The following is a 922,746-nucleotide window of genomic DNA, read 5'->3' on the forward strand; positions in this document are numbered from 1 at the left end:
ACGTTCCACGCCCCAGCGGTAGCCTGATAACGCCCCATCCTGGCGAATAACCCGATGACAAGGGATAGCCACCGCCAACATGTTGGCAGCACAGGCTCCGGCGACAGCACGTATCGCTTTCGGCGAGCCAATTTTCGCGGCGATATCAGCATAGCTGGCAGTTCCACCGACCGGGATCTCCCGCAAAGCCTGCCATACCCGCTGCTGGAAGGCCGTACCACGAATATCCAGTGGCAAATCAAGCCCTAGTTGTGGCGCTTCGACCAATCCCACCACCTGCGCCACCCATTGCTCAAACTCGGCATCGCCACCAACTAAATCGGCTTGTGGAAATTTATCCTGCAACTGTTGCACTAACAGCGCCGGTGAGTCGCCCAATAAAATGGCACAGACACCCAGTTCGCTTCTCGCCACTAGAATCGCACCCAGAGAACTTTCGCCCACCGCAAAATACAGCAGGGTGTCACGCCCTCCCTTGCGGTAACGGCTTGGCGTCATCCCCAGCAGTTGATTGGATTGTTCATAAAATCGGCTGTTAGAGTGATATCCCGCAGCAAAAATAGCCTCCGTAACCGAGCCGCCCGTTGCCAGTTGCTTACGCACACGCTCACTGCGGGTAGCACTGGTGTAAGCTTTGGGAGTCAATCCGGTGATGGCTTTAAATAACCGATGGAAATGGAATGCACTGAGATTCAATTGTGCCGCCAGTTCATCCAGCTTGAGGGGCGCTTCAGCTTGCTCAATTAATCGACATGCCTGACTAATTAGTTGGATATGTCGCTGGGCAAGGGGCAACAAATCTGGCTGGCAACGTTTACAGGGACGGTAACCGGCCAATTCAGCCGCGGTGTTATCAGTAAAAAATTCAATATGCGCAGCTTTAGCCTGACGGGATGCGCAAGATGGGCGGCAATAGACCCCAGTGGTTTTTACGGCGTAAACAAACTGACCATCGGCGGTTTTATCGCGGTGAATCATGGCGGCGTGGCGCGAGTCGGTATCACTGCTTATAAGCTTCTTAACTGATGTCATGATGGATACTCCATTACTGCTAGCTGTTGCCGACAGCATACAAAACACCCCGTCATCTCGCTCTCCGCTCCTTGCTTTTAAATTCTTGTTTACAGTGACGGACGGGCAACCGCTGCACTGAGAGCGGGTTTCTGATATCCTGCGCCCCTTATTATTGGGGGACATATGCTTAATATTGTTTTATTTGAACCCGAAATCCCGCCCAATACCGGTAATATTATCCGGTTATGCGCCAACACCGGCTGCCAGCTCCATCTGATCAAACCATTAGGTTTCACCTGGGATGACAAACGCCTGCGCCGCGCGGGTCTTGATTATCATGAGTTTGCCGATATCAAGCATCATCATGATTATCATGCTTTTTTGGACAGCGAGAAACTGGATAGCGCCCAGCCTGCCCGCTTATTTGCCCTGACCACCAAAGGGACGCCAGCTCACAGTGCTGTGAGTTATCAGGTAAATGATTATCTGCTGTTTGGCCCAGAAACCCGCGGCCTACCGCCCACTGTTTTGGATGCATTACCTGCTCAACAGAAAATCAGAATTCCAATGCTTGCCGCCAGCCGCAGCATGAACTTGTCAAATGCAGTGTCAGTGGTGGTATATGAAGCCTGGCGACAACTAGGTTATCCGGGTGCGTTACTGAAAGAGTAGTTTTTTTGACCAAAATATGTCGGCGGTCGGCTGGCAACTCAATAAAAAGGTGTCTATCCAACGTAATTGGAGTTGTAGCAAGGCAGCAAACGAACTCATCCCGATGAGCTTACATAAGTAAGTGATTCGGGTGAGTAAGTGCGGCTAACACAGCTACAGCTTTAAGTACGAAGGATAAGATTAGATGCCGTCGCCGTATTCAAACCCGTGGCTCATCCCATTGAAATGCTGATCCATATCCAACGATGGTTTATCACTCTCAGGTTTACCAACGATTCGAGCTGGCACCCCCGCTGCGGTGGTATGAGCGGGCACGGCCTGCAATACCACTGACCCGGCACCAATTTTGGCACCACGGCCGACTTCGATATTACCCAAAATTTTAGCTCCCGCGCCAATCATCACTCCTTCACGGATCTTCGGATGACGGTCACCGCTAGTTTTACCCGTCCCTCCGAGGGTAACGTTTTGCAGAATGGAAACATCATTCTCAACTACCGCTGTCTCACCAATCACGATACCGGTGGCGTGGTCTAACATAATACCGCAACCGATGGTCGCCGCAGGGTGGATATCCACACCAAAAGCGACTGAGACTTGATTTTGCAAGTAAATTGCCAACGCTTTACGATCCTGCGCCCACAACCAATGGCCGATACGGTAAGCCTGTAAAGCGTGGAAACCTTTGAGGTACAACAACGGCGTCGAGTATTTATCAACCGCAGGGTCACGCAACCGCACCGCCAGGATATCGCGGGCTGCGGAAACAATCATCTGCCCATCAGCACGATAGGCATCTTCTACCACCTCACGGATGGCAATTGCGGGCATGATGGGATTAGCCAGTTTATTCGCCAGAATGTAGCTCAGCGCACTGCCTAAATTCTCATGCTTCAATAATGTGGCGTGGAAAAAGCTAGCCAGCATGGGTTCACACTCAGCCAGTGCTCTTGCTTCTGATTTAATGCTACTCCAGACCAGTTCTAACTCTTCTGATGACATTACGCACTCCTGCCCATAAATAAGCCACTTCAGGGAACGACCAAAGCGGCTATACCCTTACGTCTTGAAGCGCAGCACTATTAGCTGCAACGCCAATGACGTTAGGTATGTAATTATTATTTTATCCCACCGATTAACTTAACCTATCAGATGCCGCTTTTTTCATCTTTTTTGGTCCGACCCAACAAGGTCAGCGCCGCTTCACGGGCATTTTTGTGACAATACAACACCTGATAAATCTGCTCAGTTATCGGCATTTCAACACCATAACGCTGTGCCAATGCCAGAACTTCCTTGGTATTGCGGTAGCCTTCAACCACTTGACCAATTTTATCCTGCGCTTCCTGCACCGCCAACCCTTGCCCCAACATAATGCCGAATCGGCGGTTACGGGACTGGTTATCGGTACAGGTTAGCACCAAATCACCTAACCCTGCCATGCCCATAAAGGTGGAGGGATCAGCGCCCAAAGCGGTACCCAAACGAGTCATTTCAGCCAAGCCACGGGTGATTAACGCAGTACGCGCATTCGCACCAAAACCAATGCCATCAGACATCCCGGCACCAATAGCAATCACGTTCTTCACCGCACCGCCGAGTTGCACCCCGATAAAATCAGGATTGCTATAAACCCGGAAGCTTTTGCCACAATGCAATAGCTGTTGCAGGTCTTCGCTGAACTGCGCATCGGTGGATGCCAGGGCAATCGCCGTAGGCAAACCAGCTGCGAGTTCTTTGGCAAATGTCGGGCCGGAAACCACAGCCAGCGGGATAGTCTCACCCAGCACTTCACGCGCCACATCCGCAAGCAAACGGCCTGTTTCGGCCTCAAGCCCTTTAGTCGCCCAGACAATCCGCGCATCTTTGCGTAAATGCGGTTTCAACTGGTTTAGTACCGCCCCGAAGACATGGCTGGGTACCACTACCAGTACATCACGGCTGGCTGCCAGCGCACGCGCCAAAGAGGTGTCCAGTAGCAGGGTATCAGGGAAAGGAACATCAGGCAGGAAAGCCTGATTACAGCGGTCGTGTTGCAAAACCTGAATATGTTTAGGGTCATGGCCCCATAACACGACGTTATGGCCATTACGCGCCAGCGTAATGGCCAAAGCGGTGCCGTAAGACCCGGCACCGATGACAGTCATTGAAGCAGAAGTGGTGTTCATCAGGCATCCTGACGTTGTTCAGCACCTTCGCCTTCAGCCTGCTGTTGCAGATAGTTCATGAACAGGGCATCAAAGTTTACCGGTGCCAGATTCAGTTGTGGGAAAGTACCGCGAGAAACCAGGCTGGTGATGCATTCACGCGCATACGGGAACAGAATGTTCGGACAATATGCACCCAAGCAATGTGCCAGTTGAGTACCGTCGATACCTGCGATAGAGAAGATGCCGCCTTGCTGAACTTCGCACAGGAATGCAGTTTCTTCACCCAAAGAGGCGGTTACGGTAACACGCAGTACCACTTCATACACATCGTCAGTCAGCTGACTGGAAGCAGTATCAAGATCAAGTTTAACTTCTGGCTGCCAATCCTGCTGGAAAACCTGCGGAGCATTAGGGGCTTCGAAGGAGATATCCTTGGTATAGATACGTTGGATCTGGAAAGCCATCTCTGTGTTGTTTTGTTCTGACATGTGTATAGATACCCTTAGTTAGACGTCTTTAATTAAAATATCACTGCCGCCGTAGGCTCTTTCCATTGATTCAATGGGGCCGACTGACGAGTTAAAGTAGTGGATCCAATCCACCTCGTGCATCCAGGGCATGTAAATCATCACAGCCACCGATATGCTGCCCATCAATAAATATCTGAGGCACCGTTGTCCGCCCGCTGCGCGTAATCATCCCTTCACGCCTGGCCGGAGCATTATCAATTGCGATTTCCTGAAAAGCAGCGCCTTTGGCGTTCAGCAGTGCCTTGGCACGATGACAGAACGGGCAAGTAGCCTTGGTATAAATTTCAATCTTCGCCATGATTAGACCTTAGTTAACGTTATAATTTATTGATAAAGCAAATATAGCTACTACTTACCACCGCGCGCCAATGGCAGATTCTCACCACTCCAGCCAGAGATACCGTCTTTCAAGGTAAATACACGCTCAAAACCGGCTTTATTCAGCAGGTCGGCCGACGCACGGGAGGTTGTTCCCATCGCACAAACTACAATAATAGGCTGTGCTTTGTGCTTTTCCAACTCGCCCAGATTGCCGGTTTTAATGTCGCTCGGCAGCAGGTTAATTGAACTGGCGATATGGCCTTTGCGATAATCATCACGCGTGCGGATATCAACCACAACCGCATCTTCTTTGTTAATCAGACGCGTCGCTTCACCACGGGTAATCTCTTTAACTTTAGAGAGAGAACTTTTGAATGCAGTGAAAATTACGGCGACGAACAACGCCACCCAAGCCAGACTCAAAACCGGATGCTGGCTAATGAATTGCATAATTTCTTGCAACATGGGGGTAAAAACTCCCGTTAGTTAGGGGATAATATTCAAGGTCACAGAGTATACCTGCGCGTTGCGGCAAATACAGCCAATTAGCAAGCACGAGTGCAGAAACTGCGAGCCATTTCGGAAAGTTTTGTCGTCTAAATGATGACAATTACGCAAAACCCCACGTCAATGTTGATCTCTTTGGGCTATTTTTAGCCGGTTTTGTAGTAAATTACAGCCATTCAACATCGATACTTATAAGAAGGTTATGCAATGTCGAGCACTAAAAAACCACTGGTTCTGACTATTCTTGATGGCTACGGTCATCGCGAAGAACAGCAGGATAATGCCATTTTGAATGCTAAAACGCCGGTAATGGATCGTTTATGGCAGCAACAGCCTCATACTTTGATTGCAGCTTCAGGTTTGGCTGTTGGCCTGCCGGACGGACAGATGGGTAACTCCGAAGTCGGTCACGTCAATTTGGGGGCCGGGCGCATTGTTTATCAGGATTTGACCCGCCTGGACAAAGAAATCAAAGACGGTGACTTCTTTACCAACCCGACACTGACCGCAGCCGTTGATAAAGCGGTTAAAGCGGGCAAAGCCGTTCATATCATGGGCCTGTTGTCTGCCGGTGGCGTCCATAGCCACGAAGATCACATTTTAGCAATGGTTGAACTGGCCGCCAAGCGCGGTGCGACGGCTATTTACCTACACGCTTTCCTCGATGGACGTGACACTCCGCCGCGCAGTGCTGAACCCGTACTGAAACGATTCACCGATAAATTTACCGCGCTAGGCAAAGGCCGTATCGCGTCTATTATTGGCCGTTACTACGCAATGGACCGCGATAACCGCTGGGATCGTGTGCAACTGGCCTACGACTTGATGACCCAAGCCAAAGGTGAGTTTACCGCTGATAATGCAGTGGCGGGCCTGCAAGCCGCCTACTCTCGCGGTGAAAATGATGAGTTCGTTAAACCCACGGTTGTTCAGGCCGCAGGCGAACCTGACGCTGCCATGAACGATGGCGACGCGCTTATCTTTATGAACTTCCGTGCTGACCGCGCCCGTCAAATCACCCGCACCTTTGTTAATGCCGATTTTGACGGTTTCAAACGCGAAAAAGTGGTTAATTTCGGCGATTTTATCATGCTGACCGAATACGCTGCTGATATTAAAGTGGCCTGCGCTTACCCACCGGCATCACTGGAGAATACCTTCGGTGAATGGTTGATGAAGCATGACAAAACCCAGCTTCGTATCTCCGAAACTGAAAAATATGCTCACGTCACTTTCTTCTATAACGGCGGCGTTGAAGAACCATTTAAAGGTGAAGACCGTATTCTGGTTAACTCGCCCAAAGTGGCAACCTATGACCTGCAACCTGAGATGAGCTCCGCAGAATTGACTGAAAAACTGCTCGGCGCTATCGGCAGCGGCAAATATGATGTGATCATTTGTAACTATCCAAACGGCGATATGGTCGGCCATACCGGTGATTACGATGCTGCTATCAAAGCAGTAGAAACACTGGATAATTGCATTGAGCAAGTGGTTGCAGCAGTGAAAGCGGTTGATGGCCAATTGCTTATCACCGCCGACCACGGCAATGCCGAGCAGATGCGCGACCCGGCGACTGGCCAGGCTCACACCGCCCACACCAGCCTGCCTGTTCCCCTGATTTATGTCGGCAATAAAGGGGTTAAAGCAGTGGAAGGCGGCAAACTTTCGGATATCGCCCCAACCATGCTGTCACTGATGGAAATGGAAATCCCGCAAGAGATGACTGGTAAGCCGCTGTTCATCGTGGAATAATCCCTCGTTATGAGGGAAAAGGCGTCATTTGCAAAATCAATGATTACGGAAGATGCCATCACCGGCAGCCGAAATACCATTTTTCGGCTGTCAGGTCAGTTTGTGCGTCACCCGTGGTCAGCACTGTACGTCAGCGTTTTTTGCGCTGGCGTATTGCTATTGCCATTATCCGGCATAGCAGCAGAGCCGCCCGCCACGGCAAAAACCGCAGAAAGCAAAAATCAGCTAAAAACTATTCAGCAGGATATTGCCGAGAAAGAAAAAAGTGTTCAGCAACAGAAACAGCAACGCAGCTCACTACTCGATCAACTGAAACAACAGGAAAATACCATCGCTCAGGCCAGTCGCAGCCTGCGTGAAACCCAAGGTACCCTGACGGAGCTGGGTAAAGATGTCTCTGGCCTCACCACCTCGATTGAAAAGCTGCAAAAACAGCAAACTGAACAGAAAAACATCTTATCCAAACAACTCGATGCCGCCTTCAAACAAGGGCAACACAGTGGTTTGCAGCTTATTTTAAGCGGCGAAGAGAGCCAACGCAGTGAGCGAATTCTGGCGTATTTCAGTTATCTTAATGAAGCACGGCAGAAATCCATTGAAGAGCTGAAGCAAACCCGTCTCAAGCTCTCTGCCGAGAAGAAAACGCTAGAACAAAAACAGAATCAACAAAAAGCCTTGCTGGATGAGCAAAAAACTCAGCAGCAGAAGCTGGAACAAGCACGCACCGCACGTAAAAAAACACTGACATCGCTGGAGGCCTCGCTGGAAAAAGATCAGCAAGGTCTGGCAGAATTAAAATTGAACGAAACCCGTTTGCGTGATCAAATCGCCAAAGCAGAACGGGAGGCAAAAGCCCGCGCCGAGCGCGAGGCGAAAGAAGCGGCCCGAGTGCGTGAACAGGTGAAAGCCAAAGAACAGCAAGCCAAGAAAACCGGTTCCAGCTATAAACCGAGCGAAAGTGAGCGCTCATTGATGGCGCGCACCGGTGGCTTGGGTCGCCCTGGTGGGCAGGCTCTCTGGCCGGTTCGCGGCAACGTAACTCATCGCTTTGGTGAATCTTTGCAAGGTGAGTTGCGCTGGAAAGGTATGGTTATCTCCGCGCCGGAAGGCAGCGAAGTGAAAGCGATCGCCGATGGCCGCGTGTTACTGGCTGACTGGCTACAAGGCTATGGCCTGGTGGTGGTTATCGAACACGGCAAAGGGGATATGAGTTTATATGGCTATAACCAGAGCGCGCTGGTCAATGTGGGCGCGCAGGTTAAAGCCGGCCAGCCTATCGCATTGGTTGGCACCAGTGGCGGCCAGGGCGAGCCATCACTCTATTTCGAAATCCGCCGCCAAGGGCAAGCTGTTAACCCACAACCTTGGTTAGGACGATAGCAAACAACGTTAGGGAAATCGTATTGCATTATTTCAACCCACGCCGATTAATTATCTTAAGCACCCTGCTTCTCGCCAGCGCCGCACAGGCAGGTAAACTCTCTATCGTTATTGATGATTTTGGTTACCGCCCCCAAAACGAAAACAAGATTTTACAAATGCCCCTACCAATTTCAGTGGCTATCCTGCCCAATGCGCCTCACGCCAAAGAAATGGCGATGAAAGCCCATAATCAAGGGCGCGAAATTCTGATTCATCTGCCAATGGCTCCGCTGAGCAAGCAACCGCTGGAGCGCGATACATTACAACCATCAATGAGTAGCGAAGAGATTCAGCGCATTATTCGCCAGGCTGTGAATAACGTTCCTTATGCGAAGGGCATGAATAACCACATGGGCAGTGCCATGACCTCCAGCTTGCCTGGGATGCAGAAAGTCATGCAGGCGCTGGAACACTATCAGCTCTATTTCCTCGACAGCGTGACCATCGGCAACAGTCAGGCTAGCCGCGCTGCTGAAGGCACCGGAGTCAAAGTGATTAAGCGCAAAGTCTTTTTAGATGATTCACAAAATGAAGCCGCGATCCGCCAACAATTTAACCGCGCAGTAGAGCTGGCACGCCGTAATGGTTCAGCGATTGCGATTGGGCATCCGCATCCGGCCACGATTAAAGTGCTGCAACAGATGTTGCCTCAATTACCTACCGATATAGTATTGGTCAGACCGAGTGAGCTGCTGAATGAACCGGTACATAATAATAGTGGCAGCGGTACCGTTTCACCGGGCCAGTCTAAACCGCGTGATCCGGCCAAAGGCCAGCGCTTGAAAGCCATCAAACAATGTAATGCCAAAGCCAGTTACGTTCCGGAGAAAATCTACGCCGATAAGATGTTTGTTATCTTAGGCGAGAGCCTGATGCAAAGCCCGGCCGTGACATTTGTTCAGAAGCATTGGCAGCAATATTTCCCGCCAGCAGCACCCGTAACTCCGGTTGAGAAATCGACAGTCGATGAATCTAAAGCTAACAATCCGTAAAATGGGGCAGTCATCACCTGACTGCCCCGCTTTCATCCTTGCAACTTCAAGGCCGAAGGGTATTTTAATCCCAGTTTAATATTACCTTACCCGACTTACCCGAACGCATGGCATCAAAGCCTTGCTGGAATTCATCAATGGAGAAACGATGAGTGATAATCGGGGTTAAATCCAAACCAGATTGAATCAATGCGGCCATTTTGTACCAAGTTTCAAACATTTCGCGGCCATAAATCCCTTTGATAAACAGCCCCTTGAAGATCACCTGATTCCAGTCGATCGACATATCAGACGGTGGTATTCCTAACATCGCAATACGCCCGCCGTGGTTCATTGAACTTAGCAAAGTGCGAAAAGCGGGCGGCGCACCGGACATTTCCAGACCGACATCAAACCCTTCAGTCATACCCAGGTCAGCCATGACATCTTTTAGATTCTCGTTACTGACGTTAACTGCGCGGGTTACACCCATTTTACGCGCCAGGTCCAAGCGGTATTCATTCACATCAGTGATAACAACATGACGAGCGCCGACATGCTTACACACCGCAGCAGCCATGATACCAATCGGGCCGGCACCGGAAACTAATACATCTTCACCGACTAAATCGAATGACAGCGCGGTATGCACCGCATTACCGAAGGGGTCGAAAATAGCGGCTAATTCATCAGAGATATTGTCTGGGATTTTGAATGCATTGAAAGCAGGAATAACTAAATACTCGGCAAAAGAGCCAGGACGATTAACACCAACGCCCACCGTATTGCGGCACAAATGAGTACGACCACCACGGCAATTACGGCAATGGCCGCAGGTAATATGGCCTTCGCCAGACACCCGGTCACCAATATTAAAACCTTTTACTTCCTGACCAATAGCGACGATTTCACCCACATACTCGTGACCGACCACCATCGGAACTGGGATGGTTTTTTGCGACCATTCATCCCAGTTATAGATGTGCACATCAGTACCACAAATAGCGGTTTTGCGAATTTTGATCATGATGTCATTGTGACCCAGCTCAGGCACTGGTACATCAGTCATCCAAATCCCTTCTTCTGCTTTCAGTTTGGCCAACACTTTCATAGATGATGCTTTCATGAACATTCCTTACGCAATAACGTTAAGCTGTTTGCCAATACGAATGAAGGCTTCAACAGCCTGCTCAACCTGCTCTGGCGTATGATCGGCTGACATCTGGGTGCGGATCCGCGCCTGACCTTTCGGCACCACCGGATAGAAGAACCCGGTGACGTAAATCCCTTCTTTCAGCAGCGCATTGGCAAATTCTTGCGCTAATGTAGCGTCACCCAACATCACAGGGATGATGGCATGATCGGCACCGGCTAAGGTGAAACCGGCGGCACTCATTCTTTCGCGGAATAGACGAGCATTCGCCCATAAGCGATCACGCAGTTCAGCACCGTTTTCCAATAGCGATAACACCTTAATTGAGGCCGCTACTATTGCTGGAGCCAATGAATTTGAGAACAAATAAGGCCGTGAGCGTTGACGTAACCACTCAATAACCTCTTTGCGACCAGCAGTATAGCCACCCGATGCGCCACCCAGCGCTTTGCCCAAGGTACCGGTGATAATATCAACACGACCCATCACTTCGCAGTATTCATGAGTACCACGGCCATTAGCCCCCACAAAACCCACGGCATGGGAGTCATCGACCATCACTAATGCCTGATACTCATCGGCCAGGTCACAAACACCTTTCAGATTAGCAATGACGCCATCCATTGAGAACACGCCGTCGGTTGCTATCATAATATGACGCGCACCGTCTGCTTTAGCCTGCTTTAGTTGGGTTTCCAGTTCGCTCATATCGTTATTGGCGTAACGGTAGCGCTTGGCTTTACATAACCGCACACCATCGATGATGGACGCATGATTCAGCGCATCAGAAATAATGGCATCCTCTGGCCCAAGCAGGGTTTCAAATAAACCGCCGTTAGCATCAAAACAAGAGGAATAAAGGATGGCATCGTCCATACCGAGGAAATCAGCCAGCTTCTGTTCCAGAACTTTATGAGTATCTTGGGTGCCGCAGATAAAACGCACCGAGGCCATACCAAAGCCATGCGTATCCATGCCTTGTTTAGCCGCCGCGATCAATTGCGGATGGTTTGCCAGACCCAAATAGTTATTGGCACAGAAATTAATGACATGGCGACCATCCGCCACAGCAATATCAGCTTGCTGCGCAGACGTAATTATCCGCTCGTTTTTATACAGTCCTTCAGCACGGGTCGTTTTGAGTTGCTGTTCTAATTGCTGATAAAAAGACTCTCTATCAAATGGCAGGGACATGCGTTTATCTCCAGAATGGGCAATTTCACACGACATTTTACTGATTAGTCGGTGAACTGACGAGGAACCTTGTCTTATATTGTGAAAAATGCAGCACATATCACGGTGAACAATCCTAAAGCCGCATAGAAACAGAGAGATTAGCCCCCTTGCGGCTGTGCGCTATCCTATGAAATGTTATGATATCGCCAAATAGAGTGTGGGGCATTGTGTCCGACCAACAAAATTAGCAAGGGTGAACCTGATGATTATCGTCACTGGCGGCGCTGGTTTCATTGGCAGTAATATCGTTAAGGCACTGAATAATATCGGTTATAAAGATATTTTGGTCGTTGACAACCTGAAAGACGGTACCAAATTCGTCAATCTGGTTGACCTGGATATCGCGGATTACATGGATAAAGAAGATTTTGTTGCCAGTATTGTTGCTGGTGATGATATGGGTGATATCGATGCTATTTTCCACGAAGGTGCCTGTTCTTCCACCACCGAGTGGGATGGCAAGTACATGATGGATAACAACTATCAGTATTCTAAAGATATCCTGCACTTCTGTCTGGATCGTAGTATTCCATTCTTATATGCCTCTTCCGCAGCCACTTACGGCGGGCGTACCGATAACTTTATCGAAGATCGTCAATACGAGCAGCCACTTAACGTTTATGGCTATTCCAAATTCTTGTTCGATCAGTATGTGCGTGAGTTGTTACCACAAGCTGAATCACAAATTTGCGGCTTCCGTTATTTCAACGTTTATGGCCCGCGCGAAGGTCATAAAGGCAGCATGGCGAGCGTCGCTTTCCATCTGAATAACCAGATCAATGCGGGCGAAAACCCTAAATTGTTCTCTGGCAGCGAAAACTTTAAACGTGACTTCATTTATGTAGGCGATGTTGCAGACGTGAATCTGTGGTTCTGGCAAAACGGCGTTTCCGGCATTTTCAACTGCGGTACTGGTCGGGCGGAATCGTTCCAGGCGGTTGCCGATGCAGTGGTGGATTTCCACCAAAGTGGGCCGGTGGAATACATTGAATTCCCAGAAAAACTGAAAGGCCGCTATCAGGCATATACGCAAGCTGATCTCACAAATTTGCGCGCTGCCGGTTACGATAAGCCGTTCAAAACCGTCGCCGAAGGCGTAAAAGAATATTTGGCCTGGCTCAATCGCTCAGTCTAAGTCACTTGCTGCAAGGAATTGATAAACGGTATGAAAATACTGGTCATTGGCCCTTCATGGGTTGGCGATATGATGATGTCGCAAAGTCTTTACCGCACCCTGAAGGCCAAATATCCGACAGCAGATATTGATGTGATGGCACCCGCGTGGTGCCGTCCACTTTTGGCCAGAATGCCGGAAGTTCGCCATGCCGTCCCGATGCCGTTAGGTCATGGGGTTTTTGCTTTTGAGGAGCGTCGCCGCTTAGGGTTGGCCTTGCGTGAAACAGGCTATGATCGTGCTTACGTGTTACCAAACTCGTTTAAATCTGCGTTGATACCTTATTTTTCAGGGATTAAACAGCGCACTGGCTGGCGTGGCGAGATGCGCTACTTCTTGCTCAATGATATGCGCATTCTGGATAAAGAAGCCTTCCCGCTGATGGTTCAGCGCTACGTGGCACTGGCCTATGATAAAGAGCAGGTGCACTCTGCGGCAGATTTACCGCAGCCGCTACTGTGGCCCAAATTGCAGGTGGATGACGACGAAATTGTCGCGGCTACCGCGTCATTCAATCTCACCGGCAGCCGCCCTATTGTTGGTTTTTGCCCTGGCGCAGAGTTTGGCCCGGCAAAACGCTGGCCACACTACCACTATGCAACACTGGCACAGCAACTGATAAACAAGGGTTATCAGGTAGCGCTATTTGGTTCAGCAAAAGACAATGAAGCAGGTGAAGAAATTCGCCAGACACTGAGCGAAGATGAGCGCCAATTCTGCCTTAATCTGGCCGGCCAGACCTCACTTGAACAGGCGGTAGTTCTGCTCGCGGGTTGTCGTGCGGTGGTCAGCAATGACTCCGGTTTAATGCATGTCGCGGCAGCCTTGGATAAACCACTCGTTGCCTTGTATGGCCCAAGCAGCCCGGACTTCACCCCGCCGCTGTCCGATAAAGCCACGGTTATCCGCCTGATTACGGGTTATCACAAGGTACGCAAAGGCGATAGTGCGCAGGGTTATCATCAAAGCCTGATTGATATTCAGCCAGAACAAGTGATGGCAGCGCTTGAGAAGCAACTATCCGCGCCAAAACACGTTGTCAGCGAGGCCGATTAATGCATGTATTGATCGTTAAAACCTCTTCTATGGGCGATGTTTTACATACATTGCCCGCATTGACAGACGCGATGCGCGCTATTCCAGACATTCGCTTTGATTGGGTGGTCGAGGAAGGTTTCAGCCAGATCCCCAGTTGGCACCCTGCGGTAGATAAAGTCATTCCGGTGGCGATCCGCCGTTGGCGCAAAAACTGGTTTGGCAGTGATACTCGTCAGGAACGCTGTGATTTTAAACGTATTGTGCAGCAACGCAGTTATGATGTGGTGATTGATGCGCAGGGGCTGATTAAAAGTGCCGCGCTGATTACCCGCATCGCTAAAGGGACAAAACATGGCCCAGACTGCAAAAGTGCCCGCGAGCCATTTGCCAGTTGGTTTTATAACTGCCGCCATGAGATTGACACCAAACAACATGCGGTTGAGCGTACACGCCAACTGTTTGCCAAAAGTTTGGGTTATGACAAGCCAGAAAGCTACGGTGATTATGCCATCGCTCAACGCTTTTTAAACCAGTTACCTGCCGATGCAGGCCAGTATCTGGTGTTCCTCCATGCGACAACCCGAGACAGCAAACATTGGCCTGAGAGCCATTGGCTGCAACTGATCGAGCAAGTCCAACCTACCGGCTTAAAAATCAAGTTACCTTGGGGCGCGGAGCATGAGCATCAGCGAGCCTTGCGGTTAGCGGAACAATTCCCGCATGTTGAGGTATTACCCAAACTCACGTTGCAGCAAGTTGCGGAAGTCCTGGCAGGTGCAAAAGCGGTGGTTTCTGTTGATACTGGACTCAGCCATCTGACCGCTGCACTGGATCGCCCCAATATCACGCTGTTTGGCCCAACAGATCCCGGCTTGATTGGGGGTTATGGGCAAAACCAGATTGCGGTTATATCCGAGCAAAAAAGTATGGATAGCCTTACGGCTGAGACTATTATGACCAAATTGAAAGTGCTCATTTCATAAGTGATCGTTATTTATTTTCAGCCATTTTGAGGCTTTAAAAATAGAGCCAAGCGTTGTTTAGCGTAAACAGAATGGTAATGGAAGAAAATCGGCTCTGGTTAATGCTTGAGTCGATTGTTCTATGGGGTGTTTTGTTGCTTATTGTCGGGGGGAATATCATTGCAGTTGGATATTCCTATTTGAGATTAGTGAGGATACATAAATATAATTAATCATTCTCAAATTAATTAGGACATCCTGTATACCTACATTCTACCAAGATCTATTACTCTCTTTTTCGTGTTACTTAATTAATTGATCAATACAACGACAATAGTTCTCATCTAGTCATGCAGGGTTTCAATAAATTCACGCGAACTTTCTGAAATCATTTAACAAGTTATACTCTTTTGGTGAATAGCCAGACCGCATGTTGACCACGCTATCCCCGATGCCGAAAAGAGCCTTTCTTGCTCAGATATGGTATTATTCTTAATAATCCATATAAATGAAATTGATAGAATGTTGCTGCGTTTATATCAGGTACTACTCTACCTTATCCAACCTTTGATTTGGCTGCGTTTGTTATTACGTAGCCGTAAAGCCCCCGCTTATCGCAAGCGCTGGGGGGAGCGTTATGGTTTTTGTGCCGGTAAAGTCGTGGCAGGCGGCATCATGCTGCATTCAGTTTCAGTCGGTGAAACTCTGGCTGCCATTCCATTGGTCAGGGCATTACGTCACCGCTACCCATCTTTGCCCATCACTGTCACCACCATGACACCTACCGGCTCTGAACGTGTCCAATCTGCCTTCGGCAAAGATGTTCATCACGTTTATTTGCCTTATGACCTTCCCGGTTCCGTGAATCGTTTTCTTGATCAAGTTAATCCTAAGCTGGTTATCATTATGGAAACCGAGCTTTGGCCTAATCTTATCAATGCCTTGCATCGCCGTAAGATCCCGCTGGTGATTGCCAATGCGCGTCTTTCTGCCCGTTCAGCCATAGGCTACAAAAAAATCGGCAGTTTCATGCGCCAAATGCTGCAACGAATCACCCTGATTGCCGCGCAGAATCAGGAAGACGGTGATCGTTTTATTGAGTTAGGGCTAAAACGCTCACAGCTCACGGTAACGGGCAGTCTAAAGTTTGATATTTCGGTAACACCTGAGTTAGCCGCCAGAGCCGTAACATTACGTCGCCAATGGGCACCTCATCGGCCGGTCTGGATTGCCACCAGCACCCACGATGGCGAAGAAATCCTCTTACTGGAAGCACATCGTCAATTGTTACAGCGTTTCCCCACACTGTTGCTAATTCTTGTGCCTCGCCACCCAGAACGGTTCCCGAAGGCGATTGAACTGACACAGAAAGCAGGCTTGAGTTATACGTTACGTAGCAAAGGGGAAGTGCCTTCAAGCAGCACGCAGGTGGTAATTGGCGATACGATGGGTGAACTGATGTTGCTTTATGGCATCGCAGATTTAGCTTTCGTTGGTGGTAGCTTGGTTGAACGTGGCGGTCATAACCCACTTGAAGCGGCAGCACATGCCATCCCAGTGCTAATGGGGCCGCATACGTTTAACTTTAAAGACATCTGTGCCAAGCTGGAACAGGCTGAAGGATTGATTACTGTCACCGATACGTTATCGCTGGTAAAAGAAGTCACCATGCTGCTGACTGATGAAGATTGCCGCCTCTATTATGGCCGCCATGCGGTTGATGTTTTGCATGAAAATCAGGGCGCTTTGCAACGGTTATTACATCTACTGGAGCCTTACCTGCCACAACGGAGCCACTAAATGAGCGCCAAAAAACGTCTTTCGGTGGTGATGATTGCCAAAAATGAAGCCTCACTGCTGGCCGACTGTTTGGCATCCGTAGCCTGGGCCGATGAAATAGTGGTTCTGGATTCCGGCAGTAAAGATGAAACGCTCGCCATTGCCCAGCAGCAGGGTGCCAAGGTCTACAGCAATACCGATTGGCCGGGTTATGGTAAACAGCGCCAATTAGCCCAGCAGTACGCCAGCGGCGATTATATTTTAATGCTGGATGCCGATGAACGTGTAACACCCGAGCTTAAAGCCGCAATTGACGCGGTACTGATGGCACCAGAAGACGGTGCCGTTTATAGCTGTGCGCGGCGTAATCTGTTTTTAGGCCGATTTATGCGCCACAGTGGCTGGTATCCCGATAGGGTCACTCGCTTATATCCACATCATAAATTCCAATACAACGATAATTTAGTCCACGAATCACTTAACAGCGGTTCCGCAAAAGTCATCCCACTGAATGGTGATTTATTGCATCTGACCTGTCGTGATTTCTTTGCTTTTCAACGCAAACAACTTAGTTATGCCGAAGCGTGGGCCACTCAACGCCATCAGCAAGGTAAAAGTTGCAGCTACTTCTCTATTCTCAGCCATACTCTCGGGGCATTCTGTAAAACGTGGTTATTCCGTGCCGGTTTCCTTGATGGCAAACAAGGTCTGTTGCTGGCGGTCGTCAACGCACAGTATACCTTTAATAAATATGCGGCTCTGTGGGCATTGAGCCACCAAGATCAGAAAAGTGAGAAGCCATGACCACTAAAGCCATTTACCCAGGGACATTTGACCCTATCACCAACGGTCATTTGGATTTAGTCACGCGTGCCTCGGCGATGTTCAGCCAGGTGATTCTGGCTATCGCCGATAGCGCCAGCAAAAAACCCTTATTTACACTGGCGGAACGAGTGGCACTGGCAAAAGAAGTGACCGCGCCGCTGAAAAATGTCGAGGTATTAGGATTCAGTGAATTGATGGCTGAGTTCGCCAAAAAGCAAGACGCCAATATTTTGGTGAGAGGCTTACGCTCAGTGTCAGATTTTGAGTATGAATGGCAGCTCGCAAATATGAATCGCCACCTGATGCCAAAGCTAGAAAGTGTCTTTCTGATGCCATCAGAGAAATGGTCATTTATCTCTTCCTCGCTGGTGAAGGAAGTGGCACGTCATGGTGGTGATATCACGCCGTTTCTCCCTGCACCGGTCACCAAAGCGCTAATGGCCAAACTGGCCTGACTCTTTATTCGCATTGGCATTACAGGTAGCGGCCTCATAGAAACGAGGCCCGAGCCACGGCTTAAAGTGCTAAGGGTATACGGTTAATGCTGGCAGTGACGGCAAAAAAACGTGCTGCGCTGCCCATGCTTTGCAATCTCAATCAAATGCCCACAGCGGCGGCAAGGCTCGCCTGCTCGCCCGTACACCTGCAACTCCTGCGCAAAATACCCCGGTTTACCATCTGACTGTAAAAAGTCGCGTAATGTGGTGCCCCCCTGCTCAATAGAGTGCAATAACACCGCTTTTATCGTTGCCACCAATTGGATGGCCTCAATTTTGGTTAACGAACCAGCAGCACGTTCTGGCAAAATACTCGCAGTGAAAAGCGATTCACTGGCATAGATGTTACCCACCCCGACCACCACTTTGTTATCCATCAGCCACTGTTTTATCACAGTACGTTTATTGCGTGATTTATCAAACAGGTAATCAGCAGTAAATTCATCACCCAAGGGTTCCGGCCCTAAATGGGCGAGTACGCTACTGGTTTCAAGATCTTTTGCCCATAGCCAGGCTCCAAAGCGCCGTGGATCGGTATAACGCAATATTTTGCCATTACTTATCACTAAATCGACATGATCATGTTTTGCAGCTTCAGTTTCTTCAGACAAGATCCGTAAGCTGCCCGACATCCCCAGATGGACGATAATCCAGCCGGTCACCAATTCGATAAGTAAATACTTTGCCCGGCGCTGAACACTTAGTACCCGTTGATCGCTCAATGCCAGAATTTCATCGGATACAGGCCAGCGTAAGCGAGCATTTCTGACTACGGCATAAAGAATGGTCTGACCGACAAGATAGGGTTCGATCCCGCGTCGGCTGGTCTCAACTTCTGGTAATTCAGGCATGTCACCTCCCTAAACGTATCTCACTGGATTTTATATAATAAAAAACCCGGCCGAGGCCGGGTTTTCTTAATCCACCAAAATTAAAATTATTTAATTTTAGCTTCTTTGTAGATCACATGTTGACGGACAACTGGATCGAATTTCTTCAGTTCCAATTTTTCCGGCTTAGTACGCTTGTTCTTCGTAGTGGTATAGAAGTGACCAGTACCAGCAGAAGAAACCAGCTTGATCTTCTCGCGAACACCTTTAGCCATGATTCAGTTCCTTAATACTTCTCACCGCGGGTACGAAGTTCGGCCAAGACCGTTTCGATACCCTTCTTATCAATAACACGCATACCTTTAGCAGATACACGCAAAGTTACAAAGCGCTTCTCGCCCTCAACCCAAAAACGGTGAGAGTGAAGGTTCGGCAGAAAACGGCGTTTGGTCGCGTTCATTGCGTGGGAACGGTTGTTACCGCTCACCGGGCGCTTGCCAGTAACTTGGCAGACTCGGGACATGTCTATTCTCCAAAAATCAAATCAGCTCGAGCTTCGTATAGGATTTGGCCGCCTCGTCAGGCTTTAGAGCCCATCTCAGCAAATTCACTGAGAAGACTCACTGTCATCAGGTCAGAACCCCCCTGTCACCAGGCTATAAACCTGCTGAGATAGGCTCTTCACGCCAAACCCAAGATTCTCAAAGGTGGCGTAGTATACGCTCTGAAGCGTAAGTGCTCAAGTCCCGAACAGCTAAAGATCCCGAAAGGATCAATTATTATTGCTCTAAAGCCATCCGCGTTCAGCAAATGAGACACATTCACCCCGGCCAACCACTAAATGATCGAGCACTCGAATATCTAATAATGAACAGGCTTTTATCACCTGCGTAGTCATCAAACGGTCGGCTTGGCTCGGTTCAGCCTTACCCGAAGGATGATTATGCGCCAGAATCAGCGCGGCGGCATTAACCTTCAGCGCTTCACGCACAATTTCTCTCGGATGAACCTCAACGCTGCTGATGGTACCAGTAAACATCTCCTCATGGCGAATAACACGATGCTGGTTATCCAAAAACATCACTAAAAAAATCTCTCGTTCACGATGAGAAAGAATATTTTGTAGGAACTTTTGCGTAATTTCGGGGTTTTGCAGAACACTTTCCCGCATCAAGTGAGATGAAAAACAGCGACAGGCTAGTTCGGCAATGGCCTGAATTTGGCTGTATTTAGATGTACCAATCCCTTTTTGGGCAGATAATGTCTGATAATCCGCAGATATCAGCCCATGAAGTGAACCGAACTCTTCAATCAAATATTCAGCCATCCGCATGACATGCATTCCCGGAATACCCGTACGCAGAAAAATAGCGAGTAACTCGGCATCGGTCAGTACAGCAGCACCATATTTAAGCAACTTCTCCCTTGGGGCAATCGGCCCATACCACTTTTCCATCCCTTGACTCCTGTTGTCCTTGAACAGCGCGGCATCATGCCATAAGGCGTTTATCCCTACGATATCGCGGTTGACATCGTGCGTAGCGTCTCGCAAATTTGACGATTGATGGCATAGGGAGACGCCCTGATAGCTAATCTGCTCAGAGGTTATGCTAAAATATTGCCTCTTACGGCTTTCATTCGGACAATTATGATGACGGGACTCTCCGGCAAACATATTGTGCTCGGGATTAGCGGAGGTATCGCCGCCTATAAATCTCCTGAGCTGGTACGCCGCTTGCGCGACAGAGGCGCAGAGGTACGCGTGGTGATGACTCACGCGGCAAAAGCGTTCATTACGCCACTCACATTGCAGGCCGTCTCGGGCTACCCCGTCTCTGATGATTTACTCGATCCGGCAGCAGAAGCAGCGATGGGCCATATTGAGCTGGGTAAATGGGCTGATTTAATCATTATGGCCCCAGCCACGGCAGATTTACTGGCCAGAGTGGCGGCGGGTATGGCAAATGATTTGCTGACCACTGTTTGTCTGGCAACAGCGGCTCCTATTGCGGCCGTACCCGCCATGAATCAACAGATGTACCGCGCCGCTGCCACCCAGGCAAACCTACAGACGCTCGCCGAGCGTGGCATGTTATTATGGGGGCCAGACAGCGGCAGCCAGGCGTGTGGTGATGTTGGCCCAGGCAGAATGCTGGACCCACTGGAAATTGTCGCGCTGGTGCATGATCATTTTTCTGCAAAACAAGACCTGCAACATTTGAGCGTTATGATTACTGCCGGGCCAACCCGTGAAGCACTTGATCCGGTGCGCTTTATCAGTAATCAAAGTTCGGGCAAGATGGGCTTCGCGATTGCGCAAGCCGCTGCCGCCAGAGGGGCTGCTGTCACTCTGGTTACCGGGCCAGTAAATTTACCAACACCTGCGGGCGTAGACCGTATTGATGTTATTAGTGCGCTCGAAATGGAGCAAGAGGTCAATACACGGGCAGCGCAGCAGAATATTTTTATTTCTTGTGCCGCAGTAGCCGATTACCGCGCAGAACACGTTTCTGACGAGAAAATAAAAAAACAAGGCGACGAAATAACACTTAAGCTGGTGAAAAATCCAGATATTGTCGCGGGCGTCGCTTCAATGGTTAAAAATCGCCCATTTGTTGTTGGATTTGCTGCCGAAACCCAGAATGTGGAAGAATACGCGCGACAAAAACTGGCGCGAAAAAAACTAGACCTTATTTGTGCCAATGATGTATCGCTCGCAGAACATGGTTTTAACAGTGACACCAATGCTTTGCACCTTTTTTGGCCGACTGGCGAGAAACGTTTACCGCTCAGCGATAAATGTCTCCTCAGTCAGCGTTTAATAGACGAGATTGTCAGCCGTTATGATGAAAAAAATCGACATTAAAATTCTGGACTCACGCGTTGGCAACGAGTTTCCTTTGCCTACTTATGCTACTGAAGGCTCTGCCGGGCTGGATTTGCGTGCCTGTTTAGACGAAGCGGTAGATTTACTGCCGGGGCAAACCACTTTATTACCTACCGGTTTAGCGATTCATATCGGTGATAGCGAACTGGCTGCCGTCATCCTGCCGCGCTCTGGTTTAGGGCATAAACACGGTGTGGTACTCGGTAATCTGGTTGGCCTTATCGATTCCGATTATCAGGGACAATTGATGGTATCGGTATGGAACCGTGGTCAACAACCTTTCACCATTGAGCCAGGTGAACGTATCGCCCAAATGGTATTTGTTCCCGTAGTACAAGCAGAATTCAATTTGGTTGAAAGTTTTGACCAAAGTGAACGTGGTACCGGTGGGTTTGGTCATTCTGGACGCCAATAACCTACCCTAGACCTAAATATCGTAAAAAAGCTATCACATAAGCCGCCGGGGGTTGGTACCCAGTGCGGCCGATATTTGGGTTTTTGTTATTAAGTCATTTTTAGCAAGGGTCTACTCGGACATGGCAGAAAAAGAAAATACGAAAAGGAACAGGCGCGAGGAAATTTTGCAGGCTTTAGCGCAGATGCTGGAATCCAGCGATGGCAGCCAACGCATTACCACCGCTAAACTTGCCGCGAATGTGGGGGTTTCTGAAGCAGCACTTTATCGACATTTCCCCAGTAAAACGCGGATGTTTGATAGCCTGATCGAGTTTATTGAAGATAGTCTGATGTCCCGCATTAATTTGATTCTGCAAGATGAAAAAGAGACGTTCAATCGCCTCCGACTGATCCTGCTGCTGGTGTTAGGGTTTGCAGAGAAGAATCCCGGTCTAACCCGAATCATGACAGGCCATGCGCTGATGTTTGAACAAGATCGTCTGCAAGGGCGAATTAACCAGTTGTTTGAACGAATTGAAGTACAGCTACGTCAGGTTCTGCGCGAGAAAAAACTGCGCGATGGGCAGGGTTTTATCCATGATGAGGCGTTATTGGCAACTCAACTGCTGGCGTTTTGTGAAGGGATGCTCTCACGCTTTGTCCGCTCCGAGTTCCGCTATCGACCAACCCAAGAGTTTGATGCCCGCTGGCCCCTGATTGTGGCTCAATTGCAATAAGCTGCAAAGCCATTGTGATAGCTTATATAAAAAGGGCCAAACAGCCCTTTTTTGTATTCTTGGTTGAGGAAACCTTAAACGCCGTACTGTTCGCGATAGTGACGTACAGCCGCCAAATGGCTCGCCATTTCGGGTTTCTCCTCCAAGTAACCGATCACATCATTCAGGGTAACGATAGAAATCACTTTGCAGTGATAATCTCGCTCCACCTCCTGAATCGCTGAAATCTCACCACGGCCACGTTCCTGACGGTCCAATGAAATCATCACACCAGCCAGAGTCGCGCCCTGCGCATTGATAATCTCCATTGATTCACGAATAGCAGTACCAGCGGTTATCACATCATCCACCAGCATAACTCGCCCTTGTAGCTGGCTCCCCACCAGGCTACCGCCTTCACCGTGATCTTTTGCTTCTTTACGGTTAAAGCAATAGGGTACATCGCGCTCATGATGTTCTGCTAAGGCAACAGCCGTTGTGGTCGCGATAGGAATACCTTTGTAGGCCGGCCCGAACAACAGATCGAACTCCACACCACAATCCATTAAGGCAGCGGCGTAGAAACGCCCGAGTTTTGCCAGATCCAGCCCGGTATTAAACAATCCTGCATTAAAGAAATAGGGGCTAATTCGCCCGGACTTCAGGGTAAACTCGCCAAACTTCAACACCTGTTTGTTAAGCGCAAACTCGATAAACTCGCGCTGATAGGCTTTCATTGGTACTTCTCCTCTCCGAATTATGACGATTCTCGTTAATTGCGTTGTTTACTAATTCGATACCCAAATTGCAGGCAAAAAAAAGGCGACTAGCAAGTCGCCTTAATTAATTTATTGTGCCAACGCCACCTTCTGCGCCTGGAAAATAGTCTCTATCCCCCCACGAGCCAGAGCCAGCAACGCCAAGAGTTCTTCGTGGCTGAACGGTTCGCCTTCTGCGGTGCCCTGCACCTCAATCATCCGGCCATCTTCCATCATCACCACATTCATGTCTGTTTCTGCCGCAGAATCCTCTACGTATTCCAAGTCGCAAAGAGCTTCACCTTTCACGATGCCAACAGAAACCGCTGCAACCAGCCCTTTCATCGGGTTCGCTTTCAATTTGCCACTGGCTACCAACTTATTCAGCGCATCGGCTAAAGCCACACAAGCGCCACTAATTGAGGCGGTACGAGTACCGCCATCAGCCTGCAATACATCGCAGTCTAAAGTGATGGTAAATTCGCCCAGTTTCTTCAAATCAACTGCGGCACGCAAAGAACGCGCGATCAGACGTTGAATTTCTAACGTGCGGCCACCTTGTTTACCTTTTGCGGCTTCGCGCGCGTTACGGCTATGGGTGGAACGTGGCAACATGCCATATTCAGCGGTTATCCAACCCTGCCCTTGGCCCTTTAGAAAGCGCGGAACACCCTCTTCGACCGTGGCGGTGCACAAGACTTTGGTATCACCAAACTCAACCAACACTGAGCCTTCAGCGTGTTTTGTGTAATTACGGGTCAGGGTCAATGGGCGGACTTGTTGTGCTGCTCGGTCTGCTGGACGCATGGGCTTTCTCCGGCTTTAAATCGATATTGGTCGCGCATTATACGGCCTTAGTGATGTAATGCCTATCCTGCCTGCGACTCGGAGGCTATAATCGCTGCATCTTTTCTTTAAAACGGGTACGCAATAATGATCCGCAGCATGACCGCTTACGCTCGGCGTGATATTAAGGGTGAATGGGGTAGCGCAGCCTGGGAGCTGCGTTCCGTTAACCAACGCTATTTAGAAACTTATATTCGCTTGCCTGAACAGTTCCGCGGCTTGGAACCGGTCATCCGTGAACGTATTCGCAACCGTCTAACCCGTGGCAAAATCGAATGTAACCTGCGTTTTGAACTGGATGCCAACGCACAAAGCTCGCTGGTTCTTAATGAAAAACTGGCAAAACAATTAGTTGAGGCCGGTAACTGGGTCAAGATGCAAAGTGATGAAGGCGAAATCAACCCAGTGGATATTCTGCGCTGGCCGGGTGTCATGGCCGCAGAAGAACAAGATCTGGACGCAATAAGTACCGAGCTAATGCAGGCTTTGGATATCGTGTTGGATGACTTCATTGTTTCTCGTGAAACCGAAGGTGCGGCACTCAAGGCACTGATAGAACAGCGTTTGGATGGTGTCAGCGCCGAAGTTATTAAAGTACGAGCTCATATGCCAAACATCTTGCAGTGGCAGCGTGAGCGCCTGCTGAACAAGCTGGAAGAAGCACAAGTTCAGTTGGAAAATACCCGTCTGGAGCAGGAGTTGGTGCTAATGGCGCAACGTGTCGATGTCGCTGAAGAGCTGGATCGCCTGGAAGCGCACGTTAAAGAAACGCACAATATTCTGAAGAAGAAAGAAGCTGTTGGCCGCCGCCTTGATTTTATGATGCAAGAATTCAACCGCGAGTCGAATACGCTGGCATCAAAATCTATTAATGCCGAAGTCACCAACTCAGCCATTGAGCTGAAAGTACTCATCGAGCAAATGCGCGAACAGATCCAGAATATCGAGTAACTGTATTTACTCATCAGTTTTACGTGAGCCCGGAGAAGTCCGGGTTTTTTATTACTCGGCCTGTGCCAAATGATATAGTGAAAAGAGCCTCCCCTCACCATCCAATTCTGCGCGGCGGGATTTTGTTCATTCACATCCATACCTAAACAACCTGAAAGTACCAAGAGCATTTAATATGATTATCGCTAATATCTACGATCAGGTATGAATAAATTACACATATACTTTAATCGTTGGGCGCTCCGGATAGAGTCATGCCCTATAGGTCAGGATGATGATTACCACAGGGAAGGGCAGCTATAGCCTTTCTAAATCTCTGACGAAGGTAAGTAAAAGACACATATACACTTTTAGGGGATCGCATATGTTCCAAGACCAAGACACGTCGATCCTCAATACCTACTTTGGTACTCATAGCCCTTTTTGGCGGCTTGCTTTTGATAGCCAGGCTCTGGAATTGTCTGCAATTAAAGGGACAACAAATATTGCGATTCCCCTTAATTCAGTTCAAACCATGAAAATCCGCAGCTTAACTGGTATTACTTCCAGTCTGCATGTTGAGATTGAGATATATGGTAATCCACTACATTTGCATCTTGTTGGCCGTAAAATTAACGACAAAGAGTGGGGAGGCACCGCTTCTGCCTATGCCGATACCGAAGCGGTCGCTCGCGATTTAGTGATGGGGCTTTCCTTTGCTGAGCAGGTGGTTTCTGAAGCCAATTCCGTTATTGTTATTCTCGATAAAGATGGTTTTGTTCAACGTTTTAATCGCCTGAGCGAAGAATATACTGGGAAAAAAGAACAAGATGTTATTGGTAAAAATGTCTACGACTTGTTTATGACGCCCAAAGAGGCCGCATCATCACGCAAAAATATTGAACGGTTCTTCCAACAAGGAGCATCTTATGAAGTTGAACGTTGGGTTAATACCGTAAAAGGAAAGCGTCTCTTCTTATTCCGTAATAAGTTCGTTCACAGCGGTAGTGGAAAAAATGAGCGTTATCTAATCTGTTCAGGTACAGATATTACGAAAGAAAGGCGTGCCCAAGAGCGGCTCAGGATCTTGGCTAATACCGATATGATTACTGGCCTGCCGAATCGCCACGCTATTCATGAGCGCATTAACAGTGCAATTCAGACACGCTCTGATACCTCAGTAGGTATTATTTATCTCGATCTCGACAACTTCAAAAAAGTGAATGACCACTACGGCCATATGTTCGGTGACCGGTTACTGAAAGATGTTTCATTAGCTATTTTAAGTTGTTTAGATGATAACGAAATGCTTGCCAGACTGGGTGGTGATGAATTTATTGTTCTGGTCGAAAATGCTACCTTAAGTAAACTTGAAGCAACGGCACAGCGAATTCTTACCCGAATGAAATTACCTTTCCGGATTGGGTTAATAGAAGTGTATACAGGTTGCTCTATCGGTATAGCACTATGCCCGGAACACGGGGATACATTGGAAAATATAATCCGTAGTGCAGATACCGCTATGTATACCGCGAAAGAACATGGAAAACAAACCTACTCAATTTTCTCACAAGAGATGAATAAAAAAGTCTCTGAATATATATGGCTTGATACCAATTTACGTAAAGGTCTGGAACAGCATCAGTTAAAAGTCTTCTATCAGCCCAAAATATCCAACAAATCCGGTAAAGTACACAGTGTCGAAGCATTAGTTCGTTGGCATTCGCCTGAGCGTGGTTTAATTGCTCCGGGTAAATTTATCTCTTATGCGGAAGAGTCAGGATTAATTGGGCCATTAGGCAAATGGGTACTGCAAACCGCGATGCAACAAGCTGTTGATTGGAAAGAACGTGGGATCAATCTAAGAGTTGCAGTCAATGTTTCTGCCCGCCAATTAATTGATGAAGCTATCGTAACCAGCTTTATTGAATCACTTGAGGTCAGTAAGTTAGAGTCCAGTTTAGTCGATGTCGAGCTAACTGAGAGTTGTTTAATTGAAGATGAAAGTGCAGCTATCAACATCATGAAACAGTTGCGGCACTTGGGTGCTCAGGTTCATCTGGATGATTTCGGCACTGGCTATTCTTCACTATCACAATTAGCTCGTATTCCTATTGATGCTATTAAGCTGGATCAAAGTTTTGTTCGCGATATTGATAATAATCCTATTTCACAATCTTTGGTGAGAGCCATTATCGTGGTCGCTGAAGCACTCAAGATGCGGGTAATTGCGGAGGGTGTCGAAACCAAAGGAGAAGAACAATTCCTAGATTCTATCGGTGTTGATGAAAAACAAGGATTCTTTTACGCCAAACCAATGCCCGCAGATGAACTGGAGCATTGGCTGGTGACGCAACACCTTTCACCGAATTAACGGCTTAACGGCTTAACGGCTTAACGGCTTAAATAACACGCTATATCGCTTTAGGCATAACAGAAGTATGCCTATCCTGTAACAGGACTAATCGCTCAATATAAGCAATATCTTTTGGCTCAATTGAAAAAGCAGAATCAACCCAATCCTCAGTAATATCCATTAGCTCCGAACGCGTTAATTGTAAAACACGCTGGCGTACTCTCATCATCGCACGCATACCATTTAGTTTTGGTCGGATCGTATCGATAAAAGTACGGGTTGCAATATACGCATCACCCGGCTGAAATAGCTTATCGACTAACCCTCGGCTCTCATACCATTCAGCGGCATGAGATTCACCAGACCAAATCAACTGTTCAGCTACTCTCATTCCTGCTTTCCTGGCAACAAGCGAGTATCCCCCCATACCAGGAAACAAATTAAACGCAATCTCAGGAAATCCCATTCTGGCGGTGGTTTGGGCCAGAACAAAATGATGAGCCAGCGCAGCTTCAAATCCCCCCCCTAATGCACTGCCTTCAATCATCGCAATTGATATAGCCCCAGTATCAAACCCTCTAGAGGCTGCGTGCACACAATCAACACAAGCGCGTGCATACGCCATTAGAGCCTCTCGTTTGTGATTCCTAATCATTTGTGCAAAAAAGCTTAAATCACCTCCAACATTAAACATATTTGGCACCACCGAGCCAGTTACCCAGAAATCAAAAGGTAATTTCGACTCCTTAGCGGCCTGAGCCAATGTCATAATATTTTCGATTAGCTCCAGATTGAAACAAGGGCGTGGATTAGCACGAAGTAGCATCCATAGGGTATGGCGATCTTCTTCATAATAAGCCGATATTTGAGATAAGTGCCCGGCCTCGGTGAAAGGGCGGCAACTTGGCAAATTAATCATATTCATATTCCATCCAATGAGTCAGTTGAACACATAAAGAACTATTTCTGCCTATTCCCCCCTTACGGAAGAGCTAAATTGGCCCTGATAGGCTGATTTAGGCTGGCAGATAAATAGTGAGTCACCCGATGGATAAATGATGAAAAAAACTGAATACTATGGATAAATACTCACTGTGTTTTATCCCTGATGGATTTTTTATGCTGCAAATTTTGCATTTTCTTTTGGCGTTAGCCGCTATTGCAATACTGGCCTTGCTTGTCAGTCGTGATCGTAAGAGTATTAGACTACGTTTTATCTTTCAGTTATTAGTTATAGAGATTACTCTCGCTTATTTCTTTCTACATTCAGAAAGTGGGCTGAGTGCCATACAGTATTTCGCTGGATTATTTGAAGCCTTAATGAAGTTTGCTGCTATAGGCACTAGCTTTGTTTTTGGCAACATGAATGAACTAGGCTTGGCATTTATATTCCTTAACGTTCTTTGCCCTATCATTTTTGTTTCCGCGCTGATTGGTATTTTGCAGCATTTTCGTATATTACCGTTGATTATCAGGGTGGTCGGTACGCTCTTGTCTAAAGTAAACGGTATGGGGAAATTGGAGTCGTTTAATGCTGTAAGCACTCTGATTCTGGGGCAATCAGAAAATTTCATTGCCTACAAAGGGATTATTGCCGATATCTCACCACGCCGAATGTACACAATGGCCGCTACAGCAATGTCGACAGTATCTATGTCGATTGTCAGTGCCTATATGACGATGCTGGAGCCAAAATTTGTAGTTGCCGCATTAATACTGAACATGTTCAGTACATTTATCATACTCTCTATTATTAACCCGTATCCGGTGGCAGAAGAGCCTGAATTAAAGTTAAATAAGCTCCACGAAGATCAAAGTTTCTTTGAGATGCTTGGTGAATATATCCTGGCCGGGTTTAAAATCGCCATGATTATAGCCGCAATGTTAATTGGGTTTATTGCTCTAATTTCTGCCGTTAATGCTTTATTTAGTGCTTTATTCAGTATCAGTTTCCAAGAAATTTTGGGATATCTATTTTATCCTCTGGCCTTACTGATTGGTATTCCAGCTCAGGATGCATTAAATGCTGGTAGTATTATGGCCACTAAGTTAGTAGCAAATGAGTTCGTCGCCATGATCGAGTTGAAAAAAGTTGCAGCCGAGATGTCGCCACGAGGTTTGGGTATCCTTTCGGTCTTTTTAGTCTCTTTTGCTAACTTTGCTTCAATTGGAATTGTAGCTGGTGCCATTAAAGGGCTGAATGAGCAGCAAGGCAATGTGGTCTCACGATTCGGATTAAAACTGGTATACGGTGCAACATTAGTTAGTTTACTTTCTGCTGCCATTACAGGGCTTGTCTTGTAACAAACTTGTTCGCAACGCATAAAGACAATGATAACACTGGCCTTTTACCTCACCTTTGGAGATAAAAGGCCAGCAGCTCTGGCTCAATACCTACGGTTAGAAATCCACACAAACACGAGTATCAACCCGCATAACCGATTCTTGAGCAAACAACTGTTTATAGCGGGTACGCAAAGTTTCAATGGCAGTTTCTTTGTCATCTTTATGGATAAGCACCAGCGCCTTACTGTTTTCTTTGGTTACAGTGCCATCATTTCCCAACCATTGCCCTTTAGCATCAATAACTGTCAGGCCCTCTTTGAAGAGGCTAGCCACATCATTATCAACAAAAGACCGCCATTCAGTGGATGAAATAACTGGGCCATGAGGCCGGTTCAAACCAAAGTAGAGCATCGTTTGTGTCATCTGTTGGCCTTTAGTACATATTTGAGCCGGTACTTTAGTGGCTGTAATTTCATGGTGCGCATGATCAACACAACCACTCAATAACGCCCCGAAGATAACAATACCGGTAAATAATAGCGTTCTATATTGAAAATAACTAACCTGTTTTACCATGAAAAAACTCACCGAAATAAAAGACAAACAGAGAGAAAAATTACCATCCACTGACTAACTCTGCAATCGAACAGAAATAATCACTACAGGCTATAATCAAGCGGTTACAATACGAATAAACGTGATTTATTTGCAATTTTAATAATGTTATATTGTTTATATAAAATTAAATTAACCAAATATATCAATAAGATAATAAAATAAAAGATTAGTTTAACTAATCTAAATTGTATAACTTAGAAAATCTCAGTCGCGACAGCCTGGCTTAGTGATTACCATGCGGTCTTTGTTGTCGGTTAAAATTTGACTCATTATGCTACTCAGTGTTCTTTATATTATTGGTATTACCGCTGAAGCCATGACTGGGGCACTGGCTGCTGGTCGCCGTCAAATGGATATGTTTGGCGTTATTATTATTGCATCAGCAACCGCTATTGGTGGCGGGTCGGTCAGAGATATGCTGCTGGGCCATTATCCACTTGGCTGGGTAAAACACCCTGAATATATTGTGATTGTTGCCATTGCCGCAATAGTTACAACCTGGATGGCCCCACTAATGAAACACTTACGCCACCTATTTTTAGTACTTGATGCTATCGGCCTAATTGTTTTCTCGATTATTGGTGCACAGATTGCTCTCGATATGGGCCACAGTACCATTATTGCCGCTATTGCCGCAGTGATTACCGGCGTCTTTGGTGGAGTGCTGCGCGATATGTTTTGCAACTGTATTCCTTTAGTCTTTCAAAAAGAGATCTATGCCGGTATCTCGTTTGCCGCAGCCTGGATTTATATTGCACTGCAATATACGCCGCTTTCCCATAACTGGGTCGTGATCATTACACTTGCGACCGGACTAAGTGCTCGATTACTTGCTTTAAGGTTCCGGCTTGGCCTGCCGATATTCAAATACGAGCACCCGGACCATTAAGCTTTTCCCATAGAGATTGTTACTCTATGGGATGAAAACCTGCGATATGCTGTTTTGATAAGAAATTAGACATAACTTGTACCTCGTGGTGATGCAAGAAATGCTTAATCTGTTTTGCCCGAGCCTGCCCGATACCGGCCATTGAGGTCCATTCAGCCATGCTCCGTTCCAGTAAAATTTGCCACTGGGTCTCATTCAGCCCCTTAAGTGGAAATCCTAATGCCTGTAACCAATCGGAAAAGGGTTTCTGCCTCGTTTGCTGAAACTGCTGATAGATTTTTTCAGCCCGCTTATGCCCTATTCCCGGAACGCCAGCAATCTGCTCGGTTGTGAGTGACAGCCACCCCACCAAGTCGTTAACAAGCCCCTGTTGGATCAACGGTTGCCAAAGCCCACCACTTACATTTTTAATATCCAGCCCTTGTGGGCCACTGAGCCATATTAAGCGTGATAAAAACTGTGCCTCACATGCCTGCGGTAAGGGCCGAAAACAGCTCCATTGATGGAGTTGATGCCAATCTGGCGGAACTACGCTATCTCTCTGGGTGGCACGCCAGATAACGTTTTCCAGCCGCGGAATTCCTTGCCCAGCCAGAGCAATAGTGACTTGGTCACCTAACGTAATATCCCGTTGCTTCCAACGAGCAATAGTGCCGACATTGACTCGCCTAACCCATTTATCATCAATTTTGATTGGTGATACCTGTAAAACAACGCTGCTTCTACCTGTGCGGCCTATCGTAAAATGAATATTTTCAACTTCGGTAACTTGCTGTTGAGGTGGATATTTCCATGCAACGGACCACGGGCCGGGCGTTGCCTGCCAATAACGACCTGCGGGTTCTTCTTCCTGCCGAATAACGATTCCATCCGTCACAAACGGCAGTGGTGATTTAAACCAAAACTGACGCCATCGGGTAACATCCATACTTGAAGTAACAGATTTACTGTATTCAGCAGTCAGGGGAAACCCCATTATTCGTAATAGCCTCCCCTTCTCCACAATACTTTTAGGGCCGTCAGGCCATGCCCAAATCAAAATACCCAGTTGGGGCAGTAGTAGAGAAGGAGACTTACGCATTAGAGCGCCCGCAACAGAAGCTCTGGCATTGACTCCACCGGATTGTGCTTGTTGATGACCTTCCATTTTCAAAAATAGCTCCCCTTGTAGAGTTAACAACGGGGGAGCAGCCACAATGAATTGAGGAATGGCAGAAATAAATGTCGCTTTGTCAGTCCAGTTTTGACCTTTTAACCCATTTCCCCGACTGATAAGTTGTGTCAGCTCTCCATTGACATAAACCAGAGATACAGCAACACCATCTACTTTTGGTTGTACCCAGAGATTTTTCCGCCCTTTCATCCAGCTAACTAGCGTAGCTTCATCTTTAAGTTTTTTTAGCCCAGTATGAGCAACGGGATGTGAAAACTGCCCGTTACCCAGGATTGGCTGCTTATTCTCCTGCTGACCATGTGGCAGATGACATAATTGCCATTGATGTAACTTCGCCACCAATTGATCATAAGCATCATCCGCAATCGGGCTATGACCTTGCTGATGATAAGCTATGTCCCACTTATCTAACTGTTTCGTTAATTCTTTAATCTCCAGTGTCATCCTGTCGGATGTCCATTCAGGGCAACCAGATTCCGCTCTGACGCCCCACGTCATGCAAACCAAAATAAGTAGGCTTATTATCTTTAGATTCTGTGTGTTCATTGGTGTCCTTCCTTGGTCGCAGGAAGTAAAACGTAAAATACTTCATCCGTCGAAGGCCAAAAGAGAAAAATGCGTAGACTGCCGCTAAATACATTTAGCGTTGCTGTAATAAGCTGAAATTACGCAATACTCCCCGCAAAATCACAAAACAGGGCTGTTTACTGACGAAACATTCAGGTGAAATGCGTTGTAACGCTGCATGACACGCAGCACCCGTGTATACTGTGCGGAGATTCACACTTCTGCTTTCTATATATCAACCTAATCAACTGAAACGTCATCATGGTCCAAGGCACGCTATACATCGTTTCCGCGCCCAGTGGGGCAGGGAAATCAAGCCTGATTCAGGCTTTGTTAAAAACACAACCGTTGTACGACACGCAGGTTTCTATTTCCCATACCACGCGTGCTAAACGTCCGGGTGAGAATCACGGAGAACATTACTTCTTCGTTTCTAAAGAAGAATTTTGCCAGATGATTGATGACGATGCTTTTCTTGAGCACGCCAAAGTATTTGAAAATTACTATGGCACCTCACGTCTGGCTATTGAGCAGGTTCTTGCAACCGGCGTCGATGTATTTTTAGATATCGACTGGCAAGGCGCGCAGCAAATTCGTGCAAAAATGCCGACTGCACGCAGTATTTTTATTTTGCCCCCATCCAAAGAAGAATTGGATCGCCGTTTACGCGGCCGTGGGCAGGATAGTGAAGAGGTTATTGCAAAACGAATGGCGCAAGCTGTCGCGGAAATGACCCATTATGCAGAATATGATTATTTAATCGTGAATGATGATTTCAATCTGGCTTTATCTGATCTGAAAACCATTATTCGCGCGGAAAGACTGCGTTTAGGCCGCCAGAAACAGCGGCATGACGCTTTAATCACCAAATTATTGGCAGACTGAACCGAGTTTCAGTATCATGCCCCGTCATTTCGTCACCTGTGGAGTAGCAGAATTATGGCACGCGTAACTGTTCAAGACGCTGTAGAGAAAATTGGTAACCGTTTTGACCTGGTGTTGGTCGCTGCTCGTCGGGCACGTCAAATCCAGTCCGGCGGTAAAGACGCACTGGTTCCAGAAGAAAACGATAAAGTTACTGTGATTGCGTTGCGTGAAATCGAAGAAGGCCTGATTACTAATCAGATTCTCGATGTGCGTGAACGCCAGGAGCAGCAAGAGCAGGAAGCCGCAGAGATCCAAGCGGTAACTGCTATTGCTGAAGGTCGTCGTTAATTAGACAGCGAGTCTGCCTTGTACCTGTTTGAAAGCCTGAATCTGCTGATTCAACGTTACCTGCCAGAGGAGCAGATTAAGCGCCTCAAACAGGCATATCTTGTCGCGCGTGATGCTCACGAGGGTCAGACACGCTCCAGTGGTGAGCCATATATCACTCACCCGGTTGCTGTGGCCTGTATTCTCGCGGAGATGCGGCTCGATTACGAAACCTTAATGGCGGCGCTGTTACATGACGTCATTGAAGACACACCTGCCACATATCAAGATATGGAGCAGTTGTTTGGGAAAAGCGTAGCCGAGCTGGTCGAGGGTGTTTCTAAACTCGATAAACTGAACTTCCGTGATAAGAAAGAAGCCCAGGCGGAGAATTTCCGCAAAATGATCATGGCGATGGTGCAGGATATCCGCGTCATTTTGATCAAACTGGCTGACCGCACCCATAATATGCGAACGCTGGGTTCTTTACGCCCAGATAAGCGCCGCCGCATTGCTCGCGAAACCCTTGAAATATATAGCCCACTCGCCCATCGGCTGGGTATTCATCATTTAAAAACTGAGCTGGAAGAGCTGGGTTTTGAAGCGCTCTACCCCAATCGCTACCGCGTGATTAAAGAAGTAGTGAAAGCCGCGCGTGGTAACCGCAAAGAGATGATTCAAAAAATTCTGGCGGAGATTGAAGGGCGTCTGACAGAAGCGGGGATTCCGTGCCGCGTCAGTGGCCGTGAAAAGCATCTTTATTCCATCTATTGCAAGATGAACCTGAAAGAACAGCGTTTCCACTCTATCATGGATATCTATGCTTTTCGGGTTATCGTCAAAGAAGTCGATACGTGCTATCGGGTGTTGGGTCAGGCTCATAGCCTGTATAAACCGCGTCCTGGCCGAGTTAAAGACTATATTGCCATCCCTAAGGCTAACGGCTATCAATCGTTGCATACTTCATTAATCGGCCCTCATGGGGTGCCGGTTGAGGTGCAAATCCGTACTGAAGATATGGATCAGATGGCTGAAATGGGGGTTGCTGCACACTGGGCTTATAAAGAGCAAGGTGAGTCCGGCACCACCGCACAGATCCGCGCTCAGCGCTGGATGCAAAGTTTGTTGGAGTTACAGCAAAGTGCGGGCAGCTCATTTGAATTTATCGAAAGTGTAAAATCTGATTTATTCCCTGATGAGATTTACGTTTTCACCCCAGAAGGCCGCATTGTCGAACTTCCTGCCGGTGCAACGCCTGTCGATTTTGCTTATGCCGTGCATACCGATATTGGTCATGCCTGTGTCGGCGCGCGCGTTGACCGCCAGCCCTATCCGCTTTCTCAAGCACTGAGCAGTGGCCAGACGGTGGAGATAATTACAGCGCCTGGCGCACGGCCTAATGCCGCCTGGCTGAATTTTGTTGTTAGCTCTAAAGCGCGAGCCAAAATTCGCCAATTGCTGAAAAATCTTAAACGTGACGAATCGGTAAGCCTTGGCCGCCGATTGCTGAATCATGCCTTAGGAAATGGCCGTAAATTGTCTGATATTTCTGAAGAAAATATCAAACATGAATTGGATCGCATGAAGCTGGCGACACTGGATGATTTACTGGCAGAAATTGGTTTAGGTAATGCCATGAGTGTGGTGGTGGCTAAAAACCTGCTGGGTGACCCATCCTCGCTGGCAACGTCCGGGACGCGGAATCTGGCAATCAGAGGTGCTGATGGTGTACTTATCACCTTTGCCAAGTGCTGTCGCCCGATTCCAGGTGATCCTATTATTGCGCATATCAGCCCGGGTAAGGGGTTGGTTATCCATCACGAATCCTGCCGTAATATTCGTGGCTACCAGAAAGAACCTGAGAAGTTTATGGCGGTTGAGTGGGACAAAGAGACTGAGCAAGAGTTTATTGCTGAAATTAAAGTCGATATGTTCAACCAGCAAGGGGCTCTGGCGAACCTGACCGCAGCAATTAATGCAGCCGAATCTAATATTCAGAGCCTGAATACAGAAGAGAAAGATGGCCGGGTATACAGCGCCTTTATTCGCCTGACTACCCGTGACCGAGTCCATCTGGCTAACATTATGCGTAAAATTCGTATCATGCCCGATGTAGTTAAAGTCAGTCGTAATCGCAATTAGCGCCTATGAATCCTCAACGCTATGCGCGTATATGTGAAATGCTTACGACCAGGCAGCCAGACCTAACGGTTTGCCTGGAAGAAGTGCATAAACCTCATAATGTCTCTGCAATTATTCGCACTGCCGACGCTGTTGGTATCCATCAAGTTCATGCTATTTGGCCAACGACTCAAATGTACACGCGGCTCTCCTCTGCTGCTGGCAGCAATAGTTGGGTACAGGTCAAAACACACACTCATATTGCCGGTGCCATTGCTCATCTTAAATCACAAGATATGCAGATACTGGCGACTCATCTGTCTGATAAAGCTGTTGATTTCCGTGAAATCGACTATACCCGTCCAACCTGTATTTTGATGGGGCAGGAGAAAACCGGTATCTCTGAAGAAGCTCTGGCACTGGCGGATCAAGACATCATTATTCCGATGATCGGCATGGTGCAATCGCTTAATGTTTCAGTCGCTTCAGCATTAATTTTATATGAAGCCCAACGGCAGCGGCAAAATGCGGGCATGTATCAGCGAACCCAGAGTGTTTTGTCAGAAGATGAACAACAGCGACTACTGTTTGAGGGCGGCTACCCAGTATTGGCGCACGTTGCTAAACGTAAAGGGCTGGCTCAACCCCATATTGATGAGCAGGGTCAGGTCATTGCCGATGCGCAATGGTGGTCTGCCATGCAATCCACGGAGTCTTAGATGAAAGGTCGCCTACTGGATGCCGTACCCCTGAGTACACTTTCCTGTGTTGGCGCTAGTCAGGCGGGAAAGCTGGCTAAAATGGGTCTGGAAACTATCCAAGACCTGCTGCTTCACCTGCCACTACGTTATGAAGATCGCACCCGCCTGTACCGTATTGGCGATCTGATGCCCGGCCTTTCGGTCACTGTTGAGGGGGAAGTTCTCCGTTCAGATATCAGTTTTGGCCGTCGCCGTATGATGACCTGCCAAATCAGCGATGGTAGCGGTGTGCTCACCCTGCGCTTTTTCAATTTCAATGCCGCGATGAAAAATAGCTTATCTCCAGGTAAGCATGTGATTGCCTATGGCGAAGCTAAACGGGGTAATACCGGCCCGGAAATCATTCACCCAGAATATCGGGTGCATGGCGAGAATATTGGCGTTGAATTACAAGAGTCGCTAACACCGATTTATCCCACCACTGAGGGTATTCGTCAGGCAACGCTGCGCAAACTAATCGATCAGGCGCTGGCAATGCTAGATACCTCTGTTATTGCCGAATTATTGCCCATCGAATTAAGCCGCTCACTGATCAGCCTGCCGGAAGCAATTCATACGCTACATCGTCCACCAGCAGATATTCAGCTAGCGGATTTAGAGCAAGGTAAACACCCGGCACAGCGGCGGTTGATCATGGAAGAGCTGCTGGCCCACAACCTTAGTATGCTGGCTGTTAGGGCGGGGGCACAAAGCTACCGCGCATTGCCGTTACTGGCCGAAAAACAACTCAAGCAACGTTTTCTGGCGGCTCTGCCATTTACCCCAACCGGCGCTCAACGGCGGGTAGTGGCGGAGATTGAGCAGGATATGACCCATAACTTCCCGATGATGCGGTTGATTCAAGGGGATGTGGGTTCTGGTAAAACATTGGTTGCGGCGCTGGCTGCGCTGCGGGCCATTGCTCACGGCAAGCAAGTCGCACTCATGGCGCCAACGGAATTGCTGGCAGAACAACATGCCGCCACGTTTCGCCAATGGCTGGAACCACTAGGGCTGGAGGTCGGCTGGCTGGCTGGGAAACAAAAAGGTAAAGCACGTATAGCACAGCAAGAAGCCGTCGCCAGTGGTCAGGTTTCGATGGTTGTCGGCACTCACGCAATGTTTCAAGAACAGGTACAGTTTTCTGGCTTGGCGCTGGTTATTATTGATGAACAACATCGTTTCGGGGTTCATCAACGGCTCGCTTTATGGGAGAAGGGCGAGGAGCAAGGCTTCCATCCGCACCAGTTAATTATGACCGCAACCCCAATCCCAAGAACACTGGCTATGACTGCCTATGCTGATCTTGATACTTCAGTGATTGATGAGCTCCCCCCCGGTAGAACACCGGTCACAACGGTTGCGATCCCTGATACCCGCCGCAGTGATGTGGTTCAGCGGGTTAAAAATGCCTGTCTGGAAGAGGGTCGGCAAGCCTATTGGGTCTGCACCCTGATTGAAGAGTCTGAGTTGCTAGAAGCGCAAGCAGCCGAAGTCACCTGTGAGGAATTGAAAATCGCTTTGCCAGAAATTAAAGTCGGTTTGGTTCATGGCCGCATGAAAGGGCCAGAAAAACAGGCGGTTATGCTGGCCTTTAAACAAGGTGAATTGCAGTTACTGGTTGCCACCACGGTGATTGAAGTTGGGGTTGATGTACCTAACGCCAGTTTGATGATTATCGATAATCCAGAGCGATTAGGGTTAGCGCAATTGCATCAGTTACGTGGCCGTGTTGGCCGTGGTGCTGTCGCTTCACACTGTGTTCTGCTGTATAAAACGCCGCTGAGCAAAACGGCTCAAATGCGCTTGCAAGTGCTGCGCGACAGTAATGACGGTTTTGTTATTGCTCAGCGGGATTTGGAAATCCGTGGCCCTGGCGAATTGCTAGGAACACGCCAGACGGGGAGTGCTGAATTTAAAGTGGCCGATTTACTGCGTGATCAGGCGATGATTCCCGAAGTGCAACGGGTTGCCCGCCATCTGCATCAGCAATATCCTGAACACGCGCAGGCATTGATAGAACGCTGGCTGCCAGAGCGAGTACGTTACACTAATGCTTAATCAATAAGGGGCCAGGCCAGCCCCCCAAATGCAGTTACCCCACCACCGCCGGGAATATCGGCAGTAATAGATAAAGCTTAATGACGATTGCATTGGCGATATCAATAAAGAACGCACCTACCATCGGCACAACCAAAAACGCCAGATGAGACGGACCAAAACGGTCAGTGATCGCTTGCATATTGGCAATTGCAGTGGGTGTTGCACCCAGGCCAAAGCCACAATGACCCGCCGCCAGCACCGCTGCATCATAGTTTTTGCCCATAACACGATAAGTAACAAAAATAGCGTACAGCGCCATTGCCAGTGCCTGAACGGACAAAATAACCAACATCGGTAAGGCCAGTGAAGCCAGTTCCCAGAGCTTCAGGCTCATTAATGCCATCGCCAAAAACAGTGACAGACTAACATTGCCCAACACGGATACCGCTCGATCAAACACTTTATAGAAACCGATTGCCGATAGCGTATTGCTGAGGATAACCCCGACAAATAGCACGCAGACAAAGATTGGCAGCTCAAACATCGTTCCCTGCAACCAGCCCGCAATAACATTACCTGCCATCAAGCAAATCGAAATCATAGCTATGGTTTCGACTAAGACCAACGAAGTGATCATCCGGCCTGCTGATGGTTTTTCAAATGCGGACGGGACTTCGCTATCGTCTGGTGTGCCATCTGGCGTAGAAGAGTGCTTCACCAAATAGCGGGCAACCGGGCCGCCAATCAAACCGCCCAGTACCAAACCAAATGTTGCACAGGCCATAGCAACTTCAGTTGCGTTTTCAAAGCCATAACGCTCAGTAAATAGTTTACTCCACGCAGCCCCTGTTCCGTGTCCACCCGATAAGGTAATTGAACCTGCCAATAGCCCCATCAGTGGGTCTAGCCCCATCAATTTAGCAAGCGCTATACCGATTGCATTCTGCATCAGCAGTAACCCGATGACCACAAAGATAAATACGCTCAGGGCTTTGCCACCGGTACGTAAACTGGCTAGATTTGCATTCAATCCAATAGTTGCAAAGAATGCCAGCATCAAGGGATCTTTCAGCGACATATCGAAACTGATTTCCCAACCGAGGGTCTTTTGCATCAGCAGCATCAAAAAAGCGACCAGCAAGCCACCGGCTACCGGTTCAGGAATAGTGTATTTTTTTAGGAATGAGACAGTTTGTACAAGTTTTCGGCCTAATAATAAAACCAAACAGGCCGCGACTAGCGTGCCATAGGTATCGAGATGAAACATCTTGGTACTCCATGCGATTGAAATATCGAATAAAAATATGACGTTAGACAGTTCCTTAAAAACGCCAAAACAGTTAAGAAGGGGATTAGAAAAAAAAACGCCGCCAATTACAAGTTTAGTCGTAGAAAAATGCGAAGCGGTAACGAATAGAATTATTTAAAGAAATACTGCGCAACCGATTGCTTTTGTGAGGAAGAACATTAAAATGCCCTCTTTGCCGATCCGGAAATGCCACTCCATGTCTACGCAATCCGCCGAGCTTGATACACCACAGCAGGCAACCACTCGCCCCAGCGAATTGATTTATCGTTTAGAAGACCGCCCTCCCCTCGCCCAAACATTGTTCGCCGCTTGCCAGCATCTATTGGCGATGTTTGTTGCAGTGATAACGCCCGGCTTATTGATTTGCCAGGCGTTGGGATTACCAGCGGAAGATACCCAACGCATTATTAGCATGTCGCTGTTTGCATCCGGCCTGGCGTCGTTGTTGCAAATTAAAACCTGGGGACCAGTTGGCTCTGGCTTGTTATCGATTCAGGGTACCAGTTTTAACTTTGTTGCGCCGTTAATTATGGGTGGCCTGGCGCTGAAAAATGGTGGCGCTGATATCCCAACCATGATGGCAGCACTATTTGGTACGCTGATGATTGCGTCCTGTACCGAAATTATACTTTCCCGCTTTCTACATTTGGCACGCCGTATTATCACCCCGCTGGTATCCGGCATTGTGGTAATGATTATTGGCTTGTCATTGATTCAGGTCGGGCTGACATCTATTGGTGGCGGTTATGGTGCAATAAGTGATCATACCTTTGGCGCACCAAAAAACCTGTTATTAGCGGGTGCAGTCTTAGTGGTGATTATTTTGCTGAACCGCCAGCGCAATCCGTACCTGCGAGTCGCCTCTTTAGTTATTGCTATGGCCGTGGGTTATCTGCTGGCCTGGTCGCTGGATATGTTGCCAGAAAGCCGCCCGGTGGTGGATACCGCGCTGATTACCATTCCAACACCGCTCTATTATGGCCTCTCTTTTGACTGGAACCTGCTGGTGCCGCTGATGTTGATCTTTATGGTGACCTCACTGGAAACCATCGGCGATATTACTGCAACATCAGATGTATCAGAGCAACCGGTTCATGGCCCGTTGTATATGAAACGGCTAAAAGGCGGCGTGCTGGCGAATGGTTTGAACTCGATGCTGTCAGCGGTGTTCAATACTTTCCCTAACTCCTGCTTTGGCCAGAACAATGGTGTTATCCAGTTGACCGGTGTTGCCAGCCGTTATGTTGGTTTTGTTGTCGCGCTGATGCTGATTGTGCTGGGCCTGTTCCCAGCCGTTGCCGGTTTTGTGCAGCATATCCCAGAGCCGGTGCTGGGTGGGGCCACCCTTGTGATGTTCGGTACGATTGCCGCCTCAGGTGTGCGTACTGTGTCACGCGAAACCCTTAATCGCCGCGCGATTATGATTATGGCGTTGTCATTGGCGGTTGGTATGGGTGTCGCGCAGCAACCCCTGATTCTGCAATTTGCGCCAGATTGGATAAAAACACTGCTTTCTTCCGGGATTGCCGCCGGTGGTATTACTGCCATTGTGCTTAACTTGCTCTTCCCACAAGAAAAATAATCTTTGGTTAATGCATCAATGAAATGGCCAGTCGTAAACGATACTGGCCATTTTTTTATCAATAGATAATGGATTGTCTATTGAGCTAACGGGCAAATTACGGCATAAACAGGGTTCCGTATCACCGAAAGCGTGGAAAAACCGGATGAAATTTCTCGGGAAAGTGCTGTTAACGTTATTACTGCTACTGGTGCTGTCTGTAGCGCTGTGCTACGTATTGATCCAGACCAGTTGGGCCGCCAGTTGGCTGAGCCGCTGGGTGAGTGATAACAGCGAATATCGCCTCTCTCTGGGGAAAATAGACCATTCATGGTCAGCACCGGGGCAAATCAGTTTGAGTAATATCACGCTTGGGAAGGCCAACCAACCCCCCTTTCTTATCGCCCAGCAGGCATTGCTTGGCCTGAGCTGGCGGCAACTCACCGAGCCGCACCATTTTCTCAATCTGCAACTGCAAAATGGTAGCTTAATCCTCAATAACACCGCATCACCGCTGCCGCTACAAGCCGATACATTACAGCTAACCAATATGGCGTTGAATACGACTATTGAGCCGAAAAATTCAGCTAGTCAATGGCAGATTACCGCTCAAAAAGTGAATGGCGGCTTGGTGCCGTGGCAGCCGCAACCGGGCAATAGCCTTGGCGAAAAGACGCAATTTCAGTTCAGTGCCGGTTCCCTGACCGTCAACGGCATCACCGCTCAACAACTCTATCTACAAGGTTCGATTGAGAAAAATGCCCTGACCCTGACTAATTTCGGAGCCAATATCGCACAAGGGGAATTGACCGGGAATGCCAGCCAGTCAGCGGATGGTAGCTGGCTGGTTGAAAGGTTACGTCTGAGCAATATCCGCCTGCAAACCGCGGCCACGTTAGAGCATATCTGGCAGACATTCTTACAGTTGCCGCCAATTACATTAAAACGCTTTGATTTGATTGATGCGCGTGTTGAAGGGAAAAACTGGGCATTTAATGATTTAGATCTCACACTGAAAAATATCACCTTTAAGCAAAGTGATTGGCAAACTGATGATGGCGAACTGGCCTTCAATGCAGGCGATATTATCAAAGGTAATATTCATCTGATTGACCCCATCGCAACATTTTCTTTATCGCCGGCTGGCGTGGCAATTAATCAGTTCTCAACCCGCTGGCAAGATGGCCTGTTAAGGGCTCAGGGGAATTGGGCACGCGATACTCATCGTCTACAGTTGGATGAGCTGACTCTCGTGGCATTAGTTTATACCTTGCCCTCAAACTGGAAACAGCAATGGCAACAAACGCTCCCCAACTGGTTGTCTGAGGTCTATGTTAGCAAGCTGAGTGCTAACCGCAATTTATTGATTGATATCAGTCCTGACTTCCCATTCCAGATTACGTCGCTGGATGCGTCGGGCACTCACTTACTGCTGGCAAAAAACCATCAATGGGGGATATGGTCTGGATCGCTGATGCTGAATGCCGGTAATGCCACCTTCAATAAAAATGATGTTCGCCGCCCGTCATTGGCCCTAAATGCGAATGAACAACATATTACGTTTAGTGATTTAAGTGCTTTTACCAAAGAGGGTTTGTTGGAGGCGACCGGCAGTATTGACCAAACACCAGCCCGATCGTTATCACTGATACTGACTGGCCGCGCGGTCAATCTTGATATCTTGCAAAATTGGGGCTGGCCGGCCTTACCACTGCAAGGTTTGGGCAATTTGAAATTGCAGATAAAAGGCAATCTAGCTACAGATACTGCACTAAAAACGACGATTAACGGCTCACTACAGGCCACTGACAGCCACGGGCAGCAAGTAAGTCAGATAATAGAGCATGGTGAGGTGCAAAACGTGGCAAAACAATAAGAACGATTAATGCAACCTTCGCGAGAGAACAATTAAGAATAACTGCCGATTACGTAAGATTTAGCGTAATCGGCACAAGCCGCATCGGTTACACCGAAGGGAAGGAGCCTGAATATTCAAGAAAACTTGGTGGTACATAGTTATTAATCTTATGCTCATGACAATATTCGATAACCTGCTTTTTACTGGTAACACCGGCCTTCCGGTAGATATTTTGGGTGATATTGCAAACAGACCGGGGCGATAAATGAATCTTCTTAGCAATTTCGTTGCTGGAAAATTGATGTAAAATATAAAATAACACTTTCCATTCTCTTTGGGTGAATAACTGCGATGGGGGTGTAAATATAAGTGAGTCGGGTGCTTTCATTTTATTTAAGCGGGTGAGTATTGTATCGTGTACTGGCCTATCATGACAAATAATCCCCTGAGACACGCCGTTTTCATCAATTAATGGATACTTATCAGCAAAATAAGGGGTAAGATAAGAAAGACCATCCCATTCATTAATTTCAAGCGTTGTTATACGATCCTGTAATAACTCTACCTGGCGATCTTGCCGCTGAAATTCATCCTGAAATGCTGCGGCTGCGTGGGGTATTTCACCATCGAATAACCCTTCCACACAATATCCATCAGGTAAGTTGCATAATCGATTAAATCGATGGTTTGCATAAACATATCGTGATTGATTGTCTTTCACTATCCAAGGTTCTGAACTGTGCTCCCAAAACCGGATGAATACCTCAAGTGCATTTGATAGTGTTTTTTCCATTACCATTTTCTCCTTAACTTTAAACTATTTCACCCTGCAAGTGGAAAAGAACCTGAATATTCGAAAATGCTTTGTGGTACATAATTATGAATATTCTGCTCATGACAATATTCGATAATCTGCTTTTTACTGGTAACACCGGCCTTCCGGTAAATATTTTGGGTAATATTGCACACAGACCGGGGCGATAAATGAACCTTCTTAGAAATTTCGTTGCTGGAGAAGTGATGTAAAATATAAAATAACACTTCCCACTCTCTTTTGGTGAGTAACTGTGATGGGGGGGTGAATGTAATTGAGATGGGTAATTTTATATTTAAGTGGGTGAGAATTGTATCGTGCACGGGTCTACCATGTATAATAACACCCTGAGACACTCCGTTCTCATCTATTAATGGATACCTATCAGCAAAAAAAGGGGTAAGATAAGAAAGGCTATCCCATTCATTGATTTCAAGTGTCATTATTCGATCCTGTAATAATTCCGCTAGCCGATCTTGCCGCTGAAATTCATCCTGAAACTCTGCGGATGGCATGGGTATTTCACCATCCAATAACCCTTCCACACAATATCTATCAGGTAAGTTGCATAATCGATTAAATCGATGGTTTGCATAAACATATCGTGATTGATTGTCTTTTACTACCCAAGGTTCTGAACTGTGCTCCCAAAACCGGATGAATACTTCAAGTGCATTTGATAGTGATTTTTCCATTTCCATTTCTCCTTAAATTTAAACTCTTTTACCCAGCAAGTGGAAAAGAACCTGAATATTCGAAAATGCTTTGTGGTACATAATTATGAATATTCTGCTCATGACAATATTCGATAATCTGCTTTTTACTGGTAACACCGGCCTTCCGGTAAATATTTTGGGTAATATTGCACACAGACCGGGGCGATAAATGAACCTTCTTAGAAATTTCGTTGCTGGAGAAGTGATGTAAAATATAAAATAACACTTCCCACTCTCTTTTGGTGAGTAACTGTGATGGGGGGGTGAATGTAATTGAGATGGGTAATTTTATATTTAAGTGGGTGAGAATTGTATCGTGCACGGGTCTACCATGTATAATAACACCCTGAGACACTCCGTTCTCATCTATTAATGGATACCTATCAGCAAAAAAAGGGGTAAGATAAGAAAGGCTATCCCATTCATTGATTTCAAGTGTCATTATTCGATCCTGTAATAATTCCGCTAGCCGATCTTGCCGCTGAAATTCATCCTGAAACTCTGCGGATGGCATGGGTATTTCACCATCCAATAACCCTTCCACACAATATCTATCAGGTAAGTTGCATAATCGATTAAATCGATGGTTTGCATAAACATATCGTGATTGATTGTCTTTCACTATCCAAGGTTCTGAACTGTGCTCCCAAAACCGGATGAATACCTCAAGTGCATTTGATAGTGATTTTTCCATTTCCATTTCTCCTTAAATTTAAACTCTTTTACCCAGCAAGTGGAAAAGAACCTGAATATTCGAAAAAGCTTTGTGGTACATAATTATGAATCTTCTGCTCGTGACAATATTCGATAATCTGTTTTTTACTGGTAACACCGGCCTTCCGGTAAATATTTTGGGTTATATTGCACACAGACCGGGGTGACAAATGAACCTTCTTAGCAATTTCGTTACTGGAGAAGTGATGCAAAATATAAAATAACACTTCCCACTCTCTTTTGGTGAATAACTGTGATGGGGGAGTGAATACCAGTGAGGTGGGCACGTTTATCTTATTTAATCGGGTTAACATTATATCGTGCAGCGGTCTGCTATGACAAATTACCCCTTGAGATATACCATCCTCATCAATTAAAGGGTATTTATCACTTAAATAAGGTGTGAAATATGAACGTCCATCGTATAACTGAATATCTACTGATGTTATACGATCTTGTGATAGTTCGACTCGACGATCATGTTGTTGAAACTCATCCTGGAAATCTGCTGATGGTGTAGGAATCTCACCATCTAACCGACCTTCTAAGCTATATGTATCCGGTAAGTTAAATAATTTATAAACTCTACTATTTGCATAAATAAACCTTGATTGATTATCTTTTATTGCCCAAGGTTCTGAACTTTTTTCCCAAAACCGGATTAATACTTCAAGCACATTTGATAGTGTTTTTTCCATTGCTACTTTCTCCTTAATTTTAAACTATTTCACCCTGCAAGTGGAAAAGAACCTGAATATTCGAAAAAGCTTTGTGGTACATAATTATGAATCTTCTGCTCATGACAATATTCGATAATCTGTTTTTTACTGGTAACACCGGCCTTCCGGTAAATATTTTGGGTTATATTGCACACAGACCGGGGTGATAAATGAATCTTCTTAGCAATTTCGTTACTGGAGAAGTGATGTAAAATATAAAATAACACGTCCCACTCTCTTTTGGTGAATAGCTGTGATGGGGGAGTGAATACCAGTGAGGTGGGCACGTTTATCTTATTTAATCGGGTTAACATTATATCGTGTACCGGTCTGTTATGACACATAACCCCTTGAGATACGCCGCTCTCATCAATTAAAGGGTATTTATCACAGAAAGCAGCGGTGCAATAGGAAAGTCCATCAAGAAAATGTATTTCAACCGAGGTCATACGGTCTTGTAATAACTCCACCTGACGATCTTGCCGCTGAAATTCATCCTGAAACTCTGCGATTGGGGTAGGAAGTTCACCATCAAATCGCCCTTCGACGTTGTATTTGTCAGGTAGGTCTAAAAATTTATAAAATCGATTGTTTGCATAAATAAACCTGGATTGATTATCTTTTATCCCCCAAGGTTCTGAACTGTGCTCCCAAAACCGGATTAATACCTCAAGTGCATTTGATAGTGTTTTTTCCATTGATACTTTCTCCTTAATTTTAAACTATTTTACCCAGCAAGGGGAAAAGAACCTGAATATTCGAAAAAGCTTTGAGGTATATAATTATTAATCTTTTTCTCATAACAGTATTCGATAACCTGTTTTTTACTGGTAACACCGGCCTTCCGGTAGATATTTTGGGTGATATTGCACACTGAGCGGGGTGATAAATGGAGTTTTTTAGCAATATCTGAACTTGAGAAAGCATGTAATATATAAAAAAGGACTTCCCATTCTCTTTGCGTGAATAACTCCGATGGCGGAGTAAAGATAAGTGAGGTCGGTACTTTTATCTTATTCAAATGAGCTAAAATTATGTCTTGTATTGGTCTAACATGGCAAATAACCCCTTGAGATACACCATTTTCATCGATTAACGGATACTTATCGCAAAAGTAAGGCTGAAGGTGAGAACTCCCATCCCATACATGTATTTCAACTGTTGTTATGCGGTCTTGTAATAACTCTACCTTACGGTCATGCTCTTGCCATTCATCCTGAAATTCCGCCATTGGTGTAGGCATTTCTCCATCTAACCGCCCTTCCAAACTATAATTATCCGGTAAGCCTAATAATTTATGATTTCTAGGATTCGAATAAACAAATCTTGATTGGTTATCTCTTACCACCCAAGGATCTGAACTGTGCTCCCAAAAATGTATAAATACTTCAAGTGCATTTGATAGTGTTTTTTCCATTGCCGTTTTCTCCTTAAACTCCCCCTCTCATATAAGTGAAAAGGAACCTGAACATTCAAAAAAACTTTGTGGTATATAATTATTAATTTTCTGCTCATAACAATATTCGATAACCTGTTTTTTACTGGTAACACCGGCCTTCCTATAGATATTTTGGATTATATTATCGACTGATCGAGGTGATAAATGTATCTTCTTAGAAATTTCAGTGCTGGAGAAGTGATGTGAAATATAAAACAAGACTTCCCACTCTCTTTTAGTAAATAATTGTGATGGCGGGGTAAAGACCAGTGAGCTAGGGGTTTTTATTTTATTCAAATGAGCTAAGACTATATCGTTCACTGGTCTGGCATGGCAAATCACCCCTTGGGACACACCGTTTTCATCTATTAATGGATATTTATCGCAGAAATAAGCCGTTAAATAGGAAAGTCCATTAAGTAAATGTATCTCAACCGAGGTTATACGGTCTTGTAATTGCTCCACCTGACGATCTTGCCGCTGAAATTCATCCTGAAATTTTGCGATTGGGGTGGGAAGTTCACCATCAAACCGCCCTTCGACACTGTATTTATCAGGTAAGTCTAAAAATTTGTTGAATCTATGATTTGCGTAAACATATCGTGATTGGTTATCTTTTATCTCCCAAGGCTCTGAACTGTGCTCCCAAAACCGGATTAATACCTCAAGTGAATTTGATAGTGTTTTTTCCATTGCTGTTTTCTCCTTAAGTTTTATCCGCACTTATTCTGCAAGTGGGAATGAACCTGAATACTCGAAAAAGCTTTGTGGCACATAATTATTGATTTTATTCTCACAACAATATTCTATGATCTGATTTTTACTGGTAACACCCGCCTTGCTATAGATGCTTTGAGTTATATTACAGACTGTACGTGATGATAAATGAAGATTTTTAGCAATTTCACTGCTTGGGATGGCATGTAAAATATAAAACAACACCTCCCACTCTCTGTTTGTGAATGTATCTGATGGCGATGTGAAAAGAAGTGTTGTGGGTACTTTTATTTTACTTATACGGGCTAACACTATATCTTGCACTGGCCTTCCATGACAAATAACACCTTGTGATACGCCATTTTCATCTATTAATGGGTATTTATCAAAAAAGAAAGGTGTGAAATATGAACACCCATCATATAACTGTATATCAACTGAGGTTATACGGTCCTGTAATAGTTCAACCTTGCGGTCATGCAGTTGAAACTCAGCCTGAAATTCTGATATTGGTGTAGGTAGCTCACCATCTAATCGCCCTTCCAAACTATATTGATTAGGTAAAGCTAATAATTTATATAATCTAGGATTACCATAGATATACTTTGACTGATTATCTTTTACCGCCCAAGGCTCTGAGCTGTTATCCCAAAACCGAATTAATGCTTCAAGCGAGTCTAATAATATTTTTTCCATTGCATTCTCCTTATTACGTTTAGTTTTTCCTTAATCTTCTGATGATTATACGCCCTCTATAATCGGTGAACCGGCTTGGCCATATTTCTTGGGGAGAGATTCCAATTGCATCTGCAATAATCATTTCACCTTTTGGCCACGGGCGTGTCAATGCATTTGATAATGTACTTGGCGACAACCCATTCTCTCTTGATAATGCTGAAAGAGAACCTTTTTCTTTCCGTATAGCCGCTAAAATATCTTGTTTATGCCAATTCTTATTCATTTTAATTTACTCCTATAAAGTTATAGCATGATCTATTATGCCTTGGATACATCAGCTAAAATCCGATTAACTTATAGTTAGTCATTTAATAATAAATTCAAACGTTAATTGTGTTGTGTAATTAACAGCAACTGTTAGTTTATTAAATAACGATTACCCACTATCGTCCAGTGCATTAATTACTCATTTTAAATGTAATAGATTTAATATAACCAGTAGTTACTGCCATAGACTGCAAATAGTCTGTAGAATATCTAAGTATTGAAATGCAGTTTATAGAAAAAATTAAGAAAGAATATTTTAAAATTTATTAAAATAACAACTAGAATGGAATGGCATCCGCTCATATGATATAATAAGAGCGGGCTAGACAAGCGAGATTTAATTAACTCACCGTATGCTCTTCGGCGGCAACAGGCAGCACCATATAAGTACCTTCAAAGACAGCACCCTGATTTTCATCCCCAAATAGGTTAACGTCTAACTGCACGCGGGCACGGCGGCCACGGGCCAGACGATCCAAATCGCCACTTAAAGAACTGAGTTCGGCAACGGCTCTTGGCCGCCCGGTAACTGGCGAGCTGTAGCGAATATGGGCGTCAGCAAGAATAATCGTGCCCCCCAAGTGACGCTCGCGCAGCAATAACCATATCAACCCCCAGCCGGTCAGGGTAGCTAAGGAAAAAAGGCTGCCAGCGAATAAGGTGTGATGAGGATTCTGATTACCCGCCTCCGGCATGGTGGTCACGAAACGCTGGCCGGTATATTGGCTAATGCGCACCCCCATTTTTTCACTGAGCGGAATATGGTCATACCAGGCTTGCTGCAACTGGCCACACCAATCAGGGCGATGCAAGATATCATCCATCGTGACTACCGGTTTGATCATTAGGAAGTGGCGCACTGGCGTGGTTTGCGGGGCAGTAATCTCGCCCTGACTCACAAAACCTAACTTGGCGAAGAAATCTACCGCATCTTCGCGCGCACTACACACTACTCGCTTCACGCCTTCCTGCCGCGCCACCGACTCTAACGTCATGGCGACCAACGTCCCTAACCCTTTATCACGAACAGACGGATCCACCGCCAGAAAGCGAATGGCGGCCTCATTATCAGCATTGATATATAAACGGCCAATGGCAACAGGTTTACCCTGTTCATCTACCACCATTTGGTGATGGGCCATTGCGTCATAAGCATCCTTTTCGGAGCCAATCGGTTGGTGTAGCGGCTTGCGTAGCATTTCCCAACGAAATTGATAATAATCTTTGAGTTCTTGTTCTGTTGTGGGTACACGCAAGTGATACATAGAAGCGATCTCTCTTTAAAATTATCAATAAAGCCTATCCCCAGGAACTTAGATAATTCAGTAACTGAAGATGAGCAAAAGCAGTCAACACCCCTGCATATTGAAGGGCGATGGGGATATTTCATAGCCCAAGTGACTGAGTTTATCCCTATACCTGCAACCAAAACGTCACCGGACCATCATTTACCAGGCTAACTTTCATGTCTGCGGCAAATAATCCCGTTTCCGTTTTTACACCACGCTCGCGGCACTGAGCAACAAAATACTGATAAAGTCTGTCAGCTTCTGCGGGAATGGCACCGCGGGAAAAGCTCGGTCTCATACCTTTTTGCGTATTGGCCACCAGTGTAAATTGCGAAACCACCAGCACACTCCCACCAGCCTGCTGGACGTTGAGATTCATTTTGTCATTCTCATCACCAAAAATCCGATACCCCAGCACCCGATCACATAAACGCTGCGCTTTTTGCTCAGTATCATCTTGCTCAACACCCAGTAATATCAACAATCCTGGGCCAATTTCACCGACGACATTCCCGTCAACCATGACACTTGCGTTCAGCGCTCGTTGAATCAATGCAATCATAATGCTTTATATCTCCTGACTCCGGCTTTCCGCAGTTTTTGCTTGATAGCGTTCGGTGCGATATTCACTCAGCATTACGGTAATTTCCGCGCCCAACAACACAATGCACCAACTCCAGTAAACCCAGAGGAATAAAATCGGGATAACAGCCAACACCCCGTAAATCAACTGATAAGAGGGAAACAAGGTGATATACATCGTGAACGCTTTCTTACCCAATTCAAATAGTAACGCCGCAACCAGTGCCCCAATAAATGCATCGCGTGCAGGTACCCGCACTGTAGGTACCACACTATATAGCAACCAAAAAGAGAGCCAGGAAATCAGCAGAGGGAATACTCGCAACACCTCATCAATCATGCTACCCACTTGCGCATTAGCCAGCCAGTGCAATGACAACAGATATGAGCTGATGACCATGCTGGCCCCCACCAGAATCGGCCCCAGTGTGAGAACCATCCAATAAACCGCAAATGAAAATACCAGTGAACGCTGAGTTTTACTGCGCCAGATAATATTGAGCACGCTGTCCACTGAGTAAATCAGCAGTAACGCAGTGACAATCAGGCCGCAAGTCCCCACAACGGTCATCCGATTTGAGTTTGCGACAAACTGCTCAAGATAATTTTGGATAATGTCACCGGTAGCAGGCATAAAATTGGCAAAGATGAAGGCTTTCAATTTTATGCTGATATCAGCAAACATTGGAAAAGCAGCGAACAAGGCGAAGATCACCGTTACCAATGGCACCAAAGAAAGCAATGATACATAGGCCAAATGCCCAGCCAGCATTGTTAACCCGTCTTTATCAATTCGGGTGTAAAGCATTCGTCCGAACGTAATGAAGGGTTTTAAAGACGCAGATAAGCGAAAACGCAGAAAACTCGCCATGTTTATCTCTCAGTCAATACCGATGTTTAGACTCGGTTATGGGCCAGCGTGATGTTTAAGGCTAACCCATTAACGTCAGGAGAAAGAACTTATCAGGAAAAATAAGCAGGAATAACCTTTCGGTCAGTGACATGAATAGCGGTCATACCTTCAATTCTGGCGGCAACAATATTTGCTTCAATATCATCAAAGAACACCGCCTGCTCTGGCGGAACATTTTCAGCATGGAGTACATGTTGATAGATTCTGGCTTCCGGTTTACGCATCCCCAAATCCTGCGACAAATACATGTGGTCAGCGGCGGCAGCAACTTCAGGGAAGTGCTGTGGCCAGTAATTGCAATGCAGACGATTGGTATTAGATAACACCACAACGCGATGCCCTTCCTCACGCAGTTTATGCATAATCGCGACGACTTCCGGTCGCAACGCGACAAATACCGCCTGCCAGCCTTCAGCAAACTGTTCAAAGCTTAGGGATAGCCCCATCTCATCACTGAGCTGACGCGCAAAGTCCTCATCACTGATTTCCCCTCGTTCATGCTGCTGGAATACTTCGCCCATAGTAAAACGTTCGCTCAATGTCGCCAGCGGAACACTGCTTAACTTACTCCAGACACCCAAAACGCGTTTAAAGTCGATATCAACAATCACATTCCCTAGATCAAAGATATACAGCATAGCGCTCTCCCAATTAGATGGTGAGTTTCACTGTAACGGGAAAAAAGAAAGCTGAACAGAGAGAGGAAGAAAAAGGAGGGTTCAGGCAGGAAAAATAATATTTTTACCGTAAGTAAATATAGCAAACAGATTTCAAGTTGCAGGAAGGCGGTAAAGGAGAGAGTCCCGATGAGCTTTTCATGTAAGGCCAACTACAAGTAACGGATTCGGGTTAGTGCGCGAAGCTAACACAGTGGCGGCTTCAAGACGAAGGGGATAAAGAACTCAGGGCGCAGCTAGCGCCCTAAGTATCAGCAGTACCAAGAAGAATTAACCTTCTTTAGGACCACGACCTGCACGCTTACGATCGTTTTCCGTCAGATGACGCTTACGGATACGGATCGATTGCGGGGTAACTTCAACCAATTCATCGTCATCGATGAATTCCAGAGCCTGTTCCAGAGTTTTCTTCAGGAAAGGAACCAGAGTGGTTGCTTCGTCAGTACCGGATGCACGCATGTTGGTCAGTTGCTTACCGGTCAGGCAGTTTACAGTCAGATCGTTAGAACGTGAGTGAATACCGATGATCTGGCCTTCATACACTTCCGTCGCGTGACCAATGAACAGCTTGCCGCGGTCTTGCAGTTTGTACAGTGCGAATGCCACAGCTTTGCCCTGACCGTTAGAGATCAGTACGCCGTTTTGACGTTGACCGATCTCGCCCGGACGCACATCATCGTAGTGACTGAATGTGGAGTACAGCAGGCCAGTACCAGAAGTCATAGTCATGAATTCAGTACGGAAGCCAATCAGGCCACGGCTTGGGATCATATAATCCAGACGAATACGACCTTTGCCGTCTGGAACCATGTCCTTCACGTCACCTTTACGCTCGCCCATAGCTTGCATTACTGCGCCCTGGTGCTGCTCTTCGATATCCAAAGTTACGCTTTCAAACGGTTCTTGATTGCGACCGTCAATAACACGGTTGATAACTTTAGGGCGAGATACAGCCAGTTCGAAACCTTCGCGACGCATGTTTTCGATCAGAACCGACAGGTGAAGTTCACCACGGCCAGATACGCGGAATGCATCAGCATCTTCAGTTTCTTCAACACGCAGTGCTACGTTATGGATCAACTCTTTGTTCAGGCGGTCAAGGATCTGACGTGAAGTCACATACTTACCTTCTTTACCACAGAACGGAGAGGTGTTAACGCAGAAATACATGGTTACAGTTGGTTCATCAACAGACAGTGCTGGCAATGCTTCAACAGCATTAACGTCGCAGATAGTGTCAGAGATGTTCAACTCGCCCAGACCGGTGATAGCCACGATGTCGCCAGCTTCAGCCATAGTCGCTTCGATACGCTCCAGACCCATGTGGCCCAGCACTTTAGCGACTTTACCGTTGCGGGTCTTGCCTTCGCTATCGATAACGGTCACTTGTTGGTTAGGTTTCACAACACCACGTTTGATACGGCCAATGCCGATTACGCCTACGTAGTTGTTGTAATCCAACTGGGAGATTTGCATCTGCAACGGACCAGAGCTGTCTACGTCTGGCGCAGGAACATGGTCGACAATTGCTTGATACAGCGGGGTCATGTCTGCCGACATATCATTGTGATCTTCACCCGCAATACCCATCAATGCAGATGCGTAAATGATAGGGAAGTCCAGTTGTTCGTCGGTTGCATCCAGGTTTACGAACAGGTCAAACACCTGATCCACAACCCAATCAGGACGCGCGCCCGGACGGTCAACTTTGTTGATAACCACGATAGGTTTCAGACCATGAGCAAAGGCTTTCTTGGTCACGAAACGGGTCTGCGGCATCGGGCCATCCATTGCGTCGACGACCAGCAGCACAGAGTCAACCATAGACATTACACGCTCAACCTCACCACCGAAATCGGCGTGTCCTGGGGTATCCACGATGTTGATGCGGTAGTCTTTCCAGTTAATGGCGGTATTTTTCGCGAGGATGGTTATCCCACGCTCTTTCTCCAAATCGTTGGAGTCCATTACACGTTCAGTTGCTTCAGCACGTTCACCGAACGTACCAGATTGTTGTAGCAACTTATCGACCAGGGTAGTTTTCCCATGGTCAACGTGCGCAATAATGGCGATGTTACGCAGATTCTCGATCACAGCTTTTTTGCCTCAGGCATTTAGAAATAGCGCGCTATTGTACACGTATTAAGCGAGGGACTAAACAAGATCACAAACTTCTCTTATAAACAACCTGACGGCGGTGTGTTTGTGATCCCTTTCACGGTGCAAAAACAGCCTCTTGGCCCACTTTTGCACCAATACAGTGCCCAACGGCGCAAATGAAGCACCAAAATAGTGCAATATAACTATCCTGGTGCATACTGAATATCAGCAGACCCCCATGATATGGCATAAATGGGGGGTTTGAAAAGTTGGCATAGATTTCGCAATGTATTTTAGCATGAATAACGCCCATGAAAAATCAGCATGAGCGTTAGCTTGAATAAAAAGATAACCGAACACCCTAACGATAATCGTTCCACGACGACTATGACAAATCCAGGAGATATAAGTATGTCCGCTGAACATGTTTTGACGATGCTGAACGAGCATGAAGTGAAATTTGTTGATTTGCGCTTTACCGATACCAAAGGGAAAGAACAGCACATCACTATTCCTGCTCATCAGGTCAACGCTGACTTCTTTGAAGAAGGCAAAATGTTTGATGGCTCCTCGATTGGTGGCTGGAAAGGCATTAACGAGTCCGACATGGTACTGATGCCAGACGCCAGCACCACGGTTATGGACCCGTTCTTCGAAGATGCGACCCTGATTATCCGTTGTGATATTCTGGAGCCAGGCACCATGCAGGGTTATGACCGCGACCCGCGTTCTATCTCCAAGCGCGCCGAAGACTTCCTGAAATCATCCGGTATCGCAGATACCGTGCTGTTCGGGCCAGAACCAGAATTCTTCCTGTTTGACGATGTTCGTTTTGGTAGCAGCATCCGTGGCTCCCACGTCTCTATCGATGATATCGAAGGCGCATGGAACTCCAGCACCAAATACGAAGGCGGCAATAAAGGCCACCGTCCCGCAGTGAAAGGCGGCTACTTCCCGGTTCCTCCGGTCGATTCTTCACAGGACTTGCGTTCTACCATGTGTCTGACCATGGAAGAAATGGGCCTGGTCGTCGAAGCGCATCACCACGAAGTGGCAACCGCCGGTCAGAACGAAGTGGCTACTCGCTTCAATACCATGACCAAAAAAGCCGATGAAATTCAGATTTACAAATATGTAGTGCACAACGTGGCACACGCATTCGGTAAAACGGCGACTTTCATGCCAAAACCGATGTTTGGCGATAACGGTTCAGGTATGCACTGCCATATGTCTTTGTCCAAAAATGGCACTAACTTGTTCGCCGGCGATAAATACGCTGGCCTGTCTGAAATGGCACTGTTCTACATCGGTGGCATCATCAAACATGCTAAAGCAATCAATGCCTTAGCCAACCCAACCACCAACTCCTACAAGCGTTTGGTCCCAGGTTATGAAGCACCGGTCATGCTGGCTTATTCTGCCCGTAACCGTTCCGCTTCTATCCGTATCCCTGTGGTTTCCAGCCCGAAAGCGCGTCGTATTGAAGCGCGCTTCCCAGACCCTGCGGCTAACCCATACCTGTGCTTCGCCGCACTGCTGATGGCTGGCCTTGATGGCATCATCAACAAGATTCACCCAGGTGATGCGATGGACAAAAACCTGTATGACTTGCCACCGGAAGAAGAAGCTGAAATTCCAAAAGTTGCAGGTTCACTGGACGAAGCAATGGCTGCGTTGAACGAAGATCGCGAGTTCCTGACCCGTGGTGGCGTGTTCACCGACGACGCTATCGATGCTTATATCGAACTGCGTAAAGAAGAGATGGACCGCGTTCGTATGACTCCGCACCCAGTTGAGTTCGAACTGTACTACAGCGTTTAATTGTATTTTACCCAATAGATTTCAAGGTGTAGGAAGGCGGTAAGCGCTGACCCGCAGGGTGAGTAAAAGCAGCCAACACACCTACAACTTGAAAGATGACGGGTTGTTGCCGTGGAAACTTTTGGCCCATCTCCGGATGGGCTTTTTTCCCCATATTTCGTTTTCGTCATCATTCCTCTGGCTCAGTTACAACTGAACCGATTAGGATATGCCCACAAGTATGTGCCCTAAATAATTCAAGTAAAAAGGGTATAATTGCACCAAACATGTGCAGGAGTCTGCGTAATGGCAACAGGCACGCTGCCCGATGCTGGGCAGATACTTAATTCTCTCATCAATAGTATTCTTCTATTAGATGATGATTTGGCTATACATTATGCCAATCCCGCTGCGCAGCAACTTCTGGCGCAAAGTTCCCGTAAACTTTTTGGTACACCACTGCCCGATTTATTAGGTTATTTTTCCCTCAATATCGACTTAATGCGGGAAAGCCTGATTGCGGGGCAAGGTTTTACCGATAATGAAGTGACATTAGTCGTTGATGGTCGCGCACATATTCTCTCTCTGACGGCGCAGTCACTGCCGGAGGGGTTTGTGCTGATGGAAATGGCACCGATGGATAATCAACGCCGATTAAGCCAAGAGCAGTTGCAACATGCTCAGCAAGTTGCCGCGCGTGACTTGGTGCGAGGGCTGGCTCATGAGATTAAAAACCCGCTTGGCGGCCTGCGTGGTGCGGCACAATTATTGTCAAAAGCACTGCCTGATCCGGCATTGCTGGAATATACCAAAGTGATCATCGAGCAAGCCGATCGCCTGCGGAATCTGGTTGATCGCCTGTTAGGGCCACAGCGCCCCGGCCAGCATGTTACGCAAAGTATTCATCAGGTGGCGGAGCGGGTTTGTCAGTTAGTCTCGCTGGAAAAACCAGATAACGTGATATTAATCCGTGATTACGACCCCAGCCTACCAGAGCTGGCGCACGACCCCGACCAAATTGAACAAGTGCTGCTCAATATCACCCGCAATGCATTACAGGCTCTGGGTGACGCTGGCGGCACCATTACACTGCGTACCCGTACTGCTTTTCAGATAACACTGCACGGTCTGCGCTACCGTTTGAGCGCCCGCATCGATATTGAAGATAACGGCCCTGGTGTACCGACGCAATTACAAGATACCGTGTTCTATCCGATGGTCAGTGGTCGCGAAGGTGGCACCGGCCTTGGCCTGTCGATTGCCCGCAGTCTTATCGATCAGCATTCGGGTAAAATTGAATTTAACAGTTGGCCAGGACACACCGAATTCTCGGTCTACCTGCCTATTCGCCAGTGAGGTTTCTATGCAACGAGGGATAGTCTGGATCGTCGATGACGATAGCTCCATCCGCTGGGTGCTTGAACGCGCACTGACTGGAGCGGGCCTGAACTGTACAACATTCGACAGTGGTAATCAGGTGTTGGATGCACTGGCGACGCAAACGCCGGATGTATTGTTATCCGATATTCGTATGCCTGGCATGGATGGATTAGCCCTGCTCAAGCAGATCAAACAGCGCCATCCGATGCTCCCGGTCATCATAATGACCGCCCATTCTGATTTGGATGCTGCGGTCAGCGCCTATCAACAAGGGGCGTTTGATTATCTGCCTAAACCTTTTGATATTGACGAAGCGGTCGCGCTGGTTGAGCGGGCTATCAGTCATTATCAGGAACAACAGCAACCGGCACGCACACAACCGGCCAGCGGCCCAACTGCGGATATCATCGGCGAAGCACCGGCAATGCAGGATGTATTCCGCATCATTGGCCGCTTGTCGCGCTCCTCTATCAGCGTGCTGATTAACGGCGAATCAGGCACGGGTAAAGAGTTGGTCGCACATGCCTTACATCGCCATAGCCCGCGAACCAAAGCGCCGTTTATCGCGCTGAATATGGCGGCGATTCCAAAAGATTTGATTGAATCTGAGCTGTTCGGCCATGAAAAAGGGGCGTTTACCGGTGCCAATCAGGTGCGTCAGGGCCGCTTTGAACAAGCTGACGGCGGCACACTGTTTTTGGATGAAATCGGCGATATGCCGCTAGATGTACAAACCCGGCTGTTGCGTGTACTGGCTGATGGGCAGTTTTATCGGGTTGGCGGTTATGCGCCAGTCAAGGTGGATGTGCGCATCATTGCCGCTACCCACCAGAATCTGGAGCTTCGGGTTCAGGAGGGGAAATTCCGCGAGGATTTATTCCATCGTCTGAATGTGATTCGGGTGCATTTGCCGCCACTGCGTGAACGCCGTGAAGATATTCCGCGTCTGGCGCGTTACTTCTTGCAAGTGGCCGCCAAAGAGCTGGGGGTGGAGGCCAAAATCCTGCATCCTGACACTGAAGTCGCACTCACCCGCCTGCCCTGGCAGGGTAACGTGCGCCAGTTGGAAAATACCTGCCGCTGGCTAACCGTGATGGCCGCCGGTCAGGAAGTGCTGGTGCAGGATCTGCCTTCCGAACTGTTTGAAACCAGTGCCCCAGAGGTTGCTGGCCAACGCACACCAGACAGTTGGGCCACACTGTTGGCACAATGGGCGGATCACGCATTACGGTCGGGTCACCAGGATTTGTTGTCTGAAGCCCAGCCAGAGATGGAGCGCACGCTGCTAACCACCGCATTACGCCATACTCAGGGCCATAAGCAGGAAGCTGCGCGCTTGTTAGGTTGGGGCCGGAACACGTTGACACGAAAGCTAAAAGAGTTGGGAATGGAGTAATTCTGACATTAGAATTCCCCTCACGGCAATTATCACCACTGAGGGGAGCATTATCAGATCACGCGGGAAAATTGCTGCTTACGCGCCTGCTTACGTAAATAGATATCAAAACACATACAAATATTACGAATGAGTAAGCGCCCACGCGGTGTCACCCGAATGCCCTTATCATCCCGCACCACCAGCCCGTCTTGTTCGAATGGCGCTAACAGCGCAAAATCTTCAACAAAATAGTCTGCGAAACGAATGCCATACTGCTGTTCAACCGGCTGATAACTGATTTGGAAATTACAAATCAGCGTTTTAATCACGTCACGGCGCAGGCAATCATCTTCGGTCATCGCCAGGCCACGCCACAACGCATTGCCACGTTGTTCCACGCAGGTATAGTAGGTTTTCAGATCTTTTTCATTCTGCGCGTAACTGTCACCCAACATACTGATAGCAGAAACACCTAAACCGAGCAGATCGCTCTCGCCCTGCGTGGTATAGCCTTGGAAATTACGGTGTAATTTCCCTTCCCGCTGGGCAACAGCTAGCTCATCATCTGGCCGAGCGAAGTGATCCATCCCGATAAACTGATAGCCGGATTCGGTTAAGAAGCTGATGGTGTGCTGCAAAATATCCAGCCGCTGTTCGGCGCTCGGCAGATCCGCATCTTTAATTTTACGTTGAGCGGCAAACAAACTTGGCAAATGGGCGTAATTAAACACGCTCAGGCGATCAGGATTTAACTCGGCTACCCGCTTTAGGGTAAAAGCAAAGCTCTCTGGCGTCTGCTTTGGCAACCCATAAATCAAATCAATATTAGTTGAATTAAAGCCAAGGGCTTTGGCGCGCGCAATTAAGGCGAAGATAAAGTCTTCATCCTGCTCGCGATTCACCAAGCGCTGGACCTCTTTATTGAAATCCTGCACTCCCATGCTCAGGCGGTTAAACCCTTCAGCACGTAGATGATCCAGCACATCCAGCTCAATTTCACGCGGATCGACCTCAATTGACTGCTCCGCACCGGGCAGAAAATCAAAGTTCTCACGCAGCAGATTCATCAAATGAGTAATTTGTGTTTTATTCAGATAGGTGGGCGTACCGCCACCCCAGTGCATCTGGCTGACCTGACGCCCGACAAATAATGCCGCACGCTGACGGATCTCTTTTTCCAGAACCGCCAGATATTCATCTGCTTTATGTTGCTGACGCGTCACCAGCTTATTACAGCCACAGAAGTAGCAAAGCTTATGGCAAAACGGGATATGCACATACAGCGACAATGGCCGCTGCGGGTAGCGCTTCACCGCCTGCTGAAAAGCGGTTTCGTTGTAATTTTCACTAAATTCAAGGGCTGTTGGATACGAAGTGTAACGCGGCCCTGAATAATTATACTTTTGAATCAGGGACAGATCCCAAACTATCGCGTTTTCAGACATAGCGTGCTCAGACATACTCATTCCTTCCGATTTTTTCGCCTACCCGGCCGGTGAAAGGGCAGAAGTTTTCGTTGTCTGGCCGCAGTAGCACCGCGCAACCGTGATTTCCGTTGCGACAGCCGCCATAGTTTACCCAATAACCACACTAGATAACATGTAAGTAGTAAGGCTATTATCGGGATCACCCAATCCATAACTTAGAATGCGTCTTTTGGATTACCGCGTTTCAGTAACTGTAAGATATCTTCCTGTTTCTCTTCTGGCTTTTCGTCGTCTTCATCGTCGCCCAACTCAATACCCAATTTCTCCATCAGGGTATCAATACGATCCAATGTCGAATCAACATACGCCTGATCTTCTTTGCTCAAGACTTCGTCATTATCAAGCTTATCCAGCAATGCATCCAGACGCTCATCGTTTTCTAGCTTGGACAACTCTTCTTCCGGTGTCAGACGTGGCTTGGCTTCAACTTTAGCTACCGGCTTAGGGGTTGGCTTAGCTTTAACCTTACTCTCAACCACCAGTGGTACAGGCACTTTACTACCAATACGTGGATCTTTTTCTTGAGTCTGGTTCTGGCCCTTCTTATTACTCTCATCGACGTTAGTTCTGGCACCTGAGCGATTACCACTGTGTTTCTTCTGACGTTTACGCTCACGGGCTTCAATATCAAGCTCTACACGGGTCTTTTTAATACGCTTTGGTGTCGCGGTACCTTTCTTCGGGGCCGCAATATTGGCGTGTGGTGCTTTGTTTGGCTGCTTCATAACCTGTGCTCTTAAATGGGTAAATGAGTGTGGGATCGGATTTAGTATATACCTGTCATCTTTCAAGTTGCAGATGTGTTGGCGATACCTCTACGAGGTCGCCACAAGCAGCGTTCAAATCTCTGCTCCTGGCAGGATTTTTCTCTCGCTTGCCGCCGTTCTGCATCTTGAAATTTTTTGAGTATAGGATTGGGCCGGAATCTAGCAGAAAGAAGAGAAAGAAAAAAGGCGGCAGATTAACCTGTCGCCTTTTTTCGCACCTTCTGCGGAAGGATATCCTTACAGCGCACTCCCTGCACTTACGTAACATCCTGGTTTCTCCCTCCTGCAATACGTCATCCTTGCCATCCCTCCTACCCTGAAGGCGATTCGCACAGCACTCCGACCGTTGTCCCTGACTCATCGTAATCCATCACGCTTCTTAAGCATAAGCCCCTCATCCTAAGTGATAGCGCTCCTTGCCAGCACATCCCGCACTGATAGCAACCTGCATATCATGTTGTTTTTATTTAAAAAATAAAACAAAAAACAACAATAAGGGTTAATAATAACAACTAAATTATATAAAGCTTTCCTTAACAATTATTCAATAATAGGACATTCCTTTGCTCTACAATGACCGCCAACTCACAAAACTGTAATTTGACGTAGAAAAGCCATCAAAAATTCGCGAAAAGATAAACCCCCTTTTTTGACCCTGATGCAGTTATAATCGCCGGATGTAAGCTATCTCTCACGGAGACGACAAATTTTGACTATCAGAAACTATAACTATCACATGACCCACTTCGTCATCAGTGCTCCGGACATCCGTCATTTGCCACGCGATGAAGGTATTGAGGTGGCATTCGCTGGCCGTTCAAACGCCGGTAAATCTAGCGCACTCAATACGTTAACTAACCAGAAAGGTCTGGCCAGAACCAGTAAGACACCTGGCCGTACTCAGCTGATCAACTTATTTGAAGTGGTTGATGGTATCCGTCTGGTCGACTTACCAGGATACGGTTATGCCGAAGTTCCGGAAGAGATGAAACTCAAGTGGCAGCGTGCCTTGGGTGAGTATCTGCAAAAGCGTAACTGCCTGAAAGGTCTGGTTGTGTTGATGGATATTCGCCATCCGCTGAAAGATTTAGACCAGCAGATGATTACCTGGGCGGTCGCTGTTGGCACGCCGGTTCTTCTCTTACTGACCAAAGCCGATAAGCTGGCCTCTGGTGCCCGCAAGGCACAATTGAACATGGTGCGAGAAGCCATTATTCCCTTTATGGGCGATATTCAGGTGGAAGCATTCTCATCACCGAAAAAGATTGGTGTCGATAAATTGCGAGAAAAACTGGATACCTGGTTTAGCGAGATCCCACCGGAAGTCATGGCTGATGAGCATGACGACGAAGGCGAGTAGTTCATTGTAATCAGCAGCCCGCAAGGGCTGTCTCACGCATATCTTGCCCGCAAAAGCCCAATAAAAAACGCCCCAGTCAATAAATGACTGGGGCGGCTAATATATAGCCAAATCCGATTACGTGAAGTAAAAGGTTTGAAAGATAGAACATCTTACCTCTGTACCCTACGTCTGTAACTTTACATCATTTTTTCGCAGGGCAAAAGAATTTTTTGTTGTATAGTTACACTACTTGTCACGATTCAGCGCCCACCTTCCCACCAATATCGCGTCAAAATGTAGCTTAATTACATAAAATGCTTTAATAATCACCACTTACCCATACAACTAGTGAGCTTGATCCCAGTTGGTACCAACGCCAACATCTACCTTCAATGGCACCGCCAATTGCATACTCTGCTCCATCAAATCACGGATTTTCTGTTCAGCGCTTTCCACCACACTTTCATGAACTTCAAATACCAGTTCATCGTGTACCTGCATGATAACCCGCACCAACGGCTCCGGTTCCTGTTGTAACCAGGCATCGACTGCAATCATCGCTCGCTTGATAATATCAGCAGCCGTCCCTTGCATCGGGGCATTTATCGCTTCGCGCTCAGCGGCTTTGCGGCGGTTAGCATTTCGTGAGTGAATATCAGGCAGATAGAGGCGGCGACCATCCAGGGTGGTGACATAACCCTGCTCAGCAGCTTGCTTGCGCGTGCGCTCCATATATTCCAGCACCCCCGGATAGCGTTCAAAGTAGAGATCCATATAGCGCTGTGCTTCGCCACGCGGGATATTCAACTGCCGCGCCAAACCAAATGCACTCATGCCATAAATTAGGCCAAAGTTAATCGCTTTAGCACTGCGACGCTGTTCGTTGGTCACACTCTCTAACGGCATCCCGAAGACTTCAGCCGCAGTTGCGCGGTGGATATCCTTGCCAGCGGCAAATGCCGCCAATAACCCTTTATCCTGCGACAGGTGCGCCATGATACGCAGTTCAATCTGCGAATAGTCAGCCGCCATAATGCGATAACCTTTGGGCGCAATAAAAGCCTGACGAATACGACGCCCTTCTTCATTACGTACAGGAATATTTTGCAGGTTAGGATCTCGGGAAGATAAACGCCCGGTAGCAGTAACTGCCTGATGATACGAGGTATGGACTCGCCCTGAAACCGGGTTAATCATCAGCGGTAGCTTGTCGGTATAGGTACTTTTCAGTTTAGCCAAACCGCGATATTCAAGAATCACTTTCGGTAAAGGGTAATCCAGCGCCAGCTCAGCCAGCACTTCTTCGTTGGTTGAAGCCGCACCACCTGGGGTTTTTTTCAAAATAGGCAGTTTTTGTTTTTCATACAAAATGACCTGTAACTGCTTTGGCGAGGCGAGATTGAATGGCTCTTCAGCCAATTCATGAGCTTGCTTTTCTAACTCATCCAGGCGGATAGTCAGCTCTTTTGAATGTGCAGCCAATATATTCTGGTCAATCAATACACCAGTTCGCTCGATACGCGACAATATTGGTAACAGCGGCATTTCGATTTCCTGAAATACCCGCTTCAGCCCTTCACTCTGCTGTAATTTCGGCCACAATACCAGATGCAATTGAAGCGTAACGTCCGCGTCTTCTGCGGCATACGGGCCAGCTTGTTCTAAGGCTATCTGATTGAAGGTTAGCTGGTTTTTGCCTTTACCGGCGATCTCTTCAAAAGTAATGGTTTTATGGTTGAGGTAACGTTCAGCAAGGCTGTCCATATCATGGCGGCCAGCAACACTGTCTAAAACATAAGACTCCAACATGGTATCGAAAGCGATACCGCGCAGCTCAATGCCATAACGTGCCAACATACTTTGATCAAACTTGAGGTTCTGCCCGACTTTTAAGGCTTTCTCATTTTCCAACAGAGGTTTTAAGGTGGCTAAAACCCAGTCTCTATCAACTTGTGCTGGCGCATCCAGATAATCATGAGCCAATGGCAAATAAGCCGCCTCACCTGGTGCAACAGCAAATGACATACCAATCAAATTGCTGCTGAGGGTGTCAAGACCGTCAGTTTCAGTATCAAAAGCGAAAACCTCTGCTTTTTTAAGCCGCTCAATCCACTCCATTAAGGACTTTTCATCCAAAATAGTGTGGTAGTTCTCTTGTGATAACACCGCTGTCACTTCCACCGCAGGGGCAGATTCCGCAGCAACAAACGACTTATTGCTGGTTTGGCCCGTTGGCCGCTCCTTTTTGCCGTCCAGCCACTTACCGGCTTCCACATCCACTAACCAGCGTTTGAATTCATAACGGCTAAATAACTGAAGCAGTTGCTCATCATCGGGTGATGAAACCGTTAGCTGGTCACAGGTAATATCCAGTTCAACATCCGTTTTGATGGTTGCTAATTGGTAGGAGAGATAAGCCACATCTTTATTCTGCTCCAATTTAGCGGACATCGTTTTAGCGCCACGGAATGTCAATGTAGATATTTTATCTAAATTACTGAACAACGTATCCAGCCCACCCAAACCTTGTAATAAAGCCTGAGCTGTCTTTTCACCGACCCCCGGAACACCCGGAATATTATCGGATGAGTCCCCCATCAAGGCGAGAAAATCAATAATCAGTTCAGGAGGAACGCCATATTTATCGCACACTTCCTGCGGCCCCAAAATGGCGTTATTCATCGTATTGATTAGAGTGATATTTAGCGTAACTAATTGCGCCATATCTTTATCACCGGTACTGATTAATACCGCATGACCTGCTTTTTCAGCTTCTTGCGCCAGCGTACCAATAACGTCGTCGGCCTCAACGCCGGAAACCACTAATAAAGGTAGCCCCATTGCTTTAACCATTTGATGAAGAGGCTCAATCTGCGCACGCAAATCATCCGGCATCGGTGGGCGATGGGACTTATATTCAGCGAAAAGTTCATCACGAAACGTTTTGCCTTTAGCATCAAATACCACGGCCACATGGCTTGGACGATATTGCAGCAGTAAACTGCGCAACATGTTCAATACGCCATACATCGCACCCGTTGGCTCGCCACTGCTGTTGGTCAGTGGTGGAAAAGCATGGTAAGCGCGGTAGAGGTAAGAGGAACCGTCAACAAGGATCAATGGGTTTTCTGCAATCTGGGCCATAGAGTTTCTTCATCTTTATTCAGCAAGGTCTGACGCTAAGAATGCCATAGCTGACGCCAAGAGACGAATCTTAGCGTCCATTCTTGTGCAAAAGAGAACATTTTACATGAAGATCCCTAAGATCTAACCTGTGGATAACTTTGTGTGTAAAAACGTGTAGAATTTATATCTTCTAAGTTATTTCCTATAATGCAATATTTTAAATTAGTTTAATCATGGTGTTACGATTATTGTTTCTTTATTTCTTTGTCATTATTTCTTTATCTGATTTGTGGATATTACTTATTCAGTTACTACAACAAGGTTAATAAATTTACTTTAAGGCAGAAAAACATCACCCACCTTTTTATTACTTTCCACGACTCTTATTTGTCATTTTAGCGACACAAATAACGCCATTTACCTATCACTTAAATAGATGGTTTCACCAAAAACAGCTCTGAAATAAATATCTAATCGGCACACGAGGCATTACTGTCACATTAGATAAGATGATGATTTGATAGTAAGGAGAATAGGTGAATTGAAATATCGGGAACGGATTAAGATAAGACAAAGAGGAGCAGGCAAAAAACCCGCTCCTCTTTCATATCATTATTTCTGAGTTAGCAGGAACTTAACAACGTCCGCATACTGTTTGACATAAGCATCCATTGAGCTGGTATCCATGCCATCATTTTTAATCATATATTTGCCATTAACAAACATCGCTGGAACGCCACGTAATTGCAGATCTTCAGCCGCTTTTACTTGTTGAACAACCAATGATTTAACCACAAAGCTATTCAATGCTGAATCATAGTCCTCACCACTAATACCCGCCTTGATAAAGACATTACGAATATCATCAGGGGTTTGTATGGTTTGTGTTTTCTGTACGCCTTCAAACATCAGTGGCGTCACTTTTTCCTCAACACCCAATGCCATCGCAACAGCCCAGGCTTGAGTCAGCTGCTTACCTAGCGGCCCCAGGAACTCAACATGATAGCGAGTCATCTTAGTCCCTTCTGGCAACGCTTTTTTTACCGCCTGAGGCACATGATAAACTTCCTCAAACTGATAGCAGTGTGGGCAATAGAAAGAGAAAAACTCTAAAACCTGAGGCTCACCTGTGATGGGTTTATTTAACGTCTGGTACTGGGTGCCATCTTTAAATTGTCCGGCAGAGACACTGAATGCCATCACCATGCCAACAAGCGCTAACCATACATTTTTCATACAATAAAAATCTCCATTATCTTAGCTTTAGTACATTGGCATCAGCTGCAAAGGGGGTGCCTGCAACAGCTTAACCTGTTCAGTGAAAAGTGCAGTCTGTTGTAACCAAAAATCAGACTCCGCCATCCACGGAAAACTCTTAGGAAATGCCGGATCCTGCCAACGCCTGGCGACCCATGCAAGGTAATAAACCATCCGCATCGCGCGTAAAGGTTCAATCAGTGCAAGCTCACGCTGATCAAAATCAGCAAACTCGCCATAAGCTTCCAGCAAGATATCCAACTGGATTAATTGCTCGCGGCGCTCACCGTGTAATAACATCCATAAATCCTGAACCGCCGGACCATTTCTGGCGTCATCTAAATCGACAAACATTGGCCCGTCACGCCACAAAATATTACCGGGGTGGCAATCACCATGTAACCGCAAAGACTGCCAATCGGTGTGCCAATACTGTTTAATGGTAGCAATCAACAAATCAGTTGCAGCCAGAAATTTATTTTTCTGTTTCGCCGGCACTAATACACTATTGGCCAGCAACTCACGAGGTTCGGTCAGATATTCTTCAACCCCCATCGTTGGACGGGCAATAAAAATCTCATCACTCCCCACCTGATGGATTCTGCCGAGAAAGCGACCGACCCACTCCAATTGATCAAGGTTATCTATTTCATACTGCCGTCCACCCACACTTGGGAACACGGCAAAGAAAAAACCACCATGATTATGCAAAGCTTCACCATTTAACTGCAATGGGGCGACGACGGGAATCTCCGACTCAGCCAAATCAAGCGAAAAGCGCTGCTCCTCGACAATTTGCGCGCGGCTCCAACGCTCAGGGCGATAAAACTTCACCACATACCGCCTACGGTCTTCATCCATAAACTGGTAGACGCGGTTCTCGTAACTGTTAAGCGCAGTTAACCCTGAATCCACTCGTAACCCAACCGCTTCAAGGGCATCCATAATCAGGTCTGGAGACAATGTCTGAAAATTAAAAGCAGAGCTGTTCATAACAACATTCAGTCTATATAAGTGACAGCGGCTTGCTGGGAATAAGAAATAGTATCATTAAAGCCCCTATCTACGCAGACAGGAATATGACTAATCTTTAATAATGCCACGGGCACGCAATAGTGCTGTTTTGAAATCCTCTTCATAATCTTTTTTGAGGCCAGGTATCACTTCTGTTGATTCTGAACCACGCATTTTCAGATGATAAATAAGAATATCGTCCGTGAGATCTGAGAATTCACCTTCAAAACCAGCCTCATCTGACAGCTTTTGTAAAAACTGTACCAGATTTAAATCGGGTTCTTGCTGCCAGGCTGGATGTAAAAGCTCAATCAGTTCATTAACACGATGACATTTCATAGCAACGTTATCCTATTCAAAAAATATGCAAGTAAAGTAACAGGGATACTCACCTAGGGAAAGAGAGCCTATTGTCAATAAAAGTAAATCCTGATCCCTTTACCTATTTGAAGATACAATCCTAAGGCTAGCTTAATACAGGAGAGTGATAGAAATGCGGCCTAATATTACAGGCGTTATTCTTGCGGGAGGCCGTTCGTCTAGAATGGGCGGAAATGATAAAGGATTAATATATCTTCATGGAAAACCGCTGTATCAACATGTAATCGATAAACTAAAACCTCAAGTTGAAGATTTACTGATTAATGCTAATCGTAACCAAGCTCTCTATCAACACAGTGGCATTCCAGTCATCAGCGACATCATTACCGGCTTTGTCGGCCCACTGGCAGGCATACATTCAGGGTTAAGCCATTCAGCTACAGAATGGGTTATTTTTGCTCCCTGCGACGTCCCTACGCTGCCAGACAATTTAGTGTCCCAACTTTGGCAAGGAAAACAGCAAGCTCTGGCAGCTTATGTTTACGATGGTGAGCGGGCACACCCTACACTGGTACTCATGCATGTTAGTCTGAAACCACTTCTGGCAGAATATTTGGCAAAAGGCGATCGCAAGCTAATGATATTTATGGAGAGAGTCAATGCTCAGCCCGTAATGTTTCGCGGGCAAAAAGACCAATTCAGTAACCTGAATACTCCTGCAGACTGTGACTTATGGGAACAGAGTAAAAGAGGGGAGTTATGAGCCGTAAAACACCACCGCTATTAGGGATAGCGGCCTATAGCGGTACAGGAAAAACCACACTGCTCAAAAGTCTGATCCCCTTATTACAGCAGCGCCAAATTCGAGTCGGCCTCATCAAGCATACCCATCACAATATGGATATTGATACGCCAGGTAAGGATAGTTATGAGTTGCGTAAGGCGGGTGCACACCAAACCCTGGTTGCTAGCGATTACCGCTGGGCATTAATGACAGAAACGCCAGAGCAAAAACCGTTGGATCTTCACTATCTTGCCAGCAGGTTAGACGCTTCAACTATCGATCTGATTTTGGTTGAGGGTTTTAAGCACGAACCAATCAATAAAATTGCCCTTTATAGAGAGGCAGTAGGTAAGCCTTACGCAGATTTGATTGATAAATATGTTATTGCTTTGGCAAGTGATAAACCGATAGATATCACTGTGGAGCAATTAGATATTAATCAACCTGAACAAATTGCAGAATTTATTTGTAGCTGGCTTCAAATGAACCCATCACAGCCATAAAACAAAAAAGGCCACCCGCCAGGGTAGCCTTCTCTTTTATTTGGTTTTTCACACATAAAAATCCACGCAAAAAAACTATTTCTATCGTTTTTTTATTTCGCACACAGCAAAAACCCCACGCTTTTGGCATGGGGTCTTGGCTTGATTTGATGCCTGGCAGTGTCCTACTCTCGCATGGGGAGACCCCACACTACCATCGGCGCTACGGCGTTTCACTTCTGAGTTCGGCATGGGTTCAGGTGGTGCCACCGTGCTATGGCCGCCAGGCAAATTCTGTTTCAATTAACCCGCTACACAGTTCCCTGCACAGCCAGCCAATCCAATCTCGGAACTTCGCTGAAAATATCTCTCTCAAACACAAAACACCTTTGGTGTTGTAAGGTTAAGCCTCACGGATCATTAGTACTGGTTAGCTCAATGCATCGCTGCACTTACACACCCAGCCTATCAACGTCATAGTCTTTAACGTTCCTTCAGGGGGCTTAAAGCCCCAGGGAAGACTCATCTCGAGGCAAGTTTCCCGCTTAGATGCTTTCAGCGGTTATCTCTTCCGAATTTAGCTACCGGGCAATGCCATTGGCATGACAACCCGAACACCAGTGATTCGTCCACTCCGGTCCTCTCGTACTAGGAGCAGCCCCTCTCAATCTTCCAACGCCCACGGCAGATAGGGACCGAACTGTCTCACGACGTTCTAAACCCAGCTCGCGTACCACTTTAAATGGCGAACAGCCATACCCTTGGGACCTACTTCAGCCCCAGGATGTGATGAGCCGACATCGAGGTGCCAAACACCGCCGTCGATATGAACTCTTGGGCGGTATCAGCCTGTTATCCCCGGAGTACCTTTTATCCGTTGAGCGATGGCCCTTCCATTCAGAACCACCGGATCACTAAGACCTACTTTCGTACCTGCTCGAGCCGTCACTCTCGCAGTCAAGCTAGCTTATGCCTTTGCACTAACCTCACGATGTCCGACCGTGATTAGCTAACCTTCGTGCTCCTCCGTTACTCTTTGGGAGGAGACCGCCCCAGTCAAACTACCCACCAGACACTGTCCTCACCCCGGATCACGGGGCCGAGTTAGAACATCAAACATTAAAGGGTGGTATTTCAAGGTTGGCTCCATGCAGACTGGCGTCCACACTTCAATGCCTCCCACCTATCCTACACATCAAGGCTCAATGTTCAGTGTCAAGCTATAGTAAAGGTTCACGGGGTCTTTCCGTCTTGCCGCGGGTACACTGCATCTTCACAGCGAGTTCAATTTCACTGAGTCTCGGGTGGAGACAGCCTGGCCATCATTACGCCATTCGTGCAGGTCGGAACTTACCCGACAAGGAATTTCGCTACCTTAGGACCGTTATAGTTACGGCCGCCGTTTACTGGGGCTTCGATCAAGAGCTTCGCCTTGCGGCTGACCCCATCAATTAACCTTCCAGCACCGGGCAGGCGTCACACCGTATACGTCCACTTTCGTGTTTGCACAGTGCTGTGTTTTTATTAAACAGTTGCAGCCAGCTGGTATCTGCGACTGGCTTCGGCGCCGGGAGCAAGTCCCATTACCTAACGCCAGCGTGCCTTCTCCCGAAGTTACGGCACCATTTTGCCTAGTTCCTTCACCCGAGTTCTCTCAAGCGCCTGAGTATTCTCTACCTGACCACCTGTGTCGGTTTGGGGTACGATTTAATGTTACCTGATGCTTAGAGGCTTTTCCTGGAAGCTTGGCATCAACTACTTCATCACCGTAGTGACTCGTCATCACACCTCAGCGTTGATAAGCAACCGGATTTACCAAGTCGCTCCGCCTACATGCTTAAACCGGGACAACCGTCGCCCGGCTAGCCTAGCCTTCTCCGTCCCCCCTTCGCAGTAACACCAAGTACAGGAATATTAACCTGTTTCCCATCGACTACGCCTTTCGGCCTCGCCTTAGGGGTCGACTCACCCTGCCCCGATTAACGTTGGACAGGAACCCTTGGTCTTCCGGCGTGCGGGTTTTTCACCCGCATTATCGTTACTTATGTCAGCATTCGCACTTCTGATACCTCCAGCAACCCTCACAGGTCACCTTCAACGGCTTACAGAACGCTCCCCTACCCAACAACGCCTAAGCGTCGCTGCCGCAGCTTCGGTGCATGGTTTAGCCCCGTTACATCTTCCGCGCAGGCCGACTCGACCAGTGAGCTATTACGCTTTCTTTAAATGATGGCTGCTTCTAAGCCAACATCCTGGCTGTCTGTGCCTTCCCACATCGTTTCCCACTTAACCATGACTTTGGGACCTTAGCTGGCGGTCTGGGTTGTTTCCCTCTTCACGACGGACGTTAGCACCCGCCGTGTGTCTCCCGTGATAACATTCTTCGGTATTCGGAGTTTGCATCGGTTTGGTAAGTCGGGATGACCCCCTAGCCGAAACAGTGCTCTACCCCCGAAGATGAGTTCACGAGGCGCTACCTAAATAGCTTTCGGGGAGAACCAGCTATCTCCCGGTTTGATTGGCCTTTCACCCCCAGCCACAAGTCATCCGCTAATTTTTCAACATTAGTCGGTTCGGTCCTCCAGTTAGTGTTACCCAACCTTCAACCTGCCCATGGCTAGATCACCGGGTTTCGGGTCTATACCTTGCAACTAGACGCCCAGTTAAGACTCGGTTTCCCTACGGCTCCCCTATTCGGTTAACCTTGCTACAAAATATAAGTCGCTGACCCATTATACAAAAGGTACGCAGTCACCCAACTAGTAGGCTCCCACTGCTTGTACGTACACGGTTTCAGGTTCTATTTCACTCCCCTCGCCGGGGTTCTTTTCGCCTTTCCCTCACGGTACTGGTTCACTATCGGTCAGTCAGGAGTATTTAGCCTTGGAGGATGGTCCCCCCATATTCAGACAGGATGTCACGTGTCCCGCCCTACTCATCGAGTTCACAGAATGCGTGTTTTGGTGTACGGGACTATCACCCTGTACCGTGCGACTTTCCAGACGCTTCCACTAACACACGAACTGATTCAGACTCTGGGCTCTTCCCCGTTCGCTCGCCGCTACTGGGGGAATCTCGGTTGATTTCTTTTCCTCGGGGTACTTAGATGTTTCAGTTCCCCCGGTTCGCCTTGCATGGCTATGTATTCACCATGCAATAGTGCAACGAATTGCACTGGGTTTCCCCATTCGGGTATCGTCGGTTATAACGGTTCATATCACCTTACCGACGCTTTTCGCAGATTAGCACGCCCTTCATCGCCTCTGACTGCCTAGGCATCCACCGTGTACGCTTAGTCGCTTAACCTCACAACCCAAAAATGTTTCTTATGTTCAAGTCGGTTGCGCGTCGTGAATACAGCGTTGTGCGGTACTCGGAATGCTCATGAACATGCAGTTCACTCCGCTTCCTCTGTGCCGTACGCCTTGCCTTCACTTAGCTCACGCGACTCTCTTCATCAGAATACACATTGGCATTGCGATTATTTGAGAGACTCTAATACAGGGTAATCCTTATCTCAGTACCTCTACGGAGAGATAAGTTTCAGCTGTATTGTTTCAATTTTCAGCTTGTTCCAGATTGTTAAAGAGCAATATCTTAAACACGACTTGTTAAAGTCATCTTTAAGATATTCAGTTGATAATGTCTTTCACACATTATCGGAGTGGCGTCCCCAAGGGGATTCGAACCCCTGTTACAGCCGTGAAAGGGCAGTGTCCTAGGCCTCTAGACGATGGGGACACAAAAATTGCTACTGAATCATGGATTCAGTATTTTTGTGTAAAGGTGAGAATGTGGTGACACATTCGAACGACTGATGCAGTAAAAACTCGATGCCGAGGTCTTATTACACAATCATCACCCTTATCAACAGGTGCTCTTGCTCATTTACATTCATCAGACAATCTGTGTGGACACTACGCAATGCGTATCGTTAGGTAAGGAGGTGATCCAACCGCAGGTTCCCCTACGGTTACCTTGTTACGACTTCACCCCAGTCATGAATCACAAAGTGGTAAGCGCCCTCCCGAAGGTTAAGCTACCTACTTCTTTTGCAACCCACTCCCATGGTGTGACGGGCGGTGTGTACAAGGCCCGGGAACGTATTCACCGTAGCATTCTGATCTACGATTACTAGCGATTCCGACTTCATGGAGTCGAGTTGCAGACTCCAATCCGGACTACGACAGACTTTATGTGGTCCGCTTGCTCTCGCGAGTTCGCTTCACTTTGTATCTGCCATTGTAGCACGTGTGTAGCCCTACTCGTAAGGGCCATGATGACTTGACGTCATCCCCACCTTCCTCCGGTTTGTCACCGGCAGTCTCCCTTGAGTTCCCACCATTACGTGCTGGCAACAAAGGATAAGGGTTGCGCTCGTTGCGGGACTTAACCCAACATTTCACAACACGAGCTGACGACAGCCATGCAGCACCTGTCTCACGGTTCCCGAAGGCACTAAAGCATCTCTGCTAAATTCCGTGGATGTCAAGAGTAGGTAAGGTTCTTCGCGTTGCATCGAATTAAACCACATGCTCCACCGCTTGTGCGGGCCCCCGTCAATTCATTTGAGTTTTAACCTTGCGGCCGTACTCCCCAGGCGGTCGACTTAACGCGTTAGCTCCGGAAGCCACGCCTCAAGGGCACAACCTCCAAGTCGACATCGTTTACAGCGTGGACTACCAGGGTATCTAATCCTGTTTGCTCCCCACGCTTTCGCACCTGAGCGTCAGTCTTTGTCCAGGGGGCCGCCTTCGCCACCGGTATTCCTCCAGATCTCTACGCATTTCACCGCTACACCTGGAATTCTACCCCCCTCTACAAGACTCTAGCTTGCCAGTTTCAAATGCAGTTCCCACGTTAAGCGCGGGGATTTCACATCTGACTTAACAAACCGCCTGCGTGCGCTTTACGCCCAGTAATTCCGATTAACGCTTGCACCCTCCGTATTACCGCGGCTGCTGGCACGGAGTTAGCCGGTGCTTCTTCTGCGAGTAACGTCAATCAATCGTGCTATTAACACGACTGCCTTCCTCCTCGCTGAAAGTGCTTTACAACCCGAAGGCCTTCTTCACACACGCGGCATGGCTGCATCAGGCTTGCGCCCATTGTGCAATATTCCCCACTGCTGCCTCCCGTAGGAGTCTGGACCGTGTCTCAGTTCCAGTGTGGCTGGTCATCCTCTCAGACCAGCTAGGGATCGTCGCCTAGGTGAGCCATTACCCCACCTACTAGCTAATCCCATCTGGGCACATCCGATGGCGTGAGGCCCGAAGGTCCCCCACTTTGGTCCGAAGACGTTATGCGGTATTAGCTACCGTTTCCAGTAGTTATCCCCCTCCATCAGGCAGTTTCCCAGACATTACTCACCCGTCCGCCGCTCGCCGGCAAAGTAGTAAACTACTTCCCGCTGCCGCTCGACTTGCATGTGTTAGGCCTGCCGCCAGCGTTCAATCTGAGCCATGATCAAACTCTTCAATTTAAGATTTGTTTGATTTGCTATGAGTTAACATAGCGATGCTCAAAGATTACTTTCTGCAAATATGCATTCGAACCGAAGTTCAAATGTGTACTGCTTTGGTCACTCTTCAAGACTTTGATATTTCTTCTGCCTGCCGAAACAGGCGTCGATATCGTCTTGCGAGTGCCCACACAGATTGTCTGATAAATTGTTAAAGAGCGTTCGTTACCCGCTTGCCTTGCGGCGAATCTTACGGTAACGCGGGAGGCAGATAATACGCTTTCCCGCTGAAGAGTCAAGAGTTTATTTGGTTTCTTTCGAAGTCAAAATCGTTCTTTTCGCTTCCTGACCCGGCGAAGTGTGTTTCGTTGTTCCCGGTCAGTGGAGGCGCATTATAGGGAGTTCCTGGCAGCCTGCAACCCCTAATTTCAAAAAACTTTTCAACCGTGTTTTATTTCAGCAAAAAAGCAGTAAAAGGACATTTTATAAACAATTATTAAGCTAAACATTCACTCCCAGAGTTAAACAGTAGAGTAAAATAGATAGATAAGAGGACAGACAGGACAAATCACCATGCAACTAAATACCCAACAACAGGCCGCACAGCGAAATCTCTCTTACCTGCTGGCTGAGAAAATTGGTCAGCGAATCCTCGTCGGAGAATATGAAGCCGGCAGCATACTGCCTGGTGAGATAGAGTTGGGGGAGCAATTCGGTGTTAGCCGTACTGCTATTCGTGAAGCAGTCAAGATGTTGGCTGCAAAAGGGATGCTATTACCCCGCCCCCGAATTGGTACCCGTGTTATGCCGCAAGCAAATTGGAACTACCTTGATCAGGAGTTACTGACCTGGTGGATGAACCGTGAAAACTTCGATCAAGTGATGCAACACTTCCTTATATTAAGGACATCACTCGAACCCCAGGCGTGTTCACTGGCTGCCATACAAGCCAGTGAACAACAACGGGAGCTACTTGCATCCTTAATGACAGAGATGCGGGCGTTACATACCCGTTTTAATCGTGAACGATGGATACAAGTAGATGCCCAGTTTCACCAATTGATCTATGAGGCTAGCGGAAATCCGTTTTTAACCTCGTTTGCTAACTTGTTCAGTTCGGTTTATCACAGTTACTTCCGCGCCATTACCGGTGATGAAGTGATTAAACTGCAACATCATCAGGATATTGTCGACACGATTTTGGCCGGTGACAGCCAGGGAGCATTGCTGGCCTGTCAGGTGTTATTAAGAGATAAAGATTAACTACCCGGTGTTTTCTATCCCTCTCTATAGCGAAAAAGAAGGGTACTCAGACCCACTTGATATAACCAGGACGGATAATGATAAAATCTGCGCGCAGTATGGCAGGTCTTCCTTGGATAGCTGCCATGGCTTTCTTTAATGCAAGCTTTGGATGCCACCATACTGAATACAGCCCTTCCTTCTATTGCTGAAAGTCTTAACCGCTCGCCACTGACCATGCAGTCAGCCATTATCAGTTACACCCTAACGGTGGCGATGCTTATCCCGGTAAGTGGTTGGCTGGCTGATCGTTTTGGTACTCGCCGGGTTTTCATTTTAGCCGTTTCTTTATTTACACTGGGGTCATTGCTGTGCGCGCTGTCAGGTTCCCTGCCGTTTTTGGTCGCCTCACGTATTATTCAGGGCGTAGGTGGAGCAATGATGATGCCGGTGGCAAGGCTGGCACTTATCCGAGCTTATCCACGCAGTGAATTATTGCCAGTTCTTAATTTTGTCACTATCCCTGGCTTAGTCGGCCCAGTTATGGGGCCGCTGTTGGGTGGGTTATTAGTCACCTACGCTACCTGGCACTGGATTTTTATCCTTAATATTCCCATCGGCTTACTGGGTATCTTTTATGCCCGTAAATATATGCCCGACTTCACCATGCCGAAACGCGCCTTTGATATTATCGGTTTCCTGCTGTTCGGTAGCAGTTTAGTGATGATATCTGTGAGTCTGGAAATAATGGGGCGACCAGATATTGCCAGCTACCTGCCAGCCGCTGTGCTGTTGGGCGGTTTATTAATGCTGCTCTTCTATATATTCCACGCCAAAGGCCATCCTAACCCGCTAATTGGTTTACCGCTGTTTAAAACCCGAACCTTTTCCGTCGGCATTGCGGGTAACGTAGCTTCACGTTTAGGCACTGGCTGCGTACCTTTCCTAATGCCACTCATGTTGCAAGTCGGGTTTGGTTATTCCGCTATTATTGCCGGTTGCATGATGGCACCCACCGCCATTGGTTCGATGATGGCAAAATCGATGGTGACTCAACTGTTACGTTCGATGGGCTACCGTAAGGTATTAGTGGGTATAACTGCCATTATTGGGGTATTAATTGCGCTATTTTCGGTGCAATCACCGGGCATGTCGCCGTGGATGATGATATTGCCGCTATTTGTCCTGGGAATGGCAATGTCGACACAATTCACCGCAATGAACACAATCACACTGGCTGACCTAACCGATAATAATGCCAGTTCCGGCAACAGTGTTCTGGCAGTAACCCAGCAACTGGCTATCAGTTTTGGGGTGGCTATCAGTTTTGGGGTGGCTATCAGCGCGGTGGTATTGCGGTTTTATGATGGGTTGTCGTTTGGCGGCAGCGTCGATCACTTCCACTATACCTTTATTACGATGGGCATCGTGACACTACTCTCCTCTATGGTGTTCTTATTGCTAAAACCAAGAGATGGCGACAATTTGATTCAGGGCAGGAATGTGAAAAAGGGAGCGAAATCCGCTGAAAGCGAAATTTAACGGATCGCGACTGAACCACGCTCCATTAACTCGGGAGTGAGAACCAGAATTTGGGGTTCCGCTTCCGGGTTATTCAACCGATGAATCAGAGTATCAATGGCCAGTTCACCAAGGGAATCTTTTGGTTGATGGATAGTGGTCAGTGGTGGCGTCATATATTGTGCAATTTCAATATCATCATAACCAATAACGGCCATATCTTGCGGAATCGATAACCCTGCCTGATACAAAGCCTGATAAACCCCAACAGCCATCGCGTCATTACTGGTGAACACCGCCTCAGGCGGCTTCGGTAACGCAAGTAACTGTTTCATCGCGACCAGGCCACCACCAAATTCAAAATCACTGACCACTTCATACTCAGAGGGAATAACTAAACCGGCGCGATTCATGGCCTGACGATATCCTTCCAACCGTTCTTTAGCCGGGGTCTTATCTTGTGGGCCAGCGATGCAGGCAATTCGGGTATATCCTCTGGCAATCAAATATGAAGTTGCCATTTCCCCACCCAATAACGAGTTGTCCTGAATTACATCATTGACGCCCTCGAAGGGTGCCCAATCCATCATGATGATCGGCAATGACGGGTAGCAACGCAGGATATCTTGTGACGGGCAGTGACTTTCGGTACACATTAGCAGCAAACCATCGACACGTTTTTGCATCAAGGTTTCAATGCTACGGCTCATGCGGTCAATATCGCCTTCGGTATTGCACAGAATCAAACTGTAACCGCGCTCATAGCAACTGCGTTCTACGCCACGCACCACTTCGGAATAAAACGGGTTACTACTGGCGGTAACCAACATGCCGATGGTGCGGGTTTCCTTCAGTTTTAGGCTGCGGGCCAGCGCGGAGGGGGCATAGTTGAGCTGTTTGACGGCGGCCAGCACTTTGTCGCGAATAGCATCGCTGACAAAGCGGTTTTTATTAATAACATGCGAAACGGTTGAGGTTGATACGCCCGCGAGGCGGGCGACGTCTTTCATGGTGGCCAAAGTTAACCCTGACCTTGTAAGAAACGGTCGATCTCAACGCGCCACGGAATGGAGGGCTGCGCACCGGGGCGAGTCACCGCGATAGCAGCAGCGGCGTGAGCGAAGCGCACGGCTGAGTCCATCACCTGACCTTCCAATAAAGCAGTCAATAGTGCGCCGTTGAACGTATCACCAGCAGCAATGGTATCCACAGCCTCAACCTTGAATCCAGCCACTAACTTGCCGTGACCCTGCTCACTGAGCCATACACCACGGCTGCCTAAGGTAATGATGACGGTAGCGATGCCTTTATCATGCAAGATTTGCGCGGCTTTCGCTGCGTCATCATCCTGCTCAATATGAACGCCGGTTAAACGCTCAGCTTCTGTTTCATTTGGGGTAATCATATCCACCAGCGTTAATAGCTCATCTGGCAGTTCGCGGGCGGGGGCCGGATTCAGGATAACCTGTGTTTGATGCTGCTTTGCCAATTTCGCGGCGGCGATAACCGTCTCAAGTGGAGATTCCAGTTGCATCAATAATGCATCTGCATCGATCACCTGCTGCTGGTAGCGGCCAAGGTAGTCAGGTGTTACCGCTGAGTTAGCACCGGCATGAATACCAATGACATTTTCGCCCTCACCATTGACAAAAATCAGCGCGACACCGGTTGTCATGCCCGCAACCGCCTCGATTGGCGCAGTATCAATATTATCGCCAGCTAACTGCCGACGCACCCGATCACCAATATCATCTTCACCCACACAGGCAATAAACGCGATGTTTGCTCCGCTACGGCCAGCAGCAACGGCCTGATTAGCACCTTTGCCACCAAACGCCACGTTATACTGCTTGCCGATCACCGTTTCACCCGGACGTGGAAACTGCTCAATGTTCAGAATATGGTCGGCATTGATGCTGCCCAAGACCACCAGTTTACCTGTTTCCATCGTATTTATTCCTTTGTCATTGAAGTTGCAGGGGTGTTAGCTACGTTCACTCACCCGAATCACTGATTTGAATCAGCTCATCGGGATTCATTCACTTGCTGCCTACCTGCAACTGCAATTACCTTGGGTTTATTGAATGACAACTACTGATTGAATGAGGATATTATTTAGTCACTAACTTCAGATCTACTGGGATAACGGCCTGGACTTTCTCGCCTTTCAATACTTTATCCGCGGTTTGTACACCAATCACACCAATCTGATCTGGGCGTTGAGCGATAGTTGCCCCCAGTTTCCCACCTTCAACCGCTTTGATGCCATCGTCAGTACCATCGAAACCAACCACTAACACATCGGTTTTACCGGCGGTTTGCAACGCACGCAGAGCACCCAGCGCCATTTCGTCGTTCTGTGCAAATACGGCCTGCACGTTCGGGTGTGCTGTCAGCAGGTTCTGCATAACGTTCAAACCCTTAGTACGGTCAAAATCTGCCGGTTGGCTCGCCAATAACTGGAATTTGTTTTTTTCCATTGATTGCTTGAAGCCTTCGCCGCGCTCACGCGCAGCAGACGCACCAGCAATCCCTTCCAACTGAATCACTTTGGCATCGCTACCGACTTTCTTAGCAATGTAATCACCGGCCATTTTGCCGCCGAAACGGTTGTCAGAGGCTACGTGGCTCACCACGGTGCCTGAGTTTGCCAGACGGTCGAGCGTGATAACCGGGATATTGGCTTTATTCGCCATTTTAACTGCGTTACCCACCGCATCAGAATCGGTTGGGTTAATCAGCAGTAATTTGGTGCCGCGTACCGTTAAGTCCTGCACGTTAGCCAATTCTTTAGCCGGGTTGTTTTGAGAATCCAATACCACCAGGTTGTAGCCCAGTTTATCCGCTTCTTTTTGTGCGCCGTCTTTCATTGAAACAAAGAACGGGTTATTCAGCGTGGAAACAACCAATGCAATCGTGTCTTTTGCCAGCGCGTTAGCACTGACGGTAGCGCTCAATGCAACAACAGAGATCAAAGTAGCCAGTTTCTTCATTTTCATGGTCGCAATTCCTGTAGGGGTTAGCAAATTCAATTTAGTAGGCGTTATTGTCGCAGACAGTTTGGGTTCAGCCAGCGCACAAGAACCGGAGCGTACACCATGACCTTGTAAATCATGGCTACGTGAGGATTCTGAGCACTGCCCAAGCCCAAAATGGCAAGTAAAATAGCCTACTGCTTTTTATTGTCTACCAACACCGCAAGCAGGATAACGACTGCTTTGACGATCATTTGGTAGTAAGAGGAGACACCCAATAAATTCAAACCGTTATTTAAGAAACCGAGGATTAATGCGCCGATCAGGGTGCCGACAATCCGCCCTTTCCCCCCAGCAAGGCTGGTACCCCCCAGAACCACGGCTGCGATTGCATCCAGTTCATAGCCGGTACCGGCAGTGGGTTGCGCGGAGGACAGGCGGGCAACTTCAATTATCCCGGCCAGTGCTGCTAACAACCCACAGAGTGAATAAACAATAATCTTAACTTTATCAACGCTGATACCCGACAAACGTGTTGCGGATTCATTGCCACCCAGCGCGTAGATATAACGGCCCAGACGCGTGTGATGCAACATGTACCAGGCGGCAATAAAGACAATCGCCATCAACCAGATTGGGGTTGGCACACCTAATGGGCGACCAATACCGAACCAGCCAAAGGTGTCCGCTACATCAGTAAAACCGGTATTAACTGGGCTACCGTTGGTGTAAACCATCGTCACACCGCGTAATAGCAACATCATGACCAGCGTCGCAATAAACGCCTGAACTTTGCCTTTGGCAACAATCACCCCAGTGATGCCACCAATAAATGCCCCCAGCGCCAATGCTGCGCCTACGGCAACCAAGGCATTCACTTCCAACCCGACAATCGAGGCGGCAACTGCGCCGGTCAACGCTAATAACGATCCGACCGATAAATCAATGCCAGAAGTCAGTATAACCAGCGTCATCCCAACCGCCATAATGGCATTGACGGAAGTCTGCTGGAGAATGTTAAACATGTTATTAAGGGTAAAGAAGTTAGGGCTTAGTGACGAAACCACAGCAATCAGCACCAGCAGCGCAATCAGTGATTTTTGTTCTAATAGCCATTCTTTACTGAACCAGCGCTTGGTCTGGATAGTCTGGGAACTCATATCTGATTACTCCTGCTCTACTCATCATATTTCAAGCTGCATGTGTGTTGGCTTCCTGCAACTTGAATTATTTAGAGTCTAAATAAATTATTTTTCCAATAAATCGCGCTTGCCGACAGCCGCGGCCATCAACACTTCCTGGGTAGCCTGTTCAATCGAGAACTCGCCGCTTAACTGGCCTTCATGCATCACGAGAATACGGTCACTCATGCCTAGCACTTCGGGCATTTCTGAGGAGACCAAAATGATGCTCAGCCCTTCTTGTTTGAATTGATTGATTAACTGGTAGATCTCTTTTTTGGCCCCGACGTCCACACCACGAGTCGGTTCATCAAGGATCAACACTTTTGGTCGGGTCATCAAACCGCGCGCAATCGCCACTTTTTGCTGATTACCACCGGATAACAAACCAATCGGCTGCTCCATAGATGGCGTCTTTATATTGAATAAACGAATAAAATCAGAGACGGCTTGCTGTTCATCGGCGTGTTTGAGCGACCCTCCTGCACGGCTGAAATAACGCAATGCCGTCAAAGACATATTCTCTTTAACTGACATGCCCAGCACCAGTCCATCCCGTTTACGGTCTTCGGAAATATAAACAATACCGTTTGCCAAACCATCCTGCGGAGAATGAGTCACCACTTCGCGGCCATCCAACATGACAAAACCGGATTTACGCGGTAATGCACCATAGATGATTTTCATCAGCTCGGTGCGACCCGCTCCCATCAGACCCGCCACCCCCAAGATCTCACCGCTGTATAACGTGAAACTGACATTTGTCACACCGGGGCCACAGAGCTGTTTGACCTGCAAACGTTTTTCACCACGAGGGATATTCAAACGTGGGTATTGCTCTTCCAGTTTACGGCCCACCATCATCTCAATTAGCGAGTTTTCAGTCAGGCCATCAACCGGCTTTTCGGCGATGAATTGGCCATCACGGAATACCGTCACGTCGTCGCAAATCTCGAAAATCTCTTTTAACCGGTGAGAGATATAAACGATACCGCGACCTTCTGCCTTCAGCTCATTGATAACATTAAATAAAGAAGCTGTTTCAGTATCAGTCAGTGCATCTGTTGGCTCATCCATGATGATAACTTTGGATTCAAAACTCAGCACTTTGGCGATTTCTACCATTTGCTGGTCGCCAATCGAAAGCTCACCCACCAGCCGGTGGCTGCTGTAACTGATATTAAGGCGCGCCAGCAGTAAATCCGCTTCGGCATACATCTTTTTCCAATCGATGCCGCCAAAACGATTCACAAACTCACGGCCTAAAAAGATATTTTCCGCGATGGTTAACTGTGGGATCAGGTTAAGTTCCTGATGGATAATGCCAATCCCCGCTTCCTGCGACTCTTTCGGGCCATTAAACACCACTTCTTTACCCAGGAAATGCTGACTGCCGGCATCTTTATGGTAGATACCGGTCAGCACTTTCATCATGGTTGATTTTCCGGCGCCATTTTCACCCACTAGCGCCATCACCCTGCCAGGATAGACACTGAGTGCAGCACCGGAAAGCGCTTTAACGCCGGGAAAGGCTTTATCAATCCCTTTCAGTTGCAGCAAAGGTTGCATAAACGCCTCAGAAGGTTACGCCGGAGCAGAGGATAACGTTAGCAAAGGGGGAACATTCCCCGCTACGAATCACTGCCCGGCTTTGTTTGGTTTGCTCTTTAAAAGCCTCATGGCTGATATAGCGCACCGTAATATGGTTTCCCTGATGTTGCTCAAGTTGTGATAGTTGTGCGAGTAACGCTTCATGGAGTTGCGGATTGTTTTTAACTATCTCCTCCGCCAAGACTGCACTTTCAACCTGCATTTCTTGCGTTACCACCTCGAGAACCTGAAGAAAACCAGGGACGCCTTGTGTCAGTGCCAGATCGATACGTGTGGTGGTTGCCGGTATCGGCAGCCCCGCATCACCTATCACAACCTGATCAGTATGGCCCAGACGGGAGATAACAGCGGAAATATCAGAATTCAGTAATGCGCCTTTTTTCATTTTCTACTCCGACAGCGAAACGTTTCGCTGATACAGAGTTTAGAAAAATGGCCGCAGAAGGCAAACCCAATTTGATGAAATTGTGATCACCATCGAAACGTTTCGCTGCACAAATGAAAAGTGGTCATGATAGAGGTGGAAAAGGCCGTTATGACTAACGGCCTGAGGTTGATGGCAAACCTATTTTGTCGCACTGAAACTGGCGGGGCGACTGCACCAATGGGCACTCCGACGGCTCACGCCGTTACGGCACATTTCCCCGCTTATCAACGTTGTTAACTGCCTTCTCAGTTAAATCTCTACCTGCGTTCCTAGCTCAATCACCCGATTGGGTGGGATCTCAAACTGGTCCGGCGCACGTAGCGCATTGCGACTAAGCGCAATAAATAACTTGCCGCGCAAGAACAAATGCCACGGCCGCTTGGTGAGAATTAACGATTCGTGAGACATAAAGAATGAGGTTTCCATCATCTGGCAAGGCAAGCCTTCCAAACCACAGCGGTGGAAAATCTCCTCCATATTCGGTGTTTCACGCCAACCATAGTTGGCCACCACTCGCCAGAAGGTAGGAGAAAGCTGCTCGATGGTCACACGTTTCACATTATGCACGTAAGGCGCGTCTTCCGTTCGCAATGTCAGCAATACCACCCGCTCATGCAATACTTTGTTATGTTTAAGGTTATGTAACAATGCAAAAGGAATTATATTCATTACCCGCGACATATAAACCGCAGTACCAGGTACCCGTACCGGTGGCGATTTTTCGAGTGAAGCAATCATCGCTTCCAGTGAATTTCCGTGTTCATACATACGGCGCAACAAGCTGAAACGCTCACTTTTCCAGGTTGTCATGATGATAAACATCACCAGGCCCAGCGACAGTGGCAACCAACCACCAGAGAACAATTTCAGGGCATTGGCAGAAAACATCGGAATATCAATAATTAATAACACCACCAGTAAACAACCGACAAAGACGCGGTTCCAGTGCCAATTTTTCAGCGCCACGGTGCAGAACAAAATACTGGTTATCACCATCGTACCGGTTACGGCAATACCGTAAGCCGCAGCCAGATTACTGGAGCGCTCGAAGCCGACAATCACCAATACCACCGCTAAATACAGTGTCCAGTTAATCACAGGAATATATATCTGGCCTGATTCCATTTCAGAGGTATGAATAATCCGCATCGGCGGCAAATAGCCCAACCGCACGGCCTGCCGGGTAAGCGAAAACACACCAGAGATAACCGCTTGTGAGGCAATAACGGTGGCGAACGTCGCCAGAATCAACAATGGAATTAGCGCCCAATCCGGTGCTAGCAGGAAAAACGGGTTTTTAATCGCCTCAGGGTTTTTCAGTAATAGCGCGCCCTGACCAAAATAGTTCAGCACTAACGACGGTAACACCACGGTAAACCACGCCAGGCGGATAGGGAATCGACCGAAGTGCCCCATATCGGCATACAGCGCCTCCACCCCAGTGATAGCCAGTACGACCGCGCCAAGGGCATAGAATGAAACAGCTTTATATTCAGTAAAGAAGCTTAGTGCCCATTTGGGATTCAGTGCAGACAGAACTTCCGGGTTCGCGATAATACTGCGCAGCCCAAGCAGAGCGAGCGTTAGAAACCACACCAACATAACCGGCGCGAATAACTTACCAACACTGCCAGTACCGTGTTTTTGAATGATAAATAGCAGTGTTAACACCGCAATGGAGCAGGGAACAATGTAGGGGTCAAGCGCTGGTGCAGCAATTTCCAGCCCTTCAATAGCCGACATAACCGATATGGCCGGGGTGATAACCACCTCACCATAAAAGAAACTGCCGCCAATCAGCCCGAGGATCACCAATATTGAGGTGGCTCTGGAAGACGTATTACGCCCAGCCAAGGACATTAACGTAAGAATCCCCCCTTCACCGGCGTTATCAGCCCGCATCACATAGGTCAGGTATTTAACTGAAACTATCAAGATTAACATCCAGAAGATCAGCGATAAAAAACCAAACACCACATCCGGACGGACATCAAAACCATAGTGACCAGAAAAACACTCTCTCAAGGTATAGAGTGGGCTGGTACCAATGTCACCGTAAACGACCCCGATAGCTGCCAGGGTTACTGCCGATAAAGATTGTTTCTTATGTTCTGTGCTCATCATTGAATTCTTTTTGCTAGAACATCCATAAGCTGATGCGTGCGTTTAAGAACCGCAATCGCGCGTTCTGTATTCTGAGTACGCCCACCAAAAGGCGCACAGTATGCACCATTTCAATAGATTGCCTACTCTTAAATACTATGAAAATGGTTAAAATTGATTGGCTACCAATATCAGAGAATATAATTTTTTACTAATCAACAAACTATCTTATTAAAAAAGAGGATTTATTCCTTTCTATCAGGTAAAAATCAATTATCTAACGGAACATATAGAACAATTATGGCGCAATCATCGCAATTAGCAGAAAGAATATCCCGATTAAGCAGTGCCCTTGAAAGTGGCCTGTATGAACGACAGGAAGCTATCCGCCTTTGTTTGCTGGCCGCCCTCAGCGGTGAGAGTGTCTTTCTGCTTGGCCCACCGGGAATTGCCAAAAGCCTGATTGCTCGTCGCCTGAAATTTGCTTTTCGCAATGCCCGTGCATTTGAATACCTGATGACCCGATTCTCAACACCGGAAGAGGTATTTGGCCCACTTTCTATTCAGGCGTTGAAAGAAGAAGGGCGCTACCAACGCATGACCGGCGGCTATCTGCCAGAAGCGGAAATCGTCTTTCTTGATGAAATCTGGAAAGCAGGCCCGGCAATATTGAATACTTTACTCACCGCAATTAATGAACGCCGTTTTCGTAATGGTGATCGGGAAGACAGCATTCCAATGCGGCTACTGGTTACCGCCTCCAACGAGCTGCCAGATTCAGACAGTAGTTTGGAAGCGCTTTATGACCGAATGCTAATCCGCCTATGGCTGGATCGCGTGCAAGAGAAGCAGAACTTCCGTTCGTTACTGCTCAGCAGACAAAACGAAAATCACAATCCGGTGGCAGAAAATCTCAGTATCAGTGATGAAGAGTTCTATCAGTGGCAACCGCTGATCGACAAAATCGCTCTACCGGATCACTGCTTTGAGCTGATTTTTCAGCTACGTCAACGGCTGAGCGCGCATGAACAGGCTCCATATGTATCAGATAGACGCTGGAAAAAGGCACTGCGCCTACTCCAGGCTAGCGCATTTTTCAGTGGACGGGATGAAGTAACCCCTATTGATTTGATTTTATTGAAAGATTGCCTGTGGCATGACCTAAACTCCCTCAAATTACTGCAACAACAGCTTGAGCAATTGTTAACGGAACAGGGATACCAGCAACAAAGCCTATTAATGAAACTACAGCATATTCAGGGCCAATGGTTGCAGCACCAACAGCAACAAAGTGACCATCAGGCGCTAACGGTGGTAAGGCAAAGCGGAATGTTCAGCCGCAAACCCCAATATGCGCTGCCAGGCCATCTGACTGACAGCACCTTGACTCTCTTGCTGCAAAAACCACTCTATCTGCATGATATTCAGGTTAATCATCTGCAAATAGAGAAAGATGCTCTGGTGCAGTGGTTAAATAAGGGCGGAGCATTACGCGCCAAATTAAACGGTATCGGTTATGCCCAATCTATTGATGCGGAAATTGATGATCAGTTACATATAATTGTTCTTGATGCTAGCCGCCAGCCATCCCTCCTCTCACAACCGGGAGCCACCACCAGCAGCGTTCCCCCTGAGCTGCTGGTGGCATTGACCGAGCTTGAAAACAGTTTGTCTGAGCAACGGCGGCTATTCAGTCAGCACCAACCTTGCCTGTTCACCCCATCATCCTGGCTGGCAAAAATTGAAGCCAGCTTATTACAGGTAGTAGAACAGCTAAAACAGCAGCAACAAAAAATGTGCGGGCACTGACAGATGCTCAGCCTGGCCACACTGGATCTGCTGTTATCAATAAGTGAGGGCGAACTTATTGAAGAAATGGTGATTGGGCTGCTGGCATCACCTCAGTTAGCCTTATTTTTTGAAAAATTCCCGCGTATTAAACGGGCGTTGATGAAGGATATTCCAGCCTGGAAGCAGAACTTACAACAACGTATCCATGAGGCGAAAGTCCCACCGGGCCTGGCAAATGAATTTTTCTTATATCAACAGCGTCAGTTGGAAGATAGCCCACAGTTTTATGCCCATTTGCCCGATATCGTGGCGCAGTTACAGGCATTGCATTCCCCCTTTGCAACACAAGCCAAAACATTGCTACAAACCGCTGATTTAGCCAAAAACCCCCAAACCGGTGAGAGTTTGCAAACGCTCTTTTTACAGCGCTGGCGCGTTAGCCTGACCTTACAAACCATCACTATCCATCATCAGTTACTTGAGCAAGAACGCGAACAACTTTTAGCTGAATTACAACAACGTTTGGCACTCAGTGGCGCGTTAGAGCCGATACTGGCAACCAACGATGGCGCGGCAGGGCGCTTGTGGGATATGAGTCAGGGGCATTTGCAGCGTGGCGATTATCAATTGTTACTGCAATACGGTGACTTCCTGCAACACCAACCCGAATTACAGCAATTGGCCGAACAACTCGGCCGCAGCCGTTCAGCCAAAGCGCAGCCCACGCCAGATGCCCGCTACGAGCCTTACACCGTGATAGTGCGTCAGCCCGATACGGTGCCAGAAGAGGTCAGTGGCATTCACCAGAGCAATGATATTCTACGATTATTGCCGACCGAGTTGGTCATGCTAGGAATGAGTGAACTGGAGTTTGAGTTTTATCGTCGCTTACTGGAGCGGCGCTTGCTCACTTACCGTTTGCAAGGAGATAACTGGCAGGAAAAAACCTTACAGCGGCCCGTTAGCCTTAAGAGTCATGATGAACAACCTCGTGGCCCTTTTATTGTTTGTGTTGATACTTCCGGCTCGATGGGTGGCTTTAATGAGCAGTGTGCTAAAGCATTTTGTCTGGCTCTGCTGCGAATCGCTCTGGCGGATAACCGCCGCTGTTACATCATGCTATTTGCTACCGAAATAATTCATTATGAGCTATCAGCAGCCAGCGGCATTGAACAAGCAATTCGCTTTCTTAGTCAGCACTTTCACGGCGGAACCGATCTGGCCGCATGTTTAGCCAGTACATTAAGTAAAATGGAAGACAGGGAGTGGTATGACGCCGATGCAGTGATCATTTCTGACTTTATCGCCCAGCGCTTACCGGATGAATTAGTGCGCAAGATTAAAATTCAACAACAGGCCCACCAGCACCGTTTTCATGCCGTCGCCATGTCAGCTTATGGCAAGCCCGGTATCATGCGTATTTTCGATCATATCTGGCGCTTTGATACCGGTTTAAAAAGCCGCTTAATGCGCCGCTGGAAACGCTAATTTAGCATTTCTAGTTAAGTAACCCTGCACCAACGTTAATCGACAAACCCAATATCGTCATATTAAAGATAAATGATAAAACTGACTGTAAGAGCACCACTCGGCGGATATCAGACGTTCCAGTCGAGACATCCGCAGTTTGAGAAGCCACACCGATAGTAAATGAGAAATAAAGGAAATCCCAATAGGAAGGCGTGGTTATCTCTTTGGGGAAAAGTAACGGTAAAACCGTTTCTGATTTATCTCGTGGCAGATAAAATAGATGGGCGTAATGCATGGTAAAAGCGGTAGGTAGCAGTAACCATGATACCAACAACGTCATCCCGGTCAGAACCAAATGGAACGCCTTGGCTGAGTCAGAGAGCTGATTTGCGGTACTCAATTCAAATAAAATCACCAAAATACTGGCCAGACAGGACATGCTGACAATACTGAGCACCATACTGGCACTTTCGTCCTGCACACGGGCTATCTTTCTGATTCTCGTCGGATCGGTACGTAATAGCTGCAACCATAAAAATAACAAATAAAGCCACGCGGATACATTCCAACTCACCATTAGCCGCAATAATACGGTGAAATGTGACGGTAATAGGAAGTAGGTGATGACGCCAGCGCTAACAGAGAGCAGCAGCCTTGGGCGGGTATGTAAATAGTGTCTAACGGGATGAAATAGAAGCATAACATCAGCAACCTTGCATATAGTTATTTATATATGACTACAGCATAGATTAAAAACCCGTGATGGCTGTTGCAACCACCACGGGTTGGATAATTAAAGCAAACCGTCAACTGTCTCGCTGATTTCTGGCCCCCACACACCACATTGCACCTGGCCAATATGCTGTTGTTGCAGCAATAACATCACTAAACGAGACTGACCAATGCCGCCACCGATCGTCTGTGGCATTTCGCCACGCAGCAGTGATTGATGCCACTCAAGTTTCAGTCGATCTTCATCGCAGGTCAGTGCTAACTGGCGTTTAAGGGCATCCGCGTCAACTCGGATGCCCATAGAGGAGATCTCGAAAGCATCTTCCAGCACGGGGTTCCAGACAATAATATCGCCGTTCAAGCCAGCAAAACCTTCCGCACTCGGTGAGGTCCAGTCATCGTAATCCGGCGCACGAACGTCATGAGATTGACCGTCAGCCAATTTACCGCCAATGCCTATCAGGAAAACGGCCCCGAACTCCTTAGCAATGGCACGTTCACGGCCTTTAGCATCCAAATCAGGGAACTTGGCACGCAAGCTTTCACTGTGGATAAAATGAATCTGTTCTGGCAGGAACGGTTTCACGCCAAATTCAGCACTGATCGCGGTTTCAGTGGCTTTAATCGCTGAATAGATCTTGCTCACAGTAGATTTTAGGTAAGCCAGGTTACGCTCGCCATCGCCCATAACGCGTTCCCAATCCCACTGATCAACATATACAGAATGAATAGGCGTCAGACGATCTTCATCCGGACGCAATGCTTTCATATGGGTGTAAATCCCCTGGTCAGCACCAAAATCAAAGCGACCCAAGGTCTTACGTTTCCATTTAGCCAATGAATGAACAACTTCAAAAGTCGCATCAGGCAAAGTTTTAACTTTTACTTGTACCGCTTTCTCTGAACCAGACAGGTTATCTTGAGTGCCATCACCCACGCGGCTCAGGATTGGAGCCTGCACTTCAATCAGACCCAGTTGCTGCTCTAACTGGCGAGAAAAGAAAGATTTTACGAAGCTGATTTGTTGCTGTTTTTGGATAAATTGTTTTTTCATTGCCGTGTTCTCGATTCGTTATTGTTTATTATGCTAATTGAGTGATGCCGTTTGGCTTGACATCGATTAAGCAACAAAATGGTAGTTAAATTCAATATCCAACAAATAATATTGCCATTTCACTTTTAATCATTCATTTTTACATCACTATAATTAAATAATCGGCAAAAAAAGAGAGATAATATGAGTGAAATTTATCAGATCGATAATCTCGATCGCAGCATCCTGAACGCATTAATGGAAAATGCGCGCACACCTTACGCAGAATTGGCCAAAAAATTGGGTGTTAGCCCAGGAACTATTCATGTTCGGGTAGAGAAAATGCGTCAGGCAGGGATAATCACAGCAGCCTGTGTTCATGTTAACCCAAAACTGCTGGGCTATGATGTGTGCTGCTTTATCGGCATTATTCTGAAAAGTGCTAAAGATTACCCTTCAGCCCTCAAAAAGTTGGAGAGTTTAGAAGAAGTTGTTGAAGCCTATTACACCACCGGTCATTACAGCATTTTTATCAAAGTGATGTGTAAATCAATAGATGCGCTGCAACAGGTACTTATCAACAAGATCCAAACGATTGATGAGATCCAGTCAACAGAGACGCTAATCTCCTTGCAGAACCCCATCATGCGTACCATCGTGCCTTAAACCTTAAATAACTATACCCACATTATCCACAGGTAGATCCCAGCTGATTCACAGCGTACAATACCGGTTCTTTACATCGGTTGGGTTCCTTATGGCTGACATTACCTTGATCAGTGGCAGTACACTTGGCAGCGCTGAATATGTTGCTGAACATTTGGCTGAGAAATTAGAAGAAGCAGGTTTTTCAACAGAAACGCTGCATGGCCCGGAATTAAACGAACTTGCTCTGAATGGTTTGTGGCTACTTGTCACGTCTACACATGGTGCAGGTGACCTTCCGGACAACCTTCAGCCTTTATTAGAACAAATCGAGCAACAGAAGCCGGATCTTTCTCAAGTGCGCTTCGGAGCCGTCGGTTTAGGCAGTTCAGAATATGACACTTTCTGCGGTGCAGTCAGACAACTGGATCAACAATTGATCGCACAAGGTGCCAGCCGTTTGGGTGAAATTTTAGAAATAGACGTCATCCAACATGAAATTCCCGAGGATCCAGCAGAGGTTTGGGTTAAAAATTGGATTAATTTACTCTAATTTGCTTAAAGATCACGCAAACGAATGTGGGTAAGTATGCTTAAAAGCAGGGTAAAACCGGTACATATCCACATAACAACCTTAGGCCCACCAAGTGCCTGTGCATAACATGCCATTTAGATCCCAGCTTATACGCAATAGGATCACCGATCATTCACAGCAAACGATCCTCGTTAATCCTATGATCTTTCATGTGAATAATCACTTATCCACAGAGGATCATGATCCTAATAAGAGATCTAATAAAGAGATCTTTAAATAAAAAGATCTTCTTTTAATTAAGGGCGATCCTAAGGCGCTTGGTCGAAAGTCTAAACTTGAGTAGAATCCCCCACCTCAGGGCAAACACAGAAATTCGCATAACGGCGAGGTGCAGTACCATGTTTTATCCAGATCAATTTGACGTCATCATCATCGGTGGTGGCCATGCCGGCACCGAAGCTGCAATGGCAGCGGCACGCATGGGACGTCAGACCTTATTGCTGACGCACAATATCGATACACTGGGGCAAATGTCGTGCAACCCAGCGATTGGCGGTATCGGTAAGGGGCATTTGGTAAAAGAGATCGATGCTCTGGGTGGCCTGATGGCAATGGCAACGGATCAAGCCGGTATTCAGTTTAGGATACTAAACTCCAGTAAAGGGCCAGCGGTAAGAGCAACCCGTGCTCAAGCAGACCGCGTCCTGTATCGCCAGGCGGTACGTACTGCATTAGAAAACCAGCCTAACCTGATGATTTTCCAGCAGCCGGTTGAAGATCTGATTGTTGAAAACGATCGCGTGGTCGGTGCAGTTACCCAAATGGGCCTGAAATTCCGCGCTAAAGCGGTAGTCTTAACCGTCGGTACTTTCCTGGACGGAAAGATTCATATCGGCCTTGAGAACTACAGTGGTGGCCGTGCCGGTGATCCGCCATCCATCTCATTGTCACAACGCCTACGTGAATTACCACTGCGGGTTAATCGTCTTAAAACCGGTACTCCCCCACGCATTGATGCACGCACCATTGATTTTAGCCAATTGGCTCCACAGCTAGGTGATACCCCAATCCCGGTATTTTCATTCCTGGGTAATGCCAGCCAGCATCCTGAGCAAATGGCGTGTCACATCACCTACACCAATGAAAAAACCCATGAAGTGATCCGTAATAATCTGGATCGCAGCCCGATGTATGCCGGGATCATCGAAGGGATCGGGCCACGCTATTGCCCATCGATCGAAGACAAAGTCATGCGCTTTGCTGATCGTAATTCACACCAGATCTTCCTTGAACCGGAAGGCTTGACCAGTAACGAGATCTATCCAAACGGCATATCTACCAGCCTGCCTTTCGATGTACAGATGCAAATTGTCCGTTCAATGAAAGGGCTGGAAAATGCTCGAATTATTCGACCTGGTTATGCTATCGAGTATGATTTCTTCGATCCGCGTGATTTAAAACCCACCCTGGAAAGCAAATATATCCAGGGCTTGTTCTTTGCCGGACAAATCAATGGTACGACGGGCTATGAAGAAGCAGCGGCTCAAGGGCTGCTTGCAGGCCTCAATGCGGGCCGCTTTGCCAACGATGAAGACGGATGGTCACCTCGTCGTGATGAAGCCTACCTTGGCGTGCTGGTGGACGATTTAAGCACCCTTGGTACCAAAGAACCGTACCGCATGTTTACCTCACGGGCGGAATATCGCCTGATGTTGCGTGAAGATAACGCAGATCTGCGCTTGACTGAAATGGGGCGGAAATTAGGGTTGGTCAATGATGCTCGCTGGGCACACTTCAGCCAGAAAATTGAGCAAATTGAAAAAGAACGCCAGCGCCTGCGTGATATCTGGGTACACCCATATTCTGATAACGTTTCTGAAATCAATGCGTTACTTAAAGCCCCACTGTCAAAAGAGGCCAATGGGGAAGAATTGCTACGTCGGCCAGAAATTGATTACCGATTGTTGACCACTCTGCCTTCTTTCGGCCCGGCATTGACTGATCCACAAGCGGCGGACCAGGTTGAAATTCAGGTTAAATATGAAGGGTATATCACCCGTCAGCAGGAAGAGATCGAAAAGCAATTACGCAATGAAAACACCGTATTGCCACTAGACCTTGATTATCGCCAAGTATCTGGTTTATCGAACGAAGTGATCGCTAAACTGAATGATCATAAACCTAACTCAATTGGTCAGGCCTCGCGCATTTCTGGCATCACGCCAGCGGCTATTTCTATCTTGCTAGTCTGGTTGAAAAAACAAGGCTTATTGCGTCGCAGTGCATAATTTCCACATCGTACAACTCTAAAAGTGTTTGCCTGTGTTGTGCTTTTTAGCCGCCAGGCAGATGCGATTTAACCGCCAAACCCGCAGCCAGGTCTTCAAAGCGCTGTTAAGCTCGATTATCATTCTGCGTATTAACCCATTTATAGGCTGACCAGGCATCTTCTGGTTACAGGATAATGTTGTGCTAAAAAAATTAAACTCACTGCTTACCGCAGCAGGTATTGCGCTTCCCGATCAACAAAAATACCAGTTGGTAGGTTATGTGGAGTTGCTGCATAAGTGGAACAAAGCGTATAACTTGACCTCCGTTCGCGATCCAATGCAAATGCTGGTGCGGCATATTTTGGATAGCATTGTGGTTAACCCACATCTACAAGGTAATCGGTTTATTGATGTTGGAACCGGCCCTGGCCTGCCTGGTATCCCTCTGGCAATTGTGCGGCCTGATGCGCATTTTACCTTGCTGGATAGCTTGGGTAAGCGCGTTCGTTTTCTGCGTCAGGTGCAACATGAATTAGGGTTAACCAATATTGACCCTGTACAGAGCAGAGTTGAGGACTTTGTCGCAGAACCCCCTTTTGATGGCGTAATAAGCCGTGCATTTGCCTCCTTACAAGATATGCTGTCCTGGTGCCATCACTTGCCAGCGAAGCCTGAAGGGTGCTTTTATGCGCTTAAAGGGGTTAGGCCAGATGATGAGTTAGCCACACTGCCAGCAGGTATTACGCTTAAAGCAGTTATCCGGTTGCAGATACCTGAGTTGGAAGGTGAGCGTCACTTGGTCATTCTTAAGCTAAACTAACTTTGTTTTTTATCAAAAAAAAGCAATAAATTATCTGCAACTGTAAGCTATTTTATCAGTTTAATTATTTTTAGTTATGGTTGCTTTTTATTCGCTAACTCTTAGTATGACCTAAATTATTTTACTTATTTCTTACATAATCAACTGCAAGAAATGACAAAACGGTATCGGAAACCACAAAATAGTCACTATGGTAATTATTTTTTAGCCAATGCTGCCTTTTTTATGTGTCTGAATTGTTGCCGAGTTATTATCTGAAATGTCAACGGTTAGTTTTTATTAAGTAGATAAGTTGCGTAATAATAGTTTTATTTTAACATTATGATTTATAAAAGCTTTTGATCGCTCTTTTCGTTAAAGACAAAGCTTGGGGTTATGGGCTATAAATTAGTCTGTTTTAAGTTTTGTGATCAATTTCACGCTTTATTGATAATAATTGGAATCGTCAGACAATTAGATTTGGGCTTTATTCCGAGAGTAATCTTGTGAAAAGAGGTCGAAAGTAAAAAAATTGAATAATTGTTCACCTTTTCGTTACTTATCGATTGAATTCGTTTGAGTGGCCCGTATAATTTGCTCGTTTTTTGCTGCTTGACTCTATGGGGTAAAAAGCAGTTTTATACCTCACTCAACATGCCCTAGTGTGGTTCGGAGAGAACAAACGTCATGCCTGTATCCCTTTACAGTGGGAAAATTGCACGAAAGTCGCTGTTTTTGCAGTTAATGACGTTTGTTGTTCTCAGCGCCGCTTTTGGCTTTAAGAGCCTTGAATGGAGTGTTTCTGCTTTGGCAGGAGGATTGGCAGCCTGGTTGCCCAGTGCCATATTTATGTTGTTTGCTTGCCGCCATCAGGCAAAAACAGCAGCTCCAGGTCGTGTTGCGTGGTCGTTTGCCATTGGCGAAGGGTTAAAAGTTATCGTAACGATAATTTTACTGATTGTGGCTCTGGGGCTGTTTAAAGCCGCTTTTGCACCACTCGGTTTAACCTATTTAGCGGTGCTGATTGTGCAGATATTGGCACCGGCCATACTTAGCGGCTACCGTACTTAACAGTTATCGTATTTAACGATCACCGTATTTAACTACAAAAAGGGTAAGAGGCATCATGTCTGCATCAGGAGAAATCTCTACTCCAAGGGACTACATAGGGCACCATCTGAATAACCTTCAGTTGGACCTGCGTACCTTTGAGTTGGTCAATCCCCACTCACCTGGCCCTGCAACGTTCTGGACGTTGAACATTGACTCTTTGTTCTTCTCTGTCGTGCTGGGGTTAGCTTTTCTGTTTGTTTTCCGCAAAGTCGCGGCAGGTGCCACCAGTGGCGTGCCTGGCAAATTGCAGACGGCTGTTGAGTTAATTATCGGTTTTGTCGATAGCAGCGTTCGGGATATGTACCACGGTAAAAGTAAAGTCATCGCACCATTAGCCCTGACGGTATTCGTCTGGGTTTTATTGATGAATATGATGGACTTACTGCCAATCGATTTACTGCCTTACATCGGCGAGCATGTCTTTGGGTTACCTGCATTGCGCGTGGTTCCCACTGCTGACGTGAGTATTACCTTGTCCATGGCGTTGGGTGTTTTCATCCTGATCCTGTTCTATAGCATTAAAATGAAAGGTGTAGGCGGCTTCGTAAAAGAATTAACGATGCAGCCGTTCAATCACCCGATATTCATTCCAGTTAACTTAATTCTGGAAGGTGTCAGCCTGCTGTCCAAACCGGTTTCACTCGGTCTGCGACTGTTCGGCAACATGTATGCGGGTGAGTTGATCTTCATCCTGATTGCTGGCCTGTTGCCGTGGTGGTCACAGTGGATGCTCAGTTTACCTTGGGCTATCTTCCACATACTGATTATTACGTTACAAGCCTTTATCTTCATGGTTCTGACGATTGTCTATCTGTCGATGGCGTCCGAAGAGCACTGATTTTCTTATAACATTACTACGTTTAACTGAAATAACTGGAGACTGTCATGGAAAACCTGAATATGGATCTGCTGTACATGGCTGCCGCTATAATGATGGGTTTAGCGGCAATCGGTGCTGCGATCGGTATCGGCATCCTGGGTGGTAAATTTTTGGAAGGTGCTGCACGTCAGCCTGACCTGATTCCTCTGCTGCGTACACAGTTCTTTATCGTCATGGGTCTGGTTGACGCCATCCCTATGATCGCTGTTGGTCTGGGTCTGTACGTGATGTTTGCTGTCGCGTAAGTAGAGTTTTCTCTACTGTGAACTACACCAAACTATTAACTTTTAAAGAGGCATTGTGCTGTGAATCTTAACGCAACAATCCTCGGCCAGGCCATCGCGTTTGTCCTGTTTGTCCTGTTTTGTATGAAGTATATATGGCCGCCGATTATGGCTGCCATCGAGAAGCGTCAAAAAGAAATTGCTGACGGTCTCTCTTCTGCAGAGCGTGCCAAAAAAGATTTGGACTTAGCGCAAGCCAATGCGACCGACCAACTGAAGAAAGCCAAAGCAGAAGCCCAGGTGATCATTGAGCAGGCAAGTAAACGCAAAGCTCAGATCCTTGATGAAGCTAAAGCAGAAGCTGAACAGGAACGTAACAAAATCGTGGCGCAAGCGCAGGCAGAGATCGACGCCGAACGTAAGCGTGCTCGTGAAGAGTTGCGTAAGCAAGTCGCGATGTTGGCTATAGCTGGCGCCGAGAAGATCATCGAACGTTCCGTGGATGAAGCTGCTAACAGCGACATCGTTGATAAACTGGTCGCTGAACTGTAAGGAGGGAGGGGCTGATGTCTGAATTTGTCACTGTAGCTCGCCCCTACGCCAAAGCAGCTTTTGACTTTGCTGTTGAGCACCAGGCGGTTGATCGTTGGCAAGATATGCTGGCGTTTACTGCCCAAGTGACGCGCAATGAACAGATCGCTGAATTGCTTTCCGGTGCTGTAGCACCTGAAACAATGTCTAAGACGTTTATTGCCGTCTGTGGTGATCAACTCGATGAATCCGCACAGAACTTCATTCGAGTTATGGCGGAGAATAGCCGTTTACTGGTTCTTCCTGAGGTACTACAGCAGTTTATTCAACTGCGTGCCTCACTGGAGTCGACCGTCGACGTTGAAGTGAGCTCTGCGAGCCCACTGAATGACGGACAGCTGGCTAAAATTGCCGCTGCGATGGAAAAACGGCTATCACGCAAAGTTAAGCTGAATTGCAAAATCGATAAGTCCGTAATGGCCGGCGTAGTAATACGTGCAGGCGATATGGTGATAGATGGCAGCGTTCGCGGTCGTCTAGAACGCCTGGCGGACGTCTTGCAGTCTTAAGGGGACTGGAGCATATGCAACTGAATTCCACCGAAATCAGCGAACTGATCAAGCAGCGCATTGCTCAGTTCAATGTGGTGAGCGAAGCTCACAATGAAGGTACTATTGTTTCCGTTAGTGACGGGATCATTCGTGTACATGGTTTGGCCGAAGTTATGCAAGGCGAGATGATCGCACTGCCAGGCAACCGTTATGCAATCGCACTGAACCTGGAGCGCGACTCCGTAGGTGCTGTCGTTATGGGTCCGTACGCCGATCTTGCCGAAGGCATGAAGGTTAAATGTACTGGCCGTATCCTGGAAGTTCCTGTCGGTCGTGGCCTGTTGGGTCGCGTCGTCAATACTCTGGGTGAACCTATTGATGGTAAAGGTCCGGTAGAAAACGACGGCTTCTCAGCTGTTGAAGCTATCGCACCTGGCGTAATCGAACGTCAATCCGTTGATGAGCCTGTTCAGACGGGCTATAAGTCAGTGGATGCCATGATCCCAATTGGTCGTGGCCAGCGTGAATTGATCATCGGTGACCGTCAGACAGGTAAAACTGCTCTGGCGATTGATGCGATCATCAACCAACGCGATTCCGGCATTAAATGTGTGTATGTTGCTATCGGCCAGAAAGCCTCTACTGTTGCAAACGTAGTGCGTAAACTGGAAGAACATGGCGCGTTGGCTAACACCATTGTGGTGGTAGCTACAGCCTCAGAATCTGCTGCATTGCAGTATCTGGCACCTTACTCCGGTTGTGCTATGGGCGAATATTTCCGTGACCGCGGTGAAGATGCGCTGATTATTTATGATGACCTGTCTAAACAGGCCGTTGCATATCGTCAAATCTCCTTGCTGCTTCGTCGTCCACCAGGTCGTGAAGCTTATCCTGGCGACGTATTCTACCTCCACTCCCGTCTGCTGGAGCGTGCTGCGCGTGTTAACGCCGACTACGTTGAAGCCTTTACCAAGGGTGAAGTGAAAGGTAAAACCGGTTCTTTGACCGCATTGCCAATCATTGAAACTCAAGCAGGGGACGTTTCCGCGTTTGTTCCGACTAACGTAATTTCGATTACCGATGGTCAGATCTTCCTGGAATCGAGCCTGTTTAACGCCGGTATTCGTCCTGCGGTTAACCCAGGTATCTCCGTATCCCGTGTGGGTGGTGCAGCGCAAACCAAGATCATGAAAAAACTGTCCGGTGGTATCCGTACCGCTCTGGCACAGTATCGTGAACTTGCTGCGTTCTCCCAGTTCGCATCCGATTTGGATGATGCAACACGTAAACAGTTGAGCCACGGTCAGAAAGTGACCGAGCTTCTGAAACAGAAACAGTACGCACCGATGTCGGTTGCGCAGCAGTCTCTGGTTCTGTTCGCAGCTGAACGTGGTTATCTGGGTGATGTCGAGTTGGCGAAGGTAGGTAGCTTTGAAGCTGCGCTGTTAGCGTTTGCTGACCGCGAGCACGCCGAGCTTCTGCAACAAATCAACCAAACTGGCGCGTACAACGATGAGATTGAGGGCAAGCTGAAAGGCATCCTTGATACATTTAAGGCAACCCAGTCCTGGTAACGCTATACGGCCCTGCTTTTCATTAGGAAAGCAGGCCGTCTGGCAATGAGGAGAAGCAGAAATGGCCGGCGCAAAAGAGATACGTTCCAAGATCGCCAGCGTGCAAAACACGCAAAAGATCACCAAAGCCATGGAGATGGTCGCCGCCTCCAAAATGCGTAAATCGCAAGAACGCATGGCGGCCAGCCGTCCTTATGCAGAAACAATGCGTAGTGTGATTGGTCACCTCGCGTTAGGTAATCTGGAATACAAACATCCGTACCTGGAAGAACGCGACGTTAAGCGTGTTGGGTATCTGGTGGTTTCTACCGACCGTGGCTTGTGCGGTGGTTTGAACATCAACTTGTTCAAAAGACTATTGGCTGAGATGAAAGGTTGGTCTGAAAAAGGCGTTGAATGTGACTTAGCGCTGATTGGATCAAAAGCTGCGTCTTTCTTTGGTTCCGTGGGCGGCAAGATTGTTGCTCAGGTTACTGGCATGGGGGATAACCCCTCGCTGTCAGAACTTATCGGGCCAGTGAAAGTGATGCTGCAAGCCTATGATGAAGGTCGTTTGGATAAACTGTATATCGTTAATAACAAGTTTATCAATACGATGTCTCAGGAACCACGGATCATGCAGCTATTACCGCTTCCGCCTGCGGAAGATGGTGAGCTGAAGAAGAAATCCTGGGATTACCTGTATGAACCCGATCCTAAAGCACTGCTGGATACTCTCCTGCGTCGCTATGTAGAATCGCAAGTTTATCAGGGCGTCGTTGAAAACCTGGCTAGCGAACAGGCCGCGCGAATGGTAGCGATGAAAGCCGCCACCGATAACGGCGGTAGTCTGATCAAAGAGCTGCAGTTGGTTTACAACAAGGCTCGTCAGGCCAGCATCACTCAGGAACTCACCGAGATCGTCGGGGGAGCCTCCGCGGTTTAACCAGGTTATTACCCTAAATAGTTCAGATTGCGGGAAGGCAGTCAACGCCTAAGTAATTTGGAATATGACGGGTAAACGTATTACGTAGAGGATTCAAGATGGCTACTGGAAAGATTATCCAGGTAATCGGCGCCGTAGTGGACGTCGAATTCCCCCAAGACGCTGTACCAAAAGTGTACAACGCCCTTGAGGTTGAAGGCACCGCTTCCAAGCTGGTGCTGGAAGTTCAGCAACAGCTGGGTGGTGGTGTTGTTCGTTGTATCGCAATGGGCTCTTCCGATGGTCTGAGCCGCGGGTTGAAAGTCATCAACCTGGAACACCCAATTGAAGTGCCGGTTGGTAAATCAACTCTGGGCCGTATCATGAACGTATTGGGTGATCCAATCGACATGAAAGGCCCAATCGGTGAAGAAGAGCGTTGGGCAATCCACCGTGAAGCGCCTTCTTACGAAGAGCTTGCCAGCTCGCAAGATTTGTTAGAAACCGGTATCAAAGTCATGGACTTGATCTGCCCGTTCGCTAAGGGCGGTAAAGTGGGTCTGTTCGGCGGTGCGGGTGTGGGTAAAACAGTAAACATGATGGAGCTGATTCGTAACATTGCGATTGAGCACTCAGGTTATTCTGTATTTGCTGGCGTGGGTGAGCGTACTCGTGAGGGTAACGACTTCTACCACGAGATGACTGACTCCAACGTTCTGGACAAAGTTTCCCTGGTTTATGGCCAGATGAATGAGCCACCGGGTAACCGTCTGCGCGTTGCACTGACCGGCCTGACAATGGCGGAGAAATTCCGTGATGAAGGTCGTGACGTACTGTTGTTCATCGATAACATCTATCGTTATACCTTGGCCGGTACGGAAGTATCCGCACTGCTAGGTCGTATGCCATCTGCGGTAGGCTATCAGCCAACACTGGCAGAAGAGATGGGTGTGTTGCAGGAACGTATTACGTCCACCAAGACGGGTTCAATCACCTCTGTTCAGGCCGTTTACGTGCCAGCGGATGACTTGACTGACCCCTCTCCAGCAACCACCTTTGCTCACTTGGATGCAACCGTCGTTCTGAGCCGTCAAATCGCCTCTCTGGGTATTTACCCGGCGGTTGACCCGCTTGACTCCACCAGCCGTCAGCTTGATCCGCTGGTTGTTGGTCAGGAGCATTACGATGTAGCGCGTGGCGTGCAGTCTATTCTGCAACGTTATCAGGAGCTGAAAGACATCATCGCAATCTTGGGTATGGACGAGTTGTCAGAAGATGACAAACTGGTGGTATCCCGTGCGCGTAAAATTCAGCGCTTCCTGTCTCAACCGTTCTTCGTGGCAGAAGTCTTTACCGGTTCACCGGGCAAGTTCGTTTCGCTGAAAGATACCATTCGTGGTTTCAAAGGCATCATGAACGGCGACTATGACCACTTGCCGGAGCAGGCGTTCTACATGGTTGGCACCATTGAAGAAGCAGTGGAAAAAGCCAAGAAACTGTAACGCTGTTGACTGGAGGGTGACATGGCTGCAATGACTTACCATCTGGATGTTGTGAGCGCAGAGAAAAAAATGTTCTCTGGCGTGGTACAAAAAATTCAGGTGACGGGTAGTGAAGGTGAACTTGGGATTTTCCCAGGTCACGCCCCACTACTCACTGCCATTAAGCCTGGCATGATACGTATCGTGAAACAGTTCGGTGAGGAAGAGTTTATTTATCTTTCTGGCGGCATCCTTGAGGTGCAACCGAGTGTTGTGATCGTATTGGCAGACACTGCTATTCGTGGAACTGATCTGGACGAAGCTAAGGCGCTGGAATCTAAGCGTAAAGCAGAAGATCATATCAATAACTCCCACGGCGATGTCGACTATGCTCAGGCATCCGCTGAATTGGCTAAGGCGATTGCGAAATTACGCGTAATCGAGTTAACCAGGAAGGCGATGTAATTTTATATGAGGTGAGTTTATTTTTTTAGGCCGCTGGGTTGTTTGTGTCTGATGAGTAAACTCATTGATTTATAATGTTATTTTATAAAAACAGAATGCCAGTCAGAATACTGATTGGCATTTTTTTTACCTATAAGCCAGATAGTGACCTGTTCCCAAAACGGAACTCACCCTTTTTTTACCCCTTAATCCGCTTTTACGCTGTTTAGTTAAGCCCCCGCTAAACTATTCAACACGTTTGTTTCTGAAAAACCTTGTTTCTTGTCGTAAAATAAGTGGTTAATAGCGTTAACGAATGAATGTTTTTTATAAAGAAAGGTCAGAAAACGTCGCCGATCGCCGACACTTTTCACTGCATTTTTTCACTACAGGGCAAGTTGCTACAAGCCTGTAACCACGCGGGCTGCGTAAGTTTTTCGCTGAGAAATATGTAGTAATTATTCCACTAAACAGGTTTACTTCCGTCTATTAAATTGGAGTTATCAGGTTGCTTATGTCTAACAGCTCAATGAGTGTAGTCATCCTTGCCGCAGGTAAGGGGACACGTATGTATTCCGACCTTCCTAAGGTGTTACACCCACTGGCAGGTAAGCCAATGGTTCAGCATGTGATTGATGCGGCCATGAAGCTGGGTGCGCAAAATGTTCATCTGGTTTATGGGCATGGCGGCGAGTTGCTGCAAAAAATATTATCCGATCCCTCCCTTAACTGGGTACTGCAAGCAGAGCAACTGGGTACCGGACACGCAATGCAACAAGCCGCACCGCACTTTGCTGATGATGAAGATGTTTTAATGTTATACGGCGATGTGCCGTTAATCTCTGTAGATACCTTGCAACGCCTGCTAGCAGCCAAACCACAAGGTGGGATTGGTTTATTGACGGTGAAGCTGGATAACCCTAGTGGTTATGGCCGCATTGTGCGTGAAAATGGCGATGTCGTCGGGATTGTTGAGCATAAAGATGCCAGCGATGCGCAGCGTGAGATTAATGAAGTCAACACTGGGATTCTGGTGGCTAACGGGCGCGATTTAAAGCGTTGGTTATCACTGCTGGATAACAACAATGCTCAGGGTGAGTTTTATATTACCGATATTATCGCGCTGGCTCATGCCGATGGTAAGAAGATAGCTACGGTGCATCCCGCTCGTCTGAGTGAGGTTGAAGGTGTCAATAACCGGCTGCAATTAGCCGCTCTTGAACGCGTTTATCAGTCAGAGCAAGCTGAGAAACTTTTGCTGGCTGGGGTGATGTTGCTGGACCCAGCGCGCTTTGATTTGCGCGGAGAATTAACACATGGCCGTGACATCACTATTGATACCAATGTCATCATTGAAGGCCATGTGACTTTAGGTGATCGAGTTCGTATTGGAACTGGGTGTGTTCTCAAAAACTGTGTGATTGGTGATGATTCCGAAATCAGCCCATACAGTGTATTAGAAGATTCTCGTTTGGATGCTGGTTGTACTGTTGGGCCATTTGCCCGCCTGCGACCAGGTGCGGAATTAGCTGAAGGCGCGCATGTCGGTAACTTTGTTGAGATCAAGAAAGCCCGCTTGGGTAAAGGCTCTAAAGCTGGTCATCTCTCCTACTTAGGTGATGCTGAGATTGGCTCTGGCGTGAATATCGGCGCAGGGACGATAACATGCAACTATGATGGAGCTAATAAGTTTAAAACGATTATTGGCGATGATGTCTTTGTCGGGTCTGATACTCAACTGGTGGCTCCTGTCACTGTTGCAAGCGGCGCGACGATTGCCGCAGGGACAACGGTCACCCGAGATATCGCTGAAAACGAGTTAGTGCTTAGCCGTGTTAAGCAAGTCCATATTCAAGGATGGCAGCGTCCGGTTAAGAAAAAATAATACATAAAACAGTCCCTTCAACGTTAGTTATTCCGCATTGAAGGGATGTTTTGCCCTGTGTTTTCGGCATCTATATTTTTGCTGAGAGCACAGAACAAAACATAATAATCCCCAACTCTACAGGCTCGGGGAACCCGGAACATCCGGAAAATCAGGTCACTGACATCGACAAGGTTCTAAAAGAACCTTATATAGGAATAAAACAGATGTGTGGAATTGTTGGCGCAGTAGCGCAGCGTGATATCGCTGAGATTCTGATCGAAGGTTTACGTCGTCTTGAATACCGTGGCTATGACTCAGCCGGTTTAGCCGTGGTTGATGCTGAAGGTAATCTGACGCGTTTACGTCGCGTGGGTAAAGTACAAGCGCTGTCTGATGCGGCGGAAAACCACGCCTTACACGGCGGTACTGGGATTGCCCATACCCGTTGGGCGACTCATGGTGAACCATCCGAGGACAATGCGCACCCTCATGTTTCTGACTATATCTCAGTGGTACACAACGGCATCATCGAAAACTACGAACCGTTACGTGAGTTATTGATTGGCCGTGGCTACCGTTTCAGTTCTCAAACTGATACCGAAGTTATTGCTCACCTGGTGCACTGGGAGCAGCAGCAAGGCGGGTCTTTGCTGGATGTGGTTAAGCGTGTGATCCCGCAATTGCGTGGCGCGTACGGCACTGTGGTGATGGATAGCCGTGATCCAAGCCGCTTGGTCGCTGCTCGTTCTGGTAGCCCGTTGGTGATTGGTTGTGGTGTGGGTGAAAACTTTATCGCCTCCGACCAACTGGCTCTGTTACCTGTCACCCGCCGCTTTATCTTCCTGGAAGAAGGGGATGTGGTTGAAGTGACGCGTCGTAGTATCGCTATTTTTGATAAGCAGGGCAATGCGATTGAGCGCCCTGAAATCGAATCTCAGGTGCAATACGATGCCGGTGATAAAGGTATTTACCGCCATTACATGCAGAAAGAGATTTATGAACAACCAATGGCAATTAAAAATACCCTGGAAGGGCGTTTAAACCACGGGGCGATTGATTTGTCGGAGCTTGGCCCTAAGGCTGATGCTCTGCTGGCGGATGTGCAACATATCCAAATCATTGCCTGCGGTACGTCTTACAACTCAGGTATGGTTTCACGCTATTGGTTTGAGTCATTAGCCGGTGTGCCTTGTGACGTAGAAATCGCCTCTGAATTCCGCTACCGCAAATCTGCTGTGCGCCCTAATAGCCTGCTTATCACCTTGTCACAATCGGGTGAAACTGCGGATACGCTGGCTGCTCTGCGTTTATCGAAAGAGCTTGGCTATTTAGGTTCGCTGGCCATTTGTAACGTCGCCGGTTCTTCACTGGTGCGTGAATCAGATTTGGCCTTAATGACCAAAGCCGGTACTGAGATTGGTGTGGCCTCAACCAAAGCTTTTACCACTCAACTTGCAGTTTTACTGATGCTGGTGGGGCGTATTGGGAAGCTAAAAGGGGCGGATGCTAGCCTGGAGCACGACATTGTTCATGCATTACAGGCACTGCCTGCGCGCATTGAGCAGATGCTGTCTCTGGATAAAACTATTGAAGCGCTTGCTGAAGGTTTCTCTGATAAGCACAATGCATTGTTCCTTGGTCGTGGTGATCAATACCCGATTGCGATGGAAGGTGCGCTGAAACTGAAAGAGATCTCTTATATTCATGCCGAAGCTTATGCTGCGGGTGAATTGAAACACGGCCCATTGGCTTTGATTGATGCTGACATGCCGGTCATCGTGGTCGCACCCAATAACGAATTGTTGGAAAAACTGAAATCCAACATTGAAGAAGTGCGCGCCCGTGGTGGTTTACTGTATGTATTCGCTGATCAAGATGCAGGTTTCACTGATAGCGAAGGTATGAAAATCATTCAGTTACCACATGTAGAAGAGATTATTGCCCCTATCTTCTACACCGTGCCGCTACAGTTGCTGTCTTACCATGTCGCGCTTATCAAAGGTACGGATGTGGATCAGCCACGTAACCTGGCAAAATCGGTCACAGTTGAGTAGCTGATTTTGATGCTGATCAGATTTAATCTGTATTGATATATAACAAATAACCTACCATTAATAATGGTAGGTTATTTGTTTAATGATTTTTATAGTTATTTTTATTAATTACTCTGTTTATTTTTAATTTCGGTTAATTATGAATTTAATATTTTGTAATGTAAGTCATCTAGTGGCATTTGTTTTGATATGTAAGAGTTAGAATCCTGTAACCATAGTATTTTTTTATACTGATCAATTCTTTTTGTAAATACTTCTTATCATCATCGCACGAAAATTTTAGAGTTGAACTGCCCAGTGATTTAAGAACTGCACTTAACTCGGTAGCACTTTTCTTGGTGAACTTCCCTTGTTCTTCTACAGATTGAACTATTTTTGGGAAGGTGTATTTTATTAAAATTTCAGATATGTTCATATTAAATTTCATTCCATGTTTAAGTATAGATCTGCGTAGTCTCTAGCTAAAGATATTTCAAGTATCTGCAAATTTCTTTCATAAACAGTATTTCTGCTGCCAATATTTTTTAAGCTTTACGATGAATCGCCTCTGAGTGAGCAATACCGGAAGTTGTGATTCGACAGAGAGTGTCTCGTCCTATCTTTCTCGACTCAGAATGCCTCTGTTTTTTTGATTGTCATATAACTGTCATATTTCGTACATTTTTCTGTCATTAAACTGTCCTATTTTCTCTCCTGCACCATACTTAATCTGATGAAAAATTTTAGAGTTAATTCTAATATCCCATTAGGAGGGATTATGAAACTGATGCGTACCACCGTAGCCAGCATTGTGGCAGCGACTTTATCTATGACCACTGTGTCCGCGTTCGCTGCTGCTAGCCTGACAGGTGCAGGTGCGACATTCCCCGCGCCGGTGTATGCCAAGTGGGCAGATTCTTATCAGAAAGAAACAGGTAACAAAGTTAACTATCAAGGGATCGGTTCTTCAGGTGGCGTGAAACAAATTATTGCCAATACTGTGGATTTCGGTGCTTCTGATGCGCCATTGACCGACGAAAAACTGGCTGCTGATGGCCTGTTCCAATTTCCGACGGTGATTGGTGGTGTGGTATTAGCAGTGAATATCCCAGGTATTAAGTCCGGTGAGCTGACCTTAGACGGTAAAATACTGGGTGATATTTATCTGGGCAATGTGAAAAAATGGAATGACCCGGCGATTGTGAAGCTGAATCCGGGCGTAAAATTGCCAGATCAAAATATTGCCGTGGTGCGCCGTGCTGATGGTTCAGGTACTTCATTCGTATTCACCAGCTATCTGGCTAAAGTGAATGCGCAGTGGAAAGAGAAAGTGGGTGCGGGTTCTACAGTTAACTGGCCAACCGGTTTGGGTGGCAAAGGTAATGACGGTATCGCCGCATTTGTACAGCGTCTACCAGGCTCCATTGGCTATGTAGAATACGCTTACGCCAAACAAAATAACCTGGCTTACACCAAACTGGTTTCAGCCGATGGCAAACCGGTCAGCCCTACAGAGCAAAGCTTTAGCGCTGCGGCTAAGGGTGTGGACTGGAGTAAAACCTTCGCGCAAGACTTAACCAATCAGCAAGGTGATGATGTTTGGCCAATCACCTCTACCACCTTTATTCTGGTGCATAAAGAACAGAAAAATGCGGATAAAGGCACTGAAGTCCTGAAGTTCTTTGATTGGGCATACAAAAATGGCGCTGAACAAGCCAGTGCTCTGGACTACGCCACATTACCAAAAGAAGTGGTTGAGCAGGTTCGAGCTGCCTGGAAAACTCAGATTAAAGACAATAGCGGTAAGCCAATCTTCTGATTTACGGGCAAGCTGTGATTTATAAAATATTGATTCAATATATACCCTAAATAATTCGAGTTGCAGGAAAGCGGCAACTGAGCAAATCCCCAGGAGCTTACTCAAGTAAGTGACTGGGGTGAGCGAAAGCAGCTAACGGACATGCAGCTTGAAGTATGACGGTAGGATGAGAAGAGAGTCTATGGCTGCGAATAAGCCGACTACCAAAGCACCGAGTAAATACGGTGACATCATTTTCAGTGCGCTGGTTAAACTGGCTGCGCTGATTACGCTATTTCTGCTAGGTGGCATTATCATCTCATTGATTGTTGCTTCCTGGCCAAGCATTGAGAAATTTGGTTGGGCCTTCCTGTGGACCAAAGAGTGGGATGCCCCGGCTGAACAGTTTGGTGCATTAGTGCCGATTTACGGCACCATTGTCACCTCTGTTATCGCCCTGCTTATTGCCGTTCCAGTCAGTTTTGGTATTGCCCTGTTCCTGACTGAACTGGCCCCGAACTGGCTAAAACGCCCGCTGGGTGTTGCGATTGAATTGCTGGCCGCTATCCCAAGTATTGTTTACGGGATGTGGGGGCTTTTCGTCTTCGCCCCACTGTTTGCCCGCTATTTCCAAGAACCGGTTGGTAACGTGATGTCTGGCATCCCGATTGTTGGTGTGCTGTTTTCCGGCCCGGCATTCGGTATCGGTATTCTGGCTGCTGGCATCATTCTGGCAATCATGATTATTCCTTACATTGCAGCGGTGATGCGCGATGTATTTGAACAAACGCCGGTAATGATGAAAGAGTCAGCCTACGGTATCGGCTGCACCACCTGGGAAGTGATCTGGCGTATTGTGCTGCCTTACACCAAAAATGGTGTTATCGGCGGCGTGATGTTGGGGTTGGGTCGCGCTTTGGGTGAAACGATGGCGGTGACCTTTATCATCGGTAATACCTACCAGCTCGACAGCTTCTCGCTGTTTATGCCGGGCAACAGTATTACCTCTGCGCTGGCGAATGAGTTTGCTGAAGCGGAATCTGGTTTACATACCGCAGCATTGATGGAATTGGGGTTAATCCTGTTCGTTATCACCTTTATCGTGCTGGCAATATCAAAGTTAATGATTTTGCGTCTGGCTAAGAAAGAGGGGCGCTAAGATGGCGACTATGGATATGCAAAGTGATGCAACGCTGCTGGAAACCCGCCGTAAAAAGCAAGCATGGCGTCGCCAAAAGAACCGTATCGCCTTGATACTTTCAATGGTAACGATGGCGTTCGGCCTGTTCTGGTTAGTGTGGATTTTATTTTCTACCGTCACCAAAGGTATCGACGGTATGTCTTTGGCGCTGTTTACCGAGATGACACCGCCACCTAATACCGCGGGTGGTGGCTTGGCAAACGCCATTGCGGGCAGTGGTTTGTTAATCTTATGGGCAACCGTCATTGGTACGCCACTGGGTATCATGGCGGGGATTTATCTGGCGGAATATGGCCGTAAATCCTGGCTGGCGGAAATTACCCGCTTTATTAATGACATCTTGTTATCAGCACCATCTATCGTTGTCGGCTTGTTTGTTTACACCATCGTGGTTACCAAGATGGAGCACTTCTCCGGTTGGGCTGGGGTGATTGCATTGGCATTATTACAAGTGCCGATTGTTATCCGTACCACCGAAAATATGCTGAAACTGGTGCCTGATAGCCTGCGTGAAGCGGCTTATGCACTGGGGACACCGAAATGGCGCATGATATCGGCTATTACGCTAAAAGCGTCTATCTCCGGTATTTTGACCGGTATTTTGCTGGCGGTGGCACGTATTGCCGGTGAAACGGCACCGCTGCTGTTTACCTCGCTCTCCAATCAGTTCTGGAGCACCGACCTGAGTCAGCCTATCGCCAACTTACCAGTCACCATCTTTAAATTTGCCATGAGTCCGTTTGCCGAATGGCAGCAACTGGCTTGGGCCGGGGTGCTGTTGATAACCCTGTGTGTTCTGTTACTGAATATTCTGGCTCGGGTTATTTTCGCAAAGAAAAAGTATTGATCGGCTGAAAAAAAACAGCGATTAGCGCAGAAAATACTGATTGCCAACAAATTTCAAAATGCGGCTACGGCGGCATTGGCTAAAAGAGAGAAGTCTTGATGAGTATGGCTACTGACATCAACAACAGCAAAATCCAGGTTCGTGATCTGAACTTCTACTATGGCAAATTCCATGCGCTGAAGAATATTTCGCTGGATATTGCCAAAAATCAGGTCACCGCATTCATCGGGCCATCGGGGTGCGGTAAATCTACGTTGCTGCGTACATTCAATAAAATGTATCAGTTGTATCCGGATCAGCGTGCGGAAGGCGATATCTTACTGGATGGGAAAAATATCCTGACCGATAAACAAGATATTGCATTACTACGGGCCAAAGTGGGCATGGTTTTCCAAAAACCGACGCCATTCCCGATGTCTATTTACGATAACATCGCTTTTGGCGTTAAGTTGTTTGAGAATTTGTCTCGCGCCGATATGGATGAACGCGTGCAATGGGCATTGACCAAAGCGGCTTTGTGGAATGAAACCAAAGATAAGCTGCATCAGAGCGGTTATAGCTTGTCGGGTGGGCAGCAGCAGCGCCTGTGTATTGCTCGTGGTATTGCTATCCGCCCGGATGTATTGCTGCTTGATGAGCCTTGTTCGGCACTTGATCCTATCTCGACTGGTCGCATTGAAGAGCTAATCAGCGAGTTGAAGTCAGACTACACCGTGGTGATTGTGACGCACAATATGCAACAAGCGGCCCGCTGTTCAGATCACACTGCATTTATGTATCTGGGCGAGTTAATTGAATACAGTGATACCGATACCCTGTTTACCGCGCCACAGCAGAAACAGACGGAAGATTATATTACTGGTCGTTATGGCTGAAGGGCCTATCCCCGTCATACTTCAAGCTGCATGTGCGTTGGCTGCTTTCGTTCACCCCAGTCACTTACTTGAGTAAGCTCCTGGGGATTCGCTCAATTGCCGCCTTCCTGCAACTCGAATTATTTAGGGTATATAGTAATTTTGCCTATTTACATGTACGGGAAGTATTATGGATAACTTAAATCTTAATAAACATATTTCCGGCCAGTTCAATGCGGAACTTGAACATATCCGCACCCAAGTGCTAACGATGGGCGGGCTGGTGGAACAACAACTGTCTGACGCTATCACCGCGATGCATAATCAGGACGGTGAGTTGGCGAAACAGGTCATTGCCGGTGATAAAAAGGTCAATATGATGGAAGTGGCGATTGATGAAGCCTGCGTGCGCATCATTGCCAAACGTCAGCCAACGGCCAGTGATTTGCGTTTGGTGATGGCGATTATCAAGACCATTTCTGAGCTGGAGCGCATTGGTGATGTGGCGGATAAAATCTGCCGTACCGCGCTGGAGAAGTTCTCTCATCAGCATCAGCCCTTGTTGGTTAGCCTGGAGTCTTTGGGCCGCCACACGGTGCAGATGCTGCATGATGTGCTGGACGCCTTTGCCCGCATGGATTTGGACGAAGCTATCCGCATCTATCGTGAAGATAAGAAGGTCGATCAGGAATATGAAGGCATCGTGCGCCAATTGATGACCTATATGATGGAAGATCCGCGAACTATTCCCAGTGTGCTGACGGCGCTATTTTGCGCGCGTTCCATTGAGCGTATCGGGGATCGCTGCCAGAATATCTGTGAATTTATCTTTTATTTCGTCAAAGGGCAGGATTTCCGCCATCTGGGTGGCGATGATTTAGAAAATCTGCTTTCCAATAAGACTGAAAAATAACTTCTTCTACCCCAATCATACCGAAGGTTAAGGTGTGATTGGGGGCGGTTTGCGTGTTTCCCCCTCTCCTTTGCACCGACCTTCCTTAAATAGTTATTTATTATCAATATAATGAGACTCATTCACTGAGACTAATTAGTTATAAATATAGTGTTTTATATTATTTCCTGACCTAACGGCAAATTGATAGTTTATCGATATCGCAAGACCTCAATTACCTTAGGAGCTTTCTATGAAGCCGTCTCTTTCCACTCAAAAAAGCGCAATCGTATTAACGCTGCTAGCGTGCCTGGCTACGCTTTCTGGCGCAGCTCATGCTGATAAACTGGACGATATCAAGCAAGCTGGTGTGGTGCGAATTGCTGTTTTTGACAGTAACCCACCGTTTGGTTATATCGATCCGCAGACTAAAAAACTGGTGGGATATGACGTGGATATCGCCAATGCTATCGCCCAGGATTTAGGGGTTAAAGTGGAGCTGCGGGCAACCAATCCGGCTAACCGTATACCGCTGCTGATATCCAAAAAAGTGGATTTGATTGCTGCCAACTTCACCATTACTGACGATCGCGCTAAAGAAGTGAACTTCAGCTTGCCGTATTTCGCCACCGGCCAGAAATTTATTGCGCATAAAGGCGTGTTAAAAACGCCAGAAGATATCGGTAAATTACGCATCGGTGCTGATAAAGGAACCGTTCAGGAAATTACCCTGCGTGAGCATTATCCAACCGCGAAAGTCATTTCCTACGATGATACCCCAGTAGCATTTACCGCTCTGCGCAATGGCAATGTTCAAGCTATCACGCAAGATGATGCAAAACTCGTCGGTCTGTTGGGTAACCTGCCTGAGGCTCAAAAAGCAGATTTTGAAATCTCACCCTTTAGCATTACCAAAGAGTATCAAGGTGTGGGTATTCCTAAAGGCGAAGATCGTTTAACCACCCAAGTGAATGAAACCCTGGTTAAACTGGAAAAGGATGGCGAAGCGGCAAAAATTTATAACCGCTGGTTCGGGCCAGAAACCAAAGCCGCTCAACCTCGTGGTGAGTTTAAGTTTGCGCCATTAGATCAACAGCCTAAAGCGTAATTCAATGTGATGTTGAAAACACCAAAGCCCTGCATTGTTATGATGCAGGGCTGTTTGCTTTTAAGCAGGTATGGGTATCAGGATATATGAATCTACATCATCTCACTGATTGGCTGCTGGCTCCGCAATATCTCGGCTGGCTGTGGCACGGTTTTCTACTGACGTTGTGGATTTCTGCCTGCACAGTGGTGGCCTCGACATTATTAGGTTTTTTGCTGGCTGCCGCCAGAGACAGTGAGCTCAACGGGCTGCAATGGCTTGCGATAGGTTACAGCACGCTATTTCGCAACACGCCGCTGCTGATCCAACTGTTTTTTTGGTATTTCGCTGCCAGCCAGTTACTGCCCGCATCCTGGATACCCTGGCTTAATACTCCCCATGAGATAACATTTTTCGGCTTGACCCTCAGTTGGCCCTCTTTTGAGTTTTTAGCTGGTTTTATCGGGTTGACCTGTTATTCCACGGCATTTATTGCTGAAGAGTTGCGCGCGGGGATAAGCGGGGTGGCGAAGGGGCAAAAGTATGCTGCCCATGCATTGGGGTTGACGGGATGGCAGGCCATGCGCCATGTGGTGTTGCCGCAGGCGTTGAAGATAGCAATGCCGCCGTTACTGGGCCAATATATGAATATTATTAAAAACTCGTCGTTAGCAATGGCTATTGGGGTGGCTGAGCTTTCTTATGCCTCTCGTCAGGTTGAAACCGAAACGCTAAGAACATTTCAGGCTTTTGGTGTCGCGACGGTGTTGTATATCGCGATTATTGCGTTGATTGAGGCTTGGGGCATGTGGCGTCAGCAGCGAACCGCTGCTAAGGGGTTCTGAGATGGATTTTACCATTATCTCCGATAACTGGACTTATCTGTTATGGGGTACTTTCCCTGATGGCCCATTAGGTGGGGCGGCATTAACGTTGCTGATCAGTCTGTTGGCTGGGGTGGCTTCGGCAATTTTAGGCACGGCGCTGGGCGTGGCGTTGGCGATGTCCCGTGGGGTTTGGGCGGGGGTTTTGGCGGCAGTTTTAGGGTTTTTCCGCGCTATTCCTGTGATTATGTTGATTTTCTGGACTTATTTCCTGCTACCGATGGTATTTGGTGTGGATATTCCGGAAATCACCACGGTGGTGTGCGCATTGGCACTGATTGCATCGGCGTATTTGGCTCATGCGGTGAAAGCGGGAATTATCGCCATCGGTGCAGGTCAGTGGCAGGCGGGTTTGTCATTGGGGTTCAATCGCTGGCAGGTTTTGTGGTTTGTCGTTTTACCGCAAGCCTTACGCATGATGGTGCCATCCTTTATTAATCAATGGATTTCATTGATAAAGGATACCTCATTGGCTTATATCGTTGGGGTGAATGAACTGACATTTTTGGCCACTCAGGTTAATAACCGCAGCATGGTTTACCCGATGGAAGTGTTCTTGTTTGTCGCGTTGGTTTATTTTGTTTTATGTCTGACGCTGGACTTGCTGGCAAATGGCCTTAATCGCCGTTTCAGCCCGAAAAATACCATTAAAAATCAAAGCGCCATTAAACGGTCATGGCGCTGGTGGCGTAATAAACCTGCATTATCGGTAAGTTAATTACGCGTGATCTGCCAACCTCTGTCACGCCATAAATCGGGCAGTTGATGCATATCATCAAACATAGTGACCAATGGGTGGTGAATGGGCTGGTTATGCGGGTCGGCGCAGTAGTAATACACCGGTATCCCTGCGGCTATTCCGGCATGGGTGCCGGCGGCAGAGTCTTCAACTAAAATGCAGTGCTCGGCCGCGACATGCATCTCTTTTGCCGCATGATAAATTAGTGCCGGATCAGGCTTCCAGCGCTGAATGTCATAGCCACTATAGAGGCGGGTATCAAAGAATGATAGCAACCCGGTCAGGCCAAGAGAGTGCTGCATTTTGCTCACCGGCCCGTTAGAGACTACGCAGACCGGCACGGTGATTTGCTCCAACAGCGCTTTTACGCCATCAATAGGCTGCAATTCGGCATCGAATAAACGAGCGACCTCGGCGCGGTAGAATTTTTCCAGAGTTTCTATTGATTCATCCAGGCCATTCTCTTGACTGACCAACGCGACTATTTCATTCAGTTTCACCCCTTTAAAACGCTTAATCATCTCTTCCAGCGACAGGTGAATACCGTAATGGGCAAACATCACCACGTATGCCTGGCAGCACAGGACTTCGCTGTCTACCAGGGTGCCGTCGCAATCGAACATGACACATTCAATTTGGTTCACTCAATTCTCCCTTTAATCATACCGTTCGTCTTTCATCCCACTTTAATCATCCTGAGTAAGAATGCGATGTTTAATGACCAGTTTAGTAATATCATTAATATCAACTGAATAAAATTCAATAAGTTGAATGACACATGGTTAATATTAAACCGCCTGTTGCGCAACAGTGAAGATAAAAAATAGCCAAAAAGAGTGTGATCTCGCTCTAAACAATGTTTTTTTGTTATAGGATATCCCCAACAATTACTCCCTTTTGTGGAACTCGTCGAATGAGTAAACCAAATCTTGATACTGAGCAGGGGCTGCTCGAACGTGTATTTAAACTAAAACAGCACGGCACCACGGCACGCACTGAGCTGATTGCCGGTATCACCACCTTTTTGACGATGGTCTATATCGTCTTCGTTAACCCACAGATTTTAGGGGTTGCCGGAATGGACGTGCAGGCGGTGTTCGTCACCACCTGCCTGATTGCCGCCTTTGGTAGCATCTTTATGGGCTTATTGGCTAATTTACCGGTAGCACTGGCTCCGGCGATGGGGCTTAACGCTTTCTTCGCTTTTGTGGTGGTGGGCGCGATGGGCATTTCATGGCAGGTCGGCATGGGGGCTATCTTCTGGGGCGCAATCGGTTTCCTTTTGCTCACCATTTTCCGCATCCGATATTGGATGATTGCTAACATTCCGCTGAGTCTGCGGGTGGGGATAACCAGTGGTATCGGCCTGTTTATTGCCATGATGGGGCTGAAAAATGCCGGTATCGTGGTGGCAAACCCGGATACATTAGTCGCGGTGGGAAATCTGACCTCTCACAGTGTGCTGTTGGGGGCGTTGGGCTTCTTTATTATCGCGGTTCTGGCATCTCGCAATATCCACGCCGCCGTGCTGGTATCGATTGTGGTGACGACCCTAATCGGCTGGGCGTTGGGAGATGTCCAATACTCTGGCATCTTCTCCATGCCGCCAAGTGTGACCTCTGTGGTCGGGCAGGTGGATTTAGCCGGTGCGCTGAATGTTGGTATGGCTGGGATCATTTTCTCCTTTATGCTGGTTAACCTGTTCGATTCATCCGGCACATTGATTGGTGTGACGGATAAAGCCGGTTTAACCGACCATAAAGGTAAGTTCCCACGCATGAAACAAGCGCTGTATGTGGACAGCATCAGTTCTGTTGCCGGTGCCTTTATTGGGACATCATCAGTGACGGCTTATATCGAAAGCTCCTCTGGGGTTTCTGTCGGTGGTCGTACCGGTTTAACCGCCGTGGTGGTGGGCATTTTGTTCCTGCTGGTGATGTTTATTTCGCCATTGGCCGGAATGGTGCCTGCCTATGCCGCAGCCGGTGCGTTGATTTATGTTGGCGTGCTGATGACATCCAGCTTGTCCCGCGTGAAATGGGATGACCTGACCGAAGCCGTGCCAGCATTTGTTACCGCAGTGATGATGCCATTCAGTTTCTCTATTACTGAAGGGATCGCATTGGGCTTTATCTCTTATTGCCTGATGAAGCTAGGCACGGGCCGTTGGCGTGAAATCAGCCCATGCGTAGTGGTAGTGGCGCTACTGTTTGTGCTGAAAATTGCGTTTGTCGATCACTGATAACTGATCACAAAACGCCCCCTTTTTCGACACTGAGGCAGGGGGCGTTGTCGTTATCATCTTATGCTTTTAACTGAGCGCTGATTTGCTCCAGTGCTTTTGTGGCACATTGTGCATCCAGGTGCCCACCGGGCGCGCCAGCAACACCTATCGCACCCACCACTTCATCGCCTGCTTTCACCGGTACTCCGCCACCTAATAGCAAGAAGCCGGGAATATCTTTCAGGTTATTGGCCGCAGGCGTCTTCTGGCTGTTTTCCATCACTTGCCCGCTGGGGGTTTTAGTCGATAGCGCGGTAAAGGCTTTTTGTTCACTGGCTTTTACCGTATGTGGGCCAGCATTATCCGCACGCAGCACAGTTTTGATGATGCCAGCACGATCAACGACGGTAACCGCAACGTTATAGCCATCCGCCTGGCAAACCGCGAGGGTGCGGCTTGCCACATCGGTGGCCAGCGCCAGAGAGATATTGCGTTCAGTATTCAGACCCGCAGCAGAGGCTTGAGTTATCAGGCCGATGAATAAGGCGGAGGTCAGGGCAATGGGCTTGATCATATAAAATCCTTATTGTTAGCGACGTGAATTCATCACAGTAACGCTATGCTACGGCGAAAAGTGGTGAAAAAACATTCGGCTAACTACCCGTTTTACTCCGTACTTCTACCTATTCCCTTCGTACTTGGCCCCGCAGGGTTGTTATCTGCGTTCACGCACCCGAATCAGAGGCTCACCTTACGGGCCAGCGCAGGCGCTGTTCAAAATGGTTTACAACCAATTTGTTGCTCACTTGCTGCCTACCTGCAACACCAATTACTTTGGGTATATTATTGGCAGGATAGATGAGTAATTATGAATAAGTAAGGCCAATGAGTTGACCTCCAGTTTGGCAAAGATATTCGCGCGGTGCGCCTCGACGGTTCGCGGTGATAGCGACAATAGCTGGGCAATCTGTTTACTGGTTTCCCCTTGGATAATCAGCGCCGCGACTTCTCGCTCGCGGGGCGAGAGGTGGCTAAGTAACTGTTGATAGTTCACTTGCTGCTTTTTTACTGTCAGCGACTGCTCATGTTGTTCCAGCGCCATGCCGACAGCCTCAATCAGTACATCGGCATCAATCGGTTTGGTCAAAAACTCCAAAGCGCCGCCTTTAAAGGCCCGGCGGCACAATTCAATATTACCGTGCCCAGTCATTATGATGACCGGAAGAGTGCTATCACGGTTTTGAATCGTTTCCAGTACCACCATGCCGCTTTTACCGGGCATGCGGATATCCAGCAGTACACAACTGGGTTGCGTGACCGCCAAGGTATCGAGGAATTGCTGGCCATTACTGAACGTTTTAACTTCCCAACCCATTGTTGCCAGTAACGTTGCTAATGCGGCGCGCACACCGTCGTCGTCGTCAATCAGATAAATGTGCTTAGTCATGTGCGCTTCCTGTTGTCAGTGGAAAGGTTAGGGTAAAGCAGGCTCCGCCATATTCACTATTCGCCGCTTTGATGTCGCCGCCCATCCGTTGTACCAATGTTTCACACAACGTCAAGCCCAGCCCTAATCCACTCTCTCTGGTGGTAAAAAATGGCGTAAACAGGTTATCCAATTGCTGGTTGTTTAGCCCCGACCCGTTATCCTCTATCTGGATTAGCCATTGCTGTGGTTGCAGGCTGGCAGTGAAATAAATTAGTGGTGTTGGGGTGTGTTGTACCGCATGGATCGCGTTACTGAGCAAGTTATGCAGGATTTGCTCCAGCCATAAAGGATCAGCCTGTAGAGGGGGTGAATTCGCCGGAATACTGTTTATAACAGTGACTTTACTGGCCGTTATCTCATTGCTTAATAAGGTATTAACGCGTAACCAGACATCCGCTACCACCACCGGTTGTAAATTTACCTGCCCACGACTGAGTAAGGTGCGTAGCCGTTCTAGCAGTGCCGAAATGCGTTTTATTTGCTCAACGGAAGCCAGTAGCAGCGGGGTGATTTTTTTGTCTTGTGCTGATAATAGCCGCAGAGCGGTTTGGTTATAGGTCAGCGTTGCCGTAAGGGGTTGGTTCAGCTCATGGGCGATACCGGTTGCAATTTCACCCATCGCATTAAGTCTGGCTTGATCGGCGAATTTAGCCCGTTGTTCGGCGCGGTTGCGGTATTGCGCCAATTGCTGCCAACGCTGCCAGCCATAGATAACGGCTCCCCATAAGAGTGACAGCAGCAGAGCGGTTAACCACGGTAAATCGCGCCAAAGAGGGGTGGCCTGGCCGGTTAAAGTGAAGGATTGGGCACCCTCTCCCAGCGGCTTTTTCCATTGCCATAAGCTGTTTGCATTTGCATCGCCCAGAACCGCTAATGGATGTTGCTGATAGCGTAATGTGACGCTGTCAAAATGATTAGGTAAACCAACAGCCTGTAACAACTTTAAGCCATTAATTTGCAAGCCGCTGCCATTGTAAGAGTTAGAGAGTTGGTAATCTCCGGCGTGAATTTTCAGCGTTAACCGGCCTGCGGTTGATGTGTCTGCTTTGGATTGGCTGATCGCGACCAACTGCGGGAAGTGCCGTTGAAGTTGCGTCAATTGGCTCGGTTCGAGCGCCAAAAATAAAATAGCCTGCTGCTGGGCTAATTGCTGACTCAATTCGCGGTGAGTAATACGAAAATCAGCTTCGCGTTCAGCTTGCTGCACGTTTAACCCATACCAGCCCAGCCAGAGAGTGGATATCAGGGTCAGGATAAGCCAGGCAGTGATTTTAATGGCCATTAGCGAGCAGCATCCGCACAAAAGAAAGTGGCTATTGATAACATGTACGGGGGGAAGAGGAAAGCCCCAACGGGCACCACCAGCACTGGGCAAACGCGTGCGATAAGACAATAACTGTCTTTCCTGTTATCCCTTTAAATTTCACTTAAATAAGTATCAGTTGTGGATTTATTGCACTGAAATTGTGATCACAGGATAAAAACAGAAAAATCGTTTCTGGCCGTTATCAAGTCTGCGCGCGAAATGCCGTTAATAGATGTGGAGCTATCCAGTTCCCTTCACTGAGCGACACGATAATGCTAAAAACCACACAAGCCCGATTTACCTTACTCGTCAGTGCGTTTTTTATTCTGTTACTGATAATCACTGTGGTGGTTATTCAGCTTTTTGTGACACCACAACTCAAACAATCTGAAAGTACCATTGTTGGCAATAGCGTTGACCAAATCGCAACGGCAATCACCGCGCAAATGAATAAAGTGGAAGCGCAAGCGCGCAGTATTACGCAGGCGGTCGCTGTTATGGACAGCAATACTATCGATCAGCTATTACCGGGGCTGGTGGATCAGTATGGCGACAGTAATGTGTTTGGTGGCGGTATTTGGCCATTACCCAATAAGCGTGAGCAAGGGGTGATGAAGTTCAGCACTTTCTTTGCCCGTAATGGCGAAAATAAGTTAACGGTTAACACTCATTGGAATTCGCCAGAATCACAAAATTATTTCGAACAACCGTGGTACAAAGAGGGTTTAAATGCCCCAAAAGGCTTCTGTGCCTGGGCTAAAGCGTATCAGGATGATGCCAGCCCGCAGCCGCGAACTAACTGCGCAATGGCGATTTATAAAGGTGACGAGGTATATGGTGTATCTACCATTGATGTCACTTTGGGCTTCTTTAATCGCCTGGTTAAAGAGATGGAACAGAAAGTGAATGGCACGATTCTGATTGTCGAAGCCGATGGCAAGATTGTTGGTAGTAGTGCTCTGGCAGACGGTAAAGCCGAATTAAAAAATCTATCCGACGTTGCCGTCAACTCACCAATGGCGACTGAAACACAGCGGTTGTTGGCTCAGATGAAAGACCAGAAATCACTGGAAAGTGAATTTGACGTTGAAGGGACTTCCCACACTCTGTTTATCCGCCCGATCGCCAATAGCCCGTGGTATCTGGTGACAGATTTGCCGACCAGCCTGTTGGCTAAGCAAAGCCACGGTATTTTGCTGCATTTAGGTCTGGTGCAGATTCCTATTATGTTGTTATTGCTGTTATTTTTAGTGTTTTCAATCCGCGTATTTATGAAGCGCTTAGCGGCATTGAAAGAGAATATTACCGCACTGTCTGCGGGGGGCGCGGATTTAACCCAACGTTTGCCACAAAGCAGTAGTCCGGAGTTCAATGCTATTAACCAGAGTTTCAACGATTTTATCGACTATTTGCAGCAAATGATGCGCCAGGTTGGGGAAAGTAGTCTGGCTATTGCCTCGGCTTCGCGCCAAATCGCCAGTGGAAATCTGGATTTATCGGCCCGAACTGAAGATCAGGCCAGTTCGATTGAAGAAACTGCCGCTTCAATGGATGAACTCACCAGCACGGTGAAACAAAATGCGGATAATGCCAGTCATGCTAACCAATTGGCGATAGATGCCTCCACGGTGGCAGTGAAAGGCAGTACCGTGGTGAAACAGGTGGTGGATACGATGGGTTCAATCAATCATTCATCGAAGAAAATCGTCGATATCATCAGTGTGATTGATAGCATCGCCTTCCAGACTAACATTCTGGCGCTAAACGCGGCGGTAGAAGCGGCAAGGGCGGGTGAGCAAGGCCGTGGCTTTGCCGTGGTCGCGTCTGAGGTTCGCAATTTGGCACAGCGTTCAGCAACGTCAGCCCGTGAAATTAAAAAGCTGATTGAAGACTCGGTGGCCGATATTGCCACCGGTACCCGTTTGGTCGCCGATGCTGGGACGACAATGGATAACCTGATGGGCGGGGTGTCCAATGTTGCAACGTTAATGAATGAGATAATGTCATCGAGTCGCGAGCAAAGTTTGGGCATCGATCAGGTTAATTTGGCGATTAATCAGCTAGATAACTCGACACAACAAAACGCGGCATTGGTGGAGCAAGTGGCCGCTGCGGCACAGGCGATGCAGGATCAAACGCTACAGTTGGAGAGTGTGATCAGTGGTTTTAAGGTTTAATGATATACGGCTGATATGCTAAAAATCAGAAGAGGGTAAAGAAAGGGCTATTAATGATGGGGTTACCCGCCGCGTAGCCATCCGCAGCGGGTATAAACCTAAGTTTAGCCCTGAATCAGATGAGGAATTTTCACATCAGGATTAACGTCAGCGTCATAATCCACACCGTCGACGGCGAAACCAAACAGGTTTAAGAACTCAGTCTTATAACCGGTAAAGTCCGTCAATTGGTAGATATTGTCATTGGTCACCTGATCCCACAACGCTTGTACCTGGTTTTGAATTTCCGGGGCAAGTTCTTTGTAGTCAGCGCGCAGGCGGCCATCTGCATCCAGGTGTGGCGCATTACCGCACAAGCTGTCTTTATACAGGGAATAAACCTGCTCGATACAGCCTTCGTGAGTGCCTTGCTCTTTCATCACTTTGAACAGCAATGACAGATACAGTGGCATCATTGGAATAGCAGAACTGGCTTGAGTGACAACCGCTTTCAGTACAGACACACGGGCATCGCCGCCGCCATGAGCAGACAAGCTGTCGCGGATAGCCAGAACTTTTTGATCCAAGTCCTTCTTGGCCGCGCCAATAGAGCCGTTCCAATAGATATCATGGGTGATTTTTTCGCCCAGATAAGTAAAGGCCGTAGTTTGCGCACCTTCAGCCAGCACGCCTGCTTCCAACAGAGCATCAATCCACATCTGCCAGTCTTCGCCGCCCATTACGGCCACCGTATTGTCGATCTCGGTTTGGCTTGCTGGTTGTAGCACAATCTCTTTGATAACTTCTTTATCAGTATCCAGACCGCGGAATTTAACTTCATGACCGATTGGCTTCAGTGTTGAGTTAAATACTTCGCCGGTTTTCGGATGAGTGCGTCGCGGTGAGGCCAGACTGTAGATAACCTGATCAACCTGACCCAAGTCTTGCTTGATAGCCTCAATTGTCAGTCGTTTAATCTCATCGGAGAACGCATCGCCATTGATACTTTTCGCATATAGGCCTTTCTGCTCGGCGAATTTGTGGAACGCCGCGCTATTGTACCAACCGGAAGTAGCGGGTTTACCTTCTTCACCTGGGCGCTCAAAGAACACACCCAGCGTATCGGCACCACAACCAAATGCTGCTGTGATGCGAGCCGCCAGCCCGTATCCAGTTGACGCACCAATCACTAATACTCGTTTTGGGCCGTTAGCGATTGCACCTTCTGCTGTGACATAGTCGATTTGCTTTTTGACGTTAGCTTCACAGCCCGCCGGATGTGCAGTCACACAGATAAAGCCGCGTACACGTGGTTTTATAATCATGGATACCTCAGTTTATGAATAAAGTTAAGTGTTCGAGCTACCGTCGGTTCGGACTCATAGAGCCAGATTATCAAAATTAGCGATAATCTGCTCCAGCTCTATAGCATCACACTCATTTTCCAATACAAAAACTGGAGAAAATTCGCCCCAGTAAGTCATCAGAGCTAAATTCACCGGTAATTTCGCTCAATGACTGTTGTGCTAAACGCAGCTCTTCCGCCAGCAACTCCCCAGCGTAAGCGCTTACTAACTGTTCGTGACCTTGTACCAGATGCTGGGCTGCTGCTTCCAGTGCTTGTAAATGACGGCGGCGGGCCAGAAAACCGCCTTCGGTGTTGCTGGTAAAGCCGATACTCAGCTTGAGATGATTACGCAGCAGGTCAATACCTTCACCGGTTCGGGCCGATAAGCGAATTAGTGAGTGACCATTTACTTCGGTCAGACCTAAGGTTTCACCGGTGATGTCGGCTTTATTACGCACTACAGTGATCGGCAGTGTCGCGGGTAAGCGCGCCATAAACTCGGGCCAGATAGCGGCCGGTTCAGTGGCATCTGTGGTGGTGCCATCAACCATAAACAGCACCCGATCAGCTTGTTCTATCTCGTTCCACGCACGTTCGATACCAATGCGCTCAACTTCGTCACCGGCTTCACGTAAGCCGGCGGTATCAATGATATGCAGTGGCATTCCATCGATATGAATATGCTCTCGTAAAACATCACGAGTTGTTCCCGCGATATCGGTAACAATTGCCGCCTCACGCCCCGCTAACGCATTGAGTAAACTGGATTTTCCGGCATTGGGGCGGCCAGCAATCACCACTTTCATCCCTTCGCGCAGCAAACTGCCTTGTCGGGCTTCAGTGCGCACTTGCTCCAGTTCAGCCATTACGCCGTTCAGTTGGCCTTCAATTTTACCATCAGAAAGGAAGTCGATTTCCTCATCTGGGAAGTCAATTGCCGCTTCGACGTAGATTCGCAAGTGAGTAAGTGCTTCCACCAATTGATGGATACGGACTGAAAATGCGCCCTGTAATGAATTCACCGCCGAGCGTGCTGCTTGCTCTGAGCTGGCGTCAATCAGATCAGCAATGGCTTCCGCCTGCGCCAGATCCAGCTTGTCGTTTAAGAATGCGCGCTCAGAGAACTCCCCTGGGCGGGCAATACGCAGCTCTGGCAGGGCCAGAATGCGTTTTAACAGTAAATCCAGTATAACTGGGCCACCGTGACCTTGCAGTTCCAGCACGTCCTCGCCAGTGAAGGAATTCGGGCCAGGGAAGTAAAGAGCGATACCTTGGTCCAAGGTGCTGCCATCGACATCTTTAAACGGCAGATAATCGGCATAACGTGGCTTGGGTAATTTACCTAAAACCGCTTGCGCAACCGTGGCGGCAGCACGACCTGAAACACGTAAAATACCCACGCCACCACGGCCTGGCGGTGTTGCTTGAGCGACGATAGTATCAGTGGTGCTCATGGTTATTTCTCTCTTTAAAAGAATAAGGCGGTCATATAGCTATGACCGCCTCATATACCCTTCTTAATTGCAGTCGCAGCGTTTGTTAGCTGCTCTCCCCAGTTACTGACGTATGCCAGTGACTGGAGTATCTATCATGTTAAGACTGTTTCTTCTTATCGCGGCTATGTAAACCACGTTTTTCCAGACCACGATAAATCAACTGCTGTTGCAGGATGGTCACCAGGTTACTGACGATATAGTACAGTACCAGACCGGCCGGGAACCACAGGAAGAACACAGTGAAGATAACTGGCATGAAGGTCATTATCTTCTGCTGCATCGGGTCAGTCACGGTGGTCGGTGACATCTTCTGAATGAAGTACATGGTGATACCCATCAGAATTGGCAGAATGTAGTACGGGTCTTGTGCTGACAAGTCATGAATCCACAGGATGAATGGCGCATGGCGCAACTCAACGGAACTCATCAACATGTAGTACAACGCCAGGAAGATTGGCATCTGAATGACCAGCGGTAAGCAGCCACCCAGCGGGTTAACCTTCTCAGCTTTGTACAACGCCATCATTTCCTGACTCATACGCTGCTTATCGTCGCCGATACGCTCACGCATAGCAGCCAGTTTAGGCTGTAGCAAACGCATTTTCGCCATCGAGGTGTATTGCGCTTTAGTCAGCGGGTACATGATACCACGCACGATAAAGGTAATAACGATGATGGAGAAGCCCCAGTTACCGACAAAGCTGTGAATGAATTTCAACAGTTTGAACAGTGGCTGAGAAATAAACCATAACCAACCATAGTCAACAGTCAGGTCAAGATGGGGCGCGATAGCGGCCATTTTGTCCTGAATTTCCGGGCCAACCCACAAGGTGGCACCCAGTTGTTTCGCTTCACCCGGCTGAATAACGACCGGCGCACCTTTAAAGCCGATGGCAGCCAGACCATTACCTAAGTCAGCGGAGTAGAAGGTGTTGGTTTCGTTAGCCGTTGGGATCCATGCAGTTGCAAAGTACTGCTGCAACATGGCTACCCAACCGCCTTTGGTGGTGATGTCCAGGCTTTTATCTTCGATATCACTAAAGCTATATTTTTTATATTTAGTTTCGTCAGAAGAGTAAGCCGCACCACGATAAGTATGCAGCGCAAAGTTATTGCTGCCGGTATCACGGTGTTTAGGCAAGTTGATGCTTTGCTTCAATTGACCAAACAGCGTCAGTTCCAGCGGGGCAGCAGAGGCATTTTTAACGTGATAATCCACGCCGATGGCGTAATCGTTACGTTTCAGCACGAAGGTCTTGATGAAAACAGAACCGTCTTTACCGGTGAAGGTCAATGGAATGCGCAGTTCATCCTGACCATCAGCCAATACAAAGCTGGTTTGAGGCGTTTCAAACAGTGGGCGCTCGCCGTTAGCTGGGTTATCCGGGCCGCTTTTACCGGTCAGGCCACTTTGCGCCTGATAAACGAACGCTGGGGTGGTTTCCAGTAATTCGAACGTTTTGTCTGAACCCAGAGCATCCGGGTAAGCCAGCAGGTTAGCCTGCTCGATGTCGCCGCCACGGGTATTAATGGTCAGAGACAGCACATCAGTTTTTACAGTAATCAATTGGCCCTGACCACTGCCTGGCACAGCCTGGCTTGCTTTATCACCGGTAGCAGTATTCGCAGTCTGTTGCGTGGTCTGAGCGGCTGGTTGTGGACTGTTGTCCACCTGCCAGGCTTGCCAGATCATGAAAGACACGAACAGCAGAGCGATGAGTAGAAGATTGCGTTGCGAATCCATCGTTAGTGTTCTCTGTTATCGTCGGGTTTCGGCGGCACGGGATCATCGCCACCTGGGTTCAAAGGGTGGCATTTTAATACGCGTTTCAGTGTTAACCAACTGCCTTTTATCATACCAAACCGGCGCAATGCCTCAATTCCGTAATGAGAGCATGTCGGATGGAAACGACAACGCGGCCCCAGCAGCGGACTAATCACGAGCTGATAGCCCCTGATTAGCCCGATCAGGATGCGGGAGCCTGGCGACAGTGGCGACGCCATAATTTTTCCAAAGCTTCCGTTAACGCACGGTTATCGAGGTCAGCCACACCTTTTTTCACCAACACAACAAAATCCATAGACGGTAACGTATGCTGATGTAAACGGAAGCTCTCGCGGGTTAAGCGCTTGATCCGATTACGTTCATGAGCACGTTTGACATGTTTTTTGGCGACGGTAAGACCGATGCGGGGATACCCCAGCTCGTTCAGGCGGCCGAGGATGGTGATTTGCGGCGTGCCAGCCCGTTGTGGCTGCTGGAAGACGAAAGTGAAATGACTGGGAGTTAACAAACGTAACTCCCTAGGAAATGCTAGCTTAACCACTGAGATGGTTAGCTTTTATTACTTAGAAACAGTCAGACGAGTACGGCTTTTCGCACGACGGCGAGCCAGAACTTGACGACCATTTTTGGTGGCCATACGAGCACGGAAACCGTGGCTACGGTTGCGCTTCAATACGGACGGTTGGAAAGTGCGTTTCATAGCGATTTCTACCTAAACTTAAAATAATTACTGATTCAGTAAACGCGTTTGGCTGCTCGGAGTGAAACACCGACGCCTCAATCGCAACATATAAAGAAGCGGGATTGTAATAATTGTACAGTCCTGAGTCAATTGACATTGCGCCCGCCCGCACAGAAGTTTTCTGTATCGGGAGTTTACCAAGAGCCTGCCCGTGTTCACCGCTGGTTTCTTTTTGGCCAAGGCCATCAAGAGCACAGGCATCACACGTAGGGCTGAGGATTATACGGACTCCCGGACAAATCGCAAGGATCGCGGTGAGATCCTTGCGGATTAATCGCGATCTGTTGCAGGGAAAGGGGAGGGAGATAGTAGCGAATCCTGAAATATTTCGCGATCATTGACGATGAGGGGCACGAAAAGCTGTGCGCTGGGTTACACTCCCAACAGAAGTTATGCCCTGTGGATAAAAAGGATCTAATCTGTGAGGAAGGGGAGGATCTATTGCTCCTTTTGCGCTATGATCCGCCATTCCGATCGCATCCGCTACTCTGGGATCACTACTCTAGGATCTTGGGGGATGTGAGTCGTAAAACAACCGAAAAACGGTTCGCATGTCACTTTGGCTTGCTACAGGCCATGTTGGCGTGTGTCAAAAACGATGAGTTACAAAAAATCCTGATTTCTTTCTTTTATTGATCTTGTTCGAGTGGAGTCCGCCGTGTCACTTTCGCTTTGGCAGCAGTGTCTTGCCCGATTGCAGGATGAGTTACCTGCCACAGAATTTAGTATGTGGATACGCCCCCTACAGGCGGAACTGAGTGACAATACTCTGGCGCTTTACGCCCCTAATCGTTTTGTTCTGGACTGGGTCCGTGATAAGTACTTAAACAATATCAATGGCTTGCTTAATGATTTCTGTGGTTCCGAGGTTCCTTTACTGCGTTTTGAAGTAGGGAGTAAGCCGGCGGTAAGAGTACACAGTCATCCAGTTACAGCCAGCGTTAGCGCACCTGTTGCTCCGGTTACCCGCAGCGCGCCGGTACGCCCGAGTTGGGACAGTTCACCCGCTCAGCCTGAACATTCTTACCGCTCGAATGTGAACCCGAAGCACACATTTGATAACTTCGTTGAAGGTAAATCGAACCAATTAGCGCGTGCTGCGGCCCGCCAGGTTGCCGACAATCCGGGTGGTGCGTATAACCCATTATTCCTCTATGGCGGCACAGGTTTGGGTAAAACTCACCTGTTACATGCTGTAGGGAATGGCATCATTGCGCGTAAAGCCAATGCCAAAGTGGTTTACATGCATTCCGAGCGTTTTGTGCAAGATATGGTGAAAGCCTTGCAGAACAACGCGATAGAAGAGTTTAAACGCTATTATCGTTCGGTTGATGCTTTATTAATCGATGATATTCAGTTCTTTGCCAATAAAGAGCGTTCCCAGGAAGAGTTTTTCCACACCTTCAATGCCTTGTTGGAAGGCAATCAGCAGATCATTCTGACCTCAGATCGCTATCCAAAAGAGATCAACGGAGTAGAAGATCGCTTGAAATCGCGTTTCGGCTGGGGGTTAACGGTTGCCATTGAGCCACCGGAGCTGGAAACCCGTGTTGCGATTCTGATGAAAAAGGCAGATGAAAATAATATTCGCTTGCCGGGTGAAGTTGCGTTCTTTATTGCCAAACGTCTGCGTTCTAATGTGCGTGAGCTGGAAGGGGCATTGAACCGTGTTATTGCCAATGCCAACTTTACCGGCCGGGCTATCACCATCGATTTTGTGCGTGAAGCCCTGCGTGACTTACTGGCGTTGCAAGAAAAACTGGTTACTATCGATAATATTCAGAAGACTGTCGCAGAATATTATAAAATTAAGGTCGCTGACCTGCTCTCCAAACGGCGTTCCCGTTCGGTAGCCCGCCCGCGCCAAATGGCGATGGCGCTGGCAAAAGAGCTAACCAACCACAGCCTGCCTGAAATCGGCGATGCGTTTGGTGGCCGCGACCATACCACGGTGTTGCATGCTTGCCGCAAGATTGAACAATTGCGTGAAGAAAGTCACGACATCAAAGAAGATTTCTCTAACTTAATCAGAACATTATCCTCCTAGCGCTATGAAATTTATCATTGAACGTGAGCATCTGCTAAAACCGCTGCAACAGGTCAGTAGCCCGCTGGGTGGACGCCCTACGTTGCCAATATTGGGTAACTTGTTGCTACAAGTGACGGAAGGCTCTTTGCTGCTGACCGGTACCGATCTGGAGATGGAGATGGTAGCGCGCGTGGCGCTGTCTCATCCCCATGAACAGGGCGCAACCACCGTACCTGCCCGGAAGTTTTTTGATATCTGGCGTGGTTTGCCGGAAGGGGCGGAAATCACGGTAGCGCTGGACGGTGATCGCCTGCTGGTGCGCTCCGGCCGTAGTCGCTTCTCGCTGTCTACCTTGCCTGCGGCGGATTTCCCTAATCTGGATGATTGGCAAAGTGAGGTGGAATTCACCTTACCGCAAGCCACATTGAAGCGTCTGATTGAGTCGACACAGTTCTCAATGGCCCATCAGGATGTGCGCTATTACTTGAACGGCATGTTGTTTGAGACCGAAGGCGAAGAGCTGCGTACTGTCGCAACTGACGGCCATCGTCTGGCGGTATGTTCAATGCCAATCGGGCAAACATTACCTTCGCATTCGGTTATCGTGCCACGTAAAGGTGTGATGGAACTGGTCAGGTTACTCGATGGGGGTGATACACCGCTGCGACTACAAATTGGCAGTAATAACATCCGTGCGCATGTGGGTGATTTTATTTTCACCTCTAAGCTGGTTGATGGCCGTTTCCCCGATTATCGCCGCGTATTGCCGAAAAATCCGGACAAAACGCTGGAAGCGGGTTGTGACTTGCTGAAACAGGCTTTTGCTCGTGCGGCAATTTTGTCAAATGAGAAGTTCCGTGGCGTTCGGCTCTATGTCAGCCACAATCAGCTTAAAATTACCGCCAATAACCCTGAACAGGAAGAAGCGGAAGAAATCCTCGATGTCAGCTACGAGGGAACGGAAATGGAGATCGGTTTCAACGTCAGCTATGTACTTGATGTGCTGAATGCCCTGAAATGTGAGGATGTGCGCCTGTTATTGACCGATTCGGTTTCCAGTGTACAGATTGAAGACAGCGCCAGTCAGGCTGCGGCTTATGTTGTCATGCCAATGCGTTTGTAAAGCATGGCTCTGACGCGTTTATTAATTAAAGATTTTCGCAATATCGAATCGGCAGACTTGGCACTGGCGTCGGGGTTTAATTTTTTAGTTGGCCCCAATGGTAGCGGTAAAACCAGTGTGCTGGAGGCGATTTATACCCTTGGTCATGGTAGGGCTTTTCGTAGCTTACAAGCCGGTAGAGTGATCCGTCACGAATGTGCCGAGTTTGTGCTACATGGCCGGGTTGACGTGAATGAACGTGAATCCTCTGTGGGGCTGAGTAAAAGCCGACAGGGTGATAGTAAGGTACGTATCGATGGCACTGACGGCCACAAAGTGGCTGAATTGGCGCAACTGCTGCCAATGCAATTGATTACCCCTGAAGGGTTTACCTTATTGAATGGCGGGCCTAAGTTTCGGCGCGCTTTTTTAGACTGGGGTTGCTTTCATAACGAACCCGGTTTCTTTACGGCCTGGAGCAATCTAAAAAGATTACTTAAGCAGCGTAACGCCGCGCTGCGCCAGGTCAGTCGCTATGCGCAAATTCGGCCTTGGGATCTGGAAATTATCCCGTTGGCTGAACGCATTAGTGAGTGGCGGGCGGCATACAGTGGTGCAATTGCGGCAGATATTTCAGCCACATGCGCCCTGTTCCTGCCAGAGTTCGCCCTGAGTTTCTCTTTCCAGCGCGGCTGGGATAAAGAGAGTGACTATGGTGAGTTGTTGGAACGCCAATTTGAGCGTGACAGAGCGCTAACTTATACCGCCATCGGGCCACATAAAGCGGATTTCCGTATTCGGGCTGATGGTACGCCGGTAGAAGATTTGCTATCGCGTGGTCAGCTGAAGTTGCTGATGTGCGCACTGCGGTTAGCGCAGGGTGAGTTTCTCACCCGACAGAGCGGGCGGCGTTGCCTGTATCTGCTTGACGATTTTGCTTCCGAATTGGACACCGGCCGTCGTCGATTATTGGCCGAGCGTCTCAAGGCTACCCAGGCACAGGTTTTTGTCAGCGCAGTGAGTGCTGAACAAGTGACTGACATGGTAGGTGAAAAGGGCAAGATGTTCCGCGTGGAACATGGCAAAATAGAGGTTCAACCACAGGATTAAAAATGAGCGAGAAACGTTGATGTCGAATACTTATGACTCCTCAAGTATCAAGGTATTAAAAGGGCTGGATGCGGTTCGTAAGCGCCCGGGCATGTATATCGGTGATACTGATGACGGTACCGGTCTGCACCACATGGTATTCGAGGTTGTGGACAACGCTATCGACGAAGCCCTCGCTGGCCACTGTAAAGAAATTATCGTTACTATCCATTCGGATAACTCCGTTTCTGTGCAGGATGATGGCCGTGGTATCCCAACCGGTATGCATGACGAGGAAGGGGTATCAGCCGCAGAGGTCATCATGACCGTATTGCACGCCGGCGGTAAATTTGACGATAACTCGTACAAAGTTTCCGGTGGTTTGCACGGCGTGGGTGTATCGGTTGTGAACGCCCTGTCTGAAAAGCTGGAACTGGTGATCCGCCGTGACGGTAAAGTTCACGAACAAACCTACAAAATGGGTGTGCCGCAGGCACCACTGAAAATGGTAGGTGAAACTGAGCTGACCGGGACAACCGTGCGTTTCTGGCCGAGTTTCCAGACCTTTACCAATAACATCGAATTCCAGTACGAGATTCTGGCTAAACGCCTGCGCGAGTTGTCGTTCCTGAACTCGGGTGTGTCAATCAAACTGAAAGATAACCGTAACGACAAAGAAGACCACTTCCATTATGAAGGCGGTATCAGGGCGTTTGTTGAATATCTGAACAAAAACAAAAACCCGATCCACCCGAAAGTGTTCTATTTCTCCACCATGAAAGATGATATTGGTGTGGAAGTGGCATTGCAATGGAACGACGGTTTCCAGGAAAATATTTACTGTTTCACCAACAACATTCCACAGCGCGATGGGGGGACTCACTTAGTCGGGTTCCGTACGGCAATGACCCGTACCCTGAATAGCTATATGGATAAAGAAGGTTACAGTAAAAAAGCGAAAATCAGTGCCACAGGTGATGATGCCCGTGAAGGCTTGATTGCGGTGGTTTCCGTGAAAGTGCCAGATCCTAAGTTCTCCTCACAGACCAAAGATAAACTGGTTTCTTCTGAGGTAAAAACGGCGGTTGAAACGCTGATGAACGAGAAGCTGGTTGAGTATTTGCTGGAAAACCCAAGCGACGCCAAAATTGTTGTTGGCAAGATTATTGATGCGGCCCGTGCTCGTGAAGCTGCACGTAAAGCCCGCGAAATGACGCGCCGTAAAGGTGCATTGGACTTGGCAGGCTTGCCGGGCAAACTGGCTGACTGTCAGGAACGTGATCCGGCGTTGTCCGAACTCTACTTAGTGGAAGGGGACTCTGCGGGTGGCTCGGCGAAACAAGGCCGTAACCGTAAAAATCAGGCCATTTTGCCACTGAAAGGTAAAATCCTGAACGTCGAGAAAGCGCGCTTTGACAAAATGCTCTCTTCGCAGGAAGTGGCAACGTTGATTACGGCGCTGGGTTGTGGTATCGGCCGGGATGAATATAACCCGGACAAACTGCGCTATCACAATATCATTATCATGACCGATGCCGACGTGGATGGTTCTCACATCCGCACCTTGCTGTTGACCTTCTTCTATCGCCAGATGCCGGAAATTATTGAGCGTGGTCATGTGTTTATCGCTCAGCCGCCACTGTATAAAGTGAAGAAAGGCAAGCAAGAGCAGTACATCAAAGATGATGATGCGATGGAACAGTACCAAATGACACTGGCACTGGATGGCGCAGCATTGCACATCAATGCTGAGGCACCACCTTTGGTAGGTGAACATTTTGAGAAGCTGGTTGCTGAACATTATAGCGTTCAGAAAACGATTGCTCGTATGGAACGCCGCTTCCCGCGTGCTTTGCTGAATAACCTGATTTATCAGCCAACCTTGAAAGAAGAGGATTTGAGCGATAAAGAGGTGGTGATGCAGTGGATTGATTCGCTGGTTGCGCTGTTGAACGAGAAAGAACAGCATGGCAGCAGCTACAGTTCAGTAGTGCGTGAAAACCGTGAACGCCAGTTATTCGAGCCAATCTTACGTATCCGTACCCACGGTGTGGATACCGATTATGAGCTGGACTTTGATTTTGTCCACGGTGGTGAATACCGCAAGATCTGTCTGTTGGGTGATAAGTTACGTGGCCTAATCGAAGAAGGGGCTTTCGTTGAACGTGGCGAGCGCCGTGTGCCGGTTTCAAGCTTCGAAGATGCACTGGAATGGTTAGTTAAAGAGTCGCGTCGCGGTCTGGCTATTCAGCGTTATAAAGGTCTGGGTGAAATGAATCCAGAGCAGTTGTGGGAAACCACGATGGACCCAACCAGCCGCCGTATGTTGCGGGTCATGGTGAAAGATGCCATCGCAGCAGATCAACTATTCACTACCTTGATGGGTGATGCGGTTGAACCTCGTCGTGCCTTTATCGAAGAGAATGCGTTACGTGCAGCGAATATTGATATCTAATCAGATAACTTATTGATCAGATAGAAAGCCCAGAGCAGGAAGCTGCTTCTGGGTTTTTTTTGCCTGATTACGGCTGATGGCATTTGTGCTGCACGCGGACTCACTAGTATTTGGGCGCTGAATCGCGTTAGCATGAGGTATTAGTTAAATAAATCAGAGGACCCTATGGCTATTGAATTAATCGCTATCGATATGGATGGCACGTTGCTGAATTCACAGCATGAAATCACTCCACGGGTAAAGCAAGCCATTGATGCTGCTCGGGCCAAAGGTGTTTGCGTGGTGTTAGCCACGGGTCGGCCTTATATTGGGGTTCAACGTTATTTACGTGAATTGAATATGGAAAACAGTGGCGATTATTGCATCAGTAATAACGGTGCATTAGTGCAAAAAGCGGCCTCTGGTGAATGTATTTTGCAGGAAACCCTCAGTTTTGATGATTATCTCTATTTCGAGGCTTTATCGCGCGAAATGGATGTTAGCTTCCAGGCTTTTGATTTTGATACGTTGTATACCGCCAACAAAGACATTAGCAAATATACGCTGCATGAAGTGCTATTGACCGGTATTCCATTGAAATATCGTGCAATAGAAGAGATGGACCCTACCTTACGTTTCCCGAAAGTGATGATGATTGATGAGCCAGAAAAACTGGATCGCGCCTTAGCAATGATGCCAGCAGAGGCTTTTGAGCGCTTCACCATCATGAAAAGTGCGCCATATTATCTTGAAATCCTGAGTAAACGGGTTGATAAAGGCACTGGTGTAAAAATGTTGGCAGACTATCTAGGTATCGCGCAGGAAAATGTTATGGCTCTGGGTGATCAGGGTAATGATATTGCGATGGTTAACTATGCCGGAGTGGGGGTTGCGATGGGGAATGCTATCCCTGAATTGAAAGAGATCGCGCAGTTTGTCACCGGTACTAATAGTGAAGATGGTGTGGCAATGGCTATTGAGAAGTATGTGCTCTGAGTTTTGATTGGGTCTGCTCTATTACAAATTAGGTGCTTGGCTCGGTTGATATGAGATCGGCGCTCAGCTTACTTCCGATGCCTCAACCGAGCAAGAGGGCTGGCCGGCCCTCCTGCACCTGTGGCTTGCACGAAATATTGTGGCTTCGCCATACCCTCCGTACCGGCTAATCGAACCGGTGCTGACTCGCTCCCAGCTCGACAGCACCTTTCGCCGCGTCCATGCGGCCTGTAAACTTTGTCGGCAATATTCCTGATTGCGCTCAAGGTCAACAGAGAGAATCTAAAAGCCTACCCTCTCTTTTATCACCCCAGAATCCCTTTCACTATTTGCACATCCTGAATCCCTAATCCGGTTAAATCCGCTAAGGTAATCTGCTGATCATTGTCTCTGAAAGGTACGCCCTGAGCTAAAGCTGTACCCATCTCGATTAAGGAGTGATGCGCTAATAGCCGCTGTTGAAATGCGGATGAAATTTCACCAAATTCAGTACATTGCGCCCATGAATCTACCAAAATTTTATCCGCTTTTGCCACCAGCTCCGGTGCCAGTTCGTGTTTACCTGCACCATCAGCTCCGACGGCGGTAATGTGAGTGCCGGGCTGGATATCAGCAGCATGCAAAATAGCCTCCCTGCTAGGGGTGGTGGTGACAATAAACTGGCAGTGACGGCCTAACTCCGCAGCATCCAAGGTGGTATTGACTTCAAAACCTTCCTCTTCAGCATATTGGCGGTATTCTTCTAATGCGGTTTCACTGCGCCCCCAAACCCATAGCTGGCGGCATGAAATCACACTTTTCAGATACATCAGGTGTAACCGTGCCTGCATACCGGTACCGATGATACCGATGGCGTTGATATGTTGTGGTGCGCAAAGTTCGGCAACGATACGCCCGGCCAGTGCAGTACGCAAAGCTGTTAGCCACCCCTCATCGAGCAATATCGCTTGAGCCTCGCCGGTAAGGGCGGAAAAGGCCATCATCAGCCCTTGGTTGCTGGCTAGCCCTTGGGCTGGGTTATCATAAAAACCGCCTGAAACCTTCACTACAAACTGGTTATCACCCTGCAAATAGCCACTTTTAATACAGCAATCGCCGTTGGCTTGCTCAAACAGCAAATGTTGCACTGGGGGCATTTGCACTTGCTGCTGGCTATAGGCAATAAAGCCCTCTTTGAGCAGCAAGGTGATGGCATCTGCATCGAATTTGTCGAGAATCTGTTGTTTATTCAGGATTAGCATTCGCTGATGGCTCCCAGATATTTCTCCAATACGATATTTTTACCACACAGCACCACCGCGACCTTCTTACCTTGCCAATCGGGGGCTAATTTCAGCGCTGCCGCTAAGGCTACGCCGGCGGCACCTTCAATCATCCAGCGGTCAGTGCGGGCAATCAAGCGCATGGCATCTTTGATTTCCTGCTCGCTTACCAACACTTTTTGGTCGATTAACGTCTGGCAAAGCGCGAAGGTAATCGCGCCGGGTTCAACACCACCGGCAGTACCGTCGGACAGGGTTTCTTGTTCAGCCACTTCCTGAATTTGACCATTTTGCAGGCAGGTGTACATACTGGTGGCATTGGCAGGCCAGCAACCAATCACTTTTGTTTTATCCGATAACGTCTTCAAAACCGTCGCAACTCCGGAAATCAGGCCACCGCCACCGACTGCCACAAATACAGCATCGAGATCCGGTTGCTGCTCAACTATCTCCATGCCACAGGTGCCTTGCCCAGCAATAACCTGTTGATCGTTATAAGGGGAAATATAAACTTTTCCCTGCTGATCCGCCGCAGTACTGGCAGCAAGTTCCGCATTTAAGGCATCCCCGGGTATCAGCTCAATATCTCCACCCAGTGCACGAATAACGTCCAATTTGATAGCTGCCGCCTGCTCTGGTGCATAAATGGTGGATTTCACCCCAGCCAGTTTCCCCGCTAGCGCCATCGCCTGCCCGTGGTTACCGGTAGAGGCCGTGATAACCCCTTTTTGGCGCTGTTCATCGGTTAATAAACGCAGCTTGTTACTGGCTCCGCGAAACTTAAAAGAACCGGTGTGTTGTAAGTGCTCACACTTGAGATAGATCTCGCAGCCACTGTGTTGTGATAGCAACGGGCTGTATTCCAGTGGCGTTACTCTCACTTGTGGGCGTAATACTTGGTGAGCTTCTTTAATCGCATCGAATAAGGTGGTCATCTTGGTTCCTTTATAGTTTTATTTTTCAATAGATTACTTGCAACAAACTGCGGGCAGCCCTCAGGGAATCTGTATGCCATAATGACATACAGATTTAGCAAAAAAACGTTATTGCAACCTAACATAAAAGAGTTGATAGCATGAACATGCAAAAACACGATTTCACACAGGAGCAGCAACTCACCTTTGATCCCAGAAGTCATCAGCTTACCAACATCAATGTCTGGACGCCGGACAGCCAATGGCTGGCTTATGATGTACGGCCTAATGGCAGTACGTTTAGTGGATTAACGATTGAGCGGGTGAATTGCATAACCGGTGAGATTGAGGTTATTTATCGCGCTCAGCATGGCGCTCATGTTGGCGTGGTGACCGTTAGCCCTGATATGCCAGCGCGCTATGTGTTTATTCACGGGCCAGAACACCCGGATAGCCACTGGCATTATGATTTCCATCACCGGCGAGGTGTGATTGTCACTGAACCAGACAGAGAACTGGCCGTCACGTTGGATGCGATGGATATCAGCCCGCCCTATACTTCCGGCGCATTGCGTGGTGGTAGCCATGTGCATGTTTTTAGCCCCGATGGTAGTCGCCTTAGCTTTACCTATAACGACCATGTGCTACACGAGCGAGATCCGGAGTTGGATTGCCGCAATGTCGGTGTAGCCCTGCCTCTGCATGGTGTCAATCCGCCAAAACAACATCCGCGTGAATATAATGGCAGCCACTTTTGTGTTTTGGTCAGCAGTACCACACCGACACCTCAGGCTGGAACTGACCAGATAAACCGCGCTTATGAAGAAGGGTGGGTTGGATCGCAAGGCTATCTGAAAGCAGACGGTACCCACCAGCGTTGGGCATTGGCATTTATCGGTGACACCCTCTCAGCGCAGGGTGAGAAAGTCCCGGAAATCTTTATTGTTGATTTGCCCGAACATGACAGAGACTACGCCCGAGCAGGTGAAAAACCACTGCAAGGAACAGAAACCACACTGCCTGCGCCACCTACGGGAGTAACTCAGCGGCGGATAACCTACACCGCCGAACGGCGTTTTCCTGGCCTCACGACCCACCCGCGCCATTGGTTACGCTCATCGCCGGATGGCAGCGCCATTGCCTGCTTGATGAAAGACGATAACGGAATAGCGCAGCTATGGTTGGTTTCCCCCAATGGTGGCGAGCCGCGACAGCTCACATCGTGCCAGGGGGGGATTCAATCTGCGTTTAGCTGGCGGCCACAGGGGGATTGCCTGGCATTTGTGTGTGATAACAGTGTGATGCTATGTGATAGCCGCTCCGGTCAATTGCACCGCCTGACGGCCCGTAGTGTCGCTACGCCGTTGGCCGATGCGGTCGTGTTCTCACCCGATGGTAATAAAGTAGCATTTATGCGAGAAATAGATGGCTTGGTGCAAATCTTCACTGTGAATGTGTGCTAGCCCCTTAAGGTTATGCTTATAGAGGCTGGTGGGGCGGTGGTTTACTGTATCGGTGCGCTGACCGTCTGTGCCGCCTGCTGATTTTGTGCTTCCGACTGGCGGATGCGTTCACGCGGGGAACTGGCCATTTTATCCTCACTGTCCGAGCGCAAGTAATCATACGGCAGTAACAGGGTGTCCATCACTGCGGATAACGGCAAATCTACCGCCAGCAAGGGGCGCAGTGCCCAGCCGGTATTGTCATCTTTAAGCATGGCGACATTGGCTTCAGTGCCGGAGTAATAACCCTGACTGCTGCTGGTGTGGGTCATGATACTTGAACAACCACTAACGAACAGCAATGAAAAACCGGTAACAAAAGGGATAACTGTATTTTTCATTGTTCTTTTCAGCTCTCATTATACCGGGGAGTTACAGGTTACAACTTTCAACCCACCATCTATGCCAGGTTTTGACATGATTTTACACAACCTTACAGACAGTTCCTATGGTGAAAGATTCAGTCTTGTGAGGTAAATTTATCTAAGTGTAAGTTATAGCAGCGCATTTATCGAATAATGAAATTAATAAACTTCTTATTAAGATTTTTCTTGTGAACTTTTTTTGATTTTGCTCTTGAAAAGAAGATTACCGACCTCATTTTATTATCAGGTCAGAGAGAATATGCCGACAGGGTATTCAGACCAACAGCCTGTCCAGAGTGGAAGGCTTAATACAAAATATGACAACATCCTTGCTAATATATTTAGGAGGCAATTTTTATGCGTAATTCCGAGCTTGCTCCATTGTATCGCTCAGCTATCGGTTTCGACCGGTTGTTCAATCTATTAGAATCCGGCCAGAACCAGAGTAATGGCGGTTATCCTCCCTATAATGTCGAGTTGGTCGACGAAAATAACTACCGCATTGCGATCGCGGTGGCGGGCTTTGCAGAACAAGAACTGGAGATAGTCACCCAGGATAACTTGTTGATTATTCGTGGTTCTCGTGCAGGTGAACCTGTACAACGGACTTATTTATATCAAGGTATCGCCGAACGTAATTTTGAGCGTAAATTCCAGTTGGCTGAACATATCAAAATTAAAGGGGCCAACTTAGTGAATGGCTTACTGTATATCGATCTCGAGCGGCTGGTGCCTGAAAGTATGAAACCACGGCGTATTGAGATTAAATAATCAGGTTAATAAATGTTTTTCAATAATGTGATCGAGTCACATTATTAATAACTGAGCCAAGCTTGCCGTAATCGGGGGCTGATCGGCTTTCTATTATCTCGCTTCCTGGAAGGAGTTATATTTATGCGTAATTATGATTTGTCACCTTTACTTCGTCAGTGGATTGGTTTTGATAAACTGGCCAGTTCAATGCAAGGCGGTCAGGAGCCTCAAGGGTTCCCGCCATATAATATTGAGAAAACTGATGATAACCACTATCGCATCTCACTGGCATTAGCCGGTTTTAAACAGAGCGAGCTGGACATCGAAGTGGAAGGCCCACGTCTGACGGTGCGCGGTAAGCCTGCACCAGTAGAAAGACAGGTTGAATACCTGCACCAAGGCTTGGTACGTAAAGAGTTCTCACTGACCTTTACGCTGGCGGAGCATCTGAATGTCGATAATGCTCAGTTTGACAATGGTTTGCTGCACATTGATCTGCTGCGCCAGGTGCCGGAGGCACTGCAACCTCAGCGTATTACTATCGGTAATGCAGCACCTGCGGAGCGTCAGGTATTGGATAGCCCGGCCGCAACCGAGCACACAGAACAGCAGTAATTATGATGACCGGTGCCTCTGCCTGAGGTGCCGGTAACGAATCCCCCTCTCCTTGTTTTGTCCTTATTAGTATTAAACTTTTCCGTGTTTATTTTTTCACCGGAGAGTTTTCCCACTCTCCGGTGCATTTTGTGGTGTATCCCACATTCAACCGCCTCTCCTTCTGACAGAATCCCTACTAATTGTAAGAATTTAAGGCCACATGTGAATTTCGTAACGTATGGTTTTTGTAGCAACATATGTGACCGACCGGTTTTTAAACTTGGGCAAGGAAGTGATCTATGAGTGCTATCGCCCTCACCGTCAGTATGTTGGCGCTGGTCGCCGTATTGGGGTTATGGATCGGTAATTGGAAGATATATGGTGTGGGGTTAGGTATCGGCGGGGTGCTATTTGGCGGCATTATTGTGGGCCATTTTGCACAAACCTATGACGTTGTTCTTAACGGAGATATGCTGCATTTCATTCAGGAATTTGGCCTGATTCTGTTTGTTTACACGATAGGGATTCAAGTCGGGCCGGGGTTCTTCTCCTCACTGCGGGTATCGGGGTTGCGGCTTAATTGCTTTGCTATTTTGATGGTGATTGTCGGTGGGTTGGTGACGGCAATTATTCATAAATTATTTGCCGTGCCGCTGCCGATTATTTTGGGCGTGTTCTCAGGTGCGGTTACCAATACACCGGCGCTGGGGGCGGCACAGCAAATTTTGACCGATTTAGGTTCGCCACCCCAGTTGGTCAGCCAGATGGGGATGGGCTACGCGATGGCCTATCCATTCGGCATTTGCGGTATTTTGCTGGTAATGTGGCTGATCCGTTTATTCTTTAAAATCAACGTTGATCGTGAAGCGAAAGAGTTTGATAGCAGTCATGGGCAGAACCGTGAGTTGCTGCAAACCATGAATGTGGCGGTACGTAACCCCAATCTGCATGGATTATCGATGCAGGATGTGCCGCTGCTAAACAGTGATGAAGTGGTCTGTTCCCGCTTGAAGCGCGGTGACTTGCTGATGGTGCCGTTGTCGGCCACCGTGATTGAACTGGGTGACTATCTGCATTTAGTCGGGCAGCGCGAAGCCTTGGAGAAAGTGCGACTGGTGGTGGGGGAAGAGGTGGATGTCACCTTGTCGACCTCCGGCACGGCATTACAAACCGCCCGTGTGGTGGTGACCAACGAAGCGGTATTAGGTAAAAAAATCCGCGATCTTAATCTGAAACAGAAGTATGACGTGGCGATCACTCGACTTAACCGAGCGGGTATCGAGCTGGTAGCCAGTAACAGCGCCAGCCTGCAATTCGGTGACATTCTAAATCTGGTCGGTCGTCCGGAAGCTATTGAGGCTGTTTCTGCTGTTGTGGGAAACGCACATCAGAAACTACAACAAGTTCAGATGCTGCCGGTCTTTATTGGTGTCGGTCTGGGGGTGTTGTTAGGGTCAATTCCCTTGTTTATTCCGGGGTTTCCGGCGGCATTACGGCTCGGGCTTGCCGGTGGCCCACTGGTGGTCGCACTTATTCTTGGCCGTATCGGCAGTATCGGTAAGCTGTATTGGTTTATGCCGCCGAGTGCTAACCTGGCGTTGCGTGAATTGGGGATTGTGCTGTTCTTATCAGTGGTTGGGCTGAAGTCTGGCGGTGATTTTATCAATACGCTGGTTAACGGCGATGGGCTGGCATGGATTGGTTACGGGGCAATGATTACCGGTATCCCGTTGCTGACGGTGGGGATTCTGGCGCGCATGTTGGCCAAAATGAACTATCTGACACTGTGCGGCATGTTAGCCGGTTCAATGACTGATCCACCGGCATTGGCTTTTGCTAATGGTTTACACCCAACCAGTGGCGCGGCGGCACTCTCTTATGCCACGGTTTACCCGCTGGCAATGTTCTTACGAATCATGTCGCCGCAGATACTCGCCGTGCTGTTTTGGACACTGTAGCTCCCCTTCGTCCTTGAAGTTGCAGGGGTGTTAGCTGCACGCACCCACCCGAATCACTTACTTGTGTAAGCTCATCGGGATGTGTTTGCTGGCTGCCTACCTGCAACTCCAATGCCTTTGGGTATGGTTTTATTTCGTTAGAAAATCACTTTGCTTCCTGAAATGCCAACTCAATCTCTTCGGCCAGAATCGCCACACCTTTTTCGATCTGCTCTGGTGCGGGAACATAGTTCATCCGCATACATTGATGGGTATGCGGCCAGTCATAACCCAAACCGGGGAAGAAATAGTGGCCCGGCACCATCAACACGCCGCGTTTTTTCAGGCGTTGATACAACAGCTCGGTGCTGATTGGCAAATCTTTAAACCACAGCCAGAGGAATATCGCCCCTTCCGGTTTGTGGATCAGGCAACGTTCTGGTGGCAAGTATTTGCGCAGAATAGCGATAGTTTGCTGTACCCGCTCAAAATAGAATGGCCGGATAACCTCGTTGGATAATCGCAATAAATCACCGCGCTCAATCATTTCGGCGGCAATCGCTGGCCCCATGCTGCCCGGTGATAAGCTGATAATGCCATTCATATTGGTGATAGCCGAAATCACTTTCTCATCGGCAATCACAATTCCGCAGCGCGAACCCGGCAGACCCAGTTTCGACAAGCTCATGCACAGAATGATATTCGGATTCCACAACGGTGTTGCATCGGAAAAGATAATGCCAGGGAACGGCACGCCATAAGCATTATCAATTAATAGCGGAATGTCATGCTGCTGGGCGATAGCATCAAGGCGAATTAGCTCTTCGTCGGTAATCACATTGCCGGTCGGGTTGGTCGGCCGCGATACACATATCAGGCCAATATCATCGCTAATGTTGAGGTGTTCAAAATCGACGTGATATTTGAATTGCCCTTCTGGCAGTAATTCGATATTCGGTTTGGCAGAAACAAATAAATCTTCGTCCAGCCCGGCATCGGCATAACCGAGATACTCTGGTGCCAGTGGGAATAGCACTCGACGGCGGGTGCCATCAGCGTACCGGCCAGCGAATAAGTTAAATAAGTAGAAAAATGCGCTCTGACTACCGTTTGTCAGTGCAATATTCTGTGGCTCAATTTGCCAACCCAGCTCGTCGCGCAGCATTTTTGCCAGCGATTTTAGCAGTAAATCCTTACCTTGTGGCCCGTCATAATTACACAATGCCTCGGTCAATTGGCCGCGTTCCAGCATCTCCTGACACAATTGCTGGAAGTAGGCATCCATCTCTGGAATATGGGCCGGGTTGCCACCACCAAGCATGATGGAGCCTGGTGTTCTCAGGCCATCGTTGAGGTCATCCATCAGTCTGGTAATACCCGCGTAGCGGGTGAATTTATCGCCGAAAAGTGAAAACTTCATAAATGAAAATTTATTGTTATCCGTAAGTGAACAAGCACCATACTCGCAGATAAAAGCGGACGCAATGCGGAAGTTTTTCTTCCTTTCGTGTGAAAATAGCGACAGTAAACACTATTGCGGGATAATGCACTGCGCTACTCTTTTTTGTCCCCACCCCAAATTGCCACTATTTTATCTGCTGGATACGGACGGGTAAAGGCATATTAATCAGTGTGTTGCTGAGTGTTTTGAATGCCTGAACCGATCGCCGGGTGATGGTCGCTGAATTGGCTCACTTTCTGCCAATGCGTCAACAGTGCGCCTTTTTCTCCTGTTAGTTCGTTCCAGTTCATATCCGAGCGGGTTTCTTACGGGGAGTCTGATCCGGTGGGGCGAACTCTCGACCACTTTCATCACCATAGAATAGCGCAAAATAAACGGTGGCATTTTGCCCGCTAAAGGGCGTGCCTGTTGGGTTCGGGCTGACTCAAGAAGCAGTACACCCCCGCTATAGGGAGGAGGGCTGCGGTGGCGGGGTTTTAGCCTGCGATCAGGCCCGTGGATGTGTTTAAACTTGCTTCAACACCTGTGGATTCACGCAGTTTTCAGTGACGGTGCCGGTCAGTGCGGCAATCAGGTTATTCACGGCACTGGCTGCCATGTTGTAACGGGTTTCACGCGTGGCGGAGCCAATATGAGGCACGGCAACCACATTGCGTAACTTGAGTAATGGTGAATCTACCGCCAGCGGTTCTTGCTCAAACACATCTAACCCGGCGGCGTGGATCGTGCCATCTTGCAGTGCAGCAATCAGCGCTTGCTCATCCACCACCGGCCCACGGCCAGCATTAATCAGAATTGCACTGGATTTCATTTTAGCTAATTGGTCACGGCCAATCATATGGTAAGTCTGCTTGGTCAGTGGCAGGGTGATACAAAGGAAATCCACTTCCTCCAATAAGGTATCCAATGAACAATGGCGCGCACCAAAGCGCTTTTCTGCTTCTTCGTGTGGCCGGCGGCTGGTGTACAATACTGGCATGTTGAAACCAAAATGTGCGCGTTGCGCCAGTGCCAATCCAATCCGGCCCATACCAAGGATACCGATGGTTTTATGATGAACATCAACGCCATACCAGTCATCTCCAATGCTATCCTGCCACTCACCGGCTTTTACGCGCTCGGCTAATTCTACGACCCGACGTGCGCAAGAGAGTACCAGCGCCATCAGGGTGTCAGCGACGGTTTCCGTCAGCGCGGTTGGGGTATGCATCAGCAGTACGCCACGTTGGTTTAGGGCATCAACATCAACGTTGTCATAACCGACAGAAATGGTTGAAACGGCACGTAAACGCGGTATGAGCTGTAAAAAGTCGTGATCGATTTTTCCACCAGAACCGATAAGCCCCTCCGCTTGTTGCAGCGCAGTCAATAGCTCCGACTGATTATCCGGTGTTAAACCCTCAAAGCTGTTTACGGTGAAATGTTGTTCTAAACGCTGATGCAGATCGGTAGGAATACTTTTGTACAGAACAATAGATGGCTTCATTGCAACCTCAATGACTTTGGGTAAATAAGATTAAGATTTAAAGCCAGCATACCAGCGAATACCAATGCGGGATCAAGCACTAATCTGCACCATCATGTGATGGCGCATGAAAAGCCAACTCACTTTGGCAGGTTGGCCGCCGTGTTTTATAGCGCGTCGCTGCGGGTTCTGCTGTTAACCACAGCCGATTCTGAGCGGATAGCAGCACAACGTAGCGCGGTAATGATGGCGAGAGCTGGCGCAATGGCATACAGGGTAAACAGCCAGTGGGCTGTATTCTCTGCGCCAATGACACCGCCGGGGTCATTCAGGCCAGACAGGTTCGCGACCATGCCTGCCAGTGCTGCGCCTACTGCGGTGGCAAACATCTGCACCGTCGTAATTGAGGCACCGGCGATATCCTTATCTTCTTCCGCAGCAACTTGCAAAATGCGCGTCAACAAGTGTGGCCAGCCGAAACCGATACCAAAACCCACCAATGTCAGTGCGATTGCGATCGGGGCCATATGTGCCCAACCGCCGACTGATCCTGCTGGCATCAGCATAGACAGCACCACTAATCCCACTAATACAATGATGGGGCCGCTGATAATCGCCCAGCGAATACCCGCTTTTTTCCAACCGGCACTCATTACTTCAGATATTGTCCAGCCCGCAGCCATAGCGGCAGCAATATAACCGGAAATCAACGGTGATTGGCCGTGCAGGGTTTGCAAGAAATAAGGCACAAAAATCTCACTGGTCATACCGATCACCAATAATGAAATAGTGATATAAAGTGCCGCCAGAGGGGAGTTGAGGCGCAGGGCATCTCTTGGCAGTAAACGCGAGGTGGCGCGGGACTCGATACGCAATAACAGCAGCAGCAGCAGGGCTGCCACCACCATCCCCGCGATATTGGTCAGCCCACTATTGGCAATGCTGCTGGCTGAGATGGTCAGCACAATTGCCGTCAGCAGCACTAATTGCGTCACTGGCAGAGTGGCGGTCGTGGCAGTGCTGGCGCGGCCCGCTGGCAGAATGCGCCAGGTAAAAATGGCATAAATCAGTGTGATGGGCAGTAATGTCCAAAAAGCGAAGCGCCAGGCATCCAATTCAGCAAAAATCCCGCCAATTGCCGGGCCAATCAGCGTGGCAACCCCCCACATGCCGGAGATGAGCGCCATTGCTCGCGGCCATAGCGATTGCGGGAAAACCAGATTAATCATGGCGTAAGAAAGCGCAAACAGGAAACCGCCGCCTAATCCCTGAACGGTTCGGCCCACCAACATCAGCGGCATATTCGGTGCCAGCGCACACAGGGCGCTGCCTAACATAAAAGCTAATGAAGCCACAAGATAGGCGCTGCGCGGGCCGTAACCACTGAGTAAACGGGCGGAAAGGGCGGAGCCGAGAATGGATGCTGTGACAAATAATGTGGTGTTCCAGGCGTACAGATTCAGCCCACCGATATCCAACACCACCGAAGGCAGAATGGTCGTAGCAATATAGATATTGATCGCATGTAACACTACGCCACCGGATAGTGCGATCGCAAAAGCCGCATTTTTACCGGAAAACAGGTCACGCCAACGGCTTGCATCATTTATTATCACGTTTCTTTCCTGCCAGAAGTCTGGTTGTTGAGTTAGTTTCATTGTTACGATAAAGTTAAACAAGTTAATTCTTGGAATAACTTAGGCCAGTCAGCAATAATAAGTCAAGCATATGCTTGGAAAATAGAGAGCGAACCGTCATTGACCAGAGATAAAACGCATCAATAACGCCGGGGAAGATATGAATACCGACCATACTACCAGTCAGCCGCAATCTGTCGGTGAACGCCTGCTGATGCTGCTCAAAACCCGTGGCCCACTGCAAGCGAGTGATGCCGGAAATATCCTTGGTACCACCGGCGAAGCGGCGCGCCAGCAGTTTGTTAAACTGGCGAAAGAGGGCTTGGTAGTGTCTGAGGCGCAAACGCGCGGGGTGGGCAGGCCGATTCAGCTATGGCGATTAACCGAGGCCGGTAACGTACGTTTTCCTGATGCGCACGGTGAACTGACCGTGCAACTGTTGCGTTTAATCCGCACGCAATTGGGGGAGAGTGCTTTGGATGCGCTGATCGATAGCCGTGAACAGGAAACGTGCAGCCAATATTGTCAGGCGATGGTGGGAATCAGCAATGTCGCGGAGCGAGTCGAGCGGTTGGTGGCTATCCGTAGTCGTGAAGGGTACATGGCAGAATCACAGGTGGAAGCCGACGGATCGTTGTTATTAATTGAAAATCATTGCCCGATTTGCGCGGCGGCCACTCATTGTCAGGGTTTTTGCCGAGCGGAGTTAGCGGTGTTTCAGCAGGTACTAGGGGTGCCCGTCGAGCGTGTGGAGCATATATTATCCGGCTCCCGTCGCTGCACTTATCGTATCAAGCTGGAATAATTATGATGACCGGAAGGTTGTCACCATGAAGAGAATGCGGATAAAACCAAAAGTATTATCCGCATAGAGGCTGCTGGTGTTACAGCGGACTTAAGGTGATTTCAACCCGGCGATTTTGCGCTTTACCGGCGGCGGTGCTGTTAGTTGCGACCGGATTGTCCGGCCCAGCGCCACTGGTGCGAATACGGTTAGCCGCCACGCCCTGTACGATGAGCGTACTGCCTACGCTATCGGCGCGCTGTTGCGAAAGGGTCATGTTATGCGCTCTGGCACCGGTGCTATCGGTATAGCCGGTCACATTGACGGCGGTTTTATCATACTCTTTCAGCACCATCGCCACGCCAGTTAAGGTATTGGCACCTGCCGGTTTTAGGTTGCTGCTATCGGTATCAAACGTGACATTATTGGGCATATTCAATACGATATTGTCGCCTTGACGCGTGACGCTAACACCGGTACCACTCATTTTTTCACGCAGTTTGGCTTCCTGCACATCCATGTAATACCCCGCCCCACCTCCCAACGCGGCACCGGCAGCTGCACCAATTAACGCCCCTTTGCCTCGGTCGTGTTTGGATGATGACAACATGCCGATCCCTGCACCTAAGGCCGCACCGATGCCGGCACCGTAACCGGATTTTCCAGCCTGTGATTCGCCGGTATAGGGATTGGTGGTACAAGCGGAGAGTGTCAGCGCGACAGAAATGGCGGTCACCGTGACCAGAATGCGTTTTTTCATTGAATTTCCCTTAAATGGCATTCTATTTCGGCGAAAAGTGGATAACGTCGCCCAATAGTAAATAATAAAAATGATTAACCAGCGTTAAGTACAGTAGCAGGTATTTACCTGCCATCGTTATCCGGCAAAATAGCGGCGAATACCATTGAGAAAACTCTCATAGTGTTAGGTATTTAGCGTGAATGTTGGGTTTATCGACGAAAAAAGCACAGAAAAGCGCTTTATATCGAGGTGGGATACTCTCAAAACTCATCATGATGAAAGCCAAGTTTTGTGCTTACCCGGGCTGCGGGCTGAGAAATAACACGAGAACGTATCATTTTCACCCCGTGTTGTTGTAGATAATGCGCCAACCCGTGTAATGCTGCGCTTCCAGCACCGCGTACACTTCCTTCATTATCCGGTTCCAGTACATAGTTTGGGTCAGTGACAAAAAACGCAATACGGTAGTTTTCATGGCTGTTTTCGAAAGATTCATCTCTTCTGGCGGCCAGAATACTGACAATATCTCCTTGTAGCCGGACAGCCACATATACATAGTCCTCCTCAGGAGCGAGCAATTCGCTATACAGGAAATAACTGTTGGATCGCCCCGCATCAAGAGTCCTGTCAGACTCTGACCAGAATTCATTGGTGGTGGCGTAGTAATGCACAGGAACTGCATGATAAATATCAGACCAGGCAGTCAGTGCTGCCCTGGCATCGTCCATCAAAGGGCCATCAATCCCTGGCTGGCCCGGAATTGTAGTATCAAGGATATCGACATCAAAATATAAATCGGGGTGGGTCACCCACTCGCCGTTTTCACGAACCCGCACCGCGGGCCGGTCAGTGGGGTAATGATAAGAAGCTAATGAGAGTGAATAGGTTCCTAATGGCAAGCGCTGGGCAGCCGCGGGAGTTGCTGCCGCCGTGGTGGGGTTGTGTGTCAGATAGCGTGCGTAATTTAAGCGCGTATATTCGAATGCCTGAGAGATTTGACGGATGGCCTCGTCCTGCCCCAGGTTACGTATCACTTCCCGAACTTCATTCACCAGACGGCTTTCTGCTGCCGGATCGCTAGCTGCGTAACCTGTCGTATCATTCTCATAAATTTGTTGTAATACCCGACGCAGAACATCAATAGTCCAGTCGCGCATTGAATCACCAAATAGCAAGGTAAAGTCCGCTAATATGCGGGATACCCATAGCGAGCAGTGCATATCTACATCACGGGGGTAGCGTTCGGCGAGGATCTTTTCCATCGATGTTTTACAAAACTGTGCAGTGGCCGGTAACGTGAGTGCCTGATTATGGAGCTGAGTTTGGATTTGAGTTAAGGTCAGTGCCACGCGACTATTATCGGACGAATGGGGTTGTGGTTTAAGTAACGCTGAATCACCTGCGACTAAGACTGCTTTATCTTTATTTTCATCAGAAAACCATTGTTTGACCTTATGCCATAGTTCATCGCCCTGATTGCAACGGCTGTGAGTGACGTAATTATAAATCGCCAGTGCGGGAATAAATGTACAGCCTAATGTTCCGGCGGTATCCCGTTCGCTTCTGTGGTGTACAGACTGAATATCTTCATTATTGGCTGCCATCACGATTTGGTCGATGACCAGCGGATGCTTACTGGTGTTATTAATAATGATGGCTGAGGTTTCTATTGGGCGATCAAAGGGCGCTTTAGCCATCGTTATAGTGGGGGATAAGGCTATCTGTTCGGTGCCACGGCTTTCCATAAAGTCCAGTGCGATACTGTTTCTATTAAGATGGAATAATAGGGAAAATCTATCTGTCTCTGGTTGAACACGAAATATCAATGGCTCATTATTATGTGAATTAAAAATGATAACTTCTCTTTTAGAAAACCAAATTATGGAGCCTGACGATAATTCCACCATAAAATCACTCTGGTCATTAATATCAAAACTCAATAAAACCTGTTTGCTGGCGTAGTTGAGATTATCCCATTTTCGTGTAAAGATATCTGATAACGGCAATTGCCTTCTTTTTAAAATCACGCAGCGTTCACTACAACCTTCTATAGGAGCATTAATAACACTAATACTGCTGATTGCATTATCCATATATAAATAAGCTAGATCTCTCTGCCCGATTGATTCAGTTAAGTTAAAATATGGTGGGCTATAATCGTCATTTTTATATATGGTGGCTAGCATTCCATCTGGAATATGAATTGATGAGGTTTTATCATTCCCTATCAGGGTGTCATCTGTTTCATAAAGATCTATTTTATCCCCATTGAAAAAACATCTTGAATTACCCTCTAACTTATCATCTGAATATAAACAGACCTTTCTATTGTTAATGTAATCAATATATTCTTTATTAGTGTGAAAGTTCTGCATTGGTTTAGTGTGGTCAATGTCAGTATCATTGGCTTCTGCAAAAAATGATATTATTGAATTAATTAATATTGTTTTAATAATTAAGTTTTTTAATATCTTCATATATTCCCTATTTATATTGAAAAGTAATGTGAAAAGCTAAATATCAAAGCTCATTATGTTGAGCACCGAAATTTATACTAATTTTTGCCGCTGATTGGGAAACAACATCCGCTCGTATTACTTTCACCCCCTTTTCTTTCAGATAATGGGCTAATTCATGTCCTGCGACGGTACCCGCACCACGAATACTCCCTTCTGCTGCTGGATTTAGCACATTAGAGGGTGCGGTAATCGCGGCATGAATATTATATATTTCTTCGTTAATAGAATAAGTTACGGCAGATAATACATGAATGATTTCTCCGGCCAATCTCACCACAACGAACAGGTGGTCGTTAGGCTCCTCCAATGCGTGGAGCAGAATAGAATTGGTTGCTTGCATGGCAAAGAGAGTGCCTAGCTGAGTACGCCTTATCTGCTCATCGTCGTGCGGGGTTAGATGGAGATATTGTAAAAAATCGGTCTGACTCCACTCTCTGACTGCCGCCAGGATGTCAGCAACGGCAGACTCATTTGGTTCATTCAGTATCTCCACTTCAAAATGTAAATCGGGCCGAGCCACCCATTCACCGTTCTCGCGAATACGTACTGGAGGTAACACGGCAGGATACTGATAAGATTCCAGAGAGAGTGAGTAGAGACCTAATGGCAGGCTCTGCGCCGCATCTGGTGGGGTAATTGTCGTGGGGTTATGCTCAATAAAGGTGGCATAATTTAAGCGTGCATATTCCAATGCATGAGTGATTTGCCGAATTGTTTCAACCAAACCCAGCCGTTCTACGGCTTGCCTGACTTCACCGACCAGATGATCCTCAGTGGCTTGATCGCGACCGGCATAGCCGGTCGCCTGTTGTGCATCAATCCGTGTAATAACATCCTGTAGTTGCTGTGGTGTCCAGCTCTGCACGGAATGACCGAATAATGTCGTAAAGTCAGCTAATATACGTGATACCCACTGCGGACAATTATCATCCGGGCTACGTGGATAGCGCGCAGCGAGGATATTATCGATTGGTTTTTTACAGAATCGTGCCGTGGCGGGTAATGTCAGTGCCTGATGATGTAACTGCGTATTGAGTTTACTTAATGTTAGCGTGATCGGGTGGGGTTCGTTATCCCTATTCTTGGGGAGGGAAGGTTGTGGTTCAAGTAATGGCGAGTTGCCGATGATCAATACTGCGTTGTCTTTGTTATCATCAGAAAACCAATGCGATATTTGACGCCATAATTTCTCCGCCTGATCACAATGGCTATGAGTGATATAATTATAAATTGCCAATGCAGGGATGAAGGTACAGCTTAATATTCTGGCGGCATCCCGTTCAATTCTTCTGTGAATGATGTATTCACTATGATCTGTTATTCCGGTTTCACTTTGATATTGGTCTTCAGGATGTAAATAAGACCATCCACTGTTAGAATTATCGGCAATGGCTAACGGCGACCATGCAATTAAGAGAATTAACGCTACTTGGGTGCTTATCAATATCCTTGGCATAATAAATCCCTCACTTATTTCTACCAGAAATAGATTCGGGAATAGAGTAATGCGGTTGTCTGTTTGATACCGCTATCAAAATTTGTCAGGTAATAGATGAAATCAAGCGATGTTAATAAATTGGCCGCTGCCAATGTAGGGTCATAATCGTATTTTTAGTTTCGGTATTATACGTTTTTCCTATTACGGTAAATCCCTGTTTACGGTAGAAGTGGCAGGCACGCAGGTTTCGTTGATAAACCTCTAGCGTCAAAGTGCTGTAATGTTGTTGCGCGTAACTCATCAACGCCTGACCGACCCCCTTGCCGTAGAACGGCTGGGCGACAAACAGTGCCCCCACCAGTTGCTCTGCCAAGATACTGATAAATCCAGCAATTTGACTCTCATTGCCAGTGGGTTTTGGGTGTAAATACACCCAGGATTTTGCTGCTGGCAGGTAAGTGTTTCGTACCAACGGGGCGCTCTCGTGCCAATATTGTTCGGCAATAAAAGGATGCGCGGCAATAGTGCTGGTGAGCCACAATTGCATCACGGCATCAAGATCACCGGGTTGATACGCTCTAATCATTTCGCTGCATTATCTGGGTGGCAAAAGCAGCTCGCCAGATGATCGTTCACCAGCCCACTGGCTTGCATAAATGCATAACAGATGGTGGATCCGATAAACTTAAAACCCCGCTTTTTCAATTCTTTAGACATCGCATCAGAGGTTGGTGTGGTTGCTGGCGATTCAGCCAAACACCACCAATGGTTAATTTTGGGTTCACCATCGACGAAACCCCAGATAAAGCGCGAAAAATCTTCACCGTTAGCTTCCATCGCCAGGTAAGCCTGCGCATTGGTAATAATCGCCTGAATTTTACCCCGATGGCGGATGATGCCGCTATCCAGTACCAGCTTTTCAACCTCTTCTGGCCCCATTTTCGCCACACGAATCGGATCAAAGTTATGGAAGCACTTGCGATAGTGTTCACGTTTTTTCAGCACCGTTATCCACGAAAGCCCTGCCTGTTGCCCTTCAAGGCAGATCATTTCAAACAGCGCCTGATTGTCGGTCTGTGGGATGCCCCATTCACTGTCGTGATAAGCCAGATAAAGTGGATCAGAGGTGACCCAACCGCAGCGTTGTAGACTCATAACTCTCTTCCTTTTTATTATCTGTCTCAACAGGGGATGATCGCTGTTCATGGACGGATTAGCAACCTATCGACGGACTCTTTACCTTGGCGGGTATCGAGCCGATTTAGCCGTTTGTATTCAATTTAACGGCAGGTTTTATCAACAAATCCTCGCTGATTGTTGCATCTTACTGGATTCTGGCTGTATATCTTACGGTCAACGGGTATACTGACCCATTCCATTTTAATTCACTTGTATCGCGTGCGAATCCAACATGCAAAAGTTTGATACCAAGACCTTTCAGGGCCTGATCCTGACGTTACAGGACTATTGGGCGCGCCAAGGCTGCACCATTGTTCAACCACTGGACATGGAAGTCGGCGCGGGTACCTCCCACCCAATGACCTGCCTGCGCGCACTTGGCCCTGAGCCAATCGCTGCCGCTTATGTACAACCTTCACGCCGCCCGACCGATGGTCGCTACGGTGAGAACCCCAATCGCCTGCAACACTATTATCAGTTCCAGGTGATTATCAAACCTTCACCAGACAACATTCAGGAACTCTATTTAGGTTCATTGCAAGAGCTGGGTCTGGACCCGTTGATCCACGACATTCGCTTTGTCGAAGATAACTGGGAGAACCCAACGCTGGGTGCCTGGGGCCTGGGCTGGGAAGTGTGGCTAAACGGCATGGAAGTGACGCAGTTCACTTACTTCCAGCAAGTGGGCGGTTTGGAATGTAAACCGGTCACCGGCGAGATAACCTACGGCCTGGAACGTCTGGCGATGTACATTCAGGGCGTAGACAGCGTTTATGACCTGATTTGGTGTGACGGCCCATTGGGTACAACCACCTACGGCGATATTTATCATCAAAATGAAGTGGAGCAATCCACCTATAACTTTGAATACGCCGATGTGGACTTCCTGTTCTCTTGCTTTGAGCAATATGAGAAAGAAGCCCAGTCACTGCTGGCGCTGGAAACTCCGCTGCCGTTGCCTGCTTATGAACGTATTCTGAAAGCTGGCCACACCTTTAACCTGCTCGACGCCCGTAAAGCCATCTCGGTGACTGAGCGTCAGCGTTATATTCTGCGCATTCGTACGCTGACCAAAGCTGTCGCCGAGGCTTATTATGCCTCCCGCGAGGCGTTGGGCTTCCCTATGTGCAAAAAGAATCAGAACTAAGAGGCTGTCATGACTCAACAGACTTTCCTGGTGGAAATCGGCACGGAAGAGCTGCCGCCGAAGGCTCTTCGTTCTCTGGCCGAATCTTTTGCCGCCAATTTTACGGTTGAACTCGATAGTGCCAATTTGCCGCATGGCGAGGTGGTTTGGTACGCCGCACCACGTCGTTTGGCATTAAAAGTCATTAATTTAAGTGCTGCTCAGGCTGATCGTGAAGTCGAAAAACGTGGCCCGGCGATTGCACAAGCATTTGATGCTGAAGGTAAACCCAGCAAAGCGGCTGAAGGTTGGGCGCGCGGCTGTGGTATTACTGTCGATCAAGCAGAGCGTCTGGTTACCGACAAAGGCGAGTGGTTGCTGTATCGCGCGCACGTCAAAGGGCAATCAGCGCAGTTGTTACTGGCGGGGATGGTGAATACCGCCCTGAGCAAACTGCCAATACCTAAATTGATGCGTTGGGGTGATAAAGAAACCCAATTCGTTCGTCCGGTTCATACCGTGACCCTGCTGTTAGGTTCTGAAGTCATTCCTGGTACGGTATTAGGTATCGATTCAGACCGTATTATCCGTGGTCACCGCTTTATGGGCGAAGCTGAATTCACCATTGATAACGCTGACCAATACCCGCAAATCCTGCTGGAGCGCGGTAAAGTCATCGCTGATTATGAATTGCGCAAAACTATCATTAAGCGTGATGCAGAACTGGCCGCGCAGCAGATTGGCGGTATCGCTGATCTGAGTGAAAGTCTGTTGGAAGAAGTGGCTTCACTGGTGGAATGGCCGGTAGTGCTGACGGCAAAATTTGAAGAGAAATTCCTGGCAGTTCCTGCGGAAGCACTGGTGTACACCATGAAAGGTGACCAAAAGTATTTCCCGGTTTACGATGCTACCGGTAACTTGATGCCAAACTTCATCTTTGTTGCCAATATTGAATCGAAAGATCCTCAGCAGATTATCTCGGGTAATGAGAAAGTGGTGCGCCCACGTCTGGCGGATGCCGAGTTCTTCTTTAAAACTGACCGTAAAAAACGCCTGGAAGATAATCTACCGCGTCTGGAAACCGTGCTGTTCCAACAGCAATTGGGCACTCTGCGCGATAAGACGGATCGTATTCAAGCGCTGGCCGGTTGGGTTGCAGCACAGATTGGTGCCGATGTTAACCATGCCACCCGTGCAGGTTTGCTCTCCAAGTGCGACCTGATGACCAACATGGTGTTTGAGTTCACCGATACCCAAGGCGTGATGGGGATGCACTATGCTCGTCACGACGGTGAAGCAGAAGATGTTGCTGTTGCTCTGAACGAGCAGTATCAGCCACGTTTTGCCGGTGATGATTTACCGTCAAATCCGGTTGCCTGCGCATTAGCCATTGCCGATAAAATGGACACGTTGGCCGGTATTTTCGGTATCGGTCAACATCCAAAAGGCGATAAAGACCCATTTGCTCTGCGCCGTGCGGCGTTGGGTGTGTTGCGTATTATCGTCGAGAAGAATTTGCCGCTGGATCTGCAAACGCTGACCGAAGAGGCTGTGCGCCTATATGGCAGCAAGCTGACCAACAGCAAAGTGGTCGATGAAGTGATTGAATTCATGCTGGGCCGCTTCCGTGCCTGGTATCAGGATGAAGGTCATAGCGTTGATACCATTCAGGCTGTTCTGGCGCGCCGTCCAACCCGTCCGGCTGATTTTGATGCACGGGTAAAAGCGGTAACCTATTTCCGCACATTGGACGCGGCTGCGGCACTGGCTGCGGCGAACAAACGTGTGTCGAACATTCTGGCAAAATCCACTGATACCCTGAATGACCATGTGCGAGCCTCGGTGTTAAAAGAACCGGCAGAGCTGAAACTGGCCACGCATTTAGTGGTGTTACGCGATAAGCTCGAGCCTGTGTTTGCGGCAGGTCAATACCAGGAAGCACTGGTTGAACTGGCTGCACTGCGGGAAACCGTCGATGAGTTCTTTGACAATGTTATGGTGATGGCTGAAGATGATGCGGTACGGGTTAACCGACTGACATTGTTGAGTAAACTGCGCGAATTGTTCTTGCAGATTGCTGATATTTCGCTGTTGCAGTAACCCTGCTCTTGCTTGGCAATAGGGGAGCGCATATCGCTCCCCTTAGCTATTCTTAATACTGGAATTGAGTGATAAGAATAGAATGTTGTGAAAATAAGTACTTACTACAGGAGTAGTTTCACATGACTTTTGCACTGAATACGACCCGATATTCACGTTGGTTCGCGCCATTATTGGCGTTACTGGTGGTATTCCAATTGACCGCCTGTGGGGATAAAGAGCCGGAGCAACGTAAGGCTTTTATTGATTATCTACAAAACACTGTGATGCGCAGCGGGATGAAACTGCCAACACTGAGTGAAGATCAAAAGCAGAAATTCGGCCCTTATGTCAGCGATTACGCAATTTTAGTGAGTTTTTCGCAACAACTGACCAAATCTGTTGATGCCAGCCTAACGCCGGCTATGGCGCAAATTAACGAGATTCGTGTAGCGCAGGATTATCTCGCTAAACGTGATGCTCTACAGCAGTCAGCAGGTGCTTTGAACCTGTTGGTGCAGCAGATTCGTACTGTCAAAGCTCAGGCCGATAGCGCCGTCGCTGCGTTGAAGCAACCTGATGATTTGAAAGTCGTATTTAATAAAGCCTTTGATAATATTGTGACTCAACCTGCCAATGTGTTGATCCCCGCCGTACCGGTGATTTCTGCCTTTGTGCAGGATCTGGCGCAAGTGGGTGATTTCCTGCAACAGCAGGGTACGCAGGTCACCTTTAACAATGGCGGCATTCAATTCCAAACGGCACAGCAAGCTGCGCTGTACAACACGATGATGGCTAATTTGGTCGCTAAGTACCCGGCGATGATGGCAGCACAGAAGAGTGTTGCGAGTGTCATACAGTGATGGTTTTGGTTGATTTAGGTTGATTTGATTTGGTGATCGGTTCGGCTGGTATTTGATAAGTGAATAAGTTCGGTTGTTAAAGCAACTGAGCTTACTTAATCTGCGATGAACCAACCGGCAAAGGGGCCATAAGCGTGGCCCCTTGTGCAATCCCGCGCTTGCGCGAAATATTGCCCTGCGGGTAAACCGTCAGCGTCTTTCGGGCTGACGAGCCAGCGCGATGGGTATCCCTGCCCAAGCGCGCTTTTCGCGGGCGTCCATGCCCGCTCACTCTACCTTCACTCCTTGTCGGCAATATTCCTGATTGCGCTCAAAGTCAAAACCATGGTTTTAGGTTTTGATGTTTAAAAGCACATTTGAGCTGCCGAGTGAAGAATGAAGCCAGGGAAATCCGCCATGGACGGCGGATTTAGGCGTCATGAGCAGGGATGCGAATAAAGCCGTCCCAGGGAACCTGCGCAGCAGGCAAGCGATACGTGCGTAAGCGCGGATTGTTAAGGCCCACGCTTATGGGCCTTAACTCGGTTGAGGCGACTGAGCTAAAATGGCCTCTGAGCGTTTATCAACCGAAACAAGATCCGATCGTGAGCAATGATGAACTCATATCAACCAAAACCCGCTCCAATAGTGTGCCCCTTCCCCCCGTTATTTTATTACACATTTCTACCAAGAGTTGAGTCTGAGAGGTTATTAGCAGGGTGAATGTCTCATCCTGCTTCCGCGAACAAAAATAACTTGTGATTAACATCACATTTTAAAAACAAAGAGATGCCGATTAAGTGTGACTCAAATCACTGTAATGAGTGTTTGCAGCTTAAAAATTATCCTCCGTGCCTTTCTTACAGCTAAGTAGTGTGATCTCTATCAACAAATGAACCCCTATACCCAGGTGCTTAGTGTGACGTGAGTCACATAAACGCCATGAGCTACGCGTGATTAAAAGAGCGTGCTAGAGTTTGTTTTGCATACAGCATATTTGCACTCGGTAACTGAATCGTATTCGGTAACATCGGTGGGTTTTGCAAAACTGCTTCAACAAAACAATTATATCGCGCTCTTATTGTTAGCGCGTATCAATAGGGGTGTTTTATGTTTTCACCAGACGCAAAGGTCAGAATTCAAAATTTTGGCCGATTCCTCAGTAACATGGTTATGCCCAATATCGGCGCATTTATTGCTTGGGGTATTATTACCGCGCTGTTTATTCCAACGGGTTGGTTGCCGAATGAGACGCTAGCCAAACTGGTTGGCCCGATGATCACCTACCTGCTACCACTGCTGATCGGTTATACCGGTGGCCGTTTGGTGGGGGGTGATCGCGGTGGTGTGGTCGGTGCTATCACCACGATGGGGGTTATCGTTGGTGCCGATATGCCGATGTTCCTCGGTGCGATGATTGTTGGCCCACTGGGTGGCTGGGCAATCAAACACTTTGACCGCTGGGTTGAAGGTAAAATCAAAAGCGGCTTTGAGATGCTGGTTAACAACTTCTCAGCCGGTATCATCGGTATGCTGTTGGCTATTCTGGCCTTTATGGCAATTGGCCCCTTGGTAGAAGTGTTATCCCAAGTGTTGGCGAAAGGCGTGCATATCATGGTGCAGCTCAACCTGCTGCCATTAACGTCTATCTTCGTCGAACCGGCCAAAATCCTGTTCCTGAATAACGCGATTAACCACGGTATCTTCTCACCACTGGGTATCCAGCAGGCGACTGAAACCGGTAAATCTATTTTCTTCCTGATTGAAGCGAACCCAGGCCCAGGTATGGGTGTGTTGATGGCTTATATGTTTTTCGGCAGAGGTAACGCGAAGCAATCTGCTGGCGGCGCGGCTATCATCCATTTCTTCGGTGGTATCCACGAAATCTATTTCCCATACGTGCTGATGAACCCGCGCTTATTGCTGGCGGTGATTCTGGGCGGTATGACTGGTGTGTTCACGCTGACTGTGCTGAACGGCGGTCTGGTATCACCAGCGTCTCCAGGCTCTATTCTGGCGGTACTGGCGATGACACCTAAAGGTGCTTATTTTGCCAACATTGCTGCGGTTGCTGCTGCGTTTGCGGTGTCATTCGTCGTATCAGCCATACTTCTGAAGACCTCTAAAGTTAAAGATGACGAGGAGGACACTCTGGAAGATGCCACTCGTCGTATGCAAGATATGAAAGCGCAATCTAAAGGTGCACAAGCCGCCAATGCTGCCGCTGCTGCCGGTGACTTGAGCACAGTACGTAAAATCATCGTGGCTTGTGATGCTGGCATGGGTTCCAGTGCGATGGGGGCCGGTGTGCTGCGTAAAAAAGTACAAGATGCGGGCCTGAAGCATATCTCTGTGACTAACTGCGCCATCAACAACTTGCCAGAAGACGTAGACTTGGTCATTACCCACCGTGATTTAACTGAGCGCGCCATGCGCCATGCACCACAGGCTCAGCATATTTCGTTGAGCAACTTCCTCGACAGCCAACTTTATACCAACCTGACAGTACGTTTGGTGGAAGCGGCCAACTCGTTGGCAACCACTCAGAAAGTGATTGAAACACTGGATGATAGCTTTGAGCCATCGGAAGCCAATCTGTTCAAACTGGGGGCGGAGAACATCTTCCTCAATCAACATGCGGCTACCAAAGAGCAGGCTATCCGCTTTGCCGGTGAGCAGTTGGTCAAAGGCGGCTATGTTGAGCCTGAATATGTTGAAGCGATGCTGGAACGTGAGAAACTGACTTCCACTTATCTGGGTGAATCTATCGCCGTGCCACATGGCACCATTGAAGCTAAAGATCGTGTGCTGAAGACGGGTGTGGTGTTCTGCCAATACCCTGAAGGTGTGCGCTTTGGCGATGAAGAAGACGAAGTGGCTCGCTTGGTGATTGGTATTGCTGCCCGTAATAATGAGCACATTCACGTCATTACCAGCCTGACCAACGCACTGGATGATGAGTCAGTCATTGAGCGCTTAAGCAAAACCACTAGTGTGCAAGAAGTGCTGGATTTATTGGGCGGTAAAAAGTAACCAAGCGGTAAAAATAACCCAGTAATACTAAATATACTCTAAATAATTCGAGTTGCAGGAAGGCGGCAAGCGAGTAAATCCCGATGAGTTGACGCTAGTCAATGATTCGGGTGCAAGAGAGAAGCCAACGCACATGCAGCTTGCAGTATGACGAGTATAGGGCCGTGGGGAGAACGCGGCCCTTTCACAGTCACACAGTTAAAGGTAAAGAATATGAAAGCATTACATTTTGGCGCAGGTAATATTGGCCGGGGTTTTATCGGCAAACTTCTTGCTGATGCCGGTGCACAACTCACTTTCGCCGATGTTAACCAACCGCTGCTGGATGAACTGAACCAACGTAAAAGTTACCAAGTGAATGTGGTCGGTGAGCAAGCCCGTGTTGAAGAAGTCAACAATGTCAGCGCCGTCAACAGTGGTAGTCCGGAAGTGGTGATGCTGATTGCAAACGCCGATATTGTCACCACCGCGGTTGGCCCACAAATTCTGGCGCGCATCGCTGGCACCGTGGCACAAGGCCTGGTTGCTCGTCATCAGCAAGGTAATACCCGCCCACTGAATATTATTGCTTGTGAGAATATGGTGCGTGGCACCAGCCAGTTAAAACAGCATGTCTTCGCCGCCTTACCGGAAAGTGAGCAGGCGTGGGTTGAGCAGCATGTTGGATTTGTTGATTCAGCGGTAGACCGGATTGTGCCGCCATCGGAAGCGGGCAGCACGGATATTCTGGCTGTAACCGTTGAAACATTCAGCGAGTGGATTGTTGATGGTACCCAGTTTAAAGGGCCACCGCCGCAAATTGCCGGTATGGAACTGACCGACAACCTGATGGCGTTTGTGGAGCGTAAACTCTTCACACTGAACACCGGTCATGCTATTACCGCCTATCTGGGCCAACTGGCCGGTCATCAAACTATCCGTGATGCCATCCTTGACCCAGCAGTACGCCAGACTGTCAAAGGCGCAATGGAAGAGAGCGGTGCAGTGCTGATTAAGCGCTATGCATTTGATCCACAGAAACACGCCGCTTATATTAATAAAATTCTCTCCCGTTTTGAAAACCCTTATCTGCATGACGATGTTGAGCGCGTTGGCCGTCAGCCACTGCGTAAACTGAGTGCCGGTGACCGTTTGATCAAACCGCTGTTGGGGACTTTGGAATATAAGTTGCCGCACAAAAATTTAGTCACCGGTATTGCTGCCGCGATGAGCTATCGCAGCGAGCAAGACCCGCAAGCGCAGGAGTGGGTTGAATTACTGGCGAAGTTAGGGCCGAAAGCTGCGCTCGCGCAAATTTCAGGACTACCCGTTGATGGCGAGGTTGTCGAACAGGCGGTGAATGTGTATAACGCCATGCAGGATAAGCGGGCGCACTGATTCTCAGTATTGGCCTGGTATTACTATCGGGCCAATGATTACGCATTCAGCATTCACCAACCACCCCAGTGACAAGCGATGATTGAAAAGACACAGGCATTTGAGAATCGAGTACTGGAACATCTGAACGCCGGGAAGACGGTTCGGAGTTTCTTGATGGCTGCTGTCGAATTATTGGCAGAAGCATTGAATATTCTCGTGGTGCAGGTTTTTCGTAAAGATGACTATGCGGTGAAATATGCCGTCGAGCCTTTATTGGTCGGGGATGGGCCGCTGGGTGAGTTATCTGTGCGTCTAAAACTGGTTTATGCGTTGGGGGTGATTACCCGCCATGAATATGAAGATGCCGAGCTATTGATGGCGCTGCGTGAAGAGCTAAACCATGATGGCACCGAGTATCGCTTTACCGATGACGAAATCCTCGGGCCATTTGGTGAATTACATTGTGTGGCTGACTTGCCGCCGGTGCCAACTTTCCTGCGCCCGGATGAGGCAGATGCTTCACTGATTGCCATGCAGCGCCAGCGTTATCAGCAAATGGTGCGCTCAACGATGGTGTTGTCTATTACTGAATTACTCTCCCGCATCAGCTTAAAACAAGTCTCCAGGCTCTCGCCGTTAGGCCACGTCTGATTACGCCAGCGCGCTTAACCACTCATCAGCCAGCAGCCAGAGTGCGGTGATAGCCATTAATCCCCCCATCACGCCATTGAATAACCGCAATTTCCAGTTAACTCGCAGGGCATGGCGTAACTGATCGCCCATAATCGCCCAAACGGCAACACAAGGCAGATTCAGTAAGGCAAATCCGAGAACAATCAATAAGGTATAGCTAAGTGTCGCACCGTCGCGTGGCGTGAATAAAATAGCGATATTCATTGCCATCAACCAGGCTTTTGGATTGATAGCCTGAAACAGTGCCCCTTGTACAAACCCCATCGGTTGTTGACTGTTTTTAGCATTCGGGCTGCCAGAGATAAAAATCTTCCACGATAGCCACAGTAAATAGGCACATCCCAGCGTCACCAGTGGCAATCGAATGACACCCACCCAACTGAGAATTAAGGCCAGCAGTGTGGTCATTAGCGCGCATTGCAACGCGCAGCCAAAGGTAATCCCCAGCATCATCGGGAAGGTGCGGCGGATACCAAAATTGACGCCAGACGCCGCTAATAGCAGGTTGTTCGGGCCGGGAGTGATCGACATCACGGTAACGTAACTGATAAAGGCACTGTCCAACATGGGCGGTAGATCCTATTGATGTTATCAAGATGTTCAGCATAAAGATCAATCCGTGATGGCGTCAGAAGCAGAAGTTATCTATTGTAATGGGTACAGTTTGCATGATTCTAAACTGTACCCATTGAAGCTGTGGAGAACTGTCACCATGTCCCTCGTTATAAATGAAATTCGCTATTTGCAGGTGGCAGATAGCCTGACACAGGCCATCAAGAACGGCAGTTTACTGGCTGGTAGCCGCTTGCCCTCGGTACGGGGTTACGCACAGAGCCATCAGGTGAGTATCAATACCGTGGTCGCGGCGTATCGCACGTTGGAAGACCGCGGTCTGATAGAGGCTCGCCCGCAGTCAGGGTTTTATGTCTGTAGCCCGTCAATGGCAGTGGTGCCAACGGCCACGGTCGGGAAACCGGTGGATGAGGTGCTGGATCTGATTGATACGGTTTTTGCTGCACAGCAAAATCCGCACTTTACCAATATCTCGCTGGCCTGCCCGCAGACCGGCGATTTCTATCCCAGCGCCAAGTTGGGCCGCATAATGGCCTCGCTGTTGCGCCGTCAGCCGCAGTTGATCAGTCAATATGCATTGCCGCCTGGCAGCCAACGGCTACGACAGCAAATCGCCCGCCGTGCCATGACGCTTGGGATGCTGGCCAACCCGTCAGATATCACCATTACCCACGGCTGTATGGAGGCGCTGCAACTGGCCTTGCGCGTCACCACTAAACCCGGCGACTGTGTGGGGTTGGAGTCGCCAACCTATTTCTATCTGATGCCATTACTGGCAAGCCTCGGATTGAAAGCCGTGGAAATCCCGACCGATCCGCAGCAAGGGTTGTCGCTCGATGTGCTGGAACTGCTGCTTGAGGAAGGGCGCTTAAACGCACTGATTGCCATGCCGACAGTGCAGAACCCCTTGGGTTACACGATGCCGTTGGCAGCGAAAAAACGGTTGGCAACGCTGATGAACGATCATCAGGTGCCATTAATTGAAGACGGTTTATATGCCGAGATTCAGTTTGGTAGCACACTGTCTCCGGCGGTGAAATCGTTTGATCGTGATGGTTGGGTGCTGTTTTGCTCCAGTTTTACCAAAACGTTGGCCCCCGATTTCCGTATCGGCTGGGTTGATGGTGGCCGTTTCACCGAGGCGTTACACAAGCTAAAAGCCGTTTCTTCGATGGCGGAATCGGCGTTATTATCAGAAACCTTAGCGCTATTTCTGGAATCTGGCGGCTATGATCACCATTTGCGCAGTTTGCGTCGCCGTTATGCGCAACAGGTGCAGCAGGCACAGCAACTGATCACGCAATATTTCCCGCGCGGTACTCAAGTGACCCAACCGGCCGGTGGTTTTGTTTTCTGGGTCGAACTCCCTGACAGCATAGATACGGTGGCGCTATTTCATCAACTGCTACAAGAGCAGATTTGCCTGACCCCCGGAACACTTTATTCACCCAGTGGGCGCTATCGCAATGCGCTGCGGCTGTCATGCTGTTACCCCTTCAACAGCCGCTATAGCGAAGCATTGGCGAGGCTCGGTGCAGTCGCTTGTGAAGTCAGCGGCTTGCCTGCCGGAATGCAGTGGCAACCGCGACAGGAGTCTGCTGTGATACACTCTCTATCTTGATGCGCAATCAGTGCTATCCTATCTCCAACTTTAGCGAAACATCGTGCCTATCAGCGGCATGTACGGGCAAATATCATGAAAGAACACGCAGAAATCAAACGTCTGAGCGATATGCTGGATGCGTTGAACCACAAAGACCCTACCGTGATCCAGCAGGGTAATATGGATTTAATCGCACAGCACATGAAAGAAAAAGAGAAACTGGCCGCTGAAATTCAGCGCCTGAAAGAAGTGCGAGTAAAAAACTTGAGCGTAGAAGCACAGAAGCTGGCTCAATTGCCCTTTAGCCGAGCCATCACCAAAAAAGAGCAGGCGGATATGGGCACGTTAAAGAAGGCAGTGCGCGGTATTGTGGTCGTTCACCCAATGACTGCATTAGGCCGTGAAATGGGCTTGAAAGAAGTGACCGGTTACGCTAAAAAAACCTTCTGATTGACGCCTTCGATAAAACCGGGTGTGTGGCATGGCCGCCGCCCGGCTTGTTTTCTAGCTTTGACACCACTCTTGACATATGCTTGGCATATGCTAGTGTTTTTAATGACACGAGCATCAGGAGTAAAAATATGAGAACGGTATCTATTTTCAAAAATGGGCAGAATCGAGCAATTCGTTTGCCAAAAGATATGGATTTTGATGGCGTGACCGAGCTGGAAATACTCAGAGACGGTGATAGTATTATTTTACGACCCATACGCCCGACATGGGTATCATTCATGGATGAAGATAAGGCAGATGATGATTTTCTTGCCGAAAGACAGGATATTATCGAAGAAGGACGCTTCGAGTTATGATGAAAAAATTATATATGCTTGATACGAATATTTGTTCTTTTATTATGCGGGAACGACCAGCAGAATTAATTATAAAATTACAACAATGTATTGAGCATCAGAATAAAATAGTTGTTTCAGCAATTACATACTCAGAAATGCGGTTTGGTGCTATAGGTAAGAAGGCATCACCGAAACATAATTATTTAGTTGATGAATTTGTAAAAAGGTTAGATGCTATTTTGCCGTGGGATGCCGTAGCTGTTGATGCCACGACTAATATTAAAGTTGAGCTGGCAAAGCAGGGGACACCAATTGGCGGAAATGATGCCGCAATAGCCGGACATGCAGTTTCTGCTGGAGCAATATTAGTAACTAATAATATTAGAGAGTTTGAACGAGTTAAAAATCTACGAATTGAAGATTGGACTCAATAGCCACTATTTCTAATACAAACAGTTTAATACAATGGAGCCATATATTCAGGGTGCTAATTTTAATAGCCTATTTAATTAATTCTCTTTAGAAAGATTTTTCAGATAATTTGCCATCCTTGGCAACAGCGTATTTTTATCGTTTGATAATTAATCTATCAAGAGCCGCGCAACCGCCGATTAAAGTCTTCTATCTTTCCCAGGGAAAGGCGGGTCAGCATGGTTTTACTCCAACTGGCCGATAAGCCCGATACCGACAACAAGCGGCGATACTGCTCTTCGTCGAATGGCATGTGCCAGGCAATGGCGATAGCTTGTGCCACGGAGACGTCACTGGTGCGAGCCAGTAGCTCTAATGGATGGCCCTCACTGACAATGCCTGCGGAAATCACGCGATATAGCCAACCGCAGTAGCCAGTTTGCTGCATCAGCACCGACATATCCTCGATAGCAAAATGGAAATTGAGTTTATAGCAAGGTGAGCGCGGTTGCGTCACCTGAATAATGGCACCTCCCCAGCGGTAGATATCCCCCATATAGACGTTTTGTTCAGTCATACCGAGGGTTGAAATGTTCTCGCCATAGGCCGGGGTAGAGAAAATATCTTCTTGTGCGGGGAATTGCTGTGCCCAGTGAGTGTAATGCTCGCGTGGGTAATGGCATAAGGCGCGGTCCGGCCCGCCGTGAAAGCGTGTTTCTGCCTGCTGATCCCCTTCCAATCCCAGAGTTGTCAGCATGATGCCACCCTGCACCTGGCGTTTACCAATGGCACTTGGGGAACTGCCGCTGTAGGGTTCAATTTTACCGATATAAACCTGTGGATACTTCATTTGCTCTCCTTGTCTGGGTGTGGAAGGGAGAGTCAGAATACCCTGCTCGATGACAAGGTTCCAAGATAAAAGGAGTTATCGATGGGATTGAGAAAAGTAATGGGAAGTGCAGGAATAGCTGTCAGGGCTATTCCCGCCGGGTAATTAGAAGGTTTCCCAATTATCTTGCTGGGTCACTCTGCTGCTTTGCGAGCCAGTGCGGGGAGAAGGTGTAGCCTTATGCTGGGCAGCAACAGTTTCGGTTTCGGTATCAGTTAGGCGGAACACTGCCACCGCCTGCGCCAGCAAAATGGCTTGTTCTGCCAGTGAATTAGCTGCGGCAGCCGATTCTTCCACTAATGCGGCATTTTGCTGAGTGGTGCTGTCCATTTCTGAAATAGCCAGGCTGACCTGTGTGATACCACGGCTTTGCTCATCTGATGCTGAGGCGATTTCCGCCATGATATCGCGCACATGGGTCACTGAACGAACGATGTTTTCCATTGTTTGCCCGGCATTTTGTACTAGCGTGGTTCCGCTATTCACCTGGCTTACAGATTCACCAATCAGCCCTTCAATCTCTTTGGCGGCTTGTGCACTGCGTTGTGCCAAATTACGAACTTCGCTGGCGACGACGGCAAAACCACGGCCTTGCTCGCCGGCACGCGCCGCTTCAACCGCCGCATTTAGCGCCAGAATATTGGTCTGGAAAGCGATACTGTTAATTACCGAGGTAATCTCAGCGATGCGTTTGGAGCTGCCGGAGATGTCGTTCATGGTGCGCACCACATCGTTAACCAGTTTGCCGCCCTGTTGTGCGGTATCTGAAGCCTCTGTTGCCAGCTGATTGGCATGATGTGCATTATCTGCATTTTGTTTCACCGTCGCGTTCAGTTGCTCCATGCTGGCGGCTGTTTCTTCTACGGCGGCGGCTTGCTGCTCGGTACGCGAGGAGAGGTCAGTATTGCCTGCCGCAATTTCGCCAGAGGCATGAGATACCTGACTAACGCCGACGCGAATTTCATCAATCATAGCGCGCAGGTTTTCATTCATGCGGGCAACGGCATTCATTAGCAGGCCCAGTTCATCGGTGCGAGTTGAGGTTGCCGCAGCAGTTAAATCGCCAGTGGCAATGCGCTCTGCCATCGCTAACGTGGTGCGCAGTGGCACAGTAATTTGACGGGTCATGCGCCATGAAATCAATAAACCCAATAGCAGCGCGACAATAGCCGTAATGGTTAACTGTAACTGCGCATTATTGATTTCGTCATGCGTGCCTTGCAGTTCTTGGGTGAACAAATGAGTGGCCAACCTATTCAATTCATTGGCATTCTCTTCCATCACTTTACCCACTGCCAGCTCTTGCTGATAAGCCGGTAAATAGGCTAATACGTTGTCTTTATAGGCGCTGAGACTGGAGATGACCGGAGCTAATAGTTTTTGCTGATCGGCTGATAACACTGGCATGAAAGCATTTGCCGCACTGTTGGCAATATTGATCGAGGTAATTAACGAAGACTCTGCATCTTGGTTGCGATCCAGTAATAAACCTCGCGCGTTATAGCGCACGGTCATGAGTTTTTGATTCATTTCTGCCAGTAGAATTTGAGTATGGGTATCCGCGCCTTCATTGAGCAAACTTTGCTGTAATTCATTGAGGTTCTTCTGTGTTTCAGAGATATTCCAACTTTTACGTACATCGTCTTTATGGGCCACAGCATTCACAAAATTGCTTTGTTGTTGCAGATATTCTTCTACCACATCAGCAATGCTATTGATTGTTTTACGATTATTTTCCGACCAGTCAAGCTCTTCACTTTGAATCAGTAAGGTTTTTATCTTATTGATATATCCTGAGTTTTCCTTGATGTATTTCAAGTCATAGGTGCGTTCATATAGCGCACGGTTATATTTGGCTTGGTTGGCTTCATCATTAATGTTGTAACTCAAGTTGACTTTATAAGCATGTTCTTCAATGACGGAGAAATGATATGCGGTGGTGCCAGCAATGATCCCCACTAACAACAACATCAGGAAAAAGCTTAATCCTAGCTTTTTGCCGACTTTTACGTTTTCAAAGTGACTAAAAACTTTGCTAAATGCTGCCATGTTCTTCTCCGTTATGTGGTGTTTTGCTGCAAATCAATCAGCTTAGGTAAATTGGGGGAGGTCTAGTTATTAGAGGATTTCACGAGATTGGTGGTATGTGGGGCAGCCCTGGCAAGAGCGCTGTTTCAAATCTACATTCATGGGCTTACCTCATGAATGCCAACCGCCTTCTGTATAATCTATCGGCAGAAAATGGTTAAACTTTAGCAATAAAAATGCCAGCAAGTAGCCTTGCTGGCATGTATCTTTTGTACTTGGAGCTATGGGGGTATAGCGGCTTTCGTTACTTAGCCTGAGCGAAACGCGCGGCTGCTTCGTCCCAGTTAACTACATTCCAGAATGCTTTGATGTAGTCTGGGCGGCGGTTTTGGAATTTCAGATAGTAAGCGTGTTCCCACACATCCAGGCCCACAATCGGGAAGCCTGATGCGCCAGAAACCGCTTCACCCATCAGTGGGCTGTCTTGGTTAGCAGTCGAAACAACCGCCAGTTTGCCGTCGTCTTTCAGTACCAGCCAGGCCCAGCCTGAACCGAAACGCGTTGCCGCAGCTTGTTCAAATTTTTCTTTGAAGCTGTCAACGCTGCCAAAATCGCGCTCGATAGCCGCTTTCAGGTCGCCGGTCAACGTGGTGTCCAGTTTCAGGCCTTTCCAGAACAGGCTGTGGTTAGCGTGGCCGCCAGCATTGTTACGCATAAAGGTGCGTTTTTCAGCAGGGACTTTGTCCAGATCTTTAATCAGATCTTCAACGCTGAATTTAGCCAGCTCAGGGAAGCTCTCCAACACCGTGTTTGCATTATTAACATAAGTTTGGTGGTGTTTGGTGTGATGGATTTCCATCGTCTGCTTATCGAAGTGGGGTTCCAGGGCGTCATAAGCGTAAGGCAGGGATGGCAGTGAGTAACTCATAATCATCGTCTCCGTAGGTGTAGGGCGGCGCAAAAAAGTAAGCACCGCGTAAGCATTCGGATCATTATAGTTAATTAAATGATATTGAAAATGATTATCAATGCCGTACTTATTGTGTGGTCTTTTTATTCACTGACCCGTTGGGGATGGGTATACACCGTTGCTCTACCGGGTTTGCTGAAGCCAACCAGGGTGAGATTACAACGCTCGGCAACTTCAACCGCTAAGGTTGTTGCAGCAGAAACAGCAAATAAAATCTCTGCACCGCACATTGCGGTTTTCTGTACCATCTCATAGCTGGCACGGCTGGAAACCAGCACCGCGCCTTGCTGCCACGGCTGTTTGGCCCGAATCCCCAGCAGTTTATCCAGTGCCACATGGCGGCCCACATCTTCACAGCCACCTAATAACTCACCTTGAGGGGTAATCCAGGCGGCAGCATGGGTACAACCGGTCAGTTGACCCACTGTTTGTACCTGTTTGAGCTGTGCCAGCGCACTATCCAATTGATTCAGGCTATAGGTTTGGGTGAACGGCAGGGGGGCGATTGGGCGGAAGATATCGGCCAGTTGTTCGATGCCGCAGACACCACATCCGGTACGTCCAGCCATCGCCCGACGCCGCTCTTTCAAACCGGCAAACTGCCGGCTGGATAGCTCAATGTTAACTTCTATGCCATTACAACCAGGCGTGACATCAATGGCATAAATATCTTGTGGTGCGCTGATAATGCCTTCTGATAGCGAAAACCCCAGCGCGAAAGCCTCTAAACCCTTAGGAGTCGCCATCATCACCACATGGGAAATACCGTTATAAACCAGAGCGACCGGCACTTCTTCTGCCAGCCAATCCAATTGTGGCTTTGCCATTTGATGGCGCTGTAGCACGTTAAGTTGCCTGGCACCGCAAATTTCGGTGGAGAGGTCAATATCTGAAGGTTTGATCTGGCTCACTATGCGGCCCTGAAAGTTATAACCCATAATCACAATGTGGTAACATTCACATTAAGAATAGTGTGGCTATATTCCGTTATTACAGAAATGTATCCCACACTGAAAAGCGTGATATCGCATGAGCGATTTTAACGCTTCCCGTTTTGTTGAGGGAAGCGTGAACTGGAAATAATGTGACAATGAATGAAGGAGAGACCCATGCAGGTCAGCAGAAGGCAGTTCTTTAAGATCTGCGCTGGCGGTATGGCAGGAACCACGGTCGCGGCACTCGGCTTTACGCCGTCGGTGGCGCTGGCGGAAACGCGCAATTATAAGTTGCTGCGTGCCCGTGAAACGCGGAATACCTGTACATATTGCTCCGTCGGTTGCGGGCTTTTGATGTATAGCCTCGGCGATGGCGCAAAAAACGCCAAAGAGAGTATTTTCCACATTGAAGGGGACCCGGATCATCCGGTCAACCGTGGTGCGCTGTGCCCTAAAGGCGCGGGGTTGGTGGATTTTATTCACAGCGAAAGCCGCTTGAAATACCCGGAATACCGCGCGCCAGGTTCAGACAAATGGCAGCGCATCACTTGGAATGATGCATTTGACCGCATTGCCAAGCTGATGAAAGAAGACCGCGATGCTAACTTTATTAAGACCAACGAGGCGGGTGTGACCGTCAACCGTTGGCTGAGCACCGGTATGCTGTGTGCTTCGGCATCCAGTAACGAAACGGGTTATCTGACCCAGAAATTTAGTCGCGCTCTCGGCATGCTTGCCGTAGACAACCAAGCTCGTGTCTGACACGGACCAACGGTAGCAAGTCTTGCTCCAACATTTGGTCGCGGTGCGATGACCAACCACTGGGTTGACATCAAGAACGCAGACTTAATTATCGTCATGGGCGGTAATGCGGCAGAAGCGCATCCGGTGGGGTTCCGCTGGGCGATGGAAGCCAAAATCCACAACAATGCCAAGTTGCTGGTGATAGACCCACGCTTTACCCGTACTGCATCGGTGGCTGATTTCTACACGCCAATCCGTTCCGGTAGCGATATCGCGTTCCTGTCCGGCGTGTTGTTGTATCTGATGACCAACAACAAAATTAACCGCGAATACGTTGAGGCTTATACCAACGCCAGCTTGCTGGTGCGGGAAGACTTTACCTTTGATGATGGCCTGTTCAGTGGCTATGACGCCGAAAACCGCAAATACGATAAAACCACCTGGAATTACCAGTTGGATGAAAACGGCTTTGCCAAACGCGATGTCACGCTGCAAGACCCGCGCTGTGTGTGGAACTTGCTGAAAGAACACGTCAGCCGTTACACGCCAGAGGTGGTTTCCAACATTTGCGGTACGCCAAAAGAAGATTTCTTGCAGGTTTGCGAATATCTCGCCGAAACCAGTGCGTCCAATAAAACCGCCACGTTCCTGTATGCGCTGGGCTGGACACAACACTCGGTTGGTGCGCAGAACATCCGTACTATGGCGATGATCCAGTTGCTGCTGGGCAATATGGGGATGGCCGGGGGCGGTATTAACGCCTTGCGCGGTCACTCTAATATTCAGGGCTTAACTGACCTGGGCTTGCTGTCACAAAGCTTGCCGGGTTACCTGAATTTGCCGTCAGAAAAGCAGCCGGATATTGATACCTATCTGAAGGCCAATACCCCGAAAACCTTGTTACCGGGCCAGGTTAACTACTGGAGTAATTACCCGAAATTCTTCGTCAGCCTGATGAAAAGTTTCTACGGTGATAAAGCCCAGAAAGAGAACGGCTGGGGCTACGACTGGTTACCTAAGTGGGATAAAGGCTACGACGTCTTGCAGTATTTCGAGATGATGTCGCAGGGCAAAGTGAATGGCTATATTTGCCAGGGCTTTAACCCGGTCGCGTCGTTCCCGAACAAAAACAAAGTAGTGGCATCACTGTCGAAACTGAAATTCTTGGTGACTATTGACCCGCTCAATACTGAAACCGCGAATTTCTGGCAAAACCACGGTGAATTTAATGATGTCGATCCATCGAAAATTCAAACCGAGGTATTCCGCTTGCCATCCAGTTGTTTTGCTGAAGAAAACGGTTCTATTGTTAACTCCAGCCGCTGGCTGCAATGGCACTGGAAAGGTGCTGATTCACCGGGCGAAGCATTGAACGATGGTGCCATTTTGGCGGGTATCTTTAGTCGTTTGCGTGATATGTACCGCCGCGAAGGTGGTGCAGTGCCAGAACAGGTGCTCAATATGACCTGGGATTATCTGACGCCAGACAATCCAGAGCCAGAAGAAGTGGCACAAGAAAGTAACGGTAAAGCACTGGCTGATATCACCGATGCTGACGGCAAAGTGCTGGTCAAAAAAGGCGAGCAGCTCAGTACCTTTGCTCATCTGCGTGATGATGGTACTACCGCCAGTGGATGCTGGATCTTTGCCGGTAGCTGGACACCGGCCGGTAACCAGATGGCACGCCGTGATAACGCTGACCCATCCGGCCTTGGCAATACACTGGGCTGGGCGTGGGCATGGCCGCTTAACCGCCGCATTCTGTACAACCGTGCCTCTGCTGACCCACAGGGTAAACCGTGGGATCCGAAACGCCAGTTACTGGAGTGGGATGGTGCCAAATGGGGTGGCGTTGATATCCCAGATTACAGTGCCGCGGCACCGGGTAGCGATGTCGGGCCGTTCATTATGCAGCCTGAAGGCATGGGACGTCTGTTTGCCATCGACAAAATGGCGGAAGGGCCATTCCCGGAACATTATGAGCCATTTGAAACGCCGCTGGGCACCAACCCGCTGCACCCGAATGTGATATCCAACCCGGCCGCTCGTGTCTTTAAAGACGATTTGGCCGCAATGGGTTCTCATGAGCAGTTCCCGTATGTCGGTACCACTTATCGTCTGACCGAGCATTTCCACTACTGGACCAAGCATGTGCTGCTCAATGCTATCGCACAGCCGGAACAGTTTGTGGAAATTGGCGAAAAACTGGCAGCGAAAAAGGGCATTAAGCAGGGCGATACCGTGAAAGTCAGCTCCAACCGTGGCTATATCAAGGCCAAGGCCGTGGTGACCAAACGTATTCGTACGCTGAATGTTCATGGGCAGGAAGTTGACACTATTGGTATCCCGATCCACTGGGGATACGAAGGGGTGGCGAAAAAAGGCTTCCTGGCCAATACCCTGACACCGTTTGTCGGTGATGCCAATACGCAAACGCCAGAGTTCAAGGCGTTTCTGGTCAACGTGGAAAAGGTGTAACGGAGAGAACCTATGTCACTGCAAACCCAAGACATTATCCGGCGCTCCGGCACCAACTCCCTTACGCCGCCGCCACAGGATCGTAACTACCAGCAAGAGGTGGCCAAGCTTATCGACGTCACCACCTGTATCGGTTGTAAAGCCTGTCAGGTGGCGTGTTCGGAGTGGAATGATATCCGTGATGAAGTCGGTCATAACGTCGGGGTGTACGATAACCCCGCCGATTTGACCGCCAAGTCATGGACGGTAATGCGTTTTTCTGAAGTTGAAGACGAAGAGAGCGGCAAGCTGGAGTGGCTGATCCGTAAGGATGGCTGCATGCATTGTGCTGATCCGGGCTGCTTGAAAGCCTGTCCGTCAGAAGGCGCTATCATTCAGTATGCGAATGGTATTGTCGACTTCCAGTCAGAGCACTGTATCGGTTGTGGTTACTGCATCGCCGGTTGCCCGTTTGATGTCCCGCGCATGAACAAAGACGACAACCGGGTGTACAAATGTACTCTGTGCGTCGATCGCGTCGGTGTGGGTCAGGAACCTGCCTGTGTGAAAACCTGCCCGACCGGGGCGATTCACTTTGGTACTAAAGAAGCGATGAAAGAGGTGGCCGCAGGCCGGGTTAGCGAACTGAAAACGCGCGGCTTTGATAACGCCGGGTTATATGACCCAGCGGGTGTTGGGGGAACCCATGTGATGTATGTGCTGCATCATGCGGATAAACCTCAGCTTTATCATGGCTTACCGGAGAACCCGACCATCAGCCCGACGATCACCTTCTGGAAAGGCATCTGGAAACCACTGGCCGCAATTGGCTTTGCCGCGACCTTTGCCGCCAGTATCTTCCACTACGTGGGTGTCGGCCCTAACCGGGTTGAAGAAGAGGACGAAGACGATAAACCGGATTCCGCGCCTTCCGATACCGCAGCCAAGGCTCCTGAGCCTACCACCGCTGAACACTCAGACGACGGGGAGACGCGGAAATGAAAAAAGAAAAGCGTATCCAGCGCTACAGTGCGCCGGAGCGAATCAACCACTGGATAGTGGCTTTTTGTTTTATATTAGCTGCCATCAGTGGTCTGGGGTTCTTCTTCCCATCATTTAACTGGTTGATGAATATTTTTGGTACGCCACAGTTGGCGCGCATCCTTCACCCCTTCGCCGGGGTGATTATGTTCGCAGCCTTCCTCATCATGTTTTTCCGTTACTGGAAACATAACCTGATCAACAAGGAAGACCTGGAGTGGGCTAAAAATATCCATAAAATTGCCATGAATGAGGAAGTGGGTGACACGGGGCGCTATAATTTTGGCCAGAAATGCGTATTCTGGGCTGCTATTATCAGCCTGGTGTTATTGCTGGCCAGTGGCGTGGTAATTTGGCGGCCTTATTTTGCGCCCTCTTTCCCGATCCCACTGATTCGTCTGGCGCTGCTGGTGCATTCGTTGGCCGCAGTAGGATTGATTATCGTGATTATGGTGCATATTTATGCCGCCTTGTGGGTGAAAGGCACCATTACCGCGATGGTAGAAGGTTGGGTACCCGCAGCATGGGCTAAAAAGCACCATCCGCGTTGGTATCGCGAGGTCAATGCCAAACGGCAGCTTCAGAACAAACAGGAAGAGAAACCCTGATGAGTATTCGCATTGTCCCTAAAGATCAATTAGGTAAACAGAGCGAAAAAGGTACAACGGCGGGGAATATCCCGCCGTTACTTTTCGCGAATTTAAAAAGCCTGTATACCCGGCGAACCGAACGTTTACAGCAGTTAGCGCTGGATAACCCGTTAGCGGATTATCTGGATTTTGCTGCCAAAATTACCCAAGCGCAGCAAAAAGCACTGCATGACCACCCGCTGGTGTTGGATATGCAGGCTGAGTTGGCACAATCTGCGGCCAGCGGTAAACCGCCGCTAGATTTGAGTGTTTTTCCGCGCACCGATCACTGGCGCAAGCTACTATCAGCATTGATTGCCGAATTACGCCATGATGCCCCCGATCATATCGTGGCGGTGCTGGATAATCTGGATAAGTCGTCAGTACATGAGCTGGAATTGTACGCAGACGCACTGTTAAATCGCGAATTTGCCGATGTTGGCAGCGAAAAAGCGCCCTTTATCTGGGCTGCGCTATCCTTGTATTGGGCGCAGATGGCGAGCCAAATTCCGGGTAAAGCGCGGGCCGAATATGGTGAACATCGCCAATTCTGCCCGGTGTGCGGCAGTATTCCGGTATCCAGTGTGGTACATATCGGCACGCAAAACGGTTTACGTTATTTGCACTGCAACTTGTGTGAAAGTGAGTGGCATGTGGTGCGGATTAAATGCAGTAATTGCGAGCAGACCCGTGATTTGAACTACTGGTCGCTGGACAGCGAATTAGCCGCGGTGAAAGCGGAAAGTTGTGGCGATTGCGGCACTTACCTGAAAATCTTATATCAGGAAAAAGACCCGATGGTGGAAGCGGTGGCAGACGATTTAGCCTCACTGATTCTTGATGCTAAGATGGAAGGCGAAGGGTTTGCCCGTAGCAGTATTAACCCCTTTTTGTTTCCTGGGGAATAACTTTTCCTTATTACCCCTGATTTGAGTGGCTATGAGCGCAGAACCCCATCATCTTTACAGTCAGTTACCCGCCATAGACAGCTTGCTGCGAGCGCCAGAAATGGCCCCTTTGCTGGATGAATATGGCGCAGCCTTGTTAACTGAAAACCTGCGTTTGATGCAGGCTGAAGCCCGTGAATATATCCGCCAATTCCATACGTTGGCTGATTGGTGTGCGGACTGGCCTGCGGCTTTACGTCAGCGGCTGAACCAACGTCAACCCGCATTAAAACCCGTCTTTAACCTCTCCGGCACCGTTTTACACACCAATCTAGGGCGAGCACCTTTAGCGGAATCCGCTATTGCTGCGGTAACTGATGCCATGCGCGGCGCGGTTACCCTCGAATACTCCCTGAGTGGTGCAGGTCGTGGCCATCGTGATCGCGCGGTAGCCGATTTACTCTGCGAACTGACTGGCGCGGAAGATGCCTGCATCGTTAATAATAATGCTGCTGCGGTATTTTTGCTGCTGACTGTCATGGCTGCCGGCAAGCAGGTGGTGGTTTCCCGGGGTGAACTGGTGGAGATTGGCGGCGCTTTTCGTGTCCCGGATGTGATGCGTCAGGCCGGTTGTGAGCTGGTTGAAGTCGGTACCACCAACCGAACTCATCTGAAAGATTACCGTCAGGCCATTAGCGAACACACTGGTTTGCTGATGAAAGTGCATACCAGCAATTACAGTATTGAGGGCTTTACGGCCTCGGTGGCGGAGCAGCAACTGGCTGCGTTGGGGCATGAATTTGCGATTCCGACCGCAACAGATCTGGGCAGTGGTTCGCTGGTGGATATGACCCGCTACGGCTTACCGGCGGAACCGATGCCGCAGCAGTTAATTGCAGCGGGCGTCGATTTGGTGACTTTTTCAGGGGATAAGCTGCTCGGCGGCCCTCAGGCAGGGATCATTCTCGGTAAAAAACAGTGGATTGATCAATTGCAGCAACATCCGCTCAAGCGGGTGCTTCGGGCCGATAAAATGACACTGGCTGCACTGGATGCGACCTTGCGCCTCTATCAGCAGCCCGATCGTTTGACCGAATTGTTACCGACAATGCGGCTGCTGACGCGTCCGGCGCAAGATATTGCCGAGAGTGCGCAGCGGGTGCTGGCCGCCCTTAATGACAGCTATGGCGCTGAGTTTACACTGGCGGTAGAGCCATGCTGGTCGCAGATAGGCAGTGGCTCATTACCTGTAGACCGGTTACCCAGTTGGGCAGTAACATTTACCCCTAAAGAGGGACGTGGAAGCGCTCTGGAAGCACTCACAAGGCGTTGGCGTGGATTGGCTAAACCCATCATTGGCCGCGTGGCCGATGGGCGTGTATGGTTAGATTTGCGCTGTTTGGAGGATGAGGCAGCGTTGCTCAGGGAGTTGGCACCATGATTATTGCAACCGCGGGTCATGTCGATCACGGTAAAACCACGCTGTTACAGGCACTTACCGGGGTTAATGCAGACCGCTTACCGGAAGAAAAGCAGCGCGGGATGACTATTGATTTGGGTTATGCCTACTGGCCGCAATCAGATGGCAGCATTATTGGGTTTATTGATGTCCCCGGACATGAGAAATTTCTTGCCAATATGTTGGCTGGCGTCGGTGGTATCGACCATGCTTTGCTGGTGGTGGCCTGTGATGATGGCGTGATGGCACAAACCCGCGAGCATCTGGCCGTCCTGCGGCTGACGGGCCGCCCGACATTGACGGTGGCGCTGACTAAATCCGATAAAGTGGATGACGAGCGTCTTGCGCAAGTACGCCAGCAAGTGATGGCTGAGTTGTTAGCCCAAGGCTGGGAAATCGAGCAAGTTACTCTGTTTGTCACTGCGGCTACGGCCGATCTGGGCATCAGTGAATTGCGCGAGCATCTGACGCAATGCCAGCAGCAAGATGAAAATAGTCACCGGTTATCACGGCGGTTTCGTCTGGCTATTGACCGCGCATTCAGTGTGAAAGGCGCGGGGTTAGTGGTCACGGGGACGGCGTTAGCGGGCAAAGTGGCGGTGGGGGATACCTTATGGCTCACGGGCAGCAATTGCCCTGTGCGGGTGCGAGGTATACACGCTCAAAACCAGGATACCCAGCACGCGCAGGCTGGTCAGCGCATTGCCCTGAATATCTCCGGTGATACTAGCAAACAACAGGTCAATCGTGGTGACTGGCTATTAGCCCAACAGCCACCGGAATTCGTTGATAAAGTGCTGGTCGTCGTCGATGCAGATGAACCCATACAGCACTGGCAACCGCTGCATTTGCATCATGCCGCCAGCCATATTACCGGGCGCTTTTCATTGCTTAGCCCCCCTCAACCGGAGGGCTGCCAATCCCAATTGATACTGGCTGAGCTACTGCTGGATAGCCCCTTGTGGTTGGCTGAGAATGATCGGCTGATTCTGCGGGATATTGCCGCGAAAAAGACATTGGGTGGGGCGCGTGTTATTCATCTGGCGGTGCCAAAACGGGGGAAACGGCAACCGGCATTTTTGGCGTGGTTAACCGCGTTAGCGCAAGCGAAGAGCGATCCTGAGGTGCTGGCGTTGCATTTGGCACAAGGGCCGATTTCTTTGCGTCAGTTTAGTTGGGCACGTCAGCTTAATGTGCAAGATATGGCAACATTGCTGGCTGCTACTGATTGTGTGGTAGCCGGTGATATTGCTCTGTCTAGCCCCCATGCTCAGCAAGCACAACAAACCTTATTGCATGTTTTATGTCTCTACCATCAACAGCATAGTGATCAGTTAGGATTAGGGCGGGCGCGGTTGCGCCGCATGGCGCTGCCGACACTGGACGAAGGGCTGGTATTCCGTTTGGTCGATAACCTGGTGGCGCAGGGTGCGTTAAAAAATACCCGAGGCTGGTTGCATCTGCCCGATCATGGATTGGGATTCACCGAACAAGAACAAACACGATGGCAACAAGTTACCCCTTATTTTGCCGACGATCCGTGGTGGGTGCGTGATTTGGCCGTGGAATTGGCCGTGGATGAAAGTGAGATGCGCAGTTTGTTACGTAAAGCGGCACAACTGGGCCACATCACGGCAATTGTTCCCGACCGCTACTATCTGAGCCAACGTATTGAACAGTTTGCTGATTTGATTCGTGAATTGGATGTCAGTCAAGGCAGTGCCAGTGCAGCAGATTTTCGCGATCGGCTGGGTATTGGCCGCAAGCTGGCGATTCAAATCCTGGAATTCTTTGACCGCAGTGGGTTTACTCGCCGTCGGGGAAATGACCATTTGTTGCGTGACAGTGGGCTATTTCTTAATACATCTCCTAATGTGTAATTCGGTTAAAATACATCTAAAGTGATGTAACGTGGTCAAATTACATCTCATAAGGTGTATTTTGATTTTTTTACATCATATCCGATGTTTAATCCCTAAAATACATTGTTGGCTATAGATACATCAAAAGACATGTAGCTGGGGGATGATATGAAATCGCTGTTAGATGTGGCCGAGCAGATAAAAGAAATTCGCCAACAGAAACAATTTACACAGTCTGATATGCGTCTTATCAATGGCATGACGCAACAGCAAGTTTCCAAGTTTGAGAAAGGGGGGGATATTCACCTTTCTACTTTTCTGCGGATATTGGCCGGTTTCGATCTGGAAATGCTGCTGCTCACCCGGGAACAGGCGCAGGATATACGTTTGACTATGGGGACAGAACGCGTGGTCAATAAGGAAGATATCACGCTCAATGATGATCCCTGGACACAGAAATATAAAGATCTGGAGGACTAGCCGATGTCGCAACAGCTTGAGAGTGTCGAAGGGCTGGCGCTTTATCTGGGGGAAATCCGTGTGGGTGTTGTGGTGCACTATACCGGCGGTCGGAATGCTCTATCGTTCGATCCTGATTATATCGCGATGCCGGATACACAGCGACCGACCTTTACCTTAACTCAGCAGATTGATCACGGTTACCTGCAAAGGACGCAGATTAATAAACAAAAGCTACCTCCGGTACTGTCGAACTTATTACCTGAAGGGGCGTTGCGGCAGATGATGGTTGGGCAATTAAAAATTCATGAGGATAATGAATTTCCGTTGTTGGCGCGAGCTGGCGGTAATCTCGCCGGTGCATTGATAACCCGCCCATTGATGAAGGGAGATATCCCCCTATGGGCACTTTCCGCGCATGATAAAATAGAATCAATACAAATAGATACGAATAATATTGCGGATAAGTGCACCTTGCCCGGCTATTAAGGCCCATTTAGACGATGCGATTATTATTGCGCGTCAAACATGGCCTGAAATGTTGGCCTCTTTGCCCATGAATGAGGCTCATAAGCACGTATTACGAAATCATTGGGCGCAATTACACACTGATTTTAGGCTATAAATTCGCTGGAGGGTCTATCCCTCCCAGCGCTTAATAAACTACTCCGCAGTAACCGCCTCCGGCTGACGGCGAATAAAAATTATCACCAAGCCCAGCCACAGCAAGCCGCTGATGAGATTGAACAGATTGAAAATACCGCTGTTTCCCCACAGATAGGCGACTTTGGCCAGTTCGATGCCAAGGGTGAAGACCATCATACTGATCATCCCCATCGCTGCGGATACGGTTCCTTTACTGACATCACTGGAAAACAGCGTCAGCCGCACCAGACCGGCATTCGCCAGACCAATACCAAAGGCATAGAGGCTTAACCCGGCGGTCATCCACAGGTAGGCATGTGAGGAATACAGCGTTGAACCTGCTGCTGTCATCAGGCCAACAATCATCGGGCCTGCGCCATAGCGGATGAGCTGTGGAATACCGGTTTTACCACTCAGCCGCGCCAGTGTCAGGTTACCTATGATAAGCGCGCCGAAAATCGGCACCTGCAAAATACCATATTCAAAAGTAGAGAGCTGCTCGCCGCTGATCAAAATAACCGGTGACTGAGCAATCCACGCCAGTAATGGCAGGCTGGCAAAGCCCAATGCCAGAGCGCCACACAGGAAACGGCGGTTGGCGAGCACGAGCTTATAATCACGCCACATATGGGCAACTGACAGTTTTTCCCCTTTCAGGGCGGCGGTTTCTGGCATCGCACGCCACAGGCCGACGAATGAAATCGCACCCAGCGCGGCAAACAGCACAAACATGGCCTGCCACGGCGCAACATGGATCATCGCTGCCCCGGCTAAAGGCCCAAGTAATGGGGCAATTAATGCCACATTTGCCATCAGCGCGGTAATTTTAATACATACCGCTTCTTCAAACGATTCTTGAATGGTGGCGTAACCCACCGCACCAATAAAGCACAAGCCGATGCCTTGCAGGAAACGCATGACCATAAATTGTTCGATGGTATTGACCAGCAAGATAGCCAGGCATGTCACCACAAAGAATGCCACGCCAACCAACATCACCGGGCGGCGTCCACGGCGGTCCGACAGCGGGCCGAGCAGCCATTGCAAGAACATGCCACCTGCCAGATAAGCAGTCATGGAGGTCGGAACCCACTCAATACTGGCATTAAAATCGGCGACTACCGCCAGCATACCGGGCTGAATCATATCGTTGGCGATATAGGCGGCGAATTCGAACAGCACCAGACAAAGAGGGAATAAAAGCGCCCGCCGACCTAAACGTGTCGCGGGTGAGAATGAAGTTTGCATAGGTTAAGTTATTAATAATAAATAATAAAAAACTGGAGGCGCTCAGGCAGGATGTACAGTCAGAGCGCATTAGGACGGCTATTTTGCCGCTGATACTAAAGTATAGCAACAGTTTGCTGACGAATTGATGCTGTTTCATTTACTTTGGGTATAAGTCGAATTTACGTTATTGTTTGCAACCTGATTATTGGTTCCATAAATGGATTGCCGTTTTTAAGCCCACAGACAGGTGATAGAGAGTATGCATGACCAATAAGATTGGCTGGATTGATAATTTGCGGGCAGTGGCTTGCATTATGGTCGTGATGATTCATGCCACGACCTATTATGTCACTAGCGGGGCGCAGGTGGGGGAGGTTAACTGGGATATTGCCAATTTGCTGAATTCGGCTTCCCGTGCCTGTGTACCCTTGTTTTTTATGATCTCCGGCTATCTGTTTTTTGGTGAAAAAAGCGCACAGCAAAAGCATTTTACCCGCATCGGGCTGTGCCTGCTGTTTTACAGCGTGATAGCACTTATCTATATTTCGACCCTAACCCCGATCAACGGTTGGGCATCGTTAAAAAATATCCTGCAAAAACCGGTGTTTTATCATTTGTGGTTTTTCTACGCCATTATCGTGGTTTACCTGGTTTCACCGCTGATTAACGTCAAACCGGTATCGGGCCGCTATCTGGCGGTGGTGGTGTTGCTACTGGCTGTGGTGGCGAACCCGCAAACCAGTAAACAATCATTAGATGGTTTCAACTTGCTCCCCGTGAATCTCTATATCTACGGCGATACCTTCTATTACCTGTTGTACGCGCTGTTGGGGCGGGCAGTTGGTATGCTCGAAACCCAGGGGCGGGCCATCAGTTGGGGAGCCGCCTTGCTGTTTATCGTTAGTGTGATATTTATTGCCATATCAACCGAAAAGCAGACGCGAATTAATGGCAGTTTTGCTGATACATTCTATATGTACTGTGGCCCACTGGTGTTTGTGGCAGCCGTATCGCTGCTGGTGTGGTTCAAGAACTGCCTGAATCAGCCTGTTGCCTGGCTCAGTTGGCTCGCCGGACATTCTTTGGCGATTTACGGTTTCCATGCGCTGATTATTCACTTTATCCGCACCCATAATTACGATTTCACCGCTTACCCGGTACTGGATATTTTTTATGTCTTTGCCTTAGCACTAGTGCTAAGCACTTTATTGTCTATGGGATTGCAACGCATCGACCGGCGGCGTCTGGTCAGTTAATTTATCAGTCAAACCACGCTGTGGCGTTCATGGTTAAGAATCTGAATCGCTCTCAGCGCTGGGATATTTGATAGTATCCCTGGCGCTGAGAATGGTGATAAACAGCAAACCATGTTCCTTGTTGTCATCACACCAAATCAGTGCTAACTCTCCTAGTTACTTTGGCACAAATGGTTGGAACATTTGAAGGCCTTTCCCGCACCGTGTGGGTTTCAAAACAGGCTTTTGTTAAGAAAAATAAGCTCTATCGCAATTTGAAAGGCTCAAAAAATCCGCACGGCGCGGAAAAATTATTAGGAACGTGGGAGAAGTTTTCTGCTGGGGTACTAAAGGCGAGCAGATAGCCAACCATGCTTTACATAGCTTGGTTGAATGCATCGAATTCTCGTGATTTTGGGATATCTTAAAAGTTCAAGCCCAAACCCTGTAGGCTTTTATAAGATTGCTTTATCTGGTTTTCTTTTCATTTAGTGAAAAAGAATTACATCTCGATTTGCTATAATCCACAACATCTCACTCTAACCCGTTATTTATCGCACGTCAGATCAACTTGGTGCTTATTTTATACCCCAGATCGTTGGGTAAAAAATGTAGCGCCTCTGGGCCAGCATCGCGTAATTCATTGATACTTTTAAAACCCATCATTTTTAATGCGGGTTCCATTTCGTTTTTTAGGATTTCAATTGAACGCAATACCCCTTTCTCTCCGCCAGCACCTAGCCCATAGATATATGCTCGGCCAAGAGAGACACAGTTAGCCCCTAATGCGATTGCTTTTATAATATCACTGCCGCGTCGTATTCCTCCGTCAAATATTATTTCGATCTGATCCCCAAGAGCATTTTTTATTTCCGGCAGTCTTCTAATTGTTGATGAGGCAGGGTCTAACTGACGTCCGCCATGATTGGAAACAACAATGGCATCAGCACCTGCGTCAGCCGCTAACTGGGCATCCTGAGCAGACAGAATACCTTTCACGACCAGTTTCCCTTTCCATTGTTCGCGGAACCAACGTATATCATCCTAGGTCAGGGTTGGATCGATTTCACGCCCGAGTTTAACCGATTGCTCCATGATCCAGGAGCCAAGTTTTTCATATTTATCAACCTGATGTACTTTTGGCACGCCATGAGCAATAGCGCCTACAGACCAGAATGGATGACTCAACATGGAAAGGATCATTTTAGCTGAGGGGACAGGGCTGGCACGAAACCCATTGCGCTCATCTCTCTCGCGCACAGGAGTGTAGGGGGTATCAATCGTTATAAATATGGTGTCGATACCAATTTTTTTACAACGCTCCAGCATGTCCAGCGTCAATTCACGGTGTTTGAAAATATACAATTGTGAATAAAGAGGGCCTTTTCTTACACTGGCAACATCTTCCATTGAGCATATTGAAAATGTTGAAAGGCATTGAGGTATCCCCATTTTGTCCGCAGCATGGCTGGCCTCAATCTCCCCATCTTTATAGTACATGCCTGCGAAACCAACAGGCCCCAACATCACAGGGAGTTTATGAGTATTACCCAGAAGGTGAACAGATAAATCGACATCGGTAATACCAGAAAGAACACGTTGCTTCAATTCCCACAATGCAAAATCGTCCACGTTACTTTTTAATGTTGATTCACTATTTGCACCACCAATAAGATAATCATAAAAAATAGATGGCACATTTGATTTGGCTATTTTTCTTAAATCATCAATATTCCAAGCATTATTTATATTCATAAAATACTCCTAGCTAAATTTGGTTTTCTGCAAATGAAGTGATACTTTTTTATACACATATCTTTTAATGGCGCGAGCTATCCTTTAATCAGGAACGGATTCGTAAGGTTTCAAGAACAGTGCGTATTTACAATCATCTTGCCGAAACAAAATATTTCATCATGATGATAAATATGGATAAATAAACCTGATATTAAGTTTTTACCTATTGTTTTGTATGTGTATTTGATAGGGAAATAAACTGTTTCAATTAATTATTTAATAACAAATGCTTACATAGTGTTTTTAATATTCGCTTTGGTAAAAATGAAGAAAACCCACTAAATTTATGGGGTTAAGTCTGGCTGGACAGGGCTTGTGTTTAAAGTGTTGGCACTTGAGGTACGAGAATTTTGTTGCAGCAGAGATATGCTTTGTCAGGGCATCAACTTATACCTGTCATACTTGTATGTTACGGAAAAATTAAATTAGCTACCTGCATCACAACATGAACACAAAAGATAAATGTACTGATATTCGCATTTGCCGGTCAATTTTTCATCGCCTTAGCGAGTATCAGCCAGGCAACCTGGTATCGACATCAATCGCACTCTCAGGAGAGGGAATGATCAACAAAAGTATGGCTTCCCAAAAACGGTGGAATCGGCGGACGACTGCTGCGGTTTCGGTAGAAAAGTAGAGTTGTGAATCACTCTGGGTACGACCAGCAAGAGAAAATAGACATTGCATTGCATGATCAATCCATTATTACCGGTTAAATTTTGTCGCAACACTCAGTGCAACGCCACCTAACAGGGCCGCGACGATATAAGTAAACTGCATTCCGGCCGTTATGTCAGCTGCGGTTGCCCACTGAATATCATGAGTTGCTGAAGCGAATGCAAAAATTGCTCCCATTACTGAGGCTCCGGTAATCAGCCCAAGATTACGCGAAAGGTTCAGCATACCTGCGGCTACTCCACGGTTTTCGGCCTCTACAGATTTAATAACTTGCGTATTATTTGCTGCCTGGAAGATAGCATAACCCGCAGTAATCAGGCAGACCGGGGCGACATAGCCGAAAACTCCCTGTATTGGCGATATCATCGACAACACGGTAGCACCGGCGGTAATCCCCGCCAACCCCACAGTCACCATCGTTTGGGCACCTAATCTATCCACAAGATAGCCCGCAGGAACGCCGCCCAAAGCCGCTATCATCGGGCCGATAGACATGGCTAACCCTATGCCTTCCGTGCTCAAACCCAGCGCGTGTAAAAGATAAAATGGCCCTACTACTAACGTTGCCATCATGATGGTCGTGACTAATGCGCTCGTGATCAGGCCAGTGCGCAGACTGACATGCCGTAGCATTGCCGGTTGAATGAGTGGAAATTCAACCTTCTGTTCTAACAGGACAAATACCCCGGCACCAATTACCGAACCCAGCAACAGCCCCCCATTGAGAACACCAAATGTACCTTGCCCCAGAGTCATGGAGAGCGCATATAGCGTCAACGTCAGGCCCAAAAGCAGTATCCCGACGGGATCAAAACCGCTGTGGTGCGGGCGAGATGGGGGCGCGGTATCTGGCAGATAGCGTGACAGCAGCAGCAATGCCAATAATCCAAAAGGAATATTTATCAGGAACATCGCTGGCCAGCCAAATCCACCAATCAGCATCCCGCCAAGGGATGGCCCCAGTGCAGTCCCTATGGCCGATATCGTGCCGAGCATCCCCATAGTGCGCCCTGTTTTCTCCTTACTGATAACCTCGCCTACCAGTGCTAGCGTAGCGGTCATCATTACGGCGGCCCCTAATCCTTGTAGAACGCGGGCGCTAATCAATACCGTCATGGTGGGGGCCAGCGCGCAACCCAGAGAGGCCACGATGAATAACCCGATCCCCCCTTTTAACAACCGGCGCTTATCGATGATATCGCCTAAGCGACCTACGGTGATAGCCGATGTGGTGATGGCAAGTAAATAGGCTAAAACCACCCATTGAGCGTCTTGAAATGAGGCATTAAAAACCTGTGTTAACGTGGGTAGCCCCACATTTGCAATGCTGGTGGCTAAAGAAGAAAGCAGCATCGGCAGTGAAAGGCTGACAACCACTTTTCTTAACGAGACATTCTCCGCAACACCTAACTCGGTGCTTTTCGTATTGATATTCATTGGCGAGTTCGCTCCTGAAAGACCTGCTCAGGAGACTATTGCATCGCATAACCAAGCGGAAGACGCATGGAGTGCAGTTTATTCGTGCATTAAACGCCATGTCACAATGACTTGTGCTAGAGTCATTCTATGCAAAAACCGGATCTCAACCTGCTTATCACGCTCGATGTTCTGCTCGCGGAAGGCAGTGTTGTACGTGCCGCCCAGCGGCTGGGGCTTAGTCCATCAGCAATGAGCCGGGCGCTGGCCAGATTGCGCAAAACTACCGGTGATCCTTTGCTGGTAAGGGCAGGGCGTGCATTGGTACCCACCCCAAGAGCGCTTGAGCTACGTGAACAGGTCAGCCAACTGGTACATAATGCGGCGGCGGTTCTACGCCCTGCGACGCAGCTGGATCTCACCCAACTGGCGCGCACCTTCACCTTACGTACCAGTGACGGTTTTGTCGAAAACGTCGGTGCGGCGCTGTTAGCGCGAATTCACCAAGAGGCTCCTGATGTTCGGCTACGTTTTATGCAAAAACGGGACAAAGAGAGCACATTATTGCGTGATGGCATTGTCGATCTCGAAACCGGTGTGGTTGGTGCGATGGCCAGCCCCGAGTTACGCACGCGTGCATTATTTCGCGATCACTTTATTGGCGTGGTGCGTGCCAGCCACCCCTTATGCGAAGGGGATATCACCGCAGATCGTTATGCGGCGCAGAACCATCTCTTGATCTCGCGCCGTCAGAACCATAAAGGGCCGATTGATGAAGCATTACAGCTACTGGGGCTTGAAAGGAATGTGATAGCTTCCGTTGATAGCATTTCTACCGCACTGGCCCTGGTTAAAGGTTCCGACCTGATAGCGACGGTTCCTGAGCGTCACTCCGCCAATTTACGTATCGGATTACACAGTTTCCCTCTTCCATTTACGTTAGCACCCATCACACTCTCTATGCTGTGGCACCCACGTATGGACGCTGACCCCGCACACCGTTGGCTGCGCCGGTGTGTGCTCGACGTGTCATCCCTGACGGAAGGGCCAGGTCAGGTCTAATGGCGATTGTCAGCTCGTTGTAACCGATACCCGCTTTCCTACATCCAGCGCATGTAATGTTTAAGCTACGGTATGAATAGTGGCAAGCCTCTCGATCAGCACTGTTTCAGTGTGCAGCTTTAATTCCTCGCTATTTAATATCAAACCACCTGGGTGTGTCATCGGGAAAGTCATGGTGGCTTCAGTGGGTACCCAAGAGCAGAGGCTATTCGCGCAGTAGTTTCACCACAGAATTACCAAATTCGGCCATTATTGGGGAAAAAGGAACACTCTTGTTAGGCCGTCGGTGTCGGCGTTTTATGCGCCCGATTAGGTAAAAAGCAGTGCAAGATTATCTTGCCAATAGTTATGGTATAAAACCATATAAAATCACCTTTATATCAGTGTGTTATGCTGTATTTTTTAAAAAAATACTCATTAGAATGGTTTTTTGGCCGAAAACTATTCTTTACCAGAAGATATTTATTCACTGCAAACAAAATAATTTACAGCGGAACAACTCATGAAAGACGTTAAGAACATTATTCCGATTGCGCACATCAAAAAAAATCTATTGGGGATGGCGCTGTTGTTCACCACGTTAATGAGTCAGGCGGCAATCAGCCTGGATCAAACGCGGATTATCTTTAATAGTACTGATAAGTTTGCCAGTGTCGTGTTAAAAAACAAAAGTGAAACACTCCCTCATTTGGCGCTATCGTGGCTGGAAAATGTAGCCGGACAGAAAGTCGATAGCCCGCTGGTTGTTGTGCCGCGAGCGCAGCGTATAGAGGCTGGGCAAAAGGGTCTGGTTCGCATCATGAAGTTGCCAGAGGCTAACAAGTTACCAACCGATCGCGAGACGTTATTCTATTTCAATGTGCGGGAAGTGCCGCCAAAAAGTAATATGCCCAATACGGTGCAAATAGCGATTCAAAACCGGGTGAAACTGTTTTATCGGCCTGCCTCGCTCAACGCGAGTGCTAGCGGTATCTGGCAGGAGAAGTTACAACTCAGCAAGCAAGGTGGAGGCGTGAAGATTTATAATCCCACGCCTTATTACATTACGATTGGGTATTTGAGTCAGGATCATCGCGGCAATTTCCCCGGTTTTGATAGCGTGATGATTGCACCTTTTAGCACTGAATCGGTGAAAACGTCGGGTTATCGCGGCAACCGTTATAGCCTTGGTTATATAAATGACTTTGGTGGCATGGTCATTCGTACCTTTAACTGCTCTGGCGTGAATTGCCAAATTCAGTCGCTAAATGAGCAAAAATAATGCCTGTACCGGCTGGAGTGCGAAATGCAGGGCGTTGGGCAATTGAATCGATCCCGATGAGCTTATATTAGCATTAGGTCTCTGGGCTGAGGAAAAATAGCCGCAGCCCATCAGTTAGTTGTCTGTGTTATTCACTCACACAGCGGCAGTAATTGCTGATAAAGCTTTTTAAAGATTATCCGACGTCCACTGTAATAGTGATACCGCTGTGCATCAGGCAAGTGCCTTTGCTCCAGCATCAGCGGCGGTAATAAGTCGGCCAGAGGTACATTCGGATTTATGGCAATCTGGGCTAGCCTGGCAGCACCCAGTGCCGGGCCTACATCCCCGCCGGTACGATAATCCAACGTTTTGCCACTGATATCAGCCAGCATTTGTCGCCAGTATGCACTGCGTGCGCCACCGCCTATCAAGGTGATCGAACCGGGCTGCAACCCACTGGCATGTAGCGCATCCATGCCGTCAGCGAGCGCAAATCCTACGCCTTCCAGCACTGCGCGGGCTAAATCTGCCCGACCATGTTGGTGGGTAAAGCCCCAGAATGCACCTTTGGCATTAGGATTATTATGGGGTGTGCGCTCACCGGAAAGGTAGGGCAAGAACCACACGGGTGTAGCCGCAGGTGGTGTTTTTTCTACCTCGGCGAGCAATGCAGGAACGCTGTCGGCACCGGTGAGTTGGCAGGCCCAATCCAGGCATGACGCGGCGCTGAGCATGACAGACATCAGATGCCAGGTATCCGGCAGCGCATGGCAGAAACTGTGTACCGCACTGGCCGGATTACTGAGGAAGCCATCACTCACGGCAAAATAGACACCGGATGTACCCAGCGATAGCATTGCCTGACCGCTCTGATACAGGCCGACCCCAATAGCACCCGCAGCATTGTCGCCACCCCCGGCTACCACCGGTATTGAACCCATCCCCCAGCGCGTGGCAATATCCGCACGAACATGGCCGGTAATCTGGTTGCCTTCAAACAATACTGGCATATGCTGGCGGCCCAAATCGCAGGCGGCCAGCATCTCATCACTCCAGTCGCGTTTTGCCACATCGAGCCACATCGAGCCGGCGGCATCTGACATATCAGTGGCAAAATCACCACTGATCAGAAAACGTAGATAATCTTTGGGTAACAGCACCTTATCAATACGATTGAAAATGTCTGGCTCATGTTCTGCCAGCCATTTTAGTTTCGGTGCGGTAAACCCCGGCATCATCAGGTTGCCGGTAATCTGGCGCGACTCGGGCACCGCATGTTCCAGTGCCTGGCATTGGGAGAAACTGCGGCCATCATTCCATAAAATGGCCGGACGCAGCACCTGATGCTGTTTATCCAGTAGGGTTGCGCCGTGCATTTGGCCGGTCAGTCCGAGGGCTTTTACCTGCTGTAAATCATGCTCTACAGCCAATGCGTGCAGGGCTTTATCGGTTGCCTGCCACCAGTCAGATGGGTTCTGTTCTGACCATAAAGGGTGCGGGCGCGAGACGGATAAAGTGGCACTTTGGCTGGCAATCACCTGCCCGTTTTCGGCCAAGAGGATTGCTTTGACGCCGGAAGTGCCTAAGTCGATGCCAAGGTACATATGCCTTCCTTATAGGTGAGACTGGGACAGCGAGTGCCCCATTTTAAACATCAGCCGAATATATAGCGGTTAACCCGATTTTCTAGTTGCTCTTGATGCCCACTCTGGTGCTGTGGGTTCAAGTTATGCTGTTCGGCATAATGCGCTAACTCTTTCAGCGACAGTTTGCCTTTTAGGATCTGTTGCCCAAACTCTTCATTCCAACCGGCATAACGTTTAGCAACCTGCTTATCTAACTGACCCTCTTCAATCATTTTGACCGCAATTTTTAGTGCCAGAGCCATTGTATCCATCGCACCGATATGACCGTAGAACAAGTCATATTTATCAGTGCTTTGGCGGCGTACTTTGGCATCAAAGTTTAAGCCGCCGGTGGTAAAACCACCCGCTTTGAGGATTTCAAACATCACCAGCGCGTTTTCTTCTACGCTATTTGGGAATTGATCAGTATCCCAGCCCAACTGTGGGTCACCCCGGTTGGCATCCACCGAGCCGAAAATACCTAATGCAATCGCACTGGCTATCTCATGATGGAAAGAGTGCCCCGCTAATGTGGCGTGGTTAGCCTCAATATTCACTTTAATCTCTTTTTCCAGCCCAAACTGTTTAAGGAAACCATAAACAGTTGCTACGTCATAATCGTATTGATGCTTAGTTGGCTCCTGTGGTTTAGGCTCAATTAACAGTGTGCCCTGGAAACCGGTTTTATGTTTATGCTCAACCACCATCTGCATAAAACGGCCAATTTGCTCGCGTTCCTGGCGCAAATCCGTATTTAACAGTGTTTCATAGCCCTCACGCCCACCCCATAATACATAGTTTTCACCGCCCAATTTTTGAGTGGCATTCATGGCGGTAAAGACCTGAGTTGCAGCCCAACTGAAGACTTCCGGATCTGGATTGGTGGCTGCACCTGCACCATAACGCGGATGGGTAAAGCAGTTCGCGGTGCCCCATAATAATTTTACGCCACTGCTTTCTTGCTTCTCCGCCAGCACGTCGGTCATTACCGCGAAATTATTCAGATATTCTTTCAGTGATGCGCCCTCTGGCGAGACATCGACATCGTGGAAGCAATAATAAGGCACATTCAGCTTATGGAAGAATTCAAACGCCACATCGGCTTTACGTTTTGCCAGCGCCAGTGCATCTCCTGAGTGTTGCCACGGGCGATCAAAGGCATTGGCTCCGAACATGTCGGCTCCGCCCCAGCAGAACGTATGCCAATAGCAGGCGGCAAAGCGCAGATGGTCGGCCATTCGCTTACCAAGGATAATTTCATCCGGATTGTAGTGATGAAATGCCAGCGGGTTAACGCTCTGGCGGCCTTCGTAACGCACTTGTTCTAATTCATCAAAATAAGATTGCATGAAATACTCCTTGGAAGCTGGCCCCGCTTTTGCCGGGCAGATGAGCCTTTATCTTCGGAGTTGTCGGCAATTGTCTCAATTACGTTATTTCACACTTAAATTCAGAGAATTATTAATTGTGGTGTAGATCTCATAAATAACAGTTTAATTATAAAAACTCTGGGATATTTATCGATCGGATAACATTTACTGCATGAATCATGCATTTCCTGGGAAAGAAAACATGATCGTTATCATAAAATTAACATTAAACCAAAAAACATAATTGGCGGATGAAAATCTGTAATTGCCGATGTGCAAATAAGCGTCAACAATCCCTGTTGCCGTTGATGTTTACTGTTTCTCTTACCCTGCTTCTACAATAATAAAGGTACTTAAAGATGAAATTTAAGAACATTTTACTCTCCGCTTGTGCCGTACTGGTAATGGTCAGCCAGCCTGGATTCAGTAAAGAAATTAAGATCGGTATGGCGATAGATGATTTACGTCTTGAACGCTGGCAGAAAGACCGCGATATTTTTGTTAACAAAGCTGAGTCTTTAGGCGCTAAAGTTTTTGTTCAATCTGCAAATGGCAATGAAGAAACACAAATGTCGCAGATTGAGAATATGATTAACCGCGGCGTTGATGTTTTGGTGATTATTCCTTACAACGGACAGGTATTAAGCAATGTTATTGCTGAGGCCAAAAGAGAAGGAATAAAGGTCTTAGCTTATGATCGTATGATTAATAATGCTGATATTGATTTTTATATCTCATTTGATAATGAAAAAGTGGGTGAATTACAGGCGAAAAGTCTGGTTGAACGAGTGCCACAAGGCAACTATTTTCTGATGGGTTGCTCGCCGGTCGATAACAATGCCAAATTGTTCCGCCAGGGGCAAATGACAGTGCTTAATCCTTTGATAAAAGAAGGGAAAATTAAAATTGTTGGCGATCAGTGGGTTGATGCCTGGCTGCCAGAAAATGCCTTAAAAATCATGGAGAATGCCTTAACTGCCAACAATAACAATATTGATGCTGTGGTGGCATCCAACGATGCAACCGCCGGTGGTGCAATTCAGGCATTAGCTGCTCAGGGGCTGGCGGGGAAAGTGGCTATCTCTGGGCAGGATGCCGATTTAGCTGCAATAAAACGTATTGTTGCCGGTACGCAAACCATGACGGTATATAAACCTATCAGTAAATTAGCCAACGATGCGGCAGAAATTGCAGTAATACTGGGTAAAGGTGAGGAGCCGAAAGCGAACAGTAAATTAAATAATGGTATAAAAGATGTTCCTGCTTATTTATTAACACCGATTCAAGTTGATAAAAGTAATATTGACAGCACAATAATAACTGATGGGTTCCACAAAAAATCAGATATTTATTGATTGGCATAATGCCGACGGATTTTTGTAATAAACGGTCAGTTAATTAAGTTATTGACATGGCCGTTACTTAATATGGCCGTAATACTATAAGATCAACGGCATTAAGGAGGGAACTGTGCCCTACCTACTGGAAATGAAAAGCATTACTAAAAAATTCGGCATTGTTAAAGCCGTGGATAATATCAGCCTGACATTAGAAACTGGGCAGGTGTTATCTTTGTGCGGTGAAAATGGTTCCGGAAAGTCCACACTAATGAAAGTGTTATGTGGTATTTACCCCACAGGATCCTATCAGGGGGAAATAATTTTCTCAGGCGAAACGCTTCAGGCCAAAAATATTCGCGAAACAGAACAAAAGGGCATCGCGATTATTCATCAGGAACTGGCATTGGTGAAACAAATGTCGGTGCTGGAAAATATGTTCCTCGGTTCCGAATGGGGTCGTTTCGGTATTATGGATTACGATGGCATGTACTTACGCTGTCAGCGCATGTTGGCACAGGTCAAGCTGGCAGTCGACCCTAATACCCCGGTGGGCGAGTTGGGCCTTGGGCAGCAACAATTGGTTGAGATTGCGAAAGCGCTGAATAAACAAGTACGGTTGCTGGTTTTGGATGAACCGACCGCCTCGCTGACCGAAAGTGAAACCGCTATTTTGCTGGATATTATCCGTGATCTGCGTAACCACGGTATTGCCTGCATCTATATCTCGCACAAATTGAATGAAGTGAAAGCGATATCAGATCACATCTGTGTGATCCGCGATGGCCGCCATATCGGTACTCGCCCAGCAGCGAGTATGAGCGAAGATGACATCATCTCCATGATGGTTGGTCGCGAACTCAAAGAGTTATACCCCCATGAGGCCCACCACATTGGTGATGAAATTCTACGGGTAGAGAATCTCTGCGCCTGGCATCCGGTCAATCGCCATATTCGCCGGGTGGATGAAGCCTCTTTCTCGTTGAAACGTGGTGAGATTTTAGGCATTGCCGGATTGGTTGGCTCGGGCCGAACTGAAACGGTGCAATGCCTGTTTGGAGTCTATCCTGGCCGTTGGCAGGGAGATATCTATATCAAGGGTAAACCTGTTGCCATCAACACTTGCCAGCAGGCGATGAAACTGGGTATTGCGATGGTGCCAGAAGACCGCAAAAAAGATGGCATCGTACCGGTAATGGGGGTTGGGGCTAATATTACACTGGCGGCACTGGGTGATTTTACCAATTATTTCAGTGTCTTGGATGATGCCAAAGAGCAATCCACTATTGTGCAATCGCTGGCACGACTGCAGGTCAAAACCTCATCGTCAGAGCTGGCTATTGCTCGCCTTAGTGGTGGTAATCAGCAAAAAGCGATTCTGGCTAAATGTTTATTGCTGAACCCACAAATTTTGATCCTCGATGAGCCAACGCGCGGTATCGATATTGGTGCAAAATACGAAATATATAAACTTATCAATCAATTGGTCCAGCAGGGGATTGCGGTCATTGTGATTTCCTCTGAATTGCCGGAGGTCTTGGGATTAAGTGATCGGGTGTTGGTCATGCATCAGGGGCGCATCAAAGCCGATCTTATTAACCATAACCTGACTCAAGAAAAGGTCATGGAAGCCGCACTCAGGAGTGAAACCCATGTCGCAAGCTAATCAGTCTGAACTGAACACGTCAGAAAATGGCGCTAAAAAACAGCTATTTCGGCTAAAATCAATTAATTTACAAGTTTTTGTCATGTTGGCAGCAATCGCCATTATTATGCTATTTTTCACTTTCACCACCGAAGGGGCGTATCTCAGCGCCAGAAACATTTCGAACTTACTGCGTCAGACGGCGATTACCGGCATCTTGGCGGTGGGGATGGTGTTTGTCATTATTTCGGCGGAAATTGATCTCTCTGTCGGTTCGATGATGGGGTTGCTTGGCGGAGTGGCGGCTATTTTTGATGTGTGGCTTGGCTGGCCGCTGCCGCTGACGATTGTGGTTACGCTAGGTTTGGGGTTGGTACTGGGAGCATGGAATGGTTGGTGGGTTGCTTACCGTAAAGTGCCTTCGTTTATTGTCACCCTTGCCGGAATGCTGGCTTTTCGCGGTATCTTAATTGGTATCACCAACGGTACGACTGTATCACCGACCAGCAACGCGATGTCGCAAATCGGCCAAAGTTATCTGCCTAATGGGTTGGGTTTTGGTATCGGAGCTATTGGCCTGATGCTGTTTGTGGCCTGGCAATGGCGTCAACGCAATCACCGTATTCGCTTGGGTTTGCCGGTTGCCGCACCACAAGGAGATGTTACGCGCCAATCAATTACCGCAGTAATAGTTCTTGGCGCGATATATTTATTGAATGATTATCGCGGTGTTCCCACACCAGTATTGATCCTGACAGCCTTGATGCTAGCCGGTATATTTATGGCCACCCGGACTGCTTTTGGCCGTCGGATCTATGCCATTGGCGGCAATATCGACGCCGCTCGACTGTCTGGCGTGAATGTTGAACGCACCAAACTGGCGGTATTTGCTATCAATGGATTGATGGTGGCAATGGCTGGTTTGATTCTTAGCTCACGCTTGGGGGCCGGTTCACCTTCAGCCGGTAATATTGCCGAACTGGATGCGATTGCCGCTTGTGTCATTGGTGGCACCAGTCTGGCGGGTGGGATCGGGAGTGTGGCGGGTGCAGTCATGGGGGCATTTATTATGGCTTCTCTCGACAATGGGATGAGTATGCTGGATGTGCCGACTTTCTGGCAGTACATTGTGAAAGGCGCGATTTTACTGTTGGCAGTCTGGATGGACTCTGCCACCAAACGCCGGGTTTAATCCTATCACTTTGCTGAGAGATCAATGTCATCTGCATTGGTCTTTCAGCTTATTGAGCTTTGATATCCCACCCACTTCAGGAGCCATTCCCATGTTTGAGAAACGCTACCGGATAACCTTGCTGTTTAACGCTAATAAAGTGTACGACCGGCAGGTGGTGGAAGGTGTCGGTGAGTATTTACAGGCATCGCAATGCGATTGGGATATCTTTATTGAAGAGGATTTTCGCTGCCGTATCGATAATATTCGAGATTGGCTGGGTGATGGTGTTATTGCGGATTTTGATGATCGGCAGATAGAGCAATTGCTGGCGAATGTGGATGTTCCTATTATCGGCGTGGGGGGGTCTTATCATCAACAGGAAGAATACCCACCAGTAGATTATATTGCGACCGATAATGCGGCGCTGGTTGAAGCGGCATTTATGCATTTGAAAGAAAAGGGGTTAAACCGTTTTGCATTCTACGGTTTACCAGACAGTAGCGATAAGCGTTGGGCGCAGGAGCGGGAATATGCCTTCCGCCAATTAGTGGCGGCAGAACAATATCAAGGAGTGGTCTATCAGGGGATGGCGACCGCCCCGGCTAATTGGCAATACACCCAAAATCGGCTGGCGGATTGGGTGCAAACTCTGCCACATCAGACGGGAATTATTGCTGTGACGGATGCCCGGGCGCGGCATTTGCTGCAAGTGTGCGAGCATCTGGATATTGCGGTGCCAGAGAGATTGAGTGTGATTGGCATTGATAATGAAGAATTAACTCGCTATTTATCGCGAGTAGCACTCTCTTCGGTGGTGCAAGGGACGCGACAGATGGGCTATCGGGCAGCCAAGTTGCTGCATCAGCGCCTTAACCAACGCCAGAAACAGCAAGAGACTCCGCCATTACAGCGCATTTTGGTGCCACCGGTTAAAGTGATGGCCCGCCGCTCAACGGATTTCCGCTCGCTACGTGATCCGGCGGTGATTCAGGCGATGCATTATATTCGCCATCATGCATGTAAGGGAATTAAGGTTGAACAGGTGCTAGACGCGGTTGGGATGTCGCGCTCGAATCTGGAAAAGCGCTTCAAAGATGATATTGGTCAGACTATTCATGGCGTCATTCATGAGGAAAAGCTCGATCGTGCGCGAAATCTACTGGCCGCGACCTCATTGCCCATCAATGAAATCTCGCAGATGTGCGGTTATCCATCGTTGCAATACTTCTATTCGGTGTTCAAAAAAGGCTATTTGATTACGCCAAAAGAGCACCGTGATAAGTACGGCGAAGTGATCTATTAGTCAGTTCTGAGCCGATAATCTCTCTTTCACTGTTATCCAGATGGGGGATTTATTACCCCCCTGTATTGAATGGCTAGCACCATACAATAAACACGCTATAATCACCGGCTTACATTCCTATCTTCTCTGGAAGATCATCGTCCCCGGTGGGGCGGCTGGACTTCAAATCCAGATGGGGCCGCCAGCGGTCCCTGGCAGGTTCGACTCCTGTGATCTTCCGCCAAAGCTCTTCCGTATTACTCCCCAAAAGTCCTAAAAATCCCAGTAAAACCAATAGATAGAGCGTTTTATTGTCCGTAGGTGTCCGAGCTTATCTCTCTAAATCCGTAACAATTGTGTATAGTAAAGGGTATAGAATTACCCTATACCTTTTTGAGCTATACACATGCCACTTTCAGATATCCAGATTCGCCGTGCTAAACCACAAGAAAAAGCCTATACCCTGAGTGACGGGCAAGGGCTATCACTCTTAATTGAACCTAACGGCAGCAAAGGGTGGCGCTTTCGCTATCGTTTTGCCGGTAAAGCCCGATTAATGTCATTAGGGACTTATGACTTGATATCCCTTGCTGAAGCTCGCTCTAAGCGAGATGTGGCACGTAAACAGGTTGCAGATGGAACAGATCCCGCAGAGGTGAAAAAGGCTGAGAAGTTGGCGCAGCGGCTTTCATCGGAAAACTCTTTTGAGGCTATTAGCCGTGAGTGGCATAAAGCCAAAGCCGATCGCTGGTCATTGGGCTATAGGGAAGAAATCATGAGTACCTTTGAGGCGGATATATTCCCGTATATTGGTAAACGGCCAATTGCAGAAATCACACCGCTGGAGTTACTTGATGTGCTTCAACGTATCGAAAAGCGTGGAGCGTTAGAAAAAACGCGCAAAGTACGCCAGCGCTGTGGTGAAGTATTTCGTTATGCCATTATTACCGGCCGTGCTGAATATAATCCCGCCCCTGACCTTGCCAGCGCATTAAGTACGCCCAAGAAACAGCACTACCCGTTCCTGTCCGCCGAGGAGATGCCATATTTTATTCGTGACCTAGAGGGTTACACCGGCAGCATTATAACCAAGAACGCCGCAAAGATACTGATGTTGACTGGTGTACGAACTAAGGAAATGCGTTTTGCTACTTGGCAGGAAATCGATCTTGAGAACGGTTTGTGGGAGATTCCAGCAGAACGAATGAAGATGCGCCGCCCCCATATCGTGCCGCTGTCTACACAAGTTATAGCGCTATTTAAACAGCTCTTACCTATCACCGGGCATTACCCCTATATTTTTATTGGACGAAATGACCATAAAAAGCCTATAAGTAAAGAAACAGTCAATCAGGTCATTGAATTACTGGGTTATAAAGGCCGTGCGACGGGTCACGGATTTAGACATACCATGTCAACGATATTACATGAGCAAGGCTATGATAGTGCATGGATAGAGCTACAATTGGCTCACGTTGATAAGAATAGTATTCGCGGTACTTACAACCATGCGCAGTATCTTGAAAAACGTAGAGAGATGTTGCAGTGGTATTCTGATAATTTATATTGATAATATAGTCGGAGGATAGAGAGGGAATAATTCCCTTCTATCCTCAAATACTATTATTCTGGTCGAGATGTGTAAGCTTGTTTCTCATGAGTTGGTGTTTGAGGAAAAGCAAGAAAAAGTAACTCACCTTTTACCATACTTGAAAGATACTGTTGCCTTACAGCATCAGGGCGTCGATTTAGAATTAAAGCCAATGCATTAAGAGTAATAAAGTGCTCACTGCATATTTTAATTATTAGTTCTTGCATCGCTGGTCTAGCCATTCGTGATTTATTCCTAGCTTCATCTGCTAGTTGGTATAACTGAGAGCAGTATTCATCATTTAGCTTATTCACGTTATCAATAATTGGTAATCTAAGGGATATTGAAACTAATCGTCCATACATATCACGAGTTGAACCATTATTTTTGTTATCACCAGTATCAAAATTTAAGGAGCTGGTATCTGACCCGTTAGTATCGGAGCTAGGAGCGCTAGTATCGGAGCTAGGAGCGTTAATATCGGAGCTAGGAGCGTTAGTATCGGAGCTCATGAACGAGCTCAAAATAGAGGAATTGAACGCTACATTGCTAGCATTAGGCCCATGATCTAAATCAGAAAAAATTGCATCTGGTGTAACAACGGTCACTCCCGGTAGATGATAGAATTTTTCTTTCTGAGTTCCTTTAGACTCAAGAAACCCATTCTTTTCTAACCTAGGTAAGGCGATAGTAATATTTCGTGAGTGTGTCGTTGTTAAAAGTGCAACCCGCTCATGATTAACCCAGCCTTCTGATGCTGCTGATACAAGAACAATTTTTTCAAGTTCCGATAATTCTTTGAATCTATCACCGAATCTATTATATAGATCACCTTTAATCCTTTCAGAGACGAGGTCTATCATATGTAGCTCGAGTAGAGTTTGTTCCGGTTCATTTTTTTCATGGAGCCTAGGGCTTTTCCAATCCTCTTCCCTCCAATTATCAAATATTTTTCTTATACCAGAACCTAGTTTTTCACTTAATCCAACCATTCTGAACATATCGTGAACGAAACTATTCCGACAGTCACTTTCGCCACCTTCTATTGCTTGTTCCACGGGTATTCTCATAAGTCCGGGGTTTCTGAATCCAAACATATCTGGGCGTTTAACAATTAAAATAGATGCTCTTCCGCTATAGTCAGCATGTGCAAGAGTATTAACTAATGCTTCACGGAGTGACTCATGAATCTTATTTTCTTCCTTTCTTTGGTCTCCTTCTAATTGAAATCTAACTTTAAGATCTATAGTTAGTTTTTTTATTATCTTTAAATAGAATTCAAATAAATTTCCAGACCAAGTACCATCAAGAGTAACCCTATCGATGTATCTACTGTCTTTCTCTGCTGCCGATCTTTCTAAGTAGTCTAAATGGTAATTACTAAATTGTTCTCTAATACTTTGATATTTTCCGAACATAAGTAATCCTGCAACTGTAATGCTTTCTTGTCCAGATGTCCGTTCTCTTTTCCATGCTCCAAGAGCTCTTAAAAACTCAATGTCTTCTAAAGCATTAAATTGATGCTCCGGCTGTCTGTTTTGAAACATTTGACGGTAGGTTTTAAGTGTTCCAATATCAATGTCGGCTAAATCAAACCCTGGGATTGCTTGTGCATCTCTAGCTTCATGACCTCTCTCAGACCACATTCTTTGTAATATTTCTTCTGTTGCACGATAATCCCCGCCGTGCTGTCTTATATATGTTCCTAATTTAGGGTTATTATTTATATAAACAGGTTTTTGACGTCGATTCGCTCTAGGTATCTTGAGCTTTATAATTTTTTTATTATCGATATCTATAACTTCTACATCATCTGGTGTAAGTATATTTACGTTGGCTTTCTCTGGATTATTAAGTGAGTCCCATAGTTGCTGTAATAGAAAGTCTGTATTGTCGACACCAGTCACTATAAATGAACCATCTAGTTCTTCAGTTAAACCAAAATATACAATTCCACCATAGCTATTTGCAAAGGAGCTATATGTTTCCCAGAAAGCTTTAGGTAATGCTTTTGACGCTTTTTTGCATTCAACTTCACTAGATTCTCTGAGTGCTTCTAATTCTTCCCAAAAATCCACACTGATATCAGACATAACATTTAATCCATGTAAATATGCTTATTGAACATTATGTAATCTCCTCGAACCAAGGTAAAGAGTAGAGTCAGGCTGAGTTTGATTTTAAGCATAAACCCCGCGCGCGCAACTACTCCTCGCCTACGCGCTCTGACTTTATCATGCACTTTTCATGCATGGCATAGAGAGCCTACAAACCCTTGTGGCGCGGTGTTTCAACTGTTTTGACGCTGAGGCGTTGCATGCAAATTCATGCACTATATGCATGCAGTGCTCATTTTGGCAGGCTAGCCAGAGAAAAAGCCCTTAAACGGCAAGGGCAAAGTGGCGAGAGTGGGGAAAAGTCCCTGCCTTGAGAGGTTACAGGCAGGGTGGGATTATTAATGAATTCGTGCGTTAGAACCGTAGCGATTTAATACTTTTCGCTCTGGTAGAATAACGGCGGGTATTATTTCAGGCTCTTTAACCGGAGGGCGAGTGATTATTTTATCCACACTCTCAATCGATTTAAAGGTACAAGAACATTCTATATTCTGACACTGATAATATGCCTCTTTGGTCTGCTCTGATAAATAGCGACTGGCGCGAGTATGAGACGCATGTTTACACACTGGGCAACGCATCATATTAGCTTTCCTCTTCTTGCTGTAATTTTTTTCTTTTTATAATTATCTCTTTGGCTAATTTAGAGCAAGAAGCCGGGCTATTGTATAACTTCCAGTCCACTCCATCTAAATTAGGCCTATTCCAGCCGATTTTATCTAAAGTTGAGTCTGGATATATTGAGATCTTATGATGCTCCGCAACATCTACTAATATCCGCCCTACTTGTCGTTCCATTATCTTATCCGGGGTTTCATAACCAAGCTGATTTTCGTTGCCCTCATCAGCTAGTGCTAGAGCACGTAATTTCAACTTAATAACCCTTATCAGAGAGGAGGGAAGTTCCAGTAAAGCCTGTCGCCATTCTTGTTCAGCATAAATTTTAAAGTTATTTTTATAGGTATTTTCAAGTTTTTTTGCTGAATAACAACATGCCAGCATCGCTGAATCTTTATCAAGCTCCAGCTCTTTGATTAGTGTTGAGAACTCCTTAGCTAATTCTTTTTGTGAGATTCGCTGACCATGCTGTTCTTTCAGCTCATCGGTCATTTCACCGCGCATATTACGAAACAAGTTCCGCCAGCTACTTTCCGCCTGCTTGCCTTTTATTTCTGCTTCTTGTTGTTGCTCATGGCAACGAGTAATTGCAGAGGTAACTTCATTCAGTATTAGCATGTTTTTCTGATGTGCTGCTTTCGCCACTTCAAAATGTTCCAAAGGGGTCATGTCAGGGATCGTGCTCATTGGTATAACTCCGTTTCAGTCAAGGTGGAGTCATTTTGCAAGCTCTCACACAACGCCTCAATCAATGCCCGTTGTGCCATTTCCCATACAACACACTCTCAAATCAAACTAAAAGGGCTATAAAAATAATAGTTTTATAAAAACTGTTCACTACTCTTCACTTTAGGAGAAAAGTATTAATAATCAATAAATAAAAGGGTGAACAGTTCATTTGAAACTATTCACCAAGTGTTCACTACTGTTCACTTGGTTAAAAAGAGCTTTTTCTCTGGCTAGCTTAAAAAGCAGGCAAAACCCTCACTGTTGTGCTCAACCACCACCACTCTTTTTAGAGCATTTTAATATCAATCAATATCTTTTAATTCTTTTTGGCTTTAACGACTCAGTACAAAAAAACACCCCTTCCACACATATACCCGAATACACCCACATAGACCCAGAGAGTCAAATACCGTCATTTTTACGTGCGTTTGTTGTGGTAAATCACACAACAACGGCTTGTTGCATCAGGTAAAAATATTCTCACAATAGGGGGCTACCCAACTGAATCCCAGCAAACCCGGCGGTATATGGCCGGACAACCAATAAGGTAGCTTTTCATGCTTGCAATGACACAACAGACTTTATCCAATACGCCACCACCAATGGCAACACACTACCCGCGTGACCGCTTTATGCGTCTACCTGAAGTGATTAACACCACCGCCTTATCCCGCTCGACCATTTATGAACTGATTAGCCGTGACCACTTCCCCGCACAAATTTCCCTTGGCGGTAAGAACGTCGCATGGCTGGCCTCTGAGATTGAGGGCTGGATGGCAGAGCGCATTGCTAACCGTCAGGGGGTATCAGCATGATCACCCTAAAAATCGGCGAGCAATTCTTCACTCTGAATGATGGAGACGTGCAATACATCGCTGAGGCGTTCCAGATTGCGCAGCAACAACCCGGCCTTGCTTTACCCAAGTACCGCAGCCAGCTAAACGGCGTGGTGCAAGTGATGTCGGGCAATGCGGCAGGCACGCCAGCACAGGCCAATTTCTACGCCCGTACCCCCGTACAGCCCAAGCCTGATATTCAGACTGATTGCTAAACCGATGACCCTCATCCCGCAAAAAGGGCTTTTCTCTGGCTTGCATTTTTTGCAGGCCTTGCGTTATAGTCGCCGTGCTGTCGCAAAATCGGCAGCCGGGCGTGGAAACCCGAGTTACTTATTGGCGACACAACACGCGCCAGGCGTGTTTTTTTATGTCGTGGCCTCGGCCTACCAGTTTTTTGCACAGTGGTTTCTACACCGCTGTCGCTATCAAGCAATGGTGGCTCAGGCGGGGCAGCCTTCGGGCTGGCCGGTTTCCAATAAGGCCGGTATTTCCACCCCCGTCTGGGCTACCACCCATAAGCGTGGAAACTTCGGTGGTAGCAATAACCAATACTTATTGGAGGCTGCCACTATGGCTACATCCCTCACCCCGTTACACCCGCAATTTATCTATCTATTCGCTGCTGTTCGTCGTACTGAATTAATGGCGCGTCCCTGCATGTTGCGTACCACCGCCAGCAGTGAGAAGAATGCCCGCCTGCGTTTAACCCGTGACTACATCCTGTCGTTTGCTGGCCGTCTGCCACTGGGGGCGGTCGCATGAATACCCTTGCCGCCCGTTATGACTGTGATACGCAGTACAGTATCCCTCACGCTGATTTTTTACGCCTCCAGCACGCACACAATGTCGGCGTGACGTTCCTCGATATGCTGGAAACACAAAGCAGCCTGCTACACGGTATTACCCCACCGTCGCCTGAATCGTTCGCCTCAATGGTGGCGTTACTGACTGACCAGCTCGGACAGGTGATGAACACCTGCGAATCACAAATCTTATCCCGCATGGAGGCACCTATCGTATGAATACCCTGAATCAATCCTGTCTGCCCGTTGAAGTCCGTACCGCTGTTTATCGCCGTGCGTTAGCCCATGCTTACCTTGATACTTGCGTGTCTCACGGGGTGAGCCTTGGTTACTCGCTGGATGAATTGCAAATGGCGATTGCGATGGATATTGAGGGCTACTATGTGCGCCAGCACGGGCCAGAAGCCGGTATGGATATGGCCTGCACTATGCTCAGTGACATGGTTCAGCCTGATATTTTGCTGGCTCCGCCGCGCCTGACAGTATTAGGGCAAAAAATGATGGATGAGCTGTGCCAAGCGCAGATAACCACAACCAGTCAAACCACCCTGCACTGAGGAGAAACAGAGAATGACACTATTAAGCGTTTCAAAAACCTCACATGCAGCCACCGGCCAGTGGCCGGTATTGCTCCCCGCTCTTGGTATTCATATCGCCGCCGGAGGCCGGGCGCAGCCCTGCCCGATGTGTGGCGGTAAAGACCGTTTTCGCTTTGATAATTTGCAAGGGCGTGGCACATGGTTTTGTAACCAGTGCGGCGGCGGCGATGGTCTGAATCTGGTTGAAAAGGCGCTGGCGGTCACGACCAAGGAAGCCGCCTGCAAAGTGGCCGAGGTGTTAGGAGAACCATCGAACCCGCCATTACCGGCACACAATGCCGGTCAGGAAGCGCAGGAGAAAGCGCAAGCACGGCAGCGGGCCGCAGAACAGGCTAAACAACTGCTGACAGCAGCGAGACTACAGACCGGGAATGCCTATCTGACCGCCAAAGGCTGGCCAGAACTGGAGGCGCTGACATTACACGATAAACCGTTGCGTGTTGGGGGTATTACCTATCAACCCGGCGACCTGTTATTCCCCCTGACCGACAGTGCCGGTGAAGTGGTTAATGTTCAGTTGATTAACGCCAACGGTGACAAGCGCACACTGGCCGGGGGACAGGTGAAAGCCGCCTGTCATTTTTTTGCCGGACAGAATAACGCCGTTATCTGGCTGACCGAGGGCTATGCTACCGGGCTAACGGTACATCATCTGACCGGGGAAACGGTGTGTGTCGCGCTCAGCGCTAACAATCTGCCCGCACTGGCGCAACAGTTGCGTACCCACTACCCGGATGCATTGCTATTGTTGGCCGCCGATAATGACGAGAACGGCACCGGCCAGAGCCGCGCAACAGAGGCCGCCCAATTGAGCGGCGGTAAGCTGGCGTTGCCGTCGGTTGTGGGCGACTGGAACGACGTTTATCAGCAGCAAGGTAAACTGGCCGCCCTGACCCAGTTACAGGCATTCAATCAGCCGCAACAGCCCAGCCCGTTTGATACGCTCAGTGACGCCGACCTGAAAGCCATGAGCGCCAGTGAAAAGGCCGAACTATTAGCAGAGCACTATCAGCACTTATTGGCGGTGCCACAGGTGGGTGAAGACCTGTGCCGCTATGAAAAAGGGGCGTGGCAGGTACTGCCATATCGGGTACTCAGCCGGGAGATTGCCGCCTTGTTCCAGAAAATCCGTGCCCCGTTCTCAGCATCCGGGATAAACAGCGTACTCGATACGCTCAAGCTGATGGTGCCACAAATGGGAACACCCGCCCGGCACTTGATAGGTTTTCGTAACGGGGTATTTGATACCACTACCGGCCAATTCGGTGCACACCAGAAAACGCACTGGTTACGTACCGTGAACAGCGTGGATTACACCCCGCCCAAAGCCGGGGAAAATCTGTCCGACCATGCCCCGCACTTTTGGCGCTGGTTAACGCGGGCCGCCGGGCAACAACACGAGAAACAGGAGCGTATTCTCGCGGCGCTTTATATGGTGTTGGCGAACCGCTATGACTGGCAACTGTTCCTTGAGGTGACCGGGCCGGGTGGCAGTGGTAAAAGCGTGATGGCCTCTATCGCCAGCTTGCTGGCCGGGAAAGACAATACCACCTCGGCCACCATCGATACGCTGGAATCGTCGCGGGAACGTGCTTCTGTGGTGGGGTTCTCACTGATTATCCTGCCAGACCAAGAGCGCTGGAGCGGTGACGGTGCCGGCATTAAAGCCATCACTGGCGGTGATGCTGTCGCCATAGACCCGAAATACCGTGATGCCTATTCCACTCATATTCCGGCGGTGATTCTGGCCGTCAATAACAACCCGATGCAGTTCAGTGACCGCAGCGGCGGTGTCTCCCGTCGCCGGGTTATTCTGCCGTTCCCTGAAGTCATTCCGGCCAATGAGCGCGACCCACTATTACTGGCGAAAATTACCGGTGAACTGGCGGTGATTGTACGCCACCTGATGCAGCGTTTTACCGTTCCCAATGATGCCCGTACGCTACTCGAAGCACAGCAGAACTCAGATGAAGCGCTGGAGGTTAAGCGCGGTGCTGACCCGCTGGTCGATTTTTGTGGTTATCTGCTGGCGGTTAATACGCCCAATGGCCTGTATATGGGGAATGCCAATATTATCCCGGCTAATCCGCGTAAATACCTGTATCACGCTTACCTGTCGTTTATGGAGGCGCGCGGCCACCAACGGCCAATGAGCCTGACCGCATTCGGGCGCGCTGTGCCACAAACCTTGAGCGAATATGAAATAGCCTTGTTGAAGCGTAAGACCAATCAGGGGATGCAAACCAATCTGATATTAAGTGAAGACTGCGAGGCTGACTGGTTGCCTAAATGTGAAGTTTTATAAATAGACACAAGGGGAACTAAACCAACTTAAGATTGGATTAGTTCCCCTTGTTATTGTAGATAAAAATCAATATAAATAATTATTATAATTAATTATCATTATCTCGGCCTACCTGAAGTTTCCCTCCTTTAAATTGGATATTAGACCCTGATATACCCTGTAAAAATATTTCATATGGATGTTTTATTTTTTGCTCTCTTTGTGTTCTATTTGTCATCACGGATTTAATAATGGCCACATCATTTTCGTTTAAGGTCTCTTTTAATTTTATTGTATTAATAAGATTCATTAAAAGATTCTGTTTTGACCAGTCTTCTCTTAGGGCTAATATGGTTAATGTTCTGGAATTCGCAAATTTAATAACATAAATTACAAATGCAGCAAAACTGATGTAGAGACCCGACATAGTTAATGCTAGTTGGGTGGGAAACAAGAAACTAGGGTTTTGTTGACTACTGCTTATTACTACGCCGGTAAAAGCAATAACTAACAATAGCATTGTTATATTTACAAAAACAAATAAATTAACCAAAATAGCCTTTAACTTCATTGAGTTTTTGTATTCATCATCAAGCAAATAATCATAGTCTTTTTTTGCACTTAAATTAATGCTCTCATCTATATCAGAACTTATCTTTCCTATCATATCTTTATTGTTTGTTATTTTGAATATTTCATTTTTTATTATTTTTTCAAACTCATGATTAACTTCTGATTTTATTAACTCGGAATTTATTATTTTTTCTTGTAACAGATTTTCTGATATCTTAGATATGGCATTTTCAACTTTATTTATTATATCATTATTTAAATTTATTGAGTTTGTTTTTCTTAATTCTGATTTTAGCTTGTCAATTGTTCCAATTACACCAACTAATTCATCGTCGCCATTAACGGCAATAGTTAATTCATTTACTTTATTTCTTAATTCTTTAATTTCTCGCTGAGTAGACATTACATCATTATCTTTAAAGAAGAAATTCCCTTTAGCAATTACTCTAACTGAGGCAAGTAATGCTATTACAATAGTTAAAGAGCCAATATTATTCATGATAAATAATGCGATTGAATTATAGTTCATGTTACCCCACAGTTATTTAAATAGTATTAATAGATTATATGCGTAAAAATTCTTAACTGGATTTTATACTAAAATTAATAATTAAACCTTATATTAAGTATCACTTGCCCTGGGCAACCCGTGTAAGTGCCTGTGCTGTTACAACTAGAGATAGTTGCCTTAAGCGATTATGAAATATATTTTGTAAAAAGTCTTACGATCGTTTCTGCCGATCAATACGCTGTCATTGATCTGTCTAACCCATTGGACGCTATCAGTTACGACACTTATAGTTGCGTTGTACAAACCTCATACATCCAACACCGGGGAGCAATGTATCAGTGTGTACTCGGGCCTGCTTGCAGGCCTTTCTTTTTTATCCCCAATTCGTCTCACACATCTTGGTACCTCAAAAATAATCACACCGGCCTAGGCCGGTGTTTTTGTATTCAATGGCGACTGTTCACAGCAAGTGACCAGTTTGTATAAACTCGTCACTAACTAATCACTACCTAATTTATTGTATTTAAATGATTAAATTAAAAAGTGAACAGTGTGAACAGTTTTTCTATAAATCTTTTTTTTCTTGGCTGATTTGAATATATACCTATTGAGTTCTTACCCTAATAGTTGTTCAAAATATCACCGCATTAATTATTGTGTATAGGAAAGTGTATAGAATCATACTTCCATTTTAAAATTTTACTTATATATCAATGTATAATGATGTTTTAAGTATTCCTGTGATCTCCGCCAAAGCCTATCTCCCGCTTTCTCTCTCCGTCAATAAATCCTTTTATAATCCGATGGTTGCAACGAAAGCAGTCTGTCTGAATCTACCGTGGTCTACTGGTTTCTACCCTGTGCTGGGGGCATAAAAATAGGGTCTCTGACTTGGCATTTTACAACATCACCGGCTTCGCCCTGAATTTACAAATCGCCGCTAACTTCTCTCTGGTTTTCTTCTGTGGATGAGAATCCTCGGTTTCCCATAGAGATACCGCCGATTGGCCGGAGATAGCATATCTATATAATAAAGACATGTTATTAAAAACAGTATTGACATCCACTACAGAACACGTAGATTGGAATTTAACACCGGTGCATTGAGTAACACGTTATATTTAGCCGGTGTCCATGTAGGCTGATTCAAAATAGTGCGATAAAGGCCACGAAGTATTTTTATATGTGAGAGTCGCAATGGAGTTTTTAAAACGAATTTGTGCGATGATGCTTTAAGGCCACGTAGGAAATATTTACAATCGCATGTTGTGGACGTTAACGCGATGAGTTAAGGCTTTGTTGTTAATAGTAATGTTCGCGATTTGTGTACACAAGTATGAAGTCGAGGATGTCGCGACGAAAGTAAAGCCATGTAGCAAGAGTATATATCGCGAGGGTGATGTACTCATTTAGTCAAGGTTATCATTAACATGGCTAAATGAAATAAACGGGAAGTGTTACTATTCAGTTAATATATTGGAGGGTAAAGTTAGTTATAAGCACCAAATATTCCTGTAGAAACATGTACATCTTTATATGTAGTACCTAAGAGCAGTATTAAGTTATTAAGTTGATTAATGTTTAATTTTAAACGTGTAGTACCTTAAAAGCCCTGACTACCACAGTCGGGGCTTTTATCATTTAGGCTTGAGGCATTTTTATCGTGTAGTCAGTGGGATAGTTGCGTCTGCCTCACCGCTTCATCGCGTTGGTCAACGTAAAAAATCAAGACTGGCCAATTGAGCATCCCAACTTCATCAAGAACTGAAGCTTTTCACCAGTGTTACGTATCGGAATAATAAAATCTCATATTTTACCTTTTTCACTACTCACAATGCTGAGTTTAGTGATGGTTAGCACACGGTCATCTTTGCCACCATAATAATTGACATAAACCAGATAACATCCTTCCAGCATAGAAGGGGGCGTCGAACAGGTACATAGCCTCATTCCAACCATAAGTCGCGAGCCATACTGCTCATCCGGACTACGGGGATGGGCATCAATCAGCTCTGACTTTGCGCTACGGTAATGATCTTAATCAACTAATCCTCATATATGTTATGTCTTCTAATACAGGTTTTTTAGTCAATACATTGAATTTAAATTAGATAGTTTATGGTTTGTTTATTTTGTAGGAATATTCTTACAAGTGATGGTGCTGAGTTCTTACATTAAAGTCTGATTGACCCATGATACATTTCAGTTAACACCTAGTCATAAAATTATTTTAGGTGAGTAGATAAGCAATACTAACAAAAATAAATATAATCTCACGACAGCAATTCAAAACTGTCGGTAATTTTAATTTTAATTTTAATTTTAATTTTTGCACCGATTGACCAGGACATTAATATGAAAAATATACCGATTAGAGTCTTCGAAAAGAAAAGAATAACGATTGTCATCTCACTGGCGCTGGGCCTGTTTTCCGGCCAGATTTATGCTGGATGTAATTTAACTATTTGTACTGACACTACCTTCTGGGATGGTGTCTATGGTGGTAATTACTCAATTACTAATACATTTGATTTAGTCTCCAGCCCGACTAATGCGGTTGTCGGCTTATATAAAAACCAAGCTGGGGAAATGCGATTTGGTAATAATCTCCACATCAGTGTGTCCGGTAACAAGGCTGACGCGATACAGATAAAATCAGGAGCACCCGCCAATAACCCTTCCATTATTACTATTGGCAACAATGCCACTATTTATGCATTAGGGAGTTCCGGCGACGGTATTAATGCCGGTAATAATACCGGTTCAAGCCTCATTACTCTTGGCAGCGATGCAGAAATACTCGCCAAGTATGGGATTGGCGTGCGTGCCAACCTGACCAATACAGCAGGGCAGTATAATAATATTGTTCTGGGTGATAGAGCGCATATCACAACGCAAGGCTCCGCCGCGAATACGGTTGATGGCTTAGGTTACGGTGTCTATGCCGGTAACCGTGAAATGGGCGACACTGGGCAAACGGGTTCAGCCAGTGTAACTCTCGGTAAAAATAGTTCAATTATGACCTCTGGCAGTGCCGCAGATGCGGTTTTTGCCAATAAAAGCGGTGTCGTCAATTTAGGTGATGGCACTACGGTGACAACCACCGGTAATAACGCGAATGGTTTAAATGCAGAAACGGGATTACTCACGAATACCCGTGGCGGTATTATTAATATTTTGGGTGGTTTGGCGATTAATGTGAGTGGCAGTAATTCAAATGCCATTTACGCCACCGGAATTGGTTCAGAAATAAAGTCTTATGATGCGGTAAATAATCAATCTACTGCCGGTATTTTTCGTATTGATGGCAATATCATAGCAGAAAAAAATGGCTTAGTAGATTTGAGATTTATTGATGGTTCTATTTTTAATGGCACAACAAAAAGCCTTGGCAGCACCAGCAGTAATAATGGTGTCATTAATTTGGCGATGAGCGGAAGCTCCAGTGTTTGGAATATGTCTGGTGATTCAAGTCTGACCTCACTGAATTTATCCAGTGGAGCCATTGTTAATTATCTTGAGAATAGTGCTACCTTCAAAACACTGACTGTCACCGGTAATTATCACAGTGATGGCGGTTATATCTATTTTAATACCGCGCTGAATGATGATACTTCAGAAACCGATAAGCTCTTGATCGACGGTAATACTTCAGGAACCACCTACGTTGTGGTGAGAAATGCCGGTGGTCTGGGTAATGAAACGCTCAATGGTATTGAGCTGATTCGGGTAAACGGCGACTCCGATGGTGAATTTATCCAGTCAGGCCGTATTGTTGCGGGTGCTTATGATTACAGCCTCAATCGCGGGCAGGATAATAGCGTAGGCCGCAGTCATGGCGGTGATAACAGCCACTGGTATTTAACCAATATTGCTGATCCGATCATACCGCCAACTGAACCCAAGGAGCCAACTGAACCCAAGGAACCAACTGAACCCACGGAGCCTGTGGTTCCAATCGATCCCACCGACCCGGTTGTTCCTGGTCAGAAGCAGAAAGTCGAGCGGCCCGAAGCCAGTGGTTATGCGGCCAATCTGGCAGCGGCGAACAATATGTTTGTGACACGTTTGCATGACCGTTTGGGTGAGACTCAATATATTGATGCACTAACCGGTGAACAGAAAGTGACCAGCCTGTGGATGCGTAACGAAGGCGGCCATACCCGTTCCAGAGATAGTTATGATCAATTGGGTACCCAGAGTAACCGTTATGTACTGCAACTTGGGGGGGATATTGCTCAGTGGAGTCATAATGATATGGATCGTTTCCATCTGGGGATGATGGCCGGTTACGGTAACAGTAAAAGCCGGACAGATTCCCGCATATCGGGTTATAGCGCACGCTCCTCAGTGGATGGCTATAGTCTGGGGCTATACGGCACCTGGTATGCTAATGAAGCCGATAAGTCTGGCCTGTATCTGGACAGTTGGGCGCAATACAGTTGGTTTAATAACCGGGTTGAAGGGCAAGACTTGGCCGCAGAAAGTTATAAATCCAAAGGTGTTACAGCGTCTGTTGAGACAGGGTATACCTTTAAAGTGGGTGAAAGTTTGCACGGCACCTATTTTATTCAGCCAAAAGTACAGGCTATTTGGATGGGGGTGAAAGCCGATGATCATAAAGAAGACAACGGTACCCTCGTTTCTGGCGTTGGCGATGGTAATATTCAAACCCGCCTTGGGGTGAAAGCCTTTATGCACGGTTATAGCAGCCAGGATAAAGACAGCGAGCGGAGATTCCAGCCATTTGTTGAGGCTAACTGGATTCACAACACCAAGGATTTCGGTACAGTTATGGATAATGTAACCGTTAATCAAGCCGGTGCTGCCAATCTCGGTGAACTGAAACTCGGTGTTGAAGGGCAACTCAATAAGCAGCTGAATTTGTGGGGAAATATCGGCCAGCAGATCGGGAATAAAGGTTACAGCGATACCGGTGTGATGCTGGGTGTGAAATACAACTTCTGATAAGCTAACTTAAAGAGAGCAATACCGGTGATTGCTCTCTTATTATTGCTGTTTCTTCTTTTTCTGCCTGATGGCCCACGCCAGTAAATACTCATCATTAATCAGTAAAATTACCTTGGATCGTCTGCGATATATCCCGCATTTCGGGTATTACAATGTAAAATTAGTGTGAAATATATGTGACTCCGTGCGCAAAAATAGACCAATTTTATGCTGTTTTTATCCGCTAATCCACGTCGAAAATCCTCTCTTCCGCTCTTATTGCAGAACGCAATTAAATATAACTATTTAATTATAAAGATCATTTATATTTTCATCTTCTTGGCAAACCGGGGTTTAATACAGTTTTTCTGGTGCTTGATTGTACTTGTCTATACGAGTATATGTTAATAAACACACAAGGTAAGCAATGTCGTTTGATACCAGAAAAACTTGTTGAAGGAAATTACCGTGACTGCCCAAAACAGATTCCGTGATACCGAGATTCGCGCCCCGCGTGGCACAAAACTGACCGCCAAAAGCTGGATGACCGAAGCCCCGTTACGCATGTTGATGAATAACCTTGATCCCGATGTGGCTGAGAATCCAAAAGAGTTGGTGGTTTATGGTGGTATTGGCCGTGCAGCCCGTAATTGGGAATGCTATGACAAGATTGTCGAAAGCCTCACTCATCTGAACGATGACGAGACGCTATTGATTCAGTCTGGTAAGCCAGTTGGTGTCTTTAAAACGCACACCAATGCACCTAGAGTATTGATTGCTAACTCGAATTTAGTTCCGCACTGGGCTAACTGGGAACATTTCAACGAACTGGACGCCAAAGGGCTGGCCATGTACGGCCAGATGACAGCGGGCAGTTGGATATATATCGGTAGCCAGGGCATCGTGCAAGGCACCTATGAAACCTTCGTCGAGGCGGGCCGTCAGCACTTCGGCGGTAGCCTAAAAGGGCGCTGGGTACTAACGGCAGGATTGGGCGGCATGGGGGGGGCGCAACCGTTGGCAGCCACTCTCGCCGGTGCTTGCTCGCTGAATATTGAGTGCCAGCAAAGCCGTATCGATTTTCGTCTTAAAACCCGCTATGTGGATGAGCAAGCCACCAGTCTGGATGATGCTCTGGCGCGCATTAAAAAATATACTGCCGCCGGCGAAGCGGTTTCCATCGCATTATGCGGCAATGCTGCCGAAATCTTACCTGAGCTGGTTCGTCGCGGTGTCCGTCCGGATATGGTGACCGACCAAACCAGTGCGCACGATCCCCTAAACGGTTATCTGCCAAAAGGTTGGAGCTGGGAAGAGTACCGCCAACGTGCGCAGACCGAACCTACACTGGTGGTTAATGCTGCCAAGACATCAATGGCGGAACATGTTGAGGCGATGCTGGCTTTCCATAATATGGGTATCCCAACCTTCGATTACGGCAATAATATTCGCCAGATGGCACAAGACATGGGTGTCACCCACGCTTTTGATTTCCCCGGATTCGTACCTGCTTATATTCGGCCACTATTTTGCCGTGGTATTGGCCCGTTCCGCTGGGCTGCGCTCTCCGGTAACGCCGAAGACATTTATAAAACTGATGCCAAAGTCAAAGAGCTAATCCCAGATGATGAGCATTTGCATCACTGGTTGGATATGGCTCGTGAGCGCATCAGTTTCCAAGGCTTGCCAGCACGTATTTGCTGGGTCGGTTTAGGGCAGCGCGCGATGTTAGGCTTGGCATTTAATGAAATGGTTCGCAGTGGTGAGCTGTCAGCGCCGATTGTAATTGGTCGCGACCACCTCGATTCCGGCTCGGTCGCCAGCCCTAACCGTGAAACCGAAGCGATGCAGGATGGCTCTGATGCGGTATCCGACTGGCCGCTACTTAATGCGTTACTGAATACGGCCAGTGGCGCGACTTGGGTATCATTGCATCACGGTGGTGGTGTTGGGATGGGCTTCTCCCAGCACTCAGGTATGGTGGTGGTTTGTGATGGTAGCGATGATGCGGCTGAACGCATTGCCAGAGTATTGCATAACGACCCAGCGACGGGCGTGATGCGCCATGCTGATGCAGGCTATGATATTGCTATTAACTGTGCACAAGAGCAGGGGTTGAACTTGCCGATGGTTGCCGCGACTCAAGGGATAAAATCATGAAAATAGGCAATAAAATAATGATATTGCGCCCCGGCCATATGACACTGGCTGACCTGCGGCATGTTTACCAATATCCAGTCCATATTTCTCTGGATGATACCGCTTACGAACCCATTCAGAAAAGTGTGGATTGTGTACAAGCGATATTGGCAGAGAATCGTACAGCGTATGGTATCAACACCGGATTTGGGCTATTGGCATCGACCCGTATTGCTACGGAAGATTTAGAAAATCTGCAACGCTCTATCGTTCTTTCTCATGCAGCCGGTGTGGGTGAACCCAATGACGATGCCATTGTACGCCTGATTATGGTGTTGAAAATCAATAGCCTGGCGCGCGGTTTCTCCGGTATCCGCCTGGAAGTTATTCAAGCATTAATCACGCTGGTCAATGCAGAAGTCTATCCGCATATCCCACTGAAAGGTTCTGTGGGCGCATCGGGTGATTTGGCACCACTGGCACATATGAGTTTACTGCTGTTAGGTGAAGGTAAAGCGCGTTATCAGGGCGAGTGGTTGGATGCCCGAACGGCACTGACAAAAGCGGGTTTAGAACCGCTGACCCTCGCGGCCAAAGAGGGGCTTGCACTGCTTAATGGTACTCAGGTTTCAACGGCTTACGCACTACGTGGCCTGTTTGAAGCTGAAGATCTCTATGCCGCCGCCTCTGTTTTTGGCAGCCTGACTGTGGAAGCTGCGCTGGGCTCTCGCAGCCCCTTTGATGCGCGCATCCATGCTGTACGCGGTCAGCGCGGGCAGATTGATGCTGCCAGCACTTATCGCCACCTGCTCGGTGAACGCAGCGAAGTCTCTGAGTCTCATCGAAATTGTGACAAAGTCCAAGATCCATACTCTTTGCGTTGTCAGCCGCAGGTCATGGGTGCCTGCCTGACCCAAATGCGTCAGGCCGCGGAAGTCTTGGCTATCGAATCTAATGCGGTGTCAGATAACCCGTTGGTCTTTGCTGAACAGGGCGATGTACTGTCCGGTGGGAATTTCCATGCTGAACCGGTCGCAATGGCGGCTGATAACTTGGCGCTGGCGCTGGCAGAGATCGGTTCGTTGTCAGAGCGCCGTATCTCACTGTTGATGGACAAACACATGTCACAGTTACCTCCTTTCCTGGTGGAAAACGGCGGGGTTAACTCTGGCTTTATGATTGCGCAAGTCACGGCGGCGGCGTTAACCAGTGAAAATAAAGGGCTGGCATTCCCATCTAGCGTTGACAGCATCCCTACCTCTGCCAATCAGGAGGACCACGTTTCTATGGCTCCCCGTGCTGGCAAGCGTTTGTGGGAAATGGCCGAGAACGTGCGTGGGATTCTGGCTGTTGAATGGCTGGCATCGTGCCAGGGGTTGGATTTGCGTAAGGGGCTAAAAACCTCAGAGACATTGGAACCCGCCCGCCAGCTATTACGCAAACAGGTCGCTTACTACGATAAAGATCGTTTCTTTGCTCCAGATATTGAAGCGGCAAGCCAGCTTATAGCCCAGCGTCATATGAATGAGTTAATGCCAGCACATCTACTACCCAGTCTGTTATAACGACGGGTCCATTAATAACTAAAAAACCATTAATAACAAAAAATCATACCGATCTATGGGTGGCCCCGATATTCGGGGGCACCCTCTCTGAACCGCTGCCTGCAAAGGCATAAATTGCGAGAATGTACCATGAAGAATGATTCATCCACGCTTAAACGCGGCCTTAGCGCGCGGCATATCCGGTTTATGGCGTTAGGTTCCGCCATTGGTACCGGTCTGTTTTATGGTTCGGCGGAGGCTATTCGTCTGGCGGGGCCAGCAGTGTTACTTGCTTATTTGATTGGCGGTGCGGCCGTATTTATGGTGATGCGCGCGTTGGGTGAAATGGCAGTGCATGATCCGGTTGCTGGCTCTTTTGGTCACTATGCCAGCCGCTATCTCGGGCCGTTGGCCGGTTTCCTGACCGGCTGGACTTATACTTTTGAAATGATCATCGTGGCACTAGCGGATGTGACGGCATTCGGTATCTATATGGGGCTGTGGTTCCCCGATGCACCGCAGTGGGTCTGGGTACTGAGTATCATCTTCTTTATTGGTGCGCTGAATTTATGTTCAGTGAAGGTTTTCGGCGAAATGGAATTCTGGTTATCACTGCTAAAAGTGACGGCGATTATTGCCATGATTGCCGCTGGTCTGGGCATCATGATGTTCGGCTTTGGAGCCGGTCACGAAAGCACGGGGGTCAGTAACTTGTGGTCTCACCAAGGGTTTATGCCCAACGGCATCAGCGGGGTAATTGCATCATTCGCCGTAGTGATGTTTGCCTTTGGTGGTATAGAAATCATTGGGGTAACAGCCAGTGAGGCGAAGAACCCAGAAAAAGTATTACCACGCGCCATCAATACCGTTCCTGTACGTATTCTGCTTTTTTATGTATTGACCCTGTTTGTCCTGATGGCAATTTATCCGTGGAATAGCATTGGGCAAAATGGCAGTCCTTTCGTGGAGATTTTTAGTAGTTTAGGGATCAGCTCTGCGGCTAATATCCTAAATTTGGTAGTTATTACCGCGGCTATTTCGGCGATTAACAGCGATATTTATGGTGCGGGCCGCATGATGTACGGCATGGCGCAGGAGGGGTTGGCACCGAAGTGTTTTAGCCGCCTGACGCGCAATGGCGTGCCTTGGATGACTATTTTAGTGATGGCAATCGCATTATTATGCGGTGTTGTACTGAACTATCTGATTCCAAAAAATGTATTCCTGATTATCGCCTCGATTGCGACCTTTGCAACGGTCTGGGTATGGTTAATGATTCTAATCTCACAAGTGGCGATGCGCCGCTCTATGAGCAAAGAAAATATTGCCAAACTGACATTCCCTGTACCATTTTGGCCAGTGGCACCTATCCTGACTATTATCTTTATGGCCTTTATTATTGCGGTGTTGGGGTATTTCCCTGACACCCGTATAGCCATGTATGTCGGGGTGGCGTGGGTCGTATTAATGACACTGGCCTGGTGGGTTTGGGTGCGTAAAACACCGCCACGTATTATTTCGAAAGTAGAAAGCAGCGAAGCATAGAAGCATAGAAACAGTCATTCTGAATCAGGCCGCTCTTAATAAGATCTGCGGCCTGATTTACTTTCAACGGCAGCGGTGGTTGCACAGAGAAATTAAGTGCCAGTTTAATGAAATTAGAGGGGTTACAGAGGAATTAAGCTATTTATTGTTGTTTCTTTGGCAGTAATAGCCACATATTAGTTTTATTGATACCACACTGTATACCCAGATAATGATTTCCATTTAAAGTACAGCCATGACAATACAGTGATAAACTGATCTTAATTGCGGAAATTTATATACCTACGGAGTAACGGCCCATGCCTACCATAGCCATTAAACGGTGGATAAAACGGATTGTTCTGGTCTTGGTGGTGATGTCCGTTACCCTACTGGCAATACGTATTTACGATACACAACGTGGCCCGAAGCTGGAACTTTGGCATACCTTCGTCCCTCATGAAATGCGTGCTGCTGAGATTGATAAAGCCAGTTGGGCTGATTATATGAAAGCGGAAAATAACGTTTTTGATGAAGTTCGCACTAATGTTACAGAGAAATTGGAGCCAAGAGTTCAGGTTTCTCTAAACCGTTATTATTCTGGCAGCGCAATTTATCCACCACATTTTAAAAATGATTGGAACCGCTCCTATATCCTGCAACCTGACGGCAAACCCAAAGGTGCGGTGGTATTGCTGCACGGTTTGACCGACACGCCTTATAGCTTGCGGCATATTGCTGAAAATTACCGCCAGCGTGGTTATGTTGCGGTGGGGATTCGCTTGCCAGCACACGGTACAGTTCCTGCCGCCCTGACCGATGTTGAATGGCAGGATTGGTTAGCGGCAACTCGCCTGGCGGTGCGTGAAGCTAAAACGTTGAGCGGTGCGGATTTGCCACTGCATGTCGTTGGTTTCTCTAATGGTGGCGCACTGGCGATGAAATATACGCTGGATTCAATGGATGACCCGTCACTGGCGAAACCTGCGAGTGTTATATTGGTATCACCAATGATTGGCGTGACCAGCTTTGCCCGTTTTGCGGGTATTGCCGGTTGGCCGGCTGTCTTCCCAGCCTTTGCTAAAGCGGCCTGGTTGGGGATCGTACCGGAGTTTAATCCTTTCAAATACAATTCGTTCCCGGTGAATGCAGCCCGCCAGTCTTATTTGCTGACCGCTGTGTTGCAACAGCAAATCGCCCGCGATGCGCGCAATAATAAAATGGAAGAGTTGCCACCCATCCTGACCTTCCAGTCACTTATGGATTCAACGGTCAGTACTCGGGCGGTGGTCACTGCACTTTATAATCATTTGCCGAAGAATGGCAGTGAAGTGGTGTTGTTCGATCTGAACCGTGCCGTCAGTTTTGGCCCGTTATTGAGAACCTCTTCTTATACCGCGTTGGCGCGTTTGTTGCCGCCACCGCCACGTAATTACAGTGCAACAGTTATCACCAATGTTTCACCACAAAGTAATGAAACAGTGGCGTTAACGACTTTGGCGGGGGAAACTAACGAGACATCAGTGCCTACCGGCTTGATTTATCCACCGGATATTTTCTCGTTATCTCATGTTGCACTGCCATTCCCGATGAGTGACTCATTGTATGGACGTTATCCTGAGCCGCGTGACCAATATGGTATCAGTCTGGGCACGTTTGCCGCTCGTGGTGAGCGCGCAGTACTGGTGGTAGGTTTGGATTCATTGATGCGTATTTCATCGAATCCGTTCTATCCCTACATGTTGCAACGCATAGACGATAAGATAGACGCACCCGTGCAGTAATGGTACTTCAGAGGCCCCCTTACTGGGGGTTTTTGCCTTTTGAGGGATAAACGTCTAAATCTGGCTTATTATTATAAAGTGCGCGATTTTATCGTGAATTTTCTAACAGATTGTTTTTGAAGTCTATTAACCCAGAAAGGAACATACTATGTCTATCGAAAAAGTCGTATACCGTGCCAAAGCGAAAGCTACCGGTGGCCGTGATGGCCGGGCAACATCCTCTGATGGTGTTTTGGATGTGAAATTGGGTGTCCCGAAAGAGATGGGCGGCGCAGGTGGGGCCGTAACTAACCCGGAACAACTGTTCGCTGCGGGTTATTCTGCCTGCTTCCTTGGTGCGCTGAAATTTGTTGCATCAAAAGAGAAAGTAAAAATACCCGATGATGCCAATATTGAAGGTACTGTCGGTATTGGTGCTATTCCCACCGGTTTTGGTATTGAAGTACAACTTGATATCAGCTTACCAAGTATTGAGCGCAGCATAGCAGAAGATCTGGTGAAAAAAGCCCATGTTGTTTGCCCGTATTCCAATGCCACTCGCGGCAATATTGATGTCACTCTGAACATCAAATAGGTCTTGTCTCCAGTCGCCCGCGAGAGTCTTCTTGTGGGCAATCTTGCTTTTTCTTCGACTTTCGTCATTATCTCCTTATTTTTAAATAAAATAATCTGATAGCTCATCCTCCGATTCCGTGTTGATTCGCTAATTATCCCGCAAATAGTGATTCAGATAACTCTTGCATTTAAAATCAATGGCGTAGTTACTGACCCCGCACTGAACCTGGAGGCGGGTTTACTGTCTGATTGATTCAAGCCGTGAATAGTGTCTTTGGAGACCTGGCGTTTTATGGACAGAGTAAAATCTTTATCGCAGCAAAGTATCTCTTTGTTGCTGGCCTTTTATATTGGTATTTTCCTGAATATCTCTGTCTTTTATCGCCGTTTTGACTCATTTAGCCAAGGTGTCCAAGGTATAAAAGTGGTGTCAGCTATCACAGAAGTGATGGCCATTATTCTGTTTACCTTTTTTGTGATGCGAGTGATCTCCCTCGGTGGACGATGGTTTTATCGTGTTATCGCCACCCTATTGGTATTAATCTCAGTCGCTGCCAGCTATTACATGACTTTTTTCAATGTTGTGATCGGCTATGGCATTGTGATTTCTGTGTTAACCACAGATACAGACCTTTCCAAAGAAGTCATTGGGCTGCATTTTGTTATCTGGATGGTGTTGGTCAGCGCCTTGCCTTTGTTACTTATCTGGAAAAATAACCTGCGACTCACTCTGCTGGAGCAATTCCTGACGCCGGGACAGCGTATCAAACCGATATTATTGATGATAGTTGCGGTCGGGCTGGTTTGGTTGCCTTTACGCTATCTGGATAAAGTACAACACGCGGATGAACAGTTGAATACCGTGGATTTACCCAGTTACGGCGGTGTAGTTGCTCACTCTTATTTGCCTTCTAACTGGTTGGCTGCATTGGGTTTATATGCTTACACGCAATACGATGAAAAGTATGACGCGGCAACGCTGTATGATCCTGCTGAACACCATACTTATGTCGCGCCAGCCGGCATTGATGAAACCTATGTTGTGTTTATTATCGGTGAAACAACGCGTTGGGATCATATGGGGCTGCTCGGATATTCACGCGATACCACCCCGCGCCTGAGTAAAGAGAAAAATTTAGTCGCATTTCGCGGTATCTCGTGTGATACCTCTACCAAGCTCTCCCTGCGTTGTATGTTTGTACGCGAAGGCGGCACAGAAGATAACCCGCAACGCACACTGAAAGAGCAAAATGTATTTTCCGTCATGAAATCATTAGGTTTCACCTCTGAGTTATTCGCGATGCAGAGCGAAATGTGGTTCTACAACAATGCAAATACTGATAATTACTCATTTCGTGAATTGATTGCTTCCGAGAAACGTAATGATGATAAACCCGTTGATGACATGCTGTTGGTGGATGAGTTAAAGGAGTCGCTTGGTCGTTATCCGGCGGGTAAACATTTGGTTGTTTTACATACTAAAGGCTCACATTATCTCTATTCCCAACGCTATCCTCGCAGTTATGCCCGTTACCAGCCGGAATGCATGGGTGTGGATGATTTCTGTAGTAAGCAGCAGTTGGTGAATGCGTTTGATAACAGTGTGTTATATACCGATTCATTTATCGCAAATGTCATTGACCAAATGCGGGATAAGAAAGCGCTGGTGTTTTATGCCGCAGACCACGGTGAGTCAATTGATGATAACTCCCATTTCCACGGTACCCCGCGTGAAATGGCACCACCAGAGCAATTTCGCGTGCCATTGATGGTATGGGCATCGGATAAGTTTTTGGCGCAACCTGATCACCTCACTGCGTTTGAACAATTACAGGCTGAGCAGCGGGTGGGGAAAACCCATCGTCAGGTTGAATTGTTCGACTCGATCCTCGGCTGTTTAGGCTACACCTCACCCGATGGTGGGATTAATGCACAAAATAATTGGTGTCAGGCCCCCGGCCGAAATACTCAACCTGCAATATAATTAACATCTGAAAGTAAAATCTGATATGGATTGATTTTTGATACCAATCCCATCGTCTTTTTTAGGTTGCGGTATACTTCAGCCCTTATCCCTCACTGGCTGGAGTCTTCCATGACTTACCGTGTTGCCTTTATTGATGATCACGACATCGTGCGTTCAGGTTTTGCCCAGCTACTTTCTCTGGAAGATGATATTGAAGTTGTGGGGGAGTTTAGTTCAGCAAAACAAGCACGCGCCGGATTACCGAGCCTACAGGCTAATATATGTATTTGTGATATTTCCATGCCTGATGAGAGCGGGCTGGATTTACTGAAAGACCTCCCTTCTGGAATGGGCGTTATTATGCTGTCGATGCATGACAGCCCGGCGTTGGTCGAAATGGCGCTGGAGCGCGGAGCTAAGGGATTCCTCTCCAAACGTTGTAAACCGGAAGACTTGGTTAATGCTGTCCGAACCGTTGGCAGTGGCGGAGTGTATCTGATGCCTGAAATTGCCCAACAACTGGCGCGCATTGCAGTCGATCCCTTAACCCGCCGTGAGCGTGAAGTTGCCGTATTGTTGGCACAAGGTATGGAAGTGCGTGATATTGCGGAATCGTTGGGTTTGTCGCCAAAAACCGTCCATGTTCATCGCGCCAACTTATTTTCCAAGCTGGGTGTTAGTAATAATGTTGAGCTGGCTAAGCAGGTATTGAATCTATGATGCAGCGTTTATTCATGTTGCTGGCGCTATTTTTCATTTATACCACGGCTGCATTCTGCTTATGGTCAATTGGTACACAGTTTGTTGATTTGCCCCTACAGTCGCTTTTGTTGTTTCCGTTTGGTTTGCGGGTAGGGATTTTAATACAAAGTCCACGTCAATACTGGCCTGGTGTCCTGCTAGGAGATGTCTTTCTGTGGTGGCTGATCACCGATCAGTTCGGTTACTTACATCTGTTGTGGTTTGCTATTCCCCTGTTGCTGGTGACGACGTTAGTCGCGGTCGTCGCGTCTCCGTGGTTATTACGCCATCAACAGAGTGAAAGTGAATGGCAATGGCCACTGATGCAAGGTGTGGTCATTTTTATCACTGCGTTGATACAGGCGCTGGGCTGGCAAATTGCCATAGGGAAAGGAGCAATGGCCCTATTGATGGGGCTGGTGGGGGGCTTTACCATCGCGCCAACCTGCTTACTTTTGTGGCATTATCTGGCCCGCCAAATTTGGTTGCCGCTGGAGCCGGGGCTGATTTATAAACCGGTTAACCTCCGCTTGCGCCATATCATTTGGTATTTGCTGTTATTTGCACTCAGTATCTGGTTGCAGTATCAGGTCACAGAAACAGATTTACACTTATTTGTGCCGTTCTGTCTGATTATTCCTATCGTGTTTATGTCTTACCGCTATGGTTGGCAAGGGGCTTTAGTAGCGACACTGCTTAATGGTATCGTGCTGCTGATCAATGCGCCTGTACACATGGATTCTCATCGTGATCTATTGTTGTCTCTATTGGCACAAAGTTTAACGGGTTTATTGCTGGGGGCTGGAATCCAGCGTCAGCGCGAGTTAAACCATCAATTGCAAATACGGCTGAATGAGAATCGTGAACTGGCGAAAGCATTAGTGGTGGCCGAGGAACATGCTCGCCGTGATGTTGCGCGTGAGCTGCATGATGAGGTCGGGCAAACGGTAACTGTCATCCGTACTCAGGCCAGTATTATCAAGCGGTTGACGACACAACCGCCAGTTCTGGGTAGTGCTGAGATGATAGAGACATTGGCGTTACGGGTTTACGACGGTGTCCACGATATTTTAGCCAAGTTATGGCCTGCGGCATTAAATAACCTGCCGCTGTCAGCCGCTGTTGCGGCATTGATACGTGAGCTAATCCCACAGGATCAATCGGTCGTCGGGGTGCTTAACTGGCAACTCGATGATTCTCCGATGGATGAGACACTGAAAATCACCCTATACCGCATCTGTCAGGAGGGGGTGACTAATGCCTACCGTCATGGTGCTGCTAAACGGATTGAGATTAACGCGCGGCAGGATAATCAGCAGATCTTTCTGACCATCCGTGATAACGGAAAAGGCATCGATTTAGCCAGCTTAACGCCGGGCTATGGATTGCGGGGTATGCAGTCACGGGTGAGTGCTTTGGGCGGAAGTTTTACGCTCAGTGTTGATAATGGCACCTGTCTAAATGTGACCTTGCCCGCAGTTTCTTTGTCAGCTAATGAAAACTAAGAAATATTCTCGTTTTTTGTGGGTATTTTTCTCATTGGTTTGGTGTGTCCGAGGCACATGATGACTCTACTTGTAAAATTTTCTGAGGTTCACATGTGGTTTTTCCTCAAAAGTCACGATAACGTGCCGCCGGTGACGGATCAAAAGCAAATTGATTCGACTTATAAATATTGGCGTATTCAATTAATGTGGACGATGTATATCGGCTACGCTGCGTTTTACTTCACCCGTAAAAGCTTCAACTTCATTATGCCTGCCATGCTCAGTGATCTGGGGTTGAGCATGTCGGATGTCGGGATTTTAGGCACGCTGTTTTATATCACCTACGGCTGCTCTAAATTCATCTCCGGTATGATCAGTGACCGTTCAAATCCGCGCTACTTTATGGGGATTGGGCTGGTTATGACCGGGATTATCAATATCCTGTTCGGTATGAGTTCGTCGCTGTTGGTGTTTGGTGCCTTATGGATACTTAATGCTTTCTTCCAAGGCTGGGGATGGCCGCCCTGTTCCAAAATCCTGACGACGTGGTATTCACGCTCAGAGCGCGGTGGTTGGTGGGCCATGTGGAATACGTCGCATAACTTTGGCGGTGCGTTAATTCCCTTGTTGGTTGGTTTTATTTCGCTGCATTTTAGCTGGCGCTACGGCATGATTATCCCCGGAATTATTGGTGTGGTGATTGGTTTGCTGATGTGCTGGCGGTTGCGTGATAAGCCGAGCACGATGGGGCTGCCAAGTGTGGGTAAATGGCGTAATGATACGATGGAGCTGGTGCAGGAATCGGAAGGCCAGGGCTTATCGAACAAAGAAATTGTGAAACGCTATGTGTTAACCAATAAATATATCTGGTTGCTGGCCGTGTCCTATGTGCTGGTTTATATCGTGCGTACTGCCATCAACGACTGGGGCAACCTCTATCTGACGCAAGAGAAAGGCTATTCGTTGATGACCGCTAACTCGGCGATCTCCTTATTTGAAGTGGGCGGTTTTATTGGTTCACTGGTGGCCGGTTGGGGTTCTGATAAGTGGTTTCGTGGTAACCGTGGGCCGATGAACCTGATTTTTGCTATTGGTATCTTCCTCTCTGTCGCGTCATTGTGGATTATGCCAGGCGTCAGTTATGTATTGCAGGCAGGTTGCTTCTTTGCCATCGGTTTCTTCATCTTCGGCCCACAGATGCTGATTGGTATGGCTGCCGCTGAGTGCTCTCATAAGGATGCCGCAGGTGCCGCGACGGGGTTTGTTGGCCTGTTCGCCTACTTAGGAGCCGCGTTGTCTGGCTATCCTATTGCTCGTGTGATGGAAGTTTGGCATTGGAATGGCTTCTTTGTGGTGATTTCGGTCGCGGCCTGTTTATCTGCCTTCTTCTTGCTGCCTTTCTTGCGGGCGCAGTCGCCTGAGTTGAAACCAGTCAGAGCTTGATTCAAGGCGACATGATGGGGTTTTAACCGTGAGTGGCGTTTTTAACAGCAGTTACTCGCGGGTTGTTAAAAAATGATTGACGCCCCAGAGTGGTAGCAGTAAGATGCGCCCCGATTCGGCGAGTAGCGCAGCTTGGTAGCGCAACTGGTTTGGGACCAGTGGGTCGGAGGTTCGAATCCTCTCTCGCCGACCAAATTTAAGAACCCTGACTGTCAAGTCAGGGTTTTTTTTCGCCTTTTTCTGGCAAATTTGCGCATCAACCCTGTTTTACTCATCGGCTGAGTCAGCCCCCTTTTGGTGAGCGGATCATCTGTTTATACCTCTTCCGGCATAATGCACAGATTATGGGCACTCTTTTGGTGCGACTTCATATGAAGCCTTGCCAGAGTTTGGTTGGAGGAGGGAGCCACATCTGACTTTCGCTTTTTTAACGGCACGCAAGATGTTGGCGGATATGGCTGAATGTGACAGCATTCACGTCACTTATCGGCTGTCGTAGCAGCATTTCCTCCTGTTTTCTGTCGAAACTACAAAAAAATCCGAACGGATATGCATCATTTGGCAACAAAGTTTTTCTGTTTGTCATTGGATGTTGCCACTGCTTTATTTAAGTTAGCCAGTCGATTGAACTGGTAACTCAGCGCTAGCATAATTTTTCATGCTAATAATGTTAACGGGAGGTTTTTTTTATGTTTGCTCGCTGTTTCTCATTGTCTCGATAAATCCACTCAGACCGTATTGACGTTGCCATCAACAGTTGCCAAATTGGTAGCCTCAGGGGGAGTAATCGAGAGCAGTTTGGCTGATTTAACACATCCAATATTGTGGTCGCGATAGGTTCTTATCCGGCATCTCAATCCCACATCCCTACGGCCAATGGGCCAAAACGGTACAGTCCGCGGACTAAAAAATTATAGGGTCTGGCCGTATACACAACACACATCACCATAATGGAGCACAAGCGATGACGATTTCCTTGGGAAAAACAGGGATACTGAAATTCGGTATTGGGCTGATTGCACTGACCGTAGCGGCCAGTGTACAAGCAAAGACATTGGTTTATTGTTCTGAGGGTTCTCCGGAAGGTTTCAACCCGCAGCTTTTCACCTCTGGCACCACTTATGACGCAAGTTCAGTTCCTATCTACAACCGTCTGGTTGAATTCAAACTCGGGACTACCGAAATTGAACCTAGCCTGGCTGAGAAGTGGGATGTTAGCGAAGATGGTAAAACCTACACTTTCCACCTGCGTAAAGGGGTGAAGTGGCAGGATAACAAAGGCTTCAAACCGACCCGCGATCTCAATGCCGATGATGTGATTTATTCTTTCATGCGTCAGAAAGATGACAAACACCCGTACCATAAAGTGTCTGGCGGCAGCTATGAATACTTCCAGGGTATGGGGATGGGTGATTTGATCACCAACGTGGTTAAAGTTGACGACAACACGGTTCGCTTTGAACTGGCGCGCCCAGAGTCTCCATTCCTGGCTGACCTGGCGATGGACTTCGCGTCAATTCTGTCGGCTGAATATGCTGACAACATGCTGAAAGCGGGTACACCGGAAAAAGTCGATTTGAACCCTATCGGCACCGGCCCGTTCCAGTTGCAACAGTATCAAAAAGATTCTCGCATCCTGTACAAAGCCTTTGATGGCTACTGGGGCACCAAACCGAAAATTGATCGTCTGGTCTTCTCTATTACCCCAGATGCATCAGTGCGTTATGCCAAATTGCAGAAAAATGAATGTCAGATTATGCCATATCCGAACCCGGCTGACATTGCTCGCATGAAAGAAGACAAAACCATCAATCTGATGGAGCAACCGGGCCTGAACGTCGGTTATCTCTCTTTCAACGTTGAGAAAAAGCCACTGGATAATGTCAAAGTTCGTCAGGCATTGACGATGGCGGTAAATAAAGAAGCGATTATCGAAGCGGTTTATCAAGGTGCTGGCCAGGCGGCCAAGAACTTGATCCCACCAACTATGTGGGGCTACAACGATGATGTGAAGGATTATGCTTATGATCCGGCTAAGGCGAAAGAGCTGTTGAAAGAAGCCGGCCTGCCAGATGGTTTCGCCATCGACCTGTGGGCAATGCCAGTTCAGCGTCCGTACAACCCAAATGCACGTCGTATGGCTGAAATGATCCAGTCTGACTGGGCGAAAGTGGGCGTGAAAGCCAAAATCGTAACCTATGAGTGGGGCGAATACCTCAAACGTGCCAAAGACGGCGAGCATGAAACGGTGATGATGGGTTGGACTGGGGACAATGGGGACCCGGACAACTTCTTCGCGACTCTGTTTAGCTGTGATGCGGCCAAACAAGGTTCTAACTACTCCAAGTGGTGCTATAAGCCGTTTGAAGACGTGATCCAGCCGGCACGCGCTGAAGCTGACCATGACAAGCGTGTCGCACTTTACAAGCAAGCTCAGGTTGTGATGCACGATCAAGCGCCAGCGCTGATTGTGGCTCACTCAACCGTGTATGAGCCGGTGCGTAAAGAAGTGAAGGGTTATGTGGTTGATCCGTTGGGTAAACACCATTTCGAGAACGTGTCCCTGGATTGATTTTAACCTTGTAGACAACCGGTGAATGTGTGTAAAAGCATATTCGCCGGTTTCGTATTTAGGTTAAGACAGATACAGATGTGAGCCATATAAGCTCTCCCAATAAGTGTTATTGTCGCAGAAATTTTGGGCATGGACAGCGCGCAAGCACCGGAGCGTACACGCAGTACGTGACGGTGGTGAGCACTGCCCTAGGTCAAAATGGCAAGTAAAATAGCTTATTGGGGAGGTTTAATAAGCTGGGTTGCCCACGAGCGGCCTGGCATTCTACACAGAGAGTTCGGGATATGTTGCAGTTCATACTCCGACGTTTGGGGTTAGTTATCCCAACGTTTATCGGCATTACTTTGCTGACCTTTGCTTTTGTTCATATGATCCCGGGTGACCCGGTGACCATCATGGCTGGGGAACGCGGAATCTCCACCGAGCGTCATGCTCAAATCATGGCGGAAATGGGGCTGGATAAGCCTCTTTATCAACAATACTTCCATTATGTGAATGGCGTATTACATGGTGACCTCGGCATCTCGCTGAAAAGCCGTATTGCTGTCTGGGAAGAGTTTGTTCCCCGCTTCAAAGCGACACTGGAGCTGGGTATCTGCGCGATGCTATTTGCTATCGCGGTGGGTATCCCGGTCGGTGTGTTGGCAGCCGTCAAACGCGGTTCAATATTTGATCACACGGCCGTTGGGATCTCCCTGACCGGTTACTCAATGCCCATCTTCTGGTGGGGCATCATGCTGATCATGCTGGTTTCGGTGCAATGGAACCTAACCCCCGTCTCGGGGCGTGTCAGCGATACCGTATTCCTCGACGATAGTTTGCCGTTGACTGGTTTTATGCTGATTGACACCCTTATTTGGGGTGAGCCGGGCGATTTCAAAGACGCCGTGATGCATATGATTTTGCCAGCGATTGTATTAGGCACCATTCCTCTCGCCGTTATCGTGCGTATGACCCGTTCTTCCATGCTGGAAGTGTTGGGCGAGGATTATATCCGCACCGCGCGCGCCAAAGGTTTGAGTCGGATGCGAGTGATTGTGGTCCATGCCTTGCGCAATGCCTTATTGCCGGTGGTGACCGTGATTGGCTTGCAGGTCGGCACCATGCTGGCGGGGGCGATTTTGACGGAAACCATCTTCTCCTGGCCGGGATTAGGGCGCTGGTTGATGGATGCTTTGCAACGCCGCGATTACCCGGTGGTTCAGGGTGGAGTGTTGCTGGTCGCGATCATGATTATTTTAGTTAACTTGCTGGTAGATGTGCTCTATGGCGTAGTTAATCCGCGTATTCGTCACAAGAAATAAGGGGCGCAGAATGTCTCAACTTACTGAGTCTACAGTAAAAAGTGCGCCGAAGCCGATGACTCCTTTGCAGGAGTTTTGGCACTATTTCAAGCGCAATAAAGGGGCTGTAATCGGCCTGTTTTACATCATTATTATGCTAATAATTGCCGCAGGTGCTACCTGGCTTGCCCCACACGGGCCGGCAGAGCAATTTCGCGATGCATTGCTAAAGCCCCCAGTTTGGGAAGCCGGCGGTAGCTGGAAATTCATTCTCGGTACCGATGATGTGGGCCGCGATGTCTTGTCCCGCCTGATGTACGGTGCTCGCCTCTCGCTGTTGGTGGGTTGTCTGGTGGTGGTTCTATCGCTGGTGATGGGCGTGGTTTTCGGTTTACTGGCCGGTTATTTCGGTGGGATTGTCGATGCCATCATCATGCGAGTGGTCGATATCATGCTGGCACTGCCAAGCCTGTTGCTGGCACTGGTGTTGGTGGCGGTATTCGGCCCTTCCATTGTGAATGCCTCGTTGGCGCTAACCTTTGTCGCCTTGCCGCACTACGTGCGACTGACGCGAGCCGCGGTGCTGGTTGAGGTGAATCGCGACTACGTCACGGCCTCAAGAGTGGCCGGTGCGGGTGCGATGCGCCAAATGTTTATCAATATTTTGCCAAACTGCCTTGCGCCGTTGATCGTGCAGGCTTCTCTCGGCTTCTCTAACGCCATTCTGGATATGGCGGCTCTCGGCTTCCTCGGCATGGGTGCACAACCGCCAACACCAGAGTGGGGCACCATGCTCTCTGATGTGTTGCAGTTTGCCCAAAGCGCCTGGTGGGTCGTGACCTTCCCCGGTGTGGCGATTCTGCTGACGGTTCTGGCGTTTAACCTGATGGGGGACGGCCTGCGTGATGCTCTCGACCCCAAACTCAAGCAGTAACAGAGGTAGAGAGATGGCACTTTTAAATGTAGATAAATTGTCGGTGCATTTCGGTGACGAAGGTGCGCCGTTCAAAGCGGTAGACCGTATCAGTTACAGCATTGAGCAAGGTCAGGTGGTCGGAATTGTCGGTGAATCTGGCTCTGGTAAATCAGTCAGTTCATTGGCAATCATGGGGCTGATTGATTACCCCGGAAAAGTGATGGCCGATAAGCTGGAGTTTAATGGCCGCGACCTGACCAAGATTTCTGAAAAAGAGCGGCGTCAATTAGTGGGCGCGGAAGTGGCGATGATCTTTCAAGACCCGATGACCAGCCTTAACCCGTGCTATACCGTCGGTTTCCAGATAATGGAAGCGCTGAAGGTACATCAGGGCGGCAATCGTAAAACGCGTCATCAGCGGGCTGTGGATTTGCTGACATTGGTGGGTATTCCTGACCCGGCGTCGCGTTTGGATGTGTATCCACACCAGCTTTCCGGTGGGATGAGCCAGCGCGTGATGATTGCTATGGCCATTGCGTGTAAGCCAAAACTGCTGATCGCCGATGAGCCGACAACCGCGCTGGATGTGACCATTCAGGCGCAAATTATTGAGTTACTGCTGGAATTACAACAGCGCGAAAATATGGCGCTGCTGCTGATTACGCATGACCTGGCACTGGTGGCTGAGGCGGCTCATCATATTATTGTGATGTATGCCGGTCAGGTGGTGGAAACCGGTAAAGCATCGGAAATCTTCCGCGCACCGCGTCATCCGTATACGCAGGCATTGCTGCGTGCATTGCCTGAGTTTGCACAGGATAAAGCGCGGTTGGCATCATTACCGGGTGTGGTTCCGGGTAAATATGACCGTCCTGACGGGTGCTTGCTGAACCCACGTTGCCCATATGCTAATGATCGTTGCCGCCGTGAAGAGCCAGAACTGCTGGGGCCAGCGGGGCGTCAGGTTAAATGCCATACACCGCTCGATGATGCGGGGAGGCCGACCCTATGAGTCAACCTACTGATATGAAAAATGAATCACAGGTATCCAAGCCGCTGTTACAAGCCATTGATTTAAAGAAATACTATCCGGTCAAAAAAGGATTCTTTGCGCCGGAGCGCTTGGTTAAAGCTCTGGACGGTGTTTCATTCACTTTAGAACGCGGCAAAACATTGGCGGTGGTGGGTGAGTCTGGTTGTGGTAAATCCACTCTCGGCCGCTTACTGACCATGATAGAAATCCCAACTGGTGGGGAACTTTACTACCAAGGTCAGGATTTGCTCAAGCCAGATGAGAGTGCTGAAAAGCTGCGGCGGCAGAAAATCCAGATTGTGTTCCAGAACCCTTATGGTTCGTTGAACCCGCGTAAGAAAGTGGGGCAGATCCTGGAAGAACCGCTGCAAATCAATACCAAACTTAGTAGCAAAGAGCGCCGCGAAAAGACATTGGCGATGATGGCAAAAGTTGGCCTGAAAACCGAGCATTATGACCGTTATCCGCATATGTTCTCCGGCGGCCAGCGCCAGCGTATCGCCATTGCGCGTGGGTTGATGTTGAATCCCGATATTGTGATTGCCGATGAGCCGGTTTCTGCGCTGGATGTATCAGTGCGGGCACAAGTATTGAACCTGATGATGGATTTACAGCAAGAACTGGGGCTGTCGTATGTCTTTATTTCCCATGACCTGTCAGTGGTTGAACATATTGCCGATGAAGTGATGGTGATGTATTTGGGGCGTTGTGTTGAAAAAGGCAGTAAAGAGGCCATTTTCAATAACCCGCGTCACCCTTATACCCAAGCATTGTTATCTGCTACGCCACGATTGAATCCGGATATGCGCCGCGAGCGTATTAAGTTGACCGGCGAACTGCCTAGCCCAATGAACCCACCGCCGGGTTGTGCGTTTAATGCACGTTGTCGGCGGGCGTTTGGCACTTGTACTCAGTTGCAGCCGCAATTAAAGCAATATGGTGACCAGATGGTGGCGTGTTTTGCCGTCGATCAGGATGAGGCGGAAAAAGCCTAATACGTGTTTATAGGCAAGATATAGCATTTTAAACGCCAAACGCCGGTTATCCGGCGTTTTTTTATATCGGAACAACGCTATTTTCATTCGAGTTATAACGTAATTATGTCAACTATGGGGCTATAAATATATTAATTGCCTTGTTAATAAATAATCATGCAATAGTAAACAGTATGACATAAGTAAATTCAAATAACGCGCCAAACGAGATCTGTGATTAACTCTGCAAGATTTAACGTAAAGTGAATTTCATCACATTTTTGGCCGGAAAGTTCAGAGTATTATTTGTTACCTGACGTGAGTATTATCCTGCTTCATTTATTTTACCTTCAGACAAAAATAAAAAAGGGTGCAATAGATGCACCCTTAGCCAAACTATTCAGACAATAAATGTACTGATATTTACTGAGGGTAGGGGACCCAATCCCCACCATTCAGCCGGATATAAGGTTTACCCTGATATTGAATCACAATGGCATTATCGTTCTCTGAGACAAGAGCAGTCTCCGGTAGCCCCTGTGTCAGGGTTTGCCAATCGACACTGGCTGCTGTAAATACTTTGCCATCAACCATACGTGACACCAGCTCAGAAACCGCCAGATAGCTACTTGGTGTGTTGATCATCACCGGGCTGGCGGGTTGTGGTGCTTTCATGCCAATCAACTTAATGCCAACTGGGATGTGAGTAATACTTGGGCTTGGGATATCGCGCAGACCTGACATCTGCATTTTATCACCAACCAGCGCGGCACCGTGCTCCGGCACCACCACCACCATGACTTTACGACCTGATTTCTCCAACTCATCAAGGAAGGTATCTAGTTGGTCAAACAAGGTTTTAGCGCGAGTACTATAATCGGCTGTTTTGTTGGTGCCAATGAAGCGGTTACCATCATGTAACGGGATGATATTCATGAAGGTTGCGCTGCGAGTATCACCGCCTTTCTTCTGCTGCTCAAGCCAGTGATTCAGCAGTTCCAGGTCGTTGTAAATCGGCTCACCATCGAAGGAGGCCAACTGGTTACTGATGCCCTTTTGTGACATCAGTGGTGTACGCATATTGCCATCTTCCTGAATGTCTTTCAGGTAGTTACCGAATACCCCAGAGTGATCCATCATTAGCTGTGATGTGAAACCCAGTTTTGCCAAGTCATCAAACAGGTAGCATTGCTGACCTTCCGGCTGATAGAGGTCCTTGTGTGATGGTTGACCACAGCTGGCTCGTAACAAGCGGATCGACGCCGGGCCGCTATAGGCGGTCGCGGAGTTGAAGTTCTTGAACAGAATATCGAACTTGCTCCATAGCGGGTGTTTGTCTAACTGGATAGCGTCAATATCTGACCACGACAATGAACAAATATTAATAATCAATAAATCAAATGGTTGTGAATCCGCCGGTAGTGACGCAGGGAACGTCGTACGACGGGTTTTCTCCTGCTCATAGAATGCGTTCAGATAGGCGGTTAGGTTAGCATCTGTCGGTGGGCCACTGGCTACGGCCTGATTACTGCCTGGAGCCGTGCTTGCCGGTTGTACGGTATCTGCTGCGGGTGCTGCCACCGTGGTAGTTTGTGCTGCGGGCAATAACGAAAATGCGGGGCCAGCGAGGGTAGCGACATTCAGCCAAATAATTGCCGCCACAACAAAAACGGTCACCCTAATCCATTGTGAAATAAACAGATATCCCACCAGAATCACGAAGGCAGTACCGATCATAGACCAGTTAATAAAACGGTCAAATAACTCGATCAGATAACTCGTACTAAAACCCGTTAGCTGAGAACCCTGGCTCATAATGCTATTGATGCCCGGTAACCAGGTATCGTGGTACAGCAAGCCAATACCTATTGGGATAGCAATCCAGTGACGCCAGCGGTGGACGCGATACGCCGGGATCGGAAACAGCAGAAAAGCGAGGAACACCAAGTTGGCCAAAGGGTGGAAGTTGAGGTAACCAAACCACAATAGGGCAAATTTTAGCAGGAAATAGACGTTCCACGCGCCAAGGCCGCGCCAGTAGCGCCAAGGGTTTTGCGATTCTTGCTGTTTATTTTTTTCGTTCATGGTTATTTCTTAGTCAGTGAAGAGGAGCCATCACGTAACCAGACCCCTTCTGATTTTAAATAGCGTGCGGATAAGATCAGGTGCTGTTTTTTCTGCCACCATGCTGGAAACCAGCGACGTGCCATATAACCCAGCGGGAAGAAAATCACTGCGCCAAGCAGCAGGATTTGCCAAATATCGTTGATATTCATTGAGCTGGCTCCTTGCGGTGAGTCGTATTGAGCGTCAACGGCACCGGCACATGACGGGCGACCTCCGACTTTTCTCGCTCGCTGACTTCAGGTGTGTACGCTTTTTTATCCCCCGTTGCCTGCAATGCGTTTGGGGTATTCATCCGATTGATTTCAGAGATGATTTCCTGATCTTGATACCACACCAGCCGGTTACTGAACGCTTCTGCGACCGGCAAACGGAAAATATAGCTCAGTGCTGTATCTAAATCGTTGATGCGGCAGGTTGAAAGGAATAGAACCAGCCGATTATCGGCGACGGTGACCACATCACCGTAGCGACGCAGATGGCACAGTGTCAGTGCTTGCCGCGCTTGTAGCCCCGGAACGGCCCGCAGAGCCACCAACACACCTTTACCATTTTCAGGCAACAGCGTGTTATTCATCAGTTGCAGCACCGCCTGGCAGAATTCAGCCGGGGGCAGATAGCCCTTTCGCTGGAGCGGGCGTAATGCTTCCAGTAAGGAGTTAATATCTTCCGGTACGTGGCGTGAGAAGCGCTGCCCCTGAATCCCTTCCAGCATGGTCAGGAAGCGTGATAGTGGCGCGACATGGGGAACAATCAGATTAGCACCACAGGCCAGTAACAAACGTTCATCGCTGTAACGCAGGCTGGCATTCATTTCACGCACCACAATTTTCATCGTGCTGCTGCGTTGCTTGCGCAAATTATGAATTTGATGCGCCATTTCGTCGATTTGCTCACTTTGAGTCAACGCAAAAATGACAGTTGATGCATGAGCGTTTATTGCTCGCTGTGCTAATAGTTCATTAGAATCAAATAATTGCCAGTGACTTGATAGGGGCGGCGCACCTTCCAGTACATGGCTTTCCGCCAAATACAAATGTTCGTCATTGCGTGACTGTGGCAGGGCTTCCTGCACTTGCACCGCCATACTCCAGCCTTGTTCGTTTGGCTCCAGCAACACTGATTGGTTAGCGGCCACGCCTTTTTCAGTGTTCCACCAAGAGACAATATACTGCGCGTTATCTTGCTGCCATTGCAGGCTGGATAGCCCCTGTAAATAACGGTGCTGGCTGACTAACTGATTTTTTACTTTATTTACGCCAGTGCCGTGACAGAGCACTATCAGCGTACATTGCTGCTCATCCAGCCATTGCTGCGTATGTTGCAGCCATTGTTGCATCTCTTCACGGGTATGGGTGTGCCACAAACTGGCCGGTGCCAACAGAATGAATAAACGTTGTTGCGGGCGCAACGCACGCATTAAATCGCTGGTTAAATGTTGTAGGGCTTTTCTTTGGGCTGGAAGGGTGAATAGCGGTAATTTAGCTGGGCCGAATCCTACGATATTTGTCAGTAATTTCTCAGGATTTTGCCCTGAGCAAATCAATGCTGCCCGTGTTTTCTCAGGTTGATTTCTAATAATTTGCTGACAAAACAAATTGGCGTCTATCTGGCGCTCAATATTGATCCAATAGAGTCCGGGAGCCTGGATTACGGCTAATTCATCCCAGATTTTTTGAACGCCTAATGAGAAAGATCGTGGCATAGATTCTTTTTCTTCTTTCGTTAAAGTGCTATTAGGCCAACCGCTGGATAAATTCAGGGAACAATTGTAACATTGCAGTAAGCATTAACCAATGTTCTTGCCTTGATATTAATTTAAGACTTGTCCTGCCAGAGAAAGTATACTTTTTTAATTGCTATACTTAATTACCATAGCCTATTTTTCAAAGGCGGATAATAAATGAAGACTATAATAAATCGATTTCATGCAAAAACTTCACTCGAAGCTCAAGATGATCTACTAGCATTAAGTCGAGCGTTCTCATTACCTAAATTAAGTTATATCGACATTGTCCGTCAGGAACGATTAACACAAATGATGGCCCGCTGGCCGCTGTTGGCAGAATTAGCGCAATCGACAGGGAGTGAATAGTCTATGCCGGTTATGGCGTTACAAGGGGTCAGAGGGGGAATGGGTACCACGTCTGTGGTGGCTGCGTTGGCGTGGGCGTTACATCAATTAGATGAATCGGTACTGGTGATTGATTTTTCACCAGATAATCTATTGCGGCTACATTTTAATATGCCGTTTGAGCAACCCCGTGGCTGGGCCAGAGCGGAACTTGATGGTGAAGGTTGGCAGCACGGCGCAATGCGTTATATCGACGGGCTGGATTTTTTACCGTTCGGGCAATTAACCCCCACTGAAACAGCACAGCTAAATACCGCCTTGCAACAAACCGCCAACCAGTGGCGCGATAATGTGTCTGCATTACAAGCTAGCGCTGATCACCGCTGGATTTTATTGGATATCCCTGCGGGTGATAATGATTTCACCCGTGAGGCACTGGCGCTGGCAGATAAGGTGTTGGTACTGATTCATGCTGATGCGAATTGTCACATTCGCCTGCACCAACAAAATCTCCCCGATGGCTGCCATTTTTTGCTAAACCAATTTTCTGCCAGCAGCCGCTTGCAACAGGATTTACATCAACTCTGGCTCCAGAGTTTGGATAACCTATTGCCGACGTTTATACATCGTGATGAAGCGATGGCGGAGGCGTTGGCGGCCAAACAGACATTAGGTGAGTACAGCCCGCAGAGTCTGGCCGCAGAAGAAATGATAACACTGGCAAACTGGTGCCTGATCAATGTGGCGGAATCTGGCCTATGAGTCGCCTGATGCGGATGTTATTCCTCGCCCTGGTCTATCAGGGGATGTGTCGCCGCTATCATCACTATATGCAGCAAGGTTGTACCGTTCTGACCGCTTTTCTCACCACACTGGCACTGCCGTTGTGTTGGCTGTTTCTGCGTCTTGAATCTCCCAGTTGGCAGAGTGTCATACAACATCGGGCTTACTGGTTTCCACAAATCTCCCCGCATCGCCCACGGTTAGGAGATGGTCTGCGTTATCTGCTGCAAGGGTTGTGGCTGCTGCTGACCTACCCTGAGCCGCGCCATGAGAAGAAACGCGAGTCGCCCTCGGTGGGAAAACGTTGGGTACAAAGTAAAAGGCAGGGTTATATCAGTTGGTTGGGGAGCGTGCCGGAGCGTTTTGAACTCCGTCGGCTGGAACAACAGCTCGCCGACAAACTCAGCCAACTCTCGCGGCGCACTCGCCGTATCCTGTTTATTATTTTGGGTATTTTCACCGGCATATTAGCCCTGCTGTGTATTTCGCAGCCATTCGGCATGATGGCGCAATTCGTGTTTGTATTGCTGCTGTGGGCGATAGCCATGATAGTGCGGCGAGTGCCGGGCCGCTTGCCAACATTGATGCTGATTGTGTTGTCGCTGACCGTCTCCTGCCGCTATTTGTGGTGGCGCTATACCGAAACCCTCAACTGGGATGATCCGGTTAGTCTGGTGTGTGGCTTGCTGTTGTTACTGGCAGAAACTTACGCTTGGGTGGTCTTGGTGCTAGGTTACTTCCAGACCATTTGGCCGCTCAATCGTCAGCCAGTACCTATGCCAGAGGATATGAATAGCTGGCCAACCATTGATTTGATGGTGCCGACTTATAACGAAGATCTCGGTGTGGTTAAGCCAACCATTTATGCCGCGCTGGGTATTGATTGGCCGAAAGACAAAATTAATATTTATATTCTGGACGATGGCAACCGGCCTGCGTTTAGAGAATTTGCCGCAGAAGTGGGGGTGAACTACATTGCTCGCCCGACTCACGAACATGCCAAAGCCGGTAATATCAATAATGCGTTAAAACAGGCCACCGGCGAGTTTGTCGCCATTTTCGACTGTGACCACGTTCCAACACGCTCGTTCCTGCAATTGACTCTCGGTTGGTTCTTCAAAGACAAGAAGCTGGGGATGATACAAACGCCTCATCACTTTTTCTCCCCTGATCCCTTCGAGCGTAATTTAGGGCGTTTTCGCCAGACACCAAACGAAGGCACGCTGTTTTATGGTTTGGTGCAGGACGGTAATGACATGTGGGATGCCACCTTCTTCTGTGGTTCCTGTGCGGTACTGCGCCGCAGCGCGTTAGATGCCGTGGGTGGCATCGCGGTGGAAACCGTGACCGAAGACGCCCATACCTCGTTACGTTTGCATCGTAAGGGGTATACCTCTGCTTATATCCGCATTCCACAAGCCGCTGGGCTGGCAACGGAGAGTTTGTCGGCACATATCGGCCAGCGTATCCGTTGGGCAAGAGGAATGGTGCAGATCTTCCGCTTGGATAACCCATTGTTTGGTAAAGGATTGAAATGGGTTCAGCGCCTGTGTTATGCCAACGCCATGTTGCACTTCTTATCCGGCATCCCACGGCTTATTTTCCTGACGGCACCACTGGCCTTCCTGCTGCTACATGCTTACATTATTTTTGCGCCAGCACTGGCCATCGCGCTCTATGTGCTGCCGCATATGATCCACGCCAGCCTGACCAACTCCCGTCTGCAAGGGAAATACCGTCACTCCTTCTGGAGTGAAATTTATGAAACGGTATTGGCCTGGTATATCGCTCGTCCAACGACCATCGCGCTGCTCAACCCTCATAAAGGGACATTTAACGTCACAGCGAAAGGCGGGCTGGTGGAAGAACAACATGTGGACTGGGTAATTACCCGTCCTTATATGGCGCTGGTTCTGCTCAATCTGGCCGGTTTGATTGCTGGATTATGGCGGTTGGGGTATGGCCCGGCGACAGAAATCATGACGGTAGTGATAAGCCTGGTGTGGGTGATTTATAACATGACGATTTTGGGCGGAGCAGTCGCAGTCGCGGTCGAAGCCAAGCAGGTTCGTCAGTCTCACCGGGTTGAAATCGCGATGCCTGCCGCCGTAGCGCGTGCTGACGGCCACTTGTTTTCTTGCACCCTGCGCGACTATTCCGATGGTGGGGTAGGGATTGAAATGCGTGAAGCCGGATTATTGAAAGATGGTGAGGCGGTACATCTGTTGCTCAAACGGGGCGCGCAGGAGTACACCTTCCCATGCGAAGTCACCCGCGCCTTCGGCACCAAGGTGGGGATGCGGATGCATCAACTGACAGTAGCGCAACATATTGATTTTATACAGTGTACTTTTGCCCGCGCCGATACATGGGCACTGTGGCAGGATGGTTTCCCCGAAGATAAACCGATTGAAAGCTTGCGTGATGTGCTGGCGTTGGGCTTTAGAGGGTATGTTCGGATGGCGAGCTATGCGCCACCGGTAATTCGAAATGTATTGGTAGGATTGACTTCCCTGATTGCCTGGATCGCGTCATTTGTACCGCATGGCGTGGGTAAAAATCAGGCTCCGAGTAGCCAGGGCCAAACAGTGGCTCAACATTGATGATGATATGATGACGAGAAAAATAACCTGGTTTACCGCACTGGCTTTGGGTTTGACACCATTTACCCATGCTGAAACGCCCGCAGCGCCGTTGCCTCAATCGGCGGCCTCGGCCATTGCCGCTGATGCGACGGTCACGCCTGTTCCTCCTGCCGCATCGGGTGGTGCGCCGGTTCGTGATGTGGAATACACATTTGCGAAGATTGCTCCCCCACCGGGGACATTCTCTTTGCGTGGCACCAATCCGCAAGGGCAGCTTGAATTCGGGGTGCGCAGTGATGAGGTAATCACTCATGCGACATTGAACCTCGAATTTACGCCCTCACCCTCGCTGGCCCCGGTAGAGTCTCAGGTAAAAATCTTCCTGAATGACGAACTGATGGGGGTTACCGCGATAACCAAGGAGCAGTTGGGTAAGCCAAGCCGCATCCAATTGCCGATTGACCCACGTTATATCAGTGACTTCAACCGCCTGCGTTTGGTGTTTGTAGGTCAAAACCTCGGCGTTTGTGAGAATCCTGGCAGCAGTGCGCTGTGGCTGGATATCAGTAAATCCAGCTCGCTGGATCTGCGCTATCAGTCGCTGCCGGTGAAAAGTGATTTATCGCATTTCCCTGAACCGTTCTTTGATGCCAGGGACAACCGCCCACTGACGTTACCGGTGGTCTTTGCTGCGGTGCCAGATGTGGCGCAACAGCGCGCGGCATCCATTCTGGCATCATGGTTTGGTGGCAAAGCGCAATGGCGTGGTCAGAACTTCCCAGCGTTTTATAACCAACTTCCCAACCAGCATTCGGTCGTGTTCGCCACCAATGCGCAGCGCCCTGATTTCCTGAAAGATTATCCAGCGGTGAAAGCGCCTACGGTGGAAATTATCAGCCATCCGGATAACCCGTATGTGAAGCTATTGCTGATTCTGGGCCGCGATGACAATGATTTGATTACCGCCGCACAAGGGATAGCTCAAGGCAATATTCTGTTCCGTGGACAGAATGTGACAGTGGATAGCGTTGAGCAACTGGCACCAAGGCTGCCCTATGACGCGCCAAACTGGGTGCGTACCGACCGGCCAATGACCCTTGCTGAATTGCAGCAATATCCGGACCAATTGCAAACCAGCGGGTTGCTACCGCCACCGATTTCACTATCGATGAACTTGCCGCCCGACCTGTTCTTGATCCGCAGTGCCGGTATCGATATGCGTTTGAAATATCGCTATACCTCAACTCGTTTGATGGATGGTTCACGCTTAAGTATCAGCCTGAATAATCAGTTTGTGCAGGATTACCCGTTGTCGCCGAATATGCCAGAAGACAACAAAATCCTGCGTATGCCATTGCTACAGGGGTTGCAGGATGCGGCACGGAAGCTGACGATTCCGGCCCTGAAGTTAGGGGCAACGAATCAACTACGCTTTGATTTCGATTACAGTACGTTGCTGTCCAGTGGGGCCGAAGGGCGCTGTGAAACCTACTCCACCGCACCGAACTACGCGGTTATCGACGGTGACTCGACTATCGACTTCTCCGGTTACCGCCACTTTATGGAAATGCCTGATCTACGGGCGTTTGCCAATGCAGGCTTCCCATTTAGCCGCATGGCTGATCTCTCCGAAACGCTGGTTCTGATGCCGCCAAAACCGGTACCGTCACAAGTAACGACGCTGCTTAATACGGTGGGGAATATAGGGGCGCAGGTCGGTTATCCTGCGGTGGGCGTCAATATCACCGATGACTGGTCACAAGCGAAAAACAAAGATGCGGATGTGCTGATTATCGGTGCTATTCCGCCGGAATTACGCGACGAGCAGAAAATCAACCTGCTGGTGGATCAGACCCAAAGTTGGGTGAAAATGCCCAACCGTCAAAGCAGTTTGCCGGACATGGTAGCACCACAGTCAGACTGGGTGGCAGACAGCAAATCGACCGTTAGTTCTGAAGGGGTGATGTCCGCCATCATCGGTGTGCAGTCACCTAACTTCCCGCAGCGCAGTATTGTTGCATTGTTAGCGGATAGCCCACGCGGTTATGACCTGCTGAATAACGCACTGTTGGATACCGGTAAACGCGAGGCGATATTTGGCTCAGTTGCGGTTATTCGTGAATCGGGTGTCAACAGCTTGCGCGTTGGTGACACCTATGAGGTTGGCCATTTGCCGTGGTGGGAGCGTATCTGGCATACCTTATCCACGCATCCGGTGCTGCTGGCCGGTGTTGCAGTATTAGTGGTGATTCTGGCTGCGATGATGGCTTGGCGCTTGTTACGCCTTATAAGCCGCCGTCGGTTATCGCCCGATGAGAGAGATTGATGCAGATGGTCGTGATGTTTAAACGACTGGTATGCACCATGCTGCTGCTTGCCAGTTTTGGTAGTGCGGCAGCGTGTGAATGGCCTGCATGGCAGCAGTTCAAACACGCTTACATTAGCGACAGTGGGCGGGTTATTGACCCCAGCAGCCCGCAGAAAATCACTACCTCTGAAGGGCAGAGTTATGGATTGTTTTTCGCTTTGGTTGCTAACGACCGGCCAACCTTTGATCGGTTATTGAACTGGACGGAAAATAATCTGGCGGCTGGTGATCTTACTGCCAGTTTGCCCGCCTGGTTGTGGGGGCAAAATCCGCAACATCACTGGGGTGTTCTGGACCCTAACTCAGCCTCGGATGCCGATTTGTGGATTGCATACAACCTGCTGGAAGCCGGGCGGTTATGGGATAGCCGCCGTTATCAAACGATGGGCACCTTGTTACTACAGCGTATTGCCAAAGAAGACGTGGTCAGTATCCCCGGTCTTGGCAAGATGCTGTTACCGGGGAAAATTGGTTTTAATGGTAGCGACTACTGGCGGCTCAACCCCAGTTATTTGCCCCCACAGTTGTTAGCACGGTTTGCTTCTTTAGCTGGGCCGTGGAAAGCAATGATTGATGTGAATCAGCGCCTATGGCTGGAAACCGCCCCCCGTGGTTTTGCGCCGGATTGGGTGGTGTGGCAAAAAGGCAAAGGTTGGCAACCGGACGAGATAAAACCGAATGTGGGGAGTTACGATGCCATTCGCAGCTATTTGTGGGCGGGCATGTTATCCGATAATAGCCCGCAAAAAAGCGCGTTGATCAAGCGCTTCCAGCCTATGGCGGCCATTACTCAGCAACAAGGGCTGCCACCGGAAAAAACTGACACTAACACCGGTGAAACCCGTGGTAACGGGCCGGTAGGGTTTTCGGCTGCGTTACTGCCTTTTTTAGCCAGCAGCTCGATGCCGTTTGATAAGCAGACCCTTGCCCTGCAACAACAGCGGGTGCAGGATTCACCACCGGGTGATGATGCTTATTACAGCGCGGTTCTGACACTCTTTGGGCAAGGATGGTCACAGAATCGTTATCGTTTTAATCGTCTGGGTGAGTTACAACCTTCATGGAACGGTCGATGCGCAACATTAAAATAAAGTGGCTGTTAGGTCTGGCGTTACTGCCGCAAGCTTTTATTTGTCATGCTGAAGGGGCTGAATCAGTCTCACCTACCCAGTTTTTACTCGAACAGGTACGTCTGGGCGAGGCGACCAATAAAGACGAGTTAGTGAAGCAATCGCTGTATCGACTGAACATGATGGACCCCAATAACCCCGACGTGGTCGCGGCAGGAATACGTCAGGCGCTACGGCAGGGCAATTTGGCTGAGGCGCAAAAGCAGCTAGATAAACTGCAACAGTTGGCTCCCGATTCAGCCGCTTATCAGCAAGCGAAAATGCTGTTGGCGCTGACCAAACCGGACGTTAGGCAGCAATTGCAGCAGGCGCGTCTGCTGGCAACGGCTGGGCGTTTGGCCGAAGCCAAAGCACAATATGATCAGCTACTGCAAGGTCAGTCACCGACACCGGATTTGGCCGTGGAATACTGGCGGCTGGTGGCCCGTTTACCGGGGCAAGAGCCACTTGCTACACAGAAATTGGCCTCACTTGACCAGCAATTTCCCGGTAATGTTCAACTGCGCATGGCGCTGGCGCGTTTATATTTCGGCCAGCAAAAAGACGCGCTGGGCTATGCCATGCTGGAAAAAGTGGCCGCTGACCCGGTGGGTAATGCGGATGCCGCAGAGTTATGGATGAATACGATCAAGGCGATGGCCGTTAGCCCACAAAGTGTCGCGGCATTGACCCGTTTTCTCGGTGTTTTCTCCTCCGGCCCTCAGGCTGATAGCGCGCGTAAAACGCTGGCGAACCAACAGGCTATGTTGGCTGATCCTGCTTATCAGGCGCGTTTAAGTGGCTTGGCTAAAGTAGACAGCGGCGGCGGCACAGCCGCTATTCCTGCATTGAAACAAGCGTTGGCTGCTTCCCCCAATGATCCTGAACTACTGGGTGCGCTGGGTCTAGCTTATGCACGTAGCGGTGACCGTGTTCAGGCGTTGCGGCTATTTGAACAGGCGCAGAAAGCAGATAAAGACGGGCTGAATAGTGATAAATGGACGAGCCTGATAAAAACCAACCGTTACTGGCTGCTAAATGATGAAGGCGATAAAGCGCTGAAAGCGGGTGATACGGCGCGGGCGCTACAAAAATACCAACAAGCGCGGCAAATTGATGGCAGTGACAGCTATGCGCTCATTGGTCTGGGCGATGTGGCGGTAGCCCGTCATGATGATAAAAGTGCTGAACAATATTATCAGCAGGCGCTACGGTTGGAGCCATCAAACAGCAGCGCGGTGCGCGGGCTGGCCAATATTTATCAGCGAGAATCACCGCAGAAGGCGCTGAGTTATCTGAATAGCCTGCCGCGCAGTCAGCAGACAAACATGCGAGACACATCAAACAGCTTGCAACTGGATATCCTAAAACAGCAGGCCGAGGCATTAGCGGCACAACAACAGTGGCATCAGGCGGCGCAGAAATACCGTCAGGCACAAAAGATGGCACCGGATGATGTCTGGATAACCTACCGGTTGGCACAAGCGCTGGAGCAGGACAAACATTTGCCAGAGGCCGATGCTCAGTTCCGCCAATTGGCAAAGCTTAAACCCGGCGATCCACAACAGGTTTATGCCTACGCGCTTTACCTCTCCAGCACCAACCGCGATAGTCAGGCATTGGCGCATTTAGCAACCCTACCAACGGCGCAGTGGGACGATAATATTCGCGAGTTAGATAAGCGCCTGAAATTGGATCAAGTACTGACACAGGCCCGCCAGCAACGGGCCGCCGGTGATGAAGCCGGTGCCATTGCTATATTGCATCAACAACCGCCGGCTAACACACAAATTGATTTGACGCTGGCCGATTGGGCACTGGAGCGCGGCGATTACAGTGAAGCACTGACCGGTTATCAACACGTTCGGGCGCGTGAGCCACAAAACCCCGACGCCCGTTTGGGTGAAATTGAAGCCTATATTGCCGAAGGTCGCCTCAGCGAAGCGCGCCAGCATTTGCAGACTGAACCACTTTCTACTGAGGGGGCGAGCCTTAACACCCAACGCCGGGTCGCTAATGCCTGGCGTGATGTGGGGGAGCCACAGCAGGCGGCCGATATCTTCCAACGTTTAAAACCCGTCGCGGCCAAGGGGGGGGTATCGCAGGAAAATGCGCTGCTGTTGCGCGATTCAGCCCGATTAGCCCAGTCGCAGGGCCAGCCGGTGGCGGCACAAGAGGATTATAAACACGCAATGGTTGCGAGTGGTATTACACCAATCCTGCCGGCGGATAACGACAGCTATACTTTGTTAACCCGTAACCAGGCCACGGATGATTGGCTGAAGCGAGGGGTTCGTTCAGATGCTGCTGACCTTTATCGCCAGCAGGATACACGCGTTACCCTCGATCAAGACTACCTACAATCTAGCGGCACGGAAGGGGTTTCTGACCTCAGCGCCTACAACACCATGCTACAGGTGGATACTTCGCTGGCCGATGGTCGCGCCTTCTTCCGCACGGATACCGTGCACATGGATGCCGGGACTTTCGATGCCAACACCCGCTATAAAGCCGGCACTTGTTACCGAACTGAAATTGCCTGCCAGGCGAATATGCACCAACGGGCAACGGGTACCAGTGTTGCCGTTGGCTGGCAAAATGAGCGCTGGGAAACCGATATCGGCACCACGCCGATGGGATTTGACATCGTTGATGTGGTCGGTGGGCTAGCTTACAGCAATAGCTGGAATAAAATTGGCTGGACAGCCACCGCGTCTCGTCGGCCAATATCCAGTTCGATACTGGCCTTTGCCGGTGCTAAAGATCCGAATACCAATGTGACCTGGGGCGGCGTGCGCGCTAACGGCGTTAGTCTGGGGGCCAGTTATGACCGTGGTGAGTCGAGCGGCGTCTGGAGTGACTTAAGCTACCATTATCTGACGGGGCAAAATGTAGCCGATAACCAGCGAGTGCGCTTTATGACCGGTTACTACTACAAGCTTATCAACGAAAATAACCGTCGCTTCACGGTCGGGCTAAATGGCATGTGGTGGCACTATCAAAAAGACCTCAGTGGCTACACATTAGGTCAGGGGGGTTATTACAGCCCGCAGCAATATCTCTCGTTGGCGATTCCGGTAAACTACCGCCAGCGGACGGATAACTGGTCATGGGAGCTGGGAGGGTCTGTCTCCGTTTCACATGCTGCCACCAGTGATCAGGCGCGTTATCCACTGCAAAATTTGCTGAACAATAGTATTCAGCCCATTCCAGACCGATATGCTTATGATTCCGGCGACAGCAGCAATGGGGTTGGTTATACCCTGCGCGCGTTGATTGAACGTAGACTTAGTTCTCATTGGACACTGGGAGCCGGGGTTGATATCCAGCAGGCAAAAGACTATACCCCAAGCCATGCGTTGATTTACCTGCGTTACTCAATGGCCGGTTGGCAGGGTGATTTGGATATGCCGCCACAACCGCTCGCGCCATATTCAGATTTTAAGTAAGCCTCTGCCGTAATGATTTGAATAAAAAAACAACGTCAGAGTGAGAAATAGCACTCTGACGTTGCGATCCTGATAGGAAAAGACCTAAACCCACGGTATTCTTGCCCCCCGATTTGGTATCGCAAGATAAAATCTGTAAGCGATCGAGTATACTCAGACAGAATCGACCAGTGGCCAAATCACGGTGGCAACTATTTTAATCTATTCAGTCGGAATTGGCGGAGAGCGAGTTTGCGGGTAAGGCGTTCATTAACGATTAAGCAAATGGCAGCGGTGACCGTTGTGGCACTGGTGACCATCTGCATTTTTATCGTCCTTCAGTTATTCCACTTTGTGCAGCAGCGCAAAGATGACTACGCCAGGCAACTGGAAAGTATTGCCTATTCTGTGCGCCAGCCGCTGTCTGAAGCCATACTTAGCGTGGATATCCCACAAGCTAAAAAAATCCTTAATAGCCTGTTACCGATAGGCATTCTTAGCCGTGCCGATGTCATTTTACCGAACCAAATCCAGGTGTTACACGCCAGTTTTCCCACCGAACGCCCCGTTCCTCGCTGGGCCAAACGCATTTTCGCCTTGCCAGTCGAGATAACGGTGCCGTTGTATTCGCTGGAGCGAGTCTCGGCGAATCCACAGCCCTTGGCGCATCTGGTCTTGCGTGCTGACTCATTTCGCATGTATCAGTTTATTCTCAGTACCCTGTCGGCCATGTTGTCGACATATTTACTGCTGGCATTGGTTTTATCTGTATCAATCGCCTGGTGTATTAATCGCCTGATTATTCACCCACTCCGGGCGATGGCGAAAGAGCTGGAAAATATTGGTCAACAGGGGGTGCTGCATCATCAACTCACCTTACCCGCCCATCATCAGGATGATGAGCTGGGAGTGTTGGTGCATAATTACAATCGCAATCAACAGCTATTAGCAGAGGCTTATACAGACATGAGCCGTGTTAGTGCACGCTTTCCGGTTGCTGAGTTGGCCAATCGCACGCTGTTTAAGACCCTCCTTGAGCAGGAGAATGACCTCATACAAGCCATTGAAAACGGCGATTTCACCCTGTTTTTGCAGTCACAGTGGGATATGAAAGAACAGCGGCTTATCGGTGCGGAGGCTCTGCTACGCTGGCGTCAACCCGATGGTAGCTATCGCTCACCTTCAGAGTTTATCCCTCAGATAGAGCAAAGTGGCATGATGGTGCCGCTAGGGAATTGGGTGCTGGAAGAGGCTTGCCGCATTTTAGCTGACTGGAAGGCGCAGGGGGTAACCCTGACACTGGCGGTAAATATCTCAGGTTTGCAGATGCAAAATGATCAATTCCTGCCGTATCTGACGAGTATTATCGAACGCTATGATATTGATGCCAATCGATTGTTGCTTGAGATTACTGAGACGGCCCGTATTCCAGATCTGGATAACGCACTGACGCTGTTCGGTGAATTACAGAGCCTTGGCCTGTCTATTGCTCTGGATGATTTTGGTATGGGGTATTCAAGTCTGCACTATCTCAACCGCTTGAAAGGCTTACCGATCGATATGATCAAACTCGATAAAAGCTTCGTGAAACATTTGCCAGAAGATGACGCGATGGCGCGAATTATTAGCTCAATTTCCGATGTGCTGAAGCTGCGGGTGATGGCAGAGGGCGTTGAGACAGAGGAGCAGCGCCAATGGCTGCTTGCGCATGATATTCAATGTGGTCAGGGGTTCTTGTTTGCTCCGCCATTATCGCGTGCAGAATTTGAAACCCGCTATATCCCGATCCCGCGCGTTTGATGCTACAGCGTTGTTAGCCGTCCTCATTGTTGAAACTCACTCGCTGGGTTAGGAAAAATGCTACTTAATTTGGCAATACCCTTCAATTTCGATGGGGATATCTTGTTCTTCGCCTAACCCAACCAACCGTTTGATTAATCCCCTCAATACCTAAAACCCCCCTGGCTCTGGATCTCTTCTGGCTGCCAGTACCCCCATTTTACATGCTCCTACAGATTAATCCTTTTGGGTTAATTCCCGGCCAATGTCCAGTTGATTTGACGGTTCTCCTTGTTGTTACTTTCGCTTGAAGCGTTTCAGTTCTTAATTTCGTGCTAAGGGTACAATCCAGCGCAACTAATAATTTCCATATTGTTATGAGGGTGTTATTTTCCGCGCAAGCACGGACAAAAAAGAAGTGTTACTAAATCAACACAGAGAGCAATGCGACAGGCTGCCGTGTATTTATCCAAAAGGAGATGTTATGAAAGCTTCAATTTTTAAAAGTCTTTATTTTCAGGTGTTAACGGCGATTACTCTGGGCGTTCTACTCGGGCATTTCTACCCTGATATTGGTGCTCAGATGAAACCTCTGGGTGATGGGTTTGTTAAACTCATTAAAATGATTATTGCACCCGTGATTTTCTGTACCGTCGTAACCGGTATCGCGGGCATGGAGAGTATGAAAGCGGTTGGGCGCACGGGTGCCATCGCGCTGCTCTATTTTGAGATTGTGAGTACCATTGCGCTGCTGATTGGCCTGGTCATCGTTAACGTGGTGCAACCCGGTGTGGGTATGAATATCGATCCGGCGACGCTGGATGCTAAGGCGGTTGCACTTTATGCCGAACAAGCCTCACAACAGGGGATAGTGCCGTTCCTGCTGGATATTATTCCTGGTAGCGTGGTGGGTGCATTTGCCAGTGGCAATATTCTGCAAGTATTACTGTTCGCGGTTTTGTTCGGTTTTGCCCTGCACCGTTTAGGTGAAAAAGGTCAGCTAATCTTTAATGTTATCGAAAGCTTCTCGCGCGTTATCTTCGGTATCATCAATATGATCATGCGCCTGGCACCCATTGGGGCTTTCGGTGCGATGGCATTTACTATCGGTAAATATGGTGTGGGCAGCTTGGTGCAGTTGGGCCAGTTGATTATCTGCTTCTATGCAACCTGTATCCTGTTTGTGGTGGTAGTGCTGGGCTCTATTGCTAAATTCAACGGTTTTAATATTTTCAAATTTATCCGCTATATCAAAGAAGAACTGCTGATCGTGCTGGGCACCTCATCTTCTGAGTCTGTGCTGCCACGGATGCTGGATAAAATGGAGAAAGCCGGGTGTAAGAAATCGGTGGTGGGGCTGGTCATTCCAACCGGTTACTCATTTAACCTCGACGGCACCTCTATTTACTTGACGATGGCTGCGGTGTTCATTGCTCAGGCGACCAACACGCAGATGGATGTTATTCATCAGGTGACATTACTGGTGGTACTACTGCTCTCTTCTAAAGGTGCCGCAGGGGTCACAGGCAGCGGTTTTATTGTATTAGCGGCAACGATATCGGCAGTGGGGCATTTACCTTTGGCTGGGCTGGCGCTGATTTTGGGTATCGACCGCTTTATGTCTGAGGCGCGCGCACTGACCAATCTGGTGGGGAATGGTGTTGCAACTATCGTGGTCGCCAAGTGGTGTAAACAATTGGATAACGACCAATTACAGGCTGTATTGTCCAATAAAACGCCACCTAATCAACTGAATAAAGAGGTTTATCCTTCCTGATAGGTTGTTTCAGAATCGGTCATTTTAGGCGATTTATCCTTCCAATTTGCTACCGGTGGCTTGCTATCACCGGTAGCACCTCTGCGTTTTGCCCAAAAAATCATATCTCACCACCCATTTTCTTGCACAGTTTGGCGTTTCAATACTATTTTTTACATTGATGAGTGACATCCGCAAAAGCATGAGGTCTAACAGAATGGTACACTCCCATGTTCCGCTCTCACTGTGACAATTTGCATGAAGACACGCATGGTTCACGTAAGGATTGTATTGTTTATACCCAACGTTATTGGGGTTGCAGCGGCCTCATAGAAGTGAGGTTTGTGGATGAGCTGAGTAACGAGAGCCGCTCACACCGCTGTAACTTCATGTAAGAAGGGTTAAAATTGGATAGTTTATTAAGTAGGGGTTCACATGCAGGGCACCAGAATTCGTCTTATAGTTGGTGGGTTATTGTTGGTCGCTGCCAGCAGTAACGTGCAGGCTGAAGCACTACAACCCGATCCTGCCTGGCAGCAAGGTAAGCTGGAAAACGGGTTCTCATGGCAGTTGCTGGCTACGCCGCAGCGCCCAAGCGACCGCGTCGAGTTACGCCTGGTCGTGAGTACTGGCTCATTATCTGAAAGTACGCAGCAAGTGGGGTTTGCCCATTTGTTGCCACGCCTGGCATTAATGAGCAGCGCGAGTTTCACTCCCGCACAACTTCAGTCGCTATGGCAGCAAGGGGTTGATAACGAACGCCCATTGCCACCGGCGATTACGTCTTATGATTTCACGTTATACAGTTTAAGCCTGCCCAATAACCGCCCTGACCTGATGAAAGAAGCACTTGCCTGGTTGTCGGATACCAGTGGCAAGTTGGCGGTGAATGAGCAAACGATTAATGCCGCGCTGAACACTGCGGCTGATCCTATCGCCACTTTCCCGCAAAACATTCAGGAGCCCTGGTGGCGTTATCGCCTTAAAGGTTCTTCTTTGATGGGCCATGATCCGGGCCAACCTGTGGCAACCCCCGTCGATGTTGAGAAGCTAAAACAGTTTTATGATCAATGGTATACCCCAGATGCGATGACGCTGTACATCGTCGGTAATGTGGATAGCCGCAGTATCTCTGCCCAAATTGGTAAAACCTTCTCTGAGCTAAAAGGGAAACGCACCACACCAGCCCCTATCGCGATGTTAGCGCCACTGCCACCTCAGCCAGTGAGCCTGATGAGCGAACAGGCGGCAATGGACACGTTGTCGTTGATGTGGGACACCCCGTGGCACCCGATCCAAGATTCTCAAGCGTTAAGCCGCTACTGGCGCAGTGATTTAGCCCGTGAGGCGCTGTTTTGGCATATTCAACAAGTGCTGGAAAAGGGCGATCAGAAAAACCTGAAGCTAGGTTTTGATTGTCGGGTGCAATATCAGCGTGCTCAATGTGCTATTCACTTGAATACGCCGACAGAGAATCTGACCTCGGGGATGAACTTTGTCGCCCGCGAGTTGGTGAACTTACGCACTAATGGCCTGAGTCAGGCGGAGTTTGATGCGCTGATGGTGCAGAAGAACGATCAACTGAGTAAGTTGTTTGCCACTTATGCGCGCACTGACACCGATATCCTGATGAGCCAACGTCTGCGCTCGCAGCAAAGCGGTGTGGTCGATATCGCACCGGAGCAGTACCAGAAGCTGCGTCAGGCATTCTTATCTGGCCTGACGTTGGCCGAACTGAATCAGGAATTGAAGCAGCAGTTATCGCAAGATACCACGCTAATCCTGACGCAACCCAAAGGCGAGCCAGAGGTGAATGTCAAGGCATTGCAGGATGCGTATAACGCGATTATGACGCCGTCCAGCCCTGTGCCTGAAGAGGTTGCGCCAACGCTGGCAACTGAAACGGCACCTATGACACCAACAACGGCGCAATAAAGGGTTCCCTGGGCGGTTATTGCGTTTCGCCATATTAGGATTGGGCAGTGCTCGTCATCCCCACGTACTATGCGTACGTTCCGGTGACTGTGCGCTGCCCGTACCTAAACTGACGTTGCTCGCAACGCCTGAGATGACTGTGTCGTTATTCGTAGCAATAACTTCGCTGCGCAAATGTTCAAACAGCCGGCATGGCCGCCAGAGGGATGATTGCGCCGCGATATTGGATTACCGTGCTGGCGGTTAAGTGGCCACGTAACGCCGCGTCTTCGGCGCAGCCACCCGTCAGGCGGACGGACAGATAACCGGCGCTGAAGGAATCCCCTGCTGCGGTGGTATCGACGACTTTCTCCTTCGGTAATTTAACCGCAGGCACATCATACTGCTGCGCTTTAAAGCCGTCTTTTACCCAAACGATACAAGAGTCGGCACCACGCTTGATAATAATCTCGCTCACCCCTAGCGCCTGAGTGCGGTCAATGACCTGCTCCAGCGGCGTTACGCCCCATAGCATATCTTCATCGTCAAGTGTCAGGAAGGCGATATCGGTACAGGACAGCATGTCGCGGTAGGCTTCCTGCGCCTCTTGCGTGCTTTGCCACAAGCGTTGGCGATAGTTGTTATCGAAGATAACTTTGCCACCATTCGCACGGCAGGCGTGCAGCAATTTCAATAGGCGCTGGCGTGAAGCACGGTCGAGAATCGCCAGGCTGATGCCACTGAGATACAGATAATCAAACTTTTCCAGGCGTTGGCAGATATGGTCCGCCTGTGGGCTGGTTAGCCAGAAGCGGGCTGCGGCATCATTGCGCCAGTAATAGAAGGTGCGCTCACCGGTGCTATCTGTCTCAATGAAGTACAACCCCGGTAATTTATCTTCCATACGCTGAATAAGGTCTGTTTGGATATTCTCTTGCTGCCAGGCGGCCAGCATCTCATTACTGAAACTATCAATACCCAGTGCCGTGACGTAATGTACATTCAGGGCCTGCTTTGACACCTGGCGCGCCACATACACCGCTGTATTCAGTGTATCACCGCCAAAACCTCGGCTCAGGTCGGCACCTTTTTGTGATAGTTCAATCATGCATTCGCCGATAACGGCAATATTTTTGCTGGTCATGGAAAGCTGGCCTATTTATGAATATGTATCAGTGATGGGGATGATATAGAACTAGTCTCACTGCTGGCTTAATCAGAGTCAATAGGATTAAAACGACGTTTTATATTTTTTATGATATAGATTGGGAAACTGACAAGTTTCCCGCAGATTTGATCATAACAACAGCCGCTCAGGACTATGACGATTTTCGCAGGTCAGTCACACTGTGGCCGCCAATACCCCAGTTATCCGTATCCACTTCATCAATAACCACTACCGTGGTGGCTGGATTTTTACCCAAAGTATCGACCAATAACTGGGTGACTCCCGCGATCAACTGCTTTTTCTGCTCGGCAGTTGCCCCTTCACGAGTGATTTTTATATTTACGTAAGGCATGTTTGTCTCCATTAACATCAATAGCATTATCAGGTTAATGACTATAGATGGCTCTCATGTGCGGTGCCAGCATACTGCGGCGTAATAATCTGTCGTACTGCGATATAAAGTTCTGGTCACATGAGTCGATAACATCACCAGAAGGAAAACTGTTCACGACAGTGATCTCATCAGACGGGCAGCAATATGTATTGCTATTTATAACTATTGCCAATGCTATCTGATGCCCTAAAACATGGCGACTAAACTGATGATGACCAATAGAGTATCAGGTTTACTAGCGCCATCCTTTGCCGCTATGGATCGTTCTAAAGGACAGAACTTTTGGCGGCAATGTCAGCGCCGGTACACTTTTCAACCTATCTATCGCACGTCTGGGGTGTTGTTGGCGATCGAGTTGCTCACGGCTGTTTTTCACCCTTCATCACCGGATACCCGCTTGTCTCCGGAGGACTATTTCAACGCTATCAGTATTCGCGCACGTCTGGACGTGGTGCTGGAGCAGTTGAAAATGGTTAAGCAGTGGCATCAGATATTTGTCCATCATTCGGTGTTAGTTTCAATCAACATTGATGGTCAGGCGTTAATGGCCATGCAGGATGATATAGAGGCTAAACGGCTTATCGATGCCATGCCATATATTCGCTTTGAACTACTGGAGCATGTGGATACCTCTTCGGACACACCTTTTGCACGCATTGCTGAAGCTGACCGACTATGGCTCGATGATTTCGGTAGCGGACTGGCAAATTTCACTTCATTTCTTAGCTGGCGCTATGAATACATCAAAGTGGCCAGAGATCTGTTTATCGTGCTGCAAGAAAGTGAAGTCGGCAACCAACTGTTTTTCACATTGATCACCTTAATGGATCGCTACAGTAAAGGTGTGATTGTTGAAGGGGTAGAAACCTCGCAAGAGTGGGCAATGGTTCAACGCTCTGATGCCGCCGCCGCACAGGGTTATTACCTTTCCCGCCCCACCTCATTTGATAGATTACAGGCACTCCCCATGTTGTTTTGTGGTTAATTTTTTCTGATAAATAGACGCTTACCTCCCCGTGCTGCTTGCCTGCATCACTGATTTCTGCTGCCATTAATGGTGGCTTTGAAACATCACTATCATGGACTCTAAACCAGCATCGACTATGGTTAATGTACTGTTCTAAATCCGCACAATGAATCGGTCACGGATTTTCCAGACTGATTATTCGATTAAAATACTGCGAATAACCCTCGTTTAAACTCGTTTTGGTTGTGGGTTTAGCTATTTTAAAATGGGCATGGAGCTATTATGACTAAAACCGGAAAAGTGCTGGCTGGTGTGGGTGGGTTTATCGTGCTGCTGCTGGTAGCGGCGGTGATTTTTGTGATGACCTTTGACTGGAACCGTTTGAAGCCAACCATCAATGAGAAAGTGTCTGCCGAGTTGCAGCGGCCTTTTGCTATTCGCGGCAATTTAGGCGTGGACTGGTCACGCAAAGGTGATGAACCCGGTTGGCGACGCTGGGTGCCCTGGCCGCAAATTCATGCAGAAAATCTGGTCTTGGGCAATCCGACTAATCTGGTCAGCGATACAAAACCGAACAGTGATAAATCAGCCAAAGAGATATCTGAATCCGCGGCATTCCCCGCCGGGGAGATGGTAACGCTCAAACGGGTTGATGCCAGCATTGCGCTATTGGCGTTACTGGGCCGGGAGGTGTACATCCCCCGTATTTGGCTGACACAGCCTAACGCCAAGCTGCTGCGTCTGGCCAATGGCAAGAATAACTGGACTTTCAATCTGGCAAATCACCCTTTGGAGGGGGAGAATTCACCCCCTTCATCTTGGTCGGTGAATATCAATGACATTGTTTTTGATCGCGGTGAGATAAATCTGCAAGACGCTATCCTGAAAGCAGATCTGCACGCGGTGATCGATCCGTTGGGTAAACCGCTGCCGTTTGCCGAAGTCACCGGTAACCGTAGTGATGCGAAAAAGGGGAAAACGGCGAATTTGGTTGAAAATCCTATGCCTGATTATGTTTTCGGGTGGAAGGTTGACGGCAAATATCAAGGTCAGCCATTGACCGGGAGTGGCAAAATTGGCGGAATGCTATCAATGAATGATGTTGATATCCCCTTCCCAATACAAGCTGATGTGCGCTCTGGTTCAACCCGAGTGGCTATCGCCGGTACGTTAAGTGACCCCAGCAATTTGGCGGGGCTGGATCTGCAATTGACGTTTTCCGGAGCCAGTTTGGATAATCTCTATCCGCTTATTGGGGTGTTACTGCCCGCCAGCCCCCCTTACAACACTGACGGGCGCTTGATTGCCAGGCTTAAACAGGCGGGTGGCGCGGTTTATCACTATGAAAACTTTAACGGAAAAATTGGTGACAGTGATATTCACGGCAGCCTGACCTATACCGCCAGCCAACCGCGGCCCACATTAACCGGAAAAATGTTATCGGAGAAATTACGTTTTGCTGATTTGGCTCCGTTGATCGGCGCAGACTCCAATCAGGAGAAAGCTAATCGGGGTGAGCGCAACCGTCAACCGGGCAATAAGGTATTGCCGAACGAGAAATTCGATACCCGAAGCTGGGGAGCTATGGATGCGGATGTGACTTATTTAGCCAAACGAATTGAGCGAGATAAATCACTGCCATTGAGTGATTTAAATACTCATATCATGCTGAATAACGGCGAGTTATTGCTCGATCCACTACGTTTTGGCATGGCCGGAGGTAACCTCAATGCCACTCTACGGCTAAATGGTAATACCACGCCGATGAGTGGCAAAATTGATCTACATGCCCGTCGCTTACAGTTAAAAGAGCTATTGCCACAAGTGCAATCGATGCGTAAAAGCCTGGGGCAAATGAACGGTGACGCCTCCTTTACCGCCAGGGGTAACTCGGTGGCCGCACTGCTGGCAACCAGTAACGGCAATCTGCGGCTCCTGCTGAACCAGGGGCTGATTAGCCGCAGTTTGATGGAGTTACTTGGCTTAAATGTCGGTAACTATCTGGTGGCGAAGCTATTTGGTGATGATGAGGTAAAAATTAACTGCGCGGCAGCTGACATTCAGTTGCGCAATGGATTGGCAGTACCACGTCTGTTTGTTCTCGATACCGAAAGCGCCATTATCAATATCACGGGGAATATAAATTTTGCCACCGAGCGGCTGGATTTATCTATTGATCCGGAAAGCAAGGGGCTGCGCATTTTGACACTGCGCTCTCCGCTGTATGTGAAAGGGACATTTAAGCAACCGGATGCCGGTGTCAAAGCTGGTCCACTCATTGCCCGTGGTGCTGTGGCCGCGGTGTTGGGTGTCGCCCTGACACCGGCGGCCGCATTGCTGGCGTTGGTTTCCCCCAGTGAGGGGGCGGAGAATCAATGCACCCCGTTACTGCAAAAAATGAAGCAAAAGAAATAGAGCAATAAAAATAGACCCAAAGTCATTGGCGCCGCAGTTAATACCGGCTCCGGCGGCTTCAAGTCGCAAGGGGAGATAAGTTAGTGTGTCGGTGGTTGATATAGCAATTTACAATCGTGATCCTGCAACTCTTCCACCGATGCACGATGCAACTTCGCCAGGCTCGCCTGACTTGCCAGTAACAGAAAATCCCCGTCAGGTAATACGGTCATTGCCATGCCATAACGGCCTATATCTTCTTTTGCTCCCGCAACCTCATCAGCTAACAGACGAAACGCCCCCGATTGCTGTAGTTCGTCGGCTGTAGTGCGTCGAGCCAAATAATCGTGTCCAAGCAAGCCGCCGGGCAGTGGTTGCCATTGCTGACGGAAATCACGGTTATGTATCGCGAGAGCGGCTTTTACCTGTGGTTTTAGGCAGGAGATATGGATATGTAAGTGATCCTGACTGCGGCCATACTTTGAGTTAATGGCCAGCGAGATATTCGCATCTTCAATCGGTGCGCCATATTTATCAGCCATAAAGTGGCGGGCTTGCCAGGCGTCAAAGAAGTAATTCGGGCTATCGATATTCATCAACTGTGAACTTTCTATACCGCTGATTTTTGCGGTCGGCATCAGCAGATACTGCAACGGGCCGTGGATATCTTTATACACCACAAAGCCTGCTTGCGTGTTGACCTCAATACAAGGTTGCGGGTTGTGCTTTGTCTCCATATTGGGAACACATTGCTGACTGACAATTTTCCACAGTGCATCAGCATTACTGAAGCGAAATTGATATATCAGCAAGGCAGCCAGTACAACAACGGCAAGTAATATCAGTAAGTACCAACGGCATTTTATAGAGCGAGGCATTGATGACCCTCCATGATCGTAATGAACCAATAGTGTAGTGATAAACTCGAGGGGCGGGCAAACCCGATAATGCTTATTTATCATTATGGGGTTTTACCCTTAGAGGCGTTCTGGCGGGTTTATTGGGTAAACAATAAGGTCTTTTAAGGCTATTGTGCCGTGTTGCTGCTGCCTTTCTGAGGCAAGGTTTCATCTTCTGTATAATGTGCCGTGGCAATCCAGGCGGCGCAGAATAAGGTGAGACGGGCAAAGAAGTAGAAAAAAGCCATCAAGCCAATCACCGAACCAAAAGCCGCACCGGACGGTGAACTGGCAAGGCGAGGTAGCATCATTGTCATAATAAACTTAATGATTTCAAAACCGATAGCCGCAATCAGTGTCCCACGTAGCAATGCTTTCTTCTTCGGTTTATGGCGCGGTAGAATCCAGAATATCCATAAAAATAACAGATAATTTGCTGCGATAGATATTGATAATGCAATCAGAGTCATCACCGGGCGCAGCCATTCAATACCACCTAAACCCAGAGCATTAACAATCGCAGACTGCGCCGCGCCTGCAATCGAGGTTAATGAGAGCGTAATTATTAGCGCGATGACCAACCCGGTCAGTGAAACAAAATCGCGCGCATAGCGGTAATAGAATTTCTCCTGATCTTGTGGATTACGTTCCCACACATCGCGCGACTGAGCACGGATCGCCTCGCGTAAATTCCCCATCCAACTGATACCTGAATACAGTGCGATAGCCAGGCCGGTTAGCCCGACGGTGGTGCGCTGTTGGATTGCCGTGTTCACTGTATTTTTGAGTGTTGCGGCTAAAGTCGGGTCACTGATGGTATTAACAATTTTGTTAATTAACCCCGCCAGTAAGTCAGGGTTTGATGCTAGTACAAACCCAACTGCGGCAAAAGAGACCATCAAAATCGGGATGAGTGATAAAAAAGAAAAGTAAGTGATGGCAGCCCCAAACTGGCTACCCAGCCGGTCATTAAAGCGGTCTGTTGCGCGGATAATATGGGCAATAGCCGGATACGCTTTAATGCGATTACTCAGACGCGTTAGGTGAGAAATAGCTTTTTTGCCAGTTTCAAGGCTGGCAACCCGTGGTATTAGGGGGGGTCTTGGTGCGTTCGGCATAATTCTCCTCGGTGGCCTTAATCCATGCCTTATGCAGATGATTATTCTACAAAATATGACATTCAAATGCGGGTTATCTGTTGATAATAGCAGAGTCGCGGGCTATCACAAATCGAGGGTGGCTGACACCCCATCTTTATTCCTTCATATGTGCGTTATAAATTAAACAGAGTATGAGATAGCAGGGGCCTCTCATGGAAAATATAGTTATTCATTATATTAAGATGAATATTATTGTCATGGGCAAAAATCCTAAATATAAAAAGTCCCAGTGAAGTTAAATTTACCTATCTTCGATAGGTTACTCTTAATAAGAATGACTCTCACTTCATAAGGAGAGTTTTTTATATAAATAATAAATCTATTTTTAAAGTATTAGAATGGATGTGACAAATTCTGAAAATGCAAACATCAACTAATTGATTAATAATGTAATTATATTTTTGTGGGAAGGTTCCTACGTGGGCGGTGGCTTTATCTCATGTCATGTTTACCGATAAATAAATACATTAATAAGTACGGTAGGGTTAATTTTTTTCTTGAAATGAAACCTCGCGATTAAATATAAATAATGCAACCGGAAGCGATAAATAGCGAACAGATAAGAAATTGTTCTATTTGAATTATTTTGTCAAAATTCAGGTTATCACCATGAAAAAAAACAGAACAACCCTGTCACCACGTTTTAGTAAAACACTGTTGGCCAGTTTACTGGTGCCACTTTTAAGCCCGCTGCATAGCTGGGCGGCACAGACGGCTAGTGTAACAGATGGTAGCTCTGTTTCTATTTCTGGTGGCTATGGTACAGGCGGTGACAACCTGTCGCCCGTCCTGGTACAAGGCACCGACAGCACCATTACGGGCGCTTCAGATGTCACTATTGATACTACGGGACGCGGGGCCAACGGCGTTAATGTGACCAATGGCGGTACTCTGAACCTGAATGGGGCCGCTATCAAGACTGAGGGTGTGGTTGCGAGTGGTATCAGCAATAGCAAAGGTACTGTCATCTTACGGGGGGGGACGATAACGACGACAGGCTCCTCAGCTTACGGTGTTTCCTCGACGGGTTTGGGCAGCCGAGCTGACATTGATGGCACCGTGATCTCTACTAGTGGCGCATCCGCTTATGGCATTTCGGGTTCGGGTGGTACTCATCTGACGGTTAATAATACGACAGTCAATACCAGTGGCGGTGGTAGCTATGGTATTTATCTGAATGACCTGGGGAGTACTCTCAGTGGAGCGAACAACACCATTAATAACACCAATAGTACCAGTGGTACTGGCATTTATATTGGTTACGGTGGTATCAACGCTACCTTAGATAATACCTCTATTAATATGAATAATGCCTACGCGGGTGTCACTGTTGGTCGCGATTCATCTATTGTCATGGAGGGCCTGAACGCGACGGGCAATATTGCTCAAGTTCTCGACATTACCGGTAAAGCCACTATCAGCGATGCGAACATCGAGTTAGCTTCTGGTGGTGTATTGCGGGCGATGGGTAACAGCCTTAGTAATAAAGCCATTATCATACTAAATAACGTCAATGCTGTGTCTAACAGCGGTGGCGCGACGATGCTTAACGTGAACATGAACGCTGATCTCACCGTTAATGGCGGCTCCTATCACTCAAAAGGTAATAATGCGACGGGGGTTTGGATTCCCGATAACACCTCATCGTTTAAGGCTAAGAATACCGTCGTGGTTACTGAAGGGGCGAATGCGACGGCTATTGAGAACCGTGGTACGGCGGTTGTAGAGAATACGACGGCAATCACCAAAGGGAATAATTCGCATGGTATCTATTCTGAACTGAGTTTCGATGCCAAAGATATGGTCATTTCAACCGCCGGGGTTGGCAGCATTGGGGCGACCGCTGCGCGTGGCGGTAACCTTAATCTGACCGGGGCGGCCATCGATACTACCGGTGCTTCAGGCATGGTTCTCGGCACGTTTGCGGGATCGTCTATTAATGCCAAGAATGTCACCGCAACATCAACCGGTGCCAGTGCTTATGCTTTGTGGACTCAGACCAGCAGTTCTATCGCACTGAAAGATAGCCGAATTACGACCACCGGTATGAATGCGGGTGGGATTTATGCCACAGGCTCTAATGCGGTTTATAGCAAGGTTACGTTGGATAACGCTCAGGTTATCAGCGAGAACGGTGCTGGCATTCGCGCTTATGGTGCCAATATCAATGTCGATGTGAATAACGGTTCGCAGTTAACCGGTGGCAACGGACTATTGGTCAATGCCAGCACTAACGTTGGAACGGTTGCCTCCCCGTTAAATATCATTAGTAATGTTAATCTTAATGCTAATAACCATGCGGTACTGGTGGGTGATCTTCAGGCGGAAGAACATAACAATGTTAATTTAACGCTGAAGGACAGCTCGGTTTGGACCGGCGCGGCACATAACGCCAAAAGTATTGATATTGATAGCAGCAGTATTTGGAATCTGACTGGCGATGCTGATGTTGAGTCGATGCATATTTTAGGTCAGATGAATTTTATCCCGGCGGGCAGTAATCTAAATACACGTTCACCGAGGAATAGTTTCAGCACCTTAACCATTAATAGCAATCTCTCCGGCAATGGCAGTTTTGTCTTCAATGCGTATTTAGGTGATGACAGCTCGCCCGCAGATAAATTGCATGTGACAGGGAATGCGACCGGTGATCATTATGTTTGGGTGGTGAATCAAGGCGGGCTGGGGGCATTAACCACCGGCGCAGGGATAAACCTGATTACGGTTGATGGTGATACCAGTAATGGGCAATTCACCATGAGCAACTCAGTGGTCGCGGGTGCTTATCAGTATTTCTTATACCAGATTGATGAACATAGCTGGAACTTGCAGTCTAATTTGACCCCTGTTGGCCCAACTGATCCGGGTGATATTATTACTGTAGATCCGAATAAACCTGAAGTGGTGAAGCCTGTTGATCCGAGTGAGCCTGATGTAGTCAACCCTGTCTTACCACCAACACCACCTGACACCGCTTATCGCAGTGAAGTGCCGGGCTATATTGCTGCACCGTGGTTAAATGCATTCTACGGTTTTACAACGCTGGGTAGTTTGCACGAGCGTCGTGGTTCGGCTGAAGGTGCGGCGAAGGGGTTTAATCAGGATTCCTGGGGGCGGGTAAGCGGGCAGCACAATAACTTTGATGCGGGCCGTTTTAGTTATGATTCAGACATCTGGTTTGCTCAATTAGGCCATGATATCTATCAAGCTGAGAATTCCGCCGGAACTCAGGCGACAGCCGGTATCATGATAACGTTGGGTAAACAGGAAACTGACACACAAGATAAGGCGCGGGCAGTACGCCCTGAGTTATCGGTGAATACCGGTAAGATTAAAACCGATGCTTATGGTCTGGGTGGTTACTACACGTTAATGACGCAGCAAGGTGGCTATGTTGACCTTGTTGGTCAAGGGACGCTCTATCGCAACAGTTATCAGAGCCAACATGATGCCAACCAGAACGGTTATGGTGTGGCGATGTCTGCCGAAGTCGGTCAGGCGTATCCAATCGTGGGTAGCTGGAAAGTAGAACCGCAAGGGCAGCTAAAGTACCAATACCTGAATCTGAACAGCTTTAATGATGAGATTTCTGGTGTCAATGGTACGTCTTACTCTGTTGGTCAGGCGCGTGCCGGAGTCCGTGTGTTTAGCGAAGCAACCAAACAGCAGGCGATAAAACCTTATCTGTCTACTGATGTGGTATATCAGTTGGGCAAAAACCCTCAGGTGACGGTTGATACGGTAAGTCTGCGCCCTGAATTTAGCAAAACCTATTGGCAGGGCGGTGCGGGTATTACTGCTAAGGTGAACAGCAATGTTGATATCTATGCCGATGTGAAATACCAACGCGCCTTTGACGGCAACATGGATGGCTACGCTGGTAATCTGGGTGTGAAAGTGAGCTTCTAAATCACGAAAGTAGGTAAAGGGTTTATCATCAGGCCAGAGCTTAGCTCTGGCCTGATGATATGCCCAATAAAAAGGCTATAAACCTTGCAGTTCATAGCCTTAGACGTGCCTTTCTCAGGCTTTAGCGCATAGTAACAAATTCTTCAGCGGCAGTCGGGTGGATAGCAACGGTGTTGTCGAAATCTTTCTTGGTCGCGCCCATCTTCACGGCGACAGCGAACCCTTGCAGAATTTCATCCATACCAAAACCGATGCCGTGGATACCGACAATCTTCTCCTCGGCACCCACGCAGACGAGCTTCATTCGGCAAGGTTGGCGATGTTGAGTCACGGCGCTGTACATGACGGTGAACGACGATTTGTAGACTTTCACTTGCTCGTCGCCAAACTTCTCGCGTGCTTGCGGCTCCGTCAGGCCAATCGTCCCGATTGGCGGGTGGCTGAATACCACCGTTGGGATATTACTGTAATCCAGATGCTCGTCCGGCTTGTTATTAAACAGGCGTTCCGACAAGCGGCGGCCTGCCGCAACCGCCACTGGCGTCAGCTCTACCGCACCGGTATTATCGCCAACAGCGTAGATACCTTTGACGTTAGTATTCTGGAATTTATCGACCTCGATATAGCCTTTGTCATTGGTTTTGACACCACTGGCAGCCAGATTCAGGTTATCGGTTGCCGGTTCACGGCCGATTGCCCAAATCAGATGGTCGACAGTCACTTCCGTGCCGTTTTCCAGTTGCAGCGTTAGGCTGCCATCGGCATTTTTGATAACCGCTTTTGGCACCGCTTCGGTATGCAGTTTCGGCCCTTCGGTGTTCATCACTTCCAACAGGGTTTCAACAATCAACGGATCAAAAGTACGCAGTGGTGCATGTTTGCGTACAAACAGGTGTGTTTCTGTGCCTAAGCCATTGAGTACACCTGCGATTTCTACCGCGATATAACCGGCACCGACCACGGCAACCCGTTTTGGCATTTCGTCCAATTCGAAGAAGCCATCGGAATCAATCCCGTATTCCGCTCCAGGAATATCCGGATGGCTTGGGCGGCCACCGGTGGCGATCAGGATGTGGTCGGCGGTGATTTTCTCGCCGTTCACTTCCACGGTGTGCGCATCAATAAAGCGAGCGAAACCCTGAATCACATCAACTTTGTTATTGCCTAAACCACGCTCATAAGACTGATGAATACGATCAATGTAAGCAGTACGGTTAGCAATCAGCTTTTTCCAATCGAAATGGTTCACTGTGGTGTCGAAACCGTAATCCGGGCCATACAACTTAATGGCTTCCGCAATTTGTGCGGCATGCCACATCACTTTTTTTGGCACACAACCGACGTTTACACAGGTTCCGCCGAGCTGTTTAGCTTCGATCAGCGCACATTTTTTGCCATACATGGCAGCCCGGTTGATCGATGCGATCCCGCCACTGCCGCCGCCAATTGCCAGATAATCGTAATGTTTGGTCATCAGTGTCGTTTCCAAGTCGTTTAAAAAATTGCCTATCAGTGTAGCGCTTGATAAAGCTTTATGCATCAATGGCTCTGATAGGTGATTCATTTAGGAAAGAGTTATTCCGGCACTACCCATTTCACCAGTGTATGGCCATGACCGGACGGCACCAGTGCCTTGTGCAACCACGGCAATAGCGTATTCATTTGCTGTTCCAACTTCCACGGCGGGTTAATTACAATCATGCCAGAGGCGGTCATGCCGTGTTGGTCGCTATCCGGGCGCACGGCCAGCTCAATTTGCAAGATACGGCGGATGCCGGTGGCTTCCAGATCCCGTAACAAGCGTTTGATTTGCTGGCGTAAAACCACCGGATACCATAATGCATAGGTGCCCGTTGCAAAACGTTTATAGCCTTCCTGAATACCTTTTACCACGTCTTGATAATCGGTTTTCATCTCATATGGCGGGTCCATCAGGATAAAACCACGGCGTGATAGCGGCGGTAATTGTGACTTAATCTGTTGATAACCATCGGCTCGCTGCACTTTAGCTCGCTCATCTTTGGCAAATTCATTACGCAGCAACGGATAATCGCTGGGATGCAGTTCGGTCAGATGAATTTTGTCATATTCGCGCAGTAAATGGCGAGCAATCAACGGTGAGCCTGGGTAGTAACGCAGTTTCTCATTGCGATTAAAGTAATTGATTACACTCATGTACGGCGCTAAATCATCTGGTAAATCATCGCGTTGCCACAGTTGGCCGATACCCTCAAGGTATTCACCGGTGCGCTCAGCATGTTCACCGCTCAATTGGTAGCGACCGGCACCGGCGTGGGTATCCAGATAAAGGAAAGGTTTTTCTTTTTCTTTCAAAGACTCAATAATCAGGCTTTGAACGGTGTGTTTAAGGACGTCGGCATGGTTGCCGGCGTGAAAACTATGGCGGTAACTTAACATTTGCGGCTTCTCCTGCGGCTTAGGCAGCATTATCTATCAAAGGGATTGATGCCGCCAGCCATTGATTTTCTGCGCAACAGACCTCATGTTAATCTTTCAACCCTATTTATGGCCTGACGATATGAGTAACTGCCGTCAGGCCGACAACGATAATCAGGACTGCCCTATGACAAATCCGCTGTTGACCCCGTTCTCCCTGCCGCCATTTTCTGCTATTCGCCCTGAAGATATCGTGCCTGCGGTGAAATCCGCTCTGGATGAATGCCGTCAAGCGGTGGAGCGGGTTGTCGCCCAATCTGGGCCTTTCACTTGGGATAATTTGTGCCAGCCGCTGGCTGAATCGGATGACCGTTTATCGCGCATCTGGTCGCCGGTCGGCCATTTGAACTCGGTCAAAAACAGCCCAGAGCTGCGTGCCGCCTATGAACAGAGCTTACCTTTGCTGTCTGAGTACGGCACTTGGGTGGGGCAGCACAAAGGCTTATATCAGGCTTATGTCAGCCTGAAAGAAGGGCCGGGGTTTGACGCTCTGACCGCTCCACAGCGTAAAGCGGTAGAAAATGCGCTACGTGACTTCCAGTTATCCGGTATTGGCTTGGAACCTGAGCAACAAAAACGTTATGGCGAAATCGTTGCTCGCTTGTCTGAGTTGGGTTCTACCTACAGCAATAACGTACTTGATGCCACGATGGGCTGGAGCAAACTGATAACGGATGTTGAGCAACTGAACGGTTTGCCAGAAAGTGCATTAGCCGCCGCCAAAGCGATGGCTGAAGCCAAAGAACAAGATGGCTGGTTGCTGACGCTGGATATGCCGAGTTACTTGCCGGTGCTGACCTATGCCGATAACGCCGAACTGCGCGAAGAGATGTACCGCGCTTTTGCTACTCGCGCCTCTGATCAAGGGCCGAATGCAGGCAAATGGGATAACAGCGAAATTATGGCCGAAATCCTAACGTTACGTCATGAACTGGCACAACTGCTGGGCTTTAACAGTTATGCCGATAAATCGCTGGCGACCAAAATGGCAGAAAGCCCACAACAGGTACTGGGCTTCCTGAACGATCTGGCGAAACGCGCTCGTCCACAGGCAGAAGAAGAGCTGGCCCAATTACGCGCTTTCGCTGAGAAACATTATGGTGTCAGTGAGTTAGCCGCGTGGGATGTCACTTATTATTCTGAGAAGCAAAAACAGCACTTGTTCTCCATCAGCGATGAGCAACTGCGGCCTTACTTCCCGGAACAGCGGGTGCTGGAAGGCTTGTTTGAAGTGGTTAAACGCATTTATGGTATTACAGCCAAAGAACGCCACGATGTAGATACCTGGCATCCGGATGTGCGTTTCTTCGAGCTATATGATGCCAGCGGTGAGCTGCGCGGCAGCTTCTATCTGGATTTGTATGCCCGCGAACACAAGCGTGGCGGTGCGTGGATGGACGATTGTGTCGGCAGTCTGCGGCTGGCGAATGGCCAATTACAAAAACCTGTCGCTTACCTAACCTGTAACTTTAACGGGCCAGTAGGCGGCAAACCGGCACTGTTTACTCATAGCGAAGTGACTACGCTGTTCCATGAATTTGGTCATGGCTTACATCATATGTTGACCAAAATTGATACTGCTGGTGTCTCGGGTATCAACGGTGTGCCGTGGGATGCAGTGGAATTGCCAAGCCAGTTTATGGAGAACTGGTGCTGGGAGCCGGAAGCGCTGGCGTTTATTTCCGGTCATTACGAAACCCATGAGCCACTGCCACAAGAGATGCTGGATAAGCTGCTGGCGGCAAAAAACTATCAGGCGGCACTGTTTATCCTGCGCCAACTGGAGTTCGGCCTGTTCGATTTCCGGATGCATTATGAGTTCGACCCACTGACCGGCGCACAGATCCTGCCTGTGCTGTATGAAGTGAAAAAACAGGTCGCGGTAGTACCATCGCCAATCTGGGGCCGTTTCCCACATGCCTTTAGCCATATCTTTGCCGGTGGCTACGCCGCGGGTTATTACAGTTACTTATGGGCAGAAGTGCTTTCTGCTGATGCTTTCTCACGCTTTGAAGAGGACGGTATTTTCAATGCCGCAACCGGCCAGTCGTTCCTCGATAATATTCTATCCCGTGGCGGTTCCGAGGAGCCAATGACTCTGTTCAAGCGCTTCCGTGGCCGTGAGCCGCAGTTGGATGCTATGCTGCGCCATTACGGTATTAAGGGCTAGAATGTGTCACAGGTAAGTATTTGTTTATTGTCTGAAGCAGGCGCCGATCCCGGCGCCTTGTCTATTCTGGCTGAACGCTGGGGCTTGGTGTCAGACGAGCAGGCTATTATGGCGCTGGTACTGACGCCGGAACGTCTCGAACTGCGCAAGCGGGACGAGCCGAAACTCGGCGGTATTTATGTTGATTTCGTCTCCGGTACACAGGCCCATCGTCGTAAGTTCGGTGGTGGGCGCGGTGAGGCTGTCGCCAAAGCTGTCGGCATCAAAAAAGGCTACCTTCCGCACGTCGTCGATGCCACCGCAGGCCTTGGGCGAGATGCTTTTGTATTGGCGGCACTGGGCTGCCGTGTGCAGATGCTGGAGCGTAATCCGGTGGTTGCCGCATTACTGGATGATGGCTTGCGCCGTGGTTATCAGGATGGTGAGATTGGCCCGTGGCTGCGTGAGCGGCTGACACTGCTACATGCTTCCAGCTTAACCGCCTTGGCTGATATTGAGCCGCGACCAGAGGTGGTTTATCTCGATCCGATGTACCCGCACCGGCAGAAAAGTGCCTTGGTCAAAAAGGAGATGCGGGTGTTTCAATCGCTGGTAGGAGCCGATGAAGATGCGGATGGTTTATTGGCCCCGGCACGCGCATTGGCAACTAAGCGGGTGGTGGTTAAGCGCCCTGATTATGCCGAACCGCTGGCAGGTGTTGCGGCTCAGGCCGCAGTGACCACCAAAAGCCATCGTTTTGATCTCTATACCCATCGTCCTTAATACAAGCTGCTGTGATAACTTGCAGCAGCTTAAGTTCTTTATTTTAAAAATATAAAATTATGCGATTATTTGCGGGGTAAATATAAAATCATTTAAAGACAGTTGATGTCTACCCGTGAGTTTTATCATCATATCGCACTCATATTTATTTTGGTCAAAATCAATCATCAGATAAGTGATATGATTTATATCATCATATTTTTGGAGAATTTCCGTTTGGCTACCAGAGCTAGCATTTTTCACCACGGTAACATCACTGTTAGGCAGTAATATTTCAGATAAATCAATTTTATCTTTACCTGATTCAAAATCATATAGGGTATCGGTGGAAGTTGATGTGGAATCATGAGTACTTGAATAGATATATATATCGTAGCCATTACCCCCCCATAAATCATCAGCCCCAGCGCCCCCCTCTAATTCATCATTGCCACTTTCCCCTTTCAGGGTGTTATTTCCTTTATTACCTTTTAAGTAATCATCACCACTGCCACCAATAGCATTTTCAATAAATGAATTAAAAGCGATGGAAACATTATAATATAATCCACCGACACATGAAAAATGGCCTGGTCTAAGATCAATTATTTGGTCTACACTATAGCCTGAAAAATCAAGAGTATCATTGCCATCTGCATCCCAAATACAATGCACTATTTGTTGTTTTTCATTCTCCAACGTTAAAAATGAATGTCCGGTATTACCGTTGAATCCATAGATATCATCACCAGTACGGGTTTTATGGTTTGCACCATAAAGATATTGAATTGTGGCAACGTCATAGAGTTGTGGCCCTGATGGACAGCGAACTTTTAAATCATGATGATCGTCTTCCTCAATTTTTTTTCCATTTTCTTCATTTTCTTCATCAGTTAGAAAAGATGCTGTTGATAAATATTCTGAAGTATATGACATGAGGGAATACTGTATAGTATTGTCATAATGAGTTATTGGTAACTTAGTATTGTTTTTCAATACATTATTATCGTAAAACGGATGGTTTAAACCTAAAACATGACCGATTTCATGTAGTACAGTCACTTGCGCATCCGATTGTGGTGACAAATCGGCAAGTATATTGCCAGCATCATTCAACCATATCTCTGACTCACCCCAGAAAGTAAATCCTACGGTAACAGATTCTTTATCTGCACTGCCATATTCTTCATTCTCACTATCGCGTAATTCTAGTGGAGTAGCCGCTAACTTAAAAGCAGAGAAAGTAATATCACCTTTATTTATCTCATTCTCAGGTATTTCAATGAATTCAATATTCGCTACTTCAGCCCAGAGTAGTAATGCTTTTCTTATATACTCTCGTTTTCCCTCATCAATACTGACGAGTCCAGAATATTTATCTTTATTTACATGCAGTACCCTATTGAATTTTGGTGTGGTAAATGCGTAGTAAAATATTTTTATCTGTTTGCTGTCAGATTTAAAGTAGGTATATCTGGTCATTATTTTAACGGCATTTTCTTTACCCAAGCTAGGGGTGATAATATCTTCATCCCTATAAATATAAGTTGGTTCTAGTTCGATATTAGTCGTGTCTAAGTATTTTCCTTGATGGTTTTCCATCGTGGCCTCTATTGTATGTTTAATGGAATGCCTCAATATAATAATGAAAAAATGTTTAGTATTGTACTTTGTGTTTATTAGATATATTTTTTGTTGTTATTTTATGGGTTATATAGGGTAAGTGGTTTGGTATATGTTGCCGTAAATAACAAGGCAACATATATTGATTTAATTATATATCTGAACGCTATAGGGCCAGTCGTGGGGTAAATATAAAGTTATTTAAAGACAGTTGATGTTTACCCGTTAGTTTTATCATCATATCGCATTTGCTAACTTGCGGATTAAAATCAATCATCAGATAGGTAATATTAGAAATATCATCATACTGCTGCACTATCTCGGTATAACCGCTAAAGCTGAGTTTATCCGCTAGCCTAATCTTATTCTCCTGTAGAGAAAGAGCCGATAAATCGATTTTATCTTTGCCCACTTCAAAATCATGAATAGTGTCAGATGATATGGTTAAAGAATCCTCAGCACGACGGTAGATAAAAGTATCATGCCCTTTGCCGCCCCAAAGTTGGTCGGCACCGCCGCCGCCAGATAATTTATCGTCGCCGCCTCCGCTAGCCAGAACATTAACACTTTCATTACCAAGCAATTCATCATTGCCACTACCGCCAATGGCATTCTCAATCACTACGCCATAGGCAATAGAGACATTCCCTGCTAATCCACCTACGTTAGAAAAGCTCCCTGCGGTAAGGTTGATAACTTGATCTTGGTTTTGATCAGAATAATCAAGCATATCAGTCCCACCTGCATCCCATATACAGAGTATTGGCGTGTGGTGTGAATAGGTATAAATATCATGACCCGTGCGGGTGTGCATATTGGCACCATAAAGATATTGGAGTGCGGTGATATCGTACAGTTGTGGCATAGATGCATAATGACCATCATAGTCTGCACCTGAAGACCATTCAGAACGATAGCTCATTACGCTGCTCCGTTGTGTCAACCCAGCCGTGTCATGGGTGTGTTTTAGGCCAAGAGCATGTAAGATTTCATGAGTAAAAACATGACCGCCAAAGTTTGATTGAGTTGGTATGAGATTCTCAGAATAGTCGGCATTAATACATACCGGGGTGAGGTTTCTTGTACTCGGGATATGTGCATAACCCGCGACATTAATAGGCTCTGCGGGATGAACATTTACGATGGGAATATTAGCATTAATACCTTCATTGACTTCAATAAACCTGATATCAGCGACATCAGATATACTCTGCATTGCAATTCTGGTCTGAGATCTTTGAAACTGATTAAGAGCAGAGATCGGAGCATCATTTTTAAGTCTATAACCATGATATTCTTGTGAAATATTCTGACTAAATGAGTAGGTTACAATAGTTATGTCATTATGATCTTTATACTCCCATTGCTCACTATGGGTTATCGCTGAGAGATTTATATTTTTTGATTTATTATTAATATCTATTATTTTACCATTATCTATAGTGTTAATATTCTCGCTTAATTCGTCCCTGGACATAGCCATTCCTTAATGATTATAAGTGATATATTTTGGTGCATATTAATGTGAGGGAGTGATATTACTGATAGGATGAATATTTTACATAAGCGAAATCTTAAAGAGAAATTCTGAGATGAATATATTAACTATTATGTATGTTAAGAATGAATATAACTTGGTATAAACCTCCCATACTCTTATCAATATTTTTCTCAAAGAATATGGGAGTCTTATTATTTACAGCACGCCTTGAGCTAACATGGCATCGGCCACTTTGACAAAAGCGGCGATATTCGCGCCATGAACATAATGGGTTTGCTTACCTTCGCCGCCGTATTCAACACATGACTGATGAATATCCAGCATGATGTGGTGCAAACGAACATCAACTTTTTCTGACTTCCAGCTCAAGCGAGCAGCATTCTGTGCCATTTCCAGGCCCGATGTGGCAACACCACCGGCATTGGCGGCTTTACCTGGTGCAAACAGCACACCGGCATCGAGGAATGCATCGGTTGCCTGAATGGTTGTTGGCATATTAGCGCCTTCGGCAACGGCTTTAACCCCATTGGCAATCAGCAGACGCGCAGCAGGTAGATCCAGCTCGTTCTGAGTTGCGCAAGGCAGGGCAATATCAACCGGCACACTCCACGGCTGTTGGTTGGCTAAATAGACCAGATTACGTTCGCGGGCATAATCTTCGATACTGCCATAACGTTTGTTTTTAATCTCAGCCAAATGAGCCAGTTTTTCTGGCGTGAAGCCCGCTTCGTCAACCACTGTGCCACCGGAGTCTGAGGCCGTAATCACTCGCGCACCCAATGCCATCGCTTTTTCGATGGTGTATTGCGCCACGTTACCGGCACCGGAAACCGAGACTTTCCGCCCTTCAAAACCTAAACCGTGGCGTTTTAGCATGGCGTCAGTGAAATAGACCAAGCCGTAACCTGTGGCTTCAGGGCGAATCAAGCTGCCACCAAAGGAAAGTCCTTTACCGGTGAAGACGCAAGAGGTGTTATTCGATAGTTTTTTCATCATACCGGCCATAAAGGCCACTTCACGCCCACCGACACCAATATCACCAGCCGGAATATCGGTATCCGGGCCGAGATGACGGTAAAGCTCGGTCATCAGCGCCTGACAAAAACGCATCACTTCAGCCTGACTTTTTCCTTTTGGATTAAAATCAGAACCGCCTTTGCCGCCGCCCATTGGCAGGGTAGTCAGGGCGTTTTTAAACGTCTGCTCAAAACCGAGAAATTTAAGGATTGATAAGTTTACTGAAGGGTGGAAACGCATCCCGCCCTTATAAGGGCCAATGGCTGAACTAAACTGCACCCGCCAGGCGCGGTTAACCTGAACTTTACCCTGATCGTCACTCCAGGCGACACGGAACTGAATCACACGCTCTGGCTCGACTAAACGTTCCAGCAGGCTTTGTTCTCGGTAATGGGGGTTTTGCTCCAGAAAGGGCCAAAGCGACGTAAAAACTTCACGCACGGCCTGGAGATATTCTGGTTGGTTGGCATCACGTTGTTGTAAAGATTCTAAAAATGACTCCAGAGAGGTTAAACCATTCATCACGAATTCCTTGTACCAATTAAGACTCTCCCGACAATTCTTTCGAACGATTATTATTATAAAAATAGTGAGGAGACGATGTTGTGCATCATCGACTATATCACTGGTTTATATTCATACAGCAAGGGATTTTGACAAAAACTTAGCTGGGTTATCAATGAGTGGCGGGGAGAACCCACCATTAAAAACGCCCGCAAGGGGCGGGCGTTTAAGCTAAACAGGTTTATATTCGTGAAATTTAATCGTCTTCACCGTCGTCATCGCGCAGTGGCACAATGAGCATATCGACGTGCACGGTATTGATGAGCTGGCGTGCTGAAGACATCAGTTTGCTCCAGAAATCTTGATGATGGCCGCATAACACCAAGTCCATATCGTATTTCTTAATGGCATCAACCAATACCTGCCCTAAATCGCCGCTACCACTGAGGGTTTGCTCAATGGGGTAACCTGCATTTTGCGAAAGCTCGGTTAGCGCATTGTGGGTTTCTTCAGAGATGCGTTTTTGCATATCACCAAGATTGACATCAATAAGGCCGGTGTAGAGATCAGAGTAGTTAACATCGACATGGATCAGGGAAACTTTGGCATTGTACGGTCTGGCCATCGAAACCGCTTTTTCCACCAACACCTTGCTTTCCGGAGAGAGATCAACCGCAATCAGAATGTGTTTGTAAGCCATAAGTAAACTCCTTCCATAATGTTAATTAATGGGTAAGCAAACATTCAACCTGCCGAACGGGTGCTAACGCGATATCTGCATAGTATCATTATGACCCCTAACTGAAGTGTTTCATGGATCACAACACACTGTTTTGATGATGATCACTAAAGTAACTCTATGCTGTTTTACACCAAGAAGTGACCAAATCCTATCGATAATTGCCCCTGAGTAAACCTGGCTGATTGAATTCAACGCGGATCATTGTATTAAGTATAGCGCTGATAAACCCACCTGATTAAGGGAATTTCATATTTGCGATGTACATATAAATTACAAGATTGGTAAGTAACATAAATGTAATTTAGTTAAGGAAGATTAATATTTAACCGGTCTTTCTCTGGTTTGCCAGCCATTATATGCTACATAATTCATCTATAAGTTAAAATTAATCGGTGCTTAACAAAAGAAGAAATAGTCCTAAATTAGAGATTATCAGGCTATTTTCCATTTCATTTCCTACACTCATAAAGGGAGTCCTACACGTTCGAATAGTGTGTCGATTAAATGCGCGTCGATCCACGGTCAACAAAACGAACGATAGGGGGTGACTTTTGAAGCCCTGGGGGTGTTTGTATCGGCTAGAGTGAGCGATAGCGCAAGGATTCAGAGCAATGGATCTGGTGCGTATGATATCGCTGGGAGGATGATTATGATCAGTACCGTCGCGCTTTTTTGGGCTTTGTGTGTGGTATGTGTGATTAATATGGCACGGTATTTCTCATCTCTACGTGCCTTGTTAGTAGTATTGCGTGGCTGTGACCCGTTGCTGTATCAATATGTCGATGGGGGCGGATTTTTCACTTCTCACGGCCAGCCAAGCAAACAGATTAGATTGGTCGGTTATATCTTTGCGCAACGTTATCTTGATCATCATGATCCAGAATTTATCCGTCGTTGTGAGAGATTACGCGGCCAGTTTATATTAACCAGTGCATTGTGTGGCTTGATAGTCGTTAGTTTGGTGGCTTTAATGTTGTGGTATTAGTATGAATTATCGGCAGAAAAGAGTTAAAAAAGGCGGCCTGATTAGGCCGCCTTTTTACTTATCACAGCCTGGCTGTATCACCGTTACGCACCAAGGCGCAACGGGATACAATACGTTTAACCGGGCTTAGATGAACTTCAGTGCCACCCAGTATAATCCACCGGAAAGAACAATAGAGATTGGTAAGGTTAAGACCCATGCCAACATAATGTTCTTCACCGTCTTACTCTGCACGCCTCCGCCATCAACCAACATGGTTCCGGCAACCGCTGAAGAGAGCACTTGAGTCGTCGATACTGGCATACCGGTATAACTTGCAATACCGATAGAGACCGCCGCAGTCATCTGGGCAGAAACCCCTTGTGCGTAAGTCATGCCTTTCTTACCGATCTTCTCACCGATGGTCACTGCCACACGTTTCCAGCCGATCATAGTACCCAAAGAGAGGGCCAGAGCGACGGCGACGATAATCCAGGTTGGTGCATATTCCACAGTTTCCAACAGATCTTTACGCAGATTGTTAAGGAAACGGCGATCTTCCGCGTTGGTTTCTGGCAGCTTGGCAACAGTCCCTGCGGTTTCTGCGACGCACATCAGCAAGCGGCGCATATGGCTGCGTTGATCGACCGTAAGGTCATCATAGCTTTGCAGATTCGTCAGCAGCGCCTGTGCATGGTCAATAGCGATCATGGCTCGTGAGTTGTCACAATGGAACTGTGTCGGTGTATCCGGCAGCGCTTCCGGTGCAGGAACCAGTGGTTTCAACGCGACGGCATGAGGTAATACTTCACCGTGTTGCTGATAGAATTGTTGCAAGTGGGTCACTGCATCGCGGGTGCGTGCAATATCATAACCCGTTGCATTCATATTCACGACAAACCCGGCCGGAGCCACACCGATTAATACCAGCATGATCAAGCCAATCCCTTTCTGACCATCGTTAGCGCCGTGAGAGAAACTCACGCCGATAGCTGAAATGATCAGTGCAGTACGGGTCCAGAATGGCGGTTTACGTTTACCGTCTTTCTTTTCACGTTCAGCGGGGGTCAGATGAATACGTTGCTGCTTCTTGGTTCCGTTCCAGTAACGACGTAACAGGAACACCATCAAGCCCGCAATAACCAAACCCACAATCGGGGATAAGATTAATGACAGGAAGATTTGTATCATCTTAGGAACGTTCAGTGCATCCACTACAGATGTACTGGTCATTAATGCATTGGTTAAACCAATACCGATGATAGCACCAATCAGCGTATGAGAACTGGAGGCCGGGATACCGAAATACCAAGTACCCAAATTCCAGATAATCGCCGCCAGTAGCATCGAGAAGACCATGGCCAACCCGTGTGCCGAACTCACGTTTAACAGCAGATCAGTAGGCAGTAAATGAACAATGGCATAAGCCACGCTCAGGCCACCCAGCATCACGCCGAGGAAGTTAAACACCCCTGCCATCACCACAGCAACCTGTGAACGCATGGCACGGGTATAGATTACGGTCGCAACCGCATTGGCTGTATCATGAAAACCATTGATGGCTTCGTAAAACAGCACGAACAACAAAGCAAGAACTAACATTAGGCCGGTATGGAAATCCAGGCCAGCGAAAAGATGTAGCATAAGTGTTACGCCAGTTTGTGGACATGAACGCGGCGCATTATCAGTGACAATGGGGGGTGGGGAAAAGGAAAATATGACCTTTTTTTGACATGACCGCAGATAAAATGGTGCTTGCGAGCCATATATGTATTTTATATCAGCAAGTTACTTGGTTTTACCCTATGAGACATTTTCTTACTATGGTTTACTTTCGGTGCGCGACTTACAATCTCTCTCCGTTAATTTGTCGGTTGAATGTACTAAATATTACGATAACCCGCTAAAAGTGGGCAATTTTGCAGCGATGATGATTTTACTCAATGAGGCCCAGTGTGGAACAGTTTGATGTGGTAGTGATAGGTGCGGGTGCTGCGGGGTTGTTTTGTGCAGCTCAAGCCGGGCAAGCTGGATGCCGTGTGCTGTTGGTGGATAACGGCAAAAAAGCGGGCCGTAAGATACTGATGTCAGGTGGTGGCCGGTGCAATTTCACCAATATGTTTGTCGAACCTGTGGCCTATCTGTCACAGAACCCTCACTTTTGTAAATCGGCACTGGCACGTTATACCCAATGGGATTTCATCGACCTGATGAATCGCTATGGCATTGCCTGGCATGAAAAGACGTTGGGGCAGTTGTTCTGCGACGACTCAGCTCAACAAGTCGTTGAGCTGCTATTGAAAGAGTGTGAGCTGGGACAAATCACTGTCCGGTTACGTTGCAATATTCTGTCGGTTGAGAAGAGCGACACCGGTTTCGTATTAGATATTAATGATATGAAAGTGAGCGCTAACTCACTGGTGGTTGCTTCTGGTGGCTTGTCTATGCCTGGATTAGGGGCTTCACCATTCGGCTACAAGCTGGCAGAACAGTTTGGTTTGAAAGTATTACCGACCCGCGCGGCATTGGTGCCTTTCACCCTGCATAAACCGTTGCTAGACCACTTGCAAACGCTCTCTGGTGTTTCAGTTCCGGCAGTGGTCACTGCGGAAAATGGTGTCTGCTTCCGTGAGAGTATTTTATTTACTCATCGTGGACTTTCTGGGCCAGCTATCTTGCAACTATCTAGCTATTGGCAAGCTGGGGAGTATGTGAGCATTAACTTACTTCCTGACACCGATTTAGATGCCTTCCTCAATAATGAGCGACAAGCGCATCCTAATCAGACGCTAAAGAATACTTTGGCACAGTTGTTACCTAAACGGTTGGTGGAGTGCCTACAGACATTGGAACAACTACCGGATGTCACGCTGAAACAATTAAATGCACCGCAACAGGCAGTACTGGTGACAAATCTTCAGCAATGGCGGGTACAACCTAATGGAACAGAAGGTTACCGTACCGCCGAGGTCACCATCGGCGGTGTGGACACGCAGGAGCTATCCTCCAAAACGATGGAAACCCATAAAGTGCCAGGATTGTATTTTATTGGCGAAGTGGTTGATGTCTCCGGTTGGTTGGGCGGTTATAACTTCCAATGGGCATGGAGTTCTGCATGGGCTTGTGCGCAAGCATTGGCGACTGTGAAGCAAAAGTAAAGTTTGCGCACAACGTAATATTTCACCCATAACACCTGGTGAAAATGACAGCTTTTGGCGAAGCGCAGAACATGAAACTCTCAGGCTGACTGTCTGCGGGTACTGCATGAGTTGGTCACTACACAGTAATAATGGATAAACTTGGGAGCGATAAAGAGTTTGAGTTGGACATGCCGGAGCTTTGTATTAGCTACGTTTTGGTTGTTCGCTCGATAGCTACCATTTCAGAAGGTCACAACTTAGCAAGGCGGTTTGCCGATTCGTGGTAACAACAAGGAGATATAAGGTAATACTCATAACCAACTGAATATAATAAAAACAATTGGTGATTATATGTTTTGCTATTCTTAGCAGAGAAGGGAAACGCATCAAAAGTATCCCTTCTTTGTTAATATTCAACAATGTGCATACTCTTTAGTCGGCCAGATTTACCGATGGAATTAACTGTCAATACACCGGGCCGGGATTTAAATCAGAGCTATCAACTTTGCAAATAGGCAATGCTTTGATGAATCTCTCGCTCAATATCGGCCTCTGACCATATGTTCAGTTGTGATGAGAATGGTTCAAAAGCATATATCCCCTTGTAGCCAAGTCGTTCAAGATTAGCGACTTGTTGTTTACTGTTAAGTTTGTCTTGAGAGCTAAGCATGATGCGGTCTTCATCGGTCAGCGTGGATTTTAAGCGTGTTTCTTCGACGCCGGAAATATGCACCAAGCCAATGGTATCGACGTCAATGTGTGCATCAAATTCAGCCTGAGCGATATCACTTAGATAGTAATGGAAAGTATCCAAGACTATTTTGTAAGGGGCTGCCGATTTGCGAATAATGGTTTGCGTTAACAGATGAGAACGCAATGAACTAATACCGAAACCTAATGGCTCAATCAACCCGGTGACCTGATATTTTTTAAACAGGGGGGCCAACAGCAGTAACGCATCTAACGTATCTTGTTCTTTTTGCTCTGCTGAACGCCGGTCACTAGCACTACAGTTTGGGCATAGAATGATCCCGCCGCAATTGATATCTCGTGCCAGTTTCAATAGGGCTTCGGCCTCTTGGAGCAGAGTAATTTTCTGCTCAGGCAGGTTGAAATATTGCAATGCATTAATAGTAATGATTTCAATTTCGTATTCATCTGCCAGTGCATTGAGTTGTGCAACGGTGAGGTCGTCAGTTACTTTGCCACCTGCCATATCGTTACGTAGCTCAACCTTATTCAAGCCACACTTTTTGACCAGATGGAAAAATCTCTCAATGCTGAGTTTTGAGGCAATTTTGCGATTAATACAGAAACGGCTTTGCGCGATGGACATGGTGGTCTGCTCCTGCTGTGGTAAATCCGGGTGAGAAGTCTCTTCTTGGTGTCGCGTCAAATGAAAACATTTATTTCATTTATATTAAATAACGAAATATTAATTTTTCGATTCAGCTCAAATTGCAGACTGCAAAAGCGCTCTCATTCTCATTAGTCAGGCTGTTTTTTTAATATTAGCAGCTTATTTATAGCGAGGTACTAAGACATTTCAGCCTGATAAGCTTACTGCGCGGGCTATCTGGCTTTTTGGGTTATTGTTTATTGCACTTGCAGGAACTTGCGATACATCGCACAAAACAAAATTTCCAAAGAAAGTTATTTGAAACTTTTTTTTCAATAGCATAAGATCTGCATATCGGCTGGTTTCTTGCTCGTTTGGCGGCTGGCCGCCTTGCTGGCTATTTTGGTCCCACAACAAGATAGCCCTTATTGATTGAGCGTATGGTCCGTTAGGAATGAGGTGTCTGGTAAAAGCCACTTTGAGCGAACCTTGCGATTGCAGCTATTGAGAGAGGGTTAGACATGAAAATCGTGAGCAATTTTATTGGCGGGAAGAATTCCCTGAGTTCCAGCAATCAGACAGCCGATATTCATAATCCAGCCACCGGTAAAGTCGAAAGCCAGGTTACGCAAAGTACGGCTGAAGAGGTCAGTCAGGCTATTGGTGTTGCTCATCAGGCGTTTGCTAGATGGTCGCAAACCACGCCTTTGCGCCGTGCCCGTATTATGTTTAATTTCAAAGTATTGATTGAACAACACCGTGACGAGCTAGCCGAATTGATTGTTCGCGAGCACGGTAAAGTCTATTCCGATGCTTTGGGCGAAATTACCCGTGGCCTGGAGGTTGTTGAGTTTGCTTGCGGTATTCCTCATTTATTGAAAGGCGAATATTCCGCAGATGTTGGCACGGGAGTTGATAGCTTCTCAATGATGCAACCGTTGGGTGTCGTGGCCGGGATAACGCCATTTAACTTCCCCGCAATGGTGCCAATGTGGATGTTCCCTGTGGCATTAACTTGCGGTAATACCTTCATCCTGAAGCCACCGGTAGTAGATCCTTCGGCATCAGTGCGGTTGGCTGAGTTGCTGACAGAAGCCGGTTTACCTGATGGTGTGTTCAATGTCATACATTGTGCAAATGAAAATGCCGCTCAACTTTGCACTGATCCCCGAATTCAGGCGGTAAGCTTTGTCGGGTCGTCCACTGTAGCAGAACATATCTATACCACGGCCAGCGCACACGGCAAGCGGGTTCAAGCCTTTGGAGCGGCAAAAAACCAAGCGATTATCATGCCTGATGCGGATTTGGATGCGACGGTAAATGCGCTGATGGGCGGCGCATTTGGTTCGGCGGGCGAACGTTGTATGGCGTTACCCATTGCTGTTGTCGTCGGTGATGACACAGCGGATAAATTAATTGAAAAACTAAAACCACTTATTGCCCGCTTACGTGTTGGCCCAGGTTTGCAGCAGGGTGGTGAAGAAAATGAAATGGGGCCATTGATTTCCGCAACTCATCAGAAAAAAGTCCTCGGTTACATTGATCAAGGTGTGAAAGAGGGGGCGACACTGATTACGGATGGCCGTAATTATAAGGTTGATGGCTATGAGCATGGCTATTATGTAGGCGGCACGCTGTTTGATCATGTCACGCCAGAGATGAAAATTTACCGTGAAGAGATCTTTGGCCCAGTACTGGGTATTGTGAGAGTGCCTGACTACAAAACCGCTATTGAGACGGTCAATAGCCATGAGTTTGGCAATGGGAGTGCCATTTTTACTAGCAGTGGCCATTATGCGCGCTTGTTTGCTCATGAGGTTCAGGCCGGTATGGTGGGCGTCAATGTGCCTGTTCCGGTGCCGATGGCGTTTCACAGTTTTGGTGGCTGGAAACGTTCCGTATTTGGTGCACTGAATGTCCACGGCACCGATGGCGTGCGTTTTTATACTCGGATGAAAACAACCACAGCCCGTTGGCCAACGGGTCAGAAAACTGTTTCCGAATACAGTATGCCTACGCTAGGCTAATGGTGTCTGATGGCATTGGTCTGAATAATTTCATGTTATTAACAGGAGAGTCATTATGTCTTCACTGCTTGCCAAATGTCAGTCACCGGATGCGAATGGCCGTATTCAGCACATTTCTCCAGAGAATGCGGGTTGGCGTTTTGTCGGGTTCGATGTTTATCGCCTTACGGCAGGGAAGACTCTGACTCTGGACTGCCGTAATAATGAACTTTGTCTGGTACTGATTTCCGGGATTGCTTCGGTCTCAACTCTGCGAGCAGAATATCCGCATATCGGTAAGCGCATGAGCCCGTTTGAGCGAACGCCACCTTATTCTGTGTATGTTCCGCATCATGACCATGCGAAGGTAGTGGCAGAGACGGATCTAGAGCTGGCGGTATGCCGTGCACCCGGTAAGGGGCATTTGCCTTCCCGCCTGATCACCCCTGCTGAAGTAGGGGTCGAGCGGCGCGGCAAGGGGCGCAATCAGCGTTTGGTACATAATATTTTACCGGATAATGCGGCGGCTGACAGTTTACTGGTGGTCGAGGTATATACAGATGAGGGAAATACCAGCTCATACCCTAGCCATAAACACGATCAGGAAAATGCGACGGATGAAACCTACCTCGAAGAAACTTATTATCATCGGCTGAACCCTGAGCAGGGTTTTTGTATGCAGCGAGTTTATACTGACGATCGTTCGTTAGATGAGTGTATGGCGGTTTATGACCGTGACGTAGTAAAAGTACCAAGAGGCTATCACCCAGTAGCAACCTTGGCAGGTTACGACAATTATTATTTAAATGTGATGGCAGGGCCGGTACGGCTATGGAAATTTACATGGGAGAAAGGTCACGCCTGGATCAACAGTGATCACTATCCCGTGGAGAGGAGTCTGTAGTTTTTGTCATGTATTAATTGGATGGGTAGGGAGAGTCCTACCCACTTCCCAGATGCAAAAAGCCCATTCATACTACTTGGTGCCTTAGGCTTTTGCGTTATTCAGTGCCAGCGAAACAGCCAGCGTCTGTGCCAGGCACATTGAGGCTACCTGCGAACGGAATCCATCAATTTGTGCCTCTCTTATGACAAAACACACATCACTAAAAGCAACTAATGGGCTAACTTGGCTATCCGTGATTACAATTTGTTGCGCACCACTTTTAGCCCCTAGCTCCACCAACTCTAAGGCTTCTTGCGCATAGGGTGAATAACTAATGGCTATCACAACGTCCTTTGGTTTCACCATGCTCAGTTGTTCAGCGAACATTCCCCCTAAACCATCAATCAGGAAAGCGCGACGTTCCAGATGGCGTAACGCATAGGCCAGATAAGACGCGACGCTAAAAGAGCGGCGAAGGCCGATTACGTAGATGTTTTCAGCATTCTTCAGCAGTTCAACTGCGCGCTCTAACTGTTCTGCACTGGTTTGTTGTGCCAATTGTTGCAGCGCTTGTGAGTTTACCATAGTAAAAACATTCAGGATTTCAGATGGGCTTTCTGGTGCGGTGTTGCCATCTGTCGAGGTTTGACGGAATAACCGTGCTCGCTCGGTATAGTTAACCGTTTCCTCCATCAAATGCTGGCGGAATACCTGTTTCATTTCGTTAAAGCCACTGAAACCAAAGGCATTAGCAAATCGAATGAGTGTTGAGGGCGGTACACTGGCTTGAGCCGCAATGGAAGCAACCGTATCAAATGCAATGCTATTACTATTATCCAATATATAACGGGCAACTTGTTTTAAGCGCTTACTTAGTGTCTCGTAACGTTGACGAATTTGGTCTTGTAACAATGAAAGTTGAGTTGGGTTATTCATCCATTCGGCCCACGGCAGAGGAAAATTCAGGGGTTATCTATTAGATATTCTAACAGATGGTTGGAAAATTTCATTTATTGATGTTGGTATTTGCTTTTATTTCATCGCAACTTTAATTAATTTACGAAACCATATTAATAGAAATGGATGAAATCTAAAGATATTCCTTTATTAAATTTGATAGATATCAGGATTTTTACGGCTTTATGAGCAATAAACAGTGCAGATGGCGGCATAATGAGGGCGCTGACACAGAATGACGCCAGCGCCGATAGTGAGGTTTTAATTCAAACTGCGGGGCGATATTCACGCCAATAGCCGATCAACGTTTGGTAATTTTGTTTCACTTGTGTCATCAGCCCGGTATCGTCTAATTCGCCTTGCAGCCATTGACGTGATGCCTGGCCGAAAATGGTTCGGCCGACGGCAAAACCTTTGACCCACGGAGCATGTGCTGCTGCGGCAAATCCGGCTTTAAGTTGCGCTTGTGGTGAATCTAAACCAAGAATTAAGACACCGCGGCAATAGGGGTCATTGGTTTCAAGCAGTTTACCCACCTGTTGCCAGTTTTCTGCACTCAAAGGCGGTAGCTTCCACCAGTCTGGTTGAATACCAAGCTGATAAAAATGCTCCATAGTTTCAATGTAGTAGCTCTCGTCCTTATCTTTATCGTCATCAGGTAAAATAATTTCCAATAGCAGTTCATGCCCGGACTTACAGCACCCGCTATAAACATCAAGAATCAGTTCATCTTGTTGCTGGCGCAGTTCAGCACTATCGTGTGGATGATAAAAAACCAGGCATTTCACAACATGTTCTAGTGGCCAGTCGATTAATTGTGAACCAATATTGCCATGCTCAAGCCGTAACGGCCTGGAACTGGGTAGCTCAATTGGGCGGCCTATCCACCAGCCTTGACCCGTAATGGCATTCAGTGCCTCTTGGCCATAAGTGGTATCGGCCAAAATCCCGCTATTATTCTCCAACCCAGACTCTTTGGCCGCTTGCTGTGCCGCTCGTAGTAGCAATGTCTTCAGTTTAGGAATTCGGTCTTCGCTCACGCCGGCGTCATGGGCCATATCAGCCAACTGTTTGCGGTGGTCAAAAGCAAACACACAAAGCTCTGGCCACTGTTGTTTACGTGTGGTGACTCGATGCAGGTGGTTGAGTCGGGGGTCGCGATCGGGTCGCGGAACAGAATGCTCGCGGCTAAGGTAATCATCCAGTTCTATTTTTGTTGGCATCGCAGGGGCACAGCCATGACGTGAAACCACCAGTGCACCGCAGGCATTTGCATAGCGACAAGCTTGCTCCCAGCCTTCATCATTCATGTATCCACGCAGTAAACCGGACATAAATGCATCACCGGCACCTAGCACATTAAGAACCTCGACACGGACACCAGAGTGCAATTTGACTAACTGCCAGCTGGACGGTATTTCACCTTCAAACACCGAGCAACCTTGAGCTCCGCGCTTACAAACCAGTGTGGCCTGCGTGGCTTTACGTACATTCTGGAGGGCGATCAGCGTATCGGTACTGCCCCCTGCAATGTGGAATTCTTCTTCTGTGCCGACAATTAAATTGAAATGATGCAACACTTCTTGCAATTCTTGCGTCACTTTCTGCGATTCAATGAAACGTGTTTCACCGTCGCCAAGTGACGTCAGGCCCCATAACACGGGGCGATAATCGATATCCAGCGCTGTCCGCAGGCCATGCTTATGTGCGTATTTCAATGCTTTCAACACCGCGGCCCGGGTATTCTGGTGAGAAAGATGTGTGCCGGTGATGGCCAGTGCTCGCGATGACGAGATATAAGACTCATCAATATCATCAGGAGTTAATGCCATATCTGCGCAGTTATCACGGTAAAAAATGAGTGGGAAAGTCTCTTGATCCTTAATGCCAAGAATGACCAGACCAGTTAGCCGATGTTTATCTGTAATCAGAAATTGAGTATCGGCTCCAACACGTTGTAGCTCCTCGCGCAGGAAACGGCCCATATGTTCATCACCCACACGCGCCAGCATACCTGACCTCAGGCCCTGAATTGCCGTCCCATAAGCAACATTGCCGGACGACCCCCCCAAATATTTGGCAAATGTACTGGTGTCTTCCAGCCGGGCACCGATCTGTTGCCCATAAAAATCGACGGCAATACGACCAATACAAATGACATCCAGCACTTTGTGTTGTGTACCCATACCCATTTCCTTCTGTATTAAATATACCCTTTGTCCTTGAAGTTGCTGGGGTGTTAGCTGCGTTCAAATCTGCTCTCGGCAGATTTACTACCCGAACCACTTACCTTGAGTAAGCTTATCGGGATGTGTCTACTTGCAGCCTACCTGCAATTCTAATGACGTTGAGTATCGACCCGAAAAATGACCAATGAGATGTGCCTGTAATCGCGTTTCTGAAAGTAGTATGAGGAATAAAAATTTCAAACTCAAGATTAAATGAAATTTATTGCCCAGTTATGTGATGAGGATAAAAGCCTTATATCACCTCTGAAAATAGATGTTTCGGCGTATGTATGGGCTGCTTATGGATAAGCGAATCGAGACTGATGTAGTAAGATAAAGCAAGTTATAAACCAATAATATCATTATGTTATATGCTTACCTCGGTCGGTGGCATCCAGGTCGTCTTATGCTTGTGATCAGATGTTCTTTGTTTTCTATTGTTACTTTATTATTTGATCTTCATCGCATAATGAAATATTTCTTCTGTAATTCCGTTTTATGAAAAAAATATTTGTTTATAATCTCTGCAATGTTCCACCTTACTGTCGTCAGCGTAGCGCAAGCTATCAGGTCTGCCACTTCTCACCGGCACGCACAATCAGGGGGAAGGCTAAGGCTCCTGGCCACCGTGGTGCTGCGTAAACAGAGCAAAGGATGAGTTAATGAATAAGATTCGGCTTACCACCGCACAGGCATTAGTCCGCTTTTTGGATAATCAATATCTGCAAGTCGATGGTCAGGACATCAAGTTTATCAAAGGCATTTTTGCGATTTTTGGTCACGGAAACGTGCTGGGAATGGGGCAGGCGCTTGAACAGAACTGTGGCGACCTGGTGGTCCATCAGGGGCGAAATGAACAAGGTATGGCTCATGCGGCCACCGGTTTTGCCAAACAAAAACTTCGCCAGCAAATTTATGCCTGCACATCCTCTATCGGCCCAGGCAGTGCCAACCTTATCACCGCTGCTGCTACGGCGACGGCCAACCGTATACCCCTATTACTGCTTCCCGGTGACGTATTCGCATCACGCCAACCCGATCCGGTGTTACAACAGATAGAACAATCCCATGATTTGAGCATTAGCACCAACGATGCATTCAGGCCCGTTAGTAAATACTGGGATCGCATTGTCCGGCCAGAACAACTGATGAGTGCATGTATTAATGCAATGCGGGTACTGACTGACCCGGCTGAAACAGGGGCTGTGACCCTGAGTCTGCCACAGGACGTTCAGGCAGAAGCCTATGATTACCCAGATTATTTCTTCCAAAAAAGAGTCCATCGCCTCGATCGCCGTCCACCGAGTTCAGCTATGTTGGCCGATGCCATCGCACTGCTAACCTCCAAACGTAAACCGATTCTGGTGTGTGGCGGCGGGGTGAAATACTCGCAGGCAGGTGTGGCATTACAACAATTTGCAGAGTGTTTTGGTCTGCCGTGGGTCGAAACACAGGCGGGTAAAGGGACTATCAGCTCTGAACATGAATTGAATCTCGGCGGTATTGGTGAAACAGGGTGCCTGGCCGCCAATACCTTGGCAAAACAGGCCGATTTGGTTATTGGCGTTGGCACACGTTATACCGACTTTACCACTTCATCAAAATGGTTATTCCAAAATCCCGATGTATCATTTCTGAATATTAACGTTAGTGCTTTCGATGCCGGCAAACTGGATGGTTTGCAATTGCTGGCTGATGCTCGTGAAGCTTTGGCAGCGCTACATCAGGAGTTAGCCCACACCGGCTATCAAGCTGGCTGGGAAGGAGAAATAGCCCAAATGCGCGCTGAACAATTGGCGGAGACTGGGCGGGTTTATCAGGTGGAGTACAGTGGCGAAGGCTTCACGCCTGAAATTAATGATCATCTGGATCGAGATCAGGTGTTTGCTGAGTTTATCAATAAAACCGGCTCATTCCTGACACAAAGCCAGGTACTGGGCATTCTAAATCATCAATTACCTCAAGACGCTGTCATTGTTGCGGCCGCAGGTAGCTTACCCGGCGATTTACAACGCGTGTGGCGTACGAAAGGGAATAATGGCTATCACGTTGAGTATGGTTATTCCTGCATGGGCTATGAAGTCAGTGCTGCGTTGGGGGTGAAGCTGGCTGAACCGGGCCGCGAAGTCTATTCACTGGTAGGCGATGGTGCTTTTATGATGCTGCACTCCGAACTGGTCACTTCGATTCAGGAGCGCTGCAAAATCAACGTTGTCTTGTTCGATAACATGACGAATGGCTGCATAAACAATCTTCAGATGGAACACGGCATGGACAGCTATGCCACCGAGTTCCGCTTCCGTAATCAGGAAACGGGTCAACTCGATGGTGGGTTTGTCCCAGTAGATTTCGCAATGCTAGCTGCCGCCTATGGCTGTAAAACATATCGGGTTTCCACAGAGCAACAGCTGATTGACGCGCTGGCTGATGCTCGTTTACAGACTATTTCTACCTTGATAGACATAAAAGTGCTGCCAAAGACGATGGTACATAAATACCTGAGTTGGTGGCGAGTCGGGGTAGCTCAGGTTTCTGAAAGTAAAAGGACTGACGCTGTTGTTCGGGAACTGGAAAAAAATATCGCTAAAGCCCGCGATTATTAGTGCTGATTAAATAAGCAATAAACAGATTATACCCAACAAATTCAAATTTTTGGGTGTGTTTGACCTGGATGTGAAGTCGTACAACGAGCAGGTATAACCTGCAAACCGAAACTTCATAAGGAAAATAATATGTCGCTAAATATTGGTGTGATCGGAACGGGCGCTATTGGTCAGGATCATATTCGCCGTTGCAGTAAGGTTTTACAGGGTGGCCGTGTGGTCGCGGTTACTGATATCAATCGAGAACAGGCTACGCAGGTTATTCGTGATTTGGGTATCGAAGCGAATGTTTACGCCGATGGTCATGAAGTGATTAATGCAAAAGAAGTTGATGCAGTATTGGTTACGTCTTGGGGGCCAAGTCATGAAGAATTCGTTCTGGCAGCTATCGCCGCAGGTAAATATGTTTTCTGCGAAAAGCCGTTGGCAGTTACTGCTGAAGGATGTAAACGGATAGTCGAAGCAGAAGCAGCACAGGGGAAACGTCTGGTTCAGGTCGGTTTTATGCGCCCTTATGATCAAGGTTATCGTGCGCTGAAAGATGTCATTACCAGCGGGAAAATTGGTGAGCCATTAATGTTGCACTGTGCTCACCGTAACCCAAGGGTGGGCGATAACTATAAAACTGATATGGCGATTACCGATACATTAATTCATGAGATCGATGTGCTGCGCTGGCTATTGGACGATGACTATATCTCTGTTCAGGTAGTTTTCCCACGTAAAGCCAAACATGCCAAAGCGCACCTAAGAGACCCGCAAGTCGTTTTATTTGAAACGGCTAAAGGAACGCGTATTGATGTAGAAATCTTCGTGAACTGCCAATATGGCTATGATATTCAATGTGAAGTGGTAGGGGATAGCGGTATTGCAAAACTACCTGAGCCTTCATCGGTTCTGTTACGTAGTGACGCGCGGTTATCACATGAGATCCTGGTCGATTGGAAAGATCGCTTTATCGATGCCTATGATGTTGAACTGCAAGCTTTTATCAACGATGTGCTGGCTGAGAAACTCACCGGGCCTTCTGCCTGGGATGGCTATGCTGCCGCTGTTACGGCAGATGCCTGTATCGCAGCACAAAGCAACGGTGAGATTGTCCCTGTGAGTCTGCCGCCACGGCCTGTCTTTTACGACAAGTGATATCAATACCTGCTACCTGTGCCTCACTTCTATGTGGTCGCATTGCATTGCAAGGCCCATGTTGAGAGTAAACCGTCAATATCTCTCACCTTAAACTGGGAGCGTTATGAAGATTGCATTTGATGTTGATGTCATTAAATACTTGGGTATTACCAAGATGGTTCGTCAGGTAGCAGATTGGGGATATGACTATATTGAGCAGTCGCCACATCCGCAGCTTAATCCTTTTTATAAACACCCCAAAGCAGGGCGTGAAGTCGTTGCTGAATATAAGAAAGCACTAAAAGAAACCGGTGTCCAAATATCGTCATTCATCGTGGTCTATCGCTGGTCTGGGCCACTAGAGGCGAGGCGTCAGGCGGCGGTAACCAATTGGAAGAGAATGATTGAAATTGCTGTTGAAATGGGTGTTTCAGTCATTAACACCGAGCTTTCCGGTGATCCAAACGAACCTGAAATTTGCGAAGAGATGTGGTATCGCTCGATGGAAGAGCTATTGCCGATTATCGAGCGCGAAGGTATTCGCGTAGAGATTCAATCGCATCCGTGGGATTTCTGCGAAGAGAATAATGAAACTGTGGATCTGGTTAAATCACTCCGCAGTGATAACGTGAAGTATCTGTATAGCGTGCCGCATACTTTTTTCTACGATAAAGGCAAAGGCGATATTGCCAATATGCTGAAATATGCCGGTGACGACCTCTCCCATGTATTGGTTGCCGATACCATGAATCACACCAAACACTGCCGTTATATTGTCAATCCGCCGGGTGTGGATGCGGTTATTCATCAACATGTTGGTATTGGTGAGGGGGAAGTCGATTTCTCTGCTTTATTTCAGGCGCTGCGCGATATGGATTTTGCCAACCGCACTTTTAAAGTTGGCGGAGAATCTATTATTGCGACCTCACTGTTTGGTTATCCGGAAAAAATGGTGCATCAGGCTGTCGCCACCCGCGAGAGAATTGAGCGTGAATTGCTGGGTAAATAAGACCGTATAACAATCTGATTTTTAGGCAAAAAAGAAACCTTATTCTTCTATAAAGATTATTTTCTGTATTAAAAGACGGGCAATTAATCACCTTTTAATTGTATTCATCTGTATAAATTAGATGTATCGCAGAGGTTTATTATGAATAAAGAACGTGTGAAATTGGCAATCGCCCCTATTGGCTGGACGAACGATGATATGCCGGAGTTAGGGAAAGAAAATACCTTCCAGCAATGTATCAGTGAAATGGCGCTTGCCGGATTCACTGGTTGCGAAGTCGGCAGTAAATATCCACGAGATCCTAAAATACTTAAGCCCATGCTTGAGCTGCGTGGTATGCAGATTTGTAATGCATGGTTCAGCACTTTCTTTGCCGATGACCTGCAGGCTAAAACCATTGATGAATTCACTAATCATATGAACTTCCTTCATGCGATGGGTGCAAAAGTGATTGGTTGCTCAGAACAAAGTAAAAGTATTCAAGGAACTACAAAAGCTGTTTTTGAAGAAAAGCCTTACTTTACTGATGTGGAATGGCAGCGAGTTGCTGATGGTTATAATGCATTAGCCAAAATAGCTGCCACTAAAGGGATGCAAGTGTGTTTGCATCACCATATGGGAACCGGTATTCAAACCACCGAAGAAATAGATCGTTATATGAGTATGGTTAATGATGATGTCTATCTGCTATTTGATACCGGCCATGCTTATGTTTCTGAGGGTAGCCAGGAAGCAATGTTAGCTATTTTGGAGAAATACCTGCCACGTATTAATCATATCCATTTAAAAGATGTGCGTGATGAAATCGTGGCTGATGTTAAAACCAAAAAACGCAGTTTCCTTGATGGCGTGAAAAAAGGCATGTTCACTGTTCCGGGTGATGGCGTGATTGATTTTAGGCCGGTGTTTAAACTATTGGATGAGAAAGGCTATCAGGGCTGGATGGTGGTTGAAGCAGAGCAGGATCCCGCTATTGCCAACCCGTTCGAGTATGCAGTAAAAGCACGCCGTTATATTAAAGAAACCGCAGGAATCTAGTTTTAACCGCAGGGGGATAGATTCATTCACTATCCCCTAATGGTCAGGCTGATACCCTGACTCGGCCCATATGATGTGCATCAACATGCTGGCCATCGCGGAAAGCAAAGCGCGGGCTGGTGCCCTCAATTTCAAAACCAAACTTATGGTAAAGTGCGATCGCTGCTGCGTTGTCGACAAACACCGTCAGCTCAATACGTTGTATATTCAGCCAGTTATCACATAAATCAATCATGGCCGCCATCAGACGACTGCCGATACCCTTACCGCAAAAATTTGCTGCAACGGCAATACCAAAAGTTGCCACATGGCGGCGGCGAGCTCGTTGATTCGCTTCAACAGTAAGTTGCCCGACAATTTCCCCGTCTATACAAGCCACCAGATTATGCATTCCCACAGGAATGTCCTTAATCTTTTTAGCCCACATATCTTCAGGAGGTAGGGGGAGCTGTAATGTGTCGCGATAAACCTGTGGATGAGAAAATAACTGCTGCAAAGCCGGATAATCGGTGGATTCCACATGGCGTATCTGCACATTTGTCATAAACATACCCTTACTCTTACTGTTTGAATAATCTAATAAAGTAACAATTTTTTTACGTGAGTCAATAATATTGGTATTGGCTAAAAAAAACACTTTACAAGTGAGAGTGATAATGATTATCATTGCCGTGCTTTCAGATGAGGCATCAGAGTTTAGGTGTTCACATGACGAAGGCACGACATTGCTCACATTGCTTCCAGTGTTTACTTAGCCAGCCGGGTGCTGGCTTTTTTTTTGCTATTTTTACTTCAAATCCTCTATTCGAAAACGGCGATATCGCTAAATTCCACAATAATTTTCACTCTAATAGCTTCAAATCCAAATCATTTATTGTTCTCTATTCGAGTCGGTCGAATTTTTTGAATAGAGGGATGAGTTTTTTGCGCTTTCATATTCTCACGCGATATCTAGACTAAAGAAAACGTTGAGGAGAACTGAACATGATCTATTTACGCAAAGCAGAAGAACGTGGCCATGCTAATCACGGTTGGCTGGATAGCTGGCACACCTTCTCATTCGCCGATTATTACGACCCAGAATTTATGGGTTTTTCAGCACTGCGAGTCATTAACGAAGATGTTATTGATGCCGGGCAGGGGTTTGGAACTCATCCACATAAAGATATGGAGATCCTGACCTATGTGCTGTCTGGTACTGTTGAACATCAGGACAGCATGGGCAACAAAGAGCAGATCCATGCCGGTGAGTTCCAGATTATGAGCGCCGGTACTGGTATTCGTCATTCAGAATATAATGGCCGTGACGATCAACCGCTGCATCTATATCAGATCTGGATTATTCCAAATAAAACTGGGCTTGAGCCGCGTTATGAACAGCAGATGTTTGATAATCCACAAGGCCGTCAACTGGTGCTGTCACCGGATGCTCGTGATGGTTCATTGAAAGTGTTCCAGGACATGACATTATGGCGCTGGGCATTGAAACGCGAAGAGACGTCGATTTATCAGATTCAGGCAGAGCGCCGCATCTGGATACAGGTGGTGCGCGGTAAAGTATCTATCAATGGTCACCAGGCCGGAACTAGCGATGCCTTCGCCATCTGGGATGAAACTGCGCTTTCGATTCATGCGGATGAAGACAGCGAAATTTTATTGTTTGATTTACCGCCAGTTTAAGTTTGATAGTCCTGAGTAATAAAGGGTATACGCATCGCGTTATACCCTTTTTTTTGCTAGAATCATATCCCACCCACCCTGCCTCAGCTCATTGATAATGAAGAAAAAAAGGCCAGTGCTACAAGACGTCGCCGATATGGTGGGGGTTACTAAAATGACCGTCAGCCGCTATTTGCGTAATCCGGAACAGGTTTCGGCTGCATTGCAGGTAAAAATTGCCTTGGCGTTGGATGAACTGGGTTATATCCCCAACCGTGCCCCCGATATTCTCTCCAATGCCACCAGCCATGCGATTGGCGTGCTGTTGCCGTCATTAACTAATCAGGTGTTTGCCGAGGTTTTGCGCGGTATTGAGAGTGTGACGGATGCACATGGCTACCAAACCATGCTGGCGCACTATGGCTATCAAAAAGAACGTGAAGAGCAGCGGCTAACCTCGTTACTCTCTTATAATATTGATGGCTTAATCCTCTCCGAACGCCACCATACAGCCCGTACATTGAAAATGATTGAGGTCGCGGGGATTCCAGTTATTGAGCTGATGGATTGTATTTCGCCGTGTATTGATTTGGCCGTGGGTTTTAATAACTTTGAAGCGGCAAGGCAGATGACACAACAGATTATCGCCAAAGGGCATCGTCATGTGGTTTACTTCGGCGCGCGTCAGGATGAACGAACGGTGATTAAGCAGCAAGGTTATGAGCAGGCAATGTATGAGTCAGGTCTGCTTCCGATAAGTGTGATGACCAGCCGCTCATCATCATATTCGGCAGGGGCTGAGCTGCTACGCGAAGCGCAAGCGAGCTACCCGCAGATCGATAGTATTTTTTGTACCAATGATGACTTGGCGATTGGTGCGGTATTTGAATGCCAGCGTCAAGGACTATCTATCCCACATGATATGGCGATTGCCGGTTTTCACGGCCATGATATTGGCCAGTCGATGGTGCCGAAACTGGCCAGCGTACTGACACCCCGTGAGCGTATGGGGCAAATCGGTGCCGAGCGCTTATTGGCTCGGCTGTGCGGAGAGGCGGTGACGCCCAAGATGGTTGATGTCGGGTTCACCATCCTCCCCGGTGGCAGTATTTAAATCACAGTCGCTGTTATATCACCATTGCTAACAACAGGCAGCCGATCAATCCACAGACGGAAATGATGGTTTCCAGCACTGACCATGACTTGAAGGTTTCGACGATGGTCAGGTTGAAATACTCCTTGAACAGCCAGAAGCCTGGATCGTTGACGTGCGAAAAGATAACACTGCCGGAGCCGACTGCGATCACCATTAACTCAGGGCTGGCACCGGTGGTAGCAATTAATGGTGCCACGATGCCGCCAGCCGTGATTGCTGCAACGGTCGCGGAACCCAGCGCAATACGTAATACCGCAGCGATTGACCATGCCATCAGAATTGGTGATAAGCCGCTGCTGTTCATCATGCCGGCAATATAGTGATCAACACCGCTATCGACTAATACTTGCTTGAACGCTCCGCCACCGCCGATGACTAACAGCATCATCGCAATAATTTTGATGGAATCGGTCACCGTCTCCATGACTGATTCCATTGAACGGCCCCGGTTTAAGCCAAAGGTGAAAATCGCGATCAATACCGCAATCAACGTAGCAATAACCGGATCACCAAAGAATTCTGCGTAAGCAAGAATTGGATGGCCCTTTGGTAGAATCATCTCTGCCACGGCACGCAGTGCCATCAAGATAACTGGAACCAGCGCGGTACAGACACTGACACCAAAGCTTGGCATCTCTTCATCGGTAAAGGTTTTGGGGTTATACAATCCTTCCGGGACAGGTTTATCAATACCTTTGAGAAAACGGGCAAACACCGGGCCGGCCAAAATAACCGTCGGAATTGCCAGCAAGGTGCCATACAGCAGGGTTTTGCCCATATCAGCATGGAAAATAGTAGCGATCGCGGTCGGGCCAGGATGTGGTGGCAGGAAGCCGTGGGTGACAGATAATGCTGCTGCCATCGGTACACCCACATAAAGTAGTGGAATACGCGCTGATGCGGCGATACTAAATACCAGCGGCAGTAACAGCACAAAACCCACTTCATAAAACAGCGCAAAACCGACGGTAAAACCGGTCAGCACCACCGCCCATTGGATGTGTTTTTTACCAAATTTATCAATCAAGGTAGTGGCGATGCGTTGAGCGCCACCACAGTCAGCCAGTAATTTCCCAAGCATGGCACCAAAGCCCATGATCAGCGCCAGGCTACCCAGCGTTCCGCCGACCCCGGCTTTGATTGAGCCGACGACTTTATCGACCGGCATTCCTTGCATAATACCGACCGCCAACGCGACCAGTATCAGGGAGATGAATCCGTTCAGTTTGAAACGAATCATCAGCAACAGCAGCATGGCGACGCCAACCGCAACAATGACTAATGGCATAGTGTTTCTCCAATAACTTCAGGTATTTCGTTTTTGTTATGGTTTGCGGTCAGCTTCTTTTTATCATCAGTAGGGTAGGAAGGTGGCCTTTGTGATAAAAATCACATCTTCATTTGTTACCGGTATCATGATACCGGTAACATGGTAAAATACGGAACCATAGAACCGGTAAAATTCCCATTCTGAGATAGAGATCAAAATTATGGCGGGACGTAGCATTATCGTGATGGGTGTATCAGGCAGTGGTAAAACCACGGTGGGAGAAGCAGTGGCGCGTCAGATCCACGCTAAATTTATTGATGGTGACGACCTGCATCCTCGAGCCAATATTCAAAAGATGGGCAGCGGACACCCGCTTAATGATGAAGACCGTATGCCGTGGCTAGAGCGCCTGAGCGATGCGGCTTATAGCCTTAACCATAAAAATGAAACCGGTATTATTGTCTGTTCGGCGCTAAAGCGCCGCTATCGCGACCGTTTGCGGGAAGGCAATCAGGGGATGGTATTTTTATATTTGAAAGGCAGTTTTGACGTCATTATGGAACGGCTCAAAGCGCGGTCAGGTCATTTTATGCCAACCGACTTACTGAAAAGCCAGTTTGAAGCATTGGAAGAACCCGGAGCGGAAGAGCCGGATGTTATTTGTGTCGATATTGATGCGGATATTGATGAAGTGGCGCAGCGCTGTGTGTTGGCATTGAAAGGTCGCGTTTAAATCCCTTACTGAAAACCAATATAATTCAATACCAAAGAGGGCGTGCGCACCTCTTTGGTTGTGTAGCCGGGCCTAACCTTACTGAGTCAAATACGCCCGCACGCCATCCAAAAACATCTGCGTCGATAACATCACCAAAATTAAGCCCATCAACCGTTCCAACGCACTGACGCCTTTACTGCCCAGCAGCCGCAGGAACAGGTTCGACATCAGCAGAATTGCGGCGGACAAACCCCAGGCGATCATCAATGCCAGAACTAAATGGCTGATTTTATTTGGGTATTGATGGGACAGCAGCATCAAGGTCGCCAGAATTGACGGGCCAGCCACTAGTGGAATCGCCAACGGGACTAAGAATGGTTCCTCCCCCGCAGATAACCCGGTCACGGTACTTTCAGGCGAGGGGAAAATCATCTTAATAGCAATTAAAAACAGAATGATACCGCCTGATATCGACACTGTTTCTGTACGCAGATTGAGAAATGCCAGGATTTTCTCGCCGGCGAACAGAAAAATTAGCATCAATATGAGTGCGATCAGCAATTCGCGGATCAAAACCACTCGCCGCCGTTTAGGTTCCAGGTGTTTAAGCACCGACATAAAAATCGGCAAGTTTCCCAACGGGTCCATAATCAAAAACAGCAACACAGTTGCTGCAATCATCTCAGTCATTATTACCTCTAGGGGACTGGCGTTTCCCGCCAATCAAAGCCACATATTAGGAAGATTGCTTTGAATCATTCTGGTATCGAATAAATTCACTTGCCACTTTGTTCATATTTTGTAAGGTGGTATCAGGTCTATCTTAGTCAGTCTGCCGTACCCTTACAGCGCGCAGTTATACAAGACAGGCATCCATTAATCGGTGTCACCTTCCAAGGCAGGACAGTAAATATGAAAAACGTTGGTTTTATCGGCTGGCGCGGTATGGTCGGTTCAGTGCTCATGCAACGCATGATTGAAGAGCGCGACTTTGACAGTATCCACCCGGTCTTTTTCTCTACCTCTCAACACGGTCAAGCTGCACCGGCGTTCACCGGTGAGCAAAGCACGCTGCAAGATGCTTATGATATTGATGCGCTGAGTGCATTGGATATTATCATCACCTGTCAGGGGGGAGATTATACCAACGAAATTTATCCAAAGCTGCGCGAAACTGGCTGGCAAGGCTATTGGATTGACGCCGCTTCTTCTCTACGGATGCAAGATGACGCAATTATCATTCTGGACCCGGTAAACCAGAGTGTTATTCAGCAGGGGCTGGATAGAGGAATCAAGACCTTTGCTGGTGGTAACTGTACCGTGAGTCTGATGCTGATGTCACTGGGCGGTTTGTTTGCTAATAACTTGGTTGAGTGGGCATCAGTTGCTACTTATCAGGCAGCATCCGGTGGTGGCGCGCGCCATATGCGTGAGTTACTGACCCAAATGGGCATGTTACATGCTGATGTGGCAAAAGAGTTACAAGACCCCGCTTCGGCCATTTTGGATATTGAGCGTAAAGTGACAGCGGCAACCCGCAGCGGCAAATTACCGACCGATAACTTTGGCGTACCTCTGGCGGGCAGCCTGATTCCTTGGATCGACAAAGCGCTGGATAATGGTCAAAGCCGCGAAGAGTGGAAAGGCCAGGCTGAAACCAACAAAATTCTGAATACCAGCAGCGTTATTCCAGTCGATGGCCTGTGCGTGCGTATTGGTGCGCTGCGTTGCCATAGCCAAGCCTTTACGCTGAAACTGAAAAAAGATGTGCCATTGTCAGAAATTGAGCAAATGTTGGCAACTCACAATGACTGGGTTCGTGTTATCCCAAATGACCGCGAGCTGAGTATGCGTGAACTAACCCCCGCAGCGGTAACGGGTACTTTAAATACGCCGGTTGGCCGTTTGCGTAAACTGAATATGGGGCCGGAATACCTCTCTGCTTTTACCGTGGGTGACCAGCTATTATGGGGCGCAGCAGAGCCACTGCGCCGTATGCTGCGTATCTTGCTGTAACGGTTATTTAAAATAATAGCGGTAAAGCCCTGTCCCTTATGGTCAGGGCTTTTTTGTTTTATAATATAAATTAATTAAATAGTTAATTTATATATAGTATTAATTATTTTAAATTATGTTTTTTAAATAAAACCCATTAAATTAATAAAAGTAATTTTTATATATTCATCCTAGTTAATAACGTGAAATGGTTTGTTGTTGCATGGCTTTGTCGTACCAGAAAATGAAATTACAAAAGATAAATTAGGACTTGAATAAAATAATGATTAACTGTAACGTGGCACTTGTTCATCGTGATTTTAGTTTAAGTGCTCTATAAATTATATTTATTAATTGCTACTGTTTTTAACTAAATTATATCGGTCGGAATTATTTTAAATGATTTTCATCCTTGTTCCATTTTCAGACTTTATAGTGAATATATAAGGTCAATTTAGATAAAGTAATGATGAGTGTTGTTATCTTATTTTTCTCTTTAATGAAAGGGGTTTTTATATGAAAATTTTATCTATACATGAAACTAAAAGTGTTAGCGGTGGTTATTCTGAAATGCAATCATCCTATGCTTTAAATGCTTCTGCTGGAAAGGTGCCGTGGTCGTCAGTATCACCAGTAACCGCCGAAATTATGAGTGTGAATGCATATTACACAAAGTCTATTTTTAATCCTGACATAACCATCTCCACAGATAGTCATAATGTTTTAGCGACGAGTGAAACCAGAATAGTTATTAATAATTCATTACCAAGAGGGTAAGTGTGGTTATTTTTTGAATAAAAAATCCATATAATCTGTTGTCTACTATATAAAAGCTGCATATGTAATCTTCTTTTATACCTAAATGGTTTTTGTAATGTCTAATATCGTGATCTGTATTGGCATTTAACCTGGTAGGGGAGTTGTATGAATGGCGCGGGGTTTGCTATTGGAATTATAAATATTCTGATAAAGATCTTTTTTTATATATTATTTTATATGGCCATGCTGTATGTGTCTGGTTTTTTGTTAGATGGTAATTTACCGGAAGTTGGGAGTAAGGTTTTTATATCAGTTGGCTGCGCAACGCTATGTACATTCATTCCATCATTTGATGGAATGAAGACCTTTTTAAGTATAAGAAGTAAATAACCTCAACTTAATATTATTGGTTTTGGTCATTGCGGGGGAATCATCATATGAAAAATTCATCAGTATTAGAAATCTAACATGTCAGTGATGCTGGAAAAGAATTAGCTCAGGCTTCTGGTTCCTTGGTGGGTTCTGTCGTTGGAGGGCCGGTGGGGGAAACGGCTATAGCAGCAGAGCAGGGGGAGCCGCATTGTGCATTGGATGGGGTCGCAGGAGGAAAAACCTATGATGGTATCTTTCACGTAATCAATACCACTCCCCAAATTACTATTCCGGCAGTGAGTTATAATCCAGCCAAACTGGGTAGAACGGCTTATTTGAGTGGCTCTGATTGAAGAATGACCGGAAGGTTAAATTGTAGTTAATATGTAGGCTTTGATATATGAAACCACAAGATACACCTAATTAATTATGTGTTATTGATGCTTAACATGACATGTATTTATTAATGGCCCTAAGCGATAGTTAGTGAAATATAACAGGATAATATATGTTCAGGCAGGAAGCCTTTGATTACCAGAAAGCAAAGTGGACAGGGAAGGCACTACTTATTTCTGGTCTTCCCGTTTGGGTCATCGCATCAGGGGTATCAGTAATTATTATTATTTTTCTGACTTTTATTATTTTTGGTAATTATACTCGGAGAGTGAATGTTTATGGTGAAATCACAACACTTCCTCGTCCAATTAATATTTTTTCTTCTCACCAAGGCTTTATTACCCAAAGTTTGGTGAGTGTGGGTGATGAGGTGGTCAGAGGACAAGCACTTTATCAAATAGATGTAAGTAAAGTGACTGATTCCGGTGTGGTGAGTAAGAATAACCAGCACGCCATTGAGCGTCAGTTGGTACAGGTTAAGAACATTATTAAAAAGCTACAAGGGAACAAACTCGCCACCTTGAGTAACATTCAAGACAGAAAAATAAAGTATGAGATAGCTTATGAAAAATCCTCTCAATTGGTAAAAAATAGCCAAGAGAATGTTGAGTCTATGCGTAGAATGGCGAATGATTATAGAGAATATCTACGGCAGGGGCTTATTACCCAAGAACAAGTCAATAATCAAACCTATTCTTACTATCAGCAACAAAGTGCCGCCCATAATCTATATGGCCAAAATATGCAGGAAGCACTGCAAATAGCTAATTTGGAAAGTGAGATTGTTACCCGTGCAGCTGATTTCGATAATCAGATTTCACAATATGAATTGCAATATGGTGACCTACGAAGGCAACTAGCCGAAACTGATGCCACAGGGACCTTAATTATTAATGCGCCCGTCGATGGCCGAATAGAATCACTTAGTGTAACAACTGGACAAATGGTTAATATAGGGGACAGCCTGGCACAATTGATTCCAGGTACTGAACCTCAGTATTACTTGGTACTTTGGCTGCCTAATGGAGCTATACCTTATATAACTGTAGGTGATTTTGTAAATGTGCGTTACGAGGCTTTTCCTTTCGAGAAGTTTGGTCAGTTCCCTGGCCGCATTGAAACTGTTTCTTCTGTGCCAGCCTCTACTCAGGAGATGGCCAGTTATAATAGCACGCCACGTTATCACTCAAATTTAAGCGCGGAATCTTACTATAAAATGTTGGTAGTTCTGGATGAAACCCAGTTCCACTATCAAGAAAAAACATTACGCCTTACTGGGGGAATGAAAGCACAATCGACTCTTTTCCTTGAAAAACGTCCCCTCTATCAATGGATGTTCTCCCCTTTCTATGACATGAAAAAAAGCCTGATGGGGCCTATCCATGAATAACATTTTCTTCTCATCTATTATGAGTAAGTTAAATTTAGCATGGCGGAGAAAAGTGCCACAGATTTTACAAACTGAATCATCCGAGTGTGGGTTGGCAAGTTTATCGATGGTGTTTCACTATTTTGGGCTGAATATTGATTTATTCAATTTACGTCAGCAGTTTGGTATTTCAGTTCGCGGTGCAACGCTTAATACATTAATGGATGTAGCTAGTTCACTCAAATTTAAATCCCGCGCTTTATCGCTGGATATCGATGAACTTTTCGCACTTAAAACGCCGTGTATCCTGCATTGGGATCTCAATCATTTTGTCGTACTCATAGCGGTAAGACGAAATAGCATCATTATTCACGATCCCGCCTTTGGACGTAGAGTTATTAGTTTGCATGAGTTATCACAGCATTTTACCGGCATTGCGTTGGAACTATGGCCTGCCAGCGATTTTACCTCTTCAACTCAACAAAGCCGGTTACAGTTGCGTCGTTTATTATCCAATATAAGTGGATTAAAAGGCGCTTTAACCAAAATATTTTGTCTCTCACTGGTTATTGAAGCAGTGAGTTTGCTAATGCCTGTAGGTACCCAACTGGTTTTAGACCATGTGATTCAAGCCAGCGATCATCACTTATTAGCGCTTATTTGTACTGGATTGCTGTTCTTCATTATATTTCGAACTGCTGTCGCGATGTTGCGCTCGTGGATAACTATCGTGATGGATTCACTGATAGATGTGCAGTGGAAGGCCGGTATGTTCGACCATCTTATGAAGCTCCCGTTAGCCTATTTTGAAAAACGTAAATTGGGTGATATCCAGTCACGTTTTGGCTCGCTGGATACAATCCGTACTACTTTTACTACCAGTATTGTTAGCTCGATTATCGACTGCATTATGTCTATCGGCTTACTCGCCATGATGTTGTTATATGGTGGTTGGCTGGTCTGGGTGGTGCTGGGGTTTACTACTATTTATATCATCATGCGTCTGATTACTTATAATCACTACCGGCAAGCATCTGAAGCATTACTGGTTAAGGGCGCTAAAGCCAGTTCACATTTTATGGAAACGCTCTATGGCATTGGCACCCTGAAAGCGCTGGGATTGTTAAAAACGCGTTCCCAATTCTGGTTGAACCTGAATATTGATACTACTAACGCAGGTATTCGCATTACTCGATTAGATATGTTATTCGGGGGCGTGAATACTTTTATCGCCGCTTGCGATCAGATCATTATTCTATGGTTAGGGGCATCATGGGTTATTGATAATCAGATGACTCTGGGGATGTTTGTCGCATTCAATGCTTATCGTGGTCAATTCTCAGTGCGTGCCAGTAGCCTGATTGATATGGTGCTGCAATTACGTATGCTCAGCCTACATAATGAGCGAGTGGCAGATATTGTTTTGTCTGAACCGGAAAAGGAAATGCCGACCCGGCAATTATTTCCTCCCAACGCGCCGGTAGCTTTTTCGGTCTGTAATCTGTCTTATCAGTATGACAGCCTATCTAAGGCTATTATTAATGCACTTAATATTGAAATTAAACCAGGGGAAAGTGTTGCTATTATAGGGCCATCTGGAGTGGGAAAAACAACGTTAATGAAATTAATGAGCGGATTATTGGAACCGAGTTCGGGGCGCTTATTAGCCAATGGGCTGGATATCCACGCGATTGGTATTAATAATTATCGGGAATGCATTGCCTGCATTTTACAAGATGACAAACTGTTCGCTGGTTCTATCGCTGAGAATATTGCCAGTTTTGAGCTGTCTTTAGATATGGAGTGGGTAATGGGCTGTGCCCGTCATTGCAATATTCATGATGATATAATGAAAATGCCAATGGGGTATGAAACGTTGCTTGGTGAGTTAGGGGGCAGTTTATCTGGAGGGCAAAAGCAGCGATTATTAATTGCTCGTGCTCTATATCGCCGACCCGGTATTCTGTTTATGGATGAAGCGACCAGTCACTTAGATTTGGCCAACGAAACCTATATCAATGCCAGTATTGCTGCATTAGCTATTACCAGGGTAATTATTGCCCACCGGCCTTCAACCATTGCGTCAACTGACCGCATAATTACACTGAGTTGAAATAATGTAATTAGCCAACGGCGGATTATACTAGGAAGGTTTGTTTTTTAAACTGTATATTATTAGTGTGTGTTATCATCCCGATAAATTAATTTGCAGGTATATGAGTGGTTATTAATTAAATCACTCAAGATTGAGACGGTTATTTAAATAAGATAAGGGGAAACCACACTTGGTCACTTTGTCGGAGGCGAAACTTATGATGGCGCGCCTCATGTAATCAAATCGTCATCGAGGTTCAATTTTCCAGCGTGAACGATGGAAAGTTATTATATTTCAATGATTTTTATTATATTTACAACAAGATTATCATTATTTAAATTCGTGCATTTATATATAATGCATCATCAACCTGTGGTGATACATTATATAAACATTACATTCATTTATCAGAAGAAAGTCGGTTTAAATCGGGTTGCCAATGGGGCCGACTATAACAACTGACTGATATTAAGCTCTTCCATCAAACAATGGTTATCTGAGTAATCCACTGGGATAGCAATCACTGCTGGGCCTGATACATCCATCGCTTGATGCAATTTACGGGTTAGCTCATCGGCTGATTCGACGGCAAAACCTTTAGCACCAAAGGATTCGGCATACATTTTGAAATCAATGGGGCCAAAGCTGACACCTGATGGGCGTTTATATTTTTTCTGCTCCTGAATTTCCACCATGTTGTAACCGTTATCGACCCAAATAATATGCAGCAGATTGCTTTTCAGGCGCACAGCGGTTTCTAACTCCATGCTAGATTGCATAAAGCCCCCATCACCTGATACGGATACTACCTTCTGGTGTGGATTCACCAACGCAGCGGCAATGGCCCACGGCAGTGCTACGCCCATTGTCTGCTGGCCGTTCGACATCAGAATCTGTCGCGCACGGAAGCTGTAAAGGTAACGAGCAATCCAGATATGAAAACTCCCCATATCAACGCATAATGTCACGTCGCTGTTGACGATATCTTGCATCGCTCGAACCAGACGCAAAGGGTGGATAGCAAAGCCACTCATCTGTTCTGCCCGATTAGCCAAATCCCGCCGTTGGCGGCAACGATCGTTCAATATCTCCTGCGTTTGTGGAGTCAATATTAGTGGGCCATTTATCCGTTGATCCAATGCATCCAGAGTGGCGGCAATATCGCCTAGTAGCTCTTTTTCTGGTTGGTAGGCGGCCTCTATTTCGGCGGGTAAAATATCAATATGTATCAGCGTGGTTTGGCCGTTATTCCACAGTGCAGGATCATATTCCACTGGGCTGTAACCGATAGTTATAATCAAATCAGCTTGTTGCAGCAGCTTATCGCCTGCCTGATTATTAAATAAACCCACTCTTCCGGCGAAATGGTCAAAATGTGCCTGATCGACCACCCCCGCCGCCTGATAGGTGCTGGTAACCGGTATTTTACTGTGGTGCAGGAAACGGCGTATGGCCTCTGCATTTGCTGGCTGGCTCGCCATCAATCCAAGCAATAAAATAGGATTTTTAGCCTGTTCAATCAGCTTTGTCACCGCAATGATTTCCTTCTGCGGGGCGCTACCATTATGGGGGCAGGGTTGATGAATCAGTGCATGACTGGTGACGGGTTTATTGAGAATATCTTGTGGCAAGCTGACAAATGCGGCTCCCGGCCGGCCAAACTCAGCGGTTCTGAATGCATTGCCTAACACTTCCGAAAGTGCTGCAGATGCTGTGACTTCTGCACTGAATTTGGTCACCGGGCGGAAAATACTGACGGTATCCATACTTTGGTGAGTGATTTTCAGGCTATCGGCCCTTTTTACCGCGCCACCTAATGCCACTACTGGATCGCCTTCGGAGGTGGCGGTTGCCAGCCCGGTCACTAAGTTGGCACAACCCGGCCCTGATGTGACTAACGCGACTCCGGCTTTACCGGTCAAACGACCAATGGCCCCGGCCATAAAGGCTGCATTGGCTTCGTGGCGCACCACGATGGTGTTGATACTGGAGTCTTCCAGAGAATCAAATACCCGGTCGATTTTAGCGCCAGGAATGCCGAAAACCTGCTTCACCCCCTGCTGCTCTAAATGATTAACAACCAGATCGGCTCCGCATTTCCACGCCAGAATATTCGGTTTATTCGTCATGATGTTTTGTCCTCTCTATCACTGATAGCGGCTGTGTGCTGGGGTTAACTCTCTACGGCGCGAATGGCGTTATTAAGATTATCGGGAGAGAGGTTGGCATGAAGAAAATCTGGTGCCTGCGGCAAATCGATAACCAATTTTGCGACAGTACCAAATGTGAGTACGCCGTTTTCCAATTGATAATCCAGTACATGGCCACCGCCGCTGCGGTCATCAGTAATAAAATGTTCATGGTAACCGGCAACATTAATACCTTGGGTATAGTTGGGGCTGCGGAAACCGATGATCACGCCACTTTGATGCTTAAATGCAAACGTAGGTTGCTCGGCGATGGCCTCCAACATGGGTTTGTAGGGACGCTGTTGGCAAGGGACGGTGCGGGTATCAACATGGCTGAATTTTCCGTTGATGCGTAAGGCGCAAAACAGGTTATCCGTTTTGGCAACGTCGTCGATGACATCGTGGAGCTGCTTGCGGCTCATTTTATGTTCGAAGCGCCGTTCTTCTGTCGGTTGGAAAAAGGTCATTACCGCAAAAGGCGTCTTTTGTTCTGGCCGTGCCATGCGGGCGCTACCATCGGATCGCAATTGATAAATTTTGCTATTGAATGCGACCAGTTCGCCATCAAGATTATTAAATGTTCCTAATCCAAAATTACCGTATTTAAGCAACTCGCTCATGGTGATATTACCTTCATAAACGCCACCTATGAGTGCGCTCATAAGTGATGTTTGATAAATAACACACTCTGAATGCATGGTTTTGTAGGCAGTGAAGCTGTCAGTAACATCCTGAACGCATGAGCACGCTGATACCATTGGTCTAATCATGTTCTTCTCCGTCGTTAAATAACATAAGTTATGCTTATCTAAAGATTGACGCTGAAAGAACTTAAGTACCAATATAGAAACCCCACTCTTTTGATATCAAAAATATATGGAATTACGCTATCTACGTTATTTTGTCGCTGTTGCATCCACCCGGCACTTTACCCGGGCGGCTGAAATGCTGGGTATTTCCCAGCCTCCGCTGAGCCAACAAATTCAAAAACTGGAGCGAGAGATAGGTACGCCGTTGCTACGGCGATTAGCGCGTGGAGTTGAACTGACTGAGGCGGGGCAAATCTTCTATGCAGATGCTTGTCATATACTGAAGTTAACGGATGAAGCGATTGAGCGAGCCAAAAGTATTGCTCGTGGAGAAACGGGTAAACTGCGGGTCGGTTTTGCCAGCTCTACCGCTTTTCAGTTGATCGTTTTGCAGCTTCTCCATGTTTATAGGGAGAAATACCCTGAGGTGGTGTTATCGCCCAGTGAAGAGACAATGCCAATATTAATGAATGATTTGCATAATGAGCATATTGATGTGGCCTTTATCCGTCAGCCGTGTGATGCCAGTAATGAATTTACCTGCGCGGTGTTGGAGGAGGAAGATATGCTGCTGGTGCTACCGCAGAGCCACCCGTTACATGGCTGCCCAAAAATCAATCTGAACGTGTTACAGCATGAGAAGCTGATTACTTTCCCACGCGAAGTTGCCCCCGGATTGTTTGATACCATTATTGGAGCCTGCTACCGTGCGGGCTTCCAGCCCACTCTGGGGCAGCAATCACCGCAGATGGTTTCAGCAATCGCGATGGTTTCTGCCGGGTTTGGTTTCACGCTTGTTCCCCGCTCACTGGCGACACTTCAGGCGAATAATGTCACATATCATGACATTGACGATAACCGACTAAAAACCAGAATTACGATGGCCTGGCGTCGCCATGAGCGTTCGGCAACGGTGCTGAACATGGTGAAACTGATAACAACCCGTCTTAACTGTCATTCGCAGTGATAAACGGCAGCTTGATGATAATCCTGGTAAATTGCTCAGCCTCACTTAGCACTGTTACGCCATATTCTTTGCCATAGCGCACTTTAATGCGTCGATCTACCAGGTTCATCCCCAGCCCATCGCCGTTGGGCCGAGGCTGGTATAAACCAGCGTTGTCCTCTACTTCCAGTCTCAGTGTGTTGCCATCCAACTGGCCGCGCAGCGTAATACGCCCACCGCTGAACATCTGCGACGTGCCGTGCTTAATGGCATTTTCGACAACCGGTTGCAGAGAAAATGCCGGTAAACGTGCATCCATTAATTCATCGGGTAATGAGATCGCCACTGACAGGCGATCAGCAAAGCGCGCTTTTTCTATTTCTAGATACGCATTCACATGCTCAATTTCATCGCTTAGCGTGACTACATCGTGGCTGCGTTTGAGATTTTTGCGGAAAAATGTCGACAGAGAAAGCACTAACTTACGGGCATGATCAGGATTGCGGCGGATCACTACCGACAGAGTATTGAGCGCATTAAACAGGAAGTGTGGGTTCACCTGTGCATGGAGCAGTTTGATTTCAGATTGTGCCAGCATTTGCTTTTGCTGTTCGAACTCACCGGCCAGTATCTGGGCTGACAGCAAGTGGGCAATCCCTTCCCCTAATGTGCGGTTGATGCTGGAGAATAGCTTACTTTTCGGCTCATACAGCTTGATGCTGCCAATCACTCGGTGCTCTTCGCCACGCAGGGGAATAACCAGTGTTGAGCCGAGTTTGCAGGTCGGAGAAATGGAACAGGTATAAGGCACGGCATTGCCATCGGCGTAAACGACCTGGTTCAGTTCAATGGCCCGATGAGTATGGTCTGAGGTGATTGTGCCGCCGACCAAGTGGTGGTCAGAGCCGGTGCCGATGAACGCCAGCAACTTTTCGCGATCGGTAATTGCCACGGCACCAACCCCCAATTCCTCATACAAGATACGCGCCACCCGCATACTGTTTTGTTGGTCAAAACCATGCCGCAACAGCCCCTCCGACCGTGCTGCAATCTGTAAGGCTTTGGCTGAGAATGCTGTGGTGTATTTCTCGAAAATAGCGCGTCTATCCAATAAGATGCGCATAAACATGGCGGCACCGATAGTATTGGTGATCATCATCGGCAGGGCAATATTCCCTACCAATTCGACGGCCTCGTGCCACGGGCGGGCGACTGCCAGAATAATCAGCATTTGCAGAACTTCAGCCACCAGGGTAATGCCAGCAACGACCAGTGGTTGGAACAACAGGTCGAGTCGATTTTTGCGAATCAGGTAGCTGTGCAGGAAGCCCCCTAGCAGCCCTTCTGCAACGGTTGACAGCATACAAGCGGTGGCGGTCATCCCGCCCATTGAATAGCGGTGCAACCCCCCCGTCAATCCGACCAGAAAACCGACCGATGGCCCCCCCAGCACGCCTCCTAATACCGCTCCGATAGCCCGGGTATTGGCGATGGAGTCTTCAATATGTAAACCAAAGTAGGTACCCATAATGCAAAACATGGAGAACGTGAGGTAGCACACCAGTTTGTGCGGTAACCGAATGGTGACCTGCATTAACGGGATAAAAAGCGGTGTTTTACTTAACAGATAGGCAATGACCAAATACACACACATCTGCTGTAGCAAAGAAAAAATCAGTTCAAACTGGCTTACGCCCATGTTGGTAACCACAAATGCTTATTATTGCCGCTATTGTAACCATATTTGGGTGTGGAAAATTATGATGGAAACCCTTTTTAAGGGAAAAAAACCTGATGTGGGTAAACATCAGGTCAGTGACTGATTTTTCATATTTCTCTCATCGTGTTACGTGAAAAAAATTTCATTAGCAGTAAGGCAATGTTTTAGCATCCATTGACTATGCTTATCGCTTGGGTAAGCAAAATTTGCTGACGGAGCTTTATTGTCAGAAAAAGTGTATTAGGGCATGAAATCAGTTAATTGGTTAATCATTGACCTTAGTCACGCTTTAAACGCTAAATGGATTGCATGATGAAAAGGTCGGTTCTGGTGTATGTATTCAGAATTTGGCTCAAAAATCATGCCATTAATCATAGGAAGAATACCATGCCAGTACTTCCCGATCGTAAGGTGATTAATCAGATTATTTCCGGCCATTATGCCGATCCCTTTTCCATTTTGGGGATGCATCAAACTGCGCAGGGGTTACAGGTATGTGCTTTACTGCCGGATGCTAAAGAAGTGTGGTTGGTAGACACCGACTCTGGGCGTAATGTCGCGCAGCTCACCAGCGAAGACCCGCGTGGCTTCTTTATTGCCAAGCTTCCGCGCCGTAAAAAACCGTTTCGTTATCAATTTGCTGTTAGCTGGCAAGAAAGCACTCAAATCATCGACGATCCCTACCGTTTCGGCACATTATTGCAAGATATTGATAGCTGGTTATTAGCCGAAGGGACTCATTTGCGCCCTTATGAACGCTTAGGCGCGCATTTAATGGCGCTTGATGGTGTGCCGGGTGTCAGTTTTGCTGTTTGGGCGCCGAATGCGCAGCGAGTCTCAGTGGTTGGTGAGTTTAACTTTTGGGATGGTCGCCGCCATCCGATGCGGCGGCGGCGTGAAAATGGTATTTGGGAGTTATTTTTACCAGGGGTGCAAGCGGGGCAACTCTATAAATTTGAGATGATTGACAGCAATGGTCAGGTACGGCTGAAGGCTGACCCTTATGCGTTCGAAGCTCAGATGCGCCCAGAAACGGCCTCTTTGGTCAGCCCGCTGCCGGAAGTGGTGCAGAATACCCCAGCCCGACAAAAAGCCAATGACCTGCGCTCACCGGTCTCCATCTATGAAGTCCATCTCGGCTCGTGGCGTCGCCACACGGATAATAACTTTTGGCTAAGTTATGGCGAGTTAGCAGAACAATTGGTCGATTACGTCAAATATATGGGTTTTACCCATGTCGAACTGTTGCCGATTAACGAGCATCCATTCGATGGCAGTTGGGGTTATCAGCCACTTGGCCTTTATGCGCCAACCCGCCGTTTTGGTACGCCGCAGGATTTTAAAGATTTCGTTGCCAAATTTCATGAGGCGGGGATTAACGTTATCCTTGATTGGGTGCCCGGCCACTTCCCCAGCGACGAGCACGGGTTATCGCAATTTGATGGTACCTCGTTATATGAATATGCCGATCCGCGCGAAGGTTATCATCAGGACTGGAATACCCTGATTTATAACTATGGTCGTAATGAAGTTCGTAACTATCTGGCGGGTAATGCTTTTTACTGGCTGGAGCGTTTTGGTATCGACGCATTGCGCATCGATGCGGTGGCTTCAATGATTTATCGTGATTACAGCCGTGCCGAAGGGCAGTGGGTGCCTAATTATTACGGTGGGCGGGAGAATCTGGAAGCGATCGCTTTTCTACGTTATACCAACCATACCATTGGCGTTGAGCGCCCTGGTGGTGTGACGATGGCGGAGGAGTCCACCGACTTCCCCGGTGTAACATTGCCACCGGATGCGGGCGGGTTAGGTTTTAACTACAAATGGAATATGGGCTGGATGCATGACACGCTGAACTATATGCAGTGTGATCCGGTTCACCGCAAATACCACCATAATTTGATGACTTTCGGTATGTTGTACGCCTATACCGAGAACTTTATCCTACCGATTTCCCACGATGAAGTGGTTCATGGCAAACGGTCAGTTCTTGATCGGATGCCGGGCGATGCGTGGCAGAAATTCGCCAATTTGCGCGCCTATTACGCATTTATGTGGGCGCATCCGGGTAAAAAACTGTTGTTTATGGGCTGTGAGTTTGCCCAAGGGCGCGAATGGAATTTCGATACCAGCCTCGATTGGCATCTGCTGGATGATGAGAATGGCTGGCATACCGGTGTTCAGCGGTTAGTTCGTGACCTTAACCATTGTTATCAACAACATGCGCCGTTATATGAATTGGATTATCAGCCTGCCGGTTTTGAATGGCTGGTGGTCGATGACCATGAGAACTCGGTTTTTGCTTTCCTGCGCCGTGATGCTAACGGCAACGAGCTGATTGCTATCAGTAATTTCACGCCAGTGCCACGTTATAACTACCGCGTAGGCATTCCGCAAAGCGGCCATTATCGCGAAGTGCTGAATTCTGACTCCGAGTTTTATCGCGGTAGCAATCTGGGTAATCAAGGCGGAATTTATAGTCATCATGTTGGTAGCCATAATCACAGCCACTCATTGCTGCTAACACTGCCACCGCTCGCGACTATCTATTTATTGCGGGAGGAATTTGTTGCGGGAGAGGTGGGATGACGATGTTGACCCGTGGTTCCTCGCGGCCTATTGGTGCCTGTTTTGATGGGGCTGGGATAAATTTCACACTATTTTCAGCCAATGCAGAACAGGTCGAACTGTGCCTGTTTGATGATAATAACCAAGAGCTGCGTATTCCGTTACCTGCCCGTAGCGGCGATATCTGGCATGGCTATCTGCCCGGCGGTAAGCCGGGCCAGCGCTATGGCTATCGGGTTAACGGCCCTTTTGAACCACAACAAGGTCATCTGTTTAACCCCAATAAGTTATTGATAGACCCTTGCGCTTATGCGCTGGACCACAAGGTGGGCGATGATCCGCGATTAAACGCAGGGGTTAATCAGCCTGATGAGCGTGATAGCGCAGCCGCCGTGCCGAAATGCATTGTCGTCCATGAAGAATATGACTGGCAGGGGGATAGCTCGCCAAACATTCCTTGGGGCAATACGGTTATCTATGAAGCTCATGTGCGTGGCCTCACCCAATTGCATCCTGATATTCCGGCTGATTTGCGTGGTACTTATGCCGCTCTGGCGCATCCGGTCATGATTAACTATTTGAAAAAATTGGGCATTACCACGCTGGAGCTGCTGCCGGTGCAATTCCACGTCGATGAGCCTCGCCTACAGAGAATGGGGCTGAGTAATTACTGGGGCTACAACGTGTTGGCCCCTTATGCGGTTGATCCTGATTACGCTTCAGGTCGTGAGGGCGTGTCACCGCTAAAGGAGCTGCGTGATGCGGTGAAAGCACTGCATAAAGCCGGTATTGAAGTGATTCTGGACGTGGTGTTTAACCATACGGCGGAACTGGATATTTTTGGCCCGACGCTGTGTCAGCGTGGTATCGATAACGCCAGCTACTATTGGCTTAATGCCGAAGGCGAATACGACAACATGACAGGCTGCGGCAATGCACTGTGCTTGAGTCAGCCTTATGTTATGCAGTGGGTCATTGACTGCCTCCATCATTGGCTCGATAGCTGCCATGTTGATGGCTTCCGTTTTGACTTAGGGACTATTTTGGGCCGCACTCCGGCCTTTGATCAACATGCGCCTTTCTTTGCCGCACTGGAAGCTGATGAGCGCCTCAGCCGCTGCAAGCTGATTGCAGAGCCTTGGGATATCGGGCTGGGTGGCTATCAACTGGGTCAATTCCCCCCCGGTTTTAGCGAATGGAATGATCAGTATCGTGACGCGATGCGCCGTTTCTGGCTACGGGATGATTTACCTCTGGGGCAATTCGCCCAGCATTTTGCCGGCTCCAGTGCGTTGTTCGAACGACGGGATCGTCAGCCCTCCGCCAGTATTAATCAAATTACCGCCCATGATGGTTTTACTTTATTGGATTTATTGTGTTTTAACCAAAAACACAATCAAATCAATGGAGAAGATAATCGTGATGGCAGTGATAACAATATCAGCACTAATTTTGGGTGTGAGGGGTTAGTCGCAGATGAGGCCATCTGGCAGCGGCGTAAAGCCTGCCAGCGGGCGTTATTGACCACCTTATTACTTTCGCAGGGAACGCCGATGTTACTGGCCGGTGACGAGCATGGTCATAGTCAGCAAGGTAATAATAATGCGTATTGTCAGAACAACATTCTTACCTGGCTCGATTGGGGCAGTGCAGATAATTTGTTAATAACATTTACCGCTGAGTTAATTCGGTTGCGTCAGCAAATTCCGGCCCTGATAAAAGATAAATGGTGGCGGGAAGGTGATGGCAATGTGCAATGGCTGGATGGTCAGGGGCAAGTACTGAGTGATGCAGCTTGGGAGCAAGGTTGTCAAAAACTGCTGCAAATCCGGTTATCTGAGCGCTGGCTGGTGGTGATTAACGCTACCGGCCAAGAGTGTGAAATGTGTTTACCTGCGGGGGAATGGGGGGTTATTCCTCCTTTTGGGCCATCAGAACATGCGGAATCATTTACTGCATGGAACGGAGCCGCACACGCTGTTTGCGTGTTCGTACAGAAATTTTAAGGGGTTAGCTGTGGTTAAATTCGAAAACAAAGATCCGTTGATGTTAGCCCGAGTATTACCAAACAAATCTGTTGCGCTGATTCTGGCAGGGGGGCGTGGCTCGCGGTTGAAAGATTTGACCGCCACCCGAGCCAAACCTGCGGTACATTTTGGCGGTAAATTCCGCATCATTGATTTTGCCTTATCCAACTGTCTGAACTCCGGAATTCGTCGCATCGGAGTCATCACTCAGTATCAATCCCATACTTTGGTTCAGCACATTCAACGCGGCTGGTCATTCCTGAACGAAGAAATGAACGAATTTGTGGATTTATTACCTGCCCAACAACGCTTGAGCACCGAGCACTGGTACAAAGGCACCGCTGATGCGGTGTATCAAAATCTGGATATTATCCGCCGCTATGAGGCGGAATATGTCGTTATTCTGGCCGGTGACCACATCTACAAAATGGATTATTCGCGCATGTTAATCGATCATGTGGAGAAAGGGGCGGAATGTACTGTCGCCTGTATTCCCGTACCGATTAAAGAGGCAAATGAGTTTGGTGTGATGGAAGTGGCCGATGATTATCGCATCACCGCATTTTATGAAAAACCCACGAATGCACCCTCAATGCCGGGTCGCCCGGATATGGCGCTCGCCAGCATGGGGATCTATATTTTCAATGCTGATTATCTTTTTAAATTATTAGAAGAGGATATGAATACCCCCGGTTCCACCCATGATTTTGGCAAAGATTTGATCCCGAAACTGACAGCGCAAAAAGTGGCTTGGGCGCATCCGTTTGACCTTTCCTGCGTGACGTCTAATGCTGAGCTGCCGCCTTACTGGCGGGATGTCGGGACACTGGATGCCTACTGGCGGGCGAATCTTGATTTAGCCTCGGTGACACCTGAGCTGGATATGTACGACCGTGCCTGGCCGATTCGTACTCATATGGAGCCGTTGCCGCCCGCCAAGTTTGTGCAGGACCGCTCAGGCAGCCACGGTATGACCATGAACTCGCTGGTTTCCGGTGGCTGCATTGTGTCTGGGTCGGTCGTGGTGCATTCGGTGCTGTTCCCACGGGTACGAGTGAACTCATTTTGCACCATTGATTCCACCGTTCTGCTGCCGGATGTCAATGTTGGCCGTTCGTGCCGCCTGCGCCGCTGCATAATTGACCGTGCCTGCCACATACCCGAAGGGACGGTTATTGGGGAGAACGCCGATGAAGACAGTAAGCGTTTTTATCGCTCGGAGGGCGGGGTGGTGCTGGTCACGCGTGAAATGCTGGCGAACCTGGCAGCAAAATAGGGCGATTTTATTTATCTGATAGGTGTCAGGAGTCACGATGCGGGTCTTACACGTATGTACTGAGCTGTTCCCTTTGCTGAAAACGGGGGGGCTGGCCGATGTTGTCGGTGCTTTACCTGCCGCTCAGATAGCTGAGGGGGCGGATGTCCGGGTGATGCTACCTGCTTTCCCTGATTTGCGCAGAGGTATTCCGGACACTGTTTTGGTCAGGGAGATTGATACCTTTGCTGGCCGAGTTTCTCTGCGCTATGGCCACTATCAGGGGATCGGCATCTATTTGATTGATGCACCGGGCCTTTATGACCGGGCGGGTAGCCCTTATCACTCCCAATCTTTACATGCTTATGCCGATAACTATCGCCGTTTTGCTTTATTGGGCTGGATGGCGTGCGAACTGGCGTGTGGGTTGGACGGGTACTGGCGGCCAGAGGTTGTTCATGCCCATGATTGGCATGCCGGGCTAGCTTGTGCTTATCTCGCGGCGCGTGGGCGGCCTGCACGATCGGTCTTTACCGTCCATAATTTGGCTTACCAAGGGCTATTCTCTGGCCATCACTTAGCTGAATTACAACTGCCAGCAACCTTTTTTCAAATGTACGGGCTGGAGTTTTATGGGCAAATTTCTTACCTGAAGGCCGGATTATTCTTTGCAGACCACGTCACCACCGTCAGCCCGACTTACGCCAAAGAGATAACCCAGCCTGCATTTGGTTACGGCATGGAAGGGCTGCTGCAAGAGCGGGCCAGTCAGGGGCGGTTAACCGGGATTCTCAACGGGGTAGATAGCCATATTTGGAGCCCGCAGAGCGACGCCTTGCTACATGCTTGCTATGACGTAGAAAACCTGCAAGCAAAAGCTGTGAACAAAGCACACTTGCAAACCACGATGGGGCTGGAGGTGACGGAGAAGAAACCCATCTTTGCGGTTGTTAGCAGGTTGACGGCGCAAAAAGGGTTGGATTTGGTGCTGGAAGCCTTGCCAGATTTACTGCAACTGGGTGGGCAGTTGGTGGTACTGGGGGCCGGGGATGCCATTTTACAAGAGGAGTTCTTGGCCGCCGCCGCAGACTATTCCGGCCAGGTTGGGGTACAAATTGGCTATCACGAAGCATTCTCCCACCGGATTATCGCCGGTGCGGATGTCATTCTGGTACCGAGCCGCTTTGAACCCTGCGGGTTAACGCAGTTGTATGGTTTGAAATATGGCACTTTGCCGCTGGTGCGGCATACCGGTGGGCTGGCCGATACCGTGGTGGATTGTGCGCTGGAGAATCTGGCAGATGGCACGGCCTCGGGGTTTGTGTTTGATGAATGCGATGTGCAGGAATTGGTACGGGCAATACGCCGTGCTTTTGTACTGTGGAGCCGGCCAAAGCATTGGCGTCATGTTCAGCGCCATGCGATGGGGTTGGATTTCGGCTGGCAAGTCGCTGCGGCAGATTATCTGTCACTTTATCGGCGTCTCTAGTTTGCCGATCGGTTGTAAAGACGATTGGTTGTAAATACGACTGTAAACACGAATTGGGAAAACCGCTATGACATCACCGTTCAGTTATACCTCACCCATAGTCAGTGTGGATGCGTTGAAACACTCCATAGCCTACAAACTGATGTTTATTGTTGGCAAAGATCCTTCCATTGCAACTCAGCATGACTGGCTGAACGCGACGTTATTCGCAGTTCGCGACCGTATGGTCGAGCGCTGGTTACGTTCCAATCGCGCTCAATTATCACAAGACGTTCGGCAGGTTTACTATTTGTCAATGGAGTTTTTATTAGGCCGCACGCTATCTAATGCTCTGTTATCGATGGGGATATATGGCGATATCGAGCAGGCGCTGGATGAAATGGGCCTTAACCTGTCTGAGCTGTTGCAAGAAGAGAACGACCCCGGTTTAGGTAATGGGGGGCTGGGGCGTTTGGCGGCCTGTTTCCTTGATTCGCTGGCAACACTGGAACTGCCGGGGCGCGGTTACGGTATCCGTTACGAGTACGGTATGTTCAGCCAGAAGATAGTGAACGGCCAACAGATGGAATCGCCAGATAACTGGCTGGAATACGGTAACGCCTGGGAGTTCCCACGGCACAATACCCGCTATAAAGTGCGCTTTGGTGGCCGTATCCAGCAGGAAGGTAGCAAGGCCCGCTGGCTGGAAACCGAAGAGATCCTCGCCTGTGCTTACGATCAAATCATTCCTGGTTTTGATACAGATGCCACCAATACACTGCGCTTATGGTCTGCACAGGCCAGTAATGAAATCAATCTGGGTAAATTCAATCAAGGTGACTATTTTGCCGCGGTTGAAGATAAAAACCACTCAGAAAACGTATCCCGCGTGCTGTATCCCGATGACTCCACCTACTCCGGGCGAGAACTGCGTTTGCGCCAAGAGTACTTTTTAGTGTCAGCGACGGTGCAGGACATTCTCAACCGCCATTGGATGATGCACAAAAAGTCCGACAACCCATCTGGCAATCCATTCAGCAATCTGGCAGATAAAATCGCCATTCACCTCAATGATACGCACCCGGTGCTTTCAATTCCTGAAATGATGCGTTTATTGATCGATGAACATAAATTTGGCTGGGAAGATGCCTGGAATGTGGTACAGCAAGTATTCTCTTACACCAACCACACGTTGATGACGGAAGCATTGGAAACCTGGCCAGTCGATATGATTGGTAAGATCCTGCCACGCCATCTGCAAATCATCTTTGAAATCAATGATTATTTCCTCAAGTCGGTTGAAGAGCAGTATCCGGGTGACGCTGATCTGTTACGACGGGTATCGATTATTGATGAGCAGAATGGCCGGAAGATACGTATGGCTTGGCTTGCGGTGATTGCCAGCCATAAAGTCAACGGCGTGTCAGCCTTGCACTCAGAGCTGATGGTGACGTCACTGTTTAAAGATTTTGCCAGTATCTTCCCCAATCGATTCTGTAATAAAACCAATGGTGTCACCCCACGGCGTTGGCTGGCGCTGGCTAACCGGCCATTGTCGAAAGTATTGGATGACAGCATTGGCCACAATTGGCGTACTGACCTGAGTCAACTCAATGAGTTGGAAAAGAATCTCGATTTCCCGAGTTTCTTGCAGAAGCTTCAAGAGGCTAAGCTGGAGAATAAAAAACGGCTGGCGATTTATATCGCCAAAAAGCTGAATGTTGTCGTGGACCCGGCGGCGTTATTTGATGTGCAAATCAAGCGTATTCATGAGTACAAACGGCAATTGTTGAATGTGTTGCATGTGATTACTCGCTATAACCGTATCCTTGAGGCACCGGATGAGGCGTGGGTGCCGCGCGTGGTGATTTTTGCTGGTAAAGCGGCATCGGCTTATTACAATGCTAAACAAATCATTCACCTGATCAACGATGTTGCCAAAGTCATTAACAATAATGAAAGTATTAATAATTTGCTAAAAGTGGTGTTTATCCCTAATTACAGTGTCAGCCTGGCGCAGTTAATCATTCCAGCCGCTGACCTGTCCGAACAGATTTCGCTGGCCGGTACTGAAGCCTCGGGCACCAGTAATATGAAATTTGCCCTGAATGGCGCGCTGACTATTGGTACGCTGGATGGGGCGAATGTCGAGATCCAAGAACATGTGGGTGAGGATAATATCTTTATTTTTGGTAATACCACCGCACAGGTTGAAGCACTGCGTAATGATGGCTATAACCCACGAAAATATTACGATGAAGATACTGAATTGCATCAGGTATTAACACAGATTGCCACCGGCACTTTCAGCCCGGAAGAGCCTCATCGTTACACCAGCTTGTTTGATTCACTGGTGAATTTGGGGGATCACTATCAGTTGCTGGCAGATTATCGTAGTTATGTAGACACTCAAGATAAAGTCGATGAGCTGTACAGCAATCCAGATAAGTGGACACGTAAAGCGGCACTTAATATTACCAATATGGGTTATTTCTCCTCGGATCGGACAATTCAAGAGTACGCCGACGAAATTTGGCATATTAAGCCAATCAACCTGTAGTGATTAACTCAGAATATAATTCACTAAACCAATAACAAAACCCCTCTCACCAGTGACAGTGAGAGGGGTTTTTCAATTGCTCAGACTAAGCAACGCAGTGTTATCAGGAAACCAGCGACAGTGCCTGCTGTTTCTCTGCTTGTGCTTGCGCCAGCCATTGTGCAACGCGCTGTTTCTGCGCATCGTCCAGCATCATGCCTAACTTGGTACGACGCCAGATAGCATCATCCAGTTCAACTACCCACTCTTTCTCAACCAGATAACGCAGTTCTGCCTCATACAGACCGTGGCCGAAGTGTTCACCTAAGCTCTCGATACGGGTGGCATCCGCCAGTATCAGTTCGCTATGGCTACCGTAAGTGCAGGTATAGCGACGGGCCAGCCCTTCGGGTAACCAGTTGTGGCGGTGGCGCAGTTGAACAATATAGTTATCGCGGCTGCCACCAATATCACCACCTGGCAGCGCGCCGTTTTTGGTCCACGCTGGGCCGATATTGGAATAGTAACCGGACAGTTTTTCCAGTGCGTGTTCAGCCAACTTGCGATACGTGGTCAATTTGCCACCGAATACTGACAGCAATGGTGCTTTACCGGCGTCATCGGCGACATCCAGTGTGTAATCACGGGTGACGGCTTGCGGCGAATCCGATTCATCGTCACACAGCGGGCGCACACCAGAATAGGTCCAGACGATATCGTCACGGCCCAACTGCTTTTTAAAGTGATCGTTATACACTTTCAGCAGATAGTCTATCTCCTGTGAGTCGATCTTCACCTCTTTCGGATCGCCGTGATATTCCACATCTGTCGTACCGATGATGGAATATTCATCCAACCACGGGATGACGAAAACGATGCGGTGGTCTTCGTTTTGCAGAATATAAGCCTGTGGTTGGTTATGCACGCGTGGCACCACAATATGGCTGCCTTTAATCAGGCGGATGCCATAAGGTGATTTCAGCTTCAGACCATCGTCGAAGAATTGTTTAACCCACGGGCCGGTCGCATTGACTAAGCCTTTGGCGCGCCAGGTGAGGGTTTTACCGGTATTGACGTCAATGGCTTCAACCATCCACAGGCCTTGCTCACGCCAGGCACGGGTCACTTTGGTACGGGTACGGACTTCACCGCCACGCTCGACGACTTCCTGAGCATTCAGCACCACCAGACGAGCATCATCTACCCAGCAGTCCGAATATTCGAAACCGCGCACTAATTCAGGTTTCAATACGGATTCAGGCCCAAAACGTAGCCCTTTACTGGCAGGCAGGCTGGTACGCTTGCCTAAATGGTCGTACAGGAACAAACCGGTGCGAATCATCCACGCCGGGCGCAGATGGGGCTGATGGGGTAAGCGGAAACGCATGGGGAAGGCGATGTGCGGTGCCATTCTCAGTAAAACTTCGCGTTCAGCCAGTGCTTCGCTCACCAGACGGAATTCGTAATGTTCCAGATAGCGCAAGCCACCGTGGATAAGTTTGGAGCTGGCGGAAGACGTAGCACAGGCCAAGTCTTGCGCTTCCAGCAGCAGAACTGACAGGCCACGCCCTGCAGCATCCGCAGCGATACCGGCACCGTTGATACCACCACCGATAACGATCAAGTCTTTGGTTTCCATGCTTACTCCCTCCGGATGTTCGAAACAGCTCTTTAATGTTCGTTTTCGCTCATGATTGTAATCAAAAACCAACAAACAAGCCAAGAGTTAACCAAAAAAAAACATTCGCGCGTGATGGAGGTAACATTTTTGTTATCAAAATGTGGGAGGGAAAGGGAGATCTGATCTAACAACTGAACCAAATCACTGAACTGAATCACCAAAACAAACGGCTAACATAATTCCAGTTGAACTTCATGCTGTTCAATGATTTTCATCACGCTGGCGGGGGGCATCTGATCTGTAAATAGATAATCGATTAAATTCATATTTCCCAAATTTACCATCGCGTTACGGCCAAACTTGGAGTGATCGGTTACCAGCATTACACAACGGGAGTTCTCGATAATCGCCCGCTTGGTGCGCACTTCATGGTAATCAAACTCCAACAATGAACCGTCCATATCAATGCCGCTGATACCAAGAATGCCGTAATCAAGACGGAACTGAGAGATGAAATCCAGTGTGGCTTCGCCAATAATCCCGCCATCTCGGGTACGCACTTCACCGCCCGCCAGAATCAGGCGGAAATCCTCTTTGGCGGTCAGCAACGTTGCCACATTCAGATTGTTGGTCACCACTCGTAGACCTTTATGGTTCATCAGGGCATGAGCCACCGCTTCGGGTGTAGTACCGATATCTATAAACAGTGTTGCACCGTCGGGGATTTGGCTGGCAACGCGTTGGGCGATACGGGCTTTTTCTTCCGACCACATCACTTTGCGATCGTTATAAGCCGCATTGACTGAGCTGGAAGGCAATGCCGCGCCACCATGATGACGGTGAATCTTGTTTTGGTCCGCTAAATCATTCAAATCACGCCGGATGGTTTGCGGGCTAACGGCAAAATGTTCCACTAACTCTTCAGTGCTGACGTAACCTTGTTGGCGTACCAGCTCGATAATCGCATCATGCCGCTGCGTTTGCTTCACGATAATCCCCTAATGCGCCTGGTTGTTCCAGGCAGTTATTGTGCGGTTCTTGCGCTGTTGCGCGTGTCCCAACAAGCCATTAATAACCCAATAATCAAACCTGACACATGGGCTGCGTTGGCAATCGATAAACCTAAAATATCGAAATATCCGGCAACCAGCCAGAGTACGGAAAAAGCCATCAAGCCACGCGGCAGCGAGATACCCCGTTCGGGGGCGCGTTCACCGGTCAACCAGACATAGCCCATTAATGCATATACCACACCAGACAAACCGCCAAAATTCGCGCCGCTGAACAATGATTGCCCCCAGCCACTGAACAAGGCTGAAACAATAGTTAATACCAGCAGCTTGCCGGTGCCAAGCCGTTTTTCCATCTGCCCGGCCAGATACCACCACCACATCAGGTTAAACAGGATATGCAGCAGCGAAAAGTGCAGCAGAGCATGGCTGACCCAACGCCAGACTTGCAGATATTGACTCTCGTCACGAGGCCAGGCAAGCCAGGACATTACTGCAAGATCGCCAACAAATTGCATTAATATATAGATGGCGATACAGAGTACCATCACTGACAGCGTCAGTGGCCCGGCCTGGCTACGTATGGTCTGGAGATAGGGAAAGCGCTGATAGTTTAAATCAGAATGCAGATTACCAGACTGCCAACTGGCGGCCTGATAGCGTGGGTTGAGGGGATCGAGTAGAAACTGTTCCAGCTCATGCTGCACCAACGGCAGTTGCTCGTCATCGGCGAGCCAAATCTCTGCGCCTTGGCTGTCACGACGCACTTCTAATGCCACATTGCGGGTGGCCATATAATCAACAAAGGCCTGCGCCAGACGTAGATTAGATATTGCTATTACACGAATCATATTGCCCATCGTCTAACGAGGTTTTAATCAAAGTGCTTAAAAATATCACAATCTGTCCACTCGTGGCGAATAGCTGACGATAAACGAGTTATAGAAATCAGGTAATTCCGTGAACAACTTCTTGCGGATAGCTTTTGGCCCAAGCCTCAAAACCGCCATCAATGCTGTAAACCGCCTCAAAACCTTGCTGGAGTAAATACTGAGCTGCCCCTTTGCTGCTATTACCGTGGTAGCACATTACCATCACGGGTTGCTCAAAATCGGTTTGCTGCATAAAAGGTTGCAGGCTGCCATTGGTCAGATGGAATGCATCTGGCGCGTGACCGGCTTCATAACTTTGTGGATCGCGGATATCAACTAAAACTGCTTTGTTTTCTTTTAGGCGGTTATAGGCCTGCTCAATACTGATTGTTTCAAACTGTTCCATATTGCTGTCTACCTTGCAAAAACGAGATCGAGGAGGAGATGCTATCCGCGATTATAATCACATTTCGCACAATAAAGACCAGAGTGAGTGTAGTGGTATTGGATGAGAGAGAACCTATTTAGCCGCGTTTTATTTGTTGATGCTCAATTGCCCTTTTTTAAAAGGGCAATTGAGTTTGCTGATAAAGCGATTAGTTGATTTGGAGGCCAGTGGGTGACAACGTTGATAGATTTTATCATTAGTCTGGAGCGGCCAACTTTTTGTTTAATTAATTCTGAACGTCAAATGCAAGTGTATAATATGTTTTGTTTGTTTCATATGTTTGTCTAAAAGGCGTGAAATTTTCATCACTATTAATTAGTGTTTCCTGTTTTGTATTGATTGGTTCAGGAAATAATACTGTATCCGCCAGCACATCAAAGCTCCAGATTCGCAAGTGGTCACTTTCGCCAAGCTCCTCGTTGATATTCGAGACAGGTAAACTCTCTGATGGAATTCCTTGGAATGTATTTCCGTGTTTATTTAGTGGGTTATGGGTATTCCATTCAGTTTTGTTTTCGCTATTTTTTGTATTGATGAGCTTGTTTGTAATCGTTCCAGGTTTAGAGAATGAATTATTCTGGAAAATTCCTTTAAAGAGCGTTCCTTGTTTATTTAGCGTGCTGTAATTATCTGATTTCGGTATGTTTAGGTTGTTTTTTATACCATTAATGTTTCCAGCCTCGGTGGATGAACTTTTTGAGAGTACGTCCAAGAACACTCCACCATATCTGTTCAGTTTAATGGGGGTATTCTTTATTGATTCTACCTTGATAGAAGTATTGGCAGTTATTTCTTCTTTTTTACCGATGGTATTCGGAGTGATTGCACGCAGACTTACTGTATTATATATAGGTCTCATCTATTCCACCTTTATTTAAATGCCAGAATAGTATGTTAAAACGGTTTTGAGATGGTTACTTTCAAAAAACGATTATCTATTTTTCCATAATATGTTAATACATAAGGTGATTATATAAATTGGGAATGTGTTTGATATATATAATACAATGAATTTATATTTTAACACTGCGGATGAGACACACAGTGTTAAGATAGTATTATTAAACATATCCCATCATCTGTAATAAACGCTGTGCTTGCTGTACCGCTTCCTGACGGTGGGCGACACCCAGTTTTTGATACAAGTTACGGATATGCGTTTTAATGGTGGTGGCAGCCACTGCCAACTCCCCGGCTATTTGGTCATTACTGTAACCCGAATAAATTAGCCCTAGTACCTGCCACTCACGTTGAGTTAGCGGGCTGGTGCGGATCAATTCAGGAACTTGTGGGTGAGTTAGCAGTTTATCGACGAATATCTCATCGAAATGAGCGAACTTGTGCCGATGATGTTGATTGATATCTTTTAAAATTCGCTGTGCACGATGCTGTTCCAGTTCGGGCAGTGCGTTGAGCTGGATCAGTTGACGCAACTGTTGCGCCATTGCTTCGCCTTCAATAACGAAATGACTGATAAAACCAGTGCGATTAGCTAAGGTGAGAGACTCAATCAGGGCTTTTTGTGCCTCACCTTTACGATCAGTCTGCCAGTAAAGAATGTTACTTAACAGCAAATTACGATTTAGATCGCTGGTCAGTCGCAAGCGACGGGCGTTTTCATTCAGCTCATCCAGTACCACTTCGGCTTCATTATAGCGGCCCAGCATGATCTGTATCCGCGCGATATTACGCCACTGGCCTTGCAAGAAGTGGTTATCGGCCATACCCGGTTTTTCTGCCTGCCGTAGCCAATTTGCTGCCGCAGCTTTATCCCCGGTCATTTGCCAGTGAATCACCCGCGGTTTATCTGCGTTAGTAATCCAGTCCAGATGATACTGGCTGCCGTGCTGAAGCACTTCGCAGCGCTGAATATACATATTGGCATTATCCAGATCGCCACGAGCCAGTGAACATTTTGACAGCATTGCCAGGCACTGTAATTGCTGCTGTGGCTGATAGTTAGCCAGAATTTCAATCCCTTTACGGGCCGCTTCTTCTGCTTCATCCAGCCGTGACCATGACCACAATATCTGGGAGCGAATCCGTAGCAGGAATTCATGCATCGGGAGCTGTTCAAGATGCTGCTCGCGGATAAGTTCAAAGGCTTTGTCCTGTGTCTCATACGCGGCTTGCAAGAAGCCCTGAGCAATCAGAATTTCGCTCTGTTGTAGCAATGCCCATAAAGCGTAGTGATAGGCTTCGTGGCGGCGTGCCATTTGCTCGGTTTGCTGCATCATGGGCAGCGCGCGGCTTAGCTCCCCTTTGCAATGGTGGACTTCACCGGTCACTGACGTTGCCACAATGCGGCTGTAAAAGTTCGCCATTGGTAGATATTTTAGCGCTTGAGTGGCCAGTTTTTCAGCGTCTTCCGGCTTACCGGCATTGATGGCAACCTGCGCTCGTAGCGCATCAAACTCGGCACGTAAAATCTCATCAACAGGAATTTTACGTTCCCGCATCGCCGATTCTGCCCGTTCGAGCAGCGTATTGACCTCGCTGTAGCGATGCTGGCTTTGTGCCAGCCAGGCTTGCAGCAATGCCAGTTCAGGATTTTGTACTAATAGGGAGTAAGGTAGGGCAACCAGACACTGTTCCAGCAACGCTAGTTCGCTGTGGTTAAACAAGGCCCAGGCATGTTGTAGCAAAATATCACGTAACATGCCGACATCACCGGCGGCTAAGGCATGGTGGATAGCTTCAGCCGGGTAACCCAGCGCCATCCAGCCCTCAGCGGCAGCATGATGTAATTCGGGTAGCTCTAGCGCCAATTCCCACTGGCAGCGTTGGCGCAGAAATGTGGCAAATAATGGATGAAAGCAGAACCATTCGCCGCTGTCATCCATGCGATGAATAAACAACCCTTGACGCTCCAACTCCTCCAACCGTTGCTGGCCGTTGTCTTCACCGGTCAGGCGCACAATCAAGGCATCATTCATTGAACGCAAAACTGAGCAGCGCAGCAGGAAGGCGCGGGCATTACTATCAACCTGATCCAACACTTCATCGACCAGATAATCTGATAAATGACTGGCATTCAGCCCGGCTAAACGTTTGGCGGATTTTTGCGCCGAGGAGTTCGGCTGGCGCGATGATAGTGCTATCAGTTGTAGCGCCGTCGCCCAACCTTCCACTTCATCACACAGGCGGCTACTGTCGCCTTGTTCCAGTGGTATAGAAAGACGGCAATCGAAGAATTGTTGCGCTTCCTGATGATTAAACGCGAGCTGTTGTGTTCCCAGTTCCAGCAATTGGTCGCGAACCCGCAGGTTAGCGATACCCAATGGTGGCAAGGTGCGCGACAGTAAAATTAGCGTTAGATTTTCGGGCTGATGGCGTAGGAAAAAGCGCATGGATTCATGAATCGCATCATTGGTAATCAAATGATAATCATCAATCACCAGATAAAGCGGGCCATCCCAATCAGATAATTCGATAAATAACTGAGCAAACAGCGCGGAGAGACTGGCATATTGGTGCTTCTGACTGAGTGCCTCACTTTTGCTGCAATGCCCTCCCGTCGCTTGCTGTACCGCCGCTATCAGATAGGTCGCGAATCGTTCCGGCTGATTATCGCTTTCATCCAGCGAATACCAACCGAGATCTGATTGATCAGCAGCCCATTGAGCGATCAACGTGGTCTTGCCGTAACCGGCTGGGCAATTGATCAAGGTCAGGCGATAGTTTGCCACGCCTGATAACTTTACCAGCAGGCGGTCGCGCATCACGGTATTTTGCAGCCGTACCGGGCGGCTCAGTTTTGAGGGGATCAGCATACAGCGTCCGGTTTGAGAAATATCCGGTGAGAAGAATTCCCTGCGGCTAAGATATCCATTAGGTGGTTACAGGCATTCATAAGAGTAATTATTTTTAGCCTCGTAATTAATCAGCACTGCTAAGGTCTGATAACAGTCATGTTATTGCAATAGTGTTAATGTTTCCTATGGCTGTAAGTTGCACCGGATCACAATTTTAGCTACGCCCTGCGACTCATCCCCAGCTAATCCCCCGGCAGGATGATGCTCTTGCCCATTCTCATTGGCAGGATAAGGGTAAAATTACCCAACTCACAGGATAGAGACCTCCCTATGTCACAGCCTATGCTTAAAAAGGACGATTTCCTGGCCGCACTGACCCGCCAATGGCAGCGCTTTGGCCTAACCTGCGCGCAGCAAATGACCCCGCATCAGTGGTGGGAAGCGGTCAGCGCAGCGTTAGCCGAACAATTATCCGCGCAACCGGCACCGGGCAAGAACCAAAAAGTGCAGCGTCATGTTAACTACATTTCGATGGAGTTTTTAATTGGCCGTTTAACCGCCAATAACCTGATTAACCTGGGTTGGTATGACCAGGTCGAGGCGCTGCTGGCTGAGCAGCAGGTTAATCTGAGTGACCTGTTAGAGCAGGAAACCGACCCCGCATTGGGTAATGGTGGCCTTGGCCGTTTGGCTGCCTGCTTCCTTGACTCGATGGCGACAGTTGAACAGCCCGCCACCGGTTATGGCCTGAACTATCAATATGGCCTGTTCCGCCAATCGTTCAGTGAATGCAAGCAACAGGAAGCGCCAGATAATTGGCTGCGCGAGAGCTATCCGTGGTTCCGCCACAATGCGGCCTTGGCGGTAGATGTTGGCTTTGGTGGCAAACTGGAGAAACAGGCTGATGGCCGCCAACAGTGGCACCCTGAGTTTACGCTGCGCGGTGAAGCCTGGGATTTACCGGTGCTGGGCTTTCGTAATGGGGTGACACAACCATTGCGGTTATGGCAGGCAACTCATCGGCATCCATTTGATTTAACTAATTTTAATGACGGTAAATTCCTGCTGGCCGAGAAAAATGGCGTTGAAGCAGAAAAGCTGACTAAAGTGCTGTACCCCAATGACAACCATCTGGCGGGTAAACGCCTGCGCCTGATGCAGCAATATTTCCAGTGCGCTTGTTCGGTGGCGGATATCTTACGTAAGCACCATCTGGCGGGCCGCAAGCTGGCTGAATTGCCTGATTATGAAGTTATTCAGTTGAATGATACTCACCCGACCATCGCCATTCCTGAAATGCTGCGCATATTGCTGGATGAACATCAACTGAGCTGGGATGCGGCGTGGGCGATTACCCGTAAAACTTTCGCCTATACCAACCACACTCTGATGCCAGAAGCCCTTGAGTGCTGGGATGAAAAACTGGTACGCAGCTTACTGCCACGCCATTTCGTTATTATCAAACAGATCAATGCGCAGTTTAAGAAATTGGTCGATAAACAATGGCCGGGCGATGATGCTGTCTGGGCCAAGCTAGCAGTTCATCACAATAAACAGGTGCGGATGGCTAACTTGTGTGTGGTCAGCGGTTTTGCGGTCAATGGTGTGGCGCAATTGCATTCAGACCTGGTTATCAAAGATTTATTCCCAGAATATTATCAATTATGGCCAAATAAATTCCACAATGTGACTAATGGTATTACGCCGCGCCGCTGGTTGAAACAGTGCAATCCGGCGTTGTCCGGCCTGATTGATGAAACGCTGAAAGTGGAGTGGGCCAATGATCTGGATGCATTAGCCGGGCTTGAGCCTTATGCCGAAGATAAGGCGTTCCGCACTCGCTATCAGCAGATTAAATATGACAACAAAGTTAAGTTGGCTGAATACGTTAAACGGACGATGGGGCTGGTGATTAATCCGGATGCCATCTTTGATGTGCAGATTAAGCGGTTGCATGAATATAAACGTCAGCATCTGAACCTGTTGCACATTTTATCGCTGTACCGCCAGATCCGCGATAACCCTGCGTTGGATATCGCCCCGCGTGTATTCCTGTTTGGGGCTAAAGCCGCACCGGGCTATTATTTGGCTAAAAATATTATTTATGCGATCAATCAGGCGGCAGATAAAATTAACAACGATCCGATCGTTAAAGATCGTCTGAAAGTGGTCTTTATCCCAGATTACAAAGTTTCAGTTGCGGAGTTGATGATCCCGGCGGCGGATGTATCTGAGCAGATCTCCACTGCCGGTAAAGAAGCCTCTGGTACTGGCAATATGAAACTGGCACTCAATGGCGCACTGACGGTTGGCACGCTGGACGGTGCTAACGTTGAAATAGCTGAACAGGTGGGCGACGAGAATATCTTTATATTCGGTAATACCGTTGAACAGGTAAAAAGCATTCTGGCCAAAGGTTATAAGCCACAGAAGTACTTAAAAGCGAATGCACATCTGAAAAGTCTTCTCGATGAGCTGGCCAATGGTGCATTTAGCCAAGGCGACAAACACGCATTTGACATGATGCTGCATAGCCTGGTGGAAGGAGGCGACCCTTATCTGGTGCTGGCTGATTTCGCTTCATATTGTCAGGCGCAGAAACAAATTGATGCCCTGTACCGTGATAAGGATGAATGGACCCGCCGTACCATTCTTAACACTGCCCGGGTAGGGATGTTCAGTTCTGACCGTTCAATTCGCGATTATCAAACGCGAATCTGGCAAGCCAAACGTTAAGGAGAAGACTGCATGGATCGTAAATCGCTCGATCAAGCAGCAACACTGGCAGGGATAGCCGCCAATTACATTAATGCTCATGGTAAGCCACAGGCTATTTTGCCGGAAACCAAACAGCAGTTGTTGGCGGCTATGGGGCGTGCGTGCGCCCTTGATCACTCTCAGACAGAAAGCACACCTATACCGGTGGTGAAAGTATTTACTTTTGGCAGCCCGATGCAATTGCCAATGGCGGGTTCAGGCGATTATCACTGGCAGTTACAGACAGAAAAAGGTGAGTTGCACCAAGGGCGTATCAGTGCCAAGAAAACGCTGACATTGCCAGCATCGTTGCCTCAGGGTTATCACCGTTTGATTCTGGAACAAGGCTTACAGCAGTGGCAGTGCTCGGTGATAGTGGCCCCGAAACGCTGCTATGAACCCAATGCGTTGTTGGCAGGGAAAAAACTGTGGGGAGCCTGCGTCCAACTCTATACTTTGCGCTCTGAACGCAACTGGGGTATCGGTGATTTCGGCGACTTAAATCAAATGTTGGGGCAGGTGGAGGAACGTGGCGGTGCATTTATTGGTTTAAATCCGATACATGCGTTATATCCGGCTAATCCCCACAGTGCCAGCCCTTATAGCCCTTCTTCACGGCGTTGGCTGAATGTGATTTATATCGACGTCAATTGCGTGGATGAGTTCAAGCACAGCGAAGCGGCTCAGATGTGGTGGCATCAACCCGAAACACAAAGCGCACTGGCTAAAGCCCGTGCCAGTGAGTGGGTTGATTATCCGCAGGTGATGCAATTCAAGCTGACCGCTCTGCGTCTGGCATTTCCCCTGTTTACCGCGCGCAAAGCAAAAGATATGCGGGTGCAGGCATTCCGCCAGTTTGTTGAGCAGGGCGGAAGCAGCCTGCATCAACAGGCGGCCTTTGATGCGTTACATGCCCATTTGAGTGAAAACGATCCCATGATGTGGGGCTGGCCGGTGTGGCCAGAGAAGTATCGTGACGGTCACAGCAGTGCTGTGGTTGATTTTTGCCGCGACCATGCCGATGACGTGAACTTCTATCTGTGGTTGCAGTGGTTGGCGGCCAGCCAGTTTGACGACTGTTTTCGCGACAGTCAGACGCGAAAAATGCCGATTGGTTTGTACCGTGATTTGGCGGTTGGAGTGGCAGAAGGCGGGGCGGAAACCTGGTGTGATCGCGAGTTATATTGCCTGAAAGCCTCGGTAGGCGCCCCCCCCCGATATTTTAGGGCCGCTGGGTCAGAACTGGGGGCTACCACCAATGGACCCGCATGTGATGGCCGCTCGCGCCTATCAGCCGTTTATTGATTTGCTGCGTGCCAATATGACCAGTTGTGGCGCGCTACGCATTGATCATGTCATGGCATTGTTGCGTTTATGGTGGATACCTTATGGGCATACTGCCGATCAGGGCGCTTACGTAAAATACCCGGTGGACGACTTGCTGGCGGTGTTGGCATTGGAAAGTCAGCGCCACCACTGCATGGTTATCGGTGAGGATTTAGGCACGGTGCCGGTAGAGATCGTCGGTAAGCTGCGCGACAGCGGGGTGTATTCCTATAAAGTGCTCTATTTTGAACACGACAGCGAAAACACGTTCCGCGCGCCACAGTCTTACCCGGTACAAGCGATGGCAACCATTACCACCCATGACCTGCCGACACTACGTGGTTACTGGCAAAGTGATGACCTGACCTTAGGGAATAAGCTGGGGTTATATCCGGACCCACAGATATTAAAGCAACTTTATCTTGATCGGGAACGTGCGAAACAAGGTTTGCTGGAAGGGTTGCATCATTATGATTGTGTGCCGAAAAAAGTGGGCCATAAAGCGTCGTTACTTGTCATGAGTCCGGTGCTCAATCGTGGTTTACAACGTTATGTTGCAGACAGCGCCAGCGCCTTATTGGGGTTGCAACCCGAAGACTGGCTGGATATGGCGACGCCAGTTAACATCCCCGGTACCAGTGATGAATATCCAAACTGGCGGCGCAAACTGAGTGTAACGTTGGAAGAGATGTTTGCTGACAGCCAGATTAATCGCTTATTGAAAGATTTGGATAAGCGCCGCAAGCGTGTCTCGGCGGGGTGATCTTTTAGGTCGTACAAAGGATGATTAGGTGATGGTTCGGTTGACATGAGATTGGCGCTCACACAACCCTTGATGCCTCAACCAGTTAAGGGTGCGTGGGCGCGTACCCTTAACAATCCCGTTTGTCGGCAATATTCCTGACTGCGCTCAACGTCAAAAGACATACTTCAAGCGATGTACGCGAGCGCCGCTGTAGCGCCAGGGACGCAGGATAAGGTTTGTTAGCCGTCTAATATTAGCCAAAGTCATCGGTGTTACAGCAAGGCAGCAAACGAGCAAGTCCCGATGAGCTGACTCAGGTCAGTGACTCGGGTGCGCGAGCGCCGCTAACACAGCTGTAGCGCCAGGGACGCAGGATAAGGTTTGTCAGCCGTCTAATATTAGCCAAAGTCATTGGTGTTACAGCAAGGCAGCAAACGAGCAAGTCCCGATGAGCTGACTCAGGTCAGTGACTCGGGTGCGCGAGTGCCGCTAACACAGCTGTAGCGCCAGGGACGCAGGATAAGGTTTGCTAGCCGTCTAATATTAGCCAAAGTCATTGGTGTTACAGCAAGGCAGCAAACGAGCAAGTCCCGATGAGCTGACTCAGGTCAGTGACTCGGGTGCGCGAGCGCCGCTAACACAGCTGTAGCACCAAGGACGCAGGATAATTAGTAATAAGAGTGCTCGCCGCGCTGATGCTCGGTCAAATCTCTCACGCCCTTCAATTCTGGGAATTTCTGCAACAGCTCTTTCTCGATGCCTTCTTTCAGGGTGACATCGACCATAGAACAACCATTGCAACCGCCACCAAACTGCAAAATAGCCAAGGCATCTGGTGTGATTTCCATCAGTGTTACACGACCACCGTGACCCGCTAATTGCGGGTTAATCTGCGATTGCAAAACATACTCAACCCGTTCCATCAGCGGCGCGTTGTCATCCACTTTACGCATTTTTGCGTTAGGGGCTTTCAGTGTTAGCTGAGAACCTAGCTGGTCCGTCACGAAATCGATTTCAGCGTCTTCCAGATAAGGTTTACTCAGTTCATCAACATACGCTGATAACTGCTCGAATTTCAGTACGGTATCTGTCGCTTCAACGGCATCCGGTGGGCAGTAAGACACTCCGCACTCAGCGGTTGGTGTACCGGGGTTGATAACAAATACACGAATTTGGGTGCCTTCTTCTTGATTTGCCAACAGTTTGGCAAAATGGGATTGTGCTGCGTCTGTTATTGTGATCATGGCATCTGCTCAATAGTTGACTATTCTTGTCGGTTATAATACGCCCATTGTTGGGGTGACTACAAGGTTCGGCAGATACACCAAACCTGCAATGAGGCGATCCCCTGCGCCCATAGTAGCTTGGCAATCTCATTCAGTGTACTGCCGGTCGTCATAACATCATCCAGCAAAGCAATATGTTGGCCCCGTAGAGATTCAGTACAACGAAATATTCCCCGCAGGTTTCTGCGCCGAGCTGTGGCTTTCAATTGCTGTTGTGGCGGCGTGGCGCGTATTCGCTGTAATGTCTTGTTGCTATAGTGGCAACCAAGCCAGTGAGCCAATGGGCGTGCCAACAGGTCAGTTTGGTTATATCCACGCCGCCAGCAACGCCCATGATGTAGAGGTACGCTGATAATCTGTTGCGGGCGGATGACATTGCCTGCACGCCAGGCATCAAGCCAGCGCAGTAGCAGTAAACGCGCCAATACCGGTGCGAGTTGCATCACGCCATCATATTTAAGTTTCTTTATCAGCCCGCTCAGTGGTGGGGCATAATCACCAACAAAGGTGATACTCAGCCAGCGGGGTGATTTGTTCAGACAGCGGCCACAAGGTAGAACGGCGTGGCTTGCGGGTAAACCACAACGGGGGCAGCAAAGCGGTAAAACAGGTAAGTTGTGTCGGCAATAACAGCATATGCCATGTAGGGGGTGGTATAACGACTGCTGGCATAGCCAACACCGGCTGACGATGGTTAGCATGGTTATCTTCCTTGATAAATGATATATGACGAGGCTAAGGCAACAGGATATTAACGTATGAAACAGCTTTATTGGTATACCTGCGGTGAAGGCGATTGCGATCTTGTGTTGTTGCACGGATGGGGGCTGAATAGCGAGGTCTGGCGTTGCATAATTGATCGACTTTCGCCGCATTTTCGTCTGCATTTAGTTGATCTTCCCGGCTACGGTCGTAGCAGCGATTTTGGCCCAATGTCACTGGCTGATATGGCTGGGATAGTTTTAGAACCGGCCCCACCACAGGCATTGTGGCTTGGCTGGTCAATGGGAGGGCTGGTGGCTAGCCAAATTGCCCTGAGTCATCCGGAACGTGTTCACGGGCTAATTACGGTGTCATCTTCACCGTGTTTTGCCGCTCATGATGAATGGCCCGGTATCCGGCCGGAAGTGCTGGCAGGGTTCCAGCAGCAACTCAGCGAAGACTTTCAGCGTACGGTTGAACGTTTTCTGGCGCTGCAAACGTTGGGTACGGAAAGTGCGCGCCAAGATGCACGCTTGTTGAAAGCGGTTGTTTTGACACATCAAATGCCAGCATCTGATGTGCTGAACGGTGGGTTGGAAATTCTGCGAACGGCGGATTTACGTGCGCAGTTGTCCAATTACACGCAGCCTTTTATGCGTATCTATGGTCACCTGGACGGTTTGGTGCCACGTAAAGTTGCCGCGTTGTTAGACCACGCCTGGCCACACTCGCAATCCGTGGTGATGAAAGGGGCAGCTCATGCGCCATTTGTTTCTCATCCTGATGATTTTACAAAACTAATCCTGGACTTTTCGCAACAGAATTACGTGTAGTTCTGGGGTGATTAACGCACTTTAACGTGACTCCAGCGACAGGAAAGCACCGAAATGAATAAGCCAATTGGATTTAATCAGTTATTTAATGGCTAAATATCGAATCTGCTCAATAATTAAAAAGGTTAAATCGGACGTGACTCATTGAAGGTGTCAATGACACTTTCATTTGAGGCCGTTTCTCTGGGGTTGTGGGGCGAGAATTGAGTTTCGCACTACGTCAGCCAACCATCTGAATTAAATCAATATTATATTGTTGCGCTGAGATTTTTAGATACGCATTAATCATTCAATTGCGAGGTGTTCAGTATGAAGTTTATGAAAAATTTGGCGGTAGCTCTGGTGGTAACGGGAGTTTCTTTCGGTGCAATGGCAGCTAAAGAAATTACCAAAGAAGAAGCGAAAAATTACGAGAAAATCGGCACTATTTCCAGCTCTGGCGAAGCTACATCGCCAATGGACGTAAAAGAAGAATTATCGAAACTGGCAGATGAGAAGGGCGGTAAGTACTATGTGATCACTGCTGAGCTCGAGAAGAAGAAGTTTGATGCGACGGCTGATGTGTACAAATAGCCATGAGCCGGAGATGCCCTCGGGCATCTCCACTTTGTTTTAATGATGGTCTTTTAACTGATAAATCACAGTGTTACATTGATTGTGCCCTTCAGAGCAATGCTTACAACTGCCTGTCAGACACCCGCTGCTATCCTGCTCAATACGTTCAATCTTGCCCATCACCGTGAGCTTCTCCAGCATGGCTTCAACCAGAGATAAAGGCGTTGCTAACTGTTGGCTGAGCTGGCTTGCGCCAATGCTGCCGCTGAGGGCAATTGCATCGCGTAATTGTAGTAAGCTGGCCATTGCGTCTCCTGTTTTATTGAAAACGATCAGTGGCAGTCATTGCCTGAATTTTGGCAACAACTGGTTGGTTGACTGTTTTGTAATCTGAGGGTGACCCGGCTGCGCGCGCGGCGTAATCCAAACAGAATCAGCGCATTAATCACAATCACCAACGCGATAATACTTATGCTCTGCTGTGGATGGTCGCGCAAGGTGGCTGCCTGATAGAACAGCGTTGCCAGAGAATAAGCGACATTCAGCCCCCACAGGATCGAGAAAGTCATCCAACCTCGGCTAGTTTCACGCGCAATCGCCCCCATAACAGAGACGCAAGGCACATACAGCAGCACAAATATCAGATAGCTGTAAGCCGAAATACTGGAGCCAAATTTGCTGCTCATCACGCCCATTGAGCCGGTCGCCATCTCACCATCGCCTTTACTGGCTTCAATCGGGTTAGCTAATACGCTGAGACTGAAGGTATCTTTTAAGCCCTGCCAGGTGGTATGAACCGCGCCGGACAACTCATTCAGTAAATTGAAGTTCTCGGCATCAAAGGGTTCATTTTTGATCTGTTCAGCGGTATAGAGGGTGTTTAGCGTCCCTACCACCACTTCTTTCGCCATCGCACCCGTCACCAGCCCGACGGTCGCTTGCCAGTTATCTGCATGAACCCCCATCGGTGTCAGTAAGGGGGTTAGCACTTTACTGACGGAAGCCAGTGCAGAGTCATTGATACTATCCACCGCTTTACCGCTGAAAGAGAAGCTATTCAGGCCACCAATGAAGATACTGGCGATCACAATGACTTTCCCGGCGCGCAGCACAAAGCCTTTCAGCCGTTGCCAGGTTTGTAGTAACAAACTTTTCAGATGGGGCACATGGTAGACCGGCAGCTCCATCACAAAGGGGGAAGCTTCGCCACGCATAATGGTGTATTTCAGTACCAGCCCGGTGAGGATGGCTACCACGATACCGAGCAGATAAAGAGAGAAGACGATGCTGGCCCCGTCCTGGCCGAAGAAGGCGGCGGCGAATACGGCAAAGATAGCCAGCCGTGCGCCACAAGACATAAAGGGAGCCATCATGATGGTAATCAACCGCTCACGTTGTGCATCCAGTGTCCGCGCGCCCATGATAGACGGCACGTTACAACCGAAACCGACAATCAGTGGTACAAATGATTTGCCCGGCAACCCTAATGCCTGCATCAGGCGGTCCATCACGAAAGCAGCACGCGCCATGTAGCCGGAATCCTCCAAAAATGAGAGGAACAGATACATCATGCCAATCTGCGGCACCAGCGGCAGCACGGTATTAATCCCGCCCCCCACCCCTTGAGCGAGGAATACGGTTAGCCACTGCGGAAAGTGCAAGGTATGGCCGACCCATTGTAGTCCTTGAATAAAGATAGCCGCTGAGCCGATATCAAAAATAGGTTGCAGCGCGCCACCGATATTTATGGCTAATACGAACATTAAATACATCACGAACAGGAATATCGGCACCCCTAGCCAGCGGTTAAGGATCACCTTATCCAGGGCTTGCGTCAGGCGGTTTGGCTCCGCCTGTTGTGAGTTACCGACCGCGTCGCAGATGCGGGCAATACTCTGGTAGCGGGCATCGGCGATCACCAACTCAGGATCTTCGTGTTGAGATTCATGCAGTTGTTGGCGCGCCTGTTCAACCCGATTGGGGGCCACACCGGCCCGCGCCAGGCTGTAAATATCACCTTCGAGAATTTGCAGTGCCAGCCAGCGGCGCTGTTGAACCGGCCATGCTTCTGGCATTTCCTGAACGAGCTTTTCGACTTCAGTGAGAAGAACCGGCGGATAGCTGACTAATGCCCTAAAGGTGGCGGGCTGAAACTCATCAATACTGCTTTTTAATTCATTGATACCCTGCCCACGGGTGGAAACCAGCGGGATAACCGGGCAACCCAGTTGTTGAGATAATGCTTTTATATCAATTTCAATATGTTGGCTCTTGGCAATATCCAACATATTGAGTGCAACGATGCAGGGGATGCCCAACTCAAGTAGTTGCAGCGTCAGGTAGAGGTTGCGCTCCAAATTGACGGCATCAATCACGTTGATCAGCAGGTCTGCTTCGCCACTTAAAATATAGTGACAGGCAATTTGCTCATCTAGCGAGGTTTGCTCTGAAATGGTGGTCAGAGAGTAGGTTCCTGGCAAATCGACCAATGTCACCTGATGCTGCGCCGTGTTGAAGTGGCCTTCCTTGCGCTCAACGGTGACCCCCGCCCAGTTACCAACACGTTGTCGTGCGCCAGTTAACTGGTTAAAAAGTGTGGTTTTACCCGCATTAGGGTTACCGATCAAGCCAATGGTGAGTGCTTTCATGATCCAACGTGATATCAATAAATTAAAATCAGGCTCCGCAGGGGGGTTCACACCCGACCTGGCAGCCAAAAGAAGATGTTAACCCGAAATATTAGGGTTGCAGGTCCAGCGTGAGCAGGTCTAAATCTTTTTTGCGTACCACTAAACTGACTCTGCGGGTTTCTATCTGAATGGGGTCACCTAATGGGGCGAGGCGAACAACATTAAATGAGGAGCCAGGTAACATACCCAGTGACAGCAGTTTCTGCCGGTAAGCCGGGCTGATTTCAGGGGAGAAACCAACGATTTTGTAGGAGCGTTGCGGGATAAGATGCATGTAAGCCTCTCGTGATAACGCATTGGCGAACCAGAATCTAGAGTGATTATACTCTAAAAGCTAATGGGTAAAATAATAATAGTAAGAATCGTTTTCATGTTCAACTCAGGTTGAATACTGAAAGGTAAGTATTCGTTACAGTTTTATTTTTATAATTAATGAGTCTGATTTCTATTTACGCTTGTTTTACCATCAAACTGCAATAATCGCAAATGAGAACGATGAGTTAAATCAGTTAACTAATTGTTTCTATAAGTTTATATCTGTACGTGAAAAGAGCGTCAGATAACATAGTAGAATCACCGTGAGATTAGGGTATTAACATTAGAATTCTAATTAACATGCGGAATACTATCGTAACTATTTATAAAATCATCGTAATAGTAGACCCCATTATGCTGCTATTTGTTAAATGGAATGTTAAATAAAGCCAGAAAATTCGATATGACTTATCATCATCCGCAGGAAAAATAATTGCCCGTTAATTGATTTAAAGAATTATTTATGGGTTTTATAGAAGAAAAGGATATGAAAAAACGCTCGGCAGGAGAGAATATTGGCAATAAGCCAATAAAGCAGGGCCACAACGTCTGAACTGCGGCCCTGCTATAAACGATTAACGCTTCTTCAAGGCCGCGGCCAGTGCATCACTCATGGCGCTATTGCCACCTGCGCTGCTGTCTGCTCGCCCTTTTGCCGGAGCGCGGTTGCTTGAGTCATTCGCGTTACGCGGGCGGCCAGCGCCACGGTTATCATTACCGGTGCTGCCACGACTGTCGCTGCTGCTACCCCGGCGCGAACCACTTTCACCCGGTTGTTCATCAAGGCGCATAGTCAGTGCGATGCGCTTGCGCTGCAAATCCACTTCCATCACTTTCACTTTGACGATATCACCAGCTTTCACCACTTTATGCGGGTCATCGACGAACTTATCGGCCAGTGAAGAGATATGCACCAGGCCATCCTGATGAACACCAATATCCACAAAGGCACCAAAATTGGTCACGTTGGTGACAGAACCCTCAAGGATCATGCCCGGCGTCAGATCGTTGAGTGTTTCCACACCTTCAGCGAAGGTGGCGGTTTTGAACTCAGGGCGCGGGTCACGGCCCGGTTTTTCCAGCTCACGCAGAATATCAGTGACCGTCGGGACACCAAACTTCTCGGTGGTGAAATCGCGCGCATTCAGATTGCGCAGCGCCGAGGAATTCCCCATTAAATCCTGCAATGCTTGCTCGGTGGCGGCCAGAATACGCTCGACCACCGGATAGGCTTCCGGGTGAACGGTTGAGGCATCCAGCGGGTTGTCGCCATGATTGATACGCAGGAAGCCCGCACACTGCTCGAAGGCTTTTGGCCCCAAACGGCTGACTTTTAGTAATTGGTCACGGTTATGGAATCGGCCATTTTCATCACGCCAATTCACGATGTTTTGCGCCATCATGCGGGTTAAACCGGCTACTCGGGCCAGCAATGGCACTGATGCGGTATTCAGATCTACACCGACGGCGTTTACGCAGTCTTCCACCACCATATCCAGTTTTTTCGCCAATTGGTTTTGGCTGACATCATGTTGATACTGGCCGACACCGATAGATTTCGGATCGATTTTCACCAGTTCGGCCAATGGGTCTTGCAAGCGGCGAGCGATGGAAACCGCCCCACGAATGGAAACGTCCAGGTCAGGGAATTCCAGCGCTGCCAGCTCTGAGGCGGAATAAACGGACGCCCCCGCTTCGCTGACAATCACTTTTTGCGCGGTAACCGCCGGATACTGCTGTTGCAGTTCGGTAAAGAAGCGTTCGGTTTCCCGTGACGCGGTGCCGTTACCAATAGCCACTAATTCAACCTGATGCTTGATGCACAGCGCGGCGACCACGGCGGCGGCTTTTGCTGCCTGGCCGGTGTGAGGATAGATGGTATCGAAGGCGACCAGCTTCCCGGTTGCGTCAACCACGGCCACTTTTACCCCGGTGCGCAGACCAGGATCGAGACCCATTGTGGCGCGCATTCCCGCCGGTGCGGCCATCAGCAGGTCTTGCATATTACGGGCGAAAACGTTAATTGCTTCATCTTCAGCACGTTCACGCAGGGTACTCATCAGCTCGGTTTCCAGATGCAGCAGCACCTTGATGCGCCACGTCCAGTTGACCACGGCTTTGCGCCAGGCATCTGCTGGCGCGCCATTTAGCCGCAAATCCAGATGATTGATAATGATCTGCTCACCCTGACTCTCTCGCGGTGGTTCATCAAACTGCGGATCAGGATTCAATGCCAGTTGCAGCACACCTTCATTACGGCCACGGAACATCGCCAGCGCACGGTGAGAAGGCACCTGAGCGATTGGCTCGTGATGGTTAAAGTAATCGCGGAATTTGGCCCCTTCCTGCTCTTTACCTTCCACCACTTTGGCCACCAGATGGGCGTTTTTCCACAAATACTGGCGCACTTTTGCCAGTAAGGACGCATCTTCAGCAAAGCGCTCCATCAGGATGTAGCGTGCGCCATCCAGTGCCGCTTTAGTGTCAGCCACACCTTTATCGGCATCAATATAGGTGAGGGAAACCTGTTCAGGGTCTTGTTGTGGATCATGCCACAAACTGTCTGCCAAGGGTTCCAGACCGGCTTCAATCGCAATCTGCCCACGGGTACGGCGCTTTGGCTTATAAGGGAGGTACAGGTCTTCCAGCTCGGTTTTACTCATGGTGCCATTGATGGCCCCGGCCAGTTGCTCGGTGAGCTTGCCCTGATCTTCAATGGATTTAAGAATGGTTTGGCGGCGGTCTTCTAACTCACGCAAATAACCCAAACGGCTTTCCAACTGGCGCAATTGGGTATCATCCAACCCGCCGGTAACTTCTTTACGATACCGTGAAATAAATGGCACGGTATTACCTTCATCCAGCAGGTGTATCGCGGCACTAACTTGCTCCGGTCGCGCCTGTATTTCGCTTGCAATAATGCGGCTCAGTTGTTCATTCATAAGTCTGATGTCAATTCTGATAGTGAGTAGGGGAAACGGCTAATGACAGTTATACGGATTGCGGCAAAAAATTGCCAGTACTGCGGTTATCGCGGCGAGCCCAGAGAGCCAGAGAAAATATAGTGAGACATTTCCACTTTGCAGCAGGAAAGCCAACAACCTCATCCCCAGAATATTGCCTAACGAATCACCCAGTGTCGCTGACAGTGATAGCAAACCAAAATAGGTAGCGAAACGGTCATGCTCGGCAAATGCAGCATTATTTGCATCTGCGCTGGGCATATACACCATAAGAGCCAGGGAGAAAACCCCCGCCGCCCATAGAATCAGCACCATATCCTGAGCAAGATAAATCAGGAAAAAAGAAACAGAGAATAACATCAGAGCGACGGCAGGATAATAAGCTGGGATATGCTGATTAATATAGAGACTGACCCAATGCTGCAACACCATGACATATAGCGCTTCCACGATAAAAAACAGTGTCAGATTACTTTCGTCATCCAATGTCTCGCGGGTATAGAGAGGGATGGTGGAATAAAGTTGGGCATGCAGCATCCATAACAAGCTGTTGACCAGCAGGAAGCGGCAGTAATTGCGATTTTTAAAGGGCTTGAGCCAGTCAGCGAGTGCCAGGTGCGGAGCTGGGAGCGGTTTGCACTCAGACCCCGAGATGTATGCCAGGCAATAGACCAGCAATAATATATAGAGGCCACCGATAATCCAATACAACCCTTGGGGCCAATAGCGCAGTATTTCAAAGCCGATGATAGGGGCAATCAATGCAGCGCCATTCATTAAGATATAGAGAAAGGAGTAATCAGCCGAGCTTGCCGCATTGTGCGACCGAAGCTGTTTCTGGCTGGCAATAAAGGACTGAGTCAGTAAGACAACTGAGGACACACCCACTCCAGCGATACACAGGCACCAAGGGGCGAATTTCCCCATGAGAGAGTTCGACGATGCTAATAAAAAGCCACTGGCGGCGATACCTAGTGCGAAAATCAGGCCAGAACGAAAAGTCAGGCGATCAAACCACGGCCCCAGCGCCACTTTGGATAACCGTGAAACTAAAATGTAGCCAAACATAATGGCGCTGACAGTGGTAATAGGAAAACGTAAATGTTCATGGAGATAAGTGGAAAACGTCGTCATCAGCACATAATAAGCCAGAGAGGAGCCAACAAAAATGACAGCAATTGGCTGCATCGGTTGAGGGCGTTTCCATAACCGCATCAATGAGTGGCCTAAGCAGATCGACGGCTACGGTGGCCTTCACCCAGGGGTTGATGCAAATAAACATCCAGTAGGTGGCATTGCCAGAGATAAAGCGCTTCAGTAAAACCACAGGCGAATCTCAATGCTGCCCCGGCAATGGTTATCGGCAAGGCGCCATAGCAAGCTGAGAATAAACTTAATGAATTGAGATGGTCATACTCTTCATCGGTTTCGGCATGTGCTATCAGCGGCATGACAACATCGTTATGCAAAGCATGTTGAGCCGCCACATGGTGATAAAACTGGCGAGTTTCCTCAACTCGCCGCGCCGTTTTCTCCAGAACGGCCACGCAACTCTTATAGATGAAAGGGTGCTGTTTAGCTGCCATCTGCAAGAACCGGCGAATGCCCTGGGTGCTGGGTAGCGGCAATAAGTGTTCTTCTAATGCTGGCAATTGATGAGCATGTCGAAAACGCGTTGCGCTGACTTTAAACAAATAGGGATGATCCCATTCCTCTGATAAATGAACTATGCACTTATTAATCAGTAATGGCTCATTGGTGTGGGCTAATACGGTGCCTAAATGTTGGATAACACTGTGGGTATGGTGATAATTCTCAATTGCCCAAGCGTAAAGAGTATTGAGATTGTTAGGAGAGTCTGGATTATTCATCTTTTGCCAAAATGGATCAAAATATAAGGCGTCGGCCCAAAGATTCAGTTCTTTATTAATGGCTTCAGCGGCCATGCTGGCAGCAATGTAATCGGCATCGGGGGGAAAGGGGTAAAGCATCATATTCTGGTCAAGAAATGCGATAAAATTGTTGCTGAATTCCTCGCAACAACCCGCTTCTTGCAGTGCCCGTTCAGGATCTCTATGGGCTGAAAGCTGGGAGGTAAAAAAAGTGTTGATATCGGTGTCAAGCAACTCGACAACCTGTAGCCTTGAAGTCAGGCGCAACCTGTGTTCCTGAACATGCTCAATGCTGACTGAGTTTTTCAATAGCATACTTTCCTCCTAATCTTTGCTCGGTTTATGCTGCCGAGGTTACACACCGTGCAACCAATCCATTTTTAGGCGAGGGAAAGGCAATTGTTTATTGACATAAAAAATGCTTATTCCCCGATAAAATAAATGAAATTGATCCCCCAGCGAGGCCAGGTTAATCAAACTGGTATCTAAATCCCGTTGTAAACGTGGCCCCAAAATATCGGCACAGGCTTTGCCATAACGGCCACTATAGGGGTAACCATAGCGCTGAGTCGCAGGAATACTGGCAAATGATATTTCGTTGCTGGCAGCTTCGGCGACTCACTTTCCGTTCTAAAACTCACTGGTTAAAAAGTCAACACCGCCAGTTTCAAATGAGAGAAACTACAGCTCCCTTGCGAACAAGGTGTAACGTGAGAGTGGGGGCAACCCATTGGATAATGAGAAAATCAACTTATTGGCAGAAAGTTTCGTTATTGCGTTATATTGCGTGGTATTAAACCCAACCATATTGATTGGATGAGCGAATGGCTAAAAGCAACTACATTACCCGCGAAGGTTGGCAGGCGCTGGATAGTGAACTGCATTACTTGTGGCGGGAAGAGCGCCCAGTGGTGACGCAGGCGGTTTCTGAAGCGGCGGCGATGGGGGATCGTTCGGAAAATGCTGAATATATCTACGGCAAAAAGCGTCTGCGGGAAATTGATCGCCGGGTGCGGTTTTTAACCAAACGCCTTGAGGTGCTGAAAATTGTCGATCCGGACCCACGTCAGGAAGGGAAAGTCTTTTTTGGTGCCTGGGTACGGGTAGAAAATGAATTAGAAGAGCAGCGAACCTTCCGGCTGGTGGGGCCGGATGAGTTTGACCCGGCGAAAAAATGGATTTCTATCGATTCGCCAGTGGCCCGTGCTTTGATCGGTAAACAGGTCGATGATGAGGTTACCGTCCAGACGCCAAATGGCGAAGTCACCTACTGGATTTTAGCGATTCGCTACCGCCCATTTGATGAAAGTGTTGATAATTAAGCCCGACAATAAGCTTTGTAACAATTTCGACTAGAATGTATACCATTAATTGTTGTCTGTTAGAGTAAGTTTTTCTAACAATGTGCAGATTCGGGCAATACGGCCTTTGGGAGTAATAAAATGCAAGAGAATCACAAGATTCTGGTCGTTGATGACGATATGCGCCTGCGTGCGCTATTAGAACGTTACCTGACAGAACAAGGTTTCCAGGTGCGCAGCGTTGCCAATGCTGAACAGATGGATCGCTTGCTAACCCGTGAGTCTTTCCACTTGATGGTACTTGATCTGATGCTACCCGGTGAAGATGGGTTGTCTATCTGCCGCCGTCTGCGTAGTCAAAGTAACCCGATGCCGATCATCATGGTGACGGCGAAAGGCGAGGAAGTTGACCGTATCGTTGGGCTGGAGATTGGCGCTGACGACTACATTCCTAAACCGTTTAACCCACGCGAATTGCTGGCTCGTATCCGTGCGGTATTACGCCGTCAGGCGAACGAATTGCCAGGTGCGCCTTCTCAGGAAGAAGCGATTATTGCGTTCGGTAAGTTCAAACTCAATCTGGGTACCCGCGAGATGTTCCGTGAAGACGAGCCGATGCCACTGACCAGTGGTGAGTTCGCGGTACTTAAAGCGCTGGTGAGCCACCCACGCGAACCATTGTCACGGGATAAGCTGATGAATCTGGCTCGTGGCCGTGAATACAGTGCGATGGAACGTTCCATTGACGTGCAGATTTCACGCCTGCGCCGCATGGTAGAAGAAGATCCGGCACATCCACGTTATATCCAAACCGTATGGGGCTTAGGTTACGTATTCGTACCGGACGGCAGTAAAGAATGAAGCGATGGCGCTTTTCTCCGCGTAGCTCATTTGCCCGAACCTTATTACTGATTGTGACCTTGCTGTTTGTCAGCTTGGTCACGACGTATTTGGTGGTGTTAAATTTCGCTATTCTGCCCAGTTTGCAGCAGTTCAATAAGGTGTTGGCATACGAAGTGCGTATGCTGATGACCGACCGGCTGCAACTGGAGGATGGTACGCTACTTGAAGTCCCGCCAGCGTTTCGGCGTGAGATTTACCGTGAATTGGGGATTTCGCTCTATACCAATGCCGCGGCAGAGGAAAGTGGCCTGCGTTGGGCACAGCATTACAAGTTTCTCAGTGACCAAATGGCCCAACAACTGGGTGGGCCAACCGATGTTCGTGTCGAAGTGAATAAAAATTCCCCCGTTGTCTGGCTGAAAACCTGGTTGTCGCCAGATATCTGGGTGCGGGTGCCATTAACCGAGATTCATCAAGGCGATTTCTCGCCACTATTTCGTTATACGCTGGCAATTATGCTGCTTGCTGTGGGCGGTGCCTGGCTATTTATCCGTATCCAGAATCGCCCCTTGGTGGAACTGGAACATGCGGCAATGCAGGTAGGTAAAGGCATTATTCCGCCGCCCTTACGGGAGTACGGCGCTTCTGAAGTGCGCTCAGTTACCCGGGCGTTTAACCAGATGGCTGCTGGGGTTAAATTGCTGGCAGATGATCGCACACTGCTGATGGCCGGTGTCAGCCATGATTTACGGACACCGTTAACGCGCATTCGTCTGGCGACTGAAATGATGAGTGAAGCCGACGGTTATCTCTCTGAATCAATCAATAAAGATATCGAAGAGTGTAATGCGATTATCGAGCAGTTTATTGATTATCTGCGCACCGGACAGGAGATGCCCACTGAAACCAGTGATCTCAATGCAGCATTAGGTGAAGTGATTGCGGCAGAAAGTGGCTACGAGCGGGTGATTGAGACAGGTTTATGTGATGGCGAGGTGCTGGTGGATATTCATCCGTTATCGATTAAACGTGCGCTGGCGAATATGGTCGTGAATGCGGCTCGTTACGGCAATGGTTGGATAAAAGTGAGTAGCGGTACTGAGCTACAGCGGGCCTGGTTCCAGGTAGAAGATGATGGGCCGGGTATCAAGCCGGAAGATTTGAAGCATTTATTCCAACCTTTTGTGCGTGGCGATAGTGCGCGCAGCACCAGCGGCACGGGGCTGGGTTTGGCCATTGTGCAGCGAATCATTGATGCGCACGCCGGTTCACTTGATATCGGCACCAGCGAGCGCGGCGGGTTACGAATTCGGGCCTATATTCCGTTGCCGTTGGATGTTAAGCCTAAGCCACCAGCAGTAGTGTGATTAGGTTTGGTTATGATGGGATCGGATCAGGTTTCGGTTGATATGAGTTAAGTGACCAATATACCTCCGTAGCCTCAACCGAACAGGAGGGCATGGCGGCTCACTCGGGCCATTGTCTTTGTCGGTAATCTTCCCTATTGCGCTCAAGGTCAAAACCATGGTTTTGACCTTGATGTTAAAAGCACATTTGAACAGTTGAATGATGAGTGAGGGTACCCGCGCAGTGGGTAAGCGGCGCAGGGGTTCCAAGGTACGCGCTTGTAACCTCTTTGGCGGTTGGTTCTCAGTTGCTTTAACAACCGAACCGGGTCACAGAACAAACAACAACCGAATTTGATCTCTCAATGACCAAACCAGATTTAATCCATTTCTGATTTGTGAAAAACAAAAAGGGACACCAATGTGCCCCTTTATATACTTACAAAACCAAATCTAAATCAGATCTTTGGCCCTGCGCTAACCAATGCCGCCCCTGCTGGGGTATCGGTATACTTATCGAAGTTGGTGGTGAAACGCTTCGCCAAGTCTTCGGCCTTCTCTTGCCACTGCGCGACATCCGCGTAGGTGTCACGCGGGTCAAGGATGGCGGGATCTACGCCCGGTAATGCCATTGGCACCGCCAGATCAAAGATTGGCAGGGTGAAGGTTTCAGCTTTATCAATTTCACCATTCAGAATGGCGTCAATGATAGCGCGGGTATCTTTGATGGAAATACGTTTGCCAGTACCATTCCAGCCAGTGTTGACCAGATAGGCTTGCGCACCCACCGCTTGCATACGTTTCACCAGCACTTCTGCATATTGTGTTGGATGCAGCGACAAGAACGCGGCACCAAAACAGGCGGAGAAGGTTGGTGTTGGTTCGGTCACGCCACGCTCAGTACCGGCCAGTTTGGCAGTAAAGCCAGACAGGAAGTGATACTGGGTCTGGTTAGCCGTTAAGCGTGATACCGGTGGCAATACACCAAAGGCATCGGCGGTTAGGAAAATAACCTTGGTGGCATGGCCTGCTTTAGACACCGGTTTAACGATATTTTCGATGTGGTAAATCGGGTAAGAAACACGGGTATTTTCAGTTTTAGAACCGTCGTTGAAATCAACGGTGCCATCAGCCAGCACGACCACGTTTTCCAGCAAGGCATCACGTTTAATCGCATGGAAAATATCGGGTTCTGCTTCTTCGGATAACTTGATGGTTTTGGCGTAACAGCCGCCTTCAAAGTTAAACACGCCGTCATCATCCCAGCCGTGTTCATCATCGCCGATCAACTTGCGTTTCGGGTCAGTAGACAGCGTGGTTTTACCGGTACCGGACAAGCCGAAGAAGATGGCCACATCGCCTTTTTCGCCGACGTTCGCCGAGCAATGCATGGACGCAATGCCTTTCAGTGGCAGCAGGTAGTTCATCATTGAGAACATACCTTTTTTCATCTCGCCGCCATACCATGTGCCGCCAATTAGCTGCATACGCTCTGTCAGATTGAATGCGACAAAGTTTTCTGAATTTAGACCTTGCTCTTTCCAGTCCGGATTGGTGCATTTAGCGCCGTTCATCACGATAAAGTCAGGTTCGAAACGAGCCAGCTCTTCATCGGTTGGGCGAATAAACATATTTTTGACGAAATGCGCCTGCCAGGCCACTTCGGTAACAAAACGAACTTGCAAACGGGTATCGGCGTTTGCGCCGCAGAACGTATCGACAACAAACAGACGTTTGCCAGATAGCTGTTTGGTCACCAACCCTTTCAGGTGGCTCCAGGTCTCTTGGCTCAACGGTTTGTTATCATTCTTACCTTTGCCCTGATCCGCCCACCACACGGTATCTTGCGTGATAGCATCGCGGACGATGTATTTGTCTTTCGGTGAGCGGCCGGTAAAGATACCGGTATCGACCGCTATTGCTCCCGTGGTGGTGAGGGTTCCGCGCTCGTAACCTTTCAGCGTGGGTTTTGTCTCCTCTTGGAACAGTAAATCATAGCTTGGGTTGTAAACAATCTCGCTGACGTTATGGATGCCATAGGCGGCGAGCTCCTGCGGGGTAATTCCTTTAACACTCATGTCATAACTCCTGGATCGTCAATTTTCTACCGCGATTGTAAATCCTCATCTCTGATTAACAGCGATAGCTATCAAAGATTTAAACATATGGCCTATTTTTCGCTGGGTTATGAGAGATAGGACACGGATTATCGCAAGTGTGAAACGCCAGAAGAGATGGCTGGGCACGAGTCAGCACCCAGCCATTGCATTAAGGGAATTAATGAATCTGTTCGGAAGAAGAACTATTACCACTTTTTAGTGAGGCGATATCGACAGCATCAAACAGGTAATGATTGCCGCAATACTCACAATGCATGTCAATGTTGCCATCCTGCTCTAGCATTTCATTAACATCATCTTCGGACAGCGTGACTAATGCATCAGCACAACGCTCACGAGAACAGGTGCAGCGGAAACTGACATTTTGCGGCTCATATAGCGTCACTTCTTCCTGATGGTATAAACGATACAGCACTTCATTGGCTGGCAGCGTAAATAACTCTTCAGCTTTGATGGTGGCGGTTAATTGAGCTAAATGATCAAACTCATCTTCATTACGCTCTTGAGCGGGCAAGACTTGCAGTAACATGCCACCCGCAGCTGCTTTGCCCTCTGTGTTGCCGGTGCGGATAAATAGGCGTGTTGGCAATTGTTCAGATTGCATGAAATAGCTTTCCAGGCAAGCGGCGATAGTATCACCTTCCAGCGCCACCACTCCCTGATAGCGTTCGCCCCTGGCCGGGGTGATGGTTATCACCAGACAACCGTTGCCGACCATCTCTTTGAGCGTGCTTTCATCGCTGATTTCGCCTTTAAAACGTGCGACACCGCGCATTTCCTGCCGGTTGTTGCCGTTAATTACTGCCAGTGTCAGCGGACCATCTCCTCCCTGCAATTGCACGGTGATATCCCCCTCAAATTTGAGGGTGGCGGTCAACAGGCTGGTCGCCACCAACATTTCGCCTAACAGTTTTTGTACTGCGGGTGGGTAATCATGGTTGGCTAAGACCTGTTGGTAGGTTTCATTGACTGAAACCAGTTCACCGCGTACCGCATGGTTGGCAAACAGGTAGCGATGTAATTGGTCATGATTGGACATAGGTTTCTCTCTTTCTGGCCGCCATTTACTGTTTACTCAGGCTCGCCTTGTTTAAATTTGATCAGGTCGCGGCGTTCTTTTTTATCCGGCCGCCGATCCGGATGTGGCATTGTCAGGGCGTTGAGTTTCCGTGCCTGTGCCACTTTCTCGCGGTTAGCAATACTGGCATCGGTTTCTTCATACATCGCCTGTGCTTCAGTGGCTCCACGGCGCTGGCCCTGTAATGCCAACACCTTCACGGTGCGCTCATCATTACCTTGACGCAGGCGAATTTCAGCATTGAGTTCAACCAGTTTGCTAGGTTTACCGCGCTGACCGTTGTAATGGACTTTACCGCCATCCACCATTTCTCGCGCAATGGCTCTGGTTTTATAAAATCGAGCCGCCCACAGCCATTTATCCAGCCGTATCGATTCATCAGAGGCTGTTTTGTTCTTCATGAATACTCCTGCCATTCTGCTGATTTACCCATGTTATTTTACTCACAACGTAATTGCAGTGCGGGTAACAGCTTGCGGTAGTCATTAATTGCAGGGTGGTTGCGAAACGCTTTATCAGCACAGCTGGAGTCGGGGTTTTCTATGCCCAGACAATAGCGGATACCAAAAGTATGCGCAGCATCCAGAATGGCTTCACTGTCGTCAACAAATAAGGTTCTGGCCGGATTGAATCCGGTGTGCTGCACAACAGCTTGCCACAGCCGTTGATCTTCCTTCGGATAACCAAATGTGTGGGTGGAAAGTAATAAATCAAGGTGCTGATCAAGTGCCGTGTGCTCAACTTTTACCGCAAGACTGTGTGGATGGGCGTTAGTGAGCAAAATTGTTTTTACCCCACGTTCACGTAAACCGGCTAAAAAAGGCGCGGTATCCTGACGCAGGCGCACTCGGCTGCCCGCATCAGTCGTCATGGCGTAAATATCCAAATCAAGGCGTTCGCTCCAATAATCGAAGCAATACCAATTTAATGTGTGCTGCACCGCCAGATATTCATCATGGATAATCTTGTGTGCTTGCTCCAGCGGGATGCCCCGATGCTCACTGAGTGCCATCGGTACCTGCTTGAGCCAGAAGTGGCTGTCGAACTCCAAATCCAGCAAAGTGCCATCCATGTCCAGCAGCACGGTATCAATTTCTTGCCAATTGAGATCTGGCGGCATAGCGACTCCACATAGTTATCCAGGCGACAAATGAACCGACGTTTTTGATAAAAACGCAAGTGTAATGTTAGCCTAGCATAGCAAAGTTACCCTGCGCACACCCGTGGACATCGCAAGTAGGAAAATGAAAAGCAGCTAACGCAGACGCGGTGATGGGGTGAGGTTGTGATTAAAGCAATCGTCATAATAGTGCTGAATATCATCCATCCGGCTGCGGTTCTTCAATACCCGCATAATCAATAAGGTGGTATTGACCAGTAAACAGACGACCAATGCCAGCAGCAACAGGCTGGTGCCGAGATAGCGGCTCAATGTGACAATATCCGGCTCACTGTGCAGCGCAATGTGCCGTGTACCATTGGCATCGACAGTTATATTGGTGATGATTCCTTCAGCTTTAAACGGCGTATTGAGCAGCAAACCGGAAAGCCGTTGCAGCTCGCGCCACTGTTCCAGTGCGCTGTAATCGAACAACGGCACTGACGGGGCAGGGTGATTGACCAACTGCTTGCCTTCATCACTGGTTATCAGAAAGCCTCCGGGCGGCGGGCTGTTCAGTGCTTCGGTTGCCAAATGGGTTTCGCGATAAACAAACGAGGATGTTGCTGTATTCACCAGATTTTCCAAAGCATCAGCACTGACCGGACGTAACAGTACATTCATGCCTTTCAAAGCCCCGGATTGCGCCCGTTTGACCAACCCTGGCCAGTTTCTGGCATTCCCCAAGTTCACCAACGCATTCTTCAGGCGAATACAGTCGGCATCGTTACTACATAACGTTTGCGTTTTCAGAACGATATCGGCGAAGTTATCCAGCAGAATCATGCCAGATTTCTCGATGGCCGTTGCCAGTTGTGGGTTGACGCTGGCATCGGTGCCTTGAGGATGCAACTGATGGTTAACCGAGGCGACCAGTGCTGCCGCTTTTTCAATGGTGTCAGATTCTGGTTGCGGCAGTGGTTCAGCGTTATTCCAGTAAATACCGGAGCAATCAAAAGGCGTAAAAACGAAATTACGTGAATTTTGGCTATTTGGCGGCACATAACACATCCCATTACCTTGTGCTTTCAGCATATCACCAATACGTAATGGCATCTTTTCAAGGGCTTCAACGCTGGTAACCTGCTGACTCTGTGCGCCTTGCAACCAGGCAACACTCAGTTTGAGTGGTAATCCCAGCGGCACATAAATTAGCAACAACACCAATACCAATAGTGAGCCGGCCACGAGTGTGAGGTTTTTCCCCCAGCGCTGTAACGGGAAATGTTTCATTTCATCATGCAGCGATAAAAAAGCCCCCTGACGGACAACCTGACGATTGAGGTAGATATCAATATGGGTTTTTTTACCCAGGTCCTGGGCGAAATACGGCCCCCAATGAGCGGGATAAATCAGATCGACAATGCCAAGGGAGATATTATTCATCTGCGCCTGATTCGATTCACCGAACAGCCCCCAGCGCTTTGGTGTACCCCTTAGACAATGGACTTCACGCAAATCTTTATCCGCCAACGGGCGGAGCATATTCCAACATGCCCAGCCAGTTAAGGTCGCGGCTACGATAACCAGCCAAAGCATAGTTACCGCCGGGCCGGTGAGTGCCAAAAACAGTAATAACAATGCGACACAGATAACCAGCGCTTCTTTGAGGCCATTGGGACCATGCAGGGCATACTCTTCTGCGGTTTCTTTGCGGATATTGAGTAGTTCAATGTGTTCACTATCTTCTTTGCGGATTGATGCATTTTGCACCGCAGAGGGTAGAAGTGGTTGATAGCTATTTTCTGGCTGATGATTTTTAAGGGTATGCCCATTAAGAGAAATCACCAACGGGATGGTCTGGGTCTGGATAAGCTCTACATCGTTATCCTGAGTGATATATTGTTCCCATGAAGGGGGCAAATGAACTTCAATTGAATCAAGATAATAACGCCATTCATTGGGTTCATCGCTGGCGACGCCATAGCGGGTAATCGCACGGGTCACCGAATAGACATTGTCACTTTGTGGGGTGAGTACCAACTTTCCTGATGAAATGTTGTCGTTAGTCAGTGTTCGTGAATCAAACGTTGGTTGTGATTTGAAACCGACTTTTTCTTGCTGATTGAGCAAGTAATTTTCAATATTAACGCGTTCTTCAGGGGTAAGTTTGCGGCAGGTGGGCTTGACGAACGGCATTGTTACCGTTGCGGGTGAAAGGTGGCGAAATCGGAACCACCACCACAAGCCGACCACGATCATGCTGGTCAGCAGTAAGGCCAATATTAAGACCATTGTGCTCTTCCTTTCCCCATTCCCTCGCCCCTGACTGACATCAACACTATGAAAAAATACATATTATGCATAAATACAGTGCAGAGGCATTTATACCCTTTGTACCTGAAGTCACAGGATTGTGAGCTATGCTTACTCACCCGAATCACTTGACTTATATAAGCTTATCGAGATTATGAGCCTCTCCCTGTGGGTGAGTGCAAACGCCGTTCAAAATGGTTTACAACCCATTCGCCGTTTATTTGCAACTCCAAGTTCTTTGGTTATAACAGGGTTATTTCAGTGAGCTAGCTTTAGACGCGCTATTATTCATCAAATAACCTAATACAAGTGCTCTTAAACTGCTCGTAGACTAATAAGGATAGCAAGGCTAAAACAGCGGTAATATCAGCATAATCCTATTTTCAAACACAATTTTTAACATGTACCTGACTGGAAGTGGTTAAAAACCAACCAGTTCAATCTTGGCTAAACTCACCGTCATGTTAAAAACAGACAAATTATATCTAACTGGCATTGCGATAAAGGTTCTCATTAACGCACAATGTGATCAAGTTCTAATAAAACGCTGCATAAAATGTCAGGATTTTCGTTATGAACAAAAAATGGTCTACCGCGTTGTCATAAGAAGGTCTGTGTTATCAGGATGGGGGTCAGATGGGCGGTGATATTTTAATTTGGGGCTATCATGGCATACTTGCAAAAACCTAAAATTCTTAAAATAGAAACAATTGCCCGCTCCCGCTTATTTACCGTTGAAGCGGTTGATCTGGAGTTTAGCAATGGCGTGCAACGTGTTTATGAGCGTATGCGGCCATCTAACCATGAGGCCGTGATGATTGTGCCGATAATCGGCGATGACTTGCTGCTGATTCGTGAATATGCTGTCGGTATTGATGCGTATGAATTGGGGTTCCCGAAAGGGCTGATTGATTCCGGTGAAGAGGTGCTGGAGGCGGCTAATCGTGAGCTAATGGAGGAGGTTGGGTTTGGTGCCAAGCGCTTCGATTACCTCACCAAACTGACAATGGCACCGTCCTATTTTTCCAGCAAAATGAATATTGTTATGGCGCATGATCTTTACCCGCAAAGCTTGGAAGGTGATGAACCGGAGCCACTACCACAAGTCCGTTGGCCTATTGCCAATATGATGGCGCTCCTCGATGAGCCAGATTTCTGTGAGGCACGTAATGTCAGCGCTCTTTTTCTGGCGCAGGCATTTCTTAATAAGCGATGACCAGAATAGGCCACTATCCGAGATAAAAAAACCGAGCTGACCTTACGATCACCCGGTTTTTGTCTGAATACGGCTGTTACATCAATAAGTCACAGCAGCGGCAGGTATGATGGTCAGAACAATTCGTGAGTCTGGCCGTTGTCCATCAGCGTGGTACCCGCTTCATGTACTGAGTATTCAGTCGGTTGTGTCCCGTCGATAAAGAACTCAGGGCGACTGCCTGGCCCACCACTGGATAACTTACCGGTTTGCTTATCAATCACGACACTGACAATCCCTGGTGGCGGTGGCACTTGCTTCTCAGGTAAGCCTGCAAGAGCGGCTTTCATAAACTCATTCCAGGCTGGCTGCGCTGTTTTTGCCCCGCCTTCCGCCCCAGAAATCTGATCCGGTATTGCGCCTGATGCCGTGCTGCGGCCTAAGTCGCGGCGATGATCATCAAAGCCAATCCAAACCGAGGTCACGGTATCGGGACCATAACCCGAGAACCAGGCATCTTTCGAATTGTTTGTCGTACCGGTTTTACCGCCGATATCTCTACGTTTCAGATCACGACCTGCACGCCAGCCTGTTCCCATCCAGCCCGGTTCCCCGAAGATGTTGGTGTTCAGGGCGTCACGGATCAGGAACGCCAATGGCGTGCTGATAACATGAGGCGCATATTGCTGGTCACTGTTGAGCGCGGCCTGAGCCGGTGTGACTTGCTCCAGTTCTGGCATTGGCACCGTACTGGCATTACTGTTCTGAGAAGTGGAGACGTTTTCGGTATTATCGTCAGAAAGCACCACAGAACGTTGAGTATCACCATAAATCACCGGCAGATTACAACTTTCGCAGACAATTTTAGGCTTTTCTTCAAACAGCACATTGCCTACATCATCGGTGATCTTGGTAATGAAATACGGGTCGACCAAATAGCCGCCGTTGGCCAACACCGCATAACCGCGAACTAACTGCAATGGTGTGAACGAAGCAGAACCCAACGCCAGTGATTCTGAATGCACAATGTTCTGTGCCGGGAAGCCAAAACGTTGCAGATATTCAGCGGCATAATCGACGCCCATTGCTCGCATTGCCCGCACCATAACCACGTTTTTCGATTGCCCTAAGCCCTGACGCAAGCGGATTGGCCCATCGTAAGTGGGGGGGGAGTTTTTCGGCCGCCAGTCAGTACCTGCACCGGCATCCCAGCGGGTAATTGGCAGGTCGTTGAGGATGCTCGCCAGTGTCAGCCCTTTGTCCATCGCGGCGGTATAGAGGAACGGTTTAATATTCGAACCCACCTGACGTAGCGCTTGGGTAACACGGTTAAATTTACTTTGGTTAAAGTCGAACCCACCGACCAGCGCTTTAATTGCACCATTATTCGGATCGATGGACACCAGCGCGGAGTTGACGTCGGGCACCTGCGCCAGCCACCAGTTATCTTCGACTTTTCGGACCCAGATTTGCTGGCCCGGTTGTACCACATTAGTGACCTGTTTAGGTGTTGGCCCCTGCGCATTATCTGATTTATACGGTCGCGCCCAACGCATCCCAGACATCGGCAGCGCCACGTTACTGCCATCAGCCAGCATCGCCGTGGCTTGCGCGGCATTCGCTTGTGTCACTACCGCAGGTAACAGCGGGCCATATACCGGCAGTGTTTTTAGCGAATCGATAATTTGCTCACGACTCCAGGCGCTCTCGCCCACTTTCCATAACACATTGGACGGGCCGCGATAGCCATGACGCATATCGTAAGCTAATACGTTGGCTCGTAATGATTCAAGCGCGGCCAACTGGAGTCTTTTAGTGATGGTGGTATAGACCTGATAGCCGTCGGTGTAAGCATTTTCACCGTAACGCTTGATCATCTCCTGACGCACCATTTCGGACAGATAAGGTGCTGAGAAAGCAATTTGCGGCGCATGGTAGTTGGCAACCAACTCTTCACTGCGAGCCTGATCGTACTGCGCTTGGGTGATGTATTTTTCATCCAACATGCGCGACAGCACAACATTACGGCGCGTAACAGCGCGGTCATGTGAGTAAAGCGGGTTGAAAGTTGATGGCGCTTTTGGCAAACCAGCAATCATTGCCATTTGGCTGAGTGTTAACTCATTGACCTCTTTGCCAAAATAAACTTGCGCGGCAGCACCGACACCATAGGCGCGGTAACCGAGATAAATTTTATTCAGATACAGTTCAAGGATCTCATCCTTAGTCAGTAACTGTTCGATACGGATTGCCAGAAACGCTTCCTTGATTTTGCGCATTAAGGTGCGTTCCGGGCTTAAAAAGAAGTTTCGCGCTAATTGCTGGGTGATGGTACTGGCCCCCTGAGAGGCACGGCCTGACACCATCGCGATCGACGCTGCACGCATAATACCCACCGGATCCACGCCGTGATGCTCATAGAATCGGCTGTCTTCCGTTGCAATAAATGCATGTATCATTTCTGGCGGAATTTGTTTTAGTGTCAGTGGGATACGGCGTTTCTCACCGTATTGGGCGATCAATTCGCCTTCGGCGCTATACACCAGCATCGGCGTTTGCAGCCGGACATCTTTCAGCGTGGCAACGTCGGGTAGCTGAGGCTCAATATATTTATACAGGCCAAATATCGAGGCTGCTCCCAGTAAAATGCAACACACCGCAAGGATTAAAAGATACTTTACGAACTTCACCTGAGATTTCCCATTCAATGTCAATTGGGCAGTTTATAAACAACCGCGCCGTAGTATAAAGGCAAGCCCGTAACATGGATACGTTCTTTTATTTTCTCTTTCGACATGGAGGTCGACAAAGATGTACTCACAATCTTGGCAGGTAGGGCTAGATATTCAAATGGAGGCGATACGCGCCTTGGCCGTTGTCAGACGCCGCTATGGCTGGCAACTACGCTACTGGTGGCATCAATCCTTACCTTCTGGCGTTTTGCGGGAGGGTATTTTACATCAGCCAGATATCGTTAGCGAACAACTCAAATTATTACATAAACAGCTACCTAAAAATATTTCATTACGTATTGCCTTACCCACACAACGCATACTGCAACACACTATTCCCACACCGGATAAACGCTTGCGTGAGCCTGCACGCGGCGGTTTTATCAATGCGACGGCAAGCCGAGTCTTTCCGGCGAACAATCAGGCATTGTCGCTGGACTACCGCACCGCATCTGCATCCGGTAGCGAGATAATCATAACCGCAGCCCGACAGACCGAGGTACAACAGTGGCAAGCATGTCTAAATCAGGCGGGCTTACCAGCACATGTGATTGATATTACTCCTTGTGCTCTACGTTATATGGCCGCCGCCGCAGGTCTATCGGGAAACTATTGGTTGGTTCATCGGCTGGTCGATGAATGGTTATGGGTCTCATCCAGTGATATGCCATTTGACTATGGCGTCATCGTTCCTGATGGCGACAGTGACGGGCCGCATGGCCAGCGGACTAACACAACTGACCCGCTGGCGCAGTTATACATTCGTCTGGCCAGTGCGCACGATAGCCCTGTACGGGTCTATTACAGCAGCCTGTTTGAAGAGCCTTTACCTGACAATATGATGGCATGGTCGCCCTTCGCCGCTTTTGCACAGTACCAACCACCATTACCGCCACTCCCCGCCGCATTTACTTTAGCCGGAGGGCTGGCATTACGTCCGGCAGACTATTGATGTATCAGGTTAATTTTATACCCTGGCGTGCTGAGCGACAGAGGGCGCGTTTTCGTTTTTGGCGCAATACGGGGCTGTGTCACCTGGGGCTGGTCGTTATTGGATTCGTTGTGATGTCGATGCAATTGCGTAGTGAGCGCATCCTGCTGCAAGGCAATTTGGTGGTGTTATCACAGCAGCAGGCCGTATTGAGCCAGCGCCATCAGGTGATACAACAAGAAATCACTCGTTTGGCCGAAATGAAGCAGCGTTTTCAGCTTTATCAGCAGGCACGGCAACCTGCTCGCCACTATTTTCGCTTATTGCAGCATTTGTCAGAACACATTCCAGATAGCTGTTGGTTGGAGGCTCTGATTCCGCAAGGCAATATTTTGGCCTTCACTGTTATCAGCCGGGATTACATCGCAATTGATACATTTCTGAGAATGTTATATCGCCAGCCTCTACTTGAAAAAGTGCGTCTGGAGGGGATTACCCAACGGGATGATGGCAACTTTCGTTTTGTCGTGCGCGCCAATTGGCAACCGGGGAGCGGGGTTAAATGAGTAAAATCGGAATGAACAGGACGGTAATGAATCGAATGTTACAACACTGGGTAGATAAGCCGGGCTGGCAGCTCTATTTATGGTTATGGGGGCTGTTGGGGATAATCGGAGTTATGGCTTACGGTGTGATGCTGCGGCCTGAATGGGCGGAACATGGCCGTTTTACTGATGAAATAGCGCAACAGCAGCAAAGTATCAATAATCAGCAATCCAGACTTATGCAGTTGCCTTCACTTTCATCTCTTCGAGATCAATCTAACGTATTGTTACAAAAAGAATCGCTACATGAAGGATGGCTTTCTGCCGAGGGGGAAAAGCGACCGTTTGATAGCGCACTGGCTCATCAAGTTGGTGAATGGATTATGCCATTTGGTGGTCAGGTGGTGCGTTGGCAACGGGTAGTTGAACCGACAGATACAGGAAATTACCAACTTTTGCCAGGCCAGAATAAACCGCTTCCAGAGCAGAAAGAATATTTTTCGGAGCATAAAAAACAATGGGATACGACATTGCGGATTAATTTTCATGGGGCGCTTCATTTACTTCGTCAACTGACCCTATCTCCGTCGCCTATCTTGATAAAAATCATTGAGATAAATCGTGAAAATCGCGCTTTGACAATAAAGCTAAACCTCAAGGAGTATCGTGCCGAGGGGAAACATGAGTAACAACAGAGGATGGTGGACTATCGCACTGCTCACACCGATGGTTTATGCAGAACCGTTATCACCAGAGCTTGAGAATGCGAGGAATAACGGGCGTGACCCTTTTGAGGCTATATCAACTATACCGTGTGATGCTCAACAGGAGAAATTGACGGATTGGCAGTTACAAGGGGTTGTTAGCGGTGTGAGTTATCAATCTGGCTGGGTGCGTAGGCCTGATGGAGTCTGGCTGAAACTTATCGTTGGGGCATTGTTGTCAGCGAACTGGCAAGTTTCTCATATTGGTTCACGCCAGATGCGCTTACAGCATGTGAACCCCGATATCCCCTGCTCAGGCTTATCAGCAACGGCGATGCTATTGATGCGCTAAATTCAGTATTTCGCCCAGAGATAATCAGTACTAAAAGGAATTAAGCTGATGAATATTAATACTAAAATATGGATTTCTCCGTTGTTCTGCTGTGTCTCAGAATGGTCAAAATTAGCCCGTCATATATTGCTTTATGGGGTTCTCAGCAGTGTATCTATCTGCTGCGCGGCATCTTATAGCACTGGCAAGGGGCAATTGGTTTCACTGGAGTTTCAGGATGCGCCTGCCACTTTGGTTTTGCAGGCGCTGGCTGATTATCAGCAATTGAATCTGGTGGCAACATCCGGCATTGGCGGTAATCTCAGTCTGAGATTAAACGAAGTGCCTTGGGAGCAGGCGCTGGCAATAACACTGCGCATGAGCCGTTTGACGGTTGAACGTGATGGTGCGGTGATGATGGTATTTACCGAGCAAGAGTTGCAAGAGAGGCGGCAGCAGGCAGAACAAAAAGCGTTACCGGAGACACTGAGCAATCTCACATTGGCATTGCAGTATGCTGATGCCCAACAAGTGGCCGATAGCCTGAACCTACCTGAAGGCGGCTTACTTTCACCTTTAGGCAGCGTGGTGGTAGATAAACGAACAAATACATTATTAATTCGCGATACTCCCGCTTCTTTAGCATTACTGAAAGTTTGGCTGGCAGAGATGGATTTGCCTTTACAACAAGTCCAACTGGCGGCCCATATTGTCACTATCAGTCGTGAAAACTTGCAAGAGCTTGGCATCCGTTGGGGGATGGGAGATTCAAACAGTGCAACTCCACTCAGAATTAATGATTTTAATGTCAATTTACCGTTGTCGAATGCAGTTGTTAGCGCGGGTTTTAATGTTGTCCGTATTGGTAGCCGCCTGTTGGAGCTTGAGTTGAGCGCGCTGGAACAAGAAAATCAAGTTGATATTATCGCCAGCCCACGGCTGGTAACTTCACATCAACAAACAGCCAGTATCAAGCAGGGTTCTGATATTCCTTATACTGTCTCGCAGGGTAAAAAAGAGGGGGCGACCATTGAATTTAAAGAGGCGGTGTTAGGGATGGAAGTTACGCCAAAAATACTGCGCAATGGTAAGATTACTCTAAACTTGAAAATCAGCCAAAACATGCCGGGCATGGCGATTAAACGCGGCGATAGTGAAGCATTACTAATAGATAAGCAGGAAATTAAAACGCAAATAACGGTCAATGATGGAGAGACTATCGTGCTGGGCGGTATTTTCCAGCAAAAAAACAATCAGGGTATTAATAAAGTTCCAATCCTGGCCGATATCCCTCTGCTGGGGGCGTTATTCAGACAGGACGTTCGGGCGCAAACCCGACGAGAGCTAGTGATTTTCATCACGCCAAGGTTAATTGGCACCTGAACGCTGTGGGATTCAGTTTCACGAAAACAGGTCAATCTTAGTGACTTTCTGTAATTTTTTACGTGATAGGAGGCTTCTAAATTTGACGCTGCGCCCGATTTAGCTTACAAGGGTTACCGAATTGAGCTCCGAGGTTTTTAATAACGTTGATACGCCGATAAAAACGTATGGTTTCCCTCCCACGACGTGTACAACGATTTATTCGGTTGCCAAACTACCAGAAGTGCTGAGATAATTTTCCGTCTGATCTCGCACTATCGCTCATGAGGTTTCAGTTTAGGTCCCGCCGCTGATTTGATTGGCGGGGCGGGTTATCATTAACGAATAGTCTTAGTAATACCAAAAACATGGCAGAGAAACGCAATATCTTTCTGGTTGGGCCTATGGGTGCCGGCAAAAGCACTATTGGTCGTCAGTTAGCTCAGCAACTCAATATGGAGTTCTTCGACTCCGATCAAGAAATTGAGCGACGTACCGGAGCTGACGTGGGCTGGGTATTCGACGTGGAAGGCGAAGAAGGTTTCCGCGATCGCGAAGAAAAAGTTATTAATGAACTGACGGAAAAACAAGGCATTGTTCTGGCAACCGGTGGTGGCTCTGTTAAATCCAGAGAAACCCGCAACCGTTTGTCAGCCCGTGGTGTTGTGGTGTATTTAGAAACCACAATCGAGAAGCAGTTGGCCCGTACACAGCGTGACAAAAAACGTCCGTTGTTGCAGGTTGATGCGCCTCCGCGTGAAGTGTTAGAAGCACTGGCAAAAGAACGTAATCCGTTGTACGAAGAAATTGCAGATGTCACCATCCGCACTGACGATCAAAGCGCGAAAGTTGTTGCTAACCAGATCATCAACATGCTGGAAAGTAACTGATTTTAGCATTTTACTAATGCCTCCGGGCGTAAGTTAAGAAGGTTACTGAGCGCGACATGGAGAAGATTACTGTCACGTTAGGGGAACGTAGCTACCCCATTACGATTGCTGCCGGATTATTTAATGATCCGGTCTCTTTTAAACCGCTAAAGGCGGGTGATCAGGTAATGCTGGTGACCAACCAAACACTGGCTCCACTCTATCTGGATTCAATCCGGAAAGTGCTGGAACAGGGCGGCGTTCAAGTTGATCAGGTGATTTTACCTGATGGCGAGCAGTATAAATCTCTGAGCGTTTTGGAGCAGGTATTTTCTGCCCTTCTGGAAAAACCGCACGGTCGTGATACTACGCTTGTCGCCTTAGGCGGCGGTGTAGTGGGCGACCTGACCGGTTTTGCCGCAGCTTGCTACCAGCGTGGCGTCCGATTTATTCAGGTTCCGACTACGTTACTTTCTCAAGTGGATTCCTCTGTCGGTGGCAAAACCGCAGTGAACCATCCGTTGGGCAAAAACATGATCGGTGCCTTCTACCAGCCTGCTTCGGTGGTAGTTGATCTCAATTGTCTGAAAACACTTCCTCAACGTGAGCTTGCTTCCGGGCTGGCTGAAGTTATCAAATACGGCATTATTCTTGATGCAGCTTTCTTCGATTGGTTAGAAAATAATATCGACGCACTTTTAGCACTGGATATGTCAGCGTTAGCTTACTGCATCCGTCGCTGCTGTGAATTAAAAGCCGATGTTGTTGCTGCCGATGAGCGTGAAGAAAGCGGGATGCGCGCTTTACTCAATTTGGGTCATACTTATGGTCATGCCATTGAGGCAGAAATGGGTTATGGCGTCTGGCTACATGGTGAAGCTGTTGCAGCAGGCATGGTGATGGCGGCACACACTTCACGTCGATTGGGCCAGTTCTCAGCTGAAGATGTTGAGCGTATCAAGAAACTACTGCTACGTGCTGGTCTGCCTATCTGTGGGCCACAGGAAATGACACCTGAGTCTTATCTACCGCACATGATGCGCGATAAAAAAGTGCTGGCGGGCGAACTTCGTCTGGTACTGCCAACGGCTATCGGTACGTCAGAAATCCGTGGTGGTATTGCACATGACATGGTGTTGGCCTCCATCGCTGATTGCCAGTGATAAAAATGACATAAGCGCGACGTAAATAAATTTTATATTCATAAGTACGATGATCATAAGTTCTATGATGCTGTATTATGAAACATCATATTCTTTCGCAGCAGGCGGTTTCGGCCTGTTTGCAGTCAGTAAAATCAATCAGCCGGATCGCAGATACACATGCGGTAGGCTTTTGCCTCTAGTTGGAGGGTTTAGATGGATGATTTAAAACCGGAAGACGATCTGAAACCAGATAGTAGTGACCGTCGTCCTACACGTTCTCGCAAGCCCTCAACTGGGCCTAAACTTGCTGTTTCACGCCAACACATGATGATTGGCATCGGCATTTTGGTTCTGCTGTTGATTATTATCGCCATTGGTTCAGCGCTAAAAGCGCCAACTGAACATGAGGCTTCGCAACAGAACCCGAATGTGGATGCGGCGAAAACGATTAATTTGTCTGATTCCTCTTCACTAACCAGTGGTAATAATTCCCAGCCGGGTGTGGCGAACAATGCCAGCGATGGCCATGATGCCAACGGCGTGAAGAACAGCGCTCAGCCACAAGATCTCAGTGCGCCGCCAATTTCTCCGACGCCAACTGAGGCCGCGCTACAGCCTACAGCGAACGGCCCAACCCAGCGGGTGGAAGTGCCAGGCAACATGTCAGATGCGCTGTCACAGACACAGGGGCAGGTTGATACCTTGTCTCAGAACATGAATGATGGGCAGACGTCAACATTGCCAACGGCTCCGGCAACCGTTTCTGGTACCAAAGGTGCGACAGTGGCGGCAACGGGTGAAACTATCACTCATCCGGCACAGAAGCGTCCTGTGGTTGAGTCCAAACCGCCTGTTACCAGCCATAAAAAACCGACAACAGCGGTGACTCCGGCAGCCTCTTCTGGTAGTAAATCCAGTGTGGTTGCGGGTAATAGCAGTACGTTGAAAAATGCACCGGCTAGTCACTTCACGTTGCAACTGAGCAGCGCATCGCGCTCAGACACGCTGAATGCCTATGCCAAACAGCAACAATTATCTGACTATCATGTGTACGAAACGAAGCGTGATGGCAAACCTTGGTACATTTTAGTCAGTGGTAATTACGCTTCTTCAGCAGACGCAAAAAGGGCAATCACGACGCTACCAGCCGATGTTCAGGCAAAAAAACCGTGGGTTAAACCTGTACAACAAGTACAGCAAGACCTTAAAAAATAAATCATTCTTATTTGTGCGCTGATGTGCTGTTTGAAACAGAGTACAATCTGCGGCTCTGAATTATTAAGTAGCTAACTGACGGCATGAAGAAAAACCGCGCTTTTTTAAAATGGGCTGGTGGGAAATATCCGCTGGTTGATGACATTCGACGCCATCTGCCAGCGGGCGACTGCTTGATAGAGCCATTTGTCGGTGCGGGTTCGGTGTTTCTTAACACTGAGTACGAGTCTTACATACTGGCCGATATCAACAGCGACCTTATCAATCTCTACAATATAGTGAAGTTACGCACCGATGATTTTGTGCGTGATGCCCGCGTCTTATTCACGGGCGATTTCAATAATTCCGAGCATTTTTACCTGCTACGGCATGAGTTTAACGTCAGTACTGATGCCTACCGCCGTGCATTATTGTTCCTCTACCTGAATCGCCATTGTTATAACGGCCTGTGCCGTTATAATTTGAGCGGTGAATTCAATGTGCCTTTTGGTCGCTACAAAAAGCCCTACTTCCCTGAAGTTGAGCTGTATTGGTTTGCGGAAAAATCGCGAAAGGCCGTGTTTGTTTGTGAGCATTATCAGGAAACGCTATTAAAAGCAGTGCATGGAGCGGTGGTTTACTGTGATCCTCCGTATGCACCATTGTCCGCGACGGCGAATTTTACGGCATATCACACCAATAATTTCGGTATTGCAGATCAACAGAACCTGGCTCGCCTGGCTTACCAGCTTTCGGCTGAAAATCACATTCCGGTTCTTATCTCTAATCATGACACTGAGTTGACGCGCAATTGGTATCATCAGGCGTCACTGCACGTAGTGAGAGCGCGCCGTACTATCAGCCGTAATATTCTTGGCCGTAGTAAAGTGAACGAGCTTTTGGCGCTGTATAGCTGAGTGGGGTCACCACTCAGTACAGATTCAAACCCAGTTGTTTATGGAATAAGTTGTGCTTTAGATATTTATGCTAGAAAAATAGATAAAGCCGATATTTCATAAAGCAAAGAACCACGTTTGGAGAAGCGGATGAAAAAGTTTTTAATTGCCCCATCTATTCTGTCAGCCGATTTTGCCCGGCTGGGTGAAGACACTGCCAAGGTGCTCGCAGCGGGGGCTGACGTCGTACACTTTGATGTGATGGACAATCATTACGTGCCCAACCTGACCATTGGGCCGATGGTGTGCCAGGCTTTGCGTGATTACGGGATTACCGCGCCTATCGATGTGCATCTGATGGTGAAACCGGTTGATCGTATCGTGCCGGATTTCGCCAAAGCCGGTGCGACTTATATCTCATTCCATCCCGAAGCCTCTGAACACGTCGATCGCACCTTGCAACTGATCAAAGAGAATGGCTGCAAGGCCGGTCTGGTGTTTAACCCTGCCACGCCGCTGAGCTATCTTGATTATGTGATGGATAAGCTGGATGTCATCTTATTGATGTCGGTGAACCCCGGTTTCGGTGGGCAGTCATTTATCCCTGAAACACTGAATAAGTTGCGTCAGGTACGTAAACTGATTGATGACAGCGGTTACGACATTCGTTTGGAAGTCGATGGTGGCGTTAAAGTGGATAATATCCGCGATGTCGCGGCTGCCGGTGCTGATATGTTTGTGGCGGGGTCGGCTATTTTCAATCAGCCAGATTACGCCGCAGTGATTGATGCCATGCGCAGTGAATTGGCGATGTCTGCCCATGACTAAATTTGCCTCTATCCGTGGTGTGGCGTTCGATCTGGACGGCACACTGGTTGATAGCGCTCCGGGGCTTGCCAGAGCGATTGATATGGCGCTGTCACATCAATATTTGCCGGTTGCCGGTAAAGATTTGGTATCAACCTGGATTGGCAATGGCGCTGATGTGTTAGTCGAGCGTGCCTTGCGCTGGGCTGGCCGCGAGCCAGATGCGCAATCTGTGGCGCATACCCGTGAATTATTTGACCGCTATTACGCCCAGACGGTAGGGGAGGGAAGTCAGCTATTTCCGCAAGTGGAAGCAACATTGGCGCATTTGAAGGCCAGTGGTCTGCCGATGGGCCTGATTACCAATAAGCCGACGCCATTTGTTGCCCCTTTGCTGGCATCACTGGGTATCGCGAATTATTTCTCGGTTATTATCGGCGGTGATGATGTGGTGGTAAAAAAACCGCATCCAGCCCCACTGTATTTGTTGTTAGCTAAACTTGGCCTGCGCGCTAGCGAAATGCTGTTTGTCGGCGATTCGCGGAATGACATTATGGCTGCGCAGGCGGCGGGTTGCCCCTGTGTCGGGCTGACCTATGGATATAACTACGGTGAAGCTATTGCCACCAGTCATCCTGACTGTGTGCTGGAGCACTTTGCCTGTCTGTTGCCCGCCATCGGGCTACCATCTTTAAAAGATCAGGAAGTATAAAATGAGTAAACCCACTGAAATAACTGCTGTATCCGATAAACAAAAACCTATCGTATTTAGCGGCGCGCAGCCGTCCGGCGAATTGACTATTGGCAATTACATGGGTGCGCTGCGTCAGTGGGTACAGATGCAGGATGACTATGATTGCATCTATTGCATTGTTGACCTACATGCAATTACTGCTCGTCAGGATGCGAAGAAATTACGTAAAAGAACGCTCGATACCCTGGCGCTGTATCTGGCTTGCGGTATTGATCCGCAGAAAAGCACCATTTTTGTTCAATCCCATGTGCCGGAGCACTCTCAACTGGGCTGGGCGCTGAACTGCTATACCTATTTCGGCGAGCTGAGCCGCATGACCCAGTTCAAAGACAAATCAGCCCGTTATGCGGAAAACATTAACGCCGGTTTGTTCGATTATCCGGTATTGATGGCGGCGGATATTTTGCTGTATCAAACCAATCAGGTGCCGGTGGGAGAAGACCAGAAGCAACATCTGGAGCTGAGCCGTGATATCGCGGGCCGATTCAATGCGTTGTATGGCGATATTTTTAAAATCCCAGAGCCGTTTATTCCCAAAGCCGGTGCGCGGGTGATGTCGTTGCAGGATCCGACCAAAAAAATGTCCAAATCTGATGATAACCGCAATAATGTCATCGAATTATTGGAAGATACTAAATCTGTGGTGAAAAAGATTAAACGCGCCATGACCGATTCTGATGAGCCAGCGGTTATCCGTTATGACACCGAGAAGAAAGCCGGTGTTTCTAACCTGTTGGATATTTTGTCAGGGGTGACAGGCCAGTCTATTCCTGAGCTGGAAGCCCAGTTTGAAGGCCAAATGTATGGTCATTTGAAAGGTGCGGTTGCCGATGCAGTTTCTGGCATGCTGAGCGAGCTTCAGGCGCGTTATCATCAATATCGCGAAGACGAGGCTTTCTTGCAGGAAGTGATGCGTGAAGGTGCGGCTAAGGCGCGTGCTCGCGCGCAAGTTACGCTGGCAAAAGTGTATGAAGCTATTGGTTTTGTCGCACATCCGTAAGTGAATCAATAAGTCATTCGAAGGGGGAGCCTTCCCCCTTCTGAGTCAATTTGGCTTAACCCACTCTTTCAACTTGTTCCTTCATCCCTGCTTTGCCGTGTTCTGCGCTGGAAAACCAGTTCAGTTTTTCGCGTAAATTAACCACACTGCCGACGATAATCAGGCTAGGGCTGTTGACCTGCTGTGCGAGTAATCCCAATTGGCTTAGTTCGCCGCTTACCACCCGCTGATGCCGCGAGGTACCGTTCTCGACCAGTGCCACTGGCGTTGTTGCAGGCATCTGGTGTTGAATCAATTGCTGCTGGATCTCACCTGCCTGTGATAGCCCCATATAGAACACCAGCGTTTGTTTTTCTGCGGCGAGATTGGCCCAATCCAGTTGACCGTCTTTTTTGGCGTGCCCGGTAATTAGCCGCACACTCTGCGCATGGTCACGATGGGTAAGCGGAATGCCGCTGTAGGCAGAACAGCCGGATGCAGCGGTAATTCCTGGCACCACCGAGAACGGTATTCCAGCCTCCGCCAGCGTTTCTAACTCTTCGCCGCCGCGGCCAAAAATAAACGGGTCGCCGCCTTTCAAACGTACCACCCGTTTACCCTGTTGCGCCTGTTGCAACAGAATTTGATTGATTTGATCCTGCGGTACGCAGTGGCGGCCAGACTCTTTACCGACAAAAATGCGCTCCGCATCACGCCGTACTAAATTCATCACTTCATCGGACACCAGGCGGTCATATACCACCACGTCAGCTTGTTGGATCTGCTGCAACCCTTTTAATGTCAGCAAACCAGCATCCCCCGGCCCGGCTCCGACTAATACTACTTCGCCGCGATCAGACAGTGGCGCATTGAACAGTCGCTCAACGTGTTGTTCGACTTGTACCTGATCCTCATTAGCCAGTGATTGCGCCAGACGGTCGTGGGTGAGCAGTTTTTCCCAGAAACGGCGACGGTCAGTCATCGCGGCAAAATGCTGTTTTACCCGCTGACGTAAGTGGCCCGCTAGCTGTGCCAGTTGCCCTAAATGCAGCGGTAATATGGCTTCCAGTTTTTCTCGCAGCAATCGCGCTAACACAGGAGCTTTTCCGCCAGAAGAGATAGCTATCATGATAGGAGAGCGGTCAATGATTGATGGCATAATAAAGCTGGTGCGTTTTGGGTCATCAACCACATTGCAGAATATGCGCTGTTGGTTGGCGCTTTGATAGACCAACGCATTGACCGACAATTGATCCGTTGCGGCAATCACCAACCATTTTTCTGCCAACAGTTCCGGTGCGAATTCGCCGCTGACTAATGAAAGCAGCCCCTGTTGCGCCCAATGGTGAAACTGCTCGGTAAATTCACAGGCATTGACGGTGACGGCGGCACCCGCATCAAGCAATAAGCGGGCTTTACGTTCGGCCACTTCACCACCACCGACCAACAGGCAGGCTTTGTTTTGCAGTTGGCAGAAAATCGGGAAGTAGTCCATGGGCAATCCTTCATTTTTGTGGCAGGAGGTAGCTATCTATAGTTCAGTGATTGAAGGGGCGACCGCACCTAGGGGCGCTTCGATGGCTTACGCCATTACGACCCCAACGGCACGTTTCCCCTTCATTCAGCTAATTCAGTACGTTATTGCTTAGCAGCTTGTGACGCATTGACTACCGTAGGCTGTGGACGTTGCTCCCGTGGGGTGGCATACCAATAACCCAAGCCCATAAAGACCGCGCCTGACAGGGTATTCCCCAGTGTCACCCACAGCAGGTTATGACCAATGCCGCTCAGGGTGTAAGCCTCGCTGTGATGACCGAACCAGGACAAGGCGAACAGCGTCATATTTGCTACGGAGTGTTCGTAACCGGAGGCAATAAAGGCCAGCAAGCACCACCAAATAGCGATAAATTTAGCGGCACCTTCTACCCGAATTGCCATCCAGATCGCCAGACAAACCAGCCAGTTACATAGTACACCCTTAAAGAATAAGGTCATAGCAGGCGCAGAGGTTTTTGCCAGCGCCGCAGTGTGCACCAAACTAGTATCCACTGACAGCAGGTTACCGCCGCCGTAGTAATAAAGCAGGGCAACAAAAACAGAACCCAGCAGATTCCCCAGCCAGGTTTGTGGCAGTACAGCCCACATTTGACTGGATTTAATCGTGCCTGCCTTGACCCCAAAGGTCAGGAACATGGTGTGGCCGGTAAATAGCTCAGAACCAGCGATAATCACTAAAGTCAGCGCCAGACCAAAGGTGGCCCCCATGACTAATGGGCGGTAAGCGGGGTCAATCAGATTGCCCAAGGTAAAAATCAGAATAATGCCAAGGCCGACATAAGCACCGGCCATCGCTGAACCAATCCAAAATCCCAGCGGGCTTTCTTTTGCCAGTTTGACGATGCGGGCCGCGTTGGCCGCGCATTTGTTAATTGTATCTGTATACATACTCATACCTGTGATCGAGAGTTATTTTGTGGTTATCCGGCACTGGCCGGATAACTGTTATCTATCACGCTTTGACTTGCACTATGCCGTCGCGAACCCGCGCATCAAAATGGGCAACCGAGCGCGTTTCATCTTCCAGACAGAAGCCATCATGCAGGCGAAAATGTTGTTTTTTCAGTGGGCTGGCCACCCACAAATCACCTTGATGTTCTGCAATTAATCCGCGCGAGAGCACACTGGCCTGAGCGAAGGGGTCAATGTTGCTAATGGCAAACACCTGTTCGTCCGCATAAGGCCGGAATACCGCGACTTGATGCTCACCAATCAGGCCACATACGCCGCTACCGGGCAAAATATCGGCTAATGGGCAAAGTGGAATCCACTGACTCATAAGTTATCCTCCAGTTCCAGCACCCGAACAGGGATGCGTTCATCCGGACGGGCCGGGCGATGTTGGTCGCGTTCTGGCACCACTTGTACATTCGGGTCGCGCTGCGGGCTGTTGATAAAGTGGGCAAAACGAACTTGTGCGGCCGGATTTTCGACGGTGGCTTTCCATTCGCAAGTCACTTTATCGCGCAAACGGGCAATATCGGTTTCCAATTGGTCGTTGATACCCAGCTTGTCATCAAGGATCACCGCGCGCAGATAGTCGATGCCACCTTCCAGACTTTCCAGCCAGACTGAGGTGCGTTGCAGTTTATCGGCGGTACGGATGTAGAACATCATAAAGCGGTCGAGATAGCGCATTAGGGTTTCTTCATCCAGATCCGCTGCCAGTAAGTCCGCATGACGTGGTTTCATCCCGCCGTTACCGCAGACATACAGGTTCCAGCCGTTTTCGGTGGCGATAATCCCGACATCTTTGCCCTGTGCTTCTGAACACTCACGGGTACAGCCGGAAACACCAAATTTCATTTTGTGCGGGGTGCGAATGCCCTTATAGCGGTGTTCCAGCGCGACACCGAAGCCAACGCTATCGCCAACCCCAAAGCGGCACCAGGTGCTACCGACACAGGTTTTTGCCATACGCAGTGCTTTGGCATAGGCGTGTCCGGTTTCAAAGCCCGCGTCAATCAGTTGTGCCCAGATAGCCGGCAGATCATCTTTCTGTGCGCCAAACATCCCAACGCGCTGTGAGCCGGTCAGTTTGGTATACAAGTTATATTGTTTGGCGATACGGCCTATGGCCAACAAGCCATCCGGCGTGATTTCGCCGCCCGGTGAGCGCGGGATAACCGAGTAAGTGCCGTCTTTTTGGATATTGCCGAGGAAGTTGTCGTTGGTGTCCTGCAACGGGGTATGTTGCGGCTCCAATATATATTCATTCCAGCATGAGGCCAGCAGCGAGCCGATGGTCGGTTTACACACTTCGCAGCCGTAGCCTTTACCGTATTTTTCCAACAGCGCGGCAAAGGTTTTAATTCCTTCGACCCGAATCAGGTGATACAGCTCTTGGCGCGAGTAGGCGAAGTGTTCACAGATATGATGATTGACTTCAATGCCTTGCTTGCTCAGTTCAGCATTGAGAACTTGTGTTACCAGCGGGATACAGCCGCCGCAGCCAGTACCGGCTTTGGTGGCAGATTTCAGTGCGGCAACGGTGTGGCAACCCTGACCAATGGCTTGAATAATATCGCCTTTGGTCACATCAAAACAGGAGCAGATTTGCGCGCTATCTGGTAGGGAATCAACCCCCATCGCCGGTTTGCTGCCCGCATGGGCTGGCAAAATCAGGCTGTCGGGGTTTTCCGGTAGCTCAATATTATTCAGCGCTAATTGCAGCAGGTTACCGTAATCGGTGGTATCACCCACCAGCACAGCTCCCAGCAAGGTTTTATTATCCGCGCTGACCACCAGCCGTTTATAAATTTCTTTATTTTCATCCAGATAAACGTAGCTGCGTGCGCCTTCAGTGCGGCCGTGAGCATCACCAATCCCACCGACGTCTACACCGAGGAGCTTGAGTTTGGCGCTCATATCGGCACCGTGGAAGGCATTTTCGCGGCCTAACAGATGATCAGCGGTGACTTGCGCCATTTTATAGCCCGGCGCGACCAGGCCAAAGGTGCGTTCTTGCCACGAGGCACACTCGCCAATGGCGTAGACATCGGGGTCGGAGGTTTGGCAATAATCATTGATAGCAATACCACCACGGCGCGCTGTGGCTAAACCGCATTGGTGAGCCAGTTTGTCTTGTGGGCGGATACCGGTGGAAAAGACAATAAAATCGACTTCTAACTGGCTACCATCGGCAAACAGCATGGTTTTACGGCTGTTTTGCCCGGCGTGAACAATCTCTTGGGTATTTTTACCGGTATGAACTCTCACGCCCATGCGCTCAATCTTCTGGCGCAGTTGGTCACCGCCCATTGCGTCAAGCTGTTCTGCCATTAATACCGAAGCAAACTCAATGACATGGGTTTCCACGCCGAGGCTTTTCAGCGCACCGGCGGCTTCCAACCCTAACAATCCACCACCGATAACCGCGCCACGTTTGCTGCGGCGAGTACAGGCTTCAATGGCATTTAAATCTTCAATGGTGCGGTAAACAAAGCAGTCTTGCCCTTCGCTGCCTTTAATCGGCGGGATCCACGGATAGGAGCCGGTCGCCATAATCAGCTTGTCGTAATACAGAGTGCGGCCGCTGTTGGAGTGGATAACTTTCTCTTTGCGGTTAATGGTGATGGCGCGTTCGCCAACCAGCACTTTGACACCGTGCTTTTCATAAAAACCTTCACGAACCAGTGACAGTTCTTCCGCAGTGTGGTGGGAGAAGTAAGAAGAAAGATGTACCCGGTCATAAGCGATGCGCGGTTCTTCGCAAAAGACGGTTACCTCAAATTGGTCCTTATCCGCTTTATCTAATAAGTCTTCGATAAAACGGTGGCCGACCATGCCATTGCCGATGATGGCAAGTTTGACTTTGCTCATTTTTGCCTCAATTTTTAATTTTCTACCTTCACCTTAATCTTCCGTGCAGCGCACTTATTGATGTAAATCAATTAGCTTTCCATATACCTCTAAGGTGGTAGGTAAATGATTTTAAACGTTTTTTGATAAGTTGCGGATTTTGTTCATCTTTAGCTGAAAGGTTTCAGTCTGAGATTTTAAATCATCAAAAAGAAAATCAGGCAGCGGGCGGTTGGTCGGGTAAGCTAAAGCCAATAGCTTTTTGTTATGGCAAGAATATAAAAAAGATCACGGAGGCATCGATGACAGCGCAATCCTTACCAAATTATCTCCTCACCACGATTAATAATGTGCGATTGAGCGGGCAAGCGGGGCGGTGGCAGATAACTATCGCTGATGGCAAAATCAGTGCTATTTCGCCTCAACCAGAACAACTGACAACCGGTGCGGGCGTGCTGGATGCGCAGGGCGGCTTGGCGCTGCCACCATTTATCGAGCCGCATATTCATCTGGATACCACTCAAACCGCCGGGCAGCCAAGCTGGAACCAATCCGGCACCTTGTTTGAGGGTATTGAGCGCTGGGCTGAGCGTAAAGCCTTACTGACCCGTGAAGATGTTAAACAGCGCGCCTGGCAAACATTGAAGTGGCAAATAGCCAATGGCATTCAGCATGTGCGCACCCATGTGGATGTTTCCGACCCCAGCCTGACGGCCTTAAGCGCCATGTTGGAAGTCAAAGAGGAAGTCAGCCCGTGGGTGGATATGCAGATTGTGGCCTTCCCGCAGGAGGGAATTCTCTCCTATCCGGATGGTGCCGCACTTTTGGAAGAGGCGCTGCGACTGGGTGCTGATGTGGTTGGCGCTATTCCTCATTTTGAATTTACTCGCGAATATGGCATTGAGTCGTTGCATATCGCCTTTGCACTGGCGCAAAAATATCAGCGGCTGGTGGATGTGCATTGCGATGAAATTGATGATGAGCAGTCACGTTTTGTTGAAACAGTGGCGGCACTGGCGCACCGGGAAAACATGGGTGCGCGCGTGACCGCCAGCCATACCACGGCGATGCACTCTTATAACGGCGCTTATACTTCACGGCTATTCCGCCTGTTGAAGCTGTCCGGTATTAACTTTGTGGCTAATCCTTTAGTCAATATCCACCTGCAAGGGCGCTTTGACACTTACCCCAAGCGGCGGGGCATTACGCGGGTGAAAGAGATGTTGGCGGCACAGATTAATGTCTGTTTCGGTCATGACGATGTGTTCGATCCGTGGTATCCGTTGGGAACGGCTAATATGTTGCAGGTATTGCATATGGGGCTGCATATTTGCCAATTGATGGGATACGACCAAATCAATGATGGGCTGAATCTGATAACTCATAATAGCGCCAGAACGATGAATTTATCGGATTATGGTTTGCAGCCCGGTAATCGCGCCAATCTGATTATTTTGCCCGCAGAAAGCGGTTTTGATGCGGTGCGGCGGCAGGTGCCAGTGCGCTACTCTATTCGTCACGGCGTGGTAATTGCCAAAACGCAGCCAGCAGAGAGCCGGATTTATCTCGGTCAGGAAGAGGTGGTGAATTTCAAATAGGTATTGCCCTGCATCTAAGTGGCTGCAGGGCAGGAAAACCGGTTAATCAGTGAGTCTCATGGCCGTGGCTACGGTGCTTGGTGAAGAAGCCCAGAATCAGGCACATCACAAACACGGCAAGGTACAGGCCGTTGGCTGTTGTCAGCGCGGCATGTACACCACTGTTAGCCACAATCGGGCCGGTAACCACAAAGGTCAGCATGGTGCCGACGGTACCGCAGGTCAGAATGAAGTTCACCAGTTTCGGCGAAGACACTTTGGTTTGCAGTGAACCCAATGTAATCAGCGTGGTGTAAATTGCGCTGGAAACAAAGCCCAAAGCCAGAATGTAGTAGCTCAGATGCTCTGGATTATCCGTGCTAACAAACATATACATCGACAATGTCGCCAACGCCGCCAACACGGTGACGATGCGTTGCAGATCGAAAAAACGCAGGATAAAGCTAAATACCCACATCCCAATCATATAGGAAATCCAGAAATTACTGACTAACTGGCCTGCCTGGCTGATATCCATATTGAAGGTTTTGGTGGCGTATTCCGGCACCCACTGGATGAAACCGAGTTGGCCGAGGATATAACATAGCGCGGCAATCGCCAGGAACAGCACGCCGATACCCCATTTTTCTTTCGCGACAGGCTTGCTCTGGTCAGTGGCTTTATGGCCCAGCACCGGGAACTCAGAGCACAGTGTCAGCACGAAAATCCCCACATACAACAAGCCGATGCAGGCATAGACCCAGTACCATTCGATATGCCGCGCCAGCAGCATGGCAGCCACAACCGGGAAGATCATCCCGGCCATACTGAAGAAGGAGTCAGTAAACAGCAGGCGTGAACCGCGCTGACGTCCTGCGTACATATGGGTTACCAGGAAGGTACCTATCGACATGGTTATCCCGCTGACCACCCCGAGGATAAACATGCTGATGGAGAAGACCATCAGATTATGCCCAACCATTAATCCGGCAATTGCGATTAACATCAGAATGAAACCAAACACTAACTGACGTTTTAACGGAATGATTTCCATCAACCAGGCATTGAGGAAGATTGAAATCAAAATGCCCGCGTTAAGGAAAGTAAATGTGTTACTCATACTGGCAATAGGCAGATTAAAGTATTCTGCGATATTCCCCATCACCATCCCGGTGACAATAACTAACGCACCGGTAAGGGCGTAAGAAAAGTAACTGATCCAAGTTAGCCGAATGCGATTGCTGTTATTCATAAATAGGCCTGTGTGTCAGTATCAAATAAATAAGAGTTAAAGACAGATAATAGCTAAAAACGGGCATAGGGCTAAAAAGGCATCAAACCAGTTTCCAGCTCTAAGGCGGCGGATCCTAGCACAGGCATTGCTATATTTTGTGATGTATATCCAACTTTTAATGCAATTGATATGATGTTGTTGCGAATAATAGTGAGGCATCACAGATTCTGACTCGGAACAAATGAGAAATACTCTTATTTTAATGAGAATTGACACCGCGTTAAGCCTGGTTCATATATGATCTCCCACGAACTCGAACTGTCAGCGCCAATAAAAACTGTCAATAAAACAGTAGAGTAATCAATTGTATTTTTGTTATACCCAAAATAATTCGAATTGCAGGAAGGTGGCAATGCAATGAACCCAATGAGTTGTTATAAATCAAAATATTGGGTTGATCGTGGCAACCAGCACACATGCAGTCTGAAGTATGCAGGGTATATTGAGATAAAGGAATTATCGTGATGAACCGTGGGATTTCCGTTGCCATGCCATTGGTACATGGATGCCATTAGGCCAAATGCATTATCGCAGAAGGTGCTATTCCGCCTGGCTGGGGATAGCCGCGATTCTGATGCTCTTTATCGCTCCCGTGGTGTCATCCTCACTGGCGCTTTCGTATGAGCAAAATACCGCGGCCATGTCGGAGACCGACTGTGCCACGGAGATGGCGCATCATGATAACCAAACCGCCCAGACCACCCATGCCGGGCAACATGAGGCCACCCATAATGACATGATGATGGGTCATGCCGCCTGTGGCTATTGTGTATTACTGATCCACCTTCCGTTGCTTAATACGGCTTTTAAAGCCGATATTCGCGCCGTCTTACTGCTGGCTGAGGTATCACCCTCCTCATTCATCTATTCAAAAATTATTGACGATACCTATTCCGAAAACCAACCGCGCGCTCCTCCATTCTTCTATTCCTGATAATCCGATAAAAAATAAACCCCTTTTTCTGGTATGGACAATTCCCTACTGGAGTGATTTGTATTACCCAAGGAATAGTTATGTCTGGTAAGAATAAAATCTTTAAAAAAACATTATTAGCATGTGCAATAACCACGACCCTTTCTGTATTGGCCTTAAATGCTTTGGCTATGGAACATGATAACGGGGTTACCCATCAGCCGGTGGCGAATAACGCAATCGGTGATGATTCCGCCCAAAAAGCCCATGACGCTGATGTCATTACCGTTACTGCGCCAACGTTCTCGCCACTCACCATCGTCACCTCACCTAAAACGCCACGCCAGCCCGTGCCTGCGAGTGATGGTGCTGACTATCTGAAAACCATTCCCGGTTTTTCGCAAATCCGCAATGGCGGAACTAATGGTGATGTGGTTTTCCGTGGCATGTTTGGTTCGCGCATAAAGATTCTGACGGATGGGGCTGAAACGCTGGGAACATGCCCATCACGGATGGATGCGCCTACATCGTATATTTCACCAGAGAGTTTTGATCTGTTAACGGTAGTCAAAGGGCCACAATCTGTACTGTGGGGGCCGGGAGCGTCTGCGGGAACCATTTTGTTTGAGCGTGAACAACCCCATTTTGCCGACGCGGGTATCAAAGGAAATGCCAGTTTACTGGTGGGTTCTAATGGCCGCTGGGATAAAAACATTGATGCCAGCCTGGGCAACGAGCAAGGCTATTTGCGTATGATGGGGAATCAGTCTCAAGCCGGAGATTATAAAGACGGTAATGGTACTCGGGTGCCGTCGAAATGGGATAAATGGAATGCGGATATGGCGTTGGGCTGGACACCGGATACCGATACCTTGCTTGAACTCACCGCAGGTAAAGGCGACGGTGAAGCAAGCTATGCAGGGCGTGGCATGGACGGCTCTCAGTTCTTGCGAGAAAGCCTGGGCGGGCGTTTTGAGAAATCCAATATTGGTGACGTGTTAGATAAAATCGAAGCGAAAGTTTATTACAACTACGTCAATCATATTATGGATAACTACACATTACGCACCCCACCGATGATGGCAATGTCGAGTAATCTGGACCGGCGCACAATGGGGGGCCGGGTTATGGGGACCTGGTTGTGGGAAGACATTAAACTGGAGGCGGGAACAGACCTGCAAACCAACACGCACCGTAAAAATAAACAAGGCAATTGGAGTAAAAATGCCCGCTTCGATAATTATGGCATGTTCGGTGAGTTGACCTGGGCTGCCAGCGAGCAAGATAAACTGATTACCGGTGCCCGTATTGACCATCACCACGTCACAAATTACACCCGTGCCGATGAACCGACACGCTCAGCTACGCTGCCAGCCGGTTTCATGCGTTTTGAACATAATCTGGCTGACCTGCCTGTCATGTGGTACGCCGGATTGGGCCATACTGAGCGTTTTCCTGATTACTGGGAGCTGTTTTCACCGAAAGTTGGGCCTACCGGGTTCGGCAGTGCTTTTGAGGGCGTCGCCAGTGAGAAAACCACTCAGCTTGATATCGGTACCCAATATAGTGGCGAGCAGCTAAATGGTTGGATATCGGCTTATTTGGGCCGGGTTAACGATTTTATTCTGTTCAAGTATGACCCGAAAAACCTGCGTATCAGTCAGGCGGAAAATATCAATGCCACCATCATGGGAGCAGAGATGGGGGCCGGGTATGCGTTCAGTGACCATTGGAAAACCGATGCCAGTGTGGCTTATGCCTGGGGGGAAAATACCAGTAACAACCGCCCCTTGCCGCAAATCCCCCCACTGGAAGCACGCTTGGGGCTGACCTATGAAACCGGCAGTTGGAGCAGCACCGCACTATGGCGGCTGGTCAGTAGCCAGCATCGGGTTGCGATTAACGAGGGGAATGTGGTTGGCAAAGACTTTGCTGACAGTGCCGGTTTTGGCGTCCTGTCCGCTAATGTGGCCTACAAGTTGACCCAACAAGTGAAAATCAGTAGCGGCGTGGATAATTTGCTGAATAAAGCTTACAGCGAGCACCTCAATCTAGCGGGTAACAGCGGATTTGGTTATTCCACCAATACCGCAGTGAACGAGCCGGGCCGTACCTTTTGGGCAAAACTGAATGTGACGTTCTAATCGGAATTCCCGCGTGAAATTAGCTGGGTGGCAGGCATTGGCTTGCCACCTTTTTCAATGAATTACCGTTCGTTAAAGGCTCTTTTTAGGCGGCATAACCGAATTACGTATCACAATCGTGGGCGGGAAGTTGGCGTTGGTAATCAGTGGGTTAATTAGCAGTCGGGTGGCGTATTGCGCCATTTCCACAATGGGGAAATGCAAACTGGTTAACGCCGGGCAAACAAACGGGGCGCGTTCACCGCTGTCATAGCAGATCAGTGAGATATCTTGTGGCACTTGCAAATGGTGTTTGTTGATAGCCAGCAGCGCACCAATGGCCATTTCTTCGTTACAACAATAAATCGCTGTCGGCAGGCGGGGTTGTTGCAGGATTTCATCTGCTCGCTGGTAGCCACTTTCTAAATCATAAACGCCTTCCACACTGGCGACCGGTTCCAAACCGGCCAATTGCATGGCATCAATGAAACCCTGACGACGCAGCAAACTGGAATAGCGCTGGGCCGATCCGCTGATACAGGCGATATCGCGGTGACCCGCATCAATAAGTACCTGTGTTGCCATCTGGCTGGCACTGCGGTGATCGAAGGTGACACAGCGGGCTTCAAGGCCCGGAACCAGCCGGTCAAGCAACACGAAGGGCCGATCTGCTGCGGCAAGTTGGCGCAACTTCTCATCACTGAGAAAACGCACATGCAAAATTAAGCCATCACAGCGCAAGTTATACAGCCGCTGAATGGCCTGCCACTCCTTCTCGGCGTTATCTCGCCCCTGAGTCACCAGGAGCTGCTTACCCTGAGATTCAGTTTCTGTTTGCACAAAATCCATCAACGCACCAAAAAACCCCCCCCGATAAGAGGTGGTCACCAGCCCCAGCGTATTGCTCTGGCTGGAGGCCAGCGCGCGTGCCGCAGGATTAGGGGTATAACCCAGAACCGCGACGGCTTGCTCAACTTTCTCGCGGGTTGGCGTTTTGACATTGGTATCACCGTTGACCACGCGGGAAACCGTAGCACGGGAAACCCCGGCTAATGCCGCGACGTCTTCTAGTGTGACCATCATCTTGCTCCAATCCCCTTTGTGCCTGAAGACGCAGAGAGTTAGCTCCACTTACTCACCCGAGTCACTTACTTGAGTAAGCTCATCGGGATTCATTCGTTTGCTACCTACCTGCGACTCCAATTACGTTGGGTATAAAATGAGTTAATGTTACAAATCTTTGAACTGAGGCAGGTAAGGTTTGTTGACCAGTAGAACCTCTTCTAATAACGGCTGGGCAATGCTGGCATTACCGATCAGTGGGTTGGTCACTAATGCCAGCAAGGCGCTGCGACGGTCACCGTGCACCGCCGCTTCAATCGTCAAACGTTCATAGGCTTTCACTTGCTGAGTCAGTCCATGCATAGAAACCGGCAATGGGCCGAAGGTGAGCGGATGGGCACCCTGAGCATCAATAATGCAGTTAGTTTCTACCACAGAATTGTCAGATAATCCGCGAATCGCACCACGGTTTGTTGTATTGACAACTAATTGTGTACCCAAATTATTATGGATTGCGCGAATAAGCTCCAGTGCGACTTCAGAATAAAACGATCCACCGCGGAAACTGAGCTGCTCGGGTTTACTGTCCAGATGGGGATCAGCGTACAGCTCAAACAACGCCTTTTCTACCTGCATCACTTGTTCGGCCCGCGTCCCGCGCTCTGCGGCAGCCGCCATCTCTTCTGCCAGCATATCCTGAGTCTGGTAGAAATAGCGGTGATACGGGCAAGGAATCGCGCCCATAGCTCGCAGGAACTCCGGTGGCCAAGGCGCTTCCTTGATATTGTTCATGGTCAGTGAGGCACCATCACACAGCATATTCAGCACCTCGGCGGTGACATCTTTACCCTGCTGTAACACCTCATGCACCCATACCATATGGTTCAGCCCGGCAAAGCGCAGTTGGATATCTTCATAAGGCGCTTTTAGCAAATTAGCTATCATATGATGCATACTGATTGGGACATTACACAAACCAATGATTTTTGCTTTACTATAACGAGAAACGGCTTCGGTGACGATTCCGGCCGGATTAGTGAAGTTGATAATCCAGGCATCCGGTGCCAGTCGTTCGACTTTCGACGCGATATCCAGCATCACTGGAATAGTGCGCAGTGCTTTGGCAAAACCCCCCACCCCGGTTGTTTCCTGACCCAGCAGGTTGTATTTCAGCCCCAAGCGCTCATCTGCCGCTCGTGCGGGTAACTGCCCAACCCGGAACTGCGTCAGCACAAAGCTGGCCCCTTCAATGGCGCTATCCAGCGAGAAGTGAACGCTGACATTAACGTGTTCCAGCCCGTGGCGTGCCAGCATCCGGCGGGTGAGTGCGGCAATAATCTCTACTTTTTGACGGCCCAGTTCTACATCAGCCAGTGCCAATTCAGTGACCGGCAACTCATTGATCCGTTGAATCAGTCCATCAACCAACTCCGGTGTATAGCTACTGCCGCCACCAATAATGGCAATTTTAAAGGTTTTCATAACGTGGCCTCAAAAGGGATTAATTTAAAATGAGAGCGCTCTCATTTGAGGGAGATTAACGAATGGTCAAAAACAAAATGCGATATTACTCACAAAAGCGGCAGTTTGGACGTCGGGGGATCAGCAAGACGTGATCCTGATTGCAGAATTCCACTGTTGCCTGGGATTGGGTGAATGCGTTAATTTGTCTAATGGGCGGTCTTGGGGCGGTTAATCGCCCGATATTATAAGATTTCGGTGAAAATGCGCATTCTGTTACGTAAATATCGGTAAATGGGTGGCATTGCGACGATCAGCTCTCTAGAATCAAAGCGCTTTTCCGTTGTTCGCATCCCACAGAAAGGAACCGTTAATGTTCAAACGTACTCTAGTGACCTTCATTGCAATTTGTTCCCTCAGCGCCGTGGCACCTGCTGCTTTAGCTGCCAGTGAGCCTCATGTGTTGTTAACGACATCGGTTGGGAATATTGAGTTGGAACTCAATAGCCAGAAGGCCCCGGTTTCGACCCAGAATTTCGTTGATTATGTTAACAACGGTTATTACAACAACACTATTTTCCACCGTGTTATTCCAGGTTTTATGGTGCAGGGCGGCGGATTTACGGCTGACTTCAAACAAAAAACGGCTAAAACACCAATCAAAAATGAAGCGGATAATGGCCTACGTAACCTGCGCGGCACCATCTCGATGGCCCGCACCGCCGATAAAGACAGCGCCACCAGCCAGTTTTTCCTGAACGTGGCAGACAATGCTTTCCTCGATCACGGTCAGCGTGACTTCGGTTATGCCGTGTTCGGTAAAGTGGTTAAAGGGATGGATGTGGTAGAGAAAATTTCTCAGGTTCAGACCGAAAACGTTGGCCCGTACCAGAATGTGCCGGTTAAGCCGATCACCATCCTGTCAGCGAAAGTTTTACCTTAATTACCCAGACCAGCCTTCAATCCCCTGAAGGCTGGTTCCCTTATTGCTTAAATCCTGTTCCTGCCAGAAATTAATCCGTTTGTCCCAACCGCGTGCTTATAATCAAGTATCTGTCTCAGTTTGGGGTAACGGTTTATGAGCGAAACATTACTTATCGCGAAGGCGCAGCCCGTACAGGATTTAGTGATTTTATCGGCACTGGCTAACCGACATGGCCTGATTACTGGTGCGACCGGCACGGGTAAAACGGTCACCTTACAAAAGATGGCCGAGCAATTCTCCCGCATTGGCGTGCCGGTATTTCTGGCGGATGTGAAAGGAGATTTATCCGGCATCGGTGCGGCAGGAGTTGGGTCGGAGAAGCTGCAAACACGACTGGCGGCCATTGGGGTGACTGACTGGCAGCCACAAGCATGTCCGATTGTGCCGTGGGATATTTTCGCTGAGAAGGGTCACCCGATCCGAGCCACCATTTCTGATCTTGGCCCGCTGCTGCTGGGGCGTCTGCTTGATCTAAATGACGTGCAAAGCGGCGTGTTGCAGTTGGTGTTCAAAATCGCCGATGACAACAACCTGCTGCTGCTCGATATGAAAGACTTGCGGGCGATCGTTCAGTATGTCGGGGACAATGCCAAGCAGTTCCGCACACAATACGGCAATATCACCCCCGCCTCGATAGGTGCTATCCAGCGCGGTCTGCTGCAATTGGAACAGCAGGGCGCAAATCAGTTCTTCGGTGAGCCGATGTTGGATATCCATGATTTAATGCAAACCGATAGTCATGGGCAAGGTGTTATCAACTTACTGGCAGCGGATCGATTAATTAATCAGCCAAAACTGTACGCCGTTTTTTTACTGTGGCTGCTGGCTGAATTATTCGAACAATTGCCAGAAGTGGGCGATATGGATAAACCTAAGCTGGTCTTTTTCTTTGATGAAGCCCATTTGCTGTTCAATGATGCGCCGGCGGCGCTGGTGGATAAAGTCGAGCAAGTGGTACGACTGATTCGCTCAAAAGGGGTCGGTATCTATTTCGTGACACAAAACCCGTTAGATATTCCGGATAATATTCTCGGCCAATTGGGTAATCGGGTGCAACACGCGCTGCGTGCTTTTACTCCACGGGATCAAAAAGCGGTTAAAGCGGCGGCCCAAACCATGCGCGCGAACCCGGCTTTCAGCGCCGAACAGGTAATTACCGAGTTGGGTGTGGGTGAAGCGTTGATCTCTTTTCTCGATGAGAAAGGGCGGCCGAATGTGGTTGAACGCGCTATGGTTATCGCTCCACAATCGAAAATGGGCGCATTGGATGCTGCGGCACGTAATCATGCCATCAATCATTCACCGCTGTATGGCCGCTATGAAGAGATGGTGGATCGCGAGTCGGCTTACGAGAAATTATCCGCAGGTGGCTCTTCCACCTTGGGCGATGCGGCTCCGGGCGGCGCGACAGCACCGCAGCAGCCTGAAACTCAGGGCGGCGGTTTAATGGATGGGCTGAATGATTTACTGTTTGGCTCCACTGGCCCACGGGGTGGCAAGCGGGATGGTATTGTCCAGACTGCGGCCAAAAGCATGGCGCGGGATTTGGGGCGGCAAATTTTGCGCGGCGTACTGGGTTCGATTACTGGTGGGCGCAAGCGTTAACTTGATTCTTGGATATGAAATGCTGTTATTGATCGACAATTACGATTCATTTACCTACAACCTGTACCAGTATTTTTGTGAACTGGGTGCCGAAGTGGTGGTTAAGCGAAATGATGAACTGCAACTGGCTGATATTGAAAGATTAGCGCCATCCCATCTGGTTATCTCCCCCGGCCCTTGCACGCCGAATGAGGCTGGGATTTCTTTAGCGGCCATCCGCCATTTTGCGGATAAATTACCCATTCTTGGTGTTTGCCTCGGCCATCAGGCGCTGGGGCAGGCATTTGGCGCGCGCGTAGTGCGGGCCAGGCAGGTGATGCACGGTAAAACCAGCGCTATTTGTCATCGTGGGCAGGGGGTGTTCCGTGGTCTTAATCTGCCGCTAACGGTTACCCGCTATCACTCTCTGGTGATTGCCGCTGACTCACTGCCCGACTGCTTTGAGCTGACGGCATGGACGGAACAAGACGGTGTGATGGATGAAATCATGGGGGTTCGCCATCGCACCTTGCCGTTGGAGGGAGTGCAGTTCCATCCCGAAAGTATTCTTAGCGAGCAAGGCCATCAATTATTAGATAATTTCCTTAAAAATTAAAATGTTAGGTTGATTTCACTAATAAAATGATCTTTTTGTTTGCTTGATTATGACTTTTTATGCATATTTTGTGATTATATTTTCATGCGCCAGCAATTGGCAGCTTAATGGTTTATCACGGTGGATAGCGCAATGACAGATAAATTAGCAGTAACTCGCAGTACATTCGATCAAGTTATTTTGCCTGTTTATGCGCCGGCGCAGTTCATTCCGGTCAAGGGAAAGGGCAGCCGAGTGTGGGACCAGCAAGGTGCTGAATATATTGATTTTGCTGGCGGAATTGCGGTTACTGCGCTGGGGCATTGTCATCCGGCGCTGGTTGCCGCACTGCATCAACAAGGTGAAATGTTATGGCATACCAGCAACGTATTCACCAACGAACCGGCCCTGCGTTTGGCGCAAAAATTGATTGCTGCCACCTTTGCGGATCGGGTGTTTTTCGCTAACTCTGGCGGTGAAGCAAATGAGGCAGCGTTTAAGTTAGCTCGCCATTACGCCATTGAGCGCTACAGCCCGTATAAAACCAAAATTATTGCTTTCCACAATGCGTTTCATGGCCGCACCCTGTTTACCGTATCGGTTGGCGGCCAGCCGAAATATTCCGATGGTTTTGGCCCAAAACCTGCCGATATCGTCCATGTGCCGTTTAATGATTTGGCGGCGGTGAAAGCCGTTATGGACGATCATACCTGCGCGGTGGTACTTGAGCCAATTCAGGGCGAAGGCGGCATTACCTCGGCGAATCCTGAATTCCTGCAAGGTGTGCGCGATTTGTGCGATCAATATAAGGCGCTATTGGTCTTTGACGAAGTGCAAAGCGGCATGGGGCGTAGCGGTAAGCTGTTTACTTATATGCACTATGGTGTGACCCCTGACATTCTGACCACCGCGAAAGCCTTAGGCGGCGGCTTCCCTATCAGTGCGATGCTGACCACCGCAGAGATTGCCTCAGTAATGGCTGTCGGCACTCACGGCACAACCTACGGCGGCAATCCTCTGGCTTGTGCCGTTGCTGAGGCAGCGCTGGATGTGATTAATACCCCTGAGGTACTTAATGGTATAGAACAGCGCCACGGTCTGTTTGTGCAGGCTCTGCATGATATCAACAGCAAGTATCAGCTCTTCAGTGACATCCGTGGCATGGGGTTGTTAATTGGCGCAGAGCTAACAGCGCAATACCGTGGTCGGGCGCGGGAGTTTTTAAACGCCGCTGCGGCCAATGGTTTGATGATCCTCAATGCCGGGCCGGATGTGCTGCGGTTCGCGCCATCGTTGGTTATTGACGTGGAAGATATTAAGCAAGGAATGGTGCGGTTGGAAAAAGCGATTGCTGGCTTGATAAAAGGCTAGACAACATAATTGAGAAGCTTTTTGCCGCTTGCCGAGGAAAAGCCTAACGCTGCCGTTGGACAGGGAACCCATGTTTGGCGGAGTGCATAATTAACATCAGGTTTATAAATAATTTCAGAATGATAAATAAGCTGTTGCCAATTCATGCTGGCCTCAGGAATTTATGATTCACAACATGACAGAAAAAACCGGTGCCGATAGTCTCCGCACCGGTTTTATGGGAATTAACGAGTGCCGTAAACGACGATCGTTTTACCGTGCGCGGAGATCAGGTTTTGATCTTCGAGCATTTTTAGTATCCGCCCCACAGTTTCGCGGGAGCAGCCAACTATTTGACCAATTTCCTGGCGGGTAATTTTAATCTGCATCCCATCTGGGTGGGTCATGGCATCAGGTTGTTTTGCCAGATTAAGCAGTGTTTGTGCAATGCGCCCCGTTACATCAAGGAAAGCGAGGTTACCCACTTTCTCAGACGTTATCTGTAAGCGATTCGCCATTTGTGAAGACAGGCGCATCAAGATATCTGGATTAACCTGAATCAATTGACGGAATTTTTTGTAAGAAATTTCAGCCACTTCACAGGCGGTTTTTGCTCTAACCCAGGCACTACGTTCTTGGCCTTCTTCAAATAATCCAAGCTCGCCGATGAAATCTCCCTGATTCAGATAGGAGAGAATCATCTCTTTACCTTCTTCATCTTTGATAAGCACCGCAACGGAGCCTTTCACGATGTAGTAAAGCGTTTCGGCCTTTTCACCTTGGTGAATTAGCGTACTTTTCGATGGATATTTGTGGATATGGCAATGAGACAGGAACCATTCGAGAGTCGGGTCTGTTTGTGGCTTGCCGAGAACCATTCGCTGTTATCCTCTGTTGTTATCGCTGCCTAACTTAACAGGGCTCAGAGTTCCCTGTACGGCGTGCTTATAAAATACACGTTCTTTATATCCGACAACTTAGAATCTATCGGGTATAGCATATTAATTTGCTCAACTGCCGAAAGGTATAGCCAAGATACGTACCGGATAGAAACCCTTCACTGAGTATTGGAAGCTACCCTATTTAATGCTAGAAGCATCACTTTCGATCCTGTTTGTAGCACAGGATGAGGCCAGTGTCTTGTGTTGTATCGCTTCAGCATGATGAACATCGGGTTACATTGCCAGTTTATAAATGAAAGGGTAGTCTGAAGCGGAAAATTTAACCGGGAGTATGCGTTATGCAGGCACGAGTAAAGTGGGTTGAGGGGCTGACATTTTTAGGTGAATCCGCATCTGGTCATCAGGTTTTGATGGATGGGAATGCGGGAGACAAAGCACCCAGTCCGATGGAAATGTTGTTGATGTCAGCCGGTGGCTGTAGTGCAATTGATGTCGTTTCTATCTTACAGAAAGGGCGTAACGATGTGCGCGATTGTGAGGTCAAATTAACCTCGGAGCGTCGGGAAGAAGCACCACGGTTGTTTACGCACATCAACTTGCATTTTATCGTCAGCGGTAAAGGCCTGACGGATAATATCGTTAAGCGTGCGGTTGAGCTTTCGGCTGAGAAGTATTGCTCGGTTTCTTTAATGCTGGGGAAGGCCGCAACCATTACCCACAGTTTTGAAATTCGTGACATCGCGTAAAAGTGCTGACCCATAACCTTGCTGAATAGGTTATGGGTTTATTCTTTAATCAGTTGCCTATCTTCTTACCTTCCAGTAGTTGCTGCACCAACGGCGCCATAATCAGCTCCATCGCCAGCCCCATCTTCCCGCCCGGCACGACCAATGTATTGATATTGGAGATAAATGAGCCTTGCAGCATCGCCAGCAAGTAAGGGAAATCGATTTGATCCAACCCACGAAAGTGAATAACAACAAAACTTTCATCCAGTGACGGAATAGCTTTGGCAGCAAAGGGGTTAGAGGTATCAACCGTCGGAACGCGTTGGAAGTTAATATGGGTGCGTGAGAACTGTGGCGTAATGTAGTTGATGTAATCATCCATCGACCGCACCACCGAATCCATCACCGCCTCACGGGAATGGCCGCGCTCTCCGGTATCGCGCACCAGTTTTTGAATCCACTCCAAATTGACTATCGGTACTACGCCAACCAATAAATCAACGTGCTTTGCGACATCATGATGTTCAGTGACAACACCGCCATGCAGCCCTTCGTAAAACAAAACATCGGTGGGCTGCGGCAGTGCCTCCCACGGAGTAAACGTGCCGGGGATCTGGTTGTAAGGCACGGCTTCATCATAGGTATGGAGATATTTACGTGAGCGCCCGGTGCCGCTTTTGCCGTACTCCTCCACACTCTGCTCCAACTGACCAAAGTCATTGGCTTCCGGGCCAAAATAGCTGATATGCCGGCCTTGATCCCGCGCCTTACGGATTGCGGCATCCATCTCCGGGCGGGTATAGCGATGGAAACTGTCCCCTTCAATCTGCGCCGCACTGATGTTTAACTGCTGAAAAATTTTGCGAAACGCCAGGCTGGTGGTGGTTGTCCCTGCGCCACTGGAGCCTGTAACGGCGATAACCGGATGTTTAGTTGACATAGTAGCTGTAACTCCGTGGGGTAAGATCCTCAAGGGCGGCGGTTGCCATTGGCGTTTTTTTGTCGCGAATGATTATTTTTAGGGCAAAGCGGCGGGCTTGTCATCTTGTTTCATTGTGGTTTTTATCGAATCAAGTAATGAAAAGACACAAATTACTGCTGCTCTTCAGCTCCGGCACGGAACGAACCCCGTGACATGATATTGATAGTTTCATGCAATTCTGACCACACTAATACCGCCTCGCCGCTGACTAACTGACGGCGCACATCGTCAACTTTTTGCGCCAGAGAGCGTTCATGTTCGCCGTAATCGGTGCCTTCACGTAATACGAACGCTTCGAGCAAATTATCCAAAGTTTCACTGTCGACTTGCTGCCAGGGCACTATCATTACTGTTGCTCCAAATAGGGGGAAAGCCAGGCTGGGATGCGTTGTTCCAACCACATTTGTGGATGTTTTAGCGAACCGCCGACAAAACCAACGTGGCCGCCGTGCTCGGTGAGTTGGTAATCAATATTGTCCGGTAACTCACTGAGATCCGGGATGACTTCAGTGGTCATAAACGGATCATCTTTAGCATGAATGATCAGCAGCGGAGTCCGAATTTGTGGTAATAACGGCAGTGCGCTGCAACGGCGATAGTAATCTACCGCATCATTGAAGCCATGTATTTTAGCAGTTATTACATCATCAAAATCTCTGATTCGCCGTAGTCTTTTTATCTGCAATAGTTCCAGCGGCAGGCTACCGGGGTAATGTAATAACTTGCGGGTGGCATTTAACTTCAGTTGGTTCAACAAATAGTGCTGATAGACGCGAGAGAAACCTTGTTCCATACGATTAGCACAAGGCTCAAGCATCAGTGGCGCAGAAACCACCACGGCTGCCTCTAATAAGCTCTTTTGCCCTTGCTCAGCCAACTGCCCTTGTTCAGCCAAATAGAGCGCCAGCATATTGCCGCCCAAAGAGACGCCAACCGCGGCGGTGGGAACCTGACCATAGGTTTGCCGCAACCAACGCAGAAAGAACCGGGCATCTTCTGTTTCACCCGAATGATAAATTCGTGATTTACGATTGGGTTCGCCACTGCATCCGCGAAAATGCATCACCACACCCAGCCACCCTTTGTCTTGCCAGGCGCGCAGCAAACCGTGGGCATAGGGGCTGTAAAAATTCCCTTCCAGCCCGTGGAATAGCACGACTCTGGGTTTATCCCGTGCCAGCTCGGGGTTTTCACTCCAGGCTAGATCGACAAAATCCCCATCGGGCAATTCCAGCCGTTGCCAAAAAGGTTGCAGTTGAACCCGCCGCCTGACCAGCCGTGGCAGCAGCGTTTGCAGATGTGGATTGCTGGCACCGGCCAGTGGACGAAATATTTCATGCATATGGTGAATGGAAATCATGTTGTTGCTCTTGTGTGATCAATAGCACACTGTTAGCTTCATGGGTATATCGCGCATCATTTTGGGTGAGAGGCACCCGTCTCATGGAACTGAGTTTATTTCTTTCAATGGTAGGTTTTCTCTGGGTTGCCGCTATCACCCCTGGCCCAAACAATATGCTGTTAACTTCAGCTGGGGCCAATTTTGGTTTTATGCGGTCTATCTGGTTGATGTTAGGCATTATGTTAGGCATGCAAAGCATGCTGCTGCTGGTGGCGTTTGGCGTCGGTGGCCTGATTCTGATCTACCCCTCCTTGCACTTAATTCTGAAAATCCTGGGTAGTCTTTATCTGCTATGGCTGGCATGGAAAATTGCCACTTCGGCCTATGAAAAATTAGAAACCAATGTTGTTCCACCAAAACCGCTGCGTTTGTATCAAGGGTGGTTATTGCAGTTCCTTAACCCAAAAGCCTGGTTGATGGGATTAGGTTCGGTGGCCAGTTTCAGTATGGCGGGGGCGGCTTACAATCACTCCATTGTTATGATAAGCCTTGGTATGTTTATGGTGAATCTGGTGGCCGGTATTATTTGGCTGGGTTTTGGTACTTTGATTGGCCGTTTGTTACGCAGCCGCCGCGCCTGGTTTACCTTTAATATCGCGATGGGCTTGCTGACGGCAGCCTGTGTGTTGCTGATTTGGCATTAACGATACTCGCCATCCTTCAAACTGCATGTGTGTTGGCTGCTTTCATTACTCGGCCCATTGATGGGCCTCGCCTCTTCGAGGCCGCTGCAAACCGCGTTCAAATCGGTTCCCGACCGATTTGTCACCCCAGTCATTTACTCAGTTGCTGCCTTCTTGCAACTCGAATGATTTAGATCATTACCACTGGAGCTAATTGATGGCTTATAACTATTTTCATGTTGACGCGTTTATTGGCGACGGTCTGTCCGGTAATCCTGCCGGGGTCTATTTGCTGAAAAAACCGCTCTCGGCTGAGCAAATGCAACGTATCGCCGCTGAGATTAATTTGCCGGAAACCAGCTTTGTCTGGGATGAGGGGGATAAATCAGCGATCCGCTGGTTTACACCAGATCGTGAAGTGGATTTATGCGGCCACGGTACTTTGGCGGCAGCCCATGTGATTTTCAGTATGGTTAACCCCGGTTTGCATGATATTCGCTTCCGCTCCGCCAGCGGCGATTTGTATGTAAAACGTGATGCGGAAAACTTTGGCCGCTTATCATTGGATTTCCCCTCTTTGCCACCGCAACAAATTGCGATTGATGCACAGCTCCAAGCCTTGATTGGCGTGAATATCCAGCAAGTATGGCAGGCTAAAGCCTTGCTGGTGGTGCTGGAGAGTGAGCAGCAGGTGCAGCAGTTACAGCCGGATATCGCCGCGCTAATTGCCTATACGGGCTGTGGTGTGATTGTCACGGCACCCGGTGATGTAGTGGATTTTGTCTCCCGTTACTTCACACTCGGCAGTAATGAAGACCCGGTGACGGGTTCTACTCATTGCAGCCTGATGCCCTATTGGGTGGCGCGGCTGGGCAGAGTCTCACTCCATGCCCGGCAGCTATCAGCACGCGGTGGCGAGTTATTCTGCACTTTAGCCGGTGATCGCACCTTAATCGCCGGTGATGCTCGCATTTTCATGAAAGGCCAAATAGACCTATAAGTTAGCGTTGTGGCTAACGCCTTCAGATGCTAATTATCACCAAAAGGAATAAAACGTATTTTTTATTCCTTTTTAACCCGCACTAAGCCCAATACTGAATTTGACGCGGCTTTCTGAGATAGTCGTGTTACCCAACCCGATACCAATACAGGCTATCTACTGTAGCGGCGCATTATATACAAAGCGACGATCCTTGGGGATAAACCGTTGTTCCGGCCCTCGTGGATTCAGGCGTTGATGGTGGATTGGCCAATAACGCGCGGGCTGCTGTTTCGACAGCATTCACCGGGATGTCTTCAACTTGTGGCCCAGCGTGTAACAAGGCATGGCGTACCAATGGATACCAGCGCAGGTATTTCTCTGGCCGGGATTCAAACAGTGCGACCACCGGTATTTGCAACGCTGAACTGATATGTATTGGTGAACTATCGGCGGAGATAACCAAATCCAGCAGACTCATAGCTGCCACGAATTCATTAACGCAGGGGGTGAGTAAGCAGCGGCCATTAAAACCCGCCAGTTGTTGTGCGCTGGGTGGGTCTGTCGGGTCATATAAAATCACCATTTCGGCCTGATCACTGAGCTTTTGCGCCAGTTGTTGCCACTTTTCATAGCACCAACGCCGTTGGGGGGATTTATTGGAAATGAATAAGCCAATGCGTGGCCGGTTTTGTTTGCCCAATTCCGCCCGCCATTTCGCCTGCAATTGCGTGTCAGGGTAAATGTGTAGTTTCACGGCCTCAATATCGACTTTCCCCAACTCTGGTATCAGCGCAAAGCCCGAGAGTGCCTCGTGGCGCATTGGCCGGTTGGCAACATGGCTTGGGTTGCGATCGTCGAATTCGCTTTCCGCAGTATGCCAGCGGCAATCCACCACATTAAGCTGTTTGGCAAATTGAATGCTATTCTTGCTGATACCACCGTTAGGAATTAGTAGCAGATCAAAACGTAGTCGCCGCAAGCGCCGAATGAGCGCCAGACGATGTAACAGCGCCGTCAGTCTGCCTGACTGTTGGTTCCGCTCACATTGTTTGCTGTACACATAGGTGTGAACAGCGCTGACCGCAGGGTTGTGGGCCAGCACTGCCTGATTGTATTTATTCGCTAATACGTGAATCTCTGCTGATGGCCAACGTTGCTTTAGTGCATGTAATAACCCTGTGGTACAGACCATATCGCCAAGGAAATCAATCCGGATCACCAAAATGCGCTGCATTTATGCTTATTCCTACGAAAATTCTTATTGCCTTATTAGACATTAAAATCTTCTAAGCATTCACTGGAGTAAGTATAAATTTACCATCCATTTCTTTCACTTATGATTTTGTTGCGCTAAACGTGCCAAAATCACGGAACAACGTAATGCCCGCCAAAACTCATGGATATTACCCGCCCCCTGAAACAGAGCCGAGGGTAAACTGAGTTCTCGAAACTTAATGGCTAGTGCCGTGCGCTCTGGCGAAGGGGGCAATCTTTTGCGCATTAACCCTAAGAAGTGGCCGCTCTCCTGATTAGCATGACGTAGCAATGCACGGCGCAATGGTGGCTCCTGCGTGGCTGAGAGGCTGACTAACGCATTGATAATAATAATATAGCTATTGGCGCGGGCTAATAAGGCTTGGGTTGATGGCGAGTGGGTGATTGATTGTGGGTTAGTACGATAGCCATAGAATGGGGTATCACAGAAACCGATACGTTGGGTGACCAGAGCCAGATGGGTAGTCCACAGAATATCTTCATGTAGCATTCCGGGGATGAATGCCAACTGGTAAGTGTTGATCAGTTCGCGGCGAATTAATTGCAACCATGCGTAATGTGGCCACTCATTATGCTCAACACTACGGATAATCCATTGCTGACCGCTAAGTATCTCGCCCCACGATTGTTTACGCAACAACGGGCGCTCAGGGGGTAAATCGGGGTTAGTGGTAAATGTAAAACCATTACCTATTAGTAAATCCAATTGCTGCTGATTGGCCTGTTGCAACCAGGTTGATAAGGTATGTGGAGCTAGCCAGTCGTCACCGTCAGCAAATGCAATCCAGCGTGCGGTGGCCCGGCGTATACCCGCATTACGGGCAGCGGAAAGCCCTTGATTGGGTTGATTAATGATGACCAGCCGCGAGTCACGACGTGCCGCGTCTTCTAAAACCGCCAGACTGTTATCGGTCGAACCATCATTGACGGCGATAATCTCCAACGACACACCCGTCTGTTCGTACAATGAATCAAATAACGGTGCGAGGTAAGTGCCGCAATTAAATACCGGCACTACCACGCTAATATCCTTATTACACATGACCTTAATTGTCCTTAATAAAGGTATTTTCCAAACAGCGGATTACCCCGCTTCAAATATCTTGGTGAGATTCTCCAACTGCTCTTGGGCATCCAACCACTGCATTTCAGTCTCTTCCAACCTGGATTTCACTTGCGTCTGCTGCTGTAAACAGTGGGTTAAATCTGCCTTGCGAGCAATATCATACAGGGCAGAATCAGCCAGTTGCTCTTCGATAGCGGCCAGTTCGGCACCGAGCTTATCCATCTGCTTTTCCAGCGTCATAACCTGCTTACGCAGTGGTTGTGTCTGGGTTCGGAACTCGGCATCGCGGCGTTTTTGATCTTTGCGCTGCTGGGCACTGTTGCCTGACAACTCTTTTGCCGGATTGTCCTGCTGGCTTTGCTGGCGCTGTGCATCCACCAAAAACTGCTGATAATCTTCCAGATCGCCGTCGAACTGTTCGACTTTGCCATCATGCACCAGATAGAGGTCATCGGTGGTAGAACGCAATAAATGACGGTCATGGGAAACCACCACCAGCGCGCCTTCAAAATCAATTAACGCTTCGGTCAGTGCCTGGCGCATATCCAGATCAAGGTGGTTGGTTGGCTCATCAAGCAGCAACAGGTTAGGGCGCTGCCAGATAATCAGTGCTAGCACCAGGCGCGCTTTTTCACCGCCGGAGAAGCGGGCGGTAGGGTCGGTCACCTGATCGCCCTGAAAACCGTAACCGCCCAGGTAGTCACGCAGTTGTTGCTCTGACTCCTTCGGTGCCAGACGGCTCATATGCTGCAGTGGCGATTCATCAGCTCTTAAGAATTCAAGCTGATGCTGGGCGAAGTAACCCAGTTTAATCCCTTTGGACAAACCAATTTCGCCGCTTTGTGGCTCTAATGTACCAGCCAACAGCTTGATAAGCGTGGATTTACCTGCGCCGTTACGCCCTAACAGGCCGATGCGCGAACCGGGTACCAGATTGAGTTTAATGGACTGCAAAATAGTGCGATCGCCGTAACCGGCGCTCACTTTCTCCATGCGCAGCAGGGGGTCAGGCAGGCTTTCCGGTGTACGGAAGCTGAAGTGGAATGGATTATCCACATGGGCAGGGGCAATCAGCTCCATCCGTTCCAGCATTTTGATGCGGCTCTGGGCCTGTTTAGCTTTGGTTGCTTGCGCGCGGAAACGGTCAATATAGCTTTGCAGATGCGCGACTTTCTCTTGTTGATGCTGATACATTGATTGTTGCTGTGACAGCTTGGTGGCGCGCTGACGTTCGAAGGATGAATAGTTACCGGTATATTCATTCAGCGTCTGCTGTTCAATATGCAGAATCTTATCAATAATAGGATCAAGGAAATCGCGGTCATGAGAAATTAATACTAACGTGCCAGAATAGCTTTTCAGCCATTTCTCCAGCCAGATTACCGCGTCCAAATCCAAGTGGTTGGTCGGTTCATCCAGCAGCAGCAAATCAGAGCGGCACACCAGCGCTTGGGCCAGATTAAGGCGCATCCGCCAGCCACCGGAGAAGGAGCGCACCGGCTGTTGCAATTGATCTTGAGAAAAACCCAGCCCGTGAAGCAAACTGGCGGCACGGGAATGAATGGTCCAGGCGTGGATGGCATCCAGCTTACCGTGTACGGTTGCGATGGCGTGACCATCATTTTTTTCATTGGCGGCCTGTAGTTCAGCCTCTAACTGGCGATATTCGCGATCTCCGTCGATAACATACTCTATCGCCGGAATATCCAGGGCCGGGGTTTCCTGATTAACCCAAGCCAATGCCCAGTTACTGGGGAAGGTGGCATTGCCGCCATCGGCGCTCAGTTCGCCTTTGAGCAACGCCAGCAGCGTGGATTTACCACAACCGTTTTTGCCGACCAGCCCGACCTTTTGACCGGGGTTAATCGTTGCTGTCGCGTTGTCCAGCAAGACACGGGTACCACGTCGAATTTGAAGTGAAGAAAAAACAATCATAGAGTGCCGTATGTTTAGAGTATGTTAAATTGTTATCCCCCTCGTACTTGAAATTGCAGGGGGTTAGCTGCGTTCAGCCAACCGAATCACTGACTTGAAGCAGTTCATTCGGATGCGTTCGCTTGCCGCTTACCTGCAACCCCAGTTACTTTGGGTATAAATTTTAGTCTTTTTGGTCTTTGCGGAGCATGGTAACGGAAAAACCGGACCCTGACGACGCTTTGGAGGGGAATGATGTCGCAGCCACCAAAGGTTTTGCTGCTGTATGCCCATCCGGAATCACAGGACTCGGTGGCTAATCGGGTTTTACTGCAACCGGTGCAGCAATTAGAACATGTCACTGTGCACGATCTTTATGCACATTATCCGGATTTCTTTATTGATATTCATCATGAGCAGAAATTGCTGCGTGAGCATCAAATTATTGTATTTCAACATCCTTTATACACTTATAGCTGCCCGGCCCTATTAAAGGAATGGTTGGACAGGGTATTGGCGCGTGGGTTTGCCAATGGTGTAGGTGGTCATGCATTGACCGGTAAATATTGGCGCTCGGTGATTACCACGGGTGAGCCGGAAGGAGCATATCGGGTGGGGGGATATAACCGTTATCCAATGGAAGATATTCTGCGCCCATTTGAATTGACGGCAGCAATGTGTCATATGCATTGGTTGAACCCGATGATTATTTACTGGGCGCGGCGTCAAAAGCCCGAAGTCTTAGCCAGCCATGCACAAGCTTATGCGCAGTGGTTGCAGTCACCACTGCCTACCGGAGGGCACTGAATATGGAAGGTTCGGCGCTACTGACCGCCATTATGTTATTCCTGTTCGCCGCTGTGGTGGCCGTTCCTATCGCCCAGCGCTTGGGTATTGGTGCGGTGTTGGGCTACCTGATAGCCGGTATCGCCATCGGCCCGTGGGGATTGGGTTTTATCCGTGACGTCGATGAAATCCTCCATTTTTCTGAGCTGGGTGTGGTCTTCCTGATGTTTATCATTGGGTTGGAATTAAATCCAGCCAAGCTCTGGCAGTTGCGGCGCTCTATTTTTGGCGTTGGTGCTGGCCAGGTGGTGATAACGGCGGCAGTGTTGGGCGCATTGCTCTATTTCACCCAATTTGCCTGGCAGGCGGCGGTTATTGGCGGTATCGGGTTGGCGATGTCTTCAACCGCAATGGCGCTGCAACTGATGCGCGAAAAAGGCATGAACCGCAACGAGGGTGGGCAGCTCGGTTTCTCGGTTTTACTCTTTCAGGATATGGCGGTTATCCCGGCGTTGGCCCTAATCCCGATTCTGGCTGGCGGCGGTGGTGGTGCTAACGACTGGGCCAGGATTGGTCTGAAAGTTGCTGCTTTTGCCGGTATGTTAATTGGTGGCCGTTACCTGCTACGCCCACTGTTCCGCTATATCGTCGCCTCTGGCGTGCGGGAGGTTTTTACTGCGGCGGCCTTGCTGGTGGTCTTGGGGTCTGCCCTGTTTATGGATGCGCTGGGTCTATCTATGGCGCTGGGGACATTTATCGCAGGAATATTACTGGCTGAAAGTGAATTCCAGCACGAACTGGAGATTGCCATTGAGCCGTTTAAAGGGTTGCTGCTTGGGTTATTCTTTATTTCGGTTGGAATGGCGCTGAATATCGGTGTGTTGTTCACGCATCTGTTGGATGTGTTGTTAGGCGTTTTGGCGCTGGTCTTTATCAAAAGCACCGTGTTGTATGGCCTGGCGCGAATATTTGGTTTGCGCCGTTCAGTACGGCTACAATTTGCCGGGGTGCTCAGTCAAGGCGGTGAGTTTGCCTTCGTGCTGTTTTCAGCCGCGTTCTCTCAACATGTTTTAAATGCTGAACAACTGGCGTTATTGCTGGTAGTTGTGACATTGTCGATGATGACCACACCGCTGCTGATGCAGGTGATTGACCGCATTTTAGTGCGCCGCTACAACGCGCAAGAAGAGAGCGATGAGAAGCCTTTTGTGGAAGATAATGATCCGCAGGTAATTATTGTAGGCTTTGGGCGCTTTGGTCAGGTGATTGGCCGCTTGCTGATGGCGAATAAAATGCGCATTACCGTGCTGGAGCGTGATGTCAGCGCCGTTAGCGTGATGCGTAAATACGGTTACAAAGTATATTACGGTGACGCCACCGAATTGGAGTTACTACGAGCGGCGGGGGCAGAAAAAGCCAAAGCCATCGTTATCACCTGTAATGAGCCAGAAGACACCATGACGTTGGTGCATCTGTGCCAGCAGCATTTCCCTAATTTGCACATTCTGGCCCGTGCCAGAGGGCGTGTGGAGGCGCATGAGTTGCTGCAAAGCGGCGTTAAAGATTTCACCCGTGAAACCTTTTCCAGTGCACTGGAGTTAGGGCGCAAGACGCTGTTGGAATTGGGTATGCATCCACATCAGGCTTATCGGGCACAACAGCATTTCCGCCGTCTCGATATGCGGATGCTGCGCGAATTGATGCCACAGCATCATGGCGATGTGGCACAAATATCCAGAGTTAAAGAAGCCCGCCGCGAGCTGGAAGATATTTTCCAACGAGAAATGCTGCATGAAAGTCGGCAATTAGATGGGTGGGATGAATACGAATAATGTCGGAGAAAACGATGACAATGACGCCAAATAACCAGGCAAAGACACGTAAAAGGTTTATCGCCGGAGCCGTCTGTCCGCAATGCAAGGCATTGGATACACTGGCATTATGGCGTGAAGATCAAGTGGAAGTGGTGGAGTGTGTCAAGTGCGGTCACCATCAGCGACAGACGGATGAACAGGTCAATCAACACGTCCGCCCGCATGAACAAGTGATCGGTATTTTCCATCCAGAGTAGCGTTATCTTCCGCGATTTTTTATGCTGAAGGGTACAGCGGCGCAGATTTCCGCTACAATCTGTGCCAATTTTTGTTCCAAGGGTAGGAGATATCATGAAAGTAGCAAAAGACTTGGTGGTCAGCCTGGCTTACCAGGTGCGTACAGAAGACGGTGTTTTAGTTGATGAGTCTCCGGTGAGTGCGCCGTTGGACTACCTGCACGGACACGGTTCCCTGATCGCTGGTTTGGAAAAAGCACTCGAAGGTCATGAAGCTGGTGACAGCTTTGACGTGCGTGTGAATGCAGACGACGGCTACGGCAGCTATGATGAAAATCTGGTGCAGCGCGTACCGAAAGATGTCTTCATGGGTGTTGACGAGCTGGAAGTGGGTATGCGTTTCCTGGCTGATACCGATCAAGGCCCAGTGCCGGTCGAAATCACAGCGGTTGAAGACGAGCACGTCGTGGTTGATGGTAACCACATGCTGGCGGGTCAGGATCTGAACTTCCACGTTGATGTTGTTGCTATCCGTGAAGCAACAGAAGAAGAGCTGCAACATGGCCACGTACATGGCGAGCATGACCATCACCACGAACACGGTGACGGTTGCTGCGGTGGCCACGGCCATGATGAGAGTGAGCACGATCACGACCATGAGCACGGCAAAGGTGGTTGTGGTAAAGGCGGCTGTGGCTGTCACTAAAATCTGACTTGTTACTCAATTTGATATGGTCAGTCAAAAGCCAGCCTTGCGGCTGGCTTTTTGCTATCTACACCACAGGTTTTGACTGTTAGCGCTAATAGTGCGGCGGCGGTGTTTCATCTGCGGGTGAGGCCATCATGGACGACTGTGACTCTCGCAGTTTATCAGTCAGTAAACGCAGATGCTCTCGCAGTTTGGTCATTTCCATCTGATGCTCGGTCACGATCAAATTGAGTTCTTCAATCGTCACTTCCTGAAATGCCAAACGGCTTTCCAGCATTTCGAGGCGTTGCTCAAACAGGGACGGTTCCATCATATTTCCTCTCATGACTGCACCCGATGCAGCTATACATGGCCTAAATACAAGCGGCGTCACGGCAAGCCACACCTTCAGGGCATTTTCGGTTTTATGGCCAAATGACTCAATGGCAGGGCAGGCTTGATTCTACCTGTAAAACCCTGCGATTACCCTTTAAGGGTCAAGATATCTATAAAAACGAAACTTATTGTAGTAAAAAAAGTCCTAATATCACTTAATAGCATGAGTATTGAGATTGTTTTGTGTTCGCACAGACAGCTATAGTACTAGTTACTCTTATAATCGTTGCTTGGGGTAAGACTCCTTGAGCCAATGGAGAAATGGATGAAATCACTGTTTAAAGTAACGCTACTGGCTACCACCGTGGCGCTAACCCTGAATACCTCTGTTGTTTTCGCTGCTGAAGCAGCAAAAACGGCAACTGCGCCAGCAACGACCAATAGCGCATTTAAGAATGATGACCAGCAGTCAGCTTATGCATTAGGCGCATCTTTGGGTCGCTATATGGATAACTCACTGAAAGAGCAGGAGAAATTGGGCATCAAGCTGGATAAAGATCAGCTAATCTCCGGTGTTCAGGATGCGTTTGCCAACAAAAGCAAACTGACTGACGAAGAAATTGAAAAAACCTTACAAGGTTTTGAAACGCGCGTAAAAGCTTCTGCTCAGGCCAAAATGGAGCAGGATTCTAAAGAAAATGCCGATAAAGGCTCTAAATATCGCGAAGATTTTGCCAAACAGAAAGATGTGAAGAAAACCGCATCTGGCCTGCTGTACAAGGTTGAGAAAGCCGGTACAGGTGATACACCAAAAGACAGCGACACTGTGGTGGTTAACTACAAGGGAACGCTGACTGATGGTACTGAGTTTGATAACTCTTACAAACGCGGTGAGCCACTGTCATTCCGCCTGGATGGTGTTATCCCTGGCTGGACTGAGGGCCTGAAGCAAATCAAGAAAGGCGGCAAAATCACGCTGGTTATCCCGCCAGAGCTGGCTTACGGCAAAACGGGCGTCCCGGGCATCCCTGCTAACTCTACTCTGGTATTCGATGTAGAGCTGTTGGATGTTAAAGCCGCGCCTAAAGCTGATGCTCCAGAAGAACAACCTGCTGCTGCGGATACAAAAGCTAAGAAGTAATTCAGCTTAGTTAAACGTTTTTCTCAAATAACCGCTGCGATAATTGTCGTGGCGGTTTTTTTTTGCGGTATATCAATTTGCACTTCTGCTCGTTGATAACTTGACGGTTTATAGCTTGTGGGCTTAACGTCAATACCACATGCAAACGCAAGGATTTTATCTCAGCATATTTGCTAGACTTAAAATCTAAGATATTGAGTTACGAGTCTGCCAACGATATTGAGACAGGCTTTACGTAGAGGATGGTGTCTTCGATGTCTAATTCGCTTCTCAGCAGCGAAACCAGTGAACTGGATTTACTGGATGAACGTCCGTTTAGTCAGACGGATCATGAAATACTCAAATCATATGAAGCGGTGGTTGATGGCTTAGCGATGCTTATTGGTGGCCACTGTGAAATTGTGCTGCATTCATTGGAAGACCTGAAAAGCTCTGCGGTTAGAATTGCTAATGGCGAACATACCGGGCGGCAGATTGGTTCGCCGATAACTGATCTGGCTCTGCGGATGCTGCATGATATGGCGGGTGCGGATAGCAGTGTTTCCAGAGCCTACTTCACCCGCGCCAAAAGTGGCGTGCTGATGAAATCGGTCACTATCGCTATCCGTAATCGTGATCAGCGGGTGATTGGTTTACTTTGTATCAACATGAATCTGGATGTACCTTTCTCGCAAATCATTCAGACGTTTATGCCGCCCGAAACGCAGGAAGTTGCTTCCTCGGTCAATTTTGCCTCATCGGTTGATGATTTGGTGGCGCAAACATTGGAATTCACCATCGAAGAGGTTAACGCGGATCGCAACGTTTCTAACAATGCGAAGAACCGTCAGGTTGTGCTCAATCTTTATGAGAAAGGTATTTTTGATATCAAAGACGCTATTAACCAGGTTGCTGAACGTCTCAATATCTCTAAGCACACAGTTTATCTCTACATTCGCCAATTCAAAAGTGGCGACCTCGTGGGGCATGAGCGTTAATGTCTGGGGTGAAAAGATATTGTCTGATGGTCACCGGGCCGGCCTATGGCACCCAGCAGGCCAGCAGTGCCTATCAGTTTGCACAAGCGCTGGTAAACTCAGGTCACAATTTGGTTAGTGTTTTTTTCTATCGCGAAGGCGTTTTGAATGCTAACCAATTAACCGCGCCAGCCAGCGATGAATACGATTTGGTGCGGGCATGGCAGCAATTGGCGTTAGGACATGCGGTTGAGCTGAATGTCTGTGTGGCGGCGGCATTGCGCCGTGGTGTAACTAACCAACATGAAGCTGAACAACTCAATTTGGTGGCCGCAAATCTACAACCCGGTTTTACGTTAAGTGGGCTGGGTACGCTGGCAGAAGCAGCACTGACCTGTGATCGCATGGTGCAATTTTAATGAAAATGAAACGTATCGCTTTTATTTTCACCCAAGGCCCACACGGTAATTCCGCAGGGCGCGAAGGGTTGGATGCTTTGCTGGCCACTTCTGCACTGAGTGAAGATATCGGGGTATTCTTCATCTCAGATGGTGTCTTGCAGTTGCTACCTCAACAGCAACCGGAAAGAATTCTTGCCAGAAACTATATTGCAACTTTCGGTGTCTTACCGCTGTACGATGTCGAAAATTGTTATATTTGCGCAGCATCAATACAGCAGCGCGGGCTAAGTGAAGTCACCGATTGGGTTGTTAAAGTCGTGGCGCTATCTCCGGCAGATTTACGCTACCATATGGCAAATTATGATGTGGTGTTAACTTTTTAATGAGGTTTGAGTATCCCTAATGCTGTTTACCGTCAGTCGTTCCCCTTATCACTGCGATTTATCTGCGTTACTGAGATTAGCGACATCCGAAGATGAGATTCTCTTTTTGCAAGATGGCGTAATGGCGGTATTGAAAAACAGTGAAAGCCTTAACCTATTGTTAAATAACCCTGCTCCGCTGTTTGTTCTGGAAGATGACGTGATTGCCAGGGGGTTGCTTGGTCAAATTTCGGACAGCGCCAGGCTAATCGGCTATACTCATTTCGTGGATTTGACCCTAAAACATCAGCAACAACTGGCATGGTAATGCAGTCAATGCTGTATATTTCTTGACACCTTAGATAGTCAGCCATAAAATTCTGCGTCCTCGTTCTATGCCAGTCGTGCAAACGAGGTGGATTTATCATGTGTTTACGAAGCAAAAACCAGGAGCTTTTTTAATAATGGCAACGATTAACCAGCTGGTTCGCAAGCCACGCAGCATGAAGGTTGCTAAAAGCAACGTTCCTGCGCTGGAAGCATGCCCGCAAAAACGTGGTGTATGTACCCGCGTATATACCACCACTCCAAAAAAACCTAACTCCGCACTGCGTAAAGTTTGCCGTGTGCGTTTAACTAACGGTTTTGAAGTCACCTCCTACATCGGTGGTGAAGGTCATAACCTTCAGGAACACTCCGTGATCCTGATCCGTGGCGGTCGTGTAAAAGACTTGCCAGGTGTGCGTTACCACACCGTCCGCGGCGCGCTTGACTGCTCAGGTGTTAAAGACCGTAAGCAATCACGTTCTAAATACGGCGTGAAGAAGCCAAAGGCTTAATGGTTCTCCGTTAAGTAAGGCCAAACATTTTCACATTAATGTCAAAATAAACTCTTAGAGTTTTGGACAACCCTGAATTAACAACGGAGTATTTCCATGCCACGTCGTCGTGTAATTGGCCAACGTAAAATTTTACCAGATCCTAAGTTCGGATCTGAATTGCTGGCTAAATTTGTAAATATCCTGATGGTAGATGGTAAAAAATCTACTGCAGAAGCAATCGTCTATACCGCGCTGGAAACCCTGGCTCAGCGTTCTGGTAAAGACTATCTGGAAGCGTTTGAAACTGCTCTTGATAACGTGCGCCCGACTGTCGAAGTTAAGTCTCGCCGCGTTGGTGGTTCAACCTACCAGGTACCAGTTGAAGTTCGTCCGGTTCGTCGTAATGCCTTGGCAATGCGTTGGATCGTTGATGCTGCTCGTAAACGCGGTGATAAATCCATGGCTTTGCGCTTGGCGAATGAACTGTCTGACGCAGCAGAGAACAAAGGTTCTGCTGTTAAGAAACGTGAAGACGTTCACCGTATGGCCGAGGCTAACAAGGCGTTCGCGCACTACCGCTGGTAATTACCACGCAGTAGTCATGCTAACCATGCGGGTGATTTATCATGCCCGCATGGGTTAACCGAATGAACGCCTAAGGCAATAGAGGAATCAAATGGCTCGTAAAACACCCATTGAGCGCTATCGTAATATCGGTATCAGCGCTCACATCGACGCCGGTAAGACAACCACTACCGAACGTATTCTGTTCTACACCGGTGTAAACCATAAGATCGGTGAAGTTCATAACGGCGCAGCCACTATGGACTGGATGGAACAGGAGCAGGAGCGTGGTATTACCATTACTTCTGCGGCTACTACCTGCTTCTGGTCTGGTATGGCTAAACAGTACGAACCACATCACGTCAATATCATTGACACCCCTGGACACGTTGACTTCACCATTGAAGTAGAACGTTCCATGCGTGTTCTTGACGGCGCGGTAATGGTTTACTGTGCAGTTGGTGGTGTTCAGCCACAGTCTGAGACCGTATGGCGTCAGGCGAATAAATATAAAGTTCCACGCATTGCGTTCGTTAACAAAATGGACCGCATGGGTGCTAACTTCCTGAAAGTTGTTGGTCAGATTAAGTCTCGTCTGGGCGCGAATCCAGTTCCATTGCAACTGGCAATCGGCGCGGAAGAGAAATTCACCGGTGTTATCGATCTGGTGAAAATGAAAGCGATCAACTGGAATGAAGCGGATCTGGGTGTGACCTTCGAATACGAAGAGATCCCTGCGGATATGGCTGAGCTGGCTGCTGAATGGCACCAGAATCTGGTTGAGTCTGCTGCTGAAGCATCAGATGAGCTGATGGATAAGTATTTGGGCGGCGAAGAGCTGACTGAAGAAGAAATCAAGAAAGCTCTGCGTCAACGTGTTCTGCGCAACGAAATTATCTTGGTTACCTGTGGCTCTGCGTTTAAAAACAAAGGCGTACAGGCAATGCTGGATGCAGTTATCGACTATCTGCCCGCGCCAACTGACGTTGAAGCAATCAACGGTATTTTGGACGATGGTAAAGATACTCCGGCTGTTCGTCATTCAGACGACAAAGAGCCGTTCTCTGCGTTGGCATTCAAAATTGCTACCGACCCGTTTGTGGGTAACTTGACGTTCTTCCGTGTGTACTCTGGTATTGTTAACTCCGGTGACACCGTACTGAACTCAGTACGTTCGCGTGAAGAGCGTTTGGGCCGTATCGTACAGATGCACGCCAACAAACGTGAAGAGATCAAAGAAGTTCGCGCAGGCGACATCGCAGCAGCGATCGGCCTGAAAGACGTGACGACGGGTGACACTTTATGCGATCCAAAGAATGTGATCATTCTGGAACGTATGGAGTTCCCAGAGCCAGTAATCTCTGTTGCCGTTGAACCAAAAACCAAAGCCGACCAGGAAAAAATGGGTATGGCTCTGGGGCGTCTGGCAAAAGAAGATCCATCATTCCGTGTGTGGACTGACGAAGAATCAGGTCAGACTATCATCGCTGGTATGGGTGAGCTGCATCTGGATATCTTGGTTGACCGTATGCGCCGTGAATTTAGCGTAGAAGCAAATATCGGTAAACCTCAGGTTGCTTACCGTGAAACTATCCGCGATACCGTTAAGGACGTGGAAGGTAAGCACGCTAAACAGTCAGGCGGTCGTGGTCAGTACGGTCATGTTGTTATCGACATGTCTCCGTTACCACCGGGTGGTGAAGGTTATGAATTCGTCAACGAAATCGTTGGTGGTTCTATTCCTAAAGAGTTCATCCCTGCGGTTGATAAAGGTATTCAGGAACAACTGAAATCTGGCCCTCTGGCTGGTTATCCGGTTGTGGATGTTAAAGTCCGTCTGCACTACGGTTCTTACCATGATGTTGACTCCTCAGAATTGGCGTTTAAATTAGCCGGTTCTATCGCCTTTAAAGAAGGTTTCAAACGAGCGAAACCGGTTCTGCTTGAGCCAATCATGAAGGTTGAAATCGAAACCCCTGAAGATTATGCGGGTGACGTCATGGGTGACCTGAGTCGTCGTCGTGGCATGATCGAAGGTATGGAAGATACGTTAACTGGTAAGACTATTCGTGCCCAGGTTCCGTTGTCTGAAATGTTCGGTTATGCTACTGATCTGCGTTCTCAGACCCAGGGCCGTGCTTCATACTCTATGGAGTTCCTGAAGTATGCTGAAGCGCCGAGTAACGTCGCTCAAGCCGTTATCGAAGCCCGTGGCAAATAAGCTTTCGGGTTTAAAACAATGATCCAGTGCTCTCTCATAAGTGGTAGAGCACCAGAGTAAGGAATATAGTCGTGTCTAAAGAAAAATTTGAACGTAACAAACCCCATGTAAACGTCGGTACTATCGGCCACGTTGACCATGGTAAAACTACCCTGACTGCGGCAATCACCACCGTTCTGGCTAAAACCTACGGCGGCAGCGCTCGTGCTTTCGATCAGATCGATAACGCACCAGAAGAAAAAGCACGTGGTATCACTATCAACACTTCTCACGTTGAATATGACACCCCGTCACGTCACTATGCGCACGTTGACTGCCCAGGACACGCCGACTACGTTAAAAACATGATCACCGGTGCTGCGCAGATGGATGGCGCGATCCTGGTTGTTGCTGCAACTGATGGCCCTATGCCACAGACTCGTGAGCACATCCTGTTGGGTCGCCAGGTTGGCGTTCCATACATGATCGTATTCATGAATAAATGTGACATGGTTGATGACGAAGAGCTGCTGGAACTGGTAGAAATGGAAGTTCGTGAACTTCTGTCTGCTTACGATTTCCCAGGCGACGACATCCCAGTAATCAAAGGTTCAGCGCTGAAAGCACTGGAAGGCGTTCCTGAGTGGGAAGCTAAAATCATTGAGCTGGCTGAAGCACTGGATAGCTACATTCCACTGCCAGAACGTGCTATCGATAAGCCGTTCCTGCTGCCAATCGAAGACGTATTCTCAATCTCTGGCCGTGGTACTGTTGTAACCGGTCGTGTAGAGCGCGGTATCGTTAAAGTTGGTGAAGAAGTAGAGATCGTTGGTATCAAAGATACTGTTAAATCTACTTGTACTGGCGTTGAAATGTTCCGCAAATTGCTGGACGAAGGCCGTGCGGGTGAGAACGTTGGTGTTCTTCTGCGTGGTATCAAACGTGAAGATATCGAACGTGGTCAAGTTCTTGCTAAACCAGGTTCTATCAAACCACACACTACCTTTGATTCAGAAGTTTATATTCTGAGCAAAGATGAAGGCGGCCGTCATACTCCGTTCTTCAAAGGCTACCGTCCTCAGTTCTACTTCCGTACAACTGACGTAACCGGTACCATCGAACTGCCAGAAGGCGTTGAAATGGTAATGCCTGGTGATAACGTGAACATGGTTGTTACCTTGATTCACCCAATCGCAATGGACGACGGTCTGCGTTTCGCAATCCGTGAAGGCGGCCGTACTGTAGGCGCTGGTGTTGTTGCTAAAGTTATCGCTTAATTGTTTTATTGATCAATTCTTTTATTGATCAAGTGATAAGGGCGCTTCGGCGCCCTTTTTTATTGTCCAAACTTAACAATCTTAATTGAAATAACTCGCATTCTCATTTACACTTCAGGGACTGGTTAAGAAATGAGTCTCTTTATGTACGTTTGCCTGTGTAATGCGGTATCTGACAAAGTTATCCGTCAAGCTGTCCGTCAGCATCATCCACATACCCTTAAACAGCTGCGTCAATTAGTACCGATTGGTACCGACTGCGGTAAGTGTATTCGACAAGCCAGAGAGATCTTGATCGAGGAACGCGCTAATATTCCAGAAATGAACGATGTTGCTTAATAGATAGCTGGGAGAAGTTTTCCCCCACTCTTTGCCATCTGGTACTACACTTTTAGTACTGGAAGCGGAGGGTTTACCTATGAAAGGCGATAAAAAAATAATTGCACATCTCAATAAACTGCTCGGCAACGAGTTAGTTGCTATCAACCAATATTTTCTCCATGCCCGAATGTTTAAAAACTGGGGGCTGATGCGCCTTAATGATAAGGAGTATCACGAATCCATTGATGAAATGAAACATGCAGATAAATACATCGAGCGCATCTTATTCCTTGAGGGTATCCCTAACTTACAAGATCTGGGTAAGTTGAATATTGGTGAAGATGTTGAAGAAATGCTGAAATCAGATCTAGCTCTTGAATTAGCGGGCGCGAAGGATTTACGTGACGGCATTGCCTATGCTGACTCTGTCCATGATTATGTCACCAGAGATTTACTGAAGGAAGTTCTGGTTGATGAAGAAGGGCATATTGACTGGCTGGAAACCGAGCTTAGCTTGATTGACCGTTTGGGTATACAGAACTATGCTCAGGCCCAGCTGGCATAAGATTAATCCTCACGATATGGTACTGTCTAAATAAAGAGAGTGAGTACCAACTCAGTTACTTGGCTCACTCTCGTTCTCACCACGAAATCCTTCTTTACCTGCTCAACAAACCTCATTCGCCCCCCAAAGTAAATTATCTGGCAAGTTTTCGCATAGATTTCCAACACTGGCTTGCTTCCTGCTGGTATTTACGTATAATGCGCGGGCCTACCTAATCTTGGTGGGTCAGATTGAAACTAATCTGTCAGTCACGGCCTGGTGCCGTAACTGAACAATACTCCCGATATGGGGGTTATATGTTGAACGATTACACTCCCCCATCAATCGAAATGGGTGCGAGGAGTAATCATTTACGTTTATAAATAATTGGAGCTCTGGTCTCATGCAGAACCAAAGAATCCGTATCCGCCTGAAAGCGTTTGATCATCGTTTGATCGATCAATCAACTGCGGAAATCGTCGAGACTGCCAAGCGCACTGGTGCGCAGGTTCGTGGTCCGATCCCGCTGCCGACCCGCAAAGAGCGCTTTACCGTTCTGATCTCTCCGCACGTCAATAAAGATGCGCGCGATCAGTACGAGATTCGCACTCACAAGCGTCTGGTTGACATCGTTGAGCCAACCGAGAAAACCGTTGATGCTCTGATGCGTCTGGATCTGGCTGCTGGTGTAGACGTGCAGATCAGCCTGGGTTAATCAGGTCATTGAGCGATTGAGAGGTTGAAACAATGATTGGTTTAGTCGGTAAGAAAGTGGGCATGACGCGTATCTTCACTGAAGATGGCGTTTCAATCCCAGTAACTGTTATCGAAATTGAAGCAAACCGCGTAACTCAGGTCAAAGATCTGGCTAACGACGGTTACCGTGCTGTGCAGGTTACTACTGGTAGCAAAAAAGCTAACCGTGTAACCAAACCAGAAGCGGGTCACTTCGCTAAAGCTGGCGTAGAAGCTGGCCGTGGTCTGTGGGAATTCCGCCTTGCAGAAGGTCAAGAGTTCACTGCGGGTCAAGAAATTAGCGTCGAAATTTTTGCAGACGTTAAGAAAGTCGACGTTACAGGTACGTCTAAAGGTAAAGGTTTTGCCGGTACTGTTAAGCGCTGGAACTTCCGCACCCAAGATGCTACTCATGGTAACTCCTTGTCTCACCGCGTTCCGGGTTCTATCGGTCAGAACCAGACTCCGGGCAAAGTGTTTAAAGGCAAGAAAATGGCAGGCCACATGGGTGATGAACGTGTAACTGTTCAAAGCCTGGATGTAGTACGTGTTGACGCTGAGCGCAACCTACTGCTGGTCAAGGGCGCTGTACCGGGAGCTACCGGCGGCAACCTGATCGTAAAACCGGCTGTCAAGGCGTAACGTCGAGGAGATAGGAATGGAATTGGTAATGAAAGACGCGCAAGGCGCGCTGACTGTTTCCGAAACTACCTTCGGGCGTGATTTCAATGAAGCGCTTGTACATCAGGTTGTTGTTGCTTACGCAGCAGGTGCCCGTCAAGGTACTCGTGCTCAGAAGACCCGTGCTGAAGTAACAGGTTCCGGTAAAAAACCGTGGCGTCAGAAAGGTACCGGCCGTGCGCGTGCAGGTTCTGTAAAGAGCCCAATCTGGCGTTCAGGTGGTGTGACCTTTGCTGCAAAGCCTCAGGACCACAGTCAGAAAGTAAATAAAAAGATGTACCGCGGCGCGCTGAAAAGCATCCTGTCCGAGTTGGTACGTCAAGATCGTCTGATCATTGTCGAAAAGTTCTCTGTTGAAGCACCTAAAACTAAGTTGCTGGCGCAGAAACTGAAAGATATGGCTCTGGAAGATGTGCTGATCGTAACGGGCGAACTGGACGAGAACTTGTTCTTGGCAGCTCGCAACCTGTATAAGGTTGACGTTCGCGATGTAGCCGGTATCGACCCAGTTAGCCTGATCGCCTTCGACAAAGTGGTTATGACTGCTGATGCTGTGAAGCAAGTTGAGGAGATGCTGGCATGATTCGTGAAGAACGTCTGCTAAAAGTACTGCGCGCGCCGCATGTATCTGAAAAAGCGTCCGCTGCGATGGAAAAGAATAACACCATCGTTCTCAAAGTTGCCAAAGACGCGACCAAAGCAGAAATTAAAGCTGCAGTGCAGAAACTGTTTGAAGTCGAAGTCGAAGACGTTAACACCTTGCTGGTTAAAGGCAAGAGTAAGCGTCACGGTCAGCGTGTTGGTCGTCGTAGCGACTGGAAAAAAGCTTACGTCACCCTGAAAGAAGGCCAGAATCTGGACTTCATCGGCGGCGCAGAGTAAGTCGGAGGAGTAAGCAATGGCAATTGTTAAATGTAAACCTACATCTCCGGGTCGTCGCCACGTTGTTAAAGTGGTTAACCAGGAGTTGCATAAGGGTAAGCCTTATGCTCCGTTGCTTGAGAAATTAAGCAAAAGCGGTGGCCGTAACAACAATGGTCGTATCACCACCCGTCATATCGGTGGTGGCCACAAGCAACATTATCGTCTGGTTGACTTCAAACGCAACAAAGATGGTATCCCTGCTGTGGTTGAGCGTCTGGAGTACGATCCGAACCGTTCCGCAAACATTGCGCTGGTTCTGTACAAAGACGGCGAACGTCGTTATATCCTGGCGCCGAAAGGCCTGAAAGCTGGTGACCAGATTCAATCTGGTGTTGATGCTGCAATTAAAGCGGGTAACACCCTGCCTATGCGTAACATCCCAGTTGGTTCAACGGTTCATAACGTAGAAATGAAACCAGGTAAAGGCGGCCAATTGGCTCGTTCTGCTGGTGCATACGTTCAGATCGTTGCTCGTGACGGTTCCTACGTTACTCTGCGTCTGCGCTCCGGCGAAATGCGCAAAGTTCTAGCTGATTGCCGCGCCACCTTAGGTGAAGTCGGTAACGCTGAACATATGCTGCGTGTCCTGGGTAAAGCAGGTGCCAGTCGTTGGCGTGGTATTCGTCCTACCGTTCGCGGTACGGCGATGAACCCGGTAGATCACCCACACGGTGGTGGTGAAGGTCGTAACTTTGGTAAGCACCCGGTAACCCCGTGGGGCGTTCAAACCAAAGGTAAGAAGACCCGTAGCAACAAGCGTACTGATAAGTTCATCGTACGTCGCCGTAGTAAAAAATAATTAGAGGATAAGCCATGCCACGTTCTCTCAAGAAAGGTCCCTTCATTGACCTGCACTTGCTGAAGAAGGTAGAGAAAGCGGTGGAAAGCGGAGACAAGAAGCCAATTCGGACTTGGTCCCGTCGTTCAACGGTCTTTCCAAATATGATCGGTTTGACCATCGCTGTCCATAATGGTCGTCAGCACGTTCCCGTTTTTGTTTCCGATGAAATGGTCGGTCACAAACTGGGTGAATTCGCGCCGACCCGTACTTATCGCGGCCATGCGGCCGATAAAAAGGCTAAAAAGCGCTAAGGTAGGAGGAAGAGATGGAAACTATCGCTAAACATCGCCACGCTCGTTCTTCTGCTCAGAAGGTTCGCTTGGTAGCGGACCTGATTCGCGGTAAGAAAGTGTCGCAAGCTCTGGAAACTCTGGCCTATACCAACAAGAAAGCTGCTGGTTTGGTTAAGAAGGTACTGGAGTCTGCCATTGCTAACGCAGAACACAACGATGGCGCTGACATCGATGATCTGAAAGTCACGAAGATCTTCGTAGACGAAGGCCCTAGCATGAAGCGCATTATGCCGCGTGCAAAAGGTCGTGCAGATCGCATCCTGAAGCGCACCAGCCACATTACTGTGGTTGTGTCCGATCGCTGAGACTCTGGAGACTAGCAATGGGTCAGAAAGTACATCCTAATGGTATTCGACTAGGTATTGTCAAAGCTTGGAACTCTACCTGGTACGCAAATACCAAAGAATTCGCTGACAACCTGGACAGCGACTTTAAAGTTCGCCAATTCTTGACTAAAGAATTAGCGAAAGCTTCCGTTTCTCGCATCGTTATCGAGCGTCCAGCGAAGAGCATCCGTGTGACTATTCACACCGCTCGCCCTGGCATCGTTATCGGCAAGAAAGGTGAAGATGTCGAAAAACTGCGTAAGGTCGTAGCGGATATCGCTGGCGTTCCTGCACAGATTAACATCGCCGAAGTCCGTAAACCGGAACTGGACGCAAAATTGGTTGCTGACAGCATCACTTCACAGCTGGAACGTCGTGTTATGTTCCGTCGTGCTATGAAGCGTGCTGTACAGAACGCAATGCGTCTTGGCGCTAAAGGTATCAAAGTTGAAGTAAGCGGCCGCCTTGGCGGTGCTGAAATCGCGCGTACCGAATGGTACCGTGAAGGTCGTGTTCCGTTGCATACACTGCGTGCGGATATCGATTACAACACATCTGAAGCGCACACCACTTATGGTGTAATCGGCGTTAAGGTATGGATCTTCAAAGGTGAGATCTTGGGTGGTATGGCTGCTGTTGAACAACCGGAACCGGCTGCTCAACCTAAAAAGCAGCAGCGTAAAGGCCGCAAGTAAGGAGAATCGCTGATGTTACAACCAAAGCGTACAAAATTCCGTAAGATGCACAAAGGCCGTAACCGTGGCCTTGCGCAAGGTACGGATGTTAGCTTCGGTGAGTTCGGCCTGAAAGCTTGTGGCCGTTGCCGCCTGACGGCTCGTCAAATCGAAGCAGCCCGTCGTGCGATGACACGTGCAATTAAGCGTCAAGGTAAGGTCTGGATCCGTGTATTCCCGGACAAGCCGATCACTGAGAAGCCGCTCGAAGTGCGTATGGGTAAAGGTAAGGGTAACGTAGAGTATTGGGTTGCCCTGATTCAGCCAGGAAAAATGTTGTTTGAAATGGCTGGTGTACCTGAAGAAACTGCTCGCGAAGCATTTAAGCTCGCAGCAGCGAAACTGCCTGTAGGAACCACCTTTGTAACTAAGACGGTGATGTGATGAAAGCACAAGAGCTGCGTGAAAAAAGCGTTGAAGAGCTGAACACTGAGCTGCTCAACCTGCTGCGTGAGCAATTTAATTTGCGCATGCAGGCGGCTAGTGGCCAGCTGCAACAAACTCACCTGTCGAAACAAGTGCGCCGTAATATTGCACGTGTTAAGACTTTACTGACTGAGAAGGCGGGTGCGTAATGACTGAGCAAATCCGTACTCTGCAAGGTCGCGTAGTTAGTGACAAAATGGAGAAATCCATGGTTGTTGCTATCGAACGTGTGGTGAAACACCCGATTTACGGGAAATTCATCCGTCGTACGACGAAATTGCATGTACATGACGAGAACAACGAATGTGGTATCGGTGACGTGGTAGAAATCCGCGAATGCCGTCCACTGTCAAAGACTAAGTCTTGGACGCTTGTTCGCGTTGTAGAGAAAGCGATTCTGTAATAGAGTAGCCAACTCGAACATAGTAAACGGCTCAGAATGTGGGCCGTTTATTTTTTCTACCCATAATTTGGAAGCGGTGTTATAATGCTGCGCCCTCATTAGTGGGGCTTTTAAACGACCTATTCTGGGTCCTAAAGTAGTAGTTGACATTAGCGGAGCACTAACATGATCCAAGAACAGACTATGCTGAACGTGGCCGACAACTCCGGTGCACGTCGCGTAATGTGTATCAAGGTTCTAGGTGGCTCGCACCGTCGCTACGCAGGCATCGGCGACATCATCAAGATCACCATCAAGGAAGCAATTCCTCGTGGCAAGGTGAAGAAAGGCGATGTTCTGAAGGCGGTAGTGGTGCGCACCAAGAAGGGTGTACGTCGCCCGGACGGTTCTGTCATTCGCTTCGATGGTAACGCTTGTGTTATTTTAAATAATAACAGCGAGCAGCCAATCGGCACGCGTATTTTTGGGCCGGTAACTCGTGAACTGCGTAATGAGAAGTTCATGAAAATTATCTCTCTGGCACCAGAAGTACTCTAAGGAGCGAACCATGGCAGCGAAAATCCGTCGTGATGACGAAGTTATCGTGCTAACCGGGAAAGACAAAGGTAAGCGCGGTAAAATAAAGAATGTCCTGTCTGCTGGTAAGGTCATTGTTGAAGGTATCAACCTGGTTAAAAAACATCAGAAGCCGGTTCCGGCCCTGAACCAACCAGGTGGCATTGTTGAAAAAGAAGCTGCTATTCAAGTTTCCAACCTTGCGCTGTTCAACGCGACAACTGGTAAGGCTGACCGTGTAGGCTTTAGATTTGAAGACGGAAAAAAAGTTCGTTTCTTCAAATCTAACGGCGAAACTATCAAGTAATTTGGAGTAATACGATGGCGAAACTGCATGATTACTACAAAGACGAGGTGGTCAAACAACTGATGTCTCAGTTTGGCTACAACTCTGTCATGCAAGTCCCTCGGGTCGAGAAGATCACCCTGAATATGGGTGTTGGTGAAGCGATCGCTGACAAGAAACTGCTGGATAATGCAGCAGCAGACTTGGCAGCAATCTCCGGTCAAAAGCCGTTTATCACCAAAGCACGCAAATCTGTTGCAGGCTTCAAAATCCGTCAGGGCTATCCGATCGGCTGTAAAGTGACCCTGCGTGGCGAACGCATGTGGGAATTCTTTGAGCGACTGATCACCATTGCTGTACCTCGTATCCGTGACTTCCGTGGCTTGTCCGCTAAGTCATTCGATGGTCGTGGTAACTACAGCATGGGTGTGCGCGAGCAGATCATCTTCCCGGAAATCGACTACGATAAAGTCGATCGTGTACGTGGTTTGGATATTACCATTACCACTACTGCGAAATCCGATGATGAAGGCCGCGCGTTATTGGCAGCTTTTAAATTCCCATTCCGCAAGTAAGGTAGGGTTACTGATGGCTAAGCAATCAATGAAAGCACGCGAAGTCGTTCGCGTGAAACTAGCTAACAAATACCGCGCTCAACGCGAGGAATTAAAAGCTATTATCTCTGGTGTGAACTCATCCGACGAAGATCGTTGGAATGCTGTTCTGAAGCTGCAGTCTCTGCCGCGTGATTCCAGCCCGTCCCGTCAGCGTAACCGCTGCAACCAAACTGGTCGTCCGCATGGTTTCTTGCGGAAGTTCGGGTTGAGCCGTATTAAAGTCCGTGAAACCGCAATGCGCGGTGAAATCCCGGGCCTTAGAAAGGCTAGCTGGTAATTGTCACCAATTGAATCACGGGAGTAAAGACAGATGAGCATGCAAGATCCGATCGCGGATATGCTGACCCGTATCCGTAACGGTCAATCCGCAAACAAAGTCGCGGTCACCATGCCTTCCTCCAAGCTGAAAGTGGCAATTGCCAACGTTCTGAAGGAAGAAGGTTTTATTGAAGATTTTAAAATCGAAGGCGACACCAAGCCAGTTCTGGAATTAGCTCTTAAGTATTTCCAAGGCAAGGCAGTGGTAGAAAGCATTCAACGTATCAGCCGTCCAGGTTTGCGCATCTATAAGAAAAAAGATGAGCTGCCAAAAGTTATGGCCGGTTTGGGTATCGCTGTTATTTCTACCTCTAAAGGTGTTATGACCGATCGTGCAGCTCGCCAAGCTGGTCTTGGTGGCGAGATTATCTGCTACGTAGCTTAATTCGGGAGGAAAGAATGTCTCGTGTTGCAAAAGCACCCGTCGTCATTCCTGCCGGCGTAGAGGTAAAACTCAACGGTCAGGTTATTTCGATAAAGGGTAAGAACGGCGAGCTGACTCGTACCGTCCATAGCGCTGTTGAAGTTAAGCAAGAAGAAAATACACTGACTTTCGCTCCACGCGAAGGCGCTGTAGACGGTTGGGCCCAAGCGGGTACCACTCGTGCACTGCTTAATGCAATGGTCGTTGGTGTTACCGAAGGCTTCACTAAGAAGCTTCAATTGGTAGGTGTAGGTTACCGTGCCGCAGTTAAAGGCAACGTGGTGAATTTAGCTTTAGGCTTCTCTCATCCAGTTGACCATGAATTGCCGGCTGGCATTACTGCCGAATGCCCGACCCAAACTGAAATCGTGCTGAAAGGCGCTGATAAGCAGGTGATTGGTCAGGTTGCAGCAGATTTACGTGCCTACCGTCGTCCTGAGCCTTATAAAGGCAAGGGTGTCCGTTACGCCGACGAAGTCGTGCGTACCAAAGAGGCTAAGAAGAAGTAAGGTAACACTATGGATAAGAAAGCAGCTCGTATCCGTCGTGCGACCCGCGCACGCCGCAAGCTCAAAGAACTGGGTGCGACTCGCCTGGTGGTACATCGTACCCCACGCCATATTTACGCGCAGGTTATTGCACCAAACGGTTCTGAAATTTTGGTCGCCGCTTCTACTTTAGAAAAAGCTATCAATGAGCAATTGAAGTACGCCGGCAACAAAGATGCCGCAACAGCTGTAGGCAAAACTATTGCTGAGCGCGCGTTGGAAAAAGGGATTACGAAAGTATCCTTTGACCGTTCCGGTTTCCAATATCATGGTCGAGTCCAGGCACTGGCAGATGCTGCCCGTGAAGCTGGCCTTCAGTTCTAAGGTAGAGGTGTAAGATGTCACACATCGAAAAACAAGCTGGCGAACTGCAGGAAAAGCTGATCGCGGTAAACCGCGTATCTAAAACCGTAAAAGGTGGCCGTATTTTCAGCTTTACCGCACTGACAGTAGTTGGTGATGGTAACGGTCGCGTTGGTTTTGGCTACGGCAAAGCACGCGAAGTTCCGGCAGCGATCCAGAAAGCGATGGAAAAAGCCCGTCGCGCTATGATTAATGTTGCATTGAATAGCGGTACTCTGCAGCACCCAGTTAAAGGTGCTCATACAGGTTCTCGTGTATTCATGCAACCAGCTTCTGAAGGTACCGGTATCATCGCCGGTGGTGCAATGCGCGCCGTTTTAGAAGTTGCAGGGGTTCATAACGTATTAGCTAAGACCTATGGTTCTACTAACCCGATCAACGTGGTTCGTGCAACTATTGCAGCCTTGGAAGATATGAAATCCCCAGAAATGGTCGCTGCCAAGCGTGGTAAGTCCGTCGAAGAAATTCTAGGGAAATAACCATGGCAAAGACTATTAAAGTAACTCAAACAAAAAGCAGTATCGGTCGTTTGCCGAAACATAAGGCAACTCTGATCGGTTTAGGTCTGCGTCGTATTGGTCATACTGTAGAGCGTGAGGATACTCCTGCTGTGCGTGGTATGGTCAACTTGGTTTCCTACATGGTTAAAGTTGAGGAGTAACAGATGCGTTTAAATACTCTGTCTCCGGCTGAAGGTGCCAAGCATGCGCCGAAGCGTGTAGGTCGTGGTATTGGTTCTGGCCTGGGTAAAACCGCTGGTCGTGGTCACAAAGGTCAGAACTCACGTTCTGGCGGTGGCGTACGCCGTGGGTTTGAAGGTGGTCAGATGCCTTTATATCGTCGTTTGCCGAAATTCGGCTTCACCTCTCGCAAAGCGATGATCACGGCAGAAGTTCGTCTGTCTGAACTGGCTTTAGTGGAAGGCGACGTAATCGACCTGAACACGCTGAAAGCCGCTAACGTTGTTGGTATCCAGATTGAATTCGCGAAAGTTATGCTTTCAGGCGAAATCACTCGTGCGGTAACTCTGCGTGGTCTGCGTGTCACCAAAGGCGCTCGTGCTGCTATCGAAGCTGCTGGCGGTAAAATTGAGGAATAAGTAGCAGATGGCTAAGCAACCAGGATTAGATTTTCAAAGTGCTAAAGGCGGATTAGGCGAACTGAAGCGCAGACTTTTGTTTGTTATCGGTGCGCTTATTGTTTTCCGTATCGGCTCTTTTATTCCGATTCCTGGTATCGATGCCACTGTGCTTGCTAAATTGCTCGAACAGCAAAGAGGCACCATCATTGAAATGTTTAACATGTTCTCTGGTGGTGCACTCAGTCGTGCCTCTATCTTTGCTTTGGGTATTATGCCGTATATTTCGGCATCAATTATTATCCAACTACTAACGGTGGTTCACCCAGCGTTAGCTGAAATAAAGAAAGAAGGGGAAGCTGGCCGTCGTAAGATTAGTCAGTACACCCGTTATGGCACGTTGGTATTGGCTATATTTCAGTCGATCGGTATTGCTACCGGTTTGCCGAATATGCCTGGGATGCAAGGTCTGGTAATCAATCCAGGCTTTGCTTTCTACTTTACCGCTGTTGTTAGCTTGGTCACAGGAACAATGTTCCTTATGTGGCTTGGCGAACAGATTACTGAGAGAGGCATCGGCAACGGTATCTCAATCATAATCTTCGCTGGTATTGTTGCTGGTCTTCCACCTGCAATAGCTCATACCATCGAGCAAGCTCGGCAAGGCGACCTGCACTTCCTCCTGTTGCTGTTGGTTGCAGTATTAGTGTTTGCAGTAACCTTCTTCGTTGTTTTCATTGAACGTGGTCAACGTCGTATCGTCGTTAACTATGCCAAGCGTCAACAAGGTCGTCGTGTTTATGCAGCACAGAGCACACACTTACCGTTGAAAGTTAATATGGCTGGGGTTATCCCCGCAATCTTCGCTTCCAGCATAATTCTGTTCCCTGCCACGATTGCATCATGGTTTGGGGGCGGGACAGGTTGGAACTGGCTGACGACTATTTCGATGTATTTGCAGCCGGGACAGCCGCTTTATGTGTTACTCTATGCGTCTGCAATCATCTTCTTCTGTTTCTTCTACACGGCGTTGGTGTTTAACCCGCGTGAAACAGCAGATAACCTGAAGAAGTCCGGTGCATTCGTGCCAGGAATTCGTCCGGGAGAGCAAACGGCGAAGTACATCGATAAAGTAATGACGCGTCTAACCTTAATTGGTGCGATGTATATTACTTTCATCTGCCTGATCCCGGAGTTCATGCGTGACGCGATGAAAGTACCATTTTACTTTGGTGGTACCTCCCTACTTATTGTAGTGGTGGTCATCATGGACTTTATGGCTCAAGTGCAAACTCTGATGATGTCAAGTCAATACGAGTCTGCATTGAAGAAAGCAAACCTGAAAGGCTATAACCGCTAATCAGGGATGTTTGAGAAGTTACGGAGAGTAAAAATGAAAGTTCGTGCTTCCGTCAAGAAATTATGTCGTAACTGCAAAATTGTTAAGCGTAACGGTGTCGTTCGCGTAATCTGCAGTGCCGAACCAAAGCATAAACAGCGTCAAGGCTGATTTATCTTGCATATTTTTCTTGCAAAGTTGGGTTGAGCTGGCTAGATTAGCCAGCCAATCTTTTGTATGTGACTGCAATACTATTTGAGTATCCTGAAAACGGGCTTTTCAGAATGGTATTGCTGTATAAAATAGTAGGAGTGCATAGTGGCCCGTATAGCAGGCATTAACATTCCTGATCAGAAACATACCGTTATCGCTTTAACCGCGATCTACGGCATCGGTAAGACCCGTTCACAGGCTATCTGTGTTGCTGCGGGTATTGCTGAAAATGTTAAGATCAGTGAGCTGTCTGAAGAGCAAATCGAGAAGCTGCGTGACGAAGTTGCCAAGTACGTTGTAGAAGGTGATCTGCGTCGTGAGGTGACCCTGAGCATCAAGCGTCTGATGGACCTTGGGACTTATCGTGGTTTGCGTCATCGTCGTGGTCTACCAGTTCGCGGTCAGCGTACTAAGACCAACGCACGTACCCGTAAGGGTCCGCGTAAACCGATCAAGAAATAATCGGGGTGATTGAATAATGGCAAAGGCACCTATTCGTGCACGCAAGCGTGTAAGAAAGACAGTCTCTGACGGTGTGGCTCATATCCATGCTTCTTTCAACAACACCATCGTTACTATTACAGATCGTCAAGGTAACGCATTGGGTTGGGCAACAGCAGGTGGTTCCGGTTTCCGTGGATCTCGTAAGTCTACTCCGTTTGCAGCGCAAGTTGCAGCAGAGCGCTGCGCTGACGCAGTGAAAGAATACGGTATCAAGAATCTGGAAGTTATGGTTAAAGGACCTGGTCCGGGCCGTGAGTCTACTATCCGTGCGCTAAACGCGGCTGGTTTTCGCATCACTAATATTACTGATGTGACTCCGATCCCTCATAACGGTTGTCGTCCGCCGAAAAAGCGCCGCGTATAACGCTGCTTTTAGGTTTGTTGGAGAGAGAAAATGGCAAGATATTTGGGTCCTAAGCTCAAGCTGAGCCGTCGTGAGGGCACAGACCTGTTCCTTAAGTCTGGCGTTCGCGCGATTGACACCAAGTGTAAGATTGAACAACCACCTGGCCAGCACGGTGCGCGTAAACCGCGTCTGTCTGACTACGGTGTGCAGTTACGTGAGAAGCAAAAAGTTCGCCGTATCTATGGTGTTCTGGAACGTCAATTCCGTAACTACTATAAAGAAGCAGCACGTCTGAAAGGCAACACTGGTGCAAACCTGTTGCAATTGCTGGAAGGCCGTCTGGATAACGTAGTTTACCGTATGGGCTTTGGCGCAACTCGTGCTGAATCACGTCAGCTGGTTAGTCATAAAGCTATCATGGTAAATGGTCGCGTTGTTAACATCGCTTCTTATCAGGTATCTCCGAATGACGTAGTCAGCATCCGTGAGAAAGCGAAAAAGCAGTCTCGTGTTAAGGCAGCTTTGGAGCTGGCTGAGCAGCGTGAAAAGCCGACTTGGCTGGAAGTTGATGCTGTCAAGATGGAAGGTGTGTTCAAACGTATTCCTGAACGTACTGATCTGTCTGCGGACATTAACGAACACCTGATCGTCGAGCTTTACTCCAAGTAAAGCTTAGTACCAAAGAGAGGACACAATGCAGGGTTCTGTGACAGAGTTTCTAAAACCGCGCCTGGTAGATATCGAGCAAGTCAGTTCGACGCACGCCAAGGTGACCCTTGAGCCGTTAGAGCGTGGCTTTGGCCATACTCTCGGCAACGCACTGCGCCGTATTCTGCTTTCATCTATGCCGGGTTGCGCGGTGACCGAGGTTGAGATTGATGGTGTACTACATGAGTACAGCACCAAAGAAGGCGTACAGGAAGATATCCTGGAGATCCTGCTCAACCTGAAAGGGCTGGCGGTGAGAGTTCAGGGCAAAGATGAAGTTATTCTTACCCTGAATAAATCTGGCATTGGCCCTGTGACTGCAGCCGATATCACCCATGATGGTGATGTCGAAATCGTCAAGCCGCAGCACGTTATCTGCCACCTGACCGATGAGAACGCATCTATTAGTATGCGTATCAAAGTTCAACGTGGTCGGGGTTATGTGCCGGCTTCTGCCCGAATTCATTCGGAAGAAGATGAGCGCCCGATTGGTCGTCTGTTAGTAGACGCATGCTATAGCCCTGTAGAGCGTATTGCCTACAATGTTGAAGCAGCGCGTGTAGAACAGCGTACCGACCTGGACAAGTTGGTTATCGAGATGGAAACCAATGGTACGATCGATCCTGAAGAGGCGATCCGCCGTGCGGCAACTATCTTGGCCGAACAGCTTGAAGCTTTCGTTGACCTACGTGATGTACGTCAGCCGGAAGTTAAAGAAGAGAAGCCAGAGTTCGATCCGATCCTGCTGCGCCCTGTTGACGATCTGGAATTGACTGTCCGCTCTGCTAACTGCCTCAAGGCAGAAGCTATCCACTACATCGGTGATCTGGTACAGCGTACCGAGGTTGAGTTGCTGAAAACGCCGAACCTGGGTAAAAAATCTCTTACTGAGATTAAAGACGTGCTTGCTTCCCGTGGTCTTTCTTTAGGCATGCGCCTAGAAAATTGGCCACCAGCTAGCATTGCTGACGAGTAACCGGATCACAGGTTAAGGTTTTACTGAGAAGGATAAGGTCATGCGCCATCGTAAGAGTGGTCGTCAACTGAACCGTAACAGCAGCCATCGCCAGGCTATGTTCCGTAACATGGCCGGCTCTTTGGTTCGTCATGAGATAATCAAGACGACCCTGCCGAAAGCGAAAGAGCTGCGTCGCGTTGTTGAGCCGCTGATTACTCTTGCCAAGACCGACAGCGTAGCTAATCGTCGTCTGGCATTCGCCCGCACTCGTGATAACGAGATCGTGGCAAAACTGTTTAACGAGCTAGGCCCGCGTTTCGCGAGCCGCGCCGGTGGTTACACTCGCATTCTGAAGTGTGGCTTCCGTGCAGGCGACAACGCACCGATGGCTTACATCGAGTTAGTTGATCGTGCTGCATCGCAAGCAGAAGTAGTTGCTGCAGAGTAATCTGTAAACGCGTAAAAAAACCGGGCTTGCCCGGTTTTTTTACGCCCATAATTAAGTGATCTAAGTGTCCATCCCTCGTATTTTTTCTCTCTCCTCCTATTATTTATCTGCCAATCCATTAATCTTAACTACCATCCTATTTTTTGAGCCTTGACCTCTTAGTAGCGATATGGGATTAATCAACGAACAGTTTGAAAAACACATTATAAGTGCTCAAGAAAAGGGTGAACTCGATAATTTTCCTGGATACAGCCAACCATCACTATTTGATGATGCTACCTGTATTTCCGCAGATCTAAGGGCTGGATACCGATTACTCAAGAATGCAGGATACTTTCCCCATCATAAAGGATAGGTAGGAATTACTTACTCTCACTGATGTGCTATCACCACTTGATGAGCGTAATAATGCCCACTCGAATTTTCTTAATCGCTTGGTTTTACTGAAGTTTAGATTAAACCTGGCAGGTTTTAATGTAGAGTCTTTGCATAACGGATACCAAGATAAAGTGGCAGGTCAACTCTCTAAAAAGGAATAACGAATGTTAAAGATAGGGCAGCTCGCCAAACTCGCTGATGTTACACCAGATACTATTCGCTATTATGAAAAGCAAGGCATGATGGATCATGGAGAGCGAACGACAGGGGGATACAGGCTTTATAATGAGCAAGATTTGCAGCGCTTACGTTTTATCCGTTATGCTAAACAGTTAGGATTCACGTTAGAGACTATTGCTGAGTTACTGTCGATCCGGGTTGATCCTGCGCATCATACTTGTCAGGAATCTAAGGCGATCGTAGACTCGCGTTTGCACGATGTGGAAAGTAAGATTATAGAACTAAAGAAAATGCGTGAGTCTCTAAAGCGTCTTAGTCAGGCTTGTTGTGGAAGTACCCATGCCACAACATATTGCTCTATTTTAGAAGCGTTGGAACAAGGTGCCGCTGAAGAGTTAGTTAAAGGGTAATTATTTCGGTTAGATCTTTAAATTTGTCGAAAACCGCAGTATTATCCGCAGGTTTTTTAAGCAAAACTAGGATTGATGAGGATAACTAATATGACGACATATCGACATACCAAGGGGAAAATTAAAGATAATGCGCTGGAGGCACTACTCCATGACCCATTATTCAGACAGCGAATTGAGAAAAATAGCAAAGGTAAAGGCAGCTACCAACGCAAAGAAAAATACGTAAAAGGCAGTAACTGGGAGGCCAGTGGTAAGCAATCAAATGATTTATTACCCCTGGTTTTCTGGTTTTCTGGTTTTCTGGTTTTAGAAAAGCAAAAAGCCATCAGATTTTTGATGGCTTTTGTCATTTTACTCTATTGAAATTATTTTGTTTGCTGTGCTTTCAATAAATCACGAATTTCCGTGAGTAATTTTTCTTCTGTTGTCGGTGCCGGTGGTGCCGCAGGCTCTTCCGCTTTTTCGCGGCGCATTTTATTCATTAGCTTCACTGCTGAAAATATGGCGAGTGCGACAATGACAAAATCGAAAATGCTTTGAATAAAGATACCGTAATTCATTACAACCGCAGGAACCGTCCCCTCAGCTGCACGTAATACCACATGGAATTGTTTGAAGTCGACGCCGCCCAGTAATACACCCAGTGGTGGCATAATGATATCGGCAACAAGCGAAGAAACTATTCTGCCAAATGCAGCACCGATAATTACACCGACAGCCAAGTCGACTACATTGCCACGCATGGCAAATTCACGAAACTCCTTCATAAAACTCATAACCAGCACTCCTTTTAAAAATGAACTACTTAATCTTAGTTAAATAAATCCTAATGCCACAAAATTATAGACATTTTTTTCTCATCCCCATCAGAATAGTTTTAATTTATAAACTATTCCGTAGAGCCTAATTGTGCTGATTACAAGAAGAATGGGCTTGGTTGGAATAACCGTTCCACATCAGGGACAAACTTTTTATGAGTAATAAACATCACCACATGATCGCCCTGCTTAATAACGGAATTACTGTTTGCGATAATAACTTCGTCGCCGCGTACAATTGCCCCGATGGTTGTGCCAGGTGGCAGCTTGATATCTTCTACCATTCGACCAACCACTTTTGATGTGCTTTCATCACCGTGAGCAATGGCTTCTATCGCTTCAGCAACGCCACGTCGTAGGGACGATACGCTAACAATGTCAGCTTTACGCACATGGCCCAGTAGTGCAGAAATCGTGGCTTGTTGTGGTGATATAACAATATCAATAACACTTCCCTGAACCAGATCGACATAGGCGCTGCGCTGGATTAATACCATTGCCTTTTTAGCGCCCATGCGCTTTGCGAGCATAGCGGACATAATATTTGCTTCATCATCATTAGTAATGGCAATAAAGACATCAACCTGCTCAATATGCTCTTCTGCTAACAGTTCCTGATCTGATGCATCGCCATAAAATACGATAGTATCATGCAACATTTCGGCTAGATCAGCGGCGCGTTGTGGGTCACGTTCAATTAATTTCACGCTGTAATCTTTCTCTAACCGTAAAGCCAAACCAGCACCCACATTGCCACCACCCACAATCATGATGCGTTTGTAGGGTTTTTCCAGCCGTTGCAGTTCACTCATTACGGCCCGAATATGCTGGGAGGCAGCTACGAAAAATACTTCATCACCGGCTTCAATGATTGTCGACCCTTGCGGGCGGATTGGCCGATCCTGGCGGAATATAGCGGCAACTCGGGTGTCAATATGCGGCATATGTTCACGTAAAGACGATAATGCATTTCCGACTAATGGCCCGCCATAATAGGCCTTAACCGCAGCAATACTGACCTTACCTTCAGCAAAGTTAACCACCTGTAATGCACCAGGGTATTCGATTAACTTATAGATATAATCGATAACGAGTTGTTCTGGCGAAATCAAATGGTCGATAGGAACCGCTTCTGGCAGAAAAAGCTTATCCGCTTCACGAATATATTCGGCTGAACGAATGCGAGCGATGCGATTTGGGGTATTAAATAATGAGTATGCGATTTGGCACGCGATCATGTTGGTTTCATCTGAATTAGTGACTGCCACCAACATATCGGCATCTTCTGCCCCGGCTTCTCGCAAGACCCGAGGGTGAGAACCATGCCCCTGGACCACGCGCAGGTCAAACTTATCCTGCAATTGACGCAAACGGCCTGAGTCAACATCAACGACTGTAATATCGTTATTTTCACCTACCAGGTTTTCTGCCAGGGTTCCGCCAACTTGCCCTGCCCCAAGAATAATGATTTTCATAGCGTTCTCTGTTTCACACTGACATTAGGTTTCGAGGCATAGCAAAAGCCACAACTATCTTTTGATCAACCTTGCATAAAAGAAACCGTCACCATCCTCAGGATGGGGCAAGTTCTGCTTACCGGGGGCAACGGCAGATCCCGTCTCCACTAACTCAGCTTCGGAGTGTCGTTGCAAAAAAGCGGCAATCTGCTGCTGATTTTCGTCCGGTAATATAGAGCAGGTAGCATAAACCATTACGCCGCCTTTTTTCAGTTTAGGCCAGATAGCTTCAACAATCTCTGATTGTAATTTGGCCAAATCAGCAATATCGCTGTCCCGGCGTAGCCATTTGATATCTGGGTGCCGACGAATGACACCTGTTGCAGAGCATGGCGCATCTAATAGTATTCGATCAAACTGCTGATCACCGCACCATTCATCGGGTGTCCGTCCATCGCCGACTCTTACGACCGCATGTAAATTCAGGCGTTGTAAGTTTTCTTTAACCCGACTGAGTCGTTGTTCATCTATATCGATAGCCAATACATGGGCCTTAGGCGCAGCTTCCAGAATATGCGTCGTTTTGCCCCCTGGAGCGGCACATAAATCGAGGATCTGCTCACCATCTTGCGGATCAAGCAGATCAACGCAGCCTTGTGCCGATGCATCTTGCACGGTAACCCAGCCGAGTTCGAAACCGGGCAGATCATTGACGGCACATGGCGTAATGAGGCGTACGGCATCGGGATAAAAGTCATGGGGCAGAGCATCGATATTGGCTTGTTTTAATAGCTCAAGATATTCATTCCGTGAATGGTGTAGCCGGCTTACACGCAGCCACATAGGAGGTTTTTGGTTATTCGCCTCCAGAATTTGTTGCCATTGGTCTGGATATGCCTGCTTAATCCGCGCCAATAGCCAGCTTGGATGCAGATAGCGGCTATCGTTATTGGCAGCACGTTCCAGTAATTCGACTTGTTGGCGCTGGAATTGGCGCAGTACCCCGTTGATCAGCCCTTTTAATTGTGGGCGTTTAAGTACTGTCGCACCTTCAACGGTTTCGGCCAGAGCAGCATGTGGAGGAATGCGGGTATAAATCAGCTGGTACAGCCCGACCATAATCAAATAATGGAAAATGCGCTGTTTGCCGGTCAATGGGCGTGCCATCAACTGCTGGATACACCATTCAAGCTGTGGTAGAACACGCAAAGCGCCAAAACACAACTCCTGTAGCAAAGCGCGATCTTTGTCGGAAATATTTTTCTGAAGCTCAGGTAGAACGATACTGAGCGATTGCCCCTGATCCAATACCTGGCTAATTGCTTTAGCAGCGATGCTGCGGAGATTATATGTGTTTTTCATAACCAAAAAAGCCGACAAACGTCAGCAAATAAAGGGAAAGTGGCCCGATGATGATATACCGGGCGATGAAACTTATACCCGTCATCTTTCAAGTTGCAGATGTGTTGGCTGCCTTCGCTACTCGGCCCGTCCATGGGCCTCGCCTCTGCGAGGCCGCTGCAAGCAACGTTCAAATCTGCTCCGGGCAGATTTGTCACCCGAATCACTTACTTGTATAAGCTCATCGGGATTCTTTCGTTTGCCGCCTTCCTGCACCATGAAATCCATTGGGTATATGATTTAATAGATCTTTTATGCTAGCTGGTTACCGGGTGTAAACCATTCGCGTCGTGAATTTAATAAGTCAGCAGCGGACATGGCTTTCTTCCCGGCCGGTTGCAGTTGTGTGATATTCAAAACACCATCAGCGGTTGCAACTTGAATACCATGCTTATCGGCATGAATGATTATTCCTGGCGTAGCATTCTCAACGGCAGCGAGCACTTGTGCTTGCCAAACTTTGATGGGTTGCTCATCAACCACGAAATAGCTTACAGGCCAAGGATTGAAGGCACGAATACAACGCTCTAGCTGAGCAGCAGAAAGTGACCAATCTAATCTGGCCTCCTCTTTGCTGAGTTTTTCGGCATAGGTAACTTGCGTTTCATCTTGTACTTCAGGCTGCGCAGTGCCATCAGCCAATTGTTGCAGCGTTATCAATAAGCCCTGAGGGCCAAGCTGAGCTAATTTATCGTAAAGTGTTGCGCTGGTATCTTCTGGCTGAATACCACATTCAATTTTATGCAGCATATCACCGGTATCTAGCCCGACATCCATTTGCATGATAGTCACACCGGTTTTTGTGTCTCCTGCCCATAATGAACGTTGGATCGGCGCAGCACCGCGCCAGCGCGGTAACAGTGAACCATGTACATTAATGCAGCCTAGCCGTGGCATAGCTAAAACAGCGGCTGGCAGAATCAAACCATAGGCGACAACGACCATAATATCTGCTTTAAGATCAGCAACCAGATACTGGTTTTCTTCTGGTCGCAATGATTTTGGCTGAAATACTGGAATGTTGTGTTGTTCAGCTAAGACCTTAACCGGGCTTGGCGTGAGTTTATTCCCTCGGCCAGCCGGGCGGTCTGGTTGAGTGAAAACCCCCACAATCTGATGTTGAGAAGACAACAACGCGCCTAAATGGCGCGCTGCAAAGTCAGGAGTTCCGGCAAAAATAATCCGCAAAGAATCAGACACATTGGTTTCCTGAATTAAAAGGGGTTAGTTGGCGCGCGCATTCAGCTTAGCCATTTTCTCCAGCTTTTGGCGGATACGCTGACGTTTCAGTGGTGATAAGTAGTCCACAAACAGTTTACCCACCAAATGATCCATCTCGTGCTGAATACAGATTGCTAATAAATCATCCGCTTCGAGTTCGAACGGTTTACCGTCGCGGTCCAGCGCTCTGACTTTCACTTTTTCAGCGCGAGGGACTAAGGCTCGTTGCTCTGGTATTGATAAGCAACCTTCTTCGATGCCGGTTTCACCACTTTTTTCCAGCAGCTCAGGGTTAATCAACACTAAACGCTGGTCACGATTTTCCGAAACATCAATCACGATAATTTGTTTATGAACATCCACTTGGGTTGCGGCAAGACCAATGCCTTCCTCTGCGTACATTGTCTCGAACATGTCGTCCACAATACGCTGGATTTCACCATTAACTTCTTTTACCGGCGCTGCAATTTTGCGCAGCCGCTCGTCTGGGTAATGTAATACTTGTAATACTGACATAAATATCTAGATCTGCGTCCGAGTAGTGAATGATATTCAATCTCCATTCTAGACATTTCCGGCTCTGATTGACAGCATCGTCTACCAATTGAACAAATCGGTATCAGCTTAGGCAGCAAGCCAGGGAGGCGATATGTTAGCGGCGGAATTATGGCTCAGGATGAGCCAAGTAAAGGGTGTTGGGGCAGTGAAAAGCAGCTTGTTGGCCAGACGGTTACTTGCCAGTGGCGATATCCATCCTGGTCGATTACTCGCTTACGGCCTGAATACGCTGCAATGTCAGCAATTTACACAAGTAGACCCCCGTTATATAGAGGCTGCATTAATCTGGTTAACTCATCCCTCACACCACTTACTCAGTTATGGGGAGCCTGGCTACCCACCTCGTTTGGCACACATCTCTGCCGCGCCATTGGTCCTTTTTGTTTCCGGCGAACTGGATGTTCTCTACCGCCCACAGCTTGCGATGGTTGGGAGCCGCCATTTTAGCCATTATGGTGAACAATGGGCCAGACATTTTGCCTCTGAGCTGGCGCTTGCGGGGCTGGTTATTACCAGTGGCTTGGCGATGGGGATTGATGGAATTTGCCATCAGGCAGCCTTAACTGTCCAAGGCCAGACTATCGCAGTATTAGGCAGTGGGTTGGAGAACATCTACCCACGCCAACACAGCCATTTAGCCTGCGAAATTGAATCCCAAGGTGGGGCTTTGGTTTCGGAGTTTTTGACAACCGCATTACCCATCGCCGCACATTTTCCCAGACGCAACCGTATTATCAGTGGGTTAAGTACAGCGGTATTGGTTGTGGAAGCCACGCTGAAAAGTGGTTCTCTGATTACAGCCCGGTATGCGATGGAACAAGGCAGAGATGTTTTTGCGCTACCCGGCCCGTTAGGAAGTGCGACCAGTGAAGGTGTGCATTGGCTAATTCAGCAAGGCGCTTATCTGGCTCGATCGGCGCAAGAAGTATCGGAGCAACTCAGTGGGCAGTTGCAATGGATATCATTACCTGCCGAAGAAATTATTTCTTCATCAGAAGCGCAAGTTGAATTGCCATTTGCTGATGTGTTGGCTAACGTAGGAGATGAGGTGACACCTGTTGATGTCAGTGATATCTAATTAACCTATTGAATATTAAATATAAATAAACATTAGTGGCCACGTATTGACCACGCCTGATAAATCAGCCCCGCTTGCGGGGCTTTGTTTTGCCTGATGGTATGCGGTTAAAGTTTGGGTTTTGCATTTTACCTAGTAGCCGTTCTGGCTACTGTTGTTGGTTTTTTGTCCGAGATCAAAGTGAGTTTCTCACCTGTTTTTACAGTATCAAAATTTCCCCTCAACTTTGCGCAATCCCTTGCGGCGTCTGGCTTGACGCACAATTATATTTATTCTTCTGAACACTTTCTATTTTGCATTTGATCGGACGTAAAATATAAATTCCCTTTAAAATCATGATTTTAATTTTTATGGATCATATCGAGATCGTTCTGATTACTGTAATTCACTGAAAACTATATCGCTCGTTACAGTTTGAGATCCAAGCGAGATCTTTAGCACTGGCGCGGTCTGGCGTGGGCGTTTGTAGAGTTACCAAACTGTAATAAGTGTGCCAAATATTTTGTGCAGGCGTGGTGGGCGTGTGCGTTTTACCTCCCGTTTCTTTTACGTGGCTGGATTTACCTCGTATGTTTCATGGGTGGCTCATGGCGCGATTATCTTGTTTGAATCTGAATAGTGAGGTGCATTGAAGGATGTGTGCCGTGGTGTGGCTTTCAGCGCGTCATATGCGATATGCATCGGCCTTGCTGCGTAGCCAATAGGCAATATTCCTGTAATTTTTACGGGGATATGACGTCATTGTATTACTGATTTGGCGGGAGTAAGTCACTGAAGCACAGGCATACCGTCTGTGCTTGATGGCGGTCAGGCAATAAAGGGGCCGTACTTGGTTGCCAGCGCTGCGGCAGTGCTGGCGGTGCTGGTCATATCGCCGGCGTTCAGTGGGCCACCCGTATTACTGTGAGTGTGGCTGGCGGTCTGTTGTGCCAGTGTTTGTAACACATCCAGCGTATCGGTGAGCAACGTTAGTACGTTGATTTCATCGGTACCCAGGCGCACTGATGGCGCGATAAGTTCTTGAGCGGCGGCAACACTGCGGCGAATACCGGCGATTTTCTCTGTGAGCGTTCCGGCAACGTCAGTCGTTAGATTCTGGCCAACCTTGGTATTTTGATTCTGGCCAACATCGTCAGTTTTGTCTTTGCCGACTTTGGTCACCATGTTTGCCGATGTGCCTATCGAATAGTCACCCTCGGCAAGTTGCACCACCTGGCCGGCCATCAGGGTTTTAGTCCCCAACACGGTTGTGCTGTCGTTGGCCTTTACCGTTGTTGTGCGAGTCGTCGTGGTGCGGTTTTCCTCATCGCTGGTCACACTGCGCCGGCTGCTGGTTTCTTCTATCGCCTGGTCGGTATCACGCTGCCAACTTCCATCAACCGTCACGCGCTGACTGACGCCGGCACGCTGCTGTTGCAACTGTTCGCCCGGCTTGACTGCTGGCAGTGATAGCCCCTCAGACAGTATTTGCCGGATCATCGGCTTATCTGGTCGGCCATCAGCAAAACCAATTTCGACCAGCGTTCCCTCTGGCGGGAACTGGAACATACCGCCCTCACTGCCAGCCATCGGAATAGGAAGCGGTACCGCGTTATATTCCTGCGTGCCGGCTGCGGCGTTGCCGTTCTCGTCCAGCAATTGAACATTGACCGCATAGCGAGGCCGGAAGGGGTCGGACGGGTCGCCCAGCTCAGCGGCGTCGGTCGGACTCATTACCCGCGCGCGGCGGGGCAAATGCAATCCTGCCGCTAATTCGGGATAAAACTTGTCTATCTGGCGCTGTTCCGGTGATTTTCGGGCTGGCTGGCCCTTGCTGTTCAGAATTGTCCAGTAGAGCGTCATGGTGTCGTCGCTCACGTCCACGCGGGTAATGCGTCGGCTGTTGACAATGGAACCCGGTCGAACGGTCGGGAAAAGTGGCAATGTAAAGCTGCTGCTCCCGGCTCCACTTTCGGCAAACTCTTGAGGAATGGTGACCGGCGTTTTCGCAAATCGGGAATCGTCGTAACTGCCGACATAGAGTGTGCCGTCGGGCAGTTGATACCAAACGTAATCTGAAATACCGAATGCACGCCCCAGATTGGACAGCAAATGCAGACCGGTACCGCTGTGTTTGAAGTGGGGGATTTGAGTGTCGGTGTAAGTAGCATTTTCAGGTAGCACAAACGGGATACCGCAAGCTACCGTTACCGCGTCGGTCACATCACGCAAAGTAGGGTGTTGCAGCGAATGAGGCTGCGACACCTGGAGTCCACCCACCCATTCGCGAATGCATAAGCGCTGTGCCCCATTTTCAGCCGGTGCGCTGCTTTCCACGTATCCCACTAAGTAGCGGAATACGGAATCGTTGGTGCCAAGGTCTAATTTCACGACCTTACCGACACAATCGGCTTCCGTTATCGCAGTAACAAACCCCAGCCCGCATGCGCTCAGGGAAAGCGAGAGATTTAAGTTGATGCCGGCAACCTCATTGTCACCAATGTATAAAATAACAACGGATTTCATTCACTGCCTCCGGGCGGGCCTATCAGTTCGTCATTGACATATTGCGAAACCTTATCAAACCATGACTGACTGCCGCTGCTCTCACCCTCTGTCGTCGCACCATCCCCGGTCTGAATGACGGTGTTTTTTCCGCCTTTGCTGGCTTGTTGTGCTTTACGCTCGGCCACGCTGGAATGTTCCGTCAAGGTAAAATTAACCAACCAGGCCATCGCATTCGTTTGTTCGGCGGCATCCACACCGCTGGTAAAGGTGGCCTCCCGAAATTTCACCGCCTGGGCGATAGGGTGTGCGACACGGTAGCGCTTCTTACTGCCATCGGCGTTTTTGGCTTCGGCCAGGCTATAAATACGCGTCAACATAGCGGCATCCGTATATCGGATTAACCCGGACACCCGCAACTCTTTGCCTTTAGTACCTTGCTCTGATTTGTTGGTACTACTGGCCTGGCCGCTCTGGTCTTTGTCCTGAATTGGCATGGTCAGCGTAACCAGAATATTTTTTAATAAAATCGCCTCACCATCGAGCGCCAGCATCACAATATCAGCCATGATTTACCACCATTGCGCGCAGTGGGGCCAAATCCGCGCCCACAAACAGTAACGCCAGGCTAAAAATGGCCTGGCTGTCGGGAATGTCTTTTTTCATCTCGGCGATCGCCGTTTGCGTGTTGCCCTCCACCGAAAGCGCCCAAACTGGCACACTCACCCCCTGCAATTGCTCCAGCCCACTTGTCGCCTCGGCCAGCAGTGCGGCGCGCTGCTGACTGAATGCGGCCAAAGCGCTACCGATAGCCTCGCTACTACTACCACCTGTGGTATCACTGATGGCTTTTTGCAAGGCTTGCGCCCCGGATGCCAGGCGCGTGGTGGCAACGGATAGCGGCGCACTCGCTGGTAAACCACCGGGGCGCGCGGGGATTTGCATTTTGCTGGCATTCAGGCTTAACGCCGCTTTGGCCCGGCGCTGAACCTGGGTCAATGCCGGTATCGGGAACACCTCGGCGGCGGCGGTCAACAGGGTAATGAACTGCGCCAGAGTGGTGGCGGTGATAAGAAATGCCACGACATCCTGATTGCTGTCTGCGCCAGCCAGTCGGCTGGCGAGTGCGTTAATCGCATTGGCCGGACTCAAGAACGAGCCTGACTTCTCTGTTTGACCGACACCAAACGCCCAGGGATGAACGGCCACGGTCGAGCAATTGACCGGGGCCAGATTGGCTGGGATGCGCAACACCGATTTATGCCACATTATTTATATTCCGGCCAAGTAACATCGGGTGCGGTTGCTACATCTAATTGCTTAATGGCAATAACATATTTTTTCAGTTTGATTAAACGCGCCGTACCTTCATCGTCAATAATCCCCAGCATCAGGTCAGTTTGCAGTGCGGTTAGTTCGTCCTGAACCAACCAAATTCTACGGCTGCGCTCCCTTTCCGCTTCGGCAACCTGCATTTCTTGCAACCAAACCGGATTTACCACGATGGCGTTTTTTGCTTTATTGAACTGCCATGCTTCAATAAATCGCTGGTCTGGCAGCTCTTCACGCAAGATTTTTAGCCAAGGCCCATCATGGGTAAATGCCTCTAAATACTGTTGGGCGGCGAAATTAACCACCGTCATTCCGCGCCCGCTCTCATTCTCAAACACCACAACATAAATATTGTCGTATTCGTCGTTGTCTGGCTGCTCTTGATTAATCAATTGTTCCATTTTTTATTCCTTACGGGCCAACGACGATAACGTAAAATTCCGTCCAGTCAGTCCAGTCATAACTTACACCGCCATCGCGGGCGTTCTGGATGCTGAATGAGTTTGGTGTTCGGTTCCAAATGTTTGCTGAGTGAGCATTCGCGGCTGCGCCTTGTGAACCGCCATTAATCCCAACCGTGACGGCGTATGCGCCGTGTGACGTTGACATGGTGAAGTTATAGCCGCCCACGTTGGTACGGTTTATCGCAGCAAAGCCAAATGAGCTACTAATTGTGCCGTTTCCTTGCACTGCCGCCCACGCCCTGACTCGGTGGTCTGTACGGTTAGCCAGATAGGTAGATAGGTGACCACCCCATACAGGGCCGTAGACGTTACCGTTAGCCTCTAACCATGCGGCAGTATTGCCAGCATAAACCGTTCCTTCAGCTACAATTCCAGAGGCTTTTAAAACACCGGTAGCCGTGAGTGATTTCTGTATGAATACATCGCCACTGGTTTTACTGATGAGAAGAGAAACCCCCACCCCCTCAATAACAACTCGACACTGACCAGATGAATCAATGTCAATATATGCGGCTGGTTTATTGTCCTTATCATAAAGATTTATCTCGCCACCCTCTGGCGAACCGGGAAGCGGAAACACCTGCAAGCCCTTTGAACCTAAGATGCCGGGTAACTGAATATTGGTGTTTTTGATGCTGATGGCGTCCACTATCCGGCTGTCGTCGCCCGCGGCGGCAGTACCGGCCGTTTTACCGATATCAACCAGTGCTGCGCCTTTCAGTGCAAGGTTTTGCCGGAATAAGGCCGCGTTGGGAATATCCGCACCGTTGCGCTCTTTGGCTAACCGGGCGTTGCCATTGTCCATCGCTATTTTGGCCGCTTTTGAGGTGGCGGCCCGTGCTTCGCTATCGCTATCGGTGGCGCTGCTCATCTGCACAAAGCCTTTTTCCGTTAGCGTACCGTCCGGGTGATTACGGGATTTTTCATGCTTCGCCAGTGCGTCACTGGTTTCTTGTTCATTCAGTGAACCTTGCGGGCGCAGGTCGGTAATATTGCCCGCAGCATCAATGCTGGCCACCGCAAACACATAATGCATAAAACCGGATTGGTTGTAATTCTCCAGCATTGGTGCGACGGTAATTTTAATTACGGCTTCCCATTGGCTGGTAATATTCCCCTGCAAACTCACATCGGCCCAAACTTTGGTCGCTGCTGCCGGTACGCTGATGTTGTGATTAGCCGATAGGTCAGCACGAATACCGCCGATATAGCCGGTGCCTTTGGTGACAAAAAATTGTGTGCCCGCTTTAGCCACCAGATAGGCCGTATCAAAGAATGCCCCAGGGCCGTAATTATCCACATTGATTACACGCTGCATTTCATCAATACCGGTTAGTCGGGCGGTGAAATCAATTTGCCAGGTTTCGGCGGGGGTGGTAATGCCGGTTTCAGTGGCTGCGCCGTTGTACTCCATCAAAAATGAGCGGGTCAGGACGTTACCCTGTTGGCCGGTCACGTTGGCAACTTTGCGCTGGGTCGGGGCATGAACAATCATTGCCACCGTACCACTGGCTTTATTGACCAGACCAATCCAGTTAAAATCAAAATCGCCCAACTCGGTTCCCATTGTGACGGAATACACCACCGCATTATCATTGACCAGGCCAATTTTATTCACTGTCTGGCGATGGACTATCTGCGCCGCTGGCGGCAATACCTCGGCGCGGTCAATGGGGGCGGTATGATCAAGGTCTGGCACATAGGCCAGAACAAACTCATCTAATACCACAAGCGCGCCCGCTGCGGCTTGCTGGGCTTTCCACTGCTCGAAAGCAAAGGTAATAACAGTTTGTGACATCAGTTTTTCTCCATTAGCGACGCGCCAAAGGCGGCGGTTGTCACTTCATTTGCTGCGGTGCTGGCGCTGTAACAGATATATTCACAACCCACATGGCCGGCGCGGATATGCATCTCAATAGGGGTGATAATCTCGTAGCGGTAGCGGCGGCAGGTACGGCCATACTGACGAATGATATTCATCAGCAATTCACTGTTTTCAGCCAGTTGGCTATCAGTAACACGCACCGTTATCACATCCCAATCAATCTCCGGCTGGCGCTCTAGCAGTTCGACATAACCCACGCCCAGGCGGGCGAATATCGCAATAAATCCGGCCACTGATCCCGCGTCTTGGGCATTGATAAAGGCAAAATGCACCCGCTTACGAAACAGTGTTAGCGGTTCGCCAGGGAAGCGGGTCACGTCTCGCTGATATGCCAGCACGGTGAGTAACGGCACCACGCAGGTTAGCGGGTCGGCCTGGTTAAGCGGCCACTTGATCCAGGTGTAAACCAGTTGCCAAAATGCCAGACAAGCGCGCATTAATTTGACCGGTTCGCCTTTGTTCATCCACACCGGCAAGGCAAATTTGGGTAACTTATTCATCAGCACTCTCCAGCGTCAACACGCCCAAGCGTGGCACCGATAACCCACTGATAATGTCACCGCGTGAAAAGGTCAGTGATTCGATTTCAACAAAGTGATCGTGCAACTCTTCCCCCAGGCGCGACATAGAAAAGCGGCTGTGCGGCCAGGTCTTTTGTACGCTGTAATCGGCATTTTCACGAAATGCACAGCCGATCAGATTGCGAACATTGGCAAGTAAGACGGTACGCTGTTCGTCGTCTAAATTACTGTTGTCGAAAAAGTGAAGCGTTACCGTCAAGTTATGAATTTCCTCCGGCAAGGGTAAGCACAACACATCGTCGCCGTGGCCGTGGTTGCCCTGGCTCATCACATAATCATTCACCGTATCGATAAACGGCTGGCTGGCGATGCCAGAATCCAGCAACAGATAAACGTTGGCGGTACCGGGGCCGCGCGGGGCATCGTGTAAGAAAAAAATTCGGTCAGTGGTCAGGCCAGCAATGCTGGCAATCAACCCACGGTAAACCGCATCGATATGATATTGACCAGGCAAATTAAACTGATTGCGCACCCGGTCACGTAAGTCGTCGTCCAGTTCCTTATCGGCCCCCGGCGCGAGTAACCAATTATCCTCGTTTACCGCGCTGGCGATGCCATTGACCGCCACCGGCAGAATTCGAAAATAACCGGGTGCCAGGTTGTGGCCGCTGCCGGCGGATTCAGCATTGACCGCAATCAATGCCCCGGTCACCCCTACAGGGATAACGGTATCGGCCAATGTCATTAATCTATACACCGTGCCGTTAATGCGCTCGGTCTGGATCACGGTGCCGGCTGGCACGGTAATTTCAGCGTTAACGCTATCTTTGGTAAAGCGGATCACGCCCTGGGCAAGACTGGCATTTTTGCGGGATAAATTGACCGCCCAGGCAAACAGATCAACAAAAGCCCCGCTAGCGGTTGCCAGAAACAGGTTAGCCATAACGGTATTCACCAGCGCATCAATCAGCCACATCACTGGCGCGGTCACAATCGCCTTAACCAGCCGCCAGAACGGCGACATATTCGAGGTATTGGTGATCAAATTCTCATCAGCCGCGACCTTTTCGAATTCAGCTTGCACCTGGGCTTCAGTCGTCGGCATCCCCTGATCGGCAAGAATGGCCTTATAGTCAGGATTGGGGCGATTATTCATAATAAGTCTCGCAGTGACAGTGGGCCAAAATCGTAGGTATCCGCAGTAATAAAATAGTGTCCCTGGCTATCATCGGTAATCAGCACCGTACCCGGCACAATGCGGGTATCGGTTTCTGTCAGTAGCTCCATTTGCAACAAGATATCGGTGCGCAATACCGGGCTACGTTCGGCAATCAGCAACTTAACCAGGCCGGACTCGATAATCCGATGGACGCAGTCTTGCGCGATGCTGATGCGGTTATCACACAACAGCGGTTCATTACCGGACGACAGCGTAAAGTCGCCGTCGGTTATCAGCAGGTCGATATACCGTTGTTCACTCATCCAGCGGCCAGCTCCCTTGACTCCATGATGCTGTCCATTGTGGCCCCGTTCGGTGGGTAGATATTCACCTCATGAATAGTGTTGCCGCTGCGGGTGGTGCTGGTCTGATTGCTGTTATTGGTGGTCAGGGCTTTGGCTATCCCGCCCTTATTCATCGTCGGACTCACTAAACCCGCCGGCGCGGGTAATGCCGTGGGTGCGGTTGCGCCGTTCTCGCCCTGGCCGATGGGTTTAAGGTCGATGCTGACGCCGGGGATGTTATTTAACTTGGTGACAATCCAGTTGTAAGTCGCGCCGAAAGACTCCGTTAAGTAGTCCCATAGCTTGCTGAATACGTTGCTGATGGCGTCAGCAAAATCATTAAATGCGGCGACCGGCGACAAGCCGCCAAAGTAGGCCACCACCATTTGCCAGCCCAGGGTAATCGACGCCCACACCCCGGCGAACATTTCCCCCACCTGGCCGGCAATTTTCATCACCCATTGAAACGCGGCGCTGTCCAGCAGTGCGGCTTTAAGCTGATCCCAGTGAGAGATCACATACCAAACCCCCGCCGCCAGTGCGATAAGGCCGGCAATAATCAAGGTGATCGGGCTGGTCAATAACTGCATCCCAACACCGGCCAGCATGGTGGCGATACCGTAGGCGCGCATGGCGACGGTGCTGCTTATCAACATCATGCGAGTAGCAATAAGCGTGGCGCGCAAGAATTTTAGCGCGACGTTATAGAGCGCAGTGGTAATCGTGACCAACTGAAAGGCGCGCGCTTTGATATTGAGCGCCCACGTCAGGGCTTTGATAACAGCGGTTGCCACAGTCCAGATCCCCGTCAGGCCCAGCCAGATAAATTTCGATACCCCCATCACGATATTGGCGACCGCGCCGGCGGCGGCCATGCCCAGCGTTGCCAGCGCGAGGTAACCAATCCAGCGGGCAATGTTGGGGAACATTTCCAGCCATTTGGCGAATTGGGTTCCGGCATTAATGGCGTAATCAGCCAGAGGGGATATGGCTGGGATAAGCTGCATCCCGACCGCAATCCGAATGCGCTTCCAGACCTGATCAACCCGCTCCCACATGTCGGCCATTTTTTTAGCCATTTCTATGGCTCTCTCTAAACCCTGAGTGTTCCCCATATCGCGCATATGTTTACGCAACTTATCCGCCTGGCCCCAGGTGGCGGTCAAGGCTTGCGCGCCCTCGCCAAAGGCTTTATTTAACACGGTTTGCGCCTTGACGTTGCCCTCAATGGTGTTGCCAAATTTGGCTTGGAGTTTTTGCAGGATGTCAGGGAATTCCAACATCTGGCCTTGGGCGTCGGTAAAGCTCAGGCCCAACTGTTTACCGCCCTCGATAGCGCTTTTCAGGAATGCGTCATAAATACCGCCGGCCTCGGTGCCTTTGGTCTGCTTGAGCATCCCCATGACGGCGAGTTGTTCATCCATGCCTGCGCCCATTTGGGTACCAGTTCCCTTGCTGGACTTGACCATTTCGCGAATTTCGTCAAGGTTTGCGCCAAAATTCTGCACCATATACGCGCCTTTCGACGCCATCATTTCAGCAAACGGGATATTGCCCATTTCGCTGGCCGTGGTGCGGAAGTTATTCGCCATATCGGCCATGTAATTAGCGGCCCCCTCAGCACTGCCTTTGGTTGCTATGGCAAGGGTATTTATGGCGGTGGTGTAGCGCGGTAACTCATTGTCGGTAATGCCGGCAATGGTACTTTTGATGATGGTGGCTGAACTGATAAAGTCGGCGGCATTCTTGCCGTAAGCGGTGCTAAACGTCTGCGCCGCCTTAAACATTTTGTCTAAGGCTTGCGTACTGACATTACGTGTAGACAACTCATCTAATGTTTTCTGAACCTCATGAGCGGGGGCAAGCAAGCCTTTGACGCCTTGAGCAACGCCCCACAACCCCACAGCCCCGACCGCAATTTGTTTAAAGGCCCGTTGTGACTGTTTGGCGAACTGTTCGACAGACTGTTGCGCCTTGCCGAGCGGTGCGCTCAGATTATTTTTAAGACTCAACAGAAAAGACAGTTCTTTCATGGTTATCCCTATTCACCGTTAAAGGCTTTGCATATGCCAGCGGTGGTGCCGTTAATGGCGCTTTCGTGGAAGTATTCCGCCAGCCAGGCCGCGCGCGCCAGGCTCATAACGTCATCACCTTCGCTGGGGAGGTAGTGACGCCGGAGCGTCATATATTGTTCAAGCGGGTTACTCTTAATCGCTTGAATGAGCGCGCTTATTCCTTTACTTCGATTTCTGCATCTGGCGCGTAAATCTCATTTACTTTTTTGGCAATGGCTGCGGCCATACCGGGGCGTTGCAGCAGTTCGGCGAGATTGTCGCGGGACTCCGGCACTACGATGCGTTTTAGGTAGGTACTGATCGCGCCGATAATATTTTCATCACGCGCCGACTCATTCAGGCACTTGTTATACGCAACCAGGGTCGGGGCAAATTGCACCGTAATACCTTTCACTTCCAGAGTGATTACGTCTTTGGTTTCTTTGCTCATTGTTCAGTCCTTAGTATTGGGTTGTTAATATTCTTAGTGTGTTGTTTTTATCGTGCCGCTTTAGTTCATTAGCTGGGCGGCGTACTCAATCAGCCAGACTTTAGGGGCAAGCCACAGTTGCAGGGCGTCGCCGATGTTTGATGTCAGGCCGACGAACATGGCAGGCCCCACCATCCCCGAAAAGACTAATAAGGAAATGGCGGAAATACTGTTCTTGTCGGCTGACATCAGTGCCAGACCTTTTTTAAAGGCGAAAAAACAGGCAATCCACAAGAGAAGAAATACGGTACTACGCAAGCTGTAAGACACTGCTTTCCAAACCATCAGTTGATGGATCGCCTCTGGGAGTTGTGCTTTGCTGAAATCAATAGCCGAATCCATACCGCTGGCCGCGCGATTAATCAGGTTAATCAGTACGTCGTTTGCTTTATCGTTCATTCTGAAAATCTCGCCGTTGTTTTATTTCGTTTATCAATTGGTTGTGTCGTGCTGCGCAATCTGGGTATATCTTTTGGTACTGCCCTAACGTGTCGCTAAAATCGGTGCCGGTGTTACCGGCCAGGCGTGGCAAGGTTACCGGGCAAGGGGTTAATAAGTTTTCCTGATAGGGTACGTTCGGCGCGTTCCGCACTGGCGTTGAACAACCGGACGTAATCATCAGTAGCGCAAACAGTGCTAAATACCGGTTTAATAATCTCAGTCCTGATAAGTCGCTCGGTATGCACTTCATTGGCTTTTAACTCCGTTAATTTGTCCTCAAGCTGGCGCGCTGAGGTGCCGGCGATATCTTCCACTTGTACGCGGTTGGCCTCGGCTACCTGGCTAATTGCCAGGTCGATTTTTGCCTGACTTTCGCCGTGCATCGCCCAGCCCAGCAACCAGGCCACTATCAGGGGTAATACCGCCGGCAGCAGTTCGCGCATCACTTCACCCCGTTGTGTTCCAGGCTAAAATGGTTGCCGTCTGGATTGGACTTAAAACGCCCGCCCCAAGCGCCACCGATTGATTCCCAATATTCACCCAAGGGTTTATAAGCCTCGGTACGGGTCTGGTACTGGCCGTTAATAAACAGATTGAAATCCACCGCCAGGCGTTGCGTGTGCAGGCTATTAGTAATGCCTTTGCCGTTCCTGGCGTTTAGCGCGGCCTGCTCCGGGGTGCGGTAGGCTTCGCCAAAGGTCAGGCGGTAGTTGTGGTTGCCCGCCCAATTAATGAGCTGGGCGATCATTAAAGTAAATACCGCCTGTTTTTCGCTTAATGTCATGATTCCCCATCCTTTTTATGTACGCCTAAATAGCGTTTCATTAGCATTTTGAGTGCCAACTCAATGGCGCTGGAACCCGCAATGCCCAGGGCGGCAGCAATAGCGACCAACTCCAGTTCGCCCAGGCCCGGCGTGTGAATGATTGCCAGGCCCGCCAGCCAGGATGCCGCCGATCCCAATATCGCCCGGCCCAAAATCAGCCGTAGCGTTATCTCTTCGGTGCTGGCTAATAACTTGCCAATCCCGATAACCGCCCCAACAAACCCCAGTAATAACAGGCGACTAATGAGTGATGTTTCTCCGTTTGGCATATGCATCACTCACCCGATCAAGTCACGAACGTCGTCGCTCGATAAAATCGGCGTGCCGTCAATGTGGATAAAATCCGGGCTGGTCACGATGTACTTAAATTTATGCGTGGCCGTCTCGCCGCCTTTCGGGTCAAAACCTAACGGGCTGCTGATAATCAGCTTGCAACCGAATACCTCGACCGTTAACTCCTCATCGCCAGTGTTGGCATAAAACAAAATATCGGTGGTTGGCATCTTGCGGTAACTGCCGGCGTCTTTGGCGGCAGCACTGAGTTTTTTAAAGTTCTTGGTATCAACTTCCATTTCCCCCTCGGCAGAGACATCACCCGATACATAGCCATCAGGAATACCGCGTGATTGTGTGGCGGCGGTGTTATCGGTGATATCCACTGAAACGGTTTTGACGTGGATAATTTGCGTACCCAGGGTAATGTCGATTGAGTTACCGCCAATGCGTGCAGTCGTCATGATTAATTCTCCGAAACGGCGGTAATGGATTGGTCTAGCATGATCCCAATCTGAATGGTTTTAGCGCTGCCATATGGCCGCACAACCAGGTAAATGCTCACGGTTTCGATATCCGACCAGGTAATCACCACATCGCCGGATTGCGGGGATTTCACTTCGCCAGGGAACATCACGCCGTTAATCTGCGAGCTGTGAGACATACCGCGCATGGTGCGGGCGAAAAAGGTCTGGTGTGCCGCAATACTGGCCGGGGTGCTGTTCATCGAACGGTCGGCAATTTTGCTGATGGCCTGAATACGCACCCGGCGCGCAACTTTGTCGGCAATGCGCAGATTTTCAATGATTTGGTAATCACCGCCGACCACATCCAAGGTGCGGCCATCTGACCAGTACATGCCCTCGTAATCGGGATACCACATCGGCACCGAATAACGCAGGTCGTGCATGGCGCGCAAATGCGCCAGAGTGACTTCCACCCCGTTGCTATCAACCGGCATTTCGGCGCTATCAATTCCCAGCCCAATCAATGCACCGGTTTTCACCCGCGCCGGACTGTCGGCTACGGTCACGCTGCGATGACATAAGCGCCCCGCCAGCACGCCGGCTTCATTGCCCCACAAAGCCGGCACCAGTTGCACCGATTCGGCAGCAATGCCGGTTTCCAGTTCAGCAAGAAATGCCTGGTACGCTGACCACGACATTGCAACAGGCAGCGCCACCGGCCCGGAAACAGTCAGCATTGACCACACCCAGCGACCGTATTTATTGGTCAGTTCGGCGCGCAAGGCAGCATATAAGTTAATTTTGGTGCGGCCGTCGGCCACGGTAGTGATCGGGATGGTGCAGATAACCCCCTCAACAGAAATCATCTGTTGAGCGCTGAGAATTGCCAGCATATCGTCGCCTGGCTGCGCATCAGCCGCCAATACCAACGCATAGGCTTGCCAGTTCTGACCGCCATTGCGCTGTGCGGCGCGCACGTTCTCACGTAATGCCGTATCAGCATCAGCCAGCACCAGCGTGATATCAGATTGTGAATCCAGCGCGATCAAGTCGCCGGGGATTTCAGAATCAGCGGCAGCGCTACCGATAAATAAAACGGTACGTTCTACCTCGTTAATCTTGCCCTGGCGCTGGTTAAGCTGGTTTATCGTAATTGTGGGCCATGTCATTTTTTTACCTTCCCCTTAATATCTTGCGTCCGGACGCCACCGCCGTAATTGATGGCTTGCATCTGACGCGCCAGCATTTTGTTAAATTCATCATCATTGACTGCCAGCCATTCGCGGCCCGGCAAGGTCACTGTCCAGCTTGTTTTCGCTTTTCGTCCCTCCAGACTGCGGATAATGGCCCCGGCTTTATCCCGACTCAGTGAATCCATGATTTCACTCACCGACGGGCTGCGCGGTGCAGTCTTGGGAAAAACGGTGTAACCCAAATCCAGTAACCGTTTAGCCTGGCGCAGTGTCGCGCCGGCCTCGCTGCTCTTTCGTTTCTTTGCCTGGTCAGCGGTGATCGTGGTGGTAAAGCCTGATTGCTGCATGTTCCCGACCACGCCCGGCGAGGTTTTTTTGGTGCCGCGCAAATAAATTTTTGCGGAGTCAGTAGCGGGTAATTCGCTGATTTCCATCATTTTTGGCAATCCCCGCATCATTTTCCCTTTGAAACCGTTCTGGCGTTTGGGCCATTTGACGCCCTCGGCGTTGGCCTGTTGCTTTTGGTGACGACGGGCAGCGGGCATCACGCCTAATTTCAACAGCCGCCACAGCAGGCGCTTACGTTTATTGGGCGGCAGTTCCAGCGCGGCCAGATCCTTTTTAAGCGCCTCCCACTGGGCGCGATTGAGCGTAAAGTCAGCTTGCATCACTCTCACCGGTTGGGTGGGTCGGTGCGGTGGCTCCGTTTGCGCCGACAATCCAGCCGGCTGTCGCGGTGTTGACGGTGGGCGGTGCCACCCGGTAACGCTTACCCTCTAGCGGGACAATGCCCTCCTGCTCGCTTTCGATCAGAATGATGTCGTCAGCCAGTGTTACCGTGATAAATAAGGTGGCGTTGTCGTTATCTGTCAGTTGCAAAATGACGTCAGGCGGCGGTAATTCATCGCGGTGGTAATGTTCGTTGGCATGTTTAGCCAACCACACCATGACCAGGGCAAATAAAGTGTCCGGGTCATACTGGCGATAAGGCCAGCGCTCCCAGGCTAAGGTCGCCTGATATTGGCGTATTGCTATCCGGCGCTGACCAAGCCCCCATGCCTTGGCTGCGTGAATGATTTCAATATTTTCCATCCAGGCGTCGGCTCCGGTGGTTTTCATCAGCCGTTCCGGCAAATTGCTACTGACAAAATCAAACAACTTATCAAGCTGAGTCATACCAAATGCACTCCCACGCGGCCCCGACCTTTGATGCAGCGTAATACCACTGCGGCCTCGGCCAGTAATGACGCTTTAGTCTGCGGCGCGTCCTGATTGGTGTTGTCCTCGCGCCGGCTGACGGCGGCAAACTCCCCCATCAGATCAGCTTTTGTTCGGGCATAAACTGCTTTTTTATATTGGGCGGTCAGCACGTTGTCGCCCTCCATCGTCGGGCCAGGTACCGCGCTGGCCGTCATATAGCCCCTACTTTTTTGCTGCGTGGTAACGCTGGCTAACGAGGTGTTAATCTCGGCAACGGCGGCAAGCAGGGCTTGCACCACGGTTTTTTCGTCAATGGTGGGCGGTATGCTGCGCTGACGCTGGAACTCATCCAGTGCCAGGTCAGGCCAAAAACCGTCATTGGTTAACGTGGCTTTCTGAAAACCGTTATCACCGGGTCGAAACATAAAAACCTCTCGTTATGGGGTGCGGGCTGACAAGTTTCCACGGCCCGTAAGACGCAAAGCGCTACGGCCTCCACTTCGCCCGCCCCGGCTGGCCGGGTGTCGGTACTGCCCCGCGACATGGTCAGGGGGCGGTGTTCACAATTAAAAGGTTACTCTTCGACTGCGGCACCTTTTGGCGGGTCGATGGGGGCATAGACCGGGCAACCAGGATGACAAACATCTTCCACCGCTTCTAAATCGCTTTCATAAAACCAGTCATTTACTGCCCGACCGTCTGCGGCCTTGTAGTAAATGTAATATTGGTTCTCAGTTACCGAGGACTCAGCGCGGCTTTTCACCTCACCCCACTCATTGCTGATTCTTGGGGTGACTAGTTGATTCAGCTCAAATTTAAATTTCATTTTTATTACCTTTTGATTGGTCAGGTTCCGCCATTTCAGCGGCTTGCTTTATCAGGGCGCGAATGCGTGATGCAATGCGTTTACGCAGTGTTTCCACTCCGATTTTTTTATGGAAACCCTCGGCCTGGGCCAGCAATTCATTGGCCCGGATCAAGGTCGGAATATCACTGATTGCCGCAGCAATGGGTTTACCGCCTTTGTCCCGCAGTAAAAACTCACCGGCGAACTTGAACCATTTGGCGGTGTGCCTTTCGTTTAAGCGCCAGTTCTCCCGCACGTTGGTAAACGTGCGGGAAAAATACGGCTCAATACTGCGGCCCGACTGTGATTCCCCCTCGGCCCAATCCAAAATGAAATCAGCCACAAAGGCCGGGAATTTGGACTTGATCTTGTCCGGTGTTGCCTGGCTCTGAGTAATGGCGATATCGGCCCAATCCAGCGCCTTATCGATATCGCCGGTATCAAACAGCCAGACCACGCAATAACCGAAAACAGGGTATTGATAGACCTTGCCAGCGTTGAGATAGCGCTCGGCATACGGAAGCCATTTCGGTAATAACTCCCGCGCCTTGAGTTCTATCTTGTCGGCAATGCGGGTTAATGCCCCCAGGCGTTTAACGTCTTTTTCCAGGCTGAGTAATTGCAAGTGCAGACTTTCGCCCGCGCCTGACTCGGCCTCTTCCGGGGTGATGTATTGCACTTTTGCTCTGGCTAATGCCTGCGCCCGAAAACGTAGTGGGTTAAACGCCATAAGGTTCCCTCCGCTTAAACCTGGGTGTTATCCAGATTCGGTGCGCCATCTTCGGGAGCACCAGGGATCAAGCCCTCCAACATTGCGGTATTAATATCTTTTTCCGCTTCGATGGTGATGGCTGATTCGTCAATTGCGCCGTACAACATTGGATGCCCCAACGCATAACCAGAGTTACGCCACCAGGCATTTTCAAAGCCCAGGCGGTCTTGCACATGTTCCGCGCGGCGGTATTGGTGATTACGTTGGTTATAGTTGTGCAAGTTTGCCAGGGTGGTAACGGCCATGCGTTTACCCGGCAGGAACGGTGCAACATAGACACGGCGACCGGTGACGGTATTTGCCAGCATTTGGGCGGCAATATTTTCGGTCGGCTTGCCCGCTTCCTGGAACAAACGGAATTGCTCGGCGGCAATCAGGTCTGAACCGATCAACAACACCAAATCCGGCTCATTCTGGAACTGGCTGGGAATGGTGGTACTGATTAGCCAGGAGGCCAGCGCATCCAGCGTTTTAAAGATACCGTTTGCACCGATGGTCAATTCACCGTCACCGGGATTAATCACGCGCTGGGTAAAGCCCGGAATGCGGTCTTGTTCTGGTGTGGCTGGGTTCTCATGCAAGGTGTCGAAATTCTTCGCGATTTGATGCCAACCAATATTGACATCCTCCCCGTTCGGGTTCGCCACGCCATCAGTTTCCAGCGCCGCACTGGTACCATTAAAGCCAACACGTAGGATATCGTTGGCAAAAGTACGCAGGGTAAATTCAGCCACTAACTGGATAAATTCATCATCGGTGGTACCTGAATGAATCCAGTTAGACAGCGTTTCCCACGGCAGACGGGCGCAAGAGTCCGTCGGATACAACTGATAAACGTTGCCAGACAGGCCGACATTTTTAGTGAATCGCCCCTCAACACGGCGACCGGTAAACAGGCCCGGATTACCGACATCAATCACCTGGCCGCGAATCTGGTCAACATCGCGCGTAGTAATCAGTGGCAGGAACCAATTTTGCTCCATCAACGCCAGGCGCAAGGCGGTTTCCTGCGGCGCACTGATGCTGAACCGTCCAATGCCGTTGGTGCTGATTGGCAGGGTATTAATATTCGAACCGCTGGCCTCACCAATGCGCCGGGCATAGTTTTGCGTCAGTTCATATAACTTATTCATTGGCATAATGAGTGCTCTCGTCTATTTGTCAGTGCGTTTAGCGCAATAACGATTTAATTCTGTCTGTGGCGGTTTAATTAACCGTAAATCAGAAGTTGTAACTCTTACCGCTGGACGCATTAGGGGCGGCATCGGGTAATTTGGTGGTGACTTGCTCAAGTTTGTTGAATTTTTTATCAGCGGCATTAAGTTTGTTTTTAAGTTTGCTGAATTCACCACCGGTAACCTCGTCTTTAATTTCGGTAACTTCTTCCTGGACGGTGACCAATTCGGATTTAACTTCGGTCAAGGCTTCCTGAATTTCGGTTACGTCCGTATCATTGGCTTGCAGTTCGGTAATAATGACCGCTTGCTCTTCAATGGTTACCGCTTGTTCGTCGACGACATCCTGTAATTCGGCTACCGCTTCGACAATGGTCTGAATATCTTCATCAGAAAACTTGCGACTGGAACTGGAAAATAAACGCGATTTTGGTTTTTCCGGTTTTTTATCACTGCCTTTATCGGCAAGATTAAAAAGACTGCGGAATAATGCTTTCTTTGCTTTGGGGTCTTTGGTCGACATATTTAATTCCTCGGTGTCGGCAACATCACTAATCACTAATGCTTCTAGTGCGCCGTAAAGTTTTCCGTTTTTATTTGCACTAAAGCGCATACGCTCGGTGCCGATGCTGGCCGGGGAGCTGGTGACGCCCAAGCCCTCAAGATAGGGTTTTCCGGTACCGCGAAAATTCAGGGTTTCGGTAGGCTCAATAGAGCAAAAAAGCATTTGCCCGTTGCGGTTGGCATAGAGCAAATCCATACCAGGGCAAAGCCGGGCCTTTAGGCGCATCAAGCCATCTTCTACCTCGGCTTTTAATTCCTGGACTTCACCGCACGCGCCATACCAGCGTTCATGCTCAGGCCAAATCATGGCGGTATAGATTGCGGGGTCGTATGTTTCTGCCATATCGACCAGCCATTCCGCTGAAATTTCCCGACCATCAACAGTCGCGCCCTCAGTCGCTATGCGAATAAAATTCGTTGTCAGTTGTGAACCGGACATAATTGACCTTTTAATTAATCGGTTTGGCGTGGTGATGGTATTAACTTCATTCAGTATTACGGATTGTTTTTATTATTTCATTTATCAAACTTCTTATTCATTCGTAATAAATATGCATTGCGATTTATTGCGGTATTTAGTTGTCATTTTGAATAAATAAAGCCGCCATAATGAGGCATGACCAGAAAATCCAAATATCCAGAAGAATTAATAGGCGTTGCGCGTTCATTATATTTGAAGCGCTGGACAGCCCAAGAGATAGCCGCCGAGTTAAAACTCAATTCGACGCGGATAGTTTACTATTGGGCGGATAAAGGCGGCTGGCGCAGTCTATTAAGTGAGGAAGATTTAGAATCTGTTATTAACCGCCGTGCGGCTGTATTGGTCGATAAGGCCAATAAAAATGATATTGAGTTAAAAGAACTCGATAAATACATTGATATGCACTGCAAGTTAATTGTCAGCCGTCATAAGCACACTGAAAAAATTCACGCCATGAATTTGGAGGCAGCGGCGCGCGGGATATCCGCAACGGGAGCCGGTGGCACCATTGAGGCGATCGCCAACGAGGGCGACGACAGCAGCAAAAAGAAAAGCGGCAAGCGTGGCGGGAAACGAAATAATGTGGCCGGCATTGTGGCGGCTGATTTTGATGAATTTGTTGATGGCCTGTATGACTATCAAATCACACTGCGGGAAGCGAAAAAGCACCGTAACCGGATATGGCTGAAATCACGCCAAATCGGGGCGACCTGGTACGCCGCATTTGAAGCGCTGGAAGATGCCATTTTAACCGGCAACAATCAGGCGTTCTTGTCAGCCTCTCGCCCTCAGTCGCTTATTTTCCGGCGCTATATCATCAAGTTTGCTTTTGAACTGTTCGGCATTGAATTGACCGGCGACCCTATTGTGTTGAGCAATGGCGCGGAGTTGCATTTCCTGTCAACCAACACCAATACCGCCCAGGGCTTTTGTGCCAACGTCTACATAGACGAAATTTTCTGGCAACGCGGATTTAGCGAATTAAAAAGGGTTGCCGGCGCGATAGCCACGCACACCCATTTACGCCGTACTTACATTTCAACACCCAGCGCCAAAACACATCAGGCTTATCCGTTCTGGACAGGTGACGAATGGCGCAAGGGCAAAAAGGCGCGGGAAAAGGTCGAATTCCCAACCTTTGCGCAAATGGAAGCCGGGATTATGTGCCCGGATAACCACTGGCGCTATATCACGACAGTGACAACCGCTGTCGCGGATATGTGGGAAAAAGCCAAAGTCTATGGCGACGCCGCCATTCTTATCGACCTGGACGAGATAGAGGAAGAAAACAGTGAGAGCGCCTTTAACCAGTTGTACATGTGTCAGTTTGTCGATACTGGCGATTGTGTTTTCAAATTCGACCAACTGGAAAAATGCCTCACCAACGTCAGCACCTGGGAAGATCACGACGTCAACGCCATGCGGCCATTCGGTAACCGTGAGGTGTGGGCCGGCTACGACCCCGCCCGCACCGGTGATACCGCCTCGTTTGTTCTGGTCGCACCGCCACAAGTTGACGGGGAGCCGTTCCGGGTACTGCATATCGAAACCTGGCACGGCTTCGCCTTTAAATACCAGGTAGGCCGCATCAAGGAGTACATGACCCGCTACAACATTACCCATATCGGTATTGATACCACCGGCATTGGCGGGCCGGTGTGCGAAATGGTGCAAGACTTTGCACGACGTGAAGTGACCCCGATTCGCTACAGCCAGGAAAGCAAAAACCGCCTGGTGATGAAGATGATCGATGTGGTCGAGCATAAACGCATTGCCTGGGATATTGAGGATAAAGGCATCGCGGCCAGCTTTATGGCAATTCGCCACACCACCACCAAGAGCGGCGGCGGCATGACCTTTGTTGCCGACCGTAGCGCCGACACCGGCCACGCCGACCGATTCTTTGCCATCGCCCACGCGGTGATAAACGAGCCAATTAACAACGAACGCAAGCGGAAATCCGGCTGGGCGGGACGTCTGACAGGAAAAAATAATGAGCAAACGCAAACAGCGCTACAGCGCCAGGCAGCAAAAATCCCATGTGCCAGCCATGCCGGCACGGCGTGGCACATTCAGTATCGTCACCACCGATACCCCCATGCCGATATTGACGCAGGGAACGCAGTATCACGAAATTTGGTACGACTCGACCGCCGACCACTGGCGGCAACCCATCGACCGGCTGGCCCTGGCGCAACTTGCCAACATGTGCGGGCAGCATGGCGGGGTGCTGTATGCGCGGAAAAATATGGTGGTGAGCGATTATGCCGGCGGTGGTCTGAGCCTGGGCGAAATGGGCCAGGCGGCTTATGATTATTTGCTGTTTGGTGATATCGCTATATTGAAAGTGCGTAACGGTTGGGGGGATGTGGTGGATTTGGTGCCGTTGCCGGCGCTGTATGTCCGACGCCGCAAGGATGGGGATTTTTCGGTCTTGCAGAAAGGCCCGCCGCTTATTTACCCGGCGCGTGATGTGATTTTTTTGCGCCAGTACGACCCACAACAGCAGGTTTATGGCTTGCCGGATTATATCGGCGGGATGCATAGCGCGTTACTGAATACCGAGGCGACCATATTCCGGCGGCGCTATTACCATAACGGCGCGCATACCGGCGGGATTATCTATACCACCGACCCCAATTTAAGCGACGAAATGGAAGAGGATATCGCGAAAAAAATTGAGGAATCCAAAGGGGTGGGCAACTTCAAAATGATGTTTATCAATATCGCGGACGGTGGCGAAAAAGGAGTGCAATTTATCCCGATTGGTGACGCCGGTGTGAAAGATGAATTCGCCAATATTAAAAGTATCAGTGCGCAAGATGTTTTGACCGCGCACCGCTTCCCTTCCGGCCTGGCCGGTATCATTCCGACTAACGGGGCGGTGATGGCCAGCCCGGAAACTGCGCGCGATACCTATCGAAAAGATGAGGTGATCCCGCTGCAACGGATGTTCGCCAGTGCGGTGAATCACGATCCCGACATTCCCCCTCATTTGCACCTGCAATTTAAGGGGCTAAACAGTAACAGCTTGCCACTGACCAAACCGGCTGATAATGAGATTGTTATCCCGCCCGGCGATGGAGCGTAACGGATGAGAAATAAGCGGCAAAAAGTGCTAAAATCATCTCAAGATGGCGGTTTTTCGGGGGATGGTATGGCGACAATCAAGGTTTTTTGTACTGCGTGTGGTGCGCGGATGCATAACCGCAAATCAGTATGGCAAGCGCCCCAGCTTGCAAACCTGTATTACACCTGTACCAATGTGGAATGTAGCGAAACCAGCGTTTATGAATTAACCCGTTCACATACCGTTAGCCCTAGCGGCCTGGGCGATAAGGGGTTGATTAAGGCACTGTTGGAAAGGCTGCGGCCAGATGAAAAACAGATTGCCCTGGATTGGTTGCAAGGTCAGCCAGGATAAGAGAAACCCGCCGAACGGCGGGTTTTTTGTTTGAGAAATAGCGTTACTGTTCCATAATTAAACATGTCTTTATGTATTATCTATCGAGGGTATTATTTTGAACTCGGAAATAAATTTCGTAGACGAATTAGAAGAAAATATTGATATAGAATTACCTGATGGTAAAACCATAGATGGTGAGCTTAAAATAAGTAGTGACCGCTTCCCATCAATCGACTCTGGTTCCTACTTTCTCAAAAGAAGTGATTTGTTACCATCTAAAAAGAATGGCTTGGGATTTATAAAGTGCGCATCTAAAAAAAACATTTACCATTGCTATGGTGATGAAATTTGGATGAACATTTTCAATCCCAAGTATATAGTTCAAATAGATCATGATGCTACTTTCTCAGGTATTGAAGTTGCTTTGACTGGAGTATCCGCATGGCTTAATGATGGGTTAGGTTGTACCTGTTTAGAAAATGAAGTAAGTAAAAAATTCCCAACAAATAAAATATATGAAAAAATCACCATCAATGAACAAAAATTCATTGTTACTAGCGAACATTATTATAGTACAAAAACCGAAGGCACTATAACAACAATAAAAGAATATCAAACGATAAAAATAGTTAAGCAAAACGGAAGTTTGACATTAAAAGAATTAGACAATTTAGCCTGCGATATTAAAATAATATTTTCTTTGTTATTAGTGGGGGAACTATCTTTTAAGTCCATAAAATTAATTGAGGCGAACACATCAAAATCGTTCCCTTTTTACTTTCTTGAACTGTCCTCAAAAAAAGAACCTTTCAGTAGTAACAGATACTGTTTTACTTCAGCAAGTGAATTATTCAATAATAATTGTTGGAAAGGAATTTTTCATGGCTATTTTTGTAGAAAAAACAAATATAATCGTGAAAATATTTGGCCTAGAATTGTTAATATGTTCTCTTATGATGGTTTTTGGGAATATGATATATTGGGAGTTGTCAGTATTCTTGACGCCTACAGTCAAAAAATTTACGGCAGAAAAAAATATATTAACTTCACTGAATGCCCTGAGATTAAGGCCAAGTTAGAACCAATAATAGAAAAACTAAAAAATGATTCCAGCCATGACAAAGCAGCACTTGAACTTCTTGATAGAATATCTGAAACAATAAAAGAGACAAAAAGAGATGTTACATTAACTGATAGAGTTCAGAATTACTTTTCCACTCTTGATGAGTCAATCATCAAAATATTAAATTTTACTGATGATGAATTTGACTTGATAAAAAAAGTAAGAAACTGTGCGGCTCACGGCTCTGTTATAAATGACAAATTAAAAGGAAAAATACAAATAGTTTTTTCAGTAAGGGATAAAATTCTTATCTTTCTCATTTACTCAGCCTATATAGAATTAGGATTCGCCCCCCTTGATTTTTATAATTTCTTGAAAAAAACAATGAATAAAATAAAAAACTCCCTTGATATAAACACCTACGAACTAGATAAAGTAACTGATAGTGCGAAATTTATCGGTCTTGATAAGGTTGAATTTGAAAAATTTAAAAACAAATCATCTGGAAAAATGATAACAATAAATCTAGCATGCGAGTATCTAAAAGAAAATAGTAATTATATATATAACAATTATATTAACGACTCACTTTTACCTAAACGATATCTCAATCACAATGACCGAAGATTCCCCACAATTGAAAGCTATCTAAGTAATGCTATGGAATCATTTGATAAATATGAACTAGAAGTAATCCCTAAAGCATACTTAGAATATGGTGATGAACACATTGAAATACACTATTTAGTTTTAATTTCTTTAAAAGGAGAACAACCTAATGGTAAATAATAAATTTAATTACCATCAAACGACTTAATTAACTTCACTTCCCCCTGCTGCCAGCGTTCCTGGTCAAGTCGGGCGGTCATTTTGTTGGGTAGTACTAGATTGCCGCCCCTGGCTAACACGCTGATTTGCCACTTTTCCAATATCCAGCCGCTACGTTGTATGGCCTGGTCGATTTTCTGGCACATTTCCACCATTGAGGCGCTGATAGGCTGCGCCTCAATTTTTTTCGGTGGTTTTTTGGCGTCTTCCCGTAGTCGGTTACGGAGTTCTCGCCGCTGGGTGTAGGTGAAACTGTCAAAATTATTAAAATCTGGCGCTGGCGTTGTCCGTTTTTTACGCTGCTTTGGGGCTGCGTCGTCGGGGGTGGGGACAGTTATTGCCACGAGTCCGAGGGGCGATACTGCCGCCCCAATGTCAAAATCAAAACCAACGTCAACCCCAACGGCCACCTGAGTGGCCTTGGTTTGGCTGTCGTCGCTATCAGTTTTGCGTACCATCTTCCAGTTATCGCTATGGATACAAACGCGTGAGCGCTCGCCCAGGCTGGGCGACCAGATGCCAAAAATTTTGGTGCCGTGCTCGCCGTAGTCATTAGGGGTTTCGGATTCAATGTAAGCGGTGCGAATAAGGTGGTTTTGGCGCGGTTCCAGCACCCCACCCTGTTTGAGGATGTACGTTGCCATGCAGCCGGCATCTGCTGCGGCTAACACATCATCCATATCTTTATTAGCCAGCACTTTTTTCCATAACCAAACTTTACTTAAGCCGGTTTCGTCCTTGGTTGTGGCTGCTGCTTCCATCTTGATGGCTTTTGCTTCGGCCTTGCGTCGGAGTTGGCCGGCCAACATGCGTAATTCTCGGTAAACCTGGCGGGAGGGAATGCCAAAAAAGCGGAATTGCTGGACGCCGTGAAGTGAGGCCCAGGCAACCGCCCTTTCGGTGTCTTCGCCCAAGAGTTGCCCGGTTTCTTTACTGACGATCGGCTTACCGGTCGCTTTGTCCAACTTCCCTTTAAGGTTGCTGCCGCGCACGTTCTTACCCAGGTACTTGGTTAAGTAACTGGTGATAGTACCTTTGCTTTTGAGTACCGGCTTTACATCAAAACGGGGTTTAATATTCCGCCCTAACTCTTGACGGTCTTCGCGGATCGCAAAATCCCGCATCACTTGGGTGATGGCGGCGCGGTGTTGTTTTTCCATGATGCACATTAAATGCCAGTGGACGGTGCCATCATGATGGGGTTCAGCAATACGGACGCCGTACCAACGCAAACCTAGCCGGTTGAGTTTTTTCCTGATGCCTGCGAAAAGGTTGACCAGATAATCACTGCTTTCCTTGATGGTTTTTGTGCTCCATTTCGGGTTAGGTCTGCCATCTTTAAGCGTGGCGTGATACTTCGACGGGCAGGTGATGGTGTAAAACATCGCCTTATCTCCGCGCATTTCTGCCAGATTTTCTAAGCCCTTACAGGTGGTCATCATTTCGATATAGCGTAGATGCGGATTACTGGCGCTGGCGTTAACCACCTCTTCCATATCCATGACAAAACCGCTGTCATTAACCAGCTCATGAGCACGGATAAACTCAGTAGAACGCCGCCACTGTTCGCGCTGATAAACAAGCGCTTCCTGACTGATGTAAGGGGATGCTTTCTTGTGAACCAGCATGGCCGCGCGCATTTGCTCCTCTCGCCACTGACAACGTAAGCGCCATAAGCGGCCTTTCCACCAAGTTGCACAGCGTAAACGCGCCAAGGCTCCGGGGATCAGGTCGTAAGGTATTTCACCTCTACGGCGTAATTTATCGTTGAGCGCATCCCAGTTTGGCGGGGTGATCGAGAGCTTCCGGGCTTCGTTGGCGACGGCGTGATAGAGGCGTAATATCTGGTCTGGCGTGGCATTTTCAGCCGGTAGGGTTGTCATTTGGCTATCGAGCAACATATCCATGTGGGCTGCGGTCATGGTTGCCAGGGTGGTGACTTCTCTTTTATTGAGTTCGGCCAGATGTAACAGGCCGTCCAAACCCTCGCGGCTGGCAATATGTCGCATTGCGGCGCTTTGTTGCTTTCCTCTCATGGCGTCCAGGCGTGACAATGCTTTCTCAATAGTTCCGTTTAAGAATGCATTGGCTCGCTCGTCACACTGTTCCCGGCGTAAGTAATCAATACGTCGCTGTAATGGCTGGCGAATAAATTTAGGCTGGCTGGTGAGATTGGCCTGAATCTCTAACGCGGGGTTGCTGCGTTCAGCTTTTTTTGATTCAACCAGGCGCGCTAAAAAGAGTGTTTTCCTGTCCTCTGCCTCTTCAAAATATTCAATCCACCGCTGACGTTTTCCTCTGGCCTTGCGTTCGTCCTCGGTCAACATAGCGTCAGTGGCCGCTTGCAGGTCTTGGCGGTAGGCATCAATGACCCGCGCCAGTGGGCTGGCTTTGGGGAAGCATTCAATATCCAGCAGTGGGTTTATGCTGGCGTTGGGTTTATTCCAAGAGTAAACCCCGGTAAACGTTTCATCGTTTCCGGGGCGTGGCTGTGGTGGTTGAAATCGACTGCGCTTGTTGGTCATTGCGGGAGTGAGCTACCGGGGGTGGGCGTTCGGCGCGTCCGGTAATATACAATTCCGTATACGGCACTCACTGGCATTTCCATTTTTCCAGCGATAACCCTCGGCTTTACCCCCTCTTCGTAAAGCGCACGGCATAATTCCACGTCATGATCGCTGTGCCTGGCATTTCGATTGCATTCGCCAATGTTTGATGGGTTTACACCCTCGGCGTTTGCTCTTACACGAATGGCGGTTAATGTCCGGCCCAAGTGCTCGGCAATGTCTTGATATCGGGTGGTGATTACTGCTTCACGCAAATAAGCCACCTCATCCGGTGACCAGGGCTGGCCGTGACGATTTGGGGTAGTCATAGCCGCCCCCTTAAAATGGGATTTCATCGCACGGATCAAAAAATGAAAGCATGACTAAATTCGGGGAAACGAAATCACATTGAGTAATATCTGAAATTTCCACCACAATCTTTCGGCCTGTATATTCATCAGTACCACCGTCCCATTCAGCCAAAAGTAAATAATCACCAATCGCAAAGTCTCGGTCATTAGTGCGTAGTTCGGCTTTTTTCTTTCCCTCAATAACCACTTGGAAATATTCAGGCAGTATTTTTAATTGATGGGTTTTAGGTGATACTGCCTCCTGAAATGCCTGTGCAATACGTGTAGCCTCTTTGCGGTCAGATTCTGTTTTATGTATTGCCCTGATTGCTAGCTCAGTCGTTTTATCATGGCCCTCTTTACAGATGTTCTTACCGGCATCCGTACCCATGAGCGCAAAAATTAAAGAATCCCATTTTGGTTCGAATGATGAATTGAATTCTTCTAGATGTTCAACACGCTGTCGTAGCTTGAATGCTTCACTATTTAGGCGGTCTATTTCAATTCCGGCAGCAACTAAATGTTTTCTGACGTGCGCTCTCAATACGATTGCATTCATGCCATCGAGCGCAGCAAGCGGAATGAGACAGTTTGCCGCATGGGTCAAACCTTTAAGTGCACTGATAGTATTAATATGAGTAGCCATTATTTAGCCTCTTTATTTACAGTGGATGAATTAGCAACGGGTTTAATTTCTGAAATCCAATTCACTAAGTTTTTTAATATCCCCTCTTTCGTTATGTCGGTAATGACAAACCCTGCCAACTTGTTTTCTAATCTCTCAAGCAATATCAAACGTTCAGAAAGGCGGGCATTATTAAAATGCTCGACCAGTTCTATGTCGTTTATCTCTTTGGTTAGTTTTATCGGTGCCACAGTCATTGTTATTACCCCGTTTTTAGATAATGGGAATCCCGACGCAGTAAAGCGCCTGTTAATTTCAGGTGGTTATTTAATTACTTTTATTATCTGGCAATGGATCACAATCTATATAGGTGATTCTTTGCGGTAATAAACTGGCTGATGCCCGCCATCTATTGAGTGCATCAACGATATTTCTCTGCTCTTGTGGCAGTAGTTCTTTAAACGCTAATTCATGCCTGGCCCTTGGAATACCGGCCAGATAGTAAATGGCACCTTTCATTTTTGGGTCTGTCTCGCCCATTTCACTAATCAGTGCCGGAATAACTCCCTGGTGTTTTTTATTGGGGAATAAACACCAAATTTCAGCGGTATGCTGTAGACCGTGCTGACGCTCTTTTAATGTCAGCGGTACCGCGCGGGCCTTTTCAGTGTTTGCCATCAATCCCCCTACGCAAATATTCCCATCAGGCGCGCCCACCAACGGGGTTTAGCCCTGGGCTTTGTCATAAATGGAAAGCGACACCCTTTAATAAACTGCACTTCGGCAGCTTTCGGCTGATAAAAACGACCGTCAGGTGTTTCTATCCAGCCGCGCTGATTACGATAGTGTGTCACTTGCTGGCCGTTCGTTAGCACTGCCGCCAGTGACGGGCATTGGTTAGCGGTCATTTGCTTGTCCCTCTGCGTACTCAGAGAATTCCAGCGGTGTTACGCAGTCTTTGAGCCAGTGATTGGCAACTGTGCGAATCTGTTCGGCGTCTTGGCTACCAACATATGAAGCTGCACTGGCGAGATCTAGCAATTGGTTGGCCGCCCAAACAACTTCTGAAACGCCGTTGCGAGCTATCCAGCGAGTCGTGACGAAAGTCTGTCTAAATTTGTACTTCGCCAGCACCTGATTGGCGGCGATTGAAAAAGGCAGTTGCAGGCTCATAAAGTGATCTCTATATAGAGTGATAAGGATAAAACCCTTTCGCAAATCTGTTATTTGAGGGAGGGCTTTATCCCCTCAATACTTCATTGAATGATTCGGGCGGTACCTTGCATGATTTAAATCCGCGAGTCGCATCCCTTAATAATGGGTACACCGTGTTGTCACCCTCGCCAGTGGTCACGGCCAGCGTTGTTAACATGTCCAGGTTAGCGATGGTATTTGCGGTAATGACTCGGCACCCACGGATAAAGCTGAAATTACCGATAAGGCCCTGATTAAGCCTTATGCGGGAAGCCTCCATTTGAAAGTGATGGTTTTGCAGCACGATATTGGCGAGTTGCAGAATCAGTGACTTCTTCATAGTGAGTACCTTATGTCGTGCAGCTCGTCGATGTATTCAATGGCTTGCGCCAGTGCGTCAAACTTGCCGTAAGACTGATCACCCTGGCGAACGTGGTAACGGGTGATGGGGTTTATCTTGTTGCGCTCGATGCAGGTAATTAAAAAACCACGGTAAGAATAGGTGTGGTTGCTAATACGGTTCAGTGCGCAAATAGGAGTGGGCTGGATAAGCTCACGCGCTAAGTTTTCTAATGACTGGTAAGTCATGCTTTTAGCCTTAATGCTTCCTGCGCTTCTTCGTAAGCCTCAAGAAATTCATAAACCATATTTACCTGTCGTTCCCGGCCAGGCTTGTTTTTGGTCAATGTCAGCTTCCCTTCATTGGCTTGCTGTTGGATGGTGCGGACGGTCTGGCCCGTAACTTCTGCATACGCGGACAGGGTTAATTTTGGATAAGGGAGGCAGAAAACTACCGGGCAATCCGGCATTTTTACTATGACTGGCTTGGAACTTCGTGTGCTCATGACTTATCCTCTTTGATCACGTTCGGATTCGTTTGGATTCGTTAAGATTAAGAGTCTTCTTATGTAGACTTCAATCATGAGGATAGACTTCACATGAGTACCATGTCAAGTGATTATGCTGAAAAACTTAGGCAAATAAGAAAGGCCGAGGGATTAACGCAAGCTGCTTTTGCAGAGGAGTTGGGGTTGGGATTGAGTACGGTAAAAAATTACGAGACAGGGCAGAGAGACCCCGGCTTATCCATTATTGATAAGGTAATTAATCATCCTAAATTTAGAAAATACATGATGTGGCTAATGAGTAATAACAATGAAACGTCGGAAGCCGCCGGGCAGATATCGCCGGCTCTCTCCCCTGATGGGCAAGGCAACACATCCGACCACCGAAAAGACCAGAAGGTTGGCTAACCATCTATAAAATTTATGTTTCTTGGGGTAACGGCGGGATTTGTTCAGAACGCCTTGCATGGTATGAAAGTTAAGGAGTGCTAATTAAATGGAAGAGATTCATTTTGTTTATGTGACGACAAAAAACAAAGTTGCGGCTTATACGCTGAGCAGTCCCGGCTTGCATGGGAATTACCTACAGGGCTATTGTAATACCCGCGGTGGTTATAGAACGTTCATCGCGGAGCGAGTTATTGATTTTTTTGAAACATCTACCGAAGCAGATAGTTATGTAGCGGAACTACTCGATACTGATTTCAGTGATTTTTCTTTTGAAGGGAGAACGGTATCTAACCCAAATAGGAAGAACTACACCAGATATGAATCCCCAGGCATGTATCAACCTCTTGATTTCAGTGGAGCATTAGAAATTTGTTTTACGGGCTTCAAAAAAGCGGATAAGGAAAGACTTTCAAAGTTAGCGGCTGCGGCTGGCATGATTGTTCGTAATGACATCACTGTAAATTTACATTTGCTATGTGGTGGATATAACGCTGGCCCTAAAAAGCTGGAAGTCGCCAGAAAAAAAGGCACGATGATAGTTAGGGAATCTGAATTACTCACTCTACTAGAAACGGGTGAACTTCCAGACGATTATGACGATAAGTAAACTTGAATCTGGTCAGTATCTTGTTGATGTGCGGCCGCAAGGTCGCAACGGCAAACGGATGCGTAAACGTTTTGATACTAAATCAGAAGCGCAGCAGTATGAGCGGTGGCTTATTGCCACGCAGAATAATAAAGATTGGATAGAGAAACCGGCAGATCGCCGCCTACTGATTGAATTGATAGAGCTATGGTGGAAGTATCACGGCCAAACTCTAAAGGCTGGGAAAGATGATTATCAGCGGCTTAAAAAGTTAGCCGATGATATGAAGAATCCACGCGCTGACCAGGTTACAAAAAGTTCTTTTGCAGACTATAAAGCGGCCCGCCTATCTAGCGGGATTAGCCCCAGCACAATAAATAGAACTCAAATGATATTGAGTGGTGTATTTAGCACTCTTATAGAGAGCGGTCACTATCATAGCCAGCATCCTCTTAAGGGGATCGGCAAGATTAAAAAGACAGAAAGTGAGATGTATTTCCTTTCACGGACTGAGATTGATTTGTTGCTTAAGAGTTTTGATGGTGACAATTTGAAAGTAATTAAGTTGTGTTTGGCTACTGGTTCACGCTGGGAAGAGGCTGCGGAGTTAACAAGTGCATCAGTGATCAAATATAAGGTGACCTTTAATAACACGAAGAATGGTAAAAATAGAACTGTCCCTATATCGGCTAAATTGTATAAAGAAGTTTATAAGTCGGAAGGGGGGCGTTTATTCCAACGGGTTGATTACGATTTTGTGAGAGAAACACTACGAGCTGTCATTCCATCCTTGCCCGTAGGGCAATCTGTGCGGGTGTTTCGGCATACGTTCGCAAGCCATTTTATGATGAATGGTGGCAATATTTTGACGCTGCAAAAAATACTCGGCCATAGCAATATCCAGCAAACTATGACCTATGCACACTTTGCCCCAGACCATTTGCAGGATGCGGTAAAATTCAATCCATTGGAGCAATAGGTTAATCTTGTAGCGTTCCGCGCTACTGCTAGAATAGATAGTATTGCTGTTCAGTGAAGCACGATAGATGAGCTAGTTATTGGTTTTAATGTGATCCACATTTTGCCCAAATTGGTTGGATTAGTACGGATTTGTGCGGATTTGTGTCTCGTTAAATATCATGGTGTTAGGTGTTTTTTGTTGGTGTGTGTGGTTATGTGATGACACCTGTTGATGTCGTCGCCGAACGTGCCGGCCAGCCTGTGCCAGATATCGTCAGCAAGTTGCTCGAACTGGAGTTAGCAGGGTGGGTAGCAGCCGTACCCGGCGGTTATGTCCGAATAAGGAGGGCAGGCCATGTTCGACGTTCTAATTTACTTATTTGAAACTTATATGCACAACGAGTCGGAAATGCTTGTTGATCAAGACAATATTAGTGATGATCTTGCTAAAGCGGGTTTCTATCGTGAGGATATCAACAACGCCTTGAATTGGTTAGAGGCTCTTGCCGACCTACAAGAAGGGCACAAAACACCTTATCTCTATGCTGCCGATCCGCAGGCTTTACGTATTTATACGGCGGAAGAGTCTCAACGGTTGGATGTTACTTGCCGTGGATTCATCTTATTTCTGGAGCAAATTCAGGTATTACAACTCGATACCCGTGAGATGGTTATTGATCGAATAATGGCGCTGGATACCACCGAGCTTGATCTGGAGGATCTCAAATGGGTGGTATTAATGGTGCTATTCAATATCCCTGGTTATGAGAGCGCCTACCAGCAGATGGAAGAGCTACTTTTTGAAGTCAATGAAGGTTATTTACACTAAGTGGTAATATCACGGGTAAATAACTTTATATAGAAGGCGTTATGACAAAAACAGTTCCTGCCAAGGATAATGGGTCGTGTCCAGAGTGTGGATCGGCATTAGTCATCCGCAGCGGTGGTCATGGCCCATTCCTTGGTTGCTCACAGTATCCAGGTTGTCAATACATGCGCCCACTGAAAGCGCAGGCTGACGGGCATATCGTAAAAGTGCTGGAAGGGCAACATTGTCCTGAATGTGGTTCAGATATGGTGCTGCGGCAAGGACGCTTTGGGATGTTTATCGGTTGTAGCCAATACCCGCAATGTACTCATACGGAAGTAATTGATAAACCAGATGAAACATCTATAGATTGCCCGCAATGTGGTCAAGGCAAATTGCTACAACGTAAATCCCGGTTTGGAAAGGTTTTCCACGCCTGCAATCGCTACCCCGATTGCCAGTTTACAATTAATCAGCAACCCATTGTTGGAGAGTGTGCTTATTGCCACTATCCATTGTTAATGGAAAAGAGAACAGCACAAGGTGTAAAACGTTTTTGCGCCAGCAAGTTATGTGGGAAGGCAGTCGTCAGTGAGTAATAACAGTGTGATTAAACCAGAGGAGGATACTTCTCTGAAAAATGTGTTGCGGGCATTGCAACAAGATGAAGTCATCGCTTATCCGACAGAGGCTGTTTTTGGACTAGGTTGCGATCCTGATAGCGAAAAAGCCGTGAATGCATTGCTCGCCTTAAAACAGCGACCATGGCAGAAGGGACTGATTCTGATTGCTGCCAATTATGAACAGCTAAAACCGTATGTGGATGACTCGGCACTCACTGATGCCCAGCGAGAGACGATTTTTTCCGTTTGGCCGGGGCCGGTCACTTGGGTCATCCCCGCTAGTCCTGAGACACCACTCTGGCTCACGGGCAGTTTTGACTCATTAGCAGTGAGAGTGAGTGCTCACCCACTTGTACAGAAACTCTGTTCCCAATATGGCAAGCCACTGGTTTCAACCAGTGCAAACTTAAGCGGTCAGGAACCTTGCCGTACAGAAGAAGAAGTTAGAATACAATTTGGCTCTTCTTTACCGGTGCTTTCCGGCGAGGTTGGTGGTCGCTTGAATCCATCTGAAATCAAAGATGCGTTGACCGGTAAGCAATTCCGTCAAGGGTAGGAAAAAGCATGGATCAGAAGTTCGCAGTGTTTGGTAACCCAATAGGGCACAGTAAATCGCCTAGGATTCATGCGCTTTTTGCCAAGCAAACCGGTATCGAGCATCAATACGGTATGGTACTCGCTCCCAATGACTCATTTGAAGAAACATTAATATCGTTTTTTGCTGATGGTGCTCTGGGCGCGAACATAACCACGCCGTTTAAAGAGCGCGCTCATGCAAAGTGTGATGAATTGACTGATCGTGCATCACTGGCGGGAGCCGTCAACACAATTAAGCAATTAGAAGATGGACGCTTATTGGGTGACAATACCGATGGTATCGGTTTACTCAGTGATCTTGAAAGACAACATTTGATCCAGACGACAGACAGTATCTTATTGGTGGGTGCTGGTGGGGCGGCGCGTGGTGTGATCCTTCCTTTACTTTCATATGGCTGCAAAGTCGTTATCACTAACCGAACTTATGCTCGCGCGCAGCAACTTGCAGAAGTATTCCACCATTTAGGGGATATAGATGCTGTCGAGATGCAAGATCTGAGTGGGCAGCCCTTTGATTTAATCATAAATGCGACAACTTCGGGTATTCATGGTGAAGTGCCAAACTTACCTCAGGATATTATTAGCTCTGAAACACGCTGCTATGACATGTTTTACCAAACAGGTGACACACCATTTATAACTTGGGCCAAGCCGTTGGGAATGACAAGTTATGCTGATGGTTTAGGAATGCTGGTGGGGCAAGCTGCTCATGCTTTTAAACTTTGGCATGGAGTGATGCCGGAGATAACGCCAGTGCTAAATCAGCTGCGTGATGAGTTAGGTAAATAGAAAGATATTGAGTTATGCAGGGAAAGTAAGGATTTACCCCCTGCAATCTTATTATTGATGCTTATTTAGTTTCTGCCAGATAGTCATCTTTCCAGCGCACATAGTTACCCGCAGAATAAAGCAGGCCTTCTAATTCAGCAGGTGTTAAAGGGCGGACTTGTCTGGCTGGGCTACCCATATAAAGGTGGCCACCAACTAACCGCTTACCGGGGGAAACCAAACTGCCCGCTCCAATCATCACATCATCTTCTATAACCGCACCATCGAGCACAATAGAACCCATCCCCACCAATACCCGATTCCCAATAGTACAGCCGTGAAGCATGGCTTTATGCCCGACAGTCACATCTTCGCCAATAATCAGCGGGTTTCCCTCGGGATTATGCTCTGAGTGATGAGTAACATGTAACACGCTACCATCTTGAATATTAGAACGCGCGCCAATACTCACCTGATTGACATCACCACGAATGGCAACTAATGGCCATACACTGACATCATCACCCAAAATAACATGACCAATGATCACACTGGATCTATCAATCATGACGCGTTCACCTAACGTAGGTAAATAATGAAGATAGGGGCGAATAGCGTCGGACATAATAATAGCCTCTTTATAAGAAAGTACTTTACCGGCAATACTAGCCTTTGCTGATAGAATTACAACCAATTGGCTGCGAGGATCGCTGCCAAAATACAGCGGATCGACCAAGATCTGCCCGTAAGGAGTGAAAAGTATTCAAACAGGAGAAAAACGTGAAAAAAGAGTTGTGCAAAAAATTCGACTCCCTATAATGCGCATCCATCGAGACGGCACACAACGAATCAAGTAGTTAAGTGACCGGCAAAGAGAACAGAGAAATTCAACGAAATAAAATGTTGACTCTGAATGAGGAAAGCGTAATATGCGCACCTCGAGTTACCGACCGGAAGGTTGCTAACTCACTGCTCTTTAACAATTTATCAGACAATCTGTGTGGGCACTCGCAAGACGATATCGACGCCTGTTTCGGCAGGCAGAAGAAATATCAAAGTCTTGAAGAGTGACCAAAGCAGTACACATTTGAACTTCGGTTCGAATGCTTATTTGCAGAAAGTAATCTTTGAGCATCGCTATGTTAACTCATAGCAAATCAAACAAATCTTAAATTGAAGAGTTTGATCATGGCTCAGATTGAACGCTGGCGGCAGGCCTAACACATGCAAGTCGAGCGGCAGCGGGAAGTAGTTTACTACTTTGCCGGCGAGCGGCGGACGGGTGAGTAATGTCTGGGAAACTGCCTGATGGAGGGGGATAACTACTGGAAACGGTAGCTAATACCGCATAACGTCTTCGGACCAAAGTGGGGGACCTTCGGGCCTCACGCCATCGGATGTGCCCAGATGGGATTAGCTAGTAGGTGGGGTAATGGCTCACCTAGGCGACGATCCCTAGCTGGTCTGAGAGGATGACCAGCCACACTGGAACTGAGACACGGTCCAGACTCCTACGGGAGGCAGCAGTGGGGAATATTGCACAATGGGCGCAAGCCTGATGCAGCCATGCCGCGTGTGTGAAGAAGGCCTTCGGGTTGTAAAGCACTTTCAGCGAGGAGGAAGGCAGTCGTGTTAATAGCACGGTTGATTGACGTTACTCGCAGAAGAAGCACCGGCTAACTCCGTGCCAGCAGCCGCGGTAATACGGAGGGTGCAAGCGTTAATCGGAATTACTGGGCGTAAAGCGCACGCAGGCGGTTTGTTAAGTCAGATGTGAAATCCCCGCGCTTAACGTGGGAACTGCATTTGAAACTGGCAAGCTAGAGTCTTGTAGAGGGGGGTAGAATTCCAGGTGTAGCGGTGAAATGCGTAGAGATCTGGAGGAATACCGGTGGCGAAGGCGGCCCCCTGGACAAAGACTGACGCTCAGGTGCGAAAGCGTGGGGAGCAAACAGGATTAGATACCCTGGTAGTCCACGCTGTAAACGATGTCGACTTGGAGGTTGTGCCCTTGAGGCGTGGCTTCCGGAGCTAACGCGTTAAGTCGACCGCCTGGGGAGTACGGCCGCAAGGTTAAAACTCAAATGAATTGACGGGGGCCCGCACAAGCGGTGGAGCATGTGGTTTAATTCGATGCAACGCGAAGAACCTTACCTACTCTTGACATCCACGGAATTTAGCAGAGATGCTTTAGTGCCTTCGGGAACCGTGAGACAGGTGCTGCATGGCTGTCGTCAGCTCGTGTTGTGAAATGTTGGGTTAAGTCCCGCAACGAGCGCAACCCTTATCCTTTGTTGCCAGCACGTAATGGTGGGAACTCAAGGGAGACTGCCGGTGACAAACCGGAGGAAGGTGGGGATGACGTCAAGTCATCATGGCCCTTACGAGTAGGGCTACACACGTGCTACAATGGCAGATACAAAGTGAAGCGAACTCGCGAGAGCAAGCGGACCACATAAAGTCTGTCGTAGTCCGGATTGGAGTCTGCAACTCGACTCCATGAAGTCGGAATCGCTAGTAATCGTAGATCAGAATGCTACGGTGAATACGTTCCCGGGCCTTGTACACACCGCCCGTCACACCATGGGAGTGGGTTGCAAAAGAAGTAGGTAGCTTAACCTTCGGGAGGGCGCTTACCACTTTGTGATTCATGACTGGGGTGAAGTCGTAACAAGGTAACCGTAGGGGAACCTGCGGTTGGATCACCTCCTTACCTAACGATACGCATTGCGCAGTGTCCACACAGATTGTCTGATGAATGTAAATGAGCAAGAGCACCTGTTGATGAGGGTGATGGCTTGTGCTGTAAAATCTCGACATTGAGTTTTCACGGCATCAGTTGTTCGAATGTGTCACCACATTCTCACCTTTACACAAAAATACTGAATCAGTGATTCAGTAGCAATTTTTGTGTCCCCATCGTCTAGAGGCCTAGGACACTGCCCTTTCACGGCTGTAACAGGGGTTCGAATCCCCTTGGGGACGCCACTCCGATAATGTGTGAAAGACATTATCAACTGAATATCTTAAAGATGACTTTAACAAGTCGTGTTTAAGATATTGCTCTTTAACAATCTGGAACAAGCTGAAAATTGAAACAATACAGCTGAAACTTATCTCTCCGTAGAGGTACTGAGATAAGGATTACCCTGTATTAGAGTCTCTCAAATAATCGCAATGCCAATGGGTTAATCATTTGCAGTGTGAGCGAGAAGACACTCAGCAAGGCGTACAGCGCACAGCAACCGGAGTGAACTTAACGTTCATGAGGATTGCGCGCACTGCACAACATAGCAGAGTGTGTTCACAGCCACACCAATAACGAAAAACACCTTCGGGTTGTGAGGTTAAGCGACTAAGCGTACACGGTGGATGCCTAGGCAGTCAGAGGCGATGAAGGGCGTGCTAATCTGCGAAAAGCGTCGGTAAGGTGATATGAACCGTTACAACCGACGATACCCGAATGGGGAAACCCAGTGCAATTCGTTGCACTATTGCATGGTGAATACATAGCCATGCAAGGCGAACCGGGGGAACTGAAACATCTAAGTACCCCGAGGAAAAGAAATCAACCGAGATTCCCCCAGTAGCGGCGAGCGAACGGGGAAGAGCCCAGAGTCTGAATCAGTTTGTGTGTTAGTGGAAGCGTCTGGAAAGTCGCACGGTACAGGGTGATAGTCCCGTACACCAAAACACGCATTCTGTGAACTCGATGAGTAGGGCGGGACACGTGACATCCTGTCTGAATATGGGGGGACCATCCTCCAAGGCTAAATACTCCTGACTGACCGATAGTGAACCAGTACCGTGAGGGAAAGGCGAAAAGAACCCCGGCGAGGGGAGTGAAATAGAACCTGAAACCGTGTACGTACAAGCAGTGGGAGCCTACTAGTTGGGTGACTGCGTACCTTTTGTATAATGGGTCAGCGACTTATATTTTGTAGCAAGGTTAACCGAATAGGGGAGCCGTAGGGAAACCGAGTCTTAACTGGGCGTCTAGTTGCAAGGTATAGACCCGAAACCCGGTGATCTAGCCATGGGCAGGTTGAAGGTTGGGTAACACTAACTGGAGGACCGAACCGACTAATGTTGAAAAATTAGCGGATGACTTGTGGCTGGGGGTGAAAGGCCAATCAAACCGGGAGATAGCTGGTTCTCCCCGAAAGCTATTTAGGTAGCGCCTCGTGAACTCATCTTCGGGGGTAGAGCACTGTTTCGGCTAGGGGGTCATCCCGACTTACCAAACCGATGCAAACTCCGAATACCGAAGAATGTTATCACGGGAGACACACGGCGGGTGCTAACGTCCGTCGTGAAGAGGGAAACAACCCAGACCGCCAGCTAAGGTCCCAAAGTCATGGTTAAGTGGGAAACGATGTGGGAAGGCACAGACAGCCAGGATGTTGGCTTAGAAGCAGCCATCATTTAAAGAAAGCGTAATAGCTCACTGGTCGAGTCGGCCTGCGCGGAAGATGTAACGGGGCTAAACCATGCACCGAAGCTGCGGCAGCGACACTTAGGTGTTGTTGGGTAGGGGAGCGTTCTGTAAGCCGTTGAAGGTGACCTGTGAGGGTTGCTGGAGGTATCAGAAGTGCGAATGCTGACATAAGTAACGATAATGCGGGTGAAAAACCCGCACGCCGGAAGACCAAGGGTTCCTGTCCAACGTTAATCGGGGCAGGGTGAGTCGACCCCTAAGGCGAGGCTGAAAAGCGTAGTCGATGGGAAACAGGTTAATATTCCTGTACTTGGTGTTACTGCGAAGGGGGGACGGAGAAGGCTAGGCTAGCCGGGCGACGGTTGTCCCGGTTTAAGCATGTAGGCGGAGCGACTTGGTAAATCCGGTTGCTTATCAACGCTGAGGTGTGATGACGAGTCACTACGGTGATGAAGTAGTTGATGCCAAGCTTCCAGGAAAAGCCTCTAAGCATCAGGTAACATTAAATCGTACCCCAAACCGACACAGGTGGTCAGGTAGAGAATACTCAGGCGCTTGAGAGAACTCGGGTGAAGGAACTAGGCAAAATGGTGCCGTAACTTCGGGAGAAGGCACGCTGGCGTTAGGTAATGGGACTTGCTCCCGGCGCCGAAGCCAGTCGCAGATACCAGCTGGCTGCAACTGTTTAATAAAAACACAGCACTGTGCAAACACGAAAGTGGACGTATACGGTGTGACGCCTGCCCGGTGCTGGAAGGTTAATTGATGGGGTCAGCCGCAAGGCGAAGCTCTTGATCGAAGCCCCAGTAAACGGCGGCCGTAACTATAACGGTCCTAAGGTAGCGAAATTCCTTGTCGGGTAAGTTCCGACCTGCACGAATGGCGTAATGATGGCCAGGCTGTCTCCACCCGAGACTCAGTGAAATTGAACTCGCTGTGAAGATGCAGTGTACCCGCGGCAAGACGGAAAGACCCCGTGAACCTTTACTATAGCTTGACACTGAACATTGAGCCTTGATGTGTAGGATAGGTGGGAGGCATTGAAGTGTGGACGCCAGTCTGCATGGAGCCAACCTTGAAATACCACCCTTTAATGTTTGATGTTCTAACTCGGCCCCGTGATCCGGGGTGAGGACAGTGTCTGGTGGGTAGTTTGACTGGGGCGGTCTCCTCCCAAAGAGTAACGGAGGAGCACGAAGGTTAGCTAATCACGGTCGGACATCGTGAGGTTAGTGCAAAGGCATAAGCTAGCTTGACTGCGAGAGTGACGGCTCGAGCAGGTACGAAAGTAGGTCTTAGTGATCCGGTGGTTCTGAATGGAAGGGCCATCGCTCAACGGATAAAAGGTACTCCGGGGATAACAGGCTGATACCGCCCAAGAGTTCATATCGACGGCGGTGTTTGGCACCTCGATGTCGGCTCATCACATCCTGGGGCTGAAGTAGGTCCCAAGGGTATGGCTGTTCGCCATTTAAAGTGGTACGCGAGCTGGGTTTAGAACGTCGTGAGACAGTTCGGTCCCTATCTGCCGTGGGCGTTGGAAGATTGAGAGGGGCTGCTCCTAGTACGAGAGGACCGGAGTGGACGAATCACTGGTGTTCGGGTTGTCATGCCAATGGCATTGCCCGGTAGCTAAATTCGGAAGAGATAACCGCTGAAAGCATCTAAGCGGGAAACTTGCCTCGAGATGAGTCTTCCCTGGGGCTTTAAGCCCCCTGAAGGAACGTTAAAGACTATGACGTTGATAGGCTGGGTGTGTAAGTGCAGCGATGCATTGAGCTAACCAGTACTAATGATCCGTGAGGCTTAACCTTACAACACCAAAGGTGTTTTGTGTTTGAGAGAGATATTTTCAGCGAAGTTCCGAGATTGGATTGGCTGGCTGTGCAGGGAACTGTGTAGCGGGTTAATTGAAACAGAATTTGCCTGGCGGCCATAGCACGGTGGCACCACCTGAACCCATGCCGAACTCAGAAGTGAAACGCCGTAGCGCCGATGGTAGTGTGGGGTCTCCCCATGCGAGAGTAGGACACTGCCAGGCATCAAATCAAGCCAAGACCCCATGCCAAAAGCGTGGGGTTTTTGCTGTGTGGGAAATATAAAAAACTATTTCTATTGTTTTTTGCATGGAGTTTGGCGTGGATTTTATGTGTGAAAACCAAATAAAAGAGAAGGCCGCCCTGGCGGGTGGCCTTTTTTTGTGTGTTTCTGACAGCGACGACTCGATCATGGCATGTGACAAACTGCGAATGCAGTTTGAACCGCGCCTTGCGCTGGGTGAGACTCATCCATAAATGAGACGAATACAGTACACTATCTGGCATCAAATCAAGCCAAGACCCCATGCCAAAAGCGTGGGGTTTTTGCTATGTGGAGAAAAGTAAAATACGGCTGAATGTTGACTCCTCAGGTTACAACTTCTCAGGATGAGAGGCATCGCTCAGATGAGCCGGGTGTGATGCTGAGAAAAGAGTGCGGTCAGAGATACAAATAAGAGAGGAGGCTACCCTGATGGGTAGCCTTGAGGTTGATGACAACGTGCCAGCTACGGTGAAAACAGGCCGATAGTAGATACACCGTAAAGACTTCTTCGTAGGCTCGAGCCGTACCATCCCTGGTGCGAACGCTTTGTCTTCTGCCCGTACTTACCCCGCAAGATAGGATTATCGGGGTTTATCCACCGTCTGAGGCCCCAAGGGGCCTTTTGTGAATCAAACCGAATTAGTGTGAGCTGCTTTGAGATGCACCCAAACCCGTTTGTGAACGAACAAACTGGGCTTTGAAGCGTAGCCGTTCTTGCTGGCCCTCTGCTGAGTTATCGGTAATGGAGAAGAACCAAATCCCGACGAATGCCACTATCATTGAGAACAATGCTGGATATTCATAGGGATAGATTGGTTTTGCATGGCCGAGAATTGTCACCCAGATGGTTGGGCCTAGAATCATCAGGATCACCGCAGTTAGTAACCCCAACCAGCCCCCAATCATTGCGCCACGAGTGGTCAGTTTATCCCAATACATTGATATAAAAATGATTGGGAAGTTACAACTGGCTGCAATGGAGAATGCTAAACCTACCATGAAAGCAATATTTTGTTTTTCAAACAAAATACCCAATCCGATAGCGACAAACCCCAAAACAACAACGGTGATTTTAGACACTCTCAGTTCATCACGTTCATTCGCTTTACCCTTCTTGATGACGCTAGCGTAAAGGTCATGAGAAACCGCAGATGCACCCGCTAGTGTCAGCCCTGCTACCACCGCAAGAATTGTTGCGAAGGCCACAGCGGAGATAAAGCCCAAGAAGAAGCTGCCACCTACGGCATCAGCCAGATGAACTGCCGCCATATTGTTGCCACCCAGTAATGCTCCGGCAGCGTCTTTAAAGGCTGGATTCGGGCCGACCAACAGGATAGCGCCAAATCCAATAATAAAGGTCAATATGTAGAAGTAACCGATAAAGCCAGTTGCATAGAACACGCTCTTACGGGCTTCTTTGGCATCACTTACCGTAAAGAAACGCATCAGAATATGCGGTAAGCCCGCAGTGCCGAACATCAGCGCTAATCCGAGTGATAATGCGGATATCGGGTCAGATACCAACCCTCCTGGGCTCATGATTGATAAGCCTTTAGGGTGAACTTTGACGGCTTCGCTGAATAATGTATTGAAGTTAAAATTAACCGATTTCATGACCATAATGGCCATAAATGAGGCTCCGGCCAACAGCAATACCGCTTTAATTATCTGTACCCATGTTGTGGCTAACATGCCGCCAAACAGGACGTACAGCACCATCAAGATACCGACCAATACAACGGCAACGTGGTAGTTTAAACCGAATAGTAGCTCAATCAACTTACCTGCACCGACCATTTGTGCGATCAGGTACAAAGCCACTACAACTAATGAGCCACAGGCAGATAAGGTTCGGATGGGTCTTTGTTTTAATCGGTAAGATGCCACATCAGCAAAGGTGTAGCGCCCTAAGTTACGCAGACGTTCAGCGATTAAGAATAGAATGATTGGCCAGCCGATAAGGAACCCGATGGAATAAATCAGACCATCGTAACCGGAGGTATAGACCAATGCGGAAATACCGAGAAATGATGCTGCAGACATAAAGTCACCGGCAATCGCCAAACCATTTTGGAACCCGGTAATGCGCCCTCCCGCTGTGTAATAATCTTGTCGAGAGCGGGTACGTTTTGATGCCCAGTAGGTGATATATAAGGTCGCGCCAACAAATAGCACGAACATCACAATCGCCTGGATATTGAGTGGTTGGCGATGAACTTCGCCGGTTATAGCTTCTGCTTGTGACAGTGCAGGCAGAGTCAATAAGGAAAGTACGGACCAATGGCGAGTCTTCATTGCTTCACCTCACGAAGAATTTCTGCCGTCAGACGGTCAAACTCGCCATTAGCACGAATAACGTAAATACCGGTCAGAACAAAAGAAATAACAATCAAACCCACACCAACGGGAATGCCGCGAGTAATGGTCGAACCTGCGTATAGCGGGGTGCCGAGCCATTGTGGTTCGAAAGCAATAAGGAAAATGAAACCGACATACAGCGCCAAGGTAATTAGCGACAGTAGCCAGGCAAAGCGACTGCGCTTTTGCACCAACTCTTTGAAACGCGGGTTATTTTCAATCTCTTGATAAATGTTGTCATTCATCAGAGTCTCTCCTTTGAGGCATTAATTAAGTTTGCCGCCCGTAGGCGGCACAATTTACGACGGCGTTTGCATTAATTGTTTTTCTTCCAGTAATTTGTCCACGACACCCGGATCGGCCAGTGTTGAGGTATCCCCTAAGTTACTGGTATCGCCTGCGGCTATTTTGCGTAGAATACGGCGCATAATTTTGCCTGAGCGGGTTTTTGGCAGTGAATCAGTCCAGTGCAAGATATCGGGTGTGGCGATTGGGCCAATCTCTTTACGTACCCAGTTACGTACCTCGCTATACAGCTCAGGTGTTGGCTCTTCACCATGATTCAGTGTGATGTAGGCATAGATTGCCTGCCCTTTAATGTTATGCGGAACCCCAACAACCGCGGCTTCGGCAATTTTTGGGTGTGAAACCAGTGCTGATTCAATTTCAGCGGTACCCAAACGATGGCCTGATACGTTCAGCACATCATCAACCCGGCCCGTTATCCAGTAGTAACCATCTTCGTCACGACGCGCGCCATCACCACTGAAATACATGCCTTTAAAGGTGGAAAAATAGGTTTGTTCAAAGCGCTCATGATCGCCAAACAGGGTGCGTGCCTGACCGGGCCACGAGTCGGTGATGACTAAATTACCTTCGGCGGTACCTTCTTGTGGGTTACCCAGGTTGTCTACCAGCGCCGGCTGCACCCCAAAGAATGGGCGAGTTGCAGAACCTGCTTTCAATTCGGTAGCACCTGGCAGTGGCGTTATCATGAAACCACCGGTTTCAGTCTGCCACCAGGTATCAACTATTGGGCATTTGCTGTTACCGATTTTGTTGTAATACCATTCCCAAGCTTCCGGGTTAATAGGCTCACCAACTGATCCCATGATGCGCAGGGAGTCGCGTTTGGTGCCTTCGATGGCTTTATCGCCTTCGGCCATCAACGCGCGGATGGCTGTTGGGGCGGTATACAGAATATTGACCTGATGTTTATCAATCACCTGACCCAAACGATTGACGCCCGGATAGTTCGGTACACCTTCAAACATTAAGGTAATGGCACCGCACGCCAGTGGGCCATACAGTAAATAGCTGTGGCCAGTGACCCAACCCACATCAGCAGTACACCAGTAGATATCGCCAGGGTGGTAATCAAAAACGTATTTAAAGGTCAGTGCGGCATAAACCAAGTAACCGCCGGTGGTATGTAATACCCCTTTCGGTTTACCTGTAGAGCCGGAGGTATAAAGGATAAACAGCGGATCTTCCGCATTCATTTCTTCTGGTGGGCAGTCAGTGGAGGCTTCTTTAATCAGGTCATGCCACCATAAGTCGCGGCCATCTTTCCAGTAACTGGCATTACCGGTGCGTTGGAAAACCACAACATTCTTGATACTGGTAATGGCTGGGTTTTTCAGCGCCTCATCGACATTTTTTTTCAGGGGAATTGCGCGACCAGCACGGATGCCTTCATCGGCAGTAATCACCAGTTTTGAGTTAGAGTCGATAATTCGGCCAGCGACGGCATCAGGTGAGAATCCACCAAAAATCACCGAATGAACCGCACCAATGCGGGCGCAGGCCAGCATTGCAACGGCGGCTTCCGGCACCATCGGCATATAGATTGCGACTACGTCGCCCTTTTTGATACCAAGGCTTTTCAATACATTGGCGAACTGGCAGACATCGTGATGAAGTTGTTTATAGGTGACGGTTTTTGATTGATTTGGGTCATCACCTTCCCAAATAATTGCAGTTTGATCTCCGCGTTCAGCCAGGTGGCGGTCAAGGCAGTTAGCTGCCAGATTCAACGTGCCATCTTCAAACCAGCGAATACTGACATGGCCGGGATCGAAAGAGGTATTCTTCACCGTTTTATACGGTTTAATCCAATCAAGGATTTTGCCTTGCTCACCCCAGAATGTATCCGGGTCCTGCACAGATTGTTGATAGTATTGATGATATTGTTCTGGGCTTATCAGGGCATGTTCTGCAATTGCAGTTGGAATGGGGTGCTTATGTATTTGGCTCATAGTTAGTTCTCCTTGAGATTGTTAATAATATGTCAACTAAAGGTTAATTATAGTGTGGGCGTCTGTTTTGTTTCTTTTTTGGGCGACAGATCACGCATAAAAGATGTTGATTTAGAGACTTACCTGATGGGCTGCGTGGTGAATCGATACCTTAATGATAGGAGAGGTGTGAAATGGCAAAGCAATAAAGGAAGAAAATGTGCCAATTAGCCTGTTTATGGCTTCAGATGGAGATATTAAGGATGAGGTGGGTTGGAAGTGCTGACCGGGCGTGATTAATACCGTGCAGTGTTCTGTGTTAACGTCAAAAAGATAAAATAGTTTACATCTATAAGTAAAATCTTATTTTGATATCTGACTGTGATTATAATGAGATATATATTTCGATGTGGAATATGGGCATATAAATGAAAAATATAACAGCATAAATATGCAATTTCATGTATTCATTTTCGTGTTTTTTCATTTCCTCACTTGTGAGAGAAATAGTCAATTTTATTGCGAATAATTTATAATAATCGGAGAGTAATCATAGTTGTTTTAACAAAATGAAAACATAACAACTCAAAAAATAAAACATTATTGTGGTTTATAAGAAGATTTAATTTAGCTTGTTTTTTATACTTTTCAGTTAAGCCGCTGTTTACGAATAATGCTTTTTACTTTTTTAATAACAAATATTTACCGAATATTGAGATGCTACATGGCCGAATTTATGTGACATATCAATGTGGGTATAGTGTAAACAAGGCTTGCAGAAGAGTGTCCAAAAATGATACTGGTTTATAACGTGGACGGCTGGCGGGAGGCTGAACCATAATTTATATCAACTATAGCCCCGTGTTTAATGATTAAGTATTCTATTTTGAATGCAGGGAAATCTGCGTTTTATAGAATGCTTTGAGGAATTTTTAGGGTATGAAAAGTGTAAAAATAAGTCTGGCCTGGCAAATACTCATTGCACTGGTTTTAGGTATTTTGGTAGGTGCTGTATTACATAACCAAATTGAATCCAGAGAGTGGTTAGTTAGTAATATCTTGAGTCCGGCGGGTGATATTTTTATCCGCTTAATTAAAATGATTGTAGTGCCAATTGTTATTTCCACATTGATCGTCGGCATTGCCGGTGTTGGTGATGCGAAAAAACTTGGGCGGATTGGCCTGAAAACCATCATCTATTTTGAAGTTATCACGACAGTGGCCATTATTGTCGGCATCACCTTAGCGAATGTGTTTCAACCAGGGCATGGCATTGATATGTCAGCGCTCACCGTGGTGGACATCTCGCAGTATGAAAAAACCACGGAACAGGTGCAAAGTGGCAGCCACAGTTTGGTAAGCACAATCTTGTCGCTGATCCCCGCCAACGTCTTTGCTTCAATGGCGAAAGGCGATATGTTGCCAATCATTTTCTTCTCGGTTTTGTTCGGTCTAGGATTGTCTTCATTACCAAAAGAGACCAAAGAGCCACTGCTGAATGTATTCAAAGCCGTTTCTGAAAGTATGTTCAAAGTCACTCACATGATCATGCGTTATGCCCCGATAGGGGTGTTTGGTTTGATCTCGGTGACGGTTGCCAACTTTGGTTTTACCTCACTTATCCCGCTGGCTAAGCTGGTTATTCTGGTTTACGCCGCAATTCTATTCTTTGCGTTGGTTGTGTTGGGAACGGTGGCCAGATTATGTAAATTGCGCATCTGGATATTGATTCGGATTCTGAAAGATGAGCTAATTTTAGCTTATTCCACGGCTAGCTCTGAAACCGTATTGCCGCGAATTATCGAGAAAATGGAAGCCTATGGCGCACCAAAATCGATTACCAGTTTTGTGGTTCCGACGGGTTATTCTTTCAACTTAGATGGTTCTACCCTTTATCAAAGTATTGCCGCGATATTCATTGCCCAGCTATATGGTATTGAGCTGTCCATTGGGCAAGAGATCATTCTGGTACTAACGCTAATGGTGACCTCGAAGGGGATCGCCGGTGTACCGGGCGTGTCGTTTGTTGTCTTGCTGGCAACATTGGGCAGCGTGGGTATTCCGTTAGAAGGCTTGGCCTTTATTGCCGGTGTAGACCGAATTCTGGATATGGCACGTACCGCTCTGAATGTGGTGGGAAATGCGCTGGCAGTGTTGGTGATTGCCAAATGGGAACATCAGTTTGACCATAAAAAAGCCAAAGCTTATGAGAAAGCGTTTTTTGCATCCCAGCAGACGCCGGTTAATCAGGGCTAATACATACATAACCCAATGATATATTAGTGAAAACCCCTGTTGGATGAATTCCGATAGGGCGTTTTCATTTGTATTTATGTTCAATAATAGAACAGTGAAATTTTGACTGATTTATAACGATTATTCATTCATTCCTAAACGATATGACCAATTAATCAGTTCTGCCACTTTGTGTACATCCAGTTTCTTCATCATATTAAGTCGGTGAGTTTCCACGGTTTTCTTGCTGATAGATAGCCTGTCAGCAATGATACGGTTACATGCGCCTTCGGTGATTAACTTCAAAACTTGACGCTCGCGGGGGGTTAGCGCTGTTCTGCTGTTGTCACTATTTTGCGTTAGCCTATTCACCCGAGAGATATCCAGAGTGGGGTCAATATAGTGTTTACCAGCGGTAACGGTTTGAATCGCGGCCATCAAGATCTGTTGTGGGCTTTTCTTCAGAACATAACCCAGCGCGCCACTGTTCAATGTCTTATTAGCGTAGTGCTCCTCGTGGCGGGCGGTTAATACCAGAATCTTCATTTTAGGCCAGCGGCGAACAAGCTGAATAATGACGTCAAGACCATCCATTCCCGGTAATCCTAAATCAATTATCACAATGTCCGGCTCGGTTTTCCTGCATAAGTCGTACACATCCAACCCATTATCAGCCTGACCGACTATTTGATAGCGTGGATAAGCCGCGAGCATGTTTCTGATACCATTGATAATCAGTTCATGGTCGTCAACAATCAGTAATTTTACATTCATAAGGTTATTCCTTTAACATGACGATTGAGGCGGAGCTGCAGGTGCTCCGGGGTTAAACAGCAAATCAATTATCTTATCCAGGTGTGCAATATCTTGTTGAGTCATGATTTTGTGAGTTTCGAGAACCACTTCTAATTGAAGTGCCGCTTTATATAACTCAATTAGTCCAGCCTGCCCGGCACAGCCTTTTAGTGTGTGGATTAGGTGCGATAAGAGCGGTAAGTTTTGACGCGCTTCTTTGATTTTCTGCATTAATAGTTGCAGTGAGCGATATAACTCTATGTTAAGTTGCGGGTTCGTCAGATCCAGTAATGGCTTGGGACTGGATATTTGAGGGGTGAGGGGGAGGCCACGTTCCAGTTGAAATTGTGCGGTTAAGTCCAGTATTCCAGCCAGTTGCCACAGAGTGACCGGTTTTGACAGATAATGGCTCATTCCAGACTCATAAGCCCTGGTTTTCTCGTCTGGGCTGGCGTTTGCGCTGAGTGCCGTTATCATGCAGTGTTTATCTACATTTTTCGTATCATTGCGCCAGCATTGGGTTGCTAGCAATCCGTCCATCCCCGGCATACGAATGTCCATCAATACCAAGTCAAAGCGTTGTGTTCGGCCGAGAGATAAAGCGAACTCACCACTTTCAGCCAGAGTGACCTGATGCCCCAATTGTTGCAGCATCATGCCTGTAATATCACGATTGGTCTGCATATCATCAACCAGCAATACGGCCATTTGCCAAGGCTGTAGAGGGATATTTGCGAGCACATTTGACGCATTTTCTTGCGAATATTCGCCTGATTGACGGTTACTCGCCAAATGTCGCTTAACGTTAGCGTATAAGCGGCCAGGCAGGTAGTTCAGTTCCTTATCAGTAAAAAGTGCAGGTAGTCGTTGTGATGATTCATCGTCTGGGGTCTGACAGGTGATGCCCCACGCAGATAATTGAGCGTGCAACGAATGTGGAACACACAGTTCGCCATCAAATAGCCTGCCCTGCACGGTTTCACTCAATGGCAAAATTAATGAGAAGCGGCTGCCACGGTCTGTTTGGCTGGTGAGAACAAGGTGGCCGCCCATCATTCTCGCCAGATTATCTGCAATTGTCAGCCCCAGCCCTGTCCCCTGAGCATAGTCACTACTCTGAACAAAAGGCTGGAAAATCTTCAGTTGATTCTGCGGATCAATCCCACACCCGGTATCCTCAACGCTAAAACAGAGTTTTTGACCTTTACGACAGACATGCAAACTAATGCTACCTTGTTGGGTAAATTTAACCGCATTACCTAATAAGTTGATCAAAATCTGCTTTAAGCGCTGACTGTCCAGCTCGAGTTCCAGTGGCACGTCCGAGCTAACATACGTTGAGAGTGCTATTGGTTTGTTCAATACCAGACTGTGAATGGTCAGCATCGCCTGATCCAATAAAGGCAATAAGGCCGTTTTCTCCTGAGAAAGCGTCATTTGACCGGACTCAATACGCGAGAAGTCGAGAAGATTATTAATTATTGCCAGTAAAGAGAACGAACATTGGCGAGCGGTTTCCGCTAACTGCATTTGCTCTGGAGATAATGGGGTATTTTGCAGTAACTCAACGGCCCCTAAAGCCCCATTTAATGGGGTACGGATTTCATGACTGATCGTGGTCAGATGTTCGCTTTTACGTTGATTGGCTTGCTCGGCTACCTGTTTGGATTTTGCCAGAGCCAGCGTGCGCTCTTTTACTTTCATCTCAAGGGTATCGTATTGCTCGTTTAGCGTATCGAGTAAATTATTGTAAGCACAAGCAATATGCCCTAGTTCATCCATGCGCTTTATCGGTAAGCGCGGTTCCATTGTTTGCGGGCCGGTCGCACCAATAATATTGACGAAATTCCACAATGGGATTGCCAGATAATATCGTAGTAGCAATGACATCACTAAAGTCAGTAACAGTAAAATTGCCAGTGCCAAAGGCAACTGATATAAGGCGGGTTTAGCGGCTTCCCAGGCAAAACCGATGCGTGGATAAATGACTAATTGTTGCCAACCGGGGCCTTTTAACTGCTTTCTTAATACCAGATAATCAGATGTTTGCTGCCAACCGTCGTGCAATACAGTATTTTTTAGCTGAGTCAGGATTTCATGCAATTGGTGGGAGGAGATACTCTGTTGAGCCATCGGTAATAAATCACCATTCTTATCGAGCCATAAATTAATGTCTCGCTGCTCTACCGGTTTGTTATAGCTCACCAACCCATTAATTTTTAGGGCAAAGCCCGCCAACCCGCCCTCCTTATCGCAAACCGCGACCGAGACATGCCAACCCTCTTTAGGGGTATAAGCGGGTGCCCCCCAATAGACATTATTGTGGGTTGGAAAAATGGGCAGTAAAAGTAATTCCTTACGCCGCTGATTCAAATACTGACTTGATACTTTTTGTGGCCTGAATAATGTAATGTCACTGTTTTTCCTCATGATAAAACTATCGAGATAATAGGTTTGTCCGACAGTGCCATAAGCCTGGATGATCTGAAGGTCATCTTTATGTTGCGAGCGATGGCACCGTTCCAGGCTAAATGGAATTGTGTCGTCACTCGTGGTATTGACTGCGAATAAAGGCCACGTTGCCTGATTGCTTTTCCAGCGGTTTATCAATGAAGCCGCATCTCGTTCGGCTCCTTCAAATTGGTGATTACTGAGGTCAGCACGCAGTTCGGCCATATTGGTTAATTCATTTATCAGCCGCTGGCGTGTGTTTTCATATGAGAAAAATGCGGTGACTGCCATCGAAATTAGCCAAATGGCCATTAATGTAACGCCCAGTAATAGTGTCAATCGAGTGACAAGCGATGATGATTTTTCCATAAAGTCGCCTGATTGTTTTTTTTAGTACGCCATAATCTAAATTTGATATCAAGAACTACACTTTTTTCATTACTATTCGTTATAGATTCATTTAGCTCTAACAAAAAAACACTCAGATTTTTAATTTATAGCGGATATTTAATAATGAAAGATACGTAAAGGTATTATCTCGGTATGAATTTTTCGGAAATAGCTGGCAAGTATTTTCTTAAGCAGATCTCAGGTATCTACCCGATCCCTTTCTGCTCTGTTATTTGCCAATATGACTTACGGATAGCATCACTCTCAGGGATATTATGAAATCAATACAATTTATTTTATTTCGACAAGAGGGCGTCTTACGTTGTGATGGAACGAACCAGACCATGTCTGCCGGGAGTTTAGTGGTAACTAACGAGCGGGCAAGTGTGTCGTCTTTCTCGCAGGGTTCGTTTATTTCAATATTGTGCCATGCCATCGATCTTCTGCCTATATATCAAGAAATGGCGAGTAAGATGGTGCAATCAAATAAAATCCGTTTACCCTACAACGTTTCCGGTCATTACAAACTACTCTCTGCCAGTAATGATATTATGTCTGCAACTGAACAGTTGGCTAATATTGAAAGAACGGCATCGTTACGTTTTCTTTACCTTTATTGCTTAGGTTTGGAGCCGGTGTATTTTTCTCAACTATTAGAATCTATTGTAGGTACAAATAGTGAATTACTGGAGTTTTTTGAACAAAACCGCCTCAATCCTTGGACGGTTTCGCGTTATGCCGATGAGTTAGGAATTTCGACACGTAAATTGAACTTTCTTTTTTATGAGAAATTCGGAATGTCTGCAAAACAGTGGCTACTGGATCAACGTTTGAAGAAAGGCTGTGAGCTGCTGTTATCGACTCGGCTGCGAGTGGCTGATATTGCGATGGAGTGCGGTTTTAGCAATCACGCCCATTTCTCTGATAGTTTTCGTCGCCGTTTTCAGCAGTGCCCATCACATATGCGGTCATTGATGGAATAGGATAGGCATTTTCAGCTACGTGTAACAGGGTGTCGCACCTAATATCCTGTGGGCTGTGCCAAACGCGGTGAAACATTATTGGGGCCACCATTCTGGTGTATTATTGGGATAATTTAGCGCCAGCGGTGGTGACGCTCGAAGCCATGCCACAATTGAAACCAGGCAAAATTTTGGAAGTGTTCAGCAACTGCCCGCAATTAATAATACCCCGTTGGATACACGAAACTACGGTTATAACGTGTTGGATATCCAGCGGAGGCCCAACGATTCGCTATTTAATTCAGCGCTGAATTTGCTCTTCATTTATTAACAACGTGTTCTGAGCACAGATAACCAGCGTCTCGTCAAGACGCTGTCTGCCCTTGGATGGTCACTGCTGCTGGTTGCCCCATTATTGAGTCAATACCTGTATTAATGGTGATTCGGTATTGATTACTTCCTCCGCCTAACATTAGTTTTCCGAGGTTGTTTTTGCAGTAGTTGCTACTGCGAGTGACACACCTGCTGCACGAAGCCGCTTTAATATACTGAATAGCAATGAACTTTTGGTATTACTGACCATGCGTGGGCTGGGTACTAAACCGGTGACGCTAAGTACGATACCGTCCGGGCTTAACTGGCTGAATTTCACCGACGGGGCCGGTGTATCGAGTATCGACTCATGCTTTTCATAAGCCTCTATCAATAGTGTTTGTGCCAGTTCAACATCTAAATCCAGTGGGAAAGTGAGAGCAATCGTTACCACCCCTTGCGCGTTAGCCATCGTGGCATTGCGCACATTCTGCGAAATCAATTGTGAGTTCGGTACGATAACCGTCGATCGATCACTTAGCTGGATTTCCGTGGCTCTGACATTGATGCGGCGGATATCCCCCTCAACGCCACTGATACTGATCAAATCTCCCACTTTAACGGGCCGTTCAGTGAGCAAAATAATGCCGGAAATGAAGTTTTTTACGATCTCTTGTAAACCGAAGCCAATTCCGACGGATAATGCGCTGACAATCCAGGCCAATTTATTCCATTGGATCCCCAGCACCGATAGGGTCAGCAGAATCACCAGCACGTAGCCGATATTGCTAAACAGCGTGACCGCTGAGGTTTTTATGCCGCTATCCATCTGGGTTTTAGGCAAAAATTCATTATTTAACCAGCGCCGTGCCGCTTTAAGAACATACAACCCCACTAGCAGACAGATAATTGCATTAAATAGATTGGCCGGGACGATATTTAATTTTTCCAGCCCTTCACCGCTTAATAATTCCCCGGTTTTTTGCAGTAATGAAATCGGTGTAGTAGAACCAAAAGTGCCGTTGAGTAGGGCGATAATTGCCAGCAAGATCAAGAGCACTTTGCTGGTGGCGGACAATAACGTGGCGGCTTGTGCCAAGTGGCGATCGTCAATATTGAGTGACTGCTTGATGGCTTTACCGGCGCTGCTGGTTGGGGAAAAGAGACTGTCAGCCAAATCAACGCACAAATGGACCAGTAAATACAGACAAGCAAGAACCAGGCAGCTCCACACCAGCTTGTAACTGAGGAACTTAGCGAGCGCGATGTAGCCTATCAGTAGCGACAATAGTATGGCTACTGCGGTTATACTAATCGCAAAATGGATCAACCCAGCCAACGTGGAATAGGCTTCCGGTTTTTCACCATTAGCGACCAAATTACGTCGTACCCGGTTGGCCCGTAACGGAATAATGGCGGCGGTTAAGGCGACCAATAGGGCAGCAATGCCGTTACCGAAAATACTCCCCGACACGCTGATATTGATCATGTTATTCATCTGATCAATGGCACCGAAAATCATGATGCAACTGGCCAAGAGGGGCGGGAACAGCCTTAGTGATTGCGCAACTTCATTTGCAATCGCCGGTAAACGCCATGAGGGGCGCTGATTGGAGAGAAACGCCCGCCCCAGCCCGGCGACCAGTGCTGAGAAAAACATCAATTGAACAAATGCTGCTGAAAAATCAATTACAACCTGTGATGCATCAGATGTGCGGGTAAAAGTTTGCGTGATGCATTGCGCTACGGTAACGCTAATTAGTACTGTATACAGGGTGGTTGCCGAGGCCATAAAGCTGCGGCGCAGCGGGCCTTGCGGTAAACATTTGGTGCAAAACCATGCCGTCAGGCTGTCGAGAAACTTAAAGCCAAACACGCCGATAAACAGCGCCAATAACAGGTACATGGTGGTACCCAAACGCCATTCCGGTGACCAGGCGGCGCTCCAGGCATCGCCAAGTTCTTGGGTGAAATCGTTTAAACGACGGTTGTCATTGGCGTCCGGATTAACGATGGGGGCCCAGAAACTGGCTCCTAATAAGCTGCCAGAATTTAAGGCGATTTGTGATTTCAATGCCGTGCGACGTAACGCGATAATTTGTGTCGCCAGGTTTTCAGCGTTGGTTTTGATAGCCTGAGCCTGATCATTTTGGCCATCTAACTGGATTTTTCGCGTATTCAGTATCCGGCGCTGTTGGGCAACCACTGCGGTTTCCGCCAATGCACCGGCAGCAGGCAATGGGCCTAATACTTCCAGTTGTGTTTGCAGTTGCTCCCGCTTGGGTTTCAAGTCGGCTAACAGCATGTCTGCTTCCCGCACCAGTGTCAGTGCGGTTTCGTTCAGCATACTTAACTGATTGTCTGTGGTGCTGACTGAAACATTCTGCTTCAGTTTATCCAACTGTTTTTGCAAGCTAATTAGTTGTACTGGCACTGCCGGTTTCGCTGGCGCTTCACTGTTTTCAGTTGTCGCGACTGGCATTGTGGCAGCAAAGGCCACCCCTGTGGGGGAGGCGAAGATAAGTGTCAGCAGCAGGCATAGCAGTGAATAATATCGATGTGAAGCAAAGTACTTATTCATTTTCATAAAACCGGTCAGCCTGAAAGTGAGTGCCACGATTAGCCAGCAAACAATAAGTGTAGGTGAGCTGGCGATACCTGTCTGATGACCATTGTGGCACACTCTGTACACGGCTGAATATCTTAGTTATGCCCTCGCTTGTTCGAATTCATATAAGAAAGATAAGGGTTATCATTGTAGCTGGCGCTCTCATTTAATCGATTGTCCGCTGCACCTATGGAGCCATGACATGTGGTGCAATGTACCTTAGGTGACGCGCCTGTTTAGCGCCAAAATGGGCGGCTGTAATCCCGCTTGATATCATCCCGACTCAGGCCGATATCTTTTAACTGGTCGGTATTTAATCTGGCCAATGTATTGGCTGTTTTGCGCCGTTCATTCCATTGATATCCGTATCTGTATGCTTTAAGCCATAAGCTGATAAAAATATTGCGGCGTTTCTCGGTTACTCGTGTAGCCGATAAGCAGCATTCATCTATTTGATCTTCAATCATATTGTTCATTATCGACTCCCGTCAGTAGGTGAGCCATTAGCATGAAACTTTGGCGCAGAACATTACAGATGCAAATAGGGGTTATTATTTCCATACAGATATGCGATATATGAACTGAATGGTGCAAACTACCGCTATCTGTACTGGTCGCGCTCAATTTATTAGGTGATATCAATGACTCGTTACCAACAATTGGCTGATATTCTAAGTCAGCGTATTAAAGAGGGGTTGTATATTGCCGGCGAGCGGCTCCCTTCCGTCAGAGTTTTGAGTGGCGAATATGGGGTCAGTATCAGTACTGTCCAGCAGGCTTATCGGCAACTGGAAGAGTGCCTGCTGATTGAGGCTCGGGCGAAATCGGGCTACTTCGTGCGTTGCAGTTCAAATCTGCCCTCCTTACCCGCCACATGTACCCATGCACAGCGGCCGGTAGAGATATCGCAGTGGGAAAATACACTGGCGTTTCTGCAAAGAGGCGATCAGGAGAATATTACCCATCTGGGTGTTGGTTCGCCTGACTTGTCAGGCCCTGGGCTTAAAATACTCAGCCGTTTACTGAGCCGCATTAGCCTGCATCAAAGTGAGGAAGTGCTGGATTACGATAATATTTACGGCACAACGGTGTTGCGTGAGCAAATTGCTCGCCTGATGTTGGACAGCGGCAATCATCAATCGGCTGACAATATCATTATCACTTCTGGCTGCCACGGTGCGCTGGCTATTGCATTGGGCGCTGTTTGCCAGTCCGGTGATATTGTAGCCGTGGATTCCCCTAGCTTTCATGGTGCGATGCAAACCTTGAAAGGGATGGGCATGAAAGTGATTGAAATCCCGACCGATCCGGTGGTTGGGATTAGTCTTGAAGCATTGGAAATGGCGCTGGATCAATGGCCGATTAAAGCCATCCAACTAACACCGACTTGCAATAATCCGCTGGGTTACAACATGCCGGATGAGCGCAAGAAAGCGTTACTGACATTGGCTCAACGCTATGATGTCGCAATAATTGAAGATGATGTGTATGGGGCGCTGGCCTATCAATACCCGCGTCCACCGACCATTGCCTCATTTGATGAAGATGGCCGCGTATTGCTGTGTAGTTCCTTCTCTAAGACGGTTGCACCCGGTCTGCGTATTGGTTGGATAGCCCCAGGCCGTTACCTGGAAAAAGCGCTGCATATGAAATATATCTCTGCCGGGCGGGTTGCTACCTTGCCGCAACTGGCGATGGCGGAGTTTATTAAGCAAGGGCATTACATGCAGCATTTACGCCGGATGCGCCGCCAGTATCAACGCAATCGCGACATTATGACCGGCTGGGTAATGAAGTATTTCCCCGCGAATACTTGTCTGAGTCGGCCACAAGGTAGCTTTATGTTGTGGGTTGAACTGCCTTACGGGTTCGATAGCCTGCGTCTGAATCGCAGTTTACTGCCGCAAGGGGTGCAGGTTGCCGCTGGGTTTATTAGTTCTGCGTCGGGAAAATACCGTAATTGTTTACGACTCAGTTACAGCAAACCGATGACCAGTGAGATTGAGCGGGCAATCCAGAAAGTCGGCAAGACGATTGATGAATTATTGGCAAAGGACGAGCCGAAGGTGGCGCAGGAACAATAAAACAGACCCTAAGCTGATGAGGTTAATGGCAACGCTATCGATAGCTCACGATTGAACGTACCCAAGGGGCGCTCCGGCGTTTCGCATCGCCGTTTCTCCTTAATTTGACTTTGTCAGCACTCTGACCCGCGATAAGCGGGCGTTGAGTCTCGCAGTGTGTAGCAAGCACTTACTGACGCAAATAGATCTGCGGCAAAGGGTTTTCTGGATGGCGAGAGATGCCCAAGTCAGCCTGATACCAGCGAGTCAGCGTCTCGGCGTTGAGCACTTCCTCTGGCGTACCACACGCCACCAATTCACCTTGGGCTAGCAGCAGAATTCGGTCTGCATACAGCGCCGCCAGATTTAAATCGTGCAGGACACAACAGACCGCCAGTGGCTCTTGCTGGGTCAGTTGCCGCAATAAACGCAGTGTGTGTTGCTGGTGATACAGGTCTAATGCGGAGGTGGGTTCATCAAGAAATAGCCAACGTGGTGTCGGCTCTGATTGCCACAATTGTGCTAACACTCTGGCCAGTTGTACACGTTGCTGTTCACCACCGGATAGCGCACGGTAATCACGCTGTGCCAGTGACAAACAATCTGTTTGTGCCATAACCTCTTCCAATGCCTGCCGGTTGTGCACCACCCCGTAAGGTGAGCGGCCCATCTGAATGACTTCGCTGACACTGAATGGAAAAGCCAGATCGCTATATTGACGCATGACTGCGCGGGTACGTGCCAACGCTTGTGGTTGCCAGCGATTAAGTGTTTTCCCGAGTAATCGACACTCACCCTCTGATGGGGAAAGATAACCGGTCAATAAGCGCAGCAGGGTTGATTTACCTGCGCCGTTTGGCCCGATAATCGCCACCATTTCACCGCTGGCAATTTGCAGTGAAACGTCATTAATCAACTTCCGCCCTTGTACTTGATAGGAAAGCTGATTTGCTTCCAATAACGCGGCCGGTGTCATTACCATATCAACCACTGCGTTGCTCCCGCTGACGTAAAATCAGCCACAGAAAATAAGGGCCACCGAGCAGGCTGGTGATCAACCCGACTGGCATTTCTGCCGGTGCGACCAAGGTACGAGCCAGCGTATCAGCAGTGAGGAGCAGGCAGGCACCGCCTAATGCGGCACCGGGCAGCAACCAACGATGATCAGCGCCAATACGCATACGAATCAGGTGCGGTACCACCAGACCGATAAAGCCGATAACCCCACTGACCGCAACGGCAGCACCGATCAGAATGGCACTAAGCAACAGTAAACGGAGTTTGGCTTGCTGTACATTAACACCGAGATAGTGAGCTTCCTCATCTCCTAGCTGTAACAAGTTCAGTTGGCGCGCCTGTAACAACCCAAGTGCGCAGGCTGGCAAAATCAGAGAGGCGGCAACGATCAACGTTGACCACTGTGCCTGCCCCAGGCTCCCCATGCTCCACAGCGAAAATTGGCGTAACTGCTGGTCGTCACTGATATAGGTCAGCACCCCAACCGCAGCACCACACAAGGCATTAATTGCAATCCCCGCCAGTAGCAGGCGGGCTAAGTTGCCATGCCCCCAGCGGCTGAGGGTGAAAATAACGGTTGAAATGGCCAGGCTACCGATGAAAGCACCCACCATATGACTGTACAGAGCCAGTAATGGCGGCAAGCTGAACGGCATCACGATAATCAGCCCAACACACAGGGCGGCACCACTGCTGATACCCAACAGACCGGGATCTGCCAGTGGGTTACGGAATAACCCTTGCATAATCGCGCCGGAAACCGCTAAGGCACCGCCGACCACCACGGCTAGCAACACCCGCGGCAGGCGGATATTTAGCCAGATATGCCACATGGCATCGTCCAGCGAAGCGTGCCACAGCGTGCGAAATGAGAGCGTCAACGCCCCCATGTTGGCCGAGCCAAGTGCTAAAATGATCAGTAGCATCAGTAGGATGCCAAGCATCAGGCGCGGGTGTATCCGGTAATTCATTGTGCTTGTTCCATGCTCTCACGCAGTAGAGCCAGCACTTGGGGGGTTTTTAACCCAAAACCCAGTAGCGCCATATCATCTACCACCAACAGCCGCTGATGTTTACCTGCGGGGGTCATGGCTACCCCTGGGAGTTTCCAGATGCCATTGCTGCCGCCGAGTGCTTTCACGCCGTCGCGGGTGATCAGCAGTAAATCCGGCGAACTGGCAATCACACCTTCTTGTGATAATGGCCGATAACGGCTAAAACCCTGCATTGCATTGCTGCCACCGGCGGCACGTATCATGGCATCCGCCGCGGTATTTTGGCCGGCTGCCATCGGGGTTAAGCCGCCGTGACTCATAACAAATAGCACTTTGACCGGCAGTGGTGTGTTGCTCACTGCGGCTAAACGCTGTTGGTAGTCTTTAATCAGCTTTTGCCCTTGTTCTGGCTGATGAAGTGCCATCGCGACCGCACTGATCTTTGCTGACACGCTTTCCGGTGTGGTTTGGCCCGGAACGGTAACCACACTCACACCGCTGTCTGCGACCTGTTTCAGCACCAGCGAGGGTTGAGCCAGCTCACTCACCAGCAGCATGGTGGGTTTCATCGCCAGAATCCCTTCGGCGTTCAACATCCGCATATAACCCACATCAGGCAGCATCAACGCAGCCTGAGGGTGTTGACTGGTGCTGTCACGGGCCACAATCTCGCTACCCGCACCCAGTGCATAAGCGATTTCTGTTACATCACCACCGATGGTAACAATACGTTCTGTTGCCAATGCATTTAGCGGTAGAAAGACGCTGGCACACAGCGACAGAAGGAAGAAAGGGAGTGACAGCAGCCTGAGTCTCATGCGGCGATATCCTTGTTATTTAGACGGGCAATCTGCTCACGCCATTGATTTTGTTCAGGCTGCCCTTCGGTACGTTGCCCATAGAGTTGAGCAAGTTGGGTGCCATCGGCAGCAAACAGTTCGAGGCTGGTCACAAAGCCGTCTTTAGTGGGTTTCCGTGTGATCCAGCTTTCCGCGATGGCGGTTTCGATCAGATGTAGCGTAAAGCGTTTGTTGAAAACATTAATCCAGTCTTGATGCGGGGTTACTTTTTCAATTAAGCCGGTAAAAATTTGCACACAACCTCGGTTGCCGACAAAAATCATGATTTCGTTCTGATCCTGTTGCGCGATATTAAGTAACTGTGTCAGCGAGCTGTTATCGACTTGATAAGCCAGGTCATCACCTACGGCGCGGAACGCTTGTTGGCGAGTCAGATTATTACGCTTTAGCAACTGGAAGAACTGATGTACATCAGTCATGGCGCGCCATTCGGTATCGACGGTGGCATCATCTGCTGTCGGTTCGGTAACTTCAGGTGCGCTCCGAAGCTCTAGCAGCAATTCTGGGTTTTCTGTGCTGATAAATTTCGCCAGCAGCGCTTCCCAGGCAGCAATATCCGTGTGTTCAGTGACATACACTTTATGTAGGGCATCACCATGATGGTCGAAGAATTGCAGGCTATGACGTACACCATGACGTGTCTCTTCCGACAGGGTAAACACGCTAGCCCACTGATTGAGGAACAGGCGTAAATCCAGCTCGCGTGGATTGAGGATCAAACCGGCATGGCCGTTTAGATGCTGGTTCTCGTAACGCCCCATTTGCTCATGTACCGCATAGGTGTTGCGGGTGATGGCTTTAACCTCACCCAAGGCCTCCAGTGCGGTCAGCAACGTGCGGGCATCGCCATGTATACGTTTCGCATCATGACCGACACGGCTGTGGGTCAGTTCCGCTTCTGAGATGCCCATTAATGTGGCTAAGTCGCGCGCATATTTGCCCGGATTATCGACCTTAGCTTGCACATATTGCTGATAGATTGATTTGCTCATAATGATGTCCTATAGATATTTATATGCAGGTTGCAGTTTTAAATGATAATCCGGTAATGCAAAGATTGAATTACCGGAAGCAACATTTCAGACTATCTTTTTTAATGCATCACCACTGATAGCTCACGAACAGTTTCGCGTTACGGCCATCTTGTGGCACGCCTTGCGGTGCGTAATACTCTTTATCAAATGCGTTACCCAGCACTACCGTGGTGGTTACGCCTTTTAACTGCTCCTGGCCTTTATAGCTGACATAAAAGTCATTGAGGCCATAGCCGGCCTGACGTACACCAGTACTTAACGGTTTGGAACGATCGGCAAATGTGGCAATCCAACCGACCGCAAGGCCACTGTTAGCGACGGGGACATCCAGAATACTGGTGACGGTATCCGGGTTGATGGATTCGAGCCATTTACCGGTACTCTGGTTTTTACCGCGGGTTCGGTTATAGGCCAGATCCCAGTTAAACAGTGCTGTTTTGTAGCTCATGGTGGCATCCCAGCCCCAGATTTTCGCCCGGTCGATATTGACCGACGTGGTGGTCATCGCTGCCATGTTAACGCGGGTGTCGATGTAGTCATTCGCATTGGTATCGAAGTAACTGGCTTTGAATTGCAGGTCATCATCAGCCATCAGTAACTCACTGAAACGTAGACCAAAACCGTACTCCTGGGTTTCATTGGTTTCTGGTTTCAGATTAGGGTTTGGCACCCAATAGTTGGTGAGTGTCATCCCTGGGCGGATGGGGATCGAGAAGTGTTTTGAGTCGTTGTACATCTCGCCCATCGTCGGTGCGCGGAATGCCTGGGCGTAAGAACCAAACAACATCAGCCAATCAGTGAGCGTAATACTGACAGCTCCGCGTGATGACCATTTATCAGCATCCACATCGGCATAGCCTTCACTGCTGCCGCGATAATTGTCATAACGGGTACCGGCCAAAATAGAAACCGGCAGATCGCGCAGGGTAATTTCATCTTGCAACCAGCCGGAACCAAAACGGATATCCGCTCGTGGGAAGCTTTCTGTTGCACCGCCGGGAGTCTGCTCCTGTTTATAGGCTTCAGTACCGTAAGTCAGCAGGTGCGAGGCGATGCTGTCAGTGAATAAACGGGTGCGGTTTTCCAGTTTACCGCCGTTGGTTGTCTGCTTACGTCCTTCCTCCGCTGAACCGCGTGGGCGGGCATTGATTTCCACTTCGGAGTAATAAACTTGTGCCGTGGCATTCAACCACTCTTGGTCAAGTGGCTTAATATGGTAGCTGAGTTGTGCATCACGTTGAATTGTCGAGCGATTTGTCATGACATTACCGCTGGAGGCATTACTGGTTTGCGGGTTTTTTGGTTCAATCGCGTCGTTGTTGTAATAACGTAAGTTGGCGCTTAGTGACTGAGCCTGATCAATACGCCAGGTGCCTTTTGTCAGCACATTGCTGATAGTCTCATCATTGGGTGCATTAAAGCCGTTGCTCTGACGGATGTTGCCGATATCACGCGTACCAAAAGAGAGTATGCCATCCAATGAGTCGCTGCGCCCATACGCGCTGGCACCCAGACCTACGCTGTGATCACCGGTGGCGGCCGAGCTGTAAACCCGATAGCCGCTGTTATTGCCCGGTAACAGTAAATCGGCAGCATCGACGGTTTCGAAAGAGATGACGCCACCCAATGCGCCACTGCCATACAGCAGTGCTGACGGGCCACGTACCACTTCAACGCGTTTAACCAGTGCCGGATCGAGGAAGGTTGAGTTCAGGTGGCCGGTATCAGTGCCTTGGCGAATACCGTCGACCAGCGTTAATACGCCTTGCTTGCCATAACCGCGCAGTGTCACATCCTGACCATTGGTTCGCCCGCTGCCAGTCACGGTCAGGCCCGGCACTTTGCGTAACATATCCGCCGCAGATGTGGCGGTTTCGCTGGTGGGCGAGGTTCCTTCAATGACGGTCACCATCATCGGCGCTTCAAAGCTACTGCGCTCATTGCCGGTTGCGGTCACCACCATCGTATCGGTGGTGTGTTTTTTGCTGTTTTCTTGCTCAATCGTGGTGGCTGCGGTGGCTGCGGTGGCAGCCAGAGGCAAGGTGCAAGCGATTGCCAAACTGAGTGGTGACCAACGGAAACGGTTGGAAGTAATACGAGGCATGACGGCAATTCTCCATATTTTCTATTCAAAAAAACAGATAGATAGTTTGCTGGCTGCCTTGATTCGAGAATCTGGGTGGCTTGCTGTGCCCTTGGTCCTTAACATGACAGCAGTGTTTGCTGTAACGGCAATGACGTTGGCTATGTGTATGTTATTTAGTCAGTATTAGCTTGCCGGTCTTGGTTTGACGCAACTGATAGCATTCGCCCTGATGAATGATAAAAGCGACACCGTGCTCCCTCAGCAGTTGTTCGCTGGTGATAGACAGCGGCTTACTTGCCATCGGGGGCTCGACAGCAGGCTCGTCGTTCAATATCGGTGCTTTATTCAACGGATTGTCCATATAACCAACAAGGTAATGATACGCAATATGAATATGATAATCATTATCAATATGAGCTGATGTTACATCAAGACATATCTATTGTTAATTAATTATTTTGCTAATAGATTCCAGCTCGGTTGATTTTTATGTCTAATCGTTGGCCGCAGGGCCATCAATCATGAAACGCAGAGGGTGTTGTGCAGCCGCAGCGCGGGTTAACACGCGTGCATATGAGGTATTTCAGGTAAGGCCAATGGGGAGGGTGGCAAAGCTGTCAGCCTGTTGTTAGCGATATCCCTCTCTCTGCTCATTTTTTGAAAGAAACATTTCTGTGCATCATTGATGATGATGGCATAGACGTTTATGTCATGGGATTGACAGAACGGAACATTCATCTGTACGGCTGGAGATATTATGAATTTCCCAAGCATATTTAGTTCCCGTAGCGGCCACTTCGCAGTAACCCGAAAACAAGACCTGAAATGTTCTGTCATGCAGAATAAATCTAATTATCAACTGATCTCTATGAATGAAAAAGCGCCACAGAAAGTTGAGAGAATAATTGGGATTGAGTGCGGGTATATTCCCGCAGCTACCCGCTCGGTAGCTGCTCTTAAAGAATACCAAGCTAGCCAGTTGGATATCGCACAGTCTGTTATGGATAAACTTAAGTTTAATCTGAATGTGACGACTTTATTATCACCTTCGGATCTTTTAAATACCGTGGATTCAGATATTGGGCTAGCCACTCAGCAACAAATGAAAACCACGAAAGAATTACAGAAAAAACTAATTAGCCATATTGCCGGGTTACTGAGTAATAAGTTTTCTTTTTCGCTGAAGGAAACAGAGAAAGTTATTCGTCTGGAATTTAAAGAAGCCGCGACCAAGTTGCGTAATGAGAAAACCTGGCAAACGGTACAAACTCGTTTTGAACATAATAGTAAAGAATACGTCTGCACTTTAATTCCGGCAGGGCAAATGAAAAGTGGAACGAGTGATATTTTCCAGCATTCTTACCAGAACAACGGTGTCTGTAGCGCATCGACAACAGAGACTAAACACGCGACAAATTTATGGATGTCGGAAATTGCCGGGCCTGACGATAAGGGTGAGGCCCAAACGTTATTTAAAGGTATTCGCCACGGTATTCTCTCCCCTTATGGATTGAGAAATGATGACCCCGTGCGTGCGTCGGGTGCTCTCTCTCGGGCAAAGGAGGTTGTGGCCGCTGCGTTGTATGCGAAGCCTGACTTATTCAATAAAGCCTTGGCCGGTGAAACTGTTCCGTTACAAATTGTCGCCACTTCCCTGGTCACGGCAAGCCAAATAGGCAGGGAAGATGAAATGTTAAAGGATCAGATAAATGCCTGGCAATCGTTGAGCGAAAAGAAAGCTGTAAGTTTGTCTGTCATGGGAAATGACGGGAAATTGCAGCAAGTAACGGTGAATCTTGCGGTGGCAGCGTTCAATTTTGGTGTCAACGAAATGGCATTGAAATTCGGGTTAGGGCGGTCAACGTCAGACGGATATAACGAGCAGGCGCTCAAACAGCTATTGGGCGGTGACCTTACACCGAATTCCCCTCCTGCCGGGATGGTGGGTAAGTATCTGGCAGACACACCTACGAATGGGGATAAGGTGAGGGAATTGAGTCAGCAACTCAAGCAAATTCTTGTCCATAATTCGCACCATCGTGATGGTGGTGAACCTTATAAAGCGGCGCAACGTGTTGCCATGCTAGCGTATGAGATTGGTGCAGTGCCTTGCTGGAACTGTAAGAGCGGTAAGGACAGAACCGGCATGTTGGATGCAGAAATCAAAAGAGAAGTGGTCAGCCAACACCAGGGGCTGCCATTGAGCAAACCCGGCCAGGCTCTTAGCAATAATGATAAAAAATTATTTCAGCAAGTGCTGGTTAACGGTGGTAACTCAGAAGTTCAGGCTTACAACACCGGCGCGGCAGGCAACCAGGTATTAAAAAAATTACCGATATTCAACTTATCATACGGTGAACGCATCGGTAATAACGAGGTATGGAACGAGGTGCAAGGTCTGTCACGTCTGGTAAGAAGTTAAGGGAATAAATGCATAATATAATCTATCGTCTTTACGATGCTCTGGGGCTTGAAATTGATGGGGACGATCCGGCTTTAGTGATTGATAACGATTTGACCATTTACTTCAACGAGTCAGAGGATGCGTTAGAGATGTGCTGCCCGGTTGGGCCGTTACCCACGCAAGTCACTCAGTTGCAGAATGTGCTGAAGTTAAATTATGCCAGCTCAGTCGTGCTGGCGACTGACGCCGAGAATACTCTGTTGCTGGCGCTACAGCGTTTCCCTGAAACGTCTTGCGGCGCAGAATTGGAGGCTGGGCTGAATCAGCTAATAACCATTACACGCGATCTGCGTCAAACTCTGATATAAAGTGTTTAACTGGGAACGTTAGAGTACCTGCTGGTCAAAATAGAGGTTTGTTAGCCTACACCAGCGACTGGCTGGTTTAGGCTGATTACTGAGGTTAATGACAACGTGCCAGTAGTGGTGAGAACAGGTCGATCGTAAAGACTTCCATGCAGACTCGAACCGCGCCATTCCTGGCGCGGACACTCTATTCTTCCGCCCGTCTTGCACCTTGCAAGATTTGTGATAAGTGACAGATTATTTTGCTCATTAATAGCTCTGCGAACCAATCTACATCATGAGACTTTCACCGAGTTTTTTATAAATTATATAGCAATATATCTAAACTATTTGGTCTTTAATGGCGTGTCAAAAAGGCAACTATTAATAACATGCTCTATTTAATGGTTTTTATATCAATGCTAAATTGAATTCTATTATTTATATTTATCTTCTGATGATAATGCTTATATAATTAATATTATCAATATCATTGGCTATTCTCATATGGTCTTGCTGTTTTTAGCCTGCTTTGTTAATTAAATCAAATCACTATAAAAGTGACATGGCTGTTTATTTATAAATGTAAACACTATCATCCGAATGTAAATAAAATAAGACATATCAGTTTCTTCTGTCTGCTTCTAATTAGTAGCGAGATTATCTTTTAAAACCATTATTTAATTGCACAAAAATTCTGGCTTTAACAGGCCGATTTTTCGTTCAGTGATTGTGATTATATATCTTATTAAATATTCATGAGAGGTATTATAAATATGGCAATTAATAAAGAGTTTTCGCCTGAAAAGGAAGCCGCAGCATTATTTCTGTTGGATCAGGCGATGGGGTTCACTTATCAGGCTGCACTTCGTGCAGTCACTATTTTGGGGGTAGCTGATCAGCTTACAAATGGGCCAAAAACAGCACAGGAACTGGCGAAGGAACTTAGTGTTGATGCGCAAAATCTGCATCGGGTGATGCGACTGCTTGTGACTCGGGACATTTTCCATGAAGTCGAAGGGCAGCGATTTGCCCTTACTCCGGCGGCAGAGTTTTTATGCACATCGACATCCCATTCGCTACGTGATGGTATTTTGATGCTGACAGATGAAACAATGTGGCGGCCGCTGGGCAATCTGGCAGAAAGCATCAAAGGTCACTCCGTCTTTAAACAGATATACAACATGTCGTTCTTCGAATACTGGTCACAGCCGCAGAAACGCTCGCCAAAATATGATTTCCATACCGGTATGTCTTCTATGTCAGCGGTAGAAAATCTGGCTTTGGTGCGTAGCTATGATTTCCCTGCAAATACGACCGTGGTTGATATTGCCGGTGGTTTAGGCGGATTACTGTTGCAAGTTTTGCAGGCCAATCCCACACTTCACGGTATTTTGTTCGATCAGGCACCGGTTTTGGAACGGCATTGTCTTGGCGAGTTGGGCGATGACTCACGCTGGAAGCTGCAACCGGGTAGTTTCTTTGAAAAATGCCCTCCGGCAGACTTTTATTTGCTTAAATACATTACCCATGATTGGCCGGATGAAAAGACGGCGCAAATACTTGGAAACTGTCGTAAGGCGATGCACCCAAACGGAAAAGTGCTGATCATGGAGGGCATTATTCCTGAAGGTAATGAGCCACATTTCGGGAAATATATGGACCTTATCTTGATGGGAAGCTTTGACGGTGGCAGAGGGCGCACTGAGGCTGAGTTGAAACAGGTGCTTGCCAAAGCTGACCTAAAACTGAATCGCATCATCAAAACCGGTAGCTATCTGTCGATAGCCGAGGCGGTTGCTCGTTAACCATAGCGGTATGATAACGCCGCACACTTGTCGTAATCGCCTTTCCAGCCCGCACTTCATTTGCGGGCTTTTCTCTCCTGTTCATTACTGGCATATATCGGTATCATCTTGATATTAGTAATGCAAATCATTAGCATTACAGCCCAAGGATAATTAAATCCCTACTTTTCAGGAGAGAAAATGCGATTACGTACAGCTCTATTTTCATCATTACTGATGGCAACGGCTATTCTTACCGGGTGTGATGATTCATCTGCGCCCCCTGAAACAACGGCAAAAATTAGTATTGAACATGCGCAGGGCACGACTCAAGTTCCGCTTAATCCGCAAAAAGTTATCATTCTGAATCCCTCGGTATTGGATACTGCCGACGCACTGAGCATTAACGTGGCAGGTGTTCCGCAGACCAGTACCCATTTGCCCGCCTTTTTATCCAAATACAGTGGCTCTGGTTATCTGAATGCTGGCACCTTATTTGAACCGGATTATGAGGCGCTGAGTCAAGCCAAACCTGACCTGATTATTGCAGGTGGGCGCGCTCAAGATGCTTATGACAAGCTTAGCGCTATCGCACCGACTATCTCGCTTGATATTGATTCCCAAAACTTTACCCAAAGCCTGACGCACCGCACTGAGCAACTGGCATCAATATTTGGTAAAGAAAAAGAAGCTAAGGTGCTGCTGGGTAATTTTACTTCTCAGATAAACAGCATCAAGCAGAAATCAGCTAACGCCGGATCAGCAATGGTATTGATGGTCAGCGGTGGCAAAATGTCGGCTTACACGCCTGGTTCGCGTTTCGGTTTTGTATTTGACGAATTGGGTTTCACGCCAGCGGCAACGTTCACTGAAACTGGCCGTCATGGCAATGTAGTGACATCTGAATTTATTCTCAATGCCAACCCGGAGTGGCTTTTCGTACTCGATCGGGATAATGCAATTGGCCGTACCGAAGGGCAATCTGCACAACAGATTCTGGATAACCCGCTGATCCGCAAGACCAAGGCTTGGCAAAACAACCACGTTATCTACCTCGACTCCTCCTCGCTCTATATTGCGGGTGGGATACAAAGTTATAGCCAGTTGATGGATAAAGTGAGTTCAGTGTTGGATAAACAAGCCGCAGCGCAATAATTCTCATCAATGAAAAATCTTAGCTTTGTAGCGGGCCTGGTTATTTTACTGGGCCTGATGATATGTAGCCTATTTATCGGTGCCGGGCATGTCACATTCGCCAATCTCTGGTCTGATCCAGATATGCGTGACATTTTTTTGATAAGCCGTGTGCCGAGGACGATGGCTTTAGTGTTGGCTGGTAGTGCAATGAGCGTCGCCGGTCTTATTATGCAGATGCTGACGCAGAACCGCTTTGTCGAACCCTCAATTGCAGGAACCACCCAGTCAGCCAGCCTTGGCTTATTGTTAGTGATGGTGTTCAGCCCATCGGCCCCGGTGATGGTGAAAATGGTCGTGGCGACAGTATTTGCAATGGGCGGCACCGCGCTGTTTATGCTGTTACTGGCGCGAATGAAAATGAAATCGGCTCTGATGGTTCCGCTTACTGGCATTATGCTGGGCGCGGTGTTTAGTGCTGTCACAACATTTTTGGCGATGGAGTTTGACCTGTTGCAGTCGCTAGGCAGTTGGGAGTCAGGTGACTTCTCCGGCGTATTACAAGGCCGCTATGAATTGCTGTGGATAGTCGGTGGGCTGACACTGATCGCGTGTTTGATCGCCGACCGTTTTACTGTCGCCGGGATGGGGCGTGATTTTTCTGTTAATGTTGGTCTTAACTATCAACGCGTTATGCTGATAGGAATGTCTATCATCGCCATTATTAGCGGAGTGGTAGTGGTGGTTATTGGCGTGCTGCCTTTCCTTGGTTTGATTGTCCCCAATATTGTCAGTATGGCGATGGGGGATAACCTGCGCCGAACTATACCTTGGGTTAGCCTTTGTGGTGGTGGCTTGGTTGTTCTGTGCGACATTATCGGCCGGTTAATTACTTATCCGTTTGAAATACCCGCCAGCGTTATTTTGGGAGCGATAGGTGCATTCGTTTTCCTGTTATTAATTGTTAGGACAAAACGTTATGCAGGCTGAGTATTCTTCAAAAGATCATCTGTCGCAGGATATAAAACTGAGGTTAAGCCGACCTGCAAAGCGATTGCTGCTATTGAGTTCAATTGCACTCGTGGCAATGATTATTTTTATGACGATAAATCTGAGTGGTAATATTCGGTATGTCCTGGTGCATCGTGGCCTTATTTTAGCCACCATGCTTTTGGTCGCATTTGCTGCGGGCATCGCTACCGTATTATTTCAGACCGTTACCAATAATCGTATTTTAACGCCATCGGTCATGGGGCTTGAGGCATTATTCATCCTGATTCAGACAATGTTGATATTTTTTGTCGATGCTAATGGGTTTCGTGTATTGGGTATTACCGGTAAATTCCTCTGTGAATCCGCATTGCTATTACTGTTCTCTGTCTTTCTTTACCGCTGGTTGCTGACGGGGATCGGCATTAATTTGCACAAGGTTTTACTGGTTGGTTTGGTTTGCGGCACCCTGTTTCGTAGCCTTTCCAGCTTGATGCAACGTCTCCTTTCTCCTGGGGAGTTTGCTATCCTTCAGGGGCGTGTTTTTGCCACTTTTACTCGAGCTGCACCCGAAATTATCGCTGTGTCTGCTGGGATTACCTTGATGGTAGGGATTACTGTTTGGCGTATGCGTCACTGCCTTGATATTATTGCGCTTGGTAGAAGTACGGCCATTAATCTCGGTGTTGCTTATCAGAAGAAAATAACCACAATCCTCCTTCTGGTTTCGTTGCTGGTGGCTATCTCGACGGCATTGGTGGGGCCGCTAACCTTTCTTGGTTTGCTGGTCGCTAATCTGGCTTATCAGGTTGTTGGTTCATTCCGCCACCAATATTTGCTGCCTGGTGTTTTTCTTCTCGGGGCCATTACGCTGGTGGGCGGCCAATTAATTCTTGAACGCTTACTGAATATGTCGGGAACGCTATCGGTAGTTATCGAGTTTATTGGTGGTGCTCTGTTTATTTATCTTTTAATAAAAAAGGCTCCGGTATGATTGAAATAAATGGCATTAATAAAAAATACCAAGATACCGCAGTACTCAATAATATAAATGAGAGCATTCCTTCTGGCGGCATTACTTCGATCATTGGCCCAAATGGGGCAGGTAAATCGACATTGTTATCTATTATGAGTCGCCTTCTGGCTCCTGATATTGGGAATGTTCTGTTTAACGGACTTGATGTTGCGAAAACATCCGGTGATAAACTTGCGACTATCCTGTCGGTTTTACGCCAAGAGAATCATTTTACCAGCCGTCTAACGGTGTCAGATTTAGTTGGATTTGGCCGCTATCCTTACTCGAAAGGCAGGTTAAATGACGATGACCGCCTGCATATAAATGCCGCGATGGAGTTTCTTAATCTCCAGCCACTGCAAGACCGTTATCTTGATGAACTGTCGGGTGGGCAACGGCAACGCGCGTATGTCGCGATGGTGCTATGTCAGGACACGAAATATATTCTGCTGGATGAGCCATTAAATAATTTAGACATGAAACATTGCGTTGCAATGATGAAGCAATTGCGGCGTGCTGCTGATGAGTTACAGAAAACTATTATCCTTGTTATTCATGATATCAACTTTGCCTCTGCTTATTCCGACCATATTATTGCCATGAAAAATGGTGAGGTGATATATCGTGGGGAACCGAAGAAAATCATGCGCCCCCACATTCTGGAAGAGATTTTTGATATAAAAGTCAGCATAGAAATGGTACAGGATCAGCATATTGCTGTTTACTATCGTTGAGTGTTTCTACACCATAAATCAGATACGCATGTGGCCGGATATTGGTTAGAAGAGCTATCCGGCAACCTGCATTTTAGTGATGCGACATTTCGTGGATGATATCATCTTTGTCTAAAGAAATAGGATAGAACGTTGGCCAGTTATCCATTTCTTTAAGCAGTTTTTCCTGTGACTCATTACTCATGTAAATATGAAAATGATGGGATTTTTGTGGTTCAATAATATGATCACTAAACTGAACGTATTTGGGGGCTTTTGAATTGACATCTTTGCATTCAAATAAATAACGAACTCCTTTCTTGCCTGAATCATAGTGCATTATTTTAAATCCGGAGTAAGTATATTGGCATGAGCTAACCGATTCCGCAGTATGGAAGTCTATGGTGTTATTCTCAATTCCAATCATATTAATATCTGTAGCATATCCTTTTTTATAATACTCTCTATATTCTTCAGCTGTTTTATCTTTATTCTTTTTGGACTTATTTATCAGAACAGGATCGAGGTCGCCTTTTAATAAATAAGGGTTGATAGATTGCCAAACGCAATCCCAATCACTGAGTGCTCTATCTATAACATTGTTATCTTCGAAAATACCTTCACTGGCTTTGCGCATTGCATCCGATTGTTGATGTTCATGACCATGTTTGCCATGCGCGGATAAATTGAAACTGATTACTGTGGCACAGAGACCCAAGGTGATTAACGATAAATGGGAATGTTTTCTCAACATAGATGGCTCCTAATGAATGGCTAATTATGTAATGTTATACCATTACATTAATGCGGATCAATAGGTAATTTCGGAAACAGGAACCGTAGTTAGACTGTTTAATGATGCCAGATACCGATGAAAGAATGGGGTAAGCAGGTGTTGGATGATCTTTAAGAAAACCATTTATTAACAACTTAACTCCTATCTATTCTTCTTTTATTTACAACTTGTCGGATTATAAAAACTAATCCAAATCCCCGAGTGTCGACCTCGTTGCATTTTTTAAAATAAACAACTGTCTGAATGATCACCTGCACAATTTTTTGCTGCAATCATCACATTAATGCAGTTTTTTGTATCGTAGCATCCTGCCTCATGAGATACATTTCTCTTAGTGATTTTACTCTGCAAGGCTACGAAAAATGAAAATTTACAGTGACTTACCAATAACAATTAATGATGTAATTGATGCGCAGAAAAGACTGAAAGGTCATATCTACAAAACTGGGCTGGCGAGATCGAATTACCTGAGTGAACGTTGTCATGGCGAGATTTATCTGAAGTTTGAGAATATGCAGCGGACGGGGTCGTTTAAGATCCGAGGGGCTTTTAATAAGCTCAGCTCACTCAGCGAAGAAGAAAGAAAGCAGGGGGTTGTGGCCTGTTCTGCGGGTAACCATGCACAAGGCGTTTCTTTATCCTGCGCTATGTTGGGGATTAACAGTAAAGTGGTGATGCCCAATTGTGCCCCTAAATCAAAAATTGCGGCGACCAGCGAGTATTCTGCTCAGGTGGTGTTACATGGTGAAAACTTCAATGACACCATTGCTAAAGCCAGCGAAATTATTGAAATGGAAAACCGAATTTTCATCCATCCATTTGACGATGAAAAAGTTATTGCTGGTCAAGGTACTATCGGACTGGAAATACTCGAAGACCTTTATGATGTTGATAATGTCATTGTGCCGATTGGCGGTGGTGGATTAATTTCCGGTATTGCTCTGGCGATTAAATCTATTAATCCGACAATTAACATCATTGGTGTGCAATCAGAAAATGTTCACGGTATGGCAGCATCCTATTATAGTGGCAGTATTACTAACCATCGTAAAACCAGTACGTTGGCCGATGGTTGTGATGTCTCCCGCCCTGGTACTCTACCATTCGAAATCGTAAAAATGCTCGTTACTGATATTGTGTTGGTCAGCGAAGATGAAATAAGAAGAAGTATGATAGATCTTATTCAGCGGAATAAGATTATTACTGAAGGTGCGGGAGCATTAGCATCCGCAGCATTATTAAGTGGAAAATTAAAAGACTACATCACCGGTAAAAAGACCGTCAGCATTATATCAGGCGGCAATATTGATTTATCGCGCGTATCTGAAATAACGGGATTAGGCAGTATTTCGTAAAACATATTAATAAGGAATTTATTAATGAGTATCGATAATGCTATTACAACCACAACAGAAACAAAAGCAAAAACATGGCGTAAATCAGACACCACTTGGACTTTGGGATTATTTGGCACAGCAATCGGCGCTGGCGTTTTATTCTTTCCTATCCGCGCTGGTTTTGGCGGTTTAATTCCTATCTTAATTATGTTGGTGTTGGCTTATCCCATCGCCTTCTTTTGTCACCGTGCATTAGCTCGCTTATGTTTATCCGGTAGTAACTGTTCAGGCAATATCACCGAAACTGTGGAAGAACACTTTGGTAAGACCGGTGGTGTGGTCATTACCTTCCTCTATTTTTTCGCTATTTGCCCGCTGCTGTGGATTTACGGCGTTACTATCACTAATACTTTTATGACCTTCTGGGAAAATCAGCTCCAACTGGCTCCGTTAAACCGAGGTGTGGTGGCGCTGGCGTTGCTGCTACTGATGGCCGCAGTGATTTATTTCGGTAAAGACCTGATGGTTAAGGTTATGAGTTTTCTGGTGTTCCCGTTTATTGCCTGTTTGGTACTGATTTCACTCTCACTAATCCCTTACTGGAATGCTTCGGTAATTGAACAGGTAGATTTGAGCCAGATTTCTCTGTTGGGGCATGACGGTATACTGGTTACCGTTTGGTTGGGGATCTCCATTATGGTTTTCTCTTTTAATTTCTCTCCGATTGTTTCTTCTTTCGTGGTATCGAAACGCGAAGAATACGAACCGGAATTTGGTCGAGAGTTTACCGAGAAAAAATGTTCTCAGATTATCAGTAGGGCCAGCATATTGATGGTGGCTGTGGTGATGTTTTTTGCCTTTAGCTGCCTGTTTACTCTGTCACCGCAAAATATGGCGGAAGCCAAAGCACAAAATATTCCTGTACTGTCTTATTTGGCAAACCATTTCTCTACGATGTCCGGCAGTAAATCCACCTTTTCTGTGACACTAGAATATGCCGCTTCGCTAATCGCGCTGGTTGCTATTTTTAAATCCTTCTTCGGACATTATCTCGGCACGTTGGAAGGTCTTAATGGCTTGGTTATTAAGTTCGGCTATAAGGGCGATAAGACTAAAATATCCAGTGGAAAGCTCAATCTGATCAGTATGTTCTTTATTATGGGATCAACCTGGTTAGTGGCCTATATCAATCCGAACATCCTGGATTTAATTGAAGCGATGGGCGCACCAATTATCGCCTCACTGCTGTGTCTACTACCGATGTACGCTATTCATAAATTGCCTGCTCTGGCCCGTTTCAGAGGCCGGCCAGAAAACTACTTTGTTACCCTCGTCGGTCTGCTGACCATCTTCAACATCGTCTACAAATTATTATAAGACGGCGCTAAAAGCCCGTGTTTACACAATGAAACGCGGGCGGAGTAATCACATGACATTAAACCCTACAGTTCTGGTTATAAACAGTGGTTCATCATCTATTAAATTTTCAGTACTTACTGTGAGCAATTACGAAACCATTGTATCCGGAATTGCCGATGGTATCGGTACAGAAAAACCTTTTCTGCGGATTGATAAAGTCACTCAGTTTCAACTGGCCAAATGGAATTACGCTGACGCATTAGCCGCGATTACCGATGAGCTGGAAAAACGTGGTGTTAATAAATCAATTTCACTCATTGGTCACCGCATTGCCCACGGTGGTGAAATATTCAGTGAATCGGTACTGATTGATGATCGGGTAGTGGAGGAGATCAAAAAGGTTTCACCGCTAGCACCGCTGCATAATTACGCTAATTTGCACGGCGTTGAGGCTGCACGTCAACTGTTCCCCGGCATCAAGCAAGTGGCTGTATTTGATACTGGTTTTCACCAAACGTTAAAGCCGGAGGCTTATCTTTACGCGCTACCTTACCGCTATTTTCGCGAGTATGGGATACGACGTTATGGGTTTCATGGCACCTCGTATCGCTATGTGGCGGGGCAAGCGGCGAGTTTCCTCGGCCTTGATGGGAAGGATTGCGGCCTGATTATCGCTCATTTGGGGAATGGAGCCTCTGTCTGCGCCGTTCAGGACGGCAGAAGCGTCGATACATCGATGGGCATGACTCCTCTGGAAGGCTTGATCATGGGGACTCGCAGCGGTGACGTGGACTTTGGCGCACTAGCGTATCTGGCACGCCAGACTGGGCAGAGCCTGGATGATCTGGATCATATGCTAAATAAGGCGTCTGGCTTGCAGGGGATATCCGGTCTCTCTGCGGATATGCGCGTTCTGGAGAAAGCTTATCACGAGGGGCATGACGGGGCGCGTCTGGCAATCCATGCCTTTGTACACCGCCTGGCACGGCATATCGGCGCGCATGTCAGCGCGTTACGCCGATTCGATGGCTTGATTCTGACCGGAGGAATCGGTGAAAACTCATCGCTTATCCGTCAGTTAATACTGGAACATCTGGCCGCTTTTGGGATTGATATTGATCACGGTAAAAATAAGCGGCTGCTGCATGGAACTGCCCACGTCATTACTACTGCCCGCTCACGGGTCGTTGTCGCCGTGATCCCCACTAACGAAGAGAGAATGATTGCGCTCGATGCTGTTCGTCTTGGCTATGCACAACAGGACACTGCGGTTCCTGAGGCCGTTTTCTAGTCGTTTGCCACATTAAGAAACCACTCATATCTTGTTTATTGGAGTTCGTTCATGAAGACCGATGTAGATGTAAACAATAAAAAATATGCAGATGCCTGGCTGGGATTTAGCGGAAACGATTGGCACGGTGAGATTAATGTTAGGGATTTTATTCAGAAAAACTATCAGCCATATGAGGGGGATGAGTCATTTCTGTCAGAGGCGACGTCTGCCACGCAAAAGCTGTGGGAACAGGTTATGGAGGGGATTCGGCTGGAGAATGCCACTCATGCCCCGGTTGATTTTGATGATGATATCGCCACCACTATTACCGCTCATGAACCCGGTTATATCGAGTCTGGCTTGGAAAAAATCGTCGGGCTACAGACCGATAAACCGCTCAAGCGCGCGTTACACCCTTTCGGCGGTATTAACATGGTACAAAGTGCATTTGACGCTTATGGCCGTGAAATGAATGCCGATTTCAAATATATCTTTACTGATTTACGCAAAACCCATAATCAGGGTGTGTTCGACGTTTACTCCCCTGAGATGCTCAAATGCCGTAAATCCGGCATATTGACCGGCCTACCGGATGGCTACGGGCGAGGGCGCATTATCGGTGATTACCGACGTATTGCACTTTATGGTATCGACTATCTGGTACGGGAGCGCGAGTTGCAGTTTGCCGATTTACAACCGCAGCTTGAGCAGGGGATTGAGCTGGAGAGAGTGATTCGCCTGCGTGAGGAACTGGCGGAGCATCGCCATGCATTGTTGCAGATTAAGACGATGGCTGCCCGCTACGGTTTTGATATCTCAGATCCTGCCAAAAATGCTCAGGAAGCTATTCAGTGGCTCTATTTTGGTTATTTGGCAGCGGTGAAATCGCAGAACGGCGGGGCGATGTCTCTGGGCAGAACCGCGACATTCCTCGATATTTATATTGAACGCGACTTGGTAAACGGAGCACTGAGCGAACAGGATGCACAGGAGCTTATCGATCACTTCATCATGAAAATCCGCATGGTTCGCTTCCTGCGTACCCCTGAGTTCGATTCGCTGTTCTCCGGTGATCCTATTTGGGCCACCGAAGTGCTCGGCGGAATGGGGTTGGATGGCCGTACATTGGTCACCAAAAACACCTTCCGTTATCTCCACACGCTAGACACAATGGGGCCAGCACCAGAACCGAATTTGACCATTCTATGGTCGGAAGCGCTGCCAGCGGCATTTAAGAGCTATGCCGCCAATGTATCAATCCAGACCTCGTCGTTACAGTATGAAAATGACGACCTGATGCGTGCTGACTTTGACAGTGATGACTACGCCATTGCTTGCTGCGTTAGCCCGATGGTGCTCGGCAAGCAGATGCAGTTCTTCGGTGCGCGCGCTAATCTGGCGAAAACCTTGCTGTATTGCATCAATGGCGGCAGGGATGAAAAACTCAAAATTCAGGTCGGCCCGCAATGTGCGCCAATGACCGATGAAGTGCTGGATTATGAGAGGGTGATGGCCAGTCTTGATGTATTTATGGACTGGCTGGCGGTGCAATACATCAGCGCGCTGAATCTGATTCATTATATGCATGATAAATACAGTTACGAAGCCTCACTGATGGCGCTGCACGATCGTGATGTCTATCGCACGATGGCTTGCGGTATCGCCGGGCTTTCGGTGGCCGCGGATTCCCTCTCGGCTATCAAATACGCTAGGGTTAAACCTATTCGTGATGCTGATGGGCTGGCTGTCGATTTTGCGATTGAAGGGGAATATCCACAGTACGGTAACAACGACGAGCGCGTCGATACGATTGCCTGCGATTTAGTCGAGCGCTTTATGAAGAAGATCAGTAAGTTGCCGACCTATCGCAATGCGGTGCCGACCCAATCAATTCTGACTATCACTTCCAATGTGGTTTACGGCCAGAAGACCGGTAATACACCGGATGGCCGCCGTGATGGTATGCCATTTGCGCCGGGAGCCAACCCGATGCATGGCCGTGATCGCAAAGGGGCGATTGCCTCACTCACTTCGGTCAGCAAACTGCCGTTCAAATATGCCAAAGATGGAATTTCCTACACGTTCTCGATTGTCCCTGCGGCATTAGGCAAGGACTCGGCGATACGTAATAATAATCTGGTTGGCCTGTTGGACGGCTATTTCCACCATGATGAGGCAATGGAGGGCGGGCAGCATCTTAATGTTAATGTGATGAACCGAGACATGCTGTTGGATGCCATTGAACACCCGGAGAATTACCCAAATCTCACCATTCGCGTCTCTGGCTATGCGGTACGTTTCAACGCCCTGACGCCTGAGCAACAGCAGGATGTTATCTCCCGCACTTTCACCCACGCATTGTAATTATCCCCAACCCCCCTTTAACAAAGGGGGTCTCAGACTGCAGGCTAGGTATTTTTCAGTCTTTGTGCGACAGCATTCAACTTATGTTGAACGATTAGCCGCTGTTTCACTTAACGTAAAATAATTCACTTTCCTAATTTCAGCTCCAGTACTCGATCCACAGAGGTAATTGTTTCAGCTCTATGAGCTGTAAGCCGTATAGGTAACTCTAACTCCTTTTCCTTTGGTTCTTACCTAACAGAGCCAACTGAGTTGCCGATGGAGTCAAGCCCATTTTTGGGCAAGCTGTTATTGTGTGGAATAGCAACGCTGGAATCTGACTGATAAGTTAGCCCTTATAGAACCAAGCTTTTAAATGGTTAAATGATGACATTTTTATATCTTCTAATGATATCTAATTTCTAGCCAGTAATACGTATGACTTCAATATAATTCATTAAGAATACACACTGATCCTGTTGAGTATTTTATGCTTGAACTACTTAGTAGTTATGATTCCTACCTACCTCATGGTGAAATGCAATTGACCTGGGTCACATTTATTATAAAATATTTGTAGGAATATTCTCTCTAATAATCTCTTATATTCTTGTTCTTATTTTAATTGAATTTCGTTGGCGCTCTTGTACCGCAATGTCTTACGGTATTATTAATGAGAAATTTCTCAGTTGTCGAGTCGAATAATATATTTATAATGTGTAGGATGTTTACAATTGGTAACATCTTGATGCTTTGTCTTATACAATCAATGTTTCTACACTATATCTCGCGGGTGTTTAATCGATATTTTATTTAAGTGAGAACGCATTTTTATACTTGGTAATTTTATCATGAGAGTGAGCGATGGTATTATCATGATTATTTAAAATAATCCTGTTTTATTCAATGCCATGTGCCTTTCTCTTAGTCGTTTAAACTTATTACGCATTGGTTTAAAAATGGATTTATTAATTTTACATATTTAACATGGAAGTCAGGTTATGTCTAAAAATATTCTCTCCGTATCTATTATAATCATTTTGGGCGGCTACCCGTGTCCACCGTTATTATTGACCATCCTCTTGGTTTATTTGGTGGTCTCTCTTCCGATATTCATAACTTATCGAGGTAGGAATGCTTTCACTGCTACTTATACAGCCGGAGTAACCTATATTTATAGGGCCAGAAAATTTGAGCATAAAGAACATATTTTCCAGATGACTTTTAATAGTATTGATTCCCCCTGTCTTGCCACAACACTAAGGAATATCATCAATACTGTCAGGCATAACTCTAGAATGCCCACTTTACGGAGTGGACTTACATACATCAAATAGTTCTCGCGAATGTCACGTATCGTCGGCATATGCTACCTCTTTGAATGTAAGGTGCGTAAGAGTATTGCTTAAATTTTTAGAGATTTCTCCGATAAATTTTAGTGAATACCTTGCTCTGTCAGTCCTAATTATCTGAGCAGGAATATACATATTCAGATAATTAGAGCTATCACCCTTGAGTCGAAATGCAATGATAAATAGGGAATGTAAGCACATGGATAAATTATCTCTTGCTATTTTTAATAAAAAATATATTTATTATCAGTACCTCTATACATTAGACTCAAGTCACGGTCATCACTCTATGCTTGGTAAAGAAAATCGCCTGAGTCGTGAGGTGAAATCATCTAATAATACATGGTTATATTTATGTATCAGTCAGGTAAGGGGGCTGTTATTGGCAGTGTTATTGTCAATAATAATTGAGAGTAGTGCATATGCGGTAAATTATACAACAACGCAAATTTGCAGTAACGGTCAAACCTGTATTTATACCGCTGCGGACACATTTAACCCCTCATCAAAATCTGCAATCTACGTTATTGATAGTCAGTTACAATTAACGGGGAGTCAGTTGTTCTTTACTGATTCCATTGGAGTTATTTTGGACAATAGCACAGGGGAAATAACAGATGCGATTATTAATGGTGCTACCGATTCGACCTCTGGGGTGAATGTATCAGTGCGAAACTCATCACTGTTAACGCTACTTGGTACAAACAGCCTAACAGGCTCACGTAGAGGATTAAACGCTCAAGGTAATAGTCATGTCATTAGCAACGGTAACCTTGATATAGATATAAATGATCCATTCGCTCTAAACCCAGAAATATCTGGAATAACGAGTTTCGAGGCATCAATCATAGAACTTAATGGTTTGCAAACTAACATTAGCTTGGGGAATTCTCGTATAAATGAAGCTAAGTATGGGCTGTTCGTTGATAGCGGTGGAGTAATAACCACCGATAATGTACAAAGTTTAGTTACTGTCACTACATATGGCACGGGTGGAGAAGCGGCCATAATGGCGACAGGGCTTAACAGCCGTATTAGTTTAGTGAACGCAAATATAAAAACATTAGGGTTATCTGATTCATTATCGTCAGTCAGTGCATATAATTCAGGAAACGTTACTTTCAGCGGCTTGCTTAGCATCGAGTCTCCCTTTTCTAAAGGTGTAGAGGTAAGCAGCGGTGGGGTAGTCTTGTTAAATGATGTAAATATTGCTAATAGTGGTAATCAAGACCATTCAATTTATGCGCAAGGTGATTTATCCAGGGTTGCAATAACCGGATCGGCGAATCTTTGGATTGGTTATAGCAGTATTGCTGTTGATGGTGTACATGCGGATAACAGTAGCCGTATTGATCTCAATGGTACCACTGTTATTAACAATAAAGGGTCCATATCCAGCTCTGGGATTATCGCTACTCATTCGGCTATTATTGATATTACAGGCTCGACACTAATTACAATTTTTGGTGATGATTCATTCGGTTTAGCTGTTTATGACGGTGCATCGCTGCTCGCGCGTAATACTGATTTAGTGATTAATACAACGGGGAGCGGTGCCTCCGCCATCCTGGCCTCCGGTGAAGATACTGTATTAAGTGTTAATGGCGGGACTATTAACACTACAGGCGCTAATGCACATGGTATCAGCGTGACTAATCGGGCTAGTAAGACACTAGATAAAAATATAAACAATATCCTTCCGCATGTGACTATTTCCGGTAGTGGTTCTGCTGTATTAAATGCCTCAGGGATTGCCAGCCATTTAACATTACTTAATACATCATTAAATACGGCTATGACCGCTGGCTTAGATTCGTGGGGAGCTAAAGCAGAGAATGAAGGCTTGATTACCTTAGGAACAAACACAGATACAGGAGGAACTCGCCTCTGGGCCACCGGCGGGATCATTTCACTTAGTGACAATGCAAATGCTGCTGGCTCACACGTCAAGCTGAATACCTTAGGGGTATTAGATATATCGGCCTTCAATGGTAATGCCACGGTAGGCTCTATTGACGGTGATGGTAGCATTGCACTGGGTCGTAATACGTTGATTATCGGCGCAAATAATATAAGTAATAATGGCAGTTTGGTTGATAATGCTGATTATGCAGGTGGCTTCTCTGGTAGTGGTAATCTAATTAAAACCGGCAACCTCAACCAAATCTTGTCCGGTGCGGGTCACATTGTGAGTGATATATTTGTTAATGAGGGGACACTTACCTTTAAACAAAACGGCACCTTCACCGCTACGGGGAATTTCACTACTGCGGGTGGTGCAACAACGGTTATTGGTGCACAACCTGCAATATTACAGGTTGGCGGTGCTTTTAAGCAGCTTGCAAATAGTAACCTGGTTGCTTGGATAGGCGCGTCACCTGATATTATTGCAAATAGTGCAACACTCGAAGGCAAACTAACAATTAATGGATTCAACGCCATTCCTGAGCCGATATTAGCCAGTGCAGTGACCAACCAAAACTACAACTTCATTCACACTACCAACGGCATAACCGGTAATTTTACTAATATAAACAGTATTGATGGTTCATTTATAAACAGCGGGCTTGACTACCTGATTACCAGTGGTTTCGTCGAGAACAGTGGATTAGATTATAACTTGGGTTTCGAAATGGCCTGGACAGAGACTAATCCCACCAATCGGAGAGGTAGCTTCAGTCTGGCCGAAGGCTCTGCTTTTAATGTAGATTTAGTTTTAGCTAATCAACCTGCGAGTAATACATGGTCAGGGCAAGAGCTTATTAAAAGTGGCAGCGGTTTGTTAGTCTTATCAGCAAAGAACACCTATACCGGTTCAACAACAATTACTGGTGGAGAACTGGCATTGAAGGGGGCTGGAAATATATCGACCAGTAGCAATTTGTCGCTAACCAGCATATATAGCCTCTTCGACGTCAGCAGTATTTACGGTACTGATACCACAGTCAATAATTTATCGGGCGTACCTGGAAGCCAACTGGTACTGGGTGGTAAAACTTTAACGGTCAATAATAGCCAAGATACAGGCTACGATGGCAATATAGATGTGAGCGCAGCCAGCTTAGTCAAGGTTGGAAATAGCATATTGACGCTCTCAGGTAATACAGCCTATACCGGTAATACTTTGATCAAACAAGGTCAGCTCGTCCTGGATGGTGTTAAGGGTGGGGGGCAGTTGATCAGTGACATAACCGGATTACAAAATACTCAACTTAGCCTGGTTCGTGGTGCAAGTTTAACGGGTATTATCGATCCAATCGATGTGAGTATTGATAGCCGTAGTCACTGGAATATGACTGGGGACTCTATAGTTAATAAGATGATGTTAGCGGGTAATATCTATTTCTCTCCCGTGAGTCATTTAACGCAAGGGAGATCTTTGGAAGCGGCTAGCTGGGAGGGACAAAACGGAGTTGTAGAGTTGTTCGCTACGTTGAATAACGGGCAGTCTATTAGCGATAAACTCATCATTAATGGTGGGAATGTAACGGGGCAAACCTATATAGCTGTACATAATGCAGGCGGATTAGGGGGACAAACTACGGGAAATGGCATTCTGGTTGTCGAGGGTATTAATGGCGCAAACACCACAGTTCAAAGCAGCAAAGATAGTTTTAAACTTATCGCGCCTGTTTATGCCGGAGTGTACTCTTACAAATTAACCGCGGGTGATGCACAACAACGGGGCGAAAATTGGTATCTCACGAGTACATATTCATATCGACCAGAAACAGCTCTGCTCCCCTCATCTATTGATTTAGTCGGACAAATATGGCAAAGCATGGTCAGTACATTGAACGATCGTCGTGGTGATGTACATCGCGGTAATGATACTGAAATTGGAGTGGGCCAAGCGATTTGGATGCGTTTTATTGGGCAGGATAATCAACGCAACAGTAATGAAGGGGGCAGTACACCGGCATTCCAAGCACATATTAGTGGGCTGGAATTAGGTACGGACCTGTGGAACAGAAAAACGGATGATGATGCTGATAACATTGTCGGTGTTTATACGTCTATGGCGCATGGTAACGCCGATGTAAAAGGTTTTATTGATGGTGGAATGAATATTGACGCAGGTTCGGTAAGTAGTGATGCCTATAGCATAGCGGGCTACTTTACGCGCACAGAGTCAAATGGGCTTTACACTGATACCGTATTACAATATGGGTGGTCTGTAGGGAATAGAGCAAACCGTATTAATGTCAATGGACAAGGTATTACAGCGTCTTTAGAAATTGGTTTTCCATTCTCTGCCAATAAAACATTTTTTATCGAGCCACAAATTCAAGTCATTTATCAAAATATGCAATTCGATGATATCGAATTAGCAGAGACCTCAGTAAGCAGCATTATCAGTGATCAAACAACCGGCCGTATCGGTTTAAGAGGTGTTTGGCATGATGTGACTCTTGGTACTGTACAATGGACACCTTACCTTAAAGTAAATGCGTGGGGTCAAACAGGTGGAAATATTCAGACTGCTTATATGACGGAAACCCATGAAACCACGTTGCAAAACAACTTCAATCACACCACATTGGAATTAGGTGGTGGCACATCACTTGAGTTAAGTCGTACTGTGAGTGCTTATGTACAGGCTAGCTATCGTGATGGGATTAGTCATGGTGGTCATACAACACAAGGTTCACTGGGGCTAAATTGGCGTTTCTAAATAGCTGTTTAATAAATCGATGAGATTGGACACTTTGTTAGCCGTATTAATAAAATGAGAGTGAAAACAATCTTTATCAACGAGTTTAAATAAATGTGTTGGTTCGTCAAGGTATATTAAAACAGAGGAAGAACATACTGAAACACCATATCCAAACTTGTCTGCAACAGACTTCAGGAACAGTGATAAGGGATCAATCCAGTCTGGTTAACATTGATAATGGGGATGCAGCCTAAAATGGGTAATCCATTGAGCAGAAATTACGGTTCCAGATGGTAGCCAATTATTAATAGAGCATGATACGCTATTTTGTCCAATTGATGTTAAGTGAAATTTGTCATGTGGCTTATTGATTTATATGTTTATAGCTATATTAACTTTATGAGGTGCCTTATGATTATTGCTACAATATCTGATAATAATAATATATTTGCTGAGGGGCTTAAGGTTATTTTAGAAACTAGTTTTGAATGTTATTCAATACAAGTTAATATTGTAAGGGACCATAATGGATTGGATGTGTTGGCGTTCTATATTCCTGATGGTAAAGGTAATGTCAAGTTCAGTAGTGATGCACTTAAAATAGTGAATAGCAGTGAATATGTGTCTGATGCCTTTCAGGGAAATAATAATTATATTTATCGTGATGATAAAGTGAATACTATCATATGTAAGTCAAACGTTGTGCTTGGTTTTCTTTTTTTTAGAGTCATCACGGGCTCCGTCTCCTATCAAAAAAAGAACCTAAATCCCCTGTCTGTAGTCGAGAATAGAGTTATTTCATTGATATCAGAAGGATATAGTATGATTCAGATTGCCAAAGCTTTGAACAAAAGTGTGAAAACAGTGAGTTTTCAAAAAAGATCGGTAATGAATAAACTTAACATCACTAATAATGCTGATTTATATACTTGGATTTATCATGAGTTTAACGTATTAGGCAGATAGTGAAGTGGAATACTGAATTTGGCCACCGGCATAGAGGTGATATTGTATTCACTCCCGCTGGACGTATTTTAACCAGAGAGCTTTAGCTATATATTGAATTATGAAGCGCAGTGTAATTAATAAGTGTGGGGCAATTCACTGTGAACAGCCCCATCAATCTATAACAATCGCCTGACATAAATTAGCTGCGTTATTTTCGCGGATTTAATTATATGTCATGGTGAAGTTTGCTGTACTGTTTGCAATACCGGTCCCTACTGCTCCCTCAGTTTGATAATAACGCGCTTTTAAAGGAATGGAATAAGTTGCTTCTGTTGTGTTCACGACAAAAAAGGGAGCATTAAGTGGAATGATGTTATTTGAATTATCCAATAGCTGGACGCCCACGCCGGTAGCTCCACCTGGCGTTAATGCAAGGATATCCGCTGTTCCTGATGACACACCATCAAAAGTGATATTAACGTTAGTATTAATCGAGCAATTAGTCAGGTCAATCTTGAAACTTTTAGCCTCTGATGTACTACCAATATGTGTAAATATATTTTTAGGAATCATCCCTAAGTTCACATCAACGGAGGGGGTTGCCACCGAGCAACCCGAGTTTATGATGGTTCCGCCCGTTAATTTGAACCGTGTGATTGATATACCCATTTGAGTGTCACGAATAGATTCGTCGTATATTAGCCCTGTCGTCAATGCTCCTGACCCCACACTGTCAGACGTCTTATACAATTTGACTTGTACATAAATACCGTTGGGTGCAGCGCCATACTGTACGTTGGGGACTAAATTACTATTTGTAAAAGGAGACGGGGGGAAGACTGTCGTCCTGTCGCCTCTGAGCGTAGTCACTTGTACACCCACCCCTGGAATATTCGTATCCATCATAACGGAGTTTAGATCGGGTGGTGCCAGCGATGAGGGTGTTATAAAGATCAACGTCTGCCACGTTCGACTCCATGTCGCAGAACAGGTGAAATTAACAGGCCAACTTAAATTTCTTGAGCCACTATCAGCAAGCAGGTCACCGACGTTTTTACCTGCGGTATCGATATTTCCGGGATTCCAGGACGCTTCCGTTGAACGATCCCCTCCTCCTATAAATAGACATGCTGTCCTCCCCTGAACGGAGAATAAAAACAGCACTAACAATCCCATTTTTAATAAATAGTTACGATGTGTAGGAGCTTTGCTATTCATCGATATATTTCCTTCAAATAATTATGAGCAATATTCACTGACAAATTGCATCTATGTGGCGAATAGAAGGTGAATTAATAACCTCAGGTAATGTAAAACTCACCTGACAGCGTTGCGAAGTATCGTCCCCCCATTTCACCTCTAAATGCACATTATCGGGGATGCCACTCATATAAACCTGACCTTCGTCCCCAACGATACTGGTGTTGGGCTGTGCGGTTGCTGCAACATCGCTTTGGGTGACGATTGCGCCAAAGGGCACGGGTTTATTCCGGTATTGGAGATTGATTAATACACGGCTACCAACACGGGTTTTAAAATCAGCCAGTACAAGTGCCCCTTGTGTCGGGACTACGTTCTGAACCGCCAGATCGATATCGACATCATCGGCCATCGATTGGGTATCCAGTGCAATACGATTATTGCGGTAGGTACTGACAGAAGACACCACGGTATATCCCCGCCAGTCGGTATAAACGCCGGTATTATTTTCTACCCGCAGACCTTTTGCTCCTGGGGCTCGAACTAATGCTGCGGTATCGCCAAATTGTTGTGAGAAAGTTACACCGTAAGGATGGGCCGCAATGCCGCCATTCAGACCATAATTAAGCTGATGAGAATCATTGCTATAGTTATAACCTGTTCTCACTTCACCATAGGTTCCTTTATAACTCAGATTGGCATTCCCGCTGCTGCCCCCTCCCCGATTACTGTATCCCTGTGAAATGCCGTAGCTCAGATTATTATCAGCTAACGCCGTTCCACTCAGCCCAGCTTGCTGTGCCGTACTTCCACCTTTAGTCGTATTAATACTATAAGTCGCCCAGCTATTAGGCAGCCATCGGCTGAGTGGAATATGCACGCCAAAAGCGAACTGTTGGTTTGCCGCAATATCGCTTCCCGGATTTTGGGTATAGCTGTAACTGAAACTATAATTGATACTTTTGTAGCTCAGATTATATCCAGCCATAATACTACGTTCATAACCCTCTTTTCGCCAGTAGTCTTGTTGATAACCAGAGAAATTAAGCGATCCGAAATCTCCCATTGATTGGCTGATATTGGCCTGTATTTTGCTGCGCTTATTATAATTCGACATACCATTAGTGGTGTCGACATTGCTCCACTCATTCACTTCTTGAAAATCATAATAACCCTCTGTGGAGTAGCGGTATCCAGCCAGGCTAAATGAGGTGCTCGTTACGGCAATATCTTTTGAATAACGGAATCGATAAGATTGCCCTGAATGAGTTGTCGTATCCGGTAATTCTGTATTGGCCTGAATACCATCGAGAGAAATTGACCCCCAGTCATTAAAGCCATAACCGAGGCCCACTGCTATTGCGGTATAGTTTTCTGCAATCAGTGATCCACCATAAACGGTTGTGGCATAGGGCAGGCCATAAATCAGTGTGGCCTGACCAAAATTAGGCGTTTGGCTATTATTATTTGAAGACCGATATTGCCCGGCCGTGGCCGCATATTTCATTTGCCCTTCGCGGAGCATAATGGGCACGGACGAAAAAGGCTGGGTAAAGCTCCGTTCACTACCGTCTGCCTCCCGGATAGTGACGTCCAGATTACCACTGGCTGCGGTCGGGTAAAGATCAGTGATTTCAAATGCGCCAGGGGCGACATAGCTCTGATAAATAATGGAGTTATTCTGACGGATAGTAATCTGAGCGTTCGACTGTGCAATGCCACGAATAACTGGCGCAAAGCCTCTTAAACTGTCAGGCAGCATATTGTCATCGGAAAGCAACTGAGCACCTAAGAATTGCACACTGTCGAAGATATCACCGGGGGATGCAGTTTCCCCAAGCACCAGTTGCCCGCGGAGAGATTGGATATCACGTTGGGCATAAGTATTAATACTGTCCCAATTTTGCCCACCGCTGCTACTGTCAGAATAAGCGGAATAGTTACGTAATCGCCATGCCCCCATATTCAGCCCGCTGCGCAAATTCAGGTAATAACTATTGTTAGCTGCGGACTGATTATTGCTGAGGGTATTCGAACCACTGAAATTATAATCCATCAACAATGCAGTCAGCCCTGAATCCCACAACTCGGGGCTAACGTACCCGCGCGCACGATTGTCCAATGCAGCCTGAGGAATGCTGAGATTCAATCTCTGCTGATTAAAATCAAGACGGCTGCTGGCCTGGGGTATATACAGCCCTAAATCTGTTAATGGCGTATCGGGTGGTAATGCTTTTAACGCGGGAAATGCATCAATTTTCACGCCTATATCACCGAGTTGACGGGGCGTTAACTCCGGTTGTAGCTTGCCATTGATATCGACAAAATTCACCTTCTGCGAGCTAATGCGGCGATCGCCTAAATAAATATCAACCCAGTAGGTACCCGGAGACTGCCCTCCTACTTGAGAAAATTGGCTCAGGTCAGTCAGTTTGTCTGCTCTCCCCCTCATCTCAAGCGATGCCGGGTTGAAATAGTCTTCTGCATTGACAAATATTGGATAGAACATTGCCCCCAGGGTGACCTGAGTACTGATGCAAATAGCCAGCCATGAATACCGATACGCAGGATAAGTCGCTTTAGAACAGGTAGGCGTCGAGTATACAGAGACAAGATTGAGCATGTTTTTCCCTAACCTTCTGCATTATCTTGAAGGGATAAAATTTAAAAAAATAGAACCGATGCGGGCTATAAAACCACGTTCTGCCGTGGTGTGATGCCACCGTAGTCATTGATGGTTCCCCAACTGATCTGCGCTGATGCCCCAATGGGTTGGCTCAACACTTTCTTATCAAAAGGCGACACCATGACACTCTCTTTAATCGGCTGATTATTAATATAGATACGTGAAAATGAAATATAGTAAGGTGTGGGGTTAGTGATTTGTAGCTGATTATTAACACGGGAAAACGTGACTTTCTTATAGGCTTCATTGGCTCCCTTAAACAAATTCTGAGGGCGATAAATTAACTTCATCTTGGAGTTAATAGAAGGTTTACTGCATTTCTTTGTGTGGCGGGAATAGCTTTTATATTAACCCAAAATATCGATTCTTTATCATTAGGTAATGCGCCACCGGTGAGCATAATACGCAGAATATTCTCTTGTTTCCCATCAAGTCGAAACAGGGGTGGGGTTACAATAAATGGCGTTTTTTGCGTATTATTACTGGAATAATTATCGACCCATGACTGAATAAGATAAGGAGTACCCTCATCGGGGTTCCTTACGGCGACGGACGCTTCTTTTTTTGAGCTATCATAAATGAGGCGGGAACCCGTAATAATGACGCCAGCATAAGCTGCATTTGAAATGAACATTAAAGATATAATTTGTACAGCAATCATGCCTATCTTAAGCATCACGTTCTCCTCGCTAATAAATAAGTGGTCTAATTATCCACACACGTATATGGGACACTGGGCATCCATTCCCAGCAGGGTAATAACTTAGTTATAAGCGATTTCGAAAGTTGCAGTGGCGTTAGCACTGCCTGCCGTAACACCCGCGGTAAGTGCTTGATAAGCAGCTTTAAACGTCCATGTATTCGTCCCATCGACCAACGTTTTTGTTAAAGATGCTTGATTTAAAGGAACAGTTGTAGTGCCGTTCTCCTCAAACAGAGCAACAGCAACGTTTGTTGCCTCATCGCCACCATCAACAGTAATGGCGAGTAAATTCGGGTTTGTACTCGCGGTGCCGCTGAATGTGACGGTTGCGGTTGAAGCCGGGCAGTTTTCCAGGTTCAGAACAACATCTTTAGGGGTAGTCTGTGCGCTAGTTGTTTTCAAGCTATCTAATGGGTACATACCGAGTGCTACATTGACGGTATCACCACCACCGACAATGCTACAAAGGGTATCAACAATCGACCCCGTAAATTCGACCGAACCTGTGGGTGCCGCATTAGCACTATTGAGGGTGCTAAATGTAAAAAGGCTGGCGCTAAGGACAAGTAGTTGGATCTTTTTCATATTTAATTTCCCAGAGTAATTAGTATCTATTGATTGAAAAATAGGCACAGTAAATACACCCATAGAGTATTGAATGGGATTAACACTAAATAAAATAATATTGATAAGTCATCCCTAACCATCAGTTTAGGCCAGTAATGAACTTATCTTTACATTGTACGGATGCATGATACAGGTAGCATTACGCCATATATTCACTCCTCTATGGTGGGATTGAAATTCACTGTTCTGTCCTTAATACAGTAGAGCTTACATTATGATAAATAGACTTTATTTAAACATATTGATTGTTCTTTAAAGTATCTCATGTCAAAAATAGAACAAAAAATAAATCACTTTCCACGCTTCAAATAACACACGTTCAAGGCGAATGGCCATATCGCCATAAGCTATTACTTATGGAACATACCATTGAGATAGCAACAGTGTTCGTTTCTTAGGCCATTTATTTTAATAAGAAACAAAAAGAGTTTCAGTCTAATGAAAAATAAATTAACACACCGCACAAATAGCAAAAACAGACTTTGTAGTCACTGTGTCAGGATGTTTTCTGTAAGGCCATGCAATCATCATGGGAATCTGACTTGCTTGGTATCATACTCTTCATGGTAGGTCATTTTTCATTAATGTATGATAATACTAGACTTATCTTAAATTTATGCCAATAAATTTTTAACCAAATTATTGATCTTGATCTGTTTTTTTAGTGTATCGTTGATCTTACCACCCTAAATCTTGGCTATAAAATCCAATTTTATATGTAACATTTAGAGTGTAAGTGTATGCTTTTATTAATAAAAAAAATGAATATTTAGGCGTTTCTACTTAAAAATAATGTGAACACATCTTGTCTTAATACTAGATGTTACAAGTAACATAAATGATAATGAATATCACTAAGAATAATCTCATATCAAATATCTGTTTTTTAGGTGAAATTCAATCCAGTCAGGTTCGATTTGAATGGCATTATAGAATGTATAAGTTAAATGATTTTTTGGCTCGCAAGTATTTTATTGTGTAAGGAGAGTGTGGTAGAGAGCACAGATCTGGAAAATAGAGAAAAGAAATTTTAAAATATAGACATTGACCATCAAATGTGCTGATGTAAACTACTCAAACCATCTTATTGGATGCAGCAACTGACCCGCCCCAGAATAGATACAAAGCTCAGTGAGTAATATTGGGTTGTTGACTACTAATTTTAGGATTCCGCCATGTTGCGGTAAATTCCTACGGTGTAATATAGTTCAACGTCTGATGAGGGCGCATACATTATAACCTCCCCGTGATGCCTTGATTATCTTCCAAGCCTGAACGATATCACTGAATCTATGCTTTTCCGAACGTGCATCACGAAAATAGTCGTTAGCACTCTCTATAAATTTATTTTGAATGAGTGGGCTTCAACGCTGTATTTATAATTCCACGGGTTCAGCAGCCCAGAGTTTTTGATGTTGTGGGTTCGGGATTTACAGCTCTGGCGGCAAAATGGGAATAGCCACTACCTGGTTACGTATTCTCGTAGTGGCTAGCACCTATGATACAAGCGAGCATATTCCGTCGGTAAGTTTGGTTTATTCTCTGATGCTGTTGCCCTGTTTTGAGAGAAAACGACTCCAGCCATCCTCGCGCGAGGAGGGGCGTCTTGCGGGACGTGAAATCAGAGTATAAAACGAGATAAAAAACAGAAAAGCTAATGTAGCGGCCACGCTCATGACACCATTTTGATATTTGTGAGACTCAAGTCTTAACTTTGAATTAGAGGGAATAAATAACTAAATAAAGCAGAGTAACAGAGTGAAAAAGATAAAATTAATTATCATGATATCTTCATTTTTTTGTTAATTTAAACTATTTTGATCGTGTAACCTATTGTTATAAGTAATTTTTACTGTTTTAGATTTAACTAATACATGCGAATAGTGCATGGTTTGACCTGAGTCGGTAAATGCAGTATGCTTCTTTCGCCTTAGGAATATAGACGTGAAAATTTAATCAAGGAAGATTAACTGAGGAATAACCTTATTTTATCAGTGTATTTATGAAAGCCGTTGAGCACGTAAGTGTTCACTTTTTCTGTTTTTGTTGTTTATAGTTTTGTTGCTAGTTAGCAAGCTATGTAAGTATAGGGATAATCTCTATACGGGATTTCTGTTTTTATTATCGAATGTTCGGTGTTTGTTCCACTTTACGGATAGCACATGGATATGCATTTTATTTATCAAGGAGCAGTCAATGAAAAAGTATTTAGTTTTTCCTCTATTAACCTCGGCATTTATGTTCTCAAGCAGCGCCTCTTATGCAGTTACAGGTACAGTGAAATTTACTGGTGAAATATATGAAGCATCTTGCGCTTTGGATGGAACTGTCGGGCCAGTAAAAATGGGGAATTACTCCAAAGCCGATATTGGAACTAAGAGCGCTGTAGTTGGCTCAAGAATTGGCTTTGAAATAAAACTAAAAGATTGCCCCGTTGTTGCAGCAGATAAACTTGCATTGTCGATTAAACTTACAGGCACGGCTGATTCTGACGTTCCTGATATTATTAAATTAGATGATTCTGGTGCTACCGGCGTTGGTATTGGTATTTATAGTGCGACAAATGATTTAATAAAAATCAATGATGTTTCGCATAATTTAGGTCTTGCTATCGCCACTAAAGATATGACTATCCCACTACAAGCTGCATACGTCTCTAACGGCGCCACTAAGGCAGCTGGCCCAGCCAATGCGAGCGTTAATTTTGAGATTGAGTATAAATAACGCCAGCATAATATAATTAATGGTTCGTTCTTATCTTTTACTCAGTACATTTTTCATGTAAGAACGAACTTATTATAAAAAACTTGTTATATATATACAGGGCATATTAAAAATGAGGCATATCCTTTGCTTTTTCATTTTATCTTTATGGTTGACAAATTCTATGGCAGTCGTTGTCGTTGGCGGCACTCGCGTTATTTATAATGGAGAAAAGAAAGAAACATCTATATCAGTAACAAATTCTGGTGAAAATAGGCCTTATCTAATTCAGTCATTTATCAATAGCAATATAAAAGGTGAAAAACCGCCCTTTATCGTGACGCCACCCCTATTCAGGTTAGATGCAGAAAAAGAAAATACGCTACGTATCACACGTACTGGCGGTCGTTTATCTACAGATCGTGAATCAGTTTTTTACCTAAATGTGAAGTCGATACCTTCGGTTAACGAAAGTGAACAAAATACTTTAGTGATAGCAGTAAAAACGCGGATTAAGCTGTTTTACCGCCCGGAAGGTATTAAAGGCAATGCTGAGGAGGCTTATAAATCCCTTATCTTCAGCCAAAGAGGCAATCAACTAGCGATTAACAATCCCAGTAATTACTACGTGACGATTGGGCAGTTAAAAGTGGCCGGTAAGGTGATTCCCAATGTAGATATGATTGCGCCAAAAGAAACCATGTATTATCTCTTACCATCCAGACAGCCAGGATTAATCAGTTGGAATAGTATTAATAGCTATGGTGGCATTAGTGCGGAGATAACAAAGGATCTGCTTTAACAGGAATATGCAAGATCAGCAGGAGGCTGAGAGAGTTATGTTTAATACAAAGCAAGATGGTGAACAATCATTTCAATATGACTTCATTTTGGTATTTTCTCTTTGCTTCTTCATATTGTTTTCACTACCTATTTACGCACAAGAGCATTTTCGGGTGTCAGCATTAGAATTAAATAACGCTGAACAACCAGTTGTTGATTTAAGTGTGTTCTCCATCTCTGGTGGGCAGTTACCCGGAAAATATCCGGTTATGATTATGCTTAATGGCAAAGAGAGAGAAGTCATAACGATTAACTTTATTCAACTACAAAATAACACTCTATCACCACAGTTAACCGTGGGTGATTTAAAAAACTTGGGTGTAAACTTCTCTGATTTCCCGGCGCTGACAGAACTATCTGCTGAAGATATTATTAATGATATCAGAGAATACATACCACAAGCATCGACGACGTTCGATTTTTATAGTCAGCGGTTAGACGTTAGCATTCCGCAGGCAGCCTTGGATTATCAAGCCAGAGATGCGGTTTCACCTCATTTATGGCAACAGGGGCAATCAGCATTGTTGATGAGCTATGATTTTAGCGGCTCTGATAATCATAATGATATTAAAAATAGCCAAAGTTATTTTTTAAATTTACGCAGTGGAGTAAATATTGGCCCTTGGCGGTTGCGTAATCAATCTGTCTATAACTACGACTCGGGTGACAAAGCAAATAAAAGTAATCTATCTACCTTAGGTAGCTATATCCAACGAGACATTCAACAGTTAAAAAGCCAGATGACGATTGGTGAGACTTTTACTGCTGGCAATATATTTGAAAGTATACAGTTTACTGGTGCCTCTATTGCCTCTGACAGTTTAATGCTGCCAGGCAGTCAGCGTGGTTTTGCACCCATTATTCGTGGTATTGCCCAGAGTAATGCGCGGGTTACCATTCGCCAAAATAATTATATTATTTACGAAAGCTACGTTTCTCCTGGGCCATTTGTTATTACAGATCTCTATTCCACCTCAGGTTCGGGTGATCTTGATGTGACGATTACAGAAAAGAACGGTCAGCAACGTAAGTTTGTACAACCATTCTCGTCGGTGCCAATGATGCAGCGAGAAGGGCAATTAAAGTATCAGTTTACGTTCGGGCGTTATCGCCATGCGAAAGCTGAGGTGAATAAGCCTTATTTTAGCGAAGCGTCGTTTATTTATGGTTTCTCAAATCGGCTAAGTCTGTTATCTGGCACGCAGATTGCAGATAACTACAAAGCCTTAAATGGGGGTATCGGCCTTGGATTGGGTGCTTTTGGCGCGTTCTCACTGGATACGACACTCGCAGACACTCAGCTTCGTCATAATATACATAAACAAGGGCAATCCTACCGTATCCAATATGCCAAAAGCATTGAGGCAACAGGGACATCACTGACACTGGCTGGGTATCGCTATTCTACTTCTGGCTATTATTCATTTGCTGAGGCAAATGAATGGACAGAAAAAAAAGACTCCAGCCGTGGCCAAAATAAGCGTAGCCGCGTGCAGCTTACCTTAAGTCAAGGCATGGGAGATTTTGGTAGTTTGTATTTATCTGCCTATCAGCAAGATTACTGGGGAATGCAGGGTATCAACCAATCATTATCTGCCGGTTATAACATTAATTATGCCAGAGTTAGTTATGGATTAAATATTGCTTATAGCGACAATGCTGAATCTGTTCAATTTAATAATAAGCAGGCATCTTTTAATGTTTCTATCCCATTGGATAAATGGCTACCGGGTGGGTGGGCAACCTACAGCGTCACTATGAATAACCGTCGGCAGAGAAGCGAGCAGATTGCTATTAATGGCACCGCGCTTAAAGACGCTTCTTTGTCATATGGTATTACAGGGAGCGAAGGTAATAATCAGACAAGTTCAAGTGCTGGCGCTTCATTAGGATATATCTACTCATCTGGCCGAGGGAATATAGATTATAGCTACAGCAGTAACAGTCGTTTACTAAATTACGGATTATCTGGTGGTATCGTGGCTCATCAAAACGGTATTACTTTATCCCAGCCACTGGGTGAAACTGTTGTATTGGTCAACGCCGTCGGAACGGCAGAGACAGAAATTCTAAATCATCGTGGAGTCAAAACAGACTCGCGCGGTTATGCCGTTATTCCTTCGGTGGAACCTTATGCCCATAACCGTATTACGTTGAATACTGAAGCGCTGGCTGACAATGTTGATATCGATAACGCCGTACAAAATGTTGTGCCAACCCGTGGCGCGGTGATATCTGCCGATTTTCGTGTCCGTCAGGGATACCGTGTATTGGTGACATTGCGCTATAACGGTAAACCCGTCCCTTTCGGTGCCAGTGCCGTATTAACCGATAGTAGTAGCAGCGGAATTGTTGGCGATAACGGTGAGCTTTATCTCAGTGGTGTGCCAGAAAAAGCCGAAATAAAGGTGACATGGGGTAAAGAGAAAGGACAGCAATGTTATGTAAAAACTGATTTATCTGCATTATCACAAAACTCGGGTGTATTACAGATTGCTGCCGATTGTCGTCATTAAAAGGATTTAAGTATGTTTACGTTAGAGAGATTTATCTTCAATAGAATAAAAGTGTATGTACATACTCTTATTTATTCAATAATTATCATTTTTATCTGTTATTCATCATTGGTTTTTTCTGCTGTTCCCAATTGTTCGGCTAGTAATGTATCTGTCTCCTTTGGTGATATTTCGATACGTAATGACGTTAAGGTCGGTGATGAATTTGGGAAGGAAACTGTAGAATCAAACATAAAGTGTGATACCTGGAAGGAAATGCGGATGTTTGTAGACTCGGCATCTAGTTCAGTATCCCATGATAAACTTTTTGAGACGGCGATTCCTGGCGTAGGTATTAAATGGGTGACTGAAAACGAAAGTATGAAACGGCAGACCATGATTATAGGGGGTGTTCGTGGGCTAAGTACACAGATTAAATTTAAAAACACCTTTTCTTTAATTAAAACTGGGAATATAGTTTCCGGGAATTCTGACAATATCATTATAAACATGAAATATAAACAAGGTGGAAAGACAAGAGGCAGTCTATTTTCATATAATATTGACGTGTTTAGCGTAAAGGAGAAATCTTGTGATATTCTTACGCCAGAGTTTAATGTTTCTATGGGGGCTGTATTAAAAAGTCACTTTACAGGCAAAAATAGTGCTATCGGGGAACGGGCATTCAATATTGATGTGAGATGTAAAGGACAGCCGCAAGCGAGCATTACCTGGCAGGGAGGGGGTACAGATGGGGTAATCAATGCTGATACCACATCAACCTCAGCAGGCGTGGGTATCCAGATCCTGGATGGTGATAATCCTTTGGAGTTTAATAAAGAGATTGCTCTGGGTAATATCGACACAGAGAGAAAACTATTTTATAAAGCAAAATTCTATCAAACAAGTGACCGCGTTTCTGCTGGCAGTGTTAACGCGACAGCGACTTTTACCATTGATTATAAGTGAATATCGCAAAACACTCAGTATCTGTATATCCAATATCCTATCCCCAAAACTGCAGCCATATTTAGGATGACACTGAGCATAAACCAGGTTCTGAAAGGTTGTTTTTGAGTTTTGTGCCGGAACAACTGCTGACCGATGAATCCACCAATCCAGCCGCCCATGAGACCGAACACTAATAACGTGGTTTCCGGCACTCGCTGCCAGCCTTTGCGTGCTGCTTGTTTGTCTGCACAGTATACCAACAGCGTTAACAGATTGAGGAACAGTAACCCCATCCAGGCGGGGCTGGGAAAGAACAGACTGGCGAGTAACGCCAGACCCAGAAGGGTATAACAAATAAGGTTGGTTCTCATCTCATCGGACTTCCATATCAAAAGGATCGACACCGCAGCGATGAAATCACGGGATCGCAATCTAAAATCTGTTCAAGCCTTGTTAGGACGTTCAAGTGTCGCGGTTACTCTGGAATATGTTGAGGGAAATATAGACAATCTCAGATTGGCGTTAGAAGAGACGTTTGGGTGATAAAGACAATCCTAATAGGACAATTAATGATCGAAAGAAAAAGGTCCCCCCAGGCTCTTATCGGGGATCGACTCATGTGGCAATAAACTGTAAGCAATCATCATTGGATGGGCGAACAAACCGAAAAGTGCGTAGCACAATCCAGTTTTATCGTTCTGTATGTTCAATCAGTATCTATACGAACATGATTCCAACGGGCAAAAAGCAAAAAACCAGCCGTTAAGCTGGTTTCTTTAAATATGGTGCCCGGACTCGGAATCGAACCAAGGACACGGGGATTTTCAATCCCCTGCTCTACCGACTGAGCTATCCGGGCAACGGGGCGCATTAAACCGTATTGGCCGCTGATCGTCAACGAGTTTATAGCTTAAAACCACTAAAACTGTGTTGAACGCTCTCTTTTCAGACAAAATAAGAGAAAATCATCTCACAATAGCGATGAAACCCTGTCATTTATAACTTAGCCCAGCGCGCCATTTTTACGGCATTGAGCGACTTCCAACACATCTTCAGCCAGACGTTTGGCGACTTCAACATCGACGAGTTGGCGCTTCACCAGCAACTTACTCAAACAGCCTTCCAGAATCAGCTCCATCTGCTGGGCGACCATCTCTGCGTCATCAGCTTCCATCTCATGCAGCAACTCCAGCGTATAGCTTAGTGAGGCTTCTTTTTGTTGCTCCGCCAATTGGTGGATAGGGTGATCATTCGCTGGATAAAAACTACATGCAGCAATAAATAAGCAGCCTGGATAGCGCTGGTTTTGCACTTGCTCACTGAGTGTTTGGTAGCGAGCGAGTAATTTCTGTTTGGGTGATAAAGTCTCGTCCAGTTGCAATTGACGCCGCCAGATGTCTATCTGCTGACCGTGGTAGCGCAGGCAGTCATATAGCAGTGCCTCGCGATCGGGCCAGAAGCGGGCCAGGTCACTGGCCTCGACTGACACTTCTTTTGCCAGCATTTCCAGCGTGGTATTTGCCAACCCTTGCTGCTCTAACAAATTGAGCGCATTGCTTAAAACTTGTTCACGTTGCACGTTGCTCTCCTCCAACCTCTAACTGGCAAGTGTGATTTACCACCACCTATTGCGCAAATAAATGCATTGGCGTTTTCCGCCAGCTGACCCTCTACCTTATCACTACTGTGGCGAGATTTTTCTAACTCTTTGTCCTTTCGCTGTTTACTAATTTATAACGGCAGCATTACAGCATGACTTTTGCCATCCAGTAGTTTGTGAAGCAGGGCGCTTTTTATTGTGCTTTCGCCTATAAAAATGCGCCAATAATTGATTATTTCTGTTCTGCGGCCCGATGGCTTCTCGGAACGGTGTTTCTATAATGTTTACCGTGAATGACACAACGTCTTGCATCCAGCTTGCGTTCCAACCGGGCGTTCTATCTGAAGGATCAAAATGAGTAAGCAAAATTTTCCTAATCAGTTCCGCCGCAACCTACAACAAGGGCAAACCCTTATTGGCTGCTGGAGTGCCTTGACAAATAATATCTCGGGCAGCCAAATCATCCGGAAGTGCAAAAGTGATTCGCCATATTTTTACCGCGCCAAAGCCTAGGGTAAACCGAGTGGCATTCTGGCTCCGGCTGAAGCGGATGCCGCCGTTATCTGGAATGGGGGCAACGTTCGTGGTCGTATGCAGTGATTTGGGGGTGTTTCGCAGCGCTACCCAAGCATTGTGCGACAAGTTTAAAAAGTAATGATGAGAGTTTAGTGCCGCCGTGTTGACGGCCATCCGACTTAATTAAGGAATAACAAATGAAAATTGCTTTTATTGGTCTGGGTATTACGGGAAAACCAATAAGTAAACATCTGCTGAAAGTGGGTTACTCATTAACTGTTTTTGATCGTAACGCTGTGGTACTGGATGAATTAACTGCTGCAGGTGAGCACCGTGTTGGAGGCCAAAGCACCGATAGTAATGGATTGTAATGTCAATCCAGGCTTCCGTATCGATTTACATATCAAAGAATTGGCGAATGCATTAGACCCCTCACTCGGTATCGGCGCGCAACTGCCCTTGACCGCTGCGGTGATGAAAATGATGCAGGCACTTAAAGCTGATGGATTGGAAAGTGCCGATCACAGCGCGCTGGCCAAGGTTGAAGTCACACGTTAATCAGTAATTAGTGTTTACGATGGCCGGCGTGCTGGGTTAAATGGCTATACTGGTAACTATCCCAACGCTCAATGCGGATCATTCATGAAATTGAATCATTTATGAAAATAGTCATTGCCCCGGACTCTTATAAAGAAAGTTTATCCGCGCTGGAAGTGGCGGTGCAGATTGAAGCGGGTTTTCGTACCCAATTTCCTGATGCGCAATACATTAAGTTGCCGGTTGCCGATGGCGGCGAAGGTACTGTGGACGTCATGGTCGCGGCGACGGCTGGCAGAGTGATTAAGGTGATGGTCACCGGTCCGTTAGGTGACAAGGTTGATGCCTTTTACGGCGTATCCGGTGATGAGAAGTGCGCATTCATTGAAATGGCGGCAGCCAGCGGGCTGGCGTTAGTTCCACCCGAACTACGCAATCCATTAAAAACCACTTCATATGGCACCGGTGAATTAATCGGCCATGCGTTGGGTCAGGGCGTTAAACATATCATTATCGGCATCGGTGGCAGTGCTACTAACGACGGTGGCACTGGAATGTTGCAAGCGTTGGGTGTCAAACTGCTGGATAAGCAGGGGATTCAGATTGGTTTTGGTGGCGGTAAGCTGATGGATCTGGATGCAATTGATATGTCAGGGCTGGACCTGCGAATTAAGCAGTGTCAGATTGATGTTGCCTGTGATGTCACCAATCCGCTGACCGGCAGTGAAGGCGCTTCTGCTATTTTTGGGCAACAGAAAGGGGCGACACCAGAGATGGTGACCCGGTTGGATCAGGGGTTACTGCATTACGCTGGCGTGATTAAGCGTTGTCTTGATACTGACGTCGATCAGGTGGAGGGGGCAGGTGCAGCCGGTGGCCTGGGTGCGGCGTTACTGGCGTTTTGCGGCGCGACCTTAAGCCCCGGTATCGATATTGTGACCGATGCTCTAGGGTTGGATGCATTAGTCAGGGATGCGACTTTTGTTATCACCGGCGAAGGGCGTATTGATAGCCAAACTATTCACGGCAAAGTACCAATAGGGGTTGCCCGTGTGGCTAAACGTTATAATAAACCGGTGATTGGTATTGCTGGCAGCCTGACGGATGATGTTGATGTAGTTTATGAACATGGTCTGGATGCGGTATTTAGCGTGATTTACAGTATTTGTACTCTGGAACAGGCGCTGGATAACGCGGCGGCAAATGTGTTTATGACCGCCCGCAATATCGCAGCAACATTGGCGATAGGTATGGCGGCCAGTAAAACATAACTGTTGTTCCATTTGGGCTGATCACTGATTGGCCCTGACTCTTCCTACCGCCACTCACTATTGCGCTGCAAAACAGAGCCGCTGCTGATTTTTCTGTGATATCGACTGCAACTCTCTCTTACCGAACTCTAACTGGGGTATTTGTCCAATGTTCCAGCCATGAATAGCGCATATGCTGATGTATTAGCCCAGATGGAGGCCCTATGAGCGTATATAGCCTTGATCCCCGGCTCGCACAGGATAACCGAAGCGGATGTGAAACAGGTTATTGATAGCATGGTGACTGATATCATTCAGTTCGATGTAATGCATTGATTATATGATTTTCTACCCTGCCTTATTTTGGTAAGCAGGGTGAAGTTGCATTAAAACGTGCCTTATAATTTCTGATTGCTTTGTAAGTGCTGCAAAAATGCTGATGCATTCATAAAGCCGGTCACTCTGGCAGTAGACACTTCTTTGCCCTGCGCATCAAAGAACAGGATAGTTGGAAGGCCCAACACGTTCAGTTCCTTCAACATCGCCGCATGTTCGGTACTGTTAGCCGTGACATCCGCCTGAATGAGCACGGTATCTGCTAACTGGCGCTGAACATTGCCATCGCTAAAGGTATATTTCTCAAACTCTTTACAAGCTACGCACCAGTCTGCGTAGAGATCCAGCATCACCGGTTTACCCCGCGCTTGGGCTAATGCTGCGTGTAATTGCGGCAAATCAGCTACTGGCTGGAAGGCTAAGTGTTTGATTTCACTCTGCGGTGTGTTGCCATTAAAGGCCCAGTCTTGTAACGGGCGGGCGGCGACCAAGAGTGCGGCTAACAGCAATAACTGGAAGGCTCGTGCCCAGCCCGAGTGTGCTTTTAGACTGAGCACAAATGCCCAGCCGAAGAAGGCCACTGCTAGCAGGCTCCATAAACGTAAGCCCCAGACATCACCCAGCACCCTTTCCAGCAGGAACACCGGCAGCGCCAGAATGACAAAACCGAAAGCTTCTTTAACGTATTGCATCCACGGGCCGCTGCGTGGGATCAGCTTATTGCCGAACAGCGTTACAATCACCAGCGGAATACCCATACCTAATGCATACAAATAGAGCGTGCCGCCACCGGCCAGCATATTTCCGCTTTGGGCGATATACAGCAGAATGGCGCTGAGTGGCGCGGTGGTGCACGGTGAGCAAATCAGCCCTGCCAGTGCGCCCATCGCAAAAACACCGGCCAGTGAGCCACCGCGCTGGCTACTGCTCCACTGTACCAGGCGGGTTTGCAGTGACGATGGCAGTTGCAATGAATACAGGCCAAACATCGATAATGCCAATAACACGAACAGCACCGACAGCCCAATCAATACATACTGATGTTGTAGTGCCGCCTGAAATTGTAACCCCGCCGCCGCCACTACCAAGCCGAGCAGGGTGTAGGTCAGCGCCATTCCCTGCACATACACCACCGCCAGTATCAAGATCCGCCGCTGGCTATGTGGCTTCTCGCGGCCAAGAATAATGGCGGAAATCAGTGGGTACATTGGCAGTACGCACGGTGTAAAGGCGATACCGATACCAATCAGCAGCGCCCAGAGCGGTGAGAAGGGTAGTTCAGCGGGTACTGGCGCGTTATCGTTGAACGGTTGTGTGGTTTTTTTTGCATCAATCGATGGCGAATCAATGGGTTGTGACCCGATAACTTGCGATTTTTGCGCTGGCTCAGAACTGGCCGGGATAGCACTGAGTGGCACTATCCGCGTTTCCGGTGGATAACAGAAACCGGCAGCGGCACAGCCTTGATAGGTCACACGGAGGCTGGCTCCTTGCTGTGCCTGCGTAATAGGGATTTTCAGTGTTAGCTGTTGCTTGAAAATCGCCACTTCACCGTAGAATTCATCATGATGCGCAATGCCCTCCGGCAGAGTAAAGGCCGCAAGAGTGGCATTTTGCGGCACAATCTTTATTTGCTGGCGATACAGGTAATAATCGGGGTGAATTTGCCAGTTTAGGGTGAGTTGGTCACCTTGTTGGCGAAAATCAAAGGCAAACGCCTGATCAACCCGAATAAACCGGCTCTGGCTACTTTTTTGGCCAAAAGAGGAGTTATCACCAAACAGCGAAGCCTGCGCACTGTACGGGGCGAGCAATACGCTGCACAGCAGCAGAATCAGAGTAATGAAGCGTTGAGCCATGACAGGTAATCTTTGTCTCCGTCCCGTACCGGCAGCACCAGTAATTCCGGTGTCTGGTAGGGGTGATGTTGTTTGATATAACTGAGAAGTGCCTGTTGATGGCCTGTATTGCTCTTGAACAAGAGTTGGACTTCATACTCTTGTTGCAGCTTGCCTTCCCAGTAGTAAATCGAGGTCGCACCCGGTAATAGTGTCGCGCAGGCGGCCAGTTTCTCCCCCAATACCTGTGCGGCTAAATTCTGTGCACTGGCTTCATCGGGGGCGGTGCACAATACCACAATTGCATCACAAATAATTGCATCACAATCAGACATCTTAACCTCGGCGGTTGCACGGATTTTACAAACTATAACGCGAAGTGGGGCCGGCCAGAAGAGGATTTATGTCACGGTGAGATAGATGCGATGGATATCGCAAATGAGAGTGGGGCGCATCGCACGCCCCATTTACAGATGATAAATTACAGAACCAGGCTGCCCATCACAAAACCGAAGCAAACGGCCAGTGCTACCCCGATGGTGCCAGGGATAAAGAACGGATGGTTAAACACGAAACGGCCAATGCGCGTAGTACCAGTGTCATCCATTTGTACTGCTGCTACCAGTGTTGGGTAGGTAGGCAGAATAAACAGACCAGAAACTGCTGCGAAAGAAGCAATTGCCGCCAGTGGTGAAACGTTCAGCGCCATTGCCATAGGCATCAATGCCTTGGCTGTTGCAGCTTGGGAGTACAACAGAGCAGAACAGAAGAAGAAGATAACCGCCAGCAACCATGAGTGGGCCTGAATCAGGCTACCCGCAGTTTCTTTAATCCACTCCAGGTTGTGTTGTACAAAGGTATCGCCCAACCAGGCCACACCGAGGATACAGATACAAGCACTCATACCGGCTTTAAACGTACTGGAGTTCAGCACGGCATCGGTATCAACCGAACATACCAGCGTGGTGATGGTCGCTACACTCAGCATGATGATCAGGATAGCGTTAGTGGTGTTCATCAGCGGAGTTGCAACCAGACCCACACTTGGGCTGTTGATAATCGCGTAGGCAACCACACAAAGAACGCCCGCCAGGAACAGCAGTACTGAAGTTTTAGCCCGTGGCTTAATCACTTTTACTGTGTCGCCACGCAGTGTCACCAAGCCTTCTTCCAAACGTTTGATGTAAACAGGATCATCAGACAGCTTAGAGTTAAAGCACAAGGAGACGATCAGCGACATCAACAATACCGCACACAGGGTCGATGGGATGACGATCATCAGCAGATGTAAGTAGCTAACGCCGTGACCTTCCATCACAGAAGACATGTAAACTACCGCCGCCGAAATTGGTGATGCAGTAATGGCTATCTGTGCGGAAACCACCGCCGTGGAAAGAGGGCGGCAGGGTTTGATGCCTTGTTCTTTCGCCACTTCAGCAATAACCGGCAAAGCAGAAAGAGAGATGTTGCCTGTTCCGGCAAAGATAGTCAGAAAATAAGTGACCAGCGGAGCAAGAATGGTGATGTGTTTTGGATTCTTACGCAGCAATTTTTCAGTTTGTTGCACCAGATAATCCATACCGCCCGCAACCTGCATTGCCGCAATGGCAGCGATAACGGCCATAATAATTGAAATTACATCGAACGGAATGCTACCGGGTTTGACGCCAATAATGGCTAAAACCAGAACACCAATCCCGCCTGCAAAACCGATACCGATACCACCCAACCTGGCCCCTAAAAAAATGGCCAGCAGAACGATGACTAATTCTACGGCTATCATAGTGTTTACTCCTTGTTTTTTATTGGAAACTACTTGTTTTAATTATTGACTAAAAGTTAATGAATTGTGTTTGCCAGAAAGTAAAAAGGCACGCTGTCCAGAGGATCTGCGTGCCTTTCAGGGCTACCGGATGACTATATTATTGTTCATTTTCATCGGTATAACGTTTCGCTTTATACGCCGGGTGCATCAGGTTCTCAACAGAGAAAATGTCGTCCAGCTCGGCTTCAGTCAATAAGCCGCGTTCCAGAACCACTTCTCGCACATTTTTACCGGTTTCTGCACAGATTTTACCCACGATGTCACCATTATGGTGGCCAATGAATGGGTTCAGATAGGTGACGATACCGATGGAGTTAAAGACGTAACGTTCGCAGACCTCTTTGTTGGCAGTGATGCCGTTAATGCATTTTTCCAACAGGTTATAACAGGCGTTTGTCAGAATATGGATGGACTCAAACATTGCCTGACCAATCACCGGCTCCATAACGTTCAACTGGAGCTGGCCTGCTTCGGCCGCCATAGTAATGCAAGTGTCGTTACCAATCACCTTAAAACAAACCTGGTTAACCACTTCAGGAATAACCGGGTTAACTTTAGCGGGCATAATAGAAGAACCCGCCTGTAATTCTGGCAAGTTAATTTCATTCAGGCCGGTGCGAGGGCCGGAAGAGAGCAAGCGCAGGTCATTACAGATTTTTGACATCTTAACGGCCAGACGTTTCAGCGCACTGTGTACCATGACGTAAGCACCACAGTCAGAGGTTGCTTCGATCAGATCTTCCGCTGGGACGCAAGCCAACCCACTGATTTCAGACAGTTTTTGTATTGCCAGTTGTGAGTAACCTTCAGGTGTATTTAGCGCAGTACCAATCGCGGTTGCACCCAGGTTAACTTCCAGCAGCAACTCTGCGGTACGTTGTAGGTTTTTGGTTTCTTCTTTTAATAACACCGCGAAGGCTTTGAATTCCTGGCCCAGCGTCATGGGTACTGCATCCTGTAACTGGGTACGGCCCATTTTCAGGATTTTCTCGAATTCTTTGGATTTTCTTTCGAAGCCTTCTTTTAACTGATTGATGGCATCGATAAGCTTCATGATGGAAGCATAAACCGCAATGCGGAAACCGGTTGGGTAGGCATCGTTGGTGGACTGGCATTTGTTCAGATGGTCGTTAGGATTGAGGTATTGATACTCTCCCTTCTGGTGACCCATCAGCTCCAGACCGATATTGGCCAGAACTTCGTTGGTATTCATGTTTAAAGAAGTACCGGCACCGCCTTGGAACACATCAACCGGGAACTGATCCATACACTTCCCTTTATCCAGGACTTCATCACATGCCTGAATAATGATATCCGCGATCTTGCGTGGGATAGTGTGCAATTCTTTGTTCGCCATTGCCGCTGCTTTTTTAACCATTACCATGCCGCGTACAAATTCTGGAACATCACTGATCTTACTGTTACTAATATAGAAGTTTTCAATCGCACGCAGGGTATGAACACCGTAGTAAGCCTCTGCGGGGACTTCTCGTGTACCTAACAGGTCTTCTTCAATACGAATGTTATTTGACATGAGAACCTTCTCTAGTGTGCTGTCTTGTTTTGTATTTGTTAACTAAATTATGCCGCCGTGGGCGATATGTTGATGCCGTGATGAACCCATAGTGCGGAAAGATTAACCATTCATCATATCGCTGACAGGATCATATGCTGCTTGGCGATAAAAAGCCTTGAACTAAGATCACTATATGGTCGGATTTAATTAAGATGATCTGATATCTGTGATTCCTCTCACAGTTAGATTAATTAGTAATAAAAGTAGTACCCCTGCTTGAAAAACGCACCTACCACCACCACTTCACTGTAGTCGACCCAAGTTGAAGAGGGGCGCTGAGGCTAAAATCCGCCAATTAGGGGGAAACGATATCAGCGTCGAGGGGTTAAGGTTTTCATGGTATCTGTCAGGCGGGTTTCACCCGGTGAGGGGTACTGAGTGAGTTGAATAAGGAGAATGCGGTGCGTTGGTTACCGTTAGCGCTGATATTTTTATTGGCATATATAGAAATATCGATATTTATCAAGGTCGCAGCCGTGCTGGGTGTGCTGGTTACCCTGTTGCTGGTGATCTTCAGCTCTTGTGTGGGGATCTCGCTGGTGCGTAACCAGGGGATAAAAACCTTTATGCAGATGCAGCAGAAACTGGCGGTGGGTGAAAGCCCGGCGGCAGAAATGGTCAAAAGTGTGTCGCTGGTATTGGCCGGTTTCTTACTGCTCATCCCCGGCTTTTTCACTGATTTCCTTGGTTTGTTGCTGTTGTTGCCACCGATTCAAAAATCGTTAACGCTGAAGTTAATGCCGCATCTGAATATTTATCGCAGCGGTGGTTTTAGCGCGGGTAGCTCTAATAACCAAGGCGCTGGCGGAAATACCTTTGATGGCGAGTTTCAGCGTAAGCCTGATGGCCGCTTCACGGTTGAGCATCGTCCGGATGAGGATGATAAATCGACAAATGATCGTTTTAAAGATGACAAGTAAGGCGCCAGGTCTTTCTAATAGCCTGTTTATTAATTATAAATTCCCAAAGTAAATCACAGTGCCTGCTTTGGTGGGGCAGCTATAGGGAGGATGAGAATCTTCCTGCTCAAGGCGAAAAAAAATGAATTTTTTTTTGTCGCCTCCCTTGAAGGGATGAGAGGATGCCCCCACTTAGAATGTCACGGTATCGGTTATTTGAGATATACCGATATTAATCCTAAATTCTGATACGGAACTTCTCATAGGAGAGCTATCAATGAAAATTCGTCCATTGCATGACCGCGTTATCGTCAAGCGCAAAGAAGTTGAATCCAAATCTGCTGGCGGCATCGTTCTGACTGGCACCGCAGCGGGTAAATCTACGCGTGGTGAGGTCTTAGCCGTCGGCAATGGTCGCATCCTGGATAACGGTGAGATCAAGCCGCTGGATGTGAAAGTTGGCGACATCGTTATTTTCAACGATGGTTATGGCGTGAAGTCAGAGAAGATCGACCATGAAGAAGTGTTGATCATGTCCGAAAGCGACATTCTGGCAATTGTTGAAGCGTAATTCACGCTCTCTAATCTTCTGAACTGAACGAGTTAAGGGAAATCATACCAATGGCAGCTAAAGACGTAAAATTCGGTAACGACGCACGCATCAAAATGCTACGCGGCGTAAACATTCTTGCTGATGCAGTAAAAGTGACCCTGGGCCCGAAAGGCCGTAACGTAGTTCTGGACAAGTCTTTTGGCTCTCCAACTATCACCAAAGACGGTGTTTCAGTTGCGCGTGAGATCGAACTGGAAGACAAGTTTGAGAACATGGGCGCACAGATGGTTAAAGAAGTTGCCTCTAAAGCGAACGATGCTGCGGGTGACGGTACCACTACTGCAACTGTATTGGCTCAATCCATTATCACTGAAGGCCTGAAAGCAGTTGCGGCCGGCATGAACCCAATGGACCTGAAACGCGGTATCGACAAAGCCGTTATCGCGGCGGTTGAAGAACTGAAAAAACTGTCTGTACCTTGCTCTGACTCTAAAGCTATCGCGCAGGTAGGGACTATCTCTGCCAACTCCGACTCAACCGTCGGTGAGCTTATCGCACAAGCGATGGAAAAAGTGGGCAAAGAAGGCGTTATCACCGTTGAAGAAGGTTCAGGTCTGCAAGACGAGCTGGACGTCGTCGAAGGTATGCAGTTCGACCGTGGTTACCTGTCTCCTTACTTCATCAATAAACCAGAAACCGGTTCTATTGAACTTGAAAGCCCATTCATCCTGTTGGCTGACAAGAAAATCTCTAACATCCGCGAAATGCTGCCAGTGTTGGAAGCAGTAGCGAAAGCCGGTAAACCACTGCTGATCATCGCAGAAGACGTTGAGGGCGAAGCTCTGGCGACTCTGGTGGTTAATACCATGCGCGGCATTGTTAAAGTTGCAGCGGTTAAAGCACCTGGCTTCGGTGACCGTCGCAAAGCTATGCTGCAAGACATCGCAACCCTGACTGGCGGTACCGTTATTTCTGAAGAGATCGGTCTGGAACTGGAAAAAACCACTCTGGAAGATCTGGGTCAGGCAAAACGTGTTGTTATCAACAAAGACACCACTATCATCATCGATGGTATCGGTGACGAAGCTGCGATTTCTGGCCGCGTGACTCAGATCCGTCAGCAAATCGAAGATGCAACTTCTGACTACGACAAAGAAAAACTGCAAGAGCGTGTTGCTAAACTGGCTGGCGGCGTTGCCGTTATCAAAGTGGGCGCCGCAACTGAAGTTGAAATGAAAGAGAAGAAAGCGCGCGTTGAAGATGCTCTGCACGCAACCCGTGCTGCGGTAGAAGAAGGCGTAGTCGCTGGTGGTGGTGTTGCACTGATTCGTGCAGCTCATGCTATCTCTGGTCTGAAAGGCGACAACGAAGACCAGAATGTCGGTATCAAAGTTGCTCTGCGTGCGATGGAGTCTCCACTGCGTCAGATCGTGGTTAACGCTGGTGAAGAAGCCTCTGTTATCGCGAACAACGTTAAAGCAGGCGAAGGTAGCTTCGGTTACAACGCTTATACTGAAGAATATGGTGATATGATCGCGATGGGCATCTTGGATCCAACTAAAGTGACTCGTTCTGCTTTGCAGTACGCAGCCTCTATTGCTGGCCTGATGATCACGACCGAGTGCATGATCACTGACCTGCCACGCGATGACAAAGGCGGTGATATGGGCGCTGGCGGCATGGGTGGTATGGGCGGCATGGGCGGCATGATGTAATGCCCCCAACCCTATAGCTTCTTATTAAGCTATAAACCTAAAGCGAGTGGGGAAACCTGCTCGCTTTTCTTTTATCTAACAATTGAAATCTGTCATAACCCTGCCTCTATTTAGCCTTATACTCAGTCTTTTCTGATTCAATTTTCGTAACCTCAGGCCCTAAATGCGGTTTTATTTCATTCAGTGTGATGATTGCAGGAGTTTTTATTATCTCCGTTACTGATTTAATGTGTAAACTGTTCATTATTAGTCATCAGTCTCGACATCGGGTACCTGGATAATTTCGGCAACGGATGCCTAATCGGCAGCGGTGCTTTCTGGTAATCTTTAGCGTGATTCTCAACTTCAAATGGGGAAAAAAATGCGGATTAAAGCGTTACTTGGCCTTTCAGCGGCGCTGTTGCTGGTGGGTTGTAGCTCCACTAACCAATTAAGTTCGGCGGGTGAGCAAGTGAAGTTCTCTGATACTAAGCCTGGTGCTGAATGTCAGTTGGTGGGCCAGCTTACCGGTACTCAAAGTAACTGGTTCTCTGGTAGTGGCGGGGAAGGTAGCTCTATGCGCGGTGCCGCAAATGACCTGCGCAACAAGGCAGCAGCGATGGGTGGCAACGTCATCTATGGTGCAACCAGCCCGAGCGAGACTTTCTTATCGAGCTTTGCACCGCTGGACAGCAAAATGGTCGGTCAGGTCTATAAGTGCCCGTGATAGTTGAAGCAATAATTTAAATCAATCAGGGGAGCGGTTTGAACTGCATCCCCTGGTTGTTATATCTGTGACTCGCTCTGTATTAATCTTAGGTCGAGCGGCGTCTTGCTTGGTTCGCCACCGATTTCCCGTGTCAATCGCGGAACCAGATAACCGGAAACACGACTCAACAACCCTTTCATTAATTGCCGCGCTTCATCATCGTCGACCATAAAGTGGGCCGCACCTTGTACTTTATCCAGCACATGAATGTAATAAGGCAGAATTCCGGCATCGAACAGCGCATTACTTAATGCTGCTAATACATCCGCGTCGTTATTGACCCCACGTAGCAACACACTCTGGTTCAGCAGTGTCACGCCAGCCCGCTTTAGCTGTGCCATACTGTTTCGCAGTGATTGATCGATTTCATTGGCATGGTTGATATGTGTAACCATCAATACCTGTAATCGTGAATTATTCAGGCGCTGACATAGATTAGCCGTAATACGTGCTGGGATAACAACAGGTAAGCGAGTATGGATACGTAGCCGTTTGATGTGAGAGATACTTTCAATCTCATCCAATAACCAGCTAAGTTCGCTATCATTTGCCATTAGCGGGTCACCGCCCGAGAAAATGATCTCATCCAACTCAGGATGTTGGCGAATATAGTCTAATGCCTGACGCCAATTGGCCTTGTTGCCTTGATTATCCTGATAAGGGAAGTGGCGGCGAAAGCAATAACGGCAATTAACGGCACAGCCGCTCTTGACCAGCAATAGCGCGCGGTTGCGGTACTTGTGCAACAGACCGGGCACCACACTGCGCTGTTCATCAAGTGGGTCGGTGGTAAAACCGGGAGCGGTAATAAACTCTTCCTGCGCGGTGAGCACTTGAAGCAATAAAGGGTCTGATGGGTTTCCCGGCTGCATACGCGCAACGAATGCACGGGGCACTCTTAAGGGAAATAAAAGACGCGCATCACGACCTTTGGGCAGGTCAGGGTGGCTATTTAACAACAGAATTCTTAGCAATTCGTCCGGTTCAGTAATTACATCGCGGAGTTGGTGCAACCATTCTTCTCTAGTCGATATGTTTTGGGTTACAATACTTGCCATTTTCTAGGCTTACTACCAGTTTCTTGAGGACCATTATGGCCAGTTATTATAGCAACGATTTTCGTCCCGGTCTTAAAATCATGTTCGAGGGCGAGCCTTATGCGGTTGAGTCCAGCGAGTTCGTAAAACCCGGTAAAGGCCAGGCTTTTGCTCGTGTTAAGATGCGCCGCCTGCTGACTGGTGGGCGCGTTGAAAAGACCTTCAAATCAACAGATTCTCTGGAAGGTGCTGACGTTAACGACCTGAACCTGACTTACCTGTATAACGATGGTGAGTTCTGGCACTTCATGAATAACGAGACTTACGAACAACTGCAAGCTGATGCAAAAGCGGTTGGCGACAACGACAAATGGCTGATTGATCAGGCCGAATGTATCGTAACTCTGTGGAATGGTCAGCCTATCACAGTCACACCACCTAACTTTGTTGAACTCGAAATCACAGACACTGACCCCGGTTTGAAAGGTGATACTGCCGGTACTGGTGGTAAACCTGCAACGCTGAGCACTGGCGCGGTGGTCAAAGTGCCATTATTCGTACAGGTTGGCGAAGTCATCAAAGTTGACACTCGTTCTGGCGAATACGTTTCCCGCGTTAAGTAAGTCGCAATACGTAAGTTGCGATAAAAAGCTGCGCTGAGAACGAAAGAAAACCGCTTAATCGGCGGTTTTTTGCTATCTGGCGTTAGCCCAGCGATTAGCGCGATTTAAGTCAGAAAAAGTGCAATGCTGTTTTTTTGACTATCCTTATAGGGTGTATAGGTAATTTCATACCATAAGGATCTTCTATAATGTTGAAAAAAAGCATCGCTGTTATTTTCTCTTTATTGGTTATCTCTTTCCTAAGTGCCTGTAACACAACAAAAGGTGTGGGCAAAGATGTTCAAAGCGCCGGTAGCGCAATTGAACGTAGCGCTCAATAAATCGCTATTTGTATTGTTATCGGCGGCATTGCCGCCGGATTTGTTTGCTGTGAATCATGATATTGCTGCTTATTATTTAGCATGATAATGTATGGCCCTACCTATCGGCTGCCTGGGACGACCCAGTCACGCATCTGTTATTCGGGGACGACCCCACCTGAGCTAGGGGGTTACTGTGGCTTGGATTATTCTGGTCATTGCGGGTTTGTTAGAAGTGATTTGGGCCATCGGCCTGAAGTATTCTCATGGTTTTACGCGGCTGACACCAAGTGTTATCACCCTTGTGGCGATGGCAGCGAGCGTTTTTCTGTTGGCCTATGCGATGAAGACTCTACCGGCGGGTACAGCCTATGCAGTCTGGACGGGCATTGGTGCCGTGGGTACGGCTATTTTAGGTATCGCACTACTTGGGGAATCTGCCAGTTTAGCTCGAGTGTTTAGCTTGGGGTTGATTTTGGCCGGAATTATTGGGTTAAAATTAGCATCATAGAGAATGCTTCCTTTCGTCGATCCGGTGAGTTAAAACCGCCCGGATCGACCTCTATACGCTGTTATTATTGATCCGAACTCACCTCTCTCTGCTTAACCCAAATCAACTTATCCACCGGGAAACCATAATTTTTCGCCACGGCAACCAGTCGGTCGCGAGTCTGGATATCAATAGTTGGTGTGCGGGATAAAATCCACAAATAATCCCGATTTGGCCCGGCAATCAAAGCGTGCTGATATTCATCATCTAAATCAATGACATTATAGCCGCCATAGAAGGGGCCGAAGAACGACACTTTAAGCGAGGCCTGCTGCGGTGAACCAATAAAATAGGCTTTACCGATACTTTCCTGCCATTGTTGTTTCTTCTGGTTATAACCCCGGTTAATGACTTTTACCCCGCCATCATCTCGCGGCGTGTAGTTAGCGCTGACACTATCCAATCCGCGCTCAAAAGAGTGATCGAGGCGGGCGATTTCATACCAGGTGCCGAGATAGCGGGGGAGTTGGAAGTTATCAACCACTTTCACGTCTTTAGGGGGCGTCACGCTACAGGCGACAGAGAGCAGAGTTGCTACCAATACGGAGATTTTTGACCATAAACGCATTCACATTCCTTAGTTTTCTGATAATAAGCCTTTCATTGAGAATAGCTATCATCGATCAAGGAAGCAAATGGCTGAGTCTGGATCATTTGAGTGGGGGAAAAAACGGCCGACTAAAATAGCAGGCCGTTGATAACGATGTTCTGATAACTACAGTGTCAGCACGCCAATGATGGTGACCACACTCAGAATAGCCGCCAAGCCGTAGAACACCCATTTCCCCGCAGGAACATGGATTTTCAAATCATGCATGGCGTGATGGATACGGTGTAAGCCGCACCACAGTGGTAGAATAATCATCAGCAGCAAGAAGATCCGGCCAATAAAGCTCTGACAGAATGCCAAAATACGTTCATAGCTCAACGCATCACCGGGGAAAGCGCCTAATGGCAGCAAAATAGTGACCAGCAGAATAATTGCTGGTGCAACAATCGCACTCCACATACCACCGGCACCAAACAGACCCCAGAAGATAGGTTCGTCGGAGCGTTTAGGGACTTGATTCATTTCTTTCTCCTCCGTCTTAGAGTAAAGCAACGGCCAGAATAATCACGGTAACCACGACAGTCACAACCCACAGCGCCTTGATAACTGGCCCTGGACCCATTTTTTCGCTATTAACGATAATATTGGCGGCTTTCGGTGCCAGCTCAAACCAGGTCTTGGTATGTAGCACTGCGGCAAATAACGTAATGATATTAATCAGTAATACCAGTGGGTTTTGCAGGAATCCGATAAAGCCTTCCCACCCGGCTGGGCCACTTTTCAACGCAAATACGCCGTAAATCAGCAAAACACTGAACCAGACTGCCGGAACGGATGTCCCTTCACGCAGCATATAAAAGCGATAGAAACCGAGTTGTTGCCACCAGTTAGGGGCCATAGTGCGGACATAAGCTTTACGTTTAGTTGTCATTACTGTCTCCCCTCCCTTATTGTGGTTTTAGCATGGCGATCATGAAGTCTTTAGCACTCTCGACCTTGCCTTGCTGGATAGCAGCCGCGGGATCTACGTGTTTCGGACAAACTTCAGAACAGTAGCCGACGAAGGTACAGCTCCAGACACCATTTTTACCGTTAAGCTGAGGCATGCGCTCTTTCTTACCGTGGTCACGGTTATCCAGATTGTAACGGTGAGCCAAAGTGATCGCCGCTGGGCCGATAAACTCCGGATTCAAACCAAACTGCGGGCAAGCGGCATAACACAGGCCACAGTTAATGCAGCCGGAGAACTGATGGTATTTCGCCATCTGAGCTGGAGTCTGCTTGTTCGGGCCGTCTTGCGGTTTGCGCTCGTTACCAATAATGTAAGGTTTGATAGCTTCCAGACTTTCGATAAAGTGAGTCATATCAACCACTAAATCACGCTCGATCGGGAAGTTACCCAACGCTTCAACCTTCATGCCGCCGGTATACTCGCGTAGGAAGGTCTTACAGGCGAGTTTTGGCACTTTGTTAACCATCATGCCGCACGAACCACAAATCGCCATGCGACAAGACCAGCGATAAGAGAGATCCGGTGCCAGGTTATCTTTGATATAACCCAGAGCATCCAGCAAAGAGGTCTGCTCATCGTAAGGCACTTCAAAGGTTTCGAAGTGGGGTTCGCTATCACGTTCCGGGTTATAGCGCATGACCTCCATTTTCAGGAGTTTCATATCAGTCATTCGCCTGCTCCTTATCTTTTAAATCTTTGGCGTCTTTTGCATCTTTTGCATCTTTTGCATCTTGGGCGGTAGCTTCACCACCATAAACACGTTTTGCCGGTGCCAGCTTGGTAATTTTGACGTCGCTGTATTCAAGGCGTGGTGCGCCGCCCGGCGTATGGAAGGCTAACGTGTGCTTGAGGAAGTTGACGTCATCGCGCTCGGTACAGCCCTCATCAAGACGCTGATGCGCGCCACGGGATTCTCTACGATTCAGTGCTGAGTGGGCCATACATTCTGCGACATCCAAACCATAACCCAGCTCGATGGTATACAGCAGGTCGGTATTGAAAACACTGGAGTTATCGGTGATTTTCACCCGTTTGAAGCGCTCTTTCAGCTCAGCCAGTTTATCCACCGTTTTCTGCATCAGTTCTGGTGTGCGGTAAATACCACAACCTTCTTCCATTGACAGACCCATCTCATCGCGGATTTTAGACCAGTTTTCAGTCCCTTCCTGCTTCATCAGGTTGCTCAGACGGGTTTCTACATCACGGGCCTGGGCGTCCAGCGCGCTACCATTGGCCGGGCCGCTTTCTATCGCCCGAATAGCCGCTTGTTCACCGGCAACACGGCCAAATACCACCAGCTCTGCCAGTGAGTTTGAACCCAGGCGGTTCGCACCGTGCAAGCCAACAGAAGAACATTCACCCACCGCGAATAGCCCTTTAATACGGGTTTCGCACTGCTGGTTAGTTTCGATGCCGCCCATAGTGTAATGCGCCGTTGGGCGTACCGGGATAGGCTCTTTGACCGGATCAACGCCGACATAAGCTTTTGCCAGTTCGCAAATGAACGGCAGGCGTTCGAGCAGTTTTTTCTCACCCAGATGACGCAAGTCCAGATAAACCACATCGCCACGCGGGGTAGCAATAGTGCGGCCAGCACGCCATTCATGCCAGAAGGCTTGCGACACTTTATCGCGTGGGCCTAATTCCATGTATTTGTTTTTTGGCTCGCCGAGCGGGGTTTCTGGCCCCATACCGTAATCCTGCAAATAACGATAGCCGTCTTTATTGACCAGAATACCGCCTTCACCACGGCAGCCTTCGGTCATCAGGATGCCAGAACCTGGCAGACCGGTTGGGTGATATTGCACAAATTCCATATCCCGCAGCGGCACGCCGTGGTGGAATGCCATCCCCATACCATCACCGGTAACAATACCGCCGTTGGTGTTATAACGATAAACTCGGCCAGCACCGCCAGTCGCCATTACCACCGCGTTAGCACGAATTTGGACGCGGGTGCCTTCCATCATATTCATGGCAACCACGCCGCGCGCCTGACCTTCATCGACCAGAATATCCAGTACAAAATGCTCATCAAAACGTTGAATTTGCCGGTATTTTAGAGAAGTTTGGAACAAGGTGTGCAGCATATGGAAGCCGGTTTTATCCGCGGCAAACCAGGTGCGCTCAATTTTCATCCCACCAAAACGGCGAACGTTAACAGAACCATCTGGTTTGCGGCTCCACGGGCATCCCCAGATTTCTAACTGTGCCATCTCTTGTGGGCAACTGTGGACGAAATGGTCAACAACATCTTGTTCGCATAACCAGTCGCCACCGGCTACGGTATCGTGGAAATGATAGTCAAAGGTATCGTGGTCCTGTGTGACAGCAGCTGATCCCCCTTCGGCAGCCACGGTATGGCTACGCATTGGGTAAACTTTCGAGATCAGAGCAATCTTCAGTTGAGGGTTGGCTTCTGCTGCGGCTATTGCTGCACGTAAACCAGCGCCTCCGGCCCCGATAATGGCAAGATCGGCGTTAAAGGTTTGCACTGCGCTTCTCCATTGTTCAAGTGAAATACCCGTCATACTCCAGGCTGCATGTGCGTTGGCTGTTTTCATTCACCTCAGCTACTTACTTGAGTAAGTGGCTGAGGCTCACCCAACGGGCCAGCGCAGGCGCTGTTCAAAATGGTTTACCACCAATTTGTTGCTCAATTGCCGCCTTCCTGCAACTCGAATTATTCTTGGTATATAAAATTAAAATCTATATGTATTTTTAAAATTATTATCACGCTAACTAATTAGTGAGCCACCAGTATGATGATATTAAGAATAGCTATTTCTTACTTTTTGTATGGAGATAATTATACCTAATGCTAAGTGGCATAAATTTGATGTGATCGATTGTTTTGTTTTATTTGAACCCTGTTAAAGGCATTACTAACAAAAACGTGATCCCAAACAGGATCTGCTGGGGTAAAGCATTTTTCACAGAGTGAAATGCTGAATTAGGGCCAGAGATTGCGGTAGAGAGCGACAGATTTGTTTGAGTGAGTAGATGCGGGTAGACTGCACCCCCTGTTTGATTTCGGAGTTAACCACCATGAGCGAAACGGCAAGCTGGCAGCCGAGTGCACCCATCGCCAATTTGTTGAAGCGCGCAGCAATAATGGCAGAGATTCGGCGTTTTTTTGCCGATCGTGGCGTATTAGAAGTTGAAACGCCGACCATGAGCCAAGCGACAGTGACGGACGTTCATTTAGTCCCATTCGAAACCCGGTTTGTTGGCCCGGGCGCTGCCGATGGTTTGATGCTGTACATGATGACCAGTCCGGAATATCACATGAAGCGCCTTCTGGCGGCGGGCAGTGGTTCTATCTATCAATTGGGGCGCAGTTTCCGCAATGAAGAAGCCGGCCGTCATCACAATCCTGAATTCACCATGCTGGAATGGTATCGCCCGCATTATGATATGTACCGCCTGATGAATGAAGTCGATGACCTGCTACAGCAAATTCTGGATTGCAACAGTGCGGAAACGTTGTCTTATCAGCAGGCGTTCCTGCGCCATTTGGATATTGACCCTTTATCGGCAGACAAAGCGCAGTTACGTGAAGCGGCGGCTAAACTGGATTTGAGTAACATTGCCGATACGGAAGAAGACCGCGATACCTTGCTGCAATTGCTGTTTACCGTTGGTGTCGAGCCACATATTGGCCGCGAAAAACCGGCGTTTGTTTATCATTTCCCCGCGTCACAGGCATCTCTGGCGGAGATAAGCACCGAAGATCACCGCGTGGCGGAGCGTTTTGAGGTTTACTTCAAAGGTATTGAGCTAGCGAATGGTTTCCATGAACTGACTGATGCTGATGAACAAATGAAGCGTTTTGAACAAGATAATCGTATCCGTGCTAAACGCGGGTTGCCACAGAACCCAATTGATATGAATCTGATTGCTGCCCTTAAGCAAGGATTACCTGATTGTTCTGGCGTCGCGCTAGGCATTGACCGCTTGGTGATGCTGGCATTGGGTGCGGAAAGGCTGAGTGATGTGATTGCCTTCCCTGTCAATATTGCCTAATTCGCTTTCGTCCTTGGCGTCGCAGCGGTGTTCGCTGCACTCGCTCACCCGAATCACTTACTACAGTAAGCTCATCGGGATGCGCTCACTTGTTGCCTTGCTGCAAGACCAATGACTTTGAGGAATGTGAGTGCCCTTGGTGCCGCTGCGGTGTTAAAAGAAATGCCCTGACCTGTGAAGGTTCAGGGCATTTTTGTTTCTTACTCACTCACTGATCTTACAAGCTGCCCGGTGTGCGACCGCGACCAGAGGTAACCGTGCGGCCAGCATCACGCCCCAGCGTCTCCAAACGGGCCTGGAACGGTGGGAATGGCAGGGTGATGCCGTGTTCACGGTAACCGGCCAGAATCAGTTGGTGTATTTCGTGGCGCAGTGGCATCCGGTGGCCCATCTCAGCGGCGTAAATACGCAATTCGAAGATCTGAATACCTTGTTGAAGGTCAACCAGATAGACTTCTGGCGGTGGCGTGTCCAATACCAGAGTGCAGCGGCGAGCGGCAGTCAGCAGCACTTCAGTGACTTCTTCACTGTTAGTTTCAGCCGGCGCAGGCACGGTCAGAACCACACGGGTAATTGCATCTGATAGCGACCAGTTAATAAACTGCTCGGTGATAAAAGCCTTATTTGGCACGATAATTTCTTTGCGGTCCCAGTCGGAGATTGTGGTGGCGCGCGTATTGATTTTGGTCACGCTCCCGGTGAGATCACGGATAGTCACGGTATCGCCAATACGAACCGGTTTTTCGAACAAAATGATCAAGCCGGATACGAAGTTGGCGAAAATCTCTTGCAAACCAAAGCCTAACCCCAAACCGAGAGCGGCCACCAGCCATTGGAATTTTGCCCATTCGATCCCAAGCATAGAGAAACCGAGCAAGCTGCCGAACAGGATCAACAGGTATTTGGTGATAGTCGAAATGGCATAACCCGTACCTGGTGTCAGGTCTAAATGCTGCAAAATAGCCAGCTCCAGCAGGGCTGGCAGATTACGTACCAACTGAGTGGTGACGATCATCACCAGAATGGCGATCAACAGTGATCCCATCGTGATCGCCTGTACTGACTCAATGCCGTTAATGGTGGACGATACATCCCATAAACGAATATTTTCCAGGAAACCAAAAGCGGAATGAATTTCAGACCACAGCGCGATCACTGAAACCAGCGCGATCATCGTCAGGATTGATCGCACCAGCCGCAGGGACTGGGCGCTGATCACGTCCAGGTCGATCACCGGCTCTTCCACATCGATCGACCCTTCATTGCTATTATTGTGTGGGGTGTCTTCTTCACCACGGGCGCGTTGCGCCAGAATATCGGCACGGCGTTGCTTGGCCCGGTCAAAGGCAATGCGGCGGCGCTGAATTAGCATCCAGCGGCGGATAATATGATAAATCACCAACAGGAAGAACCAGATAGCGACCGAGGTTTCCAGGCGTGCCAACAGAGCTTGTGACGTGGTGAGATAGCCCAACACTGAGGCCAGTGCAGCGATTAATGGTGCTGACAGCAGTAGCCCCCATAGCGCCACGTTGACAATATTTTCACCCGACCCCTTTTTATCCAGATACAGCGGGATACCGGCGCGTTTCAGGCTGTTGGTGACCAAACTCAATGCGATACACAGCAAAATAAAGCACAACCGGCCCAGCGTACCGGCGAATTCACGGTCGTTATAATTCTCGAAGGTAATCAGCGCCATCATCAATGGGATAATCAACCACACCGACATGCGGTAGAAACGCATTGCGCGCGCGACTTGTGTCGGTGACCAACGGAAGTGAGCGATAAACAGGCCATGAGGGTGAGCAAATGAGGCACTGATCATAAACACCCACAGCACCGGCACGGTGGCAGTGACCGCATTACCAATGGCGATAGCCATCGGATAGGACCAGGCATTTTGCAAGCCATATCCCAGTGCAGCCCATAATACCGGTAATGGCAATGCCACGAGAATAGACCAGAACACGGTGCGTAAGGTCAGTGAGAAATGGTCTTGGTTAACCTTACCTATCCGACTATTGGCTCGCTCAAGGAAGGCATGATAGTGGCGGCGTGAGCTGAAGCTGAAACCAACAAATAGCAGCGCACCGATGATAGGCAGCAGCGTCTCCTGGCTGGTCATCATCATCACGAACGCGCCACTTAGCTGCGCGAAGGTATCCAGCGACAGCAGGCGGGTCAGGTCATGGGCGACATTAATCGGATAAGAAAGTGAAATCGGGCTGACATCCGCCACCCAGAACAGGTAGCGGTGAGTCGCTTCACGCACTTCGCTCAGTGCATCAACCAACTGGCTATTGGCGACTTTTAGTTTGGTCAATTCAAGAATTTGTGTGTCATAACCGGAAAGCAGAGAGTTTAGCAATTCTCGTTGGGTGCGCCACTGGGCATCCAGAATTCGCTGCTGTTCAGTGGTCAGAGGCGAGCCATCATTCTGTTTTAATTTGATATTTTGCTGTTGTAACTTCTCCAGCATATCTTCATATTGCAAGCGTTGTACCCGCAACTGGGCCATGTCACGATCCAGTTGCTGAGATTTTGGCACGTCAGGTAACCGAGCGACTTGCGCCCGCAGTGTTTCCCCCAATACCGTGGAAACGCCCAGCCATTGCGCTTGCTCACGAATAGTACTGAGTGCCTGACGTACCTGCTGAGTTTGCGCTGCGGCCTGACGTTGTTGTGAGGAGATAAGATCAATGCGCTGCGCCTGTTGATTCAAAGCCTGAGACAGGTCGCGGTTAATTTGCAACTGCTGGATAATCGATTCAGGTAAATCACCGCCTTGCTCAGCCAGCAATTCGGTACGTTCAAGGGCTTGCTCTGCTGCCTGTTGCCGTTGATTATTCAGATTATTGCGTAAGGTCTGGAGCTGGGTATCAACCCGCTCCTGACGTTTTTTGTATAACTCAGCGCGTAGCCGAGACAACTCCTGCCGGTTGTTGGCTGAGAGCTGGGAAAGCTCCAGCTCATTGACTTTAGCTTTACGTGCAATGGCTTCCGCCTGCAATAGCGCAAGCTGGGCCTGCGCTGCGGGAGTGGTCGCATTGCTTTGCGCCTGAACGCGCGGGCCGATTTCTGCCAGAATTCGTCGAGCTTCTGATTGTTGTTGCGGTAATTGACCGAGTGAATCACTGATTTCCCGCGCACGGTCCTGTTCTTGTTGCGACAGGCGGGATAACTCCAGCAACTGGCTGCTGATTTGCAACACTTGCTGCTCAAGTTCAGAGGTGGACATGTTACCCGGCACCGGCAGCGGTTTATCGCCTTCCTGCGCCAATTGCTGACGTAGCTCACGCGTCAGTTTAGGAAAATCATCAATGGCTTTTTGATATTGCTGGGCGCGGATATCGGATTCTTTCGCATCCGCCAGCCAGCTTAGAGCCGCTTGCAGCGCCTGAACAATTTCGGCCTGATTTGTCATTCCCTTATTGGCTTCAGCTTGCTTTAGCTCTTGCCTGAGCTGATCTTCGCTCGGCTGAGCAGCCGCCTGTAGTGGCAGGGAAAACAACATTACCCACGACAGTAACATCGCAGAAAACCATGAAATTATTAGGCGCACGTAAAGGTTCCTTAACATCAATTACATCTATACCCGTCATACTTCAAGCTGCATGTGCGTTGGCTATTTTCGTTACTCGGCCCATCCATCGTCCTCGCTTCTACGAGGCCGCTACGAGCTAGCATAAATGCTGTTCAAAATGGTTTACAACCAATTTGTCACTCAATTACCGCCTTCCTGCAACTCGAATTATTTAGGGTATAACAGTGCAAACTTATTCAGGCACGGCTTCGGCTAATACTTCGCCCATGCGGGTAACCGAACCACTGTTTAGCTGAGGGGCCAGATACACTTTGCCTTCAGCGAACAGGTTAATTACGGTGGAGCCTAACTTGAAGCGGCCCATTTCTTGCCCTTTCTCCAGCGCTATTGCACCTTCGCAGCCTGCCTGTGGATAGGTCCAGCGGCGGATAACCCCTTCCCGTGGCGGGGTAATCGTGCCTGCCCACACGGTTTCTATGCTGCCGACAATAGTTGCACCGACCAGGATTTGTACCATCGGGCCAAAGGCGGTATCGAAGATACAAATTACGCGCTCGTTACGGGCAAAAAGATTGGGGACATTAGCTGCGGTCAATGGATTGACTGAGAACAAATCACCTGGCACATAAATCATTTCACGCAATACGCCAGCACAGGGCATATGCACGCGGTGATAGTCACGCGGTGCCAGATAAGTGGTAACAAACAGACCATTCTGGAATTCGGCTGCCAGCATATAGTTACCGGCCAACAGGGCTTCCAGCGTGTAATTGTGGCCTTTAGCCTGCAATATTTGATCGTTATGAATAGCACCTAACTGGCTGATTGCACCGTCAGCCGGTTGTACCAACAGGTTTTCTTCCGCCGCAACCGGGCGCACGCCAGCCCGTAGCGGGCGCACGAAGAATTCATTGAAAGAACGATAAGCAGAGAACTCTGAGTCCTGCGCTTCTTTCATATCAACGTTGTAAAAACGGGCGAAGGCTTTGATAACCAGTTGGGTTAGCCAGCCGCCTTGCTTATCGGCACCCCAGCCTGCCAGACGGGTCAGGCCGTGTTTTGGCAGTAAATACTGCAATCTGATCTTGAGACTATCCAGCACGTAGACCTCTTGGATAAACGGTAAAATTAAGGGGCACATCATGACAGTGCTGCACCCACAATTTCGTTAATCGAATGTTATCTATGGAATTTGATAACCGCTATTTAAACATCATTTTTCGTCGCTATCTGACGTTTTACGGGGTTTCGCCTGTTCCATACTTTCCAGAATCCGATGGTAATTATCAAAGCGTTCTTCAGCGATTTTACCTTGTTCTACCGCTTCGCGCAGCGCGCAACCGGGATCGGTGGTATGGCTGCAATCGCGGAATTTGCAATGACCGAGATAATCACGGAATTCGACAAATCCCTGAGTGATTTGTTCCGCAGCCAGATGCCAGAGGCCGAACTCACGTACCCCTGGTGAGTCAATAACATCACCGCCTTGTTGGAAATGGTACAAACGGGCGGCTGTTGTGGTGTGCTGACCCAAACCTGAGTTACCCGAAACAGTATTCACCAGAATTTCGTTATCCGTTGGCGGTAACAGGGCATTCAGCAGGCTGGATTTACCCACACCGGATTGACCGGCGAAGATACTGATACGCCCGGCCAGCGCCTGTTCAAAGGCTTCCATCCCTTCACGGGTCTGGCTGGAGACTTCCAGTACGTTGTAGCCAATACGACGATAGATATCCATCATGCCATCAACGAATTTACGGCCATCGGCATCCAGTAAATCGACTTTATTCAGTACAATTAATGGTTCGACTTCCAGTGTTTCACAAGCCACCAGATAACGATCGATAATATTGAGTGAAAGTTCGGGTAAGATCGCCGAAACGATAACGATTTGATCAATATTGGCGGCGATCGGTTTCACGCCATCATAAAGATCAGGGCGCGTCAGGACGGATGTCCGCTCATGCACTGCTTCGACAATCCCTTTAACCCGCACACCTTCCTGCGCTTGCAGGCCAGGACGCCAGACCACGCGATCTCCGGTAACCAGTGATTTGATGGTACGGCGGATATTACAACGGTGCTGAACACCATCGACGGCTTCAACATCGGCGTGCTGACCGAAACGACTGATTACGATACCTTCTTGCGCATCGCCAAGCTGAGAGTCATCTAACTCAGGTTTTCTATCAGTGCGTAGCCGACGCTGATGATTAGCCTGTACACGGCGTTGTTGACCTTTGGACAGTTTATTTTTGCTCACTGTGCCTCACTTGAATTCGCATATATCGCTGGTTGCGACCAAAAGGGCTATGATACACAATATTTTATCAATTAACCGTTTGTTCGGTTGTTCCCCTCCGCTAACAGGCAGGAAAAATCATGGCAGAAAACCAAAATAATCTGATCTGGATCGATCTGGAAATGACGGGTCTCGATCCTGAAAGGGATCGGATCATCGAGATTGCCACTTTGGTCACCGATGCTAACCTTAATATCCTGGCAGAAGGCCCGGTTCTGGCGGTTCACCAGTCTGATGAACAGCTTGGGCTAATGGATGAGTGGAATGTGCGCACTCATACCGGCAGTGGTTTGGTCGAGCGGGTTAAAGCCAGCCCATTTAGTGACCACGATGCTGAACTGCAAACCATTGAATTTTTGAAACAATGGGTGCCCACAGGGATATCGCCTATTTGTGGTAACAGTGTGGGCCAGGACCGCCGTTTCCTGTTCCGTTATATGCCAGAACTTGAAGCCTATTTCCACTACCGTTATCTGGATGTCAGCACCTTAAAAGAGCTGGCACGTCGCTGGAAACCTGAAATCCTGCCAGGCTTTAAAAAGCAAAATACCCATCAGGCACTGGATGATATCCGTGAGTCAGTGGCTGAGCTTGCCTATTACCGCGAGCATTTTATTCAATCTTAACCCCCCCTTCGTGCTTGACGTTGCGGGGGTTAGCTGCGCTCACTTACCCGAATCACTTACTCATGTAAGCTCATCGGGGGGCGTTTGCTGGCAGCCTACCCGCAGCCCCAATGACTTTGGGGTTTCCCTTCGGCCTTGACGCTGCGGGGGTGTTAGCTGCGCTCACTTACCCGAATCACTTACTCATGTAAGCTCATCGGGGTGCGTTTGCTGGCAGCCTACCCGCAGCCCCAATGACTTTGGGGTTTCCCTTCGGCCTTGACGTTGCGGGGGTTAGCTGCGCTCACTTACCCGAGTCACTTACTCATGTAAGCTCATCGGGGTGTGTTTGCTGGCAGCCTACCCGCAGCCCCAATGACTTTGGGGTTTCCCTTCGAGCTTGACGTTGCGGGGGTTAGCTGTGCAACTCCAATGATTTTGGGTATATACTCAGCCCTGTGCTGATTAAAACGCCACATTGCTGATTTAATCGGCACTTGAATCGAAAAATGATTTTTTTGCTTTCAGGGGGTTGCGGCAAAACGGATTTCTCGTATAATGCGCACCCCGTACCGATGAAGATTTTGCTAACAAGCGAAAACAGATTTAGTACGAGTTTAGAATGAAAAACGGCACCAAGCGGGAATAGCTCAGTTGGTAGAGCACGACCTTGCCAAGGTCGGGGTCGCGAGTTCGAGTCTCGTTTCCCGCTCCAATCTTTAGCAATAAAGATAAGTGACCGGCAGTATCAAAAAATTTTTCAGGTGTAAAAAGTAAAAGTGAAGCGTTGTTGTCATCTCTGCGACGCGGGAATAGCTCAGTTGGTAGAGCACGACCTTGCCAAGGTCGGGGTCGCGAGTTCGAGTCTCGTTTCCCGCTCCAAATTTTTATTTCTGAATAAGCAGTAAATACCAAATGCTGTCACATACAGCAGGGTGCATCAGCATCTCAATGCGGGAATAGCTCAGTTGGTAGAGCACGACCTTGCCAAGGTCGGGGTCGCGAGTTCGAGTCTCGTTTCCCGCTCCAATCTTTCCAATCAAATTCATTCTATTTATCCACAGCTGCGTGCTGCGCTACGCCACAACATACATACAATGTATTAACTTCTTCAACAGAGTTATCCACAGATTCTGTTCTTTTTCTATTCAGTGGATATTTTAATCGATTTTATTTCCTATTTTGTATCTATCTGATTTAAAGGCATATATTTTTATGTGAAAACGTTATGCCGATCACTTGTGCTTTTTTTTGCACTTGATTGCCAAGGCGTTTTTATTTTTATGCACAGGAAAACTCCGATCTCATTCATTAAAGAAATAGATTAGGGGGAGCTATCAAGCATCTCGTGGCAGACCCTTTTCTATAGCTCTAATCAGTCGTTTTTTCTGTGGCGATTGTACGTCCCCAATCAGTGTAGACCGTCTTTCTAATTGTTGTGAAATTGACCAAAGAATATGTTCATCTAGCATTGGATTAAGTCCAAGGCGTGCTTCCAGTGCCAGTACGATGCTATCGAGATAAGGGGCGTTGCCAAGTGCTACTGAGATGTTGCGCAGCCAGCGTAGATGGCCGATACGACGAATCGCTGACCCCTCGGTGACCCGCAGGAACTTCTCTTCATTCCAGGCGAATAAATCCAGCAGTTGTGGTGTGTGCAGTACGGTGCGCGGGCTGAAATCGGCTTCATCGGTGAGTTGCGAGAAGCGGTTCCACGGGCAGATCAACTGGCAATCATCACAGCCATAAATGCGATTGCCCATCAGTGGGCGAAACTCTTCCGGGATAGCCCCTTCCAGCTCAATGGTCAGATAAGAGATACAACGGCGTGCATCCACGGTATAAGGGGCGACAATGGCCCCAGTCGGGCAGGTGGTGATGCAGGCAACACAGCGCCCGCATTGTTCTTCCTGCACTTTATCGACCGGCAGTGGCAGGTCAATCAGCAACTCGCCGAGGAAGAACCACGAACCCGCATCACGATTTAAAATCAGTGAGTGCTTACCAACCCAGCCAATACCGGCTTTGGCTGCCAGCGAGCGCTCCATAATTGGCGCAGAATCCACAAACGGGCGGAAATTAACATCACCGCCAGCCTGCTCCAGACAGTAGCTCTGAATCATATCGCCCAGTTTTTTCAGGCGTTGGCGCAGTAACTTGTGATAATCACGGCCTAAAGCATAGCGACTGACATAACCCAGCGCAGGATTATTCAAGGTGCTGGCAAATGCGGCCTTGGCGGGCAGATAGTTCATCCGCACGCTAATCACCCGCAAGGTTCCAGGCAATAATTCATGGGCGCGCGCGCGCAGCATACCGTGGCGGGCCATCCAGTCCATTTCGCCATGATATTGTTTATCAAGCCAGGCCTGTAGGCGTGGTTCTTCCGCAGACAAATCTGTGTCGCAGATACCCACTTGCTGGAAACCTAGCGATTGGCCCCATTGCTTGATATGTTGGGCTAATTGATTCAAATCGAGGGGATGTGCCATGACGGACCATAGTAAGAAACAAATCAGTGTTAGTTTACCACACTCTGTTTTTTCTGCGGACTGGGTGCGCCAGAATGAAGCTATCGCAGCGGCACACTTCTCCCTGAGCTTGTTTGACCTGATGACCCGAGCCGGGGATGCTGCTTTTGAATTGGCCCGCAAGCAGTACCCGGCGGCGCGCCATTGGCTCATTTTATGCGGGCACGGCAATAACGGCGGTGATGGTTATATCGTTGCTCATCGTGCAATGGCGGCGGGTTTTAATGTCACACTGATTGCTTGTCCGGGTAACCGTCCACTGCCAGCAGAGGCGCATCAAGCGCAATCACTCTGGTTAGCCGACGGCGGTTCCATTAATCAACCTGACATCCCCTGGCCGCAACATGTGGATCTGATTATTGATGGTTTACTCGGCATTGGTCTGCGGGCCGCACCGCAAGGGGCTTATGCTACGCTAATTGACACCGCAAACCGCCATCGGGCGGCAAAAGTTGCTCTGGATATTCCCTCTGGGCTGAGCGCCGATAGTGGTGCGGCACCCGGCTCAGTCATGCGTGCCGACCACACCCTGACGTTTGTTGCATTGAAGCCCGGCTTGCTTACCGGCCAAGCCCGCGACTGGGTGGGGCATTTGCACTGTCATGATCTGGGATTGACGCAATGGCTAGCGGCTCAACCGGTACAAATTGAACGAATGACGGCTGACAATCTGTTGCAATGGCTGAAACCCCGTCGCCCTTGTGCTCATAAAGGTGAGCATGGGCGGTTACTGCTGGTGGGTGGGGATAAAGGGTTGGGAGGGGCGATTCGCATGGCAGGGGAAGCCGCGCTGCGGAGTGGTGCCGGGCTAGTGCGAGTACTTACTCACATTGAGCATGTGGCACCGATTCTGGCCGCGCGCCCAGAGTTGATGGTGCAGGAATTAAGTGATGAAGCGCTTGAACAAGGTATACGCTGGGCTGATGTATTGGTAGTCGGGCCGGGGTTAGGGCAATCTGATTGGAGCCGGAATGCTCTGAATATATTGCAACAGAGTGATAAACCAGCATTATGGGACGCAGATGCTCTCAACTTGCTGGCATTAAATCCGCAGAGGCGTCAGAATCGGGTATTGACACCGCACCCTGGCGAAGCTGCTCGTCTGCTTGGTTGCCGCGTCGCTGATATTGAAAGTGACCGCTTACTTTCCGCCCGTAACATCGTTAAACAATATGGTGGGGTGGTGATCTTGAAAGGGGCTGGTACGCTTATTGCCAGTGAACATGGCGAGATGGCGATTGCTGATGTGGGTAATGCTGGTATGGCCTCCGGGGGTATGGGGGATATTCTGTCCGGTATTATTGGGAGTTTGATAGCACAAAAGCTGGTGTTGTATGATGCTGCCTGCGCGGGGTGTGTTGTGCATGGCGCTGCCGCAGACCAACTGGCTGAAGTTCAAGGCACTCGGGGTTTACTGGCCACAGATCTATTGCCGGTTATTCCGAAGTACGTTAATCCTGAGTTAGCAAGATAGATATCACAGAATGAAAGAACTCGTTTTACCTTTGCCTGATGAGGCAGCGACCGTTGCATTGGGGGCCGCTTTGGCCCACGCCTTCAATGGAGCCAGCGTTATATACCTGTTCGGCGATTTAGGTGCCGGCAAAACGACATTCAGCCGTGGCTTTCTTCAGTCACTGGGCCACAATGGGCATGTAAAAAGTCCCACTTATACGTTGGTCGAACCTTATGCCCTGAATCCGAGGCCGGTTTACCATTTTGACCTGTATCGTCTGGCTGACCCCGAGGAGCTGGAGTTTATGGGGATTCGCGATTATTTCGATAAGCAGGCTATCTGCCTGGTGGAGTGGCCACAACAAGGGGCTGGGTTTCTGCCTCAAGCCGATGTAGAACTGCATTTGGCGTATCAGGATGAAGGGCGTGAAGCCCGCTTGGTCGCTATCTCTGATGCTGGTGCCGCTGTGTTGCGCCGTTTAGCTGCTGTGCAAGGATAATGTGACGATGATGCATAGCGCGATGCCACTGAATTGTTTAAAGAAAATAGCACGCTGGAAACGCTATTTCACTGCCATAATGCTGGTCGTTTTGAGTTTTTTAACTCTGCCATCGGCATTCGCCATGAAGCTAACTGACATCAAAGTAACCAATGGGGCGAGTGAAAGTAAGGTTACGCTCAGCTTTGACGGCAAGCCGATTTACGCCTTTTTCTCATTAAGCTCGCCAGAGCGGGTGGTGTTGGATGTGCGCCAAAGTGGCAACTTATCCGGTTTACCGCTGGAATTTAGCGGGCAGAATCTACTGAAAAGAATTCGCTCCAGCACCCCGAAAGATGCGCAAAGTACCCGTTTGGTGCTGGAATTGACGCAGAAAGTGAAAACGCGCGCGGTGACACAGCAGTCGGGCAGCAATTACACCGTCGTCATTACTATGACGGCCGCCGCACCCGCACGTCAGGCGCAAACCACGTTAAGCCCGAATAATCCTCCGCTAAGTCAAACTAATACACCTAGCCCCAATGCCGGTCGTTTGACGGCGAATTCGAGCACCATCGCGCCACGGGTGACGACGCCGACAACGCCGGCGAAAAATCCATTTAACAATCAGCCAACCATCGTGATGAGCAGCAGTGAAATCACGACCAACACGGCTCGTCCGATTAAAAAAACCAGTGTTGCCAACAGCTCTCGTGTTGTCGTAGCGATTGATGCCGGACATGGCGGCCAAGACCCTGGTGCGATTGGGCAAAATGGCCTGAAAGAGAAGAATGTCACTATCGCCATTGCCCGCCGACTTGAAGCTATGCTCGACAGCGACCCGATGTTTAAACCGGTGTTGACACGAAATGGCGACTATTTTATTTCGGTGATGGGCCGCTCTGATGTGGCACGTAAACAGAGTGCCAACGTGCTGGTGTCCATCCATGCGGATGCGGCACCTAATCGCAGCGCGACCGGAGCCTCGGTTTGGGTATTGTCGAACCGCCGCGCCAACAGTGAAATGGGTAACTGGCTGGAGCAGCATGAGAAGCAATCTGAGCTGCTGGGTGGGGCAGGTGATGTGCTGGCCAATACCGCGTCTGATCCCTATTTAAGTCAGGCGGTACTGGATTTGCAATTTGGTCACTCGCAGCGTGTGGGTTACGACGTTGCCACCAAGGTACTGAACGAACTGCAAACCGTGGGTAATATCCATAAGCGCCGGCCTGAACATGCCAGCCTTGGTGTATTACGTTCACCGGATATTCCGTCGTTACTCGTGGAAACCGGTTTTATCAGTAATAGTACGGAGGAGCGGCTGCTTGGCAGTAGCGCGTATCAGGAGAAAATTGCTCGAGCCATTTATAAAGGCCTGCGCAGTTATTTCCTCGCGCATCCGCTACAAGCCGACCCAAAGGTCGAAAACCGCCCGCTAATTGAAACGGCGGCGGTTGATTCATCTTCACAACGTTCAGGTGTTAGCCAGCCAGAGCCGGTGGTCAGCAGCATAGCGAGCAGCGGCAGGTCATCTGCCGCCAAGCCTGTAGCGACAGATACCGTTACGAAAAATAGAAGCCAGATTCATAAAGTACAACGTGGCGAAACTTTATCCGGTATTGCCAGTCAGTACGGCGTCAGCATGGCGGTGTTGCGGCAAAATAATACGCTGAAAAATGATGTGGTTTGGGTAGGGCAGCGTTTGAAAGTACCTGCCACGGGCAGCAGTGCGGCGGCGGTTGCACCGAAAGCTAAAGTCATAGCCAAAAATAAAACAATAAGACATCAGGTGAAGCGCGGCGATACACTCTCTGCCATTGCGGCCAGATACGGCGTGTCGATGAGTGAGATTGAGCGAGCGAACAAGATAAAGTCAGGTAACGTACAGCTCGGTCAAACGCTCACCATCCCACAATCGTAAGCGAAAGGAACTGCTATGCCGATTCAGATTCTACCACCACAGCTTGCCAACCAAATTGCCGCCGGTGAAGTGGTAGAGCGGCCTGCATCGGTAGTTAAAGAGTTGGTGGAAAACAGCCTGGATGCTGGGGCGACACGGATTGATATCGATATCGAACGGGGTGGCGCGAAGCTGATTCGTATCCGTGATAATGGCTGTGGAATCGGTAAAGCGGATTTATCCCTGGCGCTGGCGCGTCATGCCACCAGTAAGATAAGTTCGCTGGAAGATTTGGAAGCCATCCTCAGTATGGGGTTTCGCGGCGAGGCATTAGCCAGTATCAGCTCAGTCTCCCGCTTGATCCTGACTTCACGTACTGCCGATCAAAATGAAGCCTGGCAAGCGTATGCTGAAGGGCGTGACATGGCGGTGACCATCAAACCGGCGGCGCACCCGGTGGGTAGTACCCTTGAAGTGCTGGATCTGTTTTATAACACACCCGCGCGGCGCAAATTTATGCGCACTGAAAAAACCGAATTTGGTCATATTGATGAAGTGGTGCGGCGCATTGCGCTGGCGCGTTTTGATGTGGCAATTAATTTGAGCCATAACGGTAAGTTAGTGCGCCAATACCGCGCAGCACCAGACCCTTCTCAGCATGAACGGCGTTTGGCCAGCATCTGTGGCCCGGCGTTTTGGCAACATGCGTTGGCTATCTCCTGGCAACACGGTGATTTGACTATCCGTGGCTGGGTGGCAGACCCTGCCGCCAGCCGTACACTCACTGAAATGCAATATTGCTACGTCAATAACCGCATGATGCGCGACCGGTTGATCAATCACGCCATTCGTCAGGCTTATCAGGATCTGCTCAAAGATGATCAGCAGCCAGCGTATGTGCTGTATCTGGATATTGACCCGCATCAGGTGGATGTCAACGTCCATCCGGCGAAGCACGAGGTGCGATTCCATCAGGCGCGGCTGGTGCATGATTTTATTTATCAGGCGGTGACCACGGTTTTACAACAAACCGCCACGCCGGTGCTGAGCATTAATGACGATGGCGAAGAGATCGAGGCTCCACGCTGGCAGCCGGAAAACCGCATCGCGGCTGGGGTGAATAAATATGCCCAACCAGAACCCGCTAAAATTAATCCGGCAGAACATGTCGTGCCCGCAGCGCGAGCGGAGTCAGCAGAGCGAACAACTGACTCACCACGGGCAGCCCGTGAGCACGTCACTCCTGCCTATCACGCAGGGCAGCCGTATCAGAAGCAACAAGGCGAATTATATCGCCAACTGGTGCAGCCCGCGGCAGTGGATACACCGATTGATGTTATCACCGCACCCAGACACCGCTTACCCGCAGACGAACCGCTTCAGGGCGATAGCTACAGCTTTGGTCGGGTATTAACCATTATCGCCTCTTGCTATGCGCTGATCGAATATCAGCAAAGTGTGGCATTATTGGCCCTGCCGGTGGCCGAGCGTGGCTTAAAACAGGCGCAATTGACTCCGCCCCCGCAGGGGCTACGCCCGCAACCCTTATTAATTCCGTTGAAACTGACATTAGATAAGCACGAGGCGGCAGCAGGTCTGCGTCATCAGAACTTATTGGTTACTATGGGAATAGAACTGGCAGTTGAACACTCAAGAGCGACCTTGCGTGCGGTATCTTTACCATTACGCCAACAAAATTTACAAAAACTGATACCGGAACTGTTAGGCTATCTGTCGCAGCATGAAGAGATATCGCCAGATGCTCTCGCCACATGGATTGCTCGCCATCTTGGCAGTGAACATGAGGTTTGGAATGTGTCTCAAGCGATACAGTTATTGACGGATGTTGAGCGTCTTTGCCCGCAGTTGGTGCAGTCCCCTCCTGCTGGGCTATTACAACCTATTGATATAAAGGCTGCATTGGCAACCCTGACACATGAATAATATGGAAAATCTAACTCGGCCACCGGCAATTTTTATCATGGGGCCAACCGCGTCGGGTAAAACAGCGCTTTCCATCGCGCTTCGGCAGCGGCTCCCTGTAGAGTTAATCAGCGTTGACTCTGCTTTGATCTATCGTGGTATGGATATCGGCACAGCCAAGCCTGGCGCAGCAGAGTTAGCGTTGGCACCACACCGGTTGATTGATATCCGCGATCCAGCAGAATCATACTCTGCCGCCGATTTCCGTAAAGATGCATTAAAAGAGATGGCCGACATCACCGCAGCCGGGCGAATTCCGCTGTTGGTGGGGGGGACCATGTTGTACTTTAAAGCCTTGTTGGAGGGGTTATCTCCGTTACCCTCCGCAGACTTGCCAGTGCGCCAGCGTATAGAACAGCAGGCAGCAGAGCAGGGTTGGGAGGCGTTGCATCAGCAGTTGGCCGAGATAGACCCGGTTGCTGCGGCGCGAATTCACCCTAATGATCCCCAAAGGCTCTCCAGAGCACTGGAAGTTTTTTATATTTCAGGTAAAACTTTAACGGAACTGACTAAAATTTCGGGTGAAACCTTACCTTACCGGGTTCACCAATTTGCGATTGCGCCTGTTAGCCGGGAACTCCTGCACCAGCGGATTGAATTACGTTTTCATCAGATGCTGGATGCTGGGTTTGAACAAGAGGCTAGGGCGCTTTTTGACCGTGGTGATTTGCATACGGATATGCCAGCCGTTCGTTGTGTGGGATACCGACAAATGTGGTCTTATCTGTCGGGTGAGATTGATTACAACGAAATGGTTTACCGCGGAGTTTGTGCGACACGTCAACTGGCAAAGCGCCAAATGACCTGGTTGCGAGGCTGGAGTTCAGTACAATGGCTCGACAGTGATAAGCCGGGAGAGGCTTTAGACTCTGTAATACAGGTTGTTAGTGCATAGGTTGAATGATTGTGTACAATTGATTAGTACTCAACGCGCAGATTTTTTTTACGCAGTTTATTTTCGAGCCGATAGGTTCTTAGTTAAAAACAACAAGCAAATAAGGAAAATATAGAATGGCTAAGGGGCAATCTTTGCAAGATCCGTTCCTGAACGCATTGCGTCGTGAACGGGTTCCGGTTTCTATTTATTTAGTGAATGGCATTAAACTGCAGGGCCAAGTTGAGTCTTTTGATCAGTTTGTCATTCTGTTAAAAAACACAGTCAGCCAGATGGTTTATAAGCACGCCATCTCTACTGTTGTGCCTTCTCGCCCGGTTTCGCATCACAGCAATAATCCGAGTGGTAGCACCAATAATTATCATGGTAGTAATCCGTCTGCGCCGCAACAGCCGCAGCAGGATAGCGATGACGCTGAATAAAGCGCATTGCTGGTCGACCATGACGGAGAACATAAGCAACGGATTCGGGCTTATGTTCTCCGCACTAGCGGTTTTGATCCGTTTGAGAGGTTGCACGTTTGTTTGACCGTTATGAAGGCGGTGAGCAGGCCGTACTGGTTCATATTTATTTCTCGCAAGACAAAAATTCAGAGGATCTGCGTGAGTTCGAAGCGCTGGTGTCTTCTGCGGGCGTAGAAGCTTTGCAAATTGTCACGGGTAGTCGCAAAGCCCCACACCCTAAATACTTTGTTGGTGAAGGAAAGGCAGAAGAAATTGCTGATGCCGTGAAAGCCAGTGGCGCGTCTGTTGTCTTGTTTGATCATGCCCTTTCCGCAGCGCAAGAGCGAAATCTTGAGCGTTTGTGTGAGTGCCGGGTTATTGATCGAACCGGGCTGATTTTAGATATTTTTGCCCAACGGGCCCGTACCCACGAAGGTAAATTACAGGTCGAATTAGCGCAATTGCGCCATATTGCGACCCGTTTGGTACGCGGCTGGACGCATCTTGAACGTCAAAAAGGTGGGATTGGCCTGAGAGGGCCGGGTGAGACTCAGTTGGAGACTGACCGCCGTTTGTTACGCGACCGCATCAGCTTGATTTTGAGCCGTTTGGATCGGGTAGCAAAGCAGCGTGAGCAAGGGCGACGTTCGCGCACCCGTGCTGATATTCCGACCGTATCTTTGGTGGGATATACCAACGCCGGTAAATCCAGCCTGTTTAACAAAATTACGGCAGCTGATGTTTATGCGGCTGACCAATTATTTGCCACGCTGGACCCTACCTTACGCCGTATCAATGTGGCGGATGTGGGCGATACAGTATTGGCGGATACCGTAGGCTTTATCCGGCACTTGCCGCATGACTTGGTGGCTGCTTTTAAAGCAACGCTACAGGAGACGCGGCAGGCCTCATTACTGTTACACATTATTGATGCAGCAGATCCTCGGGTAGCCGAGAATATGGCCGCAGTCGATTCTGTATTGGCGGAAATTGAAGCAGATGAAATTCCTACATTATTAGTAATGAATAAAATTGATTTGTTGGATGATTTTGTCCCGCGAATCGATCGCAACGAAGACAATCTGCCAGTCAGAGTTTGGCTTTCAGCCCAAACCGGCGCAGGGATCCCGTTGCTCTTTCAAGCGTTGACGGAGCGTCTTTCAGGTGAGATCGCACACTTTGAATTGCGTTTACCGCCTCAGGCAGGCCGTCTGCGTAGCCGTTTTTACCAGCTTCAGGCAATTGAAAAAGAGTGGATAGACGAGGACGGGAACGTCGGTATGGTGGTAAGAGTGCCTATCGTTGATTGGCGTCGTCTCTGTAAACAAGAGCAAGATCTGGTCAGCTATATTATTAATGAGCCAAGCACGGCTAATTAATTGATTATGCTGATTGATTTTGTGAGATTAAGAGCCAGCTTGTTTGGCGTGTGCTCTTGGCCTGAAGAAAACCAATCATAGAAGAATGGAGCTAAAACATGGCGTGGAATCAGCCCGGTAATAACGGACAGGACCGCGATCCGTGGGGGAGCAGCAATAATAATGGCGGCAACTCTGGCGGAAATAACAATAATAAAGGTGGCCGTGATCAAGGGCCGCCCGATCTGGATGATATCTTCCGGAAACTGAGCAAAAAACTGAGTAGCCTCGGTGGTAAAGGTGGCGGCAGCGGTAGTGACAACAACGGTGCGTCAAAAGGCCCTGGTTTCAGTGGTCGAATTGCCGGTATCGCTGTGGTTGCGGTTGTGGTTATCTGGGCGGCAAGTGGTTTCTATACAATTAAAGAAGCTGAGCGTGGTGTTGTTACGCGCTTGGGTAAATTAAGCCACATTGTGCAGCCTGGTTTGAACTGGAAACCGACCTTTATCGATGAAGTTACCCCAGTTAACGTCGAGTCGGTGCGTGAATTGGCGGCATCCGGCGTCATGCTGACCTCCGATGAGAACGTGGTTCGCATCGAAATGAACGTGCAATACCGCGTAACCGATCCGGCCGCTTATCTGTTTAGCGTGACCAATCCGGATGACAGCCTGCGTCAGGCAACTGACAGCGCAGTGCGTGGTGTTATCGGTAAATACACCATGGACAAAATCCTCACCGAAGGCCGCACCATCGTTCGTAGCGATACTCAGCGTGTACTGGAAGAAACTATTCGTCCATACAACATGGGTATCACGCTGCTGGACGTTAACTTCCAGGCAGCGCGTCCGCCGGAAGAAGTTAAAGCGGCATTTGATGATGCGATTGCTGCTCGTGAAAACGAACAACAGTATATTCGTGAAGCAGAAGCTTACACCAACGAAGTCCAGCCGCGTGCAAACGGTCAGGCGCAGCGTCTGTTAGAAGATGCGCGTGCTTATGCCGCACGTAAAGTATTGGAAGCGCAAGGTGAAGTCGCTGGGTTTGCCAAGTTGTTGCCTGAGTATAAGGCAGCACCGGAAATTACCCGCGAGCGTCTGTACATCGAAACCATGGAAAAAGTCCTCGGTCATACCCGCAAAGTGCTGGCAAGTGACAAAGGTAATAGCCTGATGGTGCTGCCACTGGATCAACTGCTGCGCGGCCAAGGTGCAGATAAAGCGGATGGCAACAAAGACACAAGTCTGATTCGTTTGAATCCGCCTTCCTCTGCTAATAGCAGCCAAGGGGCTGGTGCCAGCAACACAAGCACCAGTTCAACCAGTGGTTCTATCATGGATCAGCGCCGGGCAAATGCTCAGCGTGATACTTCCACTCGCGTAGGGAGAGAATAACCAATGCGTAAGTCTTTTTTACTTATCGTCGTTGTGGTGTTAGTCGCACTCTACGCTTCGCTGTTTGTAGTACAAGAAGGCCAACGCGGGATCGTACTGCGCTTTGGCAAGGTATTACGTGATAGTGATAACAAGCCGCTGGTGTACGCACCGGGCCTGCACTTCAAGATACCGTTTATCGAAACAGTGAAGAGGTTGGATGCCCGTATTCAAACCATGGACAACCAGGCCGACCGTTTCGTGACCAACGAGAAGAAAGACCTGATTGTTGACTCATACTTGAAATGGCGTATCAGTGATTTTAGCCGTTACTATCTTGCTACCGGTGGTGGTGATGTGTCTCAGGCTGAAGTGCTGTTGAAACGTAAGTTCAGTGACCGTTTGCGTTCTGAAATTGGTCGTTTGAATGTGCGCGATATCGTAACCGACTCACGCGGTCGTCTGACGTCTGATGTTCGTGATGCGCTAAATACCGGTAGTGTGGGTGACGAAGCCGTTACCACGGAAGCCGATGATGCGATTGCCTCTGTGGCAGCCCGTGTTGAACAGGAGACTCGCGGCAAACAGCCTGCGGTTAACCCGAACAGTATGGCGGCACTGGGTATCGAAGTGGTTGACGTGCGAATCAAGCAAATCAACTTACCGGCTGAAGTCTCTGACGCTATCTTCCAGCGTATGCGTGCTGAACGTGAGGCGGTTGCCCGTCGTCACCGTTCACAAGGTCAGGAAGAAGCCGAGAAGTTGCGTGCAACCGCCGACTATGAAGTGACACGTACTCTGGCAGAAGCCGAGCGTCAGGCGCGTATTACGCGTGGTGGCGGTGATGCCGAAGCGGCCCGTCTGTTTGCCGATGCATTCAGTAAAGACCCTGACTTCTATGCCTTCATTCGTAGCTTGCGCGCGTATGAAAACAGCTTCAGCAGCGGTAATGATGTGATGGTACTTAGCCCGGAGAGTGATTTCTTCCGCTATATGAAATCGCCGGATAACTCCAGCAAACGTCCATAACAGCCCGTTTTGACTGTAACAGCAAGGCCCGTTCACGCGGGCCTTTTCTATTTGAAGCCGCCGCTTCCATTTGATTGAGACAGATAATGAATTCAACCATCTTATTAGCATTGGGTTTGGTTTTGGTGTTGGAAGGGCTTGGCCCGATGCTTTATCCCAAAGCCTGGCGCAAAATGATTCTGGCAATGACCCAACTACCGGATGCCACTTTACGTCGTTTTGGTGGCGGATTAGTGGTTGCAGGCTGCGTTATCTACTACATGTTGCGTAGCCGCATGGGTGGCTAAATGTAAGCACAAAAATTGTTCAGTTATGTGTTAAAAAGTACTGAAAGCAGCCGAGTGAGATGTTAGAATCCTTTTTTAAGCAACCTGGTGATTTTTGAGATGGGTAAGAACGTCGTCGTACTGGGCACCCAATGGGGTGACGAAGGTAAGGGCAAGGTCGTTGACCTGCTGACTGAACGGGCTAAATATGTTGTGCGCTATCAAGGTGGTCACAACGCTGGCCACACTTTGGTTATCAACGGTGAGAAAACCGTTCTTCATTTAATTCCCTCAGGTATTCTGCGTGAAAACGTAACCAGCATCATCGGCAACGGTGTTGTACTGGCACCTGACGCTTTAATGAAAGAGATGACAGAACTTGAAGCGCGCGGTATCCCTGTTCGTGAGCGACTGTTACTCTCCGAAGCATGTCCATTAATCCTGCCGTATCATGTGGCTCTGGATAATGCGCGTGAAAAAGCTCGTGGTGCAAAAGCGATTGGTACTACCGGTCGTGGTATCGGCCCTGCCTATGAAGATAAAGTTGCTCGCCGCGGTCTGCGTGTGGGTGATTTGTTCAACAAAGAAACCTTTGCTACCAAGCTGAAAGAAATTGTGGATTATCACAACTTCCAGTTGGTGCATTACTACAAAGTCGATGCTGTTGACTACCAGAAAGTGCTGGATGATGTGTTGGCTATCGCCGATATTCTGACCGCAATGGTGGTTGATGTGTCCGAACTGCTGGACAGCGCGCGTAAGCGTGGCGATTTCATGATGTTCGAAGGCGCACAAGGCACCTTACTGGATATCGACCACGGTACTTATCCGTATGTCACGTCATCTAACACTACCGCAGGTGGCGTAGCGACAGGTTCTGGTCTAGGCCCACGTTATGTCGATTACGTGCTGGGTATCGTGAAAGCGTATTCTACTCGTGTTGGTGCCGGTCCATTCCCGACTGAACTGAACGATGAAACCGGCGAGTTCCTGCGTAAGCAAGGTAACGAGTATGGCGCAACGACAGGCCGTAGCCGTCGTACCGGTTGGTTGGATATCGTTGCAGTGCGTCGTGCTGTGCAGATCAACTCCTTATCTGGCTTCTGCATGACCAAATTGGACGTGTTAGACGGCCTGAAAGAAGTAAAACTGTGTGTGGGCTACCGTATGCCAGATGGCCGCGAAGTGGATACCACCCCACTGGCTGCTGAGGGCTGGGAAGGTATCGAGCCAATCTACGAAACCATGCCAGGCTGGTCAGAAGTGACCTTTGGCGTGAAAGAACACAGCAAGTTGCCACAGGCAGCCCTGAACTACATCCAACGTGTAGAAGAGCTGACCGGTGTTCCGGTTGATATCATCTCGACCGGCCCGGATCGTGAAGAAACCATGATCCTGCGCGACCCATTTGATGCATGATTAAGCGGCTGATAGCCAAATAATCAGAATTCAGACTCCAATGAACCGGGCTTATGCCCGGTTCATTGTTATACTCGTCATACTTTAAGCTGCATGTGCGTTGACTATGTTTGTTACTCGGCGCATTTACGTGCCTCACCTCTACGAGGCCGCTGCGATCAGCGTTCAAATCTGCTCCTGGCAGATTTGTCACCCGAATCACTTACTGATGTAAGCCCGCAGGTGAGCACTTGCCGTTTTCCGGCAACTCGAATTATTTAGGGTATATCCCTTTCTAACTTGATGTTGCTGCTTTATTAGCCGCAATCTATTACTTTTGGCTATAACTGTATGCAGAAGTGACCTCGGATAAGCCGTTTTACATCAAAACACCCGTCCTTTATCTAAATGATTAGTCGCAAGCTTTATGGCTGGTTTATCATTTGAAGTATATATCCGTCATACTACAGGTTGCATGTGTGTTGGCTGCCTTCGTTCACACCAATCACTTACTGATGTAAGCTCTTGGGGGGCGCTGAGTTGCCGTCCTCCTGTAACTCGAGTTATTTAGGATATAAATTTCTAAATAGCATTTAGAATCGCACTTATAACTTATCCAACATGTGTCATCTTAGATGGGTTTAAGCCGGGTAAATTGATACTCAGGGGTATATGTGCAGTTAACAAGTTTTACTGATTATGGTTTGCGAGCGCTTACTTATATGGCCTCACTGCCTGAAGGCCAAATGACCAGCATTTCTCAGGTGACTGATGTCTATGGCGTGTCTCGCAATCATATGGTTAAAATAATCAATCAGTTGAGCCGCGTCGGTTTGGTTACTGCTGTGCGGGGCAAAAATGGGGGCATACGGCTGGGTAAACCCGCTGCGCAGATTCGTATCGGTGACGTTGTGCGCGAATTGGAGCCACTTTCCCTGGTCAATTGCAGCAGTGATTTTTGCCACATCACGCCCGCTTGCCGTTTGAAGCAAGTGCTCAATCAGGCAGTACAGAGTTTCCTTAACGAGCTGGATAACTATACTTTGGCTGACATGGTCAAAGATAATGCGCCGCTCTATGAGCTATTACTTGTTAAGTGACTTTTTGCTTAATCAACAATATATACACCTAAAGAACATAGAGTTGCAGGTAGGCTGCCAGCAAATAAATCCCGATGAGCTTACACCAGTAAGTGATTTGGGTGAGCGCACAGCTAACACCCCTGTAACTTCAAGTGTGCAGGGTATAAAGCTGCTGCTGACAACGGAGGAACCGCAATGTCACAAGATCCATTCTTGGAACGAGAAGCAGAGAAGTATGAGTCACCCATCCCTAGCCGGGAATTCATTTTGGCTCATCTCGCGAAGCGCGAAACACCTGCCAGCCGTGAAGAGCTGGCTAATGAACTCAATTTAAGCGGTGAAGAGCCTTTAGAGGCGCTGCGCCGCCGCTTGCGCGCGATGGAGCGTGACGGGCAACTGGTCTTCACCCGTCGCCAGTGCTACGCCTTACCGGAGCGTCTGGACCTACTGCGCGGTACTGTTATTGGTCACCGTGATGGTTTTGGCTTTTTACGCGTTGAGGGCAGCAAAGACGATCTGTATCTCTCCGCCGAACAGATGAAAACCGCCATTCATGGTGATGTGGTATTGGCCCAGCCGGTGGGTACTGATCGTAAAGGCCGTCGTGAAGCGCGTATTGTTCGCGTATTGGTGCCGAAAACTAGCCAGATCGTCGGCCGTTACTTCACTGACGCCGGTACCGGTTTTGTGGTGCCGGATGATGGTCGTTTGAGTTTTGATATTTTGATCCCACCGGATGCTATCAACGGTGCGCGCATGGGCTTTGTGGTGGTGGTCGAGTTGACTCAGCGCCCAACCCGTCGGAGTAAAGCGGTCGGTAAGATTGTTGAAGTGCTCGGCGAAAACATGGGGACCAGCATGGCGGTAGATATCGCGCTGCGCACTCATGAGATTCCGCATACCTGGCCGCCGCAAGTTGAAAAGCAAGTCGCTGACTTAAAAGAACAAGTACCGGAAGAGGCGAAAAAAGGGCGCGTCGATTTACGCAATCTGCCGCTGGTCACCATCGATGGTGAAGATGCCCGTGACTTTGATGATGCGGTGCATTGTGAGAAGAAACGTGGCGGCGGTTGGCGTTTGTGGGTTGCTATTGCTGATGTTAGCTATTATGTGCGCCCGCGTACCGCGTTGGATGATGAGGCTCGTAGCCGGGGTAACTCGGTCTACTTCCCATCGCAGGTGGTTCCGATGCTGCCAGAAGTGCTGTCAAACGGCCTCTGTTCGCTCAATCCGCAGGTAGACCGCCTGTGTATGGTGTGTGAGATGACTATCTCCTCACAAGGCAAGCTGTCGTCTTATAAGTTCTACGAAGCGGTAATGAGTTCTCATGCACGCCTGACGTATACTAAAGTGTGGCGAATCATTGATGGCGAAGAGTCGCTGCGTGAACAGTATAAGCCACTGGTTCCGCACCTGTTAGAACTACACGCCATGTACAAAGTGCTGGATCAGGCGCGGGCTGAACGTGGTGGTATCGCGTTTGAAACCGAAGAAGCCAAGTTTATCTTTAATGCTGAACGGCGCATTGAACGCATTGAATCGACCGTGCGTAATGATGCGCATAAGTTGATTGAAGAATGCATGATTTTGGCCAACATTGCCGCCGCGCGCTTTGTCGAAAAACACAATGAGCCAGCGCTGTTCCGTGTGCACGACCGCCCAAGTGACGACCATATCTCCGCCCTGCGTAGTGTGCTTGGTGAGCTGAGTCTGACACTCGGCGGTGGTTTGAAACCGGAACCTAAAGATTATGCGGTGCTGATGGATGAAGTTGCCGATCGTCCGGATCATGAAATGCTGCAAACTATGTTGCTGCGTTCGATGAAACAGGCGATTTACGATCCGGAAAACCGTGGTCACTTTGGTTTGGCACTGGCTTCTTATGGCCATTTCACCTCACCGATTCGCCGTTATCCCGATCTTGCGATGCACCGAGCCATCAAGTATCAGCTCGCCAAAGAGCAGGGCAATGTGAAAGAGCGCTGGACACCAACCGGTGGCTGGCACAGCGAATACGACGAGATGCTGCAATTGGGCGAACACTGCTCAATGACCGAGCGCCGCGCTGATGAAGCGACCCGTAACGTCGCGGATTGGCTTAAGTGTGACTTTATGCAGGATCAGGTCGGTAAAGTCTTCACTGGTATCATTGCCAGTGTTACCGGTTTTGGCTTCTTCGTGCGTCTGGATGATCTGTTTATTGATGGTTTGGTGCATGTTTCCAGCCTGGATAATGATTATTACCGTTACGACAACATCGGTCAGCGTCTGATTGGTGAATCTTCGGGTCAGGTTTATCGCTTGGGCGATACTGTGGAAATCCGGGTCGAAGCGGTACATATGGATGAGCGAAAAATTGATTTTGCATTAGTTTCCAGTACCCGCAAGCCGCGCGGTGAAGGTAAAACCGCCCGTGATAAGGCGAAAAAAACCGATGGGCAGCGTACGATGCGTGATACCTCTAGCCGTGGTGGGCGTGGTGCTTCATCGGGCGCTCCGCGCCGTGATAGCGCGCCAGCAGCAGGGGGACAGAAGCGGCCACGTCGCGCTAAAAAACCGGTGAATTTTGAGCCGGACAGTGCTTTCCGCCCAGCAGATGCTGCCGCGAAGTTAGATGACAAAGCGCTGGCTGAGAAGAAAGCCAAGGCGAAGGCGAAAAGAGTGTCAGCGAAAACCAAGAAAATTGCCGCTGCCACTAAAGCCAAGCGTGCGAAGAAGAAACCTGGCAGCGACGAATCATCGCTGTAGTTTGTCGGGCGGCTCTGGTCGCCCGCATTAATTTAATCATTGGCAGGCAAATTTTTTATCTGCTGACACATGTAAAAGAGCATCATGAGCGAAATTATTTACGGCATTCACTCCGTCAAAGCCTTGTTAGACAATGATCCGCAACGTTTTCTGGAAGTTTTTATTCTGAAAGGTCGTGACGATCGTCGTCTACAATCCTTGATTGTAGAACTGGAAGCTACCGGTTTGGTGATTCAAGTGGCCAGCCGGAAGTGGCTGGATTCGCAGGTTGAAGACGGTGCCCATCAGGGTATCGTGGCGCGGGTACGGGAAGGGCGTCAGTATCAGGAAAATGACTTACCCGCATTGCTGGAAAGTGTGGAAACCCCTTTCCTGTTGGTGCTTGATGGCGTAACCGATCCCCACAATTTGGGTGCGTGCTTGCGCAGTGCGGATGCGGCGGGTGTCCACGCAGTTATCGTGCCACGGGATCGCTCGGCGCAGCTTAATGCCATTGCCAAGAAAGTCGCCAGCGGCGCTGCTGAAAACGTGCCATTGATTAAAGTGACTAATCTGGCGCGCACGCTGCGAGTGTTGCAAGAACATAATGTGTGGATCGTCGGGACTGCCGGTGAAGCTGACCATACGTTGTATCAGAGCAAAATGACCGGCCCGATGGCACTGGTAATGGGCGCTGAAGGTGAGGGGATGCGTCGTCTGACGCGCGAGCATTGCGATGAGTTGATCAGCATCCCGATGGCGGGCAGTGTGTCTTCCCTGAACGTGTCAGTGGCCACCGGTGTGTGTCTATTTGAAGTTGTACGCCAGCGTGCATTAAAAGCCTGATATTTGCTTCATTAATCATTGAATTCCAAAAGCCAACATTCGCATATGTTGGCTTTTTTTGTTCTTATTATCATGAGATTGTATCAGTCATTTGTGATAAATAGGGGTTTAGTCCCTGTTTGTGATGAGCTTGTCAGCAAATATCCTCGTCTGCACCATACTTAACGCTAATTTATCAAATCCATAATTTATGAATGCCGATTGCGCATTTACACCCAAAGTTATTGAAGTTGCAGGTCGGCGGCAAGTGATTCAGGTGAGTGAATGTCGCTGACCCCCTACCGCTTCACGTACCAAGGGTATCGTCGTGAAATGGAGGACGGTATGGAGTGGCAGACACACTTGGTTTTCAATCAACCTGAGCCATTATCAAACAGCAACTTATTTCTATCTGATATGGCTTTGCAGGACGCTATCACGCGGGAACATGCGGGTTGGGATGCGGAAACGCTGTCTCAGATAGGATTACAGCTAGGCTCAATGGAGTCACTTGAATTAGGGCGGCTGGCTAACGCTAATCCACCAGAGTTACTGCGTTATGATGCTGCCGGGCAGCGCTTGGATCAGGTGCGATTTCATCCGGCCTGGCATGTGCTGATGCAAGGGCTTCTCAATCACCGGGTGCATAATTTGCCGTGGCAGGATGATGCCCGGATGGGGTCCTTTGTGGCGCGTGCGGCGCGTTTTATCCTGCATTCGCAGGTGGAAGCGGGCACCTTGTGCCCAATAACCATGACCTTCGGTGCCATCCCGCTGTTACAACAAACACTCCCACCGCAGTTTCAAAATTGGCTATCGCCATTACTGTCTGATCGTTATGACCCTCACCAATCCCTTGGCAGCCAGAAACGGGGCTTACTGATAGGTATGGGCATGACGGAAAAACAGGGGGGATCTGACGTGCTCAGTAATAGCACGCGAGCACAACCTCTGGGGGCGCGTGGTCACGGTGAAAGCTATCGACTGGTTGGGCACAAGTGGTTTTTCTCGGTGCCGCAAAGTGATGCCCATCTGGTGTTAGCGCAGGCTGAAGGCGGGTTGTCGTGCTTTTTTCTGCCTAAAATGTTGCCGGACGGTACTTATAACGCGATTCGTCTGGAACGGCTGAAAGACAAACTCGGTAACCGCTCTAATGCCAGTAGCGAGGTGGAGTTTGATAATGCCACTGCCTGGCTATTGGGCGATGAAGGGGAGGGTATTCGCCAAATTCTAAAAATGGGCGGTTATACCCGTTTTGATTGTGCGTTGGGGAGTCACGGACTGATGAGGCGAGCCTTCACCGTCGTGCTGTATCACGCCTGGCAGCGGCAGGCTTTTGGTAAGACGTTGATAGACCAGCCGCTGATGCGGCAAGTGCTAAGCCGTATGGCATTGCGTCTGGAGGGGCATACCGCACTATTGATGCGCCTGGCCCGTGCATGGGAGAACACCAACGTGATTCATGAGCAGATATTTAGCCGATTGTTGACGCCGGCGGCCAAATATCGGATCTGCGGGCAGGGCTGCGGGTTTGTCGCAGAAGCGATGGAGGTGCTCGGCGGGATTGGCTATTGCGAGCAAAGTGAGTTGCCACGGTTGTATCGTGAAATGCCGGTCAACAGCATTTGGGAAGGTTCGGGCAACATTATGTGCCTGGACGTTTTGCGCACGTTACACAAGCTACCTGCGGCGCTTGAGATGCTCCAGCAAGCATTTTATCCGGTACGCGGTCAGAACCGGTTATTCGACCGCGCCTGGCGGCAGTTACAACTGCGGCTGAAAAACCCTAAGGAAGAGCAAGGGCGAGCGTTGACTCAGCACCTGTTTGACCTGTGTTGTGCTGCGCAGTTGTTGCAATTTGCCACGCCACCGCTGGCTGATGCCTGGTGCAGCATGACGCTGGATCACCGGGATCAATATACGTTGCCGGAGGCAGTTTGTTCATTACTGCTGAACCGTGCATCCGGTAGACGCTAGCCATATGGGTAATTTACTTATATAACAACGCATTGGCATACCAGATGCCGGGGTAGATGCTATCTGACAGCATGATAATCAAATAATAGGGCGCGCCGCTGGCATTGGCTCTGCGCTGAATTTCAGCTTCAACATCCGTCGGGCTACCAAATACCTGAGCTGAAACAGTGCCTACTTTTTGCAGATTAAGACTCTGAGCGCGGTTGATTTCCTGCGCGTAGGGCTTTATTGGCGGGGGCGGCGCGGGAGTCACCTGAAAAACACTGCAAGCTGATAACCCGAGAGCCAGCAATAAAACCACCATTGTGCGTCTTATATTCATAATTGCCTCTTTGTCAGTGGCTTATCTGTCTCTGCAAGCCAGTTATCTAACAAGTGTAACGCTCAATATGCGCAATCCGCCAGTATCACGGCTACCTCAGGCGCAAAGGGGATCTATCTTGGAAGAAATTGATTTAAGACTTTATCCCCTTGTTTTGGCAAACTGAATCTATCTGCTATAAGCCTGCTTATTGCCCTTCCAATAAAGGATTCTCATCATGATTGAGATGTCGCTGGAAAATATTAACGGTATTGAGGTTATCCATGCCGCCCCGGCGGGTCAGCGCCAGCAGCCATTACCGACTATTTTCTTTTACCACGGCTACACTTCGTCAAAAGAGGTCTATTCCTACTTTGCTTATGCCTTTGCTCAGGCTGGTTTTCGTACTATAGCGCCAGATGCGGATAGACATGGTGCGCGTTTTGACGGTAATGAAACGGAGCGACGCTCTCATTTCTGGGAAATCCTGAAATCGAATATTGATGAGTTACCCGCCCTGAAGCAGCATTATCAGCAGGCCGGATTGATTGATGATGAGCGCATTGGTGTGGCGGGCGCATCAATGGGCGGCATGACCACGTTAGGGGCATTAGCCCGCTATCCGTGGGTGCGTGCTGCCGCAGATTTTATGGGGTCGGGTTATTTTACCTCGTTGGCACATTCACTATTTCCACCGCTAGAGGCCGGGGTTAGCATCAGTGCAACCGAGTTTGCACGTCGTTTAGCGCCGTTGGCAGATTATGATCTCACTTATCAGTTAGGCGCTGTTACTGGGCGGCCATTATTGGTCTGGCATGGTGAAGCGGATGACGTCGTTCCGGCGACAGAGAGTGCGCGGTTGGTACAAGAACTCAGGGCAAGCGAGCGTGATAATCACCTGACTTATATTACCGAAGCGGGGATTGGTCATAAAATTACGCCAAGCGCATTAAAGGCTGGAGTGACATTTTTCACCAAACACTTATGAGCCACTGAGAATAAAAAAGCCCCCAGTTATCTGGGGGCAAGGGTATATCAAATAGCTTTTTTAGTTTTGGGTCGTCGTATTCACTGGTGCTGGTTTTTGACTGTTGGATCTAACGGTCACTCTCTGCGTTTACTCGTACCCGACTCATGCCTCTGGGTCATGTGGAATGCCGTTGTGCCGTGTTGGCTGCCTTGCTACATCTTGAAATCTATTAGTGATATGCGCTGGATGTAAATAATTCTAGTCGATTTTGTTAATTTAAAAACAGGTGATAATTGATTCACTTTGTCAAAAAAAATGAACGAGATAACAGTGGAGTTAATGATTTCATTGAAAGATTTATCGGACTAATGGATCTACATCCATTGGTTATTTAATGAACAAAAAGTGCGGTTTTAGCAAAGTAATGGTTAGAACAAGAATAAATCCCCCGCAGTCCTTGAGTTTAAATGCGCCCGCAAGTATAGTTACGCGTCATTTTTCAGCCGCACACAAACACGTTCCTTGCCTCCATGGGCCGCGGTTGACCCTATCAGGAGGCTGAATAATCCGTAAGGAGCAATAATCGATGCGTCATTACGAAATCGTTTTTATGGTCCATCCTGACCAAAGCGAACAGGTTCCGGGCATGATCGAGCGCTATAGTGCAACAATCACTAATGCTGCTGGTACGATCCACCGTCTGGAAGACTGGGGCCGCCGTCAACTGGCTTACCCGATCAATAAACTGCACAAAGCCCACTACGTTCTGTTGAACGTTGAAGCTCCGCAGGAAGCGATCGATGAGCTGGAAACAAACTTCCGCTTCAACGACGCCGTTATCCGTAGCATGGTTATGCGCGTTAAACACGCGGTAACTGAAGCATCACCAATGGTTAAAGCGAAAGACGAACGCCGTGAGCGTCACGACTTCGCGTCAGAAGCCAATGATGATTCTGAAGCTGGGGATTCTGAAGAGTAATTGCCGTGGTGACCACTAATCGTCTGGTACTCTCTGGCACAGTGTGCAAGACACCGGTTCGAAAAGTAAGTCCTTCTGGTATTCCGCATTGTCAATTTGTGCTTGAGCACCGATCAACACAGCAGGAAGCCGGATTTAGCCGACAAACATGGTGCAGAATGCCCATCGTTGTTAGCGGGCAAAAGTCACAAGCATTAACTCACAGTATAACGGTCGGCAGTCAGTTAACCGTTGAAGGCTTCATTAGCTGCCATCAAGGTCGCAATGGGCTGAACAAATTGGTTCTGCATGCCGAGCAGATTGAATTTATAGATTCTGGAGACTAGCCAAATGGCACGTTATTTCCGTCGTCGCAAGTTCTGCCGTTTTACCGCGGAAGGCGTTGTAGAGATTGATTATAAAGATATCGCTACGCTGAAAAACTATGTTACCGAAAGTGGTAAAATTGTCCCGAGCCGTATTACCGGTACTCGCGCAAAATACCAGCGTCAGCTCGCCCGTTGTATCAAGCGCGCACGCTACCTGTCTTTGTTGCCGTACACTGATCGTCATCAGTAATCGGCCACTGTCCATTAACGACTTTGAGAGGATAAGGTAATGCAAGTTATTCTGCTTGATAAAGTAGCAAACCTGGGCAGCCTGGGTGACCAAGTGAACGTTAAAGCGGGCTACGCTCGTAACTTCTTGGTTCCACAGGGTAAAGCTGTTCCGGCAACAAAGAAAAACGTTGAGTTCTTTGAAGCACGCCGTGCAGAATTAGAAGCCAAATTAGTTGGCGTTCTGGCTGCTGCACATGCTCGTGCAACCAAAATTAACGAACTGGTCAGTGTCACTATCGCTTCTAAAGCAGGCGATGAAGGCAAACTGTTCGGCTCTATCGGTACTCGCGACATCGCTGATGCAGTTACTGCAGCTGGCGTTGACGTGGCCAAGAGCGAAGTTCGTCTGCCGAATGGCGTTCTGCGTACTACAGGTGAGCATGAAGTTCACTTCCAGGTACACAGCGACGTATTCGCGCAACTGAACGTAGTAGTGGTTCCAGAAGCGTAAGTTACGCGGCTGTAACCTGCCAAAACGCCAGCCTCGTGCTGGCGTTTTGCTTTTTAATGATTAGCAATGCGGGCATCTGTCGGTTTAATCTGGTGCTAAAATATCAAATCTACATTCCTCGGCAGCTACGCCAGAACACTGATAGATTTCAAGAAAGGGATTTTGTTGGTAGACCCAAAGTGGTTGTTCGCTGATTGATACCCGCCAGGTCTTATTACCGTAGAACATATCTATCTGCCTACCTTGCGCCTGCAAGTTATAGGTACACTTCTGAAACATGCCTTGCCCAACGACGTTATTTTTTTCACTATCGATGATTATCAGCGCTTCACTAAAATTTTTAATTGAACCGTTTGATGGAACCACTCCTTGCAGCGTGCCAACCCACTCTTCATTGCCCGCCGCGGGTGCGGTATAGACACCACCAACCTGTTTAATGGTATTAACCGCCGGGCAGTGCAACTGAGCTACAGTGCCAAATGACGTGAAGAGCAGCAAGAAAGGTAATTTATACGTCATAACTATTCCCTCTGTTTATGTATGTGGCTATAGGGGGACGGTGTTAATCCCCGAAACCAACCTAGTGCGGCAGAGAGAACGCGACAATATCAAAGAAAATAGGGAGGTAGATAGGAATGGCGACAACGGACTGTGGTTAGTGCTCTCGACGGTAGCTGCCATCACTCTGCCGGGTAAATAGCACTTCTGCACGGCTGGTCGTTTCAATCGCTAATGCGGCAACCCCGCCTTGAGCATCCAGCATGATTTTAACTTCCTGCCCAGCTTGCAGATTACTCAGTGGTTTATCGCTGCCTTCAACCTGAGCCATCGCAAAGACTTCATTAACTGGCAGGTTGTTGTCACGGAACAGTTGTGCCAATGTCTTCCCAGACTGAACTTGATAGCTCTGCCAGTTGCTTTGTGCAGATGAAGGCGGTGTCTCGGGTATTACTGGCCTTACCACCGTTGGCGGTGGCGGAGCATCAGTATTACCCTGTAATTGGGCCTGTAACGGTACGCTGGTGGGTTGTGCGTTAACCGGGAAGGAAAGGTCGGTGTTATCGCGGGAAGCGGGCCACAGCAGTGCCAGCAACAAGACTGTCGTGGCGATAATCACCCAGCGGCGATGGAAGAGGGGCAATGGCTCCATCCACTGAAAACTGTCCGGCAGATGCCAGATTTTCAGCAGCAACTTGTTGATTGCTTTTTCCTGCACCGGTGTGGCGACAGTTTCTGCTACATCGTCAGGGGCTGCAAGATGTTCAGAGGCGCTGACGTCGGATATCAGATTTTGATCATCACTGTTTTTCGCATCTGGCAAGACCTTCTGCCTGATAGTCAGCCAGGTATGGAGCAGTGGCTGATAAATCCGGTTGTTCTTTCTTCTCCTGGGCGCGATTCTGCCCATGATGACCTCTCTTCAACTACGTAAAACAACATAAACAATAAGATGGGTGGTGAACCCTATAGGCTTCTAAGTATATACCTTTATCGCCGTCATCTTTCAAACGGTCGTTGTGTTGGCCGCGTTCCAATCAGCTTTTGGCCAATTTACTGTTCGCTTGCTGCCATTGTTTCTTTTTCTTCGACAAAAGTCATCATTCACGATGCAAGATTTTACCACGCTCCCCTGCTGCTGTTATGCTTGCAACTTCGATTTGATGAGTGACTAAAGGAAAATCCATGACAACCCCTTCTTTTGATAGCGTTGAAGCGCAAGCGAGCTACGGGATTGGTTTACAGATCGGGCAGCAATTACAAGAATCCGGTCTGGAAGGTTTATTGCCAGAAGCACTGTTGGCAGGTTTGCGTGACGCGATGGAAGGGAATACACCGACTGTCCCTGTTGATGTGATACATCGTGCGCTGCAAGAAGTCCACGAAAAGGCAGATAAAGTCCGTGTTGAGCGCCAGCAGGCGTTGGTAGAAGAAGGGAAAACCTTCCTGGAAGAGAATGCCAAGCGCGATGACGTGACGACCACTGAGTCTGGCTTGCAGTTCTCTGTATTGCAGGCGGGTGATGGCCCGATCCCGTCCCGTCAGGATCGTGTGCGCGTGCATTACACTGGTCGTCTGGTTGATGGCACGGTGTTTGACAGCTCGGTTGAACGTGGTCAGCCGGCTGAATTCCCGGTCAGCGGTGTTATTCCGGGCTGGATAGAAGCGCTGGCTATGATGCCAGTGGGTTCTAAATGGAAGTTGTGCATCCCGCACAACCTGGCCTACGGCGAGCGTGGTGCGGGTGCAACTATCCCACCATTCAGTGCATTGATGTTTGAAGTGGAACTGCTGGAAATTCTGTAATTTCTGAGCGCAGTGACATAAAAAAGGGCGATATCATGTCGCCCTTTGGTCTTTATTGAGCTGGTAAATAATCCACGATTAAGTTATTCACCATCCAGTGCGCGGGGAAACAGCAAGTTATTCTCTAGATGAATATGTTCCATCAGGTCAGTGATGAATTCATTGATACCGGTGTAAAGTGCTCGCCAGGTATTACAGGCACCCTCTGGCGGCGTCATATTTTGTGTTAGGTGTTTAACCACTTCCAATTGTTGCCCGACCGCATCGTGCTCAGCTTCCATCACAAATATTGGCCCACTGGCCTGTGACCCCATACCGCGTTTGATCATCGGGAACAGAATCTGCTCTTCTTTGTACATATGCTGGGTTAGTTCTTCTAAAATTGCCGTCAGTTCGGCTGCCAATCCACGGGGACATGCGGGTTTCTCGCCATGAACGCGTTCAACCTTTTCCGCCATTAGAATCAATTCTGGTAGCTGTTCACGGTGGCGGTTGTGATAGCGGCTGATAATAAAATCGATGATATTTGCCAGCGGTTGTTGTTGCCAATCTTCAGAGGGTAGCGGCTCGGTTTGCAATGCACTCAGTTGTGCCTCCAGCGTATCAATATCCAGATTCAGCTTAGTGGCTGCCCGTAACAGCGTTTGCTTGCCACCACAGCAGAAATCCAACTGGTGATGGCGAAATAATTTTGTTGCCCGTGGAATAGCGATAGCCAAAGCACCCAGAGACTGATTGCGGTAATCCATGCTGACACCTCATTGAGTAATTAAAAGTCCAATAAGGTGCATATTAAATACATGTTATGGTTTGCGATATAGCTCTAAAGAGGTAGATGAATGATGACAGCGCTCGTTGAAGCGCTGTCGTCAGAGATTACTTCTGCTGTAAATCAATTTGATACACTTTGAAACCTATCTCATCAGTACCCATTGCCTTCATCGGATATTGTGCTTTTTGCTGAATAAATTCAGTGGCTTTGGCACTTGGTGAGGTTTCAAAACGGATATCCAACGGGTGTTTACTGCTGATAGCCGCCAGACGCCAATTATTGTCAGCCTGCGGAGTGACCTGCCCGTGCTTCTTGGTTTCAGCACTGATATAAGCAGACAGCACCGCTCGGTTTTCATCCGGTGAAGCGAAGGCGATATGGCTATCACCGGTGCCAGCGAATTTACCGCTATAAGCGCGGTAGTTATTGGTGGCAATCAGGAAGGTGGCTTTCGGATCAATTGGTTTGCCGTTGAAGGTCAGGTTTTTAATACGTTCGGCTTTATCATTAATTAGCGCGCACTCGCCGTCATAACGGGCCGGTTGGCTGACATCAATTTCATATTTCACACCATCAATGACATCAAAATTATAAGTGCGGAAACCGTCCCAGTTAATCAGCGATTGCGGTTTGCTGCTGTTCACATCAATTTGATTAAATTGTGCAGCAGAGCACTCCAGCCACTGCTTAACATCCGCGCCACTGGCTTTCACTACCACCAAGGTATTGGGGTAAAGGTACAGATCAGCGGCGTTACGGAAGGTCAGTTCACCTTTTTCCACTTCGACAAAACTGGCCGGATCATTTTTGCGGCCGCCGGCTTTAAATGGTGCAGCGGCAGAAAGTACCGGTAAATCGGCTAAATCAGGATCGCCCTGAATAAAGTGTTCGGTATAGGCGCGCTGAGCGTTATTGACGATCTGCACGGTGGGATCATCTTGGATCAGTGCCAGATAACTGTACATATTATCCGATGCTTTGCCGATCGGTTGGCTAACAAAATCACGAGTACCTTGGTGATCTGCCGCCAGCACTTTTACTAAATCTGCATTCTCGGCTGCCAGTGACTTTTGGGCGATTTTATCAAAGATTGGGCGCGCCTCGGCTTTAGCCTGAGTCACCTGCCATGCGCCTTTATCATTATTCAGCACAAAATCCACCACACCCAAATGGTCACCCCACTGGCCTGGCATCACGGCCGGAATGCCGTTTAATGTCCCCTGTGCGATATCTGCGCCTTTAATGGTGGCAAAATCTTTGCTTGGGAAAACGGCGTGAGCGTGGCCAAACATAATGGCATCAATACCTGGCACCTGGCTGAGGTAATAAACCGAGTTTTCCGCCATCGTTTTATAAGGGTCACTGGAAAGGCCGGAGTGCGGAATGGCGACAACCAGGTCAGCCCCTTGTTTGCGCATCTCCGGTACCCACTTTTTGGCGGTTTCGGTGATATCGTTAACCGTCACTTTGCCGCTCAAGTTGGCTTTATCCCATGTCATCACTTGTGGCGGGACAAAACCGATGTAACCAATGCGCAGATTATGGGGTTTTCCGTCGCGATCTTTCACCGGTGTATCGACAATTAAATAGGGCTGAAACAACGGGTTACCGGTTTTTACATCGATCACGTTGGCGTTCACATAGGGGAACTTTGCACCGGCCAGTGATGTCTTCAGATAATCCAAACCATAGTTAAACTCATGATTACCGATGTTTCCGACCGTATAATCTAGCGTATTCATCGCCTTATAGACTGGGTGAATCTCACCGGCTTTTAGCCCTTTGGCGGCCATATAGTCACCCAACGGACTGCCTTGAATCAGATCGCCATTATCCACCAACACGCTGTTAGTGGCTTGTTGGCGAGCCGCTTCAATCAGGCTTGCGGTGCGAACTAAGCCGAACTTCTCGGTGGGCTTATCCTTGTAGTAATCAAAGTCCATCATATTGCTGTGCAGGTCGGTAGTTTCCAGTACGCGCAAATCAACAGTCGCGGCCTGCGCGGTTGAGGTCGCGGCAGCAATCAGGCTGGCAAGAAGGGATAACGTTAGCGGACGCGTGATCATGGCTTTCTCCATCTGATAAAAGCGATTCGAGATGTATCGCAAAAGAATATGTAATATTAATTAGTTACTGCAACAAAGTGTGAAGTGTGGCAGAAAATCCAATGTGATAACGCGCAGAGGCTCACAGTTAGCACCGGTCAATCTCGCTGATTTAATTGAAAGTTATGATACTGCGGTGGCTATTCATGATGAAACTTATTAGTCTGCCAAACAGGGTTTAACGTCGAGATGATTAAATTTTATTTTGGTTTGCGTTCTAAACTGTATATAGAACGAGTAATACAATCATTAGCGAGTTAAACAACCACGATCAATAGTCGACATGGCACATAATACCAAGGGGTGGATAATGTTAGAGCAAATTTGCCAACTCGCCCGCGAGGCAGGCGTGGCGATTATGGCGGTCTATCAGGGGGAGCAACCTCTTGATATAGCCCATAAAAAGGATGACTCACCGGTGACGGCGGCTGATCTTGCCGCGCATCATATTATCAAAGCCGGATTAGCGGCATTAACACCCGATATTCCGCTGTTATCTGAAGAAGATCCGCCAGTATGGGCGGTACGTCAGCACTGGCAGCGCTACTGGTTGGTTGATCCGCTTGATGGTACGAAAGAGTTTCTCAATCGCAACGGTGAGTTTACCGTTAACATTGCGCTGATCGAGCAAGGTGTTCCGGTGCTGGGGGTAGTGTATACCCCAGTGACTGAAGTGATGTATAGCGCGCAAGGTGGCCAGGCGTGGAAAGAAGAGTGTGGCCGGCGGATGCAGATTCAGGTACGCGATGCACTCCCGCCGCTGGTGGTGGTGAGCCGCTCCCACAGCGATGCTGAACTGGAAGATTATCTGTCGCAACTGGGTGAGCATCAGACGGTGTCGGTGGGGTCATCACTTAAGTTTTGTCTGGTAGCCGAGGGGAAGGCACAATTATATCCCCGTTTCGGGCCAACAAATGTCTGGGATACTGCGGCAGGACATGCCGTCGCCATTGCTGCCGGGGCTCATGTTCACGACTGGCAGGGTAAGCCGCTGGATTATACCCCGCGTGAATCTTTCCTGAACCCCGGTTTTAGAGTTTCCTTATTCTAGCGGCCCTAGGGTGTTACAAGTTGGTGCAGTTGGTCGATGACCTGCTGCACCTCGGTGGCCGTCAGCGCACCCTCTTTGACAAATTCAACCTTTCCCTGTGGGTCCAGAACCACAATGGCAGAGCCTTTCTCGGCTAAACCCCACGCCTTTTTCACGTTACCGTCGTTGTCGACCACAAACTGCGACCACGGGAATTCACGTTTGCTGCTTTCAATACTGTTTCGCACGAACACCGCTGTCCCGATGATGGCGTCGTCGGTATTGACGATTGTCGTTGTTTGGTAACGTTCGTGTGGCAGATTGGCATGTTTGATGGCTTCAATCAGCGGCGCATTCAGCTCTTTTGCTGAGGTGCGGCCAGCGATATGTTGAATCACTCGCACTTTGCCGGGCAGCAGTGAGCTATTCCAGTTTTTATAGCTAAACTGATCAGTAGCCTTATCGTAATTCAAGTCGCCTTTATCGCTGACACCTACTGGCGGTACGCGTTGGTTATTCTCAATCGAATGGGCGCAAACCAGTAAAGGCGTGAACAGTAATGAGAGCATAAGCAGGCTATTTTTTATCATGTGATGTCCTTGTGGAGAATGTAAGGCCTTATCCCCGAAAGCGGGTAAGTCACCCAATAATAGGTGCAGATCCGAGGTCTGTCCTGTTCGGTGAGCAGATTTATTTCTGGTGGTTACCAGAGGGTTATTCTGTAATTAAGTCTCATTTTTCTTTTGTTGTTCTGTAATCTTGTGTAAATACAGCATCTATCACTGATTTTGGCGGAACTTAAGCCTAGACTCTAGGTCTATTACTCTGCAATTATCTTACGTTACCTGTGATCTTGGTCGCGAATGCGCTAAAGGGGACGTAGTGGTGTTATGGGAGGAAAGTAAAACAATGAGGATCTTCCAGCGTTACAATCCGGTGAAAGTAGCGATGTATGTTAAAACGCTTTTCCGTGGGCGGTTGTATATCAAGGACATGGGGGCTTTTGAGTTCGACCAAGGCAAGATTTTGATCCCGAAAGTTAAGGATAAACGTCACTTTGTGGTCATGTCAGAGGTCAATCGGCAGGTGATGCGTTTGCAGGCCGAAATGTAAAAGATTTATCCCGAAAAAATTTAATTGCGGCCCCTATTTTGGGGCCGCTAATATTTTAAACGATCACTATGCCAGGGTGTCACCCCGCCGAAAATAAAACGATATGGCTGTTTACCTGTCAAGTTAACCTGTTTATGAATCTTCTTTTATAACGTACTCTGTCGAGTAAATAGACGATAACTGACGATGGTTTATAATTTTGTTTTTATTTTTAGTTGATTGCATATGTGTTTTTTATTCTATAAAAAATCTAACGTAACTCTATAGTTATGATGCTATCATTTTATTTTTATTCAGGTTTTTTATTTTATAAAATCTTTAGACTTTTAAAAAACGCACTGCTATAGTCCGTCGTGAATCTTTATTTAGTTATTACAATACATACGATTAGTTATAATCTGTGTGGTGTGGAATTATTGAAAAAATATATATTAATTAATTTGGTTTTCTAATTTACGAGAAAGATATAATCTCTATGACATATAATGTTAAAGCGGCCATTAATAATATAGTGAGTCTTTTCGCGACAATTCAGATTTCCTATCATTCCTCTGTATCTATAATTGGGAATCATAACTTAGTTGATGTTATTCTGATTGTAATATCCTTTTTTGGTTTTAGATCTATCGTTGGCTTTTTCCTTAATATGAAGAAATGGAAATAAAATATATTAATTACTTATTTATGGAGAATATATATGGAAGAGCTTAATTCAGTACAGGCTAATTTGGTGGTGGGGGGGGATGGTGCTCCCGCTACATTGCCTAATGCAGTAGGAACCGCCGCTATTGTGGGGGCGATTATGGGCATTCCCGCCGGGCCTATCGGTGTGATGGGCGGGGCTTTAGGTATGGGGATTGGCACCGCTATTGGTGCAACAGCATCGGTGGGTATCGCACCCGCAGGGGATGGGCTTCCTATGGGGATGGACCCCCGATGTGCTGACCGAGAATTTATTATGAATAACCATATGCTGTGCAATTAAATATCATTATTACGTCGGCAGGCGTTATGCGGAGAAAAACAGCGGCCCACCAAAAAAAGGGTGGGCCGCCAATGAGTTATATCATTACTGGTTCAAACCATCACTATGCATCACTGCTTTCATATGGCGCTTTTGGCAGGATCGGGGCAGGCAGGTCACTGAGTTTGGTTACCAGTAGCTGGTCTATCTTGTAGCTGTCGATATCCACGACTTCAAACTTGTAACCGGCATATTTAACGAAATCAGTCCGTTTCGGAATTTTACGCAGCATATACATCATAAAACCGCCGATGGTTTCATAATTGCCTGACTGCGGGAATTCGTCGATATGCAGCACGCGCATGACATCTTCAATCGGCGTGCCACCCTCAATCAGCCATGAGCTTTCATCGCGGGCGACAATTTGCTCTTCCTGGCCTTGACCGACTAAATCCCCCATCAGGGTGGTCATTACGTCATTCAGGGTGATTATACCAACCACTAGAGCATATTCGTTGAGGATAACAGCAAAGTCTTCACCGGCGGTTTTAAAGCTTTCCAGCGCCTCAGAGAGGGTTAGGGTATCTGGCACAATCAGGGCAGAGCGGATTTGCACACCGCTGCTCAAGACCAGGCTTTGATTACCGAGCACTCGGTTAAGCAAGTCCTTAGAGTCAACATAACCCACCACTTGATCGATATGGCCATCGCATACCAGGAATTTCGAATGTGGGTGGGTCGAAATCTTCTCTTTAATACTGTCTTCACTTTCCCGCAAATCGAAATAGATCACGCTTTCACGCGAGGTCATTGAGGAAGGAACGGTGCGTGACTCCAGTTCGAACACGTTTTCAATCAATTCATGCTCTTGCTTACGAAGTACCCCAGCCAAGGCACCGGCTTCTACCACGGCATAGATATCATCTGAGGTGATGTCATCATTACGCACCATTGGTAGTTTAAATAAGCGGAAGATCAGATTTGCCATTCCATTGAAGAACCAAACTAACGGGCGGCAAATCATTAGACAGAAGCGCATCGGGTTGACGATCCGCACGGCAACCGCCTCAGGTGAAATCATACCGATGCGTTTCGGGGTTAAGTCAGCAAACAAAATAAATAAGCTGGTCACCAACACGAACGAACAGATGAAACTCACTTGATCGGCAAGTTCCGGTGACATAACACGTTCAAAAACCAATTTGAACGAAGGAGAGAAGGCGGCATCACCGACAATACCCCCCAATATGGCAACAGCATTCAGGCCAATTTGTACCACGGTGAAGAATATTCCAGGGGTCTCTTGCAGCTTAAGAACCCGTAAGGCGTTGATATCGCCATCATCTGCCAAAATTTTTAGTTTAATTTTACGCGAAGCTGCCAATGAAATCTCTGATAACGAGAAGAAAGCGCTTACCGCGATTAAAAAAAGAATCAGTAAAATACTGTTTAACATAATCTGTCCGTGTCGTACCGACGACAGTGTCGGCGATCGTAAGGAAGGGCCATACTGTTTTTTAAATCTAGAATTCAAGAGAACGGCAGAAAGCCGTTATCGAGCTGAGTGAACAGCCTGGATAGTATAACCTGTCTTACTTTAAGTTGCAGCGGTGTTAGTTACGTTCGTTGCTCTGCCCATCCACGCGCCTCTCCTTGGCCGCTGCCTACCCGTTACTCTAGCCAATCGGGGTACGCAGCAGCAGTGCACGCGCCGTAAGTGTTACAAATTCGGCGGCATACAAACACCGATTCCACCTAAGCCACAATATCCATGCGGGTTTTTATACAGATATTGCTGATGGTCATCTTCGGCATAGTAGAACGGCAGGGCTACAGCAATCTCACTGGTAATCACCCGCTGATCCCCCGCCTGTTCCATTGCCTGCTGGAACACATGCTTGCTCTCTGTGGCTTGCGCTTCCTGTTCTGGCGTTAAAACATAAATAGCTGAACGATATTGTGTGCCAACATCCCCCCCCTGACGCATCCCTTGCGCGGGATCGTGATTTTCCCAGAAAACCTGCAATAGTTGCTTATAACAGATGATGGTCGGATCAAAAACCACGCGTACCGCCTCGGTGTGCCCGGTACGGCCACTACAGACTTCGTGGTAGGTTGGGTTCGGTGTGTAACCGCCACAGTAGCCTGCGGCGGTGCTGTAGACGCCTGGGAGTTGCCAGAATAAGCGCTCAACACCCCAGAAGCAGCCCATTGCGACGATAGCAACTTCCATCCCTTCAGGGATATGGGTCATGGAATGACCATTCACCACATGGAGATTTGCCACTGGCATCGGGGTCACTCGCCCCGCTAAGGCATTAGCCGCATCAATGACGGCATTTTTGTCATAATTTTGCACCAAAATATTCTCCGATGTTTACAGTGGATATGCTATTTACAGTAAATCGATAACAGGATGTTTACAGTGAATCACCATAGACAGTTGTATCTGATTGCGAGTTTGCACACAATAAGACGTATTCTGCGTTAATGTAGCGGCTTAACGCGAAATTTTAGGATTAACAGGCTGAAATCGGCCGTTGAACACGGGATGACAGTTGATAGAAAATTGTGTGAATGATGCCACTTTTCTTCTACTCACCGTTTGAGTGTTTTTACAGGAACGTAGACCCAATAGATTCCAAGGGGCAGAAGGCGGCAAGCGCGAGCAGCCAACACATCTGCAACTTGAAAGATGGCAGGGATAAAATTAATTAGGAGTACGCGTGCCACGATACCCTATTCTGTGTTTTTTGTGTGTATTGCTCGCCACGCCTATCGCCTTTGCTGCCAATATCCGGTTGCAGGTTGAAGGTCTTAGCGGGGATTTAGAGAGAAACGTCAGGGCGCGTTTATCAACGATAGGTACTGATGAAATTACGGCTGATGGCCGTTTTCGTTCAAGGGTCGATGAAGCTATCCGCCAAGGGCTGCGTGCTTTAGGGTATTACGACCCAACCATTACCTTTGATTTGCAGGAACGCCCAGCTCCGGCCCGTTCGGTGCTTATTGCTAATGTTGTTCCCGGTGAACCAGTATTGATTGCGGGTGTGGATATCGTTCTGCAAGGCGGGGCGAAGACCGATCCTGACTATCTGGCGCTGGTACGCCGCGATACCCCGAAGATTGGCTCTATCCTCAATCACGGCGATTTTGATGATTTTACCAGTTCGCTGACTAACCTGGCGCTGCGCCGTGGTTACTTCGACGCCAATATGATTAAAAGTCAGTTAGGTGTCGCCGCAGAGCTGCGTAAGGCTTTCTGGGATATCGATTTTGACAGTGGTGAGCGTTACCGTTTCGGCAAAGTGAATTTCCAAGGCTCGCAGATCCGTGAGGATTTCCTGCAAAATTTAGTGCCATTTCATGAAGGCGAGTTGTATACCTCCGATGAATTGGCTGAGTTGAACCGCCGCCTGTCTGCCACCAACTGGTTTAACTCTGTGGTGGTTTCGCCCGATTTTCGCGATGCCAAAAAGACTAAAATGCTGCCACTCGATGCGGTCGTCACCCCGCGCACAGAAAATACAGTCGAACTGGGGGGCGGCTATGCCACTGATGTCGGGCCACGGCTAACTGCCAGTTGGCGTAAACCCTGGATGAACTCCTACGGGCACAGCCTGACCACCAGTACCACCCTTTCAGCACCCGAGCAGACGCTGGATTTCAGCTACCGCATACCTTTGCTGAAAAATCCGTTGGAACAATATTATCTGCTACAGGGCGGGTTTAAACGTACTGACCTGAATGACACTAAATCTGATACCACCACCTTGAACGTGGCCCGGTTCTGGGATCTCTCCAGTGGCTGGAAGCGCTCGGTTAACCTGCGCTGGAGCCTCGATCACTTTACCCAAGGCAGTATCACCGACACCACCATGCTGCTGTATCCGGGGGTGAATATTAGCCGAACCCGTCAGCGTGGTGGCGCAATGCCGGTTTGGGGTGATAGCCAAAACTATTCCATTGATTGGTCTGATACCACATGGGGATCTGATGTGGATTTCGGAATATTCCAGGCGCAAAACGTGTGGATACGGACTCTCGGTGAGAAAAATCGTTTTGTGGTACGCGGCAATCTCGGCTGGATAGAAACCAATGATTTCAACCGGGTACCGCCATCACTGCGCTTCTTTGCCGGTGGTGACCGCAGTATTCGCGGCTATAAATTCCGTGATATTTCGCCACGCGACAGCGAGGGCAAACTTACCGGTGCTTCCAAGCTGGCAACCGGTACGCTGGAATATCAATATAACGTCACGGGCCGCTGGTGGGGGGCGGTATTTATCGATTCGGGCGAAGCGGTTAATGATATTCGCAAGAGTGATTTCAAAACCGGTGCCGGGGTTGGCGTTCGTTGGTCCTCTCCTGTCGGCCCGATCAAGCTGGATATCGCCAAACCCATTGGTGATAACGAAGCGCATGGCGTGCAATTTTACATCGGTTTGGGGCCTGAACTATGACGTCGGTAAAGAGACTGAGGTGGGTCAAGAGGCTCAGTATCGCCTTTCTGCTCATTATCCTGCTGCTGGTCGGCGCTATGGCGGGCCTGGTTGGAACCACCAGTGGTTTGCATTTTCTGATCAACAGTGCCGCCCGTTGGGTGCCCGGCCTGGATATTGCCAGTGTTAGCGGCGGTTGGCGTGATCTCACGTTAAAGGGCATTCAGTATCAAATGCCGGGCGTCACCGTCAAAGCGGGTCAGTTTCATCTGTCGTTGCAACTCTCTTGTCTGAAACGCAGCGAGTTGTGTGTTAATGCGCTGACCGCGCAAGATGTTGATGTGGTGGTGGATACCAAATCCCTGCCGCCAGCGGCAGAAACCCCAGCCAGCACGGAGCCAATGGGAGAGCTAAGTACTCCGTATCCTATTACTTTGCGTTTGCTGTCGCTGAATAATGTGAAAGTCACCATTGATGACACGGCTATCTCGTTGGATGAATTGCGTACCGGCGCACACTGGCAGCAGCGGGCGCTAGCGCTAATGCCGACCAAAATCAGTGGCTTACTGATAGCATTACCTAAAACGGTTCCTGCTATCATTCCTGATGCGGCCAAGCCGGTAGTCGAAACAGCAATCGCAGCTAAAGAAGCGGTGGAACAACAGGCTATTGCACCGGCAGAAGTGGACCCCCCGCTGGGCGAAACCTTAAAAGCGCTGTTTGCCAAACCACTGCTGCCTGAGTTACCCGACTTCGGCTTACCGTTGGATTTACAGATTAAATCGATCGCCGGGCAGCAACTCCGGCTGACCGGCGATACAGATGTCCTTATTAACAGCCTGTTACTGCAAGCCAGCACCCAAGAAAACCACATAAAATTGGATGCGCTGGAGATTAAATCGCCACAGGGCGGGCTATCAGCGCATGGTGAGGCGACGCTGGCCGATAAGTGGCCGCTGGATATGGTGATTAATAGCGCGCTAAATATAGAGCCACTGAAAGGCGAAAAGATCAAACTGACGATCGGTGGTGAGCTGCGGGATCAACTCACGGTTGCGCTGAATCTATCCGGGCCAGTCAGCGTCCAACTGGATGCGCAAACCTCGCTGGCGCAAGCGGGGTTGCCACTGGCTTTAACCTTGCAAAGTAAGCAATTACGCTGGCCGCTCGCCGGTGAGCCGCAATATCAAATCAATCATCTCAGAATGCGTCTCAACGGGCAGGCGACAGATTATGCACTCTCAATCCGTTCTGATTTCAACGGCACTGATTTGCCACCCGCACTGTTCACATTGGATGGTAAAGGCAATGTTGAGCAATTTAGTCTGACACGTTTACGACTGGCCGCGCTGCAAGGCAATACTGATTTGACCGGTGTGGTGGATTGGAGCAAAGCGGTCAGTTGGAACTCGGTATTAACCTTATCGGGTATTAATACCGCCAAACAGTGGCCGGACTGGCCGGCTAAACTGGATGGCAAGATTGTCACCCGCGGCAGTCTCCACGGTGGCAGTTGGCAATTACAGGTGCCAGAGTTGACGCTGGACGGCAATGTAAAACAGAACCGTGTGACGGCGCGTGGCTCATTGACGGGGAACGCTGCTGGTCAATGGCATATTCCTGGCATCAATCTGGCATTGGGCCGCAACCGGCTGGATGTGAAAGGTGATCTTAACGACCACTGGCAGTTAGATGCCAATATTGATGCGCCTCAGCTTGATGGTGCGCTGCCAGGGTTAGGTGGTGTGGTGAAAGGGGCACTGAAATTACGCGGTAACCTCAAAGCACCGCAACTGTTGGCTGACTTGACAGCTAATCGCCTGCAATGGCAAGAATTGACCATTAATCGCATTAAGGTCGATGGCGATGTTCGTTCAACTGATCAAATTCAGGGGCAGTTAGCCGTTCGGGTCGAGCAACTCAAACAAGCAGACTTGGTCGTCAGTTTGCTGACACTGGATGCCCGCGGCAGTGAAAAACAGCATCAATTACGGCTAAATATGCAGGGCGAACCGCTTTCTGGCCAGTTGGCATTGGATGGCAGTTTTGACCGGCAGCAACAGCGCTGGCGCGGTAATCTGAATAATACACGTTTCGACACGCCGGTCGGTGAATGGCGCTTAAGCCGTGCCATCGCACTGGATTATCAGGACGCGGCACAGCGGATAACCATTGGCCCACATTGCTGGCTCAACCCAAATGCCGAGCTTTGTGTACCACGAGCAATCGAAGCTGGCCCGAGTGGGCAGGCGAGTGTGGTGCTCAATCGTTTTGATTTAGCGATGATCAAACCGTTCCTTGGCCCGGATACCACACTGAGCGGTGTCTTCACCGGGCGGGCGGATGTCAGTTGGAAGGCCGGCGGCAGCTTACCGGATGCGCGGGTATCACTCAGTGGTAACGGCGTCAAAGTGCAGCAAGTGGTGCAGGGGAATACGCTGCCAATCGCCTTTGAAACACTGAACCTGAACGGTGGTTTGGCTAACGGGCAGGTGCGTGCGGATTGGCTGGTTAAACTGGTCAATAATGGGCAGTTCTCCGGCCAGGTGCAGGTGGCTGATCCAGAAGGGCGGCGTAATTTGTCCGGTAATATTGCTATTAGTAATATCTCGCTGGCAATGATTAACCCGATTCTCAGTGATGGCGAAAAAGCGGCCGGAAGCCTAAATGCCAATTTGCGTTTAGGCGGCAATGCGAAAAACCCATTGGTCTTTGGTCGTCTGGCGCTGGATAACGTTGATCTTGATGGCAGTTGGATGCCATTCAATATCACCGAAGGGCGTCTGGTGATGAATTTTGATGGCATGACCTCAACTCTGGATGGTTTGATCCGCACTTCTCAAGGGCAACTTAACCTAGCCGGTGATGCTGATTGGCGTGATATCAATGCATGGCGTGCCAGGATCGCCGCCAAAGGCAACAAGTTACGGGTTACGGTGCCGCCAATGGTGCGCATCGATGTTTCACCGGACATTGTTTTTGAAGCGACACCGCAGCTATTTACCCTTAACGGTTCTGTGGATATACCGTGGGCGCGGATCACCGTGCAGGAAGTGCCGGAAAGCGCAGTGGGTGTTTCACCGCATGAAGTGATGCTGAATAACGATCTGAAACCGATCAACCCTAGTTCTACTAGTATTCCAATTAATAGTAACTTGGTTATTCATGTCGGTAACGATGTGCGTCTGAATGCCTTTGGCCTGAAAGCCCGCCTGCAAGGTGATTTGAAAATGGTGCAGGATCAGCGCGGATTGGGGTTGAACGGGCAAATCAATATTCCGTCCGGTAGCTTCCGTGCCTATGGTCAGGACTTGATCGTTAACAAAGGGATACTGCTGTTCTCCGGCCCTCCGGATCAACCACTGTTGAATATTGAAGCAATTCGTAACCCAGATGCCACCGCTAACGGCGTGACTGCTGGGGTGCGCGTTACCGGTATGGCGGATGCACCGCGGCTGGAGATATTCTCGGATCCGGCCATGTCACAACAAGAGGCGCTATCTTACTTGCTGCGTGGGCAGGGGCTGGGTAATTCAGGTACAGACAGCGGTATGATGACGTCAATGCTGGTGGGTATGGGCGTTGCGCAAAGTGGCAAACTTGTGGGTAAAATTGGTGAAGCCTTTGGTGTCAGTAATCTGGCGCTGGATACACAAGGTGTCGGTGATAGCTCACAAGTGGTCGTGAGCGGCTATGTCACTAAAGACCTGCAAGTAAAATACGGTGTGGGTATATTTGACTCATTGGCGACGTTAACATTACGTTATCGGTTGATGCCAAGGTTGTATCTGGAAGCAGTGTCTGGTATTGATCAGGCATTAGATGTGCTTTATCAGTTTGAGTTCTAACAATGCGAATTATTGTCTACGGTAGTTTACGGCGCAAGCAAGGTAACAGTCATTGGATGACAGACGCCCAGTTGCTGGGCGAGCATGACCTGGAAGGTTACGAGATGTACAACTTAGGCCATTATCCGGCGGTTATCCCCGGAGACGGCACTGTGCATTGTGAAGTTTATCGAATTAACTCGTCCATTATGAATGAGTTAGATGAGCTAAAAAGTAACACTAAGGATTATCGGCGTGAGTTGATCCCAACACCTTATGGCAGTGCGTGGATCTATCTTTACCGTCTGCCGATTGAGGGATTACCCCGTATTCACAGTGGCGACTGGCTAAAACGCCATGAAGAAAGCGATAAGTCGTAAGATTCAGGGGTAAGACGCATACATAACGTACTGATAAATAAAAACACCGCTCAGTGGGCGGTGTTTTTTGCTTTTTATTCTCTCAGCAGCGTCAGGCACTGCTTTTGACATGCAAAACGCGGAAAATTACTTATTCTTCGCACGTTCGAAAGATGCCACAATCTCGGCTTTAGCGGCGGCGGCATCTGCCCAACCGTCAACTTTCACCCATTTGCCTTTTTCCAGATCTTTGTAATGCTCAAAGAAATGTGTGATCTGTGCTTTCAGTAATTCAGACAGATCGTTCACATCTTTAATGTGATCGTATTCTTTGGACAGTTTACTGTGTGGAACGGCAACCAGCTTGGCATCTTCACCCGCTTCGTCGGTCATTTTCAACACACCAACCGGGCGGCAGCGAATAACGGAGCCAGGCTGCAACGGATACGGTGTTGGTACCAGCACATCAACCGGGTCGCCATCTAAGGACAACGTGTGGTTGATGTAACCGTAGTTGCATGGGTAGAACATGGCAGTTGACATAAAGCGGTCGACAAACAGACAGCCGGTTTCTTTATCGATTTCGTATTTTATCGGATCGGCGTTAGCGGGGATTTCGATAACCACATAAATATCTTCTGGCAGGTCTTTACCTGCGGGGACGTTGTTCAAGCTCATGTCGGTTTCCTTTTATCAAACCAGAAATGGAGTGTTAGCTATTATAGCCAACTCGATTTGAAAGTACTCCCATTTTTCGGGCGCTTCCCGGTATGGGGCGCTATTTCCGCCAGGGTGAGATTTGCCTGCGACAGAATAGCGCTCTCAATTCGCCACATAAAAAAACAGCGGCTTGCGGCCACTGTCTTGTGTATTACTCTGCCACTGTTAGGTTAGTGTGAGTTAGCTGGCTTCTTCATCCGGGAATTTGGCAATAAAGCCTTCCGCGTCTTCAACCATAGATTGGGTTCCAACGAAGAACGGTGCGCGCTGGTGCAGTTTTTCCGGCACGATATCCAGAATGCGATTTACCCCATCAGTGGCTTTACCGCCCGCTTGTTCTGCTAAAAATGCCATCGGGTTGCATTCGTACAGTAAGCGCAGCTTTCCTTGCGGATGGCTGGCAGTACTTGGGTAAATATAAATACCACCTTTCAACAGGTTACGATGGAAGTCTGCAACCAATGAACCAATATAGCGCGAGGTATAAGGGCGCTTGGTGGCTTCATCTTGCTCCTGACAATATTTGATGTATTTCTTCACGCCTAACGGGAATTTAATGTAATTCCCTTCGTTGATGGAATACATGCAACCGGTTGCGGGATAGCGAACTTTTTCATGGGATAAACAGAAGACACCCAGTGACGGATCGTAAGTAAAGGCATGGACACCGTAACCTGTGGTATAAACCAACATGGTTGAAGAGCCATAGACGACGTACCCTGCGGCAACTTGTTTGGTTCCCGGTTGCAGGAAGTCAGCTTCGGTAATCGGTGTGCCAAATGGGGTGATTCGACGATAAATTGAGAAAATAGTCCCGACGGACACATTCACATCGATATTTGAAGAACCATCTAGTGGGTCCATCAGAACCACATACTTAGCATTTTCTGCCCGCCCGCCATCAAAGATAACAATGTTATCCTCTTCTTCTGAGGCGATACCGGCAACTTCGCCGCGCGCTTTCAATGCGGCTTTCAATTTTTCATTGGCGAACAGATCCAGCTTCATCTGATCCTCGCCCTGAATATTGGAAACACCACTGGCACCTAAAATATCAACCAGACCGGCTTTGTTGATATCGCGATGAATGATCTTTGCGCCAAGTTTGATTGCTGATAGTAATGAAGTTAATTCGCCAGTGGCGTGAGAGAAGTCTTGCTGTTTCTCGACGATGAATTCGCCTAACGTTTTCATGACACAATCCCTGAATCTACGGTTAAATATCGAGTTAATAACAAACAACGCATCTGATGGCAGCAGTGTAGCCCAAAGGTAAGAATGATTCATAGGCAATTCCATTTCTTCTCTCTGTTCTGAGCGGTAGAATGGTGACAAACTCGAAGCTTATTAATACGGAAAATTTATGCGCATTCACATATTAGGTATCTGCGGCACTTTTATGGGCGGCTTGGCGATGCTTGCCCGCTCTTTAGGGCATCAAGTGACCGGAGCGGATGCTAACGTGTATCCACCGATGAGCACATTGCTAGAAAATCAAGGGATTGAGTTGATTCAGGGATACGACCCCACTCAATTGGAACCCGTACCTGATTTAGTGATTATTGGTAATGCCATGACCCGCGGTAACCCTTGTGTCGAAGCGGTTTTGGAGCGAGGGATTCCCTATGTTTCCGGCCCACAGTGGCTACATGACTATGTGCTGCCAGAGCGTTGGGTATTGGCTGTTGCGGGGACTCACGGTAAAACCACCACGGCGGGGATGTTGACCTGGATTCTGGAAGCCTGTGGTTATGAACCCGGTTTTGTCATTGGCGGCGTACCGGGCAATTTCGATGTTTCAGCGCGTTTAGGCAATAGCCCATTCTTTGTTATTGAAGCAGATGAATATGATTGCGCCTTCTTTGATAAGCGCTCTAAATTTGTTCACTACAGCCCAAGAACGCTGATAATGAATAACCTTGAGTTCGATCATGCGGATATTTTTGATGATCTTAAGGCAATCCAGAAGCAATTCCATCATCTGGTACGTCTGGTGCCGGGCAAAGGCAAAATTATCGTACCGGATAATGACAATCCTCTGAAACAAGTGATGGCGATGGGCTGCTGGAGTGAACAAGAGCTGGTGGGGGAAACAGGCAGCTGGTTTGCACGTAAAGTTGCGGTGGATGCCAGTGTCTTTGAAGTGTTCCTCGACAATGAATTAGTGGGCGAGGTCAGTTGGTCATTGGTGGGTGAGCATAATATGCATAACGGTTTGATGGCCATTGCTGCTGCCCGTCATGTGGGCGTGCTACCGGCAGATGCTTGTCGGGCGCTGGGGGATTTTATTAATGCCCGTCGCCGTTTGGAATTACGCGGTGAAGCTCATGGTGTCACGGTTTATGATGATTTTGCCCATCATCCTACGGCGATTCTTGCGACACTGGCGGCGCTGCGCAGTAAAGTCGGCGGAACTGCACGTATTTTGGCGGTACTCGAGCCACGCTCTAACACCATGAAATTAGGGTTGTGCAAGAATGAGTTAGCACCATCGCTAGGCCGTGCAGATGAAGTCTTCCTGTTCCAGCCGCAGCATATCCCGTGGCAGGTGGTAGAGGTTGCAGAAGCCTGTATTCAACCAGCCCATTGGAGCGCAGATATCGATACATTAGTCGATATGATTACCAAGACGGCATTGCCGGGTGATCATATTCTCGTGATGAGTAATGGCGGTTTTGGCGGTATTCATGACAAGCTTTTAACGGCCTTGAGCAAGAAAGCAGAGCAAGACCTTCAATCGCAGGATTAATTCGGACAAAAAATCCCCCGCATTGCGGGGGTAAAAGGTTCGTCAGACACGACGACGAGGGATTATTCGGTCAGTAAATCGAGTGGTTGGATAGGCACTCTGTTCAATCGAATCGGCTATAAATAACTATTTAGTTTTTATTTTCAACAGACTGAACACATTACCCTGCACAAATTATCGATATTGAAAGTATGCCCCAGCGGATGGGGCATTTACTTTTCACTTTTACGCTCGATCTTATTTGTAGATCTTGGCAGTGGCATGCCAGTTATTCTCTTCACGAACTTCGATCACTTTGTAAGCTTTAGCACCCATCGCATCTGCTTTATCAGACAGCGCCTGACTGATATCGGATGGTGCGCCGTTAATCCCACTGACAGTAATCGTACCCATTGGTTGTAGGTTAGCAGCTTGATTGTCATTGATGGAATCTGCTGCAAAAACGCCAAATGAAAGTGCAGATAGAATGCTCATGGTTGCGATGGTAGTTTTAATTTTCATTTTATTGCCTCTATTTATTATTTATCACTTTATGGTAAGTGTGATTTACATCACGGAAATGAGTATACATCTAGTAACTGTAAATATTAATAGCTGACTAATAATATTTAAGGTCACTTTATTGTCCGTTACTACTTTTTAAGAACTAAAAGGAATAAAAAACGGCTAAAAAATGATGTTATAAGGTAAAAAATGAGTTTTTTCATTAGGATAGGGATTTTTAACTAAAAGTGCGAAAGCTGGGGTCAATTTGACCCATTATTGAGAAAAAGCAGTGTTATCTGATGTATTAAGACAGAAGGGGGCGTGGAATTGGCTGTAATAAGGAACGGAACTGGATTAATTCGCTGGCTTCATCAATATAATGCGGCACAGTAGGCCGCATCTATTGTTTTTATCTATGTAAGAGGCAATTACAGCTCTTGTTCAAATAACCCGAGGATAGCCTCGTGCAATTGTTTAACCGTAAAGCCTCTGGCTGGTGTGGTAAAAATGGTGTCATCACCAGCAATGCTACCCAAAATACCTTCAGCTTTGCCTAATGAATCTAGCAGGCGTGCAATCAGTTGTGCAGCACCTGGGCTGGTATTAATCACAACCACCGACTCATTATAGTCGACGTCCAATACCAGATTCTTCAACGGGCTGCTGGTGGTAGGGACGCCTAATTCGGCGGGTAAACAGTAAACCATCTCCATTTTGGCATTCCGCGTTCTGACGGCACCAAACTTTGTCAGCATCCGTGACACTTTGGATTGGTTAATATTTTCAAAGCCTTCTTCTTGCAGCGCCAAAACAATCTCACCTTGAGAACTGAATTTCTCTTCCTTCAATAACGCCTTAAACGCCTTGATAAGATCTTCTTGTTTCGCGGGATTACGCATTTTTTATGCCTTGATCAGTCAATAGTGAATAGGATTATTATGCATATAAATGAATTTTTATTCAACATGACTGTGGAGTATTGCTGAGAAAAGCACTGATATCAAGGTGGCGTGGGATGTTAACATTATCTTACTGTTAAAATTATGCTAAATCAGTTTTTATCATTATGAGTTATTGGTAGCAAAAATGTTATTAAAATGATGTTGTTCTGATGTAACTGAAGGGTGTAATGTAACCGCCGATTAACCTGTCATGAATATCTCGGTAATTTTTAGAATAATGTGCGCTATATCATTAATGAATAAGCGATTTACTCTAAAATAGACGGACGTTATGCGCCTTTTTGATGCGTGATATCTCAATCTGGCTGTTAATAGATTGTGTTTAAAATCACCTTAAATTAAGGTGCGTAAATAAATGAATTCACGGCAAATTCAAATTAAATATAATAGGAGTATAGGATGAAAGTTGCAGTTCTCGGTGCCGCAGGCGGTATCGGCCAGGCCCTCGCTCTTCTACTCAAGACCCAGCTTCCTTCAGGTTCAGACCTCTCATTGTATGATATCGCACCCGTGACTCCAGGTGTTGCGGTTGATCTGAGCCATATCCCGACCGCTGTTAATATTAAAGGCTTCAGCGGCGAAGATGCTACCCCAGCACTACAAGGGGCAGATATTGTTCTGATTTCAGCCGGTGTGGCACGTAAACCTGGCATGGATCGTTCAGACCTGTTCAATGTAAATGCGGGTATCGTTCGTAATCTGGTTGAGCAAATCGCGCGTACTTGCCCGAAAGCATTAATCGGCATCATTACTAACCCAGTAAACACCACCGTAGCAATCGCTGCGGAAGTACTTAAAAAAGCGGGTGTTTATGATAAAAACAAGCTGTTCGGTATCACTACCCTGGATACCATCCGTTCGAACACCTTTGTTGCTGAATTAAAAGGTAAGCAACCACAGGATATCGAAGTGCCAGTGATCGGTGGCCATTCAGGTGTCACCATTTTGCCATTACTGTCACAAATCCCAGGTGTTAGCTTTACTGAACAAGAAGTGGCTGATCTGACCAAGCGCATTCAGAATGCAGGTACTGAAGTGGTTGAAGCCAAAGCCGGTGGCGGCTCTGCAACGTTGTCTATGGGGCAGGCTGCTGCACGTTTCGGCCTTTCTCTGGTTCGTGCTTTGCAAGGCGAAAGCAATGTTGTTGAATGTTCTTACGTTGAAGGTGATGGCAAGTATGCCCGCTTCTTTGCTCAGCCCATTCTGCTGGGTAAAAACGGTGTCGCTGAACGTAAAGATATCGGTAAACTGAGTGCTTTTGAGCAACAAGCACTGGAAAATATGCTTGATGTACTGCACAAAGACATCGAGTTAGGTGAGAAGTTTGTCAACTAAGCCCTAATATAGGGGCTAAAGTTGCCCCTAAGGTAACACTATCAACCGCCGTTACATGCTATCGGCGGTTTTTTTATGCCTGCGTAGTAACCGGGCGTATCCTTACTTTACGATCAAGAAGATTCCCTGTTTTCGGATCGTAATAACGTGTTGGCCAAATTTCGGCGGGGTGAATTTCCAGATACTCAGCAATCAGCCATTCTCCTTTTGGCCAGGGGCGAGTCAAGGCATTAGCAAGCGTTGATGAACTTAACCCTGCTTCTCTGGACAGTGCCGCCAGAGTCGTACCTCTTTTACGTAGTGCAGCAATGATGTCGGCTGGGTGCCAATCTGATTTCCTTAAAATCATCTTTAATCCTTTTTTTTTCCAAGCTGCTGGCGTGTTAGTGATATAAATAACGGTACATCGTTAATCGTACTGTGAACAGAAAGTAACCATTTAGAAAGATCATAGCATTTATTTTCCCAAAAATTTTAAATGTTTTCTAAATATTCCTTTTTTGTGTCACGGCGCATATTAGGAAGCAACACCATGAAAAAAGAGTGGTTTGCCGCTAAGGAATTGGCAGGTCTTGAGGGGCTACCATCATCACCGCAAGGTATAAATCTCATGGCAAAACGTGAGGGATGGGAGCAACGACGGCGTCGGGGAGTTCAGGGGAAGGCGGTTGAATATCATATTGAAAGCCTCCCAGCCACGATACTGGGGTCATTACAACTCAGAGAAGAGCCCGCTCAGTATACGACGAGGCAAGATCCTCTCGCGGTCTGGGTCGAAGCTTACTATCGCTTTACGGAAGACGAGCGGGAACAGATCCTAAGTTTTATTTTTCGTGAAGGTGCAAGAAGTTTGATTGAGCGACTGACAAAGGATTAGCGTTCCTGCCTGCGCAATGCAATCGGGGCTTGCTGTACAACTCATGGAGCGAGTGTATATATGAAAAAAGAATGGATCACAGCGGTTGAATTAGTTGGTATCGCAGGATTGCCGTATAGTCCGGCAGGCGTGAATGGCCGAGCCAGAAAGGAAGGGTGGGAGCGCAGACGTAAAACCGGCGTACAGGGAAAGGCGGTGGAATATTCAATTGAAGGGCTGCCACCCGATGTACTGAATGTTTTACGCTTACAAGAAACTACGGCGGAATATACGTTGCCGCGACAAGATCCCTTAGCCGTATGGATTGAGGCTTATAATCAACTCACCGATGCCGAACGTTCCCAAGTCGTTGCATTCTTGCTCCGGGAAGGCGTCGGTACATTGATAAAGCGGTTAGTCTAATACCCGAAAGGTAAACCCGGGCGGTAAAGCGCGGGTTTCTTAATAACTCCAATTATTTTCTTAAAAATTGCGCTGTACTGCAATATGCGCTAGCCCTTCCAGAGCCTGGCGATATTCGCTTTCAGGGAGAATCTGTAAGGCAGCAATGGCTTTATCTGCTTCTTCCTCGGCGCGTTGGCGGGTGTAGTCCAGCGAGCCACACTGTTGCATCGCCGCCAGAACCGGCTCAAGAAGATGGCGACCATTACCTTGCTCAATAGCTTGTCGGATCATTAGTGCCTGTTCTGATGTTCCGTTATGCATCGCGTGCAGGAGAGGCAGAGTTGGCTTGCCTTCATTAAGGTCATCACCGGTATTTTTACCGAGCGTGGTGCCATCAGAGCTGTAATCAAGCAAGTCATCAATGAGCTGGAAAGCGGTGCCGAGATAGCGGCCATAATTCTGTAGCGCCAGCTCCTGCTCTTCACTGGCCTCTGCTAATACGGCGGCAGATTGTGCAGCGGCTTCGAACAAGCGGGCGGTTTTACTGTAAATCACCTGCATGTAGTTTTCTTCAGTGATATCTGGGTTATTGCAGTTCATCAACTGCAAGACTTCACCTTCAGCAATCACGTTGGTTGCCGCAGACATCAGTGTCAAAACGCGCAGTGATTCAAGGCCCGTCATCATCTGGAATGAGCGGGTATAGATGTAGTCGCCAACCAAAACACTGGCGGCATTGCCGAATGCGGCATTGGCAGTGGCTTTGCCACGGCGCATATCAGACTCATCGACCACATCATCATGTAGCAAGGTGGCGGTATGGATAAACTCAATCAATGCTGCAACAGTGATATGCTTGCTGCCTTTATAGTGCAGCGCACGGGCGACCAAAACGGCAATCATTGGGCGAATGCGTTTCCCGCCGCCACTGATAATGTAATGGCCCAGTTGATTGATAAGAACGACATCAGAATTCAACTGGTCGAGAATTGTTGCGTTTACAGCCGCCATATCTGGCGCGGTTAACTCGATAATCTTTTCTAGGTTCATTGTTATATTCAGCTGTTTTTCTCTTTAACTGCGATGAGATTACCGCTCACATTATTACATGGCGCTCCCTGAGACCATGATTGTACTTGAAAAATACACCAAATAAATCACATGTAAGAAACTGTGCTTTTTTTCTTCTTTTGGATTGATTATATACTTGTCATTCACAACATTTTTGCGTAGAATTCGCGCCCTATTGTGAATATTTATAGTGCGCTCTGGACTACAAAAGTTGAGTGCACGGAAAGCGGAGTTTTATATGTACGCGGTTTTCCAAAGTGGTGGTAAACAACACCGAGTAAGCGAAGGTCAAACCATTCGCTTGGAAAAGCTGGACATCGCAACTGGTGAAGCTGTTGAGTTTGACCAAGTTCTGATGATTGCTAACGGTGAAGAAATCAATATCGGCGCTCCTTTAGTCGTCGGTGGCGTGGTTAAGGCTGAAGTAGTTGCTCACGGTCGTGGCGAGAAGATTAAGATTGTTAAATTCCGTCGTCGTAAGCATTACCGTAAGCAGCAAGGTCATCGTCAGTGGTTCACTGATGTCAAAATCACTGGCATCAGCGCTTAAGTTTTAGGAGAGCGGATAAATGGCACATAAAAAGGCTGGTGGTTCGACCCGTAACGGTCGTGACTCCGAAAGTAAACGTCTTGGCGTAAAACGCTTTGGCGGCGAAGCAGTTCTGGCAGGCAGCATCATCGTTCGTCAACGTGGCACTAAGTTCCATGCTGGCATCGACGTAGGTTGCGGCAAAGACCACACTCTGTTTGCTTTGAAAGACGGTAAAGTCAAGTTCGAAGTTAAAGGCCCGAAAAACCGTAAATTTATCAGCATCGAAGCTGAGTAAGTTTTTCGCGTCCTGCAAATAGATGTAAGCCCTGCAATTTCGTTGCGGGGCTTTTTACATTTCTGGGTTAACCCGGGTAAAAAATGGATACGAAACAGCAGGCGGGTTTAGGTATTTTCCTGGCACTGACCACTGCCGTATTCTGGGGTGCTTTGCCGATCGCAATGAAGCAAGTGCTTGAAGTCATGGAGCCTTTTACCATTGTCTGGTATCGCTTCATGATGGCGGCTATTGGCCTGGGGATTATTCTTGCTTCGCGTCGTCAGTTACCTTCTCTGAAACTATTTCGCCAACGTCGCTGGCTGGTATTACTGATAGTTGCGACCTGTGGCTTGCTGGGGAATTTTATCTTCTTCAGCTCATCTTTGCAGTATCTTAGTCCGACGACATCTCAGGTCATAGGGCAGCTTTCACCTGTCGGTATGATGGTTGCCAGTGTATTGATTCTGAAAGAGCGGATGCGTATCACCCAGGTTGTTGGTGCGGGTATGCTGATTTGTGGTCTGTTGCTATTTTTTAACACCAGCCTACATGAAATTTTTACCCGCCTGACTGACTATACCCTTGGCGTCGCATTGGGTGTCTGTGCGGCGGTGGTCTGGGTAAGCTATGGTGTGGCCCAGAAAGTGCTGTTAAGGCGCATGGCATCGCAACAAATCCTATTATTGCTGTATACTTTATGTGCAATTGCATTGTTTCCATTGGCGAAGCCCGCCGTCATTTTTCAGTTAAATGGGTGGCAGTTCGCCTGTTTGCTGTTTTGTGGTGTCAATACCCTGGTAGGTTATGGTGCGTTGGCTGAGGCTATGGCGCGCTGGCAGGCCGCGCAGGTAAGCGCACTCGTCACTCTGACGCCGCTGTTTACCCTGTTTTTTTCAATTTTATTGGCGCTGGCCTGGCCGGATATGTTTGTTGCACCGTCCCTCAATCTTGTGGGATATGCAGGCGCATTCGTGGTGGTGGCAGGTGCAATGTTTTCCGCAATTGGTCATCGTTGGTGGCCACGTCGGACAGAAATAAACCGGGTTGCTCCGAAAAAGCAGCTCGGTGAATGATTTACGGAGAAAGTAAATGAAGTTTGTAGATGAAGCTACGATTTTGGTTGTAGCCGGTGACGGTGGTAACGGTTGTGTCAGTTTCCGCCGTGAAAAGTACATTCCCAACGGTGGGCCTGATGGCGGTGATGGCGGTGACGGTGGCGATATTTATCTGCTGGCTGATGAAAACCTCAACACCTTGATCGATTACCGTTTTGTTAAATCCTTCCGTGCTGAACGTGGGCAGAATGGTCAGAGCCGTGACTGTACCGGCAAACGTGGCCAGGATATCACGATTAAAGTTCCCGTCGGGACGCGCGTACTGGATCAAGGAACCGGCGAGATTGTGGGTGATATGACCCGTCACGGTCAGCGTTTGATGGTCGCAAAAGGTGGCTTCCACGGATTAGGTAACACCCGTTTCAAGTCGTCGGTAAACCGTGCGCCACGCCAGAAAACGATGGGTACTGATGGTGAAACGCGGGAACTGATGCTTGAGCTGTTGCTGTTAGCTGATGTTGGGATGTTAGGTTTGCCAAATGCCGGTAAATCGACCTTTATCCGCGCTGTTTCTGCTGCTAAACCTAAAGTTGCTGATTATCCGTTTACTACCTTGATCCCAAGTCTGGGTGTGGTTCGTATGGATCATGAGCAAAGCTTTGTCGTTGCTGATATCCCCGGTTTGATTGAAGGGGCGTCAGATGGGGCAGGTTTGGGTATTCGTTTCCTCAAACATTTGGAACGTTGCCGCGTGTTGTTGCATTTGGTGGATTTGGCTCCAATTGATGAATCTGATCCGGTTGAGAATGCCAAAATCATCATTAATGAGTTACAGCAATACAGCGAAAATCTTGCTCAGAAGCCACGCTGGCTTGTTTTCAATAAGATTGACATCATTGGCCCAGAAGAAGCTGAAATCCGTGCTAAAGCCATTGCAGAGGCGCTGGGATGGGAAGATAAGTACTACATGATTTCCGCAGTCAATCGCGATAATGTCAATGCGTTGTGCTGGGATGTGATGAAATTCCTCAATACCCAACCTAAAGCGATGGCAATTGTCGAAAGTGAGCCAGAGAAAGTTGAGTTCATGTGGGATGATTACCACCGTGAACAACTGGCTGAAGTGGAAGCCGAAGCGGAATCAGAAGATGACGACGATTGGGATGAAGCAGACGATGACGGTGTAGAGTTTATCTACGAACGTTAAGTTTCCCGGTTATTGTGTATGAGAAGGGCTGCCATTTATTTGTGGTGGCCCTTTTTTATTAATAGCTTACACGATGGCATGTGTGGTTACCGGTAGCCAGCATTGTGCTTGTAGGCCGCTACGGTCAGGGCGATTTTCCAGTATTAATTTACCCTGATGCAACTGAACAATGCGAATAACAATGTTCAGCCCTAAGCCGCTGCCACCATAGCGCTGATCCATTCGGCGGAAAGCTTGGGTCAGTTCGCCTGACTGTTCTGGCTTTATCCCCGGCCCTTCATCCAAAACATGCAGCAAGACCTGCTGATCCTTAACGGTGAGTTTGATGGTTATTTGGCTGCCAATCGGGCTGTAGCGATGGGCATTTTCAACCAAATTGCGTAGCATCAAACGCAGCAGGGTGGCGTCGCCCTCTGTTTGAGCATGAGATGGCACTTCCCACTGTATTGTTTGTTGGCGAACCGCAGCCATTTCTTCCAGCTCTTCTTGTAATGGCTGAATCACATTTTCAACCCAATCCAAGGTCTGGTACAGGCCGCTGGCAAAGTTTTGCCCCGCTCTGGAGAGCATCAACAATTGCTCAATGGTATGCATTAATAAGTCGATACGATTAATCAGCAACTTACTTTCAGCAACTCCCTGCTTTTCCATCAATTCAAGGTGCAAGCGTATTCCAGCCAGAGGCGTGCGAAGCTCGTGAGCCGCATCGGCAGTAAACAGGCGTTCTTGCGCAATGGTATTGGACAGGCGCGCCAACAACTGATTGAGCGTTGAGGTTACAGAAACAATCTCTTGCATGTCACTGTTAATCGTCAAGGGGCTGAGGTTGTCTGCGGAACGTTCTGACAACTTCTTTTGGAGTTGGTCGAGTGGCCGAATAATCCAACTGATGGCCCAAAAGGAGAGCAGTAACGTGATGGCCATCATGATAAGCGACGGCGCAAGCAGCGAAGCGATTGCCTCGGCTATTTCTGTATCTACCCGCTCGTTACGAACTTTCGCACTGAGGGTTTCATCCACCAGAAAGCTGATTTGCTCCTGGCTTTCATGCCATAACCAAAATGCGCTGATTAACTGGGTTACCAGTAAAATCAATGCCAGCATGAGGATCAATCGCCGCCGCATACTGATCATGATATGGATTCCAGCCGGTAGCCAATACCCCGTATGGTTCGGATTCTGTCTTTACCCAGCTTGCGCCGCAGATTATGGATATGTACTTCCAGCGTATTGGAACCAAGATCATCATTCCAGGTATACAGATCTTGTTGTAACAATTCCCGATTGATGGTTTGCCCAGCTCGCATGATCAATCGTGAGAGGATTGCGAACTCTTTTGGTGTAATTTCAATCGGTTGCCCCTGCAAGTAGACTTGTTGCGAGGACAAGTTGAGACTCAAATCATCTTGCTCAACCAGATTGTCACTCAGCCCCTGATAGCGGCGGATCAGTGCGCGCACCCTGGCCAGCAGTTCGGCAAGGGCGAAAGGTTTTATCAGGTAATCGTCCGCCCCGGCATCTAACCCATCAACTCTATCCTCAAGTGCATCACGCGCCGTAAGGATGAGTACAGGCAGGGTAACCTGCTGACGACGCCATTGACGCAATAATACAGTACCATCCTGGTCCGGTAAGCCGAGATCGAGGATAACCATGCTGTATTGGCTGGTCTGCAATAAACTGTGCGCTTGTGCTGCGGTACCGGCACAGTCGCAGGCATAACCCTCACTGGTCAGCGCCATCGCCACCCCGCGTTGTAGCAGTTCATCATCTTCAACAATCAGTAGTTTCATCGTTTTTAGTTGTTCTGATAGATGTCTTTATACAGGCGACTTTCGAAGCGAACCAACGGTGCGCGACGATTCTTTTGATCTTCAGGTGGCACGGCGTAACCGGATAAGAACTGCACGAATGCCATACGTTGGCCACTGGCGGTAGTAATAAATCCGGCCAGGTTGTACACCCCTTGCAATGCGCCGGTTTTAGCTGAAACTTTGCCGTCAACCCCCGCTTCATGCAGGCCACCACGATAACGCAATGTCCCATCATAACCTGATAATGGCAGCATTGAGATAAAGTTAAGTTCCTGATCGTGTTGAGCAATATATTGCAAAGCCTGCATCATGGTGGCTGGCGATATCAAATTATGGCGCGATAATCCCGAACCATCCACGACAATACTGTTACCGAGATCGACACCTGCTTTTTGGCGCAAGACTTGGCGCACCGCATCTGCCCCTGAGCGCCAGGTACCCGGCACACCAAACCGCTGATGACCAATAGTTCTAAATACGGTGTCAGCAATCATGTTGTCAGACTTTTTCAGCATGATTTTGAGTAAATCGTGCAGGGGGGCTGATTGTGCTTGAGCTAACACAGTTCCAGCGGCATTGGGTGTCGTCTGACGGCGTAAACTGCCATCAATTTGGATGTCAGCCTTTTTCAATTCATCTTTCAAAATAGCACCGGCATAACTGGCCCCATTTTGCACCGCAAAGGCTAATGGCAACGGCTCACTGCGCTGTGTCAGGCAACCGGTCAGCGTAAAGCGGTTCAATTCACCGGGCACCACATCCAATTCGCAATATTGCGCATCCGGCGAACCTTTAGCCAATGTGCGCACTTCACTGAACATTTGCACCGGGTAATAGGATGCGACTCGGATAAATGCCATCTCCCCCGGAGTGGGTGCGCTGTAAAGAGAGACAGAAAAGCAGTTACGATCAACAATTGCAGCGGCAGGTGGTGCGCTGAAACATTGCGTCATATCGTTCCACGGCCAGCCGGGGGCTTTGTCATGGCTGGCAAACACTGAGGTGTCGATAATCAAATCCCCTGCAATCTGCCTGACACCAGCTTTTCTTAACGTTGCCACCATATTACGCAACTGTTGGCGTGTTAAAGTGGGATCGCCATCAAAACGTGCAATTAAATTGCCGCGCAGCACACCATCGCTGATCGAGTCGTGGCTCTCCAGCGTAGTATTGAAGCGAAAATCTGGGCCAAGCTGTAATAATGCGGCTAATGCTGTCAGGACTTTTTGTGTACTGGCGGGTAGTGCCATCTGCTGGGCGTGATAATCTATTGCAGGCGTGGTTGCGCCGATTTTTTGTACCACCAATGCAAGATTTGCCCCATCAGGCAGATACTGTGTGTAATTTTCGACCTGAGCTGCATTGGCACTCGAAATACTGATATTGATCGCAATAGTGCAAGCCAATCCGCTGACAATTCGTGAAAAATGCATAATTTCGGTATAACTGCTGGATAATGTGTTGCCATACTACGGTGCAACGAGGGCGAAAGTAAACGATGACCCTAAAGGAACTCTACGTTAAAATGCATATCAAAATGCAGAATTGATCCTGACTTGGGGTTTTGGCTCCGGGGTGGTTTTTTTTGTTTATCGCCTGGAGGCGGGTAGGGTATCAGGCTAACCGCATTTTCATTCGAAAACGTTAGGATGACGGTTTTTTGAACAGGATAGATTTAGAGGTATTTAAAAGATGAAACAGATTCCGATGACGGTAAATGGCGCAGAGAAACTGCGTGAAGAACTGGATTTTTTAAAAGGCGTTCGTCGCCCTAAAATTATTGCTGATATCGCTACTGCCCGTGAACATGGCGACTTGAAAGAAAATGCGGAATATCACGCAGCCCGTGAACAGCAAGGGTTCTGTGAGGGGCGAATCCAGGAAATAGAAGCTAAACTTTCTAATGCACAAGTGATTGATATCACCAAAATGCCAAACAATGGCCGTGTGATCTTTGGTTGCACTGTACGGGTGCTAAATGTGGATTCAGAAGAGGAACAGCATTACCGAATTGTAGGTGACGATGAGGCTGATTTTAAAAAAAATCTTATTTCAGTTAACTCACCTATTGCTCGTGGCCTGATTGGTAAAGAAGTCGATGACGTGGTCGTTATTCGTACCCCAGGCGGCGAAGTGGAATATGAAATTCTTAACGTAGATTATGTGTAATACTGGCTCGCCTAAGCCGTAAAAACAGGTTGTTTATAAGAAATAAAGTTGTAAAGAAAAGTAAAAGGCCGCGTGCGGCCTTTTATCAGAACAAAGTGCATGGCACCTTTTCTCTAAAACATACGTCATTAACGCGGTAAAATAATCTTGCGCTCTTTTGCCGGACGGTAGAGCACTAATATATTACCGATGATTTGGACGTTAACGGCACCGGTCTCACGCACGATAGCATCAGCAATTAGGGCCTTGGTTTCACGCTCTTCAGCCGTGACCTTAACCTTGATAAGCTCATGATGTTCAAGCGTTTGTTCGATTTCAGCCAGCACCCCTTCGGTTAACCCGTTATTGCCCAGCATCACTACTGGTTTTAACGGATGGGCCAGGCTTTTGAGGTGTTGTTTTTGTTTGTTATTCAGATTCATCGTCTTTTTTGCTTAAGTTGGGATTGAAAACGGTTCATTCTACCGCCATCTCATGTGTATCACCAAATCGGTCTACGCCGAGAGGGAGTTTACGCGAGCTAAGCAATAGATGCGCGGGCTCTTAATTAAGATAGTTGGAAAAAGAGATGTCTAATAAAAAGCGTTCGGCCAGTTCCAGTCGCTGGCTACAAGAACACTTTAGCGATAAATATGTCATTCAGGCGCAGAAAAAGGGGCTACGCTCCCGTGCCTGGTTTAAACTTGATGAAATACAACAGAACGATAAACTTTTCAAACCCGGTATGACAGTAGTCGACTTAGGCGCTGCACCCGGAGGTTGGTCCCAATATGCTGTAACCCAGATTGGCGGTAAAGGGCGGGTCATCGCATGTGATCTTCTACCAATGGATCCTATCGTTGGTGTCGATTTCCTTCAGGGCGATTTTCGTGATGAACTGGTTCTGAAAGCTTTACTTGAACGTGTTGGGGATAAAAAAGTTCAGGTGGTCATGTGTGATATGGCCCCGAATATGAGTGGTACTCCGGCAGTCGATATACCTAAATCAATGTATCTGGTTGAATTAGCTTTGGAAATGTGTCGTGATGTACTTGCACCAGGCGGAAGTTTCCTGGTGAAGGTGTTCCAGGGAGATGGCTTTGATGAATACCTACGGGAAATTCGCTCCCTGTTTACGAAAGTTAAGATTCGTAAGCCAGACGCTTCTCGTGCGCGATCGCGTGAAGTGTACATTGTAGCGACAGGGCGGAAACTGTAGTACCCTAACGCTGTTTGTTAACACAGTTGTAATATGAGGTTAATCCCTTGAGTGACATGGCGAAAAACCTAATTCTCTGGTTAGTTATTGCAGTCGTATTGATGTCTGTATTCCAGAGCTTTGGTCCCAGCGAATCGAATGGCCGTAAGGTGGATTACTCTACTTTCATGTCCGACGTAACCCAAGATCAGGTTCGTGAAGCACGTATCAATGGACGTGAAATTAACGTCAGTAAAAAAGATAACAGCAAATACACGACCTTCATTCCGGTCAACGATCCAAAGCTGTTAGATGTCTTATTGACTAAAAATGTGAAAGTTGTTGGCGAGCCACCGGAAGAGCCGAGCTTGCTGGCGTCTATCTTTATTTCCTGGTTCCCAATGCTGTTGTTGATTGGGGTCTGGATCTTCTTTATGCGTCAAATGCAGGGCGGCGGTGGCAAAGGGGCAATGTCCTTTGGTAAAAGCAAAGCCCGAATGCTGACAGAAGATCAGATTAAAACCTCTTTTGCTGATGTGGCAGGTTGCGACGAAGCAAAAGAAGAAGTCAGTGAATTGGTTGACTATCTGCGTGAGCCAAGCCGCTTCCAGAAATTGGGCGGTAAAATTCCGAAAGGCGTGTTGATGGTCGGGCCTCCGGGGACAGGTAAAACCTTGCTGGCGAAAGCCATTGCAGGTGAAGCCAAAGTGCCTTTCTTCACTATTTCTGGTTCTGACTTTGTAGAAATGTTTGTTGGTGTGGGTGCATCCCGTGTCCGTGACATGTTTGAACAAGCCAAGAAAGCCGCACCTTGTATCATCTTTATCGATGAAATCGATGCGGTAGGCCGTCAACGTGGTGCTGGTTTGGGCGGTGGTCATGACGAACGTGAGCAAACACTGAACCAGATGCTGGTTGAGATGGATGGCTTTGAGGGTAATGAAGGCATCATCGTTATCGCAGCAACTAACCGTCCAGACGTGCTTGACCCAGCGTTACTGCGTCCAGGCCGTTTTGACCGTCAGGTCGTGGTTGGCTTGCCTGATGTGCGTGGGCGTGAACAGATTCTGAAAGTCCACATGCGTCGCGTGCCATTAGATACTGACATTGATGCTTCTGTTATCGCGCGTGGCACGCCTGGTTTCTCAGGTGCTGACCTGGCTAACCTGGTCAACGAAGCCGCACTGTTTGCTGCCCGTGGCAACAAGCGCGTCGTTTCAATGGCTGAGTTCGAGAAAGCGAAAGACAAAATTATGATGGGTGCGGAACGTCGCTCCATGGTAATGACAGAAGCGCAGAAAGAATCTACGGCATACCATGAAGCAGGTCATGCGATCATCGGTCGCTTGGTTCCTGAGCATGACCCAGTACATAAAGTGACCATTATTCCTCGTGGTCGCGCATTGGGTGTGACATTCTTCCTGCCGGAAGGTGATGCTATCAGTGCCAGCCGTCAGAAACTGGAAAGCCAGATCTCTACCTTATACGGTGGTCGTCTTGCCGAAGAGATCATTTACGGCCCGGAAAAAGTTTCTACCGGTGCATCGAATGATATCAAGGTTGCTACGTCTATTGCGCGTAACATGGTGACACAGTGGGGCTTCTCCGAGAAGCTGGGGCCGTTGCTGTACGCTGAAGAAGAGGGCGAAGTTTTCCTGGGGCGTTCAGTGGCTAAAGCCAAGCATATGTCCGATGAAACCGCGCGTATTATCGACCAGGAAGTTAAGCTGCTTGTCGAGCGTAACTATCAGCGTGCTCGTAAATTGCTGATGGAAAATCTGGATGTGCTGCATACCATGAAAGACGCGTTGATGAAGTATGAAACTATCGATGCGCCGCAGATTGATGACTTGATGAATCGCAAAGAAGTCCGCCCGCCAGCGGGTTGGGATGATGCGACTAAAACCAAAGCATCTGACAACGACAGTACGCCAAAGGCACCAACTCCGGTTGATGAGCCTAATACACCAACGCCAGGTAACTCTAATACCATGTCAGAACAGTTGGGCGATAAGTAAGTCTACTGTTGGCATCTATACTCTAAATAATTCGAGTTGCAGGAAGGCGGCAAGTGAATGAATCCCGATGAGTTGACGCCAGTCAATGATTCGGGTGACAAATCTGCTGGGAGCAGATTTGAACGCTGCTTGCAGTGGCCTCAACGAGGCGAGACCCATAGGCGGGCCGAGTAACGAGAGCAGCTAACGCACATGCAGCTTGAAGTATACCGAGTATAAAGCGTTGTGATTAATATAAACCTCGGGCTTGCCTGGGGTTTTTCTTTTTCTAAGATATAAAATTGAAGTGAATTGCCACTTTTAAGGTGCGATTACATGCAGTTAACTGCCAGAGATCGGATTTTGGATCTTTCTTACCCGCAAGTTATGGGGATTCTGAATGTTACCCCTGATTCATTTTCCGATGGTGGGCATCACAATAATCTTGATAAAGCACTACAACATGCCGAACTGATGCTATCAGCAGGTGCTACGCTGATTGATATTGGCGGTGAATCTACCCGCCCAGGTGCTGCACAAGTCAGTGAGCAAGAAGAGCTTGATCGGGTTGTTCCGGTGGTTGAAGCACTGGCCAAACGTTTTGATGTCTGGCTCTCTGTGGATACCTCTAAAGCCACAGTGATTACCGAATCAGCTCAAGCAGGAGCCCATATAATCAATGATATCCGCGCATTGCAGCAGCCAGGAGCACTTGAGGCTGCCGCTAATACCGGCCTGCCAGTGTGCCTGATGCATATGCAGGGGCAGCCCCAAAGTATGCAGCAGTCCCCTCATTACGATGACTTAATGGCAGACATCAATCAGTTCTTCCAGCATCATATTGAACGCTGCGTTGCGGCCGGTATCGCAAAAAGTAAATTGTTACTCGACCCAGGCTTCGGTTTCGGTAAGAATCTGGCGCATAATTACCAGTTATTGGCACGTCTGGCAGAACTCCACCATTTTGAGTTGCCACTGTTGGTCGGCATGTCGAGAAAGACGATGGTAGGCCAGATACTACATGTGCCGCCACAACAGCGGGTTACAGGGAGTGTCGCATGTGCTGTAATTGCAGCGATGCAAGGGGCACAGATTGTCAGAGTGCATGATGTCAAAGAAACTGTCGAGGCGATGCGAATCGTTGAGGCAACACTTTTAGCGAAGGAATAAAGATAAATTATGAGTAACCGTAAATACTTTGGTACAGATGGCATTCGCGGTAAAGTGGGTGAAAGTCCGATTACGCCTGATTTTGTATTGAAGCTCGGCTGGGCCGCCGGTAAGGTTCTGGCTCGACATGGTTCTCGTAAAATTATTATTGGCAAAGATACACGTATTTCTGGCTACATGCTGGAATCTGCATTGGAAGCTGGCCTTGCTGCTGCTGGGTTATCTGCATCATTTACTGGCCCGATGCCAACGCCAGCGGTGGCGTATTTGACGCGAACCTTCCGTGCTGAGGCCGGTATCGTCATTTCTGCCTCTCATAACCCCTTCTATGATAACGGTATTAAATTCTTCTCAATTGATGGCACCAAACTGCCAGATGATGTAGAGGAGGCGATTGAAGCCGAAATGGAGAAACCACTAACCTGCGTGGAATCTGCCGAACTGGGTAAAGCCAACCGTATCGTAGATGCTGCAGGCCGCTACATTGAGTTCTGTAAAGGGACATTCCCGAGCGAACTCAGCCTAAATGCGCTGAAAATTGTGGTCGATTGTGCCAACGGTGCCACTTATCACATCGCGCCAAGCGTATTGCGTGAACTGGGTGCTACCGTGATTACTATCGGTTGTGAGCCAGATGGCATGAATATTAACGAAGAGTGCGGTGCCACAGATGTCCGTTTGCTGCAACAGCGCGTTATTGCAGAAGGGGCACATGTTGGTTTGGCATTTGATGGCGATGGCGATCGGCTGATGATGGTCGATCACGTCGGTAACAAGGTCGATGGCGACCAGATTTTGTATATCATTGCCCGTGAAGGCTTACGCCAAGGTCAGCTAAAAGGTGGTGCTGTCGGGACTCTGATGAGCAATATGGGGTTGGAGTTGGCGTTAAAACAGCTCGGAATTCCTTTCGAACGAGCCAAAGTGGGTGACCGCTATGTGCTGGAAAAAATGCAGGAAAAAGGCTGGCGTATTGGGGCAGAAAACTCCGGCCATGTAATTTTGTTGGATAAAACGACCACCGGTGATGGCATTGTGGCTGGTTTGCAGGTGCTGACGGCGATGGTGCGTAATGATATGAGCTTGCATGACCTGTGCAGCGGCATGAAATTGCTGCCACAGATCCTGGTCAATGTGCGTTTCTCTGGTAACCACAATCCACTTGAGTCTGAAGACGTCGTGGCCGTCACTAAGCAGGTCGAAGTTGATTTGGCCGGTCGTGGTCGTGTTCTGTTACGTAAATCGGGTACTGAGCCATTAATCCGAGTGATGGTTGAGGGTGACGCTGAAGAGTCACTGATTGCAGAAATGGCAAATCGGATTGCCGATGCAGTCAAAGCGGCAGGTTAATTAAGTTTAAATCAGCTTAATTGATTTTAAATGGGGGAATAGCGCGTCTCTTCCCCACGAAATTGCGCTGAAGTTGAATAACTTGACGATTTTTTCTGCAATTAAACCCATGTAATGAAATTGCCCTTGCGTGTACTATGCGCTTTGGTTAGTATTCACACCCGCTTAAGTGGGTGAATAAGTCCCCGCTGATGGGTGAGAAGCATTTAGCACGCGGTGAACCCGCAAGGATACAGGTACAACTATGTACGAAGCTCTTCTGGTGATTTTCTTGCTGATTTCGATTGGGCTAGTTGCTCTGATCATGTTACAGCAAGGCAAAGGCGCGGATATGGGAGCCTCATTCGGAGCAGGTGCATCTGCAACTCTGTTCGGTTCGAATGGTTCCGGTAACTTTATGACCCGCATGACGGCTGTATTGGCGACGCTATTTTTCGTCATTAGCTTGATTTTGGGTAATATGAGCACCAACCAGGGCCATAAAGGCAGCGAGTGGGAAAACTTGGGTCAGCCTGCGCAATCTGAGCAGACTACAGCACCGGTAGCTCCGGCTAAACCGAGTAGCGATATCCCGCAGTAATGTTTTGACAGCAGTCGCAGTAAAAAAGATAGAAAAAGAGTTTTAAAATGGTTGTGACGACTTGGACAGTAAAAACAACCAGTTGAATCAGTGCCGGGGTGGTGGAATTGGTAGACACGCTACCTTGAGGTGGTAGTGCCCGATTGGGCTTACGGGTTCAAGTCCCGTCCTCGGTACCAAATCAGACAGATAACTTGCTTTTTTATCGTTATCGACGTAATATTTGCCACGTTTTCGGACGCGGGGTGGAGCAGCCTGGTAGCTCGTCGGGCTCATAACCCGAAGGTCGTCGGTTCAAATCCGGCCCCCGCAACCACTTTCCTAAAGTGTTGTTTTTCAAATGTTGTATTCGGTAGACCTCAGATACTTTCGATTTCAATTTGAAAAAAATACTTGTCAGAAAGTTGTACCGAAGCCGCTTTGCGGCAAACAGGGTCCAGTTGCATAAAGCCCCGAATTTCGGGGTTTTTTGTTATTTGACAGCAGAATCACTGGGCTATTAGGCCCTTTTTTTATGTCTTGGGGGTGGGCTTGTCCACATTAGAACAAAAGTTAACAGAGATAATTTCAGCACCGGTTGAGGCCTTAGGCTACGAATTAGTCGGCATCGAGTTCATCCGGGGGCGCCAATCGACGCTACGAATCTATATTGATAGTGACGATGGGATCACTGTTGATGCTTGTGCTGATGTCAGCCACCAGGTCAGCGCTGTATTGGACGTTGAAGATCCCATTACGGTCGCTTACAACTTAGAAGTTTCCTCTCCAGGCCTTGATCGCCCAATGTTCACCGCTGAACACTATACTCGTTACCTCGGTGAAAATGTCACTCTGGTTTTGCGTATGGCAATGCAGAACCGCCGTAAATGGCAGGGTATTATTAAAGCCGTTGATGGTGAAATGATCACGGTTACTGTGGATGGAAAAGATGAAGTGTTCGCGCTGAGCAACATCCAGAAAGCGAACCTGGTACCCCACTTTTAAAGTTTGGATGAGGCAACTAGGATGAACAAAGAGATTCTGGCTGTTGTAGAAGCAGTTTCCAATGAGAAATCCCTTCCGCGCGAGAAGATTTTTGAAGCGTTGGAAACCGCTCTAGCGACAGCGACTAAGAAAAAATACGAACAAGAAATTGAAGTTCGCGTCAGCATCGACCGCAAAACCGGTGATTTTGATACGTTCCGCCGTTGGGTTGCTGTTGATGAAGTCACGATGCCAACGCGTGAAATTACGTTGGATGCGGCTCAATATGAAGATCCCACGCTTCAGTTGGGTGATTATGTCGAAGACCAGATTGAATCTGTCACTTTTGACCGTATCACCACCCAAACGGCTAAACAGGTTATCGTACAGAAAGTACGTGAAGCCGAACGTGCTATGGTGGTTGAGCAGTTCCGTCAGTATCTGGGCGAAATTGTTACCGGTATAGTTAAAAAAGTTAACCGTGACAGTATTGCGCTGGATCTGGGTAATAATGCTGAAGCTGTTATTGGTCGTGAAGACATGCTGCCGCGTGAAAACTTCCGTCCAGGCGACCGTATCCGTGGCGTTCTGTATGATGTGCGTCCAGAAGCGCGCGGTGCGCAGTTATTTGTTAGCCGTTCACGCCCTGAGATGCTGATCGAACTGTTCCGCATTGAAGTGCCAGAAATTGGCGAAGAATTGATCGAAATTAAAGCCGCTGCCCGTGATCCTGGCTCGCGTGCTAAAATTGCGGTCAAAACCAATGACAAACGTATCGATCCGGTCGGTGCTTGCGTTGGGATGCGTGGTGCCCGTGTTCAGGCTGTTTCCAGCGAGCTTGGCGGCGAGCGCATTGATATTGTATTGTGGGATGATAATCCGGCCCAGTTTGTTATTAACGCTATGGCACCAGCTGATGTTGCGTCTATTGTGGTTGATGAAGACAGACACACGATGGATGTTGCCGTTGAAGCCAGTAATCTGGCACAGGCAATTGGCCGTAACGGCCAAAACGTACGTTTAGCTGCACAGCTGAGTGGCTGGGAGTTGAACGTAATGACGGCGGACGATCTTCAGGCGAAACATCAGGCCGAGGCTCATGCCGCTATTGATACCTTCACCAAATATCTTGATATCGATGAGGACTTTGCCACCACGTTGGTAGAGGAAGGTTTCTCTTCTCTGGAAGAATTGGCTTACGTGCCAATGAAAGAACTTCTGGAAATCGATGGTCTTGACGAAGATACGGTTGAAGCGCTGCGTGACCGCGCCAAAGCTGCATTGACCACGCTGGCCCTGGCACAAGAAGAAAGTCTTGGCGACCAAAAACCCGCTGACGATCTGCTGAATCTGGCCGGTCTGGAACGTAGCATGGCATTTAAATTGGCTGCGCGCGGTGTGTGTACGCTGGAAGATCTTGCCGAGCAGGGTATCGACGATCTGGCAGATATTGAAGAGCTTAGCGATGAGCAAGCCGGCGAGCTGATTATGGCTGCACGTAATATCTGTTGGTTTGGCGATAACGCGTAATAAACTGTAGCAGGAAGGAACAGCATGACAGATGTAACCGTAAAATCGCTGGCAGCTGAGATTCAGACCCCAGTTGATCGCCTGGTACAGCAATTTGCTGATGCAGGGATCAAGAAGTCTGAAGTAGACTCAGTTACCCAGCAAGAAAAAGAAACATTGCTGGCGCACTTAAACCGTGAACACGGTAGTGCGCCTAATAAACTCACGTTGCAACGCAAAACGCGTAGCACCTTGAATATTCCGAGCACCGGCGGAAAAAGTAAATCGGTGCAAATCGAGGTCCGCAAGAAACGCACTTATGTAAATACGCCGGAAGCTGAACAAGCGAAAGCGGAAGAGCAGGCACAGCGTGAAGCGGAAGAGCAGGCACAACGTGAAGCGGAAGCAGCAGCGCAGAAAATCGCTGAAGAAAAAGCTAAACGTGCGGCCGAAGAACAAGCCAAACGTGAGGCCGCTGAAAAAGCTAAACGCCAAGCAGCGGAAAAAGAAAAAGTGACGAATCAACAAACCGACGAAAAAACCAAACCAGCTCAGACTGATAAAGCACGCCGTGAAGCGGAAGCTGCCGAGCTGAAACGCTCAGTAGAAGAAGAAACACGCCGTAAGGTCGAGGAAGACGCTAAACGCGTTGCTGAGGAAGCCCGTAAAATGGCAGCCGAAAACGAAGGTAAATGGCCAGAACCTGTGACTGAACAGACTGAATCTGCCGATTACCATGTAACTACCTCACAACATGCGCGCGCCGCGGAAGATGAAAACGACGCCAAAGTTGAAGGCGATCGCCGCAGCCGTACTCGTGGTGGCAAAGCGACTAAACAGAAGAAAGGCAATAAACTCTCTGAGTCTAAAGCTGATCGCGAAGAAGCGCGTGCTGTTGGCCGTAAAGGCAAACGTAAACCAAGCACATTGCAGCAGAGCTTTAACAAGCCTGTTGTCGCGGTTAACCGTGATGTCGTGATTGGTGAGACGGTGACAGTTGCTGAACTGGCCAACAAAATGGCAGTTAAAGGCTCTCAGGTCATCAAAGCGATGATGAAGCTGGGTGCAATGGCAACGATCAACCAGGTTATCGATCAAGAAACCGCTCAGATGGTTGCTGAAGAGATGGGCCACAAAGTCATCCTGCGTCGTGAAAACGAACTGGAAGAAGCTTTGATGAGCGACCGTGATACTGGCGCTGAAGCCGCAGCCGAGCATCGCGCTCCGGTTGTGACCATCATGGGTCACGTTGACCACGGTAAAACCTCTCTGCTGGATTACATCCGCTCCACGAAAGTGGCGTCAGGTGAAGCCGGTGGTATTACACAGCACATCGGTGCTTATCACGTTGAAACTGAAAACGGCATGATCACCTTCCTGGATACCCCAGGACACGCCGCGTTTACTTCAATGCGTGCCCGTGGTGCTCAGGCAACGGATATCGTGGTGCTGGTTGTTGCAGCCGACGATGGTGTGATGCCACAAACTATCGAAGCTATTCAACATGCTAAAGCGGCTAAAGTACCGGTTGTGGTTGCAGTGAATAAAATCGATAAGCCAGAAGCTGATCCAGACCGCGTTAAAACCGAGCTGTCTCAGTACGGCGTCCAGCCAGAAGAGTGGGGCGGCGAGTCTCAGTTCATCAGCGTGTCTGCGAAAGCGGGCATCGGTATTGACGAATTGCTGAACGCAATCTTGCTGCAAGCTGAAGTTCTGGAGCTGAAAGCGGTTCGTACTGGCATGGCAAGCGGTGTGGTTATCGAATCCTTCCTGGACAAAGGCCGTGGCCCTGTTGCTACCGTGCTGGTTCAACAAGGTACGCTGAACAAAGGCGATATCGTGCTGTGTGGCTTCGAGTATGGCCGTGTACGTGCGATGCGTGACGAACTGGGCCGTGATATCACGTCTGCAGGTCCGTCTATTCCGGTTGAGATTCTGGGCTTGTCCAGTGTTCCTGCGGCCGGTGATGAAGTGACCGTTGTTCGTGACGAGAAGAAAGCCCGTGAAGTTGCACTGTATCGTCAGGGCAAATTCCGTGAAGTTAAGCTGGCTCGTCAGCAGAAATCCAAGCTGGAAAACATGTTTGCTAACATGACCGAAGGTGAAGTTTCTGAACTGAACATCGTTATTAAATCTGACGTACAGGGTTCTTGTGAAGCTATCTGTGATTCACTGGAAAAACTGTCTACCGATGAAGTGAAAGTGCGCATTGTTGGCTCAGGCGTTGGTGGTATCACCGAAACTGACGCAACACTGGCGGCGGCATCTGGCGCAATCATCCTTGGCTTTAACGTCCGTGCTGATGCTTCAGCGCGTCGTGTCGTCGAAAGTGAAGGCCTGGATCTGCGTTACTACTCAGTTATTTATAGCCTGATTGACGAAGTTAAACAGGCGATGAGTGGGATGCTGGCACCAGAGTACAAACAGCAAATCATCGGTCTGGCTGAAGTTCGTGATGTATTTAAATCACCGAAATTTGGTGCGATTGCAGGTTGTATGGTTACTGAAGGTGTGATTAAGCGTAATAATCCAATCCGTGTGCTGCGTGACAACGTGGTTATCTATGAAGGCGAGCTGGAATCCCTGCGCCGCTTCAAAGATGACGTTAACGAAGTTCGTAATGGCATGGAATGTGGTATTGGCGTTAAGAACTACAATGACGTCCGTACCGGTGATGTGATCGAAGTCTTCGAAATTATCGAAATCAAACGTACTATCGATTAATCGCCTCAGATCTGCTTATATCCATTTGGGGGGCCTTGGCCCCCCAATTTGTCTGGAGAATCCAAATGGCAAAAGAATTCAGCCGTTCTCAACGTGTTTCGCAAGAAATGCAAAAAGAGATCGCACTCATCTTACAGCGTGAAATCAAAGACCCTCGTGTTGGCATGGCTACCGTTTCGGGTATCGAACTCTCCCGTGACCTGGCTTATGCTAAAGTCTTTGTGACCTTCCTGAACGTATTAACTGACAATGCTGATCCGGATACGGTTAAAAACGGCATTAAAGCGCTACAAGATGCTTCCGGTTATATCCGTACTTTGCTCGGCAAAGCGATGCGCCTGCGTATCGTGCCAGAACTGACCTTCGCCTACGATAACTCCCTGATTGAAGGGATGCGGATGTCTAACCTGGTGACTAACGTCATCAAAAGTGATGTAGAACGTCAGGTTAATTCGGGTAACGACGAGGAGAAGTAATGGGTCGTCCACGTCGTCGCGGCCGTGACATTAACGGCGTTCTGTTATTGGATAAGCCGCTGGGCCTCTCCTCTAATGATGTTTTGCAGAAAGTAAAACGTCTCTTTAGCGCTAACCGCGCAGGTCATACCGGTGCGCTCGATCCATTGGCAACCGGTATGTTACCTATCTGTTTGGGCGAAGCGACCAAGTTTTCCCAATTCTTGCTGGATTCCGATAAACGTTATCGCGTGGTTGCTCGCTTAGGTCAACGTACCGATACTTCAGATGCTGAAGGTGCGTTAATCAGTGAGCGTGAGGTTAACGTCACTCAAACCCAGATGGATGCCGCGTTAGACCGTTTCCGTGGTCATAGCCAGCAAGTGCCGTCCATGTATTCTGCACTGAAGCACCAAGGCAAGCCGCTGTATGAATATGCCCGTCAGGGGATTGACGTCGAGCGTGAAGCCCGCAGTATTACGGTGTACGAACTGCTGTTTATCCGCTGGGAAGGCAATGACCTTGAGCTGGAAATCCACTGTTCCAAAGGCACCTATATTCGCACCATTGTTGATGATTTGGGTGAATTGTTGGGTTGCGGCGCACATGTGAGTTATCTGCGCCGGTTGCAAGTGGCGACTTATCCAAGTGAGCGTATGGTGACGTTGGAGCAGTTAACGGCGATGGTGGAAGCGGCACAGGCAGAAGAGCGCTCGCCCAATCCAGAGCTGGATCTGCTGTTACTTCCGATGGACAGTGCTGTGCTTAACTTCCCTGAAGTCAATCTGTTACCTGCGGTTGCCGCTTACGTGAAACAGGGCCAGCCGGTGCATGTTTCGGGTGCGCCTGGTGAAGGTATGGTTCGTATCACTGAAGGCGAAGAGCATAAATTCATTGGTATTGGTACTATCGCTGAAGATGGTCGTGTGGCACCTAAACGCCTGGTTGTGGAAAGTGCGGATGTAGAAAGTTCGGTCATCGCGTAAGGCCAAACCGCTTATCTTGCGATCCAGCAGTTCAAAGAGTAGAATAGTGCGGCTTACATATTGGGTTGCTGAATTAGAGATCGGCGCCTGTTTTAATTTATCTATATATTTGGAGTTGTATCATGTCTCTAAGTGTTGAAGCGAAAGCTAAAATTGTTGCTGACTTCGGTCGCGGTGAAAATGACACCGGTTCAAGCGAAGTTCAGGTTGCTCTGTTGACTGCTCAAATTAACCATTTGCAAGGTCACTTCTCCGAGCACAAAAAAGATCACCATAGCCGTCGTGGTCTGCTGCGTATGGTATCCACGCGTCGTAAGCTGCTGGATTACCTGAAGCGTGAAGATGTAGCGCGTTATGCTACCCTGATCGAGCGTCTGGGTCTGCGTCGCTAAGTCTGCGAGTTTCAGGAAAAAGGGGCCAATTGGCCCCTTTTTTCTAAGCAGCAATGATAAAATACGTTAGTATATTGTTGCTGTTCTATATTTTTTAAAAATAGGATCTTCCGGTGCAGAGGTTCGCGCGGCTAATGAGAGACTTTAGCTCATGAGGGTTAAGGATTGTCATTAGTCGCGAGGATGCAGTGTGAAGGTAATAGTAACAGGTGGATGGAGAGTCAATACGATCCGGCACCGCATAGTATAAGGATACTATTTTGCTGACTCCGATTATTCGTAAATTCCAGTACGGTCAACATACCGTTACCATTGAAACCGGCATGATGGCTCGTCAGGCAACCGCCGCTGTAATGGTAAGCATGGACGACACCGCAGTTTTTGTGACTGTTGTTGGCCAAAAGAAAGCCAAACCAGGCCAGAGCTTCTTCCCTCTGACGGTTAACTATCAGGAGCGTACTTACGCTGCTGGCCGCATCCCAGGCAGCTTCTTCCGTCGTGAAGGCCGCCCAAGTGAAGGCGAAACACTGACTTCACGTCTGATTGACCGCCCGATTCGCCCACTGTTCCCAGACAGCTTCCTGAATGAAGTTCAGGTGATTGCGACTGTGGTTTCGGTTAACCCACAAATTAACCCGGATATCGTGGCATTGATTGGCGCATCTGCTGCACTGAGCCTGTCAGGTATTCCATTCAACGGCCCAATCGGTGCTGCTCGTGTTGGTTTTATCAACGACCAGTATGTACTGAACCCAACCACCGACGAGCTGAAAGAAAGCCGTCTGGACTTGGTTGTTGCCGGTACTGCTGCCGCAGTATTGATGGTTGAGTCAGAAGCACAGATTCTGTCTGAAGATCAGATGTTAGGCGCGGTGGTCTTCGGTCACGAACAACAGCAAATTGTGATTGAAAATATCAACGCTCTGGTTGCTCAAGCGGGCAAACCGAAGTGGGATTGGCATGCTGAACCTGTTAACGAAGCGCTTCATGCGCGCGTGGCTGAGCTGGCAGAAGCTCGTCTGGGTGATGCGTATCGTATTACTGAGAAGCAAGAACGTTACACTCAGGTTGATGCGATTAAAGCTGACGTAACCGCAGTGCTACTGGCACAAGATGAAACGTTAAATGCTGGTGAGATCCATGACATTCTGGGCGATGTTGAGAAAAACGTCGTGCGTAGCCGTGTATTGCGTGGCGAGCCGCGTATCGATGGCCGCGAAAAAGACATGATCCGTGGTCTGGACGTGCGCACTGGCGTCTTGCCACGTACCCACGGTTCTGCGCTGTTCACCCGTGGCGAAACTCAGGCGCTGGTTACCGCCACACTGGGTACGGCTCGTGATGCGCAAAATATTGATGAACTGATGGGTGAGCGTACTGACTCATTCCTGCTACACTATAATTTCCCTCCATATTGTGTTGGTGAAACCGGCATGGTTGGTTCACCTAAGCGTCGTGAGATCGGTCATGGCCGTCTGGCGAAACGCGGTGTGTTGGCAGTAATGCCAAGCCCGAGCGAGTTCCCTTATACCATTCGTGTGGTTTCTGAAATCACCGAGTCTAACGGTTCTTCCTCAATGGCCTCTGTTTGTGGTGCTTCTTTGGCCCTGATGGATGCGGGTGTACCAATTAAAGCCGCTGTTGCTGGTATCGCAATGGGTCTGGTTAAAAAAGATGACAACTTTGTTGTTCTGTCCGATATTCTGGGTGACGAAGATCACTTAGGCGACATGGACTTTAAAGTAGCTGGTAGCCGTGATGGTATCACCGCACTGCAAATGGACATTAAAATTGAAGGTATCACCCGCGAAATCATGCAGGTGGCTCTGAACCAGGCTAAGGGTGCGCGTTTGCACATTCTGGGTGTTATGGAACAGGCTATCAGTACACCGCGTGGCGATATCTCTGAGTTTGCTCCCCGTATCTACACCATGAAAATCAATCCTGAGAAAATCAAGGATGTGATCGGTAAAGGTGGTTCTGTGATTCGTGCGCTGACTGATGAAACTGGCACTACCATTGAAATTGAAGATGATGGCACCATTAAGATTGCAGCAACCGACGGCGACAAAGCGAAACACGCTATCCGCCGCATCGAAGAAATTACTGCTGAAATCGAAGTGAACCGTATCTATGATGGTAAAGTGACCCGTATCGTTGATTTCGGTGCATTCGTTGCTATCGGTGGCGGTAAAGAAGGTTTGGTACATATTTCTCAAATCGCTGACAAGCGCGTAGAGAAAGTGACAGACTATCTGCAAATGGGCCAGGAAGTGAAAGTTAAAGTAATGGAAGTTGATCGCCAGGGCCGTATCCGCCTGAGCATCAAAGAAGCCACTACTCCTGACGCAGAAGCTCCGGCACCAGAAGCAGCAGAGTAATAAGTATTCCATTGCCCCTTACGCATTAGTGAGGGGCCGTGTTATCTCGAGGGCAGGATGCCCTTGTGTTAAACAAATGGATGAAAGGATGTTTGTCCAATGTTTGTCTTCGGGAGTAGGAAATGAAGCCTTTCTTGCGCTGGTGTTACGTTGTGACAGCACTCATGCTGGCAGGATGCAGCAACCATGATTGGCGTAAAGACGAGGTGTTGGCAATCCCGTTGCAACCTACGTTGCAGCAGGAAGTGATTCTGGCCCGCATGGAACAAATCCTTGCAAGCCGGGCACTTACGGATGATGAGCGCGCACAGCTTTTATATGAGCGCGGAGTGCTGTATGATAGCCTCGGGCTACGGGCACTAGCGCGAAATGATTTTTCGCAAGCGTTAGCTATTCGTCCTGATATGCCAGAAGTTTTTAACTATCTGGGCATTTATTTAACGCAGGCAGGCAATTTTGATGCTGCCTATGAAGCGTTTGATTCTGTACTAGAGCTTGATCCAACTTACAATTACGCGCGTTTAAACCGGGGTATCGCTCTCTATTATGGCGGTCGACTCCCGTTGGCGCAGGATGATCTGCAGGCGTTTTATCAAGACGATCCAAATGATCCCTTCCGTTCGTTGTGGCTGTATCTGGTGGAAAGAGAAATCGATCCCAAGACAGCGGCAGTAGCGTTACAACAGCGCTATGAAAAATCGGACAGAGGGCAATGGGGATGGAATATTGTCGAATTCTACCTGGGCACGATCAGCGAAAAAACGCTGATGGAAAGGCTCAAGGTAGATGCAACGGATAACACTTCGCTCGCTGAGCATCTCAGTGAAACTGACTTCTATTTAGGTAAACATTACCTAAGTCTGGGGGACAAGGACACCGCTTCGGCGCTGTTCAAACTGACGGTAGCTAACAACGTTCATAATTTTGTTGAGCACCGCTATGCATTGTTGGAATTGGCGCTTTTGGGCCAAGAACAAGACGACCTATCGGAATCGGACCAGCAATAGCTGACGAACAACTATTAGCCTGATATACCTTGGTTTTTTCCAAAGTTAATCACCCTAACAGGTGATGGCCTTTTTGTTCGTTTTATAATCTAATTTGAGCCGGTTCACACTTTTCAATGAAAATGACTGAAAATTTTCTCGACGAGTTATGTAGACTGGCTGCCATTATTAATGAGGCACGTGTACATGACTACTGAGCTTGAAACCTCTTTTGCTGATCTGGGGCTATCCGCTCCTATTCTTTCCGCTCTGACTGATCTTGGTTATGAAAAACCATCTCCTATCCAGTTGGAATGCATCCCACACCTGTTGAATGGCCGTGATGTTCTCGGTATGGCACAGACAGGCAGTGGTAAAACAGCCGCGTTTGGTCTGCCGCTGTTGCACAATATTGACCCAACATTAAAAGCGCCACAGGTGCTGGTGTTGGCACCGACCCGTGAGTTGGCTATTCAGGTTGCACAGGCACTGACCGACTTCTCAAAACACATGAGCGGCGTTAACGTGGTGGCCCTGTACGGTGGCCAACGTTATGACGTTCAATTACGCGCTTTGCGCCAGGGGCCACAAGTTGTTGTTGGTACCCCAGGTCGTCTGTTAGACCACCTGAAACGCGGTACTCTGAATCTGTCCAACCTGAGCGGTTTGGTGTTGGATGAAGCAGATGAAATGCTGCGCATGGGCTTTATCGAAGATGTCGAAAATATTCTGGCACAGATCCCGGCTGAACATCAGACCGCGCTGTTCTCTGCTACCATGCCGGAAGCGATTCGTCGTATCACCCGTCGCTTTATGAAAGAGCCACAGGAAGTCCGCATTCAGTCTAGCGTGACGACCCGCCCTGACATCAGCCAGAGTTTCTGGCGCGTGGGTGGCGGCTATAACAAGAAAGAAGCATTGGTTCGTTTCCTGGAATCTGAAGATTTCGATGCGGCTATTATCTTCGTGCGTACTAAAAATGCCACGCTGGAAGTTGCAGAGGCCCTGGAACGTAGCGGCTACAACAGTGCTGCATTGAACGGCGATATGAATCAAGCACTGCGTGAGCAGACACTGGATCGTCTGAAAGATGGCCGTCTGGACATTCTGATTGCAACTGATGTTGCTGCGCGTGGGTTGGACGTTGAACGTATCAGCCTGGTAGTGAACTATGATATCCCTATGGATTCAGAGTCTTATGTTCACCGTATTGGCCGTACCGGTCGTGCGGGTCGCGCTGGCCGTGCGTTACTGTTCGTCGAGAACCGTGAACGTCGCCTGTTGCAGAACGTTGAACGCACCATGAAGCTGACGATTCCAGAAGTTCAGTTGCCAAACGCAGAATTGCTGGGCGAACGCCGTTTAGCTAAATTTGCGGCAAAAGTGGGCCAACAGTTAGAAAGCAGTGATTTGGATATGTACCGTGCATTGCTGGCTAAGCTGCAACCAGAAGACGGGTTTGATATTGAAACTCTGGCTGCTGCGCTGCTGAAAATGGCACAGGGCGAACGTCCTCTGATCTTGCCACCTGAAGCACCGCGCCGCCCACAGCGTGAATTCAATTCTCGTGATGACCGTGGTAGCGATCGTGGTCGTGACCGTGACCGTGGTGACAGCCGTCGTGAGCCTCGCGCTGATAGCCGTGATGGTGGCGAGCGCCCAGCACGCCGCGAACGTCGTGATGTTGGTGAGATGGAACTGTACCGCATTGAAGTGGGCCGTGATGATGGTGTTGAAGTTCGTCATATCGTTGGCGCTATCGCTAACGAAGGTGATATCAGCAGCCGTTATATTGGTAACATCAAGCTGTTTGCTTCGCATTCAACTATTGAGCTGCCAAAAGGTATGCCGGGCGAAATGTTATCTCACTTCACCCGTACCCGTATCCTGAACAAGCCGCTGAACATGCAGTTGTTGGGTGATGCACAGCCACATGAACGCCGTGAGCGTCCAGCTGGCGGTGCCGGTGGTGAGCGCCGTGGTGGCCCTCGTACCGCAGGTGGTGAACGTCGTGATGGCGCAGGTGCTCCTCCTCGTCGTTCATTCGGCGGCGACCGTGCTCCTGCCGGTGGTGGCGAACGTCGTGGCAACCGTGATGGTCAGCGCGCTGCTGCACCACGTCGTGATGATGCCGCTGCGCCAGCGCCAGCTGCTGCTGCACCAACTCGCCGTCGTTTCGGTGATGCATAACGCTTAGTCATCTTTGATGATTAAACGTAAAAACCAGCCTTCGGGCTGGTTTTTTTATGTCTGCGATTTCATTGGTGAGCAGTTTACAGGTGCTCAACCGGTTTCAAGTCTTGTTGCAAGCTAGCAACTATCTCAAATGAGTATAAGCGCGCCTGATGATCAAAGATCTGGCCATTTATCATCAATTCATCGGCTTGTGTTTCGCGTAATAATGCCTGAAGCCCGTGCCGTACTTTGCTCTTATCTCCAATAATAGACAGGCGCAGAGCTTGATCAACACCCAATTGCTCGGCGGGTGAGCAGATATTATTCATATCTTCTACCGGGGGCGGTAACTGACCCGGTGTGCCACGGCGCAGATTGACAAACTGCTGCTGCATTGAGGTAAACAGGAAGCGGGCATCACTATCATTGTCTGTGGCGACGACATTCACGCACACAATTGCATACGGTTTTGCACATTGAGCGGAGGGCTTAAAGTTCTCGCGATAGAGTTTTAGTGCCTGTAACAGCATGTCTGGTGCGAAATGAGATGCAAAAGCAAAAGGCAGGCCCATTGCGGCGGCGAGTTGAGCGCTATACAGGCTGGAACCCAATAACCACAGTGGAACATATAACCCCTGACCCGGAACCGCTTGTACCGCCTGGCCGGGCTGTGCCTCGGCAAAGTAGTTTTGCAGTTCGCGCACATCAGACGGGAAGTTATCCACTTCACCGGACAGATGGCGGCGAAGTGCCATCATGGTGCGCTGGTCACTGCCAGGCGCGCGGCCAAGGCCCAGGTCGATGCGGTCAGGATAGAGCGAAGCGAGGGTGCCAAACTGCTCTGCTATCACTAATGGCGAATGGTTTGGCAGCATGACACCACCAGAGCCGACGCGGATTGTGCTAGTACCTCCAGCAATGTAGCCAATTAACACGGAGGTCGCCGCACTGGCAATACCGGTCATATTATGGTGTTCAGCCAGCCAATAGCGCTGGTATCCCCATTTTTCAGCCTGTTGAGCCAAGTCCAGCGAAGCGTGGAAAGCCTCTCGCGGTGTTTTACCTTGCGCTATCGGTGATAAATCGAGTACTGATAGCGGTACGGTTTTTGTGTCAGTCATAGAATCGTCCATCTTAACCTTATGTCGAGTCGCTTGAAGGGCGAAAACATTAATTTTTTAACCCATAGGGTGTCTAGCCACATTAATGCACGCGTAAGACGTCATATACCATGTGCGGCTATCACGCATAAAAGCATAATCTAAATCCCGGTTTGTGAAGGGGTAATAAGTGCGGCTTTATCAATATAACTTCGAACCTAAGTTACCAAAACTATAATGCGTCGCTATCTCGGGCCTTTTATATATAAAATACAACCTTATTTTTAGTTATAATTAATGTAATTTTGTTAGGGTTTCTTATTTTAATTATTTCTTAATTGTTGTTTATGTTCCCAGTGCTATTTTCAGATGTCCATGCTGGGTGTGTCATTCAGGGGAGTATTAACTTATTAAAGGGAGGTGGTTATGAGGGGTTCTGAAGTTAAATTCAATGGCAGCTATGAGAGTAAAATAGATGAAGTCACTCCGAATAATAACAAAGTTACAAGGGATATTTTTGTTCAACCTATTCTCATGTTGAATATGAATAGGTTTTATATAGATCCAAACCGTATGGATTTAATTTACCCAGAACCAATATCAGCTAATTTAACTAAATTCGAAAAAGACATCATCATTAATAGAGCAGCGATGCTAGAAGCACGGAGAGATGAAGGATATATAAAAAAGTATAACATCTATAAGAAAAATATAGCTAAGGGAGATATGACAAACGATGAGGAGGTTGTAGCTGAAAAGGAGTTATATGTTAATTTACAAGAAATTACGTATAATCGTTCACTCGCTAATCTTAAAGAGGAATTAGCGAAATTTAGCCGTTGGCTAGATAATGATACTTCTATAAATCAATATGACAGAGACAAACCTCTTATAAATAAATATATGATCGTTAAGTGGGTAAATGGTTATCAGTCAGAGTTTGGGAGTGGAACAAACAGTGAGTTTTTAGCTGGTTGTAATAAAATAGAAGAAAATATCGTTCCATTATTAAAAGAGATAAAACATTTCCAAAGTATTTATATCGCATCAAGAGCTAACTTTACTTTGATTTCTAACGCTGAAGGTTTTTTAGAGTGGAATTATACTGATAGGTTATCTGAATATGATGCGGTTACAGATAATGTGAGGCGTAATACAATAAATGATACTTTTAGTTTAAAAGATATGAGAGAGATATATGTAGCCACTACGGATGCTATTATAGTAGATGCGGATTTCTTATCCAATGTTGAAATAGAAAACTTGGGGAATATTATGGCATTTATGGTGGAAGTTGAAAGTGCTAGTGATTTCTGTCTAAACACCATCTTTTCAGATGGAATAGCAAAACAGCTTATCCCGTCTATGAGTCTGAATGGAATCTAAAAACGGGGACACCCATTTATGAGCAAATAAGCGCCCGATGTTATCTATCGAACAATATTACCGCATAAATGATGCTAGGGGCGGTGACCCCCTGCATCATTTATGACACCAATTCCAGTCCAGCCAAACGCCGCCAGTAGCCGTTGCAATCAGCTTTATCGGTTAAGGTGAGTGGATTCAACCCTTGTTCATTGGAACGAAATTGATCGATAACCGCCAGTGTTTCGCGGCCTTGGGGGGAAAGGCGCACGATATCGACCAAACCTTGCATCGAAATCAGGTCATTACCGAGGTTATAGCAGTAACCACTTTGAGTTTGTATGCCATTGAGGATAAACACTTGCTGGTCTTCCTGTGACAGCACCGGTCTTCCTTGTGGGTATTTGATACAACAGGTTTCACATTCGTCTTTGGCCCGATCTTCTGAGCGTGCAGTAAAGCAGCGGGCGGAATAAGCCAGCGGCAGGTGGCCGTAGCTCAATACTTCGACTTCAAACTGATTGCGGAACCCCAGCTCTTCACACTGTTGCAGCACATTCGCCAGCCAATCGCGAGACAATTCAACCGGCATACACCAACGCATCATGCCCTGACGATGCAAGATCCGCAGAGTGTAAGCGTTATAGCAATTGAGTGCATGGCCAGCGACAAACGGCAGGCCACGTTCGGCGGCCATGTTCACCGCACCCAGATCGTTGGCTTCCAGCAGGAACTCACCGTTTTCCACATAGCGCTTTAATTCATTTAATTCTGACGGCGCTTGTAGCAGAGCCAGTGTGGAGATTACTACCTGCTTACCGCTGGCGGCGACTTCTTTGGCAAGCGCTAACCAATCACCCACCTTCATTTCACGGCGTTTGGTACACACATTTTCACCGAGATAAATAATATCCGCGCTGCTGTGGGCGGCAGCGTGGTAAAAAACTTCAATATCGGTTTTTGGCCAGTAATAGAGCACTGCGCCTAAGGCGTATTTCATATTTCCTCCGGCTACTGCCACTTACGATGATAAGCGCCCAGGGTGGTTTGGGTGCCTTCGGACATTGCGCCCAGTTGTTCCATCCATTCCGCTTTGGCGCTAAATTGCGCAGGATTAGCCAGATAGCGGTCAATCGCCTGTCGCCAGACTTTAGCCACCTGGCTGACATACGCCGGGCTGCGTTGGCGGCCTTCAATTTTCACCGAGGCAATATTGGCGGCAAACAGTTCCGGTAGCAGCTCCAGGGTATTCAGGCTGGTTGGCTCCTCCAGTGCGTGATAACGCTGGCCGTCCACCAGATAGCGCCCTTTGCATAAGGTGGGATAACCGGCGTTTTCGTTATCGTCATAGCGGTCGATCAGCACTTCATTGAGGCGAGATTCCATCCCTTGCTTTGTTTGCTGCCAGCGAACAAAGCGCGCTGGAGAGCAGGCACCGACAGTATTGGGGGATTCACCGGTCAAATAGGAGGAAAGATAGCAACGGCCTTCAGCCATAATACATAAGCTACCAAAAGCAAAGACTTCCAGCGGAACCGGGCTGGTGCGTGATAACTGTTTTACCTGATGCATTGACAGCACGCGTGGCAATACCACTCGAGCGACATCAAAGTGGCGTTGATAAAAGCGGATGGCTTCATCGTTGGTTGCAGACGCTTGCACCGACACATGGCGCTCAACTTCCGGGTAGCGTTCTGCGGCATATTCTAACATAGCTAAATCGGCCAAAATCAGTGCATCCGCCCCCAGTTGGGCCGCCATATCTACCGCGCGCTGCCAGCGGGAGTAGCCGTCAGGGTGGGCAAAGGTGTTAATGGCGATATGCAGTTTACGTTTGCGGCTATGAACGTAATTGACCGCTTCCTGCAACTTTTTATCAGTGAAATTAAGGCCGGCAAAATGGCGGGCGTTAGTATCATCTTTCAGGCCGATATAGACCGCATCGGCACCATTATCGATGGCGGCCTTTAATGCGGGTAAGTTGCCGGCAGGACAAAGCAGCTCCATAGAATTTTCCTGAATGAGTCAACGGTTCGCCTTGCTGACGTTACCGCTGGCAATGATTGTTCCCCATCCGAAGATGATATTGGTAGCGATGAAAATCTTATCGAATGGCGATTCTAGTTAACCTGCTCCGCCGTGACCTTGATTTAAGGCAGTTTCTTGGGCATTGGTGTCATTCTTCTGATATTTAGCAATACAGATCAGAGACAACTTGGTGCAAAATTTATTGATATAACACACTTCAACATTCTACCCATGTGGCAAAATAGTCATATTGAGCATTTCCCTTCTTATATCTGAATCAAGAGGAGCGCAGCCTGTGTTGGGAGAACTACGAGCATGTCTAGTGCGCCAAGGGCCAGCACTGTTGCGAGGCCCGTTAAAATTGGCCCCCTTTGCTTTAAAGCGTCAGGTCATAGAGCAAGTTCTGGGATGGCAACTTCGTCAGGCTTTGCAGGACGGAGAACTGGCGTTTTTGGAGTCACGTTGGTTAAAAATTGAAGTTCGCGACCTCGCTTTGCAATGGTTTATGAGCGTAGAAAACGGTAGGCTGGTTGTGAGCCAACAGGCTGAAGCGGATGTGAGCTTTAGCGGTGATGCCAACGATCTGATTTTGATCGCTGCCCGTAAAGAAGATCCGGATACGCTGTTTTTCCAGCGCCGGTTACGAATTGAAGGGGATACCGAATTGGGCCTGTATGTGAAAAATCTAATGGATGCCATCGAGTTGGAATTCATGCCGACGCTACTGCGTGTAGGTCTGCAACAACTGGCTGATTTTATCGAGGCTGGTCAGCAAGAGGGTGCGGCGAGTGCTTCCCGTACATTAGCATCATGTTGATCAGGGTTGAAATCCCGGTGGATGCACCGGGGATCGACGCCTTATTACGCCAGGCTTTCAAACGAGATGATGAAGCCGAATTGGTGCAACAATTGCGCGAAGACGGCTTGCTGACACTGGGTATCGTGGCAACTGACGATGAAGGTGGTGTTGTCGGCTATGCGGCCTTTAGCCCGGTTGATGTTGGTGGTGAAGACCGTCAATGGGTTGCTCTGGCACCGTTGGCCGTGGATGAAACGCTGCGTCGGCAAGGCCTGGCTGAGAAGCTGGTCTATGAAGGGCTGGATTCTCTGAATGAATTTGGCTATGCCGCCGTGGTGGTGCTAGGCGAGCCTGGTTATTATCAACGTTTTGGCTTTGTACCCGCCGCCCGCCATCAATTGACCTGCCGTTGGCCCGGCACTGAAGCGGCTTTTCAGGTTTATGCGTTGGCCGAGGATGCACTGACTGGCACGGATGGCGAAGTGGTGTTTTCTGCCCCGTTTAGCCGGGTTTAACCTCTGGCTGCGCTATCAACGAAGAGGGCTGGTTAGCGACCAGCTTTTCTTTTTGCAGCTTACTGAGCTGTTTCACTCGATACTCCAGCTTCAATGCCGTTGAGCGGTCACCCGCCTCACACTGAAATACCAGCGTTAATTCTCCTTTACCTCGCAGCGCTTTTGCGCCTTTCCCTGCCTGATGTTGAGCCAATCGCCGTGTGACATCGGTGGTAATTCCGGTATAGAGCATACCGCTGGCGGTGCGCAGCAGATAGAGATGCCAAAGGTTGTCCGACATGATTTTATTCCAGTCCGGGGGTAGCGGTTCGGAACATTATTACCGGAATTGCGTGTGGCATCCTGATTTTTTTATCTACTGGCACCTAATGGGAGAAATGCGCGGGGGAAGAGGCCTCCCGCCCGCAGAGTAGCCGTTTTTTATTTGGTTTTTGCTGCAAATTCAAAACGTGGTGAAACCAGGCCGTACAGTGTCCAGCCGAGGAAGGTCACAATCGCACCCCAGGTCATGGCTTCTTGCCCTGAGCTGTACAGCGCATAGAAGCTATACATCGCACCGATAAAGGCAATGATGTTAGCTCTACGGGCTTTAGCTGGTGGCACATTGGCAGTTTTCTGGATAATCACCAGCGCCGCCATCGACAGAATGTAAGGGATAATATTGGTCACCACCGCCAGATTCACCAGCACGTCGAACTGTTTGTTCAGTGACGGGCTAATGGTCATCAGGGACAGCACACTTTGGATGACCACAATGGTCAGCATCCCTTTGATAGGGGCATTGGCTTTACTGACTTTTGAGAAGATTTTCGGGAAAAAGCCCTCATCTGCGGAGGATTTGAATACCTGAGCGATGGTGAACTGCCAACCCAATAGTGAACCCACGCAGGACATGATCATCAATGCCATGATGATTTTACCGACTGCTGGTGTGAACATATAAGCGAACGCCAGGCCAAACGGCGCGGTTGAATTAGCCAAATCCATGTTCGGTACAATACCGGCAATAACGTTAGTTGAGATGATATAGATAACCGCTGCACCTAAAGTCCCACCCAGCACAGCGATCGGAACGTTACGTTCAGGGTTTTCGACGGCATCAGTGTTGGCACAGGCAGATTCCAAACCGAGGAAGGCCCATAATGTCATTGAGATGGAAGAACCAATGGCTTCAAAGGTGGGTACTGCATGTGGGTTCCACGCTGCCATATAAGCTGAACCGCTAAACCAAAACCAACCAATGATTGAGATGCCGACCACCGGAATGATGACACCCCAAATGGTGACACTACTGATTTGGCCGGTAATGCGTGCGCCGCCAAAGTTGGCGACAGTTGCCAGCCACAACACGCCGATGGTTGCAATACAAATGCCCAGCGGTGATAGGGTGGCACCCATCAATTCAGTGCCGTAACCCACCGCAGAAATAGCAATGGCGATGTTGGCAATCAATAACGATGCACCATAGGTATAGTTAGCCATGAAATTACCGGATTTGCCGAAAGCATATTCTGCATAACCGCCCATACCACCGGATTTACGGCTGAACATACCACATTGGGCGAAGGCATAGGCTAGCGCCATTGAGCCGACAGCGGTGACTAACCATGAAACAATAGAAATTGTCCCAACTTCGGCGAGTTTGGTTGGCAGCATAATTATGCCTGAACCCATCATGTTGACGGCGGTCAGAATAGTTAGCTGTACTACTCCCATCTTATTATTTGATTTACTCATTTTTATTATCTCTTTTTATATTTCAGAGACTGCGGGAATAATGAATCCCCGCAGGTTTGAGCGAATGTTGGTGTTGTATAAATTTCCGAATTATTTGACTTTGAACGCCAATTAATTCGGATGTAAATTTATTATTATTTATTGCTTCATCATGTAACCGTATGCACGGTTCCAGCCATCTTCATCGACTTGTAAATAAACACCTTGTAATTCAGGTGCGAAGCCTGGCAATAAGTTAATGCTTTCTTCAAGTGCCAGGAAATAACGTTGAGCCGCACCACCCCAAACTTCACCAGGGACAACACACAATACTCCCGGTGGGTAAGGAAGTGCGCCTTCTGCGGCAATCCGGCCTTCTGCTTTACACAATGGCACTAATTCAGCATGACCACGAACGAATTCAATATTAGCATCCTGAGGATTCATCATGACTTTAGGGAAATGCTGTTTACGGAACATCTCTTTTTGCAGTTGTTTAACATCATAGCTGACATAAAGATCATGCATTTCCTGACATAATTTACCGATGGTATAGTCTTTATAACGAGTTTCGTTATTGCTATAGACTGTCGGTAATACAACACTTAACAATTCATCTTCTTCAATGAAACGTTCAAATCGAGCAATTTGCGCGACTAAATGTTGCATTTTTGCCAAGTCTTCTGCTGGTGTTAATAAGAACAGAATAGAGTTAAGGTCACATTTTTCTGGCACAATACCATTTTCGCGCAGGAAATTAGCCAGAATGGTGGCCGGAATACCTGATTCGGTATATTCACCGGTATTAGTATCAATACCAGGGGTAGTTAATAACAATTTGCACGGGTCAACAAAGTATTGTGATTCTTCGTAACCTTCAAATGCATGCCATTTTTCGCCCGGAATAAAGTTAAAGAAGCGCAAGTCTTGTGCCATAGCCTCGGTGTCATATTCTTGCCAAGGTTTGCCATCCACTTCTACCGGAACAAAAGGCTTAATCATATTACAGGTACTTAAGATCATTTTACGTGCTTCAATACCGGTCTTAACACAATCTAACCACATACGTTGACCACTTTTGCCTTCATGCATTTTAGCGTTAACATCTAATGCGGCAAATAATGGGTAGAATGGGCTGGTGGACGCGTGCATCATAAAGGCATTATTAAAACGTTTATGGTTGCAGTAGCGATCCTGGCCTTTAATATGTTTATCTTTTTTATGAATCTGTGATGTTTGCGAGAAGCCAGCTTGTTGTTTATGGACTGATTGAGTAACGATAATACCAGGATCGTTTTCATTCAATTCAAGTAACAATGGTGAACAATCTTTCATCATTGGAATAAATTGTTCGTAGCCTACCCAAGCAGAGTCAAACAAAATGTAGTCACACAAGTGGCCAATTTTATCCACAACCTGACGGGCGTTATAAATGGTGCCGTCATAAGTCCCTAATTGGATAATTGCCAGGCGGAATGGACGCGCTTCGTTAGCACGTTCAGGCGCTACACTACGTATTTGTTCACGCAGGTATTTTTCTTCAAAACAGTGGGCGTCAATACCACCAATAAAGCCAAACGGGTTACGGGCTGTTTCCAGATATACCGGCGTAGCACCGGCTTGAACCAGTGCGCCGTGATGGTTGGATTTATGGTTATTACGGTCAAACAGTACCAGGTCACCACGGGCTAACAATGCATTAGTAGCCACTTTATTGGAGGCGGAAGTCCCGTTCAGTACGAAATAGGTTTTATCCGCGTTAAATACTTTTGCTGCATGTTTTTGTGCGTCACAAGGTGCGCCTTCATGAATAAGCAAGTCACCTAATTTAACGTCAGCATTACACATATCAGAGCGGAAAATTGCTTCGCCATAGAAGTCAAAGAATTGACGGCCCGCTGGGTGTTTACGGAAGAATTGGCCACCTTGATGCCCTGGACAGGCAAAGGTGGAATTCCCCATTTCGACATATTTTTTTAAGGTATTAAAGAAGGGTGGCAGCAGCTCTGATTCATATTTTTTTGCTGCGGTTTCCAACGTTTTACCATAAAAATTAGTATTATTTCCGCATAATTCAAATACACCATTTAAAGACGGTAACACATCTGAATTTAGTTCTTCTTCGCAGCAAACAGCGGCATAAATTGGAATATTTAGCCCTAATTCATGAATGCTATTAATCATGCCATGATTAATGTCCTGAACAGAAAGTACCACGGCGGCAACATCAGTAAAGTCGGTGTGCAAAACATCGATTACTTCACGCTGTGAATCAAAACAAGGCATGGCAGATATACTTGCCGCAATCTTTAATTCTTTCATTTTTTCTCTCTTATTTTATTTAGGGTATATTAGCCCGTCCAACATTTTTGCAAGTTGGATTTAGTCGTTTAATAAATTCTGTGTATAGCAGTCCGTATCAATGAATTAACATCCATTAATAATTAATGACTGCTTTTCTGCACAACACCTTGCCTTATGTATGAAATGACTAAATTTCAGGCGCAGTGATTCTTGTGTCATTTAGCATTAATGACCAAGGTGACATTTAACTTTTACGGGATAGCTATTTTTCTGCTGAAGGCTGAATCACACTGGGTTTTTATCGGCTGAGTAATAACATTACTCGCACTGATAGTAGTAAAAATGAAACCAGGTGTTATCATCTTCGGAGAAAGCAGACAATAGTTAACATCGCGTAAAGGGAATAAACACTTTTCGCATCTGTCAAATATTGTGCATAGACAATGACTATCCAATAAACGTGGATGTCATCGCAGGAGGGGTGTTATCTATAATGGTAATAAGAAAAATTAAAATAACTACGATGCGCTGGCATCATTAAATGTGTTGTCCGCCTTATATGCGCCATTTTTTTGTTGTTATTTTCCATTTGCATAAGTCTCTGTTTTTTTTAAAACACATTTTTAGTTTTAAACAAGATATCTGTTTTAAACAAAGTTTTAGAAAAATGAACTGATGGCGGTTATTCTAGCCATAATGCTCTTTCATTCTGTGATGCATGTCATGTTTTTATCCGATTTTAAAATGCCTTTTGACTATCTTATGAATAAAATACCGTATTTATTCATTTTAAACGGTAAGTATTCAGAACTGTACTGTATGTTATGCAAAACAGTAGGATTATATTTAACACGGCATACACATCAGCAGGCTTATTATTAGCAATGAGTGCCGGTTATTAAACAGTTTTGTATTTTATTTGTTAATCCAAAATGATTTGTTACATCCTGTTTTATACGTAAATTTTGCATATAAATTCATATCTGTCTTATGTGGTAAATGTTAGCTAAATCACGTTATCAGGCTCTTTATCGCCAAAATCGTAATTGTCAGGGAGGATATGCTTGAGATCTTTTCCTCATCAGAGCTAAATATCGAAACATAAGTGTAAGTGCCGCCAGATTATAAAGAACATTAACTGAATAACGTCAGACCACTGCTGGCGGCTAAGTTAATGTACACTTAACGCTGTTTTTAAGCTGGAGGATGCCGTAGATAATGAGTGATGTGAATAACCCTGATGACCTGATCTCCATTACCCGCTTCCTGCGCCAGCAACATGTTCTGACGCTGTGCGCCGGCAGCGGTATGGATATGTGGTGTGCCAACTGTTTTTATGTTTTTGATGAAGCGAAAATGGCGCTTTATCTGATGACAGAAAAGCACACCCGTCACGGCGAGCTGATGCAGATAAACCCGCAGGTGGTCGGCACAATTGCTACCCAGCCACGCACCGTAGCATTGATAAAAGGCATTCAATATCGCGGTGAAATAACTGAACTAAAGGATGACGCAGAACACATCGCCCGCCAGCACTATTGCCGCCGTTTCCCGGTAGCTAAAGTTGTCTCCGCCCCCCTCTGGCAGCTCAATTTGCTGGAAATCAAGATGACCAATAATACCCTTGGTTTTGGCAAAAAATTGCATTGGAATACTCTTCGTCCTTGAAGTTACAGGGGGGGTAGCTATTCTCATTTACTCGAATCATTTACTGGTTGTTGATCTTAACGTCAGTAAGCTCATCGGGATTAATGAGCCTCATCCTTGAGGCTCCCCCTACGGGCTAGCATAAATGCTGTTCAAATCGGTTCCCGACCGATTTGTTATTCGTTTGCCGCCTACCTGTAATTCCAATGACTTTGGGCATAGTTTCTTCGCTATGTTCTGGTGTTTCTGGTATGTATTATTCATATCAATTGATTTGATGATTATCTCCATGTTGGGGTGGCGCTAGCGTTTTTATCCGGAGGTCAGATGGCGAAGGTATTATTACTGGGGGCAAGTGGCCTGGTGGGGGGCGAGTTACTGCGCTTGCTGCGTTTGGATGCCCGCGTAACCTCTATTATTGCGCCAACCCGCAAGCCGCTGCCAGTCATGAATAAGCTGATTAATCCGCAAGGTGAGAATATCGGCGAGTTACTAAAAACTCTGGATGAGCCGGTGGATTTGGTGTTTTGTTGTCTGGGTACCACTCGCCAGCAAGCGGGCAGTCAGGCGGCATTTCGTCAGGTGGATTATCGGCTGGTGTTGGCTGCGGGTGAAACCGGTTTGCGGCTTGGCGCGCGGCATTTCCTGCTCGTGAGCGCGATGGGCGCTAACCCGAACTCGTGGCTGTTCTATAACCGTACCAAAGGCGAGGCAGAGCGGGATTTACAAACTCAGGGCTGGCCACAACTCACTTTCGCCCGGCCTTCAATGCTGGCCGGTCAACGCACTAAACCGCGCTTGATGGAAAGCCTTAGCGCGCCGTTGTTTGCCTTATTACCTGATAAATGGCGCTTAATTAAAGCCAAAGATGTGGCACAAGCGCTGCTCGATCAGGCTTTTGCTCCGCCGAAAGAGGGAGTGACAGTATTATCATCAGCCCAAATGCAGCAACATTAATCATTATAAGCTAATTATCTGATTATCCTGCGCGATGGCGACGCCGTCGGGCAGTGTGTTGTCGAGCGCCCAGGCATCCAACTGGTGGCTGATGTGGGTCAGCAAGGTGGCTGCCGGTTTTAGTAACTCACTGATGGCGATGGCCATTGTTACATCATTATGATTACGTGGCGGCGGACGGTGTGGGGAAAGATGATGTGGCGGATGGCTGCAATCTTGTATTAATAAATCAATATTCTTACTGGCTAAAAATAGCGCGCTATCGGCGGGCAATCCAATGGTGTCGGTGAGATAGGCGATAGTTCGGTTAGGGCTTTGCAGCAGGTAGCCGAAGGTGATTTTTGAGTGATTGAGGGGCACTGGCGTAACCCGTAAATCGCCAAATTGAACCGGGTGAAATGCGCTGAGTGGCGGCTGAAAAGCCAATATTCCCGGATGCTTATACAGATCGTCGCAGCCATCAGGATCTGGCGGCCCGTACACCGGGATCGCATTTCCACACCCCCAACGTAACGGAAATAACCCCTGAACGTGATCCATGTGGTAATGTGTAAGCAAAAAACGCTGAATTTCCCCTCCAGCAAACAGTTGATCCAGTGCTGGCAACCCGGCATCAATCAAGGTCGTTTCCCCCTGATAACGCAACATTGCACTGCAAGGTTGACGGCGCAGCGCGGGTTGTAATCTGGCTTTGGCGCAAACTACACACTGACAACCAAACACCGGCACCTGTTGGGCGCATCCGGTTCCTAACAATGTTAGTTCCATTCTTGATTCCCCTCCTGCTGTGTTGTGGCGGGCGTTGCCAGCAATTGCTGTAATTGCCCCAGCGTGTGGTGCAGTTCGCCATCATTACAAAGTCGCTGGCAGTTAACCGGCAGTTGCTGTTGATAATGTTGTGCCCGCTGTAAACGCGCCTTGATTTGCTCACTGTTCTCACGCCCACGTTGCAGTAAGCGCTGGGCCAAAATTGCCGGCGAAACGGTCAGACACAGTGGCAGTAATTGGTGGTGATAGCGCAGCTGGGCTTCGGGTAAGTAGGCTCGGGAGCCATTGACCACCACATCCAACCCGTGTTGTAGCCAGATATCAATCTCAATTCCTACTCCATAATGATGCTGATGTGCCTGCCAAAACAGCGCAAACAGCCCCTGTTCGGCGCGCAATAAAAACTCCTGTTCACTCAATGCGATATGATTTTCAGCCCCCGCATGGGCTTCACGGGTAATATAACGATGCGCTACCATAACGTTGGTGGGTATGGCCGCTCGTAACGCGGATAGCAGGCAATCCTTACCTGCACCGGAAGCGCCCATCAGATAGATTAAGCGCGCCATCAGAACACCTGTATTCCCTGGCGCCAGACGTTTTGCACATACACATGCTGATGGTGTGAACCCTTATGGGTGCGCGCCAATATCAAATCAGCTCGCTTACCTTCGGCAATCACGCCGCGATCCGCTAACCCTAAAGCTCTGGCCGGGTTATGTGTCACCAGATTGACCGCTTGCGCTAAGGTGAAGCTGTTGCTCTCGTCATGCGCGATACGGAATGCGGCATCCAGCAGGCTGGCGGGGTAATAATCGGATGATAAGATATCCAATACGCCCAGTGATGCCAGTTGGTGTGCGGCGACATTGCCTGAATGGGAGCCACCGCGCACAATATTGGGCGCACCCATCAATACCTGTAACCCATGCTGATGTGAGGCTCTGGCCGCCACTTCGGTGGTGGGGAATTCAGCAATGACACTACCCAATGCCTGTGATTCCGCCACATGTTCAGCGGTGGCATCATCATGGCTGGCCAGAGCTATTCCCCGCTGACGACAATGAGCGGCAATGGCCTGTCGATTCTGCCCCGACCAGCGGGCGGATAGGCTGATTTGCTCTTCTTCAAACTCTGCCATTTGCTGATCGTTAAGGTGATATTTACCCTGGTAATATTCACGGTACTTGGCGCGTGAAGCGAACTGGCGCTGGCCCGGTGAGTGATCCATCAGAGATACCAATGAAAGCTCTGGCTGCATCATCAGTTCTTCAAACAGTGGCAAGGTGCTGTCATGGGGTAACTCACAGCGCAAATGAATTCGATGCTCGGCTCGATTCAATCCTGATCGCTGGCTCTCCACCACGGCGTTAATCATTTTTTGCAGATTATCCAGCCGATGGCCGCCATCCCGTACATCGCCAACCGCCACGGCATCCAACACGGTGGTGATGCCGCAGGCAACCATTAGCGCATCGTGGCTGCTCATGGCCGAATGTGCTGGCCAATCCACATTGGGGCGGGGGGTGAAAAACTTGTCGAGATTATCGGTATGCAGCTCGATCAACCCCGGCAACAACCAGCTATTTTGTCCATCAATTGCCGCTGAAAGTTGTGTCGGACGATCACTATAACTGCGGATCACCCCTTGGTGGATTTCCAGTGATCCGCTGACCACCTGATCCGCAAGTATAAGATTGACGTTGTTGAAGATCATGATGGGATCTCTGCGCTGACGTGAGAGGGGGGCGGTGTCATGGTAAGTAAGCGGTCACTGACATGATTGCGTACTTTTTCATCATGGAAAATACCGACAATTGCGGCTCCGCGCTGCTTAGCTTCATCAATCAGGCTGACCACAGCGGCGCTGTTGGTGCTATCGAGCGAAGCCGTCGGCTCATCCAGCAGCAAAATGGGATAATAGACAATAAACCCTCGCGCGATATTAACCCGCTGTTGCTCGCCGCCGGAGAAGGTAGAAGGGGCCAGATCCCACAAGCGTGGTGGCACATTAAGTCGCGTCAACAGATCCTGCGCCCGCTGTTGGCAGATTTGCCGATCAACCCCCAATTCCAGCAGGGGTTGCATCACCAGATTTAATGCACTGATTCGTGGGATCACCCGCAAGAATTGACTGACCCAGCCCACCGTATGACGGCGCACCGCCATGATTTGCCGGGCTTGCGCGCTCACCATATCCAGCCATTCTCCCTGATGTTTCACCCAGATATGGCCGCTGTCGGGTAAGTAATTGGCATATAAAGAGCGCAGCAGAGTGGATTTTCCGCTGCCGGAATGGCCGTGCAGCACCACACATTCGCCACTGCCAACTTCTAGGGAAGTTTGATGCAGCACTGGCAGGCGAATACCGTGCTGGTGGTGTAACACAAAGGTTTTACTGAGATTTTCAACTTTCAGTTGTAGGGCGTTCATAGTCAGTTCTCACTCAGTTTTGTAATACCGATGAAACCAGTAACTGGGTATAAGGGTGATGTGGGTCATCCAGCACCCGGTCAGTTAGGCCACTTTCGATAACTTGCCCCTCTTTCATCACCAGCAGGCGGTTAGCCAATAAGCGGGCAACCCCCAAGTCATGGGTGACAATCACCACCGCCAATTGCATTTCCACCACCAGATTGCGCAGTAAATCCAGTAAGCGCGCTTGCACTGACACATCAAGACCGCCAGTCGGTTCGTCCATAAATACCAGCTTTGGATGTGTCACCAGATTGCGGGCAATTTGCAGCCGCTGCTGCATCCCGCCGGAGAAGGTGGTGGGCAGGTCATCAAGACGGGATAAGGGGATCTCGACATCTTCCAGCCAGCGGCCTGCTTGTTGGCGTATCTCGCCATAATGGCGTTGGCCAATAGCCATCAGCCGCTCGCCGATATTGCCGCCCGCCGAGACTTGTGGCCGCAGCCCATCGAGTGGGTGCTGATGCACAACGCCCCATTCGGTGCGCAGTAAACGGCGGCGTTGGCTTTCGGCCATCTGATACAAATCAACCGCTGATTGGGCATCAGGGCGATAAAAAATTTGCCCATGCTGCGGTGCCAGGCGGGCTGAAATGGATTTCAGCAAGGTGGTTTTACCGGAGCCAGATTCACCAACAATCCCTAACACTTCACCGGGATACAGTTGGAAAGAGACATCACTGAACCCCTTACCTGGCGCATACAAATGGGTAAGATTCTCCACCGACAACAGCGGGTGAACAGCAGCGGATGGGGAGATAATCTGTTCAGTAATCATGAATATTGGCCTCTGATGCGGTAGCTTGAGCCAGTTGCTGCTGGCAAAAATCAGTATCCGAACAAACAAACATCCGGCTGCCCTTATCGTCCATCACCACCTCATCGAGATAACTGTGGCGCGAGCCGCACAAAGCACAGGGTTCATCCCATTGCTGCACGCTAAAGGGGTGATCGTCGAAATCCAGACTTTCCACTTTGGTAAAAGGTGGCAGGGCATAAAGGCGCTTTTCACGACCGGCCCCAAACAGTTGCAGCGCGGGCATCATGTGCATTTTGGGATTATCAAATTTCGGAATGGGCGACGGATCCATCACATAGCGATCATTCACTTTCACCGGGTAGGCATAGGTGGTCGCGATATGGCCGTAGCGAGCGATATCTTCATACAATTTCACCTGCATCACGCCGTATTCCTCCAGCGCATGCATTTTGCGTGTCTCGGTTTCGCGCGGTTCAATAAAGCGCAGCGGCTCTGGGATCGGCACTTGATAGATAAGGATCTGATCCTCGGTCAGCGGCGTTTCTGGAATGCGGTGCCGGGTCTGGATCAAGGTGGCGTCAGTGGTTTTTTCGGTGGTCGCCACTCCGCTGACCCGCTGGAAGAAGTGGCGGATCGACACCGCATTGGTGGTGTCATCGGCTCCCTGGTCGATCACTTTCAGCACATCGTAACGGCCAATCAGGCAGGCGGTTAACTGAATGCCACCGGTGCCCCAACCATAAGGCATCGGCATCTCACGCCCGCCGAATGGCACCTGATAACCGGGGATGGCCACGGCTTTCAGTAACGCGCGGCGTAATGTTCTTTTGGTTTGCTCGTCCAGATAACCCAGATTGTAACCGGTGAGAACTTCAGTCATGGCGCGGCTCCTGTTGTTCTGCGGCTGCGGATAAATGCTCGCGGCGCAGGCGCTTGAGTAACGCCAGCTCCGCTTGAAAATCAACGTAATGGGGCAGTTTGAGATGAGAAACAAAACCGGCGGCTTCGACATTGTCGGCGTGGGATAATACAAACTCTTCATCTTGCGCTGGGCTGGCGACATTTTCGTCGTATTCCCGGCTTTGCAAGGCGCGATCCATCAAGGCTATCGACATGGCTTTGCGCTCACCACGGCCAAATACCAAACCGTAACCGCGCGTGAAATGCGGGGGTTCTGCTGCCGGGCTGACAAAACCATTCACCATTTCGCATTCGGTGAGTAAGATCTCACCGATATCAATCGCAAATCCCAGTTCTTCCGGCTCAATTGAAATGGTCAGCGCGCCGGTGCGGATCTCGGCGGCGAATGGATGAGTTCGACCATAACCGCGCTGGGTGGAATAGCCCAGCGCCAGCAGGAAACCTTCATCACCGCGCACCAGTTGTTGCAGCCGGGCTGAGCGATTACACGGATAAACCGGTGGGTTGCGGGTGATATCTTCCGGCGGGGTGCCGTCATCCTGCTCAACTTTTGCTAATTGCTGTTGTGCTAATAAATCAAACACATGAGCGCAATTATTTTGCGGTACAGCTTCTGGCGATATTTCCCTGCGATTGAGCGCGTGCGGCGCTTCACCCGAGGCCAGCAGGGTGAAATCCAGTAGTCGATGGGTGTAATCATAGGTGGGGCCGAGCACTTGCCCGCCGGGCAAATCTTTGTAAATGGCGGAGATGCGCCGCTCCAGCCGCATATTGCCAGTTGCCAACGGTTGGCTGACGGCCAGACGCGGTAATGTGGTGCGGTAGGCGCGCAGCAGGAAAATCGCTTCGACCAGATCACCGCTGGCTTGCTTGATGGCCAATGCAGCCAGTTCGCGATCATAAATACCGCCCTCAGTCATCACCCGATCTACCGCCAGACCTAGCTGTTGCTCGATCTGTTCGCAATCGATAGCCGGGATCTGTGTATCACCACGGCGCTGGTGTTCGAGTAATTGGTGGGCTGCCGCAATGGCTTTTTCGCCCCCTTTGACTGCAACGTACATCAGCACACCTCCACATGGGTGGTTCGTGGGATAGCCATTAGGTTCTCGCCGCAGGTCAACAGAAAATCGAGGCCGGCAGGGAATGCGATCGGGCGGTTAAGCAGGTAATTCAGCACGGTAGAGGGTAATTGCGGAGCCACAGTACGGTGGTGCTCAATTCCCGGCCCGCGTAGGCGCAGAGGCACACCCAGGTGCAGACTGGTGGCCTGAAGAATAACGGTGGTGGAGTGCTCTGGCGAAAGTTCACTACCCGCCGGGCAGCTAATCAAGAATTCTTCTTTTATCTCCTTGTCAAATAAAGAAAAAAGTGAATTTTTGATGCTGGTTGTCAGCGGCGCTCCGCAATGAAAACGTATATTCTGTTGCACGGCATCATGGTTGAGCGGTTCATCCAGGTAGAGCGGCGTTTCCTGATCAACCAGGGTCAGCAGGATGCTGGTGGTGGCGGGATTTAATGGCTGCCAGCCGCTGCTATGGGGCAGTGAAACGACAACTCCCGGTTCGCTTAATGCCTTGAGAATACGGCGAAAAGTGTGCTGAGCATCATCAACCGGCTGGTCGAAATGGTTTAACAGGCTCATTAGTCTTCTCCTCGCACCAGGGTGAAGAAATCCACTTTACTGGTGGCGATAGCGCGGGCGCGCAATTCCCGCCGCTCCTGCTGTATGGCCGCGAGCGGATGAATGACGGTTTTCAGCAGCAATTCACTCAGACCGGCTGGTTTGCCGTTAAGGGTGGAAAGCTGTAATAACGCATCTAATAGCGCGCAGAGTTCTGCATGAGGTTTATTGCGCCCGGCAATGTAGCTGTAACCATAAATATCGGTGCTGTGGTTGAGTTTGATTACCGCGCGGGTGAGGGTCATATCGCCCAGAATAAACCGGCGGCCAGTGCCGCCCATTCGCGCCTGTAATTGGCTCAAACCAATCTCTGGCGCACGGATCACCTGATATTGCGGTGCCAGATTCAAGGATTGCCAATGGGCCAGCAATTGCGCCGGTTGGCTGTGGGCCAACACCGACATCCAGCCCTGCCGGGTGTTAGAGATACTTTCCATTTAATGCTCCATGGTCAGTTCAATCATGTCGGCGCGCGTCAGGCTGACGGAGTACTCCGCCACCTGCTGGCTATCAACACGGATATTCAAGGTGCGCACACAGAGCAGCGGCGCATGGGTGGCAATCTCAAGTAAACGGCTCTCTTTGGCCTGAGCACGGCGTGCGCTAATGCGAGTCTGGCTACGGCTTAAAGGCTGTTGCAGATGTTGGCTGATGAATTGATGTAGTGAACCGGCGTTAAACTGCTGTAACGCGGGCCACCAACTCAAATCCGGCAGGTAGTGATCGATAACGCAGACCGCTACACCATTGACTCGCCGCAAGGTGCGTAAATGGATCACTGTCGCCCCTTCATCCAATGACAGCGCTTTGGCGACATGCTCAATGCACGGGCGTAAGACGGCGAGTAAGCGCTCACTGGTGGGGTCACTACCCTGATCTAATACGTTTTGGCTAAAGCGCGCATTGGCATGTAGTGGGTAGTCATAAGGGCGCATTAATACCAGAATGCCGATACCTTGCCGACGTTGCAGCCAGCCGCGTTCGACCAATTCATCGACCGCCCGACGCAGGGTATGGCGATTGACCTGATAACGTTCGGCTAGCTGCTGTTCAGACGGCAGATAATCCCCGCAGCGATAAGCACCGCGCAGCTCTTGTTCTAACTGGGCCGCAATTTGTTGATAGCGGGTGGGATAACTGGTCGGTGGTCTAGATAAGTGCATGGCAGATAACCCCTCTGTGTGCATCATCACGTCTGACGGCCATCCACAATGAAACACAAGGAGCAATACGGATAAGCAGGTGGCGGATTGTCATGGTGATAACCAGTAAGTTTTCTCACCCGCTATGCTGGCGGTTTTTAATGACAGTAGGGTTAAGCTGAGATGGCGGAACGATGAAGTTTTACAGTTTGATAAACCGTTTTGCAGATGTGAGCTGAGCTTGAAGGGGAATTAAAGGGCAGTAGCCGCCATTCTGCACGCGGGAGAGTGTACAGAATGGCTAAAATAAATTACCGCAGGTGATGGATAACCTGGTTATCGCTACCGCGCCAAATAAGCGACGGGTCTTTTAGGTCTTGTACGAATTTGCCATCGACCAGCACATTGATTAAATCCACCACTTGCTGTTGGTCGGCGGTCAGTTCAGCCAGGGTGTAGCCGGTCCAGAGCCAGATATCTTTGCCGTCGCATTCATTACGTACTCGCTTAACCAGTTGTAGAATAGCAGACAGATTCTGCGGATGCAGCGGATCACCGCCGGAAAGGGATAGCCCTTGGCGGCGGATGCGGGAATCGTTCAGATCCGCAATTATCTTATCTTCCATTTCTTGGGTAAATGGTTTACCCGAATTCAGTCGCCAGGTGCTTTTGTTATAACAACCCACACATTCGTGTACGCAGCCAGAGACGAACAGCGTACAGCGAGTGCCAGGGCCGTTGATAACATCGACCGGGTAATATTGATGATAATTCATAATCAGTGCTTCCCTCGTACTTGAAGCCGCAGGGGTGTTCGCTACGTTCACTTACCCGAATCACTTACATCAGTAAGCTCATCGGGATAAGTTCGCTTGCTGCCTACCTGCAACTCCAATTACTTTGGGCCTTCGTCTTTAGTGGGTTAGCCCAGTTGTCCGTTTACCAAATGCTTAACGCGCCGCTTCACTTCTTCTTGCTTACCGGCGTTAAAGGGCCGTGCATCCGGGCTGCCCAAATAGCCACATACCCGACGGGTGACTGACACTTTTGATGGTTCATGATTGCCGCATTTCGGGCAGGTGAAGCCCTTGCTGGTACAGGCGAATTCGCCAGTGAAGCCGCACTCGTAGCATTCATCAATTGGCGTGTTGGTGCCGTAATAGGGCACTCGGCTGTAGCTGTAATCCCAGACATCTTCCAGCGCTCTGAGGTTATGCTGCAAGTTAGGGTATTCGCCGTAACAGATGAAACCGCCATTAGCCAATGGAGGATAAGGCGCTTCGAAGTCCAGTTTATCGTACGGGTTAACTTTCTTTTCAACATCCAGATGGAAGCTGTTGGTGTAATAACCTTTGTCGGTAACACCTTCTACTACGCCAAATTCGGCGGTATCCAGGCGGCAGAAGCGATCACATAGGTTCTCGCTCGGCGTGCTGTACAAGCTAAAGGCGTAGCCAGTTTCTTCTTTCCAGCTATCGGTGGCTTGTCTCATGCGCTCGACGATAGCCACGCCTTTTGCACGTAACTTTTCGTCATCAAAGACATGGGCTTGATTGCCAAATAGCGCATTCACCGTTTCATGAATACCAATAAAGCCCAGCGAGATAGATGCGCGGCCATTTTTGAAGATTTCAGCGATATTGTCATCGGCTTGCAAGCGCACACCACAAGCGCCTTCCATATACAGGATGGGGGCCACGCGGGCTTTGATCCCTTCCAAACGAGCAATGCGGGTCATCAAGGCTTTCTTGGCCAGCAGCAGGCGCTCATCCAGTAATTGCCAGAATTTCTCTTCATCGCCTTGGGCTTCCAATGCGATACGTGGCAGATTCAGGCTAATAACCCCAATATTATTGCGGCCATCGTGGATCTGCTTGCCATCTTCCTCATATACACCGAGGAAGCTGCGACAGCCCATTGGCGTTTTAAAGGAACCGGTCACTTTAACCACTTGATCGTAATTGAGAATATCGGGATACATGCGTTTGGTGGCACATTCCAGAGCTAACTGTTTGATATCGTAGTTAGCATCGCCAAATTTATGGTTCAGGCCATCGCGGATAGCAAACACCAGTTTCGGGAACACCGCGGTTTTACGGTTTTTGCCCAAACCGGCAATGCGATTACGCAGAATCGCTTGCTGAATCATGCGCGATTGCCAATTCGTGCCTAGCCCGAAACCGAAGGTGACAAATGGCGTCTGGCCATTGGCGGTATGCAGGGTATTGACTTCATATTCCAGCGATTGGAAAGCGTCGTAACACTCTTTTTCGGTGCGTGACATGGCATAACCGGCAGCATCCGGGATCTGCCACTCTTCAGCGACCGCCTTATGTTTGTTAAAACTTTCAGTGACAAACGGTGCCAGAATTTCATCGATGCGGTTGATGGTTGTGCCGCCATAGATATGGCTGGCGACCTGCGCGATAATCTGCGCGGTCACGGCGGTGGCGGTAGAAATGGATTTTGGCGGCTCTATTTCCGCATTACCCATTTTAAAACCTTGGGTTAACATGCCATCAAGATCGATCAACATGCAGTTGAACATCGGGAAGAATGGCGCGTAATCCAGGTCATGATAGTGGATTTCACCGCGTTCATGCGCCAAGACCACATCGCGCGGCAAAATATGTTGTTTGGCGTAGTGTTTCGCCACAATACCGGCCAGCAGATCGCGCTGAGTCGGGATGACTTTACTGTCTTTATTGGCATTTTCGTTCAGCAGCGCTTTGTTGCTTTGCTCTACCAAACCCTGGATTTCCTGATTGAGGTGACCACGCAGTTCGCGCGAGATATCCCGGTCATGGCGATATTCAATATAGGCGCGGGCTAACTGCTTGTATTGACCGGCCATCAGTTGGTTTTCGACCGCAGTTTGGATGTCGCGGATATCAACTTTCGGCTGGTTTTCCATCGTCTGAGCGACCACACGGGCAACAGTTGCACAATAATCTGCGTCCACCACGCTAACCGCCAGGGCTGCGCGCTCGACAGCTTCCTTGATCCGCACCTCATCAAAAGATACCTGACAACCGTCCCGTTTAATCACTACTGTTTTCACAATGTCGCTCCTGTATCCTGCCGCGTAGGATTAGCCACAAGACAATCTTATCCACAAGGCAAACCGCAGCACATAAGGGCTGCGAGGGGGTGTGGATGGTTTTGTGGATAACTACTACATATAGATGTTTGAATTCCTATAAACACTATATATGGGTGGCGACATAAGTGACAGCCAACTAATTTGACTTAGAACAAAGAAATCGCCGTTAGGTCTATTCCCTGTTCAGTGCGTCACAAAAGTGACATTTTTATGTGACTTATTGTGCGGATAAAGCGTGATGTGGGCCGAAATATTTTAACAGAAAATCAACCCAGACTCGTACTCTGGGGGGTAAATTGGCGGAGGCATAATAAAGCCATACGGGTGTCGGGGCGGGCCAGTGATGAGTCATTACCGGCATCAGGCTGCCCTCGGCAAAGTGGGGCGCTGCATACCATTGTGCCACAGAGGTTATCCCCATATCGGCTAAGGCGGCATGTAGCAGAATATCCGGTTGAGAAGAGATCAAACGACCGGACAACTCTAACGATTGCTCCTCATCGTTCTGCTGCAATCGCCATTTTACTATTCGGCCATTTGATGGATTACGGTGTAATAAACACTGATGTTGATAGAGATCCGCTGGGCGGGTGGGAGAACCTGTGCGGGCGAGATAAGCAGGGGATGCCGCCAGCACCATTTGCATTGGGTAAAACTGACGGGCAATCAAGCGGCTATCGGGATCGATACGCGTGCCGATACCGACATCAAAGCCTTCACCGACCAGATTTACCACTCTGGCCTCCAGCGAGAGATCCAAATCAATCAGTGGATAGCGTGCCATAAATTCTGGAATCAGTGGCATTAATAGTTGGCGGCCAAAACCAGGAATAACACTCACCCGCACCGTACCACTGGGTTGCTTATCATCACTACGTACGGTATCCAGTGTATTGGACAGCGCCTGCCACAGTGGTGCCACCCGTGCTAATAACGCCTTGCCTTCATTCGTCAGCACCACACTGTGGGTATTACGCTGAAACAAACGCAGTGCCAGCTTTTCTTCTAATACGCGAATATTTTTACTGACAGCGGCAGGGGTTACCCCTAATTGGCGTGCGGCGGCGGAAAAATTCTCACACTGAGCGGCGCTGAGAAAAGCGGGCAATAAACGATGGACATCAAAAGGCAGCGACATGGTTGATACCTTGAGTTGAAATTAATATGACTGATAGCAGCCTACACCCACGGCGCTAAAGATGAAAAGATAGTTTGATTAATCCTGTTGGAGAATGAACATGTCTCGTATTTTAGTGCTGACCGCCCACCGGACACCTGATGAGTCCCGTATCAACCGTCGGTTAATAGAAGCTCTTCGTCCACTGCCAACTGTCACCGTGCATGAACTGATTCGTGAATATCCAGATTTTCAAATTGATGTCGCCCGCGAACAAGAATTGCTGGAATCGCATGATGTGATTGTGATGATGTTTCCATTTTACTGGTATAGCTCACCGGCTATTTTAAGTGAATGGCAGGATGCGGTGTTAACTTACGGTTTTGCCTATGGCAGCAGTGGCGACAAGCTACAGGGTAAACCGTTGCAGTTGGTGGTTTCCACCGGCGGGAAGGCTCAGGATTACACGCCACAGGGCTATAACCGTTACCCAGCGCTGGATTTGTTATTGCCCTTCCACGCGATGGCCAATATGACGGGTATGGATTTCCTTCCGCCCTATTTAGTGCAAGGGGCCAATGCGATGGAGGAAGATACCTTGGCGCGCTATGTTCAAGGTGTGGTGGAAGTGATTAAGGGTTTTTAATTGATATGATTGTGCGTGTACAAATTTAGTATAAATTTGATATTTGGTTGAGCTGATGTTAGTTTGCTTGAAGCATGAGTGACCATTGCAGGAGAAATGACCATGACCACGACAATGTCTCAAAAAGCAGCGAGAGAAGGGCTGGGATCGCCTGACCTTTTTGACGGTGGTGTTTTTGTCACAAAAAATGGCGTCGCTGAGTTGTTTGTTCAACCCGCAGCGGAAAGGGAGGCGGAGATTAGGGAGCGTAATCTTGAGCGCCAATCAAATGCCCTGCTGAAGCTGGTGATGCTGGCTAAACAGGATATTAAAAACCAGCAAGGCATGTCACCGGAAGAAACGCTAAGGAAGCTGCGCGCTGCGCGCAAGTAATAATATTGAGGTTAGGAATGCCCCAAATAATTATATCACCAGCAGCAGAATGGACTCTTCAGGATATCGAATCCTTTAAAAGCGCTACTATGGGGCCGGTTAAGGCTGGGGAGTTCGTTGATAATTTATTGATATCATCAATAACAGCGATCAGTGAAGATCCGGTCCGCTATCGTTTTAACTCAATGTTATCAGATAGCGGTGTGCAATTGCGTGAGCGGCTGGATCCCGGCAGTGAGTACCGCGTCATCTATGACTATGATGGTCAAGCTGTGGAAATACTGGCTTTTGTCAGTATGAAACAAGATTTAGAACGGCTTCTCTACCGCTACCTCATGTTTCGATAGCATTCAGTACTCGATTTTGCCGGGTACTGAACGGCCTTTGTTGTCCTATAAAGTGCTACCCCATAAAATGTTCCGCCAACTCAAGATCCCGCCGCGTAAACTCTCTCACAATTTTCCCACTCTCCATCATGGCTGCACGCTCGGACATATGTGCCACCACCTCACTGTCATGGCTGACCAATAAATAGGTCATGCCATGTTCGCGTTTCAAGTGATTGAGCAGATTGAGGATTTCCGCTTGCACTGACATATCTAATGCTGAGGTTGGTTCATCCAATAGCAGCAGTTTTGGTCGCAATAGCAGGGCGCGGGCAATGGCAATACGCTGGCGCTGGCCTCCGGAGAATTGATGTGGGTAGCGCTGTGCTGCCGATGCCGGTAAACCTACTTGTTCTAGAGCTTGGTCAATCCGTTGCTGGATATTCTTTTCGCCGTGAATCTTTAATGGCTCGCCCAGCGTACGCTGAATGTTATGCTGCGGATGCAGCGAGGCATAAGGATCTTGGAACACCATTTGCACGTCTTTGCGCAGTTGGCCGGTGAAGCGCTTACCCGGCTGTAACGGTGTGCCCAGCAAGGTTATCTCGCCTTGCCACTCGCGCTGCAAACCGGCCAAAGTACGTAACACGGTGGATTTACCACAGCCAGATGCCCCAATCAGGCTGAAAGTCTCACCTTCTTCAACCGCAAAACTGACCGACTCAACCGCTGTTTTTAGCTGATTCTTTTGGGCAAAGCTGACCCGTAGATTTTTGACTTCAATCAGTGCCACGGGAACCTCCAGAGAAATCAGCGCTGCGGTCTAATACCGGCAGATCCGTGCCATAGGTACTGGCATTCGGGCGGCAAGCCCATAAGGTGTGGGTATAAGGGTGAGTCGCATGGGGCAGGTCAGCCGCCACGCCTTGATCCACCAGTTTCCCCTGATACATCACCAACACCCGATGACAATGTTCTGCCACTAACGGCAGGTCATGGCTGATCAGCAGCAGACTCATATTACGCTGTTCAGTCTGTTCGACGATCAACTCCAGTATTTGGTTACGCAGTTTGGCGTCCAATGCGGAGGTTGGCTCATCAGCAATTAATACCCGTGGGTTATTCACTAAAGCGATAGCTAACATGGCGCGTTGGCCCATACCGCCGGAAAGTTGGCTGGGGTAGCTGTGCCAGACGCTTTCATTGAGGCCGACTGAGGCTAGCGCATTCAATACTCGCTCGCGGGTATCCGCGCGGGAAAGCGTGTTATGCAGCAGCAGGGATTCTTCAATTTGTTTCCCCACGGTGCGCACCGGATTCAGTGCATAGCGCGGGTCTTGCAGCACCATCGCAATTTCACTGCCACGCAGCGCAGCCCATTGTTTAGGCTTTAGATGCAGCAGATTGTGTTCGATAATCTGGCTAGAATTGCCTTGCTCAGGGGGCGTGTCAGAGTAATAACGCAGTTTCTTGGCACTGACTTTGCCCGGAGCGCGTACTAATCCCATCAATGCTCTGGCGGTGACTGATTTACCGGAGCCGGACTCGCCGACTAAGGCAACCCGCTCGTGGCCGAGCTGGAAAGAAATATTATCCACCACCCGCTGTTGTTTAAAATCGACACACAGGTTTTCAACCGCGAAAATTTTATCAGTCATGGTGGGGATCCAAAATATCGCGCAGGCCATCGCCTAACAGGTTAAATGCTATACTGCTCAGTAAGATAGCGCAGCCCGGAATGGCGGCAATCCACCATTGGTCAAAGATAACCTGCATACCGTCGGCAACCATTGCACCCCATTCCGACATGGGGGGACGCGCGCCCAAACCGAGGAAACCTAACCCGGCGGCGGCTAAGATAATACTCGCTAAATCCAGAGCCAGACGAACCACCGCAGAAGGCAGGCACATGGGCAGAATATGGCCCCATAGCAAGCGCAACCCTTTGATTCCCATCATTTCAGCCGCCGCCAGATAATCACTTTTACGTAATAACTGAATCTCGGCTCTGGCCTGACGGGCATAGGCCGGCCAAGCGGTCAGCGCCAATGCTAAGGCTCCGTTAAGCAGGCCCGGCCCCAGCATGGCAACAAAAGCAAACGCCAGTATCAGCCGTGGCATGGACATCACCACATCGGTAATGCGCATCAGAATACGTTCGAGCCAGCCGCCGTAATAACCGGAAAGCACCCCGACCAGCAAGCCGAGCGGCAAGGTTATTACGGTAACCAGTAGCACCAGCCCCAAGGTGGGGCGCGTGCCATAAATCAGGCGCGACAGCATATCGCGGCCATAACTGTCAGTTCCCAGCCAGTGAACTGCGCCCGGAGGTAGCAACCGGTCGGCCGCGTTTTGCCAGTTGGGATCAAAGGGTGCCAGCCACGGGGCGAAAATCGCGATGAACACCAGTGAGGAGAGAATAAACAGCCCCATGCTGGTGGAGGGGGAATGCTTTAGCGTGTGGCAGATTTTTGTTATCGGTATCGACATATCAGCGCGTTCTCGGGTCCAGCACACGAACCAGTAAGTCCGTCACATTGTTAATCAGAATAAAGCACATCCCAAGCAGCAAGGTTCCGCCCATAATCGCTGTGGTATCCCCGGCGAACAGCGCGCTGGTCAGGTAGCGGCCAATCCCCGGCCAGGCAAAGACGGTTTCGGTGAGCACCGCGCCTTCCAACATGCTGGTATAAGCCAACGCGATAACTGTCAGCAAGGTGCCACGGATGTTCGGTAACACATGCATCAGCAGAATCCGCATCTCCCCTGCGCCTTTGGCGCGCGCTAGCGTGATGTACTCTTTATTCAGTTCACTCAGGCAGGCCGAACGGGTCAGGCGAGTGATGCTGGCCAGCGCATAGTAAGAGAGCAGGGCGACCGGCAAGATCAAATGGGCCAAGGCATTACTAAATGCGCCAGCATCGCCGGAACGCAAAGTGTCTATCAGGGCGAACCCGGTTTTTGCTTCCACGGTGTATTGATAGATATCGTCCAGACGGCCAGGGCCAGGGCTCCATTGCAAACGTGCATAAAACAGCAGCAGCAGCAGCAGACCAAGCCAGAAGATCGGTACGGAGTTACCTAACAACGTGATAAAGCGGATAGTGGCATCCAGCTTGCTACCGGCCCAGCGGGCGCACAACAAGCCGAGGATAACCCCCAGAGTGGCACCTATCACCAGCGATAATGTAGCCAGTTCCAGTGTTGCCGGGAAAACGGCCAGTAGCTCGTGTAGAACCGGCTGGCCACTGGCACTGGCTATACCTAAATCGCCATGAGCCAACCGCAGTAGATAGTCCCAGAACTGCACTGGCAAGGGCTTATCCAGCCCTAGTTGATGCCTTACCTGCTGATATGTTGCTTCACTGGCGTGATCGCCCACCACTTGCAACACCCGGTCCACCGGCGATAACGCCGACAGGAAAAAGGTGATAACCAGCAGGCCAAATAAGGTCAGGGCCAGGGTCAATAATCCCTGTAAAAAGCCCCAAAGACGACGCCGGGATTGGGCACCCGGCGTTTGATTTAGTGCGACAGACATCGACTAGCAACTCACTATTTCACAAATAAATTTATCAATATATCAACCAACTAACAACCCTGTAACTTCAAGTACGCAGGGAATAGGTTATTTGCTGACACGGTCATAATAGACCATATCGGCATTCAAACCTTGCTGATAGCCTTTTACATTATCTCGCAGTACAACTTGTGCTTTGGCTTGATCTATAAAGATATAAGGCGAGCTTTGTTGTAACTGTTGCTGCAACTGGGTGTAACGCTCAGTTCGCTTAGCAGGGTCTGTTTCTGCAACTGCCGCCAAAGTCTGTTTATTCAGTTCAGGGATAACCCAGCCATTTAAACTGGCAACGGTGCCGCCTTTGCCATCATTGTAGGCAAAAGTGCTGGCGTTGGAGTGTGCATCGAAATAATCCGGTATCCATAGACGGATAGCGGACTGATGCTGTTTAGCACGCACCCGGCCGTAGACCTGACTGCCCGCCGCTGGCAGCAACACCAGTTTCACGCCACCTTGTGCAAAACTTGCCTGCAACGATTGGGCGATGGTGATGAACGGCGGTTTATTCTCGACATCCAGTGTCAGCGAGGCATCCTTGATACCGGCTTTTGCCAGGATCTCTTTGGCTTTAGCGGGATCAAAAGTAAACGGGTTGTTTTCCAGCGCGCCCGGTAAACCGACCGGCAAGAAGCTCTGATGAACGAAATACTGTCCTTTTAACAGATCTTTAGTAATTCCCTGATAATCAACCAGATAGCGGGCTGCTTCCCACAATGCCGGGTTGCTTAACAATGGGTTTGCTGCATTGGCGGTGTTAAATACCAGATAGTTTTGCTCCGCCGATGGGATCTCAACTACGTTAACGCCAGCCTGATTTTTCAGCGCTGCGGTCTGATCTGGCCCTAATTCACGCGCGATGTCAGCATCACCTTGCTGAATCAGCAGGCGGCGGGCGCTTGGGTCCGGTACGTTTTTAATAATGACATTTTTAACCAGCGGCTTATTACCCGGTGAGGTGAGGTTGGCATCCAGTACGATAGCCTGGTGCGGCTGATAAACGCGCATTTTGAATGGGCCACTGCCAGCGGAATTCATCTTCAACCAGGCATTGCCGTAGTCGTCTGCTTTAACATGGGCGGTAACGGCTTTCTTATCAACAATCGAGGCAATTGGTGTTGATAAGATATTTAGCGCCACTGCTGGGCTGACATCCGCACTCCAACTCAGTAGCACAGTATCGTTATCGAGTTTCTTCAGATGTTGGTCGATATTGCTGGCATCCCAACCTAACACGTTGAGGATAAAGGCCGGTGAACGGTTCATTTTGACCGCTCGGGTATAGGAGTAAATCACGTCATCGGCCTGCACCGGATTACCGGAAGAAAACACCGCTTTTGGCCGCAATTTAACGGTTAACGTTTTGGCAGCGGCATCGCCTTGCCAGCTTTCTGCCAGAGCCGGCACTACTTTGGCTGGATTATCACGATCAGCTTGGACTAAGCGTTGATACAGGCTGGGTACGGTCTGAATACTAGAAAGCTCGTTACTTTCTGCCGGGTCAAGACTAACAATATCATCCAGGGATTGCACTACTACTAGTGTATCCGGTGGCGTTCCTGCTAATGCGCTACCAGATAGTGCTGCCAAAACCAATAATGACAGAATTTTTGCTTTCATTGAGACTCCCCAAGATAGATTATGCCATCTTATTTTTTAGCATAGACAGCACATATTGATCGTTAACATTCGCCGGAAATTGTTGTTTTTTCGACTGTTTACCGCATTTTCTCACAATAGTAGCTTTGCTGTCTGTGGTCAAAGTCTCAAGGGTTATTTGTTATAACAATTAGTGATAAAGCGATATTAAAAAAAATAATAAACATGAGCTGATTTAGATAAGGGGCTGAAGCATTACCACGGATGAGGTCAGTCAATATTTGTTAAACACGTCTCACACTGTGAATCGCGATCTGGTTATAATGAAACATCATTTCATTTTTATCTGAAAGGGAAGACCATGATTAGCGGAAATATTCACCATTTGGCATTGTTGCCTTATCTGCCGGTGCAATTAAAAGAAGCTATTGAATATGTAAAAAGCCACATCACTGCCGAAACCCCGTTGGGCAAACATGATATTGATGGAAACAATCTGTTTGTACTGATTTCCAATGACAGTACCGATTATCTGGAAAACCGCCGTGCGGAATATCACGCTAAATATCTGGATATTCAGATAGTTCTGGCGGGTGTTGAGGGGATGACGTTCAGTAACTTACCTGCCGGTAAGCCCGATATTGACTGGTTGGCAGACAAAGATATTGCCTTCTTACCGGCAGGTGTTGATGAGAAGCAACTTATAATGCAACCCGGTGATTTCGTGGTGTTTTACCCAGGTGAAGTGCATAAACCATTATGTGCAGTGGGCGAGCCGGCTAATGTGCGTAAAGCTGTTGTGAAGATATCTGTAAAATAAGCTATTTCACTTGTCAGCTTGAGCTTCGGGCAGTGCTCGCCGCCGTCACATACTCCGTGTATGCTCCGTTGGCTGCGCGCTGTCCGCACTCAATCTGCCTGCGCCAATAACGCTTATTGACTAGATGTGAAAATAATTAAAAGCCGACACATCAGATGATCGGCCCTGTTATGTTTAGTCTTGACCCAATGTCGCAACCATCACGGCTTTGATGGTGTGCAGGCGGTTTTCGGCTTGATCAAATACGATGCTGTGAGCCGATTCAAATACGTCGTCGGTCACTTCCATGCCGCCCGGTAAGTCATAGAGTTCTGCCATTTGTTTGCCGACAATTGTTTGGTCATCGTGGAATGCGGGCAAGCAATGCAGGAATTTAACCTGCGGGTTACCGGTCAGTTTCACCACCTCCATATTGACCTGATAGGGTTTGAGCAATGCCACCCGCTCGTGCCAGACTTCTTTCGGTTCACCCATCGAAACCCACACATCGGTATACAAGAAATCAGTCCCTTTTACGCCCTCGGCAATATCTTCGGTCAGCGTAATTTTAGCGCCGGTTTTTTTGGCCTGCGCCTGACAAGCGGCGACTAATTCGGCCTCTGGCCAGCAGGCTTTTGGTGCCACCAGGCGCAGATCCATCCCAACCAACGCCGCTGCTTCTAACATCGTGTTACCCATGTTATTGCGCGCATCACCCAGATAGGCAAATTTCATTTCACTCAAGGGCTTGCCCGGCAAGTGCTCCTGCATGGTCAATAAGTCTGCCAGTAATTGGGTTGGATGGAATTCATTGGTCAGGCCATTCCATACCGGCACGCCGGCAAATTCAGCCAACGTTTCAACCACCTTTTGGCCGTGACCACGATATTGAATACCGTCATACATCCGGCCTAATACTCTGGCGGTATCTTTAATTGATTCTTTATGCCCAATCTGGCTCCCGCCTGGGCCGAGATAAGTTACGCGCGCACCTTGATCATATGCGGCAACTTCGAAAGAGCATCGAGTACGAGTCGAGTCTTTTTCGAAGATGAGCGCGATATTCTTGCCTGCCAATTTTTGTTGCTCACAGCCGGATTTCTTGGCCTGCTTCAATTGTGCCGCTAAATCCAGCAGGGCTGTTATCTCGGCGGGGGTAAAATCCAGTAACCTCAGAAAGTGACGTTTATAGAACTGACTCATAGATTCATCTCCAGGTAACTCAAATGGTCCATTTGAATTTAAATTCAATTTATACGTATAAATATTCAATTACAACCCCAATCAATAAATCTTTCTCGTTTATAGTGGAGGCAATAGCGTGGGTGTGGGAAAATAGCGCCATACTAAGCCCATTGACTGAGGATAAAGGCATGGCAAACCGCGAACTGCTGGACGAACAACGTGACGAAACCCGCCTGATTATCGAAGAGCTGTTGGACGATGGCAGCGATCCCGATGCGCTGTACACCATTGAGCACCACCTTTCTGCCGAGAAGTTCGAAGTATTGGAAAAAGCCGCCGTTGAAGCTTTCAAACTAGGTTATGAAGTGACTGATGCCGAAGAGCTGGAAGTGGAAGATGGCTCTGTGGTTATGTGCTGTGACGTCATAAGCGAAGTGGCGTTGAATGCAGATATTATTGATGCGCAAGTTGAGCAACTGGTAGCACTGGCTGAAACTTGTGGCGTTAACTACGACGGTTGGGGCACTTACTATGAAGATCCTAACGCAGAAGATGATGAAGACGGCGAGTTCGACGACGAAGAGTTAGTGGACGAAGACGACGACGGTAAGCGCCACTAGATTCCTCTTCGTCTTTGACGCTACAGCTGTGTTAGCGGCACTCACGCACCCGAATCACTGACTTGAGTCAGCTCATCGGGATTTGTTCGTTTGCTGCCTTGCTGTAACACCAATGACTTTGAGGATTTAATCAGGGGCTGACAAGCTTCGATCACTCGATCTCGCCAAGGTGAGGGCAGGCAGAAGAGTAAAGCGTCCGCGCCAAGGAAGGCGCGGCTCGAGCCCCCAGGGAGGGGTTTACGGCGTCTTTACGATCTGCATGTTTTCACCGCTTCGGGTACTCCTTATTAACTTTAGGGTGTAATGTCCCTTGATATTTGCTGAGAGGAAGTTAAAGCGATTTCAGCATAGTCACTTCGCAATCCACATGACCGGTATTTCCCATTGGGCCATTGATATGCTCAAAACCTAATCTTTCATACAAACCAACGGCACTGGTCAAACTGGCGGTGGTTTCCAGATAGCAACGATTGAAGCCTTGTTGACGGGCAAACTCCAGCGCTTGTAACGCCAACTGCTTAGCCAACCCTTTACCGCGCAATATCGGCAGGAAATACATTTTCTGCAATTCACACAAAGACGCTTCACCACCCGACAAAGGTGCCACGCCACCGCCGCCTGCAATATTTCCGTCGACTTCAATCACCCAGTAAGCGCTGCGTGGCTGGCTGTACAGCTCATATAAGTGATCCAAATTGGGATCAGACACGGTATAGCCTTTATCGGCAGTCAAGCCGAACTCAGCCGAAACTTCCCGGATGACATTAGCGATAGCAAGGTTGTCTGCTACGGTGATGGGGCGTACCAGCAGGCGGATAGGTGTGGCTGTGGTCATACTCTTTAAACCCAAAGGTAATAACTTAGTAATAATCTGTAATACCATCTATACCCGTCATACTTCAAGCTGTATGTGCGTTGGCCGCCTTCCTACAACTCGAATTATTTAGGGTATGACACTGAATTAATACAATGATAAAAAAACAGCGGCTACCTAAATAGTCCGCTGTTTCTATTTTGCTGTTGAATCTCAGGTTAATTACAGTGCGGCGATAGTCGCTTGTTGCTCAATTAACTTCTGCTTAGCTTCAGCGCAGGCTGCCATTCGTTCACGCTCTTTAGCAACCACGGCCTCTGGCGCGCGCGCCACAAAACCTTCATTACTCAACTTGCCTTCGATACGCTCAATTTCAGCTTCCAGCTTGGCCACTTCTTTTGCCAGCCTTTCCAGTTCGGTGGCTTTATCAATCAGGCCAGCCATCGGGATCAGCACTTCGGCACCTTCAACCAATTTAGTCACAGATACCGGCCCTTTCTCACCGTCAGCCAACAGGGTGAGAGAGGACAAGCGCGCCAGTGACTGAATGAAACTCTGGTTTTCCAGCACACGGCGCTGTGCTTCGGCATTGGCTCCACGCAGCATCACTTCCAGCGGTTTACCCGGTGCGATGTTCATTTCCGCACGGATGTTACGCACCGCAATAATGGTTTGTTTGATCCATTCCAGATCACTCAGTGCTTTCTCATCAACTTGGCTGGCATCATATTCCGGGAAAGGCTGCAACATGATGGTGTCCGCAGTAATACCTTTCAGGGTTTTGACTCGCTGCCAGATAGTCTCTGTGATGTAAGGAATGATGGGGTGTGCCAGACGCAGCAGGGCTTCCAGAACTTCAATCAGAGTATGACGAGTTCCGCGCAGTTCAGCTTCAGAACCGCTGTTCATCACCGGCTTGGCCAGTTCCAGATACCAGTCACAGAACTGGTTCCAGGTAAATTCATACAGAATATTAGCGGCCAAATCGAAACGATAAGTGTCCATCGCTTCGCGGTAGGCTTTGATGGTCTGATTGAATTCAGCCAGAATCCAACGGTCAGCCAGTGACAGCACCATTTCGCCGCCGTTCTGCCCACAATCCTGTCCTTCGGTGTTCATCAGCACGAAACGGCTGGCGTTCCACAGCTTGTTGCAGAAATTGCGATAACCTTCCAGGCGTTTCATGTCCCAGTTGATATCACGGCCGGTCGAGGCCAGCGCTGCCAACGTAAAGCGCAGCGCATCTGTGCCGTGCGGCTCAATACCGTTCGGGAACTGCTTCTCGGTGCGCTTGCGGATTTTCTCCGCCAACTGCGGCTGCATCATGTTACCGGTGCGTTTTTCCAGTAATTCTTCCAGCGAGATACCATCAACCATATCCAGTGGGTCGATGACGTTACCTTTCGACTTGGACATTTTCTGCCCTTCGTCATCACGGATAAGGCCGGTCATGTAGACGGTTTTAAATGGCACCTGCGGCTTACCATTTTCATCTTTCATAAAGTGCATGGTCATCATGATCATGCGGGCAATCCAGAAGAAAATAATGTCAAAGCCACTGACCACCACGCTGGTCGGGTGGAAGGTTTTCAGTGCGTCGGTTTGCTCAGGCCAGCCCAGTGTGGAGAAGGTCCACAGGCCAGAGGAGAACCAGGTATCCAGCACGTCTTCATCCTGGCGCAAGGCAACATCAGCCCCCAGGTTATTCTCGCGACGGACTTCGGCTTCATCGCGGCCGACGTACACTTTACCCTGCTCGTCATACCAGGCAGGAATGCGGTGGCCCCACCACAACTGACGGGAGATACACCAGTCTTGGATATCGCGCATCCACGAGTAATACATGTTTTCGTACTGCTTCGGTACGAATTGAATTTCGCCGTTTTCGACCGCTTCAATGGCCACTTTAGCCAACGGAGCGGTGCGAACATACCATTGGTCAGTCAGCATCGGCTCGATAACCACGCCGCCACGGTCGCCATAAGGCACAGTCAGGTCGTGGGCTTTGACTTCTTCCAGCAGGCCAAGTTTATCGAATTCAGCCACTACCGCTTTACGGGCCGCAAAACGCTCCAAACCTTGGAACTGTTCTGGAATGGCACCGTTGCACGCATCGGTCGCTTCGCCATTGGTATCAAACACTTCCGCTTCGCTGCGGATATCACCGTCGAAAGTCAGAATGTTGATCATCGGCAGGGCGTGGCGTTTACCGACTTCATAGTCATTAAAGTCGTGCGCTGGCGTGATTTTCACGCAACCGGTGCCTTTTTCCATGTCGGCGTGTTCGTCACCAAGGATCGGAATACGGCGGCCAACCAGCGGTAAGATAATTTCTTTGCCGATCAGATCTTTATAACGCGGATCTTCCGGGTTTACTGCCACACCAGTGTCACCGAGCATGGTTTCTGGGCGCGTGGTGGCGACCACCAGATAGTCTTTGCCTTCCGCCGTTTTCGCGCCATCGGCCAGCGGATAACGCAGGTGCCACATGGAGCCTTTCGATTCGCGGTTTTCCACTTCCAGATCAGAAATGGCGGTGCGCAGTTTTGGATCCCAGTTGACCAGGCGCTTGCCACGGTAAATCAAGTCTTCTTTATGCAGACGAACAAACACTTCTTTAACCGCGTTGGACAGGCCATCGTCCATAGTGAAACGTTCACGTTCCCAATCCACGGAGTTACCCAGACGGCGCATTTGGCGCGTAATGGTGCCGCCGGATTCGCCTTTCCATTGCCAGATTTTATCGATAAATGCGTCACGGCCATAATCGTGGCGAGTTTTGCCTTCTTCTGCGGCAATTTTGCGCTCAACTACCATTTGGGTCGCGATACCGGCATGGTCGGTTCCGGCTTGCCACAGGGTATTTTTGCCCTGCATACGTTGATAACGAATCAAGGTATCCATGATGGTTTGTTGGAACGCATGGCCCATGTGCAGGCTGCCGGTGACGTTCGGCGGCGGGATCATGATGCAGTAACTTTCTTTGCTGGTATCGCCGTTCGGCTTGAAATAGCCCTGTTTTTCCCAGTGTTCATACAGCGGCTGTTCGATTTCCTGCGGGCTGTATGTTTTATCGAGGGACGGCTCAGTTTTGTCGATATTAGAAGGTGTGTTTTCCATTTTCTTTTTTAGTTCAATTAGTTGGCGGCGTTGCCGTGGTCAAGTGGAAGCCGACGCTGCGATAAGACTTATATCGGTCGCGCGCCAACTGTTTCAAATTTTCTTCGTAAGGAACGAAGTCTACCACTTCATGGAAAGCGGTGGCAAAACCTGCGAACTCTGGCAGCAGGCTGATAAGCAGGTCGCGCGGGGAATTTCCACGCCGTTCGGGCCAGGCCAGTTCAACCGGTGCGCCATACTTTGGCCCTTCACCCGCCAAATTATGCGGAACAAATTGCTCAGGTGCCCGTTGCCATAGCGCTTCATCCAGCCGCTGGGCCTGCTCCTGGCTTTCACAGGCGATCAGTACCCGTTTGCCTGCCCGCCAACGCTCAGCCGCAATGTCGCAGGCCAACGCCTCATGAGCACGTAGCTCACCAGCGGGCGTGTCGTGTTCGAGCAGATAAAAGGTGGCGTTTTTCATAGGTTCTCTACGACGTAAAAGGGCACAAAAGTGTGCCCTCAGACTGCTAACAAAATCAAATGAAGGGGAATCGTGCCGTTGGGGTCGTAGTGGCGTAAGCCACCGAAGCGCCCCCAGGTGCGGTCAACCCTTCATTCACTGTTGTTGTTAACCTTAATACATCAAAACGATTAATCGTCGCCGTTTAACCCTGCGCGGTTAAGCAAGAACTGAGATAACAACGCGACGGGACGGCCGGTTGCACCTTTATTCTTACCTGAACGCCATGCCGTACCGGCAATATCCAGATGCGCCCAGCTATATTTACGGGTAAAGCGTGACAGGAAGCAGCCGGCGGTAATGGCTCCACCAGCACGACCACCAATGTTTGCCATATCGGCAAAATTGGAGTCCAGTTGCTCGGCGTACTCATCACCCAGTGGCAGACGCCATGCACGGTCGCCCGCTTGTTCGGATGCCCCGATAAGCTCGTGAGCCAATGGATTGTGATTCGACATCAAACCGGTGATGTGATGGCCTAATGCCACCACACATGCGCCGGTCAGTGTGGCGATATCAATCACCAGTTCTGGCTCGAAACGCTCAACGTAGGTCAGCGCATCGCACAATACCAGGCGGCCTTCGGCATCGGTATTGAGCACTTCTACTGTCTGGCCGGACATGGTGGTGAGGATATCGCCTGGGCGATAAGCGCGGCCACCCGGCATATTTTCACAACCCGCCAGTACGCCAATGACGTTTAGCGGCAATTGCAACTCAGCCACCACCCGCATCACACCATACACAGTGGCGGCACCGCACATGTCGTATTTCATCTCATCCATGCCTTCGGCAGGTTTGATGGAGATACCGCCGGAATCGAAGGTCAAGCCTTTACCCACCAGCACAATTGGCTTAGCTGCGGGGTTTGGATTACCTTTATATTCTATCACCGACATCAATGATTCATTCTGCGAACCATGACCAACTGCCAGATAAGAGTGCATTCCCAGCTCTTTCATCTGCTGCTCACCAATCACGCGGGTGACGATGTTAGTGCTAAATGCATCAGCCAACTGGCGCGCTTGTGAGGCCAGATAGGCGGCGTTACAAATATTTGGCGGCATGTTACCCAAGTCTTTGGCCGCTTTGATACCGGATGCCACTGCCAGACCATGCTGGATGGCGCGCTCACCGCTGGTCAGTTCGCGGCGGGTTGGCACGTTAAACACCATTTTACGCAGTGGGCGGCGCGGCTCGGTTTTATTGCTTTTAAGCTGATCGAAGGTATAAAGCGTTTCTTTCGCTGTTTCTACTGCCTGACGTACCTTCCAGTAAGTGTTGCGGCCTTTGACATGCAGCTCAGTCAGGAAGCAAACGGCTTCCATTGAACCGGTGTCATTGAGGGTATTGATGGTCTTCTGGATCACTTGCTTGTATTGGCGCTCATCAAGCTCACGCTCTTTACCGCAGCCAATTAACAAGATGCGCTCGGAGAGAATATTCGGCACATGGTGCAGTAACAGCGTCTGCCCGACTTTGCCTTCAAGTTCACCACGGCGCAATAAAGCGCTGATGTAGCCATCACTAATTTTGTCGAGTTGTTCGGCAATGGGAGATAGACGACGAGGTTCGAAAACGCCGACTACAATACAGGCACTGCGCTGTTTTTCCGGGCTGCCGCTCTTTACACTGAACTCCATGCACTCTCCTGAATCTTAAAGACAAAGGCGGAAGCTACCGCTAGAATGTAGCGCTCCGCAACGATCTCTCTCCGTTGTGTTAACGACGTGTGTTAACCTTAACGGCATAAGTTGTTTTGTTTTGGCGACTATAAGCATGTTCCTATAGGTCACCTCAACGCTAGATGCTGTAATACTATTTTAGCTGTGAAGGTTGCCATATGATGAGAATAAATGGCGGATTAACGATGAAACTATCGATTTTCCTGCAAAAAGACAAGTTTTCACAGGCGTATTAGCGTGATCATCATTAGATATCTGGTACGGGAAACACTTAAGAGCCAAATTGCGATTCTGTTCATCCTGCTATTAATCTTCTTTAGTCAGAAGTTAGTAAGGATATTAGGTGCCGCAGTGGACGGTGAAATCCCGACAAACCTGGTTTTATCCCTTTTGGGGCTTGGTGTGCCGGAAATGGCACAACTTATCCTGCCATTGAGCTTATTCCTTGGCTTGCTAATGACCTTGGGCAAATTGTATACGGAGAGTGAAATCACCGTGATGCATGCCTGCGGCATGGGCAAAAAATCGTTGATTATGGCGGCATTGGTTCTGGCTATCGTCACCTCTGCGTTGGCGGCGGTTAACACCATCTGGCTTGGCCCCTGGTCTTCTAAACATCAAGATGACGTGCTGAACGATGCACGAGCGAACCCAAGTCTGGCGGCGCTGGCAGGGGGGCAGTTTAAGTCCTCAACCGATGGCAATGCGGCTTTGTTTATCGGTAATGTGAATGGCAAAGAGTTCAACCGGGTATTTTTGGCACAATTGCGGCCAAACGGTAATCAGCGTCCTTCCGTTGTCGTGGCCGACCGTGGCCATATGACCGAGCGCCCGAATGGTTCGCAAGTGGTTGTTCTAAATAAAGGCACCCGCTATGAAGGCACCGCATTGTTGCGCGATTTCCGCATCACTGATTTTGTCGATTATCAGGCGATAATCGGCCATCAGGAAGTACAGCAGAACAACAACGTAGCCGAACAAATGACCATGAAACAACTGTGGAGCTCAGATGAGCCCGAGGCTCGTGCCGAGTTTCATTGGCGTCTGACGCTCATCGTATCAGTTATCATGATGGCGCTGCTGGTGGTGCCATTGAGCGCGGTTAATCCGCGGCAAGGGCGCGTGCTGAGTATGCTGCCCGCCATGTTGTTGTATTTGATTTTCTTCCTGTTACAAAGCTCACTGCGCTCGAATGCTGGCAACGGCAAGCTGGACCCTCTGATCTGGATGTGGGCCGTCAATGGTACTTATCTGGCGATTGCGGTGATATTGAACCTGTGGGATGGCCTGCCGGCTCGTAAGTTCCGTGCGCGATTGAGAGGTGCTGCCTGATGTTTGGTGTATTAGACCGTTATATCGGACGGACTATCCTCAATACCATCCTGATGACGTTATTCATGCTGGTATCGCTGTCCGGTATCATCAAGTTTGTCGATCAGCTACGTAAAGTTGGGCAGGGCGATTATTCCGCCGCTTCTGCTGGTATGTATACCTTGCTAAGTATCCCTAAGGATATTGAGATCTTCTTCCCGATGGCGGCGCTATTAGGGGCTTTGCTCGGTTTGGGGACGTTAGCAACTCGCAGCGAACTGGTGGTGATGCAGGCATCGGGCTTTACCCGTATGCAGATCGCCGCCTCGGTGATGAAAACCGCTATTCCATTGGTGCTGTTAACAATGGCTATTGGCGAGTGGGTTGCACCGCAAGGCGAGCAGATGGCGCGTAACTTCCGTGCTCAACAGATGTACGGTGGTTCACTGCTATCGACCCAATCGGGGTTATGGGCGAAAGATGGCTCTGACTTTATCTATATCCAGCAGGTATCGGGTGACAACGAACTGACGGGCGTTAATATTTATCATTTCGATAAACAAGATCGCCTGCTTTCGGTACGTTACGCCGCAACGGCTACCTATGAAGATAACATTTGGCGTTTATCGCAGGTGGATGAGTCTGATCTAACCAATCCAAAGCAGGTGACTGGCTCGCAGACTCTAACCGGTGAATGGAAGACCAACCTGACGCCAGAGAAGCTCGGGGTGGTTGCCATGAACCCGGATTCCCTCTCTATTAGCGGGTTGCACGATTACAGCAAATACCTGCGGCAAAGCGGGCAGGAGTCGAGCCGTTACGAACTGAATATGTGGGGCAAGATATTTGCGCCATTCTCCGTTGCCGTAATGATGTTGATGGCGTTGTCATTCATTTTTGGCCCATTACGCAGTGTGCCAATGGGGGTTCGGGTGGTCACCGGAATCTTCTTTGGTTTTGTTTTCTACGTACTGGATCAAATCTTTGGCCCGCTTAGCTTGGTTTATAGCATCCCGCCGGTTATCGGCGCGCTGTTACCAAGTATACTTTTCCTCCTAATCAGTGTTTATTTGCTACTAAAACGGCGTTGATGGCGGTTTTTTCAACACTTAGACTAAACATGATGGGATAACAGTTGCATACGGACTTCGGGTAGGTATAATTCACCTCGTTCTCCGCATACTACTTCAGTGCCGAAGTGGCGAAATCGGTAGACGCAGTTGACTCAAAATCAACCGCCGCGAGGCATGCCGGTTCGATTCCGGCCTTCGGCACCATTAGTATGAAAATCAAGTCACCGCAGGGTGGCTTTTTTTTTGCCTGTCGTTCAGAAAAGTCCATTATCTTCCGTAAAAGTCTATATAAAACAGCATCTAACATTCTGGTGATTTTTGCCACTTCTCCATTCTGGTATTTCTACGTCCATTAGCAGCCATCATCACTGGGGGTCAAAATGGGGGTCAGCTCGGTTCGGAAAATTTGTGACCCCCAATGGCGCTGACTGATGCCGTAATTCGAAATGCCAAACCTCGCGATAAAGCTTATAAACTCACTGATGCTCAAGGACTCTATCTACAGATACAACCTCGTGGTACTAAGCTCTGGTACCTTAAATTCCGCATCAATGGAAAGGAAAGCCGCATTGCTTTTGGTGGTTATCCACAAAGCCGAACATATGGATGAAAGAAGACTCATGGTGTAATGGTGGGCAGATTATTTGGATAAGTGCCGTGATGGGTATGTTGTGCCGTATCATTTCAGCGGAAAGGATTCTCTGGAATGATAATATATTAATGTTTATAAAGGCGTTACAGGTGTGGCGTTCACTATTATGTTTAACACACGGATATCGCCCGAGTAATAAGTATGAACAATATTGGGTGTAGCCTCATCTATTGCACTACATTTGTAATACGCTATACTGCATTACAAATGTCATTACAGGAGATTTTTTAAAATGAGTACTATCCAAATTCGTGTGGATGATGAACTGAAGAAAAGTGCATATCAGGCGTTTGAAAAACTGAATCTTTCGCCTTCTGATGCACTACGCCTGTTCCTACGTTATGTTGCAGAGAACGAAAAGCTGCCTTTTTCAGAAGTATCCGTCATGGTCAGTAATCAAGATGAGGATGCTGATATTTTGGCTGTTGTCCGTGAACGTTTGAAAAATCCTGCCAAGCGTATCAGGGTAAATATTGATGACCTTTAATATCGACTTTGACGAACGGGCATTAAAAGAATGGTACAAACTAGATAAAGCTATCCGAGAGCAATTTAAAAAGAAACTAAGAAAGTTACAGGAAAATCCCTATATTGAGTCAGCACGTTTGCACGGTGATCTGGCTGGCTGTTTCAAAATAAAATTACGCGCATCTGGTTTTCGGTTAATTTACCAAGTTATCGATGAGGAGATTGTGATTTGGATCGTTGCTGTTGGTAAACGGGAAGATGAAAAAGCTTATGATATTGCCAGGAAGCGAATCCAATAGGGGACTTATTGAGATGTTTTTATGTAGCGTTATGACGACTATGGGTAACCCATTAATATCGATTAAATAAGTAGATAATTATCTATGTAGCATTTGAATTGCTCTTGGAAACATATTTTTCAGTAAGTCTTTTCGATAATCCGTCCCCCAGTTAGTTTCTTGCTGTATTGCTTAATGAATTGGGGTAGATGTTCTCCCCGTCAATATGAATCAACCCATCCGAGCCAGCGGGTAAATTTCTTCGCAACATCAAAACCCATGCCGCGCATATCATCCCTCACCAGCGATTTTGTACAGGCTTCACCACTGGCGGTACGGGAGCGGATAGATTGCCACAGCGCGATATGATTGGCCGTCAGGCGCTGAATCCCCGCCAGTTCGGCCTCGTAGGGGGGTCTTCATCGCTGACTTCACGCCCTTTATCACACAGCACCAATGAGTTAACTTCTTCGCCATCGTTATCGATATACAGATTGAGCGGCGAGAGGTCATAGGCCCGTGTGCTGGGTTCTTCTGAATCCTTCATTTTGGTGCAACTCAGCACCAGTGCACCGCCTTCGCCCTCACGACGCACATTGAATTCGACATCTAGCGCCGCACGAAAGGCACTGGAGCCGCGCGCGCCTTTATCCAAATCTTTGCCCGAATGATGGATTACCAGCACTGTTGCGCCGGTTTCATATCTTTGGCGGCGTTCTCGTCGGAGCCACCAAAGCAGCGGGCCAGCGTAGACGCAGATCTGAAAGACAGATTTAGCCAGTTCGATACCAATGACTTTTATCGAGTTCATGATGCAGTATCTCTGAAAAAAGAACACTCAGCATAAGTGTGACAGGACTTACGCTGAGGGAGGGACGTCCATCACATCACCAACAACATCTCTGTCACTTAAGAAATCATCCGTTTGTGCCAAAATAAACTGCTTTAAAAACTGATCAATGCGAATATTCAGCTTAAATAGAGGTATGGTTATACCGTCTTGTTTTTCAAAATAGCCCCTGGCTTTCGCTGTATTTACCGAATCTTTTAATGCATCGAAGCGACCAAAATCATTGAGATTTTTATCATTAACACTATCAGCCATTAATGCCATGAGTAGTTCTTTATCTAAACCAAGAGCATTAACAACGGCATTTAATTGCGCGTTTTCAGCATTATCTTTGTAGGTGTTGATGTAGTCTCTAAAAGTATGGCCTTCAATTAACTGGGCATCGCCACGCTGCAAGTCGTGCAAGAAGAGCTTGGCGTACTTTTGCTCGCTTTGGGTGAGCGATGCAAACGACTTGTGTAGCTCATTTAATGTGCTTTCAATGCTTGCAGAGTCTTGGTGTTTATTCAGCTCTTTTAAATATTTATCAAAGCGGCTGTTCATGTAGTCGGCATCGATTTTGCCGGTATCTATTTCAGTTAAATAACCACTAATATCAAAAGGCACATCGTCGCCACCTGCGCCACCGCCATCACCTTTGCCTACCAACTCTTTATAGCGCAGGACCAGGCTCAGGTAAGTTTGTTCGTCTATGGCCAGCGTTACCTCATGTTCTACATCATTTTCAGTAAAGGAATAGATCGACTGTTCCCAATGTAAACCTTGTACTTTAGCTGCTTCCAGGTGTTGGCTAAAGGTGTTAAATAATTTAGCGAATTGGGCACAGGTTTCTATATCGTCGGGCAGTTTTTCAAAGTTCTCAACACCCGCACTGACGAATAGCTCGGTAATGTCCACCACTAATTCATTTATGGCTTTAAGGTTGCTTTCTAACCTATCAACAAATAAGCCGATAGGTCTGTCGCCGGAATAGAGTTTTACCGCATCGTTAATGTACTGTTCCATGGTGTGTGGATAACGATAATAACGGATGATGCCGTGGGGTTTGTCGGGGCCAAACAAGCGATTGGTGCGTGAGAACGCTTGAATAATATTTTGGTATTTAATCACCTTATCTAAATACAAGGTATTAAGCCATTTAGAGTCAAAGCCAGTGAGCATTTGATCTACAACAATCAGTAAATCTAATTGCTTTGAAGGCTCGGTATGAATGCGCTCGTAAGGCTTTTTATGGGCAAGGCGTGCCGCTAAATCTTTTTTAAAGGCCGCGTGGCGGGCAAAATCAAAGTCCTGGCCATAACGCGCGTTATAGTCGGCCATAATTTCGTCCAGGCCATCGCCTTTAAAGGTGGGGCCACGGTCGCCACTGCCGTCGTTATCAATGTTCGGGTCAAATAGAGCCGATATTTTAAGTTCAGGTTTGGCGGCTTTTAAACGGCGGTAATAGTCAATGGCTTCGGCAATGCTGCTAGTGGCCAAAATAGCGTGGAATTTATTGGCCTGGCTGAGCACATCCCACTCAGCCAGAATATCTTCTACTACCTTTTCTTGATGGGTTTCAGTGAGATATTGCTCTTTTGGCACATAATCTTCTATTCCTTTGATATACTCGCCTGTTGCATCTTTATGGCCAGCCATTGGCACATCATTCATAAAATAATTAAATTTTTTCTTTTTGGCAGCCGTAGACATTGCATCCGCAACCGAATCGGCCTTAGCCTGTTCAAGGGCGACGGCCTGGCGTAGATCTTTATCTTTAAAGGTACAGACTTTGTAAGGGTCAAAGCCCAAAACATTGCCGTCGCGAATACCGTCAGCAATGCTGTAGCGGTGTAGCTCGTTGCCAAATACGGTACTGGTGGTATTGCCGTTTTTTTCGTTTTCTTCTTGAATCGGCGTACCGGTAAAGCCAAAAAACAAGGCGCGCGGAAAGGTACGTTTAATAATAATCAGCATGTCGCCAAAGGTAGAGCGGTGCGCCTCATCGATAATAAACACCAAACGCTTAGCGCGGATTTTTTCTATGTCGGCCGAATTTGTTGCTGTTCCCTCATCATCAACTTCTTCAAAAATATTACTCATTTTTTGAATAGAGCTAACAATTAATGTATCGGCGGGAGCGGTGCTTTTTAATTTGGTAATGAGGACATGAGTATTTTCGGTGGCTTGCACGTCTTCGCCATCGCCAGCAAAATTGCGATATTCCGCCAGCGACTGGGTGCCCAGCTCAATCCTGTCCATTAAAAAAATCACTTTATCGGCATCTTTCGATTGTGCAATCAACTGCGCCGATTTAAAGCTGGTCATGGTTTTACCCGAACCGGTGGTATGCCACACATAACCACCGAGGCGGTCAGGGTTATTGGCAGCGCTACCCAGTTGCTGCCAGTTGGTTTTGGCCACTTTGTCAGATATTGCATTGGCGGCATAATACTGATAACTGCGCATCACCTTAAGCACGCCGTCGGTATCGTCGGCGACGGTATAAAAGCCAATCAACTGGTGTGCCATAGGGATAGAAAGTAAGGTAGAGGCGATGTCTTTCCAGTGGTTCATGGGCTCGTTATTAAAATCGGCCCAGTTAAATTGATAGTCGGTATTAAACTTGCCGTCTAGCCCGGGGTTGGCAAAGTATTTGGCCTCGTTTGGCTCCATGGCCACAAACACTTGGATGAGCGAAAAGAGGCCGCTAAATACACCCTCTTTACTGTACTTTTCAATTTGATTTACTGCTTGGCTAACCGGAATGCCGCTGCGCTTTAGCTCGACATGGATCACCGGCATACCGTTGATCAGTAAGAGCACATCGCCACGGCGGTCATTGCGCAAAGGGCTGCCGCGTTCAAATTTGGGTTGCTGCACAATTTGGTAACGGCTTTGGCCCGCGGCGATTTCCTGGCGATCGTATATTTTTAAGCTGACTTCTTTGCCCATATGCAAGGTATCGGCTGGGTTATCACGCTTAATCGCCACGGTTTTTCCGTTAATTAAACCGTTGAGCTTGAGCGGAGTTTTAAGTTCTTTTATTTGCTCAATAATTTGCTGCATTTCCGTATCGGTTAACGGCACATCGTTTAAGCGATCCCGCTGGCGATTATTTTCAAATAAAATGGACGCCCAATTTTGCAGTAAATCCGCTTCGGTTTTATTTTTGAGTATCTCTGTTTCCCAGCCCTTATGGGTCAGTACTTCAATAAAGGCCTGCTCAAATTGCGCTTCGGTTTTAAAGGTGGTCATGATGGCGCTCCCTGTTAGACAAACATTTTACTTAAGCAGGCCTGCTTGATGTTATTGAGTTTGGTGATTTGTCGTTGGTGTTGGTTGATTAGTGCGTCGAGCTTTTGGAAATAGTTGCCGATTTCTTGTTGTTCATCTTCTTTTGGAAACATAAAAACCATACTATTAAAAGAGCCATTGGTAATCTGGTTAATTGTCGCACCTAGATTTTTCTCAACTTCAGTTGTAAACATATTTGTATCCAACAATGCATTTATAAATGCAGGCTGTTTACTTCTGATACCAGTCATAAAAGCACCAATAACAGTATTATTCATACGTGAAGTTACTTGTGCATGTTTTCCAATTAAGGATCTTGAGCCATTACGGACGACAACAATAATGTCTCCTTCCACCACATTGCTGCAATTAACTACTTCAGGATTTACGTATATGTTATCAGCTTCAATTAGTTGACCATTTTTTACATTGGATGAACGAAGCACTAACGTGCCCGAGTTTCTAATATCACTTGGGGAATATGTCAGACCACTAAAAAGTTCTACTTCGTTGTTTAGCCCTTTCTCCTCCCACTCCCCACTAAACCCTTTAAAGCGGATTTCAGGGATAGTTTCGCCTTGTTTGGGGAACATCTTTTCTAGCATGGCTTTTTTAATGCTGCTGAGCTTGTCATGCTTTTGTTGATGTTGGTTGATTAGGTTATCGAGCTGTTGGAAATAGTTGCCGATGGCGGTTTGTTCTTTTTTGCAAGGTATCTTATGTGCTATTTGTAAAATAGCTGAAGCAGGCAGGTTTGCTACAGTGGCTTTTCTAATGAATTTATTAATCTCAGTTTTAGCAAGCGTAGTTTGGAAGAAATACTTAAAATATAGAGGAGAGGCCAATTCTTGATCCAAAGTTACCTTTACTGCATAAGCGCTACAAATATATTTATCTGTTTGCTTTTCAAATAACCCCGTGAGACCACAATCAGCAGTTGTTATCATCACCAAATCGCCATCTTCTAAGGTATGCTCTTTAATAAAATTTACCTCTAAACTCGCTAGCGGTACTTGGTTGTATAAAACTCTTCCATCTATGGATATATCAGTTCCTCTAATTGTTTTTACGTTACCATTGGAGTCATAATCATTAGCATTAAATCTAGGTCCATAAGTGTTTGTTATTATAATCTCTTTAAGGTTTTTGGTTGAAATATCCCCACTAAACCCCTTAAACCGAATCTCAGGCACCTTATTCTCTATACTCATCTTATTCACCCTTCAACAAACTGGTGAGTTCGACTAAACCCTGCAGATCAAACTCATTGCCTGTAAGCTCGCTCATCATCTGCGCCAGTTCTTGCTCGGTGTTTTTTATCTCATTGGCCACTTGCGAGTAAGTGACGGCGTATTTATCAGCAAGGGCTTGCACTTGGCTGGTAAGTTGGCTAATCACAGCGTTTGGCATCTCGGCGAGTTCGGTGCTTAATGGCGCAATCCATTTAAGGTGCAGCAGGTTGTTCACTTGTTCATCAGTTAATGCTTCGATAGTTATTTTGGTTGTTAAGTGCAGGGCAGTAGCGGCATCTTTGACCGTTTTTTTCAGGGTTTTTTCTTCATCAATTAATTTGTTCGCGCGAATAATTTTGGCTTCATAGCTGTCTTCTGCGAACTTAACTTTGCTGTCTTTTTGTTCTTTCAGGAAGACTTTGGCTGCCTTACCGACTTCGGCATTGGCAAAGCCGTCTTGGCTTTCTTTTACCGTATCTTGTTCTTTTTCTTCTTCGGTTAGGGATTCTAAAATTTCTTCCAGCGTGCTGGCGATTTCAGCCAGGCGGGTTTCTTTAGCGGCCAGAGCTTGTAAATCATCACTTAAGTAAGTTTGTTGCACTAAATCAAACGGCAGTATGTGGCCTTTCCAGCCGTCTTGCACTTCAGTGTCCTGGCCATTTTTTTTCTTTATAATAATATTGGCATCAACTTGTTTGGCGGCGGCAAAGCCTTCGGTTTGCATCATTTCTAAATCGGCGCTGATAAGTTGCCATTGGTTGTTTAGAAATTGGTAAGCCTGGTATTTGTCGATGAGGGCAATGGGGGCTAAGCGAGTAAATAGCTCGGTACTCAATATCGCCTCTTGTTGGTTACGCTTTACGCTTTGCCAGTTTTGTATTAACTGGGTGTTTAGGTAGTCATCAAAGCCATTAAAAGCTTGGTTGTAGGCGCTGATAAACTCTAACACTTGCGGGTGCCCACTAATACTGGCGTTGACGTCTTGTTTGGCAATAGCCAGCTCACTGTAAGCGGCGGATTTTGGCGTAAACAGAGTACCGTGCAATTGCGGGAAAGCTTGCCAAAAATTATGTAGCTCGGCAATTTCGCTGTTGGGGATGCCGCCGAGCATAGTGGCGTGTAAATCCCAGCTTGGTGTCGCCGCAGAGGAATCCACATAGCGCGGTATGTTGAGATTGTAGCCGTTGTCGCGCAGGGTTTGTTTGCTCACCAGCTGCGAGAACTTGTCGATACTTTCGCGGTTAATCACCGCATCAGTGATGCGCTTGATGTCACTGGCTTGCAGTTTGTTGTTTTTGCCTTCTTTCATAAAGTGTTTGGAGGCATCGACCACCAATACATCGGTGTTTTGGCGTTTTTGCTTGAGTACCAAAATCACTGTGGGAATGCCGGTGCCAAAAAAGATATTGGCCGGTAAACCGATAACAGTATCAATATGATTCTGCTCAATGAGTTGCTTGCGAATTTGACCTTCTTCACCGCCACGGAACAAGACACCATGGGGCAGAACAATGGCCATAATGCCATCGGGTTTTAGGTGGTAGAGGTCGTGCAGCAAAAAAGCAAAATCGGCTTTGGTTTTAGGTGCCAGGCCAAAACGTGAATAGCGCGGATCGCTGTCTTTAAAGCTGGGGTCCCAGTTTTGTGAGTAAGGCGGGTTGGACACCACGGCATCGACATGCAACGCATAATATGATCCTTGTGGGTCGCTATCATCAAAATACGGCCAATCTTCTTCCAGGGTGTCGCCATTACGGGTTTTAATGTTGCTGGCTTTGATACCGCGCATGATGAGGTTCATACGGGTTAGGTTGTAGGTATTGGCTTTTAACTCTTGGGCGTAATAGGTGATGCTGTCTTTGTTTTTAGCGTATTTCTCGAATGCCTCACCGATATTGATCAGCAACGAACCAGAGCCGGAGGTAGGGTCGTAAATTTTGATGGTATCTTTGTGTTTTAACTCGTGGGCGATGATGTTCGACATGAGTACTGAGACTTCATGAGGCGTGTAAAACTCACCGGCTTTTTTACCTGCATTAGCGGCAAATTTCTCAAGCAGGTATTCGTAAATGTAGCCGAGTACGTCATACCCTTGATTACCATTCATGGGGATGCTTTTGATCAGGTGCAGTAAGTCGCTGATGGCTTTGGTGCGTTTGCCAGCACTTTCACCCAGTTTGCTTAAACCTGTTTCTAAGGTGGTAAAAATGCCTTCAAACAGTTTTTTGTAGGTTGGCGAAATCAAACGGCTAAAGGCCGAGAGCGCATCACGCACGTTAGATTCATCAAAGTCGGATGTGGAATCAACCCAGGTAGAAAACAGATTATCGTAGGCAATAAAGTAGCCCAGGTTGTCTCGCACGTATTTAACGGTGTCGGCGTCTTCTTCATTGAGGGCTTTGATATCTTCGGGCGTCATACCCTGTCTGGTGACAAACTGCACCAGCTGGTCGCTTAGGTACTTGTAGAAGATAAAGCCGAGTATGTAATCTTTGTATTCGTTGGCTTCAATTTTAGAACGCATCTGGTTGGCGGATTCCCAGATTTTTGCCGCAAGCTGCTGTTTATTCACTATAAGTCCTGTTAAAAGCAATTCTTTTTCGAAAAAGGCTATTTTAGGGTTTTGATTGTACGTTTGATAAGAGCTTCTTGCTAGCAGCAAGGCTTTACGAGCCTGGTTAAATGGGGAGTCTGCAGTCTCGATTCCTACCAAGACACCGCGCCCTGAGTCGGCAGGCGATAGCAGCAAAAACTCTTTCGCGGTTTGCAGGGATTTATCGCCTTTTAAGACCTTCTCTGCCAAAGCATCACGTTTTTCCGAGGAGGTACTGCTCAGGAAATTATTCTCGGTCGCATTTTTGCCAGCCTCCATTCCGGCCACTGCGCTATTGATGCTGTTGCCTACCGTAGGCCGCCATCGCGGTATTGCGTATCTGCTCGGTAAGCTGTTTTTCCGTCGGCGTCAGATTGCCGCTCTGTGCCAGCGCGTCTTTTGCTGCCTGAATCGCTTTCGGATCTTTCAGCGCTTTTTCTTCCGCTATCTTACCCTGCGTGCGCGCAATATCGGCCACCTGATTGCCTATTTCTCCGATCAGGTTGATTTCGCGCAGGCGGTTCTGCTCTTTCTCTTTATCAAAGATCGGGGTGAGGGCGTTATTGGCGTGTTCAGCATCGCGGCTCAGGTCCGCGACATTTTGCTGCTGTTTATCGGTATCGCGAACCGTGATAGTGCCATCTGAAATAGCCGCATGAGTGGTGGAACTGGCATCACCACTATTACCGCCCATGATCGGGAGGCTCCCGCCCATATTGCTGATAAAGTCCTGGCTACCGGTAAAGCCGCCGCTGCTCAGGCCCACACTGCTGGTCGAGGTGTTGAAGCTGGCCTGATTGCTGAGATCCGAGAAGCCCAGCGTGCCGGTATCCAGCGTGTTTTTATCTTTATCCGCAGTCGAGGCAATGACTGCGCCGTTGAGCTGGGTGTGTTCGCCCACCGTGATATCAAAGCCGCCTTTGCCGGCAAAGAATCCGGTCTGCTCCTGCACCGAGGTGTAATCCGAGTCAATTTTCGACTTACTGGCGCTGACACTCCCGCTGCCGGTCATGGTGCCGAAGGTGAAGCTGCCACTGGCACTGACGCTGGTCTGCTTGCTGTCGTAGTTGTTGCGGTCTTGCTCACTTTGCAGGGTTAAATCACGGCCGACATCCACTTTTACCGTTTCGCCACTGACCTGTGCGCCTTGCAGCGTGGTATCACGGCCACTGGTGATACTTACCGTATTGCCCGCTTTCAACTGGGTTTCAGTATGGGTCAGGCTGTCGCCCTGTTCTTTACCTTTACTGGTGTTCACGCCCGCAAAGATACTAATACCGGCCCCTTTCCCTGCGCCGATGCCCACCCCGATATTGCCGCCCGAACTTTTATTGCTGCCACGCAGACTTTCACTGTTTTCAGCGCTGTTCAGCGCAATATCATTTTTGGCATCCAGACTGAGGTTTTTGCCTGCCTGCAATTCGCTGCCCTGTACGCGAATATCACCGAGTCCGGTATCACCAGCGCTGAACAAGTTGATGTTACCGCCGCGCTTGGTGTTATTCGGTTGTGGCGGCGGGAAGTTGGGGGATTTAGGGCTTAAAAGCAAAGATCCCGGCCAGTTGGCCGGGATTTTATTACTTTAATTTAAGAGTATCTGTATACGGATTTTTAGTGAGGATATCATCAATTTCATGCTGAGCCTTTAATCTCCACTCATCACTAATACTCCCCATAAGATCAAGTGCTTTATTAAATGCAATTCGCCGCCCATCTCTGTTCTCAACACGATTTTCCAGTTCATATTGAAAGGCAACTTTATAAATAAAGTCAGACATAATCCAATAAAACAGCTCATCTTTTGAACTCGTTGTTTTTCTAAAAAATTCTATCCCCCTCTCTGCATATATATAATTGTACGACCCACCATCATAGGAAATATGTGGCCTACCATCACCTGGTGATGATGAGAAAATGTGCAAATCACTCTCAGGAATCCCCATAATTTTCCCTAGATCGTTGACTTTTTTTTGTATCTCAGAAAAAGAGAGCAGCATATTACTTTATCTCCCGTAGATATCCATTTTTCACCAGCCAGTCAACATTCACTCGCTCTTGCATATTAGGTAATATTTGGACACCTCCACCTAGCTGACCAAAAGCAGGAGCAATTTCTCCTCGTATAGCAGGCAAGGGTTTTATTACCTCATACTCATAATATTTTTCAGCTTTAGCGCCCGGCGCAAGGGCACGTTGTTCGTAAGGTGTCCCTTTCGGTGCAAGGAAAGAACCATTAGGCTCCCCATATCTATCCAAACGAGTACCTACTGGGATTGTAGTTTTGACAGGATCACCTTCAAATCCCAAATTCTTAGGCCAATCCCATCCCCCATTAGCATTTTTGAATTGGTCATAGTAAGAATACCCACCTGCCTCAACATCGGTAACAGCACTTGAACTGTTAGGGTTACCAGATGGTGTTTTAAGGTTTGGTGATTCAATTTTGCCAACCACTTTCGCTGCAATTTTCTCTGTGAGTGCTGTACCCACTTTTGCAACACCAACGCCACCTGCAACAGCACCAATCAGATCAGACACAAGTTTACCGGCTTCAACACCCGCGTTATACGCACCACTTGCGCCAGCTTTCTGATATTCAGACTCCATCAGGTTGATACGATCAATGTAGCTTTGCTTAACCGCATCCGACATAGTGCTAAAGATGTCATCGCTCGCTATCAGTTGCTTGATTGCATCATAAGCCGCAGCAGGATCACTGATGGATTCCGATAAACTCTCGACTGAGTCGTAAAGCCCTTGAGGAACACCAACCAACATGCCTGCACTGTAGGCGGTATCTTGCCCCAGACTGATGGCATCCCATTTGGCACCCACTTGCAATTGGCACGACACACTGCCTTTACAGGCATCGAACTCTTTATCTCTATCTGAACGCTGTTGATTGCTCAGATAGTTATTCTCCACCGCATTTTTGCCAGCCTCCATTCCGGCCACTGCGCTACTGCTGCTGTTGCCTACCAAGCCTCCGGCCAGCCCTGCTGCCAGTGTACCCAACGCGCTGACGGTTTGTTTCTGCTGTTCGGTCAGCTTGTCTTTATCCCAGCCCATCGCTTTGATTATTGCAGGCGCGGCGGCTTCTGCCGTGAAAGCGCCGGCGGCACCGACGGCGGCATTGCCGTTGAAGTGGCCTACCACCGCACCCAGTACCGCATGGGCCATTAGATTAGCACTTTGGTTCTGATCTGCGGGCAGATACTGGCTGATTTCGTGTGCCAGATATGGCGCACTGCCACCGGCTAACGCCTGACCGAGGTTCCCCCCCGTTAGCCCCTGCGTGACCGCCGTCGCAGCCTGAATAGCCCGTTGTAAATCGCTGCCGGTACCGTAAGCCGCCATCGCGGTATTGCGTATTTGCTCGGTCAGCTGTTTTTCCGTCGGCGTTAGATTGCCGCTCTGTGCCAGCGCGTCTTTTGCTGCCTGAATCGCTTTCGGATCTTTCAGCGCTTTTTCTTCCGCTATCTTACCCTGCGTGCGCGCAATATCGGCCACCTGATTGCCTATTTCTCCGATCAGGTTGATTTCGCGCAGGCGGTTCTGCTCTTTCTCTTTATCAAAGATCGGGGTGAGGGCGTTATTGGCGTGTTCAACATCGCGGCTCAGGTCCGCGACATTTTGCTGCTGTTTATCGGTATCGCGAACCGTGATAGTGCCATCTGAAATAGCCGCATGAGTGGTGGAACTGGCATCACCACTATTACCGCCCATGATCGGGAGGCTCCCGCCCATATTGCTGATAAAGTCCTGGCTACCGGTAAAGCCGCCGCTACTCAGGCCCATACTGCTGGTCGAGGTGTTGAAGCTGGCCTGATTGCTGAGATCCGAGAAGCCCAGCGAGCCGGTATCCAGCGTGTTTTTATCGGCGGTGGCAGTCGAGCCAATGACTGCGCCGTTGAGCTGGGTGTGTTCGCCCACAGTGATATCAAAGCCGCCTTTGCCGGCAAAGAATCCGGTCTGCTCCTGCACCGAGGTGTAATCCGAGTCAATTTTCGACTTACTGGCGCTGACACTGCCGCTGCCGGTCATGGTGCCGAAGGTGAAGCTGCCACTGGCACTGACGCTGGTCTGCTTGCTGTCGTAGTTGTTGCGGTCTTGCTCACTTTGCAGGGTTAAATCACGGCCGACATCCACTTTTACCGTTTCGCCACTGACCTGTGCGCCTTGCAGCGTGGTATCACGGCCACTGGTGATACTTACCGTATTGCCCGCTTTCAACTGGGTTTCAGTATGGGTCAGGCTGTCGCCCTGTTCTTTACCTTTACTGGTGTTCACGCCCGCAAAGATACTAATACCGGCCCCTTTCCCTGCGCCGATGCCCACCCCGATATTGCCGCCCGCACTTTTATTGCTGCCACGCAGACTTTCACTGTTTTCAGCGCTGTTCAGCGCAATATCATTTTTGGCATCCAGACTGAGGTTTTTCCCTGCCTGCAATTCGCTGCCCTGTACGCGAATATCCCCGGCCCCGTGGTTCCCGGTGGCGGTGATGGACAGATTATTTCCGGCAGCAATGTTACTGCCGCTGGCGGTAGTCTGCTCAAGGCGACTTTCTGATTGACTTTTTTGGCTGCCGAGTGAAATGCTTACCCCCACCGCATTGGGGTCGCCGGTTTCATTGGCCAAAACCCCGCCTTGCGCTGCCTGAACGCCCTGAAGCACGGCTTTGGTGGTCTGCAATGCCTGTAGACGGCCATTGGTCTCTTTTTTGGCATCCTGGGCGGTAGTGACGGCACTGTTGATGGCACTGCCTACCGCACCTGACAGGGCGAGGGTGATGCCACTCTGTTTGCTCTCGGTGGTATGTTGTTGGGACAGGTTGTTTTCCGCGGCAGTTATCGCGACATCTGACCCTTGCAGGCTGATGTCTTTATTGGCGATCACTTCGCTGCCATGAATAGTTAACTGATTTCCCGCCTCAAGAGTGACATTGCCGCCCAGACTGCCCACCGTGCTGCCGACGTTGCTCAGAGTCTGCGTTTTGTCAGTCGTTTTCTGGCTATTACTCCCCACCGTGACACCAATCCCACCGGTGCCCATCAGGCCGGATTTTGTCTGCTCGGACAGGTGAGACTGGCTCTCACTTTGCTGCGCGGTGCCGACGGTGAGGTTCTCTTGCGCACGGAGATTTATATCGTTGTCGGCCACCACATTACTGCCCATGACCGCGATATTGTTGCCGCTGACATCGACAGAACCGGCTGACAGCATGGAGCCGACCGCCAGCGTCTGGCTAATACTGTCTTCGGTGCGCAGGGTGGTGCTGGAGGCCAGACCTTTGCTGACGCCGGTATGATTGCGCTGCGCGTCATGTTGTTCAGTCTGGGTGGTGAGTGTGACATCGCCGCCTGCTGCCAGCTTTAGCGCACCGTCAGTTTGTACCGTACTGGCGCTGAGGGTGATGTCTTTTGCCGCCTTAAGGTTAATATCGTCTTTGGCGTTCAACTGGCTGCCGAGCAGGGTTTCATCATAGAGATCCACTGAACTGGTATGGCGCTTGCTGGATGATTCGCCGGTGACATGCAGGCTGTCGGTGGCCGCGCTGAGCGTAATATTCTGCGCCTGCACATCAATGGTGTTCGCATTAATGTTGGCCCCGACCGCGGTCAGATTGTTGACGTTGGCCGTCAGCGCACCACCCACGTTGACCTCGCTACCCAGATGGCGAATATGCTCGCTGGTCGAACTGCTACGGCCATCACTGGTGCTTATCTGGTCGCTGCGCTCGACGGTATTGAGCAGCCAGTCGCCGCCGGTATTGACCTGAAGATCCTTACCGACATTCACCCCCGCGCCTTGCTGGATAAAGTCGCGGGCGGTATTGATGACCGCGTTGTTACTGACATTGATACTCGCCAGTGGCCCCAGCAGGGTCTGGTTACGTAGTACTGAGCCATTGCTGCTACTGAGTTGTCCTGTGTCGGTGCGCAGGATCACATCACGGCCGCTGTCCAGTTGCAGGTTAGTGGCGTTTAGCCGCGCGCTGGTCAGGTCAATATCACTGTTGAGCGTACTGAGTTGCAGGTTATTGCCCGCGTCCAGTAAGCCGCCACGGTTATTGAGCGTGATGTCTTGCGCCATACTGATGTGCAGGTTATTGGTCGCGGTGATCGCGCCCTGATTGGTGAAACCCTGCACATTGGTTAATTCGATATTATTTGCCGCTATCAATGCGCCGTTGGCACGCAAGTCGCCCGGTTTCACGCCCGCCAGATAGACCACGGGGACTAATACGGTTTGCCCGGCGACGACACGGCTTTCCATCAGCACGATGTTACTGGTCAATGCCGCCATCTGCCCGGCACTGAGGTGGGTGCCAAGGGCAATATTAAATGCCTTGCTGTACTCAAGCCCTGCCGCAAACAGTTGTTCGAACTGCTCTTGGGCGCTGCGGTAATCACTGGAAACGGTTTTACCGGTCAACGCCAGTACCTGATCCCTTACTAGACGCTGTTCATAGGCGTTATCCCCCAGGCGTTTGAATATCACATCCGGGTCGTTATTGAGCTGCTGGAGCACGTAGTCTGAGCCACGCCAGTTATTCAGATTGGCAAATGCAGGATGGGTTTCCACCAGATAGCCGCCGCTTACCGCACGTTCAGGAGCGGAGAGACCGGTGCGATCCACGGTGGTGGACGGGGTCTTGATGCTGTCGAGGGAAAGCTCGCCTGCTGGATTTGCCGCGTAGTGGCCTTGGTCAGTGTTGAGCTGATATAGCCCCCCGCTGGGGAGTGTCAGGGAGATACCGTTAAATTCGATGGCGATGTCTTTCCCGGTACTGTCGTTTCCACTCGGTGGGGCGATGGCACCGGGGTTGGCGCCATTGTGAATAATCGTGCCACTGCCACTGACGGTTTTTGCGGTGAGACTCGAGGCGTATTGGTTGGTCGTGCGCTCCTTGACTTCAGGCCCCCAACCTTTGTTCCACAAGCCACCTTTATAGTTACGGTAATTCCACAGGCCCGTAGAGGTGGTGCGTTCGATCAGCCGTTGTGCGCTGCCCCAGCCATCCTGGTTCAGCGTAACACCGGTGAGGTCAATCTCGCCTTGCGCACTCACTTTACTCCAGAAGTTTTCCAGCGTGCCAACCTGCGGGGTTAGGTTCCCGCCAGCCAGCAGTTGTGCTTCCGGGCTGATTTGGTCGATGCTGTTATAGGCAAGCGTCGACGTATAACTTGTGCCGATATAATCGCTATTATTTGCCCCGCCATGATCGGGTTCATGGTAGCGCCCGCCTGGAATGTCGGGTTTGTCTGCCGTCCAGTAAGCGGTGCCATTCACCGTGTTAGCCACAACAAAATCGCTATTGGCGGTGAGAATATGGCGGCGATTAGTCAGTGTCGTGGCGTAAATCAACATATCTTTGCCGGATTCAATCAGGCCGGAAATGTTAAGCACCTGCGCGGCGGCCAGGTAATTGCCGCTGTTGTCCAACGCGCCTGCCAGGATAATCTTGCCCATGCCTAAAAGGGTGGTGGTCGGGGCGGTATCTGTGCGGGTGACGGTATCACTGTTTTCAATTACCGGTGCCAGTAAGGTTAAGGTGCCGTTTTCATCTGTCGCCCCGATCAGGGCTTTCGGCCCCGAATTGGTGATGCGTTCTCGCGCCTTAAGTGTGGCGTCAGCCCCAATGAGGGTGCCGGTGTTGAATAGCGTGTGGGAGTCGGTATCAAGCCGACCTCGGGTTAAAATTTCGCCACGGTTAAGCAGCGCACCCGCCGCAGTGAGGCGGGCTTGCGTTGCACTGATATTGCCATTATTCAGTAAACTGGCCGAGTGGGTGCTGAGTTTGCCGCCCACCACTAATTGCCCGTCATTGGTTAACGCGCCGTCAGTGCTCAAGGTTAAATCACGCCCGGCCTGAAGCGTCGATCCGGCCTGGTTACTGAAATCACTCTGTAAACCAATGGCCAGATCCTGACTGGCGGTAATCTTGCCTGCGCTGCTGTCAAACCGACCAAGGTGCAACGTGATATTATTCGCCGCCAGTGAACCGCCCTGGTTATTGAGGGTTTGCCCGGCGTTTGCACCGGCATTAATGGTGAGGGTGCCAAGGGATATGATATTGGCGCGCTGTGTGCTGACATCGCCACTGTGGGCGGTGATGTTCATCTCTCTGGCTTGCGTGTGGCTGCCCGTCAGATCAACCCGGCTGCCGGTTAACGTCATGGCACCGGCGGCGAGGGTTTGCCCTTGCGCATTCAAATCCTGACCGGTTACCACCCTCAGGTCACCGGTATCCGTCAGACGGCCATTACTCTGTACGCCAGCCGCTAATAGACTGCCGCTGTCGCTATCAAGGCGCTGCGCTTGTATGGCCACGTTACCTTTGGAGAGCAGGGTGCCTGCGCGGTTATCCAGATAGCCGGCCAGATTGAGGGTGAAATCGGTGATACCGGTTTGTGCTATCACCCCGCCGAGATTGGAGAGTGCCTGTGCGGTGAGCGTTATCTGCTCAGCAATCAGGCTGGCCTTATCGCTGCGCAGCAGGGCGGTTGTACTGGCAGACAACTGAGTCACTGCTTTAACTACCGCCTCCGTTAAGGTGATATCCCCCGATTTCGCCACTAAGGTGATGGCATTGGCCTGAGTCTGGCTAGCGGTTAAATCAAGCAGGCTACCTGACAGCGCCAATGCACCCGCCGCGATATTTTGCCCTTGCGCTATCAAGGCGTGCTGCGTGCTGACCGTCAAATCACCGTGGCTGGTTCGACTACCATCGGCTTTCAAACCCGCCGCTATCAAAGATGGAGTGCTGCTGAGTAAGTCGTTGGCACTCAGTTGGAGGTTGCCAAGTGCGGCAATGGAGCCACTGTTAACGACACTCCCGCCAGACTGCCACTGTAGTGCGCCTTGGCTATAAACCGAGCCGCTGTTAACCGCGTTGCCGTGCGTAATCAGTTCGCTGTTGCCTGCGCTATACAGGCTGCCGCTGTTATCCAGATAACCTTCTGCCCGCAGGTGGACGTTGCCATTGGCAGCGTACAGCTTGCCCTGGTTGGTTAGATTACCGTTGATGGACAACTGCATCTGGTCACCGGCAGCGTACAGCGTGCCACTGTTGTTAAGCTCGCCCTGCGTTGATAACAGCATATCCCCGCGCGTTTGCATCACACCGTGGTTCGCCAGATTGCCGGTGGTGGTGAACGTCAGTTGCTGTTCGGTGTAAATTTCACCGTGGTTCTCAGCATTGCCGTTAACAGTGAATTGCCCGGTACCGGTGGCATAGAGCGTGCCGCTGTTAAACAGGTTATCGGTGCTCAAGGACACATCCCGCCCGGCCAGCAGGGCGCTGCTGCTACCGCTATTGCTGATACTGAGCGCGGTGAGCTGCATATCCCGCCCGGCTTCCAGTTTATACTGGTTAATCAGTGCGCCAGTAGAGTTGAACACCAGATCGCGCCCCGCCGTTAAACGCGCACCGGCCTGATGAGTGACATCACTTTGCAGGCGCATCCACAGGTCAGCCGCTGCCGCAATCTCCCCCTGGCTGTTATCCAGTTTGGCCAGATTGAGCTGGATATTATCGGCATGTAATTTGCCGCCGCGGTTATTCAGGGTTTGTTCCGGGTTAGCCGCCGCAGTAATCGAGAGCTTGCCGGGGGTGAGCACGGTCGCCCCACGAGTTGACACATCACCGTCGCGGGCCGTGAGGGTGATAGTGCTGGCGCGAGTCTGGCTACCGGTGAGATCAACACGGCTGCCGGTGAGCGTCATGGCGTCCACGGCCACATTCTGCCCCTGAGCTATCAAGGCTTGCCGCGTAGCGACATTAAGCTCTCCACTCGGGGCCAGTTTGCCATCACGTTGTACACCCGCGCCGAGCAGACTGCCGCTGTCGCTATCAAGGCGCTCGGCCTGCACCGCCACATTGCCTTTAGACAGCAGGGTACCGCCCCGGTTATCCAGATAACCCGGCAGATTCAGGTTGAAATCTGTGGTGCCGGTTTGTGCTATCACGCCGCCAACATTGGAGAGCGACTGTGCGCTAAGCGTGACTTGATCCGCAACCAGATTGGCGTTATCGGTACGTAACGCCGAAGTGGTAGAAGCAGATAAACGCTCACTGGCAGACAGGGTCGCGCCGCTCAGATCGATAGCCCCACCTTGCGCGGTGAGTGTCAGATCACGGCTTTGAGTTTGGCTGCCGCCCAGATCGATGCTGTGTGCGTTGAGGGTCTGCGCCGTACCACTGACATTTTTCCCGTGGGCGATTAACTGCCCACTGGCATCAATGCGCAGTGTGCCACCGCTAATGGCACTATTATCGGCCTTAATGCCTGCGCCCAACACTGAGTTGCGGCTGCTGTTTACCTCCGCCGCGCGGATCGTGGTGTCACCCGCAGCCGCGATTGTGCCACTGTTACTGAGCTTACCTGCCGTGGAGAGCTGGGTATTATCCTTCGCGTAAAGCACACCCGAGTTGTCGATGTCAGAGGCGGTATTCACCGCCAGGTGTGTCGCACTGTTGATCTGGCCGCTGTTTATCAGCATACCGCTGGCGGTGAGGGTTATCTCGCCCGCTGAAGCGCCTATCTCGCCTGCGTTGCGCACCCCGACACCGCTTTCAGTGCCAATCAGGCGGATTTTACCGGCGTACATGCCACCCAAACTCGCCACATCCACGGCCAGGCCCGGGTGGGCGCTGCCATCGGCGGCTTTGGCGTTAATGTTCTGGTGCGCGGCATCCACCTGATTGCGTCCGGCGGTGACTTTCAGGTCATTAGCCCAGATACCGGCATTCACTTTGACGGAACGGGCGATCAGGTCGGTATGATCCTGACGGCTGCTGTCCAGACCGTTGCCCTGAATAACAATTTCGCCTCGTTCCACATCGTAGCCAGTCAGTTGGCCGTTATTGAGTTGCGCCTGACCGGTGGTTAAGGTCGCGCGGTTGGCGTTGATAAAGCCGCAGCCCTCACAGGTAATGCCGGCCGGGTTGGCAATCACCACCTGCGCCTGGCGACCAGCCACTTCGATATAGCCGTTAAGCTGACTTGGGTCACGGCTGTTGACTTCGTTGAGGATAATACTGGCTTCACCGCGCGCCAGCGATGGGTTACCGTTAACAAAACCGCCGAGCTGGGTCTGGTTGATACCCTGACCGTTATTGAGGATCACGCCGCGATTATCGACATCGAACTGGCTGTAAACGTTGCGTGAAACGCCGCCACTGCCCGGTGTCTGGATATTCACCTGTGGCGTGCCGTTGGCGCTGTTGATGATGGTCGGCTGCTGATTTCCCGGCGCACTGCCATCGGCGACAATAGTGGCCTGAGCGGATAGTGAGACGCAGCCCAGCGCCAGTAACAGACTAAAACTCAGCGGCGATAATGCACTGATACGGCGGTGCTGGGTATGGCCGATACCTGACGATGGCGACGAGGCGGCACGGCCGGAGGCGGCGATATCCGCGACTACCATCAACAGGCCACGCGCTTTGTTGAACACGATACGGTACAGATTCTTATTCATGACTCATCCCAGAGAGTAAGGCGCTAATCGGGCGCATCAGTATTGCCAGTTCAGGTTAAAGCCCAGCGTTACCGCATCGGTTTTGAAGCCATCGGGCTTGGACAGCGGTTTGCCGGCAAACAGGTCATAGCGGGTACGGAGCACGTTGCCGCGCACACCGACGACACTGCCCGCCAGATGGTGGCCGAGCAGATAAGGGTCACTGCGCCCGCCGACCTCACCGTAATCCACGCCGACATACAGTTCATGCCCCGGCAGCGGGGTGTACCAGCCAAGATCATTGCGCACCGTCCAGCCGCGATCGGCGTTTAGTGTGCGTTCGCCGTCAAAACCGCGTACCGACCAGCGGCCCCCGATACTGAATTGATCCTGTGGTGTCAGTGGCGTATTGGTGCTTTGGCGCTGGTATTGCAGGTTGTAATGGAGGTTTTGCGCCAGAATCTTAAACGGGATATCCAGTTGCGCATTCAGCCGCAGAATTTTGCTCAGGGCGGTGGCGTCACCGATATACTCTTCCTGCGCGGGCATGGCACCGAACCAGCGGGTACCGCGCTGGTAGCTGATACCCGCATCCAGTGTCGCCTGTGAGATGAAGTGGCGATGTTGTAGCCCAAGACGCCAGGCCGAGGTGCGGCGGCGCTGCACTTCCACTTCGGTGTCATTGACATAGTTTTTCGACGAGCGGGTCAGCACATCGTAGGTAAAAGTGGTTTTTTGGCTGGCATTGCGGTGCAACAGGCGGCTGAGTTGCAGCGTGACATTTTCACTATCACCCCGGTAGCTGTAGTCACCATTTAGGCCCGCCACCGTCTGGTGGTAGTCATAGCTGCTGGCGGTGATGCCTGCTGTCCAGTAACCAAACGGCAGCGAGTAGTGGCCGGTCAGGTTATTGGTGCCTTTATCGCCGCGATTTTTTAGTGAGCCACCGGCAGAAACATAAAACAGGTCACTTAGCGAAAGCGGGTTATCGAGAAACAGGGTTGCGCCGCCTTGATAACGGCCAGTGCTGCGGGTGCCGGAGTCATCCAGTGAGGCCGCCAGCCGCCACATTTTGCTCTGTTGCCATTTCAGGGCGATATCGGTCTCTCCAGGGGCAGAACCGGGGACCAACTCCATGCTGGCTTGCACCGTAGGGACGCGCTGTAGGTTCTCCAGCCCTTGTTCAATATCACGTAAATCTAACAAGTTACCGGGGCGGGCGGGGAAGGCGCTGAACAGCGTGACATAACGGTCACTGCCCTGCGTCAGCTCAACATGGCGTATTTTGCCGGGCACGACGTGTAATGCCAGTGTGCCGCTGTTCAAATCCTGCTGCGGGGCCAGCACGCGGGTGGTGACATAACCGTAATCCACCAGGCGATTTTGTAACTGGCTCATCAACAGGTTAATGCCTTTTGCCCCCAAACACTGGCCTTGCGCCTGATCAGCGAGCCGTTGCAGGGGCAACCAGCGGGGTAAAGGCTCGGTGCCACTGAGCGTTATACGATCAATAACAAAGCAGGGTTTTTCAATGGGGAAGGAAAGCCGGCCAAAGGAGGCTGAAGGCGCAGATAAGCGTACATCCGGTGTCGACGCAGCCAAACGCTCTTCCAAGGCTCGTTGCCGTTCCTGTTGGTGGATACTCTGTTGAACAGGGGCTAATTCCGCGCCAACACTGGATAACGGAATAGTCAATGCTGACGATAATATGCCAGCTATTAATATGAAATAATAGGAACGCAGCACGTAAAAAGCCCTTCTCCAATATTTTTGGATATTAAAGTGTAAAATAGTTTTTCAGCAGTATGCCTTTAAATTAACCACTTACAATGGTTTTCTTAAATTTGTAGGAAAATACAGGAAATATCACTCATCTTTATAGGAATAAGCCTATAGTTAAATTAAAATTCGTGAGCGATGTCTTGTTTATTGCAATTGTTGTTGAGGCCAATATGGAAATAAAAAGATAGCACCCAAAATAAAAGCCCCTCAGAGGAGAGGCTGACAAAATTAGAACCGCAAACGGAAACCAATATTAGCCGTTACCGGTGTTTCAATTTTTGAACCATTGAGATAATCCAGTTCGGCAAAAATGGCAGTATTACTGGCAACAGAGGCATCAACGCCCACGCCATATTTACCGACATTACCGGAGAAATTATTATCGAAGCCAATATCGTTAATTGCAACGGTATTAGTTTTGATAAATTCACGAGCAATAGCCAGTTTAATATATGGTTTGATCGCCATTTGATTCAGAGTATAAGAGGCCGCCAATATTGTCCCTAACTCACCTTGCACACTATCCGCTTTAGCCACATCCGCTGCCATACCGTTACTGAGAGTATAATCTGCGCTGCCAATACGTGAATAACTCACTTTACCATACGGCTCCAGTACCAGATTGGCATAAACAGGTAATTGATAACCACTTTCTAGTGAGCCGGTAAGGGCATTCTGGCTGTATTCCGCCTGTGCGCCCTGGGTACTCAGCTCATTATTAAAACGGTTAGCTTTCAATACGGTATCGACATAGAACCCACTTTGATCCAAATAGGTCAGGTAGAGGCCGCCACTGTAACTGCGAATATCACCATTGGTTCCTGCGCTGCGAGTGGCTTTGACATCGGATGAACTGTAACCGGTAAATGCCCCGATCAGTATATTACCCCGGCTCAACCCCAATTGCTTATCTGCTCCGATCTCCATGCCGCTCAAGGTATTCTTGAAAGAAATATTTTTATTGTCAGACAACCGGCTGTCATCGGTAAGATAACGCGCCCAAACGCCGACCGTTCCTTCTGTCTCTTTTTTCAACTCACCCTGGCGCTGACGCAAGGTGCTCAGTTCCGCATTCAGGATATGCCGTGGCGCTGCTGCCATATTCAGCACACCTTGCGCCGCAGAACTGAGCACGGGAACCGCCAGATTCAGTGTTGTTCCGGGAAGACCCGCGGTGTTGGTGGCTAAATACCAGTCGGTGCTACCCTTGGTTTCCTGGCCGTATAGCCCATATTGGTAAACGCCTAAATCTACCACTCCGCCTGCATTAAGTAAGCGAAATTGGGCATTACCGCTATTAACATGCACTAATGCCAGGCTGTTGGCGGATAGCGGCTCTTTACCGCTGTCCTCAACGGTAATACCAAAGTGGCCGGTTGCTTGCTGAGACACCGTAATAAAATCCCCGGCACTGCTGGCAAGTTGGGTTGTCATCTTAAAGTTACCCTGACCTGACAGGTTTTCTATCTCCAGTCGGTTAAATTGCCCGCCAGCAGAATAGGGCATCAGGTTGATATCCCCCCCTTGCATAGTCACATTGTTGATTCGGGTAACCAGCACTGGCCCCAAGGTTGCCGGTGGGGAAACAGGCACCACAGTCGTGCCTACCCAGGAAGGGCCAATCTCGACCAGGCCAGCTACATTGATATTTTCGATGGTGACATTGGCGGGTAGGGCGGGATTGTGGGTGGCCACATCACTGGTATATAAATCGTTATTGGTAATAAAAAGTTCTGCACCCGCCGCGATATTGAGATAACCTTTCGACTGGCTATTGAGTCCCAGAGTCATATAACCGCCATCATTAATTTGGTTATTTGTCACGATCCCCGCCGTTTTAACCTCAAGTAACCCGCCCTGATTAACAATGGTTCCGGTTGCAAAAGCATCGGTAACCTGCAACCAACCGCTATCATCCACGATGGTATTATTGGCTGTCCCGGCACTGCTCCCGTTGGTGACAGTAATTGCGGCTCTCATCATTATTCCATTATTGGTGGAGCCATAAACCCAGCCATTATTAATGACGCCACCGTTACGCACAATTTGCCCGCCAGTATTGATGACTTCATTGTTGACGGTTATTCCCTCTACAATTGGCGTAAATGCCAATACCTGAACAGGTAATGTGACCAAAGACAGACTAATTGCTCCGGCCAATAATGTTTTGTCCATAAAACCTCAAAAGATTAAATGTAATGAAATGATGTCATATCACTCATTGCAAAAAGAGACGCACCGCCGTTGGCACGGTTTGAGATTCATGTTTATCAGCGGTGATGTTTTTTGAATAAATACCCTGATACTCAATGCGGCAGAATATCTAGAGTTATTTACTCCGCTAGAGAAATATTAATGTGTATTTTTTAGCATGCTGAGAATAGCACAGTTAAACCGTTAGCAATCATAAGATTAAAGGTGCTTTCTTGGTGGTTTTTGACAGGTAATAAAGCAAGTTTAATGTGTGCAAGAATAGTCTTGACTTAAATCAATATTATTCTTGAGAAGTCATGTCGAATTTATTTTTTCGCAATAAGCCGAGTTAACCGCTTTCCGTTGTGTATGGGGGCTGTTGGCATAACACACAGCAATAAGCTCTGCTTGGTTAGGGCTATTACAATTGTTTTTTCAGAAAACACATTATGTTGCTATTGGTTCCTTATTGGAACCAATAGTGGAGAATTAATTCAATAATATTGACCGATTATTCCTGTTAGGATTTTCCGTATGACAAGATTCGTACACAGCAGATGTATGGGTCATACAACTTTGGATATCAGGAAATATCATGAGCAATATTCTGGTACTTAAATCCAGCATTATGGGTGATAACTCACAAACTAACATGCTGATAGACACTTTTCTGGTGTCGCGACAGGATGCTGGTTTTGTCGATACGATTACTGAACATGATCTTACGACGATGGATCTACCGGTGCTGAATAGCGAAATTTTTACCGCGCTGCGGGCTGGGAATAACTTGAATGAACATTTACGTAGCGTGGTCGCTCTCTCTGATTCATTAATTGTTGAGCTGAAGGAGAGTGATATGGTGGTTATTGGTGCGCCTATGTATAACTTAAATGTTCCAACACAACTAAAAAACTGGTTTGATCTGATCGCCCGCGCAGACATCACCTTTAAATATACCGAATCTTATCCTATAGGGTTGATTGAGGGGGTAAGTGCCGTGATTATAAGTTCCAGCGGGGGCATTCATGTTAATCAGAAAACTGATGCAGTAACACCTTATTTGCAAGCTGTGCTGGGTCTGATAGGTATCACAGATGTAGAGTTTGTATACGCAGAAGGTATGGATATGCGGCCTTATGGCCGTGCGAAAGGACTTGCTGATGCTCGCATCAGAATAGCATCTCTTGTGGGATAGCCCCCTGTTGGCGGCGTAAACATCACTTCAGGGGATGAGTTGGCGCTTCCACCACCGCCATACGCTCTGGCAAGTCGCTTACCAACTTGTCCACGGCAAGCCTGACTTTCAGCGGCAAGTGCGGTGTTCTGGGCCATATTGCATAGATTGGCCAGATACCGTCGGAGGTGATGCTTTGGATCTGTTTTAAACGCCCGTCAACTAACAGCTCGCGTACCAGCCAGTAAGGGAGCCAGGCAATCCCCGCACCAGAAACTACGGCATTAGTCACCGCCTGCATGTCATCCATCATCAGTTTTGCATTTGGAATGAATTCCTTTTTGGTGCCCGTCTTATCCCTGAACTGCCATCGTTGAACTTTCCTTGATCTAATATAGGCCACTGCCGCATGAAGATTCAATTCCTCTGCGGTTTGTGGTTCGCCACATCGGTTGAGGTAATCAGGTGCGGCACAATAAATCATTCTGTGTTCAGACAGTTTTCTCGCAATTAAGCTGCTGCTATCAGGTAAAGCCCCAATTCGAATTGCCAAATCAAACCCTTCCTCGACCAGATCAACAGCCCGATCGCTGAAAGAGATTTCAAGTTTAAGCTTGGGATGTGTATCAGCAAATAGTGTAAGCAGTGGTGCTATACAGAGATGGCCGAATAGCACCGGTACTGAAACACGTAGCCGCCCACAGACCTCAAACTTCCCATCGTTAAGAATCTCTTCGACAAGGCAGATTTCATTCAGCGCTCTCTGGCAGTATTCGTGATATAGCGTGCCTTCATCCGTCATACTCAGGCTGCGAGTTGTCCGGTGAAACAGTGTCACGCCCAATTTTGCTTCAAGTCGCGCGATTATTTTAGTTACTGCGGATCGCGTCAGATGCAATTTCTCTGCCGCGCGTGAAAAACTGCCTGCTTCGGCGACCGTGACAAATACAGGTATGCTATTGAGTTCACTCTTCATTACATCGCTATCCCAGGACACTGCCAGATCGGAATATTAACGGCACTTACAACTATTTGGAAAATAAAATCTGTCTCAATTTGGTGCCCATAATTAATGGTAAATAAAATAGCACTACAGATTCTTATCGAGCGGAGCGATGATGATAGCGAATGGGCTTATTGAGTAATAAGATTTATGAGTTATGGCGCTGATGAGCGGCTCCCCTTTGGCAAGTTGACCTTGCTCTACAGGTGGAGCCGTAAATTATAGATGGGTTTCCCCGATGTTGCCCTGGTGAGGCGAAATCAACATTTGCAGACAGAGCGGTACAAACAGATAACATTCACGAGATAAGTTGGTATTTTTTAACTCTGTCACAATCAATATAGACACTCAGCACCATAACTGGAACGGGTGAAAACCACTCTTGTAACACTTTAAGAAAAGTGATATTACAAATGGTTTAGTTTAATTAATTTAGTTGCAGTCTTAATTATTCACATGCAAGGGTATATTTCAGAATGAACATTAATGTGACAGATGCGCCTAACCCGCAAGATGAAGAGTTCGTGATTGACAGCCTCTGGGCTCATAATAATAAAACAGAAGTCGTGGACATTCATCCGTTATTCTTAACGGTTACAGGCGATGATGGGAAAATCGTGGCAGGATTAGTCGCCAGAACCTGGTGGGGTGGCCTTGAAGTTCAATATCTTTGGGTGAGTGACGAATATCGTAAAAGTGGCTATGGCCGCCACTTAATGGAAAAAGCTGAAGAAGAAGCCCTGAAACGCGGCTGCCATATGGCTTATGTCGATACCTTCGATTTTCAGGCCAGAGGCTTTTATGAAAAATTAGGTTATCGCATTTATGGCAATTTAGGCGGATATGCCAAAAAGCATACACGACACTATTTGGCGAAAGAAATCTAACCTATTCTTGAGCGGCGAGGTTGTAATGGATTTGCCCGATAAAAATAATGAAATTTATTTCAAGGGCCTTATTGCCATGATGGAGCACTTAAGTGAGCCGTGGGGCATAAAAGATCTGTATTCCCGCCATATTTATATGAATAAGGCTGCTTACCTTTATACCAATACGCCGCTGAGTTTTGACATCGAAGGTAAGATGGATGATGAGTTTCCTGCCCACTGGACTGAATTCTCCCCTGAGTTTATCGAGCATGATAAAAGAACCGAGGAGTCTCAGGATCGCGTTACAGTAATAGAGACACATTATTGGTATGGTAAAGACACGCTACAGCCTTTTATCAGTGAAAAATTGCCTATTTATAACGATAAAAAAGAAGTTATCGGCGTTATGTGGAGCGCCAAACCACTGAATAGTTTATCCCCGCTTAAATATATCAACCAACAAAAACCCAGCATCCTGACAACTGAAATTAATAGTAAGACATTTACCCGCGCTGAACTTGACGTTATATTTTTAATGCTACAAAGGCTTTCCGTTAAAGAAATTGCGAAAATATATAATATCAGCACTAAAACAATAGAAAACAGAATATATACAATTTACCAAAAATCTGATGTCCACACGTTGCAGCAGTTTGAGGAGTTTTGCAAATTTGCGCACTTGGATAATTATATTCCTGACCGCCTGGTGGCAAAAGGAATCCAGTTTATCTGAATAACAAGGAATACTGCATTGTGATTAAAATTGAAGATTATCCATTGAGCCGAGTACCACAGGATAAAAGGGTTTCATTTTTAAGCGTTGCTATCGTTCATATGGGCATGTTGACCGCACTTGATCAATTTATGCTTGGTGCTGTACTCGGTAATTCTATGACTCTGGTTGACGCATTTACCGCGATTCTCATCGGCAGCATCATCTTTGGCGTGGTCACCTACGGCCTTGGGCTGGCGGGAATGCGCGAAGGGATCTCCGGCAGCCTGTTGGCGCGTTGGTGCGGCTTTGGACGTTTGGGGTCGGTGCTGATCGGGATTGTGGTGGCCGTGAGTCTGCTGGGCTGGTTTGGTATACAAAATGCCATTTTCGCTAAATCCCTGGATTTCGCTTTGGGCCACACGCTCGGTTTTGGCTGGGCAGCGGCCTTGTCAGGCGGCTTTTTGACGGTACTGGTCGCGTTTGGTTTCAAGGCATTGCGTATTGCTGCCAGGATAGCCGTACCCATGTTTATTATACTGGTGGCTTATATCTCCATTAGTACTTTATCTGGTCATAACCTTCCTGAAATCATGCAGTTATTACCCCCTGGCGACCCTCTTTCTATTAGCGCCGGTATCACTATCGTCGTGGGGGGAGCGATTGTGGCGAGCCTGATGACTCCTGACCTAACACGTTATTCCAAAAATAGTAAACATGTACTGGGCGTGACCATTTTTACCATTGTTGCCGGGGAGTTTGTGGTTAACGGGTTGGCTATCCTGATTGCTAAAACACTCGGTACCGCAGATGTTGTCACCATTATGGCTCAGGCTGCGGGTGGTGCAGGGCTGTTAGTCGTCGTGTTTTCAACATTAAGGGTTAACGACCTTAACCTCTACTCTTCTTCGCTGGGTATCGTCAATGCGGTCGAAGGGCTTACCGGTAAGAAGCTGAAATATATTTCAACTACGTTGGTTATTGGCATTCTGGGAACCACGCTTTCTGTATTGGGTATTTTAGACCGGTTTGTTGATTTTCTCACCGTACTGGGCGTGGTATTTCCACCGATTATTGGCATCATGCTGGTGGACTACTATGTGTTGCGATCTCATCGTAAAATTCTGGATAAGAGCCGGTTAGAAGGGAAATTACCTGATGAAACCCAAACTCCCACGATTGGTTGGGTTGCTATTGTTGCCAGTATTGTCGGCAGTATTATTGGCTTAGTGACCGAGTGGGGCATTCCAACTATCAATTCGTTGTTTGCCGCCAGCCTGATATATTGGTTATTTAAAGTGGCAGTCAGTCGCAATAAAAAATCAGTAGAGTCGGGAAAAACGGTTTAATATTATTCCGAATTGCTCACTTCTCGATCTGAGAGGAGTGGGCATGAAGTTGATTTATTATTATCATTTCGCCGTATATTAAATTCAAGGCGGTTTTTTATCGCCTTCAGTGGATAATGTCACTGATATCTGATCTTGATAAGGCTAAGTAAGCACTGATAGAAATAACTTGATTGCTATATGGAATTCACAATATCAATCCATATGCTTCATCTCTGCTGTAATAAATATAAATTCTTAACCTAATTATATGATTGATTGAAAAAATCACCTTGTAACACTTTATTAAAGGTGATATTAGGATAGAGGGGATTCAATGGATTGTTAATCTGATTGAAGTCTTAATTATTAATTCCTGGGTATTTATTTACAATAAATATAAAATTAATTCATATGCTTGAGCGGTAATGTGAGTAGTGTTCCTATTGCAATAGGTAACTCAAGGGTAACTCAAGGGTAACTAAGTATTATAATATAAATATATAACTTAAGTGTTGAGTTGATAGGGTTTTAACTTATGTTTGATCATCAAGAATATAATAAATAATTATGATGGTACGTTTAATTACCATGCGGGATTACATGTTGGGTAAGGCTGTTTGTTATATAACTTATCGATTAGTAGTAAAAGGAATTTAATTTATCTGAATAATAAAGGGACATATCATTATGATCAAAACAGAAGACTATCCATTAAGTCGAGTGCCACAGGATAAAAGAGTTTCATTTTTCAGTGTTGCTATCGTTTATATGGGGGCGCTGACCTCGCTGGATCAATTTATGCTTGGTGCTGTGCTAGGCAATTCCATGACGTTAACCGATGCTTTCACCGCGCTTTTTGTCGCCAGCATAATATTTTGTGTGGTGACCTACGGCCTTGGGATGGCGGGTATGCGTGAAGGGGTTTCCGGCAGTCTGCTGGCGCGTTGGTGTGGTTTTGGGCGCTTGGGCGCGGCGCTGGTCGGGGTTGTGGTCGCAGTGAGCCTGCTCGGTTGGTTTGGTATACAGAATGCTATTTTCGCCAAATCTTTGGATTTCGCTTTGGGGCAGAAATTGGGCTTTAACTTGGCTGCAATTTTATCCGGTAGCTTGCTGACGATATTGGTAGCCTTTGGTTTCAAGGCATTGCGCATAGCTGCGAGAATTGCTGTACCGATGTTTATTTTACTGGTGGCTTATATCTCTTTTAAAATTCTAACTGGACATAATATTTCTGATATCAGTCAGTCGACAGTAGCTGGTGATACTCTGTCTACCAGTGCCGGTATCACTATCGTGATGGGAGGAGCCATCATGGCGAGCTTAGTTACCCCAGACCTGACGCGTTATTCCAAAAATGGGAAACATGTTTTGGGGGTGATATTTATTGGCATCATCGTTGGGAAGTGTGCGGTTAACGGCTTGGCTATTCTGATTGCTAAGACACTGGGTACGGCAGATGTTGTTAGCATTATGTCTCAAGCTGTAGGGGTCACTGGCCTGCTGGTGGTGGTGTTCTCTACCTTGAAGGTCAATGACCTCAACCTGTACTGTTCATCACTGGGTATTGTCAATGTGGTTGAAGGACTCACCGGTAAGAAACTAAAATATCTCTCAACTACGCTGGTTATTGGTGGGCTGGGAACCACGCTTTCCGTGCTGGGTATTCTGGATAGATTTGTTGATTTCCTGACTGTGATGGGGATAGTGCTTCCACCGATTATCGGTATCATGTTGACGGACTATTATGTATTGCGCTCTCATCGCAAAATTCTTGATATGAGTCGGCTGGAAGGGAAACTGCCTGATGAAACCCAAACTCCAGTTATTGGTTGGGTTGCTATTATTACCAGTATTGTCGGCAGTATTGTCGGAGTAATGGTTGAGTGGGGTATTCCCACCATCAATTCGTTGCTTGCCGCCAGCTTGATATATTGGCTATGCAAAGTGGCAGTTAATCGCAATCAAAAGCCAGCCGAATCGGAAAAAGCGATTTAACAATCTTCCTAAGATTCCCCATATTCCCGAATTGCGTAATATGGGTCAACATATTCACTAATGGGCGTGATTTAAATGTACTCTACGTAATATTGGTAACAGCCAATGCCGCACTGAGATTTTCTTTTTTCCATATATGATGTGGTCAGACAGCCCTGCTCTCGGGGATAGATCTGCAACTTATTCACCATCTTCATGGTAATAATTTTTGGGGTCAGTGACTTTTTCTGCCTTTAATGAACTATTAGGGTTTACAACCTGAGTTCCGTCTGGCGGGCATCTCCAGAAAATTTGAAGTTGTACCCATTCCCCCTTACCTGGCATAGTTAACCCATTCAATAAGGCAGTTTACTAATTTTGGATGGCGATACATGGCGGCAAATTATTGGACGCGGGATCAACTGTTAGTTGCATTTATGCTGTATAGCCAAATCCCCTTTGGCAAATTGCATTCCAAAAATCCTGATATTATTCATTACGCCGCGTTAATTGGTCGAACGCCGTCAGCGTTGGCGATGAAATTAGTTAATTTCGCCAGTCTGGATCCATTTATTATCGATTCGGGCCGCAAAGGATTAAGCGGAGCTTCTAAGGCTGATCGTGCATTGTGGTTGGAGATGAATGAGAATACCGAAGGTTTTGAGCTGCAATGTCAGCAGGCGATGAGTCTGTTAGAAAAGCCTGCGACCAAACTATTTGATAGTGGCATGAAAGATTTTAGTGGTGGAGAACGGACTACTATTATTAAGGCCAGAGTCGGGCAGCAACTATTTCGTAAAAACGTATTGCACGTTTATGAAAATCGCTGCTGCATTACCGAATTGGAAGAACCGACATTATTAGTTGCCAGCCATATCCGCCCTTGGAGTCACGGCGCGGATCATCGGCTTAATCCCAGTAATGGTCTGTGCCTTTCCAGCTTGCATGACCGTGCCTTTGATCAGGGATTGATCACCTTTAACGAACATCTGGAAATGGTGCTATCTGTGCAGATCAAAAAACTTAAAAGCAGTATCAGTGAAGAGAACTTTGCTAAATATGAAGGGCGGAAACTGCGGCTACCGGTTCAGTTTTTCCCCGATGAGGGGCAGATGAGTTATCACCGCCAGAATATTTTTATAAAATAAGCCGCAAAAAAGCGCAGCTTCAAGCCGCGCCCCGCTATTATCTGTCGCGTTATTTCAATAAGAATGACTTACCCTGTTTCAGCACTAAATCGCAGGCTTTGGTTTTAATTTTTTCAGTAACTTGCTCACTGCCCAGATCGTTCAGATTAAGACTTTTGCCTTCGCCGGTTTTCAGTAATCCGCCCAAACCCTCTTGATAGTCCTGGCTTTTGGCATTTTCAGTACTGGTGATGCCCAGTTTACTCATCAATTGGTCTTTGACCGCAGCCGTGCCATTCGCCGATAACACATTATTTTGAACACAATATTGCAATATACCGGCGGCATTGGTCATGGTGCTGGCGCTCAGGGCTTTATCGCCGCCATCAAGTAAACTGCTTAGCGACGATGTGCTATCGCCCGATTTATTGTATTGGTCTGCCGCGCTTTTGACGGAGTCTAATAGACTATTTGCGTTAGCTGCACCCGCCAGTAGCATGGTGGACAATGCCAGCGTTATTGTCAGACGATGAGTGGTTTTCATAGAAACTCCTGTTTTAGCATGGGGATCAACACTAATAGGGCGTGATACCGCCAGAAAAGCTGCCAATCATTATCTTTGTGGCAAGAATAGCTCAAATGATACATTTTTATGATAGGTGTTGTCTGATAACCGGGTGTGCAAAGAACCCATTCGCTCAATTGCCGCTGGTTTCATATTATTTAGTGTCCATACCTTAGTCGCAAGACTTCTGGGTAAGGATCAAAATAGCGCTGTTGGGAAAGGTAGATGTCGGGGTATTCAGCTAAATAATGTTTTAACAGCGTGATCGGGGCCAATAGTGGTTGGCTACCATGACGATAACGCAGGATAAGTTGTGCCAGTTCGTTGCGTTGCCGTGGGCTGAGTTGACGACTGAAATAGCCTTGGACATGTTGCAATACATTGGTGTGGCCACGGCGCGAGGAGTGCTGGCTCATCAGAGCCATCAACCGATTACGGTATTCAAATGCACAATCATTGATGGAGTTCCATTGGTCGATCGCTGCGACAAAACGCCCGAGTTCTCGGTATGCAGGTTGTGAATGAGCCAGCAATAACAACTTATAGCGGCTATGAAAAGCGATCAGGCTGGCACGGCTCATGCCTTGCTGCCAGAGCTGATTAAACTCGTGTAAAGCGTAAATTCGCGCGACAAAGTTCTCTTTCAATTCCGCATCACACAGGCGACCATCTTCCTCAATAGGGAGCCACGGCAATTGGCGCATTAACTCTTGAGTAAAGATACCGGTGCCACTCTTGCGATTATTTTTACCATCCGCTTCATACACCCGCACTCGCTCCATGCCACAACTGGGGGATTTGGCGCAAACCACATAGCCGCTTAGATGTTGCAGTCCGGCAATTTTTTTGGCGGAGAACGCTTGCATGGCGGTGGTCAGGTCGGTTTCTGGCTGATTGCTAAAACTGATACGAACGTGATCGTCGCCTGCTTTAACCAACCGGAGTGCTGGGCGAGGAGACGGCAGGCCCAGAGCCATCTCAGGGCAGACTGGCTCAAAATGGACAAAAGGGGCTAACTCGTCAGCCGCAAATGTCAGACGCTTATGACCGCCATCGAAACGGACTTTTTCACCCAACAGGCACGCGCTGATACCGACGGCGATTTTTTCTGACATAAATTTGCCTCACAATTTGTCTTGGTTGAATCTTATTTACCTTCATTATAGTTAAGGCCAAAAACGTTACTGGCATTTTCATTAATCATTTGCTGCTGGATGATTAAAAATCATGGCGTCAGTCATGGGGGAATGGCATCGCAGAAAGGTATTGAGGGGAAACCGTGTGGGCAGCGATACAATATCAACTGCCCATATCGGTTAAGGCATCAGCCCGATAAACACGGTTTTCTTACGTGGGCCGCTCATTAACGCCTCCAGTTGTTCCACACATTTCAGGTAATGAGGCGTTTTCTTATGCGCCGCGACTGCGGCTTCATCAACATAGGCTTCATAGATATAAAAGCGTGTTGGGATCGATTCATCCTGCAAAACATCAAAGCGTAAATTCCCCGGCTCCAGGATAGAACCCTGATGATTAGCGCGGAAAACCTCAATAAATTGCTCAACTTTGTCTTCTTTTACATTAATTTCGACGAGGGTGACATGCATACCGTTCTCCTTATAAAAAAAGTTTCCTTATCACAGAAAGTCTCCTTGTCATGGCGGGTCAGTCACGGCCAGTTGACTCAACCTTTTTCATGTAAAAACAGCTTATACGCCGTTTCTGCGTTCTCATTTTTATGCACCACGGCATGAACCGCTTTCAACATGGCAATCGGGGCTTCTGATTGGAAGATATTGCGCCCCATATCCACCCCGGATGCGCCTTGATCAATGGCTTGATAGCACATTTCCAGCGCATCCCTTTCAGGGAGTTTTTTGCCTCCGGCAATCACGATTGGCACCGGGCAACCGGCAGCAATACGTTCAAAACCATTGTCGACATAATAGGTTTTGATCACCTGAGCGCCCATTTCAGCCGCAATTCGGGTCGCCAGTGAGAAGTAACGCTGGTCGCGCGCCATATCTTTACCGACGCCAGTCACCGCCATAGTTGGCATCCCGTAGCGAACACCCTGATCGACCAACTGGATGATATTCTTAATGGATTGATGCTCGTGTTCTGTACCGATATAGACCTGGGCCGCGACGGCGCAGGCGTTGAGCCGCAGGGCATCTTCCATCGCGACCGCCACCGCCTCGTTGGATAAATCAGTCAGAATTGAGTTTGCCCCAGATGCGCGCAGTACCACCGGGCGATTGGCGGCGGCGGGTACGATGCTGCGCAAAATACCACGGGTACACATTAAGACATCGGCATATTCAAACAGCGGGGCGATGTTGATATCAATTCGCTCCAAACCGGTGGTCGGCCCCTGAAAATAGCCGTGGTCAAATGCCAGCATTACCGTGCGGTTGGTTTTTGGATTAAAAATCCGCGCCAGACGCGATTGCATCCCCCAATCCAGCGAACCGCAGCCTTTAAGTGTAAATGCAGGGTTCTGCTGTGGTATGCCAATACCGAAATCTTTACCGTCTTTGATATCGTCTAAATCAGCCATCTGTCATAACTCCCTTAGGTCTGTACCAGCCCGCCAGTGAGACGGGCCGCCGAGATTAGAAATCGTATTTATCGATGTTTTCTTTGGTGAATATGACCCGCTGTGGCAGTAACACAATGCCGCTGCCTTTAGCTTCATGGTCATAGCCCTGAACACTGTTTGGTGCGACTTCGACCACGCCTATGTTCGGGATGTCAATTTTATCGCCGACATTCAGGTCGCCTTTTTTCAGCATTTCATTGGCGACATAGACTGAGATCTTGCCTTGGTTAACCACATCCCACAGGCCGAACTCTTTGACCGTGCCGCGTTCAACATAGGGGCGCATCACATTCGGGGTGCTGAAACCGACGATAGCCACATTGTCGCGTTTGAGGTTTTCCGCTGCCTGTGCCGCAGCGGGCAGGGCGTTGGCATCTGGGGCAATAATCGCATCGAGATCGCTATAAGCTTTCAGGATACCTTCAGCGGTTTGCAGTGATTTTGTGGCATCGTTATAGCCAAACTGGGTGGTGACCACTTCCCAACCGGGGTGATCTTGCTGGATTTTTTTCTTCGCTTCATTCACCCATTGGTTCTGGTCGGTCACCGTCGGGCTGGAATAGAAGAACGCCACTTTGGCTTTGTCTTTTTTCACCTGATTTGCTGCCATATCGACCAGCATTGACCCCAATTGATTCGGGGTTCCCTGGTTGATATACACCGAGCGGCATTCAGGTTTGGTGTCAGAGTCCCACGTCAGAATTTTGACGCCCCGCTGCATAGCACGTTTCAGTGCCGGGCACAGGCCATCAGGCGAAACCGCAGAGACCACAATGGCGTTATAGCCCTGATTGACGAAGTTATTGATTAACTGCACCTGGCCGGAAACACTTGGCTCGGTTGGGCCATCATAGGTGACATCCACCCCCAGCTCTTTACCGGCATCGACGGCACCTTTACCGCCACTGGTGAAGAAGCCAACCCCGACCAATTTGGGGATAAATGCGATGCGTTCCGCCGCTTGCACGGCATTGATAGCGCTAAAAGTGATACAGGCAAATCCGAGGGCACAAACCAGCGCCAGTTTTTTTAATCTTGGTGTTTTCATGGCTATCTCCGATAGGGGTAGAGAGGTGTTGGCAATTTTTTATAAAAAAGAGCAGGTTAAACCACGGTATTTCTGCGACGTTGCAGCCATTCATAAATCAAATGCCGGTGCAGGCTGATGGAACGCCCGACCACCACCAGAATCAGTAAGGCACCAGACAGCGCGCTGGATATCTGGTTTGGTGTACCAACCATTTGCAGGCCTTGTTGCAAGTAGCCCACCAGTAGAACTGCCAGAGCCGTACCGAGAATGGAGCCGGAGCCACCATAAATATTGGCCCCTCCCAATACCACGGCGGTGATAGCGGGCATCAGGAATGATGCTCCTAAGTCCGATCGTGCCGAGCCAAAGTAAGAAACCAGCAGGACAGCGGCAATGGCGCAGGCCACGCCGGTCAAGGCATACAAGAGGCATAAGGTGCGGGCGACGGGCAGGGCGCTGTATCGTGCCACTCGGCTGTTTTGCCCGATAAGAAAGACGTTACGGCCGCTGTGGGTACGGTGCATAAACAGCCAAAACAGCAATACGCAGGCGATAAACACTACCAGCGGCACCGGCAGGCCGAAGAGGGTTTGGTTGGCAAAGTCGGTAAAAGCGGTTGGGAAGCCACCAATCCCTTCATAACCGGTTGCGCCAGAGATGCCGGATAACAACAGCGCACTGCCGCCAAACAGGTACATGGTGCCGAGGGTGATGACCAGCGGGTTGACGCCGGTATACAGAATCAGCCCGGCATTAATCAGCCCGCACAGCGCGCCAACCAGCAGGGTCAGCGGGATCGCCATACTCATGGGGACGCCGGCCTGAAACATCACGCCAAGGAATATTGAGCACAACCCAATGGTGGAACCAAATGAGATATCGATACCACCACTGACAATCACCATTGTTAGTGGCAGAGCGACGATACCGATGCAGATAAAATCACTGGTGCTGAACAGCAGCACATTGATATCCAACATGCGTGAGTTGGATAAACCAAACAGGCCGATCTCTAGCACCAACAGCGCAGCCAGAGCCAGTTCCCATCCATAACGCTTATAAATATTCATCGCGCCACCTCTTTTTATACCCTTCATCTTTCAAGTTGCAGATGTGTTACCTGCTCTCGTTTACCCGAATCACTTACCACTGTAAGCTCATCGGGATTCTCTCGTTTGCCGCCTTTCTGCATCATGAAATCTATTGGGTATAACGTTTTTCTTCTTATCTGAAGTTGTCGACTTACCAGAAACTGCCGGACGAGCGGTAAAGCGGGCATATTTCTGCTGGCGGATATTGCGCTCGACGGCGCAACGCAGGCGGCCATCGAACACCAGTACACCCAGTAACACCAAACCGGCGATAAAATCATTCCACCATGCCGGTAGGCGTAGCAGCACCAGCACGCTGTCGATTTGTGTCAGTAGATAAGCCCCGAGAATCGCGCCGATAATAGTGCCGGTGCCACCAAGTAAGCTGATCCCGCCGAGCACACAAGCGGCAATGGCTTTCATTTCCAGGCCGCTGCCGGTCTGATTGGGGATAAAACCAATTTGTGAGGCAAAGACTATCCCGGCCAGGGTCGCCATCACGCCATTCATCGAGAAAGCAAAAATACGGATGCTATCAGTGCGAATTCCCAATTGGCGTGCACCCTGCAAGTTATCACCGGTGGCATAGAAGCTGCGGCCAAAGGCGGTTTTACCCAGCAGCAAGGCCATGGCGACAATTAGCAACATAATCAGCCAGCCAATGGGCGAGATAGAAAACAGAATTGGCGTTGATAAACTTTTCAGATCCGCTGGTAATCCTTCGATCCATTTGCCACCGGTCAGCAACAGCATCAGGCCGCGATACAACCCCAGCGTACCGAGTGTGGCGACAATTGCCGGAATGCGCAGCCAGGTCACCAGAATGCCATTAAAGAAGCCCGCCCCCATGCCAACCAATAGCGCAAACAGGCAGGATAGTGCCAGCCCGAAACCGGCATTAAGCGCCATGCCGACCGTCACCGCACATAAGCCGGTGATCGAACCAACAGAAACGTCAATATTGCGGGTTAGCATCACCATAGTGGCGCCGATCGCCAGCAGGATCAGGATCTGCGCGCTGCTAAAGATCATGGTAAAAGTTTGCAAATTGAAGTAATTACGGTCGATCACGCCGAGCAGGGCAAATAAAGCGAGGATCGCCAGCAGAGCTGTGCCTTCGCGATTGTTTTGAATAAATTTCAACATGATGCGCCCTCATTTTCAGCAGACTGATGGGCGTCGGTATGATGTTCACCAAAAGCCAAATGCATAATGGTGTCGACATTCATGGCACTGCCCTCCAGCGCGCCACTGATTTCCCCCTGGTGCATAACCAATACGCGATCCGCCATTTGCACCACTTCTTCCAGATCAGATGAGATAAAAATGATCGCCACATGCTGAGCCGCGATGCTACGGATCAATTGATAAATGTCGCTGCGGGCAGAGACATCTACGCCACGGGTCGGTTCATCAATAATCAGTAGTAGCGGGTTAGCCTCCAGACACTTGGCAATCAGCAGCTTTTGTTGATTACCACCGGATAAGGTGCGAACCGGCTGTTCGAGGTGACTAAATTTGATGTTTAACGCGCGGCGATAGCGCTCTAAAATGGCGGCTTCCTGTGCCGGATGAGTCCATATCCCCTGGTTACCTTGGGTGAGCGAACAGACATTCCAGCTCAATGGGGCGTCGAGATAAAGGCCGGAGGCCTGACGGTCTTCTGGCAGATAAACCAGGCCGGTAGCCAGTCGATTGACGGTTTTCATCGTGGTGATGTCGCTCTCTTCCAACATGACTTTGCCCCCGCTGACGGGTCGCAAACCATAGAGCGTTTCGGCTAATTCTGTTCTGCCCGCGCCAACCACTCCCGCCAGGCCAAGAATTTCACCGGCGCGTACCTCAAAAGAGATATGCGCAAAACCTTCGCCACTCAGGTCGCACACTTGTATCACCGGTTGATTGGACTGCGCCCGAGCCTGAGAACGGCGATTGCCCGGCAACTCTAGCCATAACTTCTGGGTATCCGTTAATCCACTGTTTTTGGCTTGTGGGGTAATGGCCTGAATAATGGTGTCAGTTGAGAAGTCGTTAGTGGCACCACTGAGCGCAATTCCGCCATCGCGCATCACGCTGACCCAATCGGCTAGTTGGCGAATTTCAGGGAGTTTGTGGGAGATAAACACCACCCCAACCCCTTGTTGTAATAACATTTTTATTTGGCTGAATAAGCGATGGGTTTCCGCGGGTGTTAGCGAGGCGGTGGGTTCATCAAGAATCAAAATTCGCGAGTCACGCATTAGGCCGCGCATGATCTCGACTAATTGTTGGTCAGCAACATCCAGCGAACCGGCATTAACTGCCAAATCCAAGTGGCAGCCTAAACTTTGCAGCAACTGCGCCATCTTCTTTTTGTCTGCTTGATGCTTTGGCAGGCGGAACAGAATATTTTCCTGAACCGACAAATTAGCAAATAGCATTGGCTCCTGCGGCACCAGATAAATACCTCGCTGGTGGGCCTTGGCAGGAGTGAGGTTAAGGCAGGGTTGCCCATCTATTTCAATAGTGCCGCTGTCGGGGGGAAGCACTCCGGCAATGATCTTCATCAGCGTTGATTTACCCGCTCCGTTGCCTCCCAATAGCGCGTGGACCTGACCCGGTTGCAGAGTAAAGTCGATACTTTTCAATACCACTACGCCGGAAAACTGTTTGCTGATGCCGCGCACTTGAAGCAGCGGTGGCGGTGAGGCTTTAGTGTGCGGCATTATCGTCCCCGTAATGAACAAAATTAATTTAAAATTAAAAGTGTTCAAAAAAGATAGCTGTATAATCCCATTAGTGGCGTAATCAAGATCACAATTCTATGAATAAAAAAATTTAAATTAAAATATGTTCAAATGTGTGGTTTAAGCTGTTAGCGTAGTTATCTATTAAGATTTATACCCGTGATCTTTCAAGTTGCCGGTGTGTTGGCTGCGCTCAATCGCCCGAATCACTTACTTATGTAAGCTCATCGGGACTTTCTCGTTTGCCGCCTTCCTGCATCTTGAAATCTATTGGGTATAGCATTTATCAGACCGTGGATTTCTGATCGATGATGAATCAATGAAGAATGAAAAAGCGGCAATAGGGATCGCGGCTAATGATGAAAGAAAAACTTATGTCGTCCAACGATGAATACAAATATCCGGGTAATAGCATGAGTGAAGAGGAACTGCTCGCTCGCATTGCGTGGTTTTATTATCACGATGGCTTAACGCAAGGGGATATTGGCGAACTGCTGGGGCTGACTCGATTGAAGGTTTCCAGATTGCTGGAGAAAGGCCGTCAGTCTGGGGTTATCCGGGTACAGATTAATTCGCGCTATGAAGGTTGTCTGGAACTGGAAAATGCGCTGCAACAGCATTTCGGCCTGAAGCATATCCGCATTTTACCTTCTTTGGCTGACCTTAGTATCAGCAGCCGGTTGGGTGTTGGTGCAGCACATCTATTGATGGCATTGATACAACCGCAGCAGCTATTGGCGGTTGGTTTTGGTGAAACCACTATGTGCGTTTTGCAGCATTTAAGTGGCTTTATTGCTCCGCAGCAGGTGCGCTTGGTGACTCTTTCCGGTGGCGTGGGTTCGTATATGACTGGGATTGGGCAGCTTGATGCGGCCTGTCAGGTCAGCATTATTCCTGCGCCATTGCGTGCTTCCAGTGCCAACGTCGCTGAAACATTCCGCCAGGAAAACAGTGTGCGCGATGTGATGCTGGCGGCGTGTGCGGCTGATGTTGCGGTGGTGGGGATTGGTTCGGTCAATCAACAAAAAGAAGCCACTATTTTGCGCTCTGGCTATATCAGCGAAGGTGAGCAACTGATGTTTAGCCGCAAAGGCGCGGTCGGCGATATTCTCGGTTACTTTATGCAGGCCGATGGTTCACTGGTGCCGGATATGCAGATCCATCAGGAGTTGATCGGTGTTTCACTGGCTGATTTGACCAACATTCCAACGGTGATTGGTGTAGCGGGCGGGGTGGAGAAATCTGAAGCCATTGTAGCTGCGCTAAAAGGCAAGTATGTGAATGCGCTAGTGACAGATGAGTTGACGGCGCGGTCTATTATTAAACTGATTTAATTGGCTATTTTACTTGCCAGCTTAGGCTTTCGCAGTGCTCACAAAATGCTGGCATTTTGAACGCTCTTTAGAGCGGCCCAGAGGGTGAGCGAAGCGAGTAAAATCCTCACGTACTACGTGTACGCTCCGGTTTTTCCGCGCTGGGCGCACCTAATCTGACTGCGACAATTACGCCAATAGTCAGATTGCTGACAAAGTCGATTGAAGGGGAAATGTTCCGTTGGGGTCGTAGTCGCGTAAGCGACCGAAGTGCCCCTAGGGACAATCGCTCCTTCACGCACCTGGCTTGATACTGGGTTTGCCATTAACCTCCAATAGTTTTTATTTTTTCGAGAAAAAGGCAGTAGAGGGCAGGTTTATACATAAATTCATATAAAACAGAGGATAGCGTAATGAGTCAATTCTCTACGACCACATCGGCTGAATATCTGATGGCTTTGGATGCGGGTACTGGTAATGTCCGGGCGGTAATATTTGATCTTAATGGCAATCAGATAGCAGCCGGACAGGCTGAATGGCTACATTTGCCAGTACCTGATGTCCCTGGGTCGATGGAGTTTGATTTAACCACCAACTGGAAGCTGACCTGTCAATGCATCCGTCAGGCATTGCATCAGGCCAATTTACCCGCCAGTGCTATCCGTGCGGTTGCGGCCTGCTCAATGCGCGAAGGAATTGTGCTCTATGACCGCAGCGGTAAACCTATTTGGGCTTGTGCCAATGTGGATGCCCGCGCCAGCCGTGAAGTCAGTGAATTGAAAGAGTTACACAATAATGGCTTTGAGCTTGAAGTCTATCAGTGCTCCGGTCAGACACTGGCGTTGAGTGCAATGCCTCGATTATTGTGGCTGGCACATTACCGCCCGGATATTTATCGTCAGGCCGGGACACTAACCATGATAAGCGACTGGCTGACGAATATGCTCAGTGGCGAGCTGGCGGTAGACCCCTCCAATGCGGGCACTACCGGAATGCTGGATTTAGTCACGCGCAACTGGCAGCCGAACTTACTGGAAATGGCCGGATTACGCGCTGATATCCTATCGCCAGTCAAAGAGACGGGCACTTTGCTCGGGCATGTCACAGCAGAGGCCGCACAAGAGTGTGGTTTGTTGGCTGGAACGCCAGTCGTGATGGGCGGCGGTGACGTACAACTCGGCTGCTTAGGGTTAGGAGTGGTACAACCGGGGCAGACAGCGGTGTTGGGGGGCACTTTCTGGCAGCAGGTGGTTAACCTGCCCAAACCGATTACTGATCCCAATATGAACACACGTATTAACCCTCACGTCATTCCCGGCATGGTGCAAGCAGAATCCATCAGCTTCTTTACCGGCCTGACCATGCGCTGGTTCCGTGATGCATTTTGCGCCGAAGAGAAATTACTCGCCCAGCGGTTAGGGATTGATACTTATAGTTTGCTGGAAGATATGGCGGCGCGGGTGCCAGCCGGTGCTTACGGGGTGATGCCCATTTTCTCTGATGTTATGCGCTTTAAATCCTGGTATCACGCCGCACCTTCCTTTATTAACCTGTCGCTCGACCCCGAAAAATGCAACAAAGCCACTTTATTCCGTGCCTTGGAAGAGAACGCGGCAATCGTTTCGGCCTGTAATTTGGCACAAATTGCGGAATTCTCCGGTGTCAAAGCCTCGTCAGTGGTATTTGCCGGCGGCGGTGCAAAAGGCAAACTATGGAGTCAGATTCTGGCGGATGTGACCGGCATTCCGGTTCGCGTACCGGTAGTGAAAGAGGCCACCGCTTTAGGCTGTGCAATTGCAGCGGGTGTCGGCGTTGGGCTATATGAAGCGCTCGATAAAACCGGCGAGCGGCTGGTGCGCTGGGAGCGAGAATACCAACCCAATATTGAACACAAAGCGCTATATCAAGCGGCTAAAGTCAACTGGCAAGCGGTATATACCGATCAGTTGACGTTAGTAGACAGTGGGCTGACGACTTCTTTATGGAAAGCCCCCGGCCTTTAAAATTGACTATCTCACTTGCCAGCTTGAGCTTCGGGGCAGTGCTCATCACCGTCACATACTGATGTATGCTCCGGTTCTTGCGCGCTGTCCGCACTCAATCTGCCTGCATCGATGACGTCAATTTTCTCTAATTCGCTATCTTACTTGCCATTTTGAACGTGAGCAGTGCTCGCCGCCGTCACGTACTACGTGTACGCTCCGTTGGCTGTGCGCCGGTCGCGTCCAAACTGCCTGCGCCGATGACGTCAATTAAATTATTACAGGCAACACGTTTCAAGCGGTGAGGACAGATTGAAGAGTAAAGCGTCCGCGCCAGGGATGGCGCGGGTCGAGCCTACATGGATGTATTTACGGCGTCTTTACGATCAGTCTGTTCTCTCTGCGAATAACTCTACACATTACAAAATAGTTATCATTATCTATTATTGGCATATGGGGGCGCTAAAACGATTGCCATGCAGTGAACACTTGGATAGCATTATTGCCCCTCTTTCGTTGCCGATGATGGCGCATCCTATGATGAATACATCAAATAAGACAGAATCACCTGCCGGGCAACTTTCTGCTCCTGCTCGCGTCAGTGCCGTTAATTTACCGGCCATACTGCGAGAGAAAGAGAATGTTAAACGCATTTTGGTCATTAAATTACGCCATTTCGGCGATGTTCTCCTCACCACGCCTTTACTCAACACGTTAAAAGCCAATTATCCTCAGGCCAAAATCGATGTGCTGCTGTATGGCGGCACGCAAGATATGCTGCGAGAGAACAAAACGGTTAATCATGCATTTATTGTCGACCGTGGCCTAAAACATGCGGGCTTAACGGCCCAAATCAGCGGCGAAAAAGCGTTGTTTAATGCATTGAAAGAGCACCATTATGATCTGATCCTCAATTTATCTGATCAATGGCGAGCTGCCGCGTATTGTCGTTTATTAAAACCGGGCTTCAGCATCGGTTTTCACTACCCAAAACGCGATACCTGGTTATGGCGCTACTGCCACTCCACCTTAGTCGATATCCCCAATGCAGCCGAACGGCACACCGTTCTCAATAATTTAGATATCCTCGCGCCATTGCAACTGACTGATATCAGCACCGAAGTCACTATGTCTTACGGCCAACGTGATATTGAGCGGGTAAAACAGCTCTGCCAAGAGCGTAATATCAATGACTATATATTGATTCAACCTTCAGCCCGTTGGAAGTTTAAAACCTGGGCCAGTGAATCATTCAGTCAACTGATAAACCACCTCACCGAACAAGGCGAGACGGTGCTGCTTACGGGAGGGAAAGATAAAGCGGAACTGGACTATATTGCTAAGATTATCACTGGTTGCGCGCAGCCCGAAAAAGTTATTAATTTATCCGGCCTTTTGGCACTGCCGGAGCTGGCCGTCTTGATAGATAACGCTAAGCTATTTATTGGTGTGGATTCTGTTGCCATGCATATGGCTGCGGCCCTTCAAACGCCGGCTGTCGTGCTATTTGGCCCCAGTAATCTTAACCAATGGCACCCATGGCAAGCTCCGCATACCCTTTTATGGGCCGGACATTATCGCACTTTGCCACATCCTAATGAGATTGATACCGATACAACCGACCGTTATCTGAATGCCATTCCGGTAAACGAGGTTATTAATGCCGTTGATGTTTGGCGCACTCAACATCTGTAATTTGCAGATATTAAGTCTGTACCGGCAACCTGTTCCCCAACCAGCTTAAGCTAAGAGAATTATGACAATCCCATCGACCTTATCGTCGGCTACTTATCCGGCTAACCGTCGTACTGAACTGCTGAGTAGTGCCGCTGCCTTGCTGCTCGGAATCTCCTTACCGACATCCAATCCGCTTATCAACATATCGCTGGTTTTGATCCTGATTAGTTTGATTGTTAATTATAAAACATTGCATTTTAAACCTTTACTCACTAATCCATTGGTTTACCTGCCAGCGGCTATGTTTGCGTTATTGGCACTGTCGTTATTATTTCATCACAACAGTTACGGCCCGGAAATGGTCAGCAAGGATAAGAAGTTCCTTTATGTTTTACCGCTGGCCCTGTTCTTTATCAACCAGCCGCAGCGGATAAAACTGTTCTGTATGGGGTTCTTACTCGCTAATGCAGTCGCATTGACGGGAACAATAGCTGTGGGTGTTTTACACATTCCGCTTAGCGGCGTGGACGCGGCTAATCCAACTATTTTTAAACTGCAAATTACGCAAAACTTCTTTATGGCTTTGGCCGCTTTATTCTGGCTGACGCTGGCGTTTAAAAGTCACGGCTGGAAACGTTGGGGTTATGGCGTGTTAGTTGTGGCTGCCAGTTACAGTATTCTATTTTTGGTTCTGGGTAGAACCGGCTATGTTGCCTTGGTGGTAGGGCTGGGAATGTGGCTATTCTTCTCTCTGGGAAGCCGCCAACGCTGGGCATTGGCGCTGTTGGGCGCGATTGCGTTTACGGCATTACTTTTAATTCCCAATAATGCGACGAATCGTATTATTCAAGGCGTGGATGAAATTAAAGTCTGTATGGCTGCATCCGTAGGGAATGTTAATGAAGCATGTAGTTCATCAATGGGACAACGTTCAGCCTTTGCCATTGAAGCGGTCAGATTAATTAAAGAATCACCGATTTTAGGCCACGGTGCTGGTGGTTTTTATTATGAAAATCCGCAAATAAATTATAAAATTAATAACCCACATAACCAGTATCTGTTGGAAACGATTCAGTCTGGGGTGATTGGTTTAGCCATCTTCCTGGCGTGGGTTATCTGCTGTTATCGTGTTATTTGGCAACAAACCCCCGCGCTGCGTAATGTCTTGCTGGCGGTATTGAGTAGCTATATGGCGTGTAACTTCTTTAACTCATTCTTGCTGGACTCATCTGAAGGTCATCTGTTTATGATCTTCGTGGCGATACTGGCTGGTTATTCAGTTGGTGGCGTTGAGCGAGTTAAAAATAACGATCAGACACAATAGTTCTTATTCGCAGTAGATGAACGGTAAAACGGCTCCCAATCTTTCAAACCCGTGGGAGCCTTTTTTGTATTCTTTAATTAATATACTTATTCCGTGGGTTATTTATCTGGCAAACCATCAAAAATGGTAATGCCTTGTGGAGGTGGTTTCCTACATGATTCTCTGCAATATTAATTTAATAGTTATTAATGTTAGTCAGAGATAATCCATTTTGTAATTAAATTCTAACGTATTAAACAGTAATGTTAGAGAGAACGATATCTTCTTTAGTCGAGTGAATCTGCAGTTGCGGGATTTTAACCTGCCAAATGCGCACTGGATGACCTAAAGTGCTGCTGTATGTTGAGTTGTTAGTGTTACAGGGGGCCGGATAGGGTGGTGTAACAATTTACAGTTAACAAAAGAGCAATAACTGTTAATGAAAACTAAATGAATTATAAATGAAATCAGAATGATTATTATTACTTAATCCATTTAATGAACTTTCATCAGACAAAAATCACCGCCAGGCATTATAAAAAAAACCTCTAACTGATTTCATAAAATTTAGAACGAGACTTATATTCGATATGATTCTCTGATGAAAAAACGAAGGTAACCGGGGCGGATTAAGGTGAGAACCAGACATTAACAACAAATTTATATTAGATATTAGCTAATTTAATTGCTCAAAGTCATCATCGTAATGCATTGATATATAAGGGTTATGTTATATTTTCTTTGGTGGTTAATCTTTAATAATAGACCATTGATAACCAGAGATCAAGATGCAATACATTCCTATTTAGGGGCCGGTAAATAAATGCTAAGGCTGTCTGGTATCATCTTAAATCATGCATCAGAGAAAAACAGATATCTATGCTAATCATATGTGCATAACGCAGAGAATTAATCTGACTGCGGATTTTCTGAGTATGTCGAATAATGATTTTGATCACTATTACAAGATTCTGATGTATGTAATAATTTTTGCAGAAATTTACATTTTGCAAGCTCTCGTCTACTTTCCAGTCATTATGCAATAATTTTAAAGGAAGCTATGATTAGTATGTATTTATATCAATGGTGAGTCTGGTGAATCTGTTTGCGGGATAAACAGAATCGACATTTAACTTTATTTATCCAACGTCATTGAGAGCATCATGGCCAATTCAACAACGAACAAACTATCTTTACCGGCTCTCACCTCTTTGGTGGTCGGTTCAATGATCGGTGCTGGTATATTTTCTTTACCGGCGACCTTCGGACGAGCAACCGGTGGTTTTGGCGCACTTATCGCCTGGTGTATCGCGGGTGGCGGTATGTTAATGCTGGCTTTTGTTTTTCAAACATTAGCGCAGCGCAAACCTAATCTTGATTCTGGCGTATTTATTTACGCGAAAGAGGGCTTCGGAGACTATCTTGGATTCGCTTCCGCATTAGGGTTCTGGGCCGGCACTTGTATTGGTAATGTTTCATATTTTGTTCTTATCAAATCAACCTTAGGGGCTTTCTTTCCTATATTCGGTGATGGTAATACTATTCCCGCTGTATTAGTTGCCTCCGTTATTTTGTGGGGATTCCATTTCCTGATATTGCGCGGCGTTAAAGAAGCCGCCGCGATTAATACCATTGCGACCTTTGCCAAAATAATTCCCATCTTTATTTTTGTTATCGTGCTAATTTTCGCCTTTAAAGGGGATGTCTTTGCACTGAACTTCTGGGGCACGCCAGACGTGGTTAAAGGCGCTGATTTATCCCATCTGAATGATTATGGCTATGTCGGCCATGCGGCGGCGACAATTACCACCTCAGTTGAACCTGAATCCTTATTCTCTCAAGTCCGTAGCACCATGTTGGTGACGGTATTCGTATTCTTGGGTATCGAGGGGGCGAGTGTTTATTCGCGTTATGCCAAAGAACGTAGCCATGTGGGTATTGCCACGGTACTGGGCTTTATTGGTGTGCTGTGTCTGTTAGTGTTGATCACCATGTTGTCTTACGGTGTGTTACTGCGCCCTGACCTCGCCGCCTTACGTCAACCATCAATGGCCGGTGTGCTGGAAGCTATTGTGGGGCGCTGGGGGGCAATCTTTATTAGCGTGGGCCTGATCATTTCCGTGTTAGGTGCTTACTTGTCATGGTCACTGCTGGCGGCTGAAGTGCTGTTCTCGGCGGCGAAAAGTAAAAGTATGCCAAAAGTCTTTGCGACCGAAAACAGCAATGCTGTGCCTTCAGCCGCAGTTTGGCTTACCAATATATTTATACAGATATTCTTAATTCTGACCTTATTTACTGATTATGCTTTCCAATTGGCGCTGGAATTAACCAGTTCATTAACCTTGATCCCTTATCTATTGGTGGGGGCCTATGGCCTGAAACTGGCATGGACGGGTGAAACTTACGAAACTAATGCGCGTGGTCACAGAAAAGATCTCATCTTTGCCCTTATTGCCACTTTCTATTCCGCACTGATGATTTATGCAGGCGGCCTGAAGTACCTGCTGCTGTCGGCCATTATTTACGGCCCAGGCACGATTTTGTATCTGATTGCCAAACGTGAACAGCATCAAAAAGCCTTTAATACCTACGAAAGAATCCTGTTTATCGTTCTTATTGTGGCTGCGGTTGCTGCGATTTATAGCATTGCCACCGGAATCATCACCATATAATTTATTGGAGTTCTTATGTCAGATAAAGCTAAGAAAACGCATGGTAAGACTAAGTTTGGCGTTCACTCTGAAGTCGGCAAACTGCATAAAGTGATGGTTTGCGCCCCAGGGCGTGCCCATAACCGCCTGACCCCCAGTAATTGTGATGAATTATTGTTTGATGATGTGCTGTGGGTGGAAAGAGCCAAGCGTGACCACTTCGATTTTATGACCAAAATGCGCGAACGTGGTGTTGATGTGGTTGAAATGCATAATCTGCTGGCCGAGACCGTGGCGATTCCGGCGGCGAAAAAGTGGATTCTGGATCAGCAAATTGTACCAAATGAAGTTTCACTGGGCATTTTGCAAGAAACTCGCAGCTATCTGGAAAGCCTGGAACCGCGTGTGTTAGCTGAAGTGCTGATCGGTGGTTTATCGACCACTGAACTGCATAACGACGGCAAGTGCGACAAAGAAGAACTAAAACTGATCCGTGAAGCGGTGGGGATCACTGAATATCTGTTACCGCCGTTACCCAACACCTTGTATACCCGTGATACCACCTGCTGGATCTACGGCGGCGTGACGTTAAACCCGTTGTATTGGCCCGCTCGTCATGAAGAGACCATCCTCACCACCGCGATTTATAAGTTCCATCCAGACTTTGGCGATGCCAATGTGAATGTTTGGTGGGGGGATCCGACGCAGCACCACGGTACTGCGACACTGGAAGGTGGTGACGTGATGCCAATCGGTAATAAAACCGTATTAATTGGCATGAGTGAGCGTACTTCGCATCAGGCCATTACTCAGTTGGCACAATCACTGTTTAAAAAGAGCGAAGGCCAGGTCGAGCGCGTGATGATTGCCGCGATGCCAAAACTACGTGCCGCCATGCATCTCGATACGGTATTTACCTTCTGTGACCGTGATGTGGTGACCTTATATCCGGCGATTGTGAATCAGATTCAAACCTTCTCACTGCGCCCGGATAATGGCCCAACCGGTATTAAGTTAAGCCGTGATAAAGGCACCTTTGTTGAAGCGGTTGCCAGTGCGCTGAACCTGAAAAAACTGCGTGTGGTTGAGACCGAAGGTAACGATTACGACACCGAACGTCAGCAGTGGGATAGTGGCAATAACATGGTTGCGCTCTCTCCAGGCGTGGTTCTGGCCTATGACCGTAATACCAAAACCAACACCCAACTGCGTAAAGAAGGGGTGGAAGTGATTGAGATTGTCGGTAGTGAGTTGGGGCGCGGGCGCGGGGGCGGTCATTGTATGACTTGTCCAATCATCCGGGATGCCGTCGACTACTAATCCCCGTCATACTTCAAGTTGCATGGGTGTTGGCTGCTTTCGTTCGCCCCAGTCACTTACCTGAGTAAGTTCCTGGGGATTCGCTCAATTGCCGCTTTCCTGCAACTCGAATTATTTTGGGTATAACGCAGTTGCTCTTAAAAAAATAGCCGATAGTGAGTAGCAGATCAGCGCTATTTCTCTATTGGCTATCTCTGTTTCAAAGGTAAGGCATTTGTATTTGGCAAGAAGACGCAGTATTCAACTTTTAATGCCGAAATGAGCTGAAATGAAAAGGATGATCAAGTGAAATACGTTTATTGGGTGTGCTTCTTGCTGATAGTGGGCCTGACAACGCTTTTTGCGTTCCAAAACAGCGGTTCGGTGAACCTATCTTTACTTGCCACACAAATAACACTACCCATTTCAGTGTTAATTGTGCTGATCTATTTTTTAGGCATGTTTACCGGGGGGTTGTTGATCACACTGATAAGAGCGCTAGTACACCGTCTGTCACAGGAAAAAGTGTGAATGACTAATCTGGATAATAAATTTTAACACCTGACTCAACGAGATCTTATAGTGAAGATAAAAACTGTAGTCACTCTGCTATTAACGCTTCTTCTCGCTGCTTGCGACAGAACTCCCCCTGAAGTCGTAGAAAGTGTGCGTCCGGTAAAAGTATTTACTGTCGAAGACAGCGGACAAAATGGTACTCGCTATTTCCCAGCCCGGTTGCAAGCGGGTGATGAAACCCAACTTTCCTTTAAACGCGGCGGGCAACTGCAACAGTTGCTGGTGCGTGAAGGTGAGCAGGTGAAAAAGGGTCAGGTCATCGCCAGGCTGAATGACACAGATTTGAACTTACGTGTCAGGGATCGTCAGTCCACCTTTAATCTGGCCCGAGATCAGTTTAACCGTTTTAATACCTTGCAAGGTCAACGGGCGGTCTCCCGTGCCGAGTTAGATGTGCGCCGTGCTGAGATGGAGTCTGCGCGTGCGGCCTTGGAAATTGCACAAAAAGAACTCAGTGATGCAACCATTACCGCGCCTTTTGATGGCATTATTGCCAATGTTAACGTGCGTAACCATCAGGTGATGGCTGCCGGTCAGCCGGTCGCGACGTTAAGTGCGTTAGATACGTTGGATGTCGTGTTCAGCGTGCCGGAGCGCCTGTTTACTACACTGGAAATCAGTAACCGCACATACAAGCCAACGGTATTACTTAACCATATGCCGGGGCGCGAATTTATTGCGGAATATAAAGAACATACTACCTCGACGACCTCTGCCTCACAGACTTTCCAGGTGACACTGACCATGAAGCGCCCGGCAGATATGCCATTGCTTTCAGGTATCAGTGGCCGGGTAAGAATTAACTCCGGTAATCTGTCTGGCAACGATCATCCGACCATCATAGTGCCGGTAGAAGCGGTGTTTAACCCTGATAGTGCTCAGTTGAATGATGCCAGAGTCTGGGTCATCAAGAATGATGATGGGCAAATGCACGTAGAAGCGCGCAAAGTCCAGGTAGGTCAGCTTACCGCAAATGGCATCCAAGTGATCTCAGGCCTGGCCGACGGTGAGCAAATCGTCGCCGCAGGCACTGGCGAACTTCGTCCAAATCAGGTTGTACGGGCTTGGGTTCGTGAGCGGGGTCTCTGATGAAGCTGACTGATAATTTTATTAATAATAGTACCCGTATCTGGCTAACGATTTTGTTGCTGGGTATTGGCGGTGTTATTGCCTATCTCAATATCGGCAGGCTGGAAGACCCAGCTTTCACCATCAAAACGGCGGTAGTTGTCACCCGCTATGATGGCGCATCAGCACAGCAGGTAGAGGAAGAAGTGACGTTGCCACTGGAGAATGCCATTCAGGAACTCTCTTCTGTGGATGATGTGACCTCTATTTCTAGTGCTGGTTTATCGCAGATAACCATCAATATCCGCGCACAATATGGTGCCAATGAGTTACCGCAAATCTGGGATGAATTGCGGCGGAAAATCAACGATAGCAGTGTGCGTTTGCCTCCAGGGGCGAGTGCGCCAAGGGTGAATGATGACTTCGGTGATGTTTACGGTTTCTTCTTCTCACTGACCGGTGACGGATACAGCAATCAGGACTTACGTAATTTCGCCGAGCAACTGCGGCGTGAGTTGGTTCTGGTGCCGGGTGTGGGTAAAGTGGGTATCGTTGGGATTTTGCCGGAAGAAGTGCAGGTAGAGATCTCCCGTGCCCAGATGACCGCCGCGGGTATTACGCCGCAACAGTTATCTGATTTACTTGCCCGGCAGAACGTGGTGTCTGATGCAGGCCAGTTGCAAGTTGGCAGTGAGTCAATTCGCTTGCATCCAACCGGTGAATTCCAAAGTGTCCAGGAGCTGGGGAATTTACTGGTCAGTCAGCCCGGTAGCCCGAAAAGCGTGTACTTACGTGATATTGCGACCGTTACACAGGGCTTTGGCCACTCACCGACCAATATTTATCGCGCCAACGGAAAGCCAGCACTGGCATTAGGGATCTCATTTGCCCCGAATGTTAACGTGGTGAACGTCGGTAATGCGATTAAAGCCCGACTGGCGCAGCTTGAAGGTGAGCGTCCGTCAGGTATGCATATCAATGTTTTCTACGACCAGTCTCATGAAGTAGAAGGTGCAGTGAATGGCTTTATTCTTAACTTCCTGCTGGCCTTATTAATTGTTGTCGTCACCCTGCTTATCTTCATGGGGGTGCGCAGTGGCGTGGTTATTGCCATCTCGCTGGCACTTAACGTACTCGGGACGTTGCTCATTATGTGGTTGTTTAACATTGAGCTACAGCGAGTATCGCTAGGGGCACTGATTATCGCGCTCAGCATGTTAGTGGATAACGCCATCGTGGTGGTGGAAGGGATTGTGGTGGGCCGTCAGCGCGGTGAAAGCATTTTCACGGCTATCAGCAATGTGGTGAAGCGCTCTATGATGCCCCTGTTAGGGGCGACGATAATTGCTATCCTGGCCTTTGCACCTATTGGTTTGTCTAATGATGCAACCGGGGAGTATTGCCGTTCGCTATTCGAGGTGCTGCTGATCTCGCTGATGTTGAGTTGGTTCACCGCGCTGACTTTAACACCGGTATTCGCGAAGTGGGCGTTCCAGAACCAGAAAGAGCCGAAGGTAGATGCGGATAAACCGGCCAAACAACCCTACGATGGCTGGCTGTTTCGCTATTATCGGGTGATTCTGAGTCAGTTACTGCAACACCGCAGCATTACATTAGTCGTTCTGGCCGCCCTGCTAGTGGCATCCGTTGTCGGCTTTAGTAATGTGCGGCAGAGCTTCTTCCCGCCGTCCAACACACCTATCTTCTTTGTTGATATCTGGCTGCCCTATGGGACGGACATTGGCTATACCGAACAGGTTGCCGCCAAAGTCGAGCAGCATATCAAAGAGCAAAATGGGGTGGCAGATACGATGGCAACAATTGGTCAGGGCGCGATGCGCTTTATGCTGACCTACAATGCCCAGCGCCATTATCCTAACTATGCACAGGTGATGGTTCGCACTGAACAATTGGGTCAAATACCGGGCTTGATTGATGAGATAGAGTCGTACATGCACGACGAATACCCGCAAGTAGATGCACAAATGAAGCGCATCATGTTCGGGCCGTCTAACGACAGTTCTATCGAAGCCCGTTTTGTTGGCCCAGACCCCGATGTGTTGCGAACACTGGCAGCGCAAGCGGAAAAAGCCATTATTGCTGATCCAATGGCCGATGGCACAAGGCATGACTGGCAGGGGCGCAGCAAAATGATCCGCCCACAATTCTCCGATTATCTGGGCCGTGAGCTAGGTGTGGATAAACGTGAGGTGGATGGCACATTACGCATGAGTTTTGGTGGTTTGCCGGTCGGTTTATACCGCGATGGCACTCGCACCATGCCGATCGTACTGAGAACGCCAGATTCAGAGCGGCTCAATGCCGAACGGCTAAATGATGTCATGGTCTGGAGTCAGGCGCGTCAAGCCTTTATCCCGATTGATAACGTGGTCACCAGTTTTGAGACCGAATGGGAAGATCCGCTCATTATGCGTCTGGATCGTAAGCGGACGCTCACGGTGCAAACCGATCCTACCCAGCAGGGAGGGGAAACTTCAGCCGAGCTGTTACGCCGCATCAAACCGGATGTGGAAGCTATTCAGTTACCGCGTGGTTATGAACTGGAGTGGGGCGGTGACTATGAAAGTACCAAGGAAGCACAACGTGGTATTTTCATCAGTTTACCCATCGCGTTTCTGATTATGTTTATCGTGACGGTATTGATGTTCAGCTCGGTGCGTAACGCGGTTGCTATCTGGCTGACGGTGCCGCTGGCATTAATTGGGGTCACTGTCGGCTTCCTGTTGACGGGTATTCCATTCGGCTTTATGGCCCTGCTCGGGCTGCTAAGCCTAAGTGGAATGTTGATCCGTAACGGTATTGTACTGGTGGAGGAGATTGGCCTTCAGCGCCAGGAAAAACCGCTACGGCAGGCCATTATCGATGCTTCTACCGCTCGTCTGCGGCCCATCATGCTGACGGCATTTACCACCGTACTGGGGCTGGCACCGCTGCTCAGTGATGCCTTCTTCCAAAGCATGGCAGTGGTCATCATGTTCGGTCTGGGCTTCGCAACGGTATTGACCTTGCTGGTTCTGCCAGTGATTTATAGCTGTATGAACCCAGAACCTAAAGAAAAGGTGAGCGACGAGCCAGTGAGCGAATAACGGTTAGCGTAGCGTTATCACTACCGAGCATGATCAAAGCTGCTCCTTTATCGGGGCAGCTCTTTATGGGTTAAGTTTTTTCGGTGGCATGAATAATAGATATCCGGTAATAACAACACCGGTACTACCAGCAATGACAAATGTTATAGGGATGCCAACATAATGAGCCAGACCTGACCCGATAACAGGGCCTGCGACCAGTGTTGCTAACTGTAAGCTGCGACAACTGGTTGAAATGACACCTAACATGTTGGTTGGTGCTTCATTTTGTAAAACAATACTGAATGACATTACGATACAGGCATAACAAAATCCATTGATAAACCAAATGATGCAGAAAATATAAAGATGAAGGTTATTAAAAGCCAAACAGAGGATACCAGCAATAAGGATAGTTAAACTGAAACCAATAAGTCCACAAATCATCAACTGTTGGTGACTAAATAATAAAAATATTTTCTTAAATAAGAAGCCGCATAAAATAGCACCGGTGGCAGTGCTACTGACAATGATACCAAATGCATTAGCACTAAATCCCATAACTCTTAATAAAATAGAAAGAATTGAATCGTATAATCCAAGTGTCAGTGAGGCGGCTAGAACTACTAAAAAAGAAGAGAATAGCACATGATTATTATGGATAATATTATATACCACCCTAAAATCAGGCAGCATGGTTGTTACGTTAGCAGTTTTTTTAATCCATCTGGTCGTGAAACCAATTTTTATGGTTAGTAGCGATGTTATCAATGCCAATAATGCTGTTAAGTAAAATCCACCTTGCGAATTTGTTATTGTCGAGAGGAAAGCAGCGATTAATGGAGATGTTATTTTAATAAGCTGATCAATAATATTTGTTAGTGTGATGGTTAGCAATATTTGTTCTTTATTTAATAACTCCCTAATTAATATTTGTTCAGCAGGAATCATGCCTAAATTACTGATCCCTTTAAGACAAACTCCAAGTAAAAATAATTCATGATGAGTGGAAACGGCAAGCCATATCGAGGTTATAAATCGACCATAAGCACTTATGAGTAATATAACTGCTGGTGAATATCTGTCGGCCATTTGGCCAATAAATGGGCCTAATAATAATCCGGGGGAACCATATAGTGCTGCCGCTATCCCTAACTGATAAGCAGAAGCATTAAAATGAAAACTCATTACAGTAAAGATAAGTGTGAAGTCGATCCAAACAGCAATGGAATTGAATGTTCTAGATGCAAATAGAGAAGGGTACCCAGCTATTTTAAAGAGGCTTAACATTAAGATTTTTCTCGTTCGATTAATGTGAAGTGTTTTTTGTATAAAAGCGGTCATTTACAACAAAACCATCAAGACCGTGTTGCAGCATATAGTTTGCTAAATCACTCGTTCGATTAATAAAACCTTTCCCATTAAAATTTAGTGAAGTATTACATAGTACGCCATAGCCTGTTATTTCCTTAAATATTAATAGTAACTGATAAATGTTGCTATTTTGAAAATTATTAATAGTCTGTGGACGGGATGAACCATCAATATGAGTGATAGCTTGAAGGTTTTTATCTAGAACATGAGCAAAAAATAGCATGTAAGGGCTAGGGTTATTTATATCAAAAATATCAGGTGCATCGCTTTGTAAACAGATTGGGGCTATGGGTCTAAAGGATTCCCGATTTTTTATGGTATTTAAACGTGTCAATGTGGCCTTATTAAAAGGTGCTGCTAATATTGAACGGTTACCTAACGCTCTGGGGCCTAGCTCCGCTTTACCATTGGCCCATCCGATAATATCTCCACTGGCAAGAGCAGATGCGATATTATAATAGTTTAGTTTCTCATATTTCAGGCCATAAATATCAATAATATCATCATTGAAGTTTTGGCCGCAGTAAACATCCCAATCTATTTTTGCATTACCTGTAAAATAGTACTGTGCATCAATAGCAGTTCCGATTGCAGAACCTGAGTCATTTACACACGGAGGAATAAAAGTATCATCGAATAAACCACAATTTAGCCACTTACTATTCCAATCACAATTCAAACCACAGCCACCGCTTATCAGTAATGGCAGTTTCTGCTTAACGTATTTTTTAACTTCACGATAAAATTTTTTAAATATTGCATCAGTAAAGTGTCCTGCGAACTGCTTAAAAGCATCACTATCTACTCCAATATTATATAAGTGTGATTGTGAAAATTGAGTTTTACATAGGTTTTGATGATCTAAGGGTATACACATTAGACGGGATATTAGTTCCTCATCCTGTATTGTTTTTTTATCTCTATTACAGTAGGCAGCCAAAGCCATAATTTTACCTGCATCACCCAACCTTACCTGGCCTCTCACAAATGGAAAGGTTTTATCAGCAATACCATATGAAAATGCATAGCGTACACCTACATCAGGCATGATATTAGCAAGTTTGTTAATATTTAGCTGTTGGTCAATATGATAGAAGGAACCGATATGTCCTTCCCATAGCAGAGCATAACAGGGTTTTCCCTGAAGAAAAGGTGACATCCCATAAGCACATAATAAATGAGAGCGCTCATGAGATGAGGTGAAAAAAAACACATTATTTTGTAGAAAACCTCTCCTCACCGGTTCGGTTATTGCTAATCCAAAATAACCGGCACCAATATTACTTCCATGTGGGTTATTGCCTGATGACCAGCCGCTGAGAGCAATTATATCTGGAGCATCATTTAGAGTTGTTAGGGCCTCAATGGTGCATTCAGTTGTGACAGGAGAATAACGAGTTCCAGAGTCTTTTTCCGCCTCATGGCAGAAGATTAATTTATTATTTTTAATATAACAAATACTGCCATCATGCCCTGGCTTAAACGATAATATTTTCATTTATTATTCCCTTTATTATTTATTTTTCGCTTTATAGTTTTCAGTAAATTAGGTGCAAAAGGGGAACCAGAGCTTGGTCCTGCACCGAGAAAAAATAAAACAGCCTCTTCTGCTTCATTTACGTCGAGTAACTTATTTATTTCTCGATCCAGAAAGTAGCCTGTTGGCCAAGATCCTAATTGCATAGCTGTAGTAACTAGCTGAAATGTTTGAATTAAACAACCAATATCAAATAAGGCTACGCGATATGCTCTGGAGTGAGGATACTTCCACCACATTTTTTTAAAACATGAGGTGATAAAAATACCAAAAGCCAAGTCCTTGGCAAACATCTGAGCACATAAGAGGCTTCCCAGTTTCTCACCGTTAATGTCAGTGCTGACGAGTGTTAATTTATGTTTTTGAGAATGGTAGTGATATATACCGGATACTAGCCCAGTGACATTTAAAGCGACTAGATAAGCCTCGCTGGTTTGTAGAGAACCACCTGATGGGGAGGTTCGACGATAACCTACAGATCTTAGCCCAGCAGCTTCCATTTCTGCTCGCGTTGAGCCATGAGGTGTACCAAACGTCCAATATAAAACCTCGGCCACTTCTTGCAGTGAAACGGCTTCTATCTTGAATTCTCTGCTTGTTTTACGCGCAAATAAAGTATCAATAAATTTACTTTTAGCTAAAAAATGCTTGTTGGGCTTGGGTAAGTTAAATTTCTCTCCTGAACGCTGGTAATCTAGATCAGGAATATCCTTTACTATTGAGGCACAATAATTGACATAGCCTTCATAGCTATCATCAATTGGTAAACTCATATTTTTATCCAAAACGACTTGGGTCCCAATATGAAATATTTTTGATAAGCAGTCCCATCCCCAACTGCACATATTTCTATCATCGCAATCTAATATTCCACTATCTATAATGGTTTTATCTATCAGTGAATCTGTAAACTTATCACCATTAACAAGATCTTTAATTCTTTTCATATAGTCATCGTCTATCTCATATTGATTATGGTTTCTATAATCCCATAAAATTAACTTTCCATTAATGAGTGTTATAAAAATAAAAGGATCAATTATTTTCATTGCCAATTCCATTTGTCTGTATTTGAGGCAGTCAGCAAGGCTGACTGCCTATTGAGATGAAAAATAATATAATAGTTAAACAGGATTGACGGGGCCAGTATAAGCATCATTAGATTGATATGATAGAGTTGGTTCTATAGATATTTTTTTCATAAATAATATCTCCTGATTTTATTAGGTTAAATTTAATTAATAAACGGTATTAGTCATCTTAAGAAAATGACTCAAGTAGATTAGGTAATAAAATAAATTTATTCAATGTGAGGTTTGTGTTTTAAGACTTTCTTTTAGTTATAGTTATATCTATTTTTAAGTTTTATATTCAACATAATATTAAAAATAGAAAAATAATTTTTCGCACGACTGAACACTATAATCGCGGAGCATTAGCATAAAAAGGGATCTTCCCGAAAACAAACTGTGCGCCACCTCTCTTAGCGTAGCTTTATCATCATCATGACGTTCCATTATGGAACGTTTATTGGATATCTATGTTCCATTATGAAACGTTTTTGCTGCTCGTTCTCAGTCTGTTTTTTGCGCTTATAGTGGTTCCAGTTTCACTAAATTAATCCTAAAAACTATTCACTCTTACGTTATCTCTTACGCTACAGGAGCAAGATATGCTGAAAGTCATTCAATCTCCGTCCAAATATATTCAAGGTGCTAACGCGCTACAATCTATCGGTGAGTTTGCTAAGTTACTGGCAAATAACTATTTTATTATTGCTGATGATTTCGTTATGAAGCTGACTGCCGACACAGTAGGTACCAGCCTGCAAACCTGTGAATTGAAAAGCCATTTCAGCCGTTTTAATGGGGAATGTTCACGCCAGGAAATTGAGCGCCTAACGGTTGAGCTGAAGAAATACGGTTGTAATGGTGTGATCGGTATTGGTGGTGGTAAAACACTCGATACCGCCAAAGCAATTGCTCACTATCAACATATACCGGTTGTTGTGGTGCCAACTATCGCCTCTACTGATGCGCCGACCAGCGCATTGTCGGTGATTTATACTGAACAGGGCGAGTTCGCCGAATACCTGATTTACCCGAAAAACCCCGATATCGTACTGATGGATACCACAATCATCGCTAAAGCGCCGGTACGTTTATTGGTGGCGGGGATGGGGGATGCGCTATCGACTTACTTTGAAGCTCAAGCCTGTTTTGATGCCAAAGCTATCAGTATGGCGGGGGGAGCATCAACATTGGCAGCTATCACGCTGGCGCGCTTGTGTTACGAAACGCTGCTGGCAGAGGGCTACAAAGCTAAACTGGCGGTGGAGGCAGGGGTCGTTACCGAGGCAGTGGAACGTATCATTGAAGCTAATACTTATCTAAGTGGTATTGGATTCGAAAGTAGTGGCCTGGCTGCCGCTCATGCGATTCATAACGGTTTTACCGTACTGGAAGAGTGTCATCATCTGTATCACGGCGAGAAAGTGGCATTCGGCACTCTGACACAGCTTGTACTGCAAAATAGCAGCATGGAAGAGATTGAAACGGTGCTCTCATTCTGCCAGCAATTGGGTTTACCGATCACATTGGCGGAGATGGGGGTCACGCAAGATCTCGAACGTAAAATCCGTGCAGTAGCACAAGCGAGTTGTGCTGAGGGTGAAACCATCCACAACATGCCGTTTAAGGTTACAGCAGATAGCGTTTACGCCGCTATTATCGTGGCAGACCGCTTGGGTCAGGCGTTTCTAAACTAATCGATTTAACAGACAACCGATTGAGCCTGCCGATGCATTCATTATCGGCAGCTCTGTTGGTCAGCTATTCCCGTTCTCGGAGCCAAGATGAAAAAGTTAATTAACAGCGTTGAACGTGTTTTACAGGAACAAATTCAGGGGCTGGTTGAGGCCCATTCTGAGCTGGTATTGCATCAGGAGCCGCTTTTTATCACCCGAGCGGATGCGCCGGTGAAGGGGAAGGTGGCGCTAATGTCCGGTGGTGGCAGTGGTCACGAGCCGATGCATTGCGGTTTTATCGGTGAAGGTATGCTGGACGGCGCTTGCCCTGGCGAGATTTTTACCTCGCCAACCCCAGATCAAATGTATGAGTGCGGTCAGGCCATTGACGGCGGGCAGGGCGTGCTAATGCTTATCAAGAATTACACCGGTGACATTCTTAATTTTGAGACTGCCGCCGAGTTGCTCCATGCCGGTGGTACGGCAGTAGCGACATTGGTGATCGATGATGATGTTGCCGTAAAAGATAGCTTATATACTGCCGGGCGGCGCGGAGTGGCGAATACCGTATTGATTGAGAAGTTACTGGGTGCTGCTGCGGTGCGTGGTGATTCACTGGATCAATGTGTAGCGCTTGGGCAGAAAATTAACAATCAAGGGCACTCAATTGGTATCGCACTGGGGGCTTGTACGGTGCCTGCGGCGGGTAAGCCGTCGTTTACTTTGGCTGAGAATGAGATGGAATTCGGCGTGGGTATTCATGGTGAACCGGGTATTGAGCGTCGGTCATTTACCTCGCTGGATAACACGGTTGAGGCCATGTTCCAGACGCTGATCGATCACGGTCATTATGAACGCACTTTGCGTCATTGGGATCGACAAATTGGCGACTGGCGCGAGCTACGTCAAAGTAAGCAGCCACTGACGAAGGGCGATCGAGTGATTGTTTTAGTCAACAATTTAGGCGCAACCCCACTTTCTGAACTGTACGGTGTTTGGCATTGTCTGGCTGCCCGTTGCGCTGAATTTGGTTTGATAGTTGAACGTAAACTGATTGGTTCTTATTGCACCTCGCTGGATATGCAAGGCATGTCTATCACAGTATTGAAAGTGGATGATGAACTGCTGAAATTGTGGGATGCGCCAGTCAGTACCCCTGCGTTGTTTAAAAAATAATAAAACCGGAGAAGATCATGGGACTCACCAAACAGCAAATTGTCAGTTGGTTACAGCTCTGTGCTGAAGTTTTCAGCGAGCAGCGGGATTTCCTGACGCAGTTGGATACTGAAATCGGTGATGGCGACCACGGCCTGAATATGAATCGTGGCTTTAATAAGGTGGTCGAGAAGTTACCGACATTCGCCGACAAAGATATTGGTTTCATCCTGAAAAACACCGGTATGACCTTGCTATCCAGTGTCGGTGGGGCCAGCGGGCCACTGTTTGGCACGTTCTTCATTCGCGCGGCACAAAGTACCAATGCTAAACAAAGTCTGGATCTGGCCGCAGTCTGTCAGATGTTTAAAGACGGCGTGGAGGGGGTGGTGATGCGCGGCAAGGCTGAACCCGGTGATAAAACCATGTGCGATGTATGGTGGGCCGTGGTTGCACAACTTGAGCTGGCAACCACGCAAAATGTACCGCTGAACGAGGCGTTGCAGCAAACAGTAGAACGTGCGCAGCAGGCACTGGCAGGAACCATTACCATGCAGGCCCGTAAAGGCCGAGCCAGTTATCTGGGTGAGCGCAGTATTGGCCATCAGGATCCAGGGGCGACATCGGCAATGCTGATGATGCAGGCGTTGTGGCAGGTTGTCAGCCACTAATCTGGCCGAACAGGAAAGAATATCAGGAGTGAAGATGGTCAATCTCGTTGTAGTTTCTCATAGCGCGCTGCTGGCTCAGGGTGTGGCTGAACTGGCACAGCAAATGACACAAGGGGGCTGCCAGCTCGCGGTTGCCGCCGGTGTGGACGATGTGGATCATCCTATTGGCACGGATGCCATCAAAGTGATGGCATCCATTGAATCGGTTTATTGTCCATCCGGTGTTCTGGTATTGATGGATTTAGGCAGTGCATTACTCAGTGCTGAAACCGCCTTGGAGCTATTGGACCCCGACATGGCGCAGAACGTACAACTGTGTGCGGCTCCGCTGGTCGAAGGGACGCTGGCCGCAGTGGTGGCCGCCTCATCCGGCGCTTCTCTGGCGGAGGTACGTGCTGAAGCGATGGGCGCACTGATGGCAAAAGCCAGTCAGCTCGGTGAGGATGCCCCCGTTCCTGCCAGTCATGTGGTGACTAAAGTCGCTCCTGATGCACAAAGTGTCAGTTGGGTGGTGCGTAATCCGAATGGGTTACATGTACGGCCTGCGGCTAAACTGGTTGAGGTTTTGTCACCGTTCGCCGCAGATTTATTGTTGGAAAAAAATGGTCAATGCATTAATCCGCGCAGTCTCAATCAGTTAGCCATTTTGCAGGTTCGCAAAGGCGATACCATCCGTTTGCTCGCCAGCGGTCAGCAAGCCGGTGAAGCGCTGGATGCTTTTATGCAATTGGCTCAACAACATTTCGGTGAATCAGTCAATAATGTCAGTGATAGCGGATTTTCTGGGGTGATGGTGCCCCGTGGGAAGATTAGCGCGCCGGTATTGCAGTGGTTACCGGCTATTCCGGTCTTTTTGCCGCGAGCAATTAGCCCAGGACAGGTGCCTGAAGAGCAACAGCGTTTACGGCAGGCCGTGGCCCAAACGCTCGCTGACTTACAGCGATTGGCAGAAAAGGCTGAGCAACAGATGGGGGCCGAAGCCGCAGCTATTTTCAGCGCTCATATGATGTTGACTGATGATGAAGAATTGCATCAATCGATAGCTGAACGCATCCAGCGTCAGCTCATCTGCGCAGAATCTGCTTTGCAAGATGAACTGATGGCGATGGTGGCCGATTATCTGGCGCTAGATGATGAGTATCTGCGAGTTCGCGAACTGGATATTCGCGATATTCTCAACCGCACGCTGGGCCATTTGACCGGATTACCATCTGTTCCGCTTTCTCTCAGCAGCGACATCATATTACTGGCGCAAGAGTTATTTCCTTCACAGATGGTAGGGTTATCTTCACAGCAGATTAAAGCAATCTGCCTGAGTCAGGGGCATATTCTGTCTCATAGCGCCATTCTGGCCAAGGCATTGGATATCCCGATGTTGGTCAATGCCACAGGCTGTTTGGAAGCCAGTCACAATGGGCAAATAGCTGTGATAGATACCGCAATAGGTACGCTATATTTGCACTAATGACTTATCTAACTAAATAGACAGACGGCTTAAATGAGCAGCCCGGCGTTAAATAAGGGCTGCTATCTTAGGAATTAAAGCGCCAAGTGGAGACAGAATCTGGTTTCTCCATTGATAATGCTCTTTGATTAACGTCGCCCCCGCCTGCCGTATTTTAACGATTTCATTGTGAGTCAGTTGATTTACCTCATTAATAATGGCAGCCAGATCAGCCGGATCCCCAGGTATATGTAAGAATCCATCAATACCGTGATTGACTTGTTCAGCTAGCCCGCCTGAATCTGCGACGATCAACAATGCACCTTGTTGCCTTGCCAGCCAACGTGACTCCATAGGAATCAACCCATTAGGTTCATTTTCAGCAGAGAGCACACAAACACGAGTATTACGCCACTGAATAAGACATGCCATCAGTTCTCTATCGAACGAATGTATAATCGATGCCTTAATATTTAGCTGACGCGTTAATGCGTTTAACTCTGGTATTGCAGGTTCGCTGATAATAACCGGGTGGATTACCCCGCCCAGATAGCTTGCCGCTTTGAGTAACAGATCATGGCGTTTATAGCTGGCTCCCCGGCCAAGAGTGATTGCTAACGGTTGTTCTAATGGAATACCGTGAAAGGACAACATGCTACTGATTTCTTGATCACTGCGAATTCTAAACCAAGGGTCATTAATATTTACACCAGCAGGAACGGGGATAAATGTATTTGGATCTGCACCGTATTGTGTCATTAAATGATGAGCCAGAAAGTGGCTTATGGTGCCGAGTTTAATATTGGGATCAATCTTGGCCCAGTGAATCGGTAATGATTCAGCCATAAGGCGGTCGGGGTTAGGTAACGGCATTTCATGATTAAACGCGGTGCCATGAGAAATATAGATGACTTTCAAATTACTCTTCTCAATAGAAGTATGGAGGCTGGTAATTAACGGCACTAATGAGAAGGGCAGTTCATGGCAGAAGGCGAGGGTAATGTCATAGTTTTTGCTCAGATCGATAACTCTTGCGGCACTGGCTGCGGATGATATTTGCCAGTTTTGCAAATTGCCAAGAAAAATGTCGCCATGCGGCCAGGAGCATTTTGCTCCTTTACCTAATGTCATATCGGGGACGGCAGAATATGTGCCACCCATCATATTAATCTGATTCATATAGTGAGAATAACCCTCAGAATCAAAGTAAGGATTCTCTTTACTGTAAGAAATCTCAATAAAGTGAGGTTCAAGAATAATATCATTATCAAATAAAAAATGAATGATTTCGGGTAACGTCTGAATTTGACCTCTTATATAGGAGCCTACACCACCGGCAAAAATTTTAACCCCTTCTGCTGCTAAATGAATAATGGCAATCTTCAGGTTTTTTTTAGTATTGTCAGGTATTATTTTATCTCTCATAAGACCTCTCAGAATTTTTTATTAGACCATCTGTTTGTGTTTCTCAGTTTATTTCTTTCTTGGTAATTTTATAATTATTGATGAAAAGCAAGTCTAAACCGCAACTCAGAAATAAATGGATCGCATCACTGGGGGTTTCGACTATCGGCATACCTTTGGTGTTTAATGATGTATTTAACAGAATAGGTATTGATGTCTCATGGTCAAAGGCCATGATCAGTTTATGGAATTTCTTATTGATATCTTTTTTAACTGTTTGTACTCTCGCGGTACCATCGATATGAACAACGGCTGGAAGCTCCGCGCGGAATTGCTCTTTTACGGGAGCAATAAATAACATGTAATCACTATCATGATTTAAATCGAAATAGTCATATGCTTTTTCATACAAAACGGCGGGAGCAAAAGGCCGAAAATCTTCACGATATTTAACATTAGCATTAATGTGATCTTTCATTTGCTGACGACGAGGATCAGCCAGAATGCTTCTATTCCCTAAAGCTCGCGGACCAAATTCTGACGCTCCTTGGAACCAGGCAATAACATTACCCTGAGCAATTGATTTAGCCGCTACCATTTCGATATCGTCATAGTAAGTAAACTCAATCTTATCGCTATTTTTCTCCAATTCTTCGATAATCAAAATATCATCATAGACTTTGCCAAAATAGGTTGAACCATTATGTTTTACTCTTTCTTTTTTTAGCACCTCCAACCAACCATAGTAGCAACAACCGATAGACAGCCCATTGTCACCCGCTGCGGGTTGAATGTAGAGGTTATCAAACTCACACTCTTTGAGGAGTTTTTCATTTGCCGTGGCATTCAATGCGACACCTCCCACATAAGCAAAATCCTTCATTGGGTGAAGCTGATAATAATAATTAAAGAGGTAAATAAGGGCTTGTTCAAGCTTGGTTTGTGCCCAATAAGCTAAATCTGAATAATATTGAAAGTTATCTTTAAATTTTACATGGCGGGCATCCCGCAGTGGATCAATATTTGCCCACCAGTCATTACGCAGGATCACTCTACCAGCATCGAAAAAGAAAGGTTGCCAATCAATAATATGGGGTCTTCCATAGGGGGCTAGCCCCATCAACTTGCCAGCACAGTCCAGTTCGCCAAAAATATACAACGCGATACCTTCATAAAACTCGCCAATCGAGTTCTCTATTTCCCAGGTTGATGCGGGATAATCATCTCTATTTTTATGGTTAACCCATCGGGAAAAGTCTTTCAATATCGGTTTTAACTGACCATTTTGAAAAATATAATAACTACATGTCTCCCAGTAACGGTACCTGTTATTGTTGTGGATGCTTGGTGCCAACACATTACCGGTAATGTCATGACAATTATCGAAGCTATCGCCGTGTCCATCAATAACCACTACGCCCATCTCATCAAACGGCGAGGTACCTATAGCACTGTAAGCATGGGCTAAGTGATGTGATAGCGTAATAATAGGTACCAGGGGCGGTAACACTCTGTTCTTTCGATAATCTAATTGTTCTTTTAGTAATGGATTATAAGAGCATTGTTCAACGATCAATGCAAGATCACTATATTTAATGTCAGCGGTATCTAAGCAATACTGAATGGTTTCGTTATCATTGAAACCATCATGTTTAATACGTGAAAGTCTCTCTTTTTCTATCGAAACTATAATTCGCCCATCTTTCATTAGGCTGGTCGAACCATCATGTGATAAAGCAGTACCTAAAATATAAGTAGGTTTTTGCATAGTTAATATCCTTATTAATCTATTACGTTCTTAATTCAGAATATAAGCAAGTCGACGAGATAAGGCGAGTGTTGTTAACGATGGGTTAGCCGCTCCAGGCCGTGGGAATGTACTCGGGCCAACAGAAAATAAGTTATTTATATGAACAAATTCCTGATTATCATTCAATATCCCTCCCAGAGGGAGTGTACTACTTTCATGATTCTCGGTACCAAGAGGACTTATCCATGTCACCGGGGTATTATAGTTCACCATTCTTGATGGAGAATGAAACTCACTATAAACATCGCTCATTGTTCTGGCATGTACAGTAAACCCATCGTCAAAAGTTAAAGGCGAAAATGTGATCCCCATACTGAGGCATATGTGCTGCCAGAAATCATTTAATTCGTATTGTTCTTGTTGGACTAATATCTTGTCAATATGAGTGAAGCTACACGCAAGCTGTAACGGCATATTTTCATCATCTGCGTTTAGCGCAATATATCCTTTATCCGATGGGATCTGTTCCCCCATAGGCCAAGCCTCCAGTTCAATACCAACATCAGAGGAACTGACAATAAAGAATAGATTAAATCTCTCACCAGATTGGCTGCCACAGTAGAAAATAGTATTAGGTTTATTTTTCATTAACTGAATAATTATTTCAGGCACTTTGTCGTACTCAAGCGTTACATTAAACCCTTGTACAATATGGTCGACAAGGCCATAGAGCCTTTTTTCTACCAGGTAGCCGGTGTCATAAAGTGCTTGGGCCGCCAGACGTGTATTCTCAATAGTCCCTAACGCCAGAACACAAATATCTGCAAATATCGGGAAAACTTCATTTGATTGTGTATTCTTTACCTTTACCCCGACGCATTCTCCATTTTTAATAATAAGTGCTATAGCTTCATATCCAATAATAAATGTGGTATCTGTGTGTAACTGGTTATCCTCTTTCCAATAGGATAATGGCGAGTAGGCTTCCCAGCGACCTGCTGAATCAATATCTTTGACGACTTGAGGTGCTATTTTAAAATTTAAATTGGCAAGTGTGAAAGAGTAATCACTTTCATCGTCTTTTTTTGCCCATGCTAATATTTCAGATTGTACAAGAGTGTAGAGTGATGGGCCGCCTAACCAGCTTTCTTCAAGGTCACGCGCAATGCTTACGGGCCACTCTTTAAGGATTTCTGTTTCAATAGGCAGAATAACGCCGTGCCAATAGAGTGACCGGCCACCCAGCCTGCGGCGTATACAGCTTCCGTTTGAAAAATGGGGTTCAGTCAATGAATGCCATGAGCGGTAAGCGAACTTGTCAGTCTCTTCATTCTTCCATAACTTATCGGCATGTTGATATTCGTCTCCCGCATTTATATGACGACAGTCATCAGCTGGGCCAGCTTCCATCACCACAATATTGTTAATATCCCTATAGTCTAAATGTTTGGCTAGCTCCAAACCTGACATGCCGCCCCCCAATATTAAAATATGAATCTGAGAAGGTAACTCGCTCATTTTCTTAGTGGTGTTATTATTCAGTACATTCATTTTTGTACCCTCTGATAATACTTATATGTAACTAAAAAATTGTTATTTATGGGATGTGTAAATATTTATTGCAACTTACATATAAAATTCTGCCAAGGTTCTTTGGGGAATTTTGATTGAACAAATAACTTATTATTAGCTAATAGCATTCTTATTTCCGCATCTCCCAGGGCATGAAGCCGCATCCACTCAAATAGCTCCTGTGCAGCTTCAGTAGGGCATTCAGGTGTTACTTTTATATGATGATATTCATCACCATAGAACTCGGTAAATGCTGAATATTGGGTGACTGCGCAAGGCAGGCCGGCAATCGCTGCCAGCGCAGGCCCCAAACCGACACTTTCGACATTTTCGACACTTGGAGTAAATAAAATCGCCCCGGATAACGCATAGCAAATGACGAGTAGATCTATTTCATCTAAACACCATTGATTGCTTTCATTTTTATATGTTTTTAATGGAACCTCATCTAGAAATATGATATCCATTTCTAAGTTAAGATTTTTCACCTGTTCTTTTAATTCGTGAGCATACTCAGGATCTTCATGCATATTACCAAAAATAAGTAGTTTAGGTGTATTTAACCCTTTTTCTTTGTAGATATTTAGTAGTGTATGAAAGACATTGATAGCTATCTCTATCCCTTTCACTCTAAATACTCTTACAGGTACAAGTACGATAGAGGAGCCAGCAGGTATTCCGTGTTGCGTCAAAAAAGAACTATGGGTTTCATTGAAGTCCAACATATCAATCGAAGGTAATATATTCGGGATCATATTAGCGATAAGCTTAGTGGGGTAATTTTTGGTTTCATTTGCTAAGATATCGGATGCAACGATCCATTTAGTATAGCGATTCTCCTGTGGTATTGGCGTCAATGTATTAGGCACTTTCGGGTAGAGCCTTTCTTTTCTCTCATAAATGCCATAACTGCCAAACAGATCATGATCCCAAAAAATGATCCCGCCATGATTTTTATTACCCCAGAATTTCTTTGCTGCACGATGAAGCGCCAGACTCACCGGGACAGCATCGGAAATGGTTATATTTAAAGCAAAGACCCAATCAATAGCGTTCTCTTCAAACCAATTAAGAAAGTATGATTCATAAAAATCAGCAACTGCAATAATATCTTCTTTAACATCTTCTATTTCACTCTTACTCAATGAGTCATACTTGGCAACCTTGTGTTTGATATCCATCAATCTATTCTCATGGTCGGTATCATTTTGCCAGGCAGACTTAATTGAGTTGACGTTCATCCAGCCTGGATAATGAGATGTCGGGCTACCATTAGGGAAAAAATGTTTTTTATCTGGTCGCCATGAATATCCTAAGTCTGTTGGGATATTATTGATTATCGTTCCATTTTTAATTGCCATCTCAGCCACATTTCTAAATATGGTTAGTAGACCACTCGTGGGGAGCCCATCTCCTGATACAATAGCCCACTTCATTTTTTTCATATTATACCTCTTGATATTATTTGTTTAATTAAATTATTTTTCTTGATATCATATTAATAAGTAAATATATAAATACACAACAAATTAATATTAAAATTAGTGCAGTACGTAGTGATGTTATATCAGCTAACATTCCTATTAATGGTGGTGAAATAAGTAGCCCGATGCGTGAAATCCAGGTTGCAAACATAACTCCATTAGCTGAGTTTAAATTCGGAATCTGACCAATAAAAGCAATGGTCAATGGAAAAGTCACTGATATACCTAACCCTATCAGTGAGAAGCCCAATATTGAAAAAGTAGATGAGTGAATACTTATCACTATCCATATGCCCAGCGTTGCTATCATAATGCCATATTTTATTGTACTAACAACCCCAAATTTATTGGTGAAATAGTCACCTGACATTCTACCAATGACCATACTTACTTGACATGCTAAATAAGGCAGGCCAGCAATGATAGGGGAAACATGATAATAATCATTCATATATATTGCACCCCAGATGCTCGCCGTTTCCTCTATTCCACATGTGAATACAAGTAACACCAATGCGAGGCAGTAGAGTGGTAAGCCTGTGGTACCTATAAACAATCCGCGTTTATGCAGGATGCTATTATTGTTTCTTTCATTCTTTCTTTGAAATAGAAATATAAAACCCATTAATATACTAATATTTATAAAGAAAATAGTGGTGCTAAATTGCCCCATTGTCAGACCGAAACCGATTGCGGAGACAGCAACCAGACCGCCAAGAATAGTGCCGATACTTTCTGCACCATGAAAACGGTTGATTAAACTCTGTCCACATGTCTTCTGCACATCAAGCGCTTGAACATTCATACAAGTATCTGTCCATGCATCAAAGATACCAAACAGAAAAAGTAATAATGCTATTTCATACCACGATGATGCAAATGGTATTAAGGAAATGCAAATAATAAATAGAATGAATGTTATATTAGTTGCCCAGAACTGCCCAAGGAAACTAATTATATTGCTAGAAATTAGCCCGAATATTATGGCTCCGGCTGGAATTGCCGATATTGTCATGCCAACCATAGAGTTACTCATATTTAAATTTTCTTTTATGTAGGGAATCCAAGGTACCAGGCTGGCGTATGCAATACCATGAATGAAGAAAAGTAATGATAAAGTAATCTTTTGTTTTTTTTCATATTTTTAATATTCATTTTTTATTTTTTCAATATGGATTTATTATTATCATATGTAATTAAAATCAAATCCTAATATGTTTCTATAGCCATCACCTAACGATGGTTCTTTTATTTTTATAGGTGTTACTTTATGCCAGATGGTGGAGTTTTTATCTACATGAAGTAAACCTTCGCCACATTCTAATATATGAGTTTTAATAAATTCTTTTTTCTCCGTACAATAAAGCTTGCTGGCTCCGCCATCAATATTGTATTTATCGATCACGAGTGCCGACACAATATAATCACTTCCATCTTGATGTAGACCTTCGGGTGAATTACTGACGAATCTTTCCAACTGGCTAATAATTAATGAAACCTGATGACAGGTTACGCCAATTTTCCTCACTTTTATGTGTGGTTCACATTCACATACTATGCCTACCAGTCTTTTGATAAGTTGCTTTAGTTCTGGGGAGTGACTTATTGCTGAATCCATTGGTGGGAATCTGCGCACAAGTTTTCTTAAATCTGTAGAATGATCAGCATCTTGTGTAAAAGAACTCAGTGCCGGTAACTCAATGACATTTACTTCCCACTGATGATTAACCCATTCTGTAATAAAACGGCTCATCCCTCGTTTCCTAAAAGGCCGATAAGAATAGAATACTTTTTTTTCTTTCTCGGACAAACCGGTTATACATTTTTCGATATACTCAGGTACTGATATATCATCCAGATAATATTGTGCCTCGGACAGGATCCTCTGTTTATCTTGAGGGTATTTTCTCATCAAAAATCTTAACTGAGATAACTTAGTATCATTGTTATCCCATGCTAATAATTCAAATGAGAATGCTTTTCTAAGTGATGCTATATCTATTCCAAACTCATTAATATTAAACTTAACTATCTTGTATTTAACTCCCATAATATTTATATCCTGTTTCCATGTAATTCAAACGCTGAATAAAACCAATGAAATCATAAAGATTCATATGAGTGAATAATCGACTTTATTATGTAATTTTGAATTGGTTTTTCTCTTCTATGTTTTTATATATCAAAGATTTCATTTCGGCAAGTTTTTATAAAGTATACGGATCTGGATATTAAGCGAATTATATTTAATCAATCTTTATGGGTGAGTGACGTGCGAACTTACAGAACTAGCTAAATAGTATAGGTAATCAGTCTAATTTAAGTTTACCTGTTAGCTATAAGATTTAAGAAATAGTCTATCAACAATTTTGAACCGAGAGTTACAGCGATTAGAGAGAATTGAGAGAGAATCTAACAGTAGCGTTATTTTTAGCTAAAGAAGTGATAAATCCAGCGAGTTATCAGGATGCGCAGGATAATAGTATTGCAGCCGAAATTATTTCTTGGATGGGGATATCAATAGTCACGTCGATTTCACTTTTGGAACCGATATTTTATCGTTGCGATATTATTACCTAAAATTGCAGTGATATTTACTTCCCTTACAGTGATATCACTGTACCGACTAAGTTAAATATAACACTTTACAGGTTGGTGGTATTTAATAGCTGATTGAGAAAATGATCCAGTGCTCCAGCTATAAGTGTTCACTTTATTTATAATTTTCCCGAATTGGACGATTTATTAACTTCTAAGTCGATAATGATTCGCCGCCCTTAAATTGGCTGATATCAAGCCGGTGAAGAGTTACTTTTCGCCACAATGTGGTACGGCCGATTCCCAATAAGGTTGCCATTTCATTAAGCTGGCCCTGGCACACCAGCGCCGCCCGAATAATGGCCTGCCTTTCCAGTTCTTGCAGCGATAATACAGGTTGAGGTTGTGGCATATCAGGTTCCAGCAGCAGTTTTTCCCCCAGCAGGTGTTCCGGCAAGTCGTTGAGATGGATGCTGTTATTGCGACAGGCCATTGCCGCTCGCTCTACCACGCTTTTCAGCTCTTGATCGTTACCCGGCCACGGATATTGACGCAACTGGCGCATAACGCTGTCATCTGGTTGATACTGGCAGTGGAAGTGCTGCCCTAAGCTCGCCAGCGTATGTTGTACCAGCAGTGGGATATCCTGTTGGCGTTGGCGCAGCGGCGGAATATGTAATTCAAAAGATTGCAGCGTATAGAACAACTGGCGGCGAAAATGGCCTTGTTTCACCAATAGCGGCAGGTCTGCACCGGTGGCGGTAATAATTCGCACATCGACTGGGATCACCCGATTGGAGTTAATCCGCATGACCATGCCGGTTTTAACGATTTGCAGCAGCGCAGATTGCATCTCTGGCGACAGATATTCGACCTGCTCCAGGTACAGTGTACCGCCGTTAGCCAGCTCAAATTTACTGGGTTGGCCCGATTCCCCTTCGATGGCGTCACTACCAAGAAATTCCCGCGCCATAAGATTTTGCGGTAATGCCTGACAATTCAATACGATATAAGGGCCATCAGCGCGATCACTGGCATTATGGATTGCCTGCCCCAGTTGTTGCTTACCCACGCCTTCTTCGCCGTGCAGTAAAATCGGGTGACGGCCTTTAGCTGCTTGCTTGCCATAACGAACCAAGCGGCGCATCTCCAGCGAGGCTACCGGCATGTCATCAAATGTATAGCTGGCTCGCCCTAATTGGCTATGAACCATTCGCCTCAGTAATTCTTGCGGATGCAGTAAGGCAATGAAACCGCAACGGTCACCGTCTGGAATGGGTTTGAGCGTTAGCAGCGCGGAAATAAATTGCTGCTGATTTTCAAAAGTGACTTCCACATGGCTAAGTGGGTTGCGATGCAAAATAGCCTGGGTCAGTAACGCGGGCAAGGTGAGTAAATCGGTGACCGGCTTACCTAAACTATTGGTTTCATCGAGTTGTAAAATGGCGGCAGCGCGACGATTGAGATACAACAGGCAGCCGCGCTGATCCCACGCCATAACCCCATCTTCAACCCCATCGAGCAGGGCATTGAGTTCATTTAAATGACGGTTGGTTTCTGCCAGCAGGGAGTCGGCGTGAAGATAATTGCCAATTTCGCGGGCAATGGCTAATGTCAGCGGCAGGTCACTGGCGGCGTTATCTACCAGCTTGCTGCCCAAAACGATTACGGCCTGTTGACGGCCACTGTTATCATAGACTGGCGTGGCGCAAAATTGCCACGAATGCAGCGCCTGCTTAAAATGCTGCTGCCCACTGACTTGTATCGGATTGCCTTCAGCAATCGCCAACGCCGGAGCATTGGTGCCGATCAGCCCTTCAGCCCAGTAACTGCCGCAATCAATACCCAATTCACGTAACTGATTTAGAGTTTGCGGGTGACCGCATTGCCACAAGGTACAGCCACTTTCATCCAGAATCAGCAGTACGCAATGACGTGATTCCATGTATTCGTAGGCATCTTCCAATGCGGCCTGCCCGAGCACCAACAAGTCATTTTTACGCTGACAAATAGACTGAAATGTCGCGCCCGCAGCCCGGTGGGGCGCGCGCCATTGCTGAGCCTGCATCAGTTTCTGGCAGCGCTGCCAGGATCCCGCCAGCGCGGGGGTGGTGGCAGGTAGCCTCGTGTTACTCATTGAGCGCTTTGGAACCCGGATGCCGCCAATGAATTTGACCCGGCAGAATCAGCCGGTTTTGTGCCAATGGCGTCTCGTCGATCAAGGCAGTGACCATCTCGAAGCTATGACGTGCCAAGCCCTGACAATCCTGAGCGATGGTATCTATTCTCAGCGGCAAGCAATCAAACAGATAGTGATCGTCGAAACTGCACAGATGAATGTCGCTGCCCATTAGCTGATGTTGATTGAGGTAACGTAACACCCCTTCCAATAAGCCACAGGCGGCGGTAAACACCGCTTTCGGCGGGCGGCCTAGTTGCGCGCAGAGTTGGGCTATCATTTCATAACCGGAGCTTGGCAGATAATGCCCATTAAGGAGCCATTCCGGGCGGCACTCAACGCCAGCTTGTTGTAACCCTAACTGGAAACCGGCTAAGCGGTCACGGGTAGGGGAGATTCGTGGCTGGCCGCCGAGAAAGTAAAATTCATCAGGATGCTGGCGCGCGATATTTTCAACCAATGTGGCCGTTGAAGCGACAGAGTCAGTGATAACCAGCGGCAAGTCTGATTCACCAATCAACCGGTCCATCTGGACGACCGGCAGACGGGCATTAATTTTTTGATATTCAGCGTCATTGAGCTGGCTGGAGGCGACAATCAGGCCATCTACCTGACGTTGTACCAGGCTGTTCACTGCCATCATCTCCTGACCGGGATTCTCATCGGTACAGGCGATCAGCAGTTGCAGCCCGGCTTCGCGACACCGCATTTCCAGCTCGCGGGAAATCAGCGCGAAGCCGTGGTTGGTCATCTCTGGCACCACGAAACCCAGAGTGTGGCTCCGGGTTGAACGCAGTGAGCGGGCGTGAAAGCTGGGCTGATAGTTATGTTCATTAGCTAACGCAATAATACGATCCCGCGTTTCGTCTGAAACACGATATTCCTTACTACGCCCATTGAGCACCAGACTGGTGGTCGATTTCGACACCCCCGCCAGTTTAGCAATATCATTAATGGTAATTCGTTTATGATTTTTCACAGGGTGCATCGGTCGCCTTGAAAGATAACTCATTCTAACATGGGCGAAGACAACAACCAGTGTTGCAGACACAGTTCGGCATTTCCTTTGAAGATGGCGTGTGGTTGCCCGCTCGGGAAGTAACTACAGGTCATCACCCCCTCGCCCTGATTGATAAAGATTTCTATGCTGCAACGATCGCACAACAGTTGTAATTGTTGCAAATTACCGCGCCAGTAGCGGGATTCCTGCAATCCAGTGCGCAAATTGCGACGGCTTAGGGTGATACGCTCGCCATCCCATTCCAGTACTAATGTACCGCCCAATTCAAGAACAAAGGGGGCAGTGATATCCACGATGATTTCGGCACTGCTGATGGGCAGCGCGGGGGCGTCTGTAGCGCTGCCTTGCCATTGGCACGGTTCCCGACGTAATACTTGCAATTCGCGGGCCGGCTGTTGGATAACCTTCCCATTAACTAAACTCAGCTCGCGTGGGCAGGTCATGGTATGTATCCAGCCATAAGCGACCGTCGGTTTATACAGCTCATCTTCATCCGGAATGCCCATCCAGGCGAACAGCAGGCGGCGGCCATCGGCCGCCAGGGTAGTTTGTGGCGCGTAAAATTCGAAACCGGCATCTAACTCGTGGAAATCCTGATGGCTGAACTGTGCTTGCATATAATCTAATTTGCCCAGCAGATAACCGGCCTGAAAGGTATTACGGCAGCGCTCGGCCTTAGCAGGAAGCCCCTGGGGGCAGAAGAGAAGCACCTCCTGACCGCTTAATGTGAACAGGTCGGGGCATTCCCACATATAGCCGAACGGCCCTAGCCCGCCAAGGCCGGAACCGGCGATTTCCCCCAAGTTATGCCATTGATGCAAATCATCAGAACGCAACAGCAGCACTTTGCCCTGCATCAGCCTATCCTGCGCGCCTAACACCATGTACCACTGGCCGTCATGCCGCCACACTTTCGGATCACGGACATGGCCGGTATAGCCTGCGGGGAGGGGCAATATCGGTCCCAGCTTGTCGAATTCACCCTGTGAATTCTCCTGCGCCAGACATTGAAACGCGGTGCGAGAACCATCGGGATATTTCACATTACCGGTATAAATTAGGGTGATACGCCCCCCGACAATAACGGCAGAACCAGAATAACAGCCGTGACTTTCGTATTCCTCACTGGGAACCAGCGCCACAGGTTGATGTTCCCAGTGAACCAGATCGGTACTGCGCCAATGGCCCCAATATTTGCTACCGTGGCGGCAATCCAGCGGGTTCCATTGGTAAAATAAATGATAGTAACCAGCATGATAAATGAACCCATTTGGGTCATTCAGCAAGCCAATAACTGGTGACAGATGCCATTCTGGTCGATGCGGGTCTTGCGATGCGCGAACCTGACCGCGCATCACTGCCAGCGTGAGATGTTTCAACAAACGGGCTTCTTGCATTATTCGCTGTCCGTTTTGTATTTAAGTAGCAGAGAGATAATAAATGCCGTACCGAAGGCTATTACCAATCCAATCAGATAGTGAATAATTGAACTGCCTTGCACGATAGCAATGCCTGGGATACCGGTTAAGCCCACCGCCGTCATGTTGACATGATTCGCCACCACCCATGCCCCTCCTAATGCCCCCCCAGCCAGTGCAGCGAGGAACGGCTTGATAAAACGCAAGTTAATACCAAAAATTGCCGCTTCAGTGATCCCTAACATGGCAGAGAATGCTGATGGGATGGCAATGGCTTTGATTTTGGCATCGCGGGTTTTAAAGTAAACCGCCAGGCAAGCTCCCCCCTGCGCCACATTTGCCATCGACCAAATTGGCAGCAGGAAGTTAACACCGATATTCGGGTTACCCAGCAGCCCGGCTTCGATAGCATGAAAGCTGTGGTGGATACCGGTTATTACGATGACGGAATAGAGGCCGCCAAAGAGCAACCCGGCCAGCCATCCGGCGTGAGTAATCAGTGTGCTGAGTAGCAGCGAGATACCATCACCCAGCACCCGACCGGCAGGGCCGATGAATAACAGCGCAACGAAACCGGTAATGATCACGGTCAGAAAGGGCGTGAGAATCAAGTCCAGCGCATCCGGGATCATTTTGCGCAGGCGTTTTTCCAACAGACTCATAAACCACACCGCCAGAAGCACCGGGAACACGGTGCCCTGATAGCCAATCATCGCCACCTCCATGCCAAAGAAACTCATGGTATGGAAACCGCCCGCGACGCCCCAGGCATTCGTCAACGCAGGGTGAGTCAGAATACCGCCCAGTGTCGCGCCCAGATAAGGGTTGCCGCCAAACTCTTTAGCTGCGGTAAAACCAATTAAGATCGGCAGGATGATAAAGGCGGCGGAGCTGAACATGTCCAACATGATAAACAGCGCGCTGTCGGCATCGGCCCAGCCATAGGTTTTCACCATGCCAAGCAAGCCCATTAACAGGCCGGATGCCACGATAGCTGGAATTATCGGGACAAAAATATTGGATAGCAGGCGAGCAATACGCTGAAAAGGATTCAGTTTCCGCGCTGCCGCATCGGCGGCTTCAGATTTACTGGCTTCGTTTATATCTGCTACTTTAATAAATTCGGCATACACTTTATTGACTAATCCGGTGCCGAAAATGACCTGTAATTGCCCTGCATTACTGAAACAACCTTTGACGCCATCAAGTTTTTCTATTGCCGATTTTTGCACCAAAGAGTCATCGGCTAAAACCAAACGCAGGCGAGTGGCACAGTGTGCTGCGCTGACGATATTCTCTCTATCACCCAGCAATGGCAGCAGAGCCTTTACGGTCTCATTGATATTCATTATATCCCTCGCAAATGCATTCCAATTCCTGCGTGCCGAGCGTCGCTGTGGCCGCAGGTTGTATTGGTTGTTGTTTCCCACCGTGGGAAGGGGTTAGAACCAGGTTTCCATCTGGATGCCGAAGTTCCATTGCCCGCCAGCCGCAAAGTCATTTTTACCGAAAGCATCATCTTTGGCGTAGTTATCCAGATCGCGGCTCCAATCCATATAAGTGGCAAAGACACGTAGTTCTGGGCGGCTGAAGAAGTTACTGATATCACCGGCTTTAAAGGTCGGCGCGAAGGTCAATTTATAGAAACCGCCGCTAACTTTGTGATAATCCTTATAGCCTTGTGGCTCCAGATTCATGTATTGATAACTGCCTTCATAAGCCAACGCGAAGTTTTCCGTGATTTCCTGAATGAGACGGGCGTTGAATGTCACCCACTTATAGCTGTCGCCCTCGACGTAGCGATCTTGGCTTTGCTGCGCCAGTATCGCTGGGGCCAGCCGCCAGTTTTTACTCAGCGCGGTGGTGCCGTAAGTGGCTAAACGCCAGGTATCTGCGCCGCTGGTCAGATTACCATCGGCACCAATAGATTTAACTTCAGCCCCCAAGCCGCGGCCGTAGAGCAACGCCGTTTTCGAAGTACCGTCGCGCAGGCCATAGAAGCTGTCGCCGTGGTAAGCCAACATGCTGTGGATACCTTTATCTGCTGCATGTGTATTGACCGTTTCACCGCTATTTTGCCGAGCCTCGTTATCTTTGGCGCGCAACCCGCTGACCATCCACTGGAATGGGCCGGAATAGTTATTAGCGCTGAAAATATAGCTCTGAATATCACTATTCACATTCTCGATTTCGCCGTAGTTTCGGCCATACAACGAGAAGTTGCTCTTCAGATTATCTGTCCATTTGATGTCATAGATACCGCCCCCAGTACCGGCGAGGAACACCACGTCCGAATCCAGCCAGTGAATATCAAAGTTATCACGGTCAAAACGCTTACCGGCCCACAGGGTACTGTCTTTGAAAATGCCATTAAAAGTAGGGAGGGTACCCAACTCAACAAATGCCTGACGTATATTGAGATCACTGCTGTCTGCGGTCCAGTCGTTGTAGCTGCGTTGACCATCAGCCATCATGACTTTAAAGCGGGTTGTTGCACCGTTTTCCAGCCGCTGCTTTTTCTCCAGATTCACTTCAACATAGGTATCGGGTTCATTGCCTAAACGACCAATCGCCCCACCGGTGCTACCTGCCGGTGACACATAAGGGCCACCCTGTGTCCCGGTGCCGGAGTCATTCATCAGCAGGCCGGAACGGGCATAACCGTGGAATTCAAAACCGTTATCGCCCTGCGTTTTACTTTCTAACGGCTCTGTACGTTTAGCAACCTGAACGATTTTCTCTTCCGCTTGCTGCGTTCTGGTTTCTAGTTTTTGTGCCTGTTTTTCAGCAATTTCGGCGCGTACTTCTGCATTTTTCGCACGTTGCTCTGCGTGTTGCAATCGCTGCTCCAACGCATTAAGGCGGGCTTCGATATCACTATTTGAAACTGAAGATGGTGAGGCTGCTAAAGTTGTTGTGGCTGTATAAGAAAGAATAAGTCCTATTGATACAGCAAGATAGCTTGGTTTTATCATCATTTTTATATCACTCGGTATGTGATTGATTGTATTTTTGCTAAATAGCTAAACCGGTTTTTCTGGGCTAACATTAGGGAGATTATTTCCGATTAGCAAAACATTTTGCTAACCCGATTCAGCCAATGTGATCCAAGCTACAGATTGAATGATTTTGTCACGGAGAAAAGGCACAAGAGGGCGAGCCGGACGCTATTTTTGAGCACCCGGTGAGGAATTAAAGGATTAAGGATTAAGTTGCAGGAAATGCGCCAGCGCTGTGGCATTGGGTAAGGCTGTCATCGCCCCTTTAGCGGTGGTCGCCAGCGCACCACAGGCTTGTGCTTGATCGATAACCGCAGCCAGATCTATACCTTGATACCAATGGGGGGACTGCGCCAGCGCAGTCAGCAGACCGGCCACAAACGCGTCACCAGCCCCGGTGGTATCGATGGGGGTGATTTTTCGGCTTGGGTATTTTTGCAAACGATGGCGGTTATGTAGCCAAACGCCCTCTGCGCCCAACGTCACCAGCAGTAACTTACAGGAATAATCCGCCATAAACCGCGTCATCGCGGTAGCGATATCGTTATGAGGGCAGATAAAGTTCAGCTCCTCCAATGACAGTTTTACTACGTCTGCCAGTGCCAACGCTTGTTGCAGACAGGGGAGTAGTTCCTCTGGTTGACGCCAGATATCAGCACGAATATTGGGATCAAAACTGACCCATCCACCGGCAGATTTAATTCGACGCATTGCCTCAAATGCGGTGCTGCGACAGGGTTCCCGGCTCAGTGCGATAGAGCATAGGTGCAACCATTGATGTTGTTTAAATTCTGGTAAATCAGTCGGTTGTAGGAATAGATCTGCACTCGGTGTCACCATGAAGGTAAAGGTGCGCTCACCGTGCTGGTCTAAATCTACGACCACCGTTGAGGTATGGTGCTGTGAGTCCAGCGCCATAGCGCGGGTATCCACATTCTCCTGTTGCAATACTTGCTGCATAAAGTGGCCAAAACTATCGTCTCCGACACGGCCAATAAACGCACTTTTTCCACCTAAACGGCTAATGCCAACCGCTACATTGGCAGGCGCGCCGCCGGGACATTTAAGATAGCTATTTGAATTTTCAGGTACTAAATCGATAACGGCATCGCCTAAAACCCAAATTGTATTTTCCATGACAAACCCCTATTTTCTCCCATTTTGTTGATAGCTAAATTAGAAGAATCGGTTTAGCAAAGCAATAAAATAATCTGTTATAAGAAAAAACAGTGGCAGAAACAGGTATTCATTTATTGCATTAAATGATATTAATTATCATTATCATTAATTACTTGGTAAGGTATCTTTCATGTTTGGTCGTGTTATTGTCAGGTTTTTGGCATTAAAGAGGTACTGCAAATACGGCATTCATTACCATGAAAGGTACCTCTGTTAGGCTATTTTTAACCATAAGTTATACGTTGCCATATTGTGCTGCGACTCTAATCAATGATAACGGTGCTTTCTGATTAAATTCGTTGCATATAATTACAACCTATTGATTTAAGGAAGAATGTAGAATGATTATTGGATATAGATACATGGCGATAATACCTTGTAATCACAGCGGGAAAGACAAGCAAGTTGTGAGCGAAACACCCTCTACATCTGCTGATATTCAGAGGCAGTCTGAGCTGATTAAAGATAAAACAGGTATTGTTCCCGCGCATCTGCTTCGATTACAGCGAGCCGCCTGTGAACTTAATTGTATTATTGCTATTCGCCCGGTAGATAGGTTGGCAACAGAGCTGATTGAAGCAGGCCATCCTACTAAGGGTTTCCATATTAAGGGAAAAAGTGCCTCTTGGGGTGGGCAGGCTGGTTTTATCTGTGTAGACCAACGTTTTAGTAAGTTGGAGAATGAATCAGATGAACGCATCGCTAAATTCAACGAACAAGTGCGGCAGTGCATCAGTGATGGGGATGCTGTGGCTGTGCCGCTGGTTGTGACACAAAGCCGTCTCCAGACTTTATTGTACAGTGGTGCCATAGACCAGATTCCGCTCGAAAACCCCGATGGAATTCTCAGCCTGCAAGCCAGAGGTCTTAGCGATAAGAGTTATGCATTTGAAGCGAAGAAGTTATCGGGCAAGGGGGAAGTTCGATACCAGATTTTCCATAATGGCAAATCGATTGAAGTATTAGCGCCTACTATCAATGCATTACCCTTTACTGCCGATTATGATTTGCTGATGGTAGCCCCTCATATCAGTGATTTGGGTTCACAGGATAACTTACCCGTACCTGATGTTGCGCACCACGTATTTCGCCGACGGATAGATAAGTATAGCAAGCGGCCAGATGCGCCTGAGATACGCCAAGACTATGATAACCCGGCCAGTTTTTATCGCAAGGAAGACGGTGAGATTGGGAATGCATCGGAGCGCGTTCGTCAGATGATCCCGTACCTCAACGAGGCAGTCGTCGGCGATGGTGAAAAGGTGATTCATCATAATGTTGACTCCTCTAGCCCTGCTTCTGATCCGGCGGCCAATTATCCGGCAACCTTTATATTGCCAGTGCGGATCGGGCGTTTTGACGAGTTGTGTGTCATAGAAAATAAGGACGAATTGAGAGAGTTTGTGACCGAGGCTAAAAGGCATGGATACCATATGGTGATGAATCCTTTATGGGAACCTGACCTGCTTCAGATTCGTAATCCGCACTTTGAAGAAATGAGGCGTGAATTAATCTTAAAACTATAGTTTCAATAAGTTGAAGCTTTCTTTCTTGTTTACAGAAGAGCACGCGCGCTGTTGAAGTGGGAAAGGAAGTGCCCGGCAGATAGGAAATATCGGTAAATGAAATAGCACAATAACGCGATTAGGTATGATATAGGCTGGGTCTGCCGACTCATAAAGTGAGAGTCTGGGTCTCTATCTATGATGTTGAATAATAATCATTATTAATGTATTTGTTGATATTAAACTGTTTACTAAAAGTTTTAACGTGAATATTGGCGCTATCCACTCAGATAAATTTTATTTACCTATGGAAGATTTGGAGACTTATTGTTGTTTATGGTATGTGACTATTTAATAACGTAATAAGAGTGGAATATAATATCGGAGTATTGTGCTCAACTATTAATATACTAAAATAATAGCCAGGCAGACCTATAAGTCTGCCATTGATATTTTTTCAGGGTGACAATTCAACTTTTGATAGTTTTTTTCCGGCAAACGCAACTTTATTGCGGCCATCTTTTTTAGCCCGATAAAGTGCTTCATCAGCGGCTTTCAGTGATGAGGCCAAATCATAAGCCAGCAGTGGTGATATGCCGGCACTCAAGGTTACAGTCGTTGAGACTTTATGGTTGAAAACATGCGGAATATCAAGGCTTAAAACCCTTTGCCGCACTCGTTCAGCTAACTGGCTGGCATACTCTTCGCTCACATGTGTCAGTAATACCAGAAACTCTTCTCCACCATAACGCACCACAATATCCCGCGAGCGCACAGCATCACGGATGGCTGCGGCTACTCGCACTAAAGCCTGATCCCCCATAGTGTGGCCATAGTTGTCGTTATAGGCTTTAAAATGGTCGATATCGAGCAGCAATACGTAGTGATTTCCGGGTGATTGGGACAATAACGTTTCGAGTTTATTTTCCAGCCCACGGCGATTATACAAACTGGTCAGCGGATCTATCATGCTTAAATCGCTGAATTTCTCCCTCTCATTATAGAGGCGAGCGACCAGTTTTCGGGTAAAGTCATCGCTACGGCGCAGCATCAAATGATGTAAAGAGAAGCCAATCAACGGCAGCATAATCGTGAATAAGATTCGGAAAATGTTCTGGAAATCATCAAGTAAAATAACAGTTAATGCAGACGGTGCTGTGTGCAGGCAAAAAGCGAGAAAGTTATCAGACAGGGCAATGGTGCTGATAAAGAAAATCATAAACAAGCTAAGTAATAAGTAATTATTTTCATTACCACCCAGATATTCGTATTTGAGAATGATTTGCCACGCCCAAAGCATACCCATGATGATTGAAAATAAATTCAGTTTATCGACATAATTCTTCGAAATAAAAATAAAATAAGCGACAGCACTCAAGCTGATAATCGCGATCAGCACAACCGGTAATGTGATTGCGGGTGTTTTAGGTGATGGTAATATCATGCTAAAAATAGATGACGATGCATTGAGGAATAGAAAGAGTAGCAAAGAGAGCCGATGCTTACTTTTAAGAAGCTGATCGTAGGAATGGCTATTCATATTCAGTTCACTCTGCATAATGTCGTGCTGTCTGTAGACAAATAAACAATATCCTCATGAAGCCGAATTATTTAGGCATCACGATAAATAGTTTTTCTGAGTAATTATTTTTTCTGAAGCGTCTTGGTGCTTTTTTAGGAATTTTCTTAATCAAAATTACCATTTTTCGACCAGTCTGTCATCATGATGTCGATCAACTAAGCAAAATGATACATATATCGAGAAAAGGCACCCGACCTATCCCCATAAAAACCATCTGGGAATAGCGTTCTTCCAACCTGAAACTTCTCTCTGTGGAAGACAACAACATGGTGCAGATTGCTACAGAGTGATATATGATATTAGTTATCATTATCACTTGGGTGTCTGTCATTATGATTACAGCCAGATTAGCAGCTTACCGTTCGTGGGGGGTTATTGGGGGCTTGAGCCGTGGAATGTCCAGTGGGTGGGGGATATTGCTGCCTTTTGCTTTGCTACCGCTACTGGGATGGGCTGAGCTTACTGTTGGTCAGTTACGAATCCTGATAGTTCTCGCTATGTTGGCCACCATTAGCATGTTGTATCATGCACGGCTACGGCATTTTCTGTTGCTGCCATCATGTCTGGCGCTATTAAGTGGTTTGACGGCGGTGTTAATGCATAGCGAGATATACTGATATAACCGATTGAATTCTGAGGGGATATTGTCAAATGCAGGTGATTGCTATGGTTTTGAAATCATCGTGGTGCGAAGGGAGGGACTTGAACCCTCACGTCCGTAAGAACACTAACACCTGAAGCTAGCGCGTCTACCAATTCCGCCACCATCGCCCAAATGATTTCTTACTGCTTATACCGGTCATACTTCAAGCTGCATGTGCGTTGGCCGCCTGCCTGCAACTCCAATTATTTTGGGTATATCTTGAAAAGAGTGAAACTTAGGATTTATATCACCAGCTTGGTGCGAAGGGAGGGACTTGAACCCTCACGTCCGTAAGAACACTAACACCTGAAGCTAGCGCGTCTACCAATTCCGCCACCATCGCATGTGCTGTGCAATATAAATCTATACCTTTCGTATTTGAAACCGCAAGGGTGCTAGCGGCAACTCTCATTACTGTGGGCATATACTACAAGTCGCTTAAAAAGACTGTTTGGTGCGAAGGGAGGGACTTGAACCCTCACGTCCGTAAGAACACTAACACCTGAAGCTAGCGCGTCTACCAATTCCGCCACCATCGCGTACCGAAACATGACTTTTATATAGCAACTACGGAGGCGAATTCTAGAGATTTTCACGTTCAGGTCAATACTTATTTCCCCTAAGCGGGACGTTTGCTGTAAAAAGCGCCATATGTTGATCAATTGATTTGATTAATGGCACTTTTTTCATTTTATACTCCGGACTGCCTATCTCGTAGCATGGGAGGATAATGGGCGAATAACTCAACGAGCCAGTCAATCAGTACTCTGACTCTGGGAGCTAAAAAACGCCCTGGTGGAAACATGATAAACAGCGGCATCGCCGGTGGAGGGCAGTGGGGCAGGATTTCAATTAACTCGCCTTGTGCCAATTGGCTTTGAATACCTGGAGTGGGGGCTTGAATCAGCCCCAAACCTGCAACGCCGGCTGCAATATAGGCATCAGCACCACTGACACTCAAAATACCGGGTAATACGCGGGATTCAATTTTCCCCTGCTGGACAAACTCCAACGGATAATCGCGGTTATGAAAGCGTGAGAAATACCCCACCGCTTGATGACCTGCCAAATCGTCCAGCGATGTTGGCACCCCCTGTTTTGCCAGATACGCCGGTGACGCACAGGTGATTTGCGGTTGCTGACCAATATTACGCACCGCTAATTGCTCATCATGGGGCAGCCAGGCTCGTAATACGCAATCAACGCCTTCACGCATCAGATCAATGGTGCTGTCGTTGGCCCCGAGCATTAACGTAATGTGTGGATAGCGCTGATAAAAATCACTCAGCGCTGGGATGACCACATTACGGGCCAGCGAATGTGGCATATCAATGCGCACTTTGCCCTCAGGTTGCAGCCGCTGATGGCTGAACAGCGAATCTGCTTCTTCAAACGCCGACAGTAATTGCAGGCAGCGCTGGTAATACAGTGTGCCTTCAGCGGTGATATTCACCTGTCGGGTGGTGCGCACCAATAAGCGAACCCCTAGCCGCTGTTCTAGTCGTTTCAAGGTATGGCTAACGGTTGCCCGTGGTAATTGCAGCTTTTCTGCTGCGCGACTGAAACTGCCCAATTCAACAATGCGAACAAATATCCGCATCGCCTGTATTTGGTCCATGAATGCGCCCGCCTATTGTTGGTGTTTTTTGAACAGTGATGAGCAATCTGCATTATTTATCTTTCCTCGCTAAACAACCACACTTTCTTCTGACATCACTAACGGGGAATATCACAATGCAACAACGTCAATTAGGTTCGAACGGCCCGCTCGTCTCAGCGCTGGGGCTTGGCTGCATGGGGATGAGTGATTTTTACTCCACCAATCAGGATGTGAATGAATCCATTGCCACGCTGCATCGGGCGTTGGAGTTGGGCGTCACGCTGCTGGACACTGCGGATATGTATGGCCCGTTTACCAATGAAGAGTTGGTTGGAAGAGCCATTAAGGGCAAGCGTGAACAGGTCTTTCTGGCGACAAAATTTGGTATCGTGCGTGACCCGGCAGACCCGACGGTGCGAGGTGTCAGTAGCCGCCCTGACTATATTCGTCAGTCGGTTGAGGGTAGCTTGAAGCGGCTGGGCGTTGAGGTTATTGACCTTTACTATCAGCACCGTGGTGACCCCAGTGTGCCAATTGAAGATGTGATTGGCACGATGGCGGATTTAGTCACTGCGGGCAAAATTCGTTATATTGGGTTGAGTGAAGTCTCAGCGGCAACATTAGAGAAGGCCCATCAGGTGCATCCGATTACTGCGGTGCAAAGTGAGTACTCACTGTGGACTCGCGATGCGGAGAGTTCTGTGCTGGCCGCCTGCGAACGTTTAGGTGTGGGTTTTGTGGCTTATAGCCCGCTGGGGCGAGGTTTTCTAACCGGTGCTATTCGCCACCCGGAAGACTTGGCTGCTGACGATTTTCGTCGCCATAACCCACGGTTTCAAGGTGATAATTTTACCCTGAATCTGGCTCTGGCTGATGCGGTGGTTGAAATGGCTGGCGAAAAGGGGATTAAACCATCGCAACTGGCACTGGCATGGGTGTTGGCGCAGGGGAAACACATTGTGCCGATCCCTGGGACTAAACGGCGTGCTTATCTGGAAGAGAATCTGACGGCATTAGCGGTGGTGCTTAGCGCGCAGGAGCTGGCGGCGCTTGATGCGGTATTCCCATTCCATGCCGCAGCGGGTGAACGCTACGGCGCGGAAGGGATGAGTCATCTTAACGCCTGATATTAACGTTTTTTCTTAGCATCTCGTGGCGGGCGGCCAACAGTTGCTTGATAGACCTTAAAACGGCCATTTTGCGCCAGCACTTCATGGCTGCCAAACGCGGCATCCAACAGTGCAGGGTAAGGCAAGAACGAGTTCGCCACGATCCGCAATTTACCGCCAACATGCAGATGCGCGGTAGCACCTCGGATCAGCATTTCAGCCGCCGTCAGGCTGGTTTGAATCCCATCATGGAACGGTGGATTGGAGATAATCATCTCGAAGCGGCCTTTAATGTCAGTGTAGACATTGCTGGCAATCACTTGCGCGTCGATGTTATTCGCCGCCAATGTTGCCCGGCTGGCTTCAATAGCTGCCGCAGATACATCGCTGAGTGTCCATTTGATTTTTGGCGATTGCTGCGCCAAAACAGAGGCTAGCACCCCGGCACCACAGCCGAGATCCAACACGCTGCCTTTAAACGGTTCGCTGAAAGTAGACAGCAACAGATGGCTGCCTGAATCCAGTGAGTCACGGCTGAAGACACCTGGCAAGGTTTTGACTGTCACGTCACCGACCTGATAACTACCCCACCAGGCATCGGCATCAAATTCAGGCTGCTTATCCAAACGGCCATGATACAAGCCACAGCGACGGGCACTGTCTATTTTGGTCAACTGGGCGAAATCAGACAGCATTTCTTCTGCGCTACGTACACCGCTACGGTTTTCGCCCACCACAAAGATATCGGTGCCGACCGGCAGTAGAGAAAGCAGATTGGCTAACTGGAATTGGGCTTCTTGCTTGCTTTTTGGCCAGTAGTAAATCAGCGTATCGCAGCTAGCCACAATTTCGGTAGTCGCCAAAAGACCGAATTGCACATTCTCTTCCAGCGTATTGCTCAGTAATTGCCAGTGGTGATATTGATTGGTGTGAACCCGTATCCCGGCTGCTTCAAACTGCGCTGGCAGCGCATCTTGTAAATCACCGGCGAACAATACGTGGCGGGCTATAAATTCATCACTATGGCGCAGTATTACTTCACTGGCTGGGGTTAATGCTGACATCAGTCGTTGGCTCCTTAAGAATATGATCGGGGATTATAGAGGTTTGTTGGCGCATGTTCGATGGGTTTGCTAGCATAGCGTCGAATTAAGGGGCAGTCTGACAGGAAATAGCATGGCATCGAGACGAGACTTGCTGTTACAACAGCTAGGCATCACGCAGTGGACATTGCGCCGCCCGGCTGTTTTGCAGGGTGAAATTGCAATACGTCTGCCCGAAGATACCCGCCTGCTAATTGTGGCACAGCAGTTACCTGAACAGGATGACCCCTTACTGTACGATGTGTTACACAGCCTGGGGTTAACTCCCCGTCAAGCTTATGCGCTGACGCCGGAACAGGTGGAGATGTTGCCACAAGATACGCAGTGTAACAGTTGGCGATTGGGTATCAGCGAACCGCTTGCGGTCGTGGGTGCGCAGTTACATAGCCCGGCTCTGACCGGACTTTATCAAGACGCGAGCGCGAAGCGCGCACTTTGGCAGCAGATTTGTCATCATGAAGCAGATTTCTATCCTGACGCCAGCCGATCTGGCCACAGCGTATAAAATTGAACAAGCCAGCCACGCTTTCCCGTGGACGGAAAAAACCTTAGCCAGCAATCAAGGTGATCGTTATTTCAATGTTAAGTTGAGTGCCGGTCAGCAGATGGTGGGTTTCGCCATTAGCCAAATTGTCTTGGACGAAGCCACGCTGTTTAATATCGCCATTGATCCGCAGCATCAGCGTCAGGGTTATGGCCGTTTACTGCTTGAATATGTGATTGAACAGTTAGGCGCGCGTGATGTTTTTACGCTTTGGCTTGAAGTCCGGGCCTCAAATGCACGCGCCATTGCCCTGTATGAGAGTTTGGGTTTTAACGAAGTCTCTGTGCGTCGTAACTATTACCCGAGTGTGAATGGGCGTGAGGATGCCATTATGATGGCTCTGCCGATGGGATAGTGCCGTTTTGACGGCTGTTTTTCTCGAAAAACGAGCGTCTATCTTGAAAAAATTGTCTATCTTGCATAAATCAGGGAAAATACCGCGCTATAACCGCTTAGCGCCATAATCAATGCCTCGCTTTGCCTGGGCTTCATATCAAATAAGATTGAAGAACAGAGCAGGGTGGCCTAAAAGTAGAATTTCAAACTATGTCTCCTAGTGAATATGCACAGGAAGTTGCGAAAAGACGTACTTTCGCGATCATTTCCCACCCCGATGCCGGTAAAACCACCATTACCGAAAAAGTGTTACTTTTCGGGAACGCCATTCAGACTGCCGGTACGGTAAAAGGCCGTGGCTCAAGCCATCATGCTAAATCTGACTGGATGGAAATGGAGAAGCAACGTGGTATCTCCATCACCACCTCAGTGATGCAGTTCCCTTACGGCGGTTGTCTGGTCAACTTGCTCGATACCCCGGGGCATGAAGATTTCTCCGAAGATACCTATCGTACTTTAACTGCGGTTGACTGCTGTTTGATGGTGATTGATGCCGCCAAAGGGGTCGAAGACCGGACGCGCAAACTGATGGAAGTCACCCGTCTGCGCGATACGCCAATTCTGACCTTTATGAACAAATTGGACCGCGATATTCGTGATCCGATGGAAGTGCTGGATGAAGTGGAACGTGAGCTGAAAATTGCTTGTTCCCCCATCACCTGGCCGATTGGTTGCGGTAAGTTGTTTAAAGGGGTTTACCACCTTTATAAAGATGAAACTTACCTGTACCAGACCGGTAAGGGCCACACGATTCAAGAAGTGCGCATCGTCAAGGGGCTGAACAATCCAGACTTGGATATCGCGGTTGGTGAAGACCTGGCTAAACAGTTCCGTCAAGAGCTTGAGCTGGTGCAGGGCGCGTCGCATGAATTTGAGCATGAAGCCTTCTTATCGGGCGATTTAACGCCGGTATTCTTCGGCACGGCACTGGGCAACTTTGGTGTCGACCATATGCTGGATGGCTTGGTTGAATGGGCACCGGCCCCGATGCCGCGTAAAACCGATACCCGTGAAGTGGTGGCTTCTGAACCAAAATTCACCGGGTTTGTGTTTAAAATTCAAGCCAATATGGACCCGAAACATCGTGACCGCGTTGCTTTTATGCGCGTAGTTTCAGGCCGCTTTGAGAAAGGCATGAAGCTGCGCCAGGTGCGCACCAAAAAAGACGTGGTGATTTCAGACGCACTGACCTTTATGGCGGGTGACCGCTCTCACCTTGACGAAGCTTTTGCTGGCGATATCATTGGCTTGCATAACCACGGCACGATTCAGATTGGTGATACCTTCACGCAAGGCGAAGACATGAAGTTCACCGGTATTCCGAACTTTGCACCGGAATTGTTCCGTCGTATCCGTCTGCGTGACCCGCTGAGGCAGAAACAGTTATTAAAAGGGCTGGTTCAGTTGTCAGAAGAAGGGGCTGTGCAGGTGTTCCGCCCGTTGACCAACAATGATCTGATTGTGGGCGCGGTTGGGGTGTTGCAGTTTGAAGTGGTTTCTTCACGACTGAAAAGTGAATACAACGTGGAAGCGGTGTATGAATCGGTTAACGTCTCGACTGCCCGCTGGGTTGAATGTGACGATGTGAAGAAGTTCGAAGAGTTTAAACGTAAGAATGAGCTTAACCTGGCTTTAGACGGTGGTGATAATTTGAGCTATATCGCCCCAACGATGGTAAATCTCAATATTACGCAAGAACGTTATCCGGAAGTGCGTTTCCGTAAAACTCGCGAACATTAATCAAGCCGCAAGCCGCATTCTATCGGGGTACTCAGTGCCCCGATTCATTAATTACCCTCACCACTTTCTCTCTAAGATTACTCCTACTTAGATGCGAGATTCCTGTTTTAATCCTATTCTGACTGTTATTTTGCTGAAATGCTCTATCTTTATTGGGTAGCCGCAGGATTGACTTGCATTAAACTTAAGTCGGTTATCCTGTAATAATCGTAAAGTATTCATTAAATTTCCACCCATATAAGGTGGAGTAAGAATCCGAAAATTGAGACGTTACTCTGGTTTGGGTTCATAACAATGAAGGAAGAAATCGATGACAAACACAAAACTTTCCCGTTCAGTCATGGCTGTTGTTTTAGGTTCCGCCCTTCTCAGCGGCAGTGTGTTAGCAGAAGACACGATGATGAATAAAGCATCTAGCGCTGTGGACAGCACCGGTGCCAAAATCGATAGCTCCATGAAGAAAGTAGATAACTACATGGGAGACAGTGCTGCAACCGCGAAGGTAAAAAGCGCGTTGCTGGAAGAAAAATCCCTTAAAAGCACTGATATTTCAGTCGAAACGAATCACGGTGTGGTTACCTTGAGTGGTTTTGTTGGCACTCAGGCTGAAGCTAAGACCGCAGTTGAAATTGCCAGCAATATCGAAGGCGTTAAATCTGTCAGCGATAAACTGCATGTGAAAGATCAAAAATCACAATCAGTCAGTGAATATGCCGGTGATGCTGCGACCACCAGTTCGATAAAAGCCAAATTACTGGCAGACGACATCGTACCGTCACGTAAAATCACTGTAGAAACGACCGATGGTGTGGTGCTGCTGACCGGTAATGTTGAAAATAAAGCCCAGTCCGACCGTGCTGAAAGTATTGTCAAAGCCGTTGATGGCGTGAAAAGCGTCAAAAACGATCTGAGCATCAAGCCTTAATTATTAGGCTGATGGGTATTTCGGGGGCGACAATATAGCCCACGAAATACCCTCTAATAAGTCAGCCAAATAATTTATCCAGAATAATCCAAATAATACGACTTCTGTCAAATAAGCTACTGTTAAATAGACACAGGTGGTTAAAGAGTGATTTTTAAACGCAGGTTTACGACGTCATTTTTTTAAACGGGAAGGAGAAGCTTATGTTTCGCTGGGGCATTATATTTCTGGTTATCGCATTAATTGCTGCGGCATTAGGTTTCGGTGGGCTAGCCGGTACGGCAGCATGGGCCGCCAAAGTTGTTTTCGTCGTGGGTATCGTTCTATTTCTCATCAGTTTGTTTACAGGCCGTAAGCGCCTTTAGATGCGCCAGAGGGTTACAGCAAAGGGTAAGAAAGGGTATTCTCGAACCCTGTTGTAACGTTTGAAGGATGAATGGTGGGATACAGAATACCTATCACGCTCGGTAATATAGAGCCACTCGCCTATAAACCATATCAGCCCGGAAAAATGGCGTTGGTGTGTGAAGGGGGCGGGCAGCGGGGGATTTTTACAGCCGGAGTGCTGGACGAGTTTCAACGCGCCCGCTTTAACCCTTTTGATTTAATGATAGGCACCTCCGCAGGGGCGCAAAATCTTTCAGCATTTATCTGTGGCCAGCCCGGTTATGCCCGCCGCGTTATCACGCGTTACACCACAACGGCTAATTTCTTTAATCCGCTACGGTTTGTCCGTGGTGGTCATCTCATTGATCTTGATTGGCTGGTGGATATCACTTCTCAGCAACTCCCCTTAGCGATGGAACATGCCGAACAGCAGTTACGCAATGGCCGCGAATTCCTGATGTGTGCCTGTCGTAGTGATGATTTCGAACCCACGTATATCACCCCCACCAGAGAGAGCTGGCTGTCTGCGATTAAAGCTTCCAGTGCTATTCCTGGTTTATATCGCCAAGGGGTGGATTTAGACGGTGTCAGTTATCAGGACGGCGGCATCAGCGATGCAATCCCGGTTGAAGAAGCTTATCGTCGTGGTGCGGATACCATTGTGGTTATCCGTACCGTGCCGTCGCAGACTTACTACACGCCGCAGTGGATGAAGCGGATGGAGCATTGGCTGAGTGAAAGTAGCTTGCAACAATTGGTGCGGATTATGCAACAGCACGAGCAGAGCTATCACCGCATTCAACAATTTATTGAGAACCCACCGGATGACCTACGGATTTTCGAGATTTTCCCGCCGAAACCGCTCGCCAGTAATGCCTTAGGGAGCCGTGTTGCTGCGCTGAATCGCGATTATCATTTAGGCCGCCGTTGTGGTCGTTATTTTCTGGCAACCGTCGGACACTGGCTCATGCCGCGCGAGCCGTTGGAACAGGCCGACATCAACAGCAGCAAAACCTCGATTTCGTTATCCCGCCGTCTTATTCAGCCACAAGATATTCTCCAACCGGATGCGATGGTTGAATTAATCGAAACGGAGGATTTAGCCACGGCATCTGATATCGTTCATGCATCGGATGTTATGCCATCGGCGAATAACAAAAAAATGACCGGGCATTTGCATCCGGCGGCCATGACAGTGACAGACAGCGGGTTGATCATTCCCGCCACCACACGGAACAAAACCCAGCGGCTACCTGCGGATATTATGTTGCCGGCCCATCAAGCAAAGGCCAAAGGTGATTCTGCGTCATGACATCACCCTATTTTATCGATACCCATTGTCATTTTGATTTTCCGCCCTTTACTGGCACAGAAACGGCCAGCTTGCTGAGTGCTGCGCAGGCTAATGTCCGGCAGTTGATTGTGCCCGCCGTTAGTGCGGCTTATTTTTCCCGTATTTTAGCGTTGGCGGCCAACTATCCGCCACTGTTTGCCGCGTTGGGGATGCATCCACTCTATATTGCTCAGCATCAGGAGGCAGATTTGGCGATATTGGCATCTCACCTGATGAATAAGCCGCAAAAGCTGGTGGCCGTCGGGGAGATTGGCCTGGATCTCTATATGGATGAGCCACAGTATCCCCGTCAGTTGACGCTATTGAAGGCTCAACTAACGTTGGCGAAACAGTATGATTTACCGGTTATTTTGCATTCACGGCGTTCGCACGACCAGTTGGCTTCTGTACTGCGCAAGGCGGCATTACCCCGCACCGGTGTTGTACACGGCTTCGCTGGCAGTTTGTCGCAGGCACTGGCATTTATTCGCTTGGGCTATTATATCGGCGTGGGTGGGACGATTACTTATGAGCGAGCGCAGAAAACCCGCAAGGTAATGGCTGAATTACCCCTGTCTGCACTGTTATTAGAAACTGACGCTCCAGATATGCCACTGGCAGGTTTTCAGGGTCAACCCAATCGGCCTGAGCGCGCGGCTGATGTATTTAACGTATTGTGCGAGTTACGTCCGGAAGATCCGCTTGAGATTGCCCGGCACTTATTGGAAAACAGTCAGCGTGTGTTTCCATTGCTGTTCGTCGATAAACCTCTGCTTTAGCTTAAACGTGCCGATTGAAATATAAATATCACGCTAATTATTAGCCCAAGCCCATTACTGATGATTTTTAATGTGACACTTGTCACACTTATGTTTATCCAGTTGCTCTCAGTTGTGTTTATTTGTGACAGAGATTGTTTGATAGCCAGGTCATGTCGGTATAATCCTCCCAAAATTATTTCAATTTAATTAATGATTTCACTATTAGGGATATCGACATGCTCATGAGTTTGGTCGGAATGGCAGTACTGATATTAATAGCCGTACTTCTTTCAAGTAATTTTAGGGCGATTAATATCCGCACTGTCGTCGGTGCATTTATTATCCAGATAGCGATTGGGGCACTGGTATTATATGTGCCAATTGGTCGCCGCATTTTGGGCGGCATGTCTGAAGGGGTCGCGAACGTCATTGCCTACGGCAACGAGGGGATCTCATTTATTTTTGGCGGTTTGGTTTCCGACAAAATGTTTGAAGTTTTTGGCAGTGGTGGTTTTGTCTTCGCCCTGAGAGTTTTGCCAGTCATTGTCTTTTTCTCATCATTGATTGCTGTTTTGTATTACCTCGGCATCATGCAAATCGTTATTAAAGTGTTGGGCGGTGGTTTGCAAAAGCTGCTGGGTACTTCACGTACCGAATCCCTTTCAGCTACCGCAAATATCTTTGTCGGGCAAACGGAAGCGCCGTTAGTGGTGCGCCCTTATATCGCTACGATGACGCAATCGGAACTGTTTGCCGTGATGTGCGGTGGTTTAGCTTCAGTCGCAGGCTCCGTTCTGGCCGGTTATGCCCAAATGGGGGTGCCATTGGAATATCTGATTGCCGCATCCTTTATGGCGGCTCCCGGCGGGTTGCTGTTTGCGAAATTGATGGTGCCCGAGACTGAAAAAACCCATGATAACGTCGATGCCACAACGCTGATTGCTGAAGATGAGCGCCCGGCTAACGTAATTGATGCCGCCGCATCCGGTGCGGCATCGGGTATGCAACTGGCGTTGAACGTCGGGGCGATGTTACTGGCCTTTATCGCACTGATTGCTTTGCTAAATGGTATTTTGGGGGGGATTGGCGGCTGGTTCGATTATCCACAATTGTCGCTGGAACTGATTCTGGGCTGGGTCTTCTCGCCAATCGCTTATCTCATTGGGGTGCCGTGGAGCGAAGCGATGGTGGCGGGTTCATTTATCGGCCAGAAGATTATCGTAAATGAATTCGTGGCATTTATGAATTTCGGCCAATACCTACAGGCAGAAGAGTTAGTGAAAGCGGCGGGTTTACAGGTGTTGTCTGACCACACTAAAGCCATTATCTCTTTCGCGCTGTGTGGTTTTGCCAACTTGTCTTCAGTGGCTATTTTGCTGGGGGGCTTGGGCAGCATGGCACCGAGTCGCCGTCATGATATCGCGCGCTTTGGCCTGAAAGCCGTAGCGGCAGGCACATTATCGAATTTGATGAGTGCGACAATCGCCGGTTTCTTCCTGGCGCTGTGATCAGGCTGATTGACTCGATATTTTGAAATTGGGCAGCGCCCATCACCGCCACCTATTCTGGTTTATAAGATCAGGTGTATGCGGCGGGTCTTGTGCGCTGTCCGTACCTATGTAGGTGCGCCTAATCGATCGGTTTTTCAGATGTATTTCTGCCCATAAGCTATTCTTGAAGCGAGTGGGCGTATCGCGCTTAGAAAGCCATAAAACAGGTTATTTTGTGATTCTAATCACATATAATCCCAGTCCGTTACAAGTTACTATTAATTATTGTGAAATTGAACACACCTCATGCGGCGATAACGTGTTCAAATAGAGCTATTGGCTTTTCTGATTGAAAGCCGAAAGTATGTCTATACCCAATGTTATTGGTGTTGTAGCCCGCCTGCAACATCATGCAAGAAGGGTAGTGCGGTGAGATGGATCTCAATTGCCACCCATACAAGGGGCTATCTTCAAGGAACCAAGTCCGCTCGCCAACGTATTGAGCCTCATAACCAAAGCTACCGGTAAGGTAACTTTGCGGGCTCAAAAATAAATGCTCAGTTTTGGCAAGGTGCCGGGGCTGAAATAGTGTTGGAGAGTTTTATGACCGATTTAACCGCCCACGCGACGTTGAACAATTATGCAAAACGCGCACTGAGTTTAATGGACTTAACCACCCTGAATGATGACGATACCGATCAAAAGGTGATCGCTTTGTGCCATCAGGCTAAAAGTCCGGCTGGCAATACTGCGGCCATCTGCATTTACCCCCGTTTTATCCCGGTTGCGCGTAAGGCGCTACGTGAGCAGGGTACACCTGAAATACGAATCGCAACGGTAACCAACTTCCCCCACGGCAATGATGACATTGCGATTGCACTGGCTGAAACCCGTGCCGCGATTGCTTATGGTGCCGATGAAGTCGATGTGGTCTTCCCTTACCGCGCGTTAATGGCCGGTAATGACAAAGTGGGCTTTGAGTTAGTGAAACAATGCAAAGAAGCTTGTGCAGCCGAAAATGTATTACTGAAAGTAATTATTGAAACCGGCGAACTGAAACAAGAACATTTGATTCGACAAGCGTCTGAAATTGCCATCAAAGCTGGCGCTGACTTTATTAAAACCTCCACCGGTAAAGTGCCTGTCAATGCCACACTGGAAAGCGCCGAAATTATGATGCGCACTCTCCGCGACTTGGGTGTGAGCAAATCTGTTGGTTTCAAACCCGCCGGCGGGGTGCGCACGGCTGAAGATGCCGCGCAATTCCTGCAATTGGCTGATCAACTGATGGGAGAAGGCTGGGCCGATGCGCGCCATTTCCGCTTTGGTGCGTCCAGTTTGCTGGGCAGCTTGCTGACTACATTGGGCCATCAGAGTGATGCCAAAAGCAGCGGTTACTGATTGCTTTCAACATAATTGAATTGCGAAAGCAGCCTATCGGCCGTTTTCATCCTATATTCAGGTCAAGCAGGGGGATGCCTTGTTTCTGGCACAAGAAATTATTCGTAAAAAACGCGACGGTCAGCCATTGAGCGAGGAAGAAATTCGTTTCTTTATCAATGGAATTCGCGACAACGTGGTTTCCGAAGGGCAAATTGCTGCTTTGGCGATGACCATCTATTTCCACGACATGAACATGCAAGAGCGCGTGGCGCTGACAATGGCGATGCGTGATTCTGGAGCAGTACTGAATTGGCAAAGCCTGAAACTGAATGGCCCGATTGTCGATAAACACTCCACCGGTGGAGTCGGTGACGTCACATCATTGATGCTCGGCCCGATGGTTGCCGCTTGTGGTGGCTATGTACCGATGATTTCTGGTCGTGGCTTGGGTCATACTGGCGGCACACTGGATAAGCTGGAAGCGATTCCGGGCTTTGATATTTTCCCTGATGATCAGACGTTCCGTAAAATCATTCAGGAGGTTGGTGTGGCAATTATCGGTCAGACCAGTTCGCTGGCCCCGGCAGATAAACGTTTCTATGCTACCCGTGATATCACTGCGACAGTGGACTCCATCCCGCTTATCACCGCCTCTATTCTGGCTAAAAAGCTGGCTGAAGGGTTGGATGCACTTGTGATGGATGTGAAAGTGGGGTCGGGTGCCTTTATGCCAACCTATCAGCTATCTGCCGATTTAGCACAGGCGATTGTCGGCGTGGCTAATGGCGCGGGTTGCAAAACTACCGCGCTGCTGACCGATATGAATCAGGTATTGGCTTCCAGTGCGGGTAATGCGGTTGAAGTCCGCGAAGCGGTGCGCTTCCTGACTGGCGAATATCGCAACCCACGCCTTTTGGAAGTGACAATGGCATTGTGTGTTGAAATGCTGCTGTCGGGGGGATTGGCGCAAGATGAGGCTGATGCTCGCGCCAAATTACAGGCGGTGCTGGATAACGGTAAAGCCGCTGACGTCTTTGGCCGCATGGTTGCGGCACAAAAAGGCCCGTCAGACTTTATTGAGCGTTATGACCACTATCTGCCGCTTGCCACGCTAAGTAAGCCAGTATTCGCTGAGCGAGCCGGTATTGTTACCGCGATGGACACCCGTGCCATAGGTATGGCAGTGGTTTCTCTCGGAGGAGGCCGTCGTCGGGCAACTGATCCTATTGATTACAGTGTTGGTTTTACCGATATGGCCCGTCTGGGAGCCAGAGTTGATGGCCAGCAGCCATTAGCCGTGATTCATGCCAATAGCGAAGATGACTGGCAGCAGGCGGCACAGGCGGTACGCGCAGCAATCACCTTGGGCGATAAAGCGCCAGAAGAAACACCGGTGATATATCGCCGTATTACAGAATAAATATGAGCCTGTCGTTCTTGGTAGACGGGTATTAATTATGTATGTGGGGCGGTGGAGCGCGTCGTTATACTGGCGCAGTATGGCCGCCCCCAGAGCGTGTATCCACGCAGGAGATAATGATGAAACGTACATTTATTATGGTATTAGACTCATTTGGTATCGGTGCCAGCGCGGATGCCAGGAAATTTGGCGACGAAGGGGCTGACACTCTGGGCCATATTGCTGAAGCCTGCGCCCGTGGTGAAGCTAACGTTGGCCGCAGCGGCCCGTTGACGCTGCCAAACCTGAGCCGTTTAGGGCTGGGTAAAGCGGCGCAAGAGTCTACGGGTAAATTCCCGCCAGGGCTGGATAAGAATGCGAACATCATTGGCGCGTATGGTTACGCCAGCGAATTATCTTCCGGTAAAGATACGCCGTCAGGCCATTGGGAAATTGCTGGTGTGCCGGTTCTGTTCGATTGGGGCTACTTCAGCGATGTGGAAAACAGCTTCCCGCAGGAACTGCTGGATAAACTGGTCAAACGCGCCAACCTGCCAGGCTATTTGGGTAACTGCCACTCGTCAGGCACCGTAATCCTCGACCAACTGGGCGAAGAGCACATGAAAACCGGCAAGCCGATTTTCTATACCTCGGCTGACTCGGTGTTCCAGATTGCCTGCCACGAAGAGACCTTTGGCCTGGATCGCTTGTATGAGTTGTGCGAAATCGCCCGCGAAGAGCTGACTGAAGGCGACTACAATATTGGCCGCGTTATTGCGCGCCCGTTCCTTGGTGACAAACCGGGTAACTTCCAGCGTACCGGTAACCGCCATGATCTGGCCGTTGAGCCGCCAGCGCCCACCATGTTGAAGAAACTGGTGGATGAGAAGGGCGGTGAAGTGGTTTCTATCGGTAAAATTGCTGATATCTACGCCCACGTCGGTATTACGCAAAAAGTGAAGGCCACCGGTCTGGATGCCCTGTTTGATGCCACCATCGAAGAGATGAAGAAAGCCGGTGACAACACCATCGTGTTCACTAACTTTGTTGATTTTGACTCCTCTTACGGTCACCGTCGTGACATTGCGGGTTATGCTGCTGCGTTGGAGTTATTCGACCGCCGCCTGCCGGAACTGATGGCGCTGGTAAAAGAAGATGACATCTTAATCCTAACCGCTGACCACGGCTGCGACCCAACCTGGCCGGGCACTGACCATACCCGTGAGCATATCCCAGTGCTGGTTTATGGCCCAAAAGTAAAACCGGGATCGCTTGGCCATCGTGAGACGTTTGCCGATATTGGGCAGACGGTGGCGACATATTTCGGCCTTTCTCCAATGGATTACGGTAAGAATATGCTTTAAGTCATTCAGCTAAGTTGAGCGTGCCATTTTGAACCCGGGCAGTGCTCGCCCTCCTCACGTACTCAGGTTTTATAAGGCCAGGTGTACGCTCTGGGGGCTGTGCGTTGGCCGTGCCCAAACTGTCGGTGCTCATCTGCGCTGGCGATGGCTGATTTTCTCTGAACTGTGCAAAGTAGTTCAAACTTAAAAACAGCTCAGTAATATAAATTTTAATTCTCTGACTTTTAAGGAAAGTGATTATGGCAACGCCACATATTAATGCTGAAATGGGTGATTTCGCAGACGTTGTACTGATGCCAGGGGACCCGCTGCGTGCGAAGTTTATCGCCGAAACCTTCCTGCAAGATGTGAAGCAAGTGAACGATGTGCGTGGCATGTTGGGCTTCACCGGTACTTATAAAGGCCGCAAAATCTCTGTTATGGGCCACGGCATGGGTATCCCGTCCTGCTCCATTTATGCCAAAGAGTTGATCACGGATTTTGGCGTAAAAAAAATCATCCGTGTGGGTTCATGTGGTGCGGTGCGTGCTGACGTGAAACTGCGTGATGTGGTTATCGGCATGGGGGCTTGTACCGATTCTAAAGTGAACCGTCTGCGTTTTAAAGATCACGACTATGCCGCGATTGCTGATTTCGACATGACCCGCAACGCGGTTGATGCGGCAAAAGCGAAAGGTCTGAATGTCCGTGTGGGTAACATCTTCTCTGCTGACCTGTTCTATACGCCAGATCCACAAATGTTTGATGTGATGGAAAAATATGGCATTTTGGGTGTGGAAATGGAAGCGGCGGGTATCTACGGCGTTGCGGCTGAATTCGGCGCGAAAGCCCTGACTATCTGTACCGTGTCTGACCATATCCGTACCGGTGAACAAACCACCGCTGCTGAGCGCCAAACCACGTTCAATGACATGATTGAGATTGCGCTGGAATCTGTATTGCTGGGCGATAAAGAGTAACTTCTTACTGCGTTTCCTATTCAGCGGCAGAACTCTCTGCCGCTGAAGCTAAATCTATTTATCATCCGGTTTTTTGTCTGATTCTGCCGTTTCATCCTCACTCTCATCTTCTTTGACTGGCCTATTGGCGGTCAGCAGATAAGGTGATTGCTGCCAGCGGCTGCGGCGGCCTTGCAGCAGAGTGCGAGCCAGTATAATCCCCACCGCCAGCGCCATCAGAATCATCAGACGCAGCAAATTGGTGGTATTATCCACTTGCTTGGATTCCGTTGCCAGAACGTGGGTGTCCAGCGTCATGCGCAGAAAACCACTCGGCCCGCTTTTACCTGGGATCCGCTCAACGATTTGATGGTTGAAATAGCTGCCGGGTCGTTTACCATCCAGTGCCAGCCGGTCGCGAACCTTGACGTTCTCCCCGGCGTTGGCGACCAGCGTACCGTCTATCTGATACACACTGGCATCCAATATGCGGCTGGATTGTGTCAGTTGCTGAAGGATGGCGTCCACTTTCTGGCTATCAACATCGTCATCACCGCTGTCCATGATGGGCGACAGGCTGAAAGTGACTTGTTTCGCCAGTGTTTTTGCCAGTTCTTCAACTTGTTCCGAACGGGCCAGTTGATGACTGAGACTAAAATAGGATGCACCTTGCATCAGTAAGACTAATAATGCCAGGCAAATCAGCACAATAGCTGTACGGTGCAGTCGGGATTTTAATTTAGCCTTGGCCATGCAGGTTCCTTGCCGAATTTGATGATTTTATACCCGTCATACTTCACGTTATTTAGAGTATATGTTGCCAGAAGCCAGGGCGATAGGATAGCTTGATGCGTCCTTTTGTCGGCCTTTACCCCGTTTCTACAGGAGCCATTCATGTCTAATAGTCTGACCTATTGCGATCTTCCCGCGGAGATCTATCAATGGCCGGGTCTGCCACTTTCACTCAGTGGCGATGAAGTTATGCCGCTGGATTATCGTGCGGGTCATACAGGTTGGCTGTTGTACGGCAGAAAACTGGATAAAAAGCGCATTACCGATTTCCAACGCCATTTGGGGGCGGCAATGGTGATTGTCTCCGCCTGGTGTGTGGAAGATTATCAAGTGATCCGTCTGGCGGGCAGCCTGACTCCGCGCATTAAAACGCTGGCTGATGAGAGCGGGCTGGATGTCGCGCCATTGGGGGCTATTCCACATTTGCGCACGCCGGGTCTGTTAGTGATGGATATGGATTCCACGGCTATTCAAATCGAATGTATTGATGAGATTGCCAAGCTCGCCGGTGTTGGCGAAGAAGTGGCTGCCGTCACCGAACGCGCCATGCAAGGTGAGCTGGATTTCGCCGCCAGCCTGCGCCAGCGAGTTGCCACCTTGAAAGGCGCGGATGCCAATATCCTCAAACAAGTACGTGATGAATTGCCCTTGATGCCAGGGCTGACCAGTTTAGTGCGCAAGCTTCAGGCACTGGATTGGCATGTGGCGATTGCGTCCGGCGGTTTTACCTATTATGCCGAATACCTGCGCGACAAACTGCGGCTGGTTGAAGTGGCAGCCAATGAGCTTGAAATCAAAGACGGCAAGCTGACCGGCAAAGTGCTGGGGCCGATTGTCGATGCGCAATATAAAGCAGATACCTTGCTCAAACTGGCAGAAAAGCTGAATATCCCGATTGCTCAAACCGTGGCTATCGGTGATGGTGCCAATGACCTGAAAATGATGCAGGCCGCCGGTCTGGGGCTGGCTTTCCACGCCAAACCAAAAGTTTATGCTAAAGCGAAAGTGGCTATTCGCCACGGTGATTTGCTGAGTGTGTTGTGTATTTTGACCGGCAGCCTGAAACACGAAGAACGCTAATCCCCTTCGTCCTTGGCACTACAGCGTTGTTAGCGGCACTCGCTTACCCGAATCACTTACTTGAGTAAGCTCATCGGGATAAACTCGCTTGCTGGCTAACTGTAGTACCCATGTCTTTGGGGATGTTTATTGTTAAATTGAGGTGAAACGTGGCTAAAGCACCAAAGCGGGCATTCGTCTGTAATGAATGTGGGGCTGATTACCCACGCTGGCAGGGGCAGTGCAGCGCCTGTAACGCCTGGAATACCATAACCGAGATTCGGCTGGCAGCGGCAACATCGTCATCGTCGCGCAATGAACGTTTCGGTGGTTATGCCGGTGATGCGGGGGTTAGTCGGGTGCAGAAACTCTCAGATATCAGTCTCGATGAACTGCCACGCTTTTCAACCGGCTTCCTTGAATTTGATCGGGTACTGGGCGGCGGTGTGGTGCCGGGCAGTGCCATTCTTATCGGCGGCAACCCCGGTGCGGGGAAAAGTACCCTGCTGTTGCAAACGCTGTGCAAATTGTCTGAAAACATGAAAACCCTGTATGTCACTGGCGAAGAGTCATTGCAGCAGGTGGCGATGCGCGCGCACCGTTTGGGCTTACCCACTGCGGGCCTGAACATGTTGTCGGAAACCAGTATTGAGCAAATTTGCCTGATTGCCGAGCAAGAGCAGCCGCGCCTGATGGTGATTGACTCCATTCAGGTGATGCATATGGCGGATATCCAATCGTCACCGGGCAGTGTGGCGCAAGTGCGCGAAACTGCTGCCTATCTGACTCGTTTTGCCAAAACTCGTGGTGTGGCCATTATCATGGTCGGTCATGTGACCAAAGATGGCTCGCTGGCCGGGCCGAAAGTGTTGGAACACTGTATTGACTGCTCCGTGATGCTTGATGGTGACGGGGATACCCGTTTTCGCACTCTGCGTAGCCACAAAAACCGCTTTGGTGCCGTCAATGAGTTGGGCGTATTTGCCATGACCGAACAAGGCTTGCGCGAAGTTAGCAATCCATCGGCTATTTTCCTCAGCCGTGGTGATGAAGTCACTGCGGGCAGCTCGGTAATGGTAGTGTGGGAAGGGACTCGCCCGCTGTTGGTAGAGATTCAGGCGCTGGTGGATCACTCAATGATGTCTAATCCGCGTCGGGTTGCGGTCGGTCTGGAGCAAAACCGGCTGGCAATCTTGCTGGCGGTCTTGCATCGCCACGGCGGTTTACAAATGTCGGATCAGGATGTGTTCGTCAATGTGGTCGGTGGCGTGAAAGTGACGGAAACCAGCGCGGATCTGGCGTTGCTGATGTCACTGGTGTCCAGTTTGCGTGACCGCCCATTACCGCAGGATTTAGTGGTGTTTGGTGAGGTTGGGCTGGCCGGTGAAATTCGCCCGGTGCCAAGTGGTCAGGAGCGTATTTCAGAGGCCGCCAAGCATGGTTTTAAACGCGCTATCGTGCCTTATGCCAATATGCCGAAGAAACCGTTGCCCAATATGCAGGTGTTTGGGGTGAAAAAACTGGCGGATGCGCTGGCGGTGCTAGAGGATTTATAACCGCTCATTTAGTCGTGTTCATCTTGCCGCATACTGTGTTATTTTTGTTTAGCGCACTAAACAAGGAGGCGGTATGCTGCAATTCGACTATCTCAAAACGGCAATTAAGCAAAAGGGCTGCACCTTACAGCAGGTGGCTGAAGCCAGCAGTATGACCAAAGGTTATTTAAGCCAATTACTCAACGACAAAATCAAAAGCCCCAGTGCGCAAAAACTTGAGGCTTTGCACCGTTTCCTCGAACTGGAGTTCCCACGTCGCGAGAAAAAAGTCGGCGTGGTGTTTGGTAAATTTTACCCGCTGCACACCGGTCATATCTATTTAATCCAGCGCGCCTGTAGCCAGGTCGATGAATTGCATATCATTCTTTGTTACGATGAACCTCGTGATCTTGAGCTGTTTGAAAACAGTTCAATGTCACAGCAGCCGACCGTCAGTGACCGCTTGCGTTGGTTGCTACAAACCTTTAAGTATCAGAAAAATATCCATATTCACTCATTTGATGAAAACGGCATTGAGCCCTATCCGCATGGTTGGGATGTCTGGAGTCGTGGCGTCAAAAAGTTTATGAATGAGAAGGGGATTGCCCCGAATTTTATCTATTCTAGCGAGAGTCAGGATGCGCCGCATTATAATGAGCAATTTGGCATTGAAACTATTCTGATTGACCCACAGCGCTCATTTATGAACATCAGTGGCCGCCAGATCCGTCGCGATCCTTTCCGTTATTGGGATTATATTCCCACCGAAGTGAAACCGTTTTTTGTCCGAACCGTAGCCATTCTTGGCGGCGAATCCAGTGGTAAATCGACGCTAGTCAATAAGTTAGCCAATATCTTCAATACCACCAGTGCGTGGGAGTATGGTCGGGATTATGTCTTCTCACATCTGGGTGGCGATGAGATGGCGCTACAATATTCTGATTATGACAAAATCGCGCTAGGGCAGGCTCAATACGTTGATTTTGCGGTGAAATACGCCAATAAAGTGGCCTTTATTGATACTGATTTTGTTACTACGCAGGCTTTTTGCAAAAAGTATGAAGGCAAAGAGCACCCGTTCGTGCAGGCGCTGATTGATGAATACCGCTTTGATCTGGTTATTCTGTTGGAAAACAATACACCCTGGGTCGCTGATGGGCTGCGTAGCCTCGGCAGTGACCGTGACCGCAAATCTTTCCAGAGCTTACTGGAGCAGATGCTGCGCAGTAATAACATTGAATACGTCCATGTTGAATCGGCAGATTACGACACGCGCTTTCTGCGCTGCGTTGAACTGGTGCAACAACTCTTGGCCGCTGACCTGCAACGCCTCGCCCGTCCTTCAGTATTGGTTGACGCACGGGCAGGGTAATCGATGACGATATTACCCTGCATATACCTAATTGATTGAGGTTTTACCGCAATGGCAGGCAGTTGCATCTGGTGTATCCAAGCCGCAAGTTAAATTCGCCCGCACTGAGTTGTTTTATTGATGGGGTCTGCGGTATTTGAAGATTATGTGCAAGGGCTGGATATGCCCGAAAATATGTGGAGCCAGAGGGCAGCTCCACATAGATCGTACTATTCCAAATAAAACACTTCCCGCAGCGCCTCGCTAACTGGGCTACCATCAGGGTTACTGGGCATCACATCCGCCATATGTTGCCACCAGCGCTGGCAAACGGCGGTTTGAGCCACGGCCTTCCACCGCTCCTCTGACTCAATTTCGACGAAACCAAACAGCAAGTTACGATCAGCATCAAGGAATATTGAGTAGTGGTGCGCCCCATGCGCTTTTAGCACCGCCTCCAACTCTGGCCAAATTGGCGAGTGTCGCCGTTGGTATTCGGCGTGAGCTTCGGAATTAACCTGCATGACAAAGGCTTTGCGTATCATGGTATTACCCCAATCAAAGTGCCTGTAAGTAGAGTGCGCGAACCTGTTCCCGATCGGCAGGACGTGGGTTGCAAGGCGCGCAAGGATCAGACAGTGCTTTATCCAACCAGCCTTCGATATCACTTTCTTGAATGCCTAACACGGAGAACCCGACAGGGATCCCGACACGTTGCGACAGTTGTCGAATGGCGGTTATCGCTTCATGGCTGGCCTGCTCATCGGTTAACTCCTGAGTATTGACCCCCATAGCCTGTGCTATGCGCGCAAAGCGGCTGACCGCCTGCGGGCGGTTATACTCTTCAATGATTGGTAGCAAGATGGCATTACATACCCCGTGTGGCAGGTTATGAGTGGCTCCCGGTTGATGCGCCAGGGCATGAACTAAACCAAGCCCGGCGCTGTTAAAGGCCATGCCTGCCAGATACTGGCCGCACGCCATCATTTCACGGGCGTGCAGATTTTTACCGTCATCGACCGCCAACGGCAGCCATTGGCTGATCAGGCGGATCGATTCGAGTGCCGAGTGATCAGTCAGTGTATGTGCGCCTAATGAAACATACGCTTCGATAGCGTGGGTGAGGGCATCCATTCCGGTTGCCGCAGTGACGCTGGCGGGGATATTCAGCATCACGGCGGGATCGTCAACAGCGATATCAGGAATGAGATTGGTGTCGATAATGACTTCTTTCACTTGTCGCAGACTGTCAATAATCACCGCATTACTGGTCAGTTCTGCGGCGGTGCCGGCCGTGGTGTTGATGGCAGCCAAGGGAACGCCACTATGCTTAACTTTACCGACGCCGGAATACGCAGTGGATGGCCCCGGATTGGCGCTCAGAATCTTAATGGCTTTGGCGGTATCAATGGGGCTGCCGCCACCGAAGGCTATCAGATAGTCACACTGCTGCTGCTTGAAGGCCGCCAGCCCAGCCTCTACCAGTGCCTCGGTCGGGTTAGGAAAAACCTCGCTGAATAGGGCATAAGGTAATTGATGCTGTTTCATCGCAGCGAACAGACTGTCAAGCAGGCCGAGTTCAACCAGTTGTCCGTCAGTGACAATCAGTGCTTTTCCCCACTGTTTGCCGCTGAGTAATTTCACCATATCCTCGATTGCACCGGTGCCATGCAAGCTGATTTTCGGTAGTGCCAACATAAAACTCATGCTGTGCTCCTCACATAACGCAGACAAGATAATGACCTAACCCAGCCTTGCACGGGGTAGGTCACAGAGGTTATACGTCTAGCGCGGCGGCCATTGGCGTAACGTCAAAGCGTGCTGCCAGCGCAATCAATTGTTCACGGGAAATCGTCTGCTGCTTGCCCCCCATCGACAGGACTTTTACCATAATTTCGGCTGATTTCTCGGCGGTATCAATCAAACCAAAGGCATCATCCAGCGTCGGGCCACTGCCGAAAATACCGTGGAATGGCCACAGCACCAGGCTGTGTTCACGCATCTGCTCAGCGGTTTTACTGCCGATGCCATCAGTACCCGGCACCATCCACGGCACAATGCCAATCCCGTCAGGGAACACCACCAGACACTCGGTGCTGCCCTCCCATAGCAATCGGGTGAAGCTGGCGTTATCCAGTTTTTGCACATAACTGAGCGCAATCAGATTGGTCGCGTGGCAGTGCATAATGACCCGGTCGGAGCCACCACTGACCTGTATACGCACGATATGAGACTGGAAGTGCGCGGCCAGCTCAGAGGTCGGCAGCCCCCCTTGAGTTAAGCCCCAGTGAATGTGATAAGCCATGCCATCACCACTGACTTGCAGGAGTACCAGATTTTCCGCCGGGTTCAACTCCACATTACGAAAGAACTTGCCGGAACCGGTCACCAGGAACCAGCAGTTTGCCAGTTCGGGTGCCGGCTGGGTAAGTTCTACGGTTCGGGGTTGCGAATAAAAGTCGCTCCGATAAGCTTCAACCTCTTCCGCCAACAGCCGCAGGCTAATATTGCCCCCGTTACGTTCATCCCACCCTTTGCGCCACATATCGCTGGTGGCTTTAATCATTCCCTGAATAAACCAGGAAGATAGAATCGCTTGCATAATGATGAATCCTTAACGTTGGCTGAGAGTGTGTTGTTCGTAATCACGTACCGCATCGAGCCAGCGGGCATCTACCGGTACATCGTTGCGCTGGCAATACCCTTCCCAAATGGCTTGCCAAGGCAGGGATTTTTGTTCTTCCAGCAGTGCCAGCCGCGCGGTGTAGTCACCACGCAGCTCCAATTGGCGTAGCATCTCGGTGGGTTCCAACAAGGCACGCAGCAAGGCTCTTTTCATATTGCGGGTACCAATAACCCAGGCAGCAATACGGTTGATGGAGGCATCAAAGAAGTCGAGCCCGATATGAACTCTGTCGAACAGGTTGTGACGGATAATTTCACTGGCAATAGCCTGAGTTTCATCATCCAACAGCACCACATGGTCACTGTCCCAGCGCACCGGGCGGCTGACATGCAGCAGCAGGCGCGGAATATACAACATGGCGCTGGAGATTTTATCGGAAATCACTTCAGTCGGGTGGAAGTGACCGGCATCCAGGCACAGCGCGGTCTGGCGGCTGGCGGCATAACCCATATAAAACTCGTTGGAGCCTACGGTGTAGCTTTCGGCACCGATACCAAACAATTTGCTCTCAACGGCATCAATGTGATGCGCCGGATTTAATTTTTCACTGATGATTTCATCCAGCGCTGACAGCAACCGCTGGCGCGGAGCAAGGCGATCGATAGGGTTGTCCTTCATGCCATCGGGAACCCAGATATTCATGACCGACGGTGTGCCCAATTGTTCGCCAAAATAAGCGGAAATACGGCGGCTGGCCTGGCAATGCTCAATCCAGAATTGGCGGATTTCCGGATCAGCATGAGATAGGGTAAAGCCATCGGCGCTCAGTGGATGAGAGAAACAGGATGGATTGAAATCCAGCCCCAAATGGTGCTTTTTGGCCCATTCAACCCAGTGGCTAAAGTGGCGAGGCTCGATTTTATTGCGCGCAACCGGGGTATCCGATTCTAAATAAATAGCATGTAAATTAAGCCGTTTGGGGCCGGGGATCAGTGTTAACGCTAATTCAAGGTCAGCGCGTAATTCCGTGGCATTACGTGCTTTCCCAGGATAGTTACCGGTCGCTTGAATTCCGCCGGTCAGCACGCCATCCGGGTTTTCAAAACCAGTGACATCATCACCTTGCCAGCAGTGCATGGAGACTGGCAGCGTATCAAGGCGGGCAAGTGCGGCATCAACATCCACGCCAACGGCGGCAAAGCGCTGTTTAGCCAGGCTCCAGGCCTGTTCAATAGAGTTCGTCATATGCAAAGTTCCTTAGGTTGTTGACTCAGTGACTGGAATAGCGGCCAATGGGCGGCAAAGTCAGCGTTGTCATGAGGAGATAAAGAGTGTTGCGGGAAGTTATGCGCCACGATACGGCGGTAGTGAGCGACATCACGCACGTCACCCAAGGCGATTAATTGGCTGCCAATATTGCCGAGCGTCGAGGCTTCAACCGGCCCGGTGATGACATTCAGGCCGCAGGCATCGGCACACAGTTGATTGAGAAATTGGTTTTGGCAGCCCCCGCCGACGATATGCAGGTGGCTGATTGGGTATCCGCGCAACTCAGCCAGCTCTTGGGCGACTTGGCGGTACAACATGGCGAGACTGTCAAAGATGCAACGGGCCAGTTGGGCCGCCGTGGTGGGGATCGGCATCCCGTATTCGCGGCAGGCGTTTTGAATCTCGCGGCACATATTGGCTGGATTGATAAAACGGCTGTCATTGGGGTTGATCAGTGAGCGGCAAGCGGGTTGGCATGCGGCCTGTTCGATAAGGTGCGGTAAGTCTTTAATCTGCAACTCATCCGTGGCGCGTTGCAGTAACCACAAGCCCATAATATTTTTCAGTACCCGATAACGGCCCTCGGCACCCCCTTCATTGGTGATATTGCTGGCCTGCGCTTGCAGGTGGGTTATCGGTGTCAGGCTTTCAAAACCCATCAGTGACCAGGTGCCGGAGCTGAGGTATGCGGCATCAGCATCAACCAGTGGCGCGGCAAGCACCGCGCTGGCGGTGTCATGGCTGGCTACCGCAATAACCGGCACCTGCTGGCCGCTGGCGCTTTGCCAGTAACCGATGGTATTACCGGGTTTACTGGGTTTGGCAAACCAATGGGCGGGGACACCGGCATAGGCCAGTAAGTCGCTATCCCAATCACCGGTTTCGAGGTTGAGTAACTGGGTGGTACTGGCATTGGTATATTCCCAGTTAAGCTGGCCGGTAAGACGATAGTGTAAGTAGTCAGGGATCAGCAATAGATGGGCGACATCAGCCAATAAATGGGGCTGCTGCTCGCTGAGTGCCCGCAATTGGTACAACGTATTGAAGGGTAAAAATTGAATACCGGTGCGACGGTAAATCGTACTGCTGCCCAGGCACTGCTGCGCCTGTTCCATCACGCCTTGAGTACGACTGTCACGATAAGATACCGGCTGCCCGACGCGCTTGCCTTGTTTATCAAGCAGCACATAATCAACCCCCCAGCTATCAATCCCAATGCTGTCGAGCTGAATTCCTTCGCTATCGAGCTGATTCAGTCCCTGACGAATTGATTGTTCAATGGTATCGATATCCCAGACATCGGTGCCATCAATGGATTTAATCTGATTAACAAAGCGGCAAACTTCGCGTAGTTCAAGCTGTTGTGGGCTGGAGCGATAACTGGCCAGCATCACGCGCCCGCTGGAGGCACCGAGGTCGATGGCAACAATGTGCCGTGTGTTGATTACAGACGGTGTTACTGCTGTTGGTGTGGGCATGATTAGCGGCCTGTCGTTTCTCAATGCTCAGCAGTGTAGAAATTTGCGTTACTTGGCACCTTCTCATCACTGCCAGTCGCTATGGCTTGCTGGCAAAATGACGAAAGTTAAAGTGAAATAGCTCACAGTTTTGTGTTTATGCCGCCCATCCCCCACCTGTGACCCTGCGCATACTTTTCAACATTGCTGCACATATCTAAAAAAAATCACCGCCAAAGTCGCTTTTAACGTCAAAAATTGAAGGTTTCATTAACACTGCTGCTTTTACTATCGAGGAGTAAAGCAGGGCAATTTCGCCGTGTCTTTTGAAAGAGGGCAAAAGATGACGGTGTTGCGCAGTATTGATTTCTTCTCTTCCAGTTCGGCATCCGTGGCGATTGAAGTTCGCGCCCCGCAATCGACATTTCCTGAGCATCATCATGATTTTTATGAAATTATTATTGTTGAGCAAGGGGCGGGTGTACATGTGTTTAATGGTACCCCCTACACGTTAAGCAGTGGTTGTGTCTGTTTTGTCCGTGACCATGATCGCCATCTGTTTGAATCAACCGATGCGTTGTTCCTCACAAACGTCCTATTCCGTGCGCCTGATGCTTTTCGCTTCTTGTCCGGTGTGGAACATTTTTTGCCGCGTGAGAATGACGGTATTTATCCCTCCCATTGGCGTGTTAACGGCCAGGTTTTACAACAGGTAAAACAGTTGATTAGCTGCCTTGAGTGTTCGCCTCACAGTGAGCGAGCTGAAGATATCGCCTTAAATGAAAGTGTATTTATGCAGTTATTGGTACAACTGTGGCAGGGGTGTTTGGCGCAGACGGGGGATGATCAAGAAGGGCGTTTATGCCAATTGTTGGACTGGTTACAGAATAACTACAGTGAAGCAATTGAGTGGTCAGCACTGGCTGATCGCTTTGCATTGCCATTGCGCACGCTACATCGGCAGTTAAAAAACCAGACCGGCATGACACCACAACGTTACCTGACGCGTTTGCGCTTGCTACAAGCCCGCCGTCAATTGTGCTATAGCGACAGCAGTGTTACCGATATTGCCTATCAATGCGGCTTTGGCGATAGCAACCATTTCTCCACCTTGTTTAAGCGGGAGTTTTCTCAGTCTCCCCGTGATTTACGTAGCCAGCTTTAGCACGACAGGTCAGTACGTGAATAGCGTCACTTTAAGAATCAGTAGTTTAATGATAGTGTTCTGTTTATTAATTGACCAGTAAACATAGGGATATAGCCATGCGGGTACCACTGCTGTTAGAGAATCGGGACTATTTTCCATCGGAGCAGATGCCGGTGGCGGTAGCTAATCGATATCCGCAGGAAGTCTTCGCCGGGCATACCCACCAATTCTGTGAAATTGTGATTGTCTGGCGGGGGAACGGATTACATGTGCTTAATGACCATCCTTATCGTATTACCTGCGGTGACGTTTTTTATATTCAAGCAGCAGATCATCATAGCTACGAATCCGTGCATGACTTGGTATTAGATAACATTATTTATTGCCCGGAACGGTTACGCCTGAACGCACAGTGGCATAAACTGTTGCCTCCCTTTGGGCATGAACAGAATCAGGGTTACTGGCGATTAACTACGCAAGGTATGGCACAGGCAAGGCCAATTATTCATCAGTTGGCGCAGGAGTCGCGTAAGACAGATTCCTGGTCGATACAACTGACGGAGGCTCTGTTACTGCAACTCGCCATCGTGTTAAAGCGCCATCGCTACAGGGCAGAGCAGGCGCATTTATTGCCCGATGGTGAGCAGCTTGATTTGATTATGTCCGCAGTGCAGCAAAGTCTGGCAAGCCACTTTGATATGGCTGAGTTCTGTCATAAAAATCAGTTGGTTGAACGCTCGCTGAAACAACTTTTTCGTCAACAAACGGGAATGAGTATCAGCCATTATTTGCGCCAGATTCGCCTTTGCCATGCTAAATGCTTATTGCGGGGAAGTGAGCATCGTATCAGTGAGATTGCTGCACGTTGTGGGTTTGAAGACAGTAATTACTTCTCTGCCGTTTTCACGCGTGAAGCGGGCATGACACCACGCGACTATCGCCAACGCTTTGTTAGAACACCGTTATTACCCGGTAAAAATGGGCGTGAAAGTGAAGAACAGCCGCAGGTTACAACCATCATTTAGCGCCTCTCAGTGTTAATTGACGGGGGCGCTGTTCAACGTCACCCGCCGCTGTCATTTTATCGGTAGTTTTCGTTATTATGCCGCCATACCCAAACCGACAATATTTGCCGCCAGAATGATGACCAGACAACCAATACACAGCACAGTAACCGGCTTTCTGCTTGGGGATTTCCACTCTTTGAGTAACAGGCCCACAATGCCGCCACACAACACATAGAAGCTCATGTGCAGCATCCAGCTCATATAGTCATATTGCTGTGGGATTTTGGCGTGGCCCCAAGCATAGAAGAAGAATTGCAGATACCACATCAAACCACCTAAGGCTGAAAACAGAATATTAGTTATCAACAGTGGTTTGGCGATAGAGAAATCGGCTTTGACTGACAAGTTCTTGAGGCTGGCTAAACGGATAAAACAATAGCTCAGGTTGATAATTGCACCGCCGCCCATAATGATGACGTAGCTTGGCAGCGCCACATACAGCGAATTAATCCCTAATGCGCTGGCGGCTTCATGCATTGGTTTTGCCGCATCCATAGCAAATGACATTCCGGCTGAGAAAATACCGCACATCACGGCCAAAATCAGCCCTTTCTTCAGGCTGAACTCTTCTGCCTGAATGCCCATCACCCGTTCTTTCAGCAATCCCGCATAACTGACGATAGCGACCCCGATCACGGCCACCAATACACCGAGCAAGGTCATACGCCCGCCTGCAGTGCCGATCAGCACATCAAAGCGCCCTTGTAGGACAGGTGTCATTAATGTGCCAATAATCAATGTGATACCGATGGCAATCCCGATCCCCATTGACATGCCGAGGTAACGCATAGTCAGGCCGTAGTTAATATTGCCAATCCCCCACATGGCACCGAACAGAAATACCGGCAGCAGGGTAGCTATACTAAAGGAGCCATAATATTGCCAAAAATCAGGCAGCAACAGATAACTGACGGTCCACGGCAGGATAAGCCATGACACCAGACCCCCAATGGACCACATGGTTTCCCATGACCATTTTTTAACTTTTTTAAACGGCGCGTAGAAGCACGCAGCACTAGCCGCGCCCACCAGATGCCAAATTATTCCCAATATAATCTCATTATTCATCTTATTATCCTTCGTTGTAATGGTGCGGCCAGGTGCAGAACCAGAGGAGCGCACAAGCCGCTGATGACGAAGGAGTCTAAATAGTGTGCAATCTTGTCACCTTCGGCTGACTGCCTTAAAACAAGGAAAACTGGCAAAATTCAGTAGGTGATAATGATAACGATCACAGAATGGAATACTGGTGGTTGGCTGTTTACTGGCGGCAGAGAGTCGCTGCGCTGGGTCATGAATTTTTGATGCGAGGGAAATCAGAGTGTTCGAATGGAGGATTAAGCGGCTCATTTTCACCCGAGGATATCAATATGAGTGAAAACCCTCAAGGGGGCTGCGCAAGAAGTGCCCCCATTTTACTGGAATAACGCACTTATTTAACCTTTGCTGCACGAGGCTTGGTTGAAACTCAGACAACTCTTGAGCCTCTATTGCGTGCGGTGCGGATGTACTGAAATATCCTGATTGAAAGGCCTGCAACCGCAGGCCTTTTATCCCTCATATTTGAAGCTGCCTCAGTGTTGGCTGTTCTCACGGGCCACCTTGATGCAACGACAATTATGTGGGCATAACATTGGCACGGATAACCGCAATTACTTGGTCATTTTCTTATACTTGATACGGTGTGGTTCCAGCGCTTCGGCACCCAGAGTACGTTTCTTCCACTCTTCGTATTCAGTAAAGTTACCTTCGAAGAACACCACTTTGCCTTCATCCTGATAATCGATGATGTGGGTGGCAATTCGGTCAAGGAACCAACGGTCATGGGAAATAACCATGGCACAACCTGGGAACTCCAGCAGGGCGTTTTCCAGTGCGCGCAGGGTTTCGATGTCCAGATCATTGGTCGGTTCATCGAGCAGCAACATGTTGCCGCCAACCTGTAGCAATTTGGCCAGATGGATACGGCCGCGCTCACCACCGGACAGCTCACCCACCCGCTTACCTTGATCGATACCTTTAAAGTTGAAGCGGCCAACGTAGGCGCGGCTTGGAATTTCAAAGTTACCGATCTTCATGATGTCCTGGCCGCCGGAAACTTCTTCCCACACGGTTTTACTGCCATCCATGTTGTCACGGAACTGATCAACCGAGGCCAATTGCACGGTATCACCCAGCGAAATCGTGCCGGAATCGGGTTGTTCCTGACCAGATAACATGCGGAACAGGGTTGATTTACCGGCACCGTTCGGCCCGATGATCCCGACTATTGCGCCTTTTGGCAGCGCAAAGGTCAAATCGTCAATCAGCAGGCGATCGCCGTAAGACTTACTCAGATGCTCAACTTCCAGCACTTTGTCGCCCAAACGTGGGCCTGGTGGTATGAACAACTCACTGGTTTCGTTACGTTTTTGATACTCGACACTGTTAAGTTCTTCAAAGCGGGCCAGACGCGCTTTACCTTTCGCCTGACGGCCTTTCGGATTCTGACGAACCCACTCCAGCTCTTTCTCAATGGATTTACGACGTGCGGCTTCAGAAGAGGCTTCCAGTGCCAGACGAGCGTCTTTCTGCTCCAGCCATGAGGAGTAGTTGCCTTCCCACGGAATACCTTCACCACGGTCCAGCTCCAGAATCCAGCCCGCCACGTTATCGAGGAAATAACGGTCATGGGTGATGGCGACCACGGTACCTTCGTAGTCATGCAGGAAGCGCTCCAACCAGGCCACGGATTCGGCATCCAAGTGGTTAGTCGGTTCGTCCAGCAGCAGCATGTCTGGTTTTTCCAGCAGCAGGCGGCAAATTGCCACACGGCGGCGTTCACCGCCGGACAAATTGGCAATTTTGGCATCCCACGGTGGCAAACGCAGTGCATCCGCCGCTCGCTCTAACTGGTTATCCAGATTATGGCCGTCATGGGACTGGATAATGGCTTCCAGCTCACCTTGTTCTTTTGCCAATTTATCGAAATCAGCGTCCGGATCGGCATACAGCGCATAAACCTCGTCCAGACGGGTCAGCGCGTGTTTAACTTCGCCAACCGCCTCTTCAACCGACTCACGCACGGTTTGCTCAAGGTTTAACTTAGGCTCCTGCGGCAGATAGCCAATTTTGATGCCAGGCTGTGGACGAGCTTCGCCTTCAATATCGGTATCGATACCCGCCATGATGCGTAATAGGGTAGATTTACCGGAACCGTTCAGGCCCAGCACACCAATTTTTGCCCCTGGGAAGAAACTCAGGGAGATGTTTTTCAGAATATGTCGTTTCGGTGGAACTACTTTACCGACACGATGCATAGAATAGACGTATTGAGCCACGTTGCGTCTGCCTCTCTATATCAGTTTTTATAGGATGTCTGGTGCGGAGTGTAGCCCGTTTTACTATACCCGTCATCTTTCAAGTCACGGGTCTATTTAACCAATAAAAAAGCCCGACTTATTCGCCAGGCTTTAGTCACTATAGAGCCGTTATACTTCAAGTTGCATCTGCGTTGGCTGCCTTGGTTCGCCCCAGTCACTTGACTTTAGCCAGCGCTTGGGGATTCTCTTCGTTGCCACCTTTCTGTAACTCGAACTATTTAGGGTATAGATAATTACTCTCAGACAGGATTCGATGCGCGTTTAAAGCGACCGATAATCCATTTCTCAATTTCTACGATAATGAAAATCGCGATAGAAACTAACAGCGTGATGCCCCAGTAATAAGCCGGTAATGGCTCGGTACCGAATGCGGTATTCATAAACGGCAGATAGATGATGGCTAATTGGAGTACGACCAGTACACCAGAAACCAACCACAGTCCCTTGTTAACAAAGACTTCTTTGTTCAGTGGGAAGCGGTCCATCACTCGGCAGTTAAACATGTAAATCCACTGCGCAGTAACCAATGTTTGCATCAGCACAGTACGGATAAACTCAGTGCTATATCCGCGTGGCTCCATGTAGGCTTCTAGGGCGAAAGCACTGCACGCAATCAGGGTGCCGACAAACGCGATGCGCCAGATGGCATGGCCGTCTAACACATGTTTTGATGGGTCACGCGGGTTGCGGCGCATAATGCCTCTTTCTGCCGGCTCAAATGCTAAACCGAATGAAAGCGTGGTGGAGGTGGCCATGTTTATCCACAGGATTTGCAGTGGCGTTAACGGAATAACCGCGCCAACCAGAATAGCGAAGATGATTAACAGCCCTTGCGCCAGGTTGGTCGGTAACACAAACAGAATGGTTTTTTTCAGGTTGTCGTAAACCCGGCGGCCTTCTTCCACCGCACTGGCGATGGTGGCGAAGTTATCATCGGACAACACCATATCAGCAGCTTCTTTGGTGACCTCAGTGCCTTTGATCCCCATCGCGATACCGACATCGGCCTGTTTCAGCGCCGGAGCATCGTTCACGCCATCGCCGGTCATCCCGACAATTTCGCCTTTATCTTGCAATGCTTTCACCAGACGCAGTTTATGTTCCGGGCTGGTACGGGCGAAAATATCATAACGCACTGCCGCTTGTGCCAGTTCGTTATCGTCCATATGCTCTAGCTGGCCGCCGGTTATGGAGTCTTTACCATTACCTATCCCCAACATGGCACCAATCGCCATCGCGGTTTCCTGATGGTCGCCGGTGATCATCTTCACGCGAATACCGGCCTGTTGGCAGGTAGCAATGGCATCGATGGCTTCAGGACGTGGTGGGTCCATCATGCCAGCAATCCCCACAAACAGCATACCTTGCTGGATATCGCTGTGGTCTAACTCGCTGACCGGTTGTTCTGTTGGGCGGAAGGCCGCCGCCACCATGCGCAAGCCCTGCCTGGCGTAGCGGGCCATTTCGGCTTCCCAGTAATCACGGCGGAATGGCGCAACGCCGTTAGCTGTCAGTTCCTGTTGGCAGAAGGTGAACAACACATCCGGCGCGCCGGTCAGGAAGATGCTGTTATCCGATTGAACCTGATGGCTGGTGGCCATGTATTTATAGGCAGAATCAAAAGGAATTTTGCCGTGTTGAGTGACCTGACCCAAATCAATACCTGATTTCGCGGCCAGCACTTTCAACGCGCCTTCCGTTGGGCCACCCGTAATGGTCCAGTGACCTTGCTCGTTCTTCTGGATCTGGCTGTCATTACATAAATTCACCGCAGTGATGAAGGTCTTTAGCGTACCGTTGGTATCTAGCGAGGCTTGCTGGTCACTGCCTTCCGGATAGATATTGCCGACGGGTTCGTAACTTTCACCCTCAACGCGATAGCACTGGTCGGCCAGAATCACCGCTTTGACGGTCATTTCGTTCATCGTCAGTGTGCCGGTTTTATCGGAGCAGACAACCGTCATGGCACCTAAGGTTTCTACCGTTGGCAGCTTGCGAATAATCGCGCGGTTGCGCGCCATCGCTTGCACACCAAGGGAGAGGATGATCGAAATAATAGCCGGTAAGCCTTCTGGCACCGAGGCTACCGCCAGGCTTATCAAGGCCAGCAACAGCTCATTAACCGGCAGGTCGCGCAGGAGAAACGCGAAGACGAACAAGAAAGCCATCATCACCAGAATCAGGATGAAAATCGCTTTACCCAAGCGGTCCATCTGTTGCAACAGCGGGGTGCGCGTCGATTCAACCTCAGACATCATCTGGTTGATATGCCCCAGTTCGGTGTGACCACCGCTGGCGATAACCAGCCCTCTGGCGGTACCGGCACTGATAGTCGTGCCGGAAAACAGCAGGTTTTTGCGATCACCAATGACGGATTCATTCTCAATCACGCCGATTTGCTTCTCAACCACCGTGGACTCGCCGGTCAGGATAGCCTCTTCAATCTGAAGATTGTGCGCTTCCAATAACCGCAGGTCTGCTGGGATCTTATCGCCGGGCTTTAATGTGACGATATCTCCTGGCACCAAATTCTGTGCTTCTATGGTTTGCGCACTGCCGTCACGGATGACCACAGCTTTACTGGACAGCATATTCTGGATGCTTTTCAGCGACTTTTCGGCTTTATTTTCCTGAACATACCCAATTAATGCATTAATAACCGCAACACACAGGATGATGATGGTATCAACCGCGTGGCCCATCAGCCCTTTAACCAAGGCTGCCGCCAGCAGGATATAAATCAGAACATCATTAAAATGGGCTAAGAATTGCAGCAGTGGATGCTTACTTTTTTTGGCGGGTAGGGCGTTCGGCCCGTATTGTTTAAGGCGCTCTTTTGCCTCTTGTTGGCTTAATCCTTCTTCGCTGCTATTCAAATGCTGCAAAGATTCTTCCGCTGTAAGTTGATACCAGGCCTTACCCTCTGGGGGCGGGGAGGCAGATTTATGGTCTGATGAGTTTTGCATTGAAAGAGCCTTCTTAAAAATTAATAAATCTAAAATCTATCTATCCGTTTCATTGGTCGGTACGGCGCAGAGAAAATACATTTCTTCATTTTCTTGCGTGAAAAAACTCCGTGAAAAGTGTTTTCCTTAATTATTTGATTTTTATAAAAAAGCAAAGAAATATTTTGAAGGATATATTTAAAACAACATAGTTATATTAAGCAAGGATAGTAGGTTTTTATCAAAAGAGTGCCTTGATCTGAGATAATAAAATAGAAACATTTGGCAACATATTATGGGTAACCTTGTGAATAGTAAGTAGTTACAGAGCGAACTATTCTATAGGTAATCTTATGGGAAAGGACGAGTCGGCCGGACCGTTTGCGTGATAACACCGAATGATTAGATCTCCGCTCCTATTACCCAATGTAATTGCTGGCTATCAGGTGAAACTCTTCGTTAGTATGTTCTGCTGCCGGAACTAATGGGGCGTATGCTAATCAGAGGTTGCGGTAAGCAACATACTGACGGTGCAATTAAGTAAAGTGCAGTAGCCAACAACCAGTGAGGAAACAGTAAGTATGGACAAGTGGCGATATCTGGCGATTGGCGTGTGTTTGGTGACGACTTCAGGAGTAGCATCCGCTGACTCCCTTGATGCACAACGGCAGCGCTATCAGCAAGTTAAACAGGCGTGGGACAGTAATCAAATGGATACTGTGATGCAACTGATGCCGACGTTGCGTGATTATCCCCTGTACTCTTATCTGGAATATCGTCAGCTGACGCAAGACCTGAGTCAGGTAAGCGCGGCCCAAGTGAATGATTTTATGAGCCGCAACCCCACTTTGCCGCCAGCACGTTCACTGCCATCCCGTTTTGTTAATGAACTGGCCCGCCGTGAAGATTGGCGCGGATTGCTCACATTCAGCCCGCAGGCACCAAAACCGGTGGCCGCGCGGTGTAATTATTACTATGCCAAATGGGCTACTGGCGAGCAGCAAGTGGCTTGGGATGGTGCCAGCGAAATCTGGCTGAACGGTCAGGCATTACCGGGCAGTTGCGATAAATTATTCAGTGTCTGGCAGCAAGCCGGGCATCAGACGCCACTGTTAACATTGGCACGCATGAAGCTCGCGCTGAAAGAGGGCAATGCCAGTCTGGTGAGTTATTTACTCAAACAACTGCCAGCGGATTACCAAACGATGGGAACGGCACTGGCGAAATTGCAAAGTGATCCAACCAGCGTTGAGAGCTTTGCCCGTACCGTTGGGCCGACTGACTTCACCCGTTCCGCAACCACCATTGCTTTTACCCGTTTAGCGCGGCAGGACGTAGAAAACGCGCGGGCAATGATCTCCACATTGGCGCGGCTGCAAAAAATGAGTGACAGCGAGAAGCTTGAGCTGGAAGAAACGGTCGCCTGGCGTTTGATGGGCAATGATGCGACTTATGACCAAGCTAAGTGGCGCGATCAAGTGACTTTACGTAGCCATTCTACTCCATTGCTGGAGCGCCGTATCCGCATGTCGCTGGGTACGGGTGACCACCAAGGGTTAGCGGCGTGGTTGCCGCGTTTGCCCGCAGAGGCACAAAGTAAAGATGAGTGGCGCTACTGGCGTGCTTCTTTATTATTAGATCAAGGTAAGAAAGCCGAGGGCGAAGCCATTCTGCGCAGCCTGATGCAAGAGCGTGGCTTCTATCCGATGGTCGCCGCGCAAAAACTGGGTGTGCCGTACCCGATTAATGTTGAAGTCGCGACTAAACCGGATGCTTCGCTGGCGCAGCGCCCTGAAATTGCCCGAGTACGTGAGTTAATGTACTGGAATATGGATAATCTGGCGCGCAACGAGTGGAGTTATCTGGTGGCAAGCCGTAGCAAGCCTGAGCAGGAAGCACTGGCACGTTACGCCTTTAATCAGAAGTGGGCGGATCTCAGTGTTCAGGCAACCATTGTCGCTAAACTGTGGGATCATCTGGAAGAGCGCTTCCCGCTGGCCTGGCCGAAAGAGTTCCATCAGGCGACCGAAGGTAAGGGGATCACACCAAGCTATGCGATGGCGATTGCCCGTCAGGAAAGTGCGTGGAACCCAAAAGCACAGTCACCGGTTGGGGCGGCAGGGTTAATGCAAGTGATGCCACGCACCGCTGAACATACGGTAAAACTCAATAATATCGGTGGTTATGTCAATAGCAGCCAGTTACTTGATCCGGTAACCAATATACAGATTGGCACCAGTTATCTGGAAGAGGTTTATCAGCAGTTTGGCCGTAACCGTATCTTATCCAGTGCCGCCTACAATGCAGGCCCATCACGGGTTAATACTTGGTTGGGAAATAGCGGCGGGCAGGTGGATGCCGTAGCTTTTATCGAAAGTATCCCGTTCTCTGAAACCCGTGGCTATGTGAAAAACGTACTGGCTTACGATGCTTTTTATCGGCACTTTATGAATCGCCCAGCGAAGGTGCTGAGTGATGCTGAATGGCAAAGGCGCTACTGATTCCCTGTGGCCTTGACGCTGCGGCGGTGTTAGCGGCGCTCTCGCACCCGAATCACTTACTTATGTAAGCTCATCGGGATTTGCTCGCTTGCTGCCTTGCCGCAACGCCAATGACTTTGAGGATACGCCTTCGTCCCTGGCGTTGCCGGCTGTTGGCTGGTAGCTCGCAAACGCCAACTCTTTTGGGAATATCTGGCGTTATGGTATGCTCTCGTACTAGTTAAATAGTACCTTGGGTATATATGATGACAAAACGACGACTGACCGATGATCTACCGGCTGACGAAAAAAATATATCGGGTATCCCTAACCCGGTTGATCCTTCTCTCGCGCCAGATCCGGCGTTATCCGCTGAAGATAACCAGCATTGGTTGAGCTTCATTGCGCTACTGCAAAATGCCATTGCGCAAGATCTTCATTTACCGTTGCTGCAATTGATGTTGACGCCTGATGAACGCACTGCACTGGGGACACGGGTGCGAATTATTGAGGAGTTAATGCGCGGGGAGTTGAGCCAGCGTGAACTGAAAAACCAGTTAGGCGCAGGGATTGCGACCATCACTCGTGGCTCTAACAGTTTGAAGACGGCCCCACCGCAGCTTAAAAACTGGCTCGAGGCCCAACTATTGGCAGATAAAAAATAATCGGCCACCTTCCTGCACGTTGAAATCTATAGGGTATTGCTTGCGTGGCGGTGTTGGTAGATTTCATTGTGAAATGGCACCAGCGCCAACAGTAACGCTTGGTGGTAAACACAGGTGCGGGTTAATTTACCGTCGGTAAAGATGCCGATGGCACCGCCTTTCTGTTTTACATTTTCAATACCGGTTAAAACTGCCATTTCGTCGCCCAGCTCACGGCCTTGGTGAATCCCTTGCAATATAATGTCAGGCAGCATCAAGCTGGCAGAACGAGACTCACCTCGGCTCTGCAAGTGTTCAATTACCATCCATGCAAAGGTCATATTATCTTCAATGCCGGCTTCAATCCCAACCCAAAAATCTGCCTCAGGGCGAACCTGACGTGCATTGGCAACCCGCTGGCGGGCACCGGTGCGAGTTTCAGTGTTGCCGAGGGGTTGCAGAGGAACGCCGCTGTCGACATTGACACCTTCAATGCGATATTGACCCACGCCATAAACGTCGTCAAACGCGAGGCCAATAGCCTTAATCTTTGCAGGGTTGGTAGTTGCGGCAACAACATGGTACATAATGAGTCTCGCTACTCTTAATAATCTATTGAAATAGGCTTTGGGTTTATTTCACGCAGTATAACGGAAAAATGACATGTTACAGGTATATCTCGTGCGCCACGGCGAAACCGTCTGGAACGCAGCACGCCGCATTCAGGGCCAATCAGACAGCCCTCTGACTGATATCGGTATACGTCAGGCTCAGTTGGTCGCGCAACGGGTTCGTAGCCAGGGTATCACCCATATTATTAGCAGCGACCTTGGACGCACACAGCAGACGGCGAAAATCATTGCTGATGCCTGTGGGCTAACCATGCTGACAGACTCGCGCCTGCGTGAGCTGAATATGGGGGTGCTGGAAACGCGTCCGATTGAAAGCTTAACGTCAGAAGAAGAGCAATGGCGCAAGCAGATGGTCAATGGCACTGAAGGCGGGCGTATCCCGGAAGGTGAGTCGATGACTGAGCTGGGGGGGCGGATGCACGCGGCGCTGAATAGCTGCCTGGCGTTACCTGCCGGAAGTAAGCCATTGCTGGTGAGTCATGGTATGGCGTTGGGATGTCTGCTGAGTACCCTGCTTGGGTTACCCGCTCATGCTGAACGGCGTCTACGTTTGCGCAACTGCTCGCTGTCGCGGGTGGATTATCAGGAAAGCCCGTGGTTGGCCTCAGGCTGGGTGATTGAAAGTGCTGGCGATACCGCCCATTTGGATATGCCAGCACTTGATGAGTTACAGCGCTAACGCCGGACAGGAATAAGATACTCACATTTGAACAGGGTCGGAGGCCGTTCGACAGGGTTCCCCTGTGGGTAGAAACGTTCGATATCATAGCCACGTCGGCGAGTTAGCCCTAACTGCGGCAGGCAGGTGCCATACAGTGTCAGGATGAAGTTCTGTAGCCCTTCCAACGGCCCATCGTAGGTGAACTGCACATACTCGCCACCCTGTAAGATGACCGGTTGACCTTCCTGCACATTGCATGGAACATGCTGAGGCTCAATCGCTGTAGTGTAGAAAATCTCTTGCTCATCATCTTTCTCCTGATTGGGGCGTGAGTGATGTAAGCCGTAGAGTACGGGGGGCAAGTGATCGACATCACCGAGATATTGCTGCCAAAAATGTAGTCGGAATTCAGCACGATAGGTTGAAATTTGCTCAAGAGTACACGAATAGCTTTGAGTTATACCTATCAGATGCTGTTCAGGCAACGTCACAAATTCAGGTTGAGGTAAGGTATAAGCCCCCAACCGGATAGGTGGACAGATCCCCGCCGAATGCCAATCTTCAGCCCGACGATACAGTGCGGGCGTTTGCACAAACTGCTTTTTAAAAGCGCGGGTAAAAGTTTGCTGTGAATCAAAACGATATTGCAGGGCAATATCGAGAATAGGGCGGCTGGTTAAACGTAACGCTACGGCGGCTTTTGATAACCTTCTGGCACGGATATAAGCACCGATAGCATTCCCGGTGACTTCCTTGAACATACGTTGCAAATGCCATTTCGAATAGCCTGCTTTCGCAGCAACATTGTCCAGTGCCAAAGGCTGGTCTAAGTGACTTTCTAGCCAGCTAAGCAAATCACGAATGATACTGGCTTGATCCATAGATCTTCCTCGTAAAACGACCTAAATTTAGGGTATTAGTCATATGAAAAGAATAGCTCCGGCGCATAGTAGCAACTTTTTTTGCTCCCGACTGCTTAAGAATTTAGTGGTGCAGTGCGTTAAAAATAAGCCTAAGATTTATAAAAAGGCTTTTTAACAAATATTTTATTATTAGTACAAATAGTTAATGTTGAATCAGATTATTCAATGGAATGGAGTAAGTGTATGAAAAAAAGTTGGATATTCCTTGGTTGCTTGCTTTCTTTTGGGGCAATAACTGCCCATGCAGAGGAAATTGGCTCGGTAGATACCGTTTTTAAACTGCTAGGGCCTGATCATAAAATCGTGGTTGAAGCCTTCGATGACCCTGATGTTAAAAATGTAACTTGTTATATCAGCCGGGCTAAAACCGGGGGTATCAAAGGTGGTCTGGGGTTGGCGGAAGATACATCTGATGCTGCAATCTCTTGCCAGCAGGTCGGGCCGATTGAGTTAAATGACAAAATTAAGAATAAAAAATCTGACGGTACGGTGGTTTTCCAGAAGCGCACATCGTTGGTCTTCAAAAAGCTACAAGTGGTGCGTTTCTACGATCAGAAACGTAATACCTTGATCTACCTTACCTATTCAGACCGTGTGGTTGACGGCTCGCCAAAAAATGCGATCAGTGCTGTACCCATTATGCCGTGGCAATAGCATTATTTGGCTGAGAATGGGCAATAAAAAAGCCAGCATTTGCGTGCTGGCCTTTTATTGTCGATGTGTCAGTTCAGCGGCTTATTCTTCCAGGTCACCACAGAAACGATAGCCTTCACCGTGGATGGTGGCGATGATTTCTGGCGTATCAGGAGTAGACTCAAAATGCTTACGAATACGACGGATAGTCACGTCGACGGTGCGGTCATGAGGTTTTAGCTCACGGCCAGTCATTTTCTTCAGCAATTCGCCACGGGATTGGATTTTGCCCGGATTTTCACAGAAATGCAGCATGGCACGGAACTCACTACGTGGCAGTTTGTAATGTTCGCCAGTAGGGCTTATCAGTGAGCGGCTGTTGATATCCAGCTCCCAGCCATTGAATTTATAACTCTCAACCAGACGACGTTCTTCACCTACGCTGCCCAAGTTCATGGTGCGAGATAGCAGGTTGCGTGCGCGGATGGTCAATTCACGCGGATTGAAAGGTTTGGTGATGTAGTCATCGGCACCAATTTCCAAGCCAAGGATCTTATCTACTTCATTATCACGACCGGTCAGGAACATTAGGGCAACACTTGCTTGTTCACGAAGTTCTCGTGCCAGCAGCAGGCCATTTTTACCCGGCAGATTGATGTCCATGATAACTAAGTTGATATCATTCTCAGACAGAATGTGGTGCATTTCTGCGCCATCATTGGCCTCATGAACAACATAGCCTTCCGCCTCGAAAATGCTCTTCAGGGTGTTACGAGTAACTATCTCGTCTTCTACGATCAGAATGTGCGGGGTCTGCATGTTTGCTACCTAAAATTGCCAACAAAATAGAAATAGGAAGTACAGAAGTCTTTGTTATATTAGGATTTTTATTGACTAGTTACTCGTCATCCCGTTCATCACATGACTAAAGTACGTAAACGCGTTCTTGATGTACTTTCCATCAACGTCAACAACATCACTAGCTTGGTCGGGGTGTTACTCCCTACAGCCCCAAAGGTGACAAAAGCGGCGCATATCCTAACCCTATTAACAGCAATATAACAGTGTGAGCCGAATCTACCACCCAACAAAACTACGCTTTGTTGACATATATCAAATTCAATTGTAGCACGTTAACACTTTTGTGAAAAAGACTTACAAGAATACCAGCTTAAGCGATAGTTGGTTAAATTATGTGATCGATTCAGTGTTATTAATATTAAAAATTAAGCATTAGGCGTAACAAAAAAAAGATTTTTCTAATCTATTGATTTTTATTGTTTAAAATCAATATTCTTTCACCGCCGCCGCCGTCACCCTCTTTTCCTTCTCAGCCGTCTATTTCAGCTAAAAGCATAAGAAGAATTATTGTTGATGTTATGGAAATGTAAAGACATTTGCCAGATGTTTACTTATTGTTGCTTTTTTAACCACGAGAACATAAAAAGAGCGAACAGGTGACAATTATCCGTTAACTCAGATTGCGCGATAGTTTGATATTTTCCGACTCTCGGGGGCATTTCTGTCAAAAAGTTGAAAAAAAATCCATAAGTGCATTGTTCTGAATAAGTGTTGTTTTTTAGGGTTATTCTCTGGTTTTTGGCGTTTGTTTTGTAATGTGATTGCTGACAATTCCTCTTTTATTAGAGGATTTCCCGAAATGGGTTAGCTTGTTCTCATCGTTTTACCGGTGAAAAAATTTGACTTGAGGGGGCGATTGCTTTAACCAATAGAGGGACAGCTTTATTTATGAGACAGACAGAAGACATGCGATACATCAGCCTGAATACAACAATTATTACCACCACCGAAACCACAGGTTACGGGGCGGGCTGACGCGTACAGGAAACAACAGAAAAAAGCCCGCACCTAGACAGTGCGGGCTTTTTTTTTAAATCAAATATTTGCAACAAAGTTTGCGATAAAAATAGCGCGAAAGCGGGAGAGAATAAGAAATGCGAGTGCTGAAATTTGGCGGGACCTCAGTTGCAAATGCAGAACGCTTTATGCGTGTTGCCGATATCATTGAAAGTAATGCGCGTCAGGGACAAGTCGCTACGGTGCTATCCGCTCCCGCTAAAATTACCAATCACTTGGTGGCGATGATCGACAAAATGGTTGCCGGACAAGATATCTCGCCGAATATCAGTGATGCCGAGCGGATTTTCGCCGAGTTATTGCGTGGCTTGGCTGATGCGCAACCGGGCTTTGACTATGCGCGTTTGAAAGACTTGGTAGGGCATGAGGTTGCGCAGCTCAAGCAACTGTTGCACGGAATTTCACTGCTGGGGCAGTGTCCTGATAGCATCAATGCCGCTATCATCTGCCGTGGTGAGAAGCTCTCTATCGCCATTATGGAAGCGGTATTTCAGGCGAAAGGCTATCCGGTGACCGTGATTAATCCGGTAGAGAAACTGCTGGCCCAGGGGCACTATCTCGAATCCACCGTAGATATCACTGAATCGACCCGCCGTATCGGTTCCAGCGGCATTCCGGCTGACCATATTATCTTGATGGCGGGCTTCACTGCCGGTAATGATAAAGGTGAGCTGGTGGTGTTGGGGCGTAATGGGTCTGATTACTCCGCCGCGGTGTTGGCTGCCTGTTTGCGTGCTGACTGTTGTGAGATCTGGACTGATGTGGACGGGGTTTATACTTGTGATCCACGCGTGGTACCTGATGCCCGATTATTAAAATCGATGTCATATCAGGAAGCGATGGAGCTTTCCTATTTTGGCGCTTCGGTTCTCCACCCCCGCACTATCGCTCCTATCGCCCAATTCCACATCCCTTGCCTGATAAAAAACACCTCTAACCCACAAGCGCCCGGCACGCTGATTGGCGGCGAAAGCAGCGACGACGGTTTCCCGGTAAAAGGGATTACCAACCTGAATAATATGGCGATGATCAATGTTTCCGGGCCGGGCATGAAAGGCATGGTCGGGATGGCCGCCCGCGTTTTTGCCGTAATGTCGCGCAGCGGTATCTCGGTGGTGCTGATAACCCAGTCCTCTTCTGAATACAGCATCAGCTTCTGTGTACCGCAAGGGGAGTTGTTACGTGCCAGAAGAGCCTTGGATGAAGAGTTTTATCTGGAACTCAAAGACGGCGTACTGGAGCCGTTGGATGTGATTGAACATTTGGCGATTATTTCGGTGGTCGGCGACGGTATGCGCACTTTACGCGGCATTTCGGCTCGCTTCTTCTCGGCGCTGGCTCGTGCCAATATCAATATTATTGCCATTGCCCAAGGCTCCTCTGAGCGCTCTATTTCGGTGGTGGTCAGTAACGATGCGGTCACTACCGGCGTGCGGGTCTGCCATCAGATGTTGTTTAACACCGATCAAGTGATTGAAGTGTTTGTTATCGGCGTCGGTGGCGTTGGTGGGGCATTGATCGAACAAATCTATCGTCAGCAGCCGTGGTTGAAACAGCGCCATATCGATTTGCGCGTTTGTGGTATCGCCAACTCTAAAGCGATGCTGACTAATGTCCACGGCATTGCCTTGGATAACTGGCGTCAGGCGCTGGCTGAAGTGCAGGAGCCGTTTAACTTAAGCCGCCTGATCCGTTTGGTAAAAGAGTATCACTTGCTCAATCCGGTGATTGTCGACTGTACTTCCAGTCAGGCGGTGGCGGATCAATATGCCGACTTCCTGGCCGATGGCTTCCATGTCGTGACACCAAACAAGAAAGCCAACACCTCATCGATGAATTACTACCGTCAGATGCGTGCGGCAGCAGCGAAGTCATGTCGCAAATTCTTGTATGACACCAACGTGGGTGCGGGCCTGCCAGTGATTGAAAACTTACAGAATCTGCTTAATGCGGGTGACGAACTGATGCGTTTTTCTGGCATTCTGTCCGGGTCACTGTCCTTTATCTTCGGCAAGCTGGATGAAGGAATGACATTGTCGGAAGCCACTTTGCAAGCCAAGGCGATGGGATATACCGAACCTGACCCACGCGATGACCTCTCTGGCATGGATGTTGCGCGTAAATTGTTGATTCTGGCCCGTGAGGCAGGGTACAAACTTGAGCTGGCTGATATTGAAGTTGAATCAGTATTGCCAGCAGATTTTGATGCTTCAGACGATGTAGACAGCTTCCTGGCGCGCCTGCCATCACTGGATGCCGAATTTACTCGTTTGGTCGCGAATGCGGCGGAGCAGGGCAAAGTGCTGCGTTATGTTGGCGTCATCGAAGAGGGGCGCTGTCTCGTGCGAATGGATGCTGTGGATGGTAATGATCCGTTGTATAAAGTTAAAAATGGTGAGAATGCCTTGGCCTTCTATACCCACTATTATCAGCCGATTCCGTTGGTGTTACGCGGTTATGGTGCCGGTAATGACGTGACGGCTGCTGGGGTATTCGCCGATCTTTTACGCACATTATCATGGAAGTTGGGAGTTTAAATATGGTTAAAATCTATGCTCCGGCATCGATTGGCAATGTCAGCGTCGGATTCGATGTGCTGGGTGCCGCGGTTTCGCCCGTTGATGGTACTTTGCTTGGTGATTGCGTCAGCGTGACCGCCGCAGACCGTTTCAGTCTGCGCAACGAGGGCCGCTTTGTCAGCAAACTGCCTGATGATCCAAAAGAAAATATCGTTTATCAGTGTTGGGCGCGTTTTTGTCAGGAAATGGGCAAAGAAATCCCAGTGGCAATGGTGTTGGAAAAGAATATGCCAATCGGTTCAGGGCTGGGTTCCAGCGCCTGCTCTGTAGTGGCCGGGCTAATGGCGATGAACGAATTCTGTGGCAAGCCACTGGATAAGATCACGCTACTTGGCTTGATGGGCGAACTGGAAGGGCGTGTCTCCGGCAGTGTCCATTATGATAATGTCGCACCTTGCTATCTGGGTGGGATGCAGTTAATCCTTGAGCAGGATAGCTATATCAGCCAGAACGTCCCCGGTTTTGATGACTGGCTGTGGGTGATGGCGTATCCGGGCATTAAAGTTTCTACCGCTGAGGCGCGCGCTATCTTACCGGCGCAGTATCGGCGGCAAGATTGCATTGCTCATGGGCGAAATCTGGCTGGATTCATTCACGCCTGCCACACTCAACAACCCGATTTAGCCGCTAAAATGATGAAAGATATTATTGCGGAGCCTTATCGTACCCAATTGCTGCCGGGCTTTGCGGCGGCACGTCAGGCCGCACAGGATATTGGCGCATTGGCCTGTGGCATTTCCGGCTCCGGCCCGACGCTGTTTGCCGTGTGTGACGATATGGATACCGCGCAGCGCATGGCGGGCTGGTTACAAAATCATTACCTGCAAAACGACGAAGGTTTTGTTCATATTTGCCGTCTGGATACCGCAGGCGCACGACTACTGGGATAACGCATGAAACTGTACAACCTTAAAGATCACAACGAACAGGTCAGCTTCGCGCAAGCGATCAAACAGGGCTTGGGCAAACAGCAAGGGCTGTTTTTTCCACTTGAATTGCCCGAGTTTGAACTGACTGAGATTGATAAACTGCTGGATCTGGATTTTGTCACGCGCAGCAGCCGTATTTTGTCTGCGTTTATTGGTAATGAAATCGCGCCAGAAGTGTTAACCAAACGCGTTCAGGCGGCTTTTGAATTCCCAGCCCCAATCGCGCACGTTGAAAATGATATCGCCGCGCTGGAGCTGTTCCACGGCCCGACACTGGCGTTTAAAGATTTTGGCGCACGTTTTATGGCGCAGATGTTGGCAGAAGTGGCGGGTGATCAGCCGGTGACTATCCTGACCGCAACCTCCGGTGACACTGGCGCGGCGGTGGCTCATGCGTTCTACGGCCTGAAAAATGTACGGGTGGTTATCCTCTATCCGCGTGGCAAAATCAGCCCGTTGCAGGAGAAGCTGTTCTGTACGCTGGGCGGAAATATTCACACAGTAGCGATTGAAGGCGATTTTGATGCTTGTCAGGCGTTGGTAAAACAAGCCTTTGACGATGAAGAGCTGAAACAGGAACTGAGCCTTAATTCCGCTAACTCAATCAATATCAGCCGCCTGCTGGCGCAAATCTGTTATTACTTTGAAGCGGTGGCCCAGTTGCCACAAGAAGCGCGTAATCAACTGGTTATCTCGGTGCCAAGCGGCAATTTCGGTGATTTGACCGCCGGCCTGCTGGCAAAATCATTAGGTTTACCGGTGAAACGCTTTATTGCTGCCACCAATGCCAATGATACCGTACCGCGCTTTCTGGTGAGCGGCGAGTGGCAGCCGAAACCGACGGTGGCGACATTATCAAATGCGATGGATGTGAGCCAACCGAATAACTGGCCGCGAGTAGAGGAGCTATATCGCCGTAAAATCTGGCAACTGAAGGATTTGTGCCACGGCGCAGTGAGCGATGACGTGACTAAAGAAACCATGCGTGAGCTGGCAAAACTGGGTTATATCTCAGAGCCTCATGCCGCCATTGCTTACCGTGTCTTGCGTGATCAGTTACAGGACGGTGAGTTCGGTTTGTTCATCGGCACTGCGCATCCGGCAAAATTTAAAGAGAGCGTGGAGGCGGTTCTCGGGCAGGAATTACCGCTGCCAAAACCACTGGCTATCCGGGCGAAGTTACCGTTGCTATCCCATGATTTACCGGCTGATTTTGCGCAATTACGCACTTTCTTGATGGCTTTGCCAAAGTAACAGGGCACTCTTTGTAAAGAAGTAGAACGAAGGGGAAGCGTGCCGTTGGGGTCGTAGTGGCGTGAGCCACCGGAGTGCCCCTCGGTGCGTTAAACCCTTCGCATACCAAATTTAAAAGGGCTGTAGCCTTTTTAAATTGATCGGTTAGACGCTGTAGCAACGAAGATCAGCGCAGCTCAGCGCGCTTAAATACCAGTTCATTTTTTGCCGACAACCCGGCATCAAACTCATAACCTTCCAAATTGAAATCAACCAGTTGCTCTGGTTTGGTCAATTTATTCTGAATAATAAAGCGGCTCATCAGGCCACGCGCTTTTTTGGCATAGAAACTGATGATTTTGTATTTGCCATTCTTCTCATCCAAAAAGACCGGCTTAATCAGTGAACCGGCCAGTTTTGCAGGTTTCACGGCTTTAAAATATTCATCAGAAGCCAGATTAATCAGTACGTTATCACCTTGCTGTTCCAGCGCCTGATTAAGTTTCTCGGTTATCTGCTCACCCCAGAAAGTGTAGAGATCTTTGCCGCGTGGATTCGCCAGCTTAATTCCCATCTCCAGACGATACGGTTGCATTAGATCCAGTGGGCGCAATAGGCCGTACAAACCTGAAAGCATTCGCAGATGCTGTTGAGCAAAATCAAAATCGGCAGCACTGAAATCCTGTGCCTGCATACCGGTATAGACATCACCTTTAAAAGCCAAAATCGCCTGACGCGCATTCTCAGGTGTAAAATTGGGTTGCCATTCGCTGAACCGTGCGGCATTTAAGCCTGCCAGTTTATCGCTAATGCCCATCAGGCTGCTGATTTGGGCAGGTGTTAGCTCACGGCAGATCTCGATAAGCTGTTGTGACTTATCCAACATTTCTGGCTGCGTAAACTTCTTGGTTGCCAACGGACTTTGATAATCAAGGGTTTTGGCCGGAGAGATAATAATAAGCATAACGGCATCCTGCTTTTCCAAAAAAGACACTGTAGCAAAAAGTGTGTGCTAGCAAAAAGGAGATTGAGCGATTGCTAAAATAGGTATCCCTATCGTACTTGAAGTTGTAGGGTTGTTTGCAGCCTACTTATAAGCGAATAGGCCTTAGGCATAGATTGAATTGTCGGTGATGATAGAGTTTAGCTAAATCGTCTCAGCACGATAAGAATGGACGAAATTGCTATTAACCTGATGCTTTCCGGTTGTTTCAATTGGCGAAAACGGTTGCTAATTGCAGATGACTGTTTTGCGTTTTTTTTAAACAGTTTAACTGCCTTGCACCAAGGCTTACGCATGTTATTATCAGAACAAAGGCAGGGCTTCGAAATCGCCGCTACTTTTCTGTAACATATTAAAAGTTATGCGAAATGCCAAAAGTTCATGCACAAACGATGAGAAACGACAACATGACCGATAAACTTACTTCCCTACGTCAAATCACCACTGTAGTAGCAGATACCGGGGATATCGCGGCGATGAAATTGTATCAGCCGCAAGATGCGACCACTAACCCATCACTGATTCTGAATGCAGCCCAGATCCCTGAATACCGCAAATTGATCGATGACGCTATTGCCTGGGCGCGCGAACAAAGCAGCAGTCATGCTCAGCAGATCGTTGATGCCACTGACAAACTGGCAGTGAATATCGGTTTGGAAATTCTAAAACTGATCCCCGGCCGCATTTCTACTGAAGTTGATGCCCGTCTCTCTTATGACACTGTTGCCAGCGTGGCGAAAGCCAAGCGTTTGATCAAAATGTATAACGAAGCCGGTATCAGTAATGACCGTATTCTGATCAAGCTGGCCTCAACCTGGCAGGGTATCCGTGCCGCAGAGCAGTTGGAAAAAGAAGGCATTAACTGTAACCTGACGCTGCTATTCTCCTTTGCTCAAGCGCGTGCTTGTGCTGAAGCCGGTGTGTTCCTGATTTCACCGTTTGTTGGCCGTATTCTTGACTGGTACAAAGCCAATGGCGACAAAAAAGAGTTCGCGCCACACGAAGATCCCGGTGTGGTTTCCGTGACCGAGATTTACCAGTATTACAAAAAACACGGCTATAGCACCGTGGTAATGGGCGCAAGCTTCCGTAATCTGGGCGAGATCATCGAGCTGGCCGGTTGTGACCGCCTGACTATCGCACCATCCTTGCTAAAAGAGCTGGCAGAAAGCGAAGGCCCGGTTGAGCGTAAACTGGTTTACACCGGCGAAGTTCAGGCTAAACCAGCCCCACTGACTGAAGCTGAATTCTACTGGCAGCACAATCAGGACCCAATGGCGATTGATAAGCTGGCTGACGGTATCCGTAAGTTTGCAATCGATCAGGGTAAACTTGAGAAAATGATCTCTGACCTGCTGTAATTTGAGTGATGCGGGCAGTGTTTGACGAAAAGGTGGCGTAAGCCGCCTTTTTTATTGCCTGCCATCAAGGGAGGTTTGTGGTTTGGCTATGATATTATTCATACACGATATAGGACATTTTGTTGAGGTGGTCGCATGAATACATTACGGATAGGTTTAGTGTCGGTTTCAGACCGCGCATCCAGTGGGGTTTATCAGGATAAAGGGATTCCGGCGTTAGAAGCATGGCTGGCAAGTGCGTTGACCACCCCTTTTGACATCGAAACGCGCCTGATACCCGATGAGCAGACATTAATTGAACAAACGTTGTGTGAATTGGTGGATGAAATGGGCTGCCACCTGGTGTTAACCACCGGCGGAACCGGCCCGGCGCGGCGTGATGTGACGCCTGATGCCACTCTGGCTATCGCTGATCGGCAGATGCCGGGCTTTGGTGAGCAAATGCGGCAAATCAGCCTTCATTTTGTGCCTACCGCTATCTTATCCCGTCAGGTAGGGGTTATCCGCAAGCAGGCATTGATCATCAACTTGCCGGGGCAGCCTAAATCAATCAAAGAGACGCTGGAAGGTGTGAAAGACGCCGAGTCGAAAGTGGTGGTGGCCGGTATCTTTGCCAGCGTGCCTTATTGCATTCAATTGCTGGATGGGCCTTATGTCGAGACCAACAGCGCAGTAGTAGCTGCTTTTCGTCCTAAGAGTGCGGTTATCGATATAAAAAACTAAATTAAATTTTTTTGCAACATAAGCTACCATTCTAACGGTGTGGGGAATTTTGTACGGTATAGTCATATTTACTTTACAAATAGTTGAAACAATTTTTCTTCCCCTACTCTGGTTTATTACGGTGTCATATGCCTCAAGAACATAGCTCATCTCAAGTCGACTCACCGCAACCTCATGTTGCCCAACAACATAATCCTAATCGTCGCTTGAATAGGCAAGATTACAAAACTCTCACTCTTGCCGCATTAGGTGGAGCGCTAGAGTTTTATGATTTCATTATTTTCGTCTTCTTCGCAGCGGTCATCGGTGACCTTTTCTTCCCGGTAGATATGCCCGAGTGGTTACGTCAGGTGCAGACATTCGGTATCTTTGCCGCCGGCTATCTCGCTCGCCCACTGGGCGGCATTATCATGGCGCACTTTGGTGATTTAGTTGGCCGTAAGAAGATGTTTACCCTCAGTATTCTGTTGATGGCATTGCCAACACTGGCCATCGGTATGTTGCCAACCTATGCTTCCATCGGCATTGCAGCACCATTATTACTGCTACTTATGCGCGTGTTGCAAGGTGCGGCAATCGGTGGCGAAGTTCCCGGTGCATGGGTTTTTGTGGCGGAACACGTACCGCGCAGGCGTATTGGCATTGCCTGTGGCACCTTAACCGCCGGTTTAACGGCAGGTATCTTGCTGGGGTCGCTGGTCGCCACAGCGATGAATACCACGCTGAGTCATCAGGCTATTCTGGATGGCGGTTGGCGCGTGCCGTTCTTCCTTGGCGGAATATTTGGCTTATTTGCCATGTACTTACGCCGCTGGTTGCAGGAAACGCCTATCTTTAAAGAGATGCAGGCGCGTAAGACTCTGGCTGAAGAGTTGCCTCTGAAATCCGTGGTGGTTAATCATAAGAAAGAAGTGTTTGTTTGCATGTTACTGACCTGGTTGCTGTCGGCCGGGATCGTGGTGGTTATTCTGATGACCCCGACTTATTTGCAAAAACAGTTCGGTGTACTGCCCGCGCTGGCATTGCAGGCAAATAGTCTGGCGATTGTGGCACTGGTGTTTGGCTGTGTGATTGCCGGTTTGGTGATTGACCGCTTCGGTGCCAGCAAGACCTTTATTGTTGGCAGCCTGATGCTGGCAGTATCAACATGGTTGTTCTATCACAGCAATTTGACTGATCCGAGCCAACTCTTTACGCATTATATGATGGCAGGATTCTGTGTGGGTATTGTCGGAGCTGTGCCGTATGTGATGGTGCGCGCTTTCCCGGCAGAGGTTCGTTTTACTGGAATCTCGTTCTCATACAATGTGGCTTATGCGATTTTTGGCGGTCTGACACCGATTATCGTGACCTTGCTCATGAAGGTAACGCCGATGGCACCGGCATATTATATGCTGTTGTTATCGCTGGTGGGATTATTGCTAGGGATTTATCTGCGTAATGATCTGAACAGTGAAGCAAAGCCGGTGCCCGCAGCGGCTAATACGGTTCCTGTGCGGAGTTAAGGGCTGACAAGAATATGACGCTACTGGTGATGAATTCATTGCCATGATAAATAAAAAAAGCCCTACATATTTAAATTGCAGGGCTTTTTTGTCATTTAGTTACAGCAGTGAGTAACAATACACCGCGATTAAGCGGCGGTTTGCACTTTCAATGTCGGGCTTGGTTCGCCAATCGGAAGTACGGTGCGGCCATATTGTTCGTTCAATACTTCCGCCATTGCTAAATAGATTGCGCTGGCGCCACAGATGATGCCTTCAAAACCAGCAAAAACCAGCAAGGCATGATTACCGGTGAAGTTACCGACAGCCAGCAGCGCAAACAGCACCGTCAAGCTACCGAACACAAATTGCAAGGCGCGGTTAGCAGGCAGGGTGCCAAAGAACATAAACAGCGTGAAGATGCCCCATAGACCCAAGTAAACACCGAGGAATTGTGCATCCGTGGCTTCTGCCATACCCATTTTAGGCAACATCAGCAGGCCGACCAGACTCAGCCAGAATGCACCATAGGAGGTAAACGCGGTCGCGGCAAAGGTATTGCCTTTTTTATACTCCAGCATCCCTGCCAGAATTTGTGCCAGACCACCGTAAAAAATCCCCATACTCAAAATAACAGAGGTCAGGGGGAAGAAGCCTGCGTTGTGCAGGTTGAGCAAGACGGTTGTCATCCCAAAACCCATCAGGCCTAACGGGCCAGGATTCGCCAACTTGGTGGTGTTCATAAGTCCTCTGCAATAACAGATTGCTAAAAATAATGGATAAATATCCGAATAAGTATAAAGCGCCTGAATGACTAAAAAGTCGTCTATTCCCTCAGTGCGCGCGGCATCATAATGATCCCTGCGCTTGGAAACAATGATCTTGAGGGTGATAAAAAGTAATTTTTTTTCATCTTCCCCCTTGATGCTGAGTTTCGTGGCCCCATCTTATTCCCAACCGCAGGGACTAATCGTGGATCAGCGGACACATGCTTTAGTGAAATATTGAGCATGGAAAAATTGATTATGCAGATACGGGCAGTTGAAAATAAACATTCCGCCCACATATAGATTAGTAACTTGACCGAATATGACTTTTTAGTGGAGGCGTTTTAGATGGGTAAAATTATTGGTATCGACTTGGGTACTACCAACTCTTGTGTAGCAATTATGGATGGTAATAAAGCACGCGTGCTGGAAAACAGCGAAGGCGATCGCACCACGCCTTCTATTATCGCGTATACCCAAGATGGTGAAATTCTGGTTGGTCAACCGGCTAAACGTCAGGCTATCACTAACCCACAAAACACACTGTTTGCTATCAAACGTTTGATTGGCCGTCGTTTCCAGGACGAAGAAGTACAGCGTGATAAAGATATCATGCCGTACAAAATCGTGGCAGCTGACAACGGCGATGCTTGGGTTGAAGTAAAAGGCCAAAAAGTTGCACCACCGCAGATTTCTGCTGAAGTGCTGAAGAAAATGAAGAAAACGGCTGAAGATTTCCTGGGTGAACCAGTAACTGAAGCGGTTATCACTGTACCGGCCTACTTCAACGATGCTCAGCGTCAGGCAACCAAAGATGCTGGTCGTATCGCAGGTCTGGAAGTAAAACGTATCATCAACGAACCAACCGCAGCGGCACTGGCCTACGGTCTGGATAAAGAAGTCGGTAACCGTACTATCGCGGTTTATGACCTCGGTGGTGGTACTTTCGATATCTCTATTATCGAAATCGACGAAGTTGATGGCGAAAAAACCTTTGAAGTTCTGGCAACCAACGGTGATACCCACTTGGGTGGTGAAGACTTCGATAGCCGTCTGATCAACTATCTGGTTGAAGAATTCAAAAAAGACCAGGGTATGGATCTGCGTACTGATCCACTGGCAATGCAGCGTCTGAAAGAAGCCGCTGAAAAAGCGAAAATTGAGCTGTCTTCAGCTCAACAGACCGACGTTAACCTGCCGTACATCACGGCGGATGGCAGCGGTCCAAAACACATGAACATCAAAGTGACCCGCGCTAAGTTGGAGTCACTGGTAGAAGATCTGGTTAACCGTTCGATTGAACCGTTGAAAGTGGCTTTACAAGATGCTGGCTTGTCTGTTTCCGATATCCAGGACGTTATCCTGGTCGGTGGTCAGACTCGTATGCCAATGGTTCAGAAGAAAGTGTCTGATTTCTTCGGTAAAGAACCACGTAAAGACGTGAACCCAGATGAAGCTGTAGCGATTGGTGCGGCAGTGCAGGGTGGTGTTCTGTCTGGTGAAGTGAAAGACGTTCTGTTGTTGGACGTCACTCCACTGTCACTGGGTATTGAAACTATGGGTGGTGTGATGACTCCGCTTATCACCAAAAACACCACTATCCCAACTAAGCACAGCCAGGTGTTCTCTACTGCGGAAGATAACCAGTCTGCGGTAACCATCCATGTGCTACAGGGTGAGCGTAAACGTGCTCAGGATAACAAGTCTCTGGGCCAGTTCAATCTGGATGGTATTCAGGCAGCCCCTCGCGGCATGGCGCAAATCGAAGTGACCTTCGACATCGACGCCGACGGTATTTTGCATGTGTCTGCTAAAGACAAAAATACCGGTCGTGAGCAGAAGATAACCATCAAGGCATCTTCGGGTCTGAACGAGGAAGAGATCCAGAAAATGGTACGCGATGCTGAAGCTAACGCTGAAACAGACCGTAAGTTTGAAGAGCTGGTGCAAACACGTAACCAGGCTGACCATCTGATTCACGGTACGCGTAAACAGTTGGAAGAAGCCGGTGACAAACTGCCAGCCGATGACAAAACAGCTATCGAAGATGCGATGAAAGCGCTGGAAGTCACGTTGAAAGGCGAAGACAAAGCAGAAATCGAAGCGAAAACTCAGGCTCTGGTGCAGGTTTCTGGCAAATTGCTGGAAATGGCTCAGCAGCAGCAAGCTGCCGCAGGCGGTGATGCTGGCGATACCAGTGCCAAGAAAGAAGACGACGTGGTAGACGCCGAATTCGAAGAAGTGAAAGACAAAAAATAATCGCCCTTAAGCGGGCACAGCAGTGGTAGGCCTTACTGTTGCTGGAAACCAGCACGGGCGTCGAGGAAACTCTACGCCCGTGCACGCATGTTAAGGGTAGGAAAAAAAGAGAATGGCGAAGAGAGATTATTACGAGGTTTTAGGCGTTAAAAAAGACGCTGATGAACGTGAAATCAAAAAGGCCTATAAACGCCTGGCAGTAAAGTACCATCCGGACCGTAATCAGGATGAGAACGATACCGGTGAAAATTTCAAAGAAGTTAAAGAAGCCTACGAAATTCTGACCGACCCACAAAAGCGTGCGGCATACGATCAATACGGTCACGCAGCTTTTGAACAAGGTGGTATGGGCGGTGGTGGTTTTGGTGGCGGTGGCGGTGCTGATTTCACCGATATCTTCGGTGATGTTTTCGGTGATATTTTTGGTGGTGGCCGTCGGCAACAACGTGCTTCCCGTGGTTCGGATCTGCGCTACAACATGGATTTGACACTGGAAGAAGCGGTACGCGGCGTGACCAAAGAGATCCGCATCCCAACGCTGGATGAGTGTGACGTTTGCCACGGCAGTGGCGCTAAACCGGGCAGTTCTCCGGTGACTTGTCCTACCTGCCACGGCCACGGCCAGGTGCAGATGCGCCAAGGGTTCTTTACCGTACAGCAGGCATGTCCTCATTGTCATGGCCGTGGTCAAATCATTAAAGACCCGTGCAACAAATGTCGAGGAAATGGCCGCGTTGAGAAAGCCAAAACGCTGTCGGTCAAGATCCCGGCAGGTGTAGATACCGGTGACCGCATTCGCTTAAGTGGCGAAGGTGAAGCAGGCGAACACGGTGCTTCATCAGGTGATTTGTACGTTCAGGTGCAAGTTAAAGCGCATCCAATCTTCGAACGAGAAGGCAATAACCTGTATTGTGAAGTGCCAATCAACTTTGCGATGGCCGCGTTGGGTGGGGAAATTGAAGTCCCTACTTTGGACGGGCGCGTTAAGCTGAAAGTGCCAGCGGAAACCCAAACCGGCAAACTGTTCCGGATGCGTGGTAAAGGGGTTAAATCTGTGCGTGGTGGTGCTCAGGGCGACTTACTGTGCCGCGTTGTGGTCGAGACGCCAGTCCATCTGAGCGAAAAACAGAAACAACTGCTGCGTGAGTTGGAACAAAGCTTTGTCGGCGCTGCGGGTGAGAAGAATAGCCCGCGTTCGAAGAGCTTCCTTGATGGCGTGAAGAAGTTTTTTGACGACCTGACTCGCTAATTAGTCGCTAACTGGCTAATAAAGCAGAGAAAATAAAAAAATCCTCGATAAACATCGGGGATTTTTTTCATCTCACCTGCGCAACATAATGTGATATGAATCACTGATTGTTCGGTTTTTTCGAGTGTTAAGCGCAATAAAAACGACTTTTTTCGAGTTAAGGAATATCCTAAAATTCATGCATTGATTTACCGGGCAGCAGCTCACCGTCCGATGTAAGGAGTTATTCATTGTGACAAACATGATTCGTCAATTTTTACGCCAAGAGGCTGCGGGCGGCCTGATTTTAATTTTCGCCGCCGTCGTCGCCTTATTTATGGCTAATAGCTCATTGCATGGGCTTTATCAATCATTTCTGGATGTACCGGTATCGGTAAAAATAGCATCACTGGATATCAGTAAGCCGCTGTTGCTATGGATCAATGATGGCCTAATGGCGATATTCTTCCTGGTTGTCGGCTTGGAAGTTAAGCGCGAACTGATGGAAGGTTCATTAGCAGGGCGTGATAAAGCGGTTTTTCCGGCCATTGCTGCCTTAGGCGGTATGTTGGCTCCGGCGCTGATCTATTTACTGTTTAATGGGGCTGATGAGATTACCCGCCAAGGGTGGGCAATTCCGGCTGCAACTGACATTGCTTTTGCACTGGGTGTCATGGCATTACTGGGGAACCGAGTGCCAACCAGCCTGAAAGTCTTTTTACTGGCATTAGCCATTATTGATGACTTGGGCGTTATCGTTATTATCGCACTGTTTTATACCCATGAGGTTTCGCTACTAGCCTTAGGTTTAGCTGCTGCGGCCATTGCGCTACTGGCATATATGAACTGGCGCGGGGTTGGGAAGACATCAGCCTATCTGCTGGTCGGGTTAGTGCTGTGGGTCTGCATCCTTAAATCAGGCGTACATGCGACCTTAGCCGGTGTGATTGTTGGCTTTATGATACCGCTTCACACGAAAGATAAGCGCTCGCCTTCGGAGTCACTGGAGCATGGTTTGCACCCGTGGGTGGCCTATTTGATTCTGCCATTGTTTGCATTTGCCAATGCGGGGGTGTCATTGCAGGGCGTTTCTCTATCCGGGCTAACATCATTGCTGCCGATGGGGATTGCGGCTGGCCTGTTTATCGGTAAGCCATTGGGGATCTTCCTCTTTAGTTGGCTCGCGGTTAAGCTGGGGATTGCTAAACTGCCTGACGCGATAAACTTTAAGCAGATTTTTGCAGTGTCGGTGCTGTGTGGGATTGGTTTCACAATGTCGATATTTATCGCTTCACTTGCATTCGAAGGTGCGGATACTGCTTTGCTCACCTACTCTAAGTTGGGCATATTATTAGGATCTACCGCCGCGGCGCTTGTCGGTTACAGCTTATTGCGTCTGGCATTGCCCGCGAATCGAAAAGCAGTGAATTAATCAGCCATTATACTGATGGTATTTTAATACCGCCGGTGTGAAGGTAATGACACCGGCGGTTTTGTTTGGAAACGCCTGACTTACAGTTGGTGTAGGTCTTATACCCATAGATTTCACGATGCAGGAAGGCGGTAAAGCAGAGATAAATCGCTTATGAGCCGATTTGAAGCGCATTTATGCTAGCCCGTAGGATGAGTTTGCTTGAGGCTCGTTAATCGCGATGAGCAAGTGATTCGGGTTAGCGAAAGCTGCCAACACACCTGCACCTGAACTATGACGGATATAGAACAGGGACGGTTTGTCGTGGACGGAGCCATATATCTGGCCCTGCGGCATGTTAAGGAGATAACAATATGCGAATGTCACATATCAATTTCAATCATCTTTTTTACTTTTGGCAGGTTTGTAAGGCCGGTTCAGTCGTGGGTGCGGCAGAAGCACTATTCCTGACACCGCAAACGATTACCGGGCAGATCAAAGCACTGGAAGAGCGGCTCGGCGGTAAGTTATTTAAGCGGCAGGGGCGAGGATTGGTGCCCTCTGAACTTGGGCAACTGGTTTTTCGCTATGCTGACAAAATGTTTATGCTCAGCCACGAAATGCTGGATATCGTAAATTATCGCAAAGAGTCGAACCTGTTATTTGATGTCGGTGTTGCAGATGCTTTATCGAAACGTTTAGTCAGCCAGGTGTTAGAAACCGCTGTGGCTGACCATGAAAAGATTCATCTGCGCTGTTTCGAATCAACCCATGAAATGCTGCTGGAGCAGTTGAGTCAGCATAAGCTGGATATGATCCTCTCTGATTGCCCGGTTGATTCCAGCCAGCAAGAAGGGTTGTTCTCGGTCAAATTGGGGGAGTGCAGCGTGAGTTTCTATTGCCGTCAGCCCATTCCAGATTTACCTTTCCCGGCCTGTTTGCAGCAAAAGAAATTATTGATCCCCGGTCGTCGCTCAATGCTAGGGCGTAAATTGCTTAACTGGATTAACAGTAAAGGTATACAGGTAGAGATTCTGGGGGAGTTCGATGACGCTGCGTTGATGAATGCTTTTGCTATTTATCATAATGTTATTTTTGTCGCACCCACCATGTATGCAGCTGATACCTACGCTAAAGATGACAACATTGTTGAAATTGGTCGTCTGGATAGTGTGGTGGAGGAGTATTACGTGATTTTTGCTGAACGTATGATCCAGCATCCAGCAGTACAGCGGGTTTGTAACAAAGATTTTTCCGCACTTTTTAGCGGCTAAATATACCCGCTGTCTTTCAAACCACAGATGAGTTGGCTGTCATCGTGACTCCGCCTATTCTTGGGCCTCGCTTCTGCGAGGCCACTGTAAGCCCTGTTTAAACCTGTTTTCTGATACTTTTAGTCAAAATCAATTGGTTATCCTGAATATTATCATAAGTAAACTCATCAGCCTTAACCGGTGGGAGGGGCTAAATGTGGTTAAAATCGGTTCGCAACCGATTTGTCTCTCTGGCGGTTTTATGTATTTTTAAGTTTATAAGGTATAGGCAGGGTTGAACATGAAGTGGCTAAATGATAAATAATCCAAAAAAAGGATATAAAAAAACCGGCCTAAGCCGGTCTTTTTACTAAGCAATCGACGTGATGCAATTACTGCATTGCGTTGATTTGCGCTACTAAGTTAGACTTATGACGCGCTGCTTTGTTTTTGTGGATCAGACCTTTACAGGACTGACGGTCCACGATTGGTTGCATTTCATTAAATGCTTTTTGCGCTGCGTCTTTATCGCCAGCTGCAATTGCCGCATACACCTTCTTAATGAAGGTACGCACCATTGAGCGACGGCTAGCATTATGCTTGCGGCGTTTCTCAGACTGTACGGCGCGTTTCTTAGCTGATTTGATATTAGCCAAGGTCCAACTCCCAAATATATTCTATTGAGGACAATTCAAAGGCCGAGGAATATGCCCTTTTAGCCTTCGTTTGTCAATGGATTTGTGCAAATAAGCGCCGTTTGTACGGGCGGCACTTGCTACGTTGTGATGGAGCGGGATTTTACCAGCTTCGCGCTGCGGAATACAGTCTTTCGAAAGAAAATTCCACAGTTCACTGCCTCGAAGGGATTTGACGGTGGTTCTTGTAAAAATCTCAGCCTGCTTCTGTATTCAACGGCGTGCGTATTCTACAGGATAAACTCAGTAAAAGGGGTTTTACCTGCATATTATTGGCAAAATGGTATGACTTTCGATTAAAGGTGCCAATCGCGGGTTAACCTTAACCGCTGTACAAGGTATAATCCGGCGATTTCCACTGTTTTGAGCCAGCTATGGAGCTAATTCGCGGTATACATAATATCCGGGCACGCCACCATGGTTGCGTGCTAACTATCGGTAACTTTGATGGTGTCCATCGTGGGCATCAAGCCTTACTGGAGCAACTAAAGCGTGAAGGTCTACGTTTGGGGCTGCCTGTTATGGTAATGATATTTGAACCGCAACCACTGGAATTGTTTGCAGCGGATAAAGCACCGGCTCGACTAACGCGTTTACGCGATAAAGCCAGATACCTGGCCGAAGTCGGTGTTGACTATTTATTGTGTGTTAAATTTGATCCGCGTTTTGCAGCTATTACTGCGCAAGCTTTCGTTGCTCAGTTGCTGGTAGAGAAGTTGGGTGTTAAGTTTTTAACCGTGGGCGATGATTTTCGCTTTGGCGCAGGGCGTCAGGGGGATTTTCAGCTATTACAGCAAGCGGGTGCTGAGTTTGGTTTTGATGTTATCAGCACTGACAGCTTTTGTGATGGTGGGCTGCGCATTAGCAGTACTGCGATCCGTCAGGCGCTTCATCATGACGATTTGGCGTTGGCAGAAACCCTGCTGGGACACCCATACAGTATTTCCGGCCGAGTGGTTCACGGTGATGAACTGGGGCGGACGATTGGCTTCCCCACGGCGAACCTGCCGTTAAAACGTTTAGTCGCTCCGGTGAAAGGAGTGTATGCAGTTGATGTTTATGGCTTAGGTCCAGAGCCATTACCCGGTGTGGCCAATATTGGTACCCGGCCCACGGTTGCGGGTGTTCGCCAGCAGCTTGAGGTTCATCTGCTTGATGTCACAATGGATCTTTATGGGCGTCATATTGATGTGGTGCTCTGCGCAAAACTGCGCAACGAACAGCGTTTTGCTTCGCTCGATGCCCTAAAGCAGCAAATCGCCAATGATGTGGTGACGGCCCGAACCTTTTTCGGGCTAAAGACACCGGTTTAATATTTCTAGCCGAAACGGAACCGAGAATCTAATGAGTGACTATAAGAATACCCTGAACTTGCCTGAAACAGGGTTCCCGATGCGCGGCGATCTGGCTAAGCGTGAACCTGACATGCTGAAACGTTGGTATGAGCAGGATCTGTACGGGATTATTCGTGCGGCCAAGAAAGGTAAAAAGACCTTTATTTTGCACGATGGCCCTCCTTATGCGAACGGCAACATTCACATTGGTCACTCTGTTAACAAAATTCTCAAAGATATTATTATTAAATCGAAAGGAATGGCTGGCTATGACTCACCTTATATTCCAGGTTGGGACTGCCACGGCCTGCCGATCGAGTTAAAAGTTGAACAGTTAATTGGCAAGCCGGACGACAAAGTCAGCGCCGCAGAATTCCGTACCGCCTGCCGTAAATATGCCGCTGAACAGGTTGAAGGCCAGAAGAAAGATTTCATCCGCTTGGGTGTGTTGGGCGATTGGGACCATCCTTACCTGACGATGGATTTCAAAACTGAAGCCAACATCATTCGTGCATTAAGCAAAATCATTGATAACGGCCATCTGCACAAAGGTGCGAAACCGGTGCATTGGTGTACGGATTGCGGTTCGTCACTGGCTGAAGCCGAAGTCGAATATTACGACAAAACCTCGCCTTCCATTGATGTGCGCTTTAATGCCGTCGATTCAGCCGCAGTGAGTGCCAAATTTGGCGTAGCTAATGCTAATGGCCCGATTTCACTGGTTATCTGGACCACCACGCCGTGGACCTTGCCTGCGAACCGTGCAATTTCACTGAATGCTGAATATATCTATCAACTGGTGCAAGTTGAGGGCGAATGCCTGATTCTGGCAGAAGATCTGGTTGAGAGTGTCATGAAGCGCACTGGCATTGCTGAGTGGACGGTGTTGGGTAGCTGCAAAGGTTCTGATCTGGAACTGCTGCGCTTCAATCACCCGTTTATGGGCTTCGATGTTCCAGCAATCTTGGGCGATCATGTCACACTGGATGCCGGTACTGGCGCAGTTCATACCGCACCAGGCCACGGCCCGGATGACTTTGTTATCGGCCAGAAATACGGTCTGGAAGTGGCCAACCCGGTTGGCCCGAACGGTTGCTATCTGGCAGGGACTTACCCAACGCTGGACGGCCTGTTTGTCTTTAAAGCTAATGACATCATTGTTGAGTTGCTGCGCGAAAAAGGCGCATTGCTGAAAGTTGAAAAACTGGTTCACAGCTATCCATGTTGCTGGCGTCACAAAACACCGATCATCTTCCGTGCTACCCCGCAGTGGTTTATCAGCATGGATCAAAAAGGTTTGCGTAAGCAGTCGTTGGAAGAGATCAAAGGCGTGCAGTGGATTCCGGATTGGGGCCAGGCGCGTATCGAAACCATGGTGGCAAACCGCCCAGACTGGTGTATTTCGCGCCAGCGTACCTGGGGTGTGCCAATGTCTCTGTTTGTGCATAAAGAGACGGAAGCGCTTCATCCACGCAGCACTGAGCTAATGGAAGAAGTTGCCAAGCGTGTAGAGCAAGACGGTATTCAGGCCTGGTGGGATCTGGACACTGCGGAAATTTTGGGTGCGGATGCCGCCGATTACGTCAAAGTACCAGACACCTTGGATGTATGGTTCGATTCCGGCTCAACTCATTCCTCCGTGGTTGACGATCGCCCAGAGTTTGGTGGTCATAGCCCAGATATGTATCTGGAAGGTTCTGACCAGCACCGTGGTTGGTTTATGTCGTCACTGATGATTGCGACTGCGATGAAGGGTAAAGCGCCTTATCGTCAGGTGTTGACTCATGGTTTCACCGTGGATGGTCAGGGGCGTAAAATGTCCAAATCCATCGGTAACACCATCAGCCCGCAAGATGTGATGAATAAATTGGGTGGCGACATCCTGCGCCTGTGGGTGGCATCAACTGATTATACTGGCGAGATTGCTGTTTCGGATGAGATTCTGAAACGCTCTGCGGACTCGTACCGTCGTATCCGTAACACCGCGCGCTTCTTGCTGGCAAACCTTAATGGGTTTGATCCGGCGTTGCATCAGGTGAAACCAGAAGAGATGGTAGTAGTAGACCGCTGGGCTGTAGGCCGCGCGCAAGCGGCGCAAGCCGAGATTATGGAAGCGTACGAAAACTACGACTTCCACTTGGTAGTGCAGCGCCTGATGCAGTTCTGTTCAGTTGAGATGGGTTCTTTCTACCTCGATATCATTAAAGACCGTCAGTACACCGCGAAAGGCGACAGCGTTGCGCGTCGTAGCTGTCAGACCGCGCTGTTCCATATTGCTGAAGCTTTGGTTCGCTGGATGGCACCCATCATGTCCTTCACCGCAGATGAAATCTGGAATCAACTGCCAGGTGAACGTCCGCAATACGTCTTCACAGAAGAGTGGTATGACGGTCTGTTTGGCTTGGCCGGTGATGAGGGGATGAACGATACTTTTTGGGCCGAGCTGCTGAAAGTACGTGGCGAAGTAAACAAAGTATTGGAACAGGCCCGCAGTGATAAGCGCATTGGCGGTTCACTGGAAGCGGCAGTCACCCTGTTCGCGGAGCCTGAGCTGGCGGCACGTTTGAACAGTTTGCAAGATGAGCTGCGTTTTGTCTTGCTGACCTCGGCTGCGAAAGTGGCCGCCTATGCTGAGGCGGGTGATGACGCCCAGCAAAGCGAACTGATTGCCGGGTTGAAAATTACCTTCAATAAGGCTGACGGTGAGAAGTGCCCGCGTTGCTGGCATTATACTCAAGACGTCGGTTTGGTAGCGGAACATGCAGAACTGTGCGGCCGCTGTGTCACTAACGTAGCCGGTAACGGTGAAGAGCGTAAGTTCGCCTGATGAGTAAATCGATGTGTTCGACCGGATTACGCTGGTTGTGGCTGGCGGTAGCGGTGATAATTCTCGATCTTGGCAGCAAACAGTGGGTAATGACCCACTTTGCCTTGTATGAATCAATCCCGCTGATCCCTTTTTTCAACCTGACCTATGCGCAGAATTTTGGTGCGGCATTTAGCTTTCTGGCAGATAAAAGTGGTTGGCAACGTTGGTTCTTTGCAGGAGTCGCCATCGGCATCTCTATAGTATTGATGGTGCTGATGTATCGCTCTACTGCAAAACAGCGTCTGCTGAACTGTGCTTATGCCCTGATTATCGGTGGCGCATTAGGTAATCTGTTCGATCGCATGGTGCATGGCGCAGTGATCGACTTTATTGATTTCCACGTCAACGGCTGGCATTTCCCAACATTTAACATCGCTGATATAGCAATTTGTATCGGTGCTGCGTTGGTGATATTCGAAGGCTTTTTAAGCCCGGCTGAGAAAACGGCGATAGACAAAGGTGAGTGAGATGTCAGAGCAAGAACAAGGCTATCAAGTAAAAGAAAATAGTGCCGTATTGGTACATTTCACTTTGAAGCTGGAAGATGGCTCTACGGCAGAATCGACCCATATTCATGGGAAACCCGCGTTATTTCGGTTAGGCGATAACAGCCTTTCCGATGCGCTGGAGCAACAGTTGATAGGCTTAAAGGTAGGTGACAAGCACACTTTTAGCTTGCAGCCTGAGGATGCCTTTGGTGTGGAAAGCCCTGATTTGATTCAGTACTTTACGCAGCGCGATTTTGCGCAAACCGGTGTTCCTGATGCCGGGACTATCATGTTGTTTACCACTCGTGACGGCAGTGAAATGCCAGGTGTGGTGCGGGAAGTCGCAGAAGAGTCGATTACTGTTGATTTTAATCACCCGTTGGCTGGGCACATCGTCAGCTTTGACATTGAAGTGCTGGAGATTGACCCCCGACAGGAGGTAATACATGCAGATATTGCTGGCTAATCCACGCGGCTTTTGTGCCGGGGTTGATCGGGCTATCAGTATTGTTGAACGCGCCATTGAAATGTATGGCGCACCTATCTATGTGCGTCACGAAGTGGTGCATAACCGCTACGTGGTCGACAGCTTACGTGGCCGCGGAGCTATCTTTATTGAGGAAATCTCAGAGGTGCCCGATGGCTCCATTTTGATTTTCTCGGCTCACGGCGTGTCGCAGGCGGTCCGTGCCGAAGCCCGTGCGCGTAAATTGACTATGCTGTTTGACGCCACCTGCCCATTAGTGACCAAAGTCCATATGGAGGTTGCGCGTGCCAGCCGTAAGGGTAAAGAAGCCATTCTGATTGGCCACGCGGGGCACCCAGAAGTGGAAGGGACGATGGGGCAATACAGTAACCCGCAAGGGGGAATGTATCTGGTCGAGTCACCTGATGATGTCTGGCAGCTGAAGGTTAAAGATGAGAGTAATCTGTGCTTTATGACGCAGACCACTTTGTCTGTTGACGATACTTCAGCGATTATCGATGCTTTGCATCAGCGTTTTCCAAAGATAGTCGGCCCGCGTAAAGATGATATCTGTTATGCCACCACTAACCGGCAAGAAGCGGTACGTGATCTCGCCAATGATGCCGATATTGTCCTGGTGGTTGGTTCGAAAAACTCGTCTAACTCCAACCGTTTGGCTGAACTGGCCCAGCGGATGGGTAAACCTGCTTATCTGATTGATTCTGCTGCTGATATTCAGGACGCCTGGCTGCACGGAGCGGCACGCATAGGCGTCACTGCTGGAGCATCTGCACCGGATATTCTGGTGCAACAAGTGATTGCACGCTTGCAAGCGCTCGGTGCTGGCGAGTCAATTGAGCTGACGGGGCGTGAAGAGAGTATTGTCTTTGAAGTCCCTAAAGAGTTGCGTGTTGATGTGAAGCAGATCGACTAACTCATGTGTGAATTCAGTGTTAAAAAGCAGCCGCAGTGGCTGCTTTTTTTATGGCTGTATATCGTTACAACTGCATGAGTATGCGAAATAACTATACGGTGAGAAATTAAGCGTTATGATCCGTATCGAATTGAATATGGCATTTTTATCTCACTGAAATTCATCAGATAACGGATTGAATAAGGTTGTGTAAGATAATGAGAGGTTTCACTGATAAAAACGAGCGTATATCATTTTTTTCTAATACAGATTAAATAGGCTGGCAGAGTCCTTAACGGGCAGCTAATCTGAACCCTGCTCAGGATAGATGACACAATATTAAGAGGGTTTATGACTGATTCAACAATTCGAATTGCTGTGGTTGGTGCGGGTGGGCGCATGGGACGGCAACTTATTCAGGCCGTGGCACAGAGCGAAGGTGTGGTGCTGGGAGCCGCCATTGAGCGAGTAGGTTCTACTTTGGTCGGCAGTGATGCGGGCGAGTTGGCCGGTATTGGTATGTTGAATGTCACGGTAAGCGATGATGTATCCAAGGTAACGGATCATTTCGATGTTTTGATCGACTTTACCCGCCCTGAAGGCACGCTGGAACATTTAGCCATTTGCCGTAAGTGGCGCAAAGCGATGGTGATTGGTACCACTGGCTTTGATGAGGCAGGTAAGGCTGCTATCCAAGAGGCTACGGCTGATATCGGTATCGTATTCGCGGCTAACTTTAGTGTTGGCGTCAATGTGGTGCTTAAGCTGCTTGAGAAGGCGGCCAAAGTGATGGGTGATTACACCGATATTGAAATTATTGAAGCGCATCATCGCCATAAAGTGGATGCGCCGTCAGGTACTGCTTTGGCGATGGGCGAAGCAATTGCCGATTCGTTAGGCTGGTCATTGAAGGATTGCGCAGTTTATAGCCGTGAAGGCCATACCGGTGAGCGCAAACCAGGGACTATCGGTTTCGCGACCGTACGTGCTGGCGATATCGTCGGGGAGCATACCGCCATGTTTGCCGATATTGGCGAGCGGGTTGAGATCACTCATAAAGCCACCAGTCGTATGACTTTTGCCAATGGCGCGGTTAAATCAGCCCTTTGGGTCTCTGAGCGTGATAATGGCTTGTTTGACATGCGTGATGTACTGAATCTGAACGAACTTTAACGGTATAAGTAAAATCAGCGATGTGGTAATTTTTATCATAATGGTTTGATAATAGGGCAATATTTTATTGTCCTTTTTTATTATCTTGCTTAAATTGGTGTTTTGTATATTTTTTTATTTATGACATCTATTTTGTTATGTTTTATGGTGTTTTTAACCCTCTAAAGCTCTCCATTAATCGCTATATCTTGTTTTCACTGCCGAAAAACGATATTTCTTGATGACTCACCCTCGCAACCGTTTACTATGTTAAGTTAGCTTGTGTTTTTACCTCGATAAACCACTCAATTTAATGAAAACGGTAAAAAACAGAGAAAAAATGGCACTTTGGCTAGACAAAAGCGTCACCCATCATTAAAATGCGCCCAATTTGCCAAAAATTAGCTTTGAGAGCGGTTTTTGCATTGATTTAGATCGCTATATGTGAATTAATATGCAAATAATGTGACTGTTTATTCCCCTGGAGGATGTTTTGATTAAGTCAGCGCTATTGGTTCTCGAAGACGGAACCCAATTTCACGGTCGGGCCATCGGGGCAGAGGGTACGGCAGTGGGGGAAGTGGTCTTCAATACGTCGATGACCGGTTATCAAGAAATCCTCACTGATCCTTCCTACTCCCGCCAGATCGTTACTCTTACTTATCCTCATATCGGCAATGTCGGCACCAATGCCTCCGATGAAGAATCCTCCGCAGTACACGCCCAAGGTCTGGTTATTCGCGACCTGCCATTGATTGCCAGCAACTACCGTAATGAAGAAGGCTTGGCTGAGTATCTCAAACGTCACAACATTGTGGCGATTGCGGATATTGATACCCGCAAGCTGACGCGTTTGTTGCGTGAGAAAGGGGCACAAAACGGCTGCATTATTGTGGGTGACTTGTCTGATGCCGCATTGGCGCTGGAAAAAGCGAAAGCATTCCCCGGCTTGAAGGGAATGGATTTGGCAAAAGAAGTAACCACCCAAGAGCGTTATGACTGGCTGCAAGGTAGTTGGACACTGGAAGGCGACCTACCGGCGGCGAAGCAACCAGAAGATTTGCCGTTCCATGTAGTGGCTTACGATTATGGCGTGAAACGCAATATCCTGCGCATGTTGGTGGACCGAGGTTGCCGCCTGACAGTCGTTCCGGCACAGACTCCGGCGGAAGAAGTTTTGAAACTCAATCCGGATGGTATCTTCTTATCCAACGGCCCGGGCGACCCTGAGCCATGTGATTATGCTATCGCGGCCATTAAACGTTTTCTGGAAACCGATATTCCGGTGTTCGGCATCTGTTTAGGCCACCAATTACTGGCGCTGGCCAGTGGTGCAAAAACGGTAAAAATGAAGTTTGGCCACCACGGTGGTAACCATCCGGTGAAAGATTTGGATGCCAATTGCGTGATGATCACCGCGCAGAACCACGGTTTTGCGGTAGATGAAACCTCATTGCCATCCAACCTGCGCACTACGCATGTGTCCTTATTTGATGGTTCCCTGCAAGGGATTCACCGTACCGATAAAGCCGCTTTCAGCTTCCAAGGCCATCCGGAAGCCAGCCCAGGCCCGCATGATGCAGCCCCACTGTTCGATCATTTTATTGAGCTGATTGAAGCTTATCGCGCCACCGCTAGCCATACCAATAAATAATCAGGAGCGTCAAACCATGCCAAAACGTACAGATATAAAAAGCATCCTGATTCTGGGCGCTGGCCCGATTGTTATCGGCCAGGCCTGTGAGTTTGACTACTCCGGTGCTCAGGCTTGTAAAGCACTGCGTGAAGAGGGTTACCGTGTCATTCTGGTGAACTCTAACCCTGCGACTATCATGACTGATCCAGAAATGGCGGATGCAACTTATATCGAGCCGATTCACTGGGAAGTGGTGCGCAAAATTATTGAAAAAGAGCGCCCAGACGCAGTGTTACCAACCATGGGCGGTCAAACCGCACTGAACTGTGCATTGGAACTGGAACGTCAAGGTGTGCTGGCTGAGTTTGGTGTCACCATGATTGGTGCCACCGCCGATGCTATTGATAAAGCCGAAGACCGCCGTCGCTTTGATATTGCGATGAAGAAAATTGGTTTGGATACAGCGCGTTCAGGTATTGCACATAACATGGAAGAAGCGCTGGCTGTTGCGGCTGATGTCGGCTTCCCCTGTATTATCCGCCCATCCTTTACTATGGGTGGCTCCGGTGGCGGCATCGCGTATAACCGCGAAGAGTTTGAAGAGATCTGCGAACGTGGGCTGGATTTATCACCCACTAAAGAGTTGTTGATCGATGAGTCACTGATTGGTTGGAAAGAGTATGAGATGGAAGTGGTGCGTGATAAAAACGACAACTGCATCATTGTCTGCTCAATTGAAAACTTCGATGCGATGGGCATCCATACCGGTGATTCCATCACTGTGGCACCGGCTCAGACGCTGACCGACAAAGAATACCAAATCATGCGTAATGCCTCGATGGCAGTGCTGCGTGAAATCGGCGTAGAAACCGGTGGCTCCAACGTGCAGTTCTCGGTTAACCCGAAAAATGGCCGTTTGATTATTATTGAAATGAACCCACGCGTGTCTCGCTCCTCCGCTCTGGCCTCTAAAGCCACCGGCTTCCCGATTGCCAAGATTGCCGCCAAGCTGGCCGTGGGTTATACGCTGGATGAATTGATGAATGACATCACTGGTGGCCGCACTCCGGCCTCTTTTGAGCCATCCATCGACTACGTTGTGACTAAAATTCCGCGGTTTAACTTCGAAAAGTTTGCTGGTGCCAATGACCGCTTGACCACCCAGATGAAGTCCGTCGGCGAAGTAATGGCGATTGGCCGCACTTTGCAGGAATCACTGCAAAAAGCACTGCGCGGATTAGAAGTGGGTGCGACCGGTTTTGACCCGAAAGTGAGTTTAGATGATCCGGAAGCGCTGACCAAAATTCGCCGCGAACTGAAAGAAGCGGGTTCTGACCGTATCTGGTATATCGCCGATGCTTTCCGTGCTGGTATGTCAGTTGATGGTGTTTTCAATCTGACCAATGTAGACCGCTGGTTCCTGGTGCAGATTGAAGAGCTGGTCCGGCTGGAAGAGAGTGTAGCGGAGTGCGGTATTAATGGCTTGAATACTGAATTCATGCGCCAGTTGAAGCGCAAAGGTTTCGCTGACTCCCGACTGGCAAAACTGGTGGGCGCAACAGAAGGTGAAGTGCGCAAATTGCGTTACAAGCACGGCTTGCATCCGGTTTATAAACGCGTTGATACCTGTGCGGCTGAATTTTCAACTGATACCGCCTATATGTATTCAACCTACGAGGAAGAGTGTGAATCCAACCCAACCCGCGACCGCCCGAAAATTATGGTGCTGGGTGGTGGGCCGAACCGTATTGGTCAGGGGATTGAATTCGACTATTGCTGCGTACACGCGTCACTGGCCCTGCGTGAAGACGGTTATGAGACCATCATGGTGAACTGTAACCCTGAGACGGTTTCGACTGACTACGATACCTCTGATCGCCTCTACTTTGAGTCAGTCACACTGGAAGATGTGCTGGAAATCGTGCGTATCGAGAAGCCACAAGGCGTTATCGTGCAATACGGTGGCCAGACGCCATTGAAATTGGCCCGTGAATTGGAAGCTGCCGGTGTGCCGATTATCGGTACCAGCCCGGATGCGATTGATCGCGCCGAAGACCGCGAGCGTTTCCAACAGGCGGTAAACCGTTTGGGCCTGAAACAACCGGCTAACGCCACGGTAGCGACTATCGAGCAAGCAGTTGAAAAAGCGGCAGGTTTGGGTTATCCGCTGGTGGTTCGCCCCTCTTATGTGTTGGGGGGCCGCGCAATGGAAATCGTCTATGACGAAGTTGACCTGCGCCGTTACTTCCAAAATGCTGTCAGTGTGTCAAATGATGCGCCAGTGCTGCTGGATCGCTTCCTTGATGATGCGGTAGAAGTCGATGTGGATGCCATTTGTGATGGTGAGCGTGTGTTGATTGGCGGCATTATGGAGCACATCGAGCAAGCAGGGGTTCACTCCGGTGACTCAGCCTGTTCATTGCCCGCTTACACCCTGAGTAAAGAAATTCAGGATGTGATGCGCCAGCAAGTGGAAAAACTGGCCTTTGAGTTGTGTGTTCGCGGCTTGATGAACGTGCAATTTGCGGTGAAGAACAATGAGGTTTACCTGATTGAGGTTAACCCGCGTGCCGCCCGTACTGTGCCATTCGTGTCTAAAGCCACTGGGATGCCACTGGCAAAAATTGCCGCCCGCGTGATGGTGGGGCAGACATTGGCACAGCAAGGTGTTCTGGAAGAGATTATTCCGCCTTACTATTCGGTCAAAGAAGTGGTGCTGCCATTCAATAAATTCCCCGGTGTCGATCCGATTTTAGGGCCAGAAATGCGCTCTACCGGTGAAGTGATGGGGGTTGGTCGTACCTTTGCCGAAGCTTTCTCTAAAGCGATGCTGGGCAGTCAATCTGGTATGAAAAAAAGTGGTCGTGCGCTGTTATCGGTGCGCGAGGGCGATAAGCATCGGGTCGTTGATTTAGCAGCGAAGTTGCTAAAACAGGGCTTTGAACTGGATGCCACCCACGGCACTGCGGTGGTATTGGGCGAGGCTGGGATAAATCCACGTCTGGTCAACAAGGTGCATGAAGGCCGTCCACACATTCAGGACCGTATCAAGAATGGTGAATACACTTATATTGTGAATACCACGGCTGGGCGTCAGGCGATTGAAGACTCCAAACTGATCCGCCGCAGTGCGCTGCAATATAAAGTGCATTACGACACCACTTTGAATGGCGGCTTTGCCACGGCAATGGCGCTGAATGCGGACCCTACCGAGCAAGTGACTTCAGTGCAAGAAATGCATGCCAAGATTAAGAACATGAAAGGTTAATCTTAGGTATAAACAGCAGGGCGATGGAGACATCGCCCTTTTTTATGCTCGCATATCCTGCGTACTTGAAGCCGCAGGGGTGTTAGCTACGTTCGTTACTCGGCCCGTCCATGGGCCTCGCCTCTGCGAGGCCGCTGCAAGCAGCGTTCAAATCGGTTCCTGACCGATTTGTCACCCGAATCACTTACTGATGTAAGCTCATCGGGACTTATTCGTTTGCTGCCTACCTGCAACTCCAATTACTTTGGATATAAAGTCGCAGTTTTTACCCGCGAAGACAGTATTTTTTATAAACAAATGTATTATTCATAAACAATAATATTGTTCATAAACAACATTGATCTTCACCAATGTTAGCTCTCACTGAATTGTAGATAGTAGGCTTTGGGGCAATTCAATGCTGGTGCTGCTAGCTTAGTGCTACTTTGATACCCAACCCAATTAATAGTCCACCTAGTAATTTATCGACAACTTTTTGTGCTTTTGCCAAACCACGGCGCACTGGCGCACTTTGGATTAAAATCACCAGCAGCGGCCACCAGATAACGGCAAGTACCCAAATGATTGAGGCGTACCACAGTTTTTCACCCACGCCAGAGTTAATCTGTAATATTTGTGTGAAAACGGCGAGGAAGAAGAGAGTCGCTTTGGGATTCAATAGATTGCAAAGGTATCCCTGCAAAAATGCGGCTTTCAGTGTGATGGGGGATAGCATGGTGTTGTCGATGCTGAGTTTACTTTCGCCACGCGACAGCAGCGCCTGAATACCAATCCAGATCAAATAGCAGGCTCCGGCATATTTCAGAAAATTGAACAGCCACGGCGTGGTGGTAATAACCACCGCCAGGCCAGCCACGCAATAAGACATATGGGTGGCAACACCCAAAATGACGCCGAGCGCTGTCATCATTGCAGCAGGGCGGCGATAGCGGGCCGCATTTTTGATCACCAAAAAGAAATCCGGGCCGGGGGAGAGCATTCCCAATGTAGCCAGGGTCGCGACGAACAAAGAAGTTTCAAGCATCAGAATTACCGATTGAGAATGGTGCGTTCTGGCGATGATAACGCCACTGAGCTTTTCTCGCATTATTCTTATTGGTTATTTACGGCAGTTTGGTTGTCTGTAGTGATGGGGTTAAAGCGATTTTTTCCTTTTTGACGGATAGTGATGCACAAATATGAGCCTGGACAATGTAATAAGCAGTAATGTTTCGCATCAACAGCAGCGAGAAATTACGCGGTTGTGCATCAAATGCGCACTCTTGTTGTTGCAGCATGGGGCAGAAAGTATGCTGGTTGAGCAGTTGTCCGCGCGGCTTGGGATGGCGCTGGGCATGGACAGCGTGGAGAGTTCTATCTCAGCTAACGCAGTGGTGCTGACCACCATTAGTCAGGGGAATTGCCTGACATCCACCCGCAAAAATACTGACCGTGGTATCAATATGCATGTTGTGACGGAGGTACAGCATATTGTGATCATGGCGGAACATCGCTTGTTGGATGCAAAAGATGTGGAAAAACGCTTTGAGCATATCAAGCCTTTGCGTTACCCACGTTGGTTGGTCGTGGTGATGGTTGCCCTATCATGTGGCTGTTTTAGCAAGTTAAATGGTGGCGGTTGGGATGCGTTTTCCATCACTTTTTTGGCTAGTGGGCTGGCGATGTTTGTGCGCCAGAGCCTGACGGCTCGTCATATGAACCCGCTGATTAATTTTTGTATCACCGCTTTTGTCGCGACCTCTGTTTCTGGGCTGTTAATGCGCTTACCGTTTTTCCATGAGGCATCCAGTGTGGCGATGGCCGCTAGCGTGTTGTTATTAGTGCCAGGTTTTCCGTTGATCAATGCGGTCGCCGATATGTTTAAAGGGCATGTTAATACCGGCCTGGCCCGCTGGGCTATGGCAAGCTTATTAACGTTATCAACCTGCATTGGGGTGATATTCGCAATGGCACTGTGGGGATTGCGGGGGTGGTCGTGAGTTTACTCTGGGCATTACTACAAGACATGGTGCTGGCCGCTATTCCGGCGCTGGGTTTTGCGATGGTTTTTAATGTGCCGGTGCGAGCATTACGTTATTGCGCACTCTTGGGGGCGGTTGGTCATGGCTCGCGTATGCTGATGATTCATTTCGGCATGAATATCGAAATGGCTTCATTACTCGCTTCAATATTGATCGGAGTGATAGGAATCAACTGGTCACGTTGGTTGCTGGCACACCCAAAAGTTTTCACTGTTGCCGCCGTCATTCCGATGTTTCCTGGGATTTCAGCCTATACCGCGATGATATCCGTGGTGGAAATTTCTCACCTAGGCTACAGCGAGGAATTGATGTCTACTATGGTGACCAATTTCTTGAAAGCGTCATTTATCGTTGGTGCGTTGTCGATCGGTTTATCTTTGCCAGGATTATGGTTATATCGCAAACGTCCTGGTGTATAAGGTTTTTTTTCTTCTCTGTTATTGTCTCGGGCTAAGAGCAATCTTATATGTGTGATTAGCCTGCTTATCGCTATCGACGCTTGATTAGGCTTTACGTATAGTGTGAGCAATTTTTCGGTACTGGCTCTTGCAGCCTACAGGGTTTAAACATGATTATCAGCCTGATCGCTGCGTTGGCAGCGGATCGCATTATTGGTATGGAAAACGCCATGCCGTGGCACTTACCGGCTGATTTAGCCTGGTTCAAACGTAACACGCTAAATAAACCGGTAATTATGGGGCGTAAGACCTTCGAATCAATTGGTCGCCCGCTACCGGGGCGGTTGAATATTGTTATTAGCAGCCAACCTGGGACTGATGACCGAGTGACGTGGGCAAGCTCAATTGAGCAAGCGCTCACTTTAGCTGGCGATACAGAAGAAGTCATGGTGATGGGGGGCGGGCGTGTCTATAAGCAATTTTTAGGCCGTGCTAATCGTATGTATCTTACACATATTGATGCTGAGGTGGGGGGCGATACCCATTTCCCTGATTATGAGCCTGATGAATGGGAAAGTACCTTCAGTGAGTTCCACGATGCAGATAACGCGAATTCGCACAGTTATTGCTTCGAGATCCTTGAGAGACGCTAATTGTTGCTGTCATCTAAAATTTAAAAGCCTGTTTATTAACAGGCTTTTTTTAATCCTTAGTGCCTGGTTATTTATATATTACAAGTAACTAGTGGGATCTTTTGCTGCTGCGGCTATTTCATCAGCGTTGGTTATTTCAGCCTCGACTTTAAAAGCATGTTGCGTGAAATAACGTTTATCTTCCCAGCGTAACAGCGTTAAATCGCCTCCCCAGCAGCAACCGGTATCCAGCCCATAAATGCCCTCAGGGACACCTTTACCTTCCAGTGATGCCCAGTGACCAAAAATAATTGAATATTCAGGGGAGACACGTCTTGGTAGGTCAAACCACGGTTTGAGTGGGGCAGGGGCATTTTCTGGCGTATCTTTACAGATCATATCCAGTTGCCCGTTAGGGAAACAATAGCGCATCCGGGTCAGTGCATTGGTGCTAAACCGTAAACGCGCCAGCCCAGATAGCTCTGGAGACCAGTTATTTGGCATATCGCCATACATGGCGTCGAGAAACAACGGATAGCTGTCACTGCTTAATACAGCCTCTACTTCACGCGCGCACATTTGGGCCGTTTCGATATCCCATTGTGGTGAGATACCCGCATGAGCCATGATTATTTTTAAATGATCATCGACTTGTAATACTGGCTGGCGACGCAGCCAATTAATCAGCTCATCAGCGTCAGGTGCTTCAAGCAAGGGCGTAATATGATCTTTGGGTTTATTGCGGCTAATACCCGCGTACACCGCCAGTAAATGTATGTCGTGGTTACCCAGCACCATGCGAACCGATGGCCCTAATGAGCGTACATAGCGCAAGACATCCAGTGAAGCGGGGCCACGGGCGACTAAATCGCCGGTTAGCCATAATGTATCTTGCTGCGGATCGAAGTTGACTTGCGCGAGTAGCGCCAGCAATTCATCAAGGCAGCCATGAACATCGCCAATAAGATAAGTAGACATAATTGATAGGTCAGGTTAATGGATCAGTGCTGGGATCGCTAAACGGAACACCGGAATCGCAGTACGGAAAGCCTGACCGAGGTGGTCAACCATCTCATAATGCCCTTCCATGGTACCCAGAGGCGTTTCCAGAACCGCGCCGCTGGTGTATTGGAACTCATTACCTGGCAGGATCAACGGCTGCTCGCCGATGACCCCTTCACCCTGAACTTCAGTTTGGCGACCATTGCTATTGGTAATTAACCAATAGCGGCCAATCAGTTGCACATTTGAACGGCCCAGATTACGAATCGTCACAGTATAGGCGAAGACGAAACGCTCCTCTTCAGGTATCGATTGGGTTTCCACATAGATACTTTGCACCTGTACACAAACGCGGGGCTGTTCAATCATAGTGTGCTCCTGCTTATTCTTGCGATGTCGATTGAGCTGAAAGCCAGTTTGCCAGCTTACAGTACTGCGCTACCGAAATATTCTCTGCCCGCAGTATTGGGTCAATACCTAATTCGATTAACTGCTCTGAGGTGAATAAATCCCCCAAGCTGTTACGCACGGTTTTCCTGCGCTGGTTGAAAGCTTGCGTAGTAATACGGGTAAGCATCCGCACATCACCCACCGGATTTGGCATGTTCACATGCGGGATCAGGCGTACCACTGCGGAGTCAACTTTAGGGGCTGGGGTAAATGCCGTTGGCGGTACTTCCAGCACAGGAATGACGTTGCAATAGTATTGCGCCATGACTGTAAGACGACCATAAGCTTTACTGTTAGGGCCGGCAACCAAGCGGTTAACAACCTCTTTTTGCAACATGAAATGCATGTCGCGAATAGCATTAGTATAGCTGAAAAGATGGAACATTAGCGGCGTTGAGATGTTGTATGGCAAGTTACCAAATACCCGTAACGACTGCCCTGCCTGCTCCGCCAACTCGGAAAAGTTGATTTTCATCGCATCTTCTTGATGGATAGTCAGCTTATCTTTCAGTTGTGGGTGGCTGGCCAACCGCGCCGCCAGATCGCGATCCAACTCGATCACGGTCATATGATCCATACGTGCTGCGACGGGTTCTGTTAACGCACCTAAGCCGGGGCCGATTTCAACCACTGCTTCACCGGGAACCGGGTGAATAGCGGAGACAATGCTGTCGATGACAAACTGATCGTTTAAAAAGTTTTGTCCAAAGCGTTTGCGGGCAAAGTGCCCTTGGTGGACTCTATTATTCATTGCTGTTATTTATCATTTTAATGGCTAAATTTAATGCCGTAATGAAACTACCAACATCGGCAGTACCGGTTGCGGCGAGTTCTAAAGCGGTACCGTGATCCACAGAAGTGCGGATAAAAGGTAAACCGAGAGTGATATTGACTGCCCGACCAAACCCTTGATATTTCAGCACTGGCAGCCCTTGATCATGATACATCGCGAGGACAGCATCTGCATGTTGCAGATATTTCGGCTGAAATAGTGTATCTGCCGGTAGGGGACCGATAAGGTTAATCCCTTGTTGGCGTAGGGCATCCAACGCGGGAATAATGGTATCGATCTCTTCGTGGCCCATGTGACCACCTTCGCCCGCATGTGGATTAAGCCCACAGACATAGATTTGCGGCCGCTTAATGCCAAATTTGGTTTTCAGGTCACGGTCAAGAATAGTGATCACTTCATGCAAGCTGGCCTGAGTAATTGCACCCGGTACTTCAAACAACGGCAGGTGAGTTGTAGCCAGAGCAACGCGTAGCTCTTCTGTCGCCAACATCATCACTACCCGCGAGCAGAGGCTGCGATCAGCAAAAAATTCGGTATGCCCGATAAATGGGATACCTGCATCATTGATAATACTTTTTTGTACCGGGCCGGTAACCAATGCGGCAAATTCGCCACTGATTGCCCCATCACAGGCTCTAGCCAGCGTCTCTACTACATAGTGGCTGTTTTTGACATCAAGCTGACCTTCTGTCACCTCAGTGGCTGTGTTCACTGGCAAGATAGTCAGTGACCCCGCGCGTTGTGGCAACGCGGGTTTATGTTGCTGATATTCATGTAGCTGTAATGGCAGATTAAGTTTTTTAGCACGTTCAGCTAGCAAGATTGGATCAGCACACACCACTAGCTCGACAGGCCAATCCTGCTGTGCCAGCTCGATAACTAAATCCGGACCAACCCCGGCAGGTTCGCCGGGGGTAATAACAATACGATTATTGTGGTTTTGCATCACTACCATCAAGAATTTTCACATAAGCAGCGGCACGCTGCTCTTGCATCCAGGTTTGAGCTTCTTCAGCAAACTTGCGGCTAAAGAGCATACGGTACGCCCTGTCTTTCTGCGCCGCATCTGTTTTATCTACCTGACGGGTATCGACGAGCTGAATTAAGTGCCAGCCGAATGAGGAGTGAACCGGTGCACTGATTTCGCCTTTACTCAGCTTCATTACAGCATCACGGAATGCGGGATCATAAATATCTGGTGAGGCCCAACCCAGATCACCGCCTTGCATCGCTGAACCTGGATCCTGAGAAATCTCTTTGGCAATTGTCGCAAAACTGCTTTTACCGCTCTTAATATCCGCAGCCGCCGCTGTCAACTTGGCACGAGCCTGGTCATCGGTCATCACCGGTGACGGTTTTAGCAAGATGTGGCGGGCGTGAACTTCAGTCACTGAAACCGTTTTATCTGCGCCACGGATATCATTGACTTTCAGGATGTGGAAGCCAACACCAGAACGGATTGGGCCGACCACATCACCTTTATTGGCTGATTGCAGTCTTTCAGCGAACAGTGATGGCAACTCTTGTAATTTGCCCCAGCCCATTTGACCACCTTTCAGTGCCTGAGAGTCTGCGGAGTTGGCAATCGCTAATTTACCAAAATCAGCGCCGCCTTTAATCTCGGTCACCAGTCTTTTAGCCAGATCTTCAGCCTGATCAACTTGCTGCTGGGATGGATTCTCTGGCAGGGGGATCAGGATGTGGCTAAGGTTCAGCTCCGCGTCACCACTGGTTTGATTACCTACTTGTTTGGCCAGCGATTCTACTTCCTGCGGCAGAATAGTTATCCGACGACGCACTTCGTTGTTGCGCACTTCCGATGTCAGCATTTCTTTGCGGATCTGCTCGCGGTAAGTGTCGTAGTTCAAACCATCAGCAGCCAAACGGCTACGCATTTGTGCCGCAGTCATCCGGTTTTGCGCAGCGATATCAGCAATAGCTTTATCCAATGCTTCATCACTGATAGTTATACCCATCTTTTTCGCCATCTGTAATTGGATATTATCCATGATCAGACGCTCAAGAATTTGATGGCGCAATGTCGCATCATCTGGAACCTGTTGCCCGGACTGTTGTGCGTTCAGTTTTACTGATTGTAACAAGCCATCGACATCACTTTGTAGAACGACGCCGTTATCGACCACGGCGGCAACTTTATCAACTTCTTGCGGTGCTGCGAACGCGGTATTGGCACAGACGACCAATCCGAGAATAAGCGTTCTCCAGTTCTTCATACCTTTTCCATTTATGTAATCCGCTATCGCGGGTTAAAATTCACTGTATTCAGTGTGTTACACAGTATCAGAAAGCACTTTGATAAGGCAGAATACCTGAGCGCAGCATTTGTGCGGTACCCAGGTTGTGGTCGCTACTCAAACCACGTAATTCAATATTGAAACTGACTCTATTGTCATACTTACTGGTTTCACCTGTTGAATTCCAGCCAGTGATTTTACGTTCATAACCCAAGTTTATCGCCCAACAGCAGGTGTTGTATTGTACGCCTACTAACTGGCTGGCGGGCTGATTGGCTTTGGTATCGTAATAATAAGCGCCGACCACTGCCCAGCGGTCAGCCACCGGCCAACTGGCAGTTGCACCTACCTGAGAAATACCCTGCTGATAACCAGGACTTTTCACATTCGGCACTGCTGCCTGAATATATTCCGGGCTGGCATAGCGGTAATTCAATTGAATCAACCGTTCTGCATCTTTTCTGTACTCGAAGATGGCATTGCCCTGCGTCAGGCTGCCCAGTCGGGTATCATACTGCGCACCACCTTTCAGGCCCAGTTGATCACTGATGCGCCAGAAGGTATCACCTGCCCAAACCAAGCTGCCAGTATCATCACTGTTATCAATAGCTTCACTACTACCAGTTCGTGAACGGCTAAAGTAGTAGATTTGACCTACTGAAACGTTAAAACGTTCAATCAGTGCATCATCATAAATGCGTGAGGTTAAACCGGTCGTCACCTGATTTGCAGAAGCAATGCGATCCAGGCCGCTGTAGGTACGATCACGGAACAAGCCCGAGTAGTCAGACTGCATCAGTGTGGTATCGTAAATATAGATATCATCCTGATTGCGGTAAGGCACGTAGAGGTATTGTACGCGTGGTTCGAGCGTTTGGGTAAAGCCTTTGCTCCATTCCATTGGCCGATCGAATACCACTTTGCCATCCACTTTGAATTGTGGCATTACGCGGTTAACCGAATCTTTTAAATCAGGTACAGTTTCGTTTGGATTTTGCGCTTTATAGTAGCTGGCAAAACCGTTTGGAATATCCTGCTGATAGTGGGTTGCCAGCAGTTTGGCTTCGGTATTCAGGCTGCCCCAACCGTTGGATAATGGCAGGCTAATGGTGGGTTCGACATGGAAACGGCTGGCTTCTGGGTTATCCGGATTCACACTGGTGAATTTGACCGCCTGACCATAAACATGCATATCAAACGGGCCGACATCATTTTTATAGTAGTTCATGTCCAACTGTGGCTGGGCACGATAGGCGTTACTGTTGCCAGCGTTGGTAAAGACCTGGAACTGCTTGGAGGCCAAAGTCGCATCCCAGTTTTGGTCAGCATAACCCACACTGAAGATTTGTGTGGCATAGCCGTCAGTGGTCGAGCCGTATTGCGAGGTTAAATCGGTAAAGTAATCTGGATCACTGACTTTGGTATAGTCGATGTTAAAACGCCAAACTTTATCCATTACGCCGGAATGACCCCAGTAGTATAACCAGCGGGTAGGGTCGTCTTCTTTGCCATCTTGCCCGTGATATAAGCGGTCACTCGGTAGCCAGTCCAATGCCATCGTGCCGGAACCCGGTGCCAGCAGGTAGCGGAACTCATTCTGCCACTGCATACCACGCCGCTCCATATAATGCGGAGTAATGGTGGCATCGAAGTTTGGTGCGATGTTCCAGTAGTACGGCAGCATAAATTCGAAGCCGTTATTACTGGTGTATTTCGCATTCGGGATCAAGAAACCCGAACGACGTTTATCGCCGACCGGCAGTTGCATATAGGGGCTGTAGAATACTGGCACTTTGCCAATTTTAAAGCGGGCATTCCAGATTTCTGCCACTTCTTCTTCGCGGTCATGAATAACTTCGGAGCCGACAACGCTCCAGCTATTATCACCCGGTAGACAAGAGGTGAATGTCCCGTTTTCCAAAATGGTGTAGCGGTTTTTGCCGCGCAATTTCATTAAATCTGCATCACCGCGACCTTGACGACCGACCATCTGATATTTGCCTTTATCCATATCAGTGTCTTTGGTATTCAAGTTGGACCAGCCTTTCGGGCCTTTCAGCTTGATTTGTGGATCGTCGTAATTAACGTCGCCGGTGGCGGTGACCGTACGCAACGGGATTGCCTCACCGGGTTTCTGCACCTGTGTCAGTTTAACCTGGTTAGCGGTCAGGGTGCTGTTACCTTGTTGGACAATAACATTGCCAGTAAACAGGGCGTTATCCGGATAATTAGCTTCGGTTTTATCCGCATTAATGCGCACCGGTAGCTGATTAGGATCGCCTGTGACCAATGGCTCATCATAGGTAGGTACGCCGAGCATACATTGCTCAGCGAGTCCGGCCAGCGATTGCTGGCTATATAGTGCCGTCCATATCAATGTGGCCAGCAGTGTTGGGAATCTTTTTTTCATACGCGGTTTCGGTGTTCCGTCATCGGGGGGCATCATGCCGGCAAACGGTCTGAGACTATATTACTCATCACAGTTGCGCTAGTGTTAAATCCGGCCGTTTACACGTCTCGTTGTTAGGCGCTGAGCTGAATGCCGAGTATGATAATGCAAATTTTGACTGACGGCATGATGAATTGAGGAGTATATGCGGTATTGGGGAAAACTGCTCGGTCTGGTATTGGGCTTAATGTCCGGTGCTGGTTTCTGGGGTGTGGTACTAGGGTTGCTTGTCGGCCATATGGTAGACAGGGTGCGAAGCACGAAGCGCCGCGGCTATTTTGCCGATCAACAAACACGACAATTAATTTTTTTCCGCACCACTTTTCAGGTCATGGGGCATTTAACCAAGGCTAAAGGGCGTGTTACGGAAGTTGATATTCAACTCGCCAGCCAATTGATGGATCGAATGCAATTGCATGGTGAGGCTCGCACAGCCGCACAACAAGCGTTCCGCGAAGGGAAAGAGAGTGGTTTTCCGTTACGTGAAAGGTTGCAGGAATTGCGCGCTGTCTGCTTTGGCCGTTTTGATTTAATTCGGATGTTTCTGGAAATTCAGTTACAGGCCGCATTTGCTGACGGTTCTTTGCATCCCAATGAACGGCAGGTGTTGTATGTCATTGCTGAAGAGCTGGGGATCTCCCGTGGTCAATTTGATCAGTTCCTGAGCATGATTGAAGGGGGGCGTCAATTTGGCGGTGGAGGCGCTTGGCAGGGGCAGCAGGGAGGATACTCTCAGGGCGGCTACCAACAAGCGTCAAATGGCCCAACGTTGGCAGATGCCTGTAAGGTGCTGGGTGTGAACAGCACTGATGACAGTGTGACCATCAAGCGTGCTTACCGTAAGTTAATGGGTGAGCATCATCCTGATAAGTTGGTAGCAAAAGGTTTGCCACCAGAAATGATGGAAATGGCGAAGCAAAAAGCCCAAGAGATTCAAGCTGCGTATGATTTGATCAAGCGTGAGCAGGGTTTTAAATAAGGGTTATTGTTTCAGAAAAGCCAAAACCAGATCGAAGCTTATGTTCCGATCTGGTTTGATTCTGAGTTGATCTGTTACTGAAAAAATCAAAACTCGGGTTCGCATTTAAAATGCATTACCGTTCCAAACTCTGGATGAGTAATACATAACTCTTGAGCATGTAACTGCAATCGGGATGCCATCGCTTTGGCTTCGGGATGGGCATAGAAGCCATCGCCAAGGATCGGGTGACCCATTGCCAGCATATGGACGCGTAATTGGTGTGAGCGGCCGGTGATAGGCGATAGCTTCACCCGTGTGCTGCCATCTTCATCTCGTGACAGCACCAGATATTCGGTTTGTGCCGACTTACCTGTTTCATAACAGACTTTCTGTTTCGGTCGATTTGGCCAGTCGCAGATTAAAGGCAAGTCAATCAACCCTTCATCTTGCGCCAAATGCCCCCATACACGAGCGATATAACACTTTTTCGGTTCACGTTCGCGGAACTGGCGTTTAATTTCACGTTCGGCCGCTTTGGTTAGCGCCACCACAATCACACCACTGGTTGCCATATCCAGCCGGTGAACAGATTCTGCTGTAGGGTAATCAGCCTGAATGCGGGTCATCACGCTGTCTTTATTCTCTGGCGCGCGACCGGGGACGGAAAGCAAACCACTGGGTTTATTGATAACGATGATGTGCTTATCCTGATACAAAACAATCATATATACCTATTTCTACCTGTTATTTATGAGGTTTATGGGTTTAATTATTTAATTTTATATGTTTTTAATTTGAACGTGCCGTCTCTTGTCGTCTCATTAAATCCCACTAAAAACCATTAAAACCTACACTTTACTGTAGGTCGAAATGTAGCTTTATCATTGCCTGTGGCATAATAAGTCAACATATTGTGTACCATGCTCGAATACATCCATTACTGAAAAAACAGTAAAAAAACCACTGTCAATCAAAGCCATTGAAGCGATGAAACCCGGTGACAAAGACAACGCTGACACGGGTGAAAACCGAGGATTACGGCTTACCTGTGACGCTACGGGTGTTAAAACCTTTTTCTATCGTTATACCAGCCCCTTAACTCACAAACTCACCCAAATTAAGATCGGTCACTTTCCCAACGTCACCCTTGCACAAGCGAGATCTAAACTCCAAGACCTCAAGCAAATTAAGAATGAGGGACACTGCCCTGCAACTGAAATCAAAGCGGAAAAACAACAAAAGCATCAAGTCGAGTTGGCTGCTCAACAAACAGCTTTTACTGTCAGAGTTCTGGTTGAACTTTACCTGACCCGCGCATTGAAGACCGGCATGGGAAAGATGGCGAAATTTTTCCCGGCGCAGGAAAGAAAGCTGGGCAAGACGCTGTCCATCGTATTCTGACTAAAGATGTTGTCGATAAAATGGGTGGAACGATAGCTAAGGATATCACAAGAAAAGATGTCATCGATATTGTGATGGCAGTCATTCAACGTGGTGCTAACGTATTGGAGGGATACTTCTTCGTGAGTTGTGTTCAGCCTATGAATTCGCTTTAGGATTAAGGCGGTTTGATGAACCCCGCATTGTTGGCGAAGTCTGGTATGCAGCAAACCAAGATAAAACTGACTTCACAATCAGGTAAGCGGGTGTTATCTGAAAATGAGTTAACCCAATTTTTGCATTGGTTACCTCAATCAAAATATCCTAAGAATATCAAGAATGTCCTACTGTTAACTTTGTTGACGGGTTGTCGTACCGGTGAAGTCTGCGAGATGACTTGGGAAAACGTTGGTCTCGTTAAAGCTACTATTCATCTAAAAGAAACCAAAACAGGCAGTGAGCGGCATGTACAACTTTCCAGCCAAGCCATAGTGTTTATTGACGCCATGTGTTCAACGCCAAAAAACTATCTATTTGAAGCCAAAAGAACAAATCGACCTATTTCGCAACACTTTCTAAACGAAAGCTCAAACCGATTACGTAAGCTAGACCAGATGATTGATATCCCCCACTGGACACCGCATGATTTACGCCGAACTGTTCGTACTGGCTTGGGGCGTCTTGGGTGCCCCAGTGAGGTTGCTGAGGCCATTCCAGGCCACTCCCGTAAGGGTGTCGAGGGTACTTACGACCTCTACCGTTACGAGGTTGAGTGTAAGCTCTGGCTGCAAAAATAGGCGGATTATCTTGATACGTTGATAAAATGACGCTTATGGACTTAGGGTAAACGGAGTGCTTCAAACTTATCATTGACCCCAACAGGAAGTACTGAAAATAAGGTGTTAGCCGCGTAACTTAATGGCGATATTTGTTTATTTTCTCTGCATTCTGAGTGTGTTAGTGTTAATCCATATCTAATGGATGGTTAACACTGAGGGAACGATGAGTATCCACGATAATATTACCACCGACACCAGTCCTGCTACATATCTGCCCATTCAAGCCTTGTACCATGACTCATTTCGGACGGTATTGAAATGAGCCTCAGTCTGCCGGGTATCTATCTGTACAACCTATCAAGAGATAATCTTCCACCCGAAGATTATGAACGTATAGTCAGTGCATATGCGGGCTGGTCACGGATTTGCCGTGAGTATGAGTTTGATGATGGTTACCATACCAGTCGTTATATTATTAACATGCGTGAAAGCCGATCTTACCATACTCAGGCTTCCTCTCGCGGGTCGCGTGAAAAGGAGAAACTGGAAAAAATGGTGTTTTCCGGTGACGTAGTCATGTTGAGTGATATGCATGGCCCTGCAAAGCTCTTTCACATCAATGAAGAAGGTGTGCTGATTTGCACCGATCCGCTTGCTTTTCGTTTTGATGGCGCGAAAAGCATTACTACTGAATACAGTAAGTCGGTGAGTCGAAGGGATTATCGGCGCTCGGGAGGCAAACCACGACCAACGCAAGTTCAGCGTTTGGTACGTGCTTCTGCGCCGGATTTGCCAGAACCACAAGCCTTCCGTACGATCAACAGCAAGTCTGCGGGTCGTCTGCTGGCGGCTGGCGGAATTTACAACGGAAATGTTGAAGGCTTTGCGAAAACAGCTAAAGATTTAGGCGGTGATGCGGATAAAGGATTTGAGCAGGTTATGAATGATGAGTCTAAAGGCTTACTCATTACAGGATTTTCAATCGCAGCAGGTCTTGGTCTTGGACGATTAAATACTGTCCGTCAGATAGCAACTTTATCTAAACCTTCCACCATGAAGAAGGCAAATACCGTTTCAGACAGACATGCTTACCTTAATGACAAATTTGGTCGAAGTGGTGATATCAATCACGATATCAACATTCGAGGTAATAGGCAGATTGTAAGAGATTTCATGCATACAGAGGGTATTCCTAAAGAACAAATCGCATACCTAGAAAAAGGAATTAATCTTAACGAGACGGTATCGATTGAATCCATTAACAAGGGTAAGTTGGCTTACCAGAATCAGGCCCCGGGTAATTGGCAAGGCAATTGGTATTCATTAAATAAAAATATTCCACCAACCAAACTCGGTATTAACCCGGAAGGGAACTTGCGCGGCACCGATATCAAGGTTCCTAAAGTGACGACAACCTATCAATCACAGCAGCCGGTGCAGATGTTGCGCAGTACCGCTAGTCCAGTACTGGATACCTGGTCAGTCCCTAAAACGCCTTTCCAGGCTGAAGGCGGTGGCATACAATGGTTCAGTACCAATAAAGACGTATGGAGTCCGAAAAAATGACCAACGATACCGCTTTAGATTACGTGGACAGGGCATTGCGTCTGGCTCAGAAACGTCATCATCACATTAAGTATAACGTTATTGGTGGCGAGACGCTTGAACCCATGTATAACTCCATCGTTCAGCAGTTGATTTATCTGCACAACGTGATTACCGGTAAAGAAAAAGATAAAAGCCGGATCCATAAAATGACTATGGGCATGTATGCTGCTAAAGAGTTTGACGTTATGGATCCAATTTTTGCCGATAGGATAGGCTCTGCTGTCTATATCGCCGATCAGATAGGGGGTGGTTTGAAAGTTCAGCTTCCTCATCAGGAAAATCCCGATAGTTACCAAAAGCGGCAGGAAAAGCTTAGGTCAGAATTCCCTGATGATTTTGACGTCTAATTATTAAAGCCTCAGAAGAGGCTTTTTCATCTCGTTTGAACCTTCGTCTTTATCATGACATCCGTTTACCGTCCGTTGCTGTTAAAGAAAGTTTAAGATGTCATCTTCTTGTCCAAAATCAATAATTCAGGGGTTCACTACAACGCGCAATTTTTCAGTACAATGTAAAGATATAGATGCCCCCAATCCCCCTCATTAATCTTATCGTAGGATACAAATCCATCGTGCTCTAACGCACATATCCCCGGATGTTCACGAACGAAGTCATAGACCGCCTGACTTTCCAAGCCTTGCAGCATATGAGCTAACCTGCTTCACAGGCTGGCAAAGGTCTGGTTGCGTGAACAACGGTTCAAAACTCCCCGAGAAAACCGGGGCGGTTCATAACCCATATCTAATAGCAGGTGAGTACTGAGGGACAAGCGAGTATTCAAACTAATATATTTACTGGCACCCGTCCCCTGCAAAAAAGCCAGCGGGGTTACCCACTGGCTTTGGAACTGACGAATCTGATAGCCGCTTAATCTTTTAACGGCAGACTAACGCTAAAAGGGCGTTAGTCTAATAGACCGATTATCTTACGCACATATAAGGTAACGTTGAGTTACCGCCAGCATGTGATACCCCGGTGTTCGGATGGAAATCTTCACCACTGGTTGACGTCCACATAATTGATGCAGAAGGGAAATCAGGATAATTATTCAGATTCCCCCATTCACCAAAGAAAGTCCCGATACTGCGGGTTGTCCCACCGGTCGACAGCTCACTACTTGCAGGTAATCTCATCCCGTCAGCAATACATGCACTATTGGCAGCAGCCCAAGTTACGGAGGTGGCGTTAAATTGGCCTACCCAGGAGTTTAACGCAAACTGATAAGTGAATACTTTACTCTTATCTTGTTTCCAGGTGGCTGTAATGGTTACTGTTCCAGTAGGGTAATTGTCAAGATTAACCAAACCTGAGGCGCTGACACTGATGTTAGTATCACTGCTGGCCCACTCATAATCGCTATTATTGGCAACACTGCCATGTGGTGCTAATTGGAAGTTGGCGTTTTTAAACCCAGTGGTTGGGAAACCACCGCTAGCATTGAAGCCGCTATAAGCATTCACCGGCGTATTCAGTGTTGCTTTAGCGAAATCAGGATAGAACGTCACCTCTTTATCATGAGAACTGCTTACCCCGGCAGGGTTAGTCATCGCCGCGGTTACCGTACTGATAGTACCACCCACATTGGTCATGGTGAGGTCGGTTACTGCTTTACCATCAGTATCTGTTTGAACTGACGCGTTTTTTACCGTTACACCATTGGTCGCATTGAAAGTCACGGTCATGTTAGGGACGGGATTTCCCAGTTTGTCCAGCACGATGGCTTGTACTTTGTTAGTACCGCTACCTGCGGTTTGACCATTCACTTCCACGGTAAAGTTATCAGCGGTAATGGCTGCTGTGGCGGTATCAACGATAAAGTTTACATCTACCGTTTGTTCCATCCCATTAAGGCTTGCTGTTACCGTATAGTTACCCGCCTTGGTGCTGATGATTTTCGCTGTTGCGACACCCTGAGCATCGGTGGTGGTAAATTCACTGATAGTTGCATTGCTAACTGTGCTGAAAGCCACATTGACATTAGGCACGGTGTTACCGAACTTATCTACCACCGTCAGTTTTACCTCATTGGCGCTGACACCATCGGCAGGTTGACCATCAGTAACCAACTGTAGTTTATGCTCAGCGCTGCCATCCAGAGTGGCACTGCCAACATCGGCGATAAAGTTCACATCAACCTGCTGTGTTTCACCGTTCAGTTCGGCTTTAACAGTGTAGCTATCAGTCTTAGAACTGGTGATAGTCGCAGTTGCTATCCCTTGCTTATCACTCGCTGTCGTCGCAACAATATTAGCATTGGTATCAACGGTGAAATTGACGTCAACACCGGATAATTTATTGCCATAAGCGTCAACAACTACCGCTTTCACCTGGTTGGTTGTCACATTATCCGCAACGCTACCATTGGTCACAATTTCCAGACTGTTCTCTTGTATAGTCGCGGTGCCCTCATCGGCAGTCATGGTCACTTTAGTTTTCACATCACTTAATGGCACACCATTAATCAGAGCGCTGATATTAACCAGTTGTGGTTTACTGCCAGCGGTGAGCGTGGCCTGATAAACCCCCGGTGCTGGCTCGCTGATTGGTGTTATCGAATGTTCGACACTTTCCAATGGCGCGGAACGTGCCACTCTGGCGCGTTTCGACTCTGGCAATTGTGCCAATTCAAGAGAGAATGCCAGTTGATCGGCAATACCCGTAATCGGTTGGTTATTATTGTCCTTAATATTAAGTTCAATAACACTGCTCGCGACGGCATTTGCCGGCAGAGAAGCGGGTGACGCTGTCAGGCCAGAAGCATCAGTATTCACACCATAGCTATCTACCACGATATCGCTGTAAGCAGCGGGAGAAGCATTACCCAAGGTATCGTAAGCGATAGCACTAATACGATAAGTGTTATTACCCTCACCACCAGACAGATAGTTTGGTAATGTTATCTGCCAATTATTGCCGCTACCGGTTATTTTCCCACCCGCGAGCGTCAAGGCACTGGCTTCCCATTCAATACGGTCAATACCTTGCTGTGCCGTGGCGTTTGCCACTAATGGCATTGTTTGTCTTGCAGCACCATTAACACGCCCTGGTAACTCTAGGGTAACCTTATTCTGCTTGCGGTATTTCATAACAATCTGATTATTACGATCCACCAGATTATAGCGACTACCAATGAGGCTACGCTTAATTGCGACTGCATCAGAGTCGAGCTGATTTGCCAAAGGGGTGCCAAATGCGTAGTTAAAACCAAGATTAAAGCGGGTGTCATTCATTCCTGCGCGTCCCATTTTATGGTCGACACCGACAGTAAATAAAGGAATTGGGGTATAATTCACCCCCATAGTGACCGCAAGAGGGTTTTTCTGACGGTTATCCACACCAAACAAGCCAACTTCATCACCAAAATATTGCTCATATATCAGCTTACCCCCCAATTGTGGCAACGCTGGTAAATAAGCTTCACTGCGTAAATCAAAGCCGTTTGCGACTTTTTCATCATACTTATCCAGGTCTGGCGAATTCTTCCAACCACTGACACCAAAATAACCGTTAGCTGACAGATTAATAAAATCACGACCATATTCAGCACCGACGCCAATACGGGTATGGCTATAACTTGCATCATGATCAATAAACAGGTTGTAGCCCAGCATTTGTTGTGCAAAGAAATGACGCTGGCCCAACCCAAAGTTCAATGTCACGCGGTCATCAATATAACGGCCACCCAACTGAGTAAAGGTAAGCAAATCTGGGCTATCGGTCAGTGGCAGCAACACATCTAACTGACTACCTTTTAGGCTCAATTTTTCATCCAGATTGAGTTGTACTTTCGCACTACCAAACTGATTAAACCACTTTTGCAATGCTTCATTACCGGTACTGGTGGCGGCACCGCGCGCAATGGAACTCGCTTGTTTGGCTGAATCACCCTCTGATAATATTGATGCTAAACGTGTTGCTGCATCGGCGGTAGACTGTTCAGCTTGTGAGGCAGAATGCTGTGCCTCGCCTAAGCCTTCGACGTTTTCTGCCGCCATTACCGCAGGGGTAAAAGCAATACTCAAAGGAAATATGGTCTGGATGACAATATTTGCCCAGACTACTGATTTAGAAATTCTGGTTTTATTTAACTGTTTTGTTTGATGCAGTGATGATACGCGATGTAAGCTCATACTTATTTATGCTCTATAAGTCAATAATTAATAATAAAATAACAAACTGTGCTTATTTGTATTTTTATTTATGAATTAAACGGCATTACTCCGATGTATCAAATACGGGAGATCCGCCATAGAAATGGTGAAGTTGTTGTGACTGAAGTCTGTGATTGAATGTTTATTGGCAATAGATAAAAACAGTCATATTAAGGCTCGTCGGTATTAACACCTATACTCAAGAGGTAATATGATTGATTTAATAGTTCTTTACTAATAAAACAAGCACATACTATATTGCTATCACAGCAAGTTTATTGCTACATCCAGTTGTGCTGGATTAAATTACAAGAGGTACATTTGTGACACCATGCGTTAATCTAAGTTACAAACCTGATGGGCTATTAAACATCATGTAACATACTTTATATATGGGAACACAAGAGAACTTCATGTGGGATTTTTCCTACATGGAATTCAATGTAAGATTTTTCTATTACTATCAGGTGTATATCTAAAGCCACTTATTATAAATGGGTATTTATTTAATAAGCTATAATAACATTTAAAAGTAAGTCTGTTTCAGATATTAACCGAGCACAATTCTTAAAGTAAGGGCGCGTATTAATAATAAATGTACTTTATTAATCTAACTTTGGCATCATATTAGATAGACCAAATTTTCTCTTGCCATCCCATGCAATTCTATTGAGAACCATAGGCAACTAACGCTATTGAAGCAATAAACTCCGGTGACAAAGATAAAGCTGATAGCGGTGAATACCCAGCGTTAAGATTTACCGTTAGCGTGATGGGGGTTAAGCCGCTGTTATTGTTAGGCCAGCACGCCAACGCGTCCGGGCAAACAATAAATACAGGGTTATCGGTATTATCAGGTCAGGATAAGCGTTCTATCACTATTTCGGGTTCATTTTTGTCATAAAAATAAGTTGTTACGAGAGAATTTGTTCTATGATCGAGTGCGCGCCCTCAGCTTGTTTATTCGGGGCTGCTCACAAAGGAGAACGCTATGTCTCACATGCCATTAATTCAGCTCCCCCCTACTCATGGCGAAGGTTGCCTCTGTAATAGCCCGGCGTTTGTACGCATCAATACCGTATTTTCCCAGAAAGCAGCGCAATCAACACCTATCACGGCAGCGGCGGTTGCAGCGGCTGTACCGGGAGCAAAACCACAAAAAAGAGATATTGCCGCTAATGCGGTGCGCGTGATGGCTTTTATTAATGTTCGCGTTTTTGATGGCGTTTCAGACCAACTACGAGACGGGCTACGGGTATTAGTGGAAGGCAACAAAATTAAGTCGGTAGAAGCTGCGAATACACCGCTGCCGCCGGAGGTGGAGCTAATTGACGGTGGGGGTGGGGTGCTAATGCCAGGGCTGATTGATGCCCACTGGCACGCCATTATGGCTCGCCCGTCAATGATGACCGCGATGACGGCGGATTTTAACTATATTCAGGCGCTGGCCATTGCTGAAGCAGATGCCACATTGATGCGCGGTTTTACTACCGTGCGTGATATGGGCGGGCCGGTTTTTGGCTTGAAACGAGCCATTGACGAACAAGTGGCTCGTGGCCCACGTATTTTCCCTTCGGGTGCATTTATCACTCAAACCGGTGGACATGGCGATTTTCGCTTGCTGGGTGAATTGCCTCATACCCCATCAGCCCCATTGAGTTACGCTGAGCGCGTGGGTATGACGGCGATTGCTGACGGTGCTGATCAGGTGTTGTTGCGCGCCAGAGAACAACTGATGCGAGGTGCTTCGCAACTCAAATATATGGCTGGCGGCGGCGTTGCTTCTATGTATGACCCGATCAGTGTGACGGAAGGCTCGGTGCCAGAAATTCAGGCGGCCGTGACTGCGGCTGAAAATTGGGGTACTTATGTGACCGTCCACGCTTACACTGCCCGGGCTGTCACTATGGCTATCAACGGCGGAGTTAAGTGTATTGAACATGGTCAGTTGGTAGATGAAGCAACCGTCCAGCTAATGGCCGAAAAAGGCATCTGGTGGAGCCTACAACCCTTCCTTGATGATGAAGATGCGGTGCCAATGGCAAGTCCAGCTTCCCGTGCCAAACAGCTCGAAATGGTGGCCGGCACCGATACCGCTTATCGGTTGGCGAAGAAATATAACATCAAGACCGCGTGGGGGACTGACACGCTATTTGATGCCCGGCTGGCAACCCGGCAAGGGGCGCAATTAGCCAAGTTGACGCGGTGGTATTCACCGCTCGAAATTCTCAAGATGGCGACCTGTATTAACGCTGAACTTTGTGCTTTTTCTGGCCCGAGAAACCCTTATCCGGGAAAATTAGGTGTGGTGGAAAATGGTGCGTTGGCTGATCTGATTGTGGTTGATGGCAATCCGCTGGATGATATCCAACTTGTAGCCCAGCCAGATAAAGCATTTAGAGTCATTATGAAAGATGGCCAAATTTTCAAAAATACGCTGGGAAGTGATCATTAGCGGTTTTTTATGATGACAAACCCTGACTTCTGGTAGGGTGACGCCAGTTAATTGAGGTTGTTCAATGAATAATATGACTTCCCTTAGGAAGCAGCCGTGGTTTTTCTTCAGGTTGTTAAGCTGTGCAAAGCAGAATTTATGGTGTGGGGTATGGGTTCTGTTATCGGCTATCGCCCTGAGTGGTTGCTCAGGTGCTGCGGCTCCCTCATTTTCGCTAGTGGGTTCCTATTTCCCTTCCTGGATGGCTTGCGCTTTTATCGGAATAATCACGGCGGTGATTGCTCGTGTTCTGTTTATTCGTGCCGGTATTGATGAGGTGCTGCCGTTGCGGTTGTTGGTGTATGTCTGCCTGGCGCTTGCTGTGGCATTTATCTGTTCCCTGTTACTGTTTACGCGATGAATGATGAATATGAATAAACTACAAGGGAGTGGGCGCAAACGGCAACTGGCGCTGATTGTTGCTGGCGTTATCATTTTTGCCGCCGTGATTTTTGGCTGGCTGTCTGTGCGGCAGACCACACTGAACCCGTTATCTGAAGATGCCGAACTTGGGGCGAGCGTAGTGCATATTGCCAGCTCGGTTCCAGGCCGTATCATTTCAGTCAATGTGGAGGAGAACAGCAAAGTCCGGCGTGGCGATTTGTTGTTTTCCATTGAGCCAGACCTCTACCGTTTGCGAGTCGAGCAAGCGCAGGCTGAGTTGAAAATGGCAGAAGCTGCCCGCGATACCCAGCGACGCACGGTGATCGCAGAGCAGTCCAACGCAGCCATTACCAATGAACAGATTGTTCGGGCGCAAGCCAATCTCAAATTAGCCACTCAGACGTTGGCTCGCTTACAACCGCTGCTCCCCAAAGGCTATGTTACCGCCCAGCAGGTAGATGATGCCGCGACGGCAAAACACGATGCTGAAGTCAGTCTGAAACAGGCATTAAAACAGTCATTTGCCGCTGAGGCGTTGATCAGCAGCACCGCCGCTGCTGAAGCGCTGGTGGTGGCGCGCCGCGCGGCACTTGCTATTGCTGAACGGGAACTGGCCAATACACAAATTCGTGCGCCTCACGATGGCCGGGTTGTCGGGCTGACTGTCTCCGCCGGTGAGTTTGTCATCCCGGATCAGGCTATTTTCACGCTTATCAATACCGAACATTGGCATGCTGTGGCATTTTTCCGCGAAACGGAGTTGAAGCATATCAAGGTGGGGGATTGCGCTACCGTCTATGTTATGGCTGACAGGCAGCGTGTCATTCAGGGGCGGGTCGAGGGGATTGGCTGGGGCGTGAGTTCTGAAGATATGTTGAATATCCCGCGTGGCCTGCCTTATGTACCGAAATCATTAAACTGGGTGCGTGTTGTCCAGCGCTTTCCTGTGAGAATCAGCCTGGAAAAACCGCCGGAGGACTTGATGCGAGTCGGAGCGACTGCTGTGGTTATCGTGCGAAATGACGAGGGTTGCTGACGGTACGCTTGGCGGCATACTCCGTCAGGCAAAAGCGGATTTAGCCTATTTCCCAGGCCGGGTGGCTATGGCGTGGCGGGTTGCCGCGTTGTGTGCCTTGATGGCGATGATCGCCATGATATATGGCATCCCTGAATCTGCGATAAGCTGTTATCTCATTCTTTTCGTGATGAAACCAGATGGCGTCGAGAGCATGGTGATGGCGGTTGCGATCACCATACTGGTGTCGATGGTCGTCGGCTTGGTATTTCTGCTTATCCACTTCACGTTGGAAGCCGCACCACTGCGCATGGCGGCCTTGATTGTCAGCTCATTTTTATTTCTCTATCTCGGTTCGGCCAGCAAACTCGGCCCGGTTGGCAGCATTATTGCACTGGTTATCGCGTTTGTGATGACGTTACTGAGTAACATCCCCTTAGGGGAAGTGGCAACACGGGGGTTGTTGTATGCCTGGTTAATGGCCGTTTCGCCGATGTTGCTGCTGATTGTTTTTAACCTTTTCTTTGGCCGAATGCCGCAGCGCTTATTGCGCTACAGTCTATCCGAGCGATTAGTGACGGTGGCCGAGGCATTGCGCCAACCTGATGCTGCCACTATGACGAGGGTAAAAGAATTGCTACAGGAAGGGCAAAAAGCGCATCAGCAACGGGCGCTTTTTGTGCGTATTTTTCACCTGCGGCCCTCGGCTGAAGCGGCTTGGCTTGAAAGTGCCGTAAAAAGCAGTTACCGGTTACTGTTGGCTACTTCGGCTTTACCTGCGACTTCATCGGAGAATGCGCGCCTTGAGCTGGCGGCCTACTGTAGTGATGCGGCGCAGGCGATTGCTGCTGGCAATCTTGCGCTTACCCCTCACTTCACCATTGACGATCCCAGCGATGAAATCAATGAAATCCGCAACGCGCTGACAGCACTGGCAACTGCCGATAATGGGCAAGACCTGAATGCCCCGAAATCCACCTTCTTTGCCGCAGATGCCCTAACCAACCCTGTTCATCAGCAGTTTGCCCTGAAAACCACCGCCGCCGCGCTGATTTGTTACCTGATCTACACTGCATTGGATTGGCAGGACATTCATACTGCTATGATCACTTGCTATGTTGCCGCACTTGGAACTACCGGTGAGACGGTACATAAACTAGTCTTGCGGATTATTGGTTGTTTGATCGGGGCATTGATGGGAGTGCTGTCGATTATCTTTATCATTCCCCATATGAACGATATCGGGCAATTAATGGCGCTGGTATTTGGTTGCATTCTCTTGGCCGCTTGGGTGTCATGTGGCAGTGAACGTATTGCCTATGCCGGTGTACAGGTCGGGCTGGCTTTCCTGCTGACGGTATTACAAGGCTTCGGGCCAAGCACCGATCTGGGCGTGGCTCTGGATAGGGTGCTGGGTATTTTGTTGGGTAATCTGGTGGTGTATTTGATTTTCACCCGACTGTGGCCGGTGGCGGTTGCAGATGCGGTGCGCGTCCATATCAGTCACGCCTTGAAGGGGCTGACAAACCTGGCCACATTAGCGCCCGATGCCCGGCCGGCGGCGCTCAGAGAAGCGACAACGGTCGAGGCGGAGATCACCTGCGCGCAAGAAGAGTTGGCGCTGATCCCCTTTGAACCTGCACAATTGCGCCCCTCGCGAGAAGAGTGCGCGCGCTTACAGGCCATACTGGCAGAGATGGGTAAGTTGTGCCCGGTGCTGTTTCTACCGACGGAAAAGTCGGCCTCTGATGTGGCACAACTGCATCGCCTCTCGACAGGTAGCGGTTCCGCGACATTATCGGATGAGCAAGGAGCGAATAGCGAACCATCACGGCAAGATTTATCGCCGATTGATCTGACTATTCAACAACGTATAAAGCGGCTTGAGGAACTTCTGGGAATTGGATGACATGATGACGCACGCTGTACTGACGGCCCGGATAGCCAAAAAATGCCTGACTTGCTCGTTATTGAGTTTGAGCATGTTGATCGCCGGTTGTGCTACTGACAGCTTGGATCTTGCACCAACATCTTACTCCGAACCCTGGACACCTGATGGGAATGCCAGCGCTTCGATGGGCGGCGGTCACTTTTCTGTGCCGCCGAACCCGCGGGTAGCGGAATTATTACCGCCGCCCAGCCTAAAAAGCGAGCATAGCTATTCGTTGCCTGAATTGATTGATATCGCCCAGAGCCAGAATCCCGATACCCGCATTGCCTGGCAGCAGGCGCGGCAGGCAGCACTGGCGGTCGGAATGGGGGAGGCGATATTTTTACCCATAATTTCTGCCAGTGTGATTGGAGGTTATCAGCGTACGACCACGCCTTTACCTTATGCCATCGGCAACGAAAAGGATTTGAAAACCAGCGGGAGTGCGGTGGTTCCTGCCTTGGCATTACAGTGGCTTATCTTCGATTTCGGTCAGCGCAGCGCATTACTGGATGCTGCTAAACAGACTTCTTATGCCGCCAATGTGACCTTTAATGGGATGCACCAGAAGCTAATCTACGATGTCACTCGCACGTATTTCCAATACGGTGCTGCGCAAACCCAAAGCCAGATAGCCGAGAAAACATTGCAAAACAGCTTCAAAATTCAGGATGCTGCTGAGGAACGGCGCAAAAATGGTATCGCGACGACAGTGGAAGTCGCACTGGCACGCCAGCAAGTTGCGCAGTCTGAGTTACGTCGGGTGCTGGCAAAAGGCACTGAACGCGATGCTTATCAGGCCTTACTCGGCGCAATGGGGGTTTCTCCGTCATTGGATATTAAAGTCGCTTATGCCGAGGATCGTGCTTTACCGGATGGGGTAAACGCGCCGACCGAGAAGATGATTCGGCTGGCCCTCTCCCAGCGGCCAGATGTGTTAGCCAGCTATGCCGCGGTTGAGGCAGCCCAGGCGGGTATCAAAGCAACAGAAGCTGATTTTTTGCCAAAAGTCTATCTGGCCGGCGCGGTGGCTGGCGGTGATGGGCGCTTTGATATTCAGGGCCTGCCGGGGATTAGCCCACAAACTTCATCTTCCAGTGTTTTGGTCGGTGTCAGTGTTCCTCTTTATGATGGCGGGATACGTGCCGCACGGGTGAAAGAGGCGGAATCTCGCGCAGCGGTTGCTGCTGAAGGGTTTAAGAAAACACAGGAATTGGCGGTGCGCGAAATTGTGGTGGCGGCTAATACTTTACGCTCTGCGCTTGAAACTAATCAGGCGGCATTAACGCTGGTGAAAACCTCGTTTATTACCTATGACGCCGCACTGGAGTCTTATCGCAATGGTGTCGGCACCATAACAGTTGCCAACGAAGCGGCTAATGGGTTGTTGAATGCGCAACAAATGCGCACTGACGCTCATGCCGCATCTTTGGTTGCTGCCGCTAATTTGGCTTTTGTGATGGGGAAAATGACGAATACTTCAGAATCGTTGGAATTGCTTCATTAGTGACTTTAGCCAAACGGCAATGGTGTGTTAGCCGGAGTATGAAAATACGGGCGCTGGTGGTTAGGCGGCCTTATCTAAGGCATAGACTAAAACGAATTCGCACCCTTAACCCGCCGAGTAACTCACTGTGTAATAACTCAGGGCGGGTCTTATGGTAAGTCGTAATATCTTTTACCAATGCTAACCCCAAGCCAGCCCCCGGATGCTGACCCACATTATCGAGTCGGTGAAAAGGGATCAGCGCTAGCGCCACTTCATCTTGTGCGATACCGGGGCCACTGTCTTCAATTTCAAGTAAACAGTGCCCAGCCTCACGCTTTATCATCAATCGAGCCGTCACCACACCTAGTTTTGGCGTATATTTCAAGGCGTTATCCAGCAAGTTGTCACACAATTCAGTTAACAACAAAGCATCACCATCAACCCAGCACTCCGATTCCCCCTCATAACCCAGATCTATCTGTTTGCTGCGAGCCTGAGCAAGGTGTGCGAAGCACGCGTCCCGCAATAACGGCGCGAGATTGACGGGGTGTAGCCTGCGTTCATGTACTTTCATTCGTGATAGCTGCAATAAGCGGTCCGTCAGCGAAATGGTGTGATCCAGGGTTTCGCGCATCGCCAATAAACTTTCGCGCCATTGCTGCGGCTCCTCACAGGCCAGTGCAACCGCCACCTGTGTTTTCAGCACTGCCAGCGGGGTGCGCAGTTGATGAGAGGCATCAGCACTGAAACGCCCCTGCCGTGCCACCATTTCGCGTAAGCGCTCAATATAGCGATTAAATGCTAATAGCAGCGGTTCCATTTCTGACCACGGTAAAATCTTAGGGATCGGCGTCAGTTCACCGGGATCGCGCCGCAACATCAGGCCGGACAGTTTACGTAATGGTTTGAGAATACCTTTCAGCAGGATATAAGCCATTACCAGAGTCAATAGGACTAGCGCTCCTTGGGTCAAAACTGCCGATACCATGATCTGTTGCGCCAAATCATGACGTGAAGCCAGTGTTTCCGCGACCAACACCATTGCCATCCCCATGACGCCTGATTCGTTGATTGGCTGATACAGCGCGGCCACCCGTATTGGTTTACCTTGATATTCAGCATCATAAAAATGTACTAATGCTGGGTAGAGGAGGGATCGCGGTGTCGTGGGAGGAAAGGGGGGGAGGTCATTATAACCCGCAATACTTTTACCTTCTGGCGTGATCACCTGATAGTAGAGCCGATCATTCATATTCCGCTCAAAGCTATCCAGCACAATGTAGGGGACATCAACCTCCAACTGCCCATGACGCACCACCAGCCGTTCCGCGACTGTTCGTGCTGATGCTAAAAGCGTGCGATCATAAGCCAGTGTTGCCGCATTCATGGCACTGATATAATGGGTATAAATTGAAATTCCGCCCAAAATTAGCAGCGGTACACCAAAAAATAGCAGTAACTGATGAAACAGCGAGCGTGGCGCTTTAAACCAGCGAGTCGTAATCACATTAGAGTGCCCCATCGACACATTCCAGACTGTAACCCAGGCCACGTAAGGTCTGGATAACAACGTTACTGCCGTACAACTTCTTGCGAACCCGATGTACATACAGTTCAATACTTTCTGGATTCGCCTCGTCCGCTAAGGTAAATATCTGTTCAAACAATTGCTGCTTGGCCACCGGCCTGCCACGGCGATGTATCAGTGAGGTTAGGACTGCGGACTCTCGTGGTGTCAGTGCTAACGGCTTGTTAGATAATAGAAAATAGCCTTCATCGTGATAAGTCAAATCACCAAACTGAATTGTCTGTGTGGTTTCGCCGATGCTACGACGCAATAGCGCACGTATGCGTGCTTCCAGCTCATCCAGTTCGAATGGTTTCGTCAAATAATCATCGGCCCCCTGATTCAACCCTTTCACTCGATCTGCCACTTCTGTTCTGGCGGTTAATAACAAGACCGGTAAGGTTTGCCCACGTTTACGTAAGCGCGCCAGCAGTTCCAATCCATTCAGGCGTGGTAATGCCACATCCAATACCACTAATGCGTAATTTTCATTTTGCAGTAAGTGGTCTGCGGCCACGCCATCATTTGCCACATCCACAGCAAAGCCTGCATGAGTCAGTGCTTTCTGCAACCAGTGAGATAACTCGGGGTGATCTTCTACTAACAAGAGACGCATATCACATCCTGTACTTTTTCCTTCCCACTGAAAGGTAACTGAAAGGTTAATCTATTAACAATTCAGTAACCTCGCAATCGTGTGAAGGCTCACAATTTATAAGAAAATAATGAGAGAATAATATGAAAAGAATGGTTATCTGCACTTTGGCCGCTTCTATTCTGATGCTCGCTGCACCATTAGCGCAGGCTGTTGACGCACCTGGCAGAACAGAATGTATCGCTCCGGCTAAACCCGGTGGCGGTTTTGACCTCACCTGTAAGCTGATTCAAGTTTCTCTTCAAGAGACTAAAGCTATTGACCGCCCGATGCGGGTCACCTACATGCCAGGTGGCGTTGGGGCTGTTGCCTATAACGCTATTGTGGCGCAACGTCCTGCGGAATTCGGCACGGTTGTCGCTTTCTCCGGGGGGTCTTTGCTTAATCTGGCACAAAATAAGTTTGGTCGTTATAGCGTTGACGATGTGAAATGGCTGGCCGCCATCGGCACCGATTACGGCATGATTGCTGTTCGTGCTGATTCCCCCCATAAAACTTTAAAAGATCTGATGGCTGCGTTTAAACAAGACCCTAACAGCGTAGTCTTTGGCGCAGGAGCTTCCATTGGGAGTCAGGACTGGATGAAAACCGCGCTGCTGGCGCGCGAAGTGGGCGTCGATCCCCACAAAATGCGCTATGTGGCTTTTGAAGGTGGTGGTGAACCGGTCACTGCATTATTAGGCAATCATATCCAGGCCGTGTCCGGTGATTTAAGTGAAATGGTGCCTTATCTCTCGGGCGACAAAATACGGGTATTGGCCGTCTATGCAGAGCAACGTCTGCCCGGCCAACTGGCTGATATCCCGACGGCGAAAGAGCAAGGCTTTAATTTAGTCTGGCCCATTATTCGTGGCTTCTATCTTGGGCCGAAAGTCAGCGACGCCGAGTACCAATGGTGGACTGATACTTTCAACACCTTAATGCAAACTGAAGAGTTCAAAAAACAGCGCGATCTGCGTGGTCTGTTTGAGTTCAACATGACCGGTAAAGCGCTGGATGCTTATGTCAAAAATCAGGTCACGCAATATCGTGAACAGGCAAAAGCATTCGGTCTTGCCAAGTAATTTAGGGGAAATCTCATGAGTGATCGTATTTTCGCCGGTATCTGGATACTGCTTTGTATTAGCGGCTTATTTATCGGCTGGGGCATACAAAGTGAGTATACCTATGAGCCGCTGGGTCCTCGCCCTTTCCCAATGGCAATTCTGGCATTAATGACACTTTGTGCGGTGTTATTACTGCTACGTAAACCTGACATTATTCCGTGGCCGCACGCCAAAGTATTGCACCGTCTGCTCGTGATGGTCATTACGTTGGTGCTTTATGCCTGGGGATTTGAATGGCTTGGTTTCCCGCTGGCGACTGCGTTGCTGACCTTTAGTATTGCCTTGTTATTTGAGGCAAAAATCTGGGTTGCCGCACTCTCTGGCGCAGTATTAGGCATTTCACTGTTCTATGCCTTTGATTATTTACTTGATGTCACCCTACCGCTTGGCGTTTGGCTGAACTAACGAGGCTGTGATGGAAACTTGGATGTATTTATCGCAAGGATTTGAGGTGGCGTTAACACCACAAAATCTGATGATTGCGCTGATCGGCTGCTTTATTGGCACAATTGTCGGCTTACTGCCGGGGCTGGGGCCGATCAATGGCGTGGCTATTTTGCTGCCACTGGCTTTTGCCCTCAAACTACCGGCTGAGTCTGCCTTAATTTTACTGGCAACGGTTTATATTGGTTGTGAATATGGTGGGCGTATCTCATCGATATTACTTAATGTTCCCGGTGATGCGGCCGCTATCATGACCGCCCTTGATGGCTACCCGATGGCACAGCAAGGCCGTGCGGGTGTGGCATTATCCATTTCCGCCGTCAGCTCATTTGTAGGATCAATATTAGCTATCGGAGGGATCATTCTATTTGCCCCACTGTTGGCAAGGTGGTCACTGGCGTTCGGCCCATCAGAATATTTTGCGTTGATGGTCTTCGCCATTGCCTGTCTTGGCAGCATGATGAGCCAAAACCCGTTAAAATCTTTGCTTGCCGCGCTCATCGGATTGGGGTTAGCAACGGTCGGCGTTGACGCCAATACCGGTGTTTATCGTTTCACATTCGACAGCGTCCACCTATCTGATGGGATTCAATTTATCGTTGTGGTTATCGGGCTATTCTCGGTCAGTGAAATTTTATTGATGCTGGAAAGTACCAGTACCGGCCAGAAACTGGTGCGTAAAACCGGCCGTCTGATGTTCAATCGTAAAGAAGCGGCACAGTGTGTCGGGCCAACGTTACGCTCCTCGGTGATTGGTTTCTTTGTGGGGATCTTACCAGGGGCTGGGGCTACCATCGCCAGTGCGCTGACCTACATGACCGAGAAGCGCATCAGCGGCAACAGTGACAGTTTTGGTAAAGGGGATATTCGTGGTGTTGCTGCGCCGGAGGCGGCGAATAATGCTTCGGCCTGCGGTTCCTTTATTCCAATGCTCACCTTGGGGGTTCCCGGTTCGGGTACTACGGCAGTCATGATGGGGGCATTGACCTTATATAATATTACACCAGGGCCAGCAATGTTCACTGAACAGCCGGATATCGTTTGGGGATTAATCGCCTCATTGCTGATAGCCAACGTGATATTATTGCTAATGAATTTGCCGTTGGTCGGCTTCTTCACCCGCATGTTAACCGTCCCCCTTTGGTTCCTGGTGCCCACCATTGCGGCCATTTCCGCAGTGGGTGTTTATGCGGTACACAGTACGACGTTTGATCTGATGTTAATGGTTGGATTAGGTGTATTTGGCTATTTCCTCAGGAAAATGAATTTCCCGATGTCGCCGTTGATTTTGGGTTTTGTCTTGGGAGAGATGCTGGAGCAGAACCTACGTCGCGCGCTATCTATCAGCAACGGTAGCTACACTATTTTGTGGTCCAGTGCCATTGCACAAACCTTGCTGGTACTGGCAGTCACGGTGTTGATTTTACCCCCAATTTTACGAATAGTGCGCAAGTACCGTCAGGCAAAGTCTGCGGTAAACGAAGGCTAAGAGCGGGTTAACAACACCGTAGGAGCAAACAGAAAACCGGGCGCAACGCCCGGTTTTATTTCAGAGAACGGCTATCACGAGAATTACTGGTGAGTGACCACGACCAGACGGATAGCATCCAGACGCCAGCCCGCTTGATTAAGGTTCTCTAACACCAGTTTACGGTTATGTTCCAGCGTTTCTATTTCGTCATCACGAATGTTTGGGTTAACCGCTTTTAGCGCTTCAAGACGTGCCAGTTCGGTGCTCAGGCTGTCATCTGCTTCATGTTTGGCAGTGTCAATCAGTAACCGTGCTTGCTCTTCAACCAGCGCTTCTGCTTGTTGCAACATAGCGTGAACTTCTTGCTGCACCGCATTGACCAACTTGCTGGAAGTATGGCGGTTTACCGCATTCAACTGGCGGTTAAAGGTTTCAAATTCAACCTGCCCCGCGAGGTTAGTGCCGTTCCTGTCCATCAGCATCCGCACTGGGGTTGGGGGCAAGAAACGGGTCAGTTGCAGGTGTTTTGGTGCCTGCGCTTCGACCACGTAAACCAATTCTGCGAGCAACGTACCGACCGGCAATGCTTTGTTTTTTAATAAAGAAACCGCGCAGCTACCGGTGTCGCCGGAGAGGATCAGATCCAGACCGTTACGGATGATCGGATGTTCCCAGCTTACAAATTGGGCATCTTCTCGTGATAACGCTTGTTCGCGATCAAAGGTTACCGTGCAGCCATCTTGCGGCAACCCTGGGAAGTCCGGTACTAGCATGTGATCGGATGGTGTAAGAATGATCAGGTTGTCACTGCGATCTTCTTGATTGATCCCAACGATATCGAACAGATTCAGGGCAAAACTGACTAAATTGACGTCGTTGTCCTGATCCGCAATGATTTGTGCCAATTCCTGCCCATGTTCGCCGCCATTGGAGTGCATTTCCAGCAAACGGTCACGCCCTTGTTCCAACTGAAGTTTCAGCCCTTCGTGCTGTTGACGGCAGGTGTGGATAAAGTCGTCCAACCCTTCCTGCTCATTTGGCGTTGCCAAATAGCCAATCAGCGCCTGATAGCCACTGTCATAGATGGTACGGCCGGTCGGACAGGTGTGTTCGAAAGCATCCAGACCTTCGTGATACCAGCGCACCAGCACCGCCTGCGCGGTATTTTCCAGATAGGGCACCATTATCTGAATTTCACGGTTCTGGCCTATCCTGTCCAGGCGGCCAATACGCTGCTCCAGCAGATCTGGGTTAAATGGCAGGTCAAACATCACCAACTGGCAGGCAAACTGGAAGTTACGTCCTTCAGAGCCGATTTCTGAACATAATAACACCTGCGCGCCATCTTCTTCAGAGGCAAAATAGGCTGCCGCACGGTCACGTTCAATTAGCGATAAGCCCTCGTGGAACACCGCCGCACGGATAGCTTCACGCTCACGCAATACTTGTTCCAATTGCAAGGCGGTAGCGGCTTGCGCGCAGATAACCAGCACTTTCTCATTACGGTTGGCAATCAGATAGTTGAGCAGCCATTCAACGCGTGGATCAAAGTTCCACCAGGTGGCATTTTCGCCTTCAAACTCCTGATAGATTTGCTCTGGATAAAGCATGTCTTTTGCGCGCGCTTCCAGCGTTTTCTTGGCGCTCATGATGCTGGAGACTTTGATTGCGGTCTGGTACTGCGTCGGCAGCGGCAGCTTGATTTGGTGCAAGACGCGGTGCGGGAAGCCTTTCACCCCGTTACGGGTGTTACGGAATAGCACGCGGCTGGTGCCGTGGCGGTCCATCAGCATGGTTACCAGCTCACGGCGCGCAGCTTCGCTATCCTCACTTTGGCTGTTGGCGGCTTTCAGCAGCGGTTCGATATCCTGCTCATCAATGAGTTCGCTCAAGAGATTCAGTTTGTCATCTGTCAAACGCTCACCGCCGATCAACAGCGTTACCGCATCGGCGATCGGGCGGTATTTTTGCTGTTCATTGATGAACTCTTCGTAATCGTGGAAGCGATCCGGGTCGAGCAAACGCAAACGAGCAAAGTGGCTCTGCTGGCCCAACTGCTCGGGTGTTGCGGTTAATAGCAGCACACCTGGGATATTCTCTGCCAATTGTTCAATCACTTGGTATTCACGGCTTGGGGCATCTTCGCTCCATGCCAGATGATGGGCTTCATCCACCACCAGCAGATCCCAGGAGGCATCCGCCAGTTGCTCTAAGCGCTGTTTGTTACGGCGTACAAAATCCAATGAGCAGATAACCATTTGTTCGGTTTCAAACGGGTTAGAACTGTCTTGCAGAGCTTCGGAATAGCGGCTGTCATCAAACAGCGAGAAGCGCAGGTTGAAACGGCGCAACATTTCGACCAACCATTGATGTTGCAGGCTTTCCGGCACGACAATCAGGATACGTTCAGCACGGCCTGACAACAGTTGCTGATGGATAATCATCCCCGCTTCGATGGTTTTACCCAAACCCACTTCATCGGCTAGCAAGACGCGTGGCGCGTGGCGTTGACCCACTTCATAAGCGATATGTAATTGGTGTGGGATCAGGCTGGCACGGATACCGCGCAGGCCACTCCAGGGCAGGCGAAATTGCTCACTTTGATATTTACGGGCGCGAAAACGCAAGGCAAAGCGATCCATGCGGTCAATTTGACCGGCAAAGAGCCTGTCTTGCGGTTTACTGAATGTCAGTTTGCTATCGAGCAAAACTTCACGCATGGAAACGCCGGTTTCCTCGGTGTCCAAACGGGTGCCGATATAGGTAAGCAGCCCATTCTCCTCGGACACCTCTTCCACTTTCAACTGCCAGCTTTCGTGGTGGGTGATGGTATCGCCCGGATTGAACATGACCCGGGTGATTGGCGAATCATTTCTGGCGTAAAGGCGGTTTTCACCGGTTGCGGGGAACAGTAAGGTGACCATGCGGACGTCGATGGCAACGACGGTACCCAATCCAAGTTCGCTTTCTGTATCGCTGATCCAGCGTTGACCAAGTGTAAAAGGCATAAATTATCGGCTCGATTTTTTTGTTGGATAGTTAATAAAATGCTTTAAAATTATCTAGTTATATATGATTCATAACAGCTAAACATAATAAAACTACTGGCAATAGTTTACCCTCCGCGCAGGCGCTACGGCCTAAGAGTCTGTCTGAAAATGGAACATTCACAGGCAGAATCCGATTGCTCGGAGTATTCGACTGGCGGTTATGTCAATGTGATTGATGCGAATTTTGGCAAGGGCGCTATGGTAATGGAAGGCGAGCGTTTCGTCACCCGCAAACAACATCATTACGATTAAAATAACCCCATTTGGCCCGTTACCAAGGTGGTAAAGTCATCATGCATAAAAGGAAGTATAGCGTCTGCTACCGGTTGTAACTGACGTGTTAGGTAGTGATCGTAATCAATGGGCGATTGCCGGGTTTCTAATGGCTCAGGGCCTGCGGTGGTCATGACATAGCTTATCCAACCCCCATTTTGATATTGTAACGGGCGGCCCAGCTTACGATTGAAATCATCAGCCAGGCGGGCGGCTCTGGCATGGGGCGGAACATTGCGCTGATAATCATCCAACCGCCGACGCAGGCGTTTGCGGTAAATTAACTGCTCGTCCAATTCGCCATTGAGCGTGCGTGCCACGTAATCCCGCACATAATCCTGATAAGGTTGGCGCTGGAAAATCCGCAGATACAGCTCCCGTTGGAACTGCTGAGCCAGCGGAGTCCAATCAGTACGCACGGTTTCCAACCCTTTGTACACCATTTGATCGCCATTCGGGGTTGAAATCAAGCCAGCATAGCGCTTTTTACTGCCTTGCTCCGCGCCGCGAATGGTGGGCATCAAAAAGCGCCGGTAGTGGGTTTCAAATTCCAACTCCAATGCGCAGGGCAGATTAAAGGTTTGTTGTATATGCGCTTTCCACCATTGATTGACTTGGCGTACCAACGCTTTACCAATCACTGATGCCTGTTCTTCGCTGTGGGCGTTTTTCAGCCAGACAAAGGTGGAGTCGGTATCGCCATAAATCACCTGATAGCCTTGTGCTTCAATCAATTCACGGGTCTGACGCATGATATCGTGGCCGCGTAGCGTGATCGATGATGCCAGCCTGGGATCGAAAAAGCGGCAACCACTGGAGCCGAGCACGCCGTAAAACGCGTTCATAATGATCTTCAGCGCTTGTGATAACGGCTTGTTTTGCTGGCGTTTAGCGGCTTCACGTCCTTGCCAGATCTGATTCACGATAGCGGGCAAACAATGTTTCTCGCGAGAGAACCAGGCTCCGCGAAACCCCGGCACCGAGTGCTGTTCATCGGGCTGAGCCATGCCCGCCACCAGGCCTACCGGATCAATTAAAAAGGTGCGAATAATCGACGGGTACAGGCTTTTATAGTCGAGCACCAATACCGAGTCGTATAAGCCGGGCTGGGAATCCATCACAAAACCACCGGGGCTATGCTCTTGCGGCAACTCACCTAAATTGGGGGCGACATAGCCGATGCGGTGCATACGTGGCATATAAAGATGCGTGAACGCCGCGACTGATCCGCCACTGCGATCGGCGGCTAATCCGGTCACTGTCGAGCGTTCCAGCAGGAAACTGAGCAGCTCGGTTTTAGCAAAAATCCGCGTTACCAGTTCACAGTCTTTTAGGTTATAACGCGCCAGCGCCGGTTTATCATGGGCGAAACGTTGATTGATTTCGTCCATCCGCTGATAGGGGCTATCACTGGCTTTACCTTCGCCCAATAAGGTTTGCGACACCGATTCGAGGCTGAACGACGGGAAATTCCAGGTGGCGGATTTGAGCGCTTCAATACCGTCGATAATCAACCGCCCGGCAGCAGACGCAAAAAAGTGCCCTTGCTTAAAACCGTGTTCCCGCCACTCCAGTAGGCTACCATCGCGACCAAAGCGCAGTGGGATTTGATAGCGTTCAGCATGTTTTTGCAGAACACGCAAATCGAACTGCACCAGATTCCAGCCGATAATGGCATCGGGATCATGCAGTTCCAGCCAGTGGTTGAGTTTTTCCAATAACAACGGGCGGCTGGCGACATATTCCAGTTTGAAATCCAGTGCCGCTTCATCGGCTTTGCTGCCATTGGGTGGCCCCAACATATAAACCTGCCGTTGGCCGCATCCTTCCAGCCCGATACAGTAAAGCTCGCCGTGTTCGCTGGTTTCAATATCCAGCGACAGCAGCTTCAAGGTTGGGCGGTAGTCATCAGCCGGTTTCATTTGGGTGTTGAGCAGTGGGCCGTTGCCATTATCTTCACCGCTAAACCACACCGGCGCGGTGATAAACCGTTCCATCAGAAAACGCTCCGGCGGGCGGATATCAGCTTCATAGACGTTTACGCCGCTCTCTCTGAGCCGCTTTTCCAGCCGCATCAATTGGCGATGTTGAGTACAATAGAGGCCCAGCACCGGGCGTTGATGAAAGTCGGTCAACTCAAGGGGGCGCAGTTGCCAACGGCGCTCGTCACGCAGCACGGTTTCAGCCCGTTGCCGTTGCTCGGCCGGGATAAAGGCCACTGAGGGTTGAGGTGGCAGCCTGACGTGCTGCGGCCCTTCATCGGTGGCTAACCAGAATTCAACTTCGGTGCCAGCCTGCGTATCGCGCCAGTGGCGGGTGAGCAGGAAGCCCTGACGAGTTTGCACCACGGTATACCTTTAAATGAAATAATGTACAGGAGGTTAATGACCAAGTGCCCGTATCGGTGAAAACAGGCAGATCGTAAAGACGTCGTAAATACGTCCTTGTAGGCTCGAACCGCGCCTTCCCTGGCACGGACGCTTTACTCTTCTATCTGCCTTGCACCTTGCAAGATCGAGCTGTCGAAGTTTGTCAGCAGTCTGTACAGGCTATTTTATTTGTCATTTTGAACTTGGGCAGTGCTCGAAATCCTCACGTAGTCATGATTTACAATGTCATGGTGTACGCTCCGGTTGCTCCGCGCTGTTCGCATCCAAACTGACTGCAACAATTACGCCTGAAAATTTATACTATAATAGTATGGTTATTTATACAGTAATTGTCTATTTGAATGATGGTTTACTATTAATTCATACAATTCGCTGATTGACTCATTTCTCGGTGGGCTGGACAATCCCTCGCGCCTGAGCTTTGGGTTTTAACCAACGGACAAATTTATGGAAGCCTATTTATTACATTTACTGACACAATCACTGGCTTTCACGCTATTTGTCGTCATGTTTGTGACTTTTCTCGAATCTTTAGCATTGGTGGGAATGTTACTGCCCGGCACCGTGATGATGACCAGTGTGGGGGCGTTGATCGGCAGCGGCGAAGTGGGGTTCTATTCTGCCTGGGCTGCTGCCACAGTGGGTTGCCTGCTGGGGGACTGGATCTCGTATTTCATTGGCCGCCACTTCAAAGCGCCGTTGCACCGTTGGTCTTTTTTGAAAAAGCATAAATCAATGCTGGATAAAACCGAACATGCGCTGCACAACCACAGTATGGCTACCGTGCTACTAGGGCGTTTTATTGGCCCGGCGCGGCCAATCGTGCCGATGGTGGCGGGGATGCTGAACCTGCCGCCAGCAAAATTCGCTTTGCCTAATGTGATTGGTTGTCTAACGTGGCCTCCGCTCTATTTTTTCCCCGGTATACTGGCCGGGGTTGCTATTGATATTCCGCCGAGTGCCAACAGCTATATGTTTAAGTGGTTGCTATTCGCGGTAGTGATGCTTATTTGGTTGGCGCTGTGGCTGTCATGGCGCTGGTGGCGTTTTGGTAAGAGCAACCCAGACCGTTTGAGCCAATGGTTACCACTGGCACGCTTGCGCTGGGTGGCGGTGTTGTCGATTATGGTGGCGATTGCCAGCTTTACCTGGTTGCATATGCAGCCCATCATGCCGGTTTATCGCCATCTGTTATGGAAGGTGCTGGCCGGTCAGTGAGTTGGGTTATACGAGTGATAGTTGCCTAACTACGGCTGGGTAGCAATGCCCAGCACACTGGCTTCGGGAGCCGAACCGCTAACCAGTGCCTGAGTGGGGCCGTCGTAGTAAATACGCCCATCGACAACCAATAACGTGCGATCAGCGATACGGGCGGCATCATCCAGATTGTGCGACACCATCAACAGCGTCAGTTGGCGATGGTCACACACCTGAGCGACCAATTGCAGCATTTCATTGCGCAGTGCCGGATCGAGCGCAGAAAACGGCTCATCCAGTAGCAAGATAGGCTGGCTGCGCACCAGGCAGCGTGCCAATGCCGCTCGCTGGCGTTGACCGCCGGAAAGCTGCGCCGGTAACCGCTCAAGGCAATCTTCCAATCCCACCTGTTGGGCAATCTGGCGTAATAGCAATTTTTGCTCATGGCTGAGTTTCAGCCCCGGATGCAAGCCCAGCCCGATATTCTGTTCGACGGTCAAATGTGAGAACAGGTTGTTCTCCTGAAACAGCATCGATACTGGCCGTTCGGCGGGTGGAGTTGCGGTATGATCCTGACAATTCAGTAATATACGGCCACTGGCAGGGGGGAGAAACCCCGCAATCAGGCTCAACAGCGTGCTTTTGCCCGCGCCACTTGGCCCAAGAATGGCGACCCGTTCACCGGCTTGAAGACATAAATCAAAACGCATCGGCAAGTGGTCGTACACATAGGTGATTTTCTCAAGCTTTAGCATGGCGGCTCGGCAGTTTTTCAATAAGAGTAAACAGCAGGAAACACAGTAATAGCAGCAACAGAGCAGTCACTGCGCCATCATTGCTGCGATAAGACCCTATCTGCTGATAAAGATAAAATGGCAAGGTACGGAAGTGTTCGTTACCAAACAATGCCACGACGCCAAAATCACCAATCGATAACACGCTGGCAAAGGCCAATGCTTGCGCCAACGGGCGTTTTAGCGCGCGTAACTCAATATAGCGCACGCGGTGCCAGCCACTGATATCCAGTGATAAACACAGTGGTGTGTAACGCTCGGCCAGATCGCGCATCGGGTTTTCCAACACTTTTAGCGAGTAGGGCACGGCCATTAGGGCGTTGGTTAGGATAACCAGCCCGTAAGGGGATTGTGGCAAACCTACGGTATCATTCAGCACCAGGAAAAAGCCGGTTGCCAGCACAATGCCTGGCATCGCCAGAATCACCATACCACTGGCTTCCAACGCCTGCCCATAAGCTGCTTGTTGGCGTAATTTCAGCTCACGACTGCTCCACAGTAGCATCATGGTTAAGGTGACACACAGTAATCCTGCACCGATGGCGATGATTAATGAGGTAAAGAAAGCCTGCCACAGCGCGGGTTGCTGTAACACAGTGAGCATCGCCTGATTACTGCCGTCAATGATAACCGCCAACAGCGGTGGCACCATCAATAGCAATGCCGCGCCAATTAACACGGTATCGCTAATGCGTGACCACCGCGTGTCTTGCAGATTGCGCCATAGCTGGCCGTGAGTATTCCCTACCGCCAGCACCGAATTTAGCCGTTGGCTCAATACCACCAAGCCAAGGCAACAGCCCAGTTGAATCAGTGCTAATAACGCCGCGCGGCCCAAGTCATAGTCATAACTGAGCGCCTGATAGATAGCCAGTTCGATGGTGGTGGCTTGCGGCCCGCCACCCAGTGAGAGCACGGTGGCAAAGCTGGCAAAACAGAGCATAAAAATCAGCGCAGCAGTGGGTAGGATTTGGCGGCGCAGATAAGGCCACTCAACCCAGCGAAAGCGCTGCCAACCATTCATACCCAGTTGTGCGGCCAACTGGCGTTGCTCAACGGCGATGCTTTCCAGTGATTGCAACAGCAAGCGTGTTGCCAGTGGCATATTAAAGAAGATATGCGCCAGCAAAATGCCCTGTAAGCCATAAGGTGAGAAGCGATAATCTACTCCAAACCAACCAAAAAGCTGTGCCAGCCAGCCCTGACGACCATAGACTGTCAGGATGCCAAATAGCGCGACCAGTACCGGTAACACCAGTGTCATGGCACATAAGCGCAGCATCAATTGGCGGCCAGGGAAGCGGCGGCGGTACAAGGCTCGCGCTAAGAAAATGGCAGGGATTACCGACAATATGGCGGATAAGAACGCTTGCCAGAAGGTGAAGCGAATCACATGCCACAGGTAGCTGTCATGCCAAATGCTCTGCCAATCTGCGGCAGGTGCGTGACGCCAGACCGCGCTGAATGCCAGTAGTGCAACACCGACGATTAGCCCTGCGGCCAGCAGGCCCGGCCACAACCAGGGCGCGATTAGCGGCTGACGGCTGATTGCCATGCCTGAATCCATTTAGTGCGATTATCAGCCACGTCTTTAGCATCAAACTGCAATGCTTTTTGTGGCACGGTGAGGGTGTCAAACCCAGCCGGCAACTCCATTTTAATCACCGGATACATCCAATTACCGGTAGGAATATGATCCTGGAATGCTGGCGTCACAATAAATTGCATAAAGCGCTGTGCCAGTTTCGGTTGTTTGCTGGCAGCAACCTGGCCTGCTACTTCAACTTGCAGGTAGTGGCCTTCACTGAAATCAGCGGCGGCATAGTGACTTTTTTTCTCTTCAATCAGATGGTAAGCCGGAGAGGTGGTGTAGCTCAGCACCAGATCCCCTTCACCTTTTAGGAACAGGCCATAAGCTTCGCTCCAACCTTTGGTGACGGTGACCGTTTTCTGCGCTAATTGTTGCCATGCTTGCGGGGCTTTATCGCCATACACTTTCTGCATCCACAACATTAAACCAAGCCCCGGTGTACTGGTGCGCGGGTCTTGATAAATCACTCTCCACGGCTCTTTGCTACTGACCAGTTCTTGCAGACTTTTCGGTGGGTTTTTCAGTTTGTTTTTGTCATACACAAAGGCGAAATAGCCATAATCGTAAGGGACAAACGTTTTGTTGTGCCACTTTTCCGGCAGGGTCAGATGGCTGGTATCTACCTGACTTGGCGCGAATAACCCAGTTTGCTCTGCTGCCTGCACCAGATTGTTATCCAGCCCTAAAATTACATCGGCCTGACTGTTTTTCCCTTCCATCCGCAGCCGATTGAGCAGTGATACGCCATCTTCCAACGCCACAAATTTCAACTGACAATCGCATTCCGCTTCAAACGCTTTTTTGATGGCAGGCCCTGGCCCCCAGTCGGCAGCAAAAGAGTCATAAGTGTAAACCGTCAGCGTCGGTTTATCGGCGGCCACCGCAGCGGCAGAGATCAAAAACAAGCAGGGAATAATGCGTTTAAACACTTTGCACTCCTTAACAATAAAGGTGGCAAAGGTATCTGAGGCGATAAATAACAGCGCTATCATGAGCATACGGCGTTATCTTTCTCAAATCCCTCCGCCGGTGTTAACCGGATCAGGTTCGACGGGTTTGCTCTCAGCGAAAAAACTTACTGCGATTAGGTTTATTTAGGATTGGGCAGTACTCGAAATCTTTACGTACCAGGTGTACGCTCCGGTTTCTGCGTGCTGTCTGCCTCCGATTGAACCGACTTCGCGGCGTTTTGTTTCATTGTTAATGGAATGAGCCAGCATGAATTCTGGATATGACCACAACCGTTTTTCCGCACCCCGTTGAGACGCCGCCATTGTAGAGATTAATTCGAGCAGGTGAAAGGGCATTGTTGGTCGGTAAGATGTTTGTGAGTGAGGAAATGCAGTAAATAACACTGCAATTTTAAATGCGAACGGGATATTAATAAATCAGATTATCGCTCGAGTTATAATCTTAAAATACAGAGGTAAACCCGCGTAAATGCTGAAATATCCCTGTGCGGGCAGGGAGTGCAGTGAGAGTTGTTGGAATATAAGATATTATCCATTGTCTGTGGTTTTAATTATGGATGACACTTTATGGATATTTATTTAAATAGAAGGGAAAGGGACAATAACTACTTTTTGGCGCTGGCACAGTCGGCGGCTAATGACCTCATTAAAACGGCTAAAATTGTTTCCTCCCGTCACATTAAGGATTTTTTCCTTAAAGCGAGATTTGAAAACGAAATAAAGCAACTGTCAGATGGTAATCTGAACATTATTCGCAATGCGAAAAGCGATGCGGAGTGCCGTGCTGCAATCAGTAATATCAAAGAGGAATGTGCCAATATCGAAAGGCAAGGCACTATGCTTTCTCTGGATAGAGCGAAAGTCTATATAACGATTAATATGGAAAAATATAATAATGAAATTGGTTATACCATAAATGCCATTGGTATTGTCACGAGTGCTCTCCAGATGAACACAGGCTTTGGGCTTATCATTAAGTCTGGTTTTACTCTGGGAAAATTAGCAGGGGCACATTTAGCCGTAAGTGGTGCCAGTACAGCGGCTGAAAATTTTCTCCGTCTGCTGGGCGATAATGAGTATACTGGCGTTATGGAGAAAGGGTACAGAGCTACTGCTAAGTTTATGGGATTTGACCCAAAATTTGGATCTATGGCTTATCATTCTGTTGATATGGCATCATCGCTGTATGGTATGCTTGCTCTGAGTTTAAAGCCTGATGTATTGCGATTGTTTAGATATATCCCTAGCGATTACTATAGAAATATCACCAAAATGAGTCAGGGCGCTTTATTCCTAAAATTTGCTGGTGCCGGAAATAAAATACGTATTATTTCAGATATAAATAACCGCGAAGATGCAAACTATTTTTAATGAAGCTTAAGGGGAGTTACTCCCCTTTGTCTTTATTCTTTCTTTTAAAAAATAGGTATGCTTTAAATGATAACTTTATTGGATTAATCAAGTTTATACAGAAAAATGAGAATATCGCAATGATTATATAAACAGATACTTCAATTATAACTGGTTTGGTAACCATAAAAGGGCATAGTAGTAAAACGATAAGAATACAAAAACAGCTAGGGATAAAACTCTTATTTAAATCAATAATTAGCGATTCCAATGTCTCACCTCCAGCATCATTAACATGCGCGTGGGTCAGAACCTTCTTTAATCTATTAACTTCTTTTTGTGTAAAGCCATTGGCTAAAAGCTGTTTTTCCATTTCAATATCTGTCACCGCGTTATCTCCCTATTTTGCATCTGTATATATTATATCGTTAATGGTGTGACATCGTCCAATGTATTGATGGAGGCTATTATTATCAAAATCCCTGCCGGGCATTATTCATCACAGGGAAAGTGAAGTGATTTTTAAGCCTCTGGCGGTGTAAACCAGGCCGATTTGAAATCAAACCAACCGAGGGTGTTCATCCGCACTCCGCGCATACTGTGCTGGCCGTATAATTCTAACCAATGATGGAACAACGGATGAAATTGATGCTGGCTGACCAATCGCTGGCTCCAATCCGCCATTGGCAGCGTATTATTGCGCCACGATTCGACATCCTGATGCAGCTCTTCATCCAGACAATATTGAAGCAACGGCAGCTCATACAATGTCGCAAACAGCGAGAACTCCAGCGGCAGATAAAAGTTGGCGCTGCCAAGCCAGATATCACTTTGCGCATTTCCCTGATACCAACTGGCGTAATCCAATACCTGTATTTTTAGTGTTACCCCCTGAGCGGCCAGCAAGGTGGTTAATGTCTGGCTGATGGCGTCAAACTCAGAGTGCTCGCTGTAAAAGGTCAATGTCAGTTCGGTTACGCCTTCCGGTTTCGGTTCCAGTGCGGTCAGCCGGTTATGATGCCAGCGTGGCAGTATACCGTAGGCCGGTGACCAGTAGCGTTGATAGAAGGGATCAGCGTGGCTGAGCAGGGCAACGGGCGTTATTAACTCACACAACCAGCGGCGAATCTCAGGTGTGCTGGTTAGCGCTGAACGTTGGTCAAATAGCAGAAAATAGCAGCCTTCCTCCAGCCGGCTTTCTAGCTCATTTTTGCCGGTATCGTCAGCTTGAAGCTGCACGCCGGAATAAACTAATTCCTCTGACAGCTCTGGTAGCACCCAGATATTGACCTCGTCTATCAGTGCGCGGAAACCAAAATAATTGTCAAATGCCTGAATTTTCAATTGGCTATGATGATTTCTCAGCACAGAGTAAGGGCCAGTACCGATAGGGTGACGGCGAAAGTCAGGTTGATCTTCCCACTCTTTGGGTAAAATCATGGCGTGAACGCTCCCTAATAACCACGGCAACCAGTGGTCAGGGCAACTGAGATGGATATCAATCACATAGGGGGTTGGCGAGCGCACAGCGGTGATATGAGAGAACAGAGGCTGTGGGATCAGGCGGGTTAAGCTGCTGATCACATCAATCATTTCCAGTTCACGGCCATGATGAAAATGAATGGCCGGGCGCAAATAAAAACGCCAATGCAACGGGCTGATGGCTTGCCAATGATGGGATAAGTCCGGTTCCAGTTCCCCATTTATCCGTGTCAGACCGTTAAAAATCTGCCGCACTATATGGGTTTCGGATCGCCGTAACGCGGTGCCGGGGAGCAGGTTCTGAAGTGGGCGATAATAGAGTACCCGCAGGATATGTTTCCCCTGCCGGAAGCTACGACCTAACTGGGATAGCAGCATTTGTCGTACTGCTTTTTTATCACCGACCAACTGCACTAACTGATCAATATGGTCTTGCTCCAATAACTCTTCGGCCCGCTGTTGTTGCAGTGCCAGGCCGGAATAGAGGAAGGTCAGTTGTGAGCGCTTACCACGGCCCGCTTCAGCCTGCCAGCTCAACCAACCCTCTTGCTGCATACTGCCCAGCAGCGATCGCACATGGCGGCGCGAACAACTGAGCACGTCCGCCAGCTCCTGTAAGGTGGTGTCCGTTGGCTGACCACTATAACGTTGCCAGAGGCGAATAAACTGCTGTTGCAGGCGTGAGGCTGACATAAAAGAGGAACTCCACGGCAAATTTCATCAATTTTTCTTTCCCTATATTAGGCCGATACTGGTTGCTATTGAAAGCAGGTTATTGCCGCAATGCTGGTGCAATCACAACCATACCCGGCATCTTTCAAGTTGCAGATGTGCTAGCGACGCTCGCTTGCCGCCTTCCTGCACCTTGAAATCTATTGGGTATCACGGGAGGAATAAGATGATTTTTAATTTACAACGCTATTCCACTCATGATGGCCCCGGTATTCGCAGTGTGGTGTTTCTCAAAGGGTGCTCGTTGAGCTGCCGTTGGTGCCAAAACCCGGAAAGCCGCTCACCGAAACCGGAGATTTTGTTTGATTCGCGCCTGTGTTTATCTGGCTGTGAATTGTGTCAACAGACCTGCCCACAGGCGATCCAGCGCGTTGATGATCAAATTGAGATCTCTCGCCAACGACTTGATAAAGAAGATATTCAGGCGCTAACCGAGCGTTGCCCGAGTGGTGCTTTGACGGTGTGTGGCAGCTCAATTGATATTGATGCCACGATGGTAACACTGCTGCGGGATATGCCGTTTTATCGGCGCAGCGGCGGCGGTGTCACGCTCTCCGGTGGCGAGCCATTTATGCAGCCTGACATCGCGGCTGAATTATTACAGCGCTGCCATCGGCTTGGTATTCACACCGCAGTTGAGTCCTGCCTGCATACGCCGTGGCGCTATATCGCCCCTTCTTTGCCGTGGCTTGATGTGATGCTGGCAGACTTAAAACATACTGATGAGCGCCGTTTTCACCAATGGACGGACGGTTCGGCTAAGCGGGTGATGGATAACTTTCGCACGTTAGCGGCAGCAGGCACCCATATCACGGTGCGAGTGCCATTGATCCCCGATTTCAATGCTGATCGTCGCTCGATACAAGGGATCGTCGATTTTGCCGCTGATGAGATAGGCGTGAAAGAGATCCATTTTTTGCCTTACCACACGTTGGGTATCAACAAATATGCGCTGCTGGGTGAAACCTATCGGGCAGCAAATACTCCTTTGGACGCTCCTGAACTGCTTCACTTTGCGGAAAGTTATGCCCGTGATAAAGGCTTGAGCGCAATTTTACGAGGATAACGCGATGACCACTCTTGATTTGGTAACCTTAAGCGAACGGACGAAGTTGCATAAAAATGCACTGATTCATATTGTGAAGCCACCGGTGTGTACCGAGCGGGCGCAGCATTATACCGAAGCATATCAACAGCATCAGGACAAACCTCTACCCATCAGGCGCGCCTTGGCGCTGGCGCATCACCTCCAGCAACGCACGGTCTGGATCAAAAATGACGAGTTGATTATTGGCAATCAGGCCAGCCAATTGCGGGCGGCCCCGATTTTCCCTGAATACACAGTCAGTTGGATTGAAAACGAAATTGATGAGCTGGCCGACCGCCCCGGTGCCGGTTTCTCGGTCAGTGAAGCAGATAAAGCGGTATTACATCGTATCTGCCCGTGGTGGCGCGGCCAGACAGTACAAGATCGCTGCTACGGCATGTTTACCGATGAACAAAAAGCGTTGCTGGCAACCGGCATCATAAAAGCGGAGGGCAATATGACCTCGGGTGATGCGCATTTGGCAGTTAACTTCCCGTTATTGCTGGAAAAAGGGCTAGATGGCCTGCGCAGTAAAGTGGCTGACCGCCGCGAACGGCTGCAACTGACTGACTGGAGCGATTTGCATAAAGAACAATTCCTCAAAGCGATTGATATCTCATTGGCCGCATTGAGCGAACATATTGAACGTTATGCAGCGCTGGCGCGGCAAATGGCACAAGAAGAGTCGCGTGACTGGCGGCGTATTGAGCTACAAACTATCGCCGAAAACTGCGAGTTGATTGCTCATCAACCGCCGCAGACCTTCTGGCAAGCCTTACAGTTGTGCTATTTCATCCAGTTGATGCTGCAAATTGAATCTAACGGTCATTCCGTCTCCTTTGGCCGCCTCGACCAATACCTCTATCCGTGGTATCGCCGTGACGTGGAGCTGGAACATCGCCTCAGCCGCGAAAAAGCTATCGAGATGCTGCAAGCTGTTGGTTGAAGTTGCTGGAAGTGAACAAGGTCCGTTCCGGTTCGCACTCTAAAGCCTCGGCAGGCAGCCCGTTGTATCAGAATGTCACAATCGGCGGGCAGAAACTGGTGCAGGGCAAAGCAATCGACGCGGTTAACCCACTCTCTTATGCGGTGCTGGAATCTTGCGGGCGCTTACGTTCGACTCAACCGAACCTGAGTGTGCGCTACCATGCCGGTATCAGTGATGATTTCCTCGATGCCTGTGTGCAGGTGATCCGCTGCGGCTTTGGTATGCCCGCATTTAATAATGACGAGATTGTTATTCCCGAATTTATCAAATTGGGTGTAGAACCGCAGGATGCCTATGATTACGCCGCGATCGGGTGTATTGAAACGGCGGTGGGCGGTAAATGGGGTTATCGCTGTACTGGCATGAGTTTTATTAACTTTGCCCGCGTGATGCTGGCGGCGTTGGAACAAGGCCGTGATGCGACATCCGGACAGGTATTTTTGCCACAAGAGCAAGGTTTGTCGCAGGGCAATTTTAGCGATTTCTCTCAAGTGATGGCGCAGTGGGATGCGCAGATTCGTTACTACACCCGCAAATCTATCGAGATAGAGTGTGTAGTGGATACGGTATTGGAAGAGAACGCCCACGATATCGTCTGTTCGGCGTTGGTGGATGATTGTATTGAGCGCGGTAAAAGTATCAAACAAGGCGGGGCGCGCTACGATTGGGTTTCCGGCTTGCAGGTGGGGATTGCCAATTTAGGTAACAGCCTGGCTGCGGTGCGTAAACTGGTGTTTGAACAACAACTTATCAGTCAGCCGCAACTGGCAACAGCGTTAGCCAATGACTTTGCCGGTTTGAACGGTGAACAATTGCGCCAGCATCTGATTAATTCAGCACCAAAATACGGCAATGACGTTGATGATGTCGACCAACTGTTAGTGCGCGCTTACCAAACGTACATTGATGAGCTAAAGCAATATCACAATACTCGCTTTGGTCGTGGCCCGATAGGTGGTACCTATTATGCCGGGACGTCCTCTATTTCTGCCAACGTGCCATTCGGTGCGGCGACGATGGCTACACCGGATGGACGTAAAGCCCATAGCCCGCTGGCAGAAGGGGCCAGCCCGGCCTCCGGCACTGACCATCTGGGGCCAACCGCCGTGTTCAATTCACTGGCGAAATTGCCGACCGCCTCGATTCTTGGCGGGGTGTTGCTCAATCAAAAACTGAATCCGTCCACATTGGACAACCCGCGTGACCGGGAAAAGCTGATGCTGATGCTGCGCACCTTCTTTGATGAGTATCTGGGCTGGCATGTGCAGTACAACATTGTCTCACGCGAGACACTGCTTGAAGCCAGGCAACATCCAGATCGTTACCGCGATTTGGTGGTGCGGGTTGCGGGTTACTCAGCGTTCTTTACCGCGCTATCACCCGATGCGCAGGACGATATTATCGCCCGCACCGAGCATACTTTGTGATGTGTGGTAACTGTTATTGATGTTTGTTGTGTGAACGGAGTTTGGCTATACCGAGTACCAAAAATTTCTGAGTAATGGTGATTTTCACCAGCCAGTGGTTTATGCCACTGGTTTTTTTTATCCTGCGACCTCGATGCCGGGTGGTGAACCGCATCAATGATTTTGATGTGAAATTTATGCGGCTCATCTATTTTTTTCTATATAAATCTGCGCGCTTCTGTAGCATAGCGTTTAATCGCTGTTTCTGGCGCTGGAGCCTGGAATGAAATCTGCATTAACCTTTTCCCGCCGTATTAACCCGGTATTTCTCGCTTTCTTTGTGGTGGCTTTTCTCTCCGGTATCGCGGGGGCATTGCAGGCACCCACGTTGAGCTTATTCTTGAGCACTGAAGTGAAGGTACGCCCACTGTGGGTCGGATTATTTTATACCGTTAATGCCATTGCCGGGATAACAGTCAGCTTTGTATTAGCTAAACGCTCTGATCTACGCGGCGATCGGCGTAAGTTGATTATAGTTTGTTACCTGATGGCGGTGGGGAACTGCCTGTTATTTGCCTTCAATCGTGACTACCTAACACTGATTACCGCCGGTGTTCTGTTAGCTTCAGTCGCCAATACCGCCATGCCGCAGATTTTCGCTTTAGCGCGGGAATATGCCGATAGCTCAGCCCGCGAAGTGGTGATGTTCAGTTCGATTATGCGTGCGCAGCTCTCATTGGCTTGGGTTATCGGGCCGCCATTGTCATTTATGCTGGCGCTGAATTATGGCTTTACGCTGATGTTCAGTATCGCTGCCGGTATTTTTGTTCTTAGTGCGCTGGTGGTGTGGTTTATTTTGCCTTCGGTACCGCGAGTAGCGCCGGTCACCGATGCTCCTGCCGTGACCCAGACCAGTCTGTTTGCGGATAAAGACGTGTTGCTGCTGTTTATCGCCTCGATGTTGATGTGGACGTGCAATACCATGTATATCATTGATATGCCGCTGTATATCACGGTGAATTTGGGGTTGCCGGAACGGTTGGCGGGCTTACTGATGGGAACTGCCGCCGGGCTGGAAATCCCTATCATGCTGTTGGCGGGTTATTCGGTCAGGCGCTTTGGTAAACGTAACATCATGCTGTTTGCGGTACTGGCGGGCGTGCTGTTTTATACCGGGCTGGTGTTGTTTAAATTCAAAACTGCGTTGATGTTATTGCAGGTTTTTAATGCCATATTTATTGGTATCATCGCCGGTATCGGTATGCTCTATTTTCAAGATTTAATGCCGGGCAGGGCTGGGGCGGCAACGACTCTGTTTACCAATAGCATTTCCACGGGCGTTATTCTGGCCGGGGTGCTGCAAGGCGTATTGACCGAAACATGGGGGCATAACGCGGTGTATGTGGTGGCGATGGGGTTGGCAATATTGGCGCTCATTATCTGTGCGCGGGTGCGCGAAGCATAGTGCACCCGCGTGCGGTGGTCATTATTTCAAAAATGCCGGTTGCTGTTTTTCATATGTTGAAATATGGCCTTCATGCTGCAACGTCAGGCCAATACTGTCCAGGCCATTGATCATGCAATGGCGGCGGAAACTGTCTATTTCAAAAGCGTAACTTTCCCCTCCGGCATTCACTGTTTGCTGCTCTAAATCGACAACAAACTCGATGCCCTCATTATCGCTAACCAACTGGAATAAGGTATCGATATCCGTTTCGTTTAGTGTTACCGGTAATAATTGATTATTAAATGAGTTGCCGTAAAAAATATCAGCGAAACTTGGTGCGATAACCACTTTAAAACCAAAATCGGTTAATGCCCACGGCGCATGTTCGCGCGATGAGCCACAGCCGAAATTCTCACGAGCCAACAGGATGGTTGCGCCCAGATAGCGAGGCCGGTTCAGCACAAACTCAGGGTTGGGCACTTTGCCGGCGTCATCGAGAAAACGCCAGTCGTTAAACAGGTGCTGACCAAAACCGGTACGCGTCACTTTTTGCAAAAACTGTTTTGGGATAATCGCGTCGGTATCAACGTTTGCCGCATCTAACGGTGCGACCAAACCCCTATGTTGAGTAAAACCAGTGTGTTGAGTAGATTTAGTCATAGTGGTGTCTCCGGTTAGTGGGTGGCGGCTTCTAAGTCGCGAACATCAGCAAAATGACCACTGACAGCGGCGGCGGCGGCCATTGCTGGGCTAACCAAATGGGTGCGGCCACCACGGCCCTGACGGCCTTCAAAGTTACGGTTGCTGGTGGAGGCACAACGCTCTCCGGGTTCCAGACGGTCGTTGTTCATCGCCAAACACATGGAACAACCGGGCAAACGCCACTCAAAACCGGCTTCGATAAAGATTTTATCCAAACCTTCTGCTTCCGCTTGTGCTTTTACCGGGCCGGAACCGGGCACCACAATGGCTTGCACGCCGGTTGCGACTTTACGCCCTTGCGCTACTGCGGCTGCGGCACGTAAATCTTCAATGCGCGAGTTGGTGCAAGAACCGATAAAGACCTTATCAATCGCCACTTCGGTTAATTTGATGCCGGGGCGCAAGTCCATATAAGCCAAGGCTTTTTCCGCCGAAGCGCGTTCAACCGGATCACTGAATGATTCTGGCGATGGGATAATGTCATTCACCGCAATCACCTGACCCGGATTGGTGCCCCAGGTCACTTGTGGCGCGATATCAGCGGCATCTAAGGTGACGATGGTATCGAATTTGGCGTCGGCATCAGATTTCAAGGTGCGCCAGTAGGTCACGCCTTGTTCCCATTGCTCGCCGGTCGGGGCGAATTGACGGCCTTTTAAATAGTTAAAAGTCGTGTCGTCCGGTGCGACCAAACCCGCTTTAGCACCCATTTCAATGGCCATATTGCACAATGTCATGCGGCCTTCCATGCTCAGGGCTTCTATTGCGCTGCCACAGAATTCCACCACATGGCCGGTGCCGCCCGCGCTGCCGGTTTTGCCGATAATCGCCAACACGACATCTTTGGCGGTAATACCAGCGCCAACATCGCCGTTGACTTCGATTTTCATGGTTTTGGCCCGACCTTGTTTCAGCGTCTGGGTGGCCAACACATGTTCGACTTCTGAGGTGCCGATACCAAATGCCAGTGAGCCAAACGCACCGTGGGTTGCAGTGTGCGAGTCACCACAAACGATGGTCATGCCCGGTAAGGTCATGCCTTGTTCCGGGCCAATCACATGGACGATGCCTTGGAATGGGTGGTTTAGGTCATACAAAGAGATGCCAAACTCAGCACAGTTCTTCATCAGTTCCTGCATCTGGATACGGGCCATTTCACCGCTGGCATTGATATCTTTAGTCTGGGTTGAAACGTTGTGATCCATGGTGGCAAAGGTTTTACCCGGCTGACGCACCGGACGATTCATGGCACGCAAGCCATCAAAGGCCTGCGGAGAGGTCACTTCATGTACTAAATGGCGGTCGATATACAACAATGGGGTTTCATTTGGCGTTTCGTAAACGATGTGCGCATCATATAATTTCTGATATAACGTCTTGCCCATTTTATACCCCCTCCGCCACGAATTTAGCGATGATATCGCCCATTTCGTTGGTGCCAATTGCTTTGCCATCACCTGCCAAATCAGCGGTGCGATAGCCTTGTTCCAATGCTTGGTTGATGGCGTTTTCGATAGCCGCCGCCGCGTCATCCTTACCCAAACTAAAGCGTAACAGCAGAGCTAAAGACAGAATTTGTGCAATGGGGTTGGCGATGTTTTTGCCCGCGATATCGGGTGCGGAGCCGCCAGCGGGTTCGTATAAACCGAAACCTTGTTCGTTCAGGCTGGCCGACGGCAACATGCCCATTGAGCCGGTTATCATGGCGCACTCATCGGACAAAATATCGCCAAACAAGTTAGAACACAGCAGCACATCAAACTGGGAAGGGTCTTTGATTAACTGCATGGTGGCGTTATCGATATACATATGGGACAACGCAACATCTGGGTAATCGGCCGCAATGGCAGTGACCACTTCACGCCACAAAATTGAGCTTTGCAACACATTGGCTTTATCAATAGAGGTGACTTTGCCACGGCGTTTACGCGCAGATTCAAAGGCAATGCGGGCAATGCGTTCAATTTCAAAGCGATGATAAACTTCGGTGTCAAAAGCACGTTCATACTGGCCCTGGCCTTCACGACCTTTGGGTTGGCCGAAATAGATACCGCCGGTTAATTCACGCACACACAGAATATCGAAGCCTTTGGCGGCAATATCACTGCGCAACGGGCAGAAGTCTTCTAAGCCTTGATACAAGCGCGCTGGGCGCAAGTTGCTGAATAATTTAAAGTGCTTGCGTAATGGTAACAATGCGCCGCGTTCTGGTTGTTCCGCCGGTGGTAAATGCTCCCATTTTGGGCCGCCTACCGAGCCAAACAAGATAGCGTCAGCCTGTTCACATCCGCTTACTGTCGCTGCCGGTAATGGGCTACCGTGACGGTCAATAGCCGCGCCACCGACATCATAAACACTGGTTGAAATCCTGATACCGAAACGCGCGCGTACCGCATCCAATACTTTATGTGCCTGAGCCATTACTTCAGGGCCAATGCCATCTCCGGGTAAAACGGCAATATGATAAGTCTTAGTCATGTTCACACCATTTCCTGATTATTTTGTTGCAAGCGCTGCTTCTCGATTTCTACCTGATGAGCGCGCCAGATGTTATTTAATACGTGAACCAACGCTTTAGCGGATGACTCGACAATGTCGGTTGCCAGGCCCACACCGTGGAAGCGGCGGCCTTTGTAGGCGACGACGATATCAACCTGACCCAATGCGTCTTTACCCTGGCCGTTGGCCGACAGTTGATATTTCACCAGCTCAATGTCATAACCGGTAATGCGATTGATGGCCTGATACACCGCATCAACCGGGCCATTACCTGTGGCGGCTTCTGATTTGATTTCTTCGCCACAGACCAATTTCACTGATGCGGTCGCCATCACGCTGGAACCCGATTGCACGCTGAAATAGTCCAAACGGTAATGTTCTGGTTCTTCCTGCTGCTTATTGATGAAGGCTAACGCTTCCAGGTCGTAATCAAACACCTGACCTTTCTTATCTGCCAGCTTCAGGAACGCGTCGTACAAAGAGTCCAAATTGTAATCTTTGTCCTGATAACCCATCTCTTCCATGCGGTGTTTGACCGCCGCGCGACCTGAACGGGAAGTCAGATTCAACTGCACTTCTTTCAAACCGATGGATTGCGGTGTCATGATTTCGTAGTTTTCGCGATTTTTCAGCACCCCATCCTGATGAATACCGGAGGAGTGGGCGAACGCATTACTGCCGACAATGGCTTTGTTCGCAGGTATTGGCATATTGCATAATTTACTGACCAATTGGCTGGTACGGTAAATTTCTTGATGATTGATATTAGTATGCACACCCAACATATTTTCGCGCACTTTAATCGCCATGATCACTTCTTCCAGTGAACAGTTACCGGCGCGTTCGCCCAAGCCATTAATCGTGCCTTCAACCTGACGCGCCCCGGCTTGCACTGCGGTAATGGAGTTGGCAACCGACATGCCTAAATCGTCATGGCAATGGACCGAGATAATGGCTTTATCAATATTCGGTACACGCTCATACAAGTCAGTGATGATTCCGCCGAATTGATAAGGCGTGGTGTAACCGACGGTATCAGGGATATTGATAGTTGTGGCACCGGCATTGATCGCGGCTTCTACGATGCGGCACAAGTTATCAATAGGGGTGCGGCCAGCATCTTCACAAGAGAATTCAACATCATTGGTATAGTTGCGGGCGCGTTTCACCGAGTGAACCGCCATCGCCAACACATCATCAAATGAGCGCTTTAATTTAGATTCGATATGTAAAGTGGATGTCGCCAAAAATACGTGAATACGAAAGGCTTCGGCAATCCGCAAAGCTTCTGCGGCAACATCGATATCTTTATCTACACAGCGTGCCAGGGCACAAACGCGGCTGTTTTTGACTTGCTGCGCGATGGTGCGAACTGACTCAAAATCGCCAGGTGAGGAAACCGGGAAACCGACTTCCATGACATCGACACCCATTCTTTCCAGTGCTAACGCGATTTGCAGCTTCTCTTTAACACTCAGGCTGGCTTGCAATGCTTGTTCACCGTCGCGCAATGTTGTATCGAAAATAATGACTTGTTGGCTCATAGGTTGTTCCTTGTCGTGTTTACATTTGCGCTTAGCGGGTAAAAAAAAACCCGCGCATTTGCGCGGGCTTGTTAATCTTGATGGCTGAATCAGTTCTGATTTCCGTCCACCAACATACCGCGCAAAAGGGATGCGTTAAGTAGTAGGCCTAGTAGACGGGTAGTGTAGAACATAATTTTCAGCTTCTCATTGGTCAAAATAATGCGTTACCTAAATTGATACGTGAATTTTGTGGGTATGTCAACATTTGTTTGAAATGGCGGCTTCAACTGGTTGTATAGATCACGGCTTCCTTCGTTTGGAGTAAAAATCTAAAAAAATAACTTATGCAGAATTAAATGTTATTTGTAATGATATTGTGTTTTTATTTATTCGGTATAATGAATATTAATTGGATTATTGTGCTTTAACGGAACTTGAGGACTCTTCCAACCTGTTTATCCGATGCGGCTGATAACGAGATAGCTCACGGGAATATTTTTTTGGGTACTATAGATGCAAGCGATAATGAGAAGGCATAATGAGACAGATTGTTAATCTGGGTGAATTAACAAAAAACCTTATTGTCTTTTTTATATATGTATTATGAATGTCTATAACCATTAACTGAACATCCAGCTTTGTCTGCTAGTTAGGTATATTACAATTACGCTTATTAATTATAATTAGCTTGAATGGAATGAATTAATTTATTCAATGTGGTTGTGGTTATGATTAAGAACTAATAAGGTTTAATTGATGAATTTATTATTTATTAATGGCATAGTTGTCAATCATCTCATTTTATGATGTGATCATATCGTTGATTTTATTACTGGTATTTATAAAGCAATGGTTTGGTGTTATTAAAGTAAATTAGTTTAGGCTGCTATGTAAGGGACTCTATATAGATGGCTTATTCATGTATTAATCTATGGAGAATTGCTGACAGAAGAATGCATTAGGTGTGATTTTTACTTTCACTCCTATACAAGGATGAGACTCAATCTTACCGAATAAAAGCAAGATTGAGCATATTGGTATCATTAATATTAAGAGTTAAACGATATTTTTAAGTAACTATAAATATCAGTGCGGCTTTTTATTAATCTCACCATCTGCATAAAGCTTATTGGAGTTAAGCATGTCTGAACACAACTTAGTAAACGATGATCAAGGGACTAAAAAAGAATGTGGTGAGGTTCACTTAAGAAGTGTTGACCTCAATTTATTAACAGTTTTTGATGCAGTGATGCAAATGCATAATGTCACTCGTGCCGCCCAGTTTTTGGGCATGTCTCAGCCTGCGGTAAGTAATGCTGTTGCCCGATTGAAAATTATGTTCAACGATGAACTGTTTGTCCGCTATGGTCGTGGTATACAGCCGACAGCCAGAGCTCGTCAGCTTTTTGGCCCTGTTCGCCAGGCTTTGCAGTTAGTGCAAAATGAGTTGCCGGGGGCGGGTTTCGAGGCAAAAAACAGTGAACGTGTGTTTAATTTATCAATTTGCAGTCCTTTAGATATCAGGCTGACGGCGCAAATCATACAACGGGTAAAGCAATTGGCACCCAACGTACAGCTCATTATCCGATCTTATCTTAATGACAACATCGAACATCAATTACGTTACCAGGAAACTGAGTTTGTTATTAGCTACACTGAGTTTGAGCGCCCGGACTTTCATCACATCTCATTGTTTAATGATGAATTAGTTTTGGCGGTGTCTAAAGATCACCCAAGAATTGGTGATTCAATCACTCAAAAACAACTGTTGTCAGAATCACATGCTGTAGTGTCATTGAATAGAATGGGGTCTTTCAGTGAGCCTTATTATGAGTCAACAGCAAGTTCTCAACGGATTGCTTATGAAAGTACAGATATGAATAGTGTGCTTAATATTGTTTCTCAAACTTATTTTGTTGCCATTGCCCCTCGTTGGTTGGTGCAAAAATATTGTGAACCACTCAACTTGAAACTGATTGCTTTACCTGTGGAAGAAACATATCGGGCATGTTATCTCACATGGCATGAGTCCACGGATCGAGATAAGGGTCATCAATGGATGAAAGAGTTACTTAGCCAATTTAGTCTCCCCGCTTAATTTTTGGCGTTAAGTCCTGCTACTTAAGTAATATAATTATTGGTGGCAGGCAATAATTTATCCTGAAACTACGGCCACATTATTTTGTACTCAATCCTTTCTCCGATCAGCCTAATGCGATGGTTCATGCCGCTTTGCCTTATCACCTCAATGTTTGTTTTTTTTCATCAAACTCAATTTCAGCTCACACTTCTACGCCGAATTTTATTTGCCATAACTTAAAGAGTGGGTAGACTGCGCGAAAAAAAGTGAACAGGTGTAAGCTGAATGCCAACAGGCAAAGAGTGGCGGTACACTTTAACGAATGATTTCCCAGCGAGCTGCGATGTTATGACCCAAATAGTAGAGCAATACCACCTTGTACGACGGCTGCGCGAGCAAATCAGCCAGCGTGCTGATCAGATAGCTTTCCGCGAATGGTCGCCAGAAGGCGAAAAACAGCTTACCTGGCAACAAGTTGACACTCATGTCACCCGGATTTCTGCTGCACTGCTCTCTTTGGGAGTGGGAATTCAAGAGCGCGTAGGGATTTTTGCTAATAACAGCATGGCCTGGTCGTTAGCGGATTTGGCTATTTTGCAGTTGCGTGGCGTGAGTGTGCCACTGTATGCCACCAATACCACTGCGCAGGCAGCTTATGTGGTCAATGATGCTGATGTGCGTATTCTCTTTGTCGGTGGACAAAAGCAGTTTGATATTGCTCTGACACTGAGATCACTTTGCCCGCAGTTGGTGCAGATTATTGCATTGGAACCCTCAGTCGATTTACGTGGCTGTGGATATGCTCAGCATCTGGCTGATTTCGAGCAACAATCAAACGCGGTTCAGCCGCATCTACTCACCAGCCGTATTGAGAGTTGTGGTTTAGACGATCTGTTTACGCTGATTTATACCTCCGGCACCACCGGAGAGCCTAAAGGTGTGATGCTGGATTACCGCAATATGGCGGCTCAACTTTATCTGCACGATCAGCGTTTAACCCTGACCGCACAAGATGTCTCCCTTTGTTTTCTGCCGTTATCTCATGTGTTTGAACGGGCCTGGAGCTGCTATGTGATGCATACCGGCGCGCAAAACGTCTATATCCGTGATACCGATTGGGTGCGGCCCGCAATGCAGGCGGTAAAACCAACGGTCATGTGTGCGGTGCCTCGTTTCTACGAGAAAGTCTTCAGCGCCATCAATGATAAAGTCGCGTTGGCAAAATGGCATCGCCGGATGTTATTCCGTTGGGCTGTAGGCCGTGGCGAACGTAAGTTCCAATGCCTACAGCGTGGGCAAAAGCCATCCTTGTTGTCTGAGCTGGTGCACAAACTGGCTGATCGCTTGGTATTGAGCAAATTACGCGCTGTGCTCGGGGGGCGAGTGCGGTTCTTACCGGCTGCCGGTGCGCGGCTGGATGATAATATTATCCTTTTTTTCCAAGCGATTGGCGTCAATATCAAGTACGGCTATGGCATGACGGAAACCTGTGCCACGGTTTCTTGCTGGGAAGAGAACGACTTTCGATTTGGTTCTATCGGCAAGCCTCTGCCGGGTATTGATGTGCGACTGGGTGCAGAAAATGAAATTCAGGTGCGTGGCCCGATTGTCATGCGTGGTTATTTTAATAAGCCACAAGAGACGGCAGAGTCGTTTACCGATGATGGCTGGCTCAAAACCGGTGATGCCGGGGTGCTGGATGCACAAGGGAATCTGTTTATCACCGAACGGCTGAAAGATTTGATGAAAACCTCCGGTGGCAAATACATTGCGCCGCAAATGCTCGAAGGCACGCTCGGGCAGGATCGTTTTATCGAGCAAATCGCGGTTATTGCCGATACCCGCAAGTTTGTATCGGCGCTGATTGTGCCGTGTTTTGAGTCGTTGGAAGAGTATGCCCGTTCAATCAATTTGAAATACCATAGTCGATTGGAATTATTGCGTCATAGCCATATCGTCAGCCTGTTTGAGCAACGGCTAAAAGAGATGCAAAAAGAGCTGGCGCTGTTTGAACAGGTTAAGCGTTTCACGTTGTTACCACAGGCATTCACGATGGAAACCGGTGAGTTGACGCCCACCATGAAATTACGTCGTAAGATCATTCTCCAGCGTTATCAGAATGAAATTGATTCGATGTACCGCGATTAACCCATCATGCATCACGTCGCTGCCTGTGCGATGCGGGCAGCCGCTGTTTTTCTAAACGCCCAACCGCTTTATTTATTGGCATCATGCCGCTTCACGGCTTTTTCTTCTGTGGGTAGATAAAAAGTATTAGCCTGATTTAGTTCTATAATTAATGGTTAATGTGGTGTTAAGCGTAGGGTTAATGACACTCAGGCAGTGTTTTATTTTTTTGATGAGCGGAAATTCAGTTGGTCGTCAACACCATTGCCTGTTGTGTCGAGAATTGCTGTTTGCCTGCCAGAAATTCTGACGTTATGTTAATAAGTTGGTTGCGTTAATAACGATCTAATCATAACTAATAAGAATAGGACGGCGGGGCGTTGTGCCTTTCCTACCGGATTGTGTGGAAATGACTTCCCGCAGTCCAATGAGCAAACTAAGCCTGGAGGCAAAACCCATGGAGATGTTGTCAGGAGCCGAGATGGTGGTCCGATCGTTAATCGATCAGGGCGTTAAGCATGTATTCGGTTATCCCGGCGGGGCCGTACTTGATATCTACGATGCCCTGCACACGGTCGGCGGCATCGATCACGTGCTGGTGCGCCACGAACAAGGTGCGGTTCACATGGCCGATGGCTATGCACGGGCAACCGGTGAGGTAGGGGTGGTGCTGGTGACTTCAGGCCCCGGTGCGACGAATGCGATTACCGGTATCGCCACCGCTTACATGGATTCAGTGCCGATGGTGGTGCTCTCAGGGCAGGTGCCAAGCTCATTGATTGGCTTTGACGCTTTTCAGGAATGCGACATGGTGGGGATCTCCCGCCCAGTAGTGAAACACAGCTTTCTGGTGAAACGCACTGAAGATATTCCAACCGTACTGAAAAAAGCCTTCTATCTGGCCTCAACTGGCCGCCCAGGGCCGGTGGTGATCGATTTACCAAAAGACATCGTTGGCCCGGCGGTAAAAATGCCTTATGCCTACCCTGAACAGGTCAGCCTGCGCTCTTATAACCCAACGGTGCAAGGCCATCGTGGGCAGATTAAACGTGCGTTGCAAACTATTTTAGCGGCTAAAAAGCCGATTATGTATGTCGGCGGCGGGGCAATTAATGCGGCCTGTCATGAAGAGTTACTGACGTTGGCTGAGACGCTGAATTTGCCGGTAACCAGTTCCCTGATGGGGCTGGGGAGTTTCCCAGGTACGCACCGCCAAAGTGTGGGTATGCTGGGGATGCACGGCACGTTTGAAGCCAATATGGCGATGCACAATACGGATCTGATTTTTGCCGTTGGCGTGCGCTTTGATGACCGTACCACCAATAATCTGGAAAAATATTGTCCGGATGCCACTGTGGTACACATTGATATTGATCCGACCTCCATTTCGAAAACCGTCAACGCCGATATCCCAATAGTGGGTGATGCCAAACAAGTTCTGGTACACATGCTGGAGTTGTTACCTCAGATCGATTGCGCGCAGGATTGTGATAGTTTGCGCGATTGGTGGCAATCCATTGAACAATGGCGTGCACGCAGTTGCCTGAGCTACAGCAAAGACAGCGGTAAAATCAAGCCGCAGGCAGTGATCGAAGCCTTACACCGTCTGACCCAGGGCGATGCTTATGTCACCTCCGATGTCGGTCAACACCAGATGTTCGCCGCACTCTACTATCCATTTGATAAACCACGCCGCTGGATCAACTCAGGTGGCCTTGGGACGATGGGCTTCGGCCTGCCAGCAGCGCTGGGTGTTAAGCTGGCGCTACCCAATGAAACGGTGGTGTGTGTCACCGGGGATGGCAGTATCCAAATGAATATTCAGGAATTATCCACAGCACTGCAATATAACTTGCCGGTGTTGGTGCTGAACCTGAATAACCGCTATCTCGGCATGGTGAAGCAGTGGCAGGACATGATCTATTCGGGCCGTCACTCGCAGTCCTATATGGATTCTCTGCCTGATTTCGTCAAATTGGCAGAAGCCTATGGTCATATTGGTGTTTCTATCCGCACACCGGATGAGCTGGAAAGCAAACTGGCTGATGCATTGACACAACTATCCGAGACTAATCGTCTGGTATTTGTGGATGTGACTGTCGATGAAACAGAGCATGTTTACCCGATGCAGATTCGCGGTGGTGGCATGGACGAAATGTGGCTTAGCAAAACGGAGAGGACATAATTATGCGCCGCCGGATTTTATCAGTTTTACTGGAAAACGAATCAGGTGCGCTCTCAAGAGTGGTGGGCCTGTTCTCCCAGCGTGGTTATAACATTGAAAGTTTGACGGTAGCACCGACCGACGATCCTACACTGTCGCGCATGACTATTCAGACCGTGGGCGATGCCAAAGTTCTGGAGCAAATTGAGAAGCAACTCCATAAGCTGGTGGATGTACTGCGGGTGAGCGAACTGGTTTCAGGCTCACATGTTGAGCGCGAAATCATGCTGGTGAAGTTACAGGCCAGCGGTTATGGCCGTGAAGAAGTTAAGCGCTGCACTGAAATCTTCCGTGGGCAGATTGTGGATGTGACCGCCACGCTCTACACCGTGCAGCTTGCTGGCACCAGCGACAAATTGGATGCATTCCTCAACGCGGTACGAGAAGTGGCAGAAATCGTTGAAGTGGCCCGTTCCGGTATTGTCGGTGTGTCACGCGGCGACAAGATTATGCGTTAACTCTAGTCATAAATGTTGATTCATCTTCGAATATCAGGCTCGGCATGTGCGCTGGGCCTTTTTTTCCTTATTTTTTAACCTGGATGCGGTTATAGAGTGGTTAAAGCGGTTGCTCAATAGTGCGTTCTGCGGTTAGATCTATAGCAGGCTATATCCATAGTTAAACTATGTCTATACGTCGCTAAGTCTGGCCTATAACCCTCTGGTCCATAGGTAAGATTGATAAGGCTCTGGGATTCCAGACCTGGCAGGCAATTCTGCCTTTCACCACTTTACTGGGTTTATAAGGGGTTAACGTGAAACTGGATGAAATCGCGCGTCTTGCGGGCGTTTCGCGCACAACGGCCAGTTATGTCATTAATGGCAAAGCGAAACAGTACCGGGTCAGCGATAAAACAGTAGATAAAGTTATGGCGGTTGTCAGAGAACATAACTATCACCCAAATGCCGTCGCGGCAGGATTGCGTGCGGGCAGAACCCGCTCGATCGGTTTGGTTATTCCGGATCTGGAAAATACCAGCTATACCCGTATTGCGAATTATCTGGAGCGTCAGGCACGTCAGCGTGGTTATCAGTTACTTATCGCCTGTTCTGAAGATCAGCCAGATAATGAAATGCGCTGTATTGAGCACTTATTACAGCGCCAGGTTGATGCCATTATTGTTTCCACGGCTTTGCCGCCAGAGCATCCATTTTATCAGCGCTGGGCGAATGACCCACTCCCGATAATTGCACTCGATCGCGCGCTTGATCGGGAGCATTTTATCAGTGTGGTGGGGGCGGATCAGGAAGATGCCCAGATGTTGGCACAAGAACTGCGTTCATTTCCGGCGGAGTCAGTATTGTATCTGGGGGCATTACCCGAACTGTCGGTCAGTTTCTTGCGGGAGATGGGGTTCCGTGACGCATGGAAAGACGATCCACGCAAAGTCGATTACCTGTATGCCAACAGCTACGAGCGCGAAGCGGCTGGAGTGCTATTTGCACAGTGGCTGAAGACCCATCCAATGCCACAGGCGTTATTTACCACCTCATTCCAGCTATTACAGGGCGTTATGGACGTCACGCTCAAACAGAGTGGGCGGTTGCCGACCAATCTGGCGATTGCGACTTTTGGTGATAACGAACTGCTGGATTTCCTTGAGTGCCCGGTACTGGCGGTCGCACAGCGTCATCGTGATGTTGCCGAACGCGTGCTGGAGTTAGTATTAGCCAGCCTGGATGAACCGCATAAACCGAAACCGGGCTTGACCCGTATCCGTCGTAATCTGTTCCGTCGCGGCAGCCTAAGCCGCAAGTAATCCACGTTTCAACCAATCAGGGCACCCGTTGGCCCTGATTATTATTAGTAAGTGGTTCGGGTGAACGAACGCAGCCAGCACACCGGCCCTTTGAAAGATGGCGGGTATTCAAACATAACCTGCGACGCGGAACAAACGGCGGCAATACTCCAAAAAGTAACCATAAGCCACGCCCATCGCCATCGATACGACGGCATTGCTGGTGACCGCAGTGGTGATTTGTTCTAAATCTGCACCAACAGCCCACAGAATTATGGCATAAACCGGCGACTGGAAACTGACATAAGCCAGTAGGTCAGCCATATTTCGCGCCCAAACACGCTCGCCTGCGTAGCGGCGGGCAAAACGAATGAAAGCATCACGATAGACACCATAAGGCCAGGCAATAAGAATATTGACCGGTATTGAAACCAGCCGTGAAGAGAGTGACTGCTGGAATGTCATTCCTGAAATTACGATCTCAATTGCCATACCGATGATAAAACAATAAACCACGAGTGCAAAAGTATCGGCTGCGGCACTGCGCAGGCGAGATCCAGTTGAAAACATTGTGATTGACTCCCTACATAGGGTAAACATCTGCTACAAAGCCCATGATTGAGATAATTAGCAGGTTTTATATTTCGCTTATAATTGCAATGCCAGTTGTTTATTTTGTCTTTTGGCTTTTTGTGTAGTTTACAGTGTTGTTATTTTTAATATAACCAGCTTAAAATTTTTATTTTTAACATTTGGCTGATTTTTATACTTTCTGCGGTGAAGATCTGGGCTTGTTGTGGTGATTTAAATGGCATGTAGTAGGATTTTCTTTAAAAAACAGCGATTTGATTTTCTGAACAACAATTGGGGAAACAAAACGAGTAAGGGCGTTCGAGCAAAATCGTAAATAACAGTGCTTCAAAAAAACAATTTCCCTCATTGGGTTAATTTAAGATTTATCTGTCTGAAGATATTCATATTTCACTGATATCGGCAAATAGGTGCTAATAATTTATTTCAAAATAGATTAATCCCTCGCGGCTAATTGAAGTAAAATGCCGCACCGGATATGGCCTGTTTTTTACGCGGGTATTATTGCCGCGCGGTGGTTTTGATCGCCAATTGTGGCGTAGTTCCTCAGAAAACACCGGCTGCAACGGGATTTGTCTTAATCGTGTTTAATTTTTAGTCGTCCATTTTTTAACCTAAAAATGAGACATTCCTTGCAGAAGGAAATAATGAGACAATTAAACGACAATTAATTATTTATTTAAGCCGCCGAAATTACTAACAGAAAAATAGCCCGTTTATCATGACGTTAATTTCTATTTCAATCACTAAAATAGCCCCTTCTGCGAGATATATCTCAAGAACTGCCCATAAATATTGTCAAAGCGCATCGGCTCTGGCTTGACAAGGTTTTCATACCATCCGTAAACTCTTTAATGTGGGGATTTGTGGGATAAAGTGGCGAATTGGGTCATGAAGGGGTAACTCAGTCATGTTTCGTGGGGCAACGATGGTTAACCTCGACAGCAAAGGGCGGCTTGCCGTACCTACCCGATACCGGGATTTGCTGACCGAGGAATCGCAAGGCCAGATGGTCTGTACCATAGACCTTCACCAGCCATGCCTGTTGCTTTATCCGCTCCCTGAATGGGAAATCATCGAACAGAAATTATCCCGTCTGTCGAGCATGAATCCGGCTGAACGTCGGGTTCAGCGTTTGCTGTTAGGACATGCCAGTGAATGTCAGATGGATGGTGCCGGGCGCTTGCTGATTGCCGGAACATTGCGTCAGCACGCTGGGTTGAATAAAGAAGTGATGCTGGTTGGGCAGTTCAACAAGTTTGAACTGTGGGATGAACAGACCTGGTATCAACAAGTCAAGGATGACATCGACGCAGAACAGTCCACTCAGGAACCTCTATCTGAGCGGCTACAGGACTTATCGCTATAAGCATGGTAGATAACAAAAAAAGTGTAGATAACAACTACAAGCATACAAGCGTATTGCTGGATGAGGCGGTTAATGGCCTGAACATCCGCGATAACGGCATCTATATTGACGGCACTTTTGGCCGTGGTGGTCATTCGCGTCTGATTCTGTCCCAGCTTGGGCCAGAAGGGCGTCTGATTGCAATTGACCGTGATCCGCAAGCTATCGACGCGGCGAAATCAATTACCGACTCACGCTTTTCTATCGTACACGGCCCATTTTCTGATTTAGCGCATTATGTGCGGGAATTGGATTTGGTTGGTCGTATCGACGGCGTCTTGCTGGATTTGGGCGTTTCCTCCCCCCAACTAGATGATCCTGAACGCGGCTTCTCTTTCATGCGTGACGGGCCGCTGGATATGCGAATGGACCCTACCCGTGGCTTGTCAGCCGCCGACTGGCTAATGAAAGCCAGCGCTGATGATATCGCTTGGGTATTGAAAACGTTTGGCGAAGAGCGTTTTGCCAAACGGCTGGCCAAAGCTATTGTTGAGCGCAACCTCACTCAACCGATGACGCGGACCAAAGAGTTGGCGGATTTGATTGCCAACGCCAGCCCATTTCGCGAAAAACACAAACACCCAGCCACCCGCAGTTTCCAGGCTATCCGCATCTACATCAACAGCGAGTTGGAAGAAATTGAGCGCGCGCTTGATGGTGCTCTTGAAGTTTTGGCACCAGAAGGTCGTTTATCCGTTATCAGTTTCCATTCGTTGGAAGACCGAATCGTTAAAAACTTCATTCGTCATCACAGCCGTGGGCCACAAGTGCCGGCGGGTTTGCCGTTGACGGAAGCACAGCTACGCAGCATGGGTGGCCGCACACTGAAATCGGTTGGCAAAATGATGCCACCGGACGCTGAAGTGGCTGAAAACCCACGGGCGCGCAGCTCGGTATTGCGTTTTGCCGAGAGGATTAACGGGTGATAGGCAATGAGCGCCACGGTTTAGTCGGGGTCATTGGCGGAGATTTAATCCGTAATGCCAAGATCCCATTGATTCTACTGGTCGCGGTGCTGGTGTCTGCCGTCTTGGTTGTGACCACCGCCCACCGGACGCGTTTGCTGACCGCAGAGCGCGAACAGTTGGTTCTGGAACGCGATGCGCTGGATATCGAGTGGCGCAACCTGATTTTGGAAGAGAATGCGTTGGGCGATCATAGCCGCGTTGAGCGTATCGCAACCGACAAACTGAAAATGCAACACGTTGATCCATCACAAGAAAATATTGTGGTTAAACCATAGCGTTTTTTTTAATAAATTAAAGGAATCAGTCGCCACCATGACTCGTAGCAGCCAAGGTAACGCATGAAAGCAGCGCGCCCCGGTAAGTTAAAGCGCCAGGAAGAACAAGCCAGCTTTATAAGCTGGCGCTTTGCGTTGTTGTGCGGCTGTATTTTGCTGGCATTGGTCGGGTTGATGCTACGTACGGCTTATCTGCAAGTGATCAATCCCGACAAACTGGTGCGCGAGGGCGATATGCGCTCGCTACGCGTTCAGGAAGTGCCTACCGCGCGTGGCATGATAAGTGATCGCTCAGGCCGGCCACTGGCGGTCAGCGTACCGGTTAATGCGGTATGGGCTGATCCAAAAGAGTTGATCGAACGCGGTGGCATTACATTGGATACGCGCTGGAAAGCCCTGTCTGATGCGCTGGAAATCCCGCTGGATCAACTGGCAACCCGCATTAACGCCAACCCGAAAGGGCGCTTCGTCTATTTGGCGCGTCAGGTTAATCCCGCCATTGGCGACTATATTCATAAGCTGAAATTGCCCGGTATCTATCTGCGCCAGGAATCCCGCCGCTACTATCCCGCAGGTCAGGTGATGGCTCACATTATTGGCGTCACTAATATTGACGGCCAAGGTATTGAAGGCGTTGAGAAAAGTTTCGATCGTTGGCTCACCGGGCAACCCGGCGAGCGCACCGTGCGTAAAGACCGTTTTGGCCGCGTGATCGAGGATATCTCTTCCGTTGATAGCCAGGCGGCGCACAATCTGGTGCTGAGTGTTGATGAACGCCTACAAGCGCTGGTGTATCGCGAGCTGAATAATGCGGTGGCCTTTAACAAAGCGGAATCAGGCACGGCGGTACTGGTCGATGTGACCACCGGCGAGGTGTTGGCGATGGCCAACAGCCCCTCTTATAACCCGAATAACCTGACCGGTACGCCGAAAGATGCCATGCGTAACCGGGCGATAACCGATATTTTTGAACCCGGTTCGACTGTGAAGCCAATGGTAGTGATGACGGCGTTGCAAAATGGCGTTGTGAAAGAAAACAGCGTGCTGAACACCTTGCCGTACTTTGTTAACGGTCACCAAATTAAAGACGTGGCCCGTTACGCTGAGCTATCCGTGACCGGGATTTTACAGAAGTCGAGTAACGTCGGTGTGTCTAAACTGGCGTTAGCGATGCCATCCTCAGCTTTGGTAGAAACTTACTTAAAGTTTGGGTTTGGGAAAGCGACCAATTTGGGGTTGGTCGGAGAAAGCAGTGGCTTATATCCTAAAAAACAACGGTGGTCTGACATAGAGAGGGCCACCTTCTCTTTCGGCTACGGGCTAATGGTAACACCGTTACAACTAGCGCGAGTCTATGCAACCATCGGCAGCATGGGGATTTATCGCCCGCTGTCGATTACCAAAGTTGACCCGCCAGTGGCCGGTGAACGCGTTTTCCCTGAACCGCTGGTGCGTACCGTGGTTCATATGATGGAAAGTGTGGCATTACCTGGCGGCGGGGGCACCAAAGCGGCCATTAAAGGCTACCGTATTGCCATTAAAACCGGTACTGCCAAGAAGGTCGGCCCGGATGGCAAATATATGGACCGATACCTCGCTTACACCGCAGGCGTAGCGCCCGCGAGTAACCCTCGATTTGCTCTGGTTGTGGTCATCAATGACCCGCAAGCAGGGAAATATTACGGTGGTGCGGTTTCTGCACCGGTGTTCGGTGCCATCATGGGCGGCGTCTTGCGTACCATGAACATTGAACCTGATGGGTTACCCACCGGTGATAAAAGCGAATTAGTGATTAATACAAAAGAGGGTTCAGGTGGCAGATCGTAACTTGCGCGACTTACTCGCTCCTTGGGGGCTAGACCTCCCGGAGCGTGCGCTACGGGAAATGACATTAGACAGCCGTGTTGCCGCGGCCGGGGATGTATTTGTCGCCGTTGTCGGCCATCAGACGGACGGGCGTCGCTATATCCCGCAAGCCATCGCCCAAGGTGTGGCGGCAGTGATTGCCGACGCCGAAGGGGTCGCACCGGATGCCAGCATGGTCGAGATGCATGGCGTGCCAGTCATTTATCTGCGTAATTTGAACCAGCACTTATCCACGCTGGCGGGGCAATTTTACCATCAGCCGGGTGACGCATTACGTTTAGTCGGTGTGACGGGAACCAACGGCAAAACCACCACCACACAACTGCTGGCGCAATGGAGCCAGGCATTGGGTGACACCAGTGCGGTGATGGGCACCGTTGGTAATGGCTTGCTAGGGCAGGTTATCCCGACGGAAAACACCACCGGTTCAGCGGTTGATATTCAGCATTTGCTGCGCAATTTGGTGGATCAAGGGGCAACTTTTGCCGCGATGGAAGTCTCCTCCCACGGTTTGATTCAGAACCGCGTAGCCGCCTTGCCGTTTGCCGCCGCAGTGTTTACTAACTTAAGCCGTGATCATCTGGATTATCACGGCAATATGGCCAGTTACGAAGCGGCGAAATGGCTGTTGTTCTCCACTCATCAATCCGAACACAAAATTATCAATGCTGACGACGAAGTGGGCCGCCGCTGGCTCAGCCAATTGCCGCAAGCAGTCGCTGTCAGCATGGAAGGCAATGTCCCGACCGGCTGGAAAGGCCCGTGGCTTTTTGCCAGCGACGTTCAATATCATGATAATGGTGCCAGCATCGCGTTTGATTCAAGCTGGGGCGCAGGCCAGTTAGAAAGCCGCCTGATGGGAGCTTTCAACGTCAGTAACCTGCTGGTAGCACTGTCAACGCTGCTCTCGCTGGGTTATCCGTTGGCACAATTATTAGCCGCCGCACCTCACCTGCAACCAGTGTGTGGGCGGATGGAAGTGTTTAACGCACCGGGCAAACCGACGGTAGTGGTGGATTATGCCCACACCCCGGATGCCCTGGAAAAAGCACTGGCAGCGGCGCGTTTACACTGTAAAGGCCAGTTGTGGTGTGTGTTTGGTTGCGGTGGTGATCGTGACAAGGGTAAGCGCCCACTTATGGGCGGTATCGCAGAACAACTGGCTGATCGAGTCGTTGTCACCGACGACAACCCGCGCAGCGAAGAGCCACAGGCGATTATCGCCGATATCCTCAGTGGCTTACTCGATGCCGGCCATGCGCAGGCGATTCATGGCCGCGCCGAAGCGGTGACCAGCGCCATCATGCAGGCCAAAGAAGACGATGTCGTGCTGATTGCCGGCAAAGGGCATGAAGATTATCAATTGGTTGGCAATCGCCGCCTGGATTACTCTGACCGAGTCACCGTCGCGCGTTTGCTGGAGGTGGTGGCATGATTAAGGTTTCGCTGCATTTCCTGTCCACGCTGCTTGATGCTGAACATATTGGCGGTGATAACATCGAGATAACCGAAGTGACCATTGATACCCGTAAGGTCACGCCGGGGTGTTTGTTTGTGGCGCTCAAAGGCGAGCGTTTTGATGGGCATGATTTTGCAGAAGATGCTGTTACCGCTGGCGCAGGCGCTTTGCTGGTAAGTAAACGCTTACTGGTGGGGGGGCCGCAGTTAGTGGTTAAAGACACCCGTCTGGCATTAGGGCAACTAGCTGCATGGGTGCGCCAGCAAGTGCCTGCCCGTGTGGTGGCCTTAACCGGTTCCTCCGGTAAAACCTCAGTAAAAGAAATGGTTGCGGCGATTTTGCGCCAATGCGGCAAGGTGCTGTATACCGCCGGTAACTTCAATAATGATATCGGCGTGCCACTGACGCTACTGCGCCTGACGCCTGAATACGATTTTGCCGTGATTGAGCTTGGTGCTAATCATATCGGTGAAATTGCTTACACCACTGATTTAAGCCGCCCGGAAAGTGCTTTGGTTAACAATTTAGCTGCCGCACATCTGGAAGGTTTTGGCTCGTTGGCCGGTGTAGCGCAAGCCAAAGGCGAGATTTTCGCCGGGTTACCCGCGAAGGGTACTGCGATTATTAATGCTGACAGCAATGACTGGCCGCACTGGCAAGAAACGTTGCATCACAAGCGGGTGTGGCGTTTTGCCCCTCACGGTGCAGAAGATATTGATTTCTTTGCCAGTGATGTGCGTATTGCACCACAAGTCACTCATTTCACTTTGCATTCCCCTTTCGGCACGGTAGCCATCGAATTACCGCTGCCAGGGCGACATAACATTGCCAATGCGTTGGCTGCTGCGGCGTTAGCCATGTCGGTCGGCGCTAGTTTAGCTGCGGTTCGTGAGGGGTTAACCCAGTTACAGGCCGTGCCGGGGCGCTTATTCCCAAGTGAACTTGCTGCCGGCAAATTGCTGCTCGATGACAGCTACAACGCCAATGTTGGCTCCATGACCGCCGCTGCGCAAGTGCTGGCTGAAATGCCGGGCTACCGAGTGATGGTGGTGGGCGATATGGGCGAGTTGGGTGAAACCGCCGTTGACTGCCATCGTCAGGTGGGCGAGGCCGCAAAACAGGCGGGCATCGATAAAGTCCTTAGCGTAGGGACATTCAGCCAGACACTTAGCGATGCAAGCGGGTGCGGCGAACATTTTCAGGATAAGAACACTTTGGCAGCCCGTGTCAGTGAATTGCTGCTCGAACATCCGGTTATCACCGTCTTAATTAAAGGTTCACGTAGTGCCGCCATGGAAGATGTCGTGCGTGCGTTACAGGAGAAGGCATCATGTTAGTTTGGTTGGCTGAATATTTAGTAAAATTTTACTCGGGCTTTAACGTCTTTTCCTATTTGACGTTCCGCGCCATCGTCAGTTTGTTGACGGCACTGTTTATTTCTTTGTGGATGGGACCGCACCTGATCGCCTATTTGCAAAAATTACAGATTGGCCAGGTAGTACGTAACGATGGGCCAGAGTCACATTTCAGCAAACGCGGGACGCCAACCATGGGCGGCCTGATGATTCTGTTCTCTATCACCATTTCGGTTCTGATGTGGGCTTACCCGTCTAACCCCTATGTATGGTGCGTGCTCTTTATTCTGGTCGGTTATGGCATCGTTGGTTTTATTGATGATTACCGCAAAGTGGTACGTAAAGACACCAAAGGCCTGATTGCTCGCTGGAAATACTTCTGGCAGTCGATCATTGCACTGGCTGCCGCTTTTGCGATGTACAGCATCGGTAAAGATACCCCAGCCACTGAGCTGGTGGTGCCGTTCTTCAAGGACATCATGCCGCAGCTTGGCTTGCTCTATATCCTGCTGGCTTATTTCGTCATTGTGGGCACCAGCAACGCGGTTAACCTGACTGACGGGCTGGATGGTTTGGCGATTATGCCAACGGTCTTTGTTGCTGGCGGTTTCGCACTGGTGGCCTGGGCGACCGGTAACGTGAACTTTGCTGCATACCTGCATATTCCTTATCTGCGCCATGCCGGTGAGCTGGTGATTGTCTGCACCGCGATTGTCGGGGCTGGGCTGGGCTTTTTATGGTTCAACACCTACCCGGCACAAGTGTTTATGGGTGATGTTGGCTCGTTGGCATTGGGCGGGGCGCTGGGTACCATCGCGGTATTGCTGCGCCAAGAGTTCTTATTAGTGATTATGGGCGGGGTGTTCGTGGTTGAAACACTGTCGGTCATCTTGCAAGTCGGTTCCTTTAAGTTACGTGGGCAGCGCATTTTCCGTATGGCCCCGATTCATCATCATTACGAACTTAAAGGCTGGCCAGAACCACGAGTTATTGTGCGCTTCTGGATTATTTCGCTGATGCTGGTGCTGATTGGCCTGGCGACGCTGAAGGTGCGGTAATTATGATTGATTATCAGGGTAAAAAAGTGGTCATCATCGGGCTGGGGCTAACCGGCCTTTCCTGCGTTGATTTCTTCATCGCGCGAGGCGTAACGCCGCGAGTGATGGATACCCGAATCAATCCGCCGGGCCTGGATAAATTGCCTGAAAATGTCGAGCGCCATGTCGGTGACTTGAATCAGCAGTGGTTATTGGATGCGGATTTGATTGTTGCCAGCCCCGGTATTGCGTTGGCACATCCTGCTTTGAGTGAAGCCGCTGAAGGCGGTGTTGAGATTGTCGGCGATATTGAGCTGTTCTGTCGTGAAAATCAGGCACCGGTGGTCGCGATTACCGGCTCTAATGGCAAGAGCACCGTCACCACACTGGTGGGTGAGATGGCAAAAGCGGCGGGTTGGCAGGTGGGGGTTGGCGGCAACATTGGTGTTCCGGCTCTGAGCTTACTGAAACAGTTGACCTTGCAAAAACACGAAAACCAATTGGTGGTGTTGGAATTATCCAGCTTCCAGTTGGAAACCACCTCAAGCCTGCGTGCCAGTGCGGCCACCCTACTGAACGTGACGGAAGATCACACTGACCGTTATCCGTTCGGTTTGCAGCAATATCGCGCCGCTAAGCTGCGGGTGTATGAAAACGCTAAAGTGTGTGTGGTGAATGCCGATGACGCGCTCACTATGCCAGTGCGTGGTGCAGATAACCGCTGTATTAGCTTTGGCGTGGATGTCGGTGATTATCACCTGAATAAGCAGCAGGGAGAGATCTGGCTGCGGGTTCGTGGTGAGAAAGTGCTCAATACGCGGGAAATGAAATTAACCGGGCGGCATAACTATACTAATGCGCTGGCCGCACTGGCATTGGCTGATGCGGTGGGTATTCCGCGCTCATCAAGTTTGAAAGCATTGACCACCTTTACAGGCTTACCGCACCGTTTCCAATTGGTGTTTGAACACAACGGCGTGCGTTGGATTAATGATTCCAAAGCCACCAACGTGGGCAGCACAGAAGCGGCTCTGGATGGCTTACAGGTTGATGGCACTTTGCATTTGTTGCTGGGCGGCGACGGGAAATCGGCAGATTTCTCCGGGTTGACCCGCTTTTTGCAAGGCGACCATATCAAGATTTACTGTTTTGGTCGCGATGGCGAGCAACTGGCTGAATTGCGCCCGGAAGTGTCTCAACTGACTGAGACGATGGAACAGGCCATGATATTGCTGTCGAAGAGTCTGACTCCGGGCGATATGGTGTTGCTGTCACCGGCTTGCGCCAGCCTGGATCAGTTCCGCAGTTTCGAGCAACGTGGTGATGAGTTCGCTCGTCTGGCAGAGGAGTTAGGCTGATGCGAATGCCGGGGCTGGGGCTGTTTAATAGCGTAAGACATTATGTGATGGGATCGCGCGAAAGCGATACCACCAGCATGGTGCTTTACGACAGAACCTTGTTGTGGCTGACCTTCGGTTTGGCAATTATCGGTTTTGTGATGGTGACATCGGCATCAATGCCCATCGGTCAGCGTCTGGCCAGTGACCCTTTCCTGTTCGCTAAACGTGATGCGCTGTATCTGCTTCTGGCATTGGGTTTGTCACTGGTAACACTGCGTATCCCGATGGCCGTCTGGCAGCGCTATAGTAACATTATGTTATTGATTTCCATTGTAATGTTGCTGGTGGTGTTGGTGGTGGGTAGCTCAGTCAACGGGGCATCCCGCTGGATTTCACTCGGGCCGCTGCGTATTCAGCCCGCCGAACTGTCCAAGTTGTCGCTGTTTTGTTATTTGGCTAGCTACTTGGTGCGCAAGGTGGAAGAAGTGCGCAGTAACTTCTGGGGTTTTTGTAAACCGATGGGGGTGATGGTCATTCTGGCGGTGTTACTGCTGGCACAGCCCGATTTAGGTACGGTGGTGGTGTTGTTTATCACCACGCTGGCGATGCTGTTTCTGGCGGGTGCCAAAATGTGGCAGTTTTTAGCCATTATCGGCTCTGGTGTATTTGCGGTTTGCTTGCTGATTGTCGCCGAACCCTACCGTATGCGCCGTGTGACCTCCTTCTGGAATCCGTGGGCTGATCCGTTTGGCAGCGGTTATCAGTTAACCCAATCGTTGATGGCTTTTGGCCGCGGCGAATTCTGGGGGCAGGGGTTGGGGAATTCAGTACAAAAACTGGAGTATTTACCTGAAGCACATACTGACTTTATTTTCTCGATTTTAGGCGAGGAACTCGGGTATTTCGGTGTGGTTTTGGCACTGTTAATGGTATTCTTCGTCGCTTTTCGTGCGATGTCCATCGGGCGTCGTGCATTAGAGATAGATCAGCGATTTTCTGGCTTTTTGGCCTGCTCAATCGGCGTCTGGTTCAGCTTTCAGGCACTGGTTAACGTTGGGGCTGCCGCTGGGATGTTGCCGACCAAAGGTTTGACCTTGCCGCTGATCAGTTACGGTGGTTCGAGCCTGATTATTATGTCAACGGCGATAGTGCTGCTGTTACGTATTGATTTTGAAACACGTTTGGCAAAAGCCCAGGCGTTTGTAAGGAGTGCCCGATGAGTGGCAAGACCAAGCGTTTAATGGTGATGGCGGGTGGCACTGGGGGGCATGTCTTCCCCGGTTTGGCCGTGGCACATCATCTGATGGCGCAAGGCTGGCAGGTGCGTTGGTTAGGCACCGCTGACCGAATGGAAGCGTCATTGGTACCTCAACATGGCATTGAAATTGATTTCATCCAGATTTCTGGTTTGCGCGGCAAAGGGTTGATGGCCCAACTGATGGCACCAGTGCGAATCTATCGCGCGGTGCGTCAGGCCAAGAAAATTATGCGTGATTATCAGCCGGATGTGGTGCTAGGAATGGGCGGTTATGTTTCTGGCCCCGGTGGTCTGGCGGCATGGTTGTGCGGCATTCCGGTGGTGCTGCATGAGCAAAATGGGATTGCGGGTTTGACTAACCGCTGGCTGGCCAGAATCGCGAAAAAGGTTTTACAGGCATTTCCCGGTGCATTCCCTAATGCCGATGTGGTGGGCAATCCGGTTCGCACTGATGTACTCGCGCTGCCATTGCCCACGGAGCGTTTGGCGGGCCGTGAAGGGCCGATTCGGGTGTTGGTTATCGGTGGTAGTCAGGGCGCACGAGTGCTGAATCAGACCATGCCGCAGGTTGCCGCACAACTGGGTGAACGAATCACCCTGTGGCATCAGGTGGGTAAAGGCGCATTGCCGGATGTATTAAAGGCTTACCAACAAGCGGGGCAGGGCGATGATAAGCATCAGGTGACTGAGTTTATCGACGACATGGCTGCGGCTTATGGCTGGGCAGATGTGGTGGTTTGTCGCTCTGGTGCGCTAACAGTCAGCGAAGTTGCCGCCGCAGGCTTACCGGCAATCTTTGTACCGTTCCAGCACAAAGACCGGCAGCAATATTGGAATGCATTGCCACTGGAAAAAGCCGGTGCGGCCAAAATTATCGAGCAGCCTCAGTTTAACGCCGAGGCGGTCACCGGCCTGCTGGCACAGTGGGATCGCACCACATTATTAGCGATGGCAGAGCGAGCACGCTCGGTCGCCATCCCAGATGCGACTGAGCGTGTAGCCGCCGAAGTGGTCGCTGCCAGTAAGTGATAGTAAAACATAGATAATGAACAGCGGGTGGTTAGGTTAATACGCGCTGTGAATATGTAACAGACAAAAAAGTGAAGAAAAACGTGAATACACAACAACTGGCGAAACTACGTACTATCGTGCCCGAGATGCATCGCGTCCGGCACATTCACTTTGTTGGCATCGGTGGTGCTGGCATGGGTGGTATCGCTGAAGTGTTGGCAAACGAAGGCTATCAGATTAGCGGTTCAGATTTGGCACCTAATCCAGTCACTCAGCATTTGACTTCATTGGGCGCACAGATTTATTTCCATCACCGGCCAGAAAACGTGTTGGATGCCAGTGTAGTGGTGGTTTCAACAGCAATTTCTGCGGATAACCCAGAGATTGTGGCCGCTCGCGAGGCGCGTATTCCGGTGATCCGCCGCGCTGAAATGTTGGCTGAATTGATGCGTTTTCGTCATGGAATTGCGGTTGCCGGTACACACGGTAAAACCACCACCACAGCGATGGTTTCCAGCATTTATGCCGAAGCCGGTTTGGACCCAACATTTGTGAATGGCGGTTTAGTGAAAGCGGCGGGCACCCATGCCCGGTTAGGTTCCAGTCGTTATTTGATTGCAGAAGCCGATGAGAGTGATGCGTCATTCCTGCATTTACAGCCGATGGTGGCCATTGTCACCAATATCGAACCTGACCATATGGACACTTATCAGGGCGATTTTGAGAATTTAAAACAGACATTTATTAACTTTTTGCACAACTTGCCCTTCTATGGCCGTGCCGTGATGTGTATCGACGATCCGGTGGTGCGCGAGCTGTTGCCACGGGTTGGCCGCCATATCACCACATATGGCTTTAGTGATGATGCCGATGTACAGATCGCCAGCTATCGGCAAGAAGGCCCACAGGGGCACTTCACACTGAAACGCCTGGATAAGCCGTTGATGACCGTGACCTTGAATGCGCCGGGCCGTCATAACGCGCTGAATGCCGCGGCGGCAGTGGCTGTCGCGAGCGAAGAAGGCATTGAAGACGATGATATTCTGCGCGCGCTGGCTGGGTTCCAGGGCACTGGCCGCCGCTTTGACTTTCTTGGTAACTTCCCGCTGGCACCGGTCAACGGCAAAGAAGGCAGTGCCATGCTGGTGGATGACTATGGTCACCACCCGACAGAAGTGGATGCCACCATTAAAGCAGCCCGTGCTGGCTGGCCGGATAAACGTATTGTGATGGTTTTCCAACCGCACCGTTATACCCGAACCCGTGATTTGTACGACGACTTTGCTAATGTTTTGTCGCAAGTTGATGTTTTACTGATGTTAGATGTGTACGCCGCTGGCGAGCCGCCGATCCCAGGTGCTGATAGCCGCTCGTTGTGCCGTACCATCCGTAATCGTGGCAAGTTGGACCCTATCTTGGTGTCAGACAGTGATACTGTGCCAGAGGTATTGGCGCAACTGCTAAATGGCGATGATCTGATTCTGGTTCAGGGCGCAGGTAACATTGGTAAGATTGCCCGTAAATTGGCTGAGCTTAAATTGCAGCCACAGACAAAAAACGAGGAACATCATGGCTGATAAAGTTGCGGTATTGCTGGGTGGAACCTCTGCTGAACGTGAAGTGTCATTGCTATCAGGTCAGGCGGTGTTAGCGGGCTTGAGAGACGGCGGTGTTGATGCTTATGGCATTGATACCAAAGATTTTCCGGTGACTCAGCTAAAAGAGCAAGGCTTTAGTAAGGTGTTTATCGCTCTGCATGGACGCGGCGGTGAAGACGGTACGCTGCAAGGGGTGTTGGAGTTCCTGCAACTGCCTTATACCGGCAGCGGTGTGATGGCTTCAGCGCTGACAATGGACAAATTACGCACCAAATTGGTGTGGCAAGCCTCCGGTTTGCCAATTTCGCCTTATGTCGCGCTAAATCGTCAACAGTTTGCAACACTTTCGCCAGAGGCATTGGCGGCGGCGGTCGCTAAGCTTGGTTTGCCATTAATTGTGAAACCAAGCCGTGAAGGTTCCAGCGTCGGTATGAGCAAGGTCGATAAGATGAGCGACTTGCATGATGCACTGGTTGAAGCTTTCCGCCATGACAGCGATGTGTTGATCGAAAAATGGTTGAGTGGGCCGGAGTTTACCGTCGCGATCGTCGGTGATGACGTTTTACCGTCTATCCGCATTCAGGCCCCTGGCGTGTTTTATGATTATGAAGCCAAGTATCTTTCGGATAAAACTCAATATTTTTGTCCGAGTGGCTTAAGTAGCGAATTGGAACAACAGTTGGCAACGTTGGCATTACAAGCTTATCAGGCACTAGATTGCAGTGGCTGGGGCCGGGTTGACGTTATGCAAGACAGCGACGGCAGTTTCTACCTGCTTGAAGTGAACACGTCACCGGGTATGACCAGCCACAGTTTGGTGCCGATGGCTGCCCGCCAGTCTGGGTTGAGTTTCTCCCAGTTGGTGGCGCGAATTCTGACGTTGGCTGACTGATATGTCGCAAGCTGCCCTGAATGCGCGTGAACGTGCGGCTGAAAACAGCGCCGCCCGGCGCAGTAACGGAGGCCAACTGGCGGGGTTGATATTCCTGCTGATGGTTCTCGGAACAATATTATGGGGTGGTTGGGTGGTGGTGGGGTGGATGAAAGACGCCAGCCGCCTGCCACTGTCGAAACTGGTGGTAACCGGTGAACGCCATTACACCACCAATGATGATATTCGCCAGGCGATTTTGTCATTGGGCGCACCGGGTACTTTTATGACGCAGGATGTCAATATCATCCAGCAGCAGATTGAACGGTTACCGTGGATTCAGCAGGCCAGCGTGCGTAAACAGTGGCCGGATGAGCTGAAAATTCATCTGGTGGAGTATGTGCCTTTTGCCCGCTGGAATGATTTGCATATGGTGGATGAGCAGGGGCGCTCGTTTAGTGTGCCGTCTGAGCGAATCGGTAAACAGAAACTGCCACTACTGTATGGCCCTGAAGGCAGTGAACAGGATGTTCTGGAAGGCTACCGGGCAATAAACAAAGTGTTAGCGGCCAATAAGTATCAGCTAAAAATGGTGGCAATGAGTGCCAGACATTCTTGGCAGTTGGCCTTAGATAATGATGTTCGGCTGGAGCTGGGACGGGATGACCGGATGGGGCGTTTGCAACGTTTCATCGAGTTATATCCGCTGTTGCAACAGCAGCCAGATAAACGGGTCAGTTATATTGACTTGCGATATGAGACAGGGGCTGCGATAGGTTGGGCTCCGGTATTTATCGGCAGTCAGGGTGGTGAGCCACCCGTAAATGGCCAGCAGAACAGTAATCCGCAACAGAATCAGGCACAGGCTAAACAACAATGATCAAGTCGACGGACAGAAAACTGGTAGTAGGTCTTGAGATCGGCACGGCAAAGGTCTCCGCATTGGTAGGGGAAGTTCTGCCCGATGGCATGGTCAATATTATTGGGGTCGGCAGTTGCCCATCCCGTGGCATGGATAAGGGTGGGGTTAACGATCTTGAATCGGTAGTGAAATGCGTACAACGCGCTATCGATCAGGCTGAGTTAATGGCGGATTGCCAAATTTCATCTGTTTATCTGGCACTATCGGGTAAACATATCAGTTGTCAGAATGAAATAGGGATGGTTCCTATTTCAGAAGAGGAAGTAACACAGGAAGATGTAGAGAACGTAGTGCATACCGCGAAGTCGGTACGTGTGCGTGATGAACATCGTATCCTGCATGTTATTCCGCAGGAATATGCCATTGATTATCAAGAAGGCATCAAAAACCCTGTGGGACTGTCGGGTGTGCGGATGCAAGCCAAAGTACACCTGATTACCTGCCATAACGATATGGCGAAGAATATTGTTAAAGCGGTGGAGCGTTGTGGTCTGAAAGTGGACCAACTGATTTTCGCCGGTTTAGCCGCAAGTTATGCCGTATTGACCGAAGATGAACGTGAGCTGGGTGTCTGTGTGGTCGACATCGGCGGCGGTACCATGGATATGGCGGTTTATACCGGTGGGGCGTTGCGCCACACCAAAGTTATCCCTTACGCCGGGAACGTGGTCACCAGCGATATTGCGTATGCCTTCGGCACACCGCCTACAGATGCGGAAGCGATTAAAGTTCGACACGGCTGTGCGCTCGGGTCGATAGTCAGCAAGGACGAAAGTGTAGAAGTGCCAAGTGTTGGCGGACGCCCTCCCCGTAGTCTGCAAAGACAGACGCTCGCTGAGGTTATAGAACCACGCTACACCGAACTGCTGAATTTAGTTAATGACGAGATTTTACAATTGCAGGAGCAATTACGTCAGCAAGGCGTGAAGCACCATCTGGCAGCCGGTATCGTGCTGACAGGCGGAGCGGCACAGATTGATGGATTGGCGGAATGCGCACAACGGGTATTTCATGCCCAGGTTCGTATCGGTCAACCGCTCAATATCACCGGGCTGACGGATTATGCGCAGGAACCTTATTACTCCACTGCTGTTGGGTTGTTGCACTACGGTAAAGAATCTCACCTCAGTGGTGAGTCAGAAGTGGAAAAACGTGTCTCAGTGGGCAATTGGTTTAAACGTATCAATAGCTGGCTGAGAAAAGAGTTTTAATGTTTAAACAAAGAGATCATGCTGAACATATTTTTTGATCTCGAAGCGACAGGCACAAAACGGAGAGAAACTATGTTTGAACCTATGGAACTAACCAATGACGCGGTGATTAAAGTCATCGGCGTCGGTGGTGGCGGTGGTAATGCCGTCGAACACATGGTGCGCGAGCGCATCGAAGGTGTTGAATTCTTCGCCGTTAATACAGACGCTCAGGCGCTACGTAAAACGGCTGTTGGCCAAACCATCCAGATTGGTAGCGGTATTACCAAAGGTTTGGGTGCTGGCGCGAACCCGGAAGTGGGTCGCAATTCAGCTGAAGAAGACCGTGAAGCTCTGCGTGCAGCCCTTGAAGGCGCAGACATGGTCTTCATCGCCGCAGGCATGGGCGGTGGTACCGGTACGGGTGCTGCTCCTGTGGTTGCTGAAGTGGCAAAAGAACTGGGTATTCTGACAGTTGCTGTGGTTACTAAGCCTTTCAATTTTGAAGGCAAGAAACGCATGGCATTCGCTGAGCAGGGTATTGCTGAACTGTCCAAGCATGTGGACTCACTGATCACTATTCCGAACGATAAGTTGTTAAAAGTTCTGGGTCGTGGCATCTCTTTACTGGATGCATTCGGTGCAGCTAACGACGTATTAAAAGGCGCTGTTCAGGGTATCGCCGAGTTGATTACCCGCCCAGGCCTGATGAACGTCGACTTTGCTGACGTGCGCACTGTCATGTCCGAAATGGGTTATGCCATGATGGGCTCAGGTGTGGCTTGCGGTGAAGATCGTGCTGAAGAAGCCGCAGAAATGGCGATTTCCAGCCCGTTGCTGGAAGATATCGACCTGTCTGGCGCTCGCGGCGTGTTGGTCAACATCACTGCCGGTTTCGATTTGCGTTTGGATGAATTCGAAACCGTGGGTAATACCATCCGTGCATTCGCGTCCGACAATGCGACCGTGGTTATCGGTACATCGTTAGACCCGGAAATGAACGACGAACTGCGCGTAACTGTGGTTGCAACCGGTATCGGCATGGATAAACGCCCTGAAATTACGCTGGTTACCAACAAGCAGACACAGCCTGTTATGGACCACCGTTACCAGCAGCATGGCATGTCACCTTTACCTCAGGAAGTTAAACCTGCGGCTAAAGTGGTCAATGATCCAACTGCTCAAACCAATAAAGAGCCCGATTATTTGGATATTCCGGCATTTTTGCGTAAGCAAGCCGATTAATTTCCGAAAATATTGGAATCTCCGCTCTTTGTGCTAAACTGTCCCGCCGATCTTATTATAAGCTAGGTCGGTAGGATGGATAACATTGCGAGATAAAACGATGATCAAACAAAGGACATTAAAACGTATTGTTCAGGCGACTGGCGTCGGTTTGCACACCGGTAAGAAAGTCACACTGACAATGCGACCCGCGCCGGCTAATACCGGGGTCATCTATCGTCGCACTGACTTGAATCCACCGGTTGATTTCCCGGCAGATGCAAAATCCGTGCGTGATACCATGCTCTGTACTTGCCTGGTCAATGAGCATGACGTGCGTATTTCTACTGTTGAGCATCTCAACGCTGCGCTGGCAGGGTTAGGGATTGATAACATTATTATTGAAGTTAACGCTCCCGAAGTGCCGATCATGGACGGTAGTGCCAGTCCATTCGTGTACTTGCTGTTAGATGCGGGTATCGAAGAGTTAAACTCGGCGAAGAAATTCCTGCGTCTGAAAGAGACTGTGCGGGTTGAAGACGGTGATAAATGGGCTGAATTGTCTCCATTCAATGGATTCCGTTTAGATTTCACCATTGATTTTAATCACCCGGCGATTGACGCCAGTACGCAGCGCTACCGTTTAGATTTCTCGGCCGATTCATTCGTCCGTCAAATCAGCCGTGCGCGTACATTTGGTTTCATGCGTGATATCGAATATTTACAGTCCCGTGGTTTGTGCCTGGGCGGTAGTTTCGATTGTGCCATCGTGGTAGATGATTACCGCGTATTAAACGAAGATGGTCTGCGCTTCGAAGATGAGTTTGTTCGTCACAAAATGCTGGACGCCATTGGCGACCTGTTTATGTGTGGCCATAATATTATTGGCGCATTTACTGCGTTCAAATCGGGTCATGCCTTGAATAACAAGCTGTTGCAGGCAGTTCTTGCCAAGCAAGAAGCCTGGGAATTTGTGACGTTCCAAGACGAAGCCGAAATGCCACTGGCATTTAAAGCTCCGTCTACAGTATTAGCTTACTAAACTTATTTATCACTTTTGGTTGTGCTGGCACTCTCTCCGGCCAGCGCAGCCAATCGTTCCAATATTGTCCTCAGTTTTTCAGGGCTACGGCTCGCTAATCCTCTTAATTCCTTAGCGCTTTCCAAACTTAAATGACGCACGGGTGCTGATTTCTCAGTATTTCCCGATGATTTTGCGGCATCTTGTGTCATGTTATGACCGCTGGACATTAACGACGGATTAATCCTGATGTCGATTGAAGACAATGATGGTAGAATTTGCGCTCGTAGTGCTGAGAGCAACGCAGGCTGTTCATAACGTAAGCGCATTAACCAGCTTGCGTTTGCAGTCTCCAGCACCAAAACACTCTGTCGATAGTTTGCGACACGGCACCACGGCTGCAACTGTGAAGGGAGCAATCCTTTTACCGCACGGTTAAGTTTTAACAGTGCAGTAGCACGTTGTTGTACGTTATGCAGCGGTCCATTTTCTGCTGCAATCGCATCATCGAACAGAATATCTAATAATTGTGGGCGGCTTTCACGCATTGACAAGGCTCCGGCGGATTTTAAACTCGTGATCGGTATTCTAAATCGTTGGCGACAATTTGGCAGACGTTATTTCTGGCCGCATCTCCTGTTGGGGATGGTAGCGGCGAGTCTTGGCGTGCCATCAAACCTGTCTGGCGTTCCTGATCAAGCCGCAATACCGAACACATCATCAAGCCAAAGCCGTCAGAATCACGGTGCGACAAACTTTAGTAGTTTGGCATTACTGCATGATATGCATCGTCGCCCTTCATTCAGCGTAGATTACTGGCAACAGCATGCACTGCGCACGGTTATTCGTCACCTCTCTTTTGCTCTGGCACCTCAAGCGGCTTATGCGCGAGTACAGGAAGTCGCAGCAGATGAGCAGGCCCAGCCATCACAAATTCAGCAACTTGCCTTGCTGGATACACTGAACGCGCTACTGACACATGAATTTAAGCCACCCACAATAATTCGTTATACCGAACAGGTTAAACGCCCGGTTCTTTCGTTATATAAACCGGGACTTTGGCTTGCACAAGTACAAGGTATTCGTGCCGGGCCTGCCAATTTAAGCTAATGACTCTTCTTAATTTATCCCAATTTTATACAACCTTTGGCCGCCGGTTTGGTGGTTTTGTAAGAGATATAAAGAATTATGCTAATTAAATTATTAACCAAAGTTTTTGGCAGCCGTAACGACCGTACTCTGCGCCGTATGCGTAAAGTGGTTGATCTGATCAGCCGTATGGAACCGGAAATCGAAAAACTGACCGACGCCGAATTGCGTGCCAAAACGGATGAATTCCGTGAGCGCCTAGCGAAGGGCGAAGTGCTGGAAAATCTGATCCCTGAAGCTTTTGCCGTGGTACGTGAATCAAGTAAACGTGTGTTCGGTATGCGTCACTTCGATGTACAGCTGCTCGGCGGTATGGTACTGAACGAACGTTGCATCGCAGAAATGCGTACCGGTGAAGGTAAAACATTGACGGCAACGCTGCCAGCTTACCTGAATGCGCTGAGTGGCCGTGGTGTTCATGTGGTTACGGTCAACGACTATTTGGCTCAACGTGACGCTGAAAATAACCGTCCATTATTCGAGTTTTTGGGCCTGAGTGTCGGTATCAACTTGCCAAATATGGCCGCTCCAGCGAAGCGTGCAGCTTATGCTGCGGATATCACTTACGGTACTAACAACGAATTTGGTTTTGACTATCTGCGCGATAACATGGCGTTCAGCCCAGAAGAACGTGTGCAGCGCAAACTGCATTACGCACTGGTGGATGAGGTTGACTCCATCTTGATCGATGAAGCCCGTACTCCACTGATCATTTCAGGCCCAGCGGAAGACAGTTCCGAAATGTATATTCGGGTTAACAAGCTGATTCCAAAACTGATTCGTCAGGAAAAAGAAGATTCAGATAGCTTTCAGGGTGAAGGCCACTTCTCCGTTGATGAGAAATCGCGTCAGGTGCATTTGACCGAACGCGGTTTGATCAAAATCGAAGAAATGCTGGTCGAAGCGGGCATCATGGAAGAAGGCGAGTCCTTGTACTCTCCGGCTAACATTATGCTGATGCATCACGTCACCGCAGCTCTGCGTGCGCACGTACTGTTCACCCGCGATGTTGATTATATTGTCAAAGACGGCGAAGTGATCATCGTTGACGAACATACCGGGCGTACCATGCAAGGTCGCCGCTGGTCAGATGGTTTGCACCAGGCAGTTGAAGCCAAAGAAGGCGTAGAAATTCAGAACGAAAACCAGACGCTGGCTTCTATCACTTTCCAGAATTACTTCCGTCTTTATGAAAAACTGGCGGGTATGACCGGTACAGCAGATACCGAAGCATTCGAATTTAGCTCCATTTATAAGCTCGATACCATTGTGGTGCCAACCAACCGCCCTATGATCCGTAAGGACCTGGCTGATTTGGTCTATATGACCGAACAGGAAAAGATTGGCGCAATTATCGAAGATATCCGTGAGCGTACTGCCAATGGCCAGCCGGTGTTGGTGGGGACTATCTCGATTGAGAAATCAGAAGTGGTATCTGCTGAATTAACGAAAGCGGGTATTGAACACAAAGTTCTGAACGCCAAATTCCATGCTATGGAAGCTGAAATCGTTTCCCAGGCAGGGCAACCGGGGGCGGTCACTATCGCCACCAACATGGCGGGTCGCGGTACTGACATTGTGTTGGGTGGTAGCTGGCAGAGTGAGATTGCCTTACTGGAAGACCCAACTGAAGACCAAATTGCGGCCATTAAAGCCGCGTGGCAGATTCGTCATGATGCGGTATTAGCATCAGGTGGTCTGCACATTATCGGTACTGAGCGCCATGAATCACGTCGTATCGATAACCAGTTGCGTGGTCGTGCTGGCCGTCAGGGTGATGCGGGTTCTTCACGCTTCTACCTGTCAATGGAAGATGCCTTAATGCGTATTTTTGCCTCTGACCGTGTGTCTGGCATGATGCGTAAATTGGGGATGAAACCCGGCGAAGCCATTGAGCATCCTTGGGTTACCAAGGCGATTGCCAACGCACAGCGTAAAGTTGAAAGCCGTAACTTCGATATTCGTAAGCAATTGCTGGAATATGATGATGTGGCCAGTGACCAACGTCGCGCCATCTACAGCCAGCGTAACGAATTGCTGGATGTGGCCGATGTTAGCGAAACCATTAACAGCATCCGTGAAGATGTATTCAAAACGGTTATCGATAGCTACATTCCAACCCAGTCTCTGGAAGAAATGTGGGATATTGAAGGCTTGGAGCAGCGTCTGAAAAATGATTTCGACCTGGACATGCCTATTGCTCAATGGCTGGAAGATGAACCACAACTGCACGAAGAAACTTTACGTGAACGCATTCTTCAACTGGCGATTGCTGATTATCAGCGTAAAGAAGAAGTGGTTGGTTTTGACATGATGCGTAGCTTCGAAAAAGGTGTGATGTTACAAACACTTGATTCGTTGTGGAAAGAGCATTTGGCGGCAATGGATTACCTGCGTCAGGGCATCCATTTACGTGGTTATGCGCAAAAAGATCCTAAACAGGAATATAAGCGTGAATCCTTCGCGATGTTTGCTGCCATGTTGGAATCACTGAAATATGAAGTGATCAGCGTGCTGAGTAAAGTACAGGTGCGGATGCCAGAAGAAGTGGAAGCACTGGAAGTACAGCGCCGTGAAGAAGCGGAACGTTTGGCTAAACAGCAGCAACTAAGCCATGAGTCTGATAATAGTGCGTTGATGTCTCAAGAAGAAGCTAGTGTTGCAGCCAGTCTGGAGCGCAAAGTTGGGCGTAACGACCCGTGCCCATGTGGTTCAGGCAAGAAATTCAAACAGTGTCACGGCCGCCTACAGTAATATTTTAGGTAACCGTTAATACTGATAATGAGGGCGGCTTAAAAACCGCCCTTTATTTTGACTTTTTTGCCACCTACTTAGGGTTTAGGGGGTAACTTGGGGGATGGCGCAAGCCTGCATTTATACCCAGATCAGGAGAAAAGAATTGAAACATTTACAGATTGCGGTAGGGATTATTCGTAACGCCCAGCAGGAAATTTTTATTACTCAGCGCGCAGCTGATTCTCATATGGCTGGTTTTTGGGAGTTCCCTGGCGGCAAGATTGAAGCGGGTGAAACACCGGAAGTCGCACTAAAACGGGAACTGCTGGAAGAAACTGGCATTGTGGTGCAGAACGCAAATTTACTTAATGTGTTAGAACACACTTTTACTGATCGCATCGTGACGTTACGTTTTTATATGGTGGACGCGTGGGATGGTGAACCCTTTGGCCGTGAAGGGCAACCCATGCGCTGGGTGAAACAAGCAGAACTGCTAGCTGATGATTTCCCACCAGCAAATGCCGAAATTATCGAGCTGTTGACAACATAGCGTTGGCGGGTGGATAGCTTAATTTGAGTGGAGCAAAATACGGATTGCTCCACTTGGTGATGCGGTGATCAGCGTGTCAGAGGATCTTCCTCACTCCATTCATCACTGTCAGATAACTCGCCACTACTGGAAATTCGTTTTTCTTCGTCGGCCCACTCACCTAAATCAATTAGTTGGCAGCGTTTGCAACAAAACGGGCGATAGGGGCTTTGTTCACCCCAGATAACGATTTTCGCGCAAGTGGGGCAATTAACCTCTATTTCTTCTAAGTCCATATTCTCTCCTAAAATCTATTCACACCCTTTATTTTGAATTTATTGGGTATGACAATTGCCACATCAGCAGCAGGCTAATTCAAATGATAAGCGGGCCGGGACGGTGCCATTTTCGCTATCGAGAGGTAAGAAGCGAATGGCATAGCGTGTCTTGTGACCAGAAACCTGTGGGTATAGTTGTACGTCTAATGGCAAGCGTAATCTCAATAGATCAGCACCTTCGGCATTATCTTGAAAAAAACCATTCAAGCTAATTTGTGACCGTAACGGGCCCGATTGGCGAATTAAATCTAAGATAATGGTTAGCGATTGATTGAGCGGTGCCAGACTAGCGAGCAACTTATCGATGTGTTGGTTACGCTGTTCCTGAGGCTGGTGCAGCCAGGTGTGTAAGGTGGGTAAATCAAAACTACAGCAGCCGCCGGGGATACTCAGACGCTGGCGAACAACGCTGATTAAGCGATCTTCTTTTAGTGACTGCCCAATACGTGGCGCGGACATTAAAACTGTTGCATGGTTTTTTAGCTTTCTGCGCAAAGAATCTATCAGCGACATATCAACGCCAGGCATCTCGGCCCACTGCTGT

General features: G+C 48.3%; 780 protein-coding genes, 14 tRNA genes, 6 rRNA genes, 17 pseudogenes and 1 other annotated feature (2 of these 818 cut by a window edge). Of the genes and pseudogenes, 464 read left to right on the forward strand and 353 right to left on the reverse strand.

Annotated elements, in window-relative coordinates; translation table 11 throughout:
* Positions 1–1,032, reverse strand: partial view of a bifunctional DNA-binding transcriptional regulator/O6-methylguanine-DNA methyltransferase Ada gene (ada, locus tag AT01_RS11790; protein WP_082039599.1) — the 5' portion only. It extends 39 nt beyond the left edge of the window; only the first 1,032 of its 1,071 coding nucleotides appear in the window; the start codon lies at positions 1,030–1,032; the stop codon falls past the left edge of the window.
* 165 nt (positions 1,033–1,197) lie between these two features.
* Between ada and trmL the strand changes: the two genes are divergently transcribed.
* Positions 1,198–1,686: a tRNA (uridine(34)/cytosine(34)/5-carboxymethylaminomethyluridine(34)-2'-O)-methyltransferase TrmL gene (gene trmL, locus AT01_RS11795; protein ID WP_004705053.1), complete on the forward strand. Its 489-nt coding sequence runs from the start codon at positions 1,198–1,200 to the stop codon at positions 1,684–1,686.
* Between the two features lie 180 nt (positions 1,687–1,866).
* Here trmL and cysE read toward each other — a convergent pair whose 3' ends face one another.
* From cysE to AT01_RS11820, 5 genes are all read right to left on the reverse strand, one after another.
* A complete protein-coding gene (gene cysE / locus AT01_RS11800; protein WP_004705056.1) occupies positions 1,867–2,688 on the reverse strand; it encodes a serine O-acetyltransferase in 822 nt (273 codons plus the stop codon).
* A 146-nt stretch (positions 2,689–2,834) separates the two neighbouring features.
* Positions 2,835–3,854 (reverse strand): NAD(P)H-dependent glycerol-3-phosphate dehydrogenase, encoded by a 1,020-nt coding sequence (gpsA, locus tag AT01_RS11805; RefSeq protein WP_004705059.1) that lies wholly within the window; start codon positions 3,852–3,854, stop codon positions 2,835–2,837.
* The gene (secB, locus tag AT01_RS11810) at positions 3,854–4,324 is read right to left on the reverse strand and encodes a protein-export chaperone SecB (protein ID WP_042547284.1); all 471 of its coding nucleotides are present in this window, start codon (positions 4,322–4,324) and stop codon (positions 3,854–3,856) included. Before secB ends, gpsA begins: the two co-directional genes overlap by 1 nt.
* Positions 4,325–4,415: 91 nt before the next feature.
* On the reverse strand, positions 4,416–4,664 hold the full coding sequence (gene grxC / locus AT01_RS11815; RefSeq protein ID WP_042547285.1) for a glutaredoxin 3: 249 nt from the start codon (positions 4,662–4,664) through the stop codon (positions 4,416–4,418).
* 50 nt (positions 4,665–4,714) lie between these two features.
* Positions 4,715–5,152, reverse strand: coding sequence for a rhodanese-like domain-containing protein (locus AT01_RS11820; protein ID WP_042547286.1), 438 nt, complete (start codon positions 5,150–5,152; stop codon positions 4,715–4,717).
* Positions 5,153–5,401: 249 nt separating this feature from the next.
* On the opposite strand from AT01_RS11820, the gene gpmM reads away from it, so the two are divergent.
* The 3 genes from gpmM to AT01_RS11835 are packed head-to-tail and all read left to right on the forward strand — an operon-like array spanning position 5,402 to position 9,363.
* Positions 5,402–6,949: a 2,3-bisphosphoglycerate-independent phosphoglycerate mutase gene (gene gpmM / locus AT01_RS11825; RefSeq protein WP_042547287.1), complete on the forward strand. Its 1,548-nt coding sequence runs from the start codon at positions 5,402–5,404 to the stop codon at positions 6,947–6,949.
* 9 nt (positions 6,950–6,958) lie between these two features.
* Positions 6,959–8,329 (forward strand): murein hydrolase activator EnvC, encoded by a 1,371-nt coding sequence (gene envC / locus AT01_RS11830; protein WP_042547288.1) that lies wholly within the window; start codon positions 6,959–6,961, stop codon positions 8,327–8,329.
* Positions 8,330–8,352: 23 nt separating this feature from the next.
* Positions 8,353–9,363, forward strand: a complete 1,011-nt coding sequence (locus tag AT01_RS11835; protein ID WP_042547289.1) for a divergent polysaccharide deacetylase family protein — start codon at positions 8,353–8,355, stop codon at positions 9,361–9,363.
* A gap of 64 nt (positions 9,364–9,427) precedes the next feature.
* Here AT01_RS11835 and tdh read toward each other — a convergent pair whose 3' ends face one another.
* Both tdh and kbl read right to left on the reverse strand, forming a co-directional pair.
* Positions 9,428–10,453 carry an L-threonine 3-dehydrogenase gene (gene tdh / locus AT01_RS11840; protein WP_042548606.1) on the reverse strand — a complete coding sequence of 342 codons (1,026 nt, stop codon included), beginning with the start codon at positions 10,451–10,453 and terminating at the stop codon, positions 9,428–9,430.
* 24 nt (positions 10,454–10,477) lie between these two features.
* The gene (gene kbl, locus AT01_RS11845) at positions 10,478–11,689 is read right to left on the reverse strand and encodes a glycine C-acetyltransferase (RefSeq protein ID WP_042547290.1); all 1,212 of its coding nucleotides are present in this window, start codon (positions 11,687–11,689) and stop codon (positions 10,478–10,480) included.
* 244 nt (positions 11,690–11,933) lie between these two features.
* Here kbl and rfaD point away from each other — a divergent pair, with 244 nt between their 5' ends.
* From rfaD to coaD, 6 genes are all read left to right on the forward strand, one after another.
* Positions 11,934–12,866 carry an ADP-glyceromanno-heptose 6-epimerase gene (gene rfaD, locus AT01_RS11850; RefSeq protein ID WP_042547291.1) on the forward strand — a complete coding sequence of 311 codons (933 nt, stop codon included), beginning with the start codon at positions 11,934–11,936 and terminating at the stop codon, positions 12,864–12,866.
* Positions 12,867–12,896: 30 nt separating this feature from the next.
* Positions 12,897–13,961 (forward strand): ADP-heptose--LPS heptosyltransferase RfaF, encoded by a 1,065-nt coding sequence (gene rfaF / locus AT01_RS11855; protein ID WP_042547292.1) that lies wholly within the window; start codon positions 12,897–12,899, stop codon positions 13,959–13,961.
* Positions 13,961–14,926, forward strand: coding sequence for a lipopolysaccharide heptosyltransferase RfaC (gene rfaC, locus AT01_RS11860; protein ID WP_042547293.1), 966 nt, complete (start codon positions 13,961–13,963; stop codon positions 14,924–14,926). Before rfaF ends, rfaC begins: the two co-directional genes overlap by 1 nt.
* A 501-nt stretch (positions 14,927–15,427) precedes the next feature.
* A complete protein-coding gene (gene waaA, locus AT01_RS11865; protein WP_042547294.1) occupies positions 15,428–16,705 on the forward strand; it encodes a lipid IV(A) 3-deoxy-D-manno-octulosonic acid transferase in 1,278 nt (425 codons plus the stop codon).
* Positions 16,706–17,488 carry a glycosyltransferase family 2 protein gene (locus AT01_RS11870; RefSeq protein WP_042547295.1) on the forward strand — a complete coding sequence of 261 codons (783 nt, stop codon included), beginning with the start codon at positions 16,706–16,708 and terminating at the stop codon, positions 17,486–17,488. It begins immediately after the preceding gene.
* Positions 17,485–17,964 (forward strand): pantetheine-phosphate adenylyltransferase, encoded by a 480-nt coding sequence (gene coaD / locus AT01_RS11875; protein WP_042547296.1) that lies wholly within the window; start codon positions 17,485–17,487, stop codon positions 17,962–17,964. The genes AT01_RS11870 and coaD overlap by 4 nt, the downstream gene beginning before the upstream one ends.
* Before the next feature lie 83 nt (positions 17,965–18,047).
* Here coaD and mutM read toward each other — a convergent pair whose 3' ends face one another.
* The 4 genes from mutM to radC form a co-directional block, all read right to left on the reverse strand.
* A complete protein-coding gene (gene mutM, locus AT01_RS11880; RefSeq protein WP_042547297.1) occupies positions 18,048–18,857 on the reverse strand; it encodes a bifunctional DNA-formamidopyrimidine glycosylase/DNA-(apurinic or apyrimidinic site) lyase in 810 nt (269 codons plus the stop codon).
* Positions 18,858–18,943: 86 nt separating this feature from the next.
* Positions 18,944–19,111: a 50S ribosomal protein L33 gene (rpmG, locus tag AT01_RS11885; protein ID WP_004392084.1), complete on the reverse strand. Its 168-nt coding sequence runs from the start codon at positions 19,109–19,111 to the stop codon at positions 18,944–18,946.
* A gap of 11 nt (positions 19,112–19,122) precedes the next feature.
* Positions 19,123–19,359 carry a 50S ribosomal protein L28 gene (rpmB, locus tag AT01_RS11890; RefSeq protein WP_019213058.1) on the reverse strand — a complete coding sequence of 79 codons (237 nt, stop codon included), beginning with the start codon at positions 19,357–19,359 and terminating at the stop codon, positions 19,123–19,125.
* A 264-nt stretch (positions 19,360–19,623) separates the two neighbouring features.
* Positions 19,624–20,292 carry a RadC family protein gene (gene radC, locus AT01_RS11895; protein WP_004705091.1) on the reverse strand — a complete coding sequence of 223 codons (669 nt, stop codon included), beginning with the start codon at positions 20,290–20,292 and terminating at the stop codon, positions 19,624–19,626.
* A gap of 192 nt (positions 20,293–20,484) precedes the next feature.
* Here radC and coaBC point away from each other — a divergent pair, with 192 nt between their 5' ends.
* From coaBC to slmA, 3 genes are all read left to right on the forward strand, one after another.
* Positions 20,485–21,702, forward strand: coding sequence for a bifunctional phosphopantothenoylcysteine decarboxylase/phosphopantothenate--cysteine ligase CoaBC (gene coaBC, locus AT01_RS11900; RefSeq protein ID WP_042547298.1), 1,218 nt, complete (start codon positions 20,485–20,487; stop codon positions 21,700–21,702).
* On the forward strand, positions 21,680–22,138 hold the full coding sequence (gene dut / locus AT01_RS11905) for a dUTP diphosphatase (protein WP_042547299.1): 459 nt from the start codon (positions 21,680–21,682) through the stop codon (positions 22,136–22,138). The genes coaBC and dut overlap by 23 nt, the downstream gene beginning before the upstream one ends.
* A gap of 121 nt (positions 22,139–22,259) precedes the next feature.
* The gene (slmA, locus tag AT01_RS11910; protein ID WP_004705097.1) at positions 22,260–22,856 is read left to right on the forward strand and encodes a nucleoid occlusion factor SlmA; all 597 of its coding nucleotides are present in this window, start codon (positions 22,260–22,262) and stop codon (positions 22,854–22,856) included.
* 74 nt (positions 22,857–22,930) lie between these two features.
* Here the strand turns inward: slmA and pyrE are convergent, their stop codons facing one another.
* Entirely contained in the window at positions 22,931–23,572 is a 642-nt protein-coding gene (gene pyrE, locus AT01_RS11915; RefSeq protein WP_042547300.1) for an orotate phosphoribosyltransferase, read from the reverse strand.
* 111 nt (positions 23,573–23,683) lie between these two features.
* Positions 23,684–24,400, reverse strand: a complete 717-nt coding sequence (gene rph, locus AT01_RS11920) for a ribonuclease PH (protein ID WP_042547301.1) — start codon at positions 24,398–24,400, stop codon at positions 23,684–23,686.
* 126 nt (positions 24,401–24,526) lie between these two features.
* On the opposite strand from rph, the gene AT01_RS11925 reads away from it, so the two are divergent.
* Together AT01_RS11925 and pdeR are read left to right on the forward strand one after the other, a co-directional pair.
* Positions 24,527–25,390 carry a YicC/YloC family endoribonuclease gene (locus AT01_RS11925; RefSeq protein ID WP_042547302.1) on the forward strand — a complete coding sequence of 288 codons (864 nt, stop codon included), beginning with the start codon at positions 24,527–24,529 and terminating at the stop codon, positions 25,388–25,390.
* A gap of 364 nt (positions 25,391–25,754) precedes the next feature.
* Positions 25,755–27,743, forward strand: a complete 1,989-nt coding sequence (gene pdeR, locus AT01_RS11930; protein WP_042547303.1) for a cyclic di-GMP phosphodiesterase — start codon at positions 25,755–25,757, stop codon at positions 27,741–27,743.
* A gap of 40 nt (positions 27,744–27,783) precedes the next feature.
* Here the strand turns inward: pdeR and AT01_RS11935 are convergent, their stop codons facing one another.
* A complete protein-coding gene (locus AT01_RS11935; protein WP_042547304.1) occupies positions 27,784–28,650 on the reverse strand; it encodes a crotonase/enoyl-CoA hydratase family protein in 867 nt (288 codons plus the stop codon).
* Positions 28,651–28,844: 194 nt separating this feature from the next.
* On the opposite strand from AT01_RS11935, the gene AT01_RS11940 reads away from it, so the two are divergent.
* Positions 28,845–30,029 carry a NupC/NupG family nucleoside CNT transporter gene (locus AT01_RS11940; protein WP_042548607.1) on the forward strand — a complete coding sequence of 395 codons (1,185 nt, stop codon included), beginning with the start codon at positions 28,845–28,847 and terminating at the stop codon, positions 30,027–30,029.
* Between the two features lie 96 nt (positions 30,030–30,125).
* On the opposite strand, the gene AT01_RS11945 is transcribed toward AT01_RS11940, so the two are convergent.
* Complete coding sequence (locus AT01_RS11945; RefSeq protein ID WP_042547305.1) at positions 30,126–30,587, reverse strand: DUF3574 domain-containing protein; 462 nt, start codon at positions 30,585–30,587, stop codon at positions 30,126–30,128.
* A 313-nt stretch (positions 30,588–30,900) separates the two neighbouring features.
* Between AT01_RS11945 and AT01_RS11950 the strand changes: the two genes are divergently transcribed.
* Entirely contained in the window at positions 30,901–31,518 is a 618-nt protein-coding gene (locus AT01_RS11950; RefSeq protein ID WP_004704189.1) for a trimeric intracellular cation channel family protein, read from the forward strand.
* A 19-nt stretch (positions 31,519–31,537) separates the two neighbouring features.
* Here AT01_RS11950 and ligB read toward each other — a convergent pair whose 3' ends face one another.
* Positions 31,538–33,238, reverse strand: a complete 1,701-nt coding sequence (gene ligB / locus AT01_RS11955; RefSeq protein WP_042547306.1) for an NAD-dependent DNA ligase LigB — start codon at positions 33,236–33,238, stop codon at positions 31,538–31,540.
* Positions 33,239–33,520: 282 nt separating this feature from the next.
* Between ligB and gmk the strand changes: the two genes are divergently transcribed.
* The 5 genes from gmk to recG are packed head-to-tail and all read left to right on the forward strand — an operon-like array spanning position 33,521 to position 39,375.
* Positions 33,521–34,144, forward strand: a complete 624-nt coding sequence (gene gmk, locus AT01_RS11960; protein WP_004704191.1) for a guanylate kinase — start codon at positions 33,521–33,523, stop codon at positions 34,142–34,144.
* A gap of 54 nt (positions 34,145–34,198) precedes the next feature.
* Positions 34,199–34,474: a DNA-directed RNA polymerase subunit omega gene (gene rpoZ, locus AT01_RS11965; RefSeq protein ID WP_004392061.1), complete on the forward strand. Its 276-nt coding sequence runs from the start codon at positions 34,199–34,201 to the stop codon at positions 34,472–34,474.
* 18 nt (positions 34,475–34,492) lie between these two features.
* Positions 34,493–36,595, forward strand: coding sequence for a bifunctional GTP diphosphokinase/guanosine-3',5'-bis pyrophosphate 3'-pyrophosphohydrolase (spoT, locus tag AT01_RS11970; RefSeq protein ID WP_004704192.1), 2,103 nt, complete (start codon positions 34,493–34,495; stop codon positions 36,593–36,595).
* Positions 36,596–36,600: 5 nt separating this feature from the next.
* Positions 36,601–37,293 (forward strand): tRNA (guanosine(18)-2'-O)-methyltransferase TrmH, encoded by a 693-nt coding sequence (trmH, locus tag AT01_RS11975; protein ID WP_042547307.1) that lies wholly within the window; start codon positions 36,601–36,603, stop codon positions 37,291–37,293.
* On the forward strand, positions 37,294–39,375 hold the full coding sequence (gene recG / locus AT01_RS11980) for an ATP-dependent DNA helicase RecG (RefSeq protein ID WP_042547308.1): 2,082 nt from the start codon (positions 37,294–37,296) through the stop codon (positions 39,373–39,375). It abuts the gene before it with no gap.
* Between the two features lie 34 nt (positions 39,376–39,409).
* Here recG and gltS read toward each other — a convergent pair whose 3' ends face one another.
* Positions 39,410–40,624 (reverse strand): sodium/glutamate symporter, encoded by a 1,215-nt coding sequence (gltS, locus tag AT01_RS11985; RefSeq protein WP_004704195.1) that lies wholly within the window; start codon positions 40,622–40,624, stop codon positions 39,410–39,412.
* A 238-nt stretch (positions 40,625–40,862) separates the two neighbouring features.
* Between gltS and AT01_RS11990 the strand changes: the two genes are divergently transcribed.
* Positions 40,863–42,248, forward strand: a complete 1,386-nt coding sequence (locus AT01_RS11990; RefSeq protein WP_042547309.1) for a uracil-xanthine permease family protein — start codon at positions 40,863–40,865, stop codon at positions 42,246–42,248.
* 145 nt (positions 42,249–42,393) lie between these two features.
* On the forward strand, positions 42,394–44,103 hold the full coding sequence (locus tag AT01_RS11995; RefSeq protein WP_042547310.1) for an AsmA family protein: 1,710 nt from the start codon (positions 42,394–42,396) through the stop codon (positions 44,101–44,103).
* Positions 44,104–44,191: 88 nt separating this feature from the next.
* Here AT01_RS11995 and AT01_RS12000 read toward each other — a convergent pair whose 3' ends face one another.
* The 14 genes from AT01_RS12000 to typA all read right to left on the reverse strand — a co-directional run bounded on the left by AT01_RS12000 (position 44,192) and on the right by typA (position 55,763).
* Positions 44,192–44,878: a helix-turn-helix transcriptional regulator gene (locus tag AT01_RS12000; protein WP_042547311.1), complete on the reverse strand. Its 687-nt coding sequence runs from the start codon at positions 44,876–44,878 to the stop codon at positions 44,192–44,194.
* Positions 44,879–44,907: 29 nt separating this feature from the next.
* Positions 44,908–45,594: a helix-turn-helix transcriptional regulator gene (locus tag AT01_RS12005; RefSeq protein WP_042547312.1), complete on the reverse strand. Its 687-nt coding sequence runs from the start codon at positions 45,592–45,594 to the stop codon at positions 44,908–44,910.
* Positions 45,595–45,622: 28 nt separating this feature from the next.
* Complete coding sequence (locus tag AT01_RS12010; protein ID WP_042547313.1) at positions 45,623–46,309, reverse strand: helix-turn-helix transcriptional regulator; 687 nt, start codon at positions 46,307–46,309, stop codon at positions 45,623–45,625.
* A gap of 28 nt (positions 46,310–46,337) precedes the next feature.
* Positions 46,338–47,027 (reverse strand): helix-turn-helix transcriptional regulator, encoded by a 690-nt coding sequence (locus AT01_RS12015; RefSeq protein ID WP_042547314.1) that lies wholly within the window; start codon positions 47,025–47,027, stop codon positions 46,338–46,340.
* Positions 47,028–47,056: 29 nt separating this feature from the next.
* Entirely contained in the window at positions 47,057–47,746 is a 690-nt protein-coding gene (locus AT01_RS12020; RefSeq protein ID WP_042547315.1) for a helix-turn-helix transcriptional regulator, read from the reverse strand.
* 29 nt (positions 47,747–47,775) lie between these two features.
* Complete coding sequence (locus AT01_RS12025; protein WP_042547316.1) at positions 47,776–48,465, reverse strand: helix-turn-helix transcriptional regulator; 690 nt, start codon at positions 48,463–48,465, stop codon at positions 47,776–47,778.
* Between the two features lie 27 nt (positions 48,466–48,492).
* Complete coding sequence (locus AT01_RS12030; protein ID WP_042547317.1) at positions 48,493–49,179, reverse strand: helix-turn-helix transcriptional regulator; 687 nt, start codon at positions 49,177–49,179, stop codon at positions 48,493–48,495.
* Between the two features lie 30 nt (positions 49,180–49,209).
* Complete coding sequence (locus AT01_RS12035; protein WP_042547318.1) at positions 49,210–49,899, reverse strand: helix-turn-helix transcriptional regulator; 690 nt, start codon at positions 49,897–49,899, stop codon at positions 49,210–49,212.
* A gap of 19 nt (positions 49,900–49,918) precedes the next feature.
* On the reverse strand, positions 49,919–50,164 hold the full coding sequence (locus tag AT01_RS20830; RefSeq protein ID WP_071841516.1) for a helix-turn-helix domain-containing protein: 246 nt from the start codon (positions 50,162–50,164) through the stop codon (positions 49,919–49,921).
* A gap of 385 nt (positions 50,165–50,549) precedes the next feature.
* A complete protein-coding gene (fabY, locus tag AT01_RS12040; RefSeq protein ID WP_004704206.1) occupies positions 50,550–51,473 on the reverse strand; it encodes a fatty acid biosynthesis protein FabY in 924 nt (307 codons plus the stop codon).
* 148 nt (positions 51,474–51,621) lie between these two features.
* A complete protein-coding gene (dtd, locus tag AT01_RS12045) occupies positions 51,622–52,059 on the reverse strand; it encodes a D-aminoacyl-tRNA deacylase (RefSeq protein ID WP_042547319.1) in 438 nt (145 codons plus the stop codon).
* Positions 52,060–52,065: 6 nt separating this feature from the next.
* Positions 52,066–52,950: a virulence factor BrkB family protein gene (locus tag AT01_RS12050; RefSeq protein ID WP_042547320.1), complete on the reverse strand. Its 885-nt coding sequence runs from the start codon at positions 52,948–52,950 to the stop codon at positions 52,066–52,068.
* A 92-nt stretch (positions 52,951–53,042) separates the two neighbouring features.
* Complete coding sequence (gene yihX, locus AT01_RS12055; RefSeq protein WP_004704209.1) at positions 53,043–53,630, reverse strand: glucose-1-phosphatase; 588 nt, start codon at positions 53,628–53,630, stop codon at positions 53,043–53,045.
* A gap of 309 nt (positions 53,631–53,939) precedes the next feature.
* Positions 53,940–55,763: a ribosome-dependent GTPase TypA gene (typA, locus tag AT01_RS12060; protein WP_004704210.1), complete on the reverse strand. Its 1,824-nt coding sequence runs from the start codon at positions 55,761–55,763 to the stop codon at positions 53,940–53,942.
* Positions 55,764–56,180: 417 nt separating this feature from the next.
* Here typA and glnA point away from each other — a divergent pair, with 417 nt between their 5' ends.
* The 3 genes from glnA to glnG all read left to right on the forward strand — a co-directional run bounded on the left by glnA (position 56,181) and on the right by glnG (position 60,345).
* Positions 56,181–57,590 carry a glutamate--ammonia ligase gene (gene glnA / locus AT01_RS12070; RefSeq protein ID WP_042547322.1) on the forward strand — a complete coding sequence of 470 codons (1,410 nt, stop codon included), beginning with the start codon at positions 56,181–56,183 and terminating at the stop codon, positions 57,588–57,590.
* Positions 57,591–57,875: 285 nt separating this feature from the next.
* Complete coding sequence (gene glnL, locus AT01_RS12075; RefSeq protein WP_042547323.1) at positions 57,876–58,925, forward strand: nitrogen regulation protein NR(II); 1,050 nt, start codon at positions 57,876–57,878, stop codon at positions 58,923–58,925.
* Positions 58,926–58,932: 7 nt separating this feature from the next.
* Positions 58,933–60,345, forward strand: a complete 1,413-nt coding sequence (gene glnG / locus AT01_RS12080; protein ID WP_042547324.1) for a nitrogen regulation protein NR(I) — start codon at positions 58,933–58,935, stop codon at positions 60,343–60,345.
* Positions 60,346–60,398: 53 nt separating this feature from the next.
* Here glnG and hemN read toward each other — a convergent pair whose 3' ends face one another.
* Both hemN and yihI read right to left on the reverse strand, forming a co-directional pair.
* Positions 60,399–61,772: an oxygen-independent coproporphyrinogen III oxidase gene (gene hemN, locus AT01_RS12085; RefSeq protein WP_042548608.1), complete on the reverse strand. Its 1,374-nt coding sequence runs from the start codon at positions 61,770–61,772 to the stop codon at positions 60,399–60,401.
* Positions 61,773–61,969: 197 nt separating this feature from the next.
* Complete coding sequence (gene yihI / locus AT01_RS12090; RefSeq protein ID WP_042547325.1) at positions 61,970–62,539, reverse strand: Der GTPase-activating protein YihI; 570 nt, start codon at positions 62,537–62,539, stop codon at positions 61,970–61,972.
* Positions 62,540–63,290: 751 nt separating this feature from the next.
* On the opposite strand from yihI, the gene yihA reads away from it, so the two are divergent.
* Complete coding sequence (gene yihA, locus AT01_RS12100) at positions 63,291–63,941, forward strand: ribosome biogenesis GTP-binding protein YihA/YsxC (protein ID WP_042547327.1); 651 nt, start codon at positions 63,291–63,293, stop codon at positions 63,939–63,941.
* Between the two features lie 327 nt (positions 63,942–64,268).
* On the opposite strand, the gene polA is transcribed toward yihA, so the two are convergent.
* The 4 genes from polA to AT01_RS12120 all read right to left on the reverse strand — a co-directional run bounded on the left by polA (position 64,269) and on the right by AT01_RS12120 (position 69,659).
* On the reverse strand, positions 64,269–67,067 hold the full coding sequence (gene polA, locus AT01_RS12105) for a DNA polymerase I (protein WP_042547328.1): 2,799 nt from the start codon (positions 67,065–67,067) through the stop codon (positions 64,269–64,271).
* Between the two features lie 594 nt (positions 67,068–67,661).
* Positions 67,662–68,285, reverse strand: a complete 624-nt coding sequence (dsbA, locus tag AT01_RS12110) for a thiol:disulfide interchange protein DsbA (protein ID WP_004704218.1) — start codon at positions 68,283–68,285, stop codon at positions 67,662–67,664.
* A 27-nt stretch (positions 68,286–68,312) separates the two neighbouring features.
* Entirely contained in the window at positions 68,313–69,299 is a 987-nt protein-coding gene (locus tag AT01_RS12115) for a serine/threonine protein kinase (RefSeq protein WP_042547329.1), read from the reverse strand.
* A 90-nt stretch (positions 69,300–69,389) separates the two neighbouring features.
* Positions 69,390–69,659 carry a YihD family protein gene (locus tag AT01_RS12120; protein WP_004704220.1) on the reverse strand — a complete coding sequence of 90 codons (270 nt, stop codon included), beginning with the start codon at positions 69,657–69,659 and terminating at the stop codon, positions 69,390–69,392.
* A gap of 154 nt (positions 69,660–69,813) precedes the next feature.
* On the opposite strand from AT01_RS12120, the gene mobA reads away from it, so the two are divergent.
* Together mobA and mobB are read left to right on the forward strand one after the other, a co-directional pair.
* A complete protein-coding gene (gene mobA, locus AT01_RS12125; protein WP_042547330.1) occupies positions 69,814–70,404 on the forward strand; it encodes a molybdenum cofactor guanylyltransferase MobA in 591 nt (196 codons plus the stop codon).
* Positions 70,401–70,928: a molybdopterin-guanine dinucleotide biosynthesis protein MobB gene (gene mobB / locus AT01_RS12130; RefSeq protein ID WP_042547331.1), complete on the forward strand. Its 528-nt coding sequence runs from the start codon at positions 70,401–70,403 to the stop codon at positions 70,926–70,928. The genes mobA and mobB overlap by 4 nt, the downstream gene beginning before the upstream one ends.
* Before the next feature lie 151 nt (positions 70,929–71,079).
* Here mobB and rrf (AT01_RS12135) read toward each other — a convergent pair.
* The 4 genes from rrf (AT01_RS12135) to AT01_RS12150 all read right to left on the reverse strand — a co-directional run bounded on the left by rrf (AT01_RS12135) (position 71,080) and on the right by AT01_RS12150 (position 76,389).
* Positions 71,080–71,195: ribosomal RNA gene (gene rrf / locus AT01_RS12135) — 5S ribosomal RNA — on the reverse strand.
* A 111-nt stretch (positions 71,196–71,306) separates the two neighbouring features.
* Positions 71,307–74,213 (reverse strand): 23S ribosomal RNA (locus tag AT01_RS12140).
* A 359-nt stretch (positions 74,214–74,572) separates the two neighbouring features.
* Positions 74,573–74,648 (reverse strand) — tRNA-Glu (locus AT01_RS12145).
* Positions 74,649–74,846: 198 nt separating this feature from the next.
* Positions 74,847–76,389, reverse strand: a 16S ribosomal RNA gene (locus tag AT01_RS12150).
* Between the two features lie 552 nt (positions 76,390–76,941).
* Here AT01_RS12150 and AT01_RS12155 point away from each other — a divergent pair.
* Both AT01_RS12155 and mdtD read left to right on the forward strand, forming a co-directional pair.
* Positions 76,942–77,631: a FadR/GntR family transcriptional regulator gene (locus AT01_RS12155; protein WP_042547332.1), complete on the forward strand. Its 690-nt coding sequence runs from the start codon at positions 76,942–76,944 to the stop codon at positions 77,629–77,631.
* A gap of 77 nt (positions 77,632–77,708) precedes the next feature.
* Positions 77,709–79,152: pseudogene (gene mdtD, locus AT01_RS12160) on the forward strand (multidrug transporter subunit MdtD).
* Here mdtD and rbsR read toward each other — a convergent pair.
* The 7 genes from rbsR to kup form a co-directional block, all read right to left on the reverse strand.
* The gene (gene rbsR, locus AT01_RS12165) at positions 79,149–80,150 is read right to left on the reverse strand and encodes a ribose operon transcriptional repressor RbsR (RefSeq protein ID WP_042547334.1); all 1,002 of its coding nucleotides are present in this window, start codon (positions 80,148–80,150) and stop codon (positions 79,149–79,151) included. The pseudogene mdtD and the gene rbsR overlap by 4 nt on opposite strands.
* Positions 80,151–80,152: 2 nt before the next feature.
* Positions 80,153–81,079: a ribokinase gene (gene rbsK / locus AT01_RS12170; RefSeq protein ID WP_042547335.1), complete on the reverse strand. Its 927-nt coding sequence runs from the start codon at positions 81,077–81,079 to the stop codon at positions 80,153–80,155.
* Between the two features lie 163 nt (positions 81,080–81,242).
* The gene (gene rbsB, locus AT01_RS12175; protein WP_042547336.1) at positions 81,243–82,130 is read right to left on the reverse strand and encodes a ribose ABC transporter substrate-binding protein RbsB; all 888 of its coding nucleotides are present in this window, start codon (positions 82,128–82,130) and stop codon (positions 81,243–81,245) included.
* 170 nt (positions 82,131–82,300) lie between these two features.
* Positions 82,301–83,266, reverse strand: coding sequence for a ribose ABC transporter permease (gene rbsC, locus AT01_RS12180; RefSeq protein WP_042547337.1), 966 nt, complete (start codon positions 83,264–83,266; stop codon positions 82,301–82,303).
* Positions 83,267–83,353: 87 nt separating this feature from the next.
* Positions 83,354–84,856, reverse strand: coding sequence for a ribose ABC transporter ATP-binding protein RbsA (gene rbsA, locus AT01_RS12185; protein WP_004703862.1), 1,503 nt, complete (start codon positions 84,854–84,856; stop codon positions 83,354–83,356).
* Positions 84,857–84,863: 7 nt separating this feature from the next.
* Positions 84,864–85,283 (reverse strand): D-ribose pyranase, encoded by a 420-nt coding sequence (rbsD, locus tag AT01_RS12190; protein ID WP_004703863.1) that lies wholly within the window; start codon positions 85,281–85,283, stop codon positions 84,864–84,866.
* 291 nt (positions 85,284–85,574) lie between these two features.
* Positions 85,575–87,446 (reverse strand): low affinity potassium transporter Kup, encoded by a 1,872-nt coding sequence (kup, locus tag AT01_RS12195; protein WP_042547338.1) that lies wholly within the window; start codon positions 87,444–87,446, stop codon positions 85,575–85,577.
* Positions 87,447–87,728: 282 nt separating this feature from the next.
* Between kup and ravA the strand changes: the two genes are divergently transcribed.
* Both ravA and viaA read left to right on the forward strand, forming a co-directional pair.
* The gene (gene ravA / locus AT01_RS12200) at positions 87,729–89,237 is read left to right on the forward strand and encodes an ATPase RavA (protein WP_042547339.1); all 1,509 of its coding nucleotides are present in this window, start codon (positions 87,729–87,731) and stop codon (positions 89,235–89,237) included.
* A gap of 3 nt (positions 89,238–89,240) precedes the next feature.
* Positions 89,241–90,707 carry an ATPase RavA stimulator ViaA gene (gene viaA, locus AT01_RS12205; RefSeq protein ID WP_042547340.1) on the forward strand — a complete coding sequence of 489 codons (1,467 nt, stop codon included), beginning with the start codon at positions 89,241–89,243 and terminating at the stop codon, positions 90,705–90,707.
* Between the two features lie 10 nt (positions 90,708–90,717).
* On the opposite strand, the gene AT01_RS12210 is transcribed toward viaA, so the two are convergent.
* Both AT01_RS12210 and asnA read right to left on the reverse strand, forming a co-directional pair.
* Positions 90,718–91,389 carry a DUF1345 domain-containing protein gene (locus AT01_RS12210; protein ID WP_004703867.1) on the reverse strand — a complete coding sequence of 224 codons (672 nt, stop codon included), beginning with the start codon at positions 91,387–91,389 and terminating at the stop codon, positions 90,718–90,720.
* 93 nt (positions 91,390–91,482) lie between these two features.
* Positions 91,483–92,475, reverse strand: a complete 993-nt coding sequence (gene asnA, locus AT01_RS12215; protein ID WP_042547341.1) for an aspartate--ammonia ligase — start codon at positions 92,473–92,475, stop codon at positions 91,483–91,485.
* Between the two features lie 183 nt (positions 92,476–92,658).
* Between asnA and asnC the strand changes: the two genes are divergently transcribed.
* The 23 genes from asnC to AT01_RS12335 all read left to right on the forward strand — a co-directional run bounded on the left by asnC (position 92,659) and on the right by AT01_RS12335 (position 116,586).
* Complete coding sequence (gene asnC, locus AT01_RS12220; RefSeq protein WP_004703869.1) at positions 92,659–93,120, forward strand: transcriptional regulator AsnC; 462 nt, start codon at positions 92,659–92,661, stop codon at positions 93,118–93,120.
* Positions 93,121–93,211: 91 nt separating this feature from the next.
* Positions 93,212–93,652 (forward strand): FMN-binding protein MioC, encoded by a 441-nt coding sequence (mioC, locus tag AT01_RS12225; protein ID WP_042547342.1) that lies wholly within the window; start codon positions 93,212–93,214, stop codon positions 93,650–93,652.
* Between the two features lie 380 nt (positions 93,653–94,032).
* Complete coding sequence (gene mnmG, locus AT01_RS12230; protein WP_042547343.1) at positions 94,033–95,922, forward strand: tRNA uridine-5-carboxymethylaminomethyl(34) synthesis enzyme MnmG; 1,890 nt, start codon at positions 94,033–94,035, stop codon at positions 95,920–95,922.
* 181 nt (positions 95,923–96,103) lie between these two features.
* Entirely contained in the window at positions 96,104–96,724 is a 621-nt protein-coding gene (gene rsmG / locus AT01_RS12235) for a 16S rRNA (guanine(527)-N(7))-methyltransferase RsmG (RefSeq protein WP_004703873.1), read from the forward strand.
* Positions 96,725–97,390: 666 nt separating this feature from the next.
* Positions 97,391–97,774: a F0F1 ATP synthase subunit I gene (gene atpI / locus AT01_RS12240; protein ID WP_042547344.1), complete on the forward strand. Its 384-nt coding sequence runs from the start codon at positions 97,391–97,393 to the stop codon at positions 97,772–97,774.
* 55 nt (positions 97,775–97,829) lie between these two features.
* The gene (gene atpB / locus AT01_RS12245) at positions 97,830–98,654 is read left to right on the forward strand and encodes a F0F1 ATP synthase subunit A (RefSeq protein WP_042547345.1); all 825 of its coding nucleotides are present in this window, start codon (positions 97,830–97,832) and stop codon (positions 98,652–98,654) included.
* Positions 98,655–98,701: 47 nt separating this feature from the next.
* Positions 98,702–98,941 (forward strand): F0F1 ATP synthase subunit C, encoded by a 240-nt coding sequence (gene atpE, locus AT01_RS12250; protein ID WP_004393045.1) that lies wholly within the window; start codon positions 98,702–98,704, stop codon positions 98,939–98,941.
* A 60-nt stretch (positions 98,942–99,001) separates the two neighbouring features.
* Entirely contained in the window at positions 99,002–99,472 is a 471-nt protein-coding gene (atpF, locus tag AT01_RS12255) for a F0F1 ATP synthase subunit B (RefSeq protein ID WP_004393038.1), read from the forward strand.
* 14 nt (positions 99,473–99,486) lie between these two features.
* Complete coding sequence (gene atpH, locus AT01_RS12260) at positions 99,487–100,020, forward strand: F0F1 ATP synthase subunit delta (RefSeq protein ID WP_004703876.1); 534 nt, start codon at positions 99,487–99,489, stop codon at positions 100,018–100,020.
* 14 nt (positions 100,021–100,034) lie between these two features.
* Positions 100,035–101,576, forward strand: a complete 1,542-nt coding sequence (gene atpA / locus AT01_RS12265) for a F0F1 ATP synthase subunit alpha (RefSeq protein ID WP_042547346.1) — start codon at positions 100,035–100,037, stop codon at positions 101,574–101,576.
* Between the two features lie 61 nt (positions 101,577–101,637).
* Entirely contained in the window at positions 101,638–102,501 is an 864-nt protein-coding gene (atpG, locus tag AT01_RS12270) for a F0F1 ATP synthase subunit gamma (RefSeq protein ID WP_002220756.1), read from the forward strand.
* Between the two features lie 98 nt (positions 102,502–102,599).
* The gene (atpD, locus tag AT01_RS12275) at positions 102,600–103,982 is read left to right on the forward strand and encodes a F0F1 ATP synthase subunit beta (RefSeq protein ID WP_042547347.1); all 1,383 of its coding nucleotides are present in this window, start codon (positions 102,600–102,602) and stop codon (positions 103,980–103,982) included.
* Between the two features lie 21 nt (positions 103,983–104,003).
* Positions 104,004–104,426: a F0F1 ATP synthase subunit epsilon gene (locus AT01_RS12280; RefSeq protein WP_004393020.1), complete on the forward strand. Its 423-nt coding sequence runs from the start codon at positions 104,004–104,006 to the stop codon at positions 104,424–104,426.
* Positions 104,427–104,919: 493 nt separating this feature from the next.
* Positions 104,920–106,290 (forward strand): bifunctional UDP-N-acetylglucosamine diphosphorylase/glucosamine-1-phosphate N-acetyltransferase GlmU, encoded by a 1,371-nt coding sequence (gene glmU / locus AT01_RS12285; RefSeq protein WP_042547348.1) that lies wholly within the window; start codon positions 104,920–104,922, stop codon positions 106,288–106,290.
* 206 nt (positions 106,291–106,496) lie between these two features.
* Positions 106,497–108,326, forward strand: coding sequence for a glutamine--fructose-6-phosphate transaminase (isomerizing) (gene glmS / locus AT01_RS12290; protein ID WP_042547349.1), 1,830 nt, complete (start codon positions 106,497–106,499; stop codon positions 108,324–108,326).
* Between the two features lie 757 nt (positions 108,327–109,083).
* A complete protein-coding gene (pstS, locus tag AT01_RS12300) occupies positions 109,084–110,124 on the forward strand; it encodes a phosphate ABC transporter substrate-binding protein PstS (RefSeq protein ID WP_004703883.1) in 1,041 nt (346 codons plus the stop codon).
* Between the two features lie 181 nt (positions 110,125–110,305).
* Positions 110,306–111,262, forward strand: a complete 957-nt coding sequence (pstC, locus tag AT01_RS12305) for a phosphate ABC transporter permease PstC (protein ID WP_004703884.1) — start codon at positions 110,306–110,308, stop codon at positions 111,260–111,262.
* Between the two features lies 1 nt (position 111,263).
* Positions 111,264–112,151 (forward strand): phosphate ABC transporter permease PstA, encoded by an 888-nt coding sequence (pstA, locus tag AT01_RS12310; RefSeq protein WP_042547350.1) that lies wholly within the window; start codon positions 111,264–111,266, stop codon positions 112,149–112,151.
* A gap of 98 nt (positions 112,152–112,249) precedes the next feature.
* The gene (pstB, locus tag AT01_RS12315) at positions 112,250–113,026 is read left to right on the forward strand and encodes a phosphate ABC transporter ATP-binding protein PstB (protein ID WP_004703886.1); all 777 of its coding nucleotides are present in this window, start codon (positions 112,250–112,252) and stop codon (positions 113,024–113,026) included.
* Positions 113,027–113,195: 169 nt separating this feature from the next.
* Positions 113,196–113,918, forward strand: a complete 723-nt coding sequence (phoU, locus tag AT01_RS12320) for a phosphate signaling complex protein PhoU (protein ID WP_004703887.1) — start codon at positions 113,196–113,198, stop codon at positions 113,916–113,918.
* Between the two features lie 232 nt (positions 113,919–114,150).
* A complete protein-coding gene (locus AT01_RS12325; protein ID WP_042547351.1) occupies positions 114,151–115,005 on the forward strand; it encodes an ABC transporter substrate-binding protein in 855 nt (284 codons plus the stop codon).
* An 86-nt stretch (positions 115,006–115,091) separates the two neighbouring features.
* Positions 115,092–115,829 carry an amino acid ABC transporter permease gene (locus AT01_RS12330; RefSeq protein WP_042547352.1) on the forward strand — a complete coding sequence of 246 codons (738 nt, stop codon included), beginning with the start codon at positions 115,092–115,094 and terminating at the stop codon, positions 115,827–115,829.
* A gap of 1 nt (position 115,830) precedes the next feature.
* On the forward strand, positions 115,831–116,586 hold the full coding sequence (locus AT01_RS12335) for an amino acid ABC transporter permease (RefSeq protein WP_042547353.1): 756 nt from the start codon (positions 115,831–115,833) through the stop codon (positions 116,584–116,586).
* Here AT01_RS12335 and yieH read toward each other — a convergent pair.
* The gene (yieH, locus tag AT01_RS12340) at positions 116,583–117,251 is read right to left on the reverse strand and encodes a 6-phosphogluconate phosphatase (RefSeq protein ID WP_042547354.1); all 669 of its coding nucleotides are present in this window, start codon (positions 117,249–117,251) and stop codon (positions 116,583–116,585) included. The genes AT01_RS12335 and yieH overlap by 4 nt on opposite strands.
* Before the next feature lie 269 nt (positions 117,252–117,520).
* On the opposite strand from yieH, the gene AT01_RS12345 reads away from it, so the two are divergent.
* The gene (locus AT01_RS12345) at positions 117,521–118,849 is read left to right on the forward strand and encodes an NCS2 family permease (RefSeq protein ID WP_042547355.1); all 1,329 of its coding nucleotides are present in this window, start codon (positions 117,521–117,523) and stop codon (positions 118,847–118,849) included.
* Between the two features lie 61 nt (positions 118,850–118,910).
* On the opposite strand, the gene AT01_RS12350 is transcribed toward AT01_RS12345, so the two are convergent.
* The 3 genes from AT01_RS12350 to AT01_RS12360 all read right to left on the reverse strand — a co-directional run bounded on the left by AT01_RS12350 (position 118,911) and on the right by AT01_RS12360 (position 121,602).
* Positions 118,911–119,405: a GlcG/HbpS family heme-binding protein gene (locus AT01_RS12350; protein WP_042547356.1), complete on the reverse strand. Its 495-nt coding sequence runs from the start codon at positions 119,403–119,405 to the stop codon at positions 118,911–118,913.
* 255 nt (positions 119,406–119,660) lie between these two features.
* Complete coding sequence (locus AT01_RS12355) at positions 119,661–120,278, reverse strand: response regulator transcription factor (RefSeq protein ID WP_042547357.1); 618 nt, start codon at positions 120,276–120,278, stop codon at positions 119,661–119,663.
* Positions 120,271–121,602: a sensor histidine kinase gene (locus AT01_RS12360; RefSeq protein ID WP_042547358.1), complete on the reverse strand. Its 1,332-nt coding sequence runs from the start codon at positions 121,600–121,602 to the stop codon at positions 120,271–120,273. Before AT01_RS12360 ends, AT01_RS12355 begins: the two co-directional genes overlap by 8 nt.
* A 296-nt stretch (positions 121,603–121,898) precedes the next feature.
* Between AT01_RS12360 and AT01_RS12365 the strand changes: the two genes are divergently transcribed.
* Positions 121,899–123,803, forward strand: coding sequence for a methyl-accepting chemotaxis protein (locus AT01_RS12365; RefSeq protein WP_042547359.1), 1,905 nt, complete (start codon positions 121,899–121,901; stop codon positions 123,801–123,803).
* 104 nt (positions 123,804–123,907) lie between these two features.
* On the opposite strand, the gene fabV is transcribed toward AT01_RS12365, so the two are convergent.
* The 6 genes from fabV to rpmH all read right to left on the reverse strand — a co-directional run bounded on the left by fabV (position 123,908) and on the right by rpmH (position 129,112).
* Positions 123,908–125,107 (reverse strand): enoyl-ACP reductase FabV, encoded by a 1,200-nt coding sequence (gene fabV, locus AT01_RS12370; protein ID WP_004703896.1) that lies wholly within the window; start codon positions 125,105–125,107, stop codon positions 123,908–123,910.
* A 112-nt stretch (positions 125,108–125,219) separates the two neighbouring features.
* Positions 125,220–126,584: a tRNA uridine-5-carboxymethylaminomethyl(34) synthesis GTPase MnmE gene (gene mnmE, locus AT01_RS12375; protein WP_042547360.1), complete on the reverse strand. Its 1,365-nt coding sequence runs from the start codon at positions 126,582–126,584 to the stop codon at positions 125,220–125,222.
* Positions 126,585–126,723: 139 nt separating this feature from the next.
* Complete coding sequence (gene yidC / locus AT01_RS12380) at positions 126,724–128,370, reverse strand: membrane protein insertase YidC (protein ID WP_042547361.1); 1,647 nt, start codon at positions 128,368–128,370, stop codon at positions 126,724–126,726.
* Positions 128,371–128,372: 2 nt separating this feature from the next.
* On the reverse strand, positions 128,373–128,630 hold the full coding sequence (gene yidD, locus AT01_RS12385; RefSeq protein ID WP_032906726.1) for a membrane protein insertion efficiency factor YidD: 258 nt from the start codon (positions 128,628–128,630) through the stop codon (positions 128,373–128,375).
* Positions 128,594–128,953 carry a ribonuclease P protein component gene (gene rnpA, locus AT01_RS12390; protein ID WP_042547362.1) on the reverse strand — a complete coding sequence of 120 codons (360 nt, stop codon included), beginning with the start codon at positions 128,951–128,953 and terminating at the stop codon, positions 128,594–128,596. The genes yidD and rnpA overlap by 37 nt, the downstream gene beginning before the upstream one ends.
* A gap of 18 nt (positions 128,954–128,971) precedes the next feature.
* Complete coding sequence (gene rpmH / locus AT01_RS12395) at positions 128,972–129,112, reverse strand: 50S ribosomal protein L34 (RefSeq protein ID WP_004393543.1); 141 nt, start codon at positions 129,110–129,112, stop codon at positions 128,972–128,974.
* A gap of 700 nt (positions 129,113–129,812) precedes the next feature.
* Here rpmH and dnaA point away from each other — a divergent pair.
* The 5 genes from dnaA to yidA all read left to right on the forward strand — a co-directional run bounded on the left by dnaA (position 129,813) and on the right by yidA (position 136,804).
* Entirely contained in the window at positions 129,813–131,201 is a 1,389-nt protein-coding gene (gene dnaA / locus AT01_RS12405) for a chromosomal replication initiator protein DnaA (protein ID WP_042547364.1), read from the forward strand.
* 4 nt (positions 131,202–131,205) lie between these two features.
* The gene (gene dnaN / locus AT01_RS12410; RefSeq protein WP_042547365.1) at positions 131,206–132,306 is read left to right on the forward strand and encodes a DNA polymerase III subunit beta; all 1,101 of its coding nucleotides are present in this window, start codon (positions 131,206–131,208) and stop codon (positions 132,304–132,306) included.
* Between the two features lie 3 nt (positions 132,307–132,309).
* Positions 132,310–133,395 carry a DNA replication/repair protein RecF gene (gene recF, locus AT01_RS12415; RefSeq protein ID WP_004703904.1) on the forward strand — a complete coding sequence of 362 codons (1,086 nt, stop codon included), beginning with the start codon at positions 132,310–132,312 and terminating at the stop codon, positions 133,393–133,395.
* A 19-nt stretch (positions 133,396–133,414) separates the two neighbouring features.
* Positions 133,415–135,829, forward strand: a complete 2,415-nt coding sequence (gene gyrB / locus AT01_RS12420) for a DNA topoisomerase (ATP-hydrolyzing) subunit B (protein WP_042547366.1) — start codon at positions 133,415–133,417, stop codon at positions 135,827–135,829.
* A gap of 165 nt (positions 135,830–135,994) precedes the next feature.
* Positions 135,995–136,804 carry a sugar-phosphatase gene (gene yidA, locus AT01_RS12425; RefSeq protein ID WP_004703906.1) on the forward strand — a complete coding sequence of 270 codons (810 nt, stop codon included), beginning with the start codon at positions 135,995–135,997 and terminating at the stop codon, positions 136,802–136,804.
* Between the two features lie 305 nt (positions 136,805–137,109).
* Here the strand turns inward: yidA and AT01_RS12430 are convergent, their stop codons facing one another.
* Together AT01_RS12430 and AT01_RS12435 are read right to left on the reverse strand one after the other, a co-directional pair.
* Positions 137,110–138,045, reverse strand: a complete 936-nt coding sequence (locus tag AT01_RS12430; protein WP_042547367.1) for an ornithine cyclodeaminase family protein — start codon at positions 138,043–138,045, stop codon at positions 137,110–137,112.
* Positions 138,039–139,001 carry a threonine/serine dehydratase gene (locus AT01_RS12435; RefSeq protein WP_042547368.1) on the reverse strand — a complete coding sequence of 321 codons (963 nt, stop codon included), beginning with the start codon at positions 138,999–139,001 and terminating at the stop codon, positions 138,039–138,041. Before AT01_RS12435 ends, AT01_RS12430 begins: the two co-directional genes overlap by 7 nt.
* Positions 139,002–139,141: 140 nt before the next feature.
* On the opposite strand from AT01_RS12435, the gene AT01_RS12440 reads away from it, so the two are divergent.
* Entirely contained in the window at positions 139,142–140,443 is a 1,302-nt protein-coding gene (locus tag AT01_RS12440; protein ID WP_042547369.1) for a DUF3748 domain-containing protein, read from the forward strand.
* Between the two features lie 41 nt (positions 140,444–140,484).
* On the opposite strand, the gene AT01_RS12445 is transcribed toward AT01_RS12440, so the two are convergent.
* A complete protein-coding gene (locus AT01_RS12445) occupies positions 140,485–140,823 on the reverse strand; it encodes a YceK/YidQ family lipoprotein (RefSeq protein ID WP_042547370.1) in 339 nt (112 codons plus the stop codon).
* A 381-nt stretch (positions 140,824–141,204) separates the two neighbouring features.
* Here AT01_RS12445 and ibpA point away from each other — a divergent pair, with 381 nt between their 5' ends.
* The 3 genes from ibpA (at position 141,205) to AT01_RS12460 (ending at position 144,155) form a co-directional block, all read left to right on the forward strand.
* Positions 141,205–141,618 carry a small heat shock chaperone IbpA gene (gene ibpA, locus AT01_RS12450; protein ID WP_042547371.1) on the forward strand — a complete coding sequence of 138 codons (414 nt, stop codon included), beginning with the start codon at positions 141,205–141,207 and terminating at the stop codon, positions 141,616–141,618.
* A 123-nt stretch (positions 141,619–141,741) separates the two neighbouring features.
* Positions 141,742–142,215 (forward strand): small heat shock chaperone IbpB, encoded by a 474-nt coding sequence (gene ibpB, locus AT01_RS12455; RefSeq protein WP_042547372.1) that lies wholly within the window; start codon positions 141,742–141,744, stop codon positions 142,213–142,215.
* A gap of 281 nt (positions 142,216–142,496) precedes the next feature.
* Positions 142,497–144,155, forward strand: a complete 1,659-nt coding sequence (locus AT01_RS12460) for a putative transporter (protein WP_042547373.1) — start codon at positions 142,497–142,499, stop codon at positions 144,153–144,155.
* A 145-nt stretch (positions 144,156–144,300) separates the two neighbouring features.
* On the opposite strand, the gene AT01_RS12465 is transcribed toward AT01_RS12460, so the two are convergent.
* The 4 genes and pseudogenes from AT01_RS12465 to AT01_RS12475 form a co-directional block, all read right to left on the reverse strand.
* Positions 144,301–145,554 (reverse strand): valine--pyruvate transaminase, encoded by a 1,254-nt coding sequence (locus AT01_RS12465; protein WP_042547374.1) that lies wholly within the window; start codon positions 145,552–145,554, stop codon positions 144,301–144,303.
* Between the two features lie 134 nt (positions 145,555–145,688).
* Positions 145,689–145,960 (reverse strand): annotated as a pseudogene (locus tag AT01_RS20855) (alpha-amylase); the annotation flags it as partial.
* 141 nt (positions 145,961–146,101) lie between these two features.
* Positions 146,102–147,082: a glyoxylate/hydroxypyruvate reductase GhrB gene (gene ghrB, locus AT01_RS12470; protein ID WP_042547375.1), complete on the reverse strand. Its 981-nt coding sequence runs from the start codon at positions 147,080–147,082 to the stop codon at positions 146,102–146,104.
* A 146-nt stretch (positions 147,083–147,228) separates the two neighbouring features.
* A complete protein-coding gene (locus AT01_RS12475) occupies positions 147,229–148,671 on the reverse strand; it encodes an MFS transporter (RefSeq protein WP_042548609.1) in 1,443 nt (480 codons plus the stop codon).
* Positions 148,672–148,858: 187 nt separating this feature from the next.
* On the opposite strand from AT01_RS12475, the gene AT01_RS12480 reads away from it, so the two are divergent.
* Positions 148,859–149,503 carry a helix-turn-helix transcriptional regulator gene (locus AT01_RS12480; protein WP_004699511.1) on the forward strand — a complete coding sequence of 215 codons (645 nt, stop codon included), beginning with the start codon at positions 148,859–148,861 and terminating at the stop codon, positions 149,501–149,503.
* A gap of 79 nt (positions 149,504–149,582) precedes the next feature.
* Here the strand turns inward: AT01_RS12480 and AT01_RS12485 are convergent, their stop codons facing one another.
* The 5 genes from AT01_RS12485 to AT01_RS12505 all read right to left on the reverse strand — a co-directional run bounded on the left by AT01_RS12485 (position 149,583) and on the right by AT01_RS12505 (position 155,336).
* A complete protein-coding gene (locus tag AT01_RS12485) occupies positions 149,583–150,242 on the reverse strand; it encodes an OmpA family lipoprotein (protein ID WP_042547376.1) in 660 nt (219 codons plus the stop codon).
* Between the two features lie 242 nt (positions 150,243–150,484).
* Positions 150,485–152,701: a GNAT family N-acetyltransferase gene (locus AT01_RS12490; protein ID WP_235427134.1), complete on the reverse strand. Its 2,217-nt coding sequence runs from the start codon at positions 152,699–152,701 to the stop codon at positions 150,485–150,487.
* Between the two features lie 43 nt (positions 152,702–152,744).
* The gene (locus AT01_RS12495) at positions 152,745–154,199 is read right to left on the reverse strand and encodes a hypothetical protein (protein WP_042547377.1); all 1,455 of its coding nucleotides are present in this window, start codon (positions 154,197–154,199) and stop codon (positions 152,745–152,747) included.
* Positions 154,200–154,311: 112 nt separating this feature from the next.
* Positions 154,312–154,767 (reverse strand): N-acetyltransferase, encoded by a 456-nt coding sequence (locus AT01_RS12500; protein ID WP_042547378.1) that lies wholly within the window; start codon positions 154,765–154,767, stop codon positions 154,312–154,314.
* On the reverse strand, positions 154,764–155,336 hold the full coding sequence (locus AT01_RS12505) for a DNA-3-methyladenine glycosylase I (RefSeq protein WP_042547379.1): 573 nt from the start codon (positions 155,334–155,336) through the stop codon (positions 154,764–154,766). Before AT01_RS12505 ends, AT01_RS12500 begins: the two co-directional genes overlap by 4 nt.
* A 256-nt stretch (positions 155,337–155,592) precedes the next feature.
* Between AT01_RS12505 and glyQ the strand changes: the two genes are divergently transcribed.
* From glyQ to AT01_RS12520, 3 genes are all read left to right on the forward strand, one after another.
* Positions 155,593–156,507: a glycine--tRNA ligase subunit alpha gene (gene glyQ / locus AT01_RS12510; RefSeq protein ID WP_042547380.1), complete on the forward strand. Its 915-nt coding sequence runs from the start codon at positions 155,593–155,595 to the stop codon at positions 156,505–156,507.
* A gap of 9 nt (positions 156,508–156,516) precedes the next feature.
* A complete protein-coding gene (gene glyS, locus AT01_RS12515; protein ID WP_042547381.1) occupies positions 156,517–158,586 on the forward strand; it encodes a glycine--tRNA ligase subunit beta in 2,070 nt (689 codons plus the stop codon).
* 122 nt (positions 158,587–158,708) lie between these two features.
* On the forward strand, positions 158,709–159,428 hold the full coding sequence (locus AT01_RS12520) for a DUF3053 domain-containing protein (RefSeq protein WP_042547382.1): 720 nt from the start codon (positions 158,709–158,711) through the stop codon (positions 159,426–159,428).
* A gap of 91 nt (positions 159,429–159,519) precedes the next feature.
* Here AT01_RS12520 and AT01_RS12525 read toward each other — a convergent pair whose 3' ends face one another.
* Positions 159,520–159,699 carry a hypothetical protein gene (locus AT01_RS12525; protein ID WP_042547383.1) on the reverse strand — a complete coding sequence of 60 codons (180 nt, stop codon included), beginning with the start codon at positions 159,697–159,699 and terminating at the stop codon, positions 159,520–159,522.
* Positions 159,700–160,517: 818 nt separating this feature from the next.
* On the opposite strand from AT01_RS12525, the gene AT01_RS12530 reads away from it, so the two are divergent.
* The 3 genes from AT01_RS12530 to AT01_RS12540 all read left to right on the forward strand — a co-directional run bounded on the left by AT01_RS12530 (position 160,518) and on the right by AT01_RS12540 (position 164,450).
* Positions 160,518–162,440 (forward strand): PTS mannitol transporter subunit IICBA, encoded by a 1,923-nt coding sequence (locus AT01_RS12530; protein WP_042547384.1) that lies wholly within the window; start codon positions 160,518–160,520, stop codon positions 162,438–162,440.
* Between the two features lie 213 nt (positions 162,441–162,653).
* A complete protein-coding gene (locus AT01_RS12535; RefSeq protein WP_042547385.1) occupies positions 162,654–163,817 on the forward strand; it encodes a mannitol-1-phosphate 5-dehydrogenase in 1,164 nt (387 codons plus the stop codon).
* 78 nt (positions 163,818–163,895) lie between these two features.
* Positions 163,896–164,450, forward strand: a complete 555-nt coding sequence (locus AT01_RS12540) for an MltR family transcriptional regulator (RefSeq protein WP_004699524.1) — start codon at positions 163,896–163,898, stop codon at positions 164,448–164,450.
* Here AT01_RS12540 and AT01_RS12545 read toward each other — a convergent pair whose 3' ends face one another.
* Positions 164,451–165,059: a LysE family translocator gene (locus AT01_RS12545; RefSeq protein ID WP_004699525.1), complete on the reverse strand. Its 609-nt coding sequence runs from the start codon at positions 165,057–165,059 to the stop codon at positions 164,451–164,453.
* Between the two features lie 145 nt (positions 165,060–165,204).
* Here AT01_RS12545 and AT01_RS12550 point away from each other — a divergent pair, with 145 nt between their 5' ends.
* From AT01_RS12550 to AT01_RS12565, 4 genes are all read left to right on the forward strand, one after another.
* The gene (locus tag AT01_RS12550) at positions 165,205–166,686 is read left to right on the forward strand and encodes an aminotransferase-like domain-containing protein (protein WP_042547386.1); all 1,482 of its coding nucleotides are present in this window, start codon (positions 165,205–165,207) and stop codon (positions 166,684–166,686) included.
* A gap of 75 nt (positions 166,687–166,761) precedes the next feature.
* Complete coding sequence (locus AT01_RS12555) at positions 166,762–167,118, forward strand: YibL family ribosome-associated protein (RefSeq protein ID WP_042547387.1); 357 nt, start codon at positions 166,762–166,764, stop codon at positions 167,116–167,118.
* A gap of 131 nt (positions 167,119–167,249) precedes the next feature.
* Positions 167,250–167,477, forward strand: a complete 228-nt coding sequence (vapB, locus tag AT01_RS12560) for a type II toxin-antitoxin system VapB family antitoxin (protein WP_042547388.1) — start codon at positions 167,250–167,252, stop codon at positions 167,475–167,477.
* Positions 167,477–167,893, forward strand: coding sequence for a type II toxin-antitoxin system VapC family toxin (locus AT01_RS12565; RefSeq protein WP_200889101.1), 417 nt, complete (start codon positions 167,477–167,479; stop codon positions 167,891–167,893). Before vapB ends, AT01_RS12565 begins: the two co-directional genes overlap by 1 nt.
* Before the next feature lie 155 nt (positions 167,894–168,048).
* On the opposite strand, the gene yiiM is transcribed toward AT01_RS12565, so the two are convergent.
* From yiiM to fdhD, 4 genes are all read right to left on the reverse strand, one after another.
* A complete protein-coding gene (gene yiiM / locus AT01_RS12570) occupies positions 168,049–168,720 on the reverse strand; it encodes a 6-hydroxyaminopurine reductase (RefSeq protein WP_004699530.1) in 672 nt (223 codons plus the stop codon).
* Positions 168,721–168,864: 144 nt separating this feature from the next.
* A complete protein-coding gene (locus tag AT01_RS12575; RefSeq protein WP_042547390.1) occupies positions 168,865–170,808 on the reverse strand; it encodes a methyl-accepting chemotaxis protein in 1,944 nt (647 codons plus the stop codon).
* 283 nt (positions 170,809–171,091) lie between these two features.
* The gene (gene sodA, locus AT01_RS12580) at positions 171,092–171,715 is read right to left on the reverse strand and encodes a superoxide dismutase [Mn] (RefSeq protein ID WP_042548611.1); all 624 of its coding nucleotides are present in this window, start codon (positions 171,713–171,715) and stop codon (positions 171,092–171,094) included.
* 125 nt (positions 171,716–171,840) lie between these two features.
* On the reverse strand, positions 171,841–172,695 hold the full coding sequence (gene fdhD, locus AT01_RS12585) for a formate dehydrogenase accessory sulfurtransferase FdhD (RefSeq protein ID WP_071841517.1): 855 nt from the start codon (positions 172,693–172,695) through the stop codon (positions 171,841–171,843).
* A 171-nt stretch (positions 172,696–172,866) separates the two neighbouring features.
* On the opposite strand from fdhD, the gene fdnG reads away from it, so the two are divergent.
* From fdnG to AT01_RS12630, 8 genes are all read left to right on the forward strand, one after another.
* Complete coding sequence (fdnG, locus tag AT01_RS12595; RefSeq protein WP_144404935.1) at positions 172,867–175,914, forward strand: formate dehydrogenase-N subunit alpha; 3,048 nt, start codon at positions 172,867–172,869, stop codon at positions 175,912–175,914.
* 12 nt (positions 175,915–175,926) lie between these two features.
* Positions 175,927–176,895: a formate dehydrogenase subunit beta gene (gene fdxH, locus AT01_RS12600; RefSeq protein ID WP_042547393.1), complete on the forward strand. Its 969-nt coding sequence runs from the start codon at positions 175,927–175,929 to the stop codon at positions 176,893–176,895.
* Positions 176,892–177,542, forward strand: coding sequence for a formate dehydrogenase cytochrome b556 subunit (gene fdoI, locus AT01_RS12605; protein WP_042547394.1), 651 nt, complete (start codon positions 176,892–176,894; stop codon positions 177,540–177,542). Before fdxH ends, fdoI begins: the two co-directional genes overlap by 4 nt.
* Complete coding sequence (gene fdhE / locus AT01_RS12610) at positions 177,542–178,471, forward strand: formate dehydrogenase accessory protein FdhE (RefSeq protein ID WP_042547395.1); 930 nt, start codon at positions 177,542–177,544, stop codon at positions 178,469–178,471. The genes fdoI and fdhE overlap by 1 nt, the downstream gene beginning before the upstream one ends.
* A 31-nt stretch (positions 178,472–178,502) precedes the next feature.
* Positions 178,503–179,891 carry an L-seryl-tRNA(Sec) selenium transferase gene (gene selA / locus AT01_RS12615; RefSeq protein WP_042547396.1) on the forward strand — a complete coding sequence of 463 codons (1,389 nt, stop codon included), beginning with the start codon at positions 178,503–178,505 and terminating at the stop codon, positions 179,889–179,891.
* Complete coding sequence (gene selB / locus AT01_RS12620) at positions 179,888–181,789, forward strand: selenocysteine-specific translation elongation factor (protein WP_042547397.1); 1,902 nt, start codon at positions 179,888–179,890, stop codon at positions 181,787–181,789. Before selA ends, selB begins: the two co-directional genes overlap by 4 nt.
* A gap of 150 nt (positions 181,790–181,939) precedes the next feature.
* Positions 181,940–182,251 (forward strand): helix-turn-helix domain-containing protein, encoded by a 312-nt coding sequence (locus AT01_RS12625; RefSeq protein WP_042547398.1) that lies wholly within the window; start codon positions 181,940–181,942, stop codon positions 182,249–182,251.
* Between the two features lie 3 nt (positions 182,252–182,254).
* Positions 182,255–182,719, forward strand: coding sequence for a HipA N-terminal domain-containing protein (locus tag AT01_RS12630; protein WP_235427137.1), 465 nt, complete (start codon positions 182,255–182,257; stop codon positions 182,717–182,719).
* Between the two features lie 174 nt (positions 182,720–182,893).
* On the opposite strand, the gene AT01_RS12635 is transcribed toward AT01_RS12630, so the two are convergent.
* On the reverse strand, positions 182,894–184,123 hold the full coding sequence (locus AT01_RS12635; RefSeq protein WP_042547399.1) for an MFS transporter: 1,230 nt from the start codon (positions 184,121–184,123) through the stop codon (positions 182,894–182,896).
* Positions 184,124–184,368: 245 nt separating this feature from the next.
* Here AT01_RS12635 and AT01_RS12640 point away from each other — a divergent pair, with 245 nt between their 5' ends.
* On the forward strand, positions 184,369–185,361 hold the full coding sequence (locus AT01_RS12640) for an acyltransferase (protein WP_042547400.1): 993 nt from the start codon (positions 184,369–184,371) through the stop codon (positions 185,359–185,361).
* Positions 185,362–185,901: 540 nt separating this feature from the next.
* On the opposite strand, the pseudogene AT01_RS22290 reads toward AT01_RS12640, so the two are convergent.
* Both AT01_RS22290 and AT01_RS12650 read right to left on the reverse strand, forming a co-directional pair.
* A pseudogene (locus AT01_RS22290) lies at positions 185,902–187,095 on the reverse strand (alpha-hydroxy acid oxidase).
* A 747-nt stretch (positions 187,096–187,842) separates the two neighbouring features.
* On the reverse strand, positions 187,843–189,252 hold the full coding sequence (locus AT01_RS12650) for an MFS transporter (protein WP_042547401.1): 1,410 nt from the start codon (positions 189,250–189,252) through the stop codon (positions 187,843–187,845).
* 129 nt (positions 189,253–189,381) lie between these two features.
* Here AT01_RS12650 and AT01_RS12655 point away from each other — a divergent pair, with 129 nt between their 5' ends.
* Positions 189,382–190,293 (forward strand): LysR family transcriptional regulator, encoded by a 912-nt coding sequence (locus tag AT01_RS12655; protein WP_042547402.1) that lies wholly within the window; start codon positions 189,382–189,384, stop codon positions 190,291–190,293.
* 63 nt (positions 190,294–190,356) lie between these two features.
* On the opposite strand, the pseudogene AT01_RS22495 reads toward AT01_RS12655, so the two are convergent.
* Positions 190,357–190,523: pseudogene (locus tag AT01_RS22495) on the reverse strand (isochorismatase); the annotation flags it as partial.
* 272 nt (positions 190,524–190,795) lie between these two features.
* On the opposite strand from AT01_RS22495, the gene AT01_RS12660 reads away from it, so the two are divergent.
* Positions 190,796–191,554, forward strand: a complete 759-nt coding sequence (locus AT01_RS12660; protein ID WP_042547403.1) for a fimbrial biogenesis chaperone — start codon at positions 190,796–190,798, stop codon at positions 191,552–191,554.
* A gap of 131 nt (positions 191,555–191,685) precedes the next feature.
* Here AT01_RS12660 and xylB read toward each other — a convergent pair whose 3' ends face one another.
* The gene (gene xylB, locus AT01_RS12665) at positions 191,686–193,140 is read right to left on the reverse strand and encodes a xylulokinase (RefSeq protein WP_042547404.1); all 1,455 of its coding nucleotides are present in this window, start codon (positions 193,138–193,140) and stop codon (positions 191,686–191,688) included.
* Positions 193,141–193,190: 50 nt separating this feature from the next.
* Positions 193,191–194,510: a xylose isomerase gene (xylA, locus tag AT01_RS12670; RefSeq protein ID WP_042547405.1), complete on the reverse strand. Its 1,320-nt coding sequence runs from the start codon at positions 194,508–194,510 to the stop codon at positions 193,191–193,193.
* Positions 194,511–194,890: 380 nt separating this feature from the next.
* Between xylA and xylF the strand changes: the two genes are divergently transcribed.
* From xylF to AT01_RS12695, 6 genes are all read left to right on the forward strand, one after another.
* Positions 194,891–195,886, forward strand: coding sequence for a D-xylose ABC transporter substrate-binding protein (gene xylF / locus AT01_RS12675; protein ID WP_042547406.1), 996 nt, complete (start codon positions 194,891–194,893; stop codon positions 195,884–195,886).
* A 115-nt stretch (positions 195,887–196,001) separates the two neighbouring features.
* On the forward strand, positions 196,002–197,534 hold the full coding sequence (locus tag AT01_RS12680) for a xylose ABC transporter ATP-binding protein (protein WP_042547407.1): 1,533 nt from the start codon (positions 196,002–196,004) through the stop codon (positions 197,532–197,534).
* On the forward strand, positions 197,521–198,705 hold the full coding sequence (gene xylH / locus AT01_RS12685) for a xylose ABC transporter permease XylH (protein ID WP_042547408.1): 1,185 nt from the start codon (positions 197,521–197,523) through the stop codon (positions 198,703–198,705). Before AT01_RS12680 ends, xylH begins: the two co-directional genes overlap by 14 nt.
* Before the next feature lie 91 nt (positions 198,706–198,796).
* Positions 198,797–199,990, forward strand: a complete 1,194-nt coding sequence (xylR, locus tag AT01_RS12690) for a D-xylose utilization transcriptional activator XylR (protein WP_042547409.1) — start codon at positions 198,797–198,799, stop codon at positions 199,988–199,990.
* Between the two features lie 128 nt (positions 199,991–200,118).
* Positions 200,119–200,213: transfer RNA gene (locus AT01_RS21925), tRNA-Sec, on the forward strand.
* A gap of 162 nt (positions 200,214–200,375) precedes the next feature.
* Complete coding sequence (locus AT01_RS12695; RefSeq protein WP_042547410.1) at positions 200,376–201,539, forward strand: tyrosine-type recombinase/integrase; 1,164 nt, start codon at positions 200,376–200,378, stop codon at positions 201,537–201,539.
* 53 nt (positions 201,540–201,592) lie between these two features.
* Here AT01_RS12695 and AT01_RS12700 read toward each other — a convergent pair whose 3' ends face one another.
* From AT01_RS12700 to AT01_RS12705, 3 genes are all read right to left on the reverse strand, one after another.
* Positions 201,593–203,653, reverse strand: coding sequence for an RNA-binding domain-containing protein (locus tag AT01_RS12700; protein ID WP_042547411.1), 2,061 nt, complete (start codon positions 203,651–203,653; stop codon positions 201,593–201,595).
* Between the two features lie 362 nt (positions 203,654–204,015).
* A complete protein-coding gene (locus AT01_RS20865) occupies positions 204,016–204,261 on the reverse strand; it encodes an ogr/Delta-like zinc finger family protein (protein ID WP_071841518.1) in 246 nt (81 codons plus the stop codon).
* A gap of 1 nt (position 204,262) precedes the next feature.
* Positions 204,263–204,982 (reverse strand): hypothetical protein, encoded by a 720-nt coding sequence (locus tag AT01_RS12705; RefSeq protein WP_042547412.1) that lies wholly within the window; start codon positions 204,980–204,982, stop codon positions 204,263–204,265.
* A gap of 599 nt (positions 204,983–205,581) precedes the next feature.
* Between AT01_RS12705 and AT01_RS12710 the strand changes: the two genes are divergently transcribed.
* The 6 genes from AT01_RS12710 to AT01_RS12735 are packed head-to-tail and all read left to right on the forward strand — an operon-like array spanning position 205,582 to position 209,570.
* Positions 205,582–205,839 carry a helix-turn-helix transcriptional regulator gene (locus tag AT01_RS12710; RefSeq protein ID WP_050328774.1) on the forward strand — a complete coding sequence of 86 codons (258 nt, stop codon included), beginning with the start codon at positions 205,582–205,584 and terminating at the stop codon, positions 205,837–205,839.
* Positions 205,836–206,075 (forward strand): hypothetical protein, encoded by a 240-nt coding sequence (locus AT01_RS12715; RefSeq protein WP_230596541.1) that lies wholly within the window; start codon positions 205,836–205,838, stop codon positions 206,073–206,075. The genes AT01_RS12710 and AT01_RS12715 overlap by 4 nt, the downstream gene beginning before the upstream one ends.
* A 4-nt stretch (positions 206,076–206,079) precedes the next feature.
* Complete coding sequence (locus tag AT01_RS12720; RefSeq protein ID WP_004718142.1) at positions 206,080–206,625, forward strand: host cell division inhibitor Icd-like protein; 546 nt, start codon at positions 206,080–206,082, stop codon at positions 206,623–206,625.
* A complete protein-coding gene (locus AT01_RS12725) occupies positions 206,622–206,885 on the forward strand; it encodes a hypothetical protein (RefSeq protein WP_032910557.1) in 264 nt (87 codons plus the stop codon). The genes AT01_RS12720 and AT01_RS12725 overlap by 4 nt, the downstream gene beginning before the upstream one ends.
* Complete coding sequence (locus AT01_RS12730) at positions 206,882–207,223, forward strand: DUF5375 family protein (RefSeq protein ID WP_042547413.1); 342 nt, start codon at positions 206,882–206,884, stop codon at positions 207,221–207,223. The genes AT01_RS12725 and AT01_RS12730 overlap by 4 nt, the downstream gene beginning before the upstream one ends.
* Positions 207,224–207,236: 13 nt before the next feature.
* Positions 207,237–209,570, forward strand: a complete 2,334-nt coding sequence (locus tag AT01_RS12735; protein ID WP_042547414.1) for a primase-helicase zinc-binding domain-containing protein — start codon at positions 207,237–207,239, stop codon at positions 209,568–209,570.
* A gap of 88 nt (positions 209,571–209,658) precedes the next feature.
* On the opposite strand, the gene AT01_RS12740 is transcribed toward AT01_RS12735, so the two are convergent.
* Positions 209,659–210,651: a hypothetical protein gene (locus AT01_RS12740; protein WP_042547415.1), complete on the reverse strand. Its 993-nt coding sequence runs from the start codon at positions 210,649–210,651 to the stop codon at positions 209,659–209,661.
* An 881-nt stretch (positions 210,652–211,532) separates the two neighbouring features.
* A pseudogene (locus tag AT01_RS22295) lies at positions 211,533–211,640 on the reverse strand (transcriptional regulator); the annotation flags it as partial.
* Positions 211,641–212,988: 1,348 nt separating this feature from the next.
* On the opposite strand from AT01_RS22295, the gene AT01_RS12745 reads away from it, so the two are divergent.
* The 16 genes from AT01_RS12745 to dppF all read left to right on the forward strand — a co-directional run bounded on the left by AT01_RS12745 (position 212,989) and on the right by dppF (position 235,568).
* Positions 212,989–215,601, forward strand: a complete 2,613-nt coding sequence (locus tag AT01_RS12745; protein WP_042547416.1) for an autotransporter outer membrane beta-barrel domain-containing protein — start codon at positions 212,989–212,991, stop codon at positions 215,599–215,601.
* 450 nt (positions 215,602–216,051) lie between these two features.
* Complete coding sequence (gene hutU / locus AT01_RS12750) at positions 216,052–217,743, forward strand: urocanate hydratase (protein WP_042547417.1); 1,692 nt, start codon at positions 216,052–216,054, stop codon at positions 217,741–217,743.
* Positions 217,740–219,287 carry a histidine ammonia-lyase gene (gene hutH / locus AT01_RS12755; RefSeq protein ID WP_042547418.1) on the forward strand — a complete coding sequence of 516 codons (1,548 nt, stop codon included), beginning with the start codon at positions 217,740–217,742 and terminating at the stop codon, positions 219,285–219,287. The genes hutU and hutH overlap by 4 nt, the downstream gene beginning before the upstream one ends.
* 129 nt (positions 219,288–219,416) lie before the next feature.
* Positions 219,417–220,811: an amino acid permease gene (locus AT01_RS12760; protein WP_004699562.1), complete on the forward strand. Its 1,395-nt coding sequence runs from the start codon at positions 219,417–219,419 to the stop codon at positions 220,809–220,811.
* A 299-nt stretch (positions 220,812–221,110) separates the two neighbouring features.
* Positions 221,111–222,574: an alpha/beta hydrolase gene (locus AT01_RS12765; protein WP_042547419.1), complete on the forward strand. Its 1,464-nt coding sequence runs from the start codon at positions 221,111–221,113 to the stop codon at positions 222,572–222,574.
* Between the two features lie 148 nt (positions 222,575–222,722).
* On the forward strand, positions 222,723–223,148 hold the full coding sequence (locus AT01_RS12770; protein WP_042547420.1) for an organic hydroperoxide resistance protein: 426 nt from the start codon (positions 222,723–222,725) through the stop codon (positions 223,146–223,148).
* Positions 223,149–223,421: 273 nt separating this feature from the next.
* On the forward strand, positions 223,422–225,113 hold the full coding sequence (eptB, locus tag AT01_RS12775) for a kdo(2)-lipid A phosphoethanolamine 7''-transferase (protein WP_042547421.1): 1,692 nt from the start codon (positions 223,422–223,424) through the stop codon (positions 225,111–225,113).
* A 111-nt stretch (positions 225,114–225,224) separates the two neighbouring features.
* A complete protein-coding gene (gene uhpA / locus AT01_RS12780; protein ID WP_042547422.1) occupies positions 225,225–225,815 on the forward strand; it encodes a transcriptional regulator UhpA in 591 nt (196 codons plus the stop codon).
* Positions 225,812–227,341, forward strand: a complete 1,530-nt coding sequence (uhpB, locus tag AT01_RS12785) for a signal transduction histidine-protein kinase/phosphatase UhpB (RefSeq protein ID WP_042547423.1) — start codon at positions 225,812–225,814, stop codon at positions 227,339–227,341. The genes uhpA and uhpB overlap by 4 nt, the downstream gene beginning before the upstream one ends.
* 93 nt (positions 227,342–227,434) lie before the next feature.
* Positions 227,435–228,766: an MFS transporter gene (gene uhpC / locus AT01_RS12790; RefSeq protein ID WP_042547424.1), complete on the forward strand. Its 1,332-nt coding sequence runs from the start codon at positions 227,435–227,437 to the stop codon at positions 228,764–228,766.
* Positions 228,767–228,882: 116 nt separating this feature from the next.
* A tRNA-Pro gene (locus tag AT01_RS12795) sits at positions 228,883–228,959 on the forward strand.
* Positions 228,960–229,730: 771 nt separating this feature from the next.
* On the forward strand, positions 229,731–231,338 hold the full coding sequence (dppA, locus tag AT01_RS12800) for a dipeptide ABC transporter periplasmic-binding protein DppA (protein ID WP_042547425.1): 1,608 nt from the start codon (positions 229,731–229,733) through the stop codon (positions 231,336–231,338).
* Positions 231,339–231,625: 287 nt separating this feature from the next.
* Positions 231,626–232,645 (forward strand): dipeptide ABC transporter permease DppB, encoded by a 1,020-nt coding sequence (gene dppB, locus AT01_RS12805; protein ID WP_032819080.1) that lies wholly within the window; start codon positions 231,626–231,628, stop codon positions 232,643–232,645.
* A 10-nt stretch (positions 232,646–232,655) separates the two neighbouring features.
* A complete protein-coding gene (dppC, locus tag AT01_RS12810; protein ID WP_019081649.1) occupies positions 232,656–233,558 on the forward strand; it encodes a dipeptide ABC transporter permease DppC in 903 nt (300 codons plus the stop codon).
* 13 nt (positions 233,559–233,571) lie between these two features.
* Positions 233,572–234,552: a dipeptide ABC transporter ATP-binding protein gene (gene dppD, locus AT01_RS12815; RefSeq protein WP_004699571.1), complete on the forward strand. Its 981-nt coding sequence runs from the start codon at positions 233,572–233,574 to the stop codon at positions 234,550–234,552.
* Positions 234,553–234,566: 14 nt separating this feature from the next.
* Positions 234,567–235,568 (forward strand): dipeptide ABC transporter ATP-binding subunit DppF, encoded by a 1,002-nt coding sequence (dppF, locus tag AT01_RS12820; RefSeq protein ID WP_042548614.1) that lies wholly within the window; start codon positions 234,567–234,569, stop codon positions 235,566–235,568.
* A gap of 402 nt (positions 235,569–235,970) precedes the next feature.
* Here dppF and bcsG read toward each other — a convergent pair whose 3' ends face one another.
* Genes bcsG through bcsE form a run of 3 tightly spaced genes read right to left on the reverse strand, consistent with a single transcriptional unit; the run spans position 235,971 to position 239,376 of the window.
* Positions 235,971–237,632 (reverse strand): cellulose biosynthesis protein BcsG, encoded by a 1,662-nt coding sequence (gene bcsG / locus AT01_RS12825; RefSeq protein WP_042547426.1) that lies wholly within the window; start codon positions 237,630–237,632, stop codon positions 235,971–235,973.
* 2 nt (positions 237,633–237,634) lie between these two features.
* Positions 237,635–237,823: a cellulose biosynthesis protein BcsF gene (gene bcsF / locus AT01_RS12830; RefSeq protein ID WP_042547427.1), complete on the reverse strand. Its 189-nt coding sequence runs from the start codon at positions 237,821–237,823 to the stop codon at positions 237,635–237,637.
* Complete coding sequence (bcsE, locus tag AT01_RS12835) at positions 237,820–239,376, reverse strand: cellulose biosynthesis protein BcsE (RefSeq protein ID WP_042547428.1); 1,557 nt, start codon at positions 239,374–239,376, stop codon at positions 237,820–237,822. The genes bcsF and bcsE overlap by 4 nt, the downstream gene beginning before the upstream one ends.
* A gap of 198 nt (positions 239,377–239,574) precedes the next feature.
* Between bcsE and bcsR the strand changes: the two genes are divergently transcribed.
* From bcsR to AT01_RS12880, 9 genes are all read left to right on the forward strand, one after another.
* Entirely contained in the window at positions 239,575–239,766 is a 192-nt protein-coding gene (bcsR, locus tag AT01_RS12840; RefSeq protein ID WP_004699576.1) for a cellulose biosynthesis protein BcsR, read from the forward strand.
* A gap of 3 nt (positions 239,767–239,769) precedes the next feature.
* A complete protein-coding gene (gene bcsQ / locus AT01_RS12845) occupies positions 239,770–240,507 on the forward strand; it encodes a cellulose biosynthesis protein BcsQ (protein WP_042547429.1) in 738 nt (245 codons plus the stop codon).
* Complete coding sequence (gene bcsA / locus AT01_RS12850) at positions 240,504–243,131, forward strand: UDP-forming cellulose synthase catalytic subunit (RefSeq protein ID WP_042547430.1); 2,628 nt, start codon at positions 240,504–240,506, stop codon at positions 243,129–243,131. Before bcsQ ends, bcsA begins: the two co-directional genes overlap by 4 nt.
* A gap of 10 nt (positions 243,132–243,141) precedes the next feature.
* A complete protein-coding gene (bcsB, locus tag AT01_RS12855; RefSeq protein ID WP_042547431.1) occupies positions 243,142–245,439 on the forward strand; it encodes a cellulose biosynthesis cyclic di-GMP-binding regulatory protein BcsB in 2,298 nt (765 codons plus the stop codon).
* A gap of 5 nt (positions 245,440–245,444) precedes the next feature.
* Positions 245,445–246,572, forward strand: coding sequence for a cellulose synthase complex periplasmic endoglucanase BcsZ (bcsZ, locus tag AT01_RS12860; RefSeq protein WP_042548615.1), 1,128 nt, complete (start codon positions 245,445–245,447; stop codon positions 246,570–246,572).
* A complete protein-coding gene (gene bcsC, locus AT01_RS12865; RefSeq protein ID WP_042547432.1) occupies positions 246,554–250,039 on the forward strand; it encodes a cellulose synthase complex outer membrane protein BcsC in 3,486 nt (1,161 codons plus the stop codon). The genes bcsZ and bcsC overlap by 19 nt, the downstream gene beginning before the upstream one ends.
* 231 nt (positions 250,040–250,270) lie before the next feature.
* Positions 250,271–251,818 carry an EAL domain-containing protein gene (locus tag AT01_RS12870; protein WP_082039606.1) on the forward strand — a complete coding sequence of 516 codons (1,548 nt, stop codon included), beginning with the start codon at positions 250,271–250,273 and terminating at the stop codon, positions 251,816–251,818.
* A gap of 463 nt (positions 251,819–252,281) precedes the next feature.
* Positions 252,282–253,574 (forward strand): dicarboxylate/amino acid:cation symporter, encoded by a 1,293-nt coding sequence (locus AT01_RS12875; protein ID WP_004699582.1) that lies wholly within the window; start codon positions 252,282–252,284, stop codon positions 253,572–253,574.
* Between the two features lie 414 nt (positions 253,575–253,988).
* Positions 253,989–255,488 carry a M16 family metallopeptidase gene (locus tag AT01_RS12880; RefSeq protein ID WP_042547434.1) on the forward strand — a complete coding sequence of 500 codons (1,500 nt, stop codon included), beginning with the start codon at positions 253,989–253,991 and terminating at the stop codon, positions 255,486–255,488.
* A gap of 178 nt (positions 255,489–255,666) precedes the next feature.
* Here AT01_RS12880 and kdgK read toward each other — a convergent pair whose 3' ends face one another.
* Positions 255,667–256,611, reverse strand: a complete 945-nt coding sequence (gene kdgK / locus AT01_RS12885; RefSeq protein ID WP_042547435.1) for a 2-dehydro-3-deoxygluconokinase — start codon at positions 256,609–256,611, stop codon at positions 255,667–255,669.
* A gap of 175 nt (positions 256,612–256,786) precedes the next feature.
* On the reverse strand, positions 256,787–256,987 hold the full coding sequence (locus tag AT01_RS12890) for a 2-hydroxymuconate tautomerase family protein (protein ID WP_004388926.1): 201 nt from the start codon (positions 256,985–256,987) through the stop codon (positions 256,787–256,789).
* Positions 256,988–257,222: 235 nt separating this feature from the next.
* Here AT01_RS12890 and pdeH point away from each other — a divergent pair, with 235 nt between their 5' ends.
* Both pdeH and AT01_RS12900 read left to right on the forward strand, forming a co-directional pair.
* Positions 257,223–258,014: a cyclic-guanylate-specific phosphodiesterase gene (pdeH, locus tag AT01_RS12895; RefSeq protein ID WP_042547436.1), complete on the forward strand. Its 792-nt coding sequence runs from the start codon at positions 257,223–257,225 to the stop codon at positions 258,012–258,014.
* A 264-nt stretch (positions 258,015–258,278) separates the two neighbouring features.
* On the forward strand, positions 258,279–260,411 hold the full coding sequence (locus AT01_RS12900) for an AsmA family protein (protein WP_042547437.1): 2,133 nt from the start codon (positions 258,279–258,281) through the stop codon (positions 260,409–260,411).
* Between the two features lie 80 nt (positions 260,412–260,491).
* On the opposite strand, the gene AT01_RS12905 is transcribed toward AT01_RS12900, so the two are convergent.
* The gene (locus AT01_RS12905) at positions 260,492–261,268 is read right to left on the reverse strand and encodes a CDP-diacylglycerol diphosphatase (RefSeq protein ID WP_042547438.1); all 777 of its coding nucleotides are present in this window, start codon (positions 261,266–261,268) and stop codon (positions 260,492–260,494) included.
* Between the two features lie 149 nt (positions 261,269–261,417).
* Positions 261,418–262,407 carry an inner membrane protein YhjD gene (gene yhjD / locus AT01_RS12910; protein ID WP_042547439.1) on the reverse strand — a complete coding sequence of 330 codons (990 nt, stop codon included), beginning with the start codon at positions 262,405–262,407 and terminating at the stop codon, positions 261,418–261,420.
* 651 nt (positions 262,408–263,058) lie between these two features.
* Between yhjD and AT01_RS12915 the strand changes: the two genes are divergently transcribed.
* Positions 263,059–266,358 carry an autotransporter outer membrane beta-barrel domain-containing protein gene (locus AT01_RS12915; protein WP_042547440.1) on the forward strand — a complete coding sequence of 1,100 codons (3,300 nt, stop codon included), beginning with the start codon at positions 263,059–263,061 and terminating at the stop codon, positions 266,356–266,358.
* A gap of 121 nt (positions 266,359–266,479) precedes the next feature.
* Here AT01_RS12915 and gorA read toward each other — a convergent pair whose 3' ends face one another.
* Positions 266,480–267,832: a glutathione-disulfide reductase gene (gene gorA, locus AT01_RS12920; protein ID WP_042548616.1), complete on the reverse strand. Its 1,353-nt coding sequence runs from the start codon at positions 267,830–267,832 to the stop codon at positions 266,480–266,482.
* A 101-nt stretch (positions 267,833–267,933) separates the two neighbouring features.
* A complete protein-coding gene (locus AT01_RS12925; RefSeq protein ID WP_004699591.1) occupies positions 267,934–268,776 on the reverse strand; it encodes a 23S rRNA (adenine(2030)-N(6))-methyltransferase RlmJ in 843 nt (280 codons plus the stop codon).
* 166 nt (positions 268,777–268,942) lie between these two features.
* Here AT01_RS12925 and prlC point away from each other — a divergent pair, with 166 nt between their 5' ends.
* Both prlC and rsmJ read left to right on the forward strand, forming a co-directional pair.
* Positions 268,943–270,985 (forward strand): oligopeptidase A, encoded by a 2,043-nt coding sequence (gene prlC / locus AT01_RS12930; protein ID WP_042547441.1) that lies wholly within the window; start codon positions 268,943–268,945, stop codon positions 270,983–270,985.
* A 3-nt stretch (positions 270,986–270,988) separates the two neighbouring features.
* Positions 270,989–271,747 (forward strand): 16S rRNA (guanine(1516)-N(2))-methyltransferase RsmJ, encoded by a 759-nt coding sequence (gene rsmJ / locus AT01_RS12935; protein ID WP_042547442.1) that lies wholly within the window; start codon positions 270,989–270,991, stop codon positions 271,745–271,747.
* A 57-nt stretch (positions 271,748–271,804) separates the two neighbouring features.
* Here rsmJ and AT01_RS20245 read toward each other — a convergent pair whose 3' ends face one another.
* From AT01_RS20245 to uspA, 4 genes are all read right to left on the reverse strand, one after another.
* Positions 271,805–273,328, reverse strand: a complete 1,524-nt coding sequence (locus AT01_RS20245; RefSeq protein ID WP_052489966.1) for a M10 family metallopeptidase C-terminal domain-containing protein — start codon at positions 273,326–273,328, stop codon at positions 271,805–271,807.
* 187 nt (positions 273,329–273,515) lie between these two features.
* Positions 273,516–274,826, reverse strand: a complete 1,311-nt coding sequence (locus AT01_RS12945; protein ID WP_042547443.1) for a M10 family metallopeptidase — start codon at positions 274,824–274,826, stop codon at positions 273,516–273,518.
* Between the two features lie 219 nt (positions 274,827–275,045).
* On the reverse strand, positions 275,046–276,389 hold the full coding sequence (gene gdhA / locus AT01_RS12950; protein WP_004699597.1) for an NADP-specific glutamate dehydrogenase: 1,344 nt from the start codon (positions 276,387–276,389) through the stop codon (positions 275,046–275,048).
* A 238-nt stretch (positions 276,390–276,627) separates the two neighbouring features.
* Positions 276,628–277,071, reverse strand: a complete 444-nt coding sequence (gene uspA, locus AT01_RS12955; RefSeq protein ID WP_004699598.1) for a universal stress protein UspA — start codon at positions 277,069–277,071, stop codon at positions 276,628–276,630.
* A 691-nt stretch (positions 277,072–277,762) separates the two neighbouring features.
* Here uspA and uspB point away from each other — a divergent pair.
* Entirely contained in the window at positions 277,763–278,098 is a 336-nt protein-coding gene (gene uspB / locus AT01_RS12960) for a universal stress protein UspB (RefSeq protein WP_004699600.1), read from the forward strand.
* Positions 278,099–278,224: 126 nt separating this feature from the next.
* Here the strand turns inward: uspB and pitA are convergent, their stop codons facing one another.
* Positions 278,225–279,721, reverse strand: a complete 1,497-nt coding sequence (gene pitA, locus AT01_RS12965) for an inorganic phosphate transporter PitA (RefSeq protein ID WP_042547444.1) — start codon at positions 279,719–279,721, stop codon at positions 278,225–278,227.
* 311 nt (positions 279,722–280,032) lie between these two features.
* On the opposite strand from pitA, the gene AT01_RS12970 reads away from it, so the two are divergent.
* Positions 280,033–281,235: a BaiN/RdsA family NAD(P)/FAD-dependent oxidoreductase gene (locus AT01_RS12970; protein WP_042547445.1), complete on the forward strand. Its 1,203-nt coding sequence runs from the start codon at positions 280,033–280,035 to the stop codon at positions 281,233–281,235.
* A 481-nt stretch (positions 281,236–281,716) separates the two neighbouring features.
* On the opposite strand, the gene AT01_RS12975 is transcribed toward AT01_RS12970, so the two are convergent.
* The gene (locus tag AT01_RS12975) at positions 281,717–282,553 is read right to left on the reverse strand and encodes a sugar phosphate isomerase/epimerase family protein (protein ID WP_042547446.1); all 837 of its coding nucleotides are present in this window, start codon (positions 282,551–282,553) and stop codon (positions 281,717–281,719) included.
* A gap of 524 nt (positions 282,554–283,077) precedes the next feature.
* On the opposite strand from AT01_RS12975, the gene AT01_RS12985 reads away from it, so the two are divergent.
* The gene (locus AT01_RS12985; RefSeq protein WP_042547448.1) at positions 283,078–284,583 is read left to right on the forward strand and encodes a CoA-acylating methylmalonate-semialdehyde dehydrogenase; all 1,506 of its coding nucleotides are present in this window, start codon (positions 283,078–283,080) and stop codon (positions 284,581–284,583) included.
* A 55-nt stretch (positions 284,584–284,638) separates the two neighbouring features.
* Complete coding sequence (gene iolB / locus AT01_RS12990; protein WP_042547449.1) at positions 284,639–285,466, forward strand: 5-deoxy-glucuronate isomerase; 828 nt, start codon at positions 284,639–284,641, stop codon at positions 285,464–285,466.
* 84 nt (positions 285,467–285,550) lie between these two features.
* On the opposite strand, the gene AT01_RS12995 is transcribed toward iolB, so the two are convergent.
* Positions 285,551–286,384 (reverse strand): MurR/RpiR family transcriptional regulator, encoded by an 834-nt coding sequence (locus AT01_RS12995; RefSeq protein ID WP_004699613.1) that lies wholly within the window; start codon positions 286,382–286,384, stop codon positions 285,551–285,553.
* Positions 286,385–286,671: 287 nt separating this feature from the next.
* Complete coding sequence (locus AT01_RS13000) at positions 286,672–288,591, reverse strand: bifunctional 5-dehydro-2-deoxygluconokinase/5-dehydro-2-deoxyphosphogluconate aldolase (protein WP_042547450.1); 1,920 nt, start codon at positions 288,589–288,591, stop codon at positions 286,672–286,674.
* A gap of 704 nt (positions 288,592–289,295) precedes the next feature.
* Between AT01_RS13000 and iolD the strand changes: the two genes are divergently transcribed.
* The 4 genes from iolD (at position 289,296) to iolE (ending at position 294,408) form a co-directional block, all read left to right on the forward strand.
* Positions 289,296–291,236 (forward strand): 3D-(3,5/4)-trihydroxycyclohexane-1,2-dione acylhydrolase (decyclizing), encoded by a 1,941-nt coding sequence (gene iolD / locus AT01_RS13005; RefSeq protein ID WP_042547451.1) that lies wholly within the window; start codon positions 289,296–289,298, stop codon positions 291,234–291,236.
* A gap of 129 nt (positions 291,237–291,365) precedes the next feature.
* Entirely contained in the window at positions 291,366–292,379 is a 1,014-nt protein-coding gene (locus AT01_RS13010) for a Gfo/Idh/MocA family protein (RefSeq protein WP_004699620.1), read from the forward strand.
* A gap of 106 nt (positions 292,380–292,485) precedes the next feature.
* Positions 292,486–293,370 (forward strand): sugar phosphate isomerase/epimerase family protein, encoded by an 885-nt coding sequence (locus AT01_RS13015; RefSeq protein ID WP_042547452.1) that lies wholly within the window; start codon positions 292,486–292,488, stop codon positions 293,368–293,370.
* Positions 293,371–293,511: 141 nt separating this feature from the next.
* The gene (gene iolE / locus AT01_RS13020) at positions 293,512–294,408 is read left to right on the forward strand and encodes a myo-inosose-2 dehydratase (protein WP_042547453.1); all 897 of its coding nucleotides are present in this window, start codon (positions 293,512–293,514) and stop codon (positions 294,406–294,408) included.
* A 43-nt stretch (positions 294,409–294,451) separates the two neighbouring features.
* Here iolE and AT01_RS13025 read toward each other — a convergent pair whose 3' ends face one another.
* Complete coding sequence (locus tag AT01_RS13025; RefSeq protein WP_042548618.1) at positions 294,452–294,952, reverse strand: GNAT family N-acetyltransferase; 501 nt, start codon at positions 294,950–294,952, stop codon at positions 294,452–294,454.
* 440 nt (positions 294,953–295,392) lie between these two features.
* On the opposite strand from AT01_RS13025, the gene AT01_RS13030 reads away from it, so the two are divergent.
* Both AT01_RS13030 and gntR read left to right on the forward strand, forming a co-directional pair.
* A complete protein-coding gene (locus tag AT01_RS13030; protein ID WP_042547454.1) occupies positions 295,393–296,088 on the forward strand; it encodes a pirin family protein in 696 nt (231 codons plus the stop codon).
* 97 nt (positions 296,089–296,185) lie between these two features.
* The gene (gene gntR, locus AT01_RS13035; protein ID WP_042547455.1) at positions 296,186–297,181 is read left to right on the forward strand and encodes a gluconate operon transcriptional repressor GntR; all 996 of its coding nucleotides are present in this window, start codon (positions 296,186–296,188) and stop codon (positions 297,179–297,181) included.
* A gap of 13 nt (positions 297,182–297,194) precedes the next feature.
* Here the strand turns inward: gntR and gntT are convergent, their stop codons facing one another.
* Positions 297,195–298,511, reverse strand: coding sequence for a gluconate transporter (gntT, locus tag AT01_RS13040; protein ID WP_042547456.1), 1,317 nt, complete (start codon positions 298,509–298,511; stop codon positions 297,195–297,197).
* 202 nt (positions 298,512–298,713) lie between these two features.
* Between gntT and AT01_RS13045 the strand changes: the two genes are divergently transcribed.
* Positions 298,714–299,226: a gluconokinase gene (locus AT01_RS13045; protein ID WP_004699636.1), complete on the forward strand. Its 513-nt coding sequence runs from the start codon at positions 298,714–298,716 to the stop codon at positions 299,224–299,226.
* A gap of 78 nt (positions 299,227–299,304) precedes the next feature.
* On the opposite strand, the gene AT01_RS13050 is transcribed toward AT01_RS13045, so the two are convergent.
* Positions 299,305–299,898 carry a YhgN family NAAT transporter gene (locus AT01_RS13050; RefSeq protein WP_042547457.1) on the reverse strand — a complete coding sequence of 198 codons (594 nt, stop codon included), beginning with the start codon at positions 299,896–299,898 and terminating at the stop codon, positions 299,305–299,307.
* 222 nt (positions 299,899–300,120) lie between these two features.
* Here AT01_RS13050 and asd (AT01_RS13055) point away from each other — a divergent pair, with 222 nt between their 5' ends.
* The 5 genes from asd (AT01_RS13055) (at position 300,121) to AT01_RS13075 (ending at position 306,212) form a co-directional block, all read left to right on the forward strand.
* Complete coding sequence (asd, locus tag AT01_RS13055) at positions 300,121–301,224, forward strand: aspartate-semialdehyde dehydrogenase (RefSeq protein ID WP_042547458.1); 1,104 nt, start codon at positions 300,121–300,123, stop codon at positions 301,222–301,224.
* Positions 301,225–301,719: 495 nt separating this feature from the next.
* Complete coding sequence (locus AT01_RS21775; RefSeq protein ID WP_144404936.1) at positions 301,720–301,980, forward strand: hypothetical protein; 261 nt, start codon at positions 301,720–301,722, stop codon at positions 301,978–301,980.
* A 497-nt stretch (positions 301,981–302,477) separates the two neighbouring features.
* Entirely contained in the window at positions 302,478–302,687 is a 210-nt protein-coding gene (locus tag AT01_RS13065; protein ID WP_144404937.1) for a hypothetical protein, read from the forward strand.
* 155 nt (positions 302,688–302,842) lie between these two features.
* Positions 302,843–304,120: an HlyD family secretion protein gene (locus tag AT01_RS13070; RefSeq protein WP_042547461.1), complete on the forward strand. Its 1,278-nt coding sequence runs from the start codon at positions 302,843–302,845 to the stop codon at positions 304,118–304,120.
* Complete coding sequence (locus AT01_RS13075) at positions 304,113–306,212, forward strand: peptidase domain-containing ABC transporter (protein WP_042547462.1); 2,100 nt, start codon at positions 304,113–304,115, stop codon at positions 306,210–306,212. Before AT01_RS13070 ends, AT01_RS13075 begins: the two co-directional genes overlap by 8 nt.
* A 431-nt stretch (positions 306,213–306,643) precedes the next feature.
* Here the strand turns inward: AT01_RS13075 and alsS are convergent, their stop codons facing one another.
* Complete coding sequence (gene alsS / locus AT01_RS13085; RefSeq protein WP_042547464.1) at positions 306,644–308,323, reverse strand: acetolactate synthase AlsS; 1,680 nt, start codon at positions 308,321–308,323, stop codon at positions 306,644–306,646.
* Between the two features lie 44 nt (positions 308,324–308,367).
* The gene (budA, locus tag AT01_RS13090; RefSeq protein ID WP_042547465.1) at positions 308,368–309,153 is read right to left on the reverse strand and encodes an acetolactate decarboxylase; all 786 of its coding nucleotides are present in this window, start codon (positions 309,151–309,153) and stop codon (positions 308,368–308,370) included.
* Between the two features lie 106 nt (positions 309,154–309,259).
* On the opposite strand from budA, the gene AT01_RS13095 reads away from it, so the two are divergent.
* Positions 309,260–310,159, forward strand: a complete 900-nt coding sequence (locus AT01_RS13095; protein ID WP_042547466.1) for a LysR family transcriptional regulator — start codon at positions 309,260–309,262, stop codon at positions 310,157–310,159.
* Here the strand turns inward: AT01_RS13095 and AT01_RS13100 are convergent.
* Entirely contained in the window at positions 310,140–311,837 is a 1,698-nt protein-coding gene (locus tag AT01_RS13100; RefSeq protein ID WP_004699653.1) for a sensor histidine kinase, read from the reverse strand. The genes AT01_RS13095 and AT01_RS13100 overlap by 20 nt on opposite strands.
* A gap of 408 nt (positions 311,838–312,245) precedes the next feature.
* On the opposite strand from AT01_RS13100, the gene glgB reads away from it, so the two are divergent.
* The 5 genes from glgB (at position 312,246) to glgP (ending at position 321,739) form a co-directional block, all read left to right on the forward strand.
* Positions 312,246–314,450, forward strand: coding sequence for a 1,4-alpha-glucan branching protein GlgB (gene glgB / locus AT01_RS13105; RefSeq protein WP_042547467.1), 2,205 nt, complete (start codon positions 312,246–312,248; stop codon positions 314,448–314,450).
* Positions 314,447–316,435 (forward strand): glycogen debranching protein GlgX, encoded by a 1,989-nt coding sequence (glgX, locus tag AT01_RS13110; protein ID WP_042547468.1) that lies wholly within the window; start codon positions 314,447–314,449, stop codon positions 316,433–316,435. The genes glgB and glgX overlap by 4 nt, the downstream gene beginning before the upstream one ends.
* A gap of 10 nt (positions 316,436–316,445) precedes the next feature.
* Positions 316,446–317,732, forward strand: a complete 1,287-nt coding sequence (glgC, locus tag AT01_RS13115; RefSeq protein WP_042547469.1) for a glucose-1-phosphate adenylyltransferase — start codon at positions 316,446–316,448, stop codon at positions 317,730–317,732.
* A 37-nt stretch (positions 317,733–317,769) separates the two neighbouring features.
* Complete coding sequence (gene glgA / locus AT01_RS13120; protein WP_042547470.1) at positions 317,770–319,200, forward strand: glycogen synthase GlgA; 1,431 nt, start codon at positions 317,770–317,772, stop codon at positions 319,198–319,200.
* 67 nt (positions 319,201–319,267) lie between these two features.
* The gene (gene glgP / locus AT01_RS13125) at positions 319,268–321,739 is read left to right on the forward strand and encodes a glycogen phosphorylase (RefSeq protein WP_004699667.1); all 2,472 of its coding nucleotides are present in this window, start codon (positions 319,268–319,270) and stop codon (positions 321,737–321,739) included.
* 103 nt (positions 321,740–321,842) lie between these two features.
* On the opposite strand, the gene glpD is transcribed toward glgP, so the two are convergent.
* From glpD to malT, 6 genes are all read right to left on the reverse strand, one after another.
* Entirely contained in the window at positions 321,843–323,357 is a 1,515-nt protein-coding gene (gene glpD, locus AT01_RS13130) for a glycerol-3-phosphate dehydrogenase (protein ID WP_004699669.1), read from the reverse strand.
* Positions 323,358–323,569: 212 nt separating this feature from the next.
* The gene (locus tag AT01_RS13135) at positions 323,570–324,328 is read right to left on the reverse strand and encodes a DeoR/GlpR family transcriptional regulator (RefSeq protein ID WP_005157500.1); all 759 of its coding nucleotides are present in this window, start codon (positions 324,326–324,328) and stop codon (positions 323,570–323,572) included.
* A 35-nt stretch (positions 324,329–324,363) separates the two neighbouring features.
* Complete coding sequence (glpG, locus tag AT01_RS13140) at positions 324,364–325,200, reverse strand: rhomboid family intramembrane serine protease GlpG (protein WP_042547471.1); 837 nt, start codon at positions 325,198–325,200, stop codon at positions 324,364–324,366.
* Positions 325,201–325,297: 97 nt separating this feature from the next.
* Positions 325,298–325,627, reverse strand: coding sequence for a thiosulfate sulfurtransferase GlpE (gene glpE / locus AT01_RS13145; protein WP_004699675.1), 330 nt, complete (start codon positions 325,625–325,627; stop codon positions 325,298–325,300).
* 268 nt (positions 325,628–325,895) lie between these two features.
* Positions 325,896–326,528 carry a hypothetical protein gene (locus tag AT01_RS13150; protein WP_042547472.1) on the reverse strand — a complete coding sequence of 211 codons (633 nt, stop codon included), beginning with the start codon at positions 326,526–326,528 and terminating at the stop codon, positions 325,896–325,898.
* Between the two features lie 202 nt (positions 326,529–326,730).
* Positions 326,731–329,442 carry an HTH-type transcriptional regulator MalT gene (gene malT, locus AT01_RS13155; RefSeq protein WP_042547473.1) on the reverse strand — a complete coding sequence of 904 codons (2,712 nt, stop codon included), beginning with the start codon at positions 329,440–329,442 and terminating at the stop codon, positions 326,731–326,733.
* A 312-nt stretch (positions 329,443–329,754) separates the two neighbouring features.
* On the opposite strand from malT, the gene malP reads away from it, so the two are divergent.
* Both malP and malQ read left to right on the forward strand, forming a co-directional pair.
* The gene (gene malP, locus AT01_RS13160; RefSeq protein ID WP_042547474.1) at positions 329,755–332,160 is read left to right on the forward strand and encodes a maltodextrin phosphorylase; all 2,406 of its coding nucleotides are present in this window, start codon (positions 329,755–329,757) and stop codon (positions 332,158–332,160) included.
* A 12-nt stretch (positions 332,161–332,172) separates the two neighbouring features.
* Positions 332,173–334,270, forward strand: a pseudogene (gene malQ / locus AT01_RS13165) (4-alpha-glucanotransferase).
* Positions 334,271–334,920: 650 nt separating this feature from the next.
* On the opposite strand, the gene nfuA reads toward malQ, so the two are convergent.
* Both nfuA and gntX read right to left on the reverse strand, forming a co-directional pair.
* Positions 334,921–335,496: a Fe-S biogenesis protein NfuA gene (gene nfuA / locus AT01_RS13170; protein WP_004702162.1), complete on the reverse strand. Its 576-nt coding sequence runs from the start codon at positions 335,494–335,496 to the stop codon at positions 334,921–334,923.
* A gap of 59 nt (positions 335,497–335,555) precedes the next feature.
* Entirely contained in the window at positions 335,556–336,239 is a 684-nt protein-coding gene (gene gntX, locus AT01_RS13175) for a DNA utilization protein GntX (protein WP_042547475.1), read from the reverse strand.
* Positions 336,240–336,296: 57 nt separating this feature from the next.
* Here gntX and bioH point away from each other — a divergent pair, with 57 nt between their 5' ends.
* Complete coding sequence (bioH, locus tag AT01_RS13180) at positions 336,297–337,073, forward strand: pimeloyl-ACP methyl ester esterase BioH (RefSeq protein WP_042547476.1); 777 nt, start codon at positions 336,297–336,299, stop codon at positions 337,071–337,073.
* Positions 337,074–337,382: 309 nt separating this feature from the next.
* Positions 337,383–337,646, forward strand: coding sequence for a YdgH/BhsA/McbA-like domain containing protein (locus AT01_RS13185; RefSeq protein ID WP_042547477.1), 264 nt, complete (start codon positions 337,383–337,385; stop codon positions 337,644–337,646).
* Between the two features lie 39 nt (positions 337,647–337,685).
* On the opposite strand, the gene AT01_RS13190 is transcribed toward AT01_RS13185, so the two are convergent.
* The 6 genes from AT01_RS13190 to AT01_RS13215 form a co-directional block, all read right to left on the reverse strand.
* Positions 337,686–337,934, reverse strand: a complete 249-nt coding sequence (locus AT01_RS13190; protein ID WP_042547478.1) for a FeoC-like transcriptional regulator — start codon at positions 337,932–337,934, stop codon at positions 337,686–337,688.
* A 26-nt stretch (positions 337,935–337,960) separates the two neighbouring features.
* Positions 337,961–340,276, reverse strand: coding sequence for a Fe(2+) transporter permease subunit FeoB (gene feoB, locus AT01_RS13195; protein ID WP_042547479.1), 2,316 nt, complete (start codon positions 340,274–340,276; stop codon positions 337,961–337,963).
* Between the two features lie 91 nt (positions 340,277–340,367).
* The gene (gene feoA, locus AT01_RS13200) at positions 340,368–340,592 is read right to left on the reverse strand and encodes a ferrous iron transporter A (protein ID WP_004702177.1); all 225 of its coding nucleotides are present in this window, start codon (positions 340,590–340,592) and stop codon (positions 340,368–340,370) included.
* Between the two features lie 616 nt (positions 340,593–341,208).
* The gene (locus AT01_RS13205; protein ID WP_042547480.1) at positions 341,209–343,575 is read right to left on the reverse strand and encodes a Tex family protein; all 2,367 of its coding nucleotides are present in this window, start codon (positions 343,573–343,575) and stop codon (positions 341,209–341,211) included.
* A 39-nt stretch (positions 343,576–343,614) separates the two neighbouring features.
* Positions 343,615–344,811 (reverse strand): MFS transporter, encoded by a 1,197-nt coding sequence (locus AT01_RS13210; RefSeq protein WP_235427138.1) that lies wholly within the window; start codon positions 344,809–344,811, stop codon positions 343,615–343,617.
* An 11-nt stretch (positions 344,812–344,822) separates the two neighbouring features.
* A complete protein-coding gene (locus AT01_RS13215) occupies positions 344,823–345,803 on the reverse strand; it encodes a hypothetical protein (protein WP_042547482.1) in 981 nt (326 codons plus the stop codon).
* Positions 345,804–346,312: 509 nt separating this feature from the next.
* Between AT01_RS13215 and greB the strand changes: the two genes are divergently transcribed.
* From greB to envZ, 3 genes are all read left to right on the forward strand, one after another.
* On the forward strand, positions 346,313–346,810 hold the full coding sequence (gene greB, locus AT01_RS13220; protein WP_004702192.1) for a transcription elongation factor GreB: 498 nt from the start codon (positions 346,313–346,315) through the stop codon (positions 346,808–346,810).
* A 120-nt stretch (positions 346,811–346,930) separates the two neighbouring features.
* On the forward strand, positions 346,931–347,650 hold the full coding sequence (ompR, locus tag AT01_RS13225; RefSeq protein ID WP_004702194.1) for an osmolarity response regulator transcription factor OmpR: 720 nt from the start codon (positions 346,931–346,933) through the stop codon (positions 347,648–347,650).
* Complete coding sequence (gene envZ / locus AT01_RS13230) at positions 347,647–348,999, forward strand: two-component system sensor histidine kinase EnvZ (RefSeq protein ID WP_042547483.1); 1,353 nt, start codon at positions 347,647–347,649, stop codon at positions 348,997–348,999. The genes ompR and envZ overlap by 4 nt, the downstream gene beginning before the upstream one ends.
* 437 nt (positions 349,000–349,436) lie before the next feature.
* Here envZ and pckA read toward each other — a convergent pair whose 3' ends face one another.
* The 5 genes from pckA to AT01_RS13255 all read right to left on the reverse strand — a co-directional run bounded on the left by pckA (position 349,437) and on the right by AT01_RS13255 (position 355,570).
* On the reverse strand, positions 349,437–351,056 hold the full coding sequence (pckA, locus tag AT01_RS13235; protein WP_042547484.1) for a phosphoenolpyruvate carboxykinase (ATP): 1,620 nt from the start codon (positions 351,054–351,056) through the stop codon (positions 349,437–349,439).
* Between the two features lie 199 nt (positions 351,057–351,255).
* Entirely contained in the window at positions 351,256–352,137 is an 882-nt protein-coding gene (gene hslO / locus AT01_RS13240; RefSeq protein ID WP_004702203.1) for an Hsp33 family molecular chaperone HslO, read from the reverse strand.
* Between the two features lie 32 nt (positions 352,138–352,169).
* Complete coding sequence (hslR, locus tag AT01_RS13245) at positions 352,170–352,577, reverse strand: ribosome-associated heat shock protein Hsp15 (RefSeq protein WP_042547485.1); 408 nt, start codon at positions 352,575–352,577, stop codon at positions 352,170–352,172.
* A gap of 38 nt (positions 352,578–352,615) precedes the next feature.
* Positions 352,616–353,296, reverse strand: a complete 681-nt coding sequence (yrfG, locus tag AT01_RS13250) for a GMP/IMP nucleotidase (RefSeq protein WP_042547486.1) — start codon at positions 353,294–353,296, stop codon at positions 352,616–352,618.
* A gap of 135 nt (positions 353,297–353,431) precedes the next feature.
* A complete protein-coding gene (locus AT01_RS13255; RefSeq protein ID WP_042547487.1) occupies positions 353,432–355,570 on the reverse strand; it encodes an intracellular growth attenuator family protein in 2,139 nt (712 codons plus the stop codon).
* 688 nt (positions 355,571–356,258) lie between these two features.
* Between AT01_RS13255 and nudE the strand changes: the two genes are divergently transcribed.
* Positions 356,259–356,807, forward strand: coding sequence for an ADP compounds hydrolase NudE (gene nudE / locus AT01_RS13260; protein ID WP_042547488.1), 549 nt, complete (start codon positions 356,259–356,261; stop codon positions 356,805–356,807).
* Positions 356,808–356,920: 113 nt separating this feature from the next.
* Here the strand turns inward: nudE and mrcA are convergent, their stop codons facing one another.
* Entirely contained in the window at positions 356,921–359,476 is a 2,556-nt protein-coding gene (gene mrcA, locus AT01_RS13265; RefSeq protein WP_042547489.1) for a peptidoglycan glycosyltransferase/peptidoglycan DD-transpeptidase MrcA, read from the reverse strand.
* A 121-nt stretch (positions 359,477–359,597) separates the two neighbouring features.
* On the opposite strand from mrcA, the gene pilM reads away from it, so the two are divergent.
* The 12 genes from pilM to trpS all read left to right on the forward strand — a co-directional run bounded on the left by pilM (position 359,598) and on the right by trpS (position 370,056).
* The gene (gene pilM / locus AT01_RS13270) at positions 359,598–360,470 is read left to right on the forward strand and encodes a type IV pilus biogenesis protein PilM (protein WP_004702215.1); all 873 of its coding nucleotides are present in this window, start codon (positions 359,598–359,600) and stop codon (positions 360,468–360,470) included.
* A complete protein-coding gene (locus AT01_RS13275; RefSeq protein WP_042547490.1) occupies positions 360,470–361,015 on the forward strand; it encodes a PilN domain-containing protein in 546 nt (181 codons plus the stop codon). The genes pilM and AT01_RS13275 overlap by 1 nt, the downstream gene beginning before the upstream one ends.
* Positions 361,012–361,683 (forward strand): hypothetical protein, encoded by a 672-nt coding sequence (locus AT01_RS13280; protein ID WP_052489967.1) that lies wholly within the window; start codon positions 361,012–361,014, stop codon positions 361,681–361,683. Before AT01_RS13275 ends, AT01_RS13280 begins: the two co-directional genes overlap by 4 nt.
* Positions 361,676–362,050: a pilus assembly protein PilP gene (locus AT01_RS13285; protein WP_042547491.1), complete on the forward strand. Its 375-nt coding sequence runs from the start codon at positions 361,676–361,678 to the stop codon at positions 362,048–362,050. Before AT01_RS13280 ends, AT01_RS13285 begins: the two co-directional genes overlap by 8 nt.
* A gap of 48 nt (positions 362,051–362,098) precedes the next feature.
* Entirely contained in the window at positions 362,099–363,412 is a 1,314-nt protein-coding gene (gene hofQ / locus AT01_RS13290; protein ID WP_042547492.1) for a DNA uptake porin HofQ, read from the forward strand.
* 347 nt (positions 363,413–363,759) lie between these two features.
* Positions 363,760–364,281, forward strand: coding sequence for a shikimate kinase AroK (aroK, locus tag AT01_RS13295; protein ID WP_004702222.1), 522 nt, complete (start codon positions 363,760–363,762; stop codon positions 364,279–364,281).
* A 56-nt stretch (positions 364,282–364,337) separates the two neighbouring features.
* Positions 364,338–365,423 carry a 3-dehydroquinate synthase gene (gene aroB / locus AT01_RS13300; protein WP_042547493.1) on the forward strand — a complete coding sequence of 362 codons (1,086 nt, stop codon included), beginning with the start codon at positions 364,338–364,340 and terminating at the stop codon, positions 365,421–365,423.
* Between the two features lie 195 nt (positions 365,424–365,618).
* Positions 365,619–366,620 carry an SPOR domain-containing protein gene (locus AT01_RS13305; RefSeq protein ID WP_042547494.1) on the forward strand — a complete coding sequence of 334 codons (1,002 nt, stop codon included), beginning with the start codon at positions 365,619–365,621 and terminating at the stop codon, positions 366,618–366,620.
* A gap of 83 nt (positions 366,621–366,703) precedes the next feature.
* Positions 366,704–367,516 (forward strand): adenine-specific DNA-methyltransferase, encoded by an 813-nt coding sequence (gene dam, locus AT01_RS13310; RefSeq protein WP_004702227.1) that lies wholly within the window; start codon positions 366,704–366,706, stop codon positions 367,514–367,516.
* A gap of 129 nt (positions 367,517–367,645) precedes the next feature.
* Entirely contained in the window at positions 367,646–368,323 is a 678-nt protein-coding gene (gene rpe, locus AT01_RS13315) for a ribulose-phosphate 3-epimerase (protein WP_042547495.1), read from the forward strand.
* Positions 368,316–369,014 carry a phosphoglycolate phosphatase gene (locus AT01_RS13320; RefSeq protein ID WP_042547496.1) on the forward strand — a complete coding sequence of 233 codons (699 nt, stop codon included), beginning with the start codon at positions 368,316–368,318 and terminating at the stop codon, positions 369,012–369,014. Before rpe ends, AT01_RS13320 begins: the two co-directional genes overlap by 8 nt.
* Before the next feature lies 1 nt (position 369,015).
* Positions 369,016–370,056 carry a tryptophan--tRNA ligase gene (trpS, locus tag AT01_RS13325; RefSeq protein WP_042547497.1) on the forward strand — a complete coding sequence of 347 codons (1,041 nt, stop codon included), beginning with the start codon at positions 369,016–369,018 and terminating at the stop codon, positions 370,054–370,056.
* A 55-nt stretch (positions 370,057–370,111) separates the two neighbouring features.
* Here trpS and cysG read toward each other — a convergent pair whose 3' ends face one another.
* From cysG to nirB, 4 genes are all read right to left on the reverse strand, one after another.
* On the reverse strand, positions 370,112–371,530 hold the full coding sequence (cysG, locus tag AT01_RS13330) for a siroheme synthase CysG (RefSeq protein WP_042547498.1): 1,419 nt from the start codon (positions 371,528–371,530) through the stop codon (positions 370,112–370,114).
* A gap of 143 nt (positions 371,531–371,673) precedes the next feature.
* Positions 371,674–372,480 carry a nitrite transporter NirC gene (gene nirC, locus AT01_RS13335; protein WP_042547499.1) on the reverse strand — a complete coding sequence of 269 codons (807 nt, stop codon included), beginning with the start codon at positions 372,478–372,480 and terminating at the stop codon, positions 371,674–371,676.
* A 64-nt stretch (positions 372,481–372,544) separates the two neighbouring features.
* Entirely contained in the window at positions 372,545–372,871 is a 327-nt protein-coding gene (nirD, locus tag AT01_RS13340; RefSeq protein WP_005159717.1) for a nitrite reductase small subunit NirD, read from the reverse strand.
* Positions 372,868–375,414 (reverse strand): nitrite reductase large subunit NirB, encoded by a 2,547-nt coding sequence (gene nirB / locus AT01_RS13345; protein WP_042547500.1) that lies wholly within the window; start codon positions 375,412–375,414, stop codon positions 372,868–372,870. Before nirB ends, nirD begins: the two co-directional genes overlap by 4 nt.
* A gap of 281 nt (positions 375,415–375,695) precedes the next feature.
* On the opposite strand from nirB, the gene AT01_RS13350 reads away from it, so the two are divergent.
* The gene (locus tag AT01_RS13350) at positions 375,696–376,991 is read left to right on the forward strand and encodes a cytosine deaminase (protein ID WP_042547501.1); all 1,296 of its coding nucleotides are present in this window, start codon (positions 375,696–375,698) and stop codon (positions 376,989–376,991) included.
* 46 nt (positions 376,992–377,037) lie between these two features.
* On the opposite strand, the gene tsgA is transcribed toward AT01_RS13350, so the two are convergent.
* Positions 377,038–378,222 (reverse strand): MFS transporter TsgA, encoded by a 1,185-nt coding sequence (gene tsgA, locus AT01_RS13355; protein WP_042547502.1) that lies wholly within the window; start codon positions 378,220–378,222, stop codon positions 377,038–377,040.
* A gap of 547 nt (positions 378,223–378,769) precedes the next feature.
* Here tsgA and AT01_RS13360 point away from each other — a divergent pair.
* Both AT01_RS13360 and AT01_RS13365 read left to right on the forward strand, forming a co-directional pair.
* The gene (locus tag AT01_RS13360) at positions 378,770–379,198 is read left to right on the forward strand and encodes a DUF2946 domain-containing protein (protein ID WP_042547503.1); all 429 of its coding nucleotides are present in this window, start codon (positions 378,770–378,772) and stop codon (positions 379,196–379,198) included.
* A gap of 80 nt (positions 379,199–379,278) precedes the next feature.
* Positions 379,279–381,321 (forward strand): TonB-dependent copper receptor, encoded by a 2,043-nt coding sequence (locus tag AT01_RS13365; RefSeq protein ID WP_042547504.1) that lies wholly within the window; start codon positions 379,279–379,281, stop codon positions 381,319–381,321.
* A gap of 72 nt (positions 381,322–381,393) precedes the next feature.
* Here AT01_RS13365 and AT01_RS13370 read toward each other — a convergent pair whose 3' ends face one another.
* Positions 381,394–382,380 carry a LacI family DNA-binding transcriptional regulator gene (locus AT01_RS13370; RefSeq protein ID WP_042548620.1) on the reverse strand — a complete coding sequence of 329 codons (987 nt, stop codon included), beginning with the start codon at positions 382,378–382,380 and terminating at the stop codon, positions 381,394–381,396.
* A gap of 150 nt (positions 382,381–382,530) precedes the next feature.
* Positions 382,531–383,844: a 6-phospho-beta-glucosidase gene (locus tag AT01_RS13375; protein ID WP_042547505.1), complete on the reverse strand. Its 1,314-nt coding sequence runs from the start codon at positions 383,842–383,844 to the stop codon at positions 382,531–382,533.
* Positions 383,845–384,196: 352 nt separating this feature from the next.
* On the opposite strand from AT01_RS13375, the gene ppiA reads away from it, so the two are divergent.
* The 4 genes from ppiA to argD all read left to right on the forward strand — a co-directional run bounded on the left by ppiA (position 384,197) and on the right by argD (position 388,358).
* Entirely contained in the window at positions 384,197–384,766 is a 570-nt protein-coding gene (gene ppiA, locus AT01_RS13380) for a peptidylprolyl isomerase A (protein ID WP_042547506.1), read from the forward strand.
* A 135-nt stretch (positions 384,767–384,901) separates the two neighbouring features.
* The gene (locus AT01_RS13385) at positions 384,902–386,413 is read left to right on the forward strand and encodes a helicase HerA-like domain-containing protein (protein ID WP_042547507.1); all 1,512 of its coding nucleotides are present in this window, start codon (positions 384,902–384,904) and stop codon (positions 386,411–386,413) included.
* 19 nt (positions 386,414–386,432) lie between these two features.
* The gene (locus AT01_RS13390; RefSeq protein WP_004702265.1) at positions 386,433–387,008 is read left to right on the forward strand and encodes an aminodeoxychorismate synthase component II; all 576 of its coding nucleotides are present in this window, start codon (positions 386,433–386,435) and stop codon (positions 387,006–387,008) included.
* Between the two features lie 132 nt (positions 387,009–387,140).
* Positions 387,141–388,358, forward strand: coding sequence for a bifunctional acetylornithine/succinyldiaminopimelate transaminase (argD, locus tag AT01_RS13395; RefSeq protein WP_042547508.1), 1,218 nt, complete (start codon positions 387,141–387,143; stop codon positions 388,356–388,358).
* 41 nt (positions 388,359–388,399) lie between these two features.
* On the opposite strand, the pseudogene AT01_RS22600 reads toward argD, so the two are convergent.
* Positions 388,400–388,504, reverse strand: a pseudogene (locus tag AT01_RS22600) (hypothetical protein); the annotation flags it as partial.
* 78 nt (positions 388,505–388,582) lie between these two features.
* On the reverse strand, positions 388,583–389,215 hold the full coding sequence (gene crp / locus AT01_RS13400; RefSeq protein ID WP_002212297.1) for a cAMP-activated global transcriptional regulator CRP: 633 nt from the start codon (positions 389,213–389,215) through the stop codon (positions 388,583–388,585).
* Between the two features lie 362 nt (positions 389,216–389,577).
* Between crp and AT01_RS13405 the strand changes: the two genes are divergently transcribed.
* Positions 389,578–389,985: an OsmC family protein gene (locus tag AT01_RS13405; RefSeq protein WP_042547509.1), complete on the forward strand. Its 408-nt coding sequence runs from the start codon at positions 389,578–389,580 to the stop codon at positions 389,983–389,985.
* A 49-nt stretch (positions 389,986–390,034) separates the two neighbouring features.
* Here AT01_RS13405 and AT01_RS13410 read toward each other — a convergent pair whose 3' ends face one another.
* The 3 genes from AT01_RS13410 to AT01_RS13420 all read right to left on the reverse strand — a co-directional run bounded on the left by AT01_RS13410 (position 390,035) and on the right by AT01_RS13420 (position 392,291).
* A complete protein-coding gene (locus AT01_RS13410; protein ID WP_042547510.1) occupies positions 390,035–390,907 on the reverse strand; it encodes a phosphoribulokinase in 873 nt (290 codons plus the stop codon).
* Positions 390,908–391,059: 152 nt separating this feature from the next.
* Complete coding sequence (locus tag AT01_RS13415; protein WP_042547511.1) at positions 391,060–391,296, reverse strand: YheU family protein; 237 nt, start codon at positions 391,294–391,296, stop codon at positions 391,060–391,062.
* Entirely contained in the window at positions 391,296–392,291 is a 996-nt protein-coding gene (locus AT01_RS13420; RefSeq protein ID WP_042548621.1) for a hydrolase, read from the reverse strand. The genes AT01_RS13415 and AT01_RS13420 overlap by 1 nt, the downstream gene beginning before the upstream one ends.
* A gap of 101 nt (positions 392,292–392,392) precedes the next feature.
* Here AT01_RS13420 and AT01_RS13425 point away from each other — a divergent pair, with 101 nt between their 5' ends.
* Both AT01_RS13425 and AT01_RS13430 read left to right on the forward strand, forming a co-directional pair.
* Positions 392,393–392,995 carry a LysE family translocator gene (locus tag AT01_RS13425; RefSeq protein WP_042547512.1) on the forward strand — a complete coding sequence of 201 codons (603 nt, stop codon included), beginning with the start codon at positions 392,393–392,395 and terminating at the stop codon, positions 392,993–392,995.
* Between the two features lie 196 nt (positions 392,996–393,191).
* Entirely contained in the window at positions 393,192–393,974 is a 783-nt protein-coding gene (locus AT01_RS13430) for a PhzF family phenazine biosynthesis protein (RefSeq protein WP_042547513.1), read from the forward strand.
* A gap of 172 nt (positions 393,975–394,146) precedes the next feature.
* Here the strand turns inward: AT01_RS13430 and AT01_RS13435 are convergent, their stop codons facing one another.
* The 3 genes from AT01_RS13435 to AT01_RS13445 form a co-directional block, all read right to left on the reverse strand.
* Positions 394,147–395,190 carry a glycosyltransferase family 9 protein gene (locus AT01_RS13435; protein ID WP_042547514.1) on the reverse strand — a complete coding sequence of 348 codons (1,044 nt, stop codon included), beginning with the start codon at positions 395,188–395,190 and terminating at the stop codon, positions 394,147–394,149.
* Positions 395,191–395,286: 96 nt separating this feature from the next.
* Positions 395,287–396,273, reverse strand: a complete 987-nt coding sequence (locus AT01_RS13440; RefSeq protein WP_042547515.1) for a glycosyltransferase — start codon at positions 396,271–396,273, stop codon at positions 395,287–395,289.
* 42 nt (positions 396,274–396,315) lie between these two features.
* Positions 396,316–398,232: an ABC transporter ATP-binding protein gene (locus AT01_RS13445; RefSeq protein WP_004702286.1), complete on the reverse strand. Its 1,917-nt coding sequence runs from the start codon at positions 398,230–398,232 to the stop codon at positions 396,316–396,318.
* Between the two features lie 234 nt (positions 398,233–398,466).
* Between AT01_RS13445 and kefG the strand changes: the two genes are divergently transcribed.
* From kefG to slyD, 4 genes are all read left to right on the forward strand, one after another.
* Positions 398,467–399,018: a glutathione-regulated potassium-efflux system ancillary protein KefG gene (gene kefG / locus AT01_RS13450; protein WP_042547516.1), complete on the forward strand. Its 552-nt coding sequence runs from the start codon at positions 398,467–398,469 to the stop codon at positions 399,016–399,018.
* A gap of 2 nt (positions 399,019–399,020) precedes the next feature.
* Entirely contained in the window at positions 399,021–400,829 is a 1,809-nt protein-coding gene (gene kefB, locus AT01_RS13455; protein ID WP_042547517.1) for a glutathione-regulated potassium-efflux system protein KefB, read from the forward strand.
* 20 nt (positions 400,830–400,849) lie between these two features.
* On the forward strand, positions 400,850–401,068 hold the full coding sequence (locus tag AT01_RS13460; RefSeq protein ID WP_407703555.1) for a YheV family putative zinc ribbon protein: 219 nt from the start codon (positions 400,850–400,852) through the stop codon (positions 401,066–401,068).
* Between the two features lie 94 nt (positions 401,069–401,162).
* Positions 401,163–401,753 carry a peptidylprolyl isomerase gene (gene slyD / locus AT01_RS13465; RefSeq protein ID WP_004702293.1) on the forward strand — a complete coding sequence of 197 codons (591 nt, stop codon included), beginning with the start codon at positions 401,163–401,165 and terminating at the stop codon, positions 401,751–401,753.
* A 94-nt stretch (positions 401,754–401,847) separates the two neighbouring features.
* On the opposite strand, the gene AT01_RS13470 is transcribed toward slyD, so the two are convergent.
* Entirely contained in the window at positions 401,848–402,066 is a 219-nt protein-coding gene (locus AT01_RS13470) for a protein SlyX (RefSeq protein ID WP_004702296.1), read from the reverse strand.
* Between the two features lie 330 nt (positions 402,067–402,396).
* Between AT01_RS13470 and fkpA the strand changes: the two genes are divergently transcribed.
* The 42 genes and pseudogenes from fkpA to AT01_RS13680 all read left to right on the forward strand — a co-directional run.
* Entirely contained in the window at positions 402,397–403,212 is an 816-nt protein-coding gene (fkpA, locus tag AT01_RS13475) for an FKBP-type peptidyl-prolyl cis-trans isomerase (RefSeq protein ID WP_042547519.1), read from the forward strand.
* A gap of 254 nt (positions 403,213–403,466) precedes the next feature.
* On the forward strand, positions 403,467–404,189 hold the full coding sequence (locus AT01_RS13480; protein WP_004702300.1) for a helix-turn-helix transcriptional regulator: 723 nt from the start codon (positions 403,467–403,469) through the stop codon (positions 404,187–404,189).
* Positions 404,189–404,587, forward strand: coding sequence for a sulfurtransferase complex subunit TusD (tusD, locus tag AT01_RS13485; RefSeq protein ID WP_042547520.1), 399 nt, complete (start codon positions 404,189–404,191; stop codon positions 404,585–404,587). Before AT01_RS13480 ends, tusD begins: the two co-directional genes overlap by 1 nt.
* Positions 404,587–404,952, forward strand: coding sequence for a sulfurtransferase complex subunit TusC (gene tusC, locus AT01_RS13490; protein WP_082039608.1), 366 nt, complete (start codon positions 404,587–404,589; stop codon positions 404,950–404,952). The genes tusD and tusC overlap by 1 nt, the downstream gene beginning before the upstream one ends.
* 19 nt (positions 404,953–404,971) lie before the next feature.
* Positions 404,972–405,259 carry a sulfurtransferase complex subunit TusB gene (gene tusB / locus AT01_RS13495; RefSeq protein WP_042547521.1) on the forward strand — a complete coding sequence of 96 codons (288 nt, stop codon included), beginning with the start codon at positions 404,972–404,974 and terminating at the stop codon, positions 405,257–405,259.
* 136 nt (positions 405,260–405,395) lie between these two features.
* Positions 405,396–405,770, forward strand: a complete 375-nt coding sequence (gene rpsL, locus AT01_RS13500) for a 30S ribosomal protein S12 (protein ID WP_002212323.1) — start codon at positions 405,396–405,398, stop codon at positions 405,768–405,770.
* Between the two features lie 96 nt (positions 405,771–405,866).
* Positions 405,867–406,337, forward strand: coding sequence for a 30S ribosomal protein S7 (rpsG, locus tag AT01_RS13505; RefSeq protein WP_004702306.1), 471 nt, complete (start codon positions 405,867–405,869; stop codon positions 406,335–406,337).
* A gap of 91 nt (positions 406,338–406,428) precedes the next feature.
* The gene (gene fusA / locus AT01_RS13510) at positions 406,429–408,537 is read left to right on the forward strand and encodes an elongation factor G (RefSeq protein ID WP_004702308.1); all 2,109 of its coding nucleotides are present in this window, start codon (positions 406,429–406,431) and stop codon (positions 408,535–408,537) included.
* A gap of 71 nt (positions 408,538–408,608) precedes the next feature.
* Positions 408,609–409,793 carry an elongation factor Tu gene (gene tuf / locus AT01_RS13515; RefSeq protein ID WP_004702310.1) on the forward strand — a complete coding sequence of 395 codons (1,185 nt, stop codon included), beginning with the start codon at positions 408,609–408,611 and terminating at the stop codon, positions 409,791–409,793.
* Positions 409,794–409,937: 144 nt separating this feature from the next.
* Complete coding sequence (bfd, locus tag AT01_RS13520) at positions 409,938–410,132, forward strand: bacterioferritin-associated ferredoxin (RefSeq protein ID WP_004702312.1); 195 nt, start codon at positions 409,938–409,940, stop codon at positions 410,130–410,132.
* A 79-nt stretch (positions 410,133–410,211) separates the two neighbouring features.
* Positions 410,212–410,679 carry a bacterioferritin gene (bfr, locus tag AT01_RS13525; RefSeq protein WP_042547522.1) on the forward strand — a complete coding sequence of 156 codons (468 nt, stop codon included), beginning with the start codon at positions 410,212–410,214 and terminating at the stop codon, positions 410,677–410,679.
* Positions 410,680–411,061: 382 nt separating this feature from the next.
* A complete protein-coding gene (gene rpsJ, locus AT01_RS13530; RefSeq protein WP_001181005.1) occupies positions 411,062–411,373 on the forward strand; it encodes a 30S ribosomal protein S10 in 312 nt (103 codons plus the stop codon).
* A gap of 32 nt (positions 411,374–411,405) precedes the next feature.
* Positions 411,406–412,035, forward strand: a complete 630-nt coding sequence (rplC, locus tag AT01_RS13535) for a 50S ribosomal protein L3 (protein WP_004702324.1) — start codon at positions 411,406–411,408, stop codon at positions 412,033–412,035.
* A 16-nt stretch (positions 412,036–412,051) separates the two neighbouring features.
* Positions 412,052–412,657 carry a 50S ribosomal protein L4 gene (gene rplD, locus AT01_RS13540; protein WP_004702326.1) on the forward strand — a complete coding sequence of 202 codons (606 nt, stop codon included), beginning with the start codon at positions 412,052–412,054 and terminating at the stop codon, positions 412,655–412,657.
* Entirely contained in the window at positions 412,654–412,956 is a 303-nt protein-coding gene (gene rplW / locus AT01_RS13545) for a 50S ribosomal protein L23 (protein ID WP_005159841.1), read from the forward strand. Before rplD ends, rplW begins: the two co-directional genes overlap by 4 nt.
* A gap of 16 nt (positions 412,957–412,972) precedes the next feature.
* The gene (gene rplB / locus AT01_RS13550; protein ID WP_004391424.1) at positions 412,973–413,797 is read left to right on the forward strand and encodes a 50S ribosomal protein L2; all 825 of its coding nucleotides are present in this window, start codon (positions 412,973–412,975) and stop codon (positions 413,795–413,797) included.
* Between the two features lie 14 nt (positions 413,798–413,811).
* Positions 413,812–414,090, forward strand: coding sequence for a 30S ribosomal protein S19 (gene rpsS, locus AT01_RS13555; RefSeq protein ID WP_002213430.1), 279 nt, complete (start codon positions 413,812–413,814; stop codon positions 414,088–414,090).
* A gap of 14 nt (positions 414,091–414,104) precedes the next feature.
* Entirely contained in the window at positions 414,105–414,437 is a 333-nt protein-coding gene (gene rplV / locus AT01_RS13560) for a 50S ribosomal protein L22 (protein WP_004391423.1), read from the forward strand.
* Between the two features lie 17 nt (positions 414,438–414,454).
* The gene (gene rpsC / locus AT01_RS13565; RefSeq protein ID WP_002221644.1) at positions 414,455–415,153 is read left to right on the forward strand and encodes a 30S ribosomal protein S3; all 699 of its coding nucleotides are present in this window, start codon (positions 414,455–414,457) and stop codon (positions 415,151–415,153) included.
* A 12-nt stretch (positions 415,154–415,165) separates the two neighbouring features.
* Positions 415,166–415,576: a 50S ribosomal protein L16 gene (rplP, locus tag AT01_RS13570; RefSeq protein ID WP_038242806.1), complete on the forward strand. Its 411-nt coding sequence runs from the start codon at positions 415,166–415,168 to the stop codon at positions 415,574–415,576.
* A complete protein-coding gene (gene rpmC / locus AT01_RS13575; protein ID WP_005159843.1) occupies positions 415,576–415,767 on the forward strand; it encodes a 50S ribosomal protein L29 in 192 nt (63 codons plus the stop codon). The genes rplP and rpmC overlap by 1 nt, the downstream gene beginning before the upstream one ends.
* The gene (gene rpsQ / locus AT01_RS13580; protein WP_032820219.1) at positions 415,767–416,021 is read left to right on the forward strand and encodes a 30S ribosomal protein S17; all 255 of its coding nucleotides are present in this window, start codon (positions 415,767–415,769) and stop codon (positions 416,019–416,021) included. Before rpmC ends, rpsQ begins: the two co-directional genes overlap by 1 nt.
* A gap of 165 nt (positions 416,022–416,186) precedes the next feature.
* Positions 416,187–416,558, forward strand: a complete 372-nt coding sequence (rplN, locus tag AT01_RS13585; RefSeq protein ID WP_002213325.1) for a 50S ribosomal protein L14 — start codon at positions 416,187–416,189, stop codon at positions 416,556–416,558.
* Positions 416,559–416,568: 10 nt separating this feature from the next.
* Positions 416,569–416,883 carry a 50S ribosomal protein L24 gene (rplX, locus tag AT01_RS13590; RefSeq protein WP_004702335.1) on the forward strand — a complete coding sequence of 105 codons (315 nt, stop codon included), beginning with the start codon at positions 416,569–416,571 and terminating at the stop codon, positions 416,881–416,883.
* 14 nt (positions 416,884–416,897) lie between these two features.
* Positions 416,898–417,437 carry a 50S ribosomal protein L5 gene (gene rplE / locus AT01_RS13595; RefSeq protein WP_004391419.1) on the forward strand — a complete coding sequence of 180 codons (540 nt, stop codon included), beginning with the start codon at positions 416,898–416,900 and terminating at the stop codon, positions 417,435–417,437.
* A 13-nt stretch (positions 417,438–417,450) separates the two neighbouring features.
* Positions 417,451–417,756 (forward strand): 30S ribosomal protein S14, encoded by a 306-nt coding sequence (gene rpsN / locus AT01_RS13600; protein ID WP_032906605.1) that lies wholly within the window; start codon positions 417,451–417,453, stop codon positions 417,754–417,756.
* A gap of 33 nt (positions 417,757–417,789) precedes the next feature.
* On the forward strand, positions 417,790–418,182 hold the full coding sequence (rpsH, locus tag AT01_RS13605; RefSeq protein ID WP_032820216.1) for a 30S ribosomal protein S8: 393 nt from the start codon (positions 417,790–417,792) through the stop codon (positions 418,180–418,182).
* A 14-nt stretch (positions 418,183–418,196) separates the two neighbouring features.
* A complete protein-coding gene (rplF, locus tag AT01_RS13610; RefSeq protein WP_004391415.1) occupies positions 418,197–418,730 on the forward strand; it encodes a 50S ribosomal protein L6 in 534 nt (177 codons plus the stop codon).
* A gap of 9 nt (positions 418,731–418,739) precedes the next feature.
* Positions 418,740–419,093: a 50S ribosomal protein L18 gene (gene rplR / locus AT01_RS13615; protein WP_004702337.1), complete on the forward strand. Its 354-nt coding sequence runs from the start codon at positions 418,740–418,742 to the stop codon at positions 419,091–419,093.
* A 14-nt stretch (positions 419,094–419,107) separates the two neighbouring features.
* Positions 419,108–419,611: a 30S ribosomal protein S5 gene (gene rpsE / locus AT01_RS13620; RefSeq protein WP_004702341.1), complete on the forward strand. Its 504-nt coding sequence runs from the start codon at positions 419,108–419,110 to the stop codon at positions 419,609–419,611.
* 2 nt (positions 419,612–419,613) lie between these two features.
* The gene (rpmD, locus tag AT01_RS13625; RefSeq protein WP_002213339.1) at positions 419,614–419,793 is read left to right on the forward strand and encodes a 50S ribosomal protein L30; all 180 of its coding nucleotides are present in this window, start codon (positions 419,614–419,616) and stop codon (positions 419,791–419,793) included.
* Between the two features lie 3 nt (positions 419,794–419,796).
* Positions 419,797–420,231, forward strand: coding sequence for a 50S ribosomal protein L15 (gene rplO, locus AT01_RS13630; RefSeq protein WP_004702343.1), 435 nt, complete (start codon positions 419,797–419,799; stop codon positions 420,229–420,231).
* Between the two features lie 7 nt (positions 420,232–420,238).
* Positions 420,239–421,570, forward strand: a complete 1,332-nt coding sequence (gene secY, locus AT01_RS13635) for a preprotein translocase subunit SecY (protein ID WP_002213344.1) — start codon at positions 420,239–420,241, stop codon at positions 421,568–421,570.
* A gap of 33 nt (positions 421,571–421,603) precedes the next feature.
* Positions 421,604–421,720 carry a 50S ribosomal protein L36 gene (gene rpmJ, locus AT01_RS13640; protein ID WP_002227352.1) on the forward strand — a complete coding sequence of 39 codons (117 nt, stop codon included), beginning with the start codon at positions 421,604–421,606 and terminating at the stop codon, positions 421,718–421,720.
* A 147-nt stretch (positions 421,721–421,867) separates the two neighbouring features.
* Entirely contained in the window at positions 421,868–422,224 is a 357-nt protein-coding gene (rpsM, locus tag AT01_RS13645) for a 30S ribosomal protein S13 (RefSeq protein WP_004702348.1), read from the forward strand.
* Between the two features lie 16 nt (positions 422,225–422,240).
* The gene (gene rpsK, locus AT01_RS13650; protein ID WP_004709234.1) at positions 422,241–422,630 is read left to right on the forward strand and encodes a 30S ribosomal protein S11; all 390 of its coding nucleotides are present in this window, start codon (positions 422,241–422,243) and stop codon (positions 422,628–422,630) included.
* Between the two features lie 30 nt (positions 422,631–422,660).
* Positions 422,661–423,281 (forward strand): 30S ribosomal protein S4, encoded by a 621-nt coding sequence (gene rpsD / locus AT01_RS13655; protein WP_002218949.1) that lies wholly within the window; start codon positions 422,661–422,663, stop codon positions 423,279–423,281.
* A 25-nt stretch (positions 423,282–423,306) separates the two neighbouring features.
* Complete coding sequence (locus AT01_RS13660; RefSeq protein ID WP_002438685.1) at positions 423,307–424,296, forward strand: DNA-directed RNA polymerase subunit alpha; 990 nt, start codon at positions 423,307–423,309, stop codon at positions 424,294–424,296.
* Between the two features lie 40 nt (positions 424,297–424,336).
* On the forward strand, positions 424,337–424,726 hold the full coding sequence (gene rplQ, locus AT01_RS13665) for a 50S ribosomal protein L17 (RefSeq protein WP_004391407.1): 390 nt from the start codon (positions 424,337–424,339) through the stop codon (positions 424,724–424,726).
* 169 nt (positions 424,727–424,895) lie between these two features.
* Positions 424,896–425,081: a DnaJ family domain-containing protein gene (locus AT01_RS22300; RefSeq protein WP_235427139.1), complete on the forward strand. Its 186-nt coding sequence runs from the start codon at positions 424,896–424,898 to the stop codon at positions 425,079–425,081.
* Positions 425,082–425,268: 187 nt separating this feature from the next.
* Positions 425,269–425,694 carry a Zn(2+)-responsive transcriptional regulator gene (zntR, locus tag AT01_RS13675; protein WP_042547523.1) on the forward strand — a complete coding sequence of 142 codons (426 nt, stop codon included), beginning with the start codon at positions 425,269–425,271 and terminating at the stop codon, positions 425,692–425,694.
* Positions 425,695–425,784: 90 nt separating this feature from the next.
* A pseudogene (locus tag AT01_RS13680) lies at positions 425,785–425,982 on the forward strand (alternative ribosome-rescue factor A); the annotation flags it as partial.
* Between the two features lie 80 nt (positions 425,983–426,062).
* Here the strand turns inward: AT01_RS13680 and mscL are convergent.
* From mscL to def, 5 genes are all read right to left on the reverse strand, one after another.
* Positions 426,063–426,473, reverse strand: coding sequence for a large-conductance mechanosensitive channel protein MscL (gene mscL / locus AT01_RS13685; protein WP_042547524.1), 411 nt, complete (start codon positions 426,471–426,473; stop codon positions 426,063–426,065).
* Positions 426,474–426,613: 140 nt separating this feature from the next.
* Positions 426,614–427,990, reverse strand: coding sequence for a Trk system potassium transporter TrkA (trkA, locus tag AT01_RS13690; protein ID WP_042547525.1), 1,377 nt, complete (start codon positions 427,988–427,990; stop codon positions 426,614–426,616).
* Between the two features lie 54 nt (positions 427,991–428,044).
* The gene (gene rsmB, locus AT01_RS13695; RefSeq protein ID WP_042547526.1) at positions 428,045–429,334 is read right to left on the reverse strand and encodes a 16S rRNA (cytosine(967)-C(5))-methyltransferase RsmB; all 1,290 of its coding nucleotides are present in this window, start codon (positions 429,332–429,334) and stop codon (positions 428,045–428,047) included.
* A 291-nt stretch (positions 429,335–429,625) separates the two neighbouring features.
* Positions 429,626–430,573 (reverse strand): methionyl-tRNA formyltransferase, encoded by a 948-nt coding sequence (fmt, locus tag AT01_RS13700; RefSeq protein ID WP_004702360.1) that lies wholly within the window; start codon positions 430,571–430,573, stop codon positions 429,626–429,628.
* 24 nt (positions 430,574–430,597) lie between these two features.
* The gene (gene def, locus AT01_RS13705) at positions 430,598–431,110 is read right to left on the reverse strand and encodes a peptide deformylase (RefSeq protein WP_004702362.1); all 513 of its coding nucleotides are present in this window, start codon (positions 431,108–431,110) and stop codon (positions 430,598–430,600) included.
* A 133-nt stretch (positions 431,111–431,243) separates the two neighbouring features.
* On the opposite strand from def, the pseudogene dprA reads away from it, so the two are divergent.
* Positions 431,244–432,218 (forward strand): annotated as a pseudogene (gene dprA / locus AT01_RS13710) (DNA-protecting protein DprA); the annotation flags it as partial.
* 819 nt (positions 432,219–433,037) lie between these two features.
* On the opposite strand, the gene AT01_RS13715 reads toward dprA, so the two are convergent.
* The 24 genes from AT01_RS13715 to AT01_RS13825 form a co-directional block, all read right to left on the reverse strand.
* On the reverse strand, positions 433,038–434,735 hold the full coding sequence (locus tag AT01_RS13715) for a hypothetical protein (protein WP_042547527.1): 1,698 nt from the start codon (positions 434,733–434,735) through the stop codon (positions 433,038–433,040).
* The gene (locus AT01_RS13720) at positions 434,732–435,283 is read right to left on the reverse strand and encodes a baseplate complex protein (protein ID WP_042547528.1); all 552 of its coding nucleotides are present in this window, start codon (positions 435,281–435,283) and stop codon (positions 434,732–434,734) included. The genes AT01_RS13715 and AT01_RS13720 overlap by 4 nt, the downstream gene beginning before the upstream one ends.
* Positions 435,276–435,983, reverse strand: a complete 708-nt coding sequence (locus AT01_RS13725; RefSeq protein WP_042547529.1) for a hypothetical protein — start codon at positions 435,981–435,983, stop codon at positions 435,276–435,278. The genes AT01_RS13720 and AT01_RS13725 overlap by 8 nt, the downstream gene beginning before the upstream one ends.
* Positions 435,983–436,447 carry a tail fiber assembly protein gene (locus AT01_RS20250; RefSeq protein ID WP_052489969.1) on the reverse strand — a complete coding sequence of 155 codons (465 nt, stop codon included), beginning with the start codon at positions 436,445–436,447 and terminating at the stop codon, positions 435,983–435,985. The genes AT01_RS13725 and AT01_RS20250 overlap by 1 nt, the downstream gene beginning before the upstream one ends.
* A 10-nt stretch (positions 436,448–436,457) precedes the next feature.
* Positions 436,458–438,308 (reverse strand): phage tail-collar fiber domain-containing protein, encoded by a 1,851-nt coding sequence (locus AT01_RS20255; protein WP_052489970.1) that lies wholly within the window; start codon positions 438,306–438,308, stop codon positions 436,458–436,460.
* A complete protein-coding gene (locus AT01_RS13740) occupies positions 438,308–438,895 on the reverse strand; it encodes a hypothetical protein (protein ID WP_042547530.1) in 588 nt (195 codons plus the stop codon). Before AT01_RS13740 ends, AT01_RS20255 begins: the two co-directional genes overlap by 1 nt.
* Entirely contained in the window at positions 438,888–440,072 is a 1,185-nt protein-coding gene (locus AT01_RS13745) for a baseplate J/gp47 family protein (protein ID WP_042547531.1), read from the reverse strand. The genes AT01_RS13740 and AT01_RS13745 overlap by 8 nt, the downstream gene beginning before the upstream one ends.
* The gene (locus AT01_RS13750; RefSeq protein ID WP_042547532.1) at positions 440,069–440,398 is read right to left on the reverse strand and encodes a DUF2590 family protein; all 330 of its coding nucleotides are present in this window, start codon (positions 440,396–440,398) and stop codon (positions 440,069–440,071) included. The genes AT01_RS13745 and AT01_RS13750 overlap by 4 nt, the downstream gene beginning before the upstream one ends.
* Positions 440,395–442,452 carry a phage tail tape measure protein gene (locus AT01_RS13755; RefSeq protein ID WP_042547533.1) on the reverse strand — a complete coding sequence of 686 codons (2,058 nt, stop codon included), beginning with the start codon at positions 442,450–442,452 and terminating at the stop codon, positions 440,395–440,397. The genes AT01_RS13750 and AT01_RS13755 overlap by 4 nt, the downstream gene beginning before the upstream one ends.
* 8 nt (positions 442,453–442,460) lie before the next feature.
* Positions 442,461–442,604, reverse strand: a complete 144-nt coding sequence (locus AT01_RS22060; RefSeq protein ID WP_167335165.1) for a DUF6890 family protein — start codon at positions 442,602–442,604, stop codon at positions 442,461–442,463.
* Between the two features lie 44 nt (positions 442,605–442,648).
* Positions 442,649–442,924: a putative phage tail assembly chaperone gene (locus AT01_RS13760; protein WP_025376674.1), complete on the reverse strand. Its 276-nt coding sequence runs from the start codon at positions 442,922–442,924 to the stop codon at positions 442,649–442,651.
* A 60-nt stretch (positions 442,925–442,984) separates the two neighbouring features.
* Positions 442,985–443,362 carry a hypothetical protein gene (locus tag AT01_RS13765; RefSeq protein WP_042547534.1) on the reverse strand — a complete coding sequence of 126 codons (378 nt, stop codon included), beginning with the start codon at positions 443,360–443,362 and terminating at the stop codon, positions 442,985–442,987.
* A 113-nt stretch (positions 443,363–443,475) separates the two neighbouring features.
* On the reverse strand, positions 443,476–443,847 hold the full coding sequence (locus AT01_RS13770; protein ID WP_042547535.1) for a hypothetical protein: 372 nt from the start codon (positions 443,845–443,847) through the stop codon (positions 443,476–443,478).
* The gene (locus AT01_RS13775) at positions 443,847–444,188 is read right to left on the reverse strand and encodes a M15 family metallopeptidase (protein WP_042547536.1); all 342 of its coding nucleotides are present in this window, start codon (positions 444,186–444,188) and stop codon (positions 443,847–443,849) included. The genes AT01_RS13770 and AT01_RS13775 overlap by 1 nt, the downstream gene beginning before the upstream one ends.
* Entirely contained in the window at positions 444,185–444,499 is a 315-nt protein-coding gene (locus AT01_RS13780) for a phage holin family protein (RefSeq protein WP_042548627.1), read from the reverse strand. Before AT01_RS13780 ends, AT01_RS13775 begins: the two co-directional genes overlap by 4 nt.
* Positions 444,500–444,508: 9 nt before the next feature.
* Positions 444,509–444,967, reverse strand: a complete 459-nt coding sequence (locus AT01_RS13785) for a phage protein (protein ID WP_042547537.1) — start codon at positions 444,965–444,967, stop codon at positions 444,509–444,511.
* Positions 444,968–444,969: 2 nt separating this feature from the next.
* Entirely contained in the window at positions 444,970–446,139 is a 1,170-nt protein-coding gene (locus AT01_RS13790) for a DUF2586 domain-containing protein (protein ID WP_042547538.1), read from the reverse strand.
* Positions 446,136–446,831, reverse strand: coding sequence for a hypothetical protein (locus AT01_RS13795; protein WP_042547539.1), 696 nt, complete (start codon positions 446,829–446,831; stop codon positions 446,136–446,138). The genes AT01_RS13790 and AT01_RS13795 overlap by 4 nt, the downstream gene beginning before the upstream one ends.
* On the reverse strand, positions 446,821–447,339 hold the full coding sequence (locus tag AT01_RS13800; RefSeq protein WP_042547540.1) for a phage tail protein: 519 nt from the start codon (positions 447,337–447,339) through the stop codon (positions 446,821–446,823). Before AT01_RS13800 ends, AT01_RS13795 begins: the two co-directional genes overlap by 11 nt.
* Positions 447,336–447,788, reverse strand: a complete 453-nt coding sequence (locus AT01_RS13805) for a head completion/stabilization protein (RefSeq protein ID WP_042547541.1) — start codon at positions 447,786–447,788, stop codon at positions 447,336–447,338. Before AT01_RS13805 ends, AT01_RS13800 begins: the two co-directional genes overlap by 4 nt.
* Positions 447,789–447,937: 149 nt before the next feature.
* Entirely contained in the window at positions 447,938–448,189 is a 252-nt protein-coding gene (locus AT01_RS13810) for a hypothetical protein (RefSeq protein ID WP_042547542.1), read from the reverse strand.
* Positions 448,179–448,940 (reverse strand): phage terminase small subunit, encoded by a 762-nt coding sequence (gene gpM, locus AT01_RS13815; protein WP_042547543.1) that lies wholly within the window; start codon positions 448,938–448,940, stop codon positions 448,179–448,181. Before gpM ends, AT01_RS13810 begins: the two co-directional genes overlap by 11 nt.
* 14 nt (positions 448,941–448,954) lie before the next feature.
* Entirely contained in the window at positions 448,955–450,121 is a 1,167-nt protein-coding gene (locus AT01_RS13820; protein WP_042547544.1) for a phage major capsid protein, P2 family, read from the reverse strand.
* 82 nt (positions 450,122–450,203) lie between these two features.
* On the reverse strand, positions 450,204–451,160 hold the full coding sequence (locus AT01_RS13825; RefSeq protein WP_042547545.1) for a GPO family capsid scaffolding protein: 957 nt from the start codon (positions 451,158–451,160) through the stop codon (positions 450,204–450,206).
* Positions 451,161–451,337: 177 nt separating this feature from the next.
* Here AT01_RS13825 and AT01_RS13830 point away from each other — a divergent pair, with 177 nt between their 5' ends.
* The 4 genes from AT01_RS13830 (at position 451,338) to AT01_RS13845 (ending at position 456,460) form a co-directional block, all read left to right on the forward strand.
* Positions 451,338–453,515, forward strand: a complete 2,178-nt coding sequence (locus AT01_RS13830; protein WP_042547546.1) for a terminase large subunit domain-containing protein — start codon at positions 451,338–451,340, stop codon at positions 453,513–453,515.
* The gene (locus tag AT01_RS13835; protein WP_407703505.1) at positions 453,409–454,293 is read left to right on the forward strand and encodes a phage portal protein; all 885 of its coding nucleotides are present in this window, start codon (positions 453,409–453,411) and stop codon (positions 454,291–454,293) included. The genes AT01_RS13830 and AT01_RS13835 overlap by 107 nt, the downstream gene beginning before the upstream one ends.
* 3 nt (positions 454,294–454,296) lie before the next feature.
* Entirely contained in the window at positions 454,297–454,626 is a 330-nt protein-coding gene (locus AT01_RS13840) for an ogr/Delta-like zinc finger family protein (RefSeq protein WP_052489971.1), read from the forward strand.
* Positions 454,627–454,723: 97 nt separating this feature from the next.
* The gene (locus AT01_RS13845; protein WP_042547547.1) at positions 454,724–456,460 is read left to right on the forward strand and encodes a HEPN domain-containing protein; all 1,737 of its coding nucleotides are present in this window, start codon (positions 454,724–454,726) and stop codon (positions 456,458–456,460) included.
* 5 nt (positions 456,461–456,465) lie between these two features.
* Here AT01_RS13845 and AT01_RS13850 read toward each other — a convergent pair whose 3' ends face one another.
* The 10 genes from AT01_RS13850 to AT01_RS13895 form a co-directional block, all read right to left on the reverse strand.
* Complete coding sequence (locus tag AT01_RS13850; RefSeq protein WP_082039610.1) at positions 456,466–459,024, reverse strand: replication endonuclease; 2,559 nt, start codon at positions 459,022–459,024, stop codon at positions 456,466–456,468.
* The gene (locus tag AT01_RS13855; RefSeq protein ID WP_042547548.1) at positions 459,021–459,374 is read right to left on the reverse strand and encodes a hypothetical protein; all 354 of its coding nucleotides are present in this window, start codon (positions 459,372–459,374) and stop codon (positions 459,021–459,023) included. The genes AT01_RS13850 and AT01_RS13855 overlap by 4 nt, the downstream gene beginning before the upstream one ends.
* A 10-nt stretch (positions 459,375–459,384) precedes the next feature.
* Positions 459,385–460,041, reverse strand: a complete 657-nt coding sequence (locus AT01_RS21355) for a DUF3850 domain-containing protein (RefSeq protein ID WP_082039611.1) — start codon at positions 460,039–460,041, stop codon at positions 459,385–459,387.
* Positions 460,041–460,277: a hypothetical protein gene (locus tag AT01_RS13865; RefSeq protein WP_042547549.1), complete on the reverse strand. Its 237-nt coding sequence runs from the start codon at positions 460,275–460,277 to the stop codon at positions 460,041–460,043. Before AT01_RS13865 ends, AT01_RS21355 begins: the two co-directional genes overlap by 1 nt.
* Before the next feature lie 70 nt (positions 460,278–460,347).
* The gene (locus AT01_RS13870; RefSeq protein ID WP_042547550.1) at positions 460,348–460,698 is read right to left on the reverse strand and encodes a DUF5347 family protein; all 351 of its coding nucleotides are present in this window, start codon (positions 460,696–460,698) and stop codon (positions 460,348–460,350) included.
* Positions 460,699–460,706: 8 nt separating this feature from the next.
* On the reverse strand, positions 460,707–460,928 hold the full coding sequence (locus AT01_RS13875) for a phage filamentation protein Fil family protein (RefSeq protein WP_042547551.1): 222 nt from the start codon (positions 460,926–460,928) through the stop codon (positions 460,707–460,709).
* Positions 460,918–461,193, reverse strand: a complete 276-nt coding sequence (locus AT01_RS13880; RefSeq protein WP_042547552.1) for a hypothetical protein — start codon at positions 461,191–461,193, stop codon at positions 460,918–460,920. Before AT01_RS13880 ends, AT01_RS13875 begins: the two co-directional genes overlap by 11 nt.
* Positions 461,194–461,260: 67 nt before the next feature.
* Positions 461,261–461,554 carry a hypothetical protein gene (locus AT01_RS13885; protein WP_042547553.1) on the reverse strand — a complete coding sequence of 98 codons (294 nt, stop codon included), beginning with the start codon at positions 461,552–461,554 and terminating at the stop codon, positions 461,261–461,263.
* On the reverse strand, positions 461,551–461,802 hold the full coding sequence (locus AT01_RS13890) for a hypothetical protein (RefSeq protein ID WP_082039612.1): 252 nt from the start codon (positions 461,800–461,802) through the stop codon (positions 461,551–461,553). The genes AT01_RS13885 and AT01_RS13890 overlap by 4 nt, the downstream gene beginning before the upstream one ends.
* Positions 461,799–462,059 (reverse strand): hypothetical protein, encoded by a 261-nt coding sequence (locus tag AT01_RS13895; protein WP_042547554.1) that lies wholly within the window; start codon positions 462,057–462,059, stop codon positions 461,799–461,801. Before AT01_RS13895 ends, AT01_RS13890 begins: the two co-directional genes overlap by 4 nt.
* Positions 462,060–462,161: 102 nt before the next feature.
* Between AT01_RS13895 and AT01_RS13900 the strand changes: the two genes are divergently transcribed.
* The 8 genes and pseudogenes from AT01_RS13900 (at position 462,162) to aroE (ending at position 466,872) form a co-directional block, all read left to right on the forward strand.
* Entirely contained in the window at positions 462,162–462,467 is a 306-nt protein-coding gene (locus tag AT01_RS13900) for a helix-turn-helix domain-containing protein (protein WP_042548633.1), read from the forward strand.
* An 88-nt stretch (positions 462,468–462,555) separates the two neighbouring features.
* A complete protein-coding gene (locus tag AT01_RS20260; protein ID WP_052489973.1) occupies positions 462,556–463,116 on the forward strand; it encodes a BRCT domain-containing protein in 561 nt (186 codons plus the stop codon).
* Positions 463,103–464,074, forward strand: coding sequence for a phage integrase (locus AT01_RS13910; RefSeq protein ID WP_042547555.1), 972 nt, complete (start codon positions 463,103–463,105; stop codon positions 464,072–464,074). The genes AT01_RS20260 and AT01_RS13910 overlap by 14 nt, the downstream gene beginning before the upstream one ends.
* Positions 464,075–464,265: 191 nt before the next feature.
* A pseudogene (locus tag AT01_RS21360) lies at positions 464,266–464,439 on the forward strand (DprA-like winged helix domain-containing protein); the annotation flags it as partial.
* Positions 464,411–464,884 carry a DUF494 family protein gene (locus tag AT01_RS13915; RefSeq protein ID WP_042547556.1) on the forward strand — a complete coding sequence of 158 codons (474 nt, stop codon included), beginning with the start codon at positions 464,411–464,413 and terminating at the stop codon, positions 464,882–464,884. The pseudogene AT01_RS21360 and the gene AT01_RS13915, both read left to right, overlap by 29 nt.
* A gap of 41 nt (positions 464,885–464,925) precedes the next feature.
* Positions 464,926–465,462, forward strand: coding sequence for a DNA topoisomerase family protein (locus tag AT01_RS13920; protein WP_042547557.1), 537 nt, complete (start codon positions 464,926–464,928; stop codon positions 465,460–465,462).
* Between the two features lie 7 nt (positions 465,463–465,469).
* Positions 465,470–466,042, forward strand: a complete 573-nt coding sequence (gene tsaC / locus AT01_RS13925) for an L-threonylcarbamoyladenylate synthase type 1 TsaC (RefSeq protein WP_004702371.1) — start codon at positions 465,470–465,472, stop codon at positions 466,040–466,042.
* An 8-nt stretch (positions 466,043–466,050) separates the two neighbouring features.
* Positions 466,051–466,872: a shikimate dehydrogenase gene (aroE, locus tag AT01_RS13930; protein WP_042547558.1), complete on the forward strand. Its 822-nt coding sequence runs from the start codon at positions 466,051–466,053 to the stop codon at positions 466,870–466,872.
* Positions 466,873–466,933: 61 nt separating this feature from the next.
* Here the strand turns inward: aroE and AT01_RS13935 are convergent, their stop codons facing one another.
* Positions 466,934–467,476, reverse strand: coding sequence for a gamma carbonic anhydrase family protein (locus AT01_RS13935; protein ID WP_042548635.1), 543 nt, complete (start codon positions 467,474–467,476; stop codon positions 466,934–466,936).
* A gap of 545 nt (positions 467,477–468,021) precedes the next feature.
* Here AT01_RS13935 and AT01_RS13940 point away from each other — a divergent pair.
* From AT01_RS13940 to rrf (AT01_RS13955), 4 genes are all read left to right on the forward strand, one after another.
* Positions 468,022–469,564 (forward strand): 16S ribosomal RNA (locus AT01_RS13940).
* Between the two features lie 199 nt (positions 469,565–469,763).
* A tRNA-Glu gene (locus tag AT01_RS13945) sits at positions 469,764–469,839 on the forward strand.
* Between the two features lie 357 nt (positions 469,840–470,196).
* A 23S ribosomal RNA gene (locus tag AT01_RS13950) occupies positions 470,197–473,103 on the forward strand.
* A gap of 111 nt (positions 473,104–473,214) precedes the next feature.
* Positions 473,215–473,330: ribosomal RNA gene (gene rrf, locus AT01_RS13955) — 5S ribosomal RNA — on the forward strand.
* A gap of 680 nt (positions 473,331–474,010) precedes the next feature.
* On the opposite strand, the gene actP is transcribed toward rrf (AT01_RS13955), so the two are convergent.
* From actP to acs, 3 genes are read right to left on the reverse strand one after another with little or no spacing between them, the layout of a single operon-like run.
* A complete protein-coding gene (gene actP / locus AT01_RS13960; RefSeq protein ID WP_042547559.1) occupies positions 474,011–475,666 on the reverse strand; it encodes a cation/acetate symporter ActP in 1,656 nt (551 codons plus the stop codon).
* A complete protein-coding gene (locus tag AT01_RS13965) occupies positions 475,663–475,974 on the reverse strand; it encodes a DUF485 domain-containing protein (RefSeq protein WP_004699689.1) in 312 nt (103 codons plus the stop codon). The genes actP and AT01_RS13965 overlap by 4 nt, the downstream gene beginning before the upstream one ends.
* Before the next feature lie 54 nt (positions 475,975–476,028).
* Positions 476,029–477,987, reverse strand: a complete 1,959-nt coding sequence (gene acs, locus AT01_RS13970) for an acetate--CoA ligase (RefSeq protein WP_042547560.1) — start codon at positions 477,985–477,987, stop codon at positions 476,029–476,031.
* A 918-nt stretch (positions 477,988–478,905) separates the two neighbouring features.
* Between acs and gltP the strand changes: the two genes are divergently transcribed.
* Positions 478,906–480,222, forward strand: coding sequence for a glutamate/aspartate:proton symporter GltP (gene gltP / locus AT01_RS13975; protein ID WP_004699692.1), 1,317 nt, complete (start codon positions 478,906–478,908; stop codon positions 480,220–480,222).
* 120 nt (positions 480,223–480,342) lie between these two features.
* Here the strand turns inward: gltP and AT01_RS13980 are convergent, their stop codons facing one another.
* Both AT01_RS13980 and AT01_RS13985 read right to left on the reverse strand, forming a co-directional pair.
* On the reverse strand, positions 480,343–480,975 hold the full coding sequence (locus AT01_RS13980; RefSeq protein WP_004699694.1) for a two component system response regulator: 633 nt from the start codon (positions 480,973–480,975) through the stop codon (positions 480,343–480,345).
* 12 nt (positions 480,976–480,987) lie between these two features.
* Positions 480,988–483,816 carry a two component system sensor kinase gene (locus tag AT01_RS13985; RefSeq protein WP_042547561.1) on the reverse strand — a complete coding sequence of 943 codons (2,829 nt, stop codon included), beginning with the start codon at positions 483,814–483,816 and terminating at the stop codon, positions 480,988–480,990.
* Between the two features lie 296 nt (positions 483,817–484,112).
* Between AT01_RS13985 and AT01_RS13990 the strand changes: the two genes are divergently transcribed.
* A complete protein-coding gene (locus AT01_RS13990) occupies positions 484,113–484,820 on the forward strand; it encodes a helix-turn-helix domain-containing protein (protein WP_042547562.1) in 708 nt (235 codons plus the stop codon).
* Between the two features lie 74 nt (positions 484,821–484,894).
* Positions 484,895–485,110 (forward strand): annotated as a pseudogene (yedF, locus tag AT01_RS13995) (sulfurtransferase-like selenium metabolism protein YedF).
* Positions 485,111–485,271: 161 nt separating this feature from the next.
* Here yedF and AT01_RS14000 read toward each other — a convergent pair.
* Together AT01_RS14000 and AT01_RS14005 are read right to left on the reverse strand one after the other, a co-directional pair.
* Positions 485,272–487,728: a DUF3772 domain-containing protein gene (locus tag AT01_RS14000; RefSeq protein ID WP_162484234.1), complete on the reverse strand. Its 2,457-nt coding sequence runs from the start codon at positions 487,726–487,728 to the stop codon at positions 485,272–485,274.
* Positions 487,729–487,955: 227 nt separating this feature from the next.
* Positions 487,956–488,195: a DUF1127 domain-containing protein gene (locus AT01_RS14005; RefSeq protein WP_004699702.1), complete on the reverse strand. Its 240-nt coding sequence runs from the start codon at positions 488,193–488,195 to the stop codon at positions 487,956–487,958.
* A gap of 165 nt (positions 488,196–488,360) precedes the next feature.
* Between AT01_RS14005 and AT01_RS14010 the strand changes: the two genes are divergently transcribed.
* On the forward strand, positions 488,361–489,803 hold the full coding sequence (locus AT01_RS14010; RefSeq protein ID WP_042547564.1) for an aminotransferase-like domain-containing protein: 1,443 nt from the start codon (positions 488,361–488,363) through the stop codon (positions 489,801–489,803).
* 169 nt (positions 489,804–489,972) lie between these two features.
* Here AT01_RS14010 and AT01_RS14015 read toward each other — a convergent pair whose 3' ends face one another.
* The 6 genes from AT01_RS14015 to hemP all read right to left on the reverse strand — a co-directional run bounded on the left by AT01_RS14015 (position 489,973) and on the right by hemP (position 496,135).
* A complete protein-coding gene (locus tag AT01_RS14015) occupies positions 489,973–490,773 on the reverse strand; it encodes a heme ABC transporter ATP-binding protein (protein ID WP_082039614.1) in 801 nt (266 codons plus the stop codon).
* Entirely contained in the window at positions 490,766–491,770 is a 1,005-nt protein-coding gene (locus AT01_RS14020; RefSeq protein WP_042547565.1) for a FecCD family ABC transporter permease, read from the reverse strand. The genes AT01_RS14015 and AT01_RS14020 overlap by 8 nt, the downstream gene beginning before the upstream one ends.
* Positions 491,767–492,612: a heme/hemin ABC transporter substrate-binding protein gene (locus AT01_RS14025; RefSeq protein ID WP_042547566.1), complete on the reverse strand. Its 846-nt coding sequence runs from the start codon at positions 492,610–492,612 to the stop codon at positions 491,767–491,769. The genes AT01_RS14020 and AT01_RS14025 overlap by 4 nt, the downstream gene beginning before the upstream one ends.
* The gene (locus AT01_RS14030; protein WP_042547567.1) at positions 492,609–493,646 is read right to left on the reverse strand and encodes a hemin-degrading factor; all 1,038 of its coding nucleotides are present in this window, start codon (positions 493,644–493,646) and stop codon (positions 492,609–492,611) included. Before AT01_RS14030 ends, AT01_RS14025 begins: the two co-directional genes overlap by 4 nt.
* 109 nt (positions 493,647–493,755) lie before the next feature.
* The gene (locus AT01_RS14035) at positions 493,756–495,792 is read right to left on the reverse strand and encodes a TonB-dependent hemoglobin/transferrin/lactoferrin family receptor (protein ID WP_042547568.1); all 2,037 of its coding nucleotides are present in this window, start codon (positions 495,790–495,792) and stop codon (positions 493,756–493,758) included.
* A 151-nt stretch (positions 495,793–495,943) separates the two neighbouring features.
* Positions 495,944–496,135, reverse strand: coding sequence for a hemin uptake protein HemP (gene hemP, locus AT01_RS14040; protein WP_042547569.1), 192 nt, complete (start codon positions 496,133–496,135; stop codon positions 495,944–495,946).
* 507 nt (positions 496,136–496,642) lie between these two features.
* Between hemP and AT01_RS14045 the strand changes: the two genes are divergently transcribed.
* The 7 genes from AT01_RS14045 (at position 496,643) to AT01_RS14075 (ending at position 504,182) form a co-directional block, all read left to right on the forward strand.
* A complete protein-coding gene (locus AT01_RS14045; RefSeq protein ID WP_082039765.1) occupies positions 496,643–498,196 on the forward strand; it encodes an inositol phosphate phosphatase SopB in 1,554 nt (517 codons plus the stop codon).
* Between the two features lie 8 nt (positions 498,197–498,204).
* Positions 498,205–498,546, forward strand: a complete 342-nt coding sequence (locus AT01_RS14050; protein WP_042547570.1) for a type III secretion system chaperone family protein — start codon at positions 498,205–498,207, stop codon at positions 498,544–498,546.
* Between the two features lie 752 nt (positions 498,547–499,298).
* Entirely contained in the window at positions 499,299–500,330 is a 1,032-nt protein-coding gene (locus AT01_RS14055) for a methyltransferase (protein ID WP_042547571.1), read from the forward strand.
* 180 nt (positions 500,331–500,510) lie between these two features.
* On the forward strand, positions 500,511–501,464 hold the full coding sequence (locus AT01_RS14060; RefSeq protein WP_042547572.1) for a siderophore ABC transporter substrate-binding protein: 954 nt from the start codon (positions 500,511–500,513) through the stop codon (positions 501,462–501,464).
* 9 nt (positions 501,465–501,473) lie between these two features.
* Complete coding sequence (locus AT01_RS14065) at positions 501,474–502,433, forward strand: ABC transporter permease (RefSeq protein ID WP_042547573.1); 960 nt, start codon at positions 501,474–501,476, stop codon at positions 502,431–502,433.
* Complete coding sequence (locus AT01_RS14070; protein WP_042547574.1) at positions 502,423–503,427, forward strand: iron chelate uptake ABC transporter family permease subunit; 1,005 nt, start codon at positions 502,423–502,425, stop codon at positions 503,425–503,427. The genes AT01_RS14065 and AT01_RS14070 overlap by 11 nt, the downstream gene beginning before the upstream one ends.
* Positions 503,424–504,182, forward strand: a complete 759-nt coding sequence (locus tag AT01_RS14075; RefSeq protein ID WP_042547575.1) for an iron ABC transporter ATP-binding protein — start codon at positions 503,424–503,426, stop codon at positions 504,180–504,182. Before AT01_RS14070 ends, AT01_RS14075 begins: the two co-directional genes overlap by 4 nt.
* Before the next feature lie 73 nt (positions 504,183–504,255).
* Here the strand turns inward: AT01_RS14075 and zinT are convergent, their stop codons facing one another.
* Positions 504,256–504,915, reverse strand: coding sequence for a metal-binding protein ZinT (gene zinT, locus AT01_RS14080; RefSeq protein ID WP_042547576.1), 660 nt, complete (start codon positions 504,913–504,915; stop codon positions 504,256–504,258).
* 404 nt (positions 504,916–505,319) lie between these two features.
* On the opposite strand from zinT, the gene tdcB reads away from it, so the two are divergent.
* From tdcB to AT01_RS20270, 6 genes are all read left to right on the forward strand, one after another.
* Entirely contained in the window at positions 505,320–506,312 is a 993-nt protein-coding gene (gene tdcB, locus AT01_RS14085) for a bifunctional threonine ammonia-lyase/L-serine ammonia-lyase TdcB (RefSeq protein ID WP_004699735.1), read from the forward strand.
* 24 nt (positions 506,313–506,336) lie between these two features.
* Entirely contained in the window at positions 506,337–507,671 is a 1,335-nt protein-coding gene (tdcC, locus tag AT01_RS14090) for a threonine/serine transporter TdcC (RefSeq protein ID WP_042547577.1), read from the forward strand.
* A gap of 52 nt (positions 507,672–507,723) precedes the next feature.
* Positions 507,724–508,944, forward strand: a complete 1,221-nt coding sequence (tdcD, locus tag AT01_RS14095) for a propionate kinase (RefSeq protein ID WP_042547578.1) — start codon at positions 507,724–507,726, stop codon at positions 508,942–508,944.
* 51 nt (positions 508,945–508,995) lie between these two features.
* Positions 508,996–511,290, forward strand: a complete 2,295-nt coding sequence (gene pflB, locus AT01_RS14100; RefSeq protein ID WP_042547579.1) for a formate C-acetyltransferase — start codon at positions 508,996–508,998, stop codon at positions 511,288–511,290.
* A gap of 1,530 nt (positions 511,291–512,820) precedes the next feature.
* The gene (locus AT01_RS14105) at positions 512,821–517,296 is read left to right on the forward strand and encodes an autotransporter outer membrane beta-barrel domain-containing protein (protein WP_042547580.1); all 4,476 of its coding nucleotides are present in this window, start codon (positions 512,821–512,823) and stop codon (positions 517,294–517,296) included.
* A gap of 393 nt (positions 517,297–517,689) precedes the next feature.
* A complete protein-coding gene (locus tag AT01_RS20270) occupies positions 517,690–518,244 on the forward strand; it encodes a helix-turn-helix domain-containing protein (protein WP_049604251.1) in 555 nt (184 codons plus the stop codon).
* Between the two features lie 204 nt (positions 518,245–518,448).
* Here AT01_RS20270 and AT01_RS20275 read toward each other — a convergent pair whose 3' ends face one another.
* The 5 genes from AT01_RS20275 to AT01_RS14130 form a co-directional block, all read right to left on the reverse strand.
* Positions 518,449–519,444: a fimbrial protein gene (locus AT01_RS20275; protein ID WP_052489976.1), complete on the reverse strand. Its 996-nt coding sequence runs from the start codon at positions 519,442–519,444 to the stop codon at positions 518,449–518,451.
* A gap of 34 nt (positions 519,445–519,478) precedes the next feature.
* On the reverse strand, positions 519,479–521,935 hold the full coding sequence (locus AT01_RS14120; protein ID WP_042547581.1) for a fimbria/pilus outer membrane usher protein: 2,457 nt from the start codon (positions 521,933–521,935) through the stop codon (positions 519,479–519,481).
* Between the two features lie 179 nt (positions 521,936–522,114).
* Positions 522,115–522,402, reverse strand: a complete 288-nt coding sequence (locus AT01_RS22310) for a fimbrial biogenesis chaperone (RefSeq protein ID WP_235427141.1) — start codon at positions 522,400–522,402, stop codon at positions 522,115–522,117.
* On the reverse strand, positions 522,399–522,788 hold the full coding sequence (locus tag AT01_RS22315) for a fimbrial biogenesis chaperone (protein ID WP_235427143.1): 390 nt from the start codon (positions 522,786–522,788) through the stop codon (positions 522,399–522,401). The genes AT01_RS22310 and AT01_RS22315 overlap by 4 nt, the downstream gene beginning before the upstream one ends.
* Before the next feature lie 87 nt (positions 522,789–522,875).
* Positions 522,876–523,400 carry a fimbrial protein gene (locus AT01_RS14130; RefSeq protein ID WP_042547582.1) on the reverse strand — a complete coding sequence of 175 codons (525 nt, stop codon included), beginning with the start codon at positions 523,398–523,400 and terminating at the stop codon, positions 522,876–522,878.
* Positions 523,401–525,638: 2,238 nt separating this feature from the next.
* Here AT01_RS14130 and AT01_RS20280 point away from each other — a divergent pair.
* From AT01_RS20280 to AT01_RS14150, 4 genes are all read left to right on the forward strand, one after another.
* Entirely contained in the window at positions 525,639–526,166 is a 528-nt protein-coding gene (locus AT01_RS20280) for a fimbrial protein (protein WP_052489977.1), read from the forward strand.
* A 163-nt stretch (positions 526,167–526,329) separates the two neighbouring features.
* Entirely contained in the window at positions 526,330–526,947 is a 618-nt protein-coding gene (locus AT01_RS14140; protein ID WP_082039617.1) for a fimbrial biogenesis chaperone, read from the forward strand.
* A gap of 37 nt (positions 526,948–526,984) precedes the next feature.
* Positions 526,985–529,504 carry a fimbria/pilus outer membrane usher protein gene (locus AT01_RS14145; RefSeq protein WP_235427145.1) on the forward strand — a complete coding sequence of 840 codons (2,520 nt, stop codon included), beginning with the start codon at positions 526,985–526,987 and terminating at the stop codon, positions 529,502–529,504.
* A 12-nt stretch (positions 529,505–529,516) separates the two neighbouring features.
* Entirely contained in the window at positions 529,517–530,452 is a 936-nt protein-coding gene (locus AT01_RS14150) for a fimbrial protein (protein WP_042547584.1), read from the forward strand.
* 14 nt (positions 530,453–530,466) lie between these two features.
* Here the strand turns inward: AT01_RS14150 and AT01_RS14155 are convergent, their stop codons facing one another.
* The gene (locus AT01_RS14155; protein WP_042547585.1) at positions 530,467–530,805 is read right to left on the reverse strand and encodes a DUF1294 domain-containing protein; all 339 of its coding nucleotides are present in this window, start codon (positions 530,803–530,805) and stop codon (positions 530,467–530,469) included.
* Positions 530,806–530,845: 40 nt separating this feature from the next.
* Between AT01_RS14155 and AT01_RS22065 the strand changes: the two genes are divergently transcribed.
* A complete protein-coding gene (locus tag AT01_RS22065) occupies positions 530,846–530,977 on the forward strand; it encodes an integrase (RefSeq protein WP_071841527.1) in 132 nt (43 codons plus the stop codon).
* 240 nt (positions 530,978–531,217) lie between these two features.
* Here the strand turns inward: AT01_RS22065 and AT01_RS14160 are convergent.
* Positions 531,218–531,293, reverse strand: a tRNA-Phe gene (locus AT01_RS14160).
* A 144-nt stretch (positions 531,294–531,437) separates the two neighbouring features.
* Positions 531,438–532,013 (reverse strand): transcriptional regulator, encoded by a 576-nt coding sequence (locus AT01_RS14165; RefSeq protein WP_042547586.1) that lies wholly within the window; start codon positions 532,011–532,013, stop codon positions 531,438–531,440.
* Between the two features lie 464 nt (positions 532,014–532,477).
* Between AT01_RS14165 and AT01_RS22325 the strand changes: the two are divergent.
* The 4 genes and pseudogenes from AT01_RS22325 to AT01_RS14175 form a co-directional block, all read left to right on the forward strand.
* Positions 532,478–532,689, forward strand: a pseudogene (locus tag AT01_RS22325) (2-dehydro-3-deoxyglucarate aldolase); the annotation flags it as partial.
* Positions 532,690–532,747: 58 nt separating this feature from the next.
* Positions 532,748–532,921, forward strand: coding sequence for an NAD(P)-binding domain-containing protein (locus AT01_RS22330; RefSeq protein ID WP_235427146.1), 174 nt, complete (start codon positions 532,748–532,750; stop codon positions 532,919–532,921).
* Positions 532,878–533,108, forward strand: a pseudogene (locus AT01_RS22335) (NAD-binding protein); the annotation flags it as partial. The gene AT01_RS22330 and the pseudogene AT01_RS22335, both read left to right, overlap by 44 nt.
* 101 nt (positions 533,109–533,209) lie before the next feature.
* The gene (locus AT01_RS14175; protein WP_042548642.1) at positions 533,210–534,358 is read left to right on the forward strand and encodes a glycerate kinase; all 1,149 of its coding nucleotides are present in this window, start codon (positions 533,210–533,212) and stop codon (positions 534,356–534,358) included.
* A gap of 377 nt (positions 534,359–534,735) precedes the next feature.
* Here AT01_RS14175 and AT01_RS14180 read toward each other — a convergent pair whose 3' ends face one another.
* The 4 genes from AT01_RS14180 to aspA form a co-directional block, all read right to left on the reverse strand.
* On the reverse strand, positions 534,736–536,532 hold the full coding sequence (locus AT01_RS14180; protein WP_042547587.1) for a protein-disulfide reductase DsbD: 1,797 nt from the start codon (positions 536,530–536,532) through the stop codon (positions 534,736–534,738).
* Positions 536,508–536,846: a divalent cation tolerance protein CutA gene (gene cutA / locus AT01_RS14185; RefSeq protein ID WP_042547588.1), complete on the reverse strand. Its 339-nt coding sequence runs from the start codon at positions 536,844–536,846 to the stop codon at positions 536,508–536,510. Before cutA ends, AT01_RS14180 begins: the two co-directional genes overlap by 25 nt.
* Positions 536,847–536,992: 146 nt before the next feature.
* Positions 536,993–538,294, reverse strand: coding sequence for an anaerobic C4-dicarboxylate transporter (locus AT01_RS14190; protein WP_042547589.1), 1,302 nt, complete (start codon positions 538,292–538,294; stop codon positions 536,993–536,995).
* Positions 538,295–538,433: 139 nt separating this feature from the next.
* The gene (gene aspA, locus AT01_RS14195) at positions 538,434–539,870 is read right to left on the reverse strand and encodes an aspartate ammonia-lyase (RefSeq protein ID WP_042547590.1); all 1,437 of its coding nucleotides are present in this window, start codon (positions 539,868–539,870) and stop codon (positions 538,434–538,436) included.
* A 443-nt stretch (positions 539,871–540,313) separates the two neighbouring features.
* On the opposite strand from aspA, the gene AT01_RS14200 reads away from it, so the two are divergent.
* From AT01_RS14200 to AT01_RS14215, 4 genes are all read left to right on the forward strand, one after another.
* Positions 540,314–540,832, forward strand: a complete 519-nt coding sequence (locus AT01_RS14200; RefSeq protein ID WP_042547591.1) for an FxsA family protein — start codon at positions 540,314–540,316, stop codon at positions 540,830–540,832.
* A 256-nt stretch (positions 540,833–541,088) separates the two neighbouring features.
* Positions 541,089–541,382, forward strand: a complete 294-nt coding sequence (locus AT01_RS14205) for a co-chaperone GroES (RefSeq protein WP_004391824.1) — start codon at positions 541,089–541,091, stop codon at positions 541,380–541,382.
* A gap of 50 nt (positions 541,383–541,432) precedes the next feature.
* Entirely contained in the window at positions 541,433–543,079 is a 1,647-nt protein-coding gene (gene groL / locus AT01_RS14210) for a chaperonin GroEL (protein ID WP_004699780.1), read from the forward strand.
* Between the two features lie 361 nt (positions 543,080–543,440).
* Complete coding sequence (locus tag AT01_RS14215) at positions 543,441–543,785, forward strand: DUF4156 domain-containing protein (RefSeq protein WP_042547592.1); 345 nt, start codon at positions 543,441–543,443, stop codon at positions 543,783–543,785.
* A gap of 59 nt (positions 543,786–543,844) precedes the next feature.
* Here AT01_RS14215 and epmB read toward each other — a convergent pair whose 3' ends face one another.
* Complete coding sequence (epmB, locus tag AT01_RS14220; protein ID WP_042547593.1) at positions 543,845–544,885, reverse strand: EF-P beta-lysylation protein EpmB; 1,041 nt, start codon at positions 544,883–544,885, stop codon at positions 543,845–543,847.
* Between the two features lie 35 nt (positions 544,886–544,920).
* Between epmB and efp the strand changes: the two genes are divergently transcribed.
* The 3 genes from efp (at position 544,921) to sugE (ending at position 546,297) form a co-directional block, all read left to right on the forward strand.
* Positions 544,921–545,487, forward strand: a complete 567-nt coding sequence (gene efp, locus AT01_RS14225; protein ID WP_004699787.1) for an elongation factor P — start codon at positions 544,921–544,923, stop codon at positions 545,485–545,487.
* 188 nt (positions 545,488–545,675) lie between these two features.
* Positions 545,676–545,807: an entericidin A/B family lipoprotein gene (locus tag AT01_RS14230; RefSeq protein WP_042547594.1), complete on the forward strand. Its 132-nt coding sequence runs from the start codon at positions 545,676–545,678 to the stop codon at positions 545,805–545,807.
* A gap of 175 nt (positions 545,808–545,982) precedes the next feature.
* Positions 545,983–546,297: a quaternary ammonium compound efflux SMR transporter SugE gene (gene sugE / locus AT01_RS14235; RefSeq protein ID WP_004699792.1), complete on the forward strand. Its 315-nt coding sequence runs from the start codon at positions 545,983–545,985 to the stop codon at positions 546,295–546,297.
* A 64-nt stretch (positions 546,298–546,361) separates the two neighbouring features.
* Here the strand turns inward: sugE and blc are convergent, their stop codons facing one another.
* The 5 genes from blc to frdA form a co-directional block, all read right to left on the reverse strand.
* Complete coding sequence (blc, locus tag AT01_RS14240; protein WP_042547595.1) at positions 546,362–546,904, reverse strand: outer membrane lipoprotein Blc; 543 nt, start codon at positions 546,902–546,904, stop codon at positions 546,362–546,364.
* Between the two features lie 147 nt (positions 546,905–547,051).
* Positions 547,052–547,408 (reverse strand): fumarate reductase subunit FrdD, encoded by a 357-nt coding sequence (frdD, locus tag AT01_RS14245; protein WP_042547596.1) that lies wholly within the window; start codon positions 547,406–547,408, stop codon positions 547,052–547,054.
* 16 nt (positions 547,409–547,424) lie between these two features.
* Positions 547,425–547,817: a fumarate reductase subunit FrdC gene (frdC, locus tag AT01_RS14250; RefSeq protein ID WP_042547597.1), complete on the reverse strand. Its 393-nt coding sequence runs from the start codon at positions 547,815–547,817 to the stop codon at positions 547,425–547,427.
* Positions 547,818–547,833: 16 nt separating this feature from the next.
* Positions 547,834–548,568, reverse strand: coding sequence for a succinate dehydrogenase/fumarate reductase iron-sulfur subunit (locus AT01_RS14255; protein WP_032820816.1), 735 nt, complete (start codon positions 548,566–548,568; stop codon positions 547,834–547,836).
* Positions 548,561–550,393 carry a fumarate reductase (quinol) flavoprotein subunit gene (gene frdA, locus AT01_RS14260; RefSeq protein ID WP_042548643.1) on the reverse strand — a complete coding sequence of 611 codons (1,833 nt, stop codon included), beginning with the start codon at positions 550,391–550,393 and terminating at the stop codon, positions 548,561–548,563. Before frdA ends, AT01_RS14255 begins: the two co-directional genes overlap by 8 nt.
* Before the next feature lie 553 nt (positions 550,394–550,946).
* Here frdA and epmA point away from each other — a divergent pair.
* Complete coding sequence (gene epmA, locus AT01_RS14265) at positions 550,947–551,924, forward strand: elongation factor P--(R)-beta-lysine ligase (RefSeq protein WP_042547598.1); 978 nt, start codon at positions 550,947–550,949, stop codon at positions 551,922–551,924.
* 217 nt (positions 551,925–552,141) lie between these two features.
* On the opposite strand, the gene mscM is transcribed toward epmA, so the two are convergent.
* The 3 genes from mscM to rsgA all read right to left on the reverse strand — a co-directional run bounded on the left by mscM (position 552,142) and on the right by rsgA (position 557,737).
* Positions 552,142–555,489 carry a miniconductance mechanosensitive channel MscM gene (gene mscM / locus AT01_RS14270; RefSeq protein WP_042547599.1) on the reverse strand — a complete coding sequence of 1,116 codons (3,348 nt, stop codon included), beginning with the start codon at positions 555,487–555,489 and terminating at the stop codon, positions 552,142–552,144.
* A gap of 214 nt (positions 555,490–555,703) precedes the next feature.
* Positions 555,704–556,573 (reverse strand): archaetidylserine decarboxylase, encoded by an 870-nt coding sequence (asd, locus tag AT01_RS14275; RefSeq protein ID WP_042548644.1) that lies wholly within the window; start codon positions 556,571–556,573, stop codon positions 555,704–555,706.
* A gap of 111 nt (positions 556,574–556,684) precedes the next feature.
* Entirely contained in the window at positions 556,685–557,737 is a 1,053-nt protein-coding gene (gene rsgA, locus AT01_RS14280; RefSeq protein WP_004699807.1) for a small ribosomal subunit biogenesis GTPase RsgA, read from the reverse strand.
* A 119-nt stretch (positions 557,738–557,856) separates the two neighbouring features.
* Between rsgA and orn the strand changes: the two genes are divergently transcribed.
* The 4 genes from orn to AT01_RS14300 all read left to right on the forward strand — a co-directional run bounded on the left by orn (position 557,857) and on the right by AT01_RS14300 (position 559,410).
* Positions 557,857–558,402, forward strand: coding sequence for an oligoribonuclease (gene orn, locus AT01_RS14285; protein ID WP_042547600.1), 546 nt, complete (start codon positions 557,857–557,859; stop codon positions 558,400–558,402).
* Between the two features lie 618 nt (positions 558,403–559,020).
* Positions 559,021–559,096, forward strand: a tRNA-Gly gene (locus tag AT01_RS14290).
* A gap of 91 nt (positions 559,097–559,187) precedes the next feature.
* Positions 559,188–559,263, forward strand: a tRNA-Gly gene (locus tag AT01_RS14295).
* A gap of 71 nt (positions 559,264–559,334) precedes the next feature.
* Positions 559,335–559,410: transfer RNA gene (locus AT01_RS14300), tRNA-Gly, on the forward strand.
* Between the two features lie 308 nt (positions 559,411–559,718).
* Here AT01_RS14300 and queG read toward each other — a convergent pair.
* Positions 559,719–560,873, reverse strand: coding sequence for a tRNA epoxyqueuosine(34) reductase QueG (gene queG, locus AT01_RS14305; RefSeq protein WP_042547601.1), 1,155 nt, complete (start codon positions 560,871–560,873; stop codon positions 559,719–559,721).
* Between queG and nnr the strand changes: the two genes are divergently transcribed.
* The 15 genes from nnr to AT01_RS14380 all read left to right on the forward strand — a co-directional run bounded on the left by nnr (position 560,872) and on the right by AT01_RS14380 (position 580,102).
* Complete coding sequence (gene nnr / locus AT01_RS14310; RefSeq protein ID WP_042547602.1) at positions 560,872–562,386, forward strand: bifunctional ADP-dependent NAD(P)H-hydrate dehydratase/NAD(P)H-hydrate epimerase; 1,515 nt, start codon at positions 560,872–560,874, stop codon at positions 562,384–562,386. The genes queG and nnr overlap by 2 nt on opposite strands.
* Positions 562,387–562,396: 10 nt before the next feature.
* On the forward strand, positions 562,397–562,867 hold the full coding sequence (gene tsaE / locus AT01_RS14315) for a tRNA (adenosine(37)-N6)-threonylcarbamoyltransferase complex ATPase subunit type 1 TsaE (protein ID WP_004699814.1): 471 nt from the start codon (positions 562,397–562,399) through the stop codon (positions 562,865–562,867).
* 79 nt (positions 562,868–562,946) lie between these two features.
* Positions 562,947–564,767 carry an N-acetylmuramoyl-L-alanine amidase AmiB gene (amiB, locus tag AT01_RS14320; RefSeq protein ID WP_042548645.1) on the forward strand — a complete coding sequence of 607 codons (1,821 nt, stop codon included), beginning with the start codon at positions 562,947–562,949 and terminating at the stop codon, positions 564,765–564,767.
* Positions 564,768–564,782: 15 nt separating this feature from the next.
* Positions 564,783–566,690 carry a DNA mismatch repair endonuclease MutL gene (mutL, locus tag AT01_RS14325; protein ID WP_042547603.1) on the forward strand — a complete coding sequence of 636 codons (1,908 nt, stop codon included), beginning with the start codon at positions 564,783–564,785 and terminating at the stop codon, positions 566,688–566,690.
* Positions 566,683–567,624 carry a tRNA (adenosine(37)-N6)-dimethylallyltransferase MiaA gene (gene miaA / locus AT01_RS14330; protein WP_042547604.1) on the forward strand — a complete coding sequence of 314 codons (942 nt, stop codon included), beginning with the start codon at positions 566,683–566,685 and terminating at the stop codon, positions 567,622–567,624. Before mutL ends, miaA begins: the two co-directional genes overlap by 8 nt.
* Before the next feature lie 116 nt (positions 567,625–567,740).
* Positions 567,741–568,046, forward strand: a complete 306-nt coding sequence (hfq, locus tag AT01_RS14335; protein WP_004392473.1) for an RNA chaperone Hfq — start codon at positions 567,741–567,743, stop codon at positions 568,044–568,046.
* 98 nt (positions 568,047–568,144) lie between these two features.
* Positions 568,145–569,446 carry a ribosome rescue GTPase HflX gene (gene hflX / locus AT01_RS14340; RefSeq protein WP_004699822.1) on the forward strand — a complete coding sequence of 434 codons (1,302 nt, stop codon included), beginning with the start codon at positions 568,145–568,147 and terminating at the stop codon, positions 569,444–569,446.
* Between the two features lie 98 nt (positions 569,447–569,544).
* Entirely contained in the window at positions 569,545–570,819 is a 1,275-nt protein-coding gene (gene hflK / locus AT01_RS14345) for an FtsH protease activity modulator HflK (RefSeq protein WP_004699824.1), read from the forward strand.
* Positions 570,820–570,822: 3 nt separating this feature from the next.
* Positions 570,823–571,827: a protease modulator HflC gene (hflC, locus tag AT01_RS14350; protein ID WP_004699826.1), complete on the forward strand. Its 1,005-nt coding sequence runs from the start codon at positions 570,823–570,825 to the stop codon at positions 571,825–571,827.
* Positions 571,828–571,913: 86 nt separating this feature from the next.
* Positions 571,914–572,114 carry a DUF2065 domain-containing protein gene (locus AT01_RS14355; protein ID WP_004699828.1) on the forward strand — a complete coding sequence of 67 codons (201 nt, stop codon included), beginning with the start codon at positions 571,914–571,916 and terminating at the stop codon, positions 572,112–572,114.
* A 99-nt stretch (positions 572,115–572,213) separates the two neighbouring features.
* Positions 572,214–573,512, forward strand: coding sequence for an adenylosuccinate synthase (locus tag AT01_RS14360; protein ID WP_042547605.1), 1,299 nt, complete (start codon positions 572,214–572,216; stop codon positions 573,510–573,512).
* 653 nt (positions 573,513–574,165) lie between these two features.
* The gene (gene nsrR / locus AT01_RS14365) at positions 574,166–574,591 is read left to right on the forward strand and encodes a nitric oxide-sensing transcriptional repressor NsrR (RefSeq protein ID WP_042547606.1); all 426 of its coding nucleotides are present in this window, start codon (positions 574,166–574,168) and stop codon (positions 574,589–574,591) included.
* A gap of 177 nt (positions 574,592–574,768) precedes the next feature.
* The gene (gene rnr / locus AT01_RS14370) at positions 574,769–577,321 is read left to right on the forward strand and encodes a ribonuclease R (RefSeq protein WP_042547607.1); all 2,553 of its coding nucleotides are present in this window, start codon (positions 574,769–574,771) and stop codon (positions 577,319–577,321) included.
* An 84-nt stretch (positions 577,322–577,405) separates the two neighbouring features.
* On the forward strand, positions 577,406–578,146 hold the full coding sequence (gene rlmB, locus AT01_RS14375) for a 23S rRNA (guanosine(2251)-2'-O)-methyltransferase RlmB (protein WP_042547608.1): 741 nt from the start codon (positions 577,406–577,408) through the stop codon (positions 578,144–578,146).
* A 312-nt stretch (positions 578,147–578,458) separates the two neighbouring features.
* Positions 578,459–580,102: an isovaleryl-CoA dehydrogenase gene (locus AT01_RS14380; protein ID WP_042548646.1), complete on the forward strand. Its 1,644-nt coding sequence runs from the start codon at positions 578,459–578,461 to the stop codon at positions 580,100–580,102.
* A gap of 13 nt (positions 580,103–580,115) precedes the next feature.
* Here the strand turns inward: AT01_RS14380 and bsmA are convergent, their stop codons facing one another.
* A complete protein-coding gene (bsmA, locus tag AT01_RS14385) occupies positions 580,116–580,427 on the reverse strand; it encodes a biofilm peroxide resistance protein BsmA (RefSeq protein WP_186367043.1) in 312 nt (103 codons plus the stop codon).
* A 214-nt stretch (positions 580,428–580,641) separates the two neighbouring features.
* On the opposite strand from bsmA, the gene yjfP reads away from it, so the two are divergent.
* The 5 genes from yjfP to rplI all read left to right on the forward strand — a co-directional run bounded on the left by yjfP (position 580,642) and on the right by rplI (position 583,402).
* Positions 580,642–581,391, forward strand: a complete 750-nt coding sequence (yjfP, locus tag AT01_RS14390; protein WP_042547610.1) for an esterase — start codon at positions 580,642–580,644, stop codon at positions 581,389–581,391.
* A gap of 568 nt (positions 581,392–581,959) precedes the next feature.
* Positions 581,960–582,352, forward strand: a complete 393-nt coding sequence (gene rpsF, locus AT01_RS14395; protein ID WP_002210153.1) for a 30S ribosomal protein S6 — start codon at positions 581,960–581,962, stop codon at positions 582,350–582,352.
* A 5-nt stretch (positions 582,353–582,357) separates the two neighbouring features.
* Complete coding sequence (gene priB / locus AT01_RS14400) at positions 582,358–582,678, forward strand: primosomal replication protein N (protein ID WP_082039620.1); 321 nt, start codon at positions 582,358–582,360, stop codon at positions 582,676–582,678.
* Between the two features lie 4 nt (positions 582,679–582,682).
* The gene (gene rpsR, locus AT01_RS14405) at positions 582,683–582,910 is read left to right on the forward strand and encodes a 30S ribosomal protein S18 (protein WP_004392491.1); all 228 of its coding nucleotides are present in this window, start codon (positions 582,683–582,685) and stop codon (positions 582,908–582,910) included.
* Between the two features lie 39 nt (positions 582,911–582,949).
* The gene (gene rplI, locus AT01_RS14410; RefSeq protein WP_042547611.1) at positions 582,950–583,402 is read left to right on the forward strand and encodes a 50S ribosomal protein L9; all 453 of its coding nucleotides are present in this window, start codon (positions 582,950–582,952) and stop codon (positions 583,400–583,402) included.
* 84 nt (positions 583,403–583,486) lie between these two features.
* Here rplI and AT01_RS14415 read toward each other — a convergent pair whose 3' ends face one another.
* Positions 583,487–583,921, reverse strand: coding sequence for a DUF3757 domain-containing protein (locus tag AT01_RS14415; protein WP_042547612.1), 435 nt, complete (start codon positions 583,919–583,921; stop codon positions 583,487–583,489).
* A 136-nt stretch (positions 583,922–584,057) separates the two neighbouring features.
* A complete protein-coding gene (locus AT01_RS14420; RefSeq protein WP_042547613.1) occupies positions 584,058–584,810 on the reverse strand; it encodes a LysM-like peptidoglycan-binding domain-containing protein in 753 nt (250 codons plus the stop codon).
* 275 nt (positions 584,811–585,085) lie between these two features.
* On the opposite strand from AT01_RS14420, the gene AT01_RS14425 reads away from it, so the two are divergent.
* A complete protein-coding gene (locus AT01_RS14425; RefSeq protein ID WP_042547614.1) occupies positions 585,086–585,706 on the forward strand; it encodes a peptidylprolyl isomerase in 621 nt (206 codons plus the stop codon).
* Between the two features lie 83 nt (positions 585,707–585,789).
* On the opposite strand, the gene ytfE is transcribed toward AT01_RS14425, so the two are convergent.
* Both ytfE and AT01_RS14435 read right to left on the reverse strand, forming a co-directional pair.
* Entirely contained in the window at positions 585,790–586,455 is a 666-nt protein-coding gene (gene ytfE, locus AT01_RS14430) for an iron-sulfur cluster repair protein YtfE (protein WP_042547615.1), read from the reverse strand.
* 127 nt (positions 586,456–586,582) lie between these two features.
* A complete protein-coding gene (locus tag AT01_RS14435) occupies positions 586,583–588,556 on the reverse strand; it encodes a bifunctional 2',3'-cyclic-nucleotide 2'-phosphodiesterase/3'-nucleotidase (RefSeq protein WP_042547616.1) in 1,974 nt (657 codons plus the stop codon).
* Between the two features lie 337 nt (positions 588,557–588,893).
* Between AT01_RS14435 and cysQ the strand changes: the two genes are divergently transcribed.
* The gene (cysQ, locus tag AT01_RS14440; RefSeq protein ID WP_004699859.1) at positions 588,894–589,634 is read left to right on the forward strand and encodes a 3'(2'),5'-bisphosphate nucleotidase CysQ; all 741 of its coding nucleotides are present in this window, start codon (positions 588,894–588,896) and stop codon (positions 589,632–589,634) included.
* A 5-nt stretch (positions 589,635–589,639) separates the two neighbouring features.
* On the opposite strand, the gene AT01_RS14445 is transcribed toward cysQ, so the two are convergent.
* Positions 589,640–590,203 (reverse strand): YtfJ family protein, encoded by a 564-nt coding sequence (locus AT01_RS14445; protein ID WP_042547617.1) that lies wholly within the window; start codon positions 590,201–590,203, stop codon positions 589,640–589,642.
* 319 nt (positions 590,204–590,522) lie between these two features.
* Between AT01_RS14445 and AT01_RS14450 the strand changes: the two genes are divergently transcribed.
* Together AT01_RS14450 and AT01_RS22605 are read left to right on the forward strand one after the other, a co-directional pair.
* The gene (locus AT01_RS14450; RefSeq protein WP_042548648.1) at positions 590,523–590,726 is read left to right on the forward strand and encodes a DUF1107 domain-containing protein; all 204 of its coding nucleotides are present in this window, start codon (positions 590,523–590,525) and stop codon (positions 590,724–590,726) included.
* 697 nt (positions 590,727–591,423) lie between these two features.
* Positions 591,424–591,711: a hypothetical protein gene (locus AT01_RS22605; RefSeq protein WP_071841529.1), complete on the forward strand. Its 288-nt coding sequence runs from the start codon at positions 591,424–591,426 to the stop codon at positions 591,709–591,711.
* 103 nt (positions 591,712–591,814) lie between these two features.
* Here the strand turns inward: AT01_RS22605 and AT01_RS14460 are convergent, their stop codons facing one another.
* Both AT01_RS14460 and msrA read right to left on the reverse strand, forming a co-directional pair.
* Entirely contained in the window at positions 591,815–593,146 is a 1,332-nt protein-coding gene (locus AT01_RS14460) for a hemolysin family protein (RefSeq protein WP_004699866.1), read from the reverse strand.
* A 264-nt stretch (positions 593,147–593,410) separates the two neighbouring features.
* Positions 593,411–594,049 carry a peptide-methionine (S)-S-oxide reductase MsrA gene (gene msrA, locus AT01_RS14465; protein ID WP_082039621.1) on the reverse strand — a complete coding sequence of 213 codons (639 nt, stop codon included), beginning with the start codon at positions 594,047–594,049 and terminating at the stop codon, positions 593,411–593,413.
* Between the two features lie 367 nt (positions 594,050–594,416).
* Between msrA and tamA the strand changes: the two genes are divergently transcribed.
* Genes tamA through AT01_RS14480 form a run of 3 tightly spaced genes read left to right on the forward strand, consistent with a single transcriptional unit; the run spans position 594,417 to position 600,339 of the window.
* Positions 594,417–596,153, forward strand: a complete 1,737-nt coding sequence (gene tamA, locus AT01_RS14470) for an autotransporter assembly complex protein TamA (RefSeq protein WP_042547619.1) — start codon at positions 594,417–594,419, stop codon at positions 596,151–596,153.
* Entirely contained in the window at positions 596,150–599,980 is a 3,831-nt protein-coding gene (tamB, locus tag AT01_RS14475) for an autotransporter assembly complex protein TamB (protein WP_042547620.1), read from the forward strand. The genes tamA and tamB overlap by 4 nt, the downstream gene beginning before the upstream one ends.
* Positions 599,981–599,982: 2 nt before the next feature.
* On the forward strand, positions 599,983–600,339 hold the full coding sequence (locus AT01_RS14480) for a gamma-glutamylcyclotransferase family protein (RefSeq protein WP_042547621.1): 357 nt from the start codon (positions 599,983–599,985) through the stop codon (positions 600,337–600,339).
* 126 nt (positions 600,340–600,465) lie between these two features.
* Here the strand turns inward: AT01_RS14480 and ppa are convergent, their stop codons facing one another.
* Positions 600,466–600,996: an inorganic diphosphatase gene (gene ppa, locus AT01_RS14485; RefSeq protein ID WP_004699876.1), complete on the reverse strand. Its 531-nt coding sequence runs from the start codon at positions 600,994–600,996 to the stop codon at positions 600,466–600,468.
* Positions 600,997–601,218: 222 nt separating this feature from the next.
* Positions 601,219–602,232: a class 1 fructose-bisphosphatase gene (fbp, locus tag AT01_RS14490; protein ID WP_042547622.1), complete on the reverse strand. Its 1,014-nt coding sequence runs from the start codon at positions 602,230–602,232 to the stop codon at positions 601,219–601,221.
* 169 nt (positions 602,233–602,401) lie between these two features.
* Between fbp and mpl the strand changes: the two genes are divergently transcribed.
* Positions 602,402–603,787, forward strand: a complete 1,386-nt coding sequence (gene mpl / locus AT01_RS14495) for a UDP-N-acetylmuramate:L-alanyl-gamma-D-glutamyl-meso-diaminopimelate ligase (protein WP_004699881.1) — start codon at positions 602,402–602,404, stop codon at positions 603,785–603,787.
* A 237-nt stretch (positions 603,788–604,024) separates the two neighbouring features.
* Here mpl and yhcN read toward each other — a convergent pair whose 3' ends face one another.
* Together yhcN and argR are read right to left on the reverse strand one after the other, a co-directional pair.
* Positions 604,025–604,288: a peroxide/acid stress response protein YhcN gene (gene yhcN / locus AT01_RS14500; protein WP_004699883.1), complete on the reverse strand. Its 264-nt coding sequence runs from the start codon at positions 604,286–604,288 to the stop codon at positions 604,025–604,027.
* A 413-nt stretch (positions 604,289–604,701) separates the two neighbouring features.
* Positions 604,702–605,172: a transcriptional regulator ArgR gene (argR, locus tag AT01_RS14505; RefSeq protein WP_004699884.1), complete on the reverse strand. Its 471-nt coding sequence runs from the start codon at positions 605,170–605,172 to the stop codon at positions 604,702–604,704.
* A 462-nt stretch (positions 605,173–605,634) separates the two neighbouring features.
* On the opposite strand from argR, the gene mdh reads away from it, so the two are divergent.
* Positions 605,635–606,570 (forward strand): malate dehydrogenase, encoded by a 936-nt coding sequence (mdh, locus tag AT01_RS14510; RefSeq protein ID WP_004699887.1) that lies wholly within the window; start codon positions 605,635–605,637, stop codon positions 606,568–606,570.
* A 73-nt stretch (positions 606,571–606,643) separates the two neighbouring features.
* Here mdh and AT01_RS14515 read toward each other — a convergent pair whose 3' ends face one another.
* A complete protein-coding gene (locus tag AT01_RS14515) occupies positions 606,644–606,919 on the reverse strand; it encodes a helix-turn-helix domain-containing protein (RefSeq protein WP_042547623.1) in 276 nt (91 codons plus the stop codon).
* A gap of 183 nt (positions 606,920–607,102) precedes the next feature.
* Here AT01_RS14515 and AT01_RS14520 point away from each other — a divergent pair, with 183 nt between their 5' ends.
* A complete protein-coding gene (locus tag AT01_RS14520) occupies positions 607,103–607,447 on the forward strand; it encodes a DNA-binding protein (protein WP_042547624.1) in 345 nt (114 codons plus the stop codon).
* 60 nt (positions 607,448–607,507) lie between these two features.
* Positions 607,508–607,849, forward strand: coding sequence for a DNA-binding protein (locus tag AT01_RS14525; protein WP_042547625.1), 342 nt, complete (start codon positions 607,508–607,510; stop codon positions 607,847–607,849).
* Between the two features lie 60 nt (positions 607,850–607,909).
* On the opposite strand, the gene ispB is transcribed toward AT01_RS14525, so the two are convergent.
* Positions 607,910–608,881 carry an octaprenyl diphosphate synthase gene (ispB, locus tag AT01_RS14530; RefSeq protein WP_042547626.1) on the reverse strand — a complete coding sequence of 324 codons (972 nt, stop codon included), beginning with the start codon at positions 608,879–608,881 and terminating at the stop codon, positions 607,910–607,912.
* A 259-nt stretch (positions 608,882–609,140) separates the two neighbouring features.
* Here ispB and rplU point away from each other — a divergent pair, with 259 nt between their 5' ends.
* The 4 genes from rplU (at position 609,141) to cgtA (ending at position 611,973) form a co-directional block, all read left to right on the forward strand.
* Positions 609,141–609,452 (forward strand): 50S ribosomal protein L21, encoded by a 312-nt coding sequence (gene rplU / locus AT01_RS14535; protein ID WP_004699896.1) that lies wholly within the window; start codon positions 609,141–609,143, stop codon positions 609,450–609,452.
* 19 nt (positions 609,453–609,471) lie between these two features.
* Positions 609,472–609,729: a 50S ribosomal protein L27 gene (gene rpmA, locus AT01_RS14540; RefSeq protein WP_004699897.1), complete on the forward strand. Its 258-nt coding sequence runs from the start codon at positions 609,472–609,474 to the stop codon at positions 609,727–609,729.
* Positions 609,730–609,812: 83 nt separating this feature from the next.
* Positions 609,813–610,784: a DMT family transporter gene (locus tag AT01_RS14545; RefSeq protein ID WP_042547627.1), complete on the forward strand. Its 972-nt coding sequence runs from the start codon at positions 609,813–609,815 to the stop codon at positions 610,782–610,784.
* Positions 610,785–610,800: 16 nt separating this feature from the next.
* A complete protein-coding gene (gene cgtA / locus AT01_RS14550; protein ID WP_004699902.1) occupies positions 610,801–611,973 on the forward strand; it encodes an Obg family GTPase CgtA in 1,173 nt (390 codons plus the stop codon).
* Between the two features lie 66 nt (positions 611,974–612,039).
* Here cgtA and pmrB read toward each other — a convergent pair whose 3' ends face one another.
* The 3 genes from pmrB to dacB are packed head-to-tail and all read right to left on the reverse strand — an operon-like array spanning position 612,040 to position 615,220.
* The gene (gene pmrB, locus AT01_RS14555; RefSeq protein ID WP_042547628.1) at positions 612,040–613,107 is read right to left on the reverse strand and encodes a two-component system sensor histidine kinase PmrB; all 1,068 of its coding nucleotides are present in this window, start codon (positions 613,105–613,107) and stop codon (positions 612,040–612,042) included.
* The gene (gene pmrA, locus AT01_RS14560) at positions 613,104–613,766 is read right to left on the reverse strand and encodes a two-component system response regulator PmrA (RefSeq protein WP_042547629.1); all 663 of its coding nucleotides are present in this window, start codon (positions 613,764–613,766) and stop codon (positions 613,104–613,106) included. Before pmrA ends, pmrB begins: the two co-directional genes overlap by 4 nt.
* A gap of 5 nt (positions 613,767–613,771) precedes the next feature.
* Positions 613,772–615,220: a serine-type D-Ala-D-Ala carboxypeptidase gene (gene dacB / locus AT01_RS14565; protein WP_004699906.1), complete on the reverse strand. Its 1,449-nt coding sequence runs from the start codon at positions 615,218–615,220 to the stop codon at positions 613,772–613,774.
* Positions 615,221–615,479: 259 nt separating this feature from the next.
* Here dacB and greA point away from each other — a divergent pair, with 259 nt between their 5' ends.
* Entirely contained in the window at positions 615,480–615,956 is a 477-nt protein-coding gene (gene greA, locus AT01_RS14570; RefSeq protein ID WP_004699909.1) for a transcription elongation factor GreA, read from the forward strand.
* Between the two features lie 128 nt (positions 615,957–616,084).
* On the opposite strand, the gene yhbY is transcribed toward greA, so the two are convergent.
* Positions 616,085–616,378: a ribosome assembly RNA-binding protein YhbY gene (gene yhbY / locus AT01_RS14575; protein ID WP_042547630.1), complete on the reverse strand. Its 294-nt coding sequence runs from the start codon at positions 616,376–616,378 to the stop codon at positions 616,085–616,087.
* A gap of 146 nt (positions 616,379–616,524) precedes the next feature.
* On the opposite strand from yhbY, the gene rlmE reads away from it, so the two are divergent.
* The 17 genes from rlmE (at position 616,525) to AT01_RS14655 (ending at position 634,816) form a co-directional block, all read left to right on the forward strand.
* Entirely contained in the window at positions 616,525–617,154 is a 630-nt protein-coding gene (gene rlmE, locus AT01_RS14580) for a 23S rRNA (uridine(2552)-2'-O)-methyltransferase RlmE (protein ID WP_004699910.1), read from the forward strand.
* A gap of 56 nt (positions 617,155–617,210) precedes the next feature.
* Positions 617,211–619,151 carry an ATP-dependent zinc metalloprotease FtsH gene (gene ftsH / locus AT01_RS14585; protein WP_004699911.1) on the forward strand — a complete coding sequence of 647 codons (1,941 nt, stop codon included), beginning with the start codon at positions 617,211–617,213 and terminating at the stop codon, positions 619,149–619,151.
* A gap of 315 nt (positions 619,152–619,466) precedes the next feature.
* Complete coding sequence (folP, locus tag AT01_RS14590; protein ID WP_042547631.1) at positions 619,467–620,300, forward strand: dihydropteroate synthase; 834 nt, start codon at positions 619,467–619,469, stop codon at positions 620,298–620,300.
* Between the two features lie 9 nt (positions 620,301–620,309).
* Positions 620,310–621,650, forward strand: a complete 1,341-nt coding sequence (gene glmM, locus AT01_RS14595; protein WP_042547632.1) for a phosphoglucosamine mutase — start codon at positions 620,310–620,312, stop codon at positions 621,648–621,650.
* Between the two features lie 244 nt (positions 621,651–621,894).
* Positions 621,895–622,230, forward strand: coding sequence for a preprotein translocase subunit SecG (gene secG, locus AT01_RS14600; protein WP_042547633.1), 336 nt, complete (start codon positions 621,895–621,897; stop codon positions 622,228–622,230).
* Positions 622,231–622,322: 92 nt separating this feature from the next.
* Positions 622,323–622,409 (forward strand) — tRNA-Leu (locus tag AT01_RS14605).
* Between the two features lie 60 nt (positions 622,410–622,469).
* Positions 622,470–622,546 (forward strand) — tRNA-Met (locus AT01_RS14610).
* Positions 622,547–622,761: 215 nt separating this feature from the next.
* Positions 622,762–623,214, forward strand: a complete 453-nt coding sequence (gene rimP / locus AT01_RS14615) for a ribosome maturation factor RimP (RefSeq protein WP_042547634.1) — start codon at positions 622,762–622,764, stop codon at positions 623,212–623,214.
* Positions 623,215–623,235: 21 nt separating this feature from the next.
* Positions 623,236–624,723, forward strand: coding sequence for a transcription termination factor NusA (gene nusA / locus AT01_RS14620; RefSeq protein WP_042547635.1), 1,488 nt, complete (start codon positions 623,236–623,238; stop codon positions 624,721–624,723).
* 24 nt (positions 624,724–624,747) lie between these two features.
* On the forward strand, positions 624,748–627,426 hold the full coding sequence (gene infB, locus AT01_RS14625) for a translation initiation factor IF-2 (protein WP_042547636.1): 2,679 nt from the start codon (positions 624,748–624,750) through the stop codon (positions 627,424–627,426).
* 65 nt (positions 627,427–627,491) lie between these two features.
* Complete coding sequence (gene rbfA, locus AT01_RS14630) at positions 627,492–627,902, forward strand: 30S ribosome-binding factor RbfA (protein WP_042547637.1); 411 nt, start codon at positions 627,492–627,494, stop codon at positions 627,900–627,902.
* Positions 627,902–628,867, forward strand: a complete 966-nt coding sequence (gene truB, locus AT01_RS14635; protein ID WP_042547638.1) for a tRNA pseudouridine(55) synthase TruB — start codon at positions 627,902–627,904, stop codon at positions 628,865–628,867. The genes rbfA and truB overlap by 1 nt, the downstream gene beginning before the upstream one ends.
* A 122-nt stretch (positions 628,868–628,989) precedes the next feature.
* Complete coding sequence (rpsO, locus tag AT01_RS14640) at positions 628,990–629,259, forward strand: 30S ribosomal protein S15 (RefSeq protein WP_004704661.1); 270 nt, start codon at positions 628,990–628,992, stop codon at positions 629,257–629,259.
* A gap of 260 nt (positions 629,260–629,519) precedes the next feature.
* On the forward strand, positions 629,520–631,640 hold the full coding sequence (gene pnp, locus AT01_RS14645; RefSeq protein ID WP_004704660.1) for a polyribonucleotide nucleotidyltransferase: 2,121 nt from the start codon (positions 629,520–629,522) through the stop codon (positions 631,638–631,640).
* A 122-nt stretch (positions 631,641–631,762) separates the two neighbouring features.
* Entirely contained in the window at positions 631,763–632,647 is an 885-nt protein-coding gene (nlpI, locus tag AT01_RS14650; protein ID WP_042547639.1) for a lipoprotein NlpI, read from the forward strand.
* A 122-nt stretch (positions 632,648–632,769) separates the two neighbouring features.
* Positions 632,770–632,844, forward strand: coding sequence for a protein YrbN (gene yrbN / locus AT01_RS22610; RefSeq protein ID WP_223499600.1), 75 nt, complete (start codon positions 632,770–632,772; stop codon positions 632,842–632,844).
* Positions 632,834–634,816, forward strand: a complete 1,983-nt coding sequence (locus AT01_RS14655) for a DEAD/DEAH family ATP-dependent RNA helicase (RefSeq protein ID WP_042547640.1) — start codon at positions 632,834–632,836, stop codon at positions 634,814–634,816. Before yrbN ends, AT01_RS14655 begins: the two co-directional genes overlap by 11 nt.
* A gap of 83 nt (positions 634,817–634,899) precedes the next feature.
* Here AT01_RS14655 and AT01_RS14660 read toward each other — a convergent pair whose 3' ends face one another.
* On the reverse strand, positions 634,900–635,922 hold the full coding sequence (locus AT01_RS14660; protein WP_042547641.1) for a luciferase-like monooxygenase: 1,023 nt from the start codon (positions 635,920–635,922) through the stop codon (positions 634,900–634,902).
* Positions 635,923–636,327: 405 nt separating this feature from the next.
* Here AT01_RS14660 and AT01_RS14665 point away from each other — a divergent pair, with 405 nt between their 5' ends.
* The gene (locus tag AT01_RS14665; protein WP_042547642.1) at positions 636,328–637,287 is read left to right on the forward strand and encodes a hypothetical protein; all 960 of its coding nucleotides are present in this window, start codon (positions 636,328–636,330) and stop codon (positions 637,285–637,287) included.
* 100 nt (positions 637,288–637,387) lie between these two features.
* Here AT01_RS14665 and AT01_RS14670 read toward each other — a convergent pair whose 3' ends face one another.
* Together AT01_RS14670 and ubiU are read right to left on the reverse strand one after the other, a co-directional pair.
* The gene (locus AT01_RS14670; protein WP_042547643.1) at positions 637,388–638,266 is read right to left on the reverse strand and encodes a U32 family peptidase; all 879 of its coding nucleotides are present in this window, start codon (positions 638,264–638,266) and stop codon (positions 637,388–637,390) included.
* 11 nt (positions 638,267–638,277) lie between these two features.
* The gene (gene ubiU / locus AT01_RS14675) at positions 638,278–639,273 is read right to left on the reverse strand and encodes a ubiquinone anaerobic biosynthesis protein UbiU (protein ID WP_004704654.1); all 996 of its coding nucleotides are present in this window, start codon (positions 639,271–639,273) and stop codon (positions 638,278–638,280) included.
* A 316-nt stretch (positions 639,274–639,589) separates the two neighbouring features.
* On the opposite strand from ubiU, the gene ubiT reads away from it, so the two are divergent.
* The gene (gene ubiT / locus AT01_RS14680; protein ID WP_042547644.1) at positions 639,590–640,111 is read left to right on the forward strand and encodes a ubiquinone anaerobic biosynthesis accessory factor UbiT; all 522 of its coding nucleotides are present in this window, start codon (positions 639,590–639,592) and stop codon (positions 640,109–640,111) included.
* Positions 640,105–640,608: a GNAT family N-acetyltransferase gene (locus AT01_RS14685; protein ID WP_042547645.1), complete on the forward strand. Its 504-nt coding sequence runs from the start codon at positions 640,105–640,107 to the stop codon at positions 640,606–640,608. Before ubiT ends, AT01_RS14685 begins: the two co-directional genes overlap by 7 nt.
* Here AT01_RS14685 and AT01_RS14690 read toward each other — a convergent pair.
* The 4 genes from AT01_RS14690 to speFL form a co-directional block, all read right to left on the reverse strand.
* Positions 640,595–640,888, reverse strand: coding sequence for a GIY-YIG nuclease family protein (locus tag AT01_RS14690; protein ID WP_042547646.1), 294 nt, complete (start codon positions 640,886–640,888; stop codon positions 640,595–640,597). The genes AT01_RS14685 and AT01_RS14690 overlap by 14 nt on opposite strands.
* Positions 640,889–641,028: 140 nt before the next feature.
* Positions 641,029–642,345 (reverse strand): putrescine-ornithine antiporter, encoded by a 1,317-nt coding sequence (gene potE / locus AT01_RS14695; protein WP_042547647.1) that lies wholly within the window; start codon positions 642,343–642,345, stop codon positions 641,029–641,031.
* 138 nt (positions 642,346–642,483) lie between these two features.
* The gene (gene speF / locus AT01_RS14700; RefSeq protein WP_042547648.1) at positions 642,484–644,646 is read right to left on the reverse strand and encodes an ornithine decarboxylase SpeF; all 2,163 of its coding nucleotides are present in this window, start codon (positions 644,644–644,646) and stop codon (positions 642,484–642,486) included.
* Between the two features lie 466 nt (positions 644,647–645,112).
* Positions 645,113–645,223, reverse strand: coding sequence for a leader peptide SpeFL (gene speFL, locus AT01_RS22500; RefSeq protein WP_390169642.1), 111 nt, complete (start codon positions 645,221–645,223; stop codon positions 645,113–645,115).
* A 623-nt stretch (positions 645,224–645,846) separates the two neighbouring features.
* Here speFL and AT01_RS14705 point away from each other — a divergent pair.
* Both AT01_RS14705 and AT01_RS14710 read left to right on the forward strand, forming a co-directional pair.
* Positions 645,847–646,296, forward strand: coding sequence for a YhbP family protein (locus AT01_RS14705; RefSeq protein WP_042547649.1), 450 nt, complete (start codon positions 645,847–645,849; stop codon positions 646,294–646,296).
* A 306-nt stretch (positions 646,297–646,602) separates the two neighbouring features.
* A complete protein-coding gene (locus tag AT01_RS14710; protein WP_019080670.1) occupies positions 646,603–647,232 on the forward strand; it encodes a Rossmann-fold NAD(P)-binding domain-containing protein in 630 nt (209 codons plus the stop codon).
* A 3-nt stretch (positions 647,233–647,235) separates the two neighbouring features.
* Here the strand turns inward: AT01_RS14710 and phnP are convergent, their stop codons facing one another.
* The 13 genes from phnP to AT01_RS14775 all read right to left on the reverse strand — a co-directional run bounded on the left by phnP (position 647,236) and on the right by AT01_RS14775 (position 659,223).
* Complete coding sequence (gene phnP / locus AT01_RS14715; protein ID WP_042547650.1) at positions 647,236–648,000, reverse strand: phosphonate metabolism protein PhnP; 765 nt, start codon at positions 647,998–648,000, stop codon at positions 647,236–647,238.
* Positions 647,991–648,569, reverse strand: a complete 579-nt coding sequence (gene phnN, locus AT01_RS14720; protein WP_042547651.1) for a ribose 1,5-bisphosphokinase — start codon at positions 648,567–648,569, stop codon at positions 647,991–647,993. The genes phnP and phnN overlap by 10 nt, the downstream gene beginning before the upstream one ends.
* Entirely contained in the window at positions 648,569–649,717 is a 1,149-nt protein-coding gene (gene phnM, locus AT01_RS14725; protein ID WP_042547652.1) for an alpha-D-ribose 1-methylphosphonate 5-triphosphate diphosphatase, read from the reverse strand. The genes phnN and phnM overlap by 1 nt, the downstream gene beginning before the upstream one ends.
* Positions 649,714–650,433, reverse strand: a complete 720-nt coding sequence (gene phnL, locus AT01_RS14730; RefSeq protein WP_042547653.1) for a phosphonate C-P lyase system protein PhnL — start codon at positions 650,431–650,433, stop codon at positions 649,714–649,716. Before phnL ends, phnM begins: the two co-directional genes overlap by 4 nt.
* 13 nt (positions 650,434–650,446) lie before the next feature.
* Entirely contained in the window at positions 650,447–651,253 is an 807-nt protein-coding gene (gene phnK, locus AT01_RS14735; RefSeq protein ID WP_042547654.1) for a phosphonate C-P lyase system protein PhnK, read from the reverse strand.
* A complete protein-coding gene (locus AT01_RS14740) occupies positions 651,243–652,115 on the reverse strand; it encodes an alpha-D-ribose 1-methylphosphonate 5-phosphate C-P-lyase PhnJ (protein ID WP_042547655.1) in 873 nt (290 codons plus the stop codon). Before AT01_RS14740 ends, phnK begins: the two co-directional genes overlap by 11 nt.
* Entirely contained in the window at positions 652,108–653,220 is a 1,113-nt protein-coding gene (locus AT01_RS14745; RefSeq protein WP_042547656.1) for a carbon-phosphorus lyase complex subunit PhnI, read from the reverse strand. Before AT01_RS14745 ends, AT01_RS14740 begins: the two co-directional genes overlap by 8 nt.
* The gene (phnH, locus tag AT01_RS14750; protein WP_042547657.1) at positions 653,220–653,801 is read right to left on the reverse strand and encodes a phosphonate C-P lyase system protein PhnH; all 582 of its coding nucleotides are present in this window, start codon (positions 653,799–653,801) and stop codon (positions 653,220–653,222) included. The genes AT01_RS14745 and phnH overlap by 1 nt, the downstream gene beginning before the upstream one ends.
* A complete protein-coding gene (gene phnG, locus AT01_RS21380; RefSeq protein WP_042547658.1) occupies positions 653,801–654,277 on the reverse strand; it encodes a phosphonate C-P lyase system protein PhnG in 477 nt (158 codons plus the stop codon). The genes phnH and phnG overlap by 1 nt, the downstream gene beginning before the upstream one ends.
* The gene (gene phnF, locus AT01_RS21385) at positions 654,278–655,003 is read right to left on the reverse strand and encodes a phosphonate metabolism transcriptional regulator PhnF (protein ID WP_042547659.1); all 726 of its coding nucleotides are present in this window, start codon (positions 655,001–655,003) and stop codon (positions 654,278–654,280) included. It lies immediately after the preceding gene.
* Positions 655,004–655,293: 290 nt separating this feature from the next.
* Positions 655,294–655,758, reverse strand: coding sequence for an anaerobic ribonucleoside-triphosphate reductase-activating protein (nrdG, locus tag AT01_RS14765; RefSeq protein ID WP_042547660.1), 465 nt, complete (start codon positions 655,756–655,758; stop codon positions 655,294–655,296).
* A 146-nt stretch (positions 655,759–655,904) separates the two neighbouring features.
* Positions 655,905–658,043 carry an anaerobic ribonucleoside-triphosphate reductase gene (gene nrdD, locus AT01_RS14770; protein ID WP_042547661.1) on the reverse strand — a complete coding sequence of 713 codons (2,139 nt, stop codon included), beginning with the start codon at positions 658,041–658,043 and terminating at the stop codon, positions 655,905–655,907.
* A 259-nt stretch (positions 658,044–658,302) separates the two neighbouring features.
* Positions 658,303–659,223, reverse strand: coding sequence for a LysR family transcriptional regulator (locus tag AT01_RS14775; protein WP_042547662.1), 921 nt, complete (start codon positions 659,221–659,223; stop codon positions 658,303–658,305).
* A gap of 100 nt (positions 659,224–659,323) precedes the next feature.
* Here AT01_RS14775 and AT01_RS14780 point away from each other — a divergent pair, with 100 nt between their 5' ends.
* From AT01_RS14780 to AT01_RS14790, 3 genes are all read left to right on the forward strand, one after another.
* Positions 659,324–659,848 carry an NAD(P)H-dependent oxidoreductase gene (locus tag AT01_RS14780; protein WP_042547663.1) on the forward strand — a complete coding sequence of 175 codons (525 nt, stop codon included), beginning with the start codon at positions 659,324–659,326 and terminating at the stop codon, positions 659,846–659,848.
* A gap of 102 nt (positions 659,849–659,950) precedes the next feature.
* The gene (locus tag AT01_RS14785) at positions 659,951–660,220 is read left to right on the forward strand and encodes a hypothetical protein (protein ID WP_042547664.1); all 270 of its coding nucleotides are present in this window, start codon (positions 659,951–659,953) and stop codon (positions 660,218–660,220) included.
* 17 nt (positions 660,221–660,237) lie between these two features.
* Positions 660,238–660,567, forward strand: coding sequence for a type II toxin-antitoxin system RelE/ParE family toxin (locus AT01_RS14790; protein ID WP_042547665.1), 330 nt, complete (start codon positions 660,238–660,240; stop codon positions 660,565–660,567).
* Between the two features lie 55 nt (positions 660,568–660,622).
* Here AT01_RS14790 and AT01_RS14795 read toward each other — a convergent pair whose 3' ends face one another.
* The 5 genes from AT01_RS14795 to AT01_RS14815 form a co-directional block, all read right to left on the reverse strand.
* Positions 660,623–661,339 (reverse strand): ABC transporter ATP-binding protein, encoded by a 717-nt coding sequence (locus tag AT01_RS14795; protein ID WP_042547666.1) that lies wholly within the window; start codon positions 661,337–661,339, stop codon positions 660,623–660,625.
* A complete protein-coding gene (locus AT01_RS14800) occupies positions 661,326–662,204 on the reverse strand; it encodes an ABC transporter ATP-binding protein (protein ID WP_042547667.1) in 879 nt (292 codons plus the stop codon). Before AT01_RS14800 ends, AT01_RS14795 begins: the two co-directional genes overlap by 14 nt.
* Positions 662,197–663,030: an ABC transporter permease gene (locus AT01_RS14805; RefSeq protein WP_082039772.1), complete on the reverse strand. Its 834-nt coding sequence runs from the start codon at positions 663,028–663,030 to the stop codon at positions 662,197–662,199. The genes AT01_RS14800 and AT01_RS14805 overlap by 8 nt, the downstream gene beginning before the upstream one ends.
* Positions 663,031–663,037: 7 nt before the next feature.
* Complete coding sequence (locus AT01_RS14810) at positions 663,038–664,087, reverse strand: ABC transporter permease (protein WP_042547669.1); 1,050 nt, start codon at positions 664,085–664,087, stop codon at positions 663,038–663,040.
* Between the two features lie 87 nt (positions 664,088–664,174).
* Positions 664,175–665,743, reverse strand: a complete 1,569-nt coding sequence (locus AT01_RS14815; protein WP_042547670.1) for an ABC transporter substrate-binding protein — start codon at positions 665,741–665,743, stop codon at positions 664,175–664,177.
* Positions 665,744–666,083: 340 nt separating this feature from the next.
* On the opposite strand from AT01_RS14815, the gene AT01_RS14820 reads away from it, so the two are divergent.
* Positions 666,084–666,542 carry a YhcH/YjgK/YiaL family protein gene (locus AT01_RS14820; RefSeq protein WP_042547671.1) on the forward strand — a complete coding sequence of 153 codons (459 nt, stop codon included), beginning with the start codon at positions 666,084–666,086 and terminating at the stop codon, positions 666,540–666,542.
* Positions 666,543–666,716: 174 nt separating this feature from the next.
* Here AT01_RS14820 and argF read toward each other — a convergent pair whose 3' ends face one another.
* On the reverse strand, positions 666,717–667,724 hold the full coding sequence (gene argF / locus AT01_RS14825; RefSeq protein WP_042547672.1) for an ornithine carbamoyltransferase: 1,008 nt from the start codon (positions 667,722–667,724) through the stop codon (positions 666,717–666,719).
* Positions 667,725–667,894: 170 nt separating this feature from the next.
* Between argF and rraB the strand changes: the two genes are divergently transcribed.
* Positions 667,895–668,326 (forward strand): ribonuclease E inhibitor RraB, encoded by a 432-nt coding sequence (gene rraB, locus AT01_RS14830; protein ID WP_042548650.1) that lies wholly within the window; start codon positions 667,895–667,897, stop codon positions 668,324–668,326.
* Between the two features lie 331 nt (positions 668,327–668,657).
* On the opposite strand, the gene AT01_RS14835 is transcribed toward rraB, so the two are convergent.
* The 4 genes from AT01_RS14835 to pepA form a co-directional block, all read right to left on the reverse strand.
* Positions 668,658–669,161 (reverse strand): GNAT family N-acetyltransferase, encoded by a 504-nt coding sequence (locus AT01_RS14835; RefSeq protein WP_019084214.1) that lies wholly within the window; start codon positions 669,159–669,161, stop codon positions 668,658–668,660.
* A gap of 201 nt (positions 669,162–669,362) precedes the next feature.
* Positions 669,363–672,260, reverse strand: a complete 2,898-nt coding sequence (locus AT01_RS14840) for a valine--tRNA ligase (protein WP_042547673.1) — start codon at positions 672,258–672,260, stop codon at positions 669,363–669,365.
* Positions 672,261–672,273: 13 nt separating this feature from the next.
* Positions 672,274–672,723: a DNA polymerase III subunit chi gene (locus tag AT01_RS14845; RefSeq protein WP_042547674.1), complete on the reverse strand. Its 450-nt coding sequence runs from the start codon at positions 672,721–672,723 to the stop codon at positions 672,274–672,276.
* Between the two features lie 170 nt (positions 672,724–672,893).
* Complete coding sequence (gene pepA / locus AT01_RS14850; protein ID WP_042547675.1) at positions 672,894–674,405, reverse strand: leucyl aminopeptidase; 1,512 nt, start codon at positions 674,403–674,405, stop codon at positions 672,894–672,896.
* Positions 674,406–674,684: 279 nt separating this feature from the next.
* Here pepA and lptF point away from each other — a divergent pair, with 279 nt between their 5' ends.
* From lptF to AT01_RS14880, 6 genes and pseudogenes are all read left to right on the forward strand, one after another.
* Positions 674,685–675,779, forward strand: coding sequence for an LPS export ABC transporter permease LptF (lptF, locus tag AT01_RS14855; protein ID WP_042547676.1), 1,095 nt, complete (start codon positions 674,685–674,687; stop codon positions 675,777–675,779).
* Positions 675,779–676,849 carry an LPS export ABC transporter permease LptG gene (lptG, locus tag AT01_RS14860; protein ID WP_042547677.1) on the forward strand — a complete coding sequence of 357 codons (1,071 nt, stop codon included), beginning with the start codon at positions 675,779–675,781 and terminating at the stop codon, positions 676,847–676,849. Before lptF ends, lptG begins: the two co-directional genes overlap by 1 nt.
* Before the next feature lie 101 nt (positions 676,850–676,950).
* Positions 676,951–677,035 (forward strand) — tRNA-Leu (locus AT01_RS14865).
* Positions 677,036–677,249: 214 nt separating this feature from the next.
* A pseudogene (locus AT01_RS14870) lies at positions 677,250–677,420 on the forward strand (Arm DNA-binding domain-containing protein); the annotation flags it as partial.
* A gap of 295 nt (positions 677,421–677,715) precedes the next feature.
* Complete coding sequence (locus AT01_RS14875; protein WP_005175264.1) at positions 677,716–677,970, forward strand: type II toxin-antitoxin system RelB/DinJ family antitoxin; 255 nt, start codon at positions 677,716–677,718, stop codon at positions 677,968–677,970.
* Positions 677,960–678,250, forward strand: a complete 291-nt coding sequence (locus AT01_RS14880) for a type II toxin-antitoxin system RelE family toxin (RefSeq protein ID WP_042547679.1) — start codon at positions 677,960–677,962, stop codon at positions 678,248–678,250. The genes AT01_RS14875 and AT01_RS14880 overlap by 11 nt, the downstream gene beginning before the upstream one ends.
* Positions 678,251–678,401: 151 nt before the next feature.
* On the opposite strand, the pseudogene AT01_RS22345 reads toward AT01_RS14880, so the two are convergent.
* From AT01_RS22345 to AT01_RS14925, 9 genes and pseudogenes are all read right to left on the reverse strand, one after another.
* Positions 678,402–678,979, reverse strand: a pseudogene (locus AT01_RS22345) (helicase RepA family protein); the annotation flags it as partial.
* Positions 678,980–679,088: 109 nt separating this feature from the next.
* Entirely contained in the window at positions 679,089–682,316 is a 3,228-nt protein-coding gene (locus AT01_RS14890; protein WP_042547680.1) for a type I restriction endonuclease subunit R, EcoR124 family, read from the reverse strand.
* Between the two features lie 14 nt (positions 682,317–682,330).
* Positions 682,331–683,566, reverse strand: coding sequence for a restriction endonuclease subunit S (locus AT01_RS14895; protein ID WP_042547681.1), 1,236 nt, complete (start codon positions 683,564–683,566; stop codon positions 682,331–682,333).
* Position 683,567: 1 nt separating this feature from the next.
* Positions 683,568–686,159: a type I restriction-modification system subunit M gene (locus tag AT01_RS14900; RefSeq protein ID WP_042548651.1), complete on the reverse strand. Its 2,592-nt coding sequence runs from the start codon at positions 686,157–686,159 to the stop codon at positions 683,568–683,570.
* A gap of 313 nt (positions 686,160–686,472) precedes the next feature.
* Entirely contained in the window at positions 686,473–687,729 is a 1,257-nt protein-coding gene (locus AT01_RS21815) for a hemagglutinin repeat-containing protein (RefSeq protein ID WP_327212959.1), read from the reverse strand.
* Positions 687,730–687,757: 28 nt separating this feature from the next.
* Entirely contained in the window at positions 687,758–688,177 is a 420-nt protein-coding gene (locus AT01_RS14910; protein ID WP_042547683.1) for an Imm63 family immunity protein, read from the reverse strand.
* 1 nt (position 688,178) lies between these two features.
* Complete coding sequence (locus tag AT01_RS14915; protein WP_144404945.1) at positions 688,179–697,670, reverse strand: hemagglutinin repeat-containing protein; 9,492 nt, start codon at positions 697,668–697,670, stop codon at positions 688,179–688,181.
* A gap of 36 nt (positions 697,671–697,706) precedes the next feature.
* Positions 697,707–699,395 (reverse strand): ShlB/FhaC/HecB family hemolysin secretion/activation protein, encoded by a 1,689-nt coding sequence (locus AT01_RS14920; protein ID WP_042547684.1) that lies wholly within the window; start codon positions 699,393–699,395, stop codon positions 697,707–697,709.
* Positions 699,396–699,659: 264 nt separating this feature from the next.
* The gene (locus AT01_RS14925) at positions 699,660–701,606 is read right to left on the reverse strand and encodes an autotransporter outer membrane beta-barrel domain-containing protein (RefSeq protein ID WP_042547685.1); all 1,947 of its coding nucleotides are present in this window, start codon (positions 701,604–701,606) and stop codon (positions 699,660–699,662) included.
* A 613-nt stretch (positions 701,607–702,219) separates the two neighbouring features.
* Here AT01_RS14925 and AT01_RS14930 point away from each other — a divergent pair.
* Positions 702,220–702,819 (forward strand): NAD(P)H-dependent oxidoreductase, encoded by a 600-nt coding sequence (locus tag AT01_RS14930; protein WP_042547686.1) that lies wholly within the window; start codon positions 702,220–702,222, stop codon positions 702,817–702,819.
* A 22-nt stretch (positions 702,820–702,841) separates the two neighbouring features.
* On the opposite strand, the gene AT01_RS14935 is transcribed toward AT01_RS14930, so the two are convergent.
* On the reverse strand, positions 702,842–703,774 hold the full coding sequence (locus tag AT01_RS14935) for a LysR family transcriptional regulator (RefSeq protein WP_042547687.1): 933 nt from the start codon (positions 703,772–703,774) through the stop codon (positions 702,842–702,844).
* A gap of 503 nt (positions 703,775–704,277) precedes the next feature.
* Between AT01_RS14935 and AT01_RS14940 the strand changes: the two genes are divergently transcribed.
* The 5 genes from AT01_RS14940 (at position 704,278) to AT01_RS14960 (ending at position 709,835) form a co-directional block, all read left to right on the forward strand.
* Positions 704,278–704,688, forward strand: coding sequence for a GNAT family N-acetyltransferase (locus AT01_RS14940; RefSeq protein ID WP_004701786.1), 411 nt, complete (start codon positions 704,278–704,280; stop codon positions 704,686–704,688).
* 25 nt (positions 704,689–704,713) lie between these two features.
* Complete coding sequence (locus tag AT01_RS14945; protein WP_042547688.1) at positions 704,714–705,403, forward strand: helix-turn-helix transcriptional regulator; 690 nt, start codon at positions 704,714–704,716, stop codon at positions 705,401–705,403.
* Between the two features lie 20 nt (positions 705,404–705,423).
* Positions 705,424–706,731: a cytosine permease gene (locus AT01_RS14950; protein WP_042547689.1), complete on the forward strand. Its 1,308-nt coding sequence runs from the start codon at positions 705,424–705,426 to the stop codon at positions 706,729–706,731.
* Positions 706,732–707,400: 669 nt separating this feature from the next.
* A complete protein-coding gene (locus AT01_RS14955; RefSeq protein ID WP_042547690.1) occupies positions 707,401–708,708 on the forward strand; it encodes a cytosine permease in 1,308 nt (435 codons plus the stop codon).
* Positions 708,709–709,079: 371 nt separating this feature from the next.
* Positions 709,080–709,835 carry an HNH endonuclease gene (locus AT01_RS14960; protein WP_004701796.1) on the forward strand — a complete coding sequence of 252 codons (756 nt, stop codon included), beginning with the start codon at positions 709,080–709,082 and terminating at the stop codon, positions 709,833–709,835.
* 49 nt (positions 709,836–709,884) lie between these two features.
* On the opposite strand, the gene AT01_RS14965 is transcribed toward AT01_RS14960, so the two are convergent.
* The 8 genes from AT01_RS14965 to lsrA all read right to left on the reverse strand — a co-directional run bounded on the left by AT01_RS14965 (position 709,885) and on the right by lsrA (position 717,807).
* Positions 709,885–710,358, reverse strand: coding sequence for a DUF2501 domain-containing protein (locus AT01_RS14965; protein ID WP_042547691.1), 474 nt, complete (start codon positions 710,356–710,358; stop codon positions 709,885–709,887).
* A gap of 179 nt (positions 710,359–710,537) precedes the next feature.
* Positions 710,538–711,494, reverse strand: coding sequence for a YbgA family protein (locus tag AT01_RS14970; RefSeq protein ID WP_042547692.1), 957 nt, complete (start codon positions 711,492–711,494; stop codon positions 710,538–710,540).
* Between the two features lie 201 nt (positions 711,495–711,695).
* The gene (gene lsrG, locus AT01_RS14975) at positions 711,696–711,986 is read right to left on the reverse strand and encodes a (4S)-4-hydroxy-5-phosphonooxypentane-2,3-dione isomerase (protein ID WP_042547693.1); all 291 of its coding nucleotides are present in this window, start codon (positions 711,984–711,986) and stop codon (positions 711,696–711,698) included.
* 77 nt (positions 711,987–712,063) lie between these two features.
* Entirely contained in the window at positions 712,064–712,939 is an 876-nt protein-coding gene (lsrF, locus tag AT01_RS14980) for a 3-hydroxy-5-phosphonooxypentane-2,4-dione thiolase (protein WP_042547694.1), read from the reverse strand.
* A gap of 55 nt (positions 712,940–712,994) precedes the next feature.
* On the reverse strand, positions 712,995–714,029 hold the full coding sequence (gene lsrB / locus AT01_RS14985) for an autoinducer 2 ABC transporter substrate-binding protein LsrB (protein ID WP_042547695.1): 1,035 nt from the start codon (positions 714,027–714,029) through the stop codon (positions 712,995–712,997).
* A 56-nt stretch (positions 714,030–714,085) separates the two neighbouring features.
* Positions 714,086–715,081: an autoinducer 2 ABC transporter permease LsrD gene (gene lsrD / locus AT01_RS14990; RefSeq protein WP_042547696.1), complete on the reverse strand. Its 996-nt coding sequence runs from the start codon at positions 715,079–715,081 to the stop codon at positions 714,086–714,088.
* 87 nt (positions 715,082–715,168) lie between these two features.
* Positions 715,169–716,248 (reverse strand): autoinducer 2 ABC transporter permease LsrC, encoded by a 1,080-nt coding sequence (gene lsrC, locus AT01_RS14995; RefSeq protein WP_042547697.1) that lies wholly within the window; start codon positions 716,246–716,248, stop codon positions 715,169–715,171.
* A complete protein-coding gene (gene lsrA, locus AT01_RS15000; RefSeq protein WP_042547698.1) occupies positions 716,242–717,807 on the reverse strand; it encodes an autoinducer 2 ABC transporter ATP-binding protein LsrA in 1,566 nt (521 codons plus the stop codon). Before lsrA ends, lsrC begins: the two co-directional genes overlap by 7 nt.
* A gap of 377 nt (positions 717,808–718,184) precedes the next feature.
* Here lsrA and lsrR point away from each other — a divergent pair, with 377 nt between their 5' ends.
* The 9 genes from lsrR (at position 718,185) to AT01_RS15050 (ending at position 732,804) form a co-directional block, all read left to right on the forward strand.
* The gene (gene lsrR, locus AT01_RS15005; protein WP_042547699.1) at positions 718,185–719,162 is read left to right on the forward strand and encodes a transcriptional regulator LsrR; all 978 of its coding nucleotides are present in this window, start codon (positions 718,185–718,187) and stop codon (positions 719,160–719,162) included.
* A 392-nt stretch (positions 719,163–719,554) separates the two neighbouring features.
* Positions 719,555–721,144, forward strand: a complete 1,590-nt coding sequence (gene lsrK / locus AT01_RS15010) for an autoinducer-2 kinase (protein WP_042547700.1) — start codon at positions 719,555–719,557, stop codon at positions 721,142–721,144.
* 516 nt (positions 721,145–721,660) lie between these two features.
* On the forward strand, positions 721,661–722,818 hold the full coding sequence (rfaQ, locus tag AT01_RS21965; RefSeq protein WP_042548653.1) for a putative lipopolysaccharide heptosyltransferase III: 1,158 nt from the start codon (positions 721,661–721,663) through the stop codon (positions 722,816–722,818).
* A 61-nt stretch (positions 722,819–722,879) separates the two neighbouring features.
* Complete coding sequence (gene waaL-ps, locus AT01_RS15020) at positions 722,880–724,124, forward strand: O-antigen polysaccharide ligase WaaL-ps (RefSeq protein WP_042547701.1); 1,245 nt, start codon at positions 722,880–722,882, stop codon at positions 724,122–724,124.
* Positions 724,125–725,266: 1,142 nt separating this feature from the next.
* A complete protein-coding gene (locus AT01_RS15030; RefSeq protein ID WP_042547703.1) occupies positions 725,267–726,775 on the forward strand; it encodes an amino acid permease in 1,509 nt (502 codons plus the stop codon).
* 15 nt (positions 726,776–726,790) lie between these two features.
* Positions 726,791–728,074, forward strand: a complete 1,284-nt coding sequence (gene arcA, locus AT01_RS15035; protein ID WP_004701828.1) for an arginine deiminase — start codon at positions 726,791–726,793, stop codon at positions 728,072–728,074.
* 285 nt (positions 728,075–728,359) lie between these two features.
* Positions 728,360–728,584 (forward strand): lipopolysaccharide assembly protein LapA domain-containing protein, encoded by a 225-nt coding sequence (locus AT01_RS15040; protein WP_042547704.1) that lies wholly within the window; start codon positions 728,360–728,362, stop codon positions 728,582–728,584.
* A gap of 51 nt (positions 728,585–728,635) precedes the next feature.
* Positions 728,636–729,718, forward strand: a complete 1,083-nt coding sequence (locus AT01_RS15045; protein ID WP_042547705.1) for an efflux RND transporter periplasmic adaptor subunit — start codon at positions 728,636–728,638, stop codon at positions 729,716–729,718.
* Positions 729,718–732,804, forward strand: coding sequence for an efflux RND transporter permease subunit (locus AT01_RS15050; RefSeq protein ID WP_042547706.1), 3,087 nt, complete (start codon positions 729,718–729,720; stop codon positions 732,802–732,804). The genes AT01_RS15045 and AT01_RS15050 overlap by 1 nt, the downstream gene beginning before the upstream one ends.
* A 63-nt stretch (positions 732,805–732,867) precedes the next feature.
* Here AT01_RS15050 and AT01_RS15055 read toward each other — a convergent pair whose 3' ends face one another.
* From AT01_RS15055 to AT01_RS15065, 3 genes are read right to left on the reverse strand one after another with little or no spacing between them, the layout of a single operon-like run.
* Positions 732,868–734,073 (reverse strand): MFS transporter, encoded by a 1,206-nt coding sequence (locus AT01_RS15055; protein WP_071841532.1) that lies wholly within the window; start codon positions 734,071–734,073, stop codon positions 732,868–732,870.
* 19 nt (positions 734,074–734,092) lie between these two features.
* Positions 734,093–735,655, reverse strand: a complete 1,563-nt coding sequence (locus tag AT01_RS15060; protein WP_042547708.1) for a carbamoyltransferase C-terminal domain-containing protein — start codon at positions 735,653–735,655, stop codon at positions 734,093–734,095.
* Positions 735,652–736,743 carry a SagB/ThcOx family dehydrogenase gene (locus tag AT01_RS15065; protein ID WP_082039626.1) on the reverse strand — a complete coding sequence of 364 codons (1,092 nt, stop codon included), beginning with the start codon at positions 736,741–736,743 and terminating at the stop codon, positions 735,652–735,654. Before AT01_RS15065 ends, AT01_RS15060 begins: the two co-directional genes overlap by 4 nt.
* Positions 736,744–737,366: 623 nt before the next feature.
* Between AT01_RS15065 and AT01_RS15070 the strand changes: the two genes are divergently transcribed.
* The 4 genes from AT01_RS15070 (at position 737,367) to dhaM (ending at position 741,731) form a co-directional block, all read left to right on the forward strand.
* Positions 737,367–738,461: a glycerol dehydrogenase gene (locus tag AT01_RS15070; RefSeq protein WP_042547709.1), complete on the forward strand. Its 1,095-nt coding sequence runs from the start codon at positions 737,367–737,369 to the stop codon at positions 738,459–738,461.
* A gap of 87 nt (positions 738,462–738,548) precedes the next feature.
* Positions 738,549–739,616, forward strand: coding sequence for a dihydroxyacetone kinase subunit DhaK (gene dhaK, locus AT01_RS15075; protein WP_042547710.1), 1,068 nt, complete (start codon positions 738,549–738,551; stop codon positions 739,614–739,616).
* 17 nt (positions 739,617–739,633) lie between these two features.
* Positions 739,634–740,266, forward strand: coding sequence for a dihydroxyacetone kinase subunit DhaL (gene dhaL / locus AT01_RS15080; RefSeq protein ID WP_042547711.1), 633 nt, complete (start codon positions 739,634–739,636; stop codon positions 740,264–740,266).
* A 34-nt stretch (positions 740,267–740,300) separates the two neighbouring features.
* Positions 740,301–741,731: a dihydroxyacetone kinase phosphoryl donor subunit DhaM gene (dhaM, locus tag AT01_RS15085; protein ID WP_042547712.1), complete on the forward strand. Its 1,431-nt coding sequence runs from the start codon at positions 740,301–740,303 to the stop codon at positions 741,729–741,731.
* Between the two features lie 48 nt (positions 741,732–741,779).
* Here the strand turns inward: dhaM and AT01_RS15090 are convergent, their stop codons facing one another.
* The 12 genes from AT01_RS15090 to AT01_RS15145 all read right to left on the reverse strand — a co-directional run bounded on the left by AT01_RS15090 (position 741,780) and on the right by AT01_RS15145 (position 759,212).
* Positions 741,780–743,135 carry a glycosyltransferase family 4 protein gene (locus AT01_RS15090; protein WP_042547713.1) on the reverse strand — a complete coding sequence of 452 codons (1,356 nt, stop codon included), beginning with the start codon at positions 743,133–743,135 and terminating at the stop codon, positions 741,780–741,782.
* 43 nt (positions 743,136–743,178) lie between these two features.
* Complete coding sequence (locus AT01_RS15095) at positions 743,179–744,882, reverse strand: carbamoyltransferase family protein (RefSeq protein ID WP_042547714.1); 1,704 nt, start codon at positions 744,880–744,882, stop codon at positions 743,179–743,181.
* 30 nt (positions 744,883–744,912) lie between these two features.
* Positions 744,913–746,415: a GMC oxidoreductase gene (locus tag AT01_RS15100; protein ID WP_042547715.1), complete on the reverse strand. Its 1,503-nt coding sequence runs from the start codon at positions 746,413–746,415 to the stop codon at positions 744,913–744,915.
* 65 nt (positions 746,416–746,480) lie between these two features.
* On the reverse strand, positions 746,481–747,881 hold the full coding sequence (locus tag AT01_RS15105; protein WP_042547716.1) for a glycosyltransferase: 1,401 nt from the start codon (positions 747,879–747,881) through the stop codon (positions 746,481–746,483).
* 28 nt (positions 747,882–747,909) lie between these two features.
* Complete coding sequence (locus AT01_RS15110; RefSeq protein WP_235427307.1) at positions 747,910–749,010, reverse strand: MFS transporter; 1,101 nt, start codon at positions 749,008–749,010, stop codon at positions 747,910–747,912.
* A gap of 96 nt (positions 749,011–749,106) precedes the next feature.
* Positions 749,107–749,970, reverse strand: coding sequence for a 2OG-Fe dioxygenase family protein (locus tag AT01_RS15115; RefSeq protein ID WP_042547718.1), 864 nt, complete (start codon positions 749,968–749,970; stop codon positions 749,107–749,109).
* 702 nt (positions 749,971–750,672) lie between these two features.
* Positions 750,673–752,595 (reverse strand): dihydroxyacetone kinase operon transcriptional regulator DhaR, encoded by a 1,923-nt coding sequence (dhaR, locus tag AT01_RS15120; RefSeq protein ID WP_042547719.1) that lies wholly within the window; start codon positions 752,593–752,595, stop codon positions 750,673–750,675.
* Positions 752,588–753,616, reverse strand: coding sequence for a LacI family DNA-binding transcriptional regulator (locus AT01_RS15125; protein WP_082039774.1), 1,029 nt, complete (start codon positions 753,614–753,616; stop codon positions 752,588–752,590). Before AT01_RS15125 ends, dhaR begins: the two co-directional genes overlap by 8 nt.
* A gap of 29 nt (positions 753,617–753,645) precedes the next feature.
* Positions 753,646–755,055: a sucrose-6-phosphate hydrolase gene (locus AT01_RS15130; RefSeq protein ID WP_042547721.1), complete on the reverse strand. Its 1,410-nt coding sequence runs from the start codon at positions 755,053–755,055 to the stop codon at positions 753,646–753,648.
* Positions 755,055–756,425, reverse strand: coding sequence for a sucrose-specific PTS transporter subunit IIBC (locus tag AT01_RS15135; protein ID WP_042547722.1), 1,371 nt, complete (start codon positions 756,423–756,425; stop codon positions 755,055–755,057). Before AT01_RS15135 ends, AT01_RS15130 begins: the two co-directional genes overlap by 1 nt.
* A 93-nt stretch (positions 756,426–756,518) precedes the next feature.
* Positions 756,519–758,054: a carbohydrate porin gene (locus tag AT01_RS15140; RefSeq protein WP_071841533.1), complete on the reverse strand. Its 1,536-nt coding sequence runs from the start codon at positions 758,052–758,054 to the stop codon at positions 756,519–756,521.
* A gap of 222 nt (positions 758,055–758,276) precedes the next feature.
* The gene (locus AT01_RS15145) at positions 758,277–759,212 is read right to left on the reverse strand and encodes an aminoimidazole riboside kinase (protein ID WP_042547723.1); all 936 of its coding nucleotides are present in this window, start codon (positions 759,210–759,212) and stop codon (positions 758,277–758,279) included.
* A 383-nt stretch (positions 759,213–759,595) separates the two neighbouring features.
* On the opposite strand from AT01_RS15145, the gene AT01_RS15150 reads away from it, so the two are divergent.
* Complete coding sequence (locus tag AT01_RS15150; RefSeq protein ID WP_235427153.1) at positions 759,596–760,780, forward strand: CyaA/EF/ExoY family adenylyl cyclase toxin; 1,185 nt, start codon at positions 759,596–759,598, stop codon at positions 760,778–760,780.
* A gap of 436 nt (positions 760,781–761,216) precedes the next feature.
* Here AT01_RS15150 and AT01_RS15155 read toward each other — a convergent pair whose 3' ends face one another.
* Positions 761,217–762,317, reverse strand: a complete 1,101-nt coding sequence (locus tag AT01_RS15155) for a GGDEF domain-containing protein (protein ID WP_042547725.1) — start codon at positions 762,315–762,317, stop codon at positions 761,217–761,219.
* Positions 762,318–762,673: 356 nt separating this feature from the next.
* Between AT01_RS15155 and AT01_RS15160 the strand changes: the two genes are divergently transcribed.
* A complete protein-coding gene (locus tag AT01_RS15160; RefSeq protein WP_042548656.1) occupies positions 762,674–762,958 on the forward strand; it encodes a DUF1435 family protein in 285 nt (94 codons plus the stop codon).
* Positions 762,959–763,025: 67 nt separating this feature from the next.
* On the opposite strand, the gene AT01_RS15165 is transcribed toward AT01_RS15160, so the two are convergent.
* From AT01_RS15165 to AT01_RS15180, 4 genes are all read right to left on the reverse strand, one after another.
* A tRNA-Leu gene (locus AT01_RS15165) sits at positions 763,026–763,112 on the reverse strand.
* 128 nt (positions 763,113–763,240) lie between these two features.
* Positions 763,241–763,327: transfer RNA gene (locus AT01_RS15170), tRNA-Leu, on the reverse strand.
* A gap of 109 nt (positions 763,328–763,436) precedes the next feature.
* Positions 763,437–763,523: transfer RNA gene (locus tag AT01_RS15175), tRNA-Leu, on the reverse strand.
* A 152-nt stretch (positions 763,524–763,675) separates the two neighbouring features.
* Positions 763,676–764,602 (reverse strand): LysR family transcriptional regulator, encoded by a 927-nt coding sequence (locus tag AT01_RS15180; RefSeq protein ID WP_042547726.1) that lies wholly within the window; start codon positions 764,600–764,602, stop codon positions 763,676–763,678.
* Between the two features lie 116 nt (positions 764,603–764,718).
* Between AT01_RS15180 and AT01_RS15185 the strand changes: the two genes are divergently transcribed.
* Positions 764,719–765,711: an aldo/keto reductase gene (locus AT01_RS15185; protein WP_042547727.1), complete on the forward strand. Its 993-nt coding sequence runs from the start codon at positions 764,719–764,721 to the stop codon at positions 765,709–765,711.
* 2 nt (positions 765,712–765,713) lie between these two features.
* Here AT01_RS15185 and rsmC read toward each other — a convergent pair whose 3' ends face one another.
* Positions 765,714–766,757: a 16S rRNA (guanine(1207)-N(2))-methyltransferase RsmC gene (gene rsmC / locus AT01_RS15190; protein WP_042547728.1), complete on the reverse strand. Its 1,044-nt coding sequence runs from the start codon at positions 766,755–766,757 to the stop codon at positions 765,714–765,716.
* Positions 766,758–766,869: 112 nt separating this feature from the next.
* On the opposite strand from rsmC, the gene AT01_RS15195 reads away from it, so the two are divergent.
* The 12 genes from AT01_RS15195 (at position 766,870) to deoD (ending at position 779,477) form a co-directional block, all read left to right on the forward strand.
* Positions 766,870–767,301, forward strand: a complete 432-nt coding sequence (locus AT01_RS15195; RefSeq protein ID WP_042547729.1) for a DNA polymerase III subunit psi — start codon at positions 766,870–766,872, stop codon at positions 767,299–767,301.
* Entirely contained in the window at positions 767,252–767,695 is a 444-nt protein-coding gene (gene rimI / locus AT01_RS15200) for a ribosomal protein S18-alanine N-acetyltransferase (RefSeq protein ID WP_042547730.1), read from the forward strand. Before AT01_RS15195 ends, rimI begins: the two co-directional genes overlap by 50 nt.
* A 191-nt stretch (positions 767,696–767,886) precedes the next feature.
* Positions 767,887–769,476, forward strand: coding sequence for a peptide chain release factor 3 (gene prfC / locus AT01_RS15205; protein WP_004701905.1), 1,590 nt, complete (start codon positions 767,887–767,889; stop codon positions 769,474–769,476).
* A gap of 310 nt (positions 769,477–769,786) precedes the next feature.
* On the forward strand, positions 769,787–770,401 hold the full coding sequence (gene osmY, locus AT01_RS15210; RefSeq protein ID WP_042547731.1) for a molecular chaperone OsmY: 615 nt from the start codon (positions 769,787–769,789) through the stop codon (positions 770,399–770,401).
* Between the two features lie 203 nt (positions 770,402–770,604).
* Positions 770,605–770,766: a DUF1328 domain-containing protein gene (locus AT01_RS20985; RefSeq protein WP_004701908.1), complete on the forward strand. Its 162-nt coding sequence runs from the start codon at positions 770,605–770,607 to the stop codon at positions 770,764–770,766.
* A 71-nt stretch (positions 770,767–770,837) separates the two neighbouring features.
* On the forward strand, positions 770,838–772,100 hold the full coding sequence (locus AT01_RS15215) for a patatin-like phospholipase family protein (RefSeq protein WP_042547732.1): 1,263 nt from the start codon (positions 770,838–770,840) through the stop codon (positions 772,098–772,100).
* Positions 772,097–772,900 carry a TatD family hydrolase gene (locus AT01_RS15220; RefSeq protein ID WP_042547733.1) on the forward strand — a complete coding sequence of 268 codons (804 nt, stop codon included), beginning with the start codon at positions 772,097–772,099 and terminating at the stop codon, positions 772,898–772,900. The genes AT01_RS15215 and AT01_RS15220 overlap by 4 nt, the downstream gene beginning before the upstream one ends.
* Positions 772,901–773,118: 218 nt before the next feature.
* A complete protein-coding gene (locus tag AT01_RS15225; RefSeq protein ID WP_082039628.1) occupies positions 773,119–774,390 on the forward strand; it encodes a NupC/NupG family nucleoside CNT transporter in 1,272 nt (423 codons plus the stop codon).
* 585 nt (positions 774,391–774,975) lie between these two features.
* Complete coding sequence (deoC, locus tag AT01_RS15230; RefSeq protein ID WP_042547735.1) at positions 774,976–775,773, forward strand: deoxyribose-phosphate aldolase; 798 nt, start codon at positions 774,976–774,978, stop codon at positions 775,771–775,773.
* 79 nt (positions 775,774–775,852) lie between these two features.
* Positions 775,853–777,175 (forward strand): thymidine phosphorylase, encoded by a 1,323-nt coding sequence (gene deoA / locus AT01_RS15235; protein WP_042547736.1) that lies wholly within the window; start codon positions 775,853–775,855, stop codon positions 777,173–777,175.
* Positions 777,176–777,294: 119 nt separating this feature from the next.
* Positions 777,295–778,518 carry a phosphopentomutase gene (gene deoB / locus AT01_RS15240; protein ID WP_042547737.1) on the forward strand — a complete coding sequence of 408 codons (1,224 nt, stop codon included), beginning with the start codon at positions 777,295–777,297 and terminating at the stop codon, positions 778,516–778,518.
* Between the two features lie 239 nt (positions 778,519–778,757).
* Positions 778,758–779,477 (forward strand): purine-nucleoside phosphorylase, encoded by a 720-nt coding sequence (gene deoD, locus AT01_RS15245; RefSeq protein ID WP_042547738.1) that lies wholly within the window; start codon positions 778,758–778,760, stop codon positions 779,475–779,477.
* Positions 779,478–779,531: 54 nt separating this feature from the next.
* Here the strand turns inward: deoD and AT01_RS15250 are convergent, their stop codons facing one another.
* Entirely contained in the window at positions 779,532–780,209 is a 678-nt protein-coding gene (locus AT01_RS15250) for a YtjB family periplasmic protein (RefSeq protein ID WP_042547739.1), read from the reverse strand.
* Between the two features lie 141 nt (positions 780,210–780,350).
* Here AT01_RS15250 and serB point away from each other — a divergent pair, with 141 nt between their 5' ends.
* The 4 genes and pseudogenes from serB to AT01_RS22350 form a co-directional block, all read left to right on the forward strand.
* Complete coding sequence (gene serB, locus AT01_RS15255) at positions 780,351–781,328, forward strand: phosphoserine phosphatase (protein ID WP_042547740.1); 978 nt, start codon at positions 780,351–780,353, stop codon at positions 781,326–781,328.
* A 149-nt stretch (positions 781,329–781,477) separates the two neighbouring features.
* On the forward strand, positions 781,478–782,863 hold the full coding sequence (gene radA / locus AT01_RS15260) for a DNA repair protein RadA (protein WP_004701929.1): 1,386 nt from the start codon (positions 781,478–781,480) through the stop codon (positions 782,861–782,863).
* Positions 782,864–782,936: 73 nt separating this feature from the next.
* Complete coding sequence (nadR, locus tag AT01_RS15265) at positions 782,937–784,214, forward strand: multifunctional transcriptional regulator/nicotinamide-nucleotide adenylyltransferase/ribosylnicotinamide kinase NadR (RefSeq protein WP_042547741.1); 1,278 nt, start codon at positions 782,937–782,939, stop codon at positions 784,212–784,214.
* Positions 784,215–784,245: 31 nt separating this feature from the next.
* Positions 784,246–784,436 (forward strand): annotated as a pseudogene (locus AT01_RS22350) (hypothetical protein); the annotation flags it as partial.
* Here AT01_RS22350 and rhaM read toward each other — a convergent pair.
* The 5 genes from rhaM to rhaB all read right to left on the reverse strand — a co-directional run bounded on the left by rhaM (position 784,424) and on the right by rhaB (position 789,479).
* The gene (gene rhaM, locus AT01_RS15270; protein WP_004701932.1) at positions 784,424–784,738 is read right to left on the reverse strand and encodes an L-rhamnose mutarotase; all 315 of its coding nucleotides are present in this window, start codon (positions 784,736–784,738) and stop codon (positions 784,424–784,426) included. The pseudogene AT01_RS22350 and the gene rhaM sit on opposite strands and share 13 nt — an antisense overlap.
* 13 nt (positions 784,739–784,751) lie before the next feature.
* Positions 784,752–785,900, reverse strand: coding sequence for a lactaldehyde reductase (fucO, locus tag AT01_RS15275; RefSeq protein ID WP_042547742.1), 1,149 nt, complete (start codon positions 785,898–785,900; stop codon positions 784,752–784,754).
* 70 nt (positions 785,901–785,970) lie between these two features.
* On the reverse strand, positions 785,971–786,795 hold the full coding sequence (gene rhaD / locus AT01_RS15280) for a rhamnulose-1-phosphate aldolase (protein ID WP_042547743.1): 825 nt from the start codon (positions 786,793–786,795) through the stop codon (positions 785,971–785,973).
* A gap of 12 nt (positions 786,796–786,807) precedes the next feature.
* Positions 786,808–788,064, reverse strand: a complete 1,257-nt coding sequence (locus tag AT01_RS15285) for an L-rhamnose isomerase (protein ID WP_042547744.1) — start codon at positions 788,062–788,064, stop codon at positions 786,808–786,810.
* A complete protein-coding gene (gene rhaB / locus AT01_RS15290) occupies positions 788,061–789,479 on the reverse strand; it encodes a rhamnulokinase (RefSeq protein WP_235427310.1) in 1,419 nt (472 codons plus the stop codon). Before rhaB ends, AT01_RS15285 begins: the two co-directional genes overlap by 4 nt.
* Positions 789,480–789,888: 409 nt before the next feature.
* On the opposite strand from rhaB, the gene rhaS reads away from it, so the two are divergent.
* Positions 789,889–790,710 carry an HTH-type transcriptional activator RhaS gene (gene rhaS, locus AT01_RS15295; protein ID WP_042547745.1) on the forward strand — a complete coding sequence of 274 codons (822 nt, stop codon included), beginning with the start codon at positions 789,889–789,891 and terminating at the stop codon, positions 790,708–790,710.
* A 98-nt stretch (positions 790,711–790,808) separates the two neighbouring features.
* Positions 790,809–791,717, forward strand: coding sequence for an HTH-type transcriptional activator RhaR (rhaR, locus tag AT01_RS15300; RefSeq protein ID WP_004701946.1), 909 nt, complete (start codon positions 790,809–790,811; stop codon positions 791,715–791,717).
* 75 nt (positions 791,718–791,792) lie between these two features.
* On the opposite strand, the gene rhaT is transcribed toward rhaR, so the two are convergent.
* The 3 genes from rhaT to AT01_RS15315 all read right to left on the reverse strand — a co-directional run bounded on the left by rhaT (position 791,793) and on the right by AT01_RS15315 (position 798,087).
* Positions 791,793–792,827: an L-rhamnose/proton symporter RhaT gene (rhaT, locus tag AT01_RS15305; RefSeq protein ID WP_042547746.1), complete on the reverse strand. Its 1,035-nt coding sequence runs from the start codon at positions 792,825–792,827 to the stop codon at positions 791,793–791,795.
* Between the two features lie 584 nt (positions 792,828–793,411).
* Entirely contained in the window at positions 793,412–795,079 is a 1,668-nt protein-coding gene (ettA, locus tag AT01_RS15310; RefSeq protein WP_042547747.1) for an energy-dependent translational throttle protein EttA, read from the reverse strand.
* A 281-nt stretch (positions 795,080–795,360) separates the two neighbouring features.
* Positions 795,361–798,087 carry a cation-transporting P-type ATPase gene (locus AT01_RS15315; protein ID WP_042547748.1) on the reverse strand — a complete coding sequence of 909 codons (2,727 nt, stop codon included), beginning with the start codon at positions 798,085–798,087 and terminating at the stop codon, positions 795,361–795,363.
* A 560-nt stretch (positions 798,088–798,647) separates the two neighbouring features.
* On the opposite strand from AT01_RS15315, the gene sltY reads away from it, so the two are divergent.
* The gene (gene sltY / locus AT01_RS15320) at positions 798,648–800,567 is read left to right on the forward strand and encodes a murein transglycosylase (RefSeq protein WP_042547749.1); all 1,920 of its coding nucleotides are present in this window, start codon (positions 798,648–798,650) and stop codon (positions 800,565–800,567) included.
* Positions 800,568–800,812: 245 nt separating this feature from the next.
* Positions 800,813–801,211 (forward strand): trp operon repressor, encoded by a 399-nt coding sequence (gene trpR / locus AT01_RS15325; protein ID WP_042547750.1) that lies wholly within the window; start codon positions 800,813–800,815, stop codon positions 801,209–801,211.
* Between the two features lie 26 nt (positions 801,212–801,237).
* Here the strand turns inward: trpR and yjjX are convergent, their stop codons facing one another.
* Positions 801,238–801,777 (reverse strand): inosine/xanthosine triphosphatase, encoded by a 540-nt coding sequence (gene yjjX / locus AT01_RS15330; RefSeq protein WP_042547751.1) that lies wholly within the window; start codon positions 801,775–801,777, stop codon positions 801,238–801,240.
* Between the two features lie 76 nt (positions 801,778–801,853).
* Here yjjX and gpmB point away from each other — a divergent pair, with 76 nt between their 5' ends.
* Complete coding sequence (gene gpmB, locus AT01_RS15335; RefSeq protein ID WP_042547752.1) at positions 801,854–802,501, forward strand: 2,3-diphosphoglycerate-dependent phosphoglycerate mutase GpmB; 648 nt, start codon at positions 801,854–801,856, stop codon at positions 802,499–802,501.
* On the opposite strand, the gene robA is transcribed toward gpmB, so the two are convergent.
* Positions 802,498–803,364: an MDR efflux pump AcrAB transcriptional activator RobA gene (gene robA / locus AT01_RS15340; protein ID WP_042547753.1), complete on the reverse strand. Its 867-nt coding sequence runs from the start codon at positions 803,362–803,364 to the stop codon at positions 802,498–802,500. The genes gpmB and robA overlap by 4 nt on opposite strands.
* Before the next feature lie 225 nt (positions 803,365–803,589).
* On the opposite strand from robA, the gene creA reads away from it, so the two are divergent.
* The gene (creA, locus tag AT01_RS15345) at positions 803,590–804,060 is read left to right on the forward strand and encodes a protein CreA (RefSeq protein ID WP_004702712.1); all 471 of its coding nucleotides are present in this window, start codon (positions 803,590–803,592) and stop codon (positions 804,058–804,060) included.
* A gap of 81 nt (positions 804,061–804,141) precedes the next feature.
* Here creA and arcA (AT01_RS15350) read toward each other — a convergent pair whose 3' ends face one another.
* Entirely contained in the window at positions 804,142–804,858 is a 717-nt protein-coding gene (arcA, locus tag AT01_RS15350) for a two-component system response regulator ArcA (RefSeq protein WP_004702713.1), read from the reverse strand.
* 102 nt (positions 804,859–804,960) lie between these two features.
* Here arcA (AT01_RS15350) and yjjY point away from each other — a divergent pair, with 102 nt between their 5' ends.
* From yjjY to thrC, 5 genes are all read left to right on the forward strand, one after another.
* Entirely contained in the window at positions 804,961–805,101 is a 141-nt protein-coding gene (gene yjjY / locus AT01_RS22665; protein WP_004702715.1) for a YjjY family protein, read from the forward strand.
* Positions 805,102–805,806: 705 nt separating this feature from the next.
* A complete protein-coding gene (thrL, locus tag AT01_RS21000; RefSeq protein WP_002231504.1) occupies positions 805,807–805,875 on the forward strand; it encodes a thr operon leader peptide in 69 nt (22 codons plus the stop codon).
* Positions 805,814–805,932, forward strand: a sequence feature (Thr leader region). It overlaps the preceding gene by 62 nt.
* 62 nt (positions 805,933–805,994) lie before the next feature.
* Positions 805,995–808,454, forward strand: a complete 2,460-nt coding sequence (gene thrA / locus AT01_RS15360; RefSeq protein ID WP_042547754.1) for a bifunctional aspartate kinase/homoserine dehydrogenase I — start codon at positions 805,995–805,997, stop codon at positions 808,452–808,454.
* A gap of 2 nt (positions 808,455–808,456) precedes the next feature.
* Positions 808,457–809,386 carry a homoserine kinase gene (gene thrB, locus AT01_RS15365; RefSeq protein WP_042547755.1) on the forward strand — a complete coding sequence of 310 codons (930 nt, stop codon included), beginning with the start codon at positions 808,457–808,459 and terminating at the stop codon, positions 809,384–809,386.
* A gap of 3 nt (positions 809,387–809,389) precedes the next feature.
* The gene (gene thrC, locus AT01_RS15370) at positions 809,390–810,679 is read left to right on the forward strand and encodes a threonine synthase (protein ID WP_004702722.1); all 1,290 of its coding nucleotides are present in this window, start codon (positions 809,390–809,392) and stop codon (positions 810,677–810,679) included.
* Between the two features lie 166 nt (positions 810,680–810,845).
* Here the strand turns inward: thrC and yaaA are convergent, their stop codons facing one another.
* Positions 810,846–811,622: a peroxide stress protein YaaA gene (gene yaaA / locus AT01_RS15375; RefSeq protein ID WP_042547756.1), complete on the reverse strand. Its 777-nt coding sequence runs from the start codon at positions 811,620–811,622 to the stop codon at positions 810,846–810,848.
* Positions 811,623–812,068: 446 nt separating this feature from the next.
* Between yaaA and tal the strand changes: the two genes are divergently transcribed.
* The 3 genes from tal (at position 812,069) to AT01_RS15395 (ending at position 815,250) form a co-directional block, all read left to right on the forward strand.
* On the forward strand, positions 812,069–813,022 hold the full coding sequence (gene tal / locus AT01_RS15385; protein WP_042547757.1) for a transaldolase: 954 nt from the start codon (positions 812,069–812,071) through the stop codon (positions 813,020–813,022).
* 135 nt (positions 813,023–813,157) lie between these two features.
* A complete protein-coding gene (mog, locus tag AT01_RS15390) occupies positions 813,158–813,745 on the forward strand; it encodes a molybdopterin adenylyltransferase (RefSeq protein WP_042547758.1) in 588 nt (195 codons plus the stop codon).
* A gap of 128 nt (positions 813,746–813,873) precedes the next feature.
* Positions 813,874–815,250, forward strand: coding sequence for an MFS transporter (locus AT01_RS15395; protein ID WP_042547759.1), 1,377 nt, complete (start codon positions 813,874–813,876; stop codon positions 815,248–815,250).
* A gap of 128 nt (positions 815,251–815,378) precedes the next feature.
* Here the strand turns inward: AT01_RS15395 and satP are convergent, their stop codons facing one another.
* A complete protein-coding gene (gene satP, locus AT01_RS15400; RefSeq protein WP_042547760.1) occupies positions 815,379–815,972 on the reverse strand; it encodes an acetate uptake transporter in 594 nt (197 codons plus the stop codon).
* Between the two features lie 372 nt (positions 815,973–816,344).
* Between satP and dnaK the strand changes: the two genes are divergently transcribed.
* The 4 genes from dnaK (at position 816,345) to nhaR (ending at position 822,168) form a co-directional block, all read left to right on the forward strand.
* Positions 816,345–818,255 carry a molecular chaperone DnaK gene (dnaK, locus tag AT01_RS15405; protein WP_004702736.1) on the forward strand — a complete coding sequence of 637 codons (1,911 nt, stop codon included), beginning with the start codon at positions 816,345–816,347 and terminating at the stop codon, positions 818,253–818,255.
* 112 nt (positions 818,256–818,367) lie between these two features.
* Positions 818,368–819,504 (forward strand): molecular chaperone DnaJ, encoded by a 1,137-nt coding sequence (gene dnaJ / locus AT01_RS15410; protein WP_042547761.1) that lies wholly within the window; start codon positions 818,368–818,370, stop codon positions 819,502–819,504.
* 232 nt (positions 819,505–819,736) lie between these two features.
* On the forward strand, positions 819,737–820,915 hold the full coding sequence (nhaA, locus tag AT01_RS15415; protein ID WP_042547762.1) for a Na+/H+ antiporter NhaA: 1,179 nt from the start codon (positions 819,737–819,739) through the stop codon (positions 820,913–820,915).
* A gap of 353 nt (positions 820,916–821,268) precedes the next feature.
* Positions 821,269–822,168 carry a transcriptional activator NhaR gene (nhaR, locus tag AT01_RS15420; RefSeq protein WP_042547763.1) on the forward strand — a complete coding sequence of 300 codons (900 nt, stop codon included), beginning with the start codon at positions 821,269–821,271 and terminating at the stop codon, positions 822,166–822,168.
* 371 nt (positions 822,169–822,539) lie between these two features.
* Here nhaR and rpsT read toward each other — a convergent pair whose 3' ends face one another.
* A complete protein-coding gene (rpsT, locus tag AT01_RS15425) occupies positions 822,540–822,803 on the reverse strand; it encodes a 30S ribosomal protein S20 (protein ID WP_002220715.1) in 264 nt (87 codons plus the stop codon).
* Between the two features lie 413 nt (positions 822,804–823,216).
* On the opposite strand from rpsT, the gene ribF reads away from it, so the two are divergent.
* From ribF to carB, 8 genes are all read left to right on the forward strand, one after another.
* Complete coding sequence (gene ribF / locus AT01_RS15430; protein ID WP_042547764.1) at positions 823,217–824,155, forward strand: bifunctional riboflavin kinase/FAD synthetase; 939 nt, start codon at positions 823,217–823,219, stop codon at positions 824,153–824,155.
* A gap of 31 nt (positions 824,156–824,186) precedes the next feature.
* A complete protein-coding gene (gene ileS, locus AT01_RS15435) occupies positions 824,187–827,003 on the forward strand; it encodes an isoleucine--tRNA ligase (protein WP_042547765.1) in 2,817 nt (938 codons plus the stop codon).
* The gene (gene lspA / locus AT01_RS15440) at positions 827,003–827,512 is read left to right on the forward strand and encodes a signal peptidase II (protein WP_004702764.1); all 510 of its coding nucleotides are present in this window, start codon (positions 827,003–827,005) and stop codon (positions 827,510–827,512) included. The genes ileS and lspA overlap by 1 nt, the downstream gene beginning before the upstream one ends.
* A 1-nt stretch (position 827,513) precedes the next feature.
* Entirely contained in the window at positions 827,514–827,999 is a 486-nt protein-coding gene (gene fkpB / locus AT01_RS15445; RefSeq protein WP_042547766.1) for an FKBP-type peptidyl-prolyl cis-trans isomerase, read from the forward strand.
* On the forward strand, positions 827,980–828,933 hold the full coding sequence (gene ispH / locus AT01_RS15450; RefSeq protein WP_042547767.1) for a 4-hydroxy-3-methylbut-2-enyl diphosphate reductase: 954 nt from the start codon (positions 827,980–827,982) through the stop codon (positions 828,931–828,933). Before fkpB ends, ispH begins: the two co-directional genes overlap by 20 nt.
* A gap of 330 nt (positions 828,934–829,263) precedes the next feature.
* Positions 829,264–830,085, forward strand: a complete 822-nt coding sequence (gene dapB / locus AT01_RS15455) for a 4-hydroxy-tetrahydrodipicolinate reductase (protein WP_004702770.1) — start codon at positions 829,264–829,266, stop codon at positions 830,083–830,085.
* Between the two features lie 472 nt (positions 830,086–830,557).
* Entirely contained in the window at positions 830,558–831,718 is a 1,161-nt protein-coding gene (carA, locus tag AT01_RS15460) for a glutamine-hydrolyzing carbamoyl-phosphate synthase small subunit (RefSeq protein ID WP_042547768.1), read from the forward strand.
* A 16-nt stretch (positions 831,719–831,734) separates the two neighbouring features.
* Positions 831,735–834,968: a carbamoyl-phosphate synthase large subunit gene (gene carB / locus AT01_RS15465; RefSeq protein ID WP_042547769.1), complete on the forward strand. Its 3,234-nt coding sequence runs from the start codon at positions 831,735–831,737 to the stop codon at positions 834,966–834,968.
* Between the two features lie 409 nt (positions 834,969–835,377).
* Here carB and AT01_RS15470 read toward each other — a convergent pair whose 3' ends face one another.
* Positions 835,378–835,992 (reverse strand): LysE family transporter, encoded by a 615-nt coding sequence (locus AT01_RS15470; protein ID WP_042547770.1) that lies wholly within the window; start codon positions 835,990–835,992, stop codon positions 835,378–835,380.
* Between the two features lie 154 nt (positions 835,993–836,146).
* On the opposite strand from AT01_RS15470, the gene AT01_RS15475 reads away from it, so the two are divergent.
* From AT01_RS15475 to folA, 3 genes are all read left to right on the forward strand, one after another.
* Positions 836,147–836,947, forward strand: a complete 801-nt coding sequence (locus tag AT01_RS15475; protein ID WP_042547771.1) for a threonine/serine exporter family protein — start codon at positions 836,147–836,149, stop codon at positions 836,945–836,947.
* A complete protein-coding gene (locus AT01_RS15480; RefSeq protein WP_042839745.1) occupies positions 836,944–837,408 on the forward strand; it encodes a threonine/serine exporter in 465 nt (154 codons plus the stop codon). Before AT01_RS15475 ends, AT01_RS15480 begins: the two co-directional genes overlap by 4 nt.
* A gap of 149 nt (positions 837,409–837,557) precedes the next feature.
* The gene (gene folA / locus AT01_RS15485; RefSeq protein WP_004702785.1) at positions 837,558–838,040 is read left to right on the forward strand and encodes a type 3 dihydrofolate reductase; all 483 of its coding nucleotides are present in this window, start codon (positions 837,558–837,560) and stop codon (positions 838,038–838,040) included.
* Positions 838,041–838,118: 78 nt separating this feature from the next.
* Here folA and apaH read toward each other — a convergent pair whose 3' ends face one another.
* From apaH to lptD, 6 genes are all read right to left on the reverse strand, one after another.
* A complete protein-coding gene (gene apaH / locus AT01_RS15490; protein WP_042547773.1) occupies positions 838,119–838,997 on the reverse strand; it encodes a bis(5'-nucleosyl)-tetraphosphatase (symmetrical) ApaH in 879 nt (292 codons plus the stop codon).
* Between the two features lie 15 nt (positions 838,998–839,012).
* Complete coding sequence (gene apaG, locus AT01_RS15495; RefSeq protein ID WP_042547774.1) at positions 839,013–839,390, reverse strand: Co2+/Mg2+ efflux protein ApaG; 378 nt, start codon at positions 839,388–839,390, stop codon at positions 839,013–839,015.
* 13 nt (positions 839,391–839,403) lie between these two features.
* Entirely contained in the window at positions 839,404–840,222 is an 819-nt protein-coding gene (rsmA, locus tag AT01_RS15500) for a 16S rRNA (adenine(1518)-N(6)/adenine(1519)-N(6))-dimethyltransferase RsmA (RefSeq protein ID WP_042547775.1), read from the reverse strand.
* Positions 840,215–841,210 carry a 4-hydroxythreonine-4-phosphate dehydrogenase PdxA gene (gene pdxA / locus AT01_RS15505; RefSeq protein ID WP_042547776.1) on the reverse strand — a complete coding sequence of 332 codons (996 nt, stop codon included), beginning with the start codon at positions 841,208–841,210 and terminating at the stop codon, positions 840,215–840,217. Before pdxA ends, rsmA begins: the two co-directional genes overlap by 8 nt.
* Positions 841,194–842,498 carry a peptidylprolyl isomerase SurA gene (surA, locus tag AT01_RS15510; protein ID WP_042547777.1) on the reverse strand — a complete coding sequence of 435 codons (1,305 nt, stop codon included), beginning with the start codon at positions 842,496–842,498 and terminating at the stop codon, positions 841,194–841,196. Before surA ends, pdxA begins: the two co-directional genes overlap by 17 nt.
* Before the next feature lie 67 nt (positions 842,499–842,565).
* Positions 842,566–844,929 carry an LPS assembly protein LptD gene (gene lptD, locus AT01_RS15515; RefSeq protein ID WP_042547778.1) on the reverse strand — a complete coding sequence of 788 codons (2,364 nt, stop codon included), beginning with the start codon at positions 844,927–844,929 and terminating at the stop codon, positions 842,566–842,568.
* 184 nt (positions 844,930–845,113) lie between these two features.
* Here lptD and djlA point away from each other — a divergent pair, with 184 nt between their 5' ends.
* Complete coding sequence (gene djlA, locus AT01_RS15520) at positions 845,114–845,947, forward strand: co-chaperone DjlA (protein ID WP_004702798.1); 834 nt, start codon at positions 845,114–845,116, stop codon at positions 845,945–845,947.
* 86 nt (positions 845,948–846,033) lie between these two features.
* Here djlA and rluA read toward each other — a convergent pair whose 3' ends face one another.
* The gene (gene rluA / locus AT01_RS15525) at positions 846,034–846,654 is read right to left on the reverse strand and encodes a bifunctional tRNA pseudouridine(32) synthase/23S rRNA pseudouridine(746) synthase RluA (RefSeq protein WP_042547779.1); all 621 of its coding nucleotides are present in this window, start codon (positions 846,652–846,654) and stop codon (positions 846,034–846,036) included.
* Between the two features lie 262 nt (positions 846,655–846,916).
* Here rluA and AT01_RS22505 point away from each other — a divergent pair, with 262 nt between their 5' ends.
* The 4 genes from AT01_RS22505 (at position 846,917) to AT01_RS15550 (ending at position 850,043) form a co-directional block, all read left to right on the forward strand.
* Entirely contained in the window at positions 846,917–847,330 is a 414-nt protein-coding gene (locus AT01_RS22505; RefSeq protein ID WP_082039630.1) for an Arm DNA-binding domain-containing protein, read from the forward strand.
* 170 nt (positions 847,331–847,500) lie between these two features.
* A complete protein-coding gene (locus AT01_RS22510) occupies positions 847,501–848,106 on the forward strand; it encodes a tyrosine-type recombinase/integrase (protein WP_327212962.1) in 606 nt (201 codons plus the stop codon).
* Between the two features lie 300 nt (positions 848,107–848,406).
* Complete coding sequence (locus AT01_RS21410; RefSeq protein WP_082039631.1) at positions 848,407–849,654, forward strand: polymorphic toxin type 46 domain-containing protein; 1,248 nt, start codon at positions 848,407–848,409, stop codon at positions 849,652–849,654.
* Positions 849,651–850,043, forward strand: a complete 393-nt coding sequence (locus tag AT01_RS15550; RefSeq protein ID WP_042547780.1) for an immunity protein Tsi6 family protein — start codon at positions 849,651–849,653, stop codon at positions 850,041–850,043. Before AT01_RS21410 ends, AT01_RS15550 begins: the two co-directional genes overlap by 4 nt.
* Before the next feature lie 573 nt (positions 850,044–850,616).
* Here AT01_RS15550 and AT01_RS15555 read toward each other — a convergent pair.
* Entirely contained in the window at positions 850,617–853,826 is a 3,210-nt protein-coding gene (locus AT01_RS15555; RefSeq protein ID WP_144404949.1) for an inverse autotransporter beta domain-containing protein, read from the reverse strand.
* A gap of 1,012 nt (positions 853,827–854,838) precedes the next feature.
* On the opposite strand from AT01_RS15555, the gene AT01_RS15560 reads away from it, so the two are divergent.
* From AT01_RS15560 to AT01_RS15580, 5 genes are all read left to right on the forward strand, one after another.
* The gene (locus AT01_RS15560; RefSeq protein ID WP_042547781.1) at positions 854,839–856,302 is read left to right on the forward strand and encodes a metal-dependent hydrolase family protein; all 1,464 of its coding nucleotides are present in this window, start codon (positions 854,839–854,841) and stop codon (positions 856,300–856,302) included.
* A gap of 64 nt (positions 856,303–856,366) precedes the next feature.
* Entirely contained in the window at positions 856,367–856,702 is a 336-nt protein-coding gene (locus tag AT01_RS15565; RefSeq protein WP_042547782.1) for a YtcA family lipoprotein, read from the forward strand.
* Positions 856,703–856,711: 9 nt separating this feature from the next.
* Positions 856,712–857,761, forward strand: a complete 1,050-nt coding sequence (mdtN, locus tag AT01_RS15570) for a multidrug transporter subunit MdtN (protein ID WP_042548662.1) — start codon at positions 856,712–856,714, stop codon at positions 857,759–857,761.
* Positions 857,745–859,649, forward strand: a complete 1,905-nt coding sequence (locus AT01_RS15575; RefSeq protein ID WP_042547783.1) for an FUSC family protein — start codon at positions 857,745–857,747, stop codon at positions 859,647–859,649. The genes mdtN and AT01_RS15575 overlap by 17 nt, the downstream gene beginning before the upstream one ends.
* A gap of 1 nt (position 859,650) precedes the next feature.
* Entirely contained in the window at positions 859,651–861,177 is a 1,527-nt protein-coding gene (locus tag AT01_RS15580) for a TolC family protein (RefSeq protein WP_042547784.1), read from the forward strand.
* Between the two features lie 70 nt (positions 861,178–861,247).
* On the opposite strand, the gene AT01_RS15585 is transcribed toward AT01_RS15580, so the two are convergent.
* Positions 861,248–862,681 carry a sensor histidine kinase gene (locus AT01_RS15585; RefSeq protein WP_042547785.1) on the reverse strand — a complete coding sequence of 478 codons (1,434 nt, stop codon included), beginning with the start codon at positions 862,679–862,681 and terminating at the stop codon, positions 861,248–861,250.
* Entirely contained in the window at positions 862,668–863,342 is a 675-nt protein-coding gene (gene tctD / locus AT01_RS15590; protein WP_042547786.1) for a transcriptional regulator TctD, read from the reverse strand. Before tctD ends, AT01_RS15585 begins: the two co-directional genes overlap by 14 nt.
* Positions 863,343–863,464: 122 nt before the next feature.
* Here tctD and AT01_RS15595 point away from each other — a divergent pair, with 122 nt between their 5' ends.
* Genes AT01_RS15595 through AT01_RS15605 form a run of 3 tightly spaced genes read left to right on the forward strand, consistent with a single transcriptional unit; the run spans position 863,465 to position 866,420 of the window.
* A complete protein-coding gene (locus tag AT01_RS15595) occupies positions 863,465–864,445 on the forward strand; it encodes a Bug family tripartite tricarboxylate transporter substrate binding protein (protein WP_042547787.1) in 981 nt (326 codons plus the stop codon).
* A gap of 15 nt (positions 864,446–864,460) precedes the next feature.
* Positions 864,461–864,892 (forward strand): tripartite tricarboxylate transporter TctB family protein, encoded by a 432-nt coding sequence (locus AT01_RS15600; protein ID WP_004702831.1) that lies wholly within the window; start codon positions 864,461–864,463, stop codon positions 864,890–864,892.
* Positions 864,893–864,902: 10 nt separating this feature from the next.
* Positions 864,903–866,420: a tripartite tricarboxylate transporter permease gene (locus tag AT01_RS15605; protein ID WP_042547788.1), complete on the forward strand. Its 1,518-nt coding sequence runs from the start codon at positions 864,903–864,905 to the stop codon at positions 866,418–866,420.
* Positions 866,421–866,503: 83 nt separating this feature from the next.
* Here the strand turns inward: AT01_RS15605 and rapA are convergent, their stop codons facing one another.
* Positions 866,504–869,410: an RNA polymerase-associated protein RapA gene (rapA, locus tag AT01_RS15610; RefSeq protein WP_042547789.1), complete on the reverse strand. Its 2,907-nt coding sequence runs from the start codon at positions 869,408–869,410 to the stop codon at positions 866,504–866,506.
* Positions 869,411–869,560: 150 nt separating this feature from the next.
* On the opposite strand from rapA, the gene AT01_RS21975 reads away from it, so the two are divergent.
* Positions 869,561–869,704, forward strand: coding sequence for a hypothetical protein (locus AT01_RS21975; RefSeq protein ID WP_156168269.1), 144 nt, complete (start codon positions 869,561–869,563; stop codon positions 869,702–869,704).
* On the opposite strand, the gene AT01_RS15615 is transcribed toward AT01_RS21975, so the two are convergent.
* Entirely contained in the window at positions 869,701–872,073 is a 2,373-nt protein-coding gene (locus tag AT01_RS15615) for a DNA polymerase II (RefSeq protein ID WP_042547790.1), read from the reverse strand. The two genes, AT01_RS21975 and AT01_RS15615, sit on opposite strands and share 4 nt — an antisense overlap.
* Before the next feature lie 489 nt (positions 872,074–872,562).
* Between AT01_RS15615 and AT01_RS15620 the strand changes: the two genes are divergently transcribed.
* Entirely contained in the window at positions 872,563–873,333 is a 771-nt protein-coding gene (locus tag AT01_RS15620) for a DedA family protein (protein ID WP_042547791.1), read from the forward strand.
* Positions 873,334–873,362: 29 nt separating this feature from the next.
* Here AT01_RS15620 and thiQ read toward each other — a convergent pair whose 3' ends face one another.
* The 3 genes from thiQ to thiB are packed head-to-tail and all read right to left on the reverse strand — an operon-like array spanning position 873,363 to position 876,626.
* Positions 873,363–874,067, reverse strand: a complete 705-nt coding sequence (gene thiQ, locus AT01_RS15625) for a thiamine ABC transporter ATP-binding protein ThiQ (protein ID WP_042547792.1) — start codon at positions 874,065–874,067, stop codon at positions 873,363–873,365.
* The gene (gene thiP / locus AT01_RS15630; protein WP_042547793.1) at positions 874,054–875,661 is read right to left on the reverse strand and encodes a thiamine/thiamine pyrophosphate ABC transporter permease ThiP; all 1,608 of its coding nucleotides are present in this window, start codon (positions 875,659–875,661) and stop codon (positions 874,054–874,056) included. The genes thiQ and thiP overlap by 14 nt, the downstream gene beginning before the upstream one ends.
* Positions 875,637–876,626, reverse strand: a complete 990-nt coding sequence (gene thiB, locus AT01_RS15635; protein ID WP_042840261.1) for a thiamine ABC transporter substrate binding subunit — start codon at positions 876,624–876,626, stop codon at positions 875,637–875,639. The genes thiP and thiB overlap by 25 nt, the downstream gene beginning before the upstream one ends.
* A gap of 609 nt (positions 876,627–877,235) precedes the next feature.
* On the opposite strand from thiB, the gene AT01_RS15640 reads away from it, so the two are divergent.
* Positions 877,236–878,039 carry a DUF4225 domain-containing protein gene (locus AT01_RS15640; RefSeq protein WP_042547794.1) on the forward strand — a complete coding sequence of 268 codons (804 nt, stop codon included), beginning with the start codon at positions 877,236–877,238 and terminating at the stop codon, positions 878,037–878,039.
* A 16-nt stretch (positions 878,040–878,055) separates the two neighbouring features.
* Here the strand turns inward: AT01_RS15640 and AT01_RS15645 are convergent, their stop codons facing one another.
* Positions 878,056–878,391, reverse strand: a complete 336-nt coding sequence (locus AT01_RS15645) for a hypothetical protein (protein WP_042548664.1) — start codon at positions 878,389–878,391, stop codon at positions 878,056–878,058.
* Positions 878,392–878,540: 149 nt separating this feature from the next.
* Positions 878,541–880,193: an HTH-type transcriptional regulator SgrR gene (gene sgrR / locus AT01_RS15650; RefSeq protein WP_042547795.1), complete on the reverse strand. Its 1,653-nt coding sequence runs from the start codon at positions 880,191–880,193 to the stop codon at positions 878,541–878,543.
* A gap of 205 nt (positions 880,194–880,398) precedes the next feature.
* Between sgrR and AT01_RS15655 the strand changes: the two genes are divergently transcribed.
* The 3 genes and pseudogenes from AT01_RS15655 to AT01_RS15670 all read left to right on the forward strand — a co-directional run bounded on the left by AT01_RS15655 (position 880,399) and on the right by AT01_RS15670 (position 885,178).
* Complete coding sequence (locus AT01_RS15655) at positions 880,399–881,298, forward strand: glycyl-radical enzyme activating protein (protein WP_042547796.1); 900 nt, start codon at positions 880,399–880,401, stop codon at positions 881,296–881,298.
* A gap of 4 nt (positions 881,299–881,302) precedes the next feature.
* Positions 881,303–883,734 (forward strand): annotated as a pseudogene (locus tag AT01_RS15660) (formate C-acetyltransferase/glycerol dehydratase family glycyl radical enzyme).
* Between the two features lie 262 nt (positions 883,735–883,996).
* Positions 883,997–885,178 (forward strand): sugar efflux transporter, encoded by a 1,182-nt coding sequence (locus AT01_RS15670; RefSeq protein ID WP_042547798.1) that lies wholly within the window; start codon positions 883,997–883,999, stop codon positions 885,176–885,178.
* A 21-nt stretch (positions 885,179–885,199) separates the two neighbouring features.
* Here the strand turns inward: AT01_RS15670 and leuD are convergent, their stop codons facing one another.
* From leuD to leuA, 4 genes are read right to left on the reverse strand one after another with little or no spacing between them, the layout of a single operon-like run.
* Entirely contained in the window at positions 885,200–885,820 is a 621-nt protein-coding gene (gene leuD, locus AT01_RS15675; protein WP_042547799.1) for a 3-isopropylmalate dehydratase small subunit, read from the reverse strand.
* A gap of 14 nt (positions 885,821–885,834) precedes the next feature.
* On the reverse strand, positions 885,835–887,247 hold the full coding sequence (leuC, locus tag AT01_RS15680; RefSeq protein WP_042547800.1) for a 3-isopropylmalate dehydratase large subunit: 1,413 nt from the start codon (positions 887,245–887,247) through the stop codon (positions 885,835–885,837).
* A gap of 1 nt (position 887,248) precedes the next feature.
* The gene (leuB, locus tag AT01_RS15685; protein WP_042547801.1) at positions 887,249–888,340 is read right to left on the reverse strand and encodes a 3-isopropylmalate dehydrogenase; all 1,092 of its coding nucleotides are present in this window, start codon (positions 888,338–888,340) and stop codon (positions 887,249–887,251) included.
* 2 nt (positions 888,341–888,342) lie between these two features.
* On the reverse strand, positions 888,343–889,905 hold the full coding sequence (gene leuA / locus AT01_RS15690) for a 2-isopropylmalate synthase (protein ID WP_042547802.1): 1,563 nt from the start codon (positions 889,903–889,905) through the stop codon (positions 888,343–888,345).
* A gap of 1,123 nt (positions 889,906–891,028) precedes the next feature.
* On the opposite strand from leuA, the gene leuO reads away from it, so the two are divergent.
* The 5 genes from leuO (at position 891,029) to cra (ending at position 898,077) form a co-directional block, all read left to right on the forward strand.
* Positions 891,029–891,985 (forward strand): transcriptional regulator LeuO, encoded by a 957-nt coding sequence (gene leuO / locus AT01_RS15695; protein ID WP_042547803.1) that lies wholly within the window; start codon positions 891,029–891,031, stop codon positions 891,983–891,985.
* Positions 891,986–892,315: 330 nt separating this feature from the next.
* Positions 892,316–894,115 carry an AMP-dependent synthetase/ligase gene (locus AT01_RS15700; RefSeq protein WP_042548665.1) on the forward strand — a complete coding sequence of 600 codons (1,800 nt, stop codon included), beginning with the start codon at positions 892,316–892,318 and terminating at the stop codon, positions 894,113–894,115.
* Between the two features lie 436 nt (positions 894,116–894,551).
* On the forward strand, positions 894,552–896,279 hold the full coding sequence (ilvI, locus tag AT01_RS15705; protein WP_004704511.1) for an acetolactate synthase 3 large subunit: 1,728 nt from the start codon (positions 894,552–894,554) through the stop codon (positions 896,277–896,279).
* Positions 896,280–896,281: 2 nt separating this feature from the next.
* Entirely contained in the window at positions 896,282–896,776 is a 495-nt protein-coding gene (gene ilvN, locus AT01_RS15710) for an acetolactate synthase small subunit (protein WP_004704512.1), read from the forward strand.
* 296 nt (positions 896,777–897,072) lie between these two features.
* Entirely contained in the window at positions 897,073–898,077 is a 1,005-nt protein-coding gene (gene cra, locus AT01_RS15715; RefSeq protein WP_004704513.1) for a catabolite repressor/activator, read from the forward strand.
* A 108-nt stretch (positions 898,078–898,185) separates the two neighbouring features.
* On the opposite strand, the gene AT01_RS15720 is transcribed toward cra, so the two are convergent.
* Positions 898,186–898,626, reverse strand: coding sequence for an L-alanine exporter AlaE (locus AT01_RS15720; RefSeq protein WP_042547804.1), 441 nt, complete (start codon positions 898,624–898,626; stop codon positions 898,186–898,188).
* 931 nt (positions 898,627–899,557) lie between these two features.
* Between AT01_RS15720 and mraZ the strand changes: the two genes are divergently transcribed.
* From mraZ to lpxC, 16 genes are all read left to right on the forward strand, one after another.
* A complete protein-coding gene (mraZ, locus tag AT01_RS15725) occupies positions 899,558–900,016 on the forward strand; it encodes a division/cell wall cluster transcriptional repressor MraZ (protein ID WP_004704515.1) in 459 nt (152 codons plus the stop codon).
* 2 nt (positions 900,017–900,018) lie between these two features.
* Positions 900,019–900,981 carry a 16S rRNA (cytosine(1402)-N(4))-methyltransferase RsmH gene (rsmH, locus tag AT01_RS15730; protein ID WP_004704516.1) on the forward strand — a complete coding sequence of 321 codons (963 nt, stop codon included), beginning with the start codon at positions 900,019–900,021 and terminating at the stop codon, positions 900,979–900,981.
* A complete protein-coding gene (ftsL, locus tag AT01_RS15735) occupies positions 900,978–901,298 on the forward strand; it encodes a cell division protein FtsL (RefSeq protein WP_042547805.1) in 321 nt (106 codons plus the stop codon). Before rsmH ends, ftsL begins: the two co-directional genes overlap by 4 nt.
* A gap of 63 nt (positions 901,299–901,361) precedes the next feature.
* Positions 901,362–903,125 carry a peptidoglycan glycosyltransferase FtsI gene (locus AT01_RS15740; RefSeq protein WP_042547806.1) on the forward strand — a complete coding sequence of 588 codons (1,764 nt, stop codon included), beginning with the start codon at positions 901,362–901,364 and terminating at the stop codon, positions 903,123–903,125.
* Positions 903,112–904,599 (forward strand): UDP-N-acetylmuramoyl-L-alanyl-D-glutamate--2,6-diaminopimelate ligase, encoded by a 1,488-nt coding sequence (murE, locus tag AT01_RS15745; protein ID WP_042547807.1) that lies wholly within the window; start codon positions 903,112–903,114, stop codon positions 904,597–904,599. Before AT01_RS15740 ends, murE begins: the two co-directional genes overlap by 14 nt.
* Positions 904,596–905,960, forward strand: a complete 1,365-nt coding sequence (gene murF, locus AT01_RS15750; protein WP_042547808.1) for a UDP-N-acetylmuramoyl-tripeptide--D-alanyl-D-alanine ligase — start codon at positions 904,596–904,598, stop codon at positions 905,958–905,960. The genes murE and murF overlap by 4 nt, the downstream gene beginning before the upstream one ends.
* The gene (mraY, locus tag AT01_RS15755) at positions 905,954–907,036 is read left to right on the forward strand and encodes a phospho-N-acetylmuramoyl-pentapeptide-transferase (protein ID WP_042547809.1); all 1,083 of its coding nucleotides are present in this window, start codon (positions 905,954–905,956) and stop codon (positions 907,034–907,036) included. Before murF ends, mraY begins: the two co-directional genes overlap by 7 nt.
* Before the next feature lie 2 nt (positions 907,037–907,038).
* Positions 907,039–908,373 carry a UDP-N-acetylmuramoyl-L-alanine--D-glutamate ligase gene (gene murD, locus AT01_RS15760; RefSeq protein WP_042547810.1) on the forward strand — a complete coding sequence of 445 codons (1,335 nt, stop codon included), beginning with the start codon at positions 907,039–907,041 and terminating at the stop codon, positions 908,371–908,373.
* Positions 908,373–909,575, forward strand: coding sequence for a cell division protein FtsW (ftsW, locus tag AT01_RS15765; RefSeq protein ID WP_042547811.1), 1,203 nt, complete (start codon positions 908,373–908,375; stop codon positions 909,573–909,575). The genes murD and ftsW overlap by 1 nt, the downstream gene beginning before the upstream one ends.
* Entirely contained in the window at positions 909,572–910,642 is a 1,071-nt protein-coding gene (gene murG, locus AT01_RS15770; protein WP_042547812.1) for an undecaprenyldiphospho-muramoylpentapeptide beta-N-acetylglucosaminyltransferase, read from the forward strand. Before ftsW ends, murG begins: the two co-directional genes overlap by 4 nt.
* An 83-nt stretch (positions 910,643–910,725) precedes the next feature.
* A complete protein-coding gene (murC, locus tag AT01_RS15775) occupies positions 910,726–912,201 on the forward strand; it encodes a UDP-N-acetylmuramate--L-alanine ligase (RefSeq protein ID WP_042547813.1) in 1,476 nt (491 codons plus the stop codon).
* Positions 912,194–913,114, forward strand: coding sequence for a D-alanine--D-alanine ligase (locus tag AT01_RS15780; protein WP_042547814.1), 921 nt, complete (start codon positions 912,194–912,196; stop codon positions 913,112–913,114). Before murC ends, AT01_RS15780 begins: the two co-directional genes overlap by 8 nt.
* A gap of 1 nt (position 913,115) precedes the next feature.
* Complete coding sequence (ftsQ, locus tag AT01_RS15785) at positions 913,116–913,973, forward strand: cell division protein FtsQ (RefSeq protein ID WP_042547815.1); 858 nt, start codon at positions 913,116–913,118, stop codon at positions 913,971–913,973.
* Positions 913,970–915,226 carry a cell division protein FtsA gene (gene ftsA, locus AT01_RS15790; protein WP_042547816.1) on the forward strand — a complete coding sequence of 419 codons (1,257 nt, stop codon included), beginning with the start codon at positions 913,970–913,972 and terminating at the stop codon, positions 915,224–915,226. Before ftsQ ends, ftsA begins: the two co-directional genes overlap by 4 nt.
* Positions 915,227–915,298: 72 nt before the next feature.
* Positions 915,299–916,450: a cell division protein FtsZ gene (gene ftsZ / locus AT01_RS15795; RefSeq protein WP_004389003.1), complete on the forward strand. Its 1,152-nt coding sequence runs from the start codon at positions 915,299–915,301 to the stop codon at positions 916,448–916,450.
* A 100-nt stretch (positions 916,451–916,550) separates the two neighbouring features.
* Positions 916,551–917,471 carry a UDP-3-O-acyl-N-acetylglucosamine deacetylase gene (gene lpxC / locus AT01_RS15800; protein ID WP_004705427.1) on the forward strand — a complete coding sequence of 307 codons (921 nt, stop codon included), beginning with the start codon at positions 916,551–916,553 and terminating at the stop codon, positions 917,469–917,471.
* Positions 917,472–917,473: 2 nt separating this feature from the next.
* Here lpxC and AT01_RS15805 read toward each other — a convergent pair whose 3' ends face one another.
* Entirely contained in the window at positions 917,474–917,998 is a 525-nt protein-coding gene (locus tag AT01_RS15805) for a DUF721 domain-containing protein (RefSeq protein ID WP_004705424.1), read from the reverse strand.
* Between the two features lie 28 nt (positions 917,999–918,026).
* Between AT01_RS15805 and secM the strand changes: the two genes are divergently transcribed.
* The 3 genes from secM (at position 918,027) to mutT (ending at position 921,885) form a co-directional block, all read left to right on the forward strand.
* Positions 918,027–918,560: a secA translation cis-regulator SecM gene (gene secM / locus AT01_RS15810; RefSeq protein WP_042547817.1), complete on the forward strand. Its 534-nt coding sequence runs from the start codon at positions 918,027–918,029 to the stop codon at positions 918,558–918,560.
* 78 nt (positions 918,561–918,638) lie between these two features.
* Positions 918,639–921,353 carry a preprotein translocase subunit SecA gene (gene secA, locus AT01_RS15815; RefSeq protein ID WP_042547818.1) on the forward strand — a complete coding sequence of 905 codons (2,715 nt, stop codon included), beginning with the start codon at positions 918,639–918,641 and terminating at the stop codon, positions 921,351–921,353.
* Positions 921,354–921,498: 145 nt separating this feature from the next.
* Positions 921,499–921,885, forward strand: coding sequence for an 8-oxo-dGTP diphosphatase MutT (gene mutT / locus AT01_RS15820; RefSeq protein ID WP_042548666.1), 387 nt, complete (start codon positions 921,499–921,501; stop codon positions 921,883–921,885).
* A gap of 68 nt (positions 921,886–921,953) precedes the next feature.
* On the opposite strand, the gene yacG is transcribed toward mutT, so the two are convergent.
* On the reverse strand, positions 921,954–922,160 hold the full coding sequence (gene yacG, locus AT01_RS15825) for a DNA gyrase inhibitor YacG (RefSeq protein WP_004705416.1): 207 nt from the start codon (positions 922,158–922,160) through the stop codon (positions 921,954–921,956).
* 63 nt (positions 922,161–922,223) lie between these two features.
* Positions 922,224–922,746, reverse strand: partial view of a cell division protein ZapD gene (gene zapD / locus AT01_RS15830; RefSeq protein WP_042547819.1) — the 3' portion only. The gene runs 230 nt beyond the window's last position; the window shows 523 of its 753 coding nt (coding positions 231–753); its start codon lies beyond the right edge, outside the window; the stop codon is at positions 922,224–922,226.

Origin of the sequence: Yersinia aldovae 670-83 (assembly GCF_000834395.1) — a bacterium.
Taxonomy (GTDB): domain Bacteria; phylum Pseudomonadota; class Gammaproteobacteria; order Enterobacterales; family Enterobacteriaceae; genus Yersinia; species Yersinia aldovae.

Bases quoted from the DNA above. Each gene is read 5' to 3' on its own strand.
- envZ (WP_042547483.1), top strand. From the start codon at position 347,647: ATGAAGCGATGGCGCTTTTCTCCGCGTAGCTCATTTGCCCGAACCTTA.
- AT01_RS15090 (WP_042547713.1), bottom strand. From the start codon at position 743,135: ATGAGAGATAAAATAATACCTGACAATACTAAAAAAAACCTGAAGATT.
- AT01_RS12330 (WP_042547352.1), top strand. From the start codon at position 115,092: ATGAATCTACATCATCTCACTGATTGGCTGCTGGCTCCGCAATATCTC.
- AT01_RS13715 (WP_042547527.1), bottom strand. From the start codon at position 434,735: ATGAAATCCGTTGTTATTTTATACATTGGTGACAATGAGGTTGCCGGC.
- AT01_RS15050 (WP_042547706.1), top strand. From the start codon at position 729,718: ATGAAGCTGACTGATAATTTTATTAATAATAGTACCCGTATCTGGCTA.
- AT01_RS13480 (WP_004702300.1), top strand. From the start codon at position 403,467: ATGTCTAATTCGCTTCTCAGCAGCGAAACCAGTGAACTGGATTTACTG.
- argD (WP_042547508.1), top strand. From the start codon at position 387,141: ATGACAGATAAATTAGCAGTAACTCGCAGTACATTCGATCAAGTTATT.
- AT01_RS12875 (WP_004699582.1), top strand. From the start codon at position 252,282: ATGAAAGCTTCAATTTTTAAAAGTCTTTATTTTCAGGTGTTAACGGCG.
- rpmC (WP_005159843.1), top strand. From the start codon at position 415,576: ATGAAAGCACAAGAGCTGCGTGAAAAAAGCGTTGAAGAGCTGAACACT.
- AT01_RS13255 (WP_042547487.1), bottom strand. From the start codon at position 355,570: ATGGTCTTAATATTGGCCTTACTGCTGACCAGCATGATCGTGGTCGGC.
- AT01_RS14145 (WP_235427145.1), top strand. From the start codon at position 526,985: ATGTTTAATACAAAGCAAGATGGTGAACAATCATTTCAATATGACTTC.
- AT01_RS12725 (WP_032910557.1), top strand. From the start codon at position 206,622: ATGAATACCCTTGCCGCCCGTTATGACTGTGATACGCAGTACAGTATC.
- AT01_RS12365 (WP_042547359.1), top strand. From the start codon at position 121,899: ATGCTAAAAACCACACAAGCCCGATTTACCTTACTCGTCAGTGCGTTT.
- hofQ (WP_042547492.1), top strand. From the start codon at position 362,099: ATGAATATTAATACTAAAATATGGATTTCTCCGTTGTTCTGCTGTGTC.
- fusA (WP_004702308.1), top strand. From the start codon at position 406,429: ATGGCTCGTAAAACACCCATTGAGCGCTATCGTAATATCGGTATCAGC.
- alsS (WP_042547464.1), bottom strand. From the start codon at position 308,323: ATGACGAATAAACCGAATATTCTGGCGTGGAAATGCGGAGCCGATCTG.
- rplB (WP_004391424.1), top strand. From the start codon at position 412,973: ATGGCAATTGTTAAATGTAAACCTACATCTCCGGGTCGTCGCCACGTT.
- rhaS (WP_042547745.1), top strand. From the start codon at position 789,889: ATGACGGTGTTGCGCAGTATTGATTTCTTCTCTTCCAGTTCGGCATCC.
- kdgK (WP_042547435.1), bottom strand. From the start codon at position 256,611: ATGACCAGCAAAAATATTGCCGTTATCGGCGAATGCATGATTGAACTA.
- zntR (WP_042547523.1), top strand. From the start codon at position 425,269: ATGTTAAAGATAGGGCAGCTCGCCAAACTCGCTGATGTTACACCAGAT.
- feoB (WP_042547479.1), bottom strand. From the start codon at position 340,276: ATGAAAGCACTCACCATTGGCTTGATCGGTAACCCTAATGCGGGTAAA.
- leuD (WP_042547799.1), bottom strand. From the start codon at position 885,820: ATGACTAAATCTACTCAACACACTGGTTTTACTCAACATAGGGGTTTG.
- AT01_RS14740 (WP_042547655.1), bottom strand. From the start codon at position 652,115: ATGACTGAAGTTCTCACCGGTTACAATCTGGGTTATCTGGACGAGCAA.
- AT01_RS13100 (WP_004699653.1), bottom strand. From the start codon at position 311,837: ATGGGCGTAAGCCAGTTTGAACTGATTTTTTCTTTGCTACAGCAGATG.
- acs (WP_042547560.1), bottom strand. From the start codon at position 477,987: ATGAGCCAAATACATAAGCACCCCATTCCAACTGCAATTGCAGAACAT.
- AT01_RS14895 (WP_042547681.1), bottom strand. From the start codon at position 683,566: ATGAGTATAGAGAATAAGGTGCCTGAGATTCGGTTTAAGGGGTTTAGT.
- rfaQ (WP_042548653.1), top strand. From the start codon at position 721,661: ATGATGAATACATCAAATAAGACAGAATCACCTGCCGGGCAACTTTCT.
- murG (WP_042547812.1), top strand. From the start codon at position 909,572: ATGAGTGGCAAGACCAAGCGTTTAATGGTGATGGCGGGTGGCACTGGG.
- AT01_RS14660 (WP_042547641.1), bottom strand. From the start codon at position 635,922: ATGACTGACACAAAAACCGTACCGCTATCAGTACTCGATTTATCACCG.
- AT01_RS13720 (WP_042547528.1), bottom strand. From the start codon at position 435,283: ATGGCTGATATTGTGATGCTGGCGCTCGATGGTGAGGCGATTTTATTA.
- lsrF (WP_042547694.1), bottom strand. From the start codon at position 712,939: ATGGCTGATTTAGACGATATCAAAGACGGTAAAGATTTCGGTATTGGC.
- yjjY (WP_004702715.1), top strand. From the start codon at position 804,961: ATGACTAAAGTACGTAAACGCGTTCTTGATGTACTTTCCATCAACGTC.
- ilvN (WP_004704512.1), top strand. From the start codon at position 896,282: ATGCGCCGCCGGATTTTATCAGTTTTACTGGAAAACGAATCAGGTGCG.
- phnP (WP_042547650.1), bottom strand. From the start codon at position 648,000: ATGGAACTAACATTGTTAGGAACCGGATGCGCCCAACAGGTGCCGGTG.
- AT01_RS12035 (WP_042547318.1), bottom strand. From the start codon at position 49,899: ATGGAAAAAATATTATTAGACTCGCTTGAAGCATTAATTCGGTTTTGG.
- viaA (WP_042547340.1), top strand. From the start codon at position 89,241: ATGCTCAGCCTGGCCACACTGGATCTGCTGTTATCAATAAGTGAGGGC.
- AT01_RS14880 (WP_042547679.1), top strand. From the start codon at position 677,960: ATGACCTTTAATATCGACTTTGACGAACGGGCATTAAAAGAATGGTAC.
- AT01_RS15475 (WP_042547771.1), top strand. From the start codon at position 836,147: ATGAGCCTGGACAATGTAATAAGCAGTAATGTTTCGCATCAACAGCAG.
- arcA (WP_004701828.1), top strand. From the start codon at position 726,791: ATGTCAGATAAAGCTAAGAAAACGCATGGTAAGACTAAGTTTGGCGTT.
- AT01_RS12350 (WP_042547356.1), bottom strand. From the start codon at position 119,405: ATGATCAAGCCCATTGCCCTGACCTCCGCCTTATTCATCGGCCTGATA.
- AT01_RS12465 (WP_042547374.1), bottom strand. From the start codon at position 145,554: ATGAAGTTTTCACTTTTCGGCGATAAATTCACCCGCTACGCGGGTATT.
- AT01_RS13405 (WP_042547509.1), top strand. From the start codon at position 389,578: ATGCAGGCACGAGTAAAGTGGGTTGAGGGGCTGACATTTTTAGGTGAA.
- AT01_RS15285 (WP_042547744.1), bottom strand. From the start codon at position 788,064: ATGACGAACTCTATTGAACAGGCCTGGAGCCTGGCTAAACAGCGCTTT.
- AT01_RS13740 (WP_042547530.1), bottom strand. From the start codon at position 438,895: ATGAATAAGTTACCCAAATTTGCCTTGCCGGTGTGGATGAACAAAGGC.
- AT01_RS13915 (WP_042547556.1), top strand. From the start codon at position 464,411: ATGTTCGACGTTCTAATTTACTTATTTGAAACTTATATGCACAACGAG.
- rraB (WP_042548650.1), top strand. From the start codon at position 667,895: ATGGCAAACCGCGAACTGCTGGACGAACAACGTGACGAAACCCGCCTG.
- AT01_RS13825 (WP_042547545.1), bottom strand. From the start codon at position 451,160: ATGTCCGGTTCACAACTGACAACGAATTTTATTCGCATAGCGACTGAG.
- mscL (WP_042547524.1), bottom strand. From the start codon at position 426,473: ATGAGTTTTATGAAGGAGTTTCGTGAATTTGCCATGCGTGGCAATGTA.
- fbp (WP_042547622.1), bottom strand. From the start codon at position 602,232: ATGAAAACGTTAGGCGAATTCATCGTCGAGAAACAGCAAGACTTCTCT.
- AT01_RS13285 (WP_042547491.1), top strand. From the start codon at position 361,676: ATGAGTAACAACAGAGGATGGTGGACTATCGCACTGCTCACACCGATG.
- vapB (WP_042547388.1), top strand. From the start codon at position 167,250: ATGAGAACGGTATCTATTTTCAAAAATGGGCAGAATCGAGCAATTCGT.
- lsrD (WP_042547696.1), bottom strand. From the start codon at position 715,081: ATGAATATTTATAAGCGTTATGGATGGGAACTGGCTCTGGCTGCGCTG.
- glgP (WP_004699667.1), top strand. From the start codon at position 319,268: ATGACATCACCGTTCAGTTATACCTCACCCATAGTCAGTGTGGATGCG.
- AT01_RS13150 (WP_042547472.1), bottom strand. From the start codon at position 326,528: ATGAGACCTATATATAATACAGTAAGTCTGCGTGCAATCACTCCGAAT.
- phnF (WP_042547659.1), bottom strand. From the start codon at position 655,003: ATGCACTTATCTAGACCACCGACCAGTTATCCCACCCGCTATCAACAA.
- potE (WP_042547647.1), bottom strand. From the start codon at position 642,345: ATGAGTAAATCAAATAATAAGATGGGAGTAGTACAGCTAACTATTCTG.
- pyrE (WP_042547300.1), bottom strand. From the start codon at position 23,572: ATGAAAGCCTATCAGCGCGAGTTTATCGAGTTTGCGCTTAACAAACAG.
- yhbY (WP_042547630.1), bottom strand. From the start codon at position 616,378: ATGAATCTGAATAACAAACAAAAACAACACCTCAAAAGCCTGGCCCAT.
- ompR (WP_004702194.1), top strand. From the start codon at position 346,931: ATGCAAGAGAATCACAAGATTCTGGTCGTTGATGACGATATGCGCCTG.
- AT01_RS13760 (WP_025376674.1), bottom strand. From the start codon at position 442,924: ATGAGCAAAGAAACCAAAGACGTAATCACTCTGGAAGTGAAAGGTATT.
- AT01_RS13990 (WP_042547562.1), top strand. From the start codon at position 484,113: ATGAAATCAATACAATTTATTTTATTTCGACAAGAGGGCGTCTTACGT.
- mnmG (WP_042547343.1), top strand. From the start codon at position 94,033: ATGTTTTATCCAGATCAATTTGACGTCATCATCATCGGTGGTGGCCAT.
- fabV (WP_004703896.1), bottom strand. From the start codon at position 125,107: ATGATTATAAAACCACGTGTACGCGGCTTTATCTGTGTGACTGCACAT.
- AT01_RS20275 (WP_052489976.1), bottom strand. From the start codon at position 519,444: ATGAATAGCAAAGCTCCTACACATCGTAACTATTTATTAAAAATGGGA.
- rplV (WP_004391423.1), top strand. From the start codon at position 414,105: ATGGAAACTATCGCTAAACATCGCCACGCTCGTTCTTCTGCTCAGAAG.
- AT01_RS14875 (WP_005175264.1), top strand. From the start codon at position 677,716: ATGAGTACTATCCAAATTCGTGTGGATGATGAACTGAAGAAAAGTGCA.
- AT01_RS14945 (WP_042547688.1), top strand. From the start codon at position 704,714: ATGGATTTGCCCGATAAAAATAATGAAATTTATTTCAAGGGCCTTATT.
- rimI (WP_042547730.1), top strand. From the start codon at position 767,252: ATGAAGCAGATTTCTATCCTGACGCCAGCCGATCTGGCCACAGCGTAT.
- leuO (WP_042547803.1), top strand. From the start codon at position 891,029: ATGTCTGAACACAACTTAGTAAACGATGATCAAGGGACTAAAAAAGAA.
- deoC (WP_042547735.1), top strand. From the start codon at position 774,976: ATGACCGATTTAACCGCCCACGCGACGTTGAACAATTATGCAAAACGC.
- crp (WP_002212297.1), bottom strand. From the start codon at position 389,215: ATGGTTCTCGGCAAGCCACAAACAGACCCGACTCTCGAATGGTTCCTG.
- iolE (WP_042547453.1), top strand. From the start codon at position 293,512: ATGAATAAAGAACGTGTGAAATTGGCAATCGCCCCTATTGGCTGGACG.
- glgA (WP_042547470.1), top strand. From the start codon at position 317,770: ATGCGGGTCTTACACGTATGTACTGAGCTGTTCCCTTTGCTGAAAACG.
- dppF (WP_042548614.1), top strand. From the start codon at position 234,567: ATGAAAAATGAATCACAGGTATCCAAGCCGCTGTTACAAGCCATTGAT.
- AT01_RS14005 (WP_004699702.1), bottom strand. From the start codon at position 488,195: ATGAACAATATGATTGAAGATCAAATAGATGAATGCTGCTTATCGGCT.
- AT01_RS13350 (WP_042547501.1), top strand. From the start codon at position 375,696: ATGACAGCGCAATCCTTACCAAATTATCTCCTCACCACGATTAATAAT.
- rplI (WP_042547611.1), top strand. From the start codon at position 582,950: ATGCAAGTTATTCTGCTTGATAAAGTAGCAAACCTGGGCAGCCTGGGT.
- AT01_RS12900 (WP_042547437.1), top strand. From the start codon at position 258,279: ATGACTAAAACCGGAAAAGTGCTGGCTGGTGTGGGTGGGTTTATCGTG.
- AT01_RS14060 (WP_042547572.1), top strand. From the start codon at position 500,511: ATGCGATTACGTACAGCTCTATTTTCATCATTACTGATGGCAACGGCT.
- atpE (WP_004393045.1), top strand. From the start codon at position 98,702: ATGGAAAACCTGAATATGGATCTGCTGTACATGGCTGCCGCTATAATG.
- AT01_RS13750 (WP_042547532.1), bottom strand. From the start codon at position 440,398: ATGAGTGAACAACGGTATATCGACCTGCTGATAACCGACGGCGACTTT.
- AT01_RS12575 (WP_042547390.1), bottom strand. From the start codon at position 170,808: ATGGCAGCATTTAGCAAAGTTTTTAGTCACTTTGAAAACGTAAAAGTC.
- AT01_RS15145 (WP_042547723.1), bottom strand. From the start codon at position 759,212: ATGGAAAATACAATTTGGGTTTTAGGCGATGCCGTTATCGATTTAGTA.
- surA (WP_042547777.1), bottom strand. From the start codon at position 842,498: ATGAAGAACTGGAGAACGCTTATTCTCGGATTGGTCGTCTGTGCCAAT.
- speFL (WP_390169642.1), bottom strand. From the start codon at position 645,223: ATGCAAATGGAAAATAACAACAAAAAAATGGCGCATATAAGGCGGACA.
- waaL-ps (WP_042547701.1), top strand. From the start codon at position 722,880: ATGACAATCCCATCGACCTTATCGTCGGCTACTTATCCGGCTAACCGT.
- AT01_RS13375 (WP_042547505.1), bottom strand. From the start codon at position 383,844: ATGAAAACCTTTAAAATTGCCATTATTGGTGGCGGCAGTAGCTATACA.
- AT01_RS13865 (WP_042547549.1), bottom strand. From the start codon at position 460,277: ATGACTGTGGCACCGATAAAACTAACCAAAGAGATAAACGACATAGAA.
- rpsS (WP_002213430.1), top strand. From the start codon at position 413,812: ATGCCACGTTCTCTCAAGAAAGGTCCCTTCATTGACCTGCACTTGCTG.
- uhpC (WP_042547424.1), top strand. From the start codon at position 227,435: ATGTGGTTTTTCCTCAAAAGTCACGATAACGTGCCGCCGGTGACGGAT.
- yhcN (WP_004699883.1), bottom strand. From the start codon at position 604,288: ATGAAAATTAAAACTACCATCGCAACCATGAGCATTCTATCTGCACTT.
- selA (WP_042547396.1), top strand. From the start codon at position 178,503: ATGAGCGCAGAACCCCATCATCTTTACAGTCAGTTACCCGCCATAGAC.
- AT01_RS13215 (WP_042547482.1), bottom strand. From the start codon at position 345,803: ATGCTATTGAAAAACTCAGTCAGCATTGAGCATGTTCAGGAACACAGG.
- AT01_RS14745 (WP_042547656.1), bottom strand. From the start codon at position 653,220: ATGTACGTTGCAGTCAAAGGGGGCGAAAAAGCCATTGCGGCAGCCCAC.
- AT01_RS12760 (WP_004699562.1), top strand. From the start codon at position 219,417: ATGAAGAATGATTCATCCACGCTTAAACGCGGCCTTAGCGCGCGGCAT.
- orn (WP_042547600.1), top strand. From the start codon at position 557,857: ATGGCAGAAAACCAAAATAATCTGATCTGGATCGATCTGGAAATGACG.
- AT01_RS13190 (WP_042547478.1), bottom strand. From the start codon at position 337,934: ATGGCCAGCTTACTACAATTACGCGATGCAATTGCCCTCAGCGGCAGC.
- AT01_RS22300 (WP_235427139.1), top strand. From the start codon at position 424,896: ATGGGATTAATCAACGAACAGTTTGAAAAACACATTATAAGTGCTCAA.
- leuB (WP_042547801.1), bottom strand. From the start codon at position 888,340: ATGACTAAGACTTATCATATTGCCGTTTTACCCGGAGATGGCATTGGC.
- AT01_RS12550 (WP_042547386.1), top strand. From the start codon at position 165,205: ATGTCCCTCGTTATAAATGAAATTCGCTATTTGCAGGTGGCAGATAGC.
- AT01_RS13445 (WP_004702286.1), bottom strand. From the start codon at position 398,232: ATGATTGTTTTTTCTTCACTTCAAATTCGACGTGGTACCCGTGTCTTG.
- AT01_RS13745 (WP_042547531.1), bottom strand. From the start codon at position 440,072: ATGAATAATCGCCCCAATCCTGACTATAAGGCCATTCTTGCCGATCAG.
- phnN (WP_042547651.1), bottom strand. From the start codon at position 648,569: ATGGCGCGCTTAATCTATCTGATGGGCGCTTCCGGTGCAGGTAAGGAT.
- uspA (WP_004699598.1), bottom strand. From the start codon at position 277,071: ATGGCTTACAAACACATTCTGATTGCGGTTGATCTCTCTCCGGAAAGC.
- AT01_RS13430 (WP_042547513.1), top strand. From the start codon at position 393,192: ATGGCTTATAACTATTTTCATGTTGACGCGTTTATTGGCGACGGTCTG.
- AT01_RS15105 (WP_042547716.1), bottom strand. From the start codon at position 747,881: ATGAAAAAAATGAAGTGGGCTATTGTATCAGGAGATGGGCTCCCCACG.
- ibpB (WP_042547372.1), top strand. From the start codon at position 141,742: ATGCGTAATTATGATTTGTCACCTTTACTTCGTCAGTGGATTGGTTTT.
- ravA (WP_042547339.1), top strand. From the start codon at position 87,729: ATGGCGCAATCATCGCAATTAGCAGAAAGAATATCCCGATTAAGCAGT.
- rplX (WP_004702335.1), top strand. From the start codon at position 416,569: ATGGCAGCGAAAATCCGTCGTGATGACGAAGTTATCGTGCTAACCGGG.
- AT01_RS22065 (WP_071841527.1), top strand. From the start codon at position 530,846: ATGAAATCACGGGATCGCAATCTAAAATCTGTTCAAGCCTTGTTAGGA.
- hflC (WP_004699826.1), top strand. From the start codon at position 570,823: ATGCGTAAGTCTTTTTTACTTATCGTCGTTGTGGTGTTAGTCGCACTC.
- AT01_RS22315 (WP_235427143.1), bottom strand. From the start codon at position 522,788: ATGCTTAAGATAGGCATGATTGCTGTACAAATTATATCTTTAATGTTC.
- AT01_RS20250 (WP_052489969.1), bottom strand. From the start codon at position 436,447: ATGGAACAATTGATTAATCAAGAGCAGCCAGACAACGACGAATACGAC.
- dppC (WP_019081649.1), top strand. From the start codon at position 232,656: ATGTCTCAACTTACTGAGTCTACAGTAAAAAGTGCGCCGAAGCCGATG.
- atpD (WP_042547347.1), top strand. From the start codon at position 102,600: ATGGCTACTGGAAAGATTATCCAGGTAATCGGCGCCGTAGTGGACGTC.
- AT01_RS12530 (WP_042547384.1), top strand. From the start codon at position 160,518: ATGTTTTCACCAGACGCAAAGGTCAGAATTCAAAATTTTGGCCGATTC.
- leuA (WP_042547802.1), bottom strand. From the start codon at position 889,905: ATGAGCCAACAAGTCATTATTTTCGATACAACATTGCGCGACGGTGAA.
- kefG (WP_042547516.1), top strand. From the start codon at position 398,467: ATGTCGCAGCCACCAAAGGTTTTGCTGCTGTATGCCCATCCGGAATCA.
- AT01_RS12335 (WP_042547353.1), top strand. From the start codon at position 115,831: ATGGATTTTACCATTATCTCCGATAACTGGACTTATCTGTTATGGGGT.
- AT01_RS14420 (WP_042547613.1), bottom strand. From the start codon at position 584,810: ATGGGCAGAATCGCGCCCAGGAGAAGAAAGAACAACCGGATTTATCAG.
- glnL (WP_042547323.1), top strand. From the start codon at position 57,876: ATGGCAACAGGCACGCTGCCCGATGCTGGGCAGATACTTAATTCTCTC.
- rpsK (WP_004709234.1), top strand. From the start codon at position 422,241: ATGGCAAAGGCACCTATTCGTGCACGCAAGCGTGTAAGAAAGACAGTC.
- AT01_RS12355 (WP_042547357.1), bottom strand. From the start codon at position 120,278: ATGACTAAGCACATTTATCTGATTGACGACGACGACGGTGTGCGCGCC.
- tamB (WP_042547620.1), top strand. From the start codon at position 596,150: ATGACGTCGGTAAAGAGACTGAGGTGGGTCAAGAGGCTCAGTATCGCC.
- apaG (WP_042547774.1), bottom strand. From the start codon at position 839,390: ATGATTGAACAGCCCCGCGTTTGTGTACAGGTGCAAAGTATCTATGTG.
- AT01_RS14925 (WP_042547685.1), bottom strand. From the start codon at position 701,606: ATGGACAAAACATTATTGGCCGGAGCAATTAGTCTGTCTTTGGTCACA.
- AT01_RS13095 (WP_042547466.1), top strand. From the start codon at position 309,260: ATGGAATTACGCTATCTACGTTATTTTGTCGCTGTTGCATCCACCCGG.
- AT01_RS13460 (WP_407703555.1), top strand. From the start codon at position 400,850: ATGACGCCAAATAACCAGGCAAAGACACGTAAAAGGTTTATCGCCGGA.
- AT01_RS21975 (WP_156168269.1), top strand. From the start codon at position 869,561: ATGGAACATTCACAGGCAGAATCCGATTGCTCGGAGTATTCGACTGGC.
- AT01_RS14810 (WP_042547669.1), bottom strand. From the start codon at position 664,087: ATGTCTGTCGCACTAAATCAAACGCCGGGTGCCCAATCCCGGCGTCGT.
- AT01_RS15605 (WP_042547788.1), top strand. From the start codon at position 864,903: ATGGAAACTTGGATGTATTTATCGCAAGGATTTGAGGTGGCGTTAACA.
- slyD (WP_004702293.1), top strand. From the start codon at position 401,163: ATGAAAGTAGCAAAAGACTTGGTGGTCAGCCTGGCTTACCAGGTGCGT.
- AT01_RS22310 (WP_235427141.1), bottom strand. From the start codon at position 522,402: ATGAAGTTAATTTATCGCCCTCAGAATTTGTTTAAGGGAGCCAATGAA.
- dnaN (WP_042547365.1), top strand. From the start codon at position 131,206: ATGAAATTTATCATTGAACGTGAGCATCTGCTAAAACCGCTGCAACAG.
- rplQ (WP_004391407.1), top strand. From the start codon at position 424,337: ATGCGCCATCGTAAGAGTGGTCGTCAACTGAACCGTAACAGCAGCCAT.
- AT01_RS11995 (WP_042547310.1), top strand. From the start codon at position 42,394: ATGAAATTTCTCGGGAAAGTGCTGTTAACGTTATTACTGCTACTGGTG.
- rpmD (WP_002213339.1), top strand. From the start codon at position 419,614: ATGGCAAAGACTATTAAAGTAACTCAAACAAAAAGCAGTATCGGTCGT.
- AT01_RS14845 (WP_042547674.1), bottom strand. From the start codon at position 672,723: ATGAAAAACGCCACCTTTTATCTGCTCGAACACGACACGCCCGCTGGT.
- atpI (WP_042547344.1), top strand. From the start codon at position 97,391: ATGCCTGTATCCCTTTACAGTGGGAAAATTGCACGAAAGTCGCTGTTT.
- ligB (WP_042547306.1), bottom strand. From the start codon at position 33,238: ATGAACACACAGAATCTAAAGATAATAAGCCTACTTATTTTGGTTTGC.
- glpD (WP_004699669.1), bottom strand. From the start codon at position 323,357: ATGGAAACCAAAGACTTGATCGTTATCGGTGGTGGTATCAACGGTGCC.
- rpsH (WP_032820216.1), top strand. From the start codon at position 417,790: ATGAGCATGCAAGATCCGATCGCGGATATGCTGACCCGTATCCGTAAC.
- mioC (WP_042547342.1), top strand. From the start codon at position 93,212: ATGGCTGACATTACCTTGATCAGTGGCAGTACACTTGGCAGCGCTGAA.
- ftsQ (WP_042547815.1), top strand. From the start codon at position 913,116: ATGTCGCAAGCTGCCCTGAATGCGCGTGAACGTGCGGCTGAAAACAGC.
- AT01_RS12765 (WP_042547419.1), top strand. From the start codon at position 221,111: ATGCCTACCATAGCCATTAAACGGTGGATAAAACGGATTGTTCTGGTC.
- zinT (WP_042547576.1), bottom strand. From the start codon at position 504,915: ATGTTGAGAAAACATTCCCATTTATCGTTAATCACCTTGGGTCTCTGT.
- rlmB (WP_042547608.1), top strand. From the start codon at position 577,406: ATGAGCGAAATTATTTACGGCATTCACTCCGTCAAAGCCTTGTTAGAC.
- AT01_RS12650 (WP_042547401.1), bottom strand. From the start codon at position 189,252: ATGAATATCAATACGAAAAGCACCGAGTTAGGTGTTGCGGAGAATGTC.
- AT01_RS12625 (WP_042547398.1), top strand. From the start codon at position 181,940: ATGAAATCGCTGTTAGATGTGGCCGAGCAGATAAAAGAAATTCGCCAA.
- AT01_RS12155 (WP_042547332.1), top strand. From the start codon at position 76,942: ATGCAACTAAATACCCAACAACAGGCCGCACAGCGAAATCTCTCTTAC.
- glyQ (WP_042547380.1), top strand. From the start codon at position 155,593: ATGCAAAAGTTTGATACCAAGACCTTTCAGGGCCTGATCCTGACGTTA.
- AT01_RS12025 (WP_042547316.1), bottom strand. From the start codon at position 48,465: ATGGAAAAAACACTATCAAATGCACTTGAAGTATTTATACATTTTTGG.
- AT01_RS14940 (WP_004701786.1), top strand. From the start codon at position 704,278: ATGAACATTAATGTGACAGATGCGCCTAACCCGCAAGATGAAGAGTTC.
- rplR (WP_004702337.1), top strand. From the start codon at position 418,740: ATGGATAAGAAAGCAGCTCGTATCCGTCGTGCGACCCGCGCACGCCGC.
- rpsF (WP_002210153.1), top strand. From the start codon at position 581,960: ATGCGTCATTACGAAATCGTTTTTATGGTCCATCCTGACCAAAGCGAA.
- rph (WP_042547301.1), bottom strand. From the start codon at position 24,400: ATGCGTCCAGCAGACCGAGCAGCACAACAAGTCCGCCCATTGACCCTG.
- mpl (WP_004699881.1), top strand. From the start codon at position 602,402: ATGCGCATTCACATATTAGGTATCTGCGGCACTTTTATGGGCGGCTTG.
- pstA (WP_042547350.1), top strand. From the start codon at position 111,264: ATGGCGACTATGGATATGCAAAGTGATGCAACGCTGCTGGAAACCCGC.
- xylH (WP_042547408.1), top strand. From the start codon at position 197,521: ATGTCGCAAGCTAATCAGTCTGAACTGAACACGTCAGAAAATGGCGCT.
- AT01_RS12000 (WP_042547311.1), bottom strand. From the start codon at position 44,878: ATGGAAAAAACACTATCAAATGCACTTGAGGTATTCATCCGGTTTTGG.
- apaH (WP_042547773.1), bottom strand. From the start codon at position 838,997: ATGTCTACTTATCTTATTGGCGATGTTCATGGCTGCCTTGATGAATTG.
- gltS (WP_004704195.1), bottom strand. From the start codon at position 40,624: ATGTTTCATCTCGATACCTATGGCACGCTAGTCGCGGCCTGTTTGGTT.
- dhaK (WP_042547710.1), top strand. From the start codon at position 738,549: ATGAAAAAGTTAATTAACAGCGTTGAACGTGTTTTACAGGAACAAATT.
- AT01_RS14890 (WP_042547680.1), bottom strand. From the start codon at position 682,316: ATGACCACCTTTAAAACCGAAGCGCAATTTGAGCAGGCCTTTATTGAA.
- rsmB (WP_042547526.1), bottom strand. From the start codon at position 429,334: ATGAAAAACACATATAATCTCCGCAGCATCGCTGCTAAAGCAATTAGC.
- rpmG (WP_004392084.1), bottom strand. From the start codon at position 19,111: ATGGCTAAAGGTGTTCGCGAGAAGATCAAGCTGGTTTCTTCTGCTGGT.
- AT01_RS13070 (WP_042547461.1), top strand. From the start codon at position 302,843: ATGTTCAGGCAGGAAGCCTTTGATTACCAGAAAGCAAAGTGGACAGGG.
- AT01_RS13900 (WP_042548633.1), top strand. From the start codon at position 462,162: ATGTCAAGTGATTATGCTGAAAAACTTAGGCAAATAAGAAAGGCCGAG.
- blc (WP_042547595.1), bottom strand. From the start codon at position 546,904: ATGCGTTTATGGTCAAAAATCTCCGTATTGGTAGCAACTCTGCTCTCT.
- AT01_RS13385 (WP_042547507.1), top strand. From the start codon at position 384,902: ATGAGCGAAACATTACTTATCGCGAAGGCGCAGCCCGTACAGGATTTA.
- malT (WP_042547473.1), bottom strand. From the start codon at position 329,442: ATGCTGATCCCCTCAAAACTGAGCCGCCCGGTACGGCTGCAAAATACC.
- mobA (WP_042547330.1), top strand. From the start codon at position 69,814: ATGCGGCCTAATATTACAGGCGTTATTCTTGCGGGAGGCCGTTCGTCT.
- AT01_RS21355 (WP_082039611.1), bottom strand. From the start codon at position 460,041: ATGGCTACTCATATTAATACTATCAGTGCACTTAAAGGTTTGACCCAT.
- envC (WP_042547288.1), top strand. From the start codon at position 6,959: ATGAGGGAAAAGGCGTCATTTGCAAAATCAATGATTACGGAAGATGCC.
- rhaM (WP_004701932.1), bottom strand. From the start codon at position 784,738: ATGATACGCAAAGCCTTTGTCATGCAGGTTAATTCCGAAGCTCACGCC.
- AT01_RS12520 (WP_042547382.1), top strand. From the start codon at position 158,709: ATGACTTTTGCACTGAATACGACCCGATATTCACGTTGGTTCGCGCCA.
- AT01_RS14655 (WP_042547640.1), top strand. From the start codon at position 632,834: ATGACTACTGAGCTTGAAACCTCTTTTGCTGATCTGGGGCTATCCGCT.
- bcsQ (WP_042547429.1), top strand. From the start codon at position 239,770: ATGCCGGTTATGGCGTTACAAGGGGTCAGAGGGGGAATGGGTACCACG.
- rnr (WP_042547607.1), top strand. From the start codon at position 574,769: ATGTCACAAGATCCATTCTTGGAACGAGAAGCAGAGAAGTATGAGTCA.
- uhpB (WP_042547423.1), top strand. From the start codon at position 225,812: ATGATGCAGCGTTTATTCATGTTGCTGGCGCTATTTTTCATTTATACC.
- AT01_RS14790 (WP_042547665.1), top strand. From the start codon at position 660,238: ATGCCCCAAATAATTATATCACCAGCAGCAGAATGGACTCTTCAGGAT.
- osmY (WP_042547731.1), top strand. From the start codon at position 769,787: ATGACAAACACAAAACTTTCCCGTTCAGTCATGGCTGTTGTTTTAGGT.
- rpmA (WP_004699897.1), top strand. From the start codon at position 609,472: ATGGCACATAAAAAGGCTGGTGGTTCGACCCGTAACGGTCGTGACTCC.
- glpE (WP_004699675.1), bottom strand. From the start codon at position 325,627: ATGGAACAGTTTGAAACAATCAGTATTGAGCAGGCCTATAACCGCCTA.
- AT01_RS13855 (WP_042547548.1), bottom strand. From the start codon at position 459,374: ATGACTACCCCAAATCGTCACGGCCAGCCCTGGTCACCGGATGAGGTG.
- yidA (WP_004703906.1), top strand. From the start codon at position 135,995: ATGGCTATTGAATTAATCGCTATCGATATGGATGGCACGTTGCTGAAT.
- sodA (WP_042548611.1), bottom strand. From the start codon at position 171,715: ATGAGTTACTCACTGCCATCCCTGCCTTACGCTTATGACGCCCTGGAA.
- AT01_RS14665 (WP_042547642.1), top strand. From the start codon at position 636,328: ATGAGGGGTTCTGAAGTTAAATTCAATGGCAGCTATGAGAGTAAAATA.
- waaA (WP_042547294.1), top strand. From the start codon at position 15,428: ATGTTGCTGCGTTTATATCAGGTACTACTCTACCTTATCCAACCTTTG.
- AT01_RS13280 (WP_052489967.1), top strand. From the start codon at position 361,012: ATGAGTAAAATCGGAATGAACAGGACGGTAATGAATCGAATGTTACAA.
- rhaD (WP_042547743.1), bottom strand. From the start codon at position 786,795: ATGCAAGCGATTCTATCTTCCTGGTTTATTCAGGGAATGATTAAAGCC.
- AT01_RS12655 (WP_042547402.1), top strand. From the start codon at position 189,382: ATGCAAAAACCGGATCTCAACCTGCTTATCACGCTCGATGTTCTGCTC.
- efp (WP_004699787.1), top strand. From the start codon at position 544,921: ATGGCCAGTTATTATAGCAACGATTTTCGTCCCGGTCTTAAAATCATG.
- gdhA (WP_004699597.1), bottom strand. From the start codon at position 276,389: ATGAATGGTTTAACCTCTCTGGAGTCATTTTTAGAATCTTTACAACAA.
- kbl (WP_042547290.1), bottom strand. From the start codon at position 11,689: ATGTCCCTGCCATTTGATAGAGAGTCTTTTTATCAGCAATTAGAACAG.
- AT01_RS12915 (WP_042547440.1), top strand. From the start codon at position 263,059: ATGAAAAAAAACAGAACAACCCTGTCACCACGTTTTAGTAAAACACTG.
- AT01_RS22505 (WP_082039630.1), top strand. From the start codon at position 846,917: ATGAAACCCGGTGACAAAGACAACGCTGACACGGGTGAAAACCGAGGA.
- AT01_RS20830 (WP_071841516.1), bottom strand. From the start codon at position 50,164: ATGAATAAGAATTGGCATAAACAAGATATTTTAGCGGCTATACGGAAA.
- ftsH (WP_004699911.1), top strand. From the start codon at position 617,211: ATGGCGAAAAACCTAATTCTCTGGTTAGTTATTGCAGTCGTATTGATG.
- AT01_RS13660 (WP_002438685.1), top strand. From the start codon at position 423,307: ATGCAGGGTTCTGTGACAGAGTTTCTAAAACCGCGCCTGGTAGATATC.
- AT01_RS14065 (WP_042547573.1), top strand. From the start codon at position 501,474: ATGAAAAATCTTAGCTTTGTAGCGGGCCTGGTTATTTTACTGGGCCTG.
- AT01_RS13360 (WP_042547503.1), top strand. From the start codon at position 378,770: ATGCCATTAGGCCAAATGCATTATCGCAGAAGGTGCTATTCCGCCTGG.
- tal (WP_042547757.1), top strand. From the start codon at position 812,069: ATGACCGATAAACTTACTTCCCTACGTCAAATCACCACTGTAGTAGCA.
- AT01_RS15095 (WP_042547714.1), bottom strand. From the start codon at position 744,882: ATGCAAAAACCTACTTATATTTTAGGTACTGCTTTATCACATGATGGT.
- nnr (WP_042547602.1), top strand. From the start codon at position 560,872: ATGACGGACCATAGTAAGAAACAAATCAGTGTTAGTTTACCACACTCT.
- AT01_RS12430 (WP_042547367.1), bottom strand. From the start codon at position 138,045: ATGCTAATCCTGAATAAACAACAGATTCTCGACAAATTCGATGCAGAT.
- AT01_RS14705 (WP_042547649.1), top strand. From the start codon at position 645,847: ATGAGTGATGTGAATAACCCTGATGACCTGATCTCCATTACCCGCTTC.
- AT01_RS14075 (WP_042547575.1), top strand. From the start codon at position 503,424: ATGATTGAAATAAATGGCATTAATAAAAAATACCAAGATACCGCAGTA.
- yrfG (WP_042547486.1), bottom strand. From the start codon at position 353,296: ATGCCGCCAGATCTCAATTGGCAAGAAATTGATACCGTGCTGCTGGAC.
- pitA (WP_042547444.1), bottom strand. From the start codon at position 279,721: ATGCTACATCTTTTCGCTGGCCTGGATTTCCATACCGGCCTAATGTTA.
- yihX (WP_004704209.1), bottom strand. From the start codon at position 53,630: ATGCTGTATATCTTTGATCTAGGGAATGTGATTGTTGATATCGACTTT.
- AT01_RS12700 (WP_042547411.1), bottom strand. From the start codon at position 203,653: ATGTCTGATATCAGTGTGGATTTTTGGGAAGAATTAGAAGCACTCAGA.
- AT01_RS12730 (WP_042547413.1), top strand. From the start codon at position 206,882: ATGAATACCCTGAATCAATCCTGTCTGCCCGTTGAAGTCCGTACCGCT.
- AT01_RS14105 (WP_042547580.1), top strand. From the start codon at position 512,821: ATGGATAAATTATCTCTTGCTATTTTTAATAAAAAATATATTTATTAT.
- rsmA (WP_042547775.1), bottom strand. From the start codon at position 840,222: ATGAATAATAGAGTCCACCAAGGGCACTTTGCCCGCAAACGCTTTGGA.
- rbsD (WP_004703863.1), bottom strand. From the start codon at position 85,283: ATGAAAAAAGGCGCATTACTGAATTCTGATATTTCCGCTGTTATCTCC.
- tusB (WP_042547521.1), top strand. From the start codon at position 404,972: ATGCTGTTTACCGTCAGTCGTTCCCCTTATCACTGCGATTTATCTGCG.
- sgrR (WP_042547795.1), bottom strand. From the start codon at position 880,193: ATGTCAGCCTCACGCCTGCAACAGCAGTTTATTCGCCTCTGGCAACGT.
- AT01_RS13755 (WP_042547533.1), bottom strand. From the start codon at position 442,452: ATGAAAGAACTGTCTTTTCTGTTGAGTCTTAAAAATAATCTGAGCGCA.
- nadR (WP_042547741.1), top strand. From the start codon at position 782,937: ATGCTGCAATTCGACTATCTCAAAACGGCAATTAAGCAAAAGGGCTGC.
- AT01_RS12945 (WP_042547443.1), bottom strand. From the start codon at position 274,826: ATGTCCAGGGACGAATTAAGCGAGAATATTAACACTATAGATAATGGT.
- fkpB (WP_042547766.1), top strand. From the start codon at position 827,514: ATGTCAGAGCAAGAACAAGGCTATCAAGTAAAAGAAAATAGTGCCGTA.
- AT01_RS15225 (WP_082039628.1), top strand. From the start codon at position 773,119: ATGCTCATGAGTTTGGTCGGAATGGCAGTACTGATATTAATAGCCGTA.
- phnG (WP_042547658.1), bottom strand. From the start codon at position 654,277: ATGGAAAGTATCTCTAACACCCGGCAGGGCTGGATGTCGGTGTTGGCC.
- glmS (WP_042547349.1), top strand. From the start codon at position 106,497: ATGTGTGGAATTGTTGGCGCAGTAGCGCAGCGTGATATCGCTGAGATT.
- atpG (WP_002220756.1), top strand. From the start codon at position 101,638: ATGGCCGGCGCAAAAGAGATACGTTCCAAGATCGCCAGCGTGCAAAAC.
- AT01_RS13785 (WP_042547537.1), bottom strand. From the start codon at position 444,967: ATGACGACTGCACGCATTGGCGGTAACTCAATCGACATTACCCTGGGT.
- arcA (WP_004702713.1), bottom strand. From the start codon at position 804,858: ATGCAGACCCCGCACATTCTGATCGTAGAAGACGAGATAGTTACTCGT.
- dacB (WP_004699906.1), bottom strand. From the start codon at position 615,220: ATGCATTTTTCACGAATTGTCAGCGGATTGGCTTGCACTATTGCGATC.
- dapB (WP_004702770.1), top strand. From the start codon at position 829,264: ATGACTGATTCAACAATTCGAATTGCTGTGGTTGGTGCGGGTGGGCGC.
- leuC (WP_042547800.1), bottom strand. From the start codon at position 887,247: ATGGGCAAGACGTTATATCAGAAATTATATGATGCGCACATCGTTTAC.
- AT01_RS14130 (WP_042547582.1), bottom strand. From the start codon at position 523,400: ATGAAAAAGATCCAACTACTTGTCCTTAGCGCCAGCCTTTTTACATTT.
- fdhD (WP_071841517.1), bottom strand. From the start codon at position 172,695: ATGGGTTATAACTTTCAGGGCCGCATAGTGAGCCAGATCAAACCTTCA.
- AT01_RS13275 (WP_042547490.1), top strand. From the start codon at position 360,470: ATGTATCAGGTTAATTTTATACCCTGGCGTGCTGAGCGACAGAGGGCG.
- rpsN (WP_032906605.1), top strand. From the start codon at position 417,451: ATGGCTAAGCAATCAATGAAAGCACGCGAAGTCGTTCGCGTGAAACTA.
- ftsZ (WP_004389003.1), top strand. From the start codon at position 915,299: ATGTTTGAACCTATGGAACTAACCAATGACGCGGTGATTAAAGTCATC.
- AT01_RS12995 (WP_004699613.1), bottom strand. From the start codon at position 286,384: ATGAATAACCCAACTCAACTTTCATTGTTACAAGACCAAATTCGTCAA.
- dppA (WP_042547425.1), top strand. From the start codon at position 229,731: ATGACGATTTCCTTGGGAAAAACAGGGATACTGAAATTCGGTATTGGG.
- AT01_RS15595 (WP_042547787.1), top strand. From the start codon at position 863,465: ATGAAAAGAATGGTTATCTGCACTTTGGCCGCTTCTATTCTGATGCTC.
- robA (WP_042547753.1), bottom strand. From the start codon at position 803,364: ATGGATCAAGCCAGTATCATTCGTGATTTGCTTAGCTGGCTAGAAAGT.
- nirC (WP_042547499.1), bottom strand. From the start codon at position 372,480: ATGTATACAGATACAATTAACAAATGCGCGGCCAACGCGGCCCGCATC.
- bcsB (WP_042547431.1), top strand. From the start codon at position 243,142: ATGACGAGAAAAATAACCTGGTTTACCGCACTGGCTTTGGGTTTGACA.
- phnL (WP_042547653.1), bottom strand. From the start codon at position 650,433: ATGAACGCCCTACAACTGAAAGTTGAAAATCTCAGTAAAACCTTTGTG.
- AT01_RS14935 (WP_042547687.1), bottom strand. From the start codon at position 703,774: ATGAAGAGTGAACTCAATAGCATACCTGTATTTGTCACGGTCGCCGAA.
- AT01_RS15560 (WP_042547781.1), top strand. From the start codon at position 854,839: ATGTCTCACATGCCATTAATTCAGCTCCCCCCTACTCATGGCGAAGGT.
- nusA (WP_042547635.1), top strand. From the start codon at position 623,236: ATGAACAAAGAGATTCTGGCTGTTGTAGAAGCAGTTTCCAATGAGAAA.
- tsaE (WP_004699814.1), top strand. From the start codon at position 562,397: ATGAAAGAACTCGTTTTACCTTTGCCTGATGAGGCAGCGACCGTTGCA.
- AT01_RS14480 (WP_042547621.1), top strand. From the start codon at position 599,983: ATGCGAATTATTGTCTACGGTAGTTTACGGCGCAAGCAAGGTAACAGT.
- hemP (WP_042547569.1), bottom strand. From the start codon at position 496,135: ATGGACAATCCGTTGAATAAAGCACCGATATTGAACGACGAGCCTGCT.
- djlA (WP_004702798.1), top strand. From the start codon at position 845,114: ATGCGGTATTGGGGAAAACTGCTCGGTCTGGTATTGGGCTTAATGTCC.
- AT01_RS11945 (WP_042547305.1), bottom strand. From the start codon at position 30,587: ATGGTAAAACAGGTTAGTTATTTTCAATATAGAACGCTATTATTTACC.
- murD (WP_042547810.1), top strand. From the start codon at position 907,039: ATGATTGATTATCAGGGTAAAAAAGTGGTCATCATCGGGCTGGGGCTA.
- AT01_RS13780 (WP_042548627.1), bottom strand. From the start codon at position 444,499: ATGCCAAACGGAGAAACATCACTCATTAGTCGCCTGTTATTACTGGGG.
- iolD (WP_042547451.1), top strand. From the start codon at position 289,296: ATGAATAAGATTCGGCTTACCACCGCACAGGCATTAGTCCGCTTTTTG.
- AT01_RS13425 (WP_042547512.1), top strand. From the start codon at position 392,393: ATGGAACTGAGTTTATTTCTTTCAATGGTAGGTTTTCTCTGGGTTGCC.
- tdh (WP_042548606.1), bottom strand. From the start codon at position 10,453: ATGAAAGTGTTGGCCAAACTGAAAGCAGAAGAAGGGATTTGGATGACT.
- yjfP (WP_042547610.1), top strand. From the start codon at position 580,642: ATGATTGAGATGTCGCTGGAAAATATTAACGGTATTGAGGTTATCCAT.
- pstS (WP_004703883.1), top strand. From the start codon at position 109,084: ATGAAACTGATGCGTACCACCGTAGCCAGCATTGTGGCAGCGACTTTA.
- AT01_RS14840 (WP_042547673.1), bottom strand. From the start codon at position 672,260: ATGGAAAACACACCTTCTAATATCGACAAAACTGAGCCGTCCCTCGAT.
- dtd (WP_042547319.1), bottom strand. From the start codon at position 52,059: ATGATTGCATTGATTCAACGAGCGCTGAACGCAAGTGTCATGGTTGAC.
- AT01_RS14230 (WP_042547594.1), top strand. From the start codon at position 545,676: ATGTTGAAAAAAAGCATCGCTGTTATTTTCTCTTTATTGGTTATCTCT.
- pstB (WP_004703886.1), top strand. From the start codon at position 112,250: ATGAGTATGGCTACTGACATCAACAACAGCAAAATCCAGGTTCGTGAT.
- glgB (WP_042547467.1), top strand. From the start codon at position 312,246: ATGCCAGTACTTCCCGATCGTAAGGTGATTAATCAGATTATTTCCGGC.
- nlpI (WP_042547639.1), top strand. From the start codon at position 631,763: ATGAAGCCTTTCTTGCGCTGGTGTTACGTTGTGACAGCACTCATGCTG.
- secG (WP_042547633.1), top strand. From the start codon at position 621,895: ATGTACGAAGCTCTTCTGGTGATTTTCTTGCTGATTTCGATTGGGCTA.
- ispB (WP_042547626.1), bottom strand. From the start codon at position 608,881: ATGAACCTAGAAAAGATTATCGAGTTAACCGCGCCAGATATGGCGGCT.
- AT01_RS12280 (WP_004393020.1), top strand. From the start codon at position 104,004: ATGGCTGCAATGACTTACCATCTGGATGTTGTGAGCGCAGAGAAAAAA.
- AT01_RS14155 (WP_042547585.1), bottom strand. From the start codon at position 530,805: ATGAGAACCAACCTTATTTGTTATACCCTTCTGGGTCTGGCGTTACTC.
- bcsR (WP_004699576.1), top strand. From the start codon at position 239,575: ATGAAGACTATAATAAATCGATTTCATGCAAAAACTTCACTCGAAGCT.
- rpsL (WP_002212323.1), top strand. From the start codon at position 405,396: ATGGCAACGATTAACCAGCTGGTTCGCAAGCCACGCAGCATGAAGGTT.
- AT01_RS13410 (WP_042547510.1), bottom strand. From the start codon at position 390,907: ATGTCAACTAAACATCCGGTTATCGCCGTTACAGGCTCCAGTGGCGCA.
- gntT (WP_042547456.1), bottom strand. From the start codon at position 298,511: ATGCCATTAGTCATTGTTGCGGTTGGCGTCGCCATGCTGCTGTTGCTG.
- hslR (WP_042547485.1), bottom strand. From the start codon at position 352,577: ATGAAGAACAAAACAGCCTCTGATGAATCGATACGGCTGGATAAATGG.
- rpsE (WP_004702341.1), top strand. From the start codon at position 419,108: ATGTCACACATCGAAAAACAAGCTGGCGAACTGCAGGAAAAGCTGATC.
- mog (WP_042547758.1), top strand. From the start codon at position 813,158: ATGAATACATTACGGATAGGTTTAGTGTCGGTTTCAGACCGCGCATCC.
- AT01_RS20280 (WP_052489977.1), top strand. From the start codon at position 525,639: ATGAAAAAGTATTTAGTTTTTCCTCTATTAACCTCGGCATTTATGTTC.
- AT01_RS13965 (WP_004699689.1), bottom strand. From the start codon at position 475,974: ATGAATGACAACATTTATCAAGAGATTGAAAATAACCCGCGTTTCAAA.
- aroB (WP_042547493.1), top strand. From the start codon at position 364,338: ATGGAGAAGATTACTGTCACGTTAGGGGAACGTAGCTACCCCATTACG.
- rbsB (WP_042547336.1), bottom strand. From the start codon at position 82,130: ATGAAAATGAAGAAACTGGCTACTTTGATCTCTGTTGTTGCATTGAGC.
- glyS (WP_042547381.1), top strand. From the start codon at position 156,517: ATGACTCAACAGACTTTCCTGGTGGAAATCGGCACGGAAGAGCTGCCG.
- trmH (WP_042547307.1), top strand. From the start codon at position 36,601: ATGAATCCTCAACGCTATGCGCGTATATGTGAAATGCTTACGACCAGG.
- AT01_RS12545 (WP_004699525.1), bottom strand. From the start codon at position 165,059: ATGTTGGACAGTGCCTTTATCAGTTACGTTACCGTGATGTCGATCACT.
- prlC (WP_042547441.1), top strand. From the start codon at position 268,943: ATGACAAATCCGCTGTTGACCCCGTTCTCCCTGCCGCCATTTTCTGCT.
- lsrG (WP_042547693.1), bottom strand. From the start codon at position 711,986: ATGCATGTCACCCTCGTCGAAATTAATGTAAAAGAAGACAAAGTTGAG.
- AT01_RS14970 (WP_042547692.1), bottom strand. From the start codon at position 711,494: ATGTCAGAAAAAATCGCCGTCGGTATCAGCGCGTGCCTGTTGGGTGAA.
- AT01_RS14525 (WP_042547625.1), top strand. From the start codon at position 607,508: ATGAAAAAAGAATGGATCACAGCGGTTGAATTAGTTGGTATCGCAGGA.
- lsrC (WP_042547697.1), bottom strand. From the start codon at position 716,248: ATGTTGAAATTTATTCAAAACAATCGCGAAGGCACAGCTCTGCTGGCG.
- AT01_RS12360 (WP_042547358.1), bottom strand. From the start codon at position 121,602: ATGGCCATTAAAATCACTGCCTGGCTTATCCTGACCCTGATATCCACT.
- AT01_RS13365 (WP_042547504.1), top strand. From the start codon at position 379,279: ATGTCTGGTAAGAATAAAATCTTTAAAAAAACATTATTAGCATGTGCA.
- AT01_RS12445 (WP_042547370.1), bottom strand. From the start codon at position 140,823: ATGAAAAATACAGTTATCCCTTTTGTTACCGGTTTTTCATTGCTGTTC.
- pilM (WP_004702215.1), top strand. From the start codon at position 359,598: ATGTACTCACAATCTTGGCAGGTAGGGCTAGATATTCAAATGGAGGCG.
- AT01_RS12710 (WP_050328774.1), top strand. From the start codon at position 205,582: ATGCTTGCAATGACACAACAGACTTTATCCAATACGCCACCACCAATG.
- secY (WP_002213344.1), top strand. From the start codon at position 420,239: ATGGCTAAGCAACCAGGATTAGATTTTCAAAGTGCTAAAGGCGGATTA.
- AT01_RS14190 (WP_042547589.1), bottom strand. From the start codon at position 538,294: ATGATAGCCGTAGAATTAGTCATCGTTCTGCTGGCCATTTTTTTAGGG.
- def (WP_004702362.1), bottom strand. From the start codon at position 431,110: ATGTCAGTATTACAAGTATTACATTACCCAGACGAGCGGCTGCGCAAA.
- ileS (WP_042547765.1), top strand. From the start codon at position 824,187: ATGAGTGACTATAAGAATACCCTGAACTTGCCTGAAACAGGGTTCCCG.
- AT01_RS13205 (WP_042547480.1), bottom strand. From the start codon at position 343,575: ATGAATGAACAACTGAGCCGCATTATTGCAAGCGAAATACAGGCGCGA.
- rpmJ (WP_002227352.1), top strand. From the start codon at position 421,604: ATGAAAGTTCGTGCTTCCGTCAAGAAATTATGTCGTAACTGCAAAATT.
- nirD (WP_005159717.1), bottom strand. From the start codon at position 372,871: ATGAGTCAGTGGATTCCACTTTGCCCATTAGCCGATATTTTGCCCGGT.
- AT01_RS14800 (WP_042547667.1), bottom strand. From the start codon at position 662,204: ATGACTGATAAAATTTTCGCGGTTGAAAACCTGTGTGTCGATTTTAAA.
- argF (WP_042547672.1), bottom strand. From the start codon at position 667,724: ATGAGTCAGTTCTATAAACGTCACTTTCTGAGGTTACTGGATTTTACC.
- thiP (WP_042547793.1), bottom strand. From the start codon at position 875,661: ATGGCAATCAGCCGTCAGCCGCTAATCGCGCCCTGGTTGTGGCCGGGC.
- hfq (WP_004392473.1), top strand. From the start codon at position 567,741: ATGGCTAAGGGGCAATCTTTGCAAGATCCGTTCCTGAACGCATTGCGT.
- cysQ (WP_004699859.1), top strand. From the start codon at position 588,894: ATGTTAGAGCAAATTTGCCAACTCGCCCGCGAGGCAGGCGTGGCGATT.
- fdxH (WP_042547393.1), top strand. From the start codon at position 175,927: ATGTCACTGCAAACCCAAGACATTATCCGGCGCTCCGGCACCAACTCC.
- glpG (WP_042547471.1), bottom strand. From the start codon at position 325,200: ATGATTCGTGTAATAGCAATATCTAATCTACGTCTGGCGCAGGCCTTT.
- AT01_RS12880 (WP_042547434.1), top strand. From the start codon at position 253,989: ATGCAGGGCACCAGAATTCGTCTTATAGTTGGTGGGTTATTGTTGGTC.
- thrA (WP_042547754.1), top strand. From the start codon at position 805,995: ATGCGAGTGCTGAAATTTGGCGGGACCTCAGTTGCAAATGCAGAACGC.
- eptB (WP_042547421.1), top strand. From the start codon at position 223,422: ATGGACAGAGTAAAATCTTTATCGCAGCAAAGTATCTCTTTGTTGCTG.
- AT01_RS12975 (WP_042547446.1), bottom strand. From the start codon at position 282,553: ATGTCCATCGCGCAAAGCCGTTTCTGTATTAATCGCAAAATTGCCTCA.
- gyrB (WP_042547366.1), top strand. From the start codon at position 133,415: ATGTCGAATACTTATGACTCCTCAAGTATCAAGGTATTAAAAGGGCTG.
- ppiA (WP_042547506.1), top strand. From the start codon at position 384,197: ATGTTCAAACGTACTCTAGTGACCTTCATTGCAATTTGTTCCCTCAGC.
- greB (WP_004702192.1), top strand. From the start codon at position 346,313: ATGGCTAAAAGCAACTACATTACCCGCGAAGGTTGGCAGGCGCTGGAT.
- kup (WP_042547338.1), bottom strand. From the start codon at position 87,446: ATGAGCACAGAACATAAGAAACAATCTTTATCGGCAGTAACCCTGGCA.
- thrB (WP_042547755.1), top strand. From the start codon at position 808,457: ATGGTTAAAATCTATGCTCCGGCATCGATTGGCAATGTCAGCGTCGGA.
- AT01_RS15100 (WP_042547715.1), bottom strand. From the start codon at position 746,415: ATGAATGTACTGAATAATAACACCACTAAGAAAATGAGCGAGTTACCT.
- AT01_RS14030 (WP_042547567.1), bottom strand. From the start codon at position 493,646: ATGAGCAAATCAATCTATCAGCAATATGTGCAAGCTAAGGTCGATAAT.
- pdxA (WP_042547776.1), bottom strand. From the start codon at position 841,210: ATGCAAAACCACAATAATCGTATTGTTATTACCCCCGGCGAACCTGCC.
- pepA (WP_042547675.1), bottom strand. From the start codon at position 674,405: ATGGAGTTCAGTGTAAAGAGCGGCAGCCCGGAAAAACAGCGCAGTGCC.
- AT01_RS15640 (WP_042547794.1), top strand. From the start codon at position 877,236: ATGGATATTTATTTAAATAGAAGGGAAAGGGACAATAACTACTTTTTG.
- AT01_RS21410 (WP_082039631.1), top strand. From the start codon at position 848,407: ATGAGCCTCAGTCTGCCGGGTATCTATCTGTACAACCTATCAAGAGAT.
- xylA (WP_042547405.1), bottom strand. From the start codon at position 194,510: ATGCAATCTTATTTTGATGAATTAGAACAAGTGCGTTACGAAGGCCGC.
- AT01_RS13320 (WP_042547496.1), top strand. From the start codon at position 368,316: ATGACTAAATTTGCCTCTATCCGTGGTGTGGCGTTCGATCTGGACGGC.
- carB (WP_042547769.1), top strand. From the start codon at position 831,735: ATGCCAAAACGTACAGATATAAAAAGCATCCTGATTCTGGGCGCTGGC.
- AT01_RS14035 (WP_042547568.1), bottom strand. From the start codon at position 495,792: ATGCCTCGTATTACTTCCAACCGTTTCCGTTGGTCACCACTCAGTTTG.
- xylR (WP_042547409.1), top strand. From the start codon at position 198,797: ATGTTTGAGAAACGCTACCGGATAACCTTGCTGTTTAACGCTAATAAA.
- xylF (WP_042547406.1), top strand. From the start codon at position 194,891: ATGAAATTTAAGAACATTTTACTCTCCGCTTGTGCCGTACTGGTAATG.
- rplE (WP_004391419.1), top strand. From the start codon at position 416,898: ATGGCGAAACTGCATGATTACTACAAAGACGAGGTGGTCAAACAACTG.
- atpA (WP_042547346.1), top strand. From the start codon at position 100,035: ATGCAACTGAATTCCACCGAAATCAGCGAACTGATCAAGCAGCGCATT.
- AT01_RS15780 (WP_042547814.1), top strand. From the start codon at position 912,194: ATGGCTGATAAAGTTGCGGTATTGCTGGGTGGAACCTCTGCTGAACGT.
- greA (WP_004699909.1), top strand. From the start codon at position 615,480: ATGAAACAGATTCCGATGACGGTAAATGGCGCAGAGAAACTGCGTGAA.
- dhaM (WP_042547712.1), top strand. From the start codon at position 740,301: ATGGTCAATCTCGTTGTAGTTTCTCATAGCGCGCTGCTGGCTCAGGGT.
- ilvI (WP_004704511.1), top strand. From the start codon at position 894,552: ATGGAGATGTTGTCAGGAGCCGAGATGGTGGTCCGATCGTTAATCGAT.
- AT01_RS15215 (WP_042547732.1), top strand. From the start codon at position 770,838: ATGGTGGGATACAGAATACCTATCACGCTCGGTAATATAGAGCCACTC.
- gpM (WP_042547543.1), bottom strand. From the start codon at position 448,940: ATGGCGTTTAACCCACTACGTTTTCGGGCGCAGGCATTAGCCAGAGCA.
- bioH (WP_042547476.1), top strand. From the start codon at position 336,297: ATGAAACAGCTTTATTGGTATACCTGCGGTGAAGGCGATTGCGATCTT.
- AT01_RS12925 (WP_004699591.1), bottom strand. From the start codon at position 268,776: ATGTTAAGTTACCGCCATAGTTTTCACGCCGGCAACCATGCCGACGTC.
- asnA (WP_042547341.1), bottom strand. From the start codon at position 92,475: ATGAAAAAACAATTTATCCAAAAACAGCAACAAATCAGCTTCGTAAAA.
- AT01_RS15550 (WP_042547780.1), top strand. From the start codon at position 849,651: ATGACCAACGATACCGCTTTAGATTACGTGGACAGGGCATTGCGTCTG.
- AT01_RS13820 (WP_042547544.1), bottom strand. From the start codon at position 450,121: ATGCCAATGAATAAGTTATATGAACTGACGCAAAACTATGCCCGGCGC.
- AT01_RS15155 (WP_042547725.1), bottom strand. From the start codon at position 762,317: ATGCAGAGTGAACTGAATATGAATAGCCATTCCTACGATCAGCTTCTT.
- AT01_RS14045 (WP_082039765.1), top strand. From the start codon at position 496,643: ATGAATGAAAAAGCGCCACAGAAAGTTGAGAGAATAATTGGGATTGAG.
- asnC (WP_004703869.1), top strand. From the start codon at position 92,659: ATGAGTGAAATTTATCAGATCGATAATCTCGATCGCAGCATCCTGAAC.
- dsbA (WP_004704218.1), bottom strand. From the start codon at position 68,285: ATGAAAAATGTATGGTTAGCGCTTGTTGGCATGGTGATGGCATTCAGT.
- AT01_RS12435 (WP_042547368.1), bottom strand. From the start codon at position 139,001: ATGACCACCTTATTCGATGCGATTAAAGAAGCTCACCAAGTATTACGC.
- AT01_RS12490 (WP_235427134.1), bottom strand. From the start codon at position 152,701: ATGAAGATATTAAAAAACTTAATTATTAAAACAATATTAATTAATTCA.
- mdh (WP_004699887.1), top strand. From the start codon at position 605,635: ATGAAAGTTGCAGTTCTCGGTGCCGCAGGCGGTATCGGCCAGGCCCTC.
- AT01_RS12660 (WP_042547403.1), top strand. From the start codon at position 190,796: ATGAAAGACGTTAAGAACATTATTCCGATTGCGCACATCAAAAAAAAT.
- rsmH (WP_004704516.1), top strand. From the start codon at position 900,019: ATGGTAGATAACAAAAAAAGTGTAGATAACAACTACAAGCATACAAGC.
- bcsC (WP_042547432.1), top strand. From the start codon at position 246,554: ATGCGCAACATTAAAATAAAGTGGCTGTTAGGTCTGGCGTTACTGCCG.
- AT01_RS12460 (WP_042547373.1), top strand. From the start codon at position 142,497: ATGAGTGCTATCGCCCTCACCGTCAGTATGTTGGCGCTGGTCGCCGTA.
- AT01_RS11935 (WP_042547304.1), bottom strand. From the start codon at position 28,650: ATGAATATGATTAATTTGCCAAGTTGCCGCCCTTTCACCGAGGCCGGG.
- AT01_RS13870 (WP_042547550.1), bottom strand. From the start codon at position 460,698: ATGGCAAACACTGAAAAGGCCCGCGCGGTACCGCTGACATTAAAAGAG.
- AT01_RS12500 (WP_042547378.1), bottom strand. From the start codon at position 154,767: ATGATTAGAGCGTATCAACCCGGTGATCTTGATGCCGTGATGCAATTG.
- AT01_RS15185 (WP_042547727.1), top strand. From the start codon at position 764,719: ATGCAACAACGTCAATTAGGTTCGAACGGCCCGCTCGTCTCAGCGCTG.
- AT01_RS15655 (WP_042547796.1), top strand. From the start codon at position 880,399: ATGATTTTTAATTTACAACGCTATTCCACTCATGATGGCCCCGGTATT.
- AT01_RS14910 (WP_042547683.1), bottom strand. From the start codon at position 688,177: ATGCTGCTCTCTTTTTCTGAGATACAAAAAAAAGTCAACGATCTAGGG.
- AT01_RS14445 (WP_042547617.1), bottom strand. From the start codon at position 590,203: ATGATAAAAAATAGCCTGCTTATGCTCTCATTACTGTTCACGCCTTTA.
- AT01_RS12635 (WP_042547399.1), bottom strand. From the start codon at position 184,123: ATGCAAACTTCATTCTCACCCGCGACACGTTTAGGTCGGCGGGCGCTT.
- AT01_RS11925 (WP_042547302.1), top strand. From the start codon at position 24,527: ATGATCCGCAGCATGACCGCTTACGCTCGGCGTGATATTAAGGGTGAA.
- deoD (WP_042547738.1), top strand. From the start codon at position 778,758: ATGGCAACGCCACATATTAATGCTGAAATGGGTGATTTCGCAGACGTT.
- AT01_RS15130 (WP_042547721.1), bottom strand. From the start codon at position 755,055: ATGCAAGAAGCCCGTTTGTTGAAACATCTCACGCTGGCAGTGATGCGC.
- uspB (WP_004699600.1), top strand. From the start codon at position 277,763: ATGATCAGTACCGTCGCGCTTTTTTGGGCTTTGTGTGTGGTATGTGTG.
- AT01_RS12640 (WP_042547400.1), top strand. From the start codon at position 184,369: ATGACCAATAAGATTGGCTGGATTGATAATTTGCGGGCAGTGGCTTGC.
- AT01_RS21775 (WP_144404936.1), top strand. From the start codon at position 301,720: ATGAAAATTTTATCTATACATGAAACTAAAAGTGTTAGCGGTGGTTAT.
- folP (WP_042547631.1), top strand. From the start codon at position 619,467: ATGCAGTTAACTGCCAGAGATCGGATTTTGGATCTTTCTTACCCGCAA.
- AT01_RS13440 (WP_042547515.1), bottom strand. From the start codon at position 396,273: ATGTGTAATAAGGATATTAGCGTGGTAGTGCCGGTATTTAATTGCGGC.
- AT01_RS14835 (WP_019084214.1), bottom strand. From the start codon at position 669,161: ATGACCACAGCCACACCTATCCGCCTGCTGGTACGCCCCATCACCGTA.
- yhjD (WP_042547439.1), bottom strand. From the start codon at position 262,407: ATGCCGAACGCACCAAGACCCCCCCTAATACCACGGGTTGCCAGCCTT.
- AT01_RS15805 (WP_004705424.1), bottom strand. From the start codon at position 917,998: ATGCGTGAAAGCCGCCCACAATTATTAGATATTCTGTTCGATGATGCG.
- AT01_RS13885 (WP_042547553.1), bottom strand. From the start codon at position 461,554: ATGAAGAAGTCACTGATTCTGCAACTCGCCAATATCGTGCTGCAAAAC.
- AT01_RS12345 (WP_042547355.1), top strand. From the start codon at position 117,521: ATGAGTAAACCAAATCTTGATACTGAGCAGGGGCTGCTCGAACGTGTA.
- AT01_RS15140 (WP_071841533.1), bottom strand. From the start codon at position 758,054: ATGATGATAAAACCAAGCTATCTTGCTGTATCAATAGGACTTATTCTT.
- AT01_RS13010 (WP_004699620.1), top strand. From the start codon at position 291,366: ATGTCGCTAAATATTGGTGTGATCGGAACGGGCGCTATTGGTCAGGAT.
- hemN (WP_042548608.1), bottom strand. From the start codon at position 61,772: ATGTCTGAAAACGCGATAGTTTGGGATCTGTCCCTGATTCAAAAGTAT.
- coaBC (WP_042547298.1), top strand. From the start codon at position 20,485: ATGATGACGGGACTCTCCGGCAAACATATTGTGCTCGGGATTAGCGGA.
- fkpA (WP_042547519.1), top strand. From the start codon at position 402,397: ATGAAATCACTGTTTAAAGTAACGCTACTGGCTACCACCGTGGCGCTA.
- rfaD (WP_042547291.1), top strand. From the start codon at position 11,934: ATGATTATCGTCACTGGCGGCGCTGGTTTCATTGGCAGTAATATCGTT.
- AT01_RS15645 (WP_042548664.1), bottom strand. From the start codon at position 878,391: ATGGAAAAACAGCTTTTAGCCAATGGCTTTACACAAAAAGAAGTTAAT.
- rhaR (WP_004701946.1), top strand. From the start codon at position 790,809: ATGCGGGTACCACTGCTGTTAGAGAATCGGGACTATTTTCCATCGGAG.
- AT01_RS14020 (WP_042547565.1), bottom strand. From the start codon at position 491,770: ATGAATTACCGGATACACCCGCGCCTGATGCTTGGCATCCTACTGATG.
- AT01_RS12485 (WP_042547376.1), bottom strand. From the start codon at position 150,242: ATGAAAAAACGCATTCTGGTCACGGTGACCGCCATTTCTGTCGCGCTG.
- pflB (WP_042547579.1), top strand. From the start codon at position 508,996: ATGAAGACCGATGTAGATGTAAACAATAAAAAATATGCAGATGCCTGG.
- AT01_RS14180 (WP_042547587.1), bottom strand. From the start codon at position 536,532: ATGGCTCAACGCTTCATTACTCTGATTCTGCTGCTGTGCAGCGTATTG.
- rpe (WP_042547495.1), top strand. From the start codon at position 367,646: ATGAAAAAGTTTTTAATTGCCCCATCTATTCTGTCAGCCGATTTTGCC.
- mdtN (WP_042548662.1), top strand. From the start codon at position 856,712: ATGAATAAACTACAAGGGAGTGGGCGCAAACGGCAACTGGCGCTGATT.
- AT01_RS12030 (WP_042547317.1), bottom strand. From the start codon at position 49,179: ATGGAAAAAACACTATCAAATTCACTTGAGGTATTAATCCGGTTTTGG.
- yidD (WP_032906726.1), bottom strand. From the start codon at position 128,630: ATGGCGTCGCCACTGTCGCCAGGCTCCCGCATCCTGATCGGGCTAATC.
- AT01_RS22605 (WP_071841529.1), top strand. From the start codon at position 591,424: ATGGAAGAGCTTAATTCAGTACAGGCTAATTTGGTGGTGGGGGGGGAT.
- gpmB (WP_042547752.1), top strand. From the start codon at position 801,854: ATGTTACAGGTATATCTCGTGCGCCACGGCGAAACCGTCTGGAACGCA.
- AT01_RS12325 (WP_042547351.1), top strand. From the start codon at position 114,151: ATGAAGCCGTCTCTTTCCACTCAAAAAAGCGCAATCGTATTAACGCTG.
- AT01_RS14520 (WP_042547624.1), top strand. From the start codon at position 607,103: ATGAAAAAAGAGTGGTTTGCCGCTAAGGAATTGGCAGGTCTTGAGGGG.
- AT01_RS13305 (WP_042547494.1), top strand. From the start codon at position 365,619: ATGGATGATTTAAAACCGGAAGACGATCTGAAACCAGATAGTAGTGAC.
- AT01_RS12905 (WP_042547438.1), bottom strand. From the start codon at position 261,268: ATGCCTCGCTCTATAAAATGCCGTTGGTACTTACTGATATTACTTGCC.
- fdhE (WP_042547395.1), top strand. From the start codon at position 177,542: ATGAGTATTCGCATTGTCCCTAAAGATCAATTAGGTAAACAGAGCGAA.
- AT01_RS20245 (WP_052489966.1), bottom strand. From the start codon at position 273,328: ATGGAAAACCATCAAGGAAAATACTTAGACACGACTAATATCGAACTA.
- AT01_RS13800 (WP_042547540.1), bottom strand. From the start codon at position 447,339: ATGACTCAGCTTGATAAGTTGTTTGATTTTGTCAGTAGCAATTTGCCG.
- kefB (WP_042547517.1), top strand. From the start codon at position 399,021: ATGGAAGGTTCGGCGCTACTGACCGCCATTATGTTATTCCTGTTCGCC.
- AT01_RS15580 (WP_042547784.1), top strand. From the start codon at position 859,651: ATGATGACGCACGCTGTACTGACGGCCCGGATAGCCAAAAAATGCCTG.
- ribF (WP_042547764.1), top strand. From the start codon at position 823,217: ATGGAGCTAATTCGCGGTATACATAATATCCGGGCACGCCACCATGGT.
- AT01_RS14215 (WP_042547592.1), top strand. From the start codon at position 543,441: ATGCGGATTAAAGCGTTACTTGGCCTTTCAGCGGCGCTGTTGCTGGTG.
- AT01_RS12535 (WP_042547385.1), top strand. From the start codon at position 162,654: ATGAAAGCATTACATTTTGGCGCAGGTAATATTGGCCGGGGTTTTATC.
- mutM (WP_042547297.1), bottom strand. From the start codon at position 18,857: ATGCCTGAATTACCAGAAGTTGAGACCAGCCGACGCGGGATCGAACCC.
- dppD (WP_004699571.1), top strand. From the start codon at position 233,572: ATGGCACTTTTAAATGTAGATAAATTGTCGGTGCATTTCGGTGACGAA.
- ubiU (WP_004704654.1), bottom strand. From the start codon at position 639,273: ATGGAGCTGCTTTGTCCTGCCGGCAACTTACCCGCATTAAAGGCCGCC.
- dnaK (WP_004702736.1), top strand. From the start codon at position 816,345: ATGGGTAAAATTATTGGTATCGACTTGGGTACTACCAACTCTTGTGTA.
- AT01_RS13985 (WP_042547561.1), bottom strand. From the start codon at position 483,816: ATGGAAAAATCATCATCGCTTGTCACTCGATTGACACTATTACTGGGC.
- tusC (WP_082039608.1), top strand. From the start codon at position 404,587: ATGAAAATGAAACGTATCGCTTTTATTTTCACCCAAGGCCCACACGGT.
- AT01_RS13045 (WP_004699636.1), top strand. From the start codon at position 298,714: ATGGCGGGACGTAGCATTATCGTGATGGGTGTATCAGGCAGTGGTAAA.
- pckA (WP_042547484.1), bottom strand. From the start codon at position 351,056: ATGAGTGTTAAAGGAATTACCCCGCAGGAGCTCGCCGCCTATGGCATC.
- atpH (WP_004703876.1), top strand. From the start codon at position 99,487: ATGTCTGAATTTGTCACTGTAGCTCGCCCCTACGCCAAAGCAGCTTTT.
- AT01_RS13775 (WP_042547536.1), bottom strand. From the start codon at position 444,188: ATGACATTAAGCGAAAAACAGGCGGTATTTACTTTAATGATCGCCCAG.
- hslO (WP_004702203.1), bottom strand. From the start codon at position 352,137: ATGTCCAATCATGACCAATTACATCGCTACCTGTTTGCCAACCATGCG.
- AT01_RS14955 (WP_042547690.1), top strand. From the start codon at position 707,401: ATGATCAAAACAGAAGACTATCCATTAAGTCGAGTGCCACAGGATAAA.
- lptG (WP_042547677.1), top strand. From the start codon at position 675,779: ATGTTTGGTGTATTAGACCGTTATATCGGACGGACTATCCTCAATACC.
- AT01_RS14255 (WP_032820816.1), bottom strand. From the start codon at position 548,568: ATGACTGATATGAAACTCCTGAAAATGGAGGTCATGCGCTATAACCCG.
- AT01_RS14415 (WP_042547612.1), bottom strand. From the start codon at position 583,921: ATGACGTATAAATTACCTTTCTTGCTGCTCTTCACGTCATTTGGCACT.
- tsgA (WP_042547502.1), bottom strand. From the start codon at position 378,222: ATGAATAACAGCAATCGCATTCGGCTAACTTGGATCAGTTACTTTTCT.
- AT01_RS12745 (WP_042547416.1), top strand. From the start codon at position 212,989: ATGAAAAATATACCGATTAGAGTCTTCGAAAAGAAAAGAATAACGATT.
- AT01_RS13030 (WP_042547454.1), top strand. From the start codon at position 295,393: ATGATCTATTTACGCAAAGCAGAAGAACGTGGCCATGCTAATCACGGT.
- trmL (WP_004705053.1), top strand. From the start codon at position 1,198: ATGCTTAATATTGTTTTATTTGAACCCGAAATCCCGCCCAATACCGGT.
- AT01_RS12005 (WP_042547312.1), bottom strand. From the start codon at position 45,594: ATGGAAAAATCACTATCAAATGCACTTGAAGTATTCATCCGGTTTTGG.
- aroK (WP_004702222.1), top strand. From the start codon at position 363,760: ATGGCAGAGAAACGCAATATCTTTCTGGTTGGGCCTATGGGTGCCGGC.
- tdcC (WP_042547577.1), top strand. From the start codon at position 506,337: ATGAGTATCGATAATGCTATTACAACCACAACAGAAACAAAAGCAAAA.
- epmA (WP_042547598.1), top strand. From the start codon at position 550,947: ATGAGCGAAACGGCAAGCTGGCAGCCGAGTGCACCCATCGCCAATTTG.
- speF (WP_042547648.1), bottom strand. From the start codon at position 644,646: ATGAAAGAATTAAAGATTGCGGCAAGTATATCTGCCATGCCTTGTTTT.
- mnmE (WP_042547360.1), bottom strand. From the start codon at position 126,584: ATGAGCACCACTGATACTATCGTCGCTCAAGCAACACCGCCAGGCCGT.
- bcsA (WP_042547430.1), top strand. From the start codon at position 240,504: ATGAGTCGCCTGATGCGGATGTTATTCCTCGCCCTGGTCTATCAGGGG.
- AT01_RS15115 (WP_042547718.1), bottom strand. From the start codon at position 749,970: ATGGGAGTTAAATACAAGATAGTTAAGTTTAATATTAATGAGTTTGGA.
- aspA (WP_042547590.1), bottom strand. From the start codon at position 539,870: ATGTCAAATAACATTCGTATTGAAGAAGACCTGTTAGGTACACGAGAA.
- yidC (WP_042547361.1), bottom strand. From the start codon at position 128,370: ATGGATTCGCAACGCAATCTTCTACTCATCGCTCTGCTGTTCGTGTCT.
- bcsG (WP_042547426.1), bottom strand. From the start codon at position 237,632: ATGAACGAAAAAAATAAACAGCAAGAATCGCAAAACCCTTGGCGCTAC.
- AT01_RS14140 (WP_082039617.1), top strand. From the start codon at position 526,330: ATGGCAGTCGTTGTCGTTGGCGGCACTCGCGTTATTTATAATGGAGAA.
- AT01_RS14775 (WP_042547662.1), bottom strand. From the start codon at position 659,223: ATGTCGCTGCCTTTTGATGTCCATCGTTTATTGCCCGCTTTTCTCAGC.
- AT01_RS12010 (WP_042547313.1), bottom strand. From the start codon at position 46,309: ATGGAAAAATCACTATCAAATGCACTTGAGGTATTCATCCGGTTTTGG.
- phnH (WP_042547657.1), bottom strand. From the start codon at position 653,801: ATGAGCCTGTTAAACCATTTCGACCAGCCGGTTGATGATGCTCAGCAC.
- AT01_RS11950 (WP_004704189.1), top strand. From the start codon at position 30,901: ATGCTACTCAGTGTTCTTTATATTATTGGTATTACCGCTGAAGCCATG.
- AT01_RS14820 (WP_042547671.1), top strand. From the start codon at position 666,084: ATGATTAGCGGAAATATTCACCATTTGGCATTGTTGCCTTATCTGCCG.
- AT01_RS13980 (WP_004699694.1), bottom strand. From the start codon at position 480,975: ATGAATGTAAAATTACTGATTGTTGACGACCATGAACTGATTATCAAT.
- AT01_RS13390 (WP_004702265.1), top strand. From the start codon at position 386,433: ATGCTGTTATTGATCGACAATTACGATTCATTTACCTACAACCTGTAC.
- pdeH (WP_042547436.1), top strand. From the start codon at position 257,223: ATGGCGACTAAACTGATGATGACCAATAGAGTATCAGGTTTACTAGCG.
- rpsJ (WP_001181005.1), top strand. From the start codon at position 411,062: ATGCAGAACCAAAGAATCCGTATCCGCCTGAAAGCGTTTGATCATCGT.
- ftsA (WP_042547816.1), top strand. From the start codon at position 913,970: ATGATCAAGTCGACGGACAGAAAACTGGTAGTAGGTCTTGAGATCGGC.
- lsrR (WP_042547699.1), top strand. From the start codon at position 718,185: ATGATGAAAGAAAAACTTATGTCGTCCAACGATGAATACAAATATCCG.
- recG (WP_042547308.1), top strand. From the start codon at position 37,294: ATGAAAGGTCGCCTACTGGATGCCGTACCCCTGAGTACACTTTCCTGT.
- AT01_RS13795 (WP_042547539.1), bottom strand. From the start codon at position 446,831: ATGCAAGCTGACTTTACGCTCAATCGCGCCCAGTGGGAGGCGCTTAAA.
- glnA (WP_042547322.1), top strand. From the start codon at position 56,181: ATGTCCGCTGAACATGTTTTGACGATGCTGAACGAGCATGAAGTGAAA.
- AT01_RS13890 (WP_082039612.1), bottom strand. From the start codon at position 461,802: ATGACTTACCAGTCATTAGAAAACTTAGCGCGTGAGCTTATCCAGCCC.
- dut (WP_042547299.1), top strand. From the start codon at position 21,680: ATGATGAAAAAAATCGACATTAAAATTCTGGACTCACGCGTTGGCAAC.
- lspA (WP_004702764.1), top strand. From the start codon at position 827,003: ATGAGTAAATCGATGTGTTCGACCGGATTACGCTGGTTGTGGCTGGCG.
- AT01_RS15555 (WP_144404949.1), bottom strand. From the start codon at position 853,826: ATGAGCTTACATCGCGTATCATCACTGCATCAAACAAAACAGTTAAAT.
- AT01_RS14780 (WP_042547663.1), top strand. From the start codon at position 659,324: ATGTCTCGTATTTTAGTGCTGACCGCCCACCGGACACCTGATGAGTCC.
- rbsC (WP_042547337.1), bottom strand. From the start codon at position 83,266: ATGAGTTCCCAGACTATCCAGACCAAGCGCTGGTTCAGTAAAGAATGG.
- AT01_RS14050 (WP_042547570.1), top strand. From the start codon at position 498,205: ATGCATAATATAATCTATCGTCTTTACGATGCTCTGGGGCTTGAAATT.
- AT01_RS15585 (WP_042547785.1), bottom strand. From the start codon at position 862,681: ATGGGGCACTCTAATGTGATTACGACTCGCTGGTTTAAAGCGCCACGC.
- asd (WP_042547458.1), top strand. From the start codon at position 300,121: ATGAAAAACGTTGGTTTTATCGGCTGGCGCGGTATGGTCGGTTCAGTG.
- tdcB (WP_004699735.1), top strand. From the start codon at position 505,320: ATGAAAATTTACAGTGACTTACCAATAACAATTAATGATGTAATTGAT.
- slmA (WP_004705097.1), top strand. From the start codon at position 22,260: ATGGCAGAAAAAGAAAATACGAAAAGGAACAGGCGCGAGGAAATTTTG.
- AT01_RS20270 (WP_049604251.1), top strand. From the start codon at position 517,690: ATGATTATTGCTACAATATCTGATAATAATAATATATTTGCTGAGGGG.
- AT01_RS15180 (WP_042547726.1), bottom strand. From the start codon at position 764,602: ATGGACCAAATACAGGCGATGCGGATATTTGTTCGCATTGTTGAATTG.
- bcsF (WP_042547427.1), bottom strand. From the start codon at position 237,823: ATGAATATCAACGATATTTGGCAAATCCTGCTGCTTGGCGCAGTGATT.
- AT01_RS15600 (WP_004702831.1), top strand. From the start codon at position 864,461: ATGAGTGATCGTATTTTCGCCGGTATCTGGATACTGCTTTGTATTAGC.
- AT01_RS13875 (WP_042547551.1), bottom strand. From the start codon at position 460,928: ATGACCGCTAACCAATGCCCGTCACTGGCGGCAGTGCTAACGAACGGC.
- infB (WP_042547636.1), top strand. From the start codon at position 624,748: ATGACAGATGTAACCGTAAAATCGCTGGCAGCTGAGATTCAGACCCCA.
- amiB (WP_042548645.1), top strand. From the start codon at position 562,947: ATGCTGGTCGTTTTGAGTTTTTTAACTCTGCCATCGGCATTCGCCATG.
- aroE (WP_042547558.1), top strand. From the start codon at position 466,051: ATGGATCAGAAGTTCGCAGTGTTTGGTAACCCAATAGGGCACAGTAAA.
- lsrA (WP_042547698.1), bottom strand. From the start codon at position 717,807: ATGCCGCACACTAAAGCCTCACCGCCACCGCTGCTTCAAGTGCGCGGC.
- AT01_RS14460 (WP_004699866.1), bottom strand. From the start codon at position 593,146: ATGTTAAACAGTATTTTACTGATTCTTTTTTTAATCGCGGTAAGCGCT.
- AT01_RS15620 (WP_042547791.1), top strand. From the start codon at position 872,563: ATGGAAGCCTATTTATTACATTTACTGACACAATCACTGGCTTTCACG.
- AT01_RS12440 (WP_042547369.1), top strand. From the start codon at position 139,142: ATGAACATGCAAAAACACGATTTCACACAGGAGCAGCAACTCACCTTT.
- rpsR (WP_004392491.1), top strand. From the start codon at position 582,683: ATGGCACGTTATTTCCGTCGTCGCAAGTTCTGCCGTTTTACCGCGGAA.
- AT01_RS14545 (WP_042547627.1), top strand. From the start codon at position 609,813: ATGGATACGAAACAGCAGGCGGGTTTAGGTATTTTCCTGGCACTGACC.
- secB (WP_042547284.1), bottom strand. From the start codon at position 4,324: ATGTCAGAACAAAACAACACAGAGATGGCTTTCCAGATCCAACGTATC.
- actP (WP_042547559.1), bottom strand. From the start codon at position 475,666: ATGAAGACTCGCCATTGGTCCGTACTTTCCTTATTGACTCTGCCTGCA.
- ibpA (WP_042547371.1), top strand. From the start codon at position 141,205: ATGCGTAATTCCGAGCTTGCTCCATTGTATCGCTCAGCTATCGGTTTC.
- hflK (WP_004699824.1), top strand. From the start codon at position 569,545: ATGGCGTGGAATCAGCCCGGTAATAACGGACAGGACCGCGATCCGTGG.
- AT01_RS15565 (WP_042547782.1), top strand. From the start codon at position 856,367: ATGAATAATATGACTTCCCTTAGGAAGCAGCCGTGGTTTTTCTTCAGG.
- bfd (WP_004702312.1), top strand. From the start codon at position 409,938: ATGTACGTTTGCCTGTGTAATGCGGTATCTGACAAAGTTATCCGTCAA.
- nudE (WP_042547488.1), top strand. From the start codon at position 356,259: ATGGCATACTTGCAAAAACCTAAAATTCTTAAAATAGAAACAATTGCC.
- AT01_RS14965 (WP_042547691.1), bottom strand. From the start codon at position 710,358: ATGAAAACCACTCATCGTCTGACAATAACGCTGGCATTGTCCACCATG.
- AT01_RS14360 (WP_042547605.1), top strand. From the start codon at position 572,214: ATGGGTAAGAACGTCGTCGTACTGGGCACCCAATGGGGTGACGAAGGT.
- trpS (WP_042547497.1), top strand. From the start codon at position 369,016: ATGAGTAAACCCACTGAAATAACTGCTGTATCCGATAAACAAAAACCT.
- gpmM (WP_042547287.1), top strand. From the start codon at position 5,402: ATGTCGAGCACTAAAAAACCACTGGTTCTGACTATTCTTGATGGCTAC.
- AT01_RS14150 (WP_042547584.1), top strand. From the start codon at position 529,517: ATGTTTACGTTAGAGAGATTTATCTTCAATAGAATAAAAGTGTATGTA.
- nhaR (WP_042547763.1), top strand. From the start codon at position 821,269: ATGCGAATGTCACATATCAATTTCAATCATCTTTTTTACTTTTGGCAG.
- frdC (WP_042547597.1), bottom strand. From the start codon at position 547,817: ATGACAACTAAACGTAAAGCTTATGTCCGCACTATGGCCCCTAACTGG.
- thrC (WP_004702722.1), top strand. From the start codon at position 809,390: ATGAAACTGTACAACCTTAAAGATCACAACGAACAGGTCAGCTTCGCG.
- AT01_RS12540 (WP_004699524.1), top strand. From the start codon at position 163,896: ATGATTGAAAAGACACAGGCATTTGAGAATCGAGTACTGGAACATCTG.
- AT01_RS14690 (WP_042547646.1), bottom strand. From the start codon at position 640,888: ATGTCGGACAACCTTTGGCATCTCTATCTGCTGCGCACCGCCAGCGGT.
- AT01_RS14930 (WP_042547686.1), top strand. From the start codon at position 702,220: ATGAGCAATATTCTGGTACTTAAATCCAGCATTATGGGTGATAACTCA.
- satP (WP_042547760.1), bottom strand. From the start codon at position 815,972: ATGAACACCACCAAGTTGGCGAATCCTGGCCCGTTAGGCCTGATGGGT.
- AT01_RS13210 (WP_235427138.1), bottom strand. From the start codon at position 344,811: ATGCGGTTATGGAAACGCCCTCAACCGATGCAGCCAATTGCTGTCATT.
- AT01_RS12050 (WP_042547320.1), bottom strand. From the start codon at position 52,950: ATGGCGAGTTTTCTGCGTTTTCGCTTATCTGCGTCTTTAAAACCCTTC.
- nrdG (WP_042547660.1), bottom strand. From the start codon at position 655,758: ATGAATTATCATCAATATTACCCGGTCGATGTTATCAACGGCCCTGGC.
- serB (WP_042547740.1), top strand. From the start codon at position 780,351: ATGTCTAATAGTCTGACCTATTGCGATCTTCCCGCGGAGATCTATCAA.
- rplD (WP_004702326.1), top strand. From the start codon at position 412,052: ATGGAATTGGTAATGAAAGACGCGCAAGGCGCGCTGACTGTTTCCGAA.
- pmrA (WP_042547629.1), bottom strand. From the start codon at position 613,766: ATGAAACTACTGATTGTTGAAGATGATGAACTGCTACAACGCGGGGTG.
- AT01_RS15060 (WP_042547708.1), bottom strand. From the start codon at position 735,655: ATGAAAATATTATCGTTTAAGCCAGGGCATGATGGCAGTATTTGTTAT.
- AT01_RS11870 (WP_042547295.1), top strand. From the start codon at position 16,706: ATGAGCGCCAAAAAACGTCTTTCGGTGGTGATGATTGCCAAAAATGAA.
- cgtA (WP_004699902.1), top strand. From the start codon at position 610,801: ATGAAGTTTGTAGATGAAGCTACGATTTTGGTTGTAGCCGGTGACGGT.
- AT01_RS11990 (WP_042547309.1), top strand. From the start codon at position 40,863: ATGTCTACGCAATCCGCCGAGCTTGATACACCACAGCAGGCAACCACT.
- mraZ (WP_004704515.1), top strand. From the start codon at position 899,558: ATGTTTCGTGGGGCAACGATGGTTAACCTCGACAGCAAAGGGCGGCTT.
- AT01_RS13810 (WP_042547542.1), bottom strand. From the start codon at position 448,189: ATGAAATTTAAATTTGAGCTGAATCAACTAGTCACCCCAAGAATCAGC.
- ftsW (WP_042547811.1), top strand. From the start codon at position 908,373: ATGCGAATGCCGGGGCTGGGGCTGTTTAATAGCGTAAGACATTATGTG.
- fucO (WP_042547742.1), bottom strand. From the start codon at position 785,900: ATGAGTTTTATGTTGGCACTACCGAAAATCAGCTTGCATGGCACCGGT.
- dhaL (WP_042547711.1), top strand. From the start codon at position 739,634: ATGGGACTCACCAAACAGCAAATTGTCAGTTGGTTACAGCTCTGTGCT.
- AT01_RS15720 (WP_042547804.1), bottom strand. From the start codon at position 898,626: ATGTTTTCAACTGGATCTCGCCTGCGCAGTGCCGCAGCCGATACTTTT.
- yihI (WP_042547325.1), bottom strand. From the start codon at position 62,539: ATGAAGCAGCCAAACAAAGCACCACACGCCAATATTGCGGCCCCGAAG.
- prfC (WP_004701905.1), top strand. From the start codon at position 767,887: ATGTCTCCTAGTGAATATGCACAGGAAGTTGCGAAAAGACGTACTTTC.
- fdoI (WP_042547394.1), top strand. From the start codon at position 176,892: ATGAAAAAAGAAAAGCGTATCCAGCGCTACAGTGCGCCGGAGCGAATC.
- AT01_RS12630 (WP_235427137.1), top strand. From the start codon at position 182,255: ATGTCGCAACAGCTTGAGAGTGTCGAAGGGCTGGCGCTTTATCTGGGG.
- xylB (WP_042547404.1), bottom strand. From the start codon at position 193,140: ATGTACCTTGGCATCGACTTAGGCACTTCCGGCGTCAAAGCAATCCTC.
- AT01_RS15195 (WP_042547729.1), top strand. From the start codon at position 766,870: ATGGCATCGAGACGAGACTTGCTGTTACAACAGCTAGGCATCACGCAG.
- phnK (WP_042547654.1), bottom strand. From the start codon at position 651,253: ATGATTACTGAACAGATTATCTCCCCATCCGCTGCTGTTCACCCGCTG.
- AT01_RS14515 (WP_042547623.1), bottom strand. From the start codon at position 606,919: ATGATTTTAAGGAAATCAGATTGGCACCCAGCCGACATCATTGCTGCA.
- sltY (WP_042547749.1), top strand. From the start codon at position 798,648: ATGGACAAGTGGCGATATCTGGCGATTGGCGTGTGTTTGGTGACGACT.
- AT01_RS13470 (WP_004702296.1), bottom strand. From the start codon at position 402,066: ATGGAACCGTCCCTGTTTGAGCAACGCCTCGAAATGCTGGAAAGCCGT.
- glgX (WP_042547468.1), top strand. From the start codon at position 314,447: ATGACGATGTTGACCCGTGGTTCCTCGCGGCCTATTGGTGCCTGTTTT.
- AT01_RS15150 (WP_235427153.1), top strand. From the start codon at position 759,596: ATGATTATTGGATATAGATACATGGCGATAATACCTTGTAATCACAGC.
- AT01_RS12715 (WP_230596541.1), top strand. From the start codon at position 205,836: ATGATCACCCTAAAAATCGGCGAGCAATTCTTCACTCTGAATGATGGA.
- AT01_RS13435 (WP_042547514.1), bottom strand. From the start codon at position 395,190: ATGCAGCGCATTTTGGTGATCCGGATTGATTTCCTTGGCGATATGGTC.
- coaD (WP_042547296.1), top strand. From the start codon at position 17,485: ATGACCACTAAAGCCATTTACCCAGGGACATTTGACCCTATCACCAAC.
- radC (WP_004705091.1), bottom strand. From the start codon at position 20,292: ATGGAAAAGTGGTATGGGCCGATTGCCCCAAGGGAGAAGTTGCTTAAA.
- AT01_RS12210 (WP_004703867.1), bottom strand. From the start codon at position 91,389: ATGCTTCTATTTCATCCCGTTAGACACTATTTACATACCCGCCCAAGG.
- AT01_RS15315 (WP_042547748.1), bottom strand. From the start codon at position 798,087: ATGCAAAACTCATCAGACCATAAATCTGCCTCCCCGCCCCCAGAGGGT.
- AT01_RS12985 (WP_042547448.1), top strand. From the start codon at position 283,078: ATGAAAATCGTGAGCAATTTTATTGGCGGGAAGAATTCCCTGAGTTCC.
- AT01_RS14915 (WP_144404945.1), bottom strand. From the start codon at position 697,670: ATGAATAAGAATCTGTACCGTATCGTGTTCAACAAAGCGCGTGGCCTG.
- rplW (WP_005159841.1), top strand. From the start codon at position 412,654: ATGATTCGTGAAGAACGTCTGCTAAAAGTACTGCGCGCGCCGCATGTA.
- AT01_RS11820 (WP_042547286.1), bottom strand. From the start codon at position 5,152: ATGTTGCAAGAAATTATGCAATTCATTAGCCAGCATCCGGTTTTGAGT.
- AT01_RS14120 (WP_042547581.1), bottom strand. From the start codon at position 521,935: ATGTTCTATCCAATATTTGTCAATGCAGAAGACTATTTCAACCCGGCA.
- AT01_RS13840 (WP_052489971.1), top strand. From the start codon at position 454,297: ATGAGAAATAAGCGGCAAAAAGTGCTAAAATCATCTCAAGATGGCGGT.
- AT01_RS14425 (WP_042547614.1), top strand. From the start codon at position 585,086: ATGACAACCCCTTCTTTTGATAGCGTTGAAGCGCAAGCGAGCTACGGG.
- dhaR (WP_042547719.1), bottom strand. From the start codon at position 752,595: ATGAGTAACACGAGGCTACCTGCCACCACCCCCGCGCTGGCGGGATCC.
- rfaC (WP_042547293.1), top strand. From the start codon at position 13,961: ATGCATGTATTGATCGTTAAAACCTCTTCTATGGGCGATGTTTTACAT.
- rpsG (WP_004702306.1), top strand. From the start codon at position 405,867: ATGCCACGTCGTCGTGTAATTGGCCAACGTAAAATTTTACCAGATCCT.
- AT01_RS14960 (WP_004701796.1), top strand. From the start codon at position 709,080: ATGGCGGCAAATTATTGGACGCGGGATCAACTGTTAGTTGCATTTATG.
- AT01_RS12735 (WP_042547414.1), top strand. From the start codon at position 207,237: ATGACACTATTAAGCGTTTCAAAAACCTCACATGCAGCCACCGGCCAG.
- dppB (WP_032819080.1), top strand. From the start codon at position 231,626: ATGTTGCAGTTCATACTCCGACGTTTGGGGTTAGTTATCCCAACGTTT.
- AT01_RS14025 (WP_042547566.1), bottom strand. From the start codon at position 492,612: ATGAGACTCAGGCTGCTGTCACTCCCTTTCTTCCTTCTGTCGCTGTGT.
- AT01_RS13370 (WP_042548620.1), bottom strand. From the start codon at position 382,380: ATGGTCACACTAGAAGACGTCGCGGCATTAGCCGGGGTTTCCCGTGCT.
- rhaT (WP_042547746.1), bottom strand. From the start codon at position 792,827: ATGAATAATGAGATTATATTGGGAATAATTTGGCATCTGGTGGGCGCG.
- AT01_RS15395 (WP_042547759.1), top strand. From the start codon at position 813,874: ATGCCTCAAGAACATAGCTCATCTCAAGTCGACTCACCGCAACCTCAT.
- AT01_RS13000 (WP_042547450.1), bottom strand. From the start codon at position 288,591: ATGGGTACACAACACAAAGTGCTGGATGTCATTTGTATTGGTCGTATT.
- ppa (WP_004699876.1), bottom strand. From the start codon at position 600,996: ATGAGCTTGAACAACGTCCCCGCAGGTAAAGACCTGCCAGAAGATATT.
- nirB (WP_042547500.1), bottom strand. From the start codon at position 375,414: ATGAGCAAAGTCAAACTTGCCATCATCGGCAATGGCATGGTCGGCCAC.
- gntR (WP_042547455.1), top strand. From the start codon at position 296,186: ATGAAGAAAAAAAGGCCAGTGCTACAAGACGTCGCCGATATGGTGGGG.
- AT01_RS15740 (WP_042547806.1), top strand. From the start codon at position 901,362: ATGAAAGCAGCGCGCCCCGGTAAGTTAAAGCGCCAGGAAGAACAAGCC.
- yaaA (WP_042547756.1), bottom strand. From the start codon at position 811,622: ATGCTTATTATTATCTCTCCGGCCAAAACCCTTGATTATCAAAGTCCG.
- rbsA (WP_004703862.1), bottom strand. From the start codon at position 84,856: ATGCAACCTTTGCTGCAACTGAAAGGGATTGATAAAGCCTTTCCCGGC.
- AT01_RS14205 (WP_004391824.1), top strand. From the start codon at position 541,089: ATGAAAATTCGTCCATTGCATGACCGCGTTATCGTCAAGCGCAAAGAA.
- gorA (WP_042548616.1), bottom strand. From the start codon at position 267,832: ATGACCAAACATTACGATTATCTGGCAATTGGCGGCGGCAGTGGCGGG.
- malP (WP_042547474.1), top strand. From the start codon at position 329,755: ATGTCACAGCCTATGCTTAAAAAGGACGATTTCCTGGCCGCACTGACC.
- ghrB (WP_042547375.1), bottom strand. From the start codon at position 147,082: ATGAAGCCATCTATTGTTCTGTACAAAAGTATTCCTACCGATCTGCAT.
- AT01_RS13805 (WP_042547541.1), bottom strand. From the start codon at position 447,788: ATGTTTCGACCCGGTGATAACGGTTTTCAGAAAGCCACGTTAACCAAT.
- rpsD (WP_002218949.1), top strand. From the start codon at position 422,661: ATGGCAAGATATTTGGGTCCTAAGCTCAAGCTGAGCCGTCGTGAGGGC.
- gntX (WP_042547475.1), bottom strand. From the start codon at position 336,239: ATGCTAACCATCGTCAGCCGGTGTTGGCTATGCCAGCAGTCGTTATAC.
- nfuA (WP_004702162.1), bottom strand. From the start codon at position 335,496: ATGATCACAATAACAGACGCAGCACAATCCCATTTTGCCAAACTGTTG.
- AT01_RS12495 (WP_042547377.1), bottom strand. From the start codon at position 154,199: ATGCCAAGGATATTGATAAGCACCCAAGTAGCGTTAATTCTCTTAATT.
- AT01_RS15700 (WP_042548665.1), top strand. From the start codon at position 892,316: ATGACCCAAATAGTAGAGCAATACCACCTTGTACGACGGCTGCGCGAG.
- rpmB (WP_019213058.1), bottom strand. From the start codon at position 19,359: ATGTCCCGAGTCTGCCAAGTTACTGGCAAGCGCCCGGTGAGCGGTAAC.
- AT01_RS20865 (WP_071841518.1), bottom strand. From the start codon at position 204,261: ATGATGCGTTGCCCAGTGTGTAAACATGCGTCTCATACTCGCGCCAGT.
- cysE (WP_004705056.1), bottom strand. From the start codon at position 2,688: ATGTCATCAGAAGAGTTAGAACTGGTCTGGAGTAGCATTAAATCAGAA.
- yacG (WP_004705416.1), bottom strand. From the start codon at position 922,160: ATGGACTTAGAAGAAATAGAGGTTAATTGCCCCACTTGCGCGAAAATC.
- AT01_RS12555 (WP_042547387.1), top strand. From the start codon at position 166,762: ATGAAAGAACACGCAGAAATCAAACGTCTGAGCGATATGCTGGATGCG.
- AT01_RS14450 (WP_042548648.1), top strand. From the start codon at position 590,523: ATGAGGATCTTCCAGCGTTACAATCCGGTGAAAGTAGCGATGTATGTT.
- AT01_RS22510 (WP_327212962.1), top strand. From the start codon at position 847,501: ATGAACCCCGCATTGTTGGCGAAGTCTGGTATGCAGCAAACCAAGATA.
- AT01_RS13920 (WP_042547557.1), top strand. From the start codon at position 464,926: ATGACAAAAACAGTTCCTGCCAAGGATAATGGGTCGTGTCCAGAGTGT.
- uhpA (WP_042547422.1), top strand. From the start codon at position 225,225: ATGACTTACCGTGTTGCCTTTATTGATGATCACGACATCGTGCGTTCA.
- lsrK (WP_042547700.1), top strand. From the start codon at position 719,555: ATGAGTCAATTCTCTACGACCACATCGGCTGAATATCTGATGGCTTTG.
- AT01_RS22060 (WP_167335165.1), bottom strand. From the start codon at position 442,604: ATGACGCTCCGGCGTCACTACCTCCCCAGCGAAGGTGATGACGTTATG.
- AT01_RS13075 (WP_042547462.1), top strand. From the start codon at position 304,113: ATGAATAACATTTTCTTCTCATCTATTATGAGTAAGTTAAATTTAGCA.
- pstC (WP_004703884.1), top strand. From the start codon at position 110,306: ATGGCTGCGAATAAGCCGACTACCAAAGCACCGAGTAAATACGGTGAC.
- yjjX (WP_042547751.1), bottom strand. From the start codon at position 801,777: ATGTACCATGTTGTTGCCGCAACTACCAACCCTGCAAAGATTAAGGCT.
- AT01_RS14070 (WP_042547574.1), top strand. From the start codon at position 502,423: ATGCAGGCTGAGTATTCTTCAAAAGATCATCTGTCGCAGGATATAAAA.
- tdcD (WP_042547578.1), top strand. From the start codon at position 507,724: ATGACATTAAACCCTACAGTTCTGGTTATAAACAGTGGTTCATCATCT.
- AT01_RS13850 (WP_082039610.1), bottom strand. From the start codon at position 459,024: ATGACCAACAAGCGCAGTCGATTTCAACCACCACAGCCACGCCCCGGA.
- rpsQ (WP_032820219.1), top strand. From the start codon at position 415,767: ATGACTGAGCAAATCCGTACTCTGCAAGGTCGCGTAGTTAGTGACAAA.
- gpsA (WP_004705059.1), bottom strand. From the start codon at position 3,854: ATGAACACCACTTCTGCTTCAATGACTGTCATCGGTGCCGGGTCTTAC.
- AT01_RS14380 (WP_042548646.1), top strand. From the start codon at position 578,459: ATGGAGGACGGTATGGAGTGGCAGACACACTTGGTTTTCAATCAACCT.
- rplU (WP_004699896.1), top strand. From the start codon at position 609,141: ATGTACGCGGTTTTCCAAAGTGGTGGTAAACAACACCGAGTAAGCGAA.
- AT01_RS12015 (WP_042547314.1), bottom strand. From the start codon at position 47,027: ATGGAAAAAACACTATCAAATGTGCTTGAAGTATTAATCCGGTTTTGG.
- rbsK (WP_042547335.1), bottom strand. From the start codon at position 81,079: ATGGAAACAGGTAAACTGGTGGTCTTGGGCAGCATCAATGCCGACCAT.
- feoA (WP_004702177.1), bottom strand. From the start codon at position 340,592: ATGCATCTTATCCCGCAACGCTCCTACAAAATCGTTGGTTTCTCCCCT.
- mobB (WP_042547331.1), top strand. From the start codon at position 70,401: ATGAGCCGTAAAACACCACCGCTATTAGGGATAGCGGCCTATAGCGGT.
- argR (WP_004699884.1), bottom strand. From the start codon at position 605,172: ATGCGTAATCCCGCGAAACAAGAAGATCTTATCAAGGCGTTTAAGGCG.
- rplN (WP_002213325.1), top strand. From the start codon at position 416,187: ATGATCCAAGAACAGACTATGCTGAACGTGGCCGACAACTCCGGTGCA.
- deoB (WP_042547737.1), top strand. From the start codon at position 777,295: ATGAAACGTACATTTATTATGGTATTAGACTCATTTGGTATCGGTGCC.
- bcsE (WP_042547428.1), bottom strand. From the start codon at position 239,376: ATGCCACGATCTTTCTCATTAGGCGTTCAAAAAATCTGGGATGAATTA.
- AT01_RS12720 (WP_004718142.1), top strand. From the start codon at position 206,080: ATGACCCTCATCCCGCAAAAAGGGCTTTTCTCTGGCTTGCATTTTTTG.
- AT01_RS12120 (WP_004704220.1), bottom strand. From the start codon at position 69,659: ATGAAATGTCATCGTGTTAATGAACTGATTGAGCTTTTACATCCAGCC.
- ispH (WP_042547767.1), top strand. From the start codon at position 827,980: ATGCAGATATTGCTGGCTAATCCACGCGGCTTTTGTGCCGGGGTTGAT.
- AT01_RS13790 (WP_042547538.1), bottom strand. From the start codon at position 446,139: ATGACATGGCCCACAATTACGATAAACCAGCTTAACCAGCGCCAGGGC.
- rpsC (WP_002221644.1), top strand. From the start codon at position 414,455: ATGGGTCAGAAAGTACATCCTAATGGTATTCGACTAGGTATTGTCAAA.
- trkA (WP_042547525.1), bottom strand. From the start codon at position 427,990: ATGAAAATCATTATTCTTGGGGCAGGGCAAGTTGGCGGAACCCTGGCA.
- selB (WP_042547397.1), top strand. From the start codon at position 179,888: ATGATTATTGCAACCGCGGGTCATGTCGATCACGGTAAAACCACGCTG.
- creA (WP_004702712.1), top strand. From the start codon at position 803,590: ATGAAAAAAAGTTGGATATTCCTTGGTTGCTTGCTTTCTTTTGGGGCA.
- AT01_RS15065 (WP_082039626.1), bottom strand. From the start codon at position 736,743: ATGAAAATAATTGATCCTTTTATTTTTATAACACTCATTAATGGAAAG.
- queG (WP_042547601.1), bottom strand. From the start codon at position 560,873: ATGGCACATCCCCTCGATTTGAATCAATTAGCCCAACATATCAAGCAA.
- rpsO (WP_004704661.1), top strand. From the start codon at position 628,990: ATGTCTCTAAGTGTTGAAGCGAAAGCTAAAATTGTTGCTGACTTCGGT.
- AT01_RS15135 (WP_042547722.1), bottom strand. From the start codon at position 756,425: ATGAATATCAATGAGACCGTAAAGGCTCTGCTGCCATTGCTGGGTGAT.
- AT01_RS13185 (WP_042547477.1), top strand. From the start codon at position 337,383: ATGAAGTTTATGAAAAATTTGGCGGTAGCTCTGGTGGTAACGGGAGTT.
- AT01_RS13415 (WP_042547511.1), bottom strand. From the start codon at position 391,296: ATGATAGTGCCCTGGCAGCAAGTCGACAGTGAAACTTTGGATAATTTG.
- cutA (WP_042547588.1), bottom strand. From the start codon at position 536,846: ATGTCTGATTGTGATGCAATTATTTGTGATGCAATTGTGGTATTGTGC.
- gltP (WP_004699692.1), top strand. From the start codon at position 478,906: ATGAAAAGTGTAAAAATAAGTCTGGCCTGGCAAATACTCATTGCACTG.
- AT01_RS14815 (WP_042547670.1), bottom strand. From the start codon at position 665,743: ATGAAAGCAAAAATTCTGTCATTATTGGTTTTGGCAGCACTATCTGGT.
- rplP (WP_038242806.1), top strand. From the start codon at position 415,166: ATGTTACAACCAAAGCGTACAAAATTCCGTAAGATGCACAAAGGCCGT.
- AT01_RS12890 (WP_004388926.1), bottom strand. From the start codon at position 256,987: ATGCCTTACGTAAATATAAAAATCACTCGTGAAGGGGCAACTGCCGAG.
- AT01_RS14355 (WP_004699828.1), top strand. From the start codon at position 571,914: ATGAATTCAACCATCTTATTAGCATTGGGTTTGGTTTTGGTGTTGGAA.
- groL (WP_004699780.1), top strand. From the start codon at position 541,433: ATGGCAGCTAAAGACGTAAAATTCGGTAACGACGCACGCATCAAAATG.
- dnaJ (WP_042547761.1), top strand. From the start codon at position 818,368: ATGGCGAAGAGAGATTATTACGAGGTTTTAGGCGTTAAAAAAGACGCT.
- AT01_RS15670 (WP_042547798.1), top strand. From the start codon at position 883,997: ATGAAATCTGCATTAACCTTTTCCCGCCGTATTAACCCGGTATTTCTC.
- AT01_RS15575 (WP_042547783.1), top strand. From the start codon at position 857,745: ATGACGAGGGTTGCTGACGGTACGCTTGGCGGCATACTCCGTCAGGCA.
- ytfE (WP_042547615.1), bottom strand. From the start codon at position 586,455: ATGGATTACCGCAATCAGTCTCTGGGTGCTTTGGCTATCGCTATTCCA.
- folA (WP_004702785.1), top strand. From the start codon at position 837,558: ATGATTATCAGCCTGATCGCTGCGTTGGCAGCGGATCGCATTATTGGT.
- frdD (WP_042547596.1), bottom strand. From the start codon at position 547,408: ATGAATCAAGTCCCTAAACGCTCCGACGAACCTATCTTCTGGGGTCTG.
- atpB (WP_042547345.1), top strand. From the start codon at position 97,830: ATGTCTGCATCAGGAGAAATCTCTACTCCAAGGGACTACATAGGGCAC.
- rplC (WP_004702324.1), top strand. From the start codon at position 411,406: ATGATTGGTTTAGTCGGTAAGAAAGTGGGCATGACGCGTATCTTCACT.
- murF (WP_042547808.1), top strand. From the start codon at position 904,596: ATGATTAAGGTTTCGCTGCATTTCCTGTCCACGCTGCTTGATGCTGAA.
- rplO (WP_004702343.1), top strand. From the start codon at position 419,797: ATGCGTTTAAATACTCTGTCTCCGGCTGAAGGTGCCAAGCATGCGCCG.
- AT01_RS14710 (WP_019080670.1), top strand. From the start codon at position 646,603: ATGGCGAAGGTATTATTACTGGGGGCAAGTGGCCTGGTGGGGGGCGAG.
- epmB (WP_042547593.1), bottom strand. From the start codon at position 544,885: ATGGCAAGTATTGTAACCCAAAACATATCGACTAGAGAAGAATGGTTG.
- AT01_RS13725 (WP_042547529.1), bottom strand. From the start codon at position 435,983: ATGTGGCATAAATCGGTGTTGCGCATCCCAGCCAATCTGGCCCCGGTC.
- phnM (WP_042547652.1), bottom strand. From the start codon at position 649,717: ATGATCTTCAACAACGTCAATCTTATACTTGCGGATCAGGTGGTCAGC.
- tusD (WP_042547520.1), top strand. From the start codon at position 404,189: ATGTCTGGGGTGAAAAGATATTGTCTGATGGTCACCGGGCCGGCCTAT.
- AT01_RS15160 (WP_042548656.1), top strand. From the start codon at position 762,674: ATGATTACAGCCAGATTAGCAGCTTACCGTTCGTGGGGGGTTATTGGG.
- gmk (WP_004704191.1), top strand. From the start codon at position 33,521: ATGGTCCAAGGCACGCTATACATCGTTTCCGCGCCCAGTGGGGCAGGG.
- AT01_RS13880 (WP_042547552.1), bottom strand. From the start codon at position 461,193: ATGAGCCTGCAACTGCCTTTTTCAATCGCCGCCAATCAGGTGCTGGCG.
- iolB (WP_042547449.1), top strand. From the start codon at position 284,639: ATGTCTTCACTGCTTGCCAAATGTCAGTCACCGGATGCGAATGGCCGT.
- fabY (WP_004704206.1), bottom strand. From the start codon at position 51,473: ATGTATCACTTGCGTGTACCCACAACAGAACAAGAACTCAAAGATTAT.
- AT01_RS12705 (WP_042547412.1), bottom strand. From the start codon at position 204,982: ATGAGCACGATCCCTGACATGACCCCTTTGGAACATTTTGAAGTGGCG.
- dam (WP_004702227.1), top strand. From the start codon at position 366,704: ATGAAGAAAAACCGCGCTTTTTTAAAATGGGCTGGTGGGAAATATCCG.
- AT01_RS20260 (WP_052489973.1), top strand. From the start codon at position 462,556: ATGGAAGAGATTCATTTTGTTTATGTGACGACAAAAAACAAAGTTGCG.
- rpmH (WP_004393543.1), bottom strand. From the start codon at position 129,112: ATGAAACGCACTTTCCAACCGTCCGTATTGAAGCGCAACCGTAGCCAC.
- phoU (WP_004703887.1), top strand. From the start codon at position 113,196: ATGGATAACTTAAATCTTAATAAACATATTTCCGGCCAGTTCAATGCG.
- AT01_RS12505 (WP_042547379.1), bottom strand. From the start codon at position 155,336: ATGAGTCTACAACGCTGCGGTTGGGTCACCTCTGATCCACTTTATCTG.
- AT01_RS12740 (WP_042547415.1), bottom strand. From the start codon at position 210,651: ATGAACTATAATTCAATCGCATTATTTATCATGAATAATATTGGCTCT.
- AT01_RS12770 (WP_042547420.1), top strand. From the start codon at position 222,723: ATGTCTATCGAAAAAGTCGTATACCGTGCCAAAGCGAAAGCTACCGGT.
- AT01_RS15030 (WP_042547703.1), top strand. From the start codon at position 725,267: ATGGCCAATTCAACAACGAACAAACTATCTTTACCGGCTCTCACCTCT.
- tctD (WP_042547786.1), bottom strand. From the start codon at position 863,342: ATGCGTCTCTTGTTAGTAGAAGATCACCCCGAGTTATCTCACTGGTTG.
- AT01_RS13015 (WP_042547452.1), top strand. From the start codon at position 292,486: ATGAAGATTGCATTTGATGTTGATGTCATTAAATACTTGGGTATTACC.
- AT01_RS14670 (WP_042547643.1), bottom strand. From the start codon at position 638,266: ATGAAATACGCCTTAGGCGCAGTGCTCTATTACTGGCCAAAAACCGAT.
- thiQ (WP_042547792.1), bottom strand. From the start codon at position 874,067: ATGCTAAAGCTTGAGAAAATCACCTATGTGTACGACCACTTGCCGATG.
- rluA (WP_042547779.1), bottom strand. From the start codon at position 846,654: ATGATTGTTTTGTATCAGGATAAGCACATCATCGTTATCAATAAACCC.
- AT01_RS12565 (WP_200889101.1), top strand. From the start codon at position 167,477: ATGAAAAAATTATATATGCTTGATACGAATATTTGTTCTTTTATTATG.
- AT01_RS15055 (WP_071841532.1), bottom strand. From the start codon at position 734,073: ATGTTAAGCCTCTTTAAAATAGCTGGGTACCCTTCTCTATTTGCATCT.
- grxC (WP_042547285.1), bottom strand. From the start codon at position 4,664: ATGGCGAAGATTGAAATTTATACCAAGGCTACTTGCCCGTTCTGTCAT.
- bcsZ (WP_042548615.1), top strand. From the start codon at position 245,445: ATGGTCGTGATGTTTAAACGACTGGTATGCACCATGCTGCTGCTTGCC.
- rlmE (WP_004699910.1), top strand. From the start codon at position 616,525: ATGTCTAATAAAAAGCGTTCGGCCAGTTCCAGTCGCTGGCTACAAGAA.
- AT01_RS14010 (WP_042547564.1), top strand. From the start codon at position 488,361: ATGACTCGTTACCAACAATTGGCTGATATTCTAAGTCAGCGTATTAAA.
- truB (WP_042547638.1), top strand. From the start codon at position 627,902: ATGGGTCGTCCACGTCGTCGCGGCCGTGACATTAACGGCGTTCTGTTA.
- AT01_RS13910 (WP_042547555.1), top strand. From the start codon at position 463,103: ATGACGATAAGTAAACTTGAATCTGGTCAGTATCTTGTTGATGTGCGG.
- AT01_RS14685 (WP_042547645.1), top strand. From the start codon at position 640,105: ATGTTGATCAGGGTTGAAATCCCGGTGGATGCACCGGGGATCGACGCC.
- AT01_RS13830 (WP_042547546.1), top strand. From the start codon at position 451,338: ATGACCAGAAAATCCAAATATCCAGAAGAATTAATAGGCGTTGCGCGT.
- secA (WP_042547818.1), top strand. From the start codon at position 918,639: ATGCTAATTAAATTATTAACCAAAGTTTTTGGCAGCCGTAACGACCGT.
- AT01_RS14055 (WP_042547571.1), top strand. From the start codon at position 499,299: ATGGCAATTAATAAAGAGTTTTCGCCTGAAAAGGAAGCCGCAGCATTA.
- AT01_RS13770 (WP_042547535.1), bottom strand. From the start codon at position 443,847: ATGCGCGAACTGCTGCCGGCGGTATTACCCCTGATAGTGGCCTGGTTG.
- AT01_RS13050 (WP_042547457.1), bottom strand. From the start codon at position 299,898: ATGACTGAGATGATTGCAGCAACTGTGTTGCTGTTTTTGATTATGGAC.
- AT01_RS14785 (WP_042547664.1), top strand. From the start codon at position 659,951: ATGACCACGACAATGTCTCAAAAAGCAGCGAGAGAAGGGCTGGGATCG.
- AT01_RS12115 (WP_042547329.1), bottom strand. From the start codon at position 69,299: ATGAACAGCTCTGCTTTTAATTTTCAGACATTGTCTCCAGACCTGATT.
- rplF (WP_004391415.1), top strand. From the start codon at position 418,197: ATGTCTCGTGTTGCAAAAGCACCCGTCGTCATTCCTGCCGGCGTAGAG.
- AT01_RS12020 (WP_042547315.1), bottom strand. From the start codon at position 47,746: ATGGAAAAAACACTATCAAATGCACTTGAGGTATTAATCCGGTTTTGG.
- lpxC (WP_004705427.1), top strand. From the start codon at position 916,551: ATGATCAAACAAAGGACATTAAAACGTATTGTTCAGGCGACTGGCGTC.
- pmrB (WP_042547628.1), bottom strand. From the start codon at position 613,107: ATGATCAGTATGCGGCGGCGATTGATCCTCATGCTGGCATTGATTTTA.
- AT01_RS20985 (WP_004701908.1), top strand. From the start codon at position 770,605: ATGTTTCGCTGGGGCATTATATTTCTGGTTATCGCATTAATTGCTGCG.
- rfaF (WP_042547292.1), top strand. From the start codon at position 12,897: ATGAAAATACTGGTCATTGGCCCTTCATGGGTTGGCGATATGATGATG.
- lptD (WP_042547778.1), bottom strand. From the start codon at position 844,929: ATGAAAAAAAGATTCCCAACACTGCTGGCCACATTGATATGGACGGCA.
- AT01_RS22330 (WP_235427146.1), top strand. From the start codon at position 532,748: ATGAAAATTGCTTTTATTGGTCTGGGTATTACGGGAAAACCAATAAGT.
- AT01_RS13025 (WP_042548618.1), bottom strand. From the start codon at position 294,952: ATGACAAATGTGCAGATACGCCATGTGGAATCCACCGATTATCCGGCT.
- AT01_RS13835 (WP_407703505.1), top strand. From the start codon at position 453,409: ATGTGCGGGCAGCATGGCGGGGTGCTGTATGCGCGGAAAAATATGGTG.
- glmU (WP_042547348.1), top strand. From the start codon at position 104,920: ATGTCTAACAGCTCAATGAGTGTAGTCATCCTTGCCGCAGGTAAGGGG.
- AT01_RS20255 (WP_052489970.1), bottom strand. From the start codon at position 438,308: ATGTCACAAACTGTTATTACCTTTGCTTTCGAGCAGTGGAAAGCCCAG.
- rapA (WP_042547789.1), bottom strand. From the start codon at position 869,410: ATGCCTTTTACACTTGGTCAACGCTGGATCAGCGATACAGAAAGCGAA.
- hutH (WP_042547418.1), top strand. From the start codon at position 217,740: ATGAAAATAGGCAATAAAATAATGATATTGCGCCCCGGCCATATGACA.
- rsmC (WP_042547728.1), bottom strand. From the start codon at position 766,757: ATGTCAGCATTAACCCCAGCCAGTGAAGTAATACTGCGCCATAGTGAT.
- rpoZ (WP_004392061.1), top strand. From the start codon at position 34,199: ATGGCACGCGTAACTGTTCAAGACGCTGTAGAGAAAATTGGTAACCGT.
- trpR (WP_042547750.1), top strand. From the start codon at position 800,813: ATGACAAAACGACGACTGACCGATGATCTACCGGCTGACGAAAAAAAT.
- cysG (WP_042547498.1), bottom strand. From the start codon at position 371,530: ATGGACTACTTCCCGATTTTCTGCCAACTGCAAAACAAAGCCTGCCTG.
- AT01_RS13935 (WP_042548635.1), bottom strand. From the start codon at position 467,476: ATGTCCGACGCTATTCGCCCCTATCTTCATTATTTACCTACGTTAGGT.
- polA (WP_042547328.1), bottom strand. From the start codon at position 67,067: ATGGCCCAGATTGCAGAAAACCCATTGATCCTTGTTGACGGTTCCTCT.
- AT01_RS14175 (WP_042548642.1), top strand. From the start codon at position 533,210: ATGAAAATAGTCATTGCCCCGGACTCTTATAAAGAAAGTTTATCCGCG.
- AT01_RS11940 (WP_042548607.1), top strand. From the start codon at position 28,845: ATGCTGCAAATTTTGCATTTTCTTTTGGCGTTAGCCGCTATTGCAATA.
- bfr (WP_042547522.1), top strand. From the start codon at position 410,212: ATGAAAGGCGATAAAAAAATAATTGCACATCTCAATAAACTGCTCGGC.
- glmM (WP_042547632.1), top strand. From the start codon at position 620,310: ATGAGTAACCGTAAATACTTTGGTACAGATGGCATTCGCGGTAAAGTG.
- AT01_RS12695 (WP_042547410.1), top strand. From the start codon at position 200,376: ATGCCACTTTCAGATATCCAGATTCGCCGTGCTAAACCACAAGAAAAA.
- AT01_RS15070 (WP_042547709.1), top strand. From the start codon at position 737,367: ATGCTGAAAGTCATTCAATCTCCGTCCAAATATATTCAAGGTGCTAAC.
- yiiM (WP_004699530.1), bottom strand. From the start codon at position 168,720: ATGAAGTATCCACAGGTTTATATCGGTAAAATTGAACCCTACAGCGGC.
- miaA (WP_042547604.1), top strand. From the start codon at position 566,683: ATGAATAATATGGAAAATCTAACTCGGCCACCGGCAATTTTTATCATG.
- AT01_RS15470 (WP_042547770.1), bottom strand. From the start codon at position 835,992: ATGCTTGAAACTTCTTTGTTCGTCGCGACCCTGGCTACATTGGGAATG.
- AT01_RS13895 (WP_042547554.1), bottom strand. From the start codon at position 462,059: ATGAGCACACGAAGTTCCAAGCCAGTCATAGTAAAAATGCCGGATTGC.
- rbfA (WP_042547637.1), top strand. From the start codon at position 627,492: ATGGCAAAAGAATTCAGCCGTTCTCAACGTGTTTCGCAAGAAATGCAA.
- mutL (WP_042547603.1), top strand. From the start codon at position 564,783: ATGCCGATTCAGATTCTACCACCACAGCTTGCCAACCAAATTGCCGCC.
- rhaB (WP_235427310.1), bottom strand. From the start codon at position 789,479: ATGCTGGCCAGTTATCGCTCCAGCCCACAACAGCTTGAACTACGCGAA.
- budA (WP_042547465.1), bottom strand. From the start codon at position 309,153: ATGATTAGACCAATGGTATCAGCGTGCTCATGCGTTCAGGATGTTACT.
- pdeR (WP_042547303.1), top strand. From the start codon at position 25,755: ATGTTCCAAGACCAAGACACGTCGATCCTCAATACCTACTTTGGTACT.
- AT01_RS13765 (WP_042547534.1), bottom strand. From the start codon at position 443,362: ATGAACGATAAAGCAAACGACGTACTGATTAACCTGATTAATCGCGCG.
- AT01_RS13420 (WP_042548621.1), bottom strand. From the start codon at position 392,291: ATGCATGAAATATTTCGTCCACTGGCCGGTGCCAGCAATCCACATCTG.
- AT01_RS12480 (WP_004699511.1), top strand. From the start codon at position 148,859: ATGAATACCGACCATACTACCAGTCAGCCGCAATCTGTCGGTGAACGC.
- AT01_RS14435 (WP_042547616.1), bottom strand. From the start codon at position 588,556: ATGGAGAAAGCCATGATCACGCGTCCGCTAACGTTATCCCTTCTTGCC.
- recF (WP_004703904.1), top strand. From the start codon at position 132,310: ATGGCTCTGACGCGTTTATTAATTAAAGATTTTCGCAATATCGAATCG.
- AT01_RS15250 (WP_042547739.1), bottom strand. From the start codon at position 780,209: ATGGCCAAGGCTAAATTAAAATCCCGACTGCACCGTACAGCTATTGTG.
- AT01_RS15220 (WP_042547733.1), top strand. From the start codon at position 772,097: ATGACATCACCCTATTTTATCGATACCCATTGTCATTTTGATTTTCCG.
- mraY (WP_042547809.1), top strand. From the start codon at position 905,954: ATGTTAGTTTGGTTGGCTGAATATTTAGTAAAATTTTACTCGGGCTTT.
- lsrB (WP_042547695.1), bottom strand. From the start codon at position 714,029: ATGAAAACACCAAGATTAAAAAAACTGGCGCTGGTTTGTGCCCTCGGA.
- glnG (WP_042547324.1), top strand. From the start codon at position 58,933: ATGCAACGAGGGATAGTCTGGATCGTCGATGACGATAGCTCCATCCGC.